Raw genomic sequence first — 922746 nt, forward strand, 5'->3', positions numbered from 1 at the left:
CGTTATCGTTTTGGCAGGTTATTGGATTGTGAGAAAAGCAGGTTTCTGGATGAAGTGGACCCCAACTGCATCAAGGTCACCAAAAGAAGAGGGCAACAAGCCATCGCCGATCGCTTTGGCCAAAACAATGGCCGAGAAGGTAAATCCGGGTTTGTAGGACTTAAAACCCCATCGGTAAGAAAAAACACCACGGCAAAGGTCCACACTCCAAGCCCTGACTTCAAACCGTCCAATACCAATAACCTGGCCGCGGGCATGAAAGTAGAACACCCGAAATTCGGCTACGGAAAAGTACAAAAAGTAGAAACAGAAGGATTAAATAAAAAAGCGACGATTGGCTTTGACAATTTTGGAGAAAAGACTTTATTACTTAGCTTTGCTAAACTTCGGATAGTGGAATGATACGTAATAGTCTTACCCCAAAAAGCCCATTCCCAAATCGTTAACTTATATTGACAAGTAATACGCCCTACCGACTCATTTAACGACATTTTTTCGTAACTTGAATCAATCGTTAATTAATCTGGGGATCGGTATGGAAGAAAAAGAAAAGGATAAACACTCAGTAATTTTGAAAGAATACGGAAAAAACATCCAGAAATTGGTGGACTATATATCCACCGTTCCTGACAAGGCCAAGCGCACAGAGCAAGCCTACACACTTGTAGAGCTCATGAAACAGCTAAACCCACAGCTAAAAATCGAAAATGACCAAAAACTTTGGGATGACCTGTTCATCATGTCCGGCTTTCGCTTGGACGTGGACAGCCCTTTCCCGATGCCAGAAAAAGAACTACTCGGCAAAAAACCCCAAGTAGTCGGCTACCCTGACGGAGAAGTAAAATTCAAGCATTACGGCCGCAATATCGAGAAGCTAATCGAAAAAGCCATCGAGATCGAAAATGACGAGGAGCAGGAAGCAGCGATCGTGTATATCGGCCAGCTGATGAGAAGCTTTCATTCCACTTGGAACCGCGAAAATTTTGATGATGGCATCATCATCGATGATATCAAAACCCTCTCAAAAGGAAAACTGCACATCGATCTGGAAAAAGTAAAAGAAAACGCACTTTTTGAAAGCAGCACCAGAAGGGATTTTAAGACCAACACCCAAGAAACCACTTCCAACAACAACGGAAGAAGAGGTGGCAAAAGAAGAAACAACGGAGGTAATTACAAAAAACGCAGAAATTAATGTCCTCATTCCGAGTAAAAGGGGGATTAAAACTTAAAGGCGAAATCACCCCGCAGGGTGCCAAAAACGAGGCGCTCCAGATACTTTGCGCCGTATTGCTTACTGAAGAAACCATTCAGATCCATAAAATCCCCAACATCCGAGATGTCAACAAGCTCATAGAGCTATTGATGGACATGGGTGTAGCTGTTTCAAAAACCGGCCCAGAAAGCTACGAATTCAATGCCGCTAAGGTGGACCTGGACTACCTTGACACAGATAAATTTCTCACCAAAGCCTCTTCCTTGCGAGGCTCTGTCATGCTCTTGGGACCGCTGCTGGCCAGGTATGGCAAGGGGAAAATTTCCAAACCAGGCGGTGATAAAATTGGCCGAAGAAGACTGGATACCCACTTTGTAGGTTTTCAGAAACTCGGTGCTAAATTCAACTATGATACCAAAAGGGAAATCTATAACATTGACGGCCATGACCTGAAAGGCACCTATATGCTACTCGATGAAGCATCGGTAACCGGCACGGCCAATATCCTGATGGCAGCCGTCATGGCAGAAGGCAAGACCACAATCTATAATGCTGCTTGTGAACCTTACTTACAACAGCTGTGCGATATGCTCAACAGAATGGGCGCCAAGATCACCGGGGTAGGCTCTAACCTGTTACATGTCGAAGGGGTCAAAAAACTAAACGGCACTGAGCACACCTTACTGCCAGACATGATTGAAATTGGTTCGTTCATTGGCCTGGCTGCCATGACCCAATCTGAGATCACGATCAAAGATGCCCAAATTCACCGCTTGGGAATTATCCCGGATACCTTTAAGCGAATGGGCATCAAAATGGAATTTAGAGGGGACGACATCCACATTCCTGCCCAAAAGCATTATGAAATAGAAACATTCATCGACGGGTCTATCCTCACTGTGGCAGACGCCATCTGGCCTGGATTTACCCCAGACCTTCTCAGCATCGTCTTGGTCACGGCCACCCAGGCCAAAGGCACCGTACTTGTCCACCAAAAGATGTTTGAAAGTCGTTTGTTCTTTGTCGATAAGCTTATTGACATGGGCGCTCAGATCATCCTGTGTGATCCGCACAGGGCTACTGTAATCGGCTTGGACAGAAAATATCCGCTAAAAGGCATCAGGATGACATCTCCCGATATTAGAGCGGGGGTTTCACTACTTATTGCAGCACTCTCCGCCGAAGGACAGTCCATCATTGACAATGTCGAGCAAATTGACCGCGGTTACCAATACATCGACCAGCGACTCAATGCACTAGGAGCAGACATTGTTCGTATAGATTAAAAAACGAAAAGCCGGTAGACCAATCTACCGGCTCTATTCCTAAAAAATATCAATTATCTCCCTGCTAATTTTTTCCCCTCATCCTGAACTGCCGAGATATATTCATACAAACTCGTCACCCGATCGGATGGGTAAATAGCCCTCGCCTTGGCCAATTGTTTATAAGTCATCAGCAAGTCTCCATTATTGAAATGATGTACAGCGTCATTATAGTATTGCAGGCCTGCCAATTCCCGGAGTGAAATGGAAGCGTAGATGGTATTCTCCTCTGTGAATTGGGAAACCACACTTCCTAACTCTGCCAGTTGTTTAGCTTTGCCCCTCACCACTGCAGCATCAAACACCGATATGTATTGTGCCACAGCCTCTTGATCCTTAATAAACCCAGCACGAGGTTCAGTGCTCTCAAACACATACGTTTTATCATTCACTCCATGAATAAGTATAAAGACATGATAATCGGTTTCGATCACTTCATAATCAAAACCATACCGGTCCAGGAGCAGACCGTAAATCGCAGAACCACTTACGCAGTCATATAATCCAGTTTTTAACGCATCATTAAAGGAACTGTGTTTCACATATTCTTTAAGTAAATACTGATGGGTCTTGTAAAAAATCTCTCCCAAAAACCACTCAGTATGATCTTTTCTATTGGATCGCTTATCCAACTTCTTTACCACCTTATCGAACTGGGCAGTTTCCACCTCTCCTGAAGCATGCAATGCAACTAACAGATCCATTGGCTCAGGATCATTTAAAAATAATTGTTCCTCTCTGGAATTCTCAAATACGGAAGATTCTAAGTCCCACCCTTGAGACATCGCATGGCAAATACCCGCAAATAACACCGCTACACAAAATACCAACCTTTTCACCTTCCCTCCTTTCTTTATTATTTTAATATTACTAAAATTAACAATTTGGTAACATTGGAGCAATAATAACACCAGTTTTAACATATTAAGTTTTACAATACGTTCATTTTTAGCGCTTTATATATTTCCTAAACATTAACACAAAACCAAAAAAAACCATAATTATACAAAAAAGCCCCCAAATACCTTCATTGCCGGTATACCGCGGCGAAGAACCTACACTTCAAAAAAATAGCTGTATCCTTTAACGTTACTTTTTAGAAACCTCTAAAAACAGCTTTCATTTATAGCACCACACACTTGATTTAAAGCCTTACTTTTATGTATATTACCTATCCATTATAAACGACTGAGCACCTGACTACGATTATTTCCACTACCACTACTAGTTCACAAATTTTCCTTACGATCAAAAAGAAACTACGATGAAAACAAACATTTACACCTTACTCCTATGCCCTTTATTATTTTTTTCCATAGGCACCCCTGGGGTCGCACAAGAAATGCCGTCAAAGAAAAAAGACCTAGAGGCCGCCTATACGGTACACATGACTGAAATTTCTGCATTAAAGGAGCAAAATGGCAAGCTGGAAACAAAAGTCTCCAAACTTGAGGCAGACATCAGAAAACTGGGCTATGAAAAAGAAGGACTTCTTGAAGACCTTAACTCGCTCGACAACCAGTTATTGGAACTAAAAAAAAGCGAAGCATCCCTTAAAGCTGAACTCACCGAAACACGAAATGAACTGGAAATCAACAAAGGGGTCAACATGCAACTCAAATCGATGCTTTCTTCATTAACTGCCGCCCAACAAGGTACTGAAAACCCCAATTCCCCTCAAACCGCACTTAGCAGCAATGGGACAGAAGCTCCGTATTACCTAGGTAGCTTCATCGGTACCGCACCCGAATCGGTGGTAAAGGATGAAAATGGAAATGACATGGTCATCAATGGCCAAAAAATTAAAACGCCACCTATCGCACATACCTTTACTTTTACACCTGACCTAAAAGTACGGCTGGAACAAGTCAATGAGAACGACCAATCGGTAAAACAACTCTCAGGTACTTACCAGATCACAAAAGACGATCCACAACAGTACGAAATCGTCTGCTCCGTAAACAATGGCTCAGATATCACCCTTACCTATGCAATCACCATAGATAAAGCCAGTCAAAAGACGCTTTGCTCCCTGACCAACCAAGCCCCATTTGAATTACTAAAAAACATATTGGTGGATAATATCGGACAGATCACAACCGAATAAAAATAAAAAAGCCACGAACTGAAACACAGTCGTGGCTTTTACTCTTTTTATATCGATTGCTTATACGTAATTGTTCAGCATCACGGGCATCACAAGCATTAGGATGTCTTCGTTCTCATCTTTATCGCTCGGAACGATAAGACCTGCACGGTTTGGCGCACTAAATTTCAGGGTCACTTGCTTGGAGCTTATATTGTTCAGCATCTCTACCAAAAATTTTGCATTGAAACCAATCTCAATATCCTCACCATCATGCTCGCAAGAGAGTCTTTCATTCGCCTCGTTGGAGAAATCAAGGTCTTCAGCCGAAATTTGCAATTCACTTCCTGTCAATTTCAGCCTCACCTGATGGGTTGTTTTATTGGCATAAATCGCGATTCTTCTTAATGAACTCAAAAACTCCACCCGATCGATGGTCATGTTGTTTTCATTGTCCACAGGAATGACATTCTCATAATCAGGGTAACGCTCGTCCACCAAGCGGCATATCATCTGGATATTTCCAAATTTAAAATACGCATTGGATGAATTGAATTCTACCGTTACCGGCACGTTTTCAGAAGGCAGTGTAGATTTCAGCAAATTAAGCGCCTTTCTGGGTACGATAATACTAGCTGCTTCAGGAGCCGCGATATCCACCCTGCGATAACGGATCAATCGATGTCCGTCTGTAGCGACAAAAGTCGTATTGGTATTGCTCAAATTCACATAAACCCCTGTCATTGCTGGCCTGAGCTCATCATTGCTGGTTGCAAAAATCGTGTTATTGATTGCACTGCTCAACACATCCGTGGACATATCTACTGCTGTGGCATTGCTTACAGAAGGGATCTTTGGAAAATCAGTCGCATTCTCCCCAGCCAACTTGTAGCGGCCATTGTCTGAGCTGATCTCTATGCTATAGGTATCATGATCAATGCTAAATGTCACCGGTTGTTCTGGCAAATTTTTCAAGGTTTCGATAAGAATCCTGGCCGGCACCGCTATATTCCCATCTTCTTTAGCCTCCACATCTATTTCTGTCATCATGGAAGTCTGAAGATCGGATGCCGTAATGGTCAATTTCCCTTCTTTTATTTCAAAAAGGAAATTCTCAAGTATCGGCACTACCGGATTAGTGGTCACCACTCCATTGATTCCCGAAAGTTGCTTCAAAAGAGCTGAAGAAGAAACAATAAATTTCATGCGAGTATGATTTAGTTATTCAAGGTTAAAGCCAAAATTAATGTTAGTAAGTTCTAAAAAACCAACAAATCCTAACACTCCAACCTGAGGCTTATATTTCAATTAGTTTTCAACAGGGTAAATTTATAAATAAAATTAGAAAAGCAGGTACCTATGGGCAATTTCTACCCAAAAAATATTCACCACGCCAAAACAAAAATCCTTAGGCATTTCGCCACTGATAGAATTGGTAAAGACATACAGGGTTCTTGAGTTGTCATAAATCTGTGTGCACCCTTATGATTTGTGCCTTCTCTAGTCCTGCACCTGACATGCGGACTGCTGATAAAGGTACTTGTAATACCACCTTGTGGAGAAGCTACGCCCAAAAAACATAGCATGATCCACAATTGGTAATGATCAAATCAAAGCCAACAACCATCATGTGGTGGCCAGTCCTTGCTACCTCCGCTTAGCATATTTGCGCCTGCGCAAATAAACCTTTACCAAACCAATAACAAGGATCAAGCCTACAGGAAGCGCTACATTAATGAATTGCCAGGTACTTTTTTCGGCCTGGACACGCTTTTTATCAAGTGGACGAATTTTAAGGTCCTTGCTTCTTGTGGCCATGATGCCATTTGGATCCACCAAATATTTGAGCATGTTTTGCAGCAACTCGCGATTGGCGAAATTAGCCTCTGAGTCAGGATTCACACCTAGCGGAAGTGGATCACCGGAAGAGGGATCCTTGAGTCCCTGAAGCCAGTCACCATCTCCCGTCACGATAAGGGCACCATCAGAAGACTTTTCCCTAAAATCCGGATCATCCTCAAAGGCCTTCGGCAAAAAACGGTTCTCGAAAACAGAAGAAAATGTTCCTTCGAGCAAGTACGCCAAGGGAAGGTTACTTTGGTCAAAAAGGGAAATGTCCGGCTCCTGAGACATATCCTCAAACGCCACCCGGACGGGCTGTTGCATCTTCCTGCTGTATTGACCGCTAAAAATCAACGGCGTTTTGTTCACTCCAGTAGCCTTCACCGTATCCAGTGAACTGACCATCCTGAACATCACCTGATCAAAGCCTTTGACGATCACATGATCACTCATCCTATTGGCCACAACATAAAATGGCCAAGGAAGTGGGACAATTTGTGATTGGTTACCAAATTCACCCGCTACCACTGGATAATAACCAAAATTCATGTCCTGGACCAGGTCTTTATTTATGCGTACACCATAATTGAACAACATCCGATCCAGCCCTGTTTCGAAGCCCACCGCCACGGTTCCTTCTCCTCCTGCCTTCTCCAAGTCCACTGCAAGCGGATCAATTCCCATCAACAGCTTGCCACCACGCATTAAATATTGGTCCAAAAGGTATATTTCCCGTTCCGAATAAGCATCCCTGGGACCCGCCACAATTACCACATCAAAACTCAAAAGATCCTTCACTGACTTGGCCTGCTGAAGTGGCACTTTATACACTTCATAATCCTCAGAAAGTGCCTCCACTATCCCAAAGCCCTGATCATCTTGCAGTTCCCCGTGATTAGTAATCATGGCCACTGCACGCTTTTCCTTTCTGGTCAATTTGCGAATCATGTTAACCAGCTCATATTCCAGGTTTTCAACGGACAAGTTGAGAATCTGATCCGGTGACATGCCCCTGTTCCCCTTTAGAAGTAGCCCACCGGTTTCATGGGTGGTATTCCTAATGATCACTCCCGGGAAAATAAGTCGTGACGTTTGTGCTCCGTTTTCTGTGGCAAATAGGTTGGTAGGGTTAATCCCAAACTCTGAAAGGTAAATGATGTATTCATCTCGTTCCTCTTTGCTTTTGATCCCCAAAGGGTCAAAATACCTGAACGTGATAGGAGCTGCACTGTAGGCATTAAACGTCTCGAGCGTAGCTTCTATGTTCTGCTGAAACCTTCTCATACCCCCCGGCAGCTTTCCGGAAAGCAAAATATCTACTTCCAATGGTTCTTCGATCGCCTCTAAAACCGCCTTGGTAGAAGGATGTAACGAATATCGCTTTTCTTCGGTCAAGTCAATTCTAAAACGTGTAAATTCACTCAACAAAAAGAGGATTCCCCACAACACTCCCAACAAAACGATCCCCACAATCAATCGCTTTCTCTTTTTCAGACGAATATCAACGGACTGCTGCTTCATCTTTTCCGAATCAATAAGGTGGTGACGATAATCAAGGAAATGATCCATCCCAAAAAGTAATACACATCACCGCTGGCGATCACGCCACGGCTCATGCTCTCATAATGATAGCCCAAGCTAAGGTCTTCCACTAGCAGAACCAAACTACTTGTGGACAGTATATCTGCTAATGCAGTAAAACCAAAGTAAAGCACAAAGCTCAAAAATGCCCCGATCACAAAAGCCGTGATCTGATTATCGGTCAATGCCGAACTGAACAGTCCTATCGCCGCAAAGACAGCACCTATTAGCAGCATCCCCAAAAAAGACCCCAAAAATCCCGCAGTGTCGATATTGCCTACTGGTGCCCCTAGCTGATAAATACTGAAATAATACAACCAAGTAGGCAATACTGCCAATGTGATCACCACAACAGCGGCTATGTATTTGGAGATTACAATTTGGTGGGGCTTCAGTGGAGCAGTCATCAGCAATTCCCAGGTACCGCTTTTCTTTTCCTCTGAGATCATCCGCATGGTGATAGCAGGAACCATAAAAACAAACACATAGGGAGTGTACACGAACAAGGCCTCCAAATCTGCAAACCCATACGTTAACACACTCGTTTCTGGAAACACCCATACCAACAGCCCCAAAGCAACTAGGAATACAGAAATAATCAAATAGCCCGTGAGGTGATTAAAAAAAGCGTTGAATTCTTTATATACTAAACTGATCATTTTTGGTGCTGGTTAACTGACGAAATATGGACTCCAGGTTTCGCTCTTCTTGGCGGAGGCTAAGCAAGGAAAGGGATTTTTCACTGACCAGCTCCATGATCTCCTTTCTTAATATAGATGCATCTTTTGCCTTCAGCTGGAAATACCCCTCACCCAAAACGCGTAATTTATCCAGCCCCTGCATCGCGGCAAACCACTCTTCCTTTAGCTTTTCTTGTGTTTCAAGGTACAGCACCGTCTCTGCTTCGCTTGACGTCATATTCGCCAATAAGTCTTGGGCCACTACCTGGCCTTGATCGATGATGACTACTTTCTCACACAGTGCCTCCACTTCCTGCATCACATGGGTACTGAGAATAAGGGTCTTTTCCTTACTGATTGACTTGATCAGCTTACGGATATACACCAGCTGGTTTGGGTCCAGGCCTGAAGTAGGTTCATCCAAGATGATAACCTCCGGATCGTGCACCAAGGCTTTGGCCAGGCCTACCCGCTGTCGGTATCCCTTGGATAGTGCACCTATTTTTTTGTGCTGCTCGTCACCAAGCCCACAGGCATCTATCACTCCATCAATTCGGGAGTTGGCTTCTGGGCCTTGGACTTGGTAAAGCCCTGCCATAAAAGCCAAAAATTCCCTTACATACATTTCCAAGTACAAGGGATTGTGCTCGGGCAAGTAGCCAATCATCTTGCTTGCCTCGCGGGGACGGTCAACGACCGAAACTCCATTTACCCATACATCTCCTACATCAGGAAGAAGGAAGCCTGCGGCAATTTTCATAGCAGTGGACTTTCCGGCTCCATTCGGGCCCAAAAAGCCCAATACCTGGCCTTTCTCAGCGATAAAGTTCACCTTGTCCAAGGCTTTCTGTTGCCCATAATATTTACTTAGCTCCTTTACTTCCAAAGACATGTCATTGCTCTCCTTCTAATATCATGGTTTGGTAAATTTGTGCCCTAATGTGCAAAACCACCCCAAATTGTCCTTTTTTTTGGAGTTATAAAACATTTCAAACTAAAAAGTTCTTAACCGCTTATTTTTATCCCTTCGATCTTTTCTTAAATTGAGTAACAAGCAACCTTTATGGATATGATAAAAAAGCATTTACTTCCCGTTTTCCTCTTTTTTGGAGGCACCGTCTGCGCCCAATCCTCCCTTCACCAAGAAATCGATGACCAAGCTGCCTTCATCGAACATAAAGTGATCGAATGGCGGCGTGACATCCACGAAAACCCAGAACTTGGCAATCAGGAGACGAGAACAGCGCAGCTCATCGCCACACATCTCCGTTCATTGGGAGTCGAAGTGGAAGAGAACATTGCCGTCACGGGAGTTGTGGGCTTATTAAAAGGAGGCCATCCAGGGCCGACCGTGGCCATCCGAGCAGATATGGATGCCCTTCCAGTTACAGAACGTAACGACCTCCCTTTCAAATCCACCAAAAAAACCATCTACAATGACCAGGAAGTAGGGGTGATGCATGCTTGTGGCCACGACACCCATGTAGCCATTTTGATGGGCGTAGCCGAAGTGCTGTCCTCCATCAAAGACGATCTCCAAGGTACCGTAAAGTTTATCTTCCAACCTGCCGAAGAGGGAGTTTTTGAAGAGGGGGTCACCTCTTGGGGAGCCAAACAGATGGTCGAAGAAGGCGTGATGCAGGGCGTAGATGCTGTTTTTGGCCTGCATATCAATTCCCAAACTGAAGTGGGCAATATCAAATACCGCTCTGGACCAGCCATGGCGGCAGTGGACAACCTCAAACTTACCGTTAATGGACGCCAGGCCCACGGAGCATACCCTTGGTCTTCTGTAGATCCTATCGTCACCTCCTCCCAAATCATCAATGCACTTCAGACAATCATCAGCCGAAACGTCAACATCACCGAAAATCCTGCTATTGTCACCATCGGAAGTATCCATGGTGGTGTGAGACAAAATATCATTCCGGAAAAAGTCGAGATGTTGGGCACCATCAGAACATATGGGACATCACAGCAAGCACTCATCCATCAGCGGATCACTGAAATCGCCACCAAGACAGGTGAAGCTGCAGGCGCCAGGGTAGATGTAAAAATAGATAAGATCTATCCGGCGACGATTAACGACCCTGAGCTTACCGAAAAGATGGTAAACACCTTAAAGCATGTGGCCGGAGACGAGCATGTCATCTATCACGACCCTATCACGGGAGCAGAAGATTTTAGCTATTTCCAGCAGGAAGCCCCAGGCCTTTTCATTTTCTTGGGCGGTATGCCAAAAGGTGCCGACCCCACCAAAGTGGCCGCCCACCACACGCCTGATTTCTTCATCGACGAATCTGGATTACTACTTGGAGTCCGCGCCCTTAGCTACCTGACCATAGACTATATGCAAATGCAGTGATTGCCAATCCTGTCCTCCTGCACTTTCCTGATGAGGATGGATTGGCCTTTATCATTTGCACATGTTAACAGGCTCTTGACGACCTTTTTGGAACATCCCGCATTGTGCTCCCGCACAAGATACGGTCTTAGCCGAAGGAAACTTAGCACCTGCATCTATCTGGGCACTTTGCCCTACATCTCTGTGGATCATGATCCTTCTATTGCTCAAAAACCAAGGTAGAAGGATCCGCTCCAAGCTCCTTGAGTGAGCCATTGACCACTTTCATAAATCCTGGAGGGCCACAAACATAAAAATTTTGGCCTTCGAAATCGGTAATCTTGGATTTCAAATACGCCTTGTCAATAAGCCCTCTATCGTATGCTGTATCCTTTTGATTGGATATGATATTGATAAATTTATGGCCAAGTATTGCTTTCAGCTCTTCATAAAGAATGATATCTTCGTTGGTTTTATTGGCAAAAATAAGGACACTTTTTCCTACCTTGTTCTTTTTGCGCAAGCTCCTTAGGATGGATACAAAAGGCGTAATCCCTGCTCCTCCGGCAATAAAAACTCCTTCTCCCTGAAAGGAAATGGTACCCCAAGGATCCCCAATCTCCACTTCATCGCCAGCACTTAGGTTTGCCAGTCTCTTGGTCACCCCCTCATGGTCGCTGTAGGATTTGATCATAAATTCCAAATGATCATCAGATGGTAAATTAGTAAACGTAAAAGGTCGCTTTTCAGCTTCCCACCCTGCTTTAAGCAAACTTACCTCAGTGGCTTGACCAGGTGTAAACTGATAACCACGGGGCTTTTCTAATTTATACCGATTGACATCATGGGTCACCGGTGTGATATCCTGTATTTTGAGTCTGTAATTTGCCATTCCTCAACTTACAAAAATCCTAGTGCTTTTAAAACACCATAAACAGGTAAATGAAGATAAAAACCAGTAAAAAACAGAAGACACTACTGCTCCCAAAGGGGCTACTCCATTTTACCTATCAGAGAAGCGATGATGCTGGTCATTTTGGGTTCCGCAATGGCCGCCGCTGCTATGACCTCTTGGATGGATATCTTTTTCACCTTGCCCGGCGAGCACAAATCCGTTATAGCAGACATCGCAAAAACAGGCAAGTCCATTTGCCGTGCTACAATCACCTCAGGAACCGTGCTCATCCCTACCGCATCTGCACCAATGGTGCGAAGGTAGCGGTATTCGGCCTTTGTTTCCAGATTAGGACCTTGCACGCCTGCATATACTCCCTGATGGATCCTTATCCCTTCATCCGTTGCAACTTCCAGCGCTGTTTTCAGGATTTTCTGGTCATACGGTTCGCTCATATCCGGAAACCGCACACCAAAATCATCGAGATTTTTGCCCCGCAATGGATTTTCCGGAAACAGGTCGATATGATCATTGATCAGCATTACATCGCCTACTTCAAACTCTGGATCCAATCCTCCGGCAGCATTGGAAACAATCAGCTTCTTTATCCCCAACTGTCTCATCACCCTGACCGGGAAGGTCACTTCTTTCATCGAATACCCTTCGTAATAATGAAAACGTCCCTTCATCGCGACGACACTCACCCCATTGAGCTGGCCAAAAATCAGCTCTCCAGCATGTGTCTCCACCGTCGAAACAGGAAAGTGGGGAATATCCCTATATGAAATGGCCTTATGTACTTGAATGTTATCAATGAGCTGCCCCAAACCCGTACCCAGTATGATTCCGACCGTAGGAATGGTATTTTGCCCTTCAGAAATATATCCTACAGCGGCGTTAACCTGATCGAGGTAGGTGGCACTGGAATCTGCTTTTTTCATCTTTGTTTGGTTTATGGAAATCTTTCCTTTTAATTTTAGTGTTGTACCTAAAAAAGGTGTGCTTGTTGTAAACATTAAAGATGGCAACAGAGCATCATAAACACCAAATTTTAAAAGCAATAAGTACTTGTACTCATGATAAAAATAATCGTTGGGACCAATAGAAAAAACGCGGTATCCAAGACCCTCGCTTCCCAGTATCAGGAAATTTTAAAAGAAAAGGGAGTCGAATCAAGTATCATTGACCTCAGAGAGCTTCCGGATGATTTTGTGTTTTCGGCCCTCTATGAAAACAACGGTCAAAATCAAGCCTACAACACCCTTCATGAAGATGTGAAATCAGGCAGCAAATTTGTATTTATCGTCCCTGAGTATAACGGATCATTTCCTGGAATCCTAAAGTCGTTCATAGACGGGATGACTTATCCCAATACCTTTAGGGGTAAAAAGTGTGCCATGGTAGGCCTGTCCTCCGGAATAGGCGGCGGTGGCATCGCACTGAGCCACCTTACCGACATATTCCACTACTTGGGCATGCACGTTCTGGCAAATAAACCAAAACTTGCAAAAATTGAGGAAAATATGTCTAATAACTTGCTCACCAACAAGTTTTACATAGACCTTTTGAAAACCCAAGCAGCGATGTTGATTGACTTTTAGTTAATCAACATTATCATGTAAAAACCGGTTATTGCCCAGAATCTCATTGTCATCATTTAAGTTGAACTTAGAGATATTGGTTTCTGAGCTATGCTGCACATCCTGGAGTTTTACATTTTTCCTTAAATAAGCTGGCGTATCGAGCTTTTCTTTAAATTCTTCAGGGGTTTGGTTTACCGCTCTGAGATTTTTCAGCCGCTCGAATCGCTCATGGGCTCTTTGCATGGCCTTTTGCTTGATTTGCTCATAATATTCATTGGCATATCCTCCCGGTGACGGGCTGTTGCTTTCCTGTGGCTGCTGCGCTTTAGGCTGCTCCGGCTCATCATCATAAAGAGGCGTCACCTTCTTCTGCGGATTGGCAGGTACAAATTCAAACTCCCCATCTTCTTCTTGGACATGTTTGTCTTCTGTATCCACTTGCGGCTGCTGGTTGGCAGGGCTTGTGGATTGCTGCCCTTCCTGCTGATGTTTATTGGCAGGAGTAGGTTGCTGAATGGTGAACGTAAACGTTTGTCCTGTGGAAGGGTTATTATCCTCTTCCACTTTAGTAGTCTTTCCAGAATCCAGGTCGATCACCTTTTTGGTATTTTCCTCTTGCTGTGGCTGAGCGGTTTCTCCATAGGTACCTTTGGCAAGCTCTCCCGCCTGAAACCCTGTCGCAATCACTGTCACGCGAATGGATTTTTTCAAATCAGGATCGATACCTTGGCCGAAGATCACCTCTGCATCATCACCTGCCCTATCTTGGATGTATTCCGTGATTTCGCTCAATTCATCCATGGAAAGCTCCTCTTCCTCACCGGACATAATGGACAAGAGGATTTTCTGAGCGCCTTTAATGTCCACATTGTTCAGCAACGGCGAAGCGATAGCTTTCTCGGCAGCCTTGATGGCACGGCCTTCCATCTCTTCGGTAGCAGAGCCCATCACGGCAGCACCAGCATCTTTCATCACAGTCTTCACATCCTCAAAATCGACGTTTACATCCTGATGAACAGTGATGATCTCTGCGATGGATTTGGCAGCAGTGGTCAGCACATTATCGGCTTTTCCAAAAGCAGCACGGATAGGCAGGTTGCCATATACTTCCCGCAGCTTGTCGTTCAAAATGACCAAAACCGTGTCACAATTGGCCCTTAGTTCTTCGATCCCTTTCTGAGCGGCACCGGTTTTCTTACGGCCTTCAAAAATAAATGGAGCGGTCACGATCCCCACGGTAAGGATATCCATATCCTTGGCGATCTTTGCCAAAACCGGCGCGGCACCGGTACCCGTACCTCCGCCCATTCCGGCGGTGATGAAGACCATCTTCGTATTATCTGCCAATAACTCCCGGATTTCTTCCTTGCTCTCAAGGGCAGCATTTTTCCCTTTTTCAGGATTGGCACCTGCCCCGAGCCCTTCGGTCAGGTTTGCGCCAATCTGAAGCTTCAGTGGTACCGGGCTACTTTTCAGTGCCTGGGCGTCTGTATTGACCACCACAAACTCCACGTCTTTTATTCCTTGTCCAAACATGTGGTTCACTGCATTGGAACCACCTCCTCCCACACCTATCACTTTAATGATAGATTTGTGGTTTTTAGGAATATCAAATTTGTAATCTCTCATAATATCTGACATTATTTCCTCAATTTTTGGTGAACTGTATTTCTATTTATCTTGGGTCACTACCTATCGCGAAAATGACTTCAGTAGTTTTCCTCATCTCCTAAATCGTCTGTAATAAAATCCTTCAATCTCCTGCGAATGCTGCCAAAGATATCCTTTCCTGGCAATTCGGCACGCTTCTCTTGCTTCCCTGGAACCTGACGCTGACGGTAGGTGTCCTCCCTGTCGTCCAGAGCTTTAAAGCCGGCCAGCACCAATCCTACCGTAGTGGCAAACATGGGGCTCTTCACTTCTTCGATCTTGGATTTGCCAAGGTGCTCGTTTGGATAGCCGATTCGTGTATCCAAGCCTGTCATGTATTCAAAAAGCTGTCCTACTCCATGCAGCTGAGACCCCCCACCGGTAAGCACAATACCTCCAGCCAGTTTTTTGTATAGTCCACTGGCCACTATTTCGGACTGAACCATCTCGATGATCTCCTCCATTCTTGCTTCTATAATGTGCGCCAAGTTCTTGACCGAAATTTCTTTTGGAGGACGGTTTCTCAAACCCGGGATGGAAACAATTTCATTTGGATTGGCCTCTTCAGATATGGCACGACCAAACTTTGTCTTTAACAGCTCCGCTTGGTTTTGCATCACCATACATCCCTCTTTGATATCTGAGGTAATGATATTGCCTCCAAATGGAATGACCGCTGTATGGCGGATAATATTGTCGTAGAAAATAGCTATGTCAGTCGTACCTCCACCAATATCCACCAAGCAGCAACCAGCTTCTTTGTCCAAATCACTGAGCACGGAAAGTGAACTTGCCAATGGCTCAAGAATCAGGTCTTGGGAAGTAAGATCTGCTCTTTTTACGCATCGGTTGATGTTATTGATAGCTGTGGTCTGGGCAGTGATGATATGGAAATCAGCCTCCAGACGGGCTCCGGACATGCCCACCGGGTCTTTGATACCATCCTCATAATCAACTGTATAGTCCTGTGGCATCACGTGAATAATCGTATTCCCCGGAGGCACGACGATGTTCTCCATGTCATTGGAAAGGCGACGTACATCTTCAATGGTAATCTCATCATCCTTGGTGTTTCGGATGATCACCCCGTGATGCACAGAGCTTCGGATGTGTTGTCCGGCGATGCCAACAATTACCTCGCGAATATCCACTTCTGCCATGTCAGAAGCTTCATTTACCGCCTTCTGAATAGCATTTACGGTCTTGTCGATATTCGTCACAATGCCGCGGATCACACCATCCGATACGGCCTTGCCCATACCAAGTACTTCCAGCTTTCCAAATTCATTCTTGCGCCCGATGATCGCACAAATCTTCGTGGTGCCTATGTCCAGTCCTACGATTAATTTTTCAGTTTCCATAGCTATATCAATTATTCACAAATGATTTGATCCTTAAATTTCACGTTTACCCTCGAATAGGCATCCCAGCCTTTCTTGGGAATAATCTCTTCATAAAATAAATTTATCCGCTCAAATTTATCCTCAATGTCCACAGGTTTGCCAAATTCAATTTCCTGTCGTCCTACCTGCTGAAATAAACTAATATTTCCACTCCTGTCTATTTTCATGGAGGCAATCTGTGCACTCCAAAAATCACTTCTATCAATAAAATGGATCATGTCCAATAACCCTTGATGCTCCTTGCCCAAATCTTTTGCCGCCAACAAGTCATCCACTCCTTGCCCCTCAATGATCAACACCCTGGACGTATAGTGCGAAGAGGTTGGCAAAATCAAGCCCTCCGAAGAAACATATCCATCTGCTGCCAATGGCCTGGCAATCCTTGCCATCGGACGGTACTGATCTATCGTCACCAGCACATCTCCCTTGAGATCATTATAGACCTCTGCATTCTTTACAAAAGGATGACTCTCCACCTTTTCTTCCAGTTTACTCAACTCAATGCTTTCAAGCTTGGCTCCTTCCGAAAGATTCGGGAAGGTCTTGAGCAGCATAGATGAAATCTCGTCTTCCTCCACAAAGTACACATCGCTGATCCCATTGACCTTGACGGACAATCCATGATAGCTGCGCTCGGCTCCTTTTTTTTCCACAAAGCCTATAAACCCCACCAACACCAGCACAAGTGCTGCGAAAACTATCGATTGCTTTAGTTTCAATTGCTTCAATTCCATTGCTCCATCAGGTTATTGATCGGATCCACTAATCGGTCGATGTCGCCCGCTCCCATCGTCACCAGTACCGATGGACGCTGCTTATCCAAAAACGCCAACAATCCTTCCTTAGATTGCAGAGACTTTTCCTTTGCTGTGATCCTGTCCATCAGCATCTCTGCATTCACACCTGCTATCGGTAATTCCCGAGCAGGATAGATGTCCAATAAAATCACTTCATCGGCAAGCGATAATGCTTCTGAAAATTCATCCGCAAAATCCCTCGTTCGGGTAAATAGATGAGGCTGGAAAACAGCAGTAAGCTTTTTCTCTGGATACATCGCTTTTACAGATCTTAAAAAAGCCCTGATCTCCTCAGGATGATGGGCATAGTCATCTATGTAAACACCCTTCTCATCCTGCCGCTTGATTTCAAAACGGCGTTTGACCCCTCTAAATGTTTCCAGTCCTTCACGAATGGCTCCTTCACTTACCCCAAAATGCAACGCTATGGAAACTGAAGCCAGTGCATTCTCCACATTGTGAAAGCCTGGCACCCTCAGTACCAGCCCCTTGATGGTTTGCTCTTCACTGATATAATCAAACTCAAAAGAAGCGATTCCAGCGTTGATATTTTCTGCTCTGACGGCTCCCTCTCCCAGTCCATATTGACGCAAAGTCAAACTGCCAAAATCATTCCTATTTAGCTTTTTAAGGGCATTTTTTTGAATAAATAGCACCCCATCATCGGGGAGCAAACCGATGTACTTTTCGACGTTTCTTGTAAGCTCCTGAGCATCACCATAAATATCCAAGTGGTCGGCATCCACACTGGTCACCACTGCCACATTAGGATGTAACCTCAAAAAGGATCGGTCAAATTCATCGGCCTCTACCACTACGATCGGTTGCTCCTCATTTTCCTCATCATGTAGAATAAGGTTACTTTCGTAATTCTGCGTGAGTCCACCAAGGAAAGCAGCGATATTTTTACCGGCAGATTTTAGCATATGGGCCACCATGCTGGAGGTAGTCGTCTTGCCGTGGGTACCTGCCACACCGACCGTGTACATGGTGGAGGTAATCATCCCCAACACCTCCGAACGTTTTTTCAGGTCAAAACCTTCCTTCTTGAAATAATGGAGCTGGACACTGTCTTTTGGTATTGCGGGAGTCCATACGATAAGCACATTACTTTTACCGGCTTTGATATCGGCAGGGATGGTACCCAATGTATCTTCATACGTAATCTGCATTCCCTCTTCTTCCAGCTTTCTGGTCAAAGGGGACGATGTCCGGTCATACCCGCTGACAGGAATACCGATATGGTTAAACCACCGGGCAATGGCACTCATGCCAATCCCGCCGATTCCTAGAAAATACACGCTATGTAACTTTTCCCAATTCATCTGATCAAAGCTTCCAGTTTTTTTACAATCTCACGGGCAGCATTCGGCTTGCCCAACTTTCTTATATTTTTCCCAAGGCACTCCATTCCGTTTGGATCAGCCATTAATTCATCCACTTTCCCGGCAAGTCCGTCCACCGCCTCCTCATCCCGCAATAAAATCGCCGCATCTTGCTGTACACATGCCAAGGCATTCTTAGTCTGATGGTCTTCCGCCACATTCGGTGAGGGAATGAAAATCACCGGCTTGCCTACAAGGCTCAATTCCGACACGGACAGGGCTCCTGCCCGGGAGATCACTAAATCAGCAGCTGCATAGGCCAGGTCCATTTCCCGAATAAACTCCAATGCATGCACATGCGCCAGTCCCTCTTCGGCTAATTTCCCAGTCATTTCCTCGATATAAAATTTCCCCGTTTGCCATAGCACCTGGTAGCCTTGCGCCTCAAAATGCTTCATCGACGCCACCACAGCATTATTGATGGTGCGGGCACCGAGACTTCCGCCCAAGACCAAAATCACTTTTCGATCGGCCTTCAGGCCAAAATGATGCATGGCACTTTCCTTTTTGGAGGCCAGATCCAAAATATCTTTCCTGACAGGATTGCCTGTAAAATGGATCCTGTCAGCAGGAAAGAACTTATCCATCCCCTCATACGCCACACAAAATGCCCTTGCCTGTTTGGCCAACAACTTATTGGTCAGTCCGGCAAAAGAATTTTGCTCTTGGATCAGCGTGGGCACTCCTTGCTGCTGGGCCACATATAGCAGCGGCCCGCTGGCATACCCTCCCACACCCACCACTGCATGTGGCTTAAAGCGCTTGATCAGCTTCTTGGCCTTATTGATGCTGTCCCATAGCTTAAAGGGGAAACTCAGATTCTGCAACGTAAACCTGCGCTGGAGCCCCGCTACAGGCAAGCCTTCAATGGCATAGCCTGCTTCTGGTACTTTTTGCATCTCCATTTTTCCTTCCGCACCGACAAAAAGTATCTCGCTTTCCGGGTACAGCTCGGCCCAAGCATGCGCGATGGCTATAGCGGGATAAATATGTCCGCCTGTACCACCTCCACTGATCATGATCCGATATGTTTCCTTCTCTTCGATATATGCTTTATTTATTGCGCCATCTGCATGGCGTTTTTATTTCCTACATTCATTTCACCAGCAAAACCATCTTCATGATCTCCTCTGCTGACACTCAGGATAATCCCCAGCGAAACACCGGTAAACAGCAAGGACGTCCCTCCCATACTGAGCAACGGCAGCGGCTGACCGGTAATCGGTCCTAATCCTACTGCCACGGCCATATTGACCATGGCTTGGATCACCAGGGCAAAACTTAACCCTGCCGAAAGCAGGCCTCCAAATGGCCGGTTGGAGATTGCCACCACACGCATTCCCCGGTAGAGCAGTGCCAAGTAAAGGAACAATATCACACCTCCTCCTACCATGCCATATTCCTCGATGATAATGGCATAGATAAAATCAGAGTATGGATGGGGCAATGAATTTCGTTGTTCACTATTGCCCGGCCCCTTTCCGGCTACACCTCCCGTGGCTATCGCCATGTAGGATTGCTGTGCCTGGTAGGGAATATCCTCGTCTGACATAAAATTTTCGATCCTGGAAAAGAACGTCCCTCCCCTTTGCCCTAGGAATATTGCCGATGTAAGCGCCAAAAAGCCGATAAGACATACAGCGATCAAAAACTTAACGGGAACCCTTCCTATAAACATCAGCAACAAACAAGTACACAGCAGCATGACGGCTGTGGACATATTGGCCAGCCCGATCAAAAGACAGATCATCCCTATCCAGATCATCACCGGAATGAAGGTCTTCTTGAAGTCCTGGATATTTTTCTGCCGCTTGCCCAACATTCCTGCTACTGCTGCAATCAATGCCAACTTCGCCAAATCTGAGGGCTGAAAAGCCTGGTTGATGATCGGAATCGTCAACCACCTGTTGGCATCATTTACATTGGAACCAAATAAATAGGTAAATGCCAATAAGGGCACCGAAATCCATAAAGCCATAAGGCTCAGTTTCGAATAATACTTGTAGGGCAATCGGTGCGCCGCCCACATCACCACCAAACTCAGCAACACCAAGGAAGAGTGCTTGATAAGGTAAGCTTCTGTATTGCCTCCCATTCTTCGATAAGCCAAGGACCCCGTGGCAGAATATACAACCAAAATGCTGACGATCGATAGCACCAGCACAATCCCCCAAATGATGGGATCACCTTTTAGGTTTTTATCTATCCATGTTTTGACACCTGTCATATCGCCTTTAACTTCAGATTATTTACTGCTTCCTTAAACTGATCCCCACGATCCTCGTAGTTTTTGAACAAATCAAAACTCGCACAGGCTGGAGACAATAACACCACGTCTCCGCTATCCCCTCTTTCCAGTCCCCACTGTACGGCCGCCCTGATATCCTGTGTTTCCAATATCTCCGGAATCACGCCTTCAAATGCTGCTTTCAGCTTATTGTTATTTTTGCCCAAACAGATCAGCACCTTGACATGATCCTTGACCACTGGCATCAACGTTTCATAATCATTGCCCTTATCCACGCCTCCGGCTATCCAGATAAGCGGTTCTTTGTAGGTGGATAAGGCATATACCGTCGCATCCACATTGGTACCCTTGCTGTCATTGACAAAGGTCACTCCTTCTATTTCCCGCACTTTCTCCATCCGGTGAGGTGCGTTTCTAAAATCCGCCAATCCTGCCTTCAAAGCTTCCTCACTTACTCCTGCCAACAGTGCAGCAGTAGAAGCACACATGACATTCAGCATATTATGGTTTCCCTTTAGGGCCATTTCACTTTCGGGAATCGAAATCATATGATTTCTATAGTTGAGCTTTACCTCTGTGCCGTTAAACAAGCCGCCATCTTTTTCAATGGTCTCCAAGGAAACTTCATGGACCTTCGGACGAATGTTCATGCTGCTCATTCCCCGCCAGATATGCTGGTCCTCTCGGTAATAAACAAAATCGTCCTCCTCTTCCATTTGTTTCAACAAGCCCAACTTGGAATGGATATAATTGTCCATTTTATAGTCATACCGATCCAAATGATCAGGTGTGATATTGGTCAGCACGGCGATTTTAGGGCGAAGACTTTTAAAGCCGTCAATCTGGAAACTGCTCACCTCCAGCACCCACCAATCATGATCACCCTGTACCAACTGACTGGCCCAGCTTTGGCCTACATTGCCTCCTAGCCCCACATCCAAGCCCCCACGCTGCATCAAGTGATGGGTCAGCATGGCGGTAGTGGTTTTTCCATTCGTACCGGTAATGGCTATGACCTTTCCCTTAGAAAACCCAAATGCAAATTCCAGTTCGTCAATGACGGGTGTTCCCTGCTCTAGTGCCGCGTTTACCACCGGATGTGAATAGGGAATTCCAGGGCTTTTGATGATTTCAGGATAAGCCAGCAGCTTTTCCGCATGGTGGCTCCCTTCTTCATAATCGATCCCTGCTTCTTCCAGCTGGGATTTTCTGTCGTCTTTTATGCTGCCTCCGTCTGAGACAAAAACCTCATAGCCGTTTACCTTGGCCAGCAATGCTGCACCAATCCCACTTTCACCTGCTCCCAAAATGGCTATTCTCTTCATTTCTTATCGTAATTTTAAAGTTGCCAATGTTATGATGGCCAGCAAAATCCCAACAATCCAAAAACGGGTCACGATCTTGGATTCTGGAACCCCACCTTTTTGATAGTGGTGGTGCAAGGGGGACATACGAAAAATCCTCCTGCCTTCACCGTATTTCTTTTTTGTGTACTTAAAATAGCTCACCTGCATGATCACGGACAGGTTTTCTATTACAAATATCCCACATAGTACCGGGATCAACAGCTCCTTTCGAAGCGTCAGGCAAAGCACGGCGATCACCCCACCGAGCATCAAGCTTCCTGTATCTCCCATAAATACCTGGGCCGGAAAGGAATTGTACCAAAGAAATCCTACACAAGCCCCCAGGAAAGCAGCACAGAAAATCACCAGCTCACCGGAATTGGGAATAAACATGACGTTCAGGTACTGCGAGAAAATCGCATTACCACTGATATAGGCAAAAATGGCAATGGCCAAGCCTATAATCGCGGATGTACCTGCGGCCAAGCCGTCTATTCCATCGGTGATGTTTGCACCATTCGAAACTGCCGTAATGATAAAAATCACCAACAGGATATACAGATAAGGCGTCAAATCATCTCCTAAGAAGCCCAAGAAATTCTCATAATTGAGCTCGTTGTTCTTCATGAAGGGAATGGTGGTCTTCATCGCTTTCACATCCTCAAAGGCAGGCGTTTCCACGATACCTTCTTCAATGGACACGGGGTTTTGGAATTCGCGAACGACCACATCTTCATGAAAATACAGTGTGGCCCCTACGATGATACCGATGCCGATCTGTCCAATGATCTTAAACTTACCGGCAAGCCCTTCTTTGTTTTTCCTAAATACCTTAATAAAATCATCTAAGAAACCTATCCCTCCTAACCATATCACCGTCACCAGCAACAAGATGATATATACATTATAAACATCAGCAAATAGCAAAGTAGGGAGAATAATCGCCGCGATCATCATCAAACCTCCCATGGTTGGGGTTCCCTTTTTCTCCGTCTGCCCCTCCAGACCAAGGTCACGGACGGTTTCCCCGATCTGCTTTCTCCTGATCCAATTGATCATGCTTTTACCAAATGTGATCGTAATGATCAGTGAAAACATTGCCGCCATTCCCGCACGAAAGGAAATGTACCTAAACACCCCCGCGCCAGGAAAGTCGTATGCACTGTCGATATAATCAAAAAGATGGTAAAGCATTCTTTATTTCGTATGTATCAATTCCATTAATTCCTTTACAATTTTCAGATCATCAAATGGATGCTTTACCCCTTTGACTTCCTGATAGGTTTCGTGGCCTTTTCCAGCCACCAAAATGATATCGCCCTTTTCTGCCATAACACAAGCTGCCTTGATCGCTTCCTTTCGGTCCGCTATCACCACCGTTTTTTTATACGCCACAGGATTGACGCCTACTTCCATTTCGTGAATGATGGACATGGGATCTTCATCGCGTGGGTTATCGGAGGTCAGCACCACCTTATCACTCAATTCTGTCGCTATTTTGGCCATGATTGGGCGCTTTGATTTATCACGATTTCCGCCACACCCCACCACTGTGATCACTTTTTCCCCACCTGTCCGGACCCCTTGGATGGTTTTGAGTACATTTTCAAGGGCATCCGGGGTATGGGCATAATCCACAATGGCGGTGATTCCCTCAACATGAAGCTGATCGAACCTTCCATGTGCACCTTTGATGCTGGACAATTGCATCAGCACTTCCTCTTCCTCCTCGCCCAACAAAATGGACACCCCCATCACACTACAAATGTTATAAGCATTAAACTCCCCGATCATCCTAAACCAAGCCTGACGGCCATTTATGTCCAGCTCTAAGCCTTGCAGCGTGTTGCTGAGCACTTTGGCTTTAAAATCAGTAGGATATTTTAAACCAAATGTATGCTTGCTTGCCTTGGTGTTTTGCATCATTACCATCCCGCGTTTGTCGTCTGCATTGACCAGCGCGAAAGCCCCTTTCGGCAGCTCATCGAACAGCTTTTTCTTGGCTTTTATATATTCGTCAAACGTCCCGTGATAGTCCAAGTGATCATGGGAAATGTTCGTAAAGACCGCTCCTGCTAGCTTTATACCTGACATCCGCTCCTGTACGATGGCATGAGAACTCGCTTCCATAAAACAATGGGTGCATCCTTCCCCAACCATTTGTGCCATGAGCTTATTGATCGCTACACTATCGGGCGTCGTATGGGTGGCCGGGATAACCTCGTCATTGATTTTGTTCTCCACGGTGCTCAGCATGCCCACCATGTACCCGAGCTCCATAAATAGCCTGTGCAACACCGTCACACATGTGGTCTTGCCATTGGTGCCGGTCACGGCCACGACTTTCAGCTTCTCCGAGGGATGGTCATAGAAGTTGGCTGCCATGATCCCCATGGATTTTGCGGAATCGACCACTTGTACATAGGTAATGCCGGAAACCAATTCCTCGGGCAAGTCTTCACAGACAATGGCTCCAGCGCCACTACTAATGGCCTTGGGAATAAAGTCATGCCCATCCACTTGTGTGCCTTTGGCGGCCACAAAAACATCTCCCTCACTTACCTCCCGGCTATCGAAGACAATATCCTTCACCACTACTTCCATATCCCCGGTAGTAGAGGTGAGCGATACTTTGTACAATATGTCCTTCAATGTCTTCATTAACCTAAAACGATTCGAATTGAGCCTCCTTTTGGCACATTTGATCCGGCATGGATGGACTGGCTTTTCACCCTTCCACTGCCTGAATAATTAACTTTTAATCCTTTGTTTTCCAGCACGTACAGCGCATCACGCAATGTCATTCCGGATACATCCGGCACCACGGGCGCTTCCACCTTATTGGATTTCCAAGAGATGGAATGGTTCACCAAGGATGACTGCACCCACTGCTCATCACCATTGTAATGGTTGGATAGGCCAAACCGATTACAAATCATCTGCAGTTCATCCACTTTGCCAGCCTGGATATAAGGAAATACCTCGTCCCCCTTTCTCTTGTTGGGAGAAGCCGTTTCTTTTTCTTTATTTAACTCCAGATCTTGCGCAAATATCTTATCCGCTATTTCTTTAAAAACAGGTGCCGATACATCACCACCATATGCATTAAACCCTTTTGGACTGTCAATGACGATGATCATGCTGTACTTCGGATCATCGGCGGGGAAATACCCTGCAAAAGAAGTATAGTATTTACGGGTATATCGTCCATTGACCAGTTTTTGGGCAGTACCCGTCTTTCCGGCAATCTTATAATCACTGTCGCTGATGTTTCGGGCTGTTCCGCGGGCCACTACCCCTTCCAGCAACTCCTGCAATTGCCCGATAGTCTCATCGGAAGCAATGCTCCTTCGGATCACTTCCGTTTCGTATTCCTCTTCTATGCTATTGCCCCGCTGAATACGCTCTACGATCATGGGTTTTACTACCCGGCCACCGTTGGCCACGGCATTGTAAAGGGCCAGCGTATGAAGCGGGGTGAGCTTCAGTTCATACCCAATGGACATCCATGGCAATGTCGTCCCGTACCAGTTTTTCTTGTTTTTAGGATCTTTAAAGTAAGGCACTCCTTCGCCTTTGAGCTGAAATCCCAAAGGTTTGTCCAGTCCTACCTGTTGCACATAGCTTAAAAACTTGGCCGGATCCACACCAAACTGCTCGTCCACCAATCGTGAAATCCCCACATTCGAAGACTTCTCAAAAGCCTGCCTTACCGTCAGCTTTCCGTACCCTCCATATTTGGCATCCCGCATGGTCTGGTTATAAAACTTGTAGTTTCCATCCCCAGTATCCACTGTATCACTTAGGTTTACCTTCCCTTCCTCCAGCAAAGCCAACATGGACAACAGCTTAAACGTGGAGCCAGGCTCGGTAAGCCCTTGCTCCCCGATGGCATAGTTATAATATTCACCATAACCATAGCCACTATTCTTCTTCTCCAGGTTTGCAATGGCCTTGATATGGCCTGTTTTTACTTCCATGACCACCACACAGCCATACTGGGCGTCCTTGTTTAGTAGCTGCCTTAGCAGCGCAGACTCCGCCACATCTTGTATGTTGATATCAATGGTCGTGACCACATCAAAACCGTCCTCTGGCCTGATATCCTCGGCGTCATGCACGGGCTTCCAGGTTCCCCCAGCAATTTTCTGGAACAAGGCCTCCCCATTTTTTCCTTCCAGATAGCCATTAAAGCTATACTCAAGCCCAGCACCATAATGGTCTTCATTTAAAAAGCCAATCGTCCTTCCTGCCAGGTTCTTAAATGGGTTATAGCGCTTTTCCACTTTCTCGAAAATCACGCCTCCCCCCATTCTTCCGTCGCGGAAAATAGGCCAGGTGGACATCAGCTGCTTTTCTTGGTACCCTATCTGTCTCCGGTTCAAGACAATGTACCTTCGCCCTTCCAGTCGAGCATCATTGATCATCCGCTTGTACGCATTGGCGGATTTATCTTTGTAGAATGCTGACAACTTCCTCGAAAGGGAATCGATTCCTGCCCGATAGTCATCCTCATCAGCGATACCGGGATCCAGTGCCACCCGATAGAAGGGCAGGCTCGTAGCCAATAAACTCCCGTCGTCACTGTAGATATTCCCCCGTGTAGCACTGACCTTTCGGTATTGCAGGTTTATATCCTCGGCTTTCTGTCGCCATTTATCTCCATCCACAAACTGAACATGGGCTATCCTGTAAAGAATAGCCCCTGCAAAAAGCACTACCGCCAAAAAGGCAAGTCTTACCCTTAGTAATATGGATTTCTTAATGTTCATTTACTCCGTATAATCTTTTTTGGAGGTTCTTCGATTTCGTAAATATTCAATACCTTGATCTTCCGGGCCACCTCAGACTGTTTGCTGCTGAACATGTACTCTGCTTCCAGCGTGGTCACATCAGCCCGCAAGTCTTCCACTTCTTGCTGAAGGTCTTCGATCTCCCTGATCGTACTCTCTGCCTTGTGATTGCTCCAGATATAAATCAGCGCAATAAAGGCCGCATACAGAAAAGGAGGAACCAACTTCACGGGAATCCCCTCTCCCAGGATATTGCTCATCTTGAGCTTTTCCTCTATCAGTGCGAAGACATTCTTACTATTGGCAGGCTTGCCCGATGTCCGGTTTTCATTCCCGCCCCTTTTCTTTATTTTCTTTTTAAAAGTATTTCCTTCCATGTCTATACTTTTTTTGCAATTCTCAACTTCGCACTTCTTGCACGGTTATTCTTGGCAAGCTCCTCGGGCTGGGCCTGAATGGCCTTTCGGCTTACCGGCTCCAGCGGACGAATCAGGTTTCCGTAAAAATCCTTTTCTACCTCTCCCTGAAATTTCCCCTTTGTGACGAAGTTCTTTACCATGCGGTCCTCCAGGGAATGATAGCTCATCACCACCAGTCTTCCTTCAGGCTTGAGCACCTCTACCGTCTGTTCCAGCATATCTTCCAGGGCGCCCATCTCATCATTCACCTCGATCCGCAGGGCCTGAAATACCTGGGCAAAATATTTAAACTCCCGCCCCCTCGGTGCCAATTGTTGCAGCACTTGCTTAAACTGCTCCGTCGTTTCAAAAGGCTTGGCCGCCCGTGCTGACACCACCGCCTGCGCTAGGGACTTGGCATTTCGCACCTCACCATACATCCCAAAAAGCTTATGAAGAGCTGCCTCCTCATAAGTATTCAGAACATCACGGGCAGACAGACCGCCCAACTGGTTCATGCGCATGTCCAAGCTCCCCTCAAAACGGGTACTGAACCCTCTTGAAGGTTTATCGATCTGGTGGGAGGAAATCCCAAGATCGGCCAATATCCCGTCCACTTTGCTCACGCCGTACAGCCGGAGGTACCTGGTCAGGTCCCTAAAATTGGCCTGCACAAAGGTAAACCGGTCGTCATCGGGGGCATTTGCAGCAGCATCCTCATCCTGATCAAACCCATAGAGCCTACCTTCTGGCCCTAAATGCTTGAGAATTTCTTTGGTATGGCCACCGCCGCCGAAGGTCAGGTCCACATAGACCCCGTCCGGGCGAATAGCCAAGCCCTCCAAGCACTCGCGGAGCATTACGGGAATATGGTACGCTGTTGCACTCATTTGTTAGCATCTGACAAATACTCTCTCGCCTGATCGGCAAACACTTCGGGATCGTTTATCAAGAAATTGTCATATCGTTCAGGATCCCAGATCTCAATGGTCTTTCCCATCCCCACCACAATGACTTCCTTGCTTATACCGGCAAACCCCAGCAATGGCTTAGGGATCAAAAACCTACCCGCTGCATCCAGTTCTATTTCTGTGTTGCCTCGGTAAAAGCTCCGCTTGAAATTCCTTTGCTTAGGGTCAAAGTCATCCAATGCAGACACTTTATTGTCCAATTTACGGTACTCGTTCATGGGATAGAGCACCAAACATGGGTCAAACCCCCTGCGCATAACCAGCTCGTTACCAAAAGTCTCCGGTAATGCCGCCTTCAATTTGGCCGGCAAAACCAGACGTCCTTTGGCGTCAAGCTTGCAGTAATATTCGCTAGAGAAATTCCCCATGTTTCTATCGATCGATCTTCTTCAAATACAAAAGTAATAAAAGCAATCACACAATCCACCACCTTTCCCCACTTTTTCCCACTTCTTTATAAATGTATCCAAAAGTTTAATTTTTCCCAATAATTATACAAAAAAATATATAAGTTATCAACTGATTCCCACCATGTTACGGCATAAACCAACAAGGATACACAGCAGCTAAAAAGGGCTTATTTTGCAAATAGAGGAGGATTTATGCAAAAAATCAAGAATTTATAAAAGCTACAAACAAAGCGATTCCACATCTAGTGGGGGGATTTCCCATAGAATTCTAAAATTTCCCATTTATGGTTTCTTTTTTGAGAAAAAGCACACGACAATTACTTTTAAAAAGTTAACAAAAAAACAACAAAATCATGTAAAAATCACCTGTTGTTCATACACAAAAAACGAATTGTGCTACACAATTAACTACTTTACTTTTTACGCTCAATGGTATATTTCACCAAATTGGCCAAAGATTCTTTATATTCTGAGGCAGGCTGGTCTTCCAAAACCGCCAAAGCCTCTTCAAAAAAACGGGTCATTACTTCTTGCGCATACTCCAGCCCACCTGAAGCTTTCACAAACGCAATCACCTGATTGACAGCCTTTTTATTCTCATTTCTGTTACGAATCAGGTAAATAATGCGCTTCTTGTCCGCCCAGCTGGCGTGATTTAGGGCATAGATCAGCGGTAGCGTCATTTTCTTTTCCTTGATATCGATCCCAACGGGCTTTCCTACCTCGTCCTCACCATAATCAAAAAGATCATCCTTGATCTGAAAAGCCATTCCCACTTTCTCCCCAAACTCCCGCATTCGCTCCACGGTAGCGCTGTCCGCACCAGATGTAAGCGCTCCTACTGCACAGCACGAAGCAATCAAACTGGCGGTTTTTTGCCTGATAATGGTATAGTAAACGTCTTCTGTGATGTCAAGATTACGCGCTTTGGCGATCTGTAACAACTCCCCCTCACTCATCTCCCGCACAGCATTGGAAACTTCTTTCAGCAGGTCAAAATCACCATTGTCAACACTGAGTAGCAAGCCCCTTGACAATAAATAATCCCCCACCAAAACGGCAATCTTGTTTTTCCACAGTGCATTGACCGAAAAAAATCCCCGACGGTAGTTGGCATCATCCACCACGTCGTCATGTACGAGCGTCGCGGTATGCAACAATTCAATCAGCGCAGCTCCGCGGTAAGTGGATTCAGTGACTCCTCCTGTAACTCCTGCCGTGAGAAACACAAACATGGGCCGCATCTGCTTCCCCTTGCGCTTGACAATGTAGCCCGTAATGTGATCCAAAAGCTTGACCTTGCTCTTCATAAAAGAACGAAACTTCTTCTCGAAGTCGATCATTTCCTCCGCAATGGGGGCTTGTATTTGTTTGAGGTCTGGCTTCATCACTATTTTGGAGATGCAATAATACAATCAAATAAGCCATTGACAAAATGGTGCGTCCGAATATTCATGAGATAAATGAACGGATATTAGGTTTCAATGTCGCTTTTGACACCTTTCGAATGTAAGGCTCCCAAAAACAGCCTGCTCCCCAAAAATCTACCCGAACACACCTCAGCCATAGGTCCGAGCATTTTTTTTCGGAAATAGGAATTTCATTCCCAGCAGCACTCTACCCAGTGGGCCAATTTCAAAAGGTGTAATAAAAATACAAACTTCCTAAAAATTGCCCTTCTGCCAGTGAGGTTTCTTGCGTCCTGTAAAAGAACCGGTAGGAAAACCCCACTTTTGGATACGCCAGCACCAACTGACCAAAAAACTCGTTGACATGCTTTACCGGATCCATCGTCGCCAAATCAAGTGCATAGGTCCGTTTGGTCCCCTGCAAGGTAGCATTCCAGTACACCCGTTTAAAGCTCGCTCCACCTTGGAAATAAAGTTCCCTTTTACCACTCACTCCCACGCGACTCCCCGCAATAAAACTCTCCGAGGCACGATTAAACTTCCCAATCCTAAAAGAAGGCGTGATCCCCAGGCTACGATCGTAATTTCCCAGTGCGACCCTTGGCTGAAGCCAAAAATCCACACTCCCCTCCCTAAATACATTCACAGCACCTTCAAGCTTGACATTCACCAAAGCACTGTTTTGGATCTGGTACTGCCAGCCCCTTGGCTGCGGAAATCCAAAAAGGGTATGGTACCACACCTGTACGTCTTCCGCTTTGGAACCTGGCCCTATTCTTCCCAAAAGCAAATTTCCCGACAACCACCCTCTGCTGAGGAAGTGCTGGTAACCCGCTTCACCATACAGCACCCCTGCATATGGACGATCATAAACGCTGATGTCATTTGAAGTGTACCGCTCGGGAGTATAAATCTGCTGGGAAATGGTCACATGTAGCCTGCTTTTCTTGGACAAGTAATGGCTGTACCCAAAAAAAGCCCCGTTGGTATAATAACGGTCAAAATGGGAAAACGCCAATGCATCATTATCGACACGTAAGTAAAACTGGTGTTTTCTTATGGCTCCCGTGTCCGTTTGCCCAAAGGAAAAAGGAGCAACCAAACTCAAGAAACATGAAAAAAAGAAGATTATTTTGAGCTCCTTCAATTTTTTAGCGATTATTAGGCGATCAGCTGTTAAATTATTAAAAAAACTTTACTCTGGTTACATTTACGCAAATTTGTTGATTATCAAGATAAAGCTTCCATAATAATTCACCTCACTACCAAAGCTTCATTTTTTCACTATCTTTGAAAAATCATCAACGAAAATCCCCTTGACTGACGATTATATCAAACAAAAATACGACCCGATTCTTCCCCGGAAAGATGAATGGCCCGTGGTGAAGTTAGCCAAAAGCCGTAAGGACTTTGTCCAAAACGTGGCGACCTTCAGCAAAGATAAAATCATCAGCATGACGGGCAACAACCTCGACTTGCTCAAGGAAGAACTGGAGACCACGCTTTACCGCGAAAAGCTGCGTATCAAACAAAATCCGTGGCTCGTGGATCCTGATGATGAAGAAGAATTTTGGACAGGAGTAAAATCCCACTTGGTGCAGATTTCTTTTGAAAGCCAAGCCACTGAAGAGGATAAAAAAGCCGCTTACCATAAGATTCTGGAAAGCATCACTACACGCTATTCGGAAGAAATCGCCAGCAACTTTAAGCACAGCCATTATAAGGCCACGCGCAAGATGGTCACCTTCGGCTTTTCCAGATTGTTAAATGCCGCTCGGGTAAAGGGACTTGGATCGATCTTCAGCAAACAATACACCCTACAGGACAAAATCCAGATCATCGGCGAAACCGCACAATTAAGGGATTTGGCCTCCAAGGGCACCATTGTCATGGTCCCCACGCACTTCAGCAACCTGGACAGTATCCTTATCGGCTGGACGATCAGCACGCTGGGCATGCCTCCATTTCTTTACGGTGCCGGACTGAACCTCTTTAACATCCAGATTTTCGCCTATTTCATGAATGCTCTTGGCGCGTACAAAGTGGACCGGAGAAAGAAAAACCTGCTGTACCTGGAGACCTTAAAAAGTTATTCCAGCGAAGCCATCCAATTTGGCTGCCACAGTTTGTTCTTCCCTGGCGGAACCCGCTCCAGAAGTGGCAGGATCGAAAACAAACTCAAACTGGGACTGCTCAGCACGGCCGTAGAAGCCCAACGTGCCAATTACGAAAAAGGCTTCAACGATATCAGTGGCAAAATATTCATCGTGCCGGTCACGATCAACTACCATTTCACTTTGGAGGCGCCCAGTTTGATCCGCGAACACCTCAGCCTTACCGGACAGGAGCGATATTACAAGGAAACCGATGAGTTTTCCAATTCCTACAAAATCTCAAAGTTCCTGGTCAAATTCTTCACCAAAGGCTCCGACATCTCTGTTTCCATCGGACAGCCAATGGATATCCTCGGCAACTACGTGGACAAAGAAGGGAACAGCACCGATCGGGACGGCCGGATGATCGACTGCCGTGACTATTTCATGTCCAACGGAAAAGTCAGCGTGGATCCACAGCGGGAAGAAGTCTATACCCAGATCCTCGGAGACCGTATCGTGGAAGAATTCCATAAGATCAACCGTGTCTTTAGCAGTCACTTAGTGGCCTTTACGGCCTTTCAGATGATCAAAAAGCAAAACAGCAAAATGGATCTTTTCAGCTTGCTGCGCCTTCCAGATGAAGACCTGGTCATTGATTACAGCGACTTCCGCGCTTCCTGCCAGATGGTCCTAAACCGCTTGATGGAGATCCGGGCAAAAGGCCTCGTACATGTGGCACCGCACTTGAAGCAGGACATCGAAAAAATCATTGCCCATGGGCTGGAAAATGTCGGCATGTATCACGCCAAAAGACCACTGATCAAAACCGGTGACAATACCATCACTACCCAAGACATGAGCCTTTTGTATTACTACCACAACAGACTGGATGGTTATGACCTTGAAAAACTCTTCAAATAACAGTGAAAAACCTGTGGGCGTTATCGGCATTGGCAGTTTCGGTACGGCTATCGCCAATATTCTTGCCGAAAAAAACAACGTCATCGTTTACGCCAGAAAACAGGAAATCGTGGACGAGATCAACCATCAGCACAGCGCTGAAGGCAGGAGCCTGCACCAAAGCATCACAGCGACTACCGACCCTCAAACACTCTGTGAGACATGTGAGGTAATGTTTCCTGTGGTATCCTCGTCTGGGTTTAAGGATGTCATGAAAAAATTCGCGCCTTTTCTTCACCCTTACCATATCCTCATCCATGGCACCAAAGGACTGGTGCTCAACCTCCCCGAAGGAAAAAACCTGGACAACGTATCCAAAATCCACCGCGAAAACATCTGGACCATGAGCGAAGTGATCCGAAACGAAACGGTAGTGGTCCGCGTAGGCTGCCTGGCAGGCCCCAATTTGGCCAAAGAACTCGCCAAAGGCCAGCCTGCCGCCACGGTGGTCGCCAGCCGCTTTAACGAAGTCATTCTCGAAGGCCAACGCCTCCTCAGATCGGATCGTTTTCAGGTCTATGGCAATCAGGACATTATCGGCGTAGAACTCAGCGGAGTGCTCAAAAACACCATCGCCATCGCTTCAGGAGCCTTGGCAGGACTGGGGCTGGGAGAAAACGCCAAGGGGCTGCTCATCTCCCGCGGCATGGTGGAAATGATCCACTTGGGCAATGCCCTGGGCGGCCAAACACAGTCTTTTGTAGGTTTGGCAGGCATCGGAGACCTGGTCACCACGTGTAGTTCTACCTTCTCCAGAAACTATACCGTAGGCTATCGACTCGCCCAAGGCGAAACACTCGACGCCATCAACGACAGCATGGACGAAGTGGCGGAAGGAATCAATACGGTAAGGTTGCTCCAAACTTTCCTGGAAGGAACCGGCATGCGCGCGCCCATCACCGAAAACCTGTACAAGGTACTCTTCGAAGGATTCAAGGTGGAAGATGCTCTGTACTACTTGATGAAATACCCGTTCAATGTGGACATTGATTTCTTGTAACCTCTGCCTAATAAGAACCCTTATGAATGCAAAAAAACCCATGAAAACCTTATCATTCAGTATCCTTTCTACCTTCCTGCTGGCAGCACTGGCCTGCTCTGCAAACAAATCAACGCTACTATTGACGGGCACGGCCCCCACCTTGGTATCCGATGAATTCACGTTTACGGAAGGCCCTGCCGTAGCCCCAAATGGAGATGTTTACTTCACCGACCAACCCAATGACCGCATTTACCGGTGGTCGGCTGAAAGTGGCACCATCGATCTCTACATAGAAGATACCGGTCGTGCCAATGGGCTCTACTTTGACAATAAAGGCAATTTGCTCGCTTGTGCAGATGAAAACTTCCAGCTTTGGCAAATTGATCAAAACAAGGAGGTCAACGTATTGGCAGATGGTTTTGACCAGAAAAACTTCAATGGACCCAACGACCTGTGGGTGGACAAGAAAGGCGGTATCTACTTTACGGATCCCTATTATCAGCGGGAATACTGGACCCGGCAAGCTCCTGACATGGAGCAACAACGTGTCTATTACCGTTCCCCAGAGGGAGATATCAAGGTGGTGGCAGACCACTTCGTCAGACCAAACGGCATCATCGGCACCAAAAAAGGAAAGACGCTCTACATCGCTGACATCGGCGATAAAAAGACCTACCGCTACGACATCCAAAAAGACGGCAACCTCAGTGCACCTACATTATTCGCAGACATGGGATCGGACGGCATGACCATCGATGAAAACGGCAATATCTACCTTACGGGTAATGGCGTGACGATCTTCAACCCTGAAGGGGAGCAAATCGGCCAAATTCCCATTCCCCAAAAATGGACCGCCAATGTCACCTTTGGCGGCAAGGAACGCAAAACCCTCTTCATCACCGCCGGACCTGCCGTATATACCCTTAAACTAAATGTCGCCGGGATACAGTAAAGCAATGTCCTCCACCCTCCCCGCCCCCTCAATGCTCTTAAGTTAGGGGAAGTACAACACACTTGTCACCCTGAACAGAGTCGAAGGGAATGGGAATGGAGGAGGTACTTATCTCAATTATACATTTCCTGGGCCTTGAACATCTCATATTCTCCATCCTTAAACGGGTAATCCCAGCAGCCCATCCGGTGAAAAAGCTGACCGCCGAAGCCTTTTTTGTAAAGGTGGACCCCATGCAGCGGATGGGAGCGGTCCAGGTTGGGGGCACAGCCAAACATGTCATACGCTTCACACCCAAACTCCTTGGCACGCTTAATCGCCTCCCACTGCAGGGCATAGCTCGCCATAGCCTGCCGCTTGTCAGAGGCAGAAGCCCCAAAAAGATAAGTCGCACGCTTATGGCTCAGCACCAGCAGCATCGAAGCCAGCTCCTGTCCTTCATGTGATGCCATCAACAGGCAGACACGCACTTCCTCATCCTGATGGGCAAAGAGGTCCAAAAAGTAATCTTTCGTTTGGTAGGTTATCCCCTTCCGCAGGGCCGTTTCTTCATAGAGCGCATACCAGTCATCCAGCTTGTCCACGCCGTGCTCACGTACTTCCACCCCCTTCTTACTGGCCTGCCGGATATTGTAGCGTGTATTATAGCGCATCTCGTACAGCAACTCATCCGAACCACGGTCCAAATTCAGAAAAAAGGTATTTTTCGGCAAAGCATCCCCCGGACTCTTGCGGAGGTTCCAGTGGTCCGTATTGAAATTGACACGGAATTCCTGCGTCTGCGCAGACGGCGGCCCCTGCCAATTGCCTTGGGAATCGTAAAACTCCTCCTCACCGGCCCATTGGTTTTCCCAAAGGAGGTCGTAACGGATAAAGACGCAAGTTTCTGGCAAATGCGGCTTTAACGATTCCGACAGCTTCTCCAAGAAAAGCCCCTGATGCTCAAACCGAGGCTCCAGCTTGGGACCATAGGGTACATAAGCAAAACAATGCCCTTCCCCAATATCCTTGATCAAGATCAGCAAATCCTCTTCCAACTGCTGGGAAGAGGAGGCATCCGGCTCCAACAGTTCCTTGGACACCGTCAGCCGAAAGCCGTTCGGCTTGAAGCCCTGCTTATTTTTGACCTTTGCCCAGAAAGGAGTCTGTGGCAAAATATTGGTCGTATTGATTTGGTCAACTGATTTTCGCTCCGCAGTACAGGTCATCACTATTCAATTTTTCCACCGGCCAGGAAAGACATCGCCCCCGCTCGCCATCAAACAAGCCGCAAAGCTAAAAAATCATCCAAACACCAAAAAATATTTCGTTTACTTTTCTAGGAGTCAAGGTATTCGGAAGAAAACCTAAAAACACCAACGTCGATGCTCGAGCAAAAATCCAAGGTCAAATTGCCCCTTGCTCGCTTATGATATTCCGTTTCTCCTTGGCTGCTGCGCATGCTGTTCCTGATTTGGAATCAAGAACTCTTGAAAAGGGGGATTTGCAATCCCCAAGAAGGGAAATCCTCATGCCAATACATTTTACTTGCCCCCAAATATTCATTTTCTTTTACCAAGCTTCTGCTCCTAACGGACCATTATTGCGGCACTTTTCTACGCCCTACCGGTCCAATGCCCAAACTATCTTATGCCGCTAGGCATAAAAGCTTGGTAACGTTATGCTGTTGCTATATCCCCTTGTGCAGTAGGCACAAAACTGCTTCTCAATTTACCTAGCTTGCTCGTAGTTTACCACTGAATAGCAACCATTAACACTCCAAAAGCACCGTATTTTTTTGCCCCATACCGCCATAAATATAAAAAGGGAAAAGAGCTTTCCCTATAATCACCCCATTCCCAGCACCACTCGTTCAACACTGCATTCAGACTAGGCTGTTCCAGCCGTCAGAATGCTTAGTTATTGTGCTTTCGTGTTTTTATTTAAGGTCCGTAGATCCAAGGTTCACTAGACTTACCTTTTTTAAGGTCACCTTGGTACATTTCATTATATCTTGGTCAAAAATGACAACGTTATTCCCTTCTGGGTGCAATGAGCTATTAAATCTAATTCCACTTGCGCCTGTATAAATCTTTATGAATTCGCATATAAACTGAGTAGGAATATAGTCTACTTCTGTATCATACCTTCTCATAGGTTTCGAGAGGTCTCTGCTTATTAGATCTCTCAATAACCTTGATTTAATTGTAGTTTCAATTTTTTGGTCAGGTTGAAAAAGCGGAGTATCCTCTGTGAAGTCCACAATTCTAATGGTTTTTTTCTCTGCTATAAGGTGGAATTCACCTATGCTTAATTCATCCAAGTAAGAAGCTCTGACTTCGTAAAGCACAGTATCTGGATTGTCGCTTAAATACAAAAAAGGTATACCTGCAGGGTTTGCCCTTCCTCCTTTAGTCAGTGTAGGAGGGGGACACATCATTTCTTCAGCATTATAGACCTTATTCCCGCTTTTGTGATGAACACGTGCTCGATAAAGCTTCACATCTGGAGTCAATTCATATTGTGTATTAAAAAAACCATCCCATCTCAATTCTTCGATTTTTTCAATGTCAGGGATGAATCTTCTTTCAGTTTTTATAATCTCTTTAAGCTCATTCCAATAGGAATAATTTGAAACTATTTCATTTTTATAATCAACTAGGTCATTTGAGTTTTCAATCTCGGTGTTTATTCTTCCAATTACAGTGTTAAGAATTTTTGAAGCGGCATCAAGAGATGAAAAGAAACTCCAGTTCTCTTGTATTTTAGATTTCAAAGGAACCCCAGTTTCACTTCTCTCAAAATTTTCAAGGAATTCTTGAAAGAAATCAAGAAGCTCTGTAAGTTCGATATTAGCAATATTCTTTGAATCACAAACATCACAATCACCTGTATTACTTGAAGATTCAATAAAAGCTCTTAACTCCTTATCTGAGAAACAGTTTTTACAGACTTGCATTTTATCTACTTCTTAGATATCCCGCAACAATAAGAATGTGATTCTTCATGCAAATCTTTTTAACCGTGCCAAGTCCAGGGTAATGCTGCTCATCAAAATGGTCAAACAGTTCTTCAAGAGCTGAATTTGAAAGTCTGTTGGCACGACAATAATTAACAGCTTTGGCAGCTGCTTCTGCAAATTTTCCTTGAACGTTGGCAATAGAATCATTGGTGTCAGATGTGAAGTGTCTAATCCAAATTTGATTTTGTTCATTTAAATAGGTTAAATGAATGACAACTGCACGTGGTGTGCTTCCTCCTTCAATAAATTCACTAGGCAACACGGTATAGTCTGAAAAACCGGAGTAACCCTCATTTTGGAAATAGAGATGTTCTTCTGAAAATTGATGCTCCGCTATGGGTAAAAAATCACTATTTCTTAATTGTCTCTCGAATGGATCATCAAGTCGTATAAATAATTTGTTTAAGTCTCTTAAATAGCTGCTTAATGATCGATTTCTTCCAGGATCCTCAACATTAAATGCTACAACTTCTTCCAATTCTGCTAATTCTGAGAAATCGGGGTTACTGGGGTTTACATCATTTTGACAAATGATTAAACAGCCTGTCAAATTATAATCTTGGATTGCATTACGAATGTAGTCCCCATTAGACCTGTAACGAAATGCTGGTAAATAGGTGCCTTGTTCTTTTGTCAATAAATAATCGAGATAGTGTGTTCCATCTCCAGCCATTTCTCCGTAACCTGGATTTAAAATCAAATAGGCAGATTGTGCGCCTTGTTGAAATATGCCAAATGCTATATCAAGGTTATTATGCGTTTCCTTTACGGGTTCAAAAATTGGGGTAATAACGTCTTGAATTGCATTCTCAGCTACCAATTCGCGAATTGTAATTAATTCAAATTGCCGAGCTCTAAGGAGTGGATAGTACATAATTGAATTTTAAACTTTAAGAGGCGCTTTTAATATGGAGAATAAGTGTTTTCTATTTTTCATATTCATACGTAATGCTAAGCTAAGCTGATTGAACTCCTTGTAGTAACGTGCTGACAGGTCATAATTACCTGCACGACTCTTCATTTTATTTATGAAAAGTTGATTAAGTTCATTCTGAGGAATTTCCGATATTAAACCTTTGCATACCTCAAATTGGTTAAAACTGGTGACCTCTGGTAACTGACCATAGTAATAAGTCACAATTTCTTTGTATTCATTGGTATGAAAAATATGCATAATTGACTCAGCATCAATATGATTACTTCTGGTTGCTGGTCTAACTAATTGAAATTTTTTGGAGCTTAAAATATCAAAGCAAATAATCCCAACATTACTATCGTAAGTTTCATATTCTTTAATCTTCGAAACTGGTACAATCAAAAAGATTTCATTGAATACTTTTCGATATTGATCCAATTGTGAATTCAAACGTTTATCAGAATCAAGCTCAGTTTTAATTTCAAAAGCTCTAGAAATACCATTAAACATTACCAAGTCTGCGATTGCATTACCAATCCTAAATTCACTATAGAGTTCTGAGTTGCTTTCTCCCATCTCCTTTATTAGCCAGTCATTTAAAAATGAGTTTTTGAGGATATACTCGTTTTGATATTGATTCTCTAAAACAGAGTAAATAAATTTTAGGTAATCAATATAAGTTCTCTTAGTCTTTGAATACCAGTTTTGATCGTATCTACTGATCTTGAAATCAATTGATGATAAGTTCCCTTTCATCCATTCTTTAACAGCGCTCCTAGAGAACAAGGAGGAATAATCCCGTAATTGGTTAGGGCTGAAAGTTCTAGTCGAGCTCATGGGGCAAATTTACAAAACAATAGATTGGTATCATAATTACTGATGGTTGATAGTTTCTTCGGCTATGTAGGACATGAAGCACAACGTTCCGGGATCGAGTAGGCAAAGGGACTTGCACCCTAAGCCTCTCACAGAACCGTGCTTGAAAGTCTCCCCTCACACGGCTCTTATTGTACAAACTTAAGCTATATCCCTTGGCATTTGTGTGTAGTTTCCCAAGTTCCGTAAATAAGCCTGAATAAAGTTCTTGCCATCTGAATGACGCCAGCCTTACAGAAAATAAATAGGCTCGCTCTGTAATTAATGCTATTGCTAACATTACTTTTCACTCCGTATCATACTTCGTAGCTTTTGACTGGAGGTTCCTACTTCTCGACACCTCTTCAATGGTTCACTTTCGTTCAACTCCTTTATTCGTACCTGCTAGCCTCTTTGGACTAGATTCTCCTAAACGCTCAGCACCAAGACTATTAATCAAAGCACCTTTAGGTGGTTTAGAGCCATCGCCTATACAACGACCCTGATGGACCTACCATCATCTTATTTACAGCATTCAACCTTTTATTGACGTGGTTGATTCTTGGCACACTAAGAATAGTAGCCGACTGCGTGGCACTTTCCTTTCAAGTTACAAGAAAGTTGAAGCGGGCTACAACCCTTGAATTCACTACTATTTCGGCTATTATTTTTATACATTGTTGGCGGTAGTATTTATTCTAATAATATATCATAAATCTCATCTGCGACTTTTTCAAATGGTTCTGCAATTTTGGGTGTTATAGATACTCCCAAATTTATCGCTAAAAAAAAGTAAGTGTCATTGTCAGTATAATGACCCAATATGCACCCTGCTCCAATACCACCACCTGTATGCCCCAATTGCTCATGACCATTAATAAACTCTTGACTAATACCTAATCCATAACCATCAGGGCTGTCTGGTTTTGTTTGGATAAAATCTAACATCTGTTTCATTGTTGATTCTGATAGAATTTGATTTGTCAGAAGCTTTTCCAAAAAGGTCATATAATCAATTGGAGTGGCAATTATTCCATCATCTCCAATGAGGGAACCAACATTAATCCTATGCATTTCTGAGCAATTCTCAATTTCACCATTACTATACCTGTCCCAATAAGTGTTAACCAATTCGGGGTAATCCATAAAACCTTCGTTATAGTAAAAAGTATTATTTAGTCCATGTGCTTCTAATATTTTCTCACGAATATATTTCTTATGGTCTCCGGTTATTTGGTCAGCAATCAATGCTAATAATTCGTAATTTGTGTTCGTATAGCTTTGTTTCTCTCCAGGCGAAAATTTGGGTGTAGCACCTCTTACATAGTCTAAATAATCCTCTGTTGTAAATACATGAAGCGGATGCTGTAAAAGGTAGGTTACATAGTTAGCTTTGTCATTGTATTCCGCAATCCCTGATGTATGATTTAACAGCATTCTAACGGTAGACTCATTTGCATTGGCAATGCCTGATAAAGTGGATTCAGGGAGATAATTTGATATTTTATCATCGAGGTCTATTTTCCCGTCTTCATACAAAAGCAATATTGCCGTGGCCATATATGTTTTTGCAACACTTTGTCCAAACTGAAGGTGGCAAATTTCCATAGATGTTTTGGTTTCTATTCTAGACAAACCAGATGTTGAAGCCCAAGTGCCATTTGCATCTTTTAATGCAATAACGACACCTGGTACACCCAAGGCCACAATTTCGTCAAGTTTTTGCTGTAAGGAATTTGCTTTGGGATGGTTAGTGTTAATAATTTCAGAACTTTCACAGCTTACATGAGGCAAATCCATCTCCATTTTAGAGCAACCCATTAAAACCAATAATGAAAGAACAACTGCTTTTATAAAATATTTTGTGAAATTCATGGCTTCTATTTTAAAAGTTTGATTCTTAAACCGACTAAGAAACTTGTGTAAATATTTACTGGTAAAGTTTCGTTGTAAAACAAAGCTGGTGTTATTTGATAAGAAATAAAGGGAGAGAGTTCTCCAAGCTGTGAAGTAAATGAATATCCAAATCCAAAGTCAATTGGAATTCCAATTTGAGATTTTCCTCCAATGATTTCTTTCCATTCTCCATTTACGTATTTATATGCTTGTGTTGGATGAAAAACTCTGAGGTAGCTGAGTCCTGCTTTTAGTTCGCCATAAAAATTATTGTAGATTTTGGGACGATATCCAAACTGAGTGCCTAAATAAATTCCATTACCAATTTCACGGTTTAAATAAGCTCCAATATTGGCTTGTTGAATTAATGTTTCCTTTTTGTTGTATGAGATTTCAGAGCCTATATACAAGCCTGGGTGAGTGAAGTTACTTCCCATGTCTTTAAATGGCACTGCAAAGTTTTGAAACTGTAAACCAACAACAATAGGAAATTTTCTATAATCCAATTTTGAATCCCTTTCCTGTGCAACTCCTTTAATATTTAGCAGAACAGTAAATATTATAAAGATAAATGTCCTGATAAATCTTTTACGTAAAACCTTTTTCATTTGATCTGTATTAATTCTATTCCGCAAATTTAGGAGGGTCTCAACGAAAAATCCCATTATTCAATTGCCGAAAACCGTGAAATGTGGTATATATATATCTGAAACGTAAAATAGCGATCATAGCCATTTTTTAAATAGAGGAGCCTTATCACGGCTAACTGTGATTTTAGTTGGAAAGGCATTATTGTCTTTGGTCAATATGGAAAGTTTTCCATTTTCTATACGCTCAAATCCTTCGATGGTAGCCCGATTTAAAATGAACTTACGGTTCAATCTAAAAAAGATATCCTCTGGAATTTGTTTGATAATGCTGTTCAGTGATTCCTTGGTGTAATATGAATTCCCTTTACTATCTATGATTGTCGTGTATTCGGAATCAACATAAAATCCTGACAAATTTTCAAAATCCAATACCAGCTCCCGTTTACCCTTCTGTACCTTAAATCCTTTGGCTTTCATTTTTTTTTCAGCGACAAGTTTTGACTCGGTATTTTTAAGAGTATTGTAGTAAAAAAGAGCTAGGTAAATGGCATTGATTAGAAAGAACCAAGTACCGATAATAACCATATCAATTGTATAAAAGTCAAGTGGAGCTGTTTGATTCTTAACAATCAGACTAAGTATCTCAGTAGATGCCCCTATGATAAAAAGACCTAGTAAGGTGGTAGTAATCCATTGCCATAAAATTCTCTTCAACAAACCTTCTTGATAAGGTAGTTTTAAGTCTAAATAAAATATCAATTTTCTAACCGCTAACCATGCGACATACCCTTGTAGTGTATCAATGGTATATCTAAAGACTAAATACCAATTGAATTCGATTTTGGGATAGGTCAGGTAATAATTGATTGCACTGATAACAGGTATCAAAATCAGGAAAATAGCGATGTCAGGATAGTATTTTGTGGTTTTAGTACTTATTGATAGCATAGTACGATAATTGTGATATTGGTTGATGCTTTCCATTAGGCTATAGGCTACGAAAAATTTTTATTCAGGACGGGTCAATATTACCGCCAACGTTTAGCATATGGCTTGTGGCGGTTTCGAAGCACTTTCCTGACCACATAAACCAAAACTAGCTACGGAGCAAAAACCTTGCGGGTAGCCGTTCACCCGCCATAAGCTATATGCGTTGTTGGGCGTTCGTGTTTTTTAATTTCTCTTCCCCTTTTTGACGAAAAATAAAATTAGGATTAGAATAATTGATAGTGCATATGAGATTGATAGTGTTATAGTCAGTTGATTGTCAAGGTCAGTTAACCGAATCTTTTTCTCCTTTACAGGTGGCGGTTGAACTAATTGAATAATTTTTTTGGAGGGATCTTGATAATATCCTGCTGAGTCAGACAAAATAATTAATTCCTTTTCTATGGAATTCATCTTATTAAGAATTGAGTCTTTCCTTGCGACTAATTTCTCGTAATACTCACTTTCTATTTTGTCTGGCAAAGCTTCAATCTCAGATCGGGTCTCTAATTCTTTAAGTTTTAAATCGGTAACTAAACTTTTTAAGTCCGAATTAATTTCAAGAACTTCTTCCTTAGCCTTTAAATACTGATCCTTTGTGGACTCTACTGTAACGAAGTTGTAGATATTTCCCCCAAGAATCAGGATTAAATTTATAAGCGTAATTGCAATAAGAATTGTTCTTAAGCTAAATAGAGAAGTTGGTTCTGTCTCGGTATTTCTTAATGTTTCCGTTCCATTTCTGTCAAAATCAGAGAATGAAGAAATAACAACCGTCAAGGATCTTGAAAAAGGAAACCTTCTTAATTCGTTATTTATCGTTCTTTTAATAATCCAATTAATGATTCTTGATGCATAATCAATGAAGCTAAACACACCTGCTGCCAAGCTTATCCATTTGAGAATAACTAATCCCGAAACTATGATACTACCTTCTTCGAAATTCAATTCACACCTGACATCTGTATTGAACCTTTGTGATAGTTGATATTCAATTTTTCGGACAATTTCAATTCTTTCTTTCTGAAGCATGTATAGAGCTTCTCTTTCATAGCCATTATTCTTTTCCGAGTTCTCAAAAAAGACTTCACCTTCTATGTGGAATAAAATATCCTTTATTTCCTTTGACATGGTTTGCTTTTTTTACATGACGCCCAACACTTATATAAAAGCACCTCCATTGCCTCTATATCCATTATATTTTCCGTTCGTAAACGACTGTAATCGTTTACTTCCGTTTGCAAACGGGTATTCTCGAAAATTAAGCTTTTGATTACATTTAAAAAATACCTTATAAGGGGTATTTTTCTGGGTATAGGAGATGGATCGGAAATCTCGGCGTCACACGGCTGGCGTACCCGGTCGGTATTGGCCCTTGGGTTACTGCTGCCCAAACGCTGGCAGGTATGTGGGTGGGTCATGAGGAGTAGTGTTTATTGTTATGATTTACCGTTCGTTCTGGACTATTTCAAAGCTATTAAAATAGGAATTAACAATCCTCAGGAAACCTTTCTGAGCATCCGCTCTAATGGGGTATTCAGCGGACAATCTGTACATTCTTCCCTCTTCTTTTATCCAAAGGTCTTCTATTATATTGTGATCTAGCGTATCGACAGCCGTTACCCTTTTAGAAAAAGCCAACGAATCATCCTTTTTGGACAAAACAACCAAAGAATCCCAAGCATAATTATACATTTCCACACCATCTTCAGGTTCCTTTGGTTTCTCAATAGTCGAAATCGCTTCGGATTTAATAATAGAAAGGGACAACATCATATCATATTTCTCTAACCAATACCAGTCCATATCATAAACCCCATTCTTCCATTTCCTTTTCTTGGCATCAGTATAAGGCAAGTATATTTTTATATCTTTTTCGTCCACCAGCTTCCCGCCAATTCCCCGAAAAGAAGAGAGTAATGAGTCTATCTTATACTCCCAATACCGCTGGACTCCCCAGTTAAGCCCATGATCACCTTCTTCATCATACTGGCTTTGCAGTTGATCCTTTTCCCTTTGGATTTTTTCCAGCAAACCTGCTACTTCATGCTCTTCATAATTCCCCTTTCGAAGTATTGAATTCATCTTTCGGGAAAAATACTCGGTAATATGAAAATGGTATTGTTCATGATTAAGTAAATAATCCGACAAATCCCTTGGCCTACTCTTCCATGAATGATTTTGATCCATCGCTGAATATGCCCTGTATTGGTTCTCCAGCGAATCATACTCTAAAAACACATCGGACCGTATGACAGCCCCCCACTTTGAAAACGGCTTTGCAACACCCCTAAAATCGTCCCAAGTCAATATTTTCCACCTTTCCCAACTTTCTGGTGCATTAAAACTGGAATTGAACAAAGGTATCATCACCAAAACTGTCAGTGAGCAAACAATGGCCGTTAACTTGTATTTTAAAAAATTTGACATTTCAATTTTATTAATCCGTATTTGATCAATCCTAAAATCATTTCAAGGGAAAATATGGAAACAATAAAAAATATGGTAAAGACCACTGTTCCAAGGATATTCATGGTATATCGAATCACTCGATCATATATCATATACTCCCCCACAATATGAATTAACATCAGGCTTAGTAAAAAGCCTGTGTCCATAACACTCCTTCCCAACAGGGAATTTGATCTCTTGTGCTCTTTAAAATATACCACATGATTGAAAACAATGAATGCAAATACCAAAATGATCTTCACAGCTGAATAGTAAGCTAAAAACGCTGTTTCATCACGATAATATTCCATAATTTGAAATAGAGACTCACATAACAACGCAGAAGATATTATGGTCAAAATATCCCTATAGCTAAACGATCTAACAAAAAAACTGAGTTTAAAACTCTCAGATAGACCACTTCGCTCATATTCAACTTTTTCGACCTTCCCACTTCCCCTATTCTCCACATTAATATCCACTAGCAGCTTTTCAGCAGCCATCACCGCCTCTTTCCGGTAATCTGCACTGTTGCTAATGATTTGCTGTAGTTCCTCTTTACTCTTACGCTTGTAACGCTCAATAAACTGACGCTCCATTTTCCTAAAAAATCATTTCACTTAACACTAAGTTTCCCAATATAGCATTTTTCTGGTTAATAGCGGTTACCCTCCCCGATCAACCCCTTTGCCCAGTCCTTTACCTTTTGGTTTGCGGTGACCACAAACTCCTGTCCTTTGGCTGCGGACTGGAAGTATTCAGGGCGAAAACTCTCGGCAGTATGGTAGCTAATGGGAACGCCCCGGAAGCAATCAGGTAGTTGCCAGCGGCTTTTGGAGAAGCCCGGCTTTGTCAGCTGCAGGCCAGGGTGTGCTTTTAGGACACCTCCTCCCGGCCGTTCTGGAAAAAAATCCAGCCGCTCGCTGGCCCGGTAAATCCTATTGTGCTTCGCCGCCCGAAACCGCTCCTGCGCATGGGGATGGTAGCTGATTTCGGGACCACAATCCTCCCTGGGATCGATCACCTCCTCGACCTGCAAGTAGCCAAAGATCATGTGCACTTCTGGGGCATCCTTCCGATAAGTCAGTCCTTGCTCCCCCATTTCAGTCTGCCGAAAGGTCCCAAAAAACAGGAACAGGTCGCCTTTGCCCACGCCGCACTTTGCCAAGTGGCCCTGGGCGGCGCCGGTCTGCCCCAGCAAGGCCCGCCACTTGGAATCCCGGGGGAGCGCCCTAGGATCCAAGTCCGGATCTAGGTGACAGGTGGATGCACCACTCAACTTTGTGGCGGGATGAAGGGAACGGATAAGCTCCCAATAAGTAAATCCTCCATGACTTAGGTCCTCAAATGCCAAAGAGTCCCGCGGCTCCGGGATGGGCAGACTCAGCAAGGTCCCGTCCGGCAAAATCGGACTGGGCTGCCCTCCATACTGGGCATCGAAACCTTTTCTACTTAAAATTATGCGCAAAACCACCTTCGTTTGATCATAAGAACCCTTCGCTCCACAGCAAGGAGGCGATCACAGACTACAATCGCCGGCGATTACTTCTTCCCTGGTCGGATTATAAGCATTCTTATCGATTACAAACCCCTCGGCAAGGCCGTCGTTCATCAACAACTCCCGCACCGCACAAAAATCGGTAAGAGAGGGATTGTCATAGCAGGTAAGCTCATGGCCCATTTGCGAGACGGACTCTAGCCCATCAAGACTTTTTAGCTGGGCGTTCTTGGCAATATAAAATTCCCCAGCCACGGAATCCAGTGCTTCAAGTCCTTCAAAAGACTCCAAGGAAGGGTTAAAGGTCACAAAAAAGATATCACCGACATACTCCAGTTGCCCTAGGCCCTTTAGGTGTTTTAGCACCTCATTTCTGGTAAAAAAGAGCTGACCTTCAATTCGCTTCAGCCCACTCAGGCCACCGATATCCGCAAGTCTGTCGTTGTACTGGATCAGCACGTCTCCTTCCACCACCTCAATATGCTCCAATCCATCCAAGTCCACGATATTATCCTCCAGGTCTTGGATCACCAAGTCCCCAGTAATGCGGACATAGTTATCATCAAACTCGTCAATCATTGCTTGCGAAGTCAAGGCCACCTTCCCTTCATAGACTGTTTCTACAGGCGGATCAGGAACCTGCTCCCCATTATTACAGCTCCAAAACAAAACAACTAAACCTATCGCAATTGATACTTTTTTCATTTATTGTACTCCTTTAGTAATTCATCAAGCTCCAAAATAACCCCACCTAACCTCCCCTAAAAGGGGAGGATTTGTCTCAATACTCATATCTCACTACTACCCTTACTTCTCCTCATGCGACAGCGGCACCAACTGTGCAGAAAGGTCAGGGCGCTCCATTTCTGGGTCAAACGGAAACATGGGGCGCTTGATCCGGTCATATTCCAAGCGCATCAAATCCTGGTCCACACCACCTGGGGTGAGTGCAAGGAGCCAATCGGCCCGCATATCATACAGTTCTGGTACGAGATAGCCTATCTTTACCACGACAATATCCGTATCCTTGGGGGTTAATCCCAGAGCGGTAAAATCCTCCTCGTAATGGTACGGTTTTCTTTTTTTGGTCACGATGACATTTACACTGCCGCATTTGACCACCACCTCTGTTTCGGCGTGTCGGTCGCCCTTTTTGATGGACTCTACGGATCCTTTGAGCATGATGGGCCCTTCATACCGGTCATCCACAGCTGCTCCCACGGGTGCTTCCACATGTCCACCGACACCCACTTTTTCGGCCGCCTCCACCAACTTTGGCCCCGGGATAGAGGCATAGATCACCGACGGACCGTTAGCGTCCTCAAACTCGGACCTGTTTAAGATTTGGCGAAGGGTCCAAGTGACGTCGCCTGCTCCACCGGCCGTCGGATTGTCCCCGGAATCGCTGATCATAAAGGGCTTTTCATCGCTTGTAATGGCTGAATCCAAGGCTTCCTTTAGCGTCGCAGTAGGCGCCACAAACTCAAATTCCTCCCTTGCTTCCCAAAACTTCGCCGCCAGATCCTCTGCTGCGGTGGTCACCTTTTGCTCATCATCTCCGGTGACCATCACCACCCCGTGGTTTCGAGGCTCATCCGCCCATGCATAACCGATCCATATAGCGGCATCGACGATTCCTGCTTGATTGGCCGCTGGGGCCACTTCGGCGTACAGACTCTTTCCTGGCTCCACTCTTGTGCTCGTCTTTTCACCAGGCAATAAAATGGGAACAGGTACATAGGCCTTATACGCAGGCTTGCCTTTTCCACTCTCGATGCGATGGAGTAAATTGTCCATGGCGCGCTTTTTTGATTCCAGCGCATCTTCATGCGGCGCCATTCGATAGCAAGTAATCAGATCCGAATGCTTGGCCAGCCGCCATGAAACATTCCCGTGCAGATCCATCGAAGTCGAGATAATGGCCTCTTTCCCGATCACTGCACGGATCCGCTCGATCATATCCCCTTCCGGATCATCCAGGCCTTGCACACTCATGGCGCCATGGATATCAAAAAACAACCCATCATATGGACCGTTTTTCTTAAGCATTTTCAAGGTTTTCTCCATCAAGGTTTCATACGCTTCCCTGCTGACAATACCGCCAGGAATGGCCTTCCCGGTCAATGTGGGCACCCATTCGGCACGCTGGCGGTTTTCGGCACCATCTGCCATAAAGGGATAATTACTGAAGATTTCCTCACCGGTTTTCGCATGAAAGGCTGCTGCTTCGGTTACCGCCGGCGAAAAAGTACTCGACTCGATGGCCAAGCCAGCTATCGCTATCCGCGGGAGATTCGCCTCTTCCGTCTGCTGCTCGGAGGAACTACTACAGCCAAGCAACAATACCAGTGAACACAATACACTACATGTCAATACTAGGGTGAATGATTTTATCATAAATGCAATTAGGTTTTATCATCTTCTATTTTAAATATCCTGCAAGACATGGAATTCAAGCAGTTGGGGATCAACAATCTGCCGTAGGGTCTTATTGCAAATGAATGGGCAGACGTATGTGGTTCTTGGTGGTCATCTGTGGTCCATGAGGTGTTTTTGAAGCAAACCCCATCAATCTATCCACCTAATTTAGGTAAAAAATTCTAACTACAAAGGACGGAGGGAATCATGGCCAGGGCAAACCCATTTAAAAAAATGTTCCTATTTGCATTTATATCTGCCGTTCCTATGGAACTTACCCTTTTGTGTGTAATCATTTTTGGTGCAGGTGGTCACCAGCACCTTCTATATGACCCTCCGCCAAAGGCGGATGAGGCAGGATGCTCAGTTGCCAACCCACATTCAGGGTTCAATGTACAATCGGGGCAAAGTGCCAGCGGCACGATAGATTTAGTAACCTGCGGATTCATCCGCAGGAGCTTAAGCGCTCCTCAACCTCCCGAAGGAGTGCCAGCGGCACGGATGATAGCTACCCCTACACGAAAACTGTTCCCCTTCAAAACACTAAACGCATTCGCCCTGAAATCACGGCAGGAAAATCGCTTTTAGCCCCATGAAGCAGCTATTTGCTGTTCGGGAGCAAGACTCAAACCTCATGTCTCACATCTCATTACTAAGCTGCTCCAGTCGCTCCAGCCGCTGCATCAATGGCGGATGGGAGTAATTGACGAAGACATGTAGGGGATGTGGATTGATCTGGGTGAGGGTTTTGACGGAAAGGGTCTTGAGGCCTTCGGCCAATGGTTTGGCCGCATATGTTTCCTTTGCATAACGATCCGCCTCAAACTCATTTTTTCGGCTCAGCATGTTCATCCCGATACCGAGCAAGGTGGAAATCGGCGAAAACAGCAATACAAACCCGATCAAGTTGAGGTGCACTGCCGCCCGTTCGCCGCCCAAGGCCAAGCTGATCGTTTCACTGTTCACAAAAAGTGAAAGAACATACAGCATGACACCCAACTGCAAAACGCTGATCACCATGCTTTGAAGGATATGCTTTTTCTTGTAATGTCCGATTTCATGGGCCAGTACGGCAGTCAGTTCTTCCGTGGTATGTTGCTCGATCAAGGTATCGTACAGGACCACCTTTTTGCGTTTGCCCATACCGGAAAAGAAGGCATTGGCTTTGCTCGAGCGGGTACTGCCGTCAATGACAAAAACATTGTCCATCGAAAACCCTACGGAATCGGCATAAGACAGGATGCTGTCCTTCAGCGCTCCCTCCTCCAGTGGTGTCAGCTTATTGAACAGCGGCAGTATCCAAGAAGTATAAAACATATTTAGCAGGACCATAAAGAAAGCAGCCACCGCCCAAAAGTACAACCAAAAAGATCCCCCCAGGGCATTGACCAACCAAAGCAATAAGGCCAACAGTCCACCCCCAAGGACGATCCCCAGTGCATACCCTTTTAACTTATCCAGCACAAAGGTTTTTTTGGTGGTTTTGTTGAAGCCATAATCTTCTTCGATCCTAAAGGTATGATAATAGTCAAAGGGCAGGGAAAGTACATCTGAAGCAATGAACAGCAGCCCGAAGAATATTAGGGACTGCCAAATGGGAGAAGCTATCCAGCTGGCCACCAAGGTATCCAGCCAACCAAAAAATCCCCACTGCAAACAAGCTACTGTGACCAAAAAGGACAATCCACCGGTCAACAGGCCAAAGCGGTAATTGGTCCTTTGATAGGATTTGGATTCCTGAAGTTTTTCTTGGCTTAAGTGGCTCTGCAATGTGGCAGGGACTTCACCTACACGTTGGCGGACATTGAGCCAGCTCGTCAGTTTATCAAATAAAAACCCGGCTACGACCAAGCCGATCAATACGTATTTCAGTTGTTCTGCGTTCATGCAGCAAAACTATTAAAATTTGGGACAAGGAAGAATGGTATTTCTTAGCCGTGGCGCTCCGGGATTCCGGTCGGGGAACCGGTAGGACACGCTGATCTCGTGTGCCCCGCCAGATTGGATCCCAAGTTGGGACATGGTATAATCAAAGCTATATCCCACATCCAGTCCCGTGGGAAGGCTCAGTCCGAGCAAAAGTACGATAGCATCCCGATTGCTTTCGCTATTGAGCGGCTTATAGGGCAGTCCCCTGTACCACACCCCAAAGATCAACGGTTCGGCATACACATAAGCCCCAAGGTCAAGTTGTTCGAAGACACCCTGTTTTTTATAATTGATCGTTGGGACAAAATACCGTTGTTTATACGTATGGGTAAAGTCACGTTTCATGGCGCCACGGCCCAGTCCGATGCGGTAGCCACCGTGAAAGGAGAGTTTATAGGGCAGGGCACTTTCACCTTCCAGAAAAGACTGGTTGGGTTGGTTGATATGGTGAATGGCACCTCCCAGCCAGAGGTCTTCGGTAAAGAGCAAACCACCAAAGGACAGGGAAAGCATGTTGATCGGCTCTCCCAGTCCCGAAAGATCCGTTCCACCGGGAATGATCGGCCCAAAAGGATCCTGTGGATTGATCTGATTGGCAAAGACCAAGTTTTCGTAATATCCTACCTCTCGCCGGATATAGCTCCCTTCAAAACCAGGACGGAAATAAACGGACTCGCCAAGCTTCAGTTCGTACGCATACATGGCCGAGATGGTCAGCGAGCGCAAATCCGCTGCTCCTTGGACATCGTTCATCACCATCAGGCCGAAGCCGCTGTTGTACTTTTCCAAAAAAGTATCGGCATAGACCGAAAAGGTATTGTACTGGGCGTCGAGCCCCGGCCACTGGCTACGGTAATTGGCACCGATCCGCGTCTGCAGCTCTGATCCGGCAAAGGCAGGATTCAGGTATAGCGGAGCCGCATAATACTGACTGTATTGTGGATCCTGTCCAAAACTATTGCCAGTAGAGAACGTTAATGCTAAGATGCAAAAAACTAGATATATATAAGACCTAAACAAAGATTTGTTCGTTTATTTGAATAACGTTAAGCTTATTAAACGGCACTCTAGCGATTCGTGTTTTAAAGCTCCCGTAATATATGAAAAGGACTCCTTTTGACATAAGCATAAGATTCATTTATCTTTTTTTACCGTTACTACTGTGCCTGACCTCCCCAGTAATCCTTTACGGACAAGGCTACAATGATAACGAGTGGATCTTTGGTTACTGTGGACCAAACACGGAAAATAATTATATTTCTTTTGGCAAAGGGGACAATCCCAATGTGAATACGCTACCGGGAAGCGTCGTGGTTGGCCAGGACAATAATGCTATTGCCGTTGACCCGCTCACGGGCGAGCCACTCTTTTTTACAAATGGTGAGCTGGTGTACAATTATCTCAACCAACCGATCCAAGGTGCGCCAAACGGCATTAACGGTGATTTTGAAGGAACCCAAACAGTGGCTATTGCACCCCTAAATTACGAACCGGAAGGGGAACGGCTTTTTTACACCTTCTATCTCAGTCCTTCGGGGGAACTTCAATATGCCGTTATGGACATGAATGCCCAAGGAGCCGCACCAGCGGAGTCCCCGGCAGCGGGGGAAGTCACCACACTTAACGAATCCATGGGCCCGGCATCGGGTGCCATCGCCGTCGTAAAGACACCCAGCTCTCCCAGTTATTTGATCAGTTTTGAAAACAATGAATTGATCTCCAGGGAAATTACCGATACGGAAGGGGTATTCAATCAAACGGGCAGCACATCCCTGGGCTTCTCACCTGAAAAAATAGCTTTTGATGATAACTCAGGCACCTTGGCATTGATCCCGGAAAATGCCTCCGACCAGATTGTGCTGATGGACTTTGACACCAGCACAGGGAGTTTTGCTAATCCTCGACCACTGGACCAGTCCACAGGTGATGCATCTGAAAATTATGGCGGAACAGGACTTGCTCCCGATGGCGATTATTTCTATTATTCCAAAGATGACCAATTGCTCCGAATCCCTACGGATACCTTGGATGCTGCCCCGCAAGTGGTGCCCACCACCAGTCCATCAGGGAGCACCATCAGCCAAATCCACGATATCAAAGTAGGCCCTGACGGGCAATTGTACTATATCTATCAAGAGGAAAATGATGACGCCTTCTATGTGGGCACTGTCGAAGACCCCGACAACACCGTTCTGGAAGAGCTGACCGTGGACGACAATCCCTTCGACGGCACGGACTTTTGTGGTGGCACCTTCCCTACCTTTGCGCCCAATGCGGACATCGACGTTTCGGTGGATTTCACGTATTCCCCGCAAATGCCCTGTATGAACAATCCGCTGCAGCTCACCTCGCAGCTCACACCGCCCAATATCCCGGTGGAGTCATATGAATGGGAGCTCAGTCCGCCCCCTACTGACCAAGACGGGGAAGAGATCGAACTGGACCTGACCGAAGAGCACCTGCTTTTGCCTGCAGATGCGACCAGTGAACAAAACATCAACGTCACCCTGACGGTGACCTTGGAAGACGGGAGCACCCAAACGACCTCCCAATCCATCACCTTTCAGGAAAACAACCTCCAGGCCAGCTTTACTCCGTCCGATACCACGACCTGCATGACCTGTATCGACCTTAACGAAATGCTGGAAGTAAGCTCCGGTGAAGAAGGTCAAGGCGGCTCCGGAGGCGGCGGAGGAGGATTTCCCGGCCCCCCAGGCGGTGGCGGTGGCCAAGATGGTGGCTCCAGTTACGAATATTTTTGGTCCAATAAAAAAGACGAAGGCTGGATTCCCGAGGGAGCCAATGAAGTCTGTGATCCCGGCACCTACTGGGTGCTTGCCCGTGAGCAAGGTTCATCCTGCTACGTCTATGCCGAGACCACTGTCAAAATGTGGGACCCTGTGGCCAACGAAAAAGTAGATGACCAAACCAATAATGTCTGGTACTTTGGGGATAATGCCGGACTGGACTTTAATCCCGATCCTGACGACCCCAATGCCCCTTCTCCACGGCCTGTAGAAGTTCCCGACGGTCATCCTGGCTGGAGCATTCCCGAGGGCACGACCACCATTTCGGACCAAGCTGGCGACGTGCTCTTCTACACGGACGGCCAGACTGTCTGGGACCTGAACGGCAATCCCATGCAGGACGGTGAAAACATCGGCGGTGACAATACCTCCGCCCAAAGTGTCATTGCCGTAAAAGTCCCTCAGGAACAAACCCTTTACTACCTCTTCACCACCCAATCGGAAGGCGGCAATTCGACCACTAAATTTTCCCTCGTGGACATCAAAGGCGAAAACCAAAACGGTGTGGGCAGCGTGGTCAGCGGGGACAATTTCCTCTTTAGCCCCGGCACGGAGCAGTCTGCCGCCATTGCTTCGGGGGACACCACTTGGGTGATGTTTCACGAAGTGGGCAATAATACCTTCCGAGCCTACCCGGCCACTTCACAAGGTATCGGACAAGCCGTAACCAGCGATGTGGGCAGCAACCAAAGCTTTAGCCACTCAGCTGGAACGATGAAATTTAGCCCCGACGGGGAAAAACTGGCCGTAACCGTCGTGGATGACAATGGATGCAGCTTTGTGGACGTCATGGATTTTGATGAGGAAACCGGTGAATTGACGGAATACGCTACCATTGACTTGGGCTGTGATGATGAAGTTTATGGACTGGAATTTGGCGGGGACAGCAACAAGGTTTTTGTTTCCTACCAAAACGGTAAAGGCATCGAGGAATACCAAATCCAAGCACCCAGCGATGATGACGACGATGATGGTGGCAACAACTGCCCATCCTGCTTTGAAAATGCTGCTGACCAAGCCGCACTGGAACAGTGCATCGAGGACAATGTCAATTTACTGGCCAACAGCTCCGGCACTGATTTTGGAGCCATCCAAATGGGACCAAACGGCCAGATCTATGTCGCCATCCCCGGCGCTACGAACATCGGCACCATCAATCCTGGATCGGACTGTGACAATTCCTCCTATAGCCAGCAACAAGCGGTTTCCACCCAAGGCGGCACCAGCAACCTCGGCCTCCCTGCCTATGCCCAAAACAGCGGCAGCAATATCCCAGACCCGGAAATCTCAGGTCCGGAAAGCCTTTGCTTGCAAGACGGCATTGCCCTGGGGGAATTTGAAGGTGCCGGCGAGCCGGACATTGACACATACGCCTGGGCCATCCTCGACATCGATGGCCAAGAGGTTTTTTCCACCACAGGCCCCGGTGACGAATTCCAGGTATTGGAATATGAATTTGACTCGGCCGGCACCTACACGGTCACCTTGGACGTGGAACGCTGCGGCAATCCGGATTATTATAATGGCGAACTTACCGTGGAAGTGATTGGGCCGCCACCTTTGACACTTACGGACGACATTACGCTCTGTAGCGGCAGTCCGATTACCCTCACGGCCATAGACGATTATGATCCGGCAGAAGGGCTCTACACTTTCGAATGGACCAACGCCGCGGGAGAAATCCTCGGCAATACCAACACCATCGAAGTTACAGAAGAAAGCATCTACACGGTCAGCGTAGCACTGGCCAATACGGACGAAGAAGACCCGACCTTTCAGGCCTGTTCTTCGTCATCCTCCGTATTTGTCGGCCCTGCATTTGACTTTGAGCTGACGCAAGACGCTGAAGAATCCTGCTACGAGGAAAACTACATCGACTTTGCTCCGGACACGCCCGTTACCGGCGAATGGTCCTACCAACTGCAGGGATCCACGGATGAGCCGACGGTATTGGGCGAGGGCTATGAATGGGAAGTGGCGGTGGAAGAGCTTCCCGGCCCCGGCACTTATGACATTATCTTCCGGGCGGAAGACCCGATCTTGGAAGGCTGCATCGTGGAAAAACGCGCCCAACTGGTCGTCGCTCCGTTACCGGAATTTGAGGTCAATGTCATCACCCCCACCAGTGACTGTGACAATCCGAGCGGAAGCTTCGAATTCACCATGCTATCGGATGCAGAGACCGTGACCATTGTGGAGACAGGGGAAGAGTTTCCGGATGTAACCGAAGGCGAAACCCTTGGGCCAATAGAAAACCTGCCTCCCGGCGTCTATACCATTACGGCCGAAAATGAAGGCTGTACCTACACGGAAACAGTAAGTATCGAGAATACCAGTCCGCCTGATGGGCTGGATGATTATAGCATTGTGACCACAGCTGAGCGCTGTACCAATGACGACATACTGGACGGAAGGATTTTGATTACTTTTCCAGCGGATGGCTCGATCACCACTGCCAACTATGTTATCACGCGTGAAGAAGATGGCGAACAATTTACCGGTTCTACCGACGATATGCCCTTGGCGGTTCCCCACGGCACTTATGCCATTGAGATTTCCACGCCCGATGGCTGTGCCGTCACCGCACCGCAAACCTATGAAATCCAAGAAAAAGCCTTGGTTGACTTTAGTGTGCCTTCGGCACCATTGGCTTGTGAGATTTTCTTTTTTGAACCTGAGAATGCAGACGATATCGACTACACCATCACAGGCCCGGATGGCACGGATATCAGCCCTCAGCCAAACGGCCTTTATCCCTTGGATCAACAGGGCGTTTACTTGGTTCGCGGTGAAGACCCAAATGGCGTGGACTGCCCTCGGATTAGAGAAATGGACCTGACATTGACCGGGCAGGTGGAATATGAATTGGAAGGGCCTTTTTATGATTGTGAAACCGGACTACGGTATGAGGCAGCGATCGATCCTGCATTTGATGAAGCGGACTATGTTTACCTCTGGAGGACCTTTCCACAGGGGGAAATCATCGGCAGGGAGCGGATCTTCACCCCAAGCCGGGAAGGCAATTATACCTTAGATGTCCAACCCAGAAATGGCACCGGCTGCCCGGCACCTTGGATAGAATTTGACGTTCCGGTTATTGTGCGCAATATTCCGGTGGAAGTGACCTTGGAGACCGGCATTTGTTCGGACAGCCCAGAAGGGACGCTCCGAGCGGACTTTGAAGCACCCGCTTCTGCCAATCTCGAAGTAGTCTGGTTCAGAACGAATCAGGCTGGCATCAATGTCCGAATGCCTGAATTTGATGGTCAATCAACCATTACCGTTACAGCAGCAGGCAGCTACCAAGTCGAATTGGTCAATTCCACCAATGGTCAACAATGCACGGTGGGCTCGGATGAAATCACGGTGATGAGCTCCGATAATGAACCTCCAATATTGGAAGAAAGCTATACCATTTGTGCAGCAGAAGGCATTACGGAGACGCTGACGACAGAAGAAAACTGGCAAGCCTATGAGTGGTGGAGAGAGGATCAGTTGGTCAGCACCGACCCCACTTTTACGCCGACAGAAGAAGGGGATTACACCTTGATCGTTACTGATATGGCCCAATGTTCCTTTGCTGTCCCCTTCGAGGTGATCGAAGACTGCGGGCTTCAGGTGACCACGCCTGACGCCATTATTCCTGGAGATTCTGATCGGAATTTTGTGGTCTATGTCAATGATTTCGTAGATGAGATTTCGGTATTGATCTACAATCGCTGGGGCGAGCTAATTTTCCACTGCATTCAGGAAAACATTGCCGAAAACGCTCCTTTCTGCACTTGGGACGGAAAAGTCAACGATAAAAAAGTGCCCGTCGGAACCTATCCGGTGGTAATCAAGTTAAAAAGCAATGCCCAAGGAATAGAACACACCATTAAGAAAGCTATAGTTGTAATTGAATAAATATGATCGCATTGATTTCTCCGGCGAAGACGCTGGATATGAGTACTACTGATATTTCACTGGCTACCCAGCCAGACTTTAAGACCGACATCAAGGCCTTGGTCAGCATCATGAAGAAAAAATCCGCTGAGGATATCAAACAACTGATGAAAGTCAGTGATAACATCGCCCAGCTAAATGAAGAGCGCTACCATAACTTCCACAAGGACTTTACTGCTGAAAACGCCAAACAGGCCCTATTGGCTTTCAAAGGGGACGTGTACCGCAGCATGGACGTGGACGATTACTCTGAAGAAGACCTGGCCTTTGCCCAAGACCACCTCCGCATCCTTTCCGGACTTTACGGACTCCTCAAGCCCATGGACCTTATCCAGCCCTACCGACTGGAAATGGGCATTGGCCTAGAAAACAAAAAGGGCAAGAACCTCTATGAATACTGGGGCACCAAAATCTCCAAGGCCATCAACAAAGCGACTGATGGCCAGCCAGTAATCAATTTGGCATCTCAGGAATATGCCAAAGCAGTGGACAAAAAAACCCTTAAATCCCCCATGATCCATGTCAACTTCAAAGAACACCGGGATGGAAAACACAAAGTCATCGGCATCTTTGCGAAGCAAGCGAGGGGTATGATGGCAGACCACATCATCAAGCATAAAATCACCGATCCTGAACAATTGAAGCTTTTCAACCGCGAAGGCTATGAGTTTTCTGAACCGCAGAGCAAAGAAAATGAGTGGATCTTCGTTAGGTAAAAATTGGAAGGTTGAAAGATTGGAAGATTGGGTATTGATAAAGCTGAAGGTTAAATTTCCATTTGTCCTTTACCGATCAATGCTGATTTCCGCTTGACTTCACCAGTAGCACAAATCCCATATGAAAAAACAAGTTTTGCTTTGGCTCACGCTGCTGTTCTTGGCCAGCTCATGTGCGGCTACAAGGTTCTCATCCAGTCGCGTGGAAAAGGGTCAGGCAAGTTATTATGCCGACAAGTTCAATGGCCACAAAACGGCCAGTGGCGAACGCTATCGCCCGGTTAAATTGACCGCGGCACATCGCACCTTACCCTTCGGCACTGTCGTAAAAGTCAAAAATCTCCGCAACGGCAAAACCGTCAAAGTCCGCATCAATGACCGGGGGCCTTTTGTCCGTGGACGCATCATCGACCTATCAAAAAAAGCCGCAAGGCAATTGGACATGATCCGAGCGGGTGTGGTACCGGTGGAAGTAAGGTATTAAGGGAAAGGGTGATAAAGCCATCGAAATGGCTACCCTCATCTTTTCTGTTTGATCCTGAATAAGGCCTGAACAGGGATCAAGCAATATTTCTGGGGGGACGAATTTTGACATGGTCTTATAAAAGAAAATTTCATACCGTTAAAACGATGGACTTCCTCCATAGGGCAAGCGCCATTAAAAAAAATGCCCCTATTTGCATTTAAATCTTCCGTTCCTACGGAACTTATCCTTTTGTGTGTAATCATTTTTTGTTGTCACCTGCACCTTCTATATGACCCTCCGCCAAAGGCGGGTTAGGCAGGATGCTCAGATGCTAACGCATATTGAGGGTTTAATGCCGTTTAGTTAAGGCCATTTCCCCGTTTTCACCTGCTAGGAGTTTCTTTTCTATTTGACTTTAACTGTATGGCTTTGGCCATTTTGGTGGGTTTTATCCTTTTCCTTTTTTCCCCCGAAAGCCTTCGGGGCAGGCTATTGATGAAAAAAGAAAGAAAAAAATCTAGGTCGGTGGTCTGCCTTTTAAAATGGAACATGGATTTAACCTGCGACCGAGATCCGTCGCCCATTTTAATTTCCACCCGATGGCTACGACCTAAAAGCGAGTGGGTCTCGCTGTTCCACGACGCGAGCCAACTCACTTTCTTAACGGCCTCCACCATTGGCTGGAAAACAGGCATACTAAGGGCCGTCAAAAGGAAGCGATACCTTTTTTGGGCCTTATTAACCTCAGTTCGATTATAAAATCGTCACTGCGAGGCTTAGAGGGAGATATGAGGGGTGGAAGCCGTGGCAGTCTCAGTATTTCGGGATGGCCACACCCTTTTCCAACCCACATCCTCCTTGAAAGGGTTCGCTTTTAATACTAAAATTAAGTCGAGCTCAGGTTAATAGTTTAAAAGTGCTTGCCCTGGGGGGATCTGCCAATTTTCATTATAGAGTAAAATGTCCCAACTTTTCGGCTTGATCCATGAAGGGTCTATCCGGATCTAAAAAAAAGCTACCTCATTCGAAGTAGCTTTTTGGATTCATATCAAAATTCAGTGATCAAGGCTCCAGCGCCTTCACACCTGGCAATTCTTTTCCTTCCATGTATTCCAACAAAGCCCCTCCGCCTGTGGATACAAAAGACACTTTCTCTCCAAAACCGAATTTGTTCACGGCAGCAGCTGAATCACCGCCACCGATCAAGCTGAATGCACCGGCTTCAGTAGCCGAAACGACTGCCTCAGCGACCGCTTTGGTCCCTTTGTCGAAGCTTTCCATTTCAAACACACCCATAGGGCCATTCCAAAGGATGGTTTTGGAATCCTTGATGACATCGGCAAAAATCTTCCTTGTTTCCTCCCCGATGTCCAATCCCATCCAGCCATCAGGAATTTCACCACTTTTGGCTTTTCCCTGCTCAGCATCATTGGCAAATTCCTTGGAAGTGATATTGTCCACAGGAAGGTAAAGGTTAACGCCCTTTTCTTTGGCTTTCGCTTCCAATTCCTTCGTCAAGTCCATCTTGTCCGCTTCCAGTAGTGAATCACCGATGCTTCCGCCTTTTGCTTTGGCAAAGGTGTATGACATCCCACCACCAATGATCAGGTTGTCCACCTTATCGAGCAGTTTTTCGATGATCAATATTTTGTCGGAAATTTTGGCTCCACCCATGATCGCTGTCAATGGCCTCACGGGATTACCCAGTACTTTATCAGCATTTTCCAATTCTGAAAGCATCAAGTAACCACACACTTTGTCGTTAAAGTTTTCTGCAACAATGGCAGTAGAAGCGTGGGCACGGTGCGCCGTCCCAAATGCATCATTTACATAGATATCACCATGTGCTGCCAGTTTTTTGGCAAATCCCGCATCTCCTTTAGTTTCTTCATCGTAAAACCGAAGGTTTTCCAAAAGCAAGACTTCCCCACCTTTCAGCGCAGCAGCTACTTGTGTCGCCTCATCACCGATACAGTCGGGAGCAAATTTCACTGGTCGATCCAGCGCTTTTTCCAGATCCAGCAGGATATGTTTTAGCGAAAACCGCTCATCAGGACCACCTTTTGGCCTTCCCAGGTGAGACATCAAAATCACCGCTCCTCCATCATCCAATATCTTGTTGATGGTAGGCAAGGCTGCTTGGATCCTAGTGTCATCGGTTACTTCAAAATTAGCGTCCAGTGGCACATTAAAGTCCACTCTTACCAACGCTCTTTTACCTTCAAAACTGAGGTTGTCAACAGATTTTATCCTACTGTTCATGGTTAAATAGGTTTTTTATATGATTTATTTCTTTAAGTTACTAAAAGATCGACCCCACCCTGGACGCCACATGGCCTATCGCGCCGCGGCCCTTCTCAGCCGGTCATTGACCGCTTTTCCAAGTCCTCTTTCGGGCATTTCTCCGGACAAGATCACACTTACATCCTGCTTATCCAAATAACGCATTGCGGCAAACAACTGTTGTGCTGCTTCCTTGAAATCACCTGCTGCACTCAACACCCGCTGATGCTCAGCAGGAACCCCCTCAAACGTTTTGGTAAAGCTCAGTACACCAAACCGCTCATTTTTTTCCAAATAATGTGGCACCAGCTGCTCCAAGTCCCCTACAATAAAGGGAATGCGGGGCGCATAGTGGCTCTTGAGCATTCCGGGAGATTTTGGATTACTGCTGGACTGTGGCAAAATCAGCACATTTCCCACTGCTTTTTTAATATCAGCCACCTCGATTCCTCCCAAACGGTAGATCGTAATCTGCCCTTCTTCCACACCCACTATCGTGCTTTCCAAGCCTACCTGACAATTACCGCCATCCAACACATAATCGATTTTTCCTTCCAATTGATCTACTACGTGGCTGGCACAGGTAGGGCTAATATAGCCAAAAGGATTGGCACTTGGTGCTGCCAGTGGAAAATCCAACGACAACAGCAACTCCCGGGTCAACGGATGACTGGGAACCCTTACGGCCACTTGGTCCAATCCACTCGTTACCAAGTCCGGTACTATGTTTTTTTTCGGAAGAAGCAATGTCAACGGCCCAGGCCAAAACGCCTTGGCCAATGCTTCAAGCTCTGAAGGCATTGTGGTCGTATATTCACTGATCTGCTCAATGCTACCGGTATGAACAATCAGCGGATCAAAGCTCGGTCGGTTTTTGGTTTCGAATATTTTACTTACCGCTGCAGCATTCAGGGCATTTCCCGCCAGACCATACACGGTCTCCGTAGGAATACCTACCAACTCCCCCTGCTCCAATAGCTGCTTGGCTTTGTCAATATCCTTTCCGATTGTAGTCATTAAGATTCCGATTCGGTACCACAAAATTCATCAATCCACTCTCTGGCATCCTCATAGCCCAGTCCAAGTGCCGTTTTGAGATGCATACAGCCTTCCTCTTTTTTATTCAATGCACTCATCTCGGTAACGCCCAAAAGGTAAAAAGCCGCCCCATTCGTATCATCAATTGCCACGGATCGCTTCAATGCATTGATGGCTTCGAGTGGATTGTTATTGCCCACCAGGGCTTTTGCCCGGTTAAAATGCGCCAAAGCTTGGTTTGGATCCACCTGAAGGGCATTGTCAAAATCCAAGATGGCATCTTCGTACTGCTCCATCCCCAACAGCGCCAACCCTCGATTATAATAAATATCGGTTTGATTAGGATCCAGGGAACTGGCCATATTGTAATTGATCACAGCATCCTTAAACGCCTTTTTCTCCAGATAAGCGTTTCCGAGATTTAAATAAGGCTTGTAAGAAGTAGAATCTTTCTCCATGGCCACTTTGAAGTTTGCAATGGCCTCGTCCCATTTTCCCTGTTCAAAAAATGCTACTCCTTTGGCATTATGGGCTTCTGTATGGTTGGGATTTTTTTCGATCACCCGATCAAAATAGGTGATCGCTTCCTTAAATTTTTCTAATCGCATTTCCTTTATGCCGGCATCGTATAATTCCTGCTCGGAGGGTGAGCATCCCCATAGCAATAACGCCATCAAAGGAAGAATAAATAGCTTTTTCACTTTTGGTAATTTTTCAGACAAAGATACGAATTATAAGGAAATTGACAGCTTATTAATCCGATCTTTAGCAGATAGACAATCCTGTCCGGCAGAAAAGGGATTTACAAAGCATCTTGATTGTGCTTAGCCCTCTTCACGGGCAAAATAACTCCCTACAGAATATTAGCACATGACCTCTGACTTGCTGGTCTTTTCCAACATTCTCAAGATCGAGTCGTTTGCCTTGACCACATCCGGGATCGTCTCGTATTTCACCCAAGCCAAATCCTTACTCTCCTCACTGATGGTCAGTGGCTCGTCCATGGCCGCTTCGATCAGGAAACGCACATCGTAATGAAAATGCTGCGGGTCACGGTCATTGGCAGGAATGATATGTTTGTCGATATCAAAAATCCCCCTGTCCACAAGTTTGAGCGATATCAGTCCACTTTCCTCCCGGGCTTCATTCATTGCCACCTCTAGTAGGTTCTCATTTCCATCTGCATGGCCACCCAGCTGGAGCCAGCGGTTTAGCTTCCGGTGATGGGTAAGCAATGCATGCGTCCTGGTCTTGTTTACGATCCAAGCTGATGCGGTAAAATGCCCTTCCTTCCTGTCCCTCAGAAATGCCAGCGGATCTTCTGTCAGTTTGATAAATTGCTGCACAAATAGCTGCTCTTCTTCAAACGGTGTCCGGTAACTTTTCAGTGCTTTTTTAAGTTCTTCTCGATTCATAGGATGTTTACTGCGGATTAAATATTGCTTCAATAAAGGATTCAAAGGAACGGGCCTTGGTGTACAGCCTGTCTGAATAGACCGTTACCAAAATCTTGATCATTTGAGGCTTGTGATTTACCGACACTTTTTCTATAGCAACATTCCCAAAAAGTTGGTCGGTACGTTCTGCCGTGAAGGTTGCTTTGGGCTTTAGGTATTGTTTTTCGGTGGTATTGACTCCAGAGGCTTTTTCTTGAATCGTCCGGTCCAAACTCACCCTTTCATACCCTAAATCTACAATTCGCTGGCCAAAAGCAAAGAAAAGTCGGGAAAAAGTTTTCGAATTTAAGGGCAAATCGTACGATATGGCTATTCCATTGGCATATGGAGACCTGAAAACCTGTAATTCAGGAACAGTTTCCTCTCCTTTTTTTTGAAGAAGATAATTACTATAAATCAGTTCAAAAATCTCCTTTCCTTCCGGTGATGCCATCCATTGGAACAGGGCTGCCACTTCCTCCTCTTCCTGTACGAAGTTCTCCTTATGGGTCAAAGCTGTATTCTTATCGGAAAACAGCTTTTTTAAAATATCATCTACAAATTTCATTCAGTCGCTAATTTTTATCCTGCCATCTGCCAAGCTCACGATTTCGCCTTCGTCTTCCATTGTCCTCAAAAGCCTGACGGCGTACGCATCAGTGCTGGATAATTCCGCCTTGGCCAGTAGGTCCTGAAAGGTAAACGCATCTCCACCCGCTAAAGTTTGCAGAAGCTTCGCTCGCACTTCTTCTTGGTAGCTTGGTGCATTGGAGGCCTTCTTTTTTTCCAGACAAACATCGCACACACCACACTGTTCATCGGTCTCTTCTCCAAAATAGGCAAGCAGCTGTTGGGTACGGCAGATTTGGGCATTGGTTACGTAAGCGACCATGGCCTTTGCCTTTTCCACACTGGTATCCCTTCGCTCAGCGATTCGTTTGGTATTCAATGGAAGGCGTCCCGCATCATGTCGATGGGTCAAAAAAGTCACTTGCGGTTGGTCTTTTTTCTTGTTATAAGCCGCAATGTCCAAGTTATCCATCCGCTCAAGCAGCTTCACGACTTCACTTTCAGCAATATTGAGTACATTGGCCAGCTTATCTTCTCGGATCTTTAGGTACTCGGAAAAAAGCTCTCCTCCGTACATCCTCAGCAGGACTTTAATCATTGGATCCAAAGCGGCATGAGCAATTTGGTATTCATATAGCCTGCTCTGACCAATGAGAAAATGAAACGTACTCGGACTATAATACCCCTCACTCAACTCTACCAATGCCTCTTCTTTAAGGATTTTCAGTGCATTGTACGTCATCAGCAGGTCCAAATTATAGGTATTGGTAAATGCGATAATATCAAAGTCATAGCTTACCATCAGGCTACTGCCCACAGCAATGCGGTAATAATTGGCGAGGCTTTGATATACCCGCTTGATAAAATCAATGGGCGGATAGGATTGCTCCGCACGGTCCACCAGCACATCAATATCCTTATCATGGTAGATCAATACCGCAAAGGCCTTCCATTCGTCACGACCTGCCCTTCCGGCTTCCTGATAATAGTTTTCCAGATTTTCTGGCAAGTCCACATGGATCACGACCCTAACATCGGGCTTATCGATTCCCATACCAAAAGCATTGGTCGCCACCATCACCCTGACTTTATTGTTTTTCCAATCCATCTGTCGCTGTTCGCGCAGTACTTTATCCAAACCAGCATGGTAAAAAGTCGATGATATCCCCAAGCGATAAAGTGCTTGTGCCAATTCTTTGGTAGCCTTTCTGCTGCGCACATAAACGATCGCCGAACCGCTTACTTTCTGAAGGATCTCCATGGCCTTTTCCAGCTTGTTCTCTGCTTTCCTAACAGCATATGACAGGTTTTTGCGGGCAAAGGACTTTATAAATACGGCGGGATCCTTTAGCGCTAACTTCTCCATGATATCTGTCTTGACCTGCACGGTGGCCGACGCGGTAAGGGCAATAAAAGGCACCTTGGGATGATATTCCCGCAGGGCAGCGATTTCCAAATAGGGAGGCCTGAAATCATATCCCCATTGGGAAATACAGTGTGCCTCATCAACGGCCACCATATTTACATTCATGCGCTTAAAACGCTCAATGAACAGGTCTGACTTCAGCCGCTCAGGCGAGACATAGAGAAACTTATAATTCCCATAGATGCAATTGTCCAAGGTGGTGTCAATCTCCCGCTTGCGCATACCAGAATAAATGGCCGTAGCCAGCACTCCCCGATTCCGCAAATTGTCCACTTGGTCTTTCATCAAGGCGATCAACGGGCTGACCACCACACAAATCCCCTCTTGCATCAATGCCGGCACCTGAAAGCAAATGGACTTGCCCCCACCAGTAGGCAATAGCGCCAAGGTGTCCCTTCCGGCAGCTACAGAAAGGACAATATCCAACTGCATGGGCCTAAAATCATCGAACCCAAACACCTTTTTCAACACTGAAAGCGCCTTTGTCTTCAATTTACCAATCGATTTTTTTCTTGTCTAAAAATGTCCTAATCCCCTTTTTGCAGTCTGCCGTTTCGCGGGCTTTTGCATTCATCATGGCCGCATAGTCCAAGGCTTCTTCCAAGGACATATCCTGAACTGCAGCGATCATCTTTTTGGTCATGGCCATGGAATCACCGGAGTTTTGCTCAATGAGTCCTTGGGCCACTTGGTAAACACGCCCTTCCAGCTCATCTATCTCAAAAACATCATTGACAAGCCCCATCTCCCGAGCAACAGGTGCTGCCACCAATTCCCCGGTAAGCAAGAGCTCCTTGGCCTTTCCTTCTCCCAGCTTGCGCAAGAGAAACACCAGCACCATCGCTGGCACAAATCCAATCCTCACCTCTGTATATCCCATTTTGGCAGAGGGCACAGCATAGGCAAAATCACACACTGAAACCAGCCCACAGCCACCCGCCAACGCATGCCCCTGCACTTGAGCGATGACCACTTTGGGAAACGTATAAATCCTGAGAAATAACGCTTTGAGCTTTTCACTATCGTCTAGGTTTTCCTCAAACGTATTATCCTGCATCTTTTCGATATCCTGCAGGTCAGCACCAGAGCAGAACACCTTGCCTTCTGCCTTGATAATGACAACCTTCACCTCACCGGCCGCCTCACACTTATCCAATGCCTGCTGAAGTCCACTGACCATCGCAGCATTCAGTGCATTTCGCTTTTCGGGCCTGGCCAAAATCACGTAGCCAATACGGTCTTTCTGCTCAAATTTTACTTGCTCTTCCATATTTCGGGGAGTTGGTTGAATGAAGATAGGGCGCCCAAGCTGTTCTTCCAAAAAAATACATTCACTCACTCAAAAATAAGCCTGACGGCTCCCTTACTGGTGAAAAATTCACTTGTTTCATTCATTTTTTTCCACTTGTCGCCATCGAAAAAGGCGGCTGATACCGCTGTATTTTCCATCAACATGCCCCCTCCATTCCGAGCCATCACCACATGGCCATTGGGCAAGAAAACCAGAAATTCATTTTCTTGACCTGCAAAAGCCAATGGTAAGCATGTAGAGGGTTGGTGCACCATTCTGTGGGGAACGACCTGATAACCGAGGTCCTTTTCGGGAACTAATTGCTGAAAAGAACCTGCAAAATCCCTGGAATGATAATCCATCGCCACTCCCTCTCCAAGGCTATACACATAAAGCTGCTCTTGATGATCCCTGCCAAAATACGACCACCAGCTCCCTGCAATAAGCCAAAAAATAACCAAAACGGCGCCATAGGCAAATGCTTTTTTTCTTCTTACCAAAAACAAGTAAAGGCAGACCATCAGCCCCCAAAGCAAAAACACGGTCGTCACTTTTAGGGTAATACCATCAGTCTGGGCATAAGGAAGGGTGTCAAAAAGGAAAACACCACTGTTCATGATTTGTAGCAATCGTTCCAGAAGCCAGCCCAACGGCCCCCATGTCCAGCCGGCCAATGAAAGCAACATAAACGGCAAACCGACTGCCATGACCACAAAAGCATTTGGAATGACCCACAGATTGGACAGCAAAAAATAATTGGGGAAGACGTGAAAATAGTACGCCGACAACGGAAAAGTGGCCAACTGGGCAGCGATGCTGACCGATGTGATTTCCCACAGATAATACAGCACCTTATTTTTGGGCAGCCAAATGGACACAATGGCCGGCTGCAAGATCAAAATACCAAACATGGCAGCATAGGAAAGCTGAAACCCTACTTCAAAGATTATGTACGGATTAAAGAGCATCAGTAGTAATGCTGAAATGGCCAAGGTATTGAACACGGAAGGGCTTCTGGACTGCATCTGGGCAAGCGAAAGCACGGTAAACATCGTCGCTGCCCGCATGACAGATGGAGACATTCCTGTAAGCATGGCATACACCCAAATGAGCACCACCACTACGGTCAAAAACACCACTCGTTTTGACCTAGAAAGCTGTGAAGGCTTAAAAAACAATAGAAAAAAGCCATAGATCATCCCTACATGCAAACCAGAAACCGCCAGCACATGCATGGCTCCTGCAGTGACATAGGCCTCACTGACCGCTTCTCCCAAGTCAGCTTTTTGTCCTAGCAGCAGGGCTTTCCCCACTTCCAGCGCATGACTATCCTCAAAAGTTTCCTCTAAGTGCCTTCCAAGTTTTTCCCGTGCCAGTATCACCGGATCAAACAGCGAAAGCTTTTCAACTTCCCCCAAGCGGAAAACCATGTCTCCCAAAAAGTGCTGGTGATGCACCTGCTTCCTGGCCATAAATTTCCGGTAATCAAACGCCTTGGGATTTTTGGGAGGAGCGATACACTGTGGCATCCCGACCACCCAAACCACATCCCCCGGCCGCAACGGTTTTTCTAGCCGATGATAGATCAACACCCTTCCGCTGGCTTTTTGATAGCCCGTGTCCGTTTGGACATACTTGACAGCCAATTCATTCCCATAGGTACTGTTCTTGGGCTCATCCAGCGAAAGCACCTCTCCCAGATATCCCTGTACCTCTCCAAGATGCAAAAGATGGTCATCGTGTGTAGTGACATCTTTCCAGCTGGAAAAAGTATAGCCACCAATCACCAACAGTAGGTAGGCCAAAACAGGAAAAACCGCCCGAAACCCGTAACGCTTATTGTTACCATTAACGATCGCAAACCCAAGATAAATCAGTAAAACCATTGCTATCACGGCCAAAAGGACCGCAGAAGAAAGCATGCCGCCCATAACCGAATAGCCTACTATCCCAGCCATAAAAAACAGGACGTACCTCAAAAAAGGAAACTCATTAAACTTCATAAAAAACTGAAAAAGATCAACTTATAATTTAATATTATTCCTATAAAAAGCAAGAAACAAAAAAGGCTTCCTTTTCAGAAAGCCTTTTTCAGTAAAACATTTAATTATTAATCGTCAAATCAAAATCGATATCCGATACTCACACCGGCATTTACTTCCACCGCTGCAAACCTGTCATTCACCTCCTCACTGAAGCCCCTGGCGATGTTCACATAAGGTGCAATGGCAAACTTATCACTTTGCACCCATTTATAGCCTACACCAATACCGATCATGCCACTGTTCATGTCTGTCACAATGGTATTTCCGTTATCATCAGGCTCGGTAAAATCACCGAAACGGTACTTAAAGAAGGGATAAACATAGATATTCCCTTGTTCAGGATCGTTGTTCAGAAAATAGAAATTATACGAGACCAATAAACTACTGGTATTATATTTTTTCCCATCGCCTTGGCCCTTATAACCAAAGCGGTCATTGATCAGGTATTCTACTCCGATAGACTGGTCGCTGTCCACGAATCGTTCATAACCGATTTCTACAGAACCCTGAACGATCGTATTCAAAATGTTCAATTTGATTTCATTTGGGTTGTAATCGGTTTGGGCATAAGCTCCCAGCATCATTCCTGAAAAGAAGATAGTAAGTAATAGCTTTTTCATAACGTAATTAATTCAAATAATAGGTATTAATAATAAAAACTTGGTAAATTTTAAAATGCAGTACAAATAATAATGAAATCATTACAAATATCGCTCCATTTTGTAATGAAGGATGTCACATTCTGAAAAAACATCTCCAACTTTCTTGAAACCAAACTTTGCATAAAGTGGAACCGCGTGTAGTTGGGCATGTAGATAAAGGCATTTCCCTTCTGCCTCTGCAGTGCTTTTGACATCCTCGATAACAGCTTGTACCAGTGCCGTGCCCACGCCCTTACCCCGGTCCTTTTCCAGTACGGCAAAACGCTCCAGTTTCACACCATTTTCGGTAAACCTCCATCGGGCTGTCCCTGCTGGCTCACCTTCAGCCAAGGCCAAAAAATGAATGGAAAACTCCTCAAACTCATGATATTCTTCGGCTGGGGGCACATTTTGTCCTACCACAAAAACTTCCTGACGAATCGCAAAAACCTGCTTTAAGGCGGCCTTATTCGTTACCTTTTTGACGGTCACTTCGTTCATTTCTGGATTTTTCTTTTTGCAGATCGTCCTGATCGTAAGCTGCTATAATTGATTTAACGAGTTTGTGGCGGATGACATCCTTTCCGCTGAGATTAACGAGCCCAATGCCTTTGACATCTTTGAGCACGCGAAGTGCTTCACGAAGGCCGGATTTTTGCTTGGTGGGCAAATCCACTTGGCTTTGGTCACCATTGATGATCACCTTGGAGTTTGGCCCCATCCGGGTCAAAAACATCTTGATCTGCTCCCTGGTCGTATTTTGCGCCTCATCGAGCAGCACAAAGGCATCGTTCAGCGTCCTACCCCTCATGTACGCAAGCGGGGCGATTTCAATCACCCGGTTTTCCTGATAAAATTTTAATTTTTCTGCGGGGACCATATCGCCCAAGGCATCATAAATTGGCCTCAGGTAAGGATCCAGTTTTTCCTGTAGATCGCCGGGCAAAAAGCCCAGGTTTTCACCAGCCTCCACGGCCGGCCGTGTGATAATAATCCGCTTCACTTCGCGGTTCTTTAATGCACGAACAGCCAATGCCACAGCAATATAAGTCTTGCCAGTTCCGGCTGGCCCTAGGGCAAAAACCAAGTCATTCTTATAGGCAGCATCCACCAGCTTGCGCTGGTTGGTGGATTTTGGTTTGATGGCCAAGCCCTTGTTGCCATAGACGATGATGTCATTTTTTGGGTCTTCCTCAAAGGGCACACCTTCCAGCTCAATGTATTCCTTGACGTTCTCAGGAGTGACCTGACCAAACCTGTTGAAATGCTGCAGCAGCATATTGAGCACATCGTTGATCCGAATGATTTCGGGAGCCCTGCCCTGAATGCGAATTTCATTTCCGCGGGAAACAATTTTGCTTTTGGGAAATGCCGCAGCAATTTGGCGGATGTTCTCATTCTCAGTTCCGAGAAAATCCAAAAGCGGAATATTTTCTAAAGTAATTACCTTTTCTACCAATCCGTTAATGTGTATTTAGGGTTGTCAGATTATTCTTACAAGAATAAAATTTCTATTTTTGTTTATACTTTACAAAAGTACAAAATTTTAATTGACTTCGTTCTATGGCCTTAGTAACATTCCTGTCAGATTTTGGAGATGGCGATTATTATGTACCTGCAGTCAAAGCCAAGATGTTATCCATTAACCCTCAGCTCAATATCATTGACATCACGCATAAAGTTGAGGCTTATGACATCGCACATGCGGCATTTGTCCTGAGATCTGTTTACAAGGAATTCCCCAAGGGCACCATTCATTTGGTAGCCCTCAACAGTACCAGCAGCATGACCGACGGCTATATCGGCATCAAGCTGGAAGAACACATCTTTGTCGGCCCCAATAATGGTGTCCTTAGCATGCTGGCGGATTACGATCCGGGCATTGTGGTAAAATTTGCCGACATCCACATCAAGGACAGCACTTTCCCTGCCAAGGACATCCTAGCTCCCATAGCCGCCAAAGTAGCCAGTGGAGCAGCGATCCATGATTTTGGCGGACCGCTACAAGCCATCCGCCAAATGATGCCCCGTCAAATCAAAGCAACAAAAAAACAGATCGTCGGCCATGTACTGCGCATGGATGGCTATGGCAACCTGATCACCAATATTCCCAAAAGTGTCTTTAACCAACTGAACCCTGGCAAATTCTCTGTCGAATTTAGCCGCGAGGTAATGACCAAGCTCCATCCATCCTATGACAGCGTAGAACCCGGAGATTGCTTCGCCCTGTTTAATAGTCTGGACTTTTTGGAAATCGGCATTAACCACGGTCATGGAGGAGATTTACTGGGATTAAAATACGACAGTCCAGTGGTGATCAATTTTCACCGGGAAGAGGAATAGAAAAAACACACTGACCTCCAAACACTTAAATCTCTTCACGTGATTTTATCGCAAAAAAAATAAAATTAGTAGGGTAAAGCTATTGCATAGCAAAAAATCTTTGTCCATATTTGCATCCCGTTCGGAACGGAACAGGTTAAAAGCATAGTGAAATACTATCAAGCCTTGGTGGCGGAATTGGTAGACGCGTTGGTCTCAAACACCAATGAGGTAACACTCGTGCCGGTTCGACTCCGGCCCAAGGTACTAGAAACCCCTTCAGATGAAAATTTGAAGGGGTTTTGTCGTTTACAGGGCAAACCGATGTGAAATGTTATGGTTTTACGCTGGATCAAGGATCACGCAATACTTCTGGGGGGCGAAGTATTTTTAAATGGATTTTTGAAATTCACTTTTCTCACTATTGCTTAAAATGGGTTTTAGCGGGAATTGATAATCATTAGAATGGTCATGGCTGCTAAAACCATACCCCTTTAGCCTTGCTATTTTACCATGGGTTGAACCCCATGGCTATGTATATACCGCCCCGCTGGAGCTGGATTTTTAATACCAGCCACCAAATCCTTTCTACTTAGTCTTCACCTCTCCCCAGCATTTATACTTGATCCAGTTACCCCCTTGACTAAACGACATTGAAGGTCGTGTTTATAATGCCAGCGGCATGGTCTATATAGTAACCTGCGGATTCATCCGCAGGAGGCTAAGTGGTACCCGACCACTCCAAAGAGTGCCAGCGGCACGGAAGATATACACCATCATACATGGTATCTTTGGCTAGGACAATGCCACTTAAACAGGGAACATTAAATGGATCATCCCACCATGTGTTCAACCCATGGCTATGGATGTGAGGCCATTTCGTGGCTTTCAAATTTATTACTTTGTACTTTTTCTTCTTTGACTATAATAGAAAGAAATCAACGATCCACCTCTTCTTTAGTCTAATGAGCGTTCGATTAAGCTACGATGCTGCTTCCCCATACTTTATCGCCTGACCAAAAATCAGCAAAAACGCTATTTACCTACGCCAACCGCGCGTTATCAGAAACCCAACATCTCTCTCTTCTCCTCCTCTTTTCCCTGCGAATGCTTAAACAACAGATAGATGCAGGCAATATCGAAAACCGCCCAAGTGAATGTACCTAGCAAAGTAAAAACTACAGTAATAAACATAACAGCAGTAATTAAGCCTAAGATCCCTATAACCTGATAAAGCTGGCCGAAAGTCTTTTTGGACTGCACCAACCCAAGGGAAAAAGGGATCAAGGAAACCCCGAAAGCCATCACTTCAAATACACCAAACCACACATCTTCCGCCCCCACTACCTTACCGGAATAGATATCAGTACCAATGATGCCTGCATTGATCAAGATCAGAAACACCACGCCAAATTGGAGCACTTTATTGTCAGTGCGCTGTCCGACCAGGTAAAAACCGTAAGCAAAGGCAGCATAAGAGATCAGCACAACGATCTTGAGCAGTGTAAAATATTCAGGCTGCTCCACTCCTGCGTCCGCCATCAACACAATATTCCAAAACACCTCATAAGAAGACACCAAAAAATAGATCACTCCCGCGATTCCCGTCCACCACAATTGGCGTTGGTCGATTGGGGAGAAAACAGGCTTTACAGTTGGCCGGGACCTTTCGGGATCATCGGTGGGCAGGTGGATATCGAGCACTTCCATGATGGTCTTTACGGTAAACGCCCTTGGGGTCACTTCCCCCGCCTCGATTCGCTGAATGGTGCGTACATTGATATTGCAACGTTCTACCAGTTCTTCTTGGGTCATTCCTTTGGAAAGGCGGTGCTGCTGTATGACCTTTCCGAGTTCAGGTTGTTTCATCGTTAATAGCGTTTGATTGACCATTGCAAATTGGAGTTTATTCAACTAACATCACCCGAAAAGCAAGCGGATTTGACCCGACATTTGCCCGACATTGCCCCCAAAACCTCCGAGAAGGCCATTTTGGAAACTTTTCTATCACCTCAGCAAGTACATTTTCCCGTATCCTTTTTTGAATGCCTTGTCCCCAGCCGTGGCACGGTGCTCTACAAACTGCCCGTCCTTTCGTACCAGTACCCTGTAAATATACACCCCATTTGCCAACTGATCACCAAATTCGTCTTTGCCATCCCAGGCATATTCGCTGATGTTATTGCCGATCTTGACAGGCCCCAACTCCTCCTGAAGAATTTCACGTACTACTTTTCCCGTGACCGTCATGATCTGGATTTTGATCTCGTCGGGAGGCACTGCTCCGGTCACGGTAAACACAAAACGGACGCTGGTGCTGAATGGATTTGGATAGGGATAAAAATGGGTAATGGTAGATTCATTGATCACCTCAAAGGTTACCTCATATGGTTTCTCTCCCGCCTTATTACCGCTGGCATCCTCGGCATTGATCCGCAAGGTGTAAACCCCATCCTCTAGCGGCCCTGGCTGATACTCTACTTTAAAATCAGTATTTTTGCTGGCCTCAAACCATTTCAGGGAAGGATTGCTAAAGGCCACTCGCTCAAAGACGCAGGTTTCACAATCCCTTTTCAACTGCACCTCCACTCCGGTGGTGTCCTGCTTCAGAAGGGTTTCGTTTTCATCCTTTACCAAAGCGGATATCAGGACATTGGGCGATACGATATCACCATCCATGATATACACCCCATCAAAACTCACGTCCAACACGGGGTTTTGGTCATCTCCTGCCACCACTAGGTAATCCGCCAAATCCAGCACATTGTTTTTATAGGACTGCTCCAAATATTCCCTTGGGTTTACCGCCACATTCAGGGAGTTTTTACCAGCCTTGCCAAATGAATCAACATCCAACTCGAACGCATATGATTCCCCAGCTTTCACCGCAGGGATTTTCCGCTCAAATTCCTCAATGGTATTCTGCTGCTTATTGTGCCACGTCCACCTCAGCGTAAGGGAATCCATAAAATCATAATTGGAGATATTGACAAATTCGAAGGAAACTGCAGCCTCCTCCCCTTCCCGCAAATCGAGCTTTTCCTCCTTATCCTTAAGCAGCAGAACTCCTTCAGGCACCCCCGTATAGTTTACCTGCCACTGCATCAGCTGTCGTGGAATACGCTCTTCAGATTCCTCCAGCCGGTATTGCAGCCGTAGAAAGGGATACCTATCGGCATTGACATCTTCCAGCCTTACCTCACCATCCACCACATTTTCAAAAAGCACCGTCTCTGCTCCTGATGCGGACACGCCGATCACATCAAATGCAAACTGCCCTGCTCCCACGCTCCCTACAGTACGGGTTTGGTTGTAAAAGACAGCCCACGAGGATGCTGGCCCCACCCGTCGGGTAGCCACATTTCCTTGGTCATAAAACCCTTCCATCTGTGTGGAAAAGCTAATGGATTGGGCAGCTGCCGGCACCTCAGAAGACTTGTCAGCAAGCACCTCCACAGCTTCACCAGGCGCCATCCCCTTTCTTCCAAATAAAATATAGGGGTCTCCGTTTTTGAGATTCCGTAGCGTAGCTTCATTGGCTCCAACCTCCCTCATTTTTAGAAAAGCAGCATCGGGCCAATCCTCAAAATTCATTTGCCCCACCGAAAAAATCAACACATAATCCCCGTCTTTCAGCCCATCAATATAATCCATCAACATGGTCTGCCCCTCCCCGGTAATCCAGCCACTCCTGATATTCTGAATAATCTGGGGCGTCTTTCCACAGCTCTTCGGATCCAGCACATCAAAATCTGTCAATGGAATCACCAAATAAGGCGCCAAGCTTCGCTGATCAAAGGCCATTAAGCCAAAGGAATTGTTGGTACACCTACGCTGGAACAAGTCTTGGTTATATGCCGTCCCGTCCAGTTCGACCTGAACCTGGCCGTAGGAGAGCCCTTCTGTCTCCGATCCAAAAGTAAAAACATCCAAATCCCTTGTGGTACCTAAATACTCCCACTGTCCCGCGGCCTGATTGATCGATAGATTATAGAGCTGGTCTTCCGCAAGCTGTGCAAACTCCCGCTGAATCCACCCTTCTGGACCATCGGGAATATACGAAAAACTGCTCTTGGCCCAGGCTTTGCTTTCTCCTTCCCGCTGCTCCAAAAATTTTGTCCGCCAATAAAACGTAACCGTATCGGAAGCGTTGATTCGGTCACCAATACTTGGCTGCCACCTGGCTATCCCACGGGTAGTCACCCGTTGCTCCTTTCGCCAAGCTGAGCTGAAATCCGGCGACACATCCAACTGGAACACAATCGTCCTGTCCTCAGAGGCCTTGCCCGGCACCTGCGCGATCAGCTCGACAGCTGCCTCATCATGAATGGCATAGTCCAGCGGACTCAGGTTTTGGGTACCACTTGAAGCAATGAACTTATTTACCACAATGGCATTATTGGCATAGGTGATCTCCGGAATGGACCTTTCTGTATTTATCGAAATGGTAAACACATTGTCCCCAGAAGAGACCAATCCTACATTGGGTACCGCAAAATGCACGGTATCACGATGAAATACCGGAGCCAATTTTTGAATATCATAATTGACCAACGTCCCGTCGGGAAGCTGCCTGCTGACTTTAAAGTCGAGCGTATCCTGATGCACAATTCCAAGATTTCGCACTACAAAACTAAGATCCAACGTATCTGTCAAAGAAGTCACTGGCTCGTCATTCACATCCCCTAAATCCACTTCGTCCACATCCAAGGCATAATCCGCTTCTTTGGCAGGAAATATTCGTACCGCTGGATCCCCTAGCATGATCATTTGATTAGCGTGGGACTGATTAATAGCTGAAGTACCATAACGATCATAAAACCGCTTGTCTCCTGCTAATTTCACTTTCCCTATCGGCTGGTAAATCAAAGAGGAATCCGCAAATGCTGAATGATAAAAAGACTCCGAATACCGTCGTAAAAACACATCCACACCAATACTGGAGTGCGCCATAAAATTAGAGGCTCCCCGATCGGGGGTCAAAATCCAATCCTCACCAAAAGTATAGGCACCTCCAAAAGCATTTCCTGCATCACAGCCGTTTAGCAAGAGCACCGGGTATTTGCCTTTGTTATCGTACCCCAGCTCATCCTGACTTACGAAACCAATATCGATATCAGTGGTAGAGGTCGCTGCATGCCCAAAAAACGTCACCATGCTCACCCCTTCATTGACCTTATCGGAAATATTGATCAGTGCGACTTCTGTGTTGCTGCGCTTCCGATAGGTGGTCACCTCCCCACCAAAATAAGGCCCCTCAGCAATGCTCTCGAAACCTCGCACAAAATTATAGTATCGCTCAAGTTCAAATGCCGAAAGCCCGCCGCTCAGGTGGATCATATCTTTCTGCCAAGTGGCTGAAGCCCCAAGCGCTTCTTTCTCTTTAACCTTATTGAGGTAGTAATTGATCTCCTCCGGAACCCTTGCAGGAATTCGCCCGACCGCAATGTCTTCTCTCATAGAGCCCTCGCCATCTAGCCCCACCACAAATCGATTGTCAGTATAGGGATAACCGTATGTAGGCACCAAATCCTGTACCGAGAACATCTCAGGGTGATCTCTGTAATAGTACCTTACTCCTCCTGAATTGGTATAATTGTACATACCATAGGCCCTTCCCATAAGCAGAAGGTATTCCGGGGAATGGCGGGCAGCATACTGCCGCAAAAATTCCTTTATGGCCAAAGGAGACTTCTCTCCATAGTTAAATTGATTGTAAAGTTCATCTGCAGTAAAAGTCAGCGTTTGATGGCCACCACCGGCGGCAGATTCCCGGTACGCTGCATAAGCAGCTACTGGGTCGGTATTGGTAGATGTCGCCTGCTGAAGGCTGGGATGTGTCAGGATCAGGTAATTGGCAGCAGTCCCAAGCAAGTTCCTGAACCGCACCTGATCCAATACTGTCGGCTCAGTCACTTCCCTTTCTGCCTGAACCAACACTTCTGAGCTCATCGCAGCATTTCCCACTGGAAATTTCACCCCGCCCGCATCCTTCTCTTCTATCAGGCGAACAGGCGCCCCAAGATTGGTGACATCATAGGCCAAATAGTGATCACTGACCTGCTCCAATTGCAATTGGTAATCGCCAGCCCCCAACCTTATTCGCTCTTGGTCAAATTCTCCGGTTATTTTTTGTTTGCGATAGGTCAAAGAAGCAAAACTGACAGAAACATTATCGTTTGAACCCGAAGTACTAACAGGTGCAATCCTCACCACCATCCGACCATCAGATCCAATATCACTTGCCTGTAAATCTGCCCTATACGTTTTAAACGAATAGCCTTCCAACGCCACATCCGTCACCTTCCGCAAGCCCTCTTGGCTAGCGCCAACATACACCTCCACAAGGTGGTCAACGCCAGACCTCCCCACCATTCCAAGCGTGACCGAAGCCGAAAACTCATTGGCCATTTCGCCAAGGTCTTTGAAAACGATATCCTGAACATTGCCCCGGGTGACCACGGGTCCCGTCCATCCTTGGCCCTTATCATAGATACCCAAGTGTACCCCCAAGGAATAGGTCTGCCCCAAAGTGTATTGATCCGAAAACACTTGGGTCACTTCTGTTTCATAGCTTGTCAAATCCACGGATGCAGTACCTGGATCCCTACTGGTCATCCTTTTCCCTGGCCGCCCTGGGGTGGATGTCAGGAAAAAAACAGTAGCATCACTATGATTGTTGTACAGTGGATTGGCCATTTGCTCCGCATCGGGATAAAGCGGCCTGTCCGACTGCCCATCATTTCGTTTACCAATAAACTCCACATAATCTCCTTGATCAAAACGGCCATCATCCTGACCATGGACATAAATGGCTACCTCTTCACCACGATGATATACGCTCAGGGTCCGTGGATCGACACGAGAAGGGTTCATTCCTGATGCCGAAAGAGCAGCATAGCTAATTCTGTAAATTCCATCGGTAGTGGTTGGGATTTTATAATACGTCTTGGAATAATCAATCCACTCGGTTTGCCCTTTGGCCACCAATGCCCAAGTGATCATCAGGAGGTATAGGAAACTAGTCTTTTTCATTGTTATTAATTTTCGCTCCATCCTTTATGTAACCGAAATCCTTCCGTCAATGGCTCCAAACTCACCTTGAGACTTAAAACATGGGAGTAAGGGGTTTCAGAAACCGCTCCAATATCCGTCAGTGCATAATCGATGTATGCCTTTTCATTCAGAAAAACCCCCAATCCAAAACTTGGCTTGAACGACAGGGATTCACTCCCGTCAAAATCTTTGATATATTGAAAATTGCTCACACCGCCCCTCAAGAACGCCACTCCCTTGTACCCGACTTCCATACCGATCTTTGGGTCAATGCTCATGACCGTCGTACTAATGACAGTATTACGCTGGCCATCAAATGTCATGTTCAAATCCAACACCGCCTGAGCCGTAATATAATCTTGAACCTGAAGGGTCTTTGACAGACTTAATACCGCTTGTGGCAGCGTCAGTTCAACTGAATTTTGTGGAAGTTCGTTGTCCGTTTCGGCATAGATCTCCCGCACCATTTCTGCATTATGCGACCAAGCATTAAAAGTGGTCGTCACATCTCTCAACATCAAGCCAATTTGCCAACTATCGGCCAAAAAGATCCCCCCTACATCAAATCCGAACCCCCAGGCCTTAGCAAATTTCCCTACATTTCTATGGATAATTTTGGTATTGATCCCCGCCTTGAACACATCGCTGAAATCCCTGGCATAAGAAAGTAAAAGGGCATAATCGGCGGCATTAAAAAACTGAATATTATCATAACTCAAGGCTCCGTTGGCATCGTATAAAAAACGCGTATCCGGAATATCATCGACCCCAAATCTGATCAATGAAACAGCCACTTGGTTATCCTCCTCGATATTGGTAGAAAAACCCGCATAATCGTACTTGGCTATACCCGCAAAATACTCCGCGTGCATCAGGAAAAATTCATATTTATGCTCAATGGCCAGCAAGGCCGCCGGATTCCAATATGCTGCTGTCACGTCTTTCACTGCGGAGACCTGAGCTCCCCCCATCCCCAAAGCCCGGGCACCAACGCCAATATTCATAAATTCATTGGAGTATTTTGGCGTAATACCCTGCGCCACCACATCCATACTGGCCATCAGTAAAACAAAGCCTAATAAAAAGTGTTTCAATGCAGTGATTTTCAATTTTTCCACGGGTGCAAAGTAAAAAATTATTCAAGAGAAACGAACATCTCCTATTTAAATTATAAATCTTCATCATAATTTTCTGACTGTTCATTACCGAACAAACCCTGTTCACTAAAAATACACCCCGAAAAAGGAATTAAGCACCAAAAAATTAGTCGAAAAAAAATCTATTTCTTTTTTCGACACCCACGAAATCACCCCATAAGGGCTAAAAAAGGGGTTTTATTTAGTCAAAAGCCAATTCTTGTATATTAAAAACATCCTTTGATGACACAGTTTTATGTAATGCAAGGTAGCTGTTTTACCTTTGGTATTATTTTTCGGCATAAGATTAGGGAAATGAATTGACAAGGCAGGGAGTAAATATGATGTAAATGAATCACCCTGATTTCATCTACACTAAAAAGAAAAATTGATGAAAGCATCCAACACACAAATACAAATGCGGAAAGGAATTCTGGAATTCTGCATCCTGCATATCATATCTCGGGGAGAAGTATATGCCTCGGATATGATCGAAGAGCTGACAGAAGCCAAGTTAATCGTAGTAGAAGGCACGCTCTATCCATTGCTCAACAGGCTAAAAACAGCCGCGCTGGTCTCTTACAAGTGGGTAGAATCGGAGTCTGGGCCACCCAGAAAGTATTATTCCATCACCCCTGAAGGAAGTCAATTTCTTGACCAACTCAGTGGCACATGGAATGACCTGGTCACCTCCACTACATTAATCACCTCGAAAAAATAAGGCCATGAAAAAGACAATAAGCATAAATATCAGCGGCATCCTTTTCCATATCGAAGAAGATGGCTATGACCACCTTAAAAAATACCTGGAATCTATCAACAAACACTTCTCACACTATGAGGACAACCAGGAAATCATTAAGGACATCGAAAACCGCATCGCTGAGATCTTTCTCAGCAACCTGAAGAACAACAAGCAGGTCATCACAGCTGAAAACGTAGACCGCCTTATCGAGAAGATGGGGACGATCGCTGATTTCAAGGCAGTGGAAGAAGAGAAAATACCTGATACCGACACCTCCCAGGAAACGAATGCAGAGGAAGAAAACGGCGATAGTGAGTTTTATAAATACATTACCCCGCCGGACCAAGAAGCGGGAAAAGGATATAAAAAACTCACCAGGCTGGAAAACAGCAAAATCCTTGGAGGTGTCTGTGCCGGACTGGCCCATTACTTGGCCATTGACCCGCTATGGACACGACTAGTGGCAATCCTGTTGCTTTTCAGTGGGGAATTTTCGCTTCGCAATTTTGACTTCTTTCCCTTGGACTGGAACATTTCGCTTTCCTTAGGCTGGTGGGCTGTCTTGGCCTATATCGTGCTATGGATCATCCTGCCGGTTTCTTACGAAAAGCCTGAAGACAAAAAGATCAAAAAGCTCTACCGTAATCCTGACGACAGGGTAATCGGGGGTGTCAGCAGTGGATTGGCTGCATACTTCAAAATAGAAGTCCTTTGGGCACGTTTGGCTTTCGTGGGATTGATATTCGCTGGTGGTGCAGGACTGGTGATTTACCTGATTCTCTGGATCATCACACCCGTTGCAAAATCCATCACCGAGCGGATCAAGATGAAAGGAGGCGAAATCACCCTGAGTACCATCGAAAGTACCATTATCGAAAACAGGCAAATTCCCGAGCCTCCGATCACACCTAAAAACCAAAAAACATGGTTGGCTCCATTTCGGTTTCTGGGGGACCTGATCAATGGCCTGGGAAAGGCCCTGGGCCCCTTCGGTAGGTTTATGCTCGACGTTATCAGGGTGGCGTTTGGATTGCTCATCTTCTTTATTGGGCTGATCATTTCACTTATACCGCTGGCATTCTTAGGGGCCTATTTCGAGTTTTTCACCAATGACAGCCTACGCTACATGATCGACAATGTGCCAGTAGAAATGCTGTCTGAGCTCGTGCCCATCTGGCTGGCGATCGCTGTAAGCGTATTGGTATTCATCCCTGGACTGATCCTCACCTTGCTTGGCATCAGCGTGATCATCAGAAGAAGCTTGATCGAATCAAGGTTTGGTCTGGTCTCCTTTGGCATCTGGCTGCTGAGCATCATGGTGTGCGCCTTTCAGATTCCCAAGACCATTGCAGAGTTCAAGGACCAAGGGAAATTCACTACCGAAACCGTACTCGACCTCAAAGGAAGCGTGTTTATCTTGGAAGGTGGTGACCGTGAGCAGAGCATAGACGATTTTGACCTGGTTCAGATCCAGTTAAAAGGAACTCCCGACAGCACAGTGCGCTTAGAGCAGAACTTCAGGTCGCAGGGACACTCTAGGACGGACGCCATCGAAAATGCCAAAGCTATCCAGTACGACTATTCGGTAAAAGATTCAACCCTTACCTTCTCCCGTACGCTGGAGTTTGCCAAGATGGCCAAATTTCGTGGACAGAATCTTTACCAAACCCTTCACATTCCCTACAACCGTCCTTTTGTCATGGACAAATCGATGATATCGATCCTCAGAAGCACCATATACACCAATGGCTATAAACTGAAGGATGTTACCCAACACAATTATTGGGTGTTTAACGAAGATGGGCTGCTCTGCCTCACCTGCCACGACGAACACAAGCAGAGTCAAGCGGACAGCCTCTCCAGGGTGAAATTTAAAGACACCTTCTTCATGAAGGAATAAAGTATCATATGCGTTGATTTGATTTATAGAAAGGCAAGTGTGACATCGCACTTGCCATTTTCTTTTTTGATTATAAACTTTCTTCCCAGTAGTTTTTATTTCTTACGGAACGCACACAAAACCCAGAATGAAACAACGCTTCTCTGGGATTTAAGTAGTTTCTGTGAGGACCTATTTCTTATCTCTGTGATTACTGGTATCATTGCGGATATACCTATTTTCGTTTTACCTTTCTATAATTCCTACTTGTAAAAGTCAAAATAGACACATTCTCTCTTATCCTTTCAGGGCAAACGCATTTAGGATTAATTTCGTGTAGGGCAGCTATCATCCGTGCCGCTGGCACTCCTTCTGGAGGCTGATGAGTGCTTAACGTCCTGCGGATGAATCCCAGATTACTAAATTTATCGTGCCGCTGGCACTTTACCGCAGTTTGTACATTAGGAATAGCAGCAACTGGCACAAAATCAAATTAAGGCAAACGAATTCGTACTCATAAACCTGACCACTTAATGCGAAGAACGCTCCATGGCCTAGATTTTTTGCCTACTTTTTCATCAATGGAAAAAGTAGGAAAGTCCAATAAAGCATATGAAGCTAAATTCCATAGGAACGGCAGATATATTCAAACTGGAACACTTTTTTAAATGCGTTCGCCCTGCTTATCCTTTCCAATACCACGGACTTGGCACAAAATATGTAAGCTCCAAACTAGCATTCACAAGAAAACATAGACCATGAAAACCAAAAAAGCATTATCATCCCTCTCTTTTTCATTAATTGCCGTGGCCATTTTTACTGTGCTCCTTTGTGGATGTAAGGCACAGCGGGTAGATACGCAAGGGATAGTAGGTCAAGTATATTGGATTGATGGAAACCAAATGCCGACCATCACCGACGGCAGCAACGAAACTCCTGCAAAACCGGAAAGAAAAAAAGTAAAAAGAACTATCCGCATCTATGAGCGGACGCACATCAACCAAGCCACCATGGGCGACTATTTATTTAAGGATATCGAAACGCCAATGATCGCCGAGATAGAAACAGAAGAGGATGGTAGTTTTGCCATTGGGCTTGCCCCTGGAGCCTATTCGATTTTTACGGTTGAGGAAAACGGGTACTTCGCCAATGTCTATGACCTGGACAGCTACATCCAGCCCGTGGAAGTAAAAGCCGACGAATGGAACAACATCCAAATCCTGATCAACTATCAAGCGGCGTATTAAACGGATCTGTGGTAATCAGGATTTGAAATCCCCTTTCCACCTTTGTGAATAGCACCAACATCCATAGGGATGTATTTTTCAGGAAACGTATATGCGTTAGCCTGAAGGCTACGGTCTGTGCCATGCTGGGAAGCATGACGAAGCAATCTCGTTAACAAAGGAAAGATGGCTTCACTCCGTCGTACGACCTTCCATATGACGTTTTTTTATGAATCCCTAATTTTAGTGAGCCACAGGCTCAACTTTAAACCCGGAATATGCATTAGCCTATCTGTTGCGACCTGAAACTGTTTCAAAATCAGCCGTTTCACTTTAGTTTTCGGCAAAACCGTAGCGGTGCTACGCTAATGCCTCCAAACTAACTGATTTTCTTGCAATTTCAGCTCTCACTACGATTCCTAATGCATAATCCGAGTTAAACGTCCCTCAGTACAACTGAAGGGACAACCGGACCGAAATGGATCAAACCTCAAATTGTTTTAAAATGAATCGCTACGGTTTTATAAAAAAATTTCCAATCCCCATGCAACCCTTTTTGCTTAACTTGTATCTACCTTATTGAAACCCTCCTCCTGTCGGTCAATGAGACTGGAGAAAGAGTTTTAAAAACCTTAAGACATTTTCGAGGGAACGCAAAAAGCAATGTTTATCAGAAAAACTTTTACCACTGAATCCGCCATCATACAAGGATGCCTCAAGGGAAATCGTAATGCCCAGAAGCACCTGTATGATCACTATTCTGGAAAGTTTCTGATCATATGCCGAAGGTATATCAAAGACCGTGACCTTGCGGAGGATGTGATGATCGAAGGGTTTATGAAAATATTTGAAAAATTGGATCAATATGAAGCCAAGGGCAGTTTTGAGGGATGGATGAAGCGCATTATCGTCACCCAATCACTGCTTACGCTTAGAAAAAACCAAAAACTGTCCATGGAAGTAAACTTGGACTACGAACTGGAGACGAGCTTGCCCCAATATGAATTTGTGGACATGGAAGCCAACGAACTATTGGAAATGATCCATGAATTGCCACTCGGCTACCAGACGGTTTTTAACCTGTACGCCATAGAAGGATACAGTCATGCAGAGATCAGTGATCTTTTGGGGATTTCGGAAAACACGTCCAAATCCCAACTCAGCAGGGCCAGGGCCATGCTAAAACAAAAAATCACCCAGTTACAGTTAAAAGAAAGGAGAATCAATGGATAAGCAGCAACATCCCATAGACAAATTGTTCCGCGACAAACTGGAGCAGCACCATGAAAAGCCAAGCAGATTGGCCTGGGAACGACTGGAGTCCCAACTGGAACCCAACAAGTCCGGCAACAAATGGGGCTGGATGCGTGCAGCAGCCGTGTTTATTGGTATCATAGGCCTAGCCTACCTGCTCTGGCAATATGCACCTGTCCAACAACCAACAGCACCTCAAATCGCTGAAAAAACAGCAGAAAAGGATCTGCTACCGAATGAGGACAGCAAAACCGCTCCACAACCAACAATCACAGACCAACCAGCTTCAGAAGAAGTAAAAGCGCCGATAGCCGAAAAAGAACAGCCAGAAAACAAACAAAACACAACAAAGCCTACTGGGCAGGAACCCTCCGCCAAAACCTCTAAAACACCCGTAAAACCGGTCCAAAAAGACATCCAACAGGAGCAGGTTGCGGAGCTCAACCAAAAGGGTACCGCAGTACCAAAGGCTGATATCAAACCGCTACCACAACTTGAAGTACCCTCGCCCGATATGGAGGAGCTTATTGCCGAAAACACCACGGTAACCACGGAGAAAGAAGCAGCTGTTCCCTATAAAGTAAGCATTAAGTCGAGTGGCATCAGCGAAAAACCCAAAAAGGAAAAACTCGTCGAAGAAATCGGCAACAAGATCAATACACTAGGTGGCCTATTGGGCAAAGTAGATCAAGGATATGCAGACCTGCAGGATGCAAAAAACAATCTCTTTGCAGCACTGATCACCAAAAACGAAACAAAATAAGCAACAACATTAACTTTAGGAACGATGAAAAGATACCTTTTGGCCTTGATTTTATTGGCCTTAGCACACACTTCCTTTGCCTCAGGAGGGACTGATAGTGTTTCCACAGCGGCAAAGGACAGCATTATCGTAGAATATGGCCATTCAGGAAAAATCGTCATCCTCGTCGATAACAAGGAGGATTTTGAAAAATTAAAAATCCTGGATGTCAACCAGATCATTGATGAATTGGATTTGGAACTGGACGAGGACACAGGCGACCTTACCGTGGTGGAGATCAGTGACAAGGACGGCCACAGCAAAGAAATCGTCAAAGTAGAAGAAGGTGGTGCCGAAACGGCCGTTTCCGTAGGAAGAATAAAGGTCATCGTGGACGAATCCGGCCCTACCACCAAAGTACGTGTGGAAAAAACCAAGAAGCCAGAACCCAGCTTCCGGACCTATTTTAACGTGGACCTGGGCATCAACAACTACCTCAGGGATGGTGGTGGATTCCCCACTTCCGACCAGCCTTATGCCGTCAAAGGCTGGGGAAGCTGGAATGTAGGCCTAAACCTGATGGCCAGTCAGCGCCTGTCCAAAGGCTTCTATTGGGATTTTGGACTTGGCGTACAATGGTACAACTTCAAGTTTGAAAACCGCGACTACCAAGCTGTCCGGGGAGACCAAAACATCGAGTTCATTCAACGCACTGATGTGGATGGCTTCAAAAGTAAAGTTTCCGCTTCCTACCTAACTGCCATGACCCTGCTCAAAGTGGACTTTGGGAGAATGAATGACAATGGCAACAAAGGCCTAAAAATTGCCGCTGGCCCCTATTTTGGCTACCGGGTAGGCGGAAGGAGCAAGTACGTATATCGTGAAATAGGCGGCTCCGGCAGGCACAAAGACAAGCTGAACACCGGGATCTACCTGAACAATATCCGCTATGGTATCCGTGGTGAAATCGGCATTGGTCGCGTCACATTTTTCTCTACTTATGACCTGAACGAACTCTATCAAGATGGCAAAGGCCCTACCAGTGAATCCCTACACCCGATTACCTTTGGTCTCGTTTTTTAAACAAACCTTCCCACACACTAAACACATTACCATGAAAAATCTTTTGACACATATCAGCTTAGTAGCTTACCTGTTTTTAGCGGCAAGCACGACGGCCCTTGGCCAATCGAAAATTGAAAAAAGTTTCGAAAACATTCATAAATTGGATATCGAAGGCGGCAGTATTGAAATTTCCTATCAAGGGAATGCGGGACAAGACCTGATCGAGGTCGTGGCAGATTTGGGCAATGACGAAGATGCCGGCAAAAACCTGGTCTTTGTGACCATCGGCAATACCCTCAAAATCTCCTACCAAACCCCTTCCAACAGCTGGAAAAACAATAATAAAGGTAAAAGGTATGTGCGGATCACAGGACCTGAAGTAATCGACCTAAGTGCCGTCAATTCTTCCGGAAAAATGTACATCAGCACGGTAAAATCAGACAAAATCTACCTTAAAGCAAGTTCTGGAATGATCGAAGCTGAGGACCTCACCGGAGATCTGGACATCAAGGCATCATCCGGAAAGATCTCCCTAAAGCGTGTCACGGGAAATGTCCTCTGCAAGGTCAGTAGTGGCATGGCAGCACTTGAATACATAAAGGGAAACACAGACATCACCTCCAGTAGTGGAAAAATCGAAGCCAATCACATTGCCGGCGAGGTGAACGTCAGCGTCACTTCTGGCAGCGCTTCCCTAGAAGACATCGCTACCGTCGGCAGCATGAAGCTTTCTTCTGGTCATGTAAAGGCCAAAAAAGTAGGTTTCGGCCCCAATACCAGCTTTAACGGCAATTCAGGAGCCTTTCACATCAAAGCCAATGCAGACTTGGCCAGGTACAATTACGACTTAAGCGCCGGCAGTGGAATGGTCAAAGTAGGTGGAAGCCATTCCAGCGACCACTTGGTCATCAACAACCAAGGTACTTATACCATCACTGGAAAAATCGGATCGGGAATGATTTCCATTGAGTAAAAATCGATTTCCCTTTTCACTGGGGAACTTTCTATGCTGCCTTGAGAAATTTGACGTTGAAAAATCAAAAAAGTAAGCCCGAAAAGGCGCAGGATTGTATGACATGAATCAGCACAGAAAGTTGATTGGCTGCTCAAAGGTTTACCTGTCTAAAGCCAGGTAAACCTAGCTTTTAAACAGGAGGAATTTTCCTGCGCGAGGGCTGGCTTATATTTTAGTCAAATAGCTCACCGCAGCGGTTTTTTGGTTACTTTTTTCACCTGAAAAAAAGTAACAAGATAACGAAGTGAAAGCCACCCTAGAATGTGGCAAATAAAGTAAACGTTACCCACGGTAGATCATATAGAACCAAATTTTCTATCCTTCCCGTATTTTAAAGCCTTCGACGGTCGCTCGCTCCTCTTCTTTTAGCCGTAATAGACGGATGATCCTATCCGGTGTAGGCTTTGCCAGTGAAGTCAGGACCAAGGTTACTGCATAGGCCACCGTAAACCCAGGGTTTTCATAGACGATCAACCCAAACGCACACAAAAAGCCTGCGACAAAAAGCTGCCTAAAACGGGACATGGTCATCTTGCAGTACTGTTGTACTTTTTCTTCCAAAGGGATCTCAGCATTTCTTAATTGCTTTATCCCTCCGTTAAATTTGAAATAACTAAATGCCAGCAGCAGGGGAATCCCCACCAGCAGAAACATACTCAGCCAAATCGGAAAAGTAGGGATGGGCAGTTCCATATTTCCACTAGTAGTATATAAGTACGCAAAGGCAAAAACCGGCAAGGGGATCGCTATCAAGATCAAAACATTCCTCTCCAGCTCCCAGTATTTCTTTTTCATCTCCATGATACTTATCCTATATCCACTTTTACATCACCTGTCAGGGGATGTGACATGCAGCAGAGAATATAACCTTCTTTCTTTTCACCTTCTGACAACCCTGCATCTTGTTCCATTTTCACCTCTCCACTGGCCAATTTGCCGCGACAGGCTGTACACAATCCACTTTGGCAGCTATAAGGCATATCGTAGCCCTCATCCAATCCCGCTTCCAAAATCGTCTTTCCCGGAGGCACCTCAAAGGTATGCTCCTCTCCTTCTAGGTTTATGGTCACCTCCCTAGTCAAGGACGGCTGATCTTGGGAAGATTCCACCTCTTCTTTCTCTGCTTCCTCCGAAGATGAGGTGTAGAAACTCTCCCTGTGAATATTATCATGCGGCACATTTAGCTTTAGCAAGGCCTCTACGCTCGCTTCCATCAGTCCTTCTGGGCCACACAAGTAATAAAGCTCCTTGTCCGCATCGGGGAAATGTTTCTCAGACAAAACCTGCTCTATCATCTGTTCATTTAGCCTTCCTTGCAGACCGGACCATTCACCAGAAGGCCGGGAAAGGGTATGCACCACTTCCAGACGCCCCTGCTGTGCTTCCACTAGCTGCTGAAGTGACCGATCAAAAATCACCTGATCCTCCGAACGATTACAATAAATCAATGTCACCTTGGATTGGGGTTCATTGATCAGGACGGATTTGGTGATGCCCATGATAGGGGTAATGCCACTCCCTCCTGCGATCATGATGAAATGATTTTTGTTCTTGGAATGAAAGTCGGCCGTAAAATGCCCCATTGGCTTCATCACCTCGATGGTTTTCCCAGGTTTGATGGATTCATTGATGAAGTTAGAGACCACACCTCCCTCGATTCTCTTTACCGTAATACCAGGATGCGGATCCACATATGGTGAGGTACATAGGCTGTATGAACGGCGCTCTTCCTTTCCATTGATGTCCAGGATCAAGGTGAGAAACTGCCCCGGCTTATACTCCAAATAAGGCTCTGGCTGCTCAAAATAGATCGAAACGGCATCTGGGGTCTCCCGCACCACTTCACGCACTTTTAAGGACACATATTGACTACCTCTTTTCTTTTCTTCTTTATTCTTCTTAAATAAATTGAATATCATTGCTTTATGTCGTATTTATTACACGCTACCTTTCTGGCATCAAAATTAAGACCGATTTTTTAAAAACCATTTTAAATCACCAAGTAAAATCCCATATACTCCTGCAATAGGGACCAGAATCCGAATGGATAATGCAAATGTATAATTAAGGTTAAAACACATCGTGCCGAAAGAGGTTCATATTCTGTCATGAAAATAGCTGGTTGGTAAAATTATTTTCCTTCTGCTGTAGCGTTTTTACATAAGGTTACGTTTCGACAACAAAACCTACTTAACAGAAAGAGAGTAAAATAGATTAAACCAACATGATTATGTTAACGCGATTAAACAAAAACAATTTATTCAACAAATGGAAGAGAAGTCTAGGACTTTTCCTCCTTGCGCTATCCCCCTTAGTGATCACCAGCTGCCTGGATGATGATGACACGGAATACTATGATGGCCCATTGGCCTATGTCTCCTTTTACCACGGTTCGCCTGAAACCGGCGCGGTGACCATTTATGCTGATGGCGTAAGCAAGCCTCCATACAGTACCTATGATTTTAAATATACCGACTACTTTAATTACGCCAATTTCTATACAGGTGATAGAACCCTTTCCTTCAAAAACAGGAATGCCAATAATTCCCTGTTGGACACAGCTGTAACCCTTGAAGAAAACCAGGCTTATTCTTTCTTCTTCATCGATGGAGAAGAGTCCGATATGGGCATCGTACAGGCAGAAGATGATTGGGATTCACCAGAGGAAGGAAAGGCCTTGGTGCGCTTGGTCAATTTATCACCTGACGCACCTGAGCTAAGCCTCTTTATCAATGATTCGGACACACCTCTATTTCAGGATCAAGCCTTTAAAGAAGTTACAGACTTTTCAGAAATTGATGCTGATTTCACCACTTTTACAGTGGAAGGCGTCGGCGAGATCAATTTGACTGCAGAGGATCTTGATCTTCGTGAACAGCGCGTATATACGGTCATTGTTCGGGGATATGTCAATCCTGATAGCGGATCGACCTCAGAAAAAGACCTCAGCATCCAAGTAATCAGAAACTACCCCAACTACTAAAATTTAGCTAAACCAACACGTTTGATTGTTTGAGAGGCCGCCTTGTTGGGTGGCCTTTTTTTATGTATGCCAGTACCAGTCCTTCGACAACGCTCAGGAGCCGGTTACAGCGCATAGCCGAAGGGCTGACTACCTTAAACCCGGAATCAATGCCGTTTAGTTAAGGGTATTCCCTCCTTTTCATATACCTAAAAGTCCTTTTTTTGATTGACTTTGGCTGGGGAAACCTGATCCTCTTGGTGGATTTTATCCTTTTCCTTTTTTCCATTGATGAAAAAATAAAGAAAAAAATCTAGGCCGGTGGTATGCCCTTTAAAATGGGACATGGATTTACCCTGCGACCGAGACCCGTCACCCATTTTAATTTCCACCCGATGGCTACGGCCTAAAAGTGAGTGGGTCTCGCTGTTCCACGACGCGAGCCAACTCCCTTTCTTAACGGCCTCCACCATCGGCTGGAAAACAGGCATACCAAGGGCCGTCATATGGAAACAACACCTTTTTGGGACTTATTAACTGAATCCGCCTTGCAGGTATTGGGCGTTAAGAAATTAAAAAGCGGGTGGGCAAGAAGGCAGGCTTGTTTGACGAAATACTAGTCAAAAAGAATGTTGGCTGCTAGAAAAGGAGGAGTTTGCCTGCATGAGGGAAGGTTTTAATTTTAGGCCAATAGATGCACAGCGGCGGGGTTTTTTGGTTACTTTTTTGACCTGAAGCAAAAAAGTAACAAAGGTAAACGGATGAAAAACACCTAGGAATTTAGCTAGAAAAATAACTGCCCAAGGAAAAAATATAGAACCCATATTTTCCAAATACACACTAACTAAACGGCATTGAACCCGGAATATGCATTAGCCTATCTGTTGTGACCTGATCCGCCGCGGCGGACAAAATCAGCCTTTTCACTTTAGTTTTCGGCATCACCGTAGCGGTGCTACGCTAATGCCTCCAAACTAACTGATTTTCTTGTACTTTCAGCTCTCACTACGATTCCTAACGCATAATCCGGGTTAAAGAAAAAAGCACCTAAATCAAGGCTACTTTTTCGCAAAACCTCTATCACTCGAAATTACCACCAAATTAAAGGGCTTTTAAGCATTAAACATTTATTTTTGCATCGTCATACAATTTCAAAACAGCATCACCATGAATCTAAATACGCTGACCGCAGTATCCTCAGTAGACGGAAGATACGGAAGCAAAACGGCTCCCTTGAGGGCTTATTTTTCTGAATTTGCCTTGATCAAGTACAGGGTAAAAGTGGAAGTAGAATATTTCATTGCCCTTTGTGAATTGCCTTTGCCGCAACTAACAGGCATTTCTAAAGATATTTTCCCAAAGCTACGGGCCATCGTAGAAAATTTTTCGGAGGAAAATGCCGAAGCCATCAAGGAAATCGAAAAGACCACCAATCATGATGTAAAAGCTGTCGAATATTTTCTTAAGGAAGAATTTGACAAACTTGGACTGGAAGCTCAAAAAGAGTTTATTCATTTTGGCCTGACTTCGCAAGACATTAACAATACTGCCACGCCACTCATGCTAAAGGATGGATTGGACAGGGTTATTCTGCCTGTATTGGTAGAAGTCATCTCTAAACTCCACAGCCAAGTGGATGAGTGGAAAGATATCTCCATGCTGGCCAAAACCCATGGCCAACCGGCCTCTCCAACACGCTTGGGCAAAGAAATCCAAGTATTTGTCACCCGGCTTGAAAACCAGCTTGCACTACTCCAGCAAGTCCCCTATTCCGCCAAATTCGGTGGTGCCACCGGCAATATGAACGCACACAAAGTGGCCTATCCCAACCAAGATTGGAATACTTTTGCCAACAACTTTGTGAGCGATTACCTAGGTTTGGAGCGTAGTTTTCCCACCACTCAGATCGAGCATTATGATAACTTGGCTGCCTCATTCGATGGACTGAAACGTATCAACACCATCCTTCTGGACCTTTCCAAGGATGTTTGGCAGTATGTCAGCATGAATTATTTCAAGCAAAAAATCAAAGCAGGGGAGGTGGGCTCTTCGGCAATGCCACACAAGGTCAACCCTATCGATTTTGAAAATGCAGAGGGAAACCTTGGTATTGCCAACGCTTTATTGGAACATTTGGCCGCAAAACTCCCCATTAGTCGCCTTCAGCGTGACCTGACGGACAGCACGGTATTGCGTGTGATCGGGGTGCCTTTAGCCCATATGCTGATTTCTTTTGAGTCACTCAAAAAAGGGCTGGGCAAGCTTGAGCTTAACAAAGCAGCCATTGATGCTGATCTGGAAGACAACTGGGCGGTAGTGGCCGAGGCCATTCAGACCATCCTCCGACGGGAAGGTTATCCTAAACCTTATGAAGCACTAAAAGACCTTACCCGCACCAATACCCGTATCACGGAACAGTCGATCCAAGAATTTATCGAAAACCTGAATGTTTCGGATGAGGTGAAGGCTGAGCTCAAAGTCATCACACCATTTAACTATACTGGTATTTAGCCTACTAACCTGAGCGGGGTCTTAAAACCGACACCAATTCGACATAGTGCCCAAAGCAACAGCAGACTGAAGCAATCTTTTCTTTGAAGACAAGATTGCTTCGTCATGTTTCCCTGATTGGTAAAGACAAGCAGGCTCGAAAGGAGGCAGGAAAGGGGCGCGGCTCCTTCTCACAAATCACCTCCAACGCATGGCCGAGACGATTTTCAAACCGATCTCAGGTTACTATATCACAAGGCTGTCTTCTCGTAAATAGTTTACCATGGACCTTGTCCATGGCTAAGGATCTTTTGCTCCCCAGCATTCTATTTCGGCAGGAAAATCTCCGCCATCATGCAACGAATACTTCCTCCACCGATCTTCTCGATCGTGGGAATGTTGGCGGTGATTATTTCTGTGTACTTTTCGATTACTTGTCGTTGTCCTCTTTTGAGGCTATCATACGCAGCTTGGGACATAACGGTAAATTTCTTTCCATGTGGTCCAGAAAGCTCCAGCATATTTCCGGCAAAAGCAAACTTCTGGGGGATAGTAATGGGAACGATCTTTTTGCCGGAAGCTTCCAAGGATTCTTTCACCAGCTGCTTTACGGATTTCCCTACAATGCTATCCAAACAAACCACTGCGAGCTGACTACCCACGTGCATCATGACATTGGTATGGTAAACTGGGATTTTTTCTTTGGATTGGGACTGGACAGCCCGAAAAGGTATAACTTGATAGCCCATTAATCTTTCGAAGTAATGGAGCGGTTCCTGATGCGTCCGCTCTGAAAGACAGGCGTAAGCCACTTTATGCTCTCTGTCCAATACCATGCTGCCTGTGCTTTCCAAAAACTGATGCTCATCTTCAAAAAAAGTAAAATCCACTAGCTCATTCACCCTAAAACCTTGAGCGGTCAGCAAATCCACCAAATCTCTTCTACGCTCCTTCCTACGCAAGGGAGAAAGCATAGGAAACAGTAGCAGACGGCCATCCTCATGTGTACTGAACCAGTTGTTAGGGAAAATAGCATCTGGCTTTATCGGATCGGGACTGTCCTGCGCCACTATCACTTGGATCCCTTTGCTACGCAACAAGGCCACCACATCGTCGAACTCCTTTTCAGCTTCTACTTGTATTTCCGCTACATCCCGAAGATCAGTTTGCTGATAGCCATTATCCTCGGCAGTTTCTGGATTAAAGCCAAAAGCCGCAGGACGAACCATTAATACTTTGGAAGTAGTCTGTGCCGACATGTTAAGCTTATTAAGGTGTAAACTTCCTCCAAGTTACAAACTACCTTTCGCTATGCCCGTTATTTTTTATAATATTGATAAAGTACTGGTTTGATACGAAAACGCTCCTCACTAAGCGAGAAAAAACTGTTGCCATTTTTCGAAAATGCGATGGCCTCCCCTTGCGGCTCAGGCACGTATGGCAATTGTACAGGTTTTCTGGAAAGGGCCTCTGCTACAGACTCGCCTTCCTGTCGGGTCCAATAGTAAACGACCCAATAGTTTTTGATGATAATTTCAGTTCCATCAGGGGAAATATCGCCTGCTACCGACATGGTAATGGGCAATTTTGTCAAAGGTTCGAGCGCCACTTCATCCGCTTCAAGTTTATCAGCCGGTGCACGATAAAGTACATTGCTGGAATCCCGCTTACTGACGATATAGACATCTCCATTCCAAGGATCCACCATCAAGGTCTCGGCATCTCTGGCACCGTCGGGGTATTTTAACGTAATCTTCTCCGGCTGCACATGTATCTCTGTACTATCAACAGAGGGTTCTTCAAACCTCAGGAGGCTAACGGTAGGATATTCTCCATCATTATCGCCTATCTCCCCGACATATACATAAGATTTCTCGCCTTCCACACCTGGGCCGGTAGCAATGTCCTCCCAATCACGATTGTACGTATGATCCAAGGTGATTTCTCCCGTCACATTCCCCGTAGAATCCAATTTATAGACAATGGGCTTTCCTCCGCTATCATTGTGCGTGTACAGCACATTTTCTTGTACCCTGCTTGCCGCTAGTCCACTAGCCTCTTTGAGTAATTTCCTATCCACTCCGCCCATTTCCTTTCCTGCAAAGTAAAGGGAATCCACCACTTGCGGATTGATCCTTACATGGTATTTGTTGTAGATCTTTTCAGACAACAAATAAGGCATCAGAGAAGCCAAAAAGGTAAGTTTCAATATGATCTGGAACATAAATTTCATCACCCAAAATTAACAAAAACAAGACCAAAACAACTCACTGTCAAGTCAATGAAATGTTAAATTATGCAAATGGCATCATGATGTAGCTGAGATGGTTAAAAAGGTCAACGAATAAAAAAGTTGATAAGGAAGCTGATCACGCAATTGTCGGTCTCACCAGTCCATTCGGCTCCGATCAGGTACCGGATGAGAGGAACATCATGTCTCCTCAACCCAGTTTATGTGATCCTGGAATATTTCTATTTACCGAGTTAAATTTAGCAACAAACAATTCAGCGTAAGTCTTAACAACCTCCACAACCTGCATACTATCAGAACCGTCACAATCCCCCAGGGAAATCGCTTTTAGTCCCATGAAGTTATTTAATTCAGGCAAAAAGAGTCAGACCGACCGGACTTGTCGTGAGGGAGAGTCGAGGGCCAACGTCTAGCCTTCGACTCTGCTCAGGCTGACATCTCTTCACAATAGTTTAAAAGCGATTCCCCTATCATAATCCCCATTTTACAGTTTGACTCGGTTTATGTTGCTTTTTGAATGGGCATAAAAAAAGTGGCCCTCTAAGGAGCCACTTTAAAATAAACCGTCTATTAAAATCTAATCTGCTTTTTCTTTCTTTTTGACGACAATGTTTAGCTCATCACCTTTACCAGCATAATCAGCTTTGATCACATCGCCTTCAGAAAGGTCTCCTTTCAGGATTTCTTCCGCTATGGCATCTTCCAAGTACTTCTGGATGGCCCTATTAAGGGGTCTGGCACCATATTGTTGGTCGTAACCTTTCTCTGCCAGGAAGTCTTTTGCCTTGTCCGACAATTCGATTTTGTAGCCAAGGTCAGTAATTCGGCTGAACAGTTTTTCCAGGGTGATATCGATAATTTTGTGGATGTGCTCCTTATTGAGGGAGTTAAATACCACTACGTCATCTAACCTGTTCAAGAACTCAGGACTGAAAGCCTTTTTCAGGGCACTTTGGATGGTAGATTTCATGACCTCATCCATATTTTCTTCCTTGGCCTTTGAAGCAAACCCGATACCCGCACCAAAGTCCTTAAGGTCTCTTACCCCGATATTGGACGTCATGATGATCACCGTATTTCTGAAATCCACTCTTCTGCCCAGACCATCTGTCAGGATACCATCATCCAATACCTGAAGCAGCAGATTGAATACATCGGGGTGGGCTTTTTCGATCTCATCGAGCAAGACCACAGAGTATGGCTTCCTTCTGACTTTTTCAGTCAGCTGGCCACCTTCTTCATAGCCCACATAGCCTGGAGGCGCTCCCACCAAACGGGAAACACTGAATTTCTCCATGTACTCGGACATGTCGATCCTCACGAGTGAGTCTTCCTTATCAAACAGGTAAGTTGCCAGCGTTTTGGCAAGCTCTGTTTTCCCCACACCAGTAGGACCTAGGAAAATAAACGAACCGATCGGCTTTTTGGGATCTTTCAAGCCCACTCGGGTACGTTGAATGGCTTTGGTCAATTTTTTGATCGCATCATTTTGACCAATCACCTTATCTTGCAGCTCATTGCCCATGTTCAGCAACTTATTGCCTTCTTTTTGGGCAATTCGCTTGGCAGGAATTCCAGTCATCATGGCGATTACCTCTGCCACATTATCTTCCTCCACCGTATAGCGTTTGGTTTTGCTTTCTTCTTCCCACTTGGCCTTTGCATTCTCCAGTTGTTCAAGGAGCTTTTTCTCCCTGTCCCTGAGCTGCGCAGCCTCTTCATATTTTTGGCTTTTTACTACGCGGTTTTTCTCCACTTTAATATTTTCCACCTCTTCTTCCAGTTTCAGGATTTCATCAGGCACATGGATGTTGTTGATGTGCACGCGGGCACCTGCTTCATCCAGGATATCGATGGCCTTATCCGGTAGGAAGCGGTCAGAAATATAGCGGTCGGACAGTTTCACACACGCATCGATCGCCTCCGGCGTATAGTTTACGTTGTGGTGATCTTCGTATTTGTCCTTGATGTTGTTCAGGATCTGTACAGTTTCCTCAGGAGTGGTAGCATCTACCATCACCATCTGAAACCTTCTGGCAAGAGCCCCATCTTTTTCGATATACTGACGGTACTCGTCCAATGTAGTGGCTCCGATGCATTGGATTTCTCCTCTGGCCAGTGCTGGCTTGAACATATTGGAGGCATCCAGCGATCCACTGGCGCCACCAGCTCCGACGATGGTGTGCAGCTCATCGATGAAAAGGATGACATTAGGGGACTTCTCCAGTTCATTCATCACGGCCTTCATGCGCTCCTCAAACTGCCCACGATACTTCGTGCCGGCTACCAAAGAGGCCAGATCGAGCGTCACCACGCGCTTGTTAAACAGCACACGCGAAACTTTCTTCTGCACAATTCTCAGCGCCAGTCCTTCTGCAATGGCAGTCTTACCTACTCCAGGTTCACCGATCAGGATAGGATTGTTCTTCTTCCTCCTGGACAGGATCTGCGCCACACGCTCGATCTCTTTTTCCCTACCGATAATCGGATCCAGCTTATCATCTTCTGCCATCCGGGTAAGGTCCCTGCCAAAATTATCCAAGACCGGCGTCCTGGACTTTTCAGTGGAGCCTTTGCCTCCTCCGCCAGAGGAGCCTCCGGAGCTGCCAAAGAGCTTGCTGCTTTCTTCATCCGTATCGTCAGCCTCAGCACCAGAGCGGGGCGTTTGATCCGTTTGGAATTCCAGCATTTCCTTTACAGTATCGTAAGTCGTATCGAATTTATGCAAAATCTGGGTAGCGATGTTATCCTCATCCCTAAGGATGGACAACAGCAAATGCTCCGTTCCGATAAGTTGGCTTTTAAATATCTTAGCTTCCAAATAAGTAATTTTCAGCACTTTTTCAGATTGCCTGGTCAGCGGGATATTGGCCAAGTTTTTCACATTGTGATTGGCCGTTCCTTTCACAGCACGCTCCACGGAATTGCGAAGCTCATCCAAAGGCACTCCTAATTTCTTCAATATGGAAACAGCGACACCTTCCCCTTCTCGGATCATGCCCAGCAAGAGGTGTTCGGTTCCTATATAATCGTGACCCAAGCGCAAAGCTTCTTCACGACTTAGAGAAATCACCTCTTTGACTCTATTTGAAAATTTTGCTTCCATTTAGTTCCTTTCTGAATTGTTAATAATTCTCTATATAATTTTACCGAATTTGTTTTAAAAACACAATCCTTTTGCAGATTGTTCATTTCTTTTTTTTTGATTGTGATATTATTTCATGGGCCATCGGCCCCTCACAAAACAACAAATCGATAATGCTTAAATTTGGTACAAAGTCCAAGCCAAAGAGCTGAGCGTATGGCTTCGGTTCATAAATATTTCTTTGCTCAAACGGCTCTTTTGCCACTATAATTCTCCTCAGATCTTCACAGGAAGAATATTCTTCCTCATTGCTCCCTATCAATACCTTGGTTTTTACCTTCATTAATTTCAGACAAAGTGTCAGCAATTCAAAGTTTAAATCGTACAAATTGTCAATATTCTTATCGTAGATCGCTTCAAAATAAGGAAAGAAATATTCAAAGAAAGGAGCCTTGCCATATGCACTGCGGATGCCGCGTAGATGAACATTCTTCCATTTTTGCTTATAATCTATTTTAATTTCCCGGTATTTCACCTTCTTATTTCCCCCAATAACAGGAATACTCAGGCTCTCCACCTTGTTGGCCAACCGGATATGGGCCCGGTTTCGGTAGGTCTGCTTTTGATAGCGGTCTCCTCCGGCCAGGATCAGTTGATCTGCATCGTGTATAGCTACAAAGAACTCTATCGGGGGCAGGTAAAATAAATCCGCACAAATCACGCTCTTTTCCATGCCCAAAAATAGTCAAAACTTTGCGCTATCTATCTTTTGGCATCACCTTCTAAAGCATTTCTTCCAAATCCCCCTGCCCCTGCCTGACGATTTCGATCTCATCACCTGTACAATCGACGACCGTGGAAGCGACATTATTCCCGTACCCACCATCAATGACTACATCCACGAGGTCCTTATATTTTTCATAAATCAATTCGGGATCGGTACTATATTCCAGCACATCATCTTCATCACGAATGGAAGTAGTGACAATAGGCTGACCAAGTTCTTTTACCAATATACGTGGAATGCTATGATCCGGGATGCGTATCCCCACCGTTTTCTTTTTGCTGTGCAATAATTTTGGCACTTTGTTATTGGCATCAAGTATAAAGGTGAAAGGTCCCGGAAGGGCCTTCTTCATCACCTTAAATACGGGGGTACTGACCACCCTGGTATATTCGGATATATTGCTGAGATCATAGCAGATAAAGGAGAAATTTTGCTTTTGAGGCTTCACCCCCTTGATCAAACAAATCTTTTCAATGGCCTTCTGATTATAAATATCGCATCCAATCCCATAAATAGTATCCGTGGGATAGATCACCACCCCCCCTTGCCGAAGTACTTCCACCACTCGGTTTACTTCGCGCGGATGGGGGTTTTCAGGATATATTTTTATAAATGAGGCTGCCATAGATTAAATATTGATTCAGAGGATTAAGGATTATAGTTGTCAATTTATCAAATTTAGCACCAAACAACTAACACTTTTTACTAGTTGCGTACATTTGTGTATGAATAAGTATCTTCACTCATATCATTTCCCTATTTTTGTACCTAGCCAGGAATTGCCTCGATAAATTAACCATGATTACGAAAAAGAACCAAAAATATTATATGATAGCAATGGTCGCTATCTCAGTATTGATCAGCTCATTTGCCTTCTATTTTTATCAAGTCTTCTTCAGTCCAAACACCTTAACGGAATCAGATGTTCCCGCAGAGCTGAAAATCCCCAGCAACGCCACCTTCCAACAGGTTTCTGATAGCCTGACCGAAAACGACATTATCACAGACGTGATTTCCTTTAGCTTCGTAGCCAAAATGCTGAAATATCAGGAAAATATCAAACCTGGCCGGTACATCATCCACCCAAAGCTATCCAATAAGGAATTGGTCACCCTTCTCCGCTCAGGACGCCAAACACCGATTGACATCACCTTTAACAACATCAGGACCAAGGAAGATCTCTCAGAAAAAATCGCCAAAAACCTGGAATTTTCGCAGGATCGGTTTCTCGCCTTGCTTCAGGACAGCGTTTACATCCGTAAATTCGACTTTACCGAAGAGACGATCATGAGCATGTTTATCCCAAACACGTACGAGGTCTATTGGGACATCAGCCCAGAACAGCTTTTTGACAGGATGTACAGGGAATATAATAAATTCTGGACCAAACCTCGCATCGCAAAAGCCGACTCACTGGGTATGACCAGAACAGAGGTCGCTACACTGGCCTCTATCGTGCAGGCAGAAACCGCCAAAAAGGAAGAGCGCCCCAAGATCGCTGGTGTTTACCTTAACCGGCTGGAACGTAACATTCCGTTACAAGCCGACCCTACCTTGGTATTCGCTCTCGGGGACTTCAGCATCAAAAGGGTCCTGAACGTCCATAAAGAAATTGACAGCCCCTATAACACTTACATGTACACGGGACTGCCCCCTGGGCCAATCAACTTACCGGACATCTCCTCATTGGAGGCCGTACTCGACTATGATCAGCACAATTACCTCTATTTCTGCGCCAAGGAGGACTTTTCCGGATATCATGTTTTCTCAACCAATCTCCGTGACCACCTGATCCAAGCCAGGAAATACCAAAATGCCTTGAACCAAGCCAACGTATATTAGCCTATGTTTACAGCAGAAACCCACGTAAGAGTACGCTATGCAGAGACAGACCAAATGGGGTATGTCTATTATGGCAATTACGCCATGTATTTTGAAGTGGCAAGGGTGGAGTCGCTTCGGCAAATAGGTTTTTCGTACAAGGATATGGAGGACCAAGGCATCATCATGCCAGTGCTCGAAAGCCACAGCAACTACCTCAGACCGGGCCGTTACGATGAGCTATTGACCATCAAAACCATCATCAAAGAAATGCCAGGGATCAAAATACGGTTTGATTACGAAATCGTCAATGAGGAAGATATCCTGATCCACCAAGGATACACACTGCTTACGTTTCTAAAAAAAGACAACCACCGACCGTGCAGACCTCCTGCAGATTTGTTAGATTTATTAAAAGCTTACTTTTAGCCTACAGCACGAATGGTCAAAAAACGAGTGCACGACATATTGCAAAAACTGGACAGTTATGCCCAAAAGCTTAGGCGGATACACCTCAAAAACCCAGACCAAAACCTATATGATGTAGGAAAGATTTTTATCCATCAGGTACAAAAGGACGAAATCGATGACCGCGCCAGCGCCGTGGCTTTTAACTTCACAATAGCGCTGTTTCCCTTAATCCTGTTTTTACTGAACTTATTGCCTTTTATAGAAATATTCTTCCCGGAAGTTACCCCTGAAAACATCCTTTTTCTAGTAAAAGAGATACTGCCTCCCCCACTTTTTGAAGGCACTGAGGCGACGGTACAGGACATCATCAGCCGTCCGCGACAGGGCATGCTCTCCTTTGGTTTTTTCATGGCACTTTACCTGTCCACCAACGGCATCGTGTCCCTGATCAGCGCCTTCAACGCCTGTTACAGGACCAAAGAAAATAGGGGATTCGTCCAAACCCGACTGATCGCTGTAATGATCATTGTGTTCCTGGTGCTTAACCTATGTGCAGCGGTATTGGTCATGATTTTTGGGAATAAAGCACTTGACATACTCACTGCATACGGAATCGTGTCCAGTAGTAGCAATATCCTCTATTTGCTGCTGGCATCCCTGCGGTTTTTTGTGCTGCTCTTTCTCTTTATGTTGGCCACCTCATTTATCTTTCACTTTGCCCCTGCTGTCCATGACAGGTTCCATTTCTTTTCTGCAGGATCAGTGACAGCGGGCCTGCTGATCACGCTTGGGTTTTACCTGTTTTCATTCTATTTGAACAACTTCGCCTCTTACAACAAGCTCTATGGCTCGATTGGCACCATGATCGCACTGATGCTATGGATCCTGATCACGTCATTTATCATATTGGTATGCTTTGAAATCAATGTCAGCCTTGCAAAAGCAGCCAAAAAGGACTTCCCCGAAAATTAGTCCACATAAAATCAACAAGTTACCAGCCAAAGCTAATTTTAATTTCCCAAACCGTTGTAATTTCCCCAAGAAGTAGTACCTTTGCAAACCGTAAGACAAACACAAATGTCCTACAAACATAACGCATCAGACCCAGAGGAGTGGCAGAGTGGTCGATTGCGGCGGTCTTGAAAACCGTTGTACCGCGAGGTACCGGGGGTTCGAATCCCTCCTCCTCTGCACAAGCAAACCCTAACTCGCTTAAAAGCAATGAGTTAGGGTTTTTGTTTTTAATTCAGGGGCGAACCAGCCTTGTTTAAGAACAAGTTTTTTAAATAGCCAAAATTCAACTATCAGAGATACTGACCAATCATCTCCTGAAAAAGACAATTTCACCTTCCTCATTGTATTTACAGTTATAGCCTTCCTTTTAATCCTGTCACTATTTTTATAAAGCAGTTGCCATTCCATCAATAGACATTGGCATTACCTTGAATTATTCCTATTTTTTAGTAATTTAAACGTTTTTATAACTATATATCATATAACAATGACAGATCTACTCTTTATTTTATCGCAATCCCTAGCTACTGGTGCAGCATTTATTTACTTCTTATCTTGTCTTGGGTTTTTCTTACTCTTCATTCTTATAGTTAGGTGGCTTGGTGCTTGGATGCTAAGAATCAATGACGTTATCCAACTTCAAAAGGAAATCTTGGAAGAACTCAAAAAATCAAATTCAAAAGGGTATTAGTTTACCCTTTTCTCTACCTCCAAACCACATTCTTCAACTTACTAGCAATCACATACCAAGCTGTACTGGCAATACTCTTATAATTGGAAATCTCATAGGCTATATCCCTTAAGAAACCATTGGCCCCATCACTGTCCACCCCTTAAATGAACCATGATTAAGATTACAAACTGCCCTGGCACACTAGCACCCGATCACGAGACTTAATAGTACCCGTTGTTTGAAGGTAAAAAAACAAGCCTTTTCTTACCATACCGGAGTCATCAATCCAATAATGATCAGGAAATGGCAGCATTGATGGATAACCGGAAACGAATATCCATTTCCGGAGTCCAGGAAAAATTATCTGTAATTTGGGATAATGGAGTAATCCGCTTGACCAAAGCAGGTGAACAGGGCACTTATATCCCTAAATCAATCCCTAGGGATTTGGAATGGGTGGACCAGGTTCCCGCAAATGAGCACCTGACCATGCAAGTATATGGAATGACAACCGCTGAAAACGCCTTGATATTCTTTCAAAATGGAGAACCCGCTTATCTCACCAAAAGGTTTGATGTAGTGAAAAACGGAAGAAAATTAGGGATCGAGGATTTTGCCACGCTAGCCGGCAAAACAAAGGAAACCGATGGTGATGAATTCAAATACAATTACAGCTATGAAGGTATTGCAGACCTCATAAAACAATATACCACTGCTGCTCCCATAGTTTTGGAAAACTTCTATAAAATGGTACTGTTCAATTTCCTGATTTCCAATGGAGATGCCCACCTGAAAAACTTCAGTCTTTTCGAAACCCCTGCAGGAGATTATCAATTGAGTCCCGCTTATGACCTGACAAATTCCCAGCTCCATGTAAAAAATCCGGAACTCGCACCAAAAGACGGCCATTTCGAAAACGATTATGAAACCGAAAGCTACAAGGCCAATGCATTTTATGCCTATGACGACTTCTATGAATTTGGTATAAGAATAGGGCTATTGGAATCACGAACTACGAAAATCTTGTCAAACAACATCGCCGAGCAACCCGAAGTCAAATCCTTAATTTACAGGAGTTTTCTCAATGAGGAAGCCAAAAAGCTATATACGCAGACGTACCAAGAGCGGCTGAAGTCGTTGAATTACTCCTTTAATAACCTGAGCTCGACTTAATTTTAGTATTAAACACGTCATACGAACCTGTCTGCTCAGGCCATAGCCGTCAGGCTAACGCATATTTTTGCTTAAAACCTATAGGATTTTAAATCCCCATTATCCCGGTTCGGGATTACAAATCCCAAACAGCTAAATTGTGGCAGTTCGCTGCGGCGAACTGCCACGGCCTCCATCCCTCAAATCTCCCTTAAACCCTGTCTGGAGCCAAGGCAGGCTCGCAGGGCATGTTCCGACCACTATACGGAAACGATTTTATAATCGAACTGAAGTTTCTAGCATATATTTCACTTGATTTATTCCTCATTTCATAAATAATGCAAAACAACTCATCCAAAGGAAATCACCCTGACCGCTTCTTGATCATTGGTTGGTGTCAATCCTTTCAGCACTTTCGACGTACCTGATTCCATTTCATTGATCACTGCGGTGTATTTTCCATCGTCAAATACCTTTGGCCTGAAACTATTTCCTTTAATTCTTAAACAGTATTCCGTCTCACCGGTACCTTCATTGACCAGTTTTAAAACAGGGTCTGGCTGGCCTTCTATTTTCAGTAATGGAAGGTACCCATAAACTCCCCTAGCATAATTATCATCTTGATTAATTTTAATTGGCCAACCCTCATATTGGCCATTTGGATTTTTATTTGGATCCTCATACCGGGGCCAACATTCCATCTCCATGGTTCTTGCAGCCTTGTCAAATGTCACTACCCCATATCCAGTCGCCCTATCATAAATAAGAGCAGGCTCTCTTCCACTTTGGGAAGGGTTGGCCACTGCATGAACGGTCATTTTATTTCCAAATCCATCATGAAAATCACCAGTATTCTTGGTTTTTCCTGGAATGGGCTGATGATCTCCGGTCAATTTGGGCCACCACCTCCTCGGAAAAAGATTGTTGAGTGCTGGCCCTGCAAAGGCAAAACCAGCATCTCCAAAGTCATCCACGCCATAATGCACGACGCTGGCCAAATGCTGATCGCCTGCTATGTGCAAGGCAAAGGACTTTCTGATAATTTTCAAAGCTTCATCCCTGCCCTTTTGTGGCCATCCGTTGGAATCCATGTCCGATGTAGGCTCGTCTCCCATGACATACTCTCCCGGCGCCGGAATAGGCAGTTTTGGGACTATACTGTCAATAATACTGCCTTCAGGCAATGTAGCTACAGTACAGAAATTTGTTTGGGACAAAACCGCCTTCATCTGTACTGAATTGGGCCAGTGGACAGTCCAATTTTCAAGAAATTCCAGCTGTCTCTTTCCCAGTAATTCTGCTTCAATAGCATAGTGTTTTTTAATATCAAAATCAGGGTTTTGTATAAAACCATTTTTAACCTTTGCCTCTTTTGGAAGGACGTTTTGTGGCGCAGACTTGAATTTTCTGTCTTCCAAAATCGCAAAACTTATTCCGCCGTATATCCAATCGGTATAATAGGTACCAATTCCTTGCTTCACCGGACTAGGGTCATAGGGATCAGGCAAATGCCCTGTTTGGGTACGCTGCACCATATTCACCCACTCAGGTGGCATTTTATACCCACCTTGGTCTTGAGCTACATACCCCCATCCTTCATCCGATGGAGCGTGTTTTCCTCCTTCACCCCACACGTTCCCATGATAGACATCATGATCGTCAGGGATAAAAGCGCTGGGAATATGGCGGAATATTTCCGAATACGACCAGCCAAACATGTACCATTTTCGGAGATAGTCCAAAGAAGCCTTCTCTATGGGGGAAGTTTGTATCCCAAATCCTCCCGTGCCTTCATAAAACTGATCACCTAAAAAGACCGCAAGGTCTGGCTGATGCATGGACGCATGATCACTTACCTCCCCATCTGGAAAACCGTAATCTGCATTACAGCTGAATACGGCCATTTTCACTTGGGACTCACCTACAGGTTCTTTGGCAATAGTCCCCTCGTATGTAAAGACCTTAACCTCCTCTAAAAGTGGCAGTTCAAGATGTACCTGATAGGAAACAGCCTCGGATGCCTCCCAATTTTCTACCCTAAAAGGCACCACCCTCCCCATGGGATCCACTGTGCCTTCCTGAATGGTTTTCCACTTTCCATCCTTTCTGACCTTTAGCCATATCTTATGGCCAGAAACATCTTCCACTGGAGCAAGCTGGGCATTCAGTTTAAGCACCTTATCATGAAGGGTATATTGGGCAAAGCAAATAGGCCCAAATTCACGATCATCAAATTGCAAAACTTTGCCTCCTTTCAGCTCCCAATGGGAAAAGGCCACCGATGGGTTTTCCAGCTCCTGTTTGGGCTCGTCGGGAAAATGAGCCACCAATGCCAATCCTCCTGACACCACCTTAGGTGCAATGCCCCCAACCTGATGAACAGCCAACACATCTTCTTCCGAAAGAGCTGTCAACTTAAAATCATAAAGCCCCGCATTGGGTTCTGCTTCTAATTTCAGCCTCAAAGGTCGATTCAAGCTTACCGAGCTTACTTCTTGGTCTCCTTCACTGTCGCCAATAAACAGTGTCCCATCCCCTCTGACACCTACATCAAGGCCTTTGCCAAATACCACAGCTGATCGATAGTCATCCATTTTACCTTTTGCCCCAATGCGAAAACCAGCATATGCACTTGGCTTGGCGCTCTCGCCTTTTCCAAACCAGTCCATTGTTACAACGACCTCAAACCGGTCTTCTTGATCTCCTAATTCATGGGACAATGTGTACAGGGTTCTATTTTTACCATGAACCACACAGGTGGCCTGCCCATCCCTGATCTCCCAGTCCTGAAGCCTGTTTCCCCAATATCCCGGACCAATCCACTTCATGTTTGGCCAGAGGTGCCAAGGACTTTCATGGCTTTTATTCTTAGCGAGGGCTATAGGTCTCTCCTTCGCCTTGGTCATTGCTCCCCCAGCCAATAAAACATGTGGAGCAACAGAACTTAAGGCAATCGCTTTTACAGCATGTCTTCTTTTCATATTGTTAATATTGATTATTGGCCAAGATTAGGATTGATATTCACCTCAGTCTCTGGGACAGGCCATTGGTCATCCACCCCGGGCCTAAAGTTCTTGGAGGTCACATACCACCTATAGGCTGGGTCGAGCTTCTTGGAGGTAGTGGCGTATTTTTCAGAATCGGGAAAAGGAGCACCCCAAAAATCCCCAACCAACACTTCTCCACCAATTTCCCACCTAAAAATATCCCATAGGCGTATCCCCTCAAAAGCCAACTCTATCCTTCTTTCATTTCTCAAGATCGGACGTAAAGCCTCCGCATTGGTCTCCTCAATCGGAGGAAGCCCCACCGAAGCGCGTCCACGGACCGCATTGATAGTCAAGTCAAGCAATTCCTGGGTAATAGGGTTTCCCGCTTCCAGCTCCGCTTCTAGATAGCTCAGCAATACTTCCGCATATCGAATAATTGGAATATTTCCCCCATAGTCATTCCTTAGATTTCCAGAAAAGGATTCGTCAAAAAACTTCCTTAGACCATACCCACTTCTGGTGGCTTGCTTTGAGTAAGTGAGCTGATCTACCGAACTGACCGCATCAGGGTGACAGTTATATACATTTGAGCCAAAGGTGCTGTTGTTCCACAGGAAATTATACCTAAATCGAGGATCCCTATTCTCTCCCATATTATCATAATTGAACCTTGGGTCCTCATAGGAAAGAGGGCTTCCGTCATCAAAACCATAGGCATCAGTCAAGCTGCCCAGAGGATTGACAAAATGCCATCCTCCAGCAATAGCCGGATAACTATGTTGCGGCAAAGCGTTTGGTGCCTGCCCCGGAGTGAATTGTGAGCTGAAAATATTTTCGGTACTATTTTCTCCATTGGGGTTAAACAAGGATTGGTAGTCAGGATCAATTTCATTGTCTCCCAAATCGATAATTTGCTTATAGACCTCAGAAGCTTCTGTAAACATTTCCTCACTAAGGTACATCCTACCCAGAAATGCCAATGCCGCCTGTTTGCTTGCCCTTCCTATTTCTGAGGACTGTAGCTCCCCATAGGCTGGCAGGTCTTGAACCGCTGCGGAAAGTTCATCCATGACAAATTTCACAATAACCGACTTCTCCTCTTTCATTACATTATTGGCTTCCTCTGGTGTCAAGGTCTCCGTCACCAAAGGCACCGATCCCCAAAACTGAGACATGTAAAAATATTGGGTTGCCCGTAAAAACCTGGCCTCGGCAGTCATGCGTTGGATTTTCTCTGTGGACATATTTACGCCCCCTATATTTTCCAGAAAATCGTTACATATCGCAATTCTTTTATAGGATCCTTCCCAATACCCATTAATGACATTATTATTGGGCAGCAAGGTACCGTTGGTCAATCTGTTTATAGTCGAATTATCTCCTCGACGATCATAAGCATTATCAGTAGCCAACTCCAAAAACACGATCCCACAATATGTCCACCAATCACTGGGTACGACTTGTGTACCAAACTCAATGGATCCACGGTACATACCGGTCAAAGCAATCAGAGCGTCCGATTCGGTTTTCCAAAAGTTCTCTTGGGCAAAAGCGTCTGATGGGTATTGGGAAAGTTTATCCTCACAGGAAATGGTCAAGAGCAGAACAATGCTCAAAACCACCGGAGATGTAAAACTATGTCTTATATTATCAAGTATTATTTTGGTAAATGTCATGGTCTTAGAATTTAATATTTACACCTAAAGTATAAGTTGCCAAGACAGGATAGTATGCACCGGAAGTATTGATTTCCGGATCCCATCCCTGCCTGTAGGAGTTAAAGGAGAGAAGATTTTCTCCACTCAAATACAGTCGCGCATTTTGAAGCCCTATTCTCTCAACAGCCGCCTCGGGAAGGGTATAGCCAAGCTGTAGGTTTTTCACTCTGAGGTAAGCCGCATTCATTACCCAAAAATCTGAAAGCACCGTATTGGGTGTGCCACTATTCGTGATGACCTCCAGTCGTGGATAATCGGGGTAACGCTGAGGATTGTCCGGATCAAACCGTCCTTCCATCTGCCATCTTTGGATATTACCTAAGTTATAAAAGGCCCATCCTGCATAGTTATTCAACAGTCCTTTTACTCCCGCCGCACCTTGCATCAAAGCAGAGAAATCAAAGCTTTTGTATTTTAGGCCAAAACTAAATCCAAAGGTGTATTTTGGTATACGGCTTCCTAAATAGGTTCGGTCATATGTAGGATCTACTTGCCCGTCTGGCACTCCATCCGGACCACTGATGTCCATATACCGAATATCCCCTTCTTGAGGATTAGGATTGACTGCAGTCTGATCCGCCCAATCACCTATGTCCTCTGGGTTAAGAAAAACCCCGTCTGATTGATAGCCATAATACATTTCCATGGGGTATCCAATAAACAGATTGGAACCATTCCCTACAAATCCGTTCGGTTGCTCCACATTACCTAATCCAAGGGTTACTACTTCGTTATTGATCAAGGAAAAATTTCCTGCAAAAGAATACTCAAAATCTCCGCTGCTATTTCGGTATCCCAAATCAAATTCGAATCCTGAGTTTTTGGCTTCACCGGTATTGGTTTCGCTCATACTGACCCCCAAGACCGTAGACACACTGGCGGAAGGCTGGAACAAAATATCAGTAGTGGCCCTATTGAAATAAGTGGCATTTAAGGTAAGCTTCCCTTCCAAAAAACCAGCTTCAAACCCAACATCCGTAGTGGTGGTGGATTCCCACTTAATATCTGCGTCTTTGTACGTGGAATAAGCTGCACCAGTCGCTATGCCACCCCCAATAGGGTAATTCCTCCCTGACTGCAACACTCTTTGGTAAGGATAATTGCCAATATTCTGATTGCCCAATACCCCCCAAGAAGCTTTTAGCTTAAGATCGGATACCCAGTTTACATTTTGGAAAAAGTTCTCTTCCGAAAGCCTCCATCCCAAGGCCATTGAAGGGAAGAGGGCATATTTGTTGCTTTCGGGAAATCTTGAAGAGCCATCATAACGGACTGTAGCTTCGACCAGGTACTTCTCATCATGATTGTACCTTACTCTCGAAAACAAAGACTGTATCGCCCACTCATCGTCATACCCTCCTGAAAGCTGGTTGTCTGCACCTCCCATGCCAAGCACGGTATAGTCATTACTTGGAAAATCCTGACGGTAACCATTAAAGTAACTAAGGATTTGGTTTTCGAAGGAGTAGCCCACCAGAAGGTCCAAAGGATTATTATTTATCTCCTTGGTATACTCTGCTAAAAACTGGGTGGTTTTATACACCTCTTTGTTGCTGTACTGATTCAAATAGGATTGGGCAAGGTACACCTCATCATTGAGTCTCTGAGAGGCCAAATAAGAGCGTTCCTCAAGCAAGGTAAAATTATAACCTCCGATTCCAGTTAGCACCAGCCCTTTTATCGGCTCCCAGGCTAACCTAATATTGACGCCCATTCTTGATTCAGGGTTCTTCAGGTAAGAGGCTGACTGTAACCAAGAGACAGGAGTACCTCCACTCTCAGGACCAATGCCAAAATCCCCATTTGAAGCCTGCCCCAAATACACCGCCGGATAACGCAAAGAATTCTGGATCAATTGATCGGAAAGTTCTCCTCCTTTATTGGCGGTAGCCTGGGGTTCATTTCGCTCTTCATAGGTACCAAACAACCTGGTGGTCATTGTAAGGTTTTCCGCGAGGTCACTTTCCAAATTCAACCGGATATTATATCGGTTATAATTGTTCTTTTCAATGATCCCTTGCTGCCCAAGATATCCCGCAGATAAAAAATATTTGTGTATATCGCCTCCACCGTTCAGGCTAATTGTATGACCGGTTTGTACTCCTTTTCTGGAAAACAATTCATCCAAAAAACGGGTGTTGGGATAATTATCTGGGTCAGATTGATTTCGGTATTTTTCAATATCCTCCTCGGTATAACTGTTACTTCCTGAAGCAATATTGTACATCTCTGCGTACTCCCACGAGTTGACCAAATCAGGCAGCTCTGTAGCTTCATTGAAACCAACATAACCATTATAGCTTACTGTCAATTTACTTTCGCTACCACTTTTTGTAGTTACCAGGATAACACCATTTGCTGCTCTTGCCCCATAAATAGCTGCAGAGGAGGCGTCTTTTAACACCGAAACTGACTTGATATCATTTGGGTTGATATCATCCAAGGTGCCAGGTATCCCATCGATGATCACTAGGGCATCCGGAGTAGCCCCAAAAGAACCAACTCCCCTTACACGAATGGATCCACTACTTTCGCCGGGACGACCGGAGCGCTGGATAACGGTAACTCCAGGCATCTGCCCTGCTAGGGCTTGGGTTGCATTCGGTACAGGTCGATTTTCAATGCTCTCGGATGAAATCTGAGAAACGGATCCAATCACATTTACTTTTTTCTGGGTACCATAGCCGACCACTACCACCTCGTCCAACGATTTCATGTCTGGTGACAAAGAGATATTGAGCACTGTCTGATTACCTACTTCCACCATTTGCTGTTGATAGCCGATAAAACTAAATATTAGAACAGCTCCCTCTTCTACCTCAATACTGTATTTCCCATCAATATCCGTCACACTGCCCCGCGTGGTACCCTGCACTTGTACCGTGGCACCTGGAATAGGCTGCCCGTTTTCGTCAGTGACGGTTCCGGTGACGTCAATCAAGTCTATCTTTTGTTGTAAATTTTCTTCATCCTTTTTAGTTCTTTCTTTTTTTCTAATGATTACAGTCTTATTGTGGATTTCATAGACAAATGAATAAGGGATCAAAAGCTGATCCAATACCTTTTCCAAACTTGCTTTATTCAAGTTGATGTCCACTTTTGGGATTTCTTTGATCAGATCCGAGCGATATAAGAAACTAAATTCACTTTGGTTTTTAATTTCTTCAAACACTTGCTCTATAGAGGCTTGATGTAAATCCAGTTTGAGTTTCACATTTTGTGAATAGGCACTTGCCGAGACTTTCATCACTCCCACCATCACTAGAATCAGGGTGAGCTTCATGATTAATAGCATTTTACCCCTCGGCCCGAAGGGTAGGTTAATGGGTTTTTTTTTCATAATTTTGGGTTGTTAAGTAAACAGATTTGATTTATTCGAATCGTTTTCAGGGGGATGTTGGTAGCATCCTCCGTTTTTATTTTATAATAATGGTCCTCCTTTCTATTTCGATTTGTACATCTCGGGTTTTTTCCAATAAAACCAATACTTCTTTCAGGTCTTCGTGTTTTCTAATCCGCCCCGTAAAAGGAAGCTCCTTTGTTTTCTGGTTTTCAAACTTCACTTCCACATCATACCAGCGGGCAAGGGACTCCATGATTTCCCCTAAAGGTTTTTCTTTAAAGTAAAACCACCCATCTTTCCAAGCGATATATTCGCGGACGTCAACGGTCCTTTTTTCGATACGTTTTTCTCCTTTGACCCACATGCTTTGCTCACTAGGCGTCAAAACTTGCTTTTGTAGGGGCTTATCCTGAACAAATACGTTTACCTTCCCCTCTACCAAGGTGGTAAGGACAGAAGGCTCTTCTTTATAAGAGGAAATGTTAAATGCTGTCCCTAGCACTTCTACTATTTGCTGGTCTGCTATTACTCGAAAAGGGTTGTCGGGGTTTTTGGTCACCTCAAAATAGGCCTCACCACTTAATTCCACCTTTCTTTCTTGGCCAGTAAATGCAGTAGGATATCTAAGCGTAGAACCTGAGTTGAGCCAAACTTGGGTCCCGTCCACCAAGCTAAGGGTAAAAACAGCTCCTCGGGGGACTAAAAGTGTATTGTATTTTACTTCAACATCCGCAGATTCATCCATCTTATATTGAAGGGATTTTCCTTGGCTTGTGATCTGAGCCCCTCCATCTTCCAGGTCCAGGGACGTCATGGACGAAAGATCATAAGAGGTCCCGTCATCCATCAGGAGAATAGCCTTATCGGTCCCTGGCCCAATGATGGCCTCCTTATTTTCTTTGGGATCATTAATATACAAGGAAGGCTTCAGTATCGCTGTCAATACCAGCAACAAGGCAAAACCTGCGGCGATTGAAGCAGCATAACTGCCGATGCGCCATTTTCTTTTCTTGGAAGGATGTAATTTACCAGAAAACTCGAGCCAACTTTTCTTCCCTGTTCCATCTTCAACCTTAAACTGAGACCCGTTCTTGTAGAAGTTGGCCAAATGCTGAAAATAAGCTTGATGATCAGCATTTTCTTCAATCCATGCCTTGAATTGTTCTTCTTCCTCTTCGCTCAGTGAATCATGCACCTTCTTCCAAAGAATAGAAAAGTCAATATTTACCAGATTTTTATGCACCTATCCTGTTATTTAACCATAGGACACATGAGATTCAAAAATGGGTGACAAAAAATGTAATTTTATTTCACAATCAATAAAAAAATCAAAATAATAGAACAATAAAATCAGCAACAACAAACTTTAAGGAAAGCTAATTCGATTTATTCGGTTATAGAAAAAGATTCAAATTCAAGGATTCCCTCAGTGATTTCCTCAATTTCCCCTTGGCCCTAAGCAGATGCGTTTTGATGGTATTTTCGGAAATCTCCAGCTGCTGGGCGATTTCTCGTACGGACTTCTCTTCCATGTACTTCAGCCGGAAAATCTCACCAATTCTAGGAGGCAGTGCTTCAATGGCACTTTCGACTTTTTTGTTGATCTCTGCCTCTTCCCAATCTACATCAGAGTCGTTTAAACTTGCCTCCAAATAAAGCAAATGGTGCTTGTCCTGGATCTTAAGATTTCTAATATGGTTTAGGCAGCGGTTGCGGACGGATGCATAGAGGTAGGATTTAAAGGAAGTAGTAATAGTTAAATATTCAGCTTGTTCCCAAATATGCACAAAGATATTCTGAACGATATCCTCGCATAATCCACCCTCAAACACAAACCCCTCTGCATACCTCAACAGACTCGGGTAATAGTCATTAAAAAGCGCTTCGAAAACATCTTTGTTTTGTTTTTGAATTTCCCTTAATAGTATTTTATCCTCTATTCTCAAACCTGGGTGATATAATTACTTACTTATGGTGCAAAATAGAAAAACTAAGCGATAATCCATTCTTCTAAGACGCAATACCTGTGCACCGTAGCGTAGATAGGCTAATGCATATTCCGGGTTTTATCGGAAAATATAAGATAAAATCCAAAAAGCCGATGAGTCATCCTCATCGGCTTTACTATTAAAAAGGTTTATAAATAATTAGTAACCGGCATTTTGCTCCAAGAAGCCCGGCTGGCTAGAGGCACCGTCAATAGCCCTTTGCGGAATCGGAAACAAGCGCTTGTTGACATCGGTATCGTTCTTTTCGGTCCAGCTGTCCTCGTATTTGCCATAACGGATCTGGTAGGTTCTTCGGTGACCTTCCCAGTACAGCTCAAAGCCAGATTCCCTAAACAAAACATCTAAATTAATGGCATCCAAAGGAGCAGGAGTTTGCGCAGGACGGGCATCCCTGGAAGTCCTCAAGGTATTCACATCGGCGAGGGCACCTGCATTGTCCCCATTGCGAAGCTTGGCCTCAGCACGCATCAGGTAGATCTCGCCCAGACGGATCAAGACCAAATCCACACTACTGTAGTAGCAGCAGTTGGGCGCCGTGTGGCTAAACTGGTACTTGGAAAACCGGTAGCCCGCATTGTGCAAGCTTCCCTCAGTGGTGAAATCTACCTTTAAAGTATGGTCCACGTAGCGCAGGTCGGCACCGCTGCTTCGTCTATTGATCACAGGATAGATCCGCACGCTGCCATCATCGCAGGTCATGATATTACCACTCTCGTCCTTTCTGGGTCCCCAGATGATATTGCGGAGGATTCCCCTGTCCACTTCAAACTCCGATGCTTCCACACAGTAGTAGTGATCCGCATCATTGTTTGGATTCACACCGCTAAGGTCCCGAAGATCTTCTGGGATAACGGTGTTTTCCTTGAAAAAACGGGCATCCGCATCGGCAGGATCGACATCGCCATATGCATCCACCCAAGACTGATAAAAATCAGGCGTGGCCGCGACAGCATCGGTACCCCGAGTGCTTGGAAATTCCGGCCTGGGCACTTGGTCACCGGACATGGACCAGTATGCCCATCGGCTGTGCTCGGTCTGGAGCACTCCTCTTTGGTCCAGTGAAAATATGATTTCCGGACTACTGTTATTGTCATCGCTAAAGAGGTCAAAATACTCAGAAGACAATTCATATGGCCCATCGATGATATTGCTCGTATATTCGATCACCTTGTCCATGTCCTCTTGGCGGAAGTCCGGAGTGCCATATGGATCACGGTACACCGCTGCATTCAGGTACAATCGAGCCAACAATGCCTCCACTGCATATCTGTTCAGCCTGCCTGGACCTTTATCACTATTGATCACATCGACCACTGATAACAATTCGCTCTCCAGGTACTCTACTGCTTCCTCGCCTCGAAGGATTTCTGAAAAATCGTCAGAGCTTTCTTTCCTGAATACCAATCCCCAATTGTCCAACGCGAGCATATTGAGATATGCCTTCATGGCTACCATTTCGTATAAAGGATCTTGGGCGGCAGAATTGCCATTTTCTACTTCCAACTGTAGCCTTTCCTCTGCCAAGATAGCTCTTGACAAAGTCTGGGTTATATTGGACCACGTATCTCCGACCAGGCCGTTTCCCGGTGTCATCAGGTGCTGGTGAACGGCAATAAACTTGCCGCCATCAAACCAATCCGTCCCTCCTCGGTAAGGAAGGATGCCTTCGTCAGAAGCCACCTCTTGAAGGCCGAAGTTATTGGTGTGCCTCCACACATATCGGAGGTTCCCATACACAGGAGCGATGGATCCGCTGATTACTTCCGCTTGGCCTGTGCCGGTCAAGGACTCGTCCAGCACTTCTTCTTCCAACGTCGTACAACTGGAAAAGGCTACGATCCCTGCTGCTATCAGAAGTGTTTTGTTAAACATTATATTTTTCATTTTCATGTTTTTTTCTTTTGTATAAACTGTGATGTTCAGAATTAAAATCCTTTCTATCAATTGTGCCGTAAAGCAGCCCTGAAGCCCTACCGGGCATCACGTTTACTGTCTTCCAGCAACTTTAGAAGGTCAAGTTCAGGTTGATTGAATAAGTCCTGGCCCTAGGATAGGTAAACCGGTCGATACCGAATGTCTGGATTCCTCCGGAGGTAGAACCGGTATTTACCTCAGGATCAAACCCACTATAATCCGTGATTACAAACAGGTTTTGGCCCGTTACGGAGATCCGGATATTCTGGAAGGCATCTCCCAAACCAATCCGGTCGGAATTCAAGTTGTAGCCCAAGGTAGCATTGTTCAGTCTGAAGTATGAACCATTTTCCAAGAAGCGAGTAGATACCGTGTTGGAATTGTTAAAAGACTCCTCCGGATATTGTGTTGCAAAATCCGTCGTATTATTGGACCTGGCCAATTGTGCCTTCGTAAACAGTGACATGGTGGTGTGGTTGTACACTTTACTTCCTGCCGAACCATTGAAGTTCAGGCCTAAGTCAAAGGACTTGTAATTAAAGTTCATGTGTGCACCATAAATCACCTTCGGAATGGCACTTCCGACCACGGCACGGTCATTGTCCAGCACCTCGCCATCTCCATTGGTATCCTTAAACCTGTTGACACCATCCTCGGTAATGCCATCAAACTCAAGCATGTAAAAGGCACCGATAGGTTCTCCGTTGATATACCCGTTGATGGTAGCGCCCGTCTGGCCGGCACCCTGAGCAGCACCTGTGGTCAATACGGTGTAGGGAGAATCCTTCACTTCATTATTGATCAAGGTCACATTACCACCAATGGCATAGGAGAAGTCTCCACGTCGATCACTCGCATAATCCAAGGCCAGCTCAATCCCGCTGTTGTGGATTTTCATGTTCTCGATATTGTCCCAATAAGTAGGTGTAGGCTCTACTGGGTCCGCAGGAACGACTTCCAGTAGGATATTCGACGACACTTTGTTGAAGTAATCCAAGGTACCCGTCAGCCGGTGGTCAAAGAAGGCAAAATCAATCCCAAAATCAATTTGGGTGGACACCTCCCATTGTAAGTCAGGATTGGCCAATCTGGTGAAGACGATACCGTAAGGATAGCCATCCAGGGAAGTGGCATCGGTATCGATTGGATAAGTGTTGAGACTGGCATTTCCTTCGGACAGCCTATCTTCAGAATAACTTGCCTTCGTGATTTTGGAAGGAATTTCCTGATTACCCGTTTGTCCCCAACTCGCTCTTAACTTAAGGTTGTCAAAGAAGGAACCTTTCATAAAGTCTTCCTTGGTGATGTTCCAACCCAAAGCAAAGGAAGGAAAATAACCGTATCTGTTGTTCTCTCCAAACTTGGAAGAACCGTCCGCCCGGAAGGTACCGGTAAACAAATATTTTTCGTCAAACGTATAGTTTACCCTTGCAAAGAAGGATTGCAGTTCGTTTTTAACGGCTGATGAACTTACCGTAGTTGGATACTCTGTGGTACTGGTATGGTCCTGGTACCGAGGTTCTATATTGTTATCAGCAAATCCCCTGGCTGAGGTCAACCGGTACTCATCCAGAAAGGTTTGGAAGGAATGACCGGCCAGCACTGTCAGGTTGTGCTTATAATTATGCCAATTATAGGTCAGCGTATTTTCTACCAGTTTGTTGGTGTTTTCAGTGATTCCCTCATCCAATGTACCGTCGGAAATATTGGATTCATTGATGACTGCTGTATAAGGCCGGTACTGCTGATAGCGATTGGTGCTGGAATAATCCACGCCCAAATTAAGCTTATAAGTCAACCCATCCAAAATTTCAAAGGAAGGGGAAATCGTCGCCAAGATCCGGTTGTTTGCTGCGTCATCACTGTATAGCTCATATCGCTTCAATGGGTTCAGGGCATTGGTATTGAGCAAAGTGGGTTCTCCATCGGTATAGGTAGGAACCGTAGGATTAAGGCTCAGCATATCACTGATGGTCGAGCCGATGCTTGGCCGTAGGTTTTTCGTATGGGAAGCTGTCAGGTTATAATCTACGTTTAGCCTACCGTCAAAAGCCTTCTGGTTCATATTCAGTTTACCAGAAAAGCGCTCCAGCTCACTGTTCTTCAGGATGCCCTCTTGGTCCTGATACCCCAAAGAAGCGAAGTAGGAAAACTTGCTGGAACTGGATCCGCTCATCGAAAAATTGATGTTTTTCGAAAAGCCCACTTGGGTCAGTTCATCCTGCCAATCGGTATTTCCACCATAATCTTCCAGGTCACCCCCTACAGCCACTACCTGTTCACGGAATTGGTCCGCGCTAAACACATCTATTTTATTGGCCATGGAAGACCAGGCGGTAGAAGCGGACAGATTCATTTGTGTGGCTCCGGATTTTCCTTTTTTTGTGGTTATTACCACCACTCCATTGGAAGCCCTTGATCCATAAAGTGCCGTGGCACTGGCATCTTTTAGCACTTCGATACTTGCTATATCGCTTGGATTCAGGAAATTGAGCGGATTGGATGCAATACCCGTATCGGAATTGTCCAGCAAGAAACCATCCAACACATATAAAGGCTGTGTTCCCGATCGCAAACTGCCGATCCCCCTAATGATCACGTTTTGGGCGGCACCTGGCTCACCACTCGTCGAAGTGATGTTTACCCCTGCCATTTTACCTTGCAGGAGATCCACGGGGTTAGAAATCACCCCTTTATTGAATTCTCCTTCTTTAACCGACCCAATGGCTCCGGTAATGTCTGACCGCTTCTGGGTACCATACCCCACGACCACCATCTCATCAAGTTGCGTGGCATCCGAAACCAACTGAATGGTAAAAGAGGTCTGCCCATTTACTGGCACCTCTTGTGCAACAAAGCCAACGAAGGAAACTTGAAGCACAGCACCTTCTTCTACTTCAATAGAAAATTTGCCGTCAATATCGGTAACCGTACCATTGGTAGTTCCTTTTACTCGAATGGTAGCGCCTGGCAAGGGGACTCCTTGGTCATCTCGAACCGTACCGGAAACCGTCTTTCTTACTGGTACTAAGGCCAAAAACGAATCATCTCCTTTTGAAACAAGCGCTTCTCCCTTCCCTTTTGCGAATAATTGTTGAGGAGCGGCACTAACCCCTGCCCACAAAGCTAAACTCGCCGAGGCATAGAGGACTTTGGAAAATCGTAAATTTGAAATCATAAAATTTAAGTATTGGATAACTGAAAATTTTCAATGCTTCTTGAACACCTGTCTCATTCTTTGTCATTTTGACGACAGGAAAAATCTCACCCTCTTGTTAAAGGTTAATTTAAAATCCTTCCTTAAATCAAAATGGCAGTCAAATTATTTAATTGAGACAACCTTTTTTTTACGATCCAAAAGTAAATGATATATCACGAGAGCCCGTTACGGATAGTTTAGGCTTATATTAATTATCCCTACTCAAAATTTAACACCACTTAATATTCATCACAGTTGGGTAATACTAGTTGCAAAATCGATTTAATTGCCAAAATCTTGCCTTCTTCAATCTCATAAATAAGCACGCCTTTATACCTATATTACCGATGTCGTTTAGTTAAGAGGATTTCCTTCTTTTCATATACCTAAAAGTCCTTTTTTTGATTGACTTTGGCTGGGGAAACCTGATCATCTTGATGGGTTTTATCCTTTTCCTTTTTTCCATTGATGAAAAAAGAAAGAAAAAAATCTAGGCCGGTGGTTACTTAAGAAAATATACCACTACATGGAATAATGATGTTAATTTATCCATAAGAAACTTATTAATCGGATCCGCCTTGCAGGTATTGGGCGTTAATAAATTAAATAGCGGGTGGGCAAGAAGGCAGGCTTGTTTGACGAAAGGCTTACCAAAAAGAATGTTGGCAGCTAAAGAAGGTTTACCTGGCTTTAGATAGGCCTGCTTGGCTTTAAACAGGAGAAGTTTGCCTGAATGAGGGAAGGTTTTAATTTTAGGCCAATAGCTGCACACCTGTGCGCCGTGGCGTAGCGGCGGGGTTTTTTGGTTACTTTTTTGACCTGAAGCAAAAAAGTAACAAAGGTAAACGGATGAAAACCACCTAGAAATTTAGCTAGAAAAATAACTGCCCAAGGAAAAAAATATAGAACCCATATTTTCCAGATACACACTAACTAAACGGCATTGCCTATATTACTGATCATTCTGAAATAACAAAAAAATCGCTGACACTTCACCAGACGGTATTCTCCCCCCCTTAAACTGTCGCAAAAGCACCACCAATAATTGCGTTGTATTATGGAAATTTGGTTAATAATCAATTAAACCAAAAACACAATGGCAGCAGTAAGCACTTATTTGAATTTTGAAAGGAACACCGAAGCGGCATTTCTCTTTTACAAATCCGTATTCGGCGGGGAATTTTTCGGGGACGGGATAATGCGCATGGGAGACGTACCACCGCAAGAAGGCAGCCCTGCCCTCGCTGATGAAGACAAAAATCTCGTGATGCACGTGGAACTAAAAATCCTGGGCATCCACAGCCTTATGGGAACAGACTGCACAGACTCCATGGGGTATAAACTGAACAAGGGCAACAACATAAGTATCAACTTACAGCCTGATACCAGAAAAGAAACCAAACGACTCTTTGATGCCTTGTCTGAAGGTGGACAGGTTACCATGGAACCCCAAGAAATGTTTTGGGGAGACTACTTCGGAAGCTGCTTTGATAAGTTTGGTATCCAGTGGATGTTTAACTGCGGTGAAAAACCTGCCCCTTAACCTAAACAACCTAAGTCCTACATGCTGGAACAGGGACACTATGAAATTTGTTACCTATCGCAAGAGTAGATCGATTTCTAATCTATTGTGACATTTTTATAATTTTCACCTAATTTCATCAAATCATGAAATATAACCATGTAGGTAACACAGGACTAATGGTATCTGAACTTTGCTTCGGCACCATGACATTTGGTGGGCAAGATGCCGGGATGTGGACACAGATCGGGCAGCTGCAGCAAAAAGAGGTAAACCAAATGCTTCGAGCGGTCATCGATGCGGGGATCAACTTCATCGATACCGCTAATGTCTATTCTTTTGGCCAATCGGAGCAGCTTTTGGGCCAGGGCCTGAAGGACCTCGCCATCCCCCGTGACGAAGTGGTCATTGCCACCAAAGTAATGGGTAAGATGAGCGAGCATCCCAATAGTGCCGGTCTCTCCCGATATCATATTTTCAACTCCGTCGAAGCAAGCCTTCATCGCCTTCAGCTAGACTTTATTGACATTCTATATGTTCATGGTGTGGATCCAGCCACCTCTATTGAAGAAATCGTCCGCTCGCTGAACGATATCGTGGATAGCGGCAAGGTTCGCTATGTGGCCATCTGCAACTGGCCTGCCTGGATGGTGGCACAGGCACAGGCCATCGCACACTATAACGGTTGGCACAAGTTTATTGGCCTCCAGTATCATTATTCTGCTGCAACCAGAGACATTGAGCACGAACTGGTCCCCATGGCTGAGGCACATCAGCTGGCCATTTTCCCGTGGAGTCCACTGTCCGGAGGGTTTCTTACCGGGAAATTTACCCGCAAAGGCAGCCAATCCGATAATGCCAGAAGGGCAAATTTTGACTTTCCTCCCATCGATAAGGAAAAAGCGTATGACCTGGTGGATGTGATGGCGGAAATCAGTAAATCCCACGGAGCAAGTGTAGCCCAAGTGGCATTGGCTTGGGTACGACAGCAGCAGGGCATTACCAGTACCATCATCGGGGCAAAAAACCAAGATCAGTTAACATCCAACATCGAATCCACCAAGCTGACTTTAAGCAATGAAGACCTCGGAAAAATCAACGAAATCAGCCCGCTGCCATCTCTCTATCCCGGATGGATGGTCGAGCGCCAAAGTGAATACCGAAACCCTAAAAAATGAGCACACCTAAATCCATCAATAACTCAAAATAAACCACTATGAGACACAAAATCCTAAACGTCGTCGCCATTTTATTTGCCCTGCTTATGGTCAATTCCGGCCTGGACAAATTCTTCCATTATATGCCCATGCCAGAGGACATGCCAGAAGAAATCATGGAAGTGATGGGCGCCTTTATGAAAATAGGGTGGCTGTTTCCACTGATTGGCTTTGGTGAAATCGTCGGCGGAGTGCTTTTCGCCATTCCAAAATTCCGGGCTTTAGGCGCCATTATGCTCTTCCCCATAGTCATTGGGATCAATTTACACCATGGCATATATGCCCCTGAAGGGATGATTATCGCGCTTATCGTCCTGGCCATTGACCTGTGGGCGATTGCCGAAAATTGGCACAAATACCTGCCCATGGCCAAGCATTAGTCTATATTTTACAGTATCTCCTAATTGCCTTGATCCTAAAAAGCACTTATTCAATATACTGTCCATGCCCATGTATTATTTGCTTACTTACCGTACTGCACCCGATTATTACCGCCTTCGTCTTCCCTTCCGGGAGGCCCATCTTAGCCATGTAAGAGCATATCATCAAAAAGGCCTGATAGTCATGGCCGGAGCCTTGGAACCACCCGCAGAGAGGGCCGTGATTGTATTTCATTGCAAGGATGAAGCACCCATCCAAGCGTTCATAAAAGAAGACCCTTACGTTCAAAATGGATTAATTCTATCCCATGAAATTCATTCCTGGAATGTGGTAATTGGCCATCAAAAATAAGTCAATAATTCCCACAAGCCTCAACCAATGATATTTACGAAATTTTTGCACCAAAAAATATTTTCCATATTAGACATTTACCTGCTGTGAATTGATTAAATTAAGGTTTTAGAAACCCTGTACGAAAGAATAACCTAGCAAATCACTTTATCATGTTTATATAAAACCTAAGCTATGCAGCTCTTTATAGTGGGAGACGTTCATGGATGTTATCATACCTTCCAAAAACTACTGGAACACTGGGATCCATCAAAGGAAATGCTGATCCAGGTCGGTGACCTGATCGACCGGGGGAACTATTCAGTAGAGGTGCTCCAACTGGCGCAAAGTTTACATGAAAAGCACCTTGGGAACACGGTTTTCTTACGGGGAAACCACGAACAGATGATGATTGATCATATCGAGAATGGGAAAATCGGTGGCAGTTGGCTCTTTAATGGAGGACAAAAAACCCTGCAGCAGTTCGTAGCCAAGGATATCCCGATAGAAAGCATGCTCCACTGGCTCAGAAACACTCCACTAAAATGGGAAAGTCCCAATCTACTGGCCACACATGCGGGCATTGGTAAAACCACCCTGACCCCTTACGATGTCCATTCTCCTGACGGTATCCTTTGGAACAGAAAAAGGCTAAAGAAGCTCCCTAAACTTCAAGTAATTGGCCACACACCTCAGCAAAACGGCCGGGCCAGCTTCACCACGGCCAGCCAACACTGGAACATCGACACGGGAGCCTACCGAGGCATCTGCCTAACCGGACTGAAGCTACAGGAAAACGGCAACTATATCGAGGAAATCAATGTACCTACGGATGAACGGGATATTCAGCCTTAACGAGAATTTTCCTATCCAAGGCATCTTCTAGCACAAAACAGTTCCGCATAGCCTCCCAAATTTCCAAGTCAGGGTTTTCTTCCCCATGCAAAACAATGCTTACTTTTTTGTCACTGATATCACAGCGAAGTCCTTCCACCCATTGGTTTTTGGTCTTGTCCAGGCCGATGGCCACACGGAGGATTCCGGCCACTACATGGATCATCTTGCGTTGTGCCTTGGACAGCTTCTTGTAGCGTTTATGCTTTTTCCGGGGACCGGATTTTCGGTGGTAGCGGACGATCACCCCTAGCAAAGTGACTTCTTCATTTGTAAATCCCCTCAAGCGGCTGTGCTCAATGATGTAGCGGGAATGCTTATGGTATTTTGGATAGCCTATAAAGTGGCCAACCTCAAAGACAAAACTGGCAAAGTCCAAGAGATCCCGACCATATTCTTCCAATCCGTGCAAGGGCTTTAGTTGGTCAAAAAGTTTCAGTGCAAGGTAGGAAATGTGCTTCTTTTGCTCCACATCACTTTTATACTTTAACGCCAAATTCATCACGCTACGGAACCGGAGATCCTCTTCCGGATAGAGCACCGAAGGGGTTTTGCCCATGCTACCAAGATAACCCAAGATCAGCCCCTCACGCAGCGAGGCATCACACAATGTGATTTCAGTGGCGTTGGCCATCTCCAGCAATCTCACCAACAGCAAACTTCCCAAATGGATGGCGTCCACCCTATTGGCACTAATACCCGGAACCTTCTCACGTTTCTTTGGCGGCATTCCCAATAACTTTTCGGATAGTTTTTTCAGCTCTTCGGTGGTAACTACCTCCGCATTGACCGTGGCAAGGGAAGTCCCTTTGCCGGCAAGGTGCGCCGCCTCACCCAATGTCCTGATGGTACCGGAGGTGCCGATCACCTTGGTGAACCCTGCCTCCACTGCCTTTTTCATGATTTCCTCTGCAGCCAGGTTAATATGATGGGTCAATTCCTCAACATCTTCTTTCTCCAAGGTATCTTTCTGACCTGCCATATCCAGTAATCGCAGCACCCCGAGCTTGATGCTTTTTTTGAAGAATATTTCTTCCTGATCTCCTACGGTGGCCTCTGTGGACCCTCCGCCAATATCCAAGACAAGGACTTTCTCATCCCCAAAGGCTATTGCCCTTCTTACGGCCAAAAAAATCAAACGGGCCTCTTCATTACCACTGATTACCTTGGGGGTCAGCCCGGTTTCTTCTGCCAAACGCCCCAAGAACTCACCGCCATTCTTGGCCTCACGTGTGGCACTGGTAGCTGCAGTGATAATGTCATCTACGCCATATTGATCGGCCAACTGAACATAACGCTTTATCACTTCTATGCCACGGTCAAAAGCCTCTTGGGAAAGCCGATTGGTAGCAAAAACGCCCACTCCCAGCTTGACCATTTCTTTTTCATCGATCAATACATTGATGTTCTGACGCTTTGTTACTTCCGCGATGACCAAATGAATGGAATTGGTACCGATATCTATTGCTGCTAATTTCATCGAAAGTTATTTGGTTATTGGGTCACTCAGGTTTTGGACATGGAAAACAACAGGGACAACTTCTCGAGTTTAGGTTTTCCACCACACTCAATTTTACATATTTATCTCATATATTCTCCTGATTCATGGTTTCCCCCTACTTCTTCATCCACTTGTTACGGTGTACTTTTCCAGAAGCATCGTCGGTCAAGCGATAGCCATGCTCTCCAAAACAATCCCTCAATGCCTGAACGAGATTGGCCGCAGACTGACCGGTGCTCATTCCATAAAAATAATTAATGGCTGCCGACATCACGGGCATGGCCACCCCCGCCTTGAGCCCTGCTCCAACTACTTCTGCCAAATCCTTGGAATCTTTCTCAAACCGCTCTTTAAGCACCGCAGAAGCCATTAGGCAATCGGAAGATTTAAAAACGCCAGAGAGTTTTTCCATCAAACTGGATTGGATGATGGACCCATTTGTCCAGCAACGGGCTATCTCGCTCAAATTGAGTCCCCAGTTTTCGGCTGTTCCTACTTTCTTGATCAAGCTAAACCCAATTTCGTGATTGACCAACCGTGCCATTTGGTAAGCTCCTTTCAGGGCTCCCAGTATTTCTTTTTGGTCGATTTTTTCTGCTTGGCGTGGATAGGTCTGTGACATGGAACCCCTCACCTCCTTATGGGTGGAGATTAGTCTGGCAGTCACAGCGGCTGTCAAAGGGGCATAGGGCACACCATATTTGGCAGCTGTACTTACCGCCCAACCTCCGGTACCCGTCTGTCCGGCCACATCCAGGATATTATCCAATAGCAGCTCGCCATCCTTCTCAGCGGTCAATATCGCCAACGTAGCATCCATCAAGTAACTGCCCGAACCTTGATTGCTCCACTTTTGGAAGGTCTTCACGATTTCACTTACGGATATCCCAAGTCCTTTTCGCATAAAAGCATAGATCTCTGCCAACACCTGCATCTCACCATACTCTATACTATTATGTACCATCTTGATAAAATGCCCGGCACCGTCAGGCCCTACATAGTGCAGGCAAGGTTTACCATTCGGATCTTTACCTGCGATTTTTTCAATAAACGGACCGATCAAATCAAATCCCTCTGGGGAACCGCCAGGCATAAGAGAGGGGCCTTTGCGGGCACCATCCCGACCTCCTGAGATTCCCATCCCCACAAAGTGAATCCCGTAACCTTGCAGGTACTGCTGCCGCTTGGCACTGTCCTCAAAAAAGGAATTGCCGCCATCGATGATCACATCTCCCTTATCCACAAAGGTCAGTAGCCGTGCAATTTGTTGATCCACAATCTGCCCGGCAGGAATCATCATGAGAATCTTCCGGGGCTGCTCCAAGGATTCCACAAATTCATCCAGTTTATCAAAAGGCAAAATCCCCTTTACTTCTGGGTGGGCCTCTACCAGCTTCTTGGCCACATCTTCCTCCACACCTTGGAGGGTACGGTTATACACGCTGATCTTGACGTTTTTCTCGGCCAGGTTAAGGGCAAGACTGCTGCCCATAACGCCCATACCGATGATCCCAAAGGAGGAAACTGCTTTGTTGTTTTTTAAGTCGCTCATAATGTCTTCTACTATTTTTTCAGGTGTTTGGTCTATAGCAATAGTCGTCGCGTGGCGGGGAAGCTCCAAGGTCTCCAGCTGGGAACTAAGCAAAGTCACTGGCATATAATGCCCTTCGCGCTGTTGCATGCGATCAGCAATCAACGCTTCATCTCCCTTCAAAAAAAACCAATGGATCTGCACCCCATTTCTTCGCAAAATCTTCCGGTAATCCACTTTCAATGCCGAGCAGGCCAGCACGGCTCCTCCGTTTTCCTCCCAATCCACCATCTCATCGGACAATTTCTCCAACCAGGGCGTACGATCTTCATCATCCAGAGGAAGTCCCTTTTGCATTTTTTCAACGTTCTTTTTCGGATGAAAATCATCGGCATCGTAAAAGGGAAGGCCAGCCTTTTTGCTGAGCATCCTGCCAATTGTAGTTTTTCCACTTCCGGATACTCCCATTAACAAAATAATCATGCTTTAATTTATGGAATAATTTCAAAATAGTAGTACCCTCTATGCTTAAAAATTGAAGCTTTTTGGGTCTTTAAATAAGATGCCGGAAAAATTATTATTATAAACCTGCACCGAAAATGTCACAAAATGAAAGGCTCCCCTTTTTAGCGGCGCAAAACCTCCCTGACCAAGCATTGCTCCCCATCCCCAATTCCTCCTATATGACGCTTAGATTACCGGCTAGGTAGCCCCGCACTGTTGCCAGTAAACGGTTTACATAAGAAGAATGTCTCATGGATTGCAGGGATGAGCACAGTTTTTTTTTGATTCTTTATCCCGGTTTATCTGTGACAATCCGAAAAATCCGTGAGAAACTTTATTACTGCCATGAAAGCGGATAATCAGATTACCTGCAGGGCAAACGCATTAAACCCGGAATCAATGCCGTTTAGTTAAGGCCATTTCCCTGTTTTCACCTGCTAGGAGTTTCTTTTCTATTTGACTTTAACTGTATGGCTTTGGCCATTTTGGTGGATTTTATCCTTTTCCTTTTTTCCCCCGAAAGCCTTCGGGGCAGGCTATTGATGAAAAAAGAAAGAAAAAAATCTAGGCCGGTGGTATGCCTTTTAAAATGGGACATGGATTTCCCCTGCGACGTGGATCCGTCACCCATTTTAATTTCCACCCGATGGCTACGACCTAAAAGTGAGTGGGGCTCGCTGTTCCACGACGCGAGCCAACTCCCTTTCTTAACGGCCTGCACCATTGGCCGGAAAACAGGCATACCAAGGGCCGTCAAAAGGAAGCGGTACATTTTTGAGACTTATTAACTGAATTCGCCTTGCAGGTATTGGACGTTAAGAAATTAAAAAGCGGGCGGGCAAGAAGGCAGGCTTGTTTGACGAAATACTAGCCAAAAAGAATGTTGGCTGCTAAAGAAGGTTTACCTGGCTTTAGACAGGAGGAGTTTGCCTGCATGAGGGGAGGTTTTAATTTTAGGCCAATAGATGCACACCTGTGCGCCGTGGCGTAGCGGCGGGTTTTTTTGGTTACTTTTTTGACCTGAAGCAAAAAAGTAACAAAGGTAAAGGGATGAAAACCACCAAGGAATTTAGCTAGAAAAATAACTGCCCAAGGAAAAAATATAGAACCCATATTTTTCAGATACACACTAATTAAACGGCATTGATCCCGGAACATGCATAAGCCTATCTATCGCTGCCTAAAACTACTTCAAAATCAACCGCTTAGATATGAGCCCATTATTCGGCCTTTGGAGCTTTCGGTTTTGGAACAGTTGATGGGGGCGTTAAGAAAATGAGTTAGCTCGCGCAGTGGACAAGCGAGATCCACTCATTTTTAGCCCACTGTAACTGGCACAAAATCAAATTAAGACAAACGAAACCGTACTCGTAAACCCAGCCACTTAATGTGAAGGAGGCTCCATGGCCTAGATTTTTTGCCTACTTTTTCATCAATAGAAAAAGTAGGAAAGTCTAATAAAGCATAGGAAGCTAAATTCCATAGCAACGGCAGATATATATTCAAACTAGGATATTTTTTCAAATGCGTTCGCCCAGAGATTACCTGTTATCAAAATGAAAAAACTTTATCGATTTAGTATATTTGGACATTACTTAAAATGAACTAAATGATGACCTCACCCATAAAAATATTAGTAGTCGGCTGTGGCAATATGGGCGCTTCCCATGCACTGGCTTATCACCAAATGGATGGCTTCGAAATCTGCGGATTGGTAGCCCGCGGAGACAGCAAGAATGAGCTAAATAGTAAATTGGGCGCAGACTACCCACTTTTCTCCAGTTATGAAAAAGCACTGGAAGCGTGCAAGCCTGATGCTGTATGCATTTCCACTTACCCTGACACACATGAAGAATATGCCCTAATGGCCCTGGATGCAGGTTGCCATGTATTTATCGAAAAGCCTTTGGCAGACACCGTAGCAGGGTCAGAACGGATTGTCCAAGCTGCCCAAGCAGCAAATAAAAAAGTAGTGGTGGGGTACATCCTTCGCCACCACCCTTCTTGGATAAAGTTTATAGAAATCGCCCAGACCCTCGGCAAGCCACTGGTCATGCGCATGAACCTTAACCAACAGAGTCATGGCCGCATGTGGGACGTGCACCGAAACCTCATGAAGAGCCTTAGCCCCATTGTGGATTGTGGCGTCCACTATATCGATGTAATGTGCCAAATGACACAATCCAAACCCGAAAAAGTCAGCGCCATCGGCGTCCGGCTGACCGATGATATCCCGCATGACAATTATAACTATGGCCAATTGCAAATTACTTTTGAAGATGGATCAGTCGGATGGTATGAAGCAGGCTGGGGTCCCATGATCAGTGAAACAGCCTTCTTTGTAAAAGACGTCTTCGGCCCTAAAGGTGCTGCATCCATCGTCGCCAAAGAGGCTGGCGGTAGTGGCAAATCTGATTCGGTGGATGATCATACCAAAACAGAATCCATCAAGATCCACCACGCAGACATCAATGCAGCAAATGAATTTACCAAACCTGACGAATGGGTAGAAACAGCCGATGAACCCGACCACAATGCCCTTTGCCAGCGGGAGCAGGCTTACTTTCTGAAAGCCATCCAAAGCGACATTGACCTTGGCCAACACTTGGAAGATGCCATTAACAGCCTCAAAGTAGCTTTCGCATGTGATGAGTCGGTAAAAACAGGGGAAATAGTGGAGATCAATTAAGGAGAAATTCCTAATAATTTATTTATCTTCATGTCTGTGAAGCACTCACCAATCTCGAAAAATAACATGATAAAATCCATATCTATAATTAATTTCATGGGCTATTCTCAGTTTAAGGCTAAAGAATTTGCTCCTATCAATGTTTTAATTGGGAAAAATGATACTGGTAAAACAGGTTTACTGAAATTATTATACGCTTCCACAAAAGGAGTCGATACATATAGTAGAAAAAACGAAACTGAAGATATTAGTTTCAAAAAGGTAATATCAGAAAAGCTTTCCAACACTTTTCAACCTGGAAAAAAAGGATTAGGCGAACTTGTCAGCAAACATGAAAGAGGGAAGCTATCTGTTGATATGGAGTTTTCTCACACTAAACTATCTTATAATGATAGACTTTACTTTTCCTTCGGAGATAGTACGACCAAAAACATTATTGATTGTCGAGACAAAATAAACCCTATTTCCACAAATTTCAGATGTCTGTTCATTCCCGCAAAGGAAGTGCTAACACCTCTCAAAGCGATAAGGGCAACTAGGGATAATTTACACATGCCAGGATTTGACGACACCTACCTTGACCTAATAAGAGCTTTGGTAATCCCCACTCAAAGAGGCAACATAGCGGTGGAGCTAAAGGGTGTGAACAAGAAATTAGAGGATTTGTTCGAAGGAAAAATTGAGCAAGGAATCGATGACGACTTTATTTTCAAAAAAGGCCATAGTGAATTTCACATTAACCTTACAGCGGAAGGAGTGAAAAAGATCGGCATCCTCACCACATTAATAAGAAATAGGCAGCTTAACTCTAACTCTGTCTTATTCCTAGATGAACCGGAAACAACTTTACACCCTGAAGCTACGAGAGAATTAGTGGAGATGCTAATGCTAATGGCAAAATCAGGAATCCAGATTTTTCTTGCCACTCATAATTATTTTGTTCTGAAGCAAATGCACTTATGTGCTCGCCGAGATGAAATCGACGCAAAATGTTTTGTACTCGAACGAGAAAAAGGACAAGCAATAACTTCTAAAGAATACCTATTGAACAAAGATTTTCCTGAAAATGCCATTTCAGATGAGGCTCTTAAAATGTCAGATGAAGAAGCTAAAATAGATTTAGGATTATAATGGGCACCATCAATGACAGAAAAAATAGAAGAAAGTAATATTACCTTAAACTTTTCGGACAACAACTTTTTTAGGTTTGAAGATTGCTCTGGTTACAAGGCACTGTCTGCTTATAGTTTTAAGGAAATGGATGCATGTTGGTTTGATGAAGATCAAAACACTTTGTGGCTCTTTGAGCTAAAGGACTTTACAAAAGCTAATTTAGCACCATTAGAAAATTTAAGGTCAAGGGCGGATAACCTTGTAAAAAAAGCTGTTGACAGTTTAAACATGTTACTTTCAATAAAACACAGCTATTCTTATTCACAAACATTAAAAAAGTGTACTACTGATAGGATCAATAATAACACAATAATAAAATTCACATCTATCATACACTGTACTTCTTCTCAAAAGCCATCCATTAGCCACATTAACGACCTTTTTCGACGTAAGTTTACTCCGTATGCCAAACTATTTGACATCAATTATTATAGTGTAATAGAACATTCAAGAGCAATCAATCTTATACCTAATCATATTGTAGGTTAATTTATCGTACTTTTCACCAAATAGTCTTAGCAAGTTTTACAGGAAAGATTTAATTCTCTTCAACGTCTCACTTACCCCTACCCTTTTGCTCTATCCAAGCAGTGGGGGTCATTCCTTCAAATTGACGAAAGACCCTCGAAAAATAATTCACACTGCTAAAGCCGCTTTCATAACAGGCCTGGGTAATGTTTTTTCCCTTCCACAGCAATTCTTTTTTGGCACGCTCCAGTCGCTCACGATTGATAAAGCGGACAGGTGTCTCTCCTAATTCACGCTGAAAGGCCCTGAAAAACTGGGCCCTTGACAGGCACGCCTGATTTGCCAGATGATTCACATGCAATGGTTGCTCTAAGTGCTGCCGAATGTATTTTACCACATGGGCAAGCCTGTTTCTAGTACTCAATTTATCCAAATTATGAAGCAGGTAGTGCCTTGCCTGTGTTTGCATCAAACTGGCAATCAGCTCCCTTGTGGTATTGGATGCTTTCATTTGTTTCCCAAAATCATTGTCCACCATCACCCGGATAAGGGAATTCAGGTTTTGCTGTACAAGCTTATTGTTCAGCAAGGTAAAATTATCTTTTGACCAATTCCATGAAGAATCATCCACCCGCGGAAAATACTCGTTGAGCCACACCATTGTTTCCCGTAAAAACCCCTCACTGATCTCCAGCGCCAGGCATTGGGTCGGTGATGCTATAGTCGCTTCCGGAAAATCGATATACATCAACTCGGAAGCCGGCATGACGATGGACTGCCCCGGCAAAAATTCAAATGGCGCCTCCGATCGCAAATTCATGATTTTCTTGCCCTGAATCATTGCCACCACCGCGGGATTATCAAATTGCAAATCAAAATTATAGGCATAGCGGCTCGTCTCATATAAATTCAAAACGGCATGATCGGCCTGATGAGCCGTACGATGCTCCACCTCAGATGTGGGTGAGCTGAAGATTTTGTACTTCTCCTTAATATTTATGGCATCTAACATGATTTGGGCTTATCGATTTTCTAAGCATAAATTAGCGAAAAAGCCCCTAGCCTCCAAGGCTTCTCCCAGAATGCGACTATTGTGCTAATAGATGAAATTATCATGAACGAGAATATCCTGACAATTCACCACCTTCATGCTTCTACCAAAAATAACCAATAAACATGAGTACAATAACCCAAGAAAAACCAGCTACCCTGCTGGATCGCCCTGATTTCAAACCGCATTATGACAATTTTATCGGTGGAAAATTTGTACCTCCCGTGGACGGAGAATATTTCGATGTCATCAGTCCCGTGGATGGTCAGGTCTTCACTAAAGTGGCCCGTGGCAAGGCTGCTGATATCGAATTGGCACTGGACGCTGCCCATAAGGCTTTTCCCGCATGGAGCCGCACCTCCGCCACCGAGAGGAGCAACATCATGCTCAAAATCGCAGATCGAATAGAAAACAAACTGGAATACCTAGCAGCCGTAGAAACCATTGATAATGGTAAACCAGTAAGAGAGACCATCAATGCCGACTTGGCGTTGGTGGTCGACCACTTCAGGTATTACGCTGGAGTGATCAGGGCCGAAGAAGGCAGTATCGCAGAGCTTGACGAGCACACCGTTTCGATCAATGTCAAAGAACCCATCGGCATCGTCGGACAAATCATCCCATGGAATTTCCCCATGTTGATGGCCACGTGGAAAATGGCCCCTGCCATGGCCGCCGGCTGCTGTACTATCGTCAAACCTGCCGAACAGACTCCTGCTTCTATCATGATCCTGATGGAAATCATCGGAGACCTGATCCCGCCCGGTGTCCTCAATATAGTCAACGGATTTGGGCCAGAAGCGGGGAAGCCACTTGCCCAATCAGCACGACTCGACAAGGTCGCCTTCACGGGCGAAACCACCACAGGGCGACTGATCATGCAATATGCTTCCGATAACCTCAATCCTGTCACCATGGAGCTTGGCGGCAAATCTCCCAATGTCTTCTTCCCATCCGTAATGGATGCCGATGACGAATTTTTGGACAAATGCCTGGAAGGAGCCGCGATGTTTGCACTCAACCAAGGGGAGGTTTGCACCTGTCCGAGCCGGATTTTGGTACATGAAAAAATCTATGACGCTTTTATGGAAAAAGTAGTCGCCAGAGTTGAGGCCATCCAAATGGGCCATCCACTGGACAAGACCACCATGATGGGTGCCCAAGCTTCCAAGGACCAGTTTGAAAAAATCCTTAACTATATCGACATCGGAAAACAGGAAGGAGCCGAAGTACTGACCGGTGGTGGAGTGGCCCAGCTGAACAGTGGCCTAGAGAATGGCTATTATGTCAAGCCTACCCTGCTAAAAGGCCATAACAAAATGCGGGTATTCCAAGAGGAAATTTTTGGCCCGGTATGTTCCGTTACTACATTCAAAGATGTCGAGGACGCCATTTCGATATCCAATGACACGCTTTATGGATTAGGAGCTGGCGTATGGACCAGGGATGCCCACGAAGCCTACCAAGTACCCCGTGCGATCAAAGCAGGCCGTGTTTGGGTCAACTGCTATCATGCCTACCCTGCCCACGCACCCTTTGGCGGGTACAAAAAATCAGGCTTTGGCCGAGAAACCCACCTGATGATGCTCAATCATTACCGTCAAAACAAAAACATGCTGATTTCTTATGACAAGAACAAGCTCGGTTTCTTTTAATTAACTGACTTATTATGAACAAAAGGAGCTATTTAATATGGCTCCTTTTTTCTTTACAAAAATCAACCGATATGACATATAAACGAATAGATATCTCAAAGGAAGCAGAAGCCTTGGTGGACAAGATCCGTGAACAACACGGTCCGCTGATGTTTCACCAGAGTGGTGGTTGCTGTGACGGATCCAGCCCCATGTGCTATGCCAAAGGCGACTTCCGCACAGGAGCTTCTGACGTCTGGATGGGCAACATCCATGAGTGTGATTTCTTTATGTCCAAAGATCAATTCGAATATTGGAAGCATACCCATCTGACACTGGATGTCACCGATGGCCGTGGAGCGAGTTTCTCACTGGATATACCTTACGGCAAGCGATTCATCATCCGAAGCAGATTGCTCAGCAAAGAAGAACTGGCTGATCTCGAACCTGTAAAGAGTGGTGAGGAGCAATGATGTTTCCGAACCTGTAAAACGTCTCATCAAAAGACAATCCCCATACTTAGAGAACCTTCAAGCCTGTCATGGGCAGGGCCGTCATGATGAAATATGGTTAAATCATCCTTTGCTTGGATCCACCTACCTTCCAAGCGGACATAACTGTTGGAAGTCGGCTTATATTCGGTGCTCAGGGTGTACCCCATGAGTTGGAGCCCGCTCATATTGCCAAAACTATCTTCATACGTACCGGAGATAAACCCATCTGGATCCTGAAAGGTCTCCACTCTTCCCGTCACCGAATAATCATCCGTAAATTGGTACCTTAGCGTCGCCAATGCGTTGTACATCAGGGCGGCATTATCTGGTTTTGCCAATTGGGAGTGCCCCTGTGTGCCCACATCTCCACCGACGGTGAGGTAGATTTTTGGAGAGGGGCTATAGTTTACATACAAATTATGATAGGTACGGAATTGCTTCGGAGAAATCCCATCCAGCGATTCACGGCCAAAGAGATTGGTATAGGTGAGTTGTAAATCTTCCCGAAGGGAATATGAAAATAAAAGGCCTACAGACTTGGCATTATTGGCATCCAAGAAGTAGTTATAGCCATTTACCACCCAAAACTGGAAGTCAAGCTTATCGCTCCCCTCATAAGCTATCCGTACACCACTTTGGTAAAAAGGCTCGTTATAGCTCGCCACGGTGGTAGATGTCGTATAATTGTCCTTTGGCAAAAAGCTCTCGGTACCAATATGGGTACGAAAGAATCCGGCATCAATCCACCATTCATTGGCCAACTTCACCCCGACATTAGCTTCTTGCAGTACTGGAAAATCAGGATCCCAAATGGCCTTGGGAATATCCCCGTAATGCAGGGTAAGGTTTCCGCGTATCCGTTCGTCTTGATAATGGATCCCAACCTGGACAATATTCAGACCGAAACGCTGGTCACGTGGTACCGTAGTAGCAAATTCTTGCAGGACATTGGCACCCAAAGAATCGGAATAGGCCGCGTAATACACTTCGATATAACCCGAAAAGTCAAAATTTCCCCAGATACTGGTCTTTTCTTGCGCCTTGGCAATGTGAAAAAAGCAAAGCGTCATTGCTGCCAAAAAAACGGTTTGTTTTCTAATGGATTTCATAAAATTTAAATTAATGGTTTTCTCTTGTGGAGTGCGTATATTCTAAAGAAGAATAGGCTGAAAAATAGCTATTGACCGCCCGTCGGTCATGGAGTCCCTTCCCTCAATGGAAAAGGAGACCTCACCCCTAAAATATAGTAAAGTCTTCTAATATTACTTGATTACAAAGCAAACAATTTCCTTTCTATAAAAACAGATTAAAAATCGAGTAATATAGGTAAACTATACCATATTCACTGGCGTCTTTCCACTAAAAAACAACAAAGGCAGGTCTCAACGAACCTGCCTTTGTAACTGTCTGATAAAAACCATTAACTGACATTCCTACTCCACCAATCGAATCACATAGCTATACTGATAGTGATCGTCTTCCAGTCGGTATTGCTTGTGCGGGTAAGCTCCCCAGCTGGTATCTCCGCCCAAGCCTCGCTGTTTCCAGTCGATGTGCAAGTACACGGTATTTTTGGGTTTGATATCTGTAGGATGCTGCTGCTTTTTGGTCAAGCCAGGATCGAGGTCCTCCACAGATACATCAAGGGCACTGAAGCTCAACGGCTGCATTCCCTGGATCTGTATTCCTTGTCCCTTTTCATTCCTCAGCTCCAGCCACCTGACGTCAGTTTTGTTGCCTGACTCTTGGGGCCGGACATAGTCCCAGTAAAATTGGTTCTCTACCTTGTCCTCATATTGCCCGACAAAAGAAGCATGCTTCCGGTCGCTGTAATTTTCCCAAGGGCCTCTTCCATAGTAGGAGAGATTTCCAAATTGAGCGGGAAGCTCCATCTTCATGCCATAACGCGGCAATTCCGGCAAATCCCTGCCCTCGAGGTCCATAGAAGCCGTCACTTTCACCGAACCATCAGACTGGATGAAATATTCCACGGTATAAGGCACCTTGATATTGGTCAATTCGTATTGCACCGTAATAGGCAAACCCTCACGTGTTTCTTCTCCTACATTGACATCGATGGCTTTCCGCCCCAAATGCGCCGAACGCCATACGCCCAACCGCGAAGGCATGTGGTTTCCGAAGTCATTGTCTGTCGGTGCTCTCCAAAAATACGGTGATGGCAGGGAACGGATCATCCAAGGCTCTCCTTTCTTCAAGGTATATTTTCTGAAATTTCCCCGCTTCAGGTCAAACTCTCCAACCACGTTGGCTGTAGAGAATTTCAACAATTCATCTGTCTTCTCCACCTGAAGATCGCCTTCAGCTGCCTCAAGGTGATCAAAATAAAACCCTTCATTCAACGCAAATTGTTCCCTGGCCACCTCATGACCCGCAGGAACAAGCGGTGTCGTTTCCTTGGTATAGGCATATACATTTAAGAAAGTCTCCGCATCGCCCAGTACCGGCAGGTTCAGCCCCACATGCTTTTCACCATCCGCTGGCAAATCCACTTCAAAGTCATCACTCTTCACCACTTGTCCATCTTCTACCCACTCCCACTTAAATGTAAATCGATCCAAATTGGTAAAATCAAACAGGTTTTGCACCTGCAATCCTTGTTCGGGAGAATAGTCAAACAGGATATCCTGGTACACTTTTTTCACTTCGTGCAAGGCTGGATGTGCCTTTCTATCCGCTGTCACCAATCCATTGGCGCAGAAATTCTCATCATTTTGGAAGAAATATCCGCCCAGATCACCACCATAGGCCCAAAATTCCTTCCCATTGTCATCCTTCGCCAGCAAGCCCTGGTCCACCCAGTCCCAAATAAAACCTCCCTGCATCTGTGGACTGTCCATGATAATGTCCCAATACTCCTGAAAGTTTCCGGTACTATTTCCCATGGAATGGGCATATTCACACATGATAAATGGACGGGTCTTATCTGTGGCATCGGCATATTCCTGCATATGCTTTATGCTTGGATACATCGGACAAACGATATCGGTATCTTCATTTTCCCCTGCCTGCTCAAACTGTACCAAACGGGAATCATCACGATCTTTCATCCACTTATACGCTTCGTAAAACACCGGACCATTGCCGCATTCATTGCCCATGGACCAGATGATTACAGATGGATGGTTCTTGTCCCGCTCCACCAACCGGTGAATCCTATCCAAATGGGCTGGAGCCCACGCTTCAAGGTACGCTGGATGACGGTCCTTGTCAAACCACCCTTGCCATTCGGCACCCATTCCATGGGTCTCAATATTGGCTTCATCCACCACATAAAGGCCATATTCGTCGCAGAGGGCATACAATTCCGGATCATGTGGATAGTGGCTCATCCGTACGGAATTGATATTGTTTTGCTTCATCAACTGGATATCCTTCACCATGACCTCATGATCTGGAACGTGGCCCTTTACCCCATGATGCTCGTGGCGGTTCACGCCTTTTACCAAAACCGACTGGCCGTTGACCATCAGTTGAGCATCCTTGATTTCCACTTCACGAAAACCCGTTTTCTTACTTACTGCTGCCAAGGTGTTCCCTTGATCATCCATTAGGCTGATCACATAGCGGTAAAGATTTGGCTGCTCGGCACTCCACTTTTTTACGTTATTGATCGTCTTTGAGAAAGTAACTTCCTGGTCAGTATTGTTGACTGCTTTAATCTCACTGTACACCTCTTCACCATCAGAATCCAGTAGCTCAAAAGACAATTTCCCCTCCTGTACATCATTGCCCTCAAAAGCCCTCAGCTGCACCGAGGCCTCTAGTTCTCCATTTTTATACCTACTGTCCAAGCCACTTTTCACGAAGAAATCCCATATGGTCAATTTAGGAACAGCCTGTAAGAATACGCTCCGCTCAATTCCACTCAATCGCCAAAAATCCTGATCTTCCAAATAGCTGCCATCATGCCACCGAAACACCTGCACCGCCAAGGTGTTGGTTCCCGTTTGGAGGTAATCCGTGATGATAAATTCCGCCGGGGTCTTGGCTGCTTTGGTCATGCCCACTTCCTTACCGTTCACATAAACGGTGGCATAGCCTGAAATGGACCCGAAATGTAACACCACTTCCTGTCCGTCCCAATTGGAAGGAATCGTAAACTCCCTTCTGTAGGTCCCGACTGGATTGTACTGGTTGTCCACGTGCGGTGGATTCGCCGGAAAAGGATAGGACACATTGGTATAGACAGGCATATCGTAGCCCTCCAATTCCCAGTTGGAAGGCACCCTGATCTCATCCCAGCTGTCATCCTGGAAGTCTAATTTATAGAAATCAGTGGGCCGATCCTGTGGTCTTTTTACCAACGAAAACTTCCATAAGCCATCCAAACTTTTCATGGCTTCGTTGGTGAATTGATTGCCTTGCTTGGCTTTTTTCTCTGAGGTATAGGTAATAAAATACGCCCGTGCAGCTTCCTTATTTCTGTCCACCACTGTCGGGTCTTCCCATTCGTTTTGGGACTGTGCCTGAAGGAAGCCTCCCAAGGAAGCTAACAAGACACCAGTCGTCCATAGTTTTTTGAATTGCATTATCTTATGTTGAATTGTTTTATTGTTCAATTGTAGGATCGAATATGGCCTGGTCCTTCAGAACAAGACCTTACCTTCAAAAGCTTTTTGCTTTTTAAGCTATATTCATCCCCCAATGCCTTCCACAGTAGGCTCCACACGAATGATATTTCCTTCCTCATCAAAGGTCATAGGATCAATACACACCTCTCGGTGAAAGCCGGCAGCCCTGCCCATGGCAATACCGTGAGGTCGGGTAAACCGGTGATACACAATATACCATTCATCTTTTCCCGGAATTTGGATGACGGAATTGTGCCCTGTTCCATAGATACCTTTTTCTGGGGCTTTGGCGATGACCATATTATCCTCCGGAATGGTCAGTGGCCCCATTGGTGAATCGGCAAAGGCATAGCGGACACGGTAATCCTCATCACGGGTATCATTCTCTGACCATAGAAAATAGTATTTCCCATTCCTGTAAAAGACCTCTGTGCCTTCGCGGAAAGTCCCATCTTCGGGGGTCAGTAACTTCACCTTGCTTTTGTCAAAGCTGATCATATCGTCATTTAGGGGTACTGCGGCCAAGTAGCCATTTCCCCAATAAAAGAAATCTTTCCCACTTACTGGGTCATGGAATACATCTGGGTCAATCTCCTGCCCTCTATTGGTTCCCTCTGGTTTGAAATCCACCAATGCTTTTCCGGAATCCTTAAAGGGCCCAGCAGGATGATCTGCCACGGCCACTCCTATTTTTTGCGCCGCGGTGAAGTAGTAGAAATACTTGTATTGCCCATTAATTTCCTTTTCAATCGCACATGGAGCCCAAGCGTTACGATTGGCCCAATCGACATCTTTGTGCAGGTCGAGCATAACGCCATCATCCTGCCAATCGGTCAGATCCGCAGAGGAAAATGACTTGAAATAGGTTCCTGACCATGAATCGAAGCCATCACTGGTAGGATAGAGATGGAATTTCCCAGTCTTGTGGGAATAGATAATTTCCGGATCTGCATAATATCCCTTTAAGGCTGGATTTTGGTCTTTTCTTGCTTCCACCTGAAATTCCTGACGGGAACCATCAGGTTTGGACAACGTATAGGCAACGGCTCCCTTGCTAAAGTCCTGTACACCTGACGGTGAAAGACCATATCCCACCATAAGCTCAAACTGAGGATCCAATGACGCTAGATCGGCGTCCTTTTTGGCAGGCAAATAGATCGTGCCCTGCTCCTGATTCACCATTACATTATTTTCGTACAGTTGTTCACCATTCGTGCCCGTGATCCAGTTTTGTTCATCCAGTCCATAGGCATTTTCCAGTCGCTTGGCTTCTTCCAATGTGATAGGCAACACAGAACCATGACGCGGATGGAAATTCATGTTTACCTGATCATCGATCACTTCAAAGTGTTCCAAATCGGTACTTTCGGTAAATTGATAGCCACCCTTTATGTACACATCATACATCAAGATGTACTTTTCGCTATCGTTCAATTTAAATATACCGGATCCTTCCACGGCTTCTTTGGTCTGCTGCAGGTAGTTTTCCTCCATCTTATACGCGCCAGTCAATTGATCCGCTACGGCCTTTTTGATGCCATTGCCATGTCCTTCGGTCTTGAAAAACAAATGGTACTTCCCGTCTTTCTCTACTATATCCCCGTCAATGCATGATTTGTTTTCTGGATGGAAGAAAAGCTGCTGCGGTGTAGTTTCCAGACTGGTAAAGTCCTCATTGGCATAAGCATAATAGATGATATCCGGATCATCACCCTGCTTCATGGAGAAATACACCATGTATTTGCCTGCTGCGGGATCATAGATGGTCTGTGGCGCCCATACCCTGCTTACGTTACCAAATTTTTCTGGAAATAATGCTGGAATAAAAACCGTACTATGCTCCCAATGTACCAGATCGTCGGAGGTCAGAAACACCATCCCCTGATTGGTCCAGCCATCTTCAGGCACATATAAATCTGTCAGCACCATGTAAAATTTGCCATCTTCCCCGCGAAGGATGTGGGGATCACGGACACCGCCCCTTTTGCTTATCGAGTCAGCACTGATCACCGGCTGGTTATCATTCAGAGCACGGTAGTCAAAGCCATCTTTGCTAATAGCAAAATGGACAGCTTCCTGACCAGGGCCATTGCCCGTGAAATAAGCGAACAAATAGGCCTCCGGCTCTTCAGATGAAGATGTACAGCTTAGGGTTAGTACTATACCAAGTGCCAATAATAGGTTAGATAGGAATTTCATTGTTGTTTTTATCTACGAGTATATGATGAGTATTCACTACAATAATAATAAATGTATGACAAACACTTATACTTTATTGTATTGGCACGGGGAAATCGCTTTTAAACTATTAGTCAAGAGATGTCAGCCTGACTCTTTTTACCAGAATCAAATTACTTCATGGGGTTAAAAGCGATTTCCCTAGTATTTGCATCATTATATCATTAATCCAAATACCGTAGCATCGCCTCTACCAAATAATAATCCCCATAGGTCAATGGCACGTCCACTTCGGAATTTTCAGGAATGTGCCCCACACCGTGCTTGAGGAGGAACCCTCCATTGGTGCCTTGGTCGGCGATGTACTCGTCGGTGGTCAGTGTTTGAAGCATGATCTCTGCATCCATGTAATAGCTTTTTGCCTTTTCTGCATCCACATACTGCGATAGCTCCAAAAGTGCGGATGCCATAATTGCCCCAGCAGAGGAATCCCTCAACTCATTCGGGATATTTGGAGCATCAAAGTCCCAATATGGGATTTTATCCTCGGGAAGATTGGGATGGGTCAGGATAAAGTCCGCTATGGCCACCGCTTGGTCGAGGTATTTTTTGTCCTTGGTCACACGGTACATCACCGTGTAGCCGTAAAGTCCCCAAGCCTGTCCTCTCGCCCATGCTGACTCGTCTGCATATCCCTGAGCGGTGCGTTTTTGTTGCACTTCTCCTGTCTCAGGATCGTAGTTGATGACATGATACGAACTGTTATCTTCTCTAAAATGATTTTTGATCGTGGTATCCGCATGCTTGATCGCAATGTCATAATAAGTGGAATCACCCGTGGCAGCAGTAGCCCAGAATAACAATTCCAAATTCATCATATTGTCGATTATCACCAAAAAATCACTTCTTTTGGAATCCCAAGATTTTATCGCGCCCACTTTTTCGCTAAAGCGGCTGGAAAGGGACTTGGCACTTTGGATCAGGATATCTTTGTATTCCGGCTTAGGATCCAATCTAAAGGCATTGCCAAAACTGCAATACATCATAAATCCCAAATCATGGGTATGGGTATTGTACTGCTCTTTTTTCAGCATATCCAGCGCCCTTAATGCTTCTTTTTTCAGCTGCTCATCCTCTTTATATTCATTCAGGTACAATAAGGTTCCGGGATAAAATCCACTGCACCACCAGCCTGACCCACTGCCTTCAAACTTATCTGTATCAGGATGATAAGTCTTTGGGAATTCGCCATCAGGCAAGCGGGTCATCATGTACTTGTATTGCTCTTCGGCACGGTCCAGCGTACTGCCAATTTGCTTTTCCAAGCCCTCCTTTGCCGTAGCTGTTTTTGCTGAATACTCTTTCTCCGCTGTACCCTTTCCGCACCCTGCTACCATTATTCCTGCCACTAAGGCCAGAAAATACCATCGCTTTTTCATTCTTCTAATGTTTAATAGGTTATTGTTTATTTCTTACAGTTATTCATTATTGGTTATGATAGCTTCAATACCTTTGGATGTTGGTACTTTATTCCATTTAGGATCCCTCTTTATGATTTTTTCTTTAGGCTCCTATCTCCAAAATTGCTATCTGACACATCTAGGTGAGCTGCAAGCTCAATGATATCCCGTACCGGGGCACAGCCCTCGGCATAACCGTTCTGGCCCTTAACACTTTGCTCTTTCTTCTTGGCTCTCTGATCTAGACTTTTACTTTACCTCCAAAATCCTCACTGGACTGGTCTTGCCCTCTGCCAGTCCTTCTCCATCGATTTGCTCTACTTTTTGGACAAACAGGTGGAATTTACGCTGGGCCTTCCACAGTTCGATATCGTAGCTAGGTTCCCATTGGCCAAGGCCATGCTTGGTAAGGTCCACGACCTCCCAAGCAGCATTTCCAATATCGGGCGTAAAGGCTAAAGACGCCTTATGTTCCCGTTCTTCATCATTGAAAATCAGGTAAAGTGCTTTCTTTCCATTTTTTACATCCACCAATACTTGGGGCCGTGAGATGGGAATACGTTTGGTTCCGCCGCCACCAAGCATAAATACGCTCTGTCGAAAGCCTGGACTACTTTTCTTCCATTCGCCTTCTTCCTGATAGATGATCTGATATTGCGTGAGTCCACCATCATTCCAATAGGTCGCAATGTAAGGGTTGCCGTGATGGTCTGCTGTGATGGCAGTCTGATTGATCAAGCTGCTGTTTTGGGGGATTTTCCAGGCATATTCTGCACTTTCCAAATTAATGGGCAGGGTATAGGCGGCACCAGTAGATTTCCCCCAGGTTTCTCCACCATCCGTTGAGCGTGCATAAGCCATATCATGGTTGGTACTGACATCATAGGTTTCCCGCCATACCCATGAGAGATGAACAGTACCATTTTGGTCCACGCAAGCTTGCCAATAGGCATTGCGCTCACCTTCTCCATCGATCAGGTTTTGGTGCAATTGCTCCCAACGACCGGCCTTGGCATCATAGCGGTTAAGGACGAGATTCCCTCTGCCAGACTCTCCAGAGCGATATAAAAACAATAAATCGCCATTGGGTAAGTTATGAAACTCGGGATAGGTTACATCCTGCTCCAGCATTCCCGTCATGGATTGTTTCTCTCCGAGTTCTAAACTGAGCGGTGCCACGCTTTTGGCATACCTCAATGGATTATTGTGGTGATCCCAACTGACATGCAAGAAACCCTCACCGTCCACTGCGATGCTGATGGTATTGTGTGCATCGGCCGTGTTGCCAGTGTAGCGAGTTTGGTGAACCTCCCAGTCCTCCTCGCCCAGCTTTCTCTTTGCCAGCACCAAATGGCTGCTGGGATCATAATAGGCCGTAAACTGGGTGTCATCATGGGTGGTCAAAGAGCTTCTTCTGAACACCACCGCATTCACGGAATTATTGGCCCAGCCATCGCCCACCACCGTAGCATCTACCTCCTCACCTAGCGGCTTGGTACTTTGGCAACTTGTCAGCAAACTTCCCAACAACAATAGCCCTGTAATGACATCAATTTTTTTCACGCTGGTACTGATTTAATTCTTAAATTATCCCGATACAACATTCTCCAAGATTACCATGGACTTTACCCACAGCTTCCAAGCTCTAGATTGGGATGGTACTTTGCTCTTGGCTCTTTATTCTTTTATCTAAATAACCTGAGCTCGACTTAATTTTTGTATTAAAAGCGTCATTGCGAACCCTTTTAAGGAGGATGTGGGTTGGAAAAGAGTGTGGCAACTCGCCGCGGCGAGCTGCCACGGCTTCCACCCCTCATATCTCCCTCTAAGCCTCGCAGTGACGATTTTATAATCGAACTGAGGTAAATACTTACTTCGTTGCTTTATCCCTTTTGGCATCACCTCCGCTCCAGATACGCTTTTGCGTCCAAGGCTCTTCAGCATCCGACCAAAAAGGTGCACCTGCAGGAAGTCCCAACACCAGAAACACCTCTGCACATAGGTAAAGGCTCCCTGTAGAGATATAAGGCTCTGCCACCTCCGGCTGATGGCCATAGAAGCCCAGTGTCAGCCAACCATCTTCGTCAAACATATCCGCGGCTTCCATGTGCTTACGAATCACCGCTTCCAAGGCTCCTCTCACTTGTGAAGGCTTCACCTTTTCTGGCAGCTGCTGCCACAGGGCTATCTGGCTCAATGATTGGAAAGCACCAAATCGATAGGCCATGGACCTGCCAATAATCGGATATGTCCCGTCCGGACCGATAAGCCGCTCTTGGATCGCTGCATAGCGCTGCGCCCGTTCCAAGAACAGGTCAAAATCCCTTCCCATATTGACTTCTTTTTCTTTGAGTACTTTGGTAATGTCCAATAGCATTGGCTGGATCACAAAGCTGTTATAATAATCCCAGTGAAATTCCGGACCATCGCCGTACATACCATCTCCTAGGTACCATTCCTTGTGTTTGTTCAGGGGATATGCCAACCGCACCATATCTGCTTCTCCGTCAAATTTCAGCAAAGCCGCTTCGACCATTCCGGTAAAAAGCAGCCAATTGCTATAATATGGGGAAATGACCCTCGAAGATTTCAACGCAGCGATAACATTGGCTTTGGTTTCTGCCGAAAGGGGCTCCCACAATTGCTCCGGCGCCCTTAATAGACCTTGGGCAAAAAATGCTGCATCCACCAAAGGCTGCCCATGCTTGGTGAAATTCATAAAGTCAGGCCCTTCCGGGTCAGTGGCATTGTGGATGGCCTTTCGCGCCAAAAAAATGTACTTCTCTCGCAGCTGACCTTCCGGAGTCTCATCAGGCCCTAGCTCCAGCCAAGGTGCCATTCCAGAAAGTAAACGACCAAAAGCTTCCAAATAGGTTACTTCTTCCCTGCCACCGTAGTGGTCTTTCGTCTTCTCGACTGGCATGGTTGCCTTCAGCTTGTTTTCGCTCAATGCTACCAAAACAGGATCTGCAATTTTAGTCAAAGTGTTGACATAATATTCCCTGCTTTCGCTTCCGTTCTGTGTTTCTTGCGAAAAGACCATTTGCACCCCGCTTACAAAAATTAGACATAGGGCAATTGGGACTGATTTCAGTATTTTCATATAATATAATTTTTGCTTATTGGCTCTAAGGAATCCCGCCTTGACCGCCAGACAGGCGCATACTAATCTTCCTCATATCTCCCTCTTCGGCCTTCGTACTACGGTCTTTTTTCTTTACTCTTTATATCTTTATTCTTTCACCTGGTCCTATCCTAATCGGCTACGGACAGGTCTTTGATTTGAATTTGCCTGAACATCACTCCTTGGCCTTCCGACTGGAGTCCGATGTAGCCTTCTGTCAAAAGCTCCCCGTCCACTTTGACCGCCGGATCAAACCCATGGGCCACTTCACCGCCAATTTGTGGTTTGGTGTATCGCAGCACGGTATCGCCGTTGACCATATGGATCACCAGTGAATCTTCGAAAACAATCAAATCTGCCTTCACCCATTCGTCCCAAGGGTAGGTCGCTGAGGTGGAATTAATACAGTGCCTCGGATCCATCTCGCCTTCAAAATATACTTCTGTACCCGGTGAACACATATTCCCTGTGGGCCGCTCCACTCCGGCCTCAGCTTCTGCCAGCATTTGGTATTCTACTGAAATAGGCCAGTCCTGCTCTTTCAAAATACTTTCAGGGGATTGGGAATGGAACATTACGCCGCTGTTTCTGTAGGTGTAGCTCGGCGCATCTTCCAGCCATTCTTCCGTAAACCGGTATTCCCATTTCAAATGAAAAGTGGAAAAAGGCTGTTTGTAAAACAAATGTCCATAGCGTTCATCAAATCCCTCATCATAGCCGTCATAGCTGACCAAAATAGCCTCATCCTCCACCCGAAAGGTATTCCGATAATTTTCACCTGTATGGTGGTGGTGGATTTTGGGTATCCATCCATCAAGATCCTGGCCATTAAAGAGGGGTTGCCATTCCGGCGCTGCTGCTTTTTCGGATGTCACCTTATCGGGAGAGCAAGAGGTCCCGTTTAATAAAAAGGCAGTTGCCACTGCCAAAATCTTGTATTTCATTTATTCCGGTCGTTTATTCCCCTCTAAAATAAACCATTGCTTTTTAACAGAAAAATTGGCCACTTGGAGATTTTACAAAACTTACCCCAAGCGACCAATTTAAATCCAAAATTATCAATAGCCGGCGTTTTGCGTCAGCTCTGCATCTTTGTTCAGATCAATCTCCGTCTGCGGAATGGGCATCAAAAGATGATCTTCGGTCAGCCCATTGGTCGTCTCCAGGGCTCCATCTACCAAAGGTTCCTCACCAGTGAGCCTTTTGGCCCGCTCCACCAATGTGCCGGTACGTACGAGTGTTTTCCGTCTGTTTTCCTCTGCCAACAACTCTCTTACCCTTTCGTCAAGAATAAAATCCAAGTCAATATCCGATGCACTCACCATATCAGCATGGGCCCGATCGCGTAGGACATTGATATCAGCGGCAGCACCGTCCAGGTTTCCTTGCTTCATCCTTGCTTCTGCCCTTAGCAGGTATGTTTCACCTAATCTCATGAGGATAAAATCCTTCCACATCCCCCAGCCAAAGTTGTCCCGCTCATCATACTGGCCCCATTTAAGGGTATAAGGAACGTATTTATAAATGGTATCGGCGGCAAAGATCTTCAAAGAAGAACCATCGCTGAGTGTAAATTCCGCATCTTCACCATAAGGTACTTCTTGCCCCCTGATCGCATCATACCTTGATTCTGGATTGTTAAAATACAAGGTCCGCTTAAGGCTAAACTTAGAATTCCTCATGTCGTTATCCTCGTAGAGGTCGTAAATCACCCAATTGTTCAGTCTCATTCTGGCAATCCCCCTGCCTCCAGTGGTATCAGATGGATGCATTCCTGGGATATCGTGATAAGAAGCTACCCAAACCCTTCGCTGCTGAGGTGCTCCTGAGCTTCCTCCCACAACATCGGCTGGATTTTCTGCCTCCAATACCCAAATTCCTTCGGTATTCCCTTGGCTTCTACGTTGGTTTCCAAAAAGGAACATATCAGAAAAGGCATCACCAGGATCATTAGAACGGACGCCGTACCTCTCCCTCACCAAGCTCAACCTGCCGCTATTGATGATCTCAGTACATTGTGCTTCTGCGTTAGCATCTTCTCCTCTTCTCAGGTACACTTCCGCCAGTAGCTGTCGGGCCATTTCCTTATTGGCACGCCCATCGTCTGCAGCATCACCAATTTGGGGCAGAAATTCTACTGCCTCCAGTAAATCTTCCAAGACGACATTATCCACCTCAGCCACAGTGGTCCGTACAAAGTCCGTCTTGGGTGCTGATAATGGTTCTGTCAACAAGGGTACATCACCAAAATGGGTGACCAAATTGTGATAAGCCAATGCACGAAAGAATTTAGCTTCGGCCCTGAATACAGCCATCTCCTCAGCTGTTACGCCTGCCACCGGGTCTCCAGAAGTACTTTGGATCAGGATATTGGCATTATTGATCAGTCTGTAGTAAGAACCCCATATCTTACGCGCCGCGTTGTCAAGAGAGTTCAGCACGGCATAATCAAAATGCGGCCTTGCATCGCCATTTGAACGTCCTGCAGGTGCCCACGCGATGTCCGTACCCAGCTGCCATACACCGCGGATGGTTTGATCATCAGTGGTGGTAAACATGGTACCATACTGGTAATGCAATCCAATCACAGCAGCTTCAAAGCCCAGCTTGTCGTCCAGCACCTCTGGCGCATAGCTGTCCAATACTTCTTCGTCCAGAAAGTCTTCGCCACATCCGGACAAAACGCCCATCAAACACAGGCCACTGAAGAATAGTTTTATATGTTTTTTCATAGGAATATTCATATCAAGGGTAATTAAAGGGTTAGGTTAAGACCAAAGGAAATCGTTCTGACCAAGGGATAGTTATTTTCCCAACCATCAGATCCACGCGACACCTGAGTATTTTCAGGATCCCAACCAAACCAATTGGTCCAAGTGGCCAGGTTTCTGCCTGCCGCATAAATTGTCAAACCACCGATATTGTACCTGTCCAAAAATGACGGTGGCACCACATAACTTAACCTTACATCTTTAAGCCGTACATAGCTGTAGTCCTCTGCAAACTGATAGCCTCTGTAGCGATTATACGCCGCCAAAGATGGCCAGTAGTCGCTAGGATTATCAGGTGTCCAGTATCCGTAGTCTGCAGGAAGATTTCTTCTCCACGCCTCATCCGCATAGGTCAAGTCCCTGTTGGATTTCAAACCACCCTGAGAGGTCTGGATAAAGATACTTAGGTTCCAGTTTTTATAACGGAACGTATTGGTCAATCCGCCCATCCATTTTGGATCCCTTTGGCCTAAAATCACACGGTCTTCGGCCGTAATCTGACCATCACCATTTTGATCTTTAAACTTCAGGTCACCGGGTTGCGACACAGGATCGACAGCGGAAATATCCTCGCCTTCTTGCCAGATACCTTCTTTTTCATAGTCATAAATCACCCGAAGTGGCTGTCCGATAAACCATTGGTTACCAACATCATCTCTACCATCTCCATATAAATCGAGGATCTCATTTTTATAGGTCGAAAAGTTTAATGATGTCTCCCAGGTAAAATCACCCCGCTCGATGTTCACGGTATTCAAGGTCAGCTCAAATCCTTTGTTCTGCATTTCACCAAGATTGGCCCAGACACTGTTATATCCTGTGATGGTCGGGAGGTTTCTTCTCAGCAAAATATCTTCCGTTTTGGTTTGATAAACCTCCACCGTACCACGGATCCTATTCTGAACGAAACCGAAGTCCACCGCCAAGTTAGCAGAAGTAGTGGTTTCCCAAGAAAGGTTAGCATTACCCAATGTATTATACAATACCCCCACCTGCGCAGCACCGGAAAATGGCTGCAGGACGGTATTGGCTGTAGAGACCGTCTGATTTGGATCAATCGCTTGGTTACCGGATTGCCCGTAAGAGAACCTCAATTTCAATTCTCCCAAACCAGTATGATCTTTCATAAATTCCTCATTGTGAATATTCCAACCCAAGGCCATGGAAGGAAAAAGGCCGTATTTACTGGTATTGGCTCCAAAAGCCGAATACCCATCCCGTCTGGCTGTCACGGTCACCAAGTACCTGCTGTCGTAAACATAGTTTAACCTTCCCATCTGTGAAAGTAGCGTGTAGTTATTGGCGTCTGACCAAGTGGACTGCGTAGTACCCGCTTCCATTCCGTTATAAGAAAGGGCATCATTGATGAAACCCTGTGACTGGCCACTAGAATAGAAATAATCTACGCTCTGTGCACTATAAAGTGCGGTAATATCAAAATGGTGCTTATCAATATCCTTGGCATAGGTCAGGATATTCTCTACCACCCAGTTGGCTCTTTCCGTATTGGAGACATTAGCTGTTCCGTTAAGGTCATAAATCGGCCTTCCGGTGTATCCCGCAAAACGATCGAAGTTGTACACATAGGTGGCATTGAACCGGTATTTCAATCCCTCGACAAATCCAGGGGTAATGTCTGCATATCCTGAGCCTGAAAGCGTCCTTCTTCTGTCCAAGCGGTCAGTAGTCAAACCCAACAGTGGGTTTTTGAACAATTGCTCGGGATTCATGGGGAAAGTAACATACTCGCCATTTTCGTCATAAGGTACCGAGTAAGGGCTCATGGCAGTGGCTTCCAGCCAATTTACCCGGCCACCGTCATAGTTATTATCGGTAAAGAAGGAAGAAGTCCCCACTTTCAGCCAGTCGGTGATCGTGGCGTCTATGTTGGTTCTGAAATTGGTTCTTGCGTACTGGTAGCCTTTTACGACACCTTTTTGCTTCAGGTGGCTACCGGATACATAATATTGAATCTTTTCGGTACCTCCAGAAATGCTCAGGTTATGCTCTGAGATCCTACCCGGCTGTGTGGCTTCATCCAGCCAATCCGTGGTAATCCCTGCTTCATAGTTTTCTACTTCAGAAGCATTCGGAAGGATATTGGTCTGTGGCTGGTTATTGGCAGTGAGGTAATCTGCATATTTCTGCACATAAGCATCTGGCCCCATTGGCTCCAGCACGTGAGACATACTTTCAAAGCCTATGTACCCACTATAGTTGATCTTCGGAGTGCCATCGGTTTGGTTACCTCTTTTGGTGGTCACCAAGATTACGCCATTGGCACCCCTGGTTCCGTAAATAGCTACTGCTGAGGCATCCTTCAAAATCTCAATGGACTCAATATCACTGGCATTCAGATCATTGATTGCCCCAAAGAATGGCGAGCCATCCACCACAATAAATGGACTGGTATTGGCATTGATGGAGTTTACCCCCCTGATCTGCATCCCTCCTGTGCTACCGGGAACAGAAGATCCTTGATTTACGGTAAGCCCAGCGGTCGTTCCTTGTATCGCTTGGGTAAGGTCTGTCACGGGCAGGTTGCTCAGACGTTCTTTTGGCACTGAAGCCACCGAACCGGTAATATCGGAACGCTTTTGGGTACCATATCCGACGACTACCACTTCTTCCAGCTGGCCCATGTCCTCGCCAAGACTAATGTCCAATTCGGAAGCGTTTCCTACAGGTACGTCTTTACTACTGTAACCGATAAAAGACACCGTCAAAACGGGGGCTTCTGTCGTAAGGTTCAACGTAAAATTCCCGTCAAGGTCTGTTGCTGTTCCATTGGAAGTCCCCTTTTCCAATACCGTAGCCCCTGGGATGGGCTCCCCTGTCTCCTCATTGGTAACGACTCCCATCACCGTTTTGCCACTGGATTGGGCAAATGAAAAACTGATACATAGACAGAACACCATTAATGCGCCTGCCATTTTTAATAAAATGTGCTTCATAGTTTTTTAGGTTAATTGTTAATAATTACCACTATCAGAAATAAGCTCCTTGCAACTATGGATCGAAAACATTTCTTGAACTTCCGTCCAGTAGTTCTTTGCTGATGATTCTGGCCGAAATATGGAAATTTGAAACTTTAAATGTAAATTTAACACTCATTTAACGGTAATCTTAACCGTTAAACACACCTCATAAAACCGTCTAATTCACCAATTAAACCCTATTTATAGGTATCCAAATCCTTCTTAACCCTTCATGGACAAGCGAGAAAAAGATCATATCATAGCACAAATCACCACCAGCAAAACCTTCAGCCGTGCCCCTTCAAGTTGTGTACTGCTTCGATTCTTGGCTGATGCTACATTGGATGGCAGAGACCTTAAAGAAACTACCATCGGGATGGAGCTTTATGGTAAATCCTATGAAGACGAAAGGAGTGCTGCAAACATCCGGGTCAATGTCTATCACCTGAGAAAAAAGCTGGAAAAATATTATCAGGAAGAAGGCGCAGATGACCAGTGGCAGGTCCGCATCAAAAAGGGACAATATCAGGTAGATTTTATCAAAAGTAGGGAAGATGAACCCGCTACGAACCGGACAAAGTACGGGATCGCCTTGGCAGGTTTTATACTATTGCTGGCAGTGGGCTTTTGGTTGATCAGCAGAAAAACCTACACTCCACTCTGGCAAGCTTATTTTGAGAACGGCAAAGAGACCACCCTTTTCATCGGTGACTTTTTTGGCATCATGGGCACCACCGCGACTGGAGAAATAGGCTGGAATCGGGATTATAACATCAATAATATCGAAGATTATTACCGATACCTTGAAGAGCATCCAGAAAAAAAAGGGGAAATCAACCCCGCCAATTACCCGTATGTCACTGGAATGGCAGCCAATGGCACCATGAATATTTCAAGGCTCTTTCACCGACAGGACAAAGACTTTGACATCCTCTTCAGCTCCCAAACCACCATCAAGGACATTACTGAAACCAATTCCATCTACATCGGACCAATTAAAAACGGCAATTTATTCATCGACTTTTTCAACGATGCCAATCCACATGTTTCCATTAACCATGGCATGCTGGATTTTCAAGATCCGGAAAAAAACATCGACACACTCGTCAACCTGAGCGTGGATGATGGCCAAATTTACGAACATGCCGTCGTCTCCCGCTACAAAGGCCCCAACGAAACGGAGCAATTTGTTTTCTTCTCCGATCATGACATTGGCGTGAAAGCGACAACTGAAAAATTCACCGATATAGAATGGCTGGAGCATGACTTTAAACAACTCCTAAATGATTCCCAATACTTCACGGCTATTTTCCTTGTAAAAGGCAAAGACAGGACCAGCATGGAACTGGAACTCTTGCTTTGGGATGTCCTTGATGACCAATGAAGGGAGAAGTACGAAGGTAGAAGTGGGAAGTAATCGGGCCATGGGCGGATCAAAGCGGTTCGAGATTCCTGTCCGGAGCGTGTCGAAGAGTGCATTATCGAACCGAAACAAAGAGGATTGGTAATTCTCCCTGCTTACAGAAACAAGTTCCTAAACCTTAAAATACCATTGTACGATCTTCAAATTCTCAATCCACGTCAAAAGCCCCAACAACCTTCAGCTTATCCCCACTCAAATCCACTTCAAACAAATGAGGGATTCGGATATAGCGGCTATTTTCTTCACGATGGCTGTGCGCTGCCATGAGCCATGTCCCGTCAAAGGTCTGGAACAACATCCCATGGCCAAAATTGGCTGGTGTGATGGGCTTTTCCTCTTGGATCCACGGCCCTTCCAGCTTGCCTGTTTCCGAATAGGCCACCCCTTGGGTATACACATCATAGACCCAACTGGTCCAAATCATACCCAGCCGACCATTCCCAGTGCGGAAAAGGTAAGGGCCATCCGTCACTTGACTGGGAATGACTTCACCCTCCACCTCTCGGCGGCTCCATGACGAAGCACTAGCCTTAAACAGTAATTTGCTGCTTCCGACCGTCCCACTCAGATCGGGCTTTAGCTGTATCATTTCCATAGTACCATCGCCCACCTGCAGCCATTCATGACAAAAAATCAAATAAGGAATCTCATCCTCTACCCAAAACGTACCATCCAGCGTGGCCCAATCTTCCGGCAAATAATTTTCTTCCCCTACTGGCCTGTAGGGTCCATCTGGCTCCTCACTTACCAATACATGACTGGCACGACGCGGTACTTCCGTATCGTCCACCGTATCGATAATGGTTCGTTGATTGGTAAATGTGGCAAAATAATAGTACTTCCCCTTGTACTCGTGCAGCTCCGCTGCCCAAATCGCCGGCCGGTCACCAGCCCAGGAAATCTCACTTGCTTCTGCCACCCGGAATGGCCCTGTCCATGCTTTTAGGTCCTTGCTTTTCCAAAGCAATCCTCCAGTACCTGTCATATAGTACATCTCAGTCTTATGATCGGCCAAGATGCATGGATCACTTAACCGAATAGAATCTAACGGAATATTTTCCCTTACCTTCCACTGGGCCGTGGCGAGTTGATCAAAACCGATGGTCATCAACAAGGTCAAAACCGCCCACTTAAAATAGCTATGTTTCATAATATTCTTTATTTGGCTAATCAGTTCTTTTACCTGATTTAAAGACCTTTCTAGTTTTTACACTTGCAAGGTTTATGTCAGTATTCAATCGACGGGCTCCACCCCTTCAGTGGTCATCTGCACACGCTTAAGGGTTCCGTCAAAATTGTAGTGCAGGGGATCAATGCAAACCGATCGGCTGTAACTGGTCCCTCCGCGCTGCATCCCGCCATTGTGGTAGATGAAGTACCAGCGATCTTTAAATTTCACAATAGACTGGTGATTGGTATTGCTGTTGCCTGCGATTTCGTTTAGTATGCCCTGATATTCCCAAGGGCCTTCTATGCTTTCTGAAGTGGCATAAGCTATTTTTTCAGGAAATCCAGACGCATAGGTCAAATAGTACTTGCCATCCTTATGATGAATCCAAGGAGCCTCCTCAAAGACAAATCCATCAAAGTTAACCTCCTTGATTTCACCGTCTATCTCGATCATATTGTCTTTCAGCTTGACGTAGTAGCACTCGCCATTTCCCCAAAAGATCCAAGGCTGCCCGTCATCATCGGTAAAAATCGCTGGGTCAATGCAAGCCCAAGAATGATCCGAGGCAAAACAATCCTCATTTGTCAACAAAGGCTCCCCCAATGCGTCCTTAAATGGTCCCGCAGGATTATCCGCCACTGCCACACCGATGCCTGTCCAGTTGGTGCTGATATACCAATAATACTTCCCATTACGCTCAGCCACATGTCCAGCATAGGCATCTCCACTCTCTGCCCAAGCAAAGTCCTCTATTTTTAGCGGCACTGGATGCTCTGTCCAGTTGCTCATATCTGTGGTAGAAAACACCAACCAGTCTTTCATCTTATACCCTTTTTGGCCTCCTTCAAAGTCATGACCAGTGTAGAGCCAAAGGGTATCTTCCAGCACCATTGCCGCAGGATCAGCCGTATATTTGTGGGTAAAAAGCGGATTTCCCTTTGCCGTAATATGATAGTACGTTTCAGGTGCTTGGCCATAGAGCAACTGTCCTGAAAATGCCAAAAACATAACTGTCAATAAGGTTTTAAGTATTTTCATAAGGTCGTTTTAGGTTTTATGATTTCGTAACGCTAATCTAGCAACTCTTCCGGGACGCCGCCCCACTTATTCTGTAGGCGTTTGGCTTCCGACTTGGTAATACTGATCACACTGCCATGACGAGGATAAAAATCCTTGGTAAAAATACCGGTGGTATCTGAAAATTCGAACAAATCAGAACTACGTTGATATTCATATCGGTGATCTGAGTAGAGGTCATACATAAGGAAATACTCCTCTTTGCCATTTAGTTTAAATACCGATGAGCCTTCCACACGTGTGGGCTTGCCAGCATAAATGTCCACATACCTGAAATCTTCCTTCCATGGCCCTTTCAACGATGGACTCGTGGCTTGCTGGATCCCATTCTTGATTTCTTCCCCATCCTTATTTCTGGTATGGCCTTTATAAAACAGGTGATAAACCCCATCTTTCTCGACAATATCACCATCAATCGCCCCGTATTTAGTTTTATACATCAGCTGGGGCGCAGCTTCAAAACCCGTAAAATCTTCATTGGCATAGGCACTGTAAAAATCTAACCGATCATCATAATAAAACCTTACGGTAAAATAGACCAAATATTTGCTCACTTCACGATCATAGATCACTTGGGGTGCCCATACCCATTTTACGTCTTTAAATTGCTCAGGATAGCTGGCTTCTAAATCTACCCAACTGTGGCTCCATTCGATCAAATCAGGAGAATGTAACAGTACCACGCCTGGATTATGGTCCCAGCCATTGGCTTTGGTAAACATATCCGTAGCAACCATATAAAAATCACTGTCATCGGCACCCCGTAAGATATGTGGATCACGTACCCCGCCTGTTTGGGAGATTTCCGAAGATGAGAGAATCGGCTGATTTTGGTTCAACGCCTGCCAGTTTACCGCATCTGTACTGACGGCAAAGCGGATCTGCTCTTGCCTATCGGCCTCGCCTCCCCCTTCAAAATAAGCGAAGAGGTATCCATCATATTTTCCTGGCGCTGTCGAACAGGCAGCATTCACCATCAAAGCAACCACTGCCAACAAATTCCTAATGGTCATTTTCATAATTTCTTTTTTATTCCTCTATGATTTATGAAAGTCCCTCATTCAAAGTCCATCTCTAATCCCCAGTGTGTGGCCAGTTTCTCTGCCTCTGGTCCAGTAAGGTGTACCACTGCCCCGTGTTTTGGCGAACTGAAATTGGTGGCCTGCATCACGCCTTCGTTAAAGTGCCCCAAATCATCAAAATGCTCAAAATCACGCGTTTCCCTGAAGCCAAAATTATGAGGCTGAATCCCGTAAATATCATACATCAGCACCCACTTTTCCTCCCCAATCCGCTTCCAAACATTCGGGGCTTCACTGGCTTCTGGCTCCGTATCATACCAAACGGAATCGTATTGATAATCTTTATTGATCGACGAGGAAACGGCCTGTTTGATCCCCGGGATACCATCATGTGGGGTATAAAACATGTGGTACTTATCGCCCACCTTGGTAATGTCGGCATCGATAAAACTCACTTCCTTGGGATATTCGAATATCAACTCAGGCTCAGTCAATAAACTGTCAAAAGCGTCATTGATATAGGAATAGTACATCTTATTCTGTCCATTGCCCCAGCGCATGGTATAGTAAAGCATTAATTTTCCCTCTTTCTCATCAAAGGTAGTTTCCGGCGCCCAAGCACAACCAATCCCATCGTATCCACTGAAAGCATCAGGCAAACTAACCTGTGCCACATCCCACTGGATAAGATCGTCGGATTTCATGAGTACAAAACCCCGGTTATTTCCCCAGCCAAATTCCTCTCCCGGGCGTTGCCATTCCGTATCACGCAGCCCATCCCTCTTGGCAAAAATGTGCAAATCCGTCATCGCAAGGTAAAACGTCCCACCTGGCCCACGATAGATATGGGGATCCCTGATGCCCTTTTGCTCCGCAATGGTATCTCCAGCGATCACTGCTTTGCCAGCATTGATATCGGTAAAGCTATATCCATCTTTGCTAAGGGCCATGTGCAGGCTATGGTCGTCATCCTTAAAATAAACCATCAAGTAACCTTTCATATCACCTTCTTTGGGAGAATTTTTTAGGTTGACTTCATGGGCTATACGCCCTTTTGAGGAGCATGACAAAACACTAAAAAGGCCAATACCACCTAACATTAGCCCTAAAAATCGAAGGAGGTGATGATTCATGGAAATATTGAGTTTATCCGCATTGTTAACTAATTATGAATATCCGAACTAATGCCCGCATAGGCTGAACTAAAGAAGAGGGACGCTCGGGTTGTACAGAGGAGCATGGATTTTTGATGCTTTACCTGTAATCATCCGAGCATTCCGTGAGAATCTTCCTTTCTAGTAAGAAGTGCGGATAACCATACAATTAATTGTCAATTTAACATTTAAAAATCACTTTTGACAACCATTCATAAAGAAAAAGTCCTTACAGCCCCCGCTATACTGTACTGTTCTTTGCTTTATCTGAATTCAGATACTATTTTAGATGCACACTTGTTAAAACCATCATATTATATGAAATCCTCACTCATTACCCTTTTCGTGCTATTCGGTATTTTAAGCTCAAGCATTGCCCAAAGCGATGAGGTCTATCTATTTTCTTACTTTATGGGCAATGGCGAAGATGGGCTCCACCTGGCCTACAGCGAGGACGGCTTACACTGGAAAGCCCTCAACGATAACAAAAGTGTGCTCACTCCAACAGCTGGTGGCGATAAGCTGATGCGTGACCCCTGCATCATCCGAGGTGGGGATGGTAAATTCCACATGGTTTGGACCGTAAGCTGGAATGAAAAAGGGCTGGGCTACGCTTCCTCGGAGGACCTTATCCACTGGTCGGAGCAGCAATTTATTCCTGTCATGGCCCACGAAGAAGGTGCACGCAACACTTGGGCGCCAGAGGTATTCTATGATGACAAAAAGGACCGTTACATGATTTTTTGGTCCACCACCATCAAAGGGCTGTACCCAGAAACGCAAGACACCTTAGAAAGTGCCTATAACCATCGAATGTATTATACTACCACCAAAGATTTTAAGAAATTCTCCAAAACAAAACTATTCTACGAACCTGGCTTCAATGTCATCGACGGCACCATTATCCAGCATGACGGAGAATATGTCATGTTTGTAAAAGACGAAACCAGAACTCCCCCAGCAAAAAACATCCGCATCACCAAAAGTAAAAAGCTGACCAAAGGCTATCCTGTAGCCGGAAAACCCATCACAGGGCAGTATTGGGCAGAAGGCCCTACGCCACTCATGATAGACGGAAAATGCCTCCTCTTTTTCGACAAATACCGTGACCACCATATGGGGGCTGTAGCTTCTACGGACTTCGAAAATTGGGAAGATATCTCTGACGAAATCAGCTTTCCGAAAGGAACCCGTCATGGAACAGCATTTAAAGTCACTCAAGAGGAATTTAAAAAGCTACAGGAGACCTTTTAATATTGTAAGCAGGAATGTACCTAAGAGACCTTTTTGGGACTTATTAACCGATCTAGACGTTTTATAACCTAGGTTTACTTCCACTTATACCACTAAATAGCGGTCTAAAAAAAACCGCCTTTGAAATAAAAGGGAATTATTATTAGCTTTAGTTTAACCAAATATAAGAACACCCAATCATCAACAACCCAAAATATTCACCAATTTAGATGCAGCAACCTAGGGCCATTATTCTATTTACATTATTCATTGCAGCGTCACTGGTTTCCTGTCAGGATGATGAACCAGTTGATTTCAATGCAGAAGTGCGGCCTATTATTAATAATAAATGCATCACCTGTCACGGGGGAGTAAAGCAATCAGGAGATTTCAGCCTCTTGTTTGAATCGGATGCGCTAGCTGAAACCAAGTCCGGCAAACCAGCCATTCTCCCCGGCAATGCAACCGAAAGTGAGATGATCAAACGGATCCTCCATACCGATCCAGAGGAACGGATGCCGCCAGAAGGCCCTCCACTTAGCGAAGAAGAAATAAAAACGCTTAAAAAATGGATAAATGAAGGTGCCAAGTGGCAAGACCACTGGTCCTTCGTAGCACCGCAATCCCCCACAGTGCCAGCGGCAGACTTGGCGTCATGGAACAAAAACCCCGTTGATCGGTTCGTACTGGCCAAAATGGACGAAAAAGGACTCGAGCCCTCTCCTGAGGCAGCACCTTCCACACTTGCCAGAAGACTTAGCCTGGATCTCGTGGGCCTTCCTCCTACTGCCGAAATGATCCAAAACCTACAAAAAGACCCTTCCCTTCAAAATTACGAGCGATTGGTCGATGAGCTCTTGGCCTCAGATCATTTTGGAGAAAAATGGGCTTCTATGTGGCTTGACCTCGCTCGCTACGCCGACTCAAAAGGCTACGAAAAAGACGCCCACCGGGACATGTGGAAATACCGGGACTGGGTCATCAATGCCTTCAATGAATACATGCCATTTGACCAATTCACCATTGAGCAGCTGGCGGGGGACATGCTTCCTTCTCCCTCCAAAGACCAATTGATTGCTACAGGCTTTCACCGTAATACCATGACCAATGATGAGGGTGGCACCGATGACGAAGAATTCAGGGTAGCCGCCGTACTGGACAGGGTAAATACCACTTGGGAAGTGTGGCAGGGCATCACCTTTGCCTGTGTGCAGTGCCACAGCCATCCCTATGACCCTATTCGTCATGAAGAATACTACGAATTTTATGCTTTCCTGAACAATACTGCCGACACAGACGCTTCGCCAGTAGAAAGCCCCGTACTGCCTGTTTTCACGGATATTGACCAAAAAAAAGAAGCCGCGCTAATTCGTTGGGTTGACTCTGTCAAATCCTCTAAACCTACGTATGAACTGGCCGCACTCGTAAAATCCAAGGAAGAAGAGCTGAAGGCCATGAAGACCTATTATCTTCCAATCATGCGGGAATTACCCGAAGAGGAAAAAAGAACTACGCATGTCTTTGAAAGGGGAAACTGGACCGTACATGGAATGGAAGTCCAGCCTGATGTACCAGGCTCCATGCCCGACCTCCCAGCAAACGCCGCAAAGAACCGGCTCAGCATGGCCCGATGGCTAGTAGATCCCCATAACCCACTTACCGCCAGGGTGACTGTAAACAGGGTTTGGGGACAGCTTTTTGGAAAAGGAATTGTCCTTACCCAAGAAGACTTTGGCAGTCAGGGAACGCCTCCCACACACCCTGAACTCTTGGACTGGCTCGCGGTCAATTGGGTTGAAAACCAACAATGGCAGTTCAAAGCACTGATCAAGTCCATGGTCATGTCCGCCACTTACCGTCAAACTTCTCGCGTAACAAAAACCAAACTCCAACTGGACGCAGCAAATGACTACCTTTCCCGAGGCCCCAGGGTCAGGCTGACTGCCGAACAAGTCCGTGACCAGGCACTGGCCGTCAGTGGCTTGCTAAGCAATAAAATGCATGGACCATCCGTCATGCCATATCAGCCCGAAGGAATCTGGCAAGTCGTTTATAGTGGAGCAAAATGGCAAAACGATACCGATGAAGATGCCCATAGAAGGGCCGTTTATACCTATATCCGGCGTACCAGCCCTTATCCTTCTATGGTTACTTTTGACGGCCCCAGCAGGGAATTCTGCGTCAATCGGCGCATAGACACCAACACGCCTTTACAGGCATTGGTCACACTGAATGACCCGGTCTATATCGAAGCAGCACAGGCTTTGGCAAAAAAAATGGAAGCTGCCGGAAGCACTCCTAAAGTCCAAATCACCAAAGGCTATGAACTGGCTTTGTTCTCACCTCCCAGCCCCAAGGAACTCCAAACCCTCGTCACACTTTACCAAAATGCCCAATCCCATTTTCAACAGTCCAGTGAAGGACTGGAAAACCTGGGCAATACTGAAACAGATCCCAAGCGAAACGCCCTGACCATGGTCGCCAACGCCATCATGAACCTGGATGCTTTCATCACTAAAGAATAATTAATCATGACCCTGTCCAGCTGCTCCTACATCTCCTTTCCGATACAGCCAATACAATGAAAATCACGAAATCGATTCCGTAACTAATACAAAAGCCACTTGAAAATGAAATGATAAATCATCATTTTAGATAAAGTCAATTATTTTACACTACAAATTAACAAAAAACATAAATCATATTTTAAAAAACATACACAAAGAAATACATACTGCAATTATCTAAAAAGAAGTTAACGAAAGAAATAAACCTATAGCATTTTTCGTCCAAAAGACCTAAATTTCACTTTAAAAAAATATGGAAGCCACATTCATTAATAGAACTGAAACGCATCATGCAGCAAAAGTCCCACAATAACCGCCGGAAATTCATCAAATCTACCTCTACATTCATAGCTGGAGGCCTACTCTTTCCCCACATCAATTTTGGCAAAGCGCTGGACCCCAAGGCAGCCATCGTTGGCCATGGTGACTTTCAGTACAAAGTCAAAAAGGAATGGGGCACCCAAGACCCCGCCATTTACCCCGTCAAGGACTGTCATGAAATGGTTCAGGACAAAAAAGGAAGACTCATCCTACTGACCAATGAGACCCAAAACAATGTAATGTTTTATGACCGCTCTGGAAAAGTCCTGAACACTTGGGGCCATGATTTTCCGGGTGCCCATGGCCTGACCTTACACGATGAAAACGGTGAAGAATTTTTGTACATCACTGATCATGATCGCCATCAAGTCTTCAAAGCCACGTTGGATGGAAAAATCCTCCTCACCTTAGACTATCCCAAAGAAACAGGCGTCTATGACGGTCCAGAAAAATACAAGCCCACTGAAGTGGCCATCGGCCCGAATGGAGATATCTATATTGCTGATGGTTATGGGCAAAGCTATGTCATCCAATATTCCTCCACGGGGGAATACATCCGGCATTTTGGCGGCAACGGTGACGCAGACGACCAACTCAAGCAGGCACATGGCATCTGCCTCGACACGCGAAAAGGCGACACTCCTGAGCTGATCGTCACTTCACGAATTGCCCATGAATTTAAGCGGTTTTCGCTGGAGGGGGAACACCTCGAAACCATAGCCGTGGGCAACTGTTGGATCAACAGGCCGGTGATCAAAGGAGAGAATCTTTACTTCTCTGTATTGCGCACCGAAACAGCAGAAGGCGATGATGGCATCAGCTTGGTCTTGGACAAAAACGACAAGGTAATCTCTGCCCCCGGCGGTTCTGCGCCTACTTATGTGGGCGGAAAACTACAAACCATCACCTTTGACGGTAAGACCTTCATAAATCCCCATGACGTATGCATTGACGAAGATGAGAACATCTATGTTCCACAGTGGAATTCCGGAAAAACCTACCCGGTACTGCTTGAAAGAGTATAAAGAGTAGCAAACGACCCAAAATGACCCTTCGAAATTTCCATAGTGACATCCTCCTATCCAGCCTATCCGGTATGGCAATGCTAATGGTATGTTGTCTATCCTGTTCGGAAAGCCGGAACACGGACACCGTGGATTTCAATGCAGAAGTTCGGCCCATCATCAATTCCAAATGCATTTCATGTCACGGTGGCGTGAAGCAGTCCGGAGGATTCAGTTTACTCTTTGAAGAAGATGCCCTAGCGGCTACCAAATCAGGCATCCCGGCCATCATCCCCGGAGAAGCACATGTCAGCGAAATGATCAAACGCATCGAAGCTACCGATCCGGAGGAACGCATGCCTCCCGAAGGAGCACCACTGGACAAGGCAGAAATCGCCACGCTTAAAAAGTGGATCAACCAAGGTGCCCAATGGAAAGACCACTGGGCCTTTATCCCTCCCAAAAGACCTGAACTCCCCGCAGTTGATCAGGAAGACTGGGTCAACAACCCCATTGACCAATTCGTGTTGGGAAAATTGGAAAGCAAGGGCTTAGCACCGACTGAGGAGGCTTCCCCTGCGGAATTGATCCGAAGACTGAGCCTTGATGTGATCGGGCTACCGCCCACGCTGGAAATGGTGGAGCGCTTTCAGCAAAACCCCAATGGGGAGACCTACGAAGTCCTTGTGGAGGAGTTGTTGGCGTCACCTCAATACGGTGAACACTGGGCTGCCATGTGGATGGACCTTGCCCGCTATGCAGACACCAAAGGTTACCAAAAAGACCGCCACCGCCCCATGTGGAAATTCCGCGACTGGACCATCAAAGCCTTCAATGCCGACATGCCCTTCGATCAGTTTACTATTGAGCAAATAGCCGGAGATCTTCTCCCTGAGCCCTCAAAAGATCAGCTGATCGCCACGGGATTTCACCGAAACACCATGACCAACGACGAAAGTGGCACCGATGACGAAGAATTCCGCGTGGCGGCCGTACTGGATCGGGTGAACACCACTTGGGAAGTCTGGCAAGGAATCACCTTTGCCTGTGTTCAATGCCACAGTCATCCCTACGATCCCATCCGTCACGATGAATATTATGAATTTTATGCATTCTTTAATAATACAAAAGATGCCGATACTTGGACAGATCGCCCCACGATGCCGGTCTATACCGAGATAGAAGTTGCAGAGCGAAAAAAACTGATGCACTGGCTGGATAGTGTGAAAAGCCATAATACCGCCAACTACCAACTCGCCAAGCTCGTCCAAGAAAAGGAAACCGCCTTGGCAAACATCAAGTCCGATCCGCTCCCTATAATGGCCGAGCTTCCAGAAGAGAAAAGGCGTACCACCTATGTGTTCGAAAGAGGCAATTGGATGACCCATGGAAAGGAAGTAACTCCCGACGTTCCGGGCTCCATGCCAAGCTTGCCCAAAAATGCAGCAAAAAGCCGCCTAGGACTCGCCCAATGGCTGGTAAGTGATGAAAACCCACTGACTGCAAGGGTCACGGTAAACAGGATATGGGGCAAACTATTTGGGAAAGGCATTGTAGAAACCCAAGAGGATTTTGGCTCACAGGGCATTCCTCCCACACATCCAGAATTACTGGATTGGTTGGCCATCCACTTTAGGGAAGACCAATCCTGGCATATCAAAAAACTGCTCAAAACCATCGTCATGTCCGCCACTTACCGCCAATCCTCCGTTGTCACCCCTGAGCTATTGGAAAAAGATCCGGCCAATTACTGGCTGGCAAGAGGGCCACGGGTAAGACTTTCGGCAGAACAAGTGCACGACCAAGCCTTGGCGGTCAGTGGATTGCTCAGCAAAAAAATGCTCGGCCCATCCGTCATGCCGCCACAACCGGAAGGAATATGGCAAGTCATCAACAATTCTGAAAAATGGGTCCAGAGCACCGGAAACGACCGTCACAGGAGAGGCCTTTATACTTATTGGCGTAGGACCAGCCCCTATCCATCCATGATGGCTTTTGACAGTCCCAGCCGGGAAGTCTGTGTCAATCGTAGGATTTCTACCAACACCCCGCTGCAGGCACTGGTAACACTCAATGATCCTGTGTATATTGAAGCAGCACAAGCACTTGCAAAGAAAATGAACCTGTCGGAAGGATCGGTAAAGGATCAAATTGCCTATGGGTATAAACAGGCGCTTTTCGAAGCCCCTACTGAACCGACACTCGGCACTCTCATGACCCTTTACGAAGAAGCCAAGACTCATTTTGGAAATGATGAGTTTTCATTGGTCAACATGGACCAAGAAGTAAAGGATCCAGATTTAAATGCCAAAACCATAGTGGCCAGTGCCATTATGAATTTGGACGTTTTTGTCACAAAAAATTAAAAAAAGCCACTTCGATGAGACGTTTACCTCTACTTCAAAGACAATCATTGACGAAGTGACCAACCATCTAATAAAGAAGACCATGAATCTCTTGGAAGAAATAGCCTATCGAAAAGCGGAACTGAATACCAGAAGACACTTTCTAAAAAAATGCCTTTCAGGCATGGGTACCATGGCCCTGGGGGCTCTTGCGGGAAGCAGTCTTAGTTCGTGCGAAAGGACCGCCGACGCGCTCGGCCAGCTCAGGGACAGTGCCAATCCCATGAATCCTCTTCCCGCCCATTTTCTTCCCAAAGCCAAAAGAGTCATCTACTTGCACATGGCCGGTGCCCCTTCGCAGCTGGAGCTGTTTGATTACAAGCCTGAGCTGCAGAAACTCCACGGGCTGGATTGTCCGCCATCTTTATTGGAGGGGAAAAAATTTGCATTCATCCAAGGGACACCCCAAATGCTGGGGCCACAGTATAATTTTAAGCGCTATGGTGATTGCGGAGCCTATGTATCGGACAGATTGCCCCATTTCAGCCAATGCGTGGACGACGTGGCCTTCCTCAAGGCCATGCACACGGATGAATTTAACCACGCCCCGGCCCAATTGCTAATGCAAACGGGTAGTGCCCGGCTTGGAAAGCCAAGCATGGGATCTTGGGTAACCTACGGACTTGGCTCCGAAAACCAAGACCTGCCGGGATTCGTAGTCCTCGTTTCGGGAGGGACTACCCCCAGCGCCGGTAAAAGTATCTGGGGAAGTGGCTTTCTCCCTACCGTTTACCAAGGTGTCCAGTGCCGCTCCAAGGGAGACCCAGTCCTCTACCTCTCCGATCCAAAAGGAATGAGCCGCGAACTCCGGAAAAAATCCATTGAGGCTATCAATAATATCAACCGTAAACAATTTGAGGAAGTAGGCGATCCCGAGATCATGACGCGCATTGCCCAATACGAAATGGCCTATAAAATGCAAATGTCCGTCCCTGAAACCATGGACATCAATGATGAGCCGGAGTATATCCATAAGATGTACGGCACAGAACCCGGCAAAGCTTCTTTTGCCAACAATTGCCTTCTGGCCAGACGCTTGGCAGAGAAGGGCGTTCGCTTTATCCAGCTATACCATTGGGGCTGGGATGCCCACGGCGCCGCCAAAAGCGAAGCGATCAACCATGGCTTCAAAAACCGCTGCAAGGAGGTAGATCAGCCCATGTCCGCACTTCTCAAAGACCTCAAACAACGGGGACTCCTGGATGACACTTTGGTCGTGTGGGGAGGGGAGTTTGGCCGTACGCCAATGCGTGAAAATAGGGGTGGTAAGGAAATGAAATTTATCGGCAGGGACCACCACCTAGAGGCCTTTACGATGTGGATGGCAGGCGGTGGCATCAAACCCGGCATCACCTATGGTGAGACGGACGAGATCGGATACTACGGTATCAAGGACCGTGTACATGTCCATGACCTTCAGGCCACGATCCTCCACCAGCTTGGTCTAAACCACGAGCAGCTTACCTACCATTTCCAAGGAAGGGACTTTAGGCTCACTGATGTCCATGGAAACATTGTTGAAAAAATCCTCGCTTAAACCTTTCACTGACCACATAAAACAAGTACCGCTATTCCTCGAATGAAAAAGCTATCGCTAATCCTCCTTACCACCCTGATTGCGGTCTTACCAGCCTTCGCCCAATCGATTCCGGCAATACAGCAAAAGCCATCCGACCTTGCCCTGTTCCTGGGAAGATTTCATCCCTTGATCGTGCACTTGCCCATTGGATTTATCCTCTTGGCATTTTTGATGGAAGCCTGTTCCAGGTTTCCCAAGTTTAAACATTTAGGAAGCAGTGTTTCCTTTGTGCTTTTTTTAGGAATTCTGAGTGCAATTGGAGCTGCCGTTTGCGGTTACTTGCTTTCGCTTAGTGGAGAGTACCAGGGCAGTACATTGGATTGGCACCTGTGGCTGGGATTGGGCACCATCTTATTGGCTGTGGCGGCGTGGATTCTGAAAAGCCGACAAATTCCCAAAATATATTTTTCTGTGTTATTAGGCACTGTGGTCTGTCTTAGTTTTACAGGACACCTGGGAGGCAATCTCACCCATGGATCGGATTATCTGGTAAAATATATGCCCAACCCCATGCGAAAGGTCGTAGGGCTACCGCCAAAAGTGAATGACGAAGGCCCTGTCATCACCAATTTAGAAGAAGCCGTTATTTTTGATAATGTCATCAAGCCCATCACCGATGCCAAATGTGAAAGTTGCCACAATCCTGAAAAAACAAAAGGAGACCTGAGACTTGACTCCAAAGAAGGCTTTCAAAAAGGTGGTGAAAATGGCCCCGTATTTACCGCCGGCCAGCCTGCGGAAAGCGAACTGATCAAACGTATCAAACTCCCCCAAGACCATGATGATGTCATGCCTCCGGAAGGCAAAAAACCACTTTCCAAAGAAGAAATACAGCTATTGGAGTGGTGGATCGAAAACGAGGCCTCCTTTGATAAAAAAATAACAGAAGTAAAGACCTCACCGGAAGTACAGGAAATTCTGGATGCCCTGGTCAATCCTCCCCAAAAAGCAGTAAACCCCGTATTTACCATGGACATAGATGCGGCGACAGAAGACGATCTACAGAATTTACGAAAAAATGGCTTTTCTGCGGCGCCTATCGCATCGGACATCCCATTGCTCCAGGTCAGCTACCTCAACACCAGCGCTCCACTGAGCGCTCAGCAGCTAAAGGTATTAAGCAACCACAGTGATCAAATCGTCTGGCTGAACCTTTCGAAGGTCAGGCTGGAAGAAAAATTGGATTATGGCTTCCTGAAGGACTTTGAGCATTTGACGGAGCTTCACATTGACCATACTGCCATCACTGACGAGGAACTAAAAGCACTTAAGAACATGAAATGGCTGGAATACATCAACTTGTACGGAACGGAAGTTTCGGACAAGGGATTGGCAAACCTCCATCCACTCAAGCACCTAAAAACGGCCTACCTCTGGCAAACCAACGCTACACCAACCGGCATCTCCACGCTTCAAGAAAAGCTTCCTGAACTACAAATTCACACAGAAGCCCCTTCCCTGATATTGGTCAGCGCTGATACTACGGAAGAAGTAACGACCAAAAATTGACTGTGTGATGCAAGGAAATGGTTTTAAAAAACATTCATATGAACTATTAGCATGGGACGTTCTTTTGTAGGAACTTAATAAAACGGATATTAGTGTTTTTTATACACTTAAAATTTTTTATCTGGAAAAGCTATGTTATTTTTGGGTGGACTTGCGAAAAAGTCCATTAACCAAAATAAACCCTCAAATGAAAATCAAGAAATTATGTTATGCTGCAGCATTTCTTTTTGCAGCAATGCCTGGCTTTAGCCAAAGTACCATTACGGCAAAAGAGCCCATCACGCCCGGCAACCCAGTGATCACCGAAAAATATACGGCCGATCCAGCCGCCATTGTCCATGAGGACACCGTTTTCCTATATGTTGGCCATGACCAAGCACCTCCAGAAAAGAATTTCTATGAGATGCATGAATGGCTTATCTATTCCTCCACCGACATGGTCAATTGGGAAGAACGGGCAGCAGTGGACGTAAAGGAGACTTTTGACTGGGCTGCTGACGACGCCTGGGCAGCAGAAGTAATCGAGAAAGACGGTAAATTCTATTGGTACGTAACGGTAAGCCATAAGGAAATCCATGGAAAAGCCATTGGCATCGCGGTGTCGGATAGTCCTGTGGGACCTTGGGAAGATGCATTGGGCCACGCCCTGATCACCAATGATATGACCACAGATACTAAAATCAGCTGGGATGATATTGACCCGTCGGTATTTATCGATGACGATGGTTCAGCCCATCTTTTTTGGGGCAATACCATTTGTTATTATGCCAAGCTAAAGGACAACATGGTCGAACTGGATAGTGAAATCCAATATATTGACCTGCCAAACTTTACGGAAGCTCCTTGGGTTCATAAAAAAGGTGATTTCTACTACCTTTCATACGCCTATAAATTCCCTGAAAAAACAGCCTACGCCATGAGTGAAAGTGTTTCAGGCCCATGGAAATACCAAGGCATCATCAACGAGGTGGCCGGAAACAGCAACACCAACCACCAAGCCATCATCGAATACAAAGGCAAAGATTATTTCATCTACCATAACGGTAGCATCCCCACCCATGGCGGAAGCTTTAGAAGATCAGTATGCATAGATTACTTGTACTATAACCCTGACGGCACCATCAAAAAAATCATCATGACCTCTGAAGGAGTCGATCCCGCAAAATAAAATAACGGTGCAAGAGTAATCGAACGTACAAACCTCAGTTCGATTATAAAATCGTCACTGTGAGGCTTGGCGGTAGGCCTTAGCGGGTGGAAGCCGTGGCAGCTCGCCGCGGCGAGTTGCCACACCCTTTTACAACCCACATCCTCCTAAAAAGGGTTCGCTATGACGCTTTTAATACTAAAATTAAGTCGAGGTCAGGTTACAAGTTTACCTCAAGCCTTCCACTGTGCTAGCACAGTGGAAGGCTTACTTTTTTACATAGCCATAGAAGACTCCCCGGCGAAAATCAGAGTGCTCCTTCAGCCATTCTTCAAAAAACGGTCTGCAAAATCCTCCCAAATCGTAATCCAAAATATCCGTAGGCTTTACCCAAGCGTATTCATCGGCCTCATCATTGAGTACGACATCGTATTGGGCTGTCCGACAGATATAATCGATAAAAATAAAATGACGCTTTTCGCTAAAATGCTCGCTGTTTACACTTTCCTGCACACTCGCCAGCTGTAGGTCAAAAACATCTAGGCCGGTCTCCTCCTTCACCTCCCTGACCAACGCATCTTCCATACGCTCGCCTTTTTCGATGTGTCCACCAGGTATGACATATTGGTCATTCCACTTGGCAGATTTGCAAAGCAATACTTCTCCTTTGGGATTGAAGATAATCGCTCCTACGGTAGGTTCTGGATAGATTGAATTCATTTTAGCTAGCTTCTTTTTTTGCAAATTTAAGGATAATGCTGTATCGAGGGTCATGTAGGCAGGGCAAATGAGTTTAGTGTTTTGAAGGGAAACAATTTATGTAAAGGCATAGCTATCATCCGTGCTGCCGGCACTCCTTCGGGAGGTTGAGGAGAGCTTAAGCTCCTGCGGATAAGTCCACAGGTTACAAAATTTATCGTGCCGATGGCACTTCAACCCGCATTATGCACTAGCCTATCTATTGCGACCTGATCCGCCGCGGCGGACAAAATCAGTTGCTTCGCTGCTGTTTTCGATTCCACCATCCGCCGCGGCGGATGATTCAATCTCCAAACAGCCTGATTTTCTTGTAGTTTCAGCTCTCATTACGATTCCTAATGCATAAAGCGGGTTCAATCTGGGGTGTCCTCAAAGATTACCTAACCAGAAAGCCCCAGCAGCCTTCTTTCAGCTTACTGGGGCTTTTCCAATTTTTTAATAGGCCGATGATGCTAATGGACCTGTGTCAAGTCAAATAATATCACTTCACACCAAAATGCAATTTGATATGATGGGTATAGGTCTCTCCGGGATTTAGCCTTGCAGAAGGAAAGCTTTCTTCATTGGGAGAATTGGGGAAAGTCTGCGGCTCCAAACAAAGTCCGTAATATTGGTCATAGGTGACTCCATCCACGGTAATGGTACCATCCAAGAAATTACCGGAATAAAACTGAACCGCTGGGGAATCCGCATAAAGCTCCATCACGCGACCGGAAGCGGCGTGATACAGCTCTGCCATTTTGGTCATTTTACCATCTGATTCGGCTTTCACGACGTAGTTGTGGTCATAGCCACCTTCCACCTGATCGATCCTTTCGCCGATCTTGTGAGGTGTGGTAAAATCAAATGGTGTTCCTTCTACGGGCAATACCTCTCCAGTGGGGATGAGTGTTTCATCGACAGGAGTATAGTGATCGGCGTATAAGGTCAACTCGTGCCCAAGAATATTTTCCTTCAAGCCGCTCAGGTTAAAGTACCCGTGATGGGTAAGGTTTACGATTGTGGCCTTATCGGTCACCGCTTCAAAATCCACCGTTAAATTATTATCATTATCCAAGCCAAATGTAACAATGGTTGTCAGCTCTCCTGGATAGCCTTCTTCCCCATCTGCACTTACATACGTAAGCGAAAGTCCTACTTTATCGCTATTTTCGATCGTTTTGGCTTCCCAGAAAACCTTGTTAAAGCCCTTGTCACCTCCGTGCAAGTGGTTAGCACCATCATTGGTGGCCAAGGTATACTCCTGGCCATCCAGTTCAAATTTCCCTTTTGCGATACGGTTGGCGTAGCGCCCCACTGTAGAGCCAAAGTAATTGGTACTGGTACTGTAACCTTCGAGATCATGGTAATGGAGGACGACATTCTCCATGTTCCCGTCCTTATCGGGCACTACTAGCCTGGTAACGACTCCGCCGTAATTGGAAATGTCCACTTCCATACCGTTCGTATTTTTCAAGGTATAGATTTTGGCTTCCTTGCCTTCTACAGTAGCACTGGCCTCAGTAATGCTCAGCCCACTGTCCGATTGCTCTGTGACGGATTCTTCCGAGGACTCTTCTGATGATTTGGGGTTACAAGCGTAAAAAGATAACGCAGCAGCAAGTACTACGGTACCAATTGAATTTAACTTTAATAGGTTCATAGATTATATTTAGTTATTTGGATTATTAGGTCTTACTTTTTTTCAAACGCATCCTCAGCACCACATACCTTTCTTTACTCTTATTTCTTTCCGCTTTACGCTAACTTAATACTTGATACTAGCAATTAGCACCCCTGTCCATAGTAAGCATCTTTCCCATGCTTTCGCTCATAGTGCTTCTTGATCAATGCATCCTTCAGGCGAGGAGCATTGGGATTAATTTGGAGGGTAAGATAAGCCATTTTTGCTACTTCCTCCAATACTTTACTATTATAAACTGCCTTGGCGGCAGTTTTTCCCCAAGTAAAAGGCCCGTGGCTACCGACCAAAACCATTTCTACTTCCTCATAATCAAGACCTTTATCCGAAAAACAATCCAAGATCTGCTTACCAGTCATGTGCTCATAATCTCCCTCGATCAACTCATCTGCCATTGGTGGGGCGCAGGGAATATCCTTGGTCAGGTGATCCGCATGGGTGGTCCCAAAAATCGGCACATCCATTTGCGCTTGTGCCCATGACACACCATAAAGCGAATGTGTATGTACAATACCACCTATATTCTCCCACTCCTTATACAGATAAGCATGGGTCTTGGTATCGGAAGAAGGACGCATCTCCCCTTCCACGATCTTCGCGTCAAAATCACAGATCACAATATCCTCTGGCTTTAACGCATCATAGGCCACGCCGCTTGGCTTAATGGCAAAAACACCTTCTTTTCTGTCCACTGCGCTCACATTGCCAAAAGTGTAAACCACCAAATCCAAGGCAGGAAGCTCCATATTTGCTTCATAGCATTCTCTCTTTAGCTCAAGAAATTTACTCATCGGTCAATTATTTTATGGGTTATGAATGTCTCCTTATTTAATGAAGCCCAAGTTAAAAATATTATTTGTATTTATTACACTTATTAACTCGGTATCCTTTAAAGTTTCCCCTCAATGCTACCTATGTACATCTTCCAATACCAAGACAAAGATGCTCTGAACGTCCCTTGTGATCGTACCACCGCTGAATTATTTTATAATATCGACACTTTTCAACCATAAATACACTAAATTAAGTATTGATTTAGAAGCTACAGTTTGCAAATTTTACCCATGCAAAAAGTCTTACCCATTTTCTGGTGCCTCCTCTTGTGTTTTTTAGCCCAAACAGCATTTTCCCAGGACCTGCTTCCGGTGTTTCGGAAATATGGCACTGAACAGGGCATCAACCAACCCTTTCCCTACGACATCCTCCACAGTGAAAGTGGCTATGTGTGGATTGCCGGTGAAAATGGCCTATGGAAATTTGATGGACAAAATTTTCAGCATTATGCCCATGAAGTAGAGGACAGCACTTCGCTGGCATTTGATTTCGTATGGGTACTTTTTGAGGATAGCAAAAACAACATTTGGGCGGGCACCTATGGTGGCGGTGTCAGCAAATACGACCCCAGAACAGATAAGTTTACCAATTTTTCCTTCGAAGAACTCAATCCCAACAGCCTCAGCGATGATCAGGTAAGAGGCATTGCGGAAGACCCTGAAGGAAACATCTGGCTGGGCACCAGCAATGGGCTCTGCAAACTTAACCCCACCACCCAGCAATTTACCCGATACACCACCGCCAATGGTCTCCTGAGCAAAACCATCCGGCAAATAAAACTCTCATCGGACGAGTCCCGCTTATTCATCGCTACAGGTAACGGACTGAATATCTTGGACCTGAACAGCATGGAATTTTCAGGTATCAAACATCTTCCCGATGATCCCAAAAGCCTTAGCCATTTTTACATTTATGACATTCAGGAATATCCGAAAGGTACCCTTTGGATCGGAACAGGGGGAGGACTGGACAGGCTCCACTTGAAAACAGGAAAAATCACTCACTACCATTCCTCCCCAAACCCGAGCAGCATCAGCCATGATGTCATTTTCTCCATTGGACACCATCTTGACCACCCTGATAAACTCTTCGTTGGCACTTTGGATGGACTAAATGTCCTGGACCTAAAAAAAGACACCTTCACCCGTATCCGCTCAGACCGGTCCGACCCAAACAAACTCCAAGGAAACAATATTTACAAAGTCAGTGCAGGTCAGGATGGCAGCCTGTGGGTGGCCGTCTATAACGAAGGCATCTTCCAATATCATCCACACTACCATAAATTCAACTCCATACGCTTTATTACGGACGCTACGGACAAGTACTACTCCCGCGTGTCCAGCATGATCCAACATAATGAAAATGAGTATCTCTTTACTACATATTCGGGGCTTTTTGTGAAAAACTTCCGCACCGGCAAGACGGAAAAATACACCCTTTCGGAAGGTGACCAAAGCAGTGTAAACAGGCTGGCCATGATCACCCGGATCAGCGAGGATATCTATTGGATTTCTACTTGGGCGCACTTTGTTTATGAATGGAACCACCGCACCAAAACCCTCCGCCCACTTCAGCACAAAACGCCTTCTGGAGAGTTTCTTCCGGAATTCAACCTTCCGATCTTGCATGATAGCCAAGGGAGAACATGGATTGGCAACTCAGAAAAAGGGCTTTTTATCTGGAACCCCGAGACCCAAACGGCAGTCCCTTTCCCCCTCAGTGACAGGCTTATCCAAGGGGACAACCACGATGAATTTATCTCCTACATTTTTGAGGACAGCCAGCACCGGATTTGGGTGGGCAGTCAGGGAGGGCTTAACCTCCTTAATGAAAAAGACAGTAGCTTCACCAAGTTTGCCCACGAAGAAAACAATCCCCAAAGCCTCACCAACAATAAAATCAACCATATCTCAGAAGATCATCTGGGCAACCTGTGGGTAAGCACCGAGCTTGGGCTAAGTAAGTTCAACGTGGAGAATAAGACCTTCACGAATTATTACACGCGCGATGGCCTACCGAGCAATGTCATCAGCTCCACACTTGAAGACACCCAGCATAACCTTTGGATAGCTACTGCGGAGGGTATCTCCATGATGAACGCAGCAGGTGAATTCAGGAATTACAACCAACAGGACGGGTTAATGGACAACTACTTTATCTTCCGCGCTGCCTACAAGGACGATGACGGAAGGCTGTTCTTTGGGTCATCCAGTGGTCTGGAATATTTTGACCCACTTAGGATTCCTGAAAACACCAGTCCGCCCAATGTTCAGATTACAGGAATTGACTTATTCAACACCCCGATAACTCCCGGGGATTCCTCGGGGATATTGCAAAAGGCCATCCCGTACACTGAAGCCATTACCTTTGACCATGAGCAGTCAGTCATTTCCTTCCACTTCACTGCCCTAAACCTGGTCAATGGCCACAAGAATAAATTCCAGTACCGGCTTTATGGCTATGACAAAACCTGGCGACCAGTCACTTCCAACCGAAGCACCACCTATACCAATTTACCCCCGGGCAATTATACTTTCCAGGTAAAAGCTTGTAATAACGATGGGTTTTGGTCCACTGAAAATGCCAGCATTGCCGTCACGATCTTACCGCCTTGGTACTTGACTTGGTGGTTCAAGACCCTATTTACGATTGCATTGCTAGGCGTAATTCTTTACCAATACCAGCGCATTTCGCAAAATAAAGAACGACTCGAAAACCTCGTGGTACAGCGAACAGCTGAAATCCAACAACAGAAAGAACAGATCGAATCACAGCACGACAGCCTTCAGGAAAAAAACCTACGGATAGAAAGCCTACTGAGAGAACTTAACCACCGCGTAAAAAACAACCTCCAGCTGGTTTCGAGCATCCTAAACCTGCAAAGCCGCAGTGTCAAGGATAAAAATGCCAAAGTGGCCCTCATCGATGGAAGAATGCGGATGCAGGCACTTTCCCTGCTTCACCAAAAGCTCTATGTCACCGACAATGATTCCCAAGTCAATTGTAAAACCTATATCAGTGATCTCTTTGACCAAATAGAAGCAGCCTTCAAAAGCCGGTACAAAACCTTCCATTACCAATTCACCGGTGATGATTTTTCTCTGGGATTGGACAAGGCCATCCCGCTAGGACTGATCCTCAATGAGCTGATCACCAATTCCTTCAAGCATGTACAAGAAGAAAAAATCCAAATCGAACTCTCCTTGCGATTGGATGGAAGCTTGGTGCACTTTACCTTTCGGGACAATGGCCAAGGCCTTACCGCCTCCACCATCAGGGAATCCAATTCCTTCGGCTGGAGCATGATAAGGTCATTGGTAATGCAATTACACGGAAAACTGGATATCGCAGAAGAAACAAACACCACCATTCACCTTATTTTTAAAAAATAAGCACTATGGAACACACCAAAAACGTACTGATCATCGAAGACGAAATGCTCATAGCCAAAGACCTGGCGTATTTACTGGAAGACATGGGCTATGAAAATGTGGGCATAGCCAATAATGGTGACAAAGCCATAGAGCTTTTTTGTAACCACCAAGTGGATTTGGTACTATGTGACATCAACATCAATGGGGAAAAAGACGGGATCGAAACGGTCCAGGCTATCCTTCAGTATAAAAAAACGCCCATCATTTATATCTCTGCCTTTTCGGACAAAAAAACTGTAGAAAGAGCCATTTCCACTGCTCCCGCCTCCTTTCTCACCAAACCCTATAACGAGCGAAGTGTGCAAATAGCCATTGATTTGGCTTTTGCCAATTTTAGCAAAAAGTCCCTCAAGCTGGAAGAAAATGAAATATACCAAAAACTTACGCAACGGGAACAGGAAATCATTGCATTGATTGCTGAAGGAAAAACCAGTTCAGAAATAGCTGAGCAACTCTACATTAGCCCTACGACCGCTGCAAAGCACCGCAATAACATCCTCGCCAAAACTGGCTGCAATAACACCTCGGAGGTAATCAAGCTAATTTACACTTAAACCCGCTATGCATCAGCCTATCTATTCCGATCTGAAACTACTTCAAAATCAGTCACTTCGCTGCTGTTTTCGATCTCACCATCCGCCGCGGCGGATGATTCAATCTCCAAACAGCCTGATTTTCTTGTAGTTTTAGTTCTTCCCGATAGCTATCGAGACAGGCCATAACGATTCCTAATGCATAAAACGGGTTCAATGCCGTTTAGTTAGTGTGTATCTGGAAAATACAGGTTCTATATTTTTCCTTGGGCAGTTATTTTTCTAGCTAAATTACTAGGTGGTTTTCATCCCTTTACCTTTGTTACTTTTTTGCTATAGGTCAAAAAAGTAGCCAAAAAACCCCGCCGCTACGCCACGGCGCACAGGTGTGCAGCTATTGGGCTAAAATTAAAACCTCCCCCCCATGCAGGCAAACCCTTCTTTTTAGCCGCCAACATTCTTTTTGGTCAGCCTTTCGTCAAACAAGCCTGCCTTATTGCCCGCCCGCATTTTAATTTCTTAACGCCCAATACCTGCAAGGCGGATTCAGTTAATAAGTCCCAAAAAGGTATCGCTTCCTTTTGACGGCCCTTGGTATGCCTGTTTTCCAGCCGATGGTGGAGGCCGTTAAGAAAGGGAGTTGGCTCGCGTCGTGGAACAGCGAGACCCACTCATTTTTAGGCCGTAGCCATCGGCTGGAAATTAAAATGGGCGACGGATCCACGTCGCAGGGGAAATCCATGTTCCATTTTAAAGGGCAGACCACCGGCCTGGATTTTTTTCTTTTTTCATCAATGGAAAAAAGGAAAAGGATAAAATCCACCAGGATGATCAGGTTTCCCCAGCCAAAGTCAATCAAAAAAAGACTTTTAGGTATATGAAAAGAAGGAAATCCCCTTAACTAAACGGCATTGAAAACGGGGTTAATGTTGGCGCAGAAAGGTCGCTTCCGAGATCAGGCGACTACTTATTTTCTATATCTAACAGCACGTACTTTATCTTTTTTCTTTTCCACGTATAGCTGATATGCACTTTCCCGTCAGTGGTCTGGATGATGGCAGGATAGCTAAATTCACCAGATGGTTCATTTTCCAGTCTCATGAGATCTTCCCAATTCACCCCGTCTGCAGAAATAGCCAACCTAAGTTGGTTACGTCCATCAGACCAATCCTCACCACTCACCGCAGGATTATAGACGAGCAAATGCCTTCCATCTTTGAGCGTAACGGCATCGGTGCCACTATTGGGATTCAGTACGCTTGTTGCTTCCAGCTGGCTCCAGCTTTCACCTTTATCCTCAGACCAAGCCGTGATGATATGGTTTTGTTTGCTCCGGCAAAGCACCTGTAGCCTCCCATCCTGATGCTGTAAGATACTGGGCTGGATCACGTCATATTCGCCATTCGGGTCAATGGGTACTTTTCGCCATGTCATCCCACTATCCTTGGTAATCTCTATATGTGCCCGCCAGCCCTTCTCATCTTCCACACTGGATGGAGCCAGTACCACTCCATTACTAAGCGTTACCGGTTTGTTTTTGATAGGACCTAGGATCGCTTCTGGTAATTTCTGGGCAGAAGACCATGTTTTCCCCTCATCCAAACTGACTTTGTACATTCCCCACCATCCTTGGGGTGATGGGCCTTTTTTATAGAAAAGCACCAGCGAATCAGGTGTCATCCTAAAAAGAACGGGGTTCCAGGTAGGATAGCTCAGTGTATCATTAACTCGCCCATCGGCCACTTTCCTAGGCGTACTCCAGCCATTTTGGGTTTTGGTAGCTGTCCATATCCCCACTTGGGGATGTCGCTCGTATTCTCCACCAAACCAAGCTGTCATGATGCTGCCGTCTTTCAGCTCTACCAAAGTAGAAGCATGGCACTCCCGAAATGGAGCTTCGTCAAAAATAAATCCTTCCCTAATCACCTTTACATGACCTTGCCCAAAAGACGGAAGAACAAAGATCAAAAACATTCCGAACACCACAGCTGCCCCTAGTATTCGGAATCTGGTATCAAATAGCTTTAATGTCATGGAAACAAAGAAAACAAACTTTCCCATAAAACACCAGTCGCTTACCTTTTTAGCGCAAGAACCAGCATCTTGATTCTTGGCTCTTTGATCTTGATACTTGACACCAGCTACTTGTACGCTATTACGGCAGGCTTACCATTGCCTTGATCACCTTGTTGGCAGGATCCAGCCAAGAGGCAAAATCAGCTTTCACCTGGTCAAAGGCCACCTCGTGGGTAATGTAGGAGGCTGCTTTTACTTTTTGGTCTTTCAGGGCTTTCAGCACGGTATCAAAATCCTCACGAGTAGCGTTTCTGCTGCTCATGAGTGTGGACTCCCGCTTGTGAAATTCTGGATGGCTAAACTCTATTGGCCCTTTTTGCAAACCTACCAACACATACCTTCCACCATGCGCCATCAGTCCAAAGCCATTGTGAATAGCAATCGAACTGCCCGTGGCATCGATGACGGATTCGGCAAAACTTCCGCCTGTAATTTTTTCAATTGCTGCTTTATAATCGCCTGTGGCATTGACCGTGTGCTCGATACCAAGTGTTTCGCGGCAGAAGGCCAAGCGGTCCTCGTTAATATCCATAGCGATTACCTTTCCTCCGGCAATCCGGGCAAACTCCATCACGCCAAGACCGATCGGGCCAGCGCCCATCACCACTACAAATTCTCCTGGCTGCACCCCTGCTCTTCTCACCCCGTGTGCACCGATCGCCAATGGCTCGGCAAGGGCTAGCTGCTCTAAACTCAGGCCATCCTGCTTGACCAAAGATGAGGAAGGCACCGAGATAAATTCTTTCATCCCTCCATCTTCATGCACGCCAAAGACACTGATCGTGGCACAGCAATTTGGCTTACCTGCTTTGCAAGCCACACATGTGCCGCAGTTAAAATACGGAATGATGGTCACCAGATCCCCTGGATTGAATCCTTCCGCTCCATCTGCCTCCACCAGCTCACCGGACAGTTCATGGCCCAGTACCCGTGGATAACTAAAAAAGGGCTGCGTGCCTTCATATGCATGCAGATCTGTTCCGCATATCCCAATGCGCTTGATCTTTATAATCGCTCTTCCTGACGTCAATGAAGGTTTTTCTCCTTCGCTATATTCAAAATTTCCTGGTGCTGTACAGGTTAGTATTTTCATATGTTGGTTATGGATGTTTGGTTCTTGGATAATTTAGATATTGGAAGGACATCAATATGCAGTTTATAAATTGAATGTCCCAGTCTGTAATACCTTTTGATCACGACCAAATGTCATTAACTAATTACTGTTTTCCATCCTGCCCTTTCAGGCTTTTGGGATTGGGCAATTCCATAGTAGCTGCTCAACCAAGGCTAACACCTCCGAAGGAAGGTCTCCATCAACAATTATAACTGCCCTTCCTATGGAACTTTAAGCCATTTGCAGTGCTATTTAAGGTACAGGCTATCACCTGCACCTTAAATATGTTCCTCCGCTAAAGTCAGATTAAAACGGGTTAAACCGTATGGTCCGTAGTCAACTTTTATAGGTCCAAATAATCATTTAATTTCTTTGCCAAAAGTTTTCTATCAATCTTCCGAGGCCATTGCAGGAATCTCTTTCTTGTGTTTATAATGGTAAAGCCCATAGGCTACCACTACCAAATAACAAGCTGCAGGGACAAAGAAAGAAAGGTGAATACTGTCCAGTCCATCAGAAACCAATCCTTGGATAAATGGGAATACAGCACCACCCAAAATGGCCATGATCAACCCAGATCCGCCCAGCTTGGTATCATCACCGAGGCCTTCTGCTGCAAGGCCATAAATGGTCGGGAACATCAAGGACATACAGCCAGAAATACACACAAGGGCAATAGACCCTACCATACCATTGCCAAATATGACGACCATCGTCAACCCGATAGCCCCCATTGCTGACAGGGCCATCAGCATACTAGGTCGGACAAATTTCATCAATGCCGTAAATACAAACCTGCTTACTGTAAAGAGCACAATTGCCGCCAAGTAATAATTGGAGGCATCACTTTCGTTCAGGTCCAATTCCATCATGACATACCTGATGGTATATGACCATATCCCGATCTGGGCTCCCACATAAAAAAACTGGGCCAAGACACCAAAAACGTAATTCTTATTTCCGAGGAGACGCTTTAGGCCATTGCCCAAAGAATCCTGTAAACCACCCTCTGAGGCGGTGGGCATCTTTGTTTTTTTGATCAGCACCCACATGACCACTAAGAAAAGTGCCACGCCGACATAAGTACTCATCACTGCATCCAGTTCAGCCTGCCGTACCTGCTGGAGTTGCTCAACGGTCATTTTACTTCGCTCATCCGCCTCGGCCACATTCAGCTTGGACAGAATGAAAAACTTACTCAGCACCACACCGATGATGGACCCTACCGGATTGAAGGATTGGGCGAGGTTTAACCGTCTGGTGGCGGAGGCTTCTGGCCCCATCACCATGATGTATGGATTGGCGGATGTCTCCAAAATGGAAAGTCCTCCTGCCAACACATACAGTGCAAAAAGGAAAAATCCATAGGACATGGTAATACTGGCAGGATAAAACAACAGCCCACCTACCGCAAATAGCCCCAAGCCCAGCAACACGCCAGACTTATAGGTATATTTTTTGATATAAATCGCCGCTGGCAATGCCAAGCAAAAATAAGCGCCGTAAAAGGCCAATTGAATAAAGCTGGTCTGGGTATCGGTCATGCTGAGGATCTTCTTGAATGCCGCCAGCAAGGTATCGGTCATGTTATTGGCCAGTCCCCAAAGCAAGAAAAGGCTGGTAAGGAGTATGAATGGCCACAGCGTCGCTTTCGATACTAGGGCCGTCTTGGAAGGATTATTCATGTATCGGTTATTTGGTTATTCGTAAGTTGGTTATAGAGTTGTTGGCTTGAAAGCCTCTGGTCTTTTTAGTGCCGTTTTGGAAATGCAATCTCCCATGATCACAGGGGGCTATGTGCATGCAACAGCCCTCTGTTGTGCATTTCTGCCCAGAATCCTCCAGGCAAGCTTTCTTCAGTAGCGGTGACATTTCTTTTCACCTTGGAAGGCTCTGAAGTACTTAATGCGACACAGGCCACTCCGGGGGCGGACAGGCCAAACTGCACACATGCGTGGGCAGGTGATATGTCAAACTCCTTGCACAATGCAAAGAATTGGTCTCTCCATTCAAAACGGGCCTTGTTCTCAGGGGTATCAGGTTTGATCAATTGGTAGTCAAAATAATCACCACCCACCAAAAAACCAGATTGGAACACAGCAGAATTTAAAATCCCCACTCCGTCGTCGCTAAGCTTTTGCATAAAAGAGAGCAGGTCTTTGGGGTGGGAAAATAGCGTCATGCTATTGGCAAACATCACCCAGTCCAGTTGGATATGTTCATAAATACGCGGAATGATCTTCCAATCTTTGGCTCCCACGCCAATTCCCTTTACCAATCCCTTTTTCTTGAGGTCTTCCAAGGCACGATAAGCATCCAACACATCTTCAAAAAGTGCCGCTTCCTCTGCCTCGTTGGTTGCTTTCGCCAGGTATTCATCAGGGTCATGCACTGATGCCAATTGGGTGGAATAACCCTGAAGCAGCTCATTTCCTTCTTCGAAGCACTCCAGCATTCCCTCATAACTGATTTTCTGTACTGCATCGTGCTTGAGATCACGCCAAACGCCTTTCTCAAACTGAGGCTCCTTGCCCAGTAGGGGACTCCTTACCCAACCCAGCTTATTACTGACGACCACTTGGTCTTTGGGTACTTCAAGGGCTTTTAGGGCATCCCCTAGCGCCTCCAGCGCCAGGCCGGCACCGTATTTTCCAGCTGAATCGAAAAATGTCTGGGGACGGGTGTGACGAATACTTTCCTCTACAATAGCTTGTTTTACCTTTGGATCCAGTGCGGTGAAGAGATTGCCCAATGCACTGGTGCCAAAAACAATTGATGGGACTTTGATCCCGGTGTTGCCTAAAGGTCTTAACTTCATATTTATTCCTTTGTCATTTTGGGAAAAACACCCCAAGATAGCCATAATAATAAACTAAAAAACATCTTTTTACACCAGTCTGGACACATCATTACCTGCAAAGGTTTGCGGTAACCTTTGCAGGTTAAAATAAATTTACTTTTTTTTATCACATGAAGAAAAAAAGGGTTACGCTAAAAGATATGGCCAGTGAACTGGGTATTTCCATTTCCACGGTCAGCAGGGCATTAAAGGATCATCCGGACATCGACAAAGGCCTTACCAAAAAGGTAAAAGCCCTCGCCCAAAAGTGGAGTTATATTCCAAACCCACTTGCAATGGGACTACTCCGACAGCAGACCCGTGTGATCGGTGTCATCGTACCCGACTTGGTGACCTATTTCTTCTCTTCCATTATTTCCGGAATCGAAGATGAACTCCAGCAGGCTGGCTATTATATTGTTATTTCTTCCTCTAAGGAGTCACTTGAAAAAGAAATCGAATGTGTCCATAACCTGCTAAACCTCAGAATCGATGGCCTGATCGTCTGTCTGGCACAAAACAGCAACCAAACAGACCACTTCAAAAAAGTACTTGACCATGACGTGCCCTTGGTATTCTTTGACCGGGTTTGTCTTGAAAAAGAAGTGTCCACCGTGGTAGTGGACAATGTCTCCATGGCGCGTGACATCACGACACACTTTTTTGAAAATGGCGCCAGAAGGATCGCCCATATCACCGGTCCAAAGCACCTGAATATAGTGGAGGAGAGAGCTGAGGGCTACCTTAAAGGCTTGAAGGAAGTAGGTTTGCCATTTGAAAAAAAATACCTGGTCCATACCGATCTATCGCCGCTTTCTACTGAAAAAGCGATCCAAAAGCTCCTTCAACTCCCCCATCGGCCCGATGCGATCCTTGGGGTAAATGATACGGTTATTTTCGCCACCATGAAAGCCATTAAGGGCACTGACCTTAAGATCCCTCATGACATTCTGCTGGCCGGCTTTTCCGATGAATTTCATGCCACCGTAGTGGAGCCCAACCTCACCTCCGTCGCCCACCCCACACACGAGATCGGCAGAAATGCCGCCAAACTGATTTTGGAGCAAATCGAAGAGGAAAAAGCGATCCAAAAAAAGATCGTGCTGAATACCGCATTGCACATCCGTGCATCCTCCGTGAGAATGAAAAAAGAAGGAACATGGTCTTTGGGCTTTTTTTAGTACCTTTGTTCACCAAGTTACATCCGGCAGAGTGCAACCGGCCGGAAATGCTAAATGTATTGACCATCCATGCCCGGAGATTTTGTTGATAAAAGCTGCAAAAAACCAATCTTTTGCGCCCGTATCTGGCACTCGATCGTTAACCTACCCGGCGATATTCCTTAACATCACAACATGAAATTTAAAGACCTGAGGATCATTCCTCCAATATTAAACGCCTTAGAAGACAAGGGCTATGACGAACCCACTTCTATCCAGGCACAGGCTATTCCCCATATTCTCCAAAACAGGGATGTCTTGGGATGTGCCCAGACCGGCACCGGAAAAACGGCTGCTTTTGCCATCCCCATCATCCAGCATATTCATGAAGCTCCTTATGCCAATGAACCTTGGGCAAAGATCCGCTCGCTGATCGTCACTCCTACCCGGGAGCTTGCCATTCAGATCGGTGAAAACATCGAAGAATATGCCAAGTACACCAACGTGCGCCATACGGTGATTTTTGGTGGTGTCAAGCAGGGTGCCCAAGTGGCCCAGCTGAAAAGGGGTGTGCATATTCTCGTGGCTACTCCAGGGCGATTGCTGGACCTGATCGACCAAGGGCATATCAGCCTCAAGGCAATCGACCTTTTCGTCCTGGATGAAGCAGATCGTATGCTCGACATGGGCTTTATCAATGATATCAAAAAGCTCCTGAAAATCCTTCCCAGGAAGCGCCAGTCCCTATTCTTCTCGGCCACCATGCCGGACAATATCCTCCAACTGTCCAAGGAGATCCTGGATAATCCCCAAAAAGTAGAGGTAACGCCGGTTTCTTCCACAGCAGAGACCATTCAGCAGTACATCTACTACACCAATAAAAGCAGCAAAAAGTCCCTTTTGATCCATATTCTGGAAAAAGAGGGCATGGATCAGGTGCTGTTGTTTTCTCGTACCAAACACGGTGCGGACAGGATCGTTCGGGATCTCAAGAAAAAACACATCAAAGCAGCAGCCATCCACGGTGACAAAGCCCAAAACCAACGCCAACGTGTCCTGAGTGATTTTAAGGACAATAAATTACGCGTCTTGGTAGCTACGGACATTGCCGCAAGGGGGATAGACATCGATAAATTAAAATATGTCATCAATTTTGACATTCCTGACACACCCGAAACGTATATCCACCGGATTGGCCGATCAGGAAGAGCTGGCGAGGAAGGCACGGCTATCTCCCTTTGTGAGCCGGAGGAAAATGCAGATGTCAAGGCCATCGAAAAACTGGCCAATAAAAAAATCACGGTCATCAGCGACCACCCCTTTCCTCAAACCGACAAGCCCATGACGGCTCAAGAGAAAAAGGAATTCAACAAGGAGAAACAACGGCGCAAACAGGAGTTTTTTGCCAACCGCAAAAAGAACCGTGGAGGCGCTGGCAGAAGGTAAATATTTTCCCGAAGCTTCCTTACCATCTATCGGTAGCTAGCTACTAGTTTACTGGTAGATGGTATTTTTTCATAATCCCTGAGCAATCTCAAACCGGTTTCAGTGGCAACTTTTAATCCTCATCTTTTCATTTACCGAAAATAATAAGTAAATTCTGTTAGAATTTATTCGCACGCACCACCCAACCACTATTATTCTACCTGTACCCGATCACGGGATGCGTTATGGTCCTTATAAAAGGAAATGTTATCACACGAGCTTACTTTTCATTTAGCACTAACCAAAATGGCCATTTCAGAAACCCAGACTCCACCCCAAGAAGAGCCAAAGCGCTCCTTTTTCAGTACGAAAAACAACAACAAACAAGACCGTACCAATATGGTCATTGGCCTAGTAATGATCTTGGTATTAATACTAGGGGCTTGGTTGTTGTCGAAATACATTATTGAGGCAATTGAAGGAAACAACCTCACCACACTTTATAAAATCCTCGGTTTTATCCTATTGATGATTCCCGGCGGAATATTTTACATGCAACTGGCAAAATCAGGCAAAAAGAATAGGGAAGAATTGCACTCCCTCCAGTTGGAACGAAGGGCGATAGAAGGCGAAATAAAAGGTAAAAATCATATAGATGTCTTTGACTCCATCCGGCTCAGCCTTAACAAGCTGGAAGAATACTACACCATCAACACCAATCAAGCACGCCATAGTTTCACCTTTAGCCTGCTCGCGATCATTCTCGGGCTTGCGGTGTTGATTGCTGGAATCATGTTTTTTTATGTGGGCAGCAACAACATCACCCTCGCGGCGATCAGCTCAATATCAGGAATTATCGTCCAGTTTATCGGTGGTGCTTACTTTGTGATGTACAAGAAAAGCCTTTCCCAGCTCAACCGTTTTTACGAGCAGCTTATTATCAAGCAGAATACCATGCTCGCCATCAATCTAAGTGAATCCATCAAGGACGAGCAAAAGGCCATTAATATGAAAGCAAAGATCATTGATTTTCTCCTACAAAAAGAAATAGACAGTGCAAAGCCTGCCATACCGTCGGAAAAAACACCTAATTAACAAGAAGCATAATCCCTATGTAAAAAATAATCGGTATTTTGTAGGTAAGCGTATATCACTATGGAACACGGCGACCTTCAAACCATCATCAACTCGCTTCAGGAATCTTGGCGAAATTTTCTTGAAAGCATCCCCAGCATCATTCTTGGAATCCTAATCATTACTATTGGCTATATCATCGCCAGGAGGATCGGAGAGGCTACCCGGTCGAGAATCAGGAAACGATCCAGCGATCCGCTCATGAGTAAATTTCTCGGCAATACGGTAAAAATCTGCCTGTCGCTATTGGCTATCATCTACGCCATGAACATTGCCGGACTAGGGAATATCACCACCTTTTTGTTGAGCTCTATTGGTGCCTCAGCCATCATCATCGGTTTTGCATTTAAGGATATCGGAGAGAATTTTATCAGTGGGATTATCTTGGCCTTTAATCGCCCTTTCAATGTCAACGATACGATAGAAGTGGGTGATCTGTTTGGCAAAATAAAATCCTTGGAGTTTAGGTACACCAAACTAAAGACTTTTGACGGAAAAGATGTTTATATCCCCAATAGTGATGTCCTCAAAAAACCGGTGATAAACTATACTGAAGACGGTTTTTTCCGCTGGGACTTTATCGTGGGCATTGCCTATGAAGACGATGTCGAACAGGCAAAAAATGTCATACTGGAAACGGTAAACAGTCACCCAGACGTGATCCAGGACAGCATCCATGAAAACTATGTTGCCGAGGACCAATTGGCCACGAGCACAGTAAACCTCAAAGTTTTCTTTTGGGTGGACACTTATGAATTCAGACGGGAAGCGGTAATGGTCAAAGGACAGGTCATTAAGCAAGTCAAAGAAGCCTTGGCGTCAAATGATTTCTCCATGCCAAGTGATATTGTGGAATTGAAACTCTACAGCAGCCAAAAGAACCTTCCAGTGAAATTGCAATCGCCTAATGGCCAATGAGAAAACCCCATCATGCGTGATGTCAAGTCACCGCTTGGACAAAAAGAAAAGCATTATGAATAAACTTTTTAAGGGGCTACCGTTAGGGAAATTTGAAAAATACATTGGTGAATTTGTATATGGCGGCATTGATGGCTGTGTCACCACTTTTGCGGTAGTCGCGGGATCTGTGGGAGCCGGGCTGGATGCTTCGATCATTATTATTTTGGGCTTTGCCAATTTATTGGCCGATGGCTTCTCCATGTCCATAGGTGCCTACTTATCTGCAAAATCCGAAAAGGACAATTTTTACAAACATCAGAATCGTGAGTATTGGGAAATCAAGCATCTTCCCCACGAGGAAGAAGAGGAAATCAGGACCATCTATCGGGCCAAGGGATTTGAAGGTGCCTTATTGGAGCAGGTGGTGCAAACCATCATCAGTGATCGGGATCGTTGGGTAGACGTGATGATGAAAGAGGAACTGGAAATGATCAAGGACAAGAAGAAGCCCCTGCTCATCGGTCTCTTCACCTACCTCTCCTTCATATCCATTGGCTTAATTCCACTCATGACCTATGTCTGGGACTATTTTTATCCGATTAGTGGCAATATCTTCCTGACCACTTCTATACTCACGGGATTGGGGTTTATCATCATTGGGATCTTAAAGACGTATGTCACGGAAACCAAAATATGGAAAGGCGCCCTGGAAACCCTGCTGCTGGGTGCTTTCGCAGCGGTAGTAGCCTATTATGTGGGTGATGTATTGGAGCAATTGCTCACATCTTAAACCCGCTTTATGCATTAGGAATCGTTATGAGAACTGAAACTACAAGAAAATCAGGCTGTTTGGAGATTGAATCATCCGCCGCGGCGGATGGTGAAATCGAAAACAGCGGCGAAGCAACTGATTTTGAAGTAGTTTCAGGTCGCAATAGATAGGCTGGTGCATAATGCGGGTTCAATGCCGTTTAGTTAAGGGGATTTCCTTCTTTTCATATACCTAAAAGCCCTTTTTTTGATTGACTTTGGCTGGGGAAACCTGATCTTCCTGGTGGGTTTTATCCTTTTCCTTTTTTCCATTGATGAAAAAAGAAAGAAAAAAATCTAGGCCGGTGGTATGCCTTTTAAAATGGAACATGGATTTACCCTGCGACCGGGATCCGTCGCCCATTTTAATTTCCACCCGATGGCTACGGCCTAAAAATGAGTGGGTCTCGCTGTTCCACGACGCGAGCCAACTCACTTTCTTAACGGCCTCCGCCATCGGCTGGAAAACAGGCATACCAAGGGCCGTAATAAGGAAGCGATACATTTTTGGGACTTATTAACTGAATTCGCCTTGCAGGTATTGGACGTTAAGAAATTAAAAAGCGGGGGGCAAAAAGGCAGGCTTGTTTGACGAAAGGCTGACCAAAAAGAATGTTGGCGGCTAAAGAAGGTTTACCTGGCTTTAAATGGGCCCCGCTTGGCTTTAGACAGGAGGAGTTTGCCTGCATGGGGGGTAGGCTTTAATTTTAGTCCAATAGATGCACACCTGTGCGCCGTGGCGTAGCGGCGGTTTTTTTTGGTTACTTTGTGTGTCCTGAAGCAAAAAAGTAACAAAGGTAAAGGGATGAAAACCACCTAGGGATTTAGCTAGAAAAATAACTGTCCAAGGAAAAAATATAGAACCCATATTTTCCAGATACACACTAACTAAACAGCATTGAAAGCGGGTTAAAGCATCAAAAAGCCCTCAAAGCGTCCTTTGCTAATGACAAAGGACCCCAAGAGGGCCACTGGCTGTTAGTGGTAAAATCTTATTGATCTGCTAAAACCGGAGATGTTTGCCTTTCCACGAAGGCGCCAAACTCAGCATATTTAGCATATAAAGCCTTATAAACCTCCACATTTTCCGGAATTGGCTCATAGACTTTGTCAAATCCATTCGTCATGGCTGCAATGGCCGCTTCGGTGGTCGGATGAATGCCCGCTGCAACGGAGGCATACATCGCCGCCCCCAAAGCAGGTGCTTGGTCAGAAGTGGCGATTTTGATCGGCATGTTCAGCACGTCTGCCATGGTCTGCATGACCAACTTGGACTTCTTGGCGACTCCCCCCATGCCAATCACACCATCAATGGCTACACCTTCTTCCCTGAAGCGGTCCACGATCTTTTTGGATCCAAAGCAGATGGACTCTACTAGCGCCTTAAAAACCCGGGCAGCATCCGTGCCCATATTCAAGCCCATCACAGCACCTTTTAGTGCCTGATTGGCGTCTGGCGTCCGTCTGCCATTTATCCAATCCAGTGCGACAGGGGAAGTTTCTGAAAGCGGAATCTGCAAAGCCTCTTCAGATAATTTGATCAGCAGTTGGCTGTCGATTTCATTGATCAGGGCTTCTTTCTTGGCATCGTCCAGTTCTTTGCTCGCACGGATCAGTGCCGCGGTCGGCTTGACCACCAGGTGCTTAAACCAAGCCAACACATCGCCAAAACCAGATTGGCCAGCTTCCAAGCCTACTGTTCCTGGAATGACAGAACCATCCACTTGACCACAAATTCCCTTTACCAAATTGTCTCCAATTGCTTCATGTGTCGCCACCATAATGTCACAGGTAGATGTCCCCATCACCTTCACCAAGGTGTTTTCGGCCACTTCTCCCCCTACCGCTCCGGCATGGGCATCAAAAGTTCCTACGGCGATAACCGTATCCGTACTGAGGCCTAATTTTTCAGCCCATTTAGCACTTAACTTGCCCGCTGGCAAATCTGAGGTAAAGGTCTCGGTATATAACCTGTCCCGTAAATCGGCAAGCCTTGGGTCCAATTTGGAAAGGAATTCCTTTGGGGGAAGGCCATCCCAACTCTCGTGCCACAGTGCCTTATGGCCTGCCGCACATCGGCTGCGTTTAAAATCCAGTGGGTTGTCCGCCCCGATCAGCTCGGCAGTGATCACATCACAATGCTCCATCCACGAAAAGGCCGCTTGAGCAACCGCTTCATCCTCACGGATGACATGGAGGATTTTTGCCCAAAACCATTCGGAAGAATAAATACCTCCCTCGTATTTGGTGTAATCTTCACCCCCCCAAGTCCTGGCCAATTCATTGATTTCATCAGCTTCTTTGATCGCAGTGTGGTCTTTCCAGAGCACCATCATGGCATTTGGGTTTTCAGCAAATTCCGGTGACAATGCCAATGGCTTGCCTTGCTGGTCCACTGCCATGGGAGAAGACCCTGTCGTGTCCACACAGATTCCCTTGATCTGCTCTGCAGGCACTCCAGACTCCTTGATCACTTCACGGATCGTCTCTTCCAATCCTTCCAAATGATCCAATGGATGCTGCCTAAATTGATTGCTTACTGGATCACAGTATTTACCTGCTTTCCATCGGGGATACCAAAAGACATGGCTGCCTTTAACTTCCCCATTGCTCGTATTGACGATTACGGCCCTGACAGAATCAGAGCCATAATCCAAGCCAATGACAAATTTATCGTTCATTTTCCAGTTATTGATTGTTCTTTATTCGTTAGCGTGTTGTGCAGTAATGAGGCAGTTTACAAATGACAGCCTGCTGATTTGGTCAATCAAGACGCAACACTCATATCCCAAGTCCCACTACTACAAATTTACCTTACTTTACGCGCAGAACTATCACGGACTTTGCTGGTACTTTTACATCAAGCACATCTTTGTTCCATTTGAAATCATCAAAGGCTTCAATGCTCACCACATCATTATCGTCAAAGGAATTGTGACTGTTCAGCGCTGGGGCTGTCAGGTAACGTCCCGTAACTTCCTTGGCATCTGTACCGTGAAGGAAGACCTCTAGGTCAATGGCATTTTCAGGATCCACATTGGCAATACTGATGTTGACCGTTCCATCATCAGAAAGGGACGAAGACACGTTCAATGCATCCATCTCCGTATCTCCCGCTTTTACCTTATCTGAAGTCAAGTAGGAAGGCAATAAGGTCGCGTCCATGTGTGGCTTGTACAGGTCAAACACGTGATATGTTGGCGTTAGCAACATTTTTTCATCTTCAGTAAGGATCAATGCCTGAAGCACATTTACCGTTTGTGCCAGATTGGCCATATGAACGCGGTCGGCATGCTGGTTAAAGATGTTCAGGGTGATCGCAGCAACAAAAGCATCCCTCAGGGTATTTTGCTGGTATAAGAAGCCAGGATTGGTATTTGGCTCTACGTCATACCAAGTACCCCATTCGTCCACGATCAGCTTTACACGCTTGTTGGGGTCGTACTTGTCCATTCTGGTTTCATGGTTGGTCAGCAACTGATCCATAAAGGCAGCTTTCTGCAAAGTAGTCAAGTACTCTTCCTTGTCAAAGTCGGTAGAAGAACCTTTGTCGCGCCAGTTACCGGGAATCGTGTAATAGTGCAGGGACATCGCATCCATCATGTGAAGCGGTATCTTTTGCATCAACACTTCAGTCCAATTGTAATCGGTAGAATTGGCACCACCGGCAATTTTATAGAGTTTTGCTCCAGGATAATCTCGTGCAAAGGTGGCATATCTGCGGTACTCATTGGCGTAATATTCCGGTGTCATATTTCCTCCACAACCCCAGCTTTCATTTCCTACTCCCCAGTATTTGATCTGCCAAGGCTCCTCTCTACCGTTTTTCTTACGAAGATCGGCCATCGGGCTTACGCCGTCAAAATTGATATATTCTACCCACTTGGACATTTCTTCTACCGAGCCACTGCCTACATTTCCGGTAATGTACGGTTCGGTGTCCAGCATTTCCACGAATCCAAAAAACTCGTGTGTCCCAAAAGAATTGTCTTCGGTCACCCCACCCCAGTGGGTGTTGATCATCTTGGGGCGCTCGCTTCGTGGACCGATACCATCCGTCCAGTGATATTCATCCGCAAAACAGCCTCCTGGCCACCTCAGGTTAGGAATGTCCAAGGCTTTCAACGCTTCAAAAACATCTGTCCTGTAGCCATTGATATTTTCAATTTCTGAATCCGGACCTACCCAGATACCTCCGTAGATACAACGGCCTAGGTGCTCACTAAAATGTCCATAGATATGTCGGCTAATTTGGGTCTTTCCCTGATCTGCATTAATGACCAGCTTATTTTGGGCCATGGTAGTAAATCCAGACAGCATCGCTACTGCCATCATAAGGCCGCCAAGTAAGGTTTTCTTCATGATTTTAATTAGGTTTATTTGTTATTAAGTGTCTAAATTACATTTTTTATTTTAATTGGAAAAGCACAAAGCCCGTATTTGCAGATAAATTTACGCTATCCAACTCACTTACAGCCACTTCATCTATCTCAAAGCGTGATTTGTCCGCAGAATCTGTGATCAATAACCACCGGCCGGAAGCATCGGAAAACGGCAATGTCAGCTGAACGGACTTGCTTTGTTCCGACCCGTTGATACCTGCCACATACCATTTCCCTTCACCCTTTCTGGCCAATACCGCAAATTCTCCAGGATATCCATCGATAAACTTGGTGTTTTCCCAGGTTTTTGGCAATTGCTGAAGGTAATGGATAATTTCTTGCTGCTGTTTCGCGGTACCCTCAGGGGATTCGGCCAAATGCTGAATTCCTGATTCATACACCACGGTCAGGGCCAGCTCAAAAGCCTTACTGGTCCTTCGATCGATATTAGGGATCTCATCCAAAGACATCGGGGTAAAGTCCATCGGGTCAAACACATTCCGCGTAAACGGCAGCACTGCACAGTGCGCCGGCACCCGATCCGCAAACGCCTGCTCGAAGGTGATCATCTCAAACCCCTTCACTGACTCCATTGTCATCAAATGAGGGTAAGTCCGCTGCCAGCCTCTCGGTAAGGTGGTACCGTGAAAATTCACCATCAGCCCCACTTCAGCAGCATCTTTCAATATCGCATGGTAATACCCAATCATGGATTGGCCGTCACCGCCAAAAAAATCAATTTTCACACCGGCCACACCCATTGCTTTTATCCGCTTAAATTCACTCATCCTGTCCTCATCCTCCACCAGCATGTTTCGGGGGTGATAAGGGGTCGTGTTCCAGCTTCCGGCGGAGTTGTACCAAAGGTGTACTTTGACGCCCTTTTCAGCAGCATAGGTCACCAGTTCCGCTATCTTGTCATAGCCGATGGTCGTATCCCAATTCACATCAATCAGGCAATGCTCGTAATCCATCTTAGCAGCAAAGTCAATATGGGACTTCTGGATATCGTAGGTAATGGATTCGTCTTTTCCCAGCGCCCAGCTCCAAGCTGCTTGGCCAGGCACTACAAAATCAGTGGGCATATCAATTTGGGGTTTTGCCAAGTCAGTGCCCAAAGTCGATTCTACGACCGTGCCCAGGTCACCCACTGCAAGAATCCTCCAGGGCGATTTCCACGGCAAACGACCAGTCGGCTTAGCAGGGCCTCCGGGAAACGCTTCTTCATCACTTGGGAAGGCCACCGCATATTCTCCTCCCGGAGACTCCGCATCCAGCCTCGTGGCACAATAATCGTCGCCCAAGCCAGCTTCCGAAACCAGCACCCAGGTATCATTGCTCAGAAAAAGTGCCGGATAGACCCAGCCCGAAGGGATCGGAGAAGCTGTGCCTACGGAGACACCCATTTGGTACTCCTCTTCATAGGAAGGATTACTGCTTTCCCAACCGGTATTCACCTCGGCGATGGGCTGCATCCAGGCTTTGGCGGTTTCAGGAAAGTTAAAGGTCGTTTTTTCCGCCTCAATTGTATATACTTCATCGCCTTCCCCATCAAGCTGGTACTGAAAGGCCAAGCCATCATTGGATAATCTGAAAATGATGGTTAGCTTTTTACCTTCTGCATTGGAAAACTGGTATTGCTTTTCATTTCCCTGATAGGTGACTTCCTTTTTTTTGCCGTGCACAAGGGTGTATTGATCATTTACTGCCGCCACTGCCGTCACTGCCTCCAAGGTCATTCCTTCAAATAAATCTGCTTGGTCCATCACCAAACCAAGCTGGGACCATTCTAGGACTTCCTTTTCATTGCGATTAAGCTGGTAACGAACCTTTTCTTCTTCCACCTTCACATCAAGCATCAACTGGCCATCAGGTGAAGACAAGGTCATGTCTTCTTGGGACTGTGAACATGCCCAACAGCTAAGGATCAGGCATACAATTAAGGTTGTTTTCGTCATGAGTAATGAGTATTAAGTATTGAAGTTATAGTGGGTTTAATTTCAATTTTAAGGGATTTAACACCTTTAATTAAAATTTCTTTAACATTCTCGGTAAGTCGTCTCCAGCTTTTTACTTCATGATGCGTACATAATAAATCCGCTCAGTTGGTTGGCCGTTCTTTGCCCTAAACTCCAACACTAAGTGCTCCTCCTTCTGCAATGATGCTGGCAGCGGATAATCGATTTCCTGACTGGATCCCTCTTTGGTTTCTAACCTGACTTCTTGGAATACCTCACCATTGATCAAGATATCAAATGTGTTTCCATTCACCTTAGCAGGAAAAACCATTCTCAGCTTTTTGCCCTGACGATCATTATTTTTCAGTTCATAGCTAAACCAATCCGTTGTGCTTCTCCAGAAATATCCTTCTGTATTGCCCGAAAGGGTGTGCTCTCCTTTGAAGAAATGATCAGATTCAGGCTGCTGCTCACCAGTGGCCACTTGATCTACCGTCGCCCGCTCCAATGCCAACATTAGCTCATCTTTTTCACCAATAGCACTCCTCGTAGCGGTCACATTATCGGGGTTACTGATGGGCCAGTAAACCTGATACCGCACATCATGCACCTGATAAAATGGCCTAAGGGTATAGGCATTTTCATCAGCATCTACAGATGCCAATTCAAACTGCATGGGACTGGAAGAAGGTAACGCCAAATCCTCCGGACGAGTCCCCTCTGAGACCAAAACAGGCGTCTCTGCCAGTGGTATCATCTTCCCTGCTGCCACATGCCCCATTCTGCTGTCATCTGCAAAAAGGCCAGGCATATTGTCCGTCCCTTCCGTAGCTGCCAAGACAATCGGACCATACACAAATGCCCCCCAATCCGACCCGTCAGGCAGTTGCTCCCATTGCATATTCATGGGGAGTTTTACTTCCAGCCGATCACCATCTTTCCACTTCCTGTCGATGGTCACATAGGAAGAAGGCGCTGCCTCCACTTCTATGGGACGATCGTTTACCGATACCGCCAAAGCTCCTTTTTCAACCCATGATGGATAGCGCAACTTGACGGCCATTTTCTGTGACTTTTTCAGGTCAAAAGTAAACGTACTTCCCTGCTCTTCAGGAAAATCATTGTGCTGCTTCAGCACCATCCCCTTTTCATCCCAATGCAACTCCGACGGAATAAAAAGATTGATGTACAGCGCCTCGTCCGAATGGGCATAAATAAACTCCCCGTATTTCGCATGGTTTTCCAATCCAGATCCCACACAGCACCAAAAGCCCAACTGCGGCTGGGAATACACCCTGTAATGCTCGGGCCGCATCGGGGTAAAATACACGAAGCCCCCCTTCTCTGGATGCTGACTGGAAAGGATATGGTTATACAATCCCCTTTCGAAAAAATCCACATATTCCGCTTGTGGATTAGACATAAAGAGCTGCTCGCTCAGCCGGAGCATGTTGTAGGTATTGCAGGTTTCGGGGCCTTGGTTGGATGAAACCATCGGGCTGAAATCATCCACTGGGTGAAAGTGCTCCCGGACGCTGTTGCCGCCAATGGCTACTGAGCGGTTTTCGACCACAGTATGCCAGAAAAAATCAGCCGCATCCTGCCATTCGGTCAGGTTGGCCTCTTGGGCAATCCGCTGAAAACCGATTACTTTTGGGATTTGGGTGTTGGCATGCATGCCGGTAAGCTGGTCCTCCTGCCGCTCTAACGGATCAAGCACCAATTCATGGGACATCTTTTTCGCCAATTCCAAATATTTATCCTCCCCGGTAATGGCTGCCACATCCGCAAACACTTCATTCAGCCCCCCATGCTCACTGATGAGCATTTGCTGGAACTGCTCACCGGAAAAGCCTTTGGTCAATTCATAAAACCAGTCAGTCAGGTCTATAAGCATGGTCTTCGCTTGCTCGTTTTTACCTATCCAATAAGCATCCCTTAAACCTGCGTATATCTTGTGGATGTTGTAAAGTGGTACCCACTTTTGATTAAGGGAAAAACCGCCAGCATCAATTTTCCCCTGGCCAATTTCTTCCCACATGGCCATGCCACCGGGGATCCCACCTACGTAGCCATTTCCATTTTTTTCTTGGGCAATCGCCAGCTGCTCTACCATATAATCCATCCTTTGCTTCATTTCCTCATCACCGGTACTGGCATACATCATCGCCAAGGCAGAGAGGTAATGCCCACCGATGTGTCCGTCCAAGCCGGTGTTTTCCCAATTTGGATAGCGCTCCGCAGGCCAGTCCAATCCCGCCTCTAACATATATGGGGCCAGCAATCGATCCACATCCATAGCCTTCATATAGGTCATATCCACTTGCTGGGCATCAAAAAACGGGCTCGGAGACAAGGTCACTTGATCGAGTCCAAAAAGCTCTACCTGTGGCTGTTGGGCCATGGCCAGTTGGCTCCCCCCAAGTACCAAAAGACCGGAAATGATTTTTTTCATGTGTTTGTACATCGCTAATACCTTTATTTTTTCTTGCCCCAAATGGCAGTTCCTTCGTTATTTAATCCCGTGAAAAGCAAGGTTTCTTGGTGGTTTTCCCAATCATAACCGGTATGCACCCTTACCTTGTCTATAAATATACCATTTCCATAGTTCAATATAAGCCAAGGAGCCTCATAGGACCATATATTGTTTGGCTCCCCGTCAATGGTTCCGTCTGCATGGAGATGAATTTGGTAGGACGTTTGCAAATTGGGATCTGTCTGTTCAGCGGCAAAGCCAGGGACCACCTGGTATCCCAAAACAATTTGCTCCCATCCTCCAATAAGTGCATCGCGGTCTATTTCCTGTGCCTCTATCCCCGCAAAGCGCTGTGGGGAGGCCACAGGCCAGCCTTCATGCGTCCAGAAGAGTTCCCTGACATGCATGATCATATAAAACCTATCCACCACAGGCCTGCCCTGATGGGCAATAAAAAAACGTCCATCCTCTTCAAAGGCTGCATTGTGCGCCGTCCCTTGCCATCCGGCATGCCCCTCAAAGCGATAAGGGGCTACGATCATTGGTCCGTTATCTTCTTCACTGTTCATGTCATTTCCGTAGAAATCCAAAAATGGACCTTCAGGATTTTTGGATCTGCCCACCCGGACATTATACTTGCTTTCCAGCCAGTCATAGGATAAAAAAAGGTAATAATACCCTGTGGCTGCGTTAAAAATCACTTCAGGCCCTTCGATATTACCATTGATGATCCCATTGGTATAGCCTCTTTGGGCTATCCGCTTTCCTTTGTCATCTGGTGTTTTCGCCAACCCTGTGACCGGATCCAGTTCCAGCACATAAATACCATCGTATGCCGAGCCATAATACATCCAATGTCTGCCATCCTCATCCACGATAACGGATGGGTCGATGGCATTGGTCATGGGGATGTCCGTATCGGAAGTGACCGCAAGGCCTGCTTGCTGCCAAGGCCCCTCCGGCGTATCCGAGGTCAATAAACCAATGGCACTGAGTTTATGGATCCCTGATGACAGGGAGTAATATAACCTAAACTCGTCATCGGTCTCCAAAATATACGGTGCCCAGGTGTTTTCGAAAGGCTCCCCGCCATGGGCAGTAATGTAACCAGTCGCTTGTGGCGGCAATCCATCAAACGCCCATCCCACAAACTGCCATTGCACCAAGTCTTTTGACTTGCGAACTTGTACGCCTACCTTAAGCAGGGGATGACCGTAAGCGACATCGGTGCTATAGCTGTAAAACCACTCCCCCACTTTTACAATAGAAGGATCATGGACATTATAGGGTCCCCACTGGGCACTATTGCCAAAAGAGGAAATGGCACCATAGGTATCCATGATATCGGTCAGCTGGAAGGCCTCATCCTCCCCTTGCTCATCTAGATGACTCGGCTCTTCAGGATCCACGGAGCATGCTGCCACTATCCCCATAGCAAACACCATTAGCGGGCATACTGCTCGATATGGTATGGAAATGTTCATTTATTTGTCAATACTTACCTGTGGCCAGCCCTCCTCGTCCCAGGTAATCTCTATGACAAACAGTCTTGGCCTACCATTTTCATGTGCATCATAGCCATGAAAGATGAGATAATCCTGCCCCTCAAAAGTATAGGTGGAATTATGACCTACGCCATACCAGTTTTCATTGCCCTCGAGCACCAAGGTTCCTCCACCATTGTACATGCTATTGCCTTCTCGGTCAAGGTAAGGGCCATTAAGGTGCTTAGACCTCCCTACCATCATTTTGTAAGTACTTCGCTCTCCCCTGCAGCAAAGGTCAAACGACACGAAAAGGTAATAATAATCTTTTTTCTTAAAGATAAAGGGCGCTTCCACGGCGGCATCGCCGGGATCACGTTCGTCCAGTTCAAAGCTCCGCTTCCTTCTCACCAAAGTAAACCAGTCTTCCGGACCATTCTTTACTGACAGCATATCGTCTGACAGCTTTACCAACTTCAATCCACCCCAAAAAGAGCCGAAAGACATCCACGGAGTTCCCTCCTCGTCAGTAATGATATTCGGATCAATGGCATTCCACATATCCCTGCCGGGGACACTTTCTATGACGATACCGTGGTCGGTCCAACCAAAATCAGGGGAGGTAGAATCGAGTGTCTTAGTGGTGGCTACGCCAATGGCAGACGTGTTTTTAGCAAAAGCGGAGATGGAATAATAGAGGTAATACTGGCCGTTATGAAAAAATATATCCGGTGCCCAAATGTGGTTCCTAAACTCTGGAACAACCTCTTTTGCCCAAGTAGGTGCATCTGCAAAAACCGGTGCTTCCCGCTCCCAGTTTTCCATGTCTGGAGAAGACCAAACCGCAATTCCCCTACCCGTACAAAACAGGTAATAGGTGTCATTTTCCTTGATCATCACAGGATCATGCACCGAAATGGTCTGAGCCATTCCTGAAAAAATGCATGTCAATATCAGTAATAGGGTAATCTGTGTTTTTTTCATGGCTATTCTCATAAATGAGAAATTCAGCCACCCCTTCAGATGGCTGAATATTCTGCAGTTAAATAGGCGTTAATAGTGGTGACTTAATTGATGGACACGTTGTCCACTTGGGAATAAAGCAACTCTTCCACACCAAGTGTTTTTACACCTACCCTAACGAATAAGTCACTTCTGCCTCTTAAGTGATTGGGAACGGTCACGTCCACGGTAGCAGGCGTCCCCGGGGTCACCTGTCCGTCAAAGAACCTTCCTAGTCCTTCATTTCGTACGATGTCCGTGAGGGAGGTTCTCCCCATATACACGTCCGTAAATTCCAAGGTACTGGCAGCATTAATCTGATTCACCGTAAAGCTTGCCCTGACAATAGTATCATTGACGATCTCATAGCTAGGCTCATTGAGCGTGAAATAAGGATCCACTTCAACGTTGATCTCTTGGGAGCCATTCAATGCAATGTCCAAGGAATCCGTCTGATCCATCCACGGACCATTGCCGCGGATCAAAGTGAGCTTGTAATCACCGTCAAATAATTTGGCAGAAAAGGTTCCGTCCTGCGAAACATAAACGGGAATCTTTTGGAACAGGTCATAGCCATGCTGCCAAAGTTCCAGTTGGACCCCTTGGTTTCTTACCCCAAGCGGCTCCCCTTCATACACAATCCTACCGGTCAAGGTGGATTTTGGCTCTTCAAAATTATCGTACTCGCAGCTGGCCACCATAAAACCCAGCACCAGCAAAAGGCACGATTGAATGATATTTAGTTTCATAATTGGCATCTTTTAGTGGAATGGATTTCTTACAATTTTCGGATTAGCATCGATGATATTCTGCCCGATACGGGAATAGTAGTTCCCCAACCTGAAGAAGCGGGGAGCCCTAAAGCGTGGCACCACTTCTTTGACGAACACATACTTACCATCTCTAGGATCACCCGGCCTGATCACTCTGTAAGGATACAGGCTATAGGCCATACTTTCCGGATTATCCGTACTACCTGACCATTTCAGGTGAGCTACCCTCCAGCGCTTATAATCCCATACCACATGGTCTTCAAACGCCAGTTCCACTCTTCTTTCATGACGAATCTGCGCTAATGTCACGCTAGAAAGACTGTTGGCTCCGAAACCTGCTCTTTCTCTGAGGGTATTCACATAGCCAAGGGCTTCTCCTGATTCACCAAGCTCGAAAGCAGCTTCGGCGGCATTCAGGTAAATCTCTCCAAGGCGGAACCTCACCCACCATACTTCACTAAGGTTACCTCTGGTACTGGATCCTGGGGTATCGTCTACATACTTACGCAGGTAAAAACCTGTGTTGCTTACATCTTGCAAGCTTCTGTGCGGACCAGCTTCTGATTTTAATATGCCCCCATCGGTGTAAACCGAGCCAAGGTCGGGCTGCTGATCAGCAAATTCGATCATATCATAACCTGATCCATTCCATTCCATTACGCCAGCTTGCATAAATATCTCCTGTCCTCTAAATGGCGCTCCAGGATAGATAATCGTACCATATAGACGCGCATCCTTATTGGCAAAGATATCCTCCACATTGTCATAATAAATGTAATCTGAACCATCGGCAGTGCGGGTTCTCAATTCCCCTGAGCTACCATCTAAGTACTCATAATCTTCCACCAAATTCAAAATCGGCGTCAAGGCAGAAGAAGCCAGATTATCTTCACGGGCAGATCGAGCCACATTATCATAGGTAAACCAATGGCGCTTATCGGCCGAGGCCAAGTAATCTTGTACCCAAATCACTTCGGTGTTGCTGGACTTGGAAACGATCGCCTCGTAGAAGTTCTCTCCCAAGTCCGGATTGTTGTTATATAACGCATATCCACCTTCCTGAAGAATGGTTCGAGAAGCTTCCAACGATTTGGTAAAATACCCATCCGCTGCGGAAGCAGGGATGCCCACTTCTCCACCAGGCAAAGAAATCGGTGATGGCATCAGGTTATTGTACTTGGCAATGGAACCGGCATAAAGCGCAGCCCTACTGACCACTGCCAATGCAACAAAACGATTGGCCCTGCTGATGCTTTCTCCGTTGCCCAGTGTAGGCATGATTGCCTCCATTTCACTGATTACAAAGTCATAAACCTCTTGCTCCGTATTTCGTGGATACTGCAGGTACGTAGGATCGCCACTGAAGTCATAAATTAATTCTTCCGTGATGATCGGGACCCCTCCCATTCGCTTCACATGCTCAAAATACACGAAGGCTCTGATAAACCGCAACTCACTGATAAACTGCGTTCGCTGATCCTCTGGCAAGGAGGAAAACGTATTTAATTTATCGATCGATAAGTTAATGTCCCGGATCAAATTATAATCCCAAAGCCCCCATCTTCCATAATCATAAGTGAGGAGATTATTCAGGTAATCATTTCCTGTATATCCTGACCAAGTGGCTTCATCATAGGCGGCAAAGTCCACCCATCCTGCTTGGAGGGAGGTGTGCGCCGGTAGACGGTCATAGAAATTGGACAATACGCCAGTAATGGATCCAGCGTCATTCCATACTTGGTCATCAAGTAATATATTCGGTGGCTCACGGTCTAGCCAATCAGACTCACAAGAGCTCATCAACAGCCCTGCAACTACCGCAAGCGTTATCGTTAATTTTGATAATTTCATCATTTTGGGGTTTAAAAGGTTAGGCTAAATCCAAAATTGAACAGTCGCTGCTGTGGATACACCAAGCCATTAGCAGAACCAATTTCCGGGTCGATACCAAAGCTCTTCACATTGTCAAAAGAGACCAAGTTGGTACCGTTGGCATACAGCCTTAGTGAACCGATGCCATATTTTTCCAAGAAGGCTTTTGGCACTCGATAGCCCAGCTCAAGGTTTCTCAATCTTAGGTAGCGCACATTGGTCAGCCAGAAATTACTGTGTCTGTAAAGGTGATCGGCTCCCGCCCTTCTGATGGCTGGGTAAGTACCTGGTACCCATTCACTGTCTGCGTTAAATAAGTCCTCGCGGTGCCACCTGTCTTCAAACATAAAATCAGGCGAGTTTCCATTGTTCTGGAAGGGATATCGAAGTTCCCAATTTCTGGTAAAGGTCTGCATAGATGCCCCCGCAAAACTGAAGTACAGTTCAAATCCCTTATAACTAGCTGATCCATTTAAGCCAAAACTCATATAGGGATTGGCCCCTTCTGCATATCCAATAGGGCGTTCATCGAGGTTGTTGATTAAACCGTCCCCATTGACATCTTCGTAGATAAAATCTCCCGGTAGCACATTTCGGTTACCGTTTCCATCGATATCCACTGGATAGTTCTCGATTTGCTCCTCACTTTCAAATCTACCAACCACGTTATAGCCCCAGTTGATATTGGACCACCTACCGTCTTCCATCGAACGGTATTGATTCCAGGAATTACCAAAGCGAGGCTTATACCGTTCCAGTACTTCTTGCCTTGAAACTGTAGCATTGGCACTGATGGAAAAGTCCACTTCCCCTGTCTTGCCTGTATAGGTCACCATACCTTCCACGCCTCTATGGACATCAGACTCGAGGTTTTCGGACGATAGGCCATAGCCTACCTCTAGCGGAAGCAAAACGTCATACCTTCCTGCAGGAATCCCTGTTCTCTTGCGCTGAAACACATCGGCTTGAACAAACAACTTACTGTTGAACAGATAAGTATCTATACCGATATTCACATTTGTATTGGTAATCCAGGATAAGTTGGTCACCGGCAGTCCCCTAGGATCTACACCTGGCACAAAACCACCGTCCAATACAGCACTTCCTCCTGCGCTAGGGATGAAGTCGTAGCCAGCATAGTAGCTAAATGGCGCCACGATGAATTCATTGCTTCCGATCCATCTATCGTTACCGGTTTGGCCCCAGGAAGCCCTGATTTTCATGTCCGAAAGTACATTGCCCTTGATATTATCCATAAAGGACTCGTCCGTGATTTTCCAACCCGCTGAAATCCCAGGAAAGAATCCATATCGATCTTCTTTTGGGAAAAGGAAGGAGCCATCATATCTGGCAATAAATTCAAGTAGGTATTTTTCTTTATAGTCATAGTTGATTTTACCCAAATAACCGTCCCTTGCTTCCTGATAGATTTCATCAATCAGCAAATCCTGATCGGCAAATGACATCAACGGGATATAATTATTCGGTGGTACGGTATGCACGACCATGTAGTGGGATTGTTGATCCCATCGCTCGTATCCTAAGATGGCAGACAGGTTATGTACCCCGAAATTCTTGGCATAATTGAGTTGAAACTGCCCCACACGGTCTACTGTATTTCTTTTTCTTCTTTCTCTCCATGGGTTTTGGTTACCCATATTATCGTTGGTGAAGTACGTATCCGTTGCTTCATCATAGCCATAGCCATCATAAGTATACTCAAACCCATTAAAATCAAGATTGGTATAATTGTAGGAATATGTACCTTTCATGGACAGGCCAAAATCGAAGTCGTATTGCGCAAAGAAATTCCCCTTAATCGCACGCTGCACTTCTTCGATATATCCTGTGATCTCCTTGGTATATGTAGCAGGATTGACGTTGATATTGTGTACCTCTCCATTGACATAATTGGGATTGTCATTGGCATAAGGTCGCTCTGTAGGCCACATGGTAAAGATACTCAGGAATGGGTTAAAGTAATCGTCCAAACCTGGTACCCCTACTTGTTCCCTGTTTTCGATACGGCCACTAAGCTGCATACCTACTTTAAAGCCATCTGCCAAGGTAACATCGACATTTGACTGGAAATTGGTCCTTTCGAAAAGGTAATCTTCAATGGTAGCATCTTGTTTAAGGTGCCCCAAAGAGATATAATACTTAGTGTTTTCAGATCCTCCCACGGCACTACCATTAATGGAATATTGCGGCACATTAGGTTTAATCACGAAATCGTAATAATCTGTGCTTACATAGCCCTTTTCGGTACCTTGCTGCCACTTGGCCAATTCTTCCGGGGATATTCCCGGAGCCCTACCAGCATTAACATTGGACTCTGCATTCGCCCTCACATATTGATAGGCATTGGCCGGTTGAGGGTAGCGGGTAAAGTTCTGCAAACCATAATAACCGTTCAGACTGATCTCTGCGGGCTGATTGGCCTTACCTTTTTTGGTAGTAACTAATACCACACCGTTTGCTGCACGCATACCGTAAATCGCAGCGGATGCATCCTTCAGCACCGAGATGCTCTCAATGTCATTCTGACCAAGGTTGTTAAACTGGGCTGCATCAGAAGGGATTCCATCGATTACATACAGCGGTGTACCCATGTTTCTAATTTGAATGGATGCACTGGATCCTGGCCTGGCATCTGTTTGTCTGGCTGTCACCCCTTGGATTTTACCCACAAGGGCTTCGGAAGTAGTCACGGAAGGAGTTCTGATCAAGTCTTTTGAATCGACTTCCCCTACGGCTCCGGTAATGGTTCCCTTTTTTTGGACACCATAACCTACGACCACTACTTCTCCTAGGTCACTGAGGTTCTCTCCCAAAGTAACGTCAATGGTCGTTTGATTTCCCACAGTGACCTCCTGTGATTCGTAGCCCAAGTACGAAAACACCAAAATGCTTTCTGATGATGGCACATCCAAGGTGTACTTACCATCCAAATCGGTTGCTACACCGATAGAGGTTCCCTTTACCAGCACAGAAACTCCGGGAATGGGCATTCCTTCTGCATCCAACACTGTACCGGATACAGTTTGTTCTGCAGTTTTACTTTTAAGAAGATTGGATGTTGATAAGTTTGGATGAGGGAGCGGCGCTGCTCCAAGTTGGGGGACTTGCTGTATCAGAAAGGTTCCCAGCAAAGTCGCCACAACTAAATGCTTGTGTAAAGCTTTACATTTCATATTAATGGGGTTTATTGAAAATTAGAAACTCATTAAATATTATTAACCCGCTAACAACGAGTACCTTGGGTGTTACTAATCCCTTCTCACCCGACTACCTAACATTAATAAGTGTAATAAAGCCACTTATTAATGTTTTCGAATATTAGAGAATATTCTACTCTTTCGCAATAATTAAATGTGTTTTTAACACTAATAGTTTACAAAAACAGCTGATGGTAAATTGTGTAAAAATAGTTATCAGAAAGAAACTTTAACATTTCGGAATTTTAAAGTGTTATTTTAACAATTATTAACAAAAAAAATAAGGCACCTTTACAAATAATGTAAAAAACAAAATGAGCGAAATTTTACTTCTGTTGCATTACCAATCTGATAAAGAAATAAGGACTGAACTCATTTAAATTATTAAAAAATATACATGACCTAATGGTCTGCCGGTAGGGCGCAACAAGCTTATTTCATTGTAGTCACATAAAAAAAAGGCGGGAATTTCCCGCCTTCTTCAAATCGATATCTACACTGATTTATGAATCATTCTTCGCCATAGATAGCTGCAGGCCATTTATCATTGCCAATGTTCACATCAGGCAATACCTTATCAGGATCGATTTCGATGCTTTTTACTTCCTTGTCGGTCTTGTAAAGGTGGTTCCATTGGTTTCCCCTTTGCCAGATTTCAACAGGCAGTTTAAACCGCTCGGAAGTGCCATCTTCAAAAGTAACTTCGACCAATACCGGCATTGGCACACCCCCTCTATTGGACAGCGCCAATACATAATTGCCACCATATGGATAAACGCCATCTAAGGACAGGTCGATATTATCTGTACCATAGAACCAGTTCTGCCAGAACCAATTCAGGTTTTCACCGGCCACATTCTCGATATGGTTAAAGAAATCCGTGGGCTGAGGATGCTTGAAGGCCCAAGTCTCAATATAAGAGGTAAAGGCATTGTCAAATCGCTCATGGCCGAGAATATACTCCCTCAACATGATCAAGCCCATTCCCGGCTTCATGTAAGCAGTCATTCCCAGGTTACTGGTATTGACCACATCGGGATACGTGTCGATTCCCTCGCGGGTTTCTCTATTGAACCAAGACACGTACTTTCTGGTATGGTCCAGATCAGCTGGATATTCACCATTATTAAATTCCTTGGTACTGTAATGATTGATAAAGGTATTGAACCCTTCATCCATCCAAGGATAAAGCCGTTCGTTACTACCTACGATCATCGGGAACCAGTTATGGCCAAATTCATGATCGGTCACGCCCCAAAGCGACTCGCCTTTGCTTTCATATCCGCAGAAGTTAAGTCCGGGATATTCCATCCCTCCAATATCAGCCGCCACGTTGGTCGCCGTAGGATAAGGAAATTCAAACCATCTTTCAGAGTAATGCTCAATAGAAGCCTTGCTGTATTCGGTAGATCGAGACCAAGCTTCTTGCCCATCACTTTCCTTGGGATATACAGATTGTGCCAGTATCGTTTTGCCACTAGGCAAGTCAATTTTAGCGGCATCCCAAATAAACGCCTGGGAGGAAGCAAAAGCAATGTCCCGTGAATTTTCGATTTTGAACTTCCATGTCAAGGTTCCATCTTGTTTTAACCTTGTGGCAGGATCAGCCACTTCATCCGGCGTAAGAATATACACGGTGCTATCGCTTTCCATGGCCTTTTCCATCCGGTCTTGCATGGTACTGGACATCACATCACCTGGATTTAACAACTCACCTGAACCCACTACAATATGGTCTGAAGGTGCTGTCACGGAATATTCAAAATCACCATATTCCAAGTAAAACTCACCTGCGCCCAAATACGGCTCCGTATTCCAGCCTTTTACATCATCAAAAACCGCAGTGCGAGGATACCACTGCGCCAAGGCATAGATCGTACCTTCTTCTACATCAAGACGGCCCATTCTGTCCATTCCTTTTTCTGGGATCTTGTAAGAAAAATCCATGGAGATGGTCGCTTCACCACCTTTTGCAGGGATAGGTTCGTCAAAGAACACTTGCATCCTGGTATCATTCACCAAGTACTTGTCAGAAGCATCACCTCTTTTACCCACTTTGCCCGAAACATTGGATAACTGGTATCCGCCATCCACATCACCATTGTACCGGTTGCCTTGGATAGGAGTGGTAAGGGTCCCCCTGGAATCTTCGGTAAACCTATTTTGCTCCAAGTAAAGCCATACAAAATCCAATGCCTCCGGGCTGTTGTTGGTGTAATGAATGGTCACACTTCCGGTGATGGTGTGTTCTTCGTCGTCCAGGGTCACATCGATATTGTAATCGGCTCGGTTTTGCCAATACATCGGCCCAGGCTTTCCAGAAGCTGAACGGTACATGTTTCCTTTACGGTAAATAAAGTCGCCAAATTCACTTTGGTTGTTCTCTTCTACTTGCTGTGCCACCGTAACCTGCACTATAAACAAGCTTAAAAACAAGATTGAGAGTTTCTCTAAAGTATATTTCATATCTTGAGTTGATTATAATATTTCGCCAAATTTACATAAAGATTGACGAACAGAAAATGTATTTATTTTAATGGTAAAGAATTAAAAAATCAACTGCCGGAAACACTACCAAGTTTACTTCCTAGACTACCTATAAATCTCAAAAACCAGCAAGCGCATCCAAGGCTTTACTTATTTGACGGAATATTTTAACCTGTAGGATTTTAGGGCAAGCGTATCTCGATCTGTTAGGCTCTCCAAAAAGTCCTCATCAAATTCATAAAATCTATCAAGTTGTTGGGAATAATGAATATAAAAGTAATGATCCAATACGCCTTAAAATAAAATTAGCCTTGGCGTGCACCAAGGCTATTCAAGTGGGAATTGAGGGATTCGAACCCCCGACCCTCTGCTTGTAAGGCAGATGCTCTGAACCAACTGAGCTAAATTCCCATTATTTTTAAACCACTTTATGTCTCCAGCCGTTGCCGGGAAACGCTGTGGGAATTGAGGGATTCGAACCCCCGACCCTCTGCTTGTAAGGCAGATGCTCTGAACCAACTGAGCTAAATTCCCATTATTCATCAACCATTTGTTGTTGAATTGGATTGCAAAGGTAGATGCTTTTTTTATTGCAGCAAATAATAATTGAAAAAAAATATCAGCCAGACACTAACTGGCTGATATCCTGAAATAAAAGTTATCGATATGACAATTGTCAAATATCAAATTTTATTCCTTGGGCCAAGGGAAGCTCAGTGGTATAGTTAATCGTATTCGTCTGTCGCCTCATATAAGCTTTCCAAGCATCCGAACCTGATTCTCGGCCTCCTCCTGTTTCCTTTTCTCCTCCAAAAGCCCCGCCAATTTCTGCTCCTGAAGTTCCAATATTGACATTGGATATGCCACAGTCCGATCCTTCACTGGAAAGATAACGCTCCGCCTCACGCATATTAGTGGTCATGATTGCAGAAGAAAGGCCTTGGGGGACGTTGTTTTGCATAGCAATGGCCTCCTCAAATTTCTGGTACTTAATAAGGTATAAGATGGGACCAAATGTCTCTTTTTGGACAATTTGAAAATGATTTTCTGCTTCAAAGACACTTGGCTTCACATAACACCTAGATGAATAATCCTCTCCTTCTAAAAGCCCCCCGGCTACCAATTCGCTTCCACCTTCTGCTTTTACCCTTTCAATCGCCGTAAGGTAGTTTTGTACTGCTTGCTCATCAATCAACGGACCTATATGATTGTTCTCATCAAGTGGATTCCCTATGGTTAGCTTGCCGTATGCCGAGACAAGTCTTTCCTTAACCTCATCAAAAACTGATTCTTGAATAATCAACCTCCTAGTGCTCGTACATCGCTGCCCAGCTGTCCCCACTGCACCAAAGAGTGCCCCTCGGATCGCTATATCCAGATCAGCATTTTCAGTAATGATAATGGCATTATTACCACCAAGCTCCAAGAGCACCTTACCTAATCTACCCCCAACGGTCTCGCCGACTGCCTTGCCCATATCGGTAGATCCCGTGGCTGAGATAAGTGCTACCCGTGGATCTTGGGTAAGAAATGCACCTACTGAAGCACCTCCAGTGAGCAGGGAAGAAACACCTTCAGGAAAGCCGTTTTGCTTAAAAACCTCCGACGCCAACACCTGGCAGGCCAACGAAGTCAACGGGGTCTTTTCGGAAGGCTTCCACACACACACATCACCACATACCCATGCGATCATCGTATTCCAAGACCAAACAGCCACAGGAAAGTTAAACGCCGAAATCACCCCCACAACTCCCAACGGATGCCACTGCTCATACATTCTGTGCCCTGGTCGCTCAGAGTGCATCGTTAGCCCATACAGTTGACGGGAAAGGCCTACTGCAAAATCACAGATATCAATCATTTCCTGCACCTCCCCGAGTCCCTCTTGGTAGGATTTGCCCATTTCGTACGACACTATTTTGCCTAACAAGTCCTTTTTGTTGCGAAGTTCCACTCCAATTTGGCGGACCACTTCACCACGCTGCGGTGCTGGTACATTTCGCCAAACTTTAAATGCTTTTTCAGCTTGCTCCAAGACTTTTTCATAAGACTCACGTGTAGTCATCTGGATCTTGCCTATCTCTTTCCCATCCACAGGAGAGTGGCTGCTCAGCCATTCTCCTTTGATGTCTATATACTCTACTCCTGTCCAAGTCCCCTTGTTTACTTCATTGAGCCCAAGGTCTTGAAGAAGGGTTTTAGTATCGAATGTGTCAGTCATGATAGATTTATTGTTTAAGCTAATTTGTGGTAATCCAGTTTTGATCCTCTTTCTTAGAAAAGAGATGAGAAGTTATTCATTAATTTGAAGAAATTAAAGAAGGCGTATTGATAAATAACCAGACCCGAAACAAATCACCTCATTCTCTTTTCAAAAAGCTCCCCACATTTGGACTGGATACTAACCAAATTCATGATGGATCACAGTCCCCTTTTACTGGCACACCTTTTGAAAAGGCGAGTGAAACGCTACTGGTTTTTAAACTCAAACAAGATGAAAAGATACCTCCTACTACTTACCGCTTTCTTGCTGCAACAATTGGCTTTTGGCCAACTCATCGAACGCAACTTCTTTGGAGACTTAGAATATCACTCCAGAAATGGAGAATATAAAGCTACTTTGGAAAAAAATGTCTTTAACGATCTAATGTTCAGCGATAACAAGCATAACAAAATCACATTTGAGGAACAATACCTCCATTGGGAATATGGCGATTTGTTGAAAAATGAACGGGAAGAACACATGTTCCTCATGGACTTAGTCCGCCAATACCGACGGGAATCCCACTACAAAGCCACCTACCAAATTGATATTTTTGACAATTTGGTCATCGAAGACAATAGAGATTATAAACTCGAAGTAGGCCAAGACATCTTCGGTAACATCACCCACGAAGAATCCATTAATGGACGCAGGGTGGCCATCACTAGAGAAAAAGACGGCGGACTTATCTATGAATCGAACCGCCAAAAGGCCTCCTTACAAAAAGATATTTTTGACAGGTGGATTTATGAGGACAGTCAGAACAACAAACTGATCTTCAGCAATGCTTCATGGGCCAACCTAGCAAGAAAATACGGTAATAATGAGCGTATATTCCAGCACTTCATGAATGAGCTGCTGTTCATCCAAAAGAATCACCAGTCTCGCCCCAGAAGAGGGCGGAACAATTAGTTGATAAAATTTATAAATAATATATTTGTCAGCTATCCATTTAAAGATCGCTGGAAGGCAATTGGACAATATCCATTACCACAGGCAATCTATTTTCAGTTTAGAACAAACAGTACATGGAAATTCCGCTTGCGCTCCGCACCGTCATGGTAACACGGTACATTTTGCCCCTCCGGGAAGGCGGCTCTTTGCCAGCCCTCGCCGAAGCAGACGATGGCTTTAAATATGCCTTGAAATTCAGGGGAGCGGGCCAACGTGAAAAGGCCCTTATTTCCGAACTATTGGGTGGGGAGATAGGAAGGTTACTGGGCTTTAAGGTACCCGAACTGGTGTTTGCGGAATTGGACGTGGCATTTGGGCGATCGGAGGGGGATGAAGAAATCCAAGACCTGCTCAAGGGCAGCCAAGGGCTTAACCTTGCCCTGCATTTCTTATCCCAGGCGATCAACTTTGATCCACTGGCCATGGAAGTGGATCCCCTCTTGGCTTCCAAAATCGTTTGGCTGGACATGCTGATCACCAATGTGGACAGGACCTTTCGCAACACCAACATGCTGATGTGGAACAGGGAACTTTGGCTGATCGACCATGGGGCAGCTTTCCTTTTCCACCATAGCTGGAACAATTGGGAGCGAAGCGCTACAGGCACCTTCCCGATCATCCAGAACCATGTACTCTTGCCCAAAGCCAGTATGCTAGATGAAGCAAATGAAATTTTAAAACCACTATTGACACCTCAAAAAATTACCGAAATCGTATCGCTTATACCAAAGCCCTGGTTACTCGCCGGAGGAGAGAGCGAAAATGCCGATGAACTGGCGGGGGTTTACTCATCATTTCTGAATTTAAGGCATGCCCACGCAGATCATTTCACCAAAGAAGCAAAAGATGCAAGGACAGCTGTTATATGACTATGCCATTATCCGAGTCGTCCCCAGGGTAGAGCGAGAGGAATTTATCAATGTCGGGGTGATCATTTGCGGCACCAAAAGCGGATACCTCCAATCCAAACTGTATTTGAACGAATCAAAACTCCTGGCATTGGATCCGGAAGCAGATGTATCCATGATCAAGGAAAACCTGGCATCTTTTGAGAAAATATGCTGTGGCTCCCAAGGCCCCATCGCCGCCATGGACAAAGCCTCCCGCTTCCGCTGGCTCACTGCCGTACGAAGTTCGATCATTCAGACTTCCCGGCCCCATAGCGGATTTAGCGACAACTTGGACGACACTTTAGCGCGCTTATTCAAGGAGTATGTCCTTTAGCTTTTTTTAGTGCTTTTCAGATCAGAAACATGTGGTTGATGGTAAAACCGTCACTGGGATAGGAAATATTGTAGGGTATAACTCCGAATAGGTGTCGGTGTTAACATTAAACCGTGCGTAAACGTATCCGTGCAAAAGCTCCATAGATCCTCATACTCACTATCCAAGACCAATAAACATCACAAAGCAGAGAACTAAAAAAACCTTCAAAGTTCTTAGCTCTGAAGGTTTTTGGTGTACGGCAGGCGTCTCCTGTCCGATTTTGGTAGGTCAATAATGATGCATTAATTCCACCCTCCACCGAGGGCTTGGTACATATTCACAAAAGCGTTCATCTGCTGCATTTTGGTCTCCACCAGATCAAACTTGGACTCCAAAGCATCCCGCTGGGTCATCAGCACTTCCATGTAATCTGCCCTTGCTGATTTGAAGAGATCTCCCGAGATGTTGATGGAGGTCGTCAAGGCTTCCACTTCCTGTGCTTTTAGGCCATAGCTCTTTTCCAGGTTTTTGATCTTTGCCAGCTGGTTGGCTACCTCCACATAGGCATTCAAAATGGCCTTCTCATAATTGTAAACCGCTTGAATCTGCTTGGAATTAGCACTTTTATAGGTGGCTTTGATTTCTTTTCTATTGATCAATGGGGCCGCCAAATCCCCCGCCAAGGAATACAACAACGACTCTGGCGTCTTGATCAGGTATGAGGGGTTAAATGCTTGGAAACCTATCCCGGCAGAAATGCCCAGTGAAGGGTAAAACCTTGCTTTGGCTACTTTCACGTCCAATTTGGCTGCCGCCAGCTCCATTTCTGCCCGGCGGATATCCGGTCTGTTTTCCAGCAACTGAGCAGGAAGCCCTGCTTGCACCTTATTTGGCACCAAATCTACAAAAGCCTCCGAGTCCCGCAGTATTGGCTGCGGAAACCTTCCCACAAGGAAATTGATCCTATTTTCAGCCTCAGTTATTTCTTGCTGGATATCGTATTGAAGGCTTTTGGTATGAAACACTTCCGCCTCAAATTTCTTCACCGCCAGCTCCGTAGCTTTGGCGGCGCTTTTTTGAAGCTTGACAATCTCAAGGGCATCACCTTGGATTTTGATATTCCTTTTGACGATCGCCAGCTGATTGTCCAAGGCCAGCAGCTCATAATACGAGTTGGCTATTTCGGCAATCAGATTGGTGACCATGAAGTTTTTTCCTTCTACGGAAGAAAGGTACCGTGCTACCGCTGCCCTTTTGGCATTGTGCAGCTTGCCCCAGATATCCGCTTCCCAAGAAGCAAAGGCCCCCACCATAAAATCAGGCAATGGTTCAGGCATCTCTCTGCCCGGCTCGATATCAGTGGTCGCCTCACTGGCACCGCGGCTGGTATAGCGGCCTACCTTGTCCAGGCCAGCACCTGCTTTGATGTCCACAAAAGGCAAGTATTCTCCTTTTTTAGCCTGAATTTCATTCTTGGACACGGCGATTTCCTGCAAGATGATATTCAACTCCTGGTTATTGCTCAGTGCCGTATCGATCAGGGCGTTCAGATAGGGATCCGTAAAGAACTCCTGCCATTTTACACGAGCCGTATTGACCGTATCAGCAGCGCGTCCATAGCTCTCCGGCACAACCGTATCGGGTGCTTTTTCAACGACAGAGGGAGTCTTGCACGATGTGAAGGCCAGCGACAAAAAGGCAGCTCCCAGTGATATATATTTAATGCTCTTAATCATTGTAATCGTATTCTTCGGTTAATGGAACTTCATCTTCATCTTGGATCAGGTGACGGCCATCCGCCAGCTTGCCAAATATGTAATACAGGCCTGGTACGATAATCACCCCGAAGATGGTACCGAAAAGCATACCACCCAATGCAGAAGCACCAATGGTACGGTTTCCGATAGCACCTGCTCCAGTGGCAATGATCAGCGGAATCAAGCCGGCAATAAAGGCAAAGGAGGTCATTAAAATCGGACGGAACCGGACTTTTGCCCCTTCTATGGCCGCATCCAGAATCGTAGCCCCTTGCTGCCGTTTCTGAACAGCAAATTCCACGATCAGCACAGCGTTTTTACCCAAAAGGCCAATCAACATGATCAAGCCGATCTGGGCGTAAATGTCATTGTCCAGTCCCATCATTTTAAGCAATAAGAATGAACCAAACACACCCACAGGAAGCGAAGTCACCACCGCTAACGGAATAATAAAACTCTCGTATTGTGCAGCCAGCACAAAATACACAAACACCAACACCACTAGGAAGACATACAAGGATTCATTGCCCCTGTTGGACTCATCGTAAGAAAGCCCTTCCCAAGCAATATCATACCCCTGCGGCAAGGTCTGCGCAGCCACCTCACGGATAGCGGCAATGGCATCTGCCGTGGTATAGCCTTTGGCAGGAAGGCCTCTGATGGCTGCCGAATTGTACATATTAAAACGTGTCACCTCATTAGGTCCCTGGGTTTTCTTCATGGTCATAAAAGCCGAATACGGCACCATTTCTCCTTCTTCGTTTTTGACATACAGGTTCAATACATCCGAAGGCAACCTCCTGAACTTGGGGTCGGACTGGACATAAACCTTAAAAAACCGCCCAAATTTGATAAATCCCTGCTCATAAGTACTACCAATCATTATATTGAGATTTTCCATGGCTTTCCCGATGGATACTCCCTTCTGCATCGCCAGCTCATTGTCCATCACCAATTCGTATTGGGGGTAATTGGCAGCAAAGAAGGTAAACAACCCGGTAAGCTCTTTCCGCTTACTAAGATCTTTCATAAACTGCTTATTGATCTTGTCGAAGTCCTGATAATCCGTATCTGTGGTCTTATCCAGTAGCCTCATGGAGAAACCGCCTGATGAACCAAATCCTGGAATGGCCGGTGGCTCGAAGAACTCGATTACTGCCCCTAGGCTTTTGGACTCTTCTTCCAGCTCTTCCATGATCTCTTTTACCGTATGCTCACGGTCAGACCATTTTTTCAGGTTGATCAGACAGGTACCGGCGTTAGAGCCACGCCCTTCTGTCATGATCTCATACCCTGCCAGGGAAGACACCGATTCCACTCCTTCTATTTCTTCACAGATTTTCTGCAGTTCTTGGGACACCTTGTTGGTTCGCTCGAGGGTGGCTCCTGGAGGGGTCTGGATAATGGCATAGATGGTTCCTTGATCTTCACTTGGGATAAAACCGGAAGGAAGCACCTGATTTTCCAAATAAATCCCCGCGCAGAAAGCAACCAGAATACCGAAAGTCAGCCATCTCCTGCTCACCATTCGCTTCAACAAGGCCACATACCTCCCCGTCAATTTATCAAAACCGCTATTGAACTTGTCCAGTGATTTGGTGAGGATATTGCCTTTTTTGGCTTTGCCATGGTGATTTTTCAGCAGCATCGCACAGAGCACCGGGGTAAGGGTCAGGGCGATCAGTGCCGAAATCACAATGGAGCTCGCCATCGTAATGGAAAACTGCCTATAGAACGTCCCCACGGGACCACTCATAAAGGATATTGGCAAGAACACCGATACCATCACCATCGTAATGGCGATAATGGCACCACTGATTTCGCCGAGCACTCTTTTCACTGCTTGATATGGTGTGAGATGCGGAAATTCCTCCATTTTGGCGTGCACGGCTTCCACTACTACAATGGCATCATCGACCACAATACCAATGGCCAGCACCAATGCAAATAGCGTTACCAAGTTAATCGAAAGTCCAAAAAACTGGATGACAAAGAATGCCCCTATCAGCGACACGGGCACCGCCAAAATAGGAATCAACGTGGAACGCCAATCGCCCAAGAAGATAAACACCACCAAAGCCACTAAGATAAAGGCATCCCGCAAGGTATGGATCACCTGCTCAATGGAAGCGTCCAAGAAATTGGAGACGTCATAACTGATCTTGTAATCCACCCCAGGAGGAAAAGTCTGCTTCATCTCTGCCAACTTCTCCTTCACGGTCTCGATCACCTCACTGGCATTACTACCGTAGTTCTGTTTGAGCACAATCGCTGCTGAAGGGTGGCCGTCCAGATTGGAATAAATATCGAAAAACTCACTTCCCAATTCGACTTTACCGATATCCTTCAGGTGGATACTTTCCCCCTCTGCATTGGCACGAATGATGACATTTTCATATTGATCGGGCTCATTATACCTACCCTTATAGGTCAGTACATACTCCAGTGATTGGGCCTCTATACCAGAACTACGCCCCAGCCTGCCTGGGCGGCCCACGATACTTTGCTCTTGGAGCGCTTCCATGACTTCCTCTACGGAAATATCATATGCCCTCATCCTGTCCGGGTTAAGCCATATCCGCATGGCATAACGCCGGCTACCCAAAATCTGGGCTTTTGCCACTCCTTTGATCCGGTTGATCTCGGGGATCATGTGGACATTGGCGTAATTATAGAGGAATTTTTCATCCATGTTTTTGCCCGTGCCATATAAGTTGACATACATCAACATACTGGGCTGGATGGGCGTGATGATCACCCCCTCCCTTTGCACCAGCTCTGGCAAGAGCGGCATGACGCGGTCCACGCGGGTCTTCACCCTGATGACAGCCTGATTGGGATCCGTCCCCGGTTCGAAGATCACCCGAAGGGTCGCTTCGCCAGCACTGGTGGCGTCCGTGGCCATGTACCGCATTCCCTGGGCACCGTTAATGGAGTTTTCGAGCGTAATCAGTGTTGACTTCACCAGTACATCTGCACTGGCACCTGGATAGGCGATAAATACGTTTACTGTTGTAGGCGCAATTTGGGGAAATTGGGAAATCGGCAATTTCTTAATGGCCAAAGTACCTACAAAGACGATAATGACCGAAATCACAATAGCGAATACCGGTCTGTGAATGAATTTTTGAAACATTACTGCTCTTTTTTGATGAGACTCAATTATTCCGCGTAAAGGCCAAGCTGGGACATCGCTTCTTCAGGAGCGACCAGTTCCGGATGGATTTCATCATTTTCCTGAACCAACCGCAAGCCCTCTAGCAGTACCTTGTCATGCTCCTCTAATCCATCTTGTATCACGTACAGATGGGGCATTTCAGCAGCTATGGAGATCTCTCTTGCATGCAGCCTATTTTCTTCGTCCACTACATAAACGTATCGTTTGTCCAACACCTCAAATGTGGTCTTCTGTGGGATGATCATGGCGTTTTTAAAAGGCACAGACATTTGGATATTGCCCGTTTCGCCATGCCTCAGCAGGCCATTAGGATTGGGAAAGGTGGCCCTAAAAGGAATATTTCCCGTCTCGTGGTTAAAATCCGCTTCTATAGTCTCCACTTTACCAGGATGGCCAAACACTTTATTATTGGCCATGAGCAGGTTTACCATAGTAGCAGAGCTGTCTCTCTTGAGACTGGACATATAATCCAAGTATTCCGCTTCCGGCACATTGTAATACACCCACATTTTAGAATTGTCGGATAGATTGGTCAAAAGCTCCCCTTCATCGATCAGACTCCCGATCCTCACATGAAACCTATCGATGATACCATCAAAAGGCGCCCGGATTTCGGTAAACTCAAGATGGGTCCGTGCCAAGGCCAGCTCAGCATTGGCTTTGTCCAGTTTGGCTTTGGCCATGGCCAGTTCATTTGGCGCCACCACATCCCTATCTGCCAAGGATTTGGTGTTTTGATATTCTATCTCGGCAAAACTCACTTCAGCTTTTGCCCGCTGAAATTCAGCCTGGTATAGCTTGGGCATGATCTTAAACAATAGTTGGCCTTTCTTTACAAATTGGCCTTCGTCCACATAGATTTTCTCCAAATACCCGCGTTCCTGGGCACGTACTTCAATGTGGCTTATGGAGTGGATCTGGCAAACATAATCTTCCGTGATGGTGGTATCCATCCTAACAGGATTCGTAATCTGTAGCTCATAAACATGGGCTTCTTTTTCCTCTCCATGGGAGGCACAGCTCGTGTGCAGCAACAAGGCACACAAGCCCATTAACATGAGGATACTCGTTCTCATAATGTTTTGTTTAAATGTTTTGATTTTTGGTTTTGTGGCGTGGCCATAAGGGACACGCCAAAACATTCAGGACATAAAAGACCATCGAATGCCAGGGAATCTTGGGCAATTGTGGAATAAGAAAATAAGGTGTGATAAATGGAATCTCAGGCAATAGGAATATTGCCTCAGCGAATGGATAAAAAATATCGTATCAGATCAAGAACACCTGAATATAAAGGTGCCAACGATTCGATATAATATGGGAAATGTGCTTACAAAAAGGTAAGCCTTTAAGGCTGGTGGCAGCAAATTCACCACGTAAATAGTCAAAAAAGAGTACTGCAAGCTCCTCGCCGCTTTCAAAATGCTTTCTGGAAGAATTGTTTTCGCTTTCTTCTTCTATATTCTCTCCCTCTGCCGGATACACTCCTTTCTTAAGGCCGGAAAAAGAAGTCTTGAAAACGATATCCTCTAAATGATGGGAATATTGGCTTTCCGATTTGGAGAGGTAGGATGTTGGCTCAGAAAACTTCTCCTGATGCTGTGTCGAAAACAGCGGCGCTATTCCACTCGAAAGCAGAATACTAAAGGACAATATCAGTCTGATCAACATTTTCATGATTGGAGCCAAAAGTATGCAAAGAAATTCTCCTTGTCAAGAAAACAGGTGTTAATTCTTTTTGAACAATCCACCATAAAATTTTTTACGTGCTTTAAGTTACTCGTTTCTGACCGGACCAATTCCCTTTTCCTATTGCGCATCACTAACTTGGAATAGCAACTCACCTATCCTTAAACTTTCTTCTCCTCAAAATAATTCAAAAACCATGTCAAAATTTTTCAAAAAAACCATCGTCAGCCACCTTACCAAAAAGGAGCAATCGATAAAAAAGAACATAATTGGTAAAGCATTTGTATCAAATTTTTGAAAATTCTACTTTTGAAAAGGATAATGATTCCTGTGAAATTTAGGTTCACAGCTACTGTTTTAGGATATTGCCCCCATCCGGCACCTCCACAACAGCTCAATTGACATCATCTATCCACCGCCCCTAAAATCAATTGATCCATTAATATCCACGATGTTCGCATTTACTAAAATGTACTTACTAGCTTCTTTGATTTCCGGTTTTATCCTCCTACAATCTTTCTTTAGCGGAGGGCTTAAATTCCGCGGAAACGAACAAGCAATAAACCAGCGCACATCCTATACTGTTTTTGGAGGGCATGAAGCAGAATTTTCGGATCATTTTGACATTGACTTCAATATATCCCTAAGCCCGGTCAAAGAAATCGGGTACATTCTAAGGATCAAAAACGGTGTGAACAATCGGATATTCAATTTATTCTACGACAGCCAAGGGAACCAAATCGTTTTTAAATTTAATGAAGAGGGAAAAACCAACCTTATCGTAGCCAGAATGGAAAAAGCCCAATTGTTTAGCCAGCAATGGTTTGACATGAAAGTTTCCTTTGACCTCATCGGTGATTCTATCACACTTACCATTGATAATAAAACATTTACTACCGAAAACCAGCAACTTCAAGACACCTATCATCCCGAAATTCTTTTCGGTAAAAGTGACCACATTATCGATGTCCCTGCTTTTTCGATCAAAAACCTATCTATTCTCGGAAAGGAAGCCTACCATTTTCCCCTCTATGAAAACGAAGGCAATATCGTCCACGACATCAACGGCACCCCATACGGCAACGTCATCAATCCAGATTGGTTGAAAAACTATGCCTACTACTGGAAACATCTGGCTTCATTCGAATCTGCATCCATTGCAGGAGCAAATTACGACGCCCAAAAAGAAGAAATTTACTATTACAACCGAGATTCACTCTGGCGCTATAATGTCCGTTCAGGTAACATCCAAACTGTGAATTTCGATCAAAAATGCCCTGTAGAACTCATTTTGGGCACCAATTTTATCGATAGTGTCCAAAACAAATTATACACCTACGAGGTGTATTATGACTTCCCTTACCAAGGTCCAACGGTAGCCAGCCTTGATCTGGACACTTATGAATGGACCGAAGAAAGCCAGGAACAACTCCCTACCCAACTCCATCACCATGGATCCTTTATCGACCACAGCTCCTCCCAATACAGCATTTTTGGAGGATTTGGCAACATGAAGTACAGTAAAAATTTCTTTTCCTTCGATTTGAAAGACAAGGAATGGGGGCTTACCGAAGGGTTTACAGGAGATGTCATTGCACCGCGCTACTTCTCTTCTGTCGGTTATCAACCTGAAAACAACGATTTATATATCCTAGGCGGGATGGGAAACGAGTCTGGGGACCAATCTGTCGGAAGGAAATACTACTATGACCTCTATCAGGTGGACATGGATACCAAACATGTCTCCAAGCTTTGGGAAATACCGTGGGAAAATGACAACGTCGTTCCCGTACGGGGCATGGTCGTAGTAAACGACTCCAGTCTTTACACACTCTGCTATCCTGAGCATTTCTCGGATTCTTTTCTTCACCTTTATCGCTTCTCCCTAAAGGATGGCAGCTATGAAATACTTGGAGATTCCATCCCTATCCGGTCTGACAAAATCACTACCAACGCCAATCTTTATTTTAACAAAGGACTCAACAACCTGTATGCTGTGGTGCAGGAATTTGAAGATGATATTTCTTCAGATCTAAAAATCTATTCCTTGGCTTTCCCCGCTATTACAAGGGAGGAGCTGTCAAATTTTCCAGCAAAACAACACAGCAAAACCCCTTTATTGGCCTTGCTCTTAGGGATTGGAGCAATAGGTTTGGGGCTGTTGTTATACAAAAAGTTAAAACCAAAATCTCCGCCCCTCGCAACAAGTCCGAAGCAAGCAGAGGAAATAATCCAAGCTCCAAGGACTACACCGTCCGTACCGCCCAGTTCCATCCACCTATTCGGCAACTTTATGGTGCGAGATGCCAACGGAAAGGATATCACCTACATGTTCAGCACCCAGCTAAAACAGGTTTTTTGTCTTATCCTACATTACAGTCTATCGGAAGATGGGATTACTTCGCAGCACCTCAGTAATTTACTCTGGCCGGACAAACCTGCAGACAAGGTCAAAAATTCCCGTGGTGTGACGATCAATAACCTACGCAAAACCTTGGGCGAGCTGAATGGAATAGAATTGGTCCATGAAAAGGGACACTACAAAATCATCCTCCATGAAGAGGCATATTGTGACTATGCAAGGTGCCTCCAACTTATCGCTACCCACAAAATGGAAGACCATAGAGATGAGTTTGCCGGAATCGTATCCAGGGGAAAATTCCTCTATCTCTTGGACGATCCCTTGTTCGACTTATTCAAAGAAGAAGCCGAGACCAAACTAGAGCCAGCCTTGATATTGGAAATGGAAAAGAGCTTTGCCAATGAATCGTTTGTGATCACAATTTCACTGGCAGAAGCCCTTTTCAATATCGATCCTTTAAATGAAACAGCATTGGTACTCCAAATTAAAGCCATGCAGAAACTCCATATGATAGAAGACTCCAAACTTGCCTACAGGTCCTTTGGTGTTGAATATAAACATGCCACCGGCAAGGATTTTCATCGCTCCTATCAAAGTATCATCTCTTAACCCAACGGGGGGTGCTAGCAACATGAAATCCCGAATCACCAGCTTAGCTTTACATGAATCCCTTCGGGGTCATTTTCAAAACTCAGGAAACAGGTCTTGCTGCCTTCATCCCAAGAGTCCTGTGCCTGCAATGCATCTCCATTTGTTCCCGTAATCTCGATGGATTTCACTTTTTCTGGCAGAAGAACCCTCATCACGTTTGTGGTGTTCAGGGGACTTTTGGTTACAAACGAATAGCTGCTCTCGCCCACTTCCTCATCATAAACCCTGGCAGCAGTGGCCAAAACTTGTGGATTCTGTGGATTCTTGACGCTTTCGATATTGTACAAAAAGGATTGCTCCCCAGGCTTCACATGCTTTTCATCCAAAACAGGAATCTCTGGATCAAACAGATCAACGAATTTACCCTTGGCGATATAAGGAGAGGTGTCTTCATTTTCATTGACAACGGAAATGATCTCGTAAGGCCCCCTTGTCAAGGAAAAGTGGTTTTTAAAAGTGAGCTTTTCCGAGATGGGCGCTGATTCGTAAAGCGTTTTGATGGTATTTACAAACTCCGAATCGTTGTTCTCTTCAAGTACAAATTCCTTCGGATCAGTACGCACAATGACCACTTTACCATTGCCAAAGGAAAACTCCCCAGCTTCAAAAGGTGCTTTTAGTCCCAGTTTCAGAAACAAGTCCTCCGAAGGAGCTTTGAATGTATTGCCATCTGTGTTCCACCATTCCTGAACACCCTGAAATGCATCTTGATCCCTACCACAATAGACCAAAACACCTCCCTTTTTGACCCAATCGGCGATATGGCCATGGCTTTCTTCGCTCATCGGCTTCATATTGGAATAGGACATGACAAGGATTTTAAGGTCTTCCCAAGTTCGCTTAAAGGACACATTTTCGATATGAACGGTCTTCACAGGGACACCACGCTTGAGCAATGGCATGGTCTGTCCATAAAAATTCGACAACTGTGGATCGTCATATCCCTGATGGGTAGGAAAACGCTGAAACATCAAGGAATTGGACATCAAGACCCCGATTCCCTGCGATCCACTCACGTTATTGTCAGATTGGGGCATATCATTCAGTGTATTGACCATCACCTGCATTTGAGTGGAATAAAACCGTGGAATTGGCGCTTTCTCTTCACTGTCTGCGCTCGTCCTGTAGAGCCCTTCATATATCCGGTCAGGCCACGGCATCACTTCATAGTTTGCTACCATGGGATACAGCAGCTGTGCCGCAAAGGTGGCCTGGTAATTTTTCTTATAATCAGCCCAGTCCCTAGGCCAATCTTCGATCGGATCCGTCAGGAAATACATTTTCCTTCCCGTCGGAGCTGTCATGGATTCCATGGAGCCATATTCCAGAAAAGCCGTTTCAAATACCCGCTCTTTGGCCTGGCCATTATAATAATTGGGCTCTCGCGAGGTGCCTGTCCAAACCTGCGCAATGTAACCGTCCACACTGGGCAAGGACGCAAGACTGGCTTCAGGACTTACAATCATCCATTGGGAATAATTTACCAAGGAATGGGTGGGCACGTAACACCTCACCTCCATACCTTTGCTCTTGCCATATTCCTTTGCAAAGGAAAAACACGCCTCCACTGCGCGGTAATACAAGTGATATTTTAATTTATTGGCCAAATAGGTGTTTTCTGCGGATTCGTGCTGTGGCCTCCAGTCAAAGCCGTAATATGCTTTCCACTCCCTTTTGAATGCCTCACTGTAGCCCGCCTTGGCCCAAAACTCAGGCTCTTCAAGATAAATGGCATCTATCCCCGCATCAATCACCCGCTTGATTACCTTTTCTTTCAAATATTTGATGAAATTTTGGGATGGTACAATATACGGAACCATATGTCCATGCCAGAGTGTGTCTCCTTTTTGGGTAACCTGTCCTTCATCCAAGTGCCACTCTCCGTCCCACTCGCCTGTAAAATAGTCCTGATATTCACCCCAAGCGATCCCAGTCATAAAATGGGTCGTGTACCCTTTGTCCCGCCAAGTCTGGACACGTTCTTCGAACGTCATGTTGGCCTTTCCGTGATGATCTTTTACACTGTAAACGATCGCCACGTCCGCACGGACATCCGTTACTGGCTTCCAAGGATTGGAAGTTTGAAATGCTGTTTTTTCTTTTGGTATTCCCGGAACGTCCTCCCTTTGGGAAGGTTTGGCGCAAGCCAAAAGGAGTAGAAAAGGTATTGTATAGAATAGGGCAGTCTTTTGCATGGGTTTAATGTTTCTAAAGTGAAGCTAAAAAAATGGGGGCGCAAATCGTGCCCCCATCAACAAAATCAAAGTACTCAATAAATCAGCACTTGACGCGGCTCGTTATAGTTCCACCGTCTGGTACCGCTTCCCCTGGGGGTATCAAAGTTAATTCTGGCAGCAGCCCTGACAAAGACCATTCGGCCTTCGGGAATGGTGCCATTTGATTCGATCGTGATGGTCTCGCCCATCCTGGAGTTAAAGGAAGCCCCCGAAAATTCCAATTGGCTGGACCAGCGTTCATCTCTGGCACGGTAGCCCACTGTGGACGAGTAGCTCACAAACAGCTGAATATCGGTCACATTCTGAAAACTGTCGCTGTATCCTCCCATGGGTTCGATTTTTGAGCGAAACTCTTCCTCGGATACACCACGGGTCACACGAACTTGAGCTCTTATCTTTCCGTTGATCACCTCTGGCTCACTGACCCATTCCACTCGCAGAAACGGCTGTACTTCAAATGTCACATTGGTCACGCCCTTGATGTCCACCGTCTGTGTTTCATCAGCCAGTGGTACCCCCCGCTCATCTTCGCGGATAAGTGGAATAAACGGCCCGTCAAGGCGAACATTATAATTCCCTGCAAACAACTTTGTGTTTTGGAATGTCCCGTCAGGCATGCAAAAGAAATCGGGATTGGGAGAGACATTGTCCCCCCAGCTCAGCTCCATCAGCCTGACACGAATGCCTTCACTCCCCTGATCGGTGAGCACCGGCTCTCCAGTCTCCATGTCCACCACTTCTCCCCGGAGTGTTTCCGCAGGCAGTTCGTAGTTATCCAGTTCAAACATGCTGCAAGAACTAAGTGAAACCAGCCCAGCCAAGATTAGGTATGCTATATTTTTCATCTTTTAAAATTCTAGGTTATTGATAATATTATTTATCTATTGGGTTGCTGATCGATTACCGGGCTCTTGGAGACCTCTCCGCCAGGAATGGCAAAATAGTAGTCGATGATATTGTATTCAAAAGTCTTCAGGCTTACCCACTGGAAACGGGCATCAAAGAAATACTGGCCGCTCTCGGTGGACAGGAATGGATACAGTCCTCTAAAGCGATAGCGGGAATTCATACTGAAGTCCTCTTTGTCGCGGGTTTCTCCCCAAAAACCGTCCCTTTGCTCATAATGCTGAACCCTCCATCGACGCAAGTCCCACTTGGTCTTATGCTCCAAGGCAAGTTCCTTTCTACGCTCTTTTCGGACAATATTACGGCTCGCAAGATCTGAAGAGAGCACCCCGGAAAGTAAACTTGCTCCTGCACGCTCACGGATATCATTGATCCCCATAGTGGCTACTTGGAGCATATCCGATCCATCTGGAGACGCTTCCCCAGCAAGCCCCAACTCTACGGCCGCTTCAGCCGCATTTAGCAGGATATCCGCGTACCTCATCAACACAAAATGCTGGTCAGATCTGCCTTCGCCGGCTTCGAAAGAAGGATCCGGGTTTAACCATTTACGGCCCACAAATCCCGTAAGGGTACTTTCTCCATTGTTATAGAAAGGGCCATTGGCGCCTGCTGCCGGAATCTGCTCTCCCTGAAAAGTGACCAATTCCTGACTTCCCCCCTCCCTAGCACTGAGGAAAAGTTCTTTTGGTGACTGCGTATAAAGCGGCAATTGCTGATAACGGCTTTCCGCTGTAGCGTAAGAATAATCACTGAACAACGGCTTAACCGGTTCAGAACCTGTATACACTCCGGCCCGGATCTCGATTTCCTGATTTTTGAAAACATCTCCTGGGAAGATGACATAAGCGCGAAGACGTGGCTCGGCATCCTCGAAGAAATCCATCGGGGTATCGTACATCAGGTAATCTCCTTCTGTATTGGTGGAGCCAGTGGTCACTTTGATCGTTCCGTCGGGATATCGGTCAAAGCCCTCAAACAACTCGATAAAATCCAGTGTCGGACAAGTACCCGAAGCCAATGGTGCCTTGAAAATAAAAGGTGCACTGTAAGCATCGTAACCATGGGTCGCCACAGGAAAATCATATTCCTTTACATAAATATTCTCTGGGCTCGTAGGATCGCTGAACATATCCACCATGTTTTGGTATTGTGCCTCAGTATCGTCTGCTGCCCATTTTCTTTTGTAGAGCGAATAGCGACCACTATTGATCACTTCATTAGCGGCGGCATAAGCCTCTCTGAAATACCTGACAGATGCTGCTTGAGCGGATTCATCAGAAAAACCGATGACCCTGACGCCCGTCTTCAATCCCGTCCCTGTAAGCCTTCCCGGTACGGTTTCATTGTATTTTGCCACAGAACCTGCATAAAGCATGTCTTGGGATTTAAAAGAAAGTGCCACATATTTATTGGAATAGCCTGGCTTAGGACTGGCCGGCTGTAGTAATTCGATGGCCCTGTCATAATCTGCCAATACCTGATCCCACGTTTCCTCTTCCGTAGAACGGGGGATTTCCAAGGATTCCCCATCCCCGGGGTAGCGCAGCACCTCTGTCACCAAAGGCACTCCCCCGAATCGTTTTGCCATGGCCGAAAACACAAAGGCCCGAACAAAATAGGCTTCCCCCAAATAGTGGTTATAGGTCACCTCGGGAAAGGCATCTGCATATTCCGGCAATTTTTCCAACAGGTAATTGGCCTCTCTCAATAGGCCAAAGGCCATCCCCCAATAAGGAGTCCGCTCCCCAGTAAAGGCCGAACTGATTCCGTCCCGATTTACCGCTTCTCCGGTGCCTTCGATCCCAAGGGAACCCAGCCAGGAATTATACTCCACACCCCACTGGGCCATATATTTAAAGTCCTCAAACGGCATCTTGCTGTACATTCCGGCGATATATACGTCCATGCCAGACTCACTGGTCATGAGTGTCTCGTCCCCGATGACGTTGGGAGGAGGCACATCCAAGTCTGTACAGCTAGATATGTACAATATGCTGAACAGTATTAATATGATTCTTATTTTCATATGATTATAATTATTCTTGTGGCCATATGGAATCTCGCATGATAAATAGCCATTGCTGTGTGTAACATGCTTTGTGATGCTCGATTTCATGATGTTATTCATTTTAATGTTCCAAAATCTCATCTAGCTGCTTTAAAATGATGCTGTCACTCCCAATGTGTAGGTTTTGGTCAACGGATACAATCTTCCCAGTGCATCCGCGGGATGTTCTGGGTCCACAAATTTCACCCCTGTAAATGTCAAGAGGTTATAGGCATTGGCATAGAATCGGATATTGGTAGAAGCACTCCTTCTTGGCCTTAGGGTATAGCCGATCTCGATACTTTTGAGACGCAAGTAATCTGTACTTACCCGGTTAAATTCAGAATTCCCGAAGGGATAATTCCCAGTATAACCGTAATATCCACTGATCCATTCTGTTTCAGGATCATATGGATCTGCCAAAGGATCCACCGGATGCCAGCGGTCCAGGTACTGCTCCAAAGCACCCCCACCGTTACTGCCCCAAATGGAATACAATGGCTCTTGGTACTGCATAGAGCCCAAAGCAGACCCTTGCAACAGGACGCTCATATCAAAATTCTTATACGTAGCATCAAGTGCCAAGCTGAAATTTAACCAAGGGGTCTGGTCATAGGCGAAGGGATGCTGGTCCAGGCCATTGATCTCCCCGTCACCATTCCAATCCTCGTATTTGTAATCACCAGGCAAGATGCCCCTATCCTTATAGATGTCATACGACCAGATGTCCTCCCAATCAGTGTACCGTCCTGCGGACACATAGCCAAACTGCACGCCTTGATAGCGGTTGGTCAGGTTGTCATTGCGCCATCGGTCGTAGGAATTGCCGTACGGCCCTTTTTCGGCAGCAATCAAGTGCTGCCTACGGGTGATCGTAGCGATTCCTTTCACCCCATAGGAAACTTCGCCAATCTTATTTCGATGGGACAGTTCGAGGTCTATTCCAAACTGGCGGTCGCTGTTGGTATTTTCCCTAGGTGCACCTGTCCCCACTACAGAAGGCACATCGCCCGATCTGGTGGAAAACAAGCCCTCTCTACGACGGTCAAAATAATCAAGGGAAAAGCCAAATTTACCCATCCAAGCTTCAAAATCCACCCCTACGTTAAATGTCTTGGCAGTCCACCAAGTGATGTTCTCATTTGGTACTACGACAGACGCCCCATACACAAATTCTCCGTTCAGCATATAGCCGGGAGCGTATTGGTTATAATATCCCTGTTGGGCGTTGCCACTGGTGGCAGGATAGATATAGCCGGGATACCAATCATAGGCCAGGGAACCGTCATCGGCTGTCATTCCGTAACTGGCCCTGAATTTAAGCTGGTCCACAAAAGACAGTGCTGAAATGGATTTGAAGAATGGTTCTTCAGATAGTCTCCAGCCTATCGAACCAGAGGGAAACCAGCCCCAGCGGTTGGTTTCGACGAATTTGGAGGATCCATCATAGCGGAACTGCACTTCGGCAATGTACCGTTCACCATAGGCATAATTGACCCGTCCGAACATGGCCGAGTTGGATATCTCATATAGGTCACCCGAGCCGCCCTGCATGCCACCTTGCTGGTTTTCATTCATGCCGCCCACGAGGTATTCCATGGCAAAGGCCAGGTCACGTTGGGCATAAAAGTTGTCCCCTTTCCGATTTTGGGTTTCAAAGCCCAAAAGTCCCGAAACGGCATGAACCTTATCGAAGGTACGTTTATAATTGATCAGAAACTGGCCCAAAAACTGCTGTCTGCTGAAAAGCTCTCTTCTTATCTGGTTAGGAGAGCTGTTGTTATAGAGCTTTGACACATAGGAATCCTCTACAGGATCATACATGTACTGATAATATTCCCTACGATAAATATCATTGTCATCTCCCCGATAGTCGAAACTCACGAGTCCTTTTGCAGACAGCCCTTCCAGATCACTGGAAACCGTACCAAAATCAAACTCCAGTGATGCTGAGGACTGAAAGTACTTTTGCTTGTATTTTCTATGCCCAGAAACATCTGCTCTCATCATGGCAATGGTATTCTGCTCAAGGTCCAGTCCTTCGTAGTTCAGCATGGTATTTTCCGGGTCTGCATAAGCAGGGAAAAGCACCCCTTGTCTCCAGTAATTCCGAATGATATCCACAGCACTGGAATAGGGCGAATTTCGCTGATCGGCGACTCCGCTGAGGTTCAGGTTAAAGTCCAATCCCTTGGTGATTTCCGTGGTAATATTGGATCTTAGGTTGATTTTGTTGTAATTCATATCACCGGATTTGAAAATCCCCTCTTGGTACATGTATCCTCCGGCGATATAGTACTGGGTCTTCTCTGTCCCTCCTGAGATGCTGATGTCATGCTGGCTTTGTGGGGCATAATCACTGACCAGCAATGCATTCCAGTCCGTCGTACGTCGGCGTCCTGTTCGGAACGCTTCGAAATCATCTTCCTGATAAATCAGGTTTCCTCCATTGATATTGTTCATGGCCATTTCGTTGTAAAGGGTCATGGTCTCGTAGGGATCAGCAAGCTGGGGAAACCCAGAGGGCACCTGCAAGGTATAAGATCCATTGTAAGTAACTACAGCCTTGCCGCTTTCACTTCCCCTTTTAGTCGTGACGAGTACCACGCCGTTTGCGGCGCGTGCCCCATAAATAGCAGCAGAAGCATCCTTCAGTACCGACACCTCGTCAATATCTGTCGGGTTTAGCCGCTGAAAATCGGCCATGGTACGCTGAATACCATCAATTACCACCAAAGGAGCGCCCAATCCACGAATATCCATGGAAGCATTAAATGTACCAGGCTCGGCACTTTTCTGCCATACCCGTACCCCAGCGATCCTTCCAGTAAGCATATTCTGCGGGTTTTCATTCTTGGTACGGAGCATTTCGTCACCTTTTAGGTTGGCCACAGAACCTGTCATGGTCACTTTCTCCTGCATACCATACCCTACCACCACCACTTCTCCCAGCTGCTGGGTATCCGGCATCATCTTTACTTCGATCACTGACTGGTTTCCCACTTTGACATCTTGGGTGACATACCCTATAAATGAAAATGTCAATACCGTATCATCGTCAGGCACAGTCAAGGTATAGTTTCCATCAATGTCCGTAGTCGTTCCCGTTAGGCTTCCTTTCAGCAACACATTTACACCCGGCATCGGGGTACCGTCTTCTGCCACTACCGTTCCTGAAACAGTCTTATCCTCCTGAGCAACCTGTTCTTGTAATAAAGAAAGGCCTGTTGCCCCTACTGAAGCCTGTACAGGGGCATTAACAAAGGACAAAAAAGCTGTCCCCATCAGGGAATACTTTATCAGTCCTTTGGAAAATTGCTTATATATCTTTTGCATATGTTTAGGCTATTTTGTTTTTATCATTTTCTAATAAGGCGCTATCCATCTTTAACCATGGCTTCCCAGTGCATTAGGGAAGCCATGGTGCTTTTTATTTTTCCAGCTCGTACCGTGCTAGCACGGCGTATTCGGCAGCAAATGCGAAATTGAACATTCCCTCTGTTCGGTTATTATTGGCCGTCAGGCTCCAGCCTACCAGTAAATTGGTCGGCAGAAATCCTTCATGAAGGAAATTATCGTAGCCATAATCCAAATTTTGCTGGAAAGTACCGATGTACTCGGACGCGGCTCCATAGAATGGATGAACATCCACATAGCCACGCATCAACACCCCATTAAACCAGTTGTTAAAACCGCTGATATCGTAACTGTGATAGCCATCATGGGTTTGATCAGGCTTTGCGAAATACTGGAAGCTATCGTCGGAAAGCTCCTTGACATCCTGTAGGTAAGCTTCTTCGTCTGTCGTCCTGTATAAGTCGGCCGCTCCTGACAGCATGGTACCGGAATTATAGGAAATGGCCGGCCCCACTCGATCCTGACAAGTGATGCCCTTACGATACTCCGTGCCGTTAACGGTCTCTGTTTGTGGATTTCCAGGAGAACAACCGCCTCTCATATCATCATAGACCCCATCAGACCTCAGGAGACGATCCTTTTGCCAAGTGTACACTTTCTGCGCAAAATCAGCGTAGTAGTCACTTTTGTTCATCTGCATGGTCTTTCTGGTCTGCTTGTCATCGGCATCGATGTACCGGTAAGTGATTTCATCGCTTTCACCTTCATAAATTTCATGCAGCCATACCAGGGGACTTACCATAGGGCCATTGCTACATGCATGCTTGGTCACATAGCCTGGCCCCCAAGTGATACCACCTCGCTCCGTTCCGTCGGGATTCCGGGTACTGTCCCATCCATCCAAGACATAGGCTGTCAAGTACTCAGCTTTTTCCAAGTAGGCGGCTTCACCAGTGATCTTGTAGGATTCCAATAATTCCCGCACGAGCCACATCTGGTCATCATAGACATTTTCGATTCCAGCGACATTGGCCGTGCCCTTGGCATTGCCCCGGTTCACCCCATATACCGACCATTCTTTGGTCTGGGTATAGGATACCAGCTCAAAAGTCCCCAGGTAATAGTCCGCATTGTCGTAAAGTTGTCCCAACAGCTCAGCATATTTCTCAAAATGCTCGTCATAGAGTGCCGCATTTCCATGTTCTTTGTGGGCCTGTAGTCCGTGCAAGACGGCATTAACGGCTTCAATGGCTGCCGTGTACATCCACACACTACCGGTTTCGTCAGAACGGACACCAGTAAAAGGATTATAATACCTGGCCATGGCCATGCCCGACCCTGTGAAGTGCGCAGAAACGGCATTATCGGTCAGTTCCATTGCCCTGAGGATATTCTGTTCCGCTAGACTGACCTCCGCAGGAGGATTCGTAGGTTCTGGGTCAGATGAACTTTCACTACATGCTGCGAATAGCAGCATCACGAAACTCATAATTGTGATCATCATTTGGTTTTGTATCATGTTAAGGTTTATTGAATTAGTTCAGATCGATGCGGTGAATTACCAGTTTGTTTTCGCCTGTATTGGCTTCTACATTATACACACCCAAAGCCAAGGTGACGTCTTTTCCATCAAATTGGGACAAGTCATATGAAAAAGCTGCGTAACCTTCCGGATTACCGGCACCTCCATCTCCATGCTTAAATTTCCAGCAACCATCCGCTGCGGCACTGGCTTCTTCCGCGGTGTTGGACTGAGGATCCAAATGGGTAACCGTACCGTCGTCTTCTATGGCGGTGAGCTTGAAATAGGTAAAATTATCTCCAAAATTGCGGGTACTCAGCGTCAACTGGTTACTACCAGCATCAACGGAAAACTTCGAGTACAAATAGGCTTCTGGCACAGTAGAACTCTCCTCAGGCGTATTGCGGGTCTTGATCAGGTAGCCCTCTGAAGGGAATACTTCTGGGTCTTTTTTCAGGGGCACAAAGAACCAATTGGCCGCCACATGATCCACCTCCCGCCATGCGCGGTAAGCATCTACGTAATTGTCACGGTTACCGGCTACGGGGCTGATACCGGTAAAAGACTTTTTGATATGTGGCATGGTGGAACGAACCGTTTCTTGGGTCAAGTTCCAGCCCTCTATCACCTCATTGCCTGGCAGCCAGTCCCAATTCTCCACTTTGCGGTCCGCAAAACGAATGGCCCGAAGTACCAATTGCTTCCAATAATCCCCTGTGGCCTGCCGATATATACCTATCGCTACAATGACTTCTTTGCCTACGTATTCACTCAGGTCAAATTCCACATCGCCATAACTTCCAGAAGCATAGGTCCTGTTTTCTCCAACTTTCACCGCGGTAGGGGCTGCAGCAGACATGTCCACTACCTGTACGCCAAAGTAGGCCGGGTTAGCTTCATCTGCATTATGTGCGCTGACCCTAAGTGACAAAATTTTATTGTCCTCTGTAATCATTTTACTGCCATAGACATAAGAGTCAAATACATTTAAGTCGGATGGATTGCTACGCTCGTCCTCATTGTTTCTGATCTGGAGGGTAGTACCTTCATTTTGTTCTTGCCAGGCACCACGGAAGTCCAGCACAGACATATAATTACAGGCCCAGTCCCATCGAGGATAGGCATCCGCATTACGGCCGCCCCGATATTCATTATAATACCACTTGTCTGCAGCAAGTAAGTCATCATAGGTCAGGCCACGGAGAATTTCATTACTTCCCATCGTAATGTCCATGGCCACTATTCCATCTACAAAATCTTCCGGATTTACTGTTTTGGTGATGGATTCATAACTTGCTTTACTGAACGTAACGGTGTACTCATCCACGATCAGGTTTTCTAGTGTATAACCACCATCACTGCCGGTAGTAGTCGTTCCGGCCACACCCACACTGATGCTCACACCTTCGAGTGGTGCGTTTCCGTTTTTCCCGTCCTTGATGGTTCCGGTGATTTTTGCTGAAGCAAACACCAACGACACATCCGCCGTAGCGATGTTTTCATCATTGAACTTATCGGGATTAATGGTATGGCTGACGGTAAGCCAGCCCGGTTTGGAAAATTTTACAGCACGCGTCTTTAACGTGACATTTTCAAAAAAATACTTCCCATCACTTTCGGTGGTGATGGTAATCTCTTCTTCCCCTACTCCGGCTAGGGTAACGTTTACATCTGCTATTGGCTCGCCATCGTCATCTGTAACGGTACCTGTGATGGTTCCCCTAGGTTCTGCCATGGGCTCATCTTCTTTTACACAGGAGATTGCCGATAGCATAACCGTACTCAGCAAAGCGATGTAAATGATCGCTTGTAGTTTTTTGTTCATTTGGTTAAATTTTAAGGGTTATTATTTAATTAACTTATTTTAATATCGGCCAAACTGCATAATCGATTCAGCAATCCGATAAAGCTGAAAAATAAATATAGAGCGGTTAATTTTACGGTTAAAATGGGGTTAATAACCCGGAGAAATTTGTTAATCTGACAATAAAGTTTTGAAAAATCCTACAACACTATTGGCAAGGATCGATAGCAAATTAAGAAGGTAAAAAAAGTTGTTCTTTAATAGAAGGCTGATCGTCTTGGCGGATTTTATGGTTCTATATGATTTACTATGGGTAACTATTACTTTGCATGTCAAATTCTAGCTTGCCTTTCATCTTGTTGCCTTGTTACTTTTTTCCTTCAGGTGAAAAACGTAACCAAAAAAACCCGCTGCGGTGAGCTATATGACTAAAATCAAAGCCAGCACTCACGCAGGCAAACTCCTCTATTTGTGCAGCATACCAATTTTTTGTACTGATTCACGTCAAACAAGCCTGCGCTTTTTCCAGCCCACTTCTTTGATTTATTAACGTCAAATACCTCAAGGCAGAATAGAAAATTGCCCACTGAAAAGGAACATGAATCAACATTAATTTAACCGGAAGAATATCTTTACCCACTATAATCCATATAGAGCCGATTTTATCCTTTTTTCCTAAAAGCGAATATCACGTTGGAATTTGGCAAACAAAGTAAAAAATACCCACAGTAAATCATATAGAGTTAAAAACAGGGTGTGAAGAGTTGCTTCCGTTCATCCTATTTTATTAGAAAACCAGGGTCTTTATAGCTAGGGTTGGGATACGAATAAAACCCTTCTCCACTGCTTACCCCCATCTTTCCTTTATCGATGAAATTCTCTTTGATATAGGCGGCCAATGCTAGCCGATGATCATCTTGCAGTTGCTCTCCCCACATCTGATTGACATTATAGGCCGTTTCCATTCCAATGATATCAATAAAGGCACAAGGCCCCAGCTGAGAACGGTTGCCGATCATCCATGTCTTGTCGATACTTTCAGGGTCACTGACCTCTCTGGCCACCAAGTCGATAGCCGCATTCAAAAAGGGAACAAGTAGTGAATTGAACACATAGCCGTTTTGCTCTTTGTGGATCGGAATGGGTACCATGCCAATTGCCTTGGCAAACTCTTCTACCTGCTTAAAGATTTCAGGGTCGGTACCGGGATGCCCCATCACTTCTCCTATATTTGAATCCCAAATACCATTGGCAAAATGCAAGGCCAAGAATTTATCTGGCCGATCCACCGCTTCCACTATCTGACTGGGAATCAGTGTAGACGAATTGGTGGTAAAGATGGTCTTTTTAGGAGCCAGTTTACTCACATCCCTGTAAAAGGACTTTTTTATTTCAAGCTTTTCAGGTACCGATTCATTTAGCAGGTCCGCGTCCTTTATCGCCTCTTCCAAATTAGTAGTATAACTCAGTCGAGCCTTCGTCTTCTCGACTTCTTCCGGGCTGGCATTACGTTCTTTAATGAAATGGTCGGCATGTGATGCGTGAAATTTCTTTCCTCTCTCAATACCTTCTTCAAAGACATCAAATACGGTCACCTCAAAACCGCAAAAAGCAGCTTGCCAGGCTATTTGTGACCCTAGGGTTCCGGCTCCTGCGATGGTAATTTGTTGCATACGAATAAAAGTTTAAAGTTGAAATCGGATGAAATATAATTGCGTATTCAAGGCTTTTCAATTCATCATGTACTGCTCGGTACCCAACCAGCCACTGCGCCTCATTCACTGATAGAATTGTTCTAAGGTAGTTTTTCGTAATTATTATCTATGCGAAATCAGTAATTTAGTAGCCAAATATTATAAACGTTGTCAAATATAGTCGATAAAAAAATATTTAAAATTGGAAAAATATAAACACTAAATTAATGCTTACCTAATCCTCTAATGTCCATTTCAATCCTTTGGCAAATAGCGTATTTGAAGGTTTGCAAAGCTTATAAGATAAGTATTCCTATCATTTGGAACGGCACTAAAAATGAGCTGTAACGTTGCTTCGTCTTCATCGGAAACGCCACTAGTTTTTATGTGCGTCATTATTGATTTTAAAATTCCTTGAATTTTACCAACTTAAGCCTTCACCATTTTATGGGAATACATACCTGCCATTTTTATACTTTTATTATTTTTGGTGGAAAGTTAAGTTTAGATTGTAGGGGATTTATGTAAGATAATATAAGTTTCGAACAGACTTTTAAAAATATAGACGATATCCTGTATAAGGATTCGGGAGCAGATAGTGAGCTGGATTATATTGGTCAAGTATTAAGAGTATCCGAGCCGCTTTTGTTGGCTTTCAGGCGCATTTGTACAGGTCTAGGGTTATGTAAGGTAAATTGATTAAATGGAAATTTTTAGACAGATAACCGCTAATAATATCTCCATGAAGCCTTATCCTTTTTGGAAGGAATTGGCCATGGAAGCATACCTTCTAGAAAATGAAGAAATATTAAAGCTAGACGATCAAAATTTCTCAGATGTGGTCGTGGTGGATGCTGAATTAGCGCTAAAAGCAGGAAGAAAGTCCGGTGATGGGCGAATTGATATTCTAGCTAAATACGGAGGGGAATATTTAGGGATTGTCGAGCTTAAACTCAACGAGATTAATGAAGAAAGCCTGGGCCAATTACAAGATTATCTCAATGTAAGGGGGCAAATTTTAGCGATTGGTGATAACTGGAATGAAGAAAACCCGCCAAAATGGGTGGGAGTATTGGTTGGCAGCTCCATTAGTCCCAGGTTACAAGAGCTGCTGTCCAATGGGTATGAATATGATGGAATTCCCATTGCAGGAATGACTATAAGGCGTTTTAGGAGTGAGGGGAATGAAATTTTTGTAGTGGCCGACACTTATTTCAAATTTAACTATACCACAAAGGACTATTCAAAATTTATCTTCAATGGTGAAGAATTCAATAAAGGAAGATTGGTGAATGCAGTAATGAAGCATTACGTAGAAATGAATCCAAACATATCTTTCGCTAAGCTAAGCCACGATTTTCCTAAATGGGTTCAAGGAAGCTTTGGTGTATTTACCACAGTAGAAGAGGCCGAAGATATTTTTCAAAGATGGGGACATAAGCGGCATTATATAAAACCTGAAGAGACTATTAAATTAGACGACCAGACCATTGCTACCTGTACCCAATGGAATCCTGAAAACATTCAAAAGTTCATTGATCAAGCTCAAAAACATGGGATGGTTATAGAAGTTAAATGAGTTATAATCAACTGGACTGGAGTAACGGTTTTTGGGACAGGATGGAGGAAAAGTATCATGAGCTGGAGTGGATAAGGTAGCAGGAACAGCAAGGTTGTTCGAAGAACCCAAAAAGAGGAAGCCCTTAGGTCCCTGTGTTTGTTGACAATTCCCTTTTTTACAGGGAAGGAACTTTCCCCTTTGCCTGAAAGCAGAAGGGAAATATCCTCTCGAAGAGGAGAACTATTACATGGTCAAAGGAAGTACAGCGGATTGTCAAAATGGAAATTGACAGGATCATGGACACCCCATCCCTGGAACACTTGTTGGTTGGAAAAAGGAAATAGCTCGAGAGCTATTTTCGAAAACTAAAATTGTGAATACATCTCAGCCTCTTTTCCACTTGGATAGATTCCCGGGAAAAGTAAGGGGGAATACTTTACTGGATAGCTGACGTGATAGGTCATGTGAATGCCTTCTTTTATGGCCTTGAGCAGCCCCATTTCTTCCAATGACTCCACAAGCAGTTTCAGTGTTTTGTCCGAAAGATTTGTGATTCTCATGGCATGTGACTTAGTGATCCTTCCTTGAAGGAAAACATCACGAAGAATATATTCCGCTTCCGGCCTCAATCTATGTTTGAAGGTCATTAGCTCGATAAAGGCACTTATCCTTTCAAGCATATTGTCAATATCGAGAATGTCGTACATATAATCGATCTGGTCAATGGCCACCTCAAGAAAGAATCGGCAAAATTCCAACAGCATCTTATTGGAAAGGTTGCCCCTGCCATCATAGTCATTGTAACGTTGCATGTCCGCATTGGCCAATCTTGACTTGTACTCATCGTTTTTTCGTGCCAATCCCCTGGAAATTGACCATAATCCTGATGCATCCAGTTCTTCCTGGATAAAACAAGCATCGGAAAACAGCCTTACCACCCTACCGTTCCCGTCCAGAAACGGGTGGATCCAGGCCAGCCGGTGGTGGGATGCCGCAATGGAGATGATCCTTTTTATCTGTGACCTGTTCCTGCTATGCCGGGGATCATAAAATTGCTCGAAACGTTCCATAAAGGTTGGGAGGGCTTGGTGGGCAGGACCAATATGGCGTCCTACCTGAACTTCTTCCAACCTGAATTCCCCCGGAACCACTTTTTTGATTTTACCTTCCTTTGAGATGACATCCCTGAAGTCCTCAGGCAAATGATCATAGAACCTTTTGTGAAGTGATTTTATGAATGAAGTGGAAAAAGGGGAGAAATCTTGTCTTACTGCCGGGATTTCATTGGCTATTTTCCTAAGGAGGTTGATGTGGGCTATTGCTTCCAGTTGCAGTTCCCTTTTGGCTTTATTGGCAGAATAATCATTCTTCAACGCCCTTTCAATGTCAATAGGATGGGTGTCGTGTCCCTCGATAAGGTTGGAGTAATAACTGTTCATTGGCCGTAGGAACTCTGATATGGCCCTTCTTGTCAAAGGATGTATCTTGCCGTACAGCCGACTCGATTTTTTGACCAGATCAATGGCCAGTTGTTCCAATTTTTCTTTTCCATCATCCGGCAACAAGGGTTCCATTGATGAAGGAACAGTATATAGTGTTAAATGTCCCATCTTGTAAAGATAAGAAAGAAACCTGTTTATTGTTTGATTTTCCTTAAAATTCCGGTGGTTGTTCCGGTGTTGAATTTAGATGATTTTCCGATGGTAGTTCTGGTAGTTGTTAGCTGATAAAGGCCTCTGTATTTTATAAAATCAAGTTTTATTTATTAATATCCTGTTTCTGTTATAGTGGTTTTCCGATAGATTATTTGATAGGTTTTATGTGTCGTATTCCGATGGTAGTTCCGGTAGTGAGTTCTGACATTTAGGTTGGAGATGTTTTTAATGAAATCCTATTGGCTGCAATGAGCTTATTTGATGGCCTGTAAAAAAAACAATTTTAAAAACTACACTATTTTCACATATCTTGTCTGTTTTAGTAAATGAACATGGGTTTGAAAAATAAATACTATTTTTTGAATTGGTCGAGGCGAACCATTTACTTGCAATATTTGGAAGTGACATTTTTTTTGACTGATTGCTAGATATCTAAGGATGAGGATCCTGCAATTCTTGATTCGCGAATCAAGAATTAGTTTGGTGTTTTTATACTTCGAAAATGGATTCTGTACGCCCAGTGTCCTCTGTTATCGATACATAATGTCTAATTTAGCTGAGCTTTGAAGTTTTTCATAATTCGACCCTCATGCGACACTTTAAGAGGCTTCCCAATACTGATTTCAGTGTGACTATTTTCCATCTCCATAATTTAAATTACCAAAAAATATTGGTTCTATATGATTTACTATGGGTAACTATTACTTTGCATGTCAAATTCTAGCTTGCCTTTCATCTTGTTGCCTTGTTACTTTTTTCCTTCAGGTGAAAAACGTAACCAAAAAAACCCGCTGCGGTGAGCTATATGACTAAAATCAAAGCCAGCACTCACGCAGGCAAACTCCTCTATTTGTGCAGCATACCAATTTTTTGTACTGATTCACGTCAAACAAGCCTGCGCTTTTTCCAGCCCACTTCTTTGATTTCTTAACGTCAAATACCTCAAGGCAGAATAGAAAATTGCCCACTGAAAAGGAACATGAATCAACATTAATTTAACCGGAATAATATCTTTACCCACTATAATCCACATAGAGCCAAAATATTTCACCCCACTACGGTAATACTGGTGAATAAATTCTCACAGAAATCCTTAGCATCGGCTTTTCTCTAAACTAAACCAATCATCTATGGACTTAAAATTTGAAGACCTTCCTCAGGCGGTATCCCAGTTAATCGAGCAAAACAAATTGCTTTTAAAAGCGATTCATGAAAATGACTTTTCTGAAAAGCCAGCAGAAGAGGTATTAACCTTAAGCAGGATATGTGAATTGTTGGAATTGAAAAGGCAAACCATTTACAGTTATGTGTCCAGGGGGCTGATTCCATACCATAAAAAGGCCGGCAAGTTTTTTTTAGACAGGAGGTCGAAGAATGGATCAAATCAGGTAATAAGAGTGAAAAAATGGAAGGGATTAGCTTTCATCCTAGAAGAAAGTTCAAAGACCGAAAATTCAAAAAGGTTTAATGGTCTGTTATCCCTTTACTTATTGATTTTTAGATAATTAACTGGTTATTGAATTGCTTTGCACAGGGAGTTTCGAATAAGCTCAATATTTTGCAAATTTTTTGCAAATAAAAAAGCCACTTACAATTTTTGATTGTAAGTGGCTGATTTTCAGCTCCTCCTCTTGGGCTCGAACCAAGGACCCTCTGATTAACAGTCAGATGCTCTAACCAACTGAGCTAAGGAGGAATATGTTGTTTTCGTTAACCCTTTCGCTTAACGTGATGCAAACATAGCAGGTTGTTTATTTTTTTCCAAGCACCAAATAAAAAAAAGTACAACAAAATTCATTTCCCCCTCGATTTCAGGAGATTATTTTTCACCACTATCACCGTCAGCAGGATCCTTATCACCTCCTTCATCGCCTTCCGATGCTTCATCTGCCGGTTTGGGATCGACTTTTTTCTTCTCTGGCTGAGCCCCGGGCATGGATTTGATATACAGATCTCGCTGAGGGAACGGAATCTCGATGCCCTCATCGCCAAACCGCTTGTAAATATCTTTCATCACTTCATTTCTCATATCCACCCAAGTATCGATATCTGCCACCCAAAAGAGCAAGCGATACTCCACCGCACTATCAGCAAAGTTCTGCAAGAAAACACTAGGCCCTGGCACTTTGAGAATCCCGTCTCTATCCAAGACACTTCTAAGCACCCCTTCCACTTTTTCAGAATCCGAGCCATAGGCCACGCCAATAAACAGCTCCACCCTTCTCCGCTTATTCGAAAGTGTCCAATTGACCAATTGTTGGGAGAGTAAGTCGCCATTGGGCATAATCAGTTCTGAACCGTCATACCCAAGAATTTTGCTTGCCCGAATCCCCACTTCCTTGACCACACCGCTACGGCCTCCCACTTCGATCACATCGCCAATCTGCACTGGCCGTTCAAATGCCAAGATGATCCCCGAGACCAAGTTATTGATAATCGTCTGTAGGCCAAACCCAATACCTACGGAAAGGGCTCCCAACACAATCGCCACATTGTCCAATGGAATACCTGCAGCGGCGATGGCCAGCAAAAAGCCAATGGTAAACACTCCTAGCTTAATGAGCAAAATCGAAGAGCCCAAACGTTGCTTACGATTAGCAGCCATCTTTTGGTCTTTTGCTTCGGCAAAGTAGGAGATATACTTCGAAATAATCCCCGAAATCCATATTATCACCACAAAGGTAAACACACTGCCAAAGGTAAATTTACTCTCCCCTATCGTTCTCTCAGCAGATAAAAAAGCAGCAGTATTCTCATAGAGATAATCGTAAATCGTCAGGTTAGCGGTGAGGTAGTAAAGCCATATCGCTGACGCCAAAAACACAAAAATATTCCGCACCTTACTTGTGATATCCTGAAAGTCAAAATAGGCAGTATATTCCGTTGAGCTCTTCTTGCTCAATTCGATCTGCAGATAGATGGCCTCCATGATCACCAGCACAAAGACATAAAGCCCCACAGCCTGCATGAGGCTGGTCGTCCCTGCTACTCCCAAGATCTTGGCCAAGCTATACCTCCCAAGTATATTGGAAATAACGGACAGCCCCTGGATAAGCAAAAACAGCTGGATCAATAACACCACATACCTCGGATGGGTGATATCGCTTTTCCTTACAGCTCCAATGATGTTATAAGCAAGCCCTATCCCCAGTAAACTGAGCAACAACAACGCCCATCGCTCTTCAAAAGCTGTCTCAATATACAGATTGCTGATACTGTACACGACAAAAATCCCCAAAAACAACCACCAGTACACATATACCTTCTTCTTCACATGGGGTCTTATCAGCACCGTGGTCACCAGCACCAACAGCCAAAGCACCACCATGATCAACACTACCGGCGGAGACCTAAAAAAGAACGTGGCCAACGGCAGCACAATGATCATTGCTGATAAAAATGGGTTCTTAGGAACAAATTTGGTTCTTTGAAGGATAATATCCGAAAATTCCTTTTCTGATTTAATATGCCTCAGCAAGTACCTAAACCATAAAAAGAAGGCAATTATTAAGATCATTATCCATATGATCACTGGACGGGAAGCTTCCAAATAGCCATTAAAAATGATACTGTTGATGATCAAGGAATGATTGATCACCCTCATGATATCCTTGGTATTGGGATAGGAACCACCTTCCCATATAAAATTGATCTCCTGATCAAATAGCTGCCGCTCCAAAGCCCTCTCCCGATCCCGTATCTCCTCCTCAAAGTCCCGCAAGGCTATTAAAGCACTTGAAAGCCTGGTCTGGTAACTGGCCAAATTAAGCTGCCTGGCGACAAAGAGGCTATCTCCTGTATTTACGCGGCCCTTAAGCTCACGGAGCTGATCTTGAAAAGACGGCAATACAGACGGATCGTCGATGGACACCGAAAGTAAATTATCCTTCTTTATTTGTTTTAGCGAATCGTATGCATTGAGCACATCGGCACTTTTTGTATCAAAATGCTCCTTCCACCGCTGCAGCAACCTGTCTTGGTAATTGCTGAAATTGCTCAGCGCATTAAGGTAACGTAAATTAATATCCCTATCCTTTCGCTCAAGCCGAATCCTCACTTGCTCTATCCTTTCTTCCACTTTCGGCAACTCCATACTTACCTCAGTGGTATCCACCACCCTGCCCAACACCTTATTGATATGATTGGTAGCAATAATATATTGCTCTAGGGTATGGATAATAGAATTGAGACTTCTTTCTTGCTTGACGGTGTCCTTTCCGACATTACTGACCGAATCCTCGGTCAAGTTTAGAAGGGAATCCCCTTTCGTCAGTATATCTGAAGCAGTCTGAAAGGCCGCACTGCCAAAAACGATCCCTAAAACTAAAAAGGCTGTCAGAAGTACGCTAAAACAATGAAATGGTTTCATAATTAGATTAGGTAATTTTAACTAAAATTAGCAAGAAATTCCGAGTACAAATCAATTGACTTCAGGCAATGTTGCTCACTTTTAGCGAATTCTTGCCACCCTATCATTTAAAAATTCCATTAACAAAATACGATAACCTAAAATTTCAATTAAAGACACTATAATTAGATTAATATTTTATATATAATTACTTTTGAATACCGACCTTAGGTAAACTGGACTAATAAATCAAACAAAACATGAAAAACTGGAGCAAACAGCTATTCCTTATCCTCTTCTGCAGTTTGATCACCGGCAAGCTTCTGGCCCAAACTAACCACGAAGACCAGAAAATGGAATGGTTCAAAGATGCCAAACTGGGGATCTTTATCCATTGGGGCATCTACTCGGTCAATGGAATCGACGAATCGTGGTCATTTTTTAACGACTACATTTCCTATGACGACTACATGAAGCAGGTCGAAGGATTTACAGCATCCAATTATGCCCCTGAAAAATGGGCCAAGCTCATCAAATCCTCCGGGGCCAAATATGCCGTTATTACCGCCAAACACCACGATGGAGTAGCCCTTTGGGACAGTCAGGTAAGTGACCTCACTGTAGTCAAAAAAACGCCCGCAAAAAAAGACCTCATTGCGCCATTTATGAACGCCCTGGAAAAAGAAGGGCTCAAAAAGGGGCTGTATTATTCGGTCTTGGACTGGTCCCATCCGGATTATGACCGAAAAACCCGCACCAAATACCGCTATAAGGATGAACCAGAGCGCTTCCAGAAATTCGTAGAATTTAATTTCAAACAACTTGATGAACTCTCCTCTAATTTCGACCCCGACCTTTATTGGTTTGATGGTGACTGGGAACACTCAGCAGAAGAGTGGAGAAGCAAAGAACTGAAAGCACAACTGCTAAAGAAGAACCCAAACGTCATCGTCAATTCCCGGATAGGAGGAAATCTAGGCGACTATGCAACTCCTGAACAAGGCGTCCCTGTAACCCGTCCAAGCAGCAAATACTGGGAACTCTGTCTCACCATGAACAACAGCTGGGGCTACCAGCACAATGACGACAACTATAAAAGTCCTAACGAACTCCTGAGGATTTTTGTGGACTGCCTCCACATGGGTGGGAATCTCCTACTTGATCTTGGTCCTAAACCCGACGGGACTATCCCTGACAAAGCGGTCAATATCCTGGAATCATTCGGAAGATGGACCGACAAACACGCTGCGGCCATTTATGACACCCAGGCCGGAATCCCACAAGGGCACGTTTACGCCCCCACCACACTTTCCAAAGACCGAAAAACACTTTACATCTACCTGGACTACAAAGTGAATGAATCATTGGTCATTAAAGGCCTGAAAAACAAAATCAACAGGATATGGGTGGTCGGCAATGGCACTAAACTCGACCATCGCGAAGTAGGTAAACAATATTGGAGCAAAGTCCCCGGGCTTAAATACATCGATATCCCAGACAATGTCTATGACAAAGACATTACGGTCATCGCGGTACTTCTTGATGGAGAAATAGACCTCTATCGCGAAAAAGGTCAAGTAATCGAAAGCAACTAATCAACACCCAGTACCTTAAAAAGAGTCAAAAACGACTCTTTTTTTGCTTGAAAAACAGTCATTTTGACATGATAACACCTCTGAAAGCGTATAAAAACGCCATAAAGTCAGTAAAATCAAGAAAAAAGGAGATTGGTACAGAATTCACTGTAGTATGATCGTAGTTAAATAAAAACAATTTAAAAACTTTAAAATCATACTATTATGAAACTCGTAAGATATAATCAATTGGAGCCCAATTATCCTTCTACCTTCAGTGGACTATTGGACAAGTTCTTTAACGACTCACTCCAAACAGGCCCTCAAAAGTTCACTCCTTCAGTGGACATTAGCGAAGATGAAAGCAACTATGAGGTAGAACTGTCGGTACCCGGAATCCAAAAAGAGGACTTCAAAATCGACTTGGTAGATGGCAAGCTTATCATCTCAGGTGAAAGAAAAAGCAAAGAAGCCCAAGAAGGCAAAAACTACCACACCATCCAAACTCAGTACGGATCTTTTAGTAGATCATTCTTTTTGCCCGAAGATGTCTCTCCAGACAAAATTGAAGCAAAATATGAGAATGGCATCCTAAAAGTCACACTCCCTAAAAGCGAGAAAAAGGTGCTGAAATCATCCATCGAAATAAAATAAATGATAAGTGGGGCAACCCACTTATTTTTTTTTCAGTTTAATATTAAACCCTGGCAATTTGGTGGAAGAAGACCACCACCATCATTACTTCCTTTGTTAAAAGGTGTTAAATAAGCTATTTTATAGTGATCTTTACACGATATTTGGGAACAAACCGTATGCTTAATCGTGTATTTGTTACAGTAAAACAAACTAAAGGAGAACAACATGAATAGAAAGCAATTCTTTCTCAGCATTATCCTGGCCTCCATCCTCGGGGGATTGATAGCAGTAGCAGGAGTAAGTCTTTTATCTCCGTCAAAAAAAGTAACCACTTTCGAACAAAAGCAAAACACAAGTTTTGTGAATTGGTTAAAGGACGACAAGTTCAATGTCCCTGACGGGATTAATTTTGTGGCTTCTGCTGATCAAGTACTACCAGCTGTAGTACATATCAAAAGCAAAGTAACCATGCAACGGCGAGGGAGAAGTGGAAATCCCTTGGAAGAGTTTTTCGAATTCCGGTATCCTGACGGTGGCCAGCAGCCTCCCATGGAAGGCATGAGTTCTGGATCAGGTGTGATCATCTCTAAAGACGGCTACATCGCCACGAACAACCACGTCATAGACGATGCCAAGGAAATCCAAGTCACCCTATTTGACAATACTAACTACGATGCCAAAGTAGTCGGCACTGACCCCACTACAGACTTAGCCTTGCTGAAAATTGATGCATCAGACCTCCCTTTTGTACCATTCGGAGACTCTGACAAAACCAAAGTAGGCGAATGGGTATTAGCAGTAGGAAATCCATTTGACCTCACTTCTACCGTAACAGCAGGTATCATCAGCGCCAAAGCCAGAAACATAGGCATTTTAAGAAACGAAAACAACAACCTTCAGATCGAGTCATTCCTCCAGACAGATGCCGTAGTTAATAGAGGAAACTCCGGAGGGGCCTTGGTGAACCTTGCAGGTGAGCTAATTGGTATAAATACAGCCATTGCCAGCCAGACTGGCGCATTTAGCGGTTATGCCTTTGCCGTCCCGAGCGCTATCGTTAAGAAAGTGATGGACGACCTATTGGAATACGGAGCGGTGCAACGCGGCTTACTGGGCATCCAAATCCAAGATGTAAGCGTTGCCAAACAATACCTTGACCTCGACACCAAAGCAAACCAAGGGGTGTACGTAGATAAGGTAAACGAGGACTCTGGCGCCGATGAAGCCGGCCTCCAAAAAGGCGATATCATCATCCAAGTAGATGGTGTACAGACAACCAATGTGTCCAAGCTACAAGAGATGGTGGCGCGAAAACGCCCTGGAGATAAAGTAGATCTGAAATTCCTGAGAAATGGCGAAGAACACGAAGCGACCGCCACCTTGAAAAACATCTCGGGCACTACAAAAGTGGTCAAAAAGGCTGAAGTAAAAGCCACAGAATTCGAATCAGTTACCTTTAAGGATTTGGACATCTCCCTACAAGAGCACCTAGAAATCGAAGGTGGAGCGGTAATCGACAACATCGATAACGACAAATGGGAAGAGGCTGGTGCTAGAGAAGGTTTTGTGATCACCCACATAGGACGAGACAGGGTGAGCGGAGCGGATGATCTTAAAAACAAGCTCCAGCGAAATAAAGGTGACGAGGTAATGATCTTAGGCTTTTATCCAAACGGCCAAAAATCTTATTTTGAATTAAAACTTGATAATTAGTATAGTGTTTAGTTGGTTTATGTATGTGTTAAAACCACCTGCTTTGAGCAGGTGGTTTTTTTATGCTTTGCACCCGGCTAGAATAACCAACATCTGTTTTTTTCATCTAACCCCACAAACTTCAGTTTAACCCGCTTTATCAATGTCGTTTAGTTAGCGTGTATCTGGAAATATTGGTTTAATTATTTTTCTTGTTAAATTCCAAGATAGTTTGTATCCCTTTACCTTTGTCACTTTTTTGCTTCAGGTCAAAGTCGAGTAGGCCTGGGCCCTATGCCCAAGCCTCTCTCAGAACCGTACGTGACAGTCTCCCGTCATACGGCTCTTGACAATCAAATCTGATGTTCCAGATTTTGTTTCAAACAACTCCATCTTCCCTAGTTTTTAGGTTGTGGAACCATTCAAAACCGATTGCCTCAGTCCCTTCGCTCTTTCTCCGTTTCCAGAGCTTTCAACACTACTACGGACTGATCCGCCCCATCCCTATCAAAGGGGATGGTTCTCCTGTTCCATCCAACCGCCTGTTTCGAACTCCTGCCGCCTTAATGCCGCCTGCCAATAGGCCAACTCTCAGTCTGCGCTGCCTATTTTGTCCCGGAAGTTACTCTAGCCCCCGGTTTTGACAGGAAGTATTTTTCACGACACTTCATCGAACGGTTCACTTTCGTTCAGCTTTTCGAAACACATTCCTTCTGATCGCTCAGTACCACAGCCTTGAAAGCGCAGCACCATCAGGGGAATTTGACTGGTCTGCCTGATCCAGTCCCAGCCGTCGTGCCAAGGGTTGTAACGCCCTATTCGACATCAGTTGGATAGCATGTCCGGTTTCCCGAACTTCAGGACACACAAAGTGACCAAAAAACCCTGCCGCTACGCCACGGCGCACAGGTGTGCAGCTATTGGCCTAAAATTAAAACCTTCCCTCATGCAAGCAAACTCCTCCTTTTTTAGCTGCCAACATTCTATTTGGCTAGTATTTCGTCAAACAAGCCTGCATTCTTGCCTACCCGCTATTTAATTTCTTAACGCCCAATACCTGCAAGACGAATTCAGTTAATAAGTCCCAAAAAGGTATCGCTTGCTTTTGACGGCCCTTGGTATGCCTGTTTTCCAGCCAATGGTGGAGGCCGTTAAGAAAGTGAGTTGGCTCGCGTCGTGGAACAGCGAGACCCACTCACTTTTAGGTCGTAGCCATCGGGTGGAAATTAAAATGGGTGACGGGTCTCGGTCGCAGGGGAAATCCATGTTCCATTTTAAAAGGCAGACCACCGGCCTAGATTTTTTTCTTTCTTTTTTCATCAATGGAAAAAAGGAAAAGGATAAAATCCACCAAAATGGCCAAAGCCATACAGTTAAAGTCAAATAGAAAAGAAACTCCTAGCAGGTGAAAACAGGGAAATGGCCTTAACTAAACGACATTGCCCGCTTTATGCATTAGCCTATCTATTACAATTCCTAATGCATAAAACGGGTTTAAGCCATCTGCTGATGCCCAAGGATTTACTTGTATGGGGGCAGGGCATTACAAATTCCGTTCTCAGCAGTCCGCGTTTCAAATGCGGAACCAGAAATGCAGCTGGTATTTGGTATGTTTCCCCCAACTACTCCATTTAGCTCTGAGCTTCAGCATCAAGGCAATCCTCCATAAAAACCCACTAAAACTGGCGGTTTCCCACTTAGCCTGTATCCATTACTAAAAAAATTAGCTTTATTAAAATTTCAACCCAACAACTACATTTTTCAACTCTACTTAACGAAAAATCATTTTTGCTAGCTATTCCATATGGAAAAAACCCATTTTTTCATCAATCGAAAAAACAGAAATAAAATATATTAAAAACATTTTTATGTATCTGTTTTACTTTTTAGTGCATAAAAACGATATTGTATACATAAATAATCAGAAAGGAATTTTGGATTTAATTTGGTAGAAAACACCTAATTCTCAAACGACCTTTCAATTGCCTTTCGGAGAATTGATTCTCCGAAAGGAACGACAACTTAAAGTAACCATTACTCTCTCTTACTATGGAAACGCTACTTCTGCAGGTGGAAAGCATAAAGCTTATCATCTGGGATTTGGATGAAACCTTTTGGCAAGGAACACTCAGTGAAGAAGGTATCATTCCAATCCCTGAAAACATCGAACTTGTTAAAAAACTATCCAAAAGGGGCATTATCAATAGCATCGTCTCCAAGAATGACTATGATGTTGCCAAACAAAAACTCCAAGAACTTGGGGTCTGGGATTATTTCGTATTTCCAGCCATTGACTGGAGCCCAAAAGGAGTATTGATCAGGAACATCATCGAAAACTGTCAGCTTAGAAGTCCCAATGTACTCTTTCTGGACGACAACCACTCCAACTTGGAAGAGGCAAGGTTCTACAACCCCTGCATCAATGCCCATTTCCCTGATTTCATCGAGCAAATCGACAACCATGAAGCTTTTGAAGGCAAGGATGACACTAACTTATCCAGACTGAAGCAATATAAGATACTCGAAAAAAAGCACGAAGCTAAAAAGTCCTACGACGACAACATGGATTTTCTAAAATCCTCAGGAATCCAAGTAGAACTCATTCATGACTTATCCCCTCATCAAGACAGGTTGCACGAACTATTGCAAAGGACCAATCAACTTAACTTTACGAAAGTTCGACTAAGCCAGGAACAAACTGCTGCATTGATCGACAGCTCGTCCAGTGAGTCAGCACTGGTCAAGGTAAGGGACAACTTTGGTGAATATGGCATCATTGGATTTTACAGCTTGGATAAGACATGTAATCGGCTAAGCCATTTTGTATTCTCCTGCCGTATATTAAATTTGGGAATCCCGCAATACCTCTACGCAAAACTAGGCTTCCCAGAATTACATGTAGTGCCAGAAGTTGCAGAGGTACTGGACCGTTCAGAACCAGACTGGATAGAGGAAATCTCCACAAGCACACCCTCACCCTTAACTGGCAAAATTGCTTCTGACCACAATCAACAGCAACTATACTTCCGGGGTCCTTGCGATTACAAACAAACACTCTTTTACCTTTCCAATTCGGGTTTCAAAATCACACAGGAAACCAATTACGTATCGAGCAACATCCCCGTTTACCCTACGCATACCCAAGCATTGCTCGGAGCCATACAGCTATCTGGTTCGACTAAAAAACAAGTTTACTCGATTCCAGGCATTCCCTTTTTTGACCAAAACTATTTTGAAACGAACCTTTTAAAAAACACCGCCGACAGCATTGTCATAGCCTTGGAAGCAGATTATTATCAGCATATCTATCAGCATAAGCAGTCCGGCACAAAATTGGCTCTTGGCAAAAGGGAAGGCATACTCACCGAAACGGCCAACCATTCATCACTGATCAAATACTTTAAAGAAAGAGGAGCAGATCATTTCGACGAAAAGGTCTTGAAGGACTTTAAGGCACACTTCGAACACTTGGGCTTAATCTCCCCAAAGGATTTTCACCACCACCTGCTCACTATTAGAAAACTTATTCCTAAGCAGAAACAACTGATCCTGATCAATGCCCCTACCCCCTCTTTTAAAGAAGAAAAAAGGTACGCATCCATGAACCAAGTGGTGGATGACTTCGTCAAAAGTGCTAAAAACACCAAACTCGTTGACCTTCGAAAACTGCAGAACGTATCAACTTCTACCTCCGAAGCAACGGCAGCCTTCCACAGAAAAACCTATTTGGATATTGCTAACCTGCTCCTGGATTTGGTTCCTAGTACATCAGATGGAGTGTCAAAAAGGAAAATCGGTCTCTTCTTGGTATTGAAAAATGAAGTTAGGATGCGATACCTTTCACTAAAGAGTATGTTGCGAAAAAATATATGGAAAAAGGCAAAACGCCTGAACTTCCTCTTTGCACTAGAGCTGTATCTGGAAAATGGCATTATGGATACAATGTTTTCATTTAGCCTCGCAATGGTCTAAGGGAAACCTTCTAAATTATAAAACACCAGCGGTAGGAGCTGGTGTTTTGCTTTTATAGGAGATAATGATTTATTTTAAAAAGCCATTTCTCCACTACTACAATGCTACACCAAAAGTTAGACCTCCTGATCACCGAACTGGCTAAGTCCAATATCATAAAGGGGCATGAACTGGACCTCGATGCATATGACCGGCTTGTCAATTACAAAACTGCACTGCTCACCCTCCACGACATAGGCAATTACAGACCCGTACATATCAATAATGCCTGCAAAGCGTTTTATGGTTTTCCAAATAATTTCCTGTCAGGGATGGATTATATTTACTACCTCAAAACAATTCATCCTTCTTATTACCCAACGCTTTTCCGCTCCCTAACATTCTTCAATGAAGACAGGGAAAAATACCTTGACCTTACGTACAAACTCAAGGACGCAAAAGGAAATTGGCAGATCATGGCAGGAACGACCAAAACCATCACCCGCACTGCCGCCAACAAGCCGCTTTACGCAATATCACTGCTGCTCCCCCAAAACGAACTCTCCGCTGACCATGGGGCACCCATCAGGCTACTTGAAAGCCTTACAAAACGTGAGATGGAAATTTTTCTGAAATTTGCAGAAGGCCTGACCGCTCAAGAAATAGGGCCTAGCCTGTTCATCGCGGAAGAAACGGTCAAAAAACACAAACAAAATATCTTCAAAAAACTTAAATGCAACAAGACCAGTGAACTGGTCAAATTGGCATTTAAACTTGGGGTAAAATATTGAAGGAGACCCCAACTGGATCTCCTTCAAAGGCCAACAATTTTTCTATTTACCCAAGTTCGGGGCGTAATCTCTCCAATACCTCTTTGGCCTCATGCCACTCCAACCGGGGGCCAAACTGGCTCACCACCTTCGAGGAGGCCAAACTGGCCAACTTGCCACTGGAGGCATAAGAATGGCCATTGGTGATACCAAACAAAAATGCACCAGCAAACATATCTCCAGCCCCATTCGTATCAATGGCTTCCGTTTCGTACGGTTCTATATCGATAAATGTATCCCCATCATAAATTATGGCACCATTTTTCCCTTTCGTGATCACAAATCGTTTGGCTGCTTTTTTCAATTCTTCCCGAGCCTTCATCAAATCCTCTTCACCCGTAAAAAGCTTCGCTTCTTCTTCATTCGAAAACAACAAGTCCACTCCCGCGCCGATCACTTCTTCAAAACCTTCTTTAAAGTATTTTACCATGGCTGGGTCTGAGAAGGTAAGGGCCACTTTGGTTCCTTGCGCTTCAGCCAACCTTTTAGCTTGCTTCATGGCAGCCTTTCCATTTGGAGAAGTCACCAAGTACCCTTCAATATAGAGGTATTCGGCATCATTGATCACGGCTTCATTGATATCCTTCGTGGAAAAATTCTCCGTGATGCCCAGGTAAGTGTTCATCGTGCGTTCTGCATCTTCGGTCACCATCACCAGGCATTTTCCCGTAATGCCATCTTCCAACCGGTCTGGTTGCAGATTATTGGTGACGCCGGAAGCCTTTAAGTCCTCCACAAAAAACTTTCCCAACAAGTCATTGGCAACCTTGCAATTATAATATGCACTTCCTCCGAATTGGCTCACCGCAATCACCGAATTGGCAGCTGATCCACCGCATTGCTTTTTGGCTTCTGCGGTATTGATCACGGCCATAAGCTCATTTTGACGCGGTTCATCCACCAACGTCATCAAGCCTTTTTCGACTTTATTTTCCGTTAGGAATTGGTCAGTGACCTTAAATTCAATATCTACAAGGGCATTTCCCATGCCCACTACATTATATTTCTTTTTCATACGTTCGTTATCAACTCATCCAACTGATTTATTCAAATATTTTATGCCTCTCAAACGGTTTTTCGCGATCAAAAAGATACCGGTAAGTATGATGGGTCTTATAAATCTTTGCGTACAACTGCTCACACACCCGCATCATTTTAGGGCTGAAATCTCCGATCCAGTTCATTTCAATGGTCTCATACGGAAATGATGCCTGCGAAGACATATCATTAAATTTCTTCACCATGGCACTTTCCACCCCTTTGCCTTGCTGTTCTGGTACTACCCCAAACACCAATCCAAGCATTTTATCCGGCGGATTAAAAATCTTGTGGTAAAGGAATTTTATCTTGCCCACCCAGTTCATTTTTCCGTCAACGTACTTAAAAATCTGGTTAAGCTCAGGAATGGAAATAAAGAAACTGACCGGCTTTCCTTTATAGAACCCAAAATAAATCAATTTCTCATCCACTACTGGCTTCAACTTCTTGAGCATGAGCTGGGCTTCCTTTAGGGCCATGGTCTTCCCCATATGACGCGCCCAAGCCTTATTGTAAACCTCTACAAAGTACTCGGGAAACCTTTCGTTCAATTCCTTCCCTTTTAGGTATCGGTATTCATAATCAGGATCATCTATGGTAATGGCCGCCCGTTTATGGAATTTAGGATCAAAATCCACCCCCTTTACCGGCCGCATGTAGGTATATTGCTTGAAATAAACCTTAAATCCATATTCCTCAAAAAAAGCTTGATAATACGCAAAATTCCAGGGCATGTTATAGTTTGGCGGGGTAAATCCCTCCACAAGCAACCCCCACCACTTGTCCCGCTCACCAAAGTTTACTGGACCGTCCATGGCCTCCATTCCTTGCTCCCCCAGCCAAGCCTTTGCCGTATCGAAGAGCTTAAATGCAGCCTCTTTGTTGTTGACACACTCAAAAAAGCCCACCCCTCCTGTCGGCTGCTTGTCCTTCCACTTGGGATTGGTAAAAGCAGCGATCCTGCCAATAGTCTTTCCACTATCATCCAACAGCAACCACCGCTTAGCTTTGGCACCTTTTCGAAACAATTTGTTGGTCTTCGGGTCAAAAAGTCCTTCTATATCTGCATCTATCGGCCTGATCCAGTTCTTTTCTTTTTGGTACAGGCGAACGGCCATGTCCAAAAATTCCCGCGCATCAGCGGAACTGGTTACTTCCAGTACATTCATCTGCTACTGTTGTTTTTTTGAAAGGCTAAAAATAGGGAGTTTTTAGGGGAATAGAAAAGATGCCCGACCCTTATCTCGCCAGTATTATGGATCAAGCAATATTTCTGGGGGACGAATGTTGACATGACCTTATAAAAGAAAATTTCATACCTTAAAACGATGGGCTTCCTCTATTCGCACGAATGGGTATTAGCGGAAATTTGCGGGGGAATAGGGAGGGAAATGTGGCTAAATCCGAAAACGTTGGATGGCCAATTTACCATGGGCTTTACCCATGGATACAAATATATCGCCCTCTGGGGTAGCTCTCGAGTGTAATCTTTCAATGCAGGTCCAACATGCACTTTGTGCCTTTGAGACCTTTGCGGCACTTTTATGTATCGGTGGTTTTGCCATTAAGAAAACTGGCAGTCCCCAACTTTTACGCTTGATACTAAATTTTAAACATCAGTTCTTGCACAAACTTAAAACGGACAAAGCCCCAAGACTTTAGAAATTCCTTACGATCTACAAGCCCCTTCGACTTAAGTCGCTTATAGTCCATGATCGGTCTATAAATAAAAAAGTAAAGCAGGAATAACGACACAAAATTATACCATCCAATATAATCAAAAACAAAAAGCTGCATGACAATCATCATGGGCAAAATAGTCACTAAATGATAGGCGATTAGCTTTCTCATTTCTCTGAATTTTCGATAAACTATTTTCCTCACTAGGTAATCAAACGAGGCGATTCTGGGTCTGAAATATCTTCCTTAAACGGAAAAACCACTTACACTTAGTCCTTAATATAAGAAAAACCTAAAAAATAACGCGCATTTATTCAAAAAAAAGTAAAAGGCCAGCTATCAAGCCGGCCTTTCATTGAGTATTTTTCAACACGATACTAATCAATGACATCACCATAGAGATCAAATTCGGTAGCTTCATTTACCTTGACCTGGACAAAATCACCAATCCTACAATAATGCTTTGAAGCATCGATCAGCACCTCATTGTCCACCTCTACAGAATCAAACTCCGTTCTCCCCACAAAGTACCCATTTTCTTTCTTGTCCACCAGCACTTTAAACGTCTCCCCCACTCTTTTTTGGTTGAGGTCAAAGGAAATTTGTTCCTGTACTTCCATGAGGTGATTGGCCCTGGCCTGCTTTTCTTCATCAGGGACATCATCATTCATTGTGAATGCGTGCGTATCTTCTTCATGTGAATAGGTAAATACTCCCAATCGCTCAAATTTCATCCGCTCCACAAAATCCACCATTTCCTGAAATTCCTTCTCTCCTTCTCCCGGATGCCCAGCAATCAGTGTAGTCCTGATCGCAATCCCGGGGATTTTTTCCCGAATCCGATGGATAAGTTCTTCCTGTTTCTCACGACTGGTCCCACGGCGCATGACCTTGAGCACATCCGAAGATCCATGCTGAAGGGGGATATCCAAGTAGTTGCAAATATTGGGATGCTCGGCCATCACGTCGATCACATCCATCGGAAAACCCGTAGGATAGGCATAATGCAGCCTTACCCAGTCAATGCCATTCACATCAGCCAGAGCCTTCATCAGGTCGGCCAGTCGTCGCTTTTTATAAATATCCAAACCATAATAGGTGGAATCTTGGGCTATCAGCAATAGCTCTTTGGTGCCATTGGCGGCTTTATGTTCCGCTTCTTTGACCAATTCCTCGATCGGTTTGGAAACATGTCCACCACGCATCAGTGGTATGGCACAAAATGAACAAGGACGATCACATCCTTCCGAAATTTTCATATACGCATAGTGCGAAGGATGGCTCAACAGCCGCTCCCCTACCAACTCATGCTTATAATCAGCCTTAAACTTCTTCAGCAAAGCCGGAAGTTCCCTCGTGCCGAAAAAAGCGTCCACCAAAGGGATCTCCTTTTCCAAATCATCCTTATACCGCTGCGAAAGACAGCCCGTCACATACACCTTCTCGACCAAGCCCCTCTCCTTGGCATCCACATATTGGAGAATGGTATCGATCGACTCTTGCTTGGCATTATCTATAAAACCACAAGTATTGATGATGACTATATTATTATCCTGCTGCTCGGACTCGTGGGAAACATTGATCCCATTGCCCTTTAACTGGGTCAACATCACCTCAGAATCCACCAGGTTTTTGGAGCATCCCATGGTGATGATGTTCACCTTGTCCTTTTTTAATGTTCTCGCCTTCAAATCTTTTCTTCTTTGCTGCAAAAGTACAAAAAGATCAGCAAAGGGCAGTAGCATGGTAGGGCAAACGCATTTAAAAAAATGTTTCTATTTGCATTAATATCTGCCGTTCCAACGGAACTTACCATTTGTGTGTAATCATTTTTGGTGCAGGTGGTCACCTGCACGACCCTCCGCCAAAGGCGGATGAGGCGGGATGCTCAGTTGCTAACGCATATTCTGGGCTCAATGCCGTTTAGTTAAGGGGATTTCCTTCTTTTCATATACCTAAAAGTCCTTTTTTTGATTGACTTTGGCTGGGGAAACCTGATCATCCTGGTGGGTTTTATCCTTTTCCTTTTTTCCATTGATGAAAAAAGAAAGAAAAAAATCTAGGCCTGTGGTATTCCTTTTAAAATGGAACATGGATTTACCCTGCGACCGAGATCCGTCACCCATTTTAATTTCCATACCAAGGGCCGTAATAAGGAAGCGATACCTTTACGGGACTTATCAACTGAATCCGCCTTGCAGGTATTGGGCGTTAAGAAATTAAAAAGCGGGCGGGCAAAAAGGCAGGCTTGTTTGACGAAATACTAGCCAAAAAGAATATTGGCAGCTAGAAAAGGAGGAGTTTGCCTGCATGAGGGAAGGTTTTAATTTTAGGCCAATACCTGCACACCTGTGCGCCGTGGCGTAGCGGCGGGTTTTTTTGGTTACTTTTTTGACCTGAAGCAAAAAAGTGACAGAGGTAAAGGGATGAAAACCACCTAGGGATTTAGCTAGAAAAATAACTGCCAAAGGAAAAAGATAGAACCCGTATTTTCCAGATACGCACTAACTAAACGGCATTGATTCCGGGTTAACCTCAACCAAGCCAACCGCTATACCTAAGCTATCCTCAACCTCCCGAAGGAGTGCAAGCGGCACGGATGATGTTATGCCTACACGAAAATTGTTTCCCTTTAAAACACTAAACGCGTTTGCCCTGAGCAGCATGGCTACCCGATCTATCCATCGGGAATGGATAAAAATAATGCCCGGCATCAGAAATACCGCTTGCTCGATCCACCGGAGTAGATCATAAAGCCCTATTACCTGACACCGGCCATGTTATGGCTCACTTACACTTTCCAGCCATCTCGATAAGTTCGGCCGACAAACTGATTAGCTTCCTCAAGATTAGTGATCAGCATCTTGTCACCATCCCAAAGCAACTTCTTACGGCCATAATAATCCATGCCGCCGTTGCCGTTTTCCCTTCTGAGCATATAGCTTCGGATAGCCAGATTCCCCATCAGTACCGTCTCGGTCATCGGACCGGCATAGTCAAAAGACGAGGTAAGTTCCTTATGCTCTTTACTGCCAAAACCTGCTTTACAAGCATCCACCCACTTACGTTGGTGACCATATTCTGGTTCTGGGAAATCCTCCGTCTGTGGACCAAACTCTGTGGTACCGTCATTGAGGTATAGTTTTGGCATCAGCGGGCTGCTGTCATTGATATTGGTAGAAATAATCCCTTTCTCTCCGATGATCAACACGCCATTGGCACTATCGGTACCGCCAATATCATGATCTGCGGGAATGATATCTGGGTGAGCTGGACGTATGCCACCATCACTCCAAGTCATTTCTATGGGAGATTTGCTCTTCTGTGTAGCATCAAATTTCAGCGAGATGAATGAAGATGCAGGACAACCTTCCGGATGATAATCTGGCGTCCACATTTTAGAATATACTGCCCCTACGCTACATTCAGCAGATTTAGGGTAGTGAAGGCCCAATGTACGGAAAGGTATGTCCACCAAGTGACACCCCACATCCCCCAATGCACCGGTACCATAATCCCACCATCCTCGCCAGTTGAACGGATGGAGATTAGGCGTGTAAGGTATCTCTGGTGCTGGCCCCAGCCATAAATCCCAAGCAAGGTCATCTGGCTTTTCGCCTGGAGCAGGCTTAGGGAAGGCATTGCCTTGTGGCCAAACGGGACGGTTGGTCCAGATTTCTACTTTGTGAACTTTGCCTATTTTATCTGAATCGATCCACTGCTGCACCAAATTCAATAGCGGATTGGATCCACCTTGGTTTCCCATTTGGGTGACGGCTTTCTGGTCGCGGGCCATTTGGGTAAGGAGCCTGGCTTCGCGGATATTGTGCGTCATGGGTTTTTGTACATAAACATGCTTACCTCTTTCCATGGCAAAGGCCGCTGCAGGCCCGTGAACATGGTCGGGAGTAGAAATGGTCACGGCGTCGATGTCTTTTTCCTTTTCAAGCATTTCCCTGAAGTCGGCATATAGCTTTGCATTGGGGAAATTCTTTACCGATTGGGAAGCCGAACCGGAAAAATCCACATCACATAAAGCCACTACTCTTTCGCGGCCATTGACCGAGGCATTCTTAATGTCACTGGCTCCTTTGCCACCAGCACCAATCGCTGCGATATTCAGCTGGTCACTCGGAGCCGTGAAGCCCACACCGCCCAGTATGTGCCTCGGCACGATCAAGGCAGAAGAAGCTAAGGCTGCATTTTTAATAAAATTCCTTCGAGAGTTTTGACTCTCTGTTTTCTTAGGTTTTTCCATGGGTTATTAAATGATTGATTTTTTTTGCTTAATCGAATTATCAACCTAAAATAAGGCATTTTTATTTCTGAAGCACTATGATTCGTACAGATTATCCGGCTTGTCTCAGGATAATCTTGCACCAAAGACTTTCAATAAAAAATCCCATCCCACAAATACCTTTCATTAAAATTTTATTTTACCAAAAATATTATATAATTTACCAGAATATGATACAATTTTAACCCTAAAAACTAAACCTATGCAACTCCAAAATATCCTAACCAAGCCACCATTGTTATTTCAGTCGTTAACTGACATCGCTTATTTTCCATTTTTTTGTAACAAAGCATAACTTTCCAAGGCCCATCAGGTCTGATTATAAACCATAATCCTCCAAAATTAACGTACAAAGAAACTAATTATGCTACCTGCTTTGGCAGGCCGGTTACGTATGCGTAAAAATGCAAACGTTCTCATTTTAAGGATTTATAAAATACAACCTAAAAAACCTACGCTAAAGTCATTTTTATGAACAACTATATCGATTCAGGTTAACTGACCTTTTCCTTTCCAATAGTTTTATTTATTCATAATTAACACCAAACCTATGTCTAAATTATTATCCAATTTTAAATTGGGGGTGATACTGCTATGCTTTTTTGTGAGTGTCAGCGCCCCTTTTCCAAATGCCCTTGGGCAATCAATTCAAGTAACCGGAAAGGTTACGGATGCTGAAAATGGAGAATCCATTCCGGGTGTAAGTATCTCCCAAAAAGGGACGACAAAAGGCACCATTACCGATCTGGACGGAAACTACAGCCTAGAGGTAAGTGAAGACGCTACACTGGTATTTTCATTTATCGGATACGCCACCCAAGAAATACCTTTGAACGGGCAATCGACGGTCAATGTATCCATGGAAACAGACATTACCGGGCTGGAAGAAGTCGTCGTAGTGGGATACGGCACGCAGAAGAAGCAAGACCTTACAGGAGCCGTTTCTGTGGTAAAGATGGAGGAAATGACCCAACAACCCAGCCCCCAGCTCACCAGTCAGCTTCAAGGAAGGGTATCCGGAGTAACCATCACCGGCTCAGGCCAACCCGGCCAAGCCCCTGAAATCAAGATTCGTGGTGTCAACACCTTTGGTAATAACACCCCGCTATTCATTGTGGATGGTGTACCCACCCCCAATATCAACGACATCAACCCTAACGATGTGGAGACCATGCAAGTCCTAAAGGATGCTGGTGCTGCCTCCATATACGGTTCAAGAGCTGCCAATGGTGTCATTATCGTCACCACCAAAAAAGGAAGGGGAGATGTAAAAGTAAACTACAACATGTACATCGGCTCCCAACAAGTCCAAGGAGGCAATCCATGGGACATCCTTTCCTCCCAAGAGATGGCAGACCTTAAATTCATGGCCCTCAGAAACACCAATCCAGGCGGAACCATCAATGACGATCAGTATGGCAGTGGCCCTGATCCTGTACTGCCAAATTATATTGCACCGGTAGGTGCGCAAACAGTCGATGAATCCCTCTACAATGTCAACCCTTATTACACCGATCCACAAGCACTTGACAACTTCTACCGAATTGTAGAAGCCAATAAAACCGGCACCAATTGGTTTCAGGAGATCTTTGCACCGGCACGGATCCAAAGTCACAACCTTTCTGTAAATGGAGGAAGTGACAAGGGTAGTTATTTCTTTTCCATGAGCTATTTTGACCAGCAAGGTACGTTGACCAACACCTACCTCAAACGCTACACGATACGGTCAAACACCTCCTATAACGTAACAGATAACATCAGAATTGGCGAAAACCTGACCTATTCCATCTCAGAAAACCCCACCATCGACAACCTTACAGAAGGAAGTGCGATTGGCATGGCTTTCAGACAGCAGCCCATCATTCCAGTCTATGACATCATGGGTAATTTTGCGGGATCTTTCGGATCAGGTTTAGGGAATGCCAAAAACCCCGTAGCCATCCAAGAGAGAACCAAAAACAACCGTGGGGTGGCATCCAGGCTTTTTGGAAATGTATTTGCGGAAGTGGATTTCCTGGAGCATTTTACCGCCAGGACGAGCTTTGGCGGCCAGTATTACAGCAATACCTATAACCGCTTCCAATTTCCAGAGTATGAAAACTCCGAAAACCTTAATGTAAACCAATATACGGAAGGGGCAAATTTCAACTTCAATTACACCTGGACCAATACCCTGACCTACAAAAGGGAATTTAACGAACGCCACGACTTGACAGTATTGTTAGGCACCGAAGCCTACAGAAACAACGGCAGGGACATGGAAGCATTCACCCAAGGGTATTTTTCTTTTGATCCGGACTATGTCACTTTGACCAATGGTTCAGGCACCCAACAACACTCCAGCTCAGTTTATAAAGATGCGCTGTTTTCGCTATTTGGAAGAGTGGACTACACCTACAATGACAAATACATCCTCAGTGCCACGGTCAGAAGAGATGGTTCTTCCCGTTTCTTGAACGAGCAATATGGCGTCTTTCCAGCAGTCAGTGCTGGCTGGAGAATTTCAGAGGAGGAATTTATGCCAGAAAACAGCTGGGTCGATGACCTTAAACTTCGCGGCGGTTACGGCCAAATGGGCAATCAGCTCAATGTAGCTCCCGGCAATGCCTACTCTACCTATGAGGGCAACAGGAACGCATCCTATTACCCCATCGATGGCAGCAACTCGACGATCCAAGAAGGTTTTCAGGAACAAAGGATCGGAAACCCCGATGCCAAGTGGGAACGCAACATAAACTCCAACATCGGGATTGACGCCAGCTTCTGGCAAGGCAAAGTCCAACTGACCCTCGATTACTATAACAAAACCGTAGACGACCTGCTCTACAACCCTGAGGTCATCGGCACCCAAGGAGCAGCAGAACCTCCATACATCAACATCGCCAAAATGACCAACAAAGGGTTTGACATGGATGCCAGCACTTACTTCAATTTGGCCACGGACCTGACTTTTACGACTACCCTTTCATTCACTACCTACAGCAATGAAATCGTGAAAATTGCAGATGGCGTACCGTATTTTGACCAAGAAGGCAGGAGGTTTAACGGAAGCAATATCATCCGAAACCAAGTGGGACACCCCGTAAGCGAATTTTATGGCTATCAAGTAATCGGTTTTTGGAATTCTGAGCAAGAGATCAGCGATGCCAATGCCTCTGCTGCAGAGGCCACGGGCGATTCAGAAGCAATCTACCAAGATGGCATTGGCTTGGGCAGGTTTAAATACCAGGACACTGACGGTGACGGCATCATCACCCCTGATGACAGAACGCCACTGGGCAACCCCAACCCTAAATTCACTTATGGTATCAACTTGGGGCTGGAGTACCGCAATTGGGATTTCAGCATGTTCCTGTATGGCGTAAGCGGAAATGACATCTGGAACAATGTAAAATGGTGGACGGACTTTTACAGCTCTTTCCAAGGAGCCAAAAGCCACACGGCCCTTTATGACTCTTGGACACCAGAAAACATGAATGCTACGGCCCCTATTCAGGAAACCACTGGCTCATTCAGTACAGCCGGTGTCCCCAACTCATATTTTGTCGAAAATGGGAGTTACCTGAGGGCACGGCAGACACAAATCGGATACACCTTTGACCAGGCATTCCTGGATCGCTACCGTATCGGAGGACTACGCCTCTACGCCCAAGCGGCCAACCTGTTTACGATCACCAACTACTCGGGACTGGATCCTGAGATATCCGGTGGCACGACCAGTTTTGGTATCGATGAAGGGCAATACCCCAACCAACGCCAATTCATCTTTGGCCTTAACTTAACGTTCTAAACTTGAAATTCTATAAGTTATGAAATACGCAACCATTAAATATTTTATACTCGGCATGCTACTCATCGGTTTTATGCCATCATGTTCGGAGGAATACTTGGACCAACCGGCCTTGGGAGCCTTGGGAGACGATGTACTGGCCACCCGTGACGGGGTAAACAAGCTGCTGATCGGCGCTTACGCTGCACTGGATGGACAAGGAGAAGGAGGCACAGACGCCCTTGGCGGTGGCAATGGCTGGGAAGCCGCTCCCGAAAACTGGATCTACGGAACCGTCGCAGGCGGCGAGGCCTCCAAAGGAAGTTTTGCCGGTGATCAGCCCGCTATCGACCCCATTGTCAACTTCTATTCCAGCCCATCCAACGGCTTCTTCAACACCAAATGGAAAGCCACATATGAGGGGATAAAAAGGGCTAACAATGTCCTCAAACTTATCCCAAATGTAGAAGAGCTGACGGACAGCGAGCGGCAAGATATCGCAGGACAGGCCAGGTTCCTACGTGGACATTTCTACTTTGAGCTCAAGAAGATGTTCAATATGGTCCCTTGGATCGACGAAACCACTGAAGACCCCAATCAGCCAAACGATCAGGATATCTGGCCGATGATCGAAGCGGATTTCCAGTTTGCCTATGAAAACCTACCTCCTACACAGCCCGAGTTTGCCAGGGCGAATAAGTGGGCGGCAGCCGCTTACCTTGGAAAGACTTACTTGTACCAGAAAAAGTACCAAGAAGCCAACACCATCTTTAAGGAAGTCATCGAAACAGGTGTAAACCCAGCAGGCACCAAATATACATTGCTGGACAAATTTGCAGACAACTTCGATGCCGCGAAGGAAAATAATGCTGAAACCATCTTTGACATCCAAATGGTGGCTAATTCTGGAACCGGTACCATCTCCAACTCCAACTCCGGAAACATGCTGAATTTCCCATACAACAGCCCGTTCAGGTGCTGCGGTTTTTACCAGCCCACTCAGAATTTGGTCAATTCCTTTAAGACAGACGCCTCCTCAGGCCTTCCATTCTTGGATAGTTATAATCAAAACCCCGTAAAATCAGACATGGGAATTACTTCCTCGCAGGATTTCGAACCGTACACTGGATCGCTTGACCCGAGACTGGACTGGACAGTTGGCAGACGGGGCGTACCTTACCATGACTGGGGCCATCACCCCGGACAAAGTTGGGTGAGGGACCAAACCTACGGCGGCCCGTACGCGCCCAAAAAGACCATCTATTGGCAGGCGACACAGGACCTTTATGCAGACCAAAGCTCCTGGGCTCCAGGCACGGCCATCAATGTCCACATCATTCGATTTGCAGATGTCATCCTCATGTGTGCCGAGACGGAAGCCCACCTGGGCAACCTGACAGAAGCCATGAATTTGGTAAACCAAATCAGAATGAGGGCCATGAATCCTGACGGATTCCTAAAGACCTATGTCGATGAAAGTGCTCCTATGGACGGATTTACCAATACCCCAGCTGCCAACTACAACATCGAATTGTACACAGCAACACAGTTTGGCAGTCAAGAAGATGCACTAAAGGCCATCTACTTTGAAAGAAAGCTGGAACTGGCCATGGAAGGCCATCGCTTCTTTGACCTGGTAAGGTGGGGAATCGCAGAGCAAGAGCTAAATGCCTATTTTGATTACCAGGGCACTATCACCCAAGATGTGAAAGATGGCAGCTTTAGCGCCCCCAAAAACAATTATTACCCCATCCCCCAACGTCAGATCGACCTGAGCGTTAAAGACGGAACACCTATGCTCAAACAAAACCCGGGGTACAATTAAGCAAAATCAGCTTTTGCATACAATACAAAAGGAGTCCTCTTAGGGCTCCTTTTTTTATATTAATTAAATATTAATTGTGAAGATTTGATTTAAACTATTCATAATGACACATCCTTATGGACAGGTAAATAAATAAGTACTTTTGGTATTCGTACAGCAAACGATAATTTTTTCAACTCCTTGCTTTACTTTTTCAAAAAGACGCTGATGCGAATCGGCGTCTTTTTATTTGCTGTACAATTAACTGTCAGGAATTCAGGATGGGCGAAAAAGTGGATCAAGCGGAAAAGTTGGGGCTGCCAGTTTTCTTAATGGCAAAACCCCCGATTCATAAACATGCCACAAAGGCACCAAAAGCATTTTGTAACCTGCTCTGAAAGGAATTTATAATTGTTTTGTACCCTAATGGCATATCATTGTCCAATAATTAAAGAAACCTATCATCCCCAGAAATACCGCTTGATCCTTTGTCAGCATCCAAAAATCTATCTTAATTCACCACCCGATGAATAAGAATAGGCAGTGAAGAAAACCTGTGTCTAACTTTCCTTGGGATTTGCAGGCTACAATTTCTTCTTAAACAGCGAATCCACGAACTCCGTTCTGTTAAAAATCTGCAAATCGGTCATCTTCTCGCCGACACCAATATACTTAACGGGAATCTTAAATTGGTCGGAAATCCCGATCACCACACCGCCCTTTGCCGTACCGTCCAGTTTAGTAATGGCCAGCGCGTTGATTTCGGTGGCTTTGGTAAATTCTTTTGCTTGAATAAAGGCATTTTGGCCAGTGGATCCGTCCAGCACCAATAGGATTTCATGCGGTGCATCGTCGATAAATTTCTGCATCACCCGCTTGATCTTGCTGAGTTCGTTCATCAGGTTGACTTTGGTATGCAGTCGGCCAGCCGTATCCACGATCACCACATCCGCCCCCATGTCCACGCCTTTTTTCACCGTATCAAAAGCCACGGAGGCGGGATCAGCATTCATGCCATGGGACACTACCGGGACGTCCACACGCTCGCCCCACAGGATCAATTGGTCCACCGCTGCGGCACGGAAAGTATCTGCTGCACCAAGCACTACGGATTTACCGGCATTTTTGAATTGGTGGGCCAGTTTACCGATGGTTGTGGTCTTGCCGACGCCATTTACGCCCACCACCATGATGACATAAGGTTTTTTGTCCTTGGGCAATTCAAAATTGGAAAGATCCTCTTCATTGCTTTCTTCCAAAAGACCAACGATCTCCTGACGCAGGATTTTATCCAGCTCGGCCGTATTGACGTATTTGTCTCGGGCCACACGTTCTTCGATTCGCTGGATCACCTTTATGGTCGTATCCACGCCCACATCGGATGTGATCAAAATTTCTTCCAGCTCATCCAAGACTTCATCATCCACCTTGGACTTGCCGATAACAGCCTTACCAAGTTTGGAGAAGAGGTTTTCGCTGGTTTTCTCAAGCCCTTTGTCGAGGCTTTCTTTTTTGTCTTTAGAAAAAAATCCAAAAATTCCCATAGTTGTTCACATCTTTGACCCGAATATAATCATAAAATCCCTCCCGAAACCAATCGAGAGGGATTTATCCTTTTTGCATTACGATTTTAGCAAGGCAATTATTTTGCAAGGGTATCCTTCACCTCAGTGGTAGGTACCATTTCTTCTCTGAAAGTGTACGCACCGGTTTTCTCAGACTTCACTGCCTTGATCACCTTAGCGTAAGTTACACCACCTTCTTTCTTCAGGGTTGCTACTACTTTCTTAGCCATATCTTTTAGGTTTAATGACAGCTTGCCGCAGCAAACCGTCCACTCCTTAAAACTTATTTAATTTCTTTATGAACCGTTACTTTCTTCAGGATTGGGTTGTATTTTTTAAGCTCCAATCGCTCAGTAGTATTCTTACGGTTTTTGGTCGTGATATATCTTGAAGTGCCTGGAACACCACTGCTCTTGTGCTCTGTACATTCCAAAATCACTTGAACTCTGTTACCTTTCTTAGCCATCGCTCTATCTATTTTTATTGGATTCGGAAACTTGTCCGCCGTGGTGGATGATTACTTAATGATAATGTGTCCTTCTGCTTGAGCCTCTTTCAAAACAGCACTGATGCCCTTTTTGTTGATTGTTCTCAACGCTTTTGAAGATACCTTCAACGTGATCCAAGCATCTTCCTCTGGCACGTAGAAATTCTTCTTGTGCAGGTTAGGATAAAACTTACGCTTGGTCTTGTTGTTCGCGTGCGATACATTATTACCTACTCGAGGTCTTTTACCGGTGATGTCACAAACTTTTGCCATGATATATGATCGTAATTTTTAAGACGTTTTTCTAATTGAGTTTGCAAATATCGGAAGTTTTCGGGAATTACCAAAAGAGCAACCAAAAATAATTGGCTAAACTATTGGGATTCATCCACCTGACAACAAAACCTTGCAAATTTTTCCTCAAAACAGGGCTACCAGGCAACATATTTGCTGCATTTATGGTAAAGCTGGTGTTTTTTCTACCTTTGTTATAAAGTAGAAAACCCAAATATACAAAAATTTAAAAGACTTAGCTCATGATGCAACCAATAACCTCAAGTCAACAAGCCATTGAGCTGGAAAACAACCATGGCGCCCACAATTACCACCCACTACCTGTCGTCCTTTCAAGAGGGGAAGGCGTTTTTATGTGGGATGTGGAAGGTAAAAAATATTATGATTTTCTTTCATCCTACTCAGCAGTAAACCAAGGACACTGCCATCCAAGGATCCTTCAAACGCTCACCGATCAGGCAGGCACCCTCACACTCACTTCCAGGGCATTCCATAATGACGTACTTGGACCGTTCGAAAAATTCCTCACCGAATATTTCGGCTTTGACAAAGTCCTGCCCATGAACACGGGAGCCGAAGGTGTCGAAACAGCCATCAAGATCGCCAGAAAATGGGGCTACGAGAAAAAAGGCATCCCCGAAAACGAAGGTACCATTATCGTGGCCAAGAACAATTTCCACGGCAGGACTACCACGGTCATTTCTTTCTCTAACGACGAAACTGCCAGGAAAAATTTCGGCCCCTATACGCCAGGCTTTGTCACCATCCCCCATGATGACATCGATGCCCTCAAGGAAGTATTGAATTCCTCCAAAAACATCATCGGCTATTTGGTAGAACCTATCCAAGGAGAAGCAGGCGTATATGTCCCCAAGGAAGGCTATCTCAAAGAAGTAGCCAAGACTTGTAAAGAACACGGCGTACTCTTCATTGCAGATGAAATCCAAACAGGTATTGCCAGGACGGGAAAATTACTTGCCTGCGATCATGAAGATGTAAAGCCCGACATGCTTATTTTAGGGAAGGCCATTTCAGGGGGATTCTACCCTGTATCGGCAGTATTGGCAGATGATCACATCATGGAGGTCATCCAGCCCGGGCAGCATGGGTCCACATTCGGAGGCAATCCCCTCGGAGCAAAAGTGGCCATGACCGCCCTAAATGTGGTCAAGGACGAAAAGTTGGCCGAAAATGCCGACAAGCTCGGCAAACTCTTTCGAAAACGAATGCAGGAACTTGTGGACAAGTCCGACCTGGTCAAGCTCGTGCGTGGCAAAGGGCTTCTAAACGCCATTGTCATCAATGACTCAGAAGAAAGCGATACCGCATGGAACCTGTGCTTGGCACTGAAAGAAAACGGGCTCTTGGCGAAACCGACCCATGGCAATATTATCCGTTTTGCACCGCCCCTGGTCATTACCGAAGAACAGCTTCACGATTGTTGTGATATCATTGAAAAGACCATATCAGATTTTAAATAATCCATTTTCAAAAGCCCGGCTCTTCTACAGACCGGGCTTTTTTATATCCATACCTCACAATCCCAGCAGGGTCTTGACAAGGTTTGACATTTACCATAAAGACATTCCCTTCTTCCCCCTTTCACATTAGCCACGTTGACAATAAGAGGCGCCGAGGATTTTATTAACTTTGCGCTGAGCAAAAAGAAATAACACCTATGTATAAAAGACCCCGCAGAAACCGAAAGTCGGCCGTCATACGAGGCATGGTGGAAGAAACCCGCCTATCCACGAAAGACTTTATCTTCCCCTTGTTCGTCATCGACGGCATCAATCAAAAGGAAGAGGTCGCTTCCATGCCCGGCATATTCCGCCACTCTACTGATCTTTTACTAAAGGAGGTAGAAGAATGCCTGAACCTCGGCATTAATGCATTTGATATATTCCCTGCTTACCCAGAAAGCAAAAAGGACAAAATGGCTACAGAAAGCCACAATCCCGACACTTTTTACCTCCAGGCCATCCACAAAGTCAAGACCACATTCCCTGAAGCATGCATCATGACCGACGTCGCGATGGATCCTTACAGCTCGGACGGCCATGACGGCATTGTCGAAGACGGCAAGATCCTGAACGACGAAACACTGGAAGTACTCGGCAAAATGTCCGTAGCACAGGCACAGGCCGGAGCAGACATCATCGGCCCCTCCGACATGATGGACGGTCGCGTAGGCCACCTCCGCAAAGCACTGGACAATGCAGGTCACACGGAGGTATCCATCATGTCCTATACCGCAAAATATGCGAGTGCCTTTTACAACCCGTTCCGGGACGCCTTGGACTCTGCTCCGAAAGCAGGGGACAAAAAGACCTATCAAATGGATCCTGCCAATCTCCATGAAGCCCTCATAGAAGCAGAACTTGACGAAGCAGAAGGCGCGGACTTCCTAATGATCAAACCTGCATTGGCCTATCTGGATGTCATCAGGCTCTTAAAGGAAAACTCCAACTTGCCCATCGCCGCCTATAATGTAAGCGGTGAATACTCCATGATCAAAGCTGCCCACGAAAAAGGATGGCTGGACGGAGAGAGGGCCATGTTAGAATCCCTGCTAAGCATCAAAAGAGCAGGAGCCAACATCATCCTGAGTTATTTTGCCAAAGAATACGCAAAGCTTCGCAAATAACACCTCTTCTACCAGAAACACATAAAGGCCGACCATTGTTAGATGGTCGGCCTTTATTTTTTAATGCATTCCTATCCAATTCACACCAAAATCAGAGAATTAGGTTGTTTTTTAAACCTCCCATGAATAAAATCATAAACCGTAATAAATTCCGGTAAACAAGATATACCCCATATTTTCAAAAAATCCCGCGCCACCATACCGGACATCACTCACTTTTTAAAATAAAAAAACAGTTATACACTCAAATACCCCACAATACCACCGCATTAACAATCATCTTAAGATAAAATTCTGAATTTATTTTAAAGTTTTAAAAACACCATTCATTTTCATTTTTCGCAAGTTTTTAAGGTTTTTAAGTTACAAAAATACCCATAAAACTTACTTTTTATGTTAATTTGTTAATTATTGGTTTGTTTTTTTACTTAAAAAATATCTACCTTTAGATCATTAAATAATCGCTAACCCATAAAAAATTTCGAAAAATAAGTCTACTTAAACATTCAACTGTATGAAATGGAGTTTTAATGACCTCGCTCAAGTGAGCACCGATGCTTTAGCACAAGGAGCAGATCTCTCAGCTGACATCACCCAAAACCTACTCACTACTAACAACGTGTGGATGATGCTATCCACCGCACTCGTATTTATCATGCACCTGGGTTTTGCAGGTGTGGAAGCCGGTTTTGGCCAAGCCAAAAACACGGTAAACATTCTATTCAAAAACACGGTGACTCCTATTATAGGAATTGTCACTTACGCGATTTGCGGATTTTTTCTGATGTATCCTGGATTTGACGTACCGGGATGGTTCGGATTTGACGGTGCCGGCTGGAGCATGTTCTGGTTTGCCCCTGAGAATGCTGATGTATCTGCCGACTATGCAGGTGCAGGTTACACCTATTGGACAGATTTCTTGTTTCAGGCGATGTTTGCCGCCACTGCAGCGACTATCGTATCGGGAGCCATTGCCGAGCGTGTAAAGCTGGGCGCCTACCTACTCTTTACCATCATATATGTAGGGATCGTCTACCCAATTATCGGAAGCTGGAAATGGGGCGGAGGTATGCTCGACAGCTGGGGATTCTACGATTTTGCAGGTTCCACGCTCGTCCACTCCGTAGGTGGCTGGGGAGCCCTTGCTGGTGTGATCTTGGTAGGACCACGTATTGGTAAATACGTAAACGGCAAGACCGTGGATAAGCCAGGCGCCAGTGTACCATTGGCCGTCATCGGGGTATTCTTGCTATGGTTAGGCTGGTTCGGCTTTAACGGTGGCTCCGTACTTTCTGCAGACCCTGCGTTGGTATCCTTTGTATTGGTGACCACTTCCCTTGCAGCTTGTGCAGGTGGACTGGGAGGCTTCTTGGCAGGTTACTTTGTATTCAAAAGACTGGACTTGGGAATGGTGCTTAACGGTATTCTTGCCGGACTGGTAGGCATCACCGCTGGCGCTGACGTAATCAACCCGGGCCCAGCACTCATCGTCGGTTTTGTAGCCGGTATCCTGGTAGTAATGTCTGCAGTAATACTTGACAAAATGCACTTGGATGATGTAGTAGGTGCCGTTTCGGTTCACCTTACCTGCGGTATCTGGGGAACCCTTGCCGTAGGCATCTTCTCCACCAACCCTGATCACAGCTTTTTGACACAGCTCACCGGCGTGGCCATCTGTGGCATCACCGCCTTCATCTGTGCCTTCGTCATCTTCTATGTACTGAAAGTAACCGTTGGTATCCGCGTGTCCGAAGAACATGAAAAAACCGGCCTGGATTCCCACGAGCACGGCATCAGAGGCTACACGATCGTGTACGACGAATAGAAAAAACAACCAACCACAACCACTATACAACCATTTACCCTGCCCATTCGCTTTCCGCCAATCAACCGCTTGGGCAGGGTATCTTATCCCTAATCCTAACAAATAACAGATAATTTAATTTCAAGTAAAATGAAAAAACTTCAACTACTAATTGTATTGTTATGTCTAGGTTCTCTTTCCACAGTGATGGCACAGGACCTATCCAAAGTCAGCATCTCAGGATCCGTAGATGCTTATTATAGAGCCAATTTCAATGCTCCTAACAAAGAATTGCCTGACGGTTCTTTCGTGGCACCAGCCACTTCATTTGCCAATAGACCAGGTTTTGCACTGGGCATGGCGAATATCATCACCGCTTACGAAGGCGAAAAAATAGGTTTCGTAGCCGATTTGGTCTTTGGTCCACGGGGTACAGACGCGGTCTTCAACTCTACCGGCAGCTCCAATATCGTCAACCAACTGTACATGTACTGGAATGTCAGTGATGCGGTCACCTTTACTTTCGGTAACTTCAATACCTTCCTTGGCTATGAGGTGATTTCTCCTGCTGCCAACTTCAACTATTCCACTTCATACATGTTCTCCTACGGTCCTTTCTCCCACACTGGACTGAAAGCAGATATCGCCCTGAGCGATAACTGGTCACTGATGGCTGCTGTAATGAACCCTACTGACTATACAGAATTCAACTGGGCAGGCACTTACACTGGTGGTTTACAACTTGGATACGAAAATGACAATGGAGGCGCTTGGTTAAACTTCCTTTATGGCGACCAAGATGGTAAATTGGACGAAGATTACCCCCTTACCATGGGCCAAGCATCAGGCGGAAGTACTTTCCAAGTCGACCTGACCACAGGTTTTGATGTATCCGAAATGGTTTATCTTGGTCTAAACGCCACTTACAACACTACTGCTGCCGGAGAAAGCTTCAATGGAACCGACATCGTAGATGAAGATGGTGATGGCTATGGCTTCTATGGTGTAGCCGGTTATGTACAGGCTTCCACTTCCGATAGATTCTCCCTAGGACTTCGTGGTGAATATTTTAATGTATTTAACAACGGCTTGGATGGTGTAGTAGGACTTGACACCGATGGTGACGGAAGCGTGTTTGCAGTAACCCTGTCAGGAAACTATAAAGTAGTAGAAAACTTTACCCTTATTCCAGAAGTAAGACTGGACTCCATGTCAGAAGAAGATTACTTTGTAAACAATGAACTTGCAGGTTCTAAAAGTTTGTCTTCATTCATGCTGGCAGCCGTATTCTCTTTCTAATTTTTTTCTGACAAACTGAAATTTTTAAATAAAAACCACGCGCTTTGCAAAAAGCCGTGGTTTTTTCTGTTTTATGCAAAAGGCAGTTTTTTAGGTTTACATTAATACCAAGAACCATCAAAAACCCACTAATTCTTAGCAGACAGATCACCTAAATACCCAACATACATAAACATATAAACCATATACCAGCATATAATTTTACATTAAAGGAAAATACTTTTATAAAAACCTGATTTTACTGAAACCTTTTTTCTTGAAATCCGATAAGTACAGTATAAGGAAATTAAGAACAAAACATAAATTATACGACGATGGTTAAATTAGCTGTTATGGTTGCTGCCGGTTTCTTTGGATTTGAATCGATTGAAGCGTTTGGGCAGGATAAAGAACGAAAAGAACTCAAAGGCCCAAAAGCAAAAAACTACAAGCCTTGGAAAGATCAAGCCAGAAAAGGCACGCTTGTAGTGGACATCAATGGTGAACTGACCAAAGGCCCCAAGGCAAAAAACCAAAAGTTATGGGAAAGGGATACGGAGAAAGTAGAGCTCAATACCGACCTCCAGCCGATCTCCAGACCTAAAGGACCAAAAGCAAAAAATCAAAAGCCCTGGGAGAATAATTAAGGGCAAATAGTTTTTCAGAAATTAAAAGGCTACCGATCTGGTAGCCTTTCTTATTTTAGGCACTTTATGGATTATAGGCAATTCACCATGGGCTTCACCCATGGCCACACATATATCGCCCCTCTGGCAGGGAAATCGCTTTTAAACCCTTTTTATGCATTAGGAATCGTAATGAGAGCTGAAACTACAAGAAAATCAGGCTGTTTGGAGATTGAATCATCCGCCGCGGCGGATGGTGAGATCGAAAACAGCAGCGAAGCGATTGATTTTGTCCGCCGCGGCGGATCAGCTCGTAATAGATAGGCTAATGCATAAAGCGGGCAGTGTCGTTTAGGTAAGAAGATTTTCCAATACGGATCGTTCATTGAGAAAATTATGGTTTTAATCCATCGTCTTTTTTTACATGTATAAAATGGATCCGCCTTGCAGCTATTGGGCGTTAAGAAATTAAAAAGCGGGTAGGCAAGAAGACAGGCTTGTTTGACGAAATACTAGCCAAAAAGAATATTGGCAGCTAGAAAAGGAGGAGTTTGCCTGCATGAGGGGAGGTTTTAATTTTAGGCCAATAGCTGCACACCTGTGCGCCGTGGCGTAGCGGCGGGGTTTTTTGGTTACTTTTTTGACCTGAAGCAAAAAAGTAACAAAGGTAATGAGGTGAAGACCATCTTGGAATTTAGCAGAAAAACAATAGAACCAATATTTCCAAATTCACACTAATTAAACGACATTGATAATGCGGGTTAAACTATTAACCTGAGCTCGACTTAATTTTAGTATAAAAAGCGTCATCGCAAACCCTTTTAAGGAGGATGTGGGTTGGAAAAGGGTGTGGCAATCCCGAATTACTGAGACTGCCACGGCTTCCACCCCTCATATCTCCCTCTAAGCCTGGCAGTGACGATTTTATAATCGAACTGAGGTTATTAGTAAAGAGATGTAAGCCTGAGCGGAGTCGAAGGCTATACGTTGGACCTCGACTCCGCTCGGTCTGACGCTTTTTGCCAGAATTAAATAACTTCATGGGGTAAAAGCGATTTCCTTGGCCCCTCTGGGGCTAGCGTTAGAGTGTAATCTTTCAATGCAGGCCCAACATGCACTTGGTGCCTTTGGGATTTTGTGGCATTTTGAGGTGGTATTTGATGTTATGAAACCAAAGAAGCGGGCTGGAAAAGACGCAGGTTTGCCTATCCAACTACTAGACAGACATGACGTGAATCAGCCAAAAAGCTGGTTTGCTGCTCAAATGGTTAAACTGACTACCTTTAGGGCTACTAAGCTTTTATTATCCACTAAACGTATTTCCAAGGTGTTGGTCCTGTGCCTTTACCTTTTCAAAATCCAAATATTGCTCCCAGAATGCTTCTTCAGGAAGTGCAGCTCTCAGATAGAGTTTCTCTTTCTTTACAGGATGGACGAAAATCAAGTGAAATGCATGTAAGTTGATACTTGCATCTGGATTGGGCTTGGAGAAACCATAACGCAGATCGCCACGGATAGGACAGCCCATCGCTGCCAACTGCACCCTGATCTGGTGTGGACGACCGGTCTTGGGGCGCACCTCCACCAACCAGTGGTCATTCAACTTGCCAAGTCGCTTGTAATCCAGCTCGGCACGTTTGGAACCCTCCGCTTCTTTATCATAAGCAGTGGTCACATTTCGGTTTTCATCTTTTTTAAGGTAATGGGTCAGCTTACCGATTTCCTCTTTCGGACGCTTTTTCACAATGGCCCAATACACCTTGTGAACCTCCCGTTTTTTAAAAAGCACCATCATTCGCTCCAGTGCCTTGGACGTACGGGCAAAAACCACCAACCCGCTGACTGGCCGGTCTATTCGGTGGACTGGATGTAGAAACACTGCCCCAGGCTTGTCGTATTTTTTGGCAACATACTCCTTACAGTAATCTGTCAACGTTTTATCCCCTGTATGGTCACCTTGGACGAGGACTCCGGCATGTTTATTTACCACCAAAAGGTGATTATCTTCATATACTACTGTGAACGGTTGCTTTGCCATATGTTGAGAAGTTAGATTTTAGATTTGAGATGCCAGACGACTTCCGGGTTATTTTATCAGCAATTCCAGTGACAAACCGGCTTTTTTTAGAATTCTGATGTAAAGTGGAATTCGATATCAGGATAATTGTCCTGGACCATCTGAAGCCAAGCCCTGGACTCTGCCATAAACACCAGTTTACCATCTTTATCATAAGCAATGTGCCGGTTCTTTGACCGCACAAACTCATCCAGCTGCTTCTTGTCCTTGCTACTGATCCAGCATGCCTTATAAAGGTTCATGGGAGCAAATTCTACCGTGGCATTATATTCATTCTTTAACCGGAATTGGATCACTTCAAACTGAAGTTGTCCCACAGTCCCGATAACCTTGCGCGATCCCATATCAAAGGTAAACAGCTGGGCTACTCCCTCTTCCATTAATTGCTTCAGACCCTTTTCGAGCTGCTTGGTTTTCATCGCATCCTTATTGATCACCTCCCTAAAAATCTCAGGTGAAAAACTAGGGATGCCCCTAAAGGTCAAGCGCTCCCCATCGGAAAGTGAATCACCGATCTTCAGGTTGCCGGTATCATATAAGCCCACGATATCACCGGGAAAGGCCTCTTCGATAATTTCCTTATCCTGCGCCATAAAAGAAGTCACATTGGAAAACCGGAGTGGCTTCGGTGCCCGCATGCTCTTGTAGGGTTTGTTTCGTTCAAATTTCCCTGAACAGATCCTCAAAAACGCAATCCTGTTACGGTGGTTAGGATCCATGTTTGCGTGGATTTTAAAGACAAAACCACTGAACTTATCCTCATCTGGACTCACCTCACGCTCGTCGGCATGTCGGCTCTTAGGCGAGGGAGCGATGTCAATAAAAGTATCCAACATCTCCTGAACACCAAAATTATTTACCGCCGAACCAAAGAACACCGGAGCAATCTCCCCATTCAGGTAAGCATTTTTATCAAATTCAGGATAGACACCTTCTATTAATTCCACATCTTCCCGAAGCTGGCTGGCATTATTATCGCCCACCAAGTCTTCCAACTTCGCATCCGACAGGTCTTCAATAGCCATGATATCGTCAGAAAGCTTACGCTGGGAAGGACGGAAAAGGTTAAGTGATCTATTGTAAAGGTTATAGACTCCTTTAAACGTTTTCCCCATGGAGATCGGCCATGAGAGTGGCCTTACCTTGATATTGAGCTTATCCTCCACTTCATCCAAAAGATCATAGGGATCACGGCCTTCACGGTCGAGTTTGTTGATAAAACAGATCACCGGTGTCTTCCGCATCCGACAGACCTCCATCAGCTTTTCGGTTTGGATCTCCACGCCCTTGACACAGTCGATCACCATGATCACACTGTCCACGGCAGTCAACGTACGGTAAGTATCTTCTGCAAAGTCTTGGTGCCCAGGTGTATCGAGCAGATTGATTTTGGTGCCTTTGTATTCAAATCCCATCACGGAGGTGGCTACCGAGATACCCCGTTGTTTCTCGATTTCCATCCAGTCGGATTTGGCATGGGTATCGATCTTATTGGATTTTACTGCCCCAGCGGTTTTGATCGCACCACCAAAAAGCAACAGCTTTTCTGTCAACGTCGTCTTTCCTGCATCAGGGTGGGAAATGATTCCAAATGTTTTTCTTCTCTGAATCTCCTTGGTCAAACTCATCTTTCTTCTGGCTCCTTTATTAGCAAGACGCAAAGGTAGTCGATTATATCGAAAGATGATAATTTAGCGAGCACTCCTCACATTATCCTTTGCGGTCCTTTAGCAACGGCCAATCAGTCTAAAAATGGGTCACGATCCACTTTAAACTCCGAAGAGCTCTCATTAGCTCCCCGAAGGACTATCCTAAAGGTCGTCCCTTTTCCTGGCTCAGATTGATGAACAAAAATTCTTCCACGGTGATAACCTTCTATAATCCGCTTGGCAAGTGTCAGCCCCAGCCCCCAGCCACGTTGCCGGGTGGTAAAACCTGGATTAAAAACTCGCTTAAACATGCTCTTGTCCATACCTTTTCCGGTATCGGTTATATCCACATGGACAAATTGCTCGCTTTCCTTAACAATATTAATATTGATCTGACCCTGACCCTTCATCGCGTCCACGGCATTTTTGCAGATATTTTCCACCACCCACTCAAAAAGCGATCGGTTCATCATCGCGTCCACATCCTCAGCATCACTGCTTAGGTCAATGCTCACTTTGCTGGAAACCCTTGGCCTCAGGTAACTCACTGCCTCCTCGATGACGGAATAGACATTTTCCTGTTTGATTACCGGAGCACTGCCGATATTGCTAAACCGCTCTGTAACCATCCGCAGCTTTGACACATCTTTGTCCAGCTCCACGATGACTTCCTTGTTTTCGTCCCAGACCGGAGAATTTTTCAAATAATCGATCCAAGCCATCAGGGAAGCTATTGGCGTACCTAACTGATGGGCAGTCTCCTTGGTAAGCCCTGCCCATACTCGATTTTGCTCCGCGATCTTTGACTGGTTAAACACCGCAAATGCCAACACACCAAATACCAAAATCACCGAAAGCTGCACATAGGGATAATACTTTAGCCGTGTCAGCAATTCTGAATTTGTATAATACAGGTACTGGTTGTCCAATATCTGAATAGGCTCATAGTCCATCTTCATCCGCAGCACCTCTGACCGGAGCTTCTCCTCGATATCAGCTTCTGTAGCATTCTTCTTGAAGGTAATATTTCTGTACTGCTCAGAGGGATTGCCAAAAGCATCTGCCACGATCACCGGGATGTTATGGTTCTCCTGAATAATGCCTTGGTGGATAAAAGTAAGGTTATCGGAATTGTTTGCCACATACTCCATGGCATTGGCATAGAGTGTAATCTGCTTTTTTTCCCGCTCCTTAAGCTCACTGACCAAGGTATTGGTATAATAGATCGAACCAATACTAATGATCAAAGAGGCAATAAAGATAATCCATTTAACCTTGCCCCTATTTTGATATAAATCCAGCGTGGCCAGATCTTGAAATTTATTCCTCATTAATTTATGTCACTGTTCCAATTAGTGGTAGTCTCTCCTACTATAACTGTCTAGGCTACATAGATATTATCTATTGCGAATAGTAATTATCAGTTTGACTGCCTTCCAAGATACCCGTAAATTCGAATAATTATTCAAATAAACAAAACATCTATACAATGGCAACTAACGAAATTGGATTAAAAGTAAAAGATAGCAAAGTCCTATCCGCCAAACTCAATAAACTGCTGGCAAACTACGAAATCTATTACCAAAACCTCAGGAACTTTCACTGGAATGTCTCCGGCCCTAACTTCTTTGAGCTTCACGCCAAATTCGAAGAATTGTACAATGCAGCAAATGAAGCCATAGACGAAACGGCCGAAAGGATCCTGACCTTGGGCGAAAGACCTTTGAGTTCATTCGCAGAATATATCGAAGAAGCGGCCATCAAGGAGGCCAAAAATGTAGCAGATCCTAAAAGCATGGTGGAAAATGTCAGGGACAACCTCAACACACTCCTAAGCCTAGAAAGGGAAACATTAGAAATCGCCAGTTCACAAGGAGATGAAGGCACCGTCACCCTGATGAGTGACTACATCACATCAAAGGAAAAAGTGGTTTGGATGCTTTCTGCTTATCTCAAATAAAAAAACAGAGGCTGCCGAATAATCGACAGCCTCTGTTTGTATTTAACCCGGATTATGCGTTGGGAATCGTAGTGAGAGCTGAAAGTGCAAGAAAATCAGTTAGTTTGGAGGCATTAGCGTAGCATCGCTACGGTTATGCCGAAAACTAAAGTGAAACGACTGATTTTGAAGCAGTTTCAGGTCGCAACAGATAGGCTAATGCATATTCCGGGTTTAATGTTTGAAATTTCGGCCTACTTGTCTGGACACAGCATATACTTTAGTTGTTTTGTCTGATCCACTTCCAGAGCATTTTGTAATTTACTTTGGTGCCATGAACCAAAATGCCAATACGGTAGATCTTTGCGGCAACCCAAGTGGTAAACAAGAACCCTATTATGAGCAGCACCATGGACACTGCCAAATCAAATAATGGAATCCCAAAACTCGCACGCCCCACCATCGAAATCGGCGAGGTAAATGGAATCACGGACAACCAAAAGCTCACATTGCTTTCTGGATCGTCAAGCACAAATATAAACAAACCAAAGTAACTCGCTATCAACGGGATGGTCACTGGAAACATAAACTGCTGGGCATCTCCAGGTGAATCTACTGCAGCACCAATAGCCGCAAAAAAAGCCCCGTACAGCAAATACCCCCCAAGAAAATAAAACAGAAATGTAAGCACCAACTCCACAAAGTCAATCCCTTGTATCACCTGAAACACTTGCATCATCTCACTGGATTGCATCATCGTCTGGGCAGCTTCGGGATTTGCCATTTCCAGCGCCTGCTGCTGAGGCATTTGCATACCAAAATAACCCATCACCACTGCAGATACTGTAGAAATAAGCACTATCCATATCAGAAATTGGGTCAGTCCCACGGCTCCTATACCGATGATCTTGCCCAGCATTAGCTGAAAAGGCTTTATGGATGAGACAAGTATTTCGATAATCCTACTGGATTTTTCTTCGATGACCCCCTGCATGATTTGGGTTCCATAAACAAAAATGAACGTATAAATCAAAATCCCCAGAAAAAAACCCAAACCGTAATTCACCCCTGCATTGGCCACTTTTTCATTGCCTCCTTCCTCTAAGGTAATGGACCTGATGGAAACCGGAGTTTTGATGTTTCTGATTACTTTTGGATCGATCCCAAGTTCATATAGCCTTATTTCTCCTATCCGATTGCTCAGCCTCTCCTCCAAGTCCCCCACCAAACCGACACTTGGCGTCTTTTTGGAATAGAAACGAATACCTTCAGGTGAATCCACCTCTACCTTTGGGATATACAAAAAACCGAAGCGATCACCATTTTGGACAAGCTGCTTGGCTTCTTCTTGTGGTAGAGAGGAATAGGAAAAAGCATATTCTCCATTGCTTTCTATAAAAAACCGGTCGCTTTCATCAACCACCTCTATGATCTTCAAAGCGTCTCCTCCTTCATCACTCAGCGAAATCCACAAAAACACGCCCAGTATCGCCGGGAAAATCAGTGGAGTTATTAGCGTAGCAAGTAAAAACGATTTCTTTCTGACCCTGGCCAGGTACTCCCGCTTGATCACCAAAAAAACCTTGCTCATTGTTCGTTATCTTTTACTTTTTGAATAAAAATTTCCTCAATCGTAGGAAGCCGTTCCTCGAAACCCACCACTTCTCCATACCCCATCATCTCCCGCAAGAGGTCATTTGGTGAGTCACTATCCAGCTTCACCTCAAAAGACGTTATTCCATACGCTAATTTACGGTTAAAGCACCTCTCCGGAAGAATGATGTCACTTCCCTGAAATTTCACCTTAAACACATTGGATCGGGATTGCTCTTTTATCTGCGAAAGGGGGCCGTCCAGTACTTTATGGGATTTATTGATCATGGCAATATGGTCACATAACAGCTCCACAGACTCCATCCGGTGTGTGCTCAGCATCACAGTGGTGCCCTTTTCCTTCAGAGCCAACATCTCGTTTTTGATGACTTCCGCATTGACCGGGTCAAAACCCGAAAAAGGCTCATCCAGAATCAAAATCTCCGGATCGTGGATCACCGTGGCGATGAACTGCACTTTTTGGGCCATGCCCTTTGACAGGTCTTCTATCTTCTTTTCCGACCATGCTTGAATGTCCAGTTTCTTCAGCCAACCACTCACCTTTGTCTTTGCATCATACCCACTCAGCCCCTTTAACCGGGCAAAGTAAATCAGCTGGTCACCCACTTTCATTCTTTTGTAAAGACCGCGCTCTTCCGGGAGGTATCCGATACTCTTGATATGCTTGGGACTTAACGGCTCCCCTTTGAGGTAAACTGCGCCACTATCACCGTCAATAATTTGATTGATGATCCGGATCAAGGTCGTTTTTCCAGCACCGTTGGGCCCGAGCAGGCCAAAAACGCCTCCTTCAGGCACAGCCAAATCCACGTCAGTAAGAGCTGGCTGTTCGCCGTAGCGTTTATTTAATCCATCTATTTTAAGAATATCCAAGAATTACGTGATTTAAACCCATGAAATTAACAACAACAAAAATAAGGGCTAATCCCTAATCACCAAGGTATTCTGCTACTTTAAGACCAAAGAGCCAACAGACACATCAATTTCAAAAGTAATCAGGTTTTTAGCATCTTCTTGGTAGCCCTTGCTGGCATACACTTTATCACTGAGCTCTTTAAGGTAGCTGGGGAGTTTCTTTCGGCACATGGCCGTAGAGTTTATTTTCACCAAATAAGGGTATTGAGGCGCCGGGAGTAAAATATAGACAGCCCCAGCACCTACTGTAGTCTTGATATGGCAAGGTTTTTCGCCCTCAAAATGATCTTCAAAATCCAGGTTTACCTTCCCATAGTTCACTTCGAAAATCATATTGCTTGCATTGGCTTGGGTGACATTCACACCGTCAACGGTGCCCATGTTTACCTTTACCATCATTGTGTCCATTTCGGTCAGGTTTGCCCCTTTCTTCCTGTAATTAAGGACCACGTCTGCCGTCGCCGTGGTGATTTTGCACCGCTTGACCTTTAGATTGCTCAGGTCCACATTCGCCTGGCCGATGCCAAAGTGCAGATCAAGCAAGTATGCATACTTATCGCAAAGCCCCACTTCCCAAGTATGGTCAAAATCCCCTTCACTCGTAGCAAAAAGTTTTGAAGAGAGGCTTTTACCAAAGCTCTCCTGCTCCACATCTGAATGGTTAAGGTCTGCTGTCAGTACACGATCCTTTATACTGTATGCAAAATCAGGGAGGATATTTACCTTAGAAAGGTGAGAATGGATCATAATGGGGTCATTTATGTACATCTTATCGATGTCCGAAACCCCTTTGTATGACGAAAAATTTAGTTGTACTACATCAAACCCTTCATTTTCCTCTACCACAAACTCTTTTACAATTTGGGCCATTGCTACCACGCGAAGCATGGACGTAAAGAAGATGATTAAGCACAATCTATTCAACATACGAATAACCTACGGCGTGTTGCTAAAAAGGTTGGCTTAGTCAAAAAAAAAAGCCGGAAAAAAATCCCGGCCTTCTTTGTGTCTCCTCTTTATATCTTAAACCCGCATTATGCATTAGCCTATCTATTCCGAGCTGATCCGCCGCGGCGGACAAAATCAGTCGCTTCGCTGCTGTTTTCGATTCTACCTGGCGGTAGACAGGTTCACCATCCGCCGCGGCGGATGATTCAATCTCCAAACAGCCTGATTTTCTTGTAGTTTCAGCTCTTATTACGATTCCTAATGCATAAAACGGGTTAAAAGAATTCCTTCATTTTATCGAAGAATGTCTTTTCATATTTCCCTGGAGCGGGAATAAAATTCTCCGATTCCCTTAAGGATTCCAACTTTTCTTTTTCTTCTTTGGTAAGTTGCTGCGGTGTCCAAACATTTACATGGATGAGCTCGTCACCTCGGCCAAACCCATTGAGGTCTTTGATGCCCTTGCCTTTGAGGCGAAGGATCTTGCCGCTTTGGGTACCGGGTTCGAGCTTGATCTTCACTTTGCTTTCGATGGTAGGCACTTCTATGTGCGCTCCCAATGCCGCATCCACAAAATTCACATACAGGTCATAGACTACGTTATTACCATCTCGCTGTAGAATGTCATGCTCAATTTCTTCGATCACGATCAGCAAATCACCGGCTACTCCACCTGGAATTTCATTTCCTTTACCAGACATGCTGAGCTGTATACCGTCGGCCACCCCTGCAGGAATGTTTATCGGAATGACTTCCTCCTTAAGGATCAATCCTCTGGCATCTGCATGGTCTGGCTTTTTGTCAATGATCTGACCAGTGCCACCGCAGTTAGGACAAGCACTTGCCGACACCATCTGGCCGAGCATGGTATTGACTACCTTTTTCACCTGACCAGAACCTTGACAAGTCGAGCATGTTTTAAAAGACACGCCGTCTGCTACCACATGGCGCTTTACCTTGATCTTTTTCTCTACGCCATTGGCGACTTCTTTTAGATTGACTTTCAGCTTTACGCGGAGATTCGCTCCTTTTCGCATGCGGCGACCGCCTCCACGACCACCGCCAAAGAAGGATTCAAAGCCTCCACCACCACCGAAGATGTCTCCAAACTGCGAGAAGATATCATCCATGTTCATACCTCCACCGCCGCCAAAGCCGCCATTACCACTTACGCCTTGGTGGCCAAACTGGTCATAGCGCTGCTTTTTCTCGGGGTTACTGAGCACTTCATACGCTTCAGCAGCCTCTTTAAACTTTTCTTCGGCTTCTTCGTCTCCGGGGTTTTTGTCAGGGTGATACTTTAAGGCCATCTTACGATAGGCCTTTTTGATTTCATCTGCACCGGCTCCTTTGGAAAGCCCTAATACTTCATAATAGTCTCTCTTTGCCATAATATCTTAAGATCCAATGACTACCTTGGCAAACCTTACTACTTTGTCGCCAAGCTTGTAGCCTTTTTCCACCACATCTATTACTTTTCCCTTCATATCTTCTGAGGGAGCGGGAATCTGCGTAATGGCCTCTTGGGTATCGGCATCAAATTCTTTTCCGATCAAATCTTCCATCGCCGTCAATCCTTTTGCCTCCAATACCTTCAACAGTTTATTATAAATCAATAAACTGCCCTCCAAGGTCTTCTCGCCTCCAGCTTCTTTTTCCTCAGCTTTTATAGCTCTTTCAAAATCATCCACTACAGGAATCAAGTCTTTCAATACATCCTCAGAAGCTGTCTTGATTAACTCCAGACGCTCCTTGGAAGTCCTCCTCCTGTAATTTTCAAACTCTGAGTAAAGCCTTAAATATTTTTCCTTCAATTCCTGGCTTTCTGCTTTAAGTTGCTCCTCGACTGACAATTCTTCAGCAGGTTGTTCTTCTGCAGGTTGTTCCTCAGTCTTTTCTTCACTGTTCACAGCACCTTCTTCGTTTTTCACTTCTTGGTTTTGTGCATCTAATTGCTCTTCTGCGGCTAATTTTTCCTTATTCATATCTCCTTTTGAATAACTATCTTGCTCTAACATATGATATAGATTTCACTCATACTCCTGATCGAATATCAATTAGTTTGCCACTTTACATACCATGACAAACTGACATCATCCGACAATCGCCGAATAGACCATGTCTTTCAGCTTGTCCAGGTTATATTGGCTTACAGATGAAATGAAGAGACTTGGTACTCCCTCAGGAAGGTCATCACTCATTTCTTCCATCAATTCATCATCCAGCATGTCTGCCTTCGATACAGCCAAGATTCTTTGCTTGTCCAATAACTCAGGATTGTATTCCTTAAGTTCATTAAGCAGAACAGTATATTGCTCTTTGATGCTATCTGCGTCAGCAGGCACCAGAAACAATAAAATGGAATTTCGTTCTATGTGCCTCAAAAACCTCAGCCCAAGTCCCCGGCCATCAGACGCTCCCTCGATGATCCCAGGGATGTCGGCCATCACAAATGACCTGTCATCACGATAGCTCACCACTCCCAGATTCGGCACCAAGGTAGTAAAAGGATAATCCCCGATCTCTGGCTTGGCGGCGGATATGCTCGAAAGCAAGGTGGACTTACCCGCATTCGGAAACCCTACCAACCCTACATCGGCCAATAGCTTAAGCTCCAAGATGATCCATTCCTCTATCCCCTCTTCACCCGGCTGAGCATAATGGGGAGCCTGATTTGTGGAAGTCTTAAAGTGGTCATTGCCGAGACCGCCCCTGCCTCCTTTGGTCAAAACGACCTCTTCTCCATCTGCAGTGATCTCAAAACGCACTTCTTGGGTTTCGGCATCTTTGGCCACCGTACCTAACGGAACCTCCAACACAACATCCTCGCCGTCCTTGCCGCTCCTGCGGCCACCTTCGCCGCCCTTGCCGTTCTTGGCAATAATGTGCTTCCGGTATTTAAGGTGCAGCAGGGTCCAAAGCTGGGAGTTTCCCCTGAGGATAATATGCCCGCCTCTTCCTCCATCCCCTCCGTCAGGGCCACCTTTGGGAACGTGCTTCTCTCTTCTGAAGTGGGCAGCACCAGCTCCTCCCGCCCCAGACCTGGAGCAAAACTTCACATAATCTATAAAATTCGAATCTGCCACTTTTCTATTGCTTAATGCACTGAAATAAAAGAGGCTAAGAAAAACTCTTAGCCAATGTTAAATTTTCACAAAGGTACGATTATTTTCGATTTTAGTACTGATCGATTACCGCACAGATTTTACCGAAAATTTCGTCGATTCCTCCCACACCATGAATGGTCGAAAGCTTCCCTTGCTTTTCATAAAAAGAAGCTACCGGCAAGGTTTCTTCTTTGTACACTTTTATTCTGGTATTGATTTTCTCTTCATCTTGGTCATCTACCCTTCCAGAAGTTTTTCCCCTGTGACGGATACGCTCCTTCAGTTCATCCTCAGGCACTTCTAACGCTATCATTCCAGAAATACCCATACCTTTTTCCTCCAACAGCTTATCCAGCGCCTCTGCCTGTGCCACCGTCCGGGGGAAACCATCCAAGATAAATCCTTTTGCTCCTTCTGTGGTTTTGATTTTATCGTCCACCATGCCAATCACCACTTCATCAGGCACCAACCGGCCCTCATCCATATATTTTCTGGCCAGCTTACCCAAATCTGTCCCTTCACCTAGGTGCTTCCTGAACAAATCCCCGGTAGAAATGTGCTCCAAATTATATTTTGCAATAAGCTTTTCACTTTGCGTCCCCTTACCGGCACCCGGAGGGCCAAATAATACGATGTTTAGCATGATTTATAGTTTGGTTAATACAGTGTTTTAGGGAATCCCCTTCATTTTAGTTGATATATTTCTCTGAGGTTTCGGCCATAACCATCGTAATCCAATCCATAGCCGACCACGAATTTGTTTGGAATCTCAAACCCCACGTAATCTACTGCTACTTCTGTCAACAAGGCTTCTGGCTTTAGCAATAGACTGACGACTGCTATGCTGGCTGGTGACTTTGCCTGCAACAACCCCTTCAGGTGCTCCATGCTCCTACCAGTATCCACGATGTCCTCCACAATGATAATATGCCTATCCTGTACATCCTCCTTAAGCCCCACCAACTCCTGAACATTTCCCGTGGACTTCATCGCTTCATAAGAGGCGATCTTTATAAAGGATACTTCCAATGGAACCGACACTTCCTTCATCAAATCGGACAAGAACATGAAGGCTCCATTCAGAATCCCCAAAACGAGCGGACTTTTCCCATCGTAATCCTGGGACAGCATCCTTCCCAGCGCCTTCACCCGCACATCCAACCGCTCCTCTGACAGGTATGGCTCAAACTCTTTGTCTTTTACCTTTAGCATATTACAATAAAAAAGCCCCGACTCCAGGGCGCTACAAATATAGAAAATTTTCGTTTGTGCTTCCTAATTTGAAAGCCAAAGACTTAGCCTATAGGCGAGCCATCAGGTATTTGTACAATTGAATCATTGATTCCAGGTCTTTTAGTGACACTTTCTCATACGGTGTATGGACATTATCTTCGGCCGCACCAATAAAGCACCAATCCACTAAATAGGGACTCATCTGCACCTCTCGGCCATCACTTCCCCCAGCACCCTCCACTTCCAATTGGTACGGAACACCACTTTCTTCTGCTAGCCGGACTATTTTATCGGTAAATACTTTCCTTGGGATAAACTTATCCCTGAGGGATATGGCCACACCTTCATGGTGCCTGACCCCTTCTGTCACCCAAGTGATATCCGATATCAAAGCCTGCTTCACTTCCCACTGCTCATAGATGTATTTCATCAAAAAAGGAACACTTCCTCCACCATGTTCCTCATAGGTAGAGAAAACGATCACACCATCTTGCAGCTCCTCGCACAAGCGCAGTGCATTATAAACGCCCAATCGATTATCCAAGTAAGCTGCTTGTATAAAACCATCCTCCACGGAAATGTTTTGTGCATAGGACAAATTAGTGCCAGGGATGATCCCTCTCGGAAAATCATGTGTAACGTCCCCATCTTGAATCTTCACTTTACAGGCAATTGGCCCCATGGCATCCTCTCCGACCAAGGCATCGCCATCCTCCACATCTGGACCTCCTACCGGGACGAGCTGATTTTCATACCGACTGGTAAAGCCAATGGTATCCATGTGGGCAAAGACCGCTGTACGCGGATTTCCGAATTTTAAGATAATGTTATCATGAAATTCTTCTCCAAAAAAGACTTCAGGCATAACCTTCCAGCTGCTTCTACGTTTAAGCACATAGTCAACTATAAAAGCAGAAAAAGCATGTTCCTCTCCAGAAACCCCTCTTTTTTCGAGGATTTCAAATAGAAAATCAAGGTTTGGCATAGTTTATGAATGTTTATTTTCTGCAAATTTGGGATAATTTCTCCTAAAACAAATAGTGAAAAATTTATAGTTATTGAATAAAAAATTTACATTTGCATTACAGTTATTAGTTACTAAGTTTGGATTTAAATTAATTAAACACTTAATTTTGAAAAAAAATTTTTTTTAAATCATGAAAAAATTATTACTATCAACATTAATGGCTGGAGCGTTAGCAGTTGGAGCTAACGCCCAAGATGACTTCAACAAGTGGTCAATCGATGTCAATGGTGGGTTCAATAAACCTATGACTCCCATGTCACCAGGTTATTATTCCCCTTCCTTGAACCTTGGACATGCTGACGTAGGTGTTAGATACATGTTCAATGAGAAATTCGGTGCGAAAGTGGATTATGGTTTTGGTAAATATCAAAACGCTGATGAAACGCCATCTTTCGAAACAAATTACTACAGAGTTAACCTTCAAGGTGTTGCCAACCTTGCCAGAGTTTTTAACTTCGAGACTTGGACGAACACAGTTGGTCTATTGACGCACTTTGGTGCTGGTTTCGGAAGAGTAACTCCTCAAGAAAACGAATGGGCTGACTTCAAAGACGATACGTATAACTTCATCTTTGGCTTCACTCCACAAGTTCGACTTGGCAACAGAGTTTCCCTGAATGGTGACATCAGCATGTTGATCGCAGGCCGTCAAAATGTCGCCACCGATGGACATACTTCTATCAACCCTGGCGATCCTGGCTTCTACGGTGCCAATGCGGTATCTTGGACTGGTACATTGGGACTTTCTTTCTACCTTGGCGGCAACGATGTTCACGCTGACTGGTATGTAAGACAATCTCAGTATGCTACCAAGGACGAGCTGGAAAGCCAAATCGGTGAGATCAAAGATATGTTGAAAGACTCTGACGGTGATGGTGTACCTGACTACTTGGACAAAGAGCCTAACACTCCTGCTGGTGCAAGAGTTGACTCTCACGGTAGAACACTTGATTCTGACGGTGATGGCATCCCTGACCACTCTGACGACTGTGCTTTTGTTCCAGGTCCTGCATCTAACAATGGATGTCCTGTAGAAGAGGTTGACGAAACTGACTTCTTCAAGAAAGCTATTAACGAAGGCTATGTAAACGTTTACTATGCATTCGACAGTGCTAAGCCACTTGGTTACTCTTCTTCTTCAGTTAGCTATGTATCTAACTTCTTGAAGAGAAATCCAGGTGTAAATGTTGAGATCAAAGGTTATGCTGACGAAATCGGTCCTGACGATTACAACATGAAATTATCTGAGAAAAGAGCTAAAGCTGTTTACGACCTGCTAGTAGCTGCTGGTATTGATTCTTCCAGAATCTCCTACAAAGGATATGGTGAAGATACTAGCGTAGATAAGCAATCTGCAGATGCTCGTCAGCTTGCAAGAAGAGCTTCCTTCGAAGTTCAATAATAAAAGCTTAAAGCATTATTTAAAACCGGCCTTTTCAGGTCGGTTTTTTTTTGCTTATTTTTGGGCTATATGTTTGTACTTACCGACCAAAACTCCATTGCCAACCATTATCTGGAAGGCCTCAGGGACATCTCCCAGCAAAACGACCGCCTAAAATTCCGTAGAAATATGGAGCGTCTGGGAGAGATATTATCGTACGAACTTTCTAAATCCTTAGAATACGACACCCATACGATCACTACACCACTGGCGGACACTCCTTCCCGTAAACTCAAATCTTCCCCGGTGATCATCGCCATCCTTAGAGCTGCAATCCCTTTTTATAATGGAATAGTGAACTATTTTGACCAAGCAGATAGTGGTTTCATCGGCGCGTTCAGAAAGGAAGGCACGACTGATAGCGAAGTAGAGATTGACTTCAGCTACCTGGCCGCTCCAGAAATAGAAGGAAAGGAGATCATTTTGGCAGATCCTATGTTAGCGACAGGAAAATCACTGGTCACCAGTGTCCAGCAGCTATTAAAAAATGGCACCCCTAAAAACATCCACATCGTAGCAGCTATCGCTGCACCTGAAGGTTTGGAGCACCTAAAATCCCACCTCGGCCTCCCCTATCAATTATGGCTTGGTGCCATCGATGAAAAGCTCAATGAAAAAGCCTACATCGTCCCTGGGCTAGGCGACGCTGGTGATTTATCTTTTGGACCAAAACATTAACTGATTTTGATTTACGCGTTGATTGTTATAGGCTTTCTCATCCTTTTAGCTGGTGGAAAAGCTTTGGTAGATGGTGCATCAGCCATCGCTGCCAAGTTGGGCATGAGTCCCGGGCTTATTGGAATGACCATCGTGGCATTTGGCACTTCTGCGCCCGAATTGTTGGTCAGCGTCACTGCAGCACTAAAAGGCACAAGTGACATTGCAGTAGGAAACGTAGTAGGCTCCAATATTTCTAACATCTCCTTGGTCCTTGGAATCTCTGCACTGATATACCCTATAAAGCTGAATTTTCAAATTCTTAAATTTGACTACTTGTTCACTTTGTTCGCCACGATCTTATTTTATCTACTGGCATTGAACAATTGGATATCCCTTTGGGATGGCATTATCCTCTTCTTACTATTAATTCTTATCAATTGGTTTTACTTCAAAAAGTCCAATCAGCTTCCTGAGGAATTTTCTACGAAAGAGGCTGAGAAAGCCAAACATGAACCTCATCTAAAATCCATCGGCTATATCATAGCAGGGATTTTGGGACTTTATTTTGGAGCGGAATTACTTGTCAACAATGCCGTGACGCTAGCAAAAGAATATGGTGTTAGCGAACGCATCATAGGCGTAACGATCATTGCGATTGGAACCAGTTTACCTGAACTAGCGACCTCCGTAGTGGCTGCGCGAAAAAAAGAAACCGATATCGCATTAGGAAACATTTTAGGCAGCAATATGCAGAACATTCTTTCCATAATTGGTGTTACTGCTATTATAAAGCCGATTGAAGTAAGTGACCTATTTCTTTCAACAGACTTCCTTTGGATGATTGGTTTTACGGTGTTACTGTTCCCTATCATGAGAACTAGCTATAAAATCAGCCGACTAGAAGGCGGTATTCTACTTGTTGTTTATGGATTGTACCTAATATTTCTCCTGTGAGCCAAATGCTTGAATATATTCTCCAGTTCCTAGCCATCTATGTCGTTTGCCTATTCAAATTCATTGGAGGCCCATTACTAGGCAATGCTGCCCAATACAGCATTTTTGAAATTATTTTGGTTACGGTCTCCGGCATGATGACCAGTGTAGTCGTATTCACCTTTTTAGGGGAGTGGATCAAAACAAACTGGACCATCAAAATCCGAAAGAACAAAAAGAAATTTACCCCAAAAACAAGGAAGATCATTCAGGTATGGCAAAAATTCGGCGCAGCAGGTGTCGCAGCCATCACCCCCCTCGTGCTGACGCCTATAGGAGGAACTATACTTCTGACATCCTTTGGCGTAAAGCGTAGAAAGATTTTCTCCTATATGTTGCTGAGCGCGATCTGCTGGTCTTTCATTCTGGGAATGTCCATCAATCAACTGATGAAAATCCCCTTTTTGAAACAATTAATCGGGTGATTCCTCATCAGGCAACATTTCGATGTCCTGAATCAACACTTTCTTTGCAATCCCTTTGCCGGTAAGGGTAGCGGCCAATCCCCCCAAGGCAGTTTCTTTGTATTTGTTTTCCATACTGGCACCTATCTCTCCCATTGCTTCCACACATTCATCCACAGGAATCACCCCACTGACATCCGATAGGGCGATTTGTGCAGAACTATTGGCAATGGCCGCTGCACTGGCATTTCTCACCACACAAGGTATTTCCACAAGTCCCGCAACAGGATCACAGACCAATCCCAACATACATTGGATCGTAATCGCCACGGCATTAAAGACCTGGTCTGTATTACCTCCCAAACAATAGACCATTGCTCCTGAAGCCATCGCAGCAGCTGACCCCGTCTCTGCCTGACAGCCTCCCACGGCTCCAGCCAAGCTCGCATTCTGTTCAATGATCAAGGCAATTCCCGCACCGACCAAAAGTCCCTCTAAGACCTTCTGATCCTCCAGTCCGTGGATTTCCTGTAAAGTGTAAAGCGTACCCGGTAAAATGCCCGAGGCACCTGCCGTAGGTGCTGCTACAACCCTCCCCATACAGCTGTTCACCTCCTTCGCTGCCAATGCTCTTGAGATCAGTCGTTGGAATTCGGGAGACAGCACGGATAATGGATTGTTATATACTTTCTTTGCGCCATTGTTGATCATACCTGACCGGGACACCATCTCCTCCTTGAGGCCTGTCTCCACGGCATCTTTCATCACATGGTAAGCATTGAGCAGTCCTTCCCATACTTCCTCTTCGGGCTTGCTTCTCTGCTCCTTCTCATACTCCATTACAGGGGTATATAAAGGGACCTCCTTTTCCTCACAGTATGATTTCCATCCATGAAAAGTTTCAAATAGGTAACTCATTCTCTTCGGGTTTATATTCAACTGTCAAAGTTCCACATTGCTTTGTACAAAACAAATTCCAATGATTAAATCTTTCCTTAACACAAGCCCCACGGAAATCAGCTCTGATTCCTCTTTCCCAATCCAACCCTAAAAAGAGCTCGAGAAGTACTGGACTAGGCTCTCGGCCTTCGATCAAGAAGAAAATCCGGAAATAAAGATCAGTTTGCAGGCCTCTTTGGACTGAAAAAATCCAAGGTGATTTTCCTTTGGAACGAACCCTAAAAAATATCGGTAAAGTCCTCATAATCTACGGCACCTGCTGGCTAGCAATACCAAGTACATTCCCCCAAACTTTTTGGCCTGATCCAAAAAGCCTCCTACTCATAGGAGCAGGAGGCTTACATTGTATGTTATTTACAGCTACCTATCAATCAACACTTTCTATCTCCGCGGTGAACAATATTGGCGTAAAGGGCCTAAGAATGACAGAAAGAAAGCCCTTTTCATAATAGTCCTCCCGAATAGCATCCGGTAATACTTGAGCGGTATTGCCAAACGCAGATGCCGACGGTGAAATAATCTCCACTTCAGCCCCTTCATGAAGGTCTTTGAAGCCAATATTGAGGAAATCGTAGTTGTCATCATCACCTAGATCCGTGGTCACGGTATTATCGGTCACCTTAGAAAAAGGATCTTCTTCTCCAAGCGCAAACATCTCAAATGTAAACCTAAGGGTATTTCCGTTCTTGCTTGCTTCGGATGATTCATCGCCGGCATCCAAAATTCTTACATAGACACCATCTTCCACTTCTTCAAATCCCTCCAGGTTTTCTTGGGAAATGTACTGCTGAATCATATCATCCTCCATGGCCGCAACCTCTTGGGGAGCGTAAATTTTCTCAAAATGCACGGTGATTTTCATGTTGGCATATTGAGGAATCAACTGCCCATAGCTATAATCCGAATAGGCCAAATATGACGGCACATAAAGCACCACTGTCTCCCCTAGCTCAGCCATGGCCACAGCAGAGTTTATGGCTATAGGTGCTAAGGTTTGCTGTTCTTTGTCATACTTGAACTTGATCGGCTCACCATCCTCCTCGGTATGCGAATCGATAAAGGCTCCATCTAGTGTCTCCATCTCATAATAAATCCCGATGATGTCTTCATCATTGAACTTCTGTCCATCTTCGACATCTTCTAGCAATTCAAAATAATACCCTGCACTGGTTTTCTCCGCATCGATACCATTTTGACCGATAAAGTCAGCAAGTTCTTGGTTTTCCCTTTTGACTTGTTTTTCATACGCTGTCTCTTCATCATTCAGACACGATGACATCGTGGACATTAGCGACATTGCAATTGCCGCAGTTAAAACTCTTTTCATGTGTTGGTTAGTTTATTTATTATTTTTTGAACTGAAAATTCATTCTCAAATTCACCCCTCCAATGGAAAACTGCTGATTGGTAAAGGTTAAGTTGCCGAGAGGCAGCTTGTAGTATGGCTCAATGGAAAGAAACGTTCCATTGCTAAGGTTATACTCATAACCAAAAGATAAATTCAGCATTTTTCCAAGATCCACATTGGATTGCTCACTGCCTGGAGAATATTCCTGGGAATACTCTTGTATGGACTCACTGAATTGTAACGCCCCAGCAAAATCCTCTGTAAACTTGGATTCCACCGCAAAGGTTTCCACTCCTGTTTGGTCAAAATAAACCATGCTGGAAAGCCCGGTAATCACGAACACATTGGCCTTCTCCTTGTCCATCACCTTATACTTAATGTTTATAGGGATATCCAGACCATAGTAACTCATGGTATATTCAGATCCCAAATAATCATTGGTGACAGTATATGAAGCCTCATTCGGCGCCGCACTGCTCATCGCACGCATCTGCATGGATTCAGGAAGCTTGTTCAGCGTCTCCGGCTCAAATTGCTGATGGGCATAATTCACCCCTACATCAAGCTTGATCCTATCGCTAATGGAAAATTCTGAAACTACACCAGCACCTAGCTGCATACCAGACGTGGAACTAGAGGCTGCCTGTGGCCCTGCTTGAATACCCAATCTGAAGGGGCTTTCCTTTCCTTGATCATTCTTGATGATCGTATTGGTATTTTTTACATCTTTCTCACTGCTTTCACTCTTCTCGCCTTCTTTCCACTCATCCACCCAATTTTGGGCGACATTTTCATCCATATAGGATTTTTTGGATTGATTGCTTTGGGGTGTTGCGTAAACGGACTGATCCACATACTCCTGTGGCTTCCCGTCCAAATGAGCTGTCATCCTAGTAATGGGGTAAGAAGGAAGTACAAGATTCGACTCATCGGTATCGAAATCAGCCTTCCTCGACATGGCAATAGGTGACGCCATCTCTCGTGATCGACTTCCATTGTCGCTATTTACCTGCTCAGTGTGCTCCAGAGGTGGCTTGGGGACAGTTGCCAAGGCCGGCTGCTTAATTTCTTCCGTCTGCTCTTTGGTAGAATCATCGATGGGTTTTAAGATCTCATCCAGCTTCTTGCTTTTTTGGGCAATACTTCCCTTCAGATCGGTCACACCTTTTTCAATCTCCTTTTCATAGGGGTAGAACACAAACAGCAACGTCAGCGACGCAGCTACCGTGGACACAATAAATGGCCACAACACCAACTTTTTACGCTTTGTCGGTTTGTTAAAATAGACTTGGGAAAACTTCTCCCATTCTGCCTGATCAAAACTCTCTTCATGGTGAACGAAGGAGTCCTTGATCCTCTCCACAAGCCGCTTATCGAACTGCTCCTTCATCTTTAATTCTGTTTAACTCTGTTATCTTTTCTCTTAATCGCTGTTTGGCACGTGCCAGGTACGTCCTGCTCGTACTGGCAGGAATATCCAAAGACTCTCCAATCTCGTTGTGATTGTATCCTTCTATTTCATACATATTGAAGATGATTCGCATCACCTCTGGCAAATCCCTGAGGGCTCCAAGGATGTCTTCCTTGGATAACTCATCGATAATGGAAGCATCATAGGTCTTCGCAGATGCCTTTTCGATCTCCATCACCGCATAGTGCTTGACATTCTTTCGGTAATAGTCTATGGAAGTATTGATCACAATCCTTCGGAACCATGCTTTAAAGGAGCTACTTTCCGAATACTGTTGGATTCGGTCAAACGCTTTCATAAAACTGTCGTTCACAATTTCACATGCCTCTTCACGGCTATTGGAATACCTCAGCGAGATACTCATAGCATACCCGTAAAAATGCTTATAGAGCATTTCCAGGGCTTTGGGCTTACCATCTTTGGCTTCTTGAATAAGGTATTGGTCCAATCGACTGGCTTTTATATGCTATGTTTACTTTCAAGACGACAGCTGATCAAAAAATGCTACAAGCTTTTAAAAAAAAAAATATTCACCTATCGGCCTATCCATGTCCCCACTTACATTTACAGGATAGATACAATTGGCTATTAACCCGTAATTGCTTACTAATCAGTTGCTACGCATCCCAACTGAATTCCTTGACGCTTCGGATCGAATGATAATTCCTAATACATCATCCCCATTAAAAATCAAAGTTTACCGTCTGTGCCACCTCTTCCGAAAGGCTCAAAGCCACAGGGCAGGTTTTTGCGGCATTCTTTAACTTTTGCAATAGTTTTTGATCATCCGATGGCTTCTCCCATGAAAAGTCAATAATGATCTCTTTGATCTTTCTGGGGTTACTGGCCATTACCTTGGTCACTTCCCAGGTTAACCCCTCAAGTTCCACTCCTTCCCGCTGTGCCACAATGCCCATAATGGTCACCATACAGCTCCCAAGGGCAGAAGCCACCAAATCAGTAGGAGAAAACGCTTCTCCCTTACCGTTGTTATCCACTGGGGCATCAGTGATGATCTCCCTGCCTGATTGCAAATGCTGGGAACTGGTTCGGAGATTTTCGAGGTAGGTGCTTTTAATAGTAGGCATAAACCTTTATTTTTATTTGAAGTTATCTAACATATAGAACAAAATTAGCGTATAATTCCTTAGAACATATGACAAAAGGAACAAAATATCTTATCCTCTTACTGTTGCTGGCCGCCCCGCACTTTTTAATGGGGCAAGGCAGAGAAGCTGGAGACTATGACTATGACAAAGAAGTGCTCTTCGGTATAAACAAGAACTTCAACGGAGGGCTGATCGGAGGATTGTACCTAAAGATAGGTTCGAGGATTACCGAGAACACCTTTCAGTTTTTCTCTTTGGAAATGGCCAATGTCAAAAACCCAAAAGAAGCCCGCTACAGCACCATTCTTGGTAACAGCTTTATTTACGGAAAATCCAATTACCTCTACAGCATCCGCCCGCAATATGGCCGTGAACTGATCCTCTTCAAAAAAGCGCCCCAAAAAGGAGTACAGGTTTCCGTGCTTTCAGCAATCGGCCCTTCCTTTGGAATCATTGCCCCCTATTATATTGAGTACGCTACTTCCAATTCTGAAAGTACTAGGGTTCAATATGACCCAGAAGTCCACCAATCACTCTCCTATATCCTGGGACCTGGACATCTATTTGAGGGCTTGGGAGAGTCTCAGCTGGCCATCGGAGCCAATGTTAAAGCAGCCCTATCCTTTGAATTTGGAGTTTTTAAATCAAATGTCACCGGATTGGAACTAGGATATGAACTGGAAGGTTTTACTAAAGAGATTCCCCTGATGCCCACTACAGAAAACCGGCAAATATTCCAGTCGGCTTACTTCACACTCTTCTACGGCTTCAGGAAATAAACCATTAATTGGTTTTGCTGTAACAAAACCTTAATTTTGCGACAAGTTAAGATAGTGAGATGATAGAACTACCCGTAATATCCGAAGAATCCAAAAAGCGTAAAAAGCCTGACTGGCTGAGAGTAAAACTCCCAGTGGGAAAAGAATACGCAAAGGTCAGGAAACTGGTCGATGAACATAAGCTCCATACCATTTGTGAAAGCGGTAACTGCCCCAATATGGGCGAATGCTGGGGAGCCGGCACAGCCACTTTCATGATCTTGGGAAATGTTTGCACCCGCAGTTGCTCTTTTTGTGCCGTAGCCACAGGAAGGCCGCCAGAATATGATACCGATGAGCCTAGAAGAGTGGCAGAAGCCATCAAACTAATGGGCGTAAAACACGCTGTACTTACTTCGGTAAACCGGGATGAGCTCAAAGACAGGGGGGCAGAAATCTGGTACCAAACCGTCATTGAGACCAAAAACCTTTCCCCTGAAACCACCATAGAAACGCTTATCCCGGATGTGAAATCCAATTGGGATGCGCTGTATCGTATGATCGATGGTGGCCAAGAAGTCGTTTCTCATAACATGGAAACAGTAGAAAGCCTTTACAGGAGGGTCAGGCCACAGGCCAAATATTGGAGATCCCTTGAGCAGATCAAGCTGACCAAGGAATACGGCAAGAGAACGAAAACTGGCATCATGCTTGGTCTTGGAGAAACCAAAGAGCAAGTCTATAAAGCCATGGATGACCTGGCCGAGCACGGATGTGACATCCTTACCCTTGGCCAATATTTACAACCTACTAAAATGCATATTGAAGTAGCCGAATTTATCCACCCTGATCTTTTTGACCATTACAGGGAAGAAGGGCTTAAAAGAGGCCTAAAATATGTAGAGTCAGGACCATTGGTAAGGTCTTCTTATCATGCTGAAAGGCATGTAAATGTCTAAGACCCCAAGGATCAAGTAATATTTCACATAAAGATCTGGGCATAAAAAAACTCTTTCTGCCGTAGCGGAAAGAGTTTTTTTATTTACACTTCTTATGGTTTTATCAATCGCCACCAAGTGCTTCAGCACCGGCCACAATTTCAAGGATTTCGTTTGTAATGGCCGCCTGACGAGATCGGTTATACATCAAACGCAAGTCTTTGAGGAGCTCTCCGGCATTTTCAGTGGCCTTGTCCATAGCCGTCATCCGAGCACCATGCTCAGAAGCGTTACTTTCCAAAACCGCTTTATAAAACTGTATTTTCAATGAGGTAGGCACCAGCTCTTGCATGATGTAATCACGAGAAGGCTCCATGATGTAATCCACATTGGTAGCGGAAATATTCTCTTCACTTTCCTCTTTTTCCATCGGCAGAAACTGTTCGTTTCTTACCACTTGGGTCGCTACATTTTTGAATTCGTTATACACCAATACGACTTTGTCATAGGTGCCTTTTTCGAACTCGTCCATTGCATATTCAGCAGCCTCACGGACTTTGTCAAAAGAAAGGTCAGAGAAAACCTGATAGAAATCATCTACCAAATTCACCTCTCTTTTCTTGAAAATATCGAATGCCTTTTTACCTAAAGGAAGCACAGTAATATTTTTACCGGCATATTCGGTATTGATTGCTGCGGATGCAGCTTTGATGATATTGGTATTGAAGGCACCACACAGTCCTTTATCTGAAGTAACAGGAACGATCAAAACATTATTGACCTCTCTCTTTTCTGCATAGACCAAATCGCTACCGCCTTCTATTCCTGCAGAAACGTTATTAAGAATGGCAGTTAATTTCTGAGAATAAGGACGCATTTGGATGATTTTATCCTGAGCTCTCCTTAGCTTCGCGGCAGCCACCATCTTCATTGCCTTGGTAATTTGCTGCGTCGAAACGACCGAGTTAATCCTTTCTTTTACTTCCTTTAAGTTAGCCATATTTTCAAATAGAGAATAAGGACTCCACCCCCGGAGAGGTGGAGCAATTAATTATTTTGCGTACTTAGGTGTAAGTTCTTTAGCTGCTTTTTCAAGTAGTTTACCAGCAGTATCCAAATCACCTTTGGTCAAAGCATTGATTGCTTCTTGGTACTGGGAAGTAAGCAAGGTATAGAATTCTTTTTCAAACTCTCTTGCCCTTTCTACTGGTACGCTATCCATCAATCCTTTAGTAGAAGCATAGATAATCGCCGCTTGAAGTTCCACTTTCACAGGAGAGTATTGCGCTTGCTTAAGGATTTCTTGGTTTCTTCTACCCCTTTCGATAGTTCTCTTGGTGGTTGCATCAAGATCAGAACCAAACTTGGCAAATGCTTCCAGTTCACGGAATTGCGCTTGGTCTAGCTTCAGGGTACCAGAAACTTTTTTCATGGATTTGATCTGTGCGTTACCACCTACCCTTGATACGGAAATACCCACGTTAATGGCAGGACGTATCCCGGAGTTGAAAAGGTTGGTTTCCAAGAAGATCTGACCATCGGTAATGGAGATCACGTTAGTAGGAATATAAGCAGAAACATCACCTGCCTGCGTTTCAATGATCGGAAGGGCTGTCAATGATCCACCACCTTTCACCAGCGGCTTAAGGGACTCAGGAAGATCGTTCATCTCCTTGGCAATGGTATCGGAAGAGTTGATCTTAGCAGCTCTTTCCAACAATCTTGAGTGGAGGTAAAACACATCTCCAGGGTATGCCTCACGTCCCGGAGGTCTTCTCAGCAATAGGGATACTTCACGGTAAGCCACGGCTTGTTTGGAAAGGTCATCATAAACCACCAATGCAGGACGACCGGTATCACGGAAAAACTCCCCAATGGCAGCACCGGTAAATGGTGCAAAGAACTGCATAGGTGCAGGATCAGAAGCTGCCGCCGAAACGACTACCGTGTATGGAAGGGCTCCGCCTTTTTCCAAGGCTGCCACCACGCCCGCAACTGTAGAAGCCTTCTGACCGATGGCCACATAAATACAGAAAACAGGTTCTCCTTTTTCGTAAAATTCCTTTTGGTTAAGAATGGTATCGATCGCCACGGCAGTTTTTCCTGTCTGACGGTCACCGATGATCAACTCCCGCTGACCTCTACCGATAGGGATCATCGCATCGATGGATTTGATACCTGTCTGAAGCGGCTCGTTTACTGGTTGACGGTAGATTACACCTGGAGCTTTACGCTCCAATGGCATATCGTAAAGATCTCCTTCAATAGGCCCTTTTCCGTCGATTGGTTGCCCTAGGGTATCCACTACCCGGCCCAACATACCTTCACCTGCCTTGATAGACGCAATTTGCTTAGTCCGCTTTACAGTATCTCCCTCTTTCACTCCTTTAGAGTCTCCGAAAAGTACTGCACCGACATTGTCTTCTTCTAGGTTAAGTACCATTGCTTTGAGCCCGTTTTCAAACTCCAGCAACTCACCAGATTGAGCTTGGGATAGTCCGTAGATACGGGCCACACCATCACCAACTTGTAGGACTGTTCCTACTTCTTCCAGTTCAGCTTCCGTTTTGGCACCTGAGAGCTGCTCTCTCAAGATCGCCGAAACTTCATCAGGTCTTACTTCTGCCATTCTTGAATATAGTTATATAGTTTTTCCTGTATTTATTAAATCTGCTTCTCGTAATGATTATTCGAGAATTGTAATTTCAATGATTTCAGCTTGCTGTTCATCGACTCATCCAGCTGACGGTCGTTTACTTTCAAGACAAAACCACCGATAATGTCTTTATCCACTTTTTCGACCAACTCCACCTTGGGCTTACCGGAGATTTCCTTCACCGCTTCAGCAAACACCTTTCGGAGCGCTTCATCCATCGGGAAGGTAGTCGTCACCTCTGCTTTCTGGATGCCTTGGTGCTGGTTATAGAGCGCTAGAAACGCTTTGGCAATGTCAGCAATAATATCCTCCCGATGCTTACGGGAAATGATATCATAAAAGGACAAGGTAAGTTCCTGAGCTGTTCCGGAAAATATCTTCTTGATCACTTTGGCCTTCACATCAGGCATTACAATTGGGCTTTTTAGCATCAATGCAAAATCCCTATTGGAACCCGCCACCGCTAACAAGGACTCCATGTCCTGGTGTACTTCCTTCAGTATTCCTCTTTCATCTGCCAACTCCAACAAGGACTTGGCATACCTCGAAGCGACTCTTTTTACTGACATTTGCTACGATTAATTTAACTTAAGATCTTTTACAAACTCCTCCACCAACGCTTTTTGCGCCTTGTCACTTTCAAGGTTCTTGCGCAATAATTTCTCTGTCACTTCCAGTGCAAGTGTCGCCACTTGGTTTTTAACTTCTGACAATGCAGCTTTTTTCTCTGTTTCAATTACCGCTTTGGCATCTTCGATCATTTTGGCTCCTGCTTTTGAGGCTTCTTCTTTGGCCTCATCGATCATCTTAGCAGAGGTTTCATTAGCCGATTTCAAAATGTGATCACGCTCCAGTCTAGCCTCTTGAAGCAGTTTCTCATTTTCTGCCTTCAGGTTTGCCATCTCATTTCTCGCGTTTTCAGCAGCTTTCAGGGCACCCTCAATAGCCGTCTCACGCTCATCAAGCGCAGAGAGAATAGGTTTCCAAGCAAATTTCCCCAGGATTATCAATAAAATCCCAAAACCGATAATTTGCCAAATGATTAGTCCAGAACCAGGAATTATAAGATCCATCTATATAATGTTTTAAACTGTTTTGTTCAAATGATAAAGTAGGGATGGACCTAACGTCCACCCCCATTCTTTGTACTTCTTAGAAAGTGATGTTCTCGTTAAGCGCAATCAGCAGACATACTACCACTGCAAACAGAGATACCACTTCAATAAGGGCTGCAATAATCAGCATAGCAGTTTGGATTTTACCAGCTGCTTCAGGTTGTCTTGCAATACCTTCCATAGCCTGACCACCGATTCTACCGATACCAAGTCCTGCGCCTATCGCTACAATACCAGCACCGATACCTGCACCCAAAAGTGCTAGGCCAGCAGACAACAATAATGAAGTTAACATACGTGTTATAATTTATAAATTGAACAAAGAAATTCTAGTGATGATCGTGCTCTGCTACTGCCTGTCCAATATACATCGCAGAGAACAACGTAAATACATAAGCCTGAATGGCAGCTACCAACAATTCTATCAGGTTGATAAATACTACCATTACCGTACTGGCTACTCCTACTGCATACGATTCGAACACGAAGATCAAACCGATAAAGCTCAGGATTACAATGTGGCCTGCTGTGATCGCAACAAATAGTCGCACCATCAAAGCAAATGGTTTCGTAAATAGGCCGATAATTTCCACCGGAACAATAACAATAAGTAGCGGTAGAGGCACTCCTGGCGTGGCAACCACATGCTTCCAATAGTCCTTGTTACCGTTAAGATTAGTCGCAAACCATGTGAACACTGCAAGCGTCATGGTAACAGCAATGTTACCAGTCAGGTTAGCAGCACCGGGAACTAGCCCCATTAGGTTGCCGACCAAGATGAAGAAAAATATGGTTAATAAATAAGGTGTGAACTTCCTGTATTTCGGGCCGATATTTGGCTTGGCTACTTCGTCTCGCACAAACAACACCAATGGCTCGATAATAGAAGCAATGCCCTTAGGTGCTCCATGAGGGTTTCTTTTGTAGTTTCTTGCCGCAGAAAGTACTGCCCAGAAAATCATGAACACAACAATAATCAGCATGGCGACGTTCTTGGTAATGGACAAGTCTATAAAAGTCCTGCTTTCATCCACCGCATGCAGCTTATCGTGTTCATTGATATAATAACCATTGTGCTCTACACCAAAAGCGTGGGTTTCATGATCTTGGAAATCGCTGGACATATAAACCTCCAATCCTCGATCACCAGAATAAATAATCACCGGCAACGGAAGGGTCACATGGGTATGCCCAAAAGTAGCGAAATGCCATTCATGCGAATCCTTTATGTGGTGCATGATGAATCCCGTCTTGTTTTCACTTTCACCTTCCGCATCAGATGAAGCAAAAGCTGTAGTCGAGAGCGCCAGCAAAAATACTGACATCAAGGTGCTTAAGCACAGAATCTTACGAAGCATCAACTCAATTATTATAGACCTACTTAGAATGAGGGCGCAAGTTAGCTATTAAGCTGTATATATCAAACAACAAGTACAACAAATAGATGATAAAAAAATCTGCAAAAAACAAAATCTTATTGTCTATTTCTGTAAATAAACAAATAGCAATAAAAATAAGGCTTGCCAAAAACCTAATGATTGTTGCGCCCATTAGTATAGCTACAGAATTTTCTCTCGATTGTTTTAATAAAAATTGAATAAGCTGTCCGCTTACCAACATTAAACCAAAGTAAAAAATGATGATCTGCCAAACGCTGGAATGAACCCAGTCAGGCTTAAGATACTGCACCACCACGGTAAGCAATACCACAAAAATGGTAAGCATTAGCAGTGAGCCAATATGGGATTTGATAAACTTCATAATGTATCCGGTGAAAATGAAGTGCAAAAGTACGGATAAATTCTCATTTAGGAAGTTAGGCCTTCATTTCTTAGGCTGGATGATCTACCCTTGAACTACAGGAATCATTTCTTTAGGGACACAAACAAACTGTAAAAGGCCAAGCCTATAGCCGCAAAACAGCACAAAAGTAACCACACGGGAAATTTCATCTCGCTACCTTCTTGGATTACCCAGCCCAGCCATGTGCCCAATCCGATGATCGCGCACATCTGAAATGCCAGCCCAATGTACTTTACATACTCAGGATACTCATCCCGCGGCGACTTCTTTTTCTGATTTGGATTTTTCATTTTTCAGGGAAACCGTATTTATTTCACCTTTGGTAGATGTTTGGACGTTTTCAGTCATCTTACAATCGCCGTTAAAGACGGCTCCATTTTCGATGACCAACTTTTTGGTAAGGATATTTCCATTAATGACGGCTGTCCTTTTTAGAAAAAGGATTTCGGAGCACCTCACCTCTCCCTCCACATTACCGGCAATTTCTGCTTCTTTAGTATTAATATTACCGATCAACCGCGCTGATTCGCCAATGACAATTTTGGTTTTGGAACTCAAGGTCCCATCTACCTCTCCCTCTATCCTGATATTTCCCTGAGTGACAATATCTCCTTTGATAGAAGTTTCCTTTGCTATTACATTACTGGAGTTTACCATCTCCGCTACCGATTTTTTTTCTTCTCCTTTATTAAACATAATTTTTAATCGAAGGTTATAAATTCTTGTGGGTTTAGTGGATTCCCTTTATACCATAATTCAAAGTGAAGATGCTGACCGGTAGTTTGTTCCCCGGTATTCCCTACCACAGATATGACTTCTCCACCAGTCACTGGTTCACCAACGGATTTCAATAATACAGAATTATGTTTATAAATAGAAATCAGTTCATTGGAGTGCTGTATGGTGATGACATACCCCGTCTCCAACGTCCAACTTGCCAAAATCACCGTCCCGTCGGCCACCGATTTGACCGGTTCGTTTTCCTCTGACACCAAGTCTATGCCCAAATGATCCTTTGATAGATCAAAGCGTGCCGAAACCACCCCTTTGATCGGCGAAAAGAAAAAGGTCTCTGTAAACGAACTGCTATTGAGCTGCTGAAAACTACCTTCATCAGGAGGCATGGCCTCAAATTCATCAATAATCTCCTGAGTGGCAGCTCCTTTCCTATACAGGTCTTTGCTGGTCGGAACACGTACAGGATCAGCATTTTCGACGACGTCATCTTCCACGGCTGATGAATCCCCGGCCGTTTCCCCTGATATAATTTGCTGGATATTTTGAAGATAACGATCCTTAGCTTCCACCTCTACCAATAAGCTATCCACCGTCTGGGAAAGGGAATAAATTTTCTTCATGTTTTCAGACTCTTGGTATGCAGGATCAAACCAACTGGCCAAAAAGGTCCTGGATAAGATGAGAGAAATCATGAAAAAAACCAATAAAGTAAACACAAATATAAGCCCTACTTTTATCTTATTGATGCTTAAAGAAGTAATGACTGAGAAGTCTTCCTCCCTCCTGATGACGAAAAGGTATTTATTTTCAATCCAGTTTTTTATCTTTTGTTGTAATCCCAAAATATGCCACGTTTACCTGATCGCCCAATATTACAAAATTACAAGATTAAACGTAAGCGTTTACATTATTGATTCAAAAACACTAATTTGGGAACTTGAAATTGATTTATGCAGCGCAACGTGAGAAAGACCTTAAATTTCCTTATTTTTCTATGCTTCCTTTTGTTGGGGTGTTCTTCAGAAAGAAACACTTTTACCAACCGGCTGTACCATAACGTAACGGCACGATTCAATGCCTATTTCTTAGCAAAAGAAAAAATTCAAGAGGCTGAAAAAAGCTTTAGAGAAGCCTATCAGGAAGATTATACCCAAGTACTTCCCGTGTATTTTCCTATTGACAGTGCCTCAGTGGATGCTAATGAAGAAAAACTGAATGAAGCCCGAGAGCTGGCAGGAAAGGCCATAGACTGGCACCGTATCAGCCAATGGGTGGACGACAGCTATTTCCTTCTTGGGCTGATCGATTATTATGAAGCCAACACCGATGATGCCATTAATACGTACAAATACCTTAATGTAAATAGTGAGGACGATGAGGTGCGCCATCAGGCCTTGATCCAGTTGCTCCGGATTTTTGTGGAACAACGAAAATTTGACGATGCTTCTTATGTCATTGATTTTCTCTCCAAGGAATCGGAGATTTCAAAAGAAAACAAGCAAAAGCTCTACAAAACACTGGCCTACTATTACGAAGCACGTCATGAAAAAGACGGCGTCATCGCGGCACTCGAAAAATGCATTGAGGTGACCACCGATAACCATGAAAAGTCCCGGCTAAACTTTATCCTAGCCCAGCTCTATCAACGTGCCGGCTTCGATGCAAGGGCTTATGACTATTATAAAAACGCATCCGAAGGCAATCCTCCCTATGAACTGGCTTTCTTCAGTCAACTGTACGCCCAGCAAGTGGCCGAGCTTGAGAAAAGCAAGGATCTAAAAAAGGTAAGGGACTACTATGACAACCTGTATCAAGACCGTAAAAACACCGACCTAAGGGACGTAGTCCTCTATGAAAAGGCACTTTTCGAACTTAAACAAAAAGAAACCGACGAAGCGATAAAGCTTCTTCACCAAGCGGCCCAAGAGCCAGGGAAACTCGAAAAACAAAAAGGCTATATTTACCAAAAACTGGCAGAAATTTTCTTTGACGAAAAAGAAGACTACAGGGCATCCAAATACTACCTCGACAGTGCACTCCAACATTTCAAGCCTACCGATACCAACTACCAAACATTATCCTCCAAACAGGACATTCTGGACAGGTACACGGTCAATTATGAATTATTAACCAAAAATGACAGCTTACTACAGCTTAGTCAAATGCGTCCTGAAGAGCAGGAAAAAATCGCTGAAAACTATATTCAAGCTGAAGAGGAACGTTTACTGGCCGAAGCTGAAGCCAAAACCACCAAAAAAAATGCAGGCATTTTCGATAACCTATTGGCCTTTGGTGGCAATGCTTCTGCCTCTACCTTCTATTTTGACAACCCGACGGCTATGCAAAAAGGAGAAATCGAATTTTTCAGGAATTGGGGAAACAGGGCTTTGGAGGACAACTGGCGGCGTAAGTCCAGCAGTTTCGGAAACGCAGTATCCTCCCTTCCTACTTCTAGAGACACCACCGCAGCCCGTCAAGTCAGTCAAGAGGATAGTATTCGCGGTATCCTTCCGGATAAAGCCACATTGCTGGCGAACATCCCTAAAGATCCCGAACAAATCTCCCAACTGAATGACCAAATGGAAGAGGCCAGACTCCAACTAGGAAAGGTATTATATTTTGATCTTAAGCGACCAGACTTGGCCAGGGAATACCTGACCGATTTATTGCAATTCCATCCCGATTCAGAGAAAAAAGCAGAAGCCTACTATACCCTTTTCCTCATAGAAAAAGAAACCGGCGGCAGCACGACTTATTATGTCAGCAGGCTGAACAAGGAATTTCCTGATTCCCCATTTACCAAATCGGTCAACAACCCCATTGGTGAAACCTCCAGCACAGCAGCCAATAAAACAGCAGAATCCAACTATCAAAAAGCCTATAGTGCCTTCCAATCAGGCGACTATAGCATTGCCAAAACCCTTACCCAAAGCACACTTAACAAGTATCCCCTTACGGAGGTAACAGACAAGCTATTGCTACTGGACATCATGCTATCTGGAAAACTCGAATCCAAAGGACGCTACCAAGAGCGACTTGAAAACTACATTGAAAACACGGATAGCCCGGGTCTTGTAAAAATGGCAAGAAATATGCTAGTAGCATTGACTGGAGAAACAGAAGTAGAGCAGGTAGCCTCGGTGGACTCTACGAATGTCAGTGATTCACTGCGTATAAATACCCCGGACAAGCGCATTGCTTCGGATAGCGTAGCAGCCGAAAAGCAGATTTATAAACTAAACAAAGAACAAACCCATATATTCATTTTGGTCATTGATCCCGATGCGATCCCCCAGACCAAAAACCTAAGTGCTGAGCTAGAAAATTTTCATGATAAGAATTTTCAGGATTCAAGGTTAAGGACAGGAAACCTATCCTTTACCCGCAATCAATCCATTCTGCTGGTTAGCCCTTTTTCCAATGCAGCCAAGGCCATGGATTACCGGAAGAAGTTCTTGACAGAATTTAAGTATCAGGGATTACCTGAGGAATTAAAAAAGCGTAGTTTTGTGATTTCAATCCAAAACTTCCAACAGTTAAATAAAAGGAAAGACATTACTGAATACGAGGCCTTTTTTAAGTCCTCCTATTGACACGAACATGAGTAATAAAAAAAACACCACCAAATCCCGGTCCTTAGCAGGAAAGATCATTAAAGTATTATGGATCGCCCTTTTTGCTGGCCTTTTTGGCTTTGCCATCTTTGTATGGTCAGTAAGTGTAAATTTTCTAGGGCTATATGGAGACCTGCCGGACTTTAAGGCAGTAGAAAATCCAGAAAATGAACTGGCCTCGGAGCTGTATTCAGCAGACGGTGTACTGCTAGGAAAATATTACCGGGAAAACCGGTCTCCCGTAACGTATAACGAGCTATCCAATAATCTAATCAATGCCCTGATTGCGACGGAAGATATTCGATTTGAAGATCACTCAGGAATCGACCCCAAGGGATTGGCGAGGGTGCTTTTTAAGACCATACTGATGGGGCAAAGCAGTGCAGGAGGTGGAAGTACCCTCAGCCAGCAAACAGCCAAGAACCTCTTCAAAACAAGAGGAGAAGCATCCCAAGGAACGCTCAGCAGTGTTCCTGGACTACGCATGCTCATCATCAAAACAAAGGAATGGATTGTGGCCACACAGTTGGAAAAAGCCTATACCAAGGATGAAATCCTGACCATGTACCTCAACACCTCGGAGTTTGGCAGTAATGCTTTTGGCATCAAGTCGGCCGCCAAGACCTTTTTTAACAAAACCCCAAAGGACCTTAACGTTCAGGAGTCAGCAGTGCTGGTAGGATTATTCAAAGCCCCTACATATTACAGTCCGGTTTACAATCCTGAAAACTCTACCAGAAGGAGAAACACCGTACTCAGTCAGATGGAGAAATACGATTACCTTACCCAGGCACAATATGATAGCATCTCCAAAATGCCGATCGAATTGGACTACAATGTAGAAAGCCACAACAGGGGACTGGCCACTTATTTCCGTGAAATCGTGAAGTCTGACCTGCTCAAATGGACCAAGGAAAACCTCAAAGCAGACGGAAAGCCCTATGACCTCTACGGAGACGGGCTGCGGATCTACACGACCATTGACAGCCGGCTTCAGAAATATGCAGAGGAATCCGTGGATGAGCACATGCGGGAACTCCAAGCTAAATTTGTATCCGAACTTCGTGGCAGAGAACCGTGGGTGGACAGTAACAACAAGGTAATACCCAACTTCTTGGAAACCATGATCAAAAGAACAGAAGCCTATCGTGTGCTGGTCAATAAATATGGGGCAGAATCGGATTCCGTAGAAATCAAGCTAAACGAGAAGAAGAAAATGAAAGTCTTCTCCTGGGAAAAAGGTGAAATCGATACCTTGATGAGCTCCATGGATTCCCTACGTTACTATAAGACCTTCCTGCAAACAGGCTTTGTATCGATGGATCCCCGTTCGGGCCATATCAAAGCTTGGGTAGGCGGGTTAAACCACAAATACTTCAAATACGATCATGTTCGCGAAGGCAAACGACAGCCGGGATCTACCTTTAAGCCTTTCGTTTATGCTGCAGCTATCGAGAATGGCTACAGCCCATGCTATACCGTAGTGGATCAGCCTGTGGAAGTAAACATCCCAGGACAACCCACGTGGAGTCCCAACAATGCTGATGGTAAGTTCACGTACGAAAAGATGACCATCCGCCAGGCAATGGCACAGTCTATCAACTCAATCACAGCTTATATGATGAAACAGATCAGCCCTGAGGTAGTGGTCGAAATGGCCCATAGACTGGGGATCACCAGTGATTTGGATCCAGTACCGGCCTTGGCTCTGGGGACAAGCGATGTATCCATTTTGGAGATGGTCGGCGCCATGAGCACCTTTGCCAATAAAGGAGAGCACATCAAGCCGTACTATATCGATCGCATAGAAGATAAAAACGGTAATGTACTCCACCAATTCCCCGCTCGTAAAAGGTCCGCCATGAGTGAAGAAAATGCCTATTTAATGCTCCACATGCTACAGGGAGGATTTGAAGAACGTGGCGGAACCAGCCAAGGTGTCCCCATGCATCTCAGGGAAGGCAATGAACTAGGAGGCAAAACAGGGACCACCCAAAATGCATCGGACGGTTGGTACATCGGACTTAGCAAGGATTTGGTATCAGGCGTTTGGGTAGGTGGTGACGACAGAGCTATACACTTTAGAAGCTGGATAAGCGGTCAAGGAGCCAGAACGGCCCGTCCGATCTGGGTAAAATACATGACCAAAGTATATGAAGATCCTACTTTGGGAATTACAAAGGGTTCTTTCGAAAGGCCTGAAAGACCGCTAAGTGTGGAGCTAGACTGCGAAGAATACGAAATCCAAACGGATGAATTCACGGACTTTGACTATGACCAACGAAGCAACGACTTCTAAGTCATATAAGCCTTAGTCATACTTATGAAAGATATTAAAAACAGCTCTTGTGACGAGCTGTTTTTTTTATATTTGTTCTATGCAAAGCCCTTCATACAGTCCAGAAGAATACAATAAACTCCCTGATGTTCCCGGCGTATATAAATATTACAACGGTGACGGTAAGCTTATTTACGTAGGCAAGGCAAAGAGCCTAAAGAAACGGGTGGCCAGCTATTTCGTGAAGAGCACCGGGCTAAACCTGAAAACACGCCGGATGGTAAAGGAAATTCGCCGGATCGAATTTACCATGGTCAATTCGGAGTTTGATGCTTTATTGTTGGAAAATAACCTCATCAAAAAAAACCAACCGCGCTATAATATCCTGCTGAAGGATGACAAAACATACCCCTACTTGCTGCTTACAAAAGAGCATTTTCCACAGATCTACCCTACCCGTAAGCTTATTCCCTCCCGAGGCACCTACTATGGACCCTTTGCCAGTGTCAAGGCCATGAATAATGTACTGGAATTGATCAGGAGCCTTTTTACCATACGAACTTGTAAGCTTGATCTAAATCCATACAAAATCGCTGAGCAGAAATACAAAGTCTGCTTGGAATACCATATCGGAAATTGTCTGGGGCCTTGTGAAGGCCTGCAGGGAGAACCTGACTACATGAAAGACATCGATCAAGCCAAAAACATCCTCAAAGGCAACTTGGGAGTGCCAAAAGCCTACTTCAAAAGCAGGATGCAGGAAGCCGCCCAGAACCTTGCTTTTGAAAAAGCACAGCGATACAAGGACAAACTGGACCTGCTCGAAAAATACCAGGCAAAATCACTGGTCACCAATCCTCACGTGACGGACCTGGATGTCTTTGCTATTGTTTCTGCAGATAAATTTGCCTTCGTCAACTACCTCAACATCAAAAATGGGGCGATCAATATCACCAAAACCGTAGAACTAAAGAAAAAGCTCGACGAAACTGAACAGGAGATGCTGCTTACGGCTATCTTCCACCTAAAAGACCAATTCCAAAGTGATGCTAAGGAAATCCTTTGCAACATTGCACTAGACGAGCCCATCGAAGGGCTGCACCTTACCGTCCCTAAAATAGGTGACAAACGTAAACTGGTCGAGCTTTCCCTTAAAAATGCCATGTACTATAAAAAAGAAAAGGCATTGCTCAGCGGAAAAGCCAAAGAAAAGAAAAACAGGGTGCTGCTTCAGCTACAAAAAGACCTCTCACTTAAGGAGATCCCTGACCATATTGAGTGCTTTGACAACTCCAACATTCAAGGTAATTATCCAGTAGCCAGCATGGTATGCTTTCTGGACGGAAAGCCTGCAAAAAAAGAATACAGGCACTTCCATGTCAAAACAGTAGAAGGCCCTGATGATTTTGCCAGTATGACAGAGATTGTGGGCAGAAGGTACAAAAGGCTTATCAAAGAAAACAAACCACTTCCAAAACTCATTGTAATCGATGGCGGAAAAGGTCAACTATCCGCAGCTGTGGAAGCCTTAAAATCTTTGGACATCTATGGACAAGTCCCCGTTATCGGCATTGCCAAAAAGCTGGAAGAGATCTATTTCCCCGGTGACTCATTTCCGCTACACATCGACAAAAAATCTGAATCACTCCGTCTTATCCAGCGGACCAGGGACGAAGCCCACCGTTTTGCGATCACCTTTCACAGGGATATCCGCAGCAAAGACGCTTTCAAGACGGCGCTTGACTCCATTGAGGGCATTGGCCCCACTACTTCCAATAAGCTCTTAAACCACTACAAATCGCTGAAAAAAATCAGGGAAGCTTCTGAAGATGACCTTGCCCAGCTCATTGGTAAAGATAAGGCCAACAGGATCATCAACTTTATCAAAAAAGAAAGCAGGTGATAGTACCACCTGCTCTCCTATTTTTTTAGCTTTTGGAAATCACCACTCCCAAAGGCTGTTTTCAAACTCCAGTAGATCGTATTCAAACTTCAGCCCATCCAAATATGCTTGTAGCTCAGGATTGGGATTATCCGGATTTACCATATCTGCAATCAATGCATCGTCCGCATTGGAGTATTTCCTCACCACAGATTTGAACAACCTCAAGTCAAAAGCCTGGCTATAGGAAAGATCCTTTGAAGTATTGCTGAAATTGATCCATTTTGCCTCCGGATGGTTTTTGAAGTATTCATAAAAATCCTTGAACCGAATATAAGCAATGCTCTTTTCACCGGCATTTGCATTGGTCTGGGAAGGCATCACCAAGTGGATATATTTCACATCAAATTTGACTTGGGAATGATGCTTATCAAACAAGAAGTCTTCCTTAAAATCCAAGTAATACAGGTTCTTTACAAAGATACTGTCGCCATTTGCGGACATCCAGAAATTGTTTTGAAAATCAGCGATGGACAACGGCTCCGTAAACTCTTCATCCGCAAATAGCTCAAAAGCATTTTCTTCAGTCACAGCCTTATAAATGCTAAAAATGATACCGTTACGTTTGGTATCTCCTGTACCATATAGGGGATGGTTGTACTTTTCACGAAGATCCACCCTTCTCCACACACCTATCTGGTACATCTTATCATCCTCCCTGATAGGATGGGCAGAAAACACTGTATCCACTTCAAATTGCCTGTCTCCAGTAGCCGAAGGATCTACACTCGTGGAACCTGTCTGTCCAAAAACACTTGGACTGACAGCCATCAACATCACCATCAGCAATGGAGCGATGTATTTTGCTTCTATTCGTTTCATAACCTTATATTTTACTTCATAAGTAAACTAATGAACCTCGCGACGGATTACTTGATTGCAATACGTTCGATATGGTTAACATTACTTTTTATCTTTTGACCCTGGAAGTTAGTTCTTGTAACTTCAGTCACTTGAATCACCAAATCATCACCGCTTCTGGCAGCAGCAAGTAATTGCCTGATCGCTACATCTTCGCCGTTAATATTTACCTGGTCCCGAGGCACTTCGTTTCTAAGCAGCTTCACTACCCCTCCGGACACCTGAAACCGTGCATCCTTAGGCATGGTTCTTCCGAATGTAGGCTCTGGCACCGCTTTTATCTTTAGCTGTGAAGGGCCTGGAGCAGGAAAAGGAACACTCATATCGATTTCCTTATCTCCATTATAAGCAGTAATAGTCGGCGCAGGCACTGGTCGGATATCATAACTGACCGTACCGATTTTTGCGCCACCACTGCTCACGCCAATATTTACTTTTCCTGAATTAGCAGGAATTATGGTCACGTCACCGGGATTACTGCCCTTTATGGCTTGTCCATTCGTTACAGCAAACTCAGGTGCATAGCTATTGCCCAATGCAGGTACTTTAATGCTCAGCTCATTTGCACATTGTGCATAAAGCTGTTGGATAGCCTCAGCAGTTACCTCGATGGTCGGGTTGGCCACGAAGTAATCATAGCTTACATTCAACAGACTATCCTTGCCATCAATGTTGACCACTACTTCCCCTTCCAATGTCCGTTTGGCCAAGCCTCTATCATCATAGCTGTCTGCCGGGCCAACGGGGAAACTGATCTTACCAAAGCCATTTTCCACCGGAATTTCTTTCCCCCCTACACTCATTTTAGGCTGGGCAGAAGATGAAGCCGAAGCGATAAACAAATTCCCTTCAAACTTGGTACCTGCCGCCACGATATTGGAGTTGGCTGCTACCATGGGTTCGAAGATATCCGCTTTATAATAAAATGATCCCAAAGAACGAGTTAGTGCACCCAACGATTCTGATTCGATGTTCAGCACTTCATTTTGGTACTGACTGATGATGGCCAATACCGCACCAATGGGTGATTTGACAAAGTTCAGGTTTACGAAATCCTTGTACCTTACATCAGGATCATTTTTGAACATATCGATTTCCTCAGCATCCTTGGCAATACGTTCAAACTCCATTGGAATGCCCACATCGCTCAATAACGCCTCGATCTCCTCCGGATATTGATTGAGACGCTCTTGCATCTCATATCCTTTCTTGTTGTTATTAAAGATATTGCCCGCAATATCGGTATTTTTCAGGGCACTGTTTTTATACTGCCCTTCCTCATTTTTTGCATTTGACTGCGTAATCAGCTCTTGCTTCAATCCTTCCAGATAAGAGAATACCTCAGAAGTCTTATCCCTGATCTGCTTGGCAGCTTCTACCTTTGGCAGGTCTTTTTCGTTATTTCCCTGCTGTTCTACTGTTGCTTCAATATTACCGACAATCGATGCATTCTTCTCGATGTAGTTCTTGGAAGTCCTTTCCAACCCATCGTTTAGTAAAATGAACTTTTGCAGTATTTGATTACTTACCTGTAGCGCCAAGAGAGCGGTCAGAACGAGATACATCATCCCGATCATCTTCTGCCTTGGCGTTTCTTTTCCACCGGCCATATATATCCAGTTAAATTATAGTCCTACAATAAATTAAATTAACCCTTCATGGCCGTAAGCATACCGCCATAAATGCTGTTCAGTGAGCTAACGTTTTTGTTTAATTTGCCCAGTTCAGCCTTGAATGTTTCGGTTTCTTTGCCTGCTTCATTCAAGCCTTCCATGGCTGCTGTAACGTTAGAATAGAATTTATTGAGCACTTTTACATGACTGTTAGCATCTTGCAATTCCATCTCGTACACGGCATTCAGTGCGGATAGGTTTTGGGTCACTGAGACAACTTGATCCCTGTAGTCCTTGGCTTCTTGGGAAGCATTTGACATTTCTGAAAGTGCCGCTGCAGTTTTACTGTAAGACTGATTGATGTCCACCAGTGTTTTGGAAGCTACCTTTACATTTTCGGCATATTCGTTGGTTGCCAACGCAGCATCCGCAACAGTGCCCATTTTCTGGGTTGAATCGGCCAAGTTTTTCAGGCCTTTGCCCAGGTTATCAATCAAGTCCGGACCAATATTCGCATCTTCAAGCATTTTGTCCAGCTTTTGGGAGGTCTGGTCTCCTGAGCTTTGGACCACTCTTGCCTTGCGGGGTGCCGCCGGTGCCGCACCATCGGCAAGTTCTGGGTAAACTTTGCTCCAATCGACTTCCTCTGTCTTGGGCTCAAAAGCGGAAAGGAAGAAAATCGCTGCCTCTGTAGATAGTCCTATCCCAATCATGAGTGAAGCACCTTCCCAATCGAGGATTTTAAACATTGCCCCTAAAATTACTACGGAGGCCCCGATTCCGTAAATTTTCGGCATTACGGAACCATAAAACTTGTGGGAGAAAGATTTTTCGTTGTGTTTAGCCATAGGTTGTTAAAAGTATGGTTTATGTATTTGTGTGTAAGTGTGTGTATGTGTACAATTGATTAACGTCTTCTGGTAGCCCTGACATCCATGGAGCCCGAACGACCGATAAAGGTCATCACCGTTCTGAAACCGATATGTGCAGTCTTCACATCCTGGTATTCGTAGGTACGCGTACTGGTCTCCAGGTAATGGGCAATATCTTTCCAAGAACCTCCCCTGACAACCTTGCGGGATTCGTTTTCATCTTCATATTTGGGGTCGAGGTCCCATGTAAGTGAACTTCCCGCAGGGTTATAAGCATCTTCCACCCATTCAGATACATTTCCAGCCATATTATATATACCAAAATTGTTCGGAGCATAGGTATCTACTGGTGCAGTATATGCAAAACCATCATCGATATAGTTACCACGGCCAGGCTTAAAATTAGCCATCAGGCATCCTCTTCGGTTTTTGAGGTAAGGGCCTCCCCAAGGATATTTGGCGATTTCCTTTCCTCCTTTGGCGGCATATTCCCATTCTGCCTCGGAAGGGAGTCGGAATCTTGGCATATCATATTCAGACTTGTCGTTTGCATTCATGTGATACGTCTTCCACTCACAAAACTTCTTGGCCTGCTCCCAACTGATGCCCACCACAGGATAGTCATCAAATGCAGGATGCTCAAAGTAATATTCCATCAGGGGATCACCGTAATGGTGGGTAAAGCTCTGCGACCAAACAGTCGTGTCCGGCACAAGTTCATCAATATTAAATTGAGGAGGATCCTTAAGCGTAGTGGGAGTAGACAGGGCCAATTCTCCCATTCTTACCGCTTCCAAAAACTGACGGTATTTGTTATTGGACACTTCGTATTTGTCCATATAAAATTCAGATATCGTTACCTGCTTGTTCAGCGAGGATTTGCTGACCGCAATATCTTCATCCGCTTGTCCCATCCAAAAAGTCCCCGCTTTTACAGGCACCATCTCATGGGGGAGGGTCTGTTGCCATCCTGACCGATCAGGCACACCAGTAACTTCTCCAGACCTGTTGGCTTTTTCGCTAGCAGAACCCTTGCTACCAAATAGACCACATCCCTGCAGCAGTGCCATGGAAAGTAGCATCACGATCCCTGTCAAAAATCGTGAGTTCGTTTTCTTGTACATATAAGACAATTTTGTTGACAATTCTTTACTTCTTCGATTAACGTGTATTTACCAAGATCGAAATTTAAGAGAAAATACCAAAACTTCGCAAAAAATCAGGCAAAATTAACGGTAATTTAAAACCGGAATCTTGGTGTTCGTTGTATGATACTCTCTATTTTTTTCGTTATTGTTGGCAAATTATACGTTAACATAAACTCATGAGAGGTCGGTGCTTTAGCCTCGTTTCCCCCCATCACCAAATCAAAAGCATACCCTATCCTCAGGGATTTATCTCTTAACAATTTATACCCCAACAACACTGACAGGGACTCTTCGCCCCTGTAGGCGATCCCACCGCTCATACGGTCATCATATGTGGCTATAACGCTCACATCATATGAAAAATTATTGAACCCTTCACTTTTTAATAAGATACTTGGGTCAAACGTTACCTGCGCAAAGGTCCTGATTTTATATCCAAGCATCAAATAACTGTGGTTGACCAGTTGGTTATCAAATGAGTTTTCTCCAAAATCAAATGTCGGTTCATTGATGTGCCGACTGCTCAGTGCCAAGTAATATTTCGGTGCTTCATAAAGGATCCCTGCGCCAAAATTAGCACTCATCTGGCTTTCATTTCCACTGGACGGTATGCTGGGATCCGGATTCACCACATCGATCTCATCGTATTTTATGGTATTCGAAAACATCCCTCCAGAAACCCCTAAGCTCAAGACACCTCTTCGTATTTTTCTGTGATAGGCCAAGGAGATATTGGCCTCTTGGCTGGTAGCTGGCCCAATGTCATCATTGGTAAAGGACACGCCCCAACCAAAGGATGTCCCTGGAATTCTCCCGGATGCTGTCACCAATTGGGTAGTGGGAGCACCACCATTTCCTGACGACGTCGTATAGCCCAACCATTGACTTCTATGCAATGCTGAAAACCGATAACCTGTGTGATTTCCAGAAAAAGCAGGATTATAATACAGCCCGTTGTACATATATTGTGTAAACTGGGCATCTTGCTGTGCATAAACCATCGATGGACCAATCCCTCCAAGTAGTATCCCCGAAAAAAAAATAAAACTAAGGTAAATTCTCTTTTTCATGCGCTTCAAAAGTATATTGAATCAATATGACTATTCTACACAATTATAATCGAATTTACCTTATAAATGTTGGGATTTTTTAGATGTTATTCACTTTTTTTATGTACAATTCGAGTGCCCCGGTCATACTTGGCGCATTGGGCATGGGAGCCTCAATGTCCAAAATGAGATTTTGATCCTTCACACTTTTTGAAGTAGTAGGGCCAAAAGCGGCTATCCTGGTAGCCCCTTGCTCAAAGTCGGCAAAATTGTGAATCAGTGATTTTATCCCTGAAGGACTGTAAAAAGCCAATATATCGTACTTGATATCCTTCAGATCGGATAGGTCAGCAGCAACTGTGTGGTAAATGACTGCTTCGGTAAATTCAATATTGTTCTTGGCCAGGTTATCTGGGATATCATTTTTACGAATATCCGAACATGGGAAAAGGTACTTTTCTCCTTTATGCTTCTTGAAGTAATCAAATAAATCCGCAGCTGTCCTTACACCGACAAACAACTTGCGTTTTCTGATCACGATGTACTTCTGAAGATAATGAGCTGTCTGCTCCGAAATACAAAAGTACTTCATGTCGGCAGGCATTTCGATTTTGAGTTCTTGGCAAATTTTAAAGAAGTGATCGATGGCGTTTCGGCTCGTAAAAATGACCGCTGTATGCTTGAGAATATCGATCTTTTGCTTTCTAAATTCTCGGATAGAAACAGGTTCTACCTGTATAAAAGGCCTGAAATCAATTTTCAGATTGTATTTCTCGGCCAACTGAAAATATGGAGATTTGGCATCTGAAGGTCGAGGCTGAGAAACCAAAATACTCTTCACCGGCCGAAATCTGTCCTTGGTAGATTTTGTCATATGCTCTTTTTCTTCTTTTGTTTTCTCTCGTATTTCCCCCATTTAGCCAACGATCAGTTTAACGATCACTAAAAAGGGAACCAATTCCGAACTGCAAAGGTAAGAAAATAAATGGTAACTTTTAAAAGGGACTTTTTTTAACATTAAGTAAAAAAGTCTAAAAATCCCTACCAAATAAACCACAAGAAACAAACATACGGCATAATTCATTATGTCGTCCATCGCTGCATATCCCTGTAGATAGAATCCCATCACCACTATATACAGAATCAACAGCACTAACATCAAACTCTTTACCAGATAAAAAAACTGACTGAAATCAATTTTATCCAAGTGATAAACCACTGCAAAAATCTTGATCCACAGGTATTTTAAAAATGACATCACCATAAAGAGCACAGCACCGGACAGCCATATCAACAAAAGTGAATTAAGACCATCCCCTAAATACTCATCCAATATACCATGACCTGCAAGATGCAAAAAGGAAAATGCAAACAACGACATCAGCATACTGAACACCAGCATGTAAAAAATTACGTCAGACGAAAACAACTTCATACCACTGCTGCCTTCGGAAAACTCTTCCTGAAACAAGGACACTGGCCTAAGAGCTGACTGAAAAACCATGGGATAGGTCACCTTAAACAAGGCAACCAACGCCAGTACCACCACAAAAGCCAAAATCATAAAGTCTTTTACCGGATCCTTTTCTCGTAACTGCTCATTGGGCACATTGACCCCGCCCTCGACGGGCCTACCATTTCGAAAAACACCTTTTTTAACAGAGAGCCTGTCACTGTCTATCCCTTCTTTATATACTGTCAGTGGAAGGCTTTGTGTCCTTTCCCCACCCAATTCCTTTAGTGCTTTCAGTGAAATGATGAAACTCGTATCAGATGAGGCGTAGAGCCAAAGTTTCTCGCCTAAAAAAACTGCCGACTTTTCGGGAAACTCCAATTGAAAAGAAGACATCGGATAATCCTCCAGATTCAAGTTTACCTTGGCCAACACGGCAGAAGGGATAAGCTCGTACTTTTGCTCAATGACAATCTTCGGATTATAGTTTTCCAACACCTGGGCATGTAGCGCACCAAAAAGAAACATCATTACCAACATCGCGGTCAGCCCTTTAAAACCTCTCTTCATAAAACTAAAATCTGCCAATGTATCCAAAGTGAATCTTTGCGTAGTTTACTCCTATTTTTTGCTCATTTGATTTCCCCATTCCATACAAAAACCTGAACTCACCACTTCCCGTGCTTAAATTTAGCCCCCCGCCAAAAGACAACACGTTATCCCGATTTTCGGGAATCGACCACCCGGATTGTTCCAAGGCTCCTACATCTGTAAACAGCAGAAAATAAGAATTCTCTTCAAAATAAAACCTCGGCTCAAAATTAGCATAAACATATCGGTTTGCGAAAAAGAAATTCTCATTAAACCCTCTGATGCTCCTCAAACCTCCCAAACGGTACATGTCGTTCTTCAGGATATTGTCCCCAACAAGCAATCCTCCCCGCAATCGCAAAAAGCTGACCAATCTATTGCTCACCCGCCAAAATTCCTCAGCCGAAAATGTCCCAAAGACCTGAAACGCTTCCTTTGGTACTTCCTCATAATACGCTTCCTTTATCGCTGTATTGTGCAGGATCTTTTTATTACCTACGCCCCATTCAGTCACTAGTCTCCAGCCGCTCTTGGGAAGGTAGCCGTCATCCAAGTCCTGATAACGGAGCCGCACGCCATAGCTGTGGTAGCGAAAATCCAGCACTTCAGGCAATTCATCCGCTGAACTGACTTCTGGCACCGAGAGCAAATCCCCGGACTGCCATCTGCTAAAAAAATCCATATACAGCCGCGGTGTCACCTGATAACCAAACCCGAGCCTAAAATCCCTGTTCACAAAACTCGTATCCTCCTTGAGTAGAAAAAAGGAAGCATTGACATCTATTCCTGTCCCCAGAAGTTGGGGTTCCAATGCCGCTATCTCTAGGTTTTGGCTGTATTGGGTGAGCCTCTGCCAGTGGAGACCGTAATGCCGTCCTTTGCCGGCGGGATTATAAATATCCAAATCGAATTGCCCTGTCACCAGCAGCTTATTGGCTTCTGCTTCATTTGGCAACAAACCGATAATCCCATCCAAGGTATTGATCTTTCTGTTCTTTAAAGTAAGGTGTACCGTAGCTTCGCTGTTTTGAAAAGTCACTCTTGGTGCCGCTTCGAATTGGTAATACGGTATATTCTGAATGGTCTGAAGGGCAGCCTCCACTTTTTTCTGGGAAAAAGGCTCGCCAAGTACTATTCCCAGCTTCCTGGCCAAAAACTCCTGATTCACACGGGCATTGCCTTGTACATTCAAACTGTCAAAACGGATATATGGCCCTTCCTCCAGGGCTATATTGGCTTGCAGTGAATTTCCAGTTTGGCGGATGCTGTCTAGCCTTACTGCCGCAAAAGGATACCCTTCATTTTCCTTCTGCTCCAATATTCGCTCAAACAAGCGGGCCACTTTTTTATATGAAACAGGATGCCCCTGAAAAAGACGGGGATCATAGCCCGCCCTCCTTAACAACTGCCCTGGCAAATTTCCGCTTTCCAACGAAACCCAATTGAATCGCTCACTGGTCTGTATAAGTGCCGTCACCGCACTGTCTCTAAATGTTATCCGCTCCACCGCTGCCATCAAATACCCCTCTTCCCTCAGGCGCTCAATATACCCGTTCAGAAAATTCCTTACGGCCAGTGAATCGGCCAAGTCCTCGGAGCCACTTTCTTGTTTTTCGCCCCGAACCTCATAGTCCAGTCCATACCGCTGTTGGGCCTGTAATGACTTACCGAGCCCACAAACAAAAAACAATGCTATAATGAATAGGCGTTTCAAAAATCCTTCTCGTTGTTTTACTTAACTTTGTGCCGATAAAAGTAATCAATTTGGCAGGAATTTATATTCATATCCCCTTTTGCAGACAAGCGTGTCATTACTGTGACTTTCATTTCAGCACTTCTACAGCACTGAAAGCCAAAATGGTCAGTATGATATGCAAAGAACTCGCTCTCCAAAAAAACTATCTTGGCAAAAGCACCCCGATCAAGACCATTTATTTTGGAGGAGGCACTCCTTCGTTGCTCTCATCATTGGAGCTTTCTGCTATTCTGGATACGATATCGCTACACTACCAGCTTGACTTGGACGAAATGACCATCGAGACCAATCCGGACGACCTCAGTCAAGAAAAACTGAAGAGCCTGAAGACGCTTGGCTTTGACCGTCTGAGCATTGGGATACAGAGTTTCAGCAATGAAGTTTTGCGATTTTACAACCGTTCGCATACCGCCGAAGAATCGTTAAAGTCCATCGATAAAGCGAGAAAAACCGGCTTTGAAAAATTATCCATCGACCTGATGTACGGCTTCCCTGCGGGGGATCACCAGCTCTGGGAACATGACCTCAAACAGGCCGTCCAGCTGGCACCTGGCCATATCAGCAGCTATTGCCTTACGGTAGAAGCGAATACTGCATTGGGGAAATGGGCAAAAAAAGGCACTTTCAAACCCGCATCGGAAGATTTTAGCGCTGATCAGTTTGAACTGATGCAAAAAAGACTGGAAGACGCAGGCTATATCCAATATGAAATTTCCAATTTTGGCAAACCAGACGCGTTTGCAGTTCACAACAGCAACTACTGGAAAGGCACCCCCTACCTGGGCATTGGTCCAAGCGCCCATTCCTTTGATGGAAGTACTAGGCAGCATAACCTCTCCAATAATCCAAAATACATCAAGGCACTGGAAGACGACACCATCCTGTTCGAAAAAGATATCCTTAGCCAAGAAGACTTGTTAAATGAATACCTGCTCACTGCACTACGGACAATTTGGGGCGTCGATCTTCAAAAGGTAAACCAACAGTTTGGAGTGGACATCTTACAGGCCAAAGGCACACTGATAGAGCACTTTCGTGAAGAAAAACTGATGGAAGCAGACTCCGACTACCTTCGGCTCACCAAAAAAGGCAAGCTTTTGGCGGACTTTATCGCCGGCAAACTTTTTGTCTAATCCTATTTGGGAGATCGAAAGCCCCAATAGGCTCTATCTTTTATTGTTACTGTGACAAAGTAAGGCTACCTTTGATTACCATGAAAAAATACCAGGACTATAATCCCCGCAAAAAGGAAATCACACCGCTCAAAGAAGCGTTTGAGGAATTACTTCAAACCTATAAACTCAAAGACCGCTTTAACGAAAGGAAAATCGTCAGTGCTTGGGGAGAGATGATGGGGAAATCAATCGCCAGCAGAACGTCCAGTATCTATGCCAAGGACAAAAAACTTTTCGTAAAGCTAACTTCAGGTCCTATCAAAAAAGAATTGATGATGAACAAGTCACGTATTCTTAACATCATTGAAGAAAAATTCGGAAAAAACGTGATAGAGGACATCACATTTTTATAATGGCACCAACAACGTAAAACCTTCCCCTCCCATTCAAGTACTTTTCTGTTTTTTTATTTTGTAGAGACAAAAAAACCACTCAATAAACAATCATTAATTTTACAAAAACCAACATCAACACACTATTTATCGGCATAACCAAACTATTACTTCAATGTAAACTGCATATTGTCATTTTATTAAAATTAAGCGTTATTTTTTATTACGAATTACAAATCAAAACAATATAAAATGCAATAATTTAAAATAATGTAAAAATCAATCGTTTTCATTGTGTGATTTTTAAATTTTAAACCTATTCATTACCTTTGAGCAATCAAGTAGCCAAAAGGGTTAATCTATACTGTAGGATGTTGAAATTGGCAGACAAGCCCTCCTGTCTCGGGGGTGGAGATTCTGGGATAAAGCACACATAGAGCTCTTGTGTTGCCTAACTTCTCCGTGGAGGTTCGAGTCCTTCTCCTACAGCACTGTGTTAAATTATTTAGAGAGAATGTTTTTATGGCAAAGGAGAATGGGCAACCATTATGCATAAAAACGTTCTCTTTTTTTTGTTCCCTCCCAATATCCAGCCCGATAAGGTTAAAAACGGATCCAGCGGAAAAGTTGGGGGCTGCCAGTTTTCTTAATCGCAAAACCACCGTTAAAAAAAAGCCAAAAAGGTATTATGTTTGAAAAGTGCATGTTTGTCCTGCATTGAAAGATTACACTCGAAAGCTAGCCCCCCGAGTGGCGACCCATTCTTAGCCATGGGGGAAGACCATAGTAAATTTACCCACCCAACGTTCCCCGTTTTAGCCGCATTGACCGCCCGATTCCCCATAACTTCCCGCTAAAACCCATTCGTGCGGATGAAGAAAGACCATCGTTTTAGCGGCCTAAAATTTTCTTTTAAAAGACCATGTTAACATTCGCCACCCAGAAATAATGCTTGATCCCGCAAAAGTTGGGGGCTGATGGCAGGCTGACAACGTAGATGTTTATGATTTGCGCTGTTTTTTTTCCTAAACGGGAAAAGTCTCCAGTCCCGCTTTTGTAATGCGAACTGCTGAGAAAGGCATTTGTAATGCCTCCATGCAGTGAAGCCTCCAATAAATGGCTTGTCCGTAAGACCAAAAATTAATGCGCAACGGCTAATAGTGACGCCTAATCAGTTCGAAACACTTGTGCACGGCTAACCATCGGCCAATACATATATTCGTTTAAGGCATGAATTTTGAGATTGCTTGTAAATATTAAAATTGAAACAAGTAAAGCTTTGGTTTAACTGTAGCAATAGCAAAAAATCATCTACCGTTAACTTAGAGGACTTGCAACGATTGTAAATATTTGGGAGCTATTCTCTTTTGACTATCTTAGGAAAAGAAACTCCGTAGTTTTTCAGACTCTATTTTTTAGGGGCTTGTGAACTTTGTCACGTTCAACTTTATTCTAAGTAAAATAAAGTTTATTTTGCTTTATACGGTTAATTTATGGTAAAAAAGAGCCAAAATAAAAAAAAACTGAAACGATCCCAGAGGCGGTTGATCCGGTTTTTTGCCATAGTAATTTTCTCTTTGGTATTTGTGCAAGTAGGACTATATTTTGGATCTGACCTGCTCTTGCGAAATTATGTCCAATCCAAAGTGGATGAAGCCTCCGAGGGAAAATACGAGGTGAGTTTTGACCGGTTTCACCTGTCCCTTTTTCAGCGAGGATTCTATTTTGAAGGCTTCAGCCTTACCCCAAACAAAGCTATCTTGGACTCCCTTCCTGATGACAAGCCCATCTATAAAGTCCAAGTTCCTCAAATTGCCGTAAAAGGTATCGGGTATGATTTTGGCGATAAAATACTGAATATCGGTAACCTGCAGTTTGTCGAGCCCATGATCCAGACCAAGCAGCAACTGGACAGCCTCAGCTCAAATACTAAATTGGAACAACTTCAGTTGGAAATCAAAAAATCCTTGGAGCGTGTACGCCTGGAAGAAATCATCATTGATAATCTGATCATTGAGCAAGCTGATTTGCTCGTAGAGAACTTTGTAAGCCAGAAATCTATAAAAGCCGAAAACACCAACTTTTCCTTGAAGGATGTCCACCTTCTAAACCCGAGACCCGAGCCTACTCCTTTCAACGCACGGGGTTTTGGCCTAACCTTGGAAAACTTCGAAATGCTACTGGCAGATAGCGTCCACACGCTACTTGCAGAACAAATAGAAATTTCTTCTTTGGACAATCACATCACCGCCAAACAAGTAGCGCTTCTTCCCGACTTGCAGAAACCAGGAGAAATCTATTATAGCATGAAGCTCGACAACTTGATGCTTACCGATGCTGATATCAATCAGGTATTCTATACCACAGATGTAGCGGTCGGCAACCTCACCTTGAACCATCCGGAATTTTTGGTCTATTCCGAACTTTCGCCTGAAGTGCAGGAAAAATCATTGATGGATTACAGCCTTTATCCATTGATAAAAGATATTTTGAGCTCCATAAACATTCACCATTTACAGATCGAAGAAGGAAGCTTTCTCCAAAGAGGAGTACATGACGAATACAAAAACCGAATCGAAACGGATAAGATCAACTTCGAAATGGAGCAGGTTTACATCGGCCCCGATACTGAACGCACCAAAAACCAATTTTTCTATGCTAACGAAGCCGCCCTATCGCTGTCCAATGTGAAAGTGGTCCTGGCCGATGGCGTACACTGGATCACTGGGAAAGAAGTGTACTTATCCTCAAAAGAAGATGAGATAAAAGTCGTTGGGGCCAAGGTGGAGCCTTTCAGAAAAGTCACGGAAGAAATCCCCCTTTTCGAAATCGAAATCCCCGAATTCAACCTCGAAAATGCCAATCTAAAGAAAGTTTACAACCATAATATCCTGGATGTAAAAGACATGGTCTTTCGCAATCCGACAGTAAAATTCAGTAACCTTCAGAAAAAGGAAGGCAACATGAAAGGCCAAACGATACAGGAACTCACCAAAAACTTCCTGAGGGCAATCTACATAGACAGGCTAGAACTTATTGAAGGTGACATGATCCTTAACAACACCATGAAAGTCAATAAGGACAGTGTCTCTTTTACAAAAGCCAGTATGGTTTTGGAAAATTTTGCGGTGGACGAAGGAATAGAGCAAGATTCCTCCAGGATGTTTTTGGCAGAAGACCTACAGCTAGAACTGGATAATTATGCCATGAAGCTGACCGATGACATGCACCTTTTCAAAGCTGACAAGATCTTTGTAGACACCAAAGAAAAGATGCTGAAAATAGAAGGCTTCAGTTTTGAGCCGCTTGACTCAGACAGGGTCATGGAAAACCTGCGCCGTCTGAACAAGAAAATGGTGCTTGAAGTACGTGTGCCGGAGTTTTACCTGCGGGACGTGGATATTGCGAAGGCCTATTTTGATGGGGTTTTGGAGATAGGAATGGTGGAAGTCCCATCACCCGACATAAAACTCAGTCGCTACATCGCACCAAACCAAAACAGGGAAAAAGTGCAGATCAACGACCTGTATGAGCTGGCAACAAGTTATTTTAGCCATGTTACCATCGACTCGCTAAATGTTATTGACGGCTCCATTGCCTATGAAAACTATGTCCAAAACAAAATCAAAACTTTTGCAGAGGATAATGTGTCCATTAAGATCAAAAAATTTGAGCTGGATGAAAATGTAACCCCTCGAAATGCTGAAACATTTTTTGCCGAGGAATTGGACGTCAGCTTAAACAACTATGTGTTTAACGTAGCGGATGGAAGATACTCCTTGCACGCTGACCAGATCAGCTATAACTCTTCAAGGGATGAACTCATCACCTCCAATGTACGGTTGAGGCCGAGACGGGATCTAGGGGTCAAAGTAACCATCGGTGCCAACATCTCCAACCTTAGCTTTGCAGGTGTGGACGTGGACAGGTTCTTCTTTGAAAACACCTTGGCCATGTCCAAGGTAAGCCTGTCGGATGCAGAAGTAAACTTATTCATCGACCGTAACGGGACAAAAAGGAGCCAACGGGACAAGGCACCAAAAAAAACCCGGAATCTTCCAAAAAGGTTTGACATCATACAAATCGACACCATTGAAGCCCAAAATGCCCGATTCAATGCATTTTATAGCAATGATGGTAAAGAACGAAACCTCATCAATTCCGGTGTCAACCTCTCATTTTATGGTTTTCTTCTGGATTCGGCCAAACTCGCCAAAGGAGATATCGTGGGTTTTTTCAATAATATGGCCATGGATATTGACAATTTCAACTTGGCATTGAACGACAGCGTACACACATTAAATTTCAGCAAGGTGGAACTGGATACCAAAAGCGATATGATTGTGTTTGAAAACTTAAAGGTCATCCCTAAAAACCATATCGGCAAACATGGCAATCCGGTCATCGCTGCAGCTGTACCCTTGGTAAAGCTGCAAACCCATTCACTGACGAGTTTTCAAGAAACCGGCGAAATCGATTTTCAGCGCATAGAACTGGTAAATCCTGAGATCAGCTTGTATCTTGATCGAAAAGATAATCACCGAACAAGCGGAAAATCCAGTGAAGACGCTGTCCAGGACATCATCAAAGACTTAAAGGTGAATGATTTCAAGCTCAGTGGTGGCAAACTCAATATTTTGGAGAAAGATTCTGCCGCCCATATCCGATCATTCAACGGCCTGAACATTGCCCTAAATGACCTGAGCTTCGACCTGTCCAAGACTGCTGCTTTTGACAAGGACATATTTCTGGACAAGGATTTCTCGGTAGAATTGCCCAACTATGAAATCAAGTTGCCTGACAGTCTGAATGTCCTTAATATCGGTCTGGTGTCCATTCACAAAGATCAAATGACCCTTAAAGACGTGACCTTAAGTCCTCGTTATGGCAAATATGAATATGTTCGCAAAGTTGGCTATCAAACTGACGTAGTAAAAGCACAATTTCCAGAGATTAGGTTTGACGTGATCGATTTAAAGAAACTCATCGAACAGCGAGAAATCAAGGCAAAAAAAATGCTGGTCCAAACGCCAAACATTCAAGTGTTCAGGGATAAGCGGGTACCATTCAATGACAGCATCTATAGGCCCATGCCCCAAGAGTTGATGAAAAGATCAGGCATTAAACTGGAACTGGACACACTGGACGTGGCCAATGCGGTCATAACATACGAAGAGTTTCCGGAAAAAGGAATGGTTCCAGGGAGCATCACCTTTGACTCTCTATATGCCAAAATGTATCCGTTTCACCTTAGCAAGACGACGGAAGACACTTTTGCTATTGACAGCAGCTACTTGGAGGCCGCAGCAAGGATAAACGGGGCGGCTGCGATCCACATGTCGGGAGAATTTGCCTATGATGCCCCATACCCCATGGAGATCAGTGTTCAAACCGGAAGATTTGATTTAAGGGCAGTCAACTCCATCATGACCAGAAATGCCTTCCTCAAAATCCGTGAAGGCATTGCCCAACCATCTACTTGGAAATTTACCGCTGACAATGAGACAGCCGTCGGCACCATGACATTTTACTACAACAGCCTGAAAGTGCAGCTCCTCAATGACCGAACCCTTAAGAAAGCAAAAGGAAGAAAGGCCATGCTGAATTTTGTCCTAAACGCCATTGCCCTGAGGGGCAATAATCCAAGGAAGATTTTTGGCACGGAAAAGATCGCCCCAATTTACTTCCAAAGAGACAAAAGCAAATTTATTTTTAATTACTGGTGGAAAGCGTCACTTTCAGGATTTCAAGGTTCCCTCGGCCTTGGAGAAGCTGGTCCAGCCAAGAAGGAAGAGGAAGACGAGTAGCTTGGCTTTCATGGGCAGTGAGCCAAATGGACTTTTACTGGTTTTAAAAGCACAGCCGGCAGAAACCAATCGATGAAATATGAGGTCATTAATCGATAATATTTTAGATTTGCATGTCAAAAAAGATTAGCTCTATGCATCAGGATAAAATTGAAGCATTAAAAATAGAAATTGCCGCGGCAGACGCCAGCAATCCAGAGGAACTGGAAGCGTATCGAATGCGCTACATCAGCAAAAAGAGTGTCGTCGGAGCACTCTTTGCTGAAATGAAAAACGTACCGAATGACCAAAAAAAGGCTTATGGCCAAATGGTCAATAGCGTAAAACAAGCTGCTGAGGAGAAATTCAAAGAATTGATTGATAAAGTCAATGATGGTGCAGGCAAGTCCAAGTCTTCCGATATAGACCTGACACTCCCCGCCACCAACCAACCCGCTGGAGGCATCCATCCACTGACGGCTACCCGTCAGCGAATCATTGAGATTTTTGAAAGAATAGGTTTCAATCTTTCAGAAGGACCTGAAATTGAAGACGACTGGCATAACTTTACCGCCCTAAACTTCCCGGAGAACCACCCTGCCAGGGAGATGCAGGACACCTTTTTCATCGAAAAGAATCCTGACATCGCGCTGAGAACCCACACCAGCTCTGTCCAAGTAAGGGTGATGGAAAATCAACAACCTCCTATCCGGACACTATCACCTGGAAGGGTATTCAGAAACGAAGCCATTTCTGCACGTGCACATTGTATTTTCCATCAAGTAGAAGGATTATATGTGGATGAAAATGTTGGATTTGCTGACTTGAAGCAGACCCTTTATCACTTTGCCAAGGAGATGTTTGGCAAAGAGACCAAAGTACGTTTTCGCCCTTCGTATTTTCCTTTCACAGAGCCTAGTGCTGAGATCGATATTTCTTGCCTGCTATGTGGCGGTGATGGCTGTAATGTTTGTAAGGGCTCAGGATGGGTAGAAATCGGCGGATCAGGCATGGTTGATCCCAATGTTTTGGAAAACTGCGGTATTGATTCGGAGAAATATACGGGCTTTGCATTTGGAATGGGAATTGAGCGAATCGCGATGCTCAAGTATCAAATCAAAGATTTAAGGCTGTTTACCGAAAACGACATTCGGTTCCTCAAACAGTTTAAACCGTTGCTTTAGCGCGTTCACAAAACCGCTTGAAACACATCATGATGGTATCAAAAAGTGCTAAGCGGCCGCCCAATGTACCATCTTCTTGAACCCGCATTATGCACTAGCCTATCTATTTCGACCTGAAACTACTTCAAAATCAGTCGCTTCGCCGCTGTTTTCGATTTCACCATAGCGATGCTATGATTCAATCTCCAAACAGCCTGATTTTCTTGTAGTTTCAGCTCTTCCCGATAGCTATTGGGACAGGCCATAACGATTCCTAATGCATAAAGCGGGCAATGTCGTTTAGTTAGCGTGTATCTGGAAATATTGGTTTAATTATTTTTCTTGTTAAATTCCAAGATGGTTTTCATCTCTTTACCTTTGTTACTTTTTTGCTTCAGGTCAAAGTCGAGTAGGCCTGGGCCCTATGCCCAAGCCTCTCTCAGAACCGTACGTGACAGTCTCCCGTCATACGGCTCTTGACAATCAAATCTGATGTTCCAGATTTTGTTTCAAACAACTCCATCTTCCCTAGTTTTTAGGTTGTGGAACCATTCAAAACCGATTGCCTCAGTCCCTTCGCTCTTTCTCCGTTTCCAGAGCTTTCAACACTACTACGGACTGATCCGCCCCATCCCTATCAAAGGGGATGGTTCTCCTGTTCCATCCAACCGCCTGTTTCGAACTCCTGCCGCCTTAATGCCGCCTGCCAATAGGCCAACTCTCAGTCTGCGCTGCCTATTTTGTCCCGGAAGTTACTCTAGCCCCCGGTTTTGACAGGAAGTATTTTTCACGACACTTCATCGAACGGTTCACTTTCGTTCAGCTTTTCGAAACGCATTCCTTCTGATCGCTCAGTACCACAGCCTTGAAAGCGCAGCACCATCAGGGGAATTTGACTGGTCTGCCTGATCCAGTCCCAGCCGTCGTGCCAAGGGTTGTAACGCCCTATTCGACATCAGTTGGATAGCATGTCCGGTTTCCCGAACTTCAGGACACACAAAGTAACCAAAAAAACCCGCCGCTACGCCACGGCGCACAGGTGTGCAGCTATTGGCCTAAAATTACAACCTTCCCTCATGCAGGCAAACTCCTCCTTTTCTAGCTGCCAACATTCTTTTTGGCTAGTATTTCGTCAAACAAGCCTGCCTTCTTGCCTACCCGCTTTTTAATTTCTTAACGCCCAATACCTGCAAGGCGGATCCATTTTATACAGGTTTAAAAAGACCATGGACTAAAACCATGATTTTCTCAATGGACGATCCGTAATGGAAAATCTTCTTAACTAAACTACATTGATAAAGCGGGTTGAATACACTAGCTATACCATTCCGCTATTTCTGGAATCAGCAAATGACCAAAAAAAGAGCACTTGATCAGATCAAGTGCTCTTTTTTTGCCCTAACGTCTTACCATACCATGGTCAACTCTCATCCTCCTTGAGCGCATTACATCGGTCATACGCCGGATCGATGTCAATATAGACCTCTTCTTTGGCGATTTTAAACCAGTCTTCCAATGCCTCAGACTCCTTCTGCTTTTTGGTAGCCGCTTTTAGTTTTTCATAATCATCCTCTAAGTTGGCCCGGTGAGCAGGATACTCATTTTTGAAATAGAGCAGTCGAACTGCTTTTTCAGGCTCTCCCGTGCGTTGATTTTGTTCTTCATAACGCAAAGCATGGCTGATAGTGCCCACCTTCATGGTATCTATGGTGAAATACAGGATAGGATCCTCAAGTGTTCTGGCCGATAGGCGGTTTGCCCCGGTCGTAGGATCTGAAAAGAACCCGCCATTATCAGAGGTATTCCTATCTTCAGAGAAATCCTTTGCTGCCTTCGCAAAACTCATACTGTCCAATTCGATCAGGTTCCTGAGACTATCCAGTTCCCTTTCTGCAGCAGCAATATCCTGCTCTGTAGGCCTGGGCTTGATAAGGATATGTCGGGTGTTATAAGAATCGGTCCTCCTTTCCAACAACTGGATCAAGTGAATTCCAAACTGTGACTCTACAGGCTCCCCAATTTCACCTTCTCGGAGACTAAGGGCCATGGCTTCATACTCTGGCGCTAGCTCCCCTTTGCGGAAAAATCCCAAATCACCCCCTTGGTTTTTTGACCCAGGATCTTCAGAATATTTGACCGCCATGGATGCGAAGTCCACATCTCCGTCGAGAATCTGCTGCTTGATATCATTCAATTGCTTGATCACCCGATCCTTTTCCTTACGGCTGGGCTCAGGCTTCTTCACGATCTGACCTACCGATACTTCCGCGGAGAAAAACGGTAAGGAATCCTTTGGTATCTGGTTATAAAATTCCCGCACCTCAGCAGGGGACACGGACATGCTCTGTACGATGGAATTTCTCATTTTGGCAACGGTTTTTTGCTCCTTGACCATATCATGGATCTCTGACTTTAGCTGCTCAGCAGTCTTGCCATAAGCCTCCACAAGGGTTTCCTCATTTCCTCCAAACTGCTGCAAGACCATATTGAACCGTTGGTTCACATCCATGATTACTTCTGCGTCAGTGACGATTACGGAATCAATTTCAGCCTTGGCCAGCATTAATTTATTTACCAACAGTGACTCAAACACATCACACCTGGAGGGTGCCTCAAATCCTTCCTGGGATTGCGAAATGGCTTCTAGGTATGACTTCTGAAGATCAGACTCCAAGATGATATAGTTATCTACTTTGGCGATGATTTTATCCAGTATCTGGCCGGATGGCTTGTTTTCTTTCGTACTGGTACTGTCTTTCTCCTGAGCATAAACTGCAATAGTGCTCAAAAAGCATAAAATAACGGCCAGCGTTTTAGTAAGGTTATTCATATATTTTAAATTCATTATTACCTTTTGCTCTCGAATAAACTTCATTCTGAAGGCTTTCTGCTAGGTTGACTTTTCTTTTATTGACAATGATTTTTGAGATTTCATCTCGTACAAATTCCACAGGAGGAACCTGATCTTGGAGCTTGTATTCCAACACCTTAAAATAATAGTTATATTGATCGTCCTCAACTTTTATCAAGGGCTTTCCCCTGGTCAGAAGCTGGACTTTATTCTGATTCTCGGCCAATGGGGTATTCGTGATGATCTCCTCGAATTTTACCCAAGTAGAATCTTCCAAGTAATAGTTTGCCGCTGACTTGATCGCCAGCTCCCTTAACTCGTGCTTTGCAGACTCATCGGTTTGCCCTAACAAGCGGTTTGCTTGATTATTCTGGGAAAGCGATTTGTCCATTTTGATAAAATTGGCCCGCACGATGATTTCCTTGAGCGTGAAATTATGAATGTTTTCTTCATAATACGCTTTCACCTCTTCATCAGTGACCTCCTTGTTCAGGTTTTCCTCGATATAAGCTTTCTCATATTCATACACAATCAAAGCATACTTATAATCCAATAATTTCTTATCGAGCTCTGCTTTGCTAACGGACACTTTTTGGCTGGCTTCCTTGATCATCAAGTGCTTTTTTACCCACGATTGCACATAACGATTGGCCAGGTCAGTGCTGTCACTGGCCGTAGTCGCTTCCTTGGTGACAAAATCCAAATCCGATTTACGCAAATAGATATCATCAACGGAAGCCACTGCAGGACTATTACTGGATGCAGTATCTTCTTCAGATTTAACGCTGAAAAAACCACAGCCAGATGCTCCTCCTATCATGATGAAGAGGAAAAAAGCCAGGTTAATCCTGCGCAACAACGATATTTTCGATTCTCTCTTTTTCATCCTCATTAATCTGAACGATGAAATTCTGCTTTAGTACGCTGATCAAGCTTTGATTCAAGTGTTCCTGATAATCCTTTATAACCTGTCCGCGTGTTTCTTCAAACGCTTTTGGCCCTGCGGGATACTGTTTGCCCAAGAGCACAATATAAGGCTTATTATTCACCTCTACTTCCTGAAGTCCAGACTGTATTTCCAAGGTCTTAAGGATTGGATCATTATGAACTTCAAAAACTCCCTCATCCACTTTATAAGACAATGTCGAAAGGGTGGACAAATGATCCTCCAACGCTTCCTTTAATCCGCCTTGATAGCGGGTATTGGCCAAGTATTCCCTGACCGGCCCTTCTGCCTCAGGAGCTAATACCTTTACGATCAATGCCTCCGCCCGCTCTTCCCACATGTACTGATCCCTATGGCCTTCAAAATACTCCATGAGTCCAGCAGTATCCTTCAGCGCTTTCTGCCAAACCCGTTCATTCATTAGGTTAAACAGCAGGATCCCTTCCCTATACTCATTTACCAAGAGCCTAAAATCGTCATTATTGGCCAGAAGATCCGCTTCTTCAGCCTGATCAAGCGAAATTTCGACGAATTTTTTAAACCAAGCGTCAAATGGTTCTTTTCGCTCCACTTTTACAACTACTTCATCTTGCTCCACAAAATCCACAAAATCCCCAACCTTCTTGCTCTCCCCGTCAATGGTAAACAAAGTGCTGTCCAAAAGATTCTGGGCTGTATATACTTCACGGAGATCCTTTAATCCCTTAGGCTGCCCAGTGACCTGCTCTTTGGCAACGGCGACTAAAGGGCCATTTTCCACAAAATTGTACCGTGATTTCTGAATTGCGGTCACTTGGCTATTGATAAGCACTGACCTGCTGTCCCTTAGGATCTTTGACTTCAGGCTTTCTTCCAATTCTTCGTACGGCGCAAGTGGTTTTTCATCTTCTAGTCGAATAATATGGTAGCCATAGGAAGTCTTCACCGGGGAAGAGATTTCACCAATTTCGGTTAGTCCAAAAGCCGCATCTTCAAACTCCTTTAGAAAAGCTCCCACTCCAAACCAAGGCAGCTCGCCGCCATTCTCTTTGGTGCCGACATCTTCTGAAAACAGCTGGCATACTTCCTCCCAACTGGTATCTTCCTTCTGAAGAGCTCCATAAATATCAGTAATCCGTCGCTTGGCACGATCTTCCGAAATGGGATCGGTGGGATCTGTTCTTATCAATATGTGAGACACCTTTACTTGGCCGGGATTTGGCTTTCGATCCAAGAGCTTGATGACATGATAGCCAAAGTCCGTGAGCACAGGATCAGAAACCTGCCCAGGCTTAAGCTGGTAAACAGCATCTTCAAAAGGATAAACCATCTGCAGCGAAGTGAAATACCCCAAATCACCTTGGTTGTTTTTCACAGAAGGGTCTTGGGAGTATTCTTCCGCTAGTTTGGAAAATACTTCACCGGCTTCTGCTCGCTCCTTTAACTTAACGGCCATTCGAAACACGGCCACAGAATCTTCTCTGCTTGAATTGCCCGGAAAACGCAATAAGATATGCTGGGCATGCACGACATCCTGCATTCTGGAATAGGCTTTCCTTATTTCCCCCTCTTGGAGAGAAGTTTCCAAGCTGTACGGCCGCTTTAGATCTTCCTTAAACGCATTAAACTCCCGCAGGAACTCCACAGACTCATCCATGCCAAGTGCTTCTGCCTCCTTCACCTTTAGCTTATAGTTCAGGAAAAGTTCAAAGTTCTCCTCAAATTCCTCCTTACTGAGTTTATCCTCTTGCTGATCAAACTCCCTATTCTTTGAAAGCATATGCATAAACTCCTCCGCAGGCACATTTTCATTGCCTACCGTAAGGAGATACTGCGGGCCATCTGATGGAGGAGTGCTCTGCGAAACCTTGGAGTTTGGTGAACATGCCACCAACAAACCCAACACCCAAAGACACTGGTATGTAGTTTTCATCTTATTTACCATGCCAAAAACAATTGTGCAATGTTACAAATTTTAATGTAGAATGTGTGGATTTACGGGTGATAAGTGGCAAGAATTAACAATTATTTGGAATTCAATTGCTTGATCAGCCTTACCATGTACCAAGATGGGTGTGTTTCTATTTCTATGGCGTCCATAATGCGTTTTACCAACAAAATACCTACGCCTCCCCCTGCTTTGTTTTTTTGCCTGTCCTTGATGACTTCCTTCAAGTCCGGAGTCTTATAATCCAAAATATCAAACGGCTCTCCGTTGTCCGTAATCTCAAAAATAATCCGGTCATCGTACTGATGGACTTTTACATGAAGATGGCTGGAGGGATTACAGCCGTGGGTATGGATGATGCGATTTGCACACACCTCTTCCACAGCCAGCACCAGCTCGTTTCTTAGCACATCGGTGAGCTTGGAATGGGAAAGCTCGGTGATCAAGAAATCCCTCAGATCAGCCAGCTTGGTCTTTTCGCAATATAGTCTCAACTCATGCTTCATGAATGGTCTCTAAGGCCTCGTCCCTGCTTGGTTTTATGGTGATCAACTGATCCAATCCCAGGATATGGAACACATTGGCTACCTTTTCTGATAGTCCATAAATCAAAAAATGGATGTTTTTTTCTTCAAATTCCTCCAAGTAAGACATGAAAACGCCCAATCCTGCAGAGGAAATGTACGACAGCTTATTGCCGTCCACAAAGATGTTTTTATGATCGTTTTTAACAACTTCATTTATCGCTTCATCCAACTCCACAGAGTTGCTGGCATCCACCTGTCCATCGAGGATGAGGAGGATATGATTATCTTCTTGCTTCTTACTAATCGTCAACATAACTGATTATACGCTAAGTTTTTGCTAATGTTGTTATAAGAATTTTAATACCATCAGGGAGTAATCATCATCGGGTAAGGATGCTTCTCCAACAAATTCATAAACTGACTGAATCAGGTGATTTTTGATTATTTCGGGTGATTCATTTTTATAGGTATTCAAGACTTCCTTCAGTCGATCATAACCAAATTCCTCGCCGTTTTGATCCTTACTTTCGATAATTCCATCGGTGTACATGACCAAAATATCCCCTGCATGGTAGTGAATGGTCTTTTCATTAAGATATTCAGGGTATCTATCACTCCGCAAAATCCCCAAGCCCATTCCTTCCAAATGGATGTAATCCGCCTCTCCGGTTTTATTGTCATAATACAATGTCGGACAATGTCCTGCCCTACAAAAAGTAATGGTACCTTGTGAGGTATCGATCAAATAGTATGTGGTCGTAATAAAAAGGTTTTTGGCCAGACAACTGCTGAGGGCATTGTTTGCCTTGGAAAGAAACGCTTTGGGCGAAAGGTCCAACTGTACGAGACTATGAAACACGCCCTTCATTTGCGACATGTTAAAAGCCGCAGAAAGCCCTTTACCAGAGACGTCTCCAATGATCAGGGCAAACCTATTTTCATCAAATTGATAAGTCTCATAGTAATCGCCACCTACCTCATCAGCTGCTTCCGAAAACCCATAAATATCAAAGTGGCTATTGTGATGCAGGTCAGAAGGCAATAAGCTGCGCTGCACCCGCTGAGCGATCTTCAATTCTTCCTTATACCGTTCATTCTTGATCGCCTCACTGAGCAGTCGGTGGTTTTCGACAGATATACTTGCTTGGCCCACAAAGGTGGTCACGATATTCAGCATCTCTTTATTGAAGCCATTTTTGACCTCCTTGAGCAAGAAAAGATAGCCCAAAAGATTCTTGTTTACCCAGATCGGAACGATCAGTGCAGACTTGTAAAGATCGTGCTCCACGGCACTATTGACATGGTCAACAGCAGATGGTGTCCGCAGGCTGAGGAAACTCTTAAAAACTTTGCTCTTATCCATCAGTTCCTTGATCTCCTTGCGGTCTTTGTTGGTGATAAACCGCTGGTGGAGGATCTGGAGTTGGTTATCTTCATCCACGATTTCCAGCCATGAAGCATCCGCATAGGCCGCACTCATACAGCTGTCCACCAATATATCCAAGACTTGGGTTTCACTTTGCCCCGGCTGGATCGATTGGCTTAATTTTTGAAAATTAATAGCTTCTGTAAGCTTCTGCTCAAAAACCGAAGAAGTCGGAAGATTAAACAGGGTAACCAAAAAACTAAACAGTGAATAAACAAACACAAAACCATAAAGCCCCATCAGAAACAAATTGTCCATCAAATTGATTTCTGCATAATGGCTTTGATAGCCCATTGACTGCATGAATAAAAAAGTAGTCGTGATCAGAATAATCCCAAAAAACAAGATGGATTTCCATTTGTCCTTAAAGGTAAGGTAAGGTATCCACTTGAGGTTTACCGATATAATGACCCCAAAGATAAGTAGAAATACCAACCCAAATAGAAAGGTAAAATCAAATGTATTCTGATTAAAATAAACATAAAACATGCTCACTAAGAGCATGACTTCATATATTTGCCATTGCTGGACGGTATTTTTGTTCTTTTGGTATAAAATGAGCTTTTTCCACAATAAAGAACATGAAATAAGGAATAATGTCGTCAGCCCAAAATTGACATGGTAAAAGAAATTTCCCAAAAGGGGATCCGTACTAAGACGGGTATCGTCTAGGACCACATAAAATATCCTGATCAAAAAGGCTGCTCCTATAACAATAAGTCCCGTAGAAGCTGCCCTCCAGATAAGCTGAATAAAATTGTTTTGATCATTTCGATCTATGGAGCGAGAATAAAATAAGTACACCAGGATAAAAAATATGATTTCAAGCGTCCAAGTGATTTCATGGGCAATGCCCAAGTTCATATTGTTCACAGTTCCGAAAAGACGGAGCAAATCCACAAAAAGCAGTCCCAACCAGGTGAGCACAGTCACCAGGATTAATATTCTTCCGATATTTATGTTGGGAAATTTGATCATGTACAAAACCATTACAATTATACGTAATGTCAACCAAATAACCTTAACCAATTTTAGGGGAAGTTTTTAACCAATGATAAAGATGCAAAAAAGTGTACCGGCCTGTATCGTGGCCATTCTAGCAATGATGATGAGCTGCACCTCAGCAGATGTAAACAAATTTATCCAAGGAGCCACAGAGGCCAGTCTCTCTGAAGCCGATGTGAGCAATGGACTGAAGGAAGCCCTCGAAAAAGGTATTTCCGAAGGAGTGGGAATAGCTGGCAAAAAAGATGGCTATTTGGGCAATGAACTCCTTAGGATCGGACTACCTGAGGATGTGCAAAAAGTGGAAAGCACTCTAAGGAAAATCGGCCTTGGGGCGGAAGTGGACAAGGTCATCACCACCATCAACAGAGGAGCTGAAGATGCCGCCAAAGAGGCCAGGCCAATATTCATAAGCGCCATCAAACAAATGACGATCCAAGACGCTTGGTCGATCCTAAAAGGAGATGATGATGCAGCAACCCAGTATTTACAGCGAACCACCACTGAACAACTGACTGCATTGTTCAAACCCCACGTGCAGGAATCCCTGGACAAAGTCGGTGCCACCCGGTATTATGGAGACCTCGTCAATAGCTACAATACCTTCCCAACCACCAACAAAAAACTAGATCCTGACCTGAACAGCTATGTGACGGACAGGGCTATTGAAGGATTGTTCAAATTGATCGCCGAAGAAGAAAAAGCCATTAGGGAAAACCCCTTGGAACGAACCAGCAGCATTTTGAAAAGAGTATTTGCCGCGCAGGATTAACCGGTTTCCCCGCATTAAGCGTAAAGGTTTAGGGATTATACTCTGTGATGCTACCTTGGAAAGTACGATGTACAATGACACTTCCCAGCGTGAGCGAAGGTTGGTCTGATAGCTCTATTAAGCCATTCTTGAGTCCTGTCTTGAGTGTATCGTAGGTAACGGTTGTACCGAGGGCTGTGCCCCACTCCGGGTAGTAAGAAGTGAGGTCTGGGAAGAGGAAAGTGAGACAGCCCCCCCTTATGGAATTAGCTATGTTCTTAAGTTAAGGGAAGTACAACACGCTTGTCCCCCTGAGCGGAGTCGAAGAATAGTGTAGAACCTCGATTCCGCTCGGCCTGACCTCTCTTAATTTCATTACCTTAAGTGCCTTGATGGGGTGAAGGTGTGAAATTTGGTAGCTGGTATGTAGTAGTGGTATTTGGTCTTTCCAAACCCATCATTGAGGGGCAATGCTAAAACCATTGGTATTTTTTGCGTACCTAGCGTCAAGTCAACGCTTTAATGACGGATCAAGCAATATTTCTGGGGAAACGAATGTTGAAATGGTCCTATAAAAGAAAATTTCATGGCGTTAAACCGATGGGCTTCCTCCATCCGCACGAATGGGGTTTAACGGGAATTTATGGGGAATAGGGAGGGAAATGCGGCTAAAACCGATACCGTTGGATGGGCAATTTACCACGGGCTTCACCCATGGCTATGAACAGGTCTCAATACTTGTGCACCGCGGCGTAGATAGGCTAGTGCATAATGCGGGTTAAATGCCGTTTAGTTAGTGTGTATCTGGAAAATATGGGTTCTATATTTTTTTCCTTGGGCAGTTATTTTTCTAGCTAAATCCCTGGGTGGTTTTCATCCCTTTACCTTTGTTACTTTTTTGCTTCAGGTCAAAGTCGAGTAGGCCTGGGCCCTATGCCCAAGCCTCTCTCAGAACCGTACGTGACAGTCTCCCGTCATACGGCTCTTGGCAATCAAATCTGATGTTCCAGATTTTGTTTCAAACAACTCCATCTTCCCTAATTTTTAGGTTGTGGAACCATTCAAAACCGATTGCCTCAGTCCCTTCGCTCTTTCTCCGTTTCCAGAGCTTTCAACACTACTACGGACTGATCCGCCCCATCCCTATCAAAGGGGATGGTTCTCCTGTTCCATCCAACCGCCTGTTTCGAACTCCTGCAGCCTTAATGCCGCCTGCCAATAGGCCAACTCTCAGTCTGCGCTGCCTATTTTGTCCCGGAAGTTACTCTAGCCCCCGGTTTTGACAGGAAGTATTTTTCACGACACTTCATCGAACGGTTCACTTTCGTTCAGCTTTTCGAAACGCATTCCTTCTGATCGCTCAGTACCACAGCCTTGAAAGCGCAGCACCATCAGGGGAATTTGACTGGTCTGCCTGATCCAGTCCCAGCCGTCGTGCCAAGGGTTGTAACGCCCTATTCGACATCAGTTGGATAGCATGTCCGGTTTCCCGAACTTCAGGACACACAAAGTAACCAAAAAACCCCGCCGCTACGCCACGGCGCACAGGTGTGCAGCTATTGGCCTAAAATTAAAACCTCCCCTCATGCAGGCAAACTCCTCCTGTCTAAAGCCAGGTAAACCTTTTCTAGCTGCCAACATTCTTTTTGGCTAGTATTTCGTCAAACAAGCCTGCCTTTTTGCCCACTCGCTTTTTAATTTCTTAACGCCCAATACCTACAAGGTGGATCCGATTAATAAGTTTCTTATGGATAAATTATCATCATTATTCCATGTAGTGGTATATTTTCTTAAGTAACCAAGTTGAGCCGGAACTATAAGCCCCCCTGAGCCAAAAAATGTATCGTTTCCATATTACGGCCCTTGGTATGCCTGTTTTCCACCCGATGGTGGAGGCCGTTAAGAAAGTGAGTTGGCTCGCGTCGTGGAACAGCGAGACCCACTCGCTTTTAGGCCGTAGCCATCGGGTGGAAATTAAAATGGGTGACGGATCCACGTCGCTGGGTAAATCCATGTTCCATTTTAAAAGGCAGACCACCGGCCTAGATTTTTTTCTTTCTTTTTTCATCAATGGAAAAAAGGAAAAGGATAAAATCCACCAGGATGATCAGGTTTCCCCAGCCAAAGTCAATCAAAAAAAGGACTTTTAGGTATATAAAAGAAGGAAATCCCCTTACCTAAACGACATTGAATGCGGGTTCAATGCAGGCCCAACATGCACTTGGTGCCTTTGTGGCTTTTTCTAACCCGTAGTTTTGCCGTTAAGAAAACTGGCAGCCCCCAACCTTTACGCTTGATCCGAATGCTAGCCTAATAATCGGGAAATAAAAAAAGCTATGAAATAGAATCTCATAGCTTTAGTCAATTAACAATAAACCCAAAATAACCTGTTGTAAGAAAAGGATTCGAACCTTTTTCAGTGTTTCCACTGTCCGAGTGCGGATTTGCCGCCTTACAATTCCAAAACCAAACATCTTTTGGCTTTGATTACACTACAAAGATACGTTGAGAATTTTAAACTCAAAAATTTTCAAAAATGTTTAACAAATTTTTACATTTTTTTTAATGACAACGTTTACTAATTGAAAATATTATTCATTCAACCAGCAAAACAAGTCACATTTTTGAAAACTTGATAACGTCTTTCGGGTTTCCTTTTGAAATCCTTTTAATGTTTATGTATCAAAGTTAACGTAAAGGCAATTATAAAGTTCATTTTTTAACATTTTTTAAAAAATTTAATCTTCCACATCAAATCTTACATAGTTCTCCCATCTCCCTAAAACGTTTTGCATATCTTCTGGCAAACTAGAATCAAACTGCATAAATTTATTGCTTACCGGATGAACAAAGCCCAAAGATTTTGCGTGCAAAGCTTGACGTGGAAGCATCTTAAAACAATTATTTACAAAGGCTTTGTATTTTGAAAATTGGGTACCCTTACGGATCTTATCCCCTCCATACACGGCATCATTAAATAGCGGATGACCTAAATACTTCATATGCGCCCGGATCTGGTGGGTTCTGCCGGTCTCCAAGTTGCACTGAATAAGCGAAATGTAACGGAGTCGCTTTAGCACCTTCCAGTGAGTAATCGCGTTTTTCCCATAATCCCCATCAGGAAAGACATCCATGACCTTCCTATCTCGAGCACTACGTCCGACATGTGCATCGATGATTCCCGCATCTTCTTTGGGCTCGCCCCAGACGAGTGCAAGGTAAGTTCGCCCAATGGTATGATCAAAAAACTGCTTGGCAAGCTGCGTCATGGCCCGTTCAGACTTTGCAATGACCAACAGACCACTGGTATCTTTATCAATCCGATGGACCAATCCTGGCCTGCCACTATTGCCCGGCATTTCCGGTAACTGGTTGAAGTGGTACACCAAACCATTCACCAAGGTTCCCGTCCAATTGCCATAAGCTGGATGAACCACCATTCCCGCGGGCTTATTGACCACCAGCAAATGATCATCTTCATAGACAATGTCCAACTCAATCTTCTCTGGTAATACCTCCGTCTCACGTGCTTCCATCTCCAAGACCAACGTGATCACATCACCGGGCTTGATTTTATAATTGGCTTTGGTCTTGGCATCATTAACCTTGACCTGTCCGCTATCAATGGCCTGCTGCACCTTGTTACGGGTGGCATTGGCTACTTTGTCCGTCAGAAATTTATCCACCCTGACAGCTGCCTGTCCCTTATCCACTTCAATCCTCAAGTGCTCATACCCTGAGCTTGCACCTTCCTGGCCACCACCTAGTGCCTCCTCCTCAAATTCAAACAATTCGTCGTCCATTTCATTATTCATTCTGCAAAAATAACGGTCTCCTGCCAAAGTTTTTGATAATTTTGAATCTATTCGATCATAACGCGGTGTTAGAAGCTAAAAAACATATTGTCCAAGAGCTCTTTTTACCAGAAATGGAGGAAAAAAATGTCCGGCTATTTGTCAAACGGCTGGACCTTATACATCTTTTGGCCAGTGGCAACAAGTTCTATAAACTCAAATACAACCTGGAAGCCGCCAAGCAATCCGGACACGACACCATTTTAACATTTGGCGGGGCTTTTTCCAATCATATTTTTGCATCTGCCGCCGCGGCTAAAGTAGAAGGGCTAAAGAGCATCGGCATCATACGAGGGGAAAGCTCCTCAAAACTTAACCCTACGCTACAGCAGGCCCAAGCAAATGGCATGGTCCTTTCCTTTATGGACAGGAAATCGTACCGCCAAAAACACGAAACACAAGTCACCGACAGGTTAAAAGCGCAATTTGGCCAGTTTTATCTGATCCCTGAAGGCGGCACCAATGCCCTTGCCATCAAAGGCACGTCCGAAATATTAGCTCCCGAAGATCAACACATGGATTATTTGTGCTGCAGCATAGGTACCGGAGGCACCATCGCTGGCATTATCAACGCAGCCCTGCCTCACCAAAAAGTCCTTGGCTTTAGTTCCTTGAAAGGAAACTTCATCCATCAGGAACTGCTTGACCTTTTGGAAAAACACCAGATAAATTCCCGCAGTAAATACGAACTATTTACGGATTACCACTTTGGAGGATACGCCAAACACAAGCCTGAGCTGATCAGCTTCATCAAAAAATTCAAGAAAGAAACCCAGATCCCATTGGATCCGGTATATACCGGAAAGCTATTTTTTGGTGTAATCGATAAAATCAAATCCAATCATTTCCCAAAGGGTAGCAATATCCTATTAATCCACTCGGGTGGCCTGCAAGGGATCCCTGGTTTTAACCTGCGCTTTGACGAAACATTGGAAATGGAGTAAAAAGCAAGGCCTTGGCTCAACAGCAACGACAAGGCCCACGCTAAAGTTTTGGAAGAATTTTACTGGCCCTGCTTTTGAAGCCAGCACTGGCATAAGGCATTGAGGACTCGATAATTGCCTTCAGCTCTGGCTTTATTTCAGGGTATCTTTCCGAAAGGTTATACACTACTTGCATCGAAAACACCCTAATGGCTATTGGCTCACCGGTATCCTCCAGCAAACGAAAAGTAACGTCCAAAACCTCCCCTTCAAATTCCGAAGGAACTTCTTGGTATTGTAATACCCGAAGGATATTCCTTTTGATTCCCGCTATGATATTGGGTTTTGCCAGCATCGAAATCACTGCATCATAATAGGGCGCCAATAAAGGCGGGTGCTTTTCCACCGCCAATGCCATCGGCCAGGAAGCACGCTGAGTAATCCTGTAAGGCCCTGCAGCAAAAACCTCCATCAGCTCCCTGAACCGCTCAGGATCTTCACCAATATAAGACACAATTCCATTCGCCAATTCCCTGGAATGTCCCTTTTTTAGTTCGGCTTTAATGTCCATTTGATATTACTTTCGAACCCTGTTAAACACCCTTGTCGTAAATCGCGGTCTGTCTTCCATCACATTGAGGTCATCTTCACTGATCCTTTTGACACTTTCAATGGTATAGAATGCCTTGTCATTGAGCGACTTGATCTTGGTCACAAAACCCTGCAGACTATCCCTCTTCATGACCGTAAACAATAAATTCACCTTTCCATACCTTCCTTCAGCACCTACATTGGTAAACCGGAAATCCCGTTCTTTCATATACTCAATCAGCTCGGGCATCGGCTCCTTGGTAATGACCCTGACCAGCACCCTACCCAGCGCCAGTTTTTCCTCGAACACCATACCAATGTATGTACCTGCACCAAAGCCGCCTGCGTAGGCCAAATAGGACATGGGATTATCGATATTCTGAAAGATCTGCCCAATGGCCAGCAACCAAATCAATGCTTCAAAGAAGCCCAAAATCGGAGCTACATTTTTCTTGCCATTCAGAACAAACATAATCCGCAAGGTATTGATGGAGACGTCTCCCACCCTGGCCAAGAAAATCAACAAAGGCATGATGACATAGCTAAACAAATCGTCATCCATTCCCATTCCGCTAAAGAATTCCTGCATAAATCAACTGCTTTTGAATTTAAACTTTTATATCCCTGCCTACCTTGGTCCCTAGCCATGCGAAGGAAAGCGCACAAATAACCATCAATATAACAAGGAGGTTATAGTTATGGAACAAGTCAAATAAGGCCCCTATCAGCAGCGGCCCCAAAGCCGCCAAATAATACCCTGCTGACTGGGCCATTCCTGATAGCCTGGCCGTAGTGGCCCCTTCGGTGCGTAATCCTATCAAAGTGTACGCCAAACTGATACTTGCCCCAAGACAAAAACCTATCAAGGTCAAGGCAATATAAATCACCCAATTGTACTCAAAAAACAATCCAAGAAATCCTATAAAATAGATCATTCCCATACCGAAAGAAATCTTCGCCTGCGTGGTATATTTAACCGCCACCAAGGGCGCCGCAAACGATCCTACCAGACCAACGACCTGCATTAGGCTCATCATCAGCCCCGCTTGTCCTGCAGTAAAACCTTTATGGATCAGCAAATCCGGCAACCAAGCGATCAAGGTATAAAACATCGTGGATTGGATTCCCATGAAAATACTGACTTGCCAGGCAAGCTTGGATTTCCAGACATTCTTTCCTCCAGTAAGCCCCTCATCCGGACCTTTGACTTTATTGGGTTTCACCTGGGGCAGCCAGATCACAATCGCCAAGGCTACCAAGGCCACCCATGCAAGCAAAGAACCTCTCCACCCCAGTCCCATGCCTATGGCCAGCGGCACACTTAACCCTGTACCTACGGCCGCAAAAGCAGACATTCCGGTGGTATAGGAGCTCGTCATGATGCCGATTTTATGGGGAAGTTTCACTTTTATCAAAGGAATGAGCAAGACATTACAGATCACGATGCCGATTCCAGACACCGCCGTACCAAAATACAGCAAGAAAGCACCTCCCTGAACCCGAACAATTATCCCAAACGCAATCAGGAACAAGCCCATCAGAATCGCGCGCACATTCCCAAGGCGCGCTCCAATCGCGGAAGAGAAAAGGGAAAATGTAGCGAAGGACAATAACGGTAAAGTGGTCAAAAAGCCCGCCCAGGCATTAGAAAGTCCAAGATCTTCACGAATCATCGGAATCAATGGCCCGACAGATGTAATTGAAGGCCTTAAACAAAAGGATACTAAAATAATCCCCGTGATAAGCAATCCTTCAGATAAACCCTTGGTTGGAGTTGTCTTTTTCATTAGCCTACAAATTTCAGCAATTAAGAAGTACCTACAACCATCTGGATACTAAAAAAATTCTCCTTTAGCTGAAATTCTTCAAGGTATAATCACTCGTTCCATTATCACTCATGCGCTAAGACCAATGCTTTTACGCACTCCACCCAAGTATCATGGGAATTCAGGCAAGGCACCAAATCCCATTGCTGGCCGCCTTCCTCCTCGAATACCTCCTTATATTCCTCCCCTACTTCCACTGTAGTCTCCAGACAATCTGCCACAAAAGCTGGGGAAAAGGCCAGCACTTTCTTTGCCCCATTACGGGCCAGTTGTCTGATAGTATCTTCTGTATATGGCTGTATCCACGGGTCTTTACCAAGTCGGGACTGAAAAGCTGTATGAACTTTTTCTGGCGGCAACCCCAGTTTATCGATCAGCAACCGCGTGTTGTAAAAGCACTGCGCACGGTAACAATATTGATTAGATGGCGTTTGGCGTGCACAGCATTTATCATTCAACTGGCAGTAACCATCACAAGAGGCTTTATGGATTTGCCTCTCCGGGATCCCATGGTATGAAAACAAATAGGCATCATACTCCTCTTTTTCTATAAAATCAGTCGCAATATCCTTCCAAGCTTGCAAATAAAGCGGATGATCGACAAACCGTGGCACATAGCTCATTGCTGGGATCACCTGCCATTCCTTCACGATCTCCATGACCTTATCAATCACCGACCCATTTGTGGCAGAGGCATATTGTGGAAACAACGGGAGTACAATGATTTTTTTCACACGCGCCTTTTGGAGTGCTTTTAGCCCCTGCTCGATGCTTGGGGACTGATAGCGCATTGCCATTTCTACATGATACTTTTTTGCATCCAGTTGCTGTACTACTTTTTCTTTCAGGTCTTCTGTATGAAACAGCAATGGCGAACCTCGGTCTGTCCAGAGCTTCCGGTATTCAGCAGCAGACTTTGGTGCCCTAAAGGGCGCAATGATACCGTTTACCAATAGCCAACGTGACAAAAAAGGAATATCAATAACACGACCGTCCATTAAAAATTCCCTTAAGTATTTTCTTACATGTCCTACTGCCGTGCTGTCCGGTGTCCCTAAATTCACTAGTAATACTCCTGTTTTTGCCTCTTTACTCATTGGATATTGTCTCTTTACACGAATATACGGTTTTGGGTAGGAAAAAGGATTACACGTTTTCCCATATCCATCAGTAAACCCCATTTTGGTTTAAATACTCATTTAAGCAAACCAAAAGTACAACCTATTGTTTCAAAATACCAATTGAATCATCCCAGATCAAGCCGTATTTCTGGGGGAGGTCACTGCAAGGAGGCATAACAAATGCCTTTCTCAGTGGTTCGCATTTCAAATGCGGAACTAAAGACTGATCATAGACAGAAACCACCTATATACGGAAGTCGGCAAAATTTCTTGGGGACAAATTTAACCATGTTTTTATGAAAGAATATATCTCGGGATAAGGTAAAGGACTTTCTCCAATAGCACTCATCGGATTATACCGGGAATTTGCGGGAAATAGCATGGTCAGGGCTGCTAAAAAAGCATCAAGCGGAAAAGTTGTGGACTGGAAGTTTATTAAATGACAAAACCACCTTTAAATAAAATGTCCATTAATCCCCAATACATCAAGTAGATGCTGTAAGCTGGAATTGAAGGAATTTATGACTGCTTAGAGCCGTGTGGCGTATCGCTGGTCCGATAAACACAGAAACTTATTGCCCCTAAAAGTATTGCTTGATCCCTAAAAGATGAAAAATTACTGCCTTGTTTTTTCCAAAAAAAAGGGTTCTATATGATTTACTATGGGTAACTATTACTTTGCATGTCAAATTCTAGCTTGCCTTTCATCTTGTTGCCTTGTTACTTTTTTCCTTCAGGTGAAAAACGTAACCAAAAAAACCCGCTGCGGTGAGCTATATGACTAAAATCAAAGCCAGCACTCACGCAGGCAAACTCCTCTATTTGTGCAGCATACCAATTTTTTGTACTGATTCACGTCAAACAAACCTGCGCTTTTTCCAGCCCACTTCTTTGATTTCTTAACGTCAAATACCTCAAGGCAGAATAGAAAATTGCCCACTGAAAAGGAACATGAATCAACATTAATTTAACCGGAATAATATCTTTACCCTCTATAATCCATATAGAGCCAAAAAAAAGCACCCGCCAAGCGGATGCTTTTTCAATCTATAATAAACACGTGATAACTTATTGCTCTTCCATCTTCTCACTGATCAGCGTATCCACTTTAGCGCGTACTTCCTGACTTTGGTTATAAGCCATGGACATTTGTTGGAATTTTTGCACAGACAGGTCATTTTCTTCAATCAATCCCTGTGCTTTGGTCTGCACTTCTTTCTGGATTGCCATCACTTGTTGTCCCGCTTTATTGAACTTGCCAATTTCCTCTGGATCATCTGAAGCATCCTTCAGTGAACCTGACTGTTGTGCCTGTGCCAATTCTTGGAAACGCTGTACTTCTAAACCTTCAGCCTTGATCGCGTCCATCATTTTACCTTGCACTTCCTGCTGTACTGGAATCAACTCCGCATTGATATTGACAAACTTATCATATTCTTCATCAGTAAAATCTGATGCCTTTGCTGCATTCTGTGGCGCCTGTGGGCTGATTTGTTGCGCTTGAAGGCTGAATCCCAGCATTACCAATAACGCTGAGAATAGACTTACCTTTGTCATTTGCTTGAAATTAATCATAATTGGTTGGTTTTTCATTTTACGATGTTTTAAGGTACAAATTTTTCTACCCTTTGCCATAAAAACGAAAATTCAGATGTTAAATTATCCTAAAAAAATAAAATAATACAAAATTTTCATTTTTTCTGAACAAGACACTTGCACTAAAGCATTTGTCTCCAAGCTTTACCGCAAGCTGTATGCCAATGGCCAATGTTAAAAAAGAAATGTCATTTTTTCAGGATCAAAAATAACGTTCACCCGGCATTCAGTCTAAAAATGAAACATTAACTTTTACTAACCACAAAGTACTCGAAGGACTACATAAAGGTCACAGATGTGTTTTGTGTACAATGCCCAACTTTCTATGCGTTCTTCGTGCATACTTGGTGAACTCCGTGGTTAAGGCAACTGCTAACCTCAAAGCCCCCTAAACAAAGCCTTTCAACTGCTGCATTAGCTCCCGTTTGGTCATCAAACCGCCCTTTCTCCAGAGGATCTTTCCTCGCTTGAAAAGAATATAGTGGGGGATGGACCTTACCGCAAAGTGGTATGCCGCCTGCTGGTTTTTATCAATATTTATTTTCAATATTTTGACCTTGCCATTAAATTCCCTCTCCGCTTCCTCCAGCACAGGAGACATGGTCTGGCACGGGCCACACCAGTCCGCATAAAAGTCCACCAAAATGGGAACCTCAGACTGCTGGATGATATCTTTGAATTTCTTCTTTGCCATAACCAGGATCTTTTAATGAAATCTACAATTTAACAAGACACTAAATTTATGTTTTGCCACTAAGGCTCAAAGACACTATTTTTTTTACTGGACACCAAACCCTAAAAACCTCAGCCAGCAACAATTTCTTTGTGGCGACTTCGTGGCACCCCATATCTATTGGCCACTAAGGCTCAAAGACACCAAGGATTTTGCATCATTCAAACACAACAAAACTAAACCTCAAACAACAACTTCGGAACTTGGTGACTTCGTGGCACCCCTATCTTTTGGCCACTAAGGCTCAAAGACACCAAGGATTTTACATCATTCCAACATAACAAAATCCAAACCTCAAACAACAAATTCGGAACTTGGTGACTTCGTGGCACCCCTATATCTATTGACCACTAAGGCTCGAAGGCACCAAGGATTTTACATCATTCCAACATAACAAAATCCAAACCTCAAACAACAAATTCGGAACTTGGTGACTTCGTGGCACCCCTATCTTTTGGCCACTAAGGCTCGAAGGCACTATTTTTGGCTCTATATGGATTATAGTGGGTGAAGATAAAATGTCGGTTATTTTACCGTTGATTCATAACCTTTTCCAATGGGGAATTTCCTGTTCTGCCTTGAGGTATTTGACGTTAAGAAATCAAAGAAGTGGGCTGGAAAAGGCGCAGGCTTGTCTGACGTGAATCAGCACAAAATGTTGGTTTGCTGCTCAAATGGAGGAGTTTGCCTGCGCGAGTACTGGCTTTGATTTTAGTCAAACACCTCACCGCAGCGGTTTTTTTTGGTTACTTTTTTGACCTGAAGCAAAAAAGTAACAAGGTAACTAAGTGAAAGTCATGCTATAATTTGGCATACAAAGTAAAAGTTACCCACAAATCATATAGAACCCTATTTTTATTACTAGCCTCAGTTCGGTTATAAAATCGTCACTGCGAGGCTTAGAGGGAGATATGAGGGGTGGAAGCCGTGGCAGTCTCAGTATTTCGGGATTGCCACACCCTTTTCCAACCCACATCCTCCTTAAAAGGGTTCGAAATGACGTTTTTAATACTAAAATTAAGTCGAGCTCAGGTTACTAGATACCAAACCCTAAAAACCTCAGCCAGCAACAATTTCTTTGTGGCGACTTCGTGGCCTTCTCTTCATTAAACAAAAAAAGCCCGGATTTCCGGGCTCTTTGTCTCTAATATTTTATTGATTACTGAGGTAGATCAGCTTCTTCTGGCATTTGCTCTGGAAGTTCGATGCCCAGTTTTGCCGCTACTAACTCTGTAAACTTGTCAGCTTCCTTCGTGTAAAGCAACACGGGAGATTGTCCGGCAGTTTCAGAGAGGATGTGCGTATAGTTATGCTCAGCTGCCACAGCGTTGATGGCATTGAACACTTTGGTTTGTACCGGCTCAAGTAGCTCGCTCAACTTTCTTTGGTAAGAAACCTGCGCATCTTGCTCATATTTTGCTACCTCATCTCTCAGTTTAGTCAACTCCTGCTCCTTGGTAGCCCTTGCTTCTTCTGTCATGGTTTGGGCAGCCTGCTGATAAGACTGTACTTCTCTTTGGAAGTTTTGTGTCTTTGTCTGTACGTTAGTTTGCAATTGCTTGCCATAATCCTGCATGTCGGCGTCGATCTGTTGCATCTCCGGCATCAGGCTCATCAGTACCTCCACATTCGTATAGCCAATTTTGATATCTTGCTGGGCTTTTGCCACAAAGCTCAAACAAAATAAAGCAACGGCTGATAAGATAATTCTCACTTTCATAATCTGTTGTTTAATTAAGTTATTTGTTTTCTTCTGTTGTATTTTCAGTTTCTTGCGCTTCCTTTTCCTTATTCACGCTACTTTCATCTATTCCCAATTCATCGATGACAAAATCGGAATAGTCATGAATGGGATCGGTATAGATCATGGACAGATCGGCAGCCTTATCAAACATAATGGCAATACCGTTTCTTTTGGACACCCTGTCGATGGCATCGAAAATCTTTGACTGCAGGGGCTTCATCAGCTCATCCTGCTTCTGATAGTACTCACCATTTATCCCAAAGACCCTGGTATTGTAGTTACTGGCAGCTTTTTCCTTTTGGCGAATAGCCTCCATCCGTTCCTTGTACATGTCCTCGGTCAGCAAGACTTCTTCTGCTTTCAGGGCATTGTACATTTCCTTGATCTCTTTCTCCAAATTCTGTGCCTCTTTTTTCCATGCTGTCGCTTGTTTCTTAAGCTCTTCCTGGACGATTTTATAGTCAGGATGCTTGTTAAGGATGTATTCCGAATCCACAAACCCTATTTTTTGGGCTTGTGCTGCGGAAGTCACTAACAGCAGAAAAAATACGATTTTAAGACACTTTAACATCTATTACCTGAATTGTTGACCGATCGTAAAGTGGAACATCCCTCCACTTGGCTGAATCTGCCCAGGGGCGGCATCAAATCCATACCCCCAGTCGATCCCGAGCAGGCCAAAGGCCGGCATAAAGATCCTGGCACCAAACCCTGCGGATTTCTTTAGATCATACGGGTTAAACTCCGCATAGTCCCCCCAGTTATTGCCCGCTTCGGCAAAGCCTAATAGGAAGATGGTGGCAGAAGGATTGGGCGATACCAAATACCGTAGCTCCATCACGTACTTATTATAGACAATACCACCATAAGGATCTGCACCTTCTATTCCCCTGGTATTCCTTCCCGGTGTCAAAACCTGATTTTCATACCCTCTCAGGCCAATAATGTCCTGTCCGAGCGAGAAGTTATTGAAGGTCATGCCGTCACCCCCCATCACAAAGCGTTCCACCGGAATCATGCCCACTTTCTTACTGTAGGATCCCAAGAAGCCCATATGCGTCCTGGCACTGACCACAAATTTATTTGAGCCAAATATAGGTGTATAGAATTTGGCATCAAACATCCATTTATGATATTCCAGCCATCGATACTTCTCCTGATCAGGGGAATCTTCTGTGATATTCTTGTTCAGCGAAGCATACGGCGGCGTAAAGTTTACACCCAAGGAAATATTGGATCCCATCCTAGGATATATCGGGCTATCCACATTGGATCGGGAAACGGTGGTATTGAAGACAAAACTCTTCAGCCTACCGGTCGGGAAACTCAACCCAAAGCTGGTGCCGTATTGGTCAAATTCATATACCTGATACTGCAGGGAGTTACTGATGCTGAAGTAATCATCCGGCCAGGTCACCCGCTTCGCCAGCCCTACCGTAATACCGGTAATCTTAAAGAAGCCTAATTCATTACCAAAATTGGACTGATTATAGATGTCGATCTGTCGCTGCACAGAGTGATTAAGGCTTACACTGAGGGCATTGGGTTTCTTGCCACCAAACCAAGGTTCGGTAAAGGAGAAACTGTAGTTTTGGAAGCTTTTACCATTGGCCTGTACCCTAAGGCTCAGCTTCTGACCATCGCCCACGGGCAGCGGCCGCCACTTTGAGAAATCTCCGATATTGCGCACGGAGAAATTGTTAAATACCAAGCCGACCGTACCGACGAAACCATAAAAGCCACCCCATCCACCGGACAATTCAATCTGGTCATTTGGCCGCTCTTCTAACTGGAAGACAATGTCCACTGTGGCATCCTCAAAATTCGGTCTTAGGTCAGGGTTGATCGTCTCCGGATCGAAATAACCGATCTGCGAAAGTTCGCGGATAGTTCTTACCAGTAGCGAGCGATCAAATTTCTGGCCTGGAAGGATCCTGATTTCACGCATCACCACGTGGTCAGAAGTCCGCTCATTCCCTTCGATCGACACACTGTTCACCGTCACTTGTGGTCCTTCGAAAATCCGCATCTCGATATCAATGCTGTCTGCGGCCACATTCACCTCCACAGGATCAATCTGGAAAAACAAGTATCCATCATCCTGATAAAGTGAACTGATATCATCTCCCTTGGTAGGGTCATAGTTCAGCCGCTTGTCCAACAGCTCTTTATTGTATGTGTCCCCTGACTGAATGCCTAATTTTGCCAAGAGCTCCGCATCATCGTGGATGTAGTTCCCTGTGAAGGAAATGTTTCTATAATAGTATTTTCTACCTTCCTCCAAATCGATATCGATATTGACCGTTCGCTCATCAAAATCATAAACCGAATCAGCTAAAATTTCAGCATCCCGGTATCCTTTTGTTTGGTAGAAGTTGATGATATTGTCCTTATCGTTACGGTACTCCTTTTTGTTGAACTTGGAGCTGTTGAAGAAATTCAACTTAAAATTCTTGTTGATGTAGGTTTTCACCTCTTCATCTGTTACCGGATTACGATGGGTGAGGCTGTTGCCGATATTTTCAGCATCGGCGTTTTTAAGTCTTTCGAAGATATCCTTGAAGATCCACACACGAGCATGCTCGTTGGTCTTTTTCATCTTCTTTTTTAGCTTACCATCCGTGATTTCCTCGTTTCCGGTGATGGCGATCTCATTGATCTTGACCTTGGACTTCTTGTCCACGTCAAATCGTAGCTTTACGCTATTGGGAAAAGAAGTATCCCTTTCTTGGATGATCTTCACCTCTGTATTGAGGTACCCTTTTTCGACGAAATAATTGGTGATTTTTCTTTTGGAAGAGTTCAGTACATCTTCACGGACCACACGCCCGCGGATCTGTACTTTGTCGCGCAATTCACTTTCCTGGGTGGACGTCACGCCGGTAAACTCTACAATACTGAACCTTGGACGCTCGGTCAGATCGAGCAGTAGGTAAATTTCATCTCCGTCTATTTTGGTAACTAGGATTTTTACGTCCCCGATGATTCCTTGTTGCCAGAGTTTTTTCAGTGCATCGGAGATGGCATCTCCCGGCACACTGATCTCATCGCCGACTTTCAGTCCGGAAAGGGAGATAATAGCCGTCTCATCCAACGTAGAAAGCCCCACGGCCTTGATTTCTGCTATTTTATATTGCTTTGGCTGGGCATAGTTCAGCTCAAGAATATCGATAGGCTTTTGTGCGGAATAACGACTCTGTCCCAGTCTGATCTGGGCCTGCGTAACACCGGTAATCCCGATAAACACCGGGAGGAATAAGCATATTACAAGTAAGCTTCTATTCATTAATCTCATGATTTTAACTGGGCACCTGTTTTGCCAAAGCGTCTTTCTCTCCGTTGATAATCAGCTACGGCTTCCATCAGGTGCTCTTTTCTAAAGTCCGGCCATAATACCTCTGTAAAATACAGCTCAGTATAGGCCAATTGCCAAAGCAGAAAATTACTGATCCTCAACTCACCACTGGTCCTGATCAGGAGTTCCGGATCGGGATAGTCCTTGGTCAGCAGGTGATTGGCGATCATATCCTCTGTGATCTCTTCTACATCAATTTTGTTGTCAGCTACTTTTTTGGCAATGTCTTTTACGGTATTGGTAATTTCCCATCTCCCACTATAGCTCAGGGCCAGGATCAGGGTAAGCCCGGTATTTCGGGAAGTCTCTTCAATGGCCTCGCGTAACTTTGCCCTACTTCTGGGAGGCAGCATGTCCATGTCGCCTATCAGCGTAAGCTTCACATTATCCTTCATCAGGTTGGGCACTTGATCGGTAAGGGTCTTCACCAACAGCTCCATAATGGCCTTCACCTCGAGTTTTGGCCTGGACCAGTTTTCAGTGGAGAAGGTGTAAAGCGTCAAATACGCCACGCCCAAATCATTCGCCCCAGTAATGGTCTCACGCACGGCTGTGATGGCATTTCTATGACCAAATACACGCTTGGCTCCTTTGCCCTGCGCCCACCGGCCGTTGCCATCCATGATTATAGCAATGTGCTTGGGAATCCTTTCCTTGTCTATCGCTTCCTTCATTCCAGTTTTATCCGAGCTTAATTTTTTTGGAGGTACAAAAATGCTATTTCTTTTTTAATATTCTATCCCCGATGCCAATTAATTAATAATTAAAGCATTCGATCTTGTGAAAGGAGTAACTGAGCGTCACACCCAAAAAATAATACCAGTCTTTGTCGGCCTTATTTCCATAGTTTACACCATAAGGCAATGGATAATCATCGGGATCATCCGGAAGGGGTGCGTCCGGATCCATCGGAAACCGCGGTAAAGTGGTGTCATTTGGTTCGATCTTGTCCAAAAAGTCTGATAAGGTAGGTCTAAATCCAAACTCCACGGATAGAAACATCCGTTCCTTCAGTTGGTATTTTACTCCTATACCAAACGGAATTACCGGAGTGGACAAGGAATAGTCGCCATCATCATCGGGATGAATCTCTCCGTGATAGGACTGTCCTTCTCCAAAGAACATCGTATATCCAATCCCAAAGAAGCCATAAGGGGAATACCTTACCGGTGAATGTGGAGCCAGGTAATCCAGAAAATGATATTCCATCATCACATGCCCTTCTACCAACAAGCCTTTGAAATAAGCATCTCGGGCCTGGGCCATGGCATCCAGCGGTCTGATGCTGTCCGCTGCATTTAAGCCGGCCAAGGCTATCCCGTACCGTACACTCCAAACATTGTCAAATTTTCGTCTGCCAAACAACGTGCCTTGAAGTCCGATCTGGGAAGGATCCAAGCTCCGGATAATATCTCCGGAGTATGTCGCCACCCCTAGACCTAAGCCATATTCTTTGGTTTTTTGTGCATATCCACGCCCAGCTGAAATGGACATAAACACCAAAATCAGAAGGGAACAACACAATAACTGAAAATTGACTTTTTTCAAGACGCTGCAATTTATAAAGTACTCAACGAATAAAAAACCCTGCTCAGTATTCTCAGGGTTAATTTATGTTAAAACTAATTCCTCATATCAAATCCCCAATTCAGCTTTTTACGCAAGGTATCGAAGAAGCTGTAATCGTGGAACTTAACTAACCTGGCTACAAATTTCTCCCGCTTGACCTTCAATTTTACAGAAGCATCCACCGCCGTGGATCGGGAATCCAATGATATCAAAAATTTCTTACTTCTCCCCTCTATCGAAAAGGTAATCTCGCTTTCATCTGACACGATCATAGGCCTTACGTTCAAATTGTGTGGACTTACCGGGGTAATCACAAAGTTCTTTGCCGATGGGGATATCAATGGTCCTCCACAGCTCAGGGAATAGCCCGTAGAACCCGTAGGAGTCGCGACAATCAACCCGTCCGCCCAGTAACTGTTCAGGTATTCCCCATCAATGTACGTGTGCACAATAATCATGGACGAAGTATCCCGCTTATGGATCGTAAACTCGTTAAGGCCGTAGGGCACGCCATTAAACAGCTTCTGGTCTGCCTCAAGGTGAATCAATATCCTGTCCTGGATCGTAAACTCACCATCAAAAAGCACTTGGACCGCCTTTGCTACATCCTCTTTGGCGATCGTCGCTAAAAATCCCATCCTGCCGGTATTGATCCCTACGATCGGCACTTCATACTCCCCCACTAGCGATACCGTGTCCAGCAATGTGCCGTCACCGCCCACCGAAATCACAAAGTCCATATCCGCCAGCTGTCCCCTATCACCCAATACAGTGAATCCGGTGGCCTTTGCCCCGGATTTCTTCATATATTTTGAAAATGTCTCAGTGAGGAAGAGATCGGTACCATGACCGTGCAACACATCTATCAACTTCTCTATATATGGCACAAATTCTTTTTGAAAACTTATGCCATGAATGGTTATCTTCATTTATTCTCTGTTAGATATTCAAAAATCGCATCAGGTTATCCAGCCGGTCCTGCTCTTTGTTTTCATCCATTTCCTCCTGATAATGATCTATGACTTTGTAGCCAAACCGCTCTAAGGTAGCCTTGATGTGCCTTAGTTCTGTCTTGTCCACCTTTAGCACCACCTTGATTTTGCTCTCATCCAAGGGGTCGCTTGTCAAAAAACTGCTGAGCACCTTTGCATTTTCTGATTCGATCACCCGGGCAATTTCAAACAGGCTGTAATCCGTCATAAACATCGACAGCACCAACACGCCACCTTGTGCCTGGATCGACAGGGTGTCGGCAAAAGCGGCAATCGAGTCCTCTAAAGTGACCACTCCATGGTAGATATTCTCATTGTCCACTACGGCCACCATATTGCTTTGGAATTCCGAAGCCACACGGAGCACGTCATAGATATGCTTTTCCTTCAGTACAAAACAGCCTTCCGATTCCAGCGGTACATCTGCTACAGTGATGTCCTCTCTATTGATATTGTAAATCATCTCATCAGTGATCAGCCCTTTAAAATATCCACCTTCCACCACCGGCAATACATCCGTACGGATTTCCTCCATCCACGACAGTGTCATCCTTACCTTATCGGTAAGCTTCAGTGGGGGAATCATGTTGTTGATGAATTCGTACGCCTGCATGTTTTAAAGATATTAAATAGTATCCATTTATTAAAACGCACAAAGAAGATAAGATGTAAGGTAATCCGCTATTTTAATTTTCACTTGCATCTAAAGTACGGGGCCCACAGCTCCTTTTGGTCCAAGTCTCCAGACTCAGACCAAAACTCCCAAAAGTCTCCAGACTTTTACATTTACATCCCAGTGGAGAAGAATATTGGTTTATCTCCCTTCTCGATACTTTTCATAAACGACCCACGCAATTCTTTGCCCAGTTTTTGATCAATTCCGCACCATACTCGCTCAAATGTGCTTCCGGGTGAAATTGAATCCCTATTATGGGAAGGCTCTTATGGGCCATGGCCATCAATTCATGCTGTGCTGTCACCAAGAGCGGCTGAAGGCAACCCGGCAAATCCACCAGCTCCAAAGAGTGATAGCGGGTCACCTTAAATCGATCGGGCAGGCCATTCAGCACGGAGTGGTCATGGAGCTTGATGACAGAATGGACTTTTCCATGTACGGGACGGTTGCCCTTGACCAGTCTGGCACCAAAAAACTCCCCAATGCACTGATGCCCCAAGCAAACTCCCAAAATGGGCAATTTGTCATGGAAATATTCGAAAATCCCCTTGAGATTCCCGGCCTTGGAAGGGGTTTCTGGCCCAGGTGAAAGCACTACACCATCGTAATTTCCTTCTTTGAGCAGTGCCAACGGGGTATCGTTACGGACAATGTCCAACTCAAAACCTGCTTGTCTAAAGTAATCCGCTAGGATATACGAAAAAGAATCAAAATTATCAATTAGTAACAGCATCCTGCGACTTTTCGACCAGTTCATTAATTCTTCCCACGGCATCCTGAATGGCAGGGGTAATGGTGCCCATTGCATCGATCACCAATGGTGCATAAGGCTCCAAAACACCAAAAAGATAGCTCTTCTCCAGCTCCTCACGCGGCATTTCCATACCAAAAGACTTGGCTACCCAAATCAACAGGCTGAGCATAAAACCCCATTTCAATAACCCTAAGATGGCTCCCGCAAAATTATCAAAGGTCCCCAAAATGGTCAGATCCAAGGTCTTTTTGACCAAGTACGCCAAAATCCGTATCGTAATGGTCACCAAAAAAAATATGATCAAAAATGAAATGAAGGGCAGCATAAAGGTCAGGCTCTCCACACGCTCTGCCAAAAGATCCGCCCCCCAATGCATGAACTTAAAGGCAAACACGATCCCAATGATAAACGCCACAATAGATAACACACCAATAAACAGCCCTTGTCTATAGCCACTATAAGCCCCAATGGCCAATAATATCAGTATAATTATATCTATTGTGTTCAAACGGGTGATTAGTTAGTGCGAAATTATATAAGGGATTGGCACTTGGCTCTCCTCATTCGGTTTACAACCTTGACTACTACGACAATAGCTGCTTGACCTTCTGGGAGATCATTTTACCGTCTGCTTTTCCTGCCAGTTTTTTGGTAGCAGTGCCCATCACTTTGCCCATGTCTTTTGGCCCTTCAGCACCTACTTCAGCGATAATCGCTTTCAATTCTCCTTCAAGCTCCTCTTCGCTCAATTGTTTCGGAAGAAATTCATTGATAATGTCCAGCTCTGATTGCTCAGTAGCGGCCAAATCTTCACGCCCCTGCTGCTCGTAAATCTCCAAGGAATCCCTGCGCTGCTTGGCGGCTTTGGTCAAAAGTTTCATCTCTTCATCCTCTGTCATTCCTTTTTCTGCTCCTTTGGTTTCTTCCAACATGATCATGGACTTAATGGACCTTAAAGCCCGTAAACGGTCTTTGTCCTTGGAGCGCATGGCGTTCTTGATCTCGGCTTCTATACTTTGCTTTAAACTCATTATCTTTATGTTTATGTTATTTAAGGTGTAATTTTGAACAAAATTAGAGCATAATTTAATAAAATGACCAAACTCAGCGTAAATATTAACAAGATCGCCACCATCAGAAATGCCCGTGGCGGCAACAATCCAGACGTGGTACAGGTCGCCTTGGATGCTGAAAAATTCGGCTCTCAAGGCATTACAGTACACCCTCGGCCGGACGAAAGGCACATTCGCTATGACGATGTCATGAAGCTCAAGGAGGTAGTCACCACCGAATTTAACATCGAAGGCTATCCTGACAAACGTTTTATGGAAATAATTCGCTTGGCACGGCCTGCCCAAGCCACTTTGGTGCCTGACCCACCCCACGTGCTCACCTCCAACACCGGATGGGACACCATCGCACACCAAGAGGAGCTGAAAGATATCATTGCTGAACTGCACGAATACGGCACCCGAACGTCTATTTTTATCAATCCTGACAAAAAATACTTCGAACCGGCCAAGCTCACAGGAACCGACAGGGTGGAGCTTTATACGGAGCCATATGCCAGTAATTTTCATAAAAACAAACAGGAAGCGGTAAAACCGTACGTAGAAGTAGCCAAAATCGCCAAAGAACTTGGGCTTGGCCTCAATGCCGGACATGACCTGGACTTGGACAATCTCCGCTTTCTAAAAGAAAATATCCCTTTCCTTGACGAAGTATCCATTGGCCATGCGCTGATATGTGATGCCCTTTATTACGGTCTGGAAAATACCATCCAGATGTACCGAAGGCAGTTGGAAATGGAGGAAGAATAATTAACCTTGGGTAATGAGCCGTGAGTATTGAGTACGAAACTAAAACAGCTGTACCGAGGGCTGTGCCCGGGTACCCCGTAAAGTTGCGCTTTTGGCTCGACAATAAAACCATTCAACAAAAAACTACAGCATGAAACTAAACTATAAAAAAGTAGGTCAAGGCAAACCACTGATCATCCTGCACGGCCTTTTTGGCTCGGCAGACAACTGGCTCAGTATCGCCAAAGAGCTGGATGAGGACTATACCATATACCTTCTGGACCAGCGAAACCATGGGGACTCTCCGCAAAGTGACGAATGGAGCTATAAAGCCATGGTAGATGACCTCGCCACCTTTATGACTTCACAAGGACTGGAGGCTGCCTACATCATGGGGCATTCCATGGGAGGAAAAACCGCCATGAACTTTGCGCTAAGACACCCCAACAAGGTCAAAAAACTGATCGTCGCCGATATCGCTCCGCGGTATTATCCTCCGCATCACCAAACCATTCTAAAGGGGTTAAATGCCATCGACATGGATAACCTCAAATCCAGAAAAGAGGCCGATGAAACCCTTTCCGAACATATTCCTGAAGCAGGGATCAGGCAATTTCTTATGAAGAGCCTTGGCAGGGATGATGACCGTAAATTCATATGGAAAATCAACTTGCCCGTCATCACCGAAAAAATCGACAATGTAGGCGAAGGAATCGATAGCGACAAGGTCTATGATGGGCCGACCCTCTTCATGCGGGGTGCCAATTCTGATTATATCCAAGATAAGGACAAGGAAGACTTAGAGAAGTATTTCCCAGAATACAAACTGATCACCATCAAAAATGCCGGGCACTGGCTCCATGCAGAACAGCCCGATGCCGTAGCAGCGACGGTCAAGGCGTTTCTGGAGTAAAAAATCCAACCGTAGCGAATCTCCCATAAATTGCACCGTTAACCGCCAATTATGAAAAAAGGAAAACTCTATCTAATCCCCAATGTTTTGGCAGAGGGCACAGGACAGGAAATCATCAGCCCCCAAGTAAAAGAAGTCATCAAGCATACTTCCCATTATTTGGCTGAAAACCTCCGAACGGCCAGGCGGTATATCTCCAGCCTGAGACTTGGACTCACGATCGAAGAGCTGCAGTTTGAGGTCTTGGACAAAAAGACCAAGGCCACCCGTATGCCACAATTGCTCCAGCCAATCTTTGAAGGGCACGACATGGGCATTCTCTCAGAAGCCGGCTGTCCGGGAATCGCAGACCCGGGAGCAGTCGCCGTGGCTTTTGCCCACCAAAAAAACATCCAAGTGGTGCCGCTTTCGGGACCTTCTTCCATGTTCATGGCACTGATGGGAGCAGGCTTCAATGGACAGTCGTTTACTTTTCATGGCTATCTTCCCATTGACAAAAAAGCCCGTGTACAGGCCATCAAAAGCCTGGAAAGTGATTCCTCCCAACACCGGCGGACACAGCTTTTTATGGAAACTCCCTTTCGTAACAACCACCTGCTGGAAGACCTGAAAACCCACCTTCATCCCAATACCAAACTCTGCATCGCCAAAAACCTAACCGCCAAAGACGAATTTATCCAAACCAAGACCATTGCAGAATGGCGCAAGGTAAAAATCGACCTCCACAAAATCCCAACGGTTTTTGTACTGGACACGAATTATTGAGGTGGTAAGGTTAACAGGTTTGAAGGTGATGGGTTTTGGTGAGCCAATGCCTCCACACATCTCTTCAACCAACTAGTCAGCCTCAGGAGACGCAGGTTAAAACACCCAAAAGTCTAATGAATTCTCTTTCAAATCAAAACCAATACCCAAGTTCAACCCGCTTTATCAATTTCGTTTAGTTAAAAAGATTTCCCAATACGGATCGTTCATTTAGAAAATTATGGCTTTAGTCCATGGTCTTTTTAAACCTGTATAAAATGGATCCGCCTTGCAGGTATTGGACGTTATGAAATTAAAAAGCGGGTGGGCAAGAAGGCAGGCTTGTTTGACGAAATACTAGCCAAAAAGAATGTTGGAAGCTAGAAAAGGAGGAGTTTGCCTGCATGAGGGAAGGTTTTAATTTTAGGCCGATAGATGCACACCTGTGCGCCGTGGCGTAGCGGCGGGGTTTTTTGGTTACTTTTTTGACCTGAAGCAAAAAAGTAACAAAGGTAAAGAGGTGAAAACCATCCTGGAATTTAGCAAGAAAAACAATAGAACCAATATTTCCAGGTACACACTAACTAAACGACATTGATAGTCCGGGGTAAAACTATATTCACTATGGCAAACAAATCCACCTTATCAGAAATTGAAAAACGATTTGACAACGACGTGGACCGCTTCTCCAATCTCCAAACAGGCCAAGCCTCCACCGTAGATGCGCTTTTCAACATGGAATTGATCACCGATGGCATCGCCCAGCTGTATCCGGATTTGACCCAATTTCTGGACATTGGGTGCGGAGCGGGAAATTACACGGTAAAGCTCTTATCCAAGCTTAATACTGCACCAAACGTCACCTTGGCAGATCTTAGCCAACCCATGCTGGATCGCGCAAAAGAGCGAAGTGCATCACTCACTGATGGCGAAGTAACCACCATCAAAGGCGATTTCAGAAAGCTGCCGCTACAGGAAAACACTTACGATGTCATCATTGCCACGGCGGTACTGCACCACCTAAGGGATGATGAAGATTGGGAAATGGCTTTTGCAAAGCTTTATAGATTATTAAAGCCAGGTGGAAGCTTGTGGGTCTTTGATTTGGTCTCCCACGATGAGCCAAAAATCCAGTATTTACTGTACCGGCAAAAATACGGACAGTTTCTGGCCAATCTAAAAGATGAAAATTACAGGGACCATGTGTTCGATTATATTATATCGAAAGGGAAGACAGTCCACGCAGCACACAATACCAAATAGATGTGGCCCGAAAAGCAGGCTTTCGTTCAACAGAGGTGTTGCACAAGCACCTTTGCTTTACCTCATACGTAGCCTTCAAATAAGCCCACCGATATAGGGTCATTTGGTAAGCCCCCCTTTTGGCCTGCGTCTCCGTTCTTTTTTTGGTCTGAGCCTCCGTTCCTTTTTTTTGGTCTGAGTCTCCAGACTCAGACCAAAACTCAAAAAAGTCTCCAGACTTTCACATTTACATCTCCCTAAACCGGGTTAAAAAAGGCTGAAATTCTTCACTTGATCGATAAAGTGCACGGCACTCTCGGGAGACAATACCAAAATAAAACCAATACCAAATAAGGCTCCGTACAAATGGGCATCATGGTTTATGCTGTCATTTCCCTGCTTGCTCTTGATGGCCGAATAACCCAAGAACAATATCCCCAAAATAAATCCGGGAAGGCACAGCAATCCGAAAAGGCAAATATCCGCCATTGGCATAAGGATGATGCTGGCAAAAACAGCCGCCGCAGTACCACCTGAAGCCCCTAAGGCTTGGTAATGCGGGTTATTTTTATGTTTAAGGAAAGTCGGGATATCCGCAATCACTATGGCCGCCAAGTAAAACGCTACAAAAACGACAATCCCCACCATTGCTCCAAAACGGTAGGTTAAGAATTGCTCTACCAACCTCCCAAAAAAATAAAAGGTAATCATATTGAACAATAAGTGCATGCCATCTTTATGGATAAAGCCTGAAAGCACAAATCGGTCATATTGGCCTCGCTCATTGATCAAGTAGGGATTAAACATGCTCCTAGATAAGAAGGAATAATTCTTCCAGGCATAAAATGAGCTAAGTGCCGTAATAATGATGATCAGTACCGTTGCGGATAATTGCATTCTAAAAACAATGGGAAGGTGAACAATACCGGAAAATTACTTCTCCCGGTCTATTAGATTTTGGGTAAGCCCTTTGAGTGCGGCGAGCACCGCTGGCTTTTTGACTTTGAGGGCACTAAGTTGGGCAAAACCCTGTTGGAAATAACCTTCCATCTTGGCTTCTGTCACCTCCTTGATCCCTAAGCTGTCGTAGATTTCGGTGACGCTTTTCACCTTATCTTCTTTATCAAACTCAACTTTACCGAGCCAATCTTCCAACTGCCGCTTTACTTCTCCTGTAGCCAATTCCCTCGCTTTGATCAGTAAAAACGTCTTTTTATTGGCCAAGATATCCCCTCCCACTTGCTTGCCAAATTTGGCCTTGTCCGCATACACATCCAGCAGGTCGTCTTTCAACTGAAAACCTATCCCCACATTAACACCAAATTCGTACAGGTGCTGGGAATCCTCCAGTGAAGCACCGCCCAGGATCGCCCCATACTGTAATGCAAAGCCCAACAACACCGCGGTCTTTTGCCGGATCATCTCCAAGTATTCCGCTTCGGAGACATGTTCCAGCGTTTCAAAATTCATGTCATGCTGTTGCCCTTCGCACACTTCTGTGGCCGTTTGGTTAAATAGCCGGAGGCACACTGCCAACTTGTCCTCCTGAATATGCAGCAACATATCATATACTTTCACCAACATCACATCACCAGAGAGGATTGCCGTATTGGTATCCCATTTTTTATGGACCGTAGCCTTCCCCCTTCTCAGTGGAGCCTCGTCCATGATATCATCGTGTACCAAGGTGAAATTATGGAAAACCTCCACAGCAGCCGCTGGAGTAAGGATCTTCTCATAGTCGTCCCGATAGAGGGAATATGCCAGCAAGGTTAGCAGCGGCCTGATGCGCTTACCTCCAAGGCTCATGATATAGGCAATAGGATCATATAGCTCATGTGGATCGCCCCCAAAAGAATACGCTCCTATGTGCTTTTCCAGCTGTTCCACCAGCTCTTGGCTGAGGTTGGTTTTAGTCATTGTCATCTGCAAATTCCAAGTCTATGGTTCTTCTGTCAATATCCGTGTTCGTTACACGGACCCTCACCTGGTCTCCCAGCGTGATCATTTTTTTATTTTTGGCACCTATCAGGCGCATGTTTTTCTCATCAAATTCGTAGTAGTCATCCTCCAAATCCTGTAACCTTATCATGCCCTCACATTTGGTTTCGGTGATTTCTACGAAAATCCCCCATTCCGTGACTCCTGAAATAATACCATCATAGGCTTTGTCTTCAGCAAGTGACATATATTCTACCTGCTTGTATTTAATAGAGGCCCTTTCGGCATCTGCAGCCCGCTTTTCGCGTTCACTGGAATGAATACATTTATCCTCCCAAGCTTCCTTATCGGCAGACTTGCCACCATCCAGGTAATGCTGCAACAGGCGATGCACCATCATATCTGGATACCTTCGGATCGGTGAGGTAAAATGGGTATAGTGCTTAAAGGCCAATCCAAAGTGCCCTTTTGGCTCTGTGGTATAGCGGGCTTTGGCCATACTCCTGATCGCGAGTTGCTCCAGTAGGTTCTGCTCTGGTTTGCCTTCTATCTCTCCCATGAGCTTGTTCAAGGTAGATGCGACTTGTGTCTGTTCCGTCATGGAAACCTCATGGCCAAATTTTTTCGCGAAGTTCGCAAAAGTCTCCAAGCGTTCCAAGTCCGGGTGGTCATGTATTCTGTAAACAAAGGTATCCTCGCCTTTGTTTTTGTTAAACACAAATTCCGCCACTGCCTTATTGGCCATAAGCATGTATTCCTCGATCATTTTATGGATATCCTTTCGCTCTTTTACCATTAGGCCCAAAGGAGTTCCCTTTTCATCCAGCTTAAACTTCACCTCCACGGTCTCGAAGTTAATCGCACCATGTTGAAAACGACGTTTCCTTACCTTTTTGGCCAAATTATTCAGCAGGGTAAGCTCAGAATAGAAATCCCCCTCCTGCTGGTCAATATTTGCCTGGGCTTCTTCATAGGCAAACCTTCTGTCAGAATGGATGATCGTTCTGCCGATCCAATGGTTCAGTACCTGTCCCTCCTCATCCATCTCAAATACACAGGAAAAGGTAAGCTTATCCTCATTGGGCCGAAGTGAACAAAGCCCATTGCTAAGCCGCTCCGGTAACATGGGAATGGTACGATCTACCAAATATACGGACGTGGCTCTGTCATACGCCTCCTCCTCCAAGGAGGTATTGGGCTTCACATAATGGGTCACGTCAGCAATGTGCACACCCAGCTCGATGTTTCCATTGGGCAAACGCTGGTAAGATATTGCATCGTCAAAGTCCTTAGCATCTGCCGGGTCAATGGTAAAGGTGGTCACCCCCCTAAAGTCCTTTCTGGATTTGATTTCCGTTTTGGAGATTTTGTCCGAAATGGCCTCTGCCTCTTCTATGAGCTCTTCGGGGTATTCGAATGGCAAACCAAATTCCGCCATAATCGAATGAATTTCCACTTCATGTTCTCCGGCCTCTCCAAGCACCTGCAGTACTTTGCCGGTGGGGTTTTTGTCCTCGTCTCGCCACTCGGTGATTCTCACCACCACCTTTTGGTTATGCTCGGCGCCGTTCAGGTCAGACTTACGGATAAATATGTCATGGTGCATTTTCTTGAAATCGGAAACCACAAAGGCAAAGCGTGGCGAAATCTCCACCCTACCGACAAACTCCTCGCGCGCCCGCTTGACGACCTCCAGCACCCTGCCTTCTCTCTTTTGGCCAGGGTGCTTTTGGGGATTGACCATTATGCGTACTTTGTCGTCGTCCAAGGCATTTTTCAAGTCACGTGCCTTGACCAAAATATCCTCTTCATCTTCCCCCTTATTGTCGGGCACAATGAAGGCAAACCGCGGGTTGACGTAATCCACTGTTCCTTCGATAAAATCTGGTGACTTGGTAGAGGCGTAGTGATTTCTGGGATTTTTCGAAACACTGCCGGCAGCCACCAGTTTTTGCAATACCGGCTCCACACCACCTTTGGTGATCTTATCCCTGATGTTCATTTTCCTGATAATCTGCTTAAGCGAATATTCCTCGCCATAGTGGCTATCCAAAAAATGGAGTATCCGTTCGGCAAGTTGGGCGGCATTGTTGATTTTACCTGGTTTCCCTTTGCCTTTTCGTTGTTTTCTTGGTCTTTTGCTCATAAAAATTCTCTGTTTTCTTCGGCTGGATTTACCTTCCTAATAATTTCTTTAATTTTCCAAAATCCATTCCTCCTTTGCGGACTTTGGGTGGGGCACTTTCCCCTCAGCTTTCTTTCTTCACTAAATGATCACATGCTATTGGGTGATTTGAAGAATATGATCACGTAGTTTTATTACAAATAACGCATCACGAAAGTTTAGAAACACGCTGGCTTTTGTACCGGCATCTTATCGATTGATGTTAATTCAATAAGGCCATCCACCATTCAGCTGTCAATTAACGTGTTGTTCATCTTGCTGGACTATGTCAACCTTCAGGTCACCGGGCAGCCCCTGATAGGCCAAATAAATCCTCGCGGTCACTTCTACGTCCTTTAAGCAATACGTAGAAATGGATTTCAGATCTTTTTGTTTATAAAATACTTCATTGACCTCGCTTCCATCGATGCTGTCTTTGGAGCTGGGAATATCAAATATTGCGGCCAAAAGCTCCAACCGGGTGTAATGTTTATAATCCCCAAATTTCCATAACTCCAACGTGTCAATGTGCCTGATTTCCCAAGGTTTTCTCCCAGCCATTTGCAAAACCTCCGGCAAAGGCACACGATTGGTCAGCATTCTCCGACAAAGATAGGGAAAGTCAAACTCTTTGCCGTTGTGGGCACAGAGTGTCCAGTGCTTTTTTTCTAAGATTGCCCTCAGCTCCAATAGGGTGTCATGTTCTTCTTCATGAGCTATGGCTTTGGTACGAAACTGTAACTGATCTCGCCCGGGATCATAGAGAAAATAACCAAGCCCCACGCAGACCACTCTTCCAAATTCAGCATAAATACCGGCTTTTTCGAAATAAAGTTCCTCCACTGCCAATTCTTCTTCATTGGGCAAATGGTTGGCTTTGTTTATCCACTCTTTTTGCAGCCTTGGGGACAGCTCATCAAAACGCTCCGTGGAAGAAGCGGTCTCGATGTCCAAAAATAAAATATGCTTAAGGTCACTCAAAAAATCTGCCATAGTCCAATTCAGGGATGTAAAACGCCTTCTAGATCAAGCGCCGGAATATACTGGATGTTTTTCTCGTCCATGCTGCCCTCTACGAAGACAAATTTCTTATCAAATATCTGATCCAATATATAATAACTTACCCAGAATTCATTGTTCAGCACAAACAATTTAGGATCAATGGGTTCGATTTTGGCAATGCTCTCCGAGCCTAATTCTTCAATCATATGCCGTAGTGTGGAGGTCTTTATATCTTCGCCATTGAGTATTCCATACCCTTTGGATGTCACCATTAGGTTTGTTAGCTCAATCATGTTATGGTTGATAATATATACGCCCCACTCCGAATTGCCATTTACTTCTTCTTTGGCAATGGCCAGTTTCACACCGGTCACTGGGTGAAAATCGATATCTTTTTTCATATAAACTCTTAATCTTTAAACTTTACCTTCGTGCTTACCGGCCTTCATCTGTCCTCCCACTCCATTTCGAACAAATCGGCCAAGTGCTGCTTCACCTTTTCCTTTACTTCCAATTCATCCACCGGTCGCCCAAGTTCGAGGTGCAAAGACGTCACGGCCTTGTCCGCGATGCCACAAGGAACGATATTGGCAAAATAGGAAAGATCAGCATTCACATTAAACGCAAAGCCGTGCATGGTCACCCACCTGCTGGATTTTACGCCCAAAGCACATATTTTCCGAGGATTGATGCGCTTCTCATGATCTAGCCAGACACCCGTAAGCCCTTCGATCCGGCCTGCTTCTATGCCATATTCTGCCAAGGTTAGGATGATCGCTTCCTCCAAAAAGCGAAGGTATTTATGGATATCCGTAAAGAAATTATCCAAATCCAACAGCGGATAACCTACCAGCTGCCCCGGGCCATGGTAGGTGATATCACCTCCTCTGTTGATCTTATAAAACGTAGCGTCCTTCTCCGCCAGCTGGACCTCGTCCAAAAGCAGATGGGTGAGTTCCCCGCTTTTTCCTAATGTATAAACATGCGGATGCTCCACGAAGAGTAGGTAATTGGTGGTGATCAGCTGATCTTCAGGACCCTTTTTCCGGTTTTCGATCTTGGTGGCTACGATCTCAGCAAAAAGCGACTCCTGATAATCCCAGGTCTCCTTATAGTCCTTCTTGCCTAAATCGATAAATTTTACTTTTTTATTGATTAAATGATTCACAACGGGTTCCTTCCAATGATTTATGGTGATCAACACCATTTTATGACGATAGGTTCTATTTTTTGGCAATCCATACCTGACTGATACCAGTGCCAAATCTTAACGTTTCACAAAATTAATAAAAAATACCATGGCACTGCACAATTCGATGGGAAGCGATGCCGAAGGATTCGCGGCTGACTTTTTGATATCCAAACACTACACACTCTTAGAGAAAAATTACAGGCATAAACACGCCGAAATCGATCTGATCATGGAGCATCGAGGGCTACTGATATTTGTGGAAGTAAAATTTCGCAGCGGCACAGGATTTGGCTATGCAGAAGAATTTGTCGATTACAAAAAGCGCCAACTGATTATCAGGGCTGCCGATCATTATATCCACGAAAAAGACTGGCATAAAGACATCCGCTTCGATATTGTCGGGGTCTATAAGGATAAGGAAGGTACCATCCGGTTTAAGCACTTTGAGGATGCTTTTTACTAAGCCTGTCACATTTGCAGCGCACAAGCCCTAAGCATCGCTGTTCGGGATTTTTAATCCCTACCCCAAATGGTGAGGATTTATAATCCTCTACAGCTATTACCCTGAATCATTTACGGATCAGAAGATATATGCAATACGTTACCGGCATTGCGCACTGAGTTGTGCTGGGTCTTTGCCCCAGCACAGAGGAGTTTTTGAGTCTCTGACTCAGTAGGGTAGGATCCGTTAATGTGCACATTACAAGTGGGGAAGTTAATTATGGTGATGAGTCTGGAGACTTAGCTTTTGCAGTTCCGTGTCAGAGAGGTCGGGACAACAGCCAACTCATCAAAAAAAGCCGCAGCACGTTAATTGCTGCGGCTTTTTGACTTTTGGGTACTTTATCGCTCTCCACGGTCGTTGCTGCCGTCCACGGGGGTTCTTTTGTCCCGGTTGGCCAGGTCCCAAGCGGTGTAGAAGATCAGTTTGGCCCTTTTTTCCATGATACCAAATTCGATCTTGTCCACGGTGTCGGTAGGCTGGTGGTAGTCATCGTGCACGCCGTTAAAGAAAAATGCCACAGGGATGTTGTGCTTGGCGAAGTTGTAGTGGTCAGAGCGGTAATAGAACCTGTTCGGATCATCTTCAGCATCATAGCGGTAATCCAAGATCAAGTCGGTGTGGGTGATGTTATTGTACTCAATGATGGTTTTTAACTGTGAAGCCAGCATTTCAGAACCGATCACGTACACGTAATCCTGGTTTTCGGCATCCTGGTATTCATAATCCACTCGGCCCACCATATCGATGTTAAGATTGTTTATGGTGTTTTCCAGAGGGAAAACAGGATTGTCGGTATAATATTCCGACCCCAATAGGCCTTTTTCCTCTCCAGAAACGTTGAGGAAAAGTACCGACCTTCTTGGGCCGTTGCCTTCCTTGGCGGCGGCAGCAAAGGCCTGGGCGATTTCCATCACGGAAACGGTACCGGAGCCATCATCATCGGCTCCATTGTTGATTTCTCCCTTGCTGTTAATGCCGATATGGTCATAGTGGGAAGAGATGACCAATACCTCATCCTTTTTGTCCGTGCCTTCGAGGTAGCCCATCACATTTTCGGTGCCCACCATTTCCTTTTTCTTTTCGATCTTGTAGCGTACTTTTTGGGAAGGAATGCTAGCGGGATCGTCCTTGGCAGCTTGCTTGAGCTCTTCGACAGATTTATCGAATAGACTGGCCATTTTATCGGAGCTCACCAAAAATACCGGCTTTTGCTCGGTCGGTTTGTCAAAGCCCAGCCGTCCTTTTCCGCTCAGCGATTTGTAGCGGTTTGCCAAGCGGTCAAAGTTGGACTGGCCTTCCATGGTCACTACGATAATGCCTCTGGCGCCTGCTTCCCAGATTTGGTCCATCAGGCCGCCTGCCCGTTGGCCGATGGCCCATAGTCCGACGAATTTGCCTTCTACATCTACTTTCTCGAGGTTTTCTTCATTGGCCAAACCTAAGAAAACCAACTCGGTCTTTTCTTTTTTGACATCACCGTCGCCAATGAATACAAAGTCCTCGTTGTTGACCAGCTTTTGCTTGCCCACTTTCAGGTCAATATCTCCATAGGAAACGCTGGTCAAGGAGAAAGGCTGCGTGTATTTGCCATCTACAGGACCTTCCAAACCGATTTCGTTATAAAATTTGCTAAGGTATTCTGCAGCCATTTTTTGGCCTTTTTCACCTGTTTCCCTACCTTCCATTTCGTCGGATGCCAAATAGGAAAGGTACTCCTTTAGGTCTGCATCACTGATCGTGCCGGCGTATTTTTCGGCCAGCGACTGCTCTTGGGCAGTGGCTTGCCAAGAAAGCATTACCCCCATGGCAGCGGCCAAGATATAATTTCTCTTCATGCCTATATTTGAGTTATTAGTAAAATTTGCCCCTAAAGCTAGCTATTATTTTCCAATTCTGTCAAGTCGCATGGTGAAATGACAGGGCAAACGCATGTACTTTTATGATGGAGATGTAATCTTTGTGTGAGATAGTTGTCATCCATGCCGATGGCACTTTTATATCTTTTTTGAAAACCAAGGAATATACCTTTCCCCTCCGCTTTTACCTTGTCTGCTGCCATCTTCTTTAAATTCCCCTTGAGATACCGTAGAAAATTTGGAAAAGAAAATCATTATCGGTCAATAATTTATACCTTTGCACATCTGTACGAAAAGAGGAATATTACCCAAGTATATTACGCATTATCTGGACTATGAAAATTGATTTGACCCCCTCCGTGAAGTTTGAAGATCGCCATAACGGCCCCTCCACCAACGACGTGTCGGAGATGCTCTCAAAAATCGGTGCTGCCAGCATTGATGAGCTGATCGATCAGACCATCCCCAAAGCCATTCAGCTGGATCAGCCTCTCAACTTGCCCGAAGCAAAATCGGAAGCAGCATTTCTGAAGGATTTCCGAAAAATGGCCGCCAAAAACAAAATCTATAAGTCATTTATTGGATTGGGCTATTATGACACCATTACACCTGGTGTGATTTTGAGAAATGTGCTCGAAAATCCAGGATGGTACACGGCCTATACGCCCTACCAAGCTGAAATCGCCCAGGGAAGATTGGAAGCGTTGGTGAACTTTCAAACCATGGTGATGGACCTGACCGGCATGGAACTGGCCAATGCCTCCCTGCTGGATGAAGGTACTGCTGCCGCTGAGGCGATGAACATGCTTTTTGCCACGCGTCCTCGGGACAAGAAAAAAGCGACGAAGTTTTTTGTGGATGAAAAAGTATTTATCCAGACCAAGGAAATCCTGAAAACCAGGGCACTTCCGATTGGTGTTACGTTGGAGGAAGGTCCACTGGACGAGCTGAACCTGGAAGATCCCGAACTGTACGGTGTATTGCTTCAGTATCCAAATGCTGACGGCGAAGCCATTGATTATAAAGCCTTAGTAGAAAAGGCCAAAGAAAACAAGGTGACCACGGCTTTTTCTGCCGACCTACTTGCCTTGACCTTGCTGACACCTCCAGGTGAAATGGGCGCCGATGTGGTGGTGGGGACCACACAGCGTTTTGGGGTACCTATGGGCTTTGGCGGCCCGCATGCCGCTTATTTTGCGACGAAGGATGCCTATAAACGCCAAGTGCCGGGACGGATCATTGGGATATCGGTTGATAAAGACGGCAACAAAGCTTATCGGATGGCCCTCCAGACCAGAGAGCAGCACATCAAGCGCGAGCGTGCCACTTCAAATATCTGTACCGCACAGGTGCTGTTGGCAGTGATGGCAGGCATGTATGCCGTTTACCACGGGCCAAAAGGTCTAAAAGACATTGCCCTTAAAATCCATGGGCTTACCAAGCTGACTGCCCAAGGGCTGGCCAAGCTGGGTTTTGAACAAGAAAACAAAAACTATTTCGACACCCTGAAAATCAAGGTGGACGATGTGAAGCAGTCCAAGATCAAGGCCTTTGCGCTGTCGCATGAAATGAACTTCCGCTACGAGCCAGGGTATGTTTATTTGGCATTTGATGAAGCCAAGACGGTGGAGGATGTCCAAGAGATCATTGAGGTATTTGCCCGGACCACCCACTCAAGTGCCGATGTGGTGGACCTTGCTTCTATGGTGGATGGCCTTACTTTTGAAGTGGCTGAAGGCCTGAAAAGGACATCCGATTACATGGATCATATGATCTTCAATGCGTTCCATTCCGAGCACGAAATGTTGCGTTATATCAAGCGGTTGGAAAATAGGGACCTGTCACTGGTGCATTCCATGATCTCGCTTGGATCCTGTACGATGAAGCTAAATGCGACCGCTGAGATGATTCCGGTGACTTGGCCAGAGTTCGGCCAGCTGCATCCATTTGTGCCACAAGACCAAGCAGCAGGCTACTATGCGTTGTTCCAAGATTTGAGAAATTGGCTGTCAGAGATTACCGGTTTTGCCGAAACTTCCCTTCAGCCCAACTCAGGAGCCCAAGGGGAATTTGCCGGGCTGATGGTGATACGCGCTTATCACGAAAGCAGGGGCGAAAGCCACCGGAATATCGCTTTGATCCCTTCATCTGCTCACGGTACCAATCCTGCCTCTGCTGTCATGGCCGGCATGAAAGTGGTGATCGTCAAATGTGATGACAAGGGCAATATCGATTTGGCCGATCTGAAAGAAAAGGCCGAGAAGCATCAAGAAAACCTTTCGTCTTTCCTAGTGACTTACCCATCCACCCACGGGGTGTTTGAGGAAGCCATTCGGGAAATGTGCCAGATCGTCCATGAAAATGGTGGTCAGGTATATATGGACGGTGCCAATATGAATGCGCAGGTAGGGCTGACCAGCCCAGGTGTGATCGGTGCTGATGTGTGCCACCTCAACCTGCACAAAACCTTCTGTATCCCTCACGGCGGCGGTGGACCCGGCATGGGACCGATCTGCGTGGCCAAGCATTTGGAAGAATTTCTTCCGAGCAGCCCATTGGTGAAGACCGGTGGCCAACAGCCGATTTCTGCGATTTCAGCAGCACCTTTCGGTAGTGCGAGTATCTTGCCAATATCCTATGCTTACATCGCTATGATGGGCAGGGAAGGTCTGAAGCATGCCACCCAAACGGCCATACTAAATGCCAACTATATCAAAGCGCGACTTGGTGAGTTTTTCCCGACACTTTACACAGGTGCCCAAGGAAGAGCGGCCCACGAGATGATTGTGGATTTTAGAGAATTTAAAGCAGTAGGTGTAGAGGTAGAAGACATTGCCAAACGATTGATCGACTACGGCTTCCATTCACCGACTGTTTCTTTTCCTGTAGCGGGTACCATGATGATCGAGCCTACCGAATCGGAAAGTAAAGCTGAACTGGACAGGTTCTGTGATGCGCTGATCTCTATACGTGGCGAAATCCGTGAGATCGAAGAGGGAAAAGCAGATGCTGAAAATAACGTTCTGAAGAATGCTCCGCATACCGCCGGCATGGTGATGAGTGATGCTTGGGACTTGCCTTACAGCAGGGAAAAGGCGGTTTACCCATTGGAATACGTGAAAAACAGCAAATTCTGGCCAACTGTCCGCAGGATTGATTCTGCCTACGGTGACCGAAACTTGGTCTGTAGCTGCATTCCTACGGAAGATTATGAGGAAGCTAGCGTTTAAGATTGAGTGGCTAGACAGCTGATAAGAAGAGGCTCCATTAAAGATGGAGCCTTTTTTTGGTTCTATATGATTTAGTGTGGGTAAGTATTATGATAGATTGTTAAATTTCAGTGGAATGGCTCCTTTAACCTTTGTCACTTTTTTGCTACAGGTCAAAAAAGTGGCCAAAAATCCCCGCCGCATTGCAGCTATTGGGCTAAAATCAAACCCCGCCCACATGCAGGCAACCTCCTCGTGTTTAGCTTCCAACAACCATTTTTCCCACCATTTCGTCAAACAAGCCTGCCCTTTTTCCGCCCGCTTGTTTTATTTCTTCACGCCCAATGGCTGCTAGGCGGATGATGTCATTGGGGTTATTTTACGAGGTGATGATTAATCATCAGGATTTTTGATAAAATAATCTACCCACTGTAATCCATATAGAGCCATTTTATTTTTTTGGAAAATACACAAACCGGGGTTATTTCATTTCAAATGAAGTTTGACACTTCTATAGCTACATTTCCGGCTAGTCATCCAAAAAAATGATACATTTACAACTAACCTATCAAACACATGGTAGTTGAATTTGGGTGTTACCTCCACGTAAAAAACAACAATGAAAAAATCATCGTTTAGTGATCACATAGAATATAATGACGATAAAATTGTCACTAAGGTCATCTTAGAAACTTCTTTTTCCAAGGAGATTAGGATTGTTTTAAAACGTGGGCAGAGTATGAAAGAACACAAAGCTCCATTTCCAATAATTGTTCATATAATAGAAGGGGAAATCGACTTTGGAGTTGAAGGCGAAACCAATTCCCTGAAGAAAGGCGATATTCTAACCTTGGAAAGTAATATCCCTCATGATTTGACCGCACTAACAGATAGTATTGTTCGATTGACGCTGTCTAGTAAAGACACGGCTTCTCGGGTGCACAAAGTTATTGATTAGGTAGGACATAATCATATATAAAATGAACATAGAAAACATCTTGAACAAAGTAGGAGCAGCCTACTCTCCCTTATCCCTTGATTGTAAGCGGGAATTTATTGCGTGTACAGAGGTCAAGTTCTTCAAAAAAGGAGAGGTGGTCGTGCGTGAAGGGCAATATTCCAAAAAGGGTTACCTGATCGTAGAAGGATGTTCGAGGGCCTATTATTTGAAAAACGGGAAGGACATCTCTGACTGGTTTACCTTCGAAAATCAATTTATGGCCTCCGTGGTCAGTTTTTTTAGCGATAAACCAAGCCCTCATTACGTGGAGTTTGTCGAAGACTCCACTGTATTGGAGTTTTCAAAAGATGCGGTGGACAGTCTTTCCGAAAAGTACCATGATTTTGAGCGGTTGATCGGTAAAGTGGTCACGGAGACCATGCTGGGGCTTTGTGAGCGATTGGATACCATTCAGTTTAGCAGAGCGGAAGAAAGGTACCGGCACCTTTTGGCCATTCATCCTGACATCACCAATAGAATTCCCCTAACCCATATCGCTTCTTACCTGGGAATTACCTTGGAGACTTTGAGCAGAATACGGAGCCCAAAAGTCCGAATTTGATCTATATCAAATGATGGGACTTCCATAAAAACGACTTTTGAAAAAAAAGAAGTAAAAATGGAAAGAAACATCGTATCAGCTACATCGATTTGGGGAAAATGGTGGGAGACCATAAGAAAATGGTTTTATCCCATTTGGCTAGGTTATGAAACAAGCATAAGGTTTTATGACTATGGGCAATCTGTATATTACTATCTTCTTGCTCAGCAAGATCAAGTCGTTCCTTATATAGGAGCCGACGGCACTAGAGCCATGGCGCTGTTCTTTAGTGTCGCCACGTTTGCTATTTGCTCGGTTTTCTTAACGGTGCCAGCATGCTTTATTTTATATAAGTTCTTTGAGGCGCCCAACTTGACAAGTACTCCAGTGGAAAGGAAATTGAAAACTATTTTTTAACTCCTATGAAAAAAATACTGATCATTAACGGACATCCCGACAGGGAGAGTTACAGTTTTGGACTGTCATCGGCCTATAAGATAGGTGCTGAAAAATCAGGTGCCGACATAAAGGAAATTCACATCAGGGATTTGGATTTCAATCCCAACTTGGAATTTGGCTATCGAAAGCGAACGGAGCTTGAGCCAGACCTACTGGATGCGCAGGAGAAGTTGAAATGGGCCGAACACCTGGTTTGGGTTTACCCGGTTTGGTGGGGATCTGTACCAGCGATCATGAAAGGATTTCTGGATCGTGTCCTCTTGCCTGGTTTTGCCTATAATAAAAGAAAAGATTCCTTATGGTGGGATAAAAAACTTACAGGTAAAACAGCAAGGATCATTTGTACACTGGATCAGCCTTCCTGGTATTATCGATTGGTCAATGGAAGCCCGAGCCATCATGCAATGAAAAGGGGGACATTAAATTTTATTGGGGTAAAAAAAGTGAAGATTACCACTATTGGTCCAATAAGACTATCAAAGGAAACATTCAGGGAAAAATGGTTGGGCAAGGTTGAAAAATTAGGGCAAAAGACTAGTTAAAAACTGTATTTAATGGTGAATTTCTCGCAGGAGTGCAAAGTAGGCAGTATCCGAGCAATCCTGCGAGAATTAAAACCTTCAACTTCCAACCCGCAATATGCATTAGCCTATCTAAAGCCAGGTAAACCTTCTTTAGCTGCCAACATTCTTTTTGGCTAGTATTTCGTCAAACAAGCCTGCCTTTTTGCCCGCCCGCTATTTAATTTCTTAACGCCCAATACCTGCAAGGCGGATTCAGTTAATAAGTCCCAAAAAGGTATCGCTTCCTGATAAACGGCCCTTGGTATGCCTGTTTTCCACCCGATGGTGGAGGCCGTTAAGAAAGTGAGTTGGCTCGCGTCGTGGAACAGCGAGACCCACTCGCTTTTAGGCCGTAGCCATCGGGTGGAAATTAAAATGGGTGACGGATCTCGGTCGCAGGGGAAATCCATGTCCCATTTTAAAGGGCATACCACCAGCCTAGATTTTTTTCTTTCTTTTTTCATCAATGGAAAAAGGTAAAATCCACCAGGATGATCAGGTTTCCCCAGCCAAAGTCAATCAAAAAAAGGACTTTTAGGTATATGAAAAGAAGGAAATCCCCTTAACTAAACGGCATTGAAAACGGGTTCAACTCATTCCAACCTCCATTTACTTAATCTTTTTGGCCACAGCTTCGGCCATCAGCTGATTGCCTTCTTTGTTTGGATGGACGCCGTCGGCAAAGAGGTCACCGTGATTTTTGAGCGGTTTGTAGAGATTGATCATTTTGGAATTGGTGGCTTTGGCGATTTCCTTGAGCATAGGGCGCATTTCATCCACCATGACACTTTCGGTAATGCCAAAATTATCTTTGAAAACCGGTACAGGAATGCATACATACACTTCACCATCATCCGGCATGGTTTCCCTGAAAATAGTGATCATATCAATATAATCCTGGACAAACTCATCCTTGTACTTCCAGTTTTGGGGTTTGGAGTCGTTTGTGCCCAATTTTATGACTAGGATATCTGCCTTGAAGTCGAGCACCTCTTGGAATTGCGGTTCATCCCAATATGGATAATCCCCGTTTTTAAGGAGTGTTCTGCCACTTACACCAAAATTTTTGACGAGGTATTCATCTCCCAATACATTTTGCATCAGCAGTGGCCAGCTATCGGGGTGGTCTCTACCTGGACCTTGGGTGATGCTATTGCCAACACAGGCAACTTTTATCGGGGACTGGGCAGAGGCAATGGTCAACATACAGAAGAGCAATAGGAAGCTCAGAAGGATTTTTTTCATTTTAGTGGTTTTTTTGGTGTTAATTTAAAATCGATGCTGTTAAATATAGGGAATCATTCGAAAACTATTCCTTGAGTTGTATATTTATGTTTGTGAAGACACAAGGACTTAAGAAATATTACAATTATATCCAATGGCTTTCACTGGACGTGGTGCTGGGAGCTTGTGCAGGGCTATACTTTTTCCAACACTTGTTGGAGCTAAGTTTTACTCCGGTGGTTTATGTACTAATGGCCTTAGCTGTATGGGGGATATATACCTTTGACCATCTGATGGATGCCCGTAATATCCAAGGAAAGGCCAGTTCAGCCAGGCATTTATTTCACCAAGTAAACTTTAATACTTTATTGATTTGGCTGGTGCTGGTGGTGATTACCGCGGTGATATTGGCATTTGATTTTATCAAGTTCTCTCATTTAATGACCTTTGGAATGCTGCTGGGAACGGTCATCATTGGCAATATTGTCTTTATGAAATTTTTTGGCAAGAAGGTTTCTATCCTGAAAGAAATCACCACTGCAGCCCTCTATACCGCAGGAATCACACTCGTGCCCATGATCCGCTTCACCAATGATGGCGTGCCTCGCGTATTTTGGTATTTTGCCTTTGGGTACTTTTTGATGGCCTGGTTTAACCTGCTTTTGCTGGCATACATGGATTATGACAGTGATAGCAGGGACGAAATGGGATCCATCGTCAGTGTGCTGGGGGTTCCCATGGCCCATAGTCTATTGACAGGTCTGATGTGGGTAGAGCTGGTGTATTTGGCGGGGATGTTTATTGTTTTAGGTTCGTTTTATTATATTTATTTGATCATTCTGGTGATCATGTTTTTGATCCATGTTAGCGCATTTTTACAAGCCAAACGTAGCAAAGAAGCCGTCAGGCGTCAGATCGATGCCGCCTATTTGCTTCCTTTTGTCCTGTTTTTAGTGGCCTAACGGGAGTTTAGGCAGTGGCCATGTTACAAGGTTGGAAAGTTTCAGGTTCCAAGCCTCAGCTTGGACAGGACTTTATACCCATTAATCTCTGCCATCACCCTGTTTATACAAAAGCACTGTGCCCGGTAATTGCCCTGCCCACGATGAGGGAATTGATTTCCTTGGTGCCTTCATAGGAATAGATGGCTTCAGCATCCGCTACAAAGCGGGCGATGTCGTATTCCAAGAGAATACCATTGCCGCCAAACAGCTCCCGCGAGTGGTCCACGATGGTGCGCATTCGAAGCGTACAGAACACCTTTGCGAGTGAGGCATGTTCGTCCTTGAGTTCTCCGGCATCCTGCATTTTGGAGAGTCGATAGACCATGGTCTGCATGGCGGTAAGATCTCCAAGCATGGTAACTAGCAAGTCCTGCACCAGCTGGAATCCAGCAATGGGCCTTCCAAATTGTTTCCGTTCATTGGTGTATCTGAGGGCTGCTTCATAAGCACCTCGCCCGCAGCCCACAGCTTGCCAAGCCACACCTGCACGGGTAAGCCGCAGGATTTCGGAAGTATCCTTGAAGGAGTTGGCGTTTTGGAGGCGGTCACTTTCCGGCACGCGGCAGTCTTTCATCGTGATAAGCGCATTTTGAACGGTTCGCAGTGCCATTTTATTTTCGATCTTTTCCGGGTGAAAGCCTGGATTGTCCTTTCGGACAATAAACCCTTTGACCTGCTGGTCGTCCAAGTCCCTGGCCCAGATGACAGTGATATCCGAAAACGTGGCATTGCCGATCCACTTTTTCTGGCCATTGATGACCCATTCGTCACCTTCTCGCTTGCAGGTGGTCGTCAAGCCACCGGCCACGCCCGATCCTACTTTTGGCTCCGTCAATCCAAAAGCCCCGATGACATCCATTTTTTGCATTTTTGGAAGCCATTCTTGCTTTTGTTCTTCCGAGCCACAGACATAGATAGAGCCCATGGCCAAGCCCGATTGTACGCCAAAAAAGGTCGAGATAGACGTGTCCACCCGAGCCATTTCCATGGCTAGGAAGCCTTCCAATAGTGCAGAATGGCCCGGACAGCCGTAGCCTTTGTATGTCAACCCAGCGATGCCCAACTCGGCCATTTTGGGAATGATATGCATCGGAAAATGTCCCTTGTTCCAATACTCATTGGCAATAGGACGAACCTCTTTTTCCATAAAGTCACGGACCTTCGCCACGATTTCTTGCTCGTGGGGAGCCAAGGTTTTTTCCAATTCATAAAAATCCCCATTTACCGGTGGCAACTCACGTTTCTTGCCACCACTTTTCATCATTTTCATCATCTTGGCCAAGTCCGATTCGCTCATTTGAGAGACAATTCCCACCATCTCATTGAGGTCCACTTTTTGGGAAAGCTGGTTGAGCTTCGCAAAATCGATGTTCTTGATCAGGGATTTTATACTGGAAAAGGACTGCAGTAAATTTTTCATACGGTATCTGGGTTAAAAGTGATTACGGATGGTATTTACATCCACTATCGTACCAATTATACTAACAATTAAAGAGTTGTCCACAGATTATACTGATTTTCATGAAATAATTCTCGAATACCCCTTACGGTCCAGGGCAAAGGCATAAAAAAATGTTCCTATTTGCATTTATATCTACCCTTCCTACGGAACTTACCTTTTTGTGTGCAATGTACAAATCGGGGCAAAGTGCCAGCGGCACGATAAATCTAGTAAGACAGGTTCTATTTCTTTCATGATTATCTAGATGGAGGAATAACCTTTCAACATTCAAACCTTCTAATTTTCCCTCCCTTTCCCTTAACTTTAGGCATGAAAAAGAACCTGTACGACAAGGTGGCATTTTTTTATGACCGACTGGCGATGGCTGTACTGGGAAAAGCCCATAGGGAAAGTAAATATGCGTTTTTGGAAATGGTGGAGACGGGGGAGGTGGTACTGTACATTGGAGGTGGTACTGGTGATAATCTCCCGATGCTGGCCAATAGGGTCGGCCACCAAGGGAAAATCTTTTTTGTGGAAGCTTCCCAAAAAATGATGCAGAAGGCCAAAAACCAGCTGACACCAAATCAAGTGGATCGGGTATTTTTTTTGCATCAAACAGATTTTGACCTGTTGCCCTCCCAGCAATTTGATTGGGTAATCACCCAGTACTTGTTGGATGTTTTGGATGATAGGCAGATTGACAGCTTGTTTAAGGCTATCAATAAAAGGATTAAACCTTCTGCTCGATGGATTCTGGTGGATTTTTTTGACCGACCATCCATGCGCTGGCTCCAGTGGATGATGATTTGGTTTTTTAGGTTTGTCACGGCAAATCCACGAAAGAACTTGCCCCGCTATCATCAATTTTTCCAAAAACACGGCTGGCAGCAATTGGAGGAAAAGGTTTATAAAGCGGGATGGATGAAGGCTGTCGTATTCCGGAAGTCAAGCCGGCAGTAGGGCCATTGTGTGTAATTCATGGAGATTCGGCTGAATGTGGCTGGCCATCAGTTGCTGACATAAGAGGAGAGTCCCTATAAAACAATCCGGATGCAAGCAAACCTTCTACATTCAGCATTTCAAAAAGAAGCAACCATTTGGATAAAGCAATATTTCTGGGGGGCTTTACTGCAAGGAGGCATTACAAATGCCTTTCTCAGCAGTTCGCATTTCAAATGCGGAACTGGAGATAGCCGTGACGGCTTGTACGATCCAAATCAACTGATCATTCTTTCAGCCCATTCCGCCATTCGGCAAGATAGGCTACTGCGGTTTCCAATGTCCAAATCAGGGCAAAGTGCCAGCGGCACGGATGATAGCTCCTTTACACGAAATAAGTACTAAATGTTGATAACCATCAGGGAAATCGCTTTTAGCTCCTTGAACCCGCATTATGCACGAGCCTATCTATTGCGACCTGATCCGCCGCGGCGGACAAAATCAGTTGCTTCGCTGCTGTTTTCGATTCTACCTGGCGGTAGACAGTTTCACCATCCGCCGCGGCGGATGATTCAATCTCCAAACAGCCTGATTTTCTTGTAGTTTCAGCTCTCATAACGATTCCTAATGCATAAAGCGGGCAATGTCGTTTAGTTAAGAAGATTTTCCAATACGGATCGTCCATTGAGAGAATTATGGTTTTAATCCATCGTCTTTTTTTACATGTATAAAATGGATCCGCCTTGCAGCTATTGGGCGTTAAGAAATTAAAAAACGGTAGGCAAGAAGGCAGGCTTGTTTGACGAAATACTAGCCAAAAAGAATATTGGCAGCTAAAAAAGGAGGAGTTTGCCTGAATGAGGGAAGGTTTAATTTTAGGCCAATAGCTGCACACCTGTGCGCCGTGGCGTAGCGGCGGGGTTTTTTGGTTAATTTTTTGACCTGAAGCAAAAAAGTAACAAAGGTAAAGGGATACAAACTATCTTGGAATATAGCTAAAAAAAATTAAACCAATATTTCCAGACACATACTAACTAAACGACATTGATAAAGCGGGTTGAAGTTCTTTAATTCAAACTGACACCTCTTTACGAGCAGCTTAAAAGTGTTTGCCCTGGGGGAACTACCAGTTTTCATAATGGAGTAAAATGCCCCCAACTTTTCGGCTTGATCCAACAATCTTTAACATATTACCCCTCTATGGATCGATTATTTTTTATAAATTACAGTGAACCAATACTTATACGATGAAAGCAACATGTAAGATGATCGTGTTTCTCTTTTTTTTGGCGGGAGGGAATTTATGCGCCCAAGACCAATCTACTATTGAAAATGTTTTTGAAGCCCCATTTGATTTGGACGTAAAGCCACTTAATACAGACAGTCTTAAAGTGGCTGCTGTAAAGGGGTTGGGCTTTGGAGACATATTATTTGCGGCCAAACAATATAAAATGGATGATCATGCTGATGTGGTTGACCACAACTTTCCCATTTATCCGCTTTCTTCAGATCAGGATTATAAGCTGAAGAGGAAAGCATTGCCAGAGGACTACCCCGCCCGGATGCCAATATTGAAATTAAAGAAGCCAGCAGCAGTGCTGGAAGTTAATCCGCAGCCTGAATAAGCTTGGTGATGATCATGTCATAGTATGAACCACTGTATGGGCCAAACCAGTTCATATCCCTTGCCTCAAAATAGGAACGATGGTAATATTGATCGGGAACAATATACCCCATGTAGCCACCATTGAAAGAAGTGATGATCAGGTTTAGGCCTTTTTGATTGGCCAGCGTTTCCCAATTTTCATAAAACATCCCCGATATTTCACCACTGGAGGACACCAGCAATGTGTTGCCAATTTGTACCATATCGAAGTGTGTATTCGTATCACCAAAAAGGCTGTTAAAAACCCATGGACGGAGTCGGATGTTATCCGATATTCGATAGGTAGCTTCTGGAAGCTCTGGTTTCAGTGTGCCCAAACGAAGAATATTGCGCTTGACAGTATTTTGGAAAGTAGCAGGCTGCTCCATTAGGCTGTCCAATTGATGCGCATAAGCTTTAGTGTCTTTGGGCTCCCTTCCAGGTGCCAAAGGCTGATGGCTTCCCACTGTTCCGGCAGCAAACATTGAAAAGGCATAATCATTCAGCATATCCTGGGTCAGGTAAAAGGGGTAGTCGCCTGAAAGGCCCATAAACTTGCTATTGAGGCAGGTGGCGTGGGCTGTGTAAGTAAAGAAGGTGCCTTTTGTGCCATCTTTTTTGGTGAAGACCAGTTGGCGGATAAATGGATCAATAGGTCCATTTGGGATAAACCTGTTGCCTACGAATTGGGGAGCGCTGTATTTTTGGTAAGTGACAGCTACCGTGTCCTGTGACTTCAGGGCCTTGTTTACTGCTTGAGCCGACTTTTCAGCAAGGAGGTTAACGACCTTCTCATCATATCCTCCAAAGGCAATCTTCCCCATGATTCCAGGCATATAGCCGCCCATTCCGCTATGGGTGTGAGTGCCTGTAAAATAGACCAAATCCACCGGAAGAGCAGCATTCTTGATGGCCTTTTCCACGGTTTTGGCCAAAGTCGGATGGACGATGAGCAGTTCATAGTTTAAAAAAGCAACCCGCTGATCTCCATTGCCGACTACGATGGCTCTGACGAAGCTACTGTCCAAGACAAAATCATAGGCTCCTCTGGGTTTGTAACCTACCAGGTCCACGGGTTGATCAGGGGTAACATTGACTTGCGCCCATCCCGCTAGCCATGCATCGCCAGCAGAAGGGGTGAGCTGGAGTTTCGAAACAGCCTGTACCGTCTTTTTATAATAATCTTGCTCCTTAGGGTCTGTCCAGTCCACTGTCGTAAGCAGCGCAATGGCCAGCAAAAGGAAAAGGCCTGTCGTCCAGGCCAATATTTTAAGGAATTTTCGCATGTCAATGAGGATCAATACTCAAATGTACCGTGTTCACTTTTGATGGTGACTTTTTTGCTATCATAAGGTTCCACACGACCAATGATCTGTGCATCTACTCCGTGAAATTCAGCGATGTCAATGATCTCTTCCGCGTACTTTTCTTCCAGATAGACCTCCATTCGATGACCCATGTTAAATACCTTGTACATTTCTTTCCAGTCGGTACCACTTTCCTCTTGAATGATCTTAAACAATGGAGGAGTATCGAAAAGATTATCCTTTACTACGTGTACATTGTCTACGAAGTGGAGCACTTTGGTCTGGGCTCCCCCACTGCAATGAACCAATCCGTGGATTTGCGGACGGAGATACTTGAGGGCTTCCACCATGATCGGGGCATATGTCCGTGTAGGAGAAAGGACCAGTTTGCCCACATTTACCGGGGTATCAGGAGCCGGGTCGGTAAGATTGTATTTCCCTGTATATACCAAATCGTCCGGCACTGATGGGTCAAAACTCTCTGGGTATTTGGTTTTCAGGACTTTGTTAAACACATCATGTCGGGCGGAGGTGAGGCCATTGCTGCCCATACCGCCATTATAGCTGTCTTCGTATTTGGCCTGACCATGGGATGCCAAACCGACGATAACATCTCCTGGCTTGATATTGTCATTGGAGATGACTTCGTCTCTGCGCATGCGACAGGTGACAGTGCTGTCCACAATGACTGTTCTCACCAAGTCGCCCACATCGGCGGTTTCGCCACCGGTGAGGACTGCGTTTACGCCATTGTCACGGAGCATTTGGAGGACTTCCTCTGTGCCATTAATGATGGCAGAAATCACTTCCCCAGGGATCAGGTTTTTATTCCTCCCGATGGTGGAGGACACGAGGATGTTGTTCACTGCACCCACACAGAGCAAATCATCTATATTCATGATGATGGCGTCTTGGGCAATGCCCTTCCAGACGCTCAGGTCACCGGTTTCTTTCCAATAAAGATACGCGAGAGAAGACTTGGTGCCGGCACCATCGGCATGCATGACGTTACAGTAGTTTGGATCATTGCCAAGGGTGTCTTCCACAATTTTACAAAAAGCCTTTGGATATAGCCCTTTGTCCAAATTGGATATGGCATTGTGTACGTCTTCCTTTGAGGCTGATACGCCCCGTTGCATGTATCTTTCGTCCATCAGAATAGTGACTTGGTTTATATTGCCGTAAAGTTAAGGATTTTGGCAAGAAATACGGTTGAAAGGTTGGAAGGTTTTAAAGGTAAACTATGTTGGAAAGTCCGGAATCGCATGGAAATGAATAGAGCAGCGTAAGGTAGAAGTGCATAGACCGGAGAAGACGGTATCCAGCACTTGGAGGGTTTTAAAACGGCATCCAAGAGCTAGAACCTTTGCTTCTATTTTGATCGAAATCTTCAGTCTCTAAAAGCAATACCATTATAAACCGCTGAGCAACTATTGAACTTTCAATCTTCAAACATTCTAACCTGACATACCTTATAACTTTTCAACCTCAGAACCTACCGCCCTTCTTATTCCTCGATCTCGATGACCTTAAATTCGGTGCGTCTGTTGCGTTGGTGTTCTTCCTCAGTTTGGGCGTTTTCGATGACGGGTTGGTCTTCGCCATATCCCTTAGCCACTAACCTGTCCTCCGCAATGCCCTGGGAAATGATATAGTCCACCGCTGATTGGGCCCTGCGCTGTGAAAGGTCTTTGTTGTATTCATCACTGGCTCGGCTATCGGTATGTGAGCTGAGTTCGATTTTGATTTCAGGATTGTCCAGAAGGATTTTGACCAGCTTGTCCAGCTCTTCCGCAGCATCGGGACGGATATCTGCTTTGTCCAGGTCATAATAGATATTTTCCAAGACAATGGCCTTTTCCAGTTCCAGCTTATCCAGCACAATGGTAGTGTCCAGGGTGACGTTGGTGACATCCTGGATCAGGTCTTCTTGAGCGGGTGTTTTGCCGACAGTGCTGTAAGGCACGCTTTTGGTAAAGTATCCGTTTTTAGAAGCAATCAAGGTAAAGTCTGCGTTTGGTTCCAACCTAAACCTCAGCCTTCCTTGTTCGTTGGAGAAGTCCCCGCCTACCGTCTGTTTGGTGCTGTCATAAAGGGCTACTCTGGCACTAGGAAGCACTGTTTCGCCTTGTGCTGTTTTTTGCAGGGTTTTTACATTCAGGAAAACGTTGACCACCTTTGGTTTGGGCGTATTGTCCTGGAAATAGTAAATATCATCATCGCCTACTCCTCCTTCTCGGTTGGAGCTAAGAAATCCCTCTTTGGGGAAATTGGTAAAAAACAGCCCAAAATCATCACTTACAGAGTTGATGTTTTTGCCCAGGTTGGTAACCGTTGTTTTTCCATCTTTTGCCTCAGCCACAAAGAGGTCAAGTTTTCCAAATCCTGGGTGGCCATCAGAAGCAAAAAACAACTGCTCTCCCATGGGTCGGGGAAACATTTCATTTCCGGGAGTGTTAATTTCCGGGCCAAGGTTCTGGGGATTCCCAAAATCCCCATTGGCCAGTTTGGTGGCTTTGTACAGGTCAATGCCACCATAGCCTCCAGGTCTGTTTGAGGCAAAATATAGCACTTCTCCATCGACACTAAAAGCGGGTGTCGAATTCCAATAGGTTTCATTTTCATTTACAGGCATCCAGATCGGGTCGGTAAAGCCTGCCCCTCTGAAATAGCTGACAAACAAATTGACTTCAGGAAGGTCTTTTTTGCTCAGGCTATTGCCCCGGGCATAAATGATGGTATTGCCGTCAGGACTGATCGCGATAGCACCTTGGTTGAGGTTTTCTTCATTTCTGAATTCAGGCAATGCCTGTACATTTTGTACATCTACTTTTACGCCGTTGGCCCTTGCACGATAGAGTTTGGTATAGCCTTGGCCTGTGGCTGGATATACACCACTGGCTCGACGGGAACTGGTGAAGTATAAGAAATCATCACTGACCACGGGGGCATAATCGATCCCAGGAGTGTTCAGCAATTCATAATTCTGAAGTTCATGATAAGGCCAATAATCCGTGATGGACTCGATCTTGGCCATATTTTCTTCTCCCAATGCTGCCAAAGCCAACAAAGAGTCGCTGGTGGTATGTGATTTGGCCTCTTGATAAGCTTCTGCGGCATCGGCATATTCTCCTTGGTCGCGCAAGCTTTTTGCCTTCTTCATATAGTTATCAAAAGACCCTTCCTCTTCCAATAGCTTGTCGTAATAGGGAAGGGCATCTTCGATGCGGTTGGACAGCCGATAGCTTTCCGCAACATAATAGTTTGCCTCACTGTCATCAGGATTGTCAGCAAGTACCTTAGAAAAAGTGCCAATGGCCATTTGGTATTCACCAGCCGCAAACTGTTTTTCTCCTTTTTGCTGGAGGCTGGTACATCCTACCAAAAAAAGGAAGATAAAAAGAGAACTCAGAAAACAATTTTTCATCATAAAGTCAGGCTGTCATCAGAAAGTGTATCCTCTAATATATAACTTTTATCATAATTAGTTATTGAAATATCGGTTTAACCAGCTGTCACTTGCGGGAATGAGCCACTTGTCTTTGAGATCTTCTTTATGCTGCACGGTAGTGTTAAAGACCTTGGTGCTGGAGGTGAGTTGGCCATTCTGGATATATTCTTTGATTTGGCCCAAGCTGCTGATGGTAATTTCATCCTGGTTTAAAAAAGATACCTTTCCCTGGTCCAGTAGGTTTACCTGTAAAATTTCATCGAGCTCCCGTAGCGTCCGAACGGAGCTGTCGATCGAGCATCCACTGGCACCAAGCTGGGATTCATCTACCGACAGGATAATAAATTGGTCATATTTTATATCAAAGGAAGTAGGCATGCGGTTGCCATGGGTATTCCACTGGTCACAGAATGCCGTCATTCGCGAAGCGATAAGGTCTTTTTCTTCATTGGAAAATTTCCGATTAGCTTGATATATCCATACCCGAGCGGTGTCAGGCATTGTTTCAAATGGCAAATACATAATCGCTTTTAGTCTTTTTTATTCAATTATTAAATATAAAACAAAGCATCTTGGATGCAAAGTATCCTTTAAATAGAACGTAAAATGGCTAGGAAGGATGCTGCCAATTACGGTTTTTTTTGACACCCGAACCGCTGATGCTTCATTTTGACACCGATGACTTGGTTTTTTATACTATATACTAAATACCAAATACCAGTTGCCACATGCCCATCACCCTGCTTTACTCCAATCCTTGGTCCTTGGCGATAAGCTCTGCCAGGTCAACGACCTTTACTTCATTTTCTTTTTCTTTGTTCTTGACACCATCGGCCATCATGGTCAGGCAGAATGGACAGCCTACGGCAATGGCAGATGCACCAGTGCCAAGTGCTTCTTCGGTGCGCTCCACATTGACATCTTTATTGCCAGGTTCAGGCTCCTTGAACATCTGGGCGCCACCTGCACCACAGCAAAGCCCCTTGGTGCGACACCGCTTCATCTCTACCAACTCCACATCAAGTGCCTTGATGATTTCCCTGGGTGCTTCGTAAACGTTATTTGCCCTGCCCAAGTAGCAGGAGTCGTGAAAGGTGATTTTTTTGCCCTTAAACTCTCCGCCGCCTTTCATGACGATCTTTCCGTCGTTGATCAAGGACTGGAGGAACTGGCTATGATGGATGACTTCGTAGGTTCCTCCCAGAGCAGGGTATTCATTTTTGATGGTGTTAAAGCAGTGGGGACAGGCCGTTACCACTTTTTTGATATTGTAGCCGTTCAGTACTTGGATATTGGCCACGGCTTGCATTTGGAAAAGGAATTCATTTCCAGCCCGTCTGGCCGGATCTCCAGTACACGTTTCTTCTGGTCCCAACACGGCAAAACTGACACCTACTTTGTTTAGGATCTTTACAAAAGCTTGGGTGACGGCTTTGTATCGATCATCGAATGACCCTGCGCAGCCCACCCAAAAAAGGATTTCCGGTGATTCGCCGGAGGCTGCCATTTCGGCCATGGTGGGTACTTTGTAATTTGACATATCGTTTGGTTCGTTCTTTTTTACTTCATTTCTTCATCTTTAACCGAGTCAGCCCAATTGAAGCGATCTGTAGGGGCAAACTTCCAAGGCGAGAAGCTGGTTTCCATGTTTTGGAACATGGCATTCCATTGGGCAGGAGAGCCACTTTCCTCCATCGCCACATAGCGTCGCATTTGCAGAATGATCGATAATGGGTCGATGTTAACCGGGCATGCTTCCACACAGGCATTACAGCTGGTGCAGGCGTTGATTTCTTCCGCAGTGGTGTAGTCGCCCAAGAGACTTTTGCCATCTTCCAGGCCTTTGCCACCGGCGTCTAGGCTTTTCCCTACTTCTTCTGCCCTATCCCTGACATCCATCATTATTTTTCTTGGAGAAAGTTTCTTGCCCGTAAGATTTGCAGGGCATTCGGCGGTGCACCGTCCACATTCCGTGCAGGAGTATGCGTTCATGAGGTTGATCCAGCTGAGGTCATTGATGTCCTTGGCCCCGAAGCGGCCTATTTCGGCAGGTGGCTCATTGCTGCCTTCCGTGGGGATGCCCAGCATCATGTTCACTTCATTGGTGACTTCAGGCATATTGGCCATTTCTCCTTTTGGTTTTAGCCTCGTGTACCAAGTGTTAGGAAAAGCCAAGAAAATATGCAGGTGCTTGGAGTAGGTCACATATATGGCAAATCCCAAGATCCCGACAATGTGAAACCACCAGGCTGCCCGTTCAGTAAACACTAGAAACGGGGTGCTGAAGCCTTCCAATATCGGTGTTAATAAACTGCTGAAGAAAAGCGTTCCCAGCTGAGTGTAATGTTCCACGCCTCTGGAAGCCAAGATCTGGTCCGCAGCATTCATCTTGAGAATGGCCATCATGAGGCAGATTTCAATGATCAGGATCAAATTGGCGTCCATGGCTGGCCAGCCTTTGAGTTCTTTCATGGACAGCCGGGGTACTTTGGTGATGTTTCTTCTGATCAAAAAGACCACACAAGCTACCAACACAGCGACTGCTAGAAATTCAAATGCATTCATGGCAAAGGTATAGAAGCCCCCTAGAAACGGTGCAAAGATGCGGTGATGGCCTGTAAATCCGTCTATGATAAATTCCGCGACTTCTAAATTGATGATGATAAATCCAGCATACACCAGAAAGTGGAGAAATGCCGGTAGCCACCGCTTGAACATCTTTTGCTGACCAAAAGCGACCAAAAGCATGGTCTTCCATCTGTCTGCAGGCTGATCATTTCTTTCTTCCTTTTTGCCCAACATAATATTTCGCTTCAGAAAGGAAATCCTTCTGTAAAGCACATATCCTGTCGCTGCAAAAATCAAGAAAAAAATTACCTGAGGTAAAATACTCATAGTGAATAAATTAAAGGTATCTCTTTAAAATTGTTGTAATTTTTTTATCTCATAGGTTTGCATCAAAAGAACATTTACCTACCTTTGCATCACTTTACAACGGTGATGTAGCTCAGTTGGTAGAGCATCGGACTGAAAATCCGTGAGTCGGTGGTTCGAGCCCACTCATCACCACAAGCCTTGAAGAAATTCAAGGCTTTTTTTATGCCCTTTCCGGAATTCCATTTTTTTCGTGATTTTATTATTGTTTTCATGAGTCTATTGTTCGAATTTTAGTTTACTGCACAAAGTAACCAATTAGTACGCACGCATACCATTTGCATTGATAATTTAAAATTAATCTATTTTGTTTGAATGCAGCCTATTTTAGGGTGCTGAATTTGGAAATGCTCCTAGCTGGAAGCAGGCGAGAAGGCTGAGGAACAATTCTGGATCAAGTGGAAAAGCTGGGGACTGCCAGTTTTCTTAATGGCAAAACCACCGTTTAATAAATGCCACAAAGGTCCCATAGGCACTAAGTGCATGTTGGAACTGCATTGAAAGATTGCACTCAAAAGCTAGCCCCAGAGGAGTGGCACGTTCATAGCCATGGGTGAAGCCCGTGGTAAATTGCCCATCCAACGTTTTAGGGTTTTAAGGTAATTTTTAAAATATTTTCATTCAACCTGTAACATTTACTATTTAGGATCATTACCTACATAAATGAAGACATTTTTTGAAGCATATATCTGGACCTTGCGCAGCAAGCTATACCGCATGGCCTATCTCTGGTTAAAGAACCGGGATGAGGCCGAGGATGCGGTGCAAGAAGCTTTGGAGAAAGCATGGCAACAGCGACAGGCACTTCAAAAAATGGACAATCCCACTGGGTGGATGGTCAAGGTGGTCAAGAACCAAAGCCTTCAAAAGCTAAGGGAAAAGCAAAAATGGGTGGTAATTGAGTCAGAAGAGGACATTCCTGAACTGCCCTTGCCTGAGTCAGAAGACATATCGCCGGCGGTAAGGATGGTTTTCCGGTTTTTGAAGGCACTTCCCGAAAAGCAGCAGGAGGTTTTCCAGCTCAGGGAAGTGGAGGGTTTGACTTATGAAGAGATTGCAGAATTTATGGATATCTCCATGGAGCAAGTAAAGGTCAATATGTTCAGGGCCAGGAAAAAACTCCAAGAGTTTTTATCAAATCAACGGAAATGATGGAAGAAGAAATCAAGGCATTGCTGGATAAATATTACGAAGGCGAGACATCCTTGAAGGAGGAAAGTCGCCTTAAGCAGCTTCTGGGCCAGTGCCCGGGGTTTGAGGAAGAACGGATGTTTTTGCAGGGATTACAGGAGATGACCCAAAATGAGCCATCTGCCAAAGCTGCCCCAAAATCGGAAAATGGCTTAGGAGCGTGGCAAAAAGCTGCAGCGATTGCGGTTGTTTTTCTGGCTTTGGGCTGGCTGTTCATTGAGCAGCAAAAGAGGATGCAAGAGGAGGAAGCTTATAACCAAGTGGTGGATGCATTGGCACTGATACAGAAAAACATGGAAAAGGGTGCCTCGTCGATGAAGCCTTTGGCAGACATCAAATATCTCGGGGCTACAAATCAGTTGTTTAATATCAAAGAAATTAAAGAGGAGAAGAAATGAAAAAATGGATAAGCATAATGGTTTTGGTGATGATGGCTTTCGCCGCACAGGCGCAGGATGATGCCATTGTAAAATTCTTCTCCAAACACATGGAGAACGAGGAATTCAGCCGGGTTTACATCAGTCCAAAGATGATGCAGATGGCAGGAGGTTTCCTGAAATCCTCAGCAAAGGACAGTGATGACGAAGACGCACAGGAAATGGGTGAGCTGATCTCAAAGGTGAAGGGGATTCGGATCCTCAGTGGAGAAAAAGTAGATGGCAAAGCCCTTTACGACGAGGCAATGGGGACGCTGGCGCACAATAAGTACGAGGATCTTATGGATGTCCAAGACAAGGAAAGTAGCCTGAAATTTATGGTTCGAGAAGAGAACGGCAAGGTAGTGGAACTGCTGATGATCTCGGGCTCTAATAATGAATTCACCTTGCTGAGCATGCTGGGAAATTTCACTTATCAGGACTTAAATATACTGGCGGAGAAAACTGACTTACCGGGAATGAACGAATACAGTTCGGGCAAGAAAAAAGATAAATAGTCGATTACCTAACATTAAAATGAACAACATATGAAGCGGATTTTAATAGTATTGGCGTTGATGGGAATGGGTGTCATGACTCAGGCCCAGAGTAAAAGTGTAGATGCCCTTTTCGAAAAATACCAGGAGGACGAGGATTTCTTTCACCTGGATTTGGCAGGAAGTTTCTTTGATTTTGCCGATGGGCTTGATTTTGACTTTGATGAGGATGGGATGAAGACCATAGCCAAGTCGGTGGACAGAATGAAATTCTTTAAACTGCCAGTGGGGAGGGATATTGCGAAAGCGGATTTTAAAGACTTGCAGAAGGGGTTACGGAAGGAAAGGTATGATTTGATGATGGAGCTAGCTGAAAAGGACAATCAGGTGATCATTTATAGCAAAGGAGGGGATATTCTAAGTGACCTTGTGCTGATGATAGGAGGTGATGACGATGATGATTTTATGGTCATAGAGCTGGAAGGTGAATTTGAGAGCAAGGCGATAGCGCAAGCGATGCCATAAAACATTATGCGGTTGATTTAAAGAAGGTCATTGTTGGGAATATTTCCGGCAATGACCTTTTTGCTTACATCGCATCTCGTTATTTTTTAAACAGTAATTCTGATAAATATTTAAATCTGATAAATCCTAATGTATTAAAAAACTCTTTTTTTGTAACTAATTCCTTTTCCTTTAATCTTTTATAATCAAAAAATGGACGATAAACCATGGCGTATACTAAGAACATTCCAATAAAAGCTCCTGTGGAAATTTCCTCATAAATATATAATGAAAGGATTAAAATCATCGGAACAAGAGTGACTAGGTGAAATAGAACTAATTTTTTCATGAGATTTTAATTAATACGAACCTATAACAATGCAGTTGCATACCCTGCGCAGACCAAAACAGATCCCACTGAATATCCTCCTAGAGTAACAGCATCAAATACACCGATAATGGCTATATTAGCGATATTCGATTTTGTAAGGTTATGAAATTTACCGACACATCTATCTGCATTGCCCCACCAACTTCTATTTGACGCTTGGCTACCCTTTTTATTTAAGATTTCCCTAGTGCCATCTATATAATCAATAAATGAAAAGCCATAATCACTATTTAAATCGTTTACTTCAATGGTGATATTACCATCGTTATCTTTGAACGCATTTGTAAAGAAAGCTGTTGCAACATTTCCATCTTTATCCAGTGAAAAGCATAAGGTTTTATTCCCATCATAGTCATTGACTATGGTTAGTATTTGCATCTCATGGTCTTTATCAATCACCTTGACCATGTTGTTTAAATCATATTCATTGTTTAAGTTTTTAAATCTAGCGTAAATATTAGATTCATCCATCCAGTCATCAACTGCACTTAATTCTGTAGATCTAGGTTTTTCTTCCTCAAATCTATTTTCTTGCAATTGAACATCGTGTTCATTTAAATCTTTAACGCATCCACTAAGGAATGAAATAGTAAGAATAGCTATTAAAAGTTTTGCTCTCATAATATTTTGTTTTAAAGTTTAATAATCCCCAATTATAATAAACAAAAAAAAAACATGAGAAAATTATTATTCTATAAAATTTAAAAATACGTACTTTTATAATGAAAAAACAATAAAATACTAATATTTAGTGGTTTTTTAACTGTGTATGATTGGTGTGTAAGTCAAATCCCCTGACCTCATTTGGTAATATTTCTATTCAATTATTCTACCTTTATAATTTATTTATGTGATAGATCCCATTAAGTTATTCAGGCTTTCCGCCAACGTTGGATGTGCAATGGGCAAAGTGGCAATCGTATCATAGGTGACTCCTCCTACCATGGCCATCTGTAGGGTGGCCAAGATTTCTCCTCCATCGAGGCTCAGGATGGTGGCTCCAAGGATTTTCTTTGACTCGGGGTCTACCAGGACCTTGAAAAAGCCGCGTGTCTCATCCACCTCTAGTGTCCTGCCAGCATGTTTCATTAGGAATTTACCAGTTTTATAAGGGATGCCCTTGGCTTGGGCTTCCTGCTCATTAAGGCCAATTCTGCCCAGCTGTGGGTCGATAAATACACAATACGGCACAAGCCTCTCGTGTTTCGAAACCGCATTCTCTTTAAAAGCGTGCTGAAAGGCAATGTGTGCATCATGGTAGGCGATATGGGTGAAGGGCGCACTTCCGGCGACATCCCCTAAAGCATAGATGTGCTTTTCGCTTGTTTGGAGAAAGTCATCTGTTTGGATGAATCCTTTATCGGTCAATTTCACCCGGGTGTTCTCCAAGCCTAAATGGGCAGAGGAGGGGATTCTTCCGGTGGCCACCAGCAAGTGAGATCCTTTTATTTCCAACACTCCTTTTGGCGTCTCGGTGGTCAGCTTAAACCCGTCTTGATAGGAGACTTTTCTGACTTCCGCATTGAAAAGGGTGTCAATTCCCTCTTCCGAAAAGATTTGAGAGATTTCTTTACAGACATCTTCGTCTTCTTTGTGGACGAGTCTTTCTGCTCGGTCGATGATGGTGACTTTGCTGCCAAACCTGCTGAACATCTGGGCAAATTCCAGTCCGATATAGCCCCCTCCCATGATCAAGAGATGTGTGGGTGTTTCTTCCAGTTCCATGATCGTGGTGCTGGTAATATAGGGAGTGCCGGCAAGTCCTTCGATTTTAGGAATTCGGGGTTCAGATCCAGTGTTGATAAATATTTTAGTACCGCTTATGAAAGAAATCTCCCCGGTGTCCGAGGTGATTTGGATGGTGCGGCTGTCCTTAAATGCCGCCGATCCCATAAGGATGTCGATGCTTTCATTTTTACGAAGGCTTTTTTCAGCGCCTCCCCGAAACAGTGTCACGATATGGTCCTTTCGACTTTTGACGGCTTTTTGATCGACACGGTAATGGGGAAGGATGACACCATAGTCTGCCGCCCTGGAAACCATGTGGGCCACACGTGCTGAGCTGACCATGGTTTTGGTAGGGGAACATCCGTCGTTGATGCAAGTGCCGCCGATAGCCCTTTTCTCGATCAGGGCTACAGCCCCCCCTTGACTGCTGATCTTTTTCGCCAAGGGCATTCCGGACTGCCCTGCCCCCAAAATGATTGCATCGTATTCTTTCATCTTTATTACCTCGTTATCTTTACCCCTTTCCAAAACGCGATATAGCCCTTAATCCGAATGGCTGCTTCTTTCGGTTGGAAATAGTGCCATGCGGCATCTTTGTTGGTTTCGCCATTTACACAAATGTGAAAATAACTGGCTTCTCCTTTCCAAGGGCAGGAAGAGGTCGTGTCGGATGGGGTAAAAAATGACTTCTTAATGGATGCCGGTGGGAAATAATGGTTGTTTTCGATCATGATGGTGGTGTCTGAATCGGCAATCACCTGGTCGTTCCATATGGCTCTCATAAGTGCTGAAGTTAGTGCTCTATAAGTTAACAAAAACTTTCCGAAAAAAATAAAGCTGCCTTCTTCATGAAGACAGCTTCGTTTTTACATTGTTCTCATGCCAAAATACTTTTCAGCTGAGTCCAAAGTAGAGGGCCTATTAAAGTCCACCTAGAAGGCTAGACAATAGACCAAGAACAACATCAAGTAAGTTTGTGATAAGATCCATGGTTTTTATGGTTAAAATATCTATGCCTACTCTAAAAAAAATGGTTTTCGGCTTCCCCATCTACAAATAATGAACATCGCTAAATGTTCTGATGTGAAGTTAATAAGTAATATGCATAGACAAATAAGGCAAAATAATACAATATTTAATTTTTATAATTACATTATTTATTTTATTAATATTTATTTGCTATTGGATAAATAAAATATGTTTTTTAATAATGGTTAGCCGTATTGATGCGATGAATAAAGAAATATAGATGTAATCGAATGAGGGTAAAATGTGATGGTAAATTTTTCTAACCCCATGATACGAAGACATAAAAAAACTGTATCAGGAAAGGGGGGCCTTGCCGTGATACAGTTTCCGTTCGAAAAGGCTTTTAAAACCCTATTTTTTCATAAACTTCAAGTTGATGACTTCTTTTTCTGTAAGGAATCTCCATTTACCTCTAGAAAGGTCTTTTTTGGTCAGGCCGGCATACGTCACCCGGTCAAGAGCGATCACATCATAGCCCAAGTGAGCAAATATTCTTCTCACGATCCTGTTTTTGCCTACGTGGATCTCCAGTCCCAAGATCGTCCTGTCCTTGGAGAGGATCTGGATGTCATCCACATTGACAAGTCCATCTTCCAGCGTAATGCCTTCCGCTATTTCTTCAAAATGCGCTTTGCTGATGGGATTGTCAAGGGTGACCTGATAGATTTTTCTGACCTTTTCAGTTGGATGGGAGAGTTTGGCTGCAAGTTCACCATCATTGGTAAAAAGTAAAAGGCCAGTGGTATTTCGGTCAAGTCTTCCCACCGGGAAAATCCTCTCCTCACAAGCCGAAGCGACCAAGTGCATAACCGTTTTACGGTTCATGGGATCATCTGTGGTCGTAATGAAATCCTTTGGTTTGTTCAGGAGTACGTAAACTGGCTTCTCTGGATTGATAAGCTTGCCTTTGTACGCCACTTTATCGGTCAGCAAAACTCGATAGCCGAGTTCGGTGATCACTTCACCATTCACTTTGACCTCTCCTTTTTCGATCAGCTTGTCAGCATCCCTTCTGGAGCATATCCCGGCATTGGCGATGTACTTGTTGAGCCTGATTTCACTGCTTTCTGGCTTAGCTTGCCGTGGTTTGACCTTTTTGAGGTTGTATTCGGGTTTTTCTTCTTGCTCAAATCGGTTGCTTTTGATGAACCGGTTTTGCTTGAATTTCCCCGCCTTGGAACGGAAGTTCTGATCGTTTATTTTTTCAGTCCCAAAGACAGGTTTTTGGTCTTTTCCACGTCCTTTGTAAACAGTCTTATATTGTGCTTCGTTTTCTTTGTCGTTTTGACGGGGGCTTGGTGTATCTTTCCTGTATTTTTGTAATGGGGAAAAATCGGAATTGGTATTTCTCCTTTTGTCGTTATCAGAATTTCTAAATCTGTTTTCTGTTCTCTTGGGCTTGCCATGAGACCGGAAATCGGAAGATTTATTCGTGCGGGAAGAAGGGCCACCTGAGTTTCTCTTGCCGTCCCTGTTGTTCCTGTTATGCTTTTTCATAGTATTGCAGCATCTCTGCTGTATAAGTGTTTCTAAATCCTTTAATATGAGCGAATTGCGCTCCATTCTAAATGGGCTGCAAAGATAAGTACTTATTGATGGAATATTGATGAAGTAACGAAATATTTCGGTTCTATATGATTTACTATGGGTAACTATTACTTTGCATGTCAAATTCTAGCTTGCCTTTCATCTTGTTGCCTTGTTACTTTTTTCCTTCAGGTGAAAAACGTAACCAAAAAAACCCGCTGCGGTGAGCTATATGACTAAAATCAAAGCCAGCACTCACGCAGGCAAACTCCTCTATTTGTGCAGCATACCAATTTTTTTGTACTGATTCACGTCAAACAAGCCTGCGCTTTTTCCAGCCCACTTCTTTGATTTATTAACGTCAAATACCTCAAGGCAGAATAGAAAATTGCCCACTGAAAAGGAACATGAATCAACATTAATTTAACCGGAATAATATCTTTACCCACTATAATCCATATAGAGCCAATATTTCATCCGTTTGTGGTATATTTTGTATGGTCAACAGGAACCTCCCGTATCCACATTATCATTATTAAGATAATGGTGGCATGATCGATTTTCTATTCTTGTTCCTTTCCGATCTGGTTTTCTTCTTGGTTGAAGTCTTTTGGCTGGGGGAGATCTTTGAGGCTGTTGATGCCAAAATATTCCATAAACTTATCGCTGGTACCATATAGTAGCGGTCTTCCGATGCTGTCGGATTTGCCTTTGATGGTCACGAGCTCTTTTTCGAGGAGTTTTTGGACGGAATAATCACAGTTTACACCGCGGATTTGCTCCATTTCGGATTTTGTGACGGGTTGTTTGTAGGCAATGATGGAAAGGGTTTCCATTTGGGCGGTGGACAGCCGCTTGGTGGATTGCTGCTTGAGGAGGATTGAAATACTGGTTTGATAGGCAGGTTTGGTCAGGAATTGGTAACCATTGCCCAAATGCTCCAAAGCAAAAGCATAATCATCCTGCAGGTATTTTTCCTGCAGCGCTCCAATCGCCTCCTCGATATGCTCCTTTGGGACATCAGATTCAAACATCTCCGAAAGGCATTTACGAATATCGTCCAAGCCCAACGGAGATGGTGAACAGAATATTAATGCTTCAATATGTCTGTGTAGAAATTCCACTGATTTTATCGGCACCAATTAGGTTATTTTTTGGATAGTTTGGCTTCGATGGAATGCATGGTATGGGGCACCGCTTTTAATCTTTCTTTAGCGATTAGTTTTCCTGTGTCCACGCAGACTCCATAAGTCCCGTTTTTGATTCTGATCAATGCTTTTTCCAGGTTAATAATAAATTTCTGCTGACGGGCAGCAAGCTGACTGAGGCTTTCTCTCTCTAGCGTATCAGCACCATCTTCCAATAATTTAGAGGTGGAGGCCGTAAAGTCGGTCCCACTGTCGTTCTTCTTGCTAAGTGTCTCTTTCAACGAATTTAGCTCTTTTCTTGCCGCGGCAAGTTTGCTGTTGATCAATTCCTCAAACTCTTTCAGTTCTTCTCTGGAATATGATGTTTTTTCTTCTTGACTCATAGTTCTCAGGCATTAAGTGATGATAGCTAAATAATCTTTTTGGATTTCAAAAAGTCCCCTAAAATAAGGTGCACTTTTTAAAATCAAAAATTCGCCAGCATATTTCATTCTAGCATAAATTCTTAATATGGATATACTGCTATCTTTATTATCTTAATACGGTTAATTGCATCAAAATGGTTTAATAAAATTTTATGAAGGAATTAAGAAAGTACAGTTTATTAGGGATTATTCTTTTGTTATGGTCTGCATGTTCTGAGAAAAAGGTCGAACAAACAATAAAGTCCACGCCAGCAGAGGCCAGTGAGCAGCCAATCGCATTGGTGATCCATGGAGGTGCGGGGACCATCAAGAGAGAAAACATGTCTGCTGAACGGGAAAAAGCCTATCGCGAAAAACTAAAAGAAGCGCTCAACGCAGGCTATGCTGACCTTGAGTCGGGCGAACCTGCGCTAGAAGCCGTGATGGCTGCCATCAAAGTAATGGAAGACTCACCCCTCTTCAATGCCGGCAAGGGAGCAGTCTTCACCCATGATGGGAGAAATGAGATGGACGCCGCCATCATGGATGGAAGGACAAGGAATGCTGGAGCTGTTGCCGGTATCACCACCGTCAAAAATCCCATTACAGCTGCTTATGAAGTGATGGTAAACAGTCCGCATGTATTTATGGTAGGAAAAGGTGCCGAGCAATTTGCCGCCGAACAGCAGTTGGAAATCGTGGATCCTGAATACTTCAGGGACGAACGCAGATACAAACAACTGATGAGAATCATTGATGCTGAAAAGACACAACTGGATCATTCTTCCCTCAAGGAAATGGAGCTGGAGGATCCCTACTTCAATGACCGAAAGTACGGCACTGTCGGAGCGGTTGCCGTGGACAAGGAAGGCAATGTGGCCGCTGCTACTTCCACGGGCGGAATGACCAATAAACGATACGGACGAGTAGGCGACGTCCCTGTAATCGGGGCCGGTACGTATGCGGATAATGCTACATGCGCCGTCTCTGCTACTGGACATGGAGAATTTTTTATCAGAAATGTGGTGGCCCATGAAATTGCCTCTATTATGCGCTATAGTGGAAAATCCGTCTCGGATGCTGCCGATAAAGTAGTGATGAAGCAGTTGGTGGAAATGGAAGGAAGCGGCGGAGTGATAGCCGTGGACAAAAACGGGAGGATCGCTATGCCCTTCAATTCTGCAGGCATGTACCGCGGCTATATCAAGGAAAAAGGAAAGCCCAATACCTTTATCTATGATGACGAAGATGAGGGCCTTTAGATAAGTTTGGCATCCTGGCCAAGTGTTTGCCAGGATGCTCTTTTTAGTGGAAAACCATTTATATGCAGAAGTCTTTGTCCCGGATGATTTTCCATTCACTTTAATTTACTGCCTACCACAACTGTTTCTTTTACCTGATGGACTTGGCCATCAGGGTGAATGAACTCAGCCAACAGAATGTAATATCCTGGCCTGACTTTACGCCCCTTTTCGTTGGTACCGTTCCAAGTATAAAAACCCTTGGTGCCCCATAATTCATTTTGACAAATGGTCATCTCTAGCCGGCCATCCGTCCCGAAGATCCTGAGCGTTCCCAAATACCCCGCGTCTGCCAGTTGGTACGAAATAGTGGTGAACGGCTGTTCCCCTGCTGCTTCTGGCACAAAAACCTTGGGCTGGATGCTGATGGCTGCATTGGTTTGGTCTCGTGCGAAATGTTGGGAATTTTTATACCCCGGTGTGGCATAACCGGCAGCAGCAGCAGCTGAGTGCCAATTTTTTGGATTATTACCCTCTTCCTCTGGGGAAAACCGTTCTAGGGAGATGCCCTTTGGGTTTTGGATGAGCGGATGATGCATCTTTTCGGTGTAGTCCAGTCGCTCAACCCACTTTTCGTCAGGGCTCAGCAGAATGACAGCTCCTCCTTTGATCGGATAACTCGGCAATGAACTCAGCTCCATCCATTTCTCTTTCTTTCCTTTGGGGTATTGCTGACTTAATTCTGCGATATCGGTAGTGACCACCAAGTAATCGAAAGGGGCGATGATTTTGGCGCGATCGGAAATGGTTTTTCGGCTATCAATGGTACCATCATCTATATTGGCCAGTTTCCACCCATTTAGGTCAATGTATTTGCTGCTATGGTTATAGATTTCCACAAATTTGGGTGTGCCACTGCGCGGATTGGAGAGCAGTTCATTCAGCAATATTTCCCCTCCTGATGCTAACGAGGGAAGTTGGAATGTAGCGGAATTGGCTGCGGGGTCTATTCCATTTCCTGCGCAGTCATACAGGTCGCCAACGGTGATTTCATAGGCAATTTTTTCTTCTAATGGCCTATCAAGCGTGAGTGTCACAGCATTGGTAGTGCCTTCGGCAAAGCTACTTTGGATGATGTTCAGTCCGTTGTTAAGTGTCCATCCTGCAGATAAGGCAGAGGAAGAAAGGGTTTCGTCAAAGGTCACTAAAATGTTGACGCTATCCCGGACGGTCGCACTGACCACACGAGGCCCCATCATGTCAGGAGTCGTGTCGAACACCGAATTTTCTTTCCCCGGCGTGCCTTTTTTGGAGGATTCAGAAGCCAGAAGGAGCAAGGATTGGTCACAGGAGAGGAAAGGATTGACTACCTCGAGGCTGAATCCGTCCGAGTCTTTGCTCCCGCTGCCATAGCTCTTTTTACTGTAAACTAAGCTGTCAATGACCGTCTTATTGGCGTCGCATATATAGACTTCTCCCTGGCTATTGGTATAACCGGGCCAGCTAGACAGGGCGAGGACGTTTCCGAAAGGCTCAAAATCCCGAGCATCATCTTCATCGACCAAAAGTACGTATTCCTCTGGCGCCATCAGGTATCCGGGTAGCTTTACGGCTTTTTTGTCGTCTTTCAGATAAAAGCCACCCAATTCAATTGCCTCGTCAGAGGCGTTGAAGATTTCTACATATTCAGCATATGGCAGTGGATTGTCCTTTTTGGGAGCGGCCATCACTTCATTGATGACGATAGCTTTAAAGTCCACAGCATCACTGTTCTTTGAGGTTTGTGAGCTCGGTCTTTCGTTTTGGTAAAGGAACCTTTCGTATGTAGCGCCGGTAAATGATGCGACAAAGCTCAAACGACCGTTTACGTGGTCATATAAAGCTTTGGGTTGTGGGTTATTTGGAGAGCAGAATGGTTTTGGGTTTTTTATGGAGTGGTCACGGTATATTTTGGGATTTTCTACTTCGTTAATAAATGATTTTCCGTAACTTGCGGCACCAAAAATAAACAGGGACTTTAACGTGATGTCTGCTGGTATTTTCGGAACTGTATAAGCATTTACATTTGTTAAAGCGGTCAAGGCTAAAAACATTGCAATGAACCTAAGCCGATGCAAATAGCAATTTGGGATTTTCATGACGTTTAAGGTTTACGACTACATACTGATCAATTCCAATTTGAGATGATCTCTGAGGGTAGTGGTTAAAAGTTAAAATTACTGAGGTAGTGTTTTTGACAGAAAGTATGCAAAAACTAAACATAACCATCAAAAACGGACTTATTCACAATAAGTAGGTGTTTATATACATAATAAAGTAATATAAATTTCAATTAATAGAAAGTTTTCAACAATGAAATTAGCTGTTGTGGGAGCCACAGGTCTAGTGGGCTCTGAAATTCTTGAAGTGCTTGCAGAGCACAATTTTCCTTTTGATGAACTGCTGTTGGTGGCCAGTGAGAGGTCCGCAGGAAAAAAGATCACCTTCAAGGATAAGGAATACACAGTGATAGGTTTGGCTCAGGCGGTTTCCGAAAAGCCAGACATTGCCATTTTCTCAGCAGGTGGGGATACGTCCAAAGAATGGGCCCCAAAATTTGCTGAGGCAGGCACTATCGTGGTAGATAATTCTTCTGCTTGGAGAATGGATCCTACCAAGAAACTGGTAGTTCCTGAGATCAACGCTAAATCACTGAAGATTGACGACAGGATCATCGCTAACCCTAACTGCTCCACGATCCAAATGGTTTTGGCCTTGACCAAGCTCCGTGATCGCTATGGCATCAAGAGGGTGGTAGTTTCCACTTACCAGTCTGTGACGGGAAGTGGTCTTAAGGCAGTGAACCAACTCCAAGACGAACGTGCGGGAAAGGAAGGAGAAAAAGCATACCCTCATAAGATTGACCTTAATGTGTTGCCCCATATCGATGTGTTCCAAGACAATGGCTACACCAAAGAGGAGATGAAAATGATCAATGAAACCAAAAAAATCTTTGAAGACCCTTCCATTCAGGTGACAGCCACCACGGTGAGGATCCCTGTGATGGGTGGCCACTCCGAGGCGGTCAATGTGGAATTTAAAGAAGATTTTGACCTGCAAGAGGTGAAAGAGCTTTTGGCCGCTACGCCGGGCGTAATCGTGGAGGATGATGTTGCCAATAACGTATATCCAATGCCCATGAATGCCCATAAAAAAGACGAGGTGTTTGTTGGTAGATTGCGGAGAGATGAGTCCCAGCCAAATACACTGAACATGTGGATCGTGGCGGATAACCTGAGAAAAGGCGCTGCTACAAATGCTGTTCAGATCGCTGAATACCTCGTAAAACATAGCCTTGTATAAGCTTGGAGCTATCCAATATATATACACCGGAATTATTTCAATTTGTGCAGGATCATCTTACTGAAGATCCTGCACAATTACTTTTAAGGCATCGCCAGTCGAATAAGTTTGACCTCAAGGAGGCCGTGGCTCAGATAGCTGCAAGGCAAAAGGGACGACGAAAGCTCCCCGAATGGGCAGCCAATAAAGCCGTAATTTTCCCTCCTGCAGTTTCGATGGAACAGTGTTCCTCCGAACAAACCGCCACATTTAAGAAACGCCTTGCCAAGGGTGGATTTCTCCTGGACCTTACAGGGGGATTTGGGGTGGACTCCTACTATCTCGGGAAGCAATTCGAAAAAGTGGCCTATGTGGAACGACAGGACAAACTGGCCGCCATCGCTGATTATAATTTTTCGGTTTTGAGTGGTGGGGATGGTAAGTACCAGGTGTATTGTGGTGATGCGTTGGCATTTCTAAGGACGGTGGAGGGAATAGCAGATTGGATTTATGTGGATCCTGCCAGACGCGGAGGAGCCAACCAAAAACTGTACAAACTAGCCGATTGTGAGCCTGACATCATTGGGCATTGGGAAAGCCTTACCCAAAAGGCTCAACATATTATGATCAAAGCATCACCGATGCTGGACATCAAAGAAGCAATCAGGGAATTACCAGGACTAAGTGAAGTGCATGTAGTAGCCGTAAAAAATGAAGTAAAGGAACTGCTATTGGTGTGGAAACGGGAACAGGAAGGGGCTGCCCAAGTGATGACATGGGACCTACCTCATGATGAACCTTTTCATTTTGATTTTAATAAAGAGGAACATGCCGCCTCCACCTTTAGCTTGCCCAAAAACTACTTGGTGATTCCTTCCGCCGCAATCCTAAAAGCAGGGGCTTTTAAGGTATTTGGAAACCGCTATCGGCTCCATAAGGTGCACATGCACACCCACCTCTACACCACAGACGAATTGTCCAAGACATCCGGTGTATTAGGAAGGGTGTTTAGGATTCAAGAGGAAGTAAAGATGGAAAAGAAGGCCATTGGAAAGGCATTTCCTGCCGGACAGGTCAATGTGATCACCCGCAACTATCCTATGAAACCTGAAATCATCAAGAAGAAATTTCGCTTAAAGGATGGAGGAGAAGATTTTTTGATCGCATGTACCGTGCAGGACGGAACCCCGAAAGCTTATCGTTGTAGGCGCGTGGGTTGAATGCCCTTTTAGCGGGTGAAACTGATCATATTGTTTATTTTGGGAATAGGTCATTTCCCAACGGCCTCTTGGTTTGCGGGGATGCCGTTGATCGCTACTAAACTGTCCATCCTAATGGCCAGACCATTTTCACCAAAAAGGTATTCGCCATCTTTTACGTTCAGTATGCCGATCACTTTGGAATGAACGGATATTTCTTTCCCATCCTTGATAAAGGTGATATCACATTCGCTTCCCATGATAGACCATGCTTCTAGCCTATCATGATAGCTGGAGTTTACAGGATTGTATTCCATAATTATATTTTTTTAGAGAAGTAGGTGATTTACTAGTTCATATAAAACGAAAAACACTAGTGCTAATGTTCCATAGAACGTTAAAACTCGCAAACGGTTACATTTGTCCATAAACCAAAGCACAAAAACCGGTCGTATAAAGCCTACGATGATGCTCACAAGTGAGGCATAACAGAATGTCTTTAAGAGTAAAACCAGTGCGATCAGCATATGTTTATATTATTTCACGTGTTTTTGTTTATGACTATTATGAACAAAATATAGCAGATGCCAATAGGTTTGGCAATGCTTTTCAGGGCTAAAGGCTTCTCAGTTTGCCCCTATTCACTTTATTGAACTGAGGTAAAACGTAAAAAGGACAGTTTATAAAACTGTCCTTTAACTTAAAGTGTGTGCTTAAGTTGAATTATTTTTTACGTTTGATTTCACGCATTTCGTATCCTTCGATGGTGTCATCCAGTTTGATGTCATTATATCCCTTGATAGAGATACCACATTCGTAACCTGCTTTCACCTCAGAAACATCGTCTTTGTAACGCTTAAGCTGGTCGATTTCGCCATCGTGGATCACGATACCGTCTCGGATCACCCTGATTTTGTTCTTTCTGGTCACATAGCCGTCCGTAACATAACAGCCTGCCACTGTACCCACTTTGGAAATTTTGAAGACTTCCCTCACTTGGATGTTTCCTGTGATTACTTCCTCAAATTCCGGCTCAAGCATACCTTCGATGGCATCCTTGATTTGGTTAATGGCATCATAGATGATAGAGTAATGTCTGATTTCAATTTCTTCCTGCTCGGCGATACGTTTCGCACTGGTGGAAGGCCTTACTTGGAAACCGACAATAATGGCGTCAGAAGCGGAGGCCAACAGTACATCAGATTCTGAAATCTGGCCTACACCTTTGTGGATGATGTTTACACTTACTTCATCCTTGGAAAGCTTCAACAAGGAATCAGACAGTGCTTCTACCGATCCATCCACGTCACCTTTGATAATGATGTTAAGCTCCTTAAAGCTTCCGATAGCGAGACGTCTTCCGATTTCGTCCAAGGTAATGTGTTTCTTGGTACGCATACTCTGCTCACGGTTTATCTGCTCTCTGGAGTTAGCGATTTCCCTTGCTTCACGCTCTGTATCGTACACCTTCAGGATATCACCTGCTTGCGGTGCGCCGCTCAGTCCCAGTACCTGTACAGGTGTGGATGGCTCAGCTTCATCGACTTTCTTTCCTAAGTGGTCAAACATCGCCTTTACACGGCCATAATGCTGGCCAGCAAGCATGATGTCGCCAATTTTCAATGTCCCGTTTTGGATCATTACAGTAGATACATACCCTCGGCCTTTGTCGAGAGAAGCTTCCACTACTGTACCCATCGCCTTACGGTCAGAATTTGCTTTTAGTTCCAGGATTTCAGCTTCCAGGAGTACCTTCTCGAGGAGCTCATCCACTCCTTGGCCTGTTTTCGCAGAGATCTCCTGGGACTGGTATTTACCGCCCCAATCTTCCACCAAGAGGTTCATATTGGCCAGCTCTTCCTTAATTTTATTAGGATTCGCGTTAGGCTTATCGATTTTGTTGATGGCAAAGATCATCGGTACACCTGCTACCTGAGCGTGATTAATGGCCTCTTTGGTCTGTGGCATGATGTTGTCGTCCGCAGCGATAACGATAATTGCCACATCGGTAATTTTAGCACCACGGGCCCGCATGGCCGTAAAGGCTTCGTGACCTGGCGTATCCAAAAAAGCGATCTTGTCGCCATTGTCAGTCCTTACATCATAGGCACCAATGTGCTGGGTAATTCCCCCGGCCTCACCGCTGGTGACTTTGGAGCTCCTGATGTAGTCCAGTAAGGATGTCTTACCGTGATCGACGTGCCCCATGATCGTTACGATAGGAGCTCTATCCTCAAGATCTTCCGGGCTATCCTCTTCTTCTTCTACCTCTTCTTCTTCATCCGCCTTGGTGAATTCTACTTCATAGCCGAATTCATCCGCAATGATGGTAATTGCTTCTGCATCCAAACGCTGGTTAATGGATACAAACATGCCCAAGGACATACAAACAGAGATGATCTCATTTACCGATACATCCAACAGGGAAGCAAGGTCATTGGCCGAAATAAATTCAGTTACCTTCAGGATTTTGCTTTCCTCGGCACCTTCTGTGTGCTGCTCTTTGGCACGATCCCGTTGTTTGTCCCTTCTGGTCTTTTTGCCTCCGGATTTTCCTCCTCCTTGAAGACGTGCGAGCGTCTGCTTGATCTGGTCTTGGATTTCCTTTTGGGTAGGCTCGGCTTTCTGGAATCGGTTTCCACCTTTTCCACCGCCTTTATTATTGCCACCTGGTCTCTTGCGACCACCTTGGTTGCGGTTGTCTCCTCTTCCGCCCTGTGGGCCTCCTCCTCTGTTTCCGCCTTGGCCACCGCCAGTTCCAGGTTTATCGATACGCTTGCGAGGGCGCTTCTTTTTGTCTTTGTTTCTTTCATCTGAAGAAGCTACAGGTTTGGCCTTTTTCTTGGGCCTGTCCTTGGGTAGTTCTATCTTGCCAAGCACAGTCAAGCCTTTCAGGGCATCTGCTTTGGCAGAAATCACATTTCCAGAAGCGTCTTTTTTCTCCTGCGGAGGTGCTTCTTTGGCTTCTTTTGAATCAGATGGAGCAGGTTTAGCTTGAGGCTTTTTGTCAGAAGGTGGTGTGGCTGGCTTTTCAGCTGGTTGTTGCTTTTGGTCCTTAGATGCGTCATTTGATTCCTGTGGCTTCCCAGCTTCAGGTGTTGAAGGTTTAGCGTTTTCTTTTTGCTCAGACTTCTCAGCCTTAGGTGACTCATCTTTAGGTTTTTCAACAGCCTTTTCTGGAGCTTTCTCGGCAGGTTTTTCTGCTTTGGGAGCTTCCGGAGCTGGTTTTTTCTCCTCTTGCTTGGGAGTCGCTTCTTTTTTCGTGGACTCTTCTTTTTTGGACGTTTCTTTTTTGGCCTGATCCTTTTTGGAGAGGTCAATTTTGCCCAATACTTTTATGCCCGGAAGCTTTTCTGCTTCCGAAGTGACTTTTTCCTCTTTCTCTGGAGCTTTCTGGGGCTCTTCTTCTTGCTTGGGAGCAGCGGGCTTGGCCGGCTCTTCTTTTTTTACTTCCTCAGGCACAGATTCAGATTCGGCTTTGATGGTAAACGTCTCGTTGTGCCGCTTACCGATGGACAGGTGGGATGCTTCCTCCTTATCCTGAGCAGAGGACTTGAACTCCTTGGCCAACATGCTGAATTGCTCTTGGCTGATCTTGGAATTCGGGTTGCTCTCTACATCAAAGCCTTTCTTAGCCATTGACTCAACGATCGTGGAAATCCCCACGTTGAGCTTTCTGGCTACCTGGCCTAATCGCATCATTTTTTCTTCTGACATACGCTAAAACCTCTTGCTTATTTTCTTGATGTAAATATATACTGCCGATAATTAATATTGCACTCCGGCAAATAATTTACTGTTCAAATTCTTGTTTTAAAATTCTGAAGATTTCTTCTATCGTTTCTTCTTCAAGTTCTGTTCTTCGGGTCAGGTCCTCCTTGGAAAGTGCCAAAACACTCTTCGCGGTATCCAGCCCCGTCTTTTTCAACTCCTCAATTATCCAACCCTCAATTTCATCGGAAAATTCAGACAAATCAACATCTTCCTCCTCTTCATAATCCGATAACTCACGGAAGACATCGATCTCATAACCTACTAGCCTACTGGCCAGTCGGATGTTGTACCCGCCCTTTCCAATGGCCAAAGATACTTGATCAGGCTTTAAAAAGACAGAAAGTCGCTTTTCTTCTTCATTTGCCTGAATGGAACTTACCTTGGCCGGACTTAGCGCTCTGGACACATAGAGCTCAAGATTGTCCGTATAGTTGATTACATCGATATTTTCATTTTGGAGCTCGCGGACCACCGCATGGATACGGCTTCCTTTCATGCCCACACAGGCACCCACTGGATCAATGCGGTCATCATAGGATTCTACGGCTACTTTGGCACGCTCTCCTGGTTCGCGGACGATTTTCTTGATCGTGATCAATCCATCATACACTTCAGGTACTTCATTTTCGAATAATCTTTCCAAGAATATCGGAGAAGTTCTTGAAAGGATAATACGTGGATTGCCATTGACCATTTCCACTTTGTGGACGATGGAGCGGATGGTGTCTCCTTTGCGGAAGCGGTCTTTTGGAATTTGCTCGCCTTTGGGGAGGATCAGTTCATTGCCTTCACCGTCCATTAGCAGCATTTCACGGCCAAGGATCTGGTAAACTTCCGCAGTGATGATCTCACCGACCAGCTCTTCATATTGCTGAAACAGCAAATCTTTCTCCAAATCCTTGATTTTCTGTATCAATGTTTGCCTGGCCATCATGACGGCCCTTCGGCCAAAGTCTTCCAGTTCGATTCTTTCGTATGTCTCTTCGCCGATTTCAAAGTCGGGTTCAATCTTTTTGGCTTCTGAATGGCTGATCTTATCGTGGTCCCAGATATCCTCGGAGTTGTCATCTACGATTTCACGGATCCGCCAGATTTCAAGGTCTCCTTTGTCGGCATTGATGATCACATCAAAATTCTCGTCTGTTTCGTATTTTTTACGAATCATCGCTCTAAACACATCTTCCAGAATGCGGATCATCGTAGGGCGATCCACGTTTTTAGATCTTGCAAATTCTGCAAACGAATCTATAAGAACTTTAGCATCCATTTTTTTTATTTAAAAGAGACTAATACAATTGATTTCTTTATTTGCTCAAAAGCAATCTTTTCTTCTTTTTCGATTGCTTTCTTGCCTTTTTCTTTATGTTTTACCAACAAAGTGATCTCCGATTGGTCCACTGCGGTAAGCTTGCCCTCGGTCGTATCGCCACTTTCCATGGTGACTTTTAGGTTCCGGCCAATGTTCTTTTGATACTGCCTTTTCCCTGTCAGGGGATGGTCCAGCCCTGGTGAAGAAACTTCCAGCACATAGGCATTGTCTATGATGTCCTTGGCTTCAAGCTCTTCTCCCACCGCTCGACTGACGGTGGCACAGGTATCGATGTTTAGGCCCTCGTCAGCATCGATCAGAATACTGATTTTTTGTTTTGGACCTTTTTCATTTATAAGGACATCCACTACAAAATGAGCGTCATCGGGCAAATGCTTGGTGACGATCTCTTCGATGGTCTGTTTCAAACTCATATTACATTTACCTATAATGAAAGAGGGGACGACGTGTCCCCTCTTATAAACGACTAAATACGATACAAATGTAATGAATTTTTTTTCGGAAAAAAAGTAGGATTGTTGAGAATAAATTTAAATGAATTTTCGGGAGGTAATTCTTTTGCTATATCGGTCCTAATACACCACTTCGCCAATATTCAATTCCACTTCATAGGCTGTAAATTCATAATTGCGATCTAAACTCTTTTCGCTCAGGTATTCATCTTGGAAAATGATGTAATAATTCAACACATCCATATATATCCAATCTTCAATACCCATTTCTGCATCAAACCTTACCACCATGTTGTCCAAATCAGTTTTCTTGATTTTTATGGTTTTGTACTGTAGTCCATGGGAAACTTGGATAAAAAATAGAGTGTCCCTAAACCCTTCTCTACGGTATTGAAAACTATTCTTGTGAGGGACTGAGGTATCTATATAGGCTGTATGGGCTTCATTCCTGTTAAAAACAATTATCATGTCTTTAGGGTATTTGTCAATCGCGCCTAGCTCAGGCTTAGCTGGCATATTTTTATCAGTTTGATTGCAGCTACTGGCCATGATTATGGTAAATATTATAATCCCTATAAGTCGAGTGAAATTCATTGTCTAGTAATTTTATATGTTTCGGGAATACACGCTACTTACCTTCTTCTAGGTAAATGTTGATTTCCTCTAGGGTGAATTCGTGATCGAGTGCAGTCGACCCATTTACCAAATAATTCTCTTTTAACAACATATAGACCTTCTTTTTCGAAACCTCAAGCCAATCTTCTTTGCCTAGATCCCGATCAAAAACGACTTCTCTTTCCATCAGCTCCGACAAGTTAATTTTCAGCTTTTCGTTTGTTGTATGGGTTAATAGTACCGTGTCTTGGTCGGATATGCCTCGTCTATATTTATACATTCCTGGCTTTTCCCCAGAGAGATTGTAATAAATGGTATGTTTGTTCATTCTGTCAAAAATCAGGATGGTTTGTGTTGATTGTGACTTAGCAGAAGAACCTTTCTTTATACTCTCCGAAGATCTGTTACAGGAAGTCAAGAATAATATGGCTGCTATTAAGTGGATAATGATTTTCATGATCTTTTCTCTCTATTGCATACTTGGTGCTGGATTTGGTCCTAGTGATACGGAATGAAGCTGACCTTAGCATGATATGCTGTAAACTCAAAATCAGGTTCTAAAGAGCCATTGGTAAAATAATTGTCCTGAAAAATGATGTAGCAGTCATTGCCATGTAGTTCTGACCACTCAGAATTTACCATATCCTCATCAAAATATACGTTTTCTAATGCTAAGGCCGACCGACTGATTTTTATTTTTTCTGAACTGTGGATACCATGTGTAATTGAAATTTCAGCCCCAGCATCATAAATTGGCCTTCGTATCAGTTTGAATAGGTTGTCTTTTGGATGAGCAAGGCTATCTACCTTTGTATTAACGTTTAATCTATTATACACTATGACTATCTTGGATTCCCTTTCTATTTCCAAGTGTTCAGTTTCTTTATTGTCACCCGAAGTGACTAATAACATCAAGGGCCATGATAGGATGATTGATATTAGGCTATATTTCATTTTTTGCAATCTTTTGTTAAATAGTCATCAGCGAGATCTTGATATTTTTCCATCAAACCTCTTTCCGGAAGATGATACTTCCATTTATCAGTACTTTTTAATCCTTTCCATGCCATAGCTTTATAGAAATCGAAAGGGATATTACCTAAAGGGAATTCTTTCTTTACATCTTGATTTGATAGAAAGTTTATCTTTCCTAAGTTCGAGTGGATTCCCTGAAGTACTTCTGCCATGTCAGAAACCATGTTTTCCGCCATATAGTTATGTTGTTTCACTGTACTACCAATATATTTTTCAACATATCTTTCAAAATTGCTATTGAAGTTTCCGTCTATTGGTGACCCTCCGCCATGAAAAACTGCAACAAATAATTCCGCATGGATCATTTCATGGAGAATAGTCCTAGCTAGGCTGAGCGAACTTCTGTCAAGTAAGTCTTGATTAAGGGTTATTTGGATATGATAGGGACCTAAAGAATCATCTGTTTCAGCATTTCGAGGGCCAAGGTCTCCAGGACGTCGTGGGACAGGACCAACTTTTAGAATTACATTTCTCCCAGTTTGAGAGGTTTGGTTAAAGGTAGCTAATTTCTTTATGAATTCATCTACCTTTAGTTTTTCAAGGATACATACTAATTTTGGATAATTTTTGAAGGATTGGTCCACCTCAACTTTAAGGTTGGAGTCGTCTTCTCTTAAAGGAACACAAGGCACCACCATTCCAGGAATCGTCGGATGCGGATCATAGCAGGCCTCGTCCGTCTGAGGAGGATTTGGGCCGTCTCCATTACTGGGGAGTGAATATCCTCCTCCGTTAGGTCTTGGCCCATTGCTTTCTGGACTTTCTTCAGTAAACCGGCATTCCAAATACACATCCGAATCGAGGTAATGATTATCCCCGTAAGGATTTACCTGGCACCAGTTGATGATCTCATATTCGCATTCATAGCCAATGGAACCGCCGCCTCCGGATTCTTCTTCAGTATCCTGATCATATCTCGATTGTTGATGAACATCCCTCTTCCTGCTTTCTTGTTCTTTTTTTGCGACGCTTTTGATGATTTTTGATTTGTCCCCATTTGCATATTCCCATCCACCAATGGGCTTTTCGTCCCAGTCAAATAGCATTCTGATACCAGAGAATGCTTCCGGTACCGACATGAAATTATATCGCGTGAGGTCCTCCGCTGAAAAAGCCTCATCCCCTCCATAGTCATACAGCCGAGAAATATAGACTTCGTACTCCGTTTCCCCAACAGGGAAAAACAGCAGGGTGTTAAAGGCATTGACATCACCTTTATCTTTATGTTTCTCATTTCAATAAAATTTAATTAAAAATTTATTCAGTTGAAATTTATAAACAATAAAAACATCAAGTAAGGTTAAAATATGACAAAATTATAAAAAAACTACCAGTACTACCTTGGATTGAATGGTGAAAAAAGTTCAAGGCATTCAGGTATAGATTGGTCGAGCTGGTCTTTGTTATAGATGACCTGCTTTACAAGTAGGGCGGCTTACCACTTCAGCAGCTATATCATATTAGTTGTTTAGGAAAGATATTTTATATTTGAAGGTAGAATGGAATTTTTCTTGGAGTGTTGGAGTTTTATCTGCTGATAAAATGGAATTTGAATTTTATAGAATAGTTTTGTAGCCCAAATACCTGCAGATTTCCTATCGGTTTAATTAAATTTGTTTTATGATTTCCAAAGATTTGAAGATTTATAACACGCTGAGTCGTGACAAAGAACTTTTTGAGCCTTTTAAACCGCCCTTCGTCGGGATGTATGTATGCGGCCCCACGGTGTATGGGGATGCCCACCTGGGTCATGCCCGACCGGCCATTACCTTTGACACCGTTTACAGGTACTTAAAGCATCAGGGATATAAGGTGCGGTATGTGCGGAACATCACTGATGTGGGGCACCTGCAGGGTGATGCCGATGATGGCGAGGATAAGATTGCCAAAAAGGCCAAATTGGAGCAGTTGGAACCCATGGAGGTGGCCCAGCATTATACCGATTCCTACCATCGCGATATGGACCTGCTAAATACCTTCAAGCCCAATATTGAGCCCAGAGCCACCGGTCACATTCCCGAGCAAATCAAGTTGGTAGAAGATATCTTAGAGGCCGGTTTTGCTTATGAGGTAAACGGCTCGGTGTATTTTGATGTGGTGAAATATAACGAGGAAAAGCCTTACGGGAAGCTGTCCGGGAGGGTTGTTGAAGAGTTGATGAGCGGTAGCCGTGAGCTGGACGGGCAAGATGAAAAGCGCAATCCGATTGATTTTGCCCTTTGGAAAAATGCCGCTCCCGAGCATTTGATGAAGTGGGATTCTCCTTGGGGCGTGGGCTTTCCCGGCTGGCACCTGGAGTGTACAGCGATGAGCTCAAAGTACCTCGGGGACCAGTTTGATATCCACGGCGGTGGCATGGACCTGATGTTTCCGCACCACGAGTGTGAGATCGCCCAGGGCAATGCAGGCCATGGCCATGATCCGGCGAAGTACTGGATGCACAATAACATGATCACCATCAATGGTCAAAAGATGGGCAAGTCCTTAGGGAATTTCATAACCCTACAGGAGCTTTTCAAGGGTAAGCACGACCTGCTCGAACAGGCCTATAGCCCCATGACCATCCGTTATTTTATCCTGACGGCACATTATAGGTCCACGCTGGACTTTTCTAACGAGGCCTTGAAGGCCGCCCAGAAAGGGTACAAAAAAATCATCAACGGCCTCCGCATCGCCAAAGACATGGCATACACCGCAACAGATGGCGTAGAACTGGACGAAAAGCAGGTGCAGCAAGTGGAGAAAAGCATCGAAAATGCGTATCGCGCCATGAACGATGACTTTAACACCGCCCAGGCCATTGGCCAGCTGTTCAATTTGCTGAAAAAGATCAACAGCATCTTTACCGGTCAGCTCCAAGGGGCGGCTTTAGGAAAAGAAGTTTTTGAAAAATTAATTCAGACCTTCATCGTTTTTGTAGAGGATATTTTAGGTCTGGTGGAAGAAAAATCAGACAAGCAGCAAGCGCTATTGGAGCTGTTGCTGAAGCTGTACAAAGAGGCCAAGCTGGCCAAGGATTATGATAAAGTCGATGAGATCCGGGCCGCACTCAAATCCATCGGTATCGTGGTCAAGGATATGAAAGAAAAAGTAGATTGGGCTTATGAAGAATAAATTCATTTGGGCGATGGCCTTTGGGCTATTGCTTGGAGCATGCGGAGAAGCAAAGAAAGAAACTGCGCAGGAGCCAGTAGTGGCGGTACCTGTAGCTGAAGTTCCGGATTTTAATGCGGACTCTGCTTATCATTATATCCAAAAACAAGTGGATTTTGGTCCCCGTGTGCCCAATACAGAAGGCCATAAAGCCACTTCCCAGTGGTTACAGGAGAAGTTTGCTTCCTTTGGCCTGACGGTACAGGCGCAGGAGTTCACTGCCGAGGCGTATGACGGCAAGCCACTGGAATTGACCAATATCATTGCCTCCTATAATCCCCATGCCAAAAAGCGGATCCTTTTGGGAGCCCACTGGGATACGCGAAGGGTGGCCGATAAGGATACAGAGCGAATCAATGAGCCTATCGATGGTGCCAATGACGGGGGCAGTGGCGTGGGGGTATTGCTGGAGATTGCCCGTGTGATCGCTTCAGCTTCCAAAAAGCCAGAAGTAGGCATTGACTTTATCCTCTTTGACGGGGAAGATGACGGCAAGCCGGAATCTGCCAAAGCCGGGGCCAATGATGCCAAGTGGTGGTGCTTGGGTTCCCAGCATTGGGCCAAAACGCCACACGAGCGCGGCTATGCAGCCTATTACGGGATCCTATTGGACATGGTGGGAGCCAAGGGAGCGCGCTTTTATAAAGAAGGGGTTTCCATGCAGTATGCCAAAGGTATTGTCAATAAGGTCTGGAACTACGCCCATTCGATCGGACATAGTGACTTTTTCCAAATGCGCAATTCCCATCCCATTACCGATGACCACATTCCCGTCAATGAAGTGGCACGGATTCCCATGATCGATATCATCGATTATTCCCCTGATTTTGGCTTTGGGAGGTATCACCATAAGCATGCAGACAATATGGAAGTTATCGATACCAGGACGCTGAAAGCTGTTGGAGAAACTGTCCTTTTTACGATATACCAAGAATAAGCGTAAGTGTCTAGATGTGAGATATGAGACGTGAGATGTGAGACGTGAGATTTCCTCCATTGGGAGAGGAGGTTATGTAGGCTTGTTTTTGAGCAAAGAACAAAGAAGAAAGAAGAATGACAAGGTTGTGCAGGGGCTCTGCCCCAGCACTGGCAAGTTTTGAGTCTCTGACTCAATTAAACTGTTCCAGATTTGTACCCCTCTCAGTTATTACCATATTTAATTATTGTCGTCCGAGTAAAGATTTTAGGATTGAAAAAAATTCGTGCAATCCTGCCCCTAAATTCCCTAAGGGGGACTTTCTTAACATCCATTTAAAGAACGGGTAGTTTTAAGAAATCGAGTAAATCTTATCTGTTTTCATTTAAATCTACTTTTTCAGCGTATGTGAAATTTAATCGGACGACAGTAATATTTAATAATGAAAACTAATATTAATCCTATTGATCCAACAAAAGCACCGAAGGAACAGCAGACTGATCAGATGCTTACCTCAGGGCAAAGGCATTTAAACCCGCATTATGCACTAGCCTATCTATTGCGACCTGATCCGCCGCGGCGGACAAAATCAGTTGCTTCGCTGCTGTTTTCGATTTCACCATCCGCCGCGGCGGATGATTCAATCTCCAAACAGCCTGATTTTCTTGTAGTTTCAGTTCTCATAACGATTCCTAATGCATAAAGCGGGTTAAAAAAATGTTTCTATTTGCATTTATATCTGCCGATCCTGCATAACTCACCCTTTTTAATGTAATCATTTTTTGTGGTCACCTGCACCTTCTATATGACCCTCTGCCAAAGGCGGATGAGGCAGAATAGTCAGGGATCAAGCCATATTTCTGGGAGCTTTACTGCAAGGAGGCATTACAAATGCCTTTCTCAGCAGTTCGCATTTCAAATGCGGAACTAGAGATGGACTTTATCCTTTTCCTTTTTTCCATTGATGAAAAAAGAAAGAAAAAAATCCAGGCCGGTGGTATGCCTTTTAAAAATGGGACATGGATTTCCCCTGCGACGTGGATCCGTCACCCATTTTAATTTCCACCCGATGGCTACGGCCTAAAAGCGAGTGGGTCTCGCTGTTCCACGACGCGAGCCAACTCCCTTTCTTAACGGCCTCCACCATCGGCTGGAAAACAGGCATACCAAGGGCCGTTTATCAAGAAGTGATACCTTTTTTGGGACTTATTAAACGGCATTAGGTCAGGGCTTTACCCCAACCAAATCAACTCATCATGCTTTCAGCCTATCCCGCCATTCGGCAAGATAGGCTACCGCGGTTTTCAATGTACAAATTGGGGCAAAGTGCCAGCGGCCCGATTAATTTTGTAACCTGCGGATTCATCTGCAGGAGCTTAAGCGCTCCTCAACCTCCCGGAGGAGTGCCAGCGGCACGGATGATAGCTATGCCCACACGAAAATTTTTCCCTTCAAAACACTAAACGCGTTTGCCCTGGTGCCTACCCCCCCTATTGTGCCCAATGTTCCTAATTGGGGATACCAAATAAGTTAGCTGTTTTAAGGTAGTTTTTTTTCGATGTCTTAGAATCCGCGTTTAACGGTCATCTTAGTACCTTGGCGACCTGGTGACTTCCAGCATCCAAAATGCGAACTGTGGCATTTGTTTAAGACACTTTCCCCAAAAAAACTGTATATTCATTTTTTAAGTGAATGGAATAAAATGAAAAAAGGACAAGTTACCATCAGGGATATCGCGTTGAAGCTGAACATAAGCATTTCTACTGTTTCGCGGGCATTGCGGAATTCTCCGGAAATCAAGCTGGAAACCCGCAAGAAGGTGTTGGCGATGGCCGATAAGCTAAATTATTCGCCCAATGTGGTTGCCCAGAGTTTACGGGTCAATAAGACCAAGACCTTGGGGATCGTTGTCCCCGAGCTGGCTTCCCATTTTTTTGCGTCTAATATCAGCGGTATTCAGGATACGGCGTACCGCAGGGGGTACAATGTGATGATCTGTCAGTCCAATGAGAGTTTTGAGCAAGAGAAATCCGATATCCGCACCTTGGTTTCCAGCCGGGTGGACGGGCTATTGATTTCCCTTAGCCGGGAAACGGTATCGTATGATCATCTCCAAAATCTCATCGACCGTGAAATTCCTTTTGTGCTCTTTGACCGCATCCTGGAAGGATTGCCAGTGTCCACGGTGACGGTGGATGATACTTTGGGTGCGTACAAGGTGACGCGACATTTGATCGAGCAGGGCTGTCAGCGAATTGCCTTCCTTTCTGGGCCGGAAGGCATGTACATCAGCCAGAAGCGGATGGACGGTTATGAAAAAGCACTGAGCGAAAAGGGAATTATCATGGATCCGGGCTTGGTGCGGCACAGCGATTTGACCTCGGAGACGACCCAGGCAATGGTGCGGGATTTATTGGACCAGCCAAACCCGCCGGACGCCATCTTTGCGATCAATGATCCTGTGGCCATTGACGTGATGAAATTCTTAAAAGGACGTGGGATTCGCATTCCGCAGGATATCGCTTTGGTGGGATTTACCAATATGCCCGTGTCAGATGCCTTGGAGCCAGCATTGTCCACGGTGGACCAGCCAGCCTATGAAATGGGACGCCTGGCGGCCAATAATCTGCTGGACCAGCTGATGGATCCAGATGGCTTTGAGCCAAAAAATATCGTGTTGGATACAGAATTGGTCATTCGAAAGTCCTCAGAAAAATAAGTGATGGATGGAAACGTTTTCGGGAACGTTTTTTTCAAAATTTACCTACAAATGCCCTGAATTACATTTTTTAATACCTTAAATTGGCTGCTACATTTGTGAAAATAGTCAGTCAATAAACCTTTTACCCTTGTCTAAAGAAAGTACCAATCGCGCTAAAGTCACTGTCGAAAAGACCGTTTTTGGTCAAACCCACACCGGCACTGATATCCATTTATTTACCTTAAGGAATGCCAACGGAGCAAAAGCCTGTGTGACCAATTACGGTGCTACACTTACCCATCTTGAAGTTCCGGACCGAACCGGAACCCCTACTGACGTGGTGCTCGGTTTTGACCGGTTTGAGGACTATATCAGTGAAAAATATCTCCAAGCAGGAGCTTTTATGGGCTGTACCGTGGGAAGGGTATGTAACCGTATTGACCGCGGAAGGTTTACCTTGGAAGGCAAGCCCTACGAAATGGCGGTAAACAATGGCGACCACCACTTGCACGGTGGCTTGGAAGGGTTTGATAAAAAAATATGGAAAGCCGCTATCCTCGATGATGGTGTGGAATTCACCTATGTCAGTCCTGATGGGGAAGAAAACTACCCAGGAAACTTGACGGTAACGGTAGCCTTTACGCTTTCGGAGGAAAACGAACTGACGCTTACCTATGGTGCCAAGACTGACAAAACCACCGTGATCAACCTTACCAATCATTCTTATTTCAACCTTTCAGGAGACCTTTCATCCACCATCTTAGAGCACGACCTACAGGTCAGTGCGCCGCTCTATGTGGCAGTCAAAGAAGGTAGTATTCCTACCGGAGAAATCCTTTCAGTAAAGGGGACGCCATTGGATTTCCTCAATACCAAAAAGATCAAGGAGGGAGTGATGGCCGATCATCCGCAGACGGTGATTGCCAATGGCCTGGACCAGACCTTGGTGGTTGACAAAAACCAGCCCGCGGCAGTGCTCTCCTCCGAAGCATCAGGGATCTGCATGGAAGTAGCCACTTCAGAACCTGGTATTCAATTGTATTCTGCCAATTATTTTGATGGGACGCTCGAGGGAAAGGGAAAGACATATCCAAAGCATGGCGGCATTGCATTGGAGACGCAGCACTTTCCGGATTCCCCAAACCAACCTCATTTCCCCACGGTAGTGCTCCGGCCGGGAGAAACTTTCCAGAGTTTCACGGCTTTTAAATTTTCAGTCATTAAGTAAAGTAACCGTATTATCATGAACCCAGAAATTATCACGTCAGCGTTCTTCGAGCTGTTTGACAAAAAACCAATTGTCGTCAAATCCCCCGGAAGGATCAACCTGATCGGGGAGCATACCGATTATAACGAAGGTTTCGTACTTCCCGCAGCGATCAACAAGGAGATCGTCATTGCTGTCCAAAAAAATGACAGTGATGAATGCCGGTTGTTTTCCCTCGATTTTCAGGAATCCCTGACCTTTGACCTGCAAGATTTTGAGCGGATGGAAGGTGGCTGGGGCAATTATGTAATGGGCGTCGTGGCGCAATTGCAGAAGGCCGGCTACTCCATCGAAGGGTTTGACCTGGTGTTTGGAGGGGATGTGCCCGTAGGGGCAGGATTATCGTCTTCCGCGGCGGTGGAAAATGGTGTTTGTCTGGCTTTGTCCGAATTATTCGGTCTTGGACTGGAGCGCTTGGACATGCTGAAGTATGCCCAAAAGGCGGAGCATGAATTTGCTGGGGTCCAGTGTGGGATCATGGATCAATTTGCTTCCATGATGGGCAAGGATGACCATGCCATCCGATTGGACTGCCGATCCCTTGAATACAGCTATTTCCCGATCGACCTTGGAGATTACCAAATCATCCTGTGCGATACACAGGTAAAGCACTCCCTGGCCGACTCTGCTTATAATGACCGTAGAAGGGAGTGCCAAGATGGTGTGGCCGCTGTTCAGCAGACCAATCAAACCGTCAAGAGTCTCCGTGATGTGACGTTGGAAATGCTGGAAGAGGCCAAGTCCAAAATCAGCGACGTGGTCTTCCGGCGGTGCAAATTTGTGATTGAGGAAAATGCCCGTTTGCTCAAAGGCTGTGAGCTGTTGGAAAAAGGTGATATCAAAGGTTTCGGACAGCAGATGTACGGTTCCCACGACGGGCTTTCTGAGCTATATGAAGTGAGCTGTAAAGAACTGGATTTTTTGGCCGATTTTGCCAAGTCCCGTGAGGCTGTCGCTGGTGCCCGGATGATGGGTGGTGGCTTTGGTGGCTGTACCATTAACTTGGTGGAAAAAAGTGCCAAGGAGACGTTCGAAAAGGAAGTAGCCGCTGCTTACGAAAAAGCCTTCGGCAAATCCCTCCAAATCTATGAAGTGGACGTCACGGATGGTACGAGAGTAGTCGGATAGTTTGAGTAGAGCGTATTAATTTGTAAGATAAAAGTAAACGTTGTGCTGGGGCTCCGCCCCGGTGCACCCTAAAATTGAGTCTCTGACTCAACCAAGTGACAATTGTGTCCCAATAACATTACAAGATTCAACCCTTATGTCTGATTTTAATTTTGAAGACCATAGTCATAGAAGATATAATCCATTTACCGGTGACTGGCTCCAAGTGTCTCCCCATCGTGGCAAGCGGCCATGGCAGGGACAGGAAGAAGATACCGCCGAAGCGCAAAAGCCCACATATGATGAAAAGTGCTACTTGTGCCCCGGCAATACCCGTATAAATGGCGAGAAAAACCCTGATTATAATGGCGCATACGTATTCCAGAATGATTTTGGGGCATTGACCTCCGATATTCCACAGGGGGAAATGTCCGAAGGAGAGTTTTTCAAGGCCAAAAGCGAACGGGGAATTTGCAAAGTGATCTGCTTTTCACCCCGCCATGACCTGACCATTCCCGAGCTGGATGTGGAGGCCATCACCAAGGTGGTGGAGCTATGGAAAAAGGAATACCAGGAATTGGGCAGCAAGGATTTTATCAATCATGTCCAGATTTTCGAAAACAAAGGTCCGGTGATGGGCTGCTCCAATCCCCATCCCCATGGACAGATCTGGGCGCAGGAATCCATCCCGGTGGAGCCGGCCAAAAAGCAGGTGAAGTTTGGTGAATATTACCAGAAATATGGGCGTAGCATGGTGCTCGACTATGTGTACGAGGAACTCAAGAAAGGCGAGCGTATTCTTTTCGAGAATGAATATTTCGTGGGCTTGGTGCCTTTCTGGGCGGTATGGCCCTTTGAGGCGATGATCGCACCTAAGACGCATATCGCGAGTCTGGCAGATATGGATGAAGGTCAGATGGCTGCCTTAGCAGATGCTTATCGCCAGCTGGCCATCATGTATGACAATATGTTTAAGGTGTCCTTTCCCTATTCGGCAGGAATCCACCAAGCCCCAACGGATGGCCAAAACCATCCAGAGTGGGATCTGCATATGGTATTCTACCCTCCACTCCTACGCTCTGCGACGGTGAAAAAGTTTATGGTCGGCTACGAGATGCTGGCCAATCCACAACGCGACATCACCGCTGAATCTGCAGTGAAAATCCTGAAGGGCCAGCCAAAGGAGCATTATAAGGTCTAAACGTTAAAAAGTTGAGATGTTGGAAGGTTGGAGGTTGGAAGATTGGAGAATTGCAACATTAACGGAGCTTGTGCTTTATCGCATTTGATACCTTACTTCTAACTTCCAACTTCCTTTCCACTTCCCACTTCTTCGTACTTGGTACCTTGGTTACGCTGCAAGTCTGGAGACTTGTGGGAGTTGAGGTCTCAGTCGGGAGACTAAGACCAGATGGGAGCATTACAAAGTGGGGAAATAAAAGGGATTTGCAATCCCTCAGACAATACACGTCTGTAATTTAGCGGTTAAATAGGCCGTGAAGCCTAAGGGTCATATTTGAAACTTGGTGCCTTCGAACCTTTGTGGCCGACGGGGCAAGTGGTATTGGGTTTAAAAGCTCACTGTTCATAGTTCCGCAGCCCAGCTGTCGGAACAACGGTTGGAATGGTTGCTTCCTGACTATGTGGCAAAAAAGCATCTCTAAAAACACCCGTTAAACAAGCGTATAGGCCTGACATCATTTATCCCAAAGTAAAAGTTTTTTATTTCCTGCTTATACTTTAATTTTACACGCCATTTCTACATGTAATTAAACATTCGATATATGCCTTATTTATTTACCTCAGAATCTGTTTCTGAGGGACATCCTGATAAAATTTCTGATCAAATATCAGATGCATTGATTGATAATTTTTTGGCGTTTGATCCCCAGTCCAAGGTGGCTTGTGAAACGCTGGTGACCACTGGACAAGTGGTCTTAGCAGGAGAGGTGAAGTCCAATACTTATCTTGACGTCCAGAAAATCGCCCGTGATGTGATCAACAGGATCGGCTACGTGAAGGGAGAATACATGTTTGACGGAAGCTCTTGCGGTGTGCTTTCTGCCATCCATGACCAGTCACCGGATATCAACCAAGGCGTGGATCGTACAAGTCCCGAGGAACAAGGGGCGGGTGACCAAGGGATGATGTTCGGCTATGCCACCAATGAGACCCAGAATTATATGCCTTTGGCACTGGACCTTTCGCACAGGCTACTGAAAGAACTTGCTGAGCTGAGAAGGGAGAATGAGGAGATCTCTTACCTCCGCCCAGATGCCAAAGCACAGGTAACGATCGAATACAGTGACGATAACGTCCCCCAGCGGATCAAGACCATTGTGATTTCGACGCAGCATGATGAGTTTGCCGATGAGCCTACCATGCTGAAAAAAATCAAGGAGGACTTGATCAGCATTTTGATTCCAAGGGTAAAAGCTCAGCTGATCCCGGAAATCCAGTCGCTCTTTACCGATGACATTACCTATCATATCAATCCTACAGGGAAGTTTGTGATTGGTGGGCCGCATGGAGATGCAGGGCTGACCGGTCGTAAGATCATCGTGGATACTTACGGTGGCAAAGGAGCCCACGGAGGAGGGGCATTTTCCGGTAAAGATCCCTCAAAAGTGGACCGCTCCGCAGCCTATGCTACTCGCCACATCGCCAAAAACATGGTGGCGGCAGGCATTGCCGATGAAGTGCTGGTCCAAGTCTCCTACGCCATCGGTGTAGCCGAGCCAATGGGCATTTATATCAATACCTACGGAACGAGCAAGGTAGATATAACAGATGGGGAGATCGCCGAAAAGATCCAAAAGATTTTCGATATGCGCCCTTACGCCATTGAGCAAAGGCTAAAGCTCCGCAATCCAATTTATGAAGAAACGGCCGCCTACGGCCACATGGGCAGAACCAATGAGGTAAAAAACAAAACATTCGTTTCGCCTGATGGTACATCCATCAACTTGGATGTAGAGCTGTTCACTTGGGAGAAGCTGGATTATGTCGATACCTTGAAGAAGAAGTTTGGTATTTGACCCGGTTTATGCATATAAAAAACGTCATTGTGCTGTGTTCGCGCAATGACGTTTTTAACTTAAAAATTAAGTTGTTGAAAAAGATGACCGCCATCATTCCTTTTGCGGAAGTTGTCGGCTTAGATTGAAGTCAAGAGACTTCTTTTTTTGTGCTGATTTTTTTCATTTTCCCCGTATTACTTCCACATTTCCTCAATGATCTCGGTATAGAATTCCTTGACTGTTTTGCCAACGGCTCTTACCTGCTGCGAAATAAGGCTGGTTTCAGTTTGGCCGGGTACGGTGTTGATTTCGATAAAGAAGATTTTCCTGGTATTTTGCTCTAAGAAATAATCCATTCTCACGGCTCCTTTGCAGTTGAGCTTTAGATAGACTTTTTCGGCAACAACTTTTACCCTGTTTACCTCCTCCTCGCTCATTCGTCCAGGGGTGATCTCTTCTGTGACTCCAGCGGTATATTTGGCTTCGAAGTCAAAAAACTCTTTGGAACTGACAATTTCCGTAGCGGGAAGGACGATGACTTCATCATCCACCTTGTACATGCCGATGGAGAATTCCCTACCTGACACAAACTCCTCGATCAGCACTTGGCTGTCTTCTGCAAAGGCCTTGTCCAGGGCTTCTTGGACTTCTTCTTTGCTTTTTACCTTGCTCATGCCAATGCTGCTGCCGCCATTATTGGGCTTGACGAAGTAGGGCAAGCTGAGCTCATCAATCACACGCTGGGCGTTTTGGGGAGTGTTTTTGAACAGTTGGAGGGATTTGGCCACGTGGAGGCCTTCGATGTCCTGAATGATGGCTTTCGTATAGCCCTTGTTCATGGTAATGGCGGAGGTGAGCGGGTCACAGGTAGTATAGGGAATCCCCATCATATCAAAATATCCCGCCAGCTTGCCATCCTCTCCAGGTGAGCCGTGAAGGATGTTGAATACACCATCAAAGGTGATCTTTTCCTTGTGAATCCGTACCGAAAAGTCGTTAAGGTCCACGGTTAGTTTTTGACCGCTTTGGTCAGTGTAGTACCAATGGCCTTTTTCAATGATGATTTTATAGATATCATAGCGATCCCTGTCGATCTGAGTTTCTACTACTGCCGCACTTTTCAACGAAACCACGGATTCTCCGGTAAAGCCCCCGGTTACCAAAGCTATTTTTTTCTTCATGGAGTAAATTTAAATGACTTCGCTATGATTTCTAAACATTCTTCCGGATTAATAAAAATATTGCCACCAAGTCCCCAAGACACAAAGAATACACCTTGTGGTGCTGAGTTATAAACTCAAAGCTCATGGTTCCGCAGCACAGCTGTCGGAACAACCATAGCCGTCAGGCTAACGTTTGTAAGTTGCTGAAAATCTATGTTTTTATTAATGTCTGGACTATTGACAAATGGTCTAGGGGGATTTTAAATCCCCATTATTCCGGTTCGCGATTACAAATCCCGAACAGCTAAGTTCATGTATTTGTGGTAGCTGGTGTGCTGATAGCAGCTTAAACTGACGGCTATGGTCGGAACAACAGGAGGGAAGTTAATCACCGACCTTTGTGTCTTTGAGGCTTTGTGGCCCGCTACAGTTAAGATAAAAAAAGCAGGAAAATCGATCGTTTTCCTGCTGTATATTGGCTTGTAGAACCTTTCTGTGTTATGAATTCACAGATAGTCCTAGGTTAATGCCAAGTCCAAGTGTCAGGCCGCCCAACACTGCTGCGAGGTTAAGACCAGCTCCTGCAGAAGCGTCCACAGACGGTAGCGACAATGAAGAAAGTGAAGGAAGTGAAAGGGACAACCCTCCATTGATCTCATTTTGTTGAAGATCAGAGATTTCTTCTACGCCCATTTTTTTTAGGTCGAATGTGTTTTGTTCAAAAGATTTCATAAAAGTACAGTTTGTGATTAAAATAACCCCATCTTAAGGGATGGGACACCTTTGATATATCCAAATCTAATTCATGTCTGTGCATAATAATTGCACAAAAGAGACAAATGCTTGAAAAATCCCTTGAAAAGAAACTTGTGCTGAGAACTCAATAGCCTAGATGGTGACCTTGAAGGTCAATTTCATTATATTTAGCGCACAGAATTAAATCCACAATATAACTATTTATGAACCGAATAAGCATTTTCGCGCTAGCGGCATTAATGATCAGTATGTGTACAGAAATTTACGCACAACAAAAGGAGGTTTCCTTGGCATCCATTTTCAAGGAAGGAGTATTTAATCAAGAATCCGTCAGAGGCATCAATTGGATGAAAGATGGACAATTCTACAGCTCATTGGTCAAGGAGGATGGCATCTCCAAGGTGGTCAAGATGAATATTAGCACCGGAGAACAAGAAGCAGTGTTAATAGATGGCAATAAGTTGGGAATTGAATTTTCCAGCTACTCCTTCAATAACGATGAGACGAAGGCCTTAATTGCTACCGAGGTGGAGAGCATCTACAGAAGGTCTTCAAAAGGGGTGTTTTATGTCGTGGACATTGCCTCAGGAATATCCCAAAAGTTGATGGATGGAGAGAAAATTTCCTACGCCACACTTTCTCCAGACAATACCAAAGTGGCTTTCGTTAAGGATAATGACCTGTATTATATCACATTGGCTGATAACGAGGTGCACCAAATCACAAGCGATGGTGAATGGAACCATGTCATCAACGGTTCGGCAGACTGGGTGTATGAAGAGGAGTTTTCCATGGCACAGGCATTCGAATGGTCACCTGACGGCAAAAAAATCGCTTTTATCCGTTTTGATGAATCTGCAGTACCGGAATACAACATGCAGCTTTGGGGACCGCTCTATCCACAAGACTATAAATTCAAGTACCCAAAGGCAGGGGAGAAAAATGCAGAAGTAAGTATCCATGTTTATGACTTGAAAAACGATGAGTCCAGAACCATGGACTCGGGCATTGAAAAAGACATTTATTTACCACGAATCTACTGGACTGGCAATAGCGAGACCTTGGCATTTATCCGTCTCAACAGGCTACAAAACCAACTTGACCTCCTTCATGCCAACACAGAAACAGGCGATAGTAAAGTGATTTTGACGGAGACTGCAGAGACGTATGTGGACCTTAATTATAATGACAATCTCCTTTACCTGAAAGATGGCAAAGGCTTTATCAGGACTTCTGAACAAGATGGCTATAAGCACATCTACCATCACGATATGGACGGTAAACTGATCCAGCAAGTGACTGCGGGAGATTGGGAAGTAACCGAAGTGGTCGGCGTAGATGAAGGGGACAAAAAAATCTATTATGTATCTACAGAAAAATCTCCGTTGGAGAGAAACCTGTATGTAATCAAGCTTAATGGCAAAGGTAAAAAGGAACTGACTCCTGCTCAGGGATCGCATTCTATCAATATGAGCCGTGACCAGAAATATTTTATCGACTATTACAGCACGGCCAATCAGCCACTGCATATTACCCTCAATGATGCCAAAGGGAATGCGATCAAAGTGCTGGAAGACAATAAGGCATTAAAAGACCGCTTGGGAGAATATGCCTTGAGTGAAAAAGAATTCTTCCAATTCCAAACAGTGGATGGGACACAGCTCAATGGCTATATGATCAAGCCGGCTGATTTTGATGCAGGTAAAGAATACCCGGTTCTGATGTACGTCTATGGGGGGCCGGGATCCGAGAATGTAAGAAATGCTTGGGGCGGCACGAGAGACTTTTGGCACCATCATTTGGCAGCGGAAGGATATATTGTCGTTTGTGTGGACAATAGAGGTACTGGCGGCAGAGGCCGTGCCTTTAAGCATGCGACTTATGCCCAGCTGGGGAATTTGGAAGTACAGGACCAAATCGCAGGAGCCAAATACTTGTCGTCTCTTCCTTATGTAGACGGTGCTAGAATTGGCATTTGGGGATGGTCTTACGGAGGCTATATGTCTTCCCTGTCCTTAATGCTGGGCAATGATGTCTTCAAGACAGCCATAGCTGTGGCACCGGTGACTACTTGGAGGTATTACGACACCATCTATACCGAAAGGTACCTACAGACTCCTCAGCTTAATCCATCCGGTTATGATGATTACAGTCCCCTGACCCATGTGGACAAGTTGAAAGGGAATTTTCTGCTGATCCATGGCACGGGTGATGACAATGTCCACTTTCAAAATTCAGTAGCCTTATTGGATGCTTTGGTGGCGGCTGACAAGCAGTTTGAAACCTTCTATTACCCCAATAGAAACCACGGTATTTATGGCGGAAACACCACTTGGCACTTATACAACCTAATGACCAATTATATCAAAGAGAAGCTTTAAGCTGGGCATAAGCCGCTTTGATTAAACCCGGTTTTATGCATTAGGAATCGTCATGGCCTGTCCCAATAGCTATCGGGAAGAGCTAAAACTACAAGAAATCGGCTGCTTGGAGATTGAATCATAGCATCGCTATGGTGAGATGGAAAACAGGCATACCAAGGGCCGTCATAAGGAAGCGAAACCTTTTTGGGACTTATTAACTGAATCCGCCTTGCAGGTATTGGGCGTTAAGAAATTAAAAAGCGGGCGGGCAATAAGGCAGCCTCGTTTGACGAAATGCTGACCAAAAAGAACGTTGGCAGCTAAAGAAGGTTTACTTGGCTTTAACAGGAGGAGTTTGCCTGCATGAGGGGAGGTTTTAATTTTAGGCCAATAGCTGCACGGCGGCGGGGTTTCCACCACCGGCGGACAGGTTTGGGTTACTTTTTTGACCTGAAGCAAAAAAGTAACAAAGGCAAAGGGATGAAAACCACCTAGAAATTTAGCTAGAAAAATAACTGCCCAAGGGAAAAATATAGAACCCGTATTTTCCAGATACACACTAACTAAACGGCATTGAATGCGGGCTAAAGTAAATGTGAATGGTCTCTCACAGAAACTACGGAATGCACGGAATTAGAATTGTTTTCCTATTGGCGTTCAGTAAATGCTGTGAGAGACTGTTTTTTCAATATTTACCAGGGATTGATTTTTAGCTGAAAAGCCGCTATCTTGATTAGAAACCCATAACCTATGAAAGAAAAACTGAACACGTCTCTGCAGTCCATTAGCCTGATTGCTGTGGCCGGCTTGGCAGGATGGTCGGTATTTTACGACCAATTGTCTGCACTCAAACTTCTTACTTATCTAATCATTTTTTTGGTATTTATCGAGGTATTGGGCCTTATTTTGATTCGAAAAACCTATCCCGAGAGCCATACCACCTTTAAGGTCGGCATAATTGCCACACTTCTCGTCCTTTTGGGCATAAAGCGGATGTTACCGGATTTCTTTGTCCCCTTGGCTGTGATTACGTTTGCGATCAATTACTTCTATAATTTCTATACCAACCAAAAACGCCGCAAGGGACAGTTTAAGCGAAAAAAGCCAAGCAAATTCAAATTGTAATTGCGTTGGTCGGCACGTTATTTGATCTTTATGGGCGTAAAATTTACTACCATGACAAAATACTTACTGTTACTTTTCCTATTGGTTCCAATGGTCACCATGGCTCAGGATCGGTTGGAAAAGCTCGTAGATGAACGACAGGCACTCCATCAGGAGTGGAAATCCTCCGAGAAAGAAAAATCCGGGATTTTCGGCAACCGCACCAAAAAGGACATGATCAAGACCAACGAATGGATGGAGCGTATCATCCTAAAAGATAATTTGATCATGGATGAGCTGGAAATGCTCAAAAATATTGAAACTACAGAGATCAAATACGAAAAGGATGATTATAAATACATCGCTCAAAAGCAGGAACAGGACATTGGGAAACTGAAAAGAGCGCTGGATATTAAAGATGAGGAGATCGCTGAAGTCATGGCAAGTAAAAGAACCTATGAATGGACCACACTGATTTTGTTCCTGATAGCACTCACTACAGGATACTTATTTTATAGAACAAAAAAGCAGGTTTGAAGTAGCACGATAACATTATTTGGAATGTATAACCTATAAATCGGCAATTTTCCGATTTTTCAATCTTCTTATCTTTCAATCTTAACACCTATTTCCCTATTTTTGCGGCTATGGCAAAGACAGAACAAGCAACCGAAAATGCACAATTGAAGGACATTATCTCACATGCCAAGGAATATGGCTTTGTGTATCCTTCATCCGAAATATACGATGGACTTCAGGCCGTTTACGATTACGGCGCCTATGGAGTGGAGCTCAAAAATAACCTCAAACGCTTATGGTGGGAGTCCATGACCAGGCTGAATGATAATATCGTGGGGATCGATGCGGCGATTTTTATGCATCCTACCACTTGGAAAGCTTCCGGACACGTGGACAGCTTTAACGATCCCATGATCGACAATAAAGACAGTAAGAAGCGATACCGTGCGGATGTGCTGATCGAAGACAAGGCTGCCGAACTCGAAAAAGCAGGAAAAGAAGAGGAAGCCAAATCATTGCTTGCCGCCATGGGTAGGCTCTTGGAAGCCGAAGACTTAGAAGGGGTGCGCGATCTGATCGTAAATGAAAACATCACCTGTCCTGTTAGTGGCACGGCCAATTGGACAGACGTGCGTCAATTCAACTTGATGTTTGCGACGCAGGTAGGCTCAGTGGCGGAAGATGCCTCTACCATCTATCTCAGACCAGAGACGGCCCAGGGGATTTTTGTCAACTTCCTTAATGTGCAAAAGACTGCCCGTATGAAGGTTCCTTTCGGTATCGCGCAGATCGGGAAGGCTTTTAGAAATGAAATTGTGGCCCGTCAGTTTATTTTCCGGATGCGGGAATTTGAACAGATGGAAATGCAATATTTTGTACGACCTGGTACTGAGTTGGACTGGTACAAGGCATGGGCCGATACTCGTGTAAAGTGGCACAAAGCCTTGGGGATTCCTGAAGAGAAACTCCGAACACATGACCATGATAAGCTGGCCCACTACGCTAATGCTGCTATGGATATTGAGTTTGATTTTCCATTTGGCTTTAAGGAAGTGGAGGGCATCCACTCTAGAACGGACTTTGACCTGAAGAGTCATCAGGAGCACTCCAGGAAGAAGCAGCAGTATTTTGATCCTGAGGTAAACCAGAATTATATCCCTTATGTGATCGAAACTTCCATTGGTGCCGACCGCTTGTTCTTAATGACACTTTGCAATGCCTTTACGGAAGAAGAGCAGGAAGGTAAAAGAAGGACTTACCTGAAGTTACATCCGGCTATTGCTCCTGTAAAAGCAGCCATTCTTCCACTGACCAAAAAAGACGGTTTGCCTGAAAAAGGTCGGGAAATATTTGACCAGCTGAAGTTTGATTTCAATGTGGTCTATGAAGAAGCCGCATCTATTGGGAAGCGTTATACCCGTCAGGACCTGATTGGTACTCCATTCTGTGTCGCGGTGGACCACCAGACCCTTGAAGATAATACCGTGACCATTCGTCATCGGGATACTACCGAGCAAGAACGTGTCCATATCGATGAGCTGCAAGGCAAATTGGCTGCGGCAACAAGCTTTAGGGCTATCTTTGACAAAATATAAAATCAGTTTCGAGCTATTACAAAAAAGGCATGGTGCTGTTGGTACCATGCCTTTTTTGTTGTATATCAGTTGCTGGCAAGTGCTTGGTCCTTTATTGTTCTGGGATACGGATCTACCAATACCCTATAGGATTCATAAATGCTCAGTATATCGCGTACATAGGCCACGGCCAGATGGCCTTTGGCATAGCCGCTTCTGACGACAGGATCCCGGTAGTATTTGGGTTGGGATTTTCGTTCCAGGTAGTAGGCGACATTGCTCCATCTTCGGGTGTCTTTGCCAAATTTCAGGGCTAGCCGCCAAGCATCATTAACGTGTCCATGCCCCACATTGTAAGAAGCCAGGATAAACTTGATGCGTTCATTTGTCTCGGGGACTCTTTCGAGCCAAAATTTATCCAAGTATTTCAGGTATTTTACTCCGCCCATGAGACTTTGTGTAGGATCGTTGGGATTAGTGACTCCAAAGCGCTCCAAAGTGACTGGCATTAGCTGTAATAGCCCTCTAGCACCTGCATAGCTTGTCGCTTCATTATTAAACCTGGATTCTTTATAGACCAAAGATGCCAAAAGTCGCCAATCCCAGCCCAAATAATCCGCGCCTTTCTTTATCAGGTCATCATACTTCGAAATCTGGTCGCCAGAGATGGAAGAAAACGGGCTTTTGGTTCGATAATAGCTATTCTTTTTGTTCAGGAAATATTTCCCATATAAGATGGCAAGGTAAGTGGATTGTTTGCCTTTATCGATCCAATCGTTAACGGCAGCCAAGAGGTCCGGTGCATTTTTTCGTACAAGCCAAGCTACAGGTGACGGGGAGTTGATGTGCAGACCAATGTCGATTTCACTATAATAGGTTGAGTTTACCAATGCTACATCTTCATCTACCAAAGTGAAGTCTATATTTTCCCTTACCACCTCATCGACAAGTTCATCAGAGTTTTTGGGTGTCTCGATGATATCTATATCGATCTGTAAGCTGTCCTCCAATTGGGTAAGCTGATCCTTATAAACAGCCGATTTTCTGACATACACTGTTTTCTTATCCAGTTGCTGAAGGGAATCAAGTGTCGGGATTTTACGATTTTGGACAAGGACAGAAGAGAGCAAGTTTAGCTTGGTGGTAAAGCTGCCGTACTTTTTACGATCCTCATTGACCACAAGGTTGATGGCCACTATATCTGCTTTTCCGGCATTGAGCATCTGGAAAGCCTTTTCGATATCTTCGTTAATGATTAGCTTGAGCTGCACATCAAGTTGTTTGGCCAGATTGCGAAGGAGTTCATATTCATAGCCCATTCTTCGACCACGATAGATGTAATAACTGGTGGAGGAATTGTCCACTACAGCTCTGATGAAACCTCGTTTTTTGATGCCTTCCAAGTCCAGCTGTACGGGGTTTTCCCAAAATGGAACCGCAGCTTTTTTCTTCTTCTCGTTTTCGCCACATCCCATCAGAAATGCAAAAATGAACAGCGCTAATGTATTAATTACCTGTTTTCTGAATTTTGTGGCCTGGCCAAGCTGTTGGTGTAGTGGCATATATCAATAATAACACAATTACGCCACATCTACAAAAAAGCTAAGGCCTCCATTTAAAACACCACGCCTTTGGTGCAGTGAACTGTTTAATTTTGTACATAAAACACACTATAGTGATTTGTTCTTTACGATAGCCTCAAAAAGAGTAATGATTTCTTCCTTTTTTCGTTGGCTGATAGGCAAGGATTTGCCATTTTCCATGAGCACTCCACCTCCGTCATGACGAAAATACTTTTTCATATAGTTGGGATTGATCAGATAAGATTGGTGGATCCGTATGAAAAAGTACTTTTTTAATGTTCTTTCTACCTCTTTTAAGGTTTTGCTAAAAAGTAACGTGGTGTTATCATTTAGGTGTAGGACGGTATAATTGTTTTGGCTTTGGGCAAAGATGATTTCATCTACTTTGATGAACTCCAGCCCCTCACTTACGGGGACAGCGATCTTGGATTTGATGATATTGTCTTTTTTTAATGAGGAAATAAATTCCATCAAATCACCTTCGCGTTCTTTTTTTAGGTGTTGGTGATATCCGTTGTATTTTTTTAAAACCTCGGCGAGTTCTTCATGACTGATAGGTTTTAGTAAGTAATCAAAAGCCTTGTATTGAAATGCCTTTAAAGCGTATTGGCTATAGGCGGTGGTGAATACGACTTCAAAATCTACCTCATCGATCATGTCAAGAAGCTCAAAACCATTTAGCCGGGGCATTTCTACGTCTAGGAACATCAAATCGATAGAAGATGATTTGAGGTAACTCAATGCTTCTTCGACTTTTGAGGTGGAAAAAGCGATTTCTACTTCATCCTTAAATTGCGCAAGCTCAAGTGCCAGGCTTTCTACGCAGTGGATTTCATCATCGATTATCCCAACTTTCATTAACGATTATTTAAAGATCAACTAAATTTATTCCCACTGCTAATATAGGAAACATCTTAACCTATAATCAATAATGAGAAAATTATTGGCGGGATATGAAGGGGAATGCGTAATAATAATTGATCTCATTCCTCTACTCATCACTGGGTTCATTCTACTATTTTACTATTCCTCCGACGAATTTATGATGATACCTTTAGGTATATCATTTTATGACTGACCATTTACATGCTACTTTTTAATAAAATCAGTAACTAAAAGCCAGCTCCAGGGGTTCCTCCAAGACCCTGGAGCGTGCTTAGTTTAGAATGAAAAATTTGTGATGAAATCAGTAAGAATTCTTCTTTTTCTAACGCTTGCAAGTGTTTTTTGGAACTGTGTTGGCGTAGAGGATGAGCCAACGGGACAATGTTTTATGTTGATACCCCATCCGACGGATCACGCCGCTGAGGAAGTAAGTGGTGAAGAATTTGGCAGGGTGATTTTGGAGCATGAGGCACACAACGGCTTTTTCAAAGCAAAAGTATTGATCCACCCTTCCGTAGCCTCACGTGGCTTTCAACTTTTCATAAATGGCGAATCCAATTATAAAATGATGGATTATGGGAAAAAGTATTTTTGTGGAACAAAACTGAGTCACCATCGAGACATTATTTTGCGGGTAACTATGAATGATGGACGCTATCAGCGGTTCAAGTTGGAAAAAGCCCATAAGATCGGAACTGCACATGCTGCTTTTTCGGAAATCAAACCTGACTTTAAGCCTTTCTATAGTTTCCTTCCAGGAGCTAAAGGACATTAAGAGGCTGGATTTAAGGTGCCCTCCTGGATGATATAGATGATGGCCCTGGTTCCCGTGGCGTCTTCTGCTGTGCTATCCCTCGGAGTAATGGTAAACGTTACCTGATCTTGATGTTGCTGATTAAAGATTACTAACCTTTCTTCGATTAGCTTTAGACCAAGATGGGTCCCGTCTGGTTTAGGCTCACTGGGACTCCCACTGGATGCAGAAAAGCCTTTTCCATTGTCCAGTACTTCGACCATTACTCCGTCTTCAGTTTCAATGACGTTGATGTCGAGGATCTTGGGTGATTTACGGCTGGGAAGGAGACCGTGTTTGATGGCGTTTTCTACTAGTGGCTGTAAGATCTTTGGAGGCACTTTGACCATTTTTGGATTTACATTGGTGGAAATATTAATGTGATAATTGAACTCACTATCAAACCTAAGTTGCTCGATTTTTAGGTACAGGGTGGTAGATTGGAGTTCCTCATCCAGGGAAATGGACTCTTTGCGATTATTGGTAAGGCTCATCCGGAGGAGTTTTGCGAAGGTGTCGATATACTCCTTGGCTTCTTCATTTTTATTTTTTATCACCAGCCATCGTACGGCATTCATGCCGTTAAACAAAAAGTGCGGGTTCATTTGCGATTCGAGCGATTGTAGGGCCAAGGATTGGATACGGTTCTCAAACTTACTTTCCAGTAGCTTAATGCGCTTTTCTTCTGTGTTTTTCTGTTCTTGGATCAGCTCCTCGAAGGTGACTTCCAGTTGTTGGTTGACACTTTTGATTTCGTCACGTTGTGCTTTGATTTGGTTATTTTGGCGCCGGAGAAGCTCATTTGCCTTCTTCTTCGCCTTGATGTTTCGGAATTGCATAAATGCGATCACCACGATAAAGACCAATAAGATCACCAATAGGATCAGGATCACTTGGTGACTCTTCAGGGCTGCTTGCTGGCTTTCTAACTGGGTTTTCTGCAGTGCTTTGTCTTTTTGCAATAACTCAATCTGTGATTCTTTTTTTTCGATGGCATAGCGCTTCTCAATGGCTGCTATTTGGGTTTGCTGATCTATGAGCGCGACACTGTCTTTATACTGCTGGGAAATCGTGAGGTATTCCAGTGCCTTTTTGTACTGTCCGTCCTGTTCGTAGATGGTGGATAGCCAATACGAACACTCCTTGATCAACCCTTTGTTTTTAATTTTTTCTGCGATTTGCCAAGAATCGTTATAAAACTTTATCGCTTCTTCAGAATTGCCGAGTTTTCGGAAAACGTCCCCCTGTCGCTTGGCAATATCAGCTTGCTTGTGAAGGTCGCCCAAGTGTTCAAAAAATCCCTTGGATCGGTTAAAGTAGGCTGCCGCTTTTTGCAAATTCTTTCCTTCCAAGAAGTAGTTTTGGCCAAAGTATTCATAAGTAATTCCCAGCCCAAAGGTGTCCTTTCTTGCAAGATTGATCCCCAATAATTTGTTTAGGTAGTTTCGTGCAGTGTCAAACGATTTTTTTTCAGTGAAATAGTCGCCAATAGAAAGGTAATTCATGGCTATTCCAAGGGTATTGTTACGCTCCCGTTCGGCTTCCAGTGAGCGTTCGAAGTAGTCCAACGCATCTTCTTCACGACCGGGAAGGTGGAGCAGGGTATTGCCTAAGCCATTACACGAAATGGCGATGTTTCTGAGGTTGTTTTGTGCTTCGGCCACCTTGAGGGCTTCCAGGTAAAAGTACACCGCTTGGTCAAAATCTTCTGCGTACCGACTGGCGACCCCGGCATTATTGGCGAAGATCATTTTTTCCAAGTAGCTGGAATCCTCCTCCGCAATCAGTTCAAGGGCCTTGGCATGCAAGGGAATCGCTTCTTCATATCGCTGATGGTAGCGGTACATCAGACCAAGGTTATCCAATGCCTTCGCATACAGCAAGGTGTCGCCGAGCTCTATGGATAGACTTACTGCTTTTTCCGCTTCTCGGTATTCGGTGTCCTCATTGTGCTGGCTCCTGTGGATGTCACGAGAGAGCTGGATGGCGTTGATTACAGCCAGGGAGTCTCCTGATCTTTCTTCTCTCTGACCACTAAAAGGGCCGTCTTGGAGAACAGTCTCTCCTGCAAGTACACTGCTTGGCAGGGAAATTACCATTAATAAAAAAAGCAAATACTCACTAAAATGCCCATTTCCTTTCATAAGGATTTCTGTTTACACCTTATGAATATCCATAATATATTTTATAAATGCATAAAAGATCCTGGATTTTGACTGGTGGAGGTGGGTTATCTTAGGATTTCTTCGTCATTGCTCTTGTAGTAGATTTTGCCTGCCAGCCGCATCAGTTCTACTTCGGCCACTTTCGTACTGAAAATAGCATCGATCAACCTACTTTCAGCATTTAAACGGTTTACTTGGGCGTCACGGAATTCCAAGTAGCTGGTAAGCCCAGTCTTAAACCGGTCAAAAGCGATATCGGTATTTTCCTGGACCACCTTGTAATTTTCGTGTTCGATGTTCAGTCGCTGCTTGCTGTTTTCATAGACATTAAAAGCCCGGTAAATATCAGATTTCAGCTGGACTTCGTACTGGTCAAGGATATAGGCCTGGCTTTCCTGCTGTACGCGGGCCCGTTGGATTTGGCGGTTCAGGGTAAAGCCGCTGAACAGATTAATACCAATGGTAGCACCGAATGAATATCCTTCTCTTTTATTTTGGATAAGGAATCCCGCATCCGAATTCGAGACAGACTGACGGTAATTTCCATCGAGGGAAAGGTAAGGCAGTCGTTGGGCTTGGATTTCCTTGAGTTCCAGATAAGCGACATTTTCTTGTCTTCTGTTGATGAGCAACATCTTATTTTGATCCATGGCCTGGTCCAGCAATGGTCCCAATTTTAGGCCATCGTTTATCTTGATACTGTCTGTAATCGAAAATTGCGCTTCATCCCCCAGTGCCATTAGCTCATTGAGGTTAATGCGAGCGGTACGGATGACCTGCTCTTGGGAGACGAGCATGGACCTGTCGGTATTAAAATCCACTTGGGCAGCGAGGTATTCTGTTTTGGAGCTTCCGCCGAGTTCATACTGGGACTTCGCAATGTCCAATCGCTGCTGGGACAGTTCGATGGTTTCTTGAAGAACTTTATAACGCTCTAGTTCGGTGGCAAGCCGATAATAAGCCTCCGAAATCGCTGCAACTGTATTTTCGATCACCACCTTTGCCTGGAGCTCGCCGATTTCGTCGAGTTTTCCCAGTCGTTGCAGCGCCACTACAGCCTCGTAGCGAAACCCGTATATAGCATTGATGTTAAAGTTTTCCCCAGTGGATTTGGCACCGTCGATATTTCTGGGGGTATTTTCATTTACGAATTGCTGTTCTACATCTTCGGTACTGGTGGTCCTGCCATAAGTAGCATCCAAGCTGGGCAACAAGGCTCCCACGCCAATTTTCTTATCGATTTCAGTGATCTTTTTGTCCTGAAGGGCGATCTTCACATCATAGTTGTTTTCCAAACCTCTGATGATGGCCTCTTCGAAAGAAAGCTCTTCCTGTCCGAATGCCGAATATATCGCCGCCATCATGCACAATACAACCAAACACTGCTTCCTCATATTCTTGCTAATCTTGATGATTTTGATGTCAAATAAGTATATACTCCCGGTATGATGAAGAGGGTCAAAATGGTGGACAGCACCAAGCCGCCAATCACGGCCACCCCCATAGGACTTCGGCTTTCTGCTCCCGCACCAAGGGCGAGCGCGATGGGCAATATCCCTAGAATGGTAGAAAGACTGGTCATCAAGATAGGCCTGAATCGGGCCACAGCCGCTCCTACGATCGCTTCGTCAACGTCCAATCCATGGGCTTTGCGCTGATTGGCAAATTCCACGATCAAAATACCGTTTTTGGTCACTAGCCCAATGAGCATGATGATGCCAATCTGGCTAAAGATGTTCAGGGTATAATCGCCCAACCAAAGGGACAATAGGGCACCAAACAAGGCTAAAGGCACCGTAATCATGATGGTAAGTGGATCGGTAAAGCTTTCAAATTGTGCAGAAAGAACCAAATAAATCAGTATCAAGGCAAAAAGAAAGGCGAATATCAAACTGTTGGAGCTTTCGCGGAATTCTTTGGATACCCCTGCTACATCTGTGGTGAAGCTTTCGTCCAGTACTTCCGCAGCGATACGGTCCATTTCGTCCAGTCCATCGCCGATGGTGTATTTTGGAGCAAGACCGGCCGATACGGTGGCACTCACGAAACGGTTAAAGCGGTAGAGCTGTGGAGGCGTACTTTTTTCCGTGATGTTTACCAAGTTGTCCAACTGCACCAATTGACCATTTTCAGCCCTTACGTAAAGCATGCGTAAGTTGATAGGCTCGTTTCTGTCTTCCTTTTGCATCTCGCCCACCACTTGGTACTGTTTGCCATTCATGATAAAATAGTCAAACCGCTGCCCCGAATAGGAGAGCTGAAGGGTCCTGGCAATTTCCTGTACCGACACGCCGATGTTCCGGGCTTTTGCACGGTCTATTTCCACTTCTATCTCCGGCTTGGTAAACTTTAGGTTGATATCCGAAAATTGGAAAATCGAACTTTGGTTTACCTTGTCCATAAAGGTCGGGATGACCTCCTTCAGTTTCTCGAGGTTTTGGGCTTGAAGGACGTATTGGACGGGAAGTCCTCCCCTTCTGTCTCCGATAGATTGGGGCTGGGAGGCAAATGCCTTGACGTCTGTTTTCTTGCGAAGAATTTCTGAGACATCCTCAAAGACCTCCTGCTGGCTTTCTGTCCGTTGGCTGGCATCTACGAGCCGGACACGGATAAAGCCCGAATTGGTACTTGCGGTACCAAACCCAGGAGACGTTACGGAGATAAAACTGTCCCATACATCTTCCGGGATTGTGGTCATCATCTCGTACAGCAATTCGTCGATCACCCTATCCATATAATCAAAAGTGGCACCTTCAGGCCCGCTCATGTTGATGCGCATTTCGCCACGATCTTCCGTGGGGGCAAGTTCTGACGGGATGGCATTGAACAAGAGGTAAATGCCTCCACCCATGGCCAAAATGATGACAAATGAGATCCATCTAAGCTGCATAAACCAAAGCAATGCGGCTTCATATTTCTTATTCAGCCAAAGGAAAATCGGTTCGGTGACATTGTAGAACCAATTGTGCTTTTCACGCTTTTTGAGGAGTTTGGAGCTGAGCATGGGTGTCATGGTCAGTGCCACAAAAGAGGAAATGATCACAGATCCTGCCACTACCACCCCGAATTCCCTGAAGAGCCTGCCAGTGGTACCGGTAAGGAAAATTACCGGTAAGAATACTGCTGCCAAGGCAATAGTAGTGGCGATTACCGCGAAGAAGATTTCCTCAGCACCCTGCTCTGCTGCCGCCTTGGGCTGTTCGCCTTTTTCGATTTTGGCATAGATATTTTCCAGCACCACAATGGCATCATCCACTACCAAGCCGATGGATAATACGATCCCGAGCAAGGTGAGTACATTGATCGAAAAATCCATCATGTACATGATAAAAAACACTCCTACCAGTGATATAGGAATGGTGATGACAGGGATAAACGTGGTACGCCAGTCCCTTAAAAACAAAAAGATGATGGCCACTACCAACAGAAATGCCAACAGGATGGTTTCCTGCACTTCGCTGATGGAATTTCGGATATACTCTGTCGAGTCAAAGCCTATTCCCAGCTCAATATCATCAGGAAGGTCTTTTTTGATAAACTCCAATCTCCTATAAAATTCATCTACGATTTCGATGCTGTTTGATCCCGGAAGTGGCACCAAGACCACACCCACCATGGGGACACCATCACGTTTCAAGACCGTTCGCTCATTGAGCGGTGCCAATTCGGCGTTGCCGACATCCTCAAACCGGACGATATTGTTTTCGCTTTCCTTGATGATGAGGCCATTGAATTCATCAGGGGTAGATAGACGGCTTTTGGTGCGGACAGAGAGCTCGATGGTGCTGCCTTCTATTCGGCCGGATGGCAGCTCCACATTTTCACTTTGAACTTTGTTGAGGACATCCAGCGGGGTAACCCCGTAGGATGCCATGCGGATGGGGTCCATCCGGAGGCGCATGGCGTACTCTTTTTCTCCCCAAATACGGACTTCACTCACCCCAGGGATGGTCTGGAGCCGCTCCTTAAAGATATTGTCAGCAATGTCAGAAATCTCAAGGAGGGATTTTTGCTCACTCTTTACATTGAGAAATACGATGGGCTGCGAATCGGCATCTGCTTTGGAGACTACAGGGGGCTCTGCGTCAGGGGGGAGGTTTCGCTGGGCACGAGATACTTTATCCCTTACGTCATTGGCGGCCGCTTCCATGTCCGCCCCCACGTCAAATTCTACCGTGATGTTACTGGTTCCGTCATTACTGGTGGACGTGAGGGATTTTATTCCCGAAATACCGTTGATGGATTCTTCAAGTGGTTCTGTGATTTGGGCTTCGATGACATCAGCATTTGCCCCCACATAGGTGGTCCGGACATTGATGATAGGGGGATCCACACTGGGGTACTCCCGGACGCCCAAAAAGGTCATGCCGATGATCCCGAAGAGCAAGATGCTCAGCGAAAACACTATGGCCAGTACCGGCCTTCTGATACTTACGGAAGATAGGCCTGCCATATCAATTGATTTTATTGTAATTTACCTGCATTCCTTCTTTGGCTTGGAGTACTCCAGTGGTCAGGACCAGTTCTCCAGCATTCAGGCCCTCTAAAACCTGTACCTCGCTATCGGTCCGGATCCCTATTTCCACTTTTCTTTCCTCTACGATTCCTTCTTGGTTTACCAGAAAGAGCTTATAGCCGCTCAGCTCCGGGATCAAGGATTCGGAAGGGACCAAAAGGGCATCCTCTTCTACTTCCAGGTTAAAACGGATGTTTACAAACATGCCCGGGAGAAATTTCCTGTCCTCGTTTGGGCTGATGGCACGCAGGGTCAATGTCCTGGTTTCGGCATCGATCACTGGCTCGTATGCATAGACTTTTCCCTTTTCGAATCCATCAGAGGCATTGTTTGAAAACTGAATGGTGGAGCCCACTTGCACTTGGCCGGCATACCTCTCCGGAATGGAAAATTCGATTTTTATCGGGTCGATATTGACGATGTTGGCGATGATGTCAGTAGTGCTAATGACAGACCCTGAAGAAATTTGCCGTAAACCGAGCACTCCATCAAATGGAGCTTTAATGACCGTTTTGTCCAGTTGGGCCTTTACGAGTTTGATGTCCGAAAGGGTGGTGTTATATTGGTTCAATATGATGTCGTATTCTTCCTGACTGATCGCTTCCCTGGCCAAGAGCTGCTTTTGGCGGTTTTCCTGCCCTTCGTATAGCTTCTTTGTATATTCCAATCTGTCCAACTGTGCGGTCAGCTCGTCATCATTGAGGTAAACCAAGGGAGTTCCTTTCTTTACAAATTGCCCCTCTTCAAAATTTATGGATTCTACCAGCCCTGTGATTTCCGGTCGTAAGGTTACCGATTCGTTTGAAAGCACATTCCCGGTAATGTTAAGGTTGTTTTCCAGTCGCTCAGGTTTTACTTCTATCACGTCAACAGGTAGCACTGTCATTTCTTCAGGAACCTCTGAAGTGGCACTTGCCGGTTTATTATTGGAACTTCCTCCCTGCAAGCGAGGAAATAGAAAAATAATGGCGATGACCACGATGATGGCCACAATCAATAATATTTTAGTTTGTTTCTTCATTGGGCTAATGAAAATGTCGAATGCTTCGAGATGTTTATTGAATAGTTTCCTTTCCTGGACTTTAAAGTAAGTCAATTAATAATGAACATCCCTCAATTTAAAATACAGGTGGTCAATGAAAACTTTTAATGGTCACTGACTTTGCTGATATAATTTAGCAAAAGTTTCGATTAAAAGGTTTTTAATCCAAATGATACATTAAGGATCGTGATAGCCTGTCCCGACGGAAGTCGGAAAGGGCCTAAACTGTAAGAAAATCAGTTAATATAGTGGAGTAGGCGTAGGTCGCTACAGGGCAGTTGGAACTAAAGTGTGGCGATTGATTTGGAGGCCATTTCGGGATTACATGAGGTACATCACTATTCCAAATATTGATACGGGTTAATGGTGTCCAAGAATTTTCTGACTTTAGGACTTGGAATGAATCGGTAGATGAGGTTTAGTCGGTAATTTCCCGTTATGAGGCTGTTGTTGAAATCGTCGTTTTTTGCTAACCTCACCTTGCTATAGACATAGTTGGCATTGACTGCCCAGCGCTTGGAATTATACCCCACACTGGCTTTGAGTAAGTAGTTGGCATTGACCGACCAATTGGTGGATTTTTCCAGTCCGTATTGATTGGTAAAACCCACACCGATATTTCCACTGGCAGCGCCCATCAAGAAGTAGTGTTTGGCGATGACCAGTGTATAAGCGTACCCGATGTTTGGCCCAAATTCCATAAAGAACAGTTTGTCAAAATCTCTGGACGGGTCGATCATGACGCTTTTTGGGATGAAGGAGCTGTCACCTTTTGCCAGCCCGCCGTATATTTCCGCCCCTACCAAGAGGGTTCCGGCGGATTTTTTCTGCCATTCTGTTTGCAGGAATGCCGCTTTATAGCTGAATTTTTCTCCGTTAAAAACGTATTTTACAGAAGCGCCGACCTCGCGAACCTTGATGTCTGGTCGATAATAATAATGCTGGCTTTCTTCCGCAAATTCACCTTCCGGCACCAAATGGTAACCATTGTACACCTGTAAGAAGCCATCGATGGCCCATTTGTCTGGATAAGCGTGCAGTTGGGCGTCGAGGTATTTGGTATCCCCCTTCCCTCTTTCGGGATTTAAAAAGCCAAATCCCAATGCAAGATTAAGGGTGAAAACATCATATGAAGCCCCCACTCCCATGTTTAAGGTGGAGTTTGGCCGATAGCGTAACAATGGGGCTTCTTTCAGGCGGTCCCGAATGTCAAGGCCTGTATATTTTCTGGAAAAGTACAGCCTGCCTGTCACCATATCGGTAAAGCGTTCAAAATACGTGGTGTCATTTTGAATTTGTGCAAACAGGTCGGTGCAGAAAAATATCCCTGTTATTGCAAGTATAAAGCCCCATTTTCGCATGAACATCATTTTTATCGGTGCAGTCCCCGGTCAAACCAAAGAAGCATTCGGTAAGTATATAAAAAATATGGGAGTTTATCGCTAAATGCTGCAGATCTCTCAGGGCAAACGCATTTAGGATTAATTTCCTGTAGGGCAGCTATCATCCGTGCCGCTGGCACTCCTTCTGGAGGCTGATGAGTGCTTAACGTCCTGCGGATGAATCCGCAGGTTACTAAATTTATCGTGCCGCTGGCACTTTACCGCAGTTTGTACATTAGGAATAGCAGCAACCTCTCCCGGCAAATACTGAAAGAGCACGAGCATCAGTTGGTCTAAAGGACGAATAATCCGCCGCACCTATCTGCCCAAGTGGGGAGAATGGTTTAGATAAGTTTATGTATATTCGTAACGCAACACTTAGCCTCGGAGAAACGAAGTATTCACTGTGAGTCCATTATTCGGCCTTTGGAGCATTCGGTTTTGGGACAGTTGATGGGGGCGTTAAGAAAATGAGTTAGCTCGGGCAGTGGACAAGCGAGATCCACTCATTTTTAGCCCATAGCAACTGGCACAAAATCAAATTAAGGCAAACGAATTCGTACTCATAAACCTGACCACTTAATGCGAAGAATGCTCCATGGCCTAGATTTTTTGCCTACTTTTTCATCAATGGAAAAAGTAGGAAAGTCCAATAAAGCATATAAAGCTAAATTCCATAGGAACGGCAGATATATTCAAACTGGAACACTTTTTTAAATGCGTTCGCCCTGGCAGATCTCTATGTTGGGATTTTGGATCAAGCAATATTTCTGGGTGGACGAATGTTGACATGGTCTTATGAAAGAAAATTTCATTCCGTTAAAACGATGGGCTTCCTCCATCCGCACGAATGGGTTTTAGCGGGAATTTGTGGTGAAAAGGGCGTGAAATGCAACTAAAACTGAAAACTTGGGACGGGAAATTTACCACGGGCTTCACCCATGGCTATGAACGTGTCACTCCTCTGGGCTAGCTTTCGAGTGTAATCTTTCAATGCTGGCCCAACATGCACTTGGTGCCTTTGGGACGTTGCGGCATTTTTATGTATCGGTGGTTTTGCCATTAAGTAAACTGGCAGCCCCCAACTTTTCCGCTTGATCCGGGATTTTTAACGGACGAAGAGCTGCATGTAAAAAAAGGTCAATGCGCCAGCCACCGTCCCAGAAACCAAAAAGGCCTTGACGAAAAATGATTTCACCTGACCGTGATATTTAAAGAAAGACAAGGTGGCTAGGGAATAAGCGGTAAATAGAAGAAGGGCACTGGCAACTGTTTGAATCATGGTATCCTTGCTTTTTAGAATTTGATGCAAGGACGACAATTTTATCCGGTACAAAGATTATCCAGTTTTAAGTTTTTGTTAATATTCAGGAAATCAATACTTTCCTTAGCGGATTTGTGGATGGGGGATAGGTTCAACTAATCCATCCTTAAAACGGTGATGAGTTAAAAACTCAAACTTTAACTGGACCCGCAGCCCGGCTGTCGTAACAACTGACCAATTGTAAATCTATGTTCATTCTTATTACTTCACTAGTTTCGCACCATCCCTATTACTTTTCTAATTCCGCATTTGAAATGCGAACTGCTGGTAGAGGCATTTGTCATGCCTCTACCAGCAGTGAAGTCCCCAGAAACATGGCTGATCCTTGATCATCAAAAATGCCATCCTTGTTTCGGTAAGGATGGCATTGATATTTTTGTTTCATTTTAATAAAATGGAGGTTGATAAAAAATAATTATTAAAATAACCTCCAACTCAATTACACACACTAAAAGTCGGTAGTAGAAAAAGTTGCTTAATCACCCGTGACAAATGTAATAATTTTTTTTGATATACCGCAAAATTTATTTCTATAAATTATCGGATTTAATACTGGAATAATGACAAAAGTTATATTTGTTAAGTGTTTTTTTAATAAAAAAAGATGTATTGACCAATAGGAGGTAATTAGCGAGGGTTGTGAGGATTCTGAAAAGTTCTGTTAATTCTTATTTCCAAAGTATTGATTTTTTGGGAATGAGGGGCTATTCATAAGCATTCCTACAAGTCTTGGGTTGAAATCATTTAAAGTTAAATAGGTGGACAGAGCAAGGTGCCGATCAGGTGACTATTGGTTTTTCTGATGGTACGGTTGTAGTGGGAGACCATGGGCTTGAATTGAATTTGGTTGGTTTATTTTAGTAGGAGGAGATCTATCTGATTTTCCATATTATTATTTTTAAGGAATGCTTACCGACTCCTTTGGTAGGAATATAGATAATCCGATGATATATTGTTTATTGTAAGTAAAGAAATGAATTAGCTTTTTATATTTGACTTTTGAATGAAACTTTGAAAAAACTACCACCCATGCATGCATCGGAACAGGAAAATCTGGTAAGTATCGTTATCCCGTGTTATAACCAAGGTAAATACCTAAGGGAAACGGTGCTTTCAGTACTTGGCTCCACCTATCACCCCTTTGAAGTGATTATCGTAAACGATGGGTCAAAAGACGATTCTCTTCAGATCGCAGGAGCATTGGCGAAGGAATTTCCTGAAGTAAGGGTTATTGACCAAGAAAACGGAGGTGTTTCCAAGGCTAGAAATACAGGCATAGAAGATGCAAATGGCAGTATCATACTTCCGCTGGACGGTGATGATCTTATTTCAAAAGAATACATCGAGGCTGCAGTCAAGGTCCTGAAAGCCCAGCCAGCCGTAAAAGTGGTCTATAGCCAAGGAGTGAAGTTTGATGAAGCGGGTCAGAAAAGCTGGAATCTAAAGCCTTTCAGTAGGCACCAGTTGGCGCTGGACAACATGATTTTTTGCTCGGCCTTGTTCAGGAAAGTAGATTGGCGAAAGGCAGGGAAATATTCAGAAGAAATGCGTTTTATGGGCCGGGAAGACTGGGAATTTTGGATCAAAATGCTCAAGGACGGCGGGGAAGTGGTTCAGCTGCCTTTCACAGGATTTTATTATCGACTTACACCCAATAGTAAGCGAAAGAAAACATCCAGTGCAGCAATAAAGAGAGAGCGAATCGCTTTTCTAAACTCAAGGCACGCAGCGTATTTTTCAAGGGAGCTTAATGGTCCCCTACGTTTTCGGCGGTCTTGGTCCAGGCCCTACAATACCATGCTGAAATGGTTAGGTATGCTTTAGATCTTATCCATTCCTTTCCAGAATTTCAGGAAATAATATTTTAATGGGTTTTTGTATTTGAGTTGCTTCCAGGGACGGCTGCCGTGGGGCTTGTGAAGTACTGGCACGTCCATCAGCACATAATTGCTATGGCCCAGTTCAATGGCTTTTTTGGAGATAAACGTATCGTACCAGTCTTTGGACTGATCCAGCTGCATAAAATCATAAGCCGCCAAAAATTCAGGACTGAACAGTGTACAGCAAAAGCTCAAACTCCTCTTCGTATCAATGACTTTTTCCGTGACATCCTTGAATTTCAGGTATGGGAAGTTGACTTTCCGGTCATAGCCTACCGTGATGGCTCCTACCAAGCCGGCATTTTGATGGCCGTCAAGGAAGCGGAGCATTTCTTCGATGGTGTTTTTCTCTACCGTCACATCGGATTCTACCACGAGCAGAGGAAGTTGCTTTTCTACTGCCTCCTTCTGGGCCATTTGGAGCACCAGTTTGTAGTTGGGAGAAGGAGTGTCCGTGACATCTTCCAAGTGCACCAATTCGTAACCGATCTTTGGGGCGTTTTTGTCCAGGGCGGCTTTGGTTTCTGCCGAACTGAAATCATTGAAAATTTTATGGATGACCGGGACAGATGATGCCTTGATGGCTTGAGCTGTTTCCAGGGTGGTCTCGATCGAGTTTTTGACAGGTGTGATTACAAGTGCTTTGGCCATAACAGCGGCAAGATACAAAAAAATGATGGACTCATCACGGCAAAAAAACGAGGCTGTCTCATCATTGAACCATCCGTCATCACGATTCCGATATCCATCGGCATTGCCATGACGAGGATTTATGAGACAGCCTCGGGTTACCTTTTTATCAGCTAAGTTTAGCTACTGCTTCTTTGATACGTTTCAGGGCTTCTTTCAGCTCTTCTTCGGAAGCGGCATAGGAAAGCCTCACGCAGTTGGGAGCCCCAAAAGCAGCACCTGTCACGACAGAGACGTGTGCCGTGTTCAGGATATACAGACAGAAATCATCTGCATTTTCGATCTTGATCTCCCCGGCAGCCTTGCCAAAGAAGGCTGTCACATCAGGGAAGAAATAAAAAGCTCCTTCCGGTACGTGTGTCTTGATGCCGGGAATGTCCCTAAGTAGCTCTAGCACAAGCTCCCTTCTTTTCTTGTAGGCTTTTTCCATTTCTACAGAAGGCGTCTGGTCACCGGTGATGGCTGCCAAAGCGGCGCGCTGGGCGATGCCCGTGCCACCAGAAGTGAATTGACCTTGGATTTTTTCACAAGCCTTGGCGATGAAAAGCGGGGCGCAGATGTAGCCCACTCTCCAACCGGTCATGGCATATCCCTTAGAAAAGCCATTGACGGTGATGGTCCTGTCAAACATTCCGGGAAGTGCCGCCATGCTGGCATGCTGGCCGGTATAGTTGATCAGTTCGTAAATCTCATCAGCTACGACATAGATGTCCTTGTGTTTTTTGATCACTTCAGCAATGGCTTGGAGTTCATCCTTGCTGAATACAGATCCGGTAGGATTACAAGGAGAGGAATAGATGACCGCCTTGGTCTTGTCCGTGATGGCCTCTTCCAGTTGCTCAGCCGATGCTTTGAAGTTGTTTTCAAGGGTCCCTTCGATGAGGACCGGCACACCACCTGCCAGCTTGATGATTTCTGCATAACTTACCCAGTATGGAGAGAAGATCACCACTTCATCACCTTCATTGAGCAGGCACATGAAAATGTTCGCAATGGAATGTTTGGCGCCAGTAGAAAGAACGATGTTTTCCGCTTTGGCTTCAGTGATTTTATTTTGGGTTTGTAGCTTTTGGGCAATGGCTTCCCTCAAGTCTTGATAGCCTGCTACGGGAGAATACGAGAAATATTTCCCCTCATCTATGGCAGCCTTGGCCGCATCCTGGATGTGCTGGGGAGTCTTGAAATCAGGCTCTCCCAGACTCAAACTGATGATATCGATTCCCTGGCCTTTGAGCTCTCTTGCTTTTTTGGCCATCGCCAGCGTAGCTGACTCTTCCATATTGTTAATACGGTCTGATAAAATACTGCTCATTTGCTTTATAATTGTTTTTATATGGTCAGTTTATTGTTACCTTTATTTTTCTTTTCCGCCCAAGATGCAATCGAATCGATTGCTGACGTTTTAATAATTGGGCAAAATTAAGGATTATGCTTGTTAATTCTAAACCTTTCTTTTATTTAGAGCATAGAATCTTCCAATTAAAACGTTATCATTAAAAACAGTGCAGTGTTTAGCAAATGCTTGGCATGAAAAAATACCTCATTCTACTTCTTTTATTGGTCAAGGTCAGCATACTCAAGGGCCAGCGCTTTGACTCCTTGTCATCCGCATCGCCTGCCGCGGACTCTTCCGGTGTCGTGGAGAGCTCGCTACTTCCTACCACTGCGCCCATCCTTCTTTTTGACGATGAGAAACGCAAAGAAGAAAAGAAAAAGAAGCGGAAAAAACAGAAGAAAAACATCTACTATGGCGAGCGCACCCGCAAGGATTTTATCCGCGTGGAGACCAGGGGGAAGACCCAGTATCAGCTGTTTCACATCACCACCAGAAACAGAATGGTCAATCCCTATGTACGGGATGTGTATTGGTTGGATACCAAAAATGATGTGATCAGGACCAAGGGATTTAATCCCGAAGAAGGATATCTGCTGCACGGCCCTTATGAAAAACGTATCGATGATGCTGTGGTGGAGAAAGGGATGTTTTACTTTGGCACCAAGCATGAACGGTGGATGACTTTTGACCAAAAGAACATCCTGCTGAACAAGGGGCATTATTATGAAGGATGGCCAAAAGATTCCAGGGTTACCTATTACAATAAAGGCGAACAGCAAATTGAGAAAGTCATCCCTGTGGAATACGAACTTAAGGAAGGCAACTTTTACCACTTTTATGAAAATGGTCAGTTGGCCGTAATGGGTGAATACCATTATGGAGAAAAAGTGGGGCTATGGACAGAATACTGGAATACGGATGGCGGCAAGACCATTCGCAAGCGGGAGATCCAATACCAAGAGGAACCTTTTACCAAGAATTTCAGACCATATATAAAGGCGGAATGGAATGCAGATGGACAACTGATCTATCAGGCCGGGCGGTAGTGGGCAGATTAAAACTCGACATATGGGCAGGTGCTTTGGGAATAAAGCGCAAAGATCAATTTCACAAATGCTGGGTTGTGCCAGGCTCCGTTTTGCGGGGTCTCCGTCCCAGCACTGGTAAGTTTTGAGTCTCTGACTCAATAAAGCTGTTCCAGATTTGTACCCCTCCCTGTTGTTACCCTATTTAATATTGAAAACTTATATTAACCCGGTCAACACTAATCAGGGAAGTACACAATTCCACTGTGGACGTTGTCTTTGCCCTTTTATCCCGGATTATGCGTTGGGAATCGTAGTGAGAGCTGAAAGTGCAAGAAAATCAGTTAGTTTGGAGGCATTAGCGTAGCACCGCTACGGTTATACCGAAAACTAAAGTGAAACGACTGATTTTGTCCGCCGCGGCGGATCAGGTCGCAACAGATAGGCTAATGCATATTCCGGATTTATCTATAGTCTAATATCCGGCTAATTGCCGCGCTTTTTACCGTTTGCCTCCCTTTTTCTTCATCTGATTACGGTTTCTTTTGGCCTTGCTGTTTTTGTTGCCACGAACCTTTTTCTTGTCGGGATTATAGTGGGGATTAGTATTCGCACGGGCCTTTTTCTCATGAAAGGCTCCCTTGAAGGTAGGGTCAGCTTTTTGCCGTTGCTTGTCGATCTCCCGGTCGTAGGCCTGCTTTTCGGCAAAGGGCGTGTCGGCAATGCGCACCTCCTTGGGAATGGGCTCCTCGGGCACCTCCATTCGGATAATCTCCTCGATCCGCCCAAAATGATATTCCTCTGCAGGGTTGATAAAGGTAAAGGCAGCACCTTCCTGCTCTGCCCGGCCGGTACGTCCCACACGGTGAACATAGTCCTCATAGATCAGCGGCACGTCAAAATTGACTACATGGCTGACCATGCTGATATCCAGCCCCCTGGCCGCCACATCCGTCGCCACGAGGATCCTCACATTTCCTGACTTAAAGTCATCCACGGAATTGATTCGGGTATTTTGTCCCTTATTGGCATGGATCACACGGATTTCACCGTGCTTTCTACGTTCAAGGTATTGGTAAACCGCTTCGGCATTTTTTCGGGATTTGGCAAAAACGATCACCCGATTGATTTCTCCGTCCTGCAGCAAATGATCCAGTAGGGTGATCTTGGTCTTGAGATTGGGCACGAAATACTTGGTCTGTGCCACCGTATCGGCTGTAGTCGCTTGCAATGCAATCTCGATCCGCTCAGGAAACTCCAAAAATTCGTGTGAAATACGCTCTACCCTTTCCGAGAACGTCGCCGAAAAAAGCATGTTTTGCCGCTTCACGGGAATCACTTCCAAAATTGATCGGAGCTGCGGCATAAATCCCATATCCATCATTTTATCCGCCTCGTCCATCACCATGGTTTTGATATTACGGACAAAGAGCTCGCCTTTACTATAAATGTCCATAAACCGACCTGGTGTGGCGATGATAATATCCACTCCTTCGCGGATCTTTTCGATCTGTGGCGTCGGCCCTATGCCTCCATACAGGCACACATAACGGAGGTCAGTATATTTGCCGAGATCAAGGATCGCCTGCTCTATCTGAATCACCAACTCACGTGTCGGAGCCAGGATCAAGGCCCGAGCATGGTCGCCCTGCGCATATTTTGTTTTCATCAATAGTGGCAACACATAGGCGGCGGTCTTTCCGGTCCCGGTCTGGGCGATGCCCAAAATGTCCTGGCCTGCCAATGCGAGCGGGATGGTCTTTTCCTGAATAGGGGTAGGCTTGGTATAGCCAGCCTCTTTCACCGCTTCCAAAAGCTGCTTGTTCAGTTTAAAATTTTCGAAAGACTGCGGGCTATCGGACATGATTTATTAATTTTAGCTTCAAATTGATTTAGGATATTTTCTACTCCTGCAAATTCCAATATAATAAGATATGAAGAAGCGTATATTGATCACTGATGCAAATATAGTAAATGAAGGTAAGATTATCCGAGGGGATGTTTATATACAGGAAGGATTGATCTTCGCTGCCGGTGGAAACCTGAAGGATTTTCAGAAAGAAGCGGACATTACCATAGATGCAAAAGGGAAATATTTGCTTCCCGGGCTGATCGATGACCAGGTTCATTTCCGTGAGCCAGGCCTCACCCACAAAGCCGAAATCTACACTGAAGCCAAAGCTGCCGTCGCCGGCGGTGTCACCACCTTTATGGAAATGCCCAACACCGTTCCCCAAGCGACGACGTTGGAGCTTTTAGAGGAAAAATATAAAATAGCTTCCGAAAAGTCACTGGCCAATTACTCGTTTTATCTCGGTGCCACCAACGATAACTTGGACGAACTCCTAAAAGCCGATCCCAGCACTATCTGCGGCATCAAGGTATTCCAAGGCTCCTCCACAGGCAATATGCTGGTGGACAATCAAGAAACCTTGGAAGGGATCTTCGAAAAATGTGAGATGCTCATCGCTACACATAGCGAAAATGATGACATCATCAAGGCCAACCTGGAAAAATACAAGGCGGAATACGGTGACGACATCCCGATAAAATACCACCCAAAAATCCGATCGGCAGAGGCATGCTATGATGCTTCCAAACGGGTAGTGGACCTGGCCAGAAAATATGGCACCAAGCTCCACATCCTTCATATCAGCACGGCTAAGGAAGTCATGCTATTTGACAATACCCTGCCGCTGGAGGAAAAGCGCATTACTGCAGAAGCCTGTATTCACCATATGTGGTTTTCTGAAAAAGATTACGATAAAAAAGGAACCTTGATCAAGTGGAATCCGGCTGTAAAAACGGCCACAGACCGAGACGAGATCTTAAAAGGTGTATTGGATGACCACATTGACGTAATCGCTACAGACCACGCCCCTCACACCTTGAAAGAAAAGGAAAATCCTTACACCAAAGCCCCTTCCGGCGGCCCCTTGGTACAGCATAGCTTGGTAGCCCTTTTGGAAATGTACCATCAAGGAAAAATCACGCTGGAGCAAATCGTCCAAAAAGCCTGTCATAATGTCGCTATTTTGTTCGAAATTGACAAAAGAGGCTATATCCGGCCTGGATATCATGCCGATTTGGTCCTTGTGGACTTGGATGACCCTTGGGAGGTAAAAAAGGAAAACATCCTTTCCAAATGCGGATGGTCCCCATTTGAAGGACAAGTATTCCAATCAAAAGTAACCCATACACTCGTTTCCGGACACATTGCGTACGAAAACGAGGCATTTGATGAAGCACAAAAAGGAGAACGACTTAAATTTTCCAGAAAATAATTAGCCATAGCTATTGTTTGAAAAAAAAGCGTGTATTACCTTTGCAGTCCATTCAGGGATAAGACCTGAATATACCTATAAATATGGTGGTTGTAGCTCAGCTGGTTAGAGCGCTGGTTTGTGGCACCAGAGGTCGTCGGTTCGAACCCGATCTTCCACCCGAAAACCCCTCATTATGAGGGGTTTTTCTTTTTTTATAAAGTACAAAGAACTATTTCGGCATGTTATTTGTCGGAAGAATGTATCATCAAAACAGTGCAGTAATGTTTACATTATTCAAACAACGACCTACCTTTCCAAAGGTAAAACCTGTAAATTTGAAAGATATTCAAATGTATATGGCGAAATTCGAAGAATCACTGAAGAACTTCGATGAGGTACAAAAAGAAAACATTAAATCAATTACCAGATAATAGTAAAAAGGTCACAATTTAGTGACCTTTATTTTTTCGTATTTTATTTTTCTTTTCGCAGTATTAGGGTATTTTTAGTAAACACTCTAAAACCACTTTTAACTGCAAAAATTCCATGAGCTACATCCATTTTGATAAGACAGAATTAATTAACTTAAATTATTCTCTCGAAAAAGAAACCATTCGATCCAATCGATCGGGATGCTACACCAGCACCACCATCATAGGATGTAACACCAGGAAATACCATGGACTGTTAGTGGCTCCTCAGCCACAAATCGACTCACAGCTTCATGTCTTATTGTCCACCATTCATGAAACGGTCATCCAACGCGGAGCCAGCTTTAACTTGGGCATCTGCAAGTACCCAGGCACTTATTCCCCCAGAGGGCATAAATACCTGGAGGATTACAGCTCCGAGCCTATCCCCAACCTTATATATAGGGTAGGAGGCGTAGTGCTTCAAAAAGAGATTATCCTAGACACCACCGCAGACAGAATGATGATCAAATATACCCTGCTGGACGCCCACTCTCCCACTACCTTACGGCTTAGTCCTTTTTTGGCCTTCCGGGGCTATCACAGCCTGTCCAAAGCCAACACCTATGTCAATAAAAAATCCAACAAGGTAAAAAACGGTCTTGAATTCAAACTGTACGAAGCATACTCCCCGCTATCCCTACAAATCTCGAAAAAAAATGATTTTATCGCCGTACCCGACTGGTATTATGATATCGAGTACATCCGGGAAAAGGAACGTGGCTATGATTTTTTGGAAGACCTATATGTACCAGGCTATTTTGAATTCCCCATTGAAAAAGGAGAATCGGTCATTTTTGCAGCAGGCCTCGAAGAAGCCGACCCTGAATCGCTGGCGGAGGCTTTTGACCGGGAACTCAAACGTAGAACCCCCAGAGACAATTTCGAAAACTGTCTTAAAAATGCTGCGGGACAGTTTATCAGCCGACGGGGTGACGAAACCCGGGTCATCGCAGGTTATCCTTGGTTTGGCTGGTGGGGCAGGGACACCTTGATCGCCCTGCCTGGGCTCACCCTGACACAAGGTGACTACAGCACATTTAAGGATGTCATGCGTACCCTCTCCAAGGACATCCAAGGAGCCATGTTCCCCAATATTGGCAGCGGAGGGCAATACAACATGAACACCCTGGACGCCCCCTTATGGTATTTTTGGGCTTGGCAGCAATATGAGAATCATACTGGCGACCGCAAAACCATCACCGATCAATATCTCCCAAAACTCAAAGGCATCATCGACGGGCTCATTGCCGGAAGTGACTTTAACATCAAAGTATTGGAAAATGGCCTGCTCTATGGAGGAAAGGAAGGCATTGCCCTTACCTGGATGGATGCCGTCACCACAGATGGCCCCGTCACCCCAAGGATCGGCTGCCCGGTAGAGATCAACGCACTCTGGTACAATGCACTCTGCTACTACCATGAGCTCACCAATGAAGGTTTTGCCAAAGAGCTTGCCGAAAAAGTAAAAACTTCATTTAACGGGGCCTTTTGGGACAAAAGCAAAGAATACCTTGCAGATGTTGTCGATGGCTCCCATACAGACTGGTCCGTCCGTCCCAATATGGTTTTTGCCACATCCTTGCCTTACAGCCCACTGGATGATGTCCAAAAAGCCGCGGTCTTGGAAACCGTGAAATCCCACCTCCTCACGCCTAGGGGATTGAGAACTCTCGCTCCGGGCAATCCTGCTTATAAAGGCTATTACCAAGGCAACCAATACCAGCGCGACAATGCCTATCACCAGGGAACAGTCTGGCCTTGGCTTCTTGGCCATTTCGTAGAAGGCTATTTAAAAATCCACGGCAAAGCCGGTAAAAACATCATCAAAAAACTGATCAAAGGCTTTGATGACACCATGTCCCAATACGGGGTGGGGTCCATTGCGGAAATATACGACGGCGACCCGCCACATCGTCCAAAAGGCGCCATTTCGCAAGCCTGGAGTGTCGGAGAGTTGCTCCGGATCATGCAATTAGTAAATCACTATTAAACGTCACTTTTTATGAAGGTATTAATGTTTGGATGGGAATTTCCACCGCACATCTCAGGTGGACTGGGAACGGCCTGCTATGGGCTATTGAAAGGCATGTCACATTTTGATCATGAAGTGGTTTTTGTCGTCCCAAAACTATATGGAGACGAAGATCCCCTGGCTGATTTTGTAAATGCCAGTGACGTAGAGATTGATTACAGGGAAAAGCGGTTTAAACAAATCTGGAAAAACCTCACTTATCTGGAGGTCAGCTCATTTCTGATCCCTTACTTGGGGCCAGAGGAATTTGCACGTTTTACCGACAAGGCATTGCATGACCGTACCGATGTGGACGAAAGCATTTTTGCCAATAAATTTTCATTCAGCGGAAAATACACCAAAGACCTGATCATGGAAGTCTCGCGCTACGCCCTCGTAGCGGGTCAAATTGCCAAAAACAAAGCACATGACATCATCCATGCACACGATTGGCTGTCTTTTCCTGCCGGCATTGCCGCAAAAAAAATCAGCGGAAAACCATTGGTAGTACATGTGCACGCCACCGAGTTTGACCGCTCAGGAGAGCATGTCAACCAACGCGTATATGATATCGAACGATCAGGGATGGAAATGGCCGATAAGATCATCGCGGTAAGCCATCTTACCAAAAAAACCATCATTACCCGGTATGGCATCCCTGAAGAAAAGGTCACGGTCATTCACAATGCCGTCCTTGACACCAGCATCATCACCAGTTCGGCCACCAAAAAAGTCCCGGAAAAAATAGTGACCTTTCTCGGCAGGATCACCTTCCAAAAAGGCCCGGAATACTTCATAGAGGCCGCCAATAAAGTCCTTAAAAAAGACGACAATGTGCGTTTTGTAATGGCCGGATCAGGCGATTTAATGAACCGGATGATCGACAGGGTAGCCGAATTGCGGATTGCAACCAAATTTCACTTCACTGGATTTCTTCGGGGTGGGGACGTGGACCAGATGTTTGCCATCAGCGATGTCTATGTGATGCCCTCCGTCTCGGAGCCGTTTGGCATCTCTCCCCTAGAAGCGGTACGCTACAATACCCCCGTGATCATCTCCAAACAATCGGGAGTCGCAGAAGTGCTTACCAATGCCCTGAAGATAGACTTTTGGGACATTGACGCCATGGCAGACGCCATCTTTGCCCTGCTCCACTACGGCGGCATCTCTACGATGTTCCGACAATGCGGAAGCGAAGAACTCAAAAAAATGAAATGGGAGCACGTCGCTGAAAAAATCTTCGCCCTTTATGATAAAACTCTAACCGTAACACATTCATGAGAACCATTTGTTTTTACTTCCAGGTACACCAGCCCTATCGGCTAAAGCCTTACCGATTCTTTGACATTGGCGAAGATCACCATTACTGGGATGATTTTGCCAACAAAAGCATTATGCGAAAAGTAGCCGAAAAATGCTACCTGCCCATGAATGCCCTCCTGCTGGAATTAATTGAAAAATACCATGGCCAATTTAAGGTCAGCTTTTCCTTGTCGGGGGTATTTATGGATCAGATGGAAGAGTATGCACCAGATGTGCTGGAGAGCTTCCAAAAACTCGTGGCCACCGGCCATGTAGAGCTGCTCAACGAAACCTACGCCCACGCACTTTCGGCATTGAAAAGCAAAGATGAATTTCACGACATGGTGCGCGCCCAACAGGAAAAAGTCAAAAAGCTCTTTAATGGATACACTCCTAAAGTATTTCGAAACACAGAATTGATCTATTCGGATGTTATAGGAGAAATGGTGGCCGAACTGGGCTATGAAGCGATCCTAACAGAAGGTGCCAAGCATATCCTCGGCTGGAAAAGTCCCAATTATGTGTATTGCAATGCCATCGAGCCTAAACTAAAGGTACTCCTGAAAAACTTCCGATTGAGTGATGATATCGCTTTCCGGTTTGGGGAAAAAGCCTGGGCGGACTGGCCACTTACCACGGATAAGTTTGTCAATTGGATCAATCAAATCCCCCAGGAAGAAGAGGTCATCAATTTGTTTATGGACTATGAGACCTTTGGTGAACACCAATGGGCAGAAAGTGGAATATTTGAGTTTATGCGCCACCTCCCGGATGCAGTACTCCACCAATCAAACTTCACCTTTTCTACACCATCAGCGGTAGTGGAAGAAGCCTCCCCAGTCGGTAAAATCCATGTGCCCGTGCCCATCTCCTGGGCAGACGAAGAGCGGGACCTTACCGCGTGGCTGGGCAATGACCTCCAAGACGAAGCTTTTGACCGACTCTATGACCTGGAACCAATGGTCAGGCAGTCCAAGGATCCACAAATCCAAAAGGACTGGAAATATCTCCAGACCAGTGACCACTTCTATTACATGTGTACCAAATTCTTCTCTGATGGAGACATTCACGCTTATTTTAGTCCTTACGAAAGTCCATACGAGGCGTTTATAAATTTCATGAATGTGCTGAGTGATTTTATGCTAAGGCTAAAAAAAGAGCAAAACGTATCCATTACGGAAAAATAAAAAAATCCCCGGCTCACTACCGGGGATTTTTATTAGCTTAAACTGCAACTGACTGCTTGATTACCATCACAGCAGCGCCTTGTCCCAGATCACACTTCCACATCTTCGACATTCTTAAAATAAACCTGCTTATCGGCATCCAAGTCCACCAATACGGCTGCATCATTTTTAATATAGCCGCTCAGGATCTGCTTGGAGAGCTCATTAAGCACTAATCGCTGCATGGTCCTTTTAAGTGGCCTCGCCCCAAACTGGGGATCAAAACCAACCTCTCCCAGATAATCCAGCACTTCTTTTGTGGCATCGATCTCAATACCGGACTCTGCGAGTCGGTGTTGGATTTCCTTCCACTGGATATCCACGATTTTCCGGGTAATTTCCCTATTTAACGGTTCAAACATGATCGTTTCATCTATCCTGTTCAGAAATTCCGGACGGACAGACTGCTTCAATAGCTCAAATACCTCTTTCTTGGTATCCTCCATCACCTGCTCCTTGTTCCAGTCCTCAATGGCAGCAAACTGCTCTTGGATCAACTGCGAACCGATATTGGTAGTGAGAATAATAATGGTGTTTTTAAAATTGGCCACCCGACCTTTATTATCTGTTAGCCTACCATCATCCAGCACTTGCAGCAAGATATTGAACACATCGGGATGGGCTTTTTCGATCTCATCCAACAGGATAACCGAATAGGGCTTTCTCCTGACGGCCTCGGTCAACTGCCCACCTTCATCATAGCCCACATAACCGGGAGGCGCTCCGACCAACCTACTGACAGCATGCCTTTCCTGGTACTCGGACATATCAATCCTCACCATGGCATTGTCATCATTGAAGAGGTATTCTGCCAAGGCCTTGGCCAATTCTGTCTTACCCACACCAGTGGTTCCCATGAAAATGAAGGATCCAATCGGCCGTTTAGGATCTTGCAGTCCTGCCCGGCTCCTACGCACGGCGTCGGAGAGCGCTGCAATGGCCTCTTGCTGACCAGCCACTCGTTTGCCTAGTTCATCCTCCAAGTGAAGGAGCTTTTCCCGCTCACTTTCGAGCATTCTGGACAAAGGAATTCCCGTCCACTTGGCCACCACGGCAGCCACATCCTCGGCATCCACTTCCTCCTTCAGCAAGGGCGAGCCCTCCTGCATTTCTTGCAGCTGCTGCTTAAATGACTCTAACTTTTGCTCACTTTCGCTGATTTTTCCATAACGGATCTCAGCTACCTTTCCAAAATCCCCTGCTCGTTCTGCTTGCTCTGCCTCTAGTTTAAACTTATCGATATTTTCCTTCTCACGCTGGATGCCCATAATTACAGCTTTTTCACTTTCCCATTTGGCTTTTACGGCTTGGCGCTTCTCGGACAATTCGGCAAGTTCTTTGCTCAGCACGGCTTCCTTGTCTTTGTTTTTCTCACGACGGATGGCTTCCCGCTCGATCTCCAGCTGCATGATCCGCCTGTTCAGCTCGTCCAGCTCCTGCGGAAGGGAGTCTATCTCCATTCGCAATTTGGCAGCGGCCTCGTCCATCAGGTCAATGGCCTTATCAGGCAAGAACCTGTCCGAAATGTACCGCTGCGAAAGCTCTACAGCCGAAATAACCGCATCATCCTTGATCCTCACTCCATGGTGAAGCTCATATTTATCCTTGATACCCCTTAAGATGGAAATGGCATCCGCAGCGTCCGGTTCATCCACCATTACTGCCTGAAACCTTCTTTCCAAGGCCTTATCTTTTTCGACGTACTTTTGATATTCCTTGAGTGTCGTCGCTCCAATGGCATGCAGCTCACCCCTCGCCAAAGCAGGCTTCAGCAAGTTAGCAGCATCCATGGCACCTTCTCCGCCACCACCGGCTCCGATCAAGGTGTGAATCTCATCGATAAATAAGATGATCTCCCCATCAGAATCGGTCACCTCCTTGATCACTGCCTTTAATCGCTCTTCAAATTCCCCCTTGTACTTGGCACCTGCCACCAGTAACCCCATGTCCAATGATATGAGGGTTTTGGACTTTAGGTTTTCCGGTACATCACCGCTAACGATCCGCTGTGCCAACCCTTCGACTATCGCAGTCTTACCTACACCCGGCTCACCCAGTAGGATGGGGTTGTTTTTGGTCCTTCTTGCCAAAATCTGCAACACCCTCCTGATCTCTTCATCGCGACCAATAACTGGATCAATTTTACCCTTCTTGGCCAATTCATTCAAGTTTTTGGAGTACTTCTCAAGAGACCTGTATTTTGCTTCTGCGTTTTGGTCAGTAACTTTATTCCCCTGTCTCAATTCTTTGATGGCTTCGATCAGCCCTTTTTCGGTTACACCTTGATCTTTGAGCAACTGGGCAGATTTATCACTACCGGAAAGAATTCCCAGCAGCAAATGCTCGACCGCCACAAATTCATCTCCAAAGGTCTTCAAATACCCTTTGGCTTTAGTCAAGGCCTGATTTCCTGCATTGGAAAGATACGGTTGCTGCCCGCTGACCTTTGGAAAGGATTGGATGATTTCTTCCAGTTTTTGGGAAACCAACTTCTTGTTGACGCCCAGCTTTTTGAAAACAAAATCAACCACACTTTCATCTTCAGAAAGGATGCCCTTTAGCACGTGAGCCGGCTCAATGGCCTGCTGCTGCTCAGCCATACAAAGCTCAGCGGCCTTTTGTATAGCCTCCTGCGATTTGATTGTAAATTGCTTAAAATCCATTTTATCTATTGCTTATTTTTTTCCAAATTTTCCATGAGCATCTTGCTCTGTCCTACTTTTATCAAATCCAGCACCAATCCAAAAAAAACGGGTTTTTCGGAAAAAATGTCCGAAAACAGCTGCTAAAAACCAATATTTAGGACTTTTTGACAGTAAAATTGCATCATCAAAGGATTACACCCCCCTCAATTGTCACTCACTAAATTTACTTGCCGCCTCCATTCCATTCCGAAACATTCCCTTTTCCTGGAATAAAAAATGGAAGCCACTAAGTCACCAAGACACTAAGGTACTTGCTGAAAAGACTATTGTTCCGACAGCTGTGCAGCGGAACTAGGAGCCATTGGTTTTTAATTAAACAGAACCCGCATGGCTTATTCCTTTGCAAGATAAATCTGGGCAAAGTGCCAGCGGCACGATAAATTTTGTAACCTGCAGCGCTCCTCAACCTCCCTAAGGAGTGCCATCGGCACGGATGAAAGCTATGCCTACACGAAAATTGTTTCCCTTTAATACACTAAATGCGTTTGCCCTGCCCTGACACCTCTCCACTGTTTTACAATCCCATAAATTCCCTACCTTTGCATTATGAAAACGGGTGAGAAAAAAGATATCAGGAAATTGAGCTTGGAAGAACTCCAAGACTTCTTCCTATCTGAAGGGGACAAAAAGTTCAGGGCCAACCAAGTATATGATTGGCTATGGAACAAGTCATTGAAGAATTTTGATGACATGACCAACATTTCCCTGTCCACCCGTGAAATGCTGAAGGCCAATTTCACCATCAATCATGTCAAGGTGGATCTGATGCAGCACTCTAATGACGGTACCATCAAAAATGCCGTCAAACTCTACGACAACAAAATAGTGGAGTCTGTGCTAATCCCAACTTCCAAGCGGATCACTGCCTGTGTTTCATCCCAAGTGGGCTGTAGCCTAGACTGTAATTTCTGTGCGACTGCCCGGCTGAAAAGAATGCGAAACCTGAACCCAGATGAAATCTATGACCAGGTCGTCGCCATCAAGGAAGAAGCGGAGAAATACTTCCAACGTCCCCTGACCAATATTGTCTTTATGGGAATGGGCGAGCCTTTGCTAAACTACACTAATGTCATCGACGCCATTGACAAGATCACCGCTCCAGAAGGACTTGGCATGGCACCGAGAAGGATCACGCTTTCCACGGTAGGGATTCCTAAGATCATCAAAAAAATGGCCGACGATGAAGTAAAATTCAACCTGGCCATCTCCCTCCACTCCGCTATCAACAGCACCAGAAGCCGCCTGATGCCCATCAATGACAAAAGTCCGGTAGAGGACCTGGCGGAAGCCTTAATTTACTGGTACCAGAAGACCCAACGCAAGGTCACTTATGAATATGTAATATGGGACGGCATCAACGACGATGAGGAACATGCCTTAGCCTTGGCAAAATTCTGCAAGCACATTCCTTCCAAGGTCAACATCATCCAGTACAATCCCATCGATGAAGGCGAGTTTCGGCAAGCTTCCCAAGAAGCGGTGGACATGTACGTGCGTATTCTCGAAAACAGAGGTATAGTCGCCAAAGTCAGAAAATCCAGGGGCCAGGACATCGATGCAGCATGCGGCCAACTTGCGAACAAAAATGAAGTCGCTGAAATATAATCTTTTAAACATTTAATTGTTAAAAAGCACAACCATCCCTTACTTTTCGTCGTTTGTCAGGGTGGAAATATCAATAAGGCTGATTCATGATTTTTATCACATTACGTCATTTGGCCTTGTTTTTGGATGTCACAAACTAAACTTTTATACAACTATGAAAAAACTATTATTATTAGGACTGTTTGCCATGACAGTTACTTTCGCACAGGCCCAAAGTGAGGGCGACATCAGACTGCAAATTGGTGGTGATTATGCATTTGACGCTGAAGATTTCGGGTTGAATTTCGGGGGAGAATACCTAATAACCGACCAAATTTCAGCTGCTCCGAACTTTACGATTTACTTTCCAGAAGGAGGAAATGCCAGTACCCTGAACATCGACGCTCGGTATTATTTTACCAGAGATCTCCTCCAATGGTATGGCCTTTTAGGTTTTACCAATAACTGGTACTCAGCAGAATTCATGGGGGTAAAGGCAACAAGCAGTACTGCTGGTGCCAATATCGGTGCCGGTGGTGTCCTGAAATTTACGGATAACCTGGCATTTAATCCTGAATTAAAATACCAGGCCATGAACGGCGGCCAAGCGGTATTCCGCTTTGGCTTGGTTTATTTCTTGCCATAAAACAACCTCAGCCCATATGGCAAAATCAAAGCATTTATAAACAAAAGGCTCCGGTGCTACAACCGGAGCCTTTTGTTTTACTCCTGCTTCCAATCATCAAGGGCATCTTTTACCGATCCGAACTTTAGCAACCTCTCCTTGGCTTGCTCTTCTTCCAATCCGGTGGCATCCATGATCATCCGCGTACCGCGCTCCACCAGTTTTTGGTTAGACAATTGCATATTGACCATCTTATTGCCCTTCACTTTTCCGAGCTTGATCATTACGGATGTAGAGATCATATTGAGCACCAACTTCTGTGCCGTACCTGATTTCATACGAGTACTGCCCGTCACAAACTCCGGCCCCACGATCACTTCCACAGGATATTCGGCGGCTTTGGCCAGTGGCGATCCTTCATTACAGGTAATGCACCCAGTAAGCAATCCGTTTTCCCTTGCAGTCCTTACCCCACCGATCACATATGGCGTGGTACCTGATGCAGCGATGCCGATTACCGTATCCAAATCCTTCACTCCATTGGCCTTTAAGTCTTGCCAAGACTGGTCGGGATCATCCTCCGCCTTCTCTACTGACTTCCTAATAGCTGTATCCCCACCAGCAATGAGTCCAATCACCATATCATGTGAGACCCCGTAAGTAGGAGGACATTCGGAGGCATCCAGGATCCCCAACCGGCCACTCGTACCGGCACCGATATAAAACAACCGACCACCCTTGGCCATGCGCTCCACTATTCTTTCAATTAAATCCTCAATCGCTGGCAAGGATTTTTCTACCGCCAAAGGAACGGTTTGATCTTCCTTGTTCATATTGGAAATGAGCTCAGCAACACTCATTTCTTCCAGATTGTCGTAATTCGAACTGCTTTCTGTTGTCTTCATAGGTTTTCTTTATGGTATAATGTCAATCCCGCAATAGGACTTTCCAAGACTAAATGAACATGAATCTGCATATCAGCTGCGGCTTTTCTTAGAATGTCGCTATTATAAAACGCCACAGACCCTACGAAGCTTACCTTTTTTTTATGGTAATTTTCATACCTGATCACATGCTTCTTAAAGAAATCCTGAAAAGCATTATAATACAGCAGGTAACAGTATGGATTGGAAATATGTTCTGTGATAAACCGGCAGAAACTTGCCATATACCTTCCCGGAAATGGCTTCCTGTAAACGTTATCTTGTATCACCTGCGCTGTGAGCTGAAACCGTTCGGACACTTCACGCTTAAGCACATCTGGCATTTCATCATGAATAAAATCTTGCAGAAACTTCTTACCAATATAGGTACCGCCTCCTTCATCCCCTAATATAAAACCCGGTGAAGGCCTAGAGTCAATGATTTTTTCACCATTATAATCACAACTATTAGAACCGGTACCAAGAATACAGGCGATGCCTTCCTCATGTCCGCAGGTTGCCCGAGCCGCCGCCAAGAGATCATGGTCTATTTTTATAGTGGCATTTCCAAATAGATTGCCCAATGCAGTGGCCACTCCTTTTTTATTTTCGGGAGTGGAGCATCCTGCTCCATAATAATAAATAGCCACTACCTCTTCTTTGAGCTTCAATAAAAATTCATCATTCAGCTCTGTAGCCATTTCCTCGGGTGTCTGGTAATAGGGATTAAATCCCACTCCCCTGAATTGGCTGACGTTGCCGTCCCTGTCGATTCCTCGCCAGTCCGTCTTACTTGATCCACTGTCTGCTATTAATATCATTGATCTATCAATTGGCCAATCGGCTCAAATTTGTCAAATACATTGGCGGTATGCGGAGCATCTACCAGCTCATCGGTCAAGTCCTGCCCAGCCCAATGTTCATAATGTTTCCCATTCTTCCATAGCCTGGATCGGGACACATCATAAATTTTCCCTTTAAATGCCACCCAGATTTCAGGTTTGTCCTGACCATTTCTCAAGGCCAGTTGTTGTCTGCTATAAGCCTTCATGATCAGTATAACTTTAGCTGGGCATTGACCCACCTGTCGGGTACTTCACCTCTTTGGGCAGTTTGGTAATCCTGGTAGCTACAAGGAATGATGGTATCCCGCTCAAATTTCTCCTTCCCCGTCTGAGGCACTTCCATCCACCATTTTGCACTTAGTTTGCTCTTGTAGAAAACGATCGTAGATGGCTTAGAATCCAGCGAAACGGTGTATTTGGTATAATCATTACTCTTAAAAGACAAACTGTCCTTGCGGTGGTAAAATCCCTCGATAAAATACCACACCATCGTTGCCATCACGGAGGCTGTCTTATATCTGCGGTCATCATAGTGAGGTTGATAGCCATAAAGCCCCAAAGAGCTGAGCTTCTCATTCATACCTGCAAACCAACAAATCTGGCACGCTTCCTCCGCCGTAAGTCCAAATGGCTGTGCATCACAAGCCCCGGGAGCATCGGCTGATTGGACGGCGCAGATATCAAAGCTCAGCAGGTCGGCATTACGGATGAGTGGCTCTACCTCTTTGAAATTATCCCTCAATTGCCCCAGTCTCACATGATCAAAATACAATTTTTCCATGACATTAACCAGATCCCGGTCTGTCAAAAAGCTCTGGTAAGCCAGCTGTGTATAGTTAAACAAAAAATTAGGCTGATGCAGAATAATGTCCTGGGAGTGGACCTCAAACGGCCTGCCCTCATCATCCATATCGATCTTCGCATCAACTGTAAGCATGCTAACCAGTTTTTTCATTCCCTCATATGAGAGGTATTGGCCCATATCCAAATCATGGGTACCACCGATATAAATGGGAAGGATCTGCTTCTTCATCAGTTCTTCACCAACTGTCTTGATCCGAATATACGTTTCCTTGAGGTCAACACCACTGCGGAGATTGCCCAAATCAGCTATCTTGTAATGGGCCAAGCCGCGCTTAAGCTGATAAAGCCGTTTCCGTACTTCATGTGCCGCTTGGTCAACGGATTCCGTATCATCCGTCCCCCGCACTTCTTCCAGCCCAATGATGGCGATCTGTATTCCTTTTAGATCAGGAAACAGCTCCCCATGGAAATTGATATGTTTAAAAAAGGAGTTGTGCGCATATGCATGTTGCGTAATGGATTCTGGAACAGGGTCAAAGAATAGCTTAAGGTCCATAGATGATAGTTTAATGCCATCGGGCAGTAAAATGATAATTGCCCAACAATAAGGAAACCGTCCACGCTCAGAAAGCGGACTTGCCTTCAAAATTAAACAAAAAAGTCAAGGGGGAATTAAAAAAGGCCCTGCATTTGCAGAGCCTTTTATATTTAACCACCGAAGTCGTCAAATCTGATATTTTCTTTCGGAACGCCCATGTCGTCCAACAGCTTCAACACTGCCGAGTTCATCAATGGAGGTCCACAAAGGTAATACTCCACCTCATCTGGTTCAGGATGGTCCTTTAGGTAATTATCATATAATACCTGGTGGATAAAGCCCACATAGCCATCTCCTTCCTTATCCTCCAGATCCTTCTTAATCTTCCAGTTATCTTCCGGAAGTGGCTCAGACAGTCCGATATGGAACCTGAAGTTATCAAAATCATTTTCGATATCCCTGAAGTGAGGTACATAAAACAATTCTTTCTTCGATCTACCACCGTACCAGTAAGACACTTTTCGATTGGTCTTCTCAGTATGGAAAAGGTGGAAAATGTGCGATCTCAGCGGTGCCATTCCAGCTCCACCACCGATATAGATCATTTCTCTATCAGTAGGATTGATGTGGAATTCACCATAAGGTCCAGAAATCGTCACTTTATCTCCCGGCTTACGCGAGAATACATAAGAGGAACATACACCTGGATTCACATCCATCCACTTGTTATTAGCCCTGTCCCATGGAGGGGTAGCAATACGAATGGTCAGCATGATGATATTTCCCTCTGCTGGGTGATTGGCCATGGAGTATGCACGGAATAGCTCCTCATCATTCTTCATCACCAAATCCCACAGTCCAAACTTATCCCAATCACTCTGATACACATCTTCAGGGTGCTCTAACTCTGGGTGAGGGGCGATGTCAAAGTCCTTAAAGTTAACAGTAATCTCAGGAACATCGATCTGGATATATCCACCGGACTCAAAATCCAAGTTTTCCCCTTCCGGAAGTTTTACTTTAAATTCTTTGATGAATGTAGAAACGTTGTAGTTTGATACCACTTCACATTCCCACTTCTTGATACCGAAGATTTCTTCAGGAATGCGGATCTTCATATCCTGCTTCACCTTCACCTGACAGGAGAGCCTCACGTTGCTTTGCTGCTCAGCTCGGCTGAGGTGTCCTACTTCAGTTGGAAGCACTTCTCCTCCACCTTCTTCGACCGTACACTTGCACATGGCACATGTACCACCGCCACCGCAGGCTGAAGGAAGGAAGATCTTCTGTCCACCCAAGGTAGAGAGCAATGTGGACCCTGCAGAAGTCACCACAGGATTGGATTCGTCTCCATTGATGATAATGTTCACATCTCCTGTTGCTACCAGCTTAGACTGTGCAAACAGCAGAATAAAAACAAGTAGCAATATGATCAAAGTAAATGCTACAATTGACGTAATAATTACTGAACTCATTTAATAAAGCTTTTTCTAGTTCTCTTTCAGTATATAGTGTGCCTTTTAAGGGGCACACAAATATATTTATTATTCCCTAAAATTGTCGATAGATCGCGTAAATTTTAAAGATAATAGTCCACGTCCTGTTAATTTTTCAACAACCTCAGCAAGGTGGACAATCTGGATTTCAGCTGTCTTCTATCTACAATAAAATCCAAGAAGCCATGCTCCTGTACAAACTCCGCACTTTGGAAGCCTTTTGGGAGGTCTTTACCGATCGTCTCTCGGATTACACGCGGCCCTGCAAAACCAATCAAAGCGCCGGGCTCTGCGATATTAAAATCACCCAGCATGGCATAGGAAGCCGTCACCCCACCTGTAGTCGGATCTGTCAGCATGGAAATATACGGAATCTTCGCCTCTGCAAGTAGCGCTAACTTCGCAGAAGTCTTCGCCATTTGCATCAAGCTAAAGCCTGCTTCCATCATCCTGGCCCCACCGGACTTGGATATCATTAAAAATGGAATGTTGTTTTTCAGGGAATGATCTATGGCCCGGGCGATTTTCTCACCCACCACAGAGCCCATCGATCCACCGATAAACCCAAAATCCATACAGGCCACTACGATATCTTGGCCGTCCAGCTTGCCCACTGCAGACCTCACGGCATCTTTCAGGCCGGTCTTGCTAATGGTCGCTTCTATACGGGAAGTATAGGGCTTACTGTCCACAAAATCCAAGGGGTCACCTGAGATCATATTTTCATCTAGCTCTTGAAATTTATTGTTGTCAAACAATATTTCAAAATATTCCTTTGAGCCTATTTTTACATGATAATCATCATCCGGACAAACATAAGCGTTGCTTTTCAGCTCTCGGGTGTGAATGATATTTCCTTTGGGAGTTTTAAACCAGAGTCCATCTGGTGTATCCTTTTTCTCCTTTGTTGAGGTCTTTATACCTGCGTCTTTTCTCTTAAACCAAGCCATATGTTGAAGTTTTAAGGCTGAAAATATCTTTTCAGGACTACAAATTTATAGGTAATATCCGGTAAATAAAATGAAATATAGCTTTCTCCTTAGCCGAACCTGAATTAGGTACTTTTTACTTCATCTGCTTGACGCAATAAAACACGTGATTTTGGTAGGGATTTCGGATATTTTTCCTGAATATAGGTAATCATTTTTTCCCTTACCAGACAGCGTAAATCAAAGGCCGAGGGGCTGTCTTTGGCACTCATCAGGCAACGCAACTCCACCGTACTTTCTTTCACATCAGTCACTTGCAGCACCTGTACTTTCCTGTCCCACAGGTCCGTGCTTTCCAAAATTTCCTTAAGCTTGGCCTTTAAATCTGACACCGGAATCGTATGATCCACATATAAAAACACCGTGCCCCAAATATCGGCTGTGTTCCTTGTCCAATTCTGAAAGGGCTTCTCCAAAAAATAATTGATTGGCAACACCAACCTGCGCTGGTCCCAAACACAAACCACGACATAAGTAAAATTAATCTCTTCGATTTTGCCCCATTCGCCTTCCACGACGACCACATCGTCTATCCGGATCGGCTGGGTAAAGGCAATCTGAAAACCTGCCAGAAAATTGGCTATGGACTTTTGTGCAGCCAAACCTATAATGATACCTGCCACTCCTGCCGAAGTAAGCAGGCCCTGCCCAAACTTCTTGGCCTCATCAAAATGCATCATTATGGCGGAAAAGGCCACAATAAAAATCACCGCAACCAGAATCTTCTGAATAAACGTCACCTGTGTGTACAAGCTCCTCTCTCTTAGGTTATCCAACTTGGCATAGGAATGTCCATCCAAAAAAACATATTTCAACAATTTGATCATAGAGACCAAGATCCAGGCAAGGTTGATTATAAATAGGATCTGAAACACCTTAAATTGGCTAAAATATGCCCATCCTTCTGGAGAAATATATGGTTCAAAAAGTGGAAAAAGAACAAAAAACAAACCCCATTTTATGGAATTGCTCATTTCGGCCACTGCTTTTTCCCCTGGTCGTGAACTTGGCTTGTAGAATATTTTCACCAGTGGCTTGAAGCCAAACCCTAATAATAAATGCGTCCCCACAAGCAACGCTAATCCAAACAGAATATAATATAGCTTGTCATTCATTTTTCAATGCTTTTGGTACGAAATGAATAGGCAAGGTCATTGGGTTTGGCTCAAAATGTCTGGTTGGCCATACTGTTAATCAACTGCTTTCGACTTAAAGAAGCTTCCCAAGTCAAAATAGTTTAATTACATTTGTCAGTTAATAGACATATCAAAAAGATAGACCGTAAACCGACATTCTTTCCACATAATATACAGACTACCAACCATAAATCCAAAGCTACATGACCCTCGCCCCGCTATTGCTCATCGCTGCTATCACGCTCATCGCGGCATATTTCATTTACGGGAAGTTTGTTTTCAAGAAATTCGACATCCGGAATGACCGGGTCACTCCTTCCCATAAATTCCAAGATGGAGTGGATTATGAACCCAGCAGACCAATTGTGGTACTTGGTCATCACTTCGCTTCGATCGCCGGTGCAGGACCTATCGTGGGACCGATCATTGCGGTGACCTTTGGGTGGATTCCCGCGGTGATCTGGATTTTGGTTGGAGGAATTTTCTTTGGTGCCGTACATGACCTGGGGAGTATGGTCGCTTCTTTGCGCAGTGAAGGAAAATCCATCGGTACGATTATCAAAAATAACATTGGACAAAGTGGAAAGCAGCTCTTTATGCTGTTTAGTTTTTCGACCCTGATTCTGGTGATAGCCGTTTTTGCGGACATTATTGCCAAAACCTTTATCAATAATCCCGGAGTGGCTTCAGCATCGATACTTTTCATCTTGCTGGCTGTCGCCTTCGGACTGGTAAATAAATCCGTCGCCCACCGCAAAAGCCTCTTTCTACTTACCTCAGTAATCGGAGTGGGACTGATGTATTATTTCGTGTACCTGGGGATGCAACTTCCTTTTGAACTCGATTACCAAATATGGCTTTATGTGCTCCTGGCCTATGCTTTTGTTGCTTCGGTGACTCCCGTATCCTTACTGCTGCAGCCACGTGATTATTTAAACAGCTTTCTTCTTTACGGCCTAATCATCTTTGCCGTACTGGGAATCCTTTTTGCCAATCCGGAAATAAAAATGGACAATCAAGTCCACGTCACTTCCGATAACCTTGGCTACCTGTTTCCTGTCCTGTTTGTGACCATTGCCTGTGGTGCCATCAGCGGGTTTCACAGCTTGGTGGCCTCGGGAACCACTTCTAAACAAATCGACAAAGAAGGAGATGCTAAAATTGTAGGCTTTGGGGGCATGCTTATCGAATCATTCCTGGCGATCATTTCTGTAGGTGCGGTGATCGTTCTGAGTAGAGAAGAATATGCCATGACCCTCACGGCCAAAGGTCCCGTCACCATGTTTTCTGATGGACTGGGGGCAATGATGGCCACCCTGGGAATTCCAGAGGAACTTGCGGTGAGTTTTGTAGCTCTTACGGTATCCGCCTTTGCCCTGACTACGCTGGACACGTGTACCCGCTTGGCACGGTTTACCTTTCAGGAGTATTTTGAAGGAGCGCAAGGGCCTGTTGGCAAAACTTTTTCCTCCAATAGATACATCAGTACGAGTATTGTCGTTATCCTCTCCATATTGCTTATCAGCTCTGGCGGATTCACGACGCTTTGGCCGATTTTTGGCTCTGCCAACCAATTGCTAGCAGCCTTGGCTTTGCTGGCGGTGGCAGTTTGGCTGATCAAAAAGAAAGTAAATGCAACCTTCGTCATCATCCCTATGTTTTTTATGTTCACCGTGACATTGACATCACTAGGAATATTTGCTTGGAAAAATTTCCAGGACAAGGCCTATATCTTATCCATCATAGCAGGTGGTCTGTTCATACTCTCCCTCGTGCTGATCATATTGGCCAAAAAAAGCTTGTCCGCCTATTCTCATTTACCACAAACCCAAAACTGACCTCTCCAGCGATGTGCATTTTGGCTTGGACTTTGCATTGCTTGAGTTTTGTTATTATTTTAAACGAAATAATATACATTCAAAATGCATTTTAATACTTTCAAAAGGCAAAAGCTGTCGCAATACACTTGGGTTTACATTTTGGCATTGGGGCTGATAATCACTTCCTGTTTTAAGGACAACGAGGTAGATGAACGTGTACAAAGCATCAGGGCAGCTAAAAGGGCTCCAGGGGTCTCGGCACATGAGATCCTATCCTCAGACACCTACAAAAGTATTAAGGTGGAAATTCACCATATGGAGGGATATCCCCTCAGTTCCTCCACGGCTTCCACTGTCATCAATTGGCTGGAAGGCTTGGTAAACAAACCCACCGGTATTCAGCTGGTCACCAAAGCCATTCCCGCAAAAGGAAAAGAAAAATACAGTGTCCAAGACGTTCGCGACATCGAAGACGAAAACAGAACGGCCTACAGCATTGGAGAGGAGCTTGGCCTTTATATCTTGATCGTAGATGGCTACTTCGAGAAAGATACTGAAACAGAAGCCAGTTTAGGCTTTGCCCATCGGAATACTTCAATTGTCCTGTTGGGTAAGCGGATGGAAGAAAACTCCAACCGCTTTGGCAAACCGGACAAAGACCGACTTGAAATCACTGTTTTGGAGCACGAACTGGGGCATCTGTTGGGACTGGTAAACCTCGGCACTGAAATGACCAGTGACCATGAAGACCATGAAAACACCGGCCATTGTGACAATGAAGAATGCCTGATGTACTGGGCGGTGGAAACCAACAACATCTTTAACACCCTAAATCAGCCCATTCCTACGCTGGATGAAAACTGTCGAAATGACCTTAAGGCAAATGGCGGTCGATAACGACCAAAAATTACCATTGACCAAGAAAATTGGCGCCCAGTTAAAAGGACTGAACACAGATCTGCATTGCCCTAAGCATCCTACCTGTGTTTATCATCATTCCTCCGTGACGAAATAGAACCCACAGGCTGTTAGAAATATATTTAGCGAATCAAGCAATGTTGCTGGGAGCGATCAATTTCTTTGGATATCGAAACTAGGATAGCCACCAAGACGCTAAGGCACAAAGCAATAACCTCAGTTCGATTATAAAATCGTCACTGCGAGGCTTAGAGGGAGATATGAGGGGCAGAAGCCGTGGCAGTCTCAGTATTTCGGGATTGCCACACCCTTTTCCAACCCACATCCTCCTCAAAAGGGTTCGCAAGGACGCTTTTAATACAAAAATTAAGTCGAGCTCAGGTCAATAATAAATTCCTTTATTTCCAGTTCAGCATCCACTTGGTGCACTTTGGACGTTGTGGCATGTTTATTTATGCGTGGTTTCAATGCCGTTTGGTTAAGGGGATTTCCCTATTTTCACCTGCTAGGAGTTTCTTTTCTATTTGACTTTAACCCGTTTTATGCATTAGGAATCGTTATGAGAGCTGAAACTACAAGAAAATCAGGCTGTTTGGAGATTGAATCATAGCATCGCTATGGTGAGATCGAAAACAGCAGCGAAGCGACTGATTTTGAAGTAGTTTCAGCTCGCAATAGATAGGCTAATGCATAATGCGGGTTTAACTGTATGACTTTGGCCATTTTGGTGGATTTTATCCTTTTCCTTTTTTCCATTGATGAAAAAAGAAAGAAAAAAATCCAGGCCGGTGGTATGCCTTTTAAAATGGAACATGGATTTACCCTGCGACCGAGATCCGGCACCCATTTTAATTTCCAGCCGATGGCTACGACCTAAAAGTGAGTGGGTCTCGCTGTTCCACGACGCGAGCCAACTCACTTTCTAACGGCCTCCACCATCGGCTGGAAAACAGGCATACCAAGGGCCGTAATTAGGAAGCGATACCTTTTTTGGCTCAGGGGGGCTTATCGTTCCGGCTCAACTTGGTTACTTAAGAAAATATACCACTACATGGAATAATGATGATAATTTATCCATAAGAAACTTATTAACCGGATCCGCCTTGCAGGTATTGGGCGTTAAGAAATTAAAAAGCGGGCGGGCAAAAAGGCAGGCTTGTTTGACGAAATGCTGCCCAAAAAGAATGTTGGCAGCTAGAAAAGGAGGAGTTTGCCTTCATGAGGGAAGATTTTAATTTTAGGCCAATAGATGCACACCTGTGCGCCGTGGCGTAGCGGCGGGGTTTTTTGGTCACTTTTTTGACCTGCAGCAAAAAAGTGACAAAGGTAAAGAGATGAAAACCACCCAAGAATTTAGATAGAAAAATAACTGCCCAAAGAAAAAATATAGAACCCATATTTTCCAGATACGCACTAGCTAAACGGCATTGCGCGTGGTTTTACCATTAGGTAAAACTGGCAGCCATCAACTTTTCCACCTGATCCAATTTCTCGCCATTAACATAAGGATAAACACGAAAAAAGGAGCCCTATACGAGCTCCTTTATAACTATTGAAATTTGGTGAATCCTAAATCAATCTTTCACCTCTTCATAATCGACGTATTCACCGCCTTTGATATCCTTACTTCTTCTTTCATCATAAGACTTCGGCACGTAGTCCACATGAATGTCTCCATTATCGTTGGCCCTTCGTTGTGCTTGCTCCTGTTCTTTAGCAGCTTGATTTACCTGCTGGGCAAATCGTGCTAACTTGGATCTTAGAAAATAACGAACCAGTTGCCCAAGCAACCATCCAACGCCAAGAACTATTAAAAGGAATTTAATCAAAACGATGTAATTTTTGTTGTCAATTATCTACTTAGATATAGGTTTCTCTCTGAGTAGATCTTCAAGAAGTAATCATCCATCAAATCATCAATGAAGTAAATCGCCTCTCCGGTGGATTTCATCTCAGGTCCCAACTCTTTATTCACGTTAGGGAATTTATGGAAAGAGAAAACCGGCTCTTTGATAGCATAACCTTTTTTGTAAGGTTTAAATTCAAAGTCGGTCACTTTATTTTCTCCCAACATCACTTTTACGGCATAATTCACATAAGGTTCTTTATAAGCCTTACAAATAAACGGTACCGTTCTGGATGCACGCGGATTGGCCTCGATCACATAGACTTTGTCGTCCTTCACCGCAAACTGAATATTGATCAGTCCTTTGGTCTTGAGTGCCAGGGCAATTTTTTCGGTAAAGGTTTCGATTTGCCGTACCACCAAGTCTCCCAGATTATATGGAGGCAATACAGCATATGAATCTCCGGAGTGGATCCCCGCTGGCTCAATGTGCTGCATGATACCGATGATATACACATTTTCCCCATCGCAGATGGCATCTGCCTCTGCCTCAATGGCTCCCTCAAGGAAGTGATCCAGCAGGATTTCATTGTCAGGAATATCCTTCAGTACTTCCACTACGTGCTGCTCGAGTTCTTTCTCGTTGATGACAATCTTCATCCCTTGTCCACCAAGAACGTAAGAAGGCCTCACCAACAGCGGGAAGCCAATGGTCTTACATAACTCCAACGCCTCATCGGTGCTGTGGATGGTTCCGAACTCAGGATAAGGAACATCATTTTCCTTCAACAAGCTGGAAAATTCCCCACGATCCTCGGCGAGGTCAAGCGCCTCAAAGCTGGTTCCCAAGATTTTGATGCCATATTTTTCGAGCTTTTCTGCCAGCTTAAGTGCCGTCTGCCCACCAAGCTGTACGATCACGCCTTCAGGCTTTTCATGCAAAATGATCTCGTAAATATGCTCCCAGAATACAGGCTCGAAGTACAATTTATCCGCAATATCAAAGTCCGTCGAAACGGTCTCTGGGTTACAGTTGATCATGATGGTCTCATAGCCACATTCCTTGGCAGCCAGTACGCCATGAACACAAGAGTAATCAAACTCGATGCCCTGCCCCACTCGGTTAGGACCTGAGCCCAACACGATGACTTTCTTGCGGTCAGACACCTGTGATTCATTCTCTTCGCCGAATGAGGAATAATAGTACGGTGTCTGCGCCTCAAATTCAGCAGCACAAGTATCTACCAATTTGTACACCCGCTTGATGCCCATTTCTTCCCGCCTCTTATGGAAGACCTCACTTTCAAGACATCCCAGCAAGTGCGCAATCTGCCGATCCGCATAGCCTTTGTGTTTGGCCAGCATCATTAAGTCCTTTGGAATGGTATCCAAGGTGTACTTATCTAGGGTTATGTCCAAGTGAACCAACTCTTCAATTTGCTTCAAGAACCATTTATCGATCTTGGTCAGGTCATGAATGGTCCTAAAAGAAATGCCCAATTTAAAGGCATCATAAATATGAAAAAGCCTATTCCAGCTTGGGTGCTCCAAACTGTATAGGATTTGTTCTTGATTCTTCAGCTCCTTACCATCCGCACCAAGTCCATTACGTTTGATTTCAAGGGATTGACAGGCCTTTTGAAGGGCCTCTTGGAAGTTTCCACCAATTCCCATCACTTCACCCACTGCCTTCATGGAGAGCCCCAGACGACGGTCGGATCCTTTGAATTTATCAAAATTCCAACGAGGGATTTTTACAATTACATAGTCAATAGCCGGTTCGAAGAATGCAGAAGTACTACCGGTAATGGAGTTTTTAAGCTCATCCAAGTTATAGCCGATTGCCAATTTGGCGGCTACTTTGGCAATTGGGTAACCTGTAGCCTTTGAGGCCAAAGCCGAAGAACGCGATACCCTTGGGTTAATCTCAATACCAATAATGGTCTGGTTGTCTGGGCTTACGGAAAACTGCACGTTACAACCTCCCGCAAAGTTACCAATACCATTCATCATCTTGATCGCGAGATTCCTCATCTCCTGGTAAACAGTATCGGGAAGGGTCATGGCAGGTGCCACGGTAATAGAATCACCTGTATGAACACCCATCGGGTCAAAATTCTCAATGGAACAGATCACGACCATATTGCCCAAACTATCCCTTAAAACTTCCAGCTCATATTCTTTCCATCCAAGAATACTTTGCTCGATCAGCACTTCATGAGTCGGAGAAGCTTTCAGCCCGCTCATCAGGGCATTTTCAAACTCATCTTCCTTTTCCACGAAACCTCCACCGGTACCACCAAGTGTATAAGATGGCCTGATCACCAACGGGAAGCCAATTTCTTGCGCTATTTCTTTGCCCTGGAGAAAGGACGTGGCCGTTTTCCCAATACAAACCCCGACATTGAGCTCTTCCAAAAGTGCTTTGAATTTCTCACGGTTTTCAGCGGTTTCGATGGCATCTATATCCACACCGATCATCCTGACATTATACCTATCCCAGATCCCCGCTTTATCTGCCTCGATGGCCAAGTTTAGGGCTGTCTGGCCTCCCATGGTAGGAAGGACGCAATCAATATCAGGATGTTCTTCCAATATTTTTACAAGAGACTTTTTCTCCAGTGGAAGCAGGTAAACATTGTCTGCAGTAACCGGATCGGTCATAATTGTCGCCGGATTGGAGTTGATCAGCGTGACGGTAATCCCTTCTTCTCGGAGGGATCGTGCGGCCTGAGATCCAGCATAGTCGAATTCACAGGCTTGGCCAATTACGATCGGACCACTTCCAATAATCAGTACATGTTTAATGCTATTGTCTTTTGGCATGCTTAGAGAGGTTTGGAATAAGAATTTTACTTATGGCTAAATTGGTGCAAAATTAAGCAAATTATTGAGAGTAGCAGGAATTCTGATCAAAAACATTCCCCTTTTGGTAGATATTTTATGCCCATTAAACTCATCCTACCAGAACAATCCCGGCCCAAAGCATATCCGCAATTACCAAAAAAGTATTGTACCAGCCCTAGAAACAGCTTTTCCTTTAAATCTAAAGTAATATTCCTCAGATCAAGTAAAAAAACAAGGACTAGAGAAGTTGGACACTTTTGCAGGGAAGACTAATCGGTACTCATCGTAAGTTGTTTTCTAGTTCCCATAATGCATTTACCTGCCAGTGTCAATTCGCAATAGATAGGCTAATGCATAAAGCGGGTTCAAATATTTAAACCCTTAGGAAAAAAAATGGCTGCTTTCAAAGAAAAGCAGCCATTTAAACTTACAAATTATAGTATTGGATTAGTCCAATTTACCTTCAGTATCATCAAATTCACCCGTTACGGTGCCATTGTTCCATACATTTCCGTACACGGTAATGGAAGAATCATCCCCCAGGAACTCAAGAGTGCCTCCACTGTTGATGGTCAGGTTACCATAAATCACCAGACTTCCTTCTATTTTCATGGTGCTGTTGATCTGAAGTCCAGTGTCTTGACCGTACTGGCCCACCACCATGGAACCTCGCATATTAAAAGTCCCGCCAGAGTTGATATTGGCCCAGCCTTTTACGGACAATGATCCGCAGAAGGTAAAATCGTCATTGACATTCAATCCATCGGCCACAACAGATCCTGAGTATCCCTGAGGCTCACCGGAGTTGATATTCATCCAGGTGCTGCCTTTATATGCTGGCAAATCAGTGCATACATCATCTACGATGTCCTCGGCAAGATTGATCTTTAAGATCTGAAGCCCTTCCAATCCAGAAGCCACAAACAAATACTCATTATTTGCCCTTACATAGTTTGATGAACCAAACAGATCCAGCACCCCAAGTGTTTCTACATCATCACCAAGTGCTACTGCACTTACCCCTGCTGCACCATTGGCCATAAACAAGTGCCGCTCATTGGTGGTCACTGCATTGGTCACGACTTCCTCTGTAACCAATCCATCAGAAACTATTGGAATTTCAATCTTGGCTTGTTCTGCCCCGTTTGAAATACTATAGAGGCCAGCACCATTAGCGCCTTCTGACACCACAAGGGTCTCCCCATGCACATCCATGGTTCGCTTTGAGCCAGAATAATCTTCTCCCAATGCAATGGTATAGCCTTTGACCAAAGATACCGGATCAAGGGAATTCACCCCTTCTTCGCCATCTAGGACCAACAGCTTTCCTCCACCGTAAGTTACGGACCGTAAATCGGGAAATGCTACCTGGTTCACTAGAGATGAATTAGCCTTATCAAAAAGGGCAACCATACCCTCCGTACCACTTACGCTGACCACATGGGCATCTGTATGGGCCACATCTGTGCTGACATAACCTTCCACAGAAGAAAACTGAAAATCAGAAGTAAATGCCCCATTTGCAGTGCTTACCGTAATCAAGTTTGCTGGACCATCTACACCGTAGTCCGCATCTACATCCACCGCTGCAGCGATGTACAGCTTGCCTTCTACAAAATCCACGGCATTCAAATCAGCATCAGTAAAGATCGCCTGACTCCTGATCACAGGATTATGTACATCACTGATATCAAAAATATCAAGGGCTCCCAAATACTGGGTTCCTTTGGTGTTGTAGGTAACGTAAGCATAGTCTCCATCAATATCCACATGGGTGGCCTGTAGGACATTCCCCTCATGGGTAGGGGCTTCCACTTGGGCAATCAATTCCAAGGGCAATGAACCAGCAGGAATCTCTTCCGCATTGATCCGTGCATTTGCTGCAGTCTCTGAGGTAATCCCCACGACGCCTGTTTTATCTTTGCTGAAACGCACACTTAAGGATTCAGCATCATTGTTCAGAAGGATGGCATCATTTCCAGTCCCCGGAACATCATCTTCTCTGTTACAAGATGAAAACAACACAATGGTCACTAAAACCATTGATAGCAATTTAGTTTTCATGTTAATAGCTTTTTTTTGTGTATGAATAAGTACTTTTAGCTTATGAATGCAAATATAATACTAAAATCAATTTAGATATACCATTTTTCAAATTTCTTAATCTACTGACAAGCAGATCGCTAGGTCGTTTGTACAAATATGAAGCTGAAAAGACACCATGCGACTAGATAAACGGCATATTTTAAAAAATGGTTCTAAAAAATATTTTTTTATAAATTTCAAAACAACAACCTATTTAAGGGGAAATCATCTAATAAACCACTCCAAAACATAGAAAGTTTTTCACTTCATAGACTAAAGAACAAAAAAGAGGCGACCTCATGTACGCCAATCAGCATCATGAGACCACCTCTTCTACATGTATTATGGCACCTTGTATGTTCCTAAACGTGCAACGCCCTATTTTCTGTTGCCGCCAAACATGCCTCTTTAAAGGCCTCCGTGTACGTAGGATGGGCGTGGGACATTCTTGCAATATCTTCCGCAGAAGCCCGGTATTCCATGGCCACTACGGCTTCAGCAATCATATCAGCAGTCCTCGGGCCTATCATGTGGACCCCGAGTATCTCATCGGTTTCTGCATCAGCCAACACTTTCACCAAACCATCCGTGTCCATGGATGCTCTGGCACGGCCAGAGGCCATAAACGGAAATTTACCCGTTTTGTATTTAACACCTTTCTCTTTTAACTCTTCTTCAGAATAGCCTACTGCCGCTACTTCTGGCCAAGTATAGACTACCCCCGGAATCAGGTTGTAATTGATATGTGGCTTTTGACCAGCCAGCTGCTCTACCACTAATACCCCTTCTTCTTCTGCCTTATGGGCCAACATCGCACCTTTGACCACATCTCCGATCGCATAGATATTATCAGCGGATGTTTTCAAATGCTCATCAACCTCTACTTGGCCCCGGTCATTTAACTTCACACCGGCAGCTTCAGGATTGAGCCCTTCGGTATAAGGCTTTCTACCAATGGACACCAAAACATAATCTCCTTTTACTTCTACTGATTCACCCTTGCTGTTCTCTGCCGTGACAGTCACTTGCTTTGCAGTGCTTTTGACAGCCGTCACCTTGTGTTTCAGGTAAAATTCAAAGCCCAACTTTTTGAGGGATTTTTGTAGTTCTTTGCCCATGGTTTTGTCCATGGAAGGGATCAAAGAATCCATAAACTCTACTACTGATACCTTGGCACCCATTCGTGCATAAACAGAGCCCAGTTCCATCCCGATCACTCCACCGCCAATCACGATCATGTGTTTAGGGACCTCTTTCATCTTAAGTGCCTCGGTAGAGGTGATGACACGCTTCTTATCGATCTCGATAAAAGGCAAGGAAGCTGGCTTGGATCCGGTAGCAATGATAATATTCTTACCGGTAATCTCCTCAGTCTTGTCATCATCCTTGGTCACTTTTACGGTATTTTTATCCACAAAAGAACCGACTCCCTGGTGGACATCGATTTTATTTTTTTTCATCAAGTACTGGATACCATCCACATTTTGCTTTACCACATCATCCTTGCGGGAAATCATTTGCTTCAGGTTTACCTTCAGGTCCTTAAGATCGATGCCGTGCGTTTCAAAGGTATGGGCAGCGTTGTGGTAGTGCTCCGAAGAGTCCAATAACGCCTTTGAGGGGATACAGCCTACATTCAGGCATGTACCTCCCAGTGTGGGATATTTCTCGATAATGGCGGTTTTCATGCCGAGTTGTGCCCCTCTGATGGCGGCCACATAGCCCCCCGGCCCGGATCCGATTACGATTAAGTCGTATGTCATGTTTGTTGGTTTTGAACAAAGTACGAGGTACAATGTACCAAGTACGAAGAATGTGTTATTTTTTTAAACTCCGCTTAAGTCCAAAGATCATATTATGAATGGCCTCTAAATCCTTTGACACTTTCATAAAATCACTTTCCTCTATATAATTTAGTTTATTGGAAATTACCAATTGCGTGTCCAACTCAAAGGCTGAGCCCAGTGCAATACCCAGAAACTGATCAAATTCCTTATCGGAATTTCTACCAGCTCCTTCTGCTATATTATTAGAAATGGAATATACCGCTCTATTCGTTTGGGAAGTAAGCGAGTATTTTTCAAAATCTGGATATAACCGCGTTCTTAGACTTACTTCTACAGCCAAGTCAACAGCTCTTTTGTACACCTCTAGGTCTTCATAGCGATGGCGCCCCATTGTACGTCCCTGATTAGTGTTGACCGGGTTAATATTAGTTTTCATTGTCAATTATTGTAATCGCTAGTCATTTACTAAGATCCTATTGTGTTTCTCTTTGCTCCAAAATAACCCCACCTAACCTCCCCGCCGTGGCGGGGAGGGATTGTCTCACATCTCAAGTCTCACTACTTAATACTCATTTCTACATACTATTTACCAAACCTACACCCCAAGCAGCAATCTAGCCGGGTCTTCCAGCAATTGCTTCAGTCTCACTAGGAAGCTGACGGATTCACGACCGTCGATGATCCTGTGGTCGTAGGAAAGGGCGATGTACATCATCGGAAGGATTTTCACCTCGCCATTTACCGCCATTGGTCGTTCTACAATATTGTGCATGCCAAGGATGGCAGACTGAGGCTGGTTAATGATCGGAGTGGACATCATCGAACCAAAAATACCGCCATTGGTAATGGTAAAGGTACCGCCGGTCATCTCTTCGATGGTCAACTTTCCGTCACGTGCCTTGGTAGCCAAACGAACCACTTCTTTCTCCACTTGGTCAAAAGACAGGGACTCTGCATTACGAATGACAGGAACCACCAATCCCTTAGGTGCCGAGACGGCAATGGAGACGTCACAGAAATCATGGTATATGATCTCATTACCATCTATTTGAGCATTTACAGCTGGCCATTCCTGAAGGGCTACACAAACGGCCTTGGTGAAGAACGACATAAACCCAAGGTTTACATTGTGCTTTTCCTTGAACATTTCCTTGTATTGTTTCCTTAGGTCCATGATCGGTTTCATGTTGACCTCATTGAAAGTGGTGAGCATGGCCGTTTCATTTTTGGCTGCCACCAATCGCTTGGAAATGGTTTTTCGGAGAGAAGACATTTTCTCTCGTTTCATATTTCGTTCTCCCGCCACTTTAGGTGCTTCAGGAGCCGTTTCTTTTTGTTCTGATTTAGAAGGCTTGGAAGCAGCAGGTTTAGGTGCTTGCTTCTGGGCTTTTTCAGCATCTTCTTTGGTGATCCTGCCGTCTTTGCCCGTGCCTTTTACCTCCTTGGCATCGATACCTTTTTCTGCCAGTATTTTGGCGGCGGCGGGGGAAGCATGGCCTTCTGCATAGCTGCCTGATCCACCAGATGGTTCAGAGGATGTTTTTGCTTCCTCTTCAGCGGAATCGTCTGCTTCAGGGGCATCGCCTTCCACCACTTCGATCTTACAGATCAGTCCACCTATCTCAAGGGTATCTCCTTCTTCTGCCACACGCTTCAAGATCCCTTGTGCTTCCGCAGGCAGCTCAAAGGTTGCTTTGTCGGAATCTACCTCTGCAATGATCTCATCCATTTCGACAAAGTCACCTTCTTCTTTTAACCAAGAAGCCAAGGTCACTTCGGTGATGGATTCGCCCACTGTGGGAACGACCATTTCCTTCACTTCACCTGTTTTGCCAGATTTATTTTCAGCAGTTTTTTTGGTTTCTTTACTGTCAGAAGATGTCTCTTTTTCTTCTTTTGCAGGGGCAGCGTCGCCTTCAGAAGCATTGGTGTCAATCTCGCAGATCACCGCCCCGATTTCAAGGGTCTCGCCGGCCTCTGCCTTTACACTCAGTACCCCGTCTGCTTCTGCAGTCAGTTCAAAAGTGGCCTTGTCAGATTCCAACTCGCAGATTACCTCGTCCATTTCGACATAATCTCCAGTATTTTTAAACCACTGACCAATAGTTACCTCAGTAATGGATTCGCCCACAGCGGGGACTTTGATTTCTAAACTCATGGCTTTTTATTTTTCCCCCAAACTCGCTGGTTTAAGGTTAATTTCTAATTATCGATTTAAAATAATAAAATTAAACCCAAAAGCGGCACCATGTTTTCTAAAAACACAGTGCCTTGGGGGATTATTTGATTCTTAAAGCTTGGTTGATAATGTGCGTTTGTTCTTCTTGGTGGACTTTGAAGTAGCCTGTCGCTGGTGACGCACTGGCCTTTCGCGCGATCACGTCCATTGGGAAGTCCCTGAACAGTGCCCGCATCATGTAGGTCCAGTAGCCCATGTTTTCTGGCTCCTCTTGCACCCAAACCACTTCCTTGTTCTTGCTGTAGGATTTCACCACCTCTACGATTTGTTTCTCAGGAAGTGGGTGAAGCTGCTCCACACGAACGATGGCGACATCCTTCACCTTTTCTTTTTCCCTGGCTTCGATTAGGTCATAATAGATCTTTCCAGAGCAAAGTACCACTCTCGTCACGTCTGTCTTCTTCACCGTGGTATCGTTCAGCACTTCCCTGAATCCTCCTTTGGTAAATTCATCGATCGGCGAGACCACCTTTGGATGTCTCAAAAGAGATTTAGGCGACATGACGATACAAGGCTTTCTGAATTCCCAAGCCAACTGTCTTCTCAGCAGGTGGAAGAAGTTGGAAGGCTCGGTAATATTGGCCACGACCATATTGTATTCAGCAGAAAGTTGCAGGAATCGCTCTGGACGGGCGTTGGAGTGCTCTGGCCCTTGGCCTTCATAGCCATGGGGCAACAGCATTACCAAACCGTTCATTTTTTGCCACTTGGACTCACCGGAACTGATAAACTGGTCGATCATGGTCTGTGCACCATTACCAAAGTCCCCAAACTGCGCTTCCCAAATGGTCAGTGCATTTGGATTGGCCATGGCATAACCGTACTCAAATCCAAGAACGGCATATTCTGACAGCAAGGAATTATAAATGTGGAATTGCCCTTTTATATCCTTCATCTCCTTAAGGGAATTGTAGGATTTATTGGTATTGGCATCATGAAGGACGGCATGACGATGGGAGAAAGTCCCCCTTCTACTATCCTGTCCGGTCAATCTTACCGTCTTGCCTTCCAGCAACAAAGAGCCATAAGCCAACAATTCGGCTGCCGCCCAGTTAAGCGACTTGGAGTTATAGAACATGTCCTTACGCTGCTTCATCTGTGCCTCGATCTGCTTGATCGGCTTGAAGCCTTTTGGCAATGAAGTAAGCGCCTCGGCCACCTTCTCAATGGAGTCTTCCGAAATGAAGGTGTCAGGCGACTTGTCAAAATCAGCCGGCTCGGACTTTCTCAACTCCTTCCAAGCTTGCTCAAATGGAGACGACTTATATGGCAATGGCTTTTCCTTCACCATATTCAACCTGTCCTGGAGCAATTGACGGAACTCTTTGTCCATCTGCTTGGCCAGTTTGGCATCTACATCACCTCTTTCCAGAAGTTCCTTATTATAGATCTCTCTTGGATTGGGATGCTTCGAAATCAGGTTGTAAAGATTAGGCTGCGTAAACTTCGGTTCATCAGACTCGTTATGGCCATGACGACGGTAACACACCATATCGATAAAGATATCCTGATTGTACCTTTGTCTGAAGTCGGCTGCCAAATTAGCGGCAAATACCACCGCCTCTGGGTCATCACCATTCACATGGATCACTGGTGCATCGATAATCTTGGCGACATCGGTACAGTAGATAGAGCTACGGGCATCGTCAAAGTCCGTGGTAAAACCTACTTGGTTATTGATCACAAAGTGGATGGTCCCTCCGGTATTATAGCCTTTGAGATTGGCCATCTGGGTCACTTCATAGACAATCCCTTGGCCAGCCACCGCTGCATCACCGTGGATCAATATGGGCACCACTTTATCCTTATTGCCTTCGTATTGATGGTCGATCTTGGCCCTTACGAAGCCTTCCACCACTGGATTTACCGCTTCAAGGTGAGAAGGGTTAGGCGCCAATTTCAAATTAATCTTTTTATCACTTGGCGTGGTGATCTCACTGGAGAAACCCATGTGGTATTTCACATCACCATCGCCCATGGTCAGGTCAGGTTTGGCTGTCCCTTCAAATTCCGAGAAAATCTGCTCATAGGTTTTGCCCATGACATTGGCCAGGACATTCAAGCGGCCACGGTGGGCCATGCCGATCATCACTTCTTCAGCACCCAAGTCTGCAGATTTATTGATCACTGCATCCAAAAATGGGATAGTACTCTCGCCACCTTCCAGCGAAAAGCGCTTTTGACCCAAGTATTTGGTGTGGAGAAAGTTTTCAAATACTACTGCTTCGTTCAGTTTATATAGAATCCGCTTTTTTTCTTCATCCGGCGGATCAAAAGCAAGGGCTTCCTTTTCTATTTTCTGCCTGAACCAATCCAGCATTTCCGGATCCCGGATGTAGAGGTACTCAAAACCCATTGTCCCTTCATAGATTTTCTTAAGGGATTCCATAATCTTGCTCAACTTGGCATCACCGATACCGATTTCGTTTCCAGCCTGGAACTCGGTATCCAGGTCTGCTTCGCTCAATCCGAAATCATCAAGGTCAATCAGCGCCTTTCTGTCTCTTCTTTCTCTTACGGGATTGGTCTTGGAGCGAAGGTGTGCTCTGGAGCGATAAGCGTGGATCAAGGCCCTCACTTTGATTTCCTTCGGCAATTGCTCCATGTCCATGATGGTACCCTTGGTGGCAAGTGCTCCGTTTTTGGCGGTTCCATTGCCTCCGCTGGAGCTTACCGCCCCTCCATCATCATCTTCTCCAAATTTGGTGATGGCAAAGTCAAATCCATCAAAAAATGTCTTCCAACTCGGCTCGATTGATTCTGGGTCTTTTTTGTAGTCCTCATATAGCTCATCGATATAGGCTACATGGGCATTGGAAATGTATGAATATTTGTCCATGATTTGTTTTGTTCGCTTTGCAAATATATATCATTATGCATTTTTTATAAAACCGCTTATTCGCATAACCAAATTATACTGATTTTCAGTTACTTAGTATTTTATACGAAGAATAATAATTGCAAAACACAGGTGTATTGTGAATTTAAATTTGGTTTTTGATCAATTTTAGAAGGAGGTTTGGAATTTGGCTTTTTAGGATTGCTCATTTTTTAGGCAAAACTTTCGATAATATAAAATTTATGCAAACTATTTAGGGCTATAGTAAAATTCAAGGGGATCTTCCACCCTAAACACAAAACCAGTTTCCCTGATTTTCCGGGAACTTACCACTTTATAATCTGGCAAGTCTTTAGTACGATAACTTTTGGGAGGCTCAAAGCCCATCTCTTGGGCGTTCCTTTCATAAACACTCCGCTTTTCCGGATGTAATGGACAAACTCCATTATAGGTTTCCTCCCAAAGCTCCTGATCGATCACATGAGCAATCAGCCTCACAGCATCTTCCTGATGGATATGATTCACTGGAATATCACCGGCGACATCCTCCTTTCCGGAAAAGTACTTGCCTGGCACCCTGTCCATTCCCAACAAACCTCCAAAGCGGATCACCGTCAGCTTGTAATCTTTTTCTGCCCATAATATTCTCTCTGCTTCGTAAACGGCCGAATGCACCGTATTGGTAGGACACAATTTTGTCGATTCGGTCACTTCTCCATTGGTATTAGGATAGACGGAGGTAGAACTGGTATAGATCACTTTGCCTATTCCTGCCTGCTGGATAAGTGTCTTGAGGTATTTTATTTGCTCGGGGTGGAAGGTTTCAGGCATCGACCGGCGCTTTGGCGGGATATTGACCACCATCAAGTCAGCCTCAAAAAGCCGGTTAAAGCCATTTCCAGAGGGGTGCGGATCAAGTCTAAACAGTACATTATCGATACCCTCTTCGGCTAATTTTCGATGCTTTTCCGGCGAAGTAGTGCTTCCCAAAATTTGATGCCCTTGCTGTGCCAAGAATCTTGCCAGTGGCAGTCCCAACCATCCAAGGCCTATTATGCTTATTTTCATGGTAAAGGTTTTGGGTAAATAACGCATCAGCAAAAGACATGTTTGCCATTTACCCATAAAAAAACCTTCTCTCCGAAGAAAGAAGGTCTTAAAATCATTTATCCTTTTTGGGCATGGTTCCTAAGATCACGTCCCAAAGCGGGGAGCTTACGCCAAATGCCACATCGGGATCCTTGTAATGGTGGATGGCATGATTTACCCACAAGATCTTCAACGCATTCTTAGGGGGCTGAAAAGCATGTACGATATAATGCACACCCAAATACAACGCATAGCCCATCAAAAACCCTGGAAGAAAATACAAGGCATATCCTCCCATCAGGAATGTAAACACAAAGTAAAAGATGCAGGCATACAGTCCGCTGATAAATGGCGGCATCGCCAAACGGTCCTTGTCCTTCGGGTAATCATGATGGACACCATGAACCGAATATTGCAACTTGTCCTTCATTGGTGTATCGGGCACCATGTGAAAGAAATACTTATGCATCAAATACTCCACTAGTGTAAATACCAACAAACCTATCATGGTCACCAATAGCCCTATTCCTATTGGAATTGTAGTGGTGGTAAGTCCGTAAAATAGAGAAACTCCACCTATCACAAGAAACATGACAATAGGAATACTAATATGTGTCCTAGACATTTTCTCCAGCACCGGATTCTGGAACATTTGTGCCGATCCATTATTATCCGGCCTCTCCAGTCTTCCAATTTTTTTCATCCTAACAGTATATTTTTTTTTGCAAACTCACTCAAGAGGTTGATCTGCAATTATTTATCCACAACTACAAGTAACACCTCAATAATTTCACCACAAATTTAACGGATTGAATCCAAAAGGAGTTATTCTTTTTGGGAAATAATGAGCAAAATCAGTTATTTTGACAGCGAAAGGGTTTTATCAATGGTTTTTTTATAAAATTCTTCGTACCGAGGCAGAATATTGGATACATCGAACTCCTTTGCCCTATCCAGCGCGCTTTTCTTAAAAGCAGGTAAATTTTCGTCTGACAGTATATGTAACGCTTTTTCGGTCATTCCCTCAATATCTCCCACCTTGCATGCAAACCCCGTCACTCCATCAATATTCAGTTCAGGAATCCCACCAGCATCAGAGGACAACACGGGCACCTCGCAGGCCATCGCCTCCAAAGCTGCCAGCCCAAAACTTTCTTTCTCAGACGGAATCAGGAACAGGTCTGCTACCGAAAGTACTTCTTCCACGGCATCCAGTTTACCTAAAAACCGCGTATCTTCGCAGGTGCCGAGTTCCCGACAGAGCCGTTCCATCTTGTCCCTTTCGGGGCCATCTCCTACCAATAGCAACTTGGCAGGAACTACTTTCCGCACTTCATAAAACACCCTGATGACATCCTCTACACGTTTTACCTTTCTAAAATTTGAAGTATGCACAAGCAACTTTTCGTTGTCAGGACAGATGGCTTTTTTGAAATGCTCCTTTCGTTGCTTTTTAAACCGGTCCAGATCGATAAAGTTCGGGATCACCTGAATACCGTTCTGGATATCAAAATGATCGTATGTCGCTTGTTTCAAATCCTCAGACACAGCGGTCACCCCATCGGATTGGTTGATGCTGAAAGTCACTACGGGCTCATAGCTGGGGTCTTTGCCTACCAATGTAATGTCGGTACCGTGAAGCGTCGTCACCACGGGAACCTCAATGCCCTGGGTTTTCAGTATCTGCTTGGCCATATAGGCCGCAGAGGCATGTGGAATGGCATAATGCACATGCAGTAGATCCAATTCTTCAAACTTCACTACATTGACCATTTTACTGGCCAAGGCCAACTCATAGGGTGCATGCTCAAATAACGGGTAGCTTTTGATATCTACTTCATGATAGAAAAGGTTTTCACTCAAAAAATCCAACCGGGTAGGCTGCTTATAGGTGATGAAATGAATTTCATGACCTTCCTTGGCAAGTGCCTTTCCGAGTTCTGTGGCTACTACACCACTCCCACCAAACGTAGGATAACAGACAATTCCGATTTTCATGTTTTCAGGGGTAAAAAACTATTTTTCTTAGAATTTAGAAGCTATAACCTTTCCCAGTTCATTTTTGTTCACCAGTAAGTATTTTTTTAGTCGCGTATTGCCTGATATATAATATTATGGATATCTGTGCGCACATTATCCCTCAGTAGTGAATTATTACTGGCATTTGGATAGACCCTATTGGAGAGGAAAACATAAATCAACTCCTCTTCAGGATCTGCCCACACAGCAGTACCCGTGAATCCCGTATGCCCAAAAGTACTCTTGGAAGCCAGCTTGCCTGCCGGGCCACCTTCACCTGGTTCTGGATCAGGCTTATCCCATCCCCAGCCCCTTCGGCTTTGATTGGACTGTCTCTTGGTAAACTCTTTAACGGTTTTTGCATCCAATAGGTTTATTCCACCATATTCGCCTTGCTGTAACATCATCTGCATCATCACTGCCAAATCATGGGCTGTCCCGAAGAGCCCTGCGTGACCTGCCACTCCACCATACATGGCAGCACCAGGATCGTGCACATAACCACGGACCAGCTCATGCCTGAACACCAAATCGTTTTCCGTAGGGGCGATCCTCTCGGCAGGAAGCTCCTCCAGTGGCTGATAGGTCAAGGTGTACAAGCCCAGAGGCTGGTAAAAGTTCTGCTCCAAAAACTCATCCATCGGCTGGTTTAGTACCCGTTCGACGACACGCTGCATAATGTACATGGTCAGGTCCGAATACTTGTAACCATACTTATCGCTGCCGTAAGGTTTTCTCCTTAATGGTGAATCTACCGTCCATTTCCAAACACTATCCGGTAAGGCGTCCATACCATACATGCCTTTGGCCACCTCGACGCTGTACCCACTTCCTTTTTCGGAATGGTAATAAACGGGATCCCACTTTCCAGAAGAAATCGTTTTGGTATAATGCGGTATCCAAGGCGCCAAACCTGCCTCATGGGCCATGATGTCCTTGAGTTTGAGGTCTGCCTTGTTGGTTCCTTTTAGCTCGGGCAGGTACTTCACCACGGGATCCTTCATATGGAGCAGTCCGCGACTTTCCAGAAACATCACCGTTTGGGTGGTGGCCATGACCTTGGTGATGGATGCAAGGTCATAGACCGTCTCAGGAGTTACCGTCTGTCCCTTCTCATAATCCAAATGACCATATCCTTTTTCGAAGACTACCTTGCCATTTTTGGCGACCAAAACACAGGCTCCTGGGGTAGATTTGCTGCGGATCGCCCGATTGACCACTTCATCGATGCCGTTGAGCGTACGGCTGTCCATGCCTTCACTCTCGGGAAGACTATAGCCCAGTCTGTCCCTGGTATCTATGGGCACCGAAATCCCCGCCGGCAGTGCGGAACTTACCGTAGCTGGCAAGGCCCCATCCACGCCCCTGGCTCCAAAGATCACTTGAGGGGCCAACTTCTCGGTATATTCATTTTCTTCATAGGCCACCAGTACATTGGGCATGTCATCGAGGTACTTGGCCGCATAGGCATTTCCGAACAGGACGGTGATGACATTGTATTTTTCACTGAGGTTTTTGATAAAGTACATGTCCTCTTCCTTGATACCAAAATTCCTCCTTGGGCTATTGCTCACATCTGTAATGCCCACCACGATGGTATTGTATTGGCGAAGATTTTGCTCCAGCGCACGGTAAGATTGGCTATTGCTATTTCGAGTGAGCCTATAATGTTTAAACTTCCCAAATTTATCGAGGTATTTCTGGAAGATATCCCCACCGCCGCCCAGTGTAATGGACGCCATCTTCAGCAAGTCTTGGTTACGAATGGGCAAGAAATTTCCCTTATTGGCCACCATGGTCATGGATCCAGCGTACAGCCGCTCCACCAAGGCAGAGGTCTCATAGGTGCTGAGCCGCTCCACAAGCTGATCGGTATTTACATGCTGGGGCTGGTCCAGCCCAACCCAATATTTAGCTTTGAGAATCTTCCTTACCCGCGCATCGATCTGGTCCTTGGATATCCGGCCATCAGCCACCGCCTGCAGGATCAGGCGCTTGGATTTGGGGACGTCTTCGGCATAAAGCAGCACGTCATTCCCTGCCAGTAGGGCGAGAAGATCCACTTCTCCCGGTGCATGCAAATCACTCACTCCTCTCATGTTCAGCGCATCTGTGAACACCAATCCTTCAAACCCCATGTCCTTCTTGAGCAAATCATTGACCACTGCAGGAGTCAGCGTGGTGGGCTTGCCGGAGGTGGTGCCCAAACTGGGGATGTGTAGGTGGGCTACCATCACGCTCATCAGGTTTTCCTTGATCAATTGGCGGTATGGATATAGGTCAACATCCTGTATCTGTTCCTTGGCATTATTGATTACCGGTGTGGTATAGTGGGAATCTGAATCAGTATCTCCATGGCCTGGAAAATGCTTGGCATTGGCCATAATACCATGGTCTTGGAGTCCTTTCATATAGGCAACAGCCTTTTTGGCCACCTTTTCCTTTTGCTCTCCAAATGCCCTATAACCGATAACGGGATTGTTGGGGTTGGAATTCACATCCACTACAGGCGCGAAGTTGATGTGCATTCCCAATTCCTTAAACTGACGGGCGATCTCAGTGCCCATATCATATATCAACTCATCATCTCTGATGGCGCCCAAGGTCATTTGCTTGGGAAATTGGATCACACTGTCCAGCCGCATGCTGACGCCCCATTCTGCATCCATGGCAATCATTAGCGGTGTTTTGGTGATCGATTGGTAATAATTGGTCAAATGGGCCTGCCGGACGGGGCCTCCCTGGAAGAATATCAGTCCGCCCAATTGCTCCTCGCGAATGAGCTTGGCTATTTTTTGTTTATGTGCTTCGCCCCGATTGCTATAGGCTGCCACCATAAACAGCTGCCCCAAGCGCTCCTCGAAAGTCAGGCTGTTAAAGACACTGTCCACCCATTTTTTCTGTGCCACATAATCACGCGACCGAAGTGGATCGCCCAGATGTTCACTACTTTTCTTTTCAAACCCAAATGATAGTTGAAAAAAGACCATCACCCCGATAAGCATCAAGACAAACGGCACCCGCCAAACTTTTTGATTCATCCGATTGTTTAATTTTTATTGCTTAAAATTTAAAATAACTTTGTATAGATTATGCTAGACAGTTTCTTGCAAGTAATCTCCAAATTTACGAATATTCAAGCTTTTCTCTACCATAAATAGTGACAAGCAAAACCAACGTTACCAATTTTAACGTTATGATAGTGTAAACGAATTCAATTATCAGCATGAAATTTCCATCCATATTCAGAACCGCCAGCCCCATGCGCTTTGACATCAAGCCAAGGCACTACGATCCTGTGAAGGAAGAGATCGAACAACGCACTGCAAGGATCAAGCATCAGCTGGAGGCCGATGGCGTGCTATCAAATGGAAAGAACCAAGATATTGAAGAAGCCTATCGAAGAGCGGAAGGTTCTTCGATAAGGGGAGCCTTTACGCAGGGAAGCCCCATTCGAAACAAGCCCTCCGATCTCTTCTCTAGTGCGGGGATGCTGCGAATGATTATCCTGCTGATATTAGTTGGAACGATCACGGGTTACCTTTACTGGGGAATAGATGCATTGTACACACTCCTATACATTGGAATCGGAATAGCCGTCGTGCTGTTCTTAATAAGATTGAAAGGCAAAGCAAATGAGTGATATTATCCAACTACTGCCGGATGCTATCGCTAACCAAATTGCCGCCGGCGAAGTAGTTCAACGCCCCTCATCAGCATTGAAAGAACTTTTGGAAAATGCTGTTGATGCGGGGGCTACAGATATTCAAGTATTGGTCAAAGAAGCGGGCAAAATGCTTATCCAGGTCATCGACAATGGCAAGGGCATGAGCATTACAGATGCCCGAATGTGCTTCGAACGGCATGCTACTTCCAAAATCAGGCGTTCGGAGGACCTGTTTGCCATTCGGACGTTTGGCTTCAGGGGAGAGGCCATGGCCTCCATCGCGGCAGTGGCGCAAGTAGAGCTCAAGACCAGAGCAAAAGGGGAAGAACTGGGCACATTGATCTGCATCGAAGGATCTGAGGTCAAAAAACAGGAACCCGTCGTTTGTCCTGAAGGCACCTCCATTGCCGTAAAAAACCTTTTCTTTAACGTCCCTGCTCGAAGGAATTTCCTCAAGTCCAATCCTGTGGAAATGAAGCATATTGTGGATGAGTTTCAGCGGGTGGCGCTGGCCAATCCTGAAGTGAACTTCAGCCTGGTGCATAATGACATGGAGCTTTTTAAGCTTAGTGCCGGCAAACTCAGCCAACGGATCGTAGGGATATTCGGAAAAAACTATCAGAGCCAGCTGGTTGCCTGTGAAGAAGAAACGCCACACGTCACCATCAAAGGCTATGTGGGCAAACCCGAAAATGCCAAAAAATCCCGCGGAGAGCAATACTTCTTTGTAAATAACCGCTATATCAAAAGCAATTACCTCAATCACGCCGTATCGAATGCCTTTGAAGGGCTCATGGCACCTGACCAGCATCCTTTTTACGTGCTGTTCCTAGCGATAGACCCTTCGCATATTGACATCAACGTCCATCCTACCAAGACCGAAATAAAGTTTGACGATGAACGCACCATCTACTCAGTGGTCAGGGCCGGCGTGAAGCAAGCCTTGGGCGCTCACAATGTCGTCCCGACGCTGGATTTTAGCCTGGATGTCAATTTTACCGAAAACTGGAAAAATGACCAAACCAGAAAAGACGAAGTAAGCCGGGAAAACAGTTATAAAACATACAGCAGCCCGACCATCAAAAAACAGGACACGACCGGTTGGGAGCGGTTGTTTGAAGGAGAAAAAAGCAGTGATATCAGAGAAACAGCCATAAATGAAGCCGGGGATGATTCCTCGGAATTGCTTACCTTTTCCAGTCGCGCCAACGAAGAGGAAGTAGAAAGTGCCATTGCTCCTGATCCGGTAAAGCCGGTTTTCCATGAAGGGGAGCGCAATGCCGGGGCAACCTTTCAGGTGGAGTTAAACTACATTGTGGCTCAGCTGGGCACAGGGCTGCTGCTAATTGACCAGCAAGCCAGCCATGAGCGTATCCTATACGAGCGCTACATCAAACAACTCAAAAACACCGGCGGTGCCTCGCAGCAATGCCTCTTTCCACAGAGCCTGAGCCTGAGCTTGGCCGATTATACCTTGGCAATGGACCTGCATGAAGAACTCAACAGCCTGGGTTTTGTCATAGAGGAATTTGGCAAAAACACCCTACTGATCAAAGGGGTCCCTGCTGATGTGCAAATCAATAATGAAAAGGCCCTGTTTGAAGGCTTATTGGAGCAATTCAAGCACTTTAAATCAGAATTGTCCCTGGACAATAAGGAAAACTTGGCTCGGTCTTTGGCTAAGAAATCATCGATCAAAAAGGGCATTAAGCTCAAAAGTCAAGAAATGGAAACTTTGGTCGGGCAGTTATTTGCCTGCCAAAATCCAAATTATGGGCTTTCGGGGAATAAAACCTTTGTAAAATTGGATTTAAGTAAAATACGCAGCTTTTTTGAAAAATAATATATGTTTAGATCATTAACCCCCGTCGTCAAAAACCTATTGCTGATCAATGTGGGCCTTTTTGTAGTCGCTGGCTTCCTCTTGCCTCAGCTGGAAGGCCTGTTTGCCCTGTACTATATCGAGAGCAAATATTTCATGCCATTTCAGTTTTTGACCTACATGTTTATGCATGCTGGGCTCTGGCATTTGATCAGCAATATGTTCGGACTGTTTATCTTTGGTCCATTGCTGGAGCAATTTCTTGGCCCCAAAAAACTACTTACCTTGTGGATGGTATGTGGCGTCGGAGCGGGTGTACTTTACTCTGGCTACACGGCCTTCCAGATGAATCAGCTGAACCAAAAAGTGGAGACCTTCTATAACAACCCCGATCCTGAAGTCTTCAATCAATTTGTTTCTGACAACAGCTACATGTTTAACAACAGTGTTTATGATTTCATCGACAAATTCAGTCGTGATCCTGGCAATAAGACCTATATCCAAAATGCCAAAACAATCATGAACAATATTCGGGAGCAAAAATCCAACATCCCCATGGTAGGTGCTTCCGGAGCACTATTTGGTGTTTTGGTGGCCTTTGGGATGCTATTTCCCAATACCCAGCTGTTTTTGCTCTTCCCACCTATGCCCATCAAGGCCAAGTACCTGGTACTGTTCTATGGGCTTTACACGGTTTATAATATTATCGTCAATAACCCCACAGACAATGTAGCGCACTTTGCACATTTTAGTGGTTTAATAATCGGCGCGATTTTGGTAACTTTCTGGAAAAAGGATAGAACTAGCTTTTATTGATCATGTACGGAGGATTCTGGTATTATTTAAAAAATGCATTCAACCACAAGGACAACAGCCTTTACAAACTAATGGCCATTAATATCCTTGTCTTTTTGGTCTTTTTGGTGATTAGGGTATTTCTCACCATTAGTGGAGAGGGCGCGCTTTACCAGCAGCTTTTAAGCTACTTCATGATGCCTGCCGATGTGGGCAGGATCATCACACAGCCTTGGTCCATATTTACCTATATGTTTATGCATGAAGGGATTTTCCATATCCTCTTCAATATGCTTTTCCTTTATTGGTTTGGGCTATTGGTTCAGGAATATTTGGGCAGCAGGAAACTAGCAAACCTTTACATCTTGGGAGGCCTTGCAGGTGCGGTGCTCTATGTCATCATGTATAATGTAGCTCCATTCTTCATCGAACAAAGAGATGCGGCACTCATGCTGGGCGCCAGTGCCGGGGTCTATGCCATCGTCGTAGGGGCTGCCACCCTTACTCCTGACACCACCTTCCACCTGATTTTACTCGGACCTGTGAAGATTAAATACATTGCCATTTTCTATGTAGTCATCGCATTCGCCAACAGTACCGGTGCCAATGCCGGTGGTGAATTGGCCCACTTGGGCGGTGCCGCGATAGGATATGTCTATATCAGCATGCTGCGAAAAGGCACCGACCTAGGTGCTCCTGTCCAAGCAGTGGGCAGATTTTTTGAAAGTGTCTTTGCTGGAAGACCTAATGTCAAGGTGACCTACCGGAAGAAAAATCCTCCCTATAAAAGTGAACCGCTTCGTGAAAATGAATCCAAAGCCACTAAAAAAGACGGCACGACTCAAGAAGAAATCGATAAAATCTTAGACAAAATTGCCGACAAGGGCTACGACAGCCTAAGCAAAGAAGAAAAACGAAAGCTGTTTGAATACAGCAATAAGTAGGGAAATGAAAGTTTCATGACCCAAGTACCAGAAACTGGAGGACTTGATACACTATCCTCTATAAGAAGTTGTCGATAGCGCCTCGCGTCCGAGCAGGTAAATCATCCATATTTTTAGTACTTGATGCATTAGTTAGGCCTCCAAAAAATTTACTCCACCTAAAAAGTTGATTAACTTTAAGGTTTGTTGAATGATGACCGGAGCAAATGATTACCCCAAGAGAAGTACTGAAGAATTTTTATGGATACGATAGCTTCCGCGGCCAGCAGGAGGCCATTATCGAGAGCATTTTAAAGAAGCAGGACACGATCGTCCTTATGCCCACCGGTGGTGGAAAATCCGTTTGTTACCAAATCCCAGCCATGGTCAATGAAGGCCTTACACTGGTCATTTCCCCATTGATCGCCTTGATGAAAGACCAAGTGGATGCCCTGAATGGCATGGGTATCCCAGCGGCCTATCTCAATTCTTCCCAAAGCGCCAGTGAACAACGTTTTGTCTCCGAAGAAATCAAGTCAGGTAAACTAAAACTTCTATACGTAGCGCCCGAGAGGTTATTTGGTGGAGCTTTTCCACTGACCGAAACCCTCAAGACAAGCCCACTTTCTCTCGTGGCCATTGATGAAGCACACTGTGTATCCCAATGGGGGCATGATTTCAGACCTGACTACCTGATGATCGGTCGGCTGAGAAAAGCACTTCCTGCCGTTCCCTTCGCCGCACTCACTGCCACCGCAGATGAGCAGACCCGGGCTGATATTGCGGATAAGCTGGGGCTGAAAACACCAAAATGGTTTATCTCAAGTTTTGACAGACCCAATATCACCTATCGCATTGTACCCAAAAGGAACTCGACTGATAAGCTCTTGGAGTTTTTGGAATATCATCAAAAAAATGCCGGCATCATTTACTGCCTGTCCAGAAAAAATGTCGAAGATTTGGCCGATCGGCTTCAAGCTGCTGGATTGTCCGCCCTCCCTTATCATGCAGGTCTAGACAAACAAACCCGTGCCTCCCATCAGGAAAAGTTTATCAAGGATGAGGTGAAGATCATGGTCGCCACCATCGCTTTCGGCATGGGAATCGACAAGTCCAATGTGCGTTTTGTGGTCCACATGAACATGCCACAAAACGTAGAAGGCTACTATCAGGAAACAGGCCGTGCCGGCCGTGACGGACTGCCCAGCGACGCCCTGCTTTTTTACAGCTATGCAGATGTCATGACCCTCCAGCGCATGATCGATACCCCTGACAATCCCGAATATTCGGAAGTCATGCTGGCCAAGCTGGACAAAATGAAAAACTTCTGCCAGTCCAGTACTTGTAGGAGAAAATACCTTCTTGCCTATTTTGGTGAAGAAGAACAAAAAGACTGTGGCAACTGCGACCGCTGCCTGAGCAAAGGCAACAAGCAGGACATGACCATGCCTGCACAGATGCTACTGTCCACCATCGTAAGGCTCAAGGAAGGTTACGGTCTTGGCTATTGCATTCTCGTGCTGCGAGGATCTAAATCCGCAAAAGTCCAAGAAGAACATCGATCGCTATCGGTCTATGGTGTAGGAAAGGATAAATCAGAAGATTTCTGGAAAAAACTGGGCCACCACCTTCAGCAGGAAGGCTACCTGGCAGAGGCAGGCTCCCAATTCCCTACTTTAAAGCTTACCACCACTGCTTGGGAAAAGCTGAAAAAGCGGGAGAAATTCCTTCTCAGTATGGAAGACGACGCACTGGGGCATCAGCAGAACAGCATTGCTTACGAAGAAGCACTTTTTGAAGAACTAAAGCGCATTCGCTTTGGGCTGGCCCAGAAGGAAAACGTACCGCCTTACGTGATTTTTGCAGACAATACGCTCCTAGAGATGGCCACCTATTTGCCGCAAGACCATGAGGGATTCCTGCAGATGTCAGGGGTGGGCCAACTAAAAGCCGAGAATTACGAAAACCACTTTATTCCGGTGATCAAGGCCTACACCGCCGAAAACAGCCTCAAGCCCAAGAAAAAACTTTCGGCAAGCAAAACATCCAAAACCAACAGTACCGGAATTTCCAAGACGGAGCTCGTCACCCTCCAACATCTTAAAGATGGCCTGGACCTTTTTGAAATTGCCAAAGAACGAGAGATGAGCCTTACGACTATCGAGGGACACATTGCCAAGTTGGTAAAGCTGAAAAAACTGGATGCTGAGAAATTTTTGTCAAAGGACGACTTGCTAAACATCCGCTTATTCTACAGAAGGCAAGAAGGACGGTTTTTAAAACCAATAAAAGAGCACTTCGGTGATCGCTATTCATACTTCCAGATAAAAGTCGCCATAGCTGAAGAGCAGTAAGTACCAATGATGCGCCTTGAACATCACTCGTTCTAAATGGATCAAGCCGAAATGTTAGGGAGACGGAAGAGACAAGGCACAAAACATCCTGTAGTGTTTCTATTTATCCATGGGGTTCCCATTAAGAGAACTAGAAATCCTAAACTTTTGAGTTTGGTCATAAGAGTAAAACTGAAAAAATGGGCGAGAATTTTGCGTCGATTGAAAGGAAGTCGAGCAAATCACAAAAAAATTATTTGAAAGGGTGTTAGCCCTATTTACTGCCAAAGAGCGCGCCAAAAAACCCGCAACAAACTACTGCACAACAATTTACATACATAAACGCGTATTTCTTATCAACGTCTCTAAACAATAAACAAAGGACATAAAAACCAAAAAATACCCCAAACTGGGTATTTTTTGGGAAATCAATAAGGCCTACCTTTGGAGTAGGGTGATTAAGCAACTTTTTCCACTTTGTTTTAAGTGAATAACAAAATATCAAGAGGCCATTTTAATTCTTATTTTTTACGGCCTCTTATTTATTTCTTCGATAAAGGACACAAAAAAAGCCGGCAAATTGCCGGCCATATATAAGCTTCTCTAAGTTCTTTTTACCTTAATTTAAGGCTACTTTAGCCAAGCAAGGCTGATTTCATCTGGGGTTTTCATCCTGTCCGCAAGCCGCATATAACGATCTGCCAATCCAGAGAGGTATTCCTGTGCTTTTGCAGCTTGTCCTTCCAAGCCCGTCAAGGTTTCGATCTTCCATAGTTTTACCAAGTGATCAATTATTCTCGCGTAGTCCCATCCCGTATATACACCGATTTTTTGTGTAATAGCCGAGAATTGATCAAAAAGTGTGGGATTATTCCCTCCTTTGCCCATCAATACCGCAGGCATAACGATCTGCTTTCTCATCATTTTTTCAAATGCCAGCACTGCTCCATTGGGATCAATTTCAAAAATCCGGGACATGAAGGACTTGTATGCCTTTTCATGCCGGGCTTCATCTCCCGCAATGGTCTTACAGATTCTCGCCAAGGAATCATCTCCTGCCTTATCCGCCAATTTTCCAGTATTAACATGGCTCACTTTGGTGGCCCGTTCTTGGAAAGACGTATAGATAATGGCCTGGAAAGGATCCTTTTCAGATTTGGGATCAAAGCCATTGTATATCAGCCTATGGATAGTCTGCTCTACCTTTTTCATATCAGCCCTGCCAGATAGGTATAGGTATTTGTTCAACAGGTCACCATGGCGGTTTTCTTCTGCCGTCCAGGCTTTTGACCATCTTACCCAGCCCCGCTCACTCAACAGGCTACCTTCAGGGTTAATGCCTTCCAGTAGGTTAAAATAAGTCTGGTAACTTGGCAGTGCTTCCTCGGTAATCATATTCCCAATAAGGGAAGTAATAATGGTATCAGGGATGCCAGCAGCACGCTCCTGAAGTTTCCTCACCTCATCGAGGGCATCCGGAAGCGTCATATCCGGCAGGAAATCTGTCGGTTGCCAGCACTCGTCAGGGTTTACCAATACAGTATCCACAGTTTCTCCCACCAACTCATCCAGCTGGTTGATCACCTCTAGATTCTTCTCCAATTCGTAATTAATGGTTTCCGTACCTTTCATACTAATTTTCTTCTATTTGGGCGTTTGAAGAGATTGACCTGGTTCCTCGACGCATATTCATTTACATTCACCACATACAGGCCAGTTAATATTAAGCGTGGTATTAATGAAAACGATTTTAAGGTTAAGATGTTTTCTTAAACGTCACAAGTTAGCTATTTAATAACAAGACGCATAAAAAAGAGAAAAAATTCTATTCGATGATGCCCCAAACCATCTTACTTAGTGCATTAAACCCGCATTATGCACTAGCCTATCTATTGCGACCTGATCCGCCGCGGCGGACAAAATCAGTTGCTTCGCTGCTGTTTTCGATTTCACCATCCGCCGCGGCGGATGATTCAATCTCCAAACAACCTGATTTTCTTGTAGTTTCAGCTCTCATAACGATTCCTAATGCATAAAGCGGGCAATGCCGTTTAGTTAGTGTGTATCCAGGGCAAACGCATTTGGTGTTAATTTCGTGTAGGGCGGCTATCATCCGTGCCGCTGGCACTCCTTCTGGAGGCTGATGAGTGCTTAACGTCCTGCGGATGAATCCGCAGGTTACTAAATTCATCGTGCCGCTGGCACTTTACCGCAATTTGTACATTAGGAACAGCAGATATATTCAAACTGGGATACTTTTTTAAATGCGTTCGCCCTGAGTGTGTATCTGGAAATATTGGTTTAATTACTTTTCTTGTTAAATTCCAAGATGGTTTTGATCTCTTTACCTTTGTTACTTTTTTGCTTCAGGACACACAAAGTAACCAAAAAACCCTGCCGCTACGCCACGGCGCACAGGTGTGCAGGTATTGGCCTAAAATTAAAACCTTCCCTCATGCAGGCAAACTCCTCCTGTCTAAAGCCAAGCAGGCCTATCTAAAGGCAGGTAAACCTTCTTTAGCTGCAACATTCTTTTTGGGCAGCATTTCGTCAAACAAGCCTGCCTTTTTGCCAACCGCTTTTTAATTTCTTAACGCCCAATACCTGCAAGGCGGATTCAGTTAATAACCTGAGCTCTACTTAATTTTAGTATAAAAAGCGTCATAGCGAACCCTTTTAAGGAGGATGTGGGTTGGAAAAGGGTGTGGCAATCCTGAAACTGCTACGGCTTCCACCCCTCATATCTCCCTCTAAGCCTCGCAGTGACGATTTTAAAATCGAACTGAGGTTAATAAGTCCCAAAAAGGTATCGCTTCCTTCTTACGGCCCTTGGTATGCCTGTTTTCCAGCCGATGGTAGAGGCCGTTAAGAAAGGGAGTTGGCTCGCGTCGTGGAACAGCGAGACCCACTCACTTTTAGGTCGTAGCCATCGGGTGGAAATTAAAATGGGTGACGGATCCACGTCGCAGGGTAAATCCATGTCCCATTTTAAAGGGCAGACCACCGGCCTAGATTTTTTTCTTTCTTTTTTCATCAATGGAAAAAAGGAAAAGGATAAAATCCACCAGGATGATCAGGTTTCCCCAGCCAAAGTCAATCAAAAAAAGGACTTTTAGGTATATGAAAAGAAGGAAATCCCCTTAACTAAACGAAATTGATAATCCGGGTTAAAAAGTCGGCTAAAAAAAATGCTACCCGTAAATCCACAGGTAGCACTTTCCAAATCTAAAGTATATAAAGGTATTAATTCACGTCCCAGAAAAGGCTAACAGAAACTTCGTCACCGCCCATAGCAGAAACTGCTTCGTTATAGCTTGTTTCATTTACGTTTTGCTCGCTAATTGGATACAGGTACCTCAATGGAATATCCTCATAATCCATATCGTAGGGGATGTTCAGTATAGGATAATCAAGCCTTCTCCATTCTGTCCAAGCGTCATAGCCTCTGTTATATAAGGCGATGTATTTTTGCATACCAATTTTTTGCAAATAATCGCCTTCGGCAGTCGCATAAGCCACAGATGGCTGGGCCAAGTAGGCATCTACAGCAGCATCGGCAATAGGGTCACCGCCAACAATCTCATTCACACCAGACCAATACTCGAAGGAAGCTCTAATGGCATTCTCGTAATGTTCTGCTGCACTTCCTGACAAAAAGCCTCTTTCAACAGCCTCTGCTCGTAGGAACTCCACTTCACTGTAATCAAGAATTACGTGGGTAAAGTCTGGCTCAGTTTGGTTAGGATTGATATGGGAAAAATCCGCATAAACGTTGAAGTTTCCGTACTCACCACCTACATAAGCTCCTTCATGCTCGGTATAGAAAAGACCGATACGGGGATCATTAAGGTCATTCATAAAGTCGACCATGGTGTTGGAAGCGACATAGTCATTTCTACCACTTTGCACCAAATCCGACCAAACCGGATCTGTATTTGGAGGAGTTCCCAAAAATTGGAAAGTAGCATCCAGCTCAGCCGAAGCAAAAGCATTTGGAGAAGCTTCGGCGACAGTAGCTTCTGCAGTAGCAGGATCCACATCGGCCAACAACATGCCCATTCTAAATTTCAAGGAATTGGCAAAGGCAAACCATCCATCCATATCACCTCCATAGATAAGATCACCAGATGCTTGGGCACCAAACCCAGCATCCACATCCATATCTGCAATGGCAGCATCCAATCTGGCCAATAGATCCATATAGATCGTGGTCTGATCATCATATTTCGGGAAAGAATTTTCGAAATCCAATGCCTCAGAATAAGGAATATTGCCAAAAGAAGTCACCAATGTGTACCAAGCATATACTTTAAGCACCTCACCAGCAGCAATTTGATTTACCCTAACGGCTTCGCTCAGGTAGCTTTCATCTTCTTGGGCAAGTCTTGTAAACTCGTCCAAGTCAATGAGCACGTCTCTATAAAAAGACCTCCACCACCAAGCAGGTGTTCCTCCATTGTAGAAGTCATACCTACTTTGGTCGATGTATTGTACTTCAGACCATTGCTGAGATAACAACCTATTGATCTGTGGTTCAGCATGGAATTCGGCCATTTCTTTCTGCGCATTGGAGAAAAGGGTAATTGCCGGCACTTCCGCTGCATCCTTCGTAATTTCATTCTTATCGGTTAGCCCATCACATGAAGCAAAAACAACTGCTCCAAGGAGGATATATATTATCTTTTTCATAGCTCTCTTTCTTAGAATTTCAGACGAAGATTAAATCCGTAAGTCTTGGTAGTCGGGTAAGCACCACTTTGATAACCTTGGTTGTTACCTGCTCCCAAGCTTTCCTCTGGATCAGAATACTTCATGTTTTTGTGGATAATCCATAGATTTCTACCAATTAGGGAAAGATCTATACCCTGCACACCTTTGATTCTATCTACGAAATCTCTTGGGAAAGTATAAGAGATGGATAGGTTTCTAAGCTTCACATAACTGGCATCATATACATACATGCTGTTAGGGTTGGTACCTGGTGCATAGCCAAGTTCACCGAAGCTTGAAATATCCAGTCGTGTTGTATTGGGGTCACCATTGGCATCAACCCCTGGTAGGATGATACCTCCAGACGTCTCGTCATTGGTTACCGGATCTCTTTTTGGATTGCCCAAGTCGTTGACACCTGCTGTCTCAGGATAGATACCCGTCGCATCTCCATACCATCTGTCCAATGAGAATACCTCTCCACCTTTTTGAATATCAATCAAGAAAGATAAACTGATGTTTTTATATGAGAAGGAGTTGTTGATGCCACCGTACCAATCAGGATTGATATCACCAATAACGTTATTGGATTCGCTGGTCACCATATAGCGGCCATCTTCATCGACCATTGGCTGACCAGACAACGTATCAATAACAAAATCCCTACCTCTGATGGTACCATATGGTTCACCCACCGCTGCGTTCAATGTCACACCACCTTGTAAAGAAGCCAGCTCAAGGTTTCTATTCTCACCGTTCAGAGACAGTACCTTACTCTTGTTTTTGGTCCAGTTTACATTGATAGTCCAAGAGAAATCTTGGTTCTGGATAGGCGTAGCAAATGCACTGATTTCCCAACCTGCGTTTTGAAGCTCACCGGCATTGACATACCTGGAGCTAAATCCAGTAGCAGTAGATGTGGTAACAGGGATAATTTGATCCACTGTCCTGGTATCATAGTACGTTACATCAAATCCATATGCTGCATCCATAAAGGTCATTTCAGCACCAATCTCAAAACTTTTGGTCCTTTCTGGAAGAAGGTCAGGATTGTTCTTGGAGCTTGGCATGGAGAACAATGGCGTGTCGTCAAAGGCAGTAGGCTTATAATAAATATCCTGCAATACCTGAGGAGCCGCCGTGTTACTTACCTCCGCATAGTTTGCACGGAGTTTACCAAAGGTGAATACTTCTTTGTTGTTCAAAAATTCAGAGAAGATAAATCCACCCGAAACAGATGGGTAATAATAAGTGTTATTCTCTGGTGCCAAAGAAGACGCTTGGTCTCTACGAACCGTACCGTCCAAAATCAGGTAGTCTCTGTAGGTAAATGTAGCACCAGCAAATACACCGTTCACTTGTAATGTTGACTCCACTTCGGTAGGAGGAGACATTGGGTTCAATGAGTTGGATAGGGAATACAAACCAGGAACTACCAGCCCACCATTTGTAGAGGCATCGATAGAATTGATCTGTGTTTTACGGATGTTTCCACCCAAAAGTCCTTTAAAGTCCAAATCTTCATTGATTTGCTTATTGAAGTTCATTAACAAGTCATAATTGAACTCCTTATAATTTCTGTTAAACCTGCTGTAGTTTGAAGGATCCAAACTCCCTACGGCGATTCTTTCTTCCTGAATCTCACTGTACGTATCAAGGGATATCCTACCCATTACATCCATCCAGTCAGTCACCTCATAGTTAAGGGCCATATAGCCCAAGGTACGGATACGCTCATCATTCTGATAATTCTCGTAACGTGTCCAGTAAGGGTTATCGGTGTATGCAGGTACTTGGGCAGTTTCATTTGACCAGTTCCACGTAGCGTTTCCATTGGTAGCAAAGTACTCAGACTCCAACTCCTTCACGTCAACGTTTACAGGCCACCACTGACGAAAAGATTGGTTTACATTCAATCCACTATAGCCAGTACCGTACCTTCCGAGTCCTTCGTTCATGGAGAAGTTTATGGAGGCAGTTGCGGTGAGTTTTTCTACAATATCGTAACTACCGGAGAAGTTCACGATATTCTTTTTCATTCTACTGTTTGGCAAGATACCTTCTTGGTCGTTTCTGGTATAGCCCAATTTATAGTATCCTTTATCTGTACCACCATTTAGCAATATACTGGTGCTTGTAGAAACAGGGCTTTCGAAAAATTCCACTGGAGTGTTTCGGGCCGCTTGCCAAGGAGTGGCTTGCTGATAGAACTCAGAAGCTGGGTTTACGGATTTCCAATCATAGACCATTCGACCATCAAACGCTTCACCGTATGAAGCATCATCACCATAATAATAAAATGGAATATTAGGATCAAACCCTTCTAGGTCGGCATTATAAAAAGATGAACCATATCCTGCACCATATTCATTTTGATATTTGGCGTAAGTGCTTTTATCGATCTTACCAAAGGTAACACCGGCATTGACTGTCACGCCAAAACCTTTGCTTCCCTTTTTGGTCGTGATAACCACTACACCATTACTGGCCCTAGAACCATAAAGAGCAGTAGCTGCAGCACCTTTCAGTACGTTTACACTGGCAATGTCATCCGGGTTGATATCAGACGCAGCATTACCATAATCGTAACCTCCTCTACCTGTCGATTGATCATTGGTGTTGGTAATGGAGTTATCCACTGGCACACCATCGATCACAAACAAGGCCTGGTTATTACCAGTCAATGAAGAAGAACCACGAATAACTACATTGGATGATCCACCAAGGTTGTTACTGCTCTTGATGTTCAGACCAGCTACACGACCAGACAATTGGTTGATAAAGTTTGGATCACGGGTTTCACTAAGTTGTTCCCCTTCCACAGATTGGGCAGCATAAGGAAGTTCATTTTTACTTCTCTCAATACCCAAAGCGGTCACCACCACTTCTGAAAGTTCCTCGGCATCAGAGGCCATCGCCACATCAACGACTGTTCTGTTATTAATAGGCACTTCCTGAGTGGTCATACCAATAAAAGAGAAGATCAACACTTCTCCACCTGCAGGTACTTCTAATGAGTACTTACCATCCAAGTCCGTGACGGCACCACGAGAGGTCCCTTTCACTAGAATGCTTACGCCTGGGACTGGTTCTTCGCTTTCGGCTGAAGTAACCGTCCCTGTTACTGATGTAGTCTGTGCAAAAGAATATTGCAAAAACATACATAGCAAGAGGGCTAATTGTACACTTTTCTTCATATGCGGTTGATTTGATTTTAGCGCAAAGTAGAAATCTCGATGCTAAAAAAAAATTTTATGATTTTTTAACATTTTGATAACCCTAAATCACCACTACTCAAACTATTGGTTTTCAGTAATTTAAGAATTTTAAAATTAATTAAAAAAAATTGTCCTTTTTCAATAGAACATATCATTAATTTTACCAATCAATAATTGTACGGAAATCGATTTCTTCAAAAATAAAAACACACTAAATTGTATGTACGCACAAGAAAATTTTACTAAAACAAAGAAAACCGATCTTTAATTTTTAAGTTTCCAAATTAAATTTTACAACCAAACAAGTTTTTACATAATGCTTTTTAATACTTTTTCAGCCAATATAAATTCAAAATAAAATTCTGTTTAAATCGATAATACAAAAGCTTGTCGGATTTACAGGAAATTTGATTTTCTTCCGAAATAAAAGAATCCAAGGCCTCAAAAGAAACCCTATTACTCCTATAAAATCAACACATTTGAAGAAAACAGTCCCTAAAATCGCCCATAATGTCACAAAAAGGATTCCAAGTAGGTTAAAATTTTTGTAGCAATAATCCTAAAACACACCTATAAAACTGTACTAAACCGTTCTCTTACCTCCATGCGGTCTTTAGTCTTTCCTTATAACCTCAGTTCAATTATAAAATCGTCACTGCGAGGCTTAGAGGGAGATATGAGGGGTGGAAGCCGTGGCAGTCTCGGTATTTCGGGATTGCCACGGCTTCCACCCCACATCCTCCTTAAAAGGGTTCGTATGACGCTTTTTATACTAAAATTAAGTAGAGCTCAAGTTTATAATTCCGTAGTGGAAAGTATCCTTTCCTAAGCTAAATGGAAAGCTCTTGCCACAGAAATGATAGAATTCAAAAAATAAAAAAACCCCGGTTATGGGCCATATAATAGCCCATAACCGGGGTTAATAATTTAATGTAATCGATTATATATTTAAAAATCCTAAGTACCGATCCTATAAATCATGATCCAACTCTCTTAGGGATCAATAACTGAGTTTATACGCAGCCACTTTATTCTTCATAAAAGTCGGTACAAATACGAGGTTTTCTTCTTCCAGGTACCCAATATCTGCAGTATTGGACTGTGCATCCTTGGTATCCAGTAGCTTGGTTTCACTATCACCTTGTATGATCCATATTTCACCCGCCCATCTACTGGCCAAGTAATTATCATCACCCAAGATGATCAAACCATCTCCTCCTGTCACGGTGCTGTTCAGCACTTCATGGGTGCCATCATCAGCGTATTTTTTCAGTCCCTCACCATCAAGACCATGCAATACGCCATCTTCATCTACGCGCAGACCATTGATACTGGACTGGCCCTCTGCCAGGATACTGATCTCACCATCTTCCAACACATGGATCAATCCTTTTTCCATATCGGAGAAATATACTTTATTACCGTGTACATCTATATCATTTAAAAAGCTTGCTCCCTCTACGACATAGGTATTTGTTATTTCACCTTTTTCGATATCAATCTCTACAATATCGTCGATATCGGTTACGTACAGCTTGCCGTTCAGTATCCCCATTCCTTTGGGGCCATCCATTCCAGTCACCCATTCACGGTCTAGTATTTCTCCATCTTTCGAAATAATGGAAATAAAGCCCTTACCATCATGGTCACGGGCATCACCATCGATATTGGCCACATAAATGGTTCCTGTAGCCGGATCCACCAAAACGGACTCGCAGGTAGTAAGTTCTGCTGGGGTTTCCCATACCAACGTCATCGTTGGCTCCACCTTTTCCTCCACCACTGTGACTACCTCTTCTTGAACCTGTTCTTTTTTTTCACCATTACACTGGCAAAAAAGCATAGGCGAAACGGCCAACATTGCTAATAATAGATTACGCTTTTTCATGTCTTCTTATTTTTATGGTTAATGTAATTTCAAAAATCTTTTACTAAAATTAGTAATTTTTCATACATTTTAATGAGTTTTACCTTCTCGTAGAACAAGTTGATAGACGAAAATTTGTTTAAACCCAATATACACCGCTAATCAATTTCTTTTGGGCACCTATCAGGGTAATGCTGTACCTTATCTAAAAATAATCAACCGCATGAAAAAAACATCTTTACCTAAAGCTAGCATCTTTCTGCTCGTGGCAGCCTTTAGCTGTAGTGAAAAAAACACCCAAGTGGACTATACCACGCTTTCTGATGAAGCCAGATTGGAGGCGGCCAAGGAAATCGCCCATGAAACCATCATGGTGGACGGCCATGTGGACTTGCCATACCGCATGAAAGTAGGCGGATTTACCCTCCAACGTGAAATCCTCGACGTCTCAGAAAGAACAGATGGTGGAAATTTTGATTTCCCCAGGGCCAAAGAAGGCGGACTGGATGCTCCTTTTATGTCCATCTACCTGCCCGCTCGCTATCAACAAACCGGTGGGGCAAAAAACTTGGCAGATTCCCTGATCTTAATGACCAAGCGTCTGGCCGAAACATGGCCTGAAAAGTTTGCCATGGCCTACAGCCCCGATGACATCGAAGCCAATTCCAAAGCAGGTAAAGTCTCTCTTCCTATGGGGATGGAAAATGGCGCCGGAATAGAAGATGACATTAACAATGTCGCCTATTTCCACGAAAAAGGCATTCGATACATCACGTTGACACACGGCAAGGACAACCTGATCGGTGATTCCTCTTACGACACCAGCAGGACACACGGTGGTCTGACCACCTTTGGCGAGCAAGTAGTGAAAGAAATGAACCGCGTCGGCATCATGGTGGACATCTCACATGTCTCTGATGACACATTCTATGATGTAATAGAACTCACCGACGTGCCGGTCATTGCTTCCCACAGTTCTTGCCGAAAATTCACCCCGGGATTTGAGCGCAATATGGATGACGAGATGATCAAGCTCCTTGGCAAGGAAAATGGCGTCATCATGATCAATTTTGGCGGAAGCTTTATTGATGGGGGCTACAATGAAAGAACTGCCGAAGTCCGTGAACACATCGTCAATTGGCTGGCCGAGAATGAACTTAGCCGGACTGATTCGGCAGCCAAAGCCTATATAGAAAAATATGTAGCAGACCACAATGTCTTTCCAGACGTAAGCCTCGTAGCAGACCATATCGACCATGTGGTGGAGCTTGCTGGAATAGACCATGTAGGCTTCGGTTCTGATTTTGACGGAGTAGGCGATTCCCTGCCCAATGGCCTAAAAGATGTTTCCATGTACCCCAATTTGATCGCTGAATTGCTAAAAAGAGGGTATAGCAAGGAAGATGTCGAAAAAATCTGCTATAAAAATGTCTTTCGCGTGTGGCGAGCAGTAGAAGCCGCCGCGGAAAATTCTTGATCCATTAAGCAGTCGACGGTCCACCGACGACCATCGACTGCTAATTCAACTTTTCTCCTTTAGAATAGACAATTACTGACCTACGAGCGTAAGGACTCCCGCCCAAGGGATCGTGGGCAGAGCGAAGGGAAAGGCGGAAATGTTTGTCAGGTTATTAGGTATTGTCACCCGTGGCCTGAAAAATGATTGCTGCTAGCTGCATCTGCTACTATTCGTCAAAAAGATACCAGCCATTTGGATCCACAACTATCTTATCATCACTTTTAATCCGTACGGCATCTTTGGATAGCTGTACTACCTCTATCCCATCGGAAGTTTTGATTTCTACAGGCAGGCTAAAGTCAATATTGCTCAGGCGAACGTCATAGCGCCGCTTACGTTTTCGCTTCACCCTAATTTTGGGCAACTTGGTAGAATAAAGGTACATGTCAAAAAAACCCTCTAAGTCCTTTTCTGAATACTCCTCCACAAAATCAACAAAATCCTTGGTAGTTACTTGGTGAGCATAGGTAAACCTATCTTCTTGGAGAAAAGCCTTTAGCATGGGAAAAAACACCTCATCCCCCAGTACAAATCTAAGGGAATGCATCACGAAAGCACCTTTGGTATAAATATCCGGATGATAGGCCTCTGCACTGTTGATATTCATTCCTTTTACCAGTGGCTGGTCATTTTTGATCTTAGCTTTGACAGCTGCAGCATTTTCCAAATAGGCTTTCATCCCTCCGTGCGCCTGATAAAACAGCATGTCACCATAAGAGCAGATCCCTTCATGGATCCAAAAATCCTTCCAGTCTGCCACCGACACCTTATTTCCCCACCACTCATGGCCCAATTCATGGTGCAAAAGCCAGTCAGCTACCGTACTGCCCACTTGAGTGTATTCGAAGTTGTTGCCGTAGGCATTGATCGTTTGATGTTCCATTCCCAAGTACGGCGTCTCCACCACAGCGATCTTATCTTTCCCAAAAGGGTAAGGCCCAAAAAACTTTTCCTGTGTTTCCACACTGGTCTCCAATACATCCAACAGCCCTTTTGCTTTTCCTTTATGTTCACTCAGGACATAAGCATGCATCGGAATTTTGCTAGCATCTGCCGAGGTATACAACTTGGCCACTTCAAAAAAGCGCCCCATAGTGAAATTGATATTATAATTGCTGATCGGATAGGAAGTCGCCCACTGGAAATAATTATAGCCAGAACTGGTGACCTGATTCAATAACCGCCCATTCGCTGCCACGAAATACGGAAAAGGCACTTTAATATATAAGTCCACACCATTACTGGCCTTGCTGGAAGGATGATCCAAGCAAGGCATAAAGACCTTAGCTCCTTCATGCTGACAGGAAAGGCCCACCCAATGATTTCCTTCTTTGTCCTTTGACCAAGTGAAGCCTCCTGACCATGGGGGATTCTTGGCAATAGGGGGACGACCTCTGTAAAATACCTTTACATGGTTTGAGATCGTATCCGGATAAATGTCCAATATATCTCCATGGTGGTCAAAGTCCAGCGATCGACCGTTGCTTTCGACTTGGAATACCTCATAATTGGAAATCAAGTCTAGCCGGAGTGTGTCCAATGCTCCCAAGGGATTAAAAGTCATTTCCATAACGGCATTAATGCCCTGGATGCGTGGAAGAATCTCCAGGTCCAGCGAATAATGCACTACTTCAAACTGCGCTTGGAGTGGATCCATTTTTCCTCCCCAAGTCCAATTACCCTCCCCTTGTGCATCCGCATGGTTTACCAATAGCAACAATGTGCCCACACTGGCCAAAAAGCATTTTACACACTTTCCCATCCTTTTTATTCCGAATAACTCTCTTTTCATTGTCGCTAAAGTCGCCTTAAAGTAAAACTTAAAAGTAGAACGTAATTTACACAATACAAAACTGCCTGACCATGGCTAAGATGACCAATAATAGGCATCTTTTCATCACTTTCACTAATATATCACTTTTGGCGATTCGTTTTGACGGAAAAAGAATAATTAAACCAATATTAATACAATTTATATTGGGATTACTGCCTATAAACCTTATATTTATTGTGGTTGCTGAGCGTAAATATGCTGTTCAGCTCCTTTTTTTAATCGGCAAAACTTACTTTGGCATGTCTTTTTGGAAATCATTTCTTATTATTCTCATCAGCTTATTCACATGGTCGTCCTTACTGGCTCCCCTACACGGACATGCTGCGCCATTTAGACAGGACACCACTATTGAAAACCAATCTCATTTTGGAATCTTTAAAAAAGACCATGGAAAACACAAGTCCACCATAGAAAACACCGTCAAGTCAAATAAGGAATTGAACCGTGACACCTCTTGGGTAAAAGTAGGTGGTGCACTCCGACTAAACACCATTTATGCGATCTATGAAGGCCAAACTTTTCCCTTAGGCACCAATAGCAGAAATGAATGGACCTGGGATACGTGGCGGATCAATGTCGACTCCTACTCGGATGGGTTACAATTTGCCTTTGAGTACCGCTTTTATCCTACATTCAACACACACTTCGTCAAATACGGCTGGATTGGCTATCGTTTTTCGGAGAAATATAACCTCCAAATAGGCATTACCCAAGTTCCTTTTGGCTTGCTGACCTATGCCTCCCACAGTTGGTGGTTTCAGATTCCCTATTATTTGGGTCTAGAAGATGATCACCAAATGGGGCTAAACCTTACCCATAACCGGGACAACTGGACATTTAATCTGGCCTATTTTCCTTTGTCCGAGCCTAGAGGCACCAACGACCCCGCTTTTGGGGAATATTCCACTGCGCGCTATTCATACGATGTCGTCCCCATTGACGGAAACAGTAATATCGAACGCAACCAGCTAAATCTCCGGGCCAATTACCACCTGGACGACTGGAAATTAGGCGGCTCTTTTCAAGCGATGGAGATTTACAATCAACAAACCACCCATAGTGGCAACCAGCTTGCCGCAGCCCTCCATGCCGAATGGGCCAAGGTACCTTGGAATTTTAAAACAGAAATCATCTATTACGGTTATAATGATGTTCGGGATGATGATGGCAGGCTGCTGAACAGTGTCCAGATGGGTGCTTATGGATTTGGGACTTATGATGTGGCCAGTGAAGCCATCGTTTATGTAATTGGTCTCGCGCATGACTTTCCTGTAGAATGGGGGCCTATCTCCAATGTTCAAGTTTACAACGATTATAGTTTGATCCAAAAGTTTGGGGAAATGCCCATTAATGGCGTATTAACTCCTTTTGAGAAAACCCAGCAAAATGTCCTCGGTGCCCTGATCACTGCCGGAAAAATCTATACATACGTGGATTATGCTACCGGCTACAACCATTCCTGGATCAGTGATGCTTTTGGAGGAAATTCCATGGGCCCTGGTAGAGGAATAGATTACCAAACCCCCGTCTCGGACAGTAACCCGATAGACCCGAATCCGGGTTGGAACACACGAATCAACATTAATATAGGTTATTATTTCTAAACACCTTTTCTATGCTAAAAAAATATTTTGATGTACACCCTCCCGTTTTCTGGCCGGCATCCATCTTGATCATCGTCTTTATTACCGTGACATTGATCGTGGGCGAGCCAATGGAAAAAATATTTGATGCCATAAAGTTTTTTATCACCGACAAGACCGGATGGCTTTTTATCATAGCCATCAATATTTTCATCGTATTTTGCTTCTATTTGGCATTTAGCAAATATGGTAACATCAGACTGGGCGGCAAAGACGCTGAAACGGAGTTTTCGACTTCTGCTTGGTTTGCTATGCTATTCAGTGCAGGAATGGGCATTGGCCTACTCTTTTGGGGAGTGGCAGAACCCGTCTCACACTATGCCAAACCTCCATATGGTGAACCGTTCAGTATTGGTTCTGCCCAGCGCGGCATGAACCTTACCTTTCTCCACTGGGGCTTCCATGCTTGGGCAATCTATGCTGTGGTGGCTTTATCACTTGCATTTTTCACCTTCAACAGAAAACTACCTTTGACCATACGGTCTATCTTCTACCCCATATTGGGCGACCGTATCCATGGAAGGATTGGTGATGTCATCGATGTCATGGCAGTCCTTGCCACATTATTTGGACTGGCCACCTCACTAGGGTTTGGGGTTAGACAGATCAATGGTGGACTAAATTACCTATTCGGGCTGGAAATATCCGTGGGAGTTCAGGTCATATTGATCAGTGGCATCACCTTAATGGCTACGGCCTCTGTATTTTCAGGCTTGGATAAGGGTGTCCGTGTACTGAGCGAATGGAATGTCCGAATTGCGGCGGCGCTACTGATATTTGTATTGTTGGCAGGGCCCACGGTGTTTATTTTTCGGGGATTTGTCCAGAACTTGGGGAATTATCTAAATCAGTTTATCGCCGTATCCACCTGGACAGAGGCCTATCGTGATAATGAGTGGCAAGGTACGTGGACCATCTTCTATTGGGCGTGGTGGGTGTCTTGGTCCCCTTTTGTGGGAATGTTTATCGCCCGCATCTCAAAAGGAAGAACCATTAGGGAATTTATTTTAGGAGTACTCCTGGTACCTGCATTACTGACATTCTTTTGGCTTACCGCCATGGGGGGCAGTGCCATCTTTATGGATATGCAAAATGAAACCCATGACTTTGCCAGTGCCATTATCAAGGATGAATCTACGGCACTATTTGTCTTTTTACATGAATTCCCACTCAGCACACTTGGTTCTGGTATCGGGGTACTATTGGTCATGAGCTTCTTTGTCACCTCTTCTGACTCAGGGTCATTGGTGATCGATAGTATCACTGCGGGAGGAAAACTGGATGCTCCTGTAGGGCAGCGTATCTTCTGGGCGCTGGCAGAAGGTGGGGTAGCAGCTGTCCTCTTAGTGGGTGGGGGGCTTACCGCCCTCCAGACGGCCACCATCACCACTGGATTACCATTTTTGATTGTCCTTCTAATCATGTGTTATAGCCTTTTCAGGGGATTACAGAAGGAACACGCACGTAAAGAAGCGCTCAAGCAGGACATTAATAGGAAGAATTACGAAAAGAACCTCACTGAAATCATCAAGAAAAACCTCCCTAAAGATTCACCAAAATGAAAAACTTAAAAAAAATAGCACTCTGCGTGGACTTGACCGATATGGACAGTTTACTCCTAAATTATATCAAAAAGCTAGATGATGCCTATACTTTCAACAGCCTCAGCATCTTACACCTGATAGAATTGGAGGAATTTTCCGACAACGTCCAGTCACTGCTTCCCAATCTTGGAAAAAGCATCACTCAGGTGATTGAATCTGAGATTCAAGAGAAAGTGAACAGGATATTTGACAAAAACAGCAACATCAACATCCATGTGCACTCGGGGGGTGACGTAGAGGGTTTTGCCAATTATATTGATTCCCAAAAATTTGATCTGCTGCTGATGGGCAAAAAAAGCAGCCACTTCGGGGCAGGTATCCTTAGTGGCAGAGTGGCCCGACTGACCTCTTGTGACACCTTATTCCTTCCAGAGATCGCTGTTCCTACCTTTGACAATATTTCTTTGGCATTGGACTTCAGCTCCTATACGGAAAAACTCCTACAGCTAGGCACCAACCTCGCCCAGAAAGTGGATGGTGAACTTCACCCCATCCATGTCATCAAGATCGGAGTGCAATATTTTCCCTACATCAAAAACTACAAAAAGATCAGTGAGGAACTGGAAAAAGAAGCCTTAAAATCCTACAAAAAGCTGCAAAAACAGTTTGGATTATCCAGTCCCCTGACCATCGTCAAGGACAATGACCAGCATATCAGCCGACTGATCTACAACAATGCGGTGCTCACCTCAGCAAACCTGATCCTGGTGGGGAACAAAGGAAAAAAAGATGAGGGTGACCTTCTAATAGGGAGTGTAGCCGAACAGCTGATCGCTTATGACAAAAACCTTCCCGTTTGGATCGTCAAATGACCCTATTCATTGGGGAAATTTTGGTGCATGACATAGAACTGCTAGCAAAAATGCGTTTTTTAGCGACAAGTGTAAACAATCACACACTGCAGTCCTTACATCATCACCTTTGTGCCCCCCATTCGGTAAACTCGATTTTCCACTGTTAAGCAAAAAAATCATGCCCTAGGTTTCCAGGGCATGATTTCTAATCTTCCAGGGTATTGTAGCTATCCACTTGCTCCATTACCCAATCTTTATATTTCTCAAGGCGATAATCAAGCCACTTCTGCTTATATGTATTTGATTCTTCAATCAAAAAGGTAAACCTTTCCATGGCCTTGCTTTTGGTAAGCGCATCATACAGGTCTTCTTGGAAAGACTTGTCCTCCACAAACCGTTCAACAAATTGATCCATTAGGAGCGATTCCTGAGCAAATTCCATTTTCACAAATTCAGCATAATTCATTGGATCCGCATCAATTTCATCCAGCAGATCCTCTTCTTCAGGAGTCAAGTTCTCATTGAAGTTTTCCTCCTCGTCGGGAAGGTGATGAATGATTTTTTTGTCCTCCTGATAATAGCAAACCTTGCCTTTTAATAAATAATTGGCAATGGTGGCAATTTCTTTTTCTGTTAGTTTAAGCATTGGTTTATATATGTGAAACTAAAATTACTAGAAAAATAATTAATGGATCATGAAAATCAAATAAGAGCTGGACTCAATTGAAAATATATTTTGGGGCATAGGTATATACAAAAACCACAGACGCTGGATATTCTCCAAAATATTGATCGGCAGCCAATTATTAACACCCTAAAACGGCCCAACTATCAGCAATAGCACTAAAAAAACCACCTAAACACACCTATTGGAAGACAACCCAAGTTCATTTGAAACATCAGATTTTACCGGATCAATTGGCATCAATAATGTCCTGCGAGACGATCTTATAAATTTCAGCTATTTGATCATTATAGTTAAGAAACTGGTGATGCATATCCAACACATTCAGATCACCGCGAACAGCCGGCCCCGTTTGGGCAGCTTTGGCACCCATTTCCAGTGTCTTGCTGATCTGTTCAATGATCAGTGGCTGTAGCATCTCGAAGTCCAGCCCCTGCCGTCGCATGACCTCCTCTGCAATGCGAATCATGTGATTGGTAAAGTTACTGGCAAAAACTGCCGCAATATGCAGTGCCTTCCTGTCTTTGGACTTGACCACATAGCAATGAGGCGAAAGGCTCTTGGCAAGTTTCCTTAATACCTGCAGGGTCGCCTGATCATCGGACTCCAAGAGAAAAGGCACCTCATCGATATCCATTTGGCGAGATTTGCTAAAACTCTGTAATGGATAAAAAATTCCGGTATAGCTTGCAGAGCTGTAGTTGAGCACGTCCAAGGGCATACTGCCAGAGGTGTGTACCAAAATGCTGTTTTCGGGCAAAATAATGGCATCAGCGATCTGGCTGATCGCAGCGTCCGTAACGGCAATGATATAAAGCTGTGCCTCACTTTCTGAAAAATCCAAGTCAGTTTTAGCTTCTGCGGTATAGAGTTGGTTGATGATTTTCTCCGCGCGATGATAGTCCCGGCTATAAATCTCTGTGACAGTATGTCCAGCATTTTCCAGTGCAGGTGCCAAGTGCCAAGCGACATTCCCCGTGCCGATTACGGCTATTTTAAATTTTCCCATAGGGCTCCTCATTTTTGCTGCTCGATCCTAAATTACAGCTTTAACCCAAACCAAAAAAAACCCGCTCCTTAAAATAGAAGCGGGTTGCTGTTTTTTTTATTACTCGAGACCTTTGTCCCGCATTTTTACAAATTCGTCATAGCGCCTGTAAATGGCCACGCCAAAGCCCATCAGCATGATGATCGTACCCATCCACAGCACATTGATGTACGGTTTTACGAGCGCCTTCATCACCACATAGTCTTTCTGATAACTATTTACCGTAAAAACAAACTGATTGTCCTCGGGGCTTATGTTGTCCACTTGCACTTTGATGCCCAAGTCATGGTTGATAACAGGAATTCGCCCCACTTGATTGCCACGAATGAGAAACACAGGTGCCAGTTCTATTTGTTTATCATGGTCTTGCACCACCAAATTGGCCTTTACGGCCACATCCCCTTCTTTGAGTTCTACCCCCTCTACCGCATTGACGACCTCGCCTCCTTCAAATGTCGTTACATAATCTCCCAAATGAAATTGCTCTCCCGGCGTGGCTTTGTACTCCTTGGCCTCGCCCCATTCTGGGTCGTCATAATTGTTGATAGCAGATATATGTGTATAAAGATCCTTTGTTAGGTAATGCTTGGAATCAGGCGAAGAAATCAGCCCCATGGTGGGGTTTGGCTGAGACATGGGAAACAGCGTAAACTGCAGTTTTTGGTCTTGGTAATACTCAATTTCAAAATAGCTATTTTCCTCCAGGACAATGTCCACCTCATCGCCTTTCTTGTGATAGGTCTCCCCGTCTATGACGATATCTTCCAGCGCAATGGCCTTATTTTGCTGACCTGTCATTTCGAGCTTTCGCACGCTGACATAGCCAGGTACACCCTCTAGCTTTTTATGTCTTCCCCGGTAAACCACCTCGTAATCTTTCATCTGCAAGGGTTGGTTTACCCAGAGAAGCACATTCTCCTTGTTCAGCTCATCTTCCCAATCCCGCTTATAAGTAAGGCCTGACATGTTGATGCTGACTGTATCCGAATAGCCCGAAGAAAACATGATGCCAATGAGCATCATGCCTATTCCGATGTGTGCCAGCGATCCACCGGCCAGCTTGAAGGTGGATTTGCGGAGCAATTTGGTAAGAATGGTGGCATTGGCCACAATGGTGAACGTTCCCGCCATGACGATGATCATGTAAACGATGTCCCATACTTGGGCCAAGCTGATGATAACGGCCGCCAATAACAGTGAAATAAGGTAAGGAGTTACCAAAGCGCTCTTTAAAGCAGCCTTGTCCATTTTTTTCCACCAGAAGAACTGCCCCACCGCGGTAAGACAAGCCACTACTACACCAAACCAAAGTTGGAACTTGGTGTAGAATTCGACCTGATCTGCAGGAGGTGCCATGTTCGATACTCCTCCAAATGCCTCTATGATGGCATTATAAACAGGAATGGAAGTCGGCAGGATCACCTGAAAAGCCATCAACCCCAAGGTAGTGGCACCGATAAAGATCCAAAACTCCCGAGAATAAACAGAAGCTTCCCTTTCCGAACTGGGAATATGCTTCCAGGCCCTGACAGAAAAGAAGATCGCCACAAACAAGAAAAAGAACAGGTAAATCAGCAATTGGCCAGAAAGACCCAAATCCGTAAAAGAGTGTACCGAGGTATCTCCCAGCACACCACTTCGCACCAAGAATGTAGCATAGAGCACGAGGATAAATTGCGTAATGACCAAAACGATCGAAGTCTTCAGGGCTGTGCTGCTTTTCTTAAAGGTAATCATGGTGTGGATCGAGGCCACAATGATCAACCAAGGCACATAGGACGCATTTTCTACCGGATCCCAGTTCCAATAGCCTCCAAAGTTCAACGTGACATAGGCCCAATAAGCGCCCATAATGATGCCCATCCCCAAAATGGAAGCGGAGAAAATCGTCCAAGGGAGGGCCGGTCTTATCCATTCCTTATAGCGTCCTGTCCACAGCCCAGCCATCAAATAAGCAAAAGGCACCAGTGTAGAGGCATAGCCCAAGAAAAGGGTCGGTGGATGGATGACCATCCAGATATTCTGGAGGAGCGGATTGAGTCCCGTACCATCTTCCGGCACGAAATCAGGGTTCATTTGGAAAATAGGGGCATTGGCAACATCCCTCAAAAGAATAAACGGCGAGCTTCCTATTTTTAAGTCCCCGATCACCACGCCCAGGACCATGGATACCAAGAACGCCTGCACCAGTGAAAAGACCACCATAACAGGGCCTTCCCATGACTTATTGGTGTGAATCAAGAATAACCCCAACAACACATCCCAAAATATCCACAGGATAAAACTCCCTTCTTGGCCTTCCCAGAAACTGGAAATCATATAATGTACGGGAAGTGCTTCAGAGGAGTGGGAGTACGCGTAGAAATATTCGAAACGGTGATTATAAATGATATTAAAAAGGATCACACCGATGGATACGGCCGATACCGCATGAATATAAAAGAAAACCCTACTGAATTTTCTCCAGGAGGCCTTTTCCGTTTCGGGAACTATCGTGTATTGATAATAAGACCAAGCAGTGATGATCGCACTCACAAAAGCCAAGATCACCATGAAATGGCCCAAGTTACCAATAAAGGTATTAATCATAATTATTTACAGAAATCAGGTTGAGCAATGGGACAGGTCATTTAATTCTTGGAAGCAGTAACATCTCTGAACTCGTTGTCTTGGTATTTTGACGGGCACTTCATCAGGATCTTGTCCGCTACAAACATCTGATCGGTCTTATACGCACCGATGACCACGACTTGTTCAGACCTGGTAAAATCAGCAGGAACAGGTTCATTGTAGTACACTTGCTGTTCGGTACCATCATTATCGACCATCGTAAAGGTAAAGGAGGTCTTGTCCTCACCTACTTCCAACCCGGTGACAGTGCCACGGCTGTCCTTTTTCAAATGGCCGACCACATGGATAGGGTCTTCGTCACCATTACTGGCCATTTCCTTTGCAGTAGAGAAGCTTTCGTAAGAGCTGGCATCACCGATAGAGGAAATGATAATGACGATAGCCACCGCAATAATTCCAAGCCCTATGATATGTCCTTTTTTCATGAGTTGTTTATGTTTACCAACAGCCAGAAAAGCCGTTGATGGATTTGCTTAGAAAGCTAACGCAAATTCCGACAGGAGGTTTGCTCAGTCTCTAAATTCTTTTTCAAGTCGGGACAGTTTTTTGTCTGTACCTATCAGGTAAACCAAAATTCCTCCCATAACAATTCCAATTACGCCCACCAGCACGTAAATTTTTCCATTGGACCTCATTTCGTCGGCCATATCTACGCTATAGTTTTCGTAATCTTCGGTACTGATTTCCTTTTTTTCCTGTGCCATCACCTGTAGGCTGATAAACAGCAGGAAAACCACAAGCCACTTTTGCATTTGCTATTGATTGATAAGTTTGTCTTCTAATATTCGTTCGAGGCGCTTGGCCCTTATTCGCAAGTTTGCCAGCCATATGCCCAATAAAGTCCAGGCTATAATGGCCGGGTAAAAGACCATACGGAGGTTGCTATCCAGATCATAGGCATTAAAGCCCGGGTTACCGCCATTTCCGGGGTGAAGGCTGTCCGTAAGCCGCGGCAAAACAAAAATCAACGGGATAAATGCCGCGAAAGCAAAAATATTATAAACTGCCCCAATCCTGGCGCGTTGGTGGACATCCACCAGTGAGTTTCTGAGGATGAGGTAAGCAAAATAAATGAGCAAGCCAATGGCTGCTGCATTTTGTTTAGGATCTCCACTCCAATAGTCTCCCCAAGTAAATTTAGCCCAAAGCATGCCGGTAATGATGCCCAAGACACCAAAAAGGATGGCCGCATTGGTAAATTCGATGGCGATATCATCATCCTGGAGATTTCCTGACCTTAAGTATTTCACGCTATAGATGACTGCCACCACCAGCATAATGATCATACCAAACCACATGGTCACATGAAAATGCAGGGCGCGGATGGTTTCATTGAGAATGGGTAATCTAGGTGCTTCGAAGAGAAGGCCGGCGATGATCGTGTACCCTAATAAGATGATCGCCAATACTTTCCACCAATTTGCTCGCATGGTAATTACTTTGCTATTGTGATGCAAAAGTAAGGCATAACTTCTTCATTTTCGACCTTTTCAACAAAAAATTGACCAACGGAGACTGTTTAGGGCTCCTAAAGGATGAACTCCCTCCTTCCGCTTACCCCTCGGTCCCCTAAAAGGGGAAGTTGCCACCACCCAATATCCGGTAAGCAGCAGCCTGTATCCAATGGGGCCGTGGGTTGCCCACTAGCCATCAGCCGAGGACGACCGGAAGCTAACGTTAATGCATTACAAACTTAAAACACCTAATCATTGCCTCTTCAAACTCCCTCCTGCCGCTTACCCCTCGGTCCCCTAAAAGGGGAAGAAGCCACCACCCAATATCCGGTAAGCAGCAGCCTGTATCCCGTGAAGCCATAGGTTGCCCACTAGCCATCAGCCGAGGACGACCGGAAGCTAACGCTTATGCATTACAAACTTAAAACCTCTAATCATTGCCACTTCAAAAACTCAACTCCTCCAAAGGTAAGGAAAAAGGATGTAGGCGGTGGTGCCAATGATGGCATTAATGGCGAGAAGGGTCAGCAATTTATCTGCACTAACACTCCTGTCCAATCCATCTATGGCATTTTTGGAAATACGAATGGCCATCAGCAGGATTGGAATGATGATAGGGAAGCTCAAGATCGCCATGAGGGTGGCGTTATTGCTGGCCTTAGAGGCAATCCCCGATACCATTGTGAGGCAAGCAGAAAAACCAATAGCTCCCAACAGCAAATTCAGCACGAAAAGCCCTTGATCCTGCACTGGATTACCGAGAATAACACTAAAAACTAAGTATCCCAAAATCGCCAAAACTGCTGTCAGCATGGTATTATAGATGATTTTGGAAATAATGATTCCTTCAGGAGAAGCAATCATATAGTAATAAAGCTGTCGACCCTGATGCTCCTGCACGAAACTTTTGGCCACCGCATTTACGGAAGAAAACAGGATAATAATCCAATACAGGGCATTCCATGTCGGCACTGCTATGGTCCCTTGTTTGGCTCCCACACTCAGATAAGTGATAAAAACGGCACTGACCACATACAGCAATATACCGTTAAGGGCATATTTCTGGCGCCATTCCAGCGTAACTTCTTTTTTGATCAGAACGATGATTTCTTTCCACATGCTGGCGCAAATATAGCAAAAGTGAAAAGCATAATGGTAGTAGCCAGCCAAAATCAACCGGTGTATTGCAGTAGATCATTGCTATTATCAGAAATGGTTTGTTTTTTTGGTAAATCGTAAGATGAGTATTTTTATTTCAAACCCTAGTATTTTATGAAATCAACATTTTATTTATTGCTCTTGATGGCACTACTGGCCTGCGGAAAGGCTGAACAAGAGCCTGCTGTACAACTTAGACTTGACCTTGACCATACCGATAATGCATCTGTTCTGAAAATCTATGACTTATCTACCCAGCTCGGAGGAGAATTGCTGCGACCCCTAACCAGTTTTTCGGCAGATTCTACCGGCAGCTTTCTAGTCTCCATGGACACCGTCCAGTCGGGGTTCTATGGTCTCCAAGTCAATGACAAAACCTATACCACGGTCTATTTATATGATGGTGTTGATATGACGGTATCCGGTGACCCCATGAAATCCAAGGAACTCACCTTTTCAGGGAATGGTGCCGGTGAAGCCCTTTTCCACCAGAATTTTGAAACCCTGTCCACGCAAACCTTGGGGGCCATTGTAGAAGAAGATGATGCAAGTTTTGTGCGGAAACTGGACTCCGCTTATCAGTCAGGTATAAAGCAGATCAATGCAGCAGACTCATTAAACAGTGAATTCATTTCCAATGAAAAAGCTTTACTAAATGCCAGAAGAGCCTTATATACGAGCTACTATCCCAGGGCACGCCAGCGATTATTACAATCTGAAGTAGAAATAACACTACCTGATTCGGTCTTGTCATACACATCTTCAGCCATCGCGTTGGCAGACGAAGGACTGCTTATCCCTGAATACCGAAGGGTAATGGATAACCTAAACCAAACGGCATTCAACCAAGTGATGAACGAATACTCGGAAGCACATCCTGATGAGGATTGGGGAATGTCCAAATACATCCAAATGCGAATGGACTATATCTTGGAAGAGGAGGACGAAGCGTTAAAGGATTACCTTTTGGCCAAGCTGACCCTAGATGCCATCAGTTATTATGGTGATGATGCCGTGGCATTGGTATATGACACCTATCGAGAAAAATATCCTGATTCCCAATTTAAAGCATACCTGGAAGCTGTCAATAAAAAATGGGAGGCGCTGGCCAAAGGAAAACCTGCCAAAGAAGTGGAAGGCACTGCACCTGATGGCGAAAAGGTAAAATTATCAGATTTTGAAGGAAAGGTAGTCTATCTGGACACTTGGGCAACATGGTGTGGCCCCTGCCGTGGGGAATTTCCTGCTGCTAAAGTCCTGAAAGAAGAGTATAAAGCTCAGGATGATATCGTATTTATGTATGCTTCTATAGACAGTGATAAGGAGGCATGGGAAAAGTTTTTGAAAAATGATCCCGAATTCAAAGGGGTTCACCTCTTTGTGGACGGAGCCTGGCAGTCCGAATTGTGCAATGACTATATGATCCGCGCTATTCCCCGTTATATTTTGATCGATAAGAACGGAAATATCGCCAATGCAAAAGCCCCACGGCCCAGCAGTGGTGAGGACATCAGAAATGAAATCAATGCCCTGCTATAATCCCCAAAAAAATATTTTCCTTAAATACTTAAATAAAGGCTGTCTCATTGTAAACCGGTCCGTCTTTGCAAAGCAGCCATGAAATGGCGATCCGTCTATCCAATACGAGATCGCTTCACTTTGCTGCCGCTCCGTTCGCGATGACGGAAGGTTTAAGATGAGACAGCCTCTTTTTTGTTCATACTTAATCAATCCATTCAAATCCCAAATACGGAACCAATACTTCTGGCATTTTGATGCCCTTTTCGGTCTGGTTGTTTTCCAAAATGGCTGCGACAATTCTGGGTAAAGCAAGTGCGCTTCCATTAAGTGTATGGGCGAGTATGGTCTTTTTATTTTCATCCTTAAAGCGCAACTTCAACCGATTGGCTTGGTACGTCTCGAAGTTACTCACAGAACTTACCTCCAACCACATTTCCTGGGCGGCAGAATATACCTCCATATCATAGGTCAGCGCAGAAGTAAACCCTGTGTCTCCTCCGCACAATCTAAGTACCCGATATTGCAGACCAAGTTTTTTAAGCAGCTCCTGAACGTAATTGCTCATATCCTCCAAGGTCTCATAGGACTTATCGGGATGGGTGATTTGTACGAGCTCCACTTTATCAAATTGGTGAAGCCTATTGAGTCCTCTTACATGTGCTCCCCAACTGCCCGCTTCTCTTCTGAAGCAAGGGGTAAAGGCCGTATTTTTGATGGGCAGATCACTGGCTTTTAGCATTACGTTTCTGTACATATTGGTGATCGGTACTTCAGCGGTAGGGATCAGAAAAAGGTCGTCATTGGTGACATGGTACATCTGACCTTCCTTGTCCGGAAGCTGACCGGTTCCATAGCCACTTTCTTCATTGATCAGTATGGGCGGCTGCACTTCATGGTAACCGTACTTGGTGGCTTCATCCAAGAAAAAATTCACCAAGCCACGCTGCAATCGAGCGCCTTTTCCTTTATAGACCGGAAATCCCGCTCCCGTGATTTTATTGCCCAACTCAAAATCAACAATATCGTACTTTTTGATCAAATCCCAATGCGCTTCTTTGCCATCATAAAGGCTTACAGTCTCACCATGCTCCAAGACCACTTCATTGTCATCCGCTGATTTACCGGCTTTCACGCTGGCATGCGGTACATTGGGGATGGCATAAAGCAATTGCTTCAGGCTCTCCTCTATCTCGCTATATTTTTCCTCCAGGGATTTTATCTGGCTTTTGATTTCGGCAGTGCGGTTTTTGATCGTTTCAGCCTCATCTTTTTTACCTTCTCGCATCAACAGGCCAATTTCCTTGGAAATAGTATTGGATTCAGCCTGTAGCTGGTCCCTTTCCAGCTGGGTTCCTTTCCTTTCATCGTCCAAATCCAGGACGTTTTGCAGCTTCTCCTTTGCATCAGCAAAGAAGCGCTTCTGCAATCCCTCCACTGCCTGGTCAAAATTCTCACGGATAAAATTTACCTGTAGCATGTTCTTTAATAAGCTTTAATTTAGAAATGCAAAGATAGTGATTTCAAACAGAGCTCAGGAGCGGAATGGTAAAAAATCGAAAAGCAATGCCCGGCAGGATTGCTTCCTGCAGGATCTCTGGATTATTACTGGTGGTATTTACTGAAAGTTTTAAGAGGTTTGATAATAAACAGAATCTTTTTTCCGTTTGTGGTATAAAGAGAAACAAACAGGTAAAATCAGTCTATTTTAACTGGATACTAACCTTTTTCTTGTATATTGGAAGCGTGTAAACGCACTAATTTTCTGATAAATACACATCCTCAAAGAAAAAGTTTGCGTATTAAAATTGCTTACTGTAATATTGTGAAGTCAAAAAGTTCATAATTCACGCCCTGTGGATTCATCTTATTTCAATAAGAACCTTTTTATACCAATCAATTAAATAGTCACAGTACTCATTTCTATTAATCACATCAAGTACCTCTTATACGTTTTTTATGTATAATATTGAAGAACTAAAAATCAGATTGCTATCCGAACTGAAGGAGATAGCAGAAGAACTGGGGGTGAAAAATTATAAATCCCTCAAGAAGGACGATCTTATCTACGCAATCTTAGATCAGCAAGCAATCACCCCAGAGAAAGCCCTTCCGAAGAAAAAGCCGGCAAAAGCAGAAGTGGAAAAACCGGCAGAAGAAACTCCTGAAAAGAAACCAGAGCATAAGCCATCCGCTGAAGACAATAAGGAAACCAAGCCTAAGTTTAAGCGGGAGAATGTAACGGAATCCAAAAAAGAGGATTCGCCAAAAGCGGACAACAAACCAGCTAAAAAACCGAAGGAAAGTGCCAAGGAAGCGCCTAAGGAAAGAAAACCTAAGCGTAGTGAGGCGCCTAAACCGGAAAATAAGCCGGAAAACAAACCTGATAGCAAGCCGGAAGGAAAGCCTGACAACAAGGCAGCGACCAAACCGGATAAAACAGCTTCTGATGAAAATCGACCGAGGAGCTTCAGACCAAGGAGAAAAGCAGTGATAGACGAAGAAGCTCAGCGCGTAGCAACAGAAAGGCCACAGGAAGCCGAGGTCGATCTTCCCAAGAGAAAGAATTTCAAAGAGCCTTCTGTTGAGCAGCCTTCCCAGCCGTCCGTTGGACATAGCAGGAAGAAATACGCATCTTTGGTAAAGGAATTTGATGGCATTATAGAAAACGAAGGTGTCTTGGAAATCATGTCCGACGGATACGGCTTCTTGCGCTCTCTTGACTATAACTACTTGGCTTCGCCGGATGACATTTATGTGTCTCCTTCCCAAATCAAGCTATTTGGGCTGAAGACAGGCGATAACATTAAAGGCCAGATCAGGCCTCCCAAAGAAGGAGAAAAATATTTTGCCCTTCTCAAAGTATCTTCCGTCAACGGAAAGACCACTGAGGAGATCCGTGACCGGATCCCATTTGAATACCTTACCCCATTATTCCCAGAAGAAAGACTAAACCTGACCACGCGAGCGGACAATTTCTCTACTCGAATCGTGGACTTGTTTGCCCCTATCGGAAAAGGACAACGGGGCATGATCGTGGCGCAACCAAAAACAGGTAAAACCGTCCTACTTCAAAAGATCGCCAATGCGATTGCGGAAAACCATCCAGAGTGCCACTTGATGATCCTCTTGATTGACGAACGCCCTGAAGAAGTGACCGACATGGCAAGATCAGTAAAAGCGGAAGTTATTTCGTCCACCTTCGATGAGCAAGCCGAGCGTCACGTGAAAGTATCTTCCATGGTGCTGGAAAAAGCCAAAAGAATGGTCGAATGCGGTCATGACGTAGTGATCCTCTTGGATTCCATCACCCGACTGGCCAGGGCTTACAATACCGTGGTGCCATCCTCTGGTAAAATCCTTTCCGGTGGTGTGGACGCCAACGCACTTCACAAGCCAAAAAGATTCTTCGGTGCAGCCAGAAATGTAGAAAATGGCGGCTCACTGACCATCATTGCCACTGCACTGGTAGAAACCGGCTCTAAGATGGATGAGGTGATCTTTGAAGAATTCAAGGGTACCGGCAACATGGAACTGAGCTTGGACAGGAAGCTTTCCAATAGAAGGATTTACCCTGCGATCGATGTACCTGGTTCTGGTACCCGACGGGAAGACCTGTTGATGGAGAAAGAAGAGATGCAGCGTGTTTGGATATTGAGAAAACTCATGTCCGACATGACCTCCCAGGAGGCGATGGAATTCTTGCTCCAGCGAATGAAAGGTACAAGAGACAACGCCGAATTCCTGATCAGCATGAACGGATAAAATAAGGCACTCCCATAATTGCCAGCCTCAAGCCCTTGGGTTTGAGGCTTTTTTGTTGTATTACGGATTTTGTTTTCTGTCGTTTTTTACCAGAAATATGCTTTTTAAAATATTATTTTGTATTATTTTTAATTACGTAGTTTTTATTTTATCTATGTAGTGAAAACGTTAGTCACAACACATAGAAACTATTCGATTATGGGTTACTCCCAACAGTAACCCATAACACCGAATTCATAATTTATTTCAAGCAATCACTTCAGCTTTGCTACTTGGTACCAGTATGTCAATATAAGTCACTGAATACCCTAGTAAAGCTGCGGAAAAGAGTACCTGTTTTATCTGAAAATCTAAGGTGCATGAAGAAACGCTTTACTCAAAACTCGAATTCACTCCTCCTTTTTCACTTGATATTAGTGATATCTGTGACAATGCAAGCGCATCAGGCCTCTTTTGCGGAAGGCTCGGGTGATTGGGGAACGGCCAGTAACCGTGAAAGCTGGCTATGGATCCCCGCCAATAGCAGCACCAACAACGGTGGGTATGGAAGCCGCGGATACATGATGATGCCTTCCAAGACCAATAATTATAACGCCGCCCACCGAATGTATGTCTATGTCAAACCGGGGGAGACGGTATATTGGGGGTTTAGAAATGAAGAGGAATTTGATTTTTTAGGATGGCAATATTACGATTATAATGCCAATATTCGGGTGAGGTGGTTTTACGATGATACCGATACAGGCTTCTTTCCAGATAAGCGATATGGTGTCCCAGTAGACAACCACTACTATGATGCCCACTCTAACGGAGGAATACAAGGCAGGCCAGCCAATGCCCAAGCAGCAGCTAATGGGCCATCACAACTCGTAGGACCTACTGGATATAACGCTTATTCTTTTACCAATACCACAGGGGAAGCAAGGGCTTTTTGGGTGGAGATTTCCCGAAATAACGGGGATCCAATTAGGGACGGACTTCCCATCAGCTTTTGGGATGTGACTGTAGCGAATGAGGAAGACGAAGTGCAGCCAGGAAGGCTTTACAGCAAATACTGGAGCATCCTGAACGGCTTGCCAAGGGATGCCGGTGTGGCAAATAACCGTGCGTTTCATAATGACTTTGGCTTTTACGTTCCAGTGGATGACACCTTTGGCGGTACGGGCGACACCTACTTCGTCAAGCATGCCCAGTTTCCCAATTCCAATGGTGGCTTTGTTAATTTTTTTGCCAATCAAGACGGCCCCCGAAACAACACCGGCAGCCATGTTGATAATCGAAAATCCATTGAGGGTGTTTCTTCCAATTACCAGTATCCATTATTCCTAAACGACCCTGATTTGGAATTTTGGCCTACAACAGAGGAGCCTTCCGCCAGTCTTAATATTACTTATGAGGAAAGAGTCCCCTCCGGAAATGGCGGTCATGCCTGGGTGGACATCGACATCAGCCTTCCGGGGATTGTGGACGTATTGATCGACCTGAACGGAAACGGCACCTATGACGGAGGAACTGACCTGATCATAAGTGAAAAGTATGATGCCAGCGGGGAATACACCATCTACTGGGACGGAAAAGATGCCAATGGAAATGTGGTCACCAGCGGATCCCCAATTGGAGTATTTGCAGCTGTGATCTTTTCCCCTGTGCATTTTCCCGTTTACGATATGGAACAAAGTATGGGGATCACCATTACCAATGTCCGGCCGGGAGATCCGGAAGATAATACCATCTATTGGGACGATTCGTTGATTCCTCGGGATGGTGAATCTGGTTTTGTGGAGTTGGATGATGACTGGAAAACCAGTGCCGTTTCCCTTCCTGTAAATGTCACGGGTGAAGCGGGGGACAGTCATATTTGGCATGCAGATGGCAATAATGGCTTTAGCGAACGAAACACCATCAACACTTGGGCCGCCTCCTACTATGCAGAGGTGAATGAAGATGACGAATACCGCTATTTGACCTTCAAGGGAAATGTCTATGATGACGATGATGGTGTGGAGGACGGATTGATTTTTGGTGAGGCTACCGCAGCAGAAGGGCTACATGTGCTGATCGTGGACGAGCATAACGAAGTAGTAGCTACCGCGGCTGTTTTACCAAATGGAGCATATGAAATCGACCGTGTACCGGATGGGACGTACACTGCCGTGCTTTCTAGCATAACGGTAGCTGTAGGCGAGCAAAGCCCTGGACCTGTTTTGCCGGAAGACTGGGAAAATACCGGCGCACAGTGGGGCACGGTGCAAGATCAGCATTTATATGAACCATCCGGAATATTAGGCGAATTGACCTTAAACAATACCTCTGTACGAGAAGCGAATTTCGGGTTGAGGGTGATGGCTACACTTCCTGTGGTATGGCAGGATTTTGATGCGGCATTCCAGACCGAGCAGCGCAACACCAAGCTGGAATGGAGTGTAAGCAAGGAATGGGAAAACAGTCACTATGAAATCGAACGCTCAGTGGGCGGTGCCTCAGATTTTAAGAAAATAGGGGAAGTGAAGGCAGTTGGCTGGACAGATGAGCTGACACAATATCAATTTACGGACAACGTCCTCCCTGCAACTGGAGGAAAACTATACTACCGGATCAAGCAGGTGAACTTGGACAATAGCTTTTCCTATGGGTCTCTGCGTCAAGTGGCCGTTCCGAAAATCACCTTGACTACGGATAGTTGGAAGGCATATCCTAACCCGAGCGCCCACCACGAACTGAAGCTGGAGCTGCTGGACGGGAGTTCCTACCAAGGAGGACTGATCAACTTGAGGGTGATGAATGCGCTGAATAAGTCAGCTAGCAGCTCAGTGGAGACCCTCGACGATTTGAACCTTCACGTTTCAAAGCTATTACAGGCTTTTGGTAATGGCCTGGTGATCATGGAGGTAAAATGGGAAAACAAGGTGCAGTACCTTAAAGTATTACTCGAATAATTTTTTAGAATAACTAAACCAACGATGCGGCTCAAAGTAATTTGAGCCGTTTTTTTGATATGTTTGTAGCCTTCAACACGCTCGATAGGAGAAGAGCCATACTTATGCATAGTAGGTGGCAACGGCAATTTTTTTGGATCATAACCAACAGTCCAGCGTCTATCTCGATACTTTAGGTGTTTTAAATAAAAACTGAGGCTATGAAACAATAAATCTATGATTTATCCTAAAAGAACGTTATGGAGATTAATACGATCTACTTTTTCTTTTAATAAATTAATCAAGGAACAAAACGAAAAGCATAAATAAACAATCAAACCGACTATTACTGGGTACAAAAGTGAAATTTAATTTAAATCGGCACTTGTTTTAGGGGATAAGTTTGATATTTTTGTCATCAAACAACAGAATTACGTAATGATTAAGGGTTTTGTTGAAAAAAAAGTGAAAAATACTTTTAAAAAGCCAATCACCTTAGCAAAGACTGTAGCACCAATAGTCTTTGCTACCAAATGATTAATAAATGAAAAGTATATTGTGCCGCCTATGTAAAAATGGGTGTCAAGCGATATTTATCCTTACTTTCTGCCTAATTGGGATATGCCACACCAGCTTTGCCCAGCAATTTGAATCGAACAGTGATGGCAACTGGAGCACACCTTCTATTTGGGATCGGACCAATCCAAATGGGTGTTCGAATTTGGGAGATTATCCCAGAACCAGCACATACAATCCAAACTGTCAAGTAGATGTGGTAGTAGAACACAATGTAGCTTTTGACGTCAATACTTCCTTTGGCGGAGGGTATTTTAAAAGCTTGACAGTAACTGGATCAAATGGAGTGCTCACTTTCCCAGGAAACTTAACCTTTGATCAAAGTGGTTCAAGTCTTCCTGCTCCTAACAATGTGGTGATCAATGTGGATAACGGAGGATATATTGATGTTTCCAACGGGAGCCTCTTAATGAATCGAGGAGGCGTTTTAAACATCACGGGCAATAGTACAGTGATAGTACGTGATCTAGAATTGCAAAGTAATAATGCAACAATTAATGTTGAAGAAGGGTCGCGATTGATCGTGCTTAATAGCTCAACTATAAACTCAAATACGACCTTAAACCTTGAAGGTGAGTTAATAACCAAATCATTGAATTTCAATTCAGGAGGATCATTAATTTCATCAGGAAATTCAGCCATTAATGTATCAGAAGATTTGAGTTTAGGAAATGGTACCTTGGACCTCAAAGACAATGCTATTATTTCCGTTGGTGGTGATATGTCCATGAGCGGAGGAGGAGCATTAAAAATGAAAGATAATACCGAAGCTATCGTTGATGGAATGCTCGACATAAATTCTACCAATCCAGCAGAATTGAGAGATTATGCTACATTTATTGTTGATGGAATTAGGGAAGGAAGTATAGGTAGTTTTTCTGTGTTGGATTATGCCTGCTATCAATCAGCTACTGATGCAAATAATTGCGCATCTTCATTACCTGTAAATTTTTCGAACCTCCTTGCTCAATTTTCAGCACTAAAGAGAAAAGTAAACCTTTATTGGTCAACATACAGAGAATCAAATAACAGCCACTACGAGGTAGAACGCTCATTCAATGGCATTTCAAGCTTTACAAGCATTGGAGAAGTTTCGGGCAGTAGATGGTCAAACGACCTTCAGCAATACACCTTCGTTGACACCGATTTACCGCTAGAAGCTGGCCGTCTCTACTACCGCATTAAGCAAGTAGATGCAGATGGAGAAGCTACCTTCAGCAAAATCATTGCTTTGGACATACCGGGGCTTTCTGCCGGAAAAGCCACTTGGCAGATTTACCCAAACCCTGCCAATGGAGAACAAATCAACCTCGCACTTATCAACTCCCAAAAGTACAACGGAGAAGAAGTATCCATAACCATTTTCAATTCACTCAACCAATCCCGTTCCTTCCGAGCAAGTTCTATTGCAGAATTGAACTTGCGGTTAAGAAAAGAATTGGCTGAATTTTCGAAAGGACTGGTACTGGTAAAAGTGGGCTGGGCAGATTCGTCACAACTCATCAAATTATTGCATTAGAAACCCTATAAAATGTGATATATTATATAATTAATTAGATTATAAAGGAAACCCTTTGGCATGTCACGGGTTTTCGTAAGTTTGTGATGCACTACCTAACACCAGTATATGAGCATCCTTACAGACCGATTTAAGTGTACTGCTTTTTATTTTTACTTGTCTTTTATGGTTGTTGGTTGGCTCTTCATCATGGCGAACGAGTCACAGGCGCAATGCTCAAACACCATCACCATTCCCTCCGGAAGCAGCGAAATTAATATCGAACTCGAACTTACCGAAGTCATCACTTACAATACTTATTGCCCAAATGGATTTGAATACCGTGTAAGGATTGACTATAACGTGAGCTTCACCGGGCCTACACCTACCCTGTGGACACTTCAAGGATATTTGATATGTGATGACGGCACAGAGCTCGATGAAAATTATTTTGATCTTCCTGAAGGAGGAGGAAGTGGAACAGTATTAGCAGCACAGAGCGATTGGTACACTTGTTATTCCAATCCTCCACATCCAAGCCCTGCAGATTTGGGATGTTTTAATTTTAGGTTGGTAATACAAGGTCCTGAGATCGATGAAAATTATCGGGAAATTACGGAAGGAGTTTGTGAAAACCCCAATTCCTGCGTGGAAGTGGTGCAAGTTTCCGAACTGGAACGTCTGTATATCTATCGTTGTGACGGGCCATTTACCGCTCCTGCTGAATTTGACGATGCCGAGGTATTGGTGGTAGGCGGTGGCGGTGGCGGCGGTCATGGCGAATCTGCTGGAGGTGGGGGCGCAGGCGGCTTGATCTATCAGGCTTCTGTCCCTTTGACACCTGGTGAGACTTATCCGGTATATGTAGGAAGAGGAGGTGAAGGGGCTGCTGCAAACCAAGCAGGCCAAAACGGCATGAACTCATATTTTAATAATATTACTGCTATAGGAGGTGGAGGCGGAGGCTCCTATCACACCAACAGCACCCATAATACAGGAAGGTCTGGTGGTTCAGGTGGAGGACATGCAAGTAACTCCTCCTCTGGACCTTCTGGTGGTTCACAGGGAAGTGAAGGAGCTCAGGGAGGGCAGGGAAATGGACAGGCTAGATCAGGTGGCGGTGGTGGTGGGGCCGAGACCCGAGGAATATCCGGAAATGGCTCACGCGGCGGTAATGGTGGCGAGGGAGCTTCTTCACCGATTTTGGAAGACCTATCTGTAAGCGTAGGCATCGACAATATCTTCGCAGCAGGTGGCGGAGGCACTGGAAGACCTGGCCAAGGCAATAACCAAGGTGCCGGCGGAAGCGGCATTGGCGGAAATGGATCCACGGATACGGGAGCAAACGGTCAGCAAAACACCGGCTCAGGAGGAGGGGCCGGTTGGGATGGTGGTGGAGATGGTGCAGACGGAATAGTGATCATACGTCTTCGGTTATCTAGCCTGCCAGTGGAGTGGGAAGCCATTAACGTAGATTATCAAGCCGTCAAAAACAAGGTCCAAGTGGACTGGGAGGTAAAGCAGGATCCATCAACCAGTCATTATGTACTTGAGCGTTCGACCGCTGGAATAGATGATTTTTCGTCTATCGCCAAGATAGACGCTGTAAAATCAACAGTTGGAAGCGTAGATTACCAATACGAAGACCATCAACTACCAAGTTCAGGCGAACGCCTTTATTACCGGATAAAAGAAGTTGGATTTGACGGGAAGCACTCCTACTCAGACGTCTATTCTGTCAAGATCCCCGCTACGCAAAAATCGAAAAACAAATGGCTTATCTATCCCAATCCAGCTTCCGGTCGTGAGATAAATGTATCGTACACGGCCCCTACTGAGAACCTCAAAACCATCCAATTCCGATTAGTATCACCATTATTATCCACCGACTTTGTACATGCAAACGGTTTAAATGATTTTGAAGAATCACTTCAGGAGATTTTTGCACCACTTGAAAAAGGCCTGTGGGTATTGGAAATCAGGTGGGAAGAAAAGGTCGAATACATCAAACTGGTGAAAGAATGACCCTTGGCAAACCGCGAAGTCAGGTTTCATCCTGATGCGACAAAATAACCTCAGCATTACCGGAAATCAGGAAGTGTCTTCCTGAATTAATCTCCTCACACAATATCCGGGTCCTTCGAGGCTGCATTTTTTTGAATTTTCGACCTCTAAGCTCAAAGACAGTTCCTATGGTGAGCTCGTTAAGATAAATGGCCTTGAGACCATTTAATGAAGCATCATACTTTCGCAGCTCCCTATTCAGCCAGAAGTCCGTGCTGGAGCTAGCTTTTGGATTGGCCATATGCCTTCTTAGCGGGATGAGCAAGTCCTTTGGAAACACTTCATCCGTCAAGACTGGCATCATCAGCTCCCTGAACATGGCTTTCCATTCCCGACCGTGCGGCTTTATGCTGGTACCATAGGCTTTGAACGCTCGGTGATGGGCCACCTCGTGGATATAAGTGATCAGAAACTGATACCGATTGAGATTATGGTTTATCGTAATGGTCTGGATGGACTTGTCGGCTCTAAAGCGAAAATCACCCAGCTTTGACAGCCTGACCTTGGATACAGTAAAATGGAACGGCAGCTCCTGCCATAGCCTCAAGCAATACGAAATGGCATTTTCTGGCACTTTGGCCTCAAAAATCTTGACTAGCTTTGATGCGGAACTTGGTTTCATTTGGTGCTAATATAAAAAAAAGCACCGATTGCTCGGTGCTTTGGAAATTTCCATTTCAATAACAGAATTAACCGTTGATTTCTTCGGTCACCTCTTCCACGGTATCTTCTACTGACTCAGTAGCATCTTCTACCGATTCTTCAAGTTCTTCCACTGACTCTTCGATCACTTGCTCAGTTTCTTCCAGCTGAGTTTCGATCGTTTCTTCAGTTTGTTCAACTTCCTTCTTGCCACAAGAAGTGGTCAATACCAGACCAACCAGGGCAAACAAAACCATTGTCTTTTTCATGTATTTGATTCTTAAAATAAGCACGCAAATGTACACCCTTGAAGGATATATTCAAGCGATATAAGGAAAAATATTTTTATTTTTTCTTATAGGTGATTTTCACCGGAACCCCTTGAAAATCAAAATGTTCCCTAAGCCTATTTTCAAGATACCTGGTATATGGTGCCTTGAGGTATTGCGGTAAATTACAGAAGAACGCAAATACCGGATTTTTGGTCGGCAGCTGTGTGATGTATTTGATTTTAATGTACTTTCCTTTCCACGCTGGGGGTGGATAACGCTCGATTTCCGGAAGCATTTTATCATTCAGCTGAGAAGTAGCGATTTTTCTCGTCTTGTTTTCGTACACCTGCACCGCCAATTCGATCGCTTGGAAAATTCTTTGCTTGGTAAGCATGGAAGTAAAGATGATAGGGATCCACCTGTTTTCACCGAGTTTTTCCATCATATCATCCTTAAACTTGTTCATCGTCTTGTGATCTTTTTCGATCAAATCCCACTTATTGACCATGATCATCACACCCTTGTTGTTTTTGATGGCCAGTGAAATCAGGTTGATATCTTGGGCTTCCAGACCGCGGCTCGCATCCACCATGACGATCACCACATCTGAGTCCTCCAAAGTCCTTAAGGAACGCATCACGGAATAAAATTCTATGTCCTCTTTTACCCTCGATTTTTTACGGATCCCAGCGGTATCGGAGATGATAAAATTCTTCCCGTACAGGGTATAGTGGGAATTGATGGTATCCCTCGTAGTGCCGGCTTCGTCCGTGACGATGGTCCTTTCGGTTCCGAGCAGGGCATTAAGGAAAGAGGATTTACCAACATTGGGGCGACCCAAAATGGCGAGCTTTGGTATGCCCTCATCCGGGTTTTCTATACCTTCATCATCAAAATTGGTAATCAACTCATCCAATAAATCGCCGGTACCACTGCCACTGGCAGCGGCAATAGGATAAACGGCGCCATCCCCTAGGCCCAATTCATAAAACTCATTGGCCATAAAAGACCTTTCTTGTGTATCGGCTTTATTGGCGACGATAAATATGGGCTTATTGGCACCCCTAAGTTCATTGGCAAATTCCTTGTCCAGATCCGTCAGCCCATCAATACAGTCCACCACAAAAAGGATGACAGAGGCTTCCTCCAAAGCCAGCTTCACCTGCTTGCGGATCTCCGCTTCGAAGACATCCTCCGAGCCGGTCACATATCCACCCGTATCGATCACGGAAAAAAACTTTCCTCCCCACTGGGCATGTCCGTAATGCCGGTCCCTGGTCACCCCGCTTTCATTGTCCTCGATAGCCTTACGCTGTTCGACGAGACGATTAAAGAAAGTGGATTTGCCCACATTTGGCCTCCCTACTATTGCTACTATATTTGCCATTTTTCTACGCTTTGTAAGGTTACTGATCGTAACCAAATTTTCTTAGTTTGTTTTTATTTTTTCTCCAGTCGTCCTCTACCTTCACATGGGTTTCGAGAAATACCTGCTTGCCAAAAAAAGCTTCCATTGCCTCTCTAGACTGAATGCCTACATTCTTTATGGCTTTGCCTTTATCTCCGATGATGATGCCCTTTTGGCTGGATCGCTCCACAAAGATAATAGCCCTGACACGGATGATCTTATCATCTTCGGTAAATTGATCAATGGAGACCTCAGTGCTGTATGGAATTTCTTTTTTGTAGTTTATAAATATTTTCTCCCTGATGATCTCCGAGGCGAAGAAACGCTCTGGCCGATCAGTAAGTTCCTCCTTATCATAATAAGGTGGATGCACCGGTAACCGGTCCAGGATCTCCTGCATGATCCGCTCGATATTAAAGTTTTCGAGGGCCGACACTGGGATAACCGTATCGGTTTTTAGCCGCTTGGTCCAATATTGGGTGACTTCTTCCAGCGTGTTACCTTTAGAAAGGTCTATCTTATTGATAACCAACAAAACGGGCACCCCGGAAGCATTTATTTTTTCAATGACTTCTTCAATTTCATTATCTGTCTCAAACAGGTCAGTGACAAACACAATGACATCTGCATCTTCCAGTGAAAGGTTGACAAAGCTCATCATACTTTTATGCAACTCGTATTTGGGCTTTAGCATACCGGGCGTATCCGAAAAAACGATCTGGTAGTCAGCATCATTTATAAGTCCAAGAATGCGGTGCCGGGTGGTCTGGGCTTTAGAAGAGATAATAGAAAGCCTTTCCCCTACCAAGACATTCATGAGCGTGGACTTCCCTACATTGGGTTTGCCGATGATATTAACAAAACCAGCCTTATGAGTTTTTTCGGTCATAGAGATATTTTTTTTACAAAGGTACTTGATTTTTCACAAAATGTACGTACCTTTGTATCACAATAAAGGAAACAAGGTATTGAACAAGTCAAAACCACCTTTAAATTAGCAAAAGATAATAATATTTATAAGATATATCGCGGGATGGAGCAGTTGGTAGCTCGTCGGGCTCATAACCCGAAGGTCACAGGTTCGAGTCCTGTTCCCGCTACTACGAAAGGATACTGGAAACGGTATCCTTTTTTTGTACACAAAAATTAAGATTTCTCGCCGGGCTCTTATCCGCCGCGGCGGACACAGGTTCGAGTCCTGTTCCCGCTACTAAACAATTAGTTGATCATTCATGGTCAACTTTTTGTGCTTTATAGGGTTTGTGGTGCAGTTTATAAACCTCATTTGATTCAAATCAATTCCAATTGGTTCCAAATGACTCAAATTTGTCCCCCTTTTAGAACTGTATTGTCACTCAATTTTTATAGGTAAAGGTGATGTGCGAGCGCTTTGTAGGTTGTAAAAGTCAAAGAGATCGTATCGAAATCATTCAAATGGATTTGGATTTACTGAAATGAAGTCTCTGATTTTTTGAAAGACTAGAGGTCAACAGTCAACTATTGTAGGGGTTAAGTTTAGCCAAAAGTGTGTCCTGAAAATTAGGGGATGCTCAGGCAACAGGCCAAGGCCTTCGCTTCAAGAAGGTTGTTCGGCCAATGGAAGGGCAAACCAGAATGTACTTCCCTTTCCCTGTTCCGACTCCACCCCTATTTTCCCATGGTTCATTTCCATGTATTGCCTGCTCAGCACAAGTCCCAGTCCGGTACCTATTTCATGGTGGGTACCTTCGGTGCTCATGTTCACCTCATCGAAGATATGCGGAAGTTTTTCGGCTGGAATCCCTGTCCCTGTATCCTCTACAGAGACCACCAACAACCTTTCCCCACTTTGGATACTGGAGCTAATTATGATCCCATCGCCCTTACCGGAATATTTAATGGCATTGGCAAGAAAGTTACGGACAACAATTTTGACCATTTCCACATCGGCAAAGACAATCCCTGGCCCTGTTCGGTCAAGGACCTCTATCCCTTTCCTTTTTGCGTCCGGGAGGAGCAGCGATATGGTCTTTTCCACTATTTCCTTTATTTCAAACCTGACCGGGCGTGCCGAAGCTTCGGTCATCTGGCTTTTCGCCCACAGGACGAGGTCATTTACAAAAAAATTTACCTCGTTCAATTTCATGCTGATATCATTGGTAAGCATGCCCATTTCTTCCTTGGTGAACATCCCTTCCCGGTACATGTCAACGGTACTTTTCAGGGAGTTCAACGGTGTCTTTACATCATGTGCCACTACCGACAATATCCTGTCCTTGAATTTCCCCATCCTTTCAAGCTCCCTGTTCTGCGCATCAATCTCTTCTTGGTGAAGTTTTTGTATCCTGTTGGTACGGCGGATATTCCGGAGATAGAGAAATAACAACACGACCATCACGACCAACAATATCGATAGCACAAGGATAAAATAGGTTAAATTGCGCTGGCGAAGCAACTGCTCCTGGTGCCTTTGGTTGACTGTCCTTATTTCCTGGCCATGCCGGAACTGCTCCTCGGCCCGCACCAGCTGCGTCCTTACCTCTTGGTTCATCAGACTGTCTCCAAGCGAGGTATATTCCCGATAACTGTCGAGTGCCGCTTTATAATCTCCCTTAGCCGCTTGTATTTCACTTAAGACGAGTACTCCCTCCCTTGTCAAGGTCATATGGTTGATTTTCCGTGCCAGTCGGAGTCCCCTTTGCACCTGAACATATGCCTCTTCTGGTTTTCCTGTCCCAAGCAGGCACTTGGCTACTTTAAGGTCTGCTTCGGCCACTTTTTGTTCGGTTCCCAGCTTCATGGCAATGTTTGCTGCCTCGGCATACTTTTCCATGGCCTCCGTTGGATTTCCCGTCTGTTCCAAAAAGTCCCCTAAGGCCATAAAGGACCTGACCATGCCGGCCCTGTGGCCCAGGTCCCTACTTTCTTTCAGGGCCTTTTCGTAAAACCCAAGGGCTGTTGCAGGCTGGTTTTCCTTGAGGTAAACCCGGCCTATCCTTATATCCAACATATGCAGGAGATCCTTGTAACCTGCACGGTCATAAAGGGCCTTGCTCCGGGCAAAGGACTTCCTTGCTTCCTGCAAATTCCCCTGAAGCTCATGGACCTGCCCAAGGGTCCAATGGTTGCGGGCCACCTGCTTGTCATAACCGTTCTCAGTGGCGATTTCCAGGCCCCTATAGGCCAGTTGCTGTGCCTTTTCGTACAAACCGATGTCCATGTAGACCATCGACAGGTTTATGCACAATACCCCTATTTCCTTTCTGAGCCCCATCTTTTCGGCCCGTATCATGGCATCCCTTTCCACCTCCATGGCCTCTTGGAAGTTCCCTTTTTCATAATGGGCCGTACCGATATTGATCATTGCGACCACCTCTCCCCTTTGGTATCCTATGCGGTTGCTGAACAGGAGGGCCCTTTTTGATATGGCCATCACAGAATCCGGAACGGTACTCCAATACCGATAGGCAAGATGGTTCAGGGTCTTGATATAGGCTGTATCTTTCTCGTAACCGGGTGTTTGCTGAAACTGCTCTACCTTTGTCTGTAGGCTATCCTTGTCCAGCTCCTGTGCGAACGTTGCGGTGGACAGTACAATTTGGACCGCCCATAGGTACCAAGATGCTCTACAATACTGATGCACCATAAAAATGTACATTTTAAATTCCTTGCTCCTCATCAACGATAAATGAACGATAACCTTAAAAAACCATAATTTACCCATAAAAACAATTTCAGGGAGTATCTCTTTGCCAACTTTGGTTGCGAGCTGTTAATATTTATGCAAAAGGGCTCCCCTTCCTTCCGACGATCCAATGATGGAAAGCGTCCTCTGGAGACCAAAGATTGCTTTACAGGTGGCCTTTTCCATTCCCTGACCTTTCATCATCGGGACTTATTTTACCATGCCGGTGCCCCTTACTGTTTTTTATTTCCACCACCATTCCAAAAAAAGGTTCAAGACACCAAATACGGGTCTTTATCGTTTCCTGATGATCAGGCCTGCAAGGCCGGGACTGTCCAGCATCCGGCCCAATTCCGACTCTATCATTTCGCTGACCTCTGATTTGATCCTTTTGTAACTATTGGCCACTTCGTGATCCTTCAATTTCCTGCATGGGGGAATGGGCCGGTAACGGTTAGGTTGATATAAAAAATCGTAGCACTCCACTTTCCCAAGATTCCTGTACTTTCGGTAGAACTGGTAGGAGTAATTTGTTTTTTGATCAGTTTTTCCAGCTTTTTGCTGACGTGGACAGGTGTGGACATAACGGATCGGTTTGAACTGTAAAGATGGGTTTTTTTAAGATTTCTCTGGGTTGGTTGGGGCTTTCCTACGGCCAGGCTATCCACTCCCATTCTTTCTCTTTTAATAGAGAAAGGATTTCCGCTACTATCCTTAAGCCATATTCCCCGTTTCGCCCACTCCTTCCATTCCGATCATTCGCACCATTTTTTAAATGACAGCTCTTTCCTCTCCATTTCAAGAGAGGGCTTTCACTCCCCACGGCTACCGCTTTACTCCACTTAGCCTTTATCCTTTACCCGGCAAGCCTGGGGAATAGGACGGCCGTTACGTAAAGCCGTAGCCTGAGCCTCCTTTAGGGGGGCAAGCCATTTTGCGCTTTTCTTTCCTTTCATCAGGGGGCGTTTTTCTTCTGAGGGGGTTGTCTGATCCGTTCCAGATTTTTACTGGCGTCAAGTCCGCCCAACCAAGCAAAGGTGAAACCCAGAACCTGGGACCGTCAAAAATTCGCTACGCCCTGAAGTGAAAAAGGCGGTTTCCTACGGACTGCCTCCGACTTTTTTATTCAGGCTTTTGCCTTACACAGAACCCGGTTTTCGATAGACGCTTGTCGGTCGGAACCTCAACACCAGTGGATAAAAAAATGTCACTACTCAGTCAAATATTCCCACTCTCCCAGAAAAACAAAGCTCCCCTGACTCCAGGGAAAAGCGCTGAAAGTGTCGGGTCGAGTTGCCTTACATCCTTGGATATGAGAGCGGGTTTTTGGGCAATGACAAGTTCCTTTTTATCACTTAAAATCCTATCAAAATGAAAGCATGGGAAAATTTCAACAAACTAGCAGAAACGGTAACCAATGAAATTATCGAGGGAATTCAATCTGACAATCTTACCTGGGAAAAAGTCTGGAATCCCAGAAACGCACCGAAAAATTACGCTTCAAACCGACCCTATTTAGGATTTAATGCCCTTTGGCTTGCGTGGGTAACTACTTCCAAAAATTTCTCCAGTCCCTATTTCCTTACCTTCAAACAGGCCAAGCAACTTGGTGGAAATGTCAAGAAAGACCAAAGAGGGACAAAGGTTGTATTCTGGAAGATTTCCAAATATGTAAAAGGACAAACTACCAACATGGAAGGAGAGGACGAAGAGGTTTATGGTAAAAAATTCACCCCATTTATCTGGGCCGTTTTCAATATCGACCAAATTGAGGGAATTGATTTTGAGATCAAAGAATCCGAGGAAAAAGCCTTTACTCCAATTGAGGCCTGTGAGCAAATAATCTCAGGGTTTGCGGATTGTCCTAATATTGTCCATGAAGGTGATGAAGCTTTTTACAGCCCTTCAATGGATTATATCAATATGCCAGAAAGGGAGGCTTTCAAAGCAGAAGAGCAATACTATTCCGTTCTTTTTCATGAAGCAGTTCACTCGACTGGTCATTCATGCAGATTAGGTAGATTTTCAGAAAGACCTGCTTTAGCAGGCTTCGGCTCAGTGGAATATTCGAAAGAAGAACTGATAGCAGAAATGGGAGCCAGTTATTTGAATGCATTTGCAGGTATTAAGGATGCCAATTTCAAGAATTCTCTGGCATACATGAAAGGTTGGTTGAAGCCACTTAAGGATGATCCAAAAATGCTGATCTATGCAGCCCAAAAAGCCCATCAAGCAGCCAATTACATTTTAGGAATTGAATCAGAAGGGGAGGAGTGATCTTCCCTTTTTTTGCTATAATGGATTTTGGCAGATTAATACCTGATTAATCAAACCCGTTTTGTCAATTGCTTTTTCAAGTTGAAAAAAAAATCTATTACTGAAATCACAGAAGAATATGCTGAAACCTTTTTTTATTTTAAATTATTCAACTTGTTTCCTGTAATTTTTGATTTTTTTGTATTCAGTGAATTTAAAAGTGCTCTTTGAGCTTCATGAAACCTTGTTTTTTCTACAATATCAGAATCAACTATCACTCCGTCTATGTATACAGTGTCTTGAACAGAAGTAAAATACATTTTCACTTCTCCAATTCCAGATAAATCAACTACCGTCCATTTATAGTTATCTAAATCAGTATTCTTTGGATAATATGGTTTTTGAGAAATTCGATTAGCTTCTGCTAAATTGTCTGATTTTTTAATTAGATGGTTTTTTAAGTTTTGTACTTGTTCTTGGGTAAAGTAGCTCATGTGTAGTAGTAAACTTTAAGATTATTATGAGGCTATTTTAATAATCAAAAAATACTCTTCCAAATAATAACCAAGAAATTCTATTTTTAAAGAACTAAAACATCTATTAACTTTAGTTTTATATGGAGGCAGGCTACATTAGGATACCTAACGGTAACCAGCTTGCGACTAGATAACAGATCTCACAAACTCGCCTACTAAAGGCTTTCACCCACTCGAATATTTTGGTATCTTACATTCGAGATGTCCATGCTGAGCAGATACATTATTATGATATCATAGCCACATGAGGCAAACCCACAAAATATAATTACGATTCATACATTAAGCGTTAGCAATAATTATTTCAAGAACATAATGAGCCACAAGTCTTACGAAAATCTTAGTTCCAATACTTTTTTTCACTTCACTAATTCAAAGGAGAACTTAGTGAGCATTTTACAAAGAACATTCGAACCTAGATATTGCCTCGAACGAACTGACTATTTAACTGGTGACATGAAAATGGAAATGGCTTATCCGATGGTCTGCTTTTGTGACATTCCTCTCTCCAAACTTAAAAGACATATAGGAACTTATGGAAACTATGGAATTGGATTAGCAAAAAATTGGGGATTTAAGAAAAATTTAAGTCCTGTAATCTATACCAAACAAAAGGCTAGAACCGCTTCTAATTATGAAAAACTCATAAAATGGTATAGGCAAAATTTTGATGAAGGAAGTAAAAATTCTAAGGAGAAAAAATTTCGTCAACTTTTCTCTGACTTTCTAATGTTTACTAAGCCGTATTCTGGAAAGATGTTTAAAAATGGAAAAAATCAATTTACACGATTTTATGATGAGCGGGAATGGCGTTGGGTCCCTAGAATTACCAATAAGGATATTTGGACTCACTTAGGTAAGGAACAATTTCTTAATAAGGAAATTAAAGATAAGGCCGATCTAATGGTCTCTGAGCTTTACCGTCTACACTTTCAACCAAAGGATATTAACTATCTGATACTTAACACCGAAGAAGAGATCGATGATTTCATTCAATCTATAGAGCAAATAAAAGAAAAATTCAATAAGCGAACGATTAAGAAATTAACAAGTAGGATCATAACGCGCCAACAGATAATATCTGACTTTTAAAGATATTGCTAACAGGTGATATTGTTTCATTAAATTAGTGCTGTTTATAAAGAACAAGGCTTCTCAAGTTGTTCTGCTCCGTGGCGTATACGAAAGAAGAGTTGACAGCCGAAATGGGAGCTAGTTTCTTGAATGCATTTGCCGGAATCAAAGATGCCAATTTTAAAAATTCCCTGACTTACACGAAAGGTTGGCTGAAGCCACTGCAAGATGACCCAAAAATATTGATCTATGCAGCCCAACAAGCCGCAAATTATATTTTAGGAATTAAAATAGAAGGGGAGGAGTGATATCCCCTTTTTTGCGATTCAGGATTTTTGTAGAATAAACACTGTTTGTTCAAAACCGTATGATCTTAAACTATGGAGCCGCTGTTAATTGTTATAGTTTTTCTTAGTATCGGATTCTTGCTTTCCCTGATCCAGGATGCACATTTAAAAAATCCCTTTTTATCAAAAATGGGCTTTAAGCTAGTCACCTTTGGGTCGTTCTACTTTTTTCTGTTGGGATCTTTTACCTCTCTGAAATTTCTTTTTGGATTCTAAAGCTTATCCAGAATTTCTCGGATCAATCGCTCTTTGTCCAGCTCTTTTTTTCTTTTTGATCGAATGCTCAGGATGTAAATAATCCATATTCCCCAGGCTACAGCAAAAAGAGGAAAGGGATTTTCCGCACCCAACGCCCCGATCATCGCGATAAAGCTGATGAAAAGTGTTCCTAAAAATTTTATTACTGACCACATAATCAGTGAGTTTTGTGATTGACTAGTTTACTCATTTATGGTTAGGATTCAAAGCTGCTGGGTTTAAAAACTGCAATAGTGGGCAGATTTCATAAAAAGAAGTTGGTACTAAAGTGTTTATCAAAGCTCTAGTTACAACGACACGTATAGCTAGCTTTGCTTAATTGGTGTTGGTAATTATATTTTTGAATTACACAAACGAACCATTTACACACAAAATAAATTTGATTTGTGATTTTTTTTCAAAATATGAATTGACAACATGTATGAAATCGCCAAGTTAAAATTTGTAAAATACCCTAAATCAGGTATTTTTTTTGTTCTGTAGATATCTTATTTTTAATATGATATAGTCAGTTGTACTTGCTTACAAATTATTAATAAACAATTGTAAATGGATAATTGGGCTTGAATTAACTAAAATGAACATTTATGAAGAATGGAATATAAGGGGTGTTTAAGCAATGTTTATGTACACTCGTTGGACAAAGTATAAAAAAGACAAATCAATTATAAAAATCAAGCAACATGAATTCAATCAAAAAATTCCTTTTAACTGTATCACTATCATTGAGTTGTCTGACTTCATACTCTGCTACATTTGAATTTAGATTTGACTACGGAATTGGAATGGACATCGATCAGGCTTCTCTTTGTTTTTACCAACTAAAAGATAATTCTGGCGTACTATCGGATAAAATCCCATTAAATATATCTAATGGAAAAGTCATACCCATAAAACTTAGTAGGAGAAGAATTAAAGAGATCATTTTTAGCGGCTACTATCTTGACTCAGAACTTAACAAAAGAAAAAGTTTTCTTGGGATCTCAAGACCAATTGAAAACTTGAACAGAAGGGATGTAAATAGTATTTTAATTATGGCTGCAACCAAAGATGATGACAATTTCACACCTGTTGCAGAACTATTTCGAATAATGTCCAATAAAGAATACAATAAGCTTCTTGACCGAAAAAATAATGAAATTTATGGTGATGCAAGTACATTTCCAATTGGAAGATTTATCCTACATAACCCTGATCAGAACAAATCAAAAGACGTAATTCCAATGCCTTTCACTGCTGCCCCATTCGTCCAAAATTCAAGAGCCATTTATGATCATTATATTCTCCGTAAGCAACTAGGTGTAGATTTTAATGCGGGTTACCAAAAATTAAATGTTGCTACCCAAAATGACAAGCAACAATTTATTGAGTACTCCGTAAAAATAGATACAATGCGTGTCCTCAATTGGGTTTCCCCAGAAGGCGAGATGAAATTTCTTTATGATCAGGTGAATAAAGGCAACCTAGACTGGCTCCATTCTGACCTATCCAGTAATCAGAACTGGAAGTTATATTTTGTCAGTTCATGTATAGAGATTAAAAACTTTATGATTTCGTCACAAGTGTTTGACAGTTTAGCTTCAGCTACAAACCTAAATGTAAACATTCCTGCTAATGCTTCGGATTTGACCATTAAAGCTGGTGTAGTTTATGGCAAATACGAAGGTTCTCAAAACACTGATCACACTTTTCATTACTACACAGGCTTCAATGTCAGAGATTACACTAAAAACATCAAAGACTTTCTGGCTCACAAATCACTCCAGGATCGTGTAAACGATGCCCAAGTTGATTTGGAAAATATGGAAAAGCAAACATTACAATTGTATGCAGATTTAAGAAAGTTAGATTCATCCATCATTGAATTTGGCTCCACTGACTTAATTGTACGATTCTTCGAGAAGGTAGAACCCAAAACTTATATGGAATTGCCAGATTCAGCTGATTTAAATCAAACACAGCAAATTGAATTAGTAAATGGAAAAATAAGGAACTATAACATAGCACTTGAGATATTTAAGGAAAAGATTGTTGAGTATAAAAATTCTAAAAATTACTTTGACGATCTTTCAAGTGAACTTGTAAAAGGAAGGTCAGACGCTACCAATGAAATCCAGCCAAAAGAGATACAGGTCGATGATGCAGTTGTGGAAAATGCGATCGTAAAGAAAGAATAAATACTATGCCAAATAACTAAGGGTCTGGGTGGTCAGAATGGCCAAACCTGAATGCAGCGTTGAACGAGTGGGGCTGGGAACTATTTGCCTATCAACTAAATATGCCAGATCTGATAGTGTAATTCCATTTGTACCTTCTTCATTGGTAATACTTATATGAATTCCTTTGATGCCTTGAATTACCAAATTCAAGAATGGTTCGTTAAGATCATTTTCTTTAAATTGGTCCAGAATCATTTTTTTTCAACGCTTGATGGTGTTGGTAATTTTTCTGGATGAGTATGCCACTCACCTAAGTAATGCTAAATAAAATTTTAATAGACAATAAACTAAATATTAAATGATGCGCAAATTAAATAATGATGCTTCAAATGTTTTAAATGAATACTATCAAAAATTAGGGAGTGCAATCAAGAAAAAACTGAACTTTCAAAAGGAAAGAACGATAGAAACCAATAAAGGTGAATATGAATTGATAAAAATTGAAGATATTTCATTTAAAGAATTAAATATTGAAAACATAAAATTTCACCTTTTGTTTTCACCAAATGGTTGTGAAATATCAGGAAAAATAACAATGAAAGCCTCTGCTTATCCCCCAGGCTCAGACAAAAATGGTTTTACTTCTTATTTTTTTGAAATAAATTTTAACTCCACAAAAGTTAAGTTTGATTTTGAGGAAGAAGATTTCAGAGTGGTTTCAAATATGGATATAAATTACATCACTGTACATAATGGAATTCATTATTGAAATTAAATGGAAGGCTTGATTCAACTAGGGGCTTCTTACTTCCCAAATCGCAACCTACAATCCAGTGAATCACCGTATGCGAGACCTGTACGTACGGTGGTGTGTGAGGCGCTCCGTGAGCTTAGGGCTCACGGCTTTACTTGGTTTTCAACATAGGACTTTAGCTAACACTCCCATTCCCAACTATTTGCCTATCAACTCAATATACCACATCTGTTAGTGTAATTCCATTTGTACCTTCTTCATTGGTAATACTTATATGAATTCCTTTGATGCCTTGAATTACCAAAATCAAGAATGGTTCGTTAAGCTCATTATCTTTAAATTGGTCCAGAATCATTTTTTTATCAACGCTTGATGGTGTTGGTGATTTTTCTGGATGAGTATGCCACTCACCTAAGTAAATTGTTTTTTGATTACTATTTGCAAACTCATAATTAATTATAACTTGCGCGATATCTTTGCATCTATTAAATGAATTTCGACTCGATTTGTCCCAATTAGTTGGAATAGATGCTCGCATAATGTAAATAGAATTTCCTTTCACTTGCCCCAAGAGAATTCCTCCAGATTCATGAGATTTTGAGTTGACTTGTTTATATTTTCTCAATACATCAATGACAGAATCAAGAAGTACAATTCTGAACTTGTTTAAAACTACCTCTACCATAGATGATTAAGATTTATTGATCCCTCAGTAAGATTAGAACCAAACTCACTTATTCGGATATTATTTGAGATTATTTGAGATTTATTACCCACCCAAGTAAAAGACTTACAGTTTTTTTCTTCATTCGCTATAACATTTGAAATATATGGATAAAGAACACCTAGAAAACTTAATACTTGGTCAGCGGCATAGGGAGTGAAATGTGTTTGGCAGCCTGCTTCTTTTAGTGTAAGAATAGGATTATTTAATAGGTACTCATCTCTATGAATAATATTAAATTTAAATAAGCCATGTTCATCGAAAAAGCTCGAAAAATTATTTTCGTTTGGTGTGATATAAACACAGTGGCCTCCAGCCAAGTATGGCTCTACCCATATAAAAATTATTGGTACCTTGATTACGTTTTCTTCAAGTTTGCTGGCTATCCATCTTTCAATATTTTCTTCGCCTATACATACTATCAATATATCAGATTCATTTATATATTCAGTTTCATTAATAATTATGTCATATATTGACGATTTTCTAATAGACACGGCCCTTAGCGGACTATTATTTTTCAAGTAATCTTCAATCCCGGAGGTTTTATACCAGTTTAAATAACTAAAGCCAAGCAGATGACGTCCTATGTTTTCTGGTTTTAAAATATCGTTATCAATTAAACGAAATTCAGCATTTGGGTCACTTTTTAGAAAGTGAACTAAATTTGAGCCAATGCTTCCAAGGCCAGTCATAGAGTAGATAAATTGCTTACCAATATTTTGTTGAGGACCTGCACTTCTTTTTACCAATCTTGAAGAATTAATTAATTCAGGACTTAACCTAAATAGATGCTCATTACCCTCAAAAATTGACATTGCTTTCACAGGCTGTAATGTATTTGGCCGAAATCCATTCCTTTTTAAGTTCGGAGTTTTATGGAACCATCCGAAGTATTTTATCTCACCATTTAAATGTTTAGAAAACAGAATTAATTTTGGATTCAGTTTTTTATTATTCAAAAAGTCACAATACTCTTTAAATTTTAAAGGAAATTCAGTTTTGACTAAATCAATAACTTGCCTATTAGTCCAATCAAAAGGAGGTAAAAGCTTATTATCCCAATTTCCAAGAAAAAACCCTTGGGTTTCAGTAAAGTATATTCCAGATTTTGTCAAAAAAGATTTAAAACGAATTGCAATATCTTCCTCTTGGTGAATAACAATAGAAATTTCATTAAATGACTTACTTAGTTTAATGAACTTTAAATTCTTTCCTACTGGCAATTTTGTTAATAAAATGATATTCGCTGACACGGAGTCTTTAGTAGAATACTTACTCTGCCAATATGACATGAACTCCTCATCAAAATCAGAAGTGTTTACGCCATTTAATCCGTCCTCAATAATTCTCTTTGACCTTCGTAAGGTTTCCAGAACAACTTCACTAGGTTTATCAGGATTTGGTTTTGAATGGTTTTGAAAAGTACAAACTAAGCGATTTACATCTACGTGGGGTATATGCTTCGTTTTTTCATAATCATCCTTACTCAATAATACGGTTGGAAATGATAAAGGAAAGTCAGGTAAGAATAATAAAATAAATTTTATAGGTTTTAATATGTTATCATCTAAAAGAATTTCAGTAGAGACCTCCCAAATTTCTAAACTAGAGTTAGGAAAATCTCTTCTTCGCTCTTCGGAAGATAAAATTTTAACATTTTCTACCTTCTTTATTTTTTCATATGCAATCTTTTTAGCATCCTCGTGATCTATCATGCACTTCTTGAATTGTCACTTTTAATTATTGAGGCTGCCGCATAAGATTTTGAATCTTCAATTTCATCTTTTGCAATTGCACAAGGAAACCTATTTCCTAAATGTTTTTGCCATTTAAGGCAAGCGTCTTTTTGAATTGGATTTTCAATAGCTTGATTTGCACTTATAATAAAACTATCTAGTTCATTGCTAAAATGATCTTTATTGGCCTGAGAATAACTGCGGAATAAATCCTCTCCAACTGGCGTGGTTGGACGGGGACATTTAAAGCCATTAACTTGGAGAAAATTTTTAATATTGACTAAAGTGTCTCGAAGACATACATCATCTCGTTCATGTTCCCTATAGTTTGAGCCAGAACCAGCTAAAATAGTCATAACTACTCCAGGAGGCATTTCTTTACTCAAATTATCTCCCCATGCTTTTAAGTATCGTACTATTCTTCTTAGCTGGTGATCCTTTTTTCTCCTATCATTTAACCATTGCTCGTATTCCTCTTGATAAAGTTTCCTTTCAAGAATAAATTTCGATTCAAATCCTGATTGGATTAAATCTTCAAACCATACAATGAAGTCAATTGGATTACTCACTTTCCAACCTTCTTCACTATCAGCCAATTCTGGTTCTTTGATATTGGTAGCATAATAAATTGGCAAATCAACATGGTAATTAAAATCCCCATTTTCTCCCTTGTAACTTACTCTTACACAAGTTTTTTTGTCCTGAATTTTCTCTATAATAAAATCACCTTTTCCTTTCTTAATAGCAGCAATTATAAAATCATGAAATTGCTGTTCTGTAGGCCTCCTGTTGGAAGACCTTGGTCCCAAAAAATATACACCATCATCAATATCATACTCGTCTACTTTTCGACAAGGATTGACAATGGTATCCATTACATAGGATCCTTGGCTTTGAAATTCCAAAATCTCATCAACAGATATATTTAATGTTTCAGAAAAATACCTCTCTTGCTTTAGTTCGTTAAAACCATTCCCGATTCTTTTTCTAAGGTTATTTCTTCTTTCCCTAAGAATAACTCTCCTATCGTTGTTAAGCCTTATTTCTTTGTTAAACTCTTCAAATAAATTGTTACAGTTTGCCATAATTTAAAATTCATGTTCTTCATTTTTACTTATCCATTTCATATCTTTAAAGATACCCTTTGTTAAATATGGGAGTCTTTCAGTAAAATATCTCCCAGATATTTTTTTTTTGTGCGTTCCAATTACTTTGATTATTTCAGTGCCATAATGTGGTGAAAAATTTTGCTCTGTACTACCATGGTTTAAATAGGAGTAAATTAATTCAAAATGTTTATCTCCATTTGTTTTATCTACATGCAAACCTAAACTTTCAGAAACTGAAGATGGAGTACCATCTGGTTTTTGAGTGAATGAAAAAACAGTGATTTTGCTCCCAGTTTGGTGAATTATTTTAACATGTTTCAGTTTCCCCTTTTTTACTACGCATTTATCATCTCTATACTCATATTCAAGATAGCCCTCGTACCGTCCTGAAAAGTCTTCAATCCAAAACATCCAAGAAAATAATCTAGTTTTCCATAACCATTTGTCAATGACAAATAAAAGACCCGTGATCACAGAAACTATTGAAAATGACAAACCCCAATAATCTTTTGCCAAAAATAGACTGATTCCAAGTATCACTAGTAAACTTACTAGAACACTTGATTTATAGTATTTGAAGTATCCGTTGTTCATGGTCCTTTTTTAAATTTATTTAGCATATTTATACTATTATAATTACATTTTTCCCTGTCGAATTTAAGAGTGGTTTCAATTAAATCTGGCTCCACTTTCTCCTAATTTTTTTCTAATATTATCTGAAATCTACTCAAACTTGATTGACTAATTATAACATGGATAGTGCCAGATAACCAAAACATTACATAAGTGTCAAATCTTCTAGTTAATGGCGTATTTTATTCATTATGAAACCGTAAAAGTTTCTGAATTAAGTCAGTTTGTCAGTATATAGAGCTTTTAATGTGCCATACAAATCAAATTTTATGACATAAATGTTGAATTTAATAAAATATGCTCCCATAAGAAAAGAATGTTTATAGGGATAAGCTTAGTCAAGTACAGTAGTTGAGAGAGGTCTATACTTCTATACTTTTCAGGAATATGAAATCCATAATCTACCAGTATGTTACAGTGCCTTGGAACACTGGTATACTATGGATCGGAATACTCTTCAAGGTTTGGGCAGGTATTTTGGCAAGGATTCTGGTTTTGAAGCCGAGGAATGATTGGGTATAATTTCTTAGGATCATAAACTGGTCACAGAGCTGGGAGAACAATGTCTCCAGTCTTTTTCTCGTCTTCCAGTTTCCACATCACAATACGTTCAGCCCCATTTCAATATGTGAGCACTCTTTAGCTTTACGAAGCTCAAACCCTGTTGACTATTGTGGCCACTATTAGGAATTGGATGGTAACCATGAAAAAATGCATATTAAAATTTTCTTTAACACAATCTATAATTCGTACCCCTCGTACGGCTCGTACCCCTCGTACCGTACGAATTTTACGAGGTGGAAATGATGTTCAAAAACATGCAAATGAATTCAATTCTAAAATAAAGGTTCGTTTTCTGAAATTCGTCTATCTTAAAGCAGGTCGATTTACTGCTTTTTACATCAAAAAGAAAAAATACCATTCAAAAATTTGAATTGGAAAACGGGCTTATATGGCAATTTGAGCCGCTTTTGAATATTTCGATTCAAATAAATTCAGCGCTATAAAACCAAAATGAACCTGTCCCTACATTTGCCCCTATTTTTTCATAAAATACTGTTTACCAGTGTTTTTGAATAGCCCTGTTCCCGCTACTAAACAATTAGTTGATCATTCATGGTCAACTTTTTGTGTTTTATAGGGTTTTTGGTGCAGTTTATAAACCTCATTTGATTCAATTCACTTCCAATTGGTTCCAAATGACTCAAATTTGTCCCCCTTTTCGTCCCCTTATTTGTCCCCCTTTTAGAACTGTATTGTCACTCAATTTTTATAGGTAAAGGTGATGTGCGAGCGCTTAGCAGGGGTGCACCGGCGCATACTGGGCTACGGATTCCGGGAATCATTGGGCCATTTTCCAAATGCAATAATAGGGTTAAAATTTAATTGTCCAACTTCTTTTTGCTTATCATGGACTCTCCTTCCATTTCTATCTTATGTGAGGAGGATACGAGCCTGTCGAGCACGGCATCTGCAATGCTGTCATCACCAATGGTTCCATGCCATTGACTGACCGGTATCTGTGATGCAATGATCGATGAACTTTTCTCATAGCGGGATGGTAAGTACCATAGTTGGAGACCCATATACTGCCGAACCCATGAGAACCTTTTACATGGTTTGAGCCACTCAGACTTTCGGCAATCATACTCCACTGCACGGTGATACTGTCACAATGATAGATGGACATGCACTCATCGATACTCCAGCTGGCAGAAACAAGATCGATAATTGCATGTTTGAAATACCGACCGGAAACCGCATCATAGTCATTGGCTGACAAATCACCTGGACGCACCCGGATATATCTAATGATCACATGGTCAGCATTTATTTGTAACGGATGTTTTTTTAAGCAAATCCCATCCCCGGGGCAGTCTGTCCAGCAATTGTAATGTAGGGATTTTTGATACTTAATGGGCTCTCCAGCTCTATGTTTCAAGAGGCCTTAAAACAACCGCTAGTGGGCCTTCGGCATCTACAGTAGCCTAAGGCTGCCTTTTCCATTGTCCCTAAGGTTGGTAACTTAATGAACGGCACCTCTTCTTCCTCCCTTGGCGAATTTCCCATAACCTTCGGTTGTAGGGAATGCGAGCTGATGGGCATATGCACACGAAACGATCAGTAGCGCCATGGGGAATAGCAGATTTTTCATAATTGGGGTTTTTAAATATTCAACATCCTATTTTACGGTTATTATCACTCTCTTGTATCGCGTCAGGTTAGGGGTGCCATTGTCTCGAACTTCACAGATGATATGAATGGTTTCACCTTGATTAGCATCAGCAGGAATTGTAAAATTCGTGTTAAAACTTTCCGGTTGATCAATTTTCACAATCCCCTCATAAGTATCAGCCTCCTCATATTGCCACCATTTACAATATAATTTATCGTCATCCGGGTCATAACTGCCTTCAGCATTGAGGCTTACATCATCACCGGGGTAGGCTACCAGATCAACCTTATGGTTAAGCTGTACCACTGGTTGATGATTGGCATCTTTGAAACTTTTAACACACCAGTCGGCACGCGCAGCAAAGTCATTTTGTAAAGCATCTGCCCAACGTGTCATGGGTTTAAAATACACGTTCATCTGATCCTGATTTTCCGGGTAAACAGACCTCATGTAATTTCTTCCCCAGGCTGATTTGGTGTACCATCTGCCTTCGGGATATTCATAATCGTCAAAAGGAACGGGGTCTAGCCAGGTATTTTCCCTGACATGTACATATCTGCCGCCCCACCCACCAAAAACAGGAGATTCCATATTGCGCAATCCGGTTGGGATAGTGTGTAAGAAGGCGGGTGAATCACCTTCCGATCGAAAAGAGCCTTTCTGCTTTGGGCTGCCCGCTCCCCAGCCTTCGTTATCATTGCCGCCCTGATAGGCCTGATATAATGAGCAAAGTGGGCCATGTCCTTCCAGAATATTTGTTTTCATCCAGTCCACTTTGAAGTAATCGATTTTATCCTCGGGCATAACTTTGTCCCATTGGTAGGCAATAGCCCAAAATTGGTCACTGATGATTGTAGGAATATTGTATTTCCCCCAATGTGGACGAATGTAAGACTGGTAGGTCGAATCTTGCTCCCATATCAAAAACAATCGGAGTTTATTAGCTACAATTTCCATTTTATCAGGGTAATCTTCTTCTATGGTCTTCAATGCTCGTGCAATGGTATTGGAACCACCCCATGCCTGAACCCAAACAGGGCGGTCATCTGATTCGTCCAGCAATACGTTGACAATATGCTGAGAGCCGGGTGTAATGGCATCCATCTCACCTTCGTTTGCTACATTACCCAGCAAAGTGACAGATTTGAGGTAATCAGGGGATGGATAATCTTTGTCGTGCTCAAGGAGGTTAGGGTAAACTCTTTCGTATGCCTCCAGGTAGGGAACTGCCCAATCATTCCCTGCCCATCTATGACCTTGCCAATGATATTGAGAGCTTGAAGTAATGATGCCTTCTACATCCCATTCATTCGTATAAAGTAAAAATCGAACTAACGAACATTCATCGTCTATTTCACCATCTGAAGTGACAATTATACGTGGTCTCACTTCTGATCCAATGGAAGGGACACTATTGCAACACGAAAAAATTATTGGTGATAGAAATATAATAATCAGTCGATTCATTTAATGGGCCATGTTAATAGTTCTGGTACGCGGCAAACGTAAAGTATTTTAAACGCAATCTAGACAAAAATTAAACTATTTTCTTCAGACTATCAAGATTGCGTTTAAAACAAAGTTAGACGAAGCCGGTGAAGTGCTATGCACATTTATCATTCTAGGATCTTTTCATGACGGGAGTTTTCAGGAGGATCTCAGGTTTCGCTGCTTGAAACTTCTGATTGGATTGACAGTTTTGCCCGCAAAAGGGCTGCTTATTTTTTCCAACTTATTTTCACTCACGTGGGTATAAAGCATGGTTGTCTTTGGGCTATTGTGACACAGAAGTGTCTGGATATATCGTATGTCCGTACAGTTTTCCAATTAGTGGACAGCAAAACTATGGCGCAGGGTGTGCAGTGTCAATCACCTTTTCCTGATTCCAGCCCTTTTACAATATGTGGGAACTCTTTAGCTTTACAAAGCTCAAACCCTGTGGACCATCATGGCCTCTATTATGAACTGTATGGTAACCAAGAAAAAATGCATACTAAAATATTCTATAGAAATCATTGCAGGATTCGTATACCTCGTACCGTACGAATTTTGCGAGGTGGAAATGATATTCAGAAACATGCAAATGAATTCAATAATGAATCAAAGGTTCGTTTTCTAAAATTTGTACATATGTAAATAGGTCGATTTTCTGCTTTTTACATCAAAAAGAAAAAAGATCATTTAAAAATTTGAATTGAATAACGGGCCTGTTTGGTAATGTGAGCCCCTTTTGAATTATACGATTCAAATAAATTTAGCGCTATAAATCCAAAATGAACCTGTTCATCTATTTGTCCCCATCTTACTTTTTTTCTTTTATTGGAAGATTTATTGTTATCTGTTCAATAAATACCTCTTCCTAAATTCTCTTGGTGTACACCCATTGATTTTCAGAAAAGCTGCATTAAAGCGACTGATAGAATTGAAACCACAATCAAACGCGATATCTGTGATGCTTTTGTCTGTCGCTACCAACTTCCTCTGCGCATGAGAGATTCTTTCCTCGGTGATGTATTCGCTTAGTGTGCTTCCAAATGTCCTCTTGAAAATCGAGTTAGCATGGTCAGGATTCAAACCCACAGCCTGACCAATTGAAGATACTTTGATAGGATCCGAATAATTTTGAGCAATAAAAATAGCAATCCGTTCAACCTGACTGATTTCATTGGATTGAAGTGATGGGTATTCCTTTTTTTCAGAAGAGTAATTGCCTATAGACATTCTTCTCAATCTTGCATGTATTTCGAGCAACGCAACTTCAGCAGCTTCATTTACATTGATATCTGCCAGCCAGTTTTTGAAAAGATACTCATCGTACTTCGAACGCTCCTCAGAAGCTTCAAATAGCACGTCACCTTTAAGCAGCCTATCCACAAAAGGAACTGAAAGCTTCCATTCCAAAAAAAGTGAGAATGGTACCGTGCAGACGTAATATGGCTTATCATTATTGAAATCAATAATTTGATGGGGAATAAGCCCCCAAAAAACAGTCAGTTTTTTAGGTGGAACAACTACTTTATTTCCTTGAATAAGATAAGTAATGCCAACTTCCGGGAAAAAGTTTATTTCAATTTCATTGTGTCTATCATGCTTTCTCATTATGCTTGGAGACCATAGCTCACAAGTCAATCCATAAGGTTTAAACTCATTTCGGCTTTCATCGAAAGTATTTATCATCTAGGATTTTGATAGGTTTATACAGAAATGTAGGTAGTTTTTCTGTAAATACGAGAATAATTTTACATTTCATGACTTAGGTTAAAGTCTCAATCCAAGGGTCAATAGGTAAATCCAAAGAATGAAATTGAAAAGTCAAATTATACCAGGTTTAATAGGGGTCCTGTTTTTTGCTTCCTTATTTGGCTGCAAGGAACATGAGAAAAAAGTTCTTAGGCCAAGGGTATTGATCAGCTCAGATATAGGTGGAACAGATCCTGATGATTTTCAGTCGATGATTCACCTATTGATGTATGCAGATCAATTCCAGATCGAAGGCTTGATTTCATCACCTTATGGAGAAGGCAGCACCAAGGATTTTCAAGATATGATTGATCTATATGAAATAGATTACACTCAACTCCAAAGACATGCTCCAGAATTTCCAACTCCAACATCCCTAAGATCCATTACCAAGCAAGGGGGAAAAGATGCCGCACCTTTTAGGGGCTATACCATTCCTACGGAAGGTTCAGAATGGATTATAAAATGTGCAAAAAAAGAAAGTGAGCAACCGCTATGGGTACTTGTTTGGGGAGGGATTGAAGATCTTGCACAGGCACTTCATGATGCTCCCGAAATCAAAGAAAATATCAGAGTGTATTGGATAGGCGGCCCCAATAAAAAGTGGAGTATCAATGCCTATACCTATATAGCTGAACATCATCCTGACCTTTGGATGATAGAGGCAAATTCCACCTACAGAGGATGGTTTATGGATGAGGATTCGCCAGAGGATCTAAAAGGAGATGCCTTTTACAAAAACTACATTGATGGTCGAGGAGCCATGGGCCAGGATTTTATCAAGTATTATGATGGAAATATCAAAATGGGCGACACTCCTTCACTGGTTTATCTTATGAACGGCGACCCAAACGAACCTACCGGAGAAAGCTGGGGTGGAAGTTTTGAAAAGATCAATCGCAGTTCAAGAAATATATTTCTAGGAGGAAGTTCATTAGAAGATAAGGTGGCGGCCTATGGAACAATTGAGTGGAGGTTTGAAGGGCCTGAACTTGAGGTCCCCGAGGATTCAGTTGTGTTCGAAATGGAGATTCAAAATCAGACTTGGCCAGGATTATATTTGGGTGATGGTATTTATGGGATTAAATATTCGTCTAAAAAACCCGAAAAGGGATATTATAAGTCCAGTAGTGCTATCTCTGAATTGGACGGTTTGGAAGGAAATTACATCAGCACCTTTCCTTGGCCGGGAAATGCTTCACCAGATGATTACCAATTAGGTGCAAATTGGTATAGTGACAAAGTAGATGAAACTCTTTTTATCGAAGATCAGCAAGGCGCCAAGACCATCTCAAAATATAGAAATGAGTTTTTAATGGATTGGGCAGAAAGGTGGAAATGGCTCGATAAATAATTTCAATCTATTAAAATTCAAAGAAATAATAATACTCCCAAAATATGCAAAGAATCTTATTTATAGGCATTTTGAACCTGATTATGTACACATCAGCTATTTGCCAACAAATTGCCTTTCCCACAGCTGAAGGCTATGGGAAATTTTCCAAAGGTGGCCGTGGAGGAGCGGTTTATGAAGTCACCAATTTGAATGATAATGGGGAAGGGAGTTTGAGAGCTGCTGTGGAAGCAAAAGGGGCTAGAACTGTTGTATTCAAAGTTTCAGGAACCATCGAATTAGAAAGCCCACTTCGAATCAAAAATCCCTATATCACCATAGCTGGTCAAACAGCTCCTGGAGATGGGGTTTGCCTCAAAAAATTTCCTCTGATGATCGATGCTGATCATGTGATCATTCGGTTTATAAGAGTAAGACTCGGTAACGAATCCGGAGAGGACACAGATGCTGTTTCAAGTAGATATACGAAACACATTATTTTAGACCATATTTCTGCAAGCTGGAGTGTGGATGAAACCATGTCCATATACCATTGCGACAGTATTACTGTACAATGGAGTATAATTTCGGAGAGCATGCATGACTCCAATCATATCAAAGGAGCTCATGGTTTTGGTGGAATTTGGGGATCCAACTACGGTAGCTATCACCATAATCTTTTCGCTCATCATGGTAGCCGAAACCCAAGAATGGCGTCAGGTTCTGGCTTTACAGATTATAGAAATAATGTGGTCTATAACTGGGGATACAACAGCACTTATGGAGGAGAAAACCAACAGGTAAATAATCCGAAGTTCGCATTTTCGACGATCAATATGGTCGCAAACTACTATAAACCAGGGCCCGCTACCGAGAAGGGAGAAGTTCGATATAGACTTGTAAACCCTAATATGCGGGATACTACGAGTGATTTTGGAAAATGGTATATTGCTGAGAATGTCATGATAGGCAATGAGAAAGTGACTGCCAACAATTGGGAAGGCGGAGTGCAGCCTCAAGGAGGGGAAGAAAACTTAAAATTTGTGAAGCTAAATAAACCGTGGGATGCCATGCCCATAAACCAACAAAAGGCCGAAGAAGCTTTTGAATTGGTATTAGCAAACGCCGGCGCTATCCTGCCAAAACGAGATGAAGTGGATATCAGGATAGTCAACGAGACAAAAGGAGGATCTACAACATATGAAGGAGGAACTTATAGAAAGGATCACTCTTTGATCGACCCTTCAAAAAAATCAGGAATCATAGATTCCCAAAACGATGTAGGTGGATGGCCTGAACTCAAGAGTTTACCAGCTCCTAAGGACTCCGATCATGATGGAATGCCAGATGAATGGGAATTGGAGAACGGTCTTAATCCTACCGATGGTGCAGATAGAAATATTATTAAAGAAGGTTATACCATGCTGGAAAATTATTTGAATTCAATCAATTAAAAAATCCCGACCATCTAAATCTATCCCAAAATTATTTATAATGCTCCTTAGCTCCTTCTTGAGTCATACCTTTTGTTTAATGAAAAAATCGTTTCCCGCTCTTTTCATTGCGTCTATTATTTCCTGCTGTGCTTTTGCCCAGCAAGATCAAAAGAAAGCTATACCAAAGCCGAGAATTATTGTATTGACGGATGTTTCCACTTGGGAAACCGATGATAGTGAATCTTTGGTCAGATTGCTTGTCCACGCAGATTTATATGAAATCGAGGGCTTGATTTTCACTACAGGTTGGAGTCTCGATAAAACTCGAGATGATTTCATGGACTTGATCCATGATGCAATAGACGCTTATGAAAAGGACCTTCCAAACTTGATGAAACGATCAAATCAACAAGGCTTTCTTGCCGATGAATCAAATCAAAGCATAGGTTACTGGCCAAGTCCGGACTATTTGCGAAGCATTACTGTATTTGGCAGCAAAAACCGAGGTCAGCAATTTATTGGAGCGGACAACAATTCGGAAGGAAGTGAATTGATCATCGAGCTTGCAGATGAGTCGGACCTGCGCCCTCTTTGGATTACAGTTTGGGGTGGAGGAAATACCTTAGCCCAAGCTATCTGGAAAGTGCAGCAAACAAGATCAGAATCAGAACTGAGGACATTTCTTCAAAAAATCCCAACCTATGCGATTACCGATCAGGATAGAGATCAAAAAGCTGATTTTGCGATTAGCTCACACCAATGGATGAGAAGGGAGTTTTGTGATGATTTACTCTTTATCTGGGATGAATCTGCCTGGAAATATCAGAATGGAACAGGTAAAAGTAATTGGGAAAAATATGAAGTTGATATACAGAGTCATGGAAATCTGGGTAAAGTCTATCCCAAATATAAATACGGCGTAGAAGGTGATACACCTGCTTTTTTACATCTGATGCCAAATGGTTTGAACGACCCAATGGTTCCTTCCCAAGTAGGTTGGGGAGGATATTTCGAAAAGGGACTTAGTGAAGATCAGGAAACAAAAGCTTTTACTAACTTTCAAGCACCGGAAGCTGAAATATCCAGGAAATACGAAAACTACTTCTACCCTGCAATCTATAACAATTTCGCTGCCAGAATGGACTGGGCAAGTGAAGGGAAAGGAAACCGCAACCCAATTGTGGTAATAAATAAAATGGAGGGCATAGAGTTGCTAAGAGTGAAGGCAAAGAAACGCCAAACTATAAAGTTAGATGCATCCAGATCTTATGATCCAGAAGGCGATGAGCTGAGTTTCAAATGGTGGATTATTCCTGAGGCAGGTACTTATAAAGATGAGATAAAGATCCAGAATAGCGACTCCAATCATATTAAAATTGATCTTCCAAGTAATCCCTCCGGCAAGACCACCCATATCATCTGCGAAGTGACTGATAATGGCTCACCAAAATTAACCAGTTACAGAAGAATCATCGTTGAGGTGAAGTGACTAATTGATGTGCAAAGTTCCGGTGTAAAATTGGGAAACAATCCTGTATTTCTTGAATGGTTCAACAATAGTAAAATGGACTTGGTAATGAAAGCAGCAATCGCCCATTTATGGTTTGTAACCATCCACCCTTTTGAAGATGGAAATGGAAGGATAACAAGAGCATTGACGGATATGCTGTTGGCGCAAGCTGACAAAAGTAACCAGCGTTTTTACAGTATGTCCGCTCAGGTCCGGTTGGAAAGAAAACAGTATTATGATATATTGGAAAAAATGCAAAAAGGGGAATTTGGATATAACTGATTGGATGGTTTGGTTTTTAAACTGTTTGATCAATGCCTTAAAATCCACGGGTTTGATACTTTCAAAAGTCCTGTTCAAAGCTGCTTTTTGGCAAAAGCATGTGGATACTGCATTAAACGACCGACAGAGAAAACTGTTGAATAGGCTAATGGATGGATTTGACGGGAAATTAACCTCGTCCAAATGGGCAAAGATTGCAAAATGCTCAAAAGATTCAGCAGTTAGGGATATTAACGACCTTATTGAGAAAGGTATCTTGCAAAAAGAAGCAGCAGGAGGAAGAAGCACCAATTACGAATTGATAGGAATGCCAGCTGGTAATCGGGTAGACAACGGGGAATCCCACTCCTAAACCTCACATAGGACTATTTCCTGCAAATGTGTTGACAGGCTGTGAACCTCTTGGTTCATTCGGCGCATATCATGCAGTCGGTTAATAGTCCGTCAAGGTAGACTAACTTTACGAATGGAGTTAAAAGCATGAACAAGCAATTAAATTTTCTTTAAAGCATTGCAGGAACCGTACGCCTCGTACCGTATGAAAAATAGAAGACGGAAAAATGCACACACTGTGTGCACAATTCAATTGCTGATGTCTCTTGAGGCAAGTGACACAAAATGGCCAAGATAAGTTTTCAAAATGAAAACTTATCAATATTTTTAAGCGTCCATTGATCAATAAGCTTTGAGAAACATTGTTGCAATCAAAAACCTAACAGTGTTTTACTAAAACATCCAGATTCATAAACAAGTATTGAAGCCTGTGTTGCGGTTACCAAAAACGAGCGTAAAACTTACCTTTCATGTCAAAACAAGGGTAAATAATTAGTATTTTTACCTCTGAATAAAATACAAGTGTAAAAGTTACTCTCGTTATGAACGACTTCAATAAATCTCAACCTTATAACAATCTACCTCTTCTTCCGCCTAGAGGAGATTTGGAAACTAAGGAGATACTAACTAAAACCATTAAGGCTAGTAGAGCATTAGCTCAGCTCAATGGTGCCATAAGAAACCTTCCTAATCCTAGCCTATTTCTTGACACCCTTCACTTACAAGAAGCAAAAGCTAGTTCTGAAATTGAGAACATCATAACAACAAATGACGACTTGTATCAAGCCGTAGTGGCAGACAAAAAATTCAATAACCCAGCTACTAAGGAAGTGATTTGCTATAAAGAAGCTATTTGGATTGGGTTTAAAAAGCTCGAGAAAAAACCTTTCATAACTACAAACCTTTGTGTAGAACTGGTTCAATGTATTAAGCAAAATACTGCGGGTATAAGAACTACACCTGGCACTACTCTATCCAACACCAAAGGTGAGGTAATTTACACTCCTCCTTCAGGAGAACAAGTTATACGGGGAAAAATGGCTAATCTCGAAACTTTCATTAATGAAAACGACTCGATAGACCCGCTGATAAAAATGGCTATATCCCATTACCAATTTGAAGCCATTCACCCCTTTTCGGATGGTAATGGCAGAACTGGTCGTATCCTACTTTTACTTCAATTAAAACTGGAGCAATTACTTGATATTCCTGCTTTATTCCTAAGTGAGTACATTATTGACCATAAGGACCAATATTATAAAGGGTTAAGGGCCGTAACAGAAAAAAATGACTGGTCCAAATTCATAATCTACATGTTAGACATGGTAGAAACAACAGCGATAAAAGGGCTGGATAGGCTAGAATCAATAATTCAACTTATGGAAATTACTGGACAAGAAATTAAAGAAAAGCTTCCGAAAGTGTATTCTAAAGATTTGGTTGAGGTCATTTTTAAGCTGCCATATACCAAAAGGCAAAACCTAATTGACATTGATTTAGGAACACCAAAAACAGTTGGAAATTATCTCAGCGCATTGGAAGAAGAAGGCTTCCTGAAATCTGTCAAAGTAGGGAAAGAAAAATTATACTTGAACCAGAAATTGATGAACATACTGGAAAATTAATAAGCAGGAAGGTACCCACTCCGAGTACGATAAGGTGGATGCGAATACAGTAGATCAGTTTTAAAATCGAATATTATCTTAAAATCATGAAGTGGGAAAAGATCATTACGACTGAACAGGAATATAAAGAATCCCTCGCCAGGCTTTCTAAAATTTTTGATTCAGATCCTGACAGTGCGGAAGGGATGGAGGCAGAGTTGTTAGTTACCTTGATCGAAAAATATGAGAAGGAAAAATATCCTATTGCCTTAGCTCATCCTATTGAAGCCATTAAAGAAATGATGGAAAGAAAAGGCTTAAAAGACAAGGACCTGATTCCGGCGATAGGCAGTAAGACTATCTTCAGCTTGGTATTGAACAGGAAAAGACCTCTTACCATCAAAATGGTCAGAAATCTTTCCAGCTACTTAAACTTACCAGTTGAGGTACTGGTCCAGCAGTACGAACTGGATGGCAAGTAAGAAAAAATGAGTGTTTAAATTCCATGGAAAAGTTAGTCTGAAATTCGTACACCTCGTACGGCTCGTACCCCTCGTACCGTACGAATTTTACGAGGTGGAAATGATATCCAAAAACATACAAATGAATTCAATTCCAAATCAAAGGTTCGTTTTCTGAAATTTGTCCTTCTGAAAAAAGGTATATTTTCTGCTTTTTACATCAAAAAGAAAAAAGTTCATTCAAAAATTCGAATTGAAAAATGGGATTATCTGGCAATTAGAGCCGCTTTTGAATAATGAGATTCAAATAAATTCAGCGCTATAAAACCAAAATGAACCTGTCCCCCTATTTGTCCCCCTTTTTTCATAACACACTGTTTACCAGTATTTTTGAATAGCCCTGTTCCCGATACTAAACAATTAGTTGATCATTCATGGTCAACTTTTTGTGTTTTATATGGTTTGTGGTGCAGTTTATAAACCTCATTTGATTCAAATCAATTCCAATTGGTTCCAAATGACTCAAATTTGTCCCCCTTTTAGAACTGTATTGTCACTCAATTTTTATAGGTAAAGGTGATGTGCGAGCGCTTTGTAGGTTGTAAAAGTCAAAGAGATCGTATCGAAATCATTCAAATGGATTTGGATTTACTGAAATGAAGTCTCTAGATATTTAAAAGACCACAGTGGTTTCTGGTTATTTTCATGTAGTTGAAAGCCAGCATCACATCGAGAAAACAACATCCAAGTTATAAATAGATGCTTCTAGACCTTCTTCTTTTTGAACTAGGTTGAATTCCTGCCAAGTTGATTCTTTATCAAGTTCACCTTCTTCATATTGGTTCTTTATATGCTATCAAATTGTACGTCCTGCATTACCGAACAGCTCATAAGGTTTATTTTTCCGTCAGGAGGGTAAGATACACAAGCTCCTTAGGACTTTGTATATCGCATCAATAAAGCTGAAAAACTCACTTTAATGTCACATATTATAACGATATTTGTGACAACATCAACAGATAGTTAGTCACAAATATACTTTATTTTTGTGACTAACAACTATGCATGGTTCTATGGAAAGCGTTCAAAAACAAATAGAAAGGTATATTAAACAGAAACCATTGGGGTCAATATTTTTTCCTGATGATTTTTCGGCTTTCGGATCCTCTGATGCGGTAAGAAAGGCATTGGAGCGATTAGTAGATAAAGAGGTTGTTTTCCGAATAGCACAGGGAATTTATACCCGACCCAAGAAAAGTAAGTTGATCGGTGAAGTAATGCCATCGGCTGAGGAAGTTGCCAAAGCGATCATAAAGCGGGACAAGGTGAGAGCGGTCCCAACTGGCTCCTATGCATTAAATGCATTGGGACTGAGTACACAGATACCTATGAGGATAGTTTTATTGACAGATGGCTCTCCAAGAGAAATAAAAATTGGAAAGCGAACCATTAAGTTTAAAAAGACCACTCCGAAAAACCTTTTGGCCAAGGGGAAAATCAGCCGCTTGGTCATACAAGCTTTAAAAGAAATTGGAAACGGTCAAGTCACAGAAAGTGAAGAAGCAAAAATAATAAAGCTACTCAAGGAGGAAGACCAAAAGGATTTGATTTACGATATTGGGCTTGCACCCGTTTGGATTCAAAAAATCATGAAAAAAGCTTTATAAAATGCAGGAAGGCAATTTTTACACACTTGAGCCATCAGAAAGAATACTCATCTTTCAGGACATTAGTAATAGGACTGGGATGCCAGCATTCGCAGTTGAGAAGGACTGGTGGGTGACCCAGGCCTTATCGATCATATTTGAAATGGAGGTTGGCCAAAGCCTTGTTTTCAAAGGGGGAACATCACTCAGTAAAGCATGGAAGCTGATCCAGCGATTTTCGGAAGATGTTGATTTAGCTATAGACCGCACTTTCCTGGGTTTCGAGGGAGATCTGTCCAAAAACCAAAGAACTAAGCTTAGGAAACAAGCTGGCATATATACAACTGGACCATTCTGTAAAGAACTGGAAGCAAGGTTTATCGCAAAAGGATTTCAAAATGTCAGCTTTGAAGTGATTCCTGCCGAGGATAGCGACCAAGACCCCAGAATTATTCTTATTCACTATCCAAATCTTTTCGATACGCCAGATTACCTTTTGCCTAGAGTTCAAATAGAGGTCGGTTGTCGATCTTTACGAGAGCCATACACCATTCAAAGGTTTGGATCACTTGTCGATGAACTATATGAGGGCAAAGAGTTTACCGTACCATTGATAAAAGTACCTACAGTAAATCCCGAAAGAACTTTCCTGGAAAAGCTGTTCTTGCTACATGAGGAATTTCATAGGCCTATTGGGAAAATGCGGGTGGATCGCTTAAGCCGGCATCTGTACGATGTACATCAATTGGCAAATTCTGAAGTGGCCGAGAGAGCGATACAGGACAAAGCACTCTATGAAACTATTGTGAACCATAGATATACTTTTTCAAAAGTGGGCGGGATAGACTATAATCGTCACAAGCCAAAGGCACTTGATCCAATGCCCATACCTGGTTTGATAGAACCATGGAAAGCGGATTATCAAAAAATGCGTGAGCAAATGATTTATGAGGAAAATCCACCAACCTTTGATGAACTGCTTGGGAATCTTATTAAGCTGAAAGCTAGGCTCTCAAAACTTGATTGGGAGTTTTCACTGGAGTTTCCTGAAAAATAAATGAGGCAAAAAATAAAAGTGCTAAAAAGCCCGAAAAAAGGATTGCTATTAGGATTACTCTCCCCTTCAAAATTATAAAGGTCCCTTTCTGCAGTCATGGAACCATTCCCTGTTCGGATGAGGCGCCATGGTTCGAAAGCCAGGCTTGATACCCACCAACCGTTCAGGCTCATTACGCGATTACATTATATTTCAAATTACTGCACTATAACGTACCAATCAATATAATTTAACTTTTTTTAAAAACCGTTAGTCAGGACCATAAGAAGGGTGCAACGAATAAGAATACTTTTTAACTCAAAATAAGCAGCGATTAGGTTTTGTTTGCACCTGCTATTGTATGTAGCAATTATGCATAAGCATTCCATAGATTGGAAAATCTAGATGGTAGTTCGATTTAACACGACACAGCTACCGACGGAAAGAAGCAAAAGTTATTCTGGGAGTGTTATCTCAACTCTGTCCTTTCCCTTCCCGGGGGCTAGCCCCCGGGAAGGGAAAATTTTTCACTAAATAATTAGGTTTCCGTATTGATGTCCAACCGGAGGCTTATTGAGCTATATTTTAAATACTTGCAGGAGGATTGGTGGTATTTGGTGCCCGTCTTGGTCACATAAACCGTCTGACCATATGCCTGGGCAAATGCAAAAAATAAAGCTAGGTAGAGTAGGAGAAGGTGTTTTTTCATCATTATCAAATGGAAGAAATTTTATATTGATACAAACCATCCAAGATATAAATCAAAAAACAAGTAAAAAATACCCCACATGGGGTATTTTTTAGGTTAATTAATTCTGGTATAATTGGGGTTTGGAAAAACATAAAGTTGGTATTTAATCTAATGAAAATAAATGTTATTAGAAAAACCCCATCTATAGTATGGATTTGGTTAGTTACTTTGATTTTTTTCAAATGTACTTTTCGTCCTCACGATGAGTACATCTCATCCATTAAGCCACCAGAACCAATCATGGTAAGCTTCATAGTGAATGATCCAGGGTTTAAAGATCCCTATTACCTTCTACAGCCGACCAGACTTCACTTCCGATTGAAAGAGTTAGACCATAAAATTATTTCTAGCGAAATTAAACTTGATGGTTCATTGATAAATTCTACCATTTACAAAAATAGTATTGATTTTATATTGAATTCAGAATCGATGGAAATTGGAGAGCATAGAATAGATATGGTTCTTCATGTGGACACTGAATCAGGAAGTTTGGCTAATGTGGCAGGTGCTGAATTTTATGTCATAAAACAATCATTTAAGGTTATTATTGACCCGACTCCACCTGAATTTGATTCATATCGAGGAGGTTTTGAAAACGGTTACTTAACTTATAGATGGAATGGTCCAGATTCCCAAAGCAATTTTATCTATGAAATCCTCCGTCACGGTTTACGAGATACTTTAATTTACGATCCCCAAGCAAACCATTTTATAGACTACGGATATGTAGGTGGAGCCCAAAGCAATATGATAAGAGCCAAAGGGTTTGACTTCAAGGAAGTTATTGGAAGCGATGAGGTGTATCAAATACCTGCTGATTTTAAACTCACAAAAGATGCGGAAGGAATGGTTCGGCTTGTTTGGTCCAATAGTGTTATAAATACAGAAAAAGTACAGATGTCCATTATGGAATATTCGCTCTTTGATAGTCCAAAGCCATACCCCTATTCATCAAGTGGAGAAATCCTAATCGGCAAACCAGGTTTTATGCAGGAACTTCATGTAATAATTAGCTTATACAGAACCGGTTATCTATCTCAAAAGGCTAGCATTTCGGTGGATTTAAAGCCAACTCCAAACCTTAAACCATTTATTGCTTATGCGATGCTGAAGGAGAGAAACAAACTATTGATTACAAGTAATGAAACTATGTACCGATATGATCTCGAGGGTTTTGTGCTTGAGGACAGTCTTTCTTTAAATGACCAAGGTTTGAACAAGAATCTTTCATTAACCGTATCTCCTGATGAATCAAAGGTTTTTATAAGCGATGATTATGGTCATTTAATCAGTTTTAACCCTATTGACTTTAATGTTACCCATCATAAAATAGAACCTACGATTGAAAAATTTACGGACCAAAATTCTCTGCTGACTACCGTCAAACTAGGCAATGTTACTGATAATGGCCTGCTCGCCATGAAATTTTGGAAGGGAGACCACTATGCTATGGTTTTAGATACCAATGGTGGTGAGGTTTTATGGCATTCACCACCTAGCAACCACTATGCTCCCACGGTCTCCAATGATGGAGAGTATATTGCGGTGGACCTTGGTGTACCCTATGCCAATTACGAGGGGTGGATATTAAAACTCAAAGATGGTCATTATCATCCTATGGGTAAAATTGACGGGGGAGACCATGCCTTTCTACCTGGTGGAAAGGAGGTAATGTCAATTACTAGGCAAAGCGAACTGACACACTATACTGATGGAGATTATATAAGAGTCTATAACTTGATGTCCCCCCCACAGGACACCAATAGCACGTTTAATAGATTAAGGGATTTTTCCATTCCCTATAAATCAGGCTTGAATAAAATGGACTATGATCCCATCACAAATTTAATAGGATTTACTTATTCTGATAATATAGACTTGTTTGACTTAAACACCATGCAATTCGAGCAATCTTTTAGTGGACCATTACTCCAATATTCAAACGGCCACCTTTTAAATAAGGCTGGTTTTATCAAAACTGCACCATGAAAGTATTTGTTTTCGTCCCTTTATTACTTTTATTCTCTTTAAGCTATGCTCAAGAAAGTAACACACTAATGTTTCGGGTAGGAATGGGAACCTATTCAATGAAATCTCAAAAGTTATTCCAGCAAGATTTCATGAAAAACTCACCAATTCCATATGCTAAGACACATACGTTTCCACCCTTCGCTACATTTGGTAGTGCTTTGGGCTTTAACGTTTCAAAGCATGCATCTATCGGACTCTGGGTAGAATACACTTCAACTGGTGGTCGTTTGCACTATCAGGATTACTCTGGTCATGCTTTGATGGATCAGGTTTTGAAATCTTTTCAAATTGGTCCTTTTATGCAGTATAGAATCAACAAATCAGTAGAATGGCCCATATACTTAACCCTACATAGTTCTGTAGCATCTATAAGTGAGGAAATGACTTCTGAATTTGAAATAGAAGATAACTTTGAAAGTGAAAACTATAAATTAAAAGGAATAAATTATGGTCTTCGTCCAGGAATTATAATTGCTCATGAAGTGAAACCGTTTATTATCCAGTTTGGTTTAGGTGGAGAAATCCAATTTCATGGTGACATGAAAGTCGTTTCGGATAATGATATCACTTTTAGGACATCAGATGGGAACAACTTAGCCTCCCAATGGGACGGTTTAAGAATGACATTGGGTATAGGTTTTAAACTGTAGTAAAATTAATTTCCAGATGGACTTAATGATTTATCCTTATGCAGTGTTGTCTTCATTGCTTACTCCACGAACGATTTTTACTTTAATTGGAATTTTCCTAATTGGTTGTACTTCGAAGAAGTCCCATGAACTGGAAGTGATTAATGCTACATTTATGGATATGGTAGGGACTTACTACTACAACGAACCGCAACCACCACCGCCATATAAGCCAATTCATCCGGACTCTATATACAACGAGATTGAAGGCGAATTGGAACTAACTATTGAACTGGACGGAGTTGAATACGAACCCAAGGATAGTTTGACTAGGGCAAAAGAATGGAAACTACAACGTGACAGTTTATTGGACGAATTTCACAATTTCGATTGGGCCCAATACGACCAAGACTCAATGGAATGGCATGAACTTCTTAACAAACCCAAGAGAGATAAACGTAATATTATCTTACAAATTAATGAATCGTTGATTGTGCCTCGATTTGATTTTCTTGACTTGTCTTATGAACTAACTAAAGAAGGATTTAAAACGAACTTTCAACTTGATGATTCCTGGAGGACTTTGACAAGTAAGTTACTTGAATCCAAATTGAACAAGGAACCTTTTAATTTTCAAGTACTTTCTAATATTGGGGATTACGAACTTAGACCTGTCAATTTTGAACCATCTGAACAGGATCGTGTTGTCGCAACTCTAACATTTTCAAGGGTCGTTTTCAATCAAGGCAAGAATCAGGCTTGTTATTATTACAAGGAATATTGTGGGCGTAATTGTGGATACGGCTATCTGGTCTTTGTTGAACGAATTAATGGAGAATGGAAACTGAAAGCAAAGAGACAACTTTGGATTTCTTGAAATTAAAACTGAAGGTAATCGTGTAGACGGTCTCGCCAATCGGTAAGTTGACGAGGTGCGCCTCTCACACCACCTTATCCCGATTTTCGGGTGAGACAAATCGATAAATTCAGAAATGCATATAAGGGTTTGAGGCTGGAAACAGCCCGTATTTAATTTGTTTTTATTACGCTAGTCAGAAATGAAAAATAATTACTTAAAGATTGATTCCAATGATTTAAATGTTGAATTAACTTTTGTACCCCGTCCACCAGTAGCAATAAAGTTGGTTTTGGTGTTTATTTGCTTAATTGTGATTACTGGGCCATTACTTATAATTTCTCAAGCAGAAGAAAGAGAACAGGGACTAATTTTCTTGGGTGCTTTGGTTTTTTATTCGGTGATGTGTTTTGTATTAGGCAGATACACCCTTTAGAATTTGTTTGGTGAGGAAAGACTGATTGTAAGTACAAAAGCAATAAATTATCAGCATCATTACGGTTTTTTTAATACACCATGGAAACCGGAGAAGTTTAATAAAATCTATCTGGCATTTAGGAAAACTCACGAAATTGAAAATCAAACCTATGGAAGAGTTGATTTTGTAACTGATGATGAAAATGGAGTACATACGATGCTATACACTACTTCAATTGTAGTGAGCGAGGAAGAAATCAATAAGACAATTGATAAGATTGATTATCTTTTCGTGCAGGAAAATTTAAGCACATTTGGACTGATTCATGAAAATTAAAGTCTGCACACACTAACTAAGCAGTCTGACGGCTGCAACAGCCCGGTCTGAATACAGTGTTGAACGAATTGATGCAGCGTATGGCATGATCTTAGAGAAAGCCTTTTCCCCATTTTATATTTGGAGTTTTGGGCTCAAAAAATACAGTTCTTGTGCAGCCCTAAGAATGGAATGAAAACCATGAAAAAGTGTTTATATTCTCCAAAACAATCCAGAATTCGTACACCTCGTACGGCTCGTACCCCTCGTACCGTACGAATTTTACGAGGGGTAAATAATATTCCAAAACATGCAAAGGAATTCAATCCTAAATCAAAGGTTCGTTTTCTGAAATTTGTCCATCTTCATGTAGGTCGATTTTCTGCTTTTTACATCAAAAGGAAAAAAGACCATTCAAAAATTCGAATTGAAAAACTGGCTTATCTGGCAATATGAGCCGATTTTGAATAATGAGATTCAAATAAATTCAGCGCTATAAAACCAAAATGAACCTGTCCCCCTATTTGTCCCCCTTTTTTCATAACACACTGTTTACCAGTATTTTTAAATAGCCCTGTTCCCGCTACTAAACAATTAGTTGATCATTCATGGTCAACTTTTTGTGTTTTATAGGGTTTGTGGTGCAGTTTATAAACCTCATTTGATTCAAATCAATTCCAATTGGTTCCAAATGACTCAAATTTGTCCCCCTTTTCACCTGTATTCCAAATCAATTTGAATAGAACAAGAATTTTAGCATGAGTTTTCAAATGATAATGTTCTATTATTTGTAAACTGCTATTTCAAGCCTAGTTTTTCTTTTTGGTCAACCATAAAAAGCGTTAGTCAAAAGCAAAAGAGGCAACCGTGCAACGAATAAGGATACTATTTGATGCAAGATGATCAACGATTAATTTTGATCAGCAACGAATAAAGTTTATATTCGTTGCAAACAGTGCATTGAATGAAAGCTTTTATACATCAAAAAGATAATTGGCCGGAATTTACCTGGAACAGTAATGACTTCCTGGACCTGTTAAGTGAGGCAAGAAATTTACAGGGTAGGCTTATTGGAAAAATGGAAACATTGGGTTTCGATTTGAGAAATGAGGCGCTACTTGATACATTGACCCTTGATGTATTAAAATCATCGGAGATAGAAGGCGAATTCCTTGACCCTGACCAAGTGCGTTCATCAATTGCACGTAGACTGGGTATGGAAGTAGCAGGAGCAGTGGATGCTGACAGAAGTGTTGAAGGAGTAGTAGAAATGATGCTTGACGCTACCCAAAGATGCTTTGACCCATTGACAGCTGACAGGCTTTTTGACTGGCATGCAGCTTTGTTTCCAACAGGAAGAAGTGGGATGTACAAAATTACCGTAGCAGATTGGAGAAAAGATACTACTGGGCCTATGCAGGTAGTATCCGGGGCAATGGGGAAAGAAAGGGTTCATTTTCAAGCGCCTGATTCCAACCTGGTTGAAAAAGAAATGACCCGATTTCTAGATTGGTTCAACAACAGTAAAATGGACTTGGTAATGAAAGCAGCAATCGCCCATTTATGGTTTGTAACCATCCACCCTTTTGAAGATGGAAATGGAAGGATAACAAGGGCATTGACGGATATGCTGTTGGCGCAAGCTGACAAAAGTAACCAACGTTTTTACAGTATGTCTGCCCAGGTTCGGTTGGAAAGAAAACAGTATTATGAGATATTGGAAAAAACGCAAAAGGGGAATTTGGATATAACTGATTGGATGGTTTGGTTTTTAAACTGTTTGATCAACGCTTTAAGGTCCACGGATTTAATACTTTCAAAAGTTCTGTTCAAAGCAGATTTTTGGCGGAAGCACATAGATACTGCAATAAATGACCGACAAAGAAAATTATTGAATAGGCTAATGGATGGTTTTGACGGGAAATTAACCTCCTCCAAATGGGCAAAGATCGCAAAGTGCTCTAAAGATACAGCAGTTAGGGATATTAACGACCTTATTGAGAAAGGAATCTTGCAAAAAGAAGCAGCAGGAGGAAGAAGCACCAATTACGAATTGATAGGAATGCCAGCTGGTAATTGAGTAGGCAAAGGGGGATCCCACCCCTAAACGGGAGTGTTATCTCAACTCTGTCCTTTCCCTTCCCGGGGGCTAGCCCCCGGGAAGGGAAAAAATTCTCACTAAATAATTAGGTTTCCGTATTGATGTCCAACCGGAGCCTCCCCTCAAATTTAATGGCCAACTGCTGGACTGTCAAGCTCCAGTTCTGTAAAGGGGTCGTCCATTTTTTCTCGATCCGCTGCGTGGCCAGATAGACCAGCTTTAGAAGTGCCATGTCACTGGTAAATGCCCCTTTGGTCTTGGTCACCTTTCTTACCTGCCGATGGAAGCCTTCCACCGCATTGGTGGTATAGATCAGCTTCCTGATGGGCGGTGTATAGGCAAAGAAGGCACTCAGCCTCTCCCAGTTGTCGTTCCAGGAACGGATCACTATGGGGTATTTCTTCCCCCACTTTTCTTCCAGTTCCAACAATGCCGATTCGGCCAGGTCCTTTGTCTCGGCCTTATAGATCTTCTTCAGGTCACCGGCAAACTCCTTTTGGTTTTTGCTGGCCACGTACTTCAGGCTGTTCCGGATCTGGTGGACCACGCAGAGCTGGATCTCTGTTTTCGGGAAAATCGACCCGATCGCCTCGGGAAAGCCCTTAAGGTTATCGGTACAGGCGATCAGGATATCCTGTACTCCACGGTGCTGTAGATCGCTGAGTACCTGTAGCCAGAAGTTCGCCCCCTCGCTTTCGGAAAGGTACATGCCCAGTACCTCCTTCTTCCCCTCACGGTTGATCCCTAATACATTGTATAGGGCCTTATGGCGTACCTTCCCTTCCTCACGTACCTTGAAGTGCATGGCATCAAGCCATACAATGCAATAGACCTCTTCCAACGGCCTGTTCTGCCACTCCTTGACTTTCGGGACGACACGGTCGGTAATATCGCTTATCACCTGCGTGGAGACCTCCGTATCGTACATTTCCTTGATGTACCCGGAGATGTCACGTAAGCTACTGCCAAGCCCGTACATCCCTATGATCTGCTTCTCAAGGTTATCGGCAAGGATACGCTGGCGCTTCTCGACGATTTTAGGTTCAAAGCTGCTGTGACGGTCCTGGGGCGTCTCGATCTCCACTTCTCCCAAGTTGCTCTTCACACGCTTGCTGCCCTTGCCGTTACGTTTGTTGCCTGCACTGTGGCCTGCATCTTCATCCCGAAGGTGCTCGTCCATCTCAGCCTGGAGGGCTTCCTCCAAAAACTCCTTCAACATCGGAGACAGCGCACCGTTCTTGCCGAACAGGGACTCTCCTGATAAAAACTGGTCAAGTACTTTCTTCTTAAATGCTGATTCTTGTTCTTCGCTCATAACACTCTATCTTATAAACTTTAATTGATTTTCAAAGTCTCAGACAGAGTTTAGATTACAGTCTCCCCTAAACCTCACATAGGACTATTTCCTGCAAGTATGTTTGACAGGCTGTGAACCTCTTGGTTCATAGGGTGCATATTATGCAGTCGGTTAATAGTCCAACAGGGTAGAATACTTTTTTACGAATGGAGTTAAAAGCATGAACAAGCGTTTAAAATTTCTTTAAAGCATTGCAGGAACCATACCCCTCGTGCCGTGCGAAAAATAGTAGACGGAAAAATGCACACACTGTGTGCACAATTCAATTCCTGATGTCTCTTGAAGCAAGTGACACAGAGTGGCTAAGATGAGTTTCTATTTTGAAAACTCTTCAATATTTTTAAGCGTCCATTGATCAATAAGCTTTGAGAAACATTGTAGCAATCAAAAACCTGACAGTGTTTTACCAAATCCAGATTCATAAACAAGTATTGAAGCCTGTGTTGCGGTTACCAAAAAACTCAAGTGAAAAAGTTACTCTCGTTATGAACTGAAGGCTTCCCTTTCTGCAGTCATGGAACCATTCCCTATTCGGATGAGGCGCCATGGTTCGAAAGCCAGGCTTGATACCCACCAACCGTTCAGGCTCATTACGCGATTACATTTTATTTCAAATTACTGCACTACAACGTACCAATCAATATAATTTAACTTTTTTTAAAAACCGTTAGTCAGGACCATAAGAAGGGTGCAACGAATAAGAATACTTTTTAACTCAAAATAAGCAGCGATTAGGTTTTGTTTGCACCTGCTATTGTATGTAGCAATTATGCATAAGCATTCCATAGATTGGAAAATCTAGATGGTAGTTCGCTTTCTTTCCATTTGGCACCATCTATTTTAATTTCTTCTTCGGTTGTCAGTGGTAATAACTCATTTGTTTTATCATAATATACTTCTGCGATTATGTCAGAGTGTATTAATTCGGTCAATTCTATGATTTCTTTTTTTAAGATAAAGTTTACATCTAATATTGAATTATTATAAAAGACTTCCCCTTTTGAAATTAGCCATGAAACTAATATTGCGACAGTTTCAATATTGCTAGATTTAAGGATTATAAATGAAGCTCCAACAACATCCCAGTTTATACCATCCCTGATTAACTGGTTGAATAAGTTGTCTAATTCGATTAATTGGTCTGGCGTTAGTTTTATTAAATAGTCCTTAAAAAGACCAAGTTGATTTTTATAGCTACCACTACTTCGTTGATCAAGGTCTTCGATTAGTCCCCAGAACTTTTCTTTGTCAAACAATTGATAGTTTTCTCTTGTTTTTCTGTTCTCCAATAGTTTTTTCAGGTCACTTTTTCTTCTTTGATCATAGTATTCGTCAGCCTCTTTGTCTTCCTTCTGTCTTTTTACAAATTGATAGACTCCACTGCAAATTATGATGGCCCAAATTATGTACGTAAAATCTGACATTTTATATTTTTTGTTAGATGTAACTTCTGCTATTTCATTAGATATCTTTTTCTTCAATTAATTCAAGCTGCAGTTCAGGCTTCAGGGTGATTTTTATGGTATAGTTTTTAGAAGTTATCATTAGTCTTTTCTCTTCTTTTCTATCACTTAAGATAGATAGTGTTGAAACACTACTTAATTGGATATTTGACAATTCTATAGAATTACTTTTGACAAAAAACTTTACTTCTCCATACGAAGGACAAATTTTGACAGTAAACGATTGATTTTTTGCATTAAGATACTGATAGGTAGATTCATTGTAGAAAAATGGGACCTCATGCGAATCCAGGGATATTGGCTCGCATTCAAAAAATGACATTAAATCTACTTCGTCTGGATATTTCATTCTATTATTGACTACAACACTTGTATATACTTAAGCTGATTACGTATATTATAACTTCACTCTGCCAACATCAATAAACGTTTACTTTTATATAAATATAAAACCGATAAGTCCATAAAACTACACCATCTCCCAATATCAAAAAATACCCTAAACAAGGTATTTTCAGAAAGAGAGTGACGTAAAACCAATGGTTGATCTATTTCCAAATGGATTATCTGGCCAATTAAAGATTTTGGAGACACCGTGGTCAAGGCGTGTGAATGAGAAGCTGCATAGTAAGAGTAGTATTATTATCAAAAATGGCTATTGCCAATTCTAATTTAGTGATTTTAACCAATTTCAAAAGTTATTGCAATTAAAACCGAGTAGTCTCAACCTGTGAGAACTCTTAGGCTCTAGGAAGCTTAAGCACTGTTGACTAATATGGCCTATGCTAAGAATTAGATGAAAACCGTGAAAAAGTTTTAAAGTCCTTTAAAACAATCCAAAATTCGTACACCTCGTACGGCTCGTACCCCTCGTACCGTACGAATTTTACGAAGTGGAAATAATATTCCAAAACGTGCAAATGAATTCAATTCCAAATCAAAGGTTCGTTTTCTGAAATTTGTCCATCTTCAAATAGGTCGATTTTCGGCTTTTTACATCAAAAAGAAAAAAGACCATTCAAAAATTTGAATTGAAAAACGGGCTTATATGGCAATAAGAGCCTCTTTTGAATTTTTCGATTCAAATAAATTCAGCGTTATAAAACCAAAATGAACCTGTCCCCCTTTTAAACCTGTATTGTCACTCAATTTTTGGGAGGTGTAGTTTCCAGATACACACTAACAAAACGACATTGATAAACCGAGGAAAAATTCTTTTGGTGAAACTACACCCATAAAAATACAGTTTGATCCAACATTTCTGACCTTTCAGTTTGTAATACATACAGATCAACCCTCTTTTCTCCACCCAACCGCACTAGTAAAACAAACGTATTTTCTTCAATAACCTATAGCAACTGGTATATCTATCTATTTTTTACTGCCATTTTGTCCTTTACAAAGGTTTGATATTTAATTATTTGTGTATGTATTACATAATTTAATATATTTACAGCATTATAGTCGTTATTGTTTTCCTGACAATGACGACACATAACAGCCACATACTTATTCCCTACGAAGCTATATATGTTGCAAGACATAGACCTATTTTATGTATCCCTTTCATTGGTGCCTGCACTATTCAACATAGCCATATTTTGCTATATCTTTTGGATATACCCCAGTACCCGAGAAACCAATATTTTCCTTTTATTTTTGGTCTCTTTGATTGTTTGGCAAATCCAAGACACCTTAATGAGGTTTAATGTTGATCACGAAACAGCATGTCACATTTCACGCTCATTGGATTTTGGATGGATGTTCTTAGGTGCATTGATACTCCATTTTATCTGTTTTTATATCGACCACTCCGTCATCAAAAACCGCTCCTTCCTCATTATTATTTATGGTATTTCGGGAATACTCTACATTTGCTATTTGGCCAATCTGGACGAAGTAGTCCTTAGCTATGATGAAAACTGGGGATACATCACCGGAATCCGTCCAGGTTCTTATGATCTGCTGAGCCGTGCCTGGGTTGCGCTATTGGCCTTGGCCAGCCTGGGCATATTGATAAGGGAGTATTTTAACAAGGAAAACTCGCCTATTATGCGAAAACAAATCTTGGTATTGTTCTTAGGCACATTTTTACCTGTTCTTCAAGGAGTGATTACCCAAGTCTATTTTTCCGCTATGGGCAAGGCCGATATACCGGTAACCTCTACTAGCCTTACCTGTTTTTCCTTCGCCTCCGTTATAGCACTCCGGAAATTCAAAATGTTTGACGTATCATCTTCAATCGCCTCTGGCAAGATCGTACGACAGATCGAAAATGGCGTAATCGCCCTATCTCCTGAACACAAAATTGTTTACCTCAACCCTAGCGCCTGTAAATTATTCGGAGTGGACATGCATAACGGGGACTTCGGCACACTAAAGGCTTTATTTTCTACAGAATCAGATTATAAAAACTTCTTAAATGATCTTGGGTTACAACTGAGCAAAAGAAAAATGGAAAGCTGCAGCACCAAACTGATTTCCAAAAACGGCAAGCCACTACAAATACTATTTACTGCAAGTGCATTTGACTACGGAATAGGCAAGAAAGGCTCCCTTGTTATCTTTAATGACATTACCGAACTAAAGGAAGCCAATCACGTCATCCAACTGGTCAACAAACGCTACGACTTTATCACCAGAGCCTCTGAAGAAGCTGTTTGGGAGTGGTCTTTCAAGGACCAAACAATCTTTTGGAACGAAAACTACGAAGGGCTATTTGGCCATAAAGCACCTCTTGGCAAAACCCCTATCCAGCATTGGGCAAACCATTTGCACCCGGAGGACAAAGACCATGTATTGGGCAAAATAAAAAAGCATGTTTCCCAAAAACTGGAAACGCGCTGGGAAGAAAGGTACCGTTTCCGCAAAAGTGACGGCACATATGCAAATGTATTTGATAAAGGGTTCATCATCTATGACGAACATGGAGAAGCCATTAAAATGGTCGGCACGATGCAAGACCTCTCCAAAATCAAAGCATATATAGATCAAATCGAGCGCCAAAACCAAGAGTTTTCTGAAATTACCTGGATGCAATCCCACGAAGTAAGGGCTCCATTATCCCGGCTGATGGGGATGGTTGATTACCTTAAAGAATACGGATTCGATGAAGATGCAGACAAACAGTTTTTGGATGAAATGGCAGCATCATGCAAGGAATTGGATCATATAGTACACCGCATCATCGACAGGGCCCAGAAAGTAAGAAATTGAAAATCCTTTTCTAAAAGCCACGGTGCTCAATCCTCACCCTGACCTTTGATCTTTTCATCAGTAGAGTCCATCAAAAAACGGATATTTCTTCTGAGGCCGGACAGCTTCGTCCGCTTAACGGCAGATTTCTGAAATACTTTGCTAAAGGTCTCTTGCGTAATCTCCTCCCAATCGCGCCTGGTCATTTCCGGAATTTCCGGATGCGGCCGGAATTCGGGCTCTTCATGGGGCCTGGCAAAACGGTTCCAGGGACACACATCCTGGCAAATGTCACAACCAAACATCCAGTTGTCAAATTTACCCTTCATCGAAGAGGGCAGTTCATCTTTCAGCTCAATGGTAAAATACGAAATACACCGGCTTCCGTCCACCACTCCTGGCTGGACAATGGCATCCGTGGGACAAGCGTCTATGCACCGCGTACAACTGCCACAATAATCCTTGGTAACGGGATCATCAGATGTAGCCTCAAGATCAATGATCAGTTCAGCAATAAAAAAGTAACTCCCCATGTTTCGGTTGAGCAGCAAGCTGTTTTTGCCCCTCCAGCCCAATCCTGCTTTCTCAGCCCACTGACGCTCCATGACAGGTGCAGAATCCACAAAAGCCCTGCCTTCCACATCGCCCACTTCCTCCTTTAGCCGATGCAGGTATTCCTTCAGTTTATCTTTGATGACAAAGTGATAATCCTTACCATAAGCGTACTTGGCGATTTTATAATCCTTCTCGCCTTCGGGCAATTTATTATCGGGATAGTAATTATATATAAGGCTAACCACGGAATTGGCTCCCTCCACCAGCTTGGTAGGATCCAGCCTTTTGTCAAAATAATTGGCCATATAGGCCATTTTTCCTTGATAATGGTTTGCCAACCATGCTTCCAACTTAGGCGCCTCATCTTCCAAAAATCCTGCTTTTGCAATCCCACAAAAATCAAAACCCAACGATCGTGCGAGTCGCTTGATGATTGCCGCATGTTTATCTTCTTGAATCTTTGCTGCCATTACCACTGCTCCATTTTATCCCAGCCAAAAAACCACCCCCAAAACGTTATTCCCCAAAGAGGCTACCGCTTTGACCGCCAAAATGAGGGCGGATATTAAGATGCTTATAAGCCAATTCCGTGGCAATTCTCCCCCTGGAGGTCCTTTTCAAGTAACCTTCCTGGATCAAAAAGGGTTCATAAACCTCCTCAATGGTTTCTCCTTCTTCTCCACATGCCGTGGCGATGGTCGATATCCCAACTGGCCCTCCTTTAAATTTCTCAATTATGGTGGTAAGGATTCGGTTATCCATTTCATCAAGGCCATTTTCATCCACATCCAAGGCATCCAAGGCCACTTTGGCGATCTCGAGGGTGATGGTACCATTTCCTTTGATATCTGCAAAATCGCGGGTCCGTCGTAAGAGCGTATTGGCAATCCTAGGCGTGCCTCGGCTGCGACGGGCAAGCTCATAGGCCGCCACTTCGTCAATAGGCGCTCCCAAAATATGGGCAGACCGCATAACTATGGTGGTCAGCAGTTTGGAATCGTAATATTCCAACCGCGCATTGATCCCAAATCGCGCACGTAAGGGTGAAGTAAGCAGGCCTGATCTGGTCGTGGCCCCAATGAGGGTAAAGGGATTTAAGGAAATCTGCACCGAGCGGGCATTGGGCCCTGAATCCAGCATGATGTCTATCCGAAAATCTTCCATGGCCGAATAAAGGTACTCCTCCACAATGGAATTGAGTCGGTGGATTTCATCAATGAACAGCACATCACCCTCGTCCAGGTTAGTCAGTAGTCCTGCCAAATCGGATGGCTTATCCAATACGGGACCTGAAGTAATCTTCAAACTGGAATCCAGCTCATTGGCAATAATATGGCTCAGGGTGGTCTTCCCCAGGCCGGGAGGACCGTGTAAAAGTACATGATCCAGGGACTCCCCGCGTTTTTTTGCAGCCATCACAAAAATCTGGATGTTGTCCACGATCTTTTGCTGCCCGGTAAAGTCATCAAAACTCAACGGTCGCAAGGCTTTTTCAAAGTCCTTGTCTGTCTGGCTCATGTGCTCATCATCACCCTTAAGATAGTCTTCTCTCATATTTACTGGTTCCTCCTCTACAAATATAGGAAATGTTTGCATCCTCTAGGCATAAGTGGAACCTCGGAATGGCCAACTCCAACCAGCTACTGGCACCTATTGGTGACGAAAAGCAATAATTCTTGATGGATTATAGGTTTTCCAAATTCATCTTTCTACCTTTGCAGCCGAAAGGAGGTGTTATATATGATCGTAGTAAACGTAAAAGAGAACGAATCAATCGAAAAAGCGCTAAAGCGTTTTAAGAAGAAATTTGACAGAACCGGAGCAATCCGTGAACTGAGATCTCGTCAGCATTTTGAAAAGCCTTCTGTAAAAAGAAGAACAGAAGTGATCAAAGCTTCTTACAAACAACGACTGAGAGACGAAGAAGGTAAATAATTAATTTTCCTTCCTGAAAATAATTGAGCATATTGGTGTAAGAATTACATCGATATGCTCTTTTCTTTTATAAACTATCTTGAACACGAAAAACGGGCCAGCGCACACACGGTACTTGCCTATGAAAAAGACCTTGAACAGTTCAAGGAATTTTTAAAACTGTCCTTCAATACGGAAGACATCACCCAGGCCGGTCATGGTGAAATCAGGGCTTGGATCGTAGATTTGGTAGAGCAACAGCTTTCTGCCACTACCGTCAACAGAAAAATGGCGACATTAAGGTCATTTTATAAATTTTTGCTCCGGTCAGGAGAAATTTCCAAAGACCCCACTTATAAATTAAGGGCCTTAAAAACCCCAAAGAAGCTTCCCGAATTTGTCCAGGAATCCACCATGGAGCAATTACTCAATGAAGTTACGTACGAAGCGGATTTCGAAGGACAGCGTGATAAAATGGTCATGGAGTTTTTATACATGACTGGAGTCCGACTTTCAGAATTGATCGGATTAAGGTGGGCAGACATCAACCTATCGGATAAAACGGTAAAAGTTTACGGAAAAAGAAAAAAACAACGAATAATACCATTAACAGACATACTTTTAGGAAATATTATTTTATACAAAAAAGAATTTAAAGAAACATTTTCAAATGTAAACGAGAGTGATTATTTTATCGTTACTATTAGTAAAAAGCAAGCATACCCTATGATAATTTACCGGATAGTGAGGAAATATTTAGACCTTTTTGCGCAGACGTCCAAGCGTAGTCCTCACCTTCTGAGACACACTTTTGCGACGCACCTGCTCAACAAAGGGGCTGACCTCAATGCGGTAAAGGACTTGCTAGGACATGCCAACCTTGCGGCTACGCAGGTTTACACACATAATTCTATGGAAAAACTGAAGGCTGTGTTTGATCAAGCACATCCTAAAGCCTAAATAAAAGTTTAACTTTTAAAACGTTAATACTATGAAATTACAAATGCATTCAATCCATTTCGACGCAGATCAAAAACTGATTGATTTTATCCAAAAAAAAGCTGACAAGCTGGATACGTTTTATGATCACATAATAGACGGTGAAGTATTTATGAGGCTCGACAAAAATGAGAACAATAAGAACAAGATCGTTGAAATCAAATTGAATGTGCCCGGAAAGCAGTTGTTTGCCAAACATCAGACAGACAGCTTTGAGGGAGCTGCTGATGAGGCTATCGAGGGCCTCCGGAGACAGATCAAGAAGTTCAAGGAAAAAATGGTACTCGCACGACAATGACAATATAACCCAATTCCAAATAATGCAATGACAAACCCGCTCAAGTGAGCGGGTTTTGTTTTTTTAACGTAGCCATGATTTTTACTTAACGCACTTGTAATGAGAAGCTTTTACCTTTGGTACAGTAACATAAAGCGATGAAAAAGAAATCTATACCGGACGTTTACCTTTTCTTTTATTTTTTGACTTTTATTATTGGCGGGATTGTTTTATTAAATGTGCCCAAAGGGGATTACGAGCTTTTTATTAATCGGCATCATTTTTTAATGGCCGATTTATTTTTTTCTATAATCACCCATATCGGGGACGGATTGATATTTTTGGCTGTATTTCCCATTTTACTTACGTACCGGCTCGCTCACGGCCTACTCTGTGTGTTTAACGCCGCCATCCATATGGTGCTTTCAGTGGTCCTTAAGCGGTTGGTTTTTGTCCATTCACCACGTCCGGCAGAATTTTTTAAGGACATCGACATCGTGCAGGTAGCTGGCGTACCCATGTATCACTGGCACTCCTTTCCTTCGGGCCATACTGCTACAGCCTTTGCCCTCACCACCATGCTGGCCATGCTCTACCCCAAGCGACATCGCCTACAGCTGGGATTCCTACTCGCAGCGGTACTGATTGGATTTAGCCGAGTTTACCTAATGCAACATTTTATTGCTGATGTACTGGCCGGCTCTGTATTGGGAGTGAGCTCGGCATTTGCCGCCAGGGCCATCGTGAGGATTTACTTTAAAGGAAAACCTTACAAAAAAGGCTTGCTCCGAAAGAAAAAAGTAGCGCTTTCTGAGCTAAAACCAGGCTATCAGCCGCTCCGAATCCGGATCAAGCCTTGGAAATGGCCCTTTTAGCAAACCTGCTTATCACCAGCAATTGACGATCCATAGCGAGCACAGCTATCAACAAGTATATAGATTTTAAGCAACGAACATCCGTTAGCCTAAAAACCTCAGTTCGATTATAAAATCGTCACTGCGAGGCTTAGAGGAAGATTTGAGGGGTGGAAGCCGTGGCAGCTCGCCGCGGCGAGTTGCCACACCCTTTTCCGACCCACATCCTCCTTAAAAGGGTTTGCAATGACGCTTTTTATACTAAAATTAAGTCGAGCTCAGGTTAAAAGCTAAGCTCTAACAGGCAGATAAGTGAATAATTTTAAAGTAGATTCGGTCCACAACAGATAGGCCAATACATGTTTCAGGATCAATGCTGTTCAATTAAGGGCATATCCTCCTTTTTATATATCAAGGAACACCTTTTTTGATTGACTTTGGCCACGTAAACCTAATCACCTTGGTGGCTTTACCCTTTTCCATTTTTTCCTTGAAAGCCTTCGGGGCAGGCTAATGATGAAAAAAGAAATAAAAAAACCTCCCCGATCACCGGGATACCGGCTCGGGAAGGCTTTCGTTATCATTAAACCATTTAAATTTCTACTCGGCAAGCGGGTCGAAGGTGCCATCGCCGCTAAAGCTATTCCAGCCCACAGTTTGCTCTAGGTATGGTGAAGAGCTCAAAACATCTTCATTTAATCCTATGAAATAATACTCCGGATACCAGTGAAATTCCCAATTGTTATTGGTTGGATCCAAATCATCTTTGATCTGTACCTCATAATAATTGTCATAGAGATAATCCAAATATTCCTCTTCTGTTTCTATACCATCCGGGTATTCCTCCGGTGAACGGTCAATAATCGGAGCATTACCATCAGCATCAGCAATCATAGGGTCAGCATCCCCGCTGTATGAATTTCCAGCTTGGTCTTTGACCACCACATAAATACCCATTCTTCTCATTCCATTAATTGGTTCAAAACCCAACCTCTGGGTGTACCCAAATTCATCATCCATCAACAACCACCTTCTAAGGTCCCAGAATCTCCTTCCTTCAAAGGCAAATTCTATCTTACGCTCTTCTATTACTTTGGCAAATGCTTGGTCCTTGCTCAAGCCAGATCCCAACCCGTAAGTTCCGTCAAGGTTTTCTACGCCTGCACGCTCCCTGATCTCCATGATGGCATTCAACCCTTCTTGGATATTGCCAATACCGATAGCAGACTCGGCAATATTCAAGACTACTTCTGCAAAACGAATCTCCATAATATCAGTTCCACTAAATGCAAAATTATCAGCACTTGAAGCATTTGGATTGGTAGACTTCTTCATATAAATACCACTGGAGTTTGCTCCATTAGTTTCTGTGGTTTTATTTGGTGTTTCATCACCTTCAGAATTATACCACCTATAGCTCCAATGTCTATAGTCACCATCTTCATCATAAGGCCATAGGGCTCCATTGAAGGCAAAGGTATGGTAAAACCTAGGATCTCTATTACGGTAGAAATGGTTGAGATCATATTCATAGTTTGGTGACTCTGCGATCGGACGACCATCTGCCATAGGGAAAGAATTCACTAGTTGTATCGTCGGTTCCATCCTGCCATCACCTCCTAGGTTCCTTGGGCGGCAAGCTTTCTCCCAACCATTGTTTTTCTTTATTTGATCTGATGAGGTATCATTAAATCCATAGATCATTACTGCTTCAGGATTATCCACTTCTTCAAACCACATATTTCCCCATGCTTGACCATTTTCAAGATTTCCTTTTTTGTATAGTCCGAAGCCATTCCCTTCAAGGATACTCCTTGCCTCGATTGAAGCATCATATGCCAATTGCCATCTGGATGGATCTTCATCTCTATTGAATAAAGGGCTGGCCCAAGTCACTAATACGCGGCTCTTGAAGGCCGCTGCAGCTCCGCTGGTAATCCTGCCCCAGTCATCACCAGTCCATCTGCCAGGCAATAATTCTATTGCCATATCCAAATCAGCCACAATCTGATCAATACATGCTTTTGTACTGCTTCTTGGAACTTGGGTTTCTTCCGCATCGGCAATAATTGGATTTTGAGGTTCCAATACTAAAGGCACTCCTCCATACAGCTTGACCAAATCAAAATACTGCCAAGCCCTCCAAAAGTACATTTGACCCTTAAGTTCATTTCTTAGCTCCTCTGGAAGTCCGTGCTGGTCAATTTCTGACAAAAAGAGATTAATCTCCTTCATACGGGTCCAGGTATTGTTCCTAATACTGGTGCCCATGCGCTCTCCAAAATATTCCAAGGCATGATCCTCGGTAAAGGAAATTTGGGAATACTCTTGATTTAATGCACTTCGACCAGGCATCTCATCGGTGTTTTTTGAAAATTCGAATCCTCCAAAAAGATCCCAGATCAGATTCCGCCCATTATCTCCTGGTGAAAACAAATAGTAAACATAATCTACGTAAGCTTGAGCCATGTGAGGATCTTGAAAGACCTCTTCATTTACTCCAGTCAAATCCTGCTTTTCCTCTAAGAAATCATCATTGCAACTGGCCAACACCATTATACTTAGTGCAAAGCCCCATATATAATTCATTTTCTTCATTGCTCTTTAAATTTTGGGTTGTTAATAAAATTAAAGGGAAAGATTTAAGCCCAAAGAGTAGGTTCTTAAGACTGGATAATTATCCCATGACCCTCCGACAGAGCTTTTATAACTGAATGGGTTATAAAAATTAACGGGGTTCAGAATATTGAAATATATCCTTGCGCTACTGATCTTAAGTTTATCGGCCACATGCTTTGGGAGCCTATAACTCACATCCACATTTCGCATGGCCATCCTGAACCCACTAACTCTCCAAAACTCTGACCTTGGATTAAGACTTATATCTTCCCAATATGGATTAGGAAAATTCCCCGTTGGGTTTAGCTCAGGATCGTAAATATCTCCCCAAAATGCTGGAACACTTTCGTAGGAATCTGGAATCTCTTGCTCCATTGCTTTTCTTGCATCGTACTCAGACCATCCACCAAATGAACCCGCGATCACCGCATTCAAGCTGAACTGTTTGTATCCTAGCTTAATGGTCATACCATATCCATAGTGATTGGATTCTCTTTTGGCCAATTGAACTTGGTCATTTTCGTCGATAATCCCATCAGGTTCTGCAAACGTTCCGTCCGACTGCAATTGCCCCCTTACATCGCGGTAATAAAGCATTCCTGGTTTAAGCTCATCTACGACAGTACCAAACACTTGTGTGATGTCATATTGTTCTACATAAGCATCGATATCCTCTTGACTTTTGAACATACCTAAGTAATCCATTCCCCAAACCCCTCTATCTGTAGAAGCGTTAGGTTGGGCATTCCAAGGATATAAAACATCAATTTCATTAAAATTGCTGACTTTAACTTTGTTGTCATACCAAGAGAATCGGCCGTCTATCCCATAACGGAAATCTCCCACTTGGTCATTCCATCCAACAGAAAGTTCATACCCAAAGAAATCAATTTCACCGAAATTTTCAGCAGCCACTGTTCCACCTACGGTTACTGGGACATTACCAGTCCTTTCCATTAAAAGGTTGGTGCCCTTGTTATAAAAAGCTTCTACCGTTGCTGACAATCTACTGTTAAGGAACCTGGCGTCAATCCCAAAATTATTTTTGAAATCATCACTCCAAGTAGCGTCTCTGTTAGGGGATGACTCCATCTTCATACCGATTCCTGCATCATTATCACCACCAAACACGGCTCCCTTACCATTTTGAAAGGTATATCGCTGTCTCCACTGCCAAGCTTTGGTATCATCCTTTCCAAGTAAACCGGCAGAATACCTAAACTTTAAGAAATCTATCCACGAAGCGGTAAAAAAGTCCTCATTAGAAATGATCCAGCCTGCTGACAATGAATAAAACTTACCCCAATAGTTTTCCGGTGCAAATTTGGTCGATGCATCTGATCGAAATAAAAACTCAGCCAAATATTTATTTGCAAAACTGTAATTTACCCGACCTATATAGCCTAGAGATCCTGATTCAGATCCTCTGGTCCAACCGTCGATTTCGCCAAATGCTGAACTAAACTGTCCATTGGTAAAGCTGGCAGGTTCTTCTTTTCTTACCCACTCATTGGAATTCTCTGCCTCAGCTCGTTCTATACTGAACAATGCACTGACAGAATGTTGACCAAAATCATTAGCGTAATTCACCGTGAAATTGGTTTGGGTAGAAATAAAGTTATCATTTGAATAATAGAGTCGGTCTCCGTTTTTATATTCCCTACTTCCAGAAACTTCTGCTCCATCATAGATATGACCATACTCTCCTAGGCCTTCAAACTGATACAACCTGTAGCGAGTTCCTACTTGAGTTCCTCTACTACTTCCCATATTCCTGCCGTAAGAGATCCTTGCCTTAAGGCCTTCCAAGAAGGGCATCTCATACTCAGCGAATAAATTAACACTCATGTTCATATCCGTATCAGTAGCAAGGTTATCCAACTCCTGAATTTCGAAAAAATGATAATCTCCAGTTCCACCATCAGGTAAATCCACAGGGAAACCATTGACATATGGTGGGATATAGCGTGGTGTCAACAAAAGGTTTTTATAATCATTCTCATCATTTTCACCACCTATCTTATTGAACGTCTTAGTCTTATCCGAATAGTAACCCGCAACCTGTAAACCAGCTTTCAACCCATCCGCAACTTCAATATCTGCTCCAGCTCGAAAATTCCATCGATCATAATCTAATGTGCTTAAATTTCCATCTTGGGTAAAATAGGAGGCACTCGCAAAATAATTTGCCTTGTCTGTCCCTCCACTTACATTAAGATTATGTCTCATATTGGAAGCGGGAGACCATGCTTGCTCTAGCCAATCGTAATTTATTGTTCTAAAATGATCTAATTCATCCTGTGAAAAGATATAATTTTCTGGTTCACTATCCGCATATTCTCCTGATCCATTAGGTCCATTCATGATATTATAATACCTCCCAAAATCATACGCACTAAGCATCTTAGTTCGATAGGCTTCATCGTTTACTCCATAGGAGCCACTATAGCTAAATCTTGGCTTGCCATCGCGGCCTCTCTTAGTAGTGACGATCACCGCACCATTGGCTCCCCTAGAGCCATAAATGGCTGCTGAAGCATCTTTCAAGAAGGAAATACTTTCAATCTCAGCCGGATCCAAATTGTTAAATCTAACATTGTCATTACTACCATCAGCAGCAATCTGAATCACTCCATCAATAACGTATAACGGAGAGTTATTTCCCCCATCTTTTGAAAAAGACTGAGGATTCCGAATGGTCAGCGAAGCGGCAGTACCTGGGCGGGTATTTCCTCCACTCACTCCTACACCTAGTACCCTGCCTGCAAGAGCAGCACTTAAGTTGCCTGTAGGCAGATCTTGGAATTCTTCTGGATCGATCGTCTCTACTGCACCAGTAAGATGTTCCTTTTTCACCTCTCCATAACCTGTCACTACCACTTCCTCTAACGAATTGTCATCTAGCTCCAAGGTGATATTTATTACCGATTGCTTGCCTACAATTACTTGCTGCTTTTCAAATCCAATAAAGCTAAACTGTAGTGTTTCGCCTTCTTCTACATCTATCGAATACTTACCGTCCGCATCCGTTACCGTTCCTTTGGAAGTTCCTACTACCGAAACGGTTGCGCCTGGAAGGGGACCACCTTCTTCGTCGGTCACGGTACCGGTGATGGTCACCCTCGCTTCAGCACGGGTCACCTCAGCGGTAGCAGTGGAGGCCGCCTTGACGCTGATGCGGTCATTCACTTGCTGGAATGACAGCTTATGGGAAGCGGCCAGCTGCATAAGAACTTGCTCAAGGCTTTCATTGGCCACCTGCATGGTCACCGGAGCAAGCTTGCTGACCATGCCTTTGTTATATACAAACGAAAAATCCGTCTTGGCCTTGAGCGTGGCCAACACATCCTCCATTGAAGCATTGTTTGCCTCTAGGCTCACCATAATTTCATTCAGGTCTTTTGGGTCTTGGTTTGCATACCCCTCGGCATGCAAGGTGCTGATCAAGAACACCTGTAATACCAACCCTACCAGGCATAACCTGCCCAGGCTGTAAAGGCTGTATAACTTTTTCTTCATAATCATTGGTATTTAGGTTAATTGTTAATGCTGCAGATCGGAACTTTGTCAGACCCAACCTTCAGCTTTTTCATTGGGAATAATTGTTGTTTTGGGTTATGTTATCATACTGACTAATGCTAATTGAATTGAATGGTTACTTCCTTCTGATGAATGTTAAAATCAAAATCAAATGAATAAGAAATGCTTTGAAGCACATTTTCCAGATTATCCCGGTGAAATTCCCCCGAGACCCGTAGCGCAGAATGTTTATTTCCTTCTGCCTTTATCGTCACACCATACCATCGTTCGAGTGCCTTTATGACATCCGCCAATGGCTGGTCATCAAAATACAATGTCCCTTCTGTCCATAACAGGGCAGTCCTTTGGTCAAATTTCCCTTTAGCAAAAACCTCGGAAGATGCCAAGGCCTGCTCTCCCGGGTCCAAGTAAATCCTGTCCACCTCGGCATTGACCTCGGGCTGCAGCTCCACCTTTACTTTTCCTTCCACGAGTTTCACCTCGGTGGCCTCCCCTTCAAATGCCGAAACATTAAAGGCTGTCCCCATTGCTTCAGTCATCAGCGTCCCGCTGTAAACCCGAAACGGCAACAACGAATCACTCGCCACCTCAAAATAGGATTCACCCGAAAGGATTATGTCCCGATGTGCAGTTCCGAAACCCGCTCGGTAACGGAGTTTACTCGCTGCATTCAGGACCACACTGCTTCCATCAGGTAGGAAGACTTTCTTCTTCTCGCCCGGCAGTGCTTCCCGCTCGACCCAAGCCAGCTCTTCTTGGCCAATGCCATCCTGATGGGTTATGTTGTCCAAATTGCTGATCAAGGCAGCACCCGCTACCATCAACAATAGGATCACCGATACCTTTAGCCAAATAAACTGATGTGCCCTAGCAGGATAATGCTCACGGAACTTGCCCTTTAATGGCCGATCTTCCGCCCGATCAATCGATGCATTGATGGAGCTCAGGAGCCTTTTTTGGTCAGCATTATGCCACTGCTCATCCTCCACATTTTCTCTTTCCAAAGCCTGTAGTATCTCCTTGGCATCGAACAATATCCCTGCTTGGTCGGGATATGCTTTGAGCCAATTTTCCCAGTACAGGCTCCGCACATTGCCTTTTCCAAGTACCCAGTCCCGGAAAGATTCGTCCTCAAGGAAATCTGCTATATGTTGGTATGGTTTATCCAAAATTCTATTTGCCCTTTTATATCAAGGGGAGCATTTGATCAAAATCTCATCACGATCCACAGACATAAATTTCATTTTTACACAAAATTCAAAATTCCCCTCTATAGATTATTAGTTTTGTAACGCTCCTGCCTTAAAGATCAAAAAACAACAAACTATTTTGTTTGATAATGCACCCTTTCTCGGAGGGATTCCTTGAGTAGTTTGATGGATTTGAAAATCAGGTTATACAACGCTTCCACACTAATGCCCATCATATCGGAGATTTCCTTGTAGGTCAAATCGGCAAAGAAACGAAGGTAAACCGCTTCCCTTTGCCGCTCGGAAAGGTTCTTAATGGCTTTATATAGCTTTTGGTTGGACTCATTCTTTCCTTGCTGTAGGATGATCCCTTCCATGTGTGAAGCCTCCAAAAGATGGTCAGGAGCAAAATAGTCCATCGGCTCTTGCAGACGGAACCTGGACAGCTTCCGGATAATTTCCCTTCTGAAGGCGGTGAACAAGTAAAACTTGATAGACGTATCGATACTGGTGGTCTTGCGCTTGTGCCAAAGGTCCAAAAACACATCTTGGATGGCATCCTCCACCACTTGACGAGCGCTGGTAAATTTCTGCCCGTACCGGAACAGGTCTTTGGAATACAGGTTAAAAGAATAGCCAAACGCCTTCCTGTCATCCGCCGAAATCAGCTTCCATAATTGCGTATCGTTTAGTCCTTCATAATTCATTGGTTCTGGGTTTTGATTCAGCATGGTCTCTTCTGACCCCATCCTACACTTCAGATCAAGCTGCAAGACTAATAATTGAAAGAACTACAGTTCATTGGGTTTTTGTAGCTTATACAAAGTTATTTTCCACAAATAAAAAACCTCCCTGTACTTACCTGCTGCCATAAGCATGTATCCGCTTAAATGCAATTTTTTCCAAAAATCATAAAATTTATAGGTTTCTTCAGCTGATAATCAAGCCCATGAGGCATCGATGTTCAGGATTTGTAACCCCGAACTGAGATAATGGAGATTTGAAATTCCTGATTTTGTCAAAATATTTCCTCGAAAAAGCATCAAGTAGAAGCGTAGATCGGCTTAGTGGGATTTCTTTTGATGGCGGAGGTGATTTCCCCACATTTGATTTACAAACCTTCCTTCCACCGTGGGTACTCCTCTTCCAGTAAGCCTTTGGCATAATTGCCTAAATAGCTGTAGCCCACGCGCCGCTCATATTCGATATCCTTGAGCTGTGCCCGCTTGATACCGTCCCGACCAATATAAATTGGCTGCTGGGTCTCCAAATCATAAAAGCGCGCCCAAAGTGGCGATGCCCCAGGCTGGTCCACCACCACAAGATCATAACCTTTAGCTAAACTGGGATCTTTGATCTTTTTGATCGATTTGTTCTCAATTTTATGATCTTCAAACCACGCTATGGCATGCTCTACAGCGGTGACCACTTCAGGGCTTGGATCCGGCAACTGCATCAGGTAACGGACGATATTGACACTCTCCGATCCACTGAGAGAGGGCAATTCATAAGCCCTGGCTTTAGCAGGAGCCAGACTGACCTCATCATGCTGGGCACACCAGATGGTAAGTTGGCCATCAATCTTTACCTGAGTGGCCAGAATGATTTCCAGTCCTTTGTCCAGGGCACCCTTCGCAGCAGCCATTCTTTTGGCATCTGCCAAATCATAAGGAGCTTTTCCTTCAGCCACCTCTCGGAGCAATCTCATCACACCGATCATGGCATTGTCATTATAGGTGATGTGCTGGTAATACCCCTTACGGATAGGGTAATACTGCGGCCAACCGCCATTTTCATATTGGGCTTCCAGTAGGTAGTCGATGCCTTTTAGAAAAGCTACTTTGTACTTTTCCTCTTGGGTGGCGCGATACACTTTTGCCAAATATTCTAGTTGGGAAATGGTCGCTCCATTGTCAATGGTCGTACCTTTATCGCTATCTTTTTCTGCTCGCACCCCCTCCTTCTCGCTCTGGCTGAGCGGGGAGGCCATGTCGATATTTTTATACCAGCCACCATTTTCATGCTGGTAAATCAACACATTATCTGCAATCCGCTGAGCCTCTCCGCTGCCAAACCATTCTTGATCCTGCCGCTGGGCGGTGCGCCAAGACATGTGCTCCTCATCCTGAGTTTGGCCCATTGTGGCGGCACTCCAAGTCAACGTTATAGCAAGATACAAATACCTGAACATCTCTTTTACTTGTTTACGTAAACCGATTTTTCCCATGCTTCCGGTTTTTCCGGCTGGGTATCCACAAACCTGATGCTGTCGGTCAAGTCGCCTTTGATCTGTGTGTAAATTTCATTGCCAGGCACATGAAAAACCGCGTCTTCAAACAACACATCCCTGGTATCCAAAAATTTCATCAAGGAGTCCTGACTGGTCACCTCCACATGCTTAAACGTCAAATTCTTGGCATCATCGGCATTGAAAAACCTCTTGCTGTCTTTGACCACTACATTCTCCATATGCAGGTTTTCTAGTGGTGACTCCGGAATCCCATTAATGTTGACAAATGTACTGGCAGTTTCTACGAGAATATCCTTGATCGTGATGTCCTTAAATTTTGGGGTCAACTCATTTACCGCTCGAAGTGGTTTTCTTTTGGCCAAGTCTCCCACATACAGCTCTTGTCCGAGCATATCCCAGCGGAATGCTGTCTGCCGAAGGTTCATCCTGAGCCTTTCATAGTAGAGGTTTTGGCCTCCACCGCCCCTTGGCCGGCGGGTCTTGAAGCGAATGCCCACGCCTGTATTGTCAAAGACACAGTCGTGGATATAAAGGTTATTTATTTTTCCGGCCGTCTCGCTGCCTATTGTGATGCCGCCATGACCTTCTTTTGCGAGACAATAACGTACCACCACATTCTCGGTCGGCTTGTTGACACGGATACCGTCCTTGCCACGGCCTGCTTTCATGGTGAAGCAGTCATCGCCATTGTTTAGCGTAGAATATTCGATCAGGACATTTCTGGAGGACTCAATGTCAATGCCATCACCTCGGGGGATTCCCACGGAATTTACCGTCACCCCACGGATGATCACCCCGTCACAATAAACCGGCACGATATTCCAAAATGCCGTCCGCTCCAAGGTCACGCCTTCGATATAGACATTCTTGCAATCAGTAGGGGAAATGAACATAGGTAAGAAAATGGATTCACCATCATAGCCTTCATAGACCCGCTCTTCTACTGGTTTATTGATCGGCACAAATTTCTCAGTGACATCTTCCGTCATCATCTGCTCCTTCACGGGACCTTCCTCTGGCCCGTACAAGGTACCATTCCCAGTAACGGCGATATTTTCCTGCTGATAGGCATAGATGCATGCCCCTAGCGACATCACCTCCACACCTTCGTGCCGCGTAAAAACCGCTGGCCTGAAATCCTCCAACTGCCCACTAAAGTACAGTTCGGCACCTTCTTCCAAATGGAAATTAACATTGCTCTTCAGGCTGATCCGTCCGGTCTTCCACTTTCCCGCAGGAACCACCACCTTTCCACCGCCTTGGGCACTGGCTTCATCAATGGCTCCCTGGATAATGCTTGTCGCCAATTCCCCCTCTTCGGCACCTCGTTCGTGAATATTGATCGTAAACGCGGGGAAAACGGGCTTCTTGAACTCAGGCATGGCAAATGGAGCCTCCACAGGCGCTATTTTGTCGGGCATGTTTGCCGCCCCCACTTGGTCCTTGGTCATCAGGCTATCCAGTGGAAAATAGGAAGGTGATGCTTGTCTGGCTTCTTCTGAACAGCTAGCAAAAAGCGTGGCAAGAAGTAGTAAAAAGGCAGATTCCTTTAGGATCAGTTTCATGGCTAATTTTGAGTTTTGGGTGTCCTATGATCCATTAAATTAGCCACCATAAATTTACCTGCCATCCTGCCGTATCCTGAATTTTAATCCACAATCCCCTCCACACCCCTCGATCCCCTGATAGGCGAAGGATCGACGCTCGGTAACCAGCGAGCAATAATCAGTGATCGGCAAGATGCTAAACTAACAGTTGCCTGTCGTCCGCGAACAGTGGACAACAAACCTTAAAACATTACAACCTTATAACGTTAAACTCATCCCTCCGCACACCCCTCGACCCCCTGATAGGGGATGGATCGACGCTCGGTAACCAGCAAGCGATAATCAGTGATCGGCAGGATGCTAAACTAACAGTTGCCTGTCGTCCGCGAACAGTGGACAACAAACCTTGAAACATTACAACCTTGAAACTTTAAACTCATCTCTTCCGCACACCCCTCGATCCCCTGATAGGGGATGGATCGACGCTCGGTAACCAGCAAGCAATAATCAGTGATCGGCAAGATGCTAAGCTAACAGTTGCCTGTCGTCCGCGAACAGTGGACAACAAACCTTAAAACATTACAACCTTGAAACTTTAAAACATTAAGGCTTATAAGCTGAGTTCATAAAAATTTTCTGGGCATCCTTTTCGTTCATGAGCTGGACCAAATCCAAGTCCTTTTCTTCTGCATAGGCATCCACGATGTTCCAGCCAACCCATCTCCCCACCCTACCAGGTGCGTCTGGGCTGATCGCATCGGTAAACGGGGCCTCGCCGGTATATTTTCGCACTTCAAAAGGATTTGTCTCATAAATGGCCTCCTGCTCGATCAACTGCGTCCAGATAAAATCCTCATTTGCATAGCATGCCGCCAGCTCTTCGGGCGTATAGCCGATGACATGCTCTTCAGATGTACACGGAAGCATGGCTTGGGTAAAATGGTAAGCCTTTCCATAAAATATCATTTCGGCAAGAAGTGAATTATCACCTAAATCTGTCTTATTGTACCGGGAAGAAATAGCGGTAACGATCATCGGCACCAAATGGTCCCTGTTGTATCGATCCGTCATGTATTTGGGGAGATCCGGTGGCTGGAAGCGATGATCAGAAGGCAGAAAATAATCCAATCCAATGACAATCATCTCATTGTCCATATACAGATCAGTTGTAAATCCACTCACAAACGTGTACACCTTTGGCACCTCAAAATCAGGATAATAATATTTTATATGTTTAAATGCAGTGAGCAGATCCGTTTCCAGCTTATCGAGGGCAGGGAAGTTGGTATTGACTTCTTGGTAGAGCTCTTGCATCAAGGTGTCTTTGGGAATGCCATATAAAGTGGAAACCAAGTGCCCAATGCTAGGGTACAGGTCATCTCTCAGGTACATCTCTGAAAAATAAGGGTGCTCTTCCAGAAAATAGGCAATATCCTCCTCGCTTTCAGCCTCAAACAGCGGTCTTTCGAGGCGTTCTATCGTAAGTTCTAGTGGAATCCCGCTCACCTTTTCAGAAATCACGCAGCCCTCTTTATCCTGCTTGCAGGCACAAAACAATATTAAAATTAAAAGAAATATTCCCGAATTTCTATTCATCTGATGTACTTTTGCAAAAGTAATGTAAACTATCCGTTGCGTAAAAAGGCCTTGCCTCATAGCATCTTAGTGTAAACTTAAGCATGGCTTTTGCGGTTCTCCAAAAGAAAAGGTAAATAAATTTCATGGCAAAAGGAGCTTTTCCCCACTTATTATCGTGCATTCGTTTTATGCTGGCAGCCTGCACCATTTTATCGGTAGTCGCCTGTGGAGATGATGAGCCCTCTCCGGATTTTAAAGCGCTCAGCATTGGAGCCTTCGTATCGCAAGATCCAAATTTCGATGTGATTGCCGATGCGGTAGCATTGACCACTTGGAAAGACAGCCTTGACCAAGGTGGCCCATACACCATGTTGCTGCCCAGTAACAAAGCCCTTTCTGATGAAAACATCGAATCTGTAGATGACCTATCCATCGATGAATGGCAGCGGTTGCTGGATTATCACATTGTCCCTACGGCACTCACCAGTGAGCAGTTGGTAGGCACGGTACAGGAAAGCCTATTGCCGGGCTACTATTGGCTAGTCAATAAAAATGAAAATGAGATCGACGTCAATGGGGAAACCAAAATGCTCTCCGGTGATATCGAGTTGAAAAATGGCATGGTCCACATCTTGGAAGGGCTATTGGAACCACAAGCATTAACTGTCACCTTCATGGCCCAAAACCGAGGGTTCAATATTTTCGTCAAAGGTCTCCTTCAGTCCGGCTTGGAACAGGTTTTGGAAAATAAAGAGCAAAATTTCACTCTATTTGCCCCCACCGATGAAGCATTTGAAACGTATTTTCAGACCAATGAAATTTCCGAAGAAGATTGGCTTGACTTTTCGAGGCTTGATGATTTCATGAAGTATTTTGTATTGGAAAACTCACTGGACAGTACGCAACTAACAGCTGGGTACCGCATCACCTTGACCGGAGACACGCTATATGTCAGTAATCAAGATGGAGAGATTTGGCTTAATGGAATTGGCTCGCTGCAGGAGAAAGACATCCAGGGAGGCAATGGACTTATCCATGGCATAGACCGGGTCATCACGGCACCCGAACAATCGCTGGCCACGGTGGTTTCCGAAAACACTCAAGGAAATGGCTATGCTGAATTTAAGGCGGCACTGATCTATGCCCAATTATTAAGCACTTTGGAAGAAAGTATGCCCATGACGATTTTCGCGCCGGACAACGAGGCCTTTACAGACTGGTACGAAAAACTAGGCGTGGCAGGATATTATGAGGTGGACGAAACCCTGCTTAGGCAGACATTACTTTATCATATTGCGGTCGGCAGGCACTTTACTCAAGATTTTGGAAACGGACAAGTGCTTTCCTCCCGGCTAAGTGGTGCGTCCATTGAAATCGATACTGAGGCAGGATCCATTAATGGAGCCTCCTTGGACTCCAACTACATCAATAAATTGGGAACAAACGGCATCATACATGGTGTTCAAGCTGTTTTTGAGCTTCCTTCTTAGCGCAAATCACTCCCTTGGGCCTGCTGTCTGTTAAGTCGGAGCCCACCAAGGCGCCTGTTTAGAATCTCCGTGAATATTTCGGCTCCTTGGGGATTCAAGTGAGTATCGTCTAGAAAGTAATGTGGATCATCCTCAAGGACATGCTCATAGTTCCAGAAGACTACTTGGTCATCTTCCTCATAGCTGGCCAAAAAACGTTCCCTTCTCTCCACCACTTCCGCAGTGGCCGCTTTATTGTTCATCCAAAACTTCGGCGGAGCGACAAACACTACTTGGATTCCTCTGTCCTTACACTTGGCTACCATATCCGCCAGAAGCTTTTCGTTCTTGCTATAGCATTCATCGTGAATGGAATTTTGGTAGGGCAATCGCTTAAAGAGTTCTCCTGAGGCCTTTAGCTTGGTGGTATCATATTGGTACTGGCCAAAAAGATCATTAAAGTCCGAAACATCATAGATAAAACCGCTTTCATTGTACCGCTCCATATTCTTCTCATCTTTCATATAAGCGCAGAAAAGCTTAAAATAAAAACGGAAGTTGGCGGTAAGCAAAAAGTTGTTCTTTACATCAGGCTCATAATTTTGAATATCATAATAGATATTAAAAAGATGGTTACTTTCCCATCGTTGGTCATTATCATTTTCCATATAGCCCAATGAAAGATCAAAAAGAACATATTTCAATCTTGGCAATTGGGGTAGAAATTTTTCGAAAAGCATCAAATTGGTATTGATGGCACTGGCCTCATGTGCCAATGAAGCAGTCGGAAGCTCCATGCCCTCTGGATTTATGGCACGCCAAGAATAGGATGGTCCCAAGATCAGTGTTTCAATTTTCTCCTTGTGTTGCTCCAGGTAATCGCTCTTGGCTTGGTAAATATTATCCCGAAGGTACACTTCCATGGGAGCAAAGATCAAGACCAGTGGGAAAGCAAATGCAGCGATATTTATTAGAAATTTCCTCATGGTGCATTAAAATTGAAAGTATAGAAAATCCTGCGGCTTTCCCCCATAATAAAATACGGCGAACAATAAGCCATAATAAACGCCCCAACGCACGACCTTTGGGATTTGCCGACCAGATATGTCCAGCCCATGCTCCTTTTCCCGCTGCAGCCACTCCGTCACCACTAATAAAACAATCCCTGCCAACGCCCTGTTTTCGGGTAATAGCGGAACGCTAAAAATGGATATGTCAACCATTGACAGGAGATAATCAAGGCATTTGGAAAATGGCTGGATAAAAAAGAAAAGTGCCAATATGGTAAATGACATAAAGGTCCTTACCATCAGTCCCAGCTCTTTTAAACTGGGCAATAGCTTACCATGGGCCACCTTCGTTGTGTACTTTTTCCTCCGCCAAAAAATGAATTTCATAAACAGTAGCGCATGTAACAAGCCCCATGTGACATAGGTCCAAGCCGCACCGTGCCAAAGTCCAGTCACCAAGAAAATAATCAGGATATTTCTGGCCACTTGCCATTTTCGAAATCCCTTTAACCGCCTAATGATGTAATCCCTAAACCAGGTAAACAGTGAGATATGCCACTTTTGCCAAAGCTCCGGTATGCTCCTCGCGAAAAGCGGAAAGTCAAAATTCTTCATTAGCCGAAACCCAAACAGTCTTCCTGTACCAATAGCAATGTCCGAATAGCCAGAAAAATCACAGTAAAACTGAAATGAAAACATCACCAAGCACATCAATAAGCTACTTGCCGAGTGATCTTCATAATTCATCGAAATGGTGTACGTATAGACGGCAAGGTTGTCTGCTACCACGATTTTCTTAAAAAGCCCCCACAGCATTTGGCGCATACCGTCCCCAGCACTCGCATAGTCAAACTCCCGCCTCTGCTGAAATTGTGGTAGGAGATGTGTGGCCCGCTCAATGGGCCCTGCTACCAGCTGGGGGAAAAAGCTCACATAGGCAAAAAAAGCAAAGAAATCCTTCGTCCCCTGCAGCTTGCGGTCATATACATCAATGGTGTAACTGAGGGTCTGCAACGTATAAAAACTAATGCCGACAGGTAAAATAATATTTAGCCTGTCAGGCGACATATTATAGCCCAAAAATGTAAAAGCCCCTACAAAACTGTCTAGGAAAAAGTTGTAGTATTTAAAAAATCCCAACATCCCCAAGTTTACGAGCAGACTAATGCCCAAGAGTACATTTCGTTTAGGCTTATCAGAAACGTTATTCAGTCCAATGCCCACCAAAAAATCCACCAAACTGCTAATAGCGATAAGTATCAAGAACCGCCAATCCCACCAACCGTAAAATACGTAACTGGCCACCAAAATCAGCGCATTCTGTAGCCTTAGCTTGTTTTTAAGAACAAACCAATACAGAAAAAACACAATAGGCAAAAATATGGCAAACTCTAATGAAGTGGTCAGCATAAGTAAAATCCAAAAACGGCCATAACTATATTCGCAGGTTTATTTCCAATACTTCCGTCAGCAATGGCTCCATGAAAACACCTTTCTTGAAAACCCACCGAAGATTTTTAGTATTGGGAAGATCATAATGTAAAAGAATAAAACAATTATCTTAAAAGCAAATTTACGTATGTAAAAAACATTTATAAAGACATGAAACCTTAATCATACGTAATAGCGATCTATTGACCAAAATAAAAATAGAAGCTTAAAAGGCACTGATCCTCACTGGCAGCATCGATCATCAGAATATAAATAGGCTGGAACAAGTCTCAAGCATATAATGATGTGAAACATATAAACCTTCAGTCTTTGATGGTATTTTATCAGGTATCACCATGATTTTGCTCCTCAAAAAATTAGATTAACAGATATTTAATGCTGATTACAAAATAAATTTTCATAATTTTACTTCATAAATATAAAAATGTATAACTACTATTTTAAGAGAGCATTGGCAATTTTTTACAACGAAAAGAAAATGGTATTTAAATTGCTGTAGCGTTGCAAAATTTTAGTGAAGTAAAAAATTTTTATGGCGAGACGGTTTTACAAATACTTTCCATGGTTATTTCTCCTTGGTGACGTTTTGGTAATAGCACTTTCCCTGCTTCTGACGAATTGGGTGGTCAGTAAAATAGTTGTTATCAATAACATGAATCCGCTTTTATACGGTCTGTACTTGCTCATTTGGGTAATATTGGCTGCATTCAGGAAGGATTATAAAGTAGGAAGGACCACGGACTATTTCTTCACCCTTCAAAAACTCTTCGGGACCATTTTATGGTTTTTTTCCATCGTTTCTGTGCTTTGGATCACCTTTCAGGCCTACCACTTAAGTAGGTTGTTCCTCTTAATGGATGCAGCCTCCATGACGGTGTTGCTGAGCCTGTACAGGGTGGGGACACACATCGCACTGAAGCAATATCGCTCGCATGGTGGCAACTACCGGAACGCGGTCATCATCGGTAAAGGAGGCACAAGTTATAAATTGGCGAAAGTCTTCCAAACCAGAAGGGATTTCGGGATCAATTTCCTGGGCTATTATGATGAAATGAGCTCTTGTGTAGAGACCCGTGGAAATTTAAATGATTTTTTTGATGAAGTAAAAAACATGGAGCTTGACCTGATCTATATCAACGAGCGCCTGGACTTACCCACCATCAAGAAAATCGTCCATTATGCAGACGAACATTACATCAAAGTCAAAGTGATCCCGGGCGGAAGTTTACAATTGGAGAAAAAGCTTTCTTTCTCCAAGTACGGAGATTTCTTCGTCATCAATGTCAATGCCATCCCCCTGGACAATGCCTTCAACAGGGTGTGCAAAAGAGCCTTTGACATTTTATTCTCTTTGGTGGTTACGGTCTTTATATTGAGCTGGATGATCCCACTTGTCGGCTTTTTGATCAGGCTGGAATCCCAAGGCCCCATTTTCTTTATTCAGCTTAGAAACGGGGAAAACAACCGCGTATTTAGATGCCTTAAGTTTCGGTCCATGACGCCAAACGATTACGCTGACACCCATCAGGCCACTAAAAACGATCCAAGGGTCACGCGTATCGGCAGATTTTTGCGTAGTTCATCCTTGGATGAAATGCCGCAGTTCCTGAATGTGCTGATCGGTGACATGTCTATCGTAGGTCCCCGACCTCATACCGTCCCTATGAACGAGACATTCAAGACCCAAATCGAAAAGTACAACGCCCGCCATAAGATCAAACCTGGCATCACGGGACTGGCACAGGTGAAAGGCTATCGTGGTGAGATCATAAAGCCCTACCAAATACGATCAAGAGTACGCTTGGATTATTTTTATATCCAAAACTGGACCTTGTGGATGGACTTAAAGATCGTTTTCAGAACCATCCATGAGATGGGGATGAACCGGGATAATGTATATTAAGAATGGACACCTCTACTGTTACTGCCTGCAAGCTTTGCGGAAACACCAAGCAAAACCATGTCCATGAAGCCCGTGAAATGATGTTTGGCACACGTGACAAGTTTTATTATTTGGAATGTGGAGCGTGCCACTCCCTGCAAATTTGTACCATTCCTGACAATCTTGGCGAATACTACCCTAGTGACTACTATTCTTTAGGTGAAATTAACTTTTCCACTTGGCCTGTACGATTCATTAAAAAGCTGAGATATTCGCTTTACCGCCTCACCAAAATGGGCATTTTTAAACATTACCATTATGGCGATTGGCTGGAAAACTTGGCCCTTCCACTGAACAGTAAAATCCTTGACCTAGGCTGTGGAAATGGCCAACTGTTGTATGAGTTTTATGCGTGTGGATACGTCAATCTCACAGGTGCAGATCCTTTCATGAAACGCTCAATTCAGGTAAATCCCCATATCCATCTGGTCAAAAAGTCCGTTTTTGAATTGGAGGACACATTTGACTGTATCATGATGCACCACTCTTTTGAGCATATGGACCATCCTGCCGCCACTATTCAAAAAACCGTCGAGCTGCTAAACCCTAACGGAAAGCTGCTCATCAGAATCCCAGTGGCCCAAAAAGCCGCTTGGCAAAAATACGGGATGGACTGGATCCAAGTGGATGCTCCAAGGCATCTTTTTATCCACAGCGAGGCGTCTATGCTAAACCTTGCAGAGAATGCTGGACTTAAACTGGATAAAATCATCTATGACAGTACCGCGTTCCAGTTTACAGGCAGCGAATTGTATCAGCGCAATATTCCTTTTCTCGAAAGCAGAAAAAAAGCGCATTTTTCAGCACAAGAAATCAAGCGTTTCGAAAACCAAGCCCAGCTCCTTAATGATCAAAAAGAAGGCGATCAAGCTTGCTTTTATTTTTCTAAACGTTGAATTTTTATGGTGTTAACGGCCCTCTTGGTCTGATCAAAAGCCTTCACGAAGCGTTACCGCCAAGAAATCTTTCCAACTCACCTGATCAAACGGCAACCAATCCAGTTTAACCCGCTTTCAATGCCGTTTAGTTAAGGCCATTTCCCTGTTTTCACCTGCTAGGAGTTTCTTTTCTATTTGACTTTAACTGTATGGCTTTGGCCATTTTGGTGGATTTTATCCTTTTCCTTTTTTCCATTGATGAAAAAAGAAAGAAAAAAATCTAGGCCGGTGGTCTGCCCTTTAAAATGGGACATAGATTTACCCTGCGACCGAGATCCGTCACCCATTTTAATTTCCACCCGATGGCTACGGCCTAAAAGCGAGTGGGTCTCGCTGTTCCACGACGCGAGCCAACTCACTTTCTTAACGGCCTCCACCATCGGCTGGAAAACAGGCATACCAAGGGCCGTAATAAGGAAGCGATACCTTTTTTGGCTCAGGTGGGCTTATAGTTCCGGCTCAACTTGGTTACTTAAGAAAATATACCACTACATGGAATAATGATGATAATTTATCCATAAGAAACTTATTAATCGGATCCGCCTTGTAGGTATTGGGCGTTAAGAAATTAAATAGCGGGTGAGCAAGAAGGCAGGCTTGTTTGACGAAATACTAGCCAAAAAGAATGTTGGCAGCGAGAAAAGGAGGAGTTTGCCTGCATGAGGGGAGGTTTTAATTTTAGCCCAATACCTGCACACCTGTGCGCCGTGGCGTAGCGGCGGGTTTTTTTGGGTTACTCTTTTGACCTGAAGCAAAAAAGTAACAAAGGTAAAGAGATGAAAACCATCTTGGAATTTAGCAGAAAAACAATAGAACCAATTTTTCCAGGTACATACTAACTAAACAACATTGATAATGCGGGTTTAAGCCCGGAACATACATTAGCCCATCTAGTACGCGGCCGTTGCCTCTGTCTTCAGACCGGCTGATGTTAGTACAGATTCATACTTCAAAACGGTTCCCAAAACAGAAACCGGGTTAAAAAGCCAATGCAAATAGTAAAAGCAGAAGCAACCAGACAATTTCCACAAAATACCAGTACAAAATAAATAGCCTTATCCTCATGCCCACATAGGGGTTATTGCTAAAAACGAGCTCTTTTATAGGATTAACGACCACTTGATGGACCTCATAAATCATCATTAGGACAAAAATCATAGCACCCAGCAGATGCATGATATGGATGCCGGTAAGGACGTACAGGTAACTTCCACTGGGTACACCCGAAAACTCAACTCCCTGCCGCCCCAGAACTATCCATCCCCACACCTGGAAGCCAATAAAAAAGAGCCCGACCAATAAAACCGACCACAGTGCCTTCTTCAGCAACCATGGTGCGTCGATTTTCAAATAACGTCCCAGTCTCCAAGTCCAGAAATTCCCACTCAACAGCACAGCCGTACTCCCCCAAAAGGGCCAAGGCAAGTGATGCGCCTTAAGGGAATCATCCTGTATAAATGTCAATAAAAAGGCTACCGCCAAAAACAAAAAAACTATTCCACTGCCTGCCATGCCCAAGTAAACCAATAATTGGTAGGGGTGAAGTTGCTCTATTTTCTTAATCAGGCCAGGTGAAGCGTCTCTTTTCATCTTTTCAATGGGTTCAGAGGATATGTTTTGCAGGCAAAATCTGGGTGACTCTACGTAAGTAACAGGTACTATTGGGTCATTAGGTCAACTTATTTTTTCATTGAATAGTTGCAAACAAGAACCTTTACTTGGGCCAAAGCAAAAAGCAGCCGTCACCAATAGCGGCTCCCTCTAATTCTACCAAGCATCCTGTAAACCTCAGCGCATCTGCATTGGGTGGCAATCTGATAAACTCCCCCACGATACGGTAGGTAATTTGACCGGTGAGGATTCATTTGAAGGTTGCTAAACTGTGCCTTATTTCTAGAAAGACGGCCAGCGGCACAGGTGATCCTTGACGTACACAAAAGTCGTTTCCTCCAAAACCCTTAAATGCTTTTGATCCGAGGATGCCAGTTATTGTGCACCAGAATCTACAGCTTTTTTATAACTTGCAGCTTGAAAGGCAATGTCCGGTTATCTTCCTAAACAAGAACAATTTATTTTGGAAAAGAAAGCATTTCTCACCCTTTACGAGCAAGATTCCTATATCAAAACAGTGGCCAAGGCTATTCAGGCCTCGGCAAGTAGCAACTTCGCTTTTAAGGGCATTTCAGGTAGCATGGACATGGTCCTGTTGGCTGCCCTTATAAATCTCCGAAAAAGCAGCCACCTGATCATCGCGCATGATAAAGAAGAAGCAGCCTATCTGGCAAGTGACCTTAGTAGCCTCCTTGAAAAAGTAACACCCCATGTGTTTCCATCCTCCTACAAGCGCCCATATCAGCACGAAGAAGTGGACAATGCCAATGTACTGATGCGTGCAGAGATTCTAAGCAAAGTACTCTCAAAGGAAAACGAGATGGAAGTGATCGTTTCTTACCCCGAGGCCCTTTACGAAAAAGTCATCAACAAAAAGTCCCTTCAAGAAAACACCTTCACCGCTAAAGTGGGCGAAAAAGTGGACACTGAGTTTATTGCCGAGCTGCTTAGCACCTATGATTTCGAAAAAACGGATTTTGTGTACGAGCCTGGTCAGTTTGCCATACGCGGTGGCATCATCGATGTATTCTCTTTTGCCCATGATTCCCCGTACCGTATAGAGCTCTTTGGCAAAGAAATAGAGAGCATCAGGACTTTTGACACCGAAAGCCAGTTATCTCAGGAAGAGCTTGGTCACATCAGCATCATCCCCAATGTACAGACCAAGCTGATGCAAGAGGTACGGCAGTCCTTCACCGACTTCATGCCAAAAGAAACCTGCGTATGGATAAAAGATCTGCAGTTTACCATGGATATGCTGGACAATGCTTTCGATAAGGCCAACCAGCATTTTGAAAAGATCGTCGATCAGACCGGCAACGAGAAATTGGTGTTAGAGCCACAAAATCTGTTTGATGATGGTGCGACTTTCTTGCGGTCCCTAGATCCGCTGACCAAAATAGAATTTGGCAATCAGTTTCACCTCCCCAGCTCCCAGACATTTGATTTTGACATCAAACCCCAACCTTCTTTCAATAAAAACTTTGATTTATTGGTGGACAATCTGGTGGACAATGAGCGCAAGGGATTACTGAACATTATCTGCTCAGAAAGTGAAAAGCAGGTGGAGCGGCTACAGAACATCTTTCAGGAACTTGACCCTACGTTAAAAGTCCAATCATTGCCCATAAGCATCAGGGAAGGTTTTATAGACCATTCGGTGATGATCGCATGCTATACCGACCACCAGATTTTTGAACGGTATCACCGGTATAAGAGCAACAAAAAAGCCAGCAAGACCAAAGCCCTTACCCTCAAAGAACTCAAGACCCTCCAAGCTGGAGATTATGTGGTTCATGTGGATTATGGAGTAGGCCGGTTTGCCGGGCTGGAAAAGGTCGAAATAAATGGCAATTATCAAGAAGCCGTACGGCTGATATTTCGGGATGATGACCTGCTATACGTAAACATCCACTCACTGCACAAGATATCAAAATATTCCGGTCAGGAGGGCACCCTTCCCACCATGTCCAAACTGGGCTCTCCAGAGTGGGAAAACAAAAAGAAAAAAGTAAAGCGCAAAGTCAAGGACATTGCCAAAGACCTTATCGCTCTTTATGCCAAAAGAAGGAATGCCCAAGGACACCAGTATGCTCCTGACAGTGTCTTGCAGGTAGAACTGGAGAGTTCTTTTATCTTTGAGGACACACCAGATCAGGCGGTGGCTACCGGTGACGTAAAAGCCGATATGGAAAAACCTTATCCGATGGACAGATTAGTCTGCGGGGACGTAGGTTTCGGAAAGACAGAAGTCGCCATCCGAGCAGCCTTCAAAGCCATCAACGACCGCAAACAAGTGGCCGTCTTGGTGCCTACTACCATTTTGGCCATGCAACATTACCGTACATTCAAGGAACGACTGGAAGGTTTTCCAGTGAAGGTGGATTATATTAATCGCTTTCGTACTACCAAACAGGTTAAGGAAATCACCAACCAGGTCACTTCTGGAGAAATTGATATCCTCGTGGGCACGCACCGCATTGTGAACAAGGATGTCCAGTTTAAGGACTTGGGGCTGCTTATAATCGATGAAGAACAGAAATTCGGGGTTAAGGTAAAAGACCAGTTAAAAGAACTCCGTGTCAATGTCGATGTGCTTACCTTGACCGCAACGCCCATCCCGAGGACCTTGCACTTCTCCCTCATGGGAGCACGTGACCTTTCGGTCATCGCCACACCTCCGCCCAATAGGCAGCCAGTGACCACCGAGATCCACACATTTGAGGAAGAAGTCATCCGAGATGCGGTTTCCAGGGAACTTCAGCGAGGTGGACAGGTCTTTTTTGTCCACAATAGGGTCGGAGAAATTGACTCCATCGCCAACCTCATCATGCGGCTGGTCCCCGACGCCAAAGTGGCCGGTGCCCATGGTCAGATGGACGGTAAGCAACTGGAAAAAGTGATGGTGAGGTTTATTGAAGGTGAATTTGACGTATTGGTATCTACCAACATCATCGAATCAGGGCTGGACATTCCCAATGCAAATACCATCATCATCAACAGGGCCCATATGTTTGGCCTCAGTGACCTCCACCAGATGCGTGGAAGAGTAGGCAGGAGCAATAAAAAAGCCTATTGCTACCTTCTCACTTCACCCATGTCGGGACTTACGGCAGAAGCACGAAAGCGCCTGCAAACCCTCGAGGAGTTTTCTGATCTGGGGGATGGCTTCAAAGTGGCCATGAGAGACTTGGACATCCGTGGTGCCGGTAACCTTTTGGGTGCCGAGCAAAGTGGTTTTATCACCGACCTGGGATTCGAAATGTACCACAAAATCCTGGACGAAGCAGTACAAGAGCTGAAGGAAAATGAGTTTGCCAGTCTCTTTGAGGTAGATCTGAAAGAAAAAGTGAAAGTTTTGGTACAGGACTGTGTGATCGAAACTGACATGGAATTATTGATCCCTGAGGACTATGTCACCAATATTTCCGAAAGGCTAAACCTATATTCCAAACTGGACAATATCAAAACAGAAGAAGAGCTGGCCAAATTTGCCCATTCTGTTTTGGATCGCTTTGGCCCGATCCCAGCGGCAGTGGAAGACCTTTTTGAAACCGTCCGCTTACGCTGGTATGCAGAAAGGCTGGGCTTTGAAAAGCTGGTCCTCAAGAATGGCCAGATGAAATGCTACTTCGTACCTAGCACCAGGGAAAGCTATTTTAAATCGGATATTTTTGGAAATATTATTCGATTTATTCAAGGTCATGGCAAGTTCTGTAAAATAAAAGAACATAAAAATCGTTTAATTCTTACCATTGGTGGCATCAAATCCGTAGAGAAGGCCAAGCAATGGCTAAGCGAAATGAGCACTTAAAATTTGCTTTTATCTTTTCAATTCCCTTATTTGTTATGCTCTTTGGAGTGTTCATTTATGGTGCTTAATGCTAGTTTAATAAAATGAACGTAAAGTAAAAATATTGTTATATGTCATTATTGATTATATATTAGCAGTATTAATCGGCGAGGAATAAACCAACTTTCACATGGTGAAAAGCAACAAAAATATCAACATCATATTTTCGGCATTTTTGATGCTGTCAATGACGTTTTTGGCCTCATGTTCCAAAAACAACGGTCCTACCTATGGGCGAAGGACTGCAGGAAATCCCGGAAAAGTCAGTGCCGCTACAGGTGCTGAGTTAAATTTTGATCTGGAAGACACTACTCAATTTACCGTAGTCAAGCTAAAAGAGCCTGCCAAAGGTCCTAAACTCAAGTATATTCAAGGAGGACGTGCAGTACTCGGGACGCAGGAGCAGGATGTTATGGCTTTCCGCGATAATGCAGAAAGAACAGTAACCATCGCGTCTTTCTATATGGACGAAACAGAAGTGACCAACTTGGACTATAAGGAGTTTCTCTTTGACATGAGAAAACGCTCCAGTCCCGATTCGGTAAGGCGGCTGGAACCTAGGGAGGATGTATGGACAGAAGCACTTTCTTACAACGACGTTTACTCCACCTATTATTTCAGACACCCCGGCTTCAACTTCTATCCTGTAGCAGGCGTTACATGGGAGCAGGCCAATGCCTATTGTAAGTGGAGAACGGCCTACGTAAATGAGCTATATCGTGAAAATGAAGGCCTTGACTCTACCATGAGCAAAAACATGCTGATCGAGCGAGGTGTGGTATTGCCAAACTACAGGCTACCGAACGAGGCCGAATGGGAATACGCTGCTAAAGCGATGATCGGCACGCAGTATCTCGACGAAAATCAAGAAAATGGACGTATTTACCCTTGGGATGGTCGTGGTGTCAGAAATCCCTACGACGTAAAGCGTAAAGGCCGACAAGGCGACCTTTTGGCCAACTTTAAAAGAGGCCGTGGTGACTATGCCGGTATTGCCGGAGGAGTTACCAATGATGGCGACATCATCCCTGCCAATGTTTACGAATACCCACCTAATGATTTTGGCCTATATAATATGTCGGGCAACATGAACGAATGGGTAGAAGATGTTTACCGACCACTCTCCTATCAGGACTTTGAAGACCTCAACCCGCTCAGGAGAGATGGCACCAACGATGAAGCAGAAGCTTACAGGACATCCTTAATAGATAATAACTACCGTGTTTACAAGGGCGGAAGTTGGAGAGATGTTGCTTATTGGTTGTCACCTGGAACAAGACGATTTATGCATCAAGATTCTGCCACAAACCATATTGGGTTTAGATGTGCCATGATCTCTGTTGGCGCAGACGATATGTAAAAATAAAAATTGACTGATTGATGAAGGGATGTTTCAAGCATGAAATATCCCTTTTTTTTTAATTTTTGACCGCTTATCAATTTTACTTTTTGGCCAAGCCGGTTCATCACCCTAGCTATGCTAATTTTTTGTAATTTGCTCTGATAAACGAACAGAATATGAACCTAAATTTTCAAACCCTAAGGCACCTTGTTTGCCTGTTGGGCGTAATCTTTCTTTATGGAAGTCTCCATGCCCAAGAAAACAATGGGTACAAAACCCCTCCACAGTCAATCCAAGACTTGGTCAATGCCCCTGTAACTCCTTCGGTCTATTTCAGCAAGGAGGGCGATATCATGCTCATTCTGGAAAGACCCGGCTACAAATCCCTCAAGGAAGTGTCCCAGCCCGAATTGCGCATCGGCGGGATCCGTATCAATCCCAAAACCAATGGCCCAAGCCGCTCATCTTCTTACAGCGGCATCACAGTAAAAGATGTAAAATCAGGTGAGGAAACGCCCATTTCAGGCTTGCCGGAAGATGCTAAAATCAGCGGGATCAGCTGGTCAGATGATGAAGAGCACCTGGCTTTTGGCATCGTAGGCGATGAAGGCATCAGCCTGTGGGTGGCAGACCTATCCACCAAAACGGCCACACAAGTAACGGATGAAATCATTAACGATGTCTATGGTACGGCTTTTACTTGGCTATCCGACCAATCGCTATTGATAAAAGCCACTAATCCAGACCGTGGCCCCATGCCTGAAAAACCGCAAGTACCTTCCAGTCCCATCATCCAAGAAACCTCTGGCAATGCTGCCCCCAGCAGGACATATCAAGACTTACTGGCGAATGAATACGATGAGCAACTTTTTGCCTATTTTATGGATACGCAGTTGATGATCGTGGACGTGGATGGCAGTACCAAGCCCTTGGGAAAACCCGCCATGATCAAGTCCATGGATATATCTCCGGACGGCCAATACGTTCTCGTTGAATCTATCCAGCGCCCATTTTCATACTTGGTGCCCGCTTATCGCTTTCCTTACAATGTGGAAGCATGGAGCATCGATGGATCAAAAAAAATCACCATCGCTGAAATCCCACTGGATGAAGTACGTCCTACTGGCTTTGATGCTACAGTAACCGGTCCAAGATCCATCAATTGGCGGAAGGATACTCCTGCCACCCTATACTGGGCAGAAGCACAGGATGGTGGAGATCCGAAAGTGGAAATCCAAGAACGCGACATTATCTACACCCTGGATGCGCCATTCACAGGAAACAAGCAAAAACTCGCTTCCACTAGCTTACGGTACTCAAGTATCGATTGGTCAGATGATAATTTTGCAGTGCTAAATGAGCGGTGGTTTGACACTCGACAAGAAAAACGATCACTCATCGACCCTTCCCAACCGGAAAAACCAAAAGCAACCTTTATCGAAAGAAGCTATTCGGACATCTATAATGATCCAGGAGATCCCGTAATGACGACCAATGAACTGGGAGAATATGTCCTTCTAAGAAATGGAAACCAGCTCTTTATGACCAGTGAAGGCGGCTCTCCCGATGGAAGTATGCCTTTCCTCAGCACATTTGATGTAAGCTCAGGCGAGCAGGATATTCTCTGGCGCTGTCAGGCACCTTTTTACGAGGAAGTCGTAAAAGTCTTGGATGACAAAGGCCACAGCTTCATCACCAGAAAGCAAAGCACGGATATCCAACCAAACTACTGGCTAGTCAATACAAGAAAACGAATTGCTCCGATCCAACTGACAACTTTTGAAGACCCTTACCCTTCCCTGAAAGGGATACAGAAGGAACTGGTCACTTATACCAGAAATGATGGGCTGAACCTATCTGCTACCATCTATACCCCGGCAGGATATGATCCCGATAAGGACGGCAGCTTACCTGTCTTGATGTGGGCTTATCCAAGGGAATATAAATCCAAAGCAGTAGCTGCCCAGGTAAGAGGATCCAAGTACGAATTTACCCGGCTGTATTGGGGCACTCCACTGTATTGGGTCACCCAAGGCTACGCCATCATGGACCGAACGGAAATGCCCATCGTAGGTGAAGGAGATCAAGAGCCCAATGATTTCTTCATTGAGCAATTGGTAGCCAATGCAGAGGCAGCGATAGACTATATCGTGGACAGGGGCATTGGTGACCGGGACAGGATCGCCGTTGGCGGCCATTCCTATGGTGCTTTTATGACGGCCAATTTACTTTCCCACAGCAACCTATTTGCTGCAGGCATCGCCCGTAGCGGAGCTTATAACCGTACACTGACGCCTTTTGGCTTTCAATATGAACAACGAACCTATTGGGAAGCTCCAGAAGTCTATTACAATATGTCGCCATTCATGCACGCTGACAAAGTGAAAACACCAATCTTGCTGATCCATGGCGAAGCGGACAACAATTCCGGCACCTTCCCCATCCAGTCGGAGCGCTATTACAACGCCCTGAAAGGACATGGTGCTACCGCCAGATTGGTATTCTTACCCAATGAAAGCCATGGATATGCTGCCCAGGAATCCATTATGCATACCTTATATGAAATGAATGAGTGGTTGGACAAATGGGTAAAGAACAAGGGAAAGTAAGAACCCAGCAAGAAGCCTGATTGCCCAAGAAACTTAAATTCACAGCATCATAAATCCCGCATACTGGTATATGCGGGATTTTTTTGTAATTTATCAGGGACAAAACAGAGACGAAAAGCCAATAAACACCAAACACATAGCCGAAAAATGTAATTTACCTTTACTTTTGCAAGTATCACCATGTTTTTCCCATTTCCTATGAAGCACCATTTACTCCTTATTTTTTTCTTCCTTTCACTACTCCAACAAGCCTTTGCCCAAAACTGGCAAAGAATCAGTGACCGGGGCAATGAGCTGACAGACATCCATTGGGTCAATGAAGACGTGGCATTCATTTCCGGAGATCAGATTATGCTCAAGACCACCGATGGGGGGGAAAGCTGGTCGGAAATGTCCATGCCCTTGGAGACTAAACTGCTTTCCGTAGATTTCCAAAATCACCAAACTGGTGCAATGGCTGGAGAAAACGGAGCACTGCTACACACCGATGACAGTGGCCAGTCCTGGAAGATCATCAACTTAAATACCACTGAAGATATACTGTCAGTAAACTACCTTTCCGAAGATGACATTTGGATAGCAGGCACATCGGGTACCTTACAGCACTCTTCAAATGGCGGAGATGCGTGGGCATCGGTCACATTGGGGATCACTGCTGATATCAACACGCTCTTCTTCACAGACAATAAGGTCGGCTATTTGGGCACTTCCTCTGGAGCCATTTACAAGACCTCAGATGGAGGACAGACTTGGCAGCCGGTCACCTTACCTGTCAGTACCGCTGTAAACGACCTCTACTTCGTCAATGACACGACCGGCTATGCGGTGGGCGATAACGGGCTCATCTTAAAGACGATTGACGCAGGAGACAACTGGGCCTTTGTCCAAAGTGGCACCAATTACAACTATATGCAGGTAGCCTTTAACAGGGACAACCCTGACACCGGGATCGTCGTAGGAGAAGAAGGCATTGTCCTGTTTACCAATAATGCCGGGCTGACCTTCGTCGTCCGAAACAGCCGTACTACAGAGGACATTAAAAGTATCGACTACAAGCAAAGCACCAACACGGTCTTTGCCGTGGCTGATGCCGGAACAATCCTCCGATCCACCAATTCAGGAAATTCGTGGACATCTCTATTTGCAGGCAATCCCAACGATTTTTTGGCGACGGATTTTGTAAGCGATAGTCGTGGCTATATTGCTGGCAAAGAAGCCGTAATTTTACGGACAACCAACAGCGGCAATTCCTTTACTGACTATTCCCGTCCGTTGGCAACAGATTTTCATGACATCACATTTGTATCCAATGCTTTCGGTTATGTGGCCGGTAATGGTGGGACGGTCTTGAACACCACCAATTCTGGAGGAGCTTGGACGGCCCTAAACCCCAAAACTGAAAAAGACATTTTCGGCCTGTATTTCGCTGATACTGACACAGGGTACATTGTCGGCGAAAATGGGTACTTCGCCAAAACCGAAAATCGTGGTGTCAACTGGATCACCATCAATGCGGGTAATGAATCGTTCGACTATCATGACATCGATTTTTTTGAAAATGGCCCTGGAATTATTATCGGTGAAAGTGGACATGTATTTAGAAATTCCGGTGTAGATGATGATTGGCAAGAAATTTCCCTTGGCACCTCCCAAAACTTAAACGGCATTTTCATGATCAATGCGACCATTGCCATCATGGTCGGTGACAATGGCAGCGCCTATATAACAGAAGACCAAGGAGGCAGCTGGAAACAGCTTAGCACCAACACCACCCAAAACCTTCGTGATGTAGCCTTTTTGGACAGCTTGACAGGATTCATTGTGGGTGATGGAGGCTTGCTCCTGGAAACGAATGACCAAGGAAAAAGCTGGAAACAAGTTGAGACCGAAACTTATCAGGACTTTACATCAATAAGCTTTGGTGATGTCAATACCGGCTATGCGGTAGGGGGATTTGGGATGATCTATCAATACAGCTGTGAAGTTCCCACCGCCACGGGCACCATCAGTGGACAAGCCAATATTTGCCTAAGCCAACAGATCTACACGGTAGAAAATAACGAAAATGAAGACCTGGTCTATGAATGGCGTGTGGATGGCGGCAGGATCATTGAAGGGCAAGGATCAGACCAAATAGTAGTCCAGTGGGAAAGCCCTGGACGGAATGGCGTATTGGTAAAAAGCCAAAATGTTTGCGGAGATGGCCCCACAGCAGCACTGGAGGTCACCGTCTCCACCACCCCGGAAAAGGTACCTGGCATCGCCGGAAATGGAATTGCCTGTCTAGAAACTGTCAGCAATTATGAAGTAGATTCCATACCGGGAATGGAATATATCTGGACAGCACATAACGGAATCGTTCAATCAGGCCAAGGCACCGCACATGTCTCTATCTCTTGGGAAGCAGAAGGAGCACAACAGCTAAGTGTAACCCCAAAAAATGCATGTGGAGAAGCCACTGCCACCACTAAAACGATCACCGTATCCTATGCGCCGGACCAACCAGATGCTATCATCGGATTGGCCCAAGTCGGGCTGGAAGAGCAGTCCTATGAAGTGACTGCCGTAGATGGTGTAAATTACCAATGGTCCACCCCAGGAGGAAGCGTTATCTCCGGTCAAGGCACTCATGCGGTCACTGTGAACTGGGAAAAAGAGGGTGATTTTCTGCTGGAAGTCACGCCGAGCAACAGCTGTAATGATGGCACTTCCCAGCAGCTTGCCGTCAACGTAAACCTCATTACAGGTATTGAAAAAGAAGCTGAAAAAAACCACATTAAAATCTATCCAAATCCATCCAGTGGAAATATCCACATTAACGTAAAAGGAGCAGGGACAGTCAGGAAAATTAGCGTGATGGACCCGACGGGCAAATATTTACGAAAAATAACCCCTCATCCTGGTATATTCGATTTTGACATCGAAAATTTACCAACTGGCTTGTGGTTAATTGAGGTAGAAACCACAGCAGGAAAGACAGTGGATAAAGTGTGGATAAAGTAATCGAATTTTGGTTGATTTTATCAAAAAAACAAAAAATTCCCAAGCTAAAAAGCTTGGGAATAAAACGAATGCGAAGACCTTATCATTTAGAAAATTAATCTGCAATTTCTTGAATGGGCTGGCCAGTGGTGCCGTTTGGAATGCGAATATCCAGTAACATCGAGACCGTAGGCGCAATGTCTGTAATAGTGCAGTAACGGGTACTAAATCCTGGTTTTATATGCCAGCCATAAAACAGCACCGGTACATGGGTATCATAAATGTATCCTGTGCCATGCGTCGTTCCCCTTGAGGAATTGGTCAGCCAAGATGGCTCCAAGATCAACAGTACATCGCCAGAAGCCTTATGGTTAAATCCCATCTGAAGCAAATGCTTACGGCCCTCCATATACTCAAAACGTTTCATATCCGAAGCGGTATAAGCTTCCTTGACCCCATCAAACCGAAGCATAAACTCAGCAATTTCACGCTGCATCTTTTCCAATTCGAGCCCTTTTTCGGCAACCAGCTTCCTATTCAGAAAAATCTGGTCATTGGCCGTGCTAAGGATCCAGTCACCCTCACCATAATGCTCCCTGGTAAATCCCTTAAGCTGGGTCAATGCAAACCGGGAATTAAAACTACCTGTAGGCACATTGATACTTTCCATGTAATTCACCACTTCTGCAACAGCATGATCAGCAGTCAAAAACACCATGTATTCTCCCTTGCCATATTCCTTGTCCAAATATTCAAAAAAAGCTTCTAAACCTTGGTCTAGCCTTAGATAGGTATCTTCTAGCTCCATGGAAGAAGGCCCAAATCGATGTCCTACATAATCGGTAGAAGAAAAACTAACCGCCAAAAAATCTGTCTCATCGCCTTTGCCCAGTTCCTCGCCTTCCAAAGCCGCATAGGCCATATCTAAGGTCAGGTCATTCCCAAAAGGCGTGCTGGCAATCAAGCCAAGACCTCCGTTATCCTCCATCAACTCCTCAAGGTCATATGGAAATTCTGGTGTCTCCATTCCCGTAAAAGGAACCTCAAAATCATTATTGTCAGCCACACTCTGGATATAGGTTTTGCTTTTATAAAGTGGCTTCCAATTATTGGACAGATACTTCTTGGCTAGTTTTTTCCGATTAAATTTCTGTAACCAATCAGGCAATTCATCCTTATAGTATGTGGAAGTCATAAAATCACCAGTCTCCTTATCCAACCAATAGGCATCCCCCAAGTGCCCGGCAGGAAGGGCCGCACCACGATCTTTGATCGCTACACCTACCACCTTCGAGCGCTGGTTTGTGGACAGGCGCAGCTCATCGGTTATGGTAGTGGTAAGCAGATTCCGAGGTGAAATACCCCCACTGCCTTTGCTTCCGCCTACATTACTTACCGTGCTGTCTTCCGCACAATAGATCATCCTCCCTAGATCCCTAACGTACCAATTATTACTGATAATACCGTGGGTAGCAGGAGTGGTTCCCGTATATACTGACGAATGGCCAGGACCAGTATAAGTAGGGATATAATTATAATGGGCATTTTTCATCATAAACCCCTCATTCATCAACCGCTTAAAGCCGCCATCTGTAAAACGGTCGTTGAATTTATGCAAATACTCGTAACGCATTTGATCCACTACAATTCCTACTACCAGTTTCGGTTTTTGGGAATCCTGGGCAAACCCGGCAAGAGCAATTAACATGGCCAGACCGGTAAGAAAAGTTTTTTTCATGGGTAATACTTCTTTTAATGATACCTAACGGACAAATTTAATGATTATACCCTTATTTAACGTAAACTTTTAGTGAAGTCTACTTTCCTTGAAATTCCGGAGATAAAAGGTGCATCCTGTACAGGAATGGGGATTTTAACATTGCTTTGGAGCCTTTATGTAAAATGTTTTATGAGTCTCCGGAATCATACACATAGCCAAACTTTATTGATAAATTGTTTTCCCGTTCTTTTATTCAGGTGTAAGAAGCAATCAAAGGTCTTCATGAATGCAACGCATTTCCATTGATGAAAAGAACCAAAAATCTAGTCAGTGGTGAGATCTTTAACTTTCGATATCATTTTAGGTAATTGTACCACTACGTGCAAAATCACGGATCAAGGCCGTTTAGTTAAGGGGGGTTCCTTCTTTTCATATACCTAAAAGTCCTTTTTTTGATTGACTTTGGCTGGGGAAACCTGATCATCCTGGTGGATTTTATCCTTTTCCTTTTTTCCCCCGAAAGCCTTCGGGGCAGGCTATTGATGAAAAAAGAAAGAAAAAAATCCAGGCCGGTGGTATGCCCTTTAAAATGGGACATGGATTTCCCCTGCGACGTGGATCCGTCACCCATTTTAATTTCCACCCGATGGCTACGGCCTAAAAGCGAGTGGGTCTCGCTGTTCCACGACGCGAGCCAACTCACTTTCTTAACGGCCTCCACCATCAGCTGGAAAACAGGCATACCAAGGGCCGTCATAAGGAAGCGATATATTTTTGGAACTTATTAATTGAATCCGCCTTGCAGGTATTGGGCGTTAAGAAATTAAAAAGCGGGTAGGCAAGAAGGCAGGCTTGTTTGACGAAATGGTGGAAAAAATGGTTGTTGGAAGCTAAACACGAGGAGTTTGCCTGCATGTGGGCGGGGTTTGATTTTAGCCCAATAGATGCACACCTGTGCGCCGTGGCGTAGCGGCGGGGTTTTTTGGTTACTTTTTTGACCTGAAGCAAAAAAGTAACAAAGGTAAAGAGATGAAAACCACCTAGGGATTTAGCTAGAAACCTCAGTTTGATTATAAAACCGTCACTGCGAGGCTTAGAGGGAGGCCTGAGCGGGTGGAAGCCGTCGCAGTCTCAGTATTTCGGGATTGCCACACCCTTTTCCAACCCACATCCTCTTAAAAAGGGTATGACGCTTTTAATACTAAAATTAAGTCGAGCTCAGGTTAATACTTACCCACACTAAATCATATAGAACCGTTTTAATTTTAGCCCAATAGCTGCACACCTGTGCGCCGTGGCGTAGCGGTGGGGTTTTTTGGTCACTTTTTTGACCTGCAGCAAAAAAGTGACAAAGGTAAAGGGATGAAAACCACCTAGGAATTTAGCTAGAAAAATAACTGCCCAAGGAAAAAATATAGAACCCATATTTTCCAGATACACACTAACTAAACGGCATTGAATCACGGATAGTCATTAAATATCTCGCGAATTACAGCACTACTTTCTATATTCGAGAAATTTTATCATTATGAAGTTATTAAAATTACTATTCGCAGGTCTGTTTATTTTCATGGAAATTTCCCCATCAATTTCCCAGTCTTACTTTGAGGATGGACTGGACCAAAATTTCCATCGCGAAAGAAGAACGGCCCTGAGGAAGTTATTACCGGAAAATTCAGTAGCCGTAATCTTCACAAACCCGGTCAAAAACAGATCAAATGACGTTGATTTTATTTACCATCCCAATACTGACTTTTTTTACCTGACAGGCTATCGTGAACCCAACGCCGTACTGCTGATATTTAGTGAATCGCGCCAAATAGGGGGAGAAACGACCGATGAAGTCATCTATGTTCAGCCCCGAGATGAAAATGCGGAAATGTGGAACGGCAAGCGATTGGGCATCGCAGGAGTAAAAGAAAAGCTGGGCTTTGAGGCAGTTTACCTCAACACGGACTTTGGGACAAATCCTGCATTGAAATTTGACCAATTTGATAAAATCCTCACTTTTAGTCTCTCGGAAAACATTGAGGAAAGCAGTGCAAACCAAGCCATGCTGGATATGCGTGAGCAGTTCAAAACCGAAACGGCATATCCAGAGGAAATGTCAGCGGTCACCAGCAAAATGTACGAACTCATCCGGGCCACAGACTTGGAAAATACTGCCAACGTCGCACAGGTAATTGGCAGGTATAGAAAATATTACCCAGAGGTAGAAAATGATGATATCCTAGTGGAATTTGTCGATGCAGATACTCCCGAAAAAAGGATGGCTGTGGCACAAAAAATTCCTTCGCAAAAACTAAACATCGCGGCGCTTCCAGAAATGATGACCAAACTCCGTGGCATCAAAACCGAAGAAGAAATCGGGATGTTAAAAAAAGCCATTAGCATATCGGCCATTGGTCAGATTGAAGTCATGAAAGCACTAAAACCGGGCATGTCGGAACGTGAGGTCCAAGGGATACATGAATTTGTTTATAAAAGGTATGGTGCCGAAAATGTCGGTTATCCATCCATCGTAGGAGCAGGAAAAAACGGCTGCATCCTTCATTATATCTCCAATGACCTCAGAGATCCCGATAAACGGCTTATGCTTATGGACCTTGGTGCAGAATGGAGAGGCTATACGGCCGATGTGACCAGAACCATCCCTATTTCCGGAAAATTCACCCCCGAAGAAAAGGCCATTTACGACTTGGTCTATAAAGCTCAGGAAGCCGCCATGCAGGCATGTAAACCTGGTGTAGAGTTCAGCGAAATCAGCCAAATCGCAAAAAGGGTCATCAATGAAGGTCTGCAAGAACTTGGCATCATCATCCGCGGACAGCGGCACCGTTATTTCCCTCACGGCACCAGCCACCACCTTGGGCTGGATGTACATGACCGTGGAGCATATGGTCCACTGGAAGAGGGAATGGTGCTGACCGTAGAACCGGGCATATATATCCCAGAAGGAAGTGACTGCGACGAAAAATGGTGGAATATTGCTGTGAGAATAGAAGATGATGTGGTGATTACCAAGACTGGTTTCGAAAACTTGTCCGCTGATGCACCCAGAAGCAGCAAGGAGGTAGAAGCCATGATGGCAAAACCTAGCATCCTCGAAGAATGGGTGCTCCCAGAACTATGAACCTCAGTTCGATTATAAAATCGTCACTGCGAGGCTTAGAGGGAGGCCTGAGCGGGTGGAAGCCGTGGCAGTCTCAGTATTTCGAGTTGGCCACACCCTTTTCCAACCCACATTCTCCTTGAAAGGGTTCGCGATGACGCTTTTAATACTAAAATTAAGTCGAGCTCAGGTTATGAGGCCTCGATTGCCAAAATATCAGTCATTCTGAAAATAGATAGGATCTCAGATCATGCTAAAAAATTTGGGGGTGATGGTGGTTGGTGCTTATGGAATGCTGATGATGAGGATTTCCGTTTCTGTCAGACCAGAGCCATCAATGCCCCATTATAAACATCAGCAACAAGCCCAATATGATAAAAACAGGACCCCAATATTGCATCTTTATCCAAAATATGCTGTGATTGGGCTTTACTAAAAACTCCTGCCCGGTCTTTTGGTCCACTAAAATCTTGCCCTCTCCACTGTTCCATTTTCTCCCCATCACCCAGCTGAACACACCTGTCCCAAAAAATGCGAGTGAAATCGCATAATGAAAATAATGCTGTCCCAGAACACTTATAAAAAGCACAAGCGAAATCAATAAAACCAAAATGGAGAGTATTCCCCTTCCCGACCAAATTATCATCGTTTCAAAATGTTAGCATTTTTCTTAAAAAACCATTCACCTTTTTTATGGTGAAAAATCACCAGTAGCAGATTTAAAACTACAAAATATTTTTAAATCTCCCTTAATCGGTACCAGAATCAACACATAAGTTTTTCATGGCTTTATCCTACCGCCCACCAAGCTTAGCTGTCCCCTCTTTACATAATAATAAAAACAATTGCATGTCAATCTGTCCCCAACCCTCTTCGCTTCGAAAAAAAAATACTTATTTTGCAATATGAAAATATGTTTCGCAACCAACAATCCTAAAAAGATTGAAGAGGTAAAGGCCGCCTTGGGGGAGGATTTTACCATTGTTTCACTGGAAGAAATCGGCTGCCAAGAGGAATTGCCCGAAACGGGAGACACCTTGGACTTCAATGCTTTTCAGAAGGCCCGACATGTCTTTGAAAATTACGGAGTGAGTTGTTTTGCTGATGACACGGGGCTGGAAGTTCATGCGTTGGAGGGTGCGCCAGGCGTATATTCGGGAAGGTATGCCGGAGAACCCCGTAGCGATGAACGGAATGTCGAGCTGCTGCTCAATAACATGGAAGGTAAAATCGACCGTAAAGCCCAATTCAGAACGGTGATTGCCCTAATCCTAGACGGCAAGGAATACAGTTTTGAGGGAGTGGCTAAGGGCGAAATCATACAAGAACGAACCGGTGATGGAGGGTTTGGCTATGACCCTGTGTTTAGGCCTGATGATCACGAAGAGACCTTCGCGGAGCTCAGCATGGAGGCGAAAAATGCCATTAGCCATCGCGGAAAAGCAGTGCGAAAATTGATTCACTTTCTGAACAGTTACCGTTAAGCATTCGTCACAGCAAGCCTGTCTGCCAGGCAAGGAGGTAACCACAGCAGTCCCATTTAGTGGGCAAAAGGCCTCCCTGAACCATAATCAGTTGCCAATTCTTGGGTTGAAAGGTATCCTGGTTACCGAACACTCGAAAGGCTCTTTCGCGAGAAATTATATAGACATGAGAAAACCTTATATCGTTGGCATCACAGGGGGAAGTGCTTCCGGCAAAACCCTATTTCTGAATCGGCTGCTGCAAAGCTTCGACCCTGGTGAGGTCTGCCTGATTTCTCAGGACAACTATTACAAGCCAATCGACCAGCAGCCGCTGGATGAGGAAGGTGTTGAGAATTACGATACGCCCTTTTCGTTTGATTTTGATGCCTACGCAGAAGATATACAGAAAATCCAGCGTGGCGAACATGTTTTCCGGCAAGAATACACGTTTAACAATCCCGCAAAGACACCGCAGATGTTGGAATTTAAGCCCGCTCCCGTAGTGGTCGTGGAGGGGATTTTTGTGCTTTACTCACCAAAATTATCCAATCTACTGGACCTCAAGGTGTTTATCGATGCCAAGGATTACATCAAACTCAAACGCAGAATCGTCCGCGACAAGGTCGAAAGGGGCTATGACCTCGATGATGTGCTATATCGCTACGAAAAACATGTCATGCCCACCTACGAAAAATACATCGACCCTTCAAAGCATGATGCCGACCTGATCATCCCCAATAACGACAGCTTTGACAATGGCCTGGAAATGGTAAAGATTTTTCTAAAGGAAAAGATCAATGACCAACCCTGCATTTGAGCAAAAAAGACAGGGCTTATTTGTTGGAAGGTTAAAATGTACAAAGCTTATAGGGTAAGCATAAGCTGATCGGGATTTGCAATCCCGAACGATCAATAGCAGAGGATTTGTATTGCTCAAAAAGCCACTCCAACACTGGAGCCAAAACTACCCAGTAAACATGATTTATATCAGCCCCAAGACTTTCGACAGTCCTTTCAAACTGGCAAAGTGTTTGCTTTATTCGCTCCAAATTTAAACCAAGTTAAAAATTACCATGATGAAAAAGTTTTTATTTGCAGCATTAGCAGTCTTTTTACTACTGCAACCCGAAGAGTCTAAGGCGCAAGTAAGTGCCGGTATTTACCAGCAAAACCTGAACACTTACTTAGCAATAGGTACAGATCCCGATGAGAAAATGTTCGGGGAGTTGCGTCTGGGGGCAGGTGATGAACTTGACCTAGAAGGTACTTTTGGGTACAATTTCATCCAAAAACAGGAAGTAAACTTTTACAGCGGTGCCCACCTGGGCGTGGCCAATTTGACCACAGACTTTTCTGAAGCTTATTTGGGAGTTCCTTTGGGCCTATTGGTGAAGCCTTTTTCTGCAGCCCCTAACCTGGGCTTTCTACTGGAAGCCAGCCCACTGGTCGGCTTTGACAGCGGCGACGGCTACCTTAGAGCAGGCATCGGCTTGAAATACACGTTCCGTTAAGGATAGTGCTTACGAAAACAAAGAAGCCGTTTCCAAAATCATAGAGATGATCTTCGAAACGGCTTCTTTCACAATAGATGTCTAGAAAGTAAAGGAGAACCCCTTACTCGCCATAACCATCTTACTATAGCCAATTTGGCTACTAAAACCTAAACGCCAATCCCAAATTCAAATTGACCATTTCCTGCCCATAAAATAGGCTTGGGCAATAACCCAAATCAGTTTTTAGGTAGAGGCCGTTTTCGCTGATCCTATTCAGCAAGGATAACCCTAATCCAAACTGATCGCGCTGAATAACGCCATAATTAATACTTGTTACCTTATACTCTTCCCCGTCAATAATCATTCCTCTTGATATACTAGATGATACTGCCTGAAACGAAGATCTCAAGTACATACCATACACACTCAGTATCATGGAGGGGCTTTGATAAATATCATAGCCCACATATGCCCTGAACTGGCCCAAATTCACTTTGTCTATTTTATCCGGGTCTGCCATTTCAAAAATCCAGCTATCTTTGCCATCCAAGTGGCCTCTTCCATAGCTGATGCCCACATATACCTTGTCCCAGATGTGCCTGCTATAGGAAATGGAAGCCCCAAAGGAATTCCACTTCTCCGGTCTGGTCGAGTACTTGGCATAATTATAAAAACCCGATAGAGCGAGTTCATTCTTTGGAATGCCTTGCCCATAAGTGGGCAAAGCCATCAGAAGGATAATCGGTATCAATAATATTTGCTTAAACATACCCAGTTTTGTTTAATGTCTTGTTCTCAATGTAAACTCCATCTGAGAATGCCTGATTACTGGATACTTTTTGTTTTCGTAGGTTCTGGTAATCAAATTCCCGTTTCCATCAAAGGCATCCCCAGACACATAATAATTGTCCTCCAATAGTTCACACTTATACATTTCCATATAGGTGTTTTGGTGGTCATCGCCTAGTAATTTTACACCATTGGCCTTAAGTTCAAACGAAACAGGTAACGTGACACCGTCTTTATTAACCTTTACATCTCCATCTAGTTTGAAGCTACTAGCCCCTCTCTCTACAGCCCAGATCATAGTAAAGCTTTCAGATTCGTAGGGTAATCTTGAAATAAGTAAAGGACCACCTTTCCATTTTTTCTTTTTGGCATCTTTTCTTGAAATTTTATAGCTAGTTAATGCCTTATTGACATCATTTCCTAATTTAGGTGTCCCCCCACCTAATTCCGACACATTTCCCCATGCAATCCACATGTGTACCTTGTTGTTATTTGGCCAGCTCCGGATATTATCAGTTAGCCTAAATTCTGGCATGGATAAAGTAAATCTAGTTGATGGAGTAAGCTGAGCGCATCTAAGTTCAGTGGTCGGAGAGGAATGGTAAGTAGTCCCTCCACCTGTTCCAGCAACAGGCGATTCCACAAAATTATTAAATGACCCAAGTACCATCGTAGGATTGGATGAACCATATTGGTCATCCAACATAAAAGGCTGGACCTTTTGCCTTATTTGGTATGGTGCCTTGGAATTATAATTATGTGCAGTTGTTTTATCAGTTAAGCTGACCTTTACTGCTGGAGTTTCTCCTTTCCAGTTCGGATCCTTGGCTAGTCCCTCAAGCTCCATTTCTTCTGTCCACCATGAAACCGTCAATTCACTTAATCCCGAGGGATCAAAATTCTCACCCAAATAAGGCGCTATCACCTCAATATCATTCTCCTTAATAAAGGAAACTAAGCTATCCAGTGTAGTGTTACTTCCGGCAGTTCTTTAAAATGCCGTGCCCTGATGAAATGCCCTCACTATTGCAGACTGCTTCCTGCTTAGAGGATCTTGTCCCTCTTCAAATAATAACCGGAGCTTATTTCTCCGGAATTACCCTTTAATTTCCCAAAACCAAAAAGTTCGGCTCTTGCCTCTGGGTCTTTCATTACCTCTCCCATATAGAGGGAAAGTTCCTCCAGCTGCTTTTCATACGCTTGGTGATCCATTGGATTGGTTTCGGTTGACCCTACTTCCTCATGCTCTGTCATTAAAGGTTCTTCCTGTCCATTTTCCTGACAAGAAGTCCACGTCAGGGTTCCTAAAATCATTAAGGAACATAAATAAATAGTAAATCTTTTCATTGTAAAGGAGTTTAAGTAAATGAATAGTACATTCTAATACTCCAATATTTAAATTCAAAAGAATCCCCTACGCATCCCTACGCAAAATGACATAAATCACCTAAAAAATTGTCATCTATCATTAATAAGTAAAAAAGCCTTGCAACTAACCGCTGCAAGGCTTCTTTATTGTTTTTACAGACCTACTCATTCGTAAGCGTAAGTTATCGTCACTTTACCTACAAGCGATCTTGTTCACCCGGTTGGCATGCCTTCCGCCTTCAAATTCCGTGCTGAGGAAGGTGCCGACCATTTCCTGGGCCAGTTCATACGGCACGAACCTCGCGGGAATAGAAATCACGTTGGCATCATTGTGTTGGCGGCTGAGGGCGGCCAAGTCCTTATTCCAGCAGATGGCTGCACGGATGCCTTGGTGCTTGTTGGCAGTGATGGCCACTCCATTACCACTGCCGCAAACCACAATGCCCTGCTTAAACTCACCGGCTTCGATGGCCTCACACAATGGATGCACATAATCCGGGTAATCCACGGAAGCATCCGAAAAAGGTCCAAAGTCCTTCACTTCATAACCTTCCGCTTCCAAAAAGGCCACTAATTGCTGCTTGTAATCAAATCCGGCATGGTCACCGCCGATCGCTATTTTCTTTGACATGATATGATTTGGTTAATAGTCTTCTGCTGCTCGTTCTTCCCGTCGTCTTCGCTCCAGCCGCTTGGCGATCATAATTCCTGCCTCATACAGTACCAATATCGGCATGGCAATCAACAGCTGACTGATGACATCTGGCGGAGTGATAATCGCCGACAGCAACAGGATGACCACAATGGCATGTCTTCTGTATGACTTCAGCATCGCTGCACTAACAAGCCCTGACATGGACAGGAAGTAAATCACCACTGGAAGCTGAAACATCACTGCAGAAGCCAATACCAACATCACCAAGGTAGAGATATACGAAGTGATATCAAATTCATTGGCAATGGAAGGATCCAAGCGGTAATGTGACAGGAAATTAATGGACAGTGGCGACAGGATATAATACCCGAAAGCAGCCCCCATAAAGAACAGCAAGCTCACAAAGAACACTGCTCCCCGAGCAGCATTTCTTTCTTTGGAATAGAGCCCTGGGCTGATAAAACGCCACACTTCCCAAAAAACATACGGGAAAGCTACGATCAGCCCCACCACCAAACTGGAGGTCATGTGCATGGAAAATTGTCCCGTCATCTGCCTACTCTGCAGGATGAAGGGGAGTTCTTGGATACAGAGCGCCGGAATGCTCAATGCATCTGAGACCTTGCAGAGCATCCTGTAGGTGAAAAAATCCACCTTGGATGGCCCCAAAATCACCTGTCCAAAAACAAAACTCTTAGAAAGGAAGGCCAGTACAGAGAAAATCAGCACGGCAGCTATGGATCGGACCAAATGCCAACGCAGTTGCTCCAAATGGTCCAAAAAGGACATGCCGTCTTCTTCCTCTTCTTCCCGGTATTGATCTAATGCCACGTAGTTTCTTCTTTACTTAATACAATGGAAATTGAACCATCCAATCGTTGACTTCCTGCTTGATCTTAGCAAGGGCAGCCTCGTCTTCATGGCTCATCAGTGACCTGTCGATCAAGTCCACGATCTTGGTCATGTCTTGTTCCTTCAGGCCACGGGAGGTAATGGCGGCGGTTCCCACACGCATACCGGAGGTCACAAATGGTGAACGGGTATCGAAAGGTACCATGTTTTTATTGATGGTGATGTCCACTTTGCCCAAGGTCTCCTCGGCGATTTTACCGGAAAGGTCCTTGTTGCGCAGGTCGATCAGCATCAGGTGATTGTCTGTGCCACCAGAAATCAGTTTATAGCCTTTTTCCACGAAAGCCTCGGCCATCACGGAAGCATTTTTCTTTACTTGTAGGATGTACTCCATATATTCATCCGAAAGGGCTTCTTGGAAAGCCACTGCCTTAGCGGCAATGATGTGCTCCAAAGGACCTCCCTGCATGCCAGGGAATACGGCAGAATCCAAAAGCTGTGTCATTTTTCTCAGCTCCCCTTTAGGATTCTTGATACCAAATGGATTCTCAAAATCATCCCTCATCATGATAAGTCCACCACGAGTACCCCTGAGCGTCTTGTGCGTGGTAGTGGTCACGATGTGGCAGTGCTCTAATGGATCATTCAATAAACCGCGGGCTATCAGTCCAGCTGGGTGAGAGATATCCGCCAGCAATAATGCACCTACTTCATCGGCAATCTCCCTGAACCGGGCATAGTCCCAGTCACGGCTATAGGCAGAAGCACCACAGATAATCAGTTTTGGCTGTACCTCTCGGGCCTTCTCGGCCACTTTGTCCATATCGATGATACCGGTTTCTTCCTCCACTCCATAGAAGTGCGGCTTATAGTTCTTACCGGAGAAGTTTACCGGAGAGCCATGGGTGAGGTGTCCACCATGGGAAAGGTCAAAACCAAGAATAGGATCACCAGGATTCAGACAGGCCAAAAATACCGCTGCATTGGCTTGGGCACCCGAGTGAGGCTGTACATTGGCCCAAGTAGCTCCAAAAAGCTCCTTGGCACGGTCAATGGCAATCTGCTCGATGTCATCCACTACTTCACAGCCACCGTAATATCGCTTCTTGGGAAGTCCCTCCGCATATTTGTTGGTCAGGACACTACCGGCGGCCTCCATTACTTGCTTGCTGGTGAAGTTTTCAGAAGCAATCAACTCGATGCCCCTTTTTTGACGGTCTTCTTCTTTTTGGATAAGGTCAAATATTACCTGGTCTCTTTTCATGCGTATGATCTTGTTTTTACAGTCTTCTTCGGTCTGTGCCAAAGCCTCTTCCGATGATTCCCTTCCCTCACCACTTCCATTGATCACTTTGAGATATATCGAATCTATTTTGGCTGTCCAAAATTAGTTCGAAACAATGTATTATCCAATTGATTGGGAAATTGCTTATGCAAATCACTTTTGAAAAATTTGATTAATTTAATTTTCCCCTCGGAAGGTCTTCCATGTAATGTACTTTCGGCACATGATGAGAGGATGATGTTCGAGGTGGTTACCAAGCTTTCATACCTAAGGCACGATCATGATGCGCTAAAGACAATAGTAAAGGTCTGGTGATCCAGGGCAAACGCATTTAACATTAATTTCGTGTAGGGCAGCTATCATCCGTGCCGCTGGCACTCCTTCTGGAGGTGGAGGAGGCCTTAACATCCAGCGGATGAATCCGCTGGTTACTAAATCCATCGTGCCGCTGGCACTTTCTCCAAGTTTGTACATTAGGATAGCAGCAGCCTATCGCAGAAAATGCTGAAAGGGCAAGGACATCAGTTGGTTTAAAGGACGAATAAAGCATCGCACCTGTCTGCCCAAGTGGGGAGAATGATTTAGATGAGTTTAACCCGGAATATCAATGTTGTTTAGTTAAGAGGTTTTTCCAATACGGATCGTCCTTTGAGAGAATTATGGTTTTAATCCATGGCCTTTTTTTACATGTATAAAATGGATCCGCCTTGCAGGTATTGGGTGTTAAGAAATTAAAAGTGGGCGGGCAAGAAGGCAGGCTTGTTTGACGAAATGCTGGGCAAAAAAGGTGGTTGACAACTAAAAAGGAGGAGTTTGCCTGCATGAGGGAAGGTTTTAATTTTAGGCCAATAGATGCACACCTGTGCGCCGTGGCGTAGCGGCGGGTTTTTTTTGGTTACTTTTTTGACCTGAAGCAAAAAAGTAACATAAGGTAAAGAGATGAAAACCAGGTTTTGTGTTTAAAAACGCAATGTCAGCGGTTCCGCAGTTCAGCTGTCGAAACCACGGAGTCGATGATGTTACCCATAGAAAAATTATAATTTTCCAATCTTTCAATTGATCGCTGAATCCACCGAGACCTGTGCATTCCCAAGCGTAACGCCAACATAGTCTCCTTTATTTAAACGGCAGTTTGCTGACATCCACATTACCTCCTGAAATGACAATCCCTACTCGCTTATTTTCAAAAATTGCTTTATTGGCCAAAACCGCAGCTAGGGGCACAGCACTACTGGGCTCAATGACTATTTTCATCCGCTCAAAAATCAACCTCATCGCAGCGATAATTTCTTCATCAGTGACCGTTAGGATTCCTGCTACATATTGGGAGATAATCTCAAAATTTCGCTTACCAAGGGAAGTGAGCAGCCCATCAGCAATAGTGTCCGGATGTTCCATTGGGATGATCTTATTGGCCTTTAGACTGCGAAAAGCATCATCAGCTCCTTTTGGCTCAGCACCATAAACGGGGGTCTTCCGTGATAGGTAGTGTGTTGTTAAGGCCGTCCCCGCCAATAGCCCTCCACCGCCTACAGGCGTAATGATCACGTCAAAGGGGATTTCTTCGTTCCACATTTCGAGGGCACAAGTGGCCTGCCCTTCGATGACGTCCATGTAATCATAAGGAGGGATAAATGCAGCACCGGTTTCTTCCACGACTTTTTCGAGGGCGGCTTCGCGTGCTTTTAGCGTAGGTTCACATTCGATGATCTTGCCCCCATATTGCTTTACCGCAGCTTTCTTGATGGCAGGAGCAGAGGAAGGCATCACGATGTAGGCTTTGGTTCCCGTCTCTTTAGCTGCTCGTGCCAGTGCAGCAGCGTGATTGCCACTGCTATGAGTGGCCACACCATTTTGCTTTAGCTTGGGAGGTAATTTAAGAATGGCGTTGGTTGCTCCCCTTGCTTTGAAGGCGCCTACTTTTTGGAAATTTTCACACTTGAAGTAAAGTTGACTGTCTGCCATTTTGTTGATGGCTTCACAGGTCAAAATGGGCGTATGGTGAATATAGGCCATGATCCGCTGATAGGCCTGTTTAATGTCAATTAACTGTGGTATTCTATATGTCTGCTGCATGTGTATAAAGTTAACATTTTGAACCCAAATTGCGTATATTTCGCCAAATTATCCAAGATGAAAAAACTACTTGATTTGCTCTCAACCAAGGAAATATACCCGCTTGTCGGGGTAAAACTAAACGCTAAAAACAGCATTTTATTGGATTTCACTGCCAAGAACGAGGATTTGTCCACCTTGGATATCTCTAGTACACCGTTATTTGACGAGTATGTTTTTGGGCAACTGGATGCTGCCAATAAGCAGTTTGGAATAGGTGGCTACTTGGAGCCAAGAGCCATTTACCATCGAAGTGAGGTATTTGGGAAAGATGATCAGGAAAGAAGGTCCCTTCACTTGGGTGTGGACATCTGGACAAAAGCAGGGCAGCCCATTTATGCGCCATTGCTAGGCCGTGTACATAGCTTCCAAAACAACGAAGGCTATGGCAATTACGGCCCCACTATTATCTTGCAACATCAATGTGAAGGAGTAAACTTCTTTTCCCTCTATGGCCATTTGAGCAACACTGACCTGCATGGCTTAGAAGTAGGTCAAACCGTCCATCCTGGACAGGAATTTGCGCACATCGGTCCATTTCCTGAAAATGGGGACTGGCCTCCGCATCTTCATTTTCAGCTGATCATGGATTTAGGTGACCATTGGGGCGACTATCCAGGGGTCTGCGCACCAAAAGACTTGGATTTTTACCATAACAATTGCCCAGACCCAGGGGTATTATTGGGTATGGACAAGTTTTGATGAAAAACGGACAACCTTCCCAATAGTCAAGCAAATGACAGGCAGTTGACCGCAGATGAATAATCCTTCGGCACCCTGCACCATTATTTAGGCAATGAAATTAAGTGATCTCAGAAAGCGCGCAGATTTTCTGGAAATTTACACATAATTGCTCTAAGCGTTATTCAGCAAATTGAAGTTTAACCAAATTGGCATAAAATCCACCTTCCTGTACGGCCAAGTCATCATGGCTACCTTCTTCTACGATTTCGCCATCCTTCATGACATAGATTCGGTCCACTTTTCGGATAGTGGCCAATCGGTGGGCAATGACAATCGTCGTACGGTTTTTCATCAATTCGTCCAAGGCTTCCTGCACCAATGCCTCTGACTCTGCGTCCAAGGAGGAGGTGGCTTCATCAAGTATCAAAATAGACGGATTTTTCAGAATGGCCCGAGCAATGGCGATGCGCTGCCGCTGACCACCGGAAAGTTTGATGCCCCGTTCACCAACTAAGGTGCCCAAGCCTTCAGGGAATTTACCGATAAACTGCCAGGCATTGGCTTTTTTGGCAGCTTCGATAATTTCTTCTTCTGTGGCGTCGGGCTTAGCGTAAGCGATATTTTCGCGGATGCTTCCCCCAAACAGCAACACCTCTTGAGGAACAATCCCGATGTTTGAGCGGAGTTGTTTAAGGTTCCAGTTTTTGATGGGTTTATCATCTATCGTGATTTCACCGAAATTGATCGAATAAAACTTCATCAGCAGCTGGATGATGGTGGATTTTCCAGCACCGGAATGACCAGCCAAGGCGATTTTTTCGCCAGACTTAATGGATAAGTTGACATGCTTCAGTACATCCGCTTCGGGTCTAGTGGGGTAATTAAAGCTGACATCATTGAAAGCAACGTCACCTTTGATCGGCACTTCATGGTAATCTGCCAGAGATTCCTCCGGTGTTTCGTCCAGGATTTCGAGGACACGCTCTGATGAGCCGATGGCTTTTTGTACTTGGCCATAAATATCTCCCAGTCCCGCTATCGAACCACCAATGAAGGTAGTATATAGTACAAAGGAAACCAGGTCACCAATGCTCATGGCACCTGTACTCACCATCATGGCACCATACCACATGACCGCCACGATGCCACCAAAAAGTGCAAAGATGATAAAGGAAATAAACGCTCCCCTAAAGCCTGCTGCTTTTAGGGCTATTTTAACAACTCTGTTAAGCCCTTTTTCGTATCGCGCAGATTCATAGACTTCGCCGGCAAAGGATTTTACGGTGCTGATGGATTGTAGGGTTTCTTCTACGATGACATTGGCTGAAGCCAGTTCATCTTGGGTTTCTTTGGAGAGTTTTCGGATAAATTTACCAAAAACCATGGCGATGATCACCAAAACCGGAAAAGTGGCCAGCATAAACAGCGTCAGCCGTGGAGTGGTCACAAAAAGGAAAACAGTCCCAGCCAGCAAGGTAATGATCTGCCTGAAAAGCTCCGCCAAGGTGACAGAAAATGTATCCTGTAGCAAGCTGACATCCGAAGTGATCCGGCTGATCAGCTCTCCTGTACGGCGCTTGTCAAAGAAACTCATCGGCAGGTGCACTAATCTTCCGTAAAGCGAAAGCCGAATATCGCGCATGGACCGTTCACTTACCAAAGCAAATAACCAGACCCTGAAAAAAGAAAATACACTCTGCACGAATAGAATACCGACAAGCACCAAGGCGATGGTGTTGATATTCGAAAACATCCATTCCTTGCCCTGCGCCACGTCGATAAGCTTACCGGCGACATAAGGAAAGGCCAAGAGTGTTAGGCTCGAAAACAACAGGAAGATCAACCCTAACGTAAAAATCCCTTTGTAGGGCAAAACAAAATTAAAAATGCCAATCAGCTTACTGAGGTTTTTCTTGTTCAGCTTCCTCTTTTCGTGTTCTTCCAGTGCTTTTTTCTTTTTTGCCATATCGGATGGGCTACTTGTTCATTTGCGGCTACAAATGTACAAGATTTGGTTTATAAATGATAACGTTCGCTATATCAATAGAAAATATGGGGCCAGTCGGTAAATGCTGTTTGTAACTACGGTCTATTTCCGCTTTCGGATGAACAATGCACCAATTCTTTTGAAGATTTTTTTCTCCTTCTCCCAAAAGAATGAAAACTGGCCAAAGAGAAAGCCATAGGCCAGTAGCATGATCTGGTAAAGTGGCAAGACCAATAGTAGATAAAATACCGTCTTCCAAAATCCCCCTGAGGACATGTCCACTCCCAAAAGATCAAAAATTGGTTGTTTGATAAACAGCACCGTAAATCCTGTACAGGCAAATACCAAAAGCACCAACAGGACCTGCCAGATGCTCTTGAGTTGCCATTTTTGTTGGAGTCTTTTCAGGAAGCCATTTTCATTCATGCTACATTCTCTTCATTTGGACAAGGCAAATTATCCATAATTATGTATATCTGCAATGAGACCAGTAATCATCGAGGCATTAAATAGATCCTCACAAAAGCCACGGAAATCCCAGAAAAGCCTTGTTTCATTCTGGGTATTCTGTGCTTTCGGTGAGAAATAAAACCTACTGACAAGAAAGCGTATCATTACATAAAAGGTTCCAACAGCCTATATACGTTCCTCAAATATTGGCAGTTAATCCTTTTCACTTCTGCCGCGGCCAGGTAATCGCTATAATGCCGCATTAATCTACCCTGAAAATCGGATACCTCATGTGCTCCTTTTCTTTCCAAGGAGAATGTTCATACACCCATCTCAATTGGGCAGAACCATCCCTTGCGAAGTCAGTATCGGCAGCCTTTTTCTTTTCCAGCTCTTCCTGCAATCCCGGATTTTGTGCCAGGTAATCGGCTGCCAAATCTTCAAACACATAGGCAGAATATCCTTCTTTGGACTGAAGGATGGTGTCAAAATAATTCCACGCAAAGTAGCTGTCTTCAGCCTGAGGCTCCAGCACTTCCATGATGAAGCCATTGACGGACTGGTCCATGGGCACAAGCCAGTCACCGGCGCGAAGGCTTACCTCTTGGGAAGTCTTTCTTACCTGAATATTGGAGTGGAGGTAATGGCCTTCATAGGGCTTTTGTAAGGTTTCGAAGTCTGTGATATGGTACGCCGTGACGCGAATGGTAGAGTCAGCCTTCACCGTCTTCATATGCACTTGATTTCGCCGTAGATTTTCTACTACCTTTAGCCAACCTTGGGGAATGACGTAATAGTTTGGCTTTTTGATCGAGAGCGAGGGGGAATAGGTATCGTAAAAATCCACTGCTGCCTCAAAAGGCTTATTGCGGTCATAAAAAAGCCTTGGCTCACCAGAGATCTCACTCGCCTTATGGCCTGATTCGTAGCCTAGAAAATCGATTTTCACTGGATTCTCCTTTACAATTTGGTAGTTAAAATCGAAGCTTTCTTGGTTTTTCGCTGCTTCCCGATCTGCTTCCACCGCCGTGACAATCTCCTCCCTGTCCCGCTCAAAAACCGTCGTATAAGACTGGAAGAGTTTGTACATACTTTCTACCCGTTGCCGATAGGTTTTGAGCATATGCGCTTCTGGTACGTAGCTAATGGTGTGGAAAAGTGAAGCATAGCCGCTGGAATACCGCGGTGAATCCTTAAACTGTGACCATCCGTTTTCGGGTACATCGCCCCAGACATTCACATAAGGCACCAAGGGAGAACCACGCTCTTTCATTTGGCTGAAGAGGCCAGGGGTGAGTTTTTCATACATGTACTTTCCGGCAGCTCCGCCTAGCATATTATGCTGTGTCTCAATGAAGGTCATGACGTGCTGGTAATCTGCGCCATTGCTGGTGTGGGTATCAATGAAGACGTGCGGCTGCAGCCACTGAAAAATTTCCTGAAAGCTCTTGGAGTTTTCAGTGTCTGTTTTGATAAAATCCCTGTTCAGGTCATAGTTACGGGCATTTCCCCGAAACCCATGGGCTTTGGGTCCTTCTTGGTTTACCCGGGTGGTCGAATTTCTATTGAGGTGCCCACCGATGTTATAAACCGGAATCAAGGCCAGCACCATGTCTTCCTCCCAGTTTTCTTTTCCCTGCAAAATATCCCGGAGGTACATCATGGAAGCATCAATGCCCACAGGCTCACCCGGGTGGATGCCGTTGTTTACAAATACCACCAGGCGTCCTTCAGCCTGCCAGCTTTCGGGGTCAAAACTTCCCTTTTTGTCCAAGATGACAAGGTGCAAGGGCTTGCCGCTGTCCGTTTTACCCATCTTCTTCAGCTGAACCTCCGAAAAATCTTCGGCCAATTTTTCATAATAAGCCATCACATCGGCATAGGCAGGAGTGGCTATTCCTCCCGAAGACTCAAATAAGGTGGTGTACTGCTGCTGAGCAAAGGCGGTAAAAACAAACCCCGCCAAGGTCAGCACTAGTATTAGTTTTTTCATAACGGTTGATTTATATCATGTCAATATCCAGGCAAGGTAGTCAAAGAATGTTTTAGGAGAAAAGACACTTTTATAAGCACCAGACTTTTTTTACACAACTGGGCAACAGGCTCGTCAAATCACCCCAATAACCACTAACACTTGGAGGCTACCTCCTGCAGGGCATTGCTGACCAAGTCATACTCAAATCCTCTGCTGATCAAAAAACGGTGGATTTTGGCCTTTTTCTTAAAGAGGTCATTCTCTTGGGTGGTCGCCCATTTTTTTTCGGCAAGCCCCAGCAGTTCCTTCCAATACTCATCCGGGTCAATTTCCTTCATGCCCAGCCGCATGCAATTTGCCGAAAGGCGGTGTTGCTTCAAACCCTGCTCTATCTTCAGCCGCCCCCACTTTTTGAGGTGGAATTTTCCCCTGACGTAGGCCTCCGCAAAGCGCTCTTCATTGAGGAAATTCTCCGTGATCATCACAGAAATAAGTTCTTCCACCTCATCCTGATAGAGCCCGTAGCTGTATAGTTTGTCCCTCACTTCCTGCTGGCTCCGCTCTTGGTAGGCACAGAATGCCGCGATTTTCACCTTTGCTTGGCCGAGCGTTAGCGTTTTTTTCTGAGGCTCTTGTGAATAATCTTTTCTTGGGAAGGACATTTTATGTAATTTTAGCAGCGAAACATCTTTTTGGGCAAATCACCCAAAAAGTCTTTTCTCATTCAAATATATCAAACCTAACCTAAATTATCATGCGCAAGAAAATCGTCGCCGGTAACTGGAAAATGAACGGAACGCAGGAAGAAGGCCAAAAGCTGACTTCTGAGATTGTCAATATGGTCAAAGACGAAAGAATCAGTGATGTCACTGTGGTGCTGAACCCTCCTTTTGTCCACGCTTCCAATGTAAAAAAACTGATCGGTGGAGTAGATAACATCTTCTTGGGTGGACAAAACTGCTCTGATAAAGCCTCTGGTGCCTACACCGGGGAGACTTCTGCCAGCATCTTGGCGTCTTTTGGAGCCAGCTATGTGATTATCGGTCACAGTGAGCGCAGAGAATATTTTGCGGAATCCAACGAGCAACTTACCGAAAAAGTAAAACTGGCCTTGGAAAATGGCCTTACTCCTATCTTCTGCTGCGGCGAGCCACTTGAAATCAGGGAAGCCGGTACGCATGAAGCATATGTAAAAGATCAGTTAACAGAGAGCCTATTTGGCCTGAGCGAGGAGGACTTTGCCAAAATCGTAATCGCTTATGAACCGATCTGGGCGATTGGCACTGGCAAGACAGCTTCTTCTGACCAAGCTCAGGATATGCATGCGGCCATCAGGACGCACTTGGCCAGCAAATACGGCCAGCAGATCGCTGACGGCACCAGCATCCTTTATGGAGGTAGCTGTAAGCCGGATAATGCCCAAGAGATTTTCGCCAAACCTGACGTAGATGGTGGATTGATCGGTGGTGCATCCCTTAAATCCAGAGACTTTGTGGACATCATCAAGTCCTTCTAAGATAAATAGAGGCTGTTTTTATGAAACAGCCTCTTTCTTCAAGCATTACACCACAAACTTTTCTATAAACGATGGAATACCTCGAGTTTAAAATTTCCTGTTCACAAGAATTTTCGGAAATCCTCATGGCCGAATTGAGTGAAATCGGCTTTGACTCTTTTTTGGAAACTGACAATGGTGTAGATGCTTATATCCAGGAAGACCTTTTTGATCGGGAGAATTTCCAGGAAGTAATTGGCCGCTATCAGCAATTGGCCAGCATTTCACTTATCGAAGGCAAAATGCCCAAAGTCAATTGGAATGAGGAATGGGAAAAACACTACGACCCTATATCCATTGGCAATGAAGTATATGTCAGGGCCTCCTTTCATGCACCAAGGGAAGATGTCAACTACGACATCCTGATCAATCCAAAAATGTCCTTCGGTACAGGCCACCATGCCACCACCTACCTGATGCTTTCCCATCAGCTGGAAGTGCCGCATGAAGGCAAAAGCATGATTGACATTGGCTCTGGAACGGGGATCTTAGCCATCATGGCCTACAAACTGGGTGCTAAAAATATTGAAGCTTTTGATATCGACAATTGGTGTGTGGAAAACGGTAATGAAAACTTCGAGCTTAACGGCATGGATCAAGTGAAAATGGGCCATGGCACCATTCGTGAAGTAAATCCCAAAGGGCCATTTGACATCGTCATGGCCAATATCAACAAAAATGTGCTTTTGGACGAAATGGAGGTGTATGTTTCCTTGATGAAACCGGACGCCAAACTTTTTCTTAGTGGTTTTTATGAGCACGACATACCCGATCTCCAGTACCGGGCGGAATCCCTTGGCCTTCACCTGAAAGGTCAAAAAGTGAAAGACAATTGGGCGGCGATTGTTTTTGAAAAAAGCTAGTCAAGGAGTGGGGGACGAAAGGCAGCCGAAGAAAAACCAAGTTGTCCCGCCATCGCCGACACGGAACTGCAGGCTGAGTCTATGATAAGACTCAAGAATATGCCCTAATTTTTCCTTGCTATAATTGATCTTGTTGTCCCGCTGTCTCTGACGCGGGATCCTATCAACCGAGTCTTCGAATTCAGACTCAATTTCCATGTCAAAACTTAAACCTTTACCACTTTTAATAGAAGATAGCATCATTTATAACTTGGGAAACGTTTAGTACTTTTGATGCTGGAATTAAGGTGTAATAAAAAGAAGTACCATGGGCAAAAAAACAGTTTCACTCGTGCTTTCAAGTGGTGGTGCCCGAGGATTGGCACATATCGGGGTGATCGAGGCATTGGAGGAGGAGGGCTATACCATCAATGCCATTGCTGGCTGTTCCATGGGGGCATTGATCGGGGGAATTTATGCCCGCGGTAAGCTTCAGGCATACAAGGATTGGATCTGCCATTTGGATAGGATCGATGTGTTTTCATTAATGGATTTCACGATTTCCACCCGTGGTTTTATCAAGGGAAATAAAGTTTTCCAAGCGGTGGAAGCACTGGTGGGCGATGAGCTGATCGAAAACCTGCCCATCCCCTTTGCTTGCAATGCGGTCAACATTTTGTCTGGTGAGGAAGTCACTTTCAGCCAAGGGAGTTTGTTTCAGGCGATTCGTGCCTCCGCAGCAATTCCGACGGTTTTTAAGCCCTATATGATCGGTCACGAGGAGTTTGTGGACGGTGCTCTACTGAACCCCATTCCGGTTGATTTGGCCAAGGACTATGAAAGTGATCTGCTGATCGCTTCCGATGTCAACGCACCCGTTGCCTGCCTGGTCCGAGAGCATCAGGCCCAAAAAGATGGCAAACCACTGATCACCGTACCACAATGGGTCACGGAATACCGCACAAAAATGAGCAAATTTTTTCCCCAAGAACGGAAAGAAAAACCCAAAAGCCCTAGCTTCCTGGATCTGATGAACCTATCCTTTGAGATGATGCAGGACCGGCTTTCTGATTATATCCTTCAGGCGCATACCGTGGATGCGGTGGTACAAATGTCCAGGAGGCAATGCGGCACCTTTGAATTTTACAGGGCCAAGGAAATTATCGAAGTGGGCAAAGACCTTACCCATGCCACCCTAAAGCAGCTCGATCCATGAACATTTCTTCCTTGAATAAATTGTTTGGAAACATCGACATTTACCTGTTGGATCAAATTCTAAAAGGCAGGTTCACTAAAAAAATGAGGGTACTCGATGCAGGTTGCGGAGAAGGCCGCAACCTGATCTATTTTATACATGAAGGCTTCCAAGTTTTTGGTGTGGACCAAAATCCTTCCGCTATCCAGATGGCACGGGTTTATGCCAGAACCATTGACCGGGAATACGACCCCTTGCGGTTGCAGGTGGCTCCTGTGGAGGACATGCCTTTTCACCAAGGGGCATTTCAGGCGGTGATCAGTTCGGCTGTTTTACACTTTGCCAGGGATACCGCCCATTTTTATGCGATGTTTGATGAGATGATGCGTGTTTTGGCGCCTGGAGGCAAATTGTTTTTGCGGATGACCACAGGTTTTGGAGGCATGGAGGCCGCCAGTGAATCCCTTGGAGAGGGTACTTTCAGGTTGTTGGACGGATCTACGCGCTTTTTGCTAACTGAAAAATTGCTCAAAGAAGTCATGAAGAAGTATCGATTAAGGTACTTGGAACCTCCTAAATCCGTTTTGGTTCACGATCTTCGGGCCATGGGCGTATTGATGATGGAGAAGGACGGGTAATATTTAGAAAACCATGGATTTCGGATGTTTGGTGGATAGTTCTTCCCATTATGGCCAGTAAAATAAAATTTCCAGAAAAATCCTCCTAAGATCTGCATACATCAACGTAATTTGCGGTGGAGATGTGACAGGTTTGGCACCGTTGGGTGAACACGGAAAACAATCACATTTACTGAAAAAACATAGCTACCCTATGATGGATTTACAATTTATATTCGAATTGGTCGGCACCTACTTCTTTGCGGTTTCGGGAGCATTGGCAGTTCATGACCGGGAGCACGATGTGTTTGGGGCCGGCTTTACGGGCTTCATCACGGCCATCGGTGGGGGCACCTTGCGGGATGTACTATTGGACAGCTATCCATTGGTGTGGATCGCTGACGTTAGTTACTTGTATGCCATTTTTGCGGGGATTCTTACAGCCATACTATTTTTCAAAATCATGTCTAAGCTCCGAAAGACGCTATTTCTATTTGACACTTTGGGTATAGCCTTGTTTTCGGTATTGGGTGCCGAAAAGGCCCTTAGCTTAGGCATGAGACCTGAAATCGCAGCCATGATGGGGATGTTTTCGGCCGTAATGGGCGGTGTGATCAGGGACATGCTGTGCAATGCCACGCCTATTTTGCTCAAAAAGGAAATTTATGCCACCGCCTGTCTCAGTGGGGCGATATTGGTGATTGTCCTTCAGAACTTGGGCGTAGAACGTAATACTAATTTGATTATTTCCTTTCTATTGGTGGTCACCATCCGATTGGTAGCGGTAAGGTTTAAGCTAAGCCTACCGCAGTTGGATTGGAAGAAATAATTCCAATTTTCTTAGCGCCTTTGTGCCTTAGTGGCGGAATATTAAGGCCACGAAGCCACCAAGTTCTCTTGGAGGGATTCTATGGGGATGTTATGGCCAATCCTTACTCCTTTGCGCCTTTGCGCCTTAGTGGCTAAAGTTTGAGGCCACGAAGGCGCTATCCCTCGGCAGAAAATCCTATTCTCCCAATACCATGGAAATCACTGAAGAAAAGTGTAATTTTAGACATTCGAACGTTCAACCTAAAATCCCAAATATGGCATCGAAAGATTATATCCAGCAAAATCAGGATAAATTCATTGAAGAACTTTTGGAACTCCTCCGTATTCCTTCCGTGAGTGCAGATCCGAAATTCAAGGAAGATGTACTGAAAGCTGCAGAATATGTTAAAAACAGCCTGGCTCAAGCAGGAGCGGACAAGGTCGAAATCTGCCCTACCCCCGGCTATCCTGTGGTTTATGGAGAGAAAATAATCGATCCGGCCTTGCCAACGGTGTTGGTGTATGGCCACTATGATGTGCAGCCAGCCGATCCTTATGAGCTGTGGGAGTCGGCACCTTTTGAGCCGGTGATCAAAAAGACAGACCTTCACCCGGAGGGGGCGATCTTTGCCCGTGGCTCGGCCGATGACAAAGGGCAGTTTTTTATGCATGTGAAAGCCTTTGAAGCCATGATGGCGGAAGGCGATCTGACCTGCAACGTGAAGTTTATGATCGAGGGAGAAGAGGAAGTTGGCTCCGATAATTTGGCGAATTTCATCAAGGAAAATAAAGAAAAACTACAATCGGATGTGGTGCTGATCTCCGATACCAGCATGCTGTCCCTGGAAACGCCTTCCGTGACCGTCGGTCTTCGAGGGCTTGCCTATATGCAGGTGGAAGTGACCGGCCCAAACCGTGACCTGCACAGTGGCACCTATGGTGGAGCAGTGGCCAATCCCATCAATATCCTCTGCAAGATAATTGCCCAGCTTCAGGATGAAGACAAAAGAATCACCGTTCCCGGCTTTTATGACAAGGTGGAGGAGCTTTCAGCGGAGTACCGTAAAAAGCTGAACGAAGCGCCTTTTGACCTCCATGATTATAAGCGTAAATTGGCCATCAAAGAAGTGGAAGGGGAAGCAGGCTTCACCACCTTGGAGCGAACAGGCATTCGGCCAACCTTGGATGTCAATGGTATCTGGGGAGGGTATATCGGAGAGGGCGCCAAAACTGTCCTCCCTTCAAAAGCCTATGCCAAAATCTCCATGAGACTAGTGCCCCACCAAGATCATCATGAAATTTCGGAGCTCTTCCAGCAGCACTTTGAGTCACTGGCACCGGATTCGGTGAAGGTAAAGGTGACGCCTCACCATGGAGGCAAACCGGCAGTAGTGCCTACTTCATCGGTAGGGTACAAAGCTGCTGAAGCGGCTGTGCAAGAAGTTTTTGGCAAAAAAGCCATTCCTACCCGAGAAGGGGGGTCAGTACCTATCACTTCCCTTTTCCAGGAAGAACTTAAGCTTGATCCTATTCTTTTGGGCTTTGGGCTGGACACCGATGCGATCCATTCCCCCAATGAGCATTACGGGGTCAAAAACTACCTGTTGGGAATCGAAACCATCGCAGCTTTCTTTAAACATTTCAGAAAACTGTCCCAAAAATAAAACCTTGATTGACCTTTCCCAGTAAACCACAAAAAGCAAGTGCTTAGATTTGGAGTTTTGCCCTAAAACTCCCTAATGAGCAGCTTAAGTTTTTGTGGTTTATTGGTTTTATATGAAACCCTTGATGCACAAAGGTAGTTTTAACAGTTAGTTATGAAGAGTCTAAAAAAATCCCTCCCGTTTGTATTGCTGTTTTGTCTGACGAGCTTGGTTACTTTTGCCCAGCTGATACAGCCCCCAAAATGGCAGATGAGCCTTTCCGATCCAACGCCATTTGTGGATGATGAGGTCGAGCTTATTTTCAAAGCAGACATTCCGCGGGATTGGTACATTTATTCCAATGATTTTGATCCGGATTTGGGGCCAATGCTGACGGAATTGAGCCTGGAAGGATCAGAGGGAATTGAGCCAATAGGGAATCTCAAGCCCATCGACCCCAAACGGAAAATGGATGAAACCTGGGATGGTGAAGTCAGCTATTTTACGGGTACGGCTGAATTTAGGCAGAAGGTAAAAATCACCAAAACCGCTGTCGAGGTCGTCGGGATAATGACCTATCAAATGTGCTCAGATGTCACTGGCCAATGCGTGCCTTATGAAGAGGATTTTTCCCAATCGGTCAATGCTTCCATCAAGAAAGAAGCCGTCCCGGATACGGATGAAGTAGAAGAAAAAAAGGCACCAAGTGCTGCAGACACTTCATCACCTGCCTCGGGGACAGCAGTTTCCGCTGCAGCGCCTCCGGAGGAGAAAACGGAAGCGGATTCGTCAGATGATGTCAAGCCAAAAGCGACTACTACGCCTGAAAAGACCGGTACTAAAGTGCCTGAGGTGGACCTTTCACCAGAAGGAAAGCAGGGAGATGCCACCTCCATGTGGCCGTTTGTGATTGCAGCGTTTTTAGGCGGCTTGGCGGCATTGCTGACCCCATGTGTCTTTCCCATGATCCCGATGACGGTGACTTTCTTTACAGGAAGAAGTAAAAACAAAGCCCAGGGAATCAGAAATGCCTTTATCTACGGGCTGAGCATCATCGTCATTTATACGCTGGCAGGAACCATTGTGGCGGCCGTCCAGGGTCCGGAGTTTGCCAATTGGCTTTCTACGCATTGGTTGCCCAATATCTTTTTCTTCTTGGTGTTTATTTTCTTTGCGTTGGCCTTTTTGGGCTTGTTCGAAATTACATTGCCCAGTGGCTTGGTCAATAAGATGGACGCCAAAGCAGACAAAGGAGGCCTTACTGGGGTGTTCTTCATGGCATTTACCTTGGTATTGGTATCTTTTTCCTGCACGGGGCCGATTGTGGGATCGATCTTGATCGAATCTGCCGGGGGAGAGATCCTGAAGCCTATACTGGGCATGTTTGCCTTTTCGTTGGCTTTTGCGATCCCTTTTACGCTTTTTGCGATATTCCCAGAGTGGCTCAATGGACTGCCCAAGTCTGGAGGATGGCTGAATTCTGTGAAAGTGGTGCTGGGATTTTTGGAGCTGGCATTGGCCTTCAAATTCCTGAGTGTGGCTGATCAGGTGTACCACTGGGGACTGCTGGACCGTGACATTTACATTGCCATCTGGATCGTGATTTTTGCGCTGATGGGACTGTACCTACTCGGAAAGATCCGGTTGCCACATGATTCTCCCATGGAAAAACTGGGGGTTCCTCGCCTGTTGCTGGCCACGGTGACCTTCATCTTTGTGGTGTATTTGGTGCCAGGTTTATTTGGCGCTCCGCTCAAATCCCTAAGTGGCTACCTGCCTCCGATCCACACGCACGATTTCAATATCGAAAAGCTGATCCGTGAAAACCGTGGCGGGGCAGTCACTGTCCAGCAAGAAATGACAGAAGTACCCCAGCACGGAGAGCTCTTGCATTGGCCACATGGACTGCAGGGGTACTTTGATTATGATCAAGCGCTGAGGGTAGCCAAGAAGGAAAATAAGCCACTTTTTATTGACTTTACCGGTCACGGCTGTGTCAACTGCCGGGAGATGGAAGCCAAAGTCTGGTCACAACCTGAAGTACTGGAGCGGCTTAAGCAAGACTTTGTACTGGTGGCCCTTTATGTGGACGAGCGTACCGAACTTCCTGAGGAAGATTGGTACACCTCTGCTTACGATGATAAAGTGAAGAAAACCATTGGCAAGCAAAATGCGGATTTCCAGATTACGCGGTTCAACAATAATGCACAGCCTTATTATGTGATATTGGACCATGACGAGGAGATGCTCGTCAGACCAAAAGCGTACGACACCGATCCACAAAATTTCGTGGAGTTTCTGGACAAGGCAAAAGCGGCGTTTGACGAAGGCGCTTGAGCATAGATGGGGTACCAGAAAGTATTCAATTTGCTTAAAAAAATAGCCTTGCCGCTTGCATTATGAGGGAGCAACTTGCCTACCAGTAGAAGGTAGGCAAGCTGTCCCTGATAGCTTTCATTTTTGGGTTTTACAACCTTTTGGGGCATCTTGAGATGCGATTTTCTCTTAATTCACTAGGGGAATTACCATTAATTGTTATTTTTTAGGTAAATGGGGCGTTTAATCAGGTTTACGCATTAGGATTGAAGCTAAGTTATTCAGGATTGAGCAGCCCTTGAAATGAAGTCAATATGGACCTATACAAGTTTCATACATCCAATCCTGCTATTTTTCAGCAATTTTCCATTAAGGACATTCTATTCCTTTATTACAATTGTCCCCAAAAGGAAAAAATAGTCCAACTGCATTCATCATTTAATCAATTTGTTTTTTCACTTAGCGGAGGAAGGATTTTTCATCAAGGAGAGCTGACCTACCATGTAAACAAGCATTCAGGATATTTATTGCGGAGGGCAGGCTTTCTTCAAGAAATGAACGATGATATAAAAGGTTGGAAATTACTGGCTTTTTATTTGAAGGACGATTACCTGAAGAAGATCTTCGATGAATTTCGGGAGCACTTGCCCTTAAGGGATTTGCCACCGGTACCCAAAGAGATGATGATTCCGATGAGCATAAACGATCGTATCCGAGATTGTTATTTCAGCCTTATTCCGTACTTTAAGCAGAAGACATCGCTCCCTGAAGAAATCCTCGAAATCAAATTAAAGGAACTCCTCTATAATGTATTTATTCACCCCGATAATTTGCAATTGCTTTCCTATATCAACAGCCTGGCGGATGGGTATGAAACGCCCATTTGGGAAGTCATGGAAGCGAATTACATGTATTCCCTTAACCTGTCAGAATATGCCCATCTGACCAATCGAAGCCTATCTACTTTTAAGCGGGACTTTGCCGAATATTATGGTACTACGCCCGGAAAATGGCTTTCAGCAAAACGGATGGAAAGGGCCAAAAGATTAATTGATACCACTCAGAAACCTATAGGTGAAATAGCTTTTGAGAATGGGTTTAATAATCTTTCCCATTTTAGTCGGGTATTCAAAGATAAGTATGGCGTATCACCAACTTTGTACAGAAAGTAAACATCTTGAACGTTTAAGAAAAGACTTTGATTTTTAGGTGTTTTACCTTTAGGAGGTAATCAATTTTTAACCAAAAATAACACCATTATGAAAGTTTTAATGCTATCCATCCTGTTTTGCTTGTGTACCTTGGCTACCTATGGCCAGGACCATAAAGAAGATCGTAAGGTTTTGATCGATAATGAAAAAGTGAAAGTTGTCGAATTTGCAGGTGAACCTGATAAGGACGTTTGCGGAGCGGGCATGCATCATCATGATGCACATTTAACCGTTGCGCTTACCGATGCGCATGTTTTAATTACCTCTCCGGAGGGTGAAGAGCAAACAGCTGAAATATCCAAAGGGGCAGCCATTTGGTTTGAGGAGGGAACACATAAGGCCGTTAACGTAGGGAATGAAGAAAGTAAACTATTGTTGGTTTATTTGAAAGAGTAATTTAATTTGGGTTTGCCCAGCATCCTTTATGGAGTAGGCAATGCAATTAAGTTAACTGAATAGCAATGCCGGACTAGGTTGGGCAAACCTTTATTTACTTCGCTTAAATTAACCATACTTTTTCAGCTCAAAGGAAAATGTCCCCTGGCCATGGTTAATCAGAAGTTGACGATCACCAAAAGGGTCAACCCTGCAATGATCACCCATAAGATACTCGCTTGTCCGAGTACACGTACCCCCCCTGCAAACAACAGATTTTTGGACAGTCCACAGCCGATAAGGAAGATGGACAGGCAAAGTGCCATATGCGACAAATGGTGAATGAGCGTGACCATCCAGTTTGCCATCGGCAGGTAACTGTTTGCCAAAATAGCCAAGATAAAAAAACCGATAAAGTAAGGTATTTTGATGTTTTCTTTTCCCTTTCCAAAGGTCATTGCAGCCACAAAAGCAACAGGAATAATCCATAAGGCTCGCGCCAGTTTTACCGTGGTAGCAATATTGAGGGCTTCCTTTCCGTATTGGCTGGCGGCACCCACCACGGAGCTGGTGTCATGAATGGCGATGGCGCACCAAGTGCCAAACTGCTCGGCACTCAATCCAAGGAACTTCCCTATCGGTGGAAAGATAAACAGTGCTACCGAATTAAGGACAAAGACGGCACCTAAGGCCATAGAAATCTGATGCTGCCGTGCCTTGATGGCAGGAGATACCGCTGCGATGGCACTGCCTCCACAGATAGCGGTACCTACAGCAACCAAGAAGCCTGTTTTTTGCTCTATTTTGAGGAGTTTACCTAGGATCACCCCAAGTCCCAAGGTGCCAAAAATAGCAACCATGGTCATTACGAATCCTGCTTTTCCAGCTTGAAAAGCTTGTTCTGCACCGATGCCAAAACCAAGCCCTACTACCGCAAATTGTAGCAGATAGTCTGTTGCTTTGGTCCTTGATGTGGCGTAGGGCGTGCCGAGGAGATTGGCAAATACCAAACCCATTAACAAGGCTAGAGGAGCGGTGACACCCGGAAAAAGGCATACCAACAATGCCAACCAAAATAGGATTTCTCTAATGGTCAGTCCATGATCCAGCAGCTGCTGGATATTGCTGAATTTAAAGAAAATGGTCTTTGTTTTTCCCATGTCCATAACTGCTGATTTGAATAATACAAAAATGCAGGAAAATATGAAGCAAGGGAAATCGTATTTTGCAATGACCGATTACCTAGGGTTATGACGGTGGGCGAATTTCATAAAAAGATCCGCTATTCCTTCTTTGGCACCGTGAGGCTGAATAAACAAAAATGAACGCTCTATGGTTAGTTGGTCCACATCGATGACAGTGAATTTTTTACTGTTCAGCTCTTCCAAGACGGTAAAAACTGATAGAAAGGCCATGGCATTGGAATTCATCAGGTAACCTTTGATGCTTTCAGTGCTCCCGAGCTGCATCTCTTTTTTAAGCTGGCCCAGCTTTACGCCCAGTGGTTTGAGGGCATGGGCAATTACTTCCAAGGTTCCAGACCCCGGCTCTCTGAGCAGCAGCGGGACGTCAAGCAGCTCTTGGATTTCGATGGATTCTCTTTTGGCCAAAGGGTGGTCTGCCCGTGCAATAAGCAAGATTTCGTCCTTGGTAAATTCTGTGTATTTAAACTGGGACTGCTTGGTCTGACCTTCGATGATCCCCAAGTCGATTTCTCCCATATCCAGTGATTTGCCGATTTGTTCGGTATTATCCGTGCTTAGGCTTAACCTGATATCCTGGAATTTTTCGTGAAACGCCGCCAAAATAGCCGGCAGTACATATTGGGCGATGGTCGTGCTGGCACCTATTCGTAGCTCACCGCGGTGGTCTTTGCTAAAATGGTTCATTTCAAATTCCAAATCCCGATAAACGGCAAAAATCCGATCTGCATGCTCATAAAGTGTTTGTCCTGCAGGCGTGAGGGATATTTTGCTGCCCTGTCGGTCAAAAAGTTTTACCTGATAGTGCGATTCTATCTGCCGGATATGTTTGGTCACTGCAGGTTGGGAAATGTAGAGTTCTTCGGCAGCTTTGGTGAAGTTCAGTCGCTTGGCGACGGTATGGAAAACCTGAAGTCTAAAATCAAACATGATGAGGAATCGTTAGGGCTTTTCTTTGGGGGTGTCGCATTGGGCTCAATCTGCGGGAAGTTTGATATGGTATTCCCGGCCTTTTCTTACGGTGAGTTTTGGTGTTCGGAGCCAAGGATTGTAAATCTTTAGCTGTTTGTAATTGGTGCCGTTTTTAATGGCCCATTCGGCCAGGTCCTTTTGGGTATTTTTGATAACCAGTGTTTTCAACGCCGGCATATGGTAATAATCCTCCTCCTCAAGATGAAAACCGTATTTTTCAGGATGCTCGAATATCTCTTTAAACGCCAGCACCCTAAACATGTACCGGCCTGTTTCTTTATTAAGCAATAGCTCATAATAATCCGGCTGCTGCTGGTCGTTCATTCTTCTGCGTAATCCCGTCTGGCCAATATTGTAGCTGGCCGCTACACTGGTCCATTTTCCAAACTTGGCATAGGATTGTTGCAGGTATTTGCACGCTGCATGCGTGGCTTTTTCGAAGTCGTAGCGTTCATCTACCTCACGGTTGACTTCTAGGCCATAATCCTTGGCCGTACCTTCCATAAATTGCCAAAATCCGCGTGCTCCAGCCGGAGAGACTACATTTTGAAGGCCCGATTCGATCATTGCCACATATTTAAAATCCTCCGGGATGTTATATTCGGCAAGGATCTTTTCGATCGTGGGGAGGTATTTTGCAGAGCGCTTCATCATCAGGAGCATGTTTGATTCCCAAAAAGCATTTACATATACCTCACGCTCAAATCGCTCTTTGATATCCATTCTATCCAATGGCACCCGCTCTCCGGCAAACGCCAACTTTTCTGGTAGATCGAAGAGCTTTACCCGCGGTTCTTTTTCATCCTCCCCTTGGCTTGATGAAACACTTCGCTGGAAGAAACCTCTTGGGCGATCTTGCGAGGAAGCACCCTCTTGACCCGATGCCGAACCGTTTTGATTGAGGAAGAATAAAACAAAAAGTACGGCCACCAGACCGTACAGGATAATTGCATGAATGTTTTTCACAACTAGAAATTTGGAGAGAGTAAATATTTGTTGTAGAACTCATCGATAGCTTCCACGGCTTCGGTCGCAGTGTCCACTACCGAAAACAGATCCATGTCCTCTGGGCTGATATTGATGTGTCGTTCCAGCATAATGGTTTTGATCCAGTCGATCAGCCCTTCCCAAAACTCCTTCCCTACAAGGATAATCGGAAACTTTCCTGTTTTCTTGGTCTGCACCAAGGTCAATGCTTCAAAAAGCTCGTCCATGGTACCGAACCCTCCCGGTAAAACGATAAATCCTTGGGCATATTTTACAAACATCACTTTGCGGACAAAGAAGTAATCAAAGGTGATCAATTTGTCCTGATCTATGTACATGTTGTTAAATTGCTCAAAGGGCAACTGGATATTAAGGCCTACGGATTTTCCCTTTTCGGAATGGGCTCCTTTGTTTCCGGCTTCCATGATACCGGGGCCACCACCGGTGATCACTCCATAGCCGTGCCTTACCAGTTTGGCGGCAATCTCTTCGGCGATTTTATAGTACTTGTTATCCTGTGGCGTGCGGGCTGAACCAAAGATGGATACGCACGGCCCTATCTTTGCCAGTTTCTCAAATCCCTCCACAAACTCCGACATTACCTTGAAAATCACCCAAGAGTTGGCACTCTTGATCTCACTCCAGTCTTTCTCTTTAAAAGCCTTGCGGATTCTTTCTTCTTCTAAGTTGTTTTTTTCTGACTTTTCGCTCATAACTTTTGGACTGATGTTAAAAAACTAATACGATAATAACTGCTAAAAGTGGCTACTTTCAGGTATTAAAGTTAACTTTTTTGATGATAAATAGAAAACGGACTGGGCATTTATCCACAAGCAAGCAACAAAAACACTACACAAACCCCTTGTATTCAACACATAATACCAGCCTCCGATATTTAGGGACAATGATAAACTGGTGTACAAATAAATTTTACAAAAAAGCAGGTCCAGAGAAAATTAACTGTTGCAAATCATCCACCATTCGTGTACTTTCGTGCGCTTTTATGTACATGCATGAATCTAATAGAAAAATCCCTCGCTGTCAATGAACTTTTCAAAGACTTAGCGATAGAAACGCAGCAGTTTAATGAGCAGAGCCACTTAAAATGCCTCTCCGGCTGTGGAAAATGCTGCGCTAATCCAAGCGTGCCGGCCACTGTATTGGAATTTTTGCCCCTGGCTTTTGAGTTTTATCACAGCGGCCTGGCCGAAGGGATCCTTGCCCAGCTTGAGGCTGCTGGCGAAGACAGCTATTGTATCGTACTAAACCAAATGACCATAGCAGGCCGCGGTGGCTTGTGTAGTCACTACTCCCATCGTGGCCTTATATGTCGGCTTTTTGGTAGCTCAGCCAGACGTAATAGAGAGGGCAAAAAAGAACTGATCACCTGTAAGCTGATCAAAGAGGATCAAAGCAAGCAGTATCAAATCGTGAGTGCTGCTATCCAAAATGGACTGGAAATACCCGGTAGTGCGGACTACTATACCCGCCTGTTTGCGATCGATTTCCACCTTGCTGAACAGCAATATCCCATTAATTTGGCCATCAGAAAAGCCTTGGAAGCTGTCTTTTCCTTCTATTATTACATCGAAGGAGAGGCAGTATAAATTTTTAAAGCATGGTTTTTGATGTATATTGTATTGAATTTATCGCACAGAAATTATTTTTCATTATAACCGAACTATGATGCTAAACTTCTCTGAAATAATCAATACAGTGAAAAAACTCATCGAAGTAAAGATCCAGATGCTCAAAAGGGACCTGCAGGATGAACTTTCTGCCGTCATCACACGGGTGGCCATTCTTTCCATGATGGTGATTGTATCGGTATTGATCTTGCTTTTTGGAAGCATTGCCCTTGCCTTTTATTTTGCGGAGCTCACCTATTCCAATTCCTTGGGTTTTCTTTATGTAGGCCTGATATATTTGGCTGTACTGATTTTCCTTTACATCATCAAAGACTCCAAGGGAATCCAAAAGAATGTGGGTATGGTGCTGAACACATTCCTATTCTTTCGCAAAAAAAACAGTGGTGACAATGAGTAAATTAGATCTTAAAAAACAGGAAGAGGAGCTTGAAAAACAACTGGATCAACAGCTCGGGCTCTTAAAGCAGGAATCTACCTCTTGGGCAAAGGTCGGTGGTGCGGTTTTGGCCGGCAGCATGCTGGTTTATGGTACGAAAAAACTATTCAAGGGCAAAAAAAAGAAGCCTAAAAAGGCCTCCAAAAAATCCAAACAAGCCCAGCAGGACGGTGCTGATTATGTTACTAAACCTAAGCCCAAAAAATCATCATTGGCCGGAAGCCTGGGAAAGCGCCTGTTTATGGTCGCCTTATCTCTGGGCCAGGCCAAATTGGTCGATGTACTTTCCAAGCAAGCAAGTGATGCCAAGAAAAAATAAGCCTGTAATCGCCACTGCATTAAAAGAACTTCGTCGGAATGGGGCGAAAGGGGTGGCGCTGCTGATCGATCCTGAAAAGTGTGAAGATACAGAAATGCTGGATCATTTGGTCAAATTGGCTGCCAGCCATAAGGTGGACTTTATCTTTCTTGGCGGAAGCCTAATCGATGACAATAACATGGATTTCATTATCCAAAGGATCAAGCGTCTTTCCAAAAAGACCCCATTAGTATTGTTCCCGGGAAATGCCATCCAGGTAACCGACAAAGCGGATGGTATATTATTTTTGTCTTTGATATCGGGGAGAAACCCCGAGCTGCTGATAGGGCAGCAGGTGACTGCTGCTCCGTTATTGGAAAAGTCATCTCTCGAAGTGCTCCCCACAGGATACATGCTGGTCAATGACGGCCAAATCACCAGTGCCAGCTATATTAGCCAGACCATCCCACTGCCCAATGATAAGCCTGCCCTAGCAGTAGCAACCGCCTTGGCAGGGCAATATTTGGGAATGCAGTATCTTTTCCTGGATGCTGGAAGTGGTGCCAAGGTACCGGTCAGCAAAGCCGTGATCCGAGCCGTCCATAAGAAGACAGATTGTCCGTTGATAGTAGGTGGCGGGATTGATTCAGTGGATAAGGCGAGAAATGCATGGGAGGCTGGTGCGGACCTGATCGTCTTGGGCAATGGGGCAGAAAAAAACCCCGGCCTGTTGACCGAGGTGACTGACTTAGCTAATGTCTATAATTTATCACTGAACGTTAATTAGTGATTCCCTTCTTCGCATTTTGCCTGCTGGCAATCCGTACATCATTTTAAACCGTCGGCAGAAATAAGCGGTATCTTTATACCCTACCTCTTTACCAATGTCTCGAATGCTTTTCTTTGTAGTACGGAGCAATTCCACAGCAGCTTCCATACGCTGGTACTCGATGTAATCCTGCGGATTAATGCCTGTCAGCATTTTGAAGTATTGCCCTACATAGTCCTCGGAAACGTTGGCCACTTTTGCCAACACCTTGTTAGAGAGATCACCACCGATATTTTTCTTGATATAATTGAACATGTCAATCAAGCGTGGATCTTTGAAATAAGTACTGTTCGTCGACATTTCTTCCACAAACAATCGGTTTTTCAAAATATGCCTTACCAGCTCCACTACCAGTAGTTCCGTGTGGATTTTGATGACACGTTCCTTACCAGGGGTATTTTGCTCAGATTCTTTGACCACATCTTCAATAATAGATGCCAGTCGATCGTTAAACCGTATAATGAACGGTGGAATACCAAGAGAATTGAAGAAATTAACGACATCGAAGACTTTGGCCTCAAAAGTCACTAATGTGATACAATCCTCTTCGATAGATTTGATGTCTTTAAAACTTACGGATTGCAAGTGTTTCTTTTTGTTTTCCAAAAAGCTGTTGTTTGACATCTCATTTCTTTTGGTAGCTTGACCAAAGGAAACTTTACATGCTCTACCAGCTGGAATGAACAGGATTTCGCCTTCATTGACAAGTTCTTGCTCATCTCCAAACTTCAATGTTCCTTGATGTAATAGAATGACGGTGTTTTCAGGTTCCAAGTAGTCCGTCACGGTAATAGGTCGCTCTACTTTGTAGTTATTACCCCTCGTATACCGCACACCCACGGATTCTATGACTTTATTGTAATATTCCATGACAGATATTATTATGTTGTTACCTGTAAAAGTATGACTTTTTTAGTTAGAATATAATAAATTTAACGAAAAATTCAACAACAGCCGAATAATTATGTGATTTTGAAAGTTATAACGCCGTGATTTCGTTTTTGTTTTTTTATCTTAATAAGTTACGGGATATAACTATTTTTTGAATTTCACTCGTCCCTTCATATATCTGGGTGATTTTAGCATCTCTCATGAGTCGCTCTACATGATATTCTTTGACAAATCCATAACCACCATGAATTTGTACAGCCTCAATAGTAGTATCCATTGCCACTTGAGAAGCGTACAGTTTTGCCATAGCGCTGGCTTGGGCGTACGATTCCCCACGGTCTTTTAGCCAAGCTGCCTTCCACACCAGTAACCTTGCTGCTTCTATCGCTGTGGCCATATCTGCCAGTTTAAACTGGATGGCTTGGTGTTCGCTAATGGGTTTTCCAAAAGCCTTGCGCTCTTTGGAATAGGAGAGTGCCAGCTCATATGCTCCCGCAGCAATGCCCAATGCTTGCGCAGCGATGCCTATTCGTCCTCCGTCCAAGCTGTGCATGGCATAGGTAAATCCAAAACCATCCTCACCAACCCTATTTTCTTGGGGCACTTTTACGTCATTGAACATCAGCGAATGGGTATCAGAGCCTCTTATTCCCAGCTTGTCCTCTTTTTTGCCTACCTGAAATCCTTCCATGCCCTTTTCTACGATGAACGTGGAGATGCCTTTGTGTCTCAATGCTGGATTGGTCTGTGCCATCACCAAGTAAACACTAGCGGTGTTACCGTTGGTGATCCAGTTTTTGGTGCCGTTTAGGATATAATGATCCCCTTTCTTCTCGGCAGAGGTCTTTTGGGAGGTGGCGTCGGATCCTGCTTCAGGTTCCGACAGACAGAAAGCTCCCAAAATTTCCCCTGCGGCCAAAGGCTTCAGGTATTTTTCTTTTTGGGCATCCGTGCCATATGCTTCCAAGCCCCAGCAGACGAGGGAGTTATTGACAGACATGGCCACCGCTGCGGAAGCGTCAATTTTGGAGATTTCCTCCATAGCAAGCACATAAGAAATGCTGTCCATCCCTCCTCCATTGTATTCAGGCGATACCATCATGCCCAAAAATCCCAGCTCTCCCATCTTCTTTACCTGCTCATGAGGGAAGGTAGCATTAGTGTCACGGTCTATCACTCCGGGAAGCAGTTCCGTTTTCGCAAAATCCTTGGCGGCAGCTTGCACGGCCAAGTGTTCTTCAGTTAGGGTAAAATTCATACGATTTGGGTTTACATTAAATTAGCCTAGTGTCAAGTCAATGCTTAATGACGGGCAAGGCGGTAGGGGATTTTGGACTAGATCAAGTCACAAAAATCGCCCCTAGCCGTAGCCAAGGAAGTTTTTGTAACACACATATAGGCCACTCACCGGATAACACGTAGGTTTAGGTTTAACTTGACACTAGGAATATAACGTAAAAAATGATAGGTCGCAATCTGATTTCCAACATATAGCAGAGCCTGCCCGTTGCTCAAATTGGCTATTATTTGATCACCGTTTGATCCATCGAAGGGTATGGCTATTCTGATCACTTAGAATATGGATGATGTATATCCCCTTTGGTAGCCTTGTCAATTTTTCTTTCACTCGCTGGGCCGTATTATTCTTCCTGCCCTCAAGCGAAAATACCCTCATCCCTTGGGCATCATAGATCTTCCATTGGAGGTGGTTTCCCATTCTGTCCGGGATCACCAAGTGGATGTCGCCCAGGGTATGCGGATTGGGAAAAATGAGCACCTGATCAATGGGTCCGGGGGTTCTTCGCACATGAAAAACCGGTGTAAATTCCTCCTTCCCCCCGCTCGACAAACTGGCTATTTTATAATAGCAATATCCATAATTTGGTGGAGTTTCGTCCGTGAATTGGTATGTAAATTCCTGTCTAGGGATATCCTCAGCTTGGATTGTCGCGATGGGCATAAAGTTATCCACATTATGGACGGAGCGGTAGATTCTAAATGTTTTAACACTTCCGTATGCAGAGACTTCCCATTGAAGGAGATTATTTTGCCCTCGCACTTTGCCCTGATACCTTAACCAATCTACGGGCAAGACGGTGGCCACCCGCTCACTTCCGATCGTAAACTTGACATCGCTTATTTCATTGCGCCTTACCTTTCTTCTTGCCCAAAAGAAACCGTCTTCATCAAGCCCAGTTTGATGATTACCAACGGCAGGTTCATGGTCAGCGACAATTCTCAAATCATCTACATCATCTACAACCAGATCATCGGCGGAGATACGAATATTGATAACGCTGCTTCCTCCGGAAAATCCCGAGAAACTAAAATAGCTATACAGCTGGTACAATATCCAAGTCCCATCACTGTCATAAAAGTCCGCATCGTGATCGACGCCGGGAAGCTGGACATACTGAATGGTGAGGTCTTCACCGGGAGATGTATTTGGCCCAGAGAGCTGTAACAGCCGCGTCCCTCCCTCATACTTGTCCACAAAAGGAAAACTGGCATTATCGACCGTCAAGGAATGGGGAGTACTGTGGTAATGAAGGGCTTGAAGGTCATGCCATTGGCCTGTCACATATTGATATTGCCCTGATCTGGATGCATTGATGGTCATTTCATTTCCACCAAAATCCAATTCTCCCGCCTTCATGATAAAGTCCCGCAAAACCGTAAGGTCATTGTCAAAGAAAACCTTTCCGACAGACTTGTTCACTTCTAGGTCCTTTACCAGTAGCGGCATCCCTTTGATATCTTGATTTTCTAATCCTTCCAATGAAAGTGAAACCGAATTGGATTTGATATTTCCTATGCCGGTATTGATCATATCCCCAGTGAGAGTGAGTATGAATGGAAGTATTTTTTCTGCATCACCGTCAAATGTAATATCATGATAGTACACTGGCTGTTGGGCTCCAGGCATAGTGCTGTCAATAAATTGCTGGGTACCAGCAGCGCTGGCATAGTGCACTTCTCCCCATAAGTTGGTATTTGCAGCATTGATTTCTGGCTGCTGGCCATACAAAACCAACCTTCCCTGATCTTCAAGCGTGACTTCTTGGGCGGGAAGGGTAGCGGATCGCTGGGTAATTGCCTCATTGCAGTAACTCACCAAGGTGGCATTGGCCTCGATGGTCAGGCTGCCATAGGCTCCTGGCACGGCGGGATCGTTATTGAAAGAAAACGTGGAGCACGCTCCACCTGATGCTTCTTGGACGACTGTTCCCGAGGCAATCACGATCCTACTGGCCTTGATAGCTTCCTGAACCCTAAGCGTAGCTCCTGGATCGGGCGCAAAAACCACGGTATATCGGCTCCTTATGGAAAAAGCGCTCCACGCTCCTTCTTGTACAGCAATTCTCGATGCACCGCGAAACACCAACTTGCTCGCCTCACTGCTTCCGATCCAATCGATATTGTTCCAAGTTCCCGATGGTGAGCCTGGCGCGGCGCCAGAAAAAGCGTTCAAACTACCAAACAGGGATAGTTCAAACCCATTAATATTCAGCTTTTTGCCTGTTCCGGCTTCAGCATTCAAGTAGAGGGATTTGACATTTTCATTTTGGCTAAGCGTGACCTCGTGATCAAAATCCACGTAAACATCATTCGACTCATTGGGCGGCTGACTGGCAGCGCTCCAATTGCTTCCATCATAAACCTCCCAAATGGTCATTTGGTCAAAATCGCCGCTTTTAATCGTCCGATAAGCACCGACTTCCTGACCATGAGAAGGCGTGGAGAATATACCAGATACAATAAAAATTACGAATAATATCTTGTAAATTCGTTTTGGATTAATGCCAGCTTGATTGGCCTGAGATGTATGATCATCAAGTTGAAAAAAATTGAACAACATCATCCTTAAATATAAGCCTGACAATGAAGAAATCCGTCTTACTTTTTACCATTATCCTATTGGCTTTTAGCCAATTATATGCGAAAAATTATAGGGTAAGCCTCTTAACCTGTGAACCAGGCGGAGAACTTTACAGTGTTTTTGGTCATAGTGCCGTGCGGGTGACCGATAGGGAAACGGGAAGGGACCTGGTATATAACTACGGTACTTTTGACTTCAACCCCAGTTTTTACATGAAATTTGCCAGGGGGAAATTGGACTACTGGCTTTCTGTAAGTCCTTATGAAAGGTTTATAGGCCACTACAACTATCTGGGGCAGGCCGTGCATGAGCAAGTACTCAACCTCAATGAACAGCAGGCCACCAAAATGGTGGCGTTTCTTCAGGTAAATTACCAGCCAGACAACCGTTATTACCGATATGATTTTTTCTATGACAATTGTGCTACGAGGATTCGCGATATGCTGGAGACTGTGCTGGGCAAACAATTGGAGTGGAATGATCCTGTAGGAGAAGAGGAAAAAACATTCCGGGACCTAATAGATGAATACGTATATCCGCTTCCTTGGGGTGATTTAGGCATTGACCTGGCCTTGGGCAGCGTGATCGACGTAAAGGCCAGTGAGCGCGAAAAGCAGTATTTGCCTGACTATATGGAAGCGGCATTTGGCAGAGCGGAAATTGTGGGAGATGGCCCCACGCGACCACTCGTAAAAAGTCAGCGGACACTTTTGGATTTACCTCCGGTGGACGTTGCTCCCAGCTTTTTCAATCCCTATTTTCTATTTTGGGGGATTACCATTCTATTTATGGCGCTCACTTTCATCGGATTTAAAAAGAAAAGACTCTTCATAGGTTTTGACCGGACCTTCTTCGGGATATTGTCCGTGCTGGGGATTGTAGTGGTATTGCTCTGGTTTTTTACGGAGCATACAGCCACGAAGTACAATTGGAACCTGCTGTGGGCTTTTCCTGCCCATGGCTTGTTGGTATATGGACTGGGAATGAAACATCCTGCACCATGGGTAAAAAAGTATTTGTTGTTTGCACTGATCATGGCTGATGCAGCGGTGGTGTGCTGGATTTTGGGTTGGCAATCGTTCCATCCAAGTGTCCTGCCACTGATTTTGGTGGTGATCCTGCGGAGCAATTTCCTGTATTACAATTTGGAAAAGTTCAAAGCCCAAAAGCGGAAAGTCAGTGGCTAAAAAACTTTTTACCCGTCCCAAAACGTTAGTGTAAGGATACTGAAGAAATACTATGGATTTTAAGATCATCTCAGATTATAGCCCCACCGGCGACCAGCCAAATGCGATCAAAAACCTTTCCGAAGGGATTTCCAGCGGAGAGCCCTCACAGGTACTTTTGGGAGTGACAGGTTCGGGAAAGACCTTCACCGTGGCCAATGTCATCCAAGAGGTACAGCGTCCGACCTTGGTACTTTGCCATAACAAAACTTTGGCCGCACAGCTCTACGGGGAGTTTAAGCAGTTTTTTCCGGACAATGCCGTGGAGTATTTCATTTCCTATTACGATTACTATCAGCCAGAAGCCTTCATCCCCACCAGCGGCGTATATATCGAAAAGGACCTGTCCATCAATGAGGAAATCGAAAAGCTTCGTTTGAGTGCGACATCCGCTTTGCTGAGTGGACGGCGAGATGTGATCGTGGTGGCATCTGTTTCGTGTATTTATGGTATCGGTAATCCAGAGGAGTTTGGCAAGAATGTGGTGAACCTGGAAGAGGGACAGCGTATTCCTAGAAACCAATTGCTATTTCAGTTGGTGGACATCCTTTACAGTCGTGCCAATGCGGAATTTAAGCATGGTACTTTTCGGGTGAAGGGAGATACAGTGGACATCTTTGTGGCCTATGCAGACTTTGCCTATCGGATTTACTTTTGGGGGGACGAAATCGAAGGTATTCAGCGGATTGATCCCAGCACCGGCAAGCGTATCAGCAGTGAAAAGCAAATTACGATTTTCCCTGCCAACCTCTTTGTGACGGGCAGGGAAACGATCGATGTGGCCATCAAGGAGATTCAAGATGACCTGATGAGCCAAATATCTTTTTTCGAAAAGGACATGCGGCTGGAGGAAGCCAGTAGGCTCAGGGAGCGAACGGAATTTGACCTGGAGATGATCAGGGAATTGGGCTATTGCTCGGGAGTGGAAAACTACTCCCGGTATTTTGACCGGCGATCAGCAGGAGCTCGGCCTTTCTGCCTGTTGGATTACTTTCCGGATGATTATATGTTGGTGATCGATGAGAGTCACGTGACCGTTCCGCAAATACGCGCCATGTGGGGAGGTGACCGTTCCAGAAAAGTAAACCTTGTGGAATATGGTTTTCGACTGCCCTCGGCCTTGGATAACCGTCCACTTAAGTTTGACGAATTTGAGTCCCTGACCAATCAGGTCATCTATGTAAGTGCTACACCTGCCGATTATGAATTGAACCAGACCGATGGGGTAGTGGTAGAGCAGATCATCCGCCCTACCGGTCTGCTGGATCCGCTGATAGAAGTACGGCCCAGTGGAGATCAGATCGATGACCTATTGGAAGAAATTGACCAGACGATCAAAAAAGGTGATCGTATCTTGGTGACCACGCTGACCAAACGAATGGCCGAAGAGCTTAACAAATTCTTGGAAAGAGCAGGGATCAAGTCCCGCTATATTCACTCAGAGGTAAAATCCCTGGATCGTGTAGAGATTTTGCGGGAGCTACGTCTTGGAATTTTTGATGTGTTGGTGGGCGTTAACTTATTACGGGAAGGCCTGGATTTGCCTGAGGTCTCCTTGGTCGCCATTTTGGATGCAGACAAGGAAGGCTTCCTGCGAAATGAACGGAGTTTGGTGCAGACTATCGGCCGTGCAGCGCGGAATGAAAATGGCCGGGTGATCATGTATGCTGATCGAGTGACGGCATCCATGCAGCGCGCCATCGACGAGACCAAAAGGAGGAGAGGTATCCAAATGGCTTATAACGAGGAGCATGGCATTACACCCACTACCATCCTTAAATCCAAGGACAAAATCATGGGGCAAACCAAGGTGGCAGACAGTAAGAAAAACGCTAAATTCTACGATGATCATTTTACGGAAGAAAATGCCTACGCAGCAGACCCGGTGGTACAATATTTGAGCAAGGACAAGCTCGAAAAGTTGATCCCCCAAACTCAGAAGCAAATGGAAAAAGCCGCCAAAGAACTCAACTTTATGGAGGCAGCACGCTTACGCGATGAATGGCAGGGACTCAAAAAACGATTGGAAGAGCTCAAACGCATGGATGGATGAAAAAAATGATAATGCTACTTACATTCCCCTTATTTTTGTTTGGGGCAAAGATAGTTATGGCACAGCAGGCGGAAGGCAGCTATTTGGTTTCAGGGGGCTTGGATTTGGCACGTACAGATGCTCCTGGAGTAATCAAGCGCTACCAAATTGGACTGGAAGCCAACTATTTTCACTGGTATAATATTTCCTTTTCCGGAGGTTATGAGTTTAACTATGACCGGCCAAACCAAGTAACCCTCGGCGGGCGGTATTATCCACTGGAGCCTGCATTTCTACGGGTAAGGGGCCTGATTGGCAAGGACAGTGATGTTGCCCTTGGAGCAGGCTATACCGTTAACCTTTCGTACCGAGTACGACTGGAGGGAATGGTGGATTATTATGCCGTAACCAATGTGGCAGGCTTAAGGGCTGCCATTGGGATATTGATCAACTAAAACAATTAGACATGACACTTCAGGAGGTCACCAGGCTGGCACGGCAAGGTGAAGGCCTACATATTGAGTTTAAAAAGAAAGTTACTCACCCTGAGAAGATCGTTCGTGAAGTGATTGCCCTTGCCAATACCGAAGGCGGCCACCTGCTAGTAGGAGTAGATGACAACGGGACAGTGAGCGGGCAACGCTATGTAGAAGAAGATGTTTATGTACTGAACAAAGCCATCAAAGAAATGATCCGCCCATTGGTGGATTTTAAGCATTTTGTCATTCCCATATCAGAAAAAAAGGGCGTTGCGGTGTACCATTTCTATAGAAGTCCCAAAAGACCCCACTACCTCTACGAAGAAGGACGTAAAAGATCATTTGTAAGGGTGGAAGACAGGACAGTCCAAGCGAGCAAGGAAGTATGGGAAATACTAAGACGAGGCAAAAAAGAGAAGGACATCATCTTCAATTATGGTGAAAAGGAAACCAAATTGATGCAAGCCCTTGGAGAGCGAGAAGCGATCACCCTAAAGGAATACTCAAAAGTGGCGCAATTGCCACGTTTTATCGCCTCTAAGACCCTCGTGAGATTGGTGCTTGCCAACGTACTACAGGTGATCCCCCAAGAGCAAGAAGACCTTTTTAAGCTGAAGGTAAATTAAAGGGCACAAGAAAGCCAGCGGATCACAGCTATCCATTGATTTCAGGTACTGTACCAGTGACCATCTTCGGAATCCGTGAGGGCATTAACTAACCACCAGATCTCGACCTTTAAAAAAATCTAAACCGTCTTTGCGAGCCCAGCTAACGCGGAATGAAGCAATCTTTCCTTTGTAAGCGATATTACACGTCATGCTTCCTTACTTGGCTTCAGACAAGCTCGCAAGGACGGCTTGATAATCGAACTTAAGTTATAAGCTAAATCAATCTTTTACCATTGAAACAACTCGTCGTTGAGTCGCTGTAGGGCTTCATTTTTGAATTTAGTATCTACGAGAATGGAGACGTTGTTGCGGCTACCGCCATAAGAAACCATCCTTACAGGGAAGTCTTGTAAAGCTACGACTACCTCCTTGATCATGCCTGTATTTTCGGCGATCATATTACCGGCTACGCAGACAATGGTCTGACTATAGTCGATTTCCGTATTGCCAAATTTCTCCAGTTCCATGATGATTTCTTTGAGGTGGGTGTCATCATCAATGGTCACCGAAACCGCCACCTCGGAGGTGGTAATCATATCAATTGGCGTCTTATACTTCTCAAAGATTTCAAACACCTTCCTTAAGAAACCATAGGCCAAAAGCATCCTGCTGGACTTTATTTTCACGGCGATGATTCCGTCTTTGGCAGCGATGGCCTTCACCCCTTTGCCTGTTTCCTCAGCGGTAATGGTGGTACCGGGAGCTTCGGGCTGCATGGTATTCAGTAATTTTACCGGGATATTATAGGTCTGTGCTGGCCAGATGGAAGCAGGATGGAGGATTTTGGCTCCGAAATATGCAAGCTCTGCAGCCTCGTCAAATGAAAGCTGTGCGATCGGTCGGGTTTTGTCCACCACCCTTGGGTCATTATTGTGCATCCCATCGATATCCGTCCAGATCTCCACGACGCTAGCCTTGATAGCAGCACCGATGAGTGATGCGGTATAATCACTACCACCACGCTTAAGATTATCCACTTCATTACGGTGGTTTTTGCAAATATACCCTTGGGTGACAAAAAGGGTATCCTTGTCGTAATTTTTGAGGATGGCCTTCAGGCGGTCGCTGATTTTGGCTACTTCAGGCTCAGAATTTTCGTCAATGCTCATGTACTCCAAGGCAGGCAAGAAGATCGCCGGGATATCCTTTTCCTCTAGCAGCGTATAGAAAAGCTTGGTGGACAGCAATTCCCCTTGGGCAAGGATGTCGCGGTTTATCGCCTCATTAAAAGAGATTTTGAGGATGATATTCAAAAACTCAAAGTGCTCTTTGATGATTTTTTCCGCCTTTTTCCTGCCTGCTTCTGATTCGAGCAGTTCCTTATAGAATTCTTGGTAATGGTCATGTAGCGTATCGATGCGCTCCTTTGCCAGCTCCTTTTTGCCTTCGGCCAACGCATCACCGATGCCTACCAGCGAATTGGTCGTACCAGAAAGCGCAGAAAGCACGATGATTTTGCGTTCGCTATCTCTTGTGATCAGGTCTTTTACCTGGTGCATTCTTTCGGGTTTACCTACAGAGGTACCCCCAAATTTCATGATCTTCATGGGATAAGTGGGATGTATGTTAATGGTTTGTTTTGTTTCGGGTTAGAATCCCAGCATTTTGATGGCCGTGATGGCTGCTTCATCGCCTTTGTTGCCATGTTTACCACCTGCTCGGTCAAGTGCCTGCTGTTGGTCATTTGGGGTCAGCACTCCAAAGATGACCGGTTTATTGTATTTGAGGCCCACATTGGTAATGCCATGGGCCACGGCATCGCAGATGAAGTCAAAGTGCTTTGTTTCACCTTGAATGACACATCCAAGACAGATGACCGCATCGATTTCCTTTACCTCTGCCACCCACTGGGCGCCTAGGGAAAGCTCGAATGAGCCAGGGACATTCTTTCGGTAGATATTTTCTTTTTTAGCACCATGGATCCGCAAGGTTTCCACGGCTCCCTCATAGAGGGATTCCGTGATCTCTTCGTTCCACTCTGAAACCACGATTCCAAACTTTTTATTGCTAATATCGGCAATGTTTGTGTCAGAGTGTTGGCTAAGGTTTTTGAGTGATGTTGCCATTTTTTTATCTGTTATATGGTATGTTCTATAGATGGGTATAAATACAAAAAGAGTAAGACCTCTTGGCCTTACTCTTCAAATGCTGAATATTACTAAAGCATTACTTAGAAGCAAGGCCCTCCAAGCGTGCTTTGTGCTTTCGTGCTAATGTAAATTCGTATGACTCTGGATAGTTCTTTTCGATTTTACCATAGGTGCTAATCGCCTTGTCCACCTGGCCGGCTGCTTCATAGGCAACGGCAAGTTTGTTCAGGTACATCGGCGTAAAGAACTTGTTCTCCTTATACGTAGCGGCCTTTTCATAAGCACTGATCGCCTCACCGGTTTGGCCAAGCTCCATATGGGCATCTCCCAACAGGCTATAGGCTTTTGCCTGCACAAAGAAGTCATCTGCTGAGAAATCTTCCAAGTGATCTACAGCTTTTTGGAATTCTCCTTGGGTAAGGTAAATCGATCCTGTGTAAAAATGGGCAAGATTAGCAGAATTGGTCCCACTGTACTCGTCCAAGATTTGGAGGAAACCGTCATTGACACCGTCTCCATTCAGTGCTAGGCCCAAACTGTCCTGCTCGTAATAATACACCGCCTGAAACATATCAGCCTGAGCTTGCTTATCTTGATTGGCCTTGTCAAACTGGAAGTAAAGAATTCCTGCAATCACCAGGATCCCTACAATGATAATTCCACCAACAACGCGTGAGTTTTTCTTTAAGAAAGCTTCACCTCTTCCCAACGAATCGGCAATTGCCTCTGGGTTTTCGAGCAGATCATGCTCTTCCTGATGCTGCTCTTTTTTTATTTCTTTCTTAGCCATTCTTTTAAAATTTCAGTCGCAAATATAGATTATGTTTCATATAATCCCAAAACCTACTGTTTTTTATGAGGCTACATTTTCATAAGGCCGCATTTTTTTCAGGGGAAGACTGGTTTTTATAAGTTTTTTGGTTTTGAGAAGGGGATTCGTAATTCCAATGAAGCCGAAGCCATCAGAAATATTGCCTAATCCAACATCAAGGAAGCTATCATAAAAAAACGCCAATTGGTTTTAACAATTGGCGCTTACAACAAATCATATCTCCGAGGATATCTTATTCCATTACAAAAGGATAATCCTCTTGCATATATACATCTTCAAATGCCTTTTGACCGTCAGGCCATGGAGATTCCTCCGCAAACTTCACCGCATCGGCTACTTGTTTTTTCACTTTGGCATCGATTTCTTTAATATCGTCTTCGCTGAGGATCTTGTTGTCCAGAATGGTTTTCTTCACCTGCTCAATAGGATCTTTGGCTTTGTACTCTTCTACCTCTTCACGGGTCCTGTATTTCTGGGGATCGGACATGGAGTGGCCTTTGTACCGGTAAGTTCTTACTTCCAATAGTGTAGGACCATCACCTTTTCTCGCCCTTTCGGCGGCTTCCGCAACTGCCTCATGTACTTCCTCTACATTCATGCCGTCCACTGCAAAAGAAGGCATGTCGTAAGATTCTCCGAGGGTGGACAGGTCGTCCACATTGGAAGATCGCTTTACGGATGTACCCATAGCATAACCGTTGTTTTCTATCACGAAAATTACCGGTACTTTATAAAGCATGGCCAGATTAAAGGATTCGTGTACGGCACCTTGTCGTACGGCACCATCACCCATATGGCAAATACAAAGGTTTTTGGTGCCCTTGTATTTTTCCGCAAAACCAATCCCAAGCCCCATAGGTACCTGCGCACCTACGATGCCATGGCCTCCCATAAAGTTGCGTTCCTTGTCAAAGATGTGCATGGATCCGCCTTTTCCTTTGGTGGTTCCGGTAGCTTTGCCGAATAATTCGGCCATCACCGCTCCCGGGTCAGTTCCCAAACCTAGTGGATGGGCGTGATCCCTGTAAGCAGTGATCCACTTGTCGTCTTTTTCAAGGGCAGTGATCGCACCTGCAGCACAAGCTTCCTGACCTATATACAAGTGACAAAAACCTCTTATTTTTTGTTGGCCGTACAGTTGGCCAGCTTTTTCTTCAAACCTCCTCATGAGCAACATGCTCTCATACCAAAAGGTATAGGTCTCTTTGGAGTATTTTACTTTGGATTTAGTGGTTGTCGAACTCTTTTTCGCCATATCGATAGTTATAAAACATGCATTTTTAGGGGCTCAAATATAAATAAGTATTCATTGATTAGCAAAGCCTTTTGCGAATCTGGAAAGGGATTCCCTAAATATCTGCTTGATTGCGGATGACTTGCAGGGAAAATATTGGCGCTATCTTGCTTAAGGCAAGCAGCCAATGTCGAAGACCAAATTTACCAGCTACCTCTCCGCAAATGACTGATCCCCCTATTTTAGTCCCCTACTTTCTGCATGAAATCGGGAAAACCACTTGGTGTCCACTTCACGACCCTTGCTCGGGTAGCTCGGTTTGGGTCTGAAAGCTCAGGACCTTGGATCTCCCGGTAATCACGGGTATGATAGATCATGATGGGTGTTTTGCCATCTTCTGCTACCGTAAAAGAATTATGGCCGGGACCAAAACGTTTTACATCAGCATTGCTATAAAAGACTGGGCCCGGTGATTTGTTCCAATTTGCCTTTTCGAGGAGATCTGCAGCTTCATCGATCCATAATAAACCGACGCAATAATTGTCATTTGTGGCACTGGCCGAGTAGGTGACGAAGATTTTACCGTCATGTTTGATCACTGCGGGGCCTTCATTGACATTGTATTTTATCCTTTCCCAGCTGAATTCCGGCTCAGTCAAAACCACTTCTGGACCTGTCAGAGTGGTGGCGTCTTTCATTTCGGACATGACTAGCGCGGTGCCATGTTCGCCTCCACGGACGTTCTGCGCCCAAATCATGTACCGCTTGCCTTTGTGCTCAAATGTGGTGGCGTCCAAGGAAAAGGACTCGATATCCGTTTTGATCTGGCCCTCCTCTTTCCAATCGCCTTCCATGGGATCTTTTGCATCATTGGACAGGGCCCACATGCGGATGTTCCAGATGTTTTCTGCTTCACCGGCAGCAAAATAAATGTACCACTTACCGTCCACCTTGTGAAGCTCAGGAGCCCAGATATGGTGTCCCATCACCCCTTTTTCGTGCTTGGTCCATAGCGTTTTCTCTTCAGCGGTCTTTAGGCCATCGATGGTACTGGCTTTTCTGAGGACGATACGGTCGTAATCCGGAACTGTGGCGATGAGATAATAGGTGCCATCATCTGCCTTATACACCCATGGATCAGCACGCTGCTCAGCAATGGGGTTGTCAAATTGAAGTTCTTGTCCGATGAGATTTTCGGTACAGGCAATGGCCAAAACCATTGCTAGGGCTATTTTAACGAGGTTCATTTTAATGTATTTGGTTGATCAATTTGGGTAAAGATATCAATATTGATCCATTTCAAAAACATAAAGTGTCAAAATTACACGAAAAATAATCGTGTTTTATTCCCCAGTACCCACTGATCGGTGTGGCTTTCATCTTTAACCAAGAAGACTGGAAGTCGCGAAGTTGGACATTAGTGTCTTTGTGGCCAAAACTTCACGAATTTTACCAAGCCCTGAAAGCTGGTGGCTCTATGCCATTGAGCCTAAGGTAAACGATGAGGTTTCCTCTGTGGTGGATACCATGGGTATCGATGAGGTTTTCTACTTGTCTGCGTGTGATTTTATTTCCACCGAAAACTTCCACTTCTTCAGCAAGCTCCGCATCCGTCAGGGAAGCAACTGTCTCGGCTACAAAATCAAATGATTTCTCAACAGCCTCTTTTAGTTCAGCTTTGCTCATGTCTTCTTTCTCCAAGTCCACACCTGCTTCACCTTCTCTAAGAAAGTTATTGGCCATCATAATATTGGCACCGGCAATGTGCATGACCATTTCACGAAAGCTCATGACATCATCCACTGGCTTGAAGTCGAGTTTGTCATCAGGCATGGCTTCTAGGATTTCTACTGTATATCCTTTCATGGTGTTCCATTTAGAGGAAAACTCCTCTTGGTTGGTTTGGGCATTTACATAAAAACCGCTCAGCATTAAGCCAAGTGATAATACAATGGGTTTGAAAATTTTGATCATAGTATGTAGGTTTTGGTTAGTTGTCATGAAAACATGCTGTCAGTGGGCACAGGGAAGACCAATTTCACTTTTAAGAATCTTTAGACCAGGTCATCACGAGTATGGGTCCACAGAGACACCTAATTTAATCATTTTAAACAAGAGAACAGACAATATGTACTATGTAAAATGAGAGATTGCGATCATTTTCCTAACTTTGGCAGCATGAGAAACAGCTTGATTTTCGGTATCGTCTTCTTAGCATTGACCGCCTGTGGAAAAGGAGACTATCTGCCAAGACCAAAAGGATACAACCGCATTGACCTTCCCGAACGAGCTTTTGTTTCGCTTCAGGATAATTACCCGTACCAATTTGAACGATCAATTCACAGTAAGGTAGAGGCGGACACCTTTAACCTGGCCGAAGAAAACTGGATCAATTTGGCTTATCAGTCGTTGGGAGCAAAGGTCCACCTGACATACAAAGCGATCAACGGAAATGAAGCCAGGCTCAGGGATATTCTGGATGATGCATTTAAGCTGACTGCAAAACACCAAATCAAAGCCTACAGCATCGATGAAGCCGTGACCCGAACGCCAAGGGGCTATGTCGGTGTGGTGGCCGAGCTCAGTGGGGAAGTACCTACACAGTTTCAGTTTTTTGTCACCGATTCCACCCAAAATTTTCTAAGAGGGGCATTGTACTTTAACACAGCAGTCAAAAACGACAGCTTGGCTCCCGTAATCGAATACATCAAAGAAGACATGGCCCACCTGATGAACACCTTGGAATTTAAAAATTAAGGTCTGGTTTTTGAGGCTTGACATTCTTTATCACAAAAGTTTGACGATTTAATTCATGAAAAGAACGATCCGGTTTTACGGTATCATCTTCTTGGTACTGATGATGGCATCCTGCACGGGTTCCAAAAAAGTCAGCCAAGCACCATCCCCTGCGCCATTGCCTGATGATAGGGCTCCCGAAGCGCCCACTGTCCCTGATGAACCAGCTGTAGATGCGTCACATCCAGAGGCATTGCCGATGTTTACAGCACCCGAGCGGGAAATGAGGGGCGTATGGATCGCCTCAGTAGCCAATATCGACTGGCCTACCGCTAGTACGGACAGTTTCGAACAGCAGCAACGTGATTTTATCAAGATATTGGATTTCTATAAACAGCGAAATTTCAATGCGGTTTTCGTTCAGATAAGGGCTGCCGGGGATGCCTTTTACCCCAGCAAATTGGCTCCATGGTCGCGGTATTTGACGGGGAAGGAAGGTAAAGCTCCAGCCACCGTCATGGATCCATTGAAGTGGATGGTACAGGCCGCACATGAGCGAGGCATGGAATTTCACGCTTGGCTGAATCCCTACAGGGCTTCATTTAACCTGAATGTCGATGAGCTTAGCCCAGCCCATGACTATTATCAACATCCTGAGTGGATGGTAAAATACGGCAGCAAACTTTATTATAACCCCGGCCTTCCGGCGGTAAGGACACATTTGACAGAGATCGTCAAGGAAGTGACCAGAAACTATGATGTGGACGGGATCCATTTTGATGACTATTTTTATCCTTACAAAATCAATGGGATCGAATTTGATGATAAAAAGGCCTTTAAAAAGTACAACAACGACCTTTCCCTGGCTGATTGGCGGCGCAGCAATGTGGATCAGCTTATCCAGGCTGTCAGCAGTGTCATCAAAGACGAAAAACCTTGGGTACAATTTGGCGTGAGCCCTTTTGGCGTATGGCGAAATGCCTCGGTAGATCCCCGCGGTTCAGCGACCAAGGCCGGCCATACCAACTATGATGATCTCTATGCAGATCCAATGGTATGGATGAAAAATGGCTGGGTAGATTATATTGCACCACAAATCTACTGGAGCTTGGATTTCCCTGCGGCCTCTTACAAAACGCTGATCAAATGGTGGTCAGATAATGCCCATGGCACAAAAATATATGTGGGCAATGCCTCCTACAAAATCCGCAGCGATGCCGATAACAGCTGGGACAGCAGTTTTGAAATCCCCAACCAAGTAGCGCTGGCCCGAAACACCCCAGGCATCAAGGGAAATGTGTTTTTCAGGGCCAAGTCCATGATGGGCAATAACCGGGATGTGGCCAATTTATTACTCCAAAACAATTATACCACCCCTGTACTAACCCCCGCGCTCCAAGTGAGTTCCGGCATCATGCAAAACCTGCTGCCGGCAGTGGAGAGTTTCCACCTGGCAGACAGAGGACTGCAATTAAAAATCACCAATGCCTACTTGTCTGAGGCGGTGGTTCTTTTTGGCTTATCGCCAAATGGTAAATGGGAACTTATAGAAAGTCAGCGCACAAGCGCTTCATTTGATGGGGAAACTTTTGCCTTCGATAGCTTTATGATCCAAAACTATCCCTATCTCGCTGTCGGATTGATGGGTAATTACGGTGAAATGTCCCAAATGAAAGTCTGGAAGCCGTAGTTAAAAAACTCAGCCTGAACCTTTGGCACTTCTAAAGGCTCCCCTCAGCAAACGTTGGATCATAAACCCGCTTTATCAATGTCGTTTAGTTAAAGGGATTTTCCAATACGGATCGTCCATTGAGAAAATTATGGTTTTAGTCCATGGTCTTTTTAAACCGGTATAAAATGGATCCGCCTTGCAGGTATTGGGCGTTAAGAAATTAAAAAGCGGGTAGGCAAGAAGGCAGGCTTGTTTGACGAAATACTAGCCAAAAAGATGTTGACAGCTAGAAAAGGAGGAGTTTGCCTGCATGAGGGAAGGTTTTAATTTGGCTCTATATGGATTATAGTGGGTAAAGATATTATTCCGGTTAAATTAATGTTGATTCATGTTCCTTTTCAGTGGGCAATTTTCTATTCTGCCTTGAGGTATTTGACGTTAAGAAATCAAAGAAGTGGGCTGGAAAAAGCGCAGGCTTGTTTGACGTGAATCAGTACAAAAAATTGGTATGCTGCACAAATAGAGGAGTTTGCCTGCGTGAGTGCTGGCTTTGATTTTAGTCATATAGCTCACCGCAGCGGGTTTTTTTGGTTACGTTTTTCACCTGAAGGAAAAAAGTAACAAGGCAACAAGATGAAAGGCAAGCTAGAATTTGACATGCAAAGTAATAGTTACCCATAGTAAATCATATAGAACCTTTAATTTTAGGCCGATAGATGCACACCTGTGCGCCGTGGCGTAGCGGCAGGGTTTTTTGGTTACTTTTTTGACCTGAAGCAAAAAAGTAACAAAGGTAAAGAGATCAAAACCATCTTGGAATTTAACAAGAAAAGTAATTAAACCAATATTTCCAGATACACACTCAGGGCGAACGCATTTAAAAAAGTATCCCAGTTTGAATATATCTGCTGTTCCTAATGTACAAATTGCGGTAAAGTGCCAGCGGCACGGATGATAGCTGCCCTACACGAAATTAACACTAAATGGTTTTGCCCTGGATACACACTAACTAAACGACATGGCCCGCTATGCATTAGGAATCGTAATAAGAGCTGAAACTACAAGAAAATCAGGCTGTTTGGAGATTGAATCATCCGCCGCGGCGGATGGTGAAATCGAAAACAGCAGTAAAGCAACTGATTTTGTCCGCCGCAGCGGATCAGGTCGCAATAGATAGGCTAGTGCATAATGCGAGATAAAAAAAGAGGCTGTCTCATATCCTGAAAGACAGCCTCTTTTTCTTTGTGCTCCATCAACTGTTCTTTTTAAAACAGCTTGATTTTGTTCCAGCTTTTAAAGAGGATAAAGAAGCCAATGGCACTGATGACTGATGCGATGCTTGCAGAAAGTACATTGTCATAAAGCCAAAAGCCAATGGCAAACAAGGCAGAATAAATCGCTACAGAACCGGTCACCATCAGCCCGATTTCAAAAGGCAATTGGCCCTGCTCAGCCTCTACCTCAGGGTGCTTGTTCAGTACTTTTCGCCATCCGTAGGCTGCAGGCTTAACTTTTTTGTAAAAAGAAAGGAGTACCTCCTCTTTCTCGGGTTTGGTCACCAAGGTCACCGTCAGCCAAGTAGCGGTGGTAATACTCACCCCGTAAAGCAGCTTGAGGTATTCCATGCCTTCAGGGATATTGATAATATTGAATTTAGGGTTAATGGTCTCAAAGAAAATGGCCACGATAAAGGAAATGATCATGGCAGAGATTTCCGTGTAAGAGTTGATTCTCCACCAAAACCACCTGAGGATAAAGATGAGCCCTGTACCGGCACCGATCTGCAGCAGGATATTAAAGGCCTCAAGTGCATTCGAAAGCGCCAATGCCAAAAGCGCAGCAAGTCCCATTAACACGACAGTGGATATCCTTCCCACATTTACCAACTCCTTATCTGAGGCATCAGGCTTCACAAAGCGCAAATAGAAGTCATTGACGACATAGGAGGAACCCCAGTTGAGATGGGTGGAAAGCGTGGACATCACGGCTGCGATCAAAGAGGCCAATACAATCCCTATCAGGCCCGTAGGCAAGTAGGTCAACATGGCCGAGTAAGCCAAGTCATTGCCCAGTTTGTCAGCAGGCATATGCGGGAAGGCTTTTTGCAAATCACTGATTTCTGGGAAGATGATCAATGAGGAAAGTGCAATGATAATCCACGGCCAGGGACGTAGCGCATAATGGGCTACATTAAAGAAAAGCGTTGCCCCAATGGCGTTTTTTTCATTCTTCGCAGAGAGCATTCGCTGTGCAATGTATCCTCCACCTCCTGGCTCAGCTCCTGGATACCAAGTAGCCCACCACTGGATGGCAATGGGTACCAAAAGCATGGGGATTACTTCGTTCATATTGCTGAAGTCAGGGAAGAATGATAGCTTATCGGAGACATTTGGGTGGGTCAATAGGTTTTCGAGGGAACCAATCTGTGGTAAATCAAGAATATAAATTGCCGCACCAATAGCACCGGCCATGGCGATAAAGAACTGGAAGAAGTCCGTCAGCAAAACCCCTTTTAGTCCACCCAGCGAGCTGTAAATCACCGTCACGATCGAAGCAATCAGCAAGGTCTGCACCGGAGTCAATCCAAGCATGACACCACCAATCTTAATGGCTGCCAGTGAAACGGTGGCCATGATCATGATGTTAAAAAAGACGCCCAAATAAATGGCCCTAAAACCACGAAGGAAAGCAGCAGGCTTGCCGCCATAACGGAGTTCATAAAACTCCAAGTCCGTGGTGATCTCAGATCTTCGCCAGAGCTTAGCGTACACAAATACGGTGAGCATACCCGTCAGGAGGAAGCACCACCATCCCCAGTTACCGGACACACCATTGACCCGGACGATGTCTGTCACCAGGTTGGGAGTGTCAGCAGAGAAGGTAGTGGCGACCATGGATACGCCCAAGAGCCACCAAGGCATGTTTCTTCCTGATAAGAAGAAGTCTTTAGAACTTTTACCGGCAGTTTTGGAGGTAAATATGCCTATCAGCAACGAAATGATGAAAAAGGCAGCTATTATACCCCAGTCGATAGGAGAAATGTTCATAATCTAGTAATGTCTTTTGATAATGTTGACTGTAATCGCAAATCAGTTTTTGGTGACCATTTCCTTTGCACAAATCAGTTTTATAAAATTTTATAAATAACAAAACCCACTTAACAAAGAAATTTTACTAATGTATTCATTTATTCACGAAATACAAAAAAAGTATTTCAATGCTCGTTGTATTCTTTTACCCAAAGAAAAGAAATATTCATGAAAAGATATATTACAACATATATTTTTTATTTTTACGTTCGTTTTAAGTTATTGAATATTTCATATTCTTTTGATTTAGGACTTAAGAAACTAATTTAAATAAATCAGGTTACACATAGCTGACCTGCCCCTAGGGATAATTATGGTTTTCCACAGCACTACAGACAACGTTATGACGATTATCGGTCAGCTTTTGGAAAGTTACGGCCATGGCACCTTGGATGCCAAAGTAAGCCGATATGGTTCTGGCCATATTCATAAAACTTTTTTGGTGGATAGCCCAAAAGCACAATTCATTCTACAGAGTTTTAATCAAAAAGTCTTTCCTTATCCTGACCGAATAGCCGGTAACCTACAATTGGTCAAGGATCACCTGCGGGAAGATGAATTGGACTTCGAGCTTCCGCTGCCCATGAAAACCACCAAAGGGTCGCTTTTTTCAGAGCATGGGGAGCACTTCTATAGGTTGTTTCCGTTTGTGTCTGGTAAGTGCATCGATAAGGTAACAAATCCCGAACAGGCGTATTTGGCTGCCCGTGCATTTGGCGGTTTTATCAAGGGGTGTTCTTCCATCAAATTAGATGGTATGCAAGAAGTAATTGAAGGATTTCACGATTTGGCCTTGCGTTACCGCCAGTTCGAAAATGCCTTGAAGAACACGCAACTAAACTTGGAAGGTGAGGTAAAAGAGTGGGTGGACTTCTATAAAAAGCAAGTCTTATTGGTTCGGAAATTTAAGCGCTTTGCCGAAACCCTTCCCCTCCGTGTCACCCACAACGACACCAAGATCAATAATGTCATTTATGCCCAAGACTTCAGTAAAATCAATGCGGTCATCGATCTGGATACGGTGATGACCGGATATGTATTCTATGACTTTGGGGATTTGGTGCGTACAGTGGCCTGTACAGAAGAGGAAGCATCTACCGATTGGCTCAATATAGATGTGGACCTGGGCAAGTACGCAGCCTTGCTCAAAGGTTTTGGAGAAGCATTAAACGGCGAACTGACCGACCAAGAAAAGGAGTCACTTCCATTTGGTGGGGAAATGATGGCCTGTATCATGGGCCTCCGCTTTCTCACAGACTACCTCAACGGCAATATTTACTACCCCATCAGTTACCCTGACCAAAACCTCCACCGGGCCAAAAACCAAGGCCTCTTGCTACGGGCTTTGCAAAGTAAGCGGGAGGAGATAGCAACATTGGCAGAGAAGGAGTTGGGCTGATATAAGTGATCAGTGTTTCGTTTTCAATAGGCTTCGTCCTGATAATGGGTTGGTTTGGGAAGCGATCATTGCACCGTTATAAAGGACCCTGTCAGAGCGTCTGGCAAATCTATCCAGTGCCAGATATGACCAAAAACTAAAGCAAAACAACTGATCTTGGAGTAGTTTCAGCCCTCAATAGATAGGCTAATGCATTTTCTGGGCAATGTCGTTTAGTTAAGAACATTTTCCAATACGGATCGTCCATTGAGAGAATTATGGTTTTAATCCATGGCCTTTTTAAACATGTATAAAATGGATCCGCCTTGCAGGTATTGGGCGTTAAGAAATTAAAAAGCGGGCAGGCAAGAAGGCAGGCTTGTCTGACGAAATACTAGCCAAAAAGAATGTTGGCAGCTAGAAAAGGTTTACCTGGCTTTAGACAGGAAGAGTTTGCTTGCAAGAGGGCAGGTTTTAATTTTAGGCCAATAGATGCACACCTGTGCGCCGTGGCGTAGCGGCGAGGTTTTTTGGTTACTTTTTTGACCTGAAGCAAAAAAGTAACAAAGGTAAAGAGATGAAAACCATCTTGGAATTTAGCAAGGAAAATAATAGAACCAATATTTCAGGTACACACTAACTAAGCGGCATCGATAAACCGAGTTAAACCAAAAAAAGGCTACTCCATATCCGGAGTAGCCTTTTTTTTTATTTAATAGGTTTTTACGACTTTATTTAGCCCACCATAGCTTGGTTCCTTGCATGTCAGCACCTTGCATATCTATTGCGTCTTGGTAATTTTCCGGATTGGAAGCCTGAAGGCTACTTCCATAGCGGAGACGCTGAGGATAGGCACCAGCTGTAATGGTACCTGGTCCGTAAAGGTCATAGTCACTCACTCCGGCAGCCAAGGAAGCCGGATATCCCGTATCCCTTACAATTGCCCAAGCTTCATAACCATCTGTATAATGAGCAATCCATCGTTGTATAGCGACTTTTTCGAGATTTTCATCCACAGTACCGTCCAGCTGCGCGATCGGTTCGGCTGCAAGAAAAGCATCAATAGCAGCATCATCTACTGCCCAAACCCTCATCGCTTCTCTGATGCCCATTTGGTACATTTCCTGTGCATCACCGGAGCCGATACCTTTAAGTACTGCTTCGGCCTGTAGGAAATAAGCTTCCGCAGAAAGTAATACCGTCTCGGGCGTGGAAGTACCGCCTTGGTTTTTCTGCTGGATCACCAGATCACTTGGTTTGCTGAAAAACCCAAACTGCAGCAAAGAAGACATTTCACCACTGAGCCTTACAGGTTGGCCGATGAAATTGGTGTTTTCGGGCATGGTGACCACGATGGCGTCACCTTGATCATCCCAGGTATATTCAGCCTCTGATTCATCAAAAAGCTCCCTGAGAAAATTGGTCCGTTTAGGGAACAGGTTATATCCTTCCGCATCCTCAGACTCCTCTGGACGTGTAAGGGTAAATTCCCCTCCTTCAGCAGGATTGGCATACTGTGCCAATCGCGGGTCATTATTGTCCCTGAGGTAATCGATCAATTCACGTCCCAGCACCCAATCAGAACCTACTCCGAAATTATGCCACACATCAGCATAGGTAGAGTAATCCCACTGGGAGATTTCCAGGTCCTTTTCGATCAAGGCACTTTCTCCTTCTGAAAGAAGAGGAGCTCCTAGGGCTTCATTGATAGCTGCTTGGCTGAAGTCATCGCCTTCTGCCCCTTGCGCCCTCATGGCCATTTTCAGTTTCAGGGTATTGGCAAATCTTTTCCATTTCTGAAGATCACCACCATAGATGACATCATTGTCACCAAGGTCTTCCAGGGCATCACCCGTGCTGGTATTGTCACCGATGGCCGCCATGGCTGCGTCAAGGTCTGCGATGATGCCTTTATAAATGTCCATTTGCGCATCAAATTTTGGCAAAGAAACATTTTCATCTGTAAAAACCTCACTGTAAGGGATCATCCCAAAAGTATCAGTATATAGCTGAAAATAGTGGCTCTTCAAGATCAGCACCACCGCATGGGTGAGCTCATTTTCAAAAGCACCACCTGGTGCCGTAAACTCCAGCAACTGCTTGACCGTACCCAATAGGCCATTATAATGATCCCAAGCAGCATCCGTATAAGCCACGTTATACGAGTAGCCCAGTTCATCACTCCACCAGTTACCATTCTGTCCTAAGGTAAAATGGCCGGCATACCGGTCTGTATGCAGCAAATTTGCCCTCCAATAATTGTATCTGGCCGGAATGTATGGCCTGATCATCAATTCGGTGAGGAAATACCGTGCGCTGGCATCATCCTTGCCGATCAGGTTGGGATTAGTATTCATCTCCTCGAAATTGGAGGTACAAGCTCCCAAAGTCAAGGATGTCATCAGTCCCACTAATGTTGTTTTATGTAAAATATTCATAATTGGCTCGTTAAGGGAAATTAAAATTTCACGTTCAGGTTAAATCCAAGGGATCTGGCCGTAGGCATGGCGTAATAAAGATAACCTTGCCCCGCGTTACTGGTACCAAGTGTGGATTCAGGATCAAATCCTCCGTCAAATCCTTTGTAGAAGAAAAACAGGTTCCTTCCGATAAAGCTGATCGAAGCTGATCTCACCACACTGCCGCCCAAGAAAGCTGTTGGTATGCGATAAGTAAGGGACAATTCTCGTAAACGGACATTGGTCTGGTCCATGATATAGTTGGATCCGATACCACTCATCGCTCCCCAATACTGCTGCGCAGTGATCGGCTGGTCGTTTTGTGTGAAGGTACCATCTTCGTTTTCGATCACTCCATCTACGGTGATGCCTTCTTCCCTGTACTGCAAGGTCTTTTGTGAAATGCCTGCTCCGTCCATGGCAGCCTGTGTGCCGGCGTACATTTCTCCACCAAATCGGCCGTCAATCAAAAACTTCAAGGTGAAGTCTTTATAGCTGAACGAGTTATTGAAACCAAGCAGGTAGTCCGGTTGGAAATCGCCAACTTTCACACGCTGGGAAGTAGCCTGCGGCATACCGTTGGCGGTGAGGATCCAATCGCCGGTTTCTGGGTTGGTCATAATGTCCGTGGCCCAGATCTCTCCATATCCAGAACCTACAGTGGCACGGGTTTCGGCAGAACCTGAATTGTTTACGTTCCACTGACGGTTAAAGGCATCTGGTAAAAATTCCTTCAGCTCGTTTCTGTTATGAGAGAAGTTGATGTTGGCATTCCAGGTGAAAGATTCATTTTCGATAGGAGTACCACCCAGCATTACTTCGATACCTTTGTTGGTAATCTCACCTACATTGGTATGCACTTCTGCCCGACCAAGGGGGTTTACAGCCAAGTTGTCCGTTTCGACGATATCGATCAGGTCAGTAGAACTGATATCATAGTAGGCCAGGTCAAAATACAAACGGTTTTTGAAGAAGCTACCTTCCAATCCGACTTCGTACGTCTTGGTAAATTCAGGACTCAGGTTCTGGTCATACCATACAGAAGGTACGGTCAGGGTAGTGATCCCCAGGTAACTATTGTTTTTGTTTTTTAGGTTATAGCTGTTTTGGAGGCTCCATGCGGAAGCATCCTTACCCACACTTGCCCAGCTACCTCTTACTTTCAAGTAATCCATCAATGTTTGGTCTGGATCGATAAATTCGCTGACCATCACCGCCAAGTTTACAGATGGATAGAAATAAGACCAGTTGTCAGATGGCAAAGTAGATGTCCAGTCATTTCTACCTGTCACATCCAAGAACACCAACCCTGCATAATCAAATGATGCCGAAGCATAAAGGGAATTGGTGACGCGCTCTGTAGGCACACCTGCGCTGTAGTTTACCTGGTCAGCACTACCGATCGTTGTTTTGGTAGGGATTCTCAGGTTTTGGCCGTTCAGGCTCATTCCTTGTGACAGCTGCTGCAAGTGATTGCCACCGATGTTGGCCGTTACGCGTAATTTTTCTGTGATGTTTTTATCGATCATGAACAAGAAATCAGCGTTGGTTTCTTGGTAGCGGTTATTGGAGAAGCCGACACGTCCGTCAGGATAAAACCAATGGCCGGGTTGTGTGGCACTTTCATAGCGGATATCAGTCCAGTCCGTACCTACTCGGGCATGTGCAGAAAGCCAATCGGTAAACTGGTATTGGATCTTGGCAAAACCGATGAACCTGTTACGGGTGTCTTCCGCTTTGTCATAATTTAGGGTCCAATACGGGTTAATGGCACTCTCTGCATAATTTCTTGCCAATCCGGTTTCTTCATCCCGGTAATCCCTAAAATCATCCATAATGGCATTTCTAGGTACGTTGTACACACCTGCCAGCAGCCCTTCAGAACCTTGATTTACCCTATTTCGGGTAAACTGGTTGGTGTAGGTCACTTTGGCATCCAAGGATAGCTTGTTTGATAGTTTGGCCGTGGTCCTGAGGTTAAAATTATTCCTCTTAAGGAAAGAGTTCTCCACCATTGCCTCGTTATAAGTATTGGTATAGGAGAATCTGGCGGTTACTTTTTCCGTACCACCTGTAAGGGCTACCGTATTGACGAAATTACCACCGGTATTAAAGAAATTTTCCACGTTATCCGGCTGTGCCGAATACGGCTTGGTACTTCCATCCCAATAAAGTTGGTCACTTCCATCAAGTCTGCCACCCCAAGATCCACCTGTAGTGCGCAATTCAGCATAATCGGTCGGGGTACGGCCTTGCGTTCCCTGTCCGTATTCATTCTGAAATTCCGGAAGTAGCATAGGGTTTGAAAACACCGAACTACTGGAGAAGTCAACACCTACACCTTTTCTGGACTTACCTTTTTTGGTGGTGATCATGATCACACCGTTGGCAGCCCTAGAACCGTACAAGGCAGCGGCGTTTGGCCCCTTCAATACGGTCATCGATTCGATGTCATCTGGGTTGAGATCAGAGATACCTGATCCTGTATTGGTACTGGTGTACATATCCCCACCTTCATTAGTACTGGAATTGTCCATAGGAATACCGTCCACTACATATAAGGGTTGGTTACTTTGCGTGAGGGAATTGTTACCACGGATAATTACCCGCACACCTGAGCCAGGCCCTGATCCAGATTCGGTAATATTGACCCCTGCTACACGTCCTTTCAGGTTGGATACTGCGCTGGGAGATGCTTTTACGGTATTTATGTCCTCGCCATCCACTTTTTGTACAGCATATCCTAGGGACTTTTTGTCTTTTTCAATACCGAAAGCCGTAACGACGACCTCACTAAGCTCTTCCGCGTCTTGCTCCAAAACAATATCGATAGCAGTTTGGCTTCCCACAGTAACCGTTTGGGGCGTATAGCCCAAATACGAAAACTTCAGGGTCTGCCCCTCGTCTGCGACAATACTGTAATTTCCATCCAAGTCCGTGATGGTTCCCTTCGACGTTCCTACGATCGTAACACTTACGCCAGGAATCGGATTGCCGTCTTCACTGCTGGTGACAGTACCTGTTACGGTGACTTCAGCCAAGTTAATTGCTCTTGGGGACACATTCCCCGTCATCTCTCCTGCCAGTGTCTGATGGCCTGCAATCGGTTGCAGGAAGCAACCGACCAATGCCAAAGCCGCCACTGGTCTTAGTAATGGTAAAGATTTAGCGTTCATAAAATTCTGTTAAGGGTAAAGGTTGTATTTAATGAGTTGTATTATCACCAAGAAATTTGGTGAACCATTTTGCTATCTGGGCAACTATTAATAGTTACCTATAAAACAAGTGATTTTTCCCAAATAAGAATTGGATTCTCTCCTCATTTGAAAAAAAAATTACTTAAGTTTTCAACGAACTAAACTCAATGTATGTAAAATTTATATTAAATCGAAAAACATTTTGTATAAATTCTATTAACATGCTTTTCCCTTTACTAAGAAAAGCGTCTTAAAAATTATATTTAATACAGGAAATAAAACAAAACCTATGAATTAGATACTAATAAATAAATTTTGATAAAGATTAATTAATTTTTGTCACGATGAAGCTCGTCTAAAATAATTGACATTACGCGTTGTTCAGGCTCTATTTTTTATTGAAATTTACTTATCCATCTATTTTTACGCTCCTAGCCACCTTAAAAATGCCGTTACTTTTAACGCTTTTTATGGAATATAAAAAAACAGTAAGGTTTATATGGAAAAACGAAAGCATAATAGCTTGATTTACAGTCATTTATTAATTTTAGGAAGGGCAACACTGAACTGTCAATTATCACCTATGCGTCCACTGCTTCCAAAGTCCCACAGCAGGGCCAATGGCCATAAGAACAAACATATAACGAGCGTCAAAGCTATTCATGAGGTAATTAAGAAGCTGTATGGTCACAATAGAAATAGCATACCCCATACAATTTACGATGGTGAGGGCCGTACCTTTATATTGTGATGGAGCATTTTGCGCGACCATGGTAGAAAACATTGGGCTGTCTGCCACCACTGTAAATCCCCAAAAGAGGAGGAACCCCAAAAATAATATAGGGCCTGCCATAAAAAGAAACGGTGAAACCAAGCAACAAACCCCAGAGGAAGCCAATGCAAGAGAGGCCATTCGCTTATTTCCCCATTTTTCTGAAAGCACACCACTGACCACGCATCCAACCGCCCCAATGCCAATGATCAAAAATGACCAGACGGCCGAATGATCCAAAATTGATGGGGAATGATGAATTTTTAAGTAAATGGTAAACATCACGGGTACATAAGCCCAAAAAGCATAAAGCTCCCACATATGGCCAAAATACCCTTGGGCGGCAGCTCGGAAGGTTGGTTTGCGGAAAATTTTAAAAATGACTGAAACATCCAGCTTTTGGGAGGCCTTCCGGTAAGGTCCATCCGGAACCAGTACCCAAAGCATAAATCCTCCGATGGCAGCCAAAGCAGACGTACCAATGACGACCGATTTCCAGGCAAGTCCTTCGGTAAAGGCACTGAGAAAATGCGGAAAGGCTGTCCCCAGCACCAATGCGCCTACCAGAAATCCAAGGGATTTTCCCAGACCTTTCTCAAAATAATCAGCTGCAATCTTCATCCCCACCGGGTATATGCCCGCCAAGCTAACGCCCACAAGACACCTGCTGACCACTAGACTGGAAAGGTTGTTTTCCGGCAGGAGAATACACAAGTTTAAAGCACTTCCCGCAATAGCACAGATGAAAAATAATTTTGACGGAGACATCCTATCCGCAAAAGCCAACAGTGCAAACACCAACGTACCGATGATAAATCCAAATTGCACTGCTGCTGTAAGATGCCCCAGTGCCGTGCCTCCCAATCCAAAATCCATCAACAGATCACCCATCACGGCATTACTCGCAAACCAAAGGGAAGTGCAACAAAACTGGGCGATAACAATAATGGGAAGAATGGGGCGTCGCTGGCTCATCGCCCAAAATTAGCCAAAAAAATCACTTTCTTTTGCTGGACTTGGCCATGGGATTAAAAATAAGGCATTTGTCCACCCAATATTCCAGCTGAGGTTCTGTATCCACTACATTACCATCCACAAAAACATAGCCCTTCATACTTTTTCCTGTGAAGTTCATCGCCATCGATCCAGCTTGTTGTAGGGCCTCTTCGTATTGGTCCGGTCCCACCCTGGCCATGATGCGATCTTCGTGCACTCCAATACACATCTTACCATTGACCATAAAGCAAATCCCTCCCATCATCTTTCTGGTTTCAAAAGACTGTTCCGCTCGGGAAAGTAGTTTTTCTATACGATTTGCCAAAAGTGTGTTAAAAGCCATTATTCTGGTCGTAAGTGAAACATAATTTAACCAAAATCCACTGCTTTTTCAAAAAGGCTCCTCAAAATCGAATAAACCGACCTTACATTTTGCCAATGGTTACTTAAGTGAATGGAGAATATCAATAACCTTTTCCTTCTCCAAAATATACATGCCCAGTCGTACATGGGAGATGCCTTCGCATAGCTGATAGGTGTAATGGAGCTTATGGTCTTTCAGGCTGGCGTCAAAGTACCTGAAGAGGATATTGTCCCTTTTGCGCAGCTTTTCGGCTACTTCCAATATATGTGAAGAAACGAAAAAAGTACTCCCCTCTATACAGGAAAAACCTTCTAGAACCGCCACTGACGCTTCATAGGCATCTTTGACATTGGTTCCGCGGAAGAGTTCGTCGAAGATCACAAAGACCTGCTTCTTTTGCTGAATGTGAAGGGCAACATCTTTGATCCGGTTTACTTCTGAATAAAAATGGCTGTAGCCCAATCCCATATCATCCGGTAAATTGATCGTCGTGGTGAGCCCCTTGTAGATGGGGGTCTTCATGCTGGTGGCCGGAACTGGAAACCCCAGATGTGCAAGGTAAATGGCCAGCCCCAAGGATTTTAGAAAGGTTGATTTTCCAGCCATATTGGGACCGGTAAGGAAACAAATGTTTTGACCTGCTTTTGTGCTGATTGAATTCCTAACGGGCTTTTCCAGGAATGGGTGAAAGAGTTGGGTGATGGTAAGCTGTGGATGTGGCTCCATTGAATAGTCCGCCAAGCATAGCTGGTGGCTTTTTGCTGTTTGTGCGACGGCATTAAACGCATCGAAGAGGTAAACCGTTTTGATCAATTCTTGGGTTTCGTGCAGGTACTTCTCCCGGAAAAGGTAATCGTAACAATAGTGTTTGATTTTACGGGGATTTGGCCCAAGCGCTTTAAGCATTGACTTGATCTCCGGCTTGTCCAGATAGCGCTGGACAAGGGAAAAATACGGACGAAGACTCACAGGAACCTTCACATCGGGTAATTTTCCTAATGCAGCCCTCAGAGCCAACAATAAAAAAATCAACTTCTCTATTCCGGTCTCAATCAGGTATTGGTCGTTTTTGTTATTCTGGCGAACAAATTTTCGCTGGAAATAACCATCAATGGCGTTGTGTTTCAGAACGGTTTTGGTGACGCGAAAATAATGGTCGATAAAGTCCATTTGGCTGGCATTGATAGTAAGTGGCATCCCCCTTTTCATAAAGAATCCAATAATGCTCTTTCGTGCCTGAAGCTCCTCTATGGTGTCCAAGGGAGATTGCATCAGGCCTTTTAGCTGAAGCTTGCCACCGAATGTCTGGGTGCGGTTAAAAAAAGAAAAGATACTTTTTCCGTTGGGCTTGTCATTAAAAAGTTCAAGATCCCGAACAGTTTGATCGTCAATTACAAATGACATTTGAAAGAAATTTTTAGTTAAATTACGTAAAACCCCTCCCTAAATGTTTCGTTTACCCCATCAATCGGCGTATCCAAAGGCACCAAAAATTCCTCAGGAGGTCAATATACCATTACCTTGTCCACCACCAACTGACGCATGGCTTCTCCATCTTTTAGTTTATACTGAATCTGTTTGGTCTTGCCATTGGCCAAAGGAAACCTCCTGACCAGGTTATTTTCCACGATAGCAAACTCATCTCCTCCTTCATAGCCAGCGTTAGCTTCTTGGGAATCGGCAATGGGAGGTATTGCGATCATGCTCATCGATTTGCCATTGTTTACCGAATAGCCTACTACTTTCCCGTAGCCTTCCCCATCACGACTGTAAATGAAAATTTCAGCCTCCCCGTCTGCATTGAGGTCACCTATTTCAGCATTGAGCACTTCGCCCGTTAGGACGGATTCATACGGTCCCTTGTCCACTTCCAAGGTAGGGGACTCGATGATCAGCGCCTCCTCCCGTGCAGTGACGATAAACAGTTGACTAGAAAGATTAAGGGTTTTCGTGTAATCCGTGGGATCCACTTGAGTAGCATCGAGATTTCCCTCTAGTTTCTGATAGTTTCCCGCAATGGTAGCCCCTCCCGAGCAGAAGAAATAAAGGCTTCCCTCCTCGCTTTCCTTTTCAGTAGTCACGGAAATGGTGCTGTCCGAAAAAGTAAACAGCAGTGTACTTCCTTGTTCGAAAGCTTTTAGCGTATGCTGATCAACCACCGAAGCATTGGTATCAAAAGTGCAGGTGGGCCGCTTCCTGTCCGATCTGGACCTTATGGACACTCTCATGAAGGAATCATCCAATGGCCTTACAGTAACAGCTACCCAATCGCTCCCTTTGTCACGCTGGGCATAGCCATCGTCCACATAATTCCCGAAGTGCCGGCTATCAAACACTACTGTTTGGTCATCCTTTTTGGTGGCTATGGTATCTTTTGCCTGAAGCTGTCCGGTCTTTCCAGCCTGCTTGCGCTCACAGCTTTGAAAAGCAATGGCCAATGTCAAAATTATGCTTACCAATAAGGTAAATTTTAGCTTTCTATGCATGATCATGGTACTGTAAGGAATTCACCACCTAGATAAAACGATGCCAAAACGGTAATGGGATTATTGACCGCTATTTTCATTGAAGCTGATCATCCAATTGATGTCAAACTTGTCGGTAAACATGCCAAAATAATCACCCCAAAAAGTATCTTCCATGGGCATGGTAACTTTCCCTCCTTCGGATAGCTGGTTAAAGTACCTGTCGGCATCTTCTTTGGTGTCGGCGGTGATGGAGATGGTGACATTATTGCCAATGACGGTCGGTGGGGCCCATTCTCCGCCGGTATCACTTCCCATTAATATGGTCTCAGGGCCGATGGGTAAGGACACGTGCATGACCTTGTCTTTTTCTTCTTCTGTAAGCGTGACACCTTCTTGTGGGGGCATATCGGAGAACTTTCCCATATAGGTGAATTCTCCACCAAAAACGGACTTGTAAAAGGTAAAGGCTTCTTCACAGTTGCCTAGAAAAGTGAGGTAAGGATTTACAGCAGGCATGGTTATGTAGTTTAGGTTATGAGTTTGATTCAGATGGATGAAGATAAGATTTCTGGGCACGAATTACTAGATATTTTTTAAGTAAAATTGGTGATAATGTCTTGTTTATCAATATTTCTGGTAATTTTCAACACACGATTTTACACCTGCGGTGATCACAGAAAACTTAACATCCTGTAATTTTGTTGTCCCAATTATAAATTCAAGTTCAACACCAAAAATTACGGCATTAGCAATTTTATTTATGGAGAATCCGATGTTTGATATCGAAGAAGTAAACAACATTATTAGAAACCGTCGATCGATGTTTGTTGCTCAGTTTAAGGAAAATGACCCCGTGGAAGACAGCGTTATCCAGGAAATGCTGGAAAATGCCAACTGGGCTCCGACGCACAAATTGACGGAGCCTTGGCGATTTACAGTTTTCAGTGGAGAAGGCTTAAAGGAACTGGCCAGGTTCCAGTCCGAGTTGTATAAAGAAACAGCTGAAAAAAACGGCACTTTCAAAGAAGTTGTTTATGAAAAACTTCAACAAAATCCCTTAAAATGTAGCCATGTGATCGCCATTGGCATGAAAAGGCACCTTACCGCGGGAATTCCGGATATGGAGGAAATCGCCGCGGTTTCCATGGCCGTCCAAAATATGTACCTCACGGCCAGTGCCCATGGTCTTGCGGCTTATTGGGGCACTGGTGGCGTAACATTCTATCCAGAAACCAAATCCTACTTTGGACTCGAAGAAGACGACTTGTTTATGGGATTCTTTTTTGTCGCCAAACCTACTTTGGACGGATGGCCAGCAGGTAGGAGAAAGCCCATTGAGGATAAAGTCACTTGGGTGAGGGAGTAAGTCAGCACAGTTCCCAAAAAATAAAAAAAGGCTGCCCCATGGATTTCCGCCATGATGACGGTTATTTCTGGGTCAGCCTTTTAATATTATTTATCAATGGATCCCATGACCCTTTTCATAAAGGCGTTCATGGCTTCTTTTTTATCCATTCCATCTTTGATCATGTTATTGACCTCAAGGGTCCCGTAGAGATTGGATAGAAGTTCGCCCATCACTTCGATTTCCTCGTCTTTGAGGGAGGAAATTTCCGTCATGTTCTCCAGAAGCTCAATGGTTTCATTTACCCAATCCTCATCGTTTTCCTCAATGAAGGTAAGAACATGCTTAATTATTGGCAATCTCATCTATCAGTGCTTTAAGGTTATCTTCTTTGTTCGTTTGAGTTTGGTTTACAAGTTCACCACCTTTAAAAGATGCGAAAGTTGGCAGGTTGTTCACTTCTGCCAGTTTGCGGGATTCTGGAAGCTTTTCAGCATCCACATACAAAAAGGTAATCCCTTCATAATCCCCCGATAAACGCTTCATTTTTGGCTTCATAATCCTGCAGTTACCGCACCAAGTGGCTCCATACTGCACAATTACTTTATCATTGTCAGCAATGATTTCTTTAAGGTTGTCTTGTTCTAATTCTTGTAACATATCTTTTTTTGATTTAGCTGTTTTTCTTAATTGCTAACACAAAGGTAATGTCTATAGTTTTCTGAATCCAATTGAAAATAACTATCAGTCATCGGTTTTATTTATAGAGTTTATCACTGATAAAAGGGATCAAAGCCAATATCACTGCTTGCTCGTAATATTCTTTACGGTCGATTGTTCCATTGGTAAGCATCCCCACGGCGCCATTCCCTTGCTTGGAATTTTCCCGATCAAAAACTTTATCATCTGCCTCTCCCAACTCCATCCCACCACTAATCAGCGTGCCAATAGCCTCGGGAAGGATAAAGGTAGCCGTTTTGGACTTTCCTACTTTACCGTTTCTATCCATAATCACCACCCACGCATATGCCGTCATTTCAGCATCCAATTCTTCCACCCCACCTTCTATTCCTATCCAATAGTCGGCTTCTGGGAAAGTATTCTTGGCATTTTTTGCCCTATTATACGCTCCACGATAGGTTTCTTCATCCCCAATAGGTTGATCACTGACTTCCGAATTGATGTTCAACCCTTCCACAATAAAACGGCGTTCTCCAAATGCCCGCTGAAAACCATTTTCTGTACATTGGACTTTAACGGGGTTTTTACTGCCTACGACCACAAGGAGCTCTCTTTCCCGCTCCCTGTCTGGCTGGATATTTTTTCTTTTTGGAAATGCCATATTTGTTTATATAAAAATAAAAAAGCCTTTGGAGCTTTTCCAAAGGCCTGGATTGGTGCTTTCTTAAGCGATGTTATGATAGACGTTATTGACATCGTCGTCTTCCTCCATTCGCTCGATCATCTTATTTACTTCTTCTTCCTGTTCTTCCGTGAGTTCGACAGTGGTGGTTGGAAACCGCTGAAAGTCTGCACTGGTGACCTCGATATTCTTGTCTTCCAAGGCCTTCTGCATGTTACCAAAATCTTCAAATTCTGTATAGATAAAGATTTCCCCCTCATTTTCATCAATATCCTCCAAGCCAAAATCGATCAATTCCAACTCCAACTCTTCCATGTCGTGTTCTCCTTTTGGAAAGCGGAAAACAGCTTTGTGGTCAAACATAAAGCTCACCGAACCAGATGTACCCAAAGAACCACCGCCCTTGGTAAAGTAATGCCTTACATTGGCCACGGTCCTATTGATATTGTCTGTTGAGGCTTCGACGAGAATGGCGATTCCGTGGGGAGCATAGCCCTCATACACCACTTCTTCATAATTGCTCTGATCTTTATTACTGGCACGCTTGATGGCTGCTTCGATCCGGTCTTTTGGCATGGCAGCACCCTTTGCGTTCTGCATGACCGTCCTCAGCTTGGGATTACTGTCCGGATCTGGTCCTCCCACTTTTACTGCCGTGACGATCTCCTTGCCCAGTCGGGTAAAGACCTTGGACATCTTGCTCCAGCGCTTGAATTTTCTTTCTTTTCTAAATTCGAATGCTCTTCCCATATATATTTACTTTTCAGGTGCGTAAAAATAACAAATCTTTTGAATTGCCCCATCATTTGTGCACTACCAAATCACATTTTGAACCCGTTTTATGCATTAGGAATCGTAATGAGAGCCGAAAATACAAGAAAATCAGACTGTTTGGATATTGAATCACAGCATCGCTATGGTGAGACCGAAAACAGCAGCGAAGCAACTGATTTTGTCCGCCGCGGCGGATCAGCTCGCAATAGATAGGCTAATGCATAAAGCGGGCAATGTCGTTTAGTTAAGGGGATTTCCTTCTTTTCATATACCTAAAAGTCCTTTTTTTGATTGACTTTGGCTGGGGAAACCTGATCATCCTGGTGGATTTTATCCTTTTCCTTTTTTCCATTGATGAAAAAAGAAAGAAAAAAATCTAGGCCGGTGGTCTGCCCTTTAAAATGGGACATAGATTTACCCTGCGACCGAGATCCGTCACCCATTTTAATTTCCACCCGATGGCTACGGCCTAAAAGCGAGTGGGTCTCGCTGTTCCACGACGCGAGCCAACTCCCTTTCTTAACGGCCTCCACCACCGGCTGGAAAACAGGCATACCAAGGGCCGTAATAAGGAAGCGAAACCTTTTTGGGACTTATTAACTGAATCCGCCTTGCAAGTATTGGGCGTTAAGAAATTAAAAAGCGGGCGGGCAAGAAGGAAGGCTTGTTTGACGAAATGCTGCCCAAAAAGAATGTTGGAAGCTAAAGAAGGTTTACCTGGCTTTAGATAGGCCTGCTTAGCTTTAGACAGGAGGTGAAACGTGAGACCCGAAAGCACAAGTCAAAGAATCCCTGGATTGCGCGGAATCTCTGCGCCTGTACAATTATTATCAAGCTAACTTTATCCGCATGTCTATCAACTATTTGCTATGAAAATCGTATTGTATTAGCAGTCACACAGGCTACTGGTTAAAGGCGGTAAAATCAAACTGATCTAGCAAAACGGGAATATGTTAACAGTTAATGTTTAGCTTATTTTAATAACAAATAATCAATGAATTAATGCGTTTATTGTCAATTAATAAAAAAATTAGCCATAATATTTCATTTTATTTATAAATTAAAACTTAAAAAAGTGCTTTTCATCAAAGGTGTTTTTATATTTGTACCGCCCCGCTGAAATAACCTTTTATATCTGATCTTACATCTAAACCATGAAAGCTATGGACAATGTAACCGCAAAACATCCGATTCCCAACCTACCCGTTTCGAACAGACCAAAGCTGGTCATTCTCGGAGGCGGTTTTGCAGGCCTCAAGCTAGCGCGAAAGATGGTAAAATCCGATTATCAGGTTATCCTTCTGGACAAAAACAATTATCACCAGTTTCAGCCATTATTCTACCAAGTGGCCACCGCTTCCTTGGAGCCTAGCGCAATATCCTTTCCTTTGCGTAGGGTTTTTCACCACACTCCCAATGTGTCGTTCCGTATGGCAGAGGCGTTGGAAATAGACCAAGACCGAAAGCGGCTGTACACCAATGTCGGGTATGTAGATTTTGATCAACTGGTGCTGGCCATGGGAGCTGACACCAATTATTTTGGCATCCAGAATATCATGGAATACGGTACGCCGATGAAGACCGTATCCGAAGCTTTATATGTTAGGAACAGGATTATTTCCAACTACGAAAAGGCGATCAATATCGAAGACGTGGAGCAGCGGAAAGCGCTGATGAACGTGGTGATCGTAGGAGGTGGGCCTACCGGCGTAGAATTGGCAGGGGCCATTGCGGAGCTAAGAAACAATGTCTTCCCAAAAGACTATCCCGAGCTCAACTTCAAAAATATGCGTGTGGTGCTGGCTGAGGCCGGTCCAAAACTTTTGGCAGGAATGTCCAAACAGTCCAGTGAAAAGGCTGTTGTCTATTTGGATAAGCTTGGAGTGGAGATCATGGTCAATGCCGCCGTGGAGGACTACGATGGCCTGACCATCAAGATCAAAGACCATGAAAGCTTGGATACCAAAACGCTTCTATGGGCAGCAGGGGTAAAGCCAAACCATATCAAAGGCCTTCGCGAAGACCAGATGATCCGAAATGGCCGATTGATCGTGGATCAGTATAATAAATTGAAAGGTGCAGAGGGCATCTATGTCATCGGCGACCTCTGTGTGCTCACCGATGATGACTATCCCAAAGGTCATCCCCAAGTGGCCCAAGTAGCTATCCAGCAAGCCGATAACTTGGCCCACAACCTGAAAGCCGTGGCCGATAACCGCTCCATGAAAAAATTCAAGTACAAGGACCTAGGGTCGATGGCTACTGTGGGTAGAAAATTGGCCGTGGTGGATTTGCCATTTATCAAGTTTCAGGGCTTTACGGCTTGGATCACGTGGTTGTTTGTACACCTTATGGCCATCGTGGGCGTGAAGAACAGGATTTTGATCTTTATGGATTGGGCTTGGAATTACCTGTCCTTTGATCCGGCCTTGCGACTGCTCATCCGTCCCCGGTATGTAAAGCCCAAAGAGCAAGAAGAGCTGGTGGAAGAAAAGCACGATTAGAGGGAAGTATTGAGACTTGAGACATTAGAAATGGGAAAATGGAGTTTCGAGTAGCAAGAATAGTTTCGCTCACCTCGCTCATCCAGATTTGCAATCTGGATGTCAAATACTTCGGATTTATAATCCGCAAATCAAAAACCATCTGCGTTGTACTAGGGCTTTATCCCACGATACCGAATGTTGTGCTGGGTCTCTGCCCCAGCACTAAAAGACATTGCGGCTCCGACTCATAAAGGTCCAAACACCAAAAAAACATGCTGTTTATACAATAAATATTCTCTTCTTATCGTTGATTCATCTCAAAAAAATAACAGTTCATTGTTGTTTTATATCAATTCATTTGGCAATCTATTCATAATGCTGGTAAGATAGGTATTGGGTAGTTTCAGGGCTTTTCCACCACGGATGATGGTGTCATAATAGGCCTGATCGGGAAAGATATTGGATACGTTTTGGGATGAAATAAAGGTAAAAGCTCCGACTTCTCCATTTTTAGTTTGGACACTTACTGCTGTAAAATCATAGGTTTTTTCTGAATTCAAAAAATGCGAAACGTCGGCTTCGGCAATTTCATAGACGGCACCATACACATTTTCATTTGGGCTGTGGACGATATTGGCGCGTGCAGACCCATCGGGGTTAGGGTGGTTAAAGCGAAAACCGTAACGGGGGAGCATGCCGATTCCTATGAGTGTGGGAGGGTGGTGCAGCCTTTCGACAAGGGTGAGCTGATCCAAATTGCTGGCATAGCCAAAGTACAGACGTGTGGACATATCAGAGAGCTGTTTTCAATGAAGCTAGTGAAAAAAATGGAGATGTCCATGGTGAGGCAGGTGATATCATTTTGGGTTGACTAAAGATCTAAACAGGTAATTTCGAATGGGAATAAAGGAGGTAAGTATTTACAGTGAATATTACAAATTGAAGCTACATTAGCTGTAATAAGTCGTCGACTATGAAACCAAACAGGTTTGAGAAAGCATGCACAACAGTAGCGGTGATATATCCATTCATATCTTTCCGACTTCTGGCGATTAAGTAAAAGACAGCATATGAGATCCCTGCCAAAACAGTAAATCCTACGTAATAGATGTTATACCAATGTGACAATCCAAACAGGATGGATGACAGGGCAATGGCGAAAGATGTCCTTTTAGGAAAACTAAATCTATTAAAAACAAACAGGGTAATTTCGATGATAGCTAGCTGGAAAATTAATGTTTCAAGCAAGGGGGCAAACAATACAGTCATCATAAAAATATAACTTAGTGTTTGACCTTCCAGATACCCGATTTCCGTTATCTCATCTCCGGCAATAGAGCTTATGAGAACAGATAAAGTAAATGTAAACATGATTTCAAAAAGGCAAAAAGCCGTTAGCACCAACGATCTCTTTCCACTAAGGGAAAAGTGATAAATGTAGTGAAGAATGGGACGGAACCCTTTCAACCTGCTCATCATGAGTGATTTGAAATGATTAGATGTTATTTAAGAAAAGCAGCCTAAATTTCTGTTGATTTAGGCTGCGCACTATACTTTATTTACGTTAAGAATTAGTATTTCTAATACTCATTCTACCCTCCATTGTTCCAATACCTAATTTAAAATCCATAGCGCCCTCTCTAGCACCGCAATCAACCTTTGCAAAGGAATTTCATCACCAACATGATTTCCGGACTCATTGCCTACTCATTCTTCCCTAAAAAGCCCGCAATCAAATACCAAACAGTCCAAACTAACCAAATAGCTCTGTTTTAAAATCAAACTCAGGTTTATATAAAAGGAAAACATAGATGACGAACCCACTATGAACGGATATCAGTTCATGGTCATCATTGTGAATGTTGTATTTTCGTGTGCATCATGGAACGCCCTTACAGCACGTCCAAAATAATATGCAACCATTCTAGAGAAATCATCTCCTCCATTTATTTTTCTTTCTTCCTTTAATGATAATTCTTTGAGATTTATACTTTTCATCTGCTTTAGATTTAATTATTTAGTTGTGACTATTGGAAATTTTGAATAGCAGTATCTACTTTCTTTTAATTCCAATGTATCCATAACAGTTTATGCCAGCCAATAGTTATAGATCATAATGATCACGACCATTGCTGCAAAAATAGTTAGTATGGTTACCTACGTTTTTTAGCGCCTGATTTTTCTTTTGGCGGCTTTTAACTCGTCATTTATGGTTGGTTATTCAGTTTTGCTTTTAGGGTATTCACATTCGACTGGATATCAAAAGTCCGCATTTGCAAAGCGGACTTTCTGGAAGAGGCATTTGTAATGCCACTAAACTTCCATAAATAACATCGGGATAATGAGTACAGCATTAAATACACCATGGTACAGGATAGACCATTTTATCCCATGGTTTAGCCGAATGTAACTTAGGATAAGTCCGCCGACAAACTGACTTCCCACTAGAAAAGGGATCAGGTAAAAGTGGCTCAGAATATCAAACTTGGTATAATTGCCCAGATGAATCAATGCAAAGAAGGCTGCCGAGATATAAACGACCATCTTCAGGTTGGGCGGAGATTTTTCATGAAGCATGATCAAAAGATAAAGCAAATAGATCATAAGCGCCAAGCCTACAAACCAATCGGAGATAACGATCAGCAATGACAGTCCCAATCCCCACCAAATATACGGCTTCTTAAGGTCGAGGTGAAGCCTAAAAATTGTTTCTTCAAAAAGTGGGGCCACGACAATCCCCATGATAATTAAGAGTAATTTCCTTTCTTTAAACAACTTCTCAAAGGCATGACCAAGTTCATCAAAGCCCAATAAATGACCTATAAAAAGGATAGGTGCTATAAGTACAATTTTCAGTAAAAGCAGAAGTATAAATCACTGGCAGGTAAAGTGGTGTACTTTTCGGCCTTTTGGGGTAGGATCAGAAATTGTTTGAATTTATAAATGGTTTTCATTTTTTGAATAGGTTCCCTTTTAAAATTGTCCCCATATCAATTGACCTTAAGACTTTTACGCTTCATAAACAAGATATCCCATTCTTGCTTTCCTGGCAAAAATATACCTACGCAGGCATACGCATTTTTGTACAAATTTTTGATAAGGATTAAACCTAACCGGATCTTGGGGATCAAAGGGTTATAAACAAAACATAAAAACCATGAAAAAGCTATTATTTGCAATTGCCCTGATGACATTGACTGTATTGGCCGCAGATGCCCAGCAGCGAAAAGGTAGAAAAGACCTGTCGCCGGACAAAATGGCCGAACGCATTACCGAAAAAATGACCGAGGAACTTTCGCTGAATGAGGCACAGCAAAGAGAAGTCTATGACCTTAACCTCCAAACCACAAAAGAACGTACGGAAGCCATGCAGGAGTCCAAGGAAGCGCGTCAGAAAATGCTTAAAAAGATGAAGGCAGACCAGGAAAAGCATGATCAAGACTTAGCGGAAATCCTTACCCCAGATCAAATGGAAAAGTGGAAGGAATACCGTAAAGCATCCATGGAGCGCATGCGTGACCGTAGGGAAAAGGATCACAGGAGACAGAAAGAGGGGTTATGATTTTCACCTATTTCTGTCAAATAACGATAGTATCTGTTAATTAATGTAAAGAAGACCAGATTTGGTCTTCTTTTTTTTGTTTTGGCAGTGGTTTTGATAACCTTAATGTCAAAAAATCTGTTTAATATTGATTACCCGAATATAACAGTTATTACTATGAAAGAACATGCAATAATAATTTTTCAAGAAAATCCGGTGCCCGGCAAGGTAAAAACAAGGCTTGGTGAGGTCATCGGTAGTGAGAAGGCAGTCGAAGTGTATGAATATTTGCTTCGCCATACCCACGAATTGGTGAGGGATTACCCAGCGGATGTGTTTGTTTACTTCCTTGATGAGGTAGATGAAGATTACCTCCTTAATGACCAATACCACCTTGGCCTTCAAGGAAAAGGGCTTTTGGGTGAGCGAATGCAGCGGGCATTTGCCGATGTCCTTGGCAAAGGATATGAAAAGGCACTTTTTCTTCGCGTAGCCGGCACCATGGAGCTCTCCAATGATATACTGGACGAGGCTTTTGAGGCACTGAGCTATCAGGATCTGGTGGTGGGACCTGCCCATGACGGGACTATTTACCTGCTGGGAATGACCCAAGTACATGATAAAGTGTTTGATCACAATGATTGGAAATCAGACAGCCTCATCAGTGAATTGGCCCAAGAAGCCAAGGAAAGGGAACTGGAAATGCATAAACTTCCCGTACTTTATGAAGTAGAACAATATGAGGACCTGAAAAGCTTAAAGGGTCTTCTAAATATTCAGTAGCGATAAAACATGAGAGGTATTACCTTCAAGGTGTGGTTTTAGGCCACACCTTTTTTTGTGCGCAGTTTATTGGATAAAGCGGAAAAGTTGGGGACTGATAGAAAGCTGACAATACAGATGCTTATGATTTGCGCTGATTTTTTTCCTAAACGAGAAAAGCCAATTTACATAACAAAAGCCCTGAAGTTTATAGGTGAGATGTACCATGACCAAACCGGTCAGTGGTACCGGGCATACGGAAATGAAAATTGGGAATTTGATGAACGGGGCTTTATGAAAAAGCGCTATGCCAGCATCAATGATCTACCTATAGATCAAGCTGATCGGAGGTTGTGATCCTTGGCTTTTCTTGATCAAACTGTGCAGGAAGGGGCGCCCAGCAGTGTTGATATCGGGGATTTACAATTCCTGGCTTATTTCAGGAGACTTGGCGGTCCATAAAATGATAAAAGTCGAAAGCCTTGCTTAAGTCTGGCGTCTGGAACCGGTCCTGTGAAAATGAAAAAAGCCCTCCGCCAAGGCGGAGAGCTTTTCATCGAATTAACAAACTTATGTTAAATAAACTAAACTACTGTTATTCACAGAATTCAGCGTCTTCTACGTTCTCAAAGAACGATTTATCTTTGCGTGGAAGGTTGGACTTGCCCATCAGGAACTCATCCACTTTCACGGCTGCTTCACGACCTTCGGAAATGGCCCAGACCACTAGTGATTGGCCTCTTCTCATATCGCCTGCCAAGAATACTTTGTTATTGGTACTTTGATATTCCTTGGATTTTGGAAGGCTGTTCTCCATGGCTTCTACGCCAAAAGCTTCCAGCATTCCGTTTTGCTTTGGTCCAGTATAGCCAATGGCCAACAGGGCAAGATCGCATGGAACGGTCCTTTCGGTACCTTCTACTTCCACAAACTGCATTCTGCCGTTTTCTTCTTTCCATTCGATGTCCACCAATACAAGCCCCTTGACATTGCCCTTATCGTCTTTGGTAAACTCCTTGGTCAATACGGACCAAACCCTTTCGGCACCCTCTTCATGCGAAGTGGTGGTTTTTAGAGTCATGGGCCATTCCGGCCATGGATTAAGCTGTGCACGTTGCTGTGGAGGCTTTGGCAATAGCTCCAGCTGTGTCACGGAAGCCGCCCCGTGGCGGTTAGAGGTACCGATACAGTCACTCCCCGTGTCACCACCACCGATCACAATGACATGTTTGTCTTTGGCGCTGATAGGATTATCATCCTTTCTTTCGCCACTGACGACACGGTTTTGTTCACCAAGGAATTCCATAGCAAAATGGACTCCGTTAAACTCCCGGCCTTTGATTTTCAGGTCTCGGGGCTCTTGGGCACCAGTGGAAAGCACCACTGCGTCAAATTTGCCTAGAATCTCATCAGCTGTAATGGTTTTGCCGATCTCGGTTCCGGTGGCAAAGTTTACCCCTTCCTCTTCCATCAGCTTCACCCTGCGGTCGATTACCCATTTTTCCATTTTGAAATCCGGGATACCATACCTGAGCAGTCCGCCTACTTTTTGGTCTTTCTCATACAGGGTTACCTCATGGCCAGCTTGGTTAAGCTGGTCGGCAGCCGCCATTCCGGCAGGGCCCGCGCCTACCACAGCTACGGTTTTACCCGTTCTGGCTTCAGGAACCAATGGCTTGGCCAAATCATGTTCATATGCCTTTTCAGCAATATTTTTCTCGATCAGTTCGATCGCCACAGGATCTTTGTTGATCCCCAATACACAACTTGCCTCACATGGTGCCGGGCAAATTCTTCCCGTAAACTCAGGGAAGTTATTGGTACTTCTCAGAATGTCCCATGCCTCGCCCCACTCTTTGCGGTAAACAGCATCGTTAAATTCTGGAATGATATTGCCCAGCGGGCACCCTTGGTGACAAAAAGGAATGCCGCAGTCCATGCACCTGGCCGCTTGGTTATTCAGCGTTTCAGGCTTGATTGGAATATGTATATCGTTATAATCTTTGACCCTTTCGTTTCGGTCTCTGTCTGATTCTAGTTCTCTTTTATATTTTAGAAATCCGTCTTTCGCACCCATCTTACACTAACGTTTTTGATTGTTCTTCTTGTTTTTCAGCTCTCTTTTGTAGTACAGCTTTGTAATCCCTAGGGAATACCTTGATGAATTTCTCCTTCTCAGTGTCCCAGTTTTCAATGAATTTTGCTGCAGCACTACTATTGGTGTACTTGTGATGAAGTTCAAGTTCCTTCTTGATGATCGCAAAATCTTCCTCAGAAAGTGGATCAAGATCGACCATTTCTTGGTTGATCTGTTTCACATTTTCCTTGAATAAGTAAGCCACACCGCCACTCATACCTGCTGCGAAGTTTCTTCCGATTTCGCCAAGGATGATGACTTGGCCACCGGTCATGTACTCACAACCGTGATCTCCGATTCCTTCGACCACTGTTTTGACACCAGAGTTTCTTACACAGAAACGTTCTCCACCTTTACCGTTGATGTAGGCATTTCCGGAAGTGGCACCATAGAAGGCCACATTACCGATGATGATGTTGTCTTCTGCCTTGAAGTTGGCATTACGGCTAGGGTAGATGACCAATTGACCGCCGGAAAGTCCTTTTCCGAAGTAGTCATTGGCTTCGCCTTCCAGCTCAAAGGTTACCCCTTGGGCCAGGAACAGTCCGAAGCTCTGTCCTGCAGAACCGTTGAACTTATAGTGGATGGTATCGTCCGGCAAGCCAGGGCTTCCGTAGATCTTGGAGATCTCATTGGAGAGCATGGCGCCTACCGAGCGGTCGATATTTTTGATCTGGAATTTTTCTTTTACCGAATTGGCTTGTTCCAATGCAGGAAGTGCCGCTTTGATCAGTTTTCTGTCCAGTACTTTTTTCAATTTGAAATCCTGGTCGATCTGCTTGTGGATCCCTACGTGCTCCGGAACTTCCACCATGTGGAATATTGGGCTTAGGTCAAGCTTATCCCACTTCCAGTGATTCAGGTGGCCGGTGGACTTCAGAACATTGGACTGGCCTACCATCTCATTGACCGTTCTGAATCCAAGCGATGCCATGATTTCTCTCAAGTCCTCCGCAAGGAATCTGAAGAAGTTCACTACGTGGTCAGGGTTACCGGTAAAGAGCTTTCTCAGCTCAGGGTTTTGCGTCGCAATACCCACTGGGCAGGTGTTCAGATGGCATTTTCTCATCATGATACAGCCTTCTACCACCAGTGCAGCAGTGGAGATGCCCCACTCTTCAGCACCGAGCATGGCGGCTATGGCCAAGTCACGACCTGTTCTCACCTGACCATCCGTCTGAAGGGTCACACGGCTTCGAAGGTTATTTTTTACCAATGTTTGGTGTGCTTCTGCCAGGCCAAGTTCCCAAGGAAGACCAGCGTGCCTGATCGAACTCAACGGAGACGCTCCTGTACCACCGTCAGCACCTGAAATCAGGATGACATCAGATTGGGCTTTGGCCACACCTGCGGCTACGGTGCCCACGCCTGCTTGGGAAACAAGCTTCACATTGATACGAGCCTTTCTGTTGGCATTTTTCAGGTCATAAATAAGCTGCGCCAAATCCTCAATAGAGTAAATATCGTGGTGCGGTGGAGGGGAGATAAGGCCTACCCCAGGAGTGGAGTGCCTTACACGGCCGATCCAGTCGTCCACTTTATGGCCGGGTAGCTGTCCGCCTTCGCCAGGCTTGGCTCCTTGGGCCATTTTGATCTGTAGTTCCTCGGCATTGGTCAGGTAGTTACTGGTTACACCAAATCTACCCGAAGCTACCTGCTTGATCGCTGAGCGTTCCCAATCGCCATTTTCTTTTACCTCAAAACGGATTTCGTCTTCACCACCCTCTCCACTGTTGGACTTACCACCGATTCTGTTCATGGCAATGGCCAAGGTCGAGTGGGCTTCGTGCGAGATCGAACCAAAAGACATCGCTCCGGTCGCAAAGCGCTTCATGATGCTTTCTACAGGTTCTACTTCCTCCACTGGAATGGATATCCGCTTCTTAAACTCAAATAATCCCCTGATGGTCAGGGCATCCTTGGTTTGATTATTTATCTTTTCGGCAAACTTCTTATAAAGTCCGTAGTCATTATTGGCCGTGGATTTTTGGAGCAAGTGGATGGTTTCTGGATTGAAAAGGTGTTTCTCACCTCTTCGCTTCCATTGGTAAACACCACCTGTTTCCAGTCTCGGTCCCTCATAGCCATATGCGGCATTGTGACGGGTAAGCACTTCCTCGGCAAGCTCGTCAAAGGAAACCCCACTGATGCGGCTAATGGTTCCTTTAAAGCATCTTTCGATTACCTCTGGTCCCAACCCTACGGCTTCGAAAATCTGGGCACTTTGGTAAGATTGCAGTGTACTGATACCCATTTTGGAGAGTACTTTTAGCAAGCCCTTGCCAATGGCCGTTTGGTAATTTTCGAAGAGTTGTTCCTGCTCGTAAACTTTGGAAAGCTGTTCGGTTTCATTCAGGTGCACCAGCGATTCCAGGGCCAGATATGGGTTAATGGCACTCGCGCCATAACCGATCACTGTCGCAAAGTGATGAGTTTCTTTGATATCACCAGCTTCGACAACCAGACCGGCTTTGGTCCTCATCTTGGTATTGACCAAGTGGTGGTGCACAGCACCCACAGCCAGCAGGGAAGGTATCGGAGCAATGCCTTCATAAGTGTTTCTATCAGATATGATCAGGATGTTATAGTCATCGTTGATGGCATCCACGGCATCTTGGCAAAGCTTGTCAAGGGCCTCCAACATTCTTCCCGGCTTATGGTCTGCCACGAAGTGTGCATAAAGCGTTTTGGCCCTGTAGCCCTTGCTTTCCAGATGCTTGATTTTCTCCAGGTCCTCATTTAGCAATACAGGCTGCGAAATGTGGATCTGGCGGGTATGAAGCGAGCTTTCTTCAAGGATATTATAGCTCTCGCCCAATCTGGTAAAGAGTGACATCACCAGTCGCTCCCTGATGGGGTCGATCGGCGGGTTACTCACCTGCGCAAATAGCTGCTTAAAGTAGTTGGATATGTGCTGGCTCTGCTTGGAAAGCACAGCAGGAGGCGTATCGGCACCCATGGAGCCCAAAGGCTCATAAGCGGTATCTCCCATTGGCGCGAGGATCGTGTTTACGTCCTCGGTGGTAAAGCCAAATACAGACTGCCGCTGCTTGATGTTTTGTGTATTGTATGGCTGGGAGAGCTTTTTCGGCGTAGGCATCAGCCTTAGCTTCAGTCGCTCTTTTCTTACCCAAGCATCGTATGGTTTATTTTCGCAAACTTCCGCCTTCACCTCTTCATCAAACATCACCTTTCCTTTTTCGAGGTCCGCAAGGATCATCCTGCCCGGACTGATACGTCCCTTTTCGGTGACGGTAGCTTCACGGATCGGCAAAGCACCAGCCTCCGAAGACAGGATCAAGCGATCATCACTGGTGGTGAAGTAGCGCAACGGCCGCAGTCCATTTCGGTCAAGGGTAGCGCCCAGTGACTTCCCATCGGTAAACAGGAGGGCCGCAGGACCATCCCAAGGCTCCATCAAGGCTGCATGGAATTTGTAGAATGCTTTTTTGGCCTTGTTCATGGCTTTGTTGTCTTGCCATGCTTCCGGTACCAGCATCATCATCACGTGTGGCAGAGAACGGCCACTCAAGGTCAGCAGCTCTACCATCGCATCCAAGTTGGCTGAATCCGAATAGGTGGAATTGGTGACTGGCATCAGCTTATCCAGCTCCTCCTCGGTAAACAACGAAGACTTCATCAAATACTCCTTGGAGCGCATCTTGTTCAGGTTACCGCGGATGGTATTGATCTCACCATTGTGCGATAGGTACCGGAATGGCTGTGCGAGCCTCCAGTTAGGAAAGGTATTGGTAGAAAACCTAGAGTGAACCAATGCCAACGCGGAGGTGATTTTATTATTTTGGAGATCCTTATAGAAAGGCAACACCTGGTCCGTTCTCAGCTGACCTTTATAAATAATGGTCCTGGAGCTGAAACTGGCAAAATAAAAGGACATGTTTACTCCCGGGATGGTGGAGTTAATGGCCTTGGTAGCATAATTTCTCAACACATAAATCTTGCGCTCCAGTGCTGCTCCTACCAGCCCATCCTTATGCCTTACAAATAGCTGTTCGATATTCGGCATTACTTCCAATGCACCAGAACCCGGAACGGTTTCATCTACAGGCACTGTTCTGTAACCGATAAGCTCAAAATCCATTTCTTCAAGGATTTTGTTGAGCAATGCTTTTGACTTTTTATGTAGCTGCTTGTTTTTAGGGAAAAATGTCATGCCTACGCCATAGCTTCCTTCCTCAGGCAGCTCAAAGCCGGCACGATGGGTTACTATCTTTAGAAAATCGTGGGGTACTTGTATCAACACGCCCGCTCCATCACCGGTCTTAGGATCACTGCCTCTTCCTCCTCTGTGCTCCATATTGCTCAGCATAAATAGCGCATCGCTGATCGTCTCATGGCTTTTCACGCCCTTCACATTGATCACGGCGCCAATCCCACAGGCGTCATGCTCAAACTGTGAACGGTATAATCCTTCATTCATAGTTAGTGTTATTTAATATAGGTTTGTAAATTCGATTGAATAAATTACAAAGAATTTTTCTTTTTTTAAAATCTCGGCAACAAAAGAACAAAAAAAATGCATTAATAACCAAATTGCCCCTTGATTTTTAAAATTATTAAAATGGAAATTTGGAGGTGATAAGCGTTTAGTATTTATAATTTTTTGTAAAACTCGTTGAAATAGGTTTCTTTTTTTCCTGTTTTCTTTAAAAAAAATGTAAAACAATTAAATTTTGGTTCGAAAAATCGAATTTCCAGTTTTTTTGATCAAAATTGAATTTTTTTGAAAAATTTAGGGGCTAAGGTCATAACAAAGAAATTATTGCCGAAAATGTAAAAAAAACCAAATTGTATTGATTTGTACCAGATCAACGGAGCAAAGATGTAGGGTTTCGGCTATTTGTACGTTATTTAGAAATATTCAAAATAGCATAAAATCAAGGATTTACGCATTATATGACCATTTAATCTTCATTATGTGCGGCGTCCTTTGCCTCTTCACGCTCTAGGTGCACTTTTACCTTTTTGATCCGACGGGCATCCACCGCCATAATGGTGAAGGTAAAATATTCAAATGTGATCTTGGTGCCGGTGTTGGGGAATTTGGCGTTCAGCTCCAGCAGGAGTCCGCCCAGCGATTCACTGTCTCCTTTAACTTCGTCGAATACCTGCGAATCCAATTCCAGCTTTTTGCAGAAGTCGTTTAGGGAAACCTTTCCTTCAAAAACATAGGTGCTGTCATCGATTTGCTTATAGAACATGTCGTCTTCATCATCAAATTCATCGTTGATCTCACCGATGATTTCCTCGATCAGGTCTTCCAAGGTCACGAGGCCGGAAGTACCTCCGTACTCGTCCACTACGATGGCCATGTGCACGCGTTTGTTTTGGAAGTCCTTGAGCAGAGCATCGACTTTTTTGTTCTCGGGAACGAAAAAACCTTTACGCGTCAGGGTCTGCCACTGAAAATCTTCTTCTTTCTCGATATGGGTCAAGAGGTCCTTGATGTAGAGAATACCTTCGATATTGTCGATAGTCTCCCGGTACACTGGAATCCTGGAATAACCACTTTTGTTGATCTTGTCCATCAGCTCATGAAAATCCATTTCCACATCCACGGCGGTGATGTCCATCCGGGAGCACATCACCTGCTTTACGGAAAGGGTGCCGAAATTCACTATACCTTTAAAGATGTCCTTCTCCCCTTCTGTGGAGTTTTCAGCGGTGATTTCCAATGCCTGGTGGAGTTCATTGACGGAGAGCGTGTACCCCTTGCGTTCGATCCTTCGCTCGATGACGTTACTGATGGTCATCAAGAAAGAGGAGAGCGGAGCCAGCATGATGGAAAAGAAGTTAAGCGTCTTGGCCATCAGCTTGCTGAAGGCCACACGGGCATTATTGGCATATACCTTTGGGACGATCTCTCCGAAAAACACAATGGCAAAGGTGATGCCGACCGTCTGCACCAAGACTACAATGATCCCAGTAGCATTCGCCCCGAATAGGCTCAGGGTAAAGAATGTCGTCAGGGTCACAATACCGATATTGATCATGTTGTTCAAGATCAAAATGGTGCTTAAAAGCCGCTGCGGAGCTTCTATAAGGCGAATAACCAAAGCAGATTTTTCATCTGATTCTGTATTGAGCAAATTGAGGTCGTCGTGGGAAAGTGAAAAGTAAGCCACTTCTGAACCGGAGATCAGTGCAGATCCCAATAACAGAAAAAGAAAAATAAGGCTGTTGGTAATGATATAGCCGGCCGAAACCTGGTTGATTTCAGCCAGCAATAAAATACTCGGGTATGGATCGTCCATTAAATGATTCAAATGTTGATTGGCAAAAATAATGATTTATCCATTACAAATCTCATACTGACTGTATTAGAATGGCAGATCATCTTCTACGTCATCGATATTCCCTCCTGAGGACGGCATAGAGGCAGCAGGTTGTGCCTTATTGGGAGCGGGCTGGGACTGGCCAGCATTGCTGGAACTGCCGCCTGGAGCGCCTCCCTCTGCATTTCTAGAGCCCAACATCGTGAAGCTCAGCACACGGATCCTGACTTTTTTACGGTTATTCCCCTGTTCATCTTGCCAGGTATCCGATTTGATTTTTCCTTCTACGAAAATCTGACTGCCCTTTCTGAGGTATTGCTCGGCCACTTTGGCTTGGCCATCCCACATTTCGAGGTCATGCCACTCGGTGTTTTCCACCCGGTTTCCACTTCGGTCTTTGTAGGCTTCTGTTGTTGCTAGTGTCACGTTGGCCACCACACTGCCACTTTCCAAATGCTTCACTTCAGGGTCTCTACCTAAGTTGCCAACTAATATTACTTTGTTTACACCGGCCATAATTTACTGTTGTATTCCGAATTTAAAATTTTATTTTGAAATTGAACGGCGCAAGGTATCCGATTGTTGTCGCATTTCCCTGCGGTACGTTCAGAGCGTTTATCTAAATTAAGGATTATTTTTGATCGTTCAAATAGCGCACGATCAGTTGTGGTTTCCCCAAGGCCTCCAGCTCTTCGTCATCGCATAACCGGTAGCCCTTGGAGTCGGCCCATATTTTCACTTCATCGCATTTGTCAGGTGCTATATTGAACGTGACAAAGTTTGAAAAAATTTTTTGATGGGACAGTATATGTTTATAGGTCTTTTCACTTTGATAGTTGATGATTGGCTTAAATGCCTGAAGCTCTTGAAACAAACTTGATTCTTCGGGATTGATCTTTTCAGGGGACGGGTATTCCACCAAAGGGAAGTCCGTCAGGCCCTGCCAGATATCCTTTGGGCCCCTGGTTTTTACGATTTTGAGGTTGTCGCATTTGACTTCATGGTATAGGAATGCTCGCGTGGTCACCTTGGTTTTTTTGATCTTTACAGGCAATGCTTCCACTTGGCCGTTGGCGTATGCGTAGCAGCTGTCCTTCAGTGGGCAATGTCCGCAATTGGCCTTCTTGGGTGTACACTGGAGGGCTCCAAATTCCATGATGGCCTGATTGTACTCATCCGGTTGGTCCCCTGGGATGAGCTCATTGGCGAGTGTCTGAAATTGTCTTTTGCCCTTAGGGCTGCTGATATCGGTGTCAATACCAAAATACCGGCTAAGGACCCTAAAGACATTGCCGTCCAGTACAGCGACTTTTTCTTTAAAGGCAAAAGAAGCAATTGCAGCGGCGGTATATTGTCCGATGCCTTTGAGCTTTAGGAGTGCCTGGTAGTTGTCCGGAAAGTCACCACCAAGCTCCTCACTTACTTGCTTGGCACATTGGTGCAGGTTTCTGGCGCGGCTATAGTATCCCAGTCCCTGCCAAAGCCGTAGAACATCTTCTATTGGGGCTTGGGCTAAGTCCTCCACCGTCGGATAATGCTTAACAAATTCTTTAAAGTAGGGGAGTCCCTGTGCCACTCGCGTTTGCTGAAGAATAATTTCTGATAGCCAAATGATGTATGGGTTTTGGGTGTTTCTCCAAGGCAGATCCCTTTTATTTTCTGGGTACCAATGCAGTAGCTTTTTGGGAAAATGGTTGAAAGTCAAAACATTTGGAATTTTACGGATTAAGTTTTCGTTGAACAAAAGACGCTTATTTTCGTCAATTTGTTTTTATATTGAAAACCATCATTTAAATTTGCAGTCCCAAAATTAGTTGGTTAATAGATTGTTAAGCAATTTAATCAAATTAAAATTTAAATACAGTGACTAAAGCAGAGGTAATTACCAAGATTTCGGACAAGACAGGAATTCAGAAGGACGATGTTACTCAAACCATTGAGGCATTCTTCAAAGTAGTAAAAGATTCCATGTCTGAGGGAGAGAATATTTATGTGAGGGGATTCGGTAGCTTCATCAACAAGAAGAGAGCTAAGAAGATCGCCAGAAACATCAGCAAGAACACTGCTATCGTAATCGATGAGCATTATGTACCGGCTTTCAAGCCTTCCAAGGTGTTTATCGACAAAATCAAAAACAGTAAAAAAGTAAAAGAGGTAGCTTTTCAGGATTAATCCTGAAACAGACAAGACTGTATGAAAAAGACGCAAATCATCCTGGTCGTTGTGGTCATTGTTGTTGTAGGGATATTGTATTCCCTCCCTCGAGTGGTGGTTGACAACGAAGAAAACAGTGAAAACATCGGCCAGGGGGATGTTGCGGCGGCCGATTCTGTAGCAGAAGCCCACGACGTCCAGATTCCGGAGACGGAGCGAGGAACCGTTAGTGGCCTGATAGCCAATTTGGAAAACGCTGAAAGTAAAGAAAATTTTACTATCTTTGCAGATTCATTGGCTTCTTTTTACCAGAAAGCTGGAATGTACGACAGCGCTGCCTACTATCTAGGCAAAGGGGCTGATCAGTATTCAGATTTGGCATTGATGGAAAAAGCAGGTAATGCATACTACGAAGCATACGGTTTCGCGATGGATCAGGGAAAAATGAACATGCTGGCCGAAAAGACCAGAGGTTACCTTAACCAAGTGCTGGAAGCAGACCCCGACCGGCTGGACCTGAAGACAAAAGTGGCCATGACATACGTATCTTCTTCTAATCCGATGCAGGGGATCATGATGATCCGCGAGGTGCTGGAAGAAGATCCGGAAAATCAAGAGGCGCTTTACAACATGGGTGTACTCTCCATGCAGTCAGGACAGTACAAGCGTGCCGTGGAGCGTTTTGAGACCTTGGTGGGATATTATCCTGAAAATGTTCAAGGGCAGTTTTACCTTGGTGTGAGCTACTTTGAATCCAAGCAAAAGAAAAAAGCAAAAAATCAGTTCCAGAAAGTGAAAGACATGACAGAAGATCCCATGATCCTCTCCAGTGTCGACAATTATCTGGGACAACTATAAAAGTATTGTTAAACTTAAATCCATAAGATTATGCCTTGCGGTAAAAAAAGAAAAAGACATAAGATCTCTACGCACAAGCGTAAGAAAAGACTGAGAAAAAACAGACATAAGAAGAAGTAATACACTTCTTCTTTTTGAGTTTTTACACGAAAACGTTCATTAACATAAGAAAAGAGACACGATTTGAGTACGGAATTAGTTATTGATTCTGCTCAAAACGGTAGTCGCATAGCCCTTTTGAAGAACAAAGGACTGGTGGAGCTTCATTCAGATGAAGAAAACAACCAGTTTAAAGTAGGGGACATGTACCTGGGAACGGTCCGAAAGATCGTCAATGGCCTAAATGCAGGATTCATTGATGTCGGATACGAAAAAGATGCTTTTCTGCATTACCAGGACTTGGGGCCGAAAGTGAAAAGCCTGATCAAATATACCAAACACATCAGGAACAATCACTCAGAGCACCCTACACTCAAAGGGTTTAAACTAGAACCTGAGATAGAAAAGCTGGGAAAGATTTCCCAAGTCCTTTCTAAAAACAATCAAATATTAGTTCAGGTTGTAAAGGAGCCAATCTCTACGAAAGGCCCACGACTATCCTGTGAGCTCTCCCTAGCCGGTCGCTATTTGGTACTGGTGCCTTTTTCGAACGCAGTCAACGTATCCAAGAAGATCCGAAAAGCTGAAGAACGAAGAAGGCTGGCCAGACTCATCACTTCCATCAAGCCCGATAATTTCGGGGTAATCATCAGAACAGTAGCAGAGAGCCAGTCCGTCACAGAACTGGACAAAGACCTCCGCAACCTGGTGGACTCTTGGGAAGATGGCATGAAGAAGCTGATGAAAGCCAAAAGTAAAGACAAGGTGATAGGAGAAATGAGCATGGCGAGCTCCATTGTGAGAGACTTGCTCAACGAATCATTCGATGCAATCACGGTAGAGGATGAATTAATCTATGATCAGATCCGGTCTTATATAAGATCGATCGCCCCTGAAAAGGAAAAAATTGTCAAGCTTTACAACGGAAAAGCTAAGCTCTTTGAAAGTTTTGGAATAGAAAAGCAGATAAAGAGTCTCTTTGGACAGTCGGTGAGCCTACCGCACGGTGGCTACCTTATCATTGAACACACCGAAGCGCTGCACGTCATTGATGTAAACAGCGGAAACAAGTCCAATCAAGAAAGTGACCAGGAAACAACAGCATTAAAAACCAACCTGGTGGCTGTCAAAGAAATTGCCAGACAGCTTCGCCTCCGTGATATGGGAGGTATTATCGTCATCGACTTCATTGACATGAAAAAGGCCGATAACAAAAGGGCCGTTTATGATGCAATGAAAACAGCAATGAAGGATGATAGGTCAAAAAACACAGTGTTGCCCCTTACCAAATTTGGGCTAATGCAGATTACCCGGCAACGTGTAAGACCCGAAGTGAATATCGTAACCAAAGAAACCTGTCCGTCTTGTAACGGTACAGGAAAAATCCAGGCCTCCATCCTGGTGGCTGATAAATTGGAAAGAGACCTTGAGTACACTGCAGTACACCAAAACTTACCAAGTATAAAAATAGGTTTGCACCCTTATCTTCATGCCTACTTTACCCAAGGCATGATCTCGAAAAGGGTCAAATGGTTTTTTAAGTATTTCAAATGGGTAAAACTGATCAAAGATTCTTCATTACCAGTGACGGAGTATAAATTCCTGGACGAAACAGGAGAAGAAATAGAACTTAATGTAAAAGACGGAGCCCAATAAGCTCCGTTTTTTTTGCTTATTGCCCATTCCCAAACGCTAGATATGCAGGAAAGTTGGGATCAAGCCATATTTCTAGCGGGACGAATGTTGACATAAAGCGGGTTAAAACGATGGGCTTCTTCCATCCGCACGAATAGGTTTTAGCGGGAATTTGTATGGAATAGGGCGGTCATTGCAGCAAAAATGGGAAACGTTGGGTGGGCAAATTTACCATGGGCAGTTATTTTTCTAGCTAAATTCCCAGGTGGTTTTCATCCCTTTACCTTTGTTACTTTTTTGCTTCAGGTCAAAAAAGTAAACCCAAACCTGTCCGCCGGTGGTGGAAACCCCGCCGCTACGCCACGGCGCACAGGTGTGCAGCTATTGGCCTAAAATTAAACCCGGATTATGCGTTAGGAATCGTAGTGAGAGCTGAAATTGCAAGAAAATCAGTTAGTTTGGAGGCATTAGCGTAGCACCGCTACGGTTATGCCGAAAACTAAAGTGAAACGACTGATTTTGAAGCAGTTTCAGGTCGTAACAGATAGGCTAATGCATATTCCGGGTTAAAACCTTCCCTCATGCAGGCAAACTCCTCCTGTCTAAAGCCAAGCAGGCCTATCTAAATCCAGGTAAACCTTCTTTTTGGTCAGCCTTTCGTCAAACAAGCCTGCCTTTTTGCCCACCCGCTATTTAATTTCTTAACGCCCAATACCTGCAAGGCGGATTCAGTTAATAAGTCCCAAAAATGTATGGCTTCCTGATAACGGCCCTTGGTATGCCTATTTTCCAGCCAATGGTGGAGGCCGTTAAGAAGGGGAGTTGGCTCGCGTCGTGGAACAGCGAGACCCACTCGCTTTTAGACCGTAGCCATCGGGTGGAAATTAAAATGGGTGACAGATCCACGTCGCCTGGGAAATCCATGTCCCATTTTAAAGGGCAGACCACCGGCCTGGATTTTCTGCCTGCCGGAAGGCATGGTTTTCTTTCTTTTTCATCAATAGCCTGCCCCGAAGGCTTTCGGAGGAAAAAAGTAAAAGGTTCCCACCAAAATGGCCAAAGCCATTCAGTTAAAGCCAAATAGAAAAGAAACTCCTGGCAGGTGAAAACAGGGAAATAGCCTTAACTAAACGGCATTGAAAGCGGTTTCAATTCAGGCCCAATATGCACTTTTCAAACATAATACCTTTGTGGATTTTTTTTATCGGTGGTTTAGCCATTAAGAAAATTGGCAGCCCCCAACTTTTCCGCTCGATCCGGAAGTGGGAGGCATTTTATCATGGTAACATCTGCGTAAAGATAACCTACAGGACATGAATCATAATATATTTGGATGTGAGTTCTCTGTACAGTAAAGCACTAGTGTCAAACCTAAAACTACGTGTAATCCAGTGCGTGTTTTGGCATACTTCTACGTTGCAAAAAGACTTTCTTAGTACGGATAGAGGCGTTTTTTGCCCCTTGATCTTGTCCAAAAACCACTACCGCCTTATCCGGCATTTAAGCAATGACTTGACACTAGTTGTTTTGCTCGGTGATTAGTTTAATCCCTTTCAGGGTAAGGTTATTATCAATGAGGTCAAATTCTCCTTGGAGGTTAGTAAGAATCTTGGACAAACCTCCCGTAGCGACTACTTTAAAGTCTTGCGGAAGCTCCTTTCTGATGGTTTCCAACATGCCGCGAACCAACCCTGTATAGCCGTACAAAATGCCCGCTTGGATAGAATGGACGGTGTCTTTTCCAATGGCAGAATCTGGAAGTTCCAGTCGGACTTCTGGTAATTTTGAAGTGTTTGTGAAGAGGGATTTGATGGCTGTCTTGAGGCCGGGCGCGATGGTCACCCCCAAAATCTCCCCACTGTGGTCTATAACCGTAAACGTCAAGGCGGTACCAAAATCAACGACAATACAGTCTGAGCCATAGTAATCATACGCTGCCACGGCATTTGCCATCAGGTCTGTGCCCATTTCCGCCGGCTTTTTAGTAGTAACAGCCATGGGCTTATAGCTCCTTTCTGTAATGAAAAAGGCATCCTGATGGAGATAGGCCCTAACCGCCTTTCTTAGGTTTTCATTGATCTCAGGCACGACAGAGCTGATACCGACGCTGGAAATATCCGATGGAGAAATGGAAGACTCCAAAAAGAACAGGCTCATGTTTTTCTTCAGGTAGTTAAACTCCATTCCCCGCTGGGTCTCCATGCGGAGAACGGGATCCCACTTTTGCTCTTTAGCGTCGAAAAAGCCAAAAACGATATTCGAATTACCTGCATCAATGGACAAAAACATAGGTATGATATTTATTGATAGACATTTCTATTTAAATCTAGCACCTGTAATACCCAAAATGAAATGAGTCCTTAGTTCTTTTTCGAAAATTTTCTAATTTCGAATCATGTACACTATCAGAGAAGGAAAAAAAGAGGACTTGCCAAGAATCTTTGAATTGGTCGAAGAACTGGCAATTTATGAAAAAGCTCCAGAACAAGTGACCAACACCATAGCGATGATGGAAAAAGATGGCTTTGGTCAAAATCCCGTTTTCGGATTTTTTGTGTTGATCAAGGACAGCAGCCAAGAGATCATCGGTACGGCGATCTACTATTACAGATACAGCACCTGGAAGGGCAAACGACTTTATTTGGAAGATTACATCGTGACGGAGAAAGAACGTGGAAAGGGTGCAGGCAAGTTGCTTTTTGAGCGGGTAATGAAAAAATCCATTGAGGAAAATTGTACCGGTATGATGTGGCAAGTGCTGGACTGGAACGACCCTGCAATAAATTTCTACAAAAAATATGATGCTGAAATAGAAGGCGGATGGTATAACTGTCACCTGCAGTCTGAAGAGATCAAAGAACGGCTAGGGAAGTAAGCCTTAAAAAACGTACTAGTATCATCAAACCTAAACCTACGTGTAATCCGATGCGTCTTTTGGCTTATCTCTTCATTGCAAAAAGAATCCCTCTTAGCCATCCCGACGCGAATGGGGCTGAGAGGGATTTGATGAATAAAATAAGACCGAATAATTTTCGGGAGTTTATACCTGCTCTAGCAATGACCTGAAGATCGCATAACGATCCTGAAAACGGTGCCTGAATTTCTCTTGCAGGTCTTTTGCATGCTTTTCCTGATATTCCTTTATTTTTTCCATAGAATCAGCGAAGTATTGTACCGAATAATTCACCCCTCCATCTTCATTATCGTGCATCAATCGGAAGAACTTATTTTCCACAAATATTCCAGTGGCCATTACAGCTGGAATATGCTCGTCCTTCATCCACTTGATCCATTCCTTTTCCACTTTCTGATCGATGTTAACCGTAACATTGTATAAAATCATTGCTAATTTTGTTTATCTTTATTGGTAAATTTGTTAAACAAAATATGTAATTTTGTCTTAATTTGCCAGCTACAAAAATAGCTATTTCAGTTGGTTTGGTAAGTGGAAAAGCCATAAAAGGAACGTTGGCTTGATTATTTCCTCAAAGTACTCAAACAATTGGACTCCGTAAAAAGTTATTGAAACATGTTGGAAGCAGTAATGTTCGTGGTCATCGGTTTTGTGTTAATGGAATTGGCTGGATGGGCCATCCACAAATTTCTGATGCACGGGATCTTTTGGAATATTCATAAAACCCACCATACAGCGACAAAAGGCCCGTTTGAGAAGAATGATGTTTTTTCCACCCTGTTTGGAGGAATTGCAATCGCCTTGATGATAGTGGGCTATGGGGAGTTGGACTATCGATTTTGGCTTGGGGTAGGAATAAGTGTTTATGGAATGTGTTATTTTTTCTTTCATGATGTCATTATCCACCGAAGGGTAAAGTGGCTCAAAAGACCTGAAAATGGTTTTTGGAGAGGCTTCGTGAGGGCACACCAAGCCCATCACGCAAACAACAAGAAAAAAGGTTCAGAGGCCTACGGGTTGTTCTTTGTGCCATTTAAATACTTCAAAGCAGGGAGGAAATGAGCAGCTATTCTATCAAAGACTTGGAGCACTTGTCAGGCATCAAAGCCCATACACTAAGAATTTGGGAACAACGGTACAATTTGGTCCGACCAAAACGCACAGATACCAATATCCGATACTATGATGATGCAGATCTTAAGTTGATTCTAAACGTTGCACTGCTCAACAACAATGGCTTTAAGATTTCGAAAATCGTAGAGATGTCCCCGGCCAACATTCGGGACAAGGTGATCTCGCTCACCGAAGGAGTGCTTGCGTACGAGGATCAGATTCATGCATTGACCGTTTCCATGATTGAGATAGACGAAGAAAGCTTTGACAGGGTCTTGTCCATCAACCAGCGAAGGATTGGTTTTGATGAGACGATGCTCCGAGTAATCTATCCTTTTTTGGCCAAAATCGGATTACTTTGGCAGATAGGCAGCATTAGCCCAGCTCAAGAGCACTTTATCAGTAATCTGATTCGCCAAAAGCTTATCGTAGCAATCGACAATTTTGTCTATCAAGGTGGTGGAAAGAAATTTTTACTTTTTCTTCCTGAAGGGGAATTGCATGAAATATCCTTGTTATTTGCTTCTTACCTCATCAAACGCGAAGGTCATAAGGTGATCTATCTGGGCCAAAGCACCCCAAAAGATGACCTGATTGAGGTGTACAATTATCATCAACCGGAATTTTTGATCACTGTCATCACCACTTCACCAGATGCTGGCAATTTGCAAGCTTATCTGAACGAGTTAGGTGGTATTTTTGGAAAAAGTGAGTTGATTGTTTCCGGATATCAGATTTTGAGAACACCGGTGGAGCTCCCCAAGAATGTAAGACTATTGGAAAAGATTGAAGACATCAAAGACTTCGTATTATGCCTTATCCCGGAAGAAAAAGCGATAAGCTGAGGGAGTATTTTTGGTTTGATTATGTGCTATTTCGGTAAATTGGCAAAAACACAACGTCAAATCAAACCAATAAAATAGTATAAACTTTGGATAAACATTGGGGCAATTTTAAAAAGTCCGTATTCATCCATGACCAAGACTGGAAACTATATCAAAGTGGGGAAATATACCATTTGAAAAACGATCCCTCAGAAAAACACACGGTGAAGCTAGATGAATTAGATGGGGACGATCATGAAAGAATTTACAAATTAAACAAGGCGTTAAACCAATTTATTAAGCAAGGCCATAAATGATTGTTGATTTCTTTTATATTCAAGAGCAATGTTGCAACTAAATGATATCGCTCTTATCATTTAATATTTAAAATACTGACTAACAGTTATTTACAAATCTTCAATAAAGACTCTTTTGTTATTCCTAGCATGCTATCAACTGAAGAAGCACAAAAAAATAGCCAAAATCTAAGATTAGATAGCATCATTAGGGCGATAGTTCTAAAAATTTAAATAATGTTTCGGTTTTATATTTTTAAAATTGGCTTTATTTTAGGGGTCAAATAAAAATCAGCCCCCTAATCCATAAAACCACACAAAATAGATATAAGCTCCTGATAGCCTAAACATTAGAGTTATGGGTATGAGCTTAAACTATTTTGCTCTCTTTATTAAATAAACGATTATTTAAAAATATAAAAAGAAGTTACATTAAGCTTAAGATAACCCCTCAAACGTTCTAAAAGTCTTGTTCGTGGACTGAAATCATTTTGCCAATTCAATAGCACAAATCAATAGAAAAGGCACATAAGATCACACCATTTTAGAGCAGAAATCATCAAACAAAAAAAGTAAATAACACGGTAAAAAAGTAAAAAATTGGTGGTCTAGTTCGTTTTTAGTAATATTTAACGTGACGACAACAAACCCATCCTGTGTTAGTTTTAAAGTTATGGAAAAGAAGAAAAAAATCTCCACAAAGCAGCGAATTATCAATGAAGCCATCCGCCTCTACAATGAATATGGTGCCCACAATATTACGAGCCGACATATTGCGGCGGAATTAGGGATTAGCCATGGCAATCTTGATTACCATTATAAAAATCGTGAAGCCATCCTTCTTGCCATTTATAAGCAGATGAGGGAAGAAATGAGCGCTTCCTATGAAAAAGTGTCCGGATCTTCTTCATCGTTTACGGACTTCCATATGCTGCTGCTTCATTTAGAAGCCTTTCAGTATAAATATCGTTTTTTTAACCAGGACGTTTTAGAAATCTCACGATCCTATCCGGAAGTAAGCAAGCTATTGAAGGAAACGATCGAATTAAGAAACAAACAGATGGCCGAATACTTTGAACGGTTTAAGAAGCAAGGCTTTGTGCAGGACACCATAAACACCGTTGCTGAAAGGCTAAAGAGGACTCTACGCATCATCATCACATTTTGGCTTGCTCAGCGAGAGGTACTAAGCCATCAAAAGGGAAAATCAGAGGGAGAAATGGCTCGACATATTTGGGAACTGGTGATTCCTTATATGACTGAAGAGGGGAAAACTGAATTTAAAGCTGTTGTGGACCAATACGGCTATCGCTACGAAGGATAATAAGCATCCCATTAAGCTAGAGACCACATACAAGATCAAACGGAAAAGATGCCGCATTTATGCAATGATGAAATCCCGGGAGAGGCAAGGTTAGCGCTACACGGCACAAAGTATGATGAATATACCAAACTATAAAGGTGGGCTGAAATATTCACCAAGTCGCTCCTGAAGCAATGCCAGCTTGGGCTGAATATATTGTCCGCAAAATGGAGCTTCTGGCTTGTTCAGATAGTAATTTTTAAAATGTTCCTCATTATCTCTGAATCCTCCAAAGTCAAGCGTTTGGACGATAAGTGGTTTGTCAAACTTGGGCTGCAGGTGTTTGATTATTTCCCTGACTGACATTTTTTGACAGGAGTCCAAAACATAAACAGCAGAGCGGTATTTCTTTCGCATTCCATGCAATGATGTACTACTGTGCGTGATCAAATGAGCCTCAACCAATACAGACAATGGTATGATAGCAGGATCATAATCTACCAATACCGCTTCCGAGAAAGTGGCCTGTTCGGCACGATTGGCGATCCAGCCTTGCTTCACTAAGTGGACTCCTTTCAAATGCTGAAACACTGCTTCAGTACACCAATGACAGCCTCCTCCAAAGCCAATTTGCTGCAACATACTACCCGCCCATTACTAGATTATGAGACCTTTTTTAGGGAAACGGCATTGACACAATACCGGAGTCCACTGGGTTCGGGGCCATCGGGAAACACATGCCCCAAGTGTGCATCACAGGTATTGCAAGTGATTTCTACCCGGACCATGCCAAACCCTACATCCTTGTGGTAGGCCACAGCACTTTTCTCAGCGGGCTGTGTGAAAGAAGGCCATCCTGTACCACTTTCGAATTTTTTCCCGGCATCAAAAAGCAGGGTGTCACAGCAAATACAAGCGTATTTTCCAGGCTCAAAAAGACTACACATCTCTGAACTATGTGCCCTCTCAGTGCCCTTTAGACGGGTGATTTTATATTGCTCCGGAGTAAGGAGGCTTTTCCATTCCTCCTCACTTTTTGTCACCTTTTTTTGGGGTGTTGGGCTGCCATTGTTTGCAAAATGAATGACGTCTGACCAGTTTAGCATGATCGATTGAGTTTATTTCTTGGATCGAATTTACAATTGTTTTTAAAATTCCATCTTCAAAACAATACTTCTCCGAAATTAGCTCCCTGCCCCGTAAATTTCTTTCAGGCAACGGAAATGTACTACCTCAGGGCAATTGAAAACGCTTTTCTGTGTAGAGAACCCGATTCATTTAAAAACGACTTTCATCCCTACCACCCGCACTTTATCTTGGACTTTTCAAAGGGAATTTTCCTCACATAGCAATAGCGAATTCATTAAGACTGGATGGAAATTTAGGTGACTCATCAGCCCACCCTCAAGTGTCTTTTCATCTGTCAGGAGCAATTTGTAATAGATATCAATGATGATGGAAAGCTCTTCAAACCATAATGGAGCCTTGTTTTGCTGATTGTCCAAAAACGGTGCTGCAGAAAAATAAGGATGGATATCCGAGGTTTTGTAGCGCAACTTCACATAGTTCATATAAGCGCCATCATCTTGCTTGGCGATGGCCAAAGCATACATAAAGAGTCCATCCTTGTTAAATGTAAGTGTCGTGTTTGGGTGGAGGACATCCTTGGAAGATGCTAAAAATATGGCACTGGAGGCGAGCGGCCCTGATTTCACCTGACGACTACTCAGGGAATAATCCGGAAAATTTGCGGGCATAAGCTGTTTTACAGGGTATTTGGGATAGTTATCCACTTCATGATCATAGATATAAATATCCTTTCGCAGGCCTGAGCTTTCCATAGCGTTGAGCGTTTCGCTGATTCCAGGCATTCTTTTGATGGCGGTTATGGGACGCTGACGGAACACGTCCTCGATAAACTGTCTCGTCTTTTCTCTTTGGCCAGAAAAATCAGCATAGCGCGCCTCCACAAATCGTCCATACGAATCGATGAGCATGGACAAAGCCTGCATCTTCTCTGCACCCAGTTCTGTAGAAAACGTTTCCTTTTCCTGGTGTCGAGGTGCGCAGCTAGCCAAAAGCATTAGCAAGAAAAACCAAATGAACCGGACGTTTTTCATGGTAAAGGAGCCTTAAGGGATTTGTAAGCAATTAAAAATCAGCAGTTTTACAATTTAATATACGGAATTTGCCTCAAAAAAGCGATTCTGATAATTGATAATTTCTGTTGAAGTCTCCTCACCTAGACCAATCGTCCCCAAGGGTTATTAAGAGCTTTTGGACCGCAACGGATGAAGAGAACCGGCTTATGGCCAATTCCCTTGAGCGTCGCTTCATGTCCGCTAGCAGCTCAGGGTTTCCTTCCAATTTTTCCAGTTCACGCAGGGTATCCTTTGGCTCTTTATAATCGAAAAACAAGCCAATTCCATGCTCTTCCACAAGGTTCCAAACCCATCCCTGATGGTTGATCAGGATGGCATTTCCCATTGCAATAGCGTCAAAAAATTTGTTGGGGCTATTGGTTTGCAAGATGGGTAAATGATCAAAGGAAATGAATGACAGGTCAGCATGACCAAGTAATTGCCTCACCTGCCCTTTATCGCCAAATGGCAGAAATCGCATGTTTTTCAGCCCCAGGTGTTGGGATTGGGCTTTGACGGTGTCCAGCTGCTTACCCTTTCCCATGATCGCAAATTGCCAATTCTTGCCCTTGTGCTGAGCCAAATCAGCCAGTTTGACCAGTTCATCCACGGCATTTACGTCTCCCACCGCACCCGTGTAAGCGAAGGTGAGGTGATCTAGCTTCCAGCCCATTTTACGTAGAAAAGCAAGGTCTTTTTCTATGGACGGCGTAAAAAATTCCACATTCGAAAAGTTGGGAATCAGATGGATCTTCTTCCCTGGAACTACGGCATGGATATAATCGCAGATTCCCTCGGAAAGTCCAATGATTTGAGAAGCTTGCTGATAGACATGCTTTTCCAACTTGTACAGGACTTTCTTTAACCACTTATGCTTGATGGCCCCCACTTGAATAGGAGCTTCCGGCCACAAGTCTCGCACTTCAAAAATGTAGGATAACCCAAGTTTCTTTTTTGCCCATAAACCTATCAGCCCCGTGGTCAGCGGCGTGGAAGTAATGTACAGCAGATCAGCTTGCTGAAGCCGCTTTAACAATCTTTTTGCATGCCGCACAAATTGATAGAAAGCCCATACCCTGCGGTAAAAGCCAAAGCTGTTGTCATACGGTACAGGAAGATAGTGGACCTTGATGCCATCGATTTCCTTCAGCTGGTAGTGGTTATCATTGTATGTGGTGATCATTTCTACATCGATACCGGCTTCTACCAAGCCTTTGGCCAAGTGATAAGACCGGACCGCCCCGCCTTCTTCGGGGGTGACGAAGTATTGGTGGATGTAGATGATTCTCATAGTTGATGATACGTGCACCAGGCAGCAAGGATATACAGGTTCCAGATTTCTAGAAAATGATGTTTCACGTGTTTATCTGGACGGAGTGCCAAAGTAAGCATTTCTCTGGGAATAATGTCTTGTTGCGCTTGGGCAAAGGTTTTGATCGTCCCAAACACCAATGACTGGAGCGCCCTGTCTTCTTCCAGCCATTCCCGCAAGGGCAAACCAAAACCTGCTTTCTTGCGAACAGCGACTTTTGCTTGCCCACTATCAGCCAAGAGGGTTTTGATCCACTCTTTTGGGCTTAGGGAGAGGTGCTGTTCTTCGGTGAGGGATTTGCTCAGCCTGACCAATGCCGTGTCCAAATAAGGTGCACGGCCTTCTATTCCGTGTGACATGAGCGCATTGTCATGGATTTTGAGGACATCATTGACCAGGTAATAGCCACGATCCCACTCCAAGGCTGCTTTGTAAGGGGAAAGGACTTTAGGGTAATAATCCAAAAACCTACTAAGGTATTCCTCTGGAATGGAACGTAGCGAACTGAAATTCAAAAAAGTAATGGATTCATCTTCCCGTATTCCCTTGGCCAATTTCTTGATATGCCTGCCAAAGAACGGAAACTTCCCCATAGACTTGGCCGCTTTTAGGGCAAAGGTCTTGTGGTGAAGATATTGTCTAAAGGCTTCATGCCGGTTGTACCCACTAAACAGCTCGTCTGCCCCCGCTCCGCTAATGAGGATACGAACATACGGCTTGGCCTCTTTGGCAATCATCCAGCTTAGAAAACTCGCGCTGTCCCCTATAGGCTGGTCTAGTGAAGCGATGTAATCTGGCAAATACTGCAGCAATAACTTGGACGTGACCAGTACTTCATGGTGAGCACAGCGGTATTTCGCCGCAACTTGCTGCGCATGGACCGGATCGGGGAATTTCTTGCGGTGCTTCTCCTCAAAACTCACCGTAAATGTATGTAGTGGGATGCCCGTTTCCTGTGTCCAGCATTGCAAAAGCAAACTGCTATCGGCACCACCACTCAGCATCAAACCTACCGGCACATCTGCATGAAAATGCTTCAATACCGCGTCGCTTAGTAAAGAGCGGAAGCCTTCTTTATCAGGTAGCTTTTGGCTTTGTGCCTGGATTTCAACGTGTTGTTCTTTTTTAATATTTCCCTCAAAATCCAGCTGGAGTACTTTCCCGGGCAATACTTGCTTGACCTGCTCAAAGAAACTCTTGTCCGGAAAGCTGTGTCTGGAGTAAAAGTAGGGCACAAACTGTGCATTGTCCAGCCGCTTTGGGATGAATCCAGAAGCAATGATGCTGCGAGATTCAGATGAAAAGAGCCAGCGGCTGCTTTCGTGGAAATAATAAAGTGGCTTCTTCCCGTGTGGATCCCTGGCAATGATGACTTCTTGGTTGCTCTGGTCAATAAAAACGACAGCATACATCCCTTGCAGGCTTTTCACTCCAGAAATTCCGTAGGCCTTTAGCCATTTTAGCAGCACCTCACTGTCAGACCGGCTTTCGAATACGACTCCCGCTTGCAAAAGGTGGTTCCTGAGCTCATCGGCATTGTAAATTGCCCCGTTCCACACCAGCGTGAATGCTCCATTGTCAATTTGCACAGGCTGATTGGACCAATCACCCAAGTCCACGGTCTTCAGACGGTTTCCAGCCACGAATAACTGGTCATTGACTTGGCACCATGCAGCATGGTCCGGCCCACGGTGGGCGGTGGCCTGCATCATTTGTTGAATGGCGGTTTCACCATTTTGGGAAAAGTTCATTACCAAATTGACCCCACACATGTTTATTTCCTTTTGGGGATCAAGTCTTTTTCAGCTTCTATCTTAGCTTGGTTTTTCTCAAAATACCGGCAAAAGTGCGTGAGCTCACATTCGGTACATTTCGGGCTTCTGGCCAGACAAACATAGCGGCCATGCAGGATCAGCCAGTGATGGGCCACATGAATGTGCTCTTTTGGGATATGCTTGATCAGCTGTTTTTCTACCTCCAACGGTGTTTTGGCATTCTGCGGTACTAATCCAAGCCGCTTGGAAACGCGAAACACATGGGTATCCACCGCCATATTGGGCTGGTTCCAGACCACCGAGGTGATGACATTCGCAGTCTTCCGACCCACCCCAGGAAGTTTGATAAGTTCTTTTACCGTGTCAGGAATTTCACTGCCAAAATCCTCCACCAGCATCTTTGCCATGCCCAGCAGGTGCTTGGTTTTGTTGTTGGGATAGGAGACAGATTTGATATAGGGAAAAAGCTCGTCAAAATCAGCCGCTGCCAAATGCTCTGCCGTCGGAAAATCCCTGAAGAGCGCTGGCGTGACCATATTGATCCGCTTGTCCGTACACTGGGCACTGAGGATAACTGCTATTAGCAACTGGAAGGGATTTTCATACTGAAGCTCCGTCTCAGCTGCTGGCATATGTGTAGAAAAATGGTCTATAAATGCTTGGTAGCGCGCTTTCTTTAACATGTCTCTTTTCCTAGTCCAGCCCAAAGATAAGGGAAAACACGGCGAATTGGAAAGCTCCAACTGGTTTCGGTTTGTTAAAACCTCAGTTCGATTTTTAAACCGTCACTGCGAGGCTTAGAGGGAGATTTGAGGGGTGGAAGCCGTGGCAGTCTCGGTATTTCGGGATTGCCACACCCTTTTCCAACCCACATCCTCCTTAAAAGGGTTCGTATGACGCTTTTAATACTAAAATTAAGTCGAGCTCAGGTTTAAAGCGTTAGTGGCATTTACATTCTTCACACTCCTTTTCAGTTTCAAATCCCAATCGAGAACATCCAGAATAACCAATTAGCTCACACCTGTTTTTATCCTTATTAAAAAACCACCTTTCAAAGTAGAGCTGGCAGATTTCAGTGGTTGGAGGGGTTTCGTTGCAAACCGCCAAAGGAGGTTCACAGTCCTTGGAACAGCTAATCATGACCAAAATAAAAGTGAAAAGGCCGATTGATTTTAGCTTGGATATCTTCATATAAATTTGGCTTGATGGTTTATCCCCCATACGTCACTAGGCAGGCAAGTGCTACACCAATCTGTTGATGGGGGAGCTTGATTGTACTGTAGTGTGATGGTTGTGCGGAAAAATATATTGGATTCAACTGGATTATCGAGCTTTTTGTTGTTAATTAATAAGCTGAAAAGAATTGGTTCGAACTAGAGTTGACCGGTTTGGCTGGCTGATGCTCCGTTTTCTTTTCTGATTTGTAGCAGCATATTTATCGATACAACCCATTATAATCATTACCTGACATGAGTCAACAAGAAAAAATGAAAGCCTATTGGAGGCGAAATGTGAAGATTCTCCTTTCCCTGCTTGCGGTTTGGTTTACCGTTTCCTTTGGATGCGGTATTTTGCTCGTAGATGTTCTAAATAAAATTCAGCTTGGAGGATTTAAGTTGGGTTTCTGGTTTGCGCAGCAAGGTGCCATTTATGTTTTTGTGATCTTGATTTTTGTGTACGTCTGGCTGCTCAATAAGCTAGACCGTGAATTTGACGTGCACGAGTAATTTTTATCCCTTTCCCAAACCACAACTATCTCAACAATGGATATTTTAACCTGGACTTATATACTTGTAGGGCTTTCTTTTGCCCTTTACATTGGCATTGCGATCTGGAGCCGGGCAGGTTCTACCAAAGAATTCTACGTGGCCGGTGGTGGCGTTTCTCCCTTGGCCAACGGCATGGCCACTGGAGCCGACTGGATGTCGGCGGCTTCTTTTATTTCCATGGCTGGATTGATTTCCTTTATGGGCTATGACGGATCCGTTTACCTCATGGGCTGGACAGGAGGCTACGTGCTTTTGGCCCTTTTGCTGGCGCCTTATCTGCGAAAATTCGGAAAATTTACCGTTCCCGATTTTGTAGGGGATCGATATTACTCCAACAAGGCACGAGTTGTGGCTGTTTTTTGTGCCATATTTATCTCGTTCACCTACGTGGCCGGCCAAATGCGTGGTGTAGGCATCGTTTTTTCCAGGTATTTGGAAGTTGACATCAACACGGGAGTGATCATTGGGATGTGTATCGTGTTTTTCTATGCCGTTTTGGGCGGGATGAAAGGAATCACCTACACCCAAGTAGCGCAATATTGTGTATTGATCTTTGCTTTTATGGTGCCGGCAATTTTTATTTCCATGCAGCTGACCAGTAACCCGATCCCACAATTAGGTTTGGGAGGAACTGTGGCGGATGGGACCTATTTGCTGGACAAATTGGACGGTGTATTGACAGACTTGGGTTTTCATGCTTATACGAGTGGTAAGAAGTCCATGGGAGACATGTTTGCCATCACCTTGGCATTGATGGTCGGGACAGCGGGCCTTCCGCATGTCATTGTGCGGTTTTTTACCGTTCCGCGGGTAAAGGACGCCCGGCTTTCTGCAGGCTACGCCTTGGTGTTCATTGCCATTCTTTACACCACGGCTCCAGCAGTTTCTGCCTTTGGGATTTATAATGCCATAGACTCTGTTTCAGAAAAGTCCATCGATGACCTCCCTGACTGGGTCAACAACTGGCAGCAAACACAGCTGATCAAGATCAATGACAAGAACCAAGATGGAGTGGTGCAGTATGTAGCCGATCCGGAGCGGAATGAGTTTACCATCGACAAAGACATCATGGTACTGGCCAATCCGGAAATAGCTGAGCTGCCAAACTGGGTGGTAGGCTTGGTGGCGGCCGGTGGGATGGCCGCGGCCCTTTCTACGGCTGCAGGCTTGCTGCTGGTGATTTCCACTTCCGTTTCCCGGGATCTGGCCAAGAATTTCAATCCTGGGATTTCGGACAAAAAAGAACTCCTCATCGCCCGTGTAGCGGCAGCAGTGGCGGTGATCATAGCGGGTTATTTTGGGGTGAATCCTCCCGGGTTTGTGGCTGAAGTGGTAGCTTTTGCTTTTGGCTTGGCTGCGGCATCATTCTTTCCGGTGATCATCATGGGGATTTTCTCCAAGCGCATGAACAAGGAAGGTGCTATTTGGGGGATGTTGGTAGGTTTGGTGTTTACCCTTTCTTATATCATTTACTTTAAGTTCGGCGCAGACCTCTTTGGTATTCCAGCAGACCACCTTACGGCCGATCAATGGTGGTTTGGGATTTCTCCCGAAGGCATTGGGTCTATAGGCATGGTATTGAACTTTCTGGTGAGCTTTGCCGTGTCACGCGTTACACCCGCCCCACCTGAAGCGGTGCAGGAGATGGTAGAAGACATCCGAATCCCAAGAGGCGCAGGACAGGCACAAGGGCATTAAACTATTTATAGAGTTAAAATAGTTAAAAATTGGGAACTCACTAGCGAAGGTTAATCGTTAATTACAATATATGATTATCCGCAATTATACCAGTAATTGCAGGAAAATTAAATAGGTGCTCACAGAAAGCATGGAAATCTCAGAAAAGCCTTATTTCATTCTGGGTGTTCTGTGCGTTCCGTGAGAAATAAAACCTACTGGCAATAAATCACTTAGATTAATAAAAATAGTTGGGCAATAAAAACAGTATAAATGGAGAATATGGATATTAAAACGGAAAAATATGCTTTGATAGAATATATTACACAGATAGAAGATTTGAGTATTATAGAAAAGCTCAAAGAGTTTGTAAAAGCAAATGACCATGATTTTTGGAATGACCTTTCTGAAGATCAAAAAAGGGAAGCTAAGGAAGGGATGAATGATTTAGATAGTGGATTGAAATTTGACTATGAAGATGTCCTATCTAAGCACAGGTGATGAACAGGAAAGTCGTCCTATCTCGAAAGGCTAAGAACAACCTTACAGACCTTTTGGAATTCTTAGAAAGAAGATGGTCAGTGAAGGTTAAGAGTGACTTTATTAAAAAACTTGATTATCGGATTAAACTCATTTTAACCTATCCAAAAAGCTGTCCGGAATCCAAAGAAATAAAAGGACTTTATCGCTGCGTAGTCACGAAACAAACCAGTTTTTTATATAAAATTAAGCCAAATTTTATTGAGATTGTCGTGATTTATGACAATCGCCAGCATCCTAAACGAATCACAGGGAAAAGGAAATAATTAAAAACTTACTATGCTGCATTTTAGACCTCCTAAAGAAATTAGATGGGGACGGTAAGGGCTTCTTAAGGGGACATTATGGGTTAAATCCAGAATCAATGCCGTTTAGTTAAGGGGATTTCCTTCTTTTCACATACCTAAAAGTCCTTTTTTTGATTGACTTTGGCTGGGGAAACCTGATCATCTTGGTGGATTTTATCCTTTTCCTTTTTTCCATTGATGAAAAAAGAAAGAAAAAAATATAGGCCGGTGGGCAAAAAGGCAGGCTTGTTTGACGAAATGCTGCCCTAAAAGAATGTTGGCAGCTCAAGAAGGTTTACCTGGCTTTAGATAGGCCTGCTTGGCTTTAGACAGGAGGAGTTTGCCTGCATGAGGGGTAGGTTTTAATTTTAGGCCGATAGATGCACACCTGTGCGCCTTGGCGTAGCGGCGGGGTTTCCACCACCGGCGGACAGGTTTGGGTTACTTTTTTGACCTGAAGCAAAAAAGTAACAAAGGTAAAGAGATGAAAACCATCTTGGAATTTAACTAGAAAAGTAATTAAACCAATATTTCCAGATACACACGAACTAAACGACATTGATAAACCGGGTTAAATCCTCCTTTTTTTACCTAGAAAACATCAATTAATTGTGTAGCTTTAGGAAAGCTTATTTATTGGATATTTAACTGGTCTTTTTATAAATATTCTACAAACATTTAAAAGGTTGGCAGAAATATTTCGTTATACCAATAATGTTCAGTGTAGCAAAATCGAATTAATAATAAAACCTAAAACCATAATTAGACGATGAGTGATAGAATTCACACCTTGAGTGGTTACTTTCATGAGTATCAAAAAAGCGTTACCGAGCCGGAGCAATTTTGGGCACGGATTGCAGATTCCTTTCACTGGAAAAAGCGATGGGACAAAGTCCTGGAATGGGATTTTGAAGGTCCTGATGTGAAGTGGTTTGTCAATGGAAAGGTTAATATCACCGAAAATATTTTAGAGCGCCACCTTTTTATCATGGGCGATCGCCCAGCCATCATTTGGGAACCCAATGATCCTAATGAGGAGGGCAGAACACTCACCTACCGCCAGCTTTACCATGAGGTCTGTAAGTTTTCCAATGCCTTGAAGGCAAAGGGAGTAGGCAAGGGTGATAAGGTTATCATCTACATGCCGATGGTTCCAGAGGCCGCCATAGCCATGTTGGCCTGTGCGCGAATTGGTGCGGTTCACTCAGTGGTTTTTGCCGGTTTTTCCAGCTCTGCACTGGCAGACAGGATCAATGACTGTGAAGCCAAAGCGGTCCTTACTTCTGATGGAAACTTCCGGGGATCAAAGAAAATTGCCGTAAAGGATTTGGTGGACGAAGCACTGGAAAAGACCAAAACGGTCGAAACCGTGATCGTTTATCAAAGGACGGAGCAAGATATCAATATGGTCGAGGGACGGGATATATGGTGGCATGATGCCATTCAAGACCAGCCGGACACCAATGAGGCAGAAGTAATGGACAGCGAAGACATGTTGTTTATCCTTTACACCTCTGGATCTACCGGCAAGCCAAAAGGTGTAGTACATACCACTGGGGGCTACATGGTCTATTCCAAATATACCTTTGAAAATGTGTTCCAGTATTCTCCAGGAGATGTGTATTGGTGTACGGCTGATATCGGATGGATTACTGGCCACTCCTATATTGTTTATGGCCCGTTATTGGCAGGAGCCACATCCATCATGTTTGAAGGGGTACCGACTTACCCGGACGCCGGGAGGTTTTGGGCCATTGTGGACAAGTACCAAGTCAACCAATTTTACACTGCTCCAACAGCCATTCGAGCCTTGGAAGCACACGGCACCAAACCCATTGAGCCGTATAAGCTCGATTCTTTAAAAGTATTGGGATCCGTAGGGGAGCCGATCAACGAAGAAGCTTGGCACTGGTACCATACGCATATCGGCAAAAATCGCTGTCCGATTGTGGATACTTGGTGGCAGACCGAAACGGGCGGGATCATGGTTTCGCCCATTGCAGGCATCACTCCAAATAAACCGGCCTATGCGACGATGCCTCTCCCGGGCGTGCAGCTGGCCATTGTCGATGCTGAAGGTAAAGAGCTAAAGGGAAAAGCAGTGGAAGGAAACCTCTGCATTAAGTTCCCTTGGCCGGGAATGCTGCGGACGACCTATGGCGACCATGACCGATGCAAGCAGACTTACTTCTCCGCTTATCCAGGGATGTATTTTACCGGTGATGGAGTAAAGCGTGACCATGATGGATATTACCGTATCCTTGGCCGTGTAGATGATGTGATCAATGTTTCCGGCCACCGAATGGGCACCGCCGAAATCGAAAATGCCATAAACGAGCACCCGAAAGTGATCGAATCGGCCGTAGTAGGTTATCCGCATGAGGTCAAAGGACAGGGAATCTACGCATATGTGATCTGCGATCTAAAAAACAGGACCGAAGAAAACCTCATCGGGGAAATCAAAGATACCATTACCAAGAGCATCGGCCCGATCGCCAAGCCGGATAAAATCCAGATTGTGCCAGGCCTGCCAAAAACCAGATCAGGAAAGATCATGCGTCGAATCCTCCGAAAAGTAGCAGAAGGAAGCTTTGACAATATGGGCGATACTTCGACACTATTGGACCCTGCCGTAGTGGAAGAAATCATCGAAGGAAGAGTGGAATAACGCTTTTCTACCAATAGAAAACAGGTAAAGCTGCTCCCGGGAAGGAGCAGCTTTTTTCCCTTAAAGGATACAAAAATTATTGGAACAGCACAATGGAGTCAGAGACTCAAAACTTACCAGTGCCCAGCACAACCCTGCTCTCACCTCTCAAATCTCATCACTCAATACTATTTTTCCTTTCGGCACTTTTTGAGTAGATTGCTTGCCAAACGGGGCTTAACACCAATCATTCAGCCCTTTTCCAAATAACCATGTCCAATGTCATTGTCAATAGGGTAAAGGAATTTCTCCACCGCTTTCCGCCATTCAGTTTTCTTTCGGATGAATTGTTAACCGATGTTGCGCGCGAGGTGGAATTGATGTACTATACAAAAGGGGAGTACATTTTTAAAAAAGGCAATCCTGCAAGCCCCCACTTTTTTGTGCTCAAGGAAGGGTCGGTTTACCTGACCGAAGAGGATGGGGGCAAAATGGTGGTTAAGGATTATTGTGATGAAGGAGAGGTTTTTGGGGTGTTGGCGCTGCTGGGACAGCGTCCATATGTACTGAATGGGTACGTGGCGGAGGACAGTTTGATTTATGCTGTGCCGGTGGATGTATTTGATAAGGTGCTGAAGGAAAACAGTGAGGTGAGCTTGTACTTTGCTGCGGGTTTTGCAGCAGGGCAGGTGGTGGTGCGCACAGACCTTTCCCAGTCCCAAAAAGCCCGAAAGCTGCTAAAAGACGCCACTTCGGATCATGGGCTATCCCTTTTTATGGAAAAGGGGAAACTCAATTTTCCTACTGATGTGCTCAGCTGCCCTCTTGGGACACCCCTTCGGGAAGCCGCTCGCCTGATGCAGGAAAAGGATGTCGGTTCCATTGTGGTGGTGGATGGCACGGGCCACCCTAGCGGCATCATTACCGATAAGGATATTCGTAACCGGGTGGTGGCAGCAGGTATTCCCTATGACGTCCCAGTAGAGGAAATGATGACCCTTCCAGTTCGGACTGTGCACCATCAGTCGGATTTTCCCACCATTTACCTGACCATGATCAAGAATCATTTGCACCATTTGATCTTAACGGAAGATGGGACAGACCAAAGTAAAATTACAGGAATTGTCTCTGATCATGATGTATTCCTCTCACATGGAAACAGCCCAGCGGTGCTGATTCATGGCTTGATGAACACGTGGGATGTCCAAGAAATGAAGGGAATCCGTGACCGTGCGGAGGCCTTGTTAGGATATTTTTTGGAAAATGAAGTAGCCATTGACTTTGTGGCGAACATTTTATCGGAGATCAATGACGTAATCATAAAAAGGGCGGTCCTTTTGGCCAAGAAGAAGCTAGACCAAGACTTTGTAGAAGAGTGCAAGGTGCCCTTTTGCTTTTTATCGCTGGGCAGCGAGGGAAGACAAGAGCAATTGCTGAGAACTGACCTGGACAATGCCTTGGTCTTTGAGGATGTGGATGAAGATAAGCTGCCACGTACCAAAGCCTACTTCGAGGCCTTGTCACAGGAAGTTATCCAGACCTTGATTGCATGTGGCTTTCATCCCTGTCCCAGTGAGGTCATGGCCAATAACCCGGAATGGTGTCAGCCGCTTGCTGTGTGGAAGGATTACTTCAGTCAATGGGTGAATTTGCCCGATGAGGTGGCTTTGATGAGGGCAACCATCTTCTTTGATTTTAGACCCGTTTATGGATCCAAGTCATTGCCGGAAGAAATGACACACCATATTTACCAAGTCATCGAGGAACGAAAGGCCTTTTTGGGATTTTTGGCCAAGAATGCCCTGCTCAATCCCCCTCCTCTTGGGTTTTTCAAAAATTTTATCGTGGAAAAGTCAGGAGAGCATAAAGATCAGTTTGATATTAAGCTACGGGCCATGATGCCCTTGGCCGATGCGGCACGATTGCTTATCCTTAGCCATAAAGTCCTGGGCATTAACAATACCTTCGAGCGATTTGAAAAGCTGGCGGCATTGGAGCCACAGAATGCCAACTTATACGAAGAGGCAGCCAGTGCTTATGAGATATTTTTACGGTTGAGGGCCTTGGAAGGGATTGCCAGTGGTACTTCTGGACGATATATCACGCCAAGGTCACTGGGCAAGTTGCAGCGTCAACTGCTAAAAAATGCCTTTGCACCCATCCAGCAGATTCAGGAAGTGCTGACCGTCAGATTTCAAACCGACTATATTCCGAAATGAGTTGGTGGCGGATATTTAAAAAGCGGCCGATAAAATCCGCGATGGTAAAGCAATATGAGGAAAATTTCTCTAAGCAAATTTCCAAGAAGTTGCCCATTTCGGAATTGTCCTTTTTGGTCATGGATACAGAAACGACTGGATTGGACGTGAAAAAGGATCATATTTTGGCCTTTGGAGGGATCAAGGTTTCCAATAACCGCATACTGGTGCAGAGTTCACGGGAACAATTTGTCCATTCCAAGAAGAAAAATGCCTCCAGCATCAAAATACACGAAATCGTTCAGCCCAGCAATGCCGTTTCTCCCAGGGAATTTGTTCGCGGTTTTCTGCCTTACCTTGGCAGTGATATCCTAGTAGCCCATCATGCAGGCTTTGACCTGGCAATGATCGAAAAAATATGCTATCCCTTTGGACTACGGAAGCTGGCAAATCCAGTGGTGGACACCGGAGACTTGGCGATGCGGCTGGAACATGGTATCCACTATGATCCTTCTCGCATCAATTTACGCGACTATAGCTTGGATAAGCTATGTGAACGCTATAACATTCCCATCCAAGATCGACATACCGCAGCTGGTGACGCGTTTTTGACCGCCCAGCTTCTATTAAAATTGCTCAAAGCAGCCGAAAAAAGAGGAGTCATCACCTATGGGGACTTGATGCGGTGGTAATAGTAAATGAATTTTGAATGCGGTTAAAAACTTCTTATATTCTAAAATGCCCAAGATTTTCGAATATTTAGGTATTGTTTTATACTTCTATTCAAATGAGCACGAACCAGTTCATGTCCACGCTACAAAATCAGGAAAGGAAACCAAGGTTTCATTTATCATAAAAAGCGGATTAATAGAAGAAATTATTATTTCAAACGTACCAGGAAGAAGCCCGATTAAAGGCCAGGATTTACAAAATTTAAAAAAGTTTGTAGTAAAATATGGTGATGAGATTGTAACAAAATGGGTCGATTATTTCGTTTATCAAAGAAGGGTAGGGTTTGAAAAAATCACAACAAAACTAAAATGAAAGTTCGAGAAGAGTTTGTAGCTTATAGGGCTACTTCAATAGGGATAGAAGCAGCGGAATATATTGGACAATTTCGTATCAGGGTATTGTTCAAGGACAAAACGGAAAAGACAGTAGATTTTAGGCCCTTTCTAAAGCAATCTACGCATCCGGAAATCCAAAAGTACTTAGATGAAGTTCATTTTAGAAATTTTAAGGTAAAGGATGATAACCTTCAGTGGGGTGACTACGAAATGATTTTTCCAATCTCGGAATTATATAAGGGCAAAATATCGTTTTAAAACTTACTTCAATTTCACCTCCATTTCACCTTTGGAACGTAAATAGAGACGGATATCTTTTTCGGTCGTATAAATGCCCTCTACGTCCAAGGCTGGCCGCTTTACCCTGAAAGACGCGTAGTCCGTTTCGACATAGCCCTGTTGCTGTAGCTCTAGGCGCGCAGCATGAATATACTCCCCAATGGGATAGACAGCATATTTTTTCATTTCCTCCAAAACTGCCCCCTGCTTCATCCAGCTTGCACTGTTGGCAAGGATATTCTTGGTGTTTAGGTCAAAATCAATATCCTCAAAAACGATAGCCTCACGCAAGGGGTCATAGGTAGGCTTTCCTACCAAATAAATATTGCCCGCGATATTTTTCTTGTCATTTCGTGTGACCGTAAAATCCACCTTTACCAAAGCTTTGTCCCCAAAATGTTGGGTCTCGAAAGCTTTTGGTGTCAAGACCGTTTTACTGTCCATCTGGAAGGATTGATCGGCAAGCATTTCATTGAGGTACTTATCCAAATCCTGATAGGGAATGGACAACGGAAGCATGATGTCGATATAATTCCTGCTGTCATCATTAAAATAGAGGTTTGGAAGGGGGCTGGGAGAAATCTCCGGAGCACTTCCGATTTGTGTAAACACCTCACCCTCAATACCAATGGTGAGCCTCAGCTTTTGATCTGCCGTAAACTGCTCCCGTACTTTGATCTTATGGGGCACTGTGTAGATGTACGCATCAATGCCGTCTTGTTCAATTTTCACTGGCTTTCCATAAGCCTTCCACGTATCTTCCATCATGCTTTTAAAGCTGATTCGGCTAAGATTATCCCCAGTAAGCTGTTCATCAAGCATTTTCTCCACATGTTCCTTTAGCATCGGGCCAAAGTCAATTTCATAGCCCAGTAAATTATACTTCAATGACCTCCCCCAACTTTCGATATTGACTTGAGAGATGCCAATGTCCCAGTTGCGGCCGATGACCGGCACAAAGCTCACACGGGGAGCAAGCCCTTCATCAAAGGGAACTGCTGTAGAAATTTCCTGTCCAAAAATCTTCTTTTTAATATTCAGCTTTCCCTTTAGCTGTAGTGGAAGGTTTATGGCCAATTTATTTTGGCCGAGGGAGGAAAGTGAAATATCCCCTGTCCTGCTGACATCCAAGTCCGCTAAAATGCCATTGCCCATGTTTAGCCCTTTTTCTGTGTACAATAATTCACTGAGCTCGCCATTCAGGTTGCGCTCGATATAGTCCAAGGGAATCTCCAAAGGGACATTGACGCGGGATATGGCCTCTGGTAATGCGGTTGGTTCTCCTGAAAATTTTGGCTTTTCAGGATTGATGCTTTTGCAGGAAATGATCAGCAGCACAAAGCTGAAGATGAGAAGATTGGTTTTCATACATTAATATTTCGGGCTTACAAGGATAACGAATCAAGATGAAAATCCTGACGCCAAGCCCGAAGAATTAAAAAATTCCATGTTAAATTTTATTAATAACCTCAGTTCGATTATAAAATCGTCACTGCGAGGCTTAGAGGGAGGTATGAGGGTTGGAAAAGGGTTCGCTATGACGCTTTTTATACTAAAATTAAGTCCAGCTCAGGTTAATAGATAGCTCTCCGACCCCTTCGGCTTCGCTCAGGAGCCGGGGGTTGGCTTAGGGTCTGGAGGGTTGGTTTACAGGTGGACATTACCTAGGATCACAACCCTAAAAAAGGCCTTGGAATTTTTTCCAAGGCCAAAATGGTGAAATTTATATGAACACCATCAGTGTTTCCCGGCTTTGAGCTTTTTGGTGACATCTTCCCCGCCATTCAGTAAGTACAATAAAGGCACCGGTCGGTCTATTTCTTCGATAAAGGCGGGACGGGCCTGCCACGGAGCCACCGAAAGCACATTGCAGAAGTCCATCCAAAACTGTAGCCTGGCAGGTTCCAAGTCCCAGGTCATGTGGAAGTGGTTTGCCGGCGCATATTGCTTGTATTCCATCATGGAGGCATATTTGGGAACCACGAAGGTATGGGGCCATGTGGGATTGGCGCCGTCACAGATTTTTTGGGCCAGTTCATCGGGAAGCGCCACTGTTTCGGCTTCATCCCAGATCATCGAAAACATACCGGAAAGAGAGCTGTAGGCAAGCCTGGCGGCAAGGCCTTTGATCTTGCCAGGGGAGATGAAATGCACCGAATTGCCCAAGTAATAAAAGTAGTCCACGGCTTTCGGAAAGGTGATGTTTTTCATGATTTCCTTTTCTTCTGTACCTGGCGTAGCGGCCCAGTTAAAGGAAGCAGATCCTGAGTTTACACCATCCACAAATCCTTTTTTCATCCAAGGTTCGTCACCGTTTGGCTGATAGCCATTTTGGACGGCCAGTTCGGCAAGGTCTTCTCTGTCCCAAGCTTTTCTGAAGTCCATGAAAAGGGGAGGGTGCCCTCCGGATAGCCAAGTCATAAACAGCTGCGTCAGCAAGGCCTGCACATCAGCTTCCGTCGCAAAAGGTTGTACGGCTTTCGGTCCATTATGGTCAAAGGTACTGTTGAAAAGAGACTCCATGATATCGGCCACTGGAAGCTGGATGCCACGATCATCAGAGCCCCATTCCAGTTGGCTCATAAATCCTCCGCCAATGGCATCGATATCCTTCATCAAGTCCCGGACGATCAGGTACAGCGCCAAGCTTTGATCCAGCAGCTCACTGTCTTTTTCCCCGTCAGGAAGATCTAGACGGTCTCCGGCATGACCTTCTAGCCAAGTTCTGAGTTTTTTCAATTCATCCTTGTCATAGGACTCCTTTTGGAGCATGTCGGCGAGGAGCTTCATGTCCAGCCGTGTCACCTCAATGCCAAACTGATTTCGTGTTTCGAGCACATGCGGAAGGGCTGTTTCCATGCCCATAGAGTCATGCCCAAAGACCACTACACGCTTTCCTTTCAGCCCTTGGAAAGTCACGGCAGCATAGCACCAGTCCACCAAGGCCTTGAGCGTAGGAGCACTCATTTGAGGGTTTTGTCCCTCATCAGGCCACTTGCCCACATTGATATGGGTGAGTTTTCCGTATTGGGCAATCGCCCCTGAAGTGGCATGGGTATAGACCACTCCCGGGCGGGTGGCGCTATTTCCTGTCGTAAAATTGATGGGAATATCCTTTGGAAAATGGGAAAGGAGGGAAATAGTGGTTAGTTGCGGAAATGACCACGTGTCCGGTACGCATACCAGTACACTGACACCAGCTTCTTTAAATTGGCTGGCCACTTGATCAGCTTGGCTTTCGGAATCGATCAGTACGTCGGAATAGACGACTTCGGCGGCCGATCCATCCGGAAGCTTGATTTTTCCTGCCAGGGATTCGGCCGTGTGCTTGATGATGTTGGTACTCCGTTCCCTGCTGGCCGCATCGATGCGCGGATCACAAGGGGCAAAAACGCCGATGACCGGTTTTCCGGTAGCAGGTTTGACGGTTCTGGATAATAAGGTTGCTTTCATATGGTTATCATTTTCTTGGATCTCTAATGTTCTTTTGTGTAGCTTTTTGAACGCAAAGCGTTTATTTGCTGAAATTAATGCGTTGATTTATGCAGTACTTTTGACAGCAGAAAACCTGTCAAGAAGATGACCAAGGTGCCGATCACAATGGTCAGGTTAGCATGCATCGGATTTCGGAAAGATAGCCAGGGCCCTTCCGTGATAAAGATTGGCGTAAGACTCATCCAAGCAATGACCAAGATGCCGATTACCACGCCAATCGCCGCTTCGGTCTGTTGGACATTTTTGGAGAAGTATCCCAGTAGGAACAAGCCCAAAACCCCGCCGCTAAACACAGAACTCAAGGCCCACCAGGCATCCAGTGCGCTTTTCACTTCTGTCATGGCCAAAGAGACCAATATGCTGAGCACTCCCATCACCACTGCCGCAATGGTCAATACCCTGAAATTGTCCTTGCCTGTGGGGTTTCGATTTACATACTTTTTGTAGTGGTCGGTCAAAATGACCGTGGCGGAGCTGTTCAAGCTGGTAGAGATGGTACTCATCCCGGCAGCAAAGATCGAAGCGATAAGCAGCCCAGTAAGTCCCGTTGGAAGACCGTCCACAATGAAGAAAGGAAAGATTTTATCCGCAGCATCTTTGGCCTGAAGTTCCTCTGGCAATAAACCGGGAAACACCTGATAATAGGCAAACAAAGCCGTGCCGATAAAGAAAAAGAGCAGCGATACCGGCACATACAGACTACTGCCAAACCAAGTGGACTTGATGGCTTCTTTTTCGGTTTTGGCACTCATGTAACGCTGAACATAGTTTTGGTCCACTCCAAAATTCTGAAGATTGATAAACAAGCCATAAATCAAGATCACCCAAAAGGTCGCCTCTGTCAAGCTCAAACCATAGCTGCCAAGGCTGAATTTGTCATGCGCCTGGCCAATCTCTATCACTTGCATGGGGCCTTCTGGCATGGAAAAGAGAATGATCCCCAAACAGGTCAAGGCTCCCAAAATAAGCACAATTCCCTGAATGGCATCGGTCCAGATCACCGCCTCGATTCCTCCCATGGAAGCATAAATGATCACAGAGATCCCCGTGACGATGATAATAGTAGCAATATCCCAACCGAGCAATGCGTTCATCGGCAAAGCCAGCAAGTAGAGGATCGTCCCCATCCTGGCCAGCTGTGTCAGCAAGTAGCAGATGGAGGCATAGGTCCTTGCCCAAGGGCCAAACCGGGTTTCCAAATAATAATAAGCTGACTCACTCTTCACGCCACGGTACAGTGGAACGAAAAACTTCACCGCTATCAGCGCTGCGATGGGAATGGAAAGGCTGAAGACAAAGCTGTTCCAGTTGGTCAGATAGGCATTTCCCGGCAGGGCCAAAAAGCTGATGCTGCTCACAAAGGTCGCAAAGATCGACATGCCTATGGCCCAAGAAGGCAGTCTTCTTCCACCGACCATATAATCATCCGTTGTCCTGTTTTTCCTAAAGAAAAATGAGGCTCCAAAAAGCAGGATGCCCAACATGTAGATCAAAAAAATAATCAGGTCAATAACGGGTAATTGCATGGTCTTCTAGGTTAAATGGTGGCGATTCTGGGTGTTTTGATTAAAGCTGCTGTTGGATTTGCTTTAATTGGGCAGCGAGAACCTCACGTTCTTTTTCCCTAAATCGGTGCAGGGGCGATGCCATATAATCGCTGCAAATCCCAAGCAGGCTCAATGCGCCTTTGATACCTTTCAGGTAGCTGGAACCAAACTGTCCCAGTGAATACATTTTGGTAGATATCTGCATGACGATACCATGGAGCTTTTTCACGGTTTCCATGTCTCCTGACGCGGCTGCTTCAAATAATTCGACATACAGCGCAGGAAACATATTGGCTCCGCCGTTTACTCCACCATGGGCACCCAATAGCACTGATTCCGCCATGATTTCTTCCGGTCCTACAAAAAGCGAAAAGTCCTGTCGGTCACTCATTTTGGTCATCACCTTGTTGAAATAGGCGTTATTGGCAGAACTATCTTTGAGGCCGACGATATTATCATATTGGCTGAGTGTTTTTACGGTATCTGGTTCAATCACGATTTTGGTATGAGAGGGCATGTTGTACAGAAATAGTGGCAGCGGCAGCCTTTCCACCAGGTACTCATAATATTCAATTAGTTCTGGCTGGCCCAAGCTAAAGTAATAAGGGGGGGCGGCCACTACAGCGGCAGCTCCTGAGTGCGCGGCGGTATCGGCCAATCGCAAACTTTCCGTGGCGGCAGTATCGGTAATTCCCACCAGTACCGGTACCCGTCCATCCACTATTTCACAAGTACGCTTTACCAGTTCATGGCGAATTTCATAAGAAAGGCTGGTAGATTCACCAGTGGTGCCCAGAATAAACAATCCGTGTACGCCTCCAGCGATAATATGATTGATCAACCGCTCCAAGCCGGGAACGTCAAGTTCGTTTTCATTGGCCAAAGGCGTGATCATGGGTGGCACGATGCCCTTAAATGGGCGTGGTAAAGGTTGTATGGTTTTCATCAGTTAAAGTACTGCTTTTGTGGGTTTAAGGCTATTGCAGAGGTCGATTGTATCCACAGGTTGCCCGTAAATAAAAGAACTTAATACAAACTTAGCCTTTACCGACAAAGGACTATCCTGCACTTACGGGATGTGTGAAGAGCTCATTTGGAATTTTCGGGGAGACACTTGCTTTCGGCTATCTGCCGAGACATAAAATCGATCCAACAACTTGGCTAGTCCAGTTTCTTCAGCATCCAGATCGAGCAGGTAAAATGCCCTGACTCCCCCAATGGCTCCTCCAACCGGCGGAAGCCTTGCTTTTCGTATAGCCGTACGGCATTGCTAAATTCAGGAATACTTTCAATATAAAGTGAATCATAACCCAGTGCTTGGGCACTAGCGGTACATTTTTCCATAAGTGTCCTGCCGATGCCCTTTCCTCTGGCCTTAGGAGAAAGGTAAAATTTCACCAGTTCGGCGCACCCTTTGGGCAAACCGACAGTAGGAAAAATACCACAACAACCAAGGACTTCATCCTCCAACATTGCAAGCCAAAAAGATGCATTACGGGTCCGTTCAAATAAACCGAAAAGATCATCCATCTCAGGATCAGCGAATACCGTCCCTTCCCTTGGAGCGTCAAATTCTATAAACACCTGTTGAATTAAAACCTTTACAGCAGGATTGTCTTCTTTTTTTATGGTGCGATAAATGACGGTCATAGTGAAAGTGGCTTGAAAATGGCTTGCATAGAAATCATCAGTCCGCTAAAATATAAAAACCACGCCAACCCTCAAAAGCCCATCAACACGCTTGCGCAAATGCATTTGTATTCCTTGTTTGCATTTGTGATGAATAGGTCGTCTAGCCAGAGATCCCGCTGACCGCCTTTTGCCAACCGGCATAAGCCACTTTTATGGAGTCTCTTTGCCCATTCGAAATGGTTTGGTGTTTTTGTTGGAGCTGCTGGAGATGGGACAGGTCTTGGAAAATTCCCGCCTTCAGCCCCGCCAAATAGGCTGCTCCCAGTGCCGAAACATCCGCAATGCCCACTCGGGAAACGGGCTTTTCCAACAAATCCGCCAAAAAACCAATGACAAAACCGTTGGCGCTGATGCCACCATCCACATTCAGCACTTCCAGGTTAAGCTGGGAATCTTCTTCCATGGCACCTATGACATCCTTGATCTGGTAAGGAATCGATTCCAATGCTGCACGGACAATGTGATTTTTGCCGGTATCAAAAGTCATTCCCAACAAGGAAGCCTTTCGCTTCATGTCCCAGTGCGGAGCACCCAAACCGCTGAATGCAGGAACCAGGTACACCCCTTGATTGGAAGAAACGGCCCTGGCCATAACCTCTGTTTCCCGACTGTCCTGGATCAATCCCAGTTCGTTTTTGAGCCATTCGATGGTGGCCCCGCAAGTAACGATTACTCCTTCTAAGGCATAGTTTACCTGATCTTCCGTGCTCCAACAGATCGTACTGACCATGCCGTGGCCGGAAGTTTTGCGTTTTTCCCCTACATTCATCAGCACCGAGCAGCCTGTGCCCAAGGTAGCCTTGGCCGTGCCGGGATCGAAACATGCCTCCCCAAATGCGGCTGCGTGGGAATCTCCGATCATCGAAAATATGGGCAAAGCACGATCCAGCAGTCCGTCAAAATCGCTCTCTCCAAAAGCAGTGGAAGAAGGTTTTACTTCTGGAAGCTGCAGCCCCGAAAGCCCCATTTTTTCTAATAATTCCCCGTCCCAGTCCAAGGTATCCAAGTTAAAAAACAAGGTCCTGCTAGCATTGGTATAATCGGTAAGGTAAGAATTTCCATTGGTGAGACGAAAGAGCAGCCAAGTGTCCACGGTGCCAAAATAGGCCTCGCCCGCGTCCATGGCAGACTGGATTGCCGGTTCATTTTCATATAACCATATCAGTTTGGTACCAGAAAAGTACGGGTCGATGATCAGCCCGGTCTTTTCACTGATCAGGGGTTCCAGATTTGCTTCTTTCAATCGATCGCATACGGCAATAGAACGTTTGCACTGCCAGACTACGGCATTATAAAGGGGCTTTCCTTTTTGGTCCCAAAGCAAAAAGGTTTCGCGCTGATTGGAAATGCCACAGGTCTTGATTTCGTCCAAGGCGTGATCCTTAAACTGGAAATCTGCCAAACAAATCCCCACTGCTTCCAAAACGTTTTGATAGATGTCCTCCGGATCCTGTTCCACCATTCCCCCATCCAAATAGTGGGTCTTTAAGGGCACAGTAGCCTTGGCGACCACCTTTCCCTGCTGATCAAATACCAAGGCCTTGGTGCCGCTGGTCCCCTGGTCAATGGAAAGGATAAATTGTTTATTGCTTTTCATGGATTTATGTCAATTATAATTTTCAATAGTTATGGTTGCGTTCAACAGTCCCTACGAACCTTACCACTTCGACACGGCATTAGCTCCCACTAATCCTCTTTACTGTTCATCTTATCTATTACCACGGCCAGCAAAATCACCGCCCCTTTGACTACTTGTTGCCAAAAGGGAGACACATTGAGCAGCACTAGGCCATTATTAAGTACACCGATGATAATCCCACCCAGCACTGCGCCCATAATGGTACCTCTGCCCCCCGAAAGGGAAGTTCCGCCGATGACCACTGCTGCGATGGCGTCCAGCTCATAGCTGATCCCTGCATTAGGCTGGGCAGAATCCAAGCGTGACGTGACAATCATCCCCCCTACGGCAGCCAAGCCACCGGCGATGGCATAAACGGTCATTTTTACCCTGCTGATATTGATTCCAGAAAGTCTTGCCGCGCGCTCATTGCCCCCGATAGCATACACATATCGACCAAACTTGGTCTTTTTGGTCAGCAAGGTCGCCAATGCCACAATCACTGCGGTAATCCAAACGGGCATTGGAATGCCCAAAAACCAACCGGTGCCCAAAAAGGCAAAATCCTCTCCAAGACCATTGATGGGAAATCCTCCCGTCCAAAGCATCGTCAGCCCACGGGCGATGGTCAGCATCGCCAAAGTCGCCACGAAAGGCGGCACCTTGAAGCGCGTGATCGTCCAGCCATTAAACCAGCCCAATCCAAACCCCAATCCTACACCCAGGATCACTGCGCCTAAGGGAGCAAAGCCAATGTAGAGGTTCAATCCTTCTATGGCAATGCCATTTTTTATCAAGGAGGCGGTGACTGCCCCACAGAGGGCGAGAATGGACCCCACCGAAAGGTCTATGCCCGCCGTGAGAATCACCAGGGTCATGCCCACTGAGATGCAGATATTGACGGACACCTGACGCATCACGTTCCAACCATTGGCCAAGGTCAAAAAGCGGTCAGAAAGCAGACTGAGTACCAAGCACAATAGGAGCAATGCGATCAGCGATTGGAATTTTGCCATCGAAGGCATTGGTTTTTTCAAGGTAATCATGGAGTATTTTGTATAGGTTGTAATGTTTTAATGCTGTAAACTTGAAAGGATTGAAGGTGGATACATGACGAAAATTGGTTTTTATAGGATAACATTTTAGATGAAGGTCAGAGAATCTAGGCTCGCTAGTGTCTTTTCCCTTTGATCTTGGCCCTTCCATCTGATCTTGCTACTTTAATCTTTTTTTCTTTCCTCTTTCTTTGGAATGGCCGCTTGCAAAATTTCGTCTTCGGAAGTCTGCTCACAAATCGGAATATTAGCGGTCAGCCTGCCTTCGGCCATGACCAACACACGATCCGAGATGGCCAAGATTTCGGGCAATTCCGAAGAAACCACGATCAATCCAATTCCTTCACTGGCCAATTGCCTGATCAACTTGTAAATCTCGTTTTTGGCGTTAATGTCAATGCCCCGTGTGGGCTCGTCCAGCATGAGTACTTTTGGGCGTGTCGCCAGCCATTTGGCCAAGACCACTTTCTGCTGGTTGCCCCCGCTGAGCTTCTCCACTACTTGACGGTGAGAGGAGGCCTTGATTTTTAGTTCGCCCATGTATTTCTGGGCCAGACCTTTTTCCTTCTTTTCATCCAAGAGCCCTCCGCTGAGTATACTGTCCACGACGGTCAGACTGGAATTGGTACAAACATCCATGCACAGCACCAGGCCGTCGTGTTTCCGGTCTTCCGGCACCAGTGCCAATCCTGCATCCATCGCTTCTTGGGGCTTATGGAATGTATGGACTTTTCCAGCGAGCGTGATTTCTGCTCCCTGATGCGGAAGCACCCCAAAAAGCGCTTCCATCAGCTCTGTCCGTCCCGCTCCCATCAGTCCAAATATCCCCAGCACCTCTCCCTTGCCCAGCGTAAAAGAAATATCCTTCAGCAATAATTTATCGGCTATTTTAGGATGCTTTACGGTTAAGTTCTTTACCGAAAGTATTTTTTCATCAATTTGTCTGTCCGTGCAGGAGCGTTGGATGACCACTTCCCTGCCCACCATTTTTTGGATCAAAGCGTCCTCGGTCATGCCCTCCATCTTTCCTGCTTCGATCATCTGGCCATCCCTGAGCACCACGTAGCGGTCAGCAATGGAAAAAAGCTCATCCAGTTTATGTGAGATATAAGCAATGGCTTTTCCCTCTTGCCTTAAATCCCTGATGATCTCAAACAAAATATCCACCTCTTGGTCGGAGATCGCTGAAGTCGGCTCGTCCATGATAATCACTTGGCTTTCCAGTGAAAGTGCTTTCGCAATTTCTACCAGCTGCTGTTGCCCCACTTTAAGCTGGCTGACGGGAGTTTCCGGATCCATGTCAAGTTTAAGTTTTTTGAGCAATTGTACCGCTTCCTTGTGCATCTTGTCCACATCCAGCAGTCCAATGGCCGTTTCTGGCTCCCTGCCCAAGAAGATGTTTTCCCGGATGCTGAGATAAGGAATGAGGTTCAGCTCTTGATGGATAATATTGATGCCCATTCTTTGGGCTTCTTTGGTGTTTTGGAATCTGACTGCCTCCCCATGAAGAAAGATCGTGCCTTCATAATCGGGGTAAACCCCGGAAAGAATCTTCATAAGCGTGGATTTGCCTGCACCATTTTCACCCAAAATGGTGGTTACCTGCCCTGGTTGCAAGTCCAAACTTACATTGTCCAAGGCCTTTACCCCGACAAACTCCTTGGTGATGTTTTTAACGGTCAGCATAAGCGGTCTGGTCTTTTCCTTCCATAAAAGAGACATGTACAGGGATCAAGGCTATTTCGCTCAAATCCACCTGCTCACGATTCATTTCCACCGCCCCTACAAAAGTGACTCTTTTGCCTACCTCAGCGTTTGCCTTTAAGGGTGGTAAGACCTTTTTCCTAACCAGCTGGTTAATGGCCGCTGAAACATTGTTAAAGTCCATGGTTTGCTCAAATTTGGTCAAATCCACTTTGCCACTGGCATCGCGGACAGCATTGCCAAAAATGTACTCGGTTTCGATTTTCACTACTTGGCTGCTGGAGTCTGTCTCCACCAGCACCGTAAGGTCATCCTCTCCGACTTGGCGGATTTCGCCTGCTCCCTGGATCATAAAAAAACGGATATTACCGATACCCAATGCTTCGGAATGCTGCTCAAATGCATCTGCAGGACGGTTTCTGAGCAAATGCGTCAGGTAGTTTACTTCCACCGCATCTTCCAAATCAGGAATCAGCTCCTCTTCCCAAAAGTCTTCCGCATAAGCCACTGCGTCAAAAGCGTCCTCCGACGCATTGGCGCGTACCTGATCCAGCTTTTTGATGCTTATCGAGCTGCCCAAGGCTAATAGTAAAAGGCCGCCGATGATGCCGTTTTTAATCCATTTTCGTTTCATTGTTTTTTAGTCTTGAGTCGTTGGTCGTTGGTATTGAGGCTAAAAAGACCATTCAAACCTTTCAAACACATTATTCTTTTTTCCCGTAGGCAGCGTAATGCTCCACGTTTCCGGGATGCACCAGTTCCACGTCCACGGGCAGTTTTTTGACAAAGTCCTTTTCTCCTTGGATATAATTATCTGCAAGCTGCGCGGCGGTTTTGGCCATCACTTTTGGGAATTGCATCGCGGTAGCGGCAATTCTGCCATCTTTTACCGCATCCACCACATCGGCGGCGCCATCAAAACCAAAGACTTCCACGTCATTTTCCATTCCTGCTGCTTTGAGGGCTTGGTAAGCTCCCATGGCCATGGCGTCGTTTCCACAGAATACCGCGTCGATGTCCCGGTGAACCTGAAGGATGGACTCCATCACTTCCATGGCCTTATTCCGGTCAAAATCTGCACTTTGCTGTGCCACCATTTTTAACTCCGGATAGTGATCCACTACGCTGTGGAAGCCCTTTGAGCGGTTCCAGGTATTATTGTCACCGACCAACCCGAGGATTTCGACATAATTGCCCGATTTGTCCAGTTGATCGACAAAGTATTTTCCAAGCGATACACAGCCTGCATAGTTGTCCGAAAGGATTTGGGAAGTGGGCAAGCTGGAATTTACCTCACGATCCATGCAGAAAACGGCAATTCCTGCCTCGGCTGCCTTGGCCACATTGCTGACCGAACCTTCGGCATCTGTAGGGTTAAAAAGTATGGCTTGAAAGCCTGCGGTGATGGCATTCTCAAAATGGTTGTTCTCCAAGGCTGTGTTGTTTTGCGAATCAAAAATGCTCACTTCATAGCCCAGTGCTTCAGCTTCCTGTGCTGCTGTTTCCGCTAAGACCACAAACCATGGATTGTTCAAGGTAGAAACGATGACTGCGATCTTTCCCTTGGCGTCCGTAGCTGACTTGTTTTCGCAGGCACCTACCAGCAATAACAGCGGAAGGCACCACATCAGGATATTTTGGGTTATTTTTTTCATTTGTTCTGTTATGGAAGACCACGCAAATTTTCAGAACCTACATGGTCCTTTGGTCAATATTTACCGCAGCAATTTCAGCACCTCATCGGCGATCCCTTTTTCTGAAATGCCATAGTGATTTAGAATGTCCAATTGAGAACCTGTCACGGTATATTCGTCGGGTATCCCCATTAGTTTAAAATTCTTCTGATAGCCCGATTGCAAGAGAAAAGAAGCACAAGCTTCACCGAGTCCCCCATAAATACTGTGTTCCTCCACCGTCATGATCGCAGCATACCTACTGGCGATGCTTTCTAAAAGGGCAGTATCCAGCGGTTTGATAGTGTGCATGCTGATCACTCCTACCTGGATGCCTTTTTCCTCCTCCAGCAGCATTGCCGCTTGCATCGCCGGCCAAACCGTTTCGCCTGTAGCGACTATGGCTACCTCCTTGCCTCCTCGGATTTCACGTCCCTTGCCAAGGGCAAAATCCTTGTTATCGCTCAGGAAGGGCATAGGCTTCTTGCCAAAACGGAGGTACACAGGTTCTTCCAATGCAGCGGCCTGTCGAATGGCCATCTCTGTTTCAAAATTATCACCAGGTGCCACCACCATGATATTATTGACCGCACGGAGCACGGCAAAGTCATGAAGGCTATGGTGTGTAGAACCCAGTGCACCGTAGCTCACCCCTGCACTGATGCCTATCACATTGACAGGGTTGTCAGAGTAGGCAATGTCATTTTTGATCTGCTCCAGTGAACGGGCCGTCAGAAAACACGCCGGTGAAACAGCAAATACTTTCTTGCCCGTCGAAGCCAATCCAGCGGCCACGCCCACCAAGTTTTGCTCTGCAATGCCCACTTCCACGATCTGCTTGGGGTATTTGGCTGCGAAAGGCACTAATTTTCCCGATCCCCTGGAATCACTGGTCACTGCGATAATATTGCTGTCTGCTTCCGCCAGACCCTGCAATGTAGCTGAAAAGACTTCCAAGTTGGCCAAGCCTTTTTTTAATGTATGGGTTGTTTTTACTGTCATCAGATGATTGCTTTTGAAAGTTCTACCAATTGGCTATCCAGTTCTTTTTGGGCATCAGCATATTGCTCATCACTGGGTACACCGTGGTGCCATTTGATGTTGTTTTCCATAAAACTAATGCCTTTGCCTTTGACCGTATGGGCGATCACAAAACTGGGTTTTCCCGTTTCGAAGGGCGCTGATTTCAACGTCTTGCTCAAAGCCTCCACGTCATTGCCGTCCACGTGCTTCACGCTCCAGCCGAAGGCTTCAAATTTCTGATCTATAGGCTCGGAATTGCAGACGTCTTTCACCGCACCGGTGATCTGCAATTTGTTGTAGTCCAAGATCGCTACCAGGTTATCCAACTTATAGTGCGAAGCGGCCATGGCCGCTTCCCAATTGGAGCCCTCCAGCAATTCACCGTCTCCCATCAATGTAAATACCCGGTAATCCAAGCTATCCATTTTTCCAGCCAAGGCCGTGCCTACGCTGATGGGAAGCCCATGCCCCAACGCTCCCGTATTCTGCTCCACACCGGGGACTTTTCGCGTGGGGTGGCCGATGAAGTGGGATTGGTACTGACAAAGGGTTTCAATATTACTTTCCGGATAAAAACCCTGGTCTGCCAACACCACGAACAGCGCCTCCACCGAATGGCCCTTGCTCTGGATGTAGCGGTCACGGTTGGGGTCTTTGAAATTTGCTGGGGAGACATTCATTACTTCGTTGTAAAGTACATTGAGGATATCCGTGCAGGAAAGGCTGCCTCCAGTATGCCCTGCTTTGGCTTTTTTGATATACTGAAGTACCTTCTTGCGGTACTCAAGCGATTTTATTTGGAGTTCTTTGGTTGTCATGGTTGTTTCATTTTTGGTTGTTTACCCCCTAACCTCCTAAAAGAGGGGAATTTGGCCTCAAGACTCATATCTCATACTCAATCGCCGTGTCGGTACACTTCCCAACCCATATAATTACCAAAGGCCTCCTCGAGGATGCTGGCCGTATGGGAGGCGTTCATGACCACATGGTGTTCAAAGCCATTTTTGCAGATGTACTGCATCAGGCCTTGTAGGTCAGGAATCTTGGAGACCGCTCTATTGCCAAAGGTGTTCAGTTCATCATCTGTAAGGTGGCCTTCTCCAATGTAGGCTTTGATTTTGCCTTGGGGATCATCGGTGCTGATCCTTCCGTAGGTCAGGGGAGAAGCAGGTGTTCTGCCAGAAAGTGCTCCATAGGTATTTTCCTCCCCCACGGTCGTTCCTAAGATCGGAGCAGTGCTGATTTCGATATCCGGCAAGAAGGACTTGGCCCAGTTTCCACAATGGAAGAGCACACACTTCTCAGGGTCATCGGCGTAGTTATTGTTCCAGTCCACCAATGCACTTGGAGAGCCCGATGCCAGCTGCATGGCATACATGGTCAGGGTACCGGTCACGTCCACCTCACAGGCGCTGGGCATCATGTTTTCACTCATCATGCTCATGCTGGTGCAGACATTACAGCCGTAATTTTGCTGCACCGATGTCCAGCACTGAATGGCGGTGGCATCGAGGACATTTTCTTCCATAAATTCATTGAGTACCACGTCCATTTTGGCGATTTGGTGCAAGGCATGCTGCGGGGTCTTGCCCACTGAAGCATAGGCATGGATTTTTTCCAGTCGCTCTTTTACCCTTGCTTCTTCCGCATCCAGCTTGTCCGCCCTGCCCAAGATCTCAGACAGATCGATGGTGGTCACGGAAATACCGCTACGTTGGAGCAATTTTTCACTGTATCGTACTGTGTTAAACCCTCCCGGCCGGGCACCAATGGCACCAATTCGGGCATTGCGCAAGCCTTTTACAATGCGGCAAACAGCCGTAAATTGTTGTAAGTCCTCCGTAAATTTGGGATTTGAGGGATGCACCACATGGTCGGTGGTAATCGTATAGGGTATCCCGAACTGGTACAGGTTGTTGCATACGGAAATCTTGCCACACCAAGCATCCCTCCTTCGGGCCACGTCCAGTTTATTCAGGTCATCGGGATACCCTTGGACCAATACGGGGACATTCAGATCGGCCAGTTTAAGCGTTTCCGCTACGCCGCGTTCGTCACCAAAATTTGGCAGGACCACCAGCACCCCCATGATATCATCTCGGTGTTTTTTGAATAACTCAGCACATTTGGTAGCTTCCTGAAAGGTCTCTACTCCTCCCAATTTGGTTTCTTGATCATCTAGGATGATGGGGACGATATGAAGCTTTTCCAACAATTCCAAGACATCCTTCCGTGCTTCGGACACCAGCTTGTCAGGAAAAAAATCACGGTTCCCTATAATTACTCCCAGGGTCGTGGGCTTCAAGGCTTTACCTGTAAATAACATGTTACTTTTTTCGGTTTTGGGCAGCAGACACAGGAAACATGTTCACAATGCCTGTCACTTGATTTGACTTGTATAATTGACTTTCTATCTAGCAAAAGGAACAGCTAATAGCTGTATGGCCCTGATGAAGACTTACCGGAATCGGCATTTCACATGGGGCCTCTAGGGGTTTATCAGGGAATAGTTTGGGATCACGGCATCCATCAATTGACTGCCTGATTTCTCCCCAACTAATGACTGCTGATAGCGTGCTTTTGGCTGCTTTTCAGCTTATTGTCACCATCCAATATCCTATATGAACCAATCATTCCCATCCTGCACATTCCTGCCATCGGAAAAACTTTGTTAAAAAAAATCTCTCCCTTTTCCATTTCAGAAGTGGAAAAGCGGAGAGATTGGTCAGTATCAAAAAATCCCAATGAAACTCTTATTCATAAGCAGGATTCTGTGGATAATCGCCTGCATCAAGTGAAATGGCCGACAATGGAATTGGCCGCAGGATTTTGTATTCACTGTTGGCTCCCAAAAATGGGTCTGTGCCACTGTCATAGATCGCTTTGATATCGGGATTGCGAGTGGCGGTGTACTCCATCAGTTTCCCCGTTCGCTTTAGATCCATCCAACGAAGTCCTTCCCCAGCCAACTCTCTGGCTCGCTCATCCAATATAAAATCCAAGTCCACGGAAGATACTTGCATGGCAGCTTCCATTCCAGGAGCGGCTGCCCTTCGTCTTACTTCATTCACCCTTGCCAAAGCGGTTCCTAGATCTCCAGCTTGGAGATATGCCTCAGCGGCTATCAAGTACGTCTCACCCAACCTCGCCAAATACAGGTCATGCGTATAGCGAATGTCTGGCAACTGCAAGCGGTCAAACTTCTTCAAGGCAGGAAAATCAGTTTGGTTAAGCGCATCCCACCAATATGGGCCAATCGGTGTGATAATCGTCTCCATCCGATTGGGAGAGGCAGCCCGCCAAGCCGTCGTATCAGCCAATTGTGCCGCAGTGCGAGGGTAATAATAATTTACGGGAGTACTTTCCGGATTCAAAATATAGCCGGTGTATGGGCTGGTCTTAATGTTCAGGAAAGTTCCTTCAAAACGCGTATCCGCATCATCAAATAGGGTAAACAGGTATTCCGTAGGATGAAGGGCATTTTTCTTGTTGACACCATCGTCAGCACCCTGCACCAATGGCCCCCATGGGTAATCCCAATTGTGGGCAGGGGAATTTAAGGTGGATGCTTCTGCATACTGAATGGACCAAAGGATTTCCTCGTTATTGTCATTTTGGTATTCAAACAGCTCACCAAATGCTAAATTCAGCGCCTGGCCGTCGATGGCCGCATCTGCCCACTGGGCAGCTTCTGTAAAGTCAGCAGCTGAGCCACCGTTTTCGGTATCATAGCCTCTGGTAAGGTGGACTTTGGCTAAAATATGCTGCGCCACACGCTTGGTTACCCGACCAAAATCAGGTTGGTCCATGGGCAGGTCATCAATGGCCATCTCCAATTCACTGATGATAAAATCATACACCTCACGGGCAGGATTTCGCTCAAAGCTTACAATGGGCTCTTTGATCAAGTCGGTCACCAAAGTCACGTCACCGAAGTTTTGGACCAAAAGGAAGTAGTAATATGCACGTATGGTCCTCACTTCCGCCACCCGCGTCTCGAGCGCAGTGTATGGCGCCGTTTCATTCGAATATTCCAAAGCCATATTGGCGATTTGAATGCTTTGGTAAAGGGTCTTGAAGAGCTCCTCCACTTGGCCATTTCCAGGTGTCAAGGTCTGGTAGCTGGCCAATCCCAAGGGCACTTCCGCATGTGCGGCGAAGAACAGGTCCGTACCGGCACAAAAAACATATGGTGTCGGCTGATACACGTCTCTTAGCGTGGAGTAAGTGGCATTGACAAGCCCCTCGTATCCGGCTTGGTCTCCATAGTAGTTTTCAGCTGTGGTGTTACCAAGATTTTCTTCGTCGAGGTATCCAGCACAACTGGATATGGCCAAACCCAAAGCTGCTGTATATAGGATTGTTTTTATGCTTTTCATGAACTTAGAATTTAATGTTTGCACCTAGCTGATAAATGGCGTAAGAAGTATTGGTGGCATCCACGCCTGACATGCCCGCACCGGCCCATTCAGGATCAAATCCTTCGTAATTGGTGAACAGAAATGGATTCAGTGCATTGGCATAGATCCGCATGGAGGTCACTCCCCATCGCTCCAGGGCACCCGGAGCGAAATTATAGCCCAAGGTGATGTTTTGGACACGGACAAAAGAAGCATCCTTATTAAACCCGGGATAGCCATAATCCTCGGCATCTTCGCCGTAGTATTGGCCCATGTAGCTGGGTTGGGGGTATTCGTTGGAGTAGCGCGGTGTGGTCACTTCACTATCCCTCAAGTAATAGGGGACATCCAAAATCACTTTGCTGTTAAAATCGGTAAATTCTCCATGGAAAGGGCTGTAAGTGTAAACCCCCTGTTTCGTATATACCGAAGCCGAAAGGTCCCAGTTTCTGTACCTAAAACTCGTCGTAAAAGTACCGATCCAACTTGGTGCAGGCGAGCCCAGCACCGTCATGTCATTGTCAATGTCTATGTTGCCGTCGCCGTTCAGGTCCCTTACTTTGGCGGTACCTTCCATAGCCTGCTGATCTTCTGTGGGCAGTTCATCTCTTTGCCACACGCCATCAAAGACCATTGCATAGACGACGTCCACTGGCTGGCCGATAAACCACCTATTGGGCACATCATCTTCTTTTTTGCCATACAACTCCACGATCTTATTGGTATTTTTGGAGAAGATAAAATTGGTTTCCCACGTAAAATCTCCCGTTTCCACATTGACGGTTTTCAGTTGCAGTTCTACGCCTTTATTGCTGACTGAGCCTACATTGTCCATCATGACTTCCCAGCCGGTGGGCATGGCGAGCTTCCGCTCCATCAGCAGGTTTAGGGACATCCTGTCGTAAACATTCACTTCACCGCTGATGCGGTTTTGGAGAAAGCTAAAGTCAGCCCCAAAGTTCCACTCCCGGGTACGCTCCCAGGTCAGGTTGGAATTGGCAATGGCACTCGGCACAAAACCATCCGCAGTGGTTCCGTCCCAATCGTAATACTTCTGTTGGTTGAGCGAAGACTGAGTGGAGTATGCTGGAATGTTATTGTTTCCGGTGTAGCCGTAGCTGATTCGGAGTTTTAAATTGTCGACTACTGAAGAGCCTTTTAGGAAAGGTTCTTCCGTCATCCTCCAGGCCACTGCTGCTGAAGGAAAAGACGCCCACTTATTTCCCTCCGATAGCTTGGAGGATCCATCCCAGCGAATGGTTCCGGTAACAAGGAATTTGTCCTTAAAGGAATAATTCAGCCTGTTGGTAAATGAAAGAAGCGTAAACTTATTATAACCTGTAGTGGCGTCCCTTTGAGGGGCACTTTGCACATTGTACCAAAGGGAATTGAACGGCACGTCCCTACCATAGGCAAAGGCATTTTCAAGCCGGTTCATCTGGGCAGATTGGATGAAATCATAAGCGATACGGTGGTCTCCAAACTCCTTGTTGTAATTCACTTGATTGTCCCAGATATAGCTGATATTGTTATCATTCCACATCCTGGCTACTGATATGGATCGAGTCGCAAAACGGTCAAAATACTCTCCTGTACGGCCAAATTTGACATTGGGAGAAAAAGTAGTCCTAAAGCTAAGGTTCTTCATGGGACTAAACTTCAAGTAGAAATTGGTAATGGCGTAAAATTGCTCTTCGTTGTATTTCGAGCCGCTCTCCAAAAAGGCATAAGGGTTTACATTGCCCGAAATACCGATCATGGGAGACTGGATCACATTGCCATCTGCATCAAACGCCGGGGCATAAGTGGGCATCCGGAAGAGCTGCTGGGTATAGCCTTGCCGGGAAATCAATTCCCTGTTGGAAAACGCCAGGTTGATATTGGCACCGATGGCAAACATGTCATTTGGCCTGGCATCTACACTGGCCTTGAAATTATATTTCTTGAACCATTGGCCCTCTACGTTTCCGTCATCACTTTGGTACCCGAAACCCACCACGTAGCTGACATTATCGGTAGCGCCAGCGGCAGAGATAAAGTGGTTTTGCTGGATGCTGGGTTTTAGAAACTCACCCAACCAATCCGTCCCGCGCCTGTTGGCCAATGCCTCCTCCCAGTAATTGGTGCCATCTTCGGAAATTACCTCGGGGAAACTATAGGTAGGTGAGTCCACTATCGGTACACCCTGTACCAAGTCACGGGTCGCCTGACGATCGACGTTCCACTGGATACTTTCATCATAGGTATTTAAAAAATCAGGCATATTGGTAAAGGTTCGCACGCCGACAAAACCCGAATAAGAAAAAGTAGGTTTCTGGTTTGACAAGCCCTCTCCAGACCGGGTGGTTACGATCACGACGCCATTGGAGCCCCTAGAACCGTAAATCGCAGTAGAGGAAGCATCTTTCAAAATATCAATCCGCTCAATGTCATTTGGATTTAGGAAATCAATGTTGTCGGTCATCACCCCATCCACCACATAGAGCGGATTCCCTCCTGTGAGGGAATTGGCACCACGGATCTGGATGTCAAATCCACTTCCCACGGAGCCTGTTCGTTGGGTAATATTGACCCCGGCGGCATTGGCCTGAAGGGCTTTCATGGGATTGGTCGCCCCCACGCTGTTGATTTCCCGATTCCCGATAGAAGAAACGGCTCCAGTAAGATCCTTTTTCTTGACTTCGCCATACCCTACCACGACCACTTCATCAAGGCCTGCTAGGTCGCTGTCCAATATAATATCCAAGGTAGTCTGATTGCCCACTGCTACCGTTTTGCTTTGGAAGCCAATGTAGGAAACGGTCAAGTTGGCTCCTTCGGGGACTTCGATGGAGTAATTGCCGTCAAGGTCCGTTACCGTACCATTTTGTGTACCTGTCACTACGATCGATGCCCCGGGAAGGGGATCCCCATCACTGTCTGTCACCCTGCCCGTAACGGTAATTTCGCGGGCATTTTCTTCCGCATTTTTAGGTTTGGGGTTTTCCAATCGGACGTTGATTTGGTCATCCACCTGTTTGAAGCGCAGCGGGGACGATTGGGAAATTTCCATCAAAAGATCGTACAGCTTGATGTTTTTCTTGTGAATCGTAAAACGATTGTCCAACGCAACCGCTTGACGGTCATAGATAAAACGAAAACCCGTCTTGGATTCGATGTGCTCAAATACTTCCCTGGTCGATGCCTGGTCATAATTGACCGAAAGGGTCATGTTCAAATCCTTCCCTTGGCTGTTCATCGCAATCATAGCCGGAAGAGAGGCGTTCTGGACATTGGCAGCATTTACTGTGCCGCTGAGGAGCACAAGCCCTAATAGCCAAATGCTACTTCGCCAGCAGATCGTTTGTATTTTTTCTTTCATAATTTTGGGTTGTTAATTGACGTTCCTTATTTGGATAGGTATTTTCTAGGTTTTATGGATCAAATTTTAGGGTTACATTCTTGCCATCGATTTGAAATTTTACATCATACATAAACTGCATCCCCGTAAGGATATCTTCCAGCTTTTCATTTTCATACCGGCCATTGACCTTCCAGTTTTTGGGAGTGCTCCCATAGACCTGAAAGTCCACACCGTACCATTTGCTTAGCTTATCGATAAATGCCTCAAAATCTGTATCTGTGAAAATGATTACTCCTTCCTTCCATGCAGTGACCTGTGCTATATTGAAATTTCTCCTTGAGAACACTCCACTTTGTGCATGGTAGGTGATTTGTTCGCCGGGAGCTAGGAGTTGTTCTTTGAGGTTGTCAAGCTTTACCCTTACCTTTCCTGTCACCAAGGATACTTCGGTACCATCGCTGTATTTTGGTGCTTTTACATTAAAGGATGTTCCCAGCACTTGGGTTTCCATTCCTTCTGTCTGCACTATAAAGGGCCTACGGGCATCATGGGCAACTTCAAAAAACGCCTCCCCATCCAGCTGCACTATCCGTCGGGAAGCTGCAAACTGCTCTGGAAACACTAGCTTGCTCTCGTAATTCAGGTGGACGATGGTACCGTCTGGCAGGTTGATCTTCGATTTTCTGCCACGGGGATTCTCTGCTGATTTCCAGGTAATCTCTTGTGGGGAAATGACCTCTGTTTCCATGAGTACCTCGCCACTGATAAGTGCCAGCATCAGACATAAGACCAATATAGCTGCCACCTTGAGCCATTGTCCGAAGAAGCCTTGAGCTTTGGAAAAAGTGGCACGTACTGATGGTGGCCCATCCGCCGCTATCACCTTGTCCAGCATGCTGTCCAGTTCCGCCCCATCCAAATGATGCTGCTTGACCTGTAACCGCTCAACAAATTCCCTCGCCTTTAGGAAGCTTTCTTGATCATCAGGATGCTCCTTTATCCATTTCTGCCAGAAATAATTCCGCTCACCTGATGGATGCTTTACCCAATCGACAAAATCCCTCCTTGCGATGAGTTCGTAGAATATGTTTTCGCTTTTATGATCCACGCTATTTAGCTGCCGTTTACTAATACAAGAGCAGGAAACCGGAAATGATACCGGTTTTTTTTAAAAAAAATGTAGGGAAGGTGACGAAATCGGGCGATTTATCGCCAGACCTCCTTTATAAATAGGTTGTTATCAGGTATTTATCACCTTAAAATATTCTTATTCCTAGGAACAAATTCAATAATTCAATTTTTTACGTAATTTTACGAAATACGTTTTTATATTATTGAATTCCGTTTTTATATTTACATTATAAATACTAGCTATTCTTTATATAAATACGTCGGCAAGGGCTACTCCCCCTTCCGCCCAATTTAACTTGCCACCTCTACTACATTTAGGCATTTTTTTCAGAAGGGAAAATATGTCTTAACACGATTACTAGGTTAATTTTTAAGTACCAAACTACTCCTCAAGACTATGGGAATTTCTAAAACACAAGACTATGATGCTGAGCATTTCTTGGCATCCAAAGAAGGATCATCTCCATTTTTAGATGATATTCTACAGGGCCTTGAACAAGGCAGCGACATTCACCAATCTTTTACGGCTTTGTTTCATCAGGTAGCTGATACCTACCCCAATAAAACGGCCATAGAATTCTATCAAAAGACCATTTCTTACCTTGAACTGGAACAAAAATCCAATCAATTTGCTGCGTTTTTGACAGCAGGAAAAGTCATTGAAGGAAGCATACTGGCAATTGCTTTGGACAGGTCGATAGAAATGGTCGTGGCCATGTTGGGTATTGTCAAGGCGGGCTGCACCTACTTGCCGGTAGATCCCAAACTTCCCCACGAAAGAATCCAGTACATGCTGGAAGATGCCGGAGCGAGGGCTATCATTACTTCCAAATCGGTGCTTCAGGAGGTAAAATGCACTGCCGAAAAATTAAATATTGACACTATTTTTCCCATCCTTGATGAATACAGTACCTCTTATGTGGAGCGGATACAGGACACATCCTCGCTAGCATACATTCTTTATACATCCGGCTCCACGGGAAATCCAAAGGGAGTCAAAATCAGCCATAAAAATCTCACCAACCTATTGCTTAGCGTTCAGAAAGCTCCCGGAATGAGTCCTGAAGACCGACTATTGGCGATTACGACCATCTCCTTTGACATTGCTGGGATAGAGCTCTTTTTGCCCCTGATCACGGGGGCCACCATCGTCATGGCAGATTCCGATGCCATTAAGGACGGGAGGTCTTTGCTTGCCCTTCTGAAGGAAAAAGAGATTTCTTTTATGCAGGCGACGCCCGCTACTTGGCGGATGATGGTCATGGCCGGATGGGACAAACCATTACCTGTCCGCATCCTGAGTGGTGGAGAAGCATTCCCCAAAGACTTGGCCATCCGTCTGATGGAACTGTGCGAGGAGGTATGGAATGGATACGGCCCCACCGAAACGACCATTTATTCTACCATGAAGCGGCTCGATCCCTCAGATACACAAATTACCATCGGCAAGCCTATGGCAAATACCGATGTGTACATTCTTGATGAAGCTATGAACCCAGTAGCTGAAGGGGAGGTGGGCGAAATCTACATCAGCGGGGAGGGAGTGGCAAAAGGATACCTCGGCCGGCCGGACCTCACCGCAGAGCGTTTTCTCCCCAATAATTTTGATCTAGATTATCCCATCATTTATAAAACAGGTGACTTGGGATGCTTTCTGCCATCCGGAGAAATTGTATGCAAGGGGCGGATTGACCATCAGGTGAAAATCCGTGGTTTTCGGATTGAGCTAGGCGAAATCGAACAGCAATTGATCAAAGAACCCGCCATCAAAGAGGTTGCCATTCACACTTGGGAAGACATTCCTGGCAATAAACGACTGGTAGCCTACATCGTCTTGGAGGATGCTTCCAGTACGGATGAAAAGAAATTTTCGAAGTTTATTAACCTGTGGAAACAAAACCTGAAGAAGTCCTTACCGACCTACATGATCCCAGTGGATTGGATGCCCCTCGAGAAGCTACCATTAACGGCCAATCAAAAAATTGACCGTAAAGCACTTCCCGAGCCAATACCTGCTCGTCCCTCCTTCGTCAATCCCAAGCAGCAACCAGCCACTGAAACGGAACAGCTGATTCATGACATCTGGTGCAAAAGCCTCAGGATGTCCTCCATTTCCGTGGAGGCAGATTTTTTTGAACTGGGCGGCCATTCGTTGCTGGCTGTGGAGGTCATGACTGCAGTGGATCAAAAGACCGGTAAAAATGTCCCACTGACCACACTCTTTAGCCATCCTACCATCAGGAAATTTGCCGCATATTTGGATCAGAACAGCGGTGATGGAGCATGGGCTTCTTTGGTACCTATCCGATCCAAAGGCCATCTTACCCCACTCTACTTAGTCCATGGCTTGGCGGCCAATGCCGGCACCTTCTATAAGCTCATCGATCGCCTTGATGAGCAACAGCCGATTTACGGATTACAATCCAAAGGTCTCAATGGCATAGATAAGCCCAATGAAACGGTACAGGAAATGGCTGCCCACTACCTCCAGGAAATCCTGGAGCAAAATCCCGACGGACCATATATTTTAGGGGGGTATTCTTTTGGGGGCTACGTGGCATTCGAAATGGCAAGAATGCTGACCGATATGGGAAAGCAGGTCTCCAAGGTTCTTATGTTTGATACCCAAGCGGTCAATTTACCGCAAAAAAATCACCTATCTACTGGCGTACTCTCCAGATTTAATGCTCAATTGGCCAAAAGAAAAGTCCTCTTTCAGGTCATGCTAAAAGCCCCGAAAACTTATCAAAAAATGAAAACCAGGGCCGTAAAGCGTAAAAAAGAGAAGTTATTGCAGAAATTAGGGCTAGCACCGGCACCACCTCAAGATGGTCGGGCAGCAGTGATCAAAAAGATCAGGGAGATAAATCATCAAGCAATGGTGAACTATGCTCCCCATTCCCTGGATGTACCGGTGATCGTGTTCAAGGCAAAAATCATCCCTTCACGATCTGAAAACCACTGGGCAAATGGCTGGACGGACTACAGCAAAAACGTAGTGGTAGTTCCCGTGAAAGGTGACCATTTTACGCTATTCGAAGAACCTTTTGTGGATGATGTCGGAGAAAAGCTAAAACACCTCCTCAACCGAAGCAACCATTAGTATTTTTGATCGCAAAAGTACTAAAGCCTGCCATATGAAATCACGGAATTAGAACGCCTATTTCCGTGATTTTATCTTTGGCAAAATGATGGAAACTCCTTATTCACTTGATCCCATTCAAGCGACAAATGACCAAGCTGCTTGGCCTCAAAAAATCATTCTTCACTCACGACCATCTTAAATCCTTCGCCATGCAGTGTGATGATCTGTACTTTTGGGTCCACTTTGATAAGTTTACGGATTTTGCTGAGGTAAACGTCCATGCTGCGGGCATTAAAATAGCTGTCATCGCCCCAGATCTGCTTGAGTGCATAACTTCTATTTACGGGCTTGTTCAGTTCGGCTGCCAACAGCCGGAGCAACTCGTTTTCTTTGGAAGTAAGCTTGTGCTTTCCCTCATTACTCTCCAGCATCTGCTCGTCATAGTGCAGGATCAAGTCTCCAAAGGCGTAGTTTTTTAAAGCTTGGGCCACATCTTCTTCCTTCTGGGTGCGCCGGAGGATCGCCCCAATCCGAAGCAGGAGCTCTTCCATACTGAAGGGCTTCGTAATATAGTCATCCGCACCGATCTTAAGGCCTTCGATCACATCATCCTTCATGTTTTTGGCCGTCAAATAGATGATAGGGAGGTCTTCTTCTATTTTTTTAATGTCCTTTCCTAAGGTAAAACCATCCTTTTTGGGCATCATAATATCCAATATGGCCAAGTCATATTTACCTTTTTTGAAATTGCTCCAGCCTTCTTCCCCATCCCTACAGAGCATGGTATCATACCCTTTCATGGTCAGGTATTCTTGTAAAATGTCTCCCAAGTTGGGATCGTCTTCCACTACTAAAAGTCTTGCTTTGCTCATTTTTTCCGGGGTAACGTGATCGTAAATGTACTTCCTTTATTAATTTCACTCTCTACAGTAATCTCTCCACAATGCTCCTCCACCATGGTTTTGACGTAGGCCAGTCCCAGGCCGAAGCCTTTTACATCATGGACATTTCCTGTAGGCACTCTATAAAACTTATCAAAGATCTTCTTTACGGATTCCTTGGACATGCCCATCCCATTGTCCTTGATGGTGATGGAAAAACCACCTGCCAGCTCCTTTACCTTTAACGCGATTTGTGGCTTTTCAGCTGAGTATTTATTGGCATTGTCCAACAAGTTATTGATGATATTGGAAAGATGAAAGGCATCTGCTTCGAGATAGGGGACATTGACATCAATCTCCAGCATAATACGCCCGCCTTTTTTCTCTACTTGGAGGTCGAAATGTTTCTTTGCATCCTTTATCAGATCTACAATGTTCACTTGCTCAAACTTCAGCTTGAAATCCTTCTTGTCCAGTGCAGCTGCCTGCAATACTTTCTCCACCTGAGAGCCTAAGCGTTTGTTTTCATCCTTAATGATACCTAGATAGCGGTTGCGGAAGGTGTCCTGATTGATCAACTCCGGATCTTGGAGGGCTTCCACTGCCAAGCTTACGGTAGCTATTGGTGTTTTAAACTCATGGGTCATATTGTTGATAAAATCATTTTTAGTCTCCGAAAGCTTCTTCTGGCGGATGATGACTTTTATCGCATAGACAAAACACAATATGATGATCAGTAAGAAAACAAGCGAACTGGACAGTGGTAACCAAATCTTCTTTAGGATGTGGAGTTGTTTAGAGGGAAAGTGGATAAGAATAAAGTTTTCTTGGCTGATCAGGTCACCCGGAAAAAGCTCTGCTTTAATACTGTTCTGGTGAAAGGATCCCTTATCATCAATGGAATTGACCGGAATCAGTATATCCTTGCTGTCCAAAATGGCCAGTTCAAAATCCCCCGTAATACCTCTTTTCTTCAATTGAGAAGCAATATCCCGGTGAAGTCGTGTGGTATCCACCCTGAGGAATATGTTTTCCTGGGCATCTGCCAATAACTGCGACATGACCACATTCATCAACTCAATTTTCTTATTGGCCTTGACAATGTTCTCAGCAGCATTTTCGGAAATATTGTATTCGTCCGTAATGAGCGCCTCTCGGTTGACCATATAATCCTGCACCTGCACGAAACTGTCCCTTCGAGCTACAAATTCAAGGTACTTTTCCTTTTCCTTCAAGTAAATGGCCATTTCATCCGGTGTAAATAGCTGTTTGGCCACAGAGGCGGGCAATTCGAAGTATTTCTGAAGCTCAAACTGGCTTTCGGGTTTTCCCCCTCTGGAAGCAATCATCCGCTGAAATGTCTGTGACACCTGTGGTACCTTCTGCCTAAAAATGGAATCCAACATCGATGGCCTTCGCTCAATCGATATGGATCGCCGGACATTAAACTCAATAGGCTCTATTTTTTGAAAAAGCATCTGCTTGAAGGTGCTGTCCTTGGCCATGGCATTCAAGATAATATCACTGGTCTCATTCTTCTCCAGTTTGGTAATGCTCGCTGCCAAGGACTGATATACATTCTGCTCGAATCGCTCCTGATTGATCTGGATAGCGTTGGCCACCCAGTAATACTGGAAGCCCACCAAACCCAAGCAGGCCAGCGACATTAACAGAATGATAATTTTCATTTTTGTCTTAGACATGATACAAATTTATAGGTTCTTGCCAAGTAAGCCCGAAGCTTAACAATTTTTAACAAGGCTTAACCTTACGCATGTAGAATTTTATTTCGGAATCGGGTATATTTATTATGTTCAATTTCATGACCCCATCACAAGCCAGTGGTGTTTTATGGGATCATGGTCCTAAACCTGTTTTTTCACTTAATCCATACCGCTATGAAAACAGAATTAAGATGGATGTTGGTTGCATGTTGCTGCTTTATTATCTCTGGTGTATCATTCGGCCAAGAAAAAGAAGGCAACACTCCTATCAAATACTACCTGAATGTCTCTTCAGAAAAAGACGGTGTCAAAGAAGAGGTGACGAAGACCTATAATAGCCGTCAGATCATGGAGAAGGATGCCTACTTTAAGGATTTGGGGATAGTGCTGCCAAAAGGAAAACACGAGAAGTTGGTTTTGGAAACTACCATCGACCAGAAAAAAGTAAGCCTCTCGACGATGCAGTTTGCCGCCATCAAAAGCAAGAATGTCGCGTGGGTGAACCGAGATGACAATGTGGATGTGGCGATCATCAAAGATGGCAAATTCTTAAAGACCTTTGAAAGCGCTGCTCCCAAGCCCACCAAGAAAGTGGTCCTTGGCGTACCGATCCATCAAAGGGATTTCGATTTTGACCCTGTAGAATTAGAAAGAGGCAATACCATGGTGTACAGCAAAGATCGTCAAGTGGAGGTTTTTACCTTTGATAAAGATGAAAATGGTCAGATCGAAATGACTGAAGAAGAGGCTAACAAGACCATCGAACGGCTCGAAAGTCTAATTGAAGCACTAAAAGCGTCCAAAAAGGAGAATGACGGTTTTTAAACAGCGTTTGATATTTGACGCCGATAAAGCACCGGTAATTCATGATAAGTTCTATGAAAGCATAATAGGAAGGCATGACCTTCCTTTTTTTGTTGGTCTGCCTTTTCTATCTTTGCCCTCTTCATTTATTATTATGGATGTATCATGACTATTGACAACCAACAATACCAGATCCAGGGTGTTCCGCTATTGGACATCGCCAAGGAATATGGCACACCAGTGTATGTCTATGACGGACAGAAAATACTGGATCAAGTGGCCACCTTACAAAAAGCCTTTTCTTCTGTAAACCTGAAGATAAAATATGCTACCAAGGCCCTCTCCAACATCAACATTCTCAAGCTAATGAAAAAAGCCGGAACTGGTGTGGATGCGGTGTCCATTGAGGAGGTGAAGCTTTGCCTGCACGTCGGATATGCTCCATCGGAAATCATGTTTACGCCAAACTGCGTTTCTTTTGAAGAAATTCAAGCAGCCGTGGACTTGGGTGTCATGATCAACATCGATAATATTCCTATGCTGGAACATTTTGGCACTTACTATGGCAATAGTGTGCCGCTTTGCATCCGCCTAAACCCGCATATCCTCGCTGGTGGAAACGCCAAAATTTCTGTTGGACACATCGATAGTAAATTTGGTATTTCCATCCTACAATTGAAGCATGTACTCAAAATCGTAGAAGTCCATAACCTAAAAGTCGAAGGACTCCATGTGCATACCGGCTCTGATATTCTGGATGCGGAGGTATTCTTAAAAGGAGCGGAAATCCTCTTTGACGCTGCCAAAGAATTCAAAGATCTCCAATTCCTCGATTTTGGTGGAGGATTTAAGGTAGGCTATAAAGAAGGTGACATCACCACAGATATGGTGGAAGTAGGGAAAAAAGTCTCTGCAGCCTTTAAGGAATTCTGCCAAAACTACGGAAGGGAGCTCGAAATCTGGTTCGAACCAGGCAAGTTCTTGGTCAGCGAATGCGGCCACCTCCTTGTCAATGCCAATGTCGTTAAATCTACGCCAGCTTCTACATTCATTGGGGTCGATTCTGGCCTTAACCACCTGATTCGTCCCATGATGTATGACGCTTACCATGGTGTCGAAAACATTTCCCGTACCACTGGTCCGGATCGGGTCTATACCATCGTAGGCTACATTTGTGAGACAGACACCATCGCCGCTGACAGAAAACTCAAAGAAGTCAAAGAAGGCGATATCCTGGCGATCAAAAATGCCGGTGCCTATGGCTTTAGCATGGCGTCCAACTATAACTCCAGGCTACGTCCTGCAGAAGTCTTAGTGCTGGATGGCAAAGCTCACCTCATCCGGCAACGTGAAAGCTTTGAGGATATCTTGCGCCATCAAGTGGATATAGGGCTATAACTGAAGGAACTACGTGATTTTTACCAATTTTATCACAGATAAAACTTTGAGCATTAGCAGTATATAATTAAATTAGCAATGTAGTAAAACCAAGCACAAGCCCTGGTAGTAATAATTTAATTCACCAAAGCCCGGAGCCAACTCTCCGGGCTTTATTTTTTCAAAAATTTTGGCCGCACCTACGGTAATTGGGGATCAAGCGTAAAAGTTGGGGGCTGCCAGTTTTCTTAATGGAAAAACCACCGATACATAAAAATGCCACAATGTCCCAAAGTCACCAAGTGCATGTAGGGCCTGCATTGAAAGATTACACTCGAAAGCTAGCCCCAGAGGGGCGACACATTCTATAGCTGTTCGGGATGTGTAATCCCCTACGCCATTTATGAAGAGCGCCAACATCAATAAGGATATAGATTATAGCAACTTACGTGCGTTAGCCTGACGGCTATGGGCAGCTAAACAGGCATACCAATGGCCGTCATAAGGAAGCGATACCTTTTTGGAACTTATTAACTGAATCCGCCTTGCAGGTATTGGGCGTTAAGAAATTAAAAAGGGGCGGGAAAGAAGGCAGGCTTGTTTGACGAAATGCTGACCAAAAAGAATGTTGGCAGCTAAAAAGAGGGAGTTTGCCTGCATGAGGGAAGGTTTTAATTTTAGGCCAATAGATGTACACCTGTGCGCCGTGGCGTAGCGGAGGGGTTTTCGGGTTACTTTTTTGACCTGTAGCAAAAAAGTAACAAAGGTAAAGGGATGAAAAACCAACTTGGAATTTAGCTAGAATAATAACTGCCCAAGGAAAAAAGATAGAACCCGTATTTTCCAGATACGCACTAACTAAACGGCATTAAATGTGGGTTTAAGAAAAAAAATCCGCGCAAATCATAATCATCTGCGTTATCAGCGTTCCATCAGTCCCCAGCTTTTCCGCTTGATCCATAACTGAGTCCTTGACCTAATCCGCAGGCCTCGCTGATGGTGTATCTATAGGCGGTTCCTATTTCTGTCCTGAGCATGTCCAAGAAATGCCATTGCATTGGAAAACTCCTTATAGTTTACCTACCCTTTGCCATCTTTTTGTATCTTTGCCTTTTGAATTTGAGACCGGAAATTGCCGGCTTTATCACCTTACAAAAAAGGAAAATCAAAGCAATGACTAAAGAAGTACGCGTTCGTTTTGCTCCATCTCCCACAGGAGCCCTCCATATCGGTGGTGTCCGCACTGCCCTTTACAATTATCTTTTTGCAAAGAAAAATCAGGGTAAATTCCTACTGAGAATAGAAGATACTGACCAGACGAGATTTGTCCCAGGCGCTGAAGAATACATCAGGGAAGCCTTGGAATGGATAGGCATCACGCCAGACGAAAGCCCATGGAAAGAAGGTCCTCACGGCCCGTACCGTCAGTCAGAACGAAAGCCGCTTTACATGCAATATGCCATGGACCTCGTAGAAAAAGGCCATGCGTATTATGCTTTTGATACTTCCGAAGAACTCGATGCCATGCGCGAGCGGCTTACCGCAGCAAGGGTAGTTTCTCCGCAGTACAATTCGATCACCAGGACCCAGATGAAGAATTCCCTGACCCTTCCGGAAGATGAGGTAAAAGCCCGATTGGAATCCGGTGATCCTTATGTGATCCGTCTGAAAGTCCCTAGAAAAGAAGAAATACGCCTGAATGACATGATCCGTGGCTGGGTAATGGTGCATTCCAATACCTTGGACGACAAGGTACTGATGAAATCTGACGGCATGCCCACTTACCACCTTGCCAATATCGTAGATGACCACCTGATGGGCATCACGCATGTAATTCGTGGCGAGGAGTGGTTGCCTTCTGCGCCTATCCACGTTCTATTGTACAGATACTTGGGCTGGGAAGCGACCATGCCGCAGTTTGCCCACCTTCCGCTCCTGCTAAAACCTGACGGAAATGGCAAACTCTCCAAGAGGGATGCGGACAAGAATGGTTTCCCCATTTTCCCAATGGACTGGACAGATCCTCGTACGGGTGATTTCTCCCAAGGATTTAGACAAGCGGGATATTTTCCGGATGCATTTGTAAACTTCCTGGCCTTCTTGGGGTGGAATCCTGGCGATAACCAAGAGATCTTCAGCATGGAAGAGCTGATCAATGCCTTTTCTGTAGAACGCATCGGTAAATCGGGAACGAAATTTGATATCAATAAGGCGAAATGGTTTAACGAACAATACCTCAAAGCTAAGTCAAACCATGATCTGGCCCATTACCTGACCGAAGACCTTAAGAAAGAGGACATCGAAATCCTTCAAGCCAAGGCCGAACAAATCGTGGCCATCATGAAAGAGAGGGCTACATTCCCCGGAGACCTGTGGAAAGAAGGACGGTTTATGCTGATCGCACCTACGGAATTCGATGAAAAAGTAGCTTCCAAAAAATGGAATGAGGATGTCGTGGCCGTACTTACTGCCTTCAAGGATTCCCTTAGCAAGTTTGAAGGGGAATTTACGCCCCAAAGCGCTAAAGCCATGTTGGAGTCTGCTGCGGAAAGCCAAGAAATAAAGCTTGGAAAAGTAATGCAGGCGGTACGACTAGCAGTAACGGGTGTAGGCGCAGGTCCTGATCTCATGGAGATTTTTACCATTATTGGTAAAGATGAGCTAATCAAAAGGATCGATTTTGCGTTAAATACCTTGGAGGTCAAAGCAAAATAATCTTACGTCACCGCCATTTGTGTAGCTTTTGATCTTTTGATACCAATAAATGGCTGTATAAACAGAAAGGAAGCGTCATGGCTAAAAAAAAGAAAAAAGAGGAAACCCCTAAAGTTAATCCCGAGTTGGATGGCTTTAAAATGAACATCGACTCATTTGGGGAAATTTCAAGTTCTTTTCCCATTGATAAAATCAATGAGTTTTTGAACAAAAATGTAGAAGATAAAAAGCTCAAAGACAGGGACGACCTGGACGAGATCAAAAAAGACAAGAAAAAATAGTCCGCTACGGTGGGCTGTTTTTTTCCTTTTTTTAATTCACTTGGCCAAATTAGCAGTTTAATTACATCATATTGAAATCCAGTATCACACCTGTATATAAATTTATCGTTCTCTGCTTGCTGCTGACAGGAACTGCTACATTGGCACATGCTCAACTTAGTGTTGGCTTTCGTGGGGGAGTTTCATACTCTGGCATGTCTTATCGACCCACAGTGGCCATTCCAAAGACAAAAGCTCATGGCGTAAAAAGCAAGCCCATTTACGGCATAGCCATCGAGCATTATTTTAAAAACCATGCGGGAGTGGAGCTGGATATCCAGTATTTGACGACTGGCTATGTCGAGTACAATGAAGATGAAACCCTCTCTAACGAAACGGAGCTGGATTACCTGAAAATCCCCTTTCTATCCAATTTTTATTTTGGACGATCGGGGAGATTCCACATCAAGATGGGACCCCACTTTGGCTATTTGCTTAACGCTACCGATGTCCGGAGAGAATTTGAATCAAAGAATCCTGACTTGCCTATTTTACCTACCTATGGCCAGCCGGGAGATGATCCCAAGAAATTTATGTATGGACTGACTGCTGGCGCCGGTATTTCCAAAGTTTTTGGAAAAAGTACCATTGTCGCTGAAGTAAGGGCTTCTTATGAACTTGGCAGGCCGGAAAGCCAAGACCGGATTTTTGACATGGAAATCACCAACCTGGAGTTTACCGTCTCCTATCTTTTCCAAGTGATGGAGAAATAATAAAGCAGCAGAAAGATTCAACCCAGTTTATGCATTTGGGATCGTCATAGCCTGTCCCGATGGCGGTCGCAATACTTGGCCATGGCGTAGATAGCTGAGTGCATATTCCCAGTTCGATGCCGTTTAGTTAAGGGGATTTCCTTCTTTTCATATACCTAAAAGTCCTTTTTTTGATTGACTTTGGCTGGGGAAACCTGATCATCCTGGTAGATTTTATCCTTTTCCTTTTTTCCATTGATGAAAAAAGAAAGAAAAAAATCTAGGCCGATGGTCTGCCTTTTAAAATGGAACATGGATTTCCCCTGCGACGTGGATCCGTTACCCATTTTAATTTCCACCCGATGGCTACGGCCTAAAACCGAGTGGGTCTCGCTGTTCCACGACGCGAGCCAACTCCCCTTCTTAACGGCCTCCACCATTGGCTGGAAAACAGGCATACCAAGGGCCGTCATAAGGAAGCGATACATCCTTGGGACTTATTAACTGAATCCGCCTTGCAGGTATTGGGCGTTAAGAAATTAAATAGCGGGCGGGCAAAAAGACTGGCTTGTTTGACGAAATGCTGACCAAAAAGAATGTCGGCAGCTAAAAAGAAGGAGTTTGCCTGCATGAGGGAAGGTTTTAATTTTAGGCCAATAGATGCACACCTGTGCGCCGTGGCGTAGCGGCGGGGTTTTTGGGGTTACTTTTTTGACCTGAAGCAAAAAAGTAACAAAGGTAAAGAGATGAAAACCATCTTGGAATTTAGCAGAAAAACAATAGAACCAATATTTCCAGGTACATACTAACTAAACGGCATTGATTCCCGGTTCAAAGACAATTCCTTCATGCCACCGTGAGGATGATTAATTCGGCAGCTCCTATGGTAAAAACTGCTACTCCATTCCAGGTAAAATAATCTTGGCATAGCCTATTTTGTCATCACTTTCCTGCTGGGCAAGTTTCAGGTAAAAGCCATCAGGCATAAAAAATCCCAAAGAAGAAAATTCCCGAGATGTAAATTTCAACTCTGCAGTTTTGGTTAAGCTTTTATCCAATAGAATGAAGCTTTGATGTTCTACTTTACGCTCCGTATCCACTGATAATTTTGCTGCTCTAACCAACAGCTCATGCCAAGGACTGTACTGCAAGGTTCCATACTGACTGGACTCAGGATTTGGATTAAAAACGATGTATTCACCACTTTTGTCTGTTGTGCCACGCAAAAATTCCATGGGTTCACTACTTCCCGCATCCACCCACGAATGCTTTTCATCTCTAATGCAGAGTAGCCTATCATCCGCCGCAAATGAAATATAATGTTCCTTTTTACGGTCCGAATATGCGTGGGAATAGTGACAAAACTCCGAATCATCCAGAAAGTCCTCGTACTTCTCCGGAAAAGTAAAGGGCACATATTTCTCCTCGTCAGTTTGCAAATCATATTGCATTAGCCAGTTTTCATATGCCAACATGGGTGCTTTCAGCACAAATGGGACATCAGTAAGGATGACCTTATTCCCTATGAGGTAAATCGGATTGTGGACAAAAGTGGCATAATGGCTGCTTCCCCTTACAGTGTTTTCGTGGGCAGGGAGATCATGCCTACTGAGTACCTTGGCCCGATGATCTGCCACGATCAGCTGCTTTCCACCGGACAGAAACAGCACGCTGTCTTCACTGATCAAGCTACCAGAAATAAAACTGCCTATGCCATTGGGGCCTTCCTCTTCAAAAGGCTGGGCAGATAAAAGGCTACCCGATTGGGCATCATACAGCAAAAGCCTGCGACCATTAACCTGGCCAAGCAGTACTTTTCCTTCTTTTTCCAGATAGGTAAAATCATTTCCCAGCGACTGTGTATTAATATCTTTTTCAAGCCATAAAGTATCCTTTACCAAATCCCTAAGGTTACCAGATTCTAATGTATTGTTATGAGCTGATTTACTATGGCAACTGAATAGAATTCCGGCCCAAAAGAAGGGTATGATATATCGGGGAAATAGATATTGCATAACTAAAGTTTTTAAAATCTACTAAAAATATAGTCGTCTCGCAAACCTAAATAACTTTTAGGGCAACAAAAGAAAAAGCCATCCGCCGCAGCGGATGGCCATACCAAATGATTACACGTCAATTATCCAATCACTTCACTCTTCACCGAGGAATGGATATCGATAATCGGTTGGCGTGACGAAGGTTTCCTTGATGGTCCTTGGTGATACCCAACGTAGCATATTGATCATTGCTCCTGCCTTATCGTTGGTACCTGATTTTCTCGCACCGCCAAACGGCTGCTGACCAACCACCGCTCCAGTTGGCTTGTCATTGATATAGAAGTTGCCCGCAGCATTTCTGAGCTTTTGCGTGGCCAGCTGCGCAGCGTAACGATCATGGGAGAAGATCGCACCGGTCAATCCATACGGAGAAGTCTTGTCCACTAGCTCGAGTGCCTCCTCAAAATGATCTTCCTGATAGACATAAATGGTCAGCACTGGGCCAAAGATCTCTTCATACATCGTAGTGTACATCGGGTCTTTGGTAAGGAGCACCGTCGGCTCTACAAAGTAGCCCTTAGACTTGTCGTAGTTGCCACCGGCCACGACTTCCAGACCATCTGCTTTTGCCTTGTCGATGTATTTGGCGATTTTGTCAAAGGACTTTTCATCGATTACCGCATTGACGAAGTTGCTGAAATCTTCCGGCCCACCCATTTTGATGGTGGCCAAGTCTTCTTTCATGTATTTTTTCACATCTTCCCAAAGATTGGAAGGGATGTAGGCCCTGGATGCGGCTGAGCATTTTTGGCCTTGGAATTCGAATGCGCCACGAACCAAGCCAGTGGCCAATTGCTTGGCATCAGCAGACTTGTGTGCGATGACAAAGTCCTTACCACCCGTCTCCCCAACGATTCTAGGATATGATTTATATTTCTCGATATTGTTACCGATAGTTTTCCAAATGGTCTGGAATACGGCTGTGGATCCTGTAAAATGAATCCCGGCAAATTCCGGGTGTTCGAAAATCACCTCACCGGCAGAAGGGCCATCCACATAGACCAAATTGATGACACCATCAGGAACGCCCGCTTCCCTGAACACCTGCATCAAGAGATTGGCGGCGTAAATCTGCGTATAGGCTGGCTTCCACACGACGGTATTGCCCATCATGGCAGGTGCTGTAGGCAGGTTTCCCGCGATGGCCGTGAAGTTAAACGGGGTCAAAGCAAAGACAAATCCTTCCAACGGCCGCTGTTCCAACCTATTCCAAACTCCGTCTCCAGAGATAGGAGGCTGCTGCTTGTAGATTTCGGTCATATATTTGACATTGAACCGCAGGAAATCCACGATTTCACAGGCAGAATCAATCTCGGCTTGGAAAGCATTTTTTGATTGTCCCAGCATGGTCGCTGCGTTCATTTTATATCGATAAGGGCCTGCTATTAGATCGGCGGCTTTCAGAAAAATAGCGGCGCGCTGCTCCCATTCCATGGTTTCCCAAGCTTCCTTGGCACCCAAAGCGGCATTGATCGCCTGCTCTACATGGGACTTGTCGCCCTCATGAAAGTGTCCAAGAAGATGCTGATGGTCATGAGGAGGAGACAGCGGAACCTTGTTCCCTGTTCTTACTTCTTCACTTCCAATATACATCGGAACATCTACCTCCTTGGAACGTGCCTCCTGCAGGGCTGCCTGCAGGCTAGCACGGGCGGGTGTCCCTGGTGCATAATCAAAAACCGGTTCATTTTTTGGTTCCGGAACATTAAAAAAACCTTTTAGCATAATGATTTGAGTTTTATATATTCTGTATGAAACAAATATAGGAATATACCCTAAAATACCATGCCAAAGTTAGCTTTTGGAGGGATCACAGTATTTTTTTCAATTCCTCTAAATCACTAATAGTAAACGTCGCCAATAGCTCATTGTTTAGCTTGGAAGGATTAAAAAACACCTGATCAATGGAAGCATTTCTGGCACCCTCAATATCCGAAATGGGATTATCCCCGATCATAAGGCATTCATCCGGTGAAGCCCCCAGTTGGTTCATGGCATATTCAAAAATCCGCTTATCAGGTTTTTTATGCCCCGTGGTTTCTGAGGTGACTACCAGCTGAAAGAAGGACTGGATGCCAGAAGAGGTCATTTTCAGTGCCTGGCTTTCATTAAAGCCATTGGTGATGATGTGAAGCTCGTACTTGGGGTGAAGATATTGCAGGATTTCTATTGAATAGGGAAACAGATGGCGCTTAGACGAGGTACGTTTCATAAAATCCTCTTCCATGGCATGGGGTACGGGGACATTATGCGCGCCAAATTCATCAAATATTCTCCTGAAACGCTCTTTTCTCAGGGTGACCTTATCCAATGCCCCTACATTATAATCCTCCCAAAGCCCATTGTTTACCTGAAGGAAGGTGTGGTAGAAATCATGGTTGGTGGGTACCCCAAGTCCCTCTAGGGCATAAATTTCATATAACTCCGATAAGGATTCCTGCACGTTACGATCGTAATCCCATAACGTGTGGTCCAGATCAAAAAAAAGGTGCTTATACTTTTTCAAAACGATACGTTGGTTTACCGGTACGGATGATTTTCAATTTTATTAATGGCCAGTTCCCTATTGGAACGCAGTATTTCATAAATCTCCTGATCACGTAAAAGATTTACATCTTTTTCAATAAACTTAAAAATCTGGTTGATGATCTCGACCGCTTCATCCAAAATATAATAAAATGTCCATTGGTCGATCCTTTTACTTCCCACCAAGCCTGCGTTTTTCAAGTAGGCGAGGTGTCGGCTTGTTTTGGTTTGGGTAAAGTCCAGAATATGTTCCAGATCGGAAATACACATTTCCTTATTTTGGATCAGGAGGTGGATAATCCTTACCCTGGACTCTTCGGAAAGTGCCTTAAAAACCCGCATCCCGTAATTCAAACTGATATTCTTGAGTCGCATTTAATAACTTTTAACGAAGAAACCTGCCTGAAATTAAGAAAATACGGGGAAAATAACCTATAATAGCAGTTGAATTCAGGGGTGTAGGGCGAACTATTTTAATGTCCTATCGTTTCTTTTAATAAAGGGCTATTTTGAAAATATCATTTACATATCTTGGTTTCTTTTTTTGCTTTGTACTGGTCTTTTTGCTAACGGCAAATGCACATGCCCAGGACACACAGGAAAAAAAAGTAGTACAGCTGTCAGGAATTATCCTTAACGCCGACAGTACCAGCGCTGTTTCCGGTGTGAACGTCTATGTACCTCGCAAAGGCCGTGGGACCAGTTCCAACCAATTCGGTTATTTCTCACTGCCCGTGGCAGAAGGTGATAGTGTGGTTTTTAGCTTTGTAGGTCTCAAAAACCAGGCATTCAAAGTACCTGCAAAGGTAGCGAAAGATAAGCTCAGCCTTATCCTCACCATGGCTCAGGATGAAATTGCGCTTGGAGAAGTCGAGGTGATGCCTTACCCTACCGAAGAGGAATTCAAGCAAGCGGTATTGGCTATGAATGTCGAAGAGATCCCGCTTGACCGTGGCAATCTTAGCCCTCAAATGCTCCTTCGATGGGCTGAACAGATGCCTGCTTCTGCCAATGAAAACTTCAGGACCTTCCAAAGTGGCCAAATGCAACAGCTTCAGGACCGTTATGGACCAAGATCTTTCCCACTGCTCAATCCATTTGCTTGGGCTGAATTTATCAAATCCATCAAGCGAGGCGACCTGAAAAATAACGACTAATATCTTCCAAACCCTATTTTATCGTTCTGACGACAGCGAAGCACATAACATTTTTTCTCAAAAAATGCTTTTGTTTCAAAAATTAGCTACATTTGCTGTCTATGAGCGGCAATAAAGGCACAAATCGAAATATAATTCACGAAAGGATGACCGTCCTTTTGGTGGCTATTTGCTGCTTTATTATTTCCAATTCACAGTATTTTTTGAGTTCGACCGAAAAGTCATCAGATGGTGACAACATCGAATACTCCCAGCATTCTGGGGATGATGATCAGGACAATCAAACATTTTTGGATGTTGCTACTGACGCCGTGATGGTTCCATTTGCGAGTTTGGTGGCAGAAAGCACAATGAAACTGATCTATGAAATCATCGGCTTCGAAGAGCAACGCGCCATACCTCAAGCGACGATGGCACGATATCCAAGTCATTTTTTGGAAGTACTGTTGGAGCAGATCGTGGCTCCCAATGCACCGTAAAGCTACTTTTTCATTCCGCTAGCAGCAGCGCCACACCGCTGCTGATCATTCTCTATTGAATTTCAATCAACATTATTAATTATAGTTATTTCATTTAATTAGATCATGCAAAACAAAGGGATCATTGTGTTTTTGACAGTGATTGTTACAGCCTTGTGCTTGTACTATCTGTCATTTACCTACGTTTCGAGTAACGTCCAAAAGGACGCGATCGCCTATGCCACAGACGCAGAGGGCAATCTTGATTTCGCCAAAAAACAATCTTACCTGGATTCGATCTGGCGAGAGCCGGTTTACAACTTTCTGGGTATCGAATACACCTTTAAAGAGGTAAAGGAAACCGAGCTTGGGCTTGGATTGGACCTTCAAGGCGGTATGCACGTGACCTTGGCGGTTTCGCCAGTGGAGATTGTAAAAGGCCTTGCCGGTAACAGCAAGAACGAAGCATTCAATGCCGCCGTGGACGAAGCGGAAGAATTGTCAAGAACTTCCAATGAGAAGTTTGTGGACTTATTCTATACTGCTTGGAAAGAAAAGTCCGGCAACAAGCAATTGAACACCATCTATGCTACTGCTGCCAACCGTGGCAGGATTTCTTTGGAATCTTCCGATAGTGAAATCCTCAGCATCATTGATGAAGAAGTAGAAAATGCCATTGACCGTTCTTTCAATATCCTGAGAACGCGTATTGACCGATTTGGTACTTCCCAGCCAAACATCCAACGGATCCAAGGTACAGGCCGAATCCAGATCGAGCTGCCAGGCGTGGACAATCAAGAGCGGGTAAGAAACCTGCTGCAAGGAGTGGCAAAGCTGCAATTCTGGCGAGTGGCCGAGATCAACGAATATGGCGATGCGCTTCAGCGGATCAATGCCGCATTGATCGCCGAGGCCAAAGCTAACAAGTCCACTTCTGCTTCATCAGAAACCGACACCACCGGTGCGGCATCGGACACGACCATGACCGACTTGGAGCGACAGCTTGCTGAAGGTGGTGACGAGACGGACTCGCTCTCCTCGGAAGTTTCTCCGCTTTTCTCACTGTTAAAAGCCAACTATGGGCTAGTTTATGATGTAAAAGACACTGTTACCATCAATAGAATCCTTAACAGGGAAGACATCAAACCACTGCTTCCTCGTGGACTGACCTTCATGTGGTCGGTGAAGCCGCGTGAAGTAGAGGGTGAAGAGCTACTAGAACTCCACGCAATGGAAACGCCAAGAGGCACAGAACAAGCTCCTCTGGAAGGTGATGTGATCACAGACGCCAAGCAGGTGCTGGACCAAAGCTCCAATCCTGCGGTAAGCATGAGCATGAATGCTGATGGTGCTAGAAAATGGAGAAAAATGACTGCCGAAAACATCGGTAGAAGAATTGCGGTGGTACTGGACAACTATGTCTATACCGCACCTAATATCCTTGGTGAAATTCCAGGTGGCCAATCAGAAATCACCGGTAACTTCACCATCGAAGAGGCCAAGGATTTGGCCAATATCTTGAAGTCAGGTACGCTACCTGCACCAACCAAGATCGTAGAAGAAGCGATCATCGGCCCCACATTGGGCAAAGAAGCACAGGCACAAGGGATCAACTCCATGGTAGCCGGCTTGGTGATCGTGGTATTGTTTATGATCGCCTATTATGCTAAAGGTGGTTTTGTGGCCATCGCAGCATTGGTGTTCAATATCTTCTTTATCCTGGGAATTCTTGCCCAGCTAGGTACTGCCCTTACGCTACCGGGCATTGCAGGTATTGTACTGACCATCGGGATGTCCATTGATGCCAACGTATTGATCTTCGAAAGGATCAAGGAGGAACTGGCTGCTGGTGCGGGCTTATTACAGGCTATTACGAGTGGTTATAACAAGGCTTTCAGCGCCATCCTTGACTCTAACGTCACGACATTCCTGACCGGCGCTATCCTATATGCCCTTGGCCAAGGCCCTGTGAAAGGCTTTGCGATCGTATTGATGATCGGTATTGCTTCTTCCTTCTTCTCTGCGGTATTTATCACCCGAGTGATCGTGTACTGGATGAGCAAGAAAGGTGAGCAGAGCAAAATCTCCTTTGCCTCGCCATTTGCCAAAAACCTGTTCAGCAACCTGAACATCGACTTCTTGGGCAAGCGAAAAGTAGCCTACTTGATATCTACAGGAATCATCATCATTGGTCTTGCCTTTGCTGTGATCAACGGACTGAAGTTTGGTGTGGATTTCACAGGTGGGCGATCTTACATTGTGGAATTTGCCGAGCCAGTAGCTGCATCTGAGCTAAAAACCGGTTTGGACAAATCCTTTGATGGATCTGTAGAAGCCAAAACATACGGCTCCAATAATGTCGTCAAGATCACCACTTCTTACCTTATCAATGATGATTCTGATGAAGCCAATAGCGAAGTAGCGACCAAAGTCCGTGAAGGCATCGCTGACGTGACAGGTTTTAGCTTCGTTGATGATATCGCCCAAATGGATGATACTTCATTTACCATCACCGGTTCATCCAAGGTAGGAGCTACCGTGGCCGATGATATCAAGAACTCTTCCATGGAGGCCATGTTCTTTGCACTGGTAGCGATCTTCCTGTACATCCTCTTGAGGTTCCGTAAATGGCAGTATTCATTGGCCTCTATCATTGCCCTGGCACACGATACATTGTTTGTGGTCGCCGCTTTTGCGATTGCCAGTGCTTTCGGAGCGACCTTTGAGATCGACCAAGTATTCATCGCCGCGATGCTGACCGTGATCGGTTATTCCATAAACGATACGGTGATCGTATTTGACCGTATTCGGGAAAACATCTCTAACCGCGGCACTTCCAAACTGGTAAGGATGTTTAATGATGCCATCAACCAAACCATGGCCAGAACACTGATCACTTCTTTCACTACCATGATCGTGGTGATTGTATTGTTGGTATTTGGGGGTGAGGTGCTGAGAGGATTCTCTTTCGCCTTGTTTGTGGGAGTATTGGTCGGAACTTACTCTTCCATTTACATCGCCACACCGATTGTCGTGGACCTGATGAAGAGAGAGATCGAACAAGAAAAAGAAGAGAGCCAAAAAGTAGCATAATCGAGCCATAGGCTTTATAATATCAAAAGCACCCTGCCGAAAATGCAGGGTGCTTTTTTATTATCCCGGGACTTTCCCAAATCACACAAAAATCTTCATCATTTTTACAGTTGTCTTGATGACCTCATTCACTTTATACCCTACAGTGATGGGCAAAAATACCATGATCACGGTATTTACCCCTAATTATTAAGCAATTACCTTAGCATATTGGAAAAAATCACATATTAATCTGTTCTCAATTCTTTGGTATAGGTTTAATGTAGGGAAAATTTTATGAGTCAAACCGCATATTTGGGAGTCATTCTTTGTAGTTTAGTGGGAGGAGTGATTTGCTATTTCTATAACAAACCAACGTACAAATCTACCCACAAACTACTATTGATTACTCTCTTGTTCGTGTTTTTGTTGGAAGCAGTAGGGGAATATACCGCCAGCAAGCAAATCAATAACCTCTTGCTTTACAATGTCTGTTGGATATATATAGAGTCTTATCTTATCGTTTATTACTTCACCTTATTGGAGCACCGAAAAAAGCTTAAGCGGCTGTATTTTGTACTCTTTGGTGTCGCTCTGATGTGGGGATTATATAATTCAATGGTCATTCAGCCCATTCAGGCTGTATTCCAATATTATAGTTTGCTTCCCATGGGTTTGCTTATTATTGGATTGTGTGCCAGGTTTTTCTATAGTGTCATTCGCCTGGAAAAATACCCGCAAGCTGACTTGCTGAGCATCCCTCATTTATGGATCGTGGCATTTATTACGTTCTTTTATACAGAAGCACTTACCTTGTTTGGGTTCATGGAGTTTTATGCTGCCGCCAACATAGAGATTATCGTGGCCTGGACCAAACTGAACAGGATAATAGCAGGGGTGATGTACCTTTCATTTGGGCTGGCCTTTTATACGCCGCACCTTTTTGAAGAGAAATACGCATAATCAGAAGCATTATCACTCTAGGTAAACGGATGTCTGCCGCAGGCATAAGAAGTACCAGCTATTTATATGAGGTCATTTAAGTAAGATAATTCATGGATCATCCGTGCCATGACAGATCACCGGACCAGGCTTTATAGTGAAGATCTAACAGAAAAGGTATAATTTTCAGGAATCATTAATTTATCACCTATAAACAAATACTAAAATGAAGGATAAGAACAAGCTAACCAAAAAACAGTTTAAAGCTGTTACGAACAAATACAGGAGTGAAATCGGCAGCGGCAAGCCTGGTTTGGGCGTAAAAGGTGAGATCACCGACCAAACCCGATGGATATGGTTTGATAGAGAACTGATTGAAAAAGTGCTGAAGCAAACCGATGAGACCACGGGAGGTATCAAGTTTTATTTTGGTGAGTACGACGAGAGTTTTACAGAATCGCTTGGGAAGGATTATGTCGGCAGAATGATGCTGGCAATGGTACCCTGCAACGAAGGAGACCTGGATAAAAAGTCCGCAAACGACAGGGGGCTGGAGGCATTTGCATTTAAGGAAGGTGATGATGAAGAGGAAGATGCTGAAAATGGAGGAAGAATCTGCCCGCCAAATTGCTAATCTGATCAAAATTTCTATACCATTGAATTGCCTGTATTTCGGGCAATTCTTTGTTTTCATGAAGGTATTAATACTATTTTTTTATGGGATTTAGTGTCTATTTAATTTGTATTCTCTTAGGGTCAATCACCTGCGCGGGAGTTTTTTTCCTTCGTGACCTCCAATCAAAAAGCTCTTCCTATAAATTGCTTTTTGCGTTACTGCTTACCGTATTGGTATTTGAGTATGTGGCTAACTATTTGGTAGAAAGCCACCACCTGCCCAATTTGGTCGTGTACAATGTCTTCTTTGTCTATCTGGAGACCATCTTTATTGTCCTGTATTTCTATCGCCTGATGACGCGAAAGGGCAAGCGACGGATCAGAATTGGCTTGATCGGTTTTATAGTCGTCGGCCTGATCAACAGTTTGTACTTTCAGGATATTATGGACAAATTCCAAAACATCAGCTTTGCAGTGGCCGTGCTGCTCATCTTGTCTTGCTGCATCTGGTTTTTTTTCGATATTTTCCGCCTGAAGCGGTACCAAAATGTGAACATCCTCTCCGTGCCTGAGTTTTGGATCACCACGTCCATTCTATTTTTTTATAGTTCGGGTTTTGTATATTTTATGCCCATCCCGTATTTTGACACCATGGAGATGCAGTTGCTTGAATTGCTGGGAAATGTAAACCGTTTTTTGGCTGGTTTGATGTACCTTATATTTGGGTTTGCCTTTTATGCCCCCTTGATATTTAAAAATGAGTAGTATGAGTTACGAGCCTACCCAGATATTCTTCATCGTACTCAGTGGGATTATCCTGATGCTCCTGATGAGTGGGTTTATTATCGTAATGGTATTGCTCCACCGGCAGCAGCAACTGCGCAACCACCAGAAAATGGACAGCCTTAGGGCGGAGTATGAAAAGACTATGCTAAAGGTAGAAAAAGAAATCCAAGACCAAACGCTTTCCTTTATAGGCCAGGAACTTCACGATAATCTCGGCCAGATTTTGTCTCTTACCAAACTAACCCTGAACAGTCCGGACGAAGAGAGCTTCTCAGAAGGAAAGCGCTTGATCAATCACGCCATCAAAGAAGTACGCTCTCTGTCCAAACGGCTCAACCTCGACTGGGTAAAAGAAGTAAAGCTACAGGATTTTATCAGCAATGAACTGCAAAAAATAGAAGCCTCGGGCTTTTGCAAAACGCAATTTGAGACAAATGTAGAAGCCTTAACACTAGATCAGGATAAAAAACTCGTACTGATCCGAATCATCCAAGAATGCCTGAATAACATCATAAAACATGCAGAGCCTTCCGTGATCTACATTTCGCTAATGGAGAAAAATGATGCCTTAAGCGTAACGGTGAAAGATAATGGAAAAGGCTTTGACGCAGAGGACAAGTCCAAAGGAATGGGACTGCACAACCTAAAATCCCGTATCGAAACGATTGGCGGAACATTAAATCTCTCGTCCATCATTGGAATCGGAACAGAAATCAAACTTTTATTGCCGTTTGAATAGATAAAAGTTAAATTAGAATCGCAAACACCCTTAATTCGCTTGAACTGATCCCAACCAATGGTATTTTCCAGATTTTAAAGGAAGATGGTGGTATTATTCTTTTAAGCGGGCAAGTTTGTAAAACCGAATTCAATAGACCTCACCAACTGAAAAATGATTCGCGTAGTTTTAGCTGATGACCATAAGATGTTTGCCAAAGGCATTGCCAACCTCCTCCAAAAAGAAGAGGACATCGAGGTAACAGGTGTTTTTAGTAATGGCAAGGAGCTAGTCGAGTTTTTGAAAAACAAGGAAGTGGACTTGATCCTCACCGATATGAACATGCCAGGAATGGATGGTCTGGCAGCCATCCAACAGATCAGGAAGAATAAAGTCAAATCCAAAGTAGTGGTGCTGTCCATGTACGATGACGAAGACATTTTTAAAAAATGCCAAAAGCAGGGAATCGATGGCTATGTGCTAAAAGACGCGGACCCGGATGAATTGGTCTATACCATCAGAGAAGTCATCAACGGCCATCATGTGATGCATTTTCAGCGCGTGCTAAAACAAGTGGATGAGGACCAATATTATGATTCATTCAAGCAGAAATTCAAACTTTCCCGCAGGGAACTGCAAATACTATCCTTGATAAAAGATGGACACAGTAACCAGTCCATCGCCGATGAACTCTTTCTGAGCATCTACACCGTCGAGACCCATAGAAAAAATATCCATCATAAACTTGGCGTAAACACAGTCGTGGAACTGATGAAAAAGGCCTTGGAAATGAATCTGTAAATGACAAAACCTCTCAAAACAGGACTTGTAGGATTTGGGAAAGTCGCCCAGACCATGCATGCTCCTTTGATCCACCAAGAACCTTTGCTGGACCTGACCGCAGTAGTGGAGCGGCACCACCACAAGTCAAAAGAAAAATATCCCAACGTCACGGTTTACAAAAGCCTAGAAGCGCTACTCGCAGAAGCGGAGATAGACCTGATCGTCATCTGCACGCCAAACGAGCACCATTTTCCCCAAGCCAAAATGGCCTTGGAAGCTGGCAAGCATGTGGTGGTGGACAAACCTATCACCGTATCCTCAAGCGAAGCTGAAGCCCTTGTGGCCTTGGCCAAAGCCCAAGGAAAGCTGCTTTCTGCTTTCCAAAACCGACGATGGGACGGAGATTTTCAGACCATTGTCAACCTCCTCGAAGAAGGCACCTTGGGGAGGATCGTTCATTTCGAATCGCACTTTGACCGCTTCCGACCTGAGCCAAATCACAACTGGCGAGAAAAGCAAGTCCCTGGAAGTGGCATCCTCTATGATCTGGGAGCACACCTGATCGATCAGGCATTACTGCTTTTTGGACAGCCTACTTGGGTGTATGCAGAAATATTAAAACAACGCAAAGGTGTCGAAGCAGATGATTTCTTTGACCTTACGCTGATGTATCCCGAGACCAAGGTCAGGCTAAGTGCCAGCATCCTGATGAATGCCCCGTTACCAAAATTCTTGGTGCTCGGCGAAAAGGGTAGCTTTAGCAAATACGGCTTGGATGTCCAAGAAGCGGCCTTCAAGGCCGGCGTGCTTCCAGGTAGTGACCAATGGGGAGTGGAAAGTCCCTCTAGCTATGGAAACGTTTACCTCGCCGAAGAACAGTATCCCATCCCCACCATAAATGGCAACTATTTGGCCTATTATGAGAACATTGCTGAAGCCATCCAAGGAAAAGCGGCCCTGAAAGTAAAACCTGAAGAAGCCATCCAAGTCCTAAAGATCATCGAAGCCGCCCAACAGAGCCACGCTGAAGGAAAACGGATTTATCTCTAATCAAGATTTCGAAACAGGAACGCAAAACAGCCAATTGTTGGGAATGGCATATCCAAGACTTTAAAGGCTGCTTTCGCTTCTGTAAAAAAAGGAATATGGATTGGAATAGCAGCATTGGCATGAAACTGGCCTAATATTACCGTCCAAACCTGCTTTCCACTCGCTCTTTAAGGGCGTTGTTCATCGCTTCAAAGCCGTCTTTAGTCGTGGTCCGGAGCTGTTTTTTGAATAACGGAACCAAGAGTCCGCTGAAGGTTTCGGCGTGGACAAATAAGGTAGTGTCATTATTGTAAGGATGAAGCTCAAAGCTGTGCTCACCATCAAAAAGCCCGTTTAATAGCAACTTTCCTTTCCAGCGGAATTCACTGAAAGGCCTTATCGTCAGGATTTTAGGAGCAAAGGTCATTCCGGGTAGTTTTACCTTGATCCTATTACCTTCAGCCATCTCACCGGACAGGGACGTTACAAAAGGATTCCACTCAGGATATTTATTGGTCTCCATTAATACTTCCCAGACCTCCTCGGGTCTGGCGTGAATGTGAATGCGGGTAGTTATTTTCATGATGCGTTCTTATTATCATCACAAATATCAGGAGTAACCCGCAAGATCATCTTGATCTAGATCAAGAAGTGTGATTTCTACGAATTCGGCTGAATGTTTCAGGGGTCATTCCGATCATTGAAGCCAAGAAGTGTAAGGGCACTTCATTGAACAAGGCTTGTTTGTATTGAAAAAGCTGATGGTAGCGTTCCTCAGCGGTCAAGGACAAAAAGCCAAAAATGCGGTCCTCCAACGTGATAAAGCACTTGGAAATAAACAGCTTCTCAATTTCCGGCCACTGCGGAATCGTCTCGGAAAGCGAACGGTATGCTTGTTTTTTGATGGTATAGAGCTCACATGCTGATATGGCCTGGATGTGGCGACGGGCGGCTTTGCCAAAAACCAGACTACCCAGATCGGCGGTAAATTCCCCTTTGGAACTGATCCACTGGGTGACTTCCTTACCATTTTCCGCCGTTTCGAAGATCCTCAGGTAGCCGCCTTTAATAAAGCTGAGTTTTTCACATGGCATTCCAGTTTGTGCATAAAAATCCCCTTTCTCCAGTGTCTCCAGCTGAAACAGATCCGCCAACTTTTCAAGTTGGACGGATGTCAGTGAAAAGTAGTTGCTGAGGTAATTTTTTAGCTCAATCTTGGCTTCATGTGCTGGCATATCTGTTGGCGATTTATGGATGAAATATACGGTTTTTATAGTTTTTCTTAAAAAGGGCGTGATCGGAGTAGCATATGGTCTGCCTTTTGCGTAGAAGTAGAAACGACAAACAAATTTGTTATGAAGCATTTACTTTATGGAAGTTTTTTAAGCCTTGTGCTATTGAGCTCATGTACCAAAGAAAAGCCTGAATTGCCTTTGGGCACTTTTTATACCGTTTTGCCTTGTGCTGACTGTCCGGGGATCAGCTATGAACTACATTTGAAAGGCGATTCGAGCTATACCGAGAAGATGGTGTATCAAGAAAGGAGTGAGGAGGTCTCTGAACATAGCGGCCGTATTTCCTTCCAAGACGACCAAATTTTGGCATTGGACAAAGAAGAAAAGGAAGGGATGCGTCTATTTAAAATCCATGGCGATAGCCTGCAAATGCTGGATATAGCGGGCAAGGTCATCGAAAGTCCATTTGCAGACCGCTATTTCTTGACAAAGGAAAAACCTGAAGAATTCAACATGAAACTTAAGGAGAAGTCCTTTGTGGGCTTTAAAGCTCGGGGAAATGAACCCTTCTGGTCTTTGGAGATGGATTTTAACAAACAAATGGTATTCACCCCTATGGATGGTGAGCCGCTCATCGCACCCATTCCAAAACCGGTAAGGCCGCAGGATGTAAATGCGGTCAGTTATCGGGCAAAGACAGAAAAAGGAACCCTTCACGTGACAATTTTTCGTAGAAAATGCCAAGATACGATGGCTGGAGAGGAATTTGGTTATGAAGTAAAGGTAAGCGTCAAGCATGGCAATGACGGTGAATTTCGCGATTATACAGGCTGTGGGGATTATCAAGGAGATTATCGCCTAAATGACATTTGGGCGCTAGAAACCCTTAATGGTGAAAAACTTATCAAAGACGGAAAGAATCCCAACTTGGAGTTTAACCTAATGGAAAACCGCTTTTTTGGATTTGGAGGATGCAACAGGATAAATGGTGAAATTTCCATTAAAAAGCAACAAATCAAGTTCTCTAAAGTAGCTACGACCGAAATGGCTTGTCCAAATTTAAAGGCAGAAGGAATCTTCATGCAGCACATCACCGACCAATCTTACAATTTTAAGATCGACGGACTAGAACTGACCCTTAGAAATGATCAAAATGTCTTGGTCTTCCGAAAAATTGATTGAGTTTCCAAACTAGCCGTACAATACGCCAGGACAAATCCTTTTCCTTCCTGCCCTTAAACTTTTTAAGGGCCTGGTGGTTGCTAGCGGACAAACCCATAATTGGTTTTGGTAGGGTGATTCGGATTTCAGGTTAAACCCGTTTTATCAATGTTGTTTAGTTAAGGGGATTTCCTTCTTTTTATATACCTAAAAGTCCTTTTTTTGATTGACTTTGGCTGGGGAAACCTGATCATCCTGGTGGATTTTATCCTTTTCCTTTTTTCCATTGATGAAAAAAGAAAGAAAAAAATCTAGGCCGGTGGTCTGCCTTTTAAAATGGAACATGGATTTACCCTGCGACGTGGATCCTTCACCCATTTTAATTTCCACCCGATGGCTACGACCTAAAAGCGAGTGGGTCTCGCTGTTCCACGACGCGAGCCAACTCACTTTCTTAACGGCCTCCACCATCGGCTGGAAAACAGGCATACCAAGGGCCGTAATAAGGAAGCGATACATTTTTGGGACTTATTAACTGAATCCGCCTTGCAGGTATTGGGCGTTAAGAAATTAAATAGCGGGTGGGCAAAAAGGCAGGCTTGTTTGACGAAAGGCTGCCCAAAAAGAATGTTGGCGGCTAGAAAAGGAGGAGTTTGCCTGCATGAGGGGAGGTTTTAATTTTAGGCCAATAGCTGCACACCTGTGCGCCGTGGCGTAGCGGCGGGGTTTTTTGGTTACTTTTTTGACCTGAAGCAAAAAAGTGACAAAGGTAAAGAGGTGAAGACCATCTTGGAATTTAGCAAGAAAAACAATAGAACCAATATTTCCAGATACACACTAACTAAACGACATTAAATGCGGGTTCAATGCCGTTTAGTTAAGGGGATTTCCTTCTTTTCATATACCTAAAAGTTCTTTTTTTGATTGACTTTGGCTGGGGAAACCTGATCATCCTGGTGGACTTTATCCTTTTCCTTTTTTCCATTGATGAAAAAAGAAAGAAAAAAATCTAGGCCGGTGGTATGCCCTTTAAAATGGAACATGGATTTACCCTGCGACGTGGATCCTTCACCCATTTTAATTTCCACCCGATGGCTACGACCTAAAAGCGAGTGGGTCTCGCTGTTCCACGACGCGAGCCAACTCACTTTCTTAACGGCCTCCACCATCGGCTGGAAAACAGGCATACCAAGGGCCGTAATAAGGAAGCGATACATTTTTGGGACTTATTAACTGAATCCGCCTTGCAGGTATTGGGCGTTAAGAAATTAAAATGCGGGCGGGCAAAAAGGCAGGCTTGTTTGCCGAAATACTACCCAAAAAGAATATTGGCAGCTAGGAAAGGAGGAGTTTGCCTGCATGAGGGGAGGTTTTAATTTTAGGCCAATAGCTGCACACCTGTGCGCCGTGGCGTAGCGGCGGGGTTTTTTGGTTACTTTTTTGACCTGAAGCAAAAAAGTGACAAAGGTAAAGAGGTGAAGACCATCTTGGAATTTAGCAGAAAAATAATAGAACCAATATTTCCAGATACACACTAACTAATCGGCATTAAATGCGGGTTAAAAACGCTTACAAAAACCCACCGCCAAGTTATAGGTATTAAAACCTTTTTTGATATCAAGGGCAAAGGTAGGGATCAGCTCCCACTGCTGTCCAATATCCACGGAATATTCGGTTCCTATTCTAAAAATGGGCAAGTTTTCATGCTTCTCTAGCTCAATGCCTCCACCTCCAAAAACCGCCCAATGCTCCATCAGTTCATAATTCGCGATCAATGCAAAAAGCATGGATCGCTCACGCTCTAAGTTTTCTTCCCTAACGATGTAATGCTCCAATTCCCAGTCCCACATCACACCAATTTCCCAGCGATCATGTACTTTTCTGAAATAATCAAACCCAATGGCGGGCACAAAAAAACCTCCTTCAGATTCCTTATCATCTAAATCATCACCTTGCGGAATCCACGTATAACCTAACGAAAATACTACCCTGTTAAGTGTAGTGGTTTCTTCCTCTGGTTGAGTATCCTCTTGTGCCATAGCATGGCCGGCAAAAAACATAAAAAGCAAAATGAGAGAAATGGGGAGCTTTTGTATCATAATGGCGGATGTTAGGTAACACGTGAGATTGTTCGATGATCTCTAAATTAGCTATTTACCCGCTAAAATTCAGTCAAAATATCTATTTGACTACGCTATTGGATAATTCTTTGCAAACTTATAATGGAAGGCCTTCCCTGATCAAGCGGGCGATTTCCATCATGCCAGTATCACCGGGATGACGCGCCACACCTTCATTTTCATATTCTCCCAAGGCCATGTTTACATCATCTTCACTTAAATAAGTAATATCGATTAGGAACCAGTTTTCCTTATTGGCAGCCCATCTTAATTGCTCGTTCATGACGGGATTGGGCCAGAAGGTAGTAGAAACCACCACCTTGCTTTCTTGATCTTTCTTCAGGTAATTCACAAAGCTGATCAATGCCTCTCCAAAATTATGATCTTTTACTTGATCAGTGTTGACATTTTCGCCAAGGCGTACGATGACCATGTCTGCTCCAAACCCCTTGAGATCGGCATATTCCGCATAATCCAATGAAGAAAAGTAAACCTCAAAAGGATAGACATTTTCTCGGATAACCTGAACATTGGGATTATGATTTTCCAGGGATTTTTTAAGGATACTGAAATAGTCCTTTTCTGGACTACTGGCTGCCATTCCCCAACTATTGTTCCAACCAATATCTGGAGCAGGTGGATGGTAAGTGATGCTATTTCCTATGACAAGTACCTTGTTAATGCGCTTTTGGGGCGGTGTCTCTTCATCACAAGATGCACTAATCAATAGCAATAAAAAGGTAATAAAATTTAATACCGAGCGAGATGTAAAGGAGAGTTTCATTATTTGGATGAACCCATTTAAGCTTCAAAATAAACTAATTTCTACAATAAAATCGATCTTCCAGTGCTTCTTTTAACCTGAGGAATTGTTGCCATTTTTGGTAGCGCGTCACATCGTGAATGTTCATGACTTCATCAAACATCTGCTGGGCGACTTCATATTGCCCTTTTCGGAAAGCCCGAAATGCGTGCTTAAGGAGCTGCATAGCACGTGCAAGCTCCAGCTCCTGTTCGATCTGGTCGCTACCAAGTCGCTGACGGCTAAACTCAAGGCTTTCGGGACTTACTTTGACACTAAATTCCCTAATGGGAGATTTGAGTACCACGCCATTCAGGGTCGTGCACCTACTGAGCGCTACATACGCCTGCCCGGCCTCAAAAGACCTGCTGATGTCCAATATTGCCCGGTCAAAGGTAAGCCCCTGACTCTTGTGCACTGTAATCGCCCAAGCGAGTTTTAGGGGAAACTGGATGAATGTGCCGATTACCTTGGCGTCCAGGTGTTCTTCCTCTTCATTATAGACGAATTCCACGTTCTCCCACACTTCCCGATGAACTTCATAGATAAAACCACGGCGGTCTTCCACTTCTATCATCTCATCCTTCATTTTGGTGACTTTTCCGATCATGCCATTATAGTACCTGGCATCAGGATTATTACGCATGAAGATCACCTGTGCCCCGATCTTAAGCGTAAGGTCAATTGGGTCGAAGGGTGCCATGTTTAGCGGGAAATCATCTTTGATTTCCGCTTTGTACGTTCGGGGCTCCTTTTTGAGCTCACCCAATTTCCGTTGGTTGATCTCAGCAATGGTGGCATTGTGCGTACCGATCAGGATATATTCTTCGTCCAACAGGTCAAAGCGGTATTTTTTGGCGGTTTCATTCAAAGTCCTGATGTCCTCAGGCGTATGGTCACTTCCCCTGATACGATTGAGAATGGCTTTAAATTGCTCGTCCTTCTGACGATAGATTTTCTGTAGCTCAATGTGCAAGGGCTGCAAGGCCTGAAAAGCATGGGAGCTAAAGAAAAACCTAGAGCTATAATGCGGAGAGAGGTGTTCCCAGTCCGTATGCCTGACCACGGGTGGTAGCTGGAATGGATCACCGATAAAAATCATCTGAACCCCTCCAAAGGGCAAGTGCATCTTTTTGCGGTACACACGTAGCAACTGATCTATGACATCCAGCAGCTCCACACGCACCATGGACACCTCATCAATGACCAGCATATCCAGCCGGTTGACCAGATCACGGTGCTTTTTGCGGTACTGGAACTGCTCAAATATATTGAGTCCTTTTTCTTTCTTCTTTGGCTGTAACCTTGGATCTCCCGGCAAAAATAGCTGGCGGGGATCGATCTTAAAAAAAGAATGAATGGTCTTGCCTTTGGCATTGATGGCCGCCACTCCCGTAGGAGCCACCACGGCCATGTTTTTGTCTTGGTTGAGCTTGCGGAGGGTATGTAGAAAGGTGGTCTTTCCAGTCCCGGCTTTTCCGGTAAGAAACAAGGATTTATCCGAAAAAAGCGCTACTTCCAGTGCATGGATAAAAGCTTCGTTATCGGTGTCCAGTCCTCGAGCAGAAAACTCTTGGTAAAGATATCCTTTGATCGAAAAAGCCATAACCAAAGTTAAGGAATGAAATCCGAAAAATACCCAACAGTCACTTTCTATCACTGAATGGCCACAAAAAACAAAAGGGAGGAACTGGCTTAGTCCTCCCTTTTATCGACATGGCAATTATCTTACTTTGATTTTAAAACTCCCTGTATGGAGCATCCAGCAATTCGTTCACTTCATCTTCCTTAAACCGGGCTTTTTCTGCATCCCAGTGGAGGGTCTTGTTCGGGAAGCGCCCCGCCAAGGTGCCCAAAAGGATCGTCTCTGTTAACCTGGCAGCATAGGAAAAAGGAGCACTACACTCATCTTTACCCAGACAAGCATCCACAAACTGATGGTAATGCTTCTTGCCTTCGCTGGCATAATCCCTTACTGGCTCACCCAAATGCTCTGTTCCGCTTAAATCCAACTCTTGGTATTCATTGTCCACGATGAGCTTGGGCAGCTGCATAAAATGGGGAAGGAGTAATCTGCGTCCATCTTCGCCGATAAACATGGCTCCTTGGGAAGGCAGTTTGTCTCCATTGGGGAGCTTCAGGTCCTTGTGCTTGGCAGGAGCGCCCGGGCCATCAGACCAAATCCATTTTAGCGTGTCAGTGGTATGTGCAGTTCCGGGAAAGACATAGGTCACCTCGTTGTTTTCTGGAAACCCAAAACCGGTCGGCTTTCGGCAATTGTTCTTGATCGTCATGGGGACATCCAGCTCTAGGGCATTATAAGGGGTGTCAAAGATGTGTACGCCCATGTCCCCTAAAGTGCCACAGCCAAAATCCAGTACTTTTCTCCAATTGCCTGGATGGTAATAACCTTCCTTATAGTCCCTTTCTGAAGAAGTCCCCAGCCAAAGGTTCCAGTCCAGATTAGACGGAACAGGATCCGATCCCTCTGGAGCGGGACCATCAAAACCCCAGTTTTTTGGTGACCAAGCACGCACGGTTTTTACTTTTCCGATAATGCCGCTTCTGATCAAATGGGTGGCCAATTGATAGTCATAAAATGAATGGACCTGAATGCCCATTTGGGTCGTGATATTATTTTCAGCAGCAAATTTGTTCATCGCCCTGGCCTCGGAGACATGGTGGGTCAATGGCTTCTGGCAATAGACAGATTTACCATTTTCCATGGCCATCATGGAAGCCGGCGCATGCGTATGATCGGGAGTAGAAACCACTACCGCGTCGATAGCATCGGACATTTCTTTAAACATCTCTCGGTAGTCTGCATACACCTTGGCTTTTGGATGCATGGCTTTGGCGGCAGCAAGGGCATTCTTATCCACATCGCAAAGCGCCACTACATCTACCAGTTCATGACTGGAAATGGCCTTCAGGTCTTCCATGCCCATATTGGATACGCCGATGTGTGCTGTCCGGAGACGCTGGCCTTTGGCGAGGGACCAAACTGACCCTGGAAGCATGGAAACGGCGGCCAAAGCTGCCGTATTTTTGAGAAATGTTCGTTTTTTCATGAAACAATGAATTTATGTGTAAGCTGTATTATTATCTAATTATTTAACTTTTATACTATCAAACCCAAGATACAAAAAAAAATAACTTAACTGACTTCTATTAGTATAAGTATTTGATTTTTCAGGGTCAGATGGTTTTTAACTTCTTCAAGCATCGGTATTAACGAATGTATTCATCAAATATTCAACGAAAGTAATACGGCTTTTATCAACCCATCCCCTAATCTAATTGGTGAAACTTGGCTAAAATTCCTGAAAAGGCAACAACCGAACCCTTCATTTATGATTAGGAACTACAGAAATTATCCCATGCCCCACTGCCCTTCGTGCAAAGGCATTTAAAAGGACCAAGTCATCTCTAGGTTCTATTTTCCAAACCCCACAGGCTTTAGGTTGTTCATGTTTCTGAGTATCCAAGCCTGACGCTTGTAATTGTAGGCAGTAGGGCGGGCTGGTGACCAGCGCAGGGGATTGGGAAGTACTGCTGCGATCATCGCGGCCTCCTGACGGCTGAGCTTGTCCGCCGATTTATGGTAAAATGCTTGGGATGCCGCCTCCACACCATAAATCCCGTCTCCCATCTCGATGACATTGAGGTAAACTTCCATGATGCGCTCCTTGGACCATAATAGTTCTATGAGCAGGGTAAAGTATGCTTCTAATCCCTTCCGGACATAATTTCTTCCCGGCCAGAGAAATACATTTTTTGCTGTTTGATTAGAAATGGTACTGCCACCACGGATGCGCTTGCCAGACTTATTCTCTTCCATTGCTTTGTTTATGGCTTCCATGTCAAAGCCAAAATGATCCAAAAACTTTTGGTCTTCGGAAGCCACCACTGCTTGTGCCATATGCTTGGAAATTCGTTCCATCGACACCCAATCCTTCTCCAGGTTCACATTCCGTTTTTCATCTGAAGCCTGTTCTACTATTCTGATGACCATAAGTGGCGTGATGTACACAGGAACAAACTTGTAGATCAAAGTCATCCCGATGGAAATAATAAAAAACCAGAGAACAAGTTTCCCGATAAACCGCCCAATTTTTTTCATAGAAGTAAACTGAAAATTGACCTACAAATTACGGTTATTTCTTGAGGTATCAAGGAGGGAATTATCCGGGTTTCAATACGACCGCTCCTAAGGTGCAAAAAAACCAAAATTCCTATATTTGCATTCGCCAAAACACCTAGCTATGACCAATCAAGAAACACCCAAACTTCCAGAAACTTTCGAGCAGCAGATGGCTTCCCTCTTGGAAGCCAACGAATTTGCGCGTTTTAAAGCTGCATTATTTACACCCTGCAAGTCATCCATCCGGATCAACCCCAGAAAAAAAGCCCCCTTACCCCATAACACTTCTCCAGTACCGTGGAACCCACACGGCCACTTTTTGCCCCAACGGCCAAAATTCACCTTTGATCCGCTATTCCATGCAGGTGCATATTATGTACAAGAAGCCTCTTCCATGTTTATCGGACATATTCTAAATCATATCAAGCCCCCGAAGGATGGGGTTTATCTGGACTTGTGTGCTGCTCCAGGAGGTAAGAGTTCCCTTCTAGCAGATTATATTGGGGACGAAGGCTTGCTGGTGGCTAATGAGGTCATTAAGACCCGCGCCAGCATCCTGCGGGAAAATATGATCAAATGGGGCCTCGGCAATACGGTCGTGACCAACAATGATCCTTCTCATTTTGGGGAACTGGAAGGGCTTTTTGATGTCGTACTGGTGGATGCCCCTTGCTCTGGAGAAGGGATGTTTCGAAAAGATGCCCAAGCCAGGGAAGAATGGTCGCCCGAAAACGTCAAATACTGCGCGGCTCGCCAGCAACGCATTCTAGACCAAGCCGGAGCCCTTCCCGGCTCCGGCGGCTACCTGATCTACAGTACCTGTACCTTTAACGAACAGGAAAATGAGAATATGATCCGGTTCATCACTGATGAATTTGCCTATGAGTCGGTACGTATCCCGCTGGATCCGGCGTGGGGAATCGTGGAAACAGAAGCAGACACGGAATGGGGGACTTTTTATGGATATCGCTTCTTCCCTCATTTGGTTTCAGGGGAAGGTTTCTTTATCACTGTCTTGAAAAGACCCTCTGATGCCCCATTCCAGCAACCAAAAAAAATGAAAGACCTCAAACATGTCCTGCTACAGCGTACTAACAAAGCAGAAAAAATGCTCCTCAGGCAGGAACTTACGCTGGATGACGCTTTTGATTTTTATAAATTAAAAAAGAGCTTTTTCGCAATCAAAACCACTTGGACCAAGCATTTTGAAGTCCTTGCTTCCACGCTAAACATCAAATATTTTGGCACGGAACTGGGAAAATTCAACAAAGACCAGTTTATTCCCACTCATGCTTTGGCTATAAGCATTTTGCCAAAAACCTTCCCTCGCCATGAAATTAGTTTAGAGGAAGCACATATATTTTTGAAAAAGGAAGATCTTACCCTCGATATCAGTCATGAGGGCTGGGTCATGCTTACTTACCAAAACCTTCCCTTGGGCTGGATAAAAAACATCGGCAACCGCATCAACAACTATTACCCCAAAGAATGGCGTATCCGTATGAAGATCATGGATAAAGAGGGTAATAATCGGGAAAATACAAATTGTAAAATTGTCCAATCTCCTTAAAGGTGTCAGGATCTGTCATCTTACCGACGCCAATTTTACAAAAATGTAATTTCCCAATCCCTTACTCCATATCATCAAACTGGGAAAGGTCATAGGTCTCCGACTCCAGATAATGAGGATAAATTTTCTTGTGCTGCTTTTTTACTTCACGTACAAGGGATTTTCTGAACACCTCGATGTTGGTGGCATCCTGTGCGGCCATAAATACCGGTTCGATGCCCATTTTCTTAGTGTACACCTCTTTAAGCTTGTTAAAATCCAAGTAATTGGCTTCTTCCACCTCCAGTTCGGACATGTTCATAAGCTCCTCTTCAGAAGGCATTTTAGGCACCAAATCGATTTTGTTAAAAACCAACAAGATCGGCTTATCTCCGGCTCCCAATTCATTTAGTGTTTGGGTCACTACTGAAATGTGATCTTCAAATCCGGGATGGGAAATATCCACCACATGCACCAAAAGATCCGCCTCCTTGATCTCCATCAAAGTGGACTTAAAGGACTCTATCAAGTGCGTAGGCAGCTTTCTAATAAACCCTACAGTATCGGAAAGTAAAAACGGAATATTTTCCAGCACCACTTTCCTCACTGTAGCATCCACCGTGGCAAAAAGCTTGTTCTCCGCCAGTACATCAGACTTGGTCACCAGGTTCATCAATGTGCTTTTGCCTACATTGGTATAGCCGACCAATGCCACGCGGACGATTCCTTTTCTACCTTTACGCTGTGTCTCTCCCTGCTTCTCGATCTTCCGCAGTTTTTCTTTGAGCAGGGTAATTTGATTGCGGATGATCCGCTTATCTGTCTCGATCTCTTTCTCTCCGGCACCGCCCCTAGTGGCCGTCCCACCACGCTGCCGCTCCAAGTGTGTCCACATCCTGGTCAATCGCGGCAAAAGGTACTGAAACCTGGCCAGCTCCACCTGTGTCTTGGCTTGGGCCGTTTGTGCCCGGTTCAGGAAAATATCCAGTATGAGCAATGAACGATCGTACACTTGCACCTTCAGTTCATTTTCGAGGTTACGCATCTGGGAAGGGGATAGGTCATCGTCAAAAATCACCATGTCCACTTCAAAGTGTTTCACATAGGCCTGAATTTCCTCAAGCTTTCCTGACCCCACAAAACTCCTGACGTCAGGCTTCTCCAATCGCTGGGTGAAGCGATAGACTTCTTTGGCACCGAGGGTTTCTGTCAAAAAAGCCAACTCATCCAAATGCTCCTCGACCTCTTGTTCGGATTGATTTTGTTTGATTAAGGCTACCAGCACCGCAGTTTCCTCCACAGGAGCGGTATCAATCAGTTTTTTTAATTTTCTTGTATATTTACTCATTCAGTTTGTTTCTGATCAGAAATTGTATTTTGATTCGATAATCTTACATTTATCGTAATTAGTTGATCATAATAGCGTTTATAATTGTTCAACGTAGATTACATTTAAGAAGTTATGAACACAAATGAAGTCATTTCCATTCGGCAAATTTCAAAATTATTTTGATGAAAATTAGTCTGCTAAGGAGAAAGAATGGAAATTTATGGCTTGTTTTTGAAAATCGACAGCAAATAAAAATAAATGGAAATACGAAATACACCCATCGAAGATGTTTTTGAACTCTACCCGAGGGTCTTTAACGATGCCAGGGGATATTTTCTGGAAACCTATCGTGAAGACCTTTTGGCAGAGAAGGGCATCAATACGCGCTGGGTACAGGACAATCAATCTTACTCTATAGCAGGAACGGTAAGAGGGCTACACTTTCAGCACGCTCCCCATGCGCAGGCAAAGCTCGTAAGGGTCATCACTGGTAAAGTTTATGATGTTTGTGTTGATCTGAGAAAGGATTCTCCTACCTTTGGCCTTTCCCATGGGGTGATCTTGGACAGCGCCCAACATAACATGCTTTATGTGCCTGAAGGTTTTGCCCATGGATTTTCTGTATTGGAAGATGCGGTATTTTCATACAAATGTTCCAATTTTTATAACAAACCCAGTGAAGGCGGCATCATCTGGAATGATAAGCAGCTGGACATTGACTGGAAAGTAGGGGCTCCGATTATCTCCGATAAGGATTTGGAGCTACCTTCATTGGAAGAATTTAAGCAGCAAACAGGAGGAGGACTGTAAGATGGGATTAATGGATTTGTTCAAAAGTTCGAAAAAGGCTGAACCCCTGTGCCTTGGGTGGATGGAAGTGGATATGCATTCCCACCTCATTCCAGGTATCGATGATGGTGCTGAAACTTTAGAAGAATCCGTGGCCCTGATCAAGCGACTCCAGGCCTTTGGGCTACGTAAGCTCATCACTACACCGCACGTGATGACGGAATTTTACAAAAACACACCTGAAATCATCTCTGAGGGGCTTTCTAAGCTACAGAAAGCACTCAAGGAAGAAAATATCCAGATCGATATAGAAGCAGCCGCGGAGTATTATCTGGATGAAATATTCGTAGAAAAAATCGAAAAGGACGAACCGCTCCTCACTTTTGGAGACAATTATATCTTGGTGGAAACGGGGTTTATGAACAGGCCGCATATGCTGCAAGAGACCTTCTTTGCACTGGAGACCAAAGGTTATAAGCCCATATTGGCCCATCCGGAGCGGTATCTTTATCTCCAGCAAGACCCGTCCATGCTGGAAACGCTCATCGAAAAGGGCATTTATTTCCAAATAAACCTGCTTTCTTTTACCGGTTACTATTCCAAGCCGGTAAAGGCCCTCGCCGAAAAGCTACTGGAAAGGAGATTGGTGCGCTTTGTAGGCACGGACTGTCATAATCACCGGTATCTAGATGCACTTGAGCGACTTACCGCCACCAAAAGCTACGCCACCCTGAAGGATTCCAAGTTTATGAATTCCCTCTTATGAAAATATTGATTACAGGTATCACGGGACTATTTGGCAGCTATCTGGCTCGGGAATTCAATGCAATAGGAGAAATCCATGGGCTCAAACGCCCAAGCAGCAGCACCAAGATCCTAAAGGATATCGAAGAGCAAATCACCTGGCACGAAGGAGATATCAACGACTATCAGTCGCTGCAAAATGCCTTTAAAGGCATGGACCTTATCATCCATGCAGCTGGACTGGTTTCCTTTTCCAAAAAAGATAAAAACCAACTGCTAAAGGTAAACTATGAAGGCACCACCAATGTGGTAAACGTCATGCTAGCACTCGGCATTAAGCGACTGGTGCATGTCAGTTCCGTGGCCGCACTGGGCAGAACTCCTGACCAGCGCATTGTCGACGAAAATCACAAATGGGTAGATTCCCCGTGGAACACACCCTATGCCATCTCCAAATACCTCGGCGAACTGGAGGTGTGGCGTGGAGTCCAAGAGGGACTGGAAGCCTTGGTCGTTAATCCTGCCGTATTGCTTGCCCGCCAATCAGAAACGCGCAGTAGTGCCGAAATCTATCGGTATGTGGCAGAAGGCAACCGGTTTTACCCAAAGGGAGACATTAACTTCATCGACATCAGGGATGCTGCCAGCATCACCTACCAACTCTATCGGGACAATCAGTGGCAGGAGCGTTTTATCCTCAGCAAGGGGAGTATGTCCTTTCAGGAATTTTTTGCCACCATGGCAGCCACCATGGACAGACAGCCTCCCAAAATTGCCGTCAATAGTTTTATGATCACCTTGGCCACCACTTGGGGTCAGATCAAGCAGCTTTTAGGTCGCAAACCGCTCCTGAACAAACAAACGGCCATGGTCGCCCAGTTACCCATAACCTTTGACAATCAAAAGGTTAATGAAACCACCGGGTACCATTACCGTCCGCTGAAGGAAACCTTCCGGTGGGCAGTGAACAAAAAATGAAAGGTTTTCGTTAACCCCAAAACAATTACAGGAATTCCAAAAGGTCCTAAAAATAATTTGATGTAGGCATTTGAGCTACCGATTAATTTGGTATCTTAAAATATAAATTCAACCCGACACACATGACTGGAGATTTTGATCACAACAGGGAAGAAGAGCGGGCATTGATAGAGCGGTTTGAAAACTCCCTAAAAGCCAACTTAGATCTTTTCTTTGATGAAGAAGAGTTGGAGGATATTATCCGGTACTATTTTGACACGCAGAAATTTAAAAAATCCCTCAAGGCAAGTAAAATTGCCTTGGAGCGTTTCCCTTTTTCCATAGAAATCAAATTGATGTACGGCCAGTGCCTGATCTTCAATGATGAACTGGAAGAAGGCTTGGAAGTGCTGGAAAACATTAACAACCTCTCACCAAATAACGAAGAGATCATCCTCGCCCTGTCCAATGGACTTCTCCTCAATGGCAGCGTAAGAGAAGCCATCCAGATACTCGAAGACTTCCTTCCGATGGCAGAGGATAAGGCGGAGATCTACTATTCATTAGGTAATTTTTACCGTGCGGAGAACAACACTGAAAAGGCCATTTTCCACTATAAAAATGCGGTAAAACTAAAAATCAACCATGAAGATGCCTTGTTTCAACTGGCGATGATCACGGAAGAGGAAGGTTCTTTTGATGAAATCCTGGAATTTTATCAGGAATTTATCGACCAAGACCCTTACAGCGCAGAAGCATGGTATAACCTTGGTGTGGTGTACAATCGTCTTGGGCGCTATGATGAGGCCATCAATGCCTACGATTATGCCCTCATCATCGATGACAGCTTTGCGTCGGCCTATTTCAATATGGGCAATGCACTGATGAATACCCAGCAGTACGAAAAAGCCACAGAAGCATACCTGAATACCATCAACAGTGAAGGGGCCAATTCTGAGAACTGCTGTTACCTGGCAGCGGCCTTTGAGAAGCTGGACCAGATGGACAAGGCCTTTACGTATTTCAAAAAATCGGCAAAACTTGACCCTGAATACGATGATGCATGGTTTGGGCTGGGCATGTGTATGTTAAAAAAGGATAAATTTTTCGAAGCGATCCACTACTTCAAAAAAGCCCTGAAACTGTCCAGCGTCAATGCCAACTACTGGGTAGGGCTGGCCGATGCAGAGTACCACCTTGGCAATCTCCAGGCCAGTTCGGAAGCGTATGAAGAAGCCATCAACCTAGAGCCCGGCCTGATGGAGACCTATGTAAACCTTTCCATAATTTATTTTGACCAAAACCGTTTTGAGGAAGCCATCGATGTTTTGAAAGAGGGAATCGATGAGCTCCCTGAGGACGCAGAGCTATATTATCGACTCGTAGTTTATCTTATAAAGACAGGTAAATACAAGGAAGCCTTTTCATATTTAGAAAATGCATTAACTTTGGATTTTGAACGACACGAAATTCTATATGAGCTGATGCCCGAAGTAAAGCATCAAAAGGCCATATACAAGATCATCGCTCAATACAAAGAAGGATTATAAGCCGAGTACTATTTACCTAAAATTTTAGAGAATGAATTACGTGCTGAAGAACGTACCCGTACGTACTGAGAAACCACGAACTACCGGATACACCATGGCTATGGACAAAGGTCTTAGCCTCAGAGAAGTAGATGATTTCATCGATTCCTGCGGAGATTTTGTAGATATTGTGAAACTGGGATGGGCTACTTCGTATGTCACCAAAAACCTTAGCCAGAAACTTCAGATTTACAAAGATGCTGGGATACCTGTCTATTTTGGCGGTACGCTATTTGAAGCATTTGTGATCAGGGGGCAGTTTGACGATTATAGAAAAGTATTGGACAAGTATGACCTTGCCTATGCGGAAGTTTCTGATGGATCCATTACACTCGACCACGATAAGAAATGTGAATATATCAACACCCTCGCCAACGATGTGACGGTACTTTCTGAGGTGGGCTCCAAAGATGCCGCCAAAATCATCCCGCCCTACAAGTGGATAGAGCAGATGCAGCAAGAATTGGATGCCGGTGCCTGGAAGGTCATCGGAGAATCCCGGGAAGCTGGGAATGTGGGGCTTTTCCGAGACTCCGGCGAAGTGAGGCAAGGACTTGTAGAAGAAATCCTGACCAAAATACCAGAAGAAAAAATCCTTTGGGAAGCTCCCCAAAAGGCACAGCAAGTGTGGTTTATCAAACTACTCGGCGCCAATGTAAATCTTGGAAATATCGCTCCAAATGAGGTTATTCCATTGGAAACAATAAGGCTGGGACTTCGGGGAGATACTTTTGATCACTTCCTCGATATGGCCAACGTATAGAATTAATCTTGGCGACTGCAGCGTACTGCAGTCGCTTTCTTTTAATTGCTACATGAGACACACCAAACATTACCTTCTGACTTTCCTGAAAGGGATGGGCATGGGGGCAGCGGATATTGTACCGGGCGTTTCCGGTGGTACCATCGCCCTGATTACCGGCATTTATGAAACATTGCTGGACAGCATCAAGTCGATCGACTTAGAAGCACTAAAATTGTTGGCACGCTTTAAGCTCAACGCCCTGTGGAAGCATATCAACGGGAGTTTTTTGGCCGCCTTGTTCGTCGGAATATTTACCAGTATCTTTACCCTTTCCAAGCTGATCACTTACTTGATGGATGTACATCCGATCCCGCTGTGGTCGTTCTTTTGTGGATTGATCATCATTAGCTCGGTGCTGATTTTGCGGGATATCAAGCGATGGAATGTCATGGTCATTATGGCCATCCCAGTAGGGGCTTTGGTGGCTTATTGGGTGACCGGGCTGAATCCCGTAGAATCTCCCAATGCCATGTATTTTACCTTTATCTCGGGAGCCATTGCCATATGTGCGATGATCCTTCCGGGAATTTCTGGCAGCTTTTTGTTGTTGATCTTGGGTAAATACGAAGCCATCCTTACGGCAGTGACCGAAAAGGATTTCCTTACCTTGGGGGTATTTGCAGTGGGATGCCTGGTGGGACTGCTGTCGTTTTCGAGGCTCATCAGTTGGCTGCTAAAAAACCACCATGCGGTGACCATTGCGGTGCTGTCTGGTTTTATGTTGGGATCGATCAATAAAATCTGGCCATGGAAAAAAGTAGTGAGCTATAGGATTTCCAGTAGCGGAGAGCAAAAGCCCTTCATTACGGAAAACCTTTTGCCAAACCACTACTTGGCAGAGACCGGCAGTGAGCCGGAATTCTTTATTGGTCTGTTGGCTTTTCTGTTTGGAATATTGCTAGTCATAGGATTGGAGAGAATGGCATTTTATTTAAAAAAGAAATGAGAAAATTCGGACTTATCGGTTATCCTTTAAAGCACTCCTTTTCCGGGAAATACTTCGCGGAGAAATTTGAGCGTGAAGGCATTCATGACTGCCAGTACGATTTATATGAAATTGACACCATTGGCAAATTCCCGGAATTGATCAAAAACAATCCGAGCCTGGAAGGCGTCAATGTCACCATTCCTTACAAAGAACAGGTGATCCCCTATCTGGATGAACTGGAGCCAGGCTGCAAGGCTATCGGTGCCGTAAATTGCATCAAAGCCCAAGAAGGCAAGCTCATCGGTTACAATACCGACTATATTGGTTTTAAAGAATCACTGGATGCTTGGCTGGATGGCCAGCGTCCAAAAACCCTTATATTGGGCACAGGAGGGGCGTCCAAGGCTGTAAAACAAGCCCTTGAATCCCTCGATATGCCCTATCTCATGGTGTCCCGAAATGCCAATGGCCAAAATGGACGGATCACTTATGATGACCTTATCAAAAACGAACAATACCTTCAAGAATACTTTTTGATCGTCAACACCACCCCGCTGGGGACTTTCCCCAATACCGAGGAAATGCCCGCTATCCCAGTGGACCAGATCGGCAGGGAACACAAGGTGTATGACTTGGTTTACAATCCAGAAAAAACCTTCCTAATGCGGTCTCTTGAAGCCCGTGGTGCAGTAGTAAAAAATGGTTTGGAAATGCTCCAACTTCAGGCAGAAGCTGCCTGGAAGATTTGGAACTAGTGTCACCGTTGATTGATGCTTGCTTTCGCTCATTTCTCTGTACTTCAGTATGTAAAAGAGTCGGCGAACGGTGGAAATGCGTCAATGTAAACGTGCATGACACTAGATAGAAGCCCGGGGATTGGGGTCCATTGCAAATGGAATCCAGTATTGGTGCCAAGCTGCTGATGCCCATACACTCGTCTATGAGGTCTGTGCTGTGGCTGTCATGGATACGATCCCCGCGACTTTCTATTAAACCCGGAATATGCATTAGCCTATCTGTTGCGACCTGATCCGCCGCGGCGGACAAAATCAGTCGTTTCACTTTGGTTTTCGGCATAACCGTAGCGGTGCTACGCTAATGCCTCCAAACTAACTGATTTTCTTGCACTTTCAGCTCTCACTACGATTCCCAACGCATAATCCGGGTTAAAAAGGGAGGTTTGGAGACCGTATCTCTTGGGGCGATCTTTCCTCTAAAAACCACCTTGAAACCTCCTAAACTTTCAAACATTACAACACCAAAACCATGTATTGGAAAAAATTATCACACGAAGAAGTAAAGAAAGCCGTATTTGAGGCATTAAATAAAAATCATAATTACAGAGGAGAAAATCCGGCACTTGGTGTACCGGGTACGTATTTGGACACGACAGAATTCTATCATGATGCGCCATTTCTGAAAGATGCACCTTTCATGTCGGTCATGGTCCAAAACCCCAACCATATCGGAATCCACACGTTGAGTGAGGAATCCGTCCTTGACCTCTTTCAGGGCACCCAAAAAATCGAACGAGACCTGATCAACTTGGTGGCCGAGGAGGTCTTTGCCGGAGAAAAAGGCCAGCAGGACGGCTATGTGGCCACAGGAGGTACCGAAGCCAATATACAGGCCATGTGGGTGTACCGGAATTTCTTCCAAGCCGAATTTGGTGCCAAGACCAAAGAAATCGCTGTGGTCTATTCCAGTGATTCCCACTATTCCATGCCCAAAGGCGCCAATCTGCTCAACCTCCACACCATCACCCTGGAAGTGGATGAGGAAACCCGCCAGATTACGCAGGAATCCTTGGAAAGCAACATCACCAAGGCAAAGGAAAATGGCATCAAGTACTTTATAGTCATCGCCAACCTCTCCACGACCATGTTTGGCTCGGTGGACGATGTGGACCGCTTGGGAGATTACTTCACCACGGCCAATGTCACCTTTAGAATCCACGTGGATGCAGCCTACGGTGGCTTTATCTATCCCTTTACTGATGAGGAAAGTGCCTATACCTTTAAGAATCCCTATATCACTTCCTTTACAAGTGATGGCCACAAAATGCTCCAAACACCTTATGGCACAGGGCTTTTTTTGATCAGAAAGGGCTATATCCACCATGTATGTACCGAAGAAGCCCAGTACATTCCCGGGAAGGACTATACGCTGTGCGGATCCAGGTCAGGAGCCAATGCCGTGTCCATGTGGATGATCCTAAAAATCCACGGTTCTGAAGGCTGGAAATACAAAATGGCCTCCCTCTGTGACCGTACCGAAAGGATCTGCACCCGACTGGACCGGATGGGCGTAAAATACTTCCGAAACCCGCACTTGAACATCATTACCATCAAGTCGGAATTCGTCTCACCAAGAATTGCCAAGAAGTATAATCTCGTGGCAGACAGCTATGAGCACACGCCAAAATGGTACAAAATCGTAGTCATGCACCACGTAAGACAAGGAGCCCTGGACAGCTTCCTGATGGATCTGGAAGGGGAATTGGTCAGTAAGAGCTAACCAAATAGGGCTGTCAAAAACCGTCATTGTCATAAGCAGGAAAAAAGCTAACATTTGGATTCTCTCCACTGCTTAGGCAATGACGGTTTCCCCTTCATGTACCATTGAAAGCAACCATATCGATGGAAAAGTGAAGCAAACTTTTTTTGAATTTTGCATTGAGCAATGCCATCGGTTGGCAGAAATACCCAAAAGGACAGGGCAGTAGGTGTTGATCAGTAAAGCTGGACGTGAAAGATCACTATATCAGGCATCGAAAAGTCGAAAGAAACGTATCTATAGAAACAGTCCAAAACTGGCCAAGGCCCTGAATATGGATATAATGGATTTCGCCTGAAATGAAAAAGCCCTACCCCGTGCAAAAGATCAGCGTACCTCGCTTCAATGAGGAAAACGGCTTCTACACGACGAAGCAGCGGTCTTTTATGATGTCTCGGATCAAGGGAAAAAACACCAAACCGGAAAGGCTCCTCAAAAAAGCCCTCTGGCACACCGGTCTCCATCACCGCTCAAACAAGAAAAAATTCCCCGGTAAACCGGACATTACATTTATCAAGTACAAACTGGTCATCTTTATCGACGGCTCTTTCTGGCACGGTCACAACTGGCCCGAACGCAAACATGCCATCAAATCCAACCGCGACTTCTGGATCCCCAAAATTGAGCGCAACATGCAGCGCGACCAAGAAATCAATGCCCATTACCGACAAAAAGGCTGGACAGTCCTAAGGTTTTGGGATTTTGAGGTAAAGAAGGAATTGGGGGTTTGTGTGAGGAGGGTAATTGATCATGTAGCTGGTTTTAATTAGTGAGACAGTAGTTGTCGCATTTTGAAAATTCGTTATACCCTTATTTTGGCAAATTTATGATATATTTGAAAATCAAATCCAAGCTCTATAGTTCATGCCAAATTACTCAGATATTAGGAAAAAGCTTAAAGTTAATGTAAGCAAACCAGAACAAACCGAGTTAGCTCACCTTACACACTTTTTACAAACTATAGATAACGGAGCTAAAAGATATTTTGAAAAAGAAGCACAAAACTATGTATTATCACTTCAGGGAAGTGAAAGTATAGTTGAAGAGCCATGGTATCAAGGATACTTACCTCTTAAATGGGATGTTCCATTTCCCCCTCCTGAAAATCCTACATTTAAATTTATTGACTTATTTGCAGGTATTGGTGGATTTCGACTAGCATTCCAAAACCTGGGGGGCAAATGTGTTTTTTCCAGTGAGTGGAATCATTTTGCTCAACAAACTTATGAAGCTAATTTTGGTGAAGTTCCGTTTGGAGATATTACCAAAATAGATGAAAAAGAAATACCTAGTCACGATATTTTAGTTGCAGGATTCCCTTGCCAACCATTTTCCATTGCAGGAGTATCAAAAAAAAATGCATTAGGTAAAAAACATGGTTTTTTAGACGAAACACAAGGGACATTATTTTTTGATGTCGCAAGAATTCTAAAGTTGAAAAGACCCAAATCATTCCTACTTGAAAATGTAAAAAACTTGGTTTCCCATGATAAGGGAAATACGTTCAAAGTAATCTTGGGAACTCTAAAGGAACTTGGTTACAATGTTCATTTCAAAGTTTTGGATGGAAAATACTATGTCCCGCAACACAGAGAGAGAATTGTTATAGTTGGGTTCGATAAAGATGTCTATAATGGAGAAGAGTCTTTTGAATTTCCTAAAATGCCCGAAAATCCACCTTTAGTTGTTGAAGATATTCTAGAAAGAAATGTTTCAGAAAAATATACATTATCTGAAAAGCTTTGGAATTATCTACAAACCTATGCCAAAAAGCATAAAGCTAAGGGAAACGGTTTTGGATTTGGATTAGTTGAGATGGATAGCATTACGAGAACACTCAGTGCTAGATATTATAAAGACGGGTCTGAAATATTGATACCACAGGAAGGAAAAAACCCACGTCGATTAATCCCAAAAGAATGTGCAAGACTACAAGGATATCCGGATGATTTCCAAATACCTGTTTCTGACACACAAGCTTATAAGCAATTTGGAAATTCAGTAGTGACCTCTTTAATGCAAGACGTGGGAAAACAAATTTTAAAAGTTATTCAAACTAAATGAATCTTGAAACCCTATTAGATATTTTTGACAATAATGGCTGTAGTAGAGTATATGTCAAAAATCTTTCTCCGAACGACAACTCTAAAAATCAAGTGTATCTCGCAGGAAGTTTTGATATACTTAATGTTTTCCCAATCAATGAAATTATCGCAGATTCATCAGGTAAATGGAAAAAAGATAGATTCAAAGCTAGTGTCTCATTTTCATGGATTCAGGAGGATAGTTCTATTTATCCAGCACCAAATGCACAGTTGATTTTATATCCAAAATATCCTGAAGTTAGGTTTTCAGGATTTTTAGCAAGATGCCACAATCCACCTTCTTCATTAATGACTCAAAGGCTTGAAGGAAGATTACTTTTTTTAGCTGCAAATAAGCTTGGAAAAATTTTCGGCCATGTTTCTGATCCAAACTGTACTATTACAAAAGAATTTAATAACCTTAGTGAATTATCACAACATGGAGTATTTAAAGTAATAGATGTACCATCTAGCCAAAATTCGAAACTTTTATTACTTAAAGAACTCACAAGAATCCATGATTTAGGATGGATAACATCAAAAAGGTTAAGTACGGAAGGTTTAGTTATTCCTTGTAAATCTTCCAACTGTGGAGGATATACTTTAGAAGCTGAACTAGGCATTACTCCAAATGGATATTCAGAACCTGACTATTTAGGTTGGGAATTAAAACAATTTGGGGTACAAAATTTTCAAAAAATATACCGCTCAGTGATTACTTTGATGACTCCTGAACCCAATGGGGGAATATATAAAGAAGAAGGTGTTGAAGCGTTTATTAGAAAGTTTGGCTATCCAGACTTAAGAGGGAGAAAAGACAGGATTAATTTTGGAGGAATCCATAAAGTAGGGATCAGACATCCTAGAACTAAACTCAGGATGGAACTTATCGGATTCGATAATTCAATTAATAAAATTAAACAAACTGATGGGAGAATAGCTTTGATTGATGATTACGGTACTGAAGCTGCAAGCTGGTCCTTTACTTCCTTAATTAAGCATTGGAATCGAAAACACAATCAAGCTTGTTTTATCCCATCCATTTCATTAACAGTACCAGAGCGAAAATACCATTTTGGCAGCAATATTATCTTGGGAGAGGGGACGGATTTTATATTTGTTTTAAACGAGCTATTTAAGGGAAATATTTACTATGATCCTGGTATAAAATTAGAGAATGCATCAACAAAGCCTAAATCAAAAAGAAGGAGTCAATTTAGAACAAAATCCAGCAGTCTTATAAATTTATATCAAAATCATGAACTTATTCAACTATAAAAAGATAGAATTTATTTCATTAAAACCTACCGTATCTTCCTCCCCTTTTAACAAACCAATAACTTCCATTTCCTTCCCAATCCCACAAAAAGCCCTAATTTTGCGGCATGGAAAATTTTGCAGTGATATTTGATATGGACGGGGTGATCTGTCATACCAATCCGTTCCATTCCCAAGCCTTTGATCGGTTTTTTGAAAAGCGCGGCATGAAGGCCAGCAAGGAGGAATATGCCGACCATATGTACGGGAAACCCAATAGCTATATTTTCAGCTATTTTCTGAAACGAGAGGTGACGCCGGAAGAGCTGGTCGAACTGGAGAATGAGAAGGAGGGGCTTTTCCGCGAAATCTACAGTTCACAGGTAACCCCCGTGCCGGGCTATATGGCGTTCTTGGCGAGCCTGAAGGAACAAGGCTTCCGAACGGGCGTGGGCACTTCCGCTCCCCGTGCCAATATGGACTTGATCATCGATACCCTTGGCATACGCGCCAACATGGAATCCCTCATGGCCAGCGAAGATGTCACCACCCACAAGCCAGAGCCGGAAGTCTATCTCAAATCAGCCGATAACTTATCCACAAAACCAGCCAATTGCGTGGTTTTCGAGGATTCCTACTCTGGCGTTTCCGCGGGGATCAATGCGGGAATGAAGGTAGTCGGCGTGCTTACTTCCCACACTAAGGAGGAACTACCGCCATGCGATATTTACATCAAAGACTACAACGAAATTACCGTAGAAAAAGTACAGGAACTGCTGCAATAATTTTTAAAAGCAATTTCCTGTATATAAAAAATAAAACCGTGTGGAAAAGTCTGTGGATTACAGCTTTTTACACGGTTTTTTATTTTCCCATGGCAGTGATCACCAACTTCCTTGAGCCACCATGGTCTCGAAATTCACCAAGATAAATGCCCTGCCAAGTCCCTAGGGCCAGTTTTCCTCCAGAAATAGGAATAGAAACGGAGCAGCCAAACAAGCTGCTTTTGATATGGGCGGGCATATCATCTGGCCCTTCATAAGTGTGGATAAACCGTGGATAACTTTCAGGAATCATGTCATTAATGAACGTTTCGAAGTCTTTTCGGACGGTTGGGTCGGCATTTTCATTGATGGTGAGACCGGCAGAGGTATGCTGGATAAACACCTGCAAAGTACCCGTTTGAATTTCCCTGATTTCCGGGATTGAAGACTCCACCTCCCCGGTGATCAAATGGAACCCTCTAGCATAAGGCCTTAACGTCGTTTGTTTCTGAAAGAATTTCATATGTGGTATCGTTATAATATTATTAAATGTTTTATGGAACGCAGATGACGCTGATTTCTTAAGATCATCACTGATTTACCTTTTTTCACCTCCCCTTTTAGGGGACTGAGGGGTAATCGCTGGTCATTTTTTTAATAATACGTTTTCCTGCCAGCAGGTTTCATTTCTCACTGAACACACAAAATACCCAGAATGAAATATAGCTCTGCTGGGATTTCAGTGGCTTCTGCGCGAACATATTAATTATATCTGGAATACTAGTGTCATTGCAGCTAAACACATCTACTTTTTTCACCCATTCCACTTCCCTTTTGGTGAAACATTCATCAGTGCAAATCTCAACCATCTGCGTACTATAAATTTATGGAACGCAGATGACGCTGATTTCTTAAGATTATCACTGATCTAACTTTTTTTCCTAACCTGTTAGGGGACCGAGGGGTAATATCCACAGTTCAGTTGAACAATCGCTGGTACATCTCCTCCAGTTTGGAAACGGGGATGACTTGGATTCCAAATGTGGATAAGTCCACTCCCTTGACAGCATATTTGGAGACAATGATCTTCTTGAAACCGAGTTTATCTGCTTCGGCAATGCGGTTTTCGATGCGGTTTACGGCGCGGATTTCACCGCCCAATCCCACTTCACCTGCAAAGCACAAGTCTGGCGATACCGGTGTGTCTTCGTACGAAGAAAGTAATGCCGCACACACGGCCAAATCCAAGCCTGGATCGTCCACACGCATACCGCCGGCCACATTCAAGAATACATCCTGCTGTCCCAAGCGCATTCCCCCGCGCTTCTCCAAAACAGCCAAAAGCATATTTAACCGCTTGGCATCATGGCCAGTGCTGCTTCGCTGTGGAGTGCCATAGGTGGCTGGACTGATCAGCGATTGGATTTCTATCAACAGCGGGCGATTTCCTTCCAGCATGGCACCGATGGCCACGCCATTGAGCACTTCCTCCCGTTGGCTGAGCAGAATCTCGGAGGGATTGGCCACACCTCGGAGGCCTTCTGCGCGCATTTCATAGATGCCGAGCTCATTGGTAGAGCCAAAACGGTTTTTGGAAGTACGCAAAATCCGATAGGAGAGATGCCGATCACCTTCAAACTGCAACACGGTATCCACCATGTGTTCCAAGATCTTTGGCCCGGCGATGGAGCCGTCTTTGGTGATATGGCCAATTAAAAAAACCGGAGTGCCTGTTTCCTTGGCAAATTTCATCAGCTCCGCCGTACACTCTCGTACTTGGGAGACCGATCCAGCGGCAGATTCCACATGCTTGCTGTGCAAGGTCTGGATGGAATCGATCACCAATACTTCTGGCTTCAGCGTCTCTATCTGCTGAAAGATCACCTGTGTGTTGGTTTCAGAAAGCACAAAACAGTTTTCACTGTGATATTGCATCCGATCAGCACGCATCTTGATCTGGCTCTCACTTTCCTCGCCAGAGACATACAGCACACTGGTTTGGTTCAGGATCAGGGCTATCTGGAGCATCAAGGTGGACTTGCCAATGCCCGGCTCGCCACCAATAAGGGTCAGTGAACCCGTGACGATCCCACCTCCCAAAACACGGTCCAATTCTGCATCTTTGGTAACCAAACGAGGGTGCTCCTCATAATTGATATCCTGTAATTTTCTGGGCGAATTACTCCGTTTCTTTTTTTCAGAACCCTGTTTCCAGCTTCCGCGGGCATTTTCTTCCTTGTGGATAACCTCTTCTACAAAAGTATTCCACTCCCCACAGGCCGGACATTTGCCGACCCACTTGGGACTTTGGGCACCACAGTTTTGGCAGAAGTAAGCGGTCTTTATTTTTGGCATTTGTTTAGGATATTAACATGTGTCCTTCCTAGAGATCCGGCAGAAAATGAAGTCCACTAATTTCACGAATTAACACAAAATAAATGATGACAAGATAGGCTGGCAATCGTATATCAAAGCATTGAATCCTTCGGATCACATATTTTTCAATATTCCAATTTTATAATCTTCCAATTCCCTAATGCGCTTCCAACCAATCCTTGCCGACACCGACTTCCACCTGCATGGGGACTTCGATCTCTAAGGCCTTGGTCATGATGGACGGAATTTCCTTTTTCAACAAATCCACCTCATCCTTATGCGCATCAAAAACCAGTTCATCGTGTACCTGAAGGATCATTTTGGATTTCAGCTGTTGTTCCTGCATCCACTTATGCACATGGATCATGGCCACTTTGATCATGTCTGCAGCGCTTCCCTGGATAGGAGCATTGATGGCGTTTCGCTCGGAATAGCCGCGCATGGTGGCATTACGGCTGTTGATGTCCCGGAGGTAGCGGCGGCGACCAAGGATGGTCTCGACATATTCGTTTTTGCGGGCCTTTTCGATGCAGTCGTTCATGTACTGGCTCACGGCAGGGAATTCCTTGAAATAAGCATCGATAATTTCCTTAGCTTCACCTCGCGGAATATTGAGCCGCTGTGACAATCCGAAGGCAGAAATCCCATAGATAATGCCAAAATTGGCCGTTTTGGCCTTTCGGCGCATATCGCTGGTCACGTCGTCCAATTCCACCTGGAAGATCTTGGCAGCTGTGGTGCTGTGGATATCTCGTCCTTCCCTAAATGCCTCGATCATGGATTCATCCTGCGAAAAAGCCGCCATGATGCGCAGTTCGATCTGACTGTAATCTGCCGCCAAGATTACGTGATCGTCATCCCTAGGCACAAAGGCCTTTCGGATCTCCCTGCCGCGTTCTGTTCGAATGGGAATATTCTGTAAATTTGGGTTGATAGAGGAAAGCCTCCCTGTAGCTGCAACTACCTGATTATAAGTCGTATGTATGCGTCCAGTTTTAGAATTGATCAAAGTGGGCAAAGTATCCACATAGGTATTTTTCAACTTCACCAATTCCCGGTAATCCAGGATGGCTTGGGCAATCTCATGCTTTGGCGCCAGCTTGGAAAGCACCTCCTCACCTGTGGCAAATTGGCCCGTTTTGGTTTTCTTGGCCTTCGGGTCGAGCTCCATCTTCACGAAAAGTACTTCACCCAGTTGCTTCGGAGAAGCCAGGTTAAACTTGACACCTGCCAACTCATACACTTTCTTCTCAATCTGGACAATGTCTTTCTCCAAAGCTGTGGATAACTCGGCCAAACTGTCCTTGTCAATTCTTACACCCTCATATTCCATGGCCGTCAGCACGGGGATGAGTGGTGTTTCCACTTCATAAAAAAGCTTCTCCAATCCGCGCTCCTTTAGGTCTGGATTCAGTTTTTGTGCCAGCTGCAAGGTAATGTCGGCATCCTCAGAAGCGTATTCTACCACTTTATCCACATCGGCATCCCGCATATTTCCTTGCGATTTTCCTTTCTTGCCAATAAGCGTTTCGATGGATACGGGCCGGTAATTCAAATAATGCTCCGCCAGCCAATCCATATTGTGCTTCCCTTCCGGTTCGATCAGGTAATGCGCCAGCATGGTATCGTAGAGTTTGCCCTTCAGCCCAATATCATAGTTCTTAAGCACCAGCGCATCATATTTTAAGTTTTGGCCGATTTTTGTGACCGCCTCATTTTCAAAAACGCCTCTTAGTGGCTCCAGAAGCTTTTTGGTTTCTTCTTGGTCCGCGGGAACGGGAATATAAAAAGCCTCACCCGCCACGTAGGCAAAGGACAAGCCCACCAATTCTGCTTTATTGGGATCCAGATCCGTGGTTTCGGTATCAAAACAAAGTTCCTCCTGTAACTTCAAATATTCTACCAACTCCTCAATGGCCTCCAGTCCATCCACCTTGTGATAGGCATGTACCATTGAAGCCACCGAAGCCAACTGCTCCGGTTGCGGTATGGGGTTGATTTCTTCTATTTCCTCTTCCTCCTGCGCTTGATCCTCTGGTCCAGTAAACAGCCCCAATTGCTCATTGACTTTTACAGCCGGTTTTTTCATCTTCTCCCCAAACACACGTTGGGTCAAGGTCCGAAATTCCATTTCTGCAAAAAGGGCCTTCAGCTTTTCTTCATCTGGCCCATCATATTCCAAGGCCTTGGGATCAAACTCGATGGGGACGTCCTGTTTGATGGTGGCCAGTTCCTTTGATAGCAGGCCTTGCTGACCAAAGTTTTCCACATTTTCCTTTTGCTTGCCCTTCAGGTCACCGACATGCTCCAATAGGCCCTCGATGGTACCATAGGCTTTTAACAGCTTCTTGGCCGTTTTTTCGCCTATTCCCGGGATGCCCGGAATGTTATCCACAGCATCTCCCATCAGGCCAAGGATATCCCGCACCTGGTCTGGATCTTCAATTTCCCATTTTGCACAGACTTCCTTTGGCCCCATTACATCCACCGCATTGCCCATAAAGGCGGGCTTGTACAGAAAGATGTGCTCTTCCACAAGCTGTCCATAATCCTTGTCAGGCGTCATCATGTAAACCTCAAAATCCTTGTATTCGGCCTTCTTGGCTATCGTCCCGATAATGTCATCGGCCTCATAGCCATCCAGCTCCAAAATAGGGATGTTAAAACCCTCCACAATCTGCTTTACCCAAGGAATGCCTACGGTGATGTCTTCTGGCTGCTCTTGCCGATTGGCCTTATAAGCCTCAAACTGCTCATGGCGAAATGTCGGTGCCGCCGTATCGAAGGCCACCGCAATATGACTGGGGGATTGCTTCTCGATCACCTCCAAAAGGGTATTGGTAAACCCTAACATAATTCCGGTGTTCAACCCTTTGGAATTGATCCTTGGGTTTTTACTAAAAGCAAAATGGGCCCGATAAATCAGGGCCATGGCGTCTAAAAGAAAGAGTTTTTTCTTGTCGGAACTGGGCATGGATATAATCTGCTTAGAATGTACGAATTAGCCTGCCGGCCAATCTTGGCACCAGCACAGGGAAGGCTAAATTACAAATTATAATGGAAAGGAAACGCAGTCTTCACCCAGTTATTGGTAATCTCATCTGCTACACCCTTCCAGTTGTTCCACCAGCACAACTGATGTTCCAACAGCCCTGCTGTAGGATCACTTAAAATTGGGTTTTTAACTCAATATGGATCAAGTCATATTTTTGGGGGCTTTACTACAAGGACGCATTACAAATGCCTTGCTCAACAGTTCGCGCTTCTAATCCGTAACTAGAGCGTAATTAGCCCCTGCCTTATGCTGGAACAGTAAGAAGCCACGAAGGCACCAAGGCGCTAAGTGTTTTTTGAAAATTATAGATCAAGCACACGACAATCGGTTAGTCCGACTAAATTTTAAATACTCAAAAGAAGTACGCTTAGGGGAAAACACATAAGGCTTTTTTAAATTAACTCGTCCTCATGAGGATGATCAGAAAGTCCCCTTTAGGGGATTAAGGGGCAGGTTTTGGCAGATTTTCTTCGATCGCAAAATCTTTTCGGATCAAGCCGGTTGTTCCGACAGCTGTGCTGCGGAACCAAGTAAAATTGAGTTTTTAACTCAATACCACATACAGGAGTTATGCTTTGGAGTATGATTATGGGTAACAACATAGGAACATAGGCTACAATAGGATGATATGCATTTAGTCAGCGGCTGACTAATACTGGAACAGTAAGAAGCCACGAAGGCACCATGTCACTAAGTATTTTTTGAAAGTAATAGACCAAGCACACGACAATCGGTTGGTCCGTCTAAATTTTACATTCTCAGAAGAAGTATGCTTAAGGGAAAACACATAAGGCTTTTTTAAAATTAACTCGTCCTCATGAGGATGATCAGAAAGTCCCCTTTAGGGGATTTAGGGGCAGGTTTCGGCAGATTTTTTTCGAAAGCAGAACCCCGGTTGTTCCGACAGCTGTGCTGCGGAACCAAGTAAAATTGAGTTTTTAACTCAATACCACATACAGGAGTTATGCTTTGGAGTATGATTATGGGTAACAACATAGGAACATAGGCTACAATAGGATGATATGCATTTAGTCAGCCGCTGACTAATACTGGAACAGTAAGAAGCCACTAAGGCACCATGTCACTAAGTATTTTTGAAAGTAATAGACCAAGTACTCTACAACCCCCAATTCATCCCCCTTTGTGACTTCTATGTTGAAAAACAAGAGAATCAGCCAAAATCCTTTCATATAGGGTGTTTTTTTACAGTTTTCTCCCATAGTTTGTCAAAACAATCGACTAACTTGAAAGTGTTGGGCCGAAACGGAATCAAGCTCTGCCGGGGGGCAACTTGCCAGGGATAGGTCCTTCCGATGAATTATATTCATTTTAACTGCGGGCTTGGGAATCCCTGTCCGCAGTTTTCAGTATAATTCAGAAGCGGTATGCCTAAGAAAACCCCACCGGTGAAACCTGATCTTCACGGCCCGGCTTTTTTATACCGTCAAACTTACCTCTTTAATCAATCTTCTATCAGCGGTCTGTATCTCGCCGCATCGTATTTTCATTTCAAAGAGGAGGGGGATGCAACCTTTGTGTAGCGGTCCTCCCTGTTCAGGGTGCTGCAATCCCAAAATTTCATTTCTTCCCCCATCCTGATTTTCAAGGTATATTTTTCCTTATTATGATACTACTCCGGTCACATATTCTTTCCGGTGGACGATCACATACCTGATCCTGTTCAGCAGTTTCCTGGCAATCCTTATGATGGCCTTGTTCTTTGGCATTTTTTTGATAAGTTCATTGAACTTGGCCATTAATGCCGGATCCTGCCTTATGGCTACCCAGGAGGCTTCGATCAGCATGATCTTCAGCTCCTTTCTTCCTCTGTTGATCAGTTTGCCCACAACCATTTTATCGCCAGACCCATACATTCTTGGCACCAATCCCACATAATTACAGAGTTCATCAAGTCGCTTAAACCTTGTAAAATCTCCCAGCTGGGTCAGAAAGGCCATCGCCGACATTAAGCCTATTCCCGGAACGGTTACCAAAAGATTATAACTGTCCTTATAGCGGGATGTCCGGGAAAGCTCACGGACTTGCCTGTTGATGCCCAACAGCTCCTTTCTTAGGTTATTGACAATTCGCACATAGTTGTCAATGTGTGGACCTACCATCGGATCTGCACCGGAGAGGCTTAACAGCCAATCTGTGTAGGGCCTGGACCAATACCTTGTTTGTGCTGTTGTAAAACGTTCAGCCATGCTTATTCCAAATTGAAACAACAACGACTTGACCCTGTTCTTGTTTCTCGCAATATCTTTTACTATCCGGAACCTCTGACGGACTAACCCCCGGTCAGCTTCCAATTGCCTGTCCGGTATGTGGATGCCCGACAACGCGCCGCTTCTCAGGGACCGCGCCAGTTTTCTGCTGTCGGCCTTATCGGTCTTCTGCAACTTCTCTTTCTGGCTGGTGGGAACATCTGCCGGATTTATCACCATGCAGTTTACACCTAGGTCCCGTAATCGCCGGCAGGACCCAAAACCACTGAACCCCGCCTCATAAACGGCGTGATAGGCAGCTCCAGGGAAGTTCTTTTAAAGATAACGCACCAGTTGCTCCGCATCCGGGTCACGGCTCATCGTCTTGTGTTCGTATTGCTCGCCATAGATGCTGACCTTCCAGCTTTTCTTGTGGTAGTCAATACCTACATAAACAGATTGCCCCTCAAATATCTTTTGACTATCTTTCCTTTGCATAAGCTTGGTTCTTAACGTTTACATGATTTAATACTCTTGTTAAGTTAAGAATTTTGGCTTATGCACTTTTCAAACATAATACCTTTGTAGCCAACCAAAAAAATCAGTGAAAATCTGCCCAATCAGCGTCATCAGCGTGCCATTCAAAACGATTCCGCTTGACCCGAAATATAATCAAGAAATTAAAAAAAGTGACCCTAAACACAAAAAGCCGCGATTAAGCGGCTTTTCTGTACCAGGAGCGGGACTTGAATCTACCTGGCTCTCCAATCCAATGCGTATAGTGTAGGTGTCAGCAAAGGTGTTACAGGCGGCAATCCTATTTAATTTTGGCCATCTAGACAGGCCCGCACGTCCTAATGGAAGCTGTCTCTCAAATACCGCTTGCCATTTCGGGATTTGAGGTATTTCTCATGCTCCCTTGCCTGCAACCGTGTATCAAACTCTTTGGTATATATCAACTTGAACGGCCTATAGGGTTTAGTGGTTCGTTCATACCCTGCATTGTGTCGATTGATTCGTTTTGGGAGGTTTGACGTCATTCCGACGTAGATGTAATTGCGGTTTTCACTGGAAATGGCATAAACAGTAAACATATTTGATAAACTATAAAAAAGTGACCCTAAACACAAAAAGCCGCGATTAAGCGGCTTTTCTGTACCAGGAGCGGGACTTGAACCCGCACGTCCTAATGGACACAAGATTTTAAGTCTTGCGTGTCTACCAATTCCACCATCCCGGCTTCTTCTATGGGTATAGAAGTAATATGGTGAGTTGTTTGGGCGTAAAATAAACCCAGAAACAAGAAAGCCCTTTTTTTCAAGGGCTCTTGAGAGCGAAAGACGAGATTCGAACTCGCGACCCCGACCTTGGCAAGGTCGTGCTCTACCAGCTGAGCTACTTTCGCTTGTGATGAAAATCGTGACGTTGACCGTTTTATCTCCGTCATTGTGAGTGCAAATGTACGCAGCTTTTTGAAAACCACAAATATCACACTCAATATTTTTTAAGATTTCTCACCATACAATGCTACCATGCTGATTTTCAAGGAGATTTTTTTAATCCAGTTTTTTCTTGATTTCATTGAGTTTTAGCAAGGCTTCCACGGGGGAAATGGTGTTGATGTCTATGCTGTCCAATAATTCCTGAGCCTCCTTGAACTTCGGGTCGATCTCAAAAAGACTCAGCTGGAAGTTGTTTTTAGGCACATCATTCATCTTTTCCTTTTGTTGGTTCATGTCCTTGTCCTTTTCCAGATGCCCCATGATCTCCGAAGCACGTAAGACTACCGGGTTAGGCATCCCGGCCATTTGTGCCACATGGATCCCAAAGCTATGCTCACTGCCGCCTTCTTTTAGTTTTCGCATAAAGATGACTTTGTCGGCCACCTCTTTCACGGATACATTGAAGTTTTTCACCTTTGGAAAATCCTCCGCCAACTGATTGAGCTCGTGGTAATGTGTCGCAAACAGTGTTTTGGCATTGAACTTCGGATGGTTGTGAAGGAATTCCACGATGGACCAAGCGATGGAAATCCCATCATAGGTGGACGTACCACGGCCGATTTCATCCATCAGCACCAAGCTGCGATCAGAGAGGTTGTTCAGGATGCTGGCCGTTTCGGTCATTTCTACCATAAAAGTGGATTCCCCTTTGGAAAGATTATCCGATGCTCCTACCCGTGTAAACACCTTGTCGATAATGCCTATTCGCGCATACGAGGCGGGCACAAAACTTCCCATTTGCGCCATCAGTACAATCAGTGCGGTCTGGCGAAGCAGTGCCGACTTACCGGCCATATTGGGGCCTGTGATGATGATGATCTGCTGGGTGCTGTTATCGAGGTAGATGTCATTGGGCACGTAATCTTCCCCGATGGGCAGTTGCTTTTCGATCACGGGATGACGGCCATCTCTAATTTCCAGGCTGTCCGTATCGGCGACTTTTGGCCGGCAATAGCCATTTTGGCTGGCGACGATGGCAAAAGACAGCAAACAGTCCACGGTGGCCAAAATCCGGGCATTTTCTTGGATTTGGGTGACGTATTCCACGGCACTTTGCACCAGCAAATTGAAATATTTATGCTCCAGCACCACGAGCTTTTCTTCGGCATGGAGGATTTTATCTTCGTATTCCTTCAGCTCTTCCGTGATGTACCGCTCAGCATTGACCAAGGTTTGCTTTCTGATCCATTCGGGTGGTACTTTGTCCTTATGGGTATTGGACACTTCCAGGTAATAGCCGAAGACTTTATTGTAAGCGATTTTCAGGGAGCTGATGCCCGTGCGCTGAATTTCCCGCTGCTGGATCTGTACCAGGTAATCCTTCCCAGAAGTAGATAGCTTGCGGTATTCGTCCAGCTCGGCGTCCACACCATCACAGATGATATTCCCCTGATGGGTCAGCATGGGCGCATCTTCCTTGAGCTCCTTGTCGATTTTTTCCAGCAAGAATTCACAGGCGTTGATCTGGTCGCCCAGCTTTTTGAGGGAAGGGTTCTTTTGCTTTTTGAGCAATTCCTTAATGGGAAGGCTGTTTTTCAGGGCTTTTTTCAGCTGGTTCATCTCACGGGGATTGATCCGTGCCACGGCGACTTTGGAAATCAGCCTTTCCAAGTCACCAATGTGTTTCAGGTGACTGAGGATTTCTTCGGCCAGGTCCTGCTCTGCATGGAAATGGTCCACGACTTTCAGCCGCTCTTCGATGGGTGCCTTTTCCTTAAGGGGCAATACCATCCATTTTTTCATCATGCGGGAGCCCATCGGCGTTACCGTCTGGTCGAGGATTTGGATCAGCGGCACCCCTCCATCCTGCTGTGGATAAACCAACTCCAGGTTTCGAATGGTGAACTTGTCCAGCCAGACAAATTTCTCCTCGGCAATCCGGGAAATCGCTGCAATATGCTTGACTTCCTTGTGCTCGGTCTCTTCCAGATAGTAAAGGATGGCACCTGCAGCGATGATGCCCTGCTCCAGGTTTTCGATGCCAAAGCCCTTAAGATTAGCGGTTTGGAAATGTTCGGTCAGCTTTTCGTAAGTGTAATCATACTGAAACACCCAGTCCTCGCAGTGGAAGGTCGTAAAATCATCTTTGAGCAACTCGGCTGCTTTGGTCTTGTCCGCTTTGGAATAAATGATCTCGGATGGGCTAAAGCTCTGCAGGAGTTTCTCGATATAGGAAGCCTTACCCTCGGCACACATAAATTCCCCTGTGGATAAGTCCAAAAAGGCAATGCCCAAATTTTCCTTATTAAAATATACCGATGCCAAGTAATTGTTTCGGCGTTTGTCGAGGACATTGTCATTAAAAGAAAGACCTGGCGTGACCAACTCGGTGACGCCCCGCTTGACGATGCCCTTGACATCCTTGGGGTCTTCCAGCTGGTCGCAGATGGCCACGCGATTGCCGGCACGGACGAGCTTTGGCAGGTAGCTGTCCAGCGAATGGTGTGGAAAACCGGCCAGTTCGATATGGCTGGCGGCACCATTGGCACGCTTGGTGAGGACGATGTCCAAGACCTTGCTAGCTTTGACGGCATCTTCACCGAATGTCTCGTAAAAGTCCCCCACTCTAAAAAGCAACAATGCCCCTGGATGTTTGGCCTTGATGCTGTTATATTGCTTCATCAGGGGCGTTTCTTTCGCTGCTTTTGCCTTTGCTTTGGCCATCTTTTACCGGATTTAAATCTTTCGTGTTACTTTTGGTAATTATTCAAAGGCTGAAATTAATCGATTCAAGAAGGTAAACAAAAACCGAATGAAAAAATTAAGCATGGACGAGCTTAACCGACTGTCCGTCGAGGAATTTAAATCATCCGATAAAATTCCATTGGTCATCGTACTGGACAATATCCGTAGTCTGAACAATGTGGGCTCGGCATTTCGGACTTCCGATGCATTCCGTATCCAGAAAATATACCTCTGTGGCATTACCGGCACGCCGCCCCACCGCGATATCCAAAAAACCGCACTGGGTGCTACCGAATCAGTAGAATGGGAACACGTAGCGAATACTGTGGAAGCTATCGACAGGCTGAAAGAACTGGATTTTACCATCTGTTCCTTGGAGCAAGTGGAAGGCAGTACAATGCTGAACACATTTCATCCCGAAGCAGAAAAAAAATATGCGTTGGTTTTTGGCAATGAAGTCTTTGGCGTCGAGGAAGAAGTCATCCACGCCAGTGACCATATCCTCGAAATCCCCCAAATGGGCACCAAACATTCCCTGAACATTTCCGTGAGCATGGGCATTGCCATCTGGGATTTTGTCTCTAAGCTCGGAGTGCTGAATGGGGATACGTAGCATGATAGAGGAAAGAGCTAAGAACAAAGAGGAATGAAAGAGATAGCATGATTGGAGATTTTTGATGGCCTTACAACACGGGCTCCTGAGCGGAGCCGAAAGAAGCCCATGTAGGAATACATGTATTGATATAAGCTATTCACTGGATTTAGGCCAAGATAATACAACATGGTTTTGCCAAGCCTCTGCCCCGACATTATTAAGCATTGAGATACCAGGAGGTAGATCAAAGCGATCGGCCAGTTTTTTCTTTCAATATACCGCTGGGCTTGTACTTATTTCCAATTCTGCGATCAATGAACTATTTGTTTATGATACCCAAAAGGACTCACTTCACCACCATAAGTATGAGAGCCAAATCACACCAAACCAACAGGAAAGAGTAGGTAAAGCAATTGTAGATTCGCAAGAGGAGTTTCAAGAAATTGCTAAAGGAATTGGGAGTAAGTTGAATTTTTTCCGACCCCTCTATGATCCTGAAAAACACCTTTATTACCGTCTCACCTCTCACAGAGATAATGTAAACAAATCCACATGGGATTATGTATTGACAGTTTTTGACAATAATCTGAATATGATCTCAGAAAATGAAATAGAGGAGTTTCCTCGTATTTGGGGGCCTTCTTTCGTAAAAAACAACATGATATATTACGCTGCCAATATAGAGGACGAACTGGCCTTTGTCCGAGCAGCAATATCGGAAGAATAAGATAGGCACTTTTATTGCGATCACTTTTAAAGCACCAGACCAAGAAAACTTATGATACTCAGATCGATCGTGTTTTTTTATTTGGCCATGCTGCCATTGGTAGCTGCCGCCCAGGAACAGATAGTGGTAAACGACCCCAGCATCCAGTTCAGCTATGAAAAACCTGCTGGATGGGAGGTGAAAGATAATGGGTACACCTATCAAGTGCATGCGCCCGAAGTGGAGGGTGCATTTATTTCCTTCACCTACCTTCAGCGACCTCAGGGCGATGAATATGTTGAGTCACTGGGCGATAAGCCGGCCTTTAAAGAAGATTTTGAATTTGAGCTGCTGTACAATGTAGCCGATGGCGTGGAAGGGTTTGAGGCAACAGAAAGAGGAAAGATAAAGATAGACGGCACCACTGCGCTTTGGGCAAAGTTTTCTTCCCTCGTCAATGGAGAAGAAATGACCAATTACTTTTTTATGTTTCCCAAACTGGGTCAAAACTTCAAAATCACTACAACGGCCCCAAAGGAAGATGCGGAAACCATCCAAGGAGATTTTGAAGAAATCATCTCCACTTTTCATGCAGAAAAGCGGTAGTTCGGTGTGATTCAAGGTAAACCTTCACTGTATTGTTTTATGCCGGGTCTCCGCCCCGGCACTTTTAAACCCTGAATCTCTGACTCAATAATCCAAAATTGAGACGCAATTTTTGCAATCCTACGCCTGTATCGGCAAAGACAGTTCCGCGACAGCAGTCCAACAGGCTGTCTGGAGTTACCAACTTTATAACCTGAGCTCGACTTATTTTTAGTATAAAAAGCGTCATACGCGAACCCTTTTTAGGAAGATGTGGGTTGGAAAAGGGCGTGGCAACTCGCCGCGGCGAGCTGCCACGGCTTCCACCCGCTCAGGCCTACCTCTAAGCCTCGCAGTGACGGTTTTATAATCGAACTGAGATTTATAAATCCAGCCCCTTAGGAAAATCCATAGCACCTAAATTTTAGCCACTGCTTTATCGCAAGGTTGATCCCGCCAAATTGCCACTTTTTTAATACATTTGAGGGCAATGACAGCAGCGACGGTAAAAAGTAAGTTTATTTTGGCCAAGGCATTTCTGCGCTACCTGACGTGGAAAAAAATCATGAACGTATTTTGGTTGTACGGTTCTTTTTATTGGTCCAGGCTAGTGAAAGCCCCCCATATGCGTGGACTACCCACGGCCCTGTCCGTGGAGCCTACCACTGGCTGTAACCTTCGATGTCCGGAGTGTCCTTCAGGGTTGAGGAGTTTTACCAGGCCCACTGGAATGCTGGACAAGTCGCTGTACCAAAAAATCATTCGTGAGAGTGCCGGTCACCTGTCGTACCTTCATCTTTATTTTCAGGGGGAACCTTTTTTGCACCCTGCACTATTGGATTTGGTAAAGTATGCGGATGATCGGAAGATTTTTACGGCTACCTCCACCAATGCCCACTTTCTCAATGAAAAGACAGTTCCAAAAATCCTTGCCTCCGGACTCAAACAGCTGATCGTATCGGTGGACGGCGCATCACAAGGCGTCTATCAGCAATACCGTATTGGCGGAAACCTGGAGCGGGTAAAAGCGGGAATAAAATTGCTTATATCAGAGCGGAAAGCAGCAGGTAAGCAGTTTCCCCAAGTGATTTTCCAATTTCTCGTCACAGGAAAAAACGAGCACGAGCTGCCTGCTATTAGGGAACTGTCCACTAGCCTCCAGGTGGACGAACTCCAACTGAAGACCGCCCAAATCTACGGATTCGAAGACGGTTCCGAACTCATTCCTTCAGACCTCCGGTATTCCAGGTACCTCCCACAGCAAAATGGCAAATGGAAACTCAAAAAGCCCATTCAGAACAAGTGCTGGAGAATGTGGCAAGGGGCAGTTGTCACCTGGGATGGTGAGATGGTGCCATGCTGCTTCGATAAAGATGCCAGCCACAAAATGGGAAATCTCGCTGTACAGGATATCGGTCAAATTTGGCAGACAGGAAGGTACCATGCTTTTAGAAAGCAGCTCTTAAGAGACAGGAGCCAAATCGCCATTTGTAAAAACTGTTCCGAATAATCGATCACTTAAATTGTGGTGGTCAGACCACATTTCACATCACCAGAAGAGCGAAAAGGTTTTTGTCTATTTCTTATTACCATCACCGTCCTAATCGCGATGATCATAAACCCATTATAGGAGATTTAGGGGGGTAGATTTTGACAAATTTACTTCGAAAACACAGGCTGTACTCAGATGCCGATCATTTTTTTAATAAATCATAAAATGGACTATCGGTAAAATATTCATATCAATACTTACAAAAACACAAGATAAAAAACACGTCAATTTTATTTCCACAGCAAATTTAAAGTGTGGTTTTCTGATATTCATAGGTCATATTCACACATTAGGGCAGTACCGCTGGTAATAAATGTTAATTTTTCATAAAAAATCTACAAAAACTACCTTATCTTTCCGAAGGAAATATTCATAACTAAACAAATAGTCTATTGAATAATTCTACCAAAAAAACATTAAATATTTAAAATCAATCGTATGAGGAAAAGTTTACTAAGTCTCATCTTAGCCCTCTTTACCATTTCCTCGGTCTGGGCACAAAGCCGGACCGTGACGGGAAAAGTAACTTCTGAAGAGGAGCCAAATGGAATGCCAGGCGTAAACGTACTGGTAAAAGGAACCACTGTGGGTGCCATCACCGATTTGGATGGTATGTACACTTTGGAGGTGCCAGCGAACAATAACACGCTGGTATTTAGTTTTATTGGCTATAGCAGCCAAGAAATCAACATTGGCAATCAAAGTACGGTGAATGTCACCTTGATGCCCGACACCCAAAACCTGGAAGAGGTGATCGTGGTGGCTTATGGATCAGCCGAAAAAGGAAACTTTGCGGGTTCTGCAGTAGCGATCAAAGAGGCACAAATTGCCAATCGGCCCATCAACAGTGTGACCAACGTACTGGAAGGACAAGCAGCCGGTGTGATCACCACATCTGCCAGTGGCCAGCCAGGTGAAAGCCCCACGGTACGAATACGTGGTATTGGCTCGGTAAATGCCTCCCAAAATCCGCTTTATGTAGTGGACGGTGTGCCCTATTCTGGAGATATCTCTAACCTTAACCCTATGGACATTGCTGATGTGACGGTGCTAAAAGATGCCTCATCATCGGCATTGTATGGCGCCCGTGCAGCCAATGGGGTCATTATGATCACCACCAAAAAAGGCGGTGCCAAAAAATCTACCTTTAACCTTTCGGTAAGACAAGGGGTTTCTTCCAGGGCTTTGCCAGAATATGACCGCGTGAATGCCGCGCAGTATTATCCACTGGTGTGGGAATCCCTGAAGCATGGCCAGATGAATCCCAGTGGCAATGGACTGGAGGATGGTGCTGCTAGCCAGTATGCTTCTGAAAACTTGATCGAACAGCTTGGATATAATATCTATAATGTTCCGAATGACCAAATCGTAGGCTTAGATGGTACCTTGAACTCCAGTGCCGTCAATAACTTTACGGATTTAGACTGGTACGATGAATTGATCGGTACCGGTAACCGTGGCGAATATAACATGACCTATTCAGGAGGAACCGAAAAGACCGATTTCTACACCTCAGTAGGTTACCTTAACGAGAAAGGCTTCTTGCTAAAATCCGATATGGAACGTTTTACAGGCCGTATCAATGTGAATACACAAGCAACAGACTGGTTCAAGACCGGCATTAACCTGTCTGCTACAATGGCAGATGGTAACAGCTCGCGTACTTCTGGTAACTCCAGTTATGTCAACCCGTTCTTTTTCGCAAGAAATATGGGGCCGATCTATCCGGTTTATCTTCAAAACCAGCAGACCGGTGGCTATATCCTCGATGCCAATGGTCAGCGGATTTATGATACTGGTGACATGACGAGTTTGGGATCTGTAAATCGTGGTCCCGGAGCATCTGTAGGACGCCATGTTGTTCAGGAAACCAAGTTAAACGAGGACCTGTATGACCGGGATGTAATCAGTGCCAGGGCATATGCTGAAGTAAGCTTCCTAAAAGACTTTACCTTGCGGACAAACGTTTCGACGGATATGATTTCTCATCTTGGTATCGAATATGACAATAAAATCGTCGGTGACGGCGCTCCCGCTGGCAGGGCCAATCGTACCAATATCAGAAGAAACGCCCTGACCTTTAACCAGATTTTGAGCTATGCCAATACCTTTAACACTAAACATTATTTTGAGGGATTAGTAGCGCATGAGAATTATGATTACAAATACAATTACCAGTATTTGGCCAAGCAGGAGCAAATCTTGGATGGCAATATAGAGCCTGATAACTTTGTAGTAACCAGTGCTGCGGACGGTCGTGTGGACTCTTACAGAATCGAGTCTTATTTCTCTCGTTTTAATTACGTCTATGATGACAAGTATTCCTTTTCTGCATCGATCAGAACGGATGGATCTTCCAGGTTCTTTGAAGATGTACGATGGGGGACCTTCTGGTCAGTAGCCGGTGCTTGGAATATTGAGAAAGAAAACTTCTTCAATGCCGATTTCTTTGACATGCTGAAGCTTAGAGCTTCCTATGGTGAAGTAGGTAATGACGGATTGTTGGATGCCGATAATAATCAAAACTATTATCCATGGCAGGCCCTTTACAACCTGGACAATAACAACGCCCTAGAACCTGGTATTCTTCAAGGAAGTCTATCTGCTTTAAATCTACTTTGGGAATCCAACAATACCTTTGATGTAGGCTTGGATTTTGCCTTCGCTAGACGATTTACGGGTACTTTGGAGTACTATTACCGTGTTTCTGAGAACTTGTTGTTTGATGTACCATTGTCCCTTACGACTGGTTTGGAAAGCAGGCCGATCAATATCGGTACCATGGCCAATAGCGGCGTGGAATTCCAGATCCAAGGGGACATCATCCGAAACCAAGACTTCACCTGGAACGCCAATTTGAACGTTTCGACCTTCACCAATAAATTCAAAAAGCTGCCATTCGATGAGCAGATCAACGGTACCAAAAAATATGTGGTAGGTGGATCGATTTACGACTACTGGCTGAGAGATTGGAGAGGCGTGGATCCCGAGACAGGATATGGCCTTTATACGGCGGATGAATACCTTAATGAGGATGGCGAGGTACGTGAAGATGTTAAAATCGTCGGAACGGATACATTGACGACTGAATATAATAATGCCAAGCAGCATTTTGCAGGAACCGCTATTCCGGATTTTTCTGGTGGCCTGGCCAATACCTTCTCTTATAAAAACTTTGAATTAAGTGTATTGGTAAGCTTTGCTGTCGGTGGTGAGATTTATGACGGCCTTTATGCCAGCTTGATGAGCTCCAGCCCCGATGGTGATGCCCTCCATACCGATGCACTCGGTAGATGGCAGCAGCCTGGTGACATTACCGATGTGCCCAGGATGGATAATATCAATTCGGCGGAAACCAATGGTACTTCAGACCGATGGTTGATTGACCGATCTTACCTAAACCTAAGATCCATTAACCTGAGCTACCGATTACCGGGAGATATCCTTAGCAAAGTGGATGCTTCCCAAGCTACGGTATTTATTGCCGGGGAAAATCTCGGTTGGCTTTCGAAGAGAAAGGGAATGTTCGTATCGGAGAGTTTCAATGGAACGACATCCAATACCTACACACCTGCCAGAACGTTCACGTTAGGTCTTAATGTAAGCTTCTAAATGAGAATTATCATGAAAAAAATAATCCATAAAATATTTCTATTGGCCATTTTGGTAAACATTGGCTGTGCCAGTGATTACCTGGACACAACACCGACAGATGCGGTGTCCGAAGAATCAGCATTTGCCACCACTGGCAATGCGATGGCCGCTCTAAACGGCATTCACCGTGCCATGGGCCTCCGCTATGATTCCCAAGGGCAACCGGGAGAGCACGGCGTAATGATCATGCGTGAAGTACTTGCCGAGGATGTCGTAATGACCAATCAAGCTAACGGTTGGTTTGTATCCATGTCCTCTTGGATAAGACATATCGATGCAAATCAATCTGATGTGGAGTTTGTCTGGAAGTTTTACTATAAAATTATCGGCAATGCCAATATGTTGATCGATAAAATCGATGCAGCAGAAGGAACCCAAGAAGAGCGGGATGAGATCAAAGGTCAAGCACTGGCTTACCGTGCTTGGGGACACTTTAATTTGGTACAGATTTTTGCGGAGCGCTATGATGCCAATGGGGGCAATGATCAAATGGGTGTACCGATTGTCTTGGAACCCATTACGGAAGGCGGTTCACGTAATTCCGTAGAAGAAGTTTATGCACAGATCAACCAAGACTTGGATGATGCCATCGCTCTTTTAGATGATAGTAGAAACAATCCTTCCCACATAAATGTCAATGTTGCCCGAGGAATCAAGGCCAGGGTGTTGCTTACACAAGGAAGTTTTGCAGAAGCCGCCACAGTGGCCAATGCGGCAAGAGATGGATTTGACCTTATGGGAGAATCTGATTTGTTGGCCGGCTTTAACGATTATACCAATCCTGAGTGGATGTGGGGCTTCCATCAGATCGATATCCAACAAACATACTTTGCTTCTTTCTTTGCCTATATGTCGCTAAACTTTAGTTCTACCAATATCCGTGGGAATCCTAAGGCGATTTTCCAACCATTGTATGACCAGATCAGTGATACCGATTATAGAAAAAGGCTTTGGGATGCCAATGCCTCTGATCCTGAACTGAGGGATCCGTTTATCGACGAAATGACCCTGGAGTCCTTTACGAAAGAGGACTATATGAACCGAAAGTTTTTAGCGCAAGCGAATGGTAGCTCTGTCGGGGACGTACCCTATATGAGGGCAGCAGAGATGATCCTGATCGAGGCAGAAGCCTTGGCTAGATCAGGCGATGATGCCGGTGCCGCAGCAGCCTTGTTTGAACTGGCATCCGCCAGGGATCCGGAATACACCCAAAGCACCAATACCGGACAGGCACTGATCGATGAGATCATGATCCAGCGCCGTGTGGAGCTGTGGGGAGAAGGGTTTAGGTTCTATGACCTTAAGCGTTTGAACTTGCCTTTGGACAGAAATGGCGGTAACCATGTGGGCATTGTCATCAACAGTAAGTTCTTTGAAGAAGCTGGCACAGCCGATTGGCAGTGGCAAATCCCCATTGATGAGTTAAATGCCAATGATAACATAATCCAAAATCCTAGCGAATAAGACTGGATTTGCATCAAAATAACACCTTAAAGCCCGGACATTCGATCCGGGCTTTTTTTTGCAGTTCACCCGTAGCTCATGTGCCACCCGCCCTTATCTTTTTAATTTGATTAACGAAGGGGGGCATTTAATTACAAACATTGCCCTCAATCAGTCGGAATAATTATCTTTACGGTGGTTTTCTATTTTCGGGGCTAGGTGATGAAAATAGATCCATTGGTCACCAAAACTTGGGGGTGACGGGGCGAAGCTGTGTCCACCTCCCTGCATAAATTAAACAAATCGGGAATAATGATAAAATTTTTGAATTTGGCATTACTGCAAGCCTTTTTGGGATTTGTACTGCTGTTTGCGGCTCATCAGGAAGTGGCTGCCCAGTCCATGACGGACATTGCTACCATCAAGGTAGATGATCTTTCAGATGACCAGTTGAAGACCTTGGTACAAAGGGCTGAGGATGCCGGCCTGAGCAAAACCGAACTGGTAGAGATGGCCAGGGCCAGGGGAATGGCCGATGCAGAAGCCACCAAGCTTTCCGAAAGGCTGAAGACCCTAGACGCTGAAAGCGGACCAAATAAAAGCAGCTCCAAACCAATCAAACGGGTGCCCAGGCAGCAAGTAAACCTTCATGAGATCGTACAGGGAATGGCAGCACAACAGCCCAACCTGGAAAATACCGGTCAAGCTACCCAGTACTTTGGGCTGGACATCTTTTACCAAAAAAACCGACAATTGACCTTTGAGCCTAACCTGAACATGGCCACTCCAAATGGCTATGTACTTGGACCAGGGGATATGGTCTATGTGGATGTGTACGGTGCTTCCGAAAATTATTATGAGTCCACCATCACCCCTGAAGGCAACCTGTTGCTCGAAAACATCGGCCCCATCGGGGTTTCGGGGCTGACCATTGCCGAAGCCAGAAGGGTGGTCAAAAACAGGCTCTCACAGTTTTATGCCGATATGCAAGGGAGCAATCCCAGCACGTTTATGCAAATTTCCCTTGGAAACGTCCGCAGCATAAAAGTCCACTTGGTAGGAGAGCTAAGACTTCCCGGGACCTTTACCCTCAGCGCCTTCAGTACCGTGTTCAATGCCCTCTACGCAGCAGGAGGCCCCAATGAAAACGGGACCATGCGAAATATCAAGGTGATGCGAAACAACAAACTGGTCGCCACGGTAGATGCCTATGATTTCTTGGTCAACGGTACCGCCAACATGGACCTGCAATTGCAAGACCAGGATGTGATATTGGTGGAGCCCTATCAGTCCAGGGTGACGCTCCAAGGTGCCGTGAAGCGGCCGATGGTATTTGAAGTAAAGGACGGTGAAACGCTCCGCGAAGTCATGGAATATGCAGGAGGCTTTACGGACAATGCTTATAAAGAAAAAATCAGCGTCACCCGGTTTACCGATAAAGAAAAGACCGTTTCGGATGTCTATAATGGTCAATTCGATATCTTTACCGTCAAAGGCGGCGACCTATATACGGTAGGAACGGTTCTGGATCGCTATAATAATCGTGTCCAGATCAAGGGAGCCGTGTTCAGGGAAGGTAATTATGCCCTTTCGGACGGCCTTACGCTTTCCCAGCTTATCCAGCGGGCCGATGGTCTTCGCGGAGATGCCTACCTCGACAGGGCCAGCATCCTCAGGACGAATGACGACCTGTCCACTTCCGTGCTCCAAGTGGACCTTAAAGCTGTAAAGAACGGAACAGAAGATGTCAAACTGGAAAATGATGATATCGTCCGAATTGCTTCCATCTATGACCTAAAGGACGAGTATTACCTGAAGATTTCCGGGGAAGTACGGGATCCGGGCATTTACCCTTATGCAGAGGGCATGACCGTGGAGGGCCTGATCCTTCAGGCCGGTGGATTTACCGAGTCGGCCTCCAAAAGTGACGTAGAAATAGCCAGAAGGGTACACGAAAATGGTGAAAGTGGTGAAGTTGCCGAACTCATCCCCGTGACCTTAAGCGGTGACCTCAGCACCCAAGGCAATGTTCAGGTCTTAGCCCCGTATGACAATATCATCGTCCGCCGTAAACCCAACTTTGCGCTTGAGCGCATCGTGAAAGTGGAAGGACAAGTAAATGCGCCGGGGGAATTTGCCCTAAAAAATACAGAAGAAAGGGTTTCAGACGTCATCAGAAGGGCAGGTGGACTCACGGGGTATGCTTACCCTGCAGGGGCTACACTGATTCGCAGAACCGAATACTACAATACGGAATCCGAAAAGCTCAGGAAGCAAAAACACATGGAAAAACTGCTTGAAAGGATCGCAACCGAAGATCCTTCCGAAGCCCAAGCCAATCAAATGAGACGCTTGCAACTGCAGACCCAAGACAGCCTAAGCGACCAAGAAAAAAAGGACTTAATTGCCCAAACCCGTCAGGAAACCCTTCATGACATTGGACAGGGGGAAGGGACGGCCATTAAGATCAACGAAACGGAGGCCATTGCCATTGACCTGCAGGCCATTCTTCAGCAGCCTGGATCCAAGTATGATTTGATCTTGGAAGAAGGGGACATCATCAGCGTACCAAAGCAGCTACAGACCGTAAGAATGCGTGGCGATGTCATTTACCCTACTACCGTAAGGTATGAAAGTGGCCGTGGGATGAAATATTACATCGACAGGGCTGGTGGTTTTGACAATAGGGCCAAGCGAAAACGCACCTATGTCGTCTATGCCAATGGTGAGGTGGCGCGCACCAAGAGCTTTTTGGGACTAAAATCCTACCCCAAAGTGGAGCCCGGCGCAGAGGTAATCGTCCCTTCTAAAGGCCCTCGGGTGCCGCTGCGCATCGGGGAAATCGTCGGCCTGACTTCCGGCCTGGCCACCATCGCACTGGTCATCTCCCAGATCAACTTCAACAACAGTAGCAACTAATGGCGGATCAAAAACATATCATCGACGACAAGATAACGTTTCGGGAGCTCATTCTTCGGGGAAAGGGCTGGTTGACGTTTTTTAGGAGTAAAGCGAGGTTTATCGTCATCGCAATCTTGGCGGGTGCTGTCCTGGGATTGGTCGCCTCATGGGTAAAGAAACCCAAGTACACGGCCTCGACATCTTTTGTGCTGGAAGAATCCAGTGGAAGCAGTATGGGTAGCCTTTCAGGGCTCGCCAGTCTTGCAGGCATTAACTTGGGTTCGCTGGGAAGCAGCAGTGGCCTCTTTCAAGGGGACAACATCATGGAGCTTTACCGATCCGACAATATGCTGATCAAGACACTGCTTTCTCCTGCTGAGGAGGTCGATGGAATGCTGCTGGTGGAGCGCTATATTCAGTTTCATGAGCTTACCGACAAGTGGGGCGATAAGGTGGATTTTGACCGATTGGATTTTAGCCTCCCGCGGGAGGATTTTTCCATTCAGCAGGACAGTGTGATGAGGGAGGTGGCCCAGCTAATCCGTGAAAATGAACTGGCCGTGGAAAAGCCTGACCGTAAGCTAAGCATCATCAAGGTCACCACCACTTCCAAGGACGAACCCTTCGCCAAAGCCTATAATGAAAAGCTGGTGGAAAATGTCAACCAGTTTTACTTCGAAACCAAAACCAAAAAGACCGCCGAAAACCTTCAGATCCTACAATCCCAGGCGGACAGCGTCCGCAAGGTACTGGATGAAGACCTGAAGGAATATGCGCAACTACAGGACAAACGCCCCAACCCCAACCCCCTGATGCAGCGTACGGTAGTGGATGCTGAGCGGAAGCAGGTGGATATCCGCGTGTCCAGCAGCGCGTATGAGGAAATCATCAAAAACCTCGAAATCGCCAAAATCAACCACCGCAACAGTTCACCACTGATCCAGATCATCGATAAGCCCCGCTTTCCCTTGGAAGAGAGCAAGCTGAAATGGTACATGGGCATCATCGTCGGTGGAGCCGTAGCCTTTATTTTGGCCATATTTTACCTTTACATTACCCGTCTATACCAAGCGAATATTAGGGTATCCAGGAGCTAGATTTTGAGTCTTGAGTCTTGAGTATTGAGACCTGAGATATGAGACTTGAGATCTGTGCTGTGCTGGGTCTCTGCCCCCACACTGGCAAGCACTGAGTCTTTGACTCACTTTGACTGCCCTGGCTAGAACTAAGTATAACGTACGAGGTACCGGATACAAAGACGGAAGGATGAGGTATTTGGACAAATACGATAAAAGGCAAATTCCGTAAGACGAGGTGGATGCCGCATTTCCCAACCTTCCAACTGCCAAAACTTAAACCCGCATTATGCATTAGCCTATCTATTCCGAGCTGATCCGCCGCGGCGGATGATTCAATCTCCAAACAGCCTGATTTTCTTGTAGTTTCAGCTCTCATTACGATTCCTAATGCATAAAACGGGTTAAAACATCTCAACCCCACACAATGATCGAAAAGCTTATTTCTGTACCTTTTTTTCAGCTAATCCGCCATAAGTCGGTACAGAACTTTATTTTTTTGCTGATCATACAGTCATCCAATATCCTGATTTCGCTGATCGTGATGCCCCTGCTGATCCAGTCTATTGGTGTGGACCAGTTTGGTTTGGTGAGCTTGGCCCTTTCGGTGATATTAATTGCCAATGTCTTTGTGGGATTTGGCTATAACCTGAGCGGTCCCCGGGATGTGGCCCTGAACCAAAAAGACCCCAAGACCCTTTCAGCCATTCTGTCCACGGTCATTTCCAGTAAATTGGTTTTGGCAGTTTTGGCGGCGATCTCGCTGCTGATTGCTGTAAAGGGATTCGGATTCTTTCCGGAATACCAGGTGATCCTGATCTATTCGTTGCTGATGCTGTTTTCGGAAGCTACCTTGCCGGTGTGGTTTTTCCAGGGAATGGAAAAAATGAAATTGGTATCCGTCGCTAACGTTTTCAGCAAGCTGCTCTATCTGGCAGGAATCGTCCTTTTCATCCAAGGACCCACAGATGCCAAATGGGTGAATTTCTTCTTTGGAGGATCAGCATTGAGCATCAATTTGTTGGTACTGACATACCTTAATGCTGAACTAAAAGTAACGGTTTATTTTATAGGTTTTATTAACGTCGTTCGCTCATGGAAAAACAATGTATATCTTTTTCTATCTGCAATGGCGAGCCACATTTCAGTTAGTGGAGGGTTGGTGGTTTTAAGTTTCTTTGCCACCGCAAATGTTTTGGGAATGTACAGTTTGGCAGAAAGAGTAGCTATGGTACTCCGGCTATTTCCATCCATTGTGGTGGGAGCCGTTTTTCCAAATGCAAGTAAATTATTTATAGATGACAAGGATTCGTTCTTTCGGTTTGTAAGTAGGGTGTATAAAACTACTTTGATTTTCTCTGCAGGCATATCGCTAACAGTTTATTTATTAGCACCATTTATCATTAAAATATTAGCAGGAGAGCATAATATGACGACATCTGTAAAATTTTTACAAATACTAGCATTTGTGCCCTTTATGGCAACGTTGAATATTGCGAACATGGTTTTGATGTTAGTTTCAGACCAAAGGAAAATTCTCTTCAATAGCTCATGGGCATTTTGCCTGTATATGCTTCTCGCCTCCATAGGCCTTACAAGTTGGCTGGGGGGACAAGGATTGGCAATAAGTATGTTGTCCACCGAATTTGTCATATTTATACTTTGCTCATGGTTATTACACAAAAATATTCCCAACATCTTTAATGGATTTTATAAAAGAGCCTTCAGTAGCCATCATACTGGTTAATTGGAATGGCTATGAACTTACCAAAGTATGCATTCATTCTTTGTTTAGAATGGGTTACCAAAATTATCATGTAGTTTTGGTGGATAATGCGTCACCTGACGGTTCTGGGCCGAGGATCAGGGATGCTTTCAAGGATAAGATAACGTATATCCAGAACGAAAAGAATCTCGGATTTAGCGGAGGAAACAATACCGGTATCCGATATGCCTTGGAGAAGGGCTTTGATTATATTTTGGAATTAAACAATGATACGGAGGTTGAGCCTGATTTTCTCACACGGTTGGTAGATTCCATTGATGATCGACCGGAATTTGGTGCCGCTCAACCCGTCATGACTTATACTTCAGAGAAGGAAAAAGTATGGAATGCCGGGGGAATTTATTGGCCGGTACTAGGGCTCTCGTTTACCCGTAATAAAAACAGACCCGTGTACCAAGCAATGAATAGCAAGGAAACAGACTGGATTACGGGGTGTTGTTTTCTGATTAAAACTGAAGTATTGCAAAAGGTTGGTTTTCTTAAAGAAGTCTTCTTTTTTGGCTCTTTCGAGGATGTGGATATGTCCTTGAGGATAAAGCAAGAAGGATATAAACTATGGTACGAGTGTACTTCAAAAATATACCATTCGGTGGGCCAATCCTCAAAGTCCAAAACGAAAGGCAAGGAAGGCTACCTGAATCCCATGCTTCACTATTTAGTGAATCGCAACCAGTTGTTCTTTATCAGGATGCATGTAAAATGGTGGTTTTTGCCGTTGGCGTATGCTGTCCAGGCTGGTAAGATGCTGGCTTTTACATTATATTTTATCGTTCGAGGAAGATTTGGAAAACTCAGGCACGCTTGGAGGGGTTTTTTTCATGGAATTATTAAAAATTATGAAGATAGATAGCAATAGAATTTTAGACAGTAAAGAAGAATTCAAAAAAGGAAATCCATTTCCACACCTTATTTTAGATGATTTTTTAGATGAAACATTTGCCCAGAAACTATCGGCAGAATTTCCGCTCATTGGGGACAATGGTCTTTTCCAGTATGACAATCCACTAGAACTTAAATCTGCATTGAATGATTGGAATAAATTTCCACAACATACCTACACTTTTTTTAGACACCTTTGTTCAGATAAAGTGGTAAACCATTTCAGTGAGCTGGTGGGAGTACAGTTATTTGCTGATCCAGGCCTACACGGTGGAGGCTGGCATTTGCATCAAAATGGAGGAAGGCTAAATCCCCATTTGGATTATAACATCCATCCCAAAGTAGGGTTACAGCGAAAACTGAACCTGATCATTTATCTTCCAGAGACTTGGGAAGAACACTGGGGAGGGCATTTTGGCTTGTGGAGCCATGATCCGGAAACTGACGGTCCTAAAAAGCTAGAAAAAGAAGTTGCCATTAAATTTAACAGAGCAGTGCTTTTTGATACCACACACCATTCATGGCATGGATTAAGCCAAGCGGTAAATACTCCAAACGGAGAAGTAAGAAAATCACTGGCCATTTACTATTTATGCGAGCCCCCCAAAGGCACAGAGAATCGCCAACGGGCACTTTACGCACCAAATGAAAGCCAAAAAGGTGATGAAAAAATTGCCGAGCTGATCAAGAAAAGAGCCGATAATGTGCAGTACAATACTTCTTATATTGTAAAAGATGAAAAGAAATAGAGTCTAGATATTTCCATTTTAGGGTGTCCGAAATTTAAACGCTAATCTCCGCCTAGCCCGTGTTATTTATACTCGTTCTAGCTTTTGTAATTCCCCTCTTTCTATTTTGCTTTGATAAAATCATTTTCAAAGGGAAATGGGAGTGGGTTATAATATTTGGCTGTTTTTACCTCCCCTTATATACAACAATATTAAGTATTGTATGGAAAACTACTCATAACGTTTGGCTGGTAAAATCTTTTCAAGGACTGAAAGAATTAGTGGTGGTATTGGCATTGGTTTCTTTTTTATTTTATGAGCGGAATGTTTTTGTATATCCAATTAGGTTAAGGACAAGTGATAAAGTACTCTTATCCTTTCTTGCCCTCTCGGTTCTATATCTTTTTATTCCTCTTGGAGGAGCTACATTCTTTAGCAAGGCCGTTTATTTAAAAAATATAATGCTTATGGGCGTTTTTTATTTTTTTGGTAGGAATAGCCGGTTTGAAAAAAAAGAGCTTCTATTTTTGTTTAAAGGGATAATGATACTGGCTATCTGTGCATTTTTTCTAAACATAGTGGAAAGCATTATCGATACACATTTTCAACAGTTTTCTGGCTATGCACTTTTTAACTCAAAATTTTATGAAATGGAGCCTACTGGGAATTTTGGTCTTACTTGGACCTTCGAAACCCAAACGGGTTCCAAAAGATTAGCCTCCTTTTTCTCTGATCCGTTAAATTTAGCCGCATCAAGTTTAATGGCGTTTTCAGTTGGGCTAATCTGGTATTTGACATCTGAAAGGAAAAATGCTACTATTTACATTTTGGTAATGTTTGCTGCAGTAATGAGCATTTATTTTAGCAGTTCCAGAGCTTCGTTTGTAGCTTTTTTTATTATGCTATTTTTTATTGCATTGATATTTAGACTACATACCTTATTGAAAATTGGCGTGTCATTAGTGTTGATTTTTACACTTTATGTCTTAATGTTTGCTGAGGAAAGGTTCTATTATTTTGTTTATGATACGATTACTTTTCAAAATGCCTCAAGTGTTGGGCACGTTGTGGAATGGTTGATTGCTTTACAATCAATGATTGATAATCCTTTTGGCATTGGCTTAGCCATGAGTGGAAACAGTTCAACTGTAACCGACCAATTAAGAGTTGGAGGAGAGAATCAATATTTGATTTTTGGAGTTCAGTTAGGTTTTATAGGGATGATACTTTACATCGCAACATTATTCAGTGGTATTTGGATAAGCCTGAAGACCTTCAGGATGGTAGATGATGTGATGGTTGCCAGAGTAGCTTTTGTTGCTTGTACTGTAAAATTCGGAATGCTGCTTCCCCTTTTTACCTCCAATGCTGAAAATTTCTTCTATGTGTCATTGTTGTCCTGGTGGATGGTGGGGTACAGTGTAAAAGCCTATAATAAAAGTATAATTCTTAACCAAGAAGCAAGAAAGGCTTTAACTGATTAATTTATGAGAGTGGGCATTGATACGAGAGATCGTTTTTTGGCTAAAACAGGAATTAGAACCGTTTTGGATGAAATAATTAAAGGATTAAGCAATGACCCTGACATTGAAGTCGTAAAAATTGAGCCTAAAACGTTTTATCCTCCCAAGACCAAAATTGGAAAGATCAAAGAGCATATCCGGTTCTTCTTTTGGAAGGAATTTCGATTGCCTATCCTTGCAAAGGAAAAAGAATGCGACGTACTCATTTGCAATGATTATGTAGTTCCATTTTATATGCCAAAAGGAATAAAAGCGTTTCCTGTTTTTCATGGTTGTAACATTTGGGAATTACCAGAACATTACAACAAGTACTGGAGATGGATGTTTACAATAATGGCTATTCCAGCAGGAAGAAAGGCGTCCAAAATATTTACTGTATCAACCTTTTCAAAAAATCGGCTCACTGAATTATTTGGTTTTAACCCGGAGAAAATAATCATTGTTCCCCTAGGGCCTAAAAGGTCTCTATTGGAACCGAAGACGCTGATCAACTTGTCAAAATTTAGGATTTCTGAGAATCAAAAATTCTTGCTCCATGTCGGAGTTATGGAAAAAAGAAAAAATTTACCAAGGCTAATTGAAGCATTTTCAAAGCTACATGATAAATCCTTAAAATTGGTTCTAGTAGGACAACGTGGACCAAAGGTATTTTTGGATGATTACGAGAATATTATTCGAAAAATAGAATCTTTGGCTTTATCGGATCGAGTAATTCTTACTGGATTCGTGACGGACAAGGAGCTATATACCTTGTATTCTAAAGCCTTGGCCTATATTTTTCCATCGCTTTATGAAGGGTTTGGTATTCCTGTAATCGAAGCATTTCAATTTTCACTTCCAGTGGCAGCATCCAATAGAGGGGCTTTACCGGAGGTTTTAGGAAAAGGAGGAGTTCTTTTTGATCCCAAAAATATTCCTGATATGGTTGAAAAAATTGAGCTAATCCTACAAAACGCTTCTACAAATATGGATAGTATAAAAAATAGTCAAAAGGAAATAATAGCACGATATTCTTGGGAAAACACCATAAAAACCATTAAGCAGCAACTTATTCGATAGGAGTTAGAATGATAGCCTTTTTTTTAAAATTATTTAGCATTAATCCGGAAAATAGATTCGGTAAAGGTTGGAGTAATAAGGATACTTTTATTTCGCTTTGGATGATTTTACCTAAACTAATTCGGGGCACCTGGTTGAAATTTTTTTTAAGTGCCTCCAGTGGTATGCTTATGGTAGGAAAGCGAACAAAAATTTTTAATTCTTCTTATATAAAAGTCGGGCATAATTGCATTTTCGAGGATGGTTGTGAAGTTAATGGATTATCCAGAAATGGAATCCAACTGGGCGATAACGTGACAATTGGAAGATTCGCCATGATCAGACCAACTAATAATTATGGAGGCGCTATTGGAGAGGGATTAAAAGTCGGTAGCAATTCAAGTATCGGGCATTTATGTTATATCGGATGTTCAGGATATATCGAGATTGGAGAAAATGTAATGATGTCTCCACGAGTAAGCATTTATTCAGAAAATCATAACTTTTCAAGAATAAATCTTCCAATGAAAGATCAAGGGGTCTCAAGAAGCTTTGTAAAGATTGAAGACGACTGTTGGATTGCGAGTAACACCATTGTTTTAGCGGGGGTAACTATTGGTAAGGGCTCAGTGATAGCAGCAGGAAGTGTGGTCACAAAAGATGTTCCCCCTTATTCAATTGTTGGGGGAAATCCTGCTAAAATCATAAAATCAAGGTTGGATTAATTATATACTATAGCGAAAAATTATAAAATAAAGATGATACTTTGTATGTTTTGGTTATAAATCCTAAGTTTACCCAAATTGTCAATTTTTAGTATTTAAACTTTAATTGTTATGAAAAAACTACTTTATCCTTTATTACTAATCTTATCAGGGTTTTTAAGCTGTAATGTTGAGGAACAAGAACCTGAACCGAATATAAATCTTGAGTGGGGAAGTCACTTGGACTCCGCCGAATTTTATAATGCGTTGTACGACCCTGAAAACATTAAAAAGTACTTAACAGGTGAATGGGAATTGGTGAAATTTAGGCATAACTATGGCCCGGATTTGACAGGTGATGAATTATTTGATAATAGAACATTACTGTTCGAAGAGGATCAGGTATTTACAAAGACAATTGCACATGAAGAAAATGGTACTACCCAAGCTACTGGAACATATCAATTAACATGTCCCAGTGGAGAACGTTATGAAGCGAATGAAGTTTCGAATGGTTTTTCCTGTTTGACAATAAACTATTCTGAGGGGGATGAAATCGTTGGAAATTGTTATGGAGATGAGGGGTGGGAAATCATATGGCTAAATAAACGTTTTCAGCTTGTCACCGCTTGTTATGCTGCCTATGGTGATGACTGGTTTGAATATACATATGAAAAAAAATAAAATCCTAGGTGTTTATTTGATTTCAATTAAGTACTCCTCATACTTTTCGTACTATACTTGATGGTGTTTTTCTGATTTGTCACTTTATTTTTAATACGGATGATAATACATTTACAAAAATTCGTCACTATGATGACCAGGATGATATTATAGCCTCAAGAAAGTGGCAAATAAATTTAAATGGTGATTTACTAATTAAAGACAGGAAATGTATAGTATTAAATTATTATGATGGATTAGAAATAGTGGTGAATTGTTTCGCAGAACCAGAATTTGAGGATTTTGCAGTAAACCCAGAAGGACTAATTGTTAGGTCTTGCATTTATGAGCCTAATGAGGGAGGGCAAAGTTATTATTTCGAAAAAAAAGATTAATTAAAAATTACAAGTAAAAAAAGTAGACTCCAAGTAACGGAGTCTACTTTTAAATTTAATATACGGAAGCCGCATAATACGGTATCCCATTGTATGACCAATTTGGATCGGAGGCAACAAAATCATCATTGTAGTTTAACGTGTTAAAAAATCCTTTGGAAGGATGGAAATACTGATGAACAGGTTGCCTTCCCGCTCCTGCTGCAGCGTAAGCATAACCTATAATCCCTATTTTATTCCATCCTTGAAAATTGCTATCAATGTATGGATCCTTTGATTTATTATACCAATTTGAGCCAGGACTATAATAAAGGTAGATAGGAACTGTACCGGATACTTGTGTTTCATACATAAAACCATTGAAGCCAATGTATTCAAATCCGGTTGATGTCGGACTATCATAGGTATATGAGCCGTATTCTGACCAATCAGTCGTCCAATAATATCCTTTATTGGTCAACCGCCGATAGACATAACAAGGTTTCAAATTATCATCAAGGGGATAAACAGTTCTGAAGGCGAGGATGTCTAAGAATGAAAAGCCATTCCAATCCGATACAGTTCCATTCATTACCGAAACTGCGTCTTCATTCCATGTTCCAGCTACTAAATTTGCACCGTATATATCCTTTGATGGATCATTTACTGGTTCATTTCGTTGTTGCCAATTTGTGTGCCTAAACCCTAATGCATGACCCATTTCATGGGCAATAGTAAATTTTTTCCTGCTAGTGCTTAATCTTGTATTGCTATTGTAATAAGTGTTAATAGATATTTGATCACCAGGCTCTCCACTAGAAGGGAAATCGGCAAATGCAATTGTACTAGTAACCTCATTATATGTGGTAAAGCTTAAATCAGCTGAAGGGCTTGAGGACTCTACGAAATTGAATGCTAAATTTTTGACATTATTCCATTCACTGATAGCATCTGAAATAGCTGTTTCCCAAACAGATGGCACTGAACTTCCAATGTAATAAGTAATAGTTTTGGTGCTGCCTATTGTATAAGATACCTGATTGTAACTATTTGCAATGGCCTGTTGATTTTCATTACCTCTTTTTGAGTTTGAATTTGCATTTTCAAAACGCTCAATTAGACTTTCTTCAGATATAAAAATATCACCATCAATTAGATAACCATCTCTAAATGGTGCTACTTTAGCTCCTTTCATGCCAGTTCTCTCCAAAAAATCTGACAAATACTTGTTGTTGATTTGTGGTGTGGTTTCTTGTTGTAATACTACCTCATCAGGTACCTCGTCGCTAACGTCTGAACATGAAAAGCATTATGTAATGCCTAAACATAAGATTAAAATTTTACTAAAGATTTTCATAAAAGATTTGTTGGTTAGTTGATAAAATAAATTTAACGTCAAAATATAGGATTTATTTCTTTTCTGCAAGTCCAATAATTAATTTATCGTTATAAAATATAGATTTCAATTATGAAATAAGACAATAAAGTAACTATATATTATATTAAATGTATTTCTGATATAATTTTAAGAATTTAACCATGAAAAACACTGTATTGGTTCTGCATAGTTCTTCCGACCTTTATGGGGCAAGTAGAAGCTTAATCAGATCTGTAGTGGGATTGAAAGAAAAGGGATATTCCCCTATCGTAGCCTTGTCTTCTGAAGGACCATTATCCGATGCAATTCGCAAAGAAGGTATTGAAGTAAAGATCATACGACTTGGAATTATCCGAAGGAAATATTTTAACTTTTCCGGACTAATCAATAGGGCCAAATATCTATACCGAGCTTCTAGTGCGTTGTTAGCCTTGGTAAATGAGCGAAATATAAAACTGATTTATACCAATACAACTGCAGTTTGGATAGGAGCATGGGTAGCTAAAAAGAAAAATATTAAACACATTTGGCATGTCAGGGAAATCATCGAAACCCCTATCTGGTTCAAGAATTTTATCGAAAGGTATATCACCTATACGGGGGATTTAGCCCTTTGTGTTTCCCAGGCAGTTATTGAAAACATGAAACCCAACGTGCCCAGCTATATGATGAAGCTAGTTTATAACGGCATCAATTACCTTCCCTTTAAGGAAGCAACATACGATTTAAAGGACGAATTGGGCATTCCCCAAGACACCATCCTGATCGGGATGATCGCGCGGGTGCATTTCTGGAAAGGGCAGTCCTACTTTCTGGATGTGGCCAAAGCCCTGGCCCATCGGCATGATCACCTTCACTTCGTCATGGTGGGAGATGCTTTTGAGGGCTATGAATACCTCTATGACGAAATCAAGGATAAAGTAAAAGCCAACGGCCTGACCGATAAGGTCTCCAACTTGGGCTACCGTACAGATATCCCCAATATCATGAGTGGCCTGGACATCTTTATGCTGCCTTCTATCCTTCCAGATCCGTTGCCCACCACTGTGCTGGAAGCCATGGCAGCCGGTAAGCCAGTCGTCGCCACTGCCCATGGCGGTGCCACCGAGATGGTGCTGGATGGCGAAACGGGATACTTGGTCCCCTGGGACGAAGCGGAGAATGCTTCCCTTGCCTTTGATACACTGATCACTGACCCTTCAAGGAGACTGGCTATGGGCCAGGCCGGTCAAGAAAGAGTGATCGAACACTTTTCCATAGACGCCTATGTGGAAAATATGGGTAAGGTGTTTCGGGAGTTTATAGGGGAGAAGTAGTAGTAAGAGGTGAGACTTGAGACTTGATCCCTCCCCGCCACGGCGGGGAGGTTAGGTGGGGTATTTTGGAGCAAAGAGAAACACAATAGGATTTTAGTAAATGACTAGCGATTACAATAATTGATAATGAAAACTAATATTAATCCGGTCAACACTAATCAGGGAAGTAAATAAACCGGAGGCTAGGTAGGGGCTGTCCTGACCAAAGGAGAATCCCCAAAGTCAAAATGATAAAACCATGATTTGGTCTTGATACAAAAAAGCGTTGCATCTCAGGATGTGACAAGACTGTTTGTTATCGACCACAAGCTCTGTGTCCACCAACAATTCAAATTCCCCCTTTAGGGGGCTAGGGGGCAATTTCCTGAGTTGTGCGGGGTCTCTGCCCCAGCACGGGCATGTGTTGAGTCTCTGACTTAATAACCTGAGCTCGACTTAATTTTAGTATTAAAAGCGTCATAGCGAACCCTTTTAAGGAGGATGTGGGTCGGAAAAGGGTATGGCAACTCGCCGCGGCGAGCTGCCACGGCTTCCACCCCTCAAATCTCCCTCTAAGCCTCGCAGTGACGATTTTATAATCGAACTGAGGTTAATAAAGAGATTAAACCCGAAATGGCTAAAAAATCACCCGATTTGCATTAGGCATTCACAATTTTATAATCTTAAAATTTTCCAATCCAAAAACATGAAAAACAAGCCACTCCACGTCGCCATCTTCGGGGCCAAGGGTTACCCTTATGTCTATGGGGGATATGATACCATGGTGAAGGAACTGTGCGAAAGATTGGTCAAAAAAAATATCCGCGTCACCGTGTACTGCCACCGCTCCTTGTTTAAGGAACGGCCCAAGCAGGTAAACGGCATCGATTTGGTCTATATGCCGGCCATTGAGTCGAAGTCATTTACACAGCTGACCCACTCTTTTTTTTCCATGATCCATGCCTGCTTCTCCAGTGCGGATGTGATCTTTGTGGTCAATAGCGGCAATGGCCCTTTCGGGCTGATCTCCCGTATCATGCGCAAGCCTACTGCCATCAATGTCGATGGCCTCGAATGGCTCCGACCAAAGTGGAAAGGCATCGGCGGCAAGTACTTTTACTGGGCCTCCAAGATGGCCACCAAGTTTTATGACCAGCTGATCAATGACTCCGATGAGATGCAGCGGGTCTATCAAGAACTCTTCCAAGCCCCTTCCAAAGTTATTGCTTACGGTTCCAACCCGGGATTGCAGGCAGATCCTGCCCTGATCAATAAGTGGCAGCTGGAAAAGGAAGGCTATTACCTGATCGTGGGACGTTTGATTCCCGACAATAATGCCGACCTGATCATCGAAGGTTTCATCCAGTCCAGCAGTACCCGAAAACTTGTCGTGGTGGGAGATGTTCCTTACAAAGATGAATTTGCCGAACGGCTCAAAAATATTCCTGACGACCGGCTGCTATTTACCGGCTATGTGAAAGACCAGAAAGAATTGGCAGCGCTGTACCGAAACTGTTATGCCTATTTTCACGGGCATGAATACGGGGGGACCAACCCTGCCATGCTCAAGGCCTTGGGCTATGACTGTGCCATTCTCGCACTGGACACACCTTTTAATCAAGAAATGCTCCAGCAGGGTAAACATGGCTGGTATTTTCAGAAAGACAAGGAAAATATCGCCGCAATGGTGGAAAAGGCTGAAAGCCGCCCAGAAGCGATGCTTCAGCTCCGCCAAACCTCCCGTCAGGGGCTTACCCAGAAGTACGATTGGGACCATGTGACGGATCAGTACATCGCCGTGTTTAAGCAATTGGCAGCGAGGAAGTAGTGTTAAGGTTTGTAACCTGAGCTCGACTTAATTTTAGTATTAAAAGCGTCATAGCGAACCCTTTTTAGGTGGATGTGGGTTGGAAAAGGGTGTGGCAACTCGCCGCGGCGAGCTGCCACGGCTTCCACCCGCTCAAGCCTACCGCTAAGCCTACCGATGACGATTTTATAATCGAACTGAGGTTTGTAGGTTATTATGCTGAAATGATTAAAGAATAGGCGATTTTGGTGCTGGGGAATAATACTTATTACGGACAAAATCCCCTGAAAAGGCTCATGAATCAGCTCAAACCTTATTAATCCGCGCTGCCTGCTATCAGTACCAATTACTAATCCCCCCAAACATTTCCCTTGACCCGAGCCTTTGACCAACACAGGCTATCAAAATTATCTGTGAACATCAGCCCTATCTGCGTGCTCAGCGTTCTATAAAAATGACGCTACTATAACGCTAAAAATCATCCTACTTCAACACCGGCTGCGTCCAGGCCACTTCCTTGTCACCGATTTGATAGGGGTTTTCCTTGGGCTTGGAGGAAGTGACCTTTGCCCGGACGTACATATCATCCTTTTGTAGGCTATAGGACGCCTTGGTACCATTTATTTCGTGCAGCAGCTCACCGCTTCTTTCTGGAGATGATTTTTTGGTGCCAAAAAATTGGATGGAATAGTCAACCCCTTCTTCTTCGGACACGGATATCGTCAGCTCTTTACCATCAAAGTGGACGTCTCGCAAGGTAACGCCCGTAGAGGCATAAAATTCCCCCGCTTCCATGGCTTCGATCAAAGCGGCTGCTGAAAGGTCCTTGGCTTTTACCATTACCCAGCCCCTGCCGGGATTGCTGCTTTTTTCATTAAACACATGGTAATTGTGCGCATCATCGACGGCCAACCCATAAAGCAAGGGCTTTCCCTCTTGGAGATAGGCTACTTGGACTTCGTCCCAAAGTGCTTCCATGCTGGGACGAAGGGAGTCCCCGTAATTGTGCACCAGCGGGTGGCCATTATACACTTCAAAAAAACGCTCACCATCCAGCTGTATGATGTCTTCCGGCGTGATGGCCCATACAAAATTGGGGTGATTGATATGCATAAACATCGGCACCCCGGTGGCTTCCCGCTGTTCTTTTACCTTGTCAAGATTGTTTTGTAGGACTTCTGCGACAGAATTTCCTCCTTGCGGCTCAATCAATTTTTGGATATTGGTGACATTCATGTGAAGGGGCTTTTTGTCATAACTGTCACTGATCTCTTCGGATTGGATAATGAGAAACTCCCCTTCCACTTCAAACATTGGCCTGTACTCTTCCAGGGTTTTTAGCCGCACCTCTTTCCGACCTGCCGAATCTTCCCGGTATTCGACCCACTCTTCCCCATATTTTGCCAAGTACTTCTCAAAAGCCTTTCTGTGCACCGGAGACTTTGGAATCAGCTTCCACTTTTCACTATTTGCCAGTACATTGTGATCAGAAAGGACAATAAAATCATAGCCGTGTGACTTATACCAGTCCATGATCATTTCGGGGTAATCGTCACCGTCACTCCAATAAGAATGGGTGTGGAGGTTGCCTTTGTACCATTGCGCCTCTTCAGTATTGGAGGCTTTTTCGGCACATGAAAATATTAAAAGCAAAAAACAAATGAGAACAGGTAACTTTCGCATGACTTTGGTGGTGCTAATGAGGGTCATTGTTTATGAAACAGGATATAAGCTACTATAAATTAATAGTTTAAACAACCCAATAAATCACAAACCATGAAAGATAACACATTAGTAAAAGAGACAATCAAGCATGCTGTATTTCGTTTGGAGGAGAACAATTCCAAAATCGGAAGTTGCCTGGAGTGGTTGTCAGAAGATGAAATCTGGGAAAGGCCCAACGAAGCCTCCAATAGCATGGGTAACTTGGTTTTGCACTTATGCGGCAACCTGACGCAGTACTTGCTGTCCTCCTTGGGGAAAGTCGAAGACAAGCGTGACCGCGAGGCAGAATTTAGTGCTAGTAAGACCATGGACAAACAAGCTTTGATAGATAAGCTGGATACCACCGTTAGCCAGTGCACAGATTTATTGCAAAGCTTGGATCAAAACAGCCTGGAAAGCAAATACACCGTTCAGGGCTACCATTATTCTGGTATTGGGAACGTCATCCATGCCGTGGAGCATTTTTCTTATCATGCTGGACAAATTGCCTTTTGGACCAAAATCCTGCGCAGAAAGGACTTGGGTTTTTATGCAGGAATGGACCTGAACAAAAAAAATGAAGTGTAATTTATGAATTCGTGATCGTCTGCTATTTCCCTGTTTTCACCTGCTAGGAGTTCTTTTTCTATTTGACTTTAACTGTATGGCTTTGGCCATTTTGGTGGATTTTATCCTTTTCCTTTTTCCCTTGATGAAAAATGAAAGAAAAAAATCTAGGCCGGTGGTCTGCCCTTTAAAATGGGACATGGATTTCCCCTGCGATGTGGATCTGTCACCCATTTTAATTTCCACCCGATGGCTGCGGCCTAAAAGCGATACATTTTTGGGACTTATTAACTGAATCCGCCTTGCAGGTATTGGGCGTTAAGAAATTAAAATGCGGGCGGGCAATAAGGCAGGCTTGTTAGACGAAAGGCTGACCAAAAAAAAGTTGGCAGCTAAAAAGAAGGAGTTTGCCTGCATGAGGGAAGGTTTTAATTTTAGCCCAATAGATGCACACCTGTGCGGCGGGGTTTTTAGGTTACTTTTTTGACCTGAAGCAAAAAAGTAATAAAGGTAAAGAGATGAAAACCAACTTGGAATTTAGCTAGAAAAATAACTGTCCAAGGAAAAAAGATAGAACCCGTATTTTCCAGATACGCACTAACTAAACGGCATTAATTCCGGGTTGAACTATTATTCCATGGGTTTCAACCCATGGCCATGTATGTGACGCCCCGTTGGGGCTGGTTTTTGAATATACGACCTACCAAATAGCCTAAAAATTGAATCCCCCAGGAAAGACAGCTGTGGGTGCTAAGGTATATGATAAAAAGACGTTTCCTTTTAGAAAATCCCATTGGCCTGTCAGTTCGCAAAAAGAATCCTTAACTTGCCAAAAATAACTTTTAATCGATATCATTTTTGACCGTTATGAAAAAACTCAGTCTTTTACTGCTTTTATGCGCCTTGATGGCTTCTTGCCAATCCAACAAAGTGCTTTTACAACTGGATTTGGCCGAAGGCGAAACGTATTACCAAAAATCCACAATGGAATCCCACATTAGCCAGGAGTTTGGCGGAAACAACATCGATATTGATATGAATATTATCGGTGACATGTCGCTAAAGGTCTTGGAAGTAGCAGATGATTCTTACCTGATGGAGGCCATGTTTGACAAGATGGGCATGGAAATGAAAATGCCCATGATGAACATGTCTTTCAGCTCAGAAGATGCCGACAAGGAAGGCAGCAATCCGCTCAGCAAGATGTTTGGAAAAATGGCCGAAAAGCCCTTTAGCATTAAGATGAGTAAAAAAGGCAAAATCCTTGAAGTAACGGGAATGGAGCAGGCCTTTTCTTCAGCGGTTGACGAGATCGCTGAAGCTCTTGGGGATGACCAGCTGGACAAGGTCAAGTCCCAAATGAAACAGAATTTTGGCAAAAATGGCATGTTGGGAAACCTCCAGCTTACCAGTCCTATTTTCCCGGAGGATAAGGTAGAGCCGGGAGATACTTGGGATGCTGCCATCACTTCTTCCATGAACGGCGTCGATGCTGACCACCAAATCACTTATACCTATGTGAAAAAAGAAAATGGCCAGTATTACCTGAAAGCCAATGGCAATACCAAAATGGCCCAAAGTGAGAAAGTAGATCCTGCAGTAATGCCCTTTCCCATGACCTATGACATGGGCGGAACCTTAAACGCCACCATTACGCTGGATGCCGAAACAGGCTGGATCAAGACCATCGACCTGGACCAGGCAATGGAGGGCTTTGTGGAAATCGAAAAGAACGAACAGCTTCCTGATGGCATGTCCATGCCCATGGAAATCAATATGAAAACCAAGGTGACGGACTAAGCAAATCTAGAAGAAAGAATCAAGACAATAGTCAAAAGCCCCTGTCACTCACCTGATATAAATCCCCCCTTTTAGGGGGGTAGGGGGGAGTTACTTGGGCAATATCTTGCCCCCGCGTCAAAGACGATGGGACAGCGCTAAGCCGCGATTGTACTGGAGACCGCTACGGAACAAAGGGGAGCTTAGCTGGGCTTGTTTTGAAAACGGTGGTACCAAGTCAGCCTAGGGTTGTGCTGGGTCTCTGCCCCAGCACTGGCTAGCTTTGAGTCTCCGACTCAAATAGGCTGCTTCTGATTCCTGTCCTGAGCGTAGCCGAAGGGGGCTTCCGTCTATTCCTCAAAAATTCCCGTATTCCCCTTTTCCCAGCTGGGCATAAGCTGCTTCACTACTTTTGGATGCTCCTTGGCCACGTTTTCACTTTCATAGGGGTCGGTTTGGTGATCGTATAGCTCTATAGCCGGTGACTGCTCGCGGAAATATTTGGTCAATCTATACTGTGGGGTTCGTAAGGAGACACCTCTTCTGAAGTAGCTGTAAGCAGTATTTCTCCACTCCTTAGCAGCTGGATTGTCCATAAGGGACACCATACTCTCTCCATCCAAGGTCGATTGGGAAGGGACGTGTGTGAGTTCCATGACTGTCGGATAGATGTCAGTAGTGCTCACGACCTGCGATATGCGCTGACCGCCTTCTCCTGGACGCTTGATCAGCAGTACGCTTTGTAGGGCATTGTCAAAAACGGTATGTTTGCCCCAGGTTTTTTGGTCACCTAGATGCCAGCCATGATCTCCCCACACCACCACAATGGTGTTTTCAGCCAAGCCTTGCTCCTCCAGTTCGTCCAATATTTTACCTATTTGTGCATCGATGTAGCTTACTGCGGCCAAATAGCCATGACGGAGTTTTCTAGCATAAGCATCAGAGGCGGCACTGTCCAGGTCGGGTTTTTCTTCTCCAAGCTTATATTGGTTTAGTTCTCCACTGTTTTGGAGACTTGCCTTTGAGCTGTTCTCAGGAATTTCGGCGAAGGGTGCCAGCGGAATGTCCTCTTCATTATAGAGGTCCCAATATTTTTTGGGCGCCGTGAAAGGCAAGTGCGGTTTGAAAAAACCCACGCCCATAAAAAACGGCTTTCCCTTTTCCTTGAGCTGCTTTAGCTTTTTGATGGCCAAGTTTGCCGTAAGCCCATCCGGGTATCCTTCGTCCTCCACATCGGCGGCTTCATAAGGCTTTACCTGCTTCTCCCTATCGTTTCGATTTGTACCATCTGCATAGCCAAAGAAGGCATTGTGGCCAGTTTCCCATTTGCCTGCATCGAGGAGCATTTCATCCCAGCTGCCGGGGAGTTCGATCTTATCACTTTTAGGCGCCCGGTAGCCATAGACATAGCCATCGGGATGATGGGAGATTTTCCCGATTCCCACGGTGTAATAGCCATTTTGCTTTAGCTCTTGTATAAAGGTAAGAGGTCTTTCGCCTGCTGGCTTATTGGCAATATTGGAGGCGGAAGCTTGGTTGCTAAGGTCTCCTGGACTTTTGGGGAGAAGTCCCGTAATCAGGTTATAGCGGGAAGCACCGCAAGTGGGTACCGTCACATAATGGTTTTCAAAAAGACTGCTTTCAGCTGCCAGTTGGTCCAGGTGGGGAGAGTGGACATAGGCTTTTCCATAGCAGCCCAGTTCAGGCCGTAGATCATCCACCGCAATAAAAAGAATGTTAGGTTGAGTTTGCGCCTTGGCCTTTTCAGTACACGAAAAGGAAAAAGCAATGACCAAAGCAACTAAAAGCACATGAAACAGGCTTCTCATAGGTAGTTATATTATGTGAGTTGCCAAATATATTGGCTGGGGCTAATTATTGAAAGGGGGATTTCCTTTAATTTCAGCTAATGTGAAAATAGTACTACTTTTTGAAAATTATTAATTATTGTTAATCAGGCTGTTAAATAAAATTAAATATTGCTTTCGCTAAAAAGTATCCTATAGATTGCCGATGGGTTATGGATATACTTACTATGGTAAAATCTTCTACGGCATTCTTATTATTATTTCTGCCCTTTTGGGTGGTGGCACAAGAAGAAAAGGTAATCACCGGAAAGGTCGTGGACAGGGCCACTTGGGAGCCTGTTCCAGTGGTAAGGATCAGCAGCTCCCTTGAGCGGGTCTCTTCCAATGATCAGGGGGAGTTTACCATCAGAGCCAAAAAGGGAGATACCTTGACCTTTGTCCACCTGACTTACCAGCCGCTCACATTGGTGGCAAATGGGGATGAAAACCAGTTTCAGCTGATCCAATTGGAAGAAAGGATCTTGGAAATGCGGGAATTTGAGGTGACTGAGATGCCTTCCGAACAGGCCTTTAAGGAAGCTATTTTGAATACCACAGCTGATCATGCTATGGAAATGAATATGATGCAGCGCAATGTCAACACGATCATGAAAATCAAAGACCTTAGTTACTTCCATGATTATAGCAGCTACGATATGCTACTCAAAAACATCAATACAAATGGTGGCGTTACATTGTTTTCCAATAATCCATCCATGGGCTTAATCTCAACTTTCAAGCGATTGTTCAGTGGTAAAGGTCAAATGCCAGACCTTTCGCCTGCTCCAGCGGATGCCGGCAAAACCCGTCCGTTATGGAAAAATCCCTTAGAATCAGATTCCGTAAAAATTGAATAGAACCAATAATATGGCATTGGTTATACAAAATTTGATTGATAATCGTTAAATTTATGTATGTGAGTTTTTTCCGGTATGACAATTTCAGTTTGCCGACAAAACAAAATATGATCATGACACCTCTCGTTAAGGATCCGGTAATAGAACTATCGGGGGTTTTTGTAAGCATTTTGCAGGTCACAACGGCTTTTTTCGGTGGGCTTTTCCTGTGGTTGAGCATCATGGCATTTAATGGCCATGAAATGATCAACATGATCTTGGAATTAGCCGATGCGCCTGATCATGTTGATCCTGAAGCGATGTTTTTTGCAGGGATGGTACTCTTAGCACTTTTCATTGCCAGCATAGTGGTGTTTTTTCTCCTAAAATACCTGCGCAAGGTAGTCAAAAGGGAAATGATCGCCCAACCATAAATTTCTGCGGGACGATGGATTCATCTTTATGGGGATTGCAAATCCCCTTCTCAGAAGTTCTTGGTCGCCCCCTTCGAAAAGGGAAGGGCTCAGGAGCAGGTTGATGGTACGAAGCACGCTTGACCAAATGATGGTAGGCTAGCCGTGCCCATCAGTGTTGGTGACCGCCTGGACCATGAACATGCCCATGGTCAATTTCCGCTTGTTCAGCATCTCGGATATCCACAATTTCTCCCTCAAAATACAAGTCATATCCTGCCAATGGAGAATTAAAATCCATGTGGACACCTTTATAATCGACTTTGGTAATTTCACCACGCAGGTGATTGCCTTGATCATCTTGCATTGGGATGACTCGGCCTACCTTCAAGAGCTCCTTGTTTTTCTTACCATCTTCCTTAAAATTGGATTTTGGCACAATGGCGACTTTGCTTTCATCATAGTCTCCATACGCGTTTTCATAATCAATAAAAACTTCGAATGAATCGCCTACTTTTTTACCGGCAATGACTTCTTCCAAGGCCGGTAGGGTGTTCCCAGCCCCAAATAAAAATGCAAAGGCCTGCTCTTTGGTGACCTTTTCCTTGAATTTCTTGCCATTTTCACCGTCATCTACATGAAGTTCATAGGCCACGCTAACTACTTTGTTCTTTTCTGCAATCATGATTTTAGTTGTGTAAGCTTTGAGTGCCACGTTGGATCAGTAGGGCGACATATAGGGCAGCCAATAAACCCACGTGATCTATGTTCTTTTTTGGTTGTTAATGGATGTTTCTGCTGAAAGGGACGCTGCCCACCTTCAGGTTCTCAAAAATATTAAAAATAAATTTTAGCGATGACGAAGAAACCAAAAGCTTTAGTAAATTTCAATAAAAATTTACCTTAATTAATATATGGAAATATTCTTGCAAAGTGAAGCTTGGGTAGCCCTGCTGACACTTACCTTCTTAGAAATTGTGCTGGGGGTAGATAACATCATTTTTATCTCCATTGTCTCCAATAAACTTCCCGAACATCAGCAGCCAAAGGCCAGAAACTTGGGACTGCTATTGGCCATGTTTTTTAGGATAGGTTTGTTGCTGGGTATTTCCTATATCATTCAGTTTACAACACCACTTTTTACCGTTTTTGGCCATGGCTTTAGTGGCAGGGACTTGATTTTGTCCGGAGGAGGACTGTTTCTGCTGTTCAAATCGACCATGGAAATCCACCATAAAATGGAAGGCGAAGCCGAAGAGGTGAAGGCCAAATCAAGTGCATCGTTTAGTAGTGTGATTCTCCAGATCTTACTGCTCGATATGATTTTTTCCTTTGACAGTATCCTCACTGCGGTGGGATTGGTGGATCATGTCATCATAATGATCATTGCGGTGGTGATCGCCCTGATCATCATGATGGTCTTTGCGGGTAAGATCAGTGCTTTTATCAATCAGCATCCGACACTCCAGATTTTGGCACTGAGCTTTCTGATCTTGATTGGGGTGATGCTGCTGGTAGAAGGATTTCATGTAGAAGTACCGAAGGGTTATATCTATTTTGCGGTATTTTTCTCCTTGGCAGTGGAGCTAGTAAACATGCGAATGCGCAAAAAAACATCCCAAAAACCAGTAGAACTACATCCAAGGATAAAGGAGTCCAAGGAGGAATAGAATGTTTTTGGAGTGTTGTTTTGGGGGACATGTGCCCCCTTTCATCCCACTGCTATTGCGCTTCCTGCTTCTCGAGATAAGCCTCTCGGTAATTTGACCAGATTTCGTAGATCGGATCTCCTTTGGAGCTGAGTCCGCTGTGGTGCCACGCCCCATCTTTTACTTCATAATCGAATCCCAAGGATGCGCCGACCCGTTGGTCATCCCTGCTAAAGAATTCAATGTACTCGGTATATTTGCCATTTTGGGCCGTGTAGTTACCACCTCCGGTACCGCTAAATTCCTTGGTTTCGGAATTAAAGGCAATCCACTGAAATCGGCCACCGCCAAGGATTTTGATTGTTCGTCGTGCACCCGGTGTCATGGTGTGCAGCTCACCGTCCCTTTTGCGGCCGGTGATTACCCAAGTACCGTTCAAATCATCATCCCTTTCGGAGATTTTCTCCCAAATCTCGATTACTTTACGGCCCTTTTCGGTATAGGAAAGGACCATTTTATCCCCCACAAAGTCCATATTATAAGCGGCGGTGGTGCCTACTTTTTTAGGATCAGTGGTGTAAAAATCAAACGTCTCCGAGTACACTTGTCCATCTTCTAAGCTGTATGTCCCCCCTCCTGCACCGAGGAAGTGATTGGTGGTGTCGGCTTTCTTGGTGCCAAAGGCAAAATAGCCATCCTGAAAGATCTTGACACTTTCCTCCTCGGTGACTTCGTCACCATTTAGGTAAGTCAATTTCCAAGAACCTTCCAGATCCTGTCCAAAAACAGTGAACACCAAAAACAGTAAAGGGAATATGCATAGATTTTTCATAGGTAGGGACTTTTTTATTGTTCCACTAATTTACGAAAATCAACAAGTCCGCTTTCTACTTTTGGGAAAGTTTGGTACTTTTTATACAAATGGTGAGCCCTTTAGGCAGATTATTGACGGGATTAACCGTATTTTTAACCTAAAGGAAAGTGAACGCCACCAGTTGAAATAAATAAAAGGAGAATTATGGGAAAATTCACATTGGGCAAAACCAAAGACGATGTAAAAGGGATGTTGCCAGAAGGTAAGATCAAAGTGACGCAGCTAGGAGCCAAAAAGGTATGCGTGGTACGCTCAGGTGAAAGTGTCTATGCCTTTGAGCAACACTGCCCCCATCGAGGAGCGATGCTGAAGGACGGGCATATTAATGGTCAAGGAGAGATCATTTGTCCGCTACATGCTTATCGCTTCGATTTGAAAACCGGAATGCTAGCTTCCGGGGGCAGCTGTGGAGACTTGGAAGTTTACAAAAGTGAAATGACAGAAGATGGTTTGGAAATTCACGTGTAGCCTAAAACACCAATTAACCTCAGTTCGATTATAAAACCGTCACTGCGAGGCTTAGAGGGAGGCCTGAGCGGGTGGAAGCCGTGGCAGCTCGCCGCGGCGAGTTGCCACACCCTTTTCCAACCCACATCCTCCTAAAAAGGGTTCGCAATGCTTTTAATGCTAAAATTAAGTCGAGCTCAGGTAATTAATAATTTCTTCCAATGTCTAGCTCAAAATTAAACTAAACCGCTTTTTTTTTGTTATATTCATTGCATTATTTAGAGAAGATATATGAAAAATAAAAAGTGGTTGATTTTTTTGGGCATAGCGGTCCTTTTAATTCTTTTTGTATTAGAGGGAATTCCCTTTGCGGTAAACCTGTACCTGAACAAAAACGCTGATAAAATAGTCAGTGATTTGATCACGCGAACGGATGATTTTAGCGGACACCATGTGAGGTTTGGCAATATCAAGCTGGACTATGATTACCGTGGCACTTATTTAGAGCTGGATTCGGTCGCGATTTTTCCAGCAGAAGATGTTGCCGAGAGCAAGGTAAAGATCAACCTGCTTGCAGACCGGATATTGTTATCAGGCTTTTTGTGGAAAAGTCTATTGCTGGACAATACCATAGTTCTGGATTCAGCAGAGCTCAGGCATGTCCGTATCCATTCCCTGTCGCCATCACTGGATTCGCTAGAACTAAAAGATAAAAAGAAAACCCAGCCAAAGTCCGGCAAAGATTATAAGTCCATCCAAGTGTCGCATATCGATATCAGTGACTTTTCGATCGAAAACAGGGATGTGGTAACCGACTCAGCCCGCCTTGAGCTGGAGAATCTCAACCTGATTGCGACCAATTTCAATATTACTAAAAATGACCTTGAAGAGCAGGACGCCTTGTTTTCTGTGGAAGACATCAAAGGCAGGATAGGCCATTCCTATATCCATTTTAATGAATACCGCAATGTCCTCCATGCGGAAGATATCCAGTTTGACAAAGAAAAAAGATCATTGGAGGTCCAACATGTCCGGCTGGACAACAAGCTGGACAAGTATGCCTATACGAGAAGTTTTGCGAAGGAAACCGATTGGATAGAATTGATAGAAGGAAAGGTAAAGCTGGCCAATATGGACTATGATGCCTACTTCCGAAAAAACCTGATCGAGTCCGAGAAACTGATCATCTCAGACATGGTGATCAATGTCTTCCGGGACAAAAGAAAACCTGATGATAATCGGAAAAGGCCAAAGATGATCAACGAAATCATCAGAAGTATTCCCAAAGACCTTCATGTGGACCTGATCCAATTGGAAAATGGGTACGTTTCTTATGAGGAGCGTCCCGATAATGAGGGGCCTAAAGCAGGCACTATATTCTTTGACCAGATTGACGCCAAGATCATCAATATCACCAATGTCTCCGAAATGCTCGAAATGCACAATAAACTTACCTTGGAAGCTACAGCAAGGATAATGGGTAAGGGTAATGTCCAACTGAAAGTTGCCTATTTCCTTCAAGACAGCACAGGGAAGTTTACCATGGACGGATCCATTCACGATATGGAGCTTACCGCTATCAACCCCATGCTCAGGCCAGCCACCCAAGTGGAGGCCCGTAGTGGAGAGATTGATGAGCTGACCTTTGATATTACGGCAGACGATATCGAGGGATCTGGTGAGCTGATCATGAAATACCATGACCTGGCCATTGACATCCGAGGAAAATCTTACGGTGATGGGCAGAACATTTTCCAGAAAATCGGATCATTCCTTACCAATAAGCTGGTGATACGTTCCGAAAACCCCGGCCCCAAAGGAGAACTTAAAAAAGGAGTAATCTACTTTAAGCGGGATCAAAGCAAGTTTATTTTTAATTATTGGTGGAAGCTTGTGCTCAGTGGGATGCGCTCTACGCTGACAGGAGAAGATGAGGAAGCCTTACGAAAAAGAAGCGATAAGCAATAAACTTATTCCGGATGAACACGGTTTTAGATGACAGTAAGGGTATTCCATGAATAATCCATATTTTTGTGAAATTATAAACCTCATAAAAGGTCCGATCCCTACATGTCAAAAACAGTAGCAACAGTAGAAGAAAAAATAGAGATTTACGGTGCACGCGAGCACAATCTCAAAAACATAGATATATCCATTCCCCGAAACCAGCTGGTGGTCATCACAGGCCTGAGCGGAAGCGGTAAGAGTTCCTTGGCCTTTGACACGATCTATGCTGAAGGCCAGCGCCGCTATATGGAGAGTTTTTCGGCCTATGCCAGGTCATTTCTTGGCGGAATGGAGCGCCCGGATGTGGATAAAATCAATGGACTTTCGCCAGTGATCTCCATCGAGCAAAAGACCACCAGTAAAAACCCCCGCTCCACCGTAGGCACGGTAACGGAGATTTATGATTTTATGCGCTTGCTGTATGCCCGGTCTGGAGAAGCCTACAGTTATCTATCTGGCAAGAAAATGATCCGTCAGACGGAGGATCAGATCATCGACCAGCTGCTGGAACACTTTGCGGGCAAGAAGCTGTACATCTTGGCACCAGTGGTAAAAGGGCGAAAAGGACACTACCGCGAGCTTTTTGAGCAGATCAGAAAAATGGGATTTTCTAAGGTCCGCGTGGACGGTGTGGTCATGGAAATGGTGCCCAAGATGCAGGTGGACCGCTACAAAATCCACGACATCGAAATCGTCGTGGACAGGATTATTGCCGAAGAGGACGACCGCTACCGCATCACCCAATCCTTGAAGACTGCATTACAACACGGAAAGGGCATCATCATGCTCCGGGACGAGGAAGGTAATATCCACCACTTCTCCAAGTACCTGATGGATCCTACCACTGGGCTTTCCTATGATGAGCCGGCACCGAACACATTTTCCTTTAACAGCCCCTACGGTGCTTGTCCAACTTGTAACGGTATCGGCGTCATTGAAGAGATTACAAAAGAAAATATCATTCCAGATCCCAGCCTAAGTATTTCTCGGGGAGGAATAGTGCCGATCGGCGAATACCGCGATATCTGGATTTTCAAAAAAATAGAGGCGATCCTCAAGCGTCACAAGGCCAGCCTGTCCACTCCCATCAAAGACTTAAAAGTAGAGGTCTTGGATGTATTGCTTTATGGGGACAAAACCGCCGTCGAGGTGGATTCAGTCAAGTATCCCGGCACCAAATGGACCACCACCTTCGAAGGCATCGTACACTTTCTCCAAAAACAACAAGAGGGCGGATCCGAAAAGCTCCAAAAGTGGGTAAGTGATTTTACCACCACTAGGGAATGCCCGGATTGTGAGGGATACCGATTGAAAAAGGAAGCCCTCCACTTTATGATTGCCGGCAAGCACATCGGTGAGCTGGCCATGATGGATATCCAGCAGCTCGGAAATTGGTTTGGGCAAATTGATGACAAACTTACCGAGAAACAGAAGATCATAGGAGAGGAAGTCTTAAAGGAAATCCGGAAACGGATCGGGTTCCTTTTGGACATTGGGCTGGATTACCTTTCGCTGAACAGGCCACTCCGGACGCTTTCTGGAGGGGAGGCCCAACGGATCAGGTTAGCCACCCAGATCGGTACCCAGCTCGTAGGGGTATTGTACATTTTGGATGAACCGAGTATCGGCCTCCACCAGCGTGACAATGTCAAACTGATCAAAGCCCTTCAGGACCTTCGTGACTTGGGCAACTCCGTACTGGTAGTAGAGCACGATAAGGACATGATGCTGGATGCAGACTATGTCGTGGACATCGGCCCCGGGGCAGGTAGGCATGGTGGCCATATTGTCGCCAAGGGCACTCCCCAGGAAATACTCCAGCAAAATAGCCTTACCGCACAATACTTAAATGGAAAAGAAGAAATCGCTGTTCCGACAAAACGGAGAGAAGGCAGTGGCAATTACCTAAAATTGCTTCAGGCCAGTGGGCACAACCTGAAAAATGTGGACATGGAGCTGCCTTTGGGAAGCATGATTTGTGTAACCGGGGTATCAGGAAGCGGCAAGAGTTCCTTGATCCACGAGACGCTTTTTCCACTGCTCAACCGGCATTTTTACCGTTCTAGGAGGACTCCGCTGCCTTATGGCAGCATAGAGGGACTGGAGCATCTCGATAAGGTGATCGAAGTGGACCAATCCCCCATCGGCAGGACTCCCCGGTCAAACCCCGCCACCTACACCGGGGTATTTACAGACATTCGGGCCTTGTTTACGGAATTGCCAGAGGCAAAAATCCGCGGCTACAAGCCCGGGAGGTTTAGCTTTAATGTTAAAGGCGGTAGATGTGAGGACTGTGAAGGAGCTGGGATGAAGCTGATCGAAATGGACTTTTTACCGGATGTGCACATTCCCTGCGAAACCTGTAAAGGCAAACGCTACAACCGGGAAACGCTGGAAGTCAGGTTTAAGGGCAAATCCATCTCTGATGTGCTGGACATGACCGTGGAGCAAGCAGTGGAATTTTTCGATAAACAGCCTAAAATCCTTCGCAAAATCCAAACCTTAAATGATGTAGGCCTGGGTTATATTACACTTGGACAGCATGCCACCACCCTTTCTGGAGGCGAAGCACAACGTGTAAAACTCGCTACCGAGCTTTCCAAAAAAGACACCGGAAAGACCTTTTATATCCTTGATGAACCCACCACTGGCTTACACTTCAAGGACATCGAGCACCTGCTGGAAGTCTTAAACAGGCTGGTGGACAAAGGCAACACTGTGCTGATCATTGAGCATAACCTGGATGTCATCAAAGTCGCCGATCATATCATCGACTTAGGGCCAGAAGGCGGCAATAAGGGTGGCCAAATCCTAACGCAAGGGACTCCAGAAGCCGTCGCCAACCACCCTTCCAGCTATACAGCCAAGTTCTTAAAGATGGAGCTATCACCAAGTAAATCATAACCGGTCCTTGCGGTTTTGATACTGCCCATCGGTCCCTTCAGCCCTGCTCAGGGACCGATGGGCAAGGAAAGGAGCCCGGCCAGTGGGAGCAGTAGCGGAATCAATAGCAGCAACCAGCAGGTAAGCTCAGGTGATTCCGGTACCTGGCAAAAGCCCTTTCAGCAATGGCTGCATCCATTGATAAAAAATCACTGCCTACATCCAGAGACTTCCTTATATTTGGGATGGAATGGACAGAAGTAGGTTATATTGGATATTTCAGATCTTCGGTTGGGCTGCTTTTGCGGTGATCAACTTGTTTTTTGTCTCTTTGATCCGTGGTATTACATCGGTTCAGATAGGGGCATACCTGTCGCTTGGTGCTTTTTACTTTGTGTCCACCCATTATTTTAGGCACATCATCAAGCGCCAAAACTGGTTCAACTTTAATCTTTCCAAGCTATTGATCCAAGCATTTTGCGCTTTGTTGGTGCTAAGTTTTGCCAATGTAATCGCGACAGTACTGATCAACTGGATTTTTGGCATTTTGAGGCAGCAGGAAGACCTGAAGCCAATTGTATTGCTGGTTAATATGTTCATCAGCTTTTTGTACTATGCCCTTTGGGCAATGATGTATTTTCTTTACCACTTCCTTGAAAACTACAACACCACCCTAAAGTACCAGGCCAAAATCAACGAGGTCAAACTGAACCAGCTTCGCAACCAACTAAACCCTCATTTTATTTTCAATGCCCTCAATAGCGTTCGTGCTTTGGTGGACGAAAATCCTCCCAAGTCAAAAGAAGCCATTACGCAGCTGAGCAATATCCTGCGGTATTCTTTAATTATGGATAAAAAGCGGACGATCGATTTCAGTGATGAGATAAAAATTGTGCGGGATTACCTGGACTTGGAAAGTATCCGATTTGAAGAACGGCTGAAAATATCCTATGATATTGAGAAGAAGGCCTATCAATATAAGATCCCTCCGATGATGTTGCAGACCATCGTCGAGAATGCCATTAAGCACGGTATTTCTAACCTGATGCGTGGAGGCCTCATTCACATCCAGTGTTTTGTTGGCTTGACGGATGATTTGTACATTGTTGTGAAAAACAGCGGACAGCTTACCAATAGTGTACAACGCAAAGAAAACGACGGAAGTGGACATGGGATTTCCAATACCATTCAGCGGCTAAAATTAATCTATGGGAACAAGGCCTCCTTCAAAATGCGGAATTTTGATAGTGAGTTTGTGGTGACAGAAATTAAAATTCCAAAACAAAGTACTAAATTAGACTAATCTTAAAAACTCTATAGCATGCGCGCACTAGTAATCGATGACGAAAGACTGGCAAGAAAAGAACTGATCAACCTATTGTCTTCCATAGAAGATGTCGAGGTAATTGGAGAGGCAGTAAATGTAGATGATGCAAAAGAAAAGATAAGCAGCCTCAGTCCAGACGTGATATTTTTGGACATACAGATGCCCGAAAAAACTGGTTTTGACCTGCTATCCGAAATGGATGCCGTACCGGATGTCATTTTTACCACGGCGTATGATGAGTTTGCCCTGAAAGCGTTTGAAGTGAATGCGCTGGACTATTTACTGAAGCCAATAGAACCCGCTAGACTTACCGAAGCCATTATAAAACTAAAAACCAAGCTTAAAAATAATGCTGATTCTACCAAAGATCCCGAAAAAGTTACCATAGAAGGAGATAAAAAACTATCTTTGGAAGATCAGGTGTTTGTAAAAGATGGCGATCGGTGCTGGTTTGTCAAGCTTGAAAATGTTCGTTTGTTTGAATCTGATGGGAACTACATAAAAGTATATTTTGAAAACAATAAACCCATGATCCACAAATCCCTGAATGCATTGGATGAACGATTGGACGAAAAGTCCTTTTTCCGGGCTAGCCGCAAGCATATCATTAATTTGAGCTGGGTAGAAGGGATTGAGCCGTGGTTTAATGGTGGACTGGTGGTGACACTTAAGGGCGGTGACCGCATCGAAGTCAGCCGTCGCCAGGCAGCGAGGTTTAAAGATATGATGAGTTTATAAATAAAAACGGCAGTATTAAATTGCTTTTTTAGATTAATATTCCCATTTTCAGTCCAAATTTTAGAAAAAATTGAATTCATTTGTGAAAGTTTAGTGATGGAAAATCATGAACTTCACCTAACATAGACCAACCATACGATAACATGAAAGAAGAAAGAATACTGGTTGTAGAGGATGATCCGGATATCGCAGAGAATATTGAGGAAATCCTCGAACTTTTAGGTTACGTAAATATTGATATTGCCAATTCTGCCAATCAAGCCATCAAAGTCATTAAGAAATACCGACCCGATCTGGTATTTATGGACATCAAACTAAAGGGTGACAAGGACGGCATAGAACTGGGAGAGATCATCCAGCAAATGGTGGATGCACCGATTGTTTATGTTACTTCTTACAGTGACCCCTCTATCATTGAGCGTGCAAAACGCATTCATCCCGCGGGCTTTATCGTAAAGCCGTTCAATACCAATGATATTCATGCGATCGTAGAAATTGTCCTTTACAATAGGCGGAACCAAAGTGCTAGTTCGGAGACTCCAAAACCTAGTGCAGAAAGTCCATACCTAGTCGCTGATGCCGTGTATATCAAATCTGACAATGCTTATGAGCGGGTGGATTACGGCGACATTTACTACGTGGAGGCCAATGGAAATATGGTGTCCATTTTTACCAAAAACAAGACTTATACCATTCGTAAGTCCATGAAAGAAATGGAAGAAAAACTCCCTTCCCACCTCTTTCTCCGCGTACAAAAATCATACATCGTGCAGCTCGCACAAATCGCCAGCTTCAGCACCAAAGAAATCAATCTTAAGGATGGGGCAGTGGTACAAGTAGGACGCCAATATTACAATAGCTTCTTGGCAAAGCTCAATACCATTACGGAGAGCTAAGCAGCTTTAGTTAGTAAATCATAGACCCAAAAAAAGCCTCCGAAATCGGAGGCTTTTTCGTTTTTATTATTAACCTGAGCTCGACTTATTTTTAGTATTAAAAGCGTCATAGCGAACCCTTTCAAGGAGGATGTGGGTTGGAAAAGGGTGTGGCAACTCGCCACAGCGAACCGCCAAGGCTTCCACCCCTCAATTCTCCCCTAAGCCTACCGATGACGGTTCTATAATCGATCTGAGGCGTTAGTGCTTACTAAACCTAAAGCAGCTCATTGGCCAAATTAGCGAGTTCGGAGCGTTCTCCTTTTTCCAGTTTGATATGGGCATAGAGCGGGTGTTCCTTGACCCGGTCGATAAGGTAAGACAGGCCGTTACTTTGACTGTCCAGATAGGGCGTATCGATCTGATAAACATCCCCGGTAAAGACAATTTTGGTATTTTCGCCTGCCCGGCTGATAATGGTCTTTATTTCATGGGGCGTTAGGTTTTGAGCCTCGTCCACGATAAAGAAGATATTGGACAGTGACCTACCTCTAATATAGGCCAAAGGCTGTATGACCAGCTTCTCTTGATTGACCATCTCGGTGATCTTCTGGTATTCCTTATCGGATTCCCTAAACTGGTTTTGGATAAACTTTAAGTTGTCCCAAAGCGGCTCCATATAAGGATTGAGCTTGGACTTGATGTCCCCAGGCAAGTAGCCAATGTCCTTATTACTCAGCGGAACGATAGGCCTGGCCAGGAATATTTGCTTATAATCTCTCCGCTGCTCTAGGGCACCTGCCAGTGCCAAGAGGGTCTTTCCGGTACCGGCCACACCCTGCACCGACACCAATTTGATATTGGGATTGGTGATGGCATGAAGGGCGAAGGTCTGCTCGGCGTTTTTTGGTTTGATATTATAAGCGAGTTTTTTGTCCACCCGTTCGATGGTATTGTCCTCACCATTATAATACGCCAAAACCGAATTCTTTTCACTTTTTAAAATATAGTAGGTATTGGTCTTGCGCTTTCGCGTGCCGAGTACCTTTTTCGCCTCCACAGAATGGTTATCATACAGTTGGTTGATCACGTCCGGATCGATGCCTTCAAGGATATCCTTACCGGTACTTTCTAGCTCCGTGATATTTTTGATTTTGCCCGTTTCGTAATCTTCCGCTTGGATATCGAGGGATTTTGCCTTCAGGCGGAGATTAATATCCTTGCTGACCAAGATGACCTTACGGCCATTTTCGCTGGTTTTGAGATCCAGGGCAGCATTCAGGATTTTATGGTCATTCTTTTCCTCTCCAAAGATCGTGTTGGCATTTTGGTGATTGGAATTGCCGTTACTTTCATTGGTGGTCATCATGACCTTAAAATTGCCCTTGGTCTTTCCGTTCAGCGGTGTCCACTTGTGGATCATCTTGTCCTTGGACAGCTTGTCCAGTAATCGAATAAACTCTCTCGCCTCGAAATTTTTGGAATCATTGCCTTTCTTGAATTGATCCAGCTCTTCCAATACCGTAATCGGAATCACTACATCGTGTTCGGCAAAGTTCATTATAGAATTGTGGGCGTAAAGGATGACCGATGTATCCAAAACGAAGATTTTACGGTCACTGTCATTTTTTTTAGCTCTTGGCATAGGCGAAAAAGGTTAGCGATTTATGTTAAGAATAAGATAGCCATTTATCTCTGGGATTGCCATATTTTTAGCTAAAATTGAGCGCACAAATTAAGCCTGCACTTGTAAATCCTTGGAGATCAAAGGGAATGTTTTTTCCTGTCATATTTTGCTGGTAATCCATACATCTTTGGAGCGATTGCATTCGATTCTCCCCGTGATAACTTATATTAGTCGTTTGTGTCAAAATAATAAACTCATGAAGCCAAAACTGCTACTGTTTGCACTGACTATTTTATGTTCTTTTTCCATTGCATTTGCCCAAGAGCAGCTAGCATACCAAAGAATTTACCTTTCAGGAAAGGACGCCGCCAGTACTGTGGACTGGGATTTTATGGTCTCTGACGGGAGAAAAGCAGGTAAATGGGAAAAAATACCCGTTCCCTCTAACTGGGAATTACATGGGTTTGGCACATATAATTACGGCCATGACCATAGTCGTAAAGACCGAGAGCTGGGCAAAGAAACGGGCTTTTACAAACATACTTTCGAAGTCCCCCAAAGCTGGATGGGCAAGGCCATCAACATTGTATTTGCCGGATCCATGACCGATACTGAAGTAAAGGTCAATGGGCAATTGGCTGGTGAAATTCACCAAGGCGCTTTTTATGAATTCAAGTATGATATCACCAAATTGCTACGCTTTGGGCAGGAAAACCTCTTGGAAGTGAAAGTGGCCAAGCACTCTGCCAATGCATCCATAAACAGGGCGGAGCGGCAAGCCGATTTTTGGATTTTTGGCGGGATCTTCCGGCCGGTATATTTGGAAGTGATGCCCGAAAATCATTTTTCCAGGATTGCCATAGATGCCAAGGCTTCCGGAAATTTCGAGGCATTAGTAAAGACCAAAGCCGTACACAAAGACGCGTCCATAAACGTCAGTCTGACAGACCTCCAATCCCAGGCTCCATTAGGCGAATTTACAGCACCGCTAGCAGGGCAGCATACGACCGTATCCCACGAGTTTGGAAAGGTAAAAACCTGGAATCCAGAGGATCCGAATTTGTACCTAGCAAAATTTACGCTGATGATAAAGGGCAAGCCTGTCTATAGCCAAACCGAGCAAGTAGGCTTCCGCACCGTGGAGCTAAGGGAAAATGACGGGATCTATGTAAACGGCACCAGAGTGATCTTTAAAGGAGTTAACAGGCATTCCTTTTACCCTACCACGGGAAGGGCGCTCAGCCATGCCAATCACCTGGAGGATATCCAGCTGATGAAAGAAATGAACATGAATGCAGTCAGGATGAGCCATTATCCACCGGATGAAGAATTTTTGGACTTGTGTGATTCTCTGGGGCTTTTTGTGCTGGATGAAGTGACGGGCTGGCAGGACGGCTATGACACCATCGTGGGGCCTAAGCTGATCAAAGAAACCATTCTCAAAGACGAGAATCATCCGGCGGTGATCGTCTGGGACCATGGAAATGAAGGGGGCTGGGATTTTGCCAACGAGAAATGGTTTCATCACTGGGACCTCCAGAAACGGCCGGTAATCTATCCATGGCTCAACAGAAATGGGGTGGACAGCTTCCATTATCCCATTTATAAGGCAGGTATCAATCGCCTTTCCAATGGTCATCATATCTTTATGCCCACTGAGATGTTACACGGCCTATATGATGGCGGTCATGGTGCCAACTTGGATGATTTTTGGACGGATTACATGACAAATCCCCGTGCAGCAGGTGGATTTTTGTGGGTTTTTGCCGATGAGGCAGTGGTGAGGACTGACCGCTCTGACAGCTTGGATGCCGATGGCAATCATGCTCCAGACGGCATTGTCGGCCCCTACCGGGAAAAGGAAGGTAGCTTTTATACCATAAAGGATATTTGGTCGCCCGTACAAGTGAAGCCCATGGTGGTGAATGCTCACTTTGACGGCAAACTAATCCTGGAAAATCACTACTTGTACACAAACTTGGAAGGGATGCAGCTAAGCTGGAGGCTCCTAAAATTGAGCGACTGGGAAGGCAAGGAGTCTGCTAGTGGGGAGCTTAGGCTCAAAAGCGTCCTGCCGGGTGAACGTGCCCAAGAATCACTGGCACTTCCTGAGGATTTTTCTAATGCAGACTGGTTAGAAGTGACAGTAAAGGATAAATCGGGAAGCCCGATAAACACTTGGTCCTGGCCAATAACCTCTCCTGCCCAATTTGCCGCCAGGCACATCACCCAGCAGCCTGCTGCAGGAGCACCAATCAATATCGTTGACAACGACCGTACCTTCCAGATGGGTAAGATCAAGGTGTATTTTAACGAGTACTATGCCTTGGAAAAGGTGGAAAAAAATGCGCAAGAAATTCCCTTTTCAGGGCCGATATTCAACAGTGAAACCGCTCCAAAATCTACTGATGTGCAGCTGGATGAGCAAGGCAATTACCATATCAGGGTCGAGTACACCGCCTATCCATCTGTTGTAAAATGGACGCTGTACCCGAATGGACTGATCAAGGTGGAAGCCTCAGCACCAGACAGGAGCCAAAGCGGAAAACCCTATGCAGGGTTGCATTTTGACTTTCCGGAAGAGCAGGTAGCAGGCATCCAATGGCTCGGGGATGGTCCATACCGTGTTTGGCAAAACCGCCTCAGGGGAGCACGGTTTGGGATATGGCAGAAAGATTATAACAATACCATCACGGGCTACAGCACCAAAGGACGGCTGGAATATCCAGAATTTAAAGGTTATCATGCTGATCTTTTTGCTTATCGCTTGGCTACGGAAAGTGGGGATTTTAGCGTTTATGCAGAACGACCCGGCTTGTTTTTCCGCTTGTTTACACCCGCCGAGGCTCCTTATACCACCGATGGCCTGAAAGTGCCCTTTCCAGAGGGTGGTTTATCTTTTCTCTATAAAATCCCGGCAATAGGAACCAAATTCCACTCCGCAAAAGAGATGGGGCCATCGTCCTATGACTGGAGATCCGTAGGGCATAATGGTGACCGCAACGATCCCATCATGTTATGGCTTGATTTTAGGTAATCCCGACAGTTATGTCCTGCACCCTGAGCAGAGCCAAAGGATAGACGCCCGCAGTAAAGCATTCCCATTATGTCATTGCAGGGAAGAATCACGATGTGATCCCACCTTGTGGACACGGGACCGCTTTTCAACCACTGCGCTCGCAATGAGGAAAAGTATGTAATCGGCAAATGATCAACGAGGCATTGACCATCATGCCCGAGGACGTTCACAAGTTTCGGTCCTGGTCTGAGACTAGGACCATTTGCGAGCCTAGCTGCATAATGAAAAATAACACCAATTGTATATCTTTACTTCATGAGCAGTTTTCAACATTTGATTGCCGAATTTAGGGATAGCCTCGAGGACCATGCGCTGTCGCGGTCGGAGAAGCGGGAAATCAAGTCTTATCTGACGGCACTGACGACACATGACCGGCAAGTGCTGCTATCGGATTTATTTCAGATGGTCCAAGCCAAAGCACCTGATGTCCATGCCGAAAACCTGATCGCTTGGTTTTATGAAGCGGTGAAGGTTCTCCAGGAAAAGGATGGCCCACAAGCCAATGCAGACGTCTTTTTCAGTCCCGGAAACACCTGCAGGGAAGCCATTATTCGAGAAATGCGATTGGCACAATCCGTTATCCACATTTGTGTCTTTACCATTAGCGACAACCAGATTACGGATGAACTGATCCATGCCCATCAGCGGAATGTGATCGTGAAGGTCCTGACAGATGATGAAAAATGTTTTGATCTCGGATCGGATATCGACCGGATAAGGCAAGCGGGCATTCCTGTGCAAACCGACCACAGTGTTGCCCATATGCACCACAAATTTGCCATCTTTGACCAGAAAAAAGTGCTTACGGGAAGTTATAATTGGACCAGGTCAGCTGCTGAATTCAATTATGAGAATATCGTCTTATTGGAAGATATCCACACCGTTCGTGCCTTTGAAGGGGAGTTTGAAAAGCTGTGGAAAAGCTTTGAAACTGGCCTTCAGTAATATTCTGTGTGGCATCTATGAAAACACGATATCCCGTCGGTGAATGTGGACAAATGCTTATGAAATGATGGATCCATGAAACAAGGAGGCATTTTTTTCCATGGTACCCTGTGGTATTGGCCAGTTATTTGTATTTTCAAGTAGAAAGTAATCAGTTCTTCAAAACTTACCGCTTTTGTTACTTTTTGCATGATTGAACAACCTAAAAATTCGTACAATATGAACTCGCAAGAATTAGAAAAGTTAAAATATCCCATTGGCCAGCACCACGAGCATGTAAAATATACCATGGAAGATGTGGCCAGCTGGATCGCTGATATCGCGCAGTTTCCACAACAGATTACCTCCCTTACCGAAAACCTTACCGCAGAGGAACTTAACTGGCTCCATCGCCCTGACGGATGGACGATTAAGCAACTGGTACATCACTGCGCAGATAGCCATATGAACAGTTTTATGCGTTTTAAATTAGCCCTCACAGAGGATACGCCAAAAATCAAACCGTATCATGAGGATCGCTGGACGGAGTTGCCGGACAGTACAATGGATGATATTTCGAATTCTTTGATGATCATTTCGGGTCTCCATCGGCGATGGGCTGTTTTGCTGAATAGTCTCAGTGAAGACCAGCTACACCGGACCTATTATCACCCCGAGCACCGCACCGAAACGAATCTAGGGCTGACCACAAGTATGTATAGCTGGCATTGCAAGCACCATTTGGCACATATTGAACAGGCACTGGCGCATAAAGGGACTTTTTGATACCTTCATCTGGTTAACGTATATGGGCTCTTGTGGGTGTAAGTTATCCACATCGCAGCAGCGGTTTATACGCGTAGAAAATTAAAAAATCCCTCTTCTCAGGAGTTTCTGATTTTACTAATAGACAAGAATCAGGAACAGTAAAGGGAATATGCTGGCCATAAAGGCTTTTTCAATGGCAAGAAAACCAATTCGAATTGCACCTGTTGAAAATTTTTGAAGATTGGTAATCATGACGCATCAATGCATCGATTCTTTTTCTATTTTTAGCCATGAAAATTTACCTCCGCACCTTGGAAAATGAGTTTCGCCGTCATGGAAACAGTGTCGTCGCGAAAGGCCAAAAGGCATATATGAAGGACCATTTTGAATTTATCGGCCTGAAGACTCCTTTGAGGAGGAAGCTTCAGAAACCATTTTTGGAAAAAGCAGCCTTACCTGAAAAGCAGGAATTACCCGAGATGGTGGAAATCTTATGGAATATGCCAGAGCGGGAATTCCAGCTTTTTGCACAGGAGCTGGTGCAAAAGTTTTTCAGGAAACCTGAAAAGACCGATATTGACCTGCTGGAGTATATGATTGTGAACAAGTCTTGGTGGGATACGGTGGATTTTATAGCGGTAAAACTATTGGGAAACTACTTCTGGGTATATCCAGCACAAATAAAACCATATGTGGATAAGTGGCTCGCATCCGACAATATGTGGCTGCAGCGATCCGCCCTGCTCTTCCAACACAATTATAAAGACAAACTGGACACTACACTGCTTCAGGAGGTCATTCATAAGCTGTTGGGCTCGAAGGAATTTTTTATCAACAAGGCCATCGGCTGGATCCTGCGACAATACAGCAAGACCAACCCCGATTGGGTAAAGCAGTTTGTGGACCATACTGAATTGGCCAAACTCAGCCGCAAGGAAGCCTTAAAGAATGTGGATAAGTAACAAAGCGCATTGCAAAACCACTAACAAATTGACTTATAGTTATTTAACATCAATATACTGAAGTGTTTTCGAAATGAAAATCTTAATAGTTTTCCAATTTTTCAGCATTTGATTCATTTTGGGTATTTCTATTCAGTTTTCCTGACAATTTACAATGACTATTCAGAGAAATACCGTTAAATTTATCCTCACAGGCCATTTCTAACCCCAAAGCTTATCGAAAATGAGTTTACTCCAGCTCCATGGTATCAGCAAGAAGTTTCCACAGACCAAACAGTCAGCGGTCAAGGATATCCACATGGCTATAGAAGAAGGCAGTATTCAAGCAATAGTAGGCGAGAATGGCTCAGGAAAGACCACCTTGCTAAAGCTGATCGCAGGGCTAGAGCATCCTGACAAGGGAGACATCGTATTCTCGGGACAAACGATCGTAAACGGAAAGTCTGCCATTCCAGCCAATCAGCGTGAAGTAGGAGTGATCTATCAGGAATACGCCTTGTTTCCACAGATGACATTATTAGAAAATGTACGGGAAGCCTTGCACCAAGAATCCCGCAATGACCGGCAGATAGCCAAGGACAGCCTGGCCTTGGCCGGTTTGGAGGACAGCTTTAACGCCTATCCACATCAACTTTCATCTGGCCAGCGACAGCGGGCAGCACTGGCCAGGGCATTGGCCTCACGTCCCAAGCTGCTGCTGTTGGATGATCCATTTCGCAGTCTGGACACCCGGTTCAAAAATGAAATCAGTGAAGATATCCGGGACATTGTGAAGAGCACTGGTATTACGGCTATCATCGCCAGTCACCACGCCAAAGACGCCCTATCATTGGCTGACAGCATTGCCATTCTCCATAAAGGAAGGCTCCAGCAAGTGGGTACTCCCGTGGAAATCTACAAGCACCCAGCAAATGCCTACGTCGCCAATTTCTTTGGAAAGCGAAATGAGCTATTGGCCACACCCACGGAGGATGGCTTTTATGCTGGTTTTGGATTTATCCCTCATCCCGAATCAGCCAACTTTACGGAAAAGGTAAAAATCCTCTTTCGTTCTGAAGATGCAAAAATCAAGAAAAATACTGAGCAGCCCCTAAGTGGCACTGTGATCAGGATCCTTTTTTATGGTGACCACCAAATCGTAAAGCTCGAAGATGATGAGGGCATGCAAATTAGCATCAAGGCTGCGCCAGGTAGGAATTTTGAAAAGGGAACACGGATGTTTTTTACCATAGACAAATTTGAGATCGAAACGGCTTTTTGATTGTTTTCGAAATCCCTATTATCCTTGATAAATACAATGTATCGGGTTATTTTGGGTAAAATATGGCTCTATATGGATTATAATGGGTGGTGATAACAGCCCTGTTTAAATTAATGTTGATTCATATTCCTTTTCAATGGGCAATTTTCTGTTCTGCCTTGAGGTATTTGACGTGAATCAGTATAAAAAATTGGTATGCTGCACAAATAGAGGAGTTTGCCTGCGTGAGTGCTGGCTTTGATTTTAGTCATAAAACTCACCGCAGCGGGGTTTTTTGGTTACGTTTTTCACCTGAAGGAAAAAAGTAACAAGGCAACGAGATGAAAGCCAAGCTAGAATTTGACATGCAAAGTAATAGTTACCCATAGTAAATTATATAGAACCACAATTATTAACCCGAAATAATCCATGAAAAAGAAAAACAAGACTGGTCTTTCCAGAAGAAAATTTATGGGTGCCTCAGCGCTTAGTGCTGCAGGGCTCTCTTTTTTGCCTCATTTTGGTATTGGCAAACCGCAAGCACTCACTAATTCTCCGCTAGGCATCAGTACAGTCCGATTAGGATTTATCGGTCTGGGCAGGCAATCCCATGGGATCATGAATGGTATGATGAATATCCCCCACGTGGAAATCACCGCTGGCTGCGATGTATATGGCGTAAAACGGGAGCGATTTCAGCATACGGTCTCGTCAAGGTACGGCAAGCAGCCCTCCGAAGTCCCTGTTTATGAAAATTACCAAGAGCTGCTCCAGCGAGACGATGTGGATGCAGTGGTGATCGCCACACCTGATTTTTGGCATGCACTTATCGCGATCGATGCTTGTAAGGCCAAAAAGGATATTTATCTTGAAAAACCGCTCACCTATACCATAAAAGAAGGACAAGCACTCGTAAAAGCTGTCCGTGACCATAGCATAGTCTTGGCCGTGGGCAGTCAGCAGCGGTCCGAAAACAATTTCCAATATGCTGTCAGGATGGTTCAGAAGGGCCATATCGGAAAAGTACACCATGTCAAGGCCAACGTAGGGCAGCCTACCTCGCCCAAACCCTTTGATTTGTCAAAAGAGCCCATTCCGTCAGATCTAAACTGGGACTTATGGCTCGGCCCGATCAAACCAGTCCCTTACAATCACGAGCTTAATCCTCCTATCTCATTAAACCCACCGGAAAATGAATCGATCTGGGGAGCTTGGAGATGGTATTGGGAGACTGGTGGTGGCTTAATGACCGACTGGGGTGCCCATATGTTTGACATAGCCCAGTGGGGAATAGGCATGGATCGGTATGGACCAGTGGAGATCGCCCCCGAAAAAGACAATCATCCGCTGACTTTTACTTATGAAAATGGAATTGTAATGACTGCTGAGCCATTTGATGGTGATACACGCGGTGTCCGCTTTATCGGTGACAAAGGCTGGATCCAAGTTTCCAGGGGAGGGTTTAAGTCCTCCATTCCTGAACTCACCGTGCCTGAAGCTGAAAAATCAACAGTGAATGCCCACCCACATTATATGGATTTTATCGAGAGTGTGATCCGCAGGAAAGACCCAATTGCCCCCGTAGAAATCGGTCATAGTACCTGTACCGTGTGTACCCTTGGCAATATTTCCAATAAACTCGGACGAAAGCTACAGTGGAATCCTGCCCTGCAAACTTTTGAGCAGGATGCAGAGGCAGAGGCAATGCTGCATTATGATTATGAAAATGGCTATTCACTTGATGTTTAGGCCTTAGAAACAACATTCCCCTGTGGATAACTGATTTATCCACAGGGGATGTAATGGTTCATGGTAAATGTAATCGATAGGAAATGCTGATGGTGGTTTGTACTGCAATATAAAAAATGGTAGTTTGCTTGATTAGAGAAGGCTGCAATTTTCTCTTTAGGGAGTCAGGCAGATCATCATCAAGTAAAACTTATGCAATCACATCAAGAAGCCAGATTTTTTCATTGCTACGCCACAGCCAATGATAACCGACTATTTATCAAAGACATCCTTAACTTGGTTCGCTTAAGGCACACAGATCCCGGCGTGCCAAAAGTAAACCTTTACATTGCGATCAGCAAGGTAAAGGCTATAGGCTTTATGGATCGGTTATTTGTAAATACAATTAAGAAAATGTTTTCCGATCACCCGACGATCGTGCTTCATGATATTTGTTTTAAAGAAAATAAAGGGCGTGATTTTAGCAGTTACGCTGTCCTTTATCGAAAGATCAAGCAACTTGTCCGTGCAGAAGACTTTATTTTTTTTCAAAATAGAAGTGGATTTGGACCCTTTGAAAATAATTGGCTGAAAGCATTTGTAACCCAATTTCATCGGTACCCCTATGTAGCCTTGTGTGGCAGCACTATCAATTTTAAAGACCATCACTGCCGGAGCAATAGCTTGGTGCCACATGTGCAGACTTATGCCTTTATCACGCAGCAAAAGTTTCTCACAATGTTTGGAGATGCTTTTCCCGCCGAAAGAGAGGAGGAGCGATTGCAAATTATCCTAAAAGGTGAAATTGGGCTGAGCCAGTTTTTTCTCCAAAAAGGCTATCATGTTACTTGCATGGAATGGCCAGAAAAAAGCCTCTCAGCAACTTGCCCCGCACTCTCAGAAACGGATATTAAAACCAATGTTTGCGCCAAACACCAATTCTATCATAGGAAGTATTTTAGAAGAAATAAAAAACCACAGGTGCAGAATCCGTTGTTTCCACCTGTGGTTACTTACTTAAGGACAATGTTTCAGTAATTGGCTTACCTAGGCCTTGACAAGTCCTTTACGCTTAAGGATTGTTTCAATGAATTTCCGCTCGTTTTCAGTATTAAAAATTCTGAACGGTAAATGCACAAATTGAGCCTTTGACATGATGAGCACAAAAGCATCGTTGGTGATCTCTGCTTTTTTGATCATTCCCCAATTGATGGGCATGCCTTGTTTGGTGTTTATTTTCATCAGGATTTGACGGCTATCGATCTCATAGGCCAGCTTTTCAAACATCACCTTATTCTGTTCCATCTGACTGACACCCGCAAATTGGATGACCCAAAACAGCACGTACAGTAACAAAGCCACAAAAGCCATGCTGATCCACCACCAGGAAGCGATCCAGAAATATCCACAGCCAATGGCAATGGCAATCAAGACCACCCACCACTGTTCCCTGAGGACATTTTTCAATCCCAGTTTTACATATGTTCCTGTTTCGAGTTTATATTTTTTGGTTTTTACGATCATGACACTAGTTTTTCGAACCGCAAATATCTGATGATATGAGGTATTTAACAAATAGATCAGGAAATAGCCTTGAAAAATTTTACGGTTTTACAGCGCATTTGGGTGACCAAAAGCCACGATCAGGGCTGAAGTGAGCAGGGATAGCATAAAGTCTCTGCATCCGCAGCCCCAATTTGTCAGTAAAAAATGTATTTCCAAAACTACCTTTTTGTGCTCACGGCTATTGACTTGTTTCAATTTTTCTAGTAAATTATCATAAAACACTTAATCTTAGGCGCATGAGCATAATGGTAGTTGACATGATCGTTTTTGGGATAGCATATATCTTGCTTGTGTATTTGGTGATGACGATGATCAGACCGCCGCATAAGCCAAACAAAAATCGCAACGGTGATGGTGATGGGGGAATAGAGACCAACAGTCCGCCCAAGATTGATTTACCTCCAGGGGTCATCTGGCCTTCTGATGGCCCAAAAGCGAAGGAACCCGCTCCACCACTGGAAGTTTAATTGCTGCATTTATTACAGGTACCCTGGACCAGTAAACTTTTTTCTTTTACAACAAACCCTTGCGGCATATGGATCTCCGGAAGTGCTATTTCTGCAATACATTGGGTCTGGCCACATACGTCACATTTGAAATGCACATGTTCATGATCATGGTGGTCCTCTCCGGCATCATGGTGGCAAAGCGCATATTTGGTAACACCCGTATCATCCAGCACCTTGTGGATAAGATCACTGTCCAAAAAAGTCTTAAGTGTCCTATAAATCGTCACCCGGTCAAAATTCTCCTTTAGCTTTTCTTCCAGATCCGAATGGGACAAGGCAATGTTTTTGTTCAGAAATGTGTCCAATACATCCCTGCGGCAACTGGTCACGCGCAGCTGATGGCTTTTGAGTATTTTTGCTGATTTTGTTGACATAAATTTTTGGTATTATTGGGCATTTCGTTTGGGTAAAAATACGTTAAATTCATCATATTACCGCATTTCCATGTCCCCTGATATCCTCCCTACTGTAATACTAAAACTCCTAGAACACCCAAAATCGTTCATTTTTGACAATTTATGGATTGGAAGCGATAAGAAAAATTCCGAAAACTGCATCAAATAGAATCAATCCATATTTCCAAAGCCGAAATTATCAAACAGAGGATTGGGTTAATTTAAAGAAATTGAGCGCTCTGGTCCACTTTAGGTGGTAAGACATTTGTTTGAGCCTCCCCATAGACTTTTTTACCAAAAAATAAATGCCAATAAAGCAACTCCGGTAACTATGGTTTTCCTCCAATATGGCAGATGTAAAACCACGGGCAATCAAATCGTATTAAATGAATAGAATTATGTTTTTATCCATGATAATGATTTATTTACATACAATTGCCCAGTTTATTCTTTAAAATTTATCTATTTTCGTTTATCTTAAGAATTGATATAGTGAAATCATCCTTCTGGCAAATTAGTTGTAGCCATTAAAAACCTAAGTTTTTAACTATTTATTTTATAACCTATGGAAAATCTTAATGCAGAAACCTTGCAATCAATGATTGATCAAGGAATTGAGCTCTTGTGGGAAATTATCCCCAGCCTTCTTTATGCTATTCTTATCTACATTGTAGGTAAGATTATTATTTCTCGAATTCTTAAATCCGTTAAGGCCATCATTGCCAAGAAGAATTCAGACCCCTCGTTGACCAACTTTTTAGTCTCTCTGCTGAGTGCGATACTCTATATTTTATTATTCCTGACCATAGCCTATGTGATCGGCATACCGGTTACTTCATTTGTGGCCATTATTGGTGCTGCCGGCTTGGCGATTGGTTTGGCGCTCCAAGGTTCCCTGGCCAATTTTGCCGGGGGGGTGTTGATCCTGCTCTTTAAGCCTTTTAAGGTGGGTGATGTCATCGAAGGACAAGGCCACTTGGGTGTGGTAGAATCCATTGACATCCTATATACCAAAATGCACTCTTTCGACAACAAAGACATCGTCATCCCTAACGGCGCACTGGCCAATTCAGACATTATCAACATGTCCAATAAGCCTACCAGAAGAGCGGATTTTAACGTGGGTGTGGCCTATGGAACTGATCTGAAGAAAACCAGGGAAATTATCTTGGGCGTATTTGCCAAGGACGAAAGGGTACACCAAGACCCCGCTCCTGTGGTATTCTTCAATAGTTTTGGTGATAGCTCGTTGGACCTGGTCATCCGTGTATGGACTGACGCCTCTAATCTGTGGCCGGTGTATTTCGACAATATGGAAGCCATGAAAGAAGCCTTCGAAGCCAATGACATCGAAATACCATTCCCACAAAGGGATGTCAACCATTTCTATCCAAATGGAAAATCTGAAGCCTGAACAAAGGCGTTTTGATACAGCAAAGGAGGACTTCTCAGTCCTCCTTTTTTTTGTCCTTTTTTGTACGATTGGAAGCACAACCGATGTTCTTAGTCAATTCTACATCCTCCGGAATACCTCCAAAACCCTCGCTCACATCCCATTCTGCGGCCTCCTCTTGTTGCTTTTTCTTGTCTTTTTTGCCCATAGTTGAATAAACGAATGGGAGGATGCAAATGTTTATTGATCTATTTCTCAATATCCGTTGATGGTTATTCCGACAGCTTTGCTTCGGGACCAGGTAAAATTGAGTTTTTAACTCCTTACCACTTACAGAAGTTATGCTTTGGAGCCCGTTTTATGTGTAACAACATAGGCACATAGGGCACAGTAGGATGATGTTCATCTAGTTAGCTGCTGCCTTAAAGTGGGACAATAAAAAGCCACTAAGACACCAAGGCGCTAAGTGTTATTTGAAAATAATAGATCAAGTAAATGACAATCGGTTGTTCCGACTAAATTTTACATACTCAGAAGAAGTACGTTTAAACGTAAAGAGAAAAAATTTTTTCGATTTGTTAAAATTACCTCGTCCTCATTAGCAGGATCAGAAAGTCCCCTTTAGGGGATTTAGGGGTATTCAGTTGTTCCGACAGCTGGGCTGCGGAACCAGGTAAAATTGAGTTTTTAACTCAATGCTACTTACAGAAGTTATTCTTTGGAGCTCGTTTATGGGTAACAACATAGGCACATAGGGCACAGTAGGATGATGTTCATCTAGTTAGCTGCTGCCTTAAAGTGGGACAATAAAAAGCCACTAAGACACCAAGGCGCTAAGTGTTTTTTGAAAATAATAGATCAAGTAAATGACAATCGGTTGTTCCGACTAAATTTTACATACTCAGAAGAAGTACGTTTAAACGTAAAGAGAAAAAAATTTTTCGATTTGTTAAAATTACCTCGTCCTCATTAGCAGGATCAGAAAGTCCCCTTTAGGGGATTTAGGGGTAGGTTTCGGCAGATTTCCCAATCAGCGTCATCAGCGTTCCATTCAAAATGCCTCCTTCACGATTTGCTTGGATCTCAATTTCCCACCAAAAAGACAGCATTGGACATGATCAGTTTTCCGTTTTCCCAAAAACTTCTGAAAAGCGGATTATCCACAAGGTAAATGACTTGGCCCTTGCCCTTGTTTTCCACACCGAACACCAAACTTTCTTTCATTTTGGCTTTTACCTTATAGCCTATAAAGCCTGCTCTGTGCTGATCTAAGCTGTGGATAACTCCTGCGTTGACACCATTTTTGAGGAAGGCATAGCGATTTGAGTTATTTTTGAGGGTATAGTATTTTCCATTGGTACCAAAACCCAACGAATAGGTGCTATCCATGTCCACCTCAAATACCGCTCCGGCAGCGTAATTGGAAATACCTTGTCGCTCCCTTTCCCGATAGGGAGAAGTCAGCTCCTGCTCATGGTCCGTATCGAAGTTTTTCTTTTGTTTTTCTGATAGGAATGTGGACAAGCCGAAGTCTTCCTTATCCACAAAAAACTCCAAAGCCCCTTCTATTCCAATGAGCTTTCCTCCCGATTTGACCCATGCTGCAAGACGCTCTCCTTCCTTTTCTTCCCAATCATACCGGCCGCTGGGCAGGATAAGGACATCGTATTCTTCCAAAGTCAAGTGGTGAATATCAGCCGCATCAAGCACTGAAATCGGGTAATGCAGCTGCTGCTCGAAAAAATGCCACACTTCCCCAAAATTCAAGGAAGAAACGCCCACTCCACTAAACACGGCTACTTTTGGTGCCTTGATGGTCCTTACCGTTGAGGAGCCAAAGTCCTTTCCTTTGTCCACAAAACCTGAGCTCGCCGTGCCAAGGACAATATGATGCTTGTTCGCTATTTGTATGACGCTTTGATGGAAATCCTTCACATAGTCATTTCCTCCCCGTGTAATGATGAGGCTGCCGGTAGGATAGGTGTTGCCATCGATCGTAAAAGGATAGCTTGCAAATCGGACACGTATATCTTTTTGTAGCAGCTCTGCCAAAAAAGCGGCTTGCTCAGCATCCCTCCATGGAACAATGTAGGCAACTGCCTCGTTATCCACATCATTTTTGACCATTTCCGGTTGTGAATATGCAGTATTTCCTTCCAGTTTTCCTTGCAGTGCATAGGCCTCCAGGCCGTACGCATAGGGAAGTGCCCAGCTGGTAATATCGTAAGTCAAACTATCCTGTAGCTGGGCTTCAGGCTCAAAAAGCACTTGGGTCAGTACCGACTTGGGCTGCCATGCATTGATGATGATATCTTCTTTTTCCAAATTAAACGCTTCTTCTTTTCCGCTTTGGTAAGAATAGCCGCGAAGACTGGTGGATTTTCCACTTCGGCTATATTGGATTTTATTCTTGTCCAAAAGTGCCAGTAGCCCGGACTTCCTGCCGGCTGAATTGGTGGCTTTGATGACATAGCTTTTGTATGTTCCTTTTGGCAATTGGTCGAAGTAGGATTCAAATTCACTCAATAGCCGAGAAGCGTTCTTGGAGGTGACTTCGATGGCAGTAAGTCCCGTGGTATAGTGGTGCTTGATACGATCTTTCAGCGTCAGCGTATCCTTTTCCACCGTATGGACACCTATGCCGGCTGCTCCAGACCCTCCCTGCTCGATGGTCATACCGATGGCTCCATTAAACATCGGGTACGTATCACCATAGCTGGGATAGAGCAAATCAAACACTTCCTTGGTAAAGTAGAGCCAATCATTTGCGTCAAAATAGGCCGCATTTTGACGGCCAAAAGTTTCCTGAAATTCCAATTGGTAGTCACTCAGCTGACGATGCAGCGGTACTGCCGCAGGAGCAAAATAATAGGGGCTATTGATGCCTTGTTCATGAAAATCCAAGTGGATATTGGGCATCCATTGTTGATAAAGTGCCATGCGCTGCTGGGATTCTTGCTGCGTCTGCCAAGCCCAGTCCCTGTTCAGATCAAACAGGTAGTGGTTTGCCCTTCCTCCGGGCCAAGGTTCGTGGTGCTCCGTGGACTGGATGTCCGGTTGGAGCTGGGCATTCATTTTTTGATTGTACCAGTTGACATAGCGGTCACGACCATCGGGGTTGACACAAGGGTCGATGACGACCAAGTTGTTTTGGAGCCATGACTTGTTATGGCTTTTGGCAGGATCTACCAATGCCCAGAGTGTTTTCATGGCCGCTTCAGAAGAGACGGCTTCATTGCCATGGACATTATAACTCAACCATGTAATGGGGATTTGATTTGTGGGGCTGCCCGCCTCGAGTCCTGTACGCCGGAGATTATCCACACGGATCTCTTCCAATCGATCGATATTATCCTGCGCGGAGACCCATACTACCAGCAATGGACGTTTTTCGAATGTTTCCCCGTAGTACTCTAGCTTAACATTTTCATTATGCGCAGCCACATGTTCGAAATAATCCACAATACGATGGTGCGGCGTAAACCGATCGCCCAATGGATAGCCTAAAAATACCGCAGGACTTTTGGTTTGGCCATTTGCCATAAGGCAAAGTGTGAGGAGGGACAACGTAAGTAGTATTTTTCGGTTCATATAGCGGGACTTAAAAGATGAAATGTAAGCAATTCACAAAATAAGGTCTTTCCTGAAGGAGGGCAACTTATCTTTTATGAAATTATTTTAACTATCTTGAGGGTCGCTTGGCTTTTATACTTTACAAATGAAAAACATCACCATTATTGGCGGCGGTGCCAATGGTATTTCGGCTTTTATAGAACTGTTTATCCAGATCACCATGGCAGGTTTGGAGCGAGAGGTGCAGGTCACACTTGTGGAAAAGGATGATAAACTGGGATATGGACTAGCATTTGGAACGCCGCAACCTGGTCATATTCTAAATACCCAAGCCGATCTGATGGGAATCTTTGCCCATGAACCTGGACACTTTGCCGATTGGCTAAAAAAGCAAGACCATCGCCAAAGCAACAATGTCAAGGGCACAGGCAACTTGGATAACGCTTATACTACGCGAATTTTTTATGGCGATTACATTGCCGAACAGGCCGCAACTTACTTCAAACGTGCCAAAGCCCTCAACTTCAGTATCCACGTGCTAAAAGACCATGCAACGGATATTGATATTGATAAGGGCAAATACCAAGTGAAGCTCGAAAGCGGTGAGACCATCTCAAGTGATTTTATCATTTTGGCCTTGGGGACACCCAAACCCAATAACTTTACCTCCTTTAGAAAACACAAACGGTATTTGGATTTCCCTTGGCCAGCTTCCAGGATCAAGGCTAAAATCCCAACCGGAGCGCATGTCGGCATTTTAGGCTCTAGCCTGAGTGGCATTGACACGGTGATGACGCTAGTGGATCATGACCATCAGGGAAAAATCACGCTTTTTTCTCCCGACGGGAAGCTTCCTCGCGTTCAGCCTTTAGATAATAAGGCATACGAACGAAGCTATCTCACGCTGGAAAATATCCACAAGATCAAGCGCAAAACCTTGGAAAAACCCCGTGTAAAGTCACTGATACGGCTTTTGATGGAAGAAGTCGAACATTATGAGGGACACCCGGTGGATTGGCAGCAACTTACTTTACGGAAATCCTCTGCAGATGAATTGCTACAGTGGGACATTTCCTGTGCCGAAGCGGGCGGTGATGCTTTGCTCAATATTGCCGATGCCCTACGATATGATGCTTCCACCATATGGAGTTGGATGGATATGGACCAAAAGCTGCTGTTCAAAAAATGGGTTGGGAGTGATTGGGCCATCAACCGCCACCCGATGCCCTTGCATAACGCTAAAAAGCTCATGCGGCTTTTTGAAAAGGGTCAATTGAAGGTTTGTGCCATGGAAGATAAGGATGCCGTTTCCTACGAAAAAGAGGCTTTTGGTATCAAGACCAGTCAGGATAAACTGATCGCTGTAGATTATTTGGTCAATGCCACCGGTAGCTCATCTGCCCTTGACCAGATGGAAAGCCCCCTTATTCATCAGCTGCTAAAGCGGCAATTTATCCAACCATACGAGGCGGGAGGAGCCATCATCAATGAACGCACCATGCAAGTCATCTCTCCAAAAGGAGGGGAAGGCATCTATGCTGTGGGCCATATTGCCAATGGAATTTTGATGGACGTCAACGCCGTATGGTACAATGTAAAAACCATCGGTACTTTGGCCCGTGACCTGATTTTTAGGCTAATGGAGAATGATTAGGTGAGTTATCCACAGGTGGTTGTTTCCCTGACCCACTTATCCAAACGATATCCGCAGGCGGTTTTGCAAATAAAGCCCTAACTTTGTGTCCAAACGGTCTAGGCATATATGGAAAAAGACACGGTAAGGATTAATAAATACTTAAGTGAAATTGGGTTTTGCTCCAGAAGGGCGGCGGATAAGCTGCTGGAAGAAGGCCGCATCACCATCAATGGCAAAGTTCCCGAACTGGGCACCAAGGTAAGCACCGGAGATGATGTCTGTGTCGATGGCAAGCTTGTATCACCTCCAAAGGAGGATTTTATCTACATTGCCTTTCACAAGCCTGTCGGTATCGTCTGTACTACCGATACCAAAAGGGAAAAAGACAATATCATCGATTATATTAACCATCCCAAACGGATTTTTCCGATTGGGAGGCTGGACAAGCCCAGCGAGGGACTAATATTTCTTACCAATGATGGTGATATTGTGAACAAGATCCTGCGGGCCAAAAACCACCACGAGAAAGAGTACGTCGTCACCGTGGATAAACCCATCACCTCCACATTTATATACAAAATGACCAACGGTGTTCCTATTCTGGACACTGTTACCAGAAAATGCAAAGTAGATCAGATCGGTAAGCGGAAGTTTAAGATCATCCTTACCCAAGGCCTCAACAGACAAATCAGACGAATGTGTACCCACTTGGGATATGAAGTCACCAAGCTAAAGCGCATCCGGATCATGAATGTACAGCTGGATATACCCGTTGGCAAATGGCGGTACCTTACCCCAGAGGAACTCGCCGTGATCAACCACCAGGTGGCCGATTCAAGTAAAACATTTGAAGGTTGACTTTAATAGAAAAATGAGCTTGGGAGTTGAGACACCCATGAGGAATGTGGAGAGAAAACAGCTCCCTTTCGAGCCAAATATGTGAATAAGTCATGTTCTGTTATAGTCGTTGCTTGGCATAGTCGCGATACCAAGCAATAGGGCAGGTAGCTGCATATTCTTTGAAGGTTTTTTTTGGTCGATTTTGCCTTCATGTGAGTTAACATCCAGCATTGACAATTTTTTATTCCACTCCAAGTGCATGTTTGATAGGGACTTAATGGCCTTTTTGGGATTTTTATCAGGTTGTGGAAAACCCGCATCATCAACTACCCATTGGATCAAGGGCAAGTAGCTTTCATCAAAAGAGCCACCCGATTCTTCTAAGATATCCACATAGCTTTTCAGCAAATTCAATAACTGGAACGAGTGGTTTCCTTCCGTAAAATTCACCAACGCCGTCTCAAACCAAACAAGCGCCGCATCATATTTCCCTAGATGGCGGTAACAGGTAATGAGCTGTAAGGTAATAAAGTGTTATAGAAAAGGGCAATCAGTTGGTTTGAGCAGAGTAAGTGCTTTTTCGTAATGGATAATGGAAAGTTCATATCGCTCCGCTTCCCAATAAAAAAAAGCGTATTGTTCATTTTTACGAATGTAAAGGACATCAGCATCCATCATGTCTTCCTGATGGGCAAAAAAATTGTCCAGCAAGCGGATTTTTTCTTCCCAATTGGACGGGACAAGGTTTCGATGAAGTTTCAGCACGAGCTCTTTGGGCATCCAATCCCTTTGTAGTTGAGCTTTATTCATTCTATCGGAGCTGTTAGGATCCGTATTTGGCTAAAAGTTAATGATTTTTATTATAACCGTAAACATGTCTATTTTATTGAAAAACCCTTTCTCATTGATAATTAGTGAGTTAAAATAGATTTATCACGAATTTTAAGAAGAACTGTATTCCAATTATTAAGGAAGTTTAGGAAGATTTAACATCTGCGTTTGCCAATATATCCGTTTAGTTTACCTACATTTGGTATAAGGTAAGATGGTGCTACACACACAGGAAATTATAAAATTAATAATGAGGCATATCTTACATCACCTTGAATTGGCTTCTGTCCAGGTAAACTGCTTTCGCTTTTCAAGCCTCAAGTAATAAGTTTTGAACAAAAAGTAATAAGTATTTTACACACCTTTACCCTGCCTAATTGGTCCATATTTAAAGCCTACAGTAGTCATCCAAGAATTCACTCTCTCGTTAAGTTTTAATTCTTTTTTCTACCAATTTGCTTCGTTTGTGGTTAGAAGTGGGCAAAGAACCGAGTCCGAAGATTTTCATCTTGCGTACATCGAAATCAATCAATTCATCATTTAATTACATCCAATATCAAGACTATCCGATTTACGGAATCAGCACTGTCTGATTTCTCGATTACACTAAGAAGCCGAGTAAATGCTTATTTTAAGCAAACCCAAAAGTCCAGGTACGGCAATCTGGAAATGATTCTCAAAACATTATTTATGCTTTGCCTTTATTTTGTCCCGGTACTGCTGGTCATTTTAGGAGTGGTGGGACAAACTTGGCAGCTTTTTCTCTGTTTTATCCTGAGTGGATTGGGCATGGCGGGGATTGGCATGGGGGTCATGCACGATGCCATCCACGGCACATACTCTAAAAACAAGCACATCAACAAGTTGCTGGGCTATACACTAAACCTGGTCGGTGCAAATGCTACCGTGTGGAAAATTCAGCACAATGTCCTTCACCATTCATTCACCAATATCCATGAAGGTGACGATGATATCAATGTGCCCTTTTTCTTACGCTTTTCACCTAATGCAAAAAAGAATGGCATGCATTCTTACCAACATTTGTACACGTGGTTCTTTTATGGCCTTTCTACCCTTTCTTGGGTGACCTCTAAGGATTTTATCCGGCTTAATCGCTATTACAAAATGGGATTGCTCAAGGGAAAAAACATCTACCGTAATACGGTCCTGAAAATCATCGCGTGGAAGATACTTTATTATGTCTTTATCCTGGTTTTACCGATACTGTTTTCCCCTTTTGGCGTGGGAACGATTCTCTTGGCCTTTTTGGCCTTGCACTTTGTGACGGGCTTAAGCATTTCATTGGTATTCCAGACAGCGCACATCATGCCAGAGGTAACATTTCCTAAAATGGACAGCAATGGTCAAGTAGAGGGAGAACGTATGATCCACCAGCTGATGACCACTTGCAACTATTCAGAAAGAAACAGGGTATTCTCCTGGTTGATTGGTGGTCTGAACTACCAGATCGAGCATCACTTGTTTCCTGACATTTGCCATGTGCACTATCGCAAGATCGCACCGATCGTCCGTAAGACAGCTGCTGAATATGAATTGCCCTATTATTCCAAGACCACTTTTCTGCAAGCATTGCGATCGCATTTCAAAATGCTGCATTGGCTGGGAAATACAAAGGGAGCTATCTGATTTAATTTCAAGTTGTTTTGCTAAGGGGCTGGGCATTTAGATGAAAAAAAAATGGCGATGGAAATCGCTTCCCTCGCCATTTTTGTTGATCACGTCAGTTTGAGGTGATTATTCGCAACTTGTATTTTGTAAGCTGGCATCCCAGCAAAAATAGGTATCACTTTCAAAGTGACTTTCGCTTTTTACTTGACCAAACTTATCTGACCTACTCCAATCCACATAGATTTCACTGTCCAGGTCAGTGTTGGTAATGACAATATTTCTGTCCATTTCCATCGTATCATCGATACGGTAGGTAATAGAGCTACCGAGGTTATCTCCTTCTTTTTCTACCGTGAAGGTAGTGGCGCCATTGCCTGTCTCTTTATCGTATTCCCAAGAATTGGAGAGCCATACTGAGGCAGACTCAGGAGATTCATAAAGCTCCCAATAACCGGCTTCACCTGTCATATCGGAAGTTCCGGTAAACCAAACGAAGTTATCCACCATTCCCTCACCAGAAATATACCCCATCCAGTTGACATTTTGATCTTGAACGTTTGCAGTGAGGCGGATATCATAAGTCCCCTTTCCTTCCACATCAAATGCCTTTTCCCAAACCCAAAGACCAGCATCCTCGTCAAATACAGCCTCTGTGCCTATGGTAGCTTTGAAGGCAGTCACCGGTACGGCCAAATGGGAATATAGAATGGATGAATAAACACCCACATTGATGGCGGCATATGCCCAATTCGAAATGGCCATAACCCGTGCTCCTTCGTCTCCTTCTTCCTCAAACATGCTCATGTCTGGAGCCATGCTCGCTTCCGGGGGCAATGTAGGCTTTTCGGACTGCTGTGGCATCGGCTCCTCCTCATTACTACAGGAAGCAAATAGAACCATCGCTGCCATAAAGAATCCTATTGATCGTTTCATAATAAATAGTTGGTTTAGTTTTCACGTATCAAAAAACAAAGACAGTGCCAATCGACACCTTGTTAAAGGTAAATTATACCAGTTTTAATCGCAATCAATGGTGTAAATTTGTAAACCAATAAAAACGTTAGTTATAATCAGGGATTTGCAATTAACCGAAATCACGATTCTGTAAAGGGAATAATACCAACCGCACTATCACGTTAACGTAAACCAAGCCTTATCCGTGAGATAAGGATAGTCAGAGGTGGTGTGGAAAACTTTTTCGGTCTACTTTGTTATTTTGGTTTAAAATTTGTTTTGGAAAATGCCGTTAGCGGATTGTAGATTTTGCAGTGCGTTTTATTTTCGTAAATTCAAGATCAATTAGACCAAATTGTTTATCACTAAATCAAAAATGAATATGAAAAAAATCGCCTACTTTTTAGCGGTTATGTTTTGCTTTGTTGCATTTTCGCCAGCGACAACGGCAGCTCCCGTAAAAAAGGAAAAAGTAAAAACCGAACTGTCACCCGAGGAAGAAGCGAGACTTGCCGAAATCAATAGTCGCGTGGATGAGATCAAGGCTATGGATTTCTCTGAAATGAGCAAAGATGAAATCAAAGAAGTTCGCGATGAACTGAGAGGCATGAAAAAAGAAGCAAAAAAAATGGGGGGAGGCATCTACCTCTCTGTCGGGGCAATTATCATTATCCTGTTGATTTTGATCTTGGTAACCTGATTGAACACTACTTACCAATAAAAAAGGTTGATGTTATAAAATAGAAACATCAGCCTTTTTTTTGTTTTCGGTATTTTGTGTCATCATAATGGACCAAGTACGAAATTTTTGCGAGGAGGAAAATTTGAGTTTATCCACATCGGAAAATATAAAACCTTTCATGATAAAAACACCTATAACAATCTGATCATCATTTAGTTTAACCCCAAAGCGTCAACATGAATTTTAAATAGCCATATGCTTAAACTGTTACTTTAAGTCACTTGCTGCGTTGTGATGGCAATCTCACTATTATTTGGCTTTGAGCTGGTTCACGATCTTTACGACCTCGTTCCAAGTATCCTCACTCAGAATAGGCTCATTTTGCGTATCTTCCATATTGAAGTTATCCACAATGGCAGTAGAGCGTTCCTTGCCATCAGGGTGGGTACTGATCCACGCGAAATACTTCATGGCTTCGTGATCGTCCAGCGACATTTTATAGAGAAAGTTGGCCAAATGTTCAGGGCTGACTTGGGCATTTTTCATGTATTCGGCAGCCTTCATATCCGCTTCACGCTCCTGATCACGGTCAAATGCCGAGGAAGATAGTAACTTTGCTACCTCAGCCACTCCTGTTCCCGAACTTCCTGTGGTCAGCGAAACCAAAACAGAAATCCCCACTTCTTTGGCCAGCTTCTTCATCACGTGGTTTTGTTGTATGTGAGCCATCTCATGACAGATCACACCGGTGAGCTCTTCCTGTTTATCCACATTTCTGATCAGTCCTGTATATAGCACCAAGTAGCCATCGGGCATGGCAAAGGCATTGACCTCATCTTTTTTTAAAATACGCAACTTAATGTTATCCACATCGATGGCATTGGCGTTACAAATCTCCCTGATGATGCTGTCCATGGCTGTGCGCAAGGTATCATTGGTTACTTCATCGGTTTCTTGTGAATAGATTTTCCACAGCTCTTCACCCAGCCTTTCTTCAAGTTTACCACTGGATGCTTCCCATTTGAAGCGGCCAAGCCAATCTACTTGCGCCAGCAAAATCCAACCGATCAAAAATGATCCGATTACCGCAATTCCTTGGAAAAACACATTCTTTTTCATGACTTCTTGCATATTTGACTGGTAAGCGTCCCATAAAACCACCATTCTATATGAATCCCCTTTCGAATCTGTATGGCACTATAGATGGTGGCGATAAACTCCGTCAAGTTTGCCAGCACGATCATAATCACATACCCGATATAGGAATTGCTCAATTCAGTATCTTTAAAAATCAACGAAAGTGTCCACCAAAACCCAATCGTATTGATCACAAAAAGCGAAAACTGGGAAATGAGTGCTTGTGTACAATGCCAGCGCACAAAATAGGTTCCCTTACGGTTGCCCAAATAAAAGATCAGCGTGGCCAATAAATTGATGATCGGGAGTGGTAATCCCGCTATCACGGCAATGAGAGACATCAGGTAGCTATTGGAAGCTTTCTCCGCCTCATGATCGCTGGGTTTGTAATCAAAGTCCCGGACGTGCATCATAACCCTTTGTAAATATTCCAAACCCAATTGATCAGCACCAACACGGCCAATGGAATCGCCCTAACGGGGTTTCTTAGCCAAATCTCAAAGCGTTGATAACTTTTCCACAAGGCACTTTTTCCAGTGAATACATCGAAGAGCAACCAAGCTGGTCCAATCAGTAATCCCAATGCCACCACAAACCCCAGAGGATTACTGAAAAAAGCACCATTAAAATCACCTTGGATGATGGATATAATGGCACGGGTGATGCCGCAGGAAGGACACGGTAAGCCGGTGAAGTTCTTCACCAGGCATACCGTAGGCCCATTGCCATGCCCTGCAACAGCCAACAGTTCGTAGCTTAACCAACCGTAACCTGCAGCAAACAATACCGCAAATAAGGTATATAGCTTATTCCTGCTCATTGTTGTCAGCGATTGTTGGGGATGGTGACATAGAAGCCAATGTCTCCTTAAGTTTCATCCCGTTCTTTTCACGAACGATTCCCTGGATCATAAACCAATCTATAATGGCCCAAATCCCCATTCCTCCACAAGTAAGCAGTTTTAATACACCCAATCCTACGTCGCCCACCATAAACCGGTCAATGCCCATTTGGCCACCGACAATGGAGACAACTTGTGTGCTATTGGGATCATAGAACTGTAAGATCTGGATGCTCTGCCAAGCAGATTCATCCAGTTGGAGTAAATGTTCGCGGATAAATGGCAGGTGATGGCTTTCAAAATACTTACCATTCATCATCAGAAATAAATCTACTTTAGATACGTCCATTTGTGTGTGTTATAAGTGATAGAAAGATGTTCAAACAATTATAGTTTTACGGTAAATCAAGTGGCTGTCCATGAAAACGTCAAAACCCTATCAAAAAATGAAGGTTGATTTGATGTTAAGAAGCTAATATAACACGAAAGGTTGGAAATCGTAAACGAAAAGCGGAAGGAAGTAGGCTTTAACTTATCAGCGGCATGGTACCCGCTAGGGCAGCGTTCCTTACCAGCCAAGGTTATCCACCGTTTCAGCTGATCCTTTTTACGCTTCGTGGGATTGCAGGTAGGCTTTGACCTGGAGCGCTTTCCATAGAACATAGGAGAGGGGAATAAGCCAAAACAGCTCGTTAAAGCCAAGATGGAATATGGTGCGCTTGTTCCAGCCAAGGATATCCACATAAAACAGTACAAACCAAACGGCAGAAATAAGCTTTCCCGCGAGCCCTACCATCGTAAGGTAAATCCATGAAATCGGATAAAAGGCACTCAAAAACAATAAAAAACCAATAATCAACACGAAACTTCCATAAAGGCTGGCATCAACGGCCACAGGTTGGGCTGGTGTCATCGCCAGCCAAGAGAGGAGCGAGCCTCCCATCCATCTGAAAAAAGCTCCCCAAGCCACGGTCATCATCCCCGAAATAAGGATAATTCCCCGCATGGGCATGGTGTAATGCGGCATTACTTGGTCGGTATTTGGCGAGGTATTTTGCATGTACTATTTGGATAAGCGCTCAAGTTACAAAACTAAGCCTTGACCACGAAAATCCCACTATCTCTGATTGCCTTTTAACCTGAGCTCTACTTATTTTTAGCATTAAAAGCGTCATTGGCAACCCTTTTAAGGAGGATGTGGGTTGGAAAAGGGTGTGGCAACTCGCCGCGGCGAGCTGCCACGGCTTCCTCCCGCTCAGGCCTACCTCTAAGCCTCGCAGTGACGGTTTAAAAATCGAACTGAGGTTTTTAGAAAGATACTCTGGAAAAAATCCCGGTTCACTGGACAGGTTTGAGCATCTTGGCTACACCACCCAAAAGGAATACATCGAGTGGATCACAGAAGCCAAAACCGAAACCACGTGATCAAAGTTGATTGTTACAGACCAAGGAAAAATTGCGGAAGCTATCTGGTTTAGCTCACTGTTACGGTTTTATCATCAAATTTATTGAATGATAACAATTCTTTAATCGAATTATTCGGTAGTAGCATCCTCTTTTTGACACTTACCTTATGAATACTAATCCCCTGCGGTAGCCCGAGTGATTGAAAAGTAGTATTTATTTAAAAAATTGTGGTATTATTCAATCAGCAGCGGTTGACCTACAGGTAAAACCGCATGAGGTGTTAGACAATCCTGAACATATTTATCTTACTTAAAACGAATATCATACCATGAAGAAATTATTTTTCACCGGTCTAATTATGGCCGCTTCTATGGTGGCTATTGCCCAAGAAGCGGCCAAAGGTACGGTCTATGAAGACTTGAACAACAACGGCAAAAAAGACCGTAAGGAAGACGGCATCCCTCAAGTGGCTGTTTCGAATGGCGTAGATGTGGTCCTTACAGACAAAAAGGGCCGTTATGAATTGCCTGTAAGTGATGATCAGATCATTTTCGTCATCAAGCCCGCTGGCTACCAAGCTCGCGTTAATGAGCAAAATCTTCCTCAATACTACTATATTCACAAGCCTGCAGGTTCACCTGATATGGACTTTGAAGGCGTGGCACCTACTGGAAAACTCCCCAAAAAGGTAGATTTTGGCCTTCTCCCAGTAGCAGATAAGACTAACTTTACCGCACTGATTTTTGGCGATCCCCAGCCTTATACCATCGAAGAAGTCAATCACTTTGACAATGGTGTTGTTTCAGAAGTGGAAGGGATTCAAGATATTGACTTTGGTCTTTCATTGGGTGATTTGGTAGGCAATGATCTTGACCTTTTTGACCCTTACATTGCTGCTACTGCCAAAGTAGGGGTGCCTTGGTACAATGTATTGGGAAATCATGACCTTAACTTCGACGCTGAGGAAGACCATCTGGCAGATGAAAGTTTTGAAGCACATTTTGGTCCGGCCAATTATGCCTTTAACCATGGAAAAGTTCACTTTATCGTATTGGACGATGTGATGTATCCTGATCCTCGGGATGGGAAAGGCTACTGGGGTGGCTTCCGCCAAGACCAATTGGAGTTTGTCAAAAATGACCTCAAATACGTACCAAAAGATCACCTTATTGTACTGGCATTTCACATTCCCTTGAGCGAACCAAGCGGGGATCCGTTTAACGATGAAGAACGCCAGCAGCTGTTTGACCTGCTAAAAGATTATCCACATACCCTTTCTCTTTCTGCCCATACTCACTTGCAGCGTCAGGACTTCTTTTTTGAGAAAGATGGATGGAACCAAAAGAACCCACATCACCACTACAACGTCGGCACCACCTCCGGAGATTGGTACTCTGGTGAGCTCAATGAGAAAGGTATTCCGAAGTCCACCATGCGTGACGGGACACCAAAAGGATATGCCTTCTTGGATTTTACTGGAAACCAGTACGAAGTAAGGTATAAGGTGGTAGATCAAAACGAAGACTATCAAATGGCCATTTTCGCTCCGAAAGTACTCGAAAAGGACAAACGCACTTCTGCAGGTATCTTTGTAAACTTTTTTATGGGAACTTCAGAAGATCAAGTTCGCTACAGAATAGACGATGGGCCTTGGAAGAATATGCATTACCTCGAAGAATATGACCCCACATATATGATGGATGTGTATAAGTGGGACATGACAGAAGAGCTTCTTGATGGCAGACGTCCTTCCAATCCTGTTAAAAGTACTCACCTATGGCGTGCAGGTATAAATGCCAAGCAGGAAATAGGTGCGCACACTATTGAAGTGGAAGCCACCGATATGTTTGGCAAAAAGCACTACGGTAAGAAAACCTACCACATTCGCTAATTTTTTAGATTTAGTTTGTAGCCGGAAAGCTCTATTGCTTTCCGGCTCTTTTTTATGGTTTTGAAGGTGGTGAGGTTAAAGACTCAAAAGTGACGAGCGGGTACCGAATTGCTCCCACCGTTGTTCCGGACAGCTGTGGTTGAGCAACCACTAAAATGGAGTTAAAAACTCCATTTTGTTGATGTGATAAGGAATCCAATTTATAGGAAGCTCGCTGCGTTTCATCAATTGGTGTGAAAACCAAAAATGTTCACCAAACTTCAGCCTATTGTACTCAATGTGCCTAATGTGGTTCTCCAATAACCTAGCTGTACTGCGTTACTTTTTTCGATATATTGGAATCCAAGTTTTTATTAAAATTGCCAAAAAGCTGAAATCAATAATACTTGCTGCCGATGGATTAAATCACTAATTCATTGAAAAATTGGCTAAACCGTTTTATCTTTTCACAAAATTCTCATTAACCCAAAATGCCCCTAATGACAAACCTATGAACAGACGATTAGCCTTAAAACAACTCGCCATGGCAGCAGGTGGCCTGGCCTTGATCCCTTCCTGTGATTTTAGTGAGGAAAATATACTGGCTGCGTATGATGAGCTGCAGATTACCGAAAGCCAGCAGCAATTACTCCAAAAACTGGTAGATACCATTATTCCCAAAACAGACCTAAAAGGTGCTGTAGAGCTGGGCGTACACGATTTTGTCTTGGTAATGGCCAATGACTGCATGAGTGACGGGGAGCAAAAGCAATTTCTTACTGGCCTGAAAGGATTTGATGATTATACCAAAAAATCATCCGGTACCCGGTTTACCAAAATGGACAATGTAGAAGCAGAAAAAACTGTCAATGCCATTTTGGAAGGCAAACCAACATCGGATGATGAAATGGCCACGCACTATTTTTTGCAAACCACGAAAAAATATACCATCCAAGGTTATATGAATTCCGAGTATGTGATGACCGAACTCATGCCCTTCCAATTGGTGCCAGGGCCGGAATTCAATGGGAAAAAAGAAATCGTACCAGGAGAAAAAGTGAACATCAATGGCTAATCTGAACATAAAAAGCAAACAAGAAAATACATATGGGGCCATTGTCATTGGCTCTGGCATGAGTGGTGGCTTTGCTGCCAAAGAACTGTGTGACAAAGGGGTCAAAACCTTGGTTCTGGAACGGGGAAGGAGTGTTATCCACAACAAAGATTACCCGACGACCAATATGATGCCTTGGGAATTTGAGCACCGGGGTCAAATGCCGGAAGACATACAGCGTGAAAACCCCGTGGTCAGCCGCTGCTATGCTTTTAGAGAGGATGCAGCCCACTTTTTCGTAAAAGACCAAGAGCATCCTTACATCCAAGAAAAGCCTTTTGACTGGATCCGTGGCTATCAGACGGGCGGAAAATCCCTACTATGGGCTCGGCAGGTCCAGCGGTGGAGTGACCATGATTTTGAGGGGCCCGCTAGGGATGGTTTTGCAGTAGATTGGCCCATTCGGTACAAGGATCTCGCCCCTTGGTACAGCTATGTGGAAAAGTTTGTAGGGGTGGCCGGTTTCCATGATGGCATTCCACATCTCCCAGATGGGGAGTTCTTGCCCGGAATTGAGCTTACCGCTGCTGAAGAGTATTTTAAATCCGTTGTGGAGCAAAAATATCCAGGCCGAAACGTCATCAGTGGCCGCTGTGCACACATCACCGGTAATGCAGCATATTATGCCAAGCAAGGCAGGGGAATCTGCCAACACCGGACCATATGCCAACGCGGTTGCCCATTTGGCGGCTATTTCAGCTCCAATTCCGCTTCACTTCCCTGGGCGCAGCGTACCGGAAACCTGACCCTAAAAAATAATGCCGTTGTACATTCCATTATTTATGACGATGCGCAGCAAAAAGCCACAGGAGTAAGGGTAATCGATGCCAACACAAAAGAAGTCACCGAATATTTTGCTCCGATTATTTTTGTCAATGCCAGTGCACTCAACACCAATTTAATACTATTGAATTCTACCTCTAAGCGCTTTCCCAATGGTCTGGGCAATGACAATGGATTGATGGGAAAATATGTAGCATTCCACAATTACCGTGGTGGAGTATCGGGAGAATATGACGGGCTGAAAGCGTTTACCACTGAAGGAAAAAGACCTACCAGTGGCTATATGCCACGATTTAGGAATGTGGATAAACAAGAAACCAATTTTCTGAGAGGATATGCAGCGGGCATTCACGGCAGCCGATCCAAGGACGTAAATTACAGCGGTACGGGAGCAGACTTAGTTAAAAACATGATGAATCCGTCCTACGGGCCATGGAGGATTGGTTCTCACATGATGGGCGAAACCATTCCAAAAGAAAGCAATTACGTCGCGCTGGACACGGACAAGAAAGATGATTGGGGAATGCCACAACTCAAGGTCAATGTGGACTACGACCAAAACGACCTGGACATGATCCAGGATTACCGCGACCAATTGGCTGAGATGTTTGATGAAGCTGGATTTAAAAATATCCGAACTTGGGATGACGAACGTCGTCCAGGCTTAGACATCCACGAAATGGGTGGTGTCCGCATGGGGCACGATCCCAAGACATCCTTGCTGAACAAGCATCATCAGCTCCATGCTTGTCCCAATGTCTATGTTACCGACGGAGCATGCATGACATCTACCAGCACCCAAAATCCGTCATTGACGTATATGGTTTTTGCTGCCAGGGCGGTGGACCACGCCATGAAAAACCAAGGGTAATCTGAAAAGGGGTAATTCTATAAAGTGAGAGATTAGCACGCTGGAAATTTCACCTCATAAAAAATAACACGCTTCCTGAGCGTAGGCGAAGGAAGCGTGTTATCCAAAATCATGCATTATTGCTGAGCGAATAGGGGCTTTAGGTTTACTTAAACTTCACGACTTTTCCATGAGCGCTTGAGGTCATCTCTTTAGGAATGGCTTGAGTCACTTCATTATAGAGTAACTCTACCAAGCGTTTTTTCAAGAAACTCCTTGTCAGCACAATGCTCACTTCCCGCGTAGGCTGTTCTCCGGCAAACGGCCTGATCCTAGATTTCTCCTCTTCAGCCAAATCAAACGTGGCCAATTCTGGCAATAGCGTAACTCCCTTGTAACGGTTCACCATGTTTTTGAGGCCTTCCAGTGAACCACTTTCATAATGAAAATTCATTCTTTGGAATTTGGTTTGGTCGCAGATGCTCAGGACTTGATCTCGAAAACAATGTCCTTGCTGCAATACCCAAAAATCATCCGCCATAAGGTCTTTTACTTCAATGGCCTCTTTTTCCAGCAAGCGATGGTCCTTGGAGAGATAGGCGTAAAATTTCTCGTAAAACATTGGCTTTTCCAATATGCCCTGCTCTTGCAATGGAGTGACCACAATCCCCAAATCCAACTCATCATTTCGGAGGCGCTTGATAATTTCCTCCGTGATCAATTCTTCCACCTGTAACTGCACATTAGGATATTTCTCCAAAAAATTCCGGATAAAAAGGTGTAATAGGTGTGGGGCCAAGGTCGGTATGATTCCCAGCTTGATTACGCCACTGATATTTCCCTTGAGTTGGGATATCATCTCATAAATCCCCTTGCTTTCAGATACCACCCTTTTGGCTTGCTCTATCAGCTGTTGACCGATTTCTGTAGGAATTACCGGCATTTTCGAGCGGTCAAAGATCACCACATCCAACTCCCTCTCCAACTTGTGTATCTGGGCACTTAGGGTTGGCTGGGTTACAAAGCAAGCTTCGGCTGCATGTCCAAAATGACGGTGCTTATCTACAGCCAATACATATTCTAATTGCTGAATAGTCATTTGCTAAATTGTTTTTAGCGATTAAAAACTAGTGCAAATATAAGACTTTAATTTTATTTAGACTCATTTTAAATAAAAAAAACCTAGGAATTCCCTTTTATACCAGTTTACGCTATGAACTTGTGTTGGATCCTAAAATCAATATCCATCAAAATTATTCGTTGTTGTAAGAACCCTAACTCACTCTTTGCCCTTTGTGAACCTTGGTGACCTCTGTGGTTAAAACGACTAACCACTAAGTCCACAACGCAATGAGGTCTCTAAGATTCGTTAAGTAAAAAATGCCTTATCCGTTTATATTCTTGTTTTTGAACATGTTATCCACATGGTGTTAAAAAGAGTACACTCTTAAACAATATACGCTTTCTTCACAATTTCCAGTTCGGTCTTTAAGCAATCGCAAGCGATTTGGATATGCTTTCTTTTTACGTCCGTTTGGCCGATAACCCATCGCATCACAAAATTTCCATTCAATATAGTCGAAGTGAAAAAGACTTTTCCACTGGCATTTACCCGATCCATCCAAGTCTTGTTAAAGTCATTTTGCTGGGATGTGGATAGTGACTTTTCCACAAATCGGAAACAAAAGACATTCAAAATATTAGGTGTTTCTACTATTACATTTTCTTCATTTTCGGCCCATTTTTTTGCCAATTTCGTAAGTTCTAGGTGCCCTCTGAGCTTTTCTCGGATTCCTGCCAAACCGTAGGCCCTGATTACCCACCAAAGCTTCAATGCCCGAAATCTCCGGCCCAATTGGATTCCCCAATCGCGGTAGTTATGCACATGCTCATCTTGATCCGTTTTGAGGTATTCAGTGGTCATGGAAAATGTGTGGACAAGATCATCAGCATTCTTTACAAAAAGCACCGAACAATCAAAATTCGTAAACATCCATTTGTGCGGATTGAAAACATAGCTGTCGGCCAACTCGTGACCTTCAATCATCCAGCGAAATTCCGGAAGTAGGAGAGCAGTGCCGGCATAGGCTGCGTCGATATGATGCCACATTCCAAATCGAGCAGCCACTTTTCCGATCTCTCCAATAGGGTCAATGGCCGTCGAACTGGTCGTTCCCAAAGCCGAAACGACGCACAATGGCGAAAATCCATTTTGTATATCCGCTTCTATAGCGCCTTCCAAAGCCTCCGGGATCATTGCAAAATGGTTATCCACAGGAATTTTTACCAGATTTTGATGCCCCAGTCCCGCTATTCGCATGGCCTTATCCACCGACGAATGGGCCTGCTGAGAGCTATACACCCTGAATTTCTCCTGACCACTGAAGCCCTTTTCATTGACAGAAAATTGACTTGCTCGTTCCCTAGCGGCCAAAATAGCGCATAGCGTAGCCGTAGAAGCCGTATCCTGGATGACACCTTTCCACGTGGAGTCCAGTCCTTTGGCATCTCGCAGCCAATTGACCACTCTTTCCTCCAGTTCGGTAGCAGCTGGAGACGTTAGCCAAGACATACATTGGGCACCCAATGTGGACATGAGCATCTCAGCCAAGATAGATGGCGCGGAAGTATTTGCCGGAAAGTACCCAAAGAACATCGGATGTTGCCAGTTGGTCATACCAGGAATGATCCCTTCTTCAAAATCAGTAAAAATCTCATCAAACGTTGCGGGATCTTCGGGTGCCTTATCGGGAAATTTATCATAAATCTCTCCCGGTTGGATATCAGGAGTTACAGGATAGTTCTCTTTTTGCTCCAAGTAATCAGCCATCCAATCCACCAACTGATGGGCATGTTTTCTAAAGTCGTGGTTATTCATTTAAGTTTGGTTATTCAAATGTCATAATAACTGGGAGGCTAACAAATCTGGAACAGCTTAATTGAGTCAGAGACTCAAAGCTTGTCCGTGCTGGGGTAAAGACCCCGCACAACCCAGCATTTGTAAAATCTCATGTTCAACGTCTCATATCTCATGTCTTAAGACTCACATCTCACTACTAACCCCACTAATGTACATACGAACCGGCATTCATATCGATGGTGCTACCAGTAGCATGATCTGCAAGGCCAGAAACCAGCAAACATACCATCGGTGCAATATCTTTTGGCTCAGTAAGTCGGTCCAGAGCAATGTCATTGAGGGCGAAGTCCTCGCCGTACTGGTCCATAAAATCCTGCGCCATGTCCGTTCGGACAAAACCCGGGGCAATGATAAAAGCGCGGATCCCTTCTTTTCCATAATACCTGGCCACTGATCTGGTAAAGCCCACCAAAGCGGATTTGGAGGAAGCATAGGCCAGGTATTCAGGTGTATCCCCGCGAAAGGCTGCTCGGGAACTGATATTGACAACCCTTCCATTTTTATTGAGGCGGGAGTGCTGGACAAATTCCTTGGTAATGACTGCCAAGGCGTTGACATTGACGGTCATCGTGCGGAGCCAAGTGGCTGTCCACTGATCTGTAGGTGCTTCATCCGATACAGAAACTGCAATGCCAGCATTATTGATTACTGCATCGATTTTGCCATACTTATCCACCAACCGTGGAATCCAGCCCTTCACCTGCTTCAAATCACCCAGATCGCACGGGACGATATGGCTGGTATGGGGTAATTGCTGCTGCAACGCCTTGGCCGCGGCTTGGTTTTTATGGTAATGGATCAACACCTCTGCACCCGAGGCAGAAAGTTGTTTCGCAATAGCATGGCCTATTCCGCGGGAAGCTCCAGTGACGAGAATGCGTTGGCTTTCGAGAGAAATATTCATAGAAGGTTGGAATTTATACAGTTAAGTTACTCATCTGTGTTCGATAATAAAACCGATATTAATCCATGGTGCTTCAAAAAACAACTCCAGAAGGTGGTATTGAATTAAAAACTCAACTCTACGTGGTTCCGCAGCACAGCTGTCGGAATAACAAGGTTCTATATGATTTACTATGGGTAACTATTACTTTGCATGTCAAATTCTAGCTTGCCTTTCATCTTGTTGCCTTGTTACTTTTTTCCTTCAGGTGAAAAACGTAACCAAAAAAACCCGCTGCGGTGAGCTATATGACTAAAATCAAAGCCAGCACTCACGCAGGCAAACTCCTCTATTTGTGCAGCATACCAATTTTTTGTACTGATTCACGTCAAACAAGCCTGCGCTTTTTCCAGCCCACTTCTTTGATTTCTTAACGTCAAATACCTCAAGGCAGAATAGAAAATTGCCCACTGAAAAGGAACATGAATCAACATTAATTTAACCGGAATAATATCTTTACCCTCTATAATCCATATAGAGCCAATAACAATCAAATTTTGCTGTTCGGTTACTTACTAGAGCTAATCAATTTTTTTAAATCAGCCTGGACGGGAGCGTTCTCAATACCCGCTTTCACAGCCAAATAGTCAAAAATTTCTTCATCAGTCAATGCATGCACCACTTTTATTCCCCTGATTATGGTCCCGAGGTAGGATTCATGAGGCTCCACATATGGCTGAAACAATTGCTTGGCGGTAAAAGTAAAGATGGGCTCACCATCTTGTTTGCCAAGGTACAGTAAGTGGTCATACCAACCAGCCGCTCCAAGTACCATATTTCCCTGAGCAATCACCTGTTCCAAATCTATTTCGGGTCGTTGCGGAAGCCCGTTTTCCTGCTTGACCACATCATAAAACTGCTCATGAGTAATCCGGTACATGCAGGCCAAAGTCCGCTCAGAGCCAGACTTTTCCCGATGGATAAATGCCACACCACCGCCATGCCATATCTTGGCATTTTTTGCAAAATATAGTCTGTAGGGTATTTCAATCCCTTTTTTTTCCGTTGGAACTGACTTATCCACACAGCCTTGGTAGGTCTTCGTGGCGCCCAAGGGTTTACCACCCCTGATATAACAAAGGAACCTTTCTTCCAAAAGGTTAGAACCGTAACTGGCATACCAAAGGTATTTGGTCATATTGTCTTTTTGTATGTTGTCGAGCGTAATGGGCTGCTGCTTTTTTGGTTGGTGGAGTCCGCAACTCAGTGCTGTTTGGTGCTGGGAAGGAGACCACGAACAACTTGAAGCCTATTCATTTCAAGGAATTTGGTGACTATAAATGATTATTCCGTCAACAGCTATGCTTTGCCTAAATACCTTGATAAGTGATTTATACTGAGCATTCTCATCCGTTTTTTTTAATTCAAAAACGTATCTTTTCTTTCCAGCATTAACTTTTAAAATCCTTACTGGCCAAAAAGCCTCATATAAAGAAAATATCCCTATAAACCCCAGTAGCCCAAACATAATCAACCAAATAAATAATACGCGCATAATTGAGCCAGTATTTTTAAAATTATCGTAACCACTTATAAAACCTTTACTTATTTCCAGCGCAGTACTGGCTGAATAAATGGTCATACTGAGCAATACTATTCCGAAAAAACCAAGCAATAGTGGATTGTTAACTTTAGAGCCTTTGGTAAATTCTACCTTGTCAATCTCCCGTAAAACTATCCGCTTATAGGGAAAACCTTTTCTTAGTAACACTAATTCCCGTCCTTCAATTCTAAATTGGGCTGCAGATATTGGAGTCATAAGCATTGAGTAGAAAGCATTGAGGTGCTTTTTTGGTTGGTGGAATCAGCGACTCAACACTCTTTGGTGTTGGGGCGAAGACCTAGCACAACGTCCATAATTTTAATACTATCAGCTAACAGTCACACATGTTGGTCAATCAAAATGGGATTTCCGTCAGGATCGGTTAGGACGATGCTGGCTGGCCCTTTTGTAGATGGGTTGGCTTCCTGGTCTAGCTGCAGGCCATTTTCTTTAAGTTTTCGTTGAATTTCGCGGACATCATCAAACTCATCCAGCTTTTGGGCATTTTCATCCCAGCCAGGATTGAAGGTAATGATATTTTTATCAAACATCCCCTGAAAGAGGCCAATCAACGCATTGCCATTTTTCATGATCAGGTAATGGTGGTCTTCACTGCCGCCAAATACAGCAAACCCTAATTTTTCGTAAAAGGATTTGGAAGCCTGTAGGTCCTTGACGGTAAGACTAATGGAAAAAGCACCGAGTTTCATGGTTGATCTGTTTGGTTTACCATGAATTTACGAATAATTGTGAAAAGTAATTTCTATAATTTTTGGAATTTGCCCTTCTCTAATGTCATTGGAGCATCCACTTTGATAGTGTCCAACTTCAAACCGAAAAAGACTTTACTTTTACCATTTCTAGAAAATTCAAGTATTAGTCCAGAAACATATATTTTAAACTCCCTTGTACCTTCGCTTAGATCAATTTCTTTCCAATGCCATTTTCCTATTTCTATCCTATCCAAGTAACATACCCTAGCCGTAGAGTCAGCCTTTAGTTCAAATTCTTTAATCCTTTTGTTGGGATCACTTTCCTCAGAAGGATTTCCTGTGTACTGCCACATTCCAATCATCGCTGCCCTATGAAGATCACCAACATTAGTGGTATCCGAGAAACTAACATTCACAGGGTTGGTTTTGGTATGGTTCCTTCCACCCTGAGCATTTTTATCGCTGCATGAATTGATACCGATGACCAAAAGTAAGATCAAAAAAACAACTGACTTTTTCATTATATGTTAACGTAAAATTACAACAGGTAGCAATCAGGGAAATCGCTGTTAACCCCATGAAGTTATTTAATTCTGGCAAAAAGCGTCAGACCAAGCGGAGTCGAGGTCCAACGTCTAGCCTTCGACTCCGCTCAGGCTGACATCTCTTTACAAATAGTTTAAAAGCGATTTACCTAGGAGCAATGTATTAAATCATTGATTTTAAATCAATTACAGTCATCAAAATAAGTTAGAATGCAAGGTAAAAAAGTCATTATTACCAATGTCGAGTGCTCAATAACAATTATATCATCTCGTAAACTTGGCAACCAATGCAGCATGATCAGGGAAAGTCGCTGTTAACTTATTTTGATCCGCCAACTCAAAATCCCTAAAGTCAAAACCAGGTGAAACGGTACAGCCCACCAAGGCAAAGCCATCTTCAGCCATTACTTCTGCGGCAAACCAATGATCAGCAGGCACTACCAATTGAGGGATTTGTCCATCAAGCAAGTCTGCACCAATGACAAATTCCTCATGGCCAGCTTTTTCGGAAAGGGAGTGCAAGCGAAGCGGCGAACCCAAATAAAAATGCCAAGCCTCATCCTGTCGAATCCGGTGAAAAGCAGAAAAAGTATCGGAAGTCAGTAGAAAATAGATGCCCGTAGCATAATTACGATCTCCTTCAAACTGCTCTCCAAGGCATTTTTGACTGATAATCCCTTGGCTTCGGTATGCTTCCTTGAAGTAACCCCCTTCAGGATGAGGCTTTAAATCCAAGCTTTCGATGATTTCTACTGCTGTCATAATGTTAGTTTTCCCTAATCCTGCGTTTTTCCCAATACCACTGAATTACCTCATGGCTCAGCTTTCCTGCCAACTCCGGCTGCTGGTCCGCTACGTTGGTAGTTTCATTGATATCCTTATCCAGATCATAGAGCTCCACTTGCGTGCTATCGGAATTGACCAATAATTTCCAGTTTTCATGTCGAACGGCCAAATGAGGGCTTTGGTGATGGGGCTGACGGGGGCGGTTGAAGTGTTCATTTCTCCCAAAATCCCAGAAAAGATCCTTATTTCTTGATTGAGGACTTTTGCCCGTCAGGGCTTCACTTAAATCCTGCCCAGAAAAATCATATCCATCCGGCAATTGCGCACCGGTGAGACTTGCCAAACTCGGTAGTAAATCCACTGCACCGATAATGGTTTCGCTATCCGTTTGATCCTTTTCGATCGCAGCAGGCCAACTCACGATAAAAGGCATTCGAATTCCTCCTTCATACAGGCTGTTTTTGGAGCCCCGCTGGCTGTTTGTGCGGATATGTTCATAAGTCGGGTAAGCACCATTGTCACTGGTGAAGATAATCATCGTATTTTCAGCAATGCCCAATTCCTCCAGTCCGGCCATCAACCGACCAATCTGCCGATCGTACTCCTTAAGTACAGGAATAAAGTTGGGCTTGCTCGGCCAGGTGTCTCGCTGGTCATAAAATTCCTCATTGGGAATCCATGGATCATGCATGTCATCTGGCCAAAAGTTGACAAAACAAGGTTGTTCCTTATTTCTTGCCAGAAAATCCAAGGTCTTGTCCACAAAATAACCGGTTCGTTCCCATCTTTCGATGCTGTCCTGCTCGCTCCAAATCCAGTTGGAAGCGGTGATCAGCTGATCAGGATCGGGGCCTTCATAGGTAGTGGTATATTCATCAAACCCATATGCGGTAATCTGCGGTGCATCGTCCACATCACGGCCCCCGCCCATGTGCCATTTTCCGACATGGCTGGTTTTGTAGCCGACAGTCTTTAGCACGCGTGCCATAGAAGGAGCAGCAGGGTCTAAATAGTCAAATTGTTCGCAGTTCGCATTGCCTTTCCGGCTGTGTAAAAAGGTATTGATCCCCCACTCGGTGGGAAACATCCCCGTGGTAATACCAACGCGAGACGGGGAACAGACCGGCGCTGCCGAATAGTATTGGTTAAATTTCAGGCCATTGGTGGCCAGCTTATCAATATTTGGAGTGGTCACCCAGCCGCTATTATAGCATGATAGGTCTCCAATGCCCATGTCATCGGTAAAGATGATAATGATGTGGGGTTTGGCAGTGGCTTCTGCTTGGGAATCGCTAGAGGAACGCTCACCGCATGACCATAAAAATAGGGTAGCGCAAGCTAAAATCAGGTTTTTCATTTTTGGGTCGGTTATTGACAGAAGTAGTTTATACACCGCTATACAAATTTACAGAATTGCTAATCTAACTAATTAATCGATTTAGTAAAACAAAAAATAGATAAATAGGCCTTCTTCAGTATCAAATTATTGTATAGGATTCAGGTATTCTATCCCCATCGATCTACACCTCTCGACGCCATAAGATCAACAGCACAACGGCTACAAAAACCATGGTAAGCGCATAAGAGAGGTAATTCCAAAACAAAACAGCTCAAAAATAGCGGTCCACTGTGGCTGATACATCTGATTTTTTGAAATGGGCAGATTGAAGAATCAGTTGTTCCGATTGAGTGGGAGATAAGTCAAGAGGCTTTTCAAACCATTCCTCGTCAAATTGCGCCACGACTTTGATGTCTTCCGGATTAGGACACTCCATTTCAATAAAATGAGGATGACGGCTGGTAGAAGAAAACCTGAAAATTGGTAAAACAACATAAATCTATAAAAATTAAACCCACAAAAACTGTTTATTTCCCCGCTGCAATAACCGCAAGATCCACCTGCTCGGCACCCGCTTCCAGCAACACATTTGCGGCAGCAGCCAAGGTAGCACCAGTAGTCATCACATCGTCTACCAAAAGTAGCTTTTTATTCTTTAGATCAGTTCCTGTAACCAGCGAAAAAACATGTTCCACATTGGCAATTCGCTCCATTCTGGACTTGTTGGTTTGGGTACTGGTAAACTTGGTACGTAAGAGTGAGTCGCGGACCGGCGAGTCCAATACACTGGAAAGGCCCTCAGCAAACATCATACTTTGATTATAGCCCCTTCGCTTTTGTTTGGCAGGATGCAAGGGAATCGCAAAAATACCATCCCAAGTATCCTTGTAGCCATTTCTGGCCAATTCATGTCCGTACATTTTACCCAATAATACTCCCATTTCAGGTTGGTTGCGGTATTTGAGCTGGTGAAGTAGCCGCTGACTGACGCCTTTCTTACTATACCGCAAAAAAGCCATTACCCGACCGACACGGGTAAGTCCCATGACTTTAAGCGCCAAATCATTATTGTCTGGGCGTTGGTGATAGGTAGTAAAGGGCAGCTGCACTTGACAGGACCTACAGATCAACTCTTCAAAATCAAACAGACTGCTTCTGCATACCGCACAGGTCTGGGGAAACACTAGGGCTAAAAAATCATTGAAAAAAGTGAAACGCATTAGGAAAAAGGGTTGTTAGTTCTAATTGACAGGAAAATACCTGTTATATTTGCTATTTAGATAAAAACTATCCTATAAGTTAATGAATTTAGTCAACGAATTCAACGAATACCGCGCGAAGATGAATGACAAGATCCTCGGAGAAGACAACAAAGTCCTCAAAAGGATCTTTAATTTAGACACCAATGCTTTCAAAGAGGGTGCAGTGGATATCCAATCCAAAGAAATGATCGGTTTGGCCTGCTCCATGGTCCTCCGGTGCGACGATTGTGTACGCTATCACTTGGGCAAATGCCATGAAGTAGGCCTGACTAAGGATCAGGTTTTTGAAGTATTTTCCATTGCCAACCTGATCGGTGGCACTATTGTTATCCCTCACTTACGGAAAGCCGTAGAATATTGGGAAGAGCTAGAAAACGAGGCTAACAAAAATGTTTAAAAAGGACCTGGACCTGGAAAAGCGCTGGAGCACACTCTTAAAGGGCCTCCATGAGCTGATCGGCAAGAAGCCTGCTGACCTTAACGGGGTACTGTTCATCATTGGTGTCCAAGAGCTTGGCCAAGGGATGAAAAACTTCAGTAAGGAACAGAAACAAGACCTTATGCATATTGCGATATGTAAGGTGCTCAGCCTTTCTGGTTTTTACGAGTTGGATTTTATTGACCAAGATGGTTGGCCACATTGGAAACTGGTGAAGGAACTGCCGCATTTTGACATGCTAGAGCAAGAGAAATTACTTAAAATACAAGTCTTGGAATATTTCGAAAAAGAATTTGAAATAGACATTAAATAAAGTTTTTGCTAAGAATAAAAATATCAGTTTATCATATAAATCAATTTATAATGATCAACTGGAAAGAAAATAAATCCATTATCTATGAATATCGTATCCTATAATGTCAACGGTATCAGAGCAGCAATGCGCAAAGGGTTTGGTGAATGGCTCGCCGAAACCTCTCCTGATATCATTGGCTTACAGGAAATAAAAGCCAAAGAGGATCAAATAGAGATTAGTCTATTTGAGGATCTAGGATATCATTGCTATTGGTATCCAGCTGTAAAAAAGGGATATAGTGGTGTCGCTATTCTCAGCAAGACAAAACCCAAAAAAGTCACTTATGGTATGGGAGTGGACAAGTACGATGATGAAGGCAGAATGATCAGGGCAGATTACGGTGACTTTTCCTTCATTAGTGCCTATTTCCCTTCAGGTACCACAGGAGGAATTCGTCAAGACTTTAAATATGCATTCCTGGATGATGTATTTGGCTTTACACAGGATCTAAAACGCAGCTCACCAAATTTGATTCTAAGTGGTGACTATAACATATGCCATAAAGCCATTGATATACACAATCCGGTAGCCAACAAAAATACTTCAGGTTTTTTGCCAGAAGAAAGGGCTTGGATGGACAAGTTTACGGGAGCAGGTTTTGATGATAGTTTCAGATTGCACAATCAGTCTCCCCATGAGTACTCTTGGTGGAGTTACCGGGCCAATGCCCGAGCAAACAACAAGGGTTGGCGGATAGACTATCACATGACCAGTTCGGCCATGAAAGAAAGAGTAAAAGGAGCTAGGATAATGCCGGATGCAGTGCACTCTGATCATTGTCCGATCTTGGTAGAAATAACGTAAAAGGAAATTTATAGGATATATTTAACCATAAAACTTAATGAAATCGATCAAAATCTCTATTCCATCTCTCATTGAGAATATTAAGATCGTAGAAAGCTTCATTGACAACGCAAGGGATAAATTCCAGATCAATGACGACATCTATGGCAACATCATGATTTCAGTAACAGAATGTGTCAGCAATGCCATTGTCCACGGCAATCAAGGGGACGCAAGTAAAGCGGTAAACTTGGAAGTAAATTTTCTCGAGAACCAGTTAAAATTCATCATCGAAGACGAAGGGGAGGGTTTTGATTATGAAAATCTAAAAGACCCAACTGCTCCTGAAAACATAGAAAAATCTGGAGGCAGGGGAGTTTTCATTATGAAGAACCTCAGCGACGAAGTGGATTTTGAAAAGGACGGAAAAAAAACGATCCTCACCTTCTACATGAATTGACCATGGCCATCAATTTCTTTCAAGAAGATCTTCAATACAATCTACAGCAAAAAAACCTCACTAAGCGATGGCTTAGAGCATTAGCCAAGTCCGAAGGGTTTAAAATCACGGACCTAAACTACATCTTCTGCAGTGACGAATATCTATACCAAATAAACGTGGATTACTTAGACCACGATACATACACAGACATTATCACCTTTGACAATTCCGAAAAGGAAAACCTGCTAGAAGGAGACATCTTCATCAGCATCGAACGTATCGTTGATAATGCAAAAACACAAAACCAAGACACTTATAAAGAAACTATACGCGTAATCAGCCATGGACTCCTGCACCTCTGTGGCTACAAAGACAAAACAGAAGAAGAAGCCCAACTCATGAGATCAAAAGAGGATGAGTCAATAAAATTATTCTTCGAACTAAAAGAAAATATTTAACGTTCCACGTGGAACGTTTACAACACAAAAAGAGTAACAACTAGTGTTCCACGTGGAACACTAGTTAGCAATCATAAATTACAACCAACTGTTTCACGTGGAACAGTAAAAAAGAGAACCTAAAAGTTTCACATGGAATTGTGAATCAATTCCAAATCAGATGTTTCACGTGGAACAATTAAAAAATACACACAATTATGTTTCCAGAATACGATGTAATAGTAGTTGGAGGAGGCCATGCAGGATGCGAAGCAGCTCATGCGGCAGCCAAAATGGGGAGTTCGGTACTCTTATGTACCATGAATATGAACACTATTGCTCAAATGTCATGTAATCCAGCTATTGGTGGTGTGGCTAAAGGACAAATTGTTCGTGAAATTGATGCACTCGGTGGAATGACAGGGATCATCTCCGATAAATCCATGATCCAATTTCGAATGCTCAACAGGTCTAAAGGCCCTGCTATGTGGTCTCCAAGATCACAAAATGACCGAATGCGCTTTGCCGAAGAGTGGAGATTGGCATTGGAAGGCACACCAGGCGTGGACTTTTGGCAAGAAATGATCTCTGGTTTGGTCGTAGAAGACAAAAGGGTAGTGGGTGTAAAAACTGGTATCGGCCTTGAAATAAAAGCTAAATCAGTAGTCCTTACTAATGGAACTTTCTTGAATGGACTTATTCATATCGGAGAGAAACAATTTGGTGGGGGAAGAACTGGGGAAGCTGCTGCAAAGGGTATCACAGAACAGTTAGTAGAACTGGGTTTTGAAGCCGGTAGAATGAAGACCGGTACGCCACCAAGAGTAGATGGAAGATCGCTGGATTACACTAAAATGGAAGTACAGCATGGGGATGACAAACCTGAAAAATTTTCATTCTCTGATGAAACTTCAACACTAAAAGAACAGCGCACTTGTTGGATAACATATACCAATAAGGAAGTCCACGAAACATTGGAAACGGGATTCGATCGTTCCCCGATGTTTAACGGCCGTATTCAAGGGTTAGGGCCGCGATACTGTCCCTCAATAGAAGATAAAATCAACCGCTTTGCAGAACGTGATAGGCACCAAATCTTCGTTGAACCTGAAGGTTGGAATACGGTAGAAATCTATGTTAATGGCTTTTCCACTTCACTTCCAGAGGATGTTCAGTACAAAGCCATTCGAAAAATAGCCGGTTTTGAAAACTGCAAAATGTTCCGTCCAGGTTATGCGATCGAATATGATTTCTTTCCGCCAACACAGTTAAAACTTACATTGGAAACCCAATTGGTGGAAAATCTCTTCTTCGCAGGACAAATAAACGGAACTACTGGATATGAAGAAGCAGGCTGCCAAGGACTGATTGCCGGTATTAACGCAGCCAGAAAAGTAAAAGAGGAAAACCCCTTCGTACTAAAGAGATCGGACGCTTATATCGGTGTGCTCATCGATGATCTTATCAATAAGGGTACTGAGGAACCTTATAGAATGTTTACCTCAAGGGCTGAATTCAGACTACTACTCAGGCAAGATAATGCCGATCTGCGCTTGACTGAATTAGGCCATTCCATAGGCCTAGCTTCCGACAAGCGATTAGAGAAAATGCTGGACAAGAAAAATGACACCGCTAAATTGATCAATGATCTAAAGCAAAAGAAACTAAGTCCGGATAGCATCAATTCAGGACTTGAAGAAAAAGACACCGCTGCAATCAAAGAAAAGATAACGGTAGAAAAACTACTTAAAAGACCTCAACTGGGTCTATCATCTATAAAGGAATTGGATGCTGATATCCATCAGTATCTTTCTAAATATCCGCAGGAAGTACTCGATCAAGCCGAAATACAAATAAAATATAACAGCTACATCGAAAAGGAGTCGCAAATGGTAGAGAAACTGAATAGCATGGAAAATTTTAAAATTCCATTGAACTTTGATTACCTTACCATACCAGCATTGTCGGCGGAAGGAAAGCAAAAATTACACAAAATTCGCCCGGAAACACTCGGGCAAGCATCTAGAATCAGTGGCGTATCACCCGCTGACTTGTCCATTCTCACGGTTTATTTAGGAAGATAACATGTACGAAAGATTAACCAACTGTCCACTTTGCCAAAGTGGACTTTTTATTAATCATATGGTGGTGAAAGACCACAGTGTCTCTGACGAATCATTTAGCATTTGTAAATGCAGCAGTTGCGATTTTTTATTTACCAACCCAAGACCAACCCAAGAAAATATCGGACTATATTACGAATCTAAAGACTATATTTCCCATACTGATAAATCCAATAATCTTGTTAACCTCATTTACAAGCAAGTAAGAAAAATAACCTTACAGCAAAAGGTAAACTGGATTACGAAGTACTCAGAAAAAAAAGGAAGACTATTGGATTACGGTTGTGGTACTGGACATTTTCTTCATCATGCCAGCACCAAAGGATGGGATGGAATTGGCTATGAACCTAATGAAGAAGCTACAAAAATAGCTCGTGAAAAATTTGACCTCCAACTATACCCTAAACTAAAGGGCCTCGAAAAGGAAAAGAAATTCGATGCCATCACGCTCTTCCATGTCCTCGAACATGTACATGATCTGAGAGGCACTGTGGAGTTTCTCCTGAAACGGTTAAAGAAGAGGGGTACACTATTCCTTGCTGTTCCCAACAATGCTTCCTACGACGCTGCGTTATTTAAGGAACATTGGGCTGCCCTTGACGTACCAAGGCACTTATACCATTTTACAAGGCCAACTATGCAAAAATTAGCTGATGAATTCGACTTACGCATCACTGCAGAAGAACCCATGCCATTTGACAGCTATTATGTTTCGATTCTATCCAACAATATAAAATATAATAAGAAAAATCTTATAAAATCATTTTTTACAGGATATAAGTCTAACAGATTAGCCAAAAACAATAAAAATAATTATTCAAGCATATTGTTTATATTAAAGAAGAAATGAGCAATAGAAAACATTATTTAAGCCTATTCCTAGCCTTAACAGGTATCTTGCTTTGCTACGCATGCGCAAAGCAAAGTTCTCCCATGGGTGGTCCAAAGGACGAAGACCCACCAAAATTGCTATCATCAAACCCGAAAGACCAAAGCCTAAATATCAAACCCGAAAATGTGACCTTGGTTTTCGATGAATTCATCAAAACCGAGAATCCCCAAAGAAACGTCATCATCACACCAAGCCTGGATAAAAGTAAAATGGAGTTTCTTGCCCTGAAGAATGAACTTCGCATCAAAATAGGACAGGAGTTGGAAGATAGTACCACTTACGTTTTTAACTTTCAAAAGAGCATCCAAGATATCTCTGAAAGCAATCCATCTGAAAACTTAAAACTGGTATTTTCTACGGGAAGTATGATAGACAGCCTAAGATTTATCGGAAAAGTTGCCTATATATTTCCTCAGAAAAAGCCCGATATGGAAGATGTCATTGTAGGGCTTTACAGAATTGAGGACGATACCATGGATGTATTTACTGATCCACCATATTACCTCACCCAAACGGATTCTGCAGGGAATTTTGAAATCACCAATATCAAAGGGGGACAATACAGGGCATATGCCTGGCACGATGCCAACAATACTTCCAAGGCAGAAGACAAAAGTGAGCCTTATGGATTTATAAGCGACCCCATCATCATCATGGAAGATGTATCAGGAAGCTATTTCAATCTATTTAAAGGTGACTTATCGGATTTTAAAATCAACCGTACAAGTGCACTCGGAAGCAATTTCGACGTGGTATTAAGTAAGTATCCTGCGAAACTTAACGTCACCCATCCGGATTTAGGAAATTCCCTATTTTATAGGATCAATGAAAAAAACATACGATTCTACCATACAGAAATAAGAGACGACAGTACCCAAATATCCATAAGCTTGCGGGATTCTGTAGGTTTTGGAGTAGATACCACATTCTATGCCTCATTTATGAAAAGTGAAAGGAGAGCTGAAAACCTAACCCCGACCATGGATAAAAAGAAGGAGTTCGTTGCCAACATCAGTACCTCGATCTCTTTTAACAAACCCATCAAGAACATCATTTACGACTCCCTCTTCATCCAATATGACTCAGCATCCTTTATCCATATCAAGCCAGAACACGTGAGCTTTAGGGACAGTGCTTTGCGTGCTACACTTCTCATAGACTTACCAATTTCGGATACCATACCAAAGACAAGCTTCCAGTTTTACGCATCAGATTCGACATTCATAGACGTAGAAGATCAACATAACGAAAAAGCTATCAAAACGACGTTTAGCAAACAAGATCCTGAGAATCTAGCAGATGAAGTCACAGGTAAAGTAATGGCAGAAGAATGGCCTATCATCGTCCAATTACTATCAAGAGATGAAGAGATCGTCAAGCAACAAACCCTTAAAGAAAATAACCAAACATACAGTTTTAAAAAAATAAAAGCAGGTGAATACATGGTAAGGGCCATTATTGACCGAAATAAGAACGGCCAGTGGGATCCCGGAAACTATTATGAGCTCAGGCAACCAGAACCGGTATATTACTTTTATGATCCTGAAAACAAAACCTATGCCATCCAACTAAGAGGTAAATGGACCAATCAAAACATCAACATTATACCAAGTCCGGCTTCTGGATTACTCCAAGTGACTACCGATCATGTCCCTAGCGACACCATAACAACCAATCAAAATGGCACCGAAACTATGTAGATAACTCACAAAAACGATGTGAATAAGTGTCTATAACTTATGGACAATTCAGGACTTATCCCAAATGCTTAAAACCATTTGGGATAATTTTTTTCCCCCTATGGATAACCACAATTTTGTAAACGCCTATCCACATTTATACACACAGCCTTTAATGAACACTACTTGATATACCACATTATACACAAAAATCAGGATAAATACGATAAGTACTATTTACCAGACACTTGCAAGTTAATAAGATGTGGATCATGGGTGAATTATATATGGATAAGCTTTGGTTAACTTGTGGGTAAATAAGATCCTGACAATTACCCACAAATCCACACCTTAATAACTACAATAGTTTTTTATTTAAAAAAAGAATATAGTATAACTATATAGGGTGTGGAAAGTGTATAAGTCTGAAGAAATGATTCATTGTGCTTTCTTGAAATAGGATCATTGGGATGAAATGAAAAAAGGATATCAAATCCTTTAAAAAAATATCTTTGCTAGCTAAAATTGGATAACTTTAAGGTTCCAATTAAAGCAACGCCAAATGATACCGAAATTTGGTTTACCGCTAACAAGTGTAAATCCGCTAACTATGAGAATAGTCTTACTGATATGTAGCATTGTATTGATTTTCCAATCGCATCTATTTGCACAGGATACCAATTCCCAGGAAAAAATACACTTCACGGATTTTTATATTTCGGCCGGATATCGAAATCAGCCCTATAAAGAGTTGAACAATTACCTTAGCGGACAGGGTTACCAAACATTCGAAAAGCAAACGGCCACTTTAGGAGGCGGAATATCTTACGTGGCCATGTCAAGATTAGGACTTTTTGCAGAGGCGGATTTTAACCTGAACAAAAAACGATTCAGCAATGACTATGTAAATTATCGGTACTTGCCGATCCACGTTACTGCGGGGATCCAGTATCACTGGAAAAACAGTCTCACCAAAGATTGGCGCTTTTATCCAAAAGTAGGCCTCTATTATGGAACCACTTCCCTGGATCTCATTGCCAAAGACCTCAATAACGATTTCAATGAAAACCTAATGGGAAACATGAACACCAGTTTCCTTTACCAACGAAATTTGGGATTAAACCTTAGCTTGAATGCTGACAAGTTATTGGGGGCCTTTCTGAAGCCTACTACCCAAGTCGGAGTTTACTCCAGAATGGGCCTGCAGGTAGGCTATATGCTTAACCTCTATTCCAGTGTGACAAAGCTCAGAAGGAATTTTAGTCCCGACTTGCGTAAAGACCTGATCATTTCCAATGCTCCGGCTTTTGATCCAAGTGCTTTTTATGTAAAGTTGAATTTTGCCATAGGTAAGTTTGAGAAATCAAGCGAATGAATGGTTAAAACCCGATTCCCCAACTATGAAAAATATTTTTAGTTTCATACTTCTCTTTTTAGGAATTCAGTGGCTGGCTTTTGCCAAAACCGATACGGTTCGGATCCATAGTAATGCAATGGACAAGGATGTGCCTAACTTAGTCATTACACCCAGTACCTATACCCGCTCAGAAACTTATCCGTCTGTATATTTGCTCCATGGAGCTGGTGGCGACTACACCACTTGGGCAAGGATTGCGGATTTACAGCAATATGCGGACCGCTACAGCCTTATCATCGTCTGTCCTGATGCAGGAGTCACCAGTTGGTATTTTGACAGCCCTATAGACCCTAAAATGCAGTATGAGACTTTTGTGGCTTCGGAGCTGGTCACTTGGGTGGACGAACACTATGCCACTAAGCAAGATCGTGCCCATCGTGCCATTACGGGGCTAAGCATGGGCGGTCATGGAGGACTTTACCTGGGATTTAGACATCAGGATATCTGGGGTGCAGTGGGCAGTACCAGCGGTGGTGTGGATATTAGACCTTTTCCGCTAAATTGGGACATTGCCAAAAGATTGGGATCATATGCACAAAATAAGGATACCTGGGAAGAGAATACCGTGATCAATATGCTTCACTTGTTAGATGGCAAATCACTGGATATCATTATCGATTGCGGTCGGCATGACTTTTTTTATGATGCCAATGTGCGGCTGCATAGGAAGTTAGAAAAGCGAAACATTCCCCACGATTTTATCACCAGACCGGGTGTGCACAACGCCGAATATTGGCGTAACTCGATAGCATATCAGCTGCTGTTTTTCCATAGTAAGTTTGAAGCTAGAAAAGAATAGACAGTATATTACTTGGTAAAAGTTTATTTTGCATAATTTATTATTGTCGTTCGAGTAAAGATTTTAGGATTGAAGAAAATTCGTGCAAACCTTCCTCTAAATCCCTAAAGGGAACTTTCTTATCATTCATTCCTCAGTCCCGCAGCGTAGCCGAAGGGATCTAATGGCGACTTAAACCCGCATTATGCACTAGCCTATCTATTGCGACCTGAAACTACTTCAAAATCAGTTGCTTCGCTTCCCGATTGACCGGGACTGATTTTCTTGTAGTTTCAGCTCTTCCCGATAGCTATTGGGACAGGTCATAACGATTCCTATTGCATAAAGCGGACAATGTTGTTTAATTAGCGTGTATCTGGAAATATTGGTTCTATTATTTTTCTAGCTAAATTCCTAGGTGGTTTTCATCCCTTTACCTTTGTTACTTTTTTGACCTGAAGCAAAAAAGTAACCAAAAAACCCCGCCGCTACGCCACGGCGCACAGGTGTGAATCTATTGGGCTAAAATTAAAGCCTACCCCCATGCAGGCAAACTCCTCCTTTTCTAGCGGCCAACATTCTTATTCTTTTTGGTCAGCCTTTCGTCAAACAAGCCTGCCTTTTTGCCCGCCCGCTTTTTAATTTCTTAACGCCCAATACCTGCAAGGCGAATCCATTTTATACATGTTTAAAAAAGACCATGGACTAAAACCATAATTCTCTCAATGGACGATCCGTATTGGAAAATCTCTTTAACTAAACGACATTGATAAACCGGGTTAAAAATATATCCAAATACATCTACTTTTTTTGACCGCAAGGACATCAGTAATATCAGAGATAGTAAATAGCTGCTCACAAAAACTATGGAAATCCCAGAAAGGCCCTTCTTCATTCCAGACGTTCAGTGAGTGTGCTACATGAGAAATAAAACCCACTGGCAAGAAAGTCGTTAATAAAACGCATATGAGTATAAAAGAACTGCTTCAAATCAAAGACCATCGTCCATGGCCACTTCCACAAGGAGCCTGGAAGTATTACCAAGAGTGGAATGATGCCATTTTTTTGCATTGGCAAGTAGAAGAACAGGAACTAAGGAAATGGGTTCCTGATACATTGGAAATAGACTTGTTTGAAGGCAAAGCATGGGTTTCGGTGGTGGCTTTCGATATGGAACGGATTAGACCAAAAGTACTGCCTGCTTTCTCACCGATATCTAATTTTCATGAGATCAATATCCGAACTTATGTCAATTATAAAGGAAAGCAAGGCGTATATTTTTTGAGCATAGAAGGTAGCAAAAGATTATCCTGTCAAGTGGCCAAGAGTCTTTCCACTTTGCCTTATCGGTATTCGGTGATGAGAAGGAGGCAGGGAATGTATCGGTCCACAAATGGTCGATTAGAAGATAGATTACATTTGAATTTTAAAATAGGTGCACCAGTGAAGCAAAAAAGTCAACTGGAATGGTGGCTGATGGAAAGATATGCCCTGTTTCAGGATAGTCCTGGCACAATCAATACTTACGAAATCCATCATGCACCTTGGCCAGCTAAGAAAGTAGCGGTGACATCTGTGGAACTAGATTACCCACGATTCCGCGAGCTTTTCTCTGGTCGTCCTGACCTATGTCATTATTCAAGTGGTGTACAGGTTTTGGCCTGGGGCAATGAAAAATATATTAGCCAAGATCTACCACTGGAAAGTAATGGGAATTAATGGCAATTTTCAATAATCCTGTTCAAATCGGAGCATGCAGTGAGAAGAAGAAAATTCATTAGAAATATTACTTTGGGCAGTCTGAGCGCTGGTGCGCTGACTACTGGGTATGCGTATAAATTGGAGCCATTTTGGTTAGAATTTGTGCATAGGAGCATGCCTGTTGCCAATTTGCCGGAAAGCCTCATAGGAAAAATGGTGATGCAAATCAGTGATATTCATGTAGGAAACCGATTTGATTACCGTTACATCATTGATTCATTTCAGAATGCTCAAGAGTATGATCCTGATTTTGTAGTTTACACTGGTGACTACATAACTTACGAAGGTGAGGAACAGTTTCGGCAGTTAGCTGAAGTGATGAAATTTGCGGTGAAGGGGCGATTTGGAACAGTGGGGATTTTGGGAAACCATGATTATGGCAAAAACTGGTCAGAGCAGCATGTAGCCGATACAGTAACACAGGTACTTTCAACTTCAGGGATAGAGGTATTAAGCAATGAACAACAAACATTCAATGGTTTAAACGTAATAGGTTTGGATGATTATTGGGGGCTTAATTTTGGTCCCTCAGATTTGATGGGAGAGATAGATGATCAAATGGCCAATTTGGTGCTTTGCCATAATCCAGATGTTTGTGATTTACATGTATGGAATGGCTATAGAGGATGGATTCTTTCTGGACATACCCATGGTGGTCAGTGCAAACCACCCTTTCTGCCACCACCTTTATTGCCAGTGGAGAATAAGCAGTATTCATCAGGGCAAATTGAGCTGGGTGATGGGCGCACATTATACATTAATAGAGCACTAGGCCACTTATGGCAAATTCGTTTCAATGTCAGGCCAGAGATAACACTCTTTCGGCTGGAGAGTGCTAATCCGGGGTAACCTGAAAAATAACATATCGACTTTATTTTACGCTTGCCTTTTGGAATCGCCAATAATCGGCTAATTTTCGAAGTAAATCGAAGCGATACCATGAAGAAGGAAATATACTGGTTGGCCGGGACATTGGTTCTGGTGATTGTCCTGCACTTGTTTCATTTTGGCTGGGAAGGCTTTCAGCCAGATACACAGTTTGACCTGCAAGTATTTGACACTTACTTAGCAATGAGCAGTCTTTATTTTTTGTGGCCTTTTGCAGTGACTTGCTTCTTTTTGGTGTATTTGGTAAAGGTGATGGCCATGGCTTTTAGTAGCGGACCTGCCAATTTGATCTTTATGATCACTTCCATTTTCCTGATGCTGTTTACCACACGTGGCGGTCTGATCATGGGGGGCGTGTTGCAAGGCCAAGCATTGGTTGATTTTGCCACAGCAATGGTGGTGGTCCAACTGGTGTTGCTTGTGCTTTTGGCTTATACGGCCTTTCGGACGGGAAACCTTAAAAAATATGGGTGGTAAGTCTCAGCAAATCAGGACGGATAACTCAGCTTAACCCAATAGTGTCGGCATGAACGATCAATTGCTCAAAACATGCAAAATACGTCACACTCAGTTCCGATGAGATTGATCTTTTTCGCACTTTCTGGATGGAAAAGACACTTCTGAAAGGAGACTATCTGCTTAGGAATGGAGAGGTGTCCAAAAGTGATAACTACGTGGTCACCGGCGCACTTGAGGCATTTTATATTTCAGATAAAGACAATGAGGAGATTTTGTATTTTGCCATTGACGATTGGTGGGCCACAGACATCTTGAGTTTTCAAAAACAAACACCTTCCATTTACTAATATTCAGGCATTGGAAGATTCCTTGTTATTACAAATTCACCGTGATTCTTTTCAGGAAATGCTCCAATGCATTCCAACCTTAGAGACCTATTTTAGAAGTATTCTGGAGACCAAGGGGACTGAAAGCCTATATTGATCAGGTTATGCGGATAAATGAAATCTGGAGATTCCGTTCAGTAAAACCCGATGGAGACTATGTCGGATTATTGGAAAACAAAAAATTATACATCTTATCTTTACGAATAGTTTAAAAGCGATTTGCTTAAACTTATTGGGCAATATTATCCTCGTTTTAAATGCGCGGTATGTCATTATTTAGCCAGCGATCTTTACATGTAAAAAGCCGGCTGTAAACTCTAAATCCTGTTCAGTAGGTTCCTAAACTTTTCCCTTTTTTAACATTTCAACCTGCCCACATTTTTAATAAAAATAGTATGCATGCATACAAAATTATTAGTATATTACGTTATGCTATTACAGCAATGAACTGAAACAATGAAACCTGAAGAGACCGTAGATTTCCACATCAAATCTGCTTGGCATGCCATCTCACGCATGTACAACCAGAAGGCAGTCGAGGAGGGATTTACCACCTCCATCGGGTTTGTACTGATCAATATCAATTCGCACGAAGGAACGCCGGCGACCAAAATAGCCCCATTGATGGGCTTGGAGTCGAGGAGTCTTACGCGCATGCTGAAGTCTATGGAGGAAAAAGGCTTGATATGCCGTAAGCCAGATCCTGCTGACAAGCGATCGGTCCGCATTTTTTTGACCCTTGAGGGCAAGCGGAAAAAAGAAAAATCCATCGAAACCATTCAGGTGTTTAACCATGCCATCCGCGAGGTGGTGACCAAAAAGGAAATGGAGACATTCTTTCGGGTTTTTGAAAAGATCAATCACGTAATCGAGCATCAATAAACTGACCAAAAAGTTCCGCCACAGCGGATCCATCTAAAATCATTTTAACCTATGAAGAGAGCCATTCAGAAAGTAGCCATTTTAGGTTCGGGAATTATGGGATCGAGAATAGCCTGTCACTTTGCCAATATCGGTGTGAAAGTGCTTTTACTGGATATTTTGCCCAAAGAACCTAACGAAGCAGAGCAAAAAAAAGGCCTGACCCTGGAGGACAAAGCAGTCCGAAACAGACTGGTAAACGAGGCTTTGGAAAAGACCCTCAAATCAAAACCCTCACCGATTTATGACAAGGCCTTTGCCGAACGCATCCAGACCGGCAACTTCGAGGATGACCTGCCCAAAATCAAAGAATATGATTGGGTGATCGAGGTAGTCGTGGAGCGATTGGACATCAAGCAGTCGCTATATGAAAAAGTGGAAACACATCGAAAGCCGGGAACATTGATCACTTCTAATACTTCGGGCATTCCCATGCAGATGCTATGCGAAGGCAGGAGTGAAGATTTCCAGGAAAATTTCTGCGGAACTCACTTTTTTAATCCACCACGCTATCTGAGATTGTTGGAGATAATCCCTGGCCCCAAAACCGATCCTGCTATCATTGATTTTCTGATGGAATATGGGGACCGTTTTCTCGGTAAAGAAACCGTGTTGTGCAAGGACACTCCGGCATTTATCGCCAATCGTATCGGGGTCTATGCGATGATGTCCAGCATGCACACCATCGAAGAGATGAAAATGGGTGTTTCCGAAGTGGACAAGTTGACCGGTACAGTGATCGGCCGAGCCAAATCAGCCACTTTCCGTACCATGGATGTCGTCGGACTGGACACCATGGTCAATGTGGCCGATAACCTCAGCAAAGCCCTACAAAAAGATGAATCCAAAGATCAGTTCAAGCTGCCAAAAACTGTCGAATTTCTTTCCGATAAAAAGTGGCTTGGAGATAAGACTGGCCAAGGCTTTTTCCATATGATACGCCACAAGGATGGCAGCAAAGAGCTGAAGGAAATAGACTTGCAGACACACGAATATAAACCCGCCGAAAAGCCCAAATTCAAGGCCTTGGAAGAATCCAAGGAAATCAATGATTTGAAAAAGCGGATCAAGTTTCTGGTGAACTTTGACGATAAGGCGGGAGAATTTTACCGGGCTACTTTCTACGACCTTTTCCGATATTGTTCATTCCGTATCCCGGAGATCTCGGATGAGCTTTACCGTATCGACCAAGCAGTCTGTGCAGGTTTTGGCTGGGAATACGGGCCATTCGAAAACTGGGACATCTTAGGTGTAAAAGATACAGTTAAGAAAATGGAAGCGGCTGATCAAAAGCCTGCCAACTGGGTTTATGAGATGTTGGATGCCGGAAATGACCGTTTCTATCGCGTAGAAAACGGCAATCGCCAGTATTATGATATTCCTTCTAAATCATACAAAGACATTCCAGGCCAGCAGGAATTTATTCTCCTTGATACCTTGAAGGCTGCCAACAAAAAAATCTGGGAAAATGCTGGTTCCACGATCTATGATATGGGCGATGATGTCATCGGCTTGGAATTCCATACGAAGATGAATTCGCTTGGTCAAGAAGTCATTGAAGGGATGAATACCGCCATCAGCATGGCGGAGAAAGATTATAAAGGCTTGGTGATCGGTAATGAAGGTCCCAATTTTTCTGCTGGAGCCAATCTCGCTATGATCTTTATGTTTGCCGGCGATCAGGAATTTGATGAAATAAACATGATGATCGCACAGTTTCAAAAAACCATGATGCGCGTACGATACAGTAGTATTCCCGTGGTAGTGGCACCACATAATATGGCATTGGGAGGTGGCTGTGAAATGTCCCTTCACGCGGATGCCGTACAAGCACATGCGGAATTGTACATGGGATTGGTCGAATTTGGCGTGGGGGTGATTCCAGCTGGCGGAGGCTCGAAGGAAATGACCCTTCGCTTTTCCAATGCTATCCACAGTGGAGACGTGGAAGTAAACCGACTTCAGGAGTACTTTATGAACATTGCCATGGCAAAAGTATCCACTTCTGCTGAAGAGGCACGAGGACTCGGCTATCTACAAGCTAAGGATGGGATTACCCTTAACCGCAAGCGGCAACTGGCAGAAGCCAAAGCCAAAGTAATCGAGCTATATGATGAAGGCTACACCCAACCCGTACAGCAAACCAATATTAAAGTACTGGGCAAAACTTCCCTGGCCTTGTTTGAAGCTGGAATCACAGGGATGCAATATGGCTCCTATATTTCTGACCACGATGCGAAGATTGCCAGAAAGCTCGCGTGGGTCATGAGCGGCGGAGACCTGTCACAGGCCAATGAAGTCAGCGAGCAGTATCTACTGGACCTGGAAAGGGAAGCCTTCCTCAGCCTTACCGGCGAGCAAAAGACCCTGGAGCGCATCCAAAGCATCCTTTTCAAGGGAAAACCTCTTAGAAATTAGAATAGATAAAAGAAGAAAGAGCTAAGAAGAAAGAGACCTAAAACCATAAACCATGCATAATTTCAGAAACCTTAAAGTGTGGCAAAAGTCAGTTGACTTTGCTGTTAAAATCTATCTCGAAACAAAAGAGTTTCCAAAAGAGGAGAAATTTGGAATGGTTTCGCAAATGAGAAGGGCGGGAGTTTCTGTCCCTTCCAACATTGCTGAAGGAAGTGCAAAATCCTCTGGTAAAGCTTTTAGCAATTCATTGGAAATAAGCTTGGGTGAAAGCTACGAACTCGAAACACAACTGGAAATAAGCAAACGTGTAGGATTGCTGGATGAAGAAAAATCAAGTTCACTGCATGAAGATTTAGTAGAGATTCAACGCATGATTAACGGTCTGAAATCCAAAGTCGAGTCTTGACTCTTTTTTCTTTCCTCTTGGTTCTTTAACAACAGACAAACTATTAAACGAAAACGATATGGAAGCTTACATCATAAAAGGATATAGAACAGCAGTAGGAAAAGCCAAGAAAGGTGGAT

745 protein-coding genes, 10 tRNA genes and 4 pseudogenes (2 of these 759 cut by a window edge) are annotated in these 922746 nt (G+C 44.3%); 325 read left to right on the forward strand and 434 right to left on the reverse strand.

The window, feature by feature from the left end:
- The 3 genes from FDP09_RS01385 to murA all read left to right on the forward strand — a co-directional run.
- Positions 1–402: the final stretch of an ATP-dependent helicase gene (locus tag FDP09_RS01385; RefSeq protein ID WP_137400944.1), read on the forward strand. 1857 nt of this gene lie to the left of the window's left edge; 402 of the gene's 2259 nt are visible here — the last part of the coding sequence; the start codon falls outside the window, past its left edge; it ends in the stop codon at positions 400–402.
- 133 nt (positions 403–535) lie between these two features.
- The gene (locus FDP09_RS01390; protein ID WP_137400945.1) at positions 536–1195 is read left to right on the forward strand and encodes a DUF4290 domain-containing protein; all 660 of its coding nucleotides are present in this window, start codon (positions 536–538) and stop codon (positions 1193–1195) included.
- Positions 1195–2502, forward strand: coding sequence for a UDP-N-acetylglucosamine 1-carboxyvinyltransferase (gene murA, locus FDP09_RS01395; RefSeq protein ID WP_137400946.1), 1308 nt, complete (start codon positions 1195–1197; stop codon positions 2500–2502). Before FDP09_RS01390 ends, murA begins: the two co-directional genes overlap by 1 nt.
- A 53-nt stretch (positions 2503–2555) precedes the next feature.
- On the opposite strand, the gene FDP09_RS01400 is transcribed toward murA, so the two are convergent.
- Complete coding sequence (locus FDP09_RS01400; RefSeq protein ID WP_137400947.1) at positions 2556–3245, reverse strand: hypothetical protein; 690 nt, start codon at positions 3243–3245, stop codon at positions 2556–2558.
- A gap of 560 nt (positions 3246–3805) precedes the next feature.
- On the opposite strand from FDP09_RS01400, the gene FDP09_RS01405 reads away from it, so the two are divergent.
- Positions 3806–4648 carry a hypothetical protein gene (locus FDP09_RS01405; protein WP_137400948.1) on the forward strand — a complete coding sequence of 281 codons (843 nt, stop codon included), beginning with the start codon at positions 3806–3808 and terminating at the stop codon, positions 4646–4648.
- A 60-nt stretch (positions 4649–4708) separates the two neighbouring features.
- Here FDP09_RS01405 and dnaN read toward each other — a convergent pair whose 3' ends face one another.
- The 4 genes from dnaN to gldA all read right to left on the reverse strand — a co-directional run bounded on the left by dnaN (position 4709) and on the right by gldA (position 9622).
- Entirely contained in the window at positions 4709–5833 is a 1125-nt protein-coding gene (dnaN, locus tag FDP09_RS01410) for a DNA polymerase III subunit beta (protein ID WP_137400949.1), read from the reverse strand.
- Positions 5834–6274: 441 nt separating this feature from the next.
- Positions 6275–8038 (reverse strand): gliding motility-associated ABC transporter substrate-binding protein GldG, encoded by a 1764-nt coding sequence (gldG, locus tag FDP09_RS01415; RefSeq protein WP_308420977.1) that lies wholly within the window; start codon positions 8036–8038, stop codon positions 6275–6277.
- Complete coding sequence (gene gldF / locus FDP09_RS01420; protein ID WP_137400950.1) at positions 7987–8709, reverse strand: gliding motility-associated ABC transporter permease subunit GldF; 723 nt, start codon at positions 8707–8709, stop codon at positions 7987–7989. The genes gldG and gldF overlap by 52 nt, the downstream gene beginning before the upstream one ends.
- Positions 8690–9622 carry a gliding motility-associated ABC transporter ATP-binding subunit GldA gene (gene gldA / locus FDP09_RS01425; RefSeq protein WP_137400951.1) on the reverse strand — a complete coding sequence of 311 codons (933 nt, stop codon included), beginning with the start codon at positions 9620–9622 and terminating at the stop codon, positions 8690–8692. Before gldA ends, gldF begins: the two co-directional genes overlap by 20 nt.
- 177 nt (positions 9623–9799) lie before the next feature.
- On the opposite strand from gldA, the gene FDP09_RS01430 reads away from it, so the two are divergent.
- The gene (locus FDP09_RS01430) at positions 9800–11095 is read left to right on the forward strand and encodes an amidohydrolase (protein WP_137400952.1); all 1296 of its coding nucleotides are present in this window, start codon (positions 9800–9802) and stop codon (positions 11093–11095) included.
- 199 nt (positions 11096–11294) lie between these two features.
- Here the strand turns inward: FDP09_RS01430 and FDP09_RS01435 are convergent, their stop codons facing one another.
- Both FDP09_RS01435 and FDP09_RS01440 read right to left on the reverse strand, forming a co-directional pair.
- Positions 11295–11966 (reverse strand): FAD-binding oxidoreductase, encoded by a 672-nt coding sequence (locus FDP09_RS01435; RefSeq protein WP_137400953.1) that lies wholly within the window; start codon positions 11964–11966, stop codon positions 11295–11297.
- Positions 11967–12067: 101 nt separating this feature from the next.
- On the reverse strand, positions 12068–12910 hold the full coding sequence (locus FDP09_RS01440; RefSeq protein WP_137400954.1) for a purine-nucleoside phosphorylase: 843 nt from the start codon (positions 12908–12910) through the stop codon (positions 12068–12070).
- 135 nt (positions 12911–13045) lie between these two features.
- On the opposite strand from FDP09_RS01440, the gene FDP09_RS01445 reads away from it, so the two are divergent.
- On the forward strand, positions 13046–13570 hold the full coding sequence (locus tag FDP09_RS01445; RefSeq protein WP_137400955.1) for an NADPH-dependent FMN reductase: 525 nt from the start codon (positions 13046–13048) through the stop codon (positions 13568–13570).
- On the opposite strand, the gene ftsZ is transcribed toward FDP09_RS01445, so the two are convergent.
- The 15 genes from ftsZ to FDP09_RS01520 all read right to left on the reverse strand — a co-directional run bounded on the left by ftsZ (position 13571) and on the right by FDP09_RS01520 (position 31509).
- Positions 13571–15181, reverse strand: coding sequence for a cell division protein FtsZ (gene ftsZ, locus FDP09_RS01450; RefSeq protein ID WP_137400956.1), 1611 nt, complete (start codon positions 15179–15181; stop codon positions 13571–13573).
- 80 nt (positions 15182–15261) lie between these two features.
- Complete coding sequence (gene ftsA / locus FDP09_RS01455; protein ID WP_137400957.1) at positions 15262–16563, reverse strand: cell division protein FtsA; 1302 nt, start codon at positions 16561–16563, stop codon at positions 15262–15264.
- A gap of 11 nt (positions 16564–16574) precedes the next feature.
- Entirely contained in the window at positions 16575–17339 is a 765-nt protein-coding gene (locus FDP09_RS01460; RefSeq protein WP_137400958.1) for a cell division protein FtsQ/DivIB, read from the reverse strand.
- The gene (gene murC, locus FDP09_RS01465) at positions 17330–18727 is read right to left on the reverse strand and encodes a UDP-N-acetylmuramate--L-alanine ligase (RefSeq protein ID WP_137400959.1); all 1398 of its coding nucleotides are present in this window, start codon (positions 18725–18727) and stop codon (positions 17330–17332) included. Before murC ends, FDP09_RS01460 begins: the two co-directional genes overlap by 10 nt.
- A complete protein-coding gene (murG, locus tag FDP09_RS01470) occupies positions 18724–19833 on the reverse strand; it encodes an undecaprenyldiphospho-muramoylpentapeptide beta-N-acetylglucosaminyltransferase (RefSeq protein WP_262710660.1) in 1110 nt (369 codons plus the stop codon). Before murG ends, murC begins: the two co-directional genes overlap by 4 nt.
- Before the next feature lie 11 nt (positions 19834–19844).
- Entirely contained in the window at positions 19845–21014 is a 1170-nt protein-coding gene (locus FDP09_RS01475) for an FtsW/RodA/SpoVE family cell cycle protein (protein ID WP_137400961.1), read from the reverse strand.
- Positions 21011–22360, reverse strand: a complete 1350-nt coding sequence (murD, locus tag FDP09_RS01480; RefSeq protein ID WP_137400962.1) for a UDP-N-acetylmuramoyl-L-alanine--D-glutamate ligase — start codon at positions 22358–22360, stop codon at positions 21011–21013. The genes FDP09_RS01475 and murD overlap by 4 nt, the downstream gene beginning before the upstream one ends.
- Positions 22361–22363: 3 nt before the next feature.
- Positions 22364–23575 carry a phospho-N-acetylmuramoyl-pentapeptide-transferase gene (mraY, locus tag FDP09_RS01485; protein WP_137400963.1) on the reverse strand — a complete coding sequence of 404 codons (1212 nt, stop codon included), beginning with the start codon at positions 23573–23575 and terminating at the stop codon, positions 22364–22366.
- A 3-nt stretch (positions 23576–23578) separates the two neighbouring features.
- Positions 23579–25042, reverse strand: coding sequence for a UDP-N-acetylmuramoyl-L-alanyl-D-glutamate--2,6-diaminopimelate ligase (locus tag FDP09_RS01490; RefSeq protein WP_137400964.1), 1464 nt, complete (start codon positions 25040–25042; stop codon positions 23579–23581).
- Positions 25042–27153: a penicillin-binding protein gene (locus FDP09_RS01495; protein WP_137400965.1), complete on the reverse strand. Its 2112-nt coding sequence runs from the start codon at positions 27151–27153 to the stop codon at positions 25042–25044. The genes FDP09_RS01490 and FDP09_RS01495 overlap by 1 nt, the downstream gene beginning before the upstream one ends.
- Positions 27150–27551, reverse strand: coding sequence for an FtsL-like putative cell division protein (locus FDP09_RS01500; protein ID WP_137400966.1), 402 nt, complete (start codon positions 27549–27551; stop codon positions 27150–27152). Before FDP09_RS01500 ends, FDP09_RS01495 begins: the two co-directional genes overlap by 4 nt.
- 2 nt (positions 27552–27553) lie before the next feature.
- Positions 27554–28462 (reverse strand): 16S rRNA (cytosine(1402)-N(4))-methyltransferase RsmH, encoded by a 909-nt coding sequence (rsmH, locus tag FDP09_RS01505; protein WP_137400967.1) that lies wholly within the window; start codon positions 28460–28462, stop codon positions 27554–27556.
- The gene (gene mraZ / locus FDP09_RS01510) at positions 28459–28911 is read right to left on the reverse strand and encodes a division/cell wall cluster transcriptional repressor MraZ (RefSeq protein WP_137400968.1); all 453 of its coding nucleotides are present in this window, start codon (positions 28909–28911) and stop codon (positions 28459–28461) included. Before mraZ ends, rsmH begins: the two co-directional genes overlap by 4 nt.
- A gap of 455 nt (positions 28912–29366) precedes the next feature.
- Positions 29367–30341 carry a polyprenyl synthetase family protein gene (locus tag FDP09_RS01515; RefSeq protein WP_137400969.1) on the reverse strand — a complete coding sequence of 325 codons (975 nt, stop codon included), beginning with the start codon at positions 30339–30341 and terminating at the stop codon, positions 29367–29369.
- Positions 30342–30588: 247 nt separating this feature from the next.
- Positions 30589–31509, reverse strand: coding sequence for a lipid A deacylase LpxR family protein (locus FDP09_RS01520; protein ID WP_137400970.1), 921 nt, complete (start codon positions 31507–31509; stop codon positions 30589–30591).
- Between the two features lie 169 nt (positions 31510–31678).
- On the opposite strand from FDP09_RS01520, the gene FDP09_RS01525 reads away from it, so the two are divergent.
- Genes FDP09_RS01525 through FDP09_RS01535 form a run of 3 tightly spaced genes read left to right on the forward strand, consistent with a single transcriptional unit; the run spans position 31679 to position 35352 of the window.
- Positions 31679–33379, forward strand: a complete 1701-nt coding sequence (locus FDP09_RS01525) for a 1-acyl-sn-glycerol-3-phosphate acyltransferase (RefSeq protein WP_137400971.1) — start codon at positions 31679–31681, stop codon at positions 33377–33379.
- Positions 33354–34418, forward strand: coding sequence for an NAD(P)H-dependent glycerol-3-phosphate dehydrogenase (locus FDP09_RS01530; RefSeq protein WP_137400972.1), 1065 nt, complete (start codon positions 33354–33356; stop codon positions 34416–34418). Before FDP09_RS01525 ends, FDP09_RS01530 begins: the two co-directional genes overlap by 26 nt.
- A gap of 40 nt (positions 34419–34458) precedes the next feature.
- Positions 34459–35352 (forward strand): SMP-30/gluconolactonase/LRE family protein, encoded by an 894-nt coding sequence (locus FDP09_RS01535; RefSeq protein ID WP_137400973.1) that lies wholly within the window; start codon positions 34459–34461, stop codon positions 35350–35352.
- A gap of 113 nt (positions 35353–35465) precedes the next feature.
- On the opposite strand, the gene FDP09_RS01540 is transcribed toward FDP09_RS01535, so the two are convergent.
- From FDP09_RS01540 to FDP09_RS01615, 15 genes are all read right to left on the reverse strand, one after another.
- On the reverse strand, positions 35466–36560 hold the full coding sequence (locus FDP09_RS01540; RefSeq protein ID WP_137400974.1) for a lipid II:glycine glycyltransferase FemX: 1095 nt from the start codon (positions 36558–36560) through the stop codon (positions 35466–35468).
- Between the two features lie 710 nt (positions 36561–37270).
- On the reverse strand, positions 37271–38290 hold the full coding sequence (locus tag FDP09_RS01545; protein ID WP_137400975.1) for an RES family NAD+ phosphorylase: 1020 nt from the start codon (positions 38288–38290) through the stop codon (positions 37271–37273).
- Between the two features lies 1 nt (position 38291).
- Complete coding sequence (locus tag FDP09_RS01550; protein ID WP_137400976.1) at positions 38292–39227, reverse strand: sce7725 family protein; 936 nt, start codon at positions 39225–39227, stop codon at positions 38292–38294.
- Positions 39228–39236: 9 nt separating this feature from the next.
- Positions 39237–40106, reverse strand: coding sequence for a sce7726 family protein (locus tag FDP09_RS01555; RefSeq protein WP_137400977.1), 870 nt, complete (start codon positions 40104–40106; stop codon positions 39237–39239).
- 711 nt (positions 40107–40817) lie between these two features.
- Positions 40818–41999: a serine hydrolase domain-containing protein gene (locus FDP09_RS01560; protein WP_137400978.1), complete on the reverse strand. Its 1182-nt coding sequence runs from the start codon at positions 41997–41999 to the stop codon at positions 40818–40820.
- A gap of 5 nt (positions 42000–42004) precedes the next feature.
- Entirely contained in the window at positions 42005–42628 is a 624-nt protein-coding gene (locus FDP09_RS01565; RefSeq protein ID WP_137400979.1) for a hypothetical protein, read from the reverse strand.
- Positions 42629–42745: 117 nt separating this feature from the next.
- Entirely contained in the window at positions 42746–43594 is an 849-nt protein-coding gene (locus FDP09_RS01570; protein ID WP_137400980.1) for a LytTR family DNA-binding domain-containing protein, read from the reverse strand.
- Between the two features lie 189 nt (positions 43595–43783).
- Positions 43784–44728: a hypothetical protein gene (locus tag FDP09_RS01575; RefSeq protein WP_137400981.1), complete on the reverse strand. Its 945-nt coding sequence runs from the start codon at positions 44726–44728 to the stop codon at positions 43784–43786.
- 315 nt (positions 44729–45043) lie between these two features.
- Positions 45044–46027, reverse strand: coding sequence for a hypothetical protein (locus FDP09_RS01580; protein WP_137400982.1), 984 nt, complete (start codon positions 46025–46027; stop codon positions 45044–45046).
- Positions 46012–46647 (reverse strand): hypothetical protein, encoded by a 636-nt coding sequence (locus FDP09_RS01585; RefSeq protein WP_137400983.1) that lies wholly within the window; start codon positions 46645–46647, stop codon positions 46012–46014. The genes FDP09_RS01580 and FDP09_RS01585 overlap by 16 nt, the downstream gene beginning before the upstream one ends.
- 56 nt (positions 46648–46703) lie before the next feature.
- Positions 46704–47516, reverse strand: coding sequence for an Nmad3 family putative nucleotide modification protein (locus FDP09_RS01590; RefSeq protein WP_137400984.1), 813 nt, complete (start codon positions 47514–47516; stop codon positions 46704–46706).
- 51 nt (positions 47517–47567) lie between these two features.
- On the reverse strand, positions 47568–48251 hold the full coding sequence (locus FDP09_RS01595; protein WP_137400985.1) for a hypothetical protein: 684 nt from the start codon (positions 48249–48251) through the stop codon (positions 47568–47570).
- Positions 48252–48353: 102 nt separating this feature from the next.
- Entirely contained in the window at positions 48354–49943 is a 1590-nt protein-coding gene (locus tag FDP09_RS01600; RefSeq protein ID WP_137400986.1) for a M81 family metallopeptidase, read from the reverse strand.
- A gap of 660 nt (positions 49944–50603) precedes the next feature.
- Positions 50604–51851 carry a M48 family metallopeptidase gene (locus FDP09_RS01610; RefSeq protein WP_137400988.1) on the reverse strand — a complete coding sequence of 416 codons (1248 nt, stop codon included), beginning with the start codon at positions 51849–51851 and terminating at the stop codon, positions 50604–50606.
- Between the two features lie 12 nt (positions 51852–51863).
- Positions 51864–52913 carry a PorP/SprF family type IX secretion system membrane protein gene (locus FDP09_RS01615; protein ID WP_137400989.1) on the reverse strand — a complete coding sequence of 350 codons (1050 nt, stop codon included), beginning with the start codon at positions 52911–52913 and terminating at the stop codon, positions 51864–51866.
- An 80-nt stretch (positions 52914–52993) separates the two neighbouring features.
- Between FDP09_RS01615 and FDP09_RS01620 the strand changes: the two genes are divergently transcribed.
- The 3 genes from FDP09_RS01620 (at position 52994) to FDP09_RS01630 (ending at position 59845) form a co-directional block, all read left to right on the forward strand.
- Entirely contained in the window at positions 52994–58606 is a 5613-nt protein-coding gene (locus FDP09_RS01620) for a T9SS type B sorting domain-containing protein (RefSeq protein ID WP_137400990.1), read from the forward strand.
- A 2-nt stretch (positions 58607–58608) separates the two neighbouring features.
- A complete protein-coding gene (yaaA, locus tag FDP09_RS01625) occupies positions 58609–59361 on the forward strand; it encodes a peroxide stress protein YaaA (protein ID WP_137400991.1) in 753 nt (250 codons plus the stop codon).
- A gap of 121 nt (positions 59362–59482) precedes the next feature.
- The gene (locus FDP09_RS01630; RefSeq protein ID WP_137400992.1) at positions 59483–59845 is read left to right on the forward strand and encodes a septal ring lytic transglycosylase RlpA family protein; all 363 of its coding nucleotides are present in this window, start codon (positions 59483–59485) and stop codon (positions 59843–59845) included.
- Between the two features lie 365 nt (positions 59846–60210).
- Here FDP09_RS01630 and FDP09_RS01635 read toward each other — a convergent pair whose 3' ends face one another.
- The 12 genes from FDP09_RS01635 to FDP09_RS01690 form a co-directional block, all read right to left on the reverse strand.
- Positions 60211–60522: a hypothetical protein gene (locus FDP09_RS01635; RefSeq protein WP_137400993.1), complete on the reverse strand. Its 312-nt coding sequence runs from the start codon at positions 60520–60522 to the stop codon at positions 60211–60213.
- Positions 60523–60889: 367 nt separating this feature from the next.
- A complete protein-coding gene (locus FDP09_RS01640; RefSeq protein ID WP_137400994.1) occupies positions 60890–62089 on the reverse strand; it encodes a phosphoglycerate kinase in 1200 nt (399 codons plus the stop codon).
- A gap of 75 nt (positions 62090–62164) precedes the next feature.
- The gene (locus tag FDP09_RS01645; RefSeq protein ID WP_137400995.1) at positions 62165–63127 is read right to left on the reverse strand and encodes an L-threonylcarbamoyladenylate synthase; all 963 of its coding nucleotides are present in this window, start codon (positions 63125–63127) and stop codon (positions 62165–62167) included.
- Positions 63127–63822: a tetratricopeptide repeat protein gene (locus FDP09_RS01650; RefSeq protein ID WP_137404907.1), complete on the reverse strand. Its 696-nt coding sequence runs from the start codon at positions 63820–63822 to the stop codon at positions 63127–63129. Before FDP09_RS01650 ends, FDP09_RS01645 begins: the two co-directional genes overlap by 1 nt.
- Before the next feature lie 189 nt (positions 63823–64011).
- Positions 64012–64563, reverse strand: coding sequence for an NUDIX hydrolase (locus FDP09_RS01655; RefSeq protein ID WP_137400996.1), 552 nt, complete (start codon positions 64561–64563; stop codon positions 64012–64014).
- Positions 64564–64570: 7 nt separating this feature from the next.
- Positions 64571–65152 carry a hypothetical protein gene (locus tag FDP09_RS01660; protein ID WP_137400997.1) on the reverse strand — a complete coding sequence of 194 codons (582 nt, stop codon included), beginning with the start codon at positions 65150–65152 and terminating at the stop codon, positions 64571–64573.
- Positions 65153–67072 (reverse strand): RecQ family ATP-dependent DNA helicase, encoded by a 1920-nt coding sequence (locus tag FDP09_RS01665; protein ID WP_137400998.1) that lies wholly within the window; start codon positions 67070–67072, stop codon positions 65153–65155.
- 1 nt (position 67073) lies between these two features.
- Positions 67074–67850 carry an enoyl-CoA hydratase/isomerase family protein gene (locus FDP09_RS01670; RefSeq protein WP_137400999.1) on the reverse strand — a complete coding sequence of 259 codons (777 nt, stop codon included), beginning with the start codon at positions 67848–67850 and terminating at the stop codon, positions 67074–67076.
- A gap of 65 nt (positions 67851–67915) precedes the next feature.
- Positions 67916–69874 carry a ComEC/Rec2 family competence protein gene (locus FDP09_RS01675; protein WP_137401000.1) on the reverse strand — a complete coding sequence of 653 codons (1959 nt, stop codon included), beginning with the start codon at positions 69872–69874 and terminating at the stop codon, positions 67916–67918.
- A 119-nt stretch (positions 69875–69993) separates the two neighbouring features.
- Positions 69994–70536 carry a DUF3575 domain-containing protein gene (locus FDP09_RS01680; RefSeq protein ID WP_137401001.1) on the reverse strand — a complete coding sequence of 181 codons (543 nt, stop codon included), beginning with the start codon at positions 70534–70536 and terminating at the stop codon, positions 69994–69996.
- Positions 70537–70617: 81 nt separating this feature from the next.
- On the reverse strand, positions 70618–71058 hold the full coding sequence (locus FDP09_RS01685) for a GNAT family N-acetyltransferase (RefSeq protein WP_137401002.1): 441 nt from the start codon (positions 71056–71058) through the stop codon (positions 70618–70620).
- On the reverse strand, positions 71024–72016 hold the full coding sequence (locus FDP09_RS01690) for a PhoH family protein (RefSeq protein WP_137401003.1): 993 nt from the start codon (positions 72014–72016) through the stop codon (positions 71024–71026). Before FDP09_RS01690 ends, FDP09_RS01685 begins: the two co-directional genes overlap by 35 nt.
- 104 nt (positions 72017–72120) lie before the next feature.
- On the opposite strand from FDP09_RS01690, the gene FDP09_RS01695 reads away from it, so the two are divergent.
- On the forward strand, positions 72121–72900 hold the full coding sequence (locus tag FDP09_RS01695; protein ID WP_137401004.1) for an SAM hydrolase/SAM-dependent halogenase family protein: 780 nt from the start codon (positions 72121–72123) through the stop codon (positions 72898–72900).
- 162 nt (positions 72901–73062) lie between these two features.
- Positions 73063–73146 (forward strand) — tRNA-Leu (locus FDP09_RS01700).
- A gap of 795 nt (positions 73147–73941) precedes the next feature.
- Here the strand turns inward: FDP09_RS01700 and FDP09_RS01705 are convergent.
- From FDP09_RS01705 to FDP09_RS01715, 3 genes are all read right to left on the reverse strand, one after another.
- Positions 73942–74748: a helix-turn-helix domain-containing protein gene (locus FDP09_RS01705; protein WP_229683294.1), complete on the reverse strand. Its 807-nt coding sequence runs from the start codon at positions 74746–74748 to the stop codon at positions 73942–73944.
- Positions 74749–74886: 138 nt separating this feature from the next.
- Positions 74887–79914, reverse strand: a complete 5028-nt coding sequence (gene porU2 / locus FDP09_RS01710; RefSeq protein WP_137401006.1) for a putative type IX secretion system sortase PorU2 — start codon at positions 79912–79914, stop codon at positions 74887–74889.
- Between the two features lie 5 nt (positions 79915–79919).
- The gene (locus FDP09_RS01715; protein ID WP_456236448.1) at positions 79920–81029 is read right to left on the reverse strand and encodes a putative type IX sorting system protein PorV2; all 1110 of its coding nucleotides are present in this window, start codon (positions 81027–81029) and stop codon (positions 79920–79922) included.
- Between the two features lie 433 nt (positions 81030–81462).
- On the opposite strand from FDP09_RS01715, the gene FDP09_RS01720 reads away from it, so the two are divergent.
- The 7 genes from FDP09_RS01720 to FDP09_RS01750 all read left to right on the forward strand — a co-directional run bounded on the left by FDP09_RS01720 (position 81463) and on the right by FDP09_RS01750 (position 88955).
- A complete protein-coding gene (locus FDP09_RS01720) occupies positions 81463–81792 on the forward strand; it encodes a PadR family transcriptional regulator (RefSeq protein ID WP_015264211.1) in 330 nt (109 codons plus the stop codon).
- Positions 81793–81796: 4 nt separating this feature from the next.
- A complete protein-coding gene (locus tag FDP09_RS01725; protein WP_137401007.1) occupies positions 81797–83716 on the forward strand; it encodes a PspC domain-containing protein in 1920 nt (639 codons plus the stop codon).
- Positions 83717–84453: 737 nt separating this feature from the next.
- On the forward strand, positions 84454–84942 hold the full coding sequence (locus tag FDP09_RS01730) for a carboxypeptidase regulatory-like domain-containing protein (RefSeq protein ID WP_137401008.1): 489 nt from the start codon (positions 84454–84456) through the stop codon (positions 84940–84942).
- A 642-nt stretch (positions 84943–85584) separates the two neighbouring features.
- On the forward strand, positions 85585–86154 hold the full coding sequence (locus FDP09_RS01735) for an RNA polymerase sigma factor (protein ID WP_137401009.1): 570 nt from the start codon (positions 85585–85587) through the stop codon (positions 86152–86154).
- The gene (locus tag FDP09_RS01740) at positions 86147–86938 is read left to right on the forward strand and encodes a hypothetical protein (protein WP_137401010.1); all 792 of its coding nucleotides are present in this window, start codon (positions 86147–86149) and stop codon (positions 86936–86938) included. Before FDP09_RS01735 ends, FDP09_RS01740 begins: the two co-directional genes overlap by 8 nt.
- Positions 86939–86962: 24 nt before the next feature.
- Entirely contained in the window at positions 86963–88000 is a 1038-nt protein-coding gene (locus tag FDP09_RS01745; protein WP_137401011.1) for an outer membrane beta-barrel protein, read from the forward strand.
- A gap of 31 nt (positions 88001–88031) precedes the next feature.
- Positions 88032–88955 carry a DUF4097 family beta strand repeat-containing protein gene (locus FDP09_RS01750; protein ID WP_137401012.1) on the forward strand — a complete coding sequence of 308 codons (924 nt, stop codon included), beginning with the start codon at positions 88032–88034 and terminating at the stop codon, positions 88953–88955.
- Between the two features lie 357 nt (positions 88956–89312).
- Here FDP09_RS01750 and FDP09_RS01755 read toward each other — a convergent pair whose 3' ends face one another.
- Entirely contained in the window at positions 89313–89792 is a 480-nt protein-coding gene (locus FDP09_RS01755; RefSeq protein WP_137401013.1) for a hypothetical protein, read from the reverse strand.
- Positions 89793–89803: 11 nt separating this feature from the next.
- On the reverse strand, positions 89804–90916 hold the full coding sequence (locus FDP09_RS01760) for a ferredoxin--NADP reductase (RefSeq protein WP_187328767.1): 1113 nt from the start codon (positions 90914–90916) through the stop codon (positions 89804–89806).
- A 311-nt stretch (positions 90917–91227) separates the two neighbouring features.
- Here FDP09_RS01760 and FDP09_RS01765 point away from each other — a divergent pair, with 311 nt between their 5' ends.
- A complete protein-coding gene (locus FDP09_RS01765; RefSeq protein ID WP_137401014.1) occupies positions 91228–91980 on the forward strand; it encodes a DUF4397 domain-containing protein in 753 nt (250 codons plus the stop codon).
- Positions 91981–92168: 188 nt separating this feature from the next.
- Here the strand turns inward: FDP09_RS01765 and FDP09_RS01770 are convergent, their stop codons facing one another.
- On the reverse strand, positions 92169–92450 hold the full coding sequence (locus tag FDP09_RS01770; RefSeq protein WP_137401015.1) for a hypothetical protein: 282 nt from the start codon (positions 92448–92450) through the stop codon (positions 92169–92171).
- 676 nt (positions 92451–93126) lie between these two features.
- On the opposite strand from FDP09_RS01770, the gene purB reads away from it, so the two are divergent.
- A complete protein-coding gene (purB, locus tag FDP09_RS01775; RefSeq protein ID WP_137401016.1) occupies positions 93127–94470 on the forward strand; it encodes an adenylosuccinate lyase in 1344 nt (447 codons plus the stop codon).
- 305 nt (positions 94471–94775) lie between these two features.
- Here the strand turns inward: purB and ctlX are convergent, their stop codons facing one another.
- From ctlX to FDP09_RS01800, 5 genes are all read right to left on the reverse strand, one after another.
- Positions 94776–95708, reverse strand: coding sequence for a citrulline utilization hydrolase CtlX (gene ctlX / locus FDP09_RS01780; RefSeq protein WP_137401017.1), 933 nt, complete (start codon positions 95706–95708; stop codon positions 94776–94778).
- Between the two features lie 59 nt (positions 95709–95767).
- Positions 95768–96682, reverse strand: coding sequence for a hypothetical protein (locus FDP09_RS01785; RefSeq protein WP_137401018.1), 915 nt, complete (start codon positions 96680–96682; stop codon positions 95768–95770).
- A 595-nt stretch (positions 96683–97277) separates the two neighbouring features.
- Positions 97278–99806, reverse strand: a complete 2529-nt coding sequence (locus FDP09_RS01790; protein WP_137401019.1) for an ATP-dependent Clp protease ATP-binding subunit — start codon at positions 99804–99806, stop codon at positions 97278–97280.
- Positions 99807–99888: 82 nt separating this feature from the next.
- Positions 99889–100518, reverse strand: coding sequence for a WbqC family protein (locus FDP09_RS01795; protein ID WP_137401020.1), 630 nt, complete (start codon positions 100516–100518; stop codon positions 99889–99891).
- Positions 100519–100567: 49 nt separating this feature from the next.
- On the reverse strand, positions 100568–101197 hold the full coding sequence (locus FDP09_RS01800) for an L-threonylcarbamoyladenylate synthase (RefSeq protein ID WP_137401021.1): 630 nt from the start codon (positions 101195–101197) through the stop codon (positions 100568–100570).
- A 173-nt stretch (positions 101198–101370) separates the two neighbouring features.
- On the opposite strand from FDP09_RS01800, the gene mltG reads away from it, so the two are divergent.
- From mltG to FDP09_RS01825, 5 genes are all read left to right on the forward strand, one after another.
- Complete coding sequence (gene mltG / locus FDP09_RS01805) at positions 101371–102414, forward strand: endolytic transglycosylase MltG (protein ID WP_137401022.1); 1044 nt, start codon at positions 101371–101373, stop codon at positions 102412–102414.
- A 3-nt stretch (positions 102415–102417) separates the two neighbouring features.
- Positions 102418–102822: an acyl-CoA thioesterase gene (locus FDP09_RS01810; protein WP_137401023.1), complete on the forward strand. Its 405-nt coding sequence runs from the start codon at positions 102418–102420 to the stop codon at positions 102820–102822.
- A gap of 12 nt (positions 102823–102834) precedes the next feature.
- Positions 102835–103776, forward strand: a complete 942-nt coding sequence (locus FDP09_RS01815) for a YihY/virulence factor BrkB family protein (protein ID WP_137401024.1) — start codon at positions 102835–102837, stop codon at positions 103774–103776.
- 134 nt (positions 103777–103910) lie between these two features.
- A tRNA-Ser gene (locus FDP09_RS01820) sits at positions 103911–103995 on the forward strand.
- A 799-nt stretch (positions 103996–104794) separates the two neighbouring features.
- Positions 104795–105664 (forward strand): type II toxin-antitoxin system HipA family toxin, encoded by an 870-nt coding sequence (locus tag FDP09_RS01825; RefSeq protein WP_137401025.1) that lies wholly within the window; start codon positions 104795–104797, stop codon positions 105662–105664.
- A 329-nt stretch (positions 105665–105993) separates the two neighbouring features.
- Here FDP09_RS01825 and FDP09_RS01830 read toward each other — a convergent pair whose 3' ends face one another.
- The 7 genes from FDP09_RS01830 to FDP09_RS01860 all read right to left on the reverse strand — a co-directional run bounded on the left by FDP09_RS01830 (position 105994) and on the right by FDP09_RS01860 (position 120795).
- Entirely contained in the window at positions 105994–108624 is a 2631-nt protein-coding gene (locus FDP09_RS01830) for an alkaline phosphatase D family protein (RefSeq protein WP_137401026.1), read from the reverse strand.
- A gap of 14 nt (positions 108625–108638) precedes the next feature.
- The gene (locus tag FDP09_RS01835) at positions 108639–110309 is read right to left on the reverse strand and encodes a RagB/SusD family nutrient uptake outer membrane protein (protein WP_137401027.1); all 1671 of its coding nucleotides are present in this window, start codon (positions 110307–110309) and stop codon (positions 108639–108641) included.
- Positions 110310–110313: 4 nt separating this feature from the next.
- The gene (locus tag FDP09_RS01840; RefSeq protein ID WP_229683295.1) at positions 110314–113634 is read right to left on the reverse strand and encodes a TonB-dependent receptor; all 3321 of its coding nucleotides are present in this window, start codon (positions 113632–113634) and stop codon (positions 110314–110316) included.
- A 133-nt stretch (positions 113635–113767) separates the two neighbouring features.
- Positions 113768–114937 carry a FecR family protein gene (locus FDP09_RS01845; protein WP_137401028.1) on the reverse strand — a complete coding sequence of 390 codons (1170 nt, stop codon included), beginning with the start codon at positions 114935–114937 and terminating at the stop codon, positions 113768–113770.
- Positions 114938–115088: 151 nt separating this feature from the next.
- Positions 115089–115640: an RNA polymerase sigma factor gene (locus tag FDP09_RS01850; RefSeq protein WP_137401029.1), complete on the reverse strand. Its 552-nt coding sequence runs from the start codon at positions 115638–115640 to the stop codon at positions 115089–115091.
- 201 nt (positions 115641–115841) lie between these two features.
- Positions 115842–117587 carry a RagB/SusD family nutrient uptake outer membrane protein gene (locus FDP09_RS01855; RefSeq protein ID WP_137401030.1) on the reverse strand — a complete coding sequence of 582 codons (1746 nt, stop codon included), beginning with the start codon at positions 117585–117587 and terminating at the stop codon, positions 115842–115844.
- Positions 117588–117708: 121 nt separating this feature from the next.
- A complete protein-coding gene (locus FDP09_RS01860) occupies positions 117709–120795 on the reverse strand; it encodes a SusC/RagA family TonB-linked outer membrane protein (RefSeq protein WP_137401031.1) in 3087 nt (1028 codons plus the stop codon).
- 1117 nt (positions 120796–121912) lie between these two features.
- On the opposite strand from FDP09_RS01860, the gene FDP09_RS01865 reads away from it, so the two are divergent.
- The 5 genes from FDP09_RS01865 to FDP09_RS01885 all read left to right on the forward strand — a co-directional run bounded on the left by FDP09_RS01865 (position 121913) and on the right by FDP09_RS01885 (position 125121).
- A complete protein-coding gene (locus tag FDP09_RS01865) occupies positions 121913–122359 on the forward strand; it encodes a VOC family protein (RefSeq protein ID WP_137401032.1) in 447 nt (148 codons plus the stop codon).
- Positions 122360–122484: 125 nt separating this feature from the next.
- Entirely contained in the window at positions 122485–123516 is a 1032-nt protein-coding gene (locus FDP09_RS01870) for an aldo/keto reductase (protein ID WP_137401033.1), read from the forward strand.
- 38 nt (positions 123517–123554) lie between these two features.
- Positions 123555–123935 carry a DoxX family membrane protein gene (locus FDP09_RS01875; RefSeq protein ID WP_137401034.1) on the forward strand — a complete coding sequence of 127 codons (381 nt, stop codon included), beginning with the start codon at positions 123555–123557 and terminating at the stop codon, positions 123933–123935.
- Positions 123936–124005: 70 nt separating this feature from the next.
- Positions 124006–124287, forward strand: coding sequence for a YciI family protein (locus tag FDP09_RS01880; protein ID WP_187328768.1), 282 nt, complete (start codon positions 124006–124008; stop codon positions 124285–124287).
- Between the two features lie 174 nt (positions 124288–124461).
- Positions 124462–125121: a metallophosphoesterase gene (locus tag FDP09_RS01885; protein WP_137401036.1), complete on the forward strand. Its 660-nt coding sequence runs from the start codon at positions 124462–124464 to the stop codon at positions 125119–125121.
- On the opposite strand, the gene FDP09_RS01890 is transcribed toward FDP09_RS01885, so the two are convergent.
- The 4 genes from FDP09_RS01890 to FDP09_RS01905 all read right to left on the reverse strand — a co-directional run bounded on the left by FDP09_RS01890 (position 125093) and on the right by FDP09_RS01905 (position 129809).
- A complete protein-coding gene (locus FDP09_RS01890) occupies positions 125093–126640 on the reverse strand; it encodes a Ppx/GppA phosphatase family protein (protein WP_137401037.1) in 1548 nt (515 codons plus the stop codon). The two genes, FDP09_RS01885 and FDP09_RS01890, sit on opposite strands and share 29 nt — an antisense overlap.
- A gap of 136 nt (positions 126641–126776) precedes the next feature.
- Complete coding sequence (gene gndA, locus FDP09_RS01895) at positions 126777–128675, reverse strand: NADP-dependent phosphogluconate dehydrogenase (RefSeq protein ID WP_137401038.1); 1899 nt, start codon at positions 128673–128675, stop codon at positions 126777–126779.
- Positions 128676–129126: 451 nt separating this feature from the next.
- On the reverse strand, positions 129127–129468 hold the full coding sequence (locus FDP09_RS01900) for a hypothetical protein (protein WP_137401039.1): 342 nt from the start codon (positions 129466–129468) through the stop codon (positions 129127–129129).
- Positions 129469–129563: 95 nt separating this feature from the next.
- Positions 129564–129809 carry a hypothetical protein gene (locus FDP09_RS01905; RefSeq protein WP_137401040.1) on the reverse strand — a complete coding sequence of 82 codons (246 nt, stop codon included), beginning with the start codon at positions 129807–129809 and terminating at the stop codon, positions 129564–129566.
- 499 nt (positions 129810–130308) lie between these two features.
- On the opposite strand from FDP09_RS01905, the gene FDP09_RS01910 reads away from it, so the two are divergent.
- The 3 genes from FDP09_RS01910 (at position 130309) to FDP09_RS01920 (ending at position 133047) form a co-directional block, all read left to right on the forward strand.
- Positions 130309–131385, forward strand: coding sequence for a Gfo/Idh/MocA family protein (locus FDP09_RS01910; RefSeq protein ID WP_137404911.1), 1077 nt, complete (start codon positions 130309–130311; stop codon positions 131383–131385).
- Positions 131386–131481: 96 nt separating this feature from the next.
- Complete coding sequence (locus FDP09_RS01915; protein WP_187328769.1) at positions 131482–132516, forward strand: AAA family ATPase; 1035 nt, start codon at positions 131482–131484, stop codon at positions 132514–132516.
- A 12-nt stretch (positions 132517–132528) separates the two neighbouring features.
- Positions 132529–133047, forward strand: coding sequence for a hypothetical protein (locus FDP09_RS01920; RefSeq protein ID WP_137401042.1), 519 nt, complete (start codon positions 132529–132531; stop codon positions 133045–133047).
- Positions 133048–133114: 67 nt separating this feature from the next.
- On the opposite strand, the gene FDP09_RS01925 is transcribed toward FDP09_RS01920, so the two are convergent.
- Positions 133115–134038: a helix-turn-helix domain-containing protein gene (locus FDP09_RS01925; protein WP_112783587.1), complete on the reverse strand. Its 924-nt coding sequence runs from the start codon at positions 134036–134038 to the stop codon at positions 133115–133117.
- 164 nt (positions 134039–134202) lie between these two features.
- On the opposite strand from FDP09_RS01925, the gene FDP09_RS01930 reads away from it, so the two are divergent.
- Positions 134203–135732, forward strand: a complete 1530-nt coding sequence (locus tag FDP09_RS01930; protein WP_187328770.1) for an aldehyde dehydrogenase family protein — start codon at positions 134203–134205, stop codon at positions 135730–135732.
- A 71-nt stretch (positions 135733–135803) separates the two neighbouring features.
- Positions 135804–136184: a DUF779 domain-containing protein gene (locus FDP09_RS01935; RefSeq protein WP_137401044.1), complete on the forward strand. Its 381-nt coding sequence runs from the start codon at positions 135804–135806 to the stop codon at positions 136182–136184.
- Between the two features lie 26 nt (positions 136185–136210).
- Here the strand turns inward: FDP09_RS01935 and FDP09_RS01940 are convergent, their stop codons facing one another.
- The 9 genes from FDP09_RS01940 to FDP09_RS01980 all read right to left on the reverse strand — a co-directional run bounded on the left by FDP09_RS01940 (position 136211) and on the right by FDP09_RS01980 (position 153284).
- On the reverse strand, positions 136211–137314 hold the full coding sequence (locus FDP09_RS01940) for an outer membrane beta-barrel protein (RefSeq protein ID WP_137401045.1): 1104 nt from the start codon (positions 137312–137314) through the stop codon (positions 136211–136213).
- A 324-nt stretch (positions 137315–137638) separates the two neighbouring features.
- Positions 137639–140755, reverse strand: coding sequence for a glycoside hydrolase family 2 TIM barrel-domain containing protein (locus FDP09_RS01945; protein WP_137401046.1), 3117 nt, complete (start codon positions 140753–140755; stop codon positions 137639–137641).
- 105 nt (positions 140756–140860) lie between these two features.
- Positions 140861–142996: a family 43 glycosylhydrolase gene (locus FDP09_RS01950; RefSeq protein WP_137401047.1), complete on the reverse strand. Its 2136-nt coding sequence runs from the start codon at positions 142994–142996 to the stop codon at positions 140861–140863.
- Between the two features lie 203 nt (positions 142997–143199).
- Positions 143200–144414, reverse strand: coding sequence for a glycoside hydrolase family 88 protein (locus tag FDP09_RS01955; protein ID WP_137401048.1), 1215 nt, complete (start codon positions 144412–144414; stop codon positions 143200–143202).
- 270 nt (positions 144415–144684) lie between these two features.
- On the reverse strand, positions 144685–145998 hold the full coding sequence (locus FDP09_RS01960; protein ID WP_137401049.1) for a BNR repeat-containing protein: 1314 nt from the start codon (positions 145996–145998) through the stop codon (positions 144685–144687).
- Between the two features lie 307 nt (positions 145999–146305).
- A complete protein-coding gene (locus FDP09_RS01965) occupies positions 146306–147538 on the reverse strand; it encodes a DUF2264 domain-containing protein (protein ID WP_137401050.1) in 1233 nt (410 codons plus the stop codon).
- 152 nt (positions 147539–147690) lie between these two features.
- The gene (locus FDP09_RS01970) at positions 147691–148503 is read right to left on the reverse strand and encodes a 3-keto-disaccharide hydrolase (RefSeq protein ID WP_137401051.1); all 813 of its coding nucleotides are present in this window, start codon (positions 148501–148503) and stop codon (positions 147691–147693) included.
- A 114-nt stretch (positions 148504–148617) separates the two neighbouring features.
- A complete protein-coding gene (locus FDP09_RS01975; protein WP_187328771.1) occupies positions 148618–150291 on the reverse strand; it encodes a RagB/SusD family nutrient uptake outer membrane protein in 1674 nt (557 codons plus the stop codon).
- Positions 150292–150314: 23 nt separating this feature from the next.
- On the reverse strand, positions 150315–153284 hold the full coding sequence (locus FDP09_RS01980; protein WP_137401053.1) for a SusC/RagA family TonB-linked outer membrane protein: 2970 nt from the start codon (positions 153282–153284) through the stop codon (positions 150315–150317).
- A gap of 256 nt (positions 153285–153540) precedes the next feature.
- Here FDP09_RS01980 and FDP09_RS01985 point away from each other — a divergent pair, with 256 nt between their 5' ends.
- Entirely contained in the window at positions 153541–154692 is a 1152-nt protein-coding gene (locus tag FDP09_RS01985) for a helix-turn-helix domain-containing protein (protein ID WP_137401054.1), read from the forward strand.
- 187 nt (positions 154693–154879) lie between these two features.
- Here FDP09_RS01985 and FDP09_RS01990 read toward each other — a convergent pair whose 3' ends face one another.
- From FDP09_RS01990 to FDP09_RS02005, 4 genes are all read right to left on the reverse strand, one after another.
- Entirely contained in the window at positions 154880–155881 is a 1002-nt protein-coding gene (locus FDP09_RS01990; RefSeq protein ID WP_187328772.1) for a glycoside hydrolase family 43 protein, read from the reverse strand.
- Positions 155882–155965: 84 nt separating this feature from the next.
- A complete protein-coding gene (locus tag FDP09_RS01995) occupies positions 155966–156940 on the reverse strand; it encodes a glycoside hydrolase family 43 protein (protein WP_229683296.1) in 975 nt (324 codons plus the stop codon).
- Positions 156941–156972: 32 nt separating this feature from the next.
- Positions 156973–157998: a glycoside hydrolase family 43 protein gene (locus tag FDP09_RS02000; protein ID WP_187328773.1), complete on the reverse strand. Its 1026-nt coding sequence runs from the start codon at positions 157996–157998 to the stop codon at positions 156973–156975.
- A 38-nt stretch (positions 157999–158036) separates the two neighbouring features.
- Positions 158037–159134 carry a glycoside hydrolase family 43 protein gene (locus FDP09_RS02005; protein WP_137401055.1) on the reverse strand — a complete coding sequence of 366 codons (1098 nt, stop codon included), beginning with the start codon at positions 159132–159134 and terminating at the stop codon, positions 158037–158039.
- A 339-nt stretch (positions 159135–159473) separates the two neighbouring features.
- Here FDP09_RS02005 and FDP09_RS02010 point away from each other — a divergent pair, with 339 nt between their 5' ends.
- The 7 genes from FDP09_RS02010 (at position 159474) to FDP09_RS02040 (ending at position 170941) form a co-directional block, all read left to right on the forward strand.
- A complete protein-coding gene (locus tag FDP09_RS02010) occupies positions 159474–160409 on the forward strand; it encodes a glycoside hydrolase family 43 protein (RefSeq protein ID WP_137401056.1) in 936 nt (311 codons plus the stop codon).
- 209 nt (positions 160410–160618) lie between these two features.
- Positions 160619–162913, forward strand: coding sequence for a PSD1 and planctomycete cytochrome C domain-containing protein (locus FDP09_RS02015; RefSeq protein WP_137401057.1), 2295 nt, complete (start codon positions 160619–160621; stop codon positions 162911–162913).
- A gap of 332 nt (positions 162914–163245) precedes the next feature.
- Positions 163246–164301, forward strand: coding sequence for an NHL repeat-containing protein (locus FDP09_RS02020; RefSeq protein WP_137401058.1), 1056 nt, complete (start codon positions 163246–163248; stop codon positions 164299–164301).
- A gap of 20 nt (positions 164302–164321) precedes the next feature.
- Complete coding sequence (locus FDP09_RS02025) at positions 164322–166646, forward strand: PSD1 and planctomycete cytochrome C domain-containing protein (protein ID WP_137401059.1); 2325 nt, start codon at positions 164322–164324, stop codon at positions 166644–166646.
- 82 nt (positions 166647–166728) lie between these two features.
- Positions 166729–168222, forward strand: a complete 1494-nt coding sequence (locus FDP09_RS02030) for a DUF1501 domain-containing protein (protein ID WP_137404915.1) — start codon at positions 166729–166731, stop codon at positions 168220–168222.
- 42 nt (positions 168223–168264) lie between these two features.
- Positions 168265–169773: a c-type cytochrome domain-containing protein gene (locus tag FDP09_RS02035; protein WP_137401060.1), complete on the forward strand. Its 1509-nt coding sequence runs from the start codon at positions 168265–168267 to the stop codon at positions 169771–169773.
- Positions 169774–169960: 187 nt separating this feature from the next.
- Positions 169961–170941: a glycoside hydrolase family 43 protein gene (locus FDP09_RS02040; RefSeq protein WP_137401061.1), complete on the forward strand. Its 981-nt coding sequence runs from the start codon at positions 169961–169963 to the stop codon at positions 170939–170941.
- Positions 170942–171187: 246 nt separating this feature from the next.
- Here FDP09_RS02040 and FDP09_RS02045 read toward each other — a convergent pair whose 3' ends face one another.
- The 3 genes from FDP09_RS02045 to FDP09_RS02055 form a co-directional block, all read right to left on the reverse strand.
- On the reverse strand, positions 171188–171640 hold the full coding sequence (locus FDP09_RS02045; RefSeq protein ID WP_137401062.1) for an NUDIX domain-containing protein: 453 nt from the start codon (positions 171638–171640) through the stop codon (positions 171188–171190).
- 520 nt (positions 171641–172160) lie between these two features.
- Positions 172161–173321: an aldose epimerase family protein gene (locus FDP09_RS02050; protein ID WP_137401063.1), complete on the reverse strand. Its 1161-nt coding sequence runs from the start codon at positions 173319–173321 to the stop codon at positions 172161–172163.
- A 125-nt stretch (positions 173322–173446) separates the two neighbouring features.
- Entirely contained in the window at positions 173447–174151 is a 705-nt protein-coding gene (locus FDP09_RS02055; RefSeq protein WP_137401064.1) for an L-ribulose-5-phosphate 4-epimerase, read from the reverse strand.
- 273 nt (positions 174152–174424) lie between these two features.
- On the opposite strand from FDP09_RS02055, the gene FDP09_RS02060 reads away from it, so the two are divergent.
- From FDP09_RS02060 to FDP09_RS02070, 3 genes are all read left to right on the forward strand, one after another.
- A complete protein-coding gene (locus tag FDP09_RS02060) occupies positions 174425–177586 on the forward strand; it encodes a ligand-binding sensor domain-containing protein (protein WP_137401065.1) in 3162 nt (1053 codons plus the stop codon).
- A 5-nt stretch (positions 177587–177591) separates the two neighbouring features.
- Positions 177592–178182 (forward strand): response regulator transcription factor, encoded by a 591-nt coding sequence (locus FDP09_RS02065; protein WP_137401066.1) that lies wholly within the window; start codon positions 177592–177594, stop codon positions 178180–178182.
- A gap of 575 nt (positions 178183–178757) precedes the next feature.
- Positions 178758–179042: a hypothetical protein gene (locus tag FDP09_RS02070; protein ID WP_137401067.1), complete on the forward strand. Its 285-nt coding sequence runs from the start codon at positions 178758–178760 to the stop codon at positions 179040–179042.
- Between the two features lie 82 nt (positions 179043–179124).
- On the opposite strand, the gene FDP09_RS02075 is transcribed toward FDP09_RS02070, so the two are convergent.
- From FDP09_RS02075 to FDP09_RS02090, 4 genes are all read right to left on the reverse strand, one after another.
- Complete coding sequence (locus FDP09_RS02075) at positions 179125–180222, reverse strand: sialidase family protein (protein WP_137401068.1); 1098 nt, start codon at positions 180220–180222, stop codon at positions 179125–179127.
- A gap of 94 nt (positions 180223–180316) precedes the next feature.
- Positions 180317–181330 (reverse strand): zinc-binding alcohol dehydrogenase family protein, encoded by a 1014-nt coding sequence (locus FDP09_RS02080; protein WP_137401069.1) that lies wholly within the window; start codon positions 181328–181330, stop codon positions 180317–180319.
- Between the two features lie 410 nt (positions 181331–181740).
- The gene (gene fucP / locus FDP09_RS02085) at positions 181741–183036 is read right to left on the reverse strand and encodes an L-fucose:H+ symporter permease (protein ID WP_137401070.1); all 1296 of its coding nucleotides are present in this window, start codon (positions 183034–183036) and stop codon (positions 181741–181743) included.
- A 98-nt stretch (positions 183037–183134) separates the two neighbouring features.
- Positions 183135–184169 (reverse strand): aldo/keto reductase, encoded by a 1035-nt coding sequence (locus FDP09_RS02090; protein ID WP_137401071.1) that lies wholly within the window; start codon positions 184167–184169, stop codon positions 183135–183137.
- A gap of 152 nt (positions 184170–184321) precedes the next feature.
- Here FDP09_RS02090 and FDP09_RS02095 point away from each other — a divergent pair, with 152 nt between their 5' ends.
- The 5 genes from FDP09_RS02095 to FDP09_RS02115 all read left to right on the forward strand — a co-directional run bounded on the left by FDP09_RS02095 (position 184322) and on the right by FDP09_RS02115 (position 189599).
- Positions 184322–185371 carry a LacI family DNA-binding transcriptional regulator gene (locus tag FDP09_RS02095; RefSeq protein ID WP_137401072.1) on the forward strand — a complete coding sequence of 350 codons (1050 nt, stop codon included), beginning with the start codon at positions 184322–184324 and terminating at the stop codon, positions 185369–185371.
- Positions 185372–185545: 174 nt separating this feature from the next.
- Positions 185546–186796 carry a DEAD/DEAH box helicase gene (locus FDP09_RS02100; protein ID WP_137401073.1) on the forward strand — a complete coding sequence of 417 codons (1251 nt, stop codon included), beginning with the start codon at positions 185546–185548 and terminating at the stop codon, positions 186794–186796.
- A gap of 285 nt (positions 186797–187081) precedes the next feature.
- A complete protein-coding gene (locus FDP09_RS02105) occupies positions 187082–187870 on the forward strand; it encodes a TRADD-N-associated membrane domain-containing protein (protein WP_137401074.1) in 789 nt (262 codons plus the stop codon).
- 60 nt (positions 187871–187930) lie between these two features.
- Entirely contained in the window at positions 187931–188827 is an 897-nt protein-coding gene (locus FDP09_RS02110; protein ID WP_137401075.1) for a mechanosensitive ion channel family protein, read from the forward strand.
- A 55-nt stretch (positions 188828–188882) separates the two neighbouring features.
- The gene (locus FDP09_RS02115; RefSeq protein WP_137401076.1) at positions 188883–189599 is read left to right on the forward strand and encodes a VIT1/CCC1 transporter family protein; all 717 of its coding nucleotides are present in this window, start codon (positions 188883–188885) and stop codon (positions 189597–189599) included.
- Positions 189600–189812: 213 nt separating this feature from the next.
- On the opposite strand, the gene FDP09_RS02120 is transcribed toward FDP09_RS02115, so the two are convergent.
- The 14 genes from FDP09_RS02120 to amaB form a co-directional block, all read right to left on the reverse strand.
- A complete protein-coding gene (locus tag FDP09_RS02120) occupies positions 189813–190124 on the reverse strand; it encodes a hypothetical protein (RefSeq protein ID WP_137401077.1) in 312 nt (103 codons plus the stop codon).
- Between the two features lie 487 nt (positions 190125–190611).
- Positions 190612–192300, reverse strand: a complete 1689-nt coding sequence (locus tag FDP09_RS02125; protein ID WP_137401078.1) for a ribulokinase — start codon at positions 192298–192300, stop codon at positions 190612–190614.
- Positions 192301–192433: 133 nt separating this feature from the next.
- The gene (locus FDP09_RS02130) at positions 192434–193981 is read right to left on the reverse strand and encodes an alpha-N-arabinofuranosidase (RefSeq protein ID WP_137401079.1); all 1548 of its coding nucleotides are present in this window, start codon (positions 193979–193981) and stop codon (positions 192434–192436) included.
- A 46-nt stretch (positions 193982–194027) separates the two neighbouring features.
- Entirely contained in the window at positions 194028–195959 is a 1932-nt protein-coding gene (locus FDP09_RS02135; protein ID WP_137401080.1) for a glycoside hydrolase family 97 protein, read from the reverse strand.
- Between the two features lie 112 nt (positions 195960–196071).
- Positions 196072–198414, reverse strand: coding sequence for a glycoside hydrolase family 127 protein (locus FDP09_RS02140; protein WP_229683297.1), 2343 nt, complete (start codon positions 198412–198414; stop codon positions 196072–196074).
- Positions 198415–198437: 23 nt separating this feature from the next.
- Positions 198438–199919: an arabinan endo-1,5-alpha-L-arabinosidase gene (locus FDP09_RS02145; protein ID WP_137401082.1), complete on the reverse strand. Its 1482-nt coding sequence runs from the start codon at positions 199917–199919 to the stop codon at positions 198438–198440.
- On the reverse strand, positions 199920–200903 hold the full coding sequence (locus FDP09_RS02150; RefSeq protein ID WP_137401083.1) for an arabinan endo-1,5-alpha-L-arabinosidase: 984 nt from the start codon (positions 200901–200903) through the stop codon (positions 199920–199922).
- 83 nt (positions 200904–200986) lie between these two features.
- Entirely contained in the window at positions 200987–201670 is a 684-nt protein-coding gene (locus tag FDP09_RS02155; RefSeq protein WP_137401084.1) for a DUF3823 domain-containing protein, read from the reverse strand.
- 12 nt (positions 201671–201682) lie between these two features.
- Positions 201683–203545, reverse strand: coding sequence for a RagB/SusD family nutrient uptake outer membrane protein (locus FDP09_RS02160; RefSeq protein ID WP_137404916.1), 1863 nt, complete (start codon positions 203543–203545; stop codon positions 201683–201685).
- Between the two features lie 11 nt (positions 203546–203556).
- Entirely contained in the window at positions 203557–206760 is a 3204-nt protein-coding gene (locus tag FDP09_RS02165; RefSeq protein ID WP_137401085.1) for a SusC/RagA family TonB-linked outer membrane protein, read from the reverse strand.
- A gap of 534 nt (positions 206761–207294) precedes the next feature.
- Positions 207295–209250, reverse strand: coding sequence for a M1 family metallopeptidase (locus tag FDP09_RS02170; protein WP_137401086.1), 1956 nt, complete (start codon positions 209248–209250; stop codon positions 207295–207297).
- Between the two features lie 357 nt (positions 209251–209607).
- Positions 209608–209682 (reverse strand) — tRNA-Val (locus FDP09_RS02175).
- Between the two features lie 48 nt (positions 209683–209730).
- Positions 209731–209805 (reverse strand) — tRNA-Val (locus FDP09_RS02180).
- Positions 209806–209947: 142 nt separating this feature from the next.
- Complete coding sequence (gene amaB / locus FDP09_RS02185; RefSeq protein WP_137401087.1) at positions 209948–211492, reverse strand: L-piperidine-6-carboxylate dehydrogenase; 1545 nt, start codon at positions 211490–211492, stop codon at positions 209948–209950.
- 273 nt (positions 211493–211765) lie between these two features.
- Here amaB and FDP09_RS02190 point away from each other — a divergent pair, with 273 nt between their 5' ends.
- The 3 genes from FDP09_RS02190 (at position 211766) to FDP09_RS02200 (ending at position 213712) form a co-directional block, all read left to right on the forward strand.
- The gene (locus tag FDP09_RS02190) at positions 211766–212446 is read left to right on the forward strand and encodes a hypothetical protein (RefSeq protein WP_137401088.1); all 681 of its coding nucleotides are present in this window, start codon (positions 211766–211768) and stop codon (positions 212444–212446) included.
- A gap of 116 nt (positions 212447–212562) precedes the next feature.
- Entirely contained in the window at positions 212563–213357 is a 795-nt protein-coding gene (locus FDP09_RS02195; RefSeq protein ID WP_137401089.1) for a HipA family kinase, read from the forward strand.
- Positions 213335–213712 (forward strand): DUF3037 domain-containing protein, encoded by a 378-nt coding sequence (locus tag FDP09_RS02200; RefSeq protein WP_137401090.1) that lies wholly within the window; start codon positions 213335–213337, stop codon positions 213710–213712. Before FDP09_RS02195 ends, FDP09_RS02200 begins: the two co-directional genes overlap by 23 nt.
- Before the next feature lie 284 nt (positions 213713–213996).
- On the opposite strand, the gene FDP09_RS02205 is transcribed toward FDP09_RS02200, so the two are convergent.
- From FDP09_RS02205 to FDP09_RS02220, 4 genes are all read right to left on the reverse strand, one after another.
- Positions 213997–215430: a TolC family protein gene (locus FDP09_RS02205; protein ID WP_137401091.1), complete on the reverse strand. Its 1434-nt coding sequence runs from the start codon at positions 215428–215430 to the stop codon at positions 213997–213999.
- Positions 215423–218587, reverse strand: a complete 3165-nt coding sequence (locus tag FDP09_RS02210; RefSeq protein WP_137401092.1) for an efflux RND transporter permease subunit — start codon at positions 218585–218587, stop codon at positions 215423–215425. Before FDP09_RS02210 ends, FDP09_RS02205 begins: the two co-directional genes overlap by 8 nt.
- Positions 218588–218613: 26 nt before the next feature.
- Entirely contained in the window at positions 218614–219705 is a 1092-nt protein-coding gene (locus tag FDP09_RS02215) for an efflux RND transporter periplasmic adaptor subunit (RefSeq protein ID WP_137401093.1), read from the reverse strand.
- 193 nt (positions 219706–219898) lie between these two features.
- A complete protein-coding gene (locus tag FDP09_RS02220) occupies positions 219899–220306 on the reverse strand; it encodes a hypothetical protein (RefSeq protein WP_137401094.1) in 408 nt (135 codons plus the stop codon).
- A gap of 481 nt (positions 220307–220787) precedes the next feature.
- Between FDP09_RS02220 and FDP09_RS02225 the strand changes: the two genes are divergently transcribed.
- Positions 220788–223289 carry a Kelch repeat-containing protein gene (locus FDP09_RS02225; RefSeq protein ID WP_229683298.1) on the forward strand — a complete coding sequence of 834 codons (2502 nt, stop codon included), beginning with the start codon at positions 220788–220790 and terminating at the stop codon, positions 223287–223289.
- A gap of 35 nt (positions 223290–223324) precedes the next feature.
- Here the strand turns inward: FDP09_RS02225 and FDP09_RS02230 are convergent, their stop codons facing one another.
- The 7 genes from FDP09_RS02230 to FDP09_RS02260 all read right to left on the reverse strand — a co-directional run bounded on the left by FDP09_RS02230 (position 223325) and on the right by FDP09_RS02260 (position 236880).
- Positions 223325–225526 (reverse strand): hypothetical protein, encoded by a 2202-nt coding sequence (locus tag FDP09_RS02230; RefSeq protein WP_137401096.1) that lies wholly within the window; start codon positions 225524–225526, stop codon positions 223325–223327.
- Between the two features lie 74 nt (positions 225527–225600).
- Positions 225601–226413 carry a DUF3823 domain-containing protein gene (locus tag FDP09_RS02235; RefSeq protein ID WP_137401097.1) on the reverse strand — a complete coding sequence of 271 codons (813 nt, stop codon included), beginning with the start codon at positions 226411–226413 and terminating at the stop codon, positions 225601–225603.
- 32 nt (positions 226414–226445) lie between these two features.
- Positions 226446–228503 (reverse strand): RagB/SusD family nutrient uptake outer membrane protein, encoded by a 2058-nt coding sequence (locus FDP09_RS02240; RefSeq protein WP_137401098.1) that lies wholly within the window; start codon positions 228501–228503, stop codon positions 226446–226448.
- 132 nt (positions 228504–228635) lie between these two features.
- On the reverse strand, positions 228636–231860 hold the full coding sequence (locus FDP09_RS02245; protein WP_137401099.1) for a SusC/RagA family TonB-linked outer membrane protein: 3225 nt from the start codon (positions 231858–231860) through the stop codon (positions 228636–228638).
- A 94-nt stretch (positions 231861–231954) separates the two neighbouring features.
- The gene (locus tag FDP09_RS02250) at positions 231955–233385 is read right to left on the reverse strand and encodes a glycoside hydrolase family 76 protein (RefSeq protein WP_229683299.1); all 1431 of its coding nucleotides are present in this window, start codon (positions 233383–233385) and stop codon (positions 231955–231957) included.
- 31 nt (positions 233386–233416) lie between these two features.
- Positions 233417–235228 (reverse strand): carboxypeptidase-like regulatory domain-containing protein, encoded by a 1812-nt coding sequence (locus FDP09_RS02255; RefSeq protein WP_137401101.1) that lies wholly within the window; start codon positions 235226–235228, stop codon positions 233417–233419.
- A 758-nt stretch (positions 235229–235986) separates the two neighbouring features.
- Positions 235987–236880: a 3-hydroxyacyl-CoA dehydrogenase gene (locus FDP09_RS02260; protein ID WP_229683300.1), complete on the reverse strand. Its 894-nt coding sequence runs from the start codon at positions 236878–236880 to the stop codon at positions 235987–235989.
- Between the two features lie 724 nt (positions 236881–237604).
- On the opposite strand from FDP09_RS02260, the gene FDP09_RS02265 reads away from it, so the two are divergent.
- On the forward strand, positions 237605–238480 hold the full coding sequence (locus tag FDP09_RS02265) for a PDDEXK family nuclease (RefSeq protein WP_137401103.1): 876 nt from the start codon (positions 237605–237607) through the stop codon (positions 238478–238480).
- A gap of 347 nt (positions 238481–238827) precedes the next feature.
- Here FDP09_RS02265 and FDP09_RS02270 read toward each other — a convergent pair whose 3' ends face one another.
- Positions 238828–240072, reverse strand: coding sequence for a Fic family protein (locus FDP09_RS02270; protein ID WP_137401104.1), 1245 nt, complete (start codon positions 240070–240072; stop codon positions 238828–238830).
- Positions 240073–241247: 1175 nt separating this feature from the next.
- Between FDP09_RS02270 and FDP09_RS24270 the strand changes: the two genes are divergently transcribed.
- Entirely contained in the window at positions 241248–241622 is a 375-nt protein-coding gene (locus tag FDP09_RS24270; RefSeq protein WP_137401105.1) for a helix-turn-helix transcriptional regulator, read from the forward strand.
- Between the two features lie 117 nt (positions 241623–241739).
- Here FDP09_RS24270 and FDP09_RS02280 read toward each other — a convergent pair.
- Both FDP09_RS02280 and FDP09_RS02285 read right to left on the reverse strand, forming a co-directional pair.
- Positions 241740–241813: transfer RNA gene (locus tag FDP09_RS02280), tRNA-Asn, on the reverse strand.
- A gap of 123 nt (positions 241814–241936) precedes the next feature.
- Positions 241937–244486 (reverse strand): mechanosensitive ion channel family protein, encoded by a 2550-nt coding sequence (locus FDP09_RS02285; RefSeq protein WP_137401106.1) that lies wholly within the window; start codon positions 244484–244486, stop codon positions 241937–241939.
- Between the two features lie 239 nt (positions 244487–244725).
- Here FDP09_RS02285 and FDP09_RS02290 point away from each other — a divergent pair, with 239 nt between their 5' ends.
- The 3 genes from FDP09_RS02290 to FDP09_RS02300 all read left to right on the forward strand — a co-directional run bounded on the left by FDP09_RS02290 (position 244726) and on the right by FDP09_RS02300 (position 248388).
- On the forward strand, positions 244726–246060 hold the full coding sequence (locus FDP09_RS02290; protein WP_137401107.1) for an alpha-L-fucosidase: 1335 nt from the start codon (positions 244726–244728) through the stop codon (positions 246058–246060).
- A 204-nt stretch (positions 246061–246264) separates the two neighbouring features.
- Positions 246265–246693 carry an Hsp20/alpha crystallin family protein gene (locus FDP09_RS02295; protein ID WP_137401108.1) on the forward strand — a complete coding sequence of 143 codons (429 nt, stop codon included), beginning with the start codon at positions 246265–246267 and terminating at the stop codon, positions 246691–246693.
- A 207-nt stretch (positions 246694–246900) separates the two neighbouring features.
- A complete protein-coding gene (locus tag FDP09_RS02300) occupies positions 246901–248388 on the forward strand; it encodes a Do family serine endopeptidase (RefSeq protein ID WP_137401109.1) in 1488 nt (495 codons plus the stop codon).
- 700 nt (positions 248389–249088) lie between these two features.
- On the opposite strand, the gene FDP09_RS02305 is transcribed toward FDP09_RS02300, so the two are convergent.
- Entirely contained in the window at positions 249089–249274 is a 186-nt protein-coding gene (locus FDP09_RS02305) for a hypothetical protein (RefSeq protein ID WP_137401110.1), read from the reverse strand.
- Positions 249275–249487: 213 nt separating this feature from the next.
- Here FDP09_RS02305 and FDP09_RS02310 point away from each other — a divergent pair, with 213 nt between their 5' ends.
- The 3 genes from FDP09_RS02310 (at position 249488) to FDP09_RS02320 (ending at position 253109) form a co-directional block, all read left to right on the forward strand.
- Positions 249488–249754 (forward strand): hypothetical protein, encoded by a 267-nt coding sequence (locus tag FDP09_RS02310; RefSeq protein WP_137401111.1) that lies wholly within the window; start codon positions 249488–249490, stop codon positions 249752–249754.
- A 662-nt stretch (positions 249755–250416) separates the two neighbouring features.
- Positions 250417–252339, forward strand: coding sequence for a hypothetical protein (locus FDP09_RS02315; RefSeq protein ID WP_137401112.1), 1923 nt, complete (start codon positions 250417–250419; stop codon positions 252337–252339).
- Between the two features lie 101 nt (positions 252340–252440).
- Positions 252441–253109 (forward strand): LuxR C-terminal-related transcriptional regulator, encoded by a 669-nt coding sequence (locus tag FDP09_RS02320; RefSeq protein WP_137401113.1) that lies wholly within the window; start codon positions 252441–252443, stop codon positions 253107–253109.
- Positions 253110–253155: 46 nt separating this feature from the next.
- Here the strand turns inward: FDP09_RS02320 and FDP09_RS02325 are convergent, their stop codons facing one another.
- The 6 genes from FDP09_RS02325 to FDP09_RS02350 all read right to left on the reverse strand — a co-directional run bounded on the left by FDP09_RS02325 (position 253156) and on the right by FDP09_RS02350 (position 260124).
- The gene (locus FDP09_RS02325) at positions 253156–254163 is read right to left on the reverse strand and encodes an adenosine kinase (protein ID WP_137401114.1); all 1008 of its coding nucleotides are present in this window, start codon (positions 254161–254163) and stop codon (positions 253156–253158) included.
- Between the two features lie 28 nt (positions 254164–254191).
- Positions 254192–255355, reverse strand: coding sequence for a hypothetical protein (locus FDP09_RS02330; protein ID WP_137401115.1), 1164 nt, complete (start codon positions 255353–255355; stop codon positions 254192–254194).
- Between the two features lie 433 nt (positions 255356–255788).
- Positions 255789–256037, reverse strand: coding sequence for a hypothetical protein (locus tag FDP09_RS02335; protein ID WP_137401116.1), 249 nt, complete (start codon positions 256035–256037; stop codon positions 255789–255791).
- A gap of 206 nt (positions 256038–256243) precedes the next feature.
- Positions 256244–257557 carry a 30S ribosomal protein S12 methylthiotransferase RimO gene (rimO, locus tag FDP09_RS02340; protein WP_137404917.1) on the reverse strand — a complete coding sequence of 438 codons (1314 nt, stop codon included), beginning with the start codon at positions 257555–257557 and terminating at the stop codon, positions 256244–256246.
- A 264-nt stretch (positions 257558–257821) separates the two neighbouring features.
- Entirely contained in the window at positions 257822–258004 is a 183-nt protein-coding gene (locus tag FDP09_RS02345; RefSeq protein ID WP_137401117.1) for a hypothetical protein, read from the reverse strand.
- Positions 258005–258657: 653 nt separating this feature from the next.
- The gene (locus FDP09_RS02350; protein ID WP_137401118.1) at positions 258658–260124 is read right to left on the reverse strand and encodes a Gfo/Idh/MocA family protein; all 1467 of its coding nucleotides are present in this window, start codon (positions 260122–260124) and stop codon (positions 258658–258660) included.
- A 589-nt stretch (positions 260125–260713) separates the two neighbouring features.
- Between FDP09_RS02350 and FDP09_RS02355 the strand changes: the two genes are divergently transcribed.
- Entirely contained in the window at positions 260714–263953 is a 3240-nt protein-coding gene (locus tag FDP09_RS02355; protein WP_137401119.1) for a SusC/RagA family TonB-linked outer membrane protein, read from the forward strand.
- A 19-nt stretch (positions 263954–263972) separates the two neighbouring features.
- Complete coding sequence (locus FDP09_RS02360; protein ID WP_137401120.1) at positions 263973–265757, forward strand: RagB/SusD family nutrient uptake outer membrane protein; 1785 nt, start codon at positions 263973–263975, stop codon at positions 265755–265757.
- A gap of 563 nt (positions 265758–266320) precedes the next feature.
- Here FDP09_RS02360 and ftsY read toward each other — a convergent pair.
- From ftsY to rpmB, 4 genes are all read right to left on the reverse strand, one after another.
- Positions 266321–267280, reverse strand: coding sequence for a signal recognition particle-docking protein FtsY (gene ftsY, locus FDP09_RS02365; protein WP_112783670.1), 960 nt, complete (start codon positions 267278–267280; stop codon positions 266321–266323).
- Between the two features lie 98 nt (positions 267281–267378).
- Entirely contained in the window at positions 267379–267531 is a 153-nt protein-coding gene (locus FDP09_RS02370; RefSeq protein WP_015264418.1) for a DUF4295 domain-containing protein, read from the reverse strand.
- A gap of 53 nt (positions 267532–267584) precedes the next feature.
- The gene (rpmG, locus tag FDP09_RS02375) at positions 267585–267767 is read right to left on the reverse strand and encodes a 50S ribosomal protein L33 (RefSeq protein WP_015264419.1); all 183 of its coding nucleotides are present in this window, start codon (positions 267765–267767) and stop codon (positions 267585–267587) included.
- A gap of 51 nt (positions 267768–267818) precedes the next feature.
- Positions 267819–268061 carry a 50S ribosomal protein L28 gene (gene rpmB / locus FDP09_RS02380; RefSeq protein WP_137401121.1) on the reverse strand — a complete coding sequence of 81 codons (243 nt, stop codon included), beginning with the start codon at positions 268059–268061 and terminating at the stop codon, positions 267819–267821.
- Positions 268062–268324: 263 nt separating this feature from the next.
- On the opposite strand from rpmB, the gene rocD reads away from it, so the two are divergent.
- The 5 genes from rocD to FDP09_RS02405 all read left to right on the forward strand — a co-directional run bounded on the left by rocD (position 268325) and on the right by FDP09_RS02405 (position 274458).
- Positions 268325–269563, forward strand: a complete 1239-nt coding sequence (rocD, locus tag FDP09_RS02385; RefSeq protein ID WP_137401122.1) for an ornithine--oxo-acid transaminase — start codon at positions 268325–268327, stop codon at positions 269561–269563.
- 197 nt (positions 269564–269760) lie between these two features.
- The gene (hemB, locus tag FDP09_RS02390) at positions 269761–270729 is read left to right on the forward strand and encodes a porphobilinogen synthase (RefSeq protein WP_137401123.1); all 969 of its coding nucleotides are present in this window, start codon (positions 269761–269763) and stop codon (positions 270727–270729) included.
- Between the two features lie 514 nt (positions 270730–271243).
- Positions 271244–272554, forward strand: coding sequence for an ammonium transporter (locus FDP09_RS02395; RefSeq protein WP_137401124.1), 1311 nt, complete (start codon positions 271244–271246; stop codon positions 272552–272554).
- Positions 272555–272683: 129 nt separating this feature from the next.
- Positions 272684–273832, forward strand: a complete 1149-nt coding sequence (locus FDP09_RS02400) for a porin (protein ID WP_137401125.1) — start codon at positions 272684–272686, stop codon at positions 273830–273832.
- 314 nt (positions 273833–274146) lie between these two features.
- Entirely contained in the window at positions 274147–274458 is a 312-nt protein-coding gene (locus FDP09_RS02405) for a hypothetical protein (protein WP_137401126.1), read from the forward strand.
- Between the two features lie 152 nt (positions 274459–274610).
- Here the strand turns inward: FDP09_RS02405 and FDP09_RS02410 are convergent, their stop codons facing one another.
- The 4 genes from FDP09_RS02410 to FDP09_RS02425 all read right to left on the reverse strand — a co-directional run bounded on the left by FDP09_RS02410 (position 274611) and on the right by FDP09_RS02425 (position 279494).
- Entirely contained in the window at positions 274611–274823 is a 213-nt protein-coding gene (locus tag FDP09_RS02410; RefSeq protein ID WP_137401127.1) for a hypothetical protein, read from the reverse strand.
- A 917-nt stretch (positions 274824–275740) separates the two neighbouring features.
- Positions 275741–276475: an RluA family pseudouridine synthase gene (locus tag FDP09_RS02415; protein ID WP_137401128.1), complete on the reverse strand. Its 735-nt coding sequence runs from the start codon at positions 276473–276475 to the stop codon at positions 275741–275743.
- Positions 276476–276561: 86 nt separating this feature from the next.
- On the reverse strand, positions 276562–278142 hold the full coding sequence (locus FDP09_RS02420; protein WP_137401129.1) for a peptide chain release factor 3: 1581 nt from the start codon (positions 278140–278142) through the stop codon (positions 276562–276564).
- 113 nt (positions 278143–278255) lie between these two features.
- The gene (locus FDP09_RS02425; RefSeq protein WP_137401130.1) at positions 278256–279494 is read right to left on the reverse strand and encodes a sensor histidine kinase; all 1239 of its coding nucleotides are present in this window, start codon (positions 279492–279494) and stop codon (positions 278256–278258) included.
- 158 nt (positions 279495–279652) lie between these two features.
- Here FDP09_RS02425 and FDP09_RS02430 point away from each other — a divergent pair, with 158 nt between their 5' ends.
- Entirely contained in the window at positions 279653–280123 is a 471-nt protein-coding gene (locus tag FDP09_RS02430; protein WP_137401131.1) for a Dps family protein, read from the forward strand.
- Between the two features lie 259 nt (positions 280124–280382).
- Here the strand turns inward: FDP09_RS02430 and FDP09_RS02435 are convergent, their stop codons facing one another.
- The 9 genes from FDP09_RS02435 to FDP09_RS02475 all read right to left on the reverse strand — a co-directional run bounded on the left by FDP09_RS02435 (position 280383) and on the right by FDP09_RS02475 (position 288904).
- Complete coding sequence (locus FDP09_RS02435) at positions 280383–281693, reverse strand: ABC transporter permease (RefSeq protein WP_137401132.1); 1311 nt, start codon at positions 281691–281693, stop codon at positions 280383–280385.
- Complete coding sequence (locus FDP09_RS02440; protein WP_137401133.1) at positions 281690–282589, reverse strand: ABC transporter ATP-binding protein; 900 nt, start codon at positions 282587–282589, stop codon at positions 281690–281692. Before FDP09_RS02440 ends, FDP09_RS02435 begins: the two co-directional genes overlap by 4 nt.
- A gap of 75 nt (positions 282590–282664) precedes the next feature.
- Complete coding sequence (locus FDP09_RS02445; protein WP_229683515.1) at positions 282665–283558, reverse strand: hypothetical protein; 894 nt, start codon at positions 283556–283558, stop codon at positions 282665–282667.
- 296 nt (positions 283559–283854) lie between these two features.
- Positions 283855–284970 carry a molecular chaperone DnaJ gene (gene dnaJ, locus FDP09_RS02450; RefSeq protein WP_137401134.1) on the reverse strand — a complete coding sequence of 372 codons (1116 nt, stop codon included), beginning with the start codon at positions 284968–284970 and terminating at the stop codon, positions 283855–283857.
- Positions 284971–284976: 6 nt separating this feature from the next.
- Entirely contained in the window at positions 284977–285597 is a 621-nt protein-coding gene (gene grpE / locus FDP09_RS02455; RefSeq protein ID WP_137401135.1) for a nucleotide exchange factor GrpE, read from the reverse strand.
- Positions 285598–285672: 75 nt separating this feature from the next.
- Complete coding sequence (obgE, locus tag FDP09_RS02460) at positions 285673–286665, reverse strand: GTPase ObgE (protein WP_137401136.1); 993 nt, start codon at positions 286663–286665, stop codon at positions 285673–285675.
- Positions 286666–286756: 91 nt separating this feature from the next.
- On the reverse strand, positions 286757–287329 hold the full coding sequence (locus FDP09_RS02465; RefSeq protein ID WP_137401137.1) for an adenylate kinase: 573 nt from the start codon (positions 287327–287329) through the stop codon (positions 286757–286759).
- A gap of 41 nt (positions 287330–287370) precedes the next feature.
- Positions 287371–287898 carry a hypoxanthine phosphoribosyltransferase gene (gene hpt, locus FDP09_RS02470; protein WP_137401138.1) on the reverse strand — a complete coding sequence of 176 codons (528 nt, stop codon included), beginning with the start codon at positions 287896–287898 and terminating at the stop codon, positions 287371–287373.
- Between the two features lie 88 nt (positions 287899–287986).
- Positions 287987–288904 carry a M20/M25/M40 family metallo-hydrolase gene (locus tag FDP09_RS02475; RefSeq protein ID WP_137401139.1) on the reverse strand — a complete coding sequence of 306 codons (918 nt, stop codon included), beginning with the start codon at positions 288902–288904 and terminating at the stop codon, positions 287987–287989.
- A gap of 172 nt (positions 288905–289076) precedes the next feature.
- Here FDP09_RS02475 and FDP09_RS02480 point away from each other — a divergent pair, with 172 nt between their 5' ends.
- From FDP09_RS02480 to FDP09_RS02495, 4 genes are all read left to right on the forward strand, one after another.
- Complete coding sequence (locus FDP09_RS02480; RefSeq protein WP_137401140.1) at positions 289077–290348, forward strand: OmpA family protein; 1272 nt, start codon at positions 289077–289079, stop codon at positions 290346–290348.
- 69 nt (positions 290349–290417) lie between these two features.
- A complete protein-coding gene (gene upp, locus FDP09_RS02485) occupies positions 290418–291065 on the forward strand; it encodes a uracil phosphoribosyltransferase (protein ID WP_137401141.1) in 648 nt (215 codons plus the stop codon).
- A gap of 6 nt (positions 291066–291071) precedes the next feature.
- Positions 291072–292001 carry a calcium/sodium antiporter gene (locus FDP09_RS02490; protein WP_137401142.1) on the forward strand — a complete coding sequence of 310 codons (930 nt, stop codon included), beginning with the start codon at positions 291072–291074 and terminating at the stop codon, positions 291999–292001.
- A 5-nt stretch (positions 292002–292006) separates the two neighbouring features.
- Positions 292007–292465, forward strand: a complete 459-nt coding sequence (locus FDP09_RS02495; protein ID WP_137404919.1) for a hypothetical protein — start codon at positions 292007–292009, stop codon at positions 292463–292465.
- On the opposite strand, the gene sdaAA is transcribed toward FDP09_RS02495, so the two are convergent.
- The 5 genes from sdaAA to FDP09_RS02520 all read right to left on the reverse strand — a co-directional run bounded on the left by sdaAA (position 292454) and on the right by FDP09_RS02520 (position 297311).
- A complete protein-coding gene (sdaAA, locus tag FDP09_RS02500) occupies positions 292454–293362 on the reverse strand; it encodes an L-serine ammonia-lyase, iron-sulfur-dependent, subunit alpha (RefSeq protein WP_137401143.1) in 909 nt (302 codons plus the stop codon). The two genes, FDP09_RS02495 and sdaAA, sit on opposite strands and share 12 nt — an antisense overlap.
- A 409-nt stretch (positions 293363–293771) precedes the next feature.
- Positions 293772–294731, reverse strand: a complete 960-nt coding sequence (locus FDP09_RS02505) for an FKBP-type peptidyl-prolyl cis-trans isomerase (RefSeq protein WP_137401144.1) — start codon at positions 294729–294731, stop codon at positions 293772–293774.
- 19 nt (positions 294732–294750) lie between these two features.
- Positions 294751–296142: a porin family protein gene (locus tag FDP09_RS02510; RefSeq protein WP_137401145.1), complete on the reverse strand. Its 1392-nt coding sequence runs from the start codon at positions 296140–296142 to the stop codon at positions 294751–294753.
- On the reverse strand, positions 296123–296671 hold the full coding sequence (locus FDP09_RS02515) for an RNA polymerase sigma factor (protein ID WP_137401146.1): 549 nt from the start codon (positions 296669–296671) through the stop codon (positions 296123–296125). Before FDP09_RS02515 ends, FDP09_RS02510 begins: the two co-directional genes overlap by 20 nt.
- 235 nt (positions 296672–296906) lie before the next feature.
- Complete coding sequence (locus FDP09_RS02520; protein ID WP_137401147.1) at positions 296907–297311, reverse strand: OsmC family protein; 405 nt, start codon at positions 297309–297311, stop codon at positions 296907–296909.
- 68 nt (positions 297312–297379) lie between these two features.
- Between FDP09_RS02520 and FDP09_RS02525 the strand changes: the two genes are divergently transcribed.
- Both FDP09_RS02525 and lipA read left to right on the forward strand, forming a co-directional pair.
- The gene (locus FDP09_RS02525) at positions 297380–298111 is read left to right on the forward strand and encodes a hypothetical protein (RefSeq protein ID WP_137401148.1); all 732 of its coding nucleotides are present in this window, start codon (positions 297380–297382) and stop codon (positions 298109–298111) included.
- 59 nt (positions 298112–298170) lie between these two features.
- Positions 298171–299049: a lipoyl synthase gene (gene lipA / locus FDP09_RS02530; protein WP_137401149.1), complete on the forward strand. Its 879-nt coding sequence runs from the start codon at positions 298171–298173 to the stop codon at positions 299047–299049.
- A 103-nt stretch (positions 299050–299152) separates the two neighbouring features.
- Here lipA and atpG read toward each other — a convergent pair whose 3' ends face one another.
- The 10 genes from atpG to FDP09_RS02580 form a co-directional block, all read right to left on the reverse strand.
- A complete protein-coding gene (gene atpG, locus FDP09_RS02535) occupies positions 299153–300028 on the reverse strand; it encodes an ATP synthase F1 subunit gamma (protein ID WP_137401150.1) in 876 nt (291 codons plus the stop codon).
- A 51-nt stretch (positions 300029–300079) separates the two neighbouring features.
- Positions 300080–301657: a F0F1 ATP synthase subunit alpha gene (gene atpA / locus FDP09_RS02540; RefSeq protein WP_137401151.1), complete on the reverse strand. Its 1578-nt coding sequence runs from the start codon at positions 301655–301657 to the stop codon at positions 300080–300082.
- Positions 301658–301692: 35 nt separating this feature from the next.
- Positions 301693–302253, reverse strand: coding sequence for an ATP synthase F1 subunit delta (gene atpH / locus FDP09_RS02545; protein WP_137401152.1), 561 nt, complete (start codon positions 302251–302253; stop codon positions 301693–301695).
- Between the two features lie 9 nt (positions 302254–302262).
- A complete protein-coding gene (locus FDP09_RS02550) occupies positions 302263–302757 on the reverse strand; it encodes a F0F1 ATP synthase subunit B (RefSeq protein ID WP_137401153.1) in 495 nt (164 codons plus the stop codon).
- A 79-nt stretch (positions 302758–302836) separates the two neighbouring features.
- The gene (gene atpE / locus FDP09_RS02555) at positions 302837–303094 is read right to left on the reverse strand and encodes an ATP synthase F0 subunit C (protein WP_015264455.1); all 258 of its coding nucleotides are present in this window, start codon (positions 303092–303094) and stop codon (positions 302837–302839) included.
- A gap of 34 nt (positions 303095–303128) precedes the next feature.
- Positions 303129–304157, reverse strand: coding sequence for a F0F1 ATP synthase subunit A (gene atpB / locus FDP09_RS02560; protein ID WP_137401154.1), 1029 nt, complete (start codon positions 304155–304157; stop codon positions 303129–303131).
- Positions 304158–304176: 19 nt separating this feature from the next.
- Entirely contained in the window at positions 304177–304560 is a 384-nt protein-coding gene (locus FDP09_RS02565) for a hypothetical protein (RefSeq protein ID WP_229683516.1), read from the reverse strand.
- Between the two features lie 104 nt (positions 304561–304664).
- Positions 304665–304892, reverse strand: a complete 228-nt coding sequence (locus tag FDP09_RS02570) for an AtpZ/AtpI family protein (protein ID WP_137401155.1) — start codon at positions 304890–304892, stop codon at positions 304665–304667.
- Positions 304852–305298: a bactofilin family protein gene (locus tag FDP09_RS02575; protein ID WP_187328774.1), complete on the reverse strand. Its 447-nt coding sequence runs from the start codon at positions 305296–305298 to the stop codon at positions 304852–304854. Before FDP09_RS02575 ends, FDP09_RS02570 begins: the two co-directional genes overlap by 41 nt.
- A 5-nt stretch (positions 305299–305303) precedes the next feature.
- Positions 305304–306182, reverse strand: a complete 879-nt coding sequence (locus FDP09_RS02580) for a M23 family metallopeptidase (RefSeq protein ID WP_137401156.1) — start codon at positions 306180–306182, stop codon at positions 305304–305306.
- Positions 306183–306302: 120 nt separating this feature from the next.
- On the opposite strand from FDP09_RS02580, the gene porW reads away from it, so the two are divergent.
- The 3 genes from porW (at position 306303) to uvrC (ending at position 313135) form a co-directional block, all read left to right on the forward strand.
- Positions 306303–308933, forward strand: coding sequence for a type IX secretion system periplasmic lipoprotein PorW/SprE (porW, locus tag FDP09_RS02585; protein ID WP_137401157.1), 2631 nt, complete (start codon positions 306303–306305; stop codon positions 308931–308933).
- 7 nt (positions 308934–308940) lie between these two features.
- Complete coding sequence (locus FDP09_RS02590) at positions 308941–311253, forward strand: penicillin-binding protein 1A (protein ID WP_137401158.1); 2313 nt, start codon at positions 308941–308943, stop codon at positions 311251–311253.
- 79 nt (positions 311254–311332) lie between these two features.
- Positions 311333–313135 (forward strand): excinuclease ABC subunit UvrC, encoded by a 1803-nt coding sequence (gene uvrC / locus FDP09_RS02595; protein ID WP_137401159.1) that lies wholly within the window; start codon positions 311333–311335, stop codon positions 313133–313135.
- Positions 313136–313174: 39 nt separating this feature from the next.
- On the opposite strand, the gene porN is transcribed toward uvrC, so the two are convergent.
- The 8 genes from porN to FDP09_RS02635 form a co-directional block, all read right to left on the reverse strand.
- Positions 313175–313996: a type IX secretion system ring subunit PorN/GldN gene (gene porN, locus FDP09_RS02600; RefSeq protein WP_137401160.1), complete on the reverse strand. Its 822-nt coding sequence runs from the start codon at positions 313994–313996 to the stop codon at positions 313175–313177.
- Positions 313997–314043: 47 nt separating this feature from the next.
- The gene (gene porM, locus FDP09_RS02605; RefSeq protein WP_137401161.1) at positions 314044–315645 is read right to left on the reverse strand and encodes a type IX secretion system motor protein PorM/GldM; all 1602 of its coding nucleotides are present in this window, start codon (positions 315643–315645) and stop codon (positions 314044–314046) included.
- Positions 315646–315683: 38 nt separating this feature from the next.
- Positions 315684–316496 carry a type IX secretion system motor protein PorL/GldL gene (porL, locus tag FDP09_RS02610; RefSeq protein ID WP_137401162.1) on the reverse strand — a complete coding sequence of 271 codons (813 nt, stop codon included), beginning with the start codon at positions 316494–316496 and terminating at the stop codon, positions 315684–315686.
- Positions 316497–316555: 59 nt separating this feature from the next.
- On the reverse strand, positions 316556–317644 hold the full coding sequence (gene porK, locus FDP09_RS02615) for a T9SS ring complex lipoprotein PorK/GldK (protein ID WP_137401163.1): 1089 nt from the start codon (positions 317642–317644) through the stop codon (positions 316556–316558).
- Between the two features lie 116 nt (positions 317645–317760).
- Positions 317761–318738: a PorP/SprF family type IX secretion system membrane protein gene (locus tag FDP09_RS02620; protein WP_137401164.1), complete on the reverse strand. Its 978-nt coding sequence runs from the start codon at positions 318736–318738 to the stop codon at positions 317761–317763.
- Between the two features lie 79 nt (positions 318739–318817).
- Positions 318818–319591, reverse strand: a complete 774-nt coding sequence (locus FDP09_RS02625; RefSeq protein WP_137404922.1) for a uroporphyrinogen-III synthase — start codon at positions 319589–319591, stop codon at positions 318818–318820.
- A 42-nt stretch (positions 319592–319633) separates the two neighbouring features.
- The gene (locus FDP09_RS02630) at positions 319634–320740 is read right to left on the reverse strand and encodes a DUF4271 domain-containing protein (protein ID WP_229683517.1); all 1107 of its coding nucleotides are present in this window, start codon (positions 320738–320740) and stop codon (positions 319634–319636) included.
- A 4-nt stretch (positions 320741–320744) separates the two neighbouring features.
- Positions 320745–322475, reverse strand: a complete 1731-nt coding sequence (locus FDP09_RS02635) for a POTRA domain-containing protein (protein ID WP_137401165.1) — start codon at positions 322473–322475, stop codon at positions 320745–320747.
- 50 nt (positions 322476–322525) lie between these two features.
- Here FDP09_RS02635 and hemW point away from each other — a divergent pair, with 50 nt between their 5' ends.
- The 4 genes from hemW to pheS all read left to right on the forward strand — a co-directional run bounded on the left by hemW (position 322526) and on the right by pheS (position 330994).
- Positions 322526–323650, forward strand: a complete 1125-nt coding sequence (gene hemW, locus FDP09_RS02640) for a radical SAM family heme chaperone HemW (protein ID WP_137401166.1) — start codon at positions 322526–322528, stop codon at positions 323648–323650.
- An 80-nt stretch (positions 323651–323730) separates the two neighbouring features.
- Positions 323731–324045: a DUF721 domain-containing protein gene (locus tag FDP09_RS02645; RefSeq protein WP_137401167.1), complete on the forward strand. Its 315-nt coding sequence runs from the start codon at positions 323731–323733 to the stop codon at positions 324043–324045.
- Between the two features lie 1565 nt (positions 324046–325610).
- On the forward strand, positions 325611–329831 hold the full coding sequence (locus tag FDP09_RS02650) for a hypothetical protein (RefSeq protein ID WP_229683518.1): 4221 nt from the start codon (positions 325611–325613) through the stop codon (positions 329829–329831).
- A 134-nt stretch (positions 329832–329965) separates the two neighbouring features.
- Positions 329966–330994: a phenylalanine--tRNA ligase subunit alpha gene (pheS, locus tag FDP09_RS02655; protein ID WP_137401169.1), complete on the forward strand. Its 1029-nt coding sequence runs from the start codon at positions 329966–329968 to the stop codon at positions 330992–330994.
- Between the two features lie 830 nt (positions 330995–331824).
- Here pheS and FDP09_RS02660 read toward each other — a convergent pair.
- The 7 genes from FDP09_RS02660 to FDP09_RS02690 form a co-directional block, all read right to left on the reverse strand.
- Complete coding sequence (locus FDP09_RS02660) at positions 331825–332010, reverse strand: hypothetical protein (RefSeq protein WP_137401170.1); 186 nt, start codon at positions 332008–332010, stop codon at positions 331825–331827.
- Between the two features lie 383 nt (positions 332011–332393).
- Positions 332394–333803, reverse strand: coding sequence for a peptidylprolyl isomerase (locus tag FDP09_RS02665; RefSeq protein ID WP_137401171.1), 1410 nt, complete (start codon positions 333801–333803; stop codon positions 332394–332396).
- Positions 333796–334710 (reverse strand): peptidyl-prolyl cis-trans isomerase, encoded by a 915-nt coding sequence (locus tag FDP09_RS02670; RefSeq protein WP_229683554.1) that lies wholly within the window; start codon positions 334708–334710, stop codon positions 333796–333798. The genes FDP09_RS02665 and FDP09_RS02670 overlap by 8 nt, the downstream gene beginning before the upstream one ends.
- Positions 334667–336682: a peptidylprolyl isomerase gene (locus FDP09_RS02675; RefSeq protein ID WP_137401173.1), complete on the reverse strand. Its 2016-nt coding sequence runs from the start codon at positions 336680–336682 to the stop codon at positions 334667–334669. The genes FDP09_RS02670 and FDP09_RS02675 overlap by 44 nt, the downstream gene beginning before the upstream one ends.
- Positions 336683–336774: 92 nt before the next feature.
- Positions 336775–337203, reverse strand: a complete 429-nt coding sequence (locus FDP09_RS02680; protein ID WP_137401174.1) for an ATP-binding protein — start codon at positions 337201–337203, stop codon at positions 336775–336777.
- The gene (locus FDP09_RS02685; RefSeq protein WP_137401175.1) at positions 337193–337537 is read right to left on the reverse strand and encodes an STAS domain-containing protein; all 345 of its coding nucleotides are present in this window, start codon (positions 337535–337537) and stop codon (positions 337193–337195) included. Before FDP09_RS02685 ends, FDP09_RS02680 begins: the two co-directional genes overlap by 11 nt.
- 33 nt (positions 337538–337570) lie before the next feature.
- Positions 337571–339628: a GAF domain-containing SpoIIE family protein phosphatase gene (locus tag FDP09_RS02690; RefSeq protein WP_137401176.1), complete on the reverse strand. Its 2058-nt coding sequence runs from the start codon at positions 339626–339628 to the stop codon at positions 337571–337573.
- A gap of 82 nt (positions 339629–339710) precedes the next feature.
- On the opposite strand from FDP09_RS02690, the gene FDP09_RS02695 reads away from it, so the two are divergent.
- On the forward strand, positions 339711–340427 hold the full coding sequence (locus FDP09_RS02695) for a DUF4197 domain-containing protein (protein ID WP_137401177.1): 717 nt from the start codon (positions 339711–339713) through the stop codon (positions 340425–340427).
- A gap of 1339 nt (positions 340428–341766) precedes the next feature.
- On the opposite strand, the gene FDP09_RS02700 is transcribed toward FDP09_RS02695, so the two are convergent.
- Positions 341767–341952 (reverse strand): hypothetical protein, encoded by a 186-nt coding sequence (locus FDP09_RS02700; RefSeq protein ID WP_137401170.1) that lies wholly within the window; start codon positions 341950–341952, stop codon positions 341767–341769.
- 292 nt (positions 341953–342244) lie between these two features.
- Between FDP09_RS02700 and FDP09_RS02705 the strand changes: the two genes are divergently transcribed.
- On the forward strand, positions 342245–342556 hold the full coding sequence (locus FDP09_RS02705) for a hypothetical protein (protein ID WP_137401178.1): 312 nt from the start codon (positions 342245–342247) through the stop codon (positions 342554–342556).
- Positions 342557–343144: 588 nt separating this feature from the next.
- Here FDP09_RS02705 and FDP09_RS02710 read toward each other — a convergent pair.
- Positions 343145–344209 carry an RluA family pseudouridine synthase gene (locus tag FDP09_RS02710; RefSeq protein ID WP_394344007.1) on the reverse strand — a complete coding sequence of 355 codons (1065 nt, stop codon included), beginning with the start codon at positions 344207–344209 and terminating at the stop codon, positions 343145–343147.
- A gap of 77 nt (positions 344210–344286) precedes the next feature.
- Between FDP09_RS02710 and FDP09_RS02715 the strand changes: the two genes are divergently transcribed.
- On the forward strand, positions 344287–345204 hold the full coding sequence (locus tag FDP09_RS02715; protein WP_229683408.1) for a 1-aminocyclopropane-1-carboxylate deaminase/D-cysteine desulfhydrase: 918 nt from the start codon (positions 344287–344289) through the stop codon (positions 345202–345204).
- Between the two features lie 40 nt (positions 345205–345244).
- Here FDP09_RS02715 and FDP09_RS02720 read toward each other — a convergent pair whose 3' ends face one another.
- The 16 genes from FDP09_RS02720 to FDP09_RS02795 form a co-directional block, all read right to left on the reverse strand.
- Positions 345245–345754 (reverse strand): hypothetical protein, encoded by a 510-nt coding sequence (locus FDP09_RS02720; RefSeq protein ID WP_137401180.1) that lies wholly within the window; start codon positions 345752–345754, stop codon positions 345245–345247.
- A gap of 6 nt (positions 345755–345760) precedes the next feature.
- Entirely contained in the window at positions 345761–346363 is a 603-nt protein-coding gene (locus tag FDP09_RS02725; RefSeq protein ID WP_137401181.1) for a DUF2179 domain-containing protein, read from the reverse strand.
- 19 nt (positions 346364–346382) lie between these two features.
- Positions 346383–347561 carry a CynX/NimT family MFS transporter gene (locus FDP09_RS02730; RefSeq protein WP_137401182.1) on the reverse strand — a complete coding sequence of 393 codons (1179 nt, stop codon included), beginning with the start codon at positions 347559–347561 and terminating at the stop codon, positions 346383–346385.
- 104 nt (positions 347562–347665) lie between these two features.
- A complete protein-coding gene (hemH, locus tag FDP09_RS02735; RefSeq protein ID WP_137401183.1) occupies positions 347666–348697 on the reverse strand; it encodes a ferrochelatase in 1032 nt (343 codons plus the stop codon).
- A 1092-nt stretch (positions 348698–349789) separates the two neighbouring features.
- Positions 349790–350296, reverse strand: a complete 507-nt coding sequence (locus FDP09_RS02740) for a DUF4168 domain-containing protein (protein WP_137401184.1) — start codon at positions 350294–350296, stop codon at positions 349790–349792.
- A 409-nt stretch (positions 350297–350705) separates the two neighbouring features.
- Entirely contained in the window at positions 350706–351011 is a 306-nt protein-coding gene (gene trxA / locus FDP09_RS02745; protein WP_137401185.1) for a thioredoxin, read from the reverse strand.
- Positions 351012–352209: 1198 nt separating this feature from the next.
- The gene (locus tag FDP09_RS02750; RefSeq protein ID WP_137401186.1) at positions 352210–352770 is read right to left on the reverse strand and encodes an OmpH family outer membrane protein; all 561 of its coding nucleotides are present in this window, start codon (positions 352768–352770) and stop codon (positions 352210–352212) included.
- Between the two features lie 19 nt (positions 352771–352789).
- On the reverse strand, positions 352790–353365 hold the full coding sequence (locus FDP09_RS02755; protein WP_137401187.1) for an OmpH family outer membrane protein: 576 nt from the start codon (positions 353363–353365) through the stop codon (positions 352790–352792).
- Positions 353366–353368: 3 nt separating this feature from the next.
- Positions 353369–356080: a BamA/OMP85 family outer membrane protein gene (locus FDP09_RS02760; RefSeq protein WP_137401188.1), complete on the reverse strand. Its 2712-nt coding sequence runs from the start codon at positions 356078–356080 to the stop codon at positions 353369–353371.
- Positions 356081–356085: 5 nt separating this feature from the next.
- Complete coding sequence (locus FDP09_RS02765; RefSeq protein ID WP_137401189.1) at positions 356086–356823, reverse strand: isoprenyl transferase; 738 nt, start codon at positions 356821–356823, stop codon at positions 356086–356088.
- Between the two features lie 82 nt (positions 356824–356905).
- Positions 356906–357697, reverse strand: coding sequence for a type IX secretion system protein PorG (gene porG / locus FDP09_RS02770; RefSeq protein ID WP_137401190.1), 792 nt, complete (start codon positions 357695–357697; stop codon positions 356906–356908).
- 74 nt (positions 357698–357771) lie between these two features.
- A complete protein-coding gene (locus tag FDP09_RS02775) occupies positions 357772–358647 on the reverse strand; it encodes an NAD kinase (protein ID WP_137401191.1) in 876 nt (291 codons plus the stop codon).
- Between the two features lie 10 nt (positions 358648–358657).
- On the reverse strand, positions 358658–359323 hold the full coding sequence (locus tag FDP09_RS02780; RefSeq protein ID WP_137401192.1) for a CBS domain-containing protein: 666 nt from the start codon (positions 359321–359323) through the stop codon (positions 358658–358660).
- Between the two features lie 223 nt (positions 359324–359546).
- Positions 359547–360119, reverse strand: a complete 573-nt coding sequence (locus FDP09_RS02785) for an anthranilate synthase component II (RefSeq protein WP_137401193.1) — start codon at positions 360117–360119, stop codon at positions 359547–359549.
- On the reverse strand, positions 360103–360648 hold the full coding sequence (locus FDP09_RS02790; protein WP_137401194.1) for a CvpA family protein: 546 nt from the start codon (positions 360646–360648) through the stop codon (positions 360103–360105). The genes FDP09_RS02785 and FDP09_RS02790 overlap by 17 nt, the downstream gene beginning before the upstream one ends.
- A 76-nt stretch (positions 360649–360724) precedes the next feature.
- The gene (locus FDP09_RS02795) at positions 360725–361171 is read right to left on the reverse strand and encodes a GatB/YqeY domain-containing protein (protein WP_137401195.1); all 447 of its coding nucleotides are present in this window, start codon (positions 361169–361171) and stop codon (positions 360725–360727) included.
- 63 nt (positions 361172–361234) lie between these two features.
- Here FDP09_RS02795 and FDP09_RS02800 point away from each other — a divergent pair, with 63 nt between their 5' ends.
- The 4 genes from FDP09_RS02800 (at position 361235) to FDP09_RS02815 (ending at position 364859) form a co-directional block, all read left to right on the forward strand.
- The gene (locus FDP09_RS02800) at positions 361235–361960 is read left to right on the forward strand and encodes a pyridoxine 5'-phosphate synthase (RefSeq protein WP_137401196.1); all 726 of its coding nucleotides are present in this window, start codon (positions 361235–361237) and stop codon (positions 361958–361960) included.
- A 130-nt stretch (positions 361961–362090) separates the two neighbouring features.
- Complete coding sequence (locus tag FDP09_RS02805) at positions 362091–362852, forward strand: alpha/beta fold hydrolase (protein WP_137401197.1); 762 nt, start codon at positions 362091–362093, stop codon at positions 362850–362852.
- 51 nt (positions 362853–362903) lie between these two features.
- Positions 362904–363617 (forward strand): SAM-dependent methyltransferase, encoded by a 714-nt coding sequence (locus FDP09_RS02810; RefSeq protein WP_137401198.1) that lies wholly within the window; start codon positions 362904–362906, stop codon positions 363615–363617.
- Positions 363618–364220: 603 nt separating this feature from the next.
- Complete coding sequence (locus tag FDP09_RS02815; protein ID WP_222840315.1) at positions 364221–364859, forward strand: class I SAM-dependent methyltransferase; 639 nt, start codon at positions 364221–364223, stop codon at positions 364857–364859.
- Between the two features lie 246 nt (positions 364860–365105).
- On the opposite strand, the gene FDP09_RS02820 is transcribed toward FDP09_RS02815, so the two are convergent.
- From FDP09_RS02820 to lipB, 6 genes are all read right to left on the reverse strand, one after another.
- A complete protein-coding gene (locus tag FDP09_RS02820; RefSeq protein WP_137401199.1) occupies positions 365106–365735 on the reverse strand; it encodes a rhomboid family intramembrane serine protease in 630 nt (209 codons plus the stop codon).
- A gap of 36 nt (positions 365736–365771) precedes the next feature.
- Positions 365772–366764, reverse strand: coding sequence for a polyprenyl synthetase family protein (locus FDP09_RS02825; RefSeq protein WP_137401200.1), 993 nt, complete (start codon positions 366762–366764; stop codon positions 365772–365774).
- Positions 366751–368925 (reverse strand): ribonuclease R, encoded by a 2175-nt coding sequence (gene rnr / locus FDP09_RS02830; RefSeq protein ID WP_137401201.1) that lies wholly within the window; start codon positions 368923–368925, stop codon positions 366751–366753. The genes FDP09_RS02825 and rnr overlap by 14 nt, the downstream gene beginning before the upstream one ends.
- A gap of 273 nt (positions 368926–369198) precedes the next feature.
- Positions 369199–369936 carry a 3'-5' exonuclease gene (locus FDP09_RS02835; RefSeq protein WP_137401202.1) on the reverse strand — a complete coding sequence of 246 codons (738 nt, stop codon included), beginning with the start codon at positions 369934–369936 and terminating at the stop codon, positions 369199–369201.
- Between the two features lie 8 nt (positions 369937–369944).
- A complete protein-coding gene (locus tag FDP09_RS02840; RefSeq protein ID WP_137401203.1) occupies positions 369945–370346 on the reverse strand; it encodes a hypothetical protein in 402 nt (133 codons plus the stop codon).
- 44 nt (positions 370347–370390) lie between these two features.
- Entirely contained in the window at positions 370391–371113 is a 723-nt protein-coding gene (gene lipB / locus FDP09_RS02845; RefSeq protein WP_137401204.1) for a lipoyl(octanoyl) transferase LipB, read from the reverse strand.
- A 130-nt stretch (positions 371114–371243) separates the two neighbouring features.
- Between lipB and FDP09_RS02850 the strand changes: the two genes are divergently transcribed.
- Positions 371244–371600, forward strand: a complete 357-nt coding sequence (locus tag FDP09_RS02850) for a YraN family protein (protein ID WP_137401205.1) — start codon at positions 371244–371246, stop codon at positions 371598–371600.
- A 380-nt stretch (positions 371601–371980) separates the two neighbouring features.
- Here the strand turns inward: FDP09_RS02850 and FDP09_RS02855 are convergent, their stop codons facing one another.
- Complete coding sequence (locus FDP09_RS02855; protein ID WP_137401206.1) at positions 371981–373477, reverse strand: M28 family peptidase; 1497 nt, start codon at positions 373475–373477, stop codon at positions 371981–371983.
- Between the two features lie 356 nt (positions 373478–373833).
- Here FDP09_RS02855 and gcvP point away from each other — a divergent pair, with 356 nt between their 5' ends.
- The 6 genes from gcvP to FDP09_RS02885 all read left to right on the forward strand — a co-directional run bounded on the left by gcvP (position 373834) and on the right by FDP09_RS02885 (position 379750).
- Complete coding sequence (gene gcvP / locus FDP09_RS02860; RefSeq protein WP_137401207.1) at positions 373834–376728, forward strand: aminomethyl-transferring glycine dehydrogenase; 2895 nt, start codon at positions 373834–373836, stop codon at positions 376726–376728.
- 598 nt (positions 376729–377326) lie between these two features.
- Entirely contained in the window at positions 377327–377665 is a 339-nt protein-coding gene (locus tag FDP09_RS02865; protein ID WP_137401208.1) for a cupin domain-containing protein, read from the forward strand.
- A gap of 22 nt (positions 377666–377687) precedes the next feature.
- Positions 377688–378269: a Crp/Fnr family transcriptional regulator gene (locus FDP09_RS02870; protein WP_137401209.1), complete on the forward strand. Its 582-nt coding sequence runs from the start codon at positions 377688–377690 to the stop codon at positions 378267–378269.
- A gap of 57 nt (positions 378270–378326) precedes the next feature.
- Positions 378327–378665, forward strand: coding sequence for a hypothetical protein (locus FDP09_RS02875; protein WP_137401210.1), 339 nt, complete (start codon positions 378327–378329; stop codon positions 378663–378665).
- Positions 378666–378670: 5 nt separating this feature from the next.
- Positions 378671–379249 (forward strand): NAD(P)H-dependent oxidoreductase, encoded by a 579-nt coding sequence (locus FDP09_RS02880; protein WP_137401211.1) that lies wholly within the window; start codon positions 378671–378673, stop codon positions 379247–379249.
- 285 nt (positions 379250–379534) lie between these two features.
- Positions 379535–379750: a hypothetical protein gene (locus FDP09_RS02885; protein WP_137401212.1), complete on the forward strand. Its 216-nt coding sequence runs from the start codon at positions 379535–379537 to the stop codon at positions 379748–379750.
- A gap of 129 nt (positions 379751–379879) precedes the next feature.
- Here the strand turns inward: FDP09_RS02885 and FDP09_RS02890 are convergent, their stop codons facing one another.
- Complete coding sequence (locus FDP09_RS02890; RefSeq protein WP_137401213.1) at positions 379880–380515, reverse strand: GDSL-type esterase/lipase family protein; 636 nt, start codon at positions 380513–380515, stop codon at positions 379880–379882.
- 86 nt (positions 380516–380601) lie between these two features.
- On the opposite strand from FDP09_RS02890, the gene FDP09_RS02895 reads away from it, so the two are divergent.
- On the forward strand, positions 380602–381456 hold the full coding sequence (locus FDP09_RS02895) for a hypothetical protein (RefSeq protein ID WP_137401214.1): 855 nt from the start codon (positions 380602–380604) through the stop codon (positions 381454–381456).
- Between the two features lie 103 nt (positions 381457–381559).
- Here the strand turns inward: FDP09_RS02895 and FDP09_RS02900 are convergent, their stop codons facing one another.
- Positions 381560–382918, reverse strand: coding sequence for an acyl-CoA dehydrogenase family protein (locus FDP09_RS02900; RefSeq protein WP_137401215.1), 1359 nt, complete (start codon positions 382916–382918; stop codon positions 381560–381562).
- Positions 382919–383269: 351 nt separating this feature from the next.
- Between FDP09_RS02900 and FDP09_RS02905 the strand changes: the two genes are divergently transcribed.
- Together FDP09_RS02905 and FDP09_RS02910 are read left to right on the forward strand one after the other, a co-directional pair.
- The gene (locus tag FDP09_RS02905; protein WP_137401216.1) at positions 383270–383902 is read left to right on the forward strand and encodes a class I SAM-dependent methyltransferase; all 633 of its coding nucleotides are present in this window, start codon (positions 383270–383272) and stop codon (positions 383900–383902) included.
- Between the two features lie 90 nt (positions 383903–383992).
- Complete coding sequence (locus FDP09_RS02910; protein WP_137401217.1) at positions 383993–384286, forward strand: hypothetical protein; 294 nt, start codon at positions 383993–383995, stop codon at positions 384284–384286.
- A gap of 28 nt (positions 384287–384314) precedes the next feature.
- Here the strand turns inward: FDP09_RS02910 and FDP09_RS23660 are convergent, their stop codons facing one another.
- Entirely contained in the window at positions 384315–384566 is a 252-nt protein-coding gene (locus FDP09_RS23660; RefSeq protein WP_187328776.1) for a hypothetical protein, read from the reverse strand.
- 562 nt (positions 384567–385128) lie between these two features.
- Here FDP09_RS23660 and FDP09_RS02915 point away from each other — a divergent pair.
- Positions 385129–385506: a hypothetical protein gene (locus tag FDP09_RS02915; protein WP_137401218.1), complete on the forward strand. Its 378-nt coding sequence runs from the start codon at positions 385129–385131 to the stop codon at positions 385504–385506.
- On the opposite strand, the gene FDP09_RS02920 is transcribed toward FDP09_RS02915, so the two are convergent.
- The 6 genes from FDP09_RS02920 to FDP09_RS02945 form a co-directional block, all read right to left on the reverse strand.
- Complete coding sequence (locus FDP09_RS02920) at positions 385487–386812, reverse strand: neutral/alkaline non-lysosomal ceramidase N-terminal domain-containing protein (RefSeq protein WP_137401219.1); 1326 nt, start codon at positions 386810–386812, stop codon at positions 385487–385489. The two genes, FDP09_RS02915 and FDP09_RS02920, sit on opposite strands and share 20 nt — an antisense overlap.
- An 11-nt stretch (positions 386813–386823) precedes the next feature.
- Positions 386824–387987 (reverse strand): AIR synthase related protein, encoded by a 1164-nt coding sequence (locus FDP09_RS02925; RefSeq protein ID WP_137401220.1) that lies wholly within the window; start codon positions 387985–387987, stop codon positions 386824–386826.
- 353 nt (positions 387988–388340) lie between these two features.
- Positions 388341–390263 carry an OmpA family protein gene (locus FDP09_RS02930; RefSeq protein WP_187328777.1) on the reverse strand — a complete coding sequence of 641 codons (1923 nt, stop codon included), beginning with the start codon at positions 390261–390263 and terminating at the stop codon, positions 388341–388343.
- Positions 390264–390317: 54 nt separating this feature from the next.
- Positions 390318–390785 carry a hypothetical protein gene (locus FDP09_RS02935; protein ID WP_308421145.1) on the reverse strand — a complete coding sequence of 156 codons (468 nt, stop codon included), beginning with the start codon at positions 390783–390785 and terminating at the stop codon, positions 390318–390320.
- Between the two features lie 244 nt (positions 390786–391029).
- Positions 391030–391824 (reverse strand): (Fe-S)-binding protein, encoded by a 795-nt coding sequence (locus FDP09_RS02940; RefSeq protein ID WP_137401222.1) that lies wholly within the window; start codon positions 391822–391824, stop codon positions 391030–391032.
- Positions 391825–391844: 20 nt separating this feature from the next.
- Positions 391845–393179 (reverse strand): 4Fe-4S dicluster domain-containing protein, encoded by a 1335-nt coding sequence (locus FDP09_RS02945; protein WP_137401223.1) that lies wholly within the window; start codon positions 393177–393179, stop codon positions 391845–391847.
- Between the two features lie 101 nt (positions 393180–393280).
- On the opposite strand from FDP09_RS02945, the gene FDP09_RS02950 reads away from it, so the two are divergent.
- From FDP09_RS02950 to FDP09_RS02970, 5 genes are all read left to right on the forward strand, one after another.
- Positions 393281–393353: transfer RNA gene (locus tag FDP09_RS02950), tRNA-Phe, on the forward strand.
- Positions 393354–393881: 528 nt separating this feature from the next.
- Positions 393882–394370: an RNA polymerase sigma factor gene (locus FDP09_RS02955; RefSeq protein ID WP_137401224.1), complete on the forward strand. Its 489-nt coding sequence runs from the start codon at positions 393882–393884 to the stop codon at positions 394368–394370.
- The gene (locus tag FDP09_RS02960) at positions 394367–394807 is read left to right on the forward strand and encodes a hypothetical protein (RefSeq protein WP_137401225.1); all 441 of its coding nucleotides are present in this window, start codon (positions 394367–394369) and stop codon (positions 394805–394807) included. Before FDP09_RS02955 ends, FDP09_RS02960 begins: the two co-directional genes overlap by 4 nt.
- A complete protein-coding gene (locus FDP09_RS02965; RefSeq protein ID WP_137401226.1) occupies positions 394804–395343 on the forward strand; it encodes a DUF4252 domain-containing protein in 540 nt (179 codons plus the stop codon). Before FDP09_RS02960 ends, FDP09_RS02965 begins: the two co-directional genes overlap by 4 nt.
- Before the next feature lie 30 nt (positions 395344–395373).
- Positions 395374–395847, forward strand: a complete 474-nt coding sequence (locus FDP09_RS02970) for a DUF4252 domain-containing protein (protein WP_137401227.1) — start codon at positions 395374–395376, stop codon at positions 395845–395847.
- Between the two features lie 79 nt (positions 395848–395926).
- Here the strand turns inward: FDP09_RS02970 and FDP09_RS02975 are convergent, their stop codons facing one another.
- The 7 genes from FDP09_RS02975 to FDP09_RS03005 form a co-directional block, all read right to left on the reverse strand.
- Positions 395927–396175, reverse strand: coding sequence for a hypothetical protein (locus tag FDP09_RS02975; RefSeq protein ID WP_137401228.1), 249 nt, complete (start codon positions 396173–396175; stop codon positions 395927–395929).
- Between the two features lie 21 nt (positions 396176–396196).
- Positions 396197–396838 (reverse strand): hypothetical protein, encoded by a 642-nt coding sequence (locus tag FDP09_RS02980; protein ID WP_137401229.1) that lies wholly within the window; start codon positions 396836–396838, stop codon positions 396197–396199.
- A 225-nt stretch (positions 396839–397063) separates the two neighbouring features.
- The gene (locus FDP09_RS02985; RefSeq protein ID WP_137401230.1) at positions 397064–398440 is read right to left on the reverse strand and encodes a mercuric reductase; all 1377 of its coding nucleotides are present in this window, start codon (positions 398438–398440) and stop codon (positions 397064–397066) included.
- A 5-nt stretch (positions 398441–398445) separates the two neighbouring features.
- Positions 398446–398727 (reverse strand): DUF427 domain-containing protein, encoded by a 282-nt coding sequence (locus FDP09_RS02990; protein WP_137401231.1) that lies wholly within the window; start codon positions 398725–398727, stop codon positions 398446–398448.
- 598 nt (positions 398728–399325) lie between these two features.
- Positions 399326–400471 (reverse strand): pseudouridine synthase, encoded by a 1146-nt coding sequence (locus FDP09_RS02995; protein ID WP_137401232.1) that lies wholly within the window; start codon positions 400469–400471, stop codon positions 399326–399328.
- Positions 400472–401064: 593 nt separating this feature from the next.
- Positions 401065–401625 (reverse strand): SMC-Scp complex subunit ScpB, encoded by a 561-nt coding sequence (scpB, locus tag FDP09_RS03000; RefSeq protein ID WP_137401233.1) that lies wholly within the window; start codon positions 401623–401625, stop codon positions 401065–401067.
- A gap of 23 nt (positions 401626–401648) precedes the next feature.
- Positions 401649–402032, reverse strand: coding sequence for a TraR/DksA family transcriptional regulator (locus tag FDP09_RS03005; RefSeq protein ID WP_137401234.1), 384 nt, complete (start codon positions 402030–402032; stop codon positions 401649–401651).
- Positions 402033–402226: 194 nt separating this feature from the next.
- Here FDP09_RS03005 and FDP09_RS03010 point away from each other — a divergent pair, with 194 nt between their 5' ends.
- Positions 402227–403315, forward strand: coding sequence for an isoaspartyl peptidase/L-asparaginase family protein (locus FDP09_RS03010; RefSeq protein ID WP_137401235.1), 1089 nt, complete (start codon positions 402227–402229; stop codon positions 403313–403315).
- A gap of 95 nt (positions 403316–403410) precedes the next feature.
- Here the strand turns inward: FDP09_RS03010 and FDP09_RS03015 are convergent, their stop codons facing one another.
- Positions 403411–405432, reverse strand: coding sequence for a lamin tail domain-containing protein (locus FDP09_RS03015; RefSeq protein WP_137401236.1), 2022 nt, complete (start codon positions 405430–405432; stop codon positions 403411–403413).
- Between the two features lie 214 nt (positions 405433–405646).
- Here FDP09_RS03015 and FDP09_RS03020 point away from each other — a divergent pair, with 214 nt between their 5' ends.
- Positions 405647–406636, forward strand: a complete 990-nt coding sequence (locus FDP09_RS03020; RefSeq protein WP_137401237.1) for an aspartate-semialdehyde dehydrogenase — start codon at positions 405647–405649, stop codon at positions 406634–406636.
- A 2-nt stretch (positions 406637–406638) separates the two neighbouring features.
- Entirely contained in the window at positions 406639–407835 is a 1197-nt protein-coding gene (locus tag FDP09_RS03025; protein ID WP_137401238.1) for a THUMP-like domain-containing protein, read from the forward strand.
- A gap of 50 nt (positions 407836–407885) precedes the next feature.
- Here the strand turns inward: FDP09_RS03025 and FDP09_RS03030 are convergent, their stop codons facing one another.
- From FDP09_RS03030 to FDP09_RS03065, 8 genes are all read right to left on the reverse strand, one after another.
- Positions 407886–408131 carry a hypothetical protein gene (locus FDP09_RS03030; RefSeq protein WP_137401239.1) on the reverse strand — a complete coding sequence of 82 codons (246 nt, stop codon included), beginning with the start codon at positions 408129–408131 and terminating at the stop codon, positions 407886–407888.
- A gap of 406 nt (positions 408132–408537) precedes the next feature.
- Positions 408538–411531 (reverse strand): translation initiation factor IF-2, encoded by a 2994-nt coding sequence (gene infB / locus FDP09_RS03035; RefSeq protein ID WP_137401240.1) that lies wholly within the window; start codon positions 411529–411531, stop codon positions 408538–408540.
- A 76-nt stretch (positions 411532–411607) separates the two neighbouring features.
- The gene (gene nusA / locus FDP09_RS03040; protein WP_015264551.1) at positions 411608–412855 is read right to left on the reverse strand and encodes a transcription termination factor NusA; all 1248 of its coding nucleotides are present in this window, start codon (positions 412853–412855) and stop codon (positions 411608–411610) included.
- A 5-nt stretch (positions 412856–412860) separates the two neighbouring features.
- Positions 412861–413331, reverse strand: coding sequence for a ribosome maturation factor RimP (locus FDP09_RS03045; RefSeq protein WP_137401241.1), 471 nt, complete (start codon positions 413329–413331; stop codon positions 412861–412863).
- A 159-nt stretch (positions 413332–413490) separates the two neighbouring features.
- Positions 413491–413886 carry a hypothetical protein gene (locus tag FDP09_RS03050; protein ID WP_137401242.1) on the reverse strand — a complete coding sequence of 132 codons (396 nt, stop codon included), beginning with the start codon at positions 413884–413886 and terminating at the stop codon, positions 413491–413493.
- A gap of 112 nt (positions 413887–413998) precedes the next feature.
- The gene (locus tag FDP09_RS03055; protein ID WP_137401243.1) at positions 413999–414313 is read right to left on the reverse strand and encodes a hypothetical protein; all 315 of its coding nucleotides are present in this window, start codon (positions 414311–414313) and stop codon (positions 413999–414001) included.
- A gap of 170 nt (positions 414314–414483) precedes the next feature.
- Positions 414484–414939, reverse strand: a complete 456-nt coding sequence (locus FDP09_RS03060; protein ID WP_137401244.1) for a hypothetical protein — start codon at positions 414937–414939, stop codon at positions 414484–414486.
- On the reverse strand, positions 414936–416066 hold the full coding sequence (locus tag FDP09_RS03065; RefSeq protein WP_187328778.1) for a hypothetical protein: 1131 nt from the start codon (positions 416064–416066) through the stop codon (positions 414936–414938). Before FDP09_RS03065 ends, FDP09_RS03060 begins: the two co-directional genes overlap by 4 nt.
- A gap of 574 nt (positions 416067–416640) precedes the next feature.
- Between FDP09_RS03065 and cysS the strand changes: the two genes are divergently transcribed.
- The 3 genes from cysS to FDP09_RS03080 all read left to right on the forward strand — a co-directional run bounded on the left by cysS (position 416641) and on the right by FDP09_RS03080 (position 419792).
- A complete protein-coding gene (gene cysS / locus FDP09_RS03070; protein ID WP_137401246.1) occupies positions 416641–418134 on the forward strand; it encodes a cysteine--tRNA ligase in 1494 nt (497 codons plus the stop codon).
- Complete coding sequence (locus FDP09_RS03075; protein ID WP_187328779.1) at positions 418124–419110, forward strand: M28 family peptidase; 987 nt, start codon at positions 418124–418126, stop codon at positions 419108–419110. The genes cysS and FDP09_RS03075 overlap by 11 nt, the downstream gene beginning before the upstream one ends.
- 421 nt (positions 419111–419531) lie before the next feature.
- Entirely contained in the window at positions 419532–419792 is a 261-nt protein-coding gene (locus tag FDP09_RS03080; protein WP_137401247.1) for a hypothetical protein, read from the forward strand.
- Between the two features lie 303 nt (positions 419793–420095).
- Here the strand turns inward: FDP09_RS03080 and FDP09_RS23665 are convergent, their stop codons facing one another.
- A complete protein-coding gene (locus FDP09_RS23665; protein WP_187328780.1) occupies positions 420096–420254 on the reverse strand; it encodes a hypothetical protein in 159 nt (52 codons plus the stop codon).
- A 537-nt stretch (positions 420255–420791) separates the two neighbouring features.
- Between FDP09_RS23665 and FDP09_RS03085 the strand changes: the two genes are divergently transcribed.
- The 5 genes from FDP09_RS03085 (at position 420792) to metK (ending at position 427202) form a co-directional block, all read left to right on the forward strand.
- Positions 420792–421808 (forward strand): LacI family DNA-binding transcriptional regulator, encoded by a 1017-nt coding sequence (locus FDP09_RS03085; RefSeq protein WP_137401248.1) that lies wholly within the window; start codon positions 420792–420794, stop codon positions 421806–421808.
- Positions 421809–421938: 130 nt separating this feature from the next.
- On the forward strand, positions 421939–423018 hold the full coding sequence (locus FDP09_RS03090) for an aldose epimerase family protein (protein WP_137401249.1): 1080 nt from the start codon (positions 421939–421941) through the stop codon (positions 423016–423018).
- A gap of 15 nt (positions 423019–423033) precedes the next feature.
- The gene (locus FDP09_RS03095) at positions 423034–424185 is read left to right on the forward strand and encodes a galactokinase (RefSeq protein WP_137401250.1); all 1152 of its coding nucleotides are present in this window, start codon (positions 423034–423036) and stop codon (positions 424183–424185) included.
- 136 nt (positions 424186–424321) lie between these two features.
- The gene (locus tag FDP09_RS03100; protein ID WP_137401251.1) at positions 424322–425365 is read left to right on the forward strand and encodes a UDP-glucose--hexose-1-phosphate uridylyltransferase; all 1044 of its coding nucleotides are present in this window, start codon (positions 424322–424324) and stop codon (positions 425363–425365) included.
- Between the two features lie 583 nt (positions 425366–425948).
- Positions 425949–427202: a methionine adenosyltransferase gene (gene metK / locus FDP09_RS03105; RefSeq protein ID WP_137401252.1), complete on the forward strand. Its 1254-nt coding sequence runs from the start codon at positions 425949–425951 to the stop codon at positions 427200–427202.
- 176 nt (positions 427203–427378) lie between these two features.
- Here the strand turns inward: metK and FDP09_RS03110 are convergent, their stop codons facing one another.
- Together FDP09_RS03110 and FDP09_RS03115 are read right to left on the reverse strand one after the other, a co-directional pair.
- Positions 427379–428365 (reverse strand): D-alanine--D-alanine ligase, encoded by a 987-nt coding sequence (locus tag FDP09_RS03110; RefSeq protein WP_137401253.1) that lies wholly within the window; start codon positions 428363–428365, stop codon positions 427379–427381.
- A 480-nt stretch (positions 428366–428845) separates the two neighbouring features.
- On the reverse strand, positions 428846–429079 hold the full coding sequence (locus tag FDP09_RS03115; RefSeq protein ID WP_137401254.1) for a hypothetical protein: 234 nt from the start codon (positions 429077–429079) through the stop codon (positions 428846–428848).
- Positions 429080–429306: 227 nt separating this feature from the next.
- On the opposite strand from FDP09_RS03115, the gene FDP09_RS03120 reads away from it, so the two are divergent.
- A complete protein-coding gene (locus FDP09_RS03120; protein WP_137401255.1) occupies positions 429307–431484 on the forward strand; it encodes a S9 family peptidase in 2178 nt (725 codons plus the stop codon).
- Positions 431485–431649: 165 nt separating this feature from the next.
- On the opposite strand, the gene FDP09_RS03125 is transcribed toward FDP09_RS03120, so the two are convergent.
- Positions 431650–432024, reverse strand: a complete 375-nt coding sequence (locus FDP09_RS03125) for a hypothetical protein (RefSeq protein WP_137401256.1) — start codon at positions 432022–432024, stop codon at positions 431650–431652.
- Positions 432025–432216: 192 nt separating this feature from the next.
- Here FDP09_RS03125 and FDP09_RS03130 point away from each other — a divergent pair, with 192 nt between their 5' ends.
- From FDP09_RS03130 to FDP09_RS03140, 3 genes are all read left to right on the forward strand, one after another.
- The gene (locus tag FDP09_RS03130) at positions 432217–432591 is read left to right on the forward strand and encodes a hypothetical protein (protein ID WP_137401257.1); all 375 of its coding nucleotides are present in this window, start codon (positions 432217–432219) and stop codon (positions 432589–432591) included.
- A 51-nt stretch (positions 432592–432642) separates the two neighbouring features.
- Entirely contained in the window at positions 432643–433107 is a 465-nt protein-coding gene (locus FDP09_RS03135; protein ID WP_137401258.1) for a Clp protease ClpB, read from the forward strand.
- A gap of 110 nt (positions 433108–433217) precedes the next feature.
- Complete coding sequence (locus FDP09_RS03140) at positions 433218–434684, forward strand: glycine--tRNA ligase (protein ID WP_137401259.1); 1467 nt, start codon at positions 433218–433220, stop codon at positions 434682–434684.
- A gap of 65 nt (positions 434685–434749) precedes the next feature.
- Here FDP09_RS03140 and FDP09_RS03145 read toward each other — a convergent pair whose 3' ends face one another.
- Both FDP09_RS03145 and FDP09_RS03150 read right to left on the reverse strand, forming a co-directional pair.
- Complete coding sequence (locus FDP09_RS03145; protein ID WP_229683407.1) at positions 434750–436225, reverse strand: MltF family protein; 1476 nt, start codon at positions 436223–436225, stop codon at positions 434750–434752.
- Positions 436226–436333: 108 nt separating this feature from the next.
- Entirely contained in the window at positions 436334–437104 is a 771-nt protein-coding gene (locus FDP09_RS03150; protein WP_137401260.1) for a LytR/AlgR family response regulator transcription factor, read from the reverse strand.
- A gap of 322 nt (positions 437105–437426) precedes the next feature.
- Here FDP09_RS03150 and FDP09_RS03155 point away from each other — a divergent pair, with 322 nt between their 5' ends.
- Positions 437427–437906 carry a hypothetical protein gene (locus FDP09_RS03155; protein ID WP_137401261.1) on the forward strand — a complete coding sequence of 160 codons (480 nt, stop codon included), beginning with the start codon at positions 437427–437429 and terminating at the stop codon, positions 437904–437906.
- On the opposite strand, the gene FDP09_RS03160 is transcribed toward FDP09_RS03155, so the two are convergent.
- The 6 genes from FDP09_RS03160 to FDP09_RS23670 all read right to left on the reverse strand — a co-directional run bounded on the left by FDP09_RS03160 (position 437903) and on the right by FDP09_RS23670 (position 448311).
- Positions 437903–440068 carry a tetratricopeptide repeat protein gene (locus FDP09_RS03160; protein ID WP_137401262.1) on the reverse strand — a complete coding sequence of 722 codons (2166 nt, stop codon included), beginning with the start codon at positions 440066–440068 and terminating at the stop codon, positions 437903–437905. The two genes, FDP09_RS03155 and FDP09_RS03160, sit on opposite strands and share 4 nt — an antisense overlap.
- An 86-nt stretch (positions 440069–440154) precedes the next feature.
- On the reverse strand, positions 440155–441483 hold the full coding sequence (locus FDP09_RS03165; RefSeq protein ID WP_137401263.1) for a TolC family protein: 1329 nt from the start codon (positions 441481–441483) through the stop codon (positions 440155–440157).
- Positions 441480–444542 carry an efflux RND transporter permease subunit gene (locus FDP09_RS03170; RefSeq protein ID WP_137401264.1) on the reverse strand — a complete coding sequence of 1021 codons (3063 nt, stop codon included), beginning with the start codon at positions 444540–444542 and terminating at the stop codon, positions 441480–441482. Before FDP09_RS03170 ends, FDP09_RS03165 begins: the two co-directional genes overlap by 4 nt.
- 1 nt (position 444543) lies before the next feature.
- The gene (locus FDP09_RS03175; protein ID WP_137401265.1) at positions 444544–445626 is read right to left on the reverse strand and encodes an efflux RND transporter periplasmic adaptor subunit; all 1083 of its coding nucleotides are present in this window, start codon (positions 445624–445626) and stop codon (positions 444544–444546) included.
- Between the two features lie 359 nt (positions 445627–445985).
- A complete protein-coding gene (locus tag FDP09_RS03180; protein ID WP_229683406.1) occupies positions 445986–447017 on the reverse strand; it encodes a DUF4421 domain-containing protein in 1032 nt (343 codons plus the stop codon).
- A gap of 1120 nt (positions 447018–448137) precedes the next feature.
- A complete protein-coding gene (locus FDP09_RS23670) occupies positions 448138–448311 on the reverse strand; it encodes a hypothetical protein (protein ID WP_187328781.1) in 174 nt (57 codons plus the stop codon).
- A gap of 1071 nt (positions 448312–449382) precedes the next feature.
- On the opposite strand from FDP09_RS23670, the gene FDP09_RS03185 reads away from it, so the two are divergent.
- Positions 449383–450177, forward strand: a complete 795-nt coding sequence (locus FDP09_RS03185) for a glycosyltransferase family 2 protein (protein WP_137401266.1) — start codon at positions 449383–449385, stop codon at positions 450175–450177.
- Here FDP09_RS03185 and FDP09_RS03190 read toward each other — a convergent pair.
- Positions 450174–450884: a glycosyltransferase family 2 protein gene (locus FDP09_RS03190; RefSeq protein WP_137401267.1), complete on the reverse strand. Its 711-nt coding sequence runs from the start codon at positions 450882–450884 to the stop codon at positions 450174–450176. The two genes, FDP09_RS03185 and FDP09_RS03190, sit on opposite strands and share 4 nt — an antisense overlap.
- A gap of 148 nt (positions 450885–451032) precedes the next feature.
- Complete coding sequence (locus FDP09_RS03195; protein WP_137401268.1) at positions 451033–452235, reverse strand: pyridoxal phosphate-dependent aminotransferase; 1203 nt, start codon at positions 452233–452235, stop codon at positions 451033–451035.
- A 206-nt stretch (positions 452236–452441) separates the two neighbouring features.
- Between FDP09_RS03195 and FDP09_RS03200 the strand changes: the two genes are divergently transcribed.
- Positions 452442–453305: a toxin-antitoxin system YwqK family antitoxin gene (locus tag FDP09_RS03200; protein ID WP_137401269.1), complete on the forward strand. Its 864-nt coding sequence runs from the start codon at positions 452442–452444 to the stop codon at positions 453303–453305.
- 481 nt (positions 453306–453786) lie between these two features.
- Here the strand turns inward: FDP09_RS03200 and FDP09_RS03205 are convergent, their stop codons facing one another.
- The gene (locus tag FDP09_RS03205; protein WP_137401270.1) at positions 453787–455148 is read right to left on the reverse strand and encodes a DEAD/DEAH box helicase; all 1362 of its coding nucleotides are present in this window, start codon (positions 455146–455148) and stop codon (positions 453787–453789) included.
- 70 nt (positions 455149–455218) lie between these two features.
- Here FDP09_RS03205 and FDP09_RS03210 point away from each other — a divergent pair, with 70 nt between their 5' ends.
- The 5 genes from FDP09_RS03210 to FDP09_RS03230 all read left to right on the forward strand — a co-directional run bounded on the left by FDP09_RS03210 (position 455219) and on the right by FDP09_RS03230 (position 461523).
- Positions 455219–456568, forward strand: a complete 1350-nt coding sequence (locus FDP09_RS03210; RefSeq protein ID WP_137401271.1) for a dihydroorotase — start codon at positions 455219–455221, stop codon at positions 456566–456568.
- A gap of 85 nt (positions 456569–456653) precedes the next feature.
- Positions 456654–456729: transfer RNA gene (locus FDP09_RS03215), tRNA-His, on the forward strand.
- Between the two features lie 367 nt (positions 456730–457096).
- A complete protein-coding gene (locus FDP09_RS03220) occupies positions 457097–459013 on the forward strand; it encodes an amylo-alpha-1,6-glucosidase (protein WP_137401272.1) in 1917 nt (638 codons plus the stop codon).
- A gap of 12 nt (positions 459014–459025) precedes the next feature.
- Complete coding sequence (locus tag FDP09_RS03225; protein WP_137401273.1) at positions 459026–460315, forward strand: glycosyltransferase family 4 protein; 1290 nt, start codon at positions 459026–459028, stop codon at positions 460313–460315.
- A complete protein-coding gene (locus tag FDP09_RS03230; RefSeq protein ID WP_137401274.1) occupies positions 460312–461523 on the forward strand; it encodes a glycoside hydrolase family 57 protein in 1212 nt (403 codons plus the stop codon). Before FDP09_RS03225 ends, FDP09_RS03230 begins: the two co-directional genes overlap by 4 nt.
- 89 nt (positions 461524–461612) lie before the next feature.
- Here FDP09_RS03230 and clpB read toward each other — a convergent pair whose 3' ends face one another.
- Positions 461613–464225: an ATP-dependent chaperone ClpB gene (gene clpB, locus FDP09_RS03235; RefSeq protein WP_137401275.1), complete on the reverse strand. Its 2613-nt coding sequence runs from the start codon at positions 464223–464225 to the stop codon at positions 461613–461615.
- Between the two features lie 588 nt (positions 464226–464813).
- On the opposite strand from clpB, the gene rlmN reads away from it, so the two are divergent.
- Both rlmN and FDP09_RS03245 read left to right on the forward strand, forming a co-directional pair.
- Positions 464814–465872, forward strand: a complete 1059-nt coding sequence (rlmN, locus tag FDP09_RS03240) for a 23S rRNA (adenine(2503)-C(2))-methyltransferase RlmN (protein ID WP_137401276.1) — start codon at positions 464814–464816, stop codon at positions 465870–465872.
- 154 nt (positions 465873–466026) lie between these two features.
- Positions 466027–466497: a porin family protein gene (locus FDP09_RS03245; protein ID WP_137401277.1), complete on the forward strand. Its 471-nt coding sequence runs from the start codon at positions 466027–466029 to the stop codon at positions 466495–466497.
- A gap of 77 nt (positions 466498–466574) precedes the next feature.
- Here FDP09_RS03245 and murQ read toward each other — a convergent pair whose 3' ends face one another.
- From murQ to FDP09_RS03280, 7 genes are all read right to left on the reverse strand, one after another.
- Positions 466575–467381 carry an N-acetylmuramic acid 6-phosphate etherase gene (gene murQ / locus FDP09_RS03250; RefSeq protein WP_137401278.1) on the reverse strand — a complete coding sequence of 269 codons (807 nt, stop codon included), beginning with the start codon at positions 467379–467381 and terminating at the stop codon, positions 466575–466577.
- Positions 467378–468220 (reverse strand): N-acetylglucosamine kinase, encoded by an 843-nt coding sequence (locus FDP09_RS03255; protein ID WP_137401279.1) that lies wholly within the window; start codon positions 468218–468220, stop codon positions 467378–467380. The genes murQ and FDP09_RS03255 overlap by 4 nt, the downstream gene beginning before the upstream one ends.
- Positions 468217–468450, reverse strand: a complete 234-nt coding sequence (locus tag FDP09_RS03260) for a cytochrome b5 domain-containing protein (protein ID WP_137401280.1) — start codon at positions 468448–468450, stop codon at positions 468217–468219. The genes FDP09_RS03255 and FDP09_RS03260 overlap by 4 nt, the downstream gene beginning before the upstream one ends.
- Positions 468451–468452: 2 nt before the next feature.
- Positions 468453–469604 (reverse strand): formimidoylglutamase, encoded by a 1152-nt coding sequence (locus tag FDP09_RS03265; RefSeq protein WP_137401281.1) that lies wholly within the window; start codon positions 469602–469604, stop codon positions 468453–468455.
- Positions 469605–469756: 152 nt separating this feature from the next.
- A complete protein-coding gene (nqrF, locus tag FDP09_RS03270; RefSeq protein WP_137401282.1) occupies positions 469757–471061 on the reverse strand; it encodes an NADH:ubiquinone reductase (Na(+)-transporting) subunit F in 1305 nt (434 codons plus the stop codon).
- Positions 471062–471189: 128 nt separating this feature from the next.
- Entirely contained in the window at positions 471190–472032 is an 843-nt protein-coding gene (accD, locus tag FDP09_RS03275; RefSeq protein WP_137401283.1) for an acetyl-CoA carboxylase, carboxyltransferase subunit beta, read from the reverse strand.
- 104 nt (positions 472033–472136) lie between these two features.
- Positions 472137–473186 (reverse strand): mechanosensitive ion channel family protein, encoded by a 1050-nt coding sequence (locus FDP09_RS03280; RefSeq protein WP_137401284.1) that lies wholly within the window; start codon positions 473184–473186, stop codon positions 472137–472139.
- 224 nt (positions 473187–473410) lie between these two features.
- Between FDP09_RS03280 and FDP09_RS03285 the strand changes: the two genes are divergently transcribed.
- Complete coding sequence (locus FDP09_RS03285; protein WP_137401285.1) at positions 473411–475045, forward strand: carbon starvation CstA family protein; 1635 nt, start codon at positions 473411–473413, stop codon at positions 475043–475045.
- Positions 475046–475129: 84 nt separating this feature from the next.
- Positions 475130–475924, forward strand: coding sequence for a zinc metalloprotease (locus tag FDP09_RS03290; RefSeq protein ID WP_137401286.1), 795 nt, complete (start codon positions 475130–475132; stop codon positions 475922–475924).
- Between the two features lie 1595 nt (positions 475925–477519).
- Here FDP09_RS03290 and FDP09_RS03295 read toward each other — a convergent pair.
- The 11 genes from FDP09_RS03295 to FDP09_RS03345 form a co-directional block, all read right to left on the reverse strand.
- Positions 477520–477774: a DUF4834 family protein gene (locus FDP09_RS03295; RefSeq protein ID WP_137401287.1), complete on the reverse strand. Its 255-nt coding sequence runs from the start codon at positions 477772–477774 to the stop codon at positions 477520–477522.
- A gap of 23 nt (positions 477775–477797) precedes the next feature.
- Complete coding sequence (carB, locus tag FDP09_RS03300) at positions 477798–480617, reverse strand: carbamoyl-phosphate synthase large subunit (RefSeq protein ID WP_137401288.1); 2820 nt, start codon at positions 480615–480617, stop codon at positions 477798–477800.
- A gap of 468 nt (positions 480618–481085) precedes the next feature.
- Positions 481086–482702, reverse strand: coding sequence for an LVIVD repeat-containing protein (locus tag FDP09_RS03305; RefSeq protein WP_137401289.1), 1617 nt, complete (start codon positions 482700–482702; stop codon positions 481086–481088).
- Positions 482703–483085: 383 nt separating this feature from the next.
- Positions 483086–484486, reverse strand: coding sequence for a dihydrolipoyl dehydrogenase (gene lpdA / locus FDP09_RS03310; protein WP_137401290.1), 1401 nt, complete (start codon positions 484484–484486; stop codon positions 483086–483088).
- A gap of 55 nt (positions 484487–484541) precedes the next feature.
- Positions 484542–484946 (reverse strand): four helix bundle protein, encoded by a 405-nt coding sequence (locus tag FDP09_RS03315; protein WP_229683405.1) that lies wholly within the window; start codon positions 484944–484946, stop codon positions 484542–484544.
- Between the two features lie 159 nt (positions 484947–485105).
- The gene (gene odhB, locus FDP09_RS03320) at positions 485106–486668 is read right to left on the reverse strand and encodes a 2-oxoglutarate dehydrogenase complex dihydrolipoyllysine-residue succinyltransferase (RefSeq protein ID WP_137401291.1); all 1563 of its coding nucleotides are present in this window, start codon (positions 486666–486668) and stop codon (positions 485106–485108) included.
- A gap of 121 nt (positions 486669–486789) precedes the next feature.
- Positions 486790–489588: a 2-oxoglutarate dehydrogenase E1 component gene (locus FDP09_RS03325; protein ID WP_137401292.1), complete on the reverse strand. Its 2799-nt coding sequence runs from the start codon at positions 489586–489588 to the stop codon at positions 486790–486792.
- A gap of 249 nt (positions 489589–489837) precedes the next feature.
- Entirely contained in the window at positions 489838–490656 is an 819-nt protein-coding gene (locus tag FDP09_RS03330; RefSeq protein ID WP_229683404.1) for an SDR family oxidoreductase, read from the reverse strand.
- Between the two features lie 94 nt (positions 490657–490750).
- Positions 490751–491380: a sterol desaturase family protein gene (locus FDP09_RS03335; protein ID WP_137401294.1), complete on the reverse strand. Its 630-nt coding sequence runs from the start codon at positions 491378–491380 to the stop codon at positions 490751–490753.
- 155 nt (positions 491381–491535) lie between these two features.
- Positions 491536–492675: an N-acetyl-alpha-D-glucosaminyl L-malate synthase BshA gene (gene bshA, locus FDP09_RS03340; RefSeq protein ID WP_137401295.1), complete on the reverse strand. Its 1140-nt coding sequence runs from the start codon at positions 492673–492675 to the stop codon at positions 491536–491538.
- An 86-nt stretch (positions 492676–492761) separates the two neighbouring features.
- The gene (locus FDP09_RS03345) at positions 492762–495737 is read right to left on the reverse strand and encodes a glycoside hydrolase family 3 N-terminal domain-containing protein (protein WP_137401296.1); all 2976 of its coding nucleotides are present in this window, start codon (positions 495735–495737) and stop codon (positions 492762–492764) included.
- A 185-nt stretch (positions 495738–495922) separates the two neighbouring features.
- On the opposite strand from FDP09_RS03345, the gene FDP09_RS03350 reads away from it, so the two are divergent.
- From FDP09_RS03350 to recQ, 5 genes are all read left to right on the forward strand, one after another.
- Positions 495923–496339: a hypothetical protein gene (locus FDP09_RS03350; protein WP_137401297.1), complete on the forward strand. Its 417-nt coding sequence runs from the start codon at positions 495923–495925 to the stop codon at positions 496337–496339.
- A complete protein-coding gene (gene mutL, locus FDP09_RS03355) occupies positions 496332–498206 on the forward strand; it encodes a DNA mismatch repair endonuclease MutL (RefSeq protein WP_137401298.1) in 1875 nt (624 codons plus the stop codon). The genes FDP09_RS03350 and mutL overlap by 8 nt, the downstream gene beginning before the upstream one ends.
- Before the next feature lie 3 nt (positions 498207–498209).
- Positions 498210–499001 (forward strand): rhomboid family intramembrane serine protease, encoded by a 792-nt coding sequence (locus FDP09_RS03360; protein WP_137401299.1) that lies wholly within the window; start codon positions 498210–498212, stop codon positions 498999–499001.
- A gap of 2 nt (positions 499002–499003) precedes the next feature.
- Complete coding sequence (locus FDP09_RS03365) at positions 499004–499924, forward strand: rhomboid family protein (protein ID WP_137401300.1); 921 nt, start codon at positions 499004–499006, stop codon at positions 499922–499924.
- Positions 499925–500130: 206 nt separating this feature from the next.
- A complete protein-coding gene (gene recQ, locus FDP09_RS03370; protein ID WP_137401301.1) occupies positions 500131–502257 on the forward strand; it encodes a DNA helicase RecQ in 2127 nt (708 codons plus the stop codon).
- A gap of 609 nt (positions 502258–502866) precedes the next feature.
- On the opposite strand, the gene FDP09_RS03375 is transcribed toward recQ, so the two are convergent.
- Entirely contained in the window at positions 502867–503868 is a 1002-nt protein-coding gene (locus FDP09_RS03375; protein WP_137401302.1) for an acyl-ACP desaturase, read from the reverse strand.
- 1202 nt (positions 503869–505070) lie between these two features.
- On the opposite strand from FDP09_RS03375, the gene FDP09_RS03380 reads away from it, so the two are divergent.
- Positions 505071–505352: a hypothetical protein gene (locus FDP09_RS03380; RefSeq protein WP_137401303.1), complete on the forward strand. Its 282-nt coding sequence runs from the start codon at positions 505071–505073 to the stop codon at positions 505350–505352.
- Between the two features lie 127 nt (positions 505353–505479).
- Here the strand turns inward: FDP09_RS03380 and FDP09_RS03385 are convergent, their stop codons facing one another.
- From FDP09_RS03385 to FDP09_RS03395, 3 genes are all read right to left on the reverse strand, one after another.
- Positions 505480–506925, reverse strand: coding sequence for a SusD/RagB family nutrient-binding outer membrane lipoprotein (locus FDP09_RS03385; RefSeq protein ID WP_137401304.1), 1446 nt, complete (start codon positions 506923–506925; stop codon positions 505480–505482).
- Between the two features lie 11 nt (positions 506926–506936).
- Positions 506937–510143 carry a SusC/RagA family TonB-linked outer membrane protein gene (locus tag FDP09_RS03390; RefSeq protein WP_137401305.1) on the reverse strand — a complete coding sequence of 1069 codons (3207 nt, stop codon included), beginning with the start codon at positions 510141–510143 and terminating at the stop codon, positions 506937–506939.
- A gap of 1021 nt (positions 510144–511164) precedes the next feature.
- Positions 511165–512052, reverse strand: a complete 888-nt coding sequence (locus FDP09_RS03395) for an SMP-30/gluconolactonase/LRE family protein (protein WP_137401306.1) — start codon at positions 512050–512052, stop codon at positions 511165–511167.
- Between the two features lie 202 nt (positions 512053–512254).
- Here FDP09_RS03395 and FDP09_RS03400 point away from each other — a divergent pair, with 202 nt between their 5' ends.
- Entirely contained in the window at positions 512255–513508 is a 1254-nt protein-coding gene (locus tag FDP09_RS03400; protein ID WP_137401307.1) for a dipeptidase, read from the forward strand.
- A gap of 208 nt (positions 513509–513716) precedes the next feature.
- Here FDP09_RS03400 and FDP09_RS03405 read toward each other — a convergent pair whose 3' ends face one another.
- On the reverse strand, positions 513717–515312 hold the full coding sequence (locus FDP09_RS03405; RefSeq protein WP_229683403.1) for a M1 family metallopeptidase: 1596 nt from the start codon (positions 515310–515312) through the stop codon (positions 513717–513719).
- Between the two features lie 311 nt (positions 515313–515623).
- Here FDP09_RS03405 and FDP09_RS03410 point away from each other — a divergent pair, with 311 nt between their 5' ends.
- Genes FDP09_RS03410 through FDP09_RS03420 form a run of 3 tightly spaced genes read left to right on the forward strand, consistent with a single transcriptional unit; the run spans position 515624 to position 519443 of the window.
- Positions 515624–516988, forward strand: a complete 1365-nt coding sequence (locus FDP09_RS03410) for a porin (RefSeq protein ID WP_137401309.1) — start codon at positions 515624–515626, stop codon at positions 516986–516988.
- Positions 516989–516999: 11 nt separating this feature from the next.
- A complete protein-coding gene (locus FDP09_RS03415; RefSeq protein WP_137401310.1) occupies positions 517000–518589 on the forward strand; it encodes a BCCT family transporter in 1590 nt (529 codons plus the stop codon).
- Positions 518586–519443, forward strand: coding sequence for a universal stress protein (locus FDP09_RS03420; RefSeq protein WP_137401311.1), 858 nt, complete (start codon positions 518586–518588; stop codon positions 519441–519443). Before FDP09_RS03415 ends, FDP09_RS03420 begins: the two co-directional genes overlap by 4 nt.
- A 187-nt stretch (positions 519444–519630) precedes the next feature.
- On the opposite strand, the gene FDP09_RS03425 is transcribed toward FDP09_RS03420, so the two are convergent.
- The 7 genes from FDP09_RS03425 to FDP09_RS03455 all read right to left on the reverse strand — a co-directional run bounded on the left by FDP09_RS03425 (position 519631) and on the right by FDP09_RS03455 (position 526362).
- A complete protein-coding gene (locus FDP09_RS03425; protein ID WP_137401312.1) occupies positions 519631–520071 on the reverse strand; it encodes a UPF0158 family protein in 441 nt (146 codons plus the stop codon).
- 268 nt (positions 520072–520339) lie between these two features.
- Entirely contained in the window at positions 520340–521119 is a 780-nt protein-coding gene (locus tag FDP09_RS03430; RefSeq protein ID WP_137401313.1) for a Rossmann-like and DUF2520 domain-containing protein, read from the reverse strand.
- A 99-nt stretch (positions 521120–521218) separates the two neighbouring features.
- Positions 521219–523747: a cytochrome c biogenesis protein CcsA gene (gene ccsA, locus FDP09_RS03435; protein WP_137401314.1), complete on the reverse strand. Its 2529-nt coding sequence runs from the start codon at positions 523745–523747 to the stop codon at positions 521219–521221.
- Between the two features lie 41 nt (positions 523748–523788).
- A complete protein-coding gene (locus FDP09_RS03440) occupies positions 523789–524214 on the reverse strand; it encodes a cytochrome c maturation protein CcmE domain-containing protein (protein ID WP_137401315.1) in 426 nt (141 codons plus the stop codon).
- Between the two features lie 84 nt (positions 524215–524298).
- Positions 524299–524541: a CcmD family protein gene (locus FDP09_RS03445; protein ID WP_187328783.1), complete on the reverse strand. Its 243-nt coding sequence runs from the start codon at positions 524539–524541 to the stop codon at positions 524299–524301.
- 3 nt (positions 524542–524544) lie between these two features.
- Entirely contained in the window at positions 524545–525246 is a 702-nt protein-coding gene (locus FDP09_RS03450; protein WP_262710639.1) for a cytochrome c biogenesis protein, read from the reverse strand.
- Between the two features lie 450 nt (positions 525247–525696).
- A complete protein-coding gene (locus FDP09_RS03455; RefSeq protein ID WP_137401317.1) occupies positions 525697–526362 on the reverse strand; it encodes a heme exporter protein CcmB in 666 nt (221 codons plus the stop codon).
- 153 nt (positions 526363–526515) lie between these two features.
- On the opposite strand from FDP09_RS03455, the gene FDP09_RS03460 reads away from it, so the two are divergent.
- Entirely contained in the window at positions 526516–527940 is a 1425-nt protein-coding gene (locus tag FDP09_RS03460) for a TlpA family protein disulfide reductase (RefSeq protein WP_137401318.1), read from the forward strand.
- A gap of 184 nt (positions 527941–528124) precedes the next feature.
- On the opposite strand, the gene serS is transcribed toward FDP09_RS03460, so the two are convergent.
- Positions 528125–529399 (reverse strand): serine--tRNA ligase, encoded by a 1275-nt coding sequence (gene serS, locus FDP09_RS03465; RefSeq protein WP_137401319.1) that lies wholly within the window; start codon positions 529397–529399, stop codon positions 528125–528127.
- Between the two features lie 479 nt (positions 529400–529878).
- Here serS and rho point away from each other — a divergent pair, with 479 nt between their 5' ends.
- The 4 genes from rho (at position 529879) to FDP09_RS03485 (ending at position 538698) form a co-directional block, all read left to right on the forward strand.
- Entirely contained in the window at positions 529879–531684 is a 1806-nt protein-coding gene (gene rho, locus FDP09_RS03470; protein WP_137401320.1) for a transcription termination factor Rho, read from the forward strand.
- A 359-nt stretch (positions 531685–532043) separates the two neighbouring features.
- On the forward strand, positions 532044–534620 hold the full coding sequence (locus FDP09_RS03475; protein ID WP_137401321.1) for a fibronectin type III domain-containing protein: 2577 nt from the start codon (positions 532044–532046) through the stop codon (positions 534618–534620).
- A 523-nt stretch (positions 534621–535143) separates the two neighbouring features.
- A complete protein-coding gene (locus FDP09_RS03480; RefSeq protein ID WP_137401322.1) occupies positions 535144–536694 on the forward strand; it encodes a T9SS type A sorting domain-containing protein in 1551 nt (516 codons plus the stop codon).
- A gap of 108 nt (positions 536695–536802) precedes the next feature.
- On the forward strand, positions 536803–538698 hold the full coding sequence (locus FDP09_RS03485) for a glycine-rich domain-containing protein (protein ID WP_137401323.1): 1896 nt from the start codon (positions 536803–536805) through the stop codon (positions 538696–538698).
- Positions 538699–538717: 19 nt separating this feature from the next.
- Here the strand turns inward: FDP09_RS03485 and FDP09_RS03490 are convergent, their stop codons facing one another.
- The 4 genes from FDP09_RS03490 to era all read right to left on the reverse strand — a co-directional run bounded on the left by FDP09_RS03490 (position 538718) and on the right by era (position 541948).
- Complete coding sequence (locus tag FDP09_RS03490) at positions 538718–539359, reverse strand: SprT-like domain-containing protein (RefSeq protein WP_137401324.1); 642 nt, start codon at positions 539357–539359, stop codon at positions 538718–538720.
- 67 nt (positions 539360–539426) lie between these two features.
- On the reverse strand, positions 539427–539648 hold the full coding sequence (locus FDP09_RS03495; RefSeq protein ID WP_137401325.1) for a hypothetical protein: 222 nt from the start codon (positions 539646–539648) through the stop codon (positions 539427–539429).
- Positions 539649–539724: 76 nt separating this feature from the next.
- Positions 539725–541038, reverse strand: coding sequence for a ribosome biogenesis GTPase Der (gene der / locus FDP09_RS03500; protein ID WP_137401326.1), 1314 nt, complete (start codon positions 541036–541038; stop codon positions 539725–539727).
- A gap of 19 nt (positions 541039–541057) precedes the next feature.
- A complete protein-coding gene (gene era / locus FDP09_RS03505; RefSeq protein ID WP_137401327.1) occupies positions 541058–541948 on the reverse strand; it encodes a GTPase Era in 891 nt (296 codons plus the stop codon).
- Positions 541949–542086: 138 nt separating this feature from the next.
- Here era and FDP09_RS03510 point away from each other — a divergent pair.
- Positions 542087–542159, forward strand: a tRNA-Met gene (locus tag FDP09_RS03510).
- Positions 542160–542635: 476 nt separating this feature from the next.
- On the opposite strand, the gene FDP09_RS03515 is transcribed toward FDP09_RS03510, so the two are convergent.
- The 3 genes from FDP09_RS03515 to FDP09_RS23675 form a co-directional block, all read right to left on the reverse strand.
- Positions 542636–544684: a sensor histidine kinase gene (locus tag FDP09_RS03515; RefSeq protein ID WP_187328784.1), complete on the reverse strand. Its 2049-nt coding sequence runs from the start codon at positions 544682–544684 to the stop codon at positions 542636–542638.
- A gap of 333 nt (positions 544685–545017) precedes the next feature.
- Positions 545018–545146 (reverse strand): hypothetical protein, encoded by a 129-nt coding sequence (locus FDP09_RS24150; RefSeq protein ID WP_262710640.1) that lies wholly within the window; start codon positions 545144–545146, stop codon positions 545018–545020.
- Entirely contained in the window at positions 545143–545307 is a 165-nt protein-coding gene (locus FDP09_RS23675) for a hypothetical protein (RefSeq protein ID WP_187328785.1), read from the reverse strand. Before FDP09_RS23675 ends, FDP09_RS24150 begins: the two co-directional genes overlap by 4 nt.
- Positions 545308–546094: 787 nt before the next feature.
- Between FDP09_RS23675 and FDP09_RS03520 the strand changes: the two genes are divergently transcribed.
- Complete coding sequence (locus FDP09_RS03520; RefSeq protein WP_137401329.1) at positions 546095–547000, forward strand: ArdC family protein; 906 nt, start codon at positions 546095–546097, stop codon at positions 546998–547000.
- Positions 547001–547134: 134 nt separating this feature from the next.
- Here FDP09_RS03520 and FDP09_RS03525 read toward each other — a convergent pair whose 3' ends face one another.
- Complete coding sequence (locus FDP09_RS03525) at positions 547135–547473, reverse strand: hypothetical protein (protein ID WP_137401330.1); 339 nt, start codon at positions 547471–547473, stop codon at positions 547135–547137.
- 357 nt (positions 547474–547830) lie between these two features.
- Here FDP09_RS03525 and FDP09_RS03530 point away from each other — a divergent pair, with 357 nt between their 5' ends.
- Together FDP09_RS03530 and FDP09_RS03535 are read left to right on the forward strand one after the other, a co-directional pair.
- Entirely contained in the window at positions 547831–548607 is a 777-nt protein-coding gene (locus tag FDP09_RS03530; RefSeq protein WP_137401331.1) for an abortive infection system antitoxin AbiGi family protein, read from the forward strand.
- A gap of 68 nt (positions 548608–548675) precedes the next feature.
- Positions 548676–548897, forward strand: a complete 222-nt coding sequence (locus FDP09_RS03535) for a zincin-like metallopeptidase domain-containing protein (RefSeq protein WP_262710641.1) — start codon at positions 548676–548678, stop codon at positions 548895–548897.
- 251 nt (positions 548898–549148) lie between these two features.
- Here the strand turns inward: FDP09_RS03535 and FDP09_RS03540 are convergent, their stop codons facing one another.
- Positions 549149–549349 carry a hypothetical protein gene (locus FDP09_RS03540; protein ID WP_137401333.1) on the reverse strand — a complete coding sequence of 67 codons (201 nt, stop codon included), beginning with the start codon at positions 549347–549349 and terminating at the stop codon, positions 549149–549151.
- Positions 549350–549877: 528 nt separating this feature from the next.
- Between FDP09_RS03540 and FDP09_RS03545 the strand changes: the two genes are divergently transcribed.
- Positions 549878–551371 carry a hypothetical protein gene (locus FDP09_RS03545; RefSeq protein ID WP_137401334.1) on the forward strand — a complete coding sequence of 498 codons (1494 nt, stop codon included), beginning with the start codon at positions 549878–549880 and terminating at the stop codon, positions 551369–551371.
- Positions 551372–551374: 3 nt separating this feature from the next.
- On the opposite strand, the gene FDP09_RS03550 is transcribed toward FDP09_RS03545, so the two are convergent.
- A complete protein-coding gene (locus FDP09_RS03550) occupies positions 551375–551608 on the reverse strand; it encodes a hypothetical protein (protein WP_137401335.1) in 234 nt (77 codons plus the stop codon).
- Between the two features lie 103 nt (positions 551609–551711).
- Between FDP09_RS03550 and FDP09_RS03555 the strand changes: the two genes are divergently transcribed.
- On the forward strand, positions 551712–552122 hold the full coding sequence (locus FDP09_RS03555; protein ID WP_137401336.1) for a hypothetical protein: 411 nt from the start codon (positions 551712–551714) through the stop codon (positions 552120–552122).
- A 199-nt stretch (positions 552123–552321) separates the two neighbouring features.
- On the opposite strand, the gene FDP09_RS03560 is transcribed toward FDP09_RS03555, so the two are convergent.
- The 9 genes and pseudogenes from FDP09_RS03560 to FDP09_RS03600 all read right to left on the reverse strand — a co-directional run bounded on the left by FDP09_RS03560 (position 552322) and on the right by FDP09_RS03600 (position 561665).
- Entirely contained in the window at positions 552322–552792 is a 471-nt protein-coding gene (locus tag FDP09_RS03560; RefSeq protein WP_137401337.1) for a Mov34/MPN/PAD-1 family protein, read from the reverse strand.
- Positions 552786–554549, reverse strand: coding sequence for an E2/UBC family protein (locus FDP09_RS03565; RefSeq protein WP_137401338.1), 1764 nt, complete (start codon positions 554547–554549; stop codon positions 552786–552788). The genes FDP09_RS03560 and FDP09_RS03565 overlap by 7 nt, the downstream gene beginning before the upstream one ends.
- Positions 554546–555655 (reverse strand): CBASS cGAMP synthase, encoded by a 1110-nt coding sequence (locus tag FDP09_RS03570; protein WP_137401339.1) that lies wholly within the window; start codon positions 555653–555655, stop codon positions 554546–554548. The genes FDP09_RS03565 and FDP09_RS03570 overlap by 4 nt, the downstream gene beginning before the upstream one ends.
- A 3-nt stretch (positions 555656–555658) precedes the next feature.
- Entirely contained in the window at positions 555659–556273 is a 615-nt protein-coding gene (locus FDP09_RS03575; protein WP_137401340.1) for a hypothetical protein, read from the reverse strand.
- Positions 556274–556713: 440 nt separating this feature from the next.
- Positions 556714–556899 (reverse strand): annotated as a pseudogene (locus tag FDP09_RS03580) (hypothetical protein); the annotation flags it as partial.
- 795 nt (positions 556900–557694) lie between these two features.
- Positions 557695–557898, reverse strand: a complete 204-nt coding sequence (locus FDP09_RS03585) for an ATP-binding protein (protein ID WP_222840316.1) — start codon at positions 557896–557898, stop codon at positions 557695–557697.
- A gap of 440 nt (positions 557899–558338) precedes the next feature.
- Positions 558339–558467: a hypothetical protein gene (locus FDP09_RS24155; RefSeq protein ID WP_262710642.1), complete on the reverse strand. Its 129-nt coding sequence runs from the start codon at positions 558465–558467 to the stop codon at positions 558339–558341.
- A gap of 27 nt (positions 558468–558494) precedes the next feature.
- Positions 558495–559877 carry a DUF1593 domain-containing protein gene (locus FDP09_RS03590; RefSeq protein WP_229683545.1) on the reverse strand — a complete coding sequence of 461 codons (1383 nt, stop codon included), beginning with the start codon at positions 559875–559877 and terminating at the stop codon, positions 558495–558497.
- 945 nt (positions 559878–560822) lie between these two features.
- Positions 560823–561665 (reverse strand): helix-turn-helix domain-containing protein, encoded by an 843-nt coding sequence (locus FDP09_RS03600; protein ID WP_137401342.1) that lies wholly within the window; start codon positions 561663–561665, stop codon positions 560823–560825.
- A gap of 121 nt (positions 561666–561786) precedes the next feature.
- On the opposite strand from FDP09_RS03600, the gene FDP09_RS03605 reads away from it, so the two are divergent.
- From FDP09_RS03605 to FDP09_RS03675, 15 genes and pseudogenes are all read left to right on the forward strand, one after another.
- Complete coding sequence (locus tag FDP09_RS03605; RefSeq protein WP_137401343.1) at positions 561787–563082, forward strand: nucleoside hydrolase-like domain-containing protein; 1296 nt, start codon at positions 561787–561789, stop codon at positions 563080–563082.
- A 44-nt stretch (positions 563083–563126) separates the two neighbouring features.
- Positions 563127–564515, forward strand: coding sequence for a pectate lyase family protein (locus FDP09_RS03610; protein ID WP_137401344.1), 1389 nt, complete (start codon positions 563127–563129; stop codon positions 564513–564515).
- A gap of 79 nt (positions 564516–564594) precedes the next feature.
- Positions 564595–565986: a DUF1593 domain-containing protein gene (locus FDP09_RS03615; RefSeq protein ID WP_137401345.1), complete on the forward strand. Its 1392-nt coding sequence runs from the start codon at positions 564595–564597 to the stop codon at positions 565984–565986.
- Between the two features lie 48 nt (positions 565987–566034).
- A pseudogene (locus tag FDP09_RS24400) lies at positions 566035–566641 on the forward strand (Fic family protein); the annotation flags it as partial.
- A 523-nt stretch (positions 566642–567164) separates the two neighbouring features.
- Complete coding sequence (locus FDP09_RS03625; RefSeq protein ID WP_137401346.1) at positions 567165–568247, forward strand: Fic family protein; 1083 nt, start codon at positions 567165–567167, stop codon at positions 568245–568247.
- A gap of 86 nt (positions 568248–568333) precedes the next feature.
- Positions 568334–568708 (forward strand): helix-turn-helix domain-containing protein, encoded by a 375-nt coding sequence (locus tag FDP09_RS03630; protein WP_137401347.1) that lies wholly within the window; start codon positions 568334–568336, stop codon positions 568706–568708.
- Positions 568709–569760: 1052 nt separating this feature from the next.
- Positions 569761–570354, forward strand: coding sequence for a DUF6088 family protein (locus FDP09_RS03635; RefSeq protein ID WP_137401348.1), 594 nt, complete (start codon positions 569761–569763; stop codon positions 570352–570354).
- A gap of 1 nt (position 570355) precedes the next feature.
- Positions 570356–571390 carry a nucleotidyl transferase AbiEii/AbiGii toxin family protein gene (locus tag FDP09_RS03640; RefSeq protein ID WP_137401349.1) on the forward strand — a complete coding sequence of 345 codons (1035 nt, stop codon included), beginning with the start codon at positions 570356–570358 and terminating at the stop codon, positions 571388–571390.
- An 841-nt stretch (positions 571391–572231) separates the two neighbouring features.
- Positions 572232–574109 (forward strand): hypothetical protein, encoded by a 1878-nt coding sequence (locus FDP09_RS03645; RefSeq protein WP_137401350.1) that lies wholly within the window; start codon positions 572232–572234, stop codon positions 574107–574109.
- Complete coding sequence (locus tag FDP09_RS03650; protein WP_137401351.1) at positions 574106–574801, forward strand: hypothetical protein; 696 nt, start codon at positions 574106–574108, stop codon at positions 574799–574801. The genes FDP09_RS03645 and FDP09_RS03650 overlap by 4 nt, the downstream gene beginning before the upstream one ends.
- A 16-nt stretch (positions 574802–574817) precedes the next feature.
- Positions 574818–575657 (forward strand): hypothetical protein, encoded by an 840-nt coding sequence (locus FDP09_RS03655; RefSeq protein WP_137401352.1) that lies wholly within the window; start codon positions 574818–574820, stop codon positions 575655–575657.
- Between the two features lie 181 nt (positions 575658–575838).
- Complete coding sequence (locus FDP09_RS03660) at positions 575839–576072, forward strand: hypothetical protein (RefSeq protein ID WP_137401353.1); 234 nt, start codon at positions 575839–575841, stop codon at positions 576070–576072.
- A 3-nt stretch (positions 576073–576075) separates the two neighbouring features.
- Positions 576076–576390, forward strand: coding sequence for a hypothetical protein (locus tag FDP09_RS03665; protein ID WP_137401354.1), 315 nt, complete (start codon positions 576076–576078; stop codon positions 576388–576390).
- A gap of 180 nt (positions 576391–576570) precedes the next feature.
- Positions 576571–576825: a hypothetical protein gene (locus FDP09_RS03670; RefSeq protein WP_137401355.1), complete on the forward strand. Its 255-nt coding sequence runs from the start codon at positions 576571–576573 to the stop codon at positions 576823–576825.
- Between the two features lie 508 nt (positions 576826–577333).
- Complete coding sequence (locus tag FDP09_RS03675; RefSeq protein ID WP_137401356.1) at positions 577334–578449, forward strand: Fic family protein; 1116 nt, start codon at positions 577334–577336, stop codon at positions 578447–578449.
- Positions 578450–578555: 106 nt separating this feature from the next.
- On the opposite strand, the gene FDP09_RS03680 is transcribed toward FDP09_RS03675, so the two are convergent.
- The 3 genes from FDP09_RS03680 to FDP09_RS03690 form a co-directional block, all read right to left on the reverse strand.
- Positions 578556–579785, reverse strand: coding sequence for an IS256 family transposase (locus FDP09_RS03680; protein WP_137401357.1), 1230 nt, complete (start codon positions 579783–579785; stop codon positions 578556–578558).
- 809 nt (positions 579786–580594) lie between these two features.
- Positions 580595–581308 carry a DUF4240 domain-containing protein gene (locus FDP09_RS03685; RefSeq protein ID WP_137401358.1) on the reverse strand — a complete coding sequence of 238 codons (714 nt, stop codon included), beginning with the start codon at positions 581306–581308 and terminating at the stop codon, positions 580595–580597.
- Positions 581289–581639 (reverse strand): hypothetical protein, encoded by a 351-nt coding sequence (locus tag FDP09_RS03690; protein WP_137401359.1) that lies wholly within the window; start codon positions 581637–581639, stop codon positions 581289–581291. Before FDP09_RS03690 ends, FDP09_RS03685 begins: the two co-directional genes overlap by 20 nt.
- Before the next feature lie 1181 nt (positions 581640–582820).
- Between FDP09_RS03690 and FDP09_RS03695 the strand changes: the two genes are divergently transcribed.
- Positions 582821–584506, forward strand: coding sequence for a PAS domain-containing protein (locus FDP09_RS03695; RefSeq protein ID WP_137401360.1), 1686 nt, complete (start codon positions 582821–582823; stop codon positions 584504–584506).
- A 26-nt stretch (positions 584507–584532) separates the two neighbouring features.
- Here FDP09_RS03695 and queG read toward each other — a convergent pair whose 3' ends face one another.
- Both queG and ruvB read right to left on the reverse strand, forming a co-directional pair.
- The gene (queG, locus tag FDP09_RS03700) at positions 584533–585510 is read right to left on the reverse strand and encodes a tRNA epoxyqueuosine(34) reductase QueG (RefSeq protein ID WP_137401361.1); all 978 of its coding nucleotides are present in this window, start codon (positions 585508–585510) and stop codon (positions 584533–584535) included.
- A gap of 46 nt (positions 585511–585556) precedes the next feature.
- Positions 585557–586594, reverse strand: a complete 1038-nt coding sequence (ruvB, locus tag FDP09_RS03705; protein ID WP_137401362.1) for a Holliday junction branch migration DNA helicase RuvB — start codon at positions 586592–586594, stop codon at positions 585557–585559.
- A gap of 186 nt (positions 586595–586780) precedes the next feature.
- On the opposite strand from ruvB, the gene rpsU reads away from it, so the two are divergent.
- The 4 genes from rpsU to FDP09_RS03725 all read left to right on the forward strand — a co-directional run bounded on the left by rpsU (position 586781) and on the right by FDP09_RS03725 (position 589105).
- Positions 586781–586975 (forward strand): 30S ribosomal protein S21, encoded by a 195-nt coding sequence (gene rpsU / locus FDP09_RS03710; protein WP_015264664.1) that lies wholly within the window; start codon positions 586781–586783, stop codon positions 586973–586975.
- 54 nt (positions 586976–587029) lie between these two features.
- Positions 587030–587914 carry a tyrosine-type recombinase/integrase gene (locus FDP09_RS03715; protein WP_137401363.1) on the forward strand — a complete coding sequence of 295 codons (885 nt, stop codon included), beginning with the start codon at positions 587030–587032 and terminating at the stop codon, positions 587912–587914.
- Between the two features lie 31 nt (positions 587915–587945).
- Positions 587946–588251 carry a ribosome hibernation-promoting factor, HPF/YfiA family gene (hpf, locus tag FDP09_RS03720; RefSeq protein ID WP_137401364.1) on the forward strand — a complete coding sequence of 102 codons (306 nt, stop codon included), beginning with the start codon at positions 587946–587948 and terminating at the stop codon, positions 588249–588251.
- Between the two features lie 266 nt (positions 588252–588517).
- Entirely contained in the window at positions 588518–589105 is a 588-nt protein-coding gene (locus FDP09_RS03725) for a phosphatase PAP2 family protein (RefSeq protein WP_229683387.1), read from the forward strand.
- A gap of 579 nt (positions 589106–589684) precedes the next feature.
- Here FDP09_RS03725 and FDP09_RS03730 read toward each other — a convergent pair.
- The 7 genes from FDP09_RS03730 to gldB form a co-directional block, all read right to left on the reverse strand.
- Complete coding sequence (locus FDP09_RS03730) at positions 589685–591682, reverse strand: RagB/SusD family nutrient uptake outer membrane protein (protein ID WP_137401366.1); 1998 nt, start codon at positions 591680–591682, stop codon at positions 589685–589687.
- A 30-nt stretch (positions 591683–591712) separates the two neighbouring features.
- Positions 591713–595222 carry a TonB-dependent receptor gene (locus FDP09_RS03735; RefSeq protein WP_137401367.1) on the reverse strand — a complete coding sequence of 1170 codons (3510 nt, stop codon included), beginning with the start codon at positions 595220–595222 and terminating at the stop codon, positions 591713–591715.
- A 119-nt stretch (positions 595223–595341) separates the two neighbouring features.
- Positions 595342–596412 (reverse strand): FecR family protein, encoded by a 1071-nt coding sequence (locus FDP09_RS03740; protein WP_137401368.1) that lies wholly within the window; start codon positions 596410–596412, stop codon positions 595342–595344.
- A 155-nt stretch (positions 596413–596567) separates the two neighbouring features.
- On the reverse strand, positions 596568–597140 hold the full coding sequence (locus FDP09_RS03745) for an RNA polymerase sigma factor (RefSeq protein ID WP_187328787.1): 573 nt from the start codon (positions 597138–597140) through the stop codon (positions 596568–596570).
- Positions 597141–597544: 404 nt separating this feature from the next.
- Positions 597545–598660, reverse strand: a complete 1116-nt coding sequence (gene pelA / locus FDP09_RS03750; protein WP_229683388.1) for a pectate lyase — start codon at positions 598658–598660, stop codon at positions 597545–597547.
- Positions 598630–600249 (reverse strand): glycoside hydrolase family 28 protein, encoded by a 1620-nt coding sequence (locus FDP09_RS03755; protein ID WP_137401370.1) that lies wholly within the window; start codon positions 600247–600249, stop codon positions 598630–598632. Before FDP09_RS03755 ends, pelA begins: the two co-directional genes overlap by 31 nt.
- Positions 600250–600834: 585 nt before the next feature.
- Complete coding sequence (gene gldB / locus FDP09_RS03760; protein WP_137401371.1) at positions 600835–601827, reverse strand: gliding motility lipoprotein GldB; 993 nt, start codon at positions 601825–601827, stop codon at positions 600835–600837.
- A gap of 125 nt (positions 601828–601952) precedes the next feature.
- Here gldB and FDP09_RS03765 point away from each other — a divergent pair, with 125 nt between their 5' ends.
- Entirely contained in the window at positions 601953–603299 is a 1347-nt protein-coding gene (locus FDP09_RS03765) for a fasciclin domain-containing protein (protein WP_137401372.1), read from the forward strand.
- Here the strand turns inward: FDP09_RS03765 and FDP09_RS03770 are convergent.
- Positions 603296–604264, reverse strand: coding sequence for a hypothetical protein (locus FDP09_RS03770; RefSeq protein WP_137401373.1), 969 nt, complete (start codon positions 604262–604264; stop codon positions 603296–603298). The genes FDP09_RS03765 and FDP09_RS03770 overlap by 4 nt on opposite strands.
- Positions 604265–604270: 6 nt before the next feature.
- Positions 604271–605698, reverse strand: a complete 1428-nt coding sequence (locus FDP09_RS03775; RefSeq protein WP_137401374.1) for an MBOAT family O-acyltransferase — start codon at positions 605696–605698, stop codon at positions 604271–604273.
- Between the two features lie 574 nt (positions 605699–606272).
- Between FDP09_RS03775 and FDP09_RS03780 the strand changes: the two genes are divergently transcribed.
- Together FDP09_RS03780 and FDP09_RS03785 are read left to right on the forward strand one after the other, a co-directional pair.
- Entirely contained in the window at positions 606273–607643 is a 1371-nt protein-coding gene (locus FDP09_RS03780) for an exopolysaccharide biosynthesis polyprenyl glycosylphosphotransferase (protein WP_137401375.1), read from the forward strand.
- Between the two features lie 2 nt (positions 607644–607645).
- A complete protein-coding gene (locus FDP09_RS03785; RefSeq protein WP_137401376.1) occupies positions 607646–608578 on the forward strand; it encodes a class I SAM-dependent methyltransferase in 933 nt (310 codons plus the stop codon).
- 173 nt (positions 608579–608751) lie between these two features.
- On the opposite strand, the gene FDP09_RS03790 is transcribed toward FDP09_RS03785, so the two are convergent.
- Positions 608752–609018 carry a hypothetical protein gene (locus FDP09_RS03790; protein ID WP_137401377.1) on the reverse strand — a complete coding sequence of 89 codons (267 nt, stop codon included), beginning with the start codon at positions 609016–609018 and terminating at the stop codon, positions 608752–608754.
- 580 nt (positions 609019–609598) lie between these two features.
- Positions 609599–610210 carry a cytochrome c oxidase subunit 3 gene (locus tag FDP09_RS03795; RefSeq protein ID WP_137401378.1) on the reverse strand — a complete coding sequence of 204 codons (612 nt, stop codon included), beginning with the start codon at positions 610208–610210 and terminating at the stop codon, positions 609599–609601.
- Between the two features lie 484 nt (positions 610211–610694).
- Here FDP09_RS03795 and mfd point away from each other — a divergent pair, with 484 nt between their 5' ends.
- The 4 genes from mfd to FDP09_RS03815 all read left to right on the forward strand — a co-directional run bounded on the left by mfd (position 610695) and on the right by FDP09_RS03815 (position 621038).
- Complete coding sequence (mfd, locus tag FDP09_RS03800) at positions 610695–614045, forward strand: transcription-repair coupling factor (RefSeq protein WP_137401379.1); 3351 nt, start codon at positions 610695–610697, stop codon at positions 614043–614045.
- A gap of 169 nt (positions 614046–614214) precedes the next feature.
- Complete coding sequence (gldJ, locus tag FDP09_RS03805; RefSeq protein WP_137401380.1) at positions 614215–615444, forward strand: gliding motility lipoprotein GldJ; 1230 nt, start codon at positions 614215–614217, stop codon at positions 615442–615444.
- Between the two features lie 158 nt (positions 615445–615602).
- Positions 615603–618035, forward strand: coding sequence for a S9 family peptidase (locus FDP09_RS03810; RefSeq protein ID WP_137401381.1), 2433 nt, complete (start codon positions 615603–615605; stop codon positions 618033–618035).
- 198 nt (positions 618036–618233) lie between these two features.
- On the forward strand, positions 618234–621038 hold the full coding sequence (locus tag FDP09_RS03815; protein ID WP_137401382.1) for a YCF48-related protein: 2805 nt from the start codon (positions 618234–618236) through the stop codon (positions 621036–621038).
- Positions 621039–621132: 94 nt separating this feature from the next.
- Here FDP09_RS03815 and pafA read toward each other — a convergent pair whose 3' ends face one another.
- Positions 621133–622755 carry an alkaline phosphatase PafA gene (gene pafA / locus FDP09_RS03820; protein WP_137401383.1) on the reverse strand — a complete coding sequence of 541 codons (1623 nt, stop codon included), beginning with the start codon at positions 622753–622755 and terminating at the stop codon, positions 621133–621135.
- Between the two features lie 391 nt (positions 622756–623146).
- The gene (locus FDP09_RS03825) at positions 623147–623479 is read right to left on the reverse strand and encodes a hypothetical protein (RefSeq protein WP_137401384.1); all 333 of its coding nucleotides are present in this window, start codon (positions 623477–623479) and stop codon (positions 623147–623149) included.
- 786 nt (positions 623480–624265) lie between these two features.
- Here FDP09_RS03825 and FDP09_RS03830 point away from each other — a divergent pair.
- Entirely contained in the window at positions 624266–625870 is a 1605-nt protein-coding gene (locus FDP09_RS03830; protein WP_229683389.1) for an aminopeptidase P N-terminal domain-containing protein, read from the forward strand.
- A gap of 313 nt (positions 625871–626183) precedes the next feature.
- Here the strand turns inward: FDP09_RS03830 and FDP09_RS03835 are convergent, their stop codons facing one another.
- Positions 626184–626495, reverse strand: a complete 312-nt coding sequence (locus FDP09_RS03835; protein ID WP_137401385.1) for a hypothetical protein — start codon at positions 626493–626495, stop codon at positions 626184–626186.
- A 259-nt stretch (positions 626496–626754) separates the two neighbouring features.
- On the opposite strand from FDP09_RS03835, the gene FDP09_RS03840 reads away from it, so the two are divergent.
- From FDP09_RS03840 to FDP09_RS03850, 3 genes are all read left to right on the forward strand, one after another.
- On the forward strand, positions 626755–627333 hold the full coding sequence (locus FDP09_RS03840; protein ID WP_137401386.1) for a non-canonical purine NTP diphosphatase: 579 nt from the start codon (positions 626755–626757) through the stop codon (positions 627331–627333).
- 166 nt (positions 627334–627499) lie between these two features.
- Entirely contained in the window at positions 627500–628132 is a 633-nt protein-coding gene (gene udk / locus FDP09_RS03845; protein ID WP_137401387.1) for a uridine kinase, read from the forward strand.
- Between the two features lie 259 nt (positions 628133–628391).
- Entirely contained in the window at positions 628392–628826 is a 435-nt protein-coding gene (locus FDP09_RS03850) for an outer membrane insertion C- signal (protein WP_187328788.1), read from the forward strand.
- Positions 628827–628968: 142 nt separating this feature from the next.
- Here the strand turns inward: FDP09_RS03850 and FDP09_RS03855 are convergent, their stop codons facing one another.
- The 7 genes from FDP09_RS03855 to FDP09_RS03885 all read right to left on the reverse strand — a co-directional run bounded on the left by FDP09_RS03855 (position 628969) and on the right by FDP09_RS03885 (position 635833).
- On the reverse strand, positions 628969–629577 hold the full coding sequence (locus FDP09_RS03855; RefSeq protein ID WP_137401389.1) for a hypothetical protein: 609 nt from the start codon (positions 629575–629577) through the stop codon (positions 628969–628971).
- Positions 629578–629589: 12 nt separating this feature from the next.
- Complete coding sequence (locus FDP09_RS03860) at positions 629590–630444, reverse strand: hypothetical protein (RefSeq protein ID WP_137401390.1); 855 nt, start codon at positions 630442–630444, stop codon at positions 629590–629592.
- Positions 630445–630641: 197 nt separating this feature from the next.
- Positions 630642–630944, reverse strand: a complete 303-nt coding sequence (locus FDP09_RS03865) for a hypothetical protein (protein ID WP_137401391.1) — start codon at positions 630942–630944, stop codon at positions 630642–630644.
- 214 nt (positions 630945–631158) lie between these two features.
- Positions 631159–631596 (reverse strand): ribose 5-phosphate isomerase B, encoded by a 438-nt coding sequence (gene rpiB, locus FDP09_RS03870; protein WP_137401392.1) that lies wholly within the window; start codon positions 631594–631596, stop codon positions 631159–631161.
- Between the two features lie 12 nt (positions 631597–631608).
- Complete coding sequence (gene tatC, locus FDP09_RS03875; RefSeq protein ID WP_137401393.1) at positions 631609–632451, reverse strand: twin-arginine translocase subunit TatC; 843 nt, start codon at positions 632449–632451, stop codon at positions 631609–631611.
- 16 nt (positions 632452–632467) lie between these two features.
- Positions 632468–633736 (reverse strand): serine hydroxymethyltransferase, encoded by a 1269-nt coding sequence (gene glyA, locus FDP09_RS03880; protein WP_137404933.1) that lies wholly within the window; start codon positions 633734–633736, stop codon positions 632468–632470.
- A 1137-nt stretch (positions 633737–634873) separates the two neighbouring features.
- On the reverse strand, positions 634874–635833 hold the full coding sequence (locus FDP09_RS03885; protein ID WP_137401394.1) for a pyridoxal-phosphate dependent enzyme: 960 nt from the start codon (positions 635831–635833) through the stop codon (positions 634874–634876).
- A gap of 57 nt (positions 635834–635890) precedes the next feature.
- On the opposite strand from FDP09_RS03885, the gene FDP09_RS03890 reads away from it, so the two are divergent.
- Complete coding sequence (locus tag FDP09_RS03890; RefSeq protein WP_137401395.1) at positions 635891–636574, forward strand: peptidoglycan DD-metalloendopeptidase family protein; 684 nt, start codon at positions 635891–635893, stop codon at positions 636572–636574.
- A 160-nt stretch (positions 636575–636734) separates the two neighbouring features.
- Here FDP09_RS03890 and FDP09_RS03895 read toward each other — a convergent pair whose 3' ends face one another.
- The 4 genes from FDP09_RS03895 to FDP09_RS03910 all read right to left on the reverse strand — a co-directional run bounded on the left by FDP09_RS03895 (position 636735) and on the right by FDP09_RS03910 (position 641630).
- Positions 636735–638522: an ABC transporter ATP-binding protein gene (locus FDP09_RS03895; protein WP_137401396.1), complete on the reverse strand. Its 1788-nt coding sequence runs from the start codon at positions 638520–638522 to the stop codon at positions 636735–636737.
- Between the two features lie 123 nt (positions 638523–638645).
- On the reverse strand, positions 638646–638969 hold the full coding sequence (locus FDP09_RS03900; protein WP_137401397.1) for a DUF6787 family protein: 324 nt from the start codon (positions 638967–638969) through the stop codon (positions 638646–638648).
- Positions 638970–639255: 286 nt separating this feature from the next.
- Entirely contained in the window at positions 639256–640986 is a 1731-nt protein-coding gene (locus tag FDP09_RS03905; RefSeq protein WP_137401398.1) for a M14 family metallopeptidase, read from the reverse strand.
- 134 nt (positions 640987–641120) lie between these two features.
- A complete protein-coding gene (locus tag FDP09_RS03910; RefSeq protein WP_137401399.1) occupies positions 641121–641630 on the reverse strand; it encodes a regulatory protein RecX in 510 nt (169 codons plus the stop codon).
- A 92-nt stretch (positions 641631–641722) separates the two neighbouring features.
- Between FDP09_RS03910 and tpiA the strand changes: the two genes are divergently transcribed.
- The 9 genes from tpiA to FDP09_RS03955 all read left to right on the forward strand — a co-directional run bounded on the left by tpiA (position 641723) and on the right by FDP09_RS03955 (position 651553).
- On the forward strand, positions 641723–642484 hold the full coding sequence (gene tpiA / locus FDP09_RS03915; protein WP_137401400.1) for a triose-phosphate isomerase: 762 nt from the start codon (positions 641723–641725) through the stop codon (positions 642482–642484).
- Between the two features lie 71 nt (positions 642485–642555).
- Complete coding sequence (gene prmA, locus FDP09_RS03920) at positions 642556–643386, forward strand: 50S ribosomal protein L11 methyltransferase (protein WP_137401401.1); 831 nt, start codon at positions 642556–642558, stop codon at positions 643384–643386.
- 307 nt (positions 643387–643693) lie between these two features.
- Positions 643694–644581: a patatin-like phospholipase family protein gene (locus FDP09_RS03925; RefSeq protein WP_137401402.1), complete on the forward strand. Its 888-nt coding sequence runs from the start codon at positions 643694–643696 to the stop codon at positions 644579–644581.
- Complete coding sequence (locus FDP09_RS03930) at positions 644578–645198, forward strand: class I SAM-dependent methyltransferase (protein ID WP_137401403.1); 621 nt, start codon at positions 644578–644580, stop codon at positions 645196–645198. The genes FDP09_RS03925 and FDP09_RS03930 overlap by 4 nt, the downstream gene beginning before the upstream one ends.
- A gap of 196 nt (positions 645199–645394) precedes the next feature.
- Positions 645395–646006, forward strand: coding sequence for a trimeric intracellular cation channel family protein (locus FDP09_RS03935; protein WP_137404934.1), 612 nt, complete (start codon positions 645395–645397; stop codon positions 646004–646006).
- Between the two features lie 256 nt (positions 646007–646262).
- On the forward strand, positions 646263–647651 hold the full coding sequence (locus FDP09_RS03940) for a dipeptidase (protein WP_137401404.1): 1389 nt from the start codon (positions 646263–646265) through the stop codon (positions 647649–647651).
- A gap of 153 nt (positions 647652–647804) precedes the next feature.
- On the forward strand, positions 647805–649967 hold the full coding sequence (locus tag FDP09_RS03945) for a protein-disulfide reductase DsbD family protein (RefSeq protein WP_137401405.1): 2163 nt from the start codon (positions 647805–647807) through the stop codon (positions 649965–649967).
- A 293-nt stretch (positions 649968–650260) separates the two neighbouring features.
- Positions 650261–651118: a helix-turn-helix domain-containing protein gene (locus FDP09_RS03950; protein WP_137401406.1), complete on the forward strand. Its 858-nt coding sequence runs from the start codon at positions 650261–650263 to the stop codon at positions 651116–651118.
- Between the two features lie 87 nt (positions 651119–651205).
- Positions 651206–651553 carry a cupin domain-containing protein gene (locus FDP09_RS03955; protein ID WP_137401407.1) on the forward strand — a complete coding sequence of 116 codons (348 nt, stop codon included), beginning with the start codon at positions 651206–651208 and terminating at the stop codon, positions 651551–651553.
- 158 nt (positions 651554–651711) lie between these two features.
- On the opposite strand, the gene FDP09_RS03960 is transcribed toward FDP09_RS03955, so the two are convergent.
- The 4 genes from FDP09_RS03960 to FDP09_RS03975 all read right to left on the reverse strand — a co-directional run bounded on the left by FDP09_RS03960 (position 651712) and on the right by FDP09_RS03975 (position 655406).
- On the reverse strand, positions 651712–652692 hold the full coding sequence (locus FDP09_RS03960) for a YeiH family protein (protein WP_187328789.1): 981 nt from the start codon (positions 652690–652692) through the stop codon (positions 651712–651714).
- 78 nt (positions 652693–652770) lie between these two features.
- Positions 652771–653664, reverse strand: a complete 894-nt coding sequence (locus FDP09_RS03965; RefSeq protein WP_137401409.1) for a LysR family transcriptional regulator — start codon at positions 653662–653664, stop codon at positions 652771–652773.
- 45 nt (positions 653665–653709) lie between these two features.
- Positions 653710–654672 carry a lytic transglycosylase domain-containing protein gene (locus FDP09_RS03970; protein WP_137401410.1) on the reverse strand — a complete coding sequence of 321 codons (963 nt, stop codon included), beginning with the start codon at positions 654670–654672 and terminating at the stop codon, positions 653710–653712.
- 2 nt (positions 654673–654674) lie between these two features.
- Complete coding sequence (locus tag FDP09_RS03975) at positions 654675–655406, reverse strand: LOG family protein (protein ID WP_137401411.1); 732 nt, start codon at positions 655404–655406, stop codon at positions 654675–654677.
- 300 nt (positions 655407–655706) lie between these two features.
- Here FDP09_RS03975 and FDP09_RS03980 point away from each other — a divergent pair, with 300 nt between their 5' ends.
- The 4 genes from FDP09_RS03980 (at position 655707) to FDP09_RS03995 (ending at position 657863) form a co-directional block, all read left to right on the forward strand.
- Positions 655707–656300 carry a YkgJ family cysteine cluster protein gene (locus tag FDP09_RS03980; RefSeq protein WP_137401412.1) on the forward strand — a complete coding sequence of 198 codons (594 nt, stop codon included), beginning with the start codon at positions 655707–655709 and terminating at the stop codon, positions 656298–656300.
- A gap of 76 nt (positions 656301–656376) precedes the next feature.
- Positions 656377–656739, forward strand: a complete 363-nt coding sequence (locus FDP09_RS03985; protein ID WP_137401413.1) for a phage holin family protein — start codon at positions 656377–656379, stop codon at positions 656737–656739.
- Positions 656732–657097, forward strand: coding sequence for a hypothetical protein (locus FDP09_RS03990; RefSeq protein ID WP_137401414.1), 366 nt, complete (start codon positions 656732–656734; stop codon positions 657095–657097). Before FDP09_RS03985 ends, FDP09_RS03990 begins: the two co-directional genes overlap by 8 nt.
- Entirely contained in the window at positions 657081–657863 is a 783-nt protein-coding gene (locus FDP09_RS03995; protein WP_229683391.1) for a phosphoglycerol geranylgeranyltransferase, read from the forward strand. The genes FDP09_RS03990 and FDP09_RS03995 overlap by 17 nt, the downstream gene beginning before the upstream one ends.
- On the opposite strand, the gene FDP09_RS04000 is transcribed toward FDP09_RS03995, so the two are convergent.
- The 3 genes from FDP09_RS04000 to FDP09_RS04010 all read right to left on the reverse strand — a co-directional run bounded on the left by FDP09_RS04000 (position 657846) and on the right by FDP09_RS04010 (position 662658).
- Positions 657846–658775: an AraC family transcriptional regulator gene (locus tag FDP09_RS04000; protein WP_137401416.1), complete on the reverse strand. Its 930-nt coding sequence runs from the start codon at positions 658773–658775 to the stop codon at positions 657846–657848. The genes FDP09_RS03995 and FDP09_RS04000 overlap by 18 nt on opposite strands.
- Positions 658776–658914: 139 nt before the next feature.
- Positions 658915–660054 (reverse strand): acyl-CoA dehydrogenase, encoded by a 1140-nt coding sequence (locus FDP09_RS04005; RefSeq protein ID WP_137401417.1) that lies wholly within the window; start codon positions 660052–660054, stop codon positions 658915–658917.
- A gap of 273 nt (positions 660055–660327) precedes the next feature.
- Entirely contained in the window at positions 660328–662658 is a 2331-nt protein-coding gene (locus FDP09_RS04010) for a T9SS type A sorting domain-containing protein (RefSeq protein WP_137401418.1), read from the reverse strand.
- A gap of 20 nt (positions 662659–662678) precedes the next feature.
- Between FDP09_RS04010 and FDP09_RS04015 the strand changes: the two genes are divergently transcribed.
- Genes FDP09_RS04015 through FDP09_RS04030 form a run of 4 tightly spaced genes read left to right on the forward strand, consistent with a single transcriptional unit; the run spans position 662679 to position 667039 of the window.
- Entirely contained in the window at positions 662679–663863 is a 1185-nt protein-coding gene (locus tag FDP09_RS04015; RefSeq protein ID WP_137401419.1) for an Lnb N-terminal periplasmic domain-containing protein, read from the forward strand.
- 52 nt (positions 663864–663915) lie between these two features.
- Positions 663916–665955, forward strand: a complete 2040-nt coding sequence (uvrB, locus tag FDP09_RS04020; protein WP_137401420.1) for an excinuclease ABC subunit UvrB — start codon at positions 663916–663918, stop codon at positions 665953–665955.
- Positions 665952–666389, forward strand: coding sequence for a hypothetical protein (locus FDP09_RS04025; protein ID WP_137401421.1), 438 nt, complete (start codon positions 665952–665954; stop codon positions 666387–666389). Before uvrB ends, FDP09_RS04025 begins: the two co-directional genes overlap by 4 nt.
- Before the next feature lie 11 nt (positions 666390–666400).
- Entirely contained in the window at positions 666401–667039 is a 639-nt protein-coding gene (locus FDP09_RS04030) for an AlbA family DNA-binding domain-containing protein (protein WP_137401422.1), read from the forward strand.
- Between the two features lie 269 nt (positions 667040–667308).
- On the opposite strand, the gene FDP09_RS04035 is transcribed toward FDP09_RS04030, so the two are convergent.
- The 6 genes from FDP09_RS04035 to FDP09_RS04060 all read right to left on the reverse strand — a co-directional run bounded on the left by FDP09_RS04035 (position 667309) and on the right by FDP09_RS04060 (position 673211).
- Positions 667309–668628 carry an aspartate kinase gene (locus FDP09_RS04035; protein WP_137401423.1) on the reverse strand — a complete coding sequence of 440 codons (1320 nt, stop codon included), beginning with the start codon at positions 668626–668628 and terminating at the stop codon, positions 667309–667311.
- A gap of 42 nt (positions 668629–668670) precedes the next feature.
- Positions 668671–669147: a 6,7-dimethyl-8-ribityllumazine synthase gene (gene ribH / locus FDP09_RS04040; protein WP_137401424.1), complete on the reverse strand. Its 477-nt coding sequence runs from the start codon at positions 669145–669147 to the stop codon at positions 668671–668673.
- 100 nt (positions 669148–669247) lie between these two features.
- Positions 669248–669961, reverse strand: a complete 714-nt coding sequence (locus tag FDP09_RS04045) for a tetratricopeptide repeat protein (protein WP_137401425.1) — start codon at positions 669959–669961, stop codon at positions 669248–669250.
- A 274-nt stretch (positions 669962–670235) separates the two neighbouring features.
- Positions 670236–671258 (reverse strand): pyruvate dehydrogenase (acetyl-transferring) E1 component subunit alpha, encoded by a 1023-nt coding sequence (gene pdhA, locus FDP09_RS04050; protein WP_015265056.1) that lies wholly within the window; start codon positions 671256–671258, stop codon positions 670236–670238.
- Between the two features lie 221 nt (positions 671259–671479).
- Positions 671480–672484, reverse strand: coding sequence for a glycoside hydrolase family 43 protein (locus FDP09_RS04055; RefSeq protein WP_137401426.1), 1005 nt, complete (start codon positions 672482–672484; stop codon positions 671480–671482).
- A gap of 202 nt (positions 672485–672686) precedes the next feature.
- On the reverse strand, positions 672687–673211 hold the full coding sequence (locus FDP09_RS04060) for a DinB family protein (protein ID WP_137401427.1): 525 nt from the start codon (positions 673209–673211) through the stop codon (positions 672687–672689).
- A 204-nt stretch (positions 673212–673415) separates the two neighbouring features.
- Here FDP09_RS04060 and gldD point away from each other — a divergent pair, with 204 nt between their 5' ends.
- Together gldD and FDP09_RS04070 are read left to right on the forward strand one after the other, a co-directional pair.
- Positions 673416–673994, forward strand: coding sequence for a gliding motility lipoprotein GldD (gene gldD / locus FDP09_RS04065; RefSeq protein WP_137401428.1), 579 nt, complete (start codon positions 673416–673418; stop codon positions 673992–673994).
- Positions 673995–674049: 55 nt separating this feature from the next.
- Positions 674050–675663 (forward strand): glycoside hydrolase family 10 protein, encoded by a 1614-nt coding sequence (locus FDP09_RS04070; protein ID WP_137401429.1) that lies wholly within the window; start codon positions 674050–674052, stop codon positions 675661–675663.
- Between the two features lie 1247 nt (positions 675664–676910).
- On the opposite strand, the gene FDP09_RS04075 is transcribed toward FDP09_RS04070, so the two are convergent.
- Positions 676911–678692, reverse strand: coding sequence for a sodium:solute symporter family protein (locus FDP09_RS04075; RefSeq protein ID WP_137401430.1), 1782 nt, complete (start codon positions 678690–678692; stop codon positions 676911–676913).
- Between the two features lie 355 nt (positions 678693–679047).
- On the opposite strand from FDP09_RS04075, the gene FDP09_RS04080 reads away from it, so the two are divergent.
- Positions 679048–680133, forward strand: coding sequence for a phosphotransferase enzyme family protein (locus FDP09_RS04080; protein ID WP_137401431.1), 1086 nt, complete (start codon positions 679048–679050; stop codon positions 680131–680133).
- A 710-nt stretch (positions 680134–680843) separates the two neighbouring features.
- On the opposite strand, the gene FDP09_RS04085 is transcribed toward FDP09_RS04080, so the two are convergent.
- The 7 genes from FDP09_RS04085 to FDP09_RS04115 form a co-directional block, all read right to left on the reverse strand.
- A complete protein-coding gene (locus FDP09_RS04085) occupies positions 680844–682550 on the reverse strand; it encodes a SusD/RagB family nutrient-binding outer membrane lipoprotein (RefSeq protein ID WP_137401432.1) in 1707 nt (568 codons plus the stop codon).
- A 20-nt stretch (positions 682551–682570) separates the two neighbouring features.
- Positions 682571–685747: a SusC/RagA family TonB-linked outer membrane protein gene (locus FDP09_RS04090; protein ID WP_137401433.1), complete on the reverse strand. Its 3177-nt coding sequence runs from the start codon at positions 685745–685747 to the stop codon at positions 682571–682573.
- 598 nt (positions 685748–686345) lie between these two features.
- Positions 686346–687515 (reverse strand): MFS transporter, encoded by a 1170-nt coding sequence (locus tag FDP09_RS04095; protein ID WP_137401434.1) that lies wholly within the window; start codon positions 687513–687515, stop codon positions 686346–686348.
- A 22-nt stretch (positions 687516–687537) separates the two neighbouring features.
- The gene (locus tag FDP09_RS04100) at positions 687538–687879 is read right to left on the reverse strand and encodes a TfoX/Sxy family protein (RefSeq protein ID WP_137401435.1); all 342 of its coding nucleotides are present in this window, start codon (positions 687877–687879) and stop codon (positions 687538–687540) included.
- Positions 687880–687978: 99 nt separating this feature from the next.
- Complete coding sequence (locus FDP09_RS04105) at positions 687979–689304, reverse strand: MutS-related protein (RefSeq protein ID WP_137401436.1); 1326 nt, start codon at positions 689302–689304, stop codon at positions 687979–687981.
- Between the two features lie 101 nt (positions 689305–689405).
- Entirely contained in the window at positions 689406–690386 is a 981-nt protein-coding gene (locus tag FDP09_RS04110) for a hypothetical protein (protein WP_137401437.1), read from the reverse strand.
- A 60-nt stretch (positions 690387–690446) separates the two neighbouring features.
- Positions 690447–690884: a VOC family protein gene (locus FDP09_RS04115; protein ID WP_137401438.1), complete on the reverse strand. Its 438-nt coding sequence runs from the start codon at positions 690882–690884 to the stop codon at positions 690447–690449.
- 244 nt (positions 690885–691128) lie between these two features.
- Between FDP09_RS04115 and FDP09_RS04120 the strand changes: the two genes are divergently transcribed.
- Positions 691129–691734, forward strand: a complete 606-nt coding sequence (locus FDP09_RS04120; protein WP_137401439.1) for a nitroreductase family protein — start codon at positions 691129–691131, stop codon at positions 691732–691734.
- 86 nt (positions 691735–691820) lie between these two features.
- Here the strand turns inward: FDP09_RS04120 and FDP09_RS04125 are convergent, their stop codons facing one another.
- The 5 genes from FDP09_RS04125 to FDP09_RS04145 form a co-directional block, all read right to left on the reverse strand.
- Positions 691821–692078, reverse strand: coding sequence for a DUF6952 family protein (locus tag FDP09_RS04125; RefSeq protein ID WP_137401440.1), 258 nt, complete (start codon positions 692076–692078; stop codon positions 691821–691823).
- The gene (locus FDP09_RS04130) at positions 692059–692373 is read right to left on the reverse strand and encodes a thioredoxin family protein (protein WP_137401441.1); all 315 of its coding nucleotides are present in this window, start codon (positions 692371–692373) and stop codon (positions 692059–692061) included. The genes FDP09_RS04125 and FDP09_RS04130 overlap by 20 nt, the downstream gene beginning before the upstream one ends.
- A 97-nt stretch (positions 692374–692470) precedes the next feature.
- On the reverse strand, positions 692471–693055 hold the full coding sequence (gene yjjX / locus FDP09_RS04135; RefSeq protein ID WP_137401442.1) for an inosine/xanthosine triphosphatase: 585 nt from the start codon (positions 693053–693055) through the stop codon (positions 692471–692473).
- Between the two features lie 63 nt (positions 693056–693118).
- Positions 693119–693826: a YebC/PmpR family DNA-binding transcriptional regulator gene (locus tag FDP09_RS04140; RefSeq protein ID WP_137401443.1), complete on the reverse strand. Its 708-nt coding sequence runs from the start codon at positions 693824–693826 to the stop codon at positions 693119–693121.
- Positions 693827–694122: 296 nt separating this feature from the next.
- A complete protein-coding gene (locus FDP09_RS04145; protein WP_137401444.1) occupies positions 694123–694404 on the reverse strand; it encodes a hypothetical protein in 282 nt (93 codons plus the stop codon).
- Between the two features lie 609 nt (positions 694405–695013).
- Between FDP09_RS04145 and FDP09_RS04150 the strand changes: the two genes are divergently transcribed.
- Positions 695014–696354 carry an NAD(P)/FAD-dependent oxidoreductase gene (locus FDP09_RS04150; RefSeq protein ID WP_137401445.1) on the forward strand — a complete coding sequence of 447 codons (1341 nt, stop codon included), beginning with the start codon at positions 695014–695016 and terminating at the stop codon, positions 696352–696354.
- Between the two features lie 326 nt (positions 696355–696680).
- On the opposite strand, the gene FDP09_RS04155 is transcribed toward FDP09_RS04150, so the two are convergent.
- Both FDP09_RS04155 and FDP09_RS04160 read right to left on the reverse strand, forming a co-directional pair.
- Complete coding sequence (locus FDP09_RS04155; RefSeq protein ID WP_137401446.1) at positions 696681–697127, reverse strand: gamma-glutamylcyclotransferase family protein; 447 nt, start codon at positions 697125–697127, stop codon at positions 696681–696683.
- Between the two features lie 154 nt (positions 697128–697281).
- Positions 697282–697707: a CPBP family glutamic-type intramembrane protease gene (locus FDP09_RS04160; RefSeq protein ID WP_187328790.1), complete on the reverse strand. Its 426-nt coding sequence runs from the start codon at positions 697705–697707 to the stop codon at positions 697282–697284.
- Between the two features lie 297 nt (positions 697708–698004).
- Here FDP09_RS04160 and FDP09_RS24405 point away from each other — a divergent pair.
- Positions 698005–698112 (forward strand): annotated as a pseudogene (locus tag FDP09_RS24405) (IS982 family transposase); the annotation flags it as partial.
- A 60-nt stretch (positions 698113–698172) separates the two neighbouring features.
- Here the strand turns inward: FDP09_RS24405 and FDP09_RS23680 are convergent.
- Both FDP09_RS23680 and FDP09_RS04170 read right to left on the reverse strand, forming a co-directional pair.
- Positions 698173–698334: a hypothetical protein gene (locus FDP09_RS23680; protein ID WP_187328791.1), complete on the reverse strand. Its 162-nt coding sequence runs from the start codon at positions 698332–698334 to the stop codon at positions 698173–698175.
- 315 nt (positions 698335–698649) lie between these two features.
- Entirely contained in the window at positions 698650–699147 is a 498-nt protein-coding gene (locus tag FDP09_RS04170) for a CPBP family glutamic-type intramembrane protease (RefSeq protein ID WP_308421136.1), read from the reverse strand.
- A gap of 346 nt (positions 699148–699493) precedes the next feature.
- Here FDP09_RS04170 and FDP09_RS04175 point away from each other — a divergent pair, with 346 nt between their 5' ends.
- The 3 genes from FDP09_RS04175 to FDP09_RS04185 all read left to right on the forward strand — a co-directional run bounded on the left by FDP09_RS04175 (position 699494) and on the right by FDP09_RS04185 (position 700996).
- Positions 699494–699898 carry a DUF4890 domain-containing protein gene (locus tag FDP09_RS04175; RefSeq protein WP_137401449.1) on the forward strand — a complete coding sequence of 135 codons (405 nt, stop codon included), beginning with the start codon at positions 699494–699496 and terminating at the stop codon, positions 699896–699898.
- Positions 699899–700054: 156 nt separating this feature from the next.
- Positions 700055–700660 carry a TIGR04282 family arsenosugar biosynthesis glycosyltransferase gene (locus tag FDP09_RS04180; protein ID WP_137401450.1) on the forward strand — a complete coding sequence of 202 codons (606 nt, stop codon included), beginning with the start codon at positions 700055–700057 and terminating at the stop codon, positions 700658–700660.
- 123 nt (positions 700661–700783) lie between these two features.
- The gene (locus tag FDP09_RS04185; RefSeq protein WP_229683393.1) at positions 700784–700996 is read left to right on the forward strand and encodes a DUF1348 family protein; all 213 of its coding nucleotides are present in this window, start codon (positions 700784–700786) and stop codon (positions 700994–700996) included.
- A 238-nt stretch (positions 700997–701234) separates the two neighbouring features.
- Here FDP09_RS04185 and FDP09_RS04190 read toward each other — a convergent pair whose 3' ends face one another.
- From FDP09_RS04190 to mutY, 5 genes are all read right to left on the reverse strand, one after another.
- On the reverse strand, positions 701235–702716 hold the full coding sequence (locus tag FDP09_RS04190; protein WP_137401452.1) for a glutamate synthase subunit beta: 1482 nt from the start codon (positions 702714–702716) through the stop codon (positions 701235–701237).
- Between the two features lies 1 nt (position 702717).
- Positions 702718–707217: a glutamate synthase large subunit gene (gltB, locus tag FDP09_RS04195; RefSeq protein WP_137401453.1), complete on the reverse strand. Its 4500-nt coding sequence runs from the start codon at positions 707215–707217 to the stop codon at positions 702718–702720.
- A gap of 484 nt (positions 707218–707701) precedes the next feature.
- Positions 707702–709051, reverse strand: a complete 1350-nt coding sequence (gene gldE / locus FDP09_RS04200) for a gliding motility-associated protein GldE (RefSeq protein WP_137401454.1) — start codon at positions 709049–709051, stop codon at positions 707702–707704.
- A gap of 66 nt (positions 709052–709117) precedes the next feature.
- Complete coding sequence (locus FDP09_RS04205) at positions 709118–709588, reverse strand: single-stranded DNA-binding protein (protein ID WP_137401455.1); 471 nt, start codon at positions 709586–709588, stop codon at positions 709118–709120.
- Between the two features lie 115 nt (positions 709589–709703).
- A complete protein-coding gene (gene mutY / locus FDP09_RS04210; protein ID WP_137401456.1) occupies positions 709704–710777 on the reverse strand; it encodes an A/G-specific adenine glycosylase in 1074 nt (357 codons plus the stop codon).
- Positions 710778–710935: 158 nt separating this feature from the next.
- On the opposite strand from mutY, the gene FDP09_RS04215 reads away from it, so the two are divergent.
- The 4 genes from FDP09_RS04215 to FDP09_RS04230 all read left to right on the forward strand — a co-directional run bounded on the left by FDP09_RS04215 (position 710936) and on the right by FDP09_RS04230 (position 714902).
- On the forward strand, positions 710936–711244 hold the full coding sequence (locus FDP09_RS04215; protein WP_112784269.1) for an HU family DNA-binding protein: 309 nt from the start codon (positions 710936–710938) through the stop codon (positions 711242–711244).
- Positions 711245–711265: 21 nt separating this feature from the next.
- The gene (locus FDP09_RS04220; RefSeq protein WP_137401457.1) at positions 711266–712084 is read left to right on the forward strand and encodes a tetratricopeptide repeat protein; all 819 of its coding nucleotides are present in this window, start codon (positions 711266–711268) and stop codon (positions 712082–712084) included.
- A 183-nt stretch (positions 712085–712267) separates the two neighbouring features.
- Entirely contained in the window at positions 712268–713839 is a 1572-nt protein-coding gene (locus tag FDP09_RS04225) for an Rne/Rng family ribonuclease (RefSeq protein WP_137401458.1), read from the forward strand.
- Positions 713840–714596: 757 nt separating this feature from the next.
- Entirely contained in the window at positions 714597–714902 is a 306-nt protein-coding gene (locus tag FDP09_RS04230) for a hypothetical protein (protein ID WP_137401459.1), read from the forward strand.
- Between the two features lie 434 nt (positions 714903–715336).
- Here the strand turns inward: FDP09_RS04230 and FDP09_RS04235 are convergent, their stop codons facing one another.
- On the reverse strand, positions 715337–716107 hold the full coding sequence (locus FDP09_RS04235; RefSeq protein WP_137401460.1) for a type III pantothenate kinase: 771 nt from the start codon (positions 716105–716107) through the stop codon (positions 715337–715339).
- Between the two features lie 106 nt (positions 716108–716213).
- On the opposite strand from FDP09_RS04235, the gene FDP09_RS04240 reads away from it, so the two are divergent.
- Positions 716214–716693: a GNAT family N-acetyltransferase gene (locus tag FDP09_RS04240; protein WP_137401461.1), complete on the forward strand. Its 480-nt coding sequence runs from the start codon at positions 716214–716216 to the stop codon at positions 716691–716693.
- Positions 716694–716858: 165 nt separating this feature from the next.
- On the opposite strand, the gene FDP09_RS04245 is transcribed toward FDP09_RS04240, so the two are convergent.
- Positions 716859–717161, reverse strand: a complete 303-nt coding sequence (locus FDP09_RS04245) for a DUF4286 family protein (RefSeq protein WP_137401462.1) — start codon at positions 717159–717161, stop codon at positions 716859–716861.
- 186 nt (positions 717162–717347) lie between these two features.
- Here FDP09_RS04245 and FDP09_RS04250 point away from each other — a divergent pair, with 186 nt between their 5' ends.
- From FDP09_RS04250 to FDP09_RS04260, 3 genes are all read left to right on the forward strand, one after another.
- Positions 717348–717794 (forward strand): sterol desaturase family protein, encoded by a 447-nt coding sequence (locus FDP09_RS04250; protein WP_137401463.1) that lies wholly within the window; start codon positions 717348–717350, stop codon positions 717792–717794.
- Positions 717791–718690: a MerR family transcriptional regulator gene (locus tag FDP09_RS04255; protein WP_137401464.1), complete on the forward strand. Its 900-nt coding sequence runs from the start codon at positions 717791–717793 to the stop codon at positions 718688–718690. The genes FDP09_RS04250 and FDP09_RS04255 overlap by 4 nt, the downstream gene beginning before the upstream one ends.
- A gap of 948 nt (positions 718691–719638) precedes the next feature.
- Positions 719639–720289 (forward strand): TetR/AcrR family transcriptional regulator, encoded by a 651-nt coding sequence (locus FDP09_RS04260; protein ID WP_137401465.1) that lies wholly within the window; start codon positions 719639–719641, stop codon positions 720287–720289.
- Between the two features lie 129 nt (positions 720290–720418).
- Here FDP09_RS04260 and FDP09_RS04265 read toward each other — a convergent pair whose 3' ends face one another.
- The 7 genes from FDP09_RS04265 to FDP09_RS24275 form a co-directional block, all read right to left on the reverse strand.
- Positions 720419–720910, reverse strand: a complete 492-nt coding sequence (locus FDP09_RS04265; RefSeq protein WP_137401466.1) for a peptide-methionine (S)-S-oxide reductase — start codon at positions 720908–720910, stop codon at positions 720419–720421.
- A 20-nt stretch (positions 720911–720930) separates the two neighbouring features.
- Positions 720931–721374 (reverse strand): peptide-methionine (R)-S-oxide reductase MsrB, encoded by a 444-nt coding sequence (gene msrB, locus FDP09_RS04270; RefSeq protein WP_137401467.1) that lies wholly within the window; start codon positions 721372–721374, stop codon positions 720931–720933.
- Positions 721375–721593: 219 nt separating this feature from the next.
- Positions 721594–722388: a hypothetical protein gene (locus tag FDP09_RS04275; protein ID WP_137401468.1), complete on the reverse strand. Its 795-nt coding sequence runs from the start codon at positions 722386–722388 to the stop codon at positions 721594–721596.
- A 118-nt stretch (positions 722389–722506) separates the two neighbouring features.
- Positions 722507–723700 (reverse strand): glycosyltransferase family 4 protein, encoded by a 1194-nt coding sequence (locus tag FDP09_RS04280; protein ID WP_137401469.1) that lies wholly within the window; start codon positions 723698–723700, stop codon positions 722507–722509.
- Positions 723697–725493, reverse strand: coding sequence for an asparagine synthase (glutamine-hydrolyzing) (asnB, locus tag FDP09_RS04285; protein WP_137401470.1), 1797 nt, complete (start codon positions 725491–725493; stop codon positions 723697–723699). The genes FDP09_RS04280 and asnB overlap by 4 nt, the downstream gene beginning before the upstream one ends.
- Before the next feature lie 2 nt (positions 725494–725495).
- Positions 725496–726179, reverse strand: a complete 684-nt coding sequence (gene nth / locus FDP09_RS04290) for an endonuclease III (RefSeq protein WP_137401471.1) — start codon at positions 726177–726179, stop codon at positions 725496–725498.
- Between the two features lie 256 nt (positions 726180–726435).
- Positions 726436–726717 carry a BPTI/Kunitz domain-containing protein gene (locus FDP09_RS24275; protein WP_137401472.1) on the reverse strand — a complete coding sequence of 94 codons (282 nt, stop codon included), beginning with the start codon at positions 726715–726717 and terminating at the stop codon, positions 726436–726438.
- A 248-nt stretch (positions 726718–726965) separates the two neighbouring features.
- Here FDP09_RS24275 and FDP09_RS04300 point away from each other — a divergent pair, with 248 nt between their 5' ends.
- The 9 genes from FDP09_RS04300 (at position 726966) to FDP09_RS04340 (ending at position 735939) form a co-directional block, all read left to right on the forward strand.
- Positions 726966–727223, forward strand: coding sequence for a DUF4212 domain-containing protein (locus FDP09_RS04300; RefSeq protein ID WP_137401473.1), 258 nt, complete (start codon positions 726966–726968; stop codon positions 727221–727223).
- Between the two features lie 36 nt (positions 727224–727259).
- Positions 727260–728963, forward strand: coding sequence for a sodium:solute symporter family protein (locus FDP09_RS04305; RefSeq protein WP_137401474.1), 1704 nt, complete (start codon positions 727260–727262; stop codon positions 728961–728963).
- Between the two features lie 252 nt (positions 728964–729215).
- Positions 729216–729443, forward strand: coding sequence for a hypothetical protein (locus tag FDP09_RS04310; RefSeq protein WP_137401475.1), 228 nt, complete (start codon positions 729216–729218; stop codon positions 729441–729443).
- Positions 729443–729748, forward strand: a complete 306-nt coding sequence (locus FDP09_RS24280) for a type II toxin-antitoxin system RelE/ParE family toxin (RefSeq protein ID WP_137401476.1) — start codon at positions 729443–729445, stop codon at positions 729746–729748. Before FDP09_RS04310 ends, FDP09_RS24280 begins: the two co-directional genes overlap by 1 nt.
- Positions 729749–730538: 790 nt before the next feature.
- Positions 730539–732437 carry an acetate--CoA ligase gene (gene acs / locus FDP09_RS04320; RefSeq protein ID WP_137401477.1) on the forward strand — a complete coding sequence of 633 codons (1899 nt, stop codon included), beginning with the start codon at positions 730539–730541 and terminating at the stop codon, positions 732435–732437.
- Positions 732438–732688: 251 nt separating this feature from the next.
- Positions 732689–734635, forward strand: coding sequence for a DUF294 nucleotidyltransferase-like domain-containing protein (locus FDP09_RS04325; RefSeq protein WP_137401478.1), 1947 nt, complete (start codon positions 732689–732691; stop codon positions 734633–734635).
- Positions 734632–735306, forward strand: coding sequence for a 3'-5' exonuclease (locus FDP09_RS04330; protein ID WP_187328794.1), 675 nt, complete (start codon positions 734632–734634; stop codon positions 735304–735306). Before FDP09_RS04325 ends, FDP09_RS04330 begins: the two co-directional genes overlap by 4 nt.
- Positions 735307–735352: 46 nt before the next feature.
- Positions 735353–735658 (forward strand): DUF4160 domain-containing protein, encoded by a 306-nt coding sequence (locus tag FDP09_RS04335; protein WP_137401479.1) that lies wholly within the window; start codon positions 735353–735355, stop codon positions 735656–735658.
- On the forward strand, positions 735655–735939 hold the full coding sequence (locus FDP09_RS04340; protein ID WP_137401480.1) for a DUF2442 domain-containing protein: 285 nt from the start codon (positions 735655–735657) through the stop codon (positions 735937–735939). The genes FDP09_RS04335 and FDP09_RS04340 overlap by 4 nt, the downstream gene beginning before the upstream one ends.
- 3 nt (positions 735940–735942) lie before the next feature.
- Here FDP09_RS04340 and FDP09_RS04345 read toward each other — a convergent pair whose 3' ends face one another.
- From FDP09_RS04345 to FDP09_RS04420, 16 genes are all read right to left on the reverse strand, one after another.
- Positions 735943–737328: a DUF4403 family protein gene (locus FDP09_RS04345; RefSeq protein WP_137401481.1), complete on the reverse strand. Its 1386-nt coding sequence runs from the start codon at positions 737326–737328 to the stop codon at positions 735943–735945.
- Between the two features lie 369 nt (positions 737329–737697).
- Complete coding sequence (locus FDP09_RS04350; protein WP_137401482.1) at positions 737698–739413, reverse strand: hypothetical protein; 1716 nt, start codon at positions 739411–739413, stop codon at positions 737698–737700.
- Between the two features lie 74 nt (positions 739414–739487).
- Positions 739488–740981 (reverse strand): sodium:solute symporter, encoded by a 1494-nt coding sequence (locus tag FDP09_RS04355; RefSeq protein WP_137401483.1) that lies wholly within the window; start codon positions 740979–740981, stop codon positions 739488–739490.
- A 40-nt stretch (positions 740982–741021) separates the two neighbouring features.
- Positions 741022–741948 carry a dihydrodipicolinate synthase family protein gene (locus FDP09_RS04360; RefSeq protein WP_137401484.1) on the reverse strand — a complete coding sequence of 309 codons (927 nt, stop codon included), beginning with the start codon at positions 741946–741948 and terminating at the stop codon, positions 741022–741024.
- A 215-nt stretch (positions 741949–742163) separates the two neighbouring features.
- On the reverse strand, positions 742164–742652 hold the full coding sequence (locus FDP09_RS04365; protein ID WP_137401485.1) for a GNAT family N-acetyltransferase: 489 nt from the start codon (positions 742650–742652) through the stop codon (positions 742164–742166).
- A gap of 142 nt (positions 742653–742794) precedes the next feature.
- A complete protein-coding gene (locus tag FDP09_RS04370) occupies positions 742795–744291 on the reverse strand; it encodes an FGGY family carbohydrate kinase (protein ID WP_137401486.1) in 1497 nt (498 codons plus the stop codon).
- A gap of 89 nt (positions 744292–744380) precedes the next feature.
- Positions 744381–745328 carry an ABC transporter permease gene (locus tag FDP09_RS04375; protein WP_308421137.1) on the reverse strand — a complete coding sequence of 316 codons (948 nt, stop codon included), beginning with the start codon at positions 745326–745328 and terminating at the stop codon, positions 744381–744383.
- A gap of 204 nt (positions 745329–745532) precedes the next feature.
- Entirely contained in the window at positions 745533–747053 is a 1521-nt protein-coding gene (locus FDP09_RS04380; protein ID WP_137401487.1) for a sugar ABC transporter ATP-binding protein, read from the reverse strand.
- Positions 747040–747705 (reverse strand): DUF2291 domain-containing protein, encoded by a 666-nt coding sequence (locus tag FDP09_RS04385; RefSeq protein ID WP_137401488.1) that lies wholly within the window; start codon positions 747703–747705, stop codon positions 747040–747042. The genes FDP09_RS04380 and FDP09_RS04385 overlap by 14 nt, the downstream gene beginning before the upstream one ends.
- 70 nt (positions 747706–747775) lie before the next feature.
- Positions 747776–748726: a D-ribose ABC transporter substrate-binding protein gene (locus FDP09_RS04390; protein WP_137401489.1), complete on the reverse strand. Its 951-nt coding sequence runs from the start codon at positions 748724–748726 to the stop codon at positions 747776–747778.
- Positions 748727–748786: 60 nt separating this feature from the next.
- Complete coding sequence (locus FDP09_RS04395) at positions 748787–749746, reverse strand: transketolase family protein (RefSeq protein WP_137401490.1); 960 nt, start codon at positions 749744–749746, stop codon at positions 748787–748789.
- A complete protein-coding gene (locus FDP09_RS04400) occupies positions 749746–750585 on the reverse strand; it encodes a transketolase (protein ID WP_137401491.1) in 840 nt (279 codons plus the stop codon). Before FDP09_RS04400 ends, FDP09_RS04395 begins: the two co-directional genes overlap by 1 nt.
- Positions 750586–750662: 77 nt before the next feature.
- A complete protein-coding gene (locus FDP09_RS04405) occupies positions 750663–752093 on the reverse strand; it encodes an L-fucose/L-arabinose isomerase family protein (RefSeq protein WP_137401492.1) in 1431 nt (476 codons plus the stop codon).
- 427 nt (positions 752094–752520) lie between these two features.
- Complete coding sequence (locus FDP09_RS04410) at positions 752521–754146, reverse strand: RagB/SusD family nutrient uptake outer membrane protein (RefSeq protein ID WP_137401493.1); 1626 nt, start codon at positions 754144–754146, stop codon at positions 752521–752523.
- A 4-nt stretch (positions 754147–754150) separates the two neighbouring features.
- Entirely contained in the window at positions 754151–757528 is a 3378-nt protein-coding gene (locus FDP09_RS04415; RefSeq protein WP_137401494.1) for a SusC/RagA family TonB-linked outer membrane protein, read from the reverse strand.
- Positions 757529–757580: 52 nt separating this feature from the next.
- Complete coding sequence (locus FDP09_RS04420; protein ID WP_137401495.1) at positions 757581–758618, reverse strand: FecR family protein; 1038 nt, start codon at positions 758616–758618, stop codon at positions 757581–757583.
- Positions 758619–759038: 420 nt separating this feature from the next.
- Here FDP09_RS04420 and FDP09_RS04425 point away from each other — a divergent pair, with 420 nt between their 5' ends.
- Positions 759039–761744, forward strand: a complete 2706-nt coding sequence (locus tag FDP09_RS04425; RefSeq protein WP_137401496.1) for a non-ribosomal peptide synthetase — start codon at positions 759039–759041, stop codon at positions 761742–761744.
- A 155-nt stretch (positions 761745–761899) separates the two neighbouring features.
- Here the strand turns inward: FDP09_RS04425 and FDP09_RS04430 are convergent, their stop codons facing one another.
- Both FDP09_RS04430 and FDP09_RS04435 read right to left on the reverse strand, forming a co-directional pair.
- A complete protein-coding gene (locus FDP09_RS04430; protein ID WP_137401497.1) occupies positions 761900–762598 on the reverse strand; it encodes a response regulator transcription factor in 699 nt (232 codons plus the stop codon).
- Positions 762595–764310 (reverse strand): sensor histidine kinase, encoded by a 1716-nt coding sequence (locus FDP09_RS04435; protein WP_229683394.1) that lies wholly within the window; start codon positions 764308–764310, stop codon positions 762595–762597. Before FDP09_RS04435 ends, FDP09_RS04430 begins: the two co-directional genes overlap by 4 nt.
- A gap of 195 nt (positions 764311–764505) precedes the next feature.
- Between FDP09_RS04435 and FDP09_RS04440 the strand changes: the two genes are divergently transcribed.
- The 5 genes from FDP09_RS04440 (at position 764506) to FDP09_RS04460 (ending at position 770260) form a co-directional block, all read left to right on the forward strand.
- Positions 764506–765156 (forward strand): hypothetical protein, encoded by a 651-nt coding sequence (locus FDP09_RS04440; RefSeq protein WP_137401498.1) that lies wholly within the window; start codon positions 764506–764508, stop codon positions 765154–765156.
- A 144-nt stretch (positions 765157–765300) separates the two neighbouring features.
- Entirely contained in the window at positions 765301–766533 is a 1233-nt protein-coding gene (gene lysA, locus FDP09_RS04445) for a diaminopimelate decarboxylase (RefSeq protein WP_137401499.1), read from the forward strand.
- A 1152-nt stretch (positions 766534–767685) separates the two neighbouring features.
- Positions 767686–769227 carry a glutamate--tRNA ligase gene (gene gltX / locus FDP09_RS04450; protein WP_137401500.1) on the forward strand — a complete coding sequence of 514 codons (1542 nt, stop codon included), beginning with the start codon at positions 767686–767688 and terminating at the stop codon, positions 769225–769227.
- Between the two features lie 77 nt (positions 769228–769304).
- Positions 769305–769508 carry a hypothetical protein gene (locus tag FDP09_RS04455; protein ID WP_137401501.1) on the forward strand — a complete coding sequence of 68 codons (204 nt, stop codon included), beginning with the start codon at positions 769305–769307 and terminating at the stop codon, positions 769506–769508.
- A gap of 83 nt (positions 769509–769591) precedes the next feature.
- Complete coding sequence (locus tag FDP09_RS04460; protein WP_456236449.1) at positions 769592–770260, forward strand: porin family protein; 669 nt, start codon at positions 769592–769594, stop codon at positions 770258–770260.
- Between the two features lie 155 nt (positions 770261–770415).
- Here FDP09_RS04460 and FDP09_RS04465 read toward each other — a convergent pair whose 3' ends face one another.
- From FDP09_RS04465 to FDP09_RS04485, 5 genes are all read right to left on the reverse strand, one after another.
- A complete protein-coding gene (locus FDP09_RS04465) occupies positions 770416–770727 on the reverse strand; it encodes a hypothetical protein (protein WP_137401503.1) in 312 nt (103 codons plus the stop codon).
- Positions 770728–771135: 408 nt separating this feature from the next.
- A complete protein-coding gene (locus tag FDP09_RS04470) occupies positions 771136–772254 on the reverse strand; it encodes a DUF4221 family protein (RefSeq protein WP_137401504.1) in 1119 nt (372 codons plus the stop codon).
- A gap of 135 nt (positions 772255–772389) precedes the next feature.
- The gene (gene pruA / locus FDP09_RS04475) at positions 772390–774021 is read right to left on the reverse strand and encodes an L-glutamate gamma-semialdehyde dehydrogenase (protein ID WP_137401505.1); all 1632 of its coding nucleotides are present in this window, start codon (positions 774019–774021) and stop codon (positions 772390–772392) included.
- Between the two features lie 85 nt (positions 774022–774106).
- Positions 774107–774802 (reverse strand): YjjG family noncanonical pyrimidine nucleotidase, encoded by a 696-nt coding sequence (locus FDP09_RS04480; protein ID WP_137401506.1) that lies wholly within the window; start codon positions 774800–774802, stop codon positions 774107–774109.
- Between the two features lie 14 nt (positions 774803–774816).
- Positions 774817–775197: an ArsR/SmtB family transcription factor gene (locus FDP09_RS04485; protein ID WP_137401507.1), complete on the reverse strand. Its 381-nt coding sequence runs from the start codon at positions 775195–775197 to the stop codon at positions 774817–774819.
- 179 nt (positions 775198–775376) lie between these two features.
- Between FDP09_RS04485 and FDP09_RS04490 the strand changes: the two genes are divergently transcribed.
- The 9 genes from FDP09_RS04490 to FDP09_RS04530 all read left to right on the forward strand — a co-directional run bounded on the left by FDP09_RS04490 (position 775377) and on the right by FDP09_RS04530 (position 784403).
- Entirely contained in the window at positions 775377–775979 is a 603-nt protein-coding gene (locus tag FDP09_RS04490) for a carboxypeptidase-like regulatory domain-containing protein (protein WP_373289252.1), read from the forward strand.
- Positions 775980–776125: 146 nt separating this feature from the next.
- Positions 776126–776458 carry a hypothetical protein gene (locus tag FDP09_RS04495; RefSeq protein ID WP_229683395.1) on the forward strand — a complete coding sequence of 111 codons (333 nt, stop codon included), beginning with the start codon at positions 776126–776128 and terminating at the stop codon, positions 776456–776458.
- Between the two features lie 105 nt (positions 776459–776563).
- The gene (secDF, locus tag FDP09_RS04500; protein ID WP_137401510.1) at positions 776564–779530 is read left to right on the forward strand and encodes a protein translocase subunit SecDF; all 2967 of its coding nucleotides are present in this window, start codon (positions 776564–776566) and stop codon (positions 779528–779530) included.
- A gap of 276 nt (positions 779531–779806) precedes the next feature.
- Positions 779807–780472, forward strand: coding sequence for a hypothetical protein (locus FDP09_RS04505; protein WP_137401511.1), 666 nt, complete (start codon positions 779807–779809; stop codon positions 780470–780472).
- A gap of 205 nt (positions 780473–780677) precedes the next feature.
- Positions 780678–781085: a hypothetical protein gene (locus FDP09_RS04510; RefSeq protein WP_137401512.1), complete on the forward strand. Its 408-nt coding sequence runs from the start codon at positions 780678–780680 to the stop codon at positions 781083–781085.
- Positions 781086–781270: 185 nt separating this feature from the next.
- Positions 781271–781831 carry a hypothetical protein gene (locus tag FDP09_RS04515; RefSeq protein ID WP_229683396.1) on the forward strand — a complete coding sequence of 187 codons (561 nt, stop codon included), beginning with the start codon at positions 781271–781273 and terminating at the stop codon, positions 781829–781831.
- A gap of 1 nt (position 781832) precedes the next feature.
- Complete coding sequence (locus FDP09_RS04520) at positions 781833–782591, forward strand: sensor histidine kinase (protein ID WP_137401514.1); 759 nt, start codon at positions 781833–781835, stop codon at positions 782589–782591.
- A gap of 153 nt (positions 782592–782744) precedes the next feature.
- On the forward strand, positions 782745–783371 hold the full coding sequence (locus tag FDP09_RS04525; RefSeq protein ID WP_137401515.1) for a response regulator transcription factor: 627 nt from the start codon (positions 782745–782747) through the stop codon (positions 783369–783371).
- Entirely contained in the window at positions 783372–784403 is a 1032-nt protein-coding gene (locus FDP09_RS04530) for an oxidoreductase (protein ID WP_137401516.1), read from the forward strand. It begins immediately after the preceding gene.
- 136 nt (positions 784404–784539) lie between these two features.
- Here FDP09_RS04530 and FDP09_RS04535 read toward each other — a convergent pair whose 3' ends face one another.
- Both FDP09_RS04535 and FDP09_RS04540 read right to left on the reverse strand, forming a co-directional pair.
- Entirely contained in the window at positions 784540–784965 is a 426-nt protein-coding gene (locus tag FDP09_RS04535; protein ID WP_137401517.1) for an SRPBCC domain-containing protein, read from the reverse strand.
- Between the two features lie 61 nt (positions 784966–785026).
- Positions 785027–785617, reverse strand: a complete 591-nt coding sequence (locus FDP09_RS04540; RefSeq protein WP_137401518.1) for a Crp/Fnr family transcriptional regulator — start codon at positions 785615–785617, stop codon at positions 785027–785029.
- 120 nt (positions 785618–785737) lie between these two features.
- Between FDP09_RS04540 and FDP09_RS04545 the strand changes: the two genes are divergently transcribed.
- Positions 785738–786799: an META domain-containing protein gene (locus FDP09_RS04545; protein ID WP_137401519.1), complete on the forward strand. Its 1062-nt coding sequence runs from the start codon at positions 785738–785740 to the stop codon at positions 786797–786799.
- A 186-nt stretch (positions 786800–786985) separates the two neighbouring features.
- Here the strand turns inward: FDP09_RS04545 and FDP09_RS04550 are convergent, their stop codons facing one another.
- From FDP09_RS04550 to mtgA, 7 genes are all read right to left on the reverse strand, one after another.
- Positions 786986–787297, reverse strand: coding sequence for a hypothetical protein (locus tag FDP09_RS04550; protein WP_137401520.1), 312 nt, complete (start codon positions 787295–787297; stop codon positions 786986–786988).
- A 386-nt stretch (positions 787298–787683) separates the two neighbouring features.
- Entirely contained in the window at positions 787684–787995 is a 312-nt protein-coding gene (locus tag FDP09_RS04555) for a hypothetical protein (protein ID WP_137401521.1), read from the reverse strand.
- Positions 787996–788337: 342 nt separating this feature from the next.
- Positions 788338–788877, reverse strand: coding sequence for a hypothetical protein (locus tag FDP09_RS04560; protein ID WP_229683397.1), 540 nt, complete (start codon positions 788875–788877; stop codon positions 788338–788340).
- A 118-nt stretch (positions 788878–788995) separates the two neighbouring features.
- Positions 788996–789631, reverse strand: a complete 636-nt coding sequence (locus FDP09_RS04565) for an SGNH/GDSL hydrolase family protein (protein WP_137401522.1) — start codon at positions 789629–789631, stop codon at positions 788996–788998.
- Positions 789632–789716: 85 nt separating this feature from the next.
- Positions 789717–791306, reverse strand: a complete 1590-nt coding sequence (locus tag FDP09_RS04570) for an ATP-dependent DNA helicase (protein WP_137401523.1) — start codon at positions 791304–791306, stop codon at positions 789717–789719.
- A 133-nt stretch (positions 791307–791439) separates the two neighbouring features.
- Positions 791440–792771: a Gfo/Idh/MocA family protein gene (locus FDP09_RS04575; protein ID WP_137401524.1), complete on the reverse strand. Its 1332-nt coding sequence runs from the start codon at positions 792769–792771 to the stop codon at positions 791440–791442.
- 365 nt (positions 792772–793136) lie between these two features.
- Entirely contained in the window at positions 793137–793823 is a 687-nt protein-coding gene (gene mtgA, locus FDP09_RS04580; RefSeq protein WP_137401525.1) for a monofunctional biosynthetic peptidoglycan transglycosylase, read from the reverse strand.
- A gap of 142 nt (positions 793824–793965) precedes the next feature.
- On the opposite strand from mtgA, the gene FDP09_RS04585 reads away from it, so the two are divergent.
- Positions 793966–795414, forward strand: coding sequence for a methyltransferase RsmF C-terminal domain-like protein (locus tag FDP09_RS04585; protein WP_137401526.1), 1449 nt, complete (start codon positions 793966–793968; stop codon positions 795412–795414).
- A 61-nt stretch (positions 795415–795475) separates the two neighbouring features.
- On the opposite strand, the gene hflX is transcribed toward FDP09_RS04585, so the two are convergent.
- Positions 795476–796741: a GTPase HflX gene (hflX, locus tag FDP09_RS04590; protein WP_137401527.1), complete on the reverse strand. Its 1266-nt coding sequence runs from the start codon at positions 796739–796741 to the stop codon at positions 795476–795478.
- 240 nt (positions 796742–796981) lie between these two features.
- Between hflX and rfbC the strand changes: the two genes are divergently transcribed.
- The 12 genes from rfbC (at position 796982) to FDP09_RS04650 (ending at position 809217) form a co-directional block, all read left to right on the forward strand.
- The gene (gene rfbC / locus FDP09_RS04595) at positions 796982–797533 is read left to right on the forward strand and encodes a dTDP-4-dehydrorhamnose 3,5-epimerase (protein WP_137401528.1); all 552 of its coding nucleotides are present in this window, start codon (positions 796982–796984) and stop codon (positions 797531–797533) included.
- Position 797534: 1 nt separating this feature from the next.
- On the forward strand, positions 797535–798278 hold the full coding sequence (locus tag FDP09_RS04600) for a tyrosine-protein phosphatase (protein ID WP_137401529.1): 744 nt from the start codon (positions 797535–797537) through the stop codon (positions 798276–798278).
- On the forward strand, positions 798275–799234 hold the full coding sequence (locus FDP09_RS04605) for an NAD-dependent epimerase/dehydratase family protein (protein ID WP_137401530.1): 960 nt from the start codon (positions 798275–798277) through the stop codon (positions 799232–799234). The genes FDP09_RS04600 and FDP09_RS04605 overlap by 4 nt, the downstream gene beginning before the upstream one ends.
- Positions 799235–799356: 122 nt before the next feature.
- On the forward strand, positions 799357–800763 hold the full coding sequence (locus FDP09_RS04610) for a tetratricopeptide repeat protein (protein WP_137401531.1): 1407 nt from the start codon (positions 799357–799359) through the stop codon (positions 800761–800763).
- Positions 800764–800794: 31 nt separating this feature from the next.
- Positions 800795–801565 (forward strand): phosphosulfolactate synthase, encoded by a 771-nt coding sequence (locus FDP09_RS04615; protein ID WP_137401532.1) that lies wholly within the window; start codon positions 800795–800797, stop codon positions 801563–801565.
- A gap of 52 nt (positions 801566–801617) precedes the next feature.
- The gene (locus tag FDP09_RS04620) at positions 801618–802553 is read left to right on the forward strand and encodes a DUF368 domain-containing protein (protein ID WP_137401533.1); all 936 of its coding nucleotides are present in this window, start codon (positions 801618–801620) and stop codon (positions 802551–802553) included.
- Positions 802550–803290 (forward strand): shikimate dehydrogenase family protein, encoded by a 741-nt coding sequence (locus tag FDP09_RS04625; RefSeq protein ID WP_137401534.1) that lies wholly within the window; start codon positions 802550–802552, stop codon positions 803288–803290. Before FDP09_RS04620 ends, FDP09_RS04625 begins: the two co-directional genes overlap by 4 nt.
- Before the next feature lie 511 nt (positions 803291–803801).
- A complete protein-coding gene (locus tag FDP09_RS04630; protein ID WP_137401535.1) occupies positions 803802–805052 on the forward strand; it encodes an aminotransferase class I/II-fold pyridoxal phosphate-dependent enzyme in 1251 nt (416 codons plus the stop codon).
- A gap of 338 nt (positions 805053–805390) precedes the next feature.
- Positions 805391–805861, forward strand: a complete 471-nt coding sequence (locus tag FDP09_RS04635; RefSeq protein ID WP_137401536.1) for a very short patch repair endonuclease — start codon at positions 805391–805393, stop codon at positions 805859–805861.
- A gap of 94 nt (positions 805862–805955) precedes the next feature.
- Positions 805956–807155 carry a DNA (cytosine-5-)-methyltransferase gene (gene dcm / locus FDP09_RS04640; RefSeq protein ID WP_137401537.1) on the forward strand — a complete coding sequence of 400 codons (1200 nt, stop codon included), beginning with the start codon at positions 805956–805958 and terminating at the stop codon, positions 807153–807155.
- The gene (locus FDP09_RS04645; RefSeq protein WP_137401538.1) at positions 807152–808453 is read left to right on the forward strand and encodes an MvaI/BcnI family restriction endonuclease; all 1302 of its coding nucleotides are present in this window, start codon (positions 807152–807154) and stop codon (positions 808451–808453) included. Before dcm ends, FDP09_RS04645 begins: the two co-directional genes overlap by 4 nt.
- A gap of 107 nt (positions 808454–808560) precedes the next feature.
- Positions 808561–809217 carry an HAD family hydrolase gene (locus FDP09_RS04650; RefSeq protein ID WP_137401539.1) on the forward strand — a complete coding sequence of 219 codons (657 nt, stop codon included), beginning with the start codon at positions 808561–808563 and terminating at the stop codon, positions 809215–809217.
- 79 nt (positions 809218–809296) lie between these two features.
- Here FDP09_RS04650 and FDP09_RS04655 read toward each other — a convergent pair whose 3' ends face one another.
- From FDP09_RS04655 to mutS, 9 genes and pseudogenes are all read right to left on the reverse strand, one after another.
- Positions 809297–809719 carry a secondary thiamine-phosphate synthase enzyme YjbQ gene (locus FDP09_RS04655; RefSeq protein WP_137401540.1) on the reverse strand — a complete coding sequence of 141 codons (423 nt, stop codon included), beginning with the start codon at positions 809717–809719 and terminating at the stop codon, positions 809297–809299.
- Positions 809720–810174: 455 nt separating this feature from the next.
- Positions 810175–811551: a DNA repair protein RadA gene (radA, locus tag FDP09_RS04660; protein ID WP_137401541.1), complete on the reverse strand. Its 1377-nt coding sequence runs from the start codon at positions 811549–811551 to the stop codon at positions 810175–810177.
- A 178-nt stretch (positions 811552–811729) separates the two neighbouring features.
- The gene (polA, locus tag FDP09_RS04665) at positions 811730–814546 is read right to left on the reverse strand and encodes a DNA polymerase I (RefSeq protein WP_137401542.1); all 2817 of its coding nucleotides are present in this window, start codon (positions 814544–814546) and stop codon (positions 811730–811732) included.
- Positions 814547–816249: 1703 nt separating this feature from the next.
- A pseudogene (locus FDP09_RS04670) lies at positions 816250–817134 on the reverse strand (IS110 family RNA-guided transposase); the annotation flags it as partial.
- Between the two features lie 36 nt (positions 817135–817170).
- Entirely contained in the window at positions 817171–817332 is a 162-nt protein-coding gene (locus FDP09_RS23685; RefSeq protein ID WP_187328795.1) for a hypothetical protein, read from the reverse strand.
- Positions 817333–817688: 356 nt separating this feature from the next.
- On the reverse strand, positions 817689–817928 hold the full coding sequence (locus FDP09_RS04675; protein ID WP_137401544.1) for a GIY-YIG nuclease family protein: 240 nt from the start codon (positions 817926–817928) through the stop codon (positions 817689–817691).
- A gap of 62 nt (positions 817929–817990) precedes the next feature.
- Positions 817991–818074 (reverse strand) — tRNA-Leu (locus tag FDP09_RS04680).
- A 92-nt stretch (positions 818075–818166) separates the two neighbouring features.
- Positions 818167–818239 (reverse strand) — tRNA-Gly (locus tag FDP09_RS04685).
- 151 nt (positions 818240–818390) lie between these two features.
- On the reverse strand, positions 818391–821000 hold the full coding sequence (mutS, locus tag FDP09_RS04690) for a DNA mismatch repair protein MutS (RefSeq protein ID WP_137401545.1): 2610 nt from the start codon (positions 820998–821000) through the stop codon (positions 818391–818393).
- A gap of 88 nt (positions 821001–821088) precedes the next feature.
- On the opposite strand from mutS, the gene FDP09_RS04695 reads away from it, so the two are divergent.
- The 15 genes from FDP09_RS04695 to FDP09_RS04765 all read left to right on the forward strand — a co-directional run bounded on the left by FDP09_RS04695 (position 821089) and on the right by FDP09_RS04765 (position 840875).
- Positions 821089–821634 (forward strand): RNA methyltransferase, encoded by a 546-nt coding sequence (locus tag FDP09_RS04695; protein ID WP_187328796.1) that lies wholly within the window; start codon positions 821089–821091, stop codon positions 821632–821634.
- A 64-nt stretch (positions 821635–821698) separates the two neighbouring features.
- Complete coding sequence (locus FDP09_RS04700) at positions 821699–822343, forward strand: DUF4221 family protein (protein ID WP_137401546.1); 645 nt, start codon at positions 821699–821701, stop codon at positions 822341–822343.
- A 51-nt stretch (positions 822344–822394) separates the two neighbouring features.
- The gene (locus FDP09_RS04705) at positions 822395–822928 is read left to right on the forward strand and encodes a hypothetical protein (protein WP_137401547.1); all 534 of its coding nucleotides are present in this window, start codon (positions 822395–822397) and stop codon (positions 822926–822928) included.
- 469 nt (positions 822929–823397) lie between these two features.
- Positions 823398–824417, forward strand: a complete 1020-nt coding sequence (locus tag FDP09_RS04710) for a radical SAM/SPASM domain-containing protein (RefSeq protein WP_137401548.1) — start codon at positions 823398–823400, stop codon at positions 824415–824417.
- A gap of 480 nt (positions 824418–824897) precedes the next feature.
- Positions 824898–828071, forward strand: coding sequence for a SusC/RagA family TonB-linked outer membrane protein (locus tag FDP09_RS04715; protein WP_137401549.1), 3174 nt, complete (start codon positions 824898–824900; stop codon positions 828069–828071).
- 12 nt (positions 828072–828083) lie between these two features.
- The gene (locus tag FDP09_RS04720; RefSeq protein WP_137401550.1) at positions 828084–829577 is read left to right on the forward strand and encodes a RagB/SusD family nutrient uptake outer membrane protein; all 1494 of its coding nucleotides are present in this window, start codon (positions 828084–828086) and stop codon (positions 829575–829577) included.
- Between the two features lie 291 nt (positions 829578–829868).
- Positions 829869–832475, forward strand: coding sequence for an SLBB domain-containing protein (locus tag FDP09_RS04725; protein ID WP_137401551.1), 2607 nt, complete (start codon positions 829869–829871; stop codon positions 832473–832475).
- A complete protein-coding gene (locus tag FDP09_RS04730; protein ID WP_137401552.1) occupies positions 832475–833554 on the forward strand; it encodes a GumC domain-containing protein in 1080 nt (359 codons plus the stop codon). The genes FDP09_RS04725 and FDP09_RS04730 overlap by 1 nt, the downstream gene beginning before the upstream one ends.
- Before the next feature lie 406 nt (positions 833555–833960).
- A complete protein-coding gene (locus FDP09_RS04735; RefSeq protein WP_137401553.1) occupies positions 833961–835280 on the forward strand; it encodes an oligosaccharide flippase family protein in 1320 nt (439 codons plus the stop codon).
- The gene (locus FDP09_RS04740) at positions 835237–836169 is read left to right on the forward strand and encodes a glycosyltransferase family 2 protein (protein ID WP_137401554.1); all 933 of its coding nucleotides are present in this window, start codon (positions 835237–835239) and stop codon (positions 836167–836169) included. The genes FDP09_RS04735 and FDP09_RS04740 overlap by 44 nt, the downstream gene beginning before the upstream one ends.
- Positions 836156–836947 carry a 2OG-Fe(II) oxygenase gene (locus FDP09_RS04745; protein ID WP_222840317.1) on the forward strand — a complete coding sequence of 264 codons (792 nt, stop codon included), beginning with the start codon at positions 836156–836158 and terminating at the stop codon, positions 836945–836947. The genes FDP09_RS04740 and FDP09_RS04745 overlap by 14 nt, the downstream gene beginning before the upstream one ends.
- A gap of 59 nt (positions 836948–837006) precedes the next feature.
- Positions 837007–838410, forward strand: a complete 1404-nt coding sequence (locus tag FDP09_RS04750) for an O-antigen ligase family protein (protein ID WP_137401555.1) — start codon at positions 837007–837009, stop codon at positions 838408–838410.
- A 3-nt stretch (positions 838411–838413) separates the two neighbouring features.
- Complete coding sequence (locus tag FDP09_RS04755; protein WP_137401556.1) at positions 838414–839508, forward strand: glycosyltransferase family 4 protein; 1095 nt, start codon at positions 838414–838416, stop codon at positions 839506–839508.
- An 8-nt stretch (positions 839509–839516) separates the two neighbouring features.
- Positions 839517–840212 (forward strand): acyltransferase, encoded by a 696-nt coding sequence (locus tag FDP09_RS04760; protein ID WP_137401557.1) that lies wholly within the window; start codon positions 839517–839519, stop codon positions 840210–840212.
- Between the two features lie 111 nt (positions 840213–840323).
- Entirely contained in the window at positions 840324–840875 is a 552-nt protein-coding gene (locus FDP09_RS04765; protein ID WP_137401558.1) for a hypothetical protein, read from the forward strand.
- 429 nt (positions 840876–841304) lie between these two features.
- On the opposite strand, the gene FDP09_RS04770 is transcribed toward FDP09_RS04765, so the two are convergent.
- Positions 841305–842423 carry a M57 family metalloprotease gene (locus FDP09_RS04770; protein WP_187328797.1) on the reverse strand — a complete coding sequence of 373 codons (1119 nt, stop codon included), beginning with the start codon at positions 842421–842423 and terminating at the stop codon, positions 841305–841307.
- A gap of 344 nt (positions 842424–842767) precedes the next feature.
- Between FDP09_RS04770 and FDP09_RS04775 the strand changes: the two genes are divergently transcribed.
- Complete coding sequence (locus FDP09_RS04775) at positions 842768–843922, forward strand: glycosyltransferase family 4 protein (protein ID WP_137401560.1); 1155 nt, start codon at positions 842768–842770, stop codon at positions 843920–843922.
- A 685-nt stretch (positions 843923–844607) separates the two neighbouring features.
- A complete protein-coding gene (locus FDP09_RS04780; protein ID WP_137401561.1) occupies positions 844608–845729 on the forward strand; it encodes a DUF1972 domain-containing protein in 1122 nt (373 codons plus the stop codon).
- Positions 845730–846191: 462 nt separating this feature from the next.
- On the opposite strand, the gene FDP09_RS04785 is transcribed toward FDP09_RS04780, so the two are convergent.
- Positions 846192–847418: a CehA/McbA family metallohydrolase domain-containing protein gene (locus tag FDP09_RS04785; protein WP_229683353.1), complete on the reverse strand. Its 1227-nt coding sequence runs from the start codon at positions 847416–847418 to the stop codon at positions 846192–846194.
- A 66-nt stretch (positions 847419–847484) separates the two neighbouring features.
- On the opposite strand from FDP09_RS04785, the gene FDP09_RS04790 reads away from it, so the two are divergent.
- Both FDP09_RS04790 and FDP09_RS04795 read left to right on the forward strand, forming a co-directional pair.
- The gene (locus FDP09_RS04790; RefSeq protein WP_137401562.1) at positions 847485–848000 is read left to right on the forward strand and encodes a DinB family protein; all 516 of its coding nucleotides are present in this window, start codon (positions 847485–847487) and stop codon (positions 847998–848000) included.
- 846 nt (positions 848001–848846) lie between these two features.
- A complete protein-coding gene (locus FDP09_RS04795; RefSeq protein WP_137401563.1) occupies positions 848847–849779 on the forward strand; it encodes a DUF6263 family protein in 933 nt (310 codons plus the stop codon).
- Positions 849780–850108: 329 nt separating this feature from the next.
- Here FDP09_RS04795 and FDP09_RS04800 read toward each other — a convergent pair whose 3' ends face one another.
- The gene (locus FDP09_RS04800; protein ID WP_137401564.1) at positions 850109–851587 is read right to left on the reverse strand and encodes a sulfatase; all 1479 of its coding nucleotides are present in this window, start codon (positions 851585–851587) and stop codon (positions 850109–850111) included.
- Positions 851588–851778: 191 nt separating this feature from the next.
- On the opposite strand from FDP09_RS04800, the gene FDP09_RS04805 reads away from it, so the two are divergent.
- Entirely contained in the window at positions 851779–852462 is a 684-nt protein-coding gene (locus tag FDP09_RS04805) for a carboxypeptidase-like regulatory domain-containing protein (RefSeq protein WP_137401565.1), read from the forward strand.
- 113 nt (positions 852463–852575) lie between these two features.
- The gene (locus FDP09_RS04810) at positions 852576–852875 is read left to right on the forward strand and encodes a hypothetical protein (RefSeq protein WP_137401566.1); all 300 of its coding nucleotides are present in this window, start codon (positions 852576–852578) and stop codon (positions 852873–852875) included.
- 151 nt (positions 852876–853026) lie between these two features.
- On the opposite strand, the gene FDP09_RS04815 is transcribed toward FDP09_RS04810, so the two are convergent.
- The gene (locus tag FDP09_RS04815) at positions 853027–853539 is read right to left on the reverse strand and encodes an FKBP-type peptidyl-prolyl cis-trans isomerase (protein ID WP_137401567.1); all 513 of its coding nucleotides are present in this window, start codon (positions 853537–853539) and stop codon (positions 853027–853029) included.
- 229 nt (positions 853540–853768) lie between these two features.
- Here FDP09_RS04815 and FDP09_RS04820 point away from each other — a divergent pair, with 229 nt between their 5' ends.
- Positions 853769–854524, forward strand: a complete 756-nt coding sequence (locus tag FDP09_RS04820) for a TerC family protein (protein ID WP_137401568.1) — start codon at positions 853769–853771, stop codon at positions 854522–854524.
- Positions 854525–854576: 52 nt separating this feature from the next.
- On the opposite strand, the gene FDP09_RS04825 is transcribed toward FDP09_RS04820, so the two are convergent.
- Positions 854577–855335, reverse strand: coding sequence for a hypothetical protein (locus FDP09_RS04825; RefSeq protein WP_137401569.1), 759 nt, complete (start codon positions 855333–855335; stop codon positions 854577–854579).
- Between the two features lie 186 nt (positions 855336–855521).
- Between FDP09_RS04825 and FDP09_RS04830 the strand changes: the two genes are divergently transcribed.
- The 6 genes from FDP09_RS04830 to FDP09_RS04855 all read left to right on the forward strand — a co-directional run bounded on the left by FDP09_RS04830 (position 855522) and on the right by FDP09_RS04855 (position 863675).
- The gene (locus FDP09_RS04830; protein WP_137401570.1) at positions 855522–855845 is read left to right on the forward strand and encodes a Rieske (2Fe-2S) protein; all 324 of its coding nucleotides are present in this window, start codon (positions 855522–855524) and stop codon (positions 855843–855845) included.
- 270 nt (positions 855846–856115) lie between these two features.
- On the forward strand, positions 856116–857792 hold the full coding sequence (locus FDP09_RS04835; protein WP_137401571.1) for an AsmA family protein: 1677 nt from the start codon (positions 856116–856118) through the stop codon (positions 857790–857792).
- A gap of 102 nt (positions 857793–857894) precedes the next feature.
- Positions 857895–860735 carry an excinuclease ABC subunit UvrA gene (gene uvrA, locus FDP09_RS04840; protein ID WP_137401572.1) on the forward strand — a complete coding sequence of 947 codons (2841 nt, stop codon included), beginning with the start codon at positions 857895–857897 and terminating at the stop codon, positions 860733–860735.
- A gap of 229 nt (positions 860736–860964) precedes the next feature.
- A complete protein-coding gene (locus FDP09_RS04845) occupies positions 860965–862017 on the forward strand; it encodes a sensor histidine kinase (protein WP_137401573.1) in 1053 nt (350 codons plus the stop codon).
- An 18-nt stretch (positions 862018–862035) separates the two neighbouring features.
- Positions 862036–862779, forward strand: coding sequence for a LytR/AlgR family response regulator transcription factor (locus FDP09_RS04850; protein ID WP_137401574.1), 744 nt, complete (start codon positions 862036–862038; stop codon positions 862777–862779).
- A 143-nt stretch (positions 862780–862922) separates the two neighbouring features.
- Entirely contained in the window at positions 862923–863675 is a 753-nt protein-coding gene (locus FDP09_RS04855; protein ID WP_137401575.1) for a LytR/AlgR family response regulator transcription factor, read from the forward strand.
- Between the two features lie 256 nt (positions 863676–863931).
- Here FDP09_RS04855 and FDP09_RS04860 read toward each other — a convergent pair whose 3' ends face one another.
- Positions 863932–865299, reverse strand: a complete 1368-nt coding sequence (locus FDP09_RS04860; RefSeq protein WP_137401576.1) for a PhoH family protein — start codon at positions 865297–865299, stop codon at positions 863932–863934.
- A 238-nt stretch (positions 865300–865537) separates the two neighbouring features.
- Here FDP09_RS04860 and FDP09_RS04865 point away from each other — a divergent pair, with 238 nt between their 5' ends.
- The 7 genes from FDP09_RS04865 (at position 865538) to FDP09_RS04895 (ending at position 875020) form a co-directional block, all read left to right on the forward strand.
- Positions 865538–868318 carry a glycoside hydrolase family 2 TIM barrel-domain containing protein gene (locus FDP09_RS04865; RefSeq protein ID WP_137401577.1) on the forward strand — a complete coding sequence of 927 codons (2781 nt, stop codon included), beginning with the start codon at positions 865538–865540 and terminating at the stop codon, positions 868316–868318.
- Positions 868319–868615: 297 nt separating this feature from the next.
- On the forward strand, positions 868616–869305 hold the full coding sequence (locus FDP09_RS04870; protein ID WP_137401578.1) for a phospholipase D-like domain-containing protein: 690 nt from the start codon (positions 868616–868618) through the stop codon (positions 869303–869305).
- Positions 869306–869524: 219 nt separating this feature from the next.
- Positions 869525–870070, forward strand: coding sequence for a YfiT family bacillithiol transferase (locus FDP09_RS04875; protein WP_137401579.1), 546 nt, complete (start codon positions 869525–869527; stop codon positions 870068–870070).
- A gap of 272 nt (positions 870071–870342) precedes the next feature.
- Positions 870343–871014: a DNA alkylation repair protein gene (locus FDP09_RS04880; RefSeq protein ID WP_137401580.1), complete on the forward strand. Its 672-nt coding sequence runs from the start codon at positions 870343–870345 to the stop codon at positions 871012–871014.
- A 223-nt stretch (positions 871015–871237) separates the two neighbouring features.
- Positions 871238–872275, forward strand: a complete 1038-nt coding sequence (locus FDP09_RS04885; RefSeq protein WP_137401581.1) for an ABC transporter ATP-binding protein — start codon at positions 871238–871240, stop codon at positions 872273–872275.
- A gap of 408 nt (positions 872276–872683) precedes the next feature.
- Positions 872684–874003 (forward strand): Gfo/Idh/MocA family protein, encoded by a 1320-nt coding sequence (locus tag FDP09_RS04890; RefSeq protein WP_137401582.1) that lies wholly within the window; start codon positions 872684–872686, stop codon positions 874001–874003.
- Between the two features lie 192 nt (positions 874004–874195).
- Entirely contained in the window at positions 874196–875020 is an 825-nt protein-coding gene (locus FDP09_RS04895) for a hypothetical protein (protein ID WP_137401583.1), read from the forward strand.
- Between the two features lie 9 nt (positions 875021–875029).
- Here the strand turns inward: FDP09_RS04895 and FDP09_RS04900 are convergent, their stop codons facing one another.
- The gene (locus FDP09_RS04900; RefSeq protein ID WP_137401584.1) at positions 875030–875506 is read right to left on the reverse strand and encodes a YcxB family protein; all 477 of its coding nucleotides are present in this window, start codon (positions 875504–875506) and stop codon (positions 875030–875032) included.
- Between the two features lie 278 nt (positions 875507–875784).
- Here FDP09_RS04900 and FDP09_RS04905 point away from each other — a divergent pair, with 278 nt between their 5' ends.
- The gene (locus FDP09_RS04905) at positions 875785–876015 is read left to right on the forward strand and encodes a hypothetical protein (protein ID WP_187328798.1); all 231 of its coding nucleotides are present in this window, start codon (positions 875785–875787) and stop codon (positions 876013–876015) included.
- On the opposite strand, the gene FDP09_RS04910 is transcribed toward FDP09_RS04905, so the two are convergent.
- Positions 876012–876431, reverse strand: a complete 420-nt coding sequence (locus FDP09_RS04910; protein ID WP_137401585.1) for a Fur family transcriptional regulator — start codon at positions 876429–876431, stop codon at positions 876012–876014. The genes FDP09_RS04905 and FDP09_RS04910 overlap by 4 nt on opposite strands.
- Positions 876432–877017: 586 nt before the next feature.
- On the opposite strand from FDP09_RS04910, the gene FDP09_RS04915 reads away from it, so the two are divergent.
- On the forward strand, positions 877018–877866 hold the full coding sequence (locus tag FDP09_RS04915; protein ID WP_137401586.1) for a mechanosensitive ion channel family protein: 849 nt from the start codon (positions 877018–877020) through the stop codon (positions 877864–877866).
- Between the two features lie 34 nt (positions 877867–877900).
- On the opposite strand, the gene FDP09_RS23690 is transcribed toward FDP09_RS04915, so the two are convergent.
- On the reverse strand, positions 877901–878053 hold the full coding sequence (locus tag FDP09_RS23690; protein ID WP_187328799.1) for a hypothetical protein: 153 nt from the start codon (positions 878051–878053) through the stop codon (positions 877901–877903).
- Between the two features lie 875 nt (positions 878054–878928).
- The gene (locus FDP09_RS04920) at positions 878929–881436 is read right to left on the reverse strand and encodes a M14 family zinc carboxypeptidase (protein WP_137401587.1); all 2508 of its coding nucleotides are present in this window, start codon (positions 881434–881436) and stop codon (positions 878929–878931) included.
- Positions 881437–881563: 127 nt separating this feature from the next.
- Here FDP09_RS04920 and FDP09_RS04925 point away from each other — a divergent pair, with 127 nt between their 5' ends.
- Both FDP09_RS04925 and rluF read left to right on the forward strand, forming a co-directional pair.
- Positions 881564–883072, forward strand: coding sequence for an FAD/NAD(P)-binding protein (locus FDP09_RS04925; RefSeq protein WP_137401588.1), 1509 nt, complete (start codon positions 881564–881566; stop codon positions 883070–883072).
- Positions 883073–883180: 108 nt separating this feature from the next.
- Complete coding sequence (gene rluF, locus FDP09_RS04930) at positions 883181–883912, forward strand: 23S rRNA pseudouridine(2604) synthase RluF (protein WP_137401589.1); 732 nt, start codon at positions 883181–883183, stop codon at positions 883910–883912.
- Positions 883913–884002: 90 nt separating this feature from the next.
- Here rluF and FDP09_RS04935 read toward each other — a convergent pair whose 3' ends face one another.
- Positions 884003–884308: a hypothetical protein gene (locus FDP09_RS04935; protein WP_137401590.1), complete on the reverse strand. Its 306-nt coding sequence runs from the start codon at positions 884306–884308 to the stop codon at positions 884003–884005.
- Between the two features lie 120 nt (positions 884309–884428).
- Positions 884429–884704: a hypothetical protein gene (locus FDP09_RS04940; protein WP_137401591.1), complete on the reverse strand. Its 276-nt coding sequence runs from the start codon at positions 884702–884704 to the stop codon at positions 884429–884431.
- Positions 884705–885415: 711 nt separating this feature from the next.
- Between FDP09_RS04940 and FDP09_RS04945 the strand changes: the two genes are divergently transcribed.
- Entirely contained in the window at positions 885416–886372 is a 957-nt protein-coding gene (locus tag FDP09_RS04945; RefSeq protein ID WP_229683354.1) for a fatty acid desaturase family protein, read from the forward strand.
- Positions 886373–886480: 108 nt separating this feature from the next.
- Here the strand turns inward: FDP09_RS04945 and FDP09_RS04950 are convergent, their stop codons facing one another.
- Positions 886481–887287 carry a hypothetical protein gene (locus FDP09_RS04950; protein ID WP_229683355.1) on the reverse strand — a complete coding sequence of 269 codons (807 nt, stop codon included), beginning with the start codon at positions 887285–887287 and terminating at the stop codon, positions 886481–886483.
- 403 nt (positions 887288–887690) lie between these two features.
- On the opposite strand from FDP09_RS04950, the gene FDP09_RS04955 reads away from it, so the two are divergent.
- Positions 887691–888008 carry a hypothetical protein gene (locus tag FDP09_RS04955; RefSeq protein ID WP_137401594.1) on the forward strand — a complete coding sequence of 106 codons (318 nt, stop codon included), beginning with the start codon at positions 887691–887693 and terminating at the stop codon, positions 888006–888008.
- A gap of 291 nt (positions 888009–888299) precedes the next feature.
- Here the strand turns inward: FDP09_RS04955 and FDP09_RS04960 are convergent, their stop codons facing one another.
- From FDP09_RS04960 to FDP09_RS04980, 5 genes are all read right to left on the reverse strand, one after another.
- A complete protein-coding gene (locus FDP09_RS04960; protein WP_137401595.1) occupies positions 888300–889109 on the reverse strand; it encodes a M48 family metallopeptidase in 810 nt (269 codons plus the stop codon).
- Positions 889106–889540 carry a DUF4870 domain-containing protein gene (locus tag FDP09_RS04965; protein WP_137401596.1) on the reverse strand — a complete coding sequence of 145 codons (435 nt, stop codon included), beginning with the start codon at positions 889538–889540 and terminating at the stop codon, positions 889106–889108. The genes FDP09_RS04960 and FDP09_RS04965 overlap by 4 nt, the downstream gene beginning before the upstream one ends.
- Positions 889537–889947: a DUF2752 domain-containing protein gene (locus FDP09_RS04970; protein WP_137401597.1), complete on the reverse strand. Its 411-nt coding sequence runs from the start codon at positions 889945–889947 to the stop codon at positions 889537–889539. The genes FDP09_RS04965 and FDP09_RS04970 overlap by 4 nt, the downstream gene beginning before the upstream one ends.
- Positions 889934–890317 (reverse strand): TM2 domain-containing protein, encoded by a 384-nt coding sequence (locus FDP09_RS04975; protein ID WP_137401598.1) that lies wholly within the window; start codon positions 890315–890317, stop codon positions 889934–889936. Before FDP09_RS04975 ends, FDP09_RS04970 begins: the two co-directional genes overlap by 14 nt.
- Positions 890318–890575: 258 nt before the next feature.
- Positions 890576–891028, reverse strand: coding sequence for a hypothetical protein (locus FDP09_RS04980; protein ID WP_137401599.1), 453 nt, complete (start codon positions 891026–891028; stop codon positions 890576–890578).
- A gap of 137 nt (positions 891029–891165) precedes the next feature.
- Between FDP09_RS04980 and FDP09_RS04985 the strand changes: the two genes are divergently transcribed.
- From FDP09_RS04985 to FDP09_RS05000, 4 genes are all read left to right on the forward strand, one after another.
- Entirely contained in the window at positions 891166–891393 is a 228-nt protein-coding gene (locus tag FDP09_RS04985) for a YdeI/OmpD-associated family protein (protein WP_229683356.1), read from the forward strand.
- A 310-nt stretch (positions 891394–891703) separates the two neighbouring features.
- Positions 891704–893266: a calcineurin-like phosphoesterase C-terminal domain-containing protein gene (locus FDP09_RS04990; RefSeq protein ID WP_137401601.1), complete on the forward strand. Its 1563-nt coding sequence runs from the start codon at positions 891704–891706 to the stop codon at positions 893264–893266.
- A gap of 490 nt (positions 893267–893756) precedes the next feature.
- Positions 893757–894320, forward strand: coding sequence for a gluconate 2-dehydrogenase subunit 3 family protein (locus FDP09_RS04995; RefSeq protein WP_137401602.1), 564 nt, complete (start codon positions 893757–893759; stop codon positions 894318–894320).
- Positions 894313–896013 carry a GMC oxidoreductase gene (locus tag FDP09_RS05000; RefSeq protein WP_137401603.1) on the forward strand — a complete coding sequence of 567 codons (1701 nt, stop codon included), beginning with the start codon at positions 894313–894315 and terminating at the stop codon, positions 896011–896013. The genes FDP09_RS04995 and FDP09_RS05000 overlap by 8 nt, the downstream gene beginning before the upstream one ends.
- 145 nt (positions 896014–896158) lie before the next feature.
- Here the strand turns inward: FDP09_RS05000 and FDP09_RS05005 are convergent, their stop codons facing one another.
- From FDP09_RS05005 to FDP09_RS05050, 10 genes are all read right to left on the reverse strand, one after another.
- Positions 896159–897091 (reverse strand): hydrogen peroxide-inducible genes activator, encoded by a 933-nt coding sequence (locus FDP09_RS05005; RefSeq protein WP_137401604.1) that lies wholly within the window; start codon positions 897089–897091, stop codon positions 896159–896161.
- Between the two features lie 348 nt (positions 897092–897439).
- On the reverse strand, positions 897440–898870 hold the full coding sequence (locus FDP09_RS05010; RefSeq protein WP_137401605.1) for a pyridoxal phosphate-dependent decarboxylase family protein: 1431 nt from the start codon (positions 898868–898870) through the stop codon (positions 897440–897442).
- Between the two features lie 187 nt (positions 898871–899057).
- Positions 899058–899816 carry an SDR family oxidoreductase gene (locus FDP09_RS05015; RefSeq protein WP_137401606.1) on the reverse strand — a complete coding sequence of 253 codons (759 nt, stop codon included), beginning with the start codon at positions 899814–899816 and terminating at the stop codon, positions 899058–899060.
- A 547-nt stretch (positions 899817–900363) separates the two neighbouring features.
- The gene (locus FDP09_RS05020) at positions 900364–900993 is read right to left on the reverse strand and encodes a hypothetical protein (RefSeq protein WP_137401607.1); all 630 of its coding nucleotides are present in this window, start codon (positions 900991–900993) and stop codon (positions 900364–900366) included.
- A gap of 120 nt (positions 900994–901113) precedes the next feature.
- Positions 901114–901614, reverse strand: coding sequence for a hypothetical protein (locus FDP09_RS05025; RefSeq protein ID WP_137401608.1), 501 nt, complete (start codon positions 901612–901614; stop codon positions 901114–901116).
- 122 nt (positions 901615–901736) lie between these two features.
- Positions 901737–902108, reverse strand: a complete 372-nt coding sequence (locus FDP09_RS05030; RefSeq protein WP_137401609.1) for a VOC family protein — start codon at positions 902106–902108, stop codon at positions 901737–901739.
- Positions 902109–902161: 53 nt separating this feature from the next.
- A complete protein-coding gene (locus FDP09_RS05035) occupies positions 902162–902632 on the reverse strand; it encodes a hypothetical protein (protein WP_137401610.1) in 471 nt (156 codons plus the stop codon).
- Between the two features lie 288 nt (positions 902633–902920).
- The gene (locus FDP09_RS05040; RefSeq protein ID WP_137401611.1) at positions 902921–903418 is read right to left on the reverse strand and encodes a cupin domain-containing protein; all 498 of its coding nucleotides are present in this window, start codon (positions 903416–903418) and stop codon (positions 902921–902923) included.
- A gap of 4 nt (positions 903419–903422) precedes the next feature.
- A complete protein-coding gene (locus FDP09_RS05045; RefSeq protein WP_137401612.1) occupies positions 903423–904799 on the reverse strand; it encodes a sulfatase family protein in 1377 nt (458 codons plus the stop codon).
- Positions 904800–905308: 509 nt separating this feature from the next.
- Positions 905309–906001 (reverse strand): ComF family protein, encoded by a 693-nt coding sequence (locus FDP09_RS05050; protein ID WP_137401613.1) that lies wholly within the window; start codon positions 905999–906001, stop codon positions 905309–905311.
- Positions 906002–906083: 82 nt separating this feature from the next.
- On the opposite strand from FDP09_RS05050, the gene FDP09_RS05055 reads away from it, so the two are divergent.
- From FDP09_RS05055 to FDP09_RS05145, 18 genes are all read left to right on the forward strand, one after another.
- Complete coding sequence (locus tag FDP09_RS05055; protein ID WP_137401614.1) at positions 906084–906440, forward strand: carboxymuconolactone decarboxylase family protein; 357 nt, start codon at positions 906084–906086, stop codon at positions 906438–906440.
- Entirely contained in the window at positions 906433–906795 is a 363-nt protein-coding gene (locus FDP09_RS05060; protein ID WP_112784118.1) for a hypothetical protein, read from the forward strand. The genes FDP09_RS05055 and FDP09_RS05060 overlap by 8 nt, the downstream gene beginning before the upstream one ends.
- 84 nt (positions 906796–906879) lie before the next feature.
- Positions 906880–907641 (forward strand): exodeoxyribonuclease III, encoded by a 762-nt coding sequence (locus FDP09_RS05065; protein WP_137401615.1) that lies wholly within the window; start codon positions 906880–906882, stop codon positions 907639–907641.
- A 37-nt stretch (positions 907642–907678) separates the two neighbouring features.
- Complete coding sequence (locus tag FDP09_RS05070) at positions 907679–908080, forward strand: ATP-binding protein (RefSeq protein WP_137401616.1); 402 nt, start codon at positions 907679–907681, stop codon at positions 908078–908080.
- Positions 908081–908082: 2 nt separating this feature from the next.
- Positions 908083–908520, forward strand: a complete 438-nt coding sequence (gene ybeY / locus FDP09_RS05075; protein ID WP_137401617.1) for an rRNA maturation RNase YbeY — start codon at positions 908083–908085, stop codon at positions 908518–908520.
- Between the two features lie 197 nt (positions 908521–908717).
- The gene (gene mnmG, locus FDP09_RS05080; protein ID WP_137401618.1) at positions 908718–910583 is read left to right on the forward strand and encodes a tRNA uridine-5-carboxymethylaminomethyl(34) synthesis enzyme MnmG; all 1866 of its coding nucleotides are present in this window, start codon (positions 908718–908720) and stop codon (positions 910581–910583) included.
- Positions 910584–910641: 58 nt separating this feature from the next.
- Complete coding sequence (locus tag FDP09_RS05085) at positions 910642–911472, forward strand: class I SAM-dependent methyltransferase (RefSeq protein WP_308421006.1); 831 nt, start codon at positions 910642–910644, stop codon at positions 911470–911472.
- A gap of 83 nt (positions 911473–911555) precedes the next feature.
- On the forward strand, positions 911556–913214 hold the full coding sequence (locus tag FDP09_RS05090) for an Ig-like domain-containing domain (protein ID WP_229683357.1): 1659 nt from the start codon (positions 911556–911558) through the stop codon (positions 913212–913214).
- A 589-nt stretch (positions 913215–913803) separates the two neighbouring features.
- Positions 913804–914568 carry a hypothetical protein gene (locus tag FDP09_RS05095; RefSeq protein ID WP_137401621.1) on the forward strand — a complete coding sequence of 255 codons (765 nt, stop codon included), beginning with the start codon at positions 913804–913806 and terminating at the stop codon, positions 914566–914568.
- Between the two features lie 25 nt (positions 914569–914593).
- Positions 914594–915409 (forward strand): alpha/beta hydrolase, encoded by an 816-nt coding sequence (locus tag FDP09_RS05100; protein WP_137401622.1) that lies wholly within the window; start codon positions 914594–914596, stop codon positions 915407–915409.
- A 945-nt stretch (positions 915410–916354) separates the two neighbouring features.
- A complete protein-coding gene (locus FDP09_RS05105; RefSeq protein WP_137401623.1) occupies positions 916355–917107 on the forward strand; it encodes a YqjF family protein in 753 nt (250 codons plus the stop codon).
- 39 nt (positions 917108–917146) lie between these two features.
- Complete coding sequence (locus FDP09_RS05110) at positions 917147–917998, forward strand: metallophosphoesterase (protein WP_137401624.1); 852 nt, start codon at positions 917147–917149, stop codon at positions 917996–917998.
- A 90-nt stretch (positions 917999–918088) separates the two neighbouring features.
- Positions 918089–918514 (forward strand): hypothetical protein, encoded by a 426-nt coding sequence (locus FDP09_RS05115; protein ID WP_137401625.1) that lies wholly within the window; start codon positions 918089–918091, stop codon positions 918512–918514.
- Positions 918515–918642: 128 nt separating this feature from the next.
- Complete coding sequence (locus FDP09_RS23695) at positions 918643–918843, forward strand: cyclic nucleotide-binding domain-containing protein (RefSeq protein ID WP_187328800.1); 201 nt, start codon at positions 918643–918645, stop codon at positions 918841–918843.
- Between the two features lie 495 nt (positions 918844–919338).
- Positions 919339–919764, forward strand: coding sequence for a MarR family winged helix-turn-helix transcriptional regulator (locus FDP09_RS05130; RefSeq protein ID WP_137401626.1), 426 nt, complete (start codon positions 919339–919341; stop codon positions 919762–919764).
- Positions 919765–919815: 51 nt separating this feature from the next.
- Positions 919816–922221 (forward strand): 3-hydroxyacyl-CoA dehydrogenase/enoyl-CoA hydratase family protein, encoded by a 2406-nt coding sequence (locus FDP09_RS05135; RefSeq protein ID WP_137401627.1) that lies wholly within the window; start codon positions 919816–919818, stop codon positions 922219–922221.
- Positions 922222–922273: 52 nt separating this feature from the next.
- Complete coding sequence (locus tag FDP09_RS05140) at positions 922274–922627, forward strand: four helix bundle protein (RefSeq protein WP_137401628.1); 354 nt, start codon at positions 922274–922276, stop codon at positions 922625–922627.
- A gap of 58 nt (positions 922628–922685) precedes the next feature.
- Positions 922686–922746, forward strand: partial view of a thiolase family protein gene (locus tag FDP09_RS05145; RefSeq protein WP_137401629.1) — the 5' portion only. Its footprint extends 1115 nt past the window's final position; 61 of the gene's 1176 nt are visible here — the first part of the coding sequence; it begins with the start codon at positions 922686–922688; its stop codon lies beyond the right edge, outside the window.

Origin of the sequence: Echinicola rosea (assembly GCF_005281475.1) — a bacterium.
GTDB lineage: Bacteria > Bacteroidota > Bacteroidia > Cytophagales > Cyclobacteriaceae > Echinicola > Echinicola rosea.

What these genes read in the sequence shown, in the direction of transcription:
- FDP09_RS04885 (WP_137401581.1), top strand. Translation starts at nt 871,238, where the DNA reads ATGAGTTTACTCCAGCTCCATGGTATCAGCAAGAAGTTTCCACAGACC.
- FDP09_RS03545 (WP_137401334.1), top strand. Translation starts at nt 549,878, where the DNA reads ATGAATTCAATCAAAAAATTCCTTTTAACTGTATCACTATCATTGAGT.
- sdaAA (WP_137401143.1), bottom strand. Translation starts at nt 293,362, where the DNA reads ATGAGTTACCTATTTGAAACTTTTCATGGATGGAAATCATACTGTGAG.
- FDP09_RS03730 (WP_137401366.1), bottom strand. Translation starts at nt 591,682, where the DNA reads ATGAAGAAAATGAATTATATATGGGGCTTTGCACTAAGTATAATGGTG.
- FDP09_RS04365 (WP_137401485.1), bottom strand. Translation starts at nt 742,652, where the DNA reads ATGACCGTCATTTATCGCACCATAAAAAAAGAAGACAATCCTGCTGTA.
- FDP09_RS02045 (WP_137401062.1), bottom strand. Translation starts at nt 171,640, where the DNA reads ATGAATTCAATCTATCCAGAACCTACCGTAGGAGCGATTATCTTCAAT.
- nqrF (WP_137401282.1), bottom strand. Translation starts at nt 471,061, where the DNA reads ATGAGTTCAGTAATTATTACGTCAATTGTAGCATTTACTTTGATCATA.
- FDP09_RS01835 (WP_137401027.1), bottom strand. Translation starts at nt 110,309, where the DNA reads ATGACATTTACCAAAATAATACTTGATAATATAAGACATAGTTTTACA.
- FDP09_RS02880 (WP_137401211.1), top strand. Translation starts at nt 378,671, where the DNA reads ATGAAAAAAATACTGATCATTAACGGACATCCCGACAGGGAGAGTTAC.
- FDP09_RS04325 (WP_137401478.1), top strand. Translation starts at nt 732,689, where the DNA reads ATGTCCAATGTCATTGTCAATAGGGTAAAGGAATTTCTCCACCGCTTT.
- FDP09_RS01575 (WP_137400981.1), bottom strand. Translation starts at nt 44,728, where the DNA reads ATGTCAAAGGAAATAAAGGATATTTTATTCCACATAGAAGGTGAAGTC.
- FDP09_RS04925 (WP_137401588.1), top strand. Translation starts at nt 881,564, where the DNA reads ATGAAAAACATCACCATTATTGGCGGCGGTGCCAATGGTATTTCGGCT.
- metK (WP_137401252.1), top strand. Translation starts at nt 425,949, where the DNA reads ATGCCTTATTTATTTACCTCAGAATCTGTTTCTGAGGGACATCCTGAT.
- FDP09_RS02840 (WP_137401203.1), bottom strand. Translation starts at nt 370,346, where the DNA reads ATGAAAAAAGATATCGATTTTCACCCAGTGACCGGTGTGAAACTGGCC.
- FDP09_RS01635 (WP_137400993.1), bottom strand. Translation starts at nt 60,522, where the DNA reads ATGCCTGTTTTCCAGCCAATGGTGGAGGCCGTTAAGAAAGTGAGTTGG.
- FDP09_RS02960 (WP_137401225.1), top strand. Translation starts at nt 394,367, where the DNA reads ATGATGGAAGAAGAAATCAAGGCATTGCTGGATAAATATTACGAAGGC.
- hpf (WP_137401364.1), top strand. Translation starts at nt 587,946, where the DNA reads ATGAAATTACAAATGCATTCAATCCATTTCGACGCAGATCAAAAACTG.
- FDP09_RS03715 (WP_137401363.1), top strand. Translation starts at nt 587,030, where the DNA reads ATGCTCTTTTCTTTTATAAACTATCTTGAACACGAAAAACGGGCCAGC.
- FDP09_RS02205 (WP_137401091.1), bottom strand. Translation starts at nt 215,430, where the DNA reads ATGATTAAGAGCATTAAATATATATCACTGGGAGCTGCCTTTTTGTCG.
- FDP09_RS04100 (WP_137401435.1), bottom strand. Translation starts at nt 687,879, where the DNA reads ATGGCTTTTAACACACTTTTGGCAAATCGTATAGAAAAACTACTTTCC.
- FDP09_RS02620 (WP_137401164.1), bottom strand. Translation starts at nt 318,738, where the DNA reads ATGAAAAAGAGAATTTACCTTAGTTTTATTTTTTTTTCGGGGATACTA.
- lipA (WP_137401149.1), top strand. Translation starts at nt 298,171, where the DNA reads ATGATAGAACTACCCGTAATATCCGAAGAATCCAAAAAGCGTAAAAAG.
- FDP09_RS04945 (WP_229683354.1), top strand. Translation starts at nt 885,416, where the DNA reads ATGCTTTGCCTTTATTTTGTCCCGGTACTGCTGGTCATTTTAGGAGTG.
- FDP09_RS01755 (WP_137401013.1), bottom strand. Translation starts at nt 89,792, where the DNA reads ATGAAAAAGAAATACTGGGAGCTGGAGAGGAATGTTTTGATCTTGATA.
- FDP09_RS03935 (WP_137404934.1), top strand. Translation starts at nt 645,395, where the DNA reads ATGGATTTACAATTTATATTCGAATTGGTCGGCACCTACTTCTTTGCG.
- FDP09_RS04380 (WP_137401487.1), bottom strand. Translation starts at nt 747,053, where the DNA reads ATGCTGACCGTTAAAAACATCACCAAGGAGTTTGTCGGGGTAAAGGCC.
- FDP09_RS02750 (WP_137401186.1), bottom strand. Translation starts at nt 352,770, where the DNA reads ATGAAAGTGAGAATTATCTTATCAGCCGTTGCTTTATTTTGTTTGAGC.
- FDP09_RS03795 (WP_137401378.1), bottom strand. Translation starts at nt 610,210, where the DNA reads ATGAAAAGAGACGCTTCACCTGGCCTGATTAAGAAAATAGAGCAACTT.
- secDF (WP_137401510.1), top strand. Translation starts at nt 776,564, where the DNA reads ATGCAAAACAAAGGGATCATTGTGTTTTTGACAGTGATTGTTACAGCC.
- FDP09_RS03680 (WP_137401357.1), bottom strand. Translation starts at nt 579,785, where the DNA reads ATGAGCGAAGAACAAGAATCAGCATTTAAGAAGAAAGTACTTGACCAG.
- FDP09_RS01910 (WP_137404911.1), top strand. Translation starts at nt 130,309, where the DNA reads ATGACCTCACCCATAAAAATATTAGTAGTCGGCTGTGGCAATATGGGC.
- FDP09_RS03085 (WP_137401248.1), top strand. Translation starts at nt 420,792, where the DNA reads ATGAAAAAAGGACAAGTTACCATCAGGGATATCGCGTTGAAGCTGAAC.
- FDP09_RS01865 (WP_137401032.1), top strand. Translation starts at nt 121,913, where the DNA reads ATGGCAGCAGTAAGCACTTATTTGAATTTTGAAAGGAACACCGAAGCG.
- FDP09_RS01790 (WP_137401019.1), bottom strand. Translation starts at nt 99,806, where the DNA reads ATGGAAGCAAAATTTTCAAATAGAGTCAAAGAGGTGATTTCTCTAAGT.
- FDP09_RS02895 (WP_137401214.1), top strand. Translation starts at nt 380,602, where the DNA reads ATGTTTGTGAAGACACAAGGACTTAAGAAATATTACAATTATATCCAA.
- FDP09_RS04800 (WP_137401564.1), bottom strand. Translation starts at nt 851,587, where the DNA reads ATGAGAAGCCTGTTTCATGTGCTTTTAGTTGCTTTGGTCATTGCTTTT.
- FDP09_RS04265 (WP_137401466.1), bottom strand. Translation starts at nt 720,910, where the DNA reads ATGTTGCAGCAAATTGGCTTTGGAGGAGGCTGTCATTGGTGTACTGAA.
- FDP09_RS01945 (WP_137401046.1), bottom strand. Translation starts at nt 140,755, where the DNA reads ATGCAATTCAAAAAACTATGGACGACTGGTGTCTTGTTAGCTTCCTTG.
- FDP09_RS02025 (WP_137401059.1), top strand. Translation starts at nt 164,322, where the DNA reads ATGACCCTTCGAAATTTCCATAGTGACATCCTCCTATCCAGCCTATCC.
- FDP09_RS04350 (WP_137401482.1), bottom strand. Translation starts at nt 739,413, where the DNA reads ATGAAAGCAACCTTATTATCCAGAACCGTCAAACCTGCTACCGGAAAA.
- FDP09_RS02930 (WP_187328777.1), bottom strand. Translation starts at nt 390,263, where the DNA reads ATGATGAAAAATTGTTTTCTGAGTTCTCTTTTTATCTTCCTTTTTTTG.
- FDP09_RS04025 (WP_137401421.1), top strand. Translation starts at nt 665,952, where the DNA reads ATGAAAAAAATGATAATGCTACTTACATTCCCCTTATTTTTGTTTGGG.
- FDP09_RS02125 (WP_137401078.1), bottom strand. Translation starts at nt 192,300, where the DNA reads ATGAACGATAAATTTGTCATTGGCTTGGATTATGGCTCTGATTCTGTC.
- FDP09_RS04825 (WP_137401569.1), bottom strand. Translation starts at nt 855,335, where the DNA reads ATGAAAAATCTATGCATATTCCCTTTACTGTTTTTGGTGTTCACTGTT.
- FDP09_RS01860 (WP_137401031.1), bottom strand. Translation starts at nt 120,795, where the DNA reads ATGATTTCAAATTTACGATTTTCCAAAGTCCTCTATGCCTCGGCGAGT.
- FDP09_RS02910 (WP_137401217.1), top strand. Translation starts at nt 383,993, where the DNA reads ATGCAAGCAAACCTTCTACATTCAGCATTTCAAAAAGAAGCAACCATT.
- FDP09_RS03625 (WP_137401346.1), top strand. Translation starts at nt 567,165, where the DNA reads ATGAACGACTTCAATAAATCTCAACCTTATAACAATCTACCTCTTCTT.
- der (WP_137401326.1), bottom strand. Translation starts at nt 541,038, where the DNA reads ATGGCAAATATAGTAGCAATAGTAGGGAGGCCAAATGTGGGCAAATCC.
- FDP09_RS02885 (WP_137401212.1), top strand. Translation starts at nt 379,535, where the DNA reads ATGCCTGTTTTCCACCCGATGGTGGAGGCCGTTAAGAAAGTGAGTTGG.
- FDP09_RS04305 (WP_137401474.1), top strand. Translation starts at nt 727,260, where the DNA reads ATGGATATTTTAACCTGGACTTATATACTTGTAGGGCTTTCTTTTGCC.
- FDP09_RS02360 (WP_137401120.1), top strand. Translation starts at nt 263,973, where the DNA reads ATGAAATACGCAACCATTAAATATTTTATACTCGGCATGCTACTCATC.
- FDP09_RS02260 (WP_229683300.1), bottom strand. Translation starts at nt 236,880, where the DNA reads ATGCAACAAATTACCATCGCAGGAGCCGGAACCCTAGGGTCACAAATA.
- FDP09_RS02395 (WP_137401124.1), top strand. Translation starts at nt 271,244, where the DNA reads ATGAAATGGAGTTTTAATGACCTCGCTCAAGTGAGCACCGATGCTTTA.
- FDP09_RS01965 (WP_137401050.1), bottom strand. Translation starts at nt 147,538, where the DNA reads ATGAAAATACTGAAATCAGTCCCAATTGCCCTATGTCTAATTTTTGTA.
- FDP09_RS04345 (WP_137401481.1), bottom strand. Translation starts at nt 737,328, where the DNA reads ATGAAAACCAATCTTCTCATCTTCAGCTTTGTGCTGCTGATCATTTCC.
- FDP09_RS02765 (WP_137401189.1), bottom strand. Translation starts at nt 356,823, where the DNA reads ATGAAGGAAGCGATAGACAAGGAAAGGATTCCCAAGCACATTGCTATA.
- FDP09_RS05050 (WP_137401613.1), bottom strand. Translation starts at nt 906,001, where the DNA reads ATGCGTTTCACTTTTTTCAATGATTTTTTAGCCCTAGTGTTTCCCCAG.
- FDP09_RS04245 (WP_137401462.1), bottom strand. Translation starts at nt 717,161, where the DNA reads ATGATTTTATACAATGTTACGGTTAACATCGATCAGAAAGTGGAAAAG.
- dnaJ (WP_137401134.1), bottom strand. Translation starts at nt 284,970, where the DNA reads ATGGCAAAGAGAGACTATTATGAAGTATTAGGGCTTTCCAAAGGAGCC.
- FDP09_RS02935 (WP_308421145.1), bottom strand. Translation starts at nt 390,785, where the DNA reads ATGCCTGACACCGCTCGGGTATGGATATATCAAGCTAATCGGAAATTT.
- FDP09_RS04900 (WP_137401584.1), bottom strand. Translation starts at nt 875,506, where the DNA reads ATGATCGTAAAAACCAAAAAATATAAACTCGAAACAGGAACATATGTA.
- FDP09_RS03150 (WP_137401260.1), bottom strand. Translation starts at nt 437,104, where the DNA reads ATGAAAGTTGGGATAATCGATGATGAAATCCACTGCGTAGAAAGCCTG.
- FDP09_RS04845 (WP_137401573.1), top strand. Translation starts at nt 860,965, where the DNA reads ATGGACAGAAGTAGGTTATATTGGATATTTCAGATCTTCGGTTGGGCT.
- FDP09_RS03365 (WP_137401300.1), top strand. Translation starts at nt 499,004, where the DNA reads ATGTACGGAGGATTCTGGTATTATTTAAAAAATGCATTCAACCACAAG.
- FDP09_RS03395 (WP_137401306.1), bottom strand. Translation starts at nt 512,052, where the DNA reads ATGAAAAAGCGTAATCTATTATTAGCAATGTTGGCCGTTTCGCCTATG.
- FDP09_RS02405 (WP_137401126.1), top strand. Translation starts at nt 274,147, where the DNA reads ATGGTTAAATTAGCTGTTATGGTTGCTGCCGGTTTCTTTGGATTTGAA.
- FDP09_RS05005 (WP_137401604.1), bottom strand. Translation starts at nt 897,091, where the DNA reads ATGACTATTCAGCAATTAGAATATGTATTGGCTGTAGATAAGCACCGT.
- FDP09_RS03860 (WP_137401390.1), bottom strand. Translation starts at nt 630,444, where the DNA reads ATGGAGCTTGAGGGACTAGCCAAGGATCCGAACTGGAAAGGAGAAACT.
- FDP09_RS03115 (WP_137401254.1), bottom strand. Translation starts at nt 429,079, where the DNA reads ATGAAATCTTTTGAACAAAACACATTCGACCTAAAAAAAATGGGCGTA.
- gldG (WP_308420977.1), bottom strand. Translation starts at nt 8,038, where the DNA reads ATGGATCATTTCCTTGATTATCGTCACCACCTTATTGATTCGGAAAAG.
- FDP09_RS03755 (WP_137401370.1), bottom strand. Translation starts at nt 600,249, where the DNA reads ATGAAACTGATCCTAAAGGAATCTGCCTTTTTACTACTTCTTGCCACG.
- FDP09_RS02525 (WP_137401148.1), top strand. Translation starts at nt 297,380, where the DNA reads ATGACAAAAGGAACAAAATATCTTATCCTCTTACTGTTGCTGGCCGCC.
- FDP09_RS04775 (WP_137401560.1), top strand. Translation starts at nt 842,768, where the DNA reads ATGAAAAACACTGTATTGGTTCTGCATAGTTCTTCCGACCTTTATGGG.
- FDP09_RS01600 (WP_137400986.1), bottom strand. Translation starts at nt 49,943, where the DNA reads ATGATAAAATCATTCACCCTAGTATTGACATGTAGTGTATTGTGTTCA.
- FDP09_RS02010 (WP_137401056.1), top strand. Translation starts at nt 159,474, where the DNA reads ATGAAATCCTCACTCATTACCCTTTTCGTGCTATTCGGTATTTTAAGC.
- FDP09_RS02190 (WP_137401088.1), top strand. Translation starts at nt 211,766, where the DNA reads ATGAAAAGATACCTCCTACTACTTACCGCTTTCTTGCTGCAACAATTG.
- FDP09_RS05105 (WP_137401623.1), top strand. Translation starts at nt 916,355, where the DNA reads ATGAGTATAAAAGAACTGCTTCAAATCAAAGACCATCGTCCATGGCCA.
- FDP09_RS03605 (WP_137401343.1), top strand. Translation starts at nt 561,787, where the DNA reads ATGAAATTGAAAAGTCAAATTATACCAGGTTTAATAGGGGTCCTGTTT.
- FDP09_RS01440 (WP_137400954.1), bottom strand. Translation starts at nt 12,910, where the DNA reads ATGAAAAAAGCAGATTCCAGTGCCACCTACCTCGATCAGGTTAACGCC.
- FDP09_RS02890 (WP_137401213.1), bottom strand. Translation starts at nt 380,515, where the DNA reads ATGAAAAAAATCCTTCTGAGCTTCCTATTGCTCTTCTGTATGTTGACC.
- FDP09_RS03425 (WP_137401312.1), bottom strand. Translation starts at nt 520,071, where the DNA reads ATGCTTAAACTAACAGAAAAAGAAATTGCCACCATTGCCAATTATTTA.
- FDP09_RS03955 (WP_137401407.1), top strand. Translation starts at nt 651,206, where the DNA reads ATGAAAGTTTTAATGCTATCCATCCTGTTTTGCTTGTGTACCTTGGCT.
- FDP09_RS05140 (WP_137401628.1), top strand. Translation starts at nt 922,274, where the DNA reads ATGCATAATTTCAGAAACCTTAAAGTGTGGCAAAAGTCAGTTGACTTT.
- queG (WP_137401361.1), bottom strand. Translation starts at nt 585,510, where the DNA reads ATGGCAGCAAAGATTCAAGAAGATAAACATGCGGCAATCATCAAGCGA.
- FDP09_RS04975 (WP_137401598.1), bottom strand. Translation starts at nt 890,317, where the DNA reads ATGGACGTATCTAAAGTAGATTTATTTCTGATGATGAATGGTAAGTAT.
- FDP09_RS01975 (WP_187328771.1), bottom strand. Translation starts at nt 150,291, where the DNA reads ATGAAAAAACATATAAAACTATTCTTCAGTGGCCTGTGTTTGATGGGC.
- FDP09_RS02035 (WP_137401060.1), top strand. Translation starts at nt 168,265, where the DNA reads ATGAAAAAGCTATCGCTAATCCTCCTTACCACCCTGATTGCGGTCTTA.
- FDP09_RS01560 (WP_137400978.1), bottom strand. Translation starts at nt 41,999, where the DNA reads ATGAATTTCACAAAATATTTTATAAAAGCAGTTGTTCTTTCATTATTG.
- FDP09_RS03390 (WP_137401305.1), bottom strand. Translation starts at nt 510,143, where the DNA reads ATGAAGAAAAGTGTACAATTAGCCCTCTTGCTATGTATGTTTTTGCAA.
- FDP09_RS03515 (WP_187328784.1), bottom strand. Translation starts at nt 544,684, where the DNA reads ATGGTGCATCAGTATTGTAGAGCATCTTGGTACCTATGGGCGGTCCAA.
- FDP09_RS03735 (WP_137401367.1), bottom strand. Translation starts at nt 595,222, where the DNA reads ATGAAGAAAAAGTTATACAGCCTTTACAGCCTGGGCAGGTTATGCCTG.
- FDP09_RS04405 (WP_137401492.1), bottom strand. Translation starts at nt 752,093, where the DNA reads ATGTTATTTACAGGTAAAGCCTTGAAGCCCACGACCCTGGGAGTAATT.
- mraY (WP_137400963.1), bottom strand. Translation starts at nt 23,575, where the DNA reads ATGCTTTACCATCTTTTTGATTATATCGACAGTGCATACGACTTTCCT.
- FDP09_RS01885 (WP_137401036.1), top strand. Translation starts at nt 124,462, where the DNA reads ATGCAGCTCTTTATAGTGGGAGACGTTCATGGATGTTATCATACCTTC.
- FDP09_RS02255 (WP_137401101.1), bottom strand. Translation starts at nt 235,228, where the DNA reads ATGAACAAAAAACTACAAGCGATCATTTACATCGCTTTGCTGAGTACG.
- rpiB (WP_137401392.1), bottom strand. Translation starts at nt 631,596, where the DNA reads ATGTCAAAGAAAATAGCGATCGGCGGTGACCATGCCGGATTTGATTAC.
- FDP09_RS03015 (WP_137401236.1), bottom strand. Translation starts at nt 405,432, where the DNA reads ATGAAAATCCCAAATTGCTATTTGCATCGGCTTAGGTTCATTGCAATG.
- FDP09_RS01620 (WP_137400990.1), top strand. Translation starts at nt 52,994, where the DNA reads ATGAAAAGGACTCCTTTTGACATAAGCATAAGATTCATTTATCTTTTT.
- FDP09_RS01940 (WP_137401045.1), bottom strand. Translation starts at nt 137,314, where the DNA reads ATGAAATCCATTAGAAAACAAACCGTTTTTTTGGCAGCAATGACGCTT.
- FDP09_RS01825 (WP_137401025.1), top strand. Translation starts at nt 104,795, where the DNA reads ATGGCAGCATTGATGGATAACCGGAAACGAATATCCATTTCCGGAGTC.
- FDP09_RS03615 (WP_137401345.1), top strand. Translation starts at nt 564,595, where the DNA reads ATGAAAAAATCGTTTCCCGCTCTTTTCATTGCGTCTATTATTTCCTGC.
- FDP09_RS03045 (WP_137401241.1), bottom strand. Translation starts at nt 413,331, where the DNA reads ATGAGTTTGAAACAGACCATCGAAGAGATCGTCACCAAGCATTTGCCC.
- FDP09_RS01685 (WP_137401002.1), bottom strand. Translation starts at nt 71,058, where the DNA reads ATGAACGAAGTGACCGTCAAAAAGGTAACGAATAAGGCCGCCTTAAAG.
- FDP09_RS01905 (WP_137401040.1), bottom strand. Translation starts at nt 129,809, where the DNA reads ATGGGTTCTATATTTTTTCCTTGGGCAGTTATTTTTCTAGCTAAATTC.
- FDP09_RS04090 (WP_137401433.1), bottom strand. Translation starts at nt 685,747, where the DNA reads ATGAACGCTAAATCTTTACCATTACTAAGACCAGTGGCGGCTTTGGCA.
- FDP09_RS03415 (WP_137401310.1), top strand. Translation starts at nt 517,000, where the DNA reads ATGCTAAAAAAATATTTTGATGTACACCCTCCCGTTTTCTGGCCGGCA.
- porK (WP_137401163.1), bottom strand. Translation starts at nt 317,644, where the DNA reads ATGTACAAGAAAACGAACTCACGATTTTTGACAGGGATCGTGATGCTA.
- FDP09_RS02400 (WP_137401125.1), top strand. Translation starts at nt 272,684, where the DNA reads ATGAAAAAACTTCAACTACTAATTGTATTGTTATGTCTAGGTTCTCTT.
- FDP09_RS04070 (WP_137401429.1), top strand. Translation starts at nt 674,050, where the DNA reads ATGAAAAGAACGATCCGGTTTTACGGTATCATCTTCTTGGTACTGATG.
- FDP09_RS02820 (WP_137401199.1), bottom strand. Translation starts at nt 365,735, where the DNA reads ATGCAATTATCCGCAACGGTACTGATCATCATTATTACGGCACTTAGC.
- FDP09_RS03315 (WP_229683405.1), bottom strand. Translation starts at nt 484,946, where the DNA reads ATGAAAACTAATATTAACCCGGTCAACACTAATCAGGGACGTACAATG.
- FDP09_RS02520 (WP_137401147.1), bottom strand. Translation starts at nt 297,311, where the DNA reads ATGCCTACTATTAAAAGCACCTACCTCGAAAATCTCCGAACCAGTTCC.
- FDP09_RS03460 (WP_137401318.1), top strand. Translation starts at nt 526,516, where the DNA reads ATGAAATCAACATTTTATTTATTGCTCTTGATGGCACTACTGGCCTGC.
- FDP09_RS03255 (WP_137401279.1), bottom strand. Translation starts at nt 468,220, where the DNA reads ATGATATTAATAGCAGACAGTGGATCAAGTAAGACGGACTGGCGAGGA.
- FDP09_RS23665 (WP_187328780.1), bottom strand. Translation starts at nt 420,254, where the DNA reads ATGCCTGTTTTCCAGCCGATGGTGGAGGCCGTTAAGAAAGGGAGTTGG.
- FDP09_RS02090 (WP_137401071.1), bottom strand. Translation starts at nt 184,169, where the DNA reads ATGAAGTTAAGACCTTTAGGCAACACCGGGATCAAAGTCCCATCAATT.
- accD (WP_137401283.1), bottom strand. Translation starts at nt 472,032, where the DNA reads ATGGCTTGGTTTAAGAGAAAAGACGCAGGTATAAAGACCTCAACAAAG.
- FDP09_RS02445 (WP_229683515.1), bottom strand. Translation starts at nt 283,558, where the DNA reads ATGTTGAATAGATTGTGCTTAATCATCTTCTTTACGTCCATGCTTCGC.
- FDP09_RS04920 (WP_137401587.1), bottom strand. Translation starts at nt 881,436, where the DNA reads ATGAACCGAAAAATACTACTTACGTTGTCCCTCCTCACACTTTGCCTT.
- FDP09_RS04030 (WP_137401422.1), top strand. Translation starts at nt 666,401, where the DNA reads ATGACACTTCAGGAGGTCACCAGGCTGGCACGGCAAGGTGAAGGCCTA.
- atpG (WP_137401150.1), bottom strand. Translation starts at nt 300,028, where the DNA reads ATGGCTAACTTAAAGGAAGTAAAAGAAAGGATTAACTCGGTCGTTTCG.
- FDP09_RS01955 (WP_137401048.1), bottom strand. Translation starts at nt 144,414, where the DNA reads ATGAAAAAGCGATGGTATTTTCTGGCCTTAGTGGCAGGAATAATGGTA.
- FDP09_RS03725 (WP_229683387.1), top strand. Translation starts at nt 588,518, where the DNA reads ATGGCCGATTTATTTTTTTCTATAATCACCCATATCGGGGACGGATTG.
- FDP09_RS04630 (WP_137401535.1), top strand. Translation starts at nt 803,802, where the DNA reads ATGTATTGGAAAAAATTATCACACGAAGAAGTAAAGAAAGCCGTATTT.
- FDP09_RS01630 (WP_137400992.1), top strand. Translation starts at nt 59,483, where the DNA reads ATGAAAAAACAAGTTTTGCTTTGGCTCACGCTGCTGTTCTTGGCCAGC.
- FDP09_RS02810 (WP_137401198.1), top strand. Translation starts at nt 362,904, where the DNA reads ATGAAAAAAGGAAAACTCTATCTAATCCCCAATGTTTTGGCAGAGGGC.
- FDP09_RS04455 (WP_137401501.1), top strand. Translation starts at nt 769,305, where the DNA reads ATGGCTAAAAAAAAGAAAAAAGAGGAAACCCCTAAAGTTAATCCCGAG.
- FDP09_RS04980 (WP_137401599.1), bottom strand. Translation starts at nt 891,028, where the DNA reads ATGCAAAATACCTCGCCAAATACCGACCAAGTAATGCCGCATTACACC.
- rnr (WP_137401201.1), bottom strand. Translation starts at nt 368,925, where the DNA reads ATGAGCAAAAGACCAAGAAAACAACGAAAAGGCAAAGGGAAACCAGGT.
- FDP09_RS03480 (WP_137401322.1), top strand. Translation starts at nt 535,144, where the DNA reads ATGAAAAGTATATTGTGCCGCCTATGTAAAAATGGGTGTCAAGCGATA.
- carB (WP_137401288.1), bottom strand. Translation starts at nt 480,617, where the DNA reads ATGCCAAAAGACAATAGCATTAAACATGTACTGATTATTGGAAGTGGT.
- FDP09_RS01670 (WP_137400999.1), bottom strand. Translation starts at nt 67,850, where the DNA reads ATGGAAGAGCAAGTAAAATTTGAGCAGAAAGACCGTATTGGCTACGTG.
- FDP09_RS03230 (WP_137401274.1), top strand. Translation starts at nt 460,312, where the DNA reads ATGAGAACCATTTGTTTTTACTTCCAGGTACACCAGCCCTATCGGCTA.
- FDP09_RS04855 (WP_137401575.1), top strand. Translation starts at nt 862,923, where the DNA reads ATGAAAGAAGAAAGAATACTGGTTGTAGAGGATGATCCGGATATCGCA.
- FDP09_RS04710 (WP_137401548.1), top strand. Translation starts at nt 823,398, where the DNA reads ATGACAGCAGCGACGGTAAAAAGTAAGTTTATTTTGGCCAAGGCATTT.
- FDP09_RS03055 (WP_137401243.1), bottom strand. Translation starts at nt 414,313, where the DNA reads ATGAACAAACATACCATTTATTACAATCTCTCTGGGGAAAAGCCAGGA.
- purB (WP_137401016.1), top strand. Translation starts at nt 93,127, where the DNA reads ATGAATCTAAATACGCTGACCGCAGTATCCTCAGTAGACGGAAGATAC.
- ftsA (WP_137400957.1), bottom strand. Translation starts at nt 16,563, where the DNA reads ATGGAAACTGAAAAATTAATCGTAGGACTGGACATAGGCACCACGAAG.
- FDP09_RS03175 (WP_137401265.1), bottom strand. Translation starts at nt 445,626, where the DNA reads ATGAAGAAACAAACTAAAATATTATTGATTGTGGCCATCATCGTGGTC.
- pdhA (WP_015265056.1), bottom strand. Translation starts at nt 671,258, where the DNA reads ATGGCGAAAAAGAGTTCGACAACCACTAAATCCAAAGTAAAATACTCC.
- FDP09_RS02410 (WP_137401127.1), bottom strand. Translation starts at nt 274,823, where the DNA reads ATGAACGATCCGTATTGGAAAATCTTCTTACCTAAACGACACTGCCCG.
- FDP09_RS01760 (WP_187328767.1), bottom strand. Translation starts at nt 90,916, where the DNA reads ATGATATTCAATTTATTTAAGAAGAATAAAGAAGAAAAGAAAAGAGGT.
- FDP09_RS02265 (WP_137401103.1), top strand. Translation starts at nt 237,605, where the DNA reads ATGGAAATTTTTAGACAGATAACCGCTAATAATATCTCCATGAAGCCT.
- infB (WP_137401240.1), bottom strand. Translation starts at nt 411,531, where the DNA reads ATGTCAGAAGAAAAAATGATGCGATTAGGCCAGGTAGCCAGAAAGCTC.
- FDP09_RS02120 (WP_137401077.1), bottom strand. Translation starts at nt 190,124, where the DNA reads ATGTATCGCTTCCTTATTACGGCCCTTGGTATGCCTGTTTTCCAGCCG.
- FDP09_RS03815 (WP_137401382.1), top strand. Translation starts at nt 618,234, where the DNA reads ATGAAGCACCATTTACTCCTTATTTTTTTCTTCCTTTCACTACTCCAA.
- FDP09_RS04880 (WP_137401580.1), top strand. Translation starts at nt 870,343, where the DNA reads ATGAAAATTTACCTCCGCACCTTGGAAAATGAGTTTCGCCGTCATGGA.
- hemH (WP_137401183.1), bottom strand. Translation starts at nt 348,697, where the DNA reads ATGAGTAAAGAGGCAAAAACAGGAGTATTACTAGTGAATTTAGGGACA.
- FDP09_RS04960 (WP_137401595.1), bottom strand. Translation starts at nt 889,109, where the DNA reads ATGAAAAAGAATGTGTTTTTCCAAGGAATTGCGGTAATCGGATCATTT.
- FDP09_RS03265 (WP_137401281.1), bottom strand. Translation starts at nt 469,604, where the DNA reads ATGGACCTTAAGCTATTCTTTGACCCTGTTCCAGAATCCATTACGCAA.
- FDP09_RS03410 (WP_137401309.1), top strand. Translation starts at nt 515,624, where the DNA reads ATGTCTTTTTGGAAATCATTTCTTATTATTCTCATCAGCTTATTCACA.
- murA (WP_137400946.1), top strand. Translation starts at nt 1,195, where the DNA reads ATGTCCTCATTCCGAGTAAAAGGGGGATTAAAACTTAAAGGCGAAATC.
- FDP09_RS01405 (WP_137400948.1), top strand. Translation starts at nt 3,806, where the DNA reads ATGAAAACAAACATTTACACCTTACTCCTATGCCCTTTATTATTTTTT.
- FDP09_RS02325 (WP_137401114.1), bottom strand. Translation starts at nt 254,163, where the DNA reads ATGAAAAAGAAATATAATGTAGTGGGCATGGGAAATGCCCTTGTAGAT.
- FDP09_RS02625 (WP_137404922.1), bottom strand. Translation starts at nt 319,591, where the DNA reads ATGACAAAATCTACCAAGGACAGATTTCGGCCGGTGAAGAGTATTTTG.
- FDP09_RS03645 (WP_137401350.1), top strand. Translation starts at nt 572,232, where the DNA reads ATGAAAATAAATGTTATTAGAAAAACCCCATCTATAGTATGGATTTGG.
- FDP09_RS01745 (WP_137401011.1), top strand. Translation starts at nt 86,963, where the DNA reads ATGAAAAGATACCTTTTGGCCTTGATTTTATTGGCCTTAGCACACACT.
- FDP09_RS01495 (WP_137400965.1), bottom strand. Translation starts at nt 27,153, where the DNA reads ATGAACATTAAGAAATCCATATTACTAAGGGTAAGACTTGCCTTTTTG.
- FDP09_RS02070 (WP_137401067.1), top strand. Translation starts at nt 178,758, where the DNA reads ATGCCTGTTTTCCAGCCGATGGTGGAGGCCGTTAAGAAAGGGAGTTGG.
- FDP09_RS02670 (WP_229683554.1), bottom strand. Translation starts at nt 334,710, where the DNA reads ATGAAAAAGAGAGAATCGAAAATATCGTTGTTGCGCAGGATTAACCTG.
- FDP09_RS04525 (WP_137401515.1), top strand. Translation starts at nt 782,745, where the DNA reads ATGATTCGCGTAGTTTTAGCTGATGACCATAAGATGTTTGCCAAAGGC.
- serS (WP_137401319.1), bottom strand. Translation starts at nt 529,399, where the DNA reads ATGCTACAGGTAAATTTTATCCGTGAGAATTTTGACCAGGCAGTGGAG.
- FDP09_RS04385 (WP_137401488.1), bottom strand. Translation starts at nt 747,705, where the DNA reads ATGAAACGAAAATGGATTAAAAACGGCATCATCGGCGGCCTTTTACTA.
- FDP09_RS23690 (WP_187328799.1), bottom strand. Translation starts at nt 878,053, where the DNA reads ATGGGCAAAAAAGACAAGAAAAAGCAACAAGAGGAGGCCGCAGAATGG.
- FDP09_RS05095 (WP_137401621.1), top strand. Translation starts at nt 913,804, where the DNA reads ATGAGAATAGTCTTACTGATATGTAGCATTGTATTGATTTTCCAATCG.
- FDP09_RS03895 (WP_137401396.1), bottom strand. Translation starts at nt 638,522, where the DNA reads ATGGCAAAAAAGAAAAAAGCACTGGAAGAACACGAAAAGAGGAAGCTG.
- FDP09_RS02285 (WP_137401106.1), bottom strand. Translation starts at nt 244,486, where the DNA reads ATGAAACCATTTCATTGTTTTAGCGTACTTCTGACAGCCTTTTTAGTT.
- fucP (WP_137401070.1), bottom strand. Translation starts at nt 183,036, where the DNA reads ATGAATAATCCTTCCAAGACGGCCCTAGTATCGAAAGCGACGCTGTGG.
- gldJ (WP_137401380.1), top strand. Translation starts at nt 614,215, where the DNA reads ATGGTGAAAAGCAACAAAAATATCAACATCATATTTTCGGCATTTTTG.
- FDP09_RS02220 (WP_137401094.1), bottom strand. Translation starts at nt 220,306, where the DNA reads ATGAAAATGTTGATCAGACTGATATTGTCCTTTAGTATTCTGCTTTCG.
- yjjX (WP_137401442.1), bottom strand. Translation starts at nt 693,055, where the DNA reads ATGGCATTTCCAAAAAGAAAAAATATCCAGCCAGACAGGGAGCGGGAA.
- FDP09_RS04125 (WP_137401440.1), bottom strand. Translation starts at nt 692,078, where the DNA reads ATGAGATTGCCAATAATTAAGCATGTTCTTACCTTCATTGAGGAAAAC.
- FDP09_RS04205 (WP_137401455.1), bottom strand. Translation starts at nt 709,588, where the DNA reads ATGGCCGGTGTAAACAAAGTAATATTAGTTGGCAACTTAGGTAGAGAC.
- rluF (WP_137401589.1), top strand. Translation starts at nt 883,181, where the DNA reads ATGGAAAAAGACACGGTAAGGATTAATAAATACTTAAGTGAAATTGGG.
- radA (WP_137401541.1), bottom strand. Translation starts at nt 811,551, where the DNA reads ATGCCAAAAATAAAGACCGCTTACTTCTGCCAAAACTGTGGTGCCCAA.
- FDP09_RS04300 (WP_137401473.1), top strand. Translation starts at nt 726,966, where the DNA reads ATGAGTCAACAAGAAAAAATGAAAGCCTATTGGAGGCGAAATGTGAAG.
- FDP09_RS04105 (WP_137401436.1), bottom strand. Translation starts at nt 689,304, where the DNA reads ATGTCATTTGTAATTGACGATCAAACTGTTCGGGATCTTGAACTTTTT.
- FDP09_RS04735 (WP_137401553.1), top strand. Translation starts at nt 833,961, where the DNA reads ATGATCGAAAAGCTTATTTCTGTACCTTTTTTTCAGCTAATCCGCCAT.
- FDP09_RS02160 (WP_137404916.1), bottom strand. Translation starts at nt 203,545, where the DNA reads ATGAAATTATCAAAATTAACGATAACGCTTGCGGTAGTTGCAGGGCTG.
- FDP09_RS03635 (WP_137401348.1), top strand. Translation starts at nt 569,761, where the DNA reads ATGGAAAGCGTTCAAAAACAAATAGAAAGGTATATTAAACAGAAACCA.
- FDP09_RS04005 (WP_137401417.1), bottom strand. Translation starts at nt 660,054, where the DNA reads ATGAATTTTACCCTAACTGAAGAACACTTGGCCGTGCAAGCTGCCGCC.
- FDP09_RS01830 (WP_137401026.1), bottom strand. Translation starts at nt 108,624, where the DNA reads ATGAAAAGAAGACATGCTGTAAAAGCGATTGCCTTAAGTTCTGTTGCT.
- FDP09_RS03885 (WP_137401394.1), bottom strand. Translation starts at nt 635,833, where the DNA reads ATGCAGCAGACATATAGAATACCACAGTTAATTGACATTAAACAGGCC.
- FDP09_RS03095 (WP_137401250.1), top strand. Translation starts at nt 423,034, where the DNA reads ATGAACCCAGAAATTATCACGTCAGCGTTCTTCGAGCTGTTTGACAAA.
- ctlX (WP_137401017.1), bottom strand. Translation starts at nt 95,708, where the DNA reads ATGTCGGCACAGACTACTTCCAAAGTATTAATGGTTCGTCCTGCGGCT.
- FDP09_RS04695 (WP_187328796.1), top strand. Translation starts at nt 821,089, where the DNA reads ATGAAAAAATTAAGCATGGACGAGCTTAACCGACTGTCCGTCGAGGAA.
- FDP09_RS02115 (WP_137401076.1), top strand. Translation starts at nt 188,883, where the DNA reads ATGAATAAACTTTTTAAGGGGCTACCGTTAGGGAAATTTGAAAAATAC.
- FDP09_RS02695 (WP_137401177.1), top strand. Translation starts at nt 339,711, where the DNA reads ATGCAAAAAAGTGTACCGGCCTGTATCGTGGCCATTCTAGCAATGATG.
- FDP09_RS04240 (WP_137401461.1), top strand. Translation starts at nt 716,214, where the DNA reads ATGTACACTATCAGAGAAGGAAAAAAAGAGGACTTGCCAAGAATCTTT.
- FDP09_RS03190 (WP_137401267.1), bottom strand. Translation starts at nt 450,884, where the DNA reads ATGGCCAAAGCACTTGTAATCACACCTGTCAAAAACTCGATCGAGACC.
- FDP09_RS02140 (WP_229683297.1), bottom strand. Translation starts at nt 198,414, where the DNA reads ATGAAAAAAATCATTTCCGGTCTTTTGGTACTTGGGGGGAGCCAACTG.
- FDP09_RS04390 (WP_137401489.1), bottom strand. Translation starts at nt 748,726, where the DNA reads ATGAAAAAAATAACCCAAAATATCCTGATGTGGTGCCTTCCGCTGTTA.
- FDP09_RS04965 (WP_137401596.1), bottom strand. Translation starts at nt 889,540, where the DNA reads ATGATGCACGTCCGGGACTTTGATTACAAACCCAGCGATCATGAGGCG.
- tpiA (WP_137401400.1), top strand. Translation starts at nt 641,723, where the DNA reads ATGCGCAAGAAAATCGTCGCCGGTAACTGGAAAATGAACGGAACGCAG.
- FDP09_RS05130 (WP_137401626.1), top strand. Translation starts at nt 919,339, where the DNA reads ATGAAACCTGAAGAGACCGTAGATTTCCACATCAAATCTGCTTGGCAT.
- hemB (WP_137401123.1), top strand. Translation starts at nt 269,761, where the DNA reads ATGTATAAAAGACCCCGCAGAAACCGAAAGTCGGCCGTCATACGAGGC.
- FDP09_RS01815 (WP_137401024.1), top strand. Translation starts at nt 102,835, where the DNA reads ATGGTCAAAAAACGAGTGCACGACATATTGCAAAAACTGGACAGTTAT.
- FDP09_RS05090 (WP_229683357.1), top strand. Translation starts at nt 911,556, where the DNA reads ATGGGTGGTCCAAAGGACGAAGACCCACCAAAATTGCTATCATCAAAC.
- rlmN (WP_137401276.1), top strand. Translation starts at nt 464,814, where the DNA reads ATGAAAACGGGTGAGAAAAAAGATATCAGGAAATTGAGCTTGGAAGAA.
- FDP09_RS02170 (WP_137401086.1), bottom strand. Translation starts at nt 209,250, where the DNA reads ATGAAATATACTTTAGAGAAACTCTCAATCTTGTTTTTAAGCTTGTTT.
- FDP09_RS04540 (WP_137401518.1), bottom strand. Translation starts at nt 785,617, where the DNA reads ATGCCAGCACATGAAGCCAAGATTGAGCTAAAAAATTACCTCAGCAAC.
- FDP09_RS04785 (WP_229683353.1), bottom strand. Translation starts at nt 847,418, where the DNA reads ATGACCCTCATTAGCACCACCAAAGTCATGCGAAAGTTACCTGTTCTC.
- gcvP (WP_137401207.1), top strand. Translation starts at nt 373,834, where the DNA reads ATGAAAATTGATTTGACCCCCTCCGTGAAGTTTGAAGATCGCCATAAC.
- FDP09_RS01735 (WP_137401009.1), top strand. Translation starts at nt 85,585, where the DNA reads ATGTTTATCAGAAAAACTTTTACCACTGAATCCGCCATCATACAAGGA.
- FDP09_RS23660 (WP_187328776.1), bottom strand. Translation starts at nt 384,566, where the DNA reads ATGGACGATCCGTATTGGAAAATCTTCTTAACTAAACGACATTGCCCG.
- FDP09_RS04865 (WP_137401577.1), top strand. Translation starts at nt 865,538, where the DNA reads ATGAAGCCAAAACTGCTACTGTTTGCACTGACTATTTTATGTTCTTTT.
- FDP09_RS04410 (WP_137401493.1), bottom strand. Translation starts at nt 754,146, where the DNA reads ATGAAAAGCATAAAAACAATCCTATATACAGCAGCTTTGGGTTTGGCC.
- FDP09_RS03290 (WP_137401286.1), top strand. Translation starts at nt 475,130, where the DNA reads ATGCATTTTAATACTTTCAAAAGGCAAAAGCTGTCGCAATACACTTGG.
- rpmB (WP_137401121.1), bottom strand. Translation starts at nt 268,061, where the DNA reads ATGGCAAAAGTTTGTGACATCACCGGTAAAAGACCTCGAGTAGGTAAT.
- FDP09_RS02355 (WP_137401119.1), top strand. Translation starts at nt 260,714, where the DNA reads ATGTCTAAATTATTATCCAATTTTAAATTGGGGGTGATACTGCTATGC.
- FDP09_RS02225 (WP_229683298.1), top strand. Translation starts at nt 220,788, where the DNA reads ATGTACTTACTAGCTTCTTTGATTTCCGGTTTTATCCTCCTACAATCT.
- FDP09_RS01390 (WP_137400945.1), top strand. Translation starts at nt 536, where the DNA reads ATGGAAGAAAAAGAAAAGGATAAACACTCAGTAATTTTGAAAGAATAC.
- FDP09_RS04715 (WP_137401549.1), top strand. Translation starts at nt 824,898, where the DNA reads ATGAGGAAAAGTTTACTAAGTCTCATCTTAGCCCTCTTTACCATTTCC.
- FDP09_RS04520 (WP_137401514.1), top strand. Translation starts at nt 781,833, where the DNA reads ATGAGTTACGAGCCTACCCAGATATTCTTCATCGTACTCAGTGGGATT.
- FDP09_RS04095 (WP_137401434.1), bottom strand. Translation starts at nt 687,515, where the DNA reads ATGAGCCAGCGACGCCCCATTCTTCCCATTATTGTTATCGCCCAGTTT.
- FDP09_RS03910 (WP_137401399.1), bottom strand. Translation starts at nt 641,630, where the DNA reads ATGTCCTTCCCAAGAAAAGATTATTCACAAGAGCCTCAGAAAAAAACG.
- FDP09_RS03610 (WP_137401344.1), top strand. Translation starts at nt 563,127, where the DNA reads ATGCAAAGAATCTTATTTATAGGCATTTTGAACCTGATTATGTACACA.
- FDP09_RS03520 (WP_137401329.1), top strand. Translation starts at nt 546,095, where the DNA reads ATGAAAGCATGGGAAAATTTCAACAAACTAGCAGAAACGGTAACCAAT.
- msrB (WP_137401467.1), bottom strand. Translation starts at nt 721,374, where the DNA reads ATGCTAAACTGGTCAGACGTCATTCATTTTGCAAACAATGGCAGCCCA.
- FDP09_RS03050 (WP_137401242.1), bottom strand. Translation starts at nt 413,886, where the DNA reads ATGCCAGCTAAGCCTGAGCTAGGCGCGATTGACAAATACCCTAAAGAC.
- porU2 (WP_137401006.1), bottom strand. Translation starts at nt 79,914, where the DNA reads ATGAAAAAGACTAGTTTCCTATACCTCCTGATGATCACTTGGGCATTG.
- FDP09_RS05115 (WP_137401625.1), top strand. Translation starts at nt 918,089, where the DNA reads ATGAAGAAGGAAATATACTGGTTGGCCGGGACATTGGTTCTGGTGATT.
- gldF (WP_137400950.1), bottom strand. Translation starts at nt 8,709, where the DNA reads ATGATCAGTTTAGTATATAAAGAATTCAACGCTTTTTTTAATCACCTC.
- FDP09_RS03220 (WP_137401272.1), top strand. Translation starts at nt 457,097, where the DNA reads ATGAGCTACATCCATTTTGATAAGACAGAATTAATTAACTTAAATTAT.
- FDP09_RS04575 (WP_137401524.1), bottom strand. Translation starts at nt 792,771, where the DNA reads ATGAAAAAACGAACATTTCTCAAAAATACGGCAGCTTTGGCCGCCGTT.
- FDP09_RS01445 (WP_137400955.1), top strand. Translation starts at nt 13,046, where the DNA reads ATGATAAAAATAATCGTTGGGACCAATAGAAAAAACGCGGTATCCAAG.
- FDP09_RS04335 (WP_137401479.1), top strand. Translation starts at nt 735,353, where the DNA reads ATGCCCAAGATTTTCGAATATTTAGGTATTGTTTTATACTTCTATTCA.
- FDP09_RS02920 (WP_137401219.1), bottom strand. Translation starts at nt 386,812, where the DNA reads ATGCGAAAATTCCTTAAAATATTGGCCTGGACGACAGGCCTTTTCCTT.
- FDP09_RS02130 (WP_137401079.1), bottom strand. Translation starts at nt 193,981, where the DNA reads ATGAAGAAAACCTTACTTGGCGGCCTTATGATGGCAGTAGCGATGCTG.
- prmA (WP_137401401.1), top strand. Translation starts at nt 642,556, where the DNA reads ATGGAATACCTCGAGTTTAAAATTTCCTGTTCACAAGAATTTTCGGAA.
- FDP09_RS02900 (WP_137401215.1), bottom strand. Translation starts at nt 382,918, where the DNA reads ATGAAAAATTTACTGCAGTCCTTTTCCAGTATAAAATCCCTGATCAAG.
- FDP09_RS05045 (WP_137401612.1), bottom strand. Translation starts at nt 904,799, where the DNA reads ATGAAAAACCTGATTTTAGCTTGCGCTACCCTATTTTTATGGTCATGC.
- FDP09_RS04850 (WP_137401574.1), top strand. Translation starts at nt 862,036, where the DNA reads ATGCGCGCACTAGTAATCGATGACGAAAGACTGGCAAGAAAAGAACTG.
- FDP09_RS01935 (WP_137401044.1), top strand. Translation starts at nt 135,804, where the DNA reads ATGACATATAAACGAATAGATATCTCAAAGGAAGCAGAAGCCTTGGTG.
- FDP09_RS01515 (WP_137400969.1), bottom strand. Translation starts at nt 30,341, where the DNA reads ATGAAGCCAGACCTCAAACAAATACAAGCCCCCATTGCGGAGGAAATG.
- FDP09_RS01770 (WP_137401015.1), bottom strand. Translation starts at nt 92,450, where the DNA reads ATGCCTGTTTTCCAGCCGATGGTGGAGGCCGTTAAGAAAGGGAGTTGG.
- FDP09_RS05060 (WP_112784118.1), top strand. Translation starts at nt 906,433, where the DNA reads ATGTTTAAAAAGGACCTGGACCTGGAAAAGCGCTGGAGCACACTCTTA.
- FDP09_RS02290 (WP_137401107.1), top strand. Translation starts at nt 244,726, where the DNA reads ATGAAAAACTGGAGCAAACAGCTATTCCTTATCCTCTTCTGCAGTTTG.
- FDP09_RS02705 (WP_137401178.1), top strand. Translation starts at nt 342,245, where the DNA reads ATGTATCGTTTCCATATTACGGCCCTTGGTATGCCTGTTTTCCACCCG.
- FDP09_RS02240 (WP_137401098.1), bottom strand. Translation starts at nt 228,503, where the DNA reads ATGAAAATAAGAATCATATTAATACTGTTCAGCATATTGTACATATCT.
- pruA (WP_137401505.1), bottom strand. Translation starts at nt 774,021, where the DNA reads ATGCTAAAAGGTTTTTTTAATGTTCCGGAACCAAAAAATGAACCGGTT.
- FDP09_RS05015 (WP_137401606.1), bottom strand. Translation starts at nt 899,816, where the DNA reads ATGAATATTTCTCTCGAAAGCCAACGCATTCTCGTCACTGGAGCTTCC.
- FDP09_RS03785 (WP_137401376.1), top strand. Translation starts at nt 607,646, where the DNA reads ATGGACACCTCTACTGTTACTGCCTGCAAGCTTTGCGGAAACACCAAG.
- FDP09_RS03260 (WP_137401280.1), bottom strand. Translation starts at nt 468,450, where the DNA reads ATGAAGGCTTATAGCAGACAACAACTGGCCTTGAGAAATGGTCAGGAC.
- FDP09_RS04910 (WP_137401585.1), bottom strand. Translation starts at nt 876,431, where the DNA reads ATGTCAACAAAATCAGCAAAAATACTCAAAAGCCATCAGCTGCGCGTG.
- FDP09_RS03495 (WP_137401325.1), bottom strand. Translation starts at nt 539,648, where the DNA reads ATGAAAAAGACAATGGTTTTGTTTGCCCTGGTTGGTCTGGTATTGACC.
- FDP09_RS01950 (WP_137401047.1), bottom strand. Translation starts at nt 142,996, where the DNA reads ATGAAATTCCTATCTAACCTATTATTGGCACTTGGTATAGTACTAACC.
- FDP09_RS02235 (WP_137401097.1), bottom strand. Translation starts at nt 226,413, where the DNA reads ATGAAAAATATAGCATACCTAATCTTGGCTGGGCTGGTTTCACTTAGT.
- FDP09_RS02855 (WP_137401206.1), bottom strand. Translation starts at nt 373,477, where the DNA reads ATGAAGAGAAATTATATCTTGGCCGCTGCCATGGGGGTAATGCTTTCT.
- FDP09_RS05010 (WP_137401605.1), bottom strand. Translation starts at nt 898,870, where the DNA reads ATGAATAACCACGACTTTAGAAAACATGCCCATCAGTTGGTGGATTGG.
- FDP09_RS04485 (WP_137401507.1), bottom strand. Translation starts at nt 775,197, where the DNA reads ATGCGACTCAAGAATATCAGTTTGAATTACGGGATGCGGGTTTTTAAG.
- FDP09_RS03530 (WP_137401331.1), top strand. Translation starts at nt 547,831, where the DNA reads ATGAGCCACAAGTCTTACGAAAATCTTAGTTCCAATACTTTTTTTCAC.
- FDP09_RS03995 (WP_229683391.1), top strand. Translation starts at nt 657,081, where the DNA reads ATGCCAAGAAAAAATAAGCCTGTAATCGCCACTGCATTAAAAGAACTT.
- FDP09_RS23670 (WP_187328781.1), bottom strand. Translation starts at nt 448,311, where the DNA reads ATGATTCAAACAGTTGCCAGTGCCCTTCTTCTATTTACCGCTTATTCC.
- FDP09_RS04990 (WP_137401601.1), top strand. Translation starts at nt 891,704, where the DNA reads ATGAAGAAATTATTTTTCACCGGTCTAATTATGGCCGCTTCTATGGTG.
- FDP09_RS02065 (WP_137401066.1), top strand. Translation starts at nt 177,592, where the DNA reads ATGGAACACACCAAAAACGTACTGATCATCGAAGACGAAATGCTCATA.
- FDP09_RS02575 (WP_187328774.1), bottom strand. Translation starts at nt 305,298, where the DNA reads ATGTTTAATAAAGGAGAAGAAAAAAAATCGGTAGCGGAGATGGTAAAC.
- FDP09_RS03375 (WP_137401302.1), bottom strand. Translation starts at nt 503,868, where the DNA reads ATGAAAGGTACGGAAACCATTAATTACGAATTGGAGAAGAATCTAGAG.
- FDP09_RS03965 (WP_137401409.1), bottom strand. Translation starts at nt 653,664, where the DNA reads ATGTTTGATTTTAGACTTCAGGTTTTCCATACCGTCGCCAAGCGACTG.
- FDP09_RS04015 (WP_137401419.1), top strand. Translation starts at nt 662,679, where the DNA reads ATGAAGAAATCCGTCTTACTTTTTACCATTATCCTATTGGCTTTTAGC.
- lpdA (WP_137401290.1), bottom strand. Translation starts at nt 484,486, where the DNA reads ATGACATACGACTTAATCGTAATCGGATCCGGGCCGGGGGGCTATGTG.
- rfbC (WP_137401528.1), top strand. Translation starts at nt 796,982, where the DNA reads ATGGAAATACGAAATACACCCATCGAAGATGTTTTTGAACTCTACCCG.
- FDP09_RS02995 (WP_137401232.1), bottom strand. Translation starts at nt 400,471, where the DNA reads ATGAAAAAGCATAACAGGAACAACAGGGACGGCAAGAGAAACTCAGGT.
- FDP09_RS03140 (WP_137401259.1), top strand. Translation starts at nt 433,218, where the DNA reads ATGGCAAAGACAGAACAAGCAACCGAAAATGCACAATTGAAGGACATT.
- FDP09_RS04430 (WP_137401497.1), bottom strand. Translation starts at nt 762,598, where the DNA reads ATGAGCAAAGCAAGACTTTTAGTAGTGGAAGACGATCCCAACTTGGGA.
- FDP09_RS04435 (WP_229683394.1), bottom strand. Translation starts at nt 764,310, where the DNA reads ATGTCTAAGACAAAAATGAAAATTATCATTCTGTTAATGTCGCTGGCC.
- FDP09_RS03100 (WP_137401251.1), top strand. Translation starts at nt 424,322, where the DNA reads ATGTCTGATTTTAATTTTGAAGACCATAGTCATAGAAGATATAATCCA.
- FDP09_RS04080 (WP_137401431.1), top strand. Translation starts at nt 679,048, where the DNA reads ATGGTTTTCCACAGCACTACAGACAACGTTATGACGATTATCGGTCAG.
- FDP09_RS03650 (WP_137401351.1), top strand. Translation starts at nt 574,106, where the DNA reads ATGAAAGTATTTGTTTTCGTCCCTTTATTACTTTTATTCTCTTTAAGC.
- FDP09_RS04510 (WP_137401512.1), top strand. Translation starts at nt 780,678, where the DNA reads ATGAAGGATAAGAACAAGCTAACCAAAAAACAGTTTAAAGCTGTTACG.
- FDP09_RS02990 (WP_137401231.1), bottom strand. Translation starts at nt 398,727, where the DNA reads ATGAGAGCCATATGGAACGACCAGGTGATTGCCGATTCAGACACCACC.
- FDP09_RS04875 (WP_137401579.1), top strand. Translation starts at nt 869,525, where the DNA reads ATGAACTCGCAAGAATTAGAAAAGTTAAAATATCCCATTGGCCAGCAC.
- FDP09_RS01880 (WP_187328768.1), top strand. Translation starts at nt 124,006, where the DNA reads ATGTATTATTTGCTTACTTACCGTACTGCACCCGATTATTACCGCCTT.
- FDP09_RS01930 (WP_187328770.1), top strand. Translation starts at nt 134,203, where the DNA reads ATGAGTACAATAACCCAAGAAAAACCAGCTACCCTGCTGGATCGCCCT.
- FDP09_RS02435 (WP_137401132.1), bottom strand. Translation starts at nt 281,693, where the DNA reads ATGAGCAAGGTTTTTTTGGTGATCAAGCGGGAGTACCTGGCCAGGGTC.
- FDP09_RS01650 (WP_137404907.1), bottom strand. Translation starts at nt 63,822, where the DNA reads ATGGCGTTATTGCTATGGGGATGCTCACCCTCCGAGCAGGAATTATAC.
- FDP09_RS04175 (WP_137401449.1), top strand. Translation starts at nt 699,494, where the DNA reads ATGAAAAAGCTATTATTTGCAATTGCCCTGATGACATTGACTGTATTG.
- FDP09_RS01430 (WP_137400952.1), top strand. Translation starts at nt 9,800, where the DNA reads ATGATAAAAAAGCATTTACTTCCCGTTTTCCTCTTTTTTGGAGGCACC.
- FDP09_RS01750 (WP_137401012.1), top strand. Translation starts at nt 88,032, where the DNA reads ATGAAAAATCTTTTGACACATATCAGCTTAGTAGCTTACCTGTTTTTA.
- FDP09_RS03585 (WP_222840316.1), bottom strand. Translation starts at nt 557,898, where the DNA reads ATGGGTCTCCAACTATGGTACTTACCATCCCGCTATGAGAAAAGTTCA.
- FDP09_RS03775 (WP_137401374.1), bottom strand. Translation starts at nt 605,698, where the DNA reads ATGCTGACCACTTCATTAGAGTTTGCCATATTTTTGCCTATTGTGTTT.
- FDP09_RS02245 (WP_137401099.1), bottom strand. Translation starts at nt 231,860, where the DNA reads ATGCAAAAGATATATAAGCAATTTTCCAAAGGACTGATAAAGTATTCC.
- FDP09_RS04820 (WP_137401568.1), top strand. Translation starts at nt 853,769, where the DNA reads ATGGAAATATTCTTGCAAAGTGAAGCTTGGGTAGCCCTGCTGACACTT.
- FDP09_RS02095 (WP_137401072.1), top strand. Translation starts at nt 184,322, where the DNA reads ATGAAGAAAAAAAGGGTTACGCTAAAAGATATGGCCAGTGAACTGGGT.
- FDP09_RS03630 (WP_137401347.1), top strand. Translation starts at nt 568,334, where the DNA reads ATGAAGTGGGAAAAGATCATTACGACTGAACAGGAATATAAAGAATCC.
- FDP09_RS02195 (WP_137401089.1), top strand. Translation starts at nt 212,563, where the DNA reads ATGGAAATTCCGCTTGCGCTCCGCACCGTCATGGTAACACGGTACATT.
- FDP09_RS01990 (WP_187328772.1), bottom strand. Translation starts at nt 155,881, where the DNA reads ATGAAACATAGCTATTTTAAGTGGGCGGTTTTGACCTTGTTGATGACC.
- FDP09_RS02795 (WP_137401195.1), bottom strand. Translation starts at nt 361,171, where the DNA reads ATGAGTTTAAAGCAAAGTATAGAAGCCGAGATCAAGAACGCCATGCGC.
- FDP09_RS04115 (WP_137401438.1), bottom strand. Translation starts at nt 690,884, where the DNA reads ATGCCTGCTGTAAATCCTTACCTCACTTTTCTAGGCAACTGTGAAGAA.
- FDP09_RS03780 (WP_137401375.1), top strand. Translation starts at nt 606,273, where the DNA reads ATGGCGAGACGGTTTTACAAATACTTTCCATGGTTATTTCTCCTTGGT.
- dcm (WP_137401537.1), top strand. Translation starts at nt 805,956, where the DNA reads ATGCCAAATTACTCAGATATTAGGAAAAAGCTTAAAGTTAATGTAAGC.
- FDP09_RS03440 (WP_137401315.1), bottom strand. Translation starts at nt 524,214, where the DNA reads ATGAAAAAAGGACATATCATAGGGCTTGGAATTATTGCGGTGGCTATC.
- FDP09_RS02480 (WP_137401140.1), top strand. Translation starts at nt 289,077, where the DNA reads ATGAAAAAATTATTACTATCAACATTAATGGCTGGAGCGTTAGCAGTT.
- FDP09_RS03170 (WP_137401264.1), bottom strand. Translation starts at nt 444,542, where the DNA reads ATGGCAGGCCTATCTTCCGTAAGTATCAGAAGGCCGGTACTGGCCATA.
- FDP09_RS03940 (WP_137401404.1), top strand. Translation starts at nt 646,263, where the DNA reads ATGGCATCGAAAGATTATATCCAGCAAAATCAGGATAAATTCATTGAA.
- yaaA (WP_137400991.1), top strand. Translation starts at nt 58,609, where the DNA reads ATGATCGCATTGATTTCTCCGGCGAAGACGCTGGATATGAGTACTACT.
- FDP09_RS03155 (WP_137401261.1), top strand. Translation starts at nt 437,427, where the DNA reads ATGAAATCAGTAAGAATTCTTCTTTTTCTAACGCTTGCAAGTGTTTTT.
- FDP09_RS03980 (WP_137401412.1), top strand. Translation starts at nt 655,707, where the DNA reads ATGAATCTAATAGAAAAATCCCTCGCTGTCAATGAACTTTTCAAAGAC.
- lysA (WP_137401499.1), top strand. Translation starts at nt 765,301, where the DNA reads ATGACTATTGACAACCAACAATACCAGATCCAGGGTGTTCCGCTATTG.
- FDP09_RS04675 (WP_137401544.1), bottom strand. Translation starts at nt 817,928, where the DNA reads ATGTTTACTGTTTATGCCATTTCCAGTGAAAACCGCAATTACATCTAC.
- FDP09_RS01925 (WP_112783587.1), bottom strand. Translation starts at nt 134,038, where the DNA reads ATGTTAGATGCCATAAATATTAAGGAGAAGTACAAAATCTTCAGCTCA.
- FDP09_RS01980 (WP_137401053.1), bottom strand. Translation starts at nt 153,284, where the DNA reads ATGAAGCACATTTTATTAAAAATGGCAGGCGCATTAATGGTGTTCTGT.
- FDP09_RS02155 (WP_137401084.1), bottom strand. Translation starts at nt 201,670, where the DNA reads ATGAAACTAAATATCATTCAATCGTGCCTTTTGCTGGTGCTGGGTTTT.
- FDP09_RS05100 (WP_137401622.1), top strand. Translation starts at nt 914,594, where the DNA reads ATGAAAAATATTTTTAGTTTCATACTTCTCTTTTTAGGAATTCAGTGG.
- FDP09_RS04275 (WP_137401468.1), bottom strand. Translation starts at nt 722,388, where the DNA reads ATGAAAAACGTCCGGTTCATTTGGTTTTTCTTGCTAATGCTTTTGGCT.
- FDP09_RS03560 (WP_137401337.1), bottom strand. Translation starts at nt 552,792, where the DNA reads ATGGTAGAGGTAGTTTTAAACAAGTTCAGAATTGTACTTCTTGATTCT.
- FDP09_RS01985 (WP_137401054.1), top strand. Translation starts at nt 153,541, where the DNA reads ATGGACAAGCGAGAAAAAGATCATATCATAGCACAAATCACCACCAGC.
- murC (WP_137400959.1), bottom strand. Translation starts at nt 18,727, where the DNA reads ATGAATTGGGAAAAGTTACATAGCGTGTATTTTCTAGGAATCGGCGGG.
- FDP09_RS02295 (WP_137401108.1), top strand. Translation starts at nt 246,265, where the DNA reads ATGAAACTCGTAAGATATAATCAATTGGAGCCCAATTATCCTTCTACC.
- FDP09_RS03075 (WP_187328779.1), top strand. Translation starts at nt 418,124, where the DNA reads ATGAAGAATAAATTCATTTGGGCGATGGCCTTTGGGCTATTGCTTGGA.
- FDP09_RS04010 (WP_137401418.1), bottom strand. Translation starts at nt 662,658, where the DNA reads ATGATGTTGTTCAATTTTTTTCAACTTGATGATCATACATCTCAGGCC.
- FDP09_RS02690 (WP_137401176.1), bottom strand. Translation starts at nt 339,628, where the DNA reads ATGATCAAATTTCCCAACATAAATATCGGAAGAATATTAATCCTGGTG.
- FDP09_RS02165 (WP_137401085.1), bottom strand. Translation starts at nt 206,760, where the DNA reads ATGAAATGTAAAGCTTTACACAAGCATTTAGTTGTGGCGACTTTGCTG.
- FDP09_RS03930 (WP_137401403.1), top strand. Translation starts at nt 644,578, where the DNA reads ATGAACATTTCTTCCTTGAATAAATTGTTTGGAAACATCGACATTTAC.
- FDP09_RS01570 (WP_137400980.1), bottom strand. Translation starts at nt 43,594, where the DNA reads ATGGAAAGCATCAACCAATATCACAATTATCGTACTATGCTATCAATA.
- FDP09_RS05000 (WP_137401603.1), top strand. Translation starts at nt 894,313, where the DNA reads ATGGCTAATCTGAACATAAAAAGCAAACAAGAAAATACATATGGGGCC.
- FDP09_RS02975 (WP_137401228.1), bottom strand. Translation starts at nt 396,175, where the DNA reads ATGAAAAAATTAGTTCTATTTCACCTAGTCACTCTTGTTCCGATGATT.
- FDP09_RS04605 (WP_137401530.1), top strand. Translation starts at nt 798,275, where the DNA reads ATGAAAATATTGATTACAGGTATCACGGGACTATTTGGCAGCTATCTG.
- atpA (WP_137401151.1), bottom strand. Translation starts at nt 301,657, where the DNA reads ATGGCAGAAGTAAGACCTGATGAAGTTTCGGCGATCTTGAGAGAGCAG.
- FDP09_RS03745 (WP_187328787.1), bottom strand. Translation starts at nt 597,140, where the DNA reads ATGAATTATGAAGGACTAAACGATACGCAATTATGGAAGCTGATTTCG.
- FDP09_RS03065 (WP_187328778.1), bottom strand. Translation starts at nt 416,066, where the DNA reads ATGCTATTTGACTGGGACGAAAAGCCCATTGGTGGATGGGAATATGCA.
- FDP09_RS02675 (WP_137401173.1), bottom strand. Translation starts at nt 336,682, where the DNA reads ATGAAAACTACATACCAGTGTCTTTGGGTGTTGGGTTTGTTGGTGGCA.
- atpH (WP_137401152.1), bottom strand. Translation starts at nt 302,253, where the DNA reads ATGTCAGTAAAAAGAGTCGCTTCGAGGTATGCCAAGTCCTTGTTGGAG.
- FDP09_RS03195 (WP_137401268.1), bottom strand. Translation starts at nt 452,235, where the DNA reads ATGAGCAGTATTTTATCAGACCGTATTAACAATATGGAAGAGTCAGCT.
- mutL (WP_137401298.1), top strand. Translation starts at nt 496,332, where the DNA reads ATGAGTGATATTATCCAACTACTGCCGGATGCTATCGCTAACCAAATT.
- FDP09_RS04570 (WP_137401523.1), bottom strand. Translation starts at nt 791,306, where the DNA reads ATGGCTTTTTCGATCAAAGGATATCTTTACCAAGAGTTTTCTGCTCGA.
- FDP09_RS01545 (WP_137400975.1), bottom strand. Translation starts at nt 38,290, where the DNA reads ATGCAAGTCTGTAAAAACTGTTTCTCAGATAAGGAGTTAAGAGCTTTT.
- FDP09_RS03850 (WP_187328788.1), top strand. Translation starts at nt 628,392, where the DNA reads ATGAAAAAGTTTTTATTTGCAGCATTAGCAGTCTTTTTACTACTGCAA.
- FDP09_RS04145 (WP_137401444.1), bottom strand. Translation starts at nt 694,404, where the DNA reads ATGCCTGTTTTCCAGCCGGTGGTGGAGGCCGTTAAGAAAGGGAGTTGG.
- FDP09_RS03135 (WP_137401258.1), top strand. Translation starts at nt 432,643, where the DNA reads ATGACAAAATACTTACTGTTACTTTTCCTATTGGTTCCAATGGTCACC.
- murQ (WP_137401278.1), bottom strand. Translation starts at nt 467,381, where the DNA reads ATGAAGACAACAGAAAGCAGTTCGAATTACGACAATCTGGAAGAAATG.
- FDP09_RS03130 (WP_137401257.1), top strand. Translation starts at nt 432,217, where the DNA reads ATGAAAGAAAAACTGAACACGTCTCTGCAGTCCATTAGCCTGATTGCT.
- murD (WP_137400962.1), bottom strand. Translation starts at nt 22,360, where the DNA reads ATGAAGAGAATAGCCATTTTGGGAGCAGGTGAAAGTGGGATTGGTGCA.
- FDP09_RS04505 (WP_137401511.1), top strand. Translation starts at nt 779,807, where the DNA reads ATGAGTCAAACCGCATATTTGGGAGTCATTCTTTGTAGTTTAGTGGGA.
- FDP09_RS03030 (WP_137401239.1), bottom strand. Translation starts at nt 408,131, where the DNA reads ATGGAATACAATCCTGTAAACTCCAGCTATCATGATAGGCTAGAAGCA.
- FDP09_RS02100 (WP_137401073.1), top strand. Translation starts at nt 185,546, where the DNA reads ATGAAATTTAAAGACCTGAGGATCATTCCTCCAATATTAAACGCCTTA.
- FDP09_RS02780 (WP_137401192.1), bottom strand. Translation starts at nt 359,323, where the DNA reads ATGCAGGCGTACGAATTCATCAACAACATGATTCCCCCACTGAAGCTT.
- FDP09_RS02430 (WP_137401131.1), top strand. Translation starts at nt 279,653, where the DNA reads ATGGCAACTAACGAAATTGGATTAAAAGTAAAAGATAGCAAAGTCCTA.
- FDP09_RS04940 (WP_137401591.1), bottom strand. Translation starts at nt 884,704, where the DNA reads ATGAATAAAGCTCAACTACAAAGGGATTGGATGCCCAAAGAGCTCGTG.
- FDP09_RS02645 (WP_137401167.1), top strand. Translation starts at nt 323,731, where the DNA reads ATGAAAAAATACCAGGACTATAATCCCCGCAAAAAGGAAATCACACCG.
- FDP09_RS04625 (WP_137401534.1), top strand. Translation starts at nt 802,550, where the DNA reads ATGAGAAAATTCGGACTTATCGGTTATCCTTTAAAGCACTCCTTTTCC.
- FDP09_RS04760 (WP_137401557.1), top strand. Translation starts at nt 839,517, where the DNA reads ATGATAGCCTTTTTTTTAAAATTATTTAGCATTAATCCGGAAAATAGA.
- FDP09_RS04860 (WP_137401576.1), bottom strand. Translation starts at nt 865,299, where the DNA reads ATGCCAAGAGCTAAAAAAAATGACAGTGACCGTAAAATCTTCGTTTTG.
- gldB (WP_137401371.1), bottom strand. Translation starts at nt 601,827, where the DNA reads ATGAATAGAAATTCGGGAATATTTCTTTTAATTTTAATATTGTTTTGT.
- FDP09_RS02215 (WP_137401093.1), bottom strand. Translation starts at nt 219,705, where the DNA reads ATGAGAACGAGTATCCTCATGTTAATGGGCTTGTGTGCCTTGTTGCTG.
- FDP09_RS03855 (WP_137401389.1), bottom strand. Translation starts at nt 629,577, where the DNA reads ATGTTTAAGCAAATATTATTGATACCGATTATCCTTCTGATGGCTTTG.
- FDP09_RS04055 (WP_137401426.1), bottom strand. Translation starts at nt 672,484, where the DNA reads ATGAACCTCGTTAAAATAGCCCTAGCAATGGTTTTGGCCATTGCCTGT.
- gltX (WP_137401500.1), top strand. Translation starts at nt 767,686, where the DNA reads ATGACTAAAGAAGTACGCGTTCGTTTTGCTCCATCTCCCACAGGAGCC.
- FDP09_RS04995 (WP_137401602.1), top strand. Translation starts at nt 893,757, where the DNA reads ATGAACAGACGATTAGCCTTAAAACAACTCGCCATGGCAGCAGGTGGC.
- dnaN (WP_137400949.1), bottom strand. Translation starts at nt 5,833, where the DNA reads ATGAAATTTATTGTTTCTTCTTCAGCTCTTTTGAAGCAACTTTCGGGA.
- FDP09_RS01920 (WP_137401042.1), top strand. Translation starts at nt 132,529, where the DNA reads ATGACAGAAAAAATAGAAGAAAGTAATATTACCTTAAACTTTTCGGAC.
- FDP09_RS02475 (WP_137401139.1), bottom strand. Translation starts at nt 288,904, where the DNA reads ATGCCAAACCTTGATTTTCTATTTGAAATCCTCGAAAAAAGAGGGGTT.
- FDP09_RS04255 (WP_137401464.1), top strand. Translation starts at nt 717,791, where the DNA reads ATGAGCAGCTATTCTATCAAAGACTTGGAGCACTTGTCAGGCATCAAA.
- FDP09_RS01500 (WP_137400966.1), bottom strand. Translation starts at nt 27,551, where the DNA reads ATGGAAGGAAATACTTTTAAAAAGAAAATAAAGAAAAGGGGCGGGAAT.
- FDP09_RS02075 (WP_137401068.1), bottom strand. Translation starts at nt 180,222, where the DNA reads ATGGGAAAGTTTGTTTTCTTTGTTTCCATGACATTAAAGCTATTTGAT.
- mnmG (WP_137401618.1), top strand. Translation starts at nt 908,718, where the DNA reads ATGTTTCCAGAATACGATGTAATAGTAGTTGGAGGAGGCCATGCAGGA.
- FDP09_RS04725 (WP_137401551.1), top strand. Translation starts at nt 829,869, where the DNA reads ATGATAAAATTTTTGAATTTGGCATTACTGCAAGCCTTTTTGGGATTT.
- FDP09_RS03145 (WP_229683407.1), bottom strand. Translation starts at nt 436,225, where the DNA reads ATGCCACTACACCAACAGCTTGGCCAGGCCACAAAATTCAGAAAACAG.
- FDP09_RS02315 (WP_137401112.1), top strand. Translation starts at nt 250,417, where the DNA reads ATGGAAACGCTACTTCTGCAGGTGGAAAGCATAAAGCTTATCATCTGG.
- FDP09_RS01795 (WP_137401020.1), bottom strand. Translation starts at nt 100,518, where the DNA reads ATGGAAAAGAGCGTGATTTGTGCGGATTTATTTTACCTGCCCCCGATA.
- FDP09_RS04075 (WP_137401430.1), bottom strand. Translation starts at nt 678,692, where the DNA reads ATGAACATTTCTCCTATCGACTGGGGTATAATAGCTGCCTTTTTCATC.
- FDP09_RS04905 (WP_187328798.1), top strand. Translation starts at nt 875,785, where the DNA reads ATGAGCATAATGGTAGTTGACATGATCGTTTTTGGGATAGCATATATC.
- FDP09_RS03245 (WP_137401277.1), top strand. Translation starts at nt 466,027, where the DNA reads ATGAAAAAACTATTATTATTAGGACTGTTTGCCATGACAGTTACTTTC.
- FDP09_RS04805 (WP_137401565.1), top strand. Translation starts at nt 851,779, where the DNA reads ATGGATATACTTACTATGGTAAAATCTTCTACGGCATTCTTATTATTA.
- FDP09_RS04890 (WP_137401582.1), top strand. Translation starts at nt 872,684, where the DNA reads ATGAAAAAGAAAAACAAGACTGGTCTTTCCAGAAGAAAATTTATGGGT.
- FDP09_RS04060 (WP_137401427.1), bottom strand. Translation starts at nt 673,211, where the DNA reads ATGATCAAAATTTTCAAACCCATTGTATTATCACTTGGCTTAATGCTG.
- FDP09_RS03335 (WP_137401294.1), bottom strand. Translation starts at nt 491,380, where the DNA reads ATGAAAAAAATTGGAAGACTGGAGAGGCCGGATAATAATGGATCGGCA.
- glyA (WP_137404933.1), bottom strand. Translation starts at nt 633,736, where the DNA reads ATGAAAAGAGACCAGGTAATATTTGACCTTATCCAAAAAGAAGAAGAC.
- FDP09_RS01765 (WP_137401014.1), top strand. Translation starts at nt 91,228, where the DNA reads ATGTTAACGCGATTAAACAAAAACAATTTATTCAACAAATGGAAGAGA.
- FDP09_RS04770 (WP_187328797.1), bottom strand. Translation starts at nt 842,423, where the DNA reads ATGAAAGGAGCTAAAGTAGCACCATTTAGAGATGGTTATCTAATTGAT.
- recQ (WP_137401301.1), top strand. Translation starts at nt 500,131, where the DNA reads ATGATTACCCCAAGAGAAGTACTGAAGAATTTTTATGGATACGATAGC.
- pheS (WP_137401169.1), top strand. Translation starts at nt 329,966, where the DNA reads ATGCATCAGGATAAAATTGAAGCATTAAAAATAGAAATTGCCGCGGCA.
- FDP09_RS02980 (WP_137401229.1), bottom strand. Translation starts at nt 396,838, where the DNA reads ATGAGAGCAAAACTTTTAATAGCTATTCTTACTATTTCATTCCTTAGT.
- FDP09_RS04615 (WP_137401532.1), top strand. Translation starts at nt 800,795, where the DNA reads ATGAATTACGTGCTGAAGAACGTACCCGTACGTACTGAGAAACCACGA.
- FDP09_RS04150 (WP_137401445.1), top strand. Translation starts at nt 695,014, where the DNA reads ATGGACAATGTAACCGCAAAACATCCGATTCCCAACCTACCCGTTTCG.
- FDP09_RS02940 (WP_137401222.1), bottom strand. Translation starts at nt 391,824, where the DNA reads ATGTCAAATTACAAAGTACCCACCATGGCCGAAATGGCAGCCTCCGGC.
- FDP09_RS05030 (WP_137401609.1), bottom strand. Translation starts at nt 902,108, where the DNA reads ATGAAACTCGGTGCTTTTTCCATTAGTCTTACCGTCAAGGACCTACAG.
- FDP09_RS03900 (WP_137401397.1), bottom strand. Translation starts at nt 638,969, where the DNA reads ATGAATGAAAATGGCTTCCTGAAAAGACTCCAACAAAAATGGCAACTC.
- hpt (WP_137401138.1), bottom strand. Translation starts at nt 287,898, where the DNA reads ATGCTAAAGGTAAAAGACAAAGAGTTTGAGCCATACCTGTCAGAGGAG.
- FDP09_RS03380 (WP_137401303.1), top strand. Translation starts at nt 505,071, where the DNA reads ATGCCTGTTTTCCAGCCGATGGTAGAGGCCGTTAAGAAAGGGAGTTGG.
- FDP09_RS04705 (WP_137401547.1), top strand. Translation starts at nt 822,395, where the DNA reads ATGATACTCAGATCGATCGTGTTTTTTTATTTGGCCATGCTGCCATTG.
- FDP09_RS02720 (WP_137401180.1), bottom strand. Translation starts at nt 345,754, where the DNA reads ATGGACATTAAAGCCGAACTAAAAAAGGGACATTCCAGGGAATTGGCG.
- FDP09_RS01870 (WP_137401033.1), top strand. Translation starts at nt 122,485, where the DNA reads ATGAAATATAACCATGTAGGTAACACAGGACTAATGGTATCTGAACTT.
- FDP09_RS04635 (WP_137401536.1), top strand. Translation starts at nt 805,391, where the DNA reads ATGAAAAAGCCCTACCCCGTGCAAAAGATCAGCGTACCTCGCTTCAAT.
- FDP09_RS03825 (WP_137401384.1), bottom strand. Translation starts at nt 623,479, where the DNA reads ATGCCTGTTTTCCAGCTGATGGTGGAGGCCGTTAAGAAAGTGAGTTGG.
- FDP09_RS03695 (WP_137401360.1), top strand. Translation starts at nt 582,821, where the DNA reads ATGTTGCAAGACATAGACCTATTTTATGTATCCCTTTCATTGGTGCCT.
- FDP09_RS02680 (WP_137401174.1), bottom strand. Translation starts at nt 337,203, where the DNA reads ATGAAGCATGAGTTGAGACTATATTGCGAAAAGACCAAGCTGGCTGAT.
- FDP09_RS01640 (WP_137400994.1), bottom strand. Translation starts at nt 62,089, where the DNA reads ATGAACAGTAGGATAAAATCTGTTGACAACCTCAGTTTTGAAGGTAAA.
- FDP09_RS23680 (WP_187328791.1), bottom strand. Translation starts at nt 698,334, where the DNA reads ATGAAAAGTATAAATCTCAAAGAATTATCATTAAAGGAAGAAAGAAAA.
- FDP09_RS02630 (WP_229683517.1), bottom strand. Translation starts at nt 320,740, where the DNA reads ATGAAGAGAGGTTTTAAAGGGCTGACCGCGATGTTGGTAATGATGTTT.
- FDP09_RS03525 (WP_137401330.1), bottom strand. Translation starts at nt 547,473, where the DNA reads ATGAGCTACTTTACCCAAGAACAAGTACAAAACTTAAAAAACCATCTA.
- FDP09_RS02060 (WP_137401065.1), top strand. Translation starts at nt 174,425, where the DNA reads ATGCAAAAAGTCTTACCCATTTTCTGGTGCCTCCTCTTGTGTTTTTTA.
- FDP09_RS01785 (WP_137401018.1), bottom strand. Translation starts at nt 96,682, where the DNA reads ATGAAATTTATGTTCCAGATCATATTGAAACTTACCTTTTTGGCTTCT.
- mraZ (WP_137400968.1), bottom strand. Translation starts at nt 28,911, where the DNA reads ATGGGGAATTTCTCTAGCGAATATTACTGCAAGCTTGACGCCAAAGGA.
- FDP09_RS04810 (WP_137401566.1), top strand. Translation starts at nt 852,576, where the DNA reads ATGACACCTCTCGTTAAGGATCCGGTAATAGAACTATCGGGGGTTTTT.
- FDP09_RS02230 (WP_137401096.1), bottom strand. Translation starts at nt 225,526, where the DNA reads ATGCAAAAGACTGCCCTATTCTATACAATACCTTTTCTACTCCTTTTG.
- FDP09_RS02815 (WP_222840315.1), top strand. Translation starts at nt 364,221, where the DNA reads ATGGCAAACAAATCCACCTTATCAGAAATTGAAAAACGATTTGACAAC.
- FDP09_RS02420 (WP_137401129.1), bottom strand. Translation starts at nt 278,142, where the DNA reads ATGAGTTTGACCAAGGAGATTCAGAGAAGAAAAACATTTGGAATCATT.
- porN (WP_137401160.1), bottom strand. Translation starts at nt 313,996, where the DNA reads ATGAAACGAATAGAAGCAAAATACATCGCTCCATTGCTGATGGTGATG.
- FDP09_RS03950 (WP_137401406.1), top strand. Translation starts at nt 650,261, where the DNA reads ATGGACCTATACAAGTTTCATACATCCAATCCTGCTATTTTTCAGCAA.
- FDP09_RS24155 (WP_262710642.1), bottom strand. Translation starts at nt 558,467, where the DNA reads ATGAAAAATCTGCTATTCCCCATGGCGCTACTGATCGTTTCGTGTGCA.
- FDP09_RS05070 (WP_137401616.1), top strand. Translation starts at nt 907,679, where the DNA reads ATGAAATCGATCAAAATCTCTATTCCATCTCTCATTGAGAATATTAAG.
- porM (WP_137401161.1), bottom strand. Translation starts at nt 315,645, where the DNA reads ATGGCCGGTGGAAAAGAAACGCCAAGGCAGAAGATGATCGGGATGATG.
- FDP09_RS02425 (WP_137401130.1), bottom strand. Translation starts at nt 279,494, where the DNA reads ATGAGGAATAAATTTCAAGATCTGGCCACGCTGGATTTATATCAAAAT.
- nusA (WP_015264551.1), bottom strand. Translation starts at nt 412,855, where the DNA reads ATGGATGCTAAAGTTCTTATAGATTCGTTTGCAGAATTTGCAAGATCT.
- FDP09_RS03060 (WP_137401244.1), bottom strand. Translation starts at nt 414,939, where the DNA reads ATGAAATATAGCCTAATATCAATCATCCTATCATGGCCCTTGATGTTA.
- gldA (WP_137400951.1), bottom strand. Translation starts at nt 9,622, where the DNA reads ATGTCTTTGGAAGTAAAGGAGCTAAGTAAATATTATGGGCAACAGAAA.
- FDP09_RS24275 (WP_137401472.1), bottom strand. Translation starts at nt 726,717, where the DNA reads ATGGGGGATAAACCATCAAGCCAAATTTATATGAAGATATCCAAGCTA.
- FDP09_RS03110 (WP_137401253.1), bottom strand. Translation starts at nt 428,365, where the DNA reads ATGAAGAAAAAAATAGCTTTGGTAACCGGGGGCTTTACCGGAGAATCC.
- FDP09_RS02685 (WP_137401175.1), bottom strand. Translation starts at nt 337,537, where the DNA reads ATGTTGACGATTAGTAAGAAGCAAGAAGATAATCATATCCTCCTCATC.
- FDP09_RS05055 (WP_137401614.1), top strand. Translation starts at nt 906,084, where the DNA reads ATGAATTTAGTCAACGAATTCAACGAATACCGCGCGAAGATGAATGAC.
- ribH (WP_137401424.1), bottom strand. Translation starts at nt 669,147, where the DNA reads ATGGCAACATCACTCAAAAACCTTAGCCAACACTCTGACACAAACATT.
- FDP09_RS01610 (WP_137400988.1), bottom strand. Translation starts at nt 51,851, where the DNA reads ATGAACGCAGAACAACTGAAATACGTATTGATCGGCTTGGTCGTAGCC.
- FDP09_RS03660 (WP_137401353.1), top strand. Translation starts at nt 575,839, where the DNA reads ATGAAAAATAATTACTTAAAGATTGATTCCAATGATTTAAATGTTGAA.
- FDP09_RS01970 (WP_137401051.1), bottom strand. Translation starts at nt 148,503, where the DNA reads ATGAAATACAAGATTTTGGCAGTGGCAACTGCCTTTTTATTAAACGGG.
- FDP09_RS03430 (WP_137401313.1), bottom strand. Translation starts at nt 521,119, where the DNA reads ATGGGAAAATTTAAAATAGCCGTAATCGGCACGGGGAATGTCGCTTGG.
- FDP09_RS01695 (WP_137401004.1), top strand. Translation starts at nt 72,121, where the DNA reads ATGGCCTTAGTAACATTCCTGTCAGATTTTGGAGATGGCGATTATTAT.
- odhB (WP_137401291.1), bottom strand. Translation starts at nt 486,668, where the DNA reads ATGAGTTTAGAAATCAAAGTCCCCGCTGTGGGCGAATCCATTACTGAG.
- FDP09_RS03225 (WP_137401273.1), top strand. Translation starts at nt 459,026, where the DNA reads ATGAAGGTATTAATGTTTGGATGGGAATTTCCACCGCACATCTCAGGT.
- FDP09_RS04190 (WP_137401452.1), bottom strand. Translation starts at nt 702,716, where the DNA reads ATGGGTGCGAAAGACGGATTTCTAAAATATAAAAGAGAACTAGAATCA.
- FDP09_RS02135 (WP_137401080.1), bottom strand. Translation starts at nt 195,959, where the DNA reads ATGACGAAAACAACCTTAATTGTATGCCTGATCCTTAGCTGTTGGGCA.
- FDP09_RS04720 (WP_137401550.1), top strand. Translation starts at nt 828,084, where the DNA reads ATGAAAAAAATAATCCATAAAATATTTCTATTGGCCATTTTGGTAAAC.
- atpB (WP_137401154.1), bottom strand. Translation starts at nt 304,157, where the DNA reads ATGCTTCGTAAGATTCTGTGCTTAAGCACCTTGATGTCAGTATTTTTG.
- FDP09_RS03840 (WP_137401386.1), top strand. Translation starts at nt 626,755, where the DNA reads ATGAAAATATGTTTCGCAACCAACAATCCTAAAAAGATTGAAGAGGTA.
- mtgA (WP_137401525.1), bottom strand. Translation starts at nt 793,823, where the DNA reads ATGAAAAAAATTGGGCGGTTTATCGGGAAACTTGTTCTCTGGTTTTTT.
- FDP09_RS03765 (WP_137401372.1), top strand. Translation starts at nt 601,953, where the DNA reads ATGGCAAAAGGAGCTTTTCCCCACTTATTATCGTGCATTCGTTTTATG.
- FDP09_RS02345 (WP_137401117.1), bottom strand. Translation starts at nt 258,004, where the DNA reads ATGGAAATTAAAATGGGTGACGGATCTCGGTCGCAGGGTAAATCCATG.
- FDP09_RS03550 (WP_137401335.1), bottom strand. Translation starts at nt 551,608, where the DNA reads ATGATTCTGGACCAATTTAAAGAAAATGATCTTAACGAACCATTCTTG.
- FDP09_RS02005 (WP_137401055.1), bottom strand. Translation starts at nt 159,134, where the DNA reads ATGAATCATCACCTCCTTCGATTTTTAGGGCTAATGTTAGGTGGTATT.
- FDP09_RS02050 (WP_137401063.1), bottom strand. Translation starts at nt 173,321, where the DNA reads ATGAACCTATTAAAGTTAAATTCAATTGGTACCGTAGTACTTGCTGCT.
- FDP09_RS01675 (WP_137401000.1), bottom strand. Translation starts at nt 69,874, where the DNA reads ATGAAGTTTAATGAGTTTCCTTTTTTGAGGTACGTCCTGTTTTTTATG.
- FDP09_RS03180 (WP_229683406.1), bottom strand. Translation starts at nt 447,017, where the DNA reads ATGATGTTCATGCGAAAATGGGGCTTTATACTTGCAATAACAGGGATA.
- FDP09_RS04360 (WP_137401484.1), bottom strand. Translation starts at nt 741,948, where the DNA reads ATGAAAACCATACAACCTTTACCACGCCCATTTAAGGGCATCGTGCCA.
- FDP09_RS01840 (WP_229683295.1), bottom strand. Translation starts at nt 113,634, where the DNA reads ATGAAGCTCACCCTGATTCTAGTGATGGTGGGAGTGATGAAAGTCTCG.
- FDP09_RS03690 (WP_137401359.1), bottom strand. Translation starts at nt 581,639, where the DNA reads ATGAAATATCCAGACGAAGTAGATTTAATGTCATTTTTTGAATGCGAG.
- FDP09_RS01460 (WP_137400958.1), bottom strand. Translation starts at nt 17,339, where the DNA reads ATGGAATTGAAGCAATTGAAACTAAAGCAATCGATAGTTTTCGCAGCA.
- FDP09_RS04790 (WP_137401562.1), top strand. Translation starts at nt 847,485, where the DNA reads ATGAAAGATAACACATTAGTAAAAGAGACAATCAAGCATGCTGTATTT.
- FDP09_RS02755 (WP_137401187.1), bottom strand. Translation starts at nt 353,365, where the DNA reads ATGTTAAAGTGTCTTAAAATCGTATTTTTTCTGCTGTTAGTGACTTCC.
- FDP09_RS01660 (WP_137400997.1), bottom strand. Translation starts at nt 65,152, where the DNA reads ATGAAATTTGTAGATGATATTTTAAAAAAGCTGTTTTCCGATAAGAAT.
- FDP09_RS01740 (WP_137401010.1), top strand. Translation starts at nt 86,147, where the DNA reads ATGGATAAGCAGCAACATCCCATAGACAAATTGTTCCGCGACAAACTG.
- asnB (WP_137401470.1), bottom strand. Translation starts at nt 725,493, where the DNA reads ATGTGTGGGGTCAATTTGGTAATGAACTTTTCCCAAAATGGTGAAACC.
- FDP09_RS04130 (WP_137401441.1), bottom strand. Translation starts at nt 692,373, where the DNA reads ATGTTACAAGAATTAGAACAAGACAACCTTAAAGAAATCATTGCTGAC.
- hflX (WP_137401527.1), bottom strand. Translation starts at nt 796,741, where the DNA reads ATGAGTAAATATACAAGAAAATTAAAAAAACTGATTGATACCGCTCCT.
- FDP09_RS04950 (WP_229683355.1), bottom strand. Translation starts at nt 887,287, where the DNA reads ATGAAACGATCAATAGGATTCTTTATGGCAGCGATGGTTCTATTTGCT.
- FDP09_RS04235 (WP_137401460.1), bottom strand. Translation starts at nt 716,107, where the DNA reads ATGTTTTTGTCCATTGATGCAGGTAATTCGAATATCGTTTTTGGCTTT.
- FDP09_RS05085 (WP_308421006.1), top strand. Translation starts at nt 910,642, where the DNA reads ATGGTGGTGAAAGACCACAGTGTCTCTGACGAATCATTTAGCATTTGT.
- FDP09_RS03810 (WP_137401381.1), top strand. Translation starts at nt 615,603, where the DNA reads ATGAACCTAAATTTTCAAACCCTAAGGCACCTTGTTTGCCTGTTGGGC.
- ccsA (WP_137401314.1), bottom strand. Translation starts at nt 523,747, where the DNA reads ATGATTAATACCTTTATTGGTAACTTGGGCCATTTCATGGTGATCTTG.
- FDP09_RS03280 (WP_137401284.1), bottom strand. Translation starts at nt 473,186, where the DNA reads ATGAATGACAAGCTATATTATATTCTGTTTGGATTAGCGTTGCTTGTG.
- FDP09_RS04000 (WP_137401416.1), bottom strand. Translation starts at nt 658,775, where the DNA reads ATGGAATATTACAATAAAGTCATAGAATCCGTGGGTGTGCGGTATACG.
- FDP09_RS04185 (WP_229683393.1), top strand. Translation starts at nt 700,784, where the DNA reads ATGATTTGCGCTGATTTTTTTCCTAAACGAGAAAAGCCAATTTACATA.
- FDP09_RS02970 (WP_137401227.1), top strand. Translation starts at nt 395,374, where the DNA reads ATGAAGCGGATTTTAATAGTATTGGCGTTGATGGGAATGGGTGTCATG.
- FDP09_RS05135 (WP_137401627.1), top strand. Translation starts at nt 919,816, where the DNA reads ATGAAGAGAGCCATTCAGAAAGTAGCCATTTTAGGTTCGGGAATTATG.
- FDP09_RS02270 (WP_137401104.1), bottom strand. Translation starts at nt 240,072, where the DNA reads ATGGGACATTTAACACTATATACTGTTCCTTCATCAATGGAACCCTTG.
- FDP09_RS04250 (WP_137401463.1), top strand. Translation starts at nt 717,348, where the DNA reads ATGTTGGAAGCAGTAATGTTCGTGGTCATCGGTTTTGTGTTAATGGAA.
- FDP09_RS02210 (WP_137401092.1), bottom strand. Translation starts at nt 218,587, where the DNA reads ATGTTTCAAAAATTCATTCACAGACCGGTATTCGCTATTGTGATTTCG.
- FDP09_RS04895 (WP_137401583.1), top strand. Translation starts at nt 874,196, where the DNA reads ATGCAATCACATCAAGAAGCCAGATTTTTTCATTGCTACGCCACAGCC.
- FDP09_RS03600 (WP_137401342.1), bottom strand. Translation starts at nt 561,665, where the DNA reads ATGATAAATACTTTCGATGAAAGCCGAAATGAGTTTAAACCTTATGGA.
- FDP09_RS02370 (WP_015264418.1), bottom strand. Translation starts at nt 267,531, where the DNA reads ATGGCTAAGAAAGTAGTAGCAACCCTGAAGAAAGAAGGTGGTGTAACT.
- FDP09_RS03670 (WP_137401355.1), top strand. Translation starts at nt 576,571, where the DNA reads ATGAAAAAGTGTTTATATTCTCCAAAACAATCCAGAATTCGTACACCT.
- FDP09_RS01645 (WP_137400995.1), bottom strand. Translation starts at nt 63,127, where the DNA reads ATGACTACAATCGGAAAGGATATTGACAAAGCCAAGCAGCTATTGGAG.
- gndA (WP_137401038.1), bottom strand. Translation starts at nt 128,675, where the DNA reads ATGATTATTTTGTTAATGGGAGTATCCGGAAGTGGAAAAACTACAATT.
- FDP09_RS04440 (WP_137401498.1), top strand. Translation starts at nt 764,506, where the DNA reads ATGAAAACAGAATTAAGATGGATGTTGGTTGCATGTTGCTGCTTTATT.
- FDP09_RS02550 (WP_137401153.1), bottom strand. Translation starts at nt 302,757, where the DNA reads ATGGATCTTATAATTCCTGGTTCTGGACTAATCATTTGGCAAATTATC.
- FDP09_RS02040 (WP_137401061.1), top strand. Translation starts at nt 169,961, where the DNA reads ATGAAAATCAAGAAATTATGTTATGCTGCAGCATTTCTTTTTGCAGCA.
- FDP09_RS03835 (WP_137401385.1), bottom strand. Translation starts at nt 626,495, where the DNA reads ATGATAATTTGGTCGGGAAGGGGAATACTCTCCATTTTGGTTTTATTG.
- rsmH (WP_137400967.1), bottom strand. Translation starts at nt 28,462, where the DNA reads ATGAGTGCAACAGCGTACCATATTCCCGTAATGCTCCGCGAGTGCTTG.
- FDP09_RS04610 (WP_137401531.1), top strand. Translation starts at nt 799,357, where the DNA reads ATGACTGGAGATTTTGATCACAACAGGGAAGAAGAGCGGGCATTGATA.
- FDP09_RS03905 (WP_137401398.1), bottom strand. Translation starts at nt 640,986, where the DNA reads ATGAAAAAACTAATACTAGTGCTGACCTTGGCGGGGTTTGTTTTTACC.
- FDP09_RS03210 (WP_137401271.1), top strand. Translation starts at nt 455,219, where the DNA reads ATGAAGAAGCGTATATTGATCACTGATGCAAATATAGTAAATGAAGGT.
- FDP09_RS03010 (WP_137401235.1), top strand. Translation starts at nt 402,227, where the DNA reads ATGAAGGAATTAAGAAAGTACAGTTTATTAGGGATTATTCTTTTGTTA.
- atpE (WP_015264455.1), bottom strand. Translation starts at nt 303,094, where the DNA reads ATGTTAACTTCATTATTGTTGTCTGCTGGCCTAGCACTTTTGGGTGCA.
- FDP09_RS02945 (WP_137401223.1), bottom strand. Translation starts at nt 393,179, where the DNA reads ATGAGTATTTTACCTCAGGTAATTTTTTTCTTGATTTTTGCAGCGACA.
- FDP09_RS02000 (WP_187328773.1), bottom strand. Translation starts at nt 157,998, where the DNA reads ATGAAAATGACCATTAGGAATTTGTTGGCAGTGGTTGCTTTGATGGTG.
- FDP09_RS04560 (WP_229683397.1), bottom strand. Translation starts at nt 788,877, where the DNA reads ATGATACAAAAGCTCCCCATTTCTCTCATTTTGCTTTTTATGTTTTTT.
- FDP09_RS01400 (WP_137400947.1), bottom strand. Translation starts at nt 3,245, where the DNA reads ATGGATCTGTTAGTTGCATTGCATGCTTCAGGAGAGGTGGAAACTGCC.
- FDP09_RS02030 (WP_137404915.1), top strand. Translation starts at nt 166,729, where the DNA reads ATGAATCTCTTGGAAGAAATAGCCTATCGAAAAGCGGAACTGAATACC.
- FDP09_RS02570 (WP_137401155.1), bottom strand. Translation starts at nt 304,892, where the DNA reads ATGAAAAATCCAAATCAGAAAAAGAAGTCGCCGCGGGATGAGTATCCT.
- uvrC (WP_137401159.1), top strand. Translation starts at nt 311,333, where the DNA reads ATGCAAAGCCCTTCATACAGTCCAGAAGAATACAATAAACTCCCTGAT.
- FDP09_RS01435 (WP_137400953.1), bottom strand. Translation starts at nt 11,966, where the DNA reads ATGGCAAATTACAGACTCAAAATACAGGATATCACACCGGTGACCCAT.
- FDP09_RS03540 (WP_137401333.1), bottom strand. Translation starts at nt 549,349, where the DNA reads ATGTGGTCAGTAATAAAATTTTTAGGAACACTTTTCATCAGCTTTATC.
- FDP09_RS03565 (WP_137401338.1), bottom strand. Translation starts at nt 554,549, where the DNA reads ATGATAGATCACGAGGATGCTAAAAAGATTGCATATGAAAAAATAAAG.
- FDP09_RS03400 (WP_137401307.1), top strand. Translation starts at nt 512,255, where the DNA reads ATGAAAAAAACATCTTTACCTAAAGCTAGCATCTTTCTGCTCGTGGCA.
- FDP09_RS03305 (WP_137401289.1), bottom strand. Translation starts at nt 482,702, where the DNA reads ATGAAAACTAAATTGCTATCAATGGTTTTAGTGACCATTGTGTTGTTT.
- FDP09_RS04545 (WP_137401519.1), top strand. Translation starts at nt 785,738, where the DNA reads ATGAAGCATTTACTTTATGGAAGTTTTTTAAGCCTTGTGCTATTGAGC.
- FDP09_RS03945 (WP_137401405.1), top strand. Translation starts at nt 647,805, where the DNA reads ATGAAGAGTCTAAAAAAATCCCTCCCGTTTGTATTGCTGTTTTGTCTG.
- FDP09_RS02875 (WP_137401210.1), top strand. Translation starts at nt 378,327, where the DNA reads ATGGAAAGAAACATCGTATCAGCTACATCGATTTGGGGAAAATGGTGG.
- FDP09_RS04650 (WP_137401539.1), top strand. Translation starts at nt 808,561, where the DNA reads ATGGAAAATTTTGCAGTGATATTTGATATGGACGGGGTGATCTGTCAT.
- rocD (WP_137401122.1), top strand. Translation starts at nt 268,325, where the DNA reads ATGATGCAACCAATAACCTCAAGTCAACAAGCCATTGAGCTGGAAAAC.
- FDP09_RS02730 (WP_137401182.1), bottom strand. Translation starts at nt 347,561, where the DNA reads ATGAAAAAGACAACTCCAACCAAGGGTTTATCTGAAGGATTGCTTATC.
- FDP09_RS23695 (WP_187328800.1), top strand. Translation starts at nt 918,643, where the DNA reads ATGGAAAAGACACTTCTGAAAGGAGACTATCTGCTTAGGAATGGAGAG.
- porL (WP_137401162.1), bottom strand. Translation starts at nt 316,496, where the DNA reads ATGGCTAAACACAACGAAAAATCTTTCTCCCACAAGTTTTATGGTTCC.
- FDP09_RS04555 (WP_137401521.1), bottom strand. Translation starts at nt 787,995, where the DNA reads ATGTATCGCTTCCTTATTACGGCCCTTGGTATGCCTGTTTTCCAGCCG.
- acs (WP_137401477.1), top strand. Translation starts at nt 730,539, where the DNA reads ATGAGTGATAGAATTCACACCTTGAGTGGTTACTTTCATGAGTATCAA.
- FDP09_RS03330 (WP_229683404.1), bottom strand. Translation starts at nt 490,656, where the DNA reads ATGAAAATAAGCATAATAGGCCTTGGATGGTTGGGACTGCCACTGGCA.
- trxA (WP_137401185.1), bottom strand. Translation starts at nt 351,011, where the DNA reads ATGGCAAAGAAGAAATTCAAAGATATCATCCAGCAGTCTGAGGTTCCC.
- FDP09_RS04755 (WP_137401556.1), top strand. Translation starts at nt 838,414, where the DNA reads ATGAGAGTGGGCATTGATACGAGAGATCGTTTTTTGGCTAAAACAGGA.
- FDP09_RS03865 (WP_137401391.1), bottom strand. Translation starts at nt 630,944, where the DNA reads ATGAAAAGATTTACTATTTATTTATGTTCCTTAATGATTTTAGGAACC.
- FDP09_RS04375 (WP_308421137.1), bottom strand. Translation starts at nt 745,328, where the DNA reads ATGGCAAAATTCCAATCGCTGATCGCATTGCTCCTATTGTGCTTGGTA.
- FDP09_RS01655 (WP_137400996.1), bottom strand. Translation starts at nt 64,563, where the DNA reads ATGAATCGAGAAGAACTTAAAAAAGCACTGAAAAGTTACCGGACACCG.
- FDP09_RS03675 (WP_137401356.1), top strand. Translation starts at nt 577,334, where the DNA reads ATGAAAGCTTTTATACATCAAAAAGATAATTGGCCGGAATTTACCTGG.
- FDP09_RS03890 (WP_137401395.1), top strand. Translation starts at nt 635,891, where the DNA reads ATGAAAAAACTACTTGATTTGCTCTCAACCAAGGAAATATACCCGCTT.
- FDP09_RS03350 (WP_137401297.1), top strand. Translation starts at nt 495,923, where the DNA reads ATGAAATTTCCATCCATATTCAGAACCGCCAGCCCCATGCGCTTTGAC.
- FDP09_RS01550 (WP_137400976.1), bottom strand. Translation starts at nt 39,227, where the DNA reads ATGTACTATCCACTCCTTAGAGCTCGGCAATTTGAATTAATTACAATT.
- FDP09_RS02505 (WP_137401144.1), bottom strand. Translation starts at nt 294,731, where the DNA reads ATGAAAAGAGTTTTAACTGCGGCAATTGCAATGTCGCTAATGTCCACG.
- FDP09_RS04400 (WP_137401491.1), bottom strand. Translation starts at nt 750,585, where the DNA reads ATGACAACCAAAGAACTCCAAATAAAATCGCTTGAGTACCGCAAGAAG.
- FDP09_RS03205 (WP_137401270.1), bottom strand. Translation starts at nt 455,148, where the DNA reads ATGTCCGATAGCCCGCAGTCTTTCGAAAATTTTAAACTGAACAAGCAG.
- FDP09_RS03385 (WP_137401304.1), bottom strand. Translation starts at nt 506,925, where the DNA reads ATGAAAAAGATAATATATATCCTCCTTGGAGCAGTTGTTTTTGCTTCA.
- FDP09_RS02250 (WP_229683299.1), bottom strand. Translation starts at nt 233,385, where the DNA reads ATGATGATCACAATTATGAGTTTCGTGATGCTGCTATTCGCAGCATGT.
- FDP09_RS04530 (WP_137401516.1), top strand. Translation starts at nt 783,372, where the DNA reads ATGACAAAACCTCTCAAAACAGGACTTGTAGGATTTGGGAAAGTCGCC.
- FDP09_RS04155 (WP_137401446.1), bottom strand. Translation starts at nt 697,127, where the DNA reads ATGTCCACACGTCTGTACTTTGGCTATGCCAGCAATTTGGATCAGCTC.
- FDP09_RS01995 (WP_229683296.1), bottom strand. Translation starts at nt 156,940, where the DNA reads ATGAAAATACTTAAAACCTTATTGACAGTTATGTTTTTGGCATTTTCA.
- FDP09_RS02955 (WP_137401224.1), top strand. Translation starts at nt 393,882, where the DNA reads ATGAAGACATTTTTTGAAGCATATATCTGGACCTTGCGCAGCAAGCTA.
- FDP09_RS02905 (WP_137401216.1), top strand. Translation starts at nt 383,270, where the DNA reads ATGAAAAAGAACCTGTACGACAAGGTGGCATTTTTTTATGACCGACTG.
- FDP09_RS02105 (WP_137401074.1), top strand. Translation starts at nt 187,082, where the DNA reads ATGGCCATTTCAGAAACCCAGACTCCACCCCAAGAAGAGCCAAAGCGC.
- FDP09_RS04330 (WP_187328794.1), top strand. Translation starts at nt 734,632, where the DNA reads ATGAGTTGGTGGCGGATATTTAAAAAGCGGCCGATAAAATCCGCGATG.
- FDP09_RS02825 (WP_137401200.1), bottom strand. Translation starts at nt 366,764, where the DNA reads ATGACAATGACTAAAACCAACCTCAGCCAAGAGCTGGTGGAACAGCTG.
- FDP09_RS01565 (WP_137400979.1), bottom strand. Translation starts at nt 42,628, where the DNA reads ATGAAAAAGGTTTTACGTAAAAGATTTATCAGGACATTTATCTTTATA.
- FDP09_RS04140 (WP_137401443.1), bottom strand. Translation starts at nt 693,826, where the DNA reads ATGGGAAGAGCATTCGAATTTAGAAAAGAAAGAAAATTCAAGCGCTGG.
- FDP09_RS02565 (WP_229683516.1), bottom strand. Translation starts at nt 304,560, where the DNA reads ATGAAGTTTATCAAATCCCATATTGGCTCACTGCTAATGCTTACCATT.
- FDP09_RS01890 (WP_137401037.1), bottom strand. Translation starts at nt 126,640, where the DNA reads ATGAAATTAGCAGCAATAGATATCGGTACCAATTCCATTCATTTGGTC.
- FDP09_RS03655 (WP_137401352.1), top strand. Translation starts at nt 574,818, where the DNA reads ATGGACTTAATGATTTATCCTTATGCAGTGTTGTCTTCATTGCTTACT.
- FDP09_RS03420 (WP_137401311.1), top strand. Translation starts at nt 518,586, where the DNA reads ATGAAAAACTTAAAAAAAATAGCACTCTGCGTGGACTTGACCGATATG.
- FDP09_RS02925 (WP_137401220.1), bottom strand. Translation starts at nt 387,987, where the DNA reads ATGGACGAAAGATACATGCAACGGGGCGTATCAGCCTCAAAGGAAGAC.
- FDP09_RS02740 (WP_137401184.1), bottom strand. Translation starts at nt 350,296, where the DNA reads ATGATTAATTTCAAGCAAATGACAAAGGTAAGTCTATTCTCAGCGTTA.
- uvrB (WP_137401420.1), top strand. Translation starts at nt 663,916, where the DNA reads ATGGATTTTAAGATCATCTCAGATTATAGCCCCACCGGCGACCAGCCA.
- FDP09_RS01585 (WP_137400983.1), bottom strand. Translation starts at nt 46,647, where the DNA reads ATGGAGCGTCAGTTTATTGAGCGTTACAAGCGTAAGAGTAAAGAGGAA.
- FDP09_RS05035 (WP_137401610.1), bottom strand. Translation starts at nt 902,632, where the DNA reads ATGAAAAAGTCAGTTGTTTTTTTGATCTTACTTTTGGTCATCGGTATC.
- FDP09_RS01595 (WP_137400985.1), bottom strand. Translation starts at nt 48,251, where the DNA reads ATGAAAAAAGTATCAATTGCGATAGGTTTAGTTGTTTTGTTTTGGAGC.
- FDP09_RS02510 (WP_137401145.1), bottom strand. Translation starts at nt 296,142, where the DNA reads ATGAAGGAGCAGTTCGATAAGCGGCTTGTGGAGAGGATCAAGGACTCC.
- FDP09_RS02080 (WP_137401069.1), bottom strand. Translation starts at nt 181,330, where the DNA reads ATGAAAATACTAACCTGTACAGCACCAGGAAATTTTGAATATAGCGAA.
- FDP09_RS01540 (WP_137400974.1), bottom strand. Translation starts at nt 36,560, where the DNA reads ATGACCTGTACTGCGGAGCGAAAATCAGTTGACCAAATCAATACGACC.
- FDP09_RS02310 (WP_137401111.1), top strand. Translation starts at nt 249,488, where the DNA reads ATGCCTGTTTTCCAGCCAATGGTGGAGGCCGTTAAGAAAGTGAGTTGG.
- FDP09_RS02865 (WP_137401208.1), top strand. Translation starts at nt 377,327, where the DNA reads ATGAAAAAATCATCGTTTAGTGATCACATAGAATATAATGACGATAAA.
- FDP09_RS02110 (WP_137401075.1), top strand. Translation starts at nt 187,931, where the DNA reads ATGGAACACGGCGACCTTCAAACCATCATCAACTCGCTTCAGGAATCT.
- FDP09_RS03770 (WP_137401373.1), bottom strand. Translation starts at nt 604,264, where the DNA reads ATGAGGAAATTTCTAATAAATATCGCTGCATTTGCTTTCCCACTGGTC.
- gltB (WP_137401453.1), bottom strand. Translation starts at nt 707,217, where the DNA reads ATGAATGAAGGATTATACCGTTCACAGTTTGAGCATGACGCCTGTGGG.
- FDP09_RS03475 (WP_137401321.1), top strand. Translation starts at nt 532,044, where the DNA reads ATGAAGAAACGCTTTACTCAAAACTCGAATTCACTCCTCCTTTTTCAC.
- FDP09_RS03790 (WP_137401377.1), bottom strand. Translation starts at nt 609,018, where the DNA reads ATGCCTGTTTTCCAGCCGATGGTGGAGGCCGTTAAGAAAGTGAGTTGG.
- FDP09_RS04085 (WP_137401432.1), bottom strand. Translation starts at nt 682,550, where the DNA reads ATGAATATTTTACATAAAACAACATTAGTGGGACTGATGACATCCTTG.
- era (WP_137401327.1), bottom strand. Translation starts at nt 541,948, where the DNA reads ATGACCGAAAAAACTCATAAGGCTGGTTTTGTTAATATCATCGGCAAA.
- FDP09_RS05020 (WP_137401607.1), bottom strand. Translation starts at nt 900,993, where the DNA reads ATGACCAAATACCTTTGGTATGCCAGTTACGGTTCTAACCTTTTGGAA.
- rpmG (WP_015264419.1), bottom strand. Translation starts at nt 267,767, where the DNA reads ATGGCTAAGAAAGGTAACAGAGTTCAAGTGATTTTGGAATGTACAGAG.
- FDP09_RS04740 (WP_137401554.1), top strand. Translation starts at nt 835,237, where the DNA reads ATGGATTTTATAAAAGAGCCTTCAGTAGCCATCATACTGGTTAATTGG.
- FDP09_RS02710 (WP_394344007.1), bottom strand. Translation starts at nt 344,209, where the DNA reads ATGGACGACGAATTGTTTGAATTTGAGGAGGAGGCACTAGGTGGTGGC.
- FDP09_RS01915 (WP_187328769.1), top strand. Translation starts at nt 131,482, where the DNA reads ATGGGCTATTCTCAGTTTAAGGCTAAAGAATTTGCTCCTATCAATGTT.
- FDP09_RS04395 (WP_137401490.1), bottom strand. Translation starts at nt 749,746, where the DNA reads ATGACAGTAAAAACAACCCATACATTAAAAAAAGGCTTGGCCAACTTG.
- FDP09_RS04260 (WP_137401465.1), top strand. Translation starts at nt 719,639, where the DNA reads ATGGAAAAGAAGAAAAAAATCTCCACAAAGCAGCGAATTATCAATGAA.
- FDP09_RS02665 (WP_137401171.1), bottom strand. Translation starts at nt 333,803, where the DNA reads ATGAATAACCTTACTAAAACGCTGGCCGTTATTTTATGCTTTTTGAGC.
- FDP09_RS03830 (WP_229683389.1), top strand. Translation starts at nt 624,266, where the DNA reads ATGAAGTTATTAAAATTACTATTCGCAGGTCTGTTTATTTTCATGGAA.
- FDP09_RS04585 (WP_137401526.1), top strand. Translation starts at nt 793,966, where the DNA reads ATGACCAATCAAGAAACACCCAAACTTCCAGAAACTTTCGAGCAGCAG.
- FDP09_RS01720 (WP_015264211.1), top strand. Translation starts at nt 81,463, where the DNA reads ATGAAAGCATCCAACACACAAATACAAATGCGGAAAGGAATTCTGGAA.
- FDP09_RS04795 (WP_137401563.1), top strand. Translation starts at nt 848,847, where the DNA reads ATGAAAAAACTCAGTCTTTTACTGCTTTTATGCGCCTTGATGGCTTCT.
- rpsU (WP_015264664.1), top strand. Translation starts at nt 586,781, where the DNA reads ATGATCGTAGTAAACGTAAAAGAGAACGAATCAATCGAAAAAGCGCTA.
- FDP09_RS03160 (WP_137401262.1), bottom strand. Translation starts at nt 440,068, where the DNA reads ATGAAAGGAAATGGGCATTTTAGTGAGTATTTGCTTTTTTTATTAATG.
- FDP09_RS03960 (WP_187328789.1), bottom strand. Translation starts at nt 652,692, where the DNA reads ATGGGAAAAACAAAGACCATTTTCTTTAAATTCAGCAATATCCAGCAG.
- FDP09_RS23675 (WP_187328785.1), bottom strand. Translation starts at nt 545,307, where the DNA reads ATGTCCACACCTGTCCACGTCAGCAAAAAGCTGGAAAAACTGATCAAA.
- FDP09_RS04830 (WP_137401570.1), top strand. Translation starts at nt 855,522, where the DNA reads ATGGGAAAATTCACATTGGGCAAAACCAAAGACGATGTAAAAGGGATG.
- FDP09_RS01730 (WP_137401008.1), top strand. Translation starts at nt 84,454, where the DNA reads ATGAAAACCAAAAAAGCATTATCATCCCTCTCTTTTTCATTAATTGCC.
- FDP09_RS01800 (WP_137401021.1), bottom strand. Translation starts at nt 101,197, where the DNA reads ATGGCAGCCTCATTTATAAAAATATATCCTGAAAACCCCCATCCGCGC.
- uvrA (WP_137401572.1), top strand. Translation starts at nt 857,895, where the DNA reads ATGTCAAAAACAGTAGCAACAGTAGAAGAAAAAATAGAGATTTACGGT.
- FDP09_RS04700 (WP_137401546.1), top strand. Translation starts at nt 821,699, where the DNA reads ATGGCCTTACAACACGGGCTCCTGAGCGGAGCCGAAAGAAGCCCATGT.
- FDP09_RS03285 (WP_137401285.1), top strand. Translation starts at nt 473,411, where the DNA reads ATGACCCTCGCCCCGCTATTGCTCATCGCTGCTATCACGCTCATCGCG.
- FDP09_RS03575 (WP_137401340.1), bottom strand. Translation starts at nt 556,273, where the DNA reads ATGAACAACGGATACTTCAAATACTATAAATCAAGTGTTCTAGTAAGT.
- FDP09_RS04370 (WP_137401486.1), bottom strand. Translation starts at nt 744,291, where the DNA reads ATGAAAAGCAATAAACAATTTATCCTTTCCATTGACCAGGGGACCAGC.
- FDP09_RS04815 (WP_137401567.1), bottom strand. Translation starts at nt 853,539, where the DNA reads ATGATTGCAGAAAAGAACAAAGTAGTTAGCGTGGCCTATGAACTTCAT.
- FDP09_RS02145 (WP_137401082.1), bottom strand. Translation starts at nt 199,919, where the DNA reads ATGAACATTTCCATACCATATCGAGCAGTATGCCCGCTAATGGTGTTT.
- FDP09_RS03020 (WP_137401237.1), top strand. Translation starts at nt 405,647, where the DNA reads ATGAAATTAGCTGTTGTGGGAGCCACAGGTCTAGTGGGCTCTGAAATT.
- FDP09_RS02985 (WP_137401230.1), bottom strand. Translation starts at nt 398,440, where the DNA reads ATGAAAGAATACGATGCAATCATTTTGGGGGCAGGGCAGTCCGGAATG.
- FDP09_RS04340 (WP_137401480.1), top strand. Translation starts at nt 735,655, where the DNA reads ATGAAAGTTCGAGAAGAGTTTGTAGCTTATAGGGCTACTTCAATAGGG.
- FDP09_RS02850 (WP_137401205.1), top strand. Translation starts at nt 371,244, where the DNA reads ATGGCACTGCACAATTCGATGGGAAGCGATGCCGAAGGATTCGCGGCT.
- FDP09_RS03120 (WP_137401255.1), top strand. Translation starts at nt 429,307, where the DNA reads ATGAACCGAATAAGCATTTTCGCGCTAGCGGCATTAATGATCAGTATG.
- FDP09_RS04870 (WP_137401578.1), top strand. Translation starts at nt 868,616, where the DNA reads ATGAGCAGTTTTCAACATTTGATTGCCGAATTTAGGGATAGCCTCGAG.
- FDP09_RS02200 (WP_137401090.1), top strand. Translation starts at nt 213,335, where the DNA reads ATGCAAGGACAGCTGTTATATGACTATGCCATTATCCGAGTCGTCCCC.
- FDP09_RS02785 (WP_137401193.1), bottom strand. Translation starts at nt 360,119, where the DNA reads ATGCTGTTACTAATTGATAATTTTGATTCTTTTTCGTATATCCTAGCG.
- FDP09_RS03990 (WP_137401414.1), top strand. Translation starts at nt 656,732, where the DNA reads ATGAGTAAATTAGATCTTAAAAAACAGGAAGAGGAGCTTGAAAAACAA.
- FDP09_RS04470 (WP_137401504.1), bottom strand. Translation starts at nt 772,254, where the DNA reads ATGCAATATCTATTTCCCCGATATATCATACCCTTCTTTTGGGCCGGA.
- FDP09_RS02775 (WP_137401191.1), bottom strand. Translation starts at nt 358,647, where the DNA reads ATGAAGATAACCATTCATGGCATAAGTTTTCAAAAAGAATTTGTGCCA.
- FDP09_RS02320 (WP_137401113.1), top strand. Translation starts at nt 252,441, where the DNA reads ATGCTACACCAAAAGTTAGACCTCCTGATCACCGAACTGGCTAAGTCC.
- FDP09_RS24270 (WP_137401105.1), top strand. Translation starts at nt 241,248, where the DNA reads ATGGACTTAAAATTTGAAGACCTTCCTCAGGCGGTATCCCAGTTAATC.
- FDP09_RS02725 (WP_137401181.1), bottom strand. Translation starts at nt 346,363, where the DNA reads ATGCAGGAATTCTTTAGCGGAATGGGAATGGATGACGATTTGTTTAGC.
- FDP09_RS04765 (WP_137401558.1), top strand. Translation starts at nt 840,324, where the DNA reads ATGAAAAAACTACTTTATCCTTTATTACTAATCTTATCAGGGTTTTTA.
- udk (WP_137401387.1), top strand. Translation starts at nt 627,500, where the DNA reads ATGAGAAAACCTTATATCGTTGGCATCACAGGGGGAAGTGCTTCCGGC.
- ruvB (WP_137401362.1), bottom strand. Translation starts at nt 586,594, where the DNA reads ATGAGAGAAGACTATCTTAAGGGTGATGATGAGCACATGAGCCAGACA.
- FDP09_RS04780 (WP_137401561.1), top strand. Translation starts at nt 844,608, where the DNA reads ATGAAAAACAAGCCACTCCACGTCGCCATCTTCGGGGCCAAGGGTTAC.
- FDP09_RS01490 (WP_137400964.1), bottom strand. Translation starts at nt 25,042, where the DNA reads ATGAAGACATTGAAGGACATATTGTACAAAGTATCGCTCACCTCTACT.
- FDP09_RS04425 (WP_137401496.1), top strand. Translation starts at nt 759,039, where the DNA reads ATGGGAATTTCTAAAACACAAGACTATGATGCTGAGCATTTCTTGGCA.
- FDP09_RS04620 (WP_137401533.1), top strand. Translation starts at nt 801,618, where the DNA reads ATGAGACACACCAAACATTACCTTCTGACTTTCCTGAAAGGGATGGGC.
- FDP09_RS02915 (WP_137401218.1), top strand. Translation starts at nt 385,129, where the DNA reads ATGAAAGCAACATGTAAGATGATCGTGTTTCTCTTTTTTTTGGCGGGA.
- ybeY (WP_137401617.1), top strand. Translation starts at nt 908,083, where the DNA reads ATGGCCATCAATTTCTTTCAAGAAGATCTTCAATACAATCTACAGCAA.
- FDP09_RS03185 (WP_137401266.1), top strand. Translation starts at nt 449,383, where the DNA reads ATGCATGCATCGGAACAGGAAAATCTGGTAAGTATCGTTATCCCGTGT.
- FDP09_RS01530 (WP_137400972.1), top strand. Translation starts at nt 33,354, where the DNA reads ATGACCTTGAAAAACTCTTCAAATAACAGTGAAAAACCTGTGGGCGTT.
- FDP09_RS04045 (WP_137401425.1), bottom strand. Translation starts at nt 669,961, where the DNA reads ATGGCTAAGAAAGAAATAAAAAAAGAGCAGCATCAGGAAGAGCATGAT.
- FDP09_RS04835 (WP_137401571.1), top strand. Translation starts at nt 856,116, where the DNA reads ATGAAAAATAAAAAGTGGTTGATTTTTTTGGGCATAGCGGTCCTTTTA.
- FDP09_RS04970 (WP_137401597.1), bottom strand. Translation starts at nt 889,947, where the DNA reads ATGAGCAGGAATAAGCTATATACCTTATTTGCGGTATTGTTTGCTGCA.
- FDP09_RS01535 (WP_137400973.1), top strand. Translation starts at nt 34,459, where the DNA reads ATGAAAACCTTATCATTCAGTATCCTTTCTACCTTCCTGCTGGCAGCA.
- FDP09_RS04160 (WP_187328790.1), bottom strand. Translation starts at nt 697,707, where the DNA reads ATGTTTACATTTACTTTATCTGTTCTCATAAGCTCTATTGCCGGAGAT.
- FDP09_RS04550 (WP_137401520.1), bottom strand. Translation starts at nt 787,297, where the DNA reads ATGTATCGCTTCCTTATTACGGCCCTTGGTATGCCTGTTTTCCAGCCG.
- FDP09_RS04465 (WP_137401503.1), bottom strand. Translation starts at nt 770,727, where the DNA reads ATGTATCGCTTCCTTATGACGGCCCTTGGTATGCCTGTTTTCCAGCCA.
- FDP09_RS03570 (WP_137401339.1), bottom strand. Translation starts at nt 555,655, where the DNA reads ATGGCAAACTGTAACAATTTATTTGAAGAGTTTAACAAAGAAATAAGG.
- FDP09_RS04280 (WP_137401469.1), bottom strand. Translation starts at nt 723,700, where the DNA reads ATGAGAATCATCTACATCCACCAATACTTCGTCACCCCCGAAGAAGGC.
- FDP09_RS02015 (WP_137401057.1), top strand. Translation starts at nt 160,619, where the DNA reads ATGCAGCAACCTAGGGCCATTATTCTATTTACATTATTCATTGCAGCG.
- FDP09_RS02330 (WP_137401115.1), bottom strand. Translation starts at nt 255,355, where the DNA reads ATGAATGTACTGGAAGTAACCAGTTCCGCTGATGCGCGGGAATTTTTG.
- gldE (WP_137401454.1), bottom strand. Translation starts at nt 709,051, where the DNA reads ATGGACGATCCATACCCGAGTATTTTATTGCTGGCTGAAATCAACCAG.
- polA (WP_137401542.1), bottom strand. Translation starts at nt 814,546, where the DNA reads ATGCCCAGTTCCGACAAGAAAAAACTCTTTCTTTTAGACGCCATGGCC.
- FDP09_RS04645 (WP_137401538.1), top strand. Translation starts at nt 807,152, where the DNA reads ATGAATCTTGAAACCCTATTAGATATTTTTGACAATAATGGCTGTAGT.
- pelA (WP_229683388.1), bottom strand. Translation starts at nt 598,660, where the DNA reads ATGGGAAAAATCGGTTTACGTAAACAAGTAAAAGAGATGTTCAGGTAT.
- FDP09_RS04915 (WP_137401586.1), top strand. Translation starts at nt 877,018, where the DNA reads ATGGAAAATCTTAATGCAGAAACCTTGCAATCAATGATTGATCAAGGA.
- FDP09_RS02465 (WP_137401137.1), bottom strand. Translation starts at nt 287,329, where the DNA reads ATGCTAAACATCGTATTATTTGGCCCTCCGGGTGCCGGTAAGGGGACG.
- FDP09_RS04655 (WP_137401540.1), bottom strand. Translation starts at nt 809,719, where the DNA reads ATGAAATTCTTTCAGAAACAAACGACGTTAAGGCCTTATGCTAGAGGG.
- FDP09_RS02965 (WP_137401226.1), top strand. Translation starts at nt 394,804, where the DNA reads ATGAAAAAATGGATAAGCATAATGGTTTTGGTGATGATGGCTTTCGCC.
- FDP09_RS04600 (WP_137401529.1), top strand. Translation starts at nt 797,535, where the DNA reads ATGGGATTAATGGATTTGTTCAAAAGTTCGAAAAAGGCTGAACCCCTG.
- FDP09_RS04230 (WP_137401459.1), top strand. Translation starts at nt 714,597, where the DNA reads ATGCCTATTTTCCAGCCAATGGTGGAGGCCGTTAAGAAGGGGAGTTGG.
- grpE (WP_137401135.1), bottom strand. Translation starts at nt 285,597, where the DNA reads ATGTTAGAGCAAGATAGTTATTCAAAAGGAGATATGAATAAGGAAAAA.
- FDP09_RS03985 (WP_137401413.1), top strand. Translation starts at nt 656,377, where the DNA reads ATGATGCTAAACTTCTCTGAAATAATCAATACAGTGAAAAAACTCATC.
- FDP09_RS03975 (WP_137401411.1), bottom strand. Translation starts at nt 655,406, where the DNA reads ATGAGCGAAAAGTCAGAAAAAAACAACTTAGAAGAAGAAAGAATCCGC.
- FDP09_RS24280 (WP_137401476.1), top strand. Translation starts at nt 729,443, where the DNA reads ATGAACAGGAAAGTCGTCCTATCTCGAAAGGCTAAGAACAACCTTACA.
- FDP09_RS02335 (WP_137401116.1), bottom strand. Translation starts at nt 256,037, where the DNA reads ATGAGAAAGCTAATCGCCTATCATTTAGTGACTATTTTGCCCATGATG.
- FDP09_RS03325 (WP_137401292.1), bottom strand. Translation starts at nt 489,588, where the DNA reads ATGGACAAATATTCATACATTTCCAATGCCCATGTAGCCTATATCGAT.
- FDP09_RS02350 (WP_137401118.1), bottom strand. Translation starts at nt 260,124, where the DNA reads ATGGAAAAACCTAAGAAAACAGAGAGTCAAAACTCTCGAAGGAATTTT.
- FDP09_RS04745 (WP_222840317.1), top strand. Translation starts at nt 836,156, where the DNA reads ATGAAGATAGATAGCAATAGAATTTTAGACAGTAAAGAAGAATTCAAA.
- FDP09_RS23685 (WP_187328795.1), bottom strand. Translation starts at nt 817,332, where the DNA reads ATGCAAAGGAAAGATAGTCAAAAGATATTTGAGGGGCAATCTGTTTAT.
- FDP09_RS01680 (WP_137401001.1), bottom strand. Translation starts at nt 70,536, where the DNA reads ATGAAAAAGCTATTACTTACTATCTTCTTTTCAGGAATGATGCTGGGA.
- FDP09_RS04355 (WP_137401483.1), bottom strand. Translation starts at nt 740,981, where the DNA reads ATGCAATTACCCGTTATTGACCTGATTATTTTTTTGATCTACATGTTG.
- FDP09_RS03200 (WP_137401269.1), top strand. Translation starts at nt 452,442, where the DNA reads ATGCTTGGCATGAAAAAATACCTCATTCTACTTCTTTTATTGGTCAAG.
- FDP09_RS04110 (WP_137401437.1), bottom strand. Translation starts at nt 690,386, where the DNA reads ATGCATAGAAAGCTAAAATTTACCTTATTGGTAAGCATAATTTTGACA.
- FDP09_RS03165 (WP_137401263.1), bottom strand. Translation starts at nt 441,483, where the DNA reads ATGAGGAAGCAGTGTTTGGTTGTATTGTGCATGATGGCGGCGATATAT.
- FDP09_RS01475 (WP_137400961.1), bottom strand. Translation starts at nt 21,014, where the DNA reads ATGACAGGTGTCAAAACATGGATAGATAAAAACCTAAAAGGTGATCCC.
- FDP09_RS05025 (WP_137401608.1), bottom strand. Translation starts at nt 901,614, where the DNA reads ATGACTCCAATATCTGCAGCCCAATTTAGAATTGAAGGACGGGAATTA.
- FDP09_RS03360 (WP_137401299.1), top strand. Translation starts at nt 498,210, where the DNA reads ATGTTTAGATCATTAACCCCCGTCGTCAAAAACCTATTGCTGATCAAT.
- FDP09_RS02415 (WP_137401128.1), bottom strand. Translation starts at nt 276,475, where the DNA reads ATGGCAAAGCAACCGTTCACAGTAGTATATGAAGATAATCACCTTTTG.
- amaB (WP_137401087.1), bottom strand. Translation starts at nt 211,492, where the DNA reads ATGACTGACACATTCGATACTAAAACCCTTCTTCAAGACCTTGGGCTC.
- FDP09_RS04180 (WP_137401450.1), top strand. Translation starts at nt 700,055, where the DNA reads ATGAAAGAACATGCAATAATAATTTTTCAAGAAAATCCGGTGCCCGGC.
- FDP09_RS03080 (WP_137401247.1), top strand. Translation starts at nt 419,532, where the DNA reads ATGAAAACTAATATTAATCCTATTGATCCAACAAAAGCACCGAAGGAA.
- FDP09_RS02590 (WP_137401158.1), top strand. Translation starts at nt 308,941, where the DNA reads ATGAGTAATAAAAAAAACACCACCAAATCCCGGTCCTTAGCAGGAAAG.
- pafA (WP_137401383.1), bottom strand. Translation starts at nt 622,755, where the DNA reads ATGAAAAAAACTTTTCTTACCGGTCTGGCCATGTTAATTGCTCTTGCC.
- FDP09_RS03555 (WP_137401336.1), top strand. Translation starts at nt 551,712, where the DNA reads ATGATGCGCAAATTAAATAATGATGCTTCAAATGTTTTAAATGAATAC.
- FDP09_RS04730 (WP_137401552.1), top strand. Translation starts at nt 832,475, where the DNA reads ATGGCGGATCAAAAACATATCATCGACGACAAGATAACGTTTCGGGAG.
- FDP09_RS01900 (WP_137401039.1), bottom strand. Translation starts at nt 129,468, where the DNA reads ATGTACCGCTTCCTTTTGACGGCCCTTGGTATGCCTGTTTTCCGGCCA.
- FDP09_RS03925 (WP_137401402.1), top strand. Translation starts at nt 643,694, where the DNA reads ATGGGCAAAAAAACAGTTTCACTCGTGCTTTCAAGTGGTGGTGCCCGA.
- FDP09_RS04120 (WP_137401439.1), top strand. Translation starts at nt 691,129, where the DNA reads ATGGAGAATCCGATGTTTGATATCGAAGAAGTAAACAACATTATTAGA.
- FDP09_RS01875 (WP_137401034.1), top strand. Translation starts at nt 123,555, where the DNA reads ATGAGACACAAAATCCTAAACGTCGTCGCCATTTTATTTGCCCTGCTT.
- FDP09_RS03405 (WP_229683403.1), bottom strand. Translation starts at nt 515,312, where the DNA reads ATGGGAAAGTGTGTAAAATGCTTTTTGGCCAGTGTGGGCACATTGTTG.
- FDP09_RS04415 (WP_137401494.1), bottom strand. Translation starts at nt 757,528, where the DNA reads ATGAAAGAAAAAATACAAACGATCTGCTGGCGAAGTAGCATTTGGCTA.
- FDP09_RS05065 (WP_137401615.1), top strand. Translation starts at nt 906,880, where the DNA reads ATGAATATCGTATCCTATAATGTCAACGGTATCAGAGCAGCAATGCGC.
- FDP09_RS03345 (WP_137401296.1), bottom strand. Translation starts at nt 495,737, where the DNA reads ATGAATCAAAAAGTTTGGCGGGTGCCGTTTGTCTTGATGCTTATCGGG.
- FDP09_RS03445 (WP_187328783.1), bottom strand. Translation starts at nt 524,541, where the DNA reads ATGCAAAAGTGGCTTGTGGTTTTCCTGCTGTTTATCAGCCTACAGGTG.
- FDP09_RS03455 (WP_137401317.1), bottom strand. Translation starts at nt 526,362, where the DNA reads ATGTGGAAAGAAATCATCGTTCTGATCAAAAAAGAAGTTACGCTGGAA.
- bshA (WP_137401295.1), bottom strand. Translation starts at nt 492,675, where the DNA reads ATGAAAATCGGAATTGTCTGTTATCCTACGTTTGGTGGGAGTGGTGTA.
- nth (WP_137401471.1), bottom strand. Translation starts at nt 726,179, where the DNA reads ATGTTAAAGAAAGCGCGCTACCAAGCATTTATAGACCATTTTTCTACA.
- ftsY (WP_112783670.1), bottom strand. Translation starts at nt 267,280, where the DNA reads ATGGGAATTTTTGGATTTTTTTCTAAAGACAAAAAAGAAAGCCTCGAC.
- rho (WP_137401320.1), top strand. Translation starts at nt 529,879, where the DNA reads ATGTATAATATTGAAGAACTAAAAATCAGATTGCTATCCGAACTGAAG.
- FDP09_RS03640 (WP_137401349.1), top strand. Translation starts at nt 570,356, where the DNA reads ATGCAGGAAGGCAATTTTTACACACTTGAGCCATCAGAAAGAATACTC.
- FDP09_RS02835 (WP_137401202.1), bottom strand. Translation starts at nt 369,936, where the DNA reads ATGGCAGATTTTTTGAGTGACCTTAAGCATATTTTATTTTTGGACATC.
- ftsZ (WP_137400956.1), bottom strand. Translation starts at nt 15,181, where the DNA reads ATGAGAGATTACAAATTTGATATTCCTAAAAACCACAAATCTATCATT.
- FDP09_RS05040 (WP_137401611.1), bottom strand. Translation starts at nt 903,418, where the DNA reads ATGACAGCAGTAGAAATCATCGAAAGCTTGGATTTAAAGCCTCATCCT.
- FDP09_RS02055 (WP_137401064.1), bottom strand. Translation starts at nt 174,151, where the DNA reads ATGAGTAAATTTCTTGAGCTAAAGAGAGAATGCTATGAAGCAAATATG.
- upp (WP_137401141.1), top strand. Translation starts at nt 290,418, where the DNA reads ATGTTTGTACTTACCGACCAAAACTCCATTGCCAACCATTATCTGGAA.
- clpB (WP_137401275.1), bottom strand. Translation starts at nt 464,225, where the DNA reads ATGGATTTTAAGCAATTTACAATCAAATCGCAGGAGGCTATACAAAAG.
- FDP09_RS02760 (WP_137401188.1), bottom strand. Translation starts at nt 356,080, where the DNA reads ATGAATAGAAGCTTACTTGTAATATGCTTATTCCTCCCGGTGTTTATC.
- FDP09_RS01555 (WP_137400977.1), bottom strand. Translation starts at nt 40,106, where the DNA reads ATGAGCTCGACTAGAACTTTCAGCCCTAACCAATTACGGGATTATTCC.
- FDP09_RS01855 (WP_137401030.1), bottom strand. Translation starts at nt 117,587, where the DNA reads ATGAAAAATATAATGTTTAACAAAACACTTCTGATAGCAGCAGGGATC.
- FDP09_RS01705 (WP_229683294.1), bottom strand. Translation starts at nt 74,748, where the DNA reads ATGAAACAACCTGAACTCGGAAAGGTCATACAGCAGCACCGCCTTTCC.
- FDP09_RS02020 (WP_137401058.1), top strand. Translation starts at nt 163,246, where the DNA reads ATGCAGCAAAAGTCCCACAATAACCGCCGGAAATTCATCAAATCTACC.
- mltG (WP_137401022.1), top strand. Translation starts at nt 101,371, where the DNA reads ATGATTACGAAAAAGAACCAAAAATATTATATGATAGCAATGGTCGCT.
- FDP09_RS04310 (WP_137401475.1), top strand. Translation starts at nt 729,216, where the DNA reads ATGGAGAATATGGATATTAAAACGGAAAAATATGCTTTGATAGAATAT.
- FDP09_RS03485 (WP_137401323.1), top strand. Translation starts at nt 536,803, where the DNA reads ATGAGCATCCTTACAGACCGATTTAAGTGTACTGCTTTTTATTTTTAC.
- FDP09_RS04220 (WP_137401457.1), top strand. Translation starts at nt 711,266, where the DNA reads ATGAAAAAGACGCAAATCATCCTGGTCGTTGTGGTCATTGTTGTTGTA.
- FDP09_RS04955 (WP_137401594.1), top strand. Translation starts at nt 887,691, where the DNA reads ATGAAAAAAATCGCCTACTTTTTAGCGGTTATGTTTTGCTTTGTTGCA.
- FDP09_RS03490 (WP_137401324.1), bottom strand. Translation starts at nt 539,359, where the DNA reads ATGAAACCAAGTTCCGCATCAAAGCTAGTCAAGATTTTTGAGGCCAAA.
- FDP09_RS02150 (WP_137401083.1), bottom strand. Translation starts at nt 200,903, where the DNA reads ATGAAAAAAACACAGATTACCCTATTACTGATATTGACATGCATTTTT.
- FDP09_RS04535 (WP_137401517.1), bottom strand. Translation starts at nt 784,965, where the DNA reads ATGAAAATAACTACCCGCATTCACATTCACGCCAGACCCGAGGAGGTC.
- FDP09_RS01725 (WP_137401007.1), top strand. Translation starts at nt 81,797, where the DNA reads ATGAAAAAGACAATAAGCATAAATATCAGCGGCATCCTTTTCCATATC.
- FDP09_RS02300 (WP_137401109.1), top strand. Translation starts at nt 246,901, where the DNA reads ATGAATAGAAAGCAATTCTTTCTCAGCATTATCCTGGCCTCCATCCTC.
- cysS (WP_137401246.1), top strand. Translation starts at nt 416,641, where the DNA reads ATGATTTCCAAAGATTTGAAGATTTATAACACGCTGAGTCGTGACAAA.
- mutS (WP_137401545.1), bottom strand. Translation starts at nt 821,000, where the DNA reads ATGGCCAAAGCAAAGGCAAAAGCAGCGAAAGAAACGCCCCTGATGAAG.
- FDP09_RS04035 (WP_137401423.1), bottom strand. Translation starts at nt 668,628, where the DNA reads ATGAAGATCATGAAATTTGGGGGTACCTCTGTAGGTAAACCCGAAAGA.
- gldD (WP_137401428.1), top strand. Translation starts at nt 673,416, where the DNA reads ATGAGAAACAGCTTGATTTTCGGTATCGTCTTCTTAGCATTGACCGCC.
- FDP09_RS02495 (WP_137404919.1), top strand. Translation starts at nt 292,007, where the DNA reads ATGCTTGAATATATTCTCCAGTTCCTAGCCATCTATGTCGTTTGCCTA.
- FDP09_RS01810 (WP_137401023.1), top strand. Translation starts at nt 102,418, where the DNA reads ATGTTTACAGCAGAAACCCACGTAAGAGTACGCTATGCAGAGACAGAC.
- FDP09_RS01580 (WP_137400982.1), bottom strand. Translation starts at nt 46,027, where the DNA reads ATGTCAAATTTTTTAAAATACAAGTTAACGGCCATTGTTTGCTCACTG.
- FDP09_RS02800 (WP_137401196.1), top strand. Translation starts at nt 361,235, where the DNA reads ATGACCAAACTCAGCGTAAATATTAACAAGATCGCCACCATCAGAAAT.
- FDP09_RS04495 (WP_229683395.1), top strand. Translation starts at nt 776,126, where the DNA reads ATGACCGTCCTTTTGGTGGCTATTTGCTGCTTTATTATTTCCAATTCA.
- FDP09_RS02805 (WP_137401197.1), top strand. Translation starts at nt 362,091, where the DNA reads ATGAAACTAAACTATAAAAAAGTAGGTCAAGGCAAACCACTGATCATC.
- FDP09_RS02870 (WP_137401209.1), top strand. Translation starts at nt 377,688, where the DNA reads ATGAACATAGAAAACATCTTGAACAAAGTAGGAGCAGCCTACTCTCCC.
- FDP09_RS03005 (WP_137401234.1), bottom strand. Translation starts at nt 402,032, where the DNA reads ATGAGTCAAGAAGAAAAAACATCATATTCCAGAGAAGAACTGAAAGAG.